A 900,207-nucleotide genomic window follows, 5' to 3' on the forward strand; every position below is an offset into this window, starting at 1 on the left:
GGCTGTCGAAAACTGCTTAACTCATTGAATCTCAAGGAGTTTTCCGTTTCGACTGCGCCGGAAGTGGGGCGAATTATAGACCTCCTGAATCTGCCGTCAACTGTTAATTTCAGTTTTCTATCAATGCACCGAAAAAGCCTGCTTATATATAGACGCAACGTCAGCGAATGCGCAGTATATTGCCCAACACCTAAATCAACACCCTGCTCTCACCTTCGGATGATGCCTCGCAATGACTGACCAACCTCGCTCACTGGCCTCAATGCTGTTCCCGGTTGGCCTGTTATTAATCGCCATGGCTTCCATCCAGTCCGGCGCCTCTCTGGCCAAGAGCATGTTCCCGGTGGTTGGCGCCCAAGGGACGACCACCCTGCGCCTGGTCTTCGCCAGCGTGATCATGCTGTTACTGCTGCGTCCGTGGCGCGCCAGGCTGACCGCTCAATCCTTGCGCACGGTGATCGTTTACGGAATGGCGCTGGGCGGAATGAACTTCCTCTTCTATATGTCACTGCGCACCGTGCCACTGGGGATCGCAGTCGCACTCGAATTCACTGGCCCGCTGGCCGTCGCCATTTATGCCTCGCGCCGCGCAATCGACTTTCTCTGGATTGCCCTGGCAGCGGTCGGCCTGCTGCTGTTGATCCCCACCGGAGCGACATCCACGGGAATTGATCTGGTTGGTGCCGGTTATGCCTTGGGCGCCGGCGTGTGCTGGGCGTTGTACATTCTGTTCGGCCAAAAGGCCGGTGCCGACAACGGCGTAACGACTGCGGCCCTGGGCGTGATGATTGCCGCACTGTTTGTCGCCCCGATCGGCATCGTGCATGCCGGTGCGGCATTACTCACCCCGTCGCTGATCCCGGTGGCCATCGGAGTCGCCATCCTCTCGACTGCTTTGCCCTACACGCTGGAGATGGTCGCCCTCACCCGCATACCAGCCCGCACCTTTGGGACGTTGATGAGCATCGAACCAGCCTTCGGCGCGTTGTCCGGGCTGCTATTCCTGCAGGAGTACCTCACGCTGTCACAATGGATGGCGATCCTGTGCATTATTCTGGCCTCCGTCGGGGCAACCATGACCATGGGCAGTAGCGCCAAACCCGTTGTAGCGGCAGATTGAAACAGGATTTGACGAAGGTCTGGCAATTGGCGTTCATTTAGGCCATGTTTAGGCCCCTTAACTCAGTGCCAGGCATGGATTTTTTCGGACAGGGATATCGAACCGCTTAAAGCGCAGGCGAATACAGGCAGACCCGAGCGCCAGACTCGTGGCTACCATAAGGACGGTAATGAAACGAATTTTGATACTGATCGCTGTATTGGCAGTAGCGGGGTGCGCAGCCACCTCCAAGACCCAAGTGAAGCACGGTAAAAAAGGGCTGCACATTAACTGTTCCGGGCTGTCGTCCTCTTGGGACAAGTGCTACACCAGTGCCGCCAATGCTTGCGCCCCAAAGGGCTACAAAGTCATCGCCAAATCAGGGGACGCCGTGGAAGAGCCCGGCGACTATCCGTTCGGACTCAATCCGGCCGGCTACACAAGCCGTAGCATGATCGTCATCTGCAAATGAATCATGCTGGCTGCTCGCCTTGTCGAGCAGCCAGTTGACGCCCGATTTCCGCATGACTGGACTTCAATACCGTCCGTTGAATCTCCGGCGTCACCAGCATCCGCGCCACCACCAACGCTCCGACGCATTGCGACAAAATCGCCCACGCCAGGCTGTCGCTTTCCAGGATCTGCGCCCAACTGGCGTGCAACCGACAAATCCACAACTCTGCCTGCTCGCGAACCTGATCATCTGAACGGGCAATTTCCGCGCCCAGTGTCGGCAAGGCGCAGCCCGATTCAGGTTGCTCCACATGAGCCATGCTCAGGTACTGTTTCAGACAGCGTTCCAGCCGCTCACGATCCTGCGTCCCCTGCCCCCCCAGTCGCTCTAGGCTCTGACACAGTTCGCGCTCGACGATCGCCGTGAACAGCTCGTTTTTCGACGAGAAGTGGCTATAAAACGCTGCGCCACTGAGGCCGATGGCCTTCATCAAACCATCGACACCAACTGTGGAAAAGCCTGAACGCTTGGCTGACAGCGCGCTGCTGCTCAGCAGTTTTTCTCGGGTTTCCAGCTTATGACCAGCGGAATACCGCATGCGCTTACCCTCTTGATCGACCACCTTGACGTTGTCCGGATCCTAGCATAACGTTCGTTCACTTAACGATCGTTTACTAAAGGGATTCACCCATGAATAACAAGAAGGTCGTATTAGTGGTTGGTGCCGGTGATGCCACGGGCGGAGCGATTGCCAAGCGCTTTGCCAAGGAAGGTTTTATCGCTTGCGTCACGCGGCGCAGTGCCGACAAATTGCAGCCGCTGGTCGAGGCGATTCAGGCCGAGGGCGGCGAAGCTCACGGCTTTGCCTGCGATGCGCGCAAGGAAGAAGACGTCATTGCGCTGATTGAAGAGATTGAAACCCGCCTCGGCCCGATCGAGGCGTTTGTCTTCAACATTGGCGCCAACGTGCCTTGCAGCATTCTCGAAGAAACTGCGCGCAAGTATTTCAAGATCTGGGAAATGGCCTGTTTCTCGGGCTTTCTCAATGCCCGCGAAGTGGCCAAGCGCATGGTCACCCGCAAACGCGGCACCATTCTGTTCACTGGCGCCACCGCCGGTCTGCGCGGTGCTTCCGGATTTGCCGCGTTTGCCGGCGCCAAACACGGTATCCGTGCACTGGCGCAAAGCATGGCGCGCGAGTTGGGGCCGATGAACATCCACGTCGCCCATGTAGTGGTCGATGGCGCGATCGATACCGACTTCATTCGCAACAGTTTCCCGGAGAAGTACGCGACCAAGGATCAGGACGGTATTCTCAATCCCGAACACATCGCCGAAAACTATTGGTACCTGCACAGTCAGCCACGGGATGCCTGGACCTTCGAGCTGGATCTGCGCCCATGGAACGAACGCTGGTAAGCCCCGCCTCCTCCATAACAATAATCAGAGAGCAGCGAAGATGACGAAAACCGTGGAGTTCTATTTCGACCTCGGCAGCCCTGCCACATACCTGGCCTACACCCAGTTGCCGAAGATCTGTGCCGAGAACGGCAGCCGGCTGATCTACATCCCGATGCTGCTGGGCGGCGTGTTCAAGGCGACCGGCAACGCATCGCCGGCAATGATTCCGGCAAAGGGCCGCTACATGTTTCAGGATCTGGATCGCTACGCCAAACGTTACGGCGTGCCGCTGAAATTTAATCCGCATTTTCCGATCAATACACTGATGCTGATGCGCGCGGTCACCGGCATACAACTGCGCCAACCGGAACGCTTTCACGCATTTATCGATTGTCTGTTCAAGGCATTGTGGGTGGAGGGACGCCCTCTCGATGAGCCGGCAACTGTCGCTGCGGTATTGAGCGAGCACGGCTTCAATCCCAATGAAGTCCTGACCCTGACCAACGACGAGACGGTCAAGGCAGCCCTTAAGGACAACACTGAAACAGCCATTAAACGCGGGGTGTTTGGCGCGCCGAGCATGTTTATCGGCAAACAGATGTTCTTTGGACAGGACCGCCTCGACTTCGTCGAAGAAGCCCTGCGCCAAACTTAGAAAAACCACGGAACCCGGGTGCTGCCAACAGCGCCCGGGTTTCAGCCATTCAAATCGCCGCTGTGCGCGTGTTCAGCCACTCCAGCGCGGCCCCATCGAGCAACGGACTCAGACGCTCACGCACTTCAGCATGGTAGGCGTTGAACCACTGCCTCTCTTCCTGCGTCAACAAGGATGGCTCCAGGCAGCGCGTATCGATCGGGCACAGGGTCAAGGTTTCAAACTTGAGGAACTCACCGAACTCGCTGCTCCCCGCCTCGCGGTTCATCGCCAGGTTCTCGATGCGCACGCCCCAACGCCCCGGGCGATAGGTGCCTGGTTCGATCGAGGTGATCATCCCCGGTTGCATCGCCGTTTGCGGAGCCGCTGCGGCCTGATAGGCGATCACCTGCGGGCCTTCGTGCACGTTGAGGAAATAGCCGACGCCATGACCGGTGCCGTGACCGTAATCCACGTTTTCAGCCCAGATCGGTGCGCGGGCGATGGCATCGAGCAACGGCGACAGAATGCCTTTCGGGAACTGCGCCCGCGACAGCGCGATCACGCCTTTGAGTACGCGAGTGCAATCACGCTTCTGCTCAGCCGTCGGCGTACCGACCGGCACCATTCGGGTGATGTCGGTGGTGCCACCCAGGTACTGGCCGCCCGAGTCGATCAGCAGCAAACCGTCGCCCTCGATCACCGCGTGCTCTTCTTCGGTGGCGTGATAGTGCGGCATCGCGCCATTGGCGTTAAACGCGGCAATCGTGTTGAAGCTCAACGACACGTAATCCGGACGGCGCTCACGGGCAGCGGTGAGTTTTTCGTCGATGGTCAGTTCGGTGATGCGTTCACGGCCCCAGGCCGATTCCAGCCAGGCGAAGAATTCGCACAAGGCCGCGCCATCCTGTTCCATGGCCTTGCGAATGTGCTGTGCATCGGCCTCGCTCTTCTGCGATTTGGCGAGAGTGGTCGGGTTCAGGCCTTCAACCAGTTTCACTGCACTGTCGAGATTATCCAGCAAACCGCTGGTCACTCGCGCCGGATCCACCAGCAGACTCGCACCACCCGGTACGGCGCGCAAGGCGTCGGCGACCTCGCGGTAATCGCGCAGAGTCACGCCGTCCTGCTCCAGCACCGCGCGCAGCTCGGCATCGACTTTGCTCAAGGCCACAAACAGCGTGGCTTGCTGTTGATTGATCAACGCAAAAGAAACAAACACCGGGTTGAACGACACGTCGCCGCCGCGCAGGTTGAACAGCCAGGCGATGTCATCGAGAGTGGCGATGAAATGCCAATCGGCGCCACGTTCCTGCAGGGTCTCGCGCAGTTTGGCGAGTTTTTCGCCACGGCTGACCGTCGCTTGCGGTGGCAGATGCTGATAGATCGGCGCGTTCGGCAGGCTCGGACGATCAGCCCAGACTTCATTCAACAGGTCGATGTCAGTGCGCAGACGCGCGCCGCGGGCTTCAAGCTTGCTGCTCAGAGTACGTGCCGAAGCCACGGCCATCACCGCACCGTCGACCGCCACCACACCACCTTCAGGTGTCTGCTCCGCCAGCCAGTCCAGCGGACTCGGCTGCCCCGGTTGCAGCTTGACCAGCTCGATGCCGCTGCCCTTGAGTTCCTTGGTCGCCTGTTCCCAGTAACGACTGTCGGCCCAGACTCCGGCGAAATCAGCAGTCACGATCAAAGTGCCGACCGAACCGTGAAAGCCCGACAGCCATTGCCGCCCCTGCCAATAACCCGGCAGGTATTCCGAGAGGTGCGGGTCGGCCGATGGCACCAGCAACGCATGAATGCCTTCGCGGCGCATCAATTCACGGGTGTGCGCCAGGCGCTGGGGAACCGTTCCTTCGGTCAAAGTCTGGGTACTCATCATGTCTCCTGCCAATCACTTCATCGTTATTGTTCGTAGCCGTGCAAACGGCTGGTTAAAGCCCTGTGGCCCAGAATGCCGGGGCACTGGCGCAGGCGCCTTTGATCAGTGCTGCCGCCTGATCGACATCGGCGGCGGTGGTGAAACGGCCGAGGCTCAGGCGAATGGTGCGACCGGCCAACCGGGCGTCGTGTCCCAGTGCCAGCAACACGTGAGAAGGCGTGTTGCTCGCCGAGTTACAGGCCGAGGTCGCGGAAAAGGCGATCGACTGGCTCAAGGCCGCACTGTTGAATTCACCTTCGCTGAAGGTCAGGCTCAACGTGTGCGCGATGCGCTGGCTGGCGCTGCCGTTGAGGCGCACGCCCGGCAGGCTCAGCAACTGTTCAAGCAACCGCTCACGCAGCGCCACGATGGACTTTTTCTCGGCATCGAATTCGGCTGCCGCCAAGGCGAATGCCGCGCCCATGCCGGCGATCTGATGCGTCGCCAGAGTCCCGGAGCGCAGCCCGCCTTCGTGGCCGCCGCCATGAATCTGCGCCTGCAAGCGCTGCTGCGCGCGTGGGCCGACATACAACGCGCCGATCCCCTTGGGGCCGTAGAGCTTGTGCGCCGAAAACGACATCAAGTCCACTGGCCACTGCTGCAGATCGATCGCCACTTTGCCGGCGCCCTGCGCGGCATCGACATGGAACAACGCGCCACGGCCGCGCACGACTTCACCGATCGCCGGGATATCGTTGAGGGTGCCGAGTTCGTTGTTGACCAGCATCAGCGACACCAGAAAGGTGTCGTCGCGCATGGCTTCGCTGACTGCCTGCGGGGTGATCAGGCCTTCGGCGTCCGGTACCAGATAGGTCACCGCGACGCCGGCATCCTGCAATTGCCGGGCAGTATCGAGAATGGCTTTGTGTTCGATCTGACTGGTAATGATGTGGCCGCCGGCAACGCCGCGCGCCTGGGCCACGCCCTTGAGGGCGAGGTTGTTGGATTCGGTGGCGCCGGAGGTCCAGACGATCTGCGCAGCCTCGGCGCCGACCAGTTCGGCGACTTGCCGACGGGCCTGCTCGACCGTGTGCCGGGCCTGCTGGCCGAAGGCATGGGAGCTGGACGCCGGGTTGCCGAAGTTACCGTGAAAACCCAGACAATCGATCATCACCTGGATGACCCGCTCGTCCACCGGGGTGGTGGCGGCGTAATCGAAATACAACGGACGTTTATTCATAAAAGACTCGCAGAGCGTGTTCCGGGATCAGGAGGCTCGTGTCTGCAAACGGCACAGCGCAGCCTTGTGAGCTGCGCCTGGGTTCGAGACCGTCATCAATACCTGATCGGATGCCGTTAAAGAAGAACAACTTCATTTAAAAGTGCGTAGGAACGCTCCTGAAGCCGAGCTTAACAGGCATCGGGCCGGCGGTTGAAGCAATGCGTCAGTGAAAGCTTTCGAGAAGTAACGGGTACAGCGAAATCACCAACAGCGCCGCCATGCCCCAGTTGAACGCGCGCAACCAGCGCGGGTCCTTCAGCACGTTACGCAGCAGCGTGCCGCACGCTGCCCAGACGCCGACGCTGGGCAGGTTGATGATGGCGAACACCGCGGCGATCACCACCACATTGGTGAAATAACCCTGCATCGGCGTGTAGGTGCTGATGGCACCGATGGCCATGATCCAGGCCTTGGGATTGACCCACTGAAACGCGGCGGCACCGAGATAACTGATCGGCTTGGCCTCACCTTCGACGCCCTCGCCGACCGGGCCCGAGTGGGCGATTTTCCACGCCAGGTACAACAGATATGCAGCGCCGAGATAGCGCAGCACCGTGTAGAGAATCGGGTAAGTCTGGAACACCGCGCCCAGGCCAAAGCCCACCGCGACCACCAATACGAAGAAACCGCAGGTGATGCCGAGCATGTGAGGAATGGTGCGGTTGAAGCCGAAGTTCACGCCCGACGCCAGCAACATGGTGTTGTTCGGCCCCGGTGTGATCGAGGTGACAAGGGCAAACAGGGCAAAGCCCAACAGCAGATCAAGCGAGAGGGTCATGGGAGCAATCCGTCGGGGTCATTCAGGTGTTGACCCTATCGCACGGCAGCCCGCAAACCCACGGACAGTTACGCGAAAATACGAGCAGTACAGTTTTCGATTAACTTGGACGACCGTGCAGCTGTATCGCACGTCCGGCGCTCATTTCAGCTTTCTTGTCGAATTGCGATTCGCCCAGCAGTGCCGCTTTCTTCGCGTGATATTCGTCGAAGGACAAGCCGCTGCGGTTCAGCGCTTCCATTGCCAGTTCGCGGGTTTCTTCGGCGGTGTACGGCCGTTGTTCGGGGGAAACGTGGCTCGCGCAACCGGCGAGTACGGAGACAGCGAGCAGCAGCGAAACAGTCAGTAAACGATTCATGGGGAGCGTCCTGGCGAGCGGTGGTAGTCGATGGACAAAGGCTACGCCCGCGCCTCTCCGGGCAAAAATCAACGCTCTCAATAGTGGCTATCAGGATTTCAGCTTGATCGGCGACATATCTCTTAACGATCTATAAATATCGATTAACGTTCTTTTACGGAATAAACAGCAGCCGCTATAAATCCCTGCACACGGCGAACAACTGTTGCTCCAGCAACTGTTGCCCAGGCAACAGCAGATCAGCAAACCCGCCTGATATCTGCACAACCGACTCACGCCAGAGCGCTAAGACCCAAGTAAACCGGGGCTCTCAGGAATTGGTACAGCGCTTGCTCAAGCCTTGGCACTTACTCACTGCTCGCTGAGCAACTGTTGATAAAAAGGAACTGATCATGTCGCGTCCCCTGAAAGTCGTCGCCCTCTCCGGCGGCACCTGGCGTCCATCGCGCACGCTGGTGCTGACCCAAGCGCTGTTGGCCGAACTGGCCGGACACTTGCCGATCGAGAGTCATCTGATCGAACTCGGTGACATCGCCCGCCCGTTGGGTGGTGCCCTGTCGCGTCAGGAGCTGAGCGCCGAGGTCGAGGCCGAACTGCAAGCCATCGAACAGGCCGATCTGCTGATCGTCGCCGCGCCGGTGTATCGCGGTTCCTACCCGGGCCTGCTCAAGCATCTGTTCGACCTGATTGACCTCAACGCGCTGATCGACACCCCGGTGCTGCTTGCCGCCACCGGCGGCAGCGAGCGCCATGCGCTGGTGCTCGATCATCAGTTGCGGCCGCTGTTCAGTTTCTTCCAGGCCGTGACCCTGCCCATTGGCGTGTACGCCACCGAGGCCGATTTCGCCAACTACCAGATCACCAGCGAACCGCTGAAAGCGCGGATCCGCCTGGCCGCCGAACGCGCCGCGCCGCTGTTCGGCACGCAAATCAAACCGTTGCTGAAAATCGCTTAAGGAGCTGTTCATGGATGTTTTCTGGTTCCTGCCGACCCACGGCGACGGCCATTACCTCGGCACCACCCAAGGCGCGCGCCCGGTCACCCTGAATTATCTGAAACAAGTGGCGCAAGCCGCCGACAGTCTCGGTTACCACGGCGTGCTGATTCCCACCGGGCGCTCCTGCGAAGACTCGTGGGTGATCGCTTCGGCGCTGGTGCCGTTGACCGAACGCCTGCGTTATCTGGTAGCGATCCGCCCGGGGATCATTTCGCCAACCGTTTCGGCGCGCATGGCGGCGACGCTCGATCGACTGTCCAACGGTCGTCTGCTGATCAACGTGGTGACCGGCGGCGACCCCGACGAAAACCGTGGCGACGGCAGCTTCCTCAGCCACAGCGAACGCTACGAAGTCACCGACGAATTCCTCAGGATCTGGCGCCGGGTGTTGCAAGGCGAATCGGTGGATTTCGAAGGCAAACACCTGAAAGTACAGAACGCCAAGGCCCTCTATCCGCCCGTGCAGAAACCGTATCCGCCGCTGTATTTCGGCGGCTCGTCCGACGCCGCGCATGATCTGGCTGCCGAGCAAGTCGACGTGTACCTGACCTGGGGCGAACCGCCCGCCGCCGTCGCCGAAAAACTCGCCGATGTCCGCGAACGTGCGGCGCGGCACGGGCGCAAGGTGAAGTTCGGTATTCGCCTGCACGTCATCGTTCGCGAGACCGCCGAAGAAGCGTGGAAAGCCGCAGACAAACTGATCGAGCACATCAGCGACGAGACCATCGAGGCCGCGCAGAAATCCTTCTCGCGTTTCGATTCCGAAGGCCAGCGGCGCATGGCGGCGTTGCATGACGGGCGTCGCGACAACCTGGAAATCGCCCCCAACCTGTGGGCCGGCGTCGGTCTGGTACGTGGCGGTGCCGGTACCGCGCTGGTGGGCGATCCGCAGCAAGTAGCCGCGCGAATCAAGGAGTACGCCGACCTCGGCATCGAGAGCTTCATCTTTTCCGGCTATCCGCATCTGGAAGAAGCTTATCGCTTTGCCGAACTGGTGTTCCCACTGCTGCCCGAGCCGTATGCGAGCCTGGCCGGACGCGGCGTCACCAACCTGACCGGGCCGTTTGGCGAAATGATTGCCAACGATGTGTTGCCCACCCAGGCAAAGGCCTAAAACGTCCACTGTAGGAGCTGCCGAAGGCTGCGATCTGTTGATCTTGCTTGTAAAAATCAAAGTCAAAAGATCGCAGCCTGCGGCAGCTCCTACAGGAAAGCTGTAGAACATAGGAGATTTGGTGTGACCGCCAAACCACAAAGCACCCTGCTCTCCCCGCTGCAGACCGCCCGCCAACTGGCCGCTGAATTCGCCCTCACCGCCGTCGAGCGTGACGAGCGCGGCGGTACGCCGAAGGCCGAGCGCGATGCCCTGCGCGACAGCGGCCTGCTGGCCCTGAGCATTCCCACCCGCTACGGCGGCCTCGGCGCGACATGGAGCGCAACCCTGCAGATCGTGCGCGAGTTCGCCAAGGTCGACAGCTCCATCGCCCACGTCTTCGGCTTTCATCACCTGATGCTCGCCACCGTGCGTCTGTTCTCGCGGCCCGAACAATGGCAGCCGTGGTTCGAACAGACCGCGCGACAGAACTGGTTCTGGGGCAACGCCCTCAACCCGCTCGACACCCGCACCGTGGTCAAGGATTTCGGCGGTTGGCGCGAGTTTTCCGGGAAGAAAAGCTTCTGTTCCGGCGCCAGCGATTCACAGATGCTGATCGCTTCGGCCTTCGACGAAAGTGCCGGCGGCAAGTTGCTGATCGCGGCGATCCCCAGCGGTCGCAGCGGCATCACCCTGCACGACGACTGGAACAACATCGGCCAGCGCCAGACTGACAGTGGCAGCGCCACGTTCGAACGGGTGCGGGTCGAAGAATCCGAGTTGCTGCTTGACCCCGGGCCGTTGAGCACACCGTTCGCCTGCCTGCGTCCGCTGATCGCGCAACTGACCTTCACCCACATGTTTCTCGGCATCGCCGAAGGTGCGTTTGAGGAAGCGCGGCAATACACCCTGAGCGAAACCCGGCTCTGGCACAAATCCGCAGCCCGCAATGTGCGTGAAGACCCGTACGTGCTCGCCCATTACGGCGAGTTCTGGGTGGCGCTGGAAGGCATCCGCCTGCTGGTCGAACGGGCCGCCGCGCTGCTTGACGAGGCCTGGGCCCAAGGCCCGAACCTGACGGCAGAAGAACGTGGACATCTGGCCACGGCGATTGCCACCGCCAAGGTCGCCGCCAGTCGTCAGGGGCTGGAGATTTGCAGCCGTTTGTTCGAAGTCACCGGCGCGCGTTCGACCCACGCTTCGCTGCGTCTCGATCGGCACTGGCGCAACCTGCGCACGCAGACCCTGCACGACCCGCTCGATTACAAACTCCACGAGCTGGGCGACTGGGCGCTGAACCAGGCGCTGCCGGTGCCGACGTTCTATTCCTGATCCTGCCTTTAATGGAGCGAGCCCCATGCAACTGCTGACCCTTCCGCCCTCACCCGCTCTGGCGACGTCGATCCGTGCCACCGCACAGGTCTTCGAAGACCCCAAGTCCCAGGCCCTGCTGGCGCATCTGCAGCAGGTCGCGCCGAGCGAAGCCAGCGTGCTGATCATCGGCGAAACCGGCACCGGCAAGGAGCTGGTGGCGCGGCACATCCACAACCTGAGCAATCGCCGGCATCGGCCGTTTGTCGCGGTCAACTGCGGCGCGTTTTCCGAATCGCTGGTGGAAGCCGAGCTGTTCGGCCATGAAAAAGGCGCTTTCACCGGCGCGCTCAGCGCCAAGGCCGGCTGGTTCGAAGAGGCGGATGGCGGCACCTTGTTCCTCGACGAAATCGGCGATTTGCCAATGGCGATTCAGGTCAAGTTGCTGCGGGTGCTGCAGGAGCGCGAAGTGGTGCGCCTCGGCTCGCGCAAGAGCATTCCGATTGATGTGCGCGTGCTGGCCGCGACCAACGTGCAACTGGAGAAAGCGATCAACGCCGGCAACTTCCGCGAAGACCTGTTCTACCGGTTGAATGTGGTCAATCTGGAACTCAGTCCGCTGCGCGACCGCCCCGGCGATATCCTGCCGCTGACCCGGCATTTCATCGAGGCCTACAGCCAGCGCCTCGGTTACGGACGGGTCAGCATCAGCTCCGGTGCCGAACAGAAACTGCGCAGCTACAGTTGGCCGGGCAACATCCGTGAACTGGAAAACGTCATCCATCACACCCTGTTGATCTGCCGCAACGGCGTGATCGAGCGTGATGATTTGCGTCTGTCGAACCTGCGCATCGAGCGCCCGGACGACCAGCAGTCGAGCGCCGACGATTCACCGGAAGCGCTGCTGGAGCGAGCCTTCCAGAAGCTCTTCGAACAACAGGCCGGCGCCCTCCACGAAAAGGTCGAAGACGCCCTGCTGCGCGCCGCCTATCGCTTCTGCCATTACAACCAGGTGCACACCGCCGCGCTGCTCGGTCTGAGCCGCAACGTCACGCGCACGCGGCTGATCAAGATCGGCGAACTGGCGGTGAACAAGCGGCGACTCACGGAGAACCTGCACGGTGAACGCCTGATCCAGTTGTCGATCTAGCCGACCAGATTGCAGTGCAGCGCATCGTCATGACTGCGGGCGATGCTGCTCAATACCTGAAATGAATTGAAGGTCACGGTCTTCGCCTGATGGGCGCGGATCAGTTGCCAGAAATCTTGCTCGCCGCTCTCAAAACGGCTGAACGCCGCCTCCCCGGCTTCGCGGCTCTGCCATTGCAACAGGCTCAGCACCCGCCGACCGTCGTCGCTGACCTGGACGCTGGCGCTGACAAAACCTGCGTAGCGCTGCGCCAGATGTTCGCTCTGCTGCGCCAGCGCACTGACCAATGCCGGTTGCTGGCGCGGCTCGATCTCGAATTCGATCAATTGGGTAAAACTGCGATTTTTCGTCGAGGTTTGCATGAGAAGTCCCCACTCATCGTAAGCCGAGTCTTGCGACTCGAAGGCCTGCAGGGTAAAACCTCTAGTTAAGTCAAGGTCAAGAGTCCTTTTGCAAAATGATCACCCCGGAAAACCTGCACAAACAGCTCACCGTGGGCGAAGTCGCCGCGCGCAGCGGAGTCGCGGTCACTGCCCTGCATTTTTATGAAGCCAAAGGCCTGATCACCAGCCAGCGCAATGCCGGCAATCAGCGCCGTTATCCACGGGCAGTGTTGCGCCGGGTGGCGTTGATCAAGGTCGCGCAACGCCTGGGTATTCCGCTGGCGGAGATTGGCGAGGCGCTGAAGAGACTCCCCGACGACCGCGCTCCGACAGCGGCGGACTGGAAAGTCCTGTCCGAGCAATGGCGCCGCGAACTGGACGAGCGGATCAATCAACTGACCTTGTTGCGCGACCGGCTCACCGGTTGCATCGGTTGCGGGTGTCTGTCGATGGAGGCCTGCCCGTTGCGCAATCAGGGCGATGTGCTCGGTGATCAGGGGCCGGGGGCGCACTTTCTGGACTGACTGCTCGTCGGGGAAAAATCCTGGCCACGCAGACAGTTCTATAGTGAATCTTCCACAAATCCAGTGGAGCCATACCTCGCAGAACAAAAACAGGGAGAACGTCATGAGCGTCAAACCCATTCCCGAGGGGTATCACAGCATTACCCCGTACCTCGGCATCCTCAAGGCCGCCGAAGCCATCGAGTTCTACAAGAAAGCCTTCGGCGCCACGCAGGTCATGCGCCTGGACATGCCCGACGGGCGCGTCGGCCACGCCGAGCTGCGCATTGGCGACAGCGCGATCATGCTCGGCACACCGTGCGATCAAGGGCCGTTGAGTGGTCCGGACAATGCCGTGTCGGTCGGTCTGCATCTGTATGTCACTGATGTCGACAAGTCCTTTCAACGGGCGCTGGATGCCGGGGCGAAAGCGGTGTCGGAGGTCAAGGATCAGTTTTATGGCGATCGCAGTGGGACGCTGAAGGATCCCTATGGACACCTGTGGTTTCTCGCCACGCGCAAGGAGGATCTGACCGAGGAGCAGATCAAGCAGCGGGCGATGGAGATGTTCAGTCAGGGTTGAGATTTTCAGGGTTTGGGCTGGCCTCTTCGCGGGCAAGCCCGCTCCCACAGGGATCTCCGCTGTTTATACGATGGGTGTCACACAGTAAAAACTGTGGGAGCGGGCTTGCCCGCGAAGGGGCCAGCCCTGACGACACACATCACACTTCATGAACCACCACACCACGCTTCAACCCTTGCCCCGAATGCCGAACACTTTCAGGATGCATTCCACCCGCACCTGAACAAGGATCAGCCCGATGTTTGCCGGATTCGTCAAAGACCAGCGCCACGTCAACGGCGTCGACATCGCCTATCGCCTCGGCGGCAGCGGCCCGGGGTTATTGCTGTTGCACGGGCACCCGCAGACCCACGTGATCTGGCACAAGATTGCCGAACAACTGGCCGAGCACTTCACTGTGGTTGCCGCCGACCTGCGCGGCTATGGCGACAGCGCCCGACCGGCTGCCGATGAAATGCACCGCAACTATTCAAAACGCGAAATGGCCAAAGACAATCTCGAGTTGATGCAGACGCTGGGCTTCGAACAGTTCTCGATTCTGGCCCACGACCGTGGCGCGCGGGTCGGCCATCGCCTGGCCCTCGACCACCGCGCTGCGGTGCAGCGGATGCTGCTGCTGGACATCGCCCCGACCCTGGCCATGTACACGCAGACCAACGAAGCCTTTGCCCGCGCCTATTGGCACTGGTTCTTCCTGATCCGCCCGGCGCCGTTGCCGGAAACCCTGATCGAGGCCGATCCCGCAGCCTATCTGCGCAGCGTGATGGGCAGCCGCAGCGCCGGACTCGCGCCGTTCACCGAACCAGCGTTCAGCGAATACCTGCGTTGCCTGCAACGTCCCGGCAGCGCCCGGGGCATTTGCGAGGACTACCGCGCCAGTGCCAGCATCGACCTGGAACATGACCGGGCCGACATCGATGCCGGCCATCATCTTGACCTGCCGCTGCGGGTGCTGTGGGGTGCGCAAGGCACAGTCGGGCGCTGCTTTGACCCGCTCAAGGAATGGCAGCATGTGGCGAGCAACGTCAGTGGCAAGGCGCTGCCGGCCGGGCATTATCTGGCCGAAGAAGTGCCCGAACTGTTGCTCGCCGAAGCGCTGGATTTCCTGCGCTGAATCGAGCCCTGTACGGCCGATGCTATGCTGGCGACTTGTGCCGCCAGTGCTCGTTCCCACATGTCCCAGAACAAAGACCCCGTGCCCCAGCCCGAAGACCTGCGCGTGCTGCTGACCGTGATCCGCAAGAACGGTTTCGCCGCTGCCGCCGATGAACTGGGCCTGTCCCCGGCCTACGTCAGCAAACGCATCCAGATTCTCGAATCGACCCTCGGCACCCGGCTGCTGCACCGCACCAGTCGCCGGGTGTCGCTGACCGAGGACGGCGAGCGGGTGCAGCGCTGGGCCTTGCGCATCCTCGATGATTTCCAGCAACTGCATGACGACCTCGCCGACGCTCACGACAGCCCACGCGGGCGCTTGCACATCTGCAGCAGTTTCGGTTTCGGCCGCAACCATGTGGCGCCTGCGGTTTCGCGGCTGGCCAGGCTTCACCCGCAGTTGCAGATTCGCCTGGACCTGTTCGACCGCGCGGTGGACATCGTCAACGAGGGTTTCGATCTGGAAATCCGCGTCGGCGACGACCTGCCCGGCCAGCACATCGGCCGGCAACTGGTGAGTAACCACCGGGTGCTGTGCGCTGCGCCCGCATACCTTGAGCGCCGAGGTACACCGCAGACCCTGGACGATCTGCAACAGCATGACTGCCTGGTGATCAAGGAGCGCGACAACGCTTTCGGCGTCTGGCATCTGGATCGTGACGGCACACAGGAAAGCGTGCGGGTCAGTGGGCCGCTGTCTTCCAACAACGGCGAGATCGTCCTGCAATGGGCGCTCGACGGACGCGGCGTGTTGCTGCGTTCATTGTGGGATGTGAAACCGTTGCTGGAACAGGGCCGACTGCTGCCGGTGCTGGCCGCTTACAGCCAGAGCGCCAATGTCTGGGCGGTGTACCCGACGCGGCTGGCCAACTCCGGAAAGCTGCGGGCGTGTGTGGAGTTTTTGCAGGGGCATTTCAAGGATCTTTCTCTGTAGCCTAAACATCACAAAACCCTGTGGGAGCTGGCTTGCCAGCGAAGGCGTCAGTTCAGCCAATATAAATGTTGGATGTGCTGGCCTCATCGCTGGCAAGCCAGCTCCCACAGGGTCAAAGGGGTGTCAGGTCAGCCACGGGTTGGCGGCCAGGTGTTCGCGCTCGAACGCCTCGATCTGCTGACGCCGCTGCAAGGTACTGCCAATCGCATCCAGCCCCAGCAACAACGCGGTCTTGCGCAAGCCATCAATCTGGAAATCGATGATTTCACCGTCCGCCAGATGGATCTGCTGCGCCTCAAGATCCACATTGATCAGTGCCGTTTCAGGCTGACTCACCAACCGGCCAATGCGCTGCACCTGCGCTTCATCCAGCGTGATCAGCAACACCCCGTTGCGCTGGCAGTTGTCGTAGAAAATCCCGGCAAAACTGCTGCCGATCAGCGCGCGAATGCCCATTTGCTGCAACCCCCACACCGCGTGTTCGCGGCTGGAACCGCAGCCGAAATTCGCCCCGACCACCAAGAAACTCGCGCCCTGCCAGGCTGGCTGGTTCAACACGAAATCAGGGTTGGGCGTACCGTCGGCAAGAAAGCGCAGATCGAAAAACAGCCCACGATCCAGACCCTGACGATCGATACCCTTGAGAAACTGCTTGGGCATGATCACGTCGGTATCGACGTTGGCCGCGAGCAGCGGCGCGGCCCGGCCGCTGACTTGCGTGAAGGGTTGCAGACTCATGGGCGTTCTCCAAAGTGGCGGATGTCGGTGAGGTGGCCGCTGATGGCGGCAGCGGCAACCATGGCCGGGCTCATCAGGTGGGTGCGCGCCCCGGCACCCTGGCGGCCTTCGAAATTGCGGTTGGTGCTGGAGGCGCAACGGTCGCCGGGCGCGAGCACGTCATCGTTCATCGCCAGGCACATCGAGCAGCCGGACTGACGCCATTCGAAACCGGCGTCGATGAAGATCTGCGCCAGCCCTTCAGCCTCGGCCTGGGCCCGCACTGCGCTGGAACCGGGCACGATCATCGCCCGCACATGCCCGGCCACCTGCCGCCCACGCACCACGCTGGCGGCGTCACGCAAATCCTCGATCCGCGCGTTGGTGCAGGAGCCGATAAAAGCGTGGCTGATGACGATATCGCGCAGCGCCATCCCCGCCTCCAGGCCCATGTATTGAAGGGCGCGGCGCATGTCCTGTCGCAGAATCGGATCGTCGATAGCCTGCGGGTCAGGCACCTGCGCGCCAATCGCCGCCGCCTGATCGGGGCTGGTGCCCCAGGTGACCATCGGTTCCAGCAGAGTGGCGTCGAGGTGGATTTCGCGGTCAAACACCGCGCCGGGATCGCTGCGCAGTTCACGCCATCTTTCCACGCCGCGCGCTAACAGTTCGCCTTGCGGTGCGCGGGGTTTGCCGTTGAGATAAGCAAAGACTTTTTCGTCCGGCGCCATGAACGCACCGCGTGCGCCCGCTTCTACGGCCATGTTGCAAATGGTCATCCGCGCTTCGACGCTCAGCTCATCGATGGTCGATCCGCAGAACTCGATCGCATAGCCAGTGGCCCCCGACGCACCGATGCGGCCGATCAGCGCCATGATCACGTCCTTCGACGTCAGCCCCGGCACCAGTTCGCCATCCACCGTCACGCGCAGGCTTTTCAGGCGTTTGTAGACCAGCGTTTGCGAGGCCAGCAGGTGCTCGATTTCCGAGGTACCGATGCCAAACCCGAACGCGCCCAGCGCACCGTACGTGGTGGTGTGGCTGTCACCGGCAGCGATGACCATGCCCGGCAGAATGAAGCCCTGCTCCGGGGCGATCACATGCTCGATGCCCTGACGTTTATCGAGGATATCCAGCAGTTCGATGCCGAAATCCCGGCAGTTTTCCGCCAGATACGACACCTGCCGCGCTCCACCCGCATCAGGCATCGCCGCCACTCGTTTGGGGGTGGTCGGGTTGACGTGATCGACCACCGCCAACGCCGTACCCGGCCGCCAGACCTTGCGCCCGGCAACACGCAGACCGCTGAACGCCTGCGGGCTGGTGTATTCGTTGATCACCTGGCGATCGATATACAGCAGCACATGGCCCTGATCGTCGAGGCGGCACACGGTGTGCGAATCGATGTGTTTGTCGTAGAGGGTTCTGGGGTTCATCAGGGGGCTCACTAGGGGAATCCAGTGATTTCCATCATAAAGAGCGCGCACCGGCCATCAATTGCCTGACAGTGAGTGCGGCATTCATGAATCGTGTTTGATCGGCGAAGTGCGAAACATTTGCTTTCATATCACCTTTCGGGATTTGCCCGGCTCATCCGTCCTATAGAGATGCAGGCCGTTCGCACAGGCAACAGCCACGACCGCGCCTTTTGCGGACACCCGCGCTGCGAAGCCCGTAGCCGCGTGCCCTTTCATCGAAATCAAGACGCGCAATCATGTCGAAGAAATCCCGTTCCAAACTGTGGTTCCTGGTGCATAGCTGGCTCGCGCTGCCGATCTGGTTTTTTGTCCTGATCGTCTGTGTCACCGGCACGCTGGCGGTGGTCAGCCAGGAAATCGTCTGGCTGGCCAACCCGCAAATGCGCGCCAGCCAGCCATCGGATGACGCACCGCGGCTCAGTTACGATCAGGTGCTGGCCGCGATCAAACAGGCCGAACCGCAGACGCTGGTGGAAAGCATCAGCCGCCCCGACGAATCGCACTTCGCCCTCGACGTCGAGGTCAGCTACCCCGACGGCCGCTCGCAGACGGTCTACGTCAACCCGTACACCGGGGTGATCCAGGGCCCGGCGCCGGACTTCAACTTCAAGGCGTTCACCCGCGCCTTGCACGGCTGGTGGCTGGTGCCGTTCACCAATGGTTTCAGCTGGGGCTGGTACCTGGTGTCGTTCCTTGGCCTGCCGATGCTCGCTTCGCTGGTCACCGGGCTGGTGGTGTACAAGCGCTTCTGGAAAGGTTTCTTCAAACCCACCCTGCGTTTTCGCCACGGTGCGCGGATCTTCTGGGGCGACTTCCATCGACTGAGCGGCATCTGGTCGATCTGGTTCATCGCGGTGATCTCGATCACCGGCACCTGGTTTTTGATCCAGGCCATTCTGGCCGACAACCAGGTGTCGATCAGCAGCGAGCCGATCATTCCCGCCATGTCCCGGGAAAGCGTTCCGATGTCGAGCGACGCCAGTCCTCCCCCACGAATCAGCCTCGATCGCGCGGTACAGATCGCCGAACAGCACATCCCCGGGCTGGAAGTCAGCTTCGTCAGCCTGCCGGGCAATGCCTACAGTCACTTGAGCCTTGGCGGTCGCGGCTGGTACCCACTGATGTTCCAGACCGCCACGCTCAACCCGTACAACGGTGAGATGGCCGCCACGCGACTGCTGACTGACCGTTCCTCGCTGGAGTTTGTCACCGAGTCGATGCGCCCGCTGCACACCGGTGATTTCGGCGGTCTGTGGATCAAACTGATCTGGTTCTTCTTCGGCCTGCTGCTGAGCATGATGGTCCTCAGCGGCCTGTTGATCTGGACCAAGCGCACCGCGCTGGCCACCGCCAACGCCCTCAAGCGCGAAAATAAAAAGGCCCGCAGCCCTCGCGTCAGCCGTGAACCGGCGGAGGTCAGCCCATGAGCCCGTCCAACCGCACTGCCCAACCGTCCGCCCTGCGCCGCTTCTGGCACAAATGGCGCTTTCACCTGAACGCCCTGTTGCTGCTGATTCCGCTGGGTTTCATGCCCAAGTATTTCGCCGATGCCGCGCTGTTTCGCGGTGACGTCGGCCTCGGTGAGCATGAGGTCGGCGAAATCCAGGTCGGCCCGTGGAGCCTGCGCCTGGCCGAACTGCGCAACGAAGCGCCGCGTCTGAGTGGCCCCGCCGGCTACATGAAGGACTTCAATGCTGCCCTGTGCGACGCCTGTGTCGAACAGGTCAAGGCCACCTACCTGCGCATCGGCAAACCGCGCAGCCTGCGCGCCGCCGGGGTGATTTTCTTTGGCACGCCGTATCGCATGGGCGCGCAATTGCCGGTGGCGGAAAAGACCAAAGCCGATGCCGAACTGTGGATCACCATGGAAGGCTGGGACGGCAGCATGCATCAGGCCTCGATTCCCCTGAGCCAGGCCTCCCCCGCCACCCTCGCCTGGCTGAACCAACAAGGAGCCAAACCATGAACCGCGTTCAACGCCCTTCCCGCCTGCGGTTGCGTGCCGCGTTGCTGATGCTCTGCGCAGGTTTCAGCGCCGGCGCCCTGGCCCATAACCCGATGTGCGAATGCAAAGCCGTCGATGCCGAGCAGATCAAATGCACCGGCGGCTTTTCCGACGGCAGCGGCGCGCCGGGGGTGACCCTCGATGTGATCGGTTACGACGAAACCATTCTGCTGCCGGGCAAGCTCGGCGCCGATTCGACCGTGACGTTCAAGAAACCGGCGGCCGAGTTTTATGTGCTGTTCGACGCCGGCCCCGGCCACGTTGTGGAAATCGACCAAGCCGACATCGAGGCCCCATGAGCACGCCCACCACCCAAGTCGTCCGCCCGGCCGGTGCCGGGCATGAAACCCTCAATGTTCTGCTGTTGTGTTTACTGATCCTTGCCGTCGCCGGCTCGGTGGTGGCATGGCGCGGGGTGTCCCATGAACCGGAACCGGTCGCCAGCCATCAGCTCGATGCGCGGCGCGACCTCAGTGCCGCCGAGCAAGGCATCTACGCCGACCTGCGGGTGACCCTCGATGAAATCCGCCTGCTGCGTGAGGAACAGCAGAGCCTGCCGACGCCACAGACCCTGGCTGAAGAAGGTTTCGCCCCGTTCGCCCAGGACGCCAGTTCGGTCAGCCGTGGCGGGCATGCCTGGCAATTGCTGGCGGACACGGCCTATTTCGGTCACAGCCAAGCGCCCGCCGTTGCCGGTTCGTTCGTGATGCGGCTGAGCGCCGACGCCACTGCCGCACCGGACATCTGGCTCAACCGCGCCGCCGATCTGCGGACACCCGCCGAACTGACCGACGCCGCGCTTTCCGCCGCTGGCTGGAAACAGATCGTCGCGCAGTTCGATGCCGGTGTGACCCGCGAACATCGCCACTGAACCTTCGCCTTCACCCGAGAGAAGACCGCTAGCCCATGCTTATTTCCCTGACTCGCCGTCCCCTCCTGCGCACCCTGCTGTTAGGCCTGTGCGCGTGCCTGCTGAGCCCGCTGGCCAGCGCCGATCCGGGCAAACGCCTGCGCATCGGCATCACCCTGCACCCGTATTACAGCTATGTGGCGAATATCGTCGGCGACAAGGCCGAGGTGGTGCCGCTGATTCCCGCCGGCTTCAACCCGCACGCCTACGAGCCACGCGCCGAAGACATCAAGCGCATCAGCGGGCTGGATGTGATCGTGCTCAACGGGGTCGGCCATGACGACTTCGCCGACCGCATGATCGCCGCCAGCGAAACGCCGAACATCAAGACCATCGAAGCCAACGAAAACGTGCCGCTGCTGGCGGCCACCGGTACCGCTGCGCGCGGCGCCGGCAAAGTGGTCAACCCGCACACCTTCCTGTCGATCAGCGCCTCGATTGCCCAGGTCAACAACATCGCCCGCGAGCTGGGCAAACTCGACCCGGACAACGCCAAGACCTACACCCAGAACGCCCGCGCCTACGGCAAACGCCTGCGGCAGATGCGCGCCGATGCGCTGGCCAAACTGACTCAGGCACCGAACGCCGAACTGCGTGTGGCCACGGTGCATGCGGCCTACGACTATCTGCTGCGCGAATTCGGCTTGGAAGTGACGGCCGTGGTCGAACCGGCCCACGGCATCGAACCGAGCCCGAGCCAGTTGAAAAAGACCATCGACCAACTGCGCGAACTCGACGTGAAGGTGATTTTCTCGGAGATGGACTTCCCCTCGACCTACGTCGAAACCATCCAGCGTGAGTCGGGCGTGAAGCTGTACCCGCTGTCGCACATTTCCTATGGCGAATACAGCGCCGACAAGTACGAAAAGGAAATGACCGGCAACCTCGACACCGTGGTGCGGGCGATTCAGGAGTCCGGGGCATGACAGCAAAAGAAACCCTCTCTGACACCCCGCCATCCCCTGTGGGAGCGAGTTTGCTCGCGAAGGCGCCGGGTCAGCCAACATCTTTATCGAATGACACACCGCATTCGCGAGCAGGCTCGCTCCCACAAGGATTGGGACCGACTCTGGATTTTGCGGGAGTCTCTCTGACCCTCGGGCGCACCACGATCCTCGACAACGTGACCTTCCAGGTTCAGCCCGGTCACGTCCACGCCCTGGTCGGCCCCAACGGCGGCGGTAAGAGTTCGCTGATCAAGACCTTGCTCGGGCAAATGCCGCATCAGGGTCAACTGAGCCTGCACTGGCCCGGCCAACCCGGCACCATCGGCTACGTGCCGCAGGCGCTGGAGTTCGATCGCGGCCTGCCGATGACCGTCGACGATTTCATGGCAGCCATGTGCCAGCGCCGCCCGGCGTTTCTCGGCTTGAGCAAGCACTACGCCAACGCCATCGGTGAGGCGCTGGAACGGGTCGGCATGCAGGACAAACGCAAGCGGCGCATGGGCGCGTTGTCCGGTGGCGAACGGCAGCGCGTGTTGCTCGCTCAAGGCTTGATCCCGGCTCCGCAATTGCTGGTGCTGGATGAGCCGATGTCGGCCCTCGACGAAGCCGGGATCCAGGTGTTCGAACGCCTGCTCGGCGACTGGCGCGCCGCTGGCATCACCGTGCTGTGGATTGAGCACGATCTGGAAGCGGTCAAGCGTCTGGCCGACCGGGTCACCGGTCTCAACCGCCGCGTGCTGTTCGACGCCACGCCGCAACAGGCGCTGACTCCGGAACGGCTGCTGAGTCTGTTTTCCACCCATCCACGGAGCGCGGTCTAATGAGTTACGAAGCCTTTCGTTTGATGGTCCAGGGCTGGGCGTCGTCCGGTTACCTGCCGGAAGCGCTGGCCTACGGCTTTGTGGTCAACGCACTGCTCGCCGGCCTGTTGATCGGCCCGGTGCTCGGCGGCCTCGGCACGCTGGTGGTGGTCAAGCGCTTCGCGTTTTTCTCCGAAGCGGTCGGGCACGCGGCGCTGACCGGCGTGGCCATCGGCATTCTGCTCGGCGAACCCTATACCGGGCCGTACGGCAGTCTGTTCGGCTACTGCCTGCTGTTCGGCATCCTTCTCAACTACCTGCGCAACCGCACCGGCCTGGCGCCGGATACCCTGATCGGCGTGTTCCTCTCGGTGTCGCTGGCGCTCGGCGCGAGCCTGCTGCTGATTCTCGCCGGCAAGATCAATGTGCACATTCTGGAGAACGTGCTGTTCGGTTCGGTGCTCACCGTCAACGGCAATGACCTGCTGGTGCTGGCCATCGTCGGTTCGCTGGTCATGGCCCTGGCGCTGCCGCTGTACAACCGGATCATGCTCGCCAGTTTCAACCCGCAACTGGCGGCGGTGCGCGGCGTGGCGGTGAAGACTCTGGATTACCTGTTCGTGATTCTGGTGACGCTGATCACCGTCGCGGCGGTGAAGGTCATCGGCGCGATTCTGGTCGGCGCGTTGCTGGTGATTCCGGCGGCGGCCGCGCGCCTGCTCAGCCAGTCGCTCAAGGGCTTCTTCTGGTGTTCGGTGCTGATTGCCACCGTCAGCACGCTGTGCGGGATTCTCGCGCCGATCGTCTTCGATCTGCCGATCCCCTCCGGCGCCGCGATCATCCTGGTCGCCGGCATCGCCTTCGCCCTCGCCGCCATTGCGCGCGGGGTTGTCCCGAGTCTGAAAGGGAACCTTGGATAAATGACTTTCTCACTGCGAAAACTGACCCTGGCCATGGCCTTGTGCGGCGTGGTCGGCAACCCGTTGCTGGCGGCTGAAAACCCCAAACCATTGCGCGTACTGGCCTCACTGCCCATCACCTACGGCCTCGGCGAAGTGCTGCTCAAAGGTACCGACGTCAGCCTGGAGCGCGCGGCCCCGGCGAATTTGCCGGGCAGCCGTCAGACCGCGTACTTCACCGGTCGCGGTGCTCCGGCGCTGGGCAAACTGGCAACCGCTGCCGACGCGGTGATCGGCGTGCGCTCGCTGTGGGCGGATGATCCGCTGTACCCGATCGCACGGCGCAGCAACATTCGCATTGTCGAAGTCGACGCGGCGCGCCCGGTGGACGGCGCCCTGCCGGGGATTGCCGTGCAGCCGGGGCTGAAGGTCGATGGTTTGAACAGTCAGCCATGGCTGGCGAGCAACAACATGGGACGGATGGCCGACGTGATCTCGGCGGATCTGGTGCGCCTGGCGCCGTCGGCCAAACCGAAGATCGAGGCCAATCTGGCGGCGCTGAAACAGCGCCTGCTCAAGCTCAGTGCCGACAGCGAAGCGCGCCTGGCCGAGGCCGACAACCTCAGTGTGCTGAGCCTCAGTGATCATTTCGGTTACCTGATCGGCAGCCTGAATCTGGAGCTGATCGGCCAGGATCCACGGCCTGACAGCGAGTGGACAGCGCAAGAGCTGAAGCAACTCACGGCGACGCTTAAAGATAACGACGTGGCGCTGGTGTTGCATCATCGTCAGCCGTCGGAAGCGGTGAAAGCGGCGATTGCCGAATCGGGGAGTCAACTGCTGGTGTTGAGCACCGATGCAGAAGACCCGGTGGCGGAGCTGGAAGGCAATGTCGATTTGCTGCTCAAGGGGTTGAGCGGCGGGCCTTCGGCCTAAGATCAAAAGATCGCAGCCTTCGGCAGCTCCTACAGGGTGTGAGTATTCCCATGCAGGAGCTGCCGAAGGCTGCGATCTTTTGCAGGCCATGAAAAAACCCGCTGCCTGTCACCAGTCCAGCGGGTTTGTTTTTGGCCGACGAATTACTGAGCAGCCGCCTGCCCTTCCATCTTCTGCCGCAGGCTCAGCGGACGCATGTCGGTCCAGACTTCTTCGATATAGGCCAGGCATTCCTTCTTCAAGCCGCTCTTGCCCACGGTGCGCCAGCCTTCCGGCACGGCTTTGTAATCCGGCCAGATCGAGTATTGCTCTTCGTGGTTGACCACGACCTGAAAGAGGATGTCCTCGCGGTCGAATACTGACGTCATGCTGGTTCTCCATCGCTGTAAGGGTGGGCTGCACCGGGGGTGCAGCCGGGTATGTAGTAAGAACGTTCGGCGCTGCGAAAAATTTACACAGCGGCGGTGGCGGCGGCCAAGGCCCGGCCGAAGATCTCGGCGACGCGGTCGATTTCGGCGGCGGTGATCACCAGCGGCGGCAGGAAGCGCACCACCGAACCATGCCGGCCGCCCAGTTCGAGAATCAGCCCACGCTTGAGGCATTCGCGCTGCACCAGCGGTGCCAGACGCGCGAACGCGGGTGGGTGACCGAGCGCATCTGGCGCGCCGTTCGGGTCAACCAGTTCGACGCCGAGCATCAAGCCACGACCACGAATGTCGCCCAGTTGCGGGAAGTCGCGTTGCAGGATTCGCAGGTGTTCGCTCAGGCGCTCGCCCATCGCCGCAGCGTGTTCGCAGACCTTGTGTTCAAGCAGATAACGCATCACCGCGGAACCGGCGGCCATCGCCATCTGATTGCCGCGGAAGGTGCCGGCGTGGGCACCTGGTTGCCAGGTGTCGAGCCAGTCGCGATAGACCACCACCGCCAGCGGCAGGCTGCCGCCGATGGCTTTGGACAACACCACCACGTCGGGGACGATGTCGGCGTGTTCGAAGGCAAACATCTTGCCGGTGCGGGCGAAACCGCTTTGGATCTCGTCGACGATCAGCGCCACACCGGCCTTTTCGGTGATTCGACGCAAGCCGCGCAGCCACTCGATATCGGCCGGAATCACCCCGCCCTCGCCCTGCACCGCTTCGACGATCACCGCTGCCGGCAACTGCACGCCGGCTTCAGGATCGTTGAGCAGGTTTTCCAGATAACTCAGGTTGGCTTTGACCCCGGCCGCGCCGCCGAGACCGAACGGGCAACGGTAGTCGTAAGGGAACGGCATGAATTGCACACCGTTGCTGAGCAAGGCGCCCAGCGGCTTTTTCGGCCCCAGGCTGCCCATCAGGCTCAATGCGCCCTGGCTCATGCCGTGATAACCGCCGGAGAACGACAGCACCGTGCTGCGCCCGGTGGCGGTGCGCACCAGTTTCAGCGCGGCTTCCACCGCATCGGTGCCGGTCGGGCCGCAGAACTGGATTTTCGCCTCGGCCGCCAGTGCTGGCGGCAGCAAACCGAACAGGTCCTGGACAAACTGATCCTTGACCGGCGTGGTCAGGTCGAGGGTGTGCAGCGGCAATTCATCCGCCAGTACTTGCTGGATCGCCTCGATCACCACCGGATGGTTGTGCCCCAAGGCCAGAGTGCCGGCACCGGCCAGGCAATCGATGAAGGTGCGACCTTCGACATCTTCGACATACAGGCCCTTGGCGCGCTTGAGTGCCAGCGGAATGCGCCGCGGGTAGCTGCGGGCATTGGATTCCTGCTGACTCTGGCGGGCCAGCAGCGGCGATTCGTTGAACTGATACAGGGTTTCCGCCGGCACGGAGGTGATCCGGGCCGACGACTCTTCGATAAGGCTGGTGGCGACTGACATCTCTCGACCCTCAATACGCTATGGATGGTGACCAAAACAGCACACCGCACAGGTGCGCGTTCCGGTCGCGGGGCGCACATGCAGGTTTTCCTGTTCTGGAAACGCTTAAGCGGGGCGAGGATTTAGACCCTTGATCGAGATGTCAGTCGGACAATGGCAACAGCTTGTGCAGCGTAACGCGGTGCAAGCCCTGATCGCTGGCGCGTGGCACTGCGTCGCAGTAGCCCAGATGCCGATAAAAAGCCGCGCCGCTACGTGTGCTGGCGATGCGCGCCTGCGGCACACCACGAATCCGCAGCCAGCCTTCAAGGTCGGTCATCAGGGCGCGCCCTGCGCCACGGCGAAACCATTCCGGCTGCACATGACAAAAGCCTATCTCACCGCTGGCCGTGGCCATGCCGACACCCACCGGTTTGTCCTGCAACAAGGCGATATTCAGGTAGCAATGCGCGTCGGCAAGGTGCGCGCTGATGACGTCGGCAGATTGTCGGCCGATCCAGCGGCTGACCAGTTGCGGATCGTTGCGGTGTTCGAGCGCACAACCGACGCGAATCGAACGCTCGATGATGCGACTGATGATGCCGGCGTCGGCAGGTTTCGCCGGGCAGATGCAGATCGATGCTTCCATGGCGCGTTCCCTCAATCCATTGAGTCAGAGCAGCCCCAACCTTAACGCCGCGATTGCCAAATCACCAACGCACAGACGTTACATTTGATGTGCCACACCACAAATCCCCTGTAGGAGCTGCCGCAGGTTCGGGCCGCGTTCGGACGATCTTTTGATTTTGTTTTTCAAGATCAAGAGATCGCAGCCTGCGGCAGCCCCTACAGGGGGGGTGGTGTTTTCAGAGGGATTGCAGCGGCATGGTCAGCTCGACGCGCAGCCCGTCCGGCCGGCTGTCGAAATGCAGGGTGCAAGCGCAGCGCTGGACGATGGCCTGGACGATGGCCAAGCCCAGTCCGCAACCGGTGCTCTGACCGTTGCGCCAGAAGCGTTGGGTCAGGTGCTGCAAATCTTCAGCCGCAATTCCGGGTCCGTGGTCGCGCACCACAAAGCGGGCGCGCTGACCGACGGTTTCCAGACTCAGCTCCACCTCAGCGTCTGCCGGGGTATGGCGCAGGGCGTTGTCGAGCAGATTGCGCAACGCGGCAATCGACAGCACCGCCGGCATTTGTACCGGCGCACTGGAGAGCTGCTTGGGTAATTGCAGTTTGATCCGCTGACGCTCGCCACCGGCCGCATCCTGCATCGCCAGTTTCGCCACCTGTTCGGCGCTGCACTGCACGCCGTCATCGAACGACAGACTGCCCTCGACCCGCGCCAGCAACAGCAGTTGCTCAAGGGTGCGGTGCATGCGGTCGGCGCCCTCTTCGGCGCGTGCCAGCGACTGATCGCGGGCACTGCCTTCGGTCATGCGTGCCACTTGCAGGTGGGTCTTGATCGCGGTCAACGGGCTGCGCAGTTCGTGGGCGGCATCACCGGTCAGGCGGCGTTCACGCTCGATGGTCTTGCCGATGCGCTGGAACAGCTGGTTCTGGGTATCGAGCAACGGTTTCAGTTCGCTGGGAAACGATTGCAATTGCAGCGGCTCAAGCGAGTCGGCGTTACGCCGCATCAAGGCTTCGCGCAGGCGATTGAGCGGCGCCAGGCCCTGACCGATGCCCAGCCACAACAGGCACAGGCAACCGAGCAATGCCACGCCCACCGGCACCGAGGCCGCCAGCAGGATCGACATGTTCAGCGCTTCGCGTTCGATCTGCCGATCGGCGGTGGTGATCCGCACATCGCCCCTGGCCAGGGTGAAACTGCGCCACGGCGCGCCATCGATCAGCTGGTCATGGAAGCCCATCTTTTCCGCTTCCAGGGTTTGCTCGGGACTGCTGTGACTACGGGCCAGAATTTCCCCGCGCAACGAACTGACCTGACAGGCCATGCCGCCGGGAATGTTCAATTGTTCGGCACTGAAATGGGTGCCCTCGCCCTTGCTCGGCAGCGCCGGCAATTGCTCCAGCAGCCCGGCGACCATGCGCGCCGAGGCTACCAGCCGCTGGTCGAGGGAAAACATCATCTGATTGCGCAAGTCGCTGAGCATCCAGGCCGCGGCCAGCGCCCAGATCAGGGCGAACGCGGCGCCGAGGGTCAGACTCAGGCGCAGACGCAGACTCATCACTTCTGTTGTTCTCCACCATCGGCCGGCCCGAGGCGATAACCCAGACCGCGCACGGTTTCGACGATGCCCTTGCCGAGTTTGCTGCGCAGGTGATGGATATGCACGTTCAGCGCGTTGCTCTCCAATTCGTCATTGAAGCCGTAGACGCTGTCCTTCAACTGCTCGGTGGACAGCACTCGGCCACGATTGTGCAGCAGCGCCTGCAACAGCGATTGCTCGCGGCGCGACAAGTCCACCGGTTGCCCGGCCAACATGGTTTCGCGGCTGCTTGGATCGTAGGTCAATGCGCCGTGTTCGATCAGGTTGACGCTGCGCCCGGCGACCCGGCGCAGCAGGGTTTGCAGACGCGCGAACAGTTCACGCAGATCGAACGGTTTGAGCAGGTAATCGTCAGCCCCGGCCTGCAAACCATCGACCCGATCGGTCACCGAGTCGCGCGCAGTCAGGATCAGCACCGGAATTTCCAGGCCCTGCTGACGCAATTGTTGCAGCAACTTGAGGCCATCTTCGTCGGGCAGGCCGAGATCGAGCACCATCACGTCGAATTCGGCGACCTTGAGCATCGCCCGTGCTTTCGCGGCGGTGTTGACGTGCTCGACCGTCAGGCCCTGCGCCGTGAGACCGGCAACGATACCGCTGGCGATCAGTTCATCGTCTTCACAAACCAGTACGTGCATGGGGGCTCCATGAGCAAAAACGCCATTCAAGCAGCCGAAGATTAAGCCGCAGTTATGCCAAGTGTACCGTTTAACGAGAGAAACGCTGAGTAGCCGCCCCACCACCGCAGTACGTCAGGTAAACAGTCCGGTCATCTACCTGCTTTCCAATCTGATCGACAACCGCCAGGCGCAACTTTCAAATTGAAACATACCGGGCATATTAAAAATTAAGCTGTGCAACTAACATCGACCGTACACGATTAACAAAAACGCTTTTTTCAACAACCACTCAATGGACTAAACATGTCTCGATTAGGAAAGGCCGTCGCTGTTGACTGGCGCTCGGGCAAAGATCAGATTTATTTCTTCTTCACGCACTACAACTTATATTCACGCTTCAGCCTGGCAGAAAACAAAGTACCTGAAAAGTATCCTCTGGAGGTATCCGGAAATTGGGATGCCTTTCATGACGCCTATCAGTTGCGGTTTGGTTTTACGACCACTGGATTCGACACTGACAGAATAGACGGAGACTTCCTGTGGCTTTTTCATTATGGAGAAGACCGACTCACTCCCTATGTCACCAAATATGATCAGGACGATGAATGCTGCATCAGTACGGTTCCAGTTCAGGCATCACGCTGGCATAAACTTGTACCTTACTTCGACCGGATCATTGCAGGAACCTGGTGGCAAACCAGACCGGGACGCGCACATTTGTTCCGTTTCCTGATGGACAACGGCAAGGCACTCAGGCTTGATTTTGGTTATGAGACACTTGTCCAAGAAACCATTGACGATGAAACATGGCCTGGGCTGGCCAAGTATCAAGACCGAATCATGACGGGTGCGCAAAACGATCGTACGCTGGCGGACAGTTACTGGTATCTGTTTTTGGACAACGATAAATACATCCGCTACAACATTCAGGAAAACCAGGTTCAGTCCGGCCCCATCCCGATTAACGACGAAACCTGGCCAGGACTGCTGCGCGGCTGAAAACACTTTGTTTTAAGTAAATTGTTGTTGGCGATTAAGCATCGATTAATCGCCACCGACACTGCGCACCTTGTCCCTGCCAGCCAGAACATTCAAACCCGCACATCATCTCAATAAGCTTTATTCGGCGACCTTGAATAATTGGCAAACAGGAAGATGCCAGCGGCAACGAATTCCCCCGAGATTCGAAATCTTGCCTTTATGTTTATCTGAATGACAACCGGCCCGCAGATATGATCAAGACGCGAAAAAAACATGTGGCCCGTATACAATCTCCGAAATCCGCTGGCACGGGTTGCTGATAAACCGAGATCTCTTCGGGTCGCCCATCCGGCAGCGTGCGGGGCGGTTAATCATCGGTTAATCGCCATCCACCATTGTGCCCACACTTGCACAGGGACAAGGCTCCTCCATGCGTCATTTTTTTCTTTTGTTTGCACTGCTGATCTCCGGCCTGGCCCAGGCCGGGAACAATCCATTCGAGACCAAACCGGAGTTTCTGCCGGTCGACCAAGCCTTCGTGCTCACCTCCGAACGCCTTGAATCCGGGGAAACCCAGCTGTTCTGGCAAATCACCGACGGCTATTACCTGTACCAGAAACGCCTGAAATTCGACGGTTTGACGACCGACCAACAGCCGGCGCTGCCCGAGGGTGAGTCGCACAGTGACGAGTTCTTCGGTGAACAACCGGTGTATCGCCAAGGGCTGGAAGTAAAAATTCCGGCCTCGGCCAGCGGTCAGATCAAGGTCAGTTATCAGGGCTGCGCCGATGCCGGCCTGTGTTACCCGCCGCAGACCCGGGTCATCGATCTGGGCGGCAAAGCCACGCCAACGACCAGCGCTGAAGCACCGGATCAGGCCCTGGCCAGCAGCCTGCAACAACGGGCGCTGGGCTGGAGCCTGCTGGTGTTCTTCGGCCTCGGCCTGTTGCTGGCGTTTACCCCGTGTTCGTTGCCGATGCTGCCGATTCTGGCGGGCATGATTGTCGGCAGTGGTGCCACCCCGCGCCGTGGGTTCGCCCTGGCCAGCAGCTATGTGATCTGCATGGCGCTGGTGTATGCGGCGATGGGAGTGATCGCCGCGCTGCTCGGCGCCAACCTGCAGGCATGGCTGCAAAATCCGTGGCTTCTGGGTGCCTTCGCTGCAGTGTTCGTGGTGCTGGCATTGCCGATGTTCGGCTTCTTCGAATTGCAACTGCCGGTGGCCTTGCGTGATCGCCTCGAACACGCTTCGCGCAGCCGCAATGGCGGCAGCCTGATCGGTGCCGGGGTGCTCGGCGCATTGTCCGGTCTGCTGGTCGGCCCGTGCATGACCGCGCCGCTGGCCGGCGCTTTGCTGTACATCGCGCAGAGCGGCAATGCGCTGCACGGTGGATTGATTCTGTTTGCGTTGGGCATCGGTATCGGGGTGCCGCTGTTGCTGTTGGTGACCGTCGGCAATCGCTTCCTGCCAAAGCCAGGCGCGTGGATGAACCTGCTCAAGGGCATCTTCGGTTTCCTGTTCCTCGCGACCGCGCTGCTGATGTTGCGCCCGGTGCTGGACGCCTCATTGTGGCTGGGCCTGTGTGGCGCGCTGCTGCTGATCGCCGCGTTCTGTGCCTGGAAGCAATCGGAAGGCTTCGGCCGGGTCGCCCAGGTGTTCGGCGCCAGTTCGTTGCTGCTCGGTCTGTGGGGCAGCCTGCTGCTGATTGGTGCTGCCGGTGGCAGTGACGACCCGTATCAGCCGTTGCAGGTGTACAGCGCCGGCCGTGGCGCCAGCGCCCCGCCGAGCGGGCATGACGCGTTCACCACGATCAAGGATCCGGCAGCCCTGCAACGCGAACTGGATAGCGCCAAGGCTCAGGGCCAATGGGCGCTGCTCGATTACTACGCCGACTGGTGCGTGTCGTGCAAAGTCATGGAGAAACAGGTGTTCGGCAAGGACAAGGTCATGCAGGCACTCAGCGATGTTCGCCTGCTGCGCCTCGACGTCACCGCCGACAATGCCGCCAGTCGCGAACTGCTTGGCCGCTACAAAGTCCCGGGGCCACCGAGTTTTGTCTGGATTGGCGCCGACGGCGAAGAACGGCGTAGCCAGCGCATCACCGGCGAGGTCGATGCCGATACATTCCTGCAACGCTGGACCACCACTCGAGACGCCAACTGATGCTGACGTTCACCCTCGGCACCTTCGCCATCGCGCTTAACCACCTGCTGCTGATCAGTGCCTTGGCGCTGGCGACCTTTGTCGGCTGGCGGGTGGCCAAGCGTGGCGGCGATAATCCCGAGTCGGCGCTGTTCAGCCTGTTCCTGTTGGGCATGCTTGCGGCGCGCGTGGCGTTTGTCGCCCTGTATTGGGGGCACTATCGCAACGACCCGTGGCAGATCATCGACCTGCGCGACGGCGGTTTCCTCGCCTGGCCGGGGGTGATCGTACTGCTGCTGGCTGCACTTTATCGCGGCTGGCGTCGCCCGGGCCTGCGTCGGCCACTGGGTTTTGGTGTGGCCAGCGGCGTGCTGTTCTGGCTGCTGGCGACCCTGTCGCTGAACATCTACGAACAAGGCACGCGCCTGCCGGAAATCACCCTGCGTAACGCCGCCGGTGAGACCATCCAGCTCAGCGACTATCAGGGCGGCCCACTGGTGATCAACCTTTGGGCAACCTGGTGCCCGCCCTGCCGGCGTGAAATGCCGGTGCTGGAAAACGCTCAACAACAACGCCCGGACCTGACCTTTCTGTTCGTCAATCAGGCCGAAAGCATGCAAAGCGTTGCCACCTTCCTCGAAACCCAGGGCCTGAGCCTGAACAACGTACTGTTCGACCGCAGTGGCCGACTCGGTCAGGCCGTGGGTTCCATGGCGCTGCCGACTACGCTGTTCTATAGCCCTGACGGTCGCTTGCTGAGCAGCCACCTGGGCGAACTGTCGAATGCCAGCCTGGCCCGCGCCCTGGAAAATTTCGACATCCCGAATCCAACCGCCGCACCGGCCACCTCTGCAAGGAAACTGCCATGCCCCGCCTCCGCCACCTGCTGACGCTGACTCTGGGCACTGCCCTGCTGCACCTGACGTCGGTGCAGGCCGCCGAAGAATTGCCCGCCGCGATCAAGCAGATCGAAGCCAAGGGCGCAAAAATCGTCGGCCAGTTCGACGCCCCGGACGGCCTGCGCGGTTATGCGGCGCAGTACCAGAACCGTGGCATGGCCCTGTACCTGACGCCAGACGGGAAACACGTGCTGCTGGGCAATCTGTACGACGCCGACGGCAAAGACCTGAGCAGCGAGCCGTTGCAGAAACTGGTCTACGCGCCGATGGCCAAGGAAATCTGGGGCAAGTTCGAAGCCAGCAACTGGATTCAGGACGGCAACAAGGATGCCCCGCGCACCGTCTACCTGTTCAGCGATCCGAACTGCCCGTACTGCAACATGTTCTGGGAACAGGCGCGACCATGGGTCAAGGCCGGCAAAGTGCAGCTGCGGCACATCATGGTCGGGATCATCCGCGAAGACAGCCCGGCGAAATCCGCTGCGCTACTGGCGGCAAAAGATCCGGCCAAGGCCCTGGAAGATCACGAGAAGGCCGGCAAGGCCAGCACCCTCAAGCCATTGAAAGACATTCCAAAAGCGGTGCAGACCAAACTGGCCGCCAACATGCAGTTGATGGAAGACCTGGAACTGCAGGCGACGCCGGCGATTTTCTACATGGATGACAAGGGCGAGCTGCAACAGCAGCAAGGGGCGCCTTCACCGGAGAAACTGGCGAAGATTCTCGGGCCGAAATAAGCCAGATCAAGAGATCGCAGCCTGCGGCAGCTCCTACAGGGGAACGCGTTTTCTGTAGGCGCTGCCGCAGGCTGCGATCTTTTTCAATGGCGCTCAGCCAGGAAGGCGAACAACACCTCAGTGACAAACTCGGGGTTCTCCAGACTGGAGATATGCCCCGCTTCCGGCACCAGTACCCACGGGCAACCGATCAATTCAGCCATTTCCTGTGCCTCCGACGGCGGTCGCGGTTTGTCCTGATCGCCGCACAGCACCAGGGTGGTCGCGGCATTCAGTTCGCCCAGGCGCGACAACAGATCATCACGACTGAACGTGATACGTCCCATCGGCACAATGCTTTCGCGCAGGCGATCCGCCGTGTACGCCGCGAGTTTGGCGCGGAAGTCCTGATACAGCGCCGACTGCGGATCGATGCCCGGACGGAAGAAGATCGGCACCACGATGTCGAGCAACTGAGGCGCAATCTCGCCGTTTTCCTCGATCTGCTTGAACAGCGAGAAATAGTACTGACGGGTTGGCTCAGGCTCGACGCCGACATAGGTGTCGAGCAGCACCAGACCGTTGATCCGCTGCGGTGCCGACAACGCCAGACGCACGCCCCACATGCCGCCGACTGACAGTCCCGCCAGCGTTATCTGCTCGATCTGCAGGTGATCGAGCAAGGCCTCGACCTGCCGCGCGATGTCATCCAGCGAGGTGGTGCCTTGAGGCAAACGCCCGGATTCGCCGTGGCCCCACAGGTCCAGCGCAATCACCCGGTAGTGCGGCGACAGCGCAGCGATCTGTGGCGCCCACATGGCCGTGTCCCACAGATAGCTGCCCGCCAGCAACACGGCCGGGCCGGTGCCTTGATCAATGTAGTGCAGCGCTTGTCCGTCAACCGTGAAGAAAGGCATCGACCACCCCCGAGACAAAAAAGAGAACCGGCAGACTGAGCTGCCGGTTGTTGATCGTCAACCCTGGACATGTACGTGAATATGCCGGTTTATTTGTGTTGAATTCACTGACGCCTTCGCTGGCAAGCCAGCTCCCACAGGTTCTACGTTGAACACAAAATATGTGGACACATTGATCACTGTGGGAGCTGGCTTGCCAGCGATGAGGCCGCAACAGACGCCGAAGATTACAAGCCTTCAAGCTCCGCCATCAGATCATTCAAGCGATCCACCTTGTCTTCGGTCATGTCACTGGCCGCCAGGCCTTCGATGTACTCGGCCAGTTCCTGCACCGTGCTGCACTCGAACATCGCCCGCAGCGGCACATCGCGCTGCAGGGTTTTCTGCACCCGCGAGGCGATCTGCGTAGCCAGCAACGAATGCCCGCCCAACTCGAAGAAGTTGTCGCGCACACCGACCTTGTCGACCTTGAGCACCTCGGCCCAGATGTCGGCCAGGGTCTGCTCCAGCTCGTTGCGCGGGGCCAGGTAATCATCGCTCTGCAACTGACCGATCTCCAGCGCCGGCAAGGCCTTGCGGTCGAGCTTGCCGTTGGCGTTGTGCGGCAGCTGATCGAGCCACAACCAGTGCAGCGGCACCATGTATTCCGGCAGTTCGCTGCGCAGGCGCTGCTTGATTCGCTCCAGGCGTTCGCTTGGGTTGAGCGCCGAATCCGCCGCGACCAGATAACCGACCAAGTGCTTGCCATTCACGCCTTCCTGCACGCCGACCGCCGCATCGCGGACTTCCGGCTGTTCGTGCAGACGCGCTTCGATTTCACCCAGTTCAATCCGGAAACCGCGAATCTTCACCTGATGGTCAACCCGGCCGACGTACTCCAGTACCCCGTCACTGCGCCGCCGCGCGAGGTCACCGGTGCGATACAGACGCTCGCCCGGCGCGCCGAACGGGTTCGGCACAAATACCGGCGCGGTGCGCAGCGGATCGCTGACGTAACCGCGACCGACACCGGTCCCGGCCACGCACAACTCACCCACCGCGCCCAGCGGCACCAGTTCCAGCGCGCCATCGACCAGATACAGCAAGTTGTTGTCGGTCGGCGTACCGATCGGCAAATAGCTGCCGCGAGTCGAAGCCATGTCCACACGGAAGAACGCCACGTCATCGGAGCATTCCGCCGGGCCGTAAGCGTTGACCAGACCGATCTGCGGATAACGCAGCAGCCATTGGTGCGCGAGTTCCGGCGGCATCGCTTCACCGGTCGGCAGCATCCAGCGCAGACCGTCGAGGCTCAGGCGTTCCGAGGCGAGCATGCCCTGAATCAACGACGGCACGCTCTCCAGCACGGTAATGCCCTGCGCCTGCACATGCATCAGCAACCCCTGCGGATCGTGAGCGATAGTGTTCGGCACAATGTCCACCCGCGCACCGAACAGCGGCGCGGCGAGGAACTGCCAGACCGAAATATCGAAGCTTTGCGAAGCGGTCTGCGCGACCACATCGGCGTCCGTCAGTTTCAGGTACGGCACCTTGCTCAACTGGTTGTTGAGCATGCCGCGCTGCTCGACCATCACGCCTTTCGGCAGACCGGTCGACCCCGAGGTGTAGATCACGTAGGCCAGGTTGTCCGGGGCACTGTAGATTCCCGGGTTCTGCAGCGATGTCGCCAGCGCCTGCACTTCTTCCCAGACCAACAGCCGTGGACGGTTGGCGCAGCTGAACTCATCGAGCAAAGTCTGCGCCTGTTGGCGGCAGGCTTCGCTGCACACCAGCACTGGCGTGCGGCTCAGCTCGATGATCCGCTGCAGACGCTGGCTCGGCAGGCCCGGATCCAGCGGCAGGTAACCGGCACCGGCCTTGAAGCTGCCGATGATCATCCCCAGCAGATCGAGATTACGCTCGCCCAGCAGCGCCACCGGTTGATCCATCTGCACCCCGGCCGCGACCAGTGCATGGCCGAGGCGGTTGGCGTTCTGGTTCAGCTCGGCATAGCTCAGTTGCTGATCGAGGCAACTGGCGGCAATGCGTTGCGGATGTTGCGCGACCTGCGCTTCGAACAGTGCCACGTAGCTGTGCTCCAGCGGATAATCGTGCGCGCTCTGGTTGCAGCCGTGCAGCAGGAAGTCCTGTTCCTCGGCACCCAATAGCGGCAGGTCGGCCATGTCGCCATGGAAACCATCGACCAGCGCCAGCAGCAGGCGTTTGAACTCGCCGAGCATGCGCTCGATGGTCGATTCGTCGAAGTAACGCTGGTCATACGACAGATGCAGACCGAGGTCATCGCCCGGGTAGCACACCGCCGTCAGCGGGAAGTTGGTGTGGGTTCGACCGGAGTCAGAAGTCGCGTTGAGGCTCTGCGCACGGTCCAGCACCGAGACTTCCACTGGCGCGTTCTCGAACACGAACAGGCTGTCGAACAGCGGCTGGCCTTTCGGCAATTCGCTCTGCTCCTGGATGTTTACCAGCGGCAGGTATTCGTACTCTCGCAGTTGCATGTTGCTGTCGAGCAGCCCGCTCAACCACTGCCGCACGCTGCTGCGCTGATCGTCCTCAGGCATTTTCACCCGCAGCGCGATGCTGTTGATGAACAGGCCGACGGTGCGCTGCATTTCCGGCATTTCCACCGGGCGCCCGGCCACGGTGACGCCGAACAGCACGTCGCGATCACCGCTCAGGCGGCGCAGCACCAAGGCCCATGCCGCTTGAGCGAAGGTGTTGATGGTCAGTTGATGAGCCTGGGCCAGCTCGCGCAGCCGGACGCCATCTTCAACGTTGAGACGGGTGTAGCGGTCACCGACGATCATGCCACCGCTTTCGCCGGCGTGTTCGCGCAGGAACGGTCGGTCGCTCGGGATCGGCGTGGTGCGTTCGAAACCTTGCAGGTTCTGCTGCCACCACTGACGTGCCTCGGCCAGGCTCTGGCGTTGCAGCCAGCCAATGTAGTCGCGGTAACGCGGCGGCAGCGGCAACTGTGCTTCGCGACCTTCACCGAGGGCGGTGTAGATCTCGAAGAAATCGTTCATCAGCAGCGAACGGCACCAGGCATCGATCAGGATGTGGTGGTTGCTCATCATGAACCAGTAACGCGCCGCGCCGACCTTGATCAGGCGCAGGTGGAACGGTGCCTGATTGAGCAGATCGAACCCGGCCTCACGCTCGCTTTTCAGCAGCGCTTGCAGCTTTGGTTCTTGCTCGTCCTCGGCGATGGCGCTCCAGTCCAGGTACTCGATCGGCGTACGACCCGGGGTGTGGATCACTTGCAGCATGTCCTCGCCGACGTTCCAGCAGAACGACGCACGCAGCGCTTCATGACGGGCGACCACCGCTTGCCAGGCCTGGGCGAAACGCTCGGGATCGAGCTCGCTGTTGATCCGGTAGCGATCCTGCATGTAGTACAGACCGGTGCCCGGTTCGAGCAAGGTGTGCAGCAACATGCCTTCCTGCATCGGCGTCAGCGGGTAGACGTCTTCGATCTGCGCCGCCGGCACCGGCAGCGCATCGAGTTGCGCCTGGGTCAGCTTCGCCAGCGGGAAGTCCGACGGCGTCAGGCCACCGGCCTGGTCTTGCAGGCAATGTTCGATCAGGCTTTGCAGCTCACCGAGGTAGGCGTCGGCCAGATCGTTGATGGTTTGCGCCTCGTAGCGCTCGGCACTGAAAGTCCAGCGCAGCAGTAGTTCGCCGCCGTACACCTGACTGTCGATGCTCAATTCGTTGGGCAACGGCGCCTGCGGATCGTGGGCCGCACCGGCCGGCTCGTCCAACGGACGGAACAGCGCATCGCTGGCGAAACTCTGGTCGAACTGGCCGAGGTAGTTGAAGGTCACCGGAGCATTCGGCAACGCCGCCATGCTGCGCTGGCTGAGGTCATCGGCCAGATAGCGCAGCACGCCATAGCCGAGGCCTTTGTGCGGCACCGCGCGCAGTTGTTCCTTGATCGCCTTGATCGAAGCGCCCTGCCCGGCGGCCTCTTCGATGTTGTGCGGGGTCAGGCGTAATGGATAGGCGCTGGTGAACCAACCGACGGTGCGAGTCAGGTCGATCTCGTCGAACAGCGTTTCGCGGCCGTGGCCCTCCAGTTGAATCAACGCCGACGGCTGACCGCTCCAGCGGCACAAGACGCGGGCCAGCGCCGTCAACAACAGGTCATTGACCTGCGTGCGGTAGGCGCGCGGCGCCTGTTGCAGCAGTTGTTGAGTAAGCTCGGCATCCAGGCGCACGCTGACGGTTTGCGCGTGACGATTATGTTGTCCGCCCTGCGGGTTTTCGCACGGCAGATCGGCGTTCGATCCGGCCAGTTGGGTTTGCCACCAGTTCAGTTCTTCACGCAGTGATTCGCTGCCGGCGTAGGCCTGCAAACGTGCCGCCCAGTCCTTGAAGGCACTGGTTTTCGCCGGCAGTTTTACCGACTTTTCGGCTTCGAGCTGGCGATACACGGTTTGCAGATCGTCGAGCAAAACGCGCCACGACACACCGTCGACCACCAGGTGATGAATCGCAATGAACAGCCGTTGCTGACCTTCGGGACCATCGACCAGCAAGGCGCGCAGCAGCGGGCCGTTCTGCAGATCGAGACTGCGCTGGGCATCGGCGAACAGCGCTGCGCACTTGTCCATCGCCGTTACACGCACTTGCCACAAAACGGCGGCATCGGAGACCGGTTGATGAGTGGCGTGCCACTGATCGTTGGCCTCGGTGAAGCGCAGACGCAAGGCGTCGTGCTGCTCGATCACCGCCAGTAGCGCCTGCTCAAGACGATGCGGTTCCAGCGCCACTGTCGGCTCCAGCAGCAGCGTCTGGTTCCAGTGCTGACGCTCAGGAATATCAGTGTCGAAGAACCAGTGTTGAATCGGCGTCATGGCCGACTCACCGAGCACCAGTCCCTGCTCGGCAGTGACTTGCTCGCTACGGCTGGCGACAGCGGCCAGGGTCTGCACCGTCTGATGCTGGAACAGATCCCGTGGACTGAAATGAATGCCCTGCTGTCGCGCACGACTGACCACCTGAATCGACAGAATCGAGTCGCCGCCGAGTTCGAAGAAGTTATCGTTGAGCCCGACCTGCTCGACGTTGAGCACCTCGCACCAGATCTGCGCCAGGGTCTGCTCCAGCTCATTGCTCGGGGCGACATAGTGCTGACGGTTCAACTCAGGATCCGGCGCCGGCAAGGCGCGGCGGTCGAGTTTGCCGTTGGCGGTCAGCGGCATGCTCGCCAGCAGGATCAGATGCGTTGGCACCATGTAATCCGGCAGTTGCGCCTTGAGGTGTGACTTCAGTGCTTCACGCAGTTCGGCCTGTTGCGCTTCGCCTTGCTCGGCAACTTCGCTGACCAGGTAGCCCACCAGTTGCTTGCCGCTCGGCGCATCCAGCGCCAGCACCACCGCTTCGCGGATCGAGTGGTGATCGAGCAGACGGGTTTCGATTTCGCCCAACTCGATACGGAAACCGCGAATCTTCACCTGATGGTCGATCCGTCCCAGGTATTCCACCAGACCATCGGCACGCTGGCGTACCAGATCGCCGGTGCGGTACATGCGTCCGCCATCGGCGGCAAACGGGTCAGCGACAAAACGCTCGGCGCTGATGCCCGGACGGTCGTGATAGCCCTGCGCAAGACCGGCACCGCCGACGAACAATTCACCGGTCGCGCCTTGCGGGACCAACGCCAGATCGGCATCGAGAATGTACGCCACGCGGTCACCGATCACGCTGCCGATCGGCACGCTGCCGGCGCCTTCTTCCAGCACTTCCGGGGCGAGACTGGCGAGCGGCATGACCACGGTTTCAGTCGGGCCATAGGCGTTGAAGAATAGGCTCGGTTTGAACGCGGCGCGAATCCGTTGCAGATGTTCGCCGGTCAGCGCCTCGCCGCCGGTGATGATCATCCGCACCGACAGAACCTGGTTTTGCGTGGCGAGGAACTGCGCCAACTGGCTGCCGTAGCTCGGGGTGAAGCCGAGCACATTGATCCGATGGGTGCGGATCAAGTTGCAGATCTCTTCCGCGTCCCACTGCCCTTGCGCCCGCAGCACCACGTGCGCGCCGCTGAGCAGCGGCACCAGCAGACGCTCGGTGGCGGCGTCGAAGTTGATCGAATAGAAGTGCAGTTCGCAGTCGTCCGCACGCATGCCGAAACGCTCGATCACCGCCTGGCAATGCATGGCGATTTCGCCGTGGGACACCACCACGCCTTTCGGCTTGCCGGTCGAGCCCGAGGTGTAAATCAGATAGGCCTGATGCTGCGGCAGGCTGATAAAAGGCAACTCGCTGACCGGGTAATCCACCAGCGCCGCGCTGTCATCTTCCAGGCACCAGCGCGCCACGCTCGACGGCAAATCGCCGAGGGCGTTGAACATCGCGCGGTCACTGAGCAGCAGACCGATGCGGCTGTCTTCGATCATGTAGTGCAGGCGATCGAGCGGATATTCCGGGTCCAGCGGCACATAAGCGCCGCCGGCCTTGAGGATCGCCAGCAGGCCGACGACCATTTCCAGCGAGCGCTCCAGCGCCAGACCAACCCGCACTTGCGGGCCGACCCCACGCTCACGCAGGGCCCAGGCCAGGCGATTGGCGCGGGCATCGAGTTCGGCGTAGCTCAAAGTCTGTCCGGCGAAAGTCAGGGCCGGGGCATCTTTGCGCACCAGCGCCTGCTCGGCGAACAGATGATGGATGCACTGGTCGAGACGACGTTCGCCCGGTTCAACGCCGAGGCTGTCGAGCAACTGCTGTTGCTCAGTCGGGTCGAGCAGTGGCAAATGGCTCAGACGCTGTTGCGGATCGGCGATCAGCGCTTCCAGCAGGTTGCGCCAATGCTTGGCCATGCGCGCAATGGTCGGCTCGTCGAACAGATCGGTGCTGTAGGTCAGGCAGCAACCGAGGCGATGGTCGAGGTCGGTGACTTCCAGGTTGAGGTCGAACTTGGTCGCTCGCGCATCGTTGGCCAGGTACTCGACGGTCATCCCGGCGAGCATGCGGCTCTGCTGGAATTCCCAGCGCTGCACGTTGCACATCACCTGGAACAGCGGGTTGTACGCAGCGCTGCGCGGCGGTTGCAATGCTTCGACCAGATGATCGAACGGCAGGTCCTGATGCGACTGGCCTTCGATAACGGTGTGGCGCACTTGCTCGAACAGTTCGCCGACCGACATCTGGCCGTCGAGCTGGCAACGCAGCACCTGAGTGTTGAGGAATGCGCCGATCAGCCCTTCGCTTTCCGGACGGATCCGGTTGGCCACCGGTGCGCCGATGCGCAGGTCGGTCTGGCCGCTGTAGCGGTAGAGCAAGGTGGCGAGCGCGGCGGTCATGGTCATGAACAGGGTCAGACCGTTTTGCGCATTGAACGCACGCACGCGGGCGGCGAGATCATCACTGAGGTCGAAACGGAACAGCTCACCCTGGTGGCTTTGCACCGGTGGCCGCGGACGGTCGCCGGGCAGCTCCAGCAGCGGATGTTCGCGACCCAGTTGCGCAGTCCAGTAGTCGAGCTGGCGCTGACGTTCACCGGACTCCAGCCACTGCCGTTGCCAGACGCTGTAGTCGAGGTACTGCACCGGCAACGCTTCGAGCGGCGAGTCGCGGTCATCAACAAAGGCTTCGTACAGCGCGCTGAGTTCGCGGGCAAAAATATCCATCGCCCAGCCTTCGGTGACGATGTGGTGCAGGGTCAGCACGAAGTAATGCTCGTGCTCGGCGGTCTTCACCAGACAGGCGCGCAGCAGCGGGCCGCTTTCCAGATCGAACGGCAGATGCGCTTCTTCGTCGGCCAGTTGCTGGACCCTCTGCTCGCGCTGGTCCGCCGGCAGTTTCGAGAAATCTTTCCAGCCCATGCGCACGCCGGTCTCGGCATGCACCTGCTGACGGGCCACGCCATCGACGCTCGGGAATGTGGTGCGCAGGGTTTCGTGGCGCAGGATCAACGCCTGCAAGGCTGCCTCGAAATGCTCGACGTGCAACACGCCGCGCAGGCGCGCCATGCCGCCGACGTTGTACGCCGGGCTGTCCGGTTCCATCTGCCAGAGGAACCACATGCGTTGCTGCGAATAGGACAGCGGTACGGCTTGGCGGCGATCGACTTTGGCAATCGGCGGCTGTTGGTTGGTCTGGCCGCTGGCCTGGATCAGGCGGATCTGTTCGGCGAAATCGCCGAGTTCGCTGTGCTCGAACAAGGCACGCAACGGCAACTCGACGTCACAGGCCTGACGGCTGCGGGAGATGATTTGCGTGGCCAGCAACGAGTGCCCGCCGAGGGCGAAGAAGTCGTCACGCAGACCGATCCGTGGCAGACCCAGCACTTCACGCCAGATCGCGGCGATCTGTTGTTCCAGCTCGGTGGCCGGTTCGACGTGCTCACGCACTTGCCACTGCGGCTCGGGCAAGGCGCGACGGTCGAGCTTGCCGCTTGGGCTCAGGGGCATTGCGTCCAGACGCATCAGTTGCGCCGGGACCATGTATTCCGGCAGTTCGCCGGCCAGTGCGGTTTTCAGGCGGGCGATCTGCACGTGCTGATCTTCGCTCGCATCGACAGCGGTGAAGTAGCCGATCAGCTGCGCGCCCGCTGCGGTTTCCCGCACCAGTACCACGGCTTGAGCGACGCCGTCCTGGGCCAGCAGGCGCGCTTCGATTTCTTCCGGTTCAACGCGGAAGCCACGCAGTTTGACCTGCTGATCGAGACGCCCGAGGTATTCGATCACGCCGTCCGAGGTCCAACGGGCACGGTCGCCGGTGCGGTACAGACGTGCGCCCTGCTCGCCCAGTGGATCGACCACGAAACGCTCCGCAGTCAGCGCCGGGCGACCGAGGTAACCCCGGGCCAGACCGATGCCGCTGATGCACAGTTCACCCGGCACACCGGCCGGTACGGGATTGAGATCGGTGTCGAGCACGCGGCAGATCACATTGCCAAGCGGCCGGCCAATCGGCGAACGCTCGCCGTCGGCCATGGTGCAGTGCCAGTGGGTGACGTTGATCGCGGTTTCGGTCGGGCCGTAACGGTTGTGCAGTTGCACCGCCGGCAGCTGCGCCAGCACGCGGTTGCGCAGTTCCGCCGGCAGCGCTTCACCGCCGCAGAACAGCCGGCGCAGGCTGGTGCATTCGGCGCTCAGCGGCTCGTCGATGAACAGCGCGAGCAGCGGCGGCACGAAGTGCAGCGTAGTCACGCCGTACTGCTGAACCAACTGCGCGATGCGATGCGGATCGCGGTGTTCACCGGGGCCGGCGATCAACAGACGCGCGCCAGTGATCAGCGGCCAGAAGCACTCCCACACCGACACGTCGAAACTGATCGGCGCCTTTTGCATCAACACGTCGCTGTCGTTCAGGCGATAGCTGTTCTGCATCCATTGCAGCCGTTCGGCCAATGCAGCGTGGGTGTTGCCGACGCCCTTCGGTTGACCAGTGGAGCCGGAGGTGTAAATCACATAGGCGAGGTTGTCGCCGTGCAGGTGCAGACCCGGTGCCTGACTCGGCCAGTTTTCCAGGTGCAACGCGTCCATGGCGATGACGCTGACGCCGTCACTGGCTGGCAGACGGTCGAGCAATGCAGTCTGAGTCAGCAGCAGCTCGACACCGCTGTCGCTGAGCATGTAGGCCAGACGATCGGCCGGGTAATCCGGGTCCAGCGGCACATAAGCGCCACCGGCCTTGATGATCGCCAGCAGGCCGATCAACAGTTGTGGCGAACGCTCGGCTGCAATTGCCACGCACACATCTGGGCCGACGCCTTTATCGCGCAGATAGTGCGCTAGGCGATTAGCCTGGGCGTGCAATTCGGCAAAATCGAGACTGCCGCCGTCCCACACCAGCGCGGTGCGTTCCGGGGTCTGCCGCGCCTGTTCGTTGAGCAGTTCCGGCAGCCATTGTTGCGCCGGGGTGCAGGGCGCGATGCTCCACGCTTGTTGCTGTTCGTGCTCGCATGGAGTGAGCAATCGCAGGTCGCCAATCGCCTGTTGCGGTTGCTCGCAAACGGCGCGCAGCAGATTGCTGAAGTGCTCGGACAGACGCTCGATGGTCGCCGCGTCGAACAGTTCATCGGCGTAGTCGAAGGACAGGGTGAAGCGCCCGTTGCGATCTTCTTCGCTGTGCAGTTGCAGGTCGAACTTGGCTTCGCGGCTGTGCCACGGCAGTTCTTCGGCGAGCAGGCCCGGCAGGCGCTTGAGCGCACTCAAGTCGCGTTGCTGGTGGTTGAACATGACCTGGAACAGACCCTGTTCACGGGCCTGCGGGAACGCTTCGAGCAGTTGCTCGAACGGCAGATCCTGATGGACCTGAGCCCCCAGTGCAGCCTCGCGGGTCTGCGCCAGCAACTCGACAAACGACAGCCGCGAATCAACCTCGGCACGCAGCACCTGAGTGTTGATGAAGAAGCCGATCAAGCCCTGGGTTTCCAGGCGCGGACGGTTGGCGTTGGGGATGCCGATGCGGATATCGCGCTGACCGCTGTAGCGGTGCAGCAGGCTCTGGAACGCCGAGAGCAACAGCATGAACGGTGTCGATTGATGCGCCTGCGCAGTCTGCTTGATCGCGTCGCTGAGGCTGACGCCGAGGCGCACGCTGTGGCGCGCGGCGCTGTGCAATTGTCTGGCTGAACGCGGATGATCGGTGGCCAGTTCCAGCACCGGATGCTCGTCGCCCAGTCGGGCTTTCCAGTACGCCAGTTGTCGCTCGCCCTCGCCTTGCGTCAGCCATTGGCGCTGCCAACTGCCGTAGTCGGCGTATTGGGTGGGCAGCGGCGCGAGTTCGGCGCGCTGGCCTTGGGATGCCGCAGCGTACAGGCGCGAGAATTCGTCGATCAGCACGTTCAGCGACCAGCCGTCGGCGATGATGTGATGCAGCGTCACCAGAAGCTGATGATCTTCGTCGTCGAGACGCACCAGCGTCACCCACAGCAGCGGGCCTTTTTCCAGATCGAATTGAGTGCGCGCCTCGTCCTCGCGGATCTGTTGCGCGCGGGCTTCACGCTCGTGCGCCGGCAGGTCGCTGATGTCGATCAGTTGCAGGTTGAATTCAGGCGCGGCGTCGACTTGTTGCAGCGCCACACCGTCGCGTTCGAAGAAACGCGTGCGCAGCGATTCGTGGCGTTCGATCAGGTGCTGGAAGCTGGCGCGCAGCGCATCCTCGTCCAGTTCGCCACGCAGACGCAGGGCGCCGGGGATGTTGTAGGCGCTGCTGTGCGGGTCGAGTTGCCAGGTGATCCACAAACGGTTTTGTGCCAGCGATTGCGGCAGTGCTTCGCTGCGCGACAAGGCGTTGATTGCACCTTGGGCGTTACCGCCGTCCTGTTGCTGCTGCGCCACGGCAGCGGCGAATGCCGACAGGGTCGGTGCTTCGAACAACAGGCGCAGGTTCAGCTCCAGGCCCAGTTCTTCGCGCACCTTGGCGATCACCTGAGTTGCCGCAATCGAGTTGCCGCCGAGCAGGAAGAAATGATCGTCGGCGTTGACTTGTTTGACGCTCAGATGCTCGGCCCAGATCTTGCCGATCAGCGTTTCCAGCTCCGAAGCTGCCAGGGTCGATTCGCTACTTTGCACCTCGGCGGACGGGAACACCGCGTAGCTGTCGAGGCTGCCGTCGGCCAGACGATTGCGGCACGCCGAGCGTTGCAGCTTGCCGCTGGACGTCTTCGGCAGCGCGCCCGGGTTGAGCAGCACCACCACGCTTGGCGCTTGTTGATAGGCCTCGGCCACCGCTTGGCGAATGGCTTTGATCAGTGCTTCGGGCGGCAGGATTTTTTGCACGCTGCGGCTGATTTCTGCGGCGATGCCAATACCTTCTTCACCGTCCTGAGTGACCGCAAATGCCGCGACGCGACCTTTGCGCACCACTTCCACTTCGTTCTCGACAGTCTTTTCGATGTCCTGCGGATACAGGTTATGGCCACGCACGATCAGCATGTCTTTCAGGCGACCGGTGATGAACAGTTCACCCTCGCGGATAAAGCCCAGGTCGCCAGTGCGCAGCCAGGTGCGGCCGGCGTGCTGAACGAAGGTCTTGGCGCTGGCCTCGGGGTTGCGCCAGTAGCCGTGAGCGATGCTCGGGCCGGCGGCCCAGACTTCGCCGACCGCATTGTCATTGAGTTCTTGCAGACTGCTCGGCTCGACGATCAGCACCGCATGGGCCGGCTGGCTGATGCCGCAACTCATGATCGGGCTGCCGTTGCCCGGTTCAGCGCGATTTTGCGCCAGTGCCTGATCATCGACACGAAGAGCAGGAATGCCGGTGCCCCGTGGTGTGCCGGCGACGAACAGGGTCGCCTCGGCCAGACCATAGGAGGCCATGAAGCTGTCTTCGCTGAAGCCGCACGGAGTGAACTTCTCGGCGAAGCGCTCAAGGGTGTCGAGACGGATCGGTTCGGAGCCGGAATAGGCCACGCGCCAGCGACTCAGGTCGAGGCGCTCCAACGCCGATTCGCTGACCCGCTCGCTGCACAAACGATAGGCGAAATCCGGCCCGCCGCTGATGGTGCCGCCGTATTGGCTGATCGCGTCAAGCCAGCGCAACGGGCGACCGAGGAAGTACGCCGGCGACATCAAGATGCACGGCACACCGCTGAAAATCGGCTGCAGCAATCCGCCGATCAGCCCCATGTCGTGGTACAGCGGCAGCCAGCTGACGATCACATCGTCAGGGTTCATATCGATGCCAAAACCGTGGCGAATCAGCAGCTCGTTGGCCACCAGATTACCGTGGCTGACCTGCACGCCTTTGGGCAGCGCGGTGGAGCCGGAGGTGTATTGCAGGAAGGCGATGTGGTCTTGCGGCAAAGTCGGTTCGACCCAGCGCTCGGCCAGGGAGTTGTCGAGGGTATCGACGCACAGCAACGGCGGCGCGCCATCGATTTGCTGCAAGGCATCGCGCAGGTCGGCGCTGGTCAGCAGCAGACGCGGTTCGGCGTCGGCAATGATAGACAGCAGGCGCTCCTGGTGATGCCGACGGGCGGATTCCGGCGGATAGGCCGGCACCGCGATCACCCCGGCGTACAGGCAACCGAAAAACGCCGCGACGTAATCCGCGCCGCTGGGAAACAGCAGCACCGCGCGATCACCGAACTCAGCCTGGGCTTGCAACGCGGCAGCAATGGTACGCGCGCGTTGATCCAGTTCGCGGTAACTGAGCACCACGCCCTGCTCCTCGGTTTCGGCGAGAAAGCGCAGGGCCAGGCGATCCGGCGTCTGTGCTGCACGGCGCTGGAGGGCTTGGACCAGAGTGCTGGGGAGTTCGAACGCGTCGGTCATGAGGTTTCCTGCCTGAATTCGGCTTGCTAAGTGGAATCGGGTTGCTGCGTCACGCCGGTCGAGGGCGTGCAGGGCGCGGTCTGTGCCGACCGCGCAAGGCATCGGAATGCTGTCTGGCCGGGGCTCGGTACCCGGAACCATTCACCAATGAGAACGGATGACGTCTTGAAATAATTAGTCGGCAGGCTGGATCGCCAACGGGGGCTGGGGTGTGGCGGTGTGTCGCAGTTCTCGATTCGCACCTTTACGGAGCATTAGTTCTCTTTCTCAATTAACAATCATTATCATTCAACATAATTTGTCGCTCGATGTGTAGGACGGCCTCGTCCCCCGGCGTCCCACTAACCTATTGGCAGCAAGGTGATTTCCATGACGGAACAAGTATCCACAAGCAGGTGCGATTCACCGCTACTTCAGGCCTTCGTCGACAATCGACTGATTCTGGTGAAGATCGCAGCGCGCATTACCGGCTGCCGTTCGCGCGCCGAAGACGTGGTGCAGGATGCGTTCTTCCGCTTGCAGTCGGCCCCGCCGATCACGTCGTCGATCAAGGCGCAATTGAGTTACCTGTTCCAGATCGTGCGCAACCTCGCCATCGATCACTACCGCAAACAGGCGCTGGAGCAGAAGTACTCGGGCCCCGAAGAGGAAGGGTTGAACGTGGTCATTCAGGGCGCATCGCCGGAAACCTCGCACATCAATTTCTCGACGCTGGAACACATCGCCGACGCACTGACCGAACTGCCCAGCCGCACCCGCTACGCCTTCGAGATGTACCGTCTGCACGGGGTGCCGCAAAAGGACATCGCCAAGGAACTCGGCGTTTCGCCGACCCTGGTCAACTTCATGATTCGTGATGCGCTGGTGCACTGCCGCAAGGTCTCGGGCAGTCGTGGGGATGCGGCCTCGATGGGTCGGCGCTAAGCCCGGTTCATCTCAGTAAAAAGATCGCAGCCTTCGGCAGCTCCTACAGAGGAATATCTTTCATGTAGGAGCTGCCGAAGGCTGCGATCTTTTGCTTTTACGCCAGATTGCACCGATCAAAAAACCGCTCACGCCCCAGAATCATCAACGCCGCGCGCTTGTGCGGAAAGTCGAATTCCTTCTCACAGTGGAAGCACTGGTTCTGCATGTGGCCGATCATCTTCGCGTTGTCGGCACGCGGTTCGGCGACCACGCGCTGGGTACGCGGATCATCCAGAAACAGATAGTGCACCAGCGCCGACAACCAGCTCGCGACCTTGTGCGGGCCACGGTGATTCTCTTCCCCCACCAGCATGTGAATGCCACGGTCGTAATTGTCGACATCATAGAACGGCGCGATACGGTCTTCCTTGGCCCAGTAGGCCTCGAAATAAGCAAACGGTTGATCGTCGAAACAGCCGATCAACGTCAACGTGTGCGGATCGGCGTCGAGCTTGCTGAGGTATTCGCGATGCTGCTCAAGACTGCCCTCCTCCTGCCAGAAACTGGCGACTCGCGGACTGTTCTGCCAGCGATTGAATCGCGCCAGATCCTGCTCAATCTCCAAAGTGCGCAGGGAAATCCACGCCCCGAGGCGTGCATCGAAGCGTCGATAGACTTCACCGCGCGGCTTGACCGGACGCAGCGGATGGCGCTTGCCCTGGCTGATCACCATTTGTTGCGGGTAGCTGCCCGTCAGCGAGGTGCCCAGCCAGGGTTGTGGCAACTGCCAGAACAGGGTGCGTTCGCAGCGGTACTCGCCAGCCACGTCGGTGTTCACCAGCAGGCCGCTGAGCAACGCTTCGGTGGGTGGCTGATCGAGTTGCCAGATCAATTGTCGGCAGTCCGGATCACGGGCGAACAGCCAGTAACAAGCCGCCCACAGCGCCTGGCCCACAGGAAGCGCATAACGCTCGTCGAGCTGGATCGGGCCTTTGGCCAGGCGATCCAGGCGCAGGCGAATCAGCGGTTGCCCATCCAGGCTCAGGCACAGACGGCTTTCGGTTGCATCGGCTACCAATTGGCTGCCCGAAGGCAAGGCCAGGGCAGTCAGGTCATTCAGATTGGACATGGGTCGGGCTCACGATAATCGTCGACAGTTAACGATGGGACGTGAGCCGAGGGGAGAAATTTAGCTGCCGGGGTGAAAATCGCTCAGGGGTGCGGCACCGGCACTACGGCAATCTTGTACGGTTCGAAGATTTTCAGCATCTGGCCGTTGTCGCGCAAACCCTGCAGCAACTTGCTGAACGACTCGCCGGTGATCGGTGCGCTCGGGCGCAGTATCGCGTAATGGTGGTAGATCTGATCGATGCGCTGCGACACCAGCAGCTCATCTTTGACCTTTTCGTTGCGCTTCAGATAATCGAACAGGTATGAGCGCGTCACCAAGGCAATGTCGGCACGCCCGCGCAGGACCATCAGCAGGTTGCTGTCGTGGGAATAGGTCAGCGAGGCATTGAACGTATCAGCCAGGTATTTGGGATCGGCGTTGAAGTTGGCGAACTCATAGTGATAACCGCTGTACAGTGCCAGACGCTTGCCCTTCAGATCGGCGAAATAGTTCTCCTGGCGAGCTTCTTTGCGTTGCGCGACGAAAATCTCGGCATCTTCCAGCCCCATATCGACCGTGGTGTGTGGAATGTCCTTCCAGCCCCACTCCGGGTTTTCGAAAATCGCCATGTCGGTGCGACCCTCCTTCAGGTCGCCGAAGCGCCGGGGAATCGAGGTCGGTACCAGGACAAACTGGTACTCCGTCTGCAACGCATTCAGCGCTTCGACCAATTCCGGCAGCAGACCGGTGTCGGCACCGCTTTCCGGGCGGATGGTGTAAGGCGGAAAGTGCGCGGCGCCCACTCGAACCAGTTGCGCTGCCTGCGCGGGCAACACCCAAATTACCGCCAGCGCTACGAGCAAAAGCCCTGCGGTCGTCCGAATTGGCGAAGACTTCAAAACACCCCACTCCCCGAAAAAATATCGATCAATGCATTCAAGCTAGGCGGTTTCGCCCAGTTAGCCAGTTTCCTGACCTGTTGGAACGTGGGTTAACGCTCTTCGAGCACCAGAATCAGCGCTTCATCGGCCAACTGATCGAGGCTCAGGCTACCGTCGGCACGGAACCAGGTGGTGGTCCAGGACAACGCGCCGGTGAGAAAGCGTCGGGTAACAAATACATCGCCACGGATGAACCCGGCGTCCTTGGCTTCACCCAGCACCTGCAGCCAGATGTCTTCGTAGACATCGCGCAATGCCAGCACTTTGGCCTGACCGTCTTCGGACAACGAGCGCCATTCGTAGACCAGCACCGCCATGGCTTCGCCGCTGCCGCCCATGATCGACTGCAACTCGCAGCGAATCAGTGCCAGCACCCGCTCGCGCACGTTGCTGGCTTCGGCCAGCGCGGCGCGCATCAGCGCGGTGTTGTAGCGGATGGTTTCTTCCATCACCGCCCGGAGGATTTCATCCTTGCTCTTGAAGTGATGAAAAATGCTCCCGGACTGGATCCCCACCGCCCCCGCCAGGTCACGCACCGTGGTGCGCTCGTAGCCTTTGTTGCGGAACAGGTGAGCCGCCACTTGCAGCAGTTTGCCGCGGGCGCTGTCAGGGTCGGTCAACTGGCCCTGGTCGACCAGTTCGCGCATGACCCTCAGGGCTTTTTGCTCGTCCACCCGTTCTCTCCTACAGTCGATCAGTCTGTTGCCCCCTGAACACGCAGGGTTGCGCGCAATTTAAGCCGCGAGCCGCAACCAAGCAAGCGCTTGGGCAGAAGATATTTCAGCTGTTTACAAACCAAGCGCTTGCTTGGTAGCCTCCAGACACTTCTGTCGCAGGTTCCTGAGTCGGAGATAACCATGCCAACCACCGTTCGGATCGGATGCGCCAGCGCATTCTGGGGTGACACCAGTACCGCCGCCGCACAGCTCGTGGCCGGCGGGCAGCTGGATTATCTGGTGTTCGATTACCTCGCCGAAATCACCCTGTCGATCATGGCCGGCGCGCGCATGAAGGACCCGCAGGCCGGATTCGCCGGGGACTTCGTTGAGGTGCTCGCGCCGCTGCTGCCGCAACTGGCTGAACAGAAAATCCGCGTCATCAGCAATGCCGGCGGGATCAATCCAAAAGCCTGTGCCGCCGCCCTGCAGGCTGCCTGCGACAAGGCCGGGGTCAAGCTGAAAATCGCCGTGCTGCTCGGCGATGACCTGCAACCGCAATTCAAGCAACTTGCCGCCCAAGGCATCCACGAAATGTTCAACGGCACGCCGCTGCCGCCGATGTGCGTATCGACCAACGCCTACCTCGGCGCACCGGGCATCGTCGAAGCCCTGCGCCTGGGCGCCGACATCGTCATCACCGGGCGCGTGGTCGACAGCGCGGTGGTCAGTGCGGCGCTGGTGCATGAATTCGGCTGGGCGTGGCACGACTACGACAAACTGGCCCAGGCCGCGCTGGCCGGGCACATCATCGAATGCGGCGCGCAATGCACCGGGGGTAATTTTACCGACTGGCGCGACGTGCCGGACTACGAACACATCGGTTTTCCCATCGTTGAAGTCAGCGCCGACGGCCAGTTCATCGTCAGCAAACCCGAAGGCTCCGGCGGCCTGGTGACGCCGCTGACGGTTGGCGAGCAGATGCTCTATGAAATCGGTGATCCGCAGGCCTATCTGTTGCCGGATGTAGTCTGCGATTTCACTCAAGTGAAACTGCAGCAACAGGGTAAAAACGCCGTCCATGTCCACGGAGCCAAAGGCCTGCCGCCCAGCGATAAATACAAGGTCAGCGCGACCTGGCCGGACGGGTTCCGTTGCACCGCCAGTTGCCTGATCGCCGGCATCGATGCGGTGGACAAGGCGCGCCGCGTCAGTCAGGCAATCATCGACAAGACTGCAGAAATGTTCAGCCAGCGCGGCTGGCCACCCTACAGCGAAGTCAACATTGAACTGCTCGGCAGCGAAGCCACATACGGTCCTCACGGCCAGCGTCGTGACAGCCGCGAGGTGGTGATCAAACTTGCGGTGCGCCATCCACTGAAACCGGCGCTGATCCTGTTCTCCCGGGAAATCGCCCAGGCCGCCACCGGCATGGCGCCGGGACTGACCGGCATCGTCGGCGGACGGCCGACGGTGTATCCGCTGATCCGTCTGTTCTCGTTCCTGATCGATAAAACCGCCTGCAGCCTGCACATCGACATGGCCGGTGAACAACATCCCTGCGCCCTCCCCGCGCAGATGCCGCTCGACAGCCATGACCTGCCAACCCCCGACCAGCCCCCCAAACCCCAGGGCCGCGCCGACGCCAGTGTGCCGTTGGTGAAACTGGCCGTGGCGCGCTCCGGTGACAAGGGCAACCACAGCAACATCGGCGTCTTGCCGCGCCGCCCCGAGTACCTGCCGTGGATCGCCGAAGCGCTGACGCCAGCGGTGATTGTCGACTGGATGCGCCATGTGCTCGACCCGATCCATGGCCGGGTCGAACGCTGGTACCTGCCCGGCACCCACAGCCTGAATTTTCTGCTGGAGAACGCCCTCGGTGGCGGCGGTGTCGCGAGTCTGCGCATCGACCCCCAGGGCAAGGCCTTCGCCCAGCAGTTACTGGAAATCCAGATCCCGGTGCCGCAGAGCATCGCCGAACAACTCGACTAGAGGTTGGGCTTCATGGCTTACGCATCGATTTTCAAAGCCGATCTGTTCAGCGGTCAGACCATCATCGTCACCGGTGGCGGCAGTGGCATCGGCCGTTGCACCGCGCATGAACTGGCGGCGCTCGGCGCCACTGTGCTGCTGGTCGGGCGCAAGCCGGAGAAGCTGCAGAAGGTCGCCGCCGAAATCAGCGAAGACGGCGGCCGCGCCCACTGGCAAGCCTGCGACATCCGTGATGAGGACGCGGTGAAACAACTGGTCACCGAGTTGATCGCCGAACACGGGCCGATCCACGGTCTGGTCAACAATGCCGGCGGCCAGTACCCGTCACCACTGGCCTCGATCAATCAGAAAGGCTTCGAAACCGTGCTGCGCACCAATCTGGTCGGTGGTTTTCTGATGGCCCGGGAAGTGTTCAACCAGTCGATGAGCAAGCACGGCGGCAACATCGTCAACATGCTTGCCGACATGTGGGGCGGCATGCCCGGCATGGGCCACTCGGGCGCGGCACGTTCGGGGATGGACAACTTCACCAAAACCGCCGCGTTCGAGTGGGGCTACGCCGGGGTGCGGGTCAATGCGGTGGCGCCGGGCTGGATCGCGTCCAGCGGCATGGACACTTATGAAGGCGCGTTCAAAGCCGTGATCCCGACCCTGCGCGAACACGTACCGCTCAAGCGCATCGGCACCGAATCGGAAGTCAGTGCAGCGATCGTTTTTCTGCTCAGCCCGGCGGCGGCGTTCATCAGTGGCAGCACCTTGAAAATCGATGGCGCAGCCAGTCTCGGCAGCCGCGCATGGCCGCTACACAAGGCGAGCCACAGCAAGTCGTTCAACGGGTTCGATCGGGCGTACTTGCCCGACGTCCTCAAGGACAAGGAGTAAGCCATGCCGCAGATCCAGTCCCAACTCGATCCGCACAGTGACGCTTTCGCGCGCAACCGCGCGGCGATGCTCACGGCCATCGAGCACGTCCAGCAACTGGAACAGAACCTGCTGAACAAGGCTGCCGAAGCCAAGGGCAAATTCGACAAGCGCGGGCAACTGCTGCCCCGCGAACGCCTGAATCTGCTACTCGACCCCGGCGCGCCGTTCCTCGAACTGGCGAGTCTGGCCGGCTACAAGCTGCACGACGACAAGGACGGCAGCGCTGCCGGTGGCGGCCTGATCGCCGGCATCGGTTACGTGTCCGGCATACGCGCGATGGTGGTGGCCAACAACAGCGCGATCAAGGGCGGCACGATCTCCCCCACCGGCCTGAAAAAATCCCTGCGCCTGCAACAGATCGCCCTGGAAAACAAACTGCCGGTGATCACTCTGGCAGAGAGCGGCGGCGCCAACCTCAATTATGCGGCGGAGATATTCGTCGAAGGCGCACGCAGTTTTGCCAATCAGGCGCGGATGTCGGCCATGGGCCTGCCGCAGATCACCGTGGTGCACGGCTCGGCCACGGCCGGTGGCGCCTATCAACCGGGGCTGTCGGATTACGTGGTGGTGGTGCGCGGCAAAGCCAAGCTGTTTCTCGCCGGACCGCCACTGCTCAAGGCCGCGACTGGCGAGGTCGCCACCGATGAAGAGCTGGGCGGCGCCGAGATGCACGCGCAGGTCGCCGGCACCGCCGAGTATCTGGCCGAGAACGATGCGGATGGCGTGCGGCTGGTGCGCGAGATCTTGCGCATGCTGCCGTGGAACGAGCAACTGCCGTGGCTGCCGGAGCCGCAATACAAGGCACCGCTGTACCCGATCGACGAGCTGCTCGGGCTGATTCCCGACGACCCGAAGAAGCCCTACGACGTGCGCGAAATCATTGCGCGGATTGCCGATGAATCGGAATTTCTCGAATTCAAGGGCGAGTTCGATCAGCAAACCATCTGCGGCCAGTTGAAAATCCAGGGCCGCGCCTGCGGCTTGATCGGCAACAACGGCCCGATCACGCCGGCCGGGGCGAGCAAGGCTGCACAGTTCATTCAACTGTGCGATCAGAGCCAGACGCCGCTGCTGTTCTTCCACAACACCACCGGCTTCATGGTCGGCACCGAGTCCGAGCAGCAAGGCGTCATCAAACACGGCTCGAAACTGATTCAAGCGGTGGCCAATGCCCGAGTGCCTAAACTGACGATTGTCGTCGGTGGCTCCTACGGTGCCGGCAACTATGCGATGTGCGGACGAGGTCTCGATCCACGTTTCATCTTCGCCTGGCCCAACAGCCGCACCGCGGTGATGGGCGGCGCGCAGGCCGGCAAGGTGCTGCGCATCGTCACCGAGGCCAAACAGCTCAAGGAAGGCCTGGTGCCGGATCCGAAAATGCTCGACATGCTCGAACAGGTCACCGCGCAGAAACTCGACAGCCAGTCCACCGCGCTCTACGGCAGCGCCAACCTGTGGGACGACGGCCTGATCGACCCACGCGATACACGCACCCTGCTCGGTTACCTGCTGGATATCTGCCACGAAGCCGACATTCGCACGTTGCAACCCAACAGCTTCGGCGTCAGCCGCTTCTGACTGCCTCGGAAAACAAGGAGAACAATAAAAATGATCTTCACCCCGGAACACGAAGCACTGCGCCGCACCGTCCGCCAATTCGTCGAGCACGAAATCAACCCGCACGTCGATGAATGGGAAAAGGCCGGGCGCTTTCCGATCCACGAGATTTTCCGCAAGGCCGGCGACCTTGGTCTGCTGGGGATTTCCAAACCGGAAAAATTCGGCGGCATGGGCCTCGACTACAGCTATTCGATTGTCGCCGCCGAAGAGTTCGGCACCATTCATTGTGGCGGCATTCCGATGTCGATCGGCGTGCAGACCGACATGTGCACCCCGGCGCTGGCCCGCTTCGGCTCCGATGAATTGCGCGACGAATTCCTCCGCCCCGCGATTACCGGCGAGCAGGTCGGTTGCATCGGCGTCTCGGAAGTCGGTGCCGGCTCCGACGTCGCCGGGCTCAAGACCACCGCGCGCAAGGACGGCGACGACTACGTGATCAACGGCAGCAAGATGTGGATCACCAACTCGCCCAGCGCCGACTTCATCTGCCTGCTGGCCAATACCTCGGACGACAAGCCGCACATCAACAAGTCGCTGATCATGGTGCCGATGAACACCCCGGGGATCAGCCTCAGCTCGCACCTGGACAAGCTCGGCATGCGCAGCTCGGAAACCGCTCAGGTGTTTTTCGACAACGTGCGTGTGCCGCAGCGCAACCGCATCGGCCACGAAGGCGCCGGGTTCATGATGCAGATGCTGCAGTTCCAGGAAGAACGCCTGTTCGGCGCGGCGAACATGATCAAGGGTCTGGAATATTGCGTCGACAGCACCATCGAGTACTGCAAAGAGCGCAAGACCTTCGGCAACGCGCTGATCGACAATCAGGTGATCCACTTCCGCCTCGCTGAATTGCAGACCGAAATCGAATGCCTGCGGGCGCTGGTCTATCAGGCCACCGAGCAATATGTGAAAGGTCAGGACGTCACACGTCTGGCATCGATGGCCAAGCTCAAGGCCGGGCGCCTCGGCCGTGAAGTCAGCGACAGCTGCCTGCAATATTGGGGCGGCATGGGTTTCATGTGGGACAACCCGGTAGCCCGCGCCTATCGCGACGTGCGGCTGGTTTCGATCGGCGGCGGCGCCGACGAAATCATGCTGGGGATCATCTGCAAACTGATGGGCATCCTGCTGGGGAAAAAGAAATGAGCCCCCTGCCCGACTGCCAGACTCTGCTGCTGGAACTGCACGGCGGCGTGCTGCACATCACCCTCAATCGCCCCGACAGCCGCAATGCGATGAGCCTGCAGATGGTCGCCGAACTGCGCGCGGTATTGGCGGCGGTGCGCGATGACCGCGGGGTTCGCGCTCTGGTCCTCAGCGGTGCCGGTGGGCATTTCTGTGCGGGTGGCGACATCAAGGACATGGCCAATGCCCGTGCCCAAGGGGCCGACGCTTACCGCGAGTTGAACCGCGCCTTTGGAGCCCTGCTGCAAGAAGCACAGCACGCACCACAAGTGCTGATCACCGTTTTACAGGGCGCAGTGCTCGGTGGTGGTTTCGGGCTGGCATGTGTCAGCGATATCGCGATGGCCGATCATCAGGCGCAATTCGGTCTGCCGGAAACCAGCCTTGGCTTGCTACCGGCGCAGATCGCTCCGTTCGTGGTGCAGCGCATCGGCCTGACCGAGACCCGACGACTGGCGCTGACTGCGGCGCGTTTCGACGGCCATCAGGCGCGGCGGCTGGGACTGGTGCATTTTGTCGAGCAGGATCCGCAGGCACTGGCAGAACGACTCGACGAAGTGCTCGACCACGTTCTGTGCTGCGCGCCCGAGGCGAATGCGGCGACCAAAAAATTGCTGCTCGCCAGTGCCGGGCAGCCCTCGAATGAACTGCTGGATGAGGCAGCGCAATGGTTCAGCGAAGCGGTGACCGGGGCCGAAGGGATCGAGGGCACGATGGCTTTCGTGCAAAAGCGTAAACCTGGGTGGGCCCCTTAAAAGCTTGCTCGCGAAGAGGCCAGCACCGACAACGCAAATTCCGAGGGAACAGCCATGCCCGTCATCCACAAAATCCTGATCGCCAACCGCGGTGAAATCGCCTGCCGCATTCAGCGCACCGCCCAGGCCCTCGGCTATCGCACCGTCGCCGTATTCAGCGATGCCGACGCCGATGCCCTGCACGTGCAGATGGCCGATCAAGCGGTGAACATCGGCGCCGCACCGGTGCAGCAGTCCTACCTGAACATCTCGGCGATCCTTGACGCTGCGCGCCGCAGCGATGCCGACGCGATCCACCCAGGCTACGGCTTTCTCTCGGAAAACGCCGAATTCGCCCGCGCCTGCGCAGCGGCCAACCTGACCTTTATCGGCCCGAGCGCCGAGGCCATCGAGCTGATGGGCAGCAAGCGCCTGTCGAAAATCGCCATGCTCGACGCTGGTGTTCCCTGTATCGCCGGCTATCAAGGCGCCGCGCAGGATGACGCCACGTTGCTGCGCGAAGCCGAGCGCATCGGCTATCCACTGATGATCAAGGCCAGCGCTGGCGGCGGTGGACGCGGCATGCGTCTGGTGCACAACAGCGAAGAGTTGCCAGCGCAACTGCGCACCGCCCGCTCGGAGGCGCTGAACGGTTTCGGCAGTGATGAACTGATCCTCGAACAGGCGCTGATCGAACCACGACACGTCGAGGTGCAACTGTTCGGCGACTGCCACGGCAACCTGATCTACCTCGGCGAGCGCGACTGCTCGGTGCAGCGTCGCCATCAGAAAGTCATCGAGGAAGCGCCCTGCCCGGTGATGACCCGCGAGTTGCGCCAGGCCATGGGCGAAGCGGCATTGAAGGCTGGCCGCGCGGTGAATTACGTCGGTGCCGGCACCGTCGAGTTTCTGCTCGATGCCCGTGGGCAGTTCTACTTTCTGGAAATGAACACCCGTCTGCAGGTCGAGCATCCGGTGACCGAGTTAATCACCGGGCAGGATCTGGTCGCCTGGCAATTGGCCGTCGCCGAAGGCCAGCCGTTGCCGCTGACTCAGGATCAGCTCGCGCTGAACGGCCACGCCATGGAGGTGCGTCTGTATGCCGAAGATCCGACGCAGAATTTTCTGCCGCAGACCGGTCGTGTACAGGCCTGGGAACCGGCGTTGAGTACGGGGGCGCGGATCGATCATGGCTTGCGCGAAGGTCAGTCGATCAGCCCGTTTTATGATCCGATGCTCGGCAAACTGATCGCCCACGGCGCCACCCGCGAAGAGGCGCGCCGCAAGCTGTTGCGCGCGGTGCAGGACAGCGTGCTGCTCGGCGTTCAGAGCAACCAGACTTTGCTGGTCAGCCTGCTGCAGCATCCGCAGTTCATCAGCGGCGAGTTCAGCACCGCGTTCATTGCCCAGCATTTCACTGACCACCCATGCCTGCACACTTACGCCCCCACCGCCGAGGAACTGGCCATCGCCGCCGTGCTGTTTTATCAGTCTGGCGCGCAGGCACATCGTGCGCCGCTCAAGGGTTGGCGCAACAATGTCGGCGCGCCGCTCGATTACCGCCTCGGGCTTGAACAGCAGGACTGGACCGTGCAACTGCTTGCGGACGGGGATGACCGCTTCACCGTGAACGTGATGCAGCGCGCACTGGTACTGACCGTCATCAATTGCGACGAGCGCGCGGTGACACTGGAAGTCGACGGCCTGCGCCAGCGTCACGCCTACCGGATCGATGACGAAGAACTCTGGCTGTTCACCCACCCCGGCAACCTGCGCCTGGAGGATCGAACTCATGCGCTGATCAGCAGTCAGAGCAGCGTCAGCTCCGGCACCCTGAAGGCGCCGATGGACGGTGCCATCGTCGACGTGCTGGTCAGCGAAGGCAGCCCGGTCAGCAAGGGTCAGTTGCTGGTGGTGCTGGAGGCAATGAAAATGGAGCATCCGCTCAAGGCCGGCATCGACGGCGTGCTCAAGCGGGTGCAGGTCAAGGTCGGCGATCAGGTAAAAAATCGTCAGGTTCTGTTGCAGGTCGAGTGAGTCGCCAGGCGCAAATGCAAGGTTTGACTACGCTCTGATCTATCAGGACGCGTAAATCAGGAAACCTGCGATGCCCCATTGGCTGGTCATTGATCTGGAAGCCACCACAGATGAAGGTGGCTGGCCGGTTACGGAAATGGAAATCATCGAAATCGGCGCGACGCTGGTCGACCGTGCCGGTCGCGAGCAGGATCACTTTCAGCGGTTCGTCAAACCGACCCGGCGGCCGTTGCTGACGCCGTTCTGCCGTGAGCTCACGCACATCACCCAGGCCAACATCGACGCCGCGCAGCCGTTGAACGAGGTCTGGCCGGCCTTCGAACGCTGGCTCGGGCAACACCAGACGCGCCTCGAAGGCTGGGCCAGTTGGGGCGATTACGACCGCAAGCAGTTGCTCCAGGAATGGCAGCGCCTGCAACTCGACAGCCTGTTGAGCCGGGTGCCGCACATGAACCTCAAGCAGCGCTTCGCCAAGGCCCGGCGCCTGGAACGACCGCTGGGCTTGAACGGTGCGCTGCAACTGGCCGGCATGCAGTTCAGCGGTCAACAGCACCGAGCCCTGGAAGATGCGCGCAATACCGCGCGGTTGCTGCCGTTGGTCTTGCCACTCTGAAGTCAGGGCGAGAACTCGCCGGACACGCCCCGGGCAGGTGACGGCGCCGGGAGCCTTGTGCATACTGGCCAGCCTTTTTTAACCCTTTTTTGCCCTTTTCGAGAGGAATCGCCCATGTTCAAAGTCAACGAGTACTTCGACGGCACCGTCAAGTCGATCGCTTTTGGCACCGCTGAAGGTCCGGCGACCATCGGCGTCATGGCCCCGGGCGAATACGAATTCGGCACCGCTCAGCGCGAGATCATGCACGTGGTCTCTGGTGCGCTGACCGTCAAACTGCCGGACAGCAGCGACTGGGAAACCTTCGCCGCCGGAAGCCAGTTCAACGTTCCGGCCAACAGCAAGTTCCAGCTGAAAGTCACCGTTGACACCGCTTACCTGTGCGAATACCGCGGCTAAACCCACGGTTTTTCCCGGTGCAAAAAAATGCCCGTGTCCATGGACACGGGCATTTTTCATTTCTGGCCTCGGTTATTCGAGGATTTCCACGGGCATTCCTACCTCCAGACGACCATTGCCGTCGTTGACCAGGTTCTGCCCGAACATCGCACCATCGGCCTGCGCACGGTATTTCTGCAGGGTTGCCAGTGGTTCGCGATCGGCACTGCGCTCCCCGGTCTGCGGATCGATGGTGGTCAGAATGCAGCGCGAGCAAGGCTTGACCACCCGGAACTCGACATCGCCGATGCGAATGCGCTTCCAGCCATCTTCGGCGAACGCCGTACTGCCCTCGATCACCAGATTCGGTCGGAACCGCAACATCTCCAACGGTCGTCCGACCTTTTGCACCAGATCCTGCAGCGATGCCTCGCCGATCAGCAACAACGGGAAACCGTCGGCGAATGCCACCTGGTCATCCTCGCGGCCGTAACCGGCCTGCGTCATGCGCGCGCGATCAAGTGGCACCTGCACCAGACGGGTCGGCTTGCCGATGAAGTCGCTGACCCAGCGGGCCGCGGCATCACCGGCATCCGGCACGCGCAGGGTGTCACGCCAGATGGTCACGCCGCGCAAGTCGGAATCGCCCTCGGGCAATGGCACGTCCAGCGCGGCAAGCCCGGGGGCACTCAGGGTCAGACCGCCCTGCGCATTCCACAGCGCCGACAGCTGGCTCATTTTCGCCTCGGCCCTTTGTGTCAGGAAGCGGCCGCTGGCCTCGTCCACCAGCATCCAGCGTCGGTCACCTTCAAGGCCGAGTTTGTCCAGGCCAATCGATTGCAGAATCTCGGGCTTGCCGGATTTCAACGGGTAACGATAAAGCGCACTCAGACGCAGCATGTCCAGCTTCCTGATGGGCAAAAATGCCACCCTATACGAGCTTTATCGGCGAATCAAAGCCTGAGTTCGAGCACTGCACGACAAGGTAGGAGCTGCGGCACGCTGCGATCTTTTGACGTTGACTTTAAGGATCAAAAGATCGCAGCCTCGTTTCACTCGACAGCTCCTACAGGGGCGGTGTGGTTTTGTGGTCAGGCCGGCACTTCATCGAGCATCAGACGCTGGCGCACCACATCGACCAGTTTGTCCGGCTGGAACTTGGAGAGGAAGTTGTCGCAGCCGACCTTCTTCACCATCGAATCGTTGAAACTGCCGGACAGCGAGGTGTGCAGTACCACGTACAGGCCACGCAGGCGCGGGTCGTTGCGGATCTCGGTGGTCAGGCGATAGCCGTCCATTTCCGGCATCTCCGCGTCGGTGAACACCATCAGCAGCTTGTCGGTCATGTTCACGCCGGTATCGGCCCAGGCCTTGAGCATGTTCAGAGCCTTCAGGCCATCACTGGCGATGTGCATCTTCACCCCGAGCTGGCCGAGGGTGTCGCGCAGTTGCGAAAGCGCCACGTTGGAGTCGTCCACCAGCAGCACTTCGCGGCCACGGGCACGCTCCAGCACCGGATCGTCGAGCTTGTCGCGTGAAACCTTGGCGTTGTACGGGACGATTTCGGCAAGGACTTTCTCGACGTCGATGATTTCCACCAGTTGATCGTCGACCTTGCTGATCGCGGTCAGGTAATGCTGGCGTCCGGCACTGGTCGGCGGCGGCAGGATGGCTTCCCAGTTCATGTTGACGATGCGATCCACGCCACCGACGAGGAAAGCCTGCACCGAACGGTTGTACTCGGTGACGATGATGGTGCTGTTCGGACCCGGCACCAGCGGACGCATGCCGATCGCCTGAGACAAGTCGATCACCGGAAGCGTCTGCCCACGCAGGTTGACCACGCCGCAGACAAACGGGTGACGCTGCGGCATCAGGGTCAGCTTCGGCAACTGCAGAACTTCCTGAACCTTGAACACGTTGATCGCGAACAATTGGCGTCCGGCCAGGCGAAACATGAGAATTTCCAGGCGATTCTCACCCACCAGTTGCGTGCGTTGGTCTACCGTGTCGAGAATGCCGGCCATCAATGACTCCTGGGCTTGTTCTGATGAATTCACTACTAAGTGGGGTTATCGGCTGTTTATTGCGATTCTTGATCCCCGGAAAAATCACTATCAAAAATGCCATACACGGGCATTGATGTCACATTAACATCATGGTTTACTGGCCCGGTGTTTTCATCTGCTACATTCTCTTCTGGCGCGACCACGGTTTGCGCCACAGGTTCCCGCGTGTAAGGGAATCCCCTAGTAACAATCAGGCCTAACCTGATGTTCGCAATATCCAATAGCCATTAATGTGACGCCATTCTCATTGCATGAACGGAGTCAGGCTATTGTGTGCGATCGCAGTTCAGTGGAACCCCACCCTCTGGAAAACCTCAACCAGTGCACTTGCACGGTTGGGAGCGATCTGCCGACGGTTCATGATCGTCGACACACACGGCATTCCCTCATCAGACATGACGCTGTGGAGATAAGCATGCCAATCGACCGTAAAGACTGGGCAAAACGCTTTCCCGAATTTCTCGTCGAAGCTGAGACGCTCCTGGCCAAGTCTGAAGAATGCCTGAGCCACCTGCAATTGATCAGCAACGACAAGGACGCCATCGACTGCATGCGCAGTACCCTGCTCAAGCTTGCGAGTCGAGCTGAAGCACTGGCACTGGAGGCGATCTCCGAGTTTTCCCTGCACATTCACAGCCTGCTCGACCACGCGCCGGACCCTGTCGATCTGCATGCACAGGCCCTGGATGCGCTCAAAGACTGCTTCACCCTGATGGCCTGGCAGATCGAACTGGTCGATCAGAACACCGGTCAGTTGAGCCTGGATGCCAGCGAACAGACCTCCCTTATCCAAGCCCTCGCATTTCAGGTGGGTCAAAGCGAATTTCAGCCGCCACTGGCGACTCGAACGCTGCCACTCATGTCTTATTCGGAACGTCAGGCCTGATTCAGTGCTGACAGGCACACTTCGAGGTAACAAATCCGAAGCGCTGAACGTCGCAAATGAATAGTTCATACCTGCCAGCGACAATTCGAATTAAATAATTTCACCTGACACCAGCGGAAATTTTCTCGCGGCCTCAGGGTTTGCCTGTGTCCGAGTAACGATCAACTTCGAGTAGCATCGATATCTGCCGAACACAATAAAGCGTCTTTTTTCCATTATGGAACTCACGTCCAACATGGCGTCTTTCCTGACTCATTGGACATATATGGCGAACGCGACCAACGGTATCTTAAGTGGTATTATGCCGGCCATTAGTTGCTTTCAATTAATGGCACAGTGATTCACTGACAGTCATCCACCGAAGTTGGCAGTCAAACATCGTTCACTGAACCTGGTTAAAACCAATAACATAATTGACAGCATTTTCAGACAGAGATCCGCCCGCCACCGGCCGATCTACCCGCAGCGAACATCCATTGGCTCCATCCGTTATGTACGCCAGCCTCAAGTCAATCACCACATGGCCACCGTCCCGGGAAAATGCACGCCGGTTCACACTCGTATTGTGTGTCATCGCCACCGTCGGCTGCCTGCTGACCTATGGTTTTTCGGCACCACTTTCACTGGGGCTGTTGCTGGTAAATGTCGCCGCCACCAGTTGCGTCTGGGTGCAATATCGACTGTCGCGCAAATCGATCAAGTTCCAGCCCCAGGAACTCGCCGACCGTTTGCTGGAAGTCCAGGAAAACGAACGCCACCGTCTCAGCCGGGAACTGCACGACGACATCGGTCAGTTACTGACAGCGGCCAGGCTGCAAAGCGAATGGCTGAAAAAACGCCTGCCACCCGACTTGCAAGCGCAATGCTCGACGCTCTGCGAAACCCTTGAAGAAACCCTCAACAAGGTGCGCGACGTTTCCGCCATTCTCAATCCGCGCCAACTGACCAGCCTCGGGCTGGAGGCCAGTCTGCGAGCGCACCTGCTCAAGACCCTGGCGAACACGTCGGTGCACTGGAGCCTCGATTGCCAGCAGCGGCTCAACGGCATTCCGGAAGAAATGGCGGTCGCCGCTTTCCGCATTACTCAGGAAGCGGTGACCAACATTCTGCGTCACGCGCAAGCCAGCAACCTGTTGATCCGCGTGCAACGCCTGCCACAAGGGCTGACGTTGTTGATCAGCGACGACGGCCAGGGATTTGCGCCTGCTGCGGATCCGGGCCGGGAAGGACAACGCGGCATGGCCGGGATGGCCGAAAGGATCGAACAGTTGGGCGGTACGCTGAACGTCATCAGCGAACCGGGCAAAGGCACTCAAATCGAAGCACTGTTCCCCTGGGCGCCCCGTGCACTCGAACGGGCCAGTACGAATAAGGTTATGCGTTGACTTGTAACTTACTTCTGGTGGATGACCACTCGCTGATCAGGGCCGGCGTGCGCGCTCTGGTGCTCGACATTCCCGGCTACGCCGTCGTTGGCGAAGCCAACGACGGCTCGCAGCTGCTCGAAATGGTCGAGCAACTGGCGCCCGACATCGTGCTGCTGGATATCTCGATGAAGGAAACCGGTGGCCTGGAAGCCCTGCAACGGCTCAAGCGCGTAAGACCTCATAGCAAGGTGCTGATTCTGTCGATGCACACCGATCCGGCGCTGATCATGCAGGCGCTGGAGTCCGGCGCACATGGTTATCTGCTCAAGGACACCACGGCCACCGAGCTGGAACATGCCCTCGAAGCCCTGCGCAACAACGAGCGCTACCTGAGCCCGGCGATCGCCCACACCGTGATCAATCAGGCGCTGACCCGCACGCAGAAAAACCAGCCGGAAGTGGCCGACTCTCACAACCTGACGGCCCGTCAGCTGGAAATCCTGCGGTTGATCGTGCGCGGCAAATCCACCCGCGAGATCGCCAACGGCCTGGGCCTGAGCATCAAGACCGTCGAAACCCACCGCTCGCAGATCATGAAGCGCCTGCAGATCTACGATGTGGCGGGCCTGGTGCTGTTCGCGGTGCGCGAGCAGATCATCAGCCTGGACGATTGATCGAGCGGTTACCGCCCAACAGCGGCGAATGCTCGGGCAAGTGCACCCGCAAGGCTCCCGGACGCGCCTCGAAGCGCAGGCTGTCGCCCTCCAGCGGCTCGCCGTCAAGGTTGATGCTCAGCCCCTCGGCGACCTTGATTTCGACCCAGGGCAAACGAGCCCGGACAAACATGTTGTCGAGGCCGAAACCGTCGCTGAGCAGGGTCTTCAGTGTGCCCACCAACTCCTGCGGTGCCGGCAGGATGCTGATGTCCAGCAGGCCATCATCCGCCAGTGCCTGCGGACACAATTCATGTCCGCCACCCGCCTGACGGCCGTTGCCGATCCCCAGCGCCAGCAGCTCGCCACTCCAGTGAAAGTCCGGCCCCTGCAGTTCGCCGTAGGCCGCGTGCAACTCACTGAAGCGCGATAAACCGGTGAACAGATAGGCGGCCCCGCCCAGCACTTTTTTCAGATCCTCGGACGTATTGGCCGTGACCTGGCTACCGAAACCGCCGGTCGCCATGTTGAGGAAAATCTGCCCGCCGACGGCGCCCAGATCAATGTCACGCGGCGGCACATCGAGAAGCTCAAGCGCTTCGGCCGGCTCAAGCGGGATCCCCGCCGCACGGGAAAAGTCGTTGGCCGTGCCCAGTGGCAACAGCACCAGACTGGCCTTGTGCGCATGCGCGGAAAGGGCCTCAGCGATATCGCGCAAGGTGCCATCACCGCCCCCGGCGATGATCTGCCGGTAGCCACCCGCCAGTGCCTCTTCCACCAGACGCTGAGCGTCACCGGCCTCCCAGGTCAGCCGTACAGCCAACTCCCAGCCTTGCTCGCGTTTTGCTTCGACGGCGGCGCGAACCGCCTCATTGAGTGCCTGCTTGCCATGCAGAATCAACAGCGCCCTGCGCTCACTCATAACGGTTACTCCCCACGATTGAATCGGTATGAAACATCTTGACCACTGACGCACGCAAAAAAGTCGCAACAATTCCATTTAATTCAAGCCACCGATCTCTCGCGTCCTACACGGCGGTATTTTTTCTTACAACATGTGAGGAATCGGCTCAATTGACCGGGCCTGCTCATTGATTCACCGTGTGCAGGCTGTATCAATTTTCGATTCAACAACACAAGGATGTGCAGGTAATGATTGGATACACCCTCGGAGCTGGTGGCAGTCTGGATGACGGGAAGGCCGGTTCGCTTACATTTGAAACAGCCGATGGACATTTCCATGCAAAGCCATGAAGCCAGAATTGCAAATAGTCCGGTTGCCCCTCTGGACGAAAGTCGCGCCAGTCACAAATCCGATTTCAGGAAGAACGCCAGAAACGCTGGAGAAGTTGATATGGAACCGCGCGTGACCGAACTGGAAACCCACCTCAAATACATTCGTCGGGACATGGACGAAGTCCGCGGGGATGTAAAGACCATCAAGCACCGTCTCGCCTATTCAGCGGGTGCAACTGCAGTGGTGTTGGGACTGCTGGGGTGGGTTGCCAATAGCCGGTTCGATCAGTTGGTCACACTGATGAGCCATTGACAGAGGAATGCAGGCATCGACGCGGTATCGGTCGAGCCTGCAGTCACCCCGCGCGGATCAGCCGAGCAGGTCACTCAGTGGAATGAACCCAACCTCATCACCCTCTACCAGCGTACGACCCTCCAGCACTTCCACCAGGCCATCCGCCCACGCCGCGCTGCGCAGCACACCGGAGCTTTGATTGCGGTAGATGATCGCCCGCCCCTGCTCGAGACGACCGCGCAGGTATTCGCGCCGATTGCCGGCCGCAGGCCAGACAAAACCTGCCGGTACCGTAAACTTCAGGGGTTCGACATCCTGTACCCCCTGACGCCGCAACAAGTAGGGCCGCGTGAGCAGAGCAAAGGTCACCAGCGTCGAAGCGGGGTTGCCCGGCAGGCCGATGACCGGCACCTTGCGAAAATGACCGAATGTCAGCGGCTTGCCCGGTTTGATGGCCAGTTTCCACAGCGCCAGCTCGCCCTCTTCCCGCAATGCGATGCCAAGAAAATCCGCTTCACCGACCGACACGCCGCCGGTCGAGAGAATCAAGTCGACACCCTGCAAGTCGCCAAGGCGCGCCCGCGTGGTCGCCAGATCGTCCGGAAGAATACCGGCATCGATCACTTCACAACCCAGGCGCTGCAGCCAGCTGCACAACACCACCCGATTACTGTTGTAGATCTGCCCCGGCCCCAGCGGCTGGCCTGGCTCGACCAGTTCATCGCCGGTGGACAATACCGCCACTCGGACCTTGCGTACCACATTCAGCCCGGCACATCCCAGCGACGCAGCCAGACCTTGTTCGATCGGTCCCAGTCGCGTACCTGCCGCCAGAATCAACTCACCCACGGTGGTTTCCTGGCCCTGCGGACGAATGTTCTGGCCGACGCTCATGGTTTCGATGAAACGCACACTGCCGTCGGCTTGAACTTCGGCGTTCTCCTGCATTTCCACACAATCTGCCCCGGCAGGCACTGGCGCACCGGTGAAGATCCGCGCACAGGTACCGGGCTTCAACGGTTCAGGCGCCTGCCCGGCAAAGACTTTCTGGCTGACCGGCAGTGGTTCGCCGGTCCAGTCGGCCAGATTCAGGGCATAACCGTCCATGGCGCTGTTTGGCCAGGGCGGCAGGTCCAGGGTCGAAACCAGGTCTTCGGCGAGCACCCGGCCTTCCACCTCAGCCAATGGCAGAAACTCGCGCTCGACAATCGGCGAGGCTTCAGCCATTTCCAGCAGGCGGGCCAACGCTTGCTCGACAGGCATCAGGCTGCCGGTCTTGCCCGGCTTACCCACGGGATTCACAAGGCGCCGCCTGCTTCAGGTGAGGGACGAAGTTGCACGGACGGTGCCGCGAATCCAGTTGTTCGGCGAGAATGCCGTCCCAACCTGTGCGCACCGCATTGGTCGAACCTGGCAGGCAGCATACCAGCGTGCCATTGGCCAGACCGGCCAGTGCCCGCGACTGCACGGTCGAAGTACCGATATCGGCCACCGAAATCTGCCGGAACAGTTCGCCGAAGCCGTCAACCTGCTTGTCGAGCAGACAAGCCACGGCTTCAGGCGTGCTGTCACGCCCGGTGAAACCAGTGCCGCCGGTAATCAACACGACCTGCACTACGTCCTCGGCAATCCAGTGGGCAACTTGCGCGCGGATTTTGTACAAGTCATCTTTGAGCAGGACCCGTTCGGCCAAGCGGTGACCGGCAGCAGTCAGGCGGTCGACGAAGACCTGGCCTGAGGTGTCGGTTTCCAGGGTTCGGGTGTCGCTGACAGTCAGCACCGCAATGTTCAGCGGCGCAAAAGGTACATCGGCCTTGGCTTTCATTAGGCTCGTCCAGTTGTAGGAGAAACAGCCCGGTGTTATATCACAGCGCCTGAATTTTTCGCCGCCCCGCTGGAGAGCTGCCATGACCTCGAATACGCCATTGCCCCCCTGCTCCATTCTGCTCCTGGCAGGCGGACGCGGCCAGCGCATGGGCGGCCAGGACAAAGGGCTGGTCGAATGGCAGGGTGAGCCGCTGATTGCGCATTTGCAGCGCAAGGTGCGACCGCTGACTGACGATCTGATCATCTCCTGCAATCGCAATCACGAGCGTTATGCAGCCTACGCCGATCAATTGGTCAGCGATGAGCAAGGCGATTTTCCTGGCCCCCTGGCCGGCATCCTTGCCGGACTCAAGGCCGCCCGCCAGCCAAACCTGCTGGTCTTGCCCTGCGATGCGCCGCGAATCGACGCCGCGCTATTGCAGGACATGCGTGAAACCGCCGGCCAATTTCCTGAAAAACCTTTAATGTTGCGTCACGACGACCACTGGGAACCCCTGCTGTGCGTGATCCCGGCAGCCCTTCTGCCGGCGTTCGAAACCGCCTGGAACGCCGGCGAACGCAGCCCCGGCCGGATCATGCGCAATCTCGGCGCGACTGCCCTGCAATGCCCCGACAATGACCCGCGACTGGCCAACCTGAACACCCCCGAACTGTTAAATACGCACAACACTGTGTCAGACTGACAGCATTCAAGGAACTCTCACGCCTTGTATACGTCTCAAGTTCAGTAACCAAAAGTATTCCCATTCGGAGACACACCCATGACTCAACGGACCCTCGCCACTTTCATGCTCGCACTGGGCCTGGCTACCCTCGCTGGTTGCTCGTCGCCAACAGTGATCACCTTGAATGACGGTCGCGAAATCCAGGCCGTCGACACCCCGAAATACGATGACGATTCGGGCTTCTACGAGTTCAAGCAACTGGACGGCAAAGAGACCCGCATCAACAAGGATCAGGTTCGTACCGTTAAAGAGCTGTAAGCTTTACGTCGATACCGGATACAGAAAAGCCCGCATCAATGCGGGCTTTTTCATGGGCACGGGAAAGTGCCTGGCATCACCACTGCAGGGTGATCCGGCTCTCGAATTCACGATCCTCACCGGTCACCGGATCGACAAAGCGCAGCCCCTGCGCCAGCAGCTTGAGCGGATTGGCGTAATCATCCTCAACGTCTTTCAACACATCCGGGTAGAACGGATCGTTGCAGATACTCGCCCCCAGCGCGGTCATGTGTACACGTAGCTGATGCTTCTTGCCAGTCACCGGATACAGGCCGTAGCGCCACAGATCACCGTTCTTTTCCCGGACTTCCACAGCCGTTTCAGTATTGACGACGCCTGGCCCTTCCTGCATGCGGAAGAACGGTTCGCCATCGATCAGACGGCTTTTGTGTACAAGAGGAAATTCCAGCTCCGGCAGCGCACGGGCAATCGCCTCATAGCGTTTATCGATCTGCCGCGTAGGGAACAGCGACTGATAAGCGGAGCGGGTTTGTGGGTTAGCCGAAAAGATCACCAAGCCTGCCGTGTGCCGGTCAATGCGGTGCAGTGGCACCAGATGCGGATTATCGAGGCGGCGGATCAGACGACGCAGCAACGTCTGTTCGACGTACTCGCCGGCCGGCGTCACCGGCAGGAAGTGCGGCTTGTCCGCCACCACCAGATGTTCGTCCGCATACAGGATCGACTCGACCACCGGGATCGGTTTTTCATCCGGCACTTCACGGAAGTAGTGAATACGCAGGCCTTCCTTGTACGGCAGATCCAGCGCAATCGGCTGTCCCTGCCCATCCAGTACCCGGCCCCGGGCGATCCGGTCCAGCCATTGCTCTCGACTGATCGCACTGAAATGCTCACACAGGCAATCAAGGACGGTAGGCCAACTCCCCGGAGGAAGGTAAAGGGTGCTGGCCTGATTCTGCGCAGCGGAAAACGTTGGTGTGGACATACGGAAATTCGAACCCTCAATGCAGGTCGGCATTATCCAACACTGAGCGATACGAACCTAGCGCCGATTCCACCGCCCGCTTCAGGCCGGGATCGACTTGAGCGCGGCGGCTTCGGTGAATTCCTTGAGCCAGCGCAGCACGTCGACGGCCTCCCAGCGCCCCGGGTCATACAAGGCGTACAACAACCCCTGATAACCGACCACATCCAGTTGCCTGTGATAACCGGCACGCTGGAACAGCGCCTCGATCTCGGCAAAACAGGTGTTGAAATGCAATTTGTTGAAAGGCGTCTTGCCCTCCGTGACCAGCCCGTCCAGGCGCAACTCGAGGACGGCCTCGCGCACCACGTCAACCGACATCCGGTTCACGCTGTTCTTCAACTGTTCGACATTGACCACGGTTCGTCCCTCTGACTGCCGGATTCACCTGCTCAAGTCATCAAAAGCAGCAGGCCCACCCAATTACTGTATGCACATACAGTAACCGAATAATCGGCAAAGTGCCAAGGGAAGGATGCGCGTTCGCGACCGGTGGAAAGCAATGCCGCGTCACCGAAGAAACAGGCTCAACGCAGGAAGGCCACCACCTGTTCGGCACTGAAAGGCCAGCTCAGCTCCGCGCCGGTGTCAATTCGGCGCAGTACCGGAATTCGCAGGCTGTAAGCCTCGAACCAGGATTCATCGTCAGCAATATCCACCAGTTCGACCAGCAGACCATGCTCGACAAAAGGCATCAACTCGGCCTCTGCCACCTCACACAAATGGCATCCCAAGGTGCCGAACAACTGACATTCAGGAGGCATGATCGCTCAACCGGAAAAATGAGCATTCATTCTAGGCCTGCCTCGAAAACCCGTCGAGCCGCTGCCGCCCAAAGGCCCGAGCACGGCGACCATTACGCAAAACCCTGACGCAAATCAGTCCATAGAAAAGCCAATCGGGCCATGCTCCCGCGCTTTTTGCCTCTACGCTTGAGAAGCCTGAGCCTGACATCGGAGTGCCTTGTGTTTGCCAACCTGCTGATCATCCTCGCCTCATCCCTGGTGATGATTGCCCTGTTTCGCCGTCTGCGCTTGCCGCCGGTGCTGGGCTATCTCTGCGTAGGATTGTTGGTAGGGCCAACTGCATTCGACTGGATCAACGAGAGCGAGCACCTGCCGGACGTGGCCGAGTTGGGCGTAGTGTTTCTGCTGTTTTCGCTGGGCCTGGAGTTTTCCCTGTCGAAAATGATCGCGCTGCGCCAGGTGGTGTTTCGCCTGGGCAGTCAGCAGGTGTTGCTCAGCACGGCGTTACTGGGATTGGTGCTGATCCTGCTGGGCATGCCGGTGACCCCGGCCATGTTGCTTGGCGCCGGGCTGTCGCTGTCATCGACGGCGATTGTCACCAAGGAGTTGAGCAGCCTGGGCGAAGTGTTCAGCAGTCACGGGCAAAACGCTGTCGGGGTTCTGCTGTTTCAGGACGTAGTTGCGGTGTTGTTGCTGACCCTGGTGCCGGTGTTCGCCGGGAGCAGCGCGCAAGCCTGGTACTGGGCGCTGCCGCTGACGCTGGTGAAGACCGTGGTGCTGTTTTTCGGTCTGTTGCTGGCCAGCCGCTGGTTGCTGCCACGGCTGTTCCACGAAGTGGCGGCCTCGCGCTCGGCGGAATTGTTTGTGCTGCTGGCGCTGGTGATTGTGCTGCTGACCGCCTGGCTGACACACTTGCTGGGCCTGTCCCCTGCCCTCGGCGCATTTCTCGCCGGCATGCTGCTCGGCGAGAGCCACTATCGCCATCAGATCGAGGCCGACATCCGGCCGTTTCGCGACATCCTGCTCGGGGTGTTTTTCGTCAGCATCGGCATGCTGATCGACCTGCAACTGTTCGTCAGTCACAGCCTGTTGATTCTCGGCCTGACCCTCAGCCTGATGCTGATCAAAGGCACGGTCGTCGCGCTTTTGGTGAAGTGGCGCGGCAGCGATCACGAAACTGCCTGGCGCAGCGGCCTGGCCCTGGCGCAGGGCGGGGAATTCTGCTTTGCATTGATGGCGCAGATGCAGCAAAACCGCATGCTGCCTGACGAGCTGGGCGGCCTGCTGCTGGCGGCAACGTTCTGCTCGATGCTGCTGACCCCGCTGTTGTTGCGCGGGGCACCGAAAATTGCCCTGAGCCTGCATCGCAAGCCGAATCAGGAGGCGCAACTCGAGGAGATCAGTGCGCTCAACGCCGACCTCGACCAGCATGTGGTGATTTGCGGCTACGGGCGGGTTGGCCAGTCCATCGGCCGTTTCATGCGCAATGCAAATCAGCCTTATATCGCGTTGGACAACGATCCGGTGCGGATCCAGGAAGCCTCCGTCAGCGAAAGCAATGTGCATTACGGCGACTCGTCTCGCGCCGACCTGCTGATTGCCGTCGGATTGTTGCGCGCGCGGCTGGTTGTGATCGCAGTGGATCAAAGCGAGGTTACCCTGCGAATTCTTGAAGAGGCACGCCGCCACAATGATCAGGTGCCGATTCTGGTGCGCACCCGCGACGATAGCCAACTGACGGAACTCAAGGCTGCCGGCGCCACCGAAGTGGTGCCGGAGCTATTGGAATCGAGCCTGATGCTCGGCTCTCACGCCTTGATCATGCTCGGTCTGCCAGCACGTCAGGTACAAGAGCGAGTCGATCAGGTGCGCAGTGACCGTTATCGTCTACTGCACGGCTTGTACCGCGGCGCCGACGATGAGGAAACCTAATCCTGACTCACCGCGCCGATCTTGTGCAGCGACAGATCGGCGCCGTAATACTCCTGTTCCTGACTCAGGCGCAGGCCGTGCAAGGCCTTGATCACGCCGTAGACGACGAATCCGCCGATCAGCGCGACCAGCACACCCAGCGCGCTGCCGATCAGTTGACTGATCAGGCTGACACCGCCCAGGCCACCCAGCGCAGTCTGGCCGAAGATGCCGCAGGCGATCCCGCCCCACACCCCGCACAAACCGTGCAATGGCCACACGCCGAGCACATCGTCGATGCGCCATTTGACTTGCGCGGCGGTAAAGCACCAGACAAACAACGCACCGGCAATCGCGCCAGTCACCAGCGCACCGACCGGATGCATCAGGTCGGAACCGGCACAGATCGCCACCAGCCCGGCCAGCGGGCCGTTGTGCAGGAAGCCCGGGTCATTGCGCCCGACGATCAGCGCCGCCACCGTGCCGCCGACCATGGCCATCAGCGAGTTGACCGCCACCAGACCGCTGACGCCCTGCAAGGTCTGCGCGCTCATCACGTTGAAGCCGAACCAGCCGACAATCAGAATCCACGAACCCAGCGCCAGAAACGGAATGCTCGACGGCGCGAACGCCACCAGACGCCCGTCGCGATAACGGCCATTGCGCGGGCCAAGCAGCAATACCGCCGCCAATGCCAGCCAGCCGCCCATGGCGTGCACCACCACCGATCCGGCGAAATCATGGAACGCCGCGCCAAAACGTGCCGTCAGCCAGGCCTGCAGACCGAAGTTGCCGTTCCAGACCATGCCCTCGAAAAACGGGTAGATGAACGCCACGATCAGCGCCGTTGCACACAACTGCGGAACGAAGCGCGCACGCTCGGCAATCCCGCCGGAGATGATCGCCGGGATCGCCGCGGCGAAGGTCAGCAGGAAGAAAAACTTCACCAGACCGTAACCGTGATCGGCACTCAGCACCGCCGCCGGTTGCATGAAGGTCACCCCGTAGGAAATCCAATAGCCTATAAAGAAATAGGCCAGGGTCGAAACGGCAAAGTCGCTGAGGATCTTCGACAGTGCGTTGACCTGGTTTTTCTGGCGCACCGTGCCGACTTCAAGGAAGGCGAAACCGGCGTGCATCGCCAGCACCATCACCGCACCGATCAGAATGAACAACGTGTTGGAGCTGTGAACCAGTGTGTCCACAGCGCTTTGCAGATTTTCCATAAAGAGGCAGACCTGAAGGCTAAAAAGGCACCAAAGCGGTTCGCGCGGACAATTCATGCACCAAGTTGCGACCGGTCGGTCTGCGCAATGAAGCTGCGATGAACCGGTTTGGCGCACAAGGTCGATGTCCTGATACGAACCAGGATTATTTGAGTTAAGGTTTTGCTGCATGTACGCCCGCCAACAGCGCACGGCGGCAGTAGAACGCACCACGACATAGCAAAAGCTGTACCAGTCATTTGTACTGAACCTTCGCGCAAGGCTCATACTCGAACGCTTCAGACGTCACTTACGGAGATCCACCCATGGCCAGCATCAAGGCAAAGACTGCTCAAGAAATCCTGATGAACGACTTCCAGACTCTGGTCGCCGACACCGAGCGGTTGCTCGAACACACTGCGTCCCTGGCGGGCGATCAGGCCGATGAGTTGCGTGATCAGATCCACGACAGCCTGCTGCGCGCCCGGGAAACCCTGAAGCTGACCGAAGACACACTGCGTGATCGCGGCCAGGCAGCGGTAACCGCCACCGAAGATTACGTGTCGGCCAACCCTTGGCAATCAGTGGGCATCGCCGCCGGGGTGGGCTTCCTGATTGGCCTGCTGGCCACTCGGCGCTGATCATGTCGATCGGCGAATCCGGCCTGGGGTCGGGCACTACTTCCTCCACGCGGCGTCTGGGCGCCGCTGTTCTGGGCTTGCTGCACAGCCATGTCGAATTGTTCGGCATCGAATTGCAGGAGCAGAAAGCACGCACCGTCAGCCTGTTGCTGTTCGCGGGGCTGGCGCTGGTGTTTGCCCTGCTGTTGCTGGTGGGTCTGTCGACGCTGGTGCTGATCGTGTTCTGGGATACCTATCGTCTGGCAGCGATCATCGGCCTTTGCGTGTTCTACACCCTGGCCGCCGCTTTCTGCGGTTTACGCCTCAAGGCAGCAGTGTTCGATGAATCCTCGCCCTTCCACGGCACGCTGGAAGAATTGGCCAACGATCGGGAGCGCCTGCTGCCATGAGCTTGCCTGAACTGCCACACAACAGCTCGCGCCGGGAAATGCGCAAGGCGTTGATCCGTCTGCGCATGGAAATGCATCGTCAGGAAATCCGCCACGAAGCCGGGCAAGTGCTGCAACCCTTGCAGCGCATGCGCGGCATGACGCAAAACCTGCAAGGCGGCTTCGGCATCAAACACGCGCCGCTATGGGGCGTGGCCGCCGTCACCCTGCTGGGTTTCATCACCGGCAAAGGCGCAAAAAGCGGCGGTGTCGGCGGGCTGACGCGGCTGATTCGTCTGGGCACCAGCCTCGGGCCACTGATCAAACTGGTGATGCAGAGCTCAAGCAAACGCTGAGCTCACGCATCTGGCTGCATTCTTGCAATACCCGCGGGATTGAACCTCTTTACCAAGAGATTCAATCCCGCGTGCCTACCCGGTCGGCGGGTTCATCCAGAACAAGAACGACTAAGGAGGCCCCGTGATCGACGGGCAACCGCTCGCCTGCTTTCAACCTTTCATCGATACCGCCACCGGACGTATTGCAGGCGTCGAAGCACTGGGTCGCCTGCGCCAGCCCGACGGCCAACTGGCCTCGGTCGGGCCGTTGTTTGCCGACCCGCGCTCACCCGCCATCGCCCTGCGCCGCCTCGACCGACAGATCCGCGACAACGCCCTGAGCCGACTGCATGAAGCCCCCGCCGAGTGGTTTCTCAGCCTGAACATGTCGCCACGCTGGATCAGTCGCCTGCGCGCCGATCAGCCGCTGCCGAGCCTCAAGCAAATGCTGCGACACGGCGTCGACCCGCAACGTATCGTGTTCGAAATCACGGAACTGGGTGGCAACAGTCAGCGTCTGGCCGAGGTGGTGGCGCGCTATCGCGAGGCCGGAGCGCGGATCGCCATCGATGACTTCGGCGCCGGTTATTCGCAGCTCGATCGGGTGCTGGCGTTGCAGCCGGACATTCTCAAACTCGACATGCGCCTGTTTCAGGCCGCCGCGTTGGGCGGGCCGAGCAGCGATGTGGTCAAGGCACTGGCGCAAATGGCCGAGAAGACCGGTTGCTGGATCATTGCCGAAGGAGTGGAAACTGAGGCCCAGCTCAATTTCGCCCTGGAATGCGGCTCGCGCTACGTTCAGGGTTTCCTGTTCGCCCGGGCGCAGCAGGCGTTCTATCCAACCGATGCCTTCGTGCAACGCTTCGCTGAATTGCGCCAGCGTTACGTACGGCAGAAACTGGCCGAACGCGGGCGTTTGATGCAGATGCGCCAGCAACTCGGCGAACTGATGGCGATCCTCCAGGCCTGGGCTCAGGCCCATGCGCCGCTCAGTGCGCTGCCGCAACTTGAGGCTTTTCCGTGGTTGCTGCGGTTCTACCAGTGCGACCGTCACGGCACCCAACTCACGCCCAACCTTGAATGGCGGCACAACCGCTGGGTTGCCGACAACCGCTACCTGGGACACAACTGGTCATGGCGTCCGTACTTTTATCATTTGCTCGCCGAAGGCTGGGAAGAGCGACGCCTGACCCTGTCCAGCACCTACCGCGATGCCACCAGCAACCAGTATTGCCTGACCGCCGGGCAGTTCTTCGATAACGGCGAGCGCCTGCTGCTGATCGATATTGATGCCGCGGGCTTGTAGTTCCGCTTGCAGGTGCGTGGCTGAACCGGGAAGCTAGGGCAACAGTCATCCCAGTCACCGACGGAGAGAACCAGCCTTGGATTGGCAGACCCTGCTCAACCGCGAACGCCTTGGAAAACCGCTGCACAGCCCGCAAGAGCTGGGCCGCAGCCCGTTCCACAAAGACCACGACCGCATCATCTTCTCCGGCGCCTTCCGCCGGCTGGGCCGCAAGACCCAGGTGCATCCGGTATCGAGTAACGACCACATCCACACCCGTCTGACCCATTCGCTGGAAGTCAGCTGCGTCGGGCGCTCGCTGGGCATGCGCGTCGGGGAAACCTTGCGCAGCGCCCTGCCCGACTGGTGCGACCCGAGCGATCTGGGCATGGTCGTGCAATCGGCCTGCCTGGCCCATGACATCGGCAACCCGCCGTTCGGCCACTCCGGTGAAGATGCGATTCGGCACTGGTTCCAGCAGGCGGCCGGGCGCGGCTGGCTCGACGGCATGAGCGAAGCCGAGCGCGGCGACTTCCTCAATTTCGAAGGCAACGCGCAAGGCTTCCGGGTGCTGACTCAGCTTGAGTATCACCAGTTCGACGGTGGCACCCGCCTCACCTACGCCACCCTCGGCACCTATCTGAAGTATCCGTGGACCGCACGTCACGCCGACTCGCTGGGCTACAAGAAACACAAATTCGGCTGCTATCAGAGCGAACTGCCGCTGCTGGAGCAGATCGCCCACAAGCTCGGTCTGCCGCAACTGGAAGACCAGCGCTGGGCGCGGCACCCATTGGTGTACCTGATGGAGGCGGCTGACGACATCTGCTATGCGCTGATCGACCTCGAAGACGGCCTGGAAATGGAGCTTCTGGAATACACGGAAGTCGAATCGCTGCTGCTCGGTCTGGTCGGTGACGATCTGCCGGAAACCTATCGCCAACTCGGCCCGCAGGATTCGCGTCGACGCAAACTGGCGATCCTGCGCGGCAAGGCCATCGAGCACCTGACCAATGCCGCCGCCCGGGCATTCGTCGAGCAACAGGATGCGCTGCTGGCCGGCACACTGCACGGCGACCTGGTGGAACACATGCACGGTCCGGCCAAACGCTGCGTGCTCAACGCCAAGGACATCGCCCGCAAGAAAATCTTCCAGGACAAGCGCAAGACGCTGCATGAAATCGGCGCCTATACCACGCTGGAAATCCTCCTCAACGCGTTCTGCGGCGCCGCGCTGGAGCAACATGGCGGCCGCACGCCGTCGTTCAAGAGCCGACGCATCCTCGATCTGCTGGGCAACAATGCGCCGGATCCCCACGGGCCGCTGCATACCTCGTTTCTGCGCATGATCGACTTCATCGCCGGGATGACCGACAGCTACGCCAGTGACATGGCGCTGGAAATGACCGGGCGCTCCAGCCACTGACAGTGGTACCTTTCAACCGGGTCAGTGCGACGCCCGGTTGAAGGATTGGTCCATTAAAGTGGCTCAGCGGTATTCGATAGGCGCGCAGACCAAACGTAATCCGTTTAACGACGACAGAACTCAAACAAACGCTGTTTTCTCAACAATCCAACAGCAACTTAAAACATCCAGATAAACAAATAACTTAAACACTTCCTTACGCGACACAGAGTTTTGTCGTAGTCAATTTCCCTTTAGTGTGTAGGACTTATCCTATATTGCTGCTAGAGCCCTGCGAGTTCATGCGATCGCTCTTTTATCTGAGCTAAGGTGCGCGCTTTATTCGCGCACGTATGGGATTTGATTATGAACTCCGTTTTTATTGTCGATGATCACCCTGTCATCCGACTTGCCGTTCGAATGCTCCTCGAGCATGAAGGTTACAAGGTCGTCGGCGAAACCGATAACGGGGTCGATGCCATGCAGATGGTCCGCGAATGCATGCCCGACCTGATCATCCTCGATATCAGCATTCCCAAACTCGACGGACTGGAAGTCCTCGCCCGCTTCAACGCCATGGGTACTCCGCTCAAGACCCTGGTACTGACGGCGCAATGCCCGACCCTGTTCGGCATTCGCTGCATGCAGTCCGGCGCATCCGGTTATGTGTGCAAGGAAGAAGACTTGAGCGAACTGGTCAGCGCCATAAAAGCGGTACTTTCCGGTTACAACTATTTCCCCAGTCAGGCATTGAATCCGGTACGCAGTGACGATGTGCGTTACGCCGAGCTGGAATTGTTCAAAGCCGTCAATGACCGCGAACTCATGGTTCTGCAGTTATTTGCCCAAGGGCGCACCAACAAGGAAATTGCCAAGGGCATGTTCCTCAGTAACAAAACAGTCAGCACTTATAAAAAACGCTTGATGCAGAAACTGAAAGCCAGATCCCTGGTGGAACTTATCGAGATGGCCAAGCGCAACGCGCTAGTGTGAGAGCCTGAATGCCCAGTCGTTTAAAGATCTATCTCGCCATATTGTGTGCAAGCCTGTGCCTGACTTCTCAGGCACAGGCCGACCTTGTCACAGCGCAGGAATATGTGCTGCGCAGCCGTTCGAGCCACGACGCGCTGTCCATACCCCTGCAGCCTGCGCAACGGCAATGGTTACAGACTCGCCGCGAACTGATACTGGGCACTTCCGCACCGGATTATCCGCCGTTCGACATGACCGCCAGCGGTCGTGATTACGAAGGCTTTACCGCTGACTATGCCGGCCTGCTCGAGCAGGCTGTGGGCCTGCCAGTCCGGGTCAAGCGCTTTGCCTCACGGGAAGCTGCGGTACGCGCTCTGATAGCCGGTCAGGTCGATATGCTCGGTACCGCCAACGGCTTCGAGGCCAGTAACGCCGACATCCTGCTTTCAACCCCCTACGCCATCGACCAGCCGGTACTGGTCACCCGCGAAGACGATACGCGTACGCTCACCGAGGGGCTGGCCGGACTGCGCCTGAGCATGGTCTATCACTATCTGCCGCAGAACGAAGTCAAGGCGCTGTACCCCAAGGCGATCCTGACGTCCTACCCGTCCTATCAAAACGCAATCAACGCGGTGGCGTTCGATCAGGCCGACGTGTTTCTGGGCGATACCATTTCCACCCACTACATGATCAACAAGGGCTACCTGAACAACATCCGCATGGCCAATTTCGGTAAACAGGAAGCCCATGGTTTCAGCTTTGCCGTGCATGCCGACAATCCGCAACTGCTGGCCATCATCAACACCGCCCTGCGGGCCATTCCGGCCAGTGAACGCGACAGCATCGCCAAGCGCTGGAGCGCCGGCAGCGACATCCTGCTGACCGACCAGAAACTGCAATTGACCCACCACGAAGAACAGTGGCTCAAACAACATCCGGTGCTGCGCGTGGTGGTGAACGAGGCGTTCGCGCCGCTGACATTCTTTGACAGCGACGGCAATCTGCGCGGGATCACCGCAGACCTGCTCGAATTGCTGCGCCTGCGTACCGGCATGCGCTTCGAACTGGTGCGCAGCCGCAGCGACGGCGATATGGTCGAGCAGATCAATCAGCATCGGGCCGATCTGATCGCGGCGTTGCTACCCAGCCCGCAACGGGAGAAGACCCTGCAATTCAGCCGCCCCTATCTGGAAAACTCCTTCGTCCTGCTGACCCGCAAATCCACTGACAGCCCGACCCATCCGACGCAGCTCAAGGACAAATATCTGGCGATTGCCCAAGGCAGCCCCATGGTCGACTACCTGCGCCGCGAGTTCCCCGATATCCGCCTGACCGAAACCTCCGACACCTTCGGCGCCGCGACCTTGCTCGCCGAAGGCAAGGCCGATGGTGCCGTCGCCTCGCTAGTGATCGCCAACTATCTGATTTCGTCACGGATCTTCGAGCATCAGCTGCAGATCACTACCACCCTTGGCACCCGTCAGGCAGCCTTTTCGCTGGCTACAGCCCGTGACAACAGCGAACTCGGCTCGATCCTCGACAAGGCACTGCTGAGCATCAGCCCCGAAGAACTGGGGGTCATCAACAGCCGCTGGCGCGGTTTTTCCAATGCGGCGCAAAGCAACTGGCATCACTACCAGCGTCTGTTTTACCAACTGATCGGCGCAGCCTGCCTGCTACTGCTGTTGTCCCTGATCTGGAACGCCTACATGCGGCGCCAGATCAAGCAACGCCAGGCTGCCGAGCGGGCACTCAATGATCAGTTCGAATTCATGCGTTCACTGGTCAACGGCACCCCTCATCCGATCTACGTGCGTGATCGCCGGGGCTTGCTGCAAAGCTGCAACGACAGCTACCTCGAAGCCTTCAACGCCAAACGCGAAGACGTGATCGGCAAAAGCGTCATGCAAGGCACCCTGAGCAATGCCTTCGAAGCCCAGGCCTTCGAGGCGGATTACCAGCGGGTTGTGGCCGAGGGAACGCCGCTGCTGCTCGACCGGCCGTTGCACATCGGTGGCCGGCGTCTGACGATCTATCACTGGATCCTGCCTTACCGCGACTCCTGCGGCGATGTACAAGGGATCATCGGTGGCTGGATCGATATCAGTGACCGCCGCCAGTTGTTCGATGAACTGCGCACGGCCAAGGAGCAGGCGGACAACGCCAACCGTGCCAAAAGTACCTTTCTGGCGACCATGAGCCACGAAATCCGTACGCCGATGAATGCCATTATCGGCATGCTCGAATTGACGCTCGAACGCATGACCGATCAGGCGCCGGATCGCTCGTCGATCGAAACCGCCTACTGTTCGGCCAAGGATCTGCTGGGGCTGATCGGCGACATTCTCGATATCGCTCGGATCGAGTCCGGACGCCTGAGCCTGACTCCCGAGCGGGTCAATCTGGTCGACACCGTCGCTTCGGTGGTGAGGATCTTCGACGGCCTTGCCCGCCAGAAAAACCTCGCCCTGCCCCTGACCGTCAATCCTCCGGGACTCGAAATCGATGTGGAACTGGATCCGCTGCGCTTCAAGCAGATCCTGTCGAACCTGATCAGTAATGCCATCAAATTCACCCAGAGCGGGCAGGTGCGGGTCACCCTGGACGTGCTGCCCAATGCCGCCGGCGTGCGTTCGCTGGTTCAATTGACGATCCACGACACCGGCGTCGGCATCAGCATTGAAGATCAGCAACGCCTGTTCGAGCCGTTCGCCCAGGCTGACAGTGGCCGCCAGCAGGCCCGCAGTGGCGCCGGACTGGGACTGGTGATCAGCCGCAACCTCTGTGAAATGATGGGTGGTCAGCTGCAATTGAGCAGTCAGCCGGGGATCGGCACCCAGGTCTGCCTGTCGCTGCCCCTGCAAACGCTGCCATGCAGGGCGGCCACAGCGAAAACCGAACCGCCGATCCGCGTATCTGGCGCGCCGCTGAACATTCTGGTGGTCGACGACCACCCCGCCAATCGCCTGCTGATGTGCCAGCAACTGGAGTTCCTCGGGCATCGCTTCAGCCTTGCCGAAGAAGGCCGCAGCGGATTGGCGAAGTGGCAGGCCGGTGAATTCGACCTGGTCATCGCCGACTGCAACATGCCGCTGATGAATGGCTACGAATTGGCGGCGGCCATCCGTCAGGAAGAACAACGCACGGGCCGTCCGCCTTGTACGGTTCTCGGCTTCACGGCCAACGCGCAGCCCGAGGAAGTGCAGCGTTGCAAAGAGGCCGGCATGAATGACTGCCTGTTCAAACCCCTGAGCCTCAGTGCGCTGAGCCAGTGGGTCAACGGGCTGCAACCGCCCCCCCCTGAACCTGCGTTCAATCTCGAGGGTTTGAATCAATTGACGGGGGGCAATCCGCTTCAAGCCCGACGTCTGCTCGCGCAATTGCTCAAGAGCAGCCGCCTCGATCGTGAGGAGCTGCTGGCCTTGGCGCCGCACAATGATCGTGAGGCGTTGGCGGTGGTGGCGCACAAGATCAAGGGCGCCGCCCGAATCGCGCAAGCTTCGCGTCTGATCGTCTGCTGCGATGCGCTGGAACAAGCCTGTCTGCAGACCACGTCTGTGCCGGCCATCGTGCGCTGCATCGAGGCTACCGATGCGGCGATGGTCGAACTGGAGCAGGCGTTGCAGCAACAATTGGAACCGTTCGCAGAAAGCACAATGACCGAGCCTTAACTATGCTTGAACGCTGAGCAGTGTGTTTACTTCAATGGAGAGTCAGCAATGCCCAGCCCACTGCGCCCGGATCAACGCCGGTTCCCGTTGCACGTGCACATCAGCGTCATGTTCACCTTCCTGCTGTTGCTCACAGGCGTCGTGCTGGGGCTGTTCAATTATCGCCAGACCACCCGGATCATCCTGTCGAGCAGTGAAAACCTGTTCAATCGCATCGAACAGGACGTGCGCCTGGACCTGCATTCAACTTACGAACCGATCCGTCATCTGCTGAGCCTCCTGGCCGACAACCAGGCGGCCGGGGCCTCGAACCTGCAACAGCGTCTGGCGCTGCTCAAGCCGTTCAGTCAGTCACTCATGGACAATACCGATCTCGCTTCGCTGTATCTGGGCTACGGCAACGGCGATTTCTTCATGGTTCGGCCGTTGCGTACCAGCGCCCTGAAAACTCTGCTCAAGGCGCCGCCGACCGCGGCCTATCAGGTCTGGAGCATCGAGCACGATGCCAGCGGCGCTGCGTCGTCGCAGTCACTGTTCTTCGACCAGGCACTGACGCCCGTCGGGCGCCAGGACAATCCCGACGACCGCTATGACCCACGAACCCGCAACTGGTACAGCAACGCCCTGCAACAGGGCGATCAGATCACCACCGAACCTTATGTATTTTTCTCCACGCACAACGTGGGCACCACCCTGGCCCGACGCAGCGGCGCAACCAGTGTGATCGGTGCCGACCTGACGCTGGAAGCACTCTCGGCCACCTTGCTCAAACACGTGGTCACCCCCTCCACCGAAATCGTGTTGTTCGATGCCGATGGCAACGCTGTGGCCTACCCCGACAGCCGCCGGCTGATTGTCGACGACAGCAGCGCACGCCTGGCCAAGGCCGCTGACCTGAGTCCGAACCTGCACGCATTGCTGTCCACCACGCATCCGGAGAAACGACTCGACGTCGATGGCCGCCACTGGATCGTCGCCCGCAGCCATTTGCAGGAAGGTGGGCCGAGAGGCCTGCAAATGGCCCTGTTGGTGCCAGAGGATGAGTTGCTGGCCGACGCTTACCGCATGCGCTGGCAAGGCGCACTGATCACCCTGGCGACCTTGCTGCTGTGCCTGCCGCTGGGCTGGCTGATCTCGCGGATTCTGGTCAAACCATTGCACGCGCTGGTCAAGGAAGCCGACGCGATCCGCAGTTTCGATTTCAACTTTCCGGTCACCCGCCGCTCGCCGGTGCTAGAGGTTGACCAGTTGAGCCTGTCGATGGCGCGCATGAAGGACACGCTCGCCAGTTTCTTCCGCATCACCGACAGCCTCTGCGCCGAAACCCGCTTCGCCCCGCTGCTGCAACGGGTGCTGTTCGAAACGGTGCAGATCGCCCAGGCGCAGGCGGGTTTGATCTATCTGCGCGAAAGCGATGGCAACCGGATGGAGCCTTACGGGCTGGTCATTGATGGCGCCTCGCACGAGCCGGGCGAGTTCGCTGTGCTGGGCCGGGATCTCCTGGCCGATCAAGGACCGGCGTGGTTTCAGCAACTGATCGACGCTGACAATGTGGTCAGCAGCCTTGGCTTCGAGCAGGCCGGGGACTTGCAGAAGGTCTTGTTGGCAATGGCGTCGCCGCGCATCCACCTGATCGGCATCCGCCTGCGCAACCGTCACAACGAAACCATCGGCCTGCTGCTTCTGCTGATCAACGACAGCGGCAGCGCTCAGGACCTGGAAAAACTGCGCCCGGACCGCATCGCCTTCCTGCAAGCCGTGTCCGGCGCGGCGGCGGTGAGTATCGAAAGTCAGCGCCTGCAAGCGAAGCAGAAGCAGTTGCTCGACGCGTTCATCCAGTTGCTGGCCGGTGCCATCGACGCCAAGAGCCCGTACACCGGTGGCCATTGCCAGCGCGTGCCGGAACTGACCCTGATGCTCGCTCAGGCCGCGGCCGCCAGCCAGGCGCCGGCCTTCCAAGGCTATCAGCCCAGCGAAGACGAATGGGAGGCCCTGCACATCGCGGCCTGGCTGCACGATTGCGGCAAGGTCACGACGCCGGAATATGTCGTCGACAAAGCGACCAAACTGGAAACCCTCAACGATCGCATCCACGAAATCCGCACCCGTTTCGAAGTGCTCAAACGCGATGCCTGGATCAGTTACTGGCAGGCGCTGGCGCTGGGCGGCAATGAGGCGCAACTGAGCGAACTGCGTGACGCCACGTTGACGCAACTGGACGATGACTTTGCCTTTGTCGCGCGCTGCAACCTGGGTGGTGAGGCCATGGCACCCGCCGATCTGCAGCGCCTTGAGCGCATTGCCGAGCGACGCTGGATGCGCACCCTCGATGATCGCTTGGGGGTGTCATGGGAGGAAAACCGCCGCCAGGCGCAAACACCAGCGGCGAATCTGCCAGTCAGCGAGCCACTGCTGGCGGACAAGCCCGAACACCTGATCGAACGTGCCGACAGCGAGCTGATTCCGGAAGACAATCCGTGGGGGTTCAAACTGGATGTGCCGCGTTACAAATACAATCGCGGCGAACTGTACAACCTGAGCATTGCCAAGGGCACGCTGACCCGCGAAGAGCGCTACATCATCAACCACCACATGGTGCAGACGATTCTGATGCTCAGCCACCTGCCCTTCCCCGGACACCTGGACAGCGTTGCGGAAATTGCCGGTGGGCATCACGAAAAGATGGACGGCAGCGGCTACCCCAAACGCCTGAAACGCGATGACATGAGCCTGCCGGCGAGGATGATGGCGATTGCCGATATTTTCGAGGCCCTGACAGCGGCGGATCGACCGTACAAGAAGGCCAAATCCTTGAACGAGGCGCTGGGGATCATGGCCACCATGTCCCGCGAGGCGCACATCGACCCCGAACTGTTTGCGCTGTTCATCAACGACGGGGTGTACATGCAGTACGCCGCGCGGTTTCTCGATCCGCGCCAGATTGATGCGGTGGATCCGGCCAGCTTGCTGCGCAAGGCTGGCCTGAGTGCCTGATCAGCAGTCGGTCAGACGCAGGAAGATCGCTGCCAGTTGCTCGATACCAGCCTGATCGGCGGTGCCGAAACGCGCCAGTTTCGGGCTGTCGAGATCGAGTACGCCGATCAGCCGACCGTCCTTGACCAGCGGCACCACCAGCTCGCTGTTGGAGGCGCTGTCGCAAGCGATATGACCGGGGAACGCATGCACGTCTTCAACGCGCTGGGTCTGTCGACTGGCCGCTGCCGCGCCACACACACCGCGACCGAACGGAATGCGCACGCAGGCGATCTGCCCCTGAAACGGGCCAAGCACCAGTTCTTCGTTACGATTGAGGTAGAAACCGGCCCAGTTCAAATCGTCGAGCTGGTTGAACAGGAACGCCGAAAACTGCGCGGCGTTGGCGATGAAATCGCGCTCGTCCGCCAGCAGCGATTCCAGTTGTGCGGCCAACATGCCATAGCCTTCGAGGCCCTGGCCGCTTTGTTGCAAATCAATCATGCCTTGTGCTCCAGCAATTTCAGTCCCACCCAGTAACGGGCGAATTGGTACGCGCAACGTCCGTTGCGATTGCCGCGCCCGGTTGCCCAGCGCACGGCGAGGATGTCGAGCTCTTCGTCGCGCTGCCAGCTCAAGCCGGCCTTGGCGGCCAACTGGCCGATCCAGTGTTCGACGACGTTGAGGAAATGTTCCTGGGTAAACGGATAGAACGACAGCCACAGGCCGAAACGGTCGGACAAGGCGATCTTCTCTTCCACCGCCTCACTCGGATGCAGCTCGCCATCGACGCGTTTCCAGTTTTCGTTGTCGCTTTCCTTTTCCGGCACCAGATGGCGGCGGTTGGAAGTGGCGTACAGCAGAACGTTTTCCGGGGCCTGTTCAAGCGAGCCGTCGAGCACGCTTTTCAGCACGCGGTAATCGCCTTCACCGGACTCGAACGACAGGTCATCGCAAAACAGCACGAAGCGCTGCGGCAATTTGGCGATCTGCTCGACCACCCGCGGCAGGTCGGCCAGATGGTCGCGCTCGATCTCGATCAAACGCAGGCCGGCCTTGGCGTGTTCGGCCAGCAGCGCCCGCACCAGCGAGGATTTACCGGTGCCGCGCGAGCCCCAGAGCAGCGCATGGTTGGCCGGCATGCCGTCGAGAAACTGCTGAGTGTTGCGGCCCAGTTGTTCCAACTGACGATCGACACCGATCAGGTCGGACAGGCGCATGTCGAGGCTGACTTCCAGCGGCAGCAAATACCCGCTGCGCCCGTCACGCTGCCAGCGCGCGGCCAGGCAGGTTTCCCAGTCGATCAGCGGACGCGGCGCCGGCAGCAGGGGTTCGATCCGCGCCAGAACCGACTCGGCACGTTCAAGAAAAGCATTCAATCGGGAATCCACGTCTTCTCCTCGGGCACGTTCACAGTGATGATGTCGATCCAGCGACGACAGACAGACCTCAATCCCCGCTCAGGCCTTGTTACAAGGCGATTCGGGAACCTCGGTATCCATACATGATCGACTATGCTTGAGCAGCGAAGAGAAACGGAAGTGGTTCAACACCCCATGGATATCAAATTCACCCACCGGCTGTCATACAAGCAAGCCAGATTCACTGTGCTGGTCGGGTTCATTCTGGGCACGCTGCTCAGCCTGCTGCAGATCGGCATCGATTATGCCAGCGAAGACGCCTCCATCAACCGTGAAATCCTGTCTTTGCTGGAAATCAGCCACAATCCGGCGTCGCGTATCGCCTACAACATCGACGCGGAGCTGGCGCAGGAGCTGACCCTGGGCCTGTTGCGTTCACCGGCGATCATCTCGGCGCAACTGACCGACAACAACGGCAACGTCCTGGCCAACGTCAAACGCCCGGAGCTGCAAAGCGGTTATCGGGTGATCAGCGACTTCCTGTTCGGCGCCAAGCGCCAGTTCGAAGACCGCCTGTACCTCGATCACCTGCCCGAAGAATCACTGGGCACGCTGAGTCTTGAGGTCGACACCTACGCGTTCGGCAGCCGCTTCCTGCGCCGCGCCGAAGTCACCCTGCTCAACGGTTTTGCCCGCAGCCTGATCCTCACCGGCATCCTGCTGGCGCTGTTCTACGTGATGTTGACCAAGCCGTTGGTGCGTCTGATCCGGGAACTCAGTGCGCGTGACGCGCGCAGCGCAGAACCGACCACCCTCGAATGTCCGGCCGGCCACGCCAATGACGAGATCGGCGTACTGGTCAAAGTCGCCAACCAGCAGTTCGACAATATCGCCACGGAAATCCAGCAACGGCGCAACGCGGAAAATCGTCTGACCGATTATCTCGGGCAACTGGAGCACATCGTCTCGGCCCGCACCGCCGAGCTCAAGGCCATCAACACCCGGCTCAGCCAGTCCAACGAAGAACTGGAGGTGGCCCGCAGTACTGCACTGGACATGGCCGAAGCGCGCTCGGCATTCCTCGCCAACATGAGCCACGAGATTCGCACCCCGCTCAATGGCCTGCTGGGGATGATCGCCCTGTCCCTCGACGGGCCGCTGAATGCCGAGCAGCAACAGCAACTGTCGATTGCCCATGACTCGGGCAAGGTGCTGGTGGAACTGCTCAACGATATTCTCGACCTGTCCAAGTTCGATGCCGGGCAACTGGAGCTGGAACACATCCCGTTCGATCTCGGCTCGCTGATCGAAGACACCGCCAACCTGCTGTCGCAGAACGCCGCGCCCAGCGTCGAGCTGACCTGCCTGATCGACCCGTACTTCCCGGCGCTGGTGCTGGGGGATCCAACCCGGGTACGACAGATTGTCAGCAACCTGCTGTCCAATGCCCTGAAGTTCACCCGCTTCGGCCGGGTCGATGTGCGCCTGTCCGCCCATGACGACGGGGTGCGCATCGAGGTCTGCGACACCGGCATCGGCATCGCTCAGGAAGCCCAGGTGAAAATCTTCCAGCCGTTCACCCAGGCCGGTGCCGGCATCACCCGGCAGTACGGCGGCACCGGTCTCGGTCTGGCGTTGACCTACAACCTGTGCGAGGCCATGCAAGGCCGGCTGACCATCAGTTCCGAGGCCGGTTTCGGCAGTCAGTTCTGTGCCGACCTGCCACTGCCGTGTCACACCCGGGCGGTCATGCCGCCGCCACTGCACGGCAAGGTACTGGCGATCACCGCGGCCAGCAGCGGCTTGGCAGAACTGCTCAAGACATTGTTGCCAGTGTGGGGCGTGAGCTATGAACAGCGCACGATGGATGACCCCTTGCTGGGCCTGTCACCCGATCTGCTGATCACCGACTGCCCGGAATGCCTGTTCAGTCTGCGCCCGACCCTCAGCGCGCCGATCCTCGTTGTAACCGCTTATGGCAGCTTCATGCCCAGCGAAGAGGCCGCCGCGCTGGCGCCATTGCAGCAACAGGCTCGACCACTGGCGCGCAACGCGCTGTATCAGATCCTGCGGCGCATCCTGCTGGCGGACGTCACCACGATCAACGATGCGCAGCTCGAGAGCCTGCCGGTTCGGCGGCGCGCAAAGGTGCTGCTGGTGGAGGACAATCCGGTCAATCAGCTGGTGGCCAAAGGCATGCTCGGCAAGCTCGGTTGCGACGTGGTGGTCGCTGCCCACGGTGCCGAGGCGCTGGATCAACTGGAGCACGATGAGTTCGATCTGGTGCTGATGGACTGCAACATGCCGGTGATGGACGGCTACGAAGCGAGCCGGCAGATCCGCCAGAGCGGGCGCTGGCCGCATTTGCCGATCGTCGCGCTGACCGCCAACGCCATGTCCGAGGAACGCGAGCGCTGCCGTGCGGCCGGCATGAGCGATTACCTGGCCAAGCCGTTCCGCCGCGAAGAGCTGGCGGCCCTGCTCGACCAGTGGATGCCGGCTACGTCAGCGCTTTGATCTGCCCCAGCAGATGATCGAGGCCATTGCGCAAATCGTTGAGCCGATCAAGATCCACCCCGCTGTCGCACAACAACCGGGCCTTGAGCGGCCCGACCTGCTCGCGCAAGGCCTGGCCTTGGATAGTCAGGCTCAGATGCACTTCACGCTCGTCGCGCGCCGAACGCTGGCGTTGCACCCACCGCAATTGTTCAAGACGCTTGAGCAACGGCGTCAGGGTGCCGGAGTCCAGCGCCAGGCGCTCGCCCAACGCCTTGACCGTCGGTTGCTCCGGTGCACTGTCCTGCCACTCCCACAGCACCAGCATCGCCAGGTACTGCGGGTAGGTCAGGCCGAGTTGATCGAGCATCGGCTTGTAAGCGCGAATCACCGCCCGGGATGCGGCGTACAACTTGAAGCACAACTGACTGTCGAGCTTCAGCGAATCGTCGGGCAGGCTGTTCATTTGAGCAGGGCTTCGATCTCGCCGCTGATGTCCTGCGGCTTGGTTGTCGGGGCGAAACGCTTGACCAGTTGCCCATCCTTGCCGATCAGGAACTTGGTGAAGTTCCACTTGATGCCCTCGGAGCCGAGCAGACCCGGAGCGCGCTTTTTCAACTGCACGAACAGCGGATGCGCGTCAGAACCGTTGACGTCGATCTTCTTGAACAGCGGGAAACTCACACCATAGTTCAGCTCACAGAATTCGCTGATCGCACCCTCGTTGCCCGGCTCCTGCTTGCCAAACTGATTGCACGGAAACCCCAGCACCACCAGGCCCTGATCCTTATAGGTCTGCCACAACTCTTCCAGACCTTTGTATTGCGGGGTGAAGCCGCATTTGCTGGCGGTGTTGACCACCAACACCGCTTTACCGGCGAAATCGGCCAGGGTCTTTTGCTCACCCTTGATGGTGGTGACAGGGATATTCAGCAGGTTGTCGCTCATGGGTCGGCTCCTCGGGTTATCGGGAAAGGCCAAACATAGCGAGCAATTAAATTGCGTGCAATTTAATTAATTGCACATACCCGTGTAGGAGCTGCCGAAGGCTGCGATCTGTTGATCTTCAAAAATCAAAAGATCGCAGCCTTCGGCAGCTCCTACAGAGGCTCGCATCACTCGCGCGGCACCAGGTCCAGGCACACCGAGTTGATGCAATAACGCAGGCCGGTCGGTGGCGGGCCATCGGGGAACACATGGCCCAGATGCGCATCACAGCGGGCGCATTTGACCTCGGTGCGGATCATGCCGTGGCTGGTATCGCGGATTTCGGTCATGGCGCTTTCGCCGATCGGCGCGTAGAAGCTCGGCCAGCCGCAGCCGGAATCGAATTTGGTCGTGGAGTCGAACAGCGGCTCATTGCAGCACACGCAGTGATAGACACCGTCGGTTTTGGTGTCGTTGTATTTGCCAGAGAACGGTCGCTCGGTGGCGCTCAGGCGACATACGTTGTACTGCTCGGGGTCAAGCATCGCCCGCCATTCTTCCAGGGTTTTTTGCAACTTTTCCATCATCACACCTCAGCGGCTGAAAAAGCCCGATCTGTACCTTTTCCACGGATCGGGTGGCACGTATGATTGCGCCTCGTCACACGCCAGTCTGGCAGCCAGACCGGGCGCATTCAAACGGATTCTCGGGCCATGGCGCGAGACTCCGCCTGTGCGAAGACGCAGGAATCCCAGTACGGTTGGCCATCCGCCGTCTGGATCGTTCATTTTCGGGATCACATCGCCATGCAGTTCAGCAAATCGAACAAGCTCGCCAACGTCTGCTACGACATTCGCGGCCCGGTGCTCAAGCACGCCAAACGTCTGGAGGAGGAAGGCCAGCGCATCCTCAAGCTGAACATCGGCAACCCGGCGCCGTTTGGTTTCGAAGCGCCGGACGAAATTCTTCAGGATGTGATCCGCAACCTGCCGACCGCCCAAGGCTACAGCGACTCCAAAGGCCTGTTCAGTGCCCGTAAAGCGGTGATGCAGTACTACCAGCAAAAAAATGTCGAAGGTGTCGGCATCGAAGACATCTATCTCGGCAACGGCGTGTCCGAGCTGATCGTGATGTCGCTGCAGGCGCTGCTCAACAACGGCGACGAAGTGCTGGTACCGGCCCCGGACTACCCGCTGTGGACCGCCGCCGTGAGCCTGGCCGGCGGTAACGCCGTGCACTACCTCTGTGACGAGGGTGCCGACTGGTTCCCTGATCTGGCCGACATCAAGGCCAAGATCACCCCGAACACCAAGGCCATGGTGATCATCAACCCGAACAACCCGACTGGCGCGGTGTATTCGAAGGAAGTGTTGCTGGGCATGCTGGAAATCGCCCGCGCGCACAACCTGGTGGTGTTCTCCGACGAGATCTACGACAAGATCCTCTACGACGACGCCGTGCACATCTGCACCGCTTCGCTGGCCCCGGACCTGCTGTGCCTGACCTTCAACGGTCTGTCGAAATCCTACCGCGTGGCGGGTTTCCGCTCCGGCTGGATCGCCATCTCCGGGCCGAAACACAATGCCCAGAGCTACATCGAAGGCATCGACATGCTGGCTAACATGCGCCTGTGTGCCAACGTGCCGAGTCAGCATGCGATCCAGACTGCCCTCGGCGGTTATCAGAGCATCAACGACCTGGTGCTGCCGCAGGGTCGCCTGCTGGAGCAGCGCAACCGTACCTGGGAGCTGCTCAACGATATTCCGGGTGTCAGCTGCGTCAAACCGATGGGCGCGCTGTATGCGTTCCCGCGAATCGACCCGAAGGTCTGCCCGATCCACAACGACGAAAAATTCGTCCTCGACCTGCTGCTCTCCGAGAAGCTGCTGGTGGTGCAAGGTACGGCCTTCAACTGGCCGTGGCCGGATCACTTCCGCGTGGTGACCCTGCCCCGTGTCGACGATCTGGAAATGGCCATCGGCCGCATCGGCAACTTCCTCAAGTCCTACCGCCAGTAACCGGCCTACGGTGCGCAACGGCCGAACGTTGCGCACTGTCTGATTCAGCAACACTTCTGCTCTCCCCGCCTCGCTGCGCCTTCTACACTTGCGATTCATACGGGCCACACGCCTCTGGCGCAGTGGCGGCGGGTGGCGGCTGGCTGTCAGCCCTTTCGGTTTTGGCCGTGGGCAATGACCTGCAGACCAGGGAATCCGCTGTAGGACACAGTTTGAAATAGTCACTCGGTTGAATCACCCGGTGCCGCACCTTATATACCCCGCAGTACGCTACATCTTTAGCTTGAGGAGATTTCTACAACCATGATGCGCATCCTGCTGTTTTTGGCCACTAACCTGGCGGTCGTGCTGATAGCCAGCATCACCCTGAGCCTGTTCGGCTTCAACGGGTTCATGGCGGCCAACGGGGTTGATCTCAACCTCAGTCAGCTGCTGGTTTTCTGTGCGGTCTTTGGTTTCGCCGGTTCGCTGTTCTCGCTGTTCATCTCCAAGTGGATGGCGAAGATGAGCACCAGCACCCAGATCATCAGCCAGCCACGTACCCGGCATGAGCAATGGCTGCTGCAAACCGTCGAGCAACTGTCCCGCGAAGCCGGGATCAAGATGCCCGAAGTCGGTATTTTCCCGGCCTACGAAGCAAACGCCTTCGCCACCGGCTGGAACAAGAACGACGCGCTGGTCGCGGTCAGTCAGGGCCTGCTCGAACGTTTTTCGCCAGATGAAGTGAAAGCCGTTCTGGCCCACGAAATCGGTCACGTGGCCAACGGTGACATGGTCACCCTGGCGCTGATCCAGGGCGTGGTGAACACCTTTGTGATGTTCTTCGCGCGGATCATCGGCAACTTCGTCGACAAGGTGATCTTCAAGAACGAAGAAGGCCAAGGCATCGCCTACTACGTGGCGACGATTTTCGCCGAGCTGGTTCTGGGCATCCTCGCCAGCGCCATCGTCATGTGGTTCTCGCGCAAGCGCGAATTTCGTGCCGACGAAGCCGGCGCACGTCTGGCCGGCACCAATGCGATGATCGGCGCCCTGCAACGCCTGCGCGCCGAACAGGGCCTGCCGGTGCACATGCCGGACACCCTGAACGCCTTCGGCATCAACGGTGGCATCAAACAGGGCTTTGCCCGCATGTTCATGAGCCACCCGCCACTGGAAGAACGTATCGACGCGTTGCGTCGTCGCGGTTGATCGGTTTGGCGCAGTAACGAAAAGGCCCGCAGTGATGCGGGCCTTTTTTTGTGCGCGGGATTATGGGTTGCCTGCTCTGGCCTCATCGCTGGCAAGCCAGCTCCCACAGGGTTTTGTGGTGTTCTCTGGATTTCTGATTTAACACGGATCACTGTGGGAGCTGGCTTGCCAGCGATGAGGCCGGCCCTGCCAATAAAAACCTATCGGCCAGAAACCCGATACACCCGCTCCTCCAACCGCGTCACCCCCGCCTGCAGAAACTTCCAGCTCTCCCCCAACACATCCTGCTCTTCCAGCATTCGCACCTGCCAGGCGCCAGCCAGCAAGCGCTGCACTTCATCATCGCACACTGCAAACGGTGGCCCTGGCATCTGCGCCTGATCGTAATCCAGGGTGATCAATAGCCCTTGCACACTTTGCGGCAGGATCTGCTGCAAATGCGCCGCATAGCGCTCACGCATCGGAGCCGGCAAGGCAATCAGCGCTGCCCGGTCGTACAACGCCACGCAATCCGCTACATCGTCGGCTGTCAGCGCAAAGAAATCACCGCACCACAACTCGATGGAATCGGCGCGATAGACCTTGAACGGCCCCTTGACACTGACCTGCGGCGTTACCTGATGCTCACTGAAAAAATCCTCGACGGCCTTCAGCGACAGCTCGACTCCAAGCACCTGATGCCCGCGCCCGGCCAGCCACAGCAGATCCAGGCTTTTCCCGCACAGCGGCACCAGCACCCGGGTCTGGGCCGGGATCGCCAGTTGCGGCCAGTGCCGCTGCAAATACGGGTTCACCTCAGGCAAATGAAAGCCGATCTGATTGGATTCCCACTTCTTGTGCCAAAACTCAGGCTGCATGCATCACCCCAAAAAATTCGATCAAAAGGCGTTAAAACTTATATTAGATTTAGATCAATGATCTGACTGAAGATGAGGCCATCTTACCGCTCAGGAACCTTTCCATGTTTCCCAGCCTGTTTATCTCCCACGGCTCACCGATGCTGGCCCTGGAACCCGGTGCCAGTGGCCCGGCGCTGGCGCGTCTGGCGGCCGAACTGCCGCGGCCTAAAGCCATCGTGATCGTCTCTGCCCACTGGGAAAGCCAGGAACTGCTGGTCAGCAGCAATCCTCGTCCGGAAACCTGGCATGACTTCGGCGGCTTCCCGCGTGCCCTTTTCGAAGTGCAGTACCCGGCACCGGGCAATCCGCAACTGGCAGCCGAAGTGGCTGAACTGCTTGACGCCGCGCATCTGCCGGCACGCCTCGATCCGCAACGACCGTTCGATCACGGCGTCTGGGTGCCGCTGTCGCTGATGTACCCGCAGGCGGACATCCCGGTGGTGCAGGTGTCGCTGCCGAGTCGCGGCGGCCCGATGCTGCAAACCCGTGTCGGACAAGCGCTGGCGAGTCTGCGCGAGCAAGGCATTCTGCTGATCGGCTCCGGCAGCATCACCCACAACCTGCGCGAGCTGGACTGGCATGCCGGCCCGGAAAGCGTCGAGCCATGGGCCAGGGATTTCCGCGACTGGATGATCGACAAGCTTGCCGCCAATGACAAAGCGGCGTTGCACGACTATCGTCAGCAGGCACCCAATGCCGTGCGCAGCCACCCGAGTGATGAGCATTTGTTGCCGTTGTATTTTGCCCGCGGTGCCGGGGGTGAGTTCAGTGTGGCGCACCGGGGGTTCACGATGGGGGCGCTGGGCATGGATATCTATCGCTTCGGTTAAAGGCAGAATCAAAAGATCGCAGCCTTCGGCAGCTCCTACAGTGGGGAATGAGTACACCCTGTGTAGGAGCTGCCGCAGGCTGCGATCTTTCGATCTTTGCTCTTTGCTCTTTCAGGCAGGCAAAAAAAATCCCCGAACCAGTCGGGGATTTTTCATGTTCGATCAATCAGCCCCAGGGCGGATCAATCTTCGCGGTAGCGACGCAGTTTCAGCTGCTTGCCTGCGACGCGAGTGTCCTTCAGCTTGGTCAGGAGTTTGTCCAGACCATCTTCCGGCAGCTCGACGAGGCTGAAGCTGTCACGCACCTGGATGCGGCCGATCGCTTCGCGGGCCAGACCACCTTCGTTGAGGATGGCGCCCAGCAGGTTCTTGGCGGCGATACCGTCACGCGCACCCAGCGCGGTACGGCAACGGGCACGGCCTTCGCCCAGAGGCATTGGCGCGCGACGCTCGCGATCACCACGCTCAGGACGATCACCGGAACGCTCAGGACGGTCGCCACGCGGTGCATTGTTCGGCACCAGTGGGCGTTCCTTCTCGATCGCCGCCAGGTTCAGCGCTTGACCGTTGGTTGCCTTGCGCAGCAGGGCTGCAGCCAGGGCACGCGGAGTGCAACCGATGTCAGCGGTCAGGCGATCCAGCAGTTCGCCGTGAGTCGACTCAGCATCAGCGACCAGCGGCGACAGGCTGTTGGTCAGTTTCTTGATGCGTGCATCGAGAACAGCCTGAGCGTCCGGCAGACGCACTTCGGCAACCTTCTGACCGGTGACACGTTCGATCACTTGCAGCATGCGGCGCTCACGTGGAGTCACCAGCAGCAGTGCGCGACCTTCGCGACCGGCACGGCCGGTACGGCCAATACGGTGCACGTAGGATTCCGGATCGTACGGCATGTCCACGTTGAATACGTGGGTGATGCGCGGAACGTCCAGACCACGGGCAGCCACGTCGGTCGCGACAACGATGTCCAGGCGGCCATCTTTCAGCGAGTCGATGACGCGTTCACGCTGGTTCTGGGCGATGTCACCGTTCAGCGCAGCGGCTTTGTAGCCTTTGGCGTCGAGGGCGCTTGCCAGATCCAGGGTCGCTTGCTTGGTGCGTACGAACATGATCAGCGCGTCGAAGTCTTCCACTTCCAGCAAGCTGAGAACGGCCGAAGTCTTCTGGTCAGCGTGAACCAACAGGTGAGCCTGTTCGATCGCGGTAACGGTCTGGGTCTTGCTCTGGATCTTCACGTGCTTCGGATCGCGCAGGTGGCGCTCGGCGATGGCACGGATCGACTGCGGCAGGGTTGCCGAGAACAATACGGTCTGACGGGTTTCCGGCATGGCCTTGAAGATCACTTCCAGGTCGTCCATGAAACCGAGTTTGAGCATTTCGTCTGCTTCGTCCAGAACCAGGTGGTTCACGGTAGCGAGGACTTTTTCGTCGCGACGCAGGTGGTCGCACAGACGGCCCGGAGTGGCGACAACGATCTGTGCGCCATTACGGATTGCTTTCAATTGTGGGCCCATCGGCGCGCCGCCGTAGACAGCCACAACAGTTACGCCCGGCATTTGCTTGGCGTAGGTTTCGAAAGCGGTTGCAACTTGTAGCGCCAACTCACGAGTTGGGGCCAGGATCAGAGCTTGCGGCTCGCGCTTGGACGGATCAATGCGGTGCAGGATAGGCAGGGCAAAGGCAGCGGTTTTACCGGTACCGGTTTGCGCCTGACCAATCATATCGTGACCGGCGAGGATGATCGGGATCGACTGCTGCTGAATGGCCGAAGGCTCTTCATAGCCGGTAGCGACTACTGCAGCGACAATATTGGGATGAAGTTCAAGAGCGGCGAAGCCGCCGATTTCCTGGGTCATGGGTCTGCCTCTAAGTGCATCCGCAAAGACCCATGCTCCAAAGCTGCACATGCCGTGTTGAGACTCAAGAGTCGCCCTGGCAGCTTTGTCGGCGGGGATTTGCGAAAACGTATGAATGAAAAAGAATCGTCAAGGAAGAGCCCGCAGTGCGGACATGCAGCCGAAGCTGACTTCGGGGAATTGCGCTACCTAAACGCGGCCCGGTTAAAGGCCGGCGCGCACTATACCGGAATTTGCCCAAAAAGGGAGCTTTTTTTATCGCCTGAATCGGTGTGTCACCGCTGTGTAACGGGGTTTTGCGGATATTCGTGCAAAGGTCTATTTTGCAAAGGCCCGGCCCTGCGGGTGATGACGCTTAAACGATTCACCGATGTGCGGCATACCGTCGCTGCACCCGCCCTTCCCGCCCGAGGATTTCTCCATGAATCAGCCCTGCCCCGGCCGCGTCAGCCGTGAACGTCGAGGTTATATCCACTTGATCGGCCTCGACCGGGCCGCCAAACGCAACGCCTTCGACCTCGATCTGCTCAATGACTTGAGCCTGGCCTACGGCGAGTTCGAGGCCGACAGCGAGGCGCGGGTGGCGGTGGTGTTCGGGCATGGCGAACACTTTACCGCCGGTCTGGATCTGCTCAACGCCAGCGCCGCCCTCGCCGAAGGCTGGCAGGTTCCGACCGGTGGTTGCGACCCATGGGGTGTTTTCGTTGGTCCACGGGTCAGCAAACCGGTCATTGTCGCCGCGCAGGGCTACTGCCTGACCATCGGTATCGAGTTGATGCTGGCCGCGGATATCAACCTATGCGCGAGTAATACCCGCTTCGCGCAAATGGAAGTGCAGCGGGGGATTTTTCCGTTTGGGGGCGCGACATTGCGCTTTCACCAGGTGGCCGGTTGGGGCAACGCGATGCGCTGGTTGCTGACCGGCGATGAGTTTGATGCCCACGATGCGTTGCGTCTGGGTTTGGTGCAGGAAGTGATGGCCAGTGAGGATCTGTTGCCGCGGGCGATCGAACTGGCCGAACGGATTGCCCGGCAGGCACCGTTGGGGGTGCAGGCAACGCTGATGTCGGCGCGCCAGGCGCGGTATGAAGGCGAGACGGCGGCGGCGCAGGGATTGCCGGCACTGGTGAAGAAGTTGCTGGGGAGTGAGGATGCCAAGGAGGGGGTGAGGTCGCTGGTTGAGCGGCGCCCGGGCATCTTCAAAGGGATCTGATGAACTGCCCCCCTGTAGGAGCTGCCGAAGGCTGCGATCTCTTGACTTTGATTTCAAGATCAAAAGATCGCAGCCTTAGGCAGCTCCTACAGTTGACCGCGTCGCTACTCAGGTCGCCGGGCGAATACTGTTTATCAACGACTGCAGCGAATAACCCAGCCGTGGCGCCAGCACTTCGGCGCGGGCGGTCAGCGCCTGCATGTCCAGCTCCTGATCGAGATCCGCCGGCACAATCAGAATCACATTGCCCTCCTTCACCGGCAGCTCCCAGTAATGCCGGTGATAGAGCCCGCGCAGCAACGCCGCGCCCAACGGTTTGCCGTCATCGGTGGCCCACTGGTTGATCACCAGCCAGCCGCCCGGGTTCAGACGCTTCTGACAGTCGCCGAGAAAACTCCAGGCCAGATGCCCGACACCCGGACCGACGTCGGTGTAGAGGTCGACAAAGATCAGATCCGCAGGCTCGGCCGTCGGCAGCAACTCCAGCGCATCGCCGACGCGGATGTACAAGCGCGGATCGTCATCCAGCCCCAGATACTCGATGGCCAGACGCGGCACGTCCGGGCGCAGTTCGATGGCTTCGACGTCTTCCAGCGGCAGGAACTTGAGGCAGGCCTGAGTCAGCGTGCCGGCACCGAGGCCGAGAAACAGCGCGCTCTCCGGTTGCTCATGACACAACGCGCCAATCAGCATCGCCCGGGTGTAGTCGTATTCGAGCCAGCTCGGATCGGCGGTGAACACGCAGCTCTGCTCGATGGCATCGCCGAACTCCAGAAAGCGGTAATCGGCCACTTCCAGCACGCGAATCACGCCGAACTCATCCTGTACCTCGGCGAGCAACAGCTCGACGCGCTCCTCAGTCATTTCGTCTCCTGATGGTCACCGGGCGCGGTGACGCGATGGCACCGCTGTGGCGCCGTGGCAAAGCGACGATTGTCGGTGATGGGGCGGGAGCAGGTCACGCACTAATTGCTGCTACCATGGGCTTCCCGTGCGTAGAACCAATTAGAGACCGTGATGAGCCAACCGTGGAGCCCTGACAGCTGGCGCGCCCTGCCGATCCAGCAACAACCCCAATACCCTGACGCGGCGCATCTGCGCCAGGTCGAGCAGACCCTGGCCAGCTATCCGCCGCTGGTGTTTGCCGGCGAAGCACGCGAGCTGCGCCGTCAATTTGCCGAAGTGACTCAGGGTCGGGCGTTCCTGCTGCAGGGCGGCGATTGCGCGGAAAGCTTTGCCGAGTTCTCGGCGGCGAAGATTCGCGACACTTTTAAAGTGCTGCTGCAAATGGCGATCGTCATGACCTTCGCCGCCGGTTGCCCGGTGGTCAAGGTCGGACGCATGGCCGGCCAGTTCGCCAAGCCGCGCTCGGCCAACGACGAGACCATCGACGGTGTGACCCTGCCCGCCTACCGTGGCGACATCGTCAACGGCATCGGTTTCGACGAAAAGAGCCGCGTGCCGGATCCGGAGCGCCTGCTGCAGTCGTACCACCAGTCCACCGCCACCCTGAACCTGTTGCGCGCCTTCGCCCAGGGCGGTTTTGCCGACCTGCATCAGGTGCACAAGTGGAACCTGGACTTCATCGCCAACTCGGCACTGGCCGAAAAATACAGCCACCTCGCCGATCGCATCGATGAAACCCTGGCGTTCATGCGCGCCTGCGGCATGGACAGCTCGCCGCAACTGCGCGAAACCAGTTTCTTCACTGCCCACGAAGCGCTGCTGCTGAACTACGAAGAAGCCTTCGTGCGTCGCGACAGCCTGACCAACGATTACTACGATTGCTCGGCGCACATGCTGTGGATCGGCGACCGCACCCGTCAGCTCGACGGCGCTCACGTCGAATTTCTGCGCGGGGTGAACAACCCGATCGGGGTGAAAGTCGGTCCGAGCATGAACCCGGATGATCTGATTCGCCTGATCGACGTGCTCAACCCGGACAACGATCCGGGGCGCCTGAACCTGATTGCGCGGATGGGTGCGAACAAGGTCGGCGATCACCTGCCGGCGCTGATCCGCGCGGTGCAGCGTGAGGGCAAGCAAGTGCTGTGGAGCTCCGACCCGATGCATGGCAATACCATCAAGGCCAGCAGCGGCTACAAGACCCGCGACTTCGCGCAGATCCTGGGTGAGGTGAAGCAATTCTTCCAGGTGCACGAAGCCGAAGGCACTTATGCCGGCGGGATTCATATCGAGATGACCGGGCAGAATGTCACCGAGTGCATCGGTGGTGCGCGGCCGATCACTGAAGACGGGTTGTCGGATCGTTATCACACCCACTGTGACCCGCGGATGAATGCCGACCAGTCGCTGGAACTGGCGTTTTTGATTGCGGAAACCCTGAAACAAGTCCGCCGCTAGACCGCCCGCGCCCATCGCCTGTAGGAGCTGCCGAAGGCTGCGATCTTTTGATCTTGACCCTAAAAAACAAAATCAAAAGATCGCAGCCTTCGGCAGCTCCTACAGGGGTCAAGATCACCCAAAGATCTTTGTGGGAGCCAGCCTGCTGGCGATAAGGCCAGTTCAGTCACAGACAATTGCAGACATTGCCACCCGCAATCGCCCGGCACTCTCGCGCTGACAATTCAACTGCACCCGCGCAAGCCCCAGCCAATCGGCCATCTGCCGCAAATTCAACGCCAGCGCCAGCATCCCCTCTTCGTCCAGCCCCGGCTCTTCCTCGTGCACTGCATGCACTGCCAGTCGTCCCGACGCCCGCTCGGCGCGCAGATCGACCCGCGCGGCAATCCGCTCGTTGTGCAGAAACGGCAACACGTAATAGCCGTAGACCCGCTTGTCCTGCGGCGTATAAATCTCCAGCCGATAGCGGAAATCAAACAAGCGCTCGGTGCGACTGCGCTCCCAGATCAGCGAATCGAACGGTGACAACAAAGCACTGGCGACAACTTTACGCGGGACTTTCGGCTGCGGCAGGCAGTAGGCGATCTGTCGCCAGCCGGCGACTTCGCAGGTCTGCAACTGCCCGTCTTCGACCAGCTCCGCCAGACGCGGGCGCGCATCGCCAGGGTTCAAGCGGAAATAATCGCGCAGATCCTTTTCCGTGCCGACGCCCAATGCCTGGGCCGCGTGCAGCAGCAGACCACGCTGGGCGTCGGCTTCATCCGGCATCGGTCGCTGAAGGATCTGCTTTGGGATGACCCGCTCCGGCAAATCATACAAACGCTCAAAACCGCGGCGGCCGGCGACGGTCACTTCACCGGCGGCGAACAACCATTCCAGCGCATGCTTTTCCGCGCTCCAGTCCCACCATTGCCCGGCCTTGTCCTCGCGGGTCGACAGGCTGCCGGCGCCCAATGCACCGCGCGCCTCAACCGCACTTAAAACCCGGCGCACAACGTCCTGCTGCTCAAGACCAAACTTCGCCAGTTGCTGATAAATGTCTCTGCCAGTTCTAGCCCGTTGCATGCGCCAACCCATCAACGGGTACATCGCCAGCGGCAACAACGACGCTTCATGGCCCCAGTATTCGAACAGCGTGCGCCGACGCCCCGAACTCCAGGCAGCCTCGTCGAGCAGATCAGAAGAATAGGAACCGAGACGAGAAAACAGCGGCAGGTAGTGCGAGCGCACCACGGCGTTGACGGAGTCGATCTGCAACAGCCCCAGCCGTTCGATCAGCCGGTTGAGTTGCGGCGCCTTGACGGTCGGCGGCTGGCGCCCGTTGAACCCTTGGGCAGCCAGCGCCAGACGTCGCGCCTGTTTGAGGGAAAAGGCCAGAGTCGCGGGCATGAACATCTCCTTATCTGCTCGCAACCTACCTCACCTGAAAGTGGTTTGTGTAGTAAGGCCCTGATCATTTATGCATCGGATCGTCCCAGAACGGCCGAATGGCCTCGTGTTCGACGTCGGCACGGCTGACCCCGATGTCCTTCAGCGCTTCGTCGCTCAGGCTGGCAAGCAACTCACGCTCACGGTGCAGTTCGTACCAGCGGCTAAACTTGTGCAGCAGGTCGGAAACGATATGGCCGTGGCCGGAAAATTTTGTGTCGTCTACATACTCTCTTTGACCTTTCATCGTGTTGCCCTCCTTGTGGATGGCTCAAGTCTCGCGCTGGCGCTAAGATCAATCCAACGAATGTTTCTGATGGCATTCATCACGGAGATTCATCAATTGTCGGCCTACCCCAGTATCGATACCGATGTCCTGCGCACTTTCGTCGCAATCGCCGATCAGGGCGGTTTTACCCGCGCCGGCGAGATGGTCAACCGCACGCAATCGGCCGTGAGCATGCAGATGAAGCGCCTCGAAGAAGACGTGCTGCAGCGACAGTTGTTCGAGCGTGACGGCCGCCAGGTGCGCCTGACCGCCGAGGGCCAGGTGTTGCTGGGCTATGCGCGGCGCATCCTGAAACTGCACAGCGAAGTGTTCAACACGCTGCGCGAGCCGCACATGGTCGGCACCGTGCGCATCGGTACGCCGGACGATTACGTGATGCGGTTTCTGCCGGGGATCCTCTCGAGGTTCGCTCAGTTCTACCCGCTGATCCAGATCGAAGTGCACTGCGAATCCAGCAAGCAGTTGTTGCAGCGCACCGATCTGGACTTGTCGATTGTCACCCGGGAGCCGGGCAACGAGATCGGTCAGTTGCTGCGCAAGGAGCGTTTCGTCTGGGCCGAGGCGCAGAATTTCAGCGCCCACGAGCAGACGCCGTTGCCGCTGGCGATGTTCAACAGTGATTGTTTCTGCCGTTTGTGGGCGTGCAATGCGCTGGACGCGATGGGCCGCGACTACCGCATCGCCTACAACAGCACCAGCCTGTCGGCGCTGATGGCGGTGGTGAGCGCGGGTCTGGCGATCACCGCGCAACTGGAAAGCCTGATCACCCCGGACATGCGCATTCTTGGCGCCGCCGAAGATCTGCCGCTGTTGCCCGAGGCCAGCATCATGCTGATCCGCAACCTGAACAATCCGTCGCCGATCACCGAATGCCTGGCCGAGCACATCGTCGAAGGCTTCAAACTTTAAACGCGAGCATCACCGCGCACAGCACCAGAAAACCGCAGAACAGCCCGCGCAAGAGCTTTTCCGGCATGGCGTGGGCAACTTTCACCCCCCAACTGATGCTGGCCAGACCGCCGATGGCCAGCGGCAGGCCGATCATCCAGTCCACTTCGTGATGCACCGCGTACGTCACCAAGGTCACGCCGGTGCTCGGCAATGCCAACGCCAGCGACAGGCCCTGGGCAACCACTTGGCTGGTGCCGAACAGACTGGTCAGCACGGGCGTCGCCACCACGGCCCCGCCGACACCAAACAAACCGCCCATGGTCCCGGACGCTGCGCCCAAAACACCGAGCCATGGCCATGAGTAACGCATTTCGGAGGTCACGGCGGTTTTCTTGCCGAACATCTTCAGCAGGTTGTACGCCGAGAGCACCACGAGGAACGCGACAAAACCGATGCGCATGGTCTGCGCATCGATGCCCACCGCCCAGATCGAACCGATCCACGCAAAGCAAAAACCCATGACCGCCAACGGCAGCGCATGACGCAGCTCGATGCGATTGCGCTGGTGATAGCGCCACAGCGCCAACATCACGTTCGGCACCACCATCACCAGCGCCGTGCCTTGGGCGATCTGCTGATCGAGGCCAAACCACACGCCCAGCAGCGGGATGGCGATCAAACCACCGCCGATGCCGAAGATCCCGCCCAATGTGCCAAGGGCGGCGCCAAACAGCAGGTACAACAAAAACTCGATCACAGCGATTTCCTCATCCGTCAGGCGATTCATCCTACGCAGTCGAGGCTGGCGGGGAAACGCACAGCAACGCACAATGGCTATGCCAATTTCGCACAAGCAACGAAGCACTCATGAATCCCAATCAGTTGACCGAACAGCTCGGGCTGTTTCTCGATGTCCTGGAGAGCGGCAGTTTTTCTGCGGCTTCCCGTCGTCATCCGCTGACGCCTTCCGCCGTGGCGCGGCGCATCGACAGCCTGGAAAGCGCGGTCGGCAGCCAATTGTTCATCCGCAGCACCCACGTCGTAAGGGCAACCCCGGCGGGTCTGGCGTTTGCCGAGCGGGCGCGGCGCATCGTCAGCGAGCTGCAACTGGCCCGCGCCGAGGCGGTGTCGTTGAGCAGTGCGCCGGAAGGCTTGATCCGCATTGATGCCCCGGCCGCTTTTGGTCGCCGCCATCTCGCGCCGGTCATCGCTGACTTTCTGGTGCTGTACCCGGGCCTCGACGTGCAGTTGCACCTGATCGACAGCTTCATCGATATGCACGGCTCGAATCTGGGCAAAGTCGATCTGGTGCTGCGCGCCGGGCAAATGGCCGATACGCGGCTGGTCGCCACGCCGCTGGCGAGCATGGTGCGCATTGCCTGCGCCAGCCCCGACTACCTGAAACGCCGTGGCGCACCGCGCCATCCCGCGCAGTTGAGTGAACATGACGGGCTGGATTGGGAAGGTCTCGCCCCGCCCTTCGCCTGGCGCTTCGAACTGGACGGGCAAATGCAACTGCATCGCCCCGCGCGCATCCGCATGAGCGCCAACAATGCCGAAGCGCTGGTGTGCGGTGCACTCGCCGGACTGGGCATCGCGCATTTGCCGACCTGGCTGGCCAGTGAGTACCTGCTGCGTGGCGAACTGCTGCCGCTGTTCTGCGAGAACGGCCTGCCGCAACCGGAAAGCACCGGCATCTATGCGCTGCGCATGGAACAGCAGACCCACTCGCGCAGCCGTCTGCTTTTGGAATACCTCAAGACCCGCTTCAGCCCGGTGCCACCGTGGGATCTGGCGCTGCAACGCGAGCTGGGCCGACACTAGATCCTGGATAATTATCTGGCGCATTAAACATTCGGGCGCTAGATTCAAGCCCATCACCGAACAAGGCTTTGCCATGACCACCGAACGCGACACCTGCGACGACCTGCTGCTCGACAATCAGGCGTGCTTCGCCCTGCATTCCACTTCACTGATGATGACCAAGGTCTACAAGCCGCTGCTGCAAGCGCTGGGCCTGACCTATCCGCAGTATCTGGCGATGATGGTGCTGTGGGAAAAGGATGGTTTGACCGTGGGCGAAATCAGCACGCGGTTGCTGACCGATCCAGGCTCGCTGACACCGTTGCTCAAACGGCTAGAAGGTGAAGGTCTGCTCAGCAGAACCCGCAGCCGTGAAGACGAACGGGTGGTGATCGTCGAACTGACCGCGCAGGGCCGGGCTCTTCGTGAGCAGGCCAAAAGCGTTCCGCAATGCATCTTGGGCGCCAGTGGTTTCACCCTCGAACGCCTGCAGAATCTTCAATCTGAGCTGCAAGCCCTGCGCAGCCATCTGCAAGAAAGCCTGACCGGATAACAGCGCTGCCCTCTTGTAGGATCGGTTCACCAGGAAAATATTCTTCAGCCCGCGCCCCCACCATCCGCTCTAAATCTTCACTTTCAAGCTGATCGACAGTGCCTTTAAAGAACCGAGATTCAGCTTTCTCAAAAAATTATCTTGCGCACTAAACATTAGCGAGCTACATTCACCTCGCACTTACTTAGCGCGCAAACAATTAGCGCAAAAACAGACACCCAACGAGGCCCACACCATGCAAACTCTCTACACTGCAATCGCAACCTCCACTGGCGGCCGTGATGGTCGTGCGATCTCCAGCGACAACGTCCTCGACGTCAAACTCGCTACCCCGAAAGAGCTCGGCGGTGCCGGCGGCGCGGCGACCAACCCAGAGCAACTGTTCGCTGCCGGTTACTCCGCCTGCTTCATCGGCGCGCTGAAATTCGTCGCCAGCCAGACCAAACGCAAGATCCCGGACGACGCCTCGATCACCGCGCACGTCGGCATCGGTCAGATCCCTGGCGGTTTCGGTCTGGACATCGACCTGCACATCAGCCTGCCGGGCCTGGAACAGGCGGATGCACAGAGCCTGGTCGAAGCGGCGCACCAGGTCTGCCCGTACTCCAATGCCACCCGCGGCAACGTTGACGTACGCCTGCACACCAGCGTTTGAGAACAACACCAATCCACTGTGGGAGCGAGCTTGCTCGCGAATGTGGTGTGTCATTCAACAAACAGGTTGTCTGGCCGGGCCTATTCGCGAGCAAGCTCGCTCCCACAGGGTTCGGGGGTAGACGTGGAATCGCAGGCACAAAAAAGCCCGACTCAATGGTCGGGCTTTTTCTTTCCGTAAAAAGCAGTGCTTATTTGGCACGGCCTTTGTAGGAACCGCCTTCGCGGGTATCGATCTCGATCATGTCGCCGATTTCGATGAAGTCAGCAACCGACAGCTCGGTACCGTTCTTCAGTTTGGCAGGCTTCATCACCTTGCCGGAAGTGTCACCGCGAGCGGAACCTTCGGTGTAGTCAACCTGACGCACGATGGTGGTCGGCAGTTCTACGGAAACCAGACGCTCTTCGAAGAACACGGCTTCGCAAACGTCGGTCATGCCTTCTTCAACGAAAGGCAGAACGCTTTCGATGTCTTCGGCGTTCAGTTCGTACATGGTGTAGTCAGTGGTGTCCATGAACGTGTAGGTGTCGCCGCTGATGAAGGACAGGGTCGCTTCTTTGCGGTCGAGGATCACGTCGTCCAGCTTGTCGTCCGCACCGTAAACGGTTTCGGTCTTGTAACCGGTCAGCAGGTTCTTCAGCTTGGTCTTCATGATCGCGCTGTTACGGCCCGACTTGGTGAATTCAGCTTTCTGAACCAGCCAAGGATCGTTGTCGATACGGATCACGGTACCGGGTTTGAGTTCTTTACCAGTTTTCATTGCGAATATCCGAATTTGGATGGGATTTACAAAAATCTAGGCCGCGTATCATATCCAATTTAGGTAAAACTGTACCAGCGCCGTGGCAAGATCCGCCTGCAAGCCTTGTTCCAGACACCACGCCTCGGCGTTTTCCTGCAGTTCTGGCCAGTGTTTACGGGCCTGGAGCCAGTGCTCCCCGATCGGTTTCCCGGCACTCCAGGCCCGCCACAGACCGCTCATCGCCTCGGCAGCGGCCGGTGAAAGCCCTTTGGTATAGAGCGCGAGAAAGGCATCGAGCTTGTCGAGGTGGATGTCTTCGTCCTGCTGATAGATATGCCAGAGCATCGGTCGCCCGGCCCACTGTGCACGGACGAACGAGTCTTCACCGCGCACCGCGTTGAAGTCGCAGCACCACAGCAACTGATCGTATTGATCCTGACGGACGAACGGCAGCACCTGCACCGTCAGCGCCTGTCGCACGTCCAGATCGCCGACAGCCAACGCATCGACCCCGAGCCAGCGCGCAACGTCACCGAGAATCCGCCCTTCCGGCACCAGCAGATGGGTCGGCGTGCTGTCGGCCGCCAGCACATCCAGCCAACTGGCCAGCCCGGCATTTTCATAGGCGAACAACGAGATCAGTTGTGCGTCCGCTGCGCGATCTACGCCCAGGCCTTGCAGGAATTGTCGCTGCGCAGCCGCGTCCTGCTGAAATTGCCGACGCCGCTCAAGCAGACCGCTTTCGCGCAGCAAGCCGCCCGTCCCCGGTTGAAATCCGGGAAAGAAAAAGAATTTCTGCACCGACTTGTACTTCACCGACGGCAAACCGTGACAACCGGTTACCCAGTCTTCGGCGCTGAGGTAATCGAGGTTCATCCACAGCGGTGGCTGTTGCCGCTCGGCCATGGCGTCCATATAAGCGGTTGGCAACTGACAAGCGAACGCGGCGATCACCACGTCCGCCGCTTCTGTCTGCGGCCAGTCGCTCGGCCAGTGCCGCACCTCGACGCCCTGCTGCGATTGCTGCGCCAGGTGGATGTCGATCTCGGGGCAGATACGTTCGAAGGCACGCAGGTCATCGACCCACAAGCGCATCACCAGTCCATGTTCGGCCACCAGTTGCCGGGCCAGACGCCAGGTCACGCCGATGTCGCCATAGTTGTCGACCACGGTGCAAAAAATATCCCAGCGGGTTTTCGGTACCGGCATGCAAGACTCCCGTTGGCAAAGCGCTGATTGTCCGCATAAATGACCTCGCGCAGAAGAGCCGACGGCGATTAATCTTCGTGCGACAATCGCCACTTGCCCGCAATCATCCGCCAGGAGGCAGCCATGCCCTATCGCCCCAACCCGCGTCGTCCCTTGCCCGTTCAGCTTAGCGCGCTGCAACTGACCGGCAGCATTGCCCTGGGCATGTGGCTGGGCTTTCTGGCCATCGCCCTGACCTGCTGGCTGATTTCGCGGTTCGTGTTGACCGAGCAACTGGCGCCGGTTGCCCAGGCCGTGCAGCAACTGGCCAAGCCACCAGCGGCGGTGCAGGTGCAACCAGACATTCCGCCACAGAGCCCGCTGTTCGACCAGTATGAGGAAAACCTGCGCAAGAACGAGCAGCAAAATCGCCTCGATCAGGCCCGCAGCAGCTCACGCAACCAGTCGAACCCCAAATGCCAGTTCTGGCTGCAACAGGACCAGACCGCACCGAGCGAAAAGAGCCGCGCCAACGTTTTGCAATTCTGCGATTGATCATGAACAAACACACCGTCCACCAACTGATCCTCGACAAACTGCGCGTCGACCTCGACATCGCCGAACGCGCCGCGCAGACCGCTTACGAAACCGCGACCCACGAAGAGAACATCGCCGAGAACAAGTACGACACCCTCGGACTTGAGGCTTCCTATCTGGCAGCGGGTCAGGCGAAACGGGTCGAGGAAATCCGTCAGTCACTGGCGCTGTGCCAGAACCTGACACTGCGTGCCTATGACGAAAATCGCGGCATCGAGATCGGCGCCCTGCTCGGCCTGGAAGACGAAAAGGGTCGCGAGCAATGGCTGTTTCTGGCCCCGGATGCGGCGGGCCTGAAAGTCGATGTAGTGGGTCAGCCGATTACCGTCATCACCCCGCGCTCGCCGCTGGGCAAAAGCCTGCTGGGCAAGTTCGAAGGTGATGAGGTGGAGATTCTGGTAGCGGGCACCCGGCAACAGTTCGCTGTCACCGAGGTGCTTTGAGGCAGGGTTTTAGTGGACCGGCAGTTCGACGCCGTCGAACAGCTCTTCCAGTTCCTGCTTGTTGTGGCACTGGATGGCTTTGGCCATCACTTCGCGGGTCAGGTGCGGGGCGAACTTCTCGATGAAGTCGCACATGAAACCACGCAGGAAGGTACCGCGACGGAAACCGATCTTGGTGATGCTCGACTCGAACAGCTCGCTGGCATCCAGCACCACCAGGTCGTTATCGAGTTTGGTGTCGACCGCCATCTTGGCGACGATACCCACACCCAGGCCCAGACGCACGTAGGTTTTGATCACGTCGGCGTCGGCCGCGGTGAACACCACTTTCGGCGTCAGGCCACGATGGCTGAAGGCTTCGTCGAGTTTCGAGCGGCCGGTGAAACCGAACACGTAAGTCACGATCGGGTATTCGGCCAGCGCTTCGAGGGTCAGCTTCGGCAGCTTGGTCAGCGGGTGGCCCTGCGGCACGACCACGCAGCGGTTCCAGCGATAGCACGGCATCATCACCAGATCACCGAACAGCTCCAGCGCTTCGGTGGCGATGGCGAAATCGACGGTGCCGTCAGCGGCCATCTCGGCGATCTGCATTGGCGAACCCTGGTGCATGTGCAGCGCCACGTCCGGGTATTGTTTGATGAAATTGCTGATCACCGGCGGCAATGCATAACGCGCCTGGGTGTGGGTGGTGGCGATCGACAGGGTGCCTTTTTTCTCGTTGGAGAATTCCTGGGCAATCTGCTTGATGCTTTCGACCTTGCGCAGGATTTCCCCTGCGGTGGTGATGATGCGCTCGCCGGCCGGGGTGACGCGGGTCAAGTGCTTGCCGCTGCGGGCAAACACTTCAACGCCGAGTTCGTCTTCCAGCAGGCGGATTTGTTTACTGATACCCGGTTGCGAGGTGTAAAGGCTTTGGGCTGTAGCGGAAACGTTGAGGTCGTGGTGCGCCACTTCCCAGATGTAGCGCAATTGTTGAAGCTTCATATGTATCCCTCAAAGCAGGTAGACGCCACGGGCATCAGCGACGGTATATAACTATATTAATGGTTTGATGAATAAATCTAGAACTTTTTTATCAAAATGCCATTATTCCCGCTTCAGCGATCCTCCCGACGCCGGCGCTCCACCAACGGCACCAGATAAACCGGTACCTTGGCCAATTGCAGGACCCGGGTCGCCGTACGCCCCAAAGGCGTTTCCGCCCCGACACCGTGGCTGTGAGTGCCTACGATCAGCAAATCCACAGAGAGTTTCTCCACCTGGTCAAGAATCACCTGCGACGGATCGCCCTGCAGTACCCGTACCGCACGGATCCGCTGCAGATCCTGTTCGCCGTCCTCCCCCAATTCTTCGCGAAAACTGTCCAGCACCCGTTGCTCGATATTGGCGATGACAGTTTTCAGACCCTGACTGTGAAATTCGTTCAATGCCTGTTCGTCGAGATAGCTCTGCAACACCGATTCGGCGAACAGTCCCATGGGTTCCACTGCATGCACCACATACAAGTCGGCATTGAATGTCCGCGCCAGCGCCAGGGCATGCTGCATCACTAAAGGTGCGTACAGACCGAGGTCAGTGGCATACAGCATCGAACGAATCATATGACCTCCTCGCGTGCCAACATGGCGGAGATTTGATTCAGCTTAGCAGTGCCTTGGCGAGTACGACGTGCGACGCAACGTCTTGAAGCACTGGGGCTTTAGATCGACGGTTCGTTACTGATGCCATGCGGTACGTGACCGGTGGCGACCACTTCGCGGGCGGCCTCGCAGTGGCCGGTCTGATCGTCGAAGAACACATCGGCAGCGAAGGCTTCGAGAAACGCCGATTTGGTCAGCCCGCCGAGAAACAGCGACTCGTCGAGGCGGATGTCCCACTCGCGCAAGGTGCGGATCACCCGCTCATGGGCCGGTGCCGAACGCGCAGTAACCAGCGCCGTGCGGATCGGGCAGTCGTCTTCGGGGAACTCGCGTTGCAGCGCATTGAGTGCCGCCAGAAAGCCCTTGAAAGGCCCACCGCGCAATGGCTCGCGCGCCGACTCGCGTTCCTTGGCCTGAAACGCCAGCAGCCCGCCGGCCTGATAAACGCGCTCGGATTCGTCGGAGAACAACACCGCGTCGCCGTCGAAGGCGATGCGCAACTCATCACTGGCCGCGCGACTGGCGCCGCCGGAGAGAATCGTCGCCGCGGCAAACCCGGCGTCCAGCGCGGCGCGCACATCCTCGGCGTGGGTGGACAGAAACAAGTCACAGCCAAACGCTTTGAGATAGGGATACGGACTGCGCCCGCCGACGAAGGCCGCCCGCGAGATGTCCAGCCCATAATGATCGATCGAGTTGAACGCGCGCAGGCCGGTGTCGGCACTGTTGCGCGAAACCAGAATCACCTCGACCCGGGCGCGGTCGAGGCGACTGTTGAGGCTCAGGAGTTTTTCCACCAGCGGGAACGCATCGCCGGGCGCGAGAATTTCGTCTTCGTGTTCAATCTGGTATTGCCGATAGGCTTCGACGCCGCTCGCCAGATAGACCTTATGACTCTCGCTCAGGTCGAACAAGGCGCGAGACGAAATCGCCAGCACCAGTTTGTCATCGATGTTCTTGGCCATGCCTTCCCCCACTCCCCCGAAAACCGACTCAAGTGTTGCGTCGGTCGATAAAACTCAATGTGCGATACAGCGCTTCGATCCGTGGCAACTCACAGCCTGCCGCTTTGGCTGCGGCCAATGGCCGGGCGTAAATCGCTTCCAGCTCCAGCGGCCGTTTATGCAGGAAATCGTGGTACATGCTCGGCCAATAGTCGGGCATTTTCTCGGTCATCATGAACAGGTAATCGGCGTAACCGGGCGGAACGTCGTGACCGCAGGCCCTGGCGCCCTGCACCACTTCGGCCATCAACGCCTGGATCAGCGCGCGACTGTCCGCGTCGGCCATCAGCGGCGTGGTGCCGGCGCCGAGCAACACCGAGAGACCGTTGTAGGGAATATTCCACACCAGTTTCTGCCAGCGCGCCTGTTGCAGATTGGGCATCGCCTGCGAATCGATGCCAGCGGCGCGGAACAGACCGGCGCCCTCCTCGACCAGTGCCGTGCGCGCCGCTTCATCCGCCGCCGGGCCACTGTGATAGCCGACATTCACCGCACCCAAGGCCTGATGGGTGATGTGTCCCGGCCCTTCGCGATGTACGCAGATCAGGCACAGACCACCGAGCAGATGCAGGGAATCGGGCAGCAACTCGCGCAGGCTGTCTTCGACGTCCAGACCGTTCTGCAGCACCAGCACTTTCGCGCCGGGCCTGGCCGCGGCAATGATCGCCGGGGCCAGACCGGCGCTGCTGGTGGTCTTGGCGCCGACCAGCAACCAGTCGCAAGCCGGCATGTCCTCGGCCTTCGCATAGGCCTGCACCGGGTTCAGCGTCAGGGTGCCATGCACGGCACTGTCCACCTGCAAACCACGTTCGGCCACCGCCGAGAATTCACTGCGCAATAAAAAGTGCACATCGAAACCGGCCCGCGCCAGCATCAGACCGTAAAACCCGCCAATGGCCCCGGTGCCGATAATCCCGATCACCGGTTTGCTGTCTGCTCCCACCATTTATGGCAACTCCTCTGCAATTCGACCCAGCGCCTGCGCCACTGCCGCGTTCAGCGCAGCGGCGGTCAGGCGCGTGTGCAATGCCCCAAAGAACTCGCCGTCGCGCACCACAAACAGCGCCGGCAAATGAAAGACCTGATAGCGCTCCACCAACCCGCCGTTGTTGCCGGCATCGATCCAGCACAGACGATCCACCGCCAGCTCGAACCCTGGCATCACCTCTCTGGCATAGCGGCAGCTGGAACAGCCGACACTGGTGAATATCACCAGCGAAACGCCGCTCATCGCCAGCAGCCGCTGGTCGGCGTCGAAATCGGTCAGCTCGGATTCGACCACTATACTGGGGGAAACAATGTCAAATGGCCGACACAGGGAGTCTGTGCTCATGGGACGTTTCATTCCTCATCCGGACGAAGTGCCGGTTGAATTAACCTTGCTCAAGCCCGAATGTATTTCCAGGCAACAGCTGCACACTATCAGCCTCGGAGGGATCGCTTGCAATTATCACCGTGCCTGGCGCCACGGCACGGCACTGCAAGTGCGCATGCCGACACTCAATGCCGACATCTGTTATCCAGGCTATGTCGCATGGTGTCTGCGGCGCAAAAAGGGCTATCTGCTGGGGATCGCGTTCACCGATGAGCAGACGCTGTTCAGCGCCCGGATGGGCGAACAGGTGTGCCAGATCGAACGTTATTGCCGCATGAACGAGGCCCACGACGATCTGCAGGATGTTCAGGCGCTGGCCCTGCAATGGGTCGAACAACACGCCGACGAGTTCTCGCACGACAGCGTGCGCAAGGCTTTTGCCCAGCCAGTGCTGGATTAAAGCGGCGTTTGCCCATTGTCGAGCCGCGTCTGACGCGCTAAGGTTCGGCTCCCCGACGCGCTTAAATCTGCTGTGCTCCGCCGCGCGGGGATCGCTGGCGGCCGGCACCCGTGACCTGACGAGTAAACGATGGCTGATTTACCGATCAACGACCTAAACGTCGCCTCTAACGAGACCCTGATCACTCCCGATCAGCTCAAGCGTGATATCCCTCTGAGCGATGCTGCGTTGCGCACCGTCACCAAGGGCCGCGAAGTCATTCGCAACATTCTTGATGGCACCGACCACCGTCTGTTCGTAGTGATCGGCCCGTGCTCGATCCACGACATCAAGGCTGCCCACGAATACGCCGATCGCCTCAAGGTACTGGCGGAGGAAGTCTCCGACACCCTGTATCTGGTCATGCGCGTGTATTTCGAGAAGCCACGGACCACCGTCGGCTGGAAAGGCCTGATCAACGATCCGTACCTGGATGACTCGTTCAAGATTCAGGACGGTCTGCACATCGGTCGCCAGTTGCTGCTGGATCTGGCCGAGAAAGGCCTGCCGACCGCCACCGAAGCCCTCGACCCGATCTCCCCGCAGTATCTGCAGGACCTCATCAGCTGGTCGGCCATCGGCGCACGCACTACCGAATCCCAGACCCACCGTGAAATGGCTTCCGGCCTGTCCTCGGCTGTCGGCTTCAAGAACGGCACCGACGGCGGCCTGACCGTGGCGATCAACGCCCTGCAGTCGGTTTCCAGCCCGCACCGTTTCCTCGGTATCAACCAGGAAGGTGGCGTGTCGATCGTCACCACCAAGGGCAACGCCTACGGTCACGTGGTGCTGCGTGGCGGCAACGGCAAGCCGAACTACGATTCGGTCAGCGTCGCCCTGTGCGAGCAGGCGCTGAACAAGGCGAAGATCAAACCGAACATCATGGTCGATTGCAGCCACGCCAACTCCAACAAGGACCCAGCCCTGCAACCGCTGGTGATGGAGAACGTCGCCAACCAGATCCTCGAAGGCAACCAGTCGATCATCGGCCTGATGGTCGAGAGTCATCTGAACTGGGGCTGCCAGGCCATCCCGAAAGACCTCGCCGACCTGCAATACGGCGTGTCGATCACCGATGCCTGCATCGACTGGTCCGCCACCGAGAACACCCTGCGCAGCATGCACGCCAAGCTCAAGGATGTTCTGCCGAAACGTCAGCGCAACTGATCAGCGTTTTACGGGCATAAAAAAACGCCGGGCATTGCCCGGCGTTTTCGTGTGTGCGATTCAGATCTTGGCGGCGCGGCGCTGATGACGCTCCATGTAGCGCTCGACGTAGGAGCACGACGGGATCACCGTGTAACCCATTTCTTCGGCGTACTGCAGCGCGCTTTCAGTCAGCGCTGCGGCAATGCCACGGCCGCGCAAGGCGTTGGGCACGAAGGTGCGATAGATATCCAGGGTCTGTTTCCCCAGATCCATATAGGTCAGGTAGGCACGATGACCGTCCACATTGGTCTCGAACTGATGACCAGCCTGGTCATGGTGGATGGACAACGCCTCGCTCATCACTACTCCTCGCGGGTCTTGAATTCTGACCCCTACCTTACCGATGTTTTTCCGGCGAAGGAACATCTACGCCACCCCGTGCCTGATGGACACCGAGAAAAACCACACCGATCTCGCGCAACCGAGCACGTGATAAATAGTAGGCACCATTGGCGAAAATGCTCAAGGTGCGCTCGTCATCATGCTCGTTGACCGGGTGACTCCGATGGACGCAGCGGCAGGCGCAGGGAAGATCTTCCCGAAGCGCTCACCGGAACATTGCCGAATGTCGAGACTTAAGACGCGGGTGCTTCTTTAAAGTCACCTCAAGAGCGACAAAGATATGTGAGGCGTCATGCAAAATCGGAACAAAAGTGTAGACGAATTCATCTAGGCAGACTTGGTGCAAGACGCAGAAACTGCATCAGGCAACGGGAACTTTTTCTCATTAACACGCTCAAGCCGGGGCTTGCAGCTGGATACTTTTTATACAGCCCGGTTAAAAGTTGCTCGAAAAAGAATCAACGCCTACAATTTTTTTTGCTTCTTGCGTTAGGTCAGTTTACTTACTACAAGTAATGGGTAGTATGTACGCCGGCTATTTCCTCAATCGGAGGAGAAAGCCACTTAATTGAAAGTCCTTGAAGGGGAACACGATGAACAACGTTCTGAAATTCTCTGCTCTGGCTCTGGCCGCAGTTCTGGCTACCGGTTGCAGCAGCGCATCGAAAGAAACCGAAGCACGTCTGACCGCTACTGAAGACGCAGCTGCTCGCTCCCAAGCTCGTGCAGACGAAGCTTACCGTAAAGCTGATGAAGCTCTGGCTGCTGCTCAAAAAGCACAACAGACTGCTGACGAAGCTAACGAGCGTGCTCTGCGCATGCTGGACAAAGCTAGCCGCAAGTAATAATCCCTCGGGATTGTTATCAAGCCGACCCATTTTTTGGGTCGGCTTTTTTATTGCCGGTGCTTTCCCCGGGCAATAAAAAACCCGCCGACGCTTCACGCATCGGCGGGTCTGGATCAACCTTACTGCTGCAGGTCGATCGGCGTGTTCGAAACCATCGGCGCTGCCGCCCCCGGCGTACCGATTTCGGTAGGCAAGCCGTCTTCAGCCGCGACTACATCGCGCACCACGTCCCAGTTCACCCGAACGTTATTGGCAATATCCTCACGCTTGAGCATCGCATTGATGACCGCGGTGTGCTTGTCGACCACGGACGGGTTGCCCTTGTCATCGATCGGCGTGTGCGCCTCGAGATACACCTTGCCGCCACTGCGACCGAACTTGTACGCGTCGTTGAGAATGCGCACGGAAGTACCGACCGGCACCATGCTGGCCATTTCCAGCACGTTGTTGTTGAACATGCGGAAGCAGCCGTGGCTGGTGCGCATGCCGATGCCGAACTTCTTGTTCGAACCGTGGATCAGGTAGCCCGGCGTGCCCAAGGTGAACTTGAACGGGCCCAGCGGGTTATCCGGACCGGCCGGCACCACGTTCGGCAGCGGATCACCGTCGGCGGCGTGCTCGGCCTTGATCGACGCCGGAGGGGTCCAGGTCGGGTTCGGCGTCTTGGCAGTGATCGAGGTGTGCGCGATTGGCGACCCCCAACCTTCACGCCCGATCCCCAGCGGGAAGGTGTACACCACGTTCCGGCCTTTCGGGAAATAGTAGAGACGGTACTCGGCGAGGTTGATCACGATGCCTTCACGCGGACCCGGCGGCAGAATGAAGCGGGTCGGCAGGACGATTTCGGTACCGGCGCCCGGCAGCCAGGCATCGACGCCCGGGTTGGCCGCAACCATCTCCGAATAGCCCAGGTCGTATTGGGTTCCCAAGTCAGCGAAGGTATCTTCGTACTTGGCCTTGATCACCTGCACCTGGCCGATGATGTCCTCACCGGGTGGTGGCAGGGGAAACTCCAATGCAGCAACGGGACCGGCCACGCACAGGGCGGCAAGTGACAGGCAGCGGGTGACGGCAGGAAAGCGCGGCAACATCCGGAAAATCCTTCGCATGATCAACAAGGGTATAAGAGCGCGATTGTACACCGCACTTTGAATATTCGGGGAGACCGCCGATGGACCGCGCTGAATGCGAAAAGATCGCAGCCTTCGGCAGCTCCTAGAGGATTACGCAAGACTCTGTAGGAGCTGCCGAAGGCTGCGATCTTTTGATCTTAAAGCTCGAAACGCAACTCAGGCCAGATCGGCGAGGTGCCGCGCTTCTGCGACTCAAGGATCGCCCGGCATAACGAACACAGACGCTGATCCTGGAACACCCGGCGATCCACACTCGACCAGCGTGGTTGTGCCGGCAGCAGGCTGCCACACAACGTGCGGTCTGCCGAGCCACCGAGTTCGAGCTGACGGGTCACCAGATGCACCCGCACTTCCTGGCAGGCGAACAGATCCAGCTGTTCGTCAGGCTCGATCAGTTGGTAGGCAAACAGGGACCAGGCAGGACGCGGCATCGGGGGCTCCAAATAAGGGGGCGCCACATTAGCCGAAAGCCTGCCACTAGAAAAGCCTCATAACAGCGGTTTTAGCGTAGGCCAGACATTTTCCAGCAACTTGCCCTGAGCCCCGGCGGCCGGGTGCAGACCATCGGCCTGCATCAGTTCGGGATGCCCGCCTACGCCGTCGAGGAAAAACGGCACCAGCGGGATCTTTTTATCGTCGGCGAGTTTGCCGTAGACCTCGGCGAAGGCATCGGTGTAACGCTTGCCGTAGTTGGGCGGCAATTGCATGCCCAGCAGCAGCACCTTGGCGCCGCTCTGCTGCGAGCTGTCGATCATCGCTGCAAGGTTTTGTTGCAATTGCGTTGGCGGCATTCCGCGCAGGCCGTCATTGCCCCCAAGCTCGAGGATCACCAGTTCCGGCTTGTGCTCTGCAAGCAGCGCCGGCAGGCGCGCCTGGCCTCCGGCACTGGTGTCGCCGCTGATCGAGGCATTGACCACTTTGTCGTCAAAACCCTCCTGCTTGAGCCGTTGCTCGAGCAGCGATACCCACCCCAGGCGGGTATCCAGTCCGAAACCGGCGCTGATACTATCGCCAACGATCAGGACAGTACCCGCCGCTGCGTTCTGGGCCATGCACATCAAGGCCAGGCCAGCACTCAAAAACCAAACACGCATCGGATTCTCCATGGGCGCAAGCATTCTCACCGCGAAGAACCTCAGCAAAGTGGTTCCCAGCGCGGAAGGTGAACTGACTATCCTGCACGAACTCAGCCTGGAACTGAACAAGGGCGACAGCCTGGCCATCGTCGGCGCGTCCGGTTCCGGCAAATCCACCCTGCTCGGCCTGCTCGCCGGCCTCGACCTGCCAAGCAGCGGCGAAGTCATCCTCGCGGGGCAATCCCTGGGCAATCTCGACGAAGACCAGCGCGCGCGCATCCGTGCCGAACACGTGGGTTTCGTCTTTCAGTCCTTCCAGTTGCTCGACAGCCTCAACGCCCTGGAAAACGTCATGCTGCCGCTGGAACTCGATGGCCGCAAAGACGCCCGCGAACGCGCCACCGAACTGCTGCAACGGGTCGGTCTCGGCCAGCGCCTGACGCACTCGCCGCGCCAGCTCTCCGGCGGCGAACAACAGCGCGTGGCGATTGCCCGGGCTTTCGCTGCCGAGCCGGACGTGCTGTTCGCCGACGAACCCACCGGCAACCTCGACAGCCACACCGGCGAGCGCATCAGCGACTTGCTGTTCGAACTGAACAAGGAACGCGGTACCACCCTCGTGCTGGTGACCCACGACGAACGCCTGGCCCATCGCTGCCGGCGCCTGATCCGACTTGAAGCCGGGCTGCTGGTTGCCCCTCTGGAGCCTTGATGGCACGTCTGCCGCTGTTGCGCCTGTTCAGTCTCGCCCTACGTCAACTCATGCGCGATGCCCGCGCCGGCGAATTGCGCGTGTTGTTTTTTGCCTTGGTCGTGGCGGTCGCGGCGAGTACTGCCATCGGCTACTTCGGCGCCCGCCTCAACGGTGCGATGATGCTGCGCGCCACCGAGTTCCTTGGCGCCGACCTGGTGCTTGAGGGCAGCTCGCCGGCCCGCGACGAGCAGATCCGCAGCGGCACCGAGCTGCGCTTGAGTCATGCGCAGGTGGTGGAATTTTCCAGTGTCATTGCCACCGACAACGGCATTCAGTTATCAAGCATCAAGGCGGTCGACCGCGCCTATCCACTGCGCGGCGAGCTGAAAAGTGCCCCGGCCCCGTTTGCCGCTGAAACCTCGGGCGGCGAGCCGCAACCCGGTGAAGCCTGGGTTGAAGCTCGTCTGCTGACTGCGCTGGATCTGAAGATCGGCGACAGCATCGACGTCGGCATGAAAACCCTGAAGCTGACCCGCGTGCTGACCTACGAACCGGATCGCGCCGGCAACTTCTACAGCCTCACGCCTCGGGTGATGATCAACCTCGACGACCTCGCCGCCACCGGCGTGGTGCAACCCGGCAGCCGCGTGAGTTATCGCGAACTGTGGCGTGGTGAACCGCAGGCACTGGAAACCTATCGACAACTGATCAAACCCGGCTTGGCTGCCAATCAGCGCATTCAGGATGCGCGCGACGGTAACCGGCAGATTGGCGGTGCACTGGGCAAGGCTGAGCGTTATCTGAACATGGCCAGTCTGGTCGCGGTGCTGTTGGCCGGCGTTGCAGTCGCGTTGTCGGCCAATCGCTTCGCCAGCCGCCGTTTCGATGCCAGTGCCTTGCTGCGCTGCCTTGGTTTGTCGCGTCGGGAAGCCATGCTGTTGTTCAGCATTCAACTGACCGTACTCGGTCTATTCGCTGCCCTCAGTGGCGCGGTGCTCGGCTGGCTGGCACAACTGGGACTGTTCGCTCTGCTGCATGATCTGTTGCCCGCCGATGTGCCACCGGGCGGCCTGTTTCCGGCGTTCGCCGGGATCGGCACCGGGCTGGTAGCGCTGGCCGGCTTCGCCCTGCCGCCGCTTGCCGCGCTGGGTCGGGTGCCACCGTTGCGGGTACTGCGCCGCGACATGCTGCCGATTCCGTCGAGCACCTGGATGGTTTATGGCGCGGCGCTGGGCGCACTCGGGCTGATCATGTGGCGCCTGAGTCTGGATCTGCTGCTGACCTTCGCCCTGCTGGGCGGTGGCGTGGTCGCTGCGCTGGTGCTGGGTGGCTTGCTGCTGTTGTTGCTCAACAGCTTGCGCCGAATGCTCGCCCGTGCGCCGCTGCCGTGGCGTCTCGGCCTGGGTCAACTGCTGCGTCATCCACTGGCGGCGGCCGGGCAGGCGCTGGCGTTCGGCTTGATCCTGCTGTCGATGGCGCTGATCGCCCTGCTGCGTGGCGAGCTGCTCGACACCTGGCAAAACCAGTTGCCGAAAAATGCCCCCAACTACTTCGCCCTGAACATCCTGCCGGCGGACAAACAGGCCTTCACCGATCATTTGATCAAGGTGTCCGCACAAGCGGCGCCGCTGTACCCGGTGGTGCCGGGACGGCTGATCAGCATCAACGGCGAACCGGTGCAGCAAATCGTCAGCAAGGATTCGGCCGGCGACCGTGCCGTGCAACGCGACTTGAGCCTGACCTGGGCCGCCGACCTCCCGGCTGGCAACAAGCTCACCGCCGGTTCGTGGTGGACCGGGCAACCCTCGGATGACGTACCCGGTGTGTCGGTTGAAGGCAAAGTCGCCGAAAGCCTCAAGCTCAAACTCGGCGATCACATTGTGTTCAGCGTGGGCGGGGTCAATCGTGAAGCCAAGGTCACCAGTCTGCGCGAGATCAACTGGGACAACTTCCAGCCGAACTTCTTCATGATCTTCCAGCCCGGCACCCTGAAGGATCTGCCGGCGACTTACCTGACCAGCTTCTATCTGGCACCCGGTCACGATCAGCAGATCGTCGAGCTGTCACGGGCATTCCCGGCGGTGACCATCCTCCAGGTCGAAGCTCTGCTGGAACAACTGCGCAGCATCCTCGCCCAAGTCACCCTGGCGGTGGAATACGTGTTGTTGTTTGTGTTGGCGGCGGGGATGGCGGTGCTGTTCTCCGGGTTGCAGGCAACGCTGGATGAACGCATTCGCCAAGGCGCGCTATTGCGTGCGCTTGGCGCGCAACGGCAGTTGCTGATCAAGGCGCGGCGCATCGAGTTCGGCTTGCTCGGTGCGGTCAGCGGCTTGCTGGCGGCCATCGGTTCGGAAGTGGTGAGTCTGGTGTTGTATCGCTATGCATTCGATCTGCCATGGCATCCGCATCCATGGCTGCTGATGCTGCCGTTGATTGGTGCCGCGCTGATTGGCGGTGCCGGCGTGTTCGGTACGCGTCGGGCGTTGAATGCGAGTCCGCTGACAGTCTTGCGCGAGGGTTGATAGACTCCAGCCTTCGTCACCATAAGAAGTTGCCATGAGCCGTTATCGCCCTCCCCGCACCGCCGGCACCGCGCTGATCACCCCTGAAGGTGAAGCGCGGATGCGCGCCGAACTCCATGAGCTGTGGCATGTGCGCCGCCCGCAGGTGACGCAAGCGGTCAGCGAAGCGGCGGCGCAGGGTGATCGTTCGGAAAATGCCGAGTACACCTACGGCAAGAAAATGCTGCGCGAGATCGACAGCCGCGTGCGTTTTCTCACCAAGCGTCTCGAAGCACTGAAGGTCGTCAGCGAAAAACCCAGCGATCCGAACAAGGTCTACTTCGGCGCCTGGGTAACCATCGAGGACGAAGACGGCAAGCAATCGCGCTACCGCATCGTCGGCCCGGATGAACTGGATCTGAAACTGGGTCTGATCAGCATCGACTCACCACTGGCCCGCGCCTTGATCGGCAAGGCGCTGGACGCCGAAGTCCGGGTACAGACGCCAACCGGTGAGCAGTTTGTCTATATCGTGGCGATCGATTATCCCTGAGCGATTCAGCGTCGGGTGATCAAACCCTGCCGCGCAACGCGGGTCAGTTGCTTGATCATTTCCGGAGCGTCTTCAGCGCTCGGTGCCTGAATCACTGCCAGATCAAAACTGTCACTGGCAAACCGCGCCAGCGACTCGCCGTCTTCAACGAACTGGATCAGGAACGCGGCAGGACCGCCGCTGCGACGTGGCCAGCCATCGAGATAACGCAACAGCGTCGGCTGATGTTTGCCGCCAAGCAGGATTTTCGGGTTGCGCTGGGTGATATGTGCCGTGATCGGCGCGGGACGTGCTGGAGGGCGTAGTGCATTCATCGTGTCGTGTCTCTGCCTCAAAAGTCTGCATGGCAGGTGAGAGGCAACACCGAACCAGCGCTTTAGCGGTATTTCGAAGCCCTGTTCCGGCTTCTGACGGCAACTGTCTGAGTCACCTGGCGCCCCGCAAGTAGCTGTTTAAATCGGCGCATGAGCAACATCCTAGAGAACGTGACCGATGAGTGTCAAGAATCGGCCGCAACAAAAAAGGCCCGCACAATGCGGGCCTTTTGCTTGATCCAGAGCGCTCAACCGGCGATGGCGCGGTCCACCGACAGCTTGCCGGCGCCTTCGATCATCACCGCGAGGCTGCCACCGAGCAGCGCCAGGGCGAACTCGTAACCGTTGTTGGCCATGAACAGACCGTTGCTGATGTGTACGGTGAAGATCGCCACCAGCGACAGGAAGGTCAGACCCAGCGCCGCCGGGCGCACAAGCAGGCCGATGATCAGCGCCAGACCGGCGAAGAACTCGGTACCGCCGGCCAGCGTGGCCATCAGGTAACCCGGGTGCAGACCGAGGCTGTCCATGTATTGCGCGGTGCCCGCCAGACCGTAACCGCCGAACAGACCAAACAGCTTTTGCGAACCGTGGGCGGCGAAGATCACGCCGACCGCGATGCGCAGAATGGTCAGGCCGTAACCGGCGCGGGTGAACAGAACCTTGTTGATCAGAGAGCTCATGGGGCATTCCTTGTTTTGCGAGAAGTGTGTTGGGATTGGCCGCTATATTAATCAGTTAAATTCATGTTAAAAGCGCAATTATTCCGCCATAACAATCAAATTATTAGATTATTTCCGTGAAGCGACTTTCTGTCCCCGGGGCTCCAGTGACTCCCGCTCCCGGTCGAACGCCAGGTAATACTTGTTCACGCTATTAACATAGCTGACGGGGCCCATGCCCACCTGCTCCATGGCGATGCGCTCGACCTGAAAGAACCACTGGTTCGGATTCAGCCCGCGCCGCCGTGCCTCGGCGCGCATGCCTTGCACCCGCTCCGGGCCGATGTTGTAGGCCGCCAGGGTGAACGCCATGCGCTCGCGCTCATTGAGTTTCGGACTGCTGAAAAACTTGCGGCGAATCATCGCCAGGTATTTGGCCCCGGCCTGCACATTCGCATCGAGATTCTGGATGTTGTTCACACCGACCCGCTGCGCCGCAGACGGGGTAATCTGCATCAACCCGGTCGGGCCACTGCCGCTGCGGGCGCTGGGTTGCAGGGCTGACTCCTTGAAGGCCAGCGCCGCCAGGTTCAGCCAGTCCATGCTTTGCGCGTCGGCGTGCTTTTGCAGGGTCGGGCGCAGTTTCTCCAGACGCTGGCGGTCAGCCTTGGCCAACGGATAATGCACTTGATAGAGCCGTCGATAGATCCGCAGAAACTCTGCATCCTCGTTCGCCGGCTTCCTGTAGCCGACCAAAAAGCGATCGATGCTCGCTCGCAGCATCGAGGCATCACGGCGCACGAACCAGTATTCCTCACCCGGTTCGCTGATCATCAATTGCCGGTCGAAACGCAGCTTGGGCAGGATCTTGCCCCAACGCTCGGCGATCGGTTGCTCGACGATAGTCAGGTGGAAGATCCCGCCCTGCACCATCTCCAGCACGTCTTCAACGGCCAGCGTCGGATCGACCCATTCGATCTTGATCGGCGCCAGTTTGTGCAATGCCAGTTTCTGATTGAGCTGGCTGACCGCCTCCCCCGCCGCACTGCCGGTCGGCAAGGCCAGGGTCTTGCCGGAAAGCTGCTCGACCTTGGTGTAACGGCGCTCGCCCTTGATGCCGACCAGCACCAGCGGCACGTTGCTGGCGATCGGCTCACTGCTGGCAACCGCGTGGCCGGGTTGCAGATCAAGCAGCTCGCCGGGCGCCACCAGATCACCTTCACCACGCTGCAACGCGCCGAGCAGTTGATCCTTGGCTTTGGGAATGATCTTGAGGGTAATTTCCTGACCATCGCGGGCGTGGCCATTGAGGTATTGCTCGAAGGCGCGCAGGCGATGGTATTCGACGCCGATGGCCTGTCCCTGAACTTCACCGGAACTGTTGCGGCTCTGGTTGACCAACACCCGCAACACTCGACTGCTGCGGATCTCCGACAGGTCACGAACCTTGGCGGCCGGCACGGCTTGCTGTGGCCCGGGCAAGCGCGCAACCGCCGTTATCGGCAGCAGCAGTGACGCGCACAACAGGAGCAAAACCGAGGGACGATGCATCCACTCTCCGGAAAGAATACGGGGTGATTTCACCGCTGAACGGTCGAAATCACCGACGAAAACAGAGCGCCTGGAGCGCTGGCAAAGTGCGAGAGACTGGCACAGTGATGGCTTTTCTGCCAACCCGGGCTACGTCACGGCATCAAAAGACAGCTATAACTCGTTGTAGTTCTTGGCTTTTCTTATAAATCTACAGCTCTGGTATGCTTTCCGGCCTTCGGCCCGAGGTAGAACCATGCAACTCATCGATATCGGCGTCAACCTGACCAACCCCAGTTTCGCCGAAAAACATCAGGCCGTGCTCGACCGCGCCTACGCTGCCGGGGTCTGCCAACTGGTGCTGACCGGCACCAGCGTCGAGAGTAGCGAACAGGCGCTGGAGCTCTGCCGACAACTGGATCAAAGCGGCCAGCGGCTGTTTGCCACCGCTGGCATTCACCCGCATTCGGCCAGTGACTGGAACGCTGACAGCGCGCGCCGTTTGCGCAGCCTGCTGCAAGAGCAAAACGTGGTCGCCGTGGGCGAATGCGGGCTGGATTTCAACCGTGATTTCTCGCCGCGCCCGCAACAGGTAAAAGTCCTTGAAGAACATCTGGCGCTGGCAGTAGAACTGCAATTGCCGGTGTTCCTGCATGAGCGGGATGCCAGTCAGCGTCTGCTGGAAATCCTCAGGGACTTCCGCGACCAACTGCCCGCCGCCGTGGTGCACTGCTTTACCGGCGAGCAAAAAGCCCTGTTCAGTTACCTCGATCTGGACCTGCACATCGGCATCACCGGCTGGATCTGCGACGAGCGCCGGGGCATGCACCTGCATCCGCTGGTCAAGGAGATCAAGCGCGGACGACTGATGCTCGAAAGCGACGCGCCGTACCTGCTACCGCGCACCTTGCGCCCAAAGCCGAAGAACGGGCGCAATGAGCCAGCGTATCTGACCGAAGTGCTGCGCGAAGTGGCGCTGCATCGGGGCGAGACCGAGGAAGATCTGGCGGCGCATACCACGGCGTGTGCCCGCACGTTCTTCAACCTGCCGGCACTGGTTTGAACAGCAAAAGATCGCAGCCTTCGGCAGCTCCTACACTGAGAGGGTGAACACCCTGTAGGAGCTGCCGAAGGCTGCGATCTTTTGATCTGTTGACTCACATCAACCCCGACTTCCTGGGTAGCGGCACAATGCTGGCACCTTGCCAAAACTGTTTCCGCTATCAGAGAAGACCTCCATGGGTGCCTGGCTTAGCAATATCTCGCTGAAATACAAATTCTGGGCGGTCAATGCGGTCGCTTTCGTCACCACCCTGCTGCTGGTGCTGTACGCCGTGCAACTTGAGCAGCAGGCCCGCAGTCACGCGTCGAAAACCTCCGCGCAAGCCCAGGCACAATTGCTCAAGGCGTGGCCGACCGGGCAAGCCTTGCCCAAGACTGATCAGGTGCTGACCTTCAAACGCGGTGAAGCGCCGCGCATCAACGATCAACCCGTGCTGGAGATCGGCGACAGCAACGGCTGGAACGAGATCAATCATCTGCCGCTGTTCGGCAACAACCCGCTGCTGGGCGCCGAAGTGTTCAATCGTGCCGACGGCCAGCAAGTCGCGGTCATCGCCTATGGCCCAAGTCTGGCGCAAGTATTCAGCGAACGTTTTGCCAACTACGCGGTGGCGGTGTTCATTCTGATGCTGGCGATGCTCGGCGCTTCGCAGTTGCTGATCCGCTTCCTGCTCAGTCAGCTCAACACCTTGAAAGACGTGATGCTGCACGTCGAGAAAAGTGGTGACCTCTCGGCCCGCGTGCCGTTGGCCTGCAAGGACGAAGTCGGGCAAATGGCCAATGCGTTCAACGCGATGCAGGCCGGTTATCAGCGCGTGGTCACCACCGTCGCCAACACCGCGCGGCAACTCGACGTCGGCGCTGCGCGTCTGGCGGCGAGCATGAACGAAGTGCGCCACGGCATGCTCGGTCAACAGAGCGAGACCGATCAGGCCGCCACCGCAATCAATGAAATGACCGCCACGGTTTATCACATCGCGCAACACGCCGGCGCCACCCGTGACCTGTCGCAGACCGCCGATGGTCTCGCGGGCAGCGGCCAGCAAGTGGTCAGCCGCGTGCAGCAGTCGATTGCCGGACTCTCCAGCGGTGTGCAGCAGACCGCCGAGATGATTCAGCGCCTGGCCGAGGACAGTCAGAAGATCAACGGTGTGGTCAGTGTGATTCACAGCATCGCCGAGCAAACCAACCTGCTGGCGCTCAACGCCGCCATCGAAGCGGCGCGTGCCGGCGAGATGGGCCGCGGTTTTGCGGTGGTCGCCGACGAGGTGCGCAATCTCGCCAAACGCGTGCAGACCTCCACCGATGAAATTACCACCATGGTTTCGGCGCTGCAGGCCGGCACCCGCGATGCGGTGGACTTCATGCAGGAGAGTTCGTACAAGGCCGACGACTGCGTGCAACAGGCGCAGGAGGCTGGCGAGGCGCTGGCAGAAATCACTGGCGCGGTGGCGCAGATGCGCGAGAGCAACACGCAGATTGCGGTGGCGGCCGAGCAGCAGAGTCAGGTGGCCGAGGAGATGAATCGGGCGGTGGTGAGCATTCGTGATGTGACCGAAAACACCGTGCAGCAGACGGTGGATTCGGCGACCACCAGTAATGAACTGGCGACGTTGGCCGGGGAGCTGAGCAAGGCAATCGGGCAGTTGAAGCTCTGAAGATCAAAAGATCGCAGCCTTCGGCAGCTCCTACAGTTGTAGGCATTTCAATGTAGGAGCTGCCAAAGGCTGCGATGTTTTGTTGTCCATCATTACTATGATGCCAATAGCCAACCTTGATTCGCCGCCCTATCCGCCCCGGCCTATTCTTCAAGCATGTGTTCAACATGGATCGAGGAGTAGCCAACATGGGCAAACGTCACCCCAATCTTCCCGCGTGGCAATGGCGCGCGTACCCGAACAATCACCAGCACCCGACCAATCTGGTGTTGCACCTGATTGCCGTGCCGCTGTTCATCGTTGCATTTCTGCTGATCGTGTCCGGCGTGTTCAGCTTGAGTCTGGCCAGTGTCGCAATCGGTGTGATCGGTATTGTCGCGGCGCTGGGTCTGCAGCGCCACGGCCACAGCCTGGAGGCGCAAGCCTCCGAGCCGTTCAGTGATCGCAAAGATGCGGTGTCACGCTTGCTGGTCGAGCAGTTTCTGACCTTTCCGCGGTTTTTCCTCAGCGGCGGCTGGTGGCGCGCCTGGCGGGAGCGCCACCGTCGGCACTGAGTAACTCAGGCAAAAATCGTCACGGTCTGCCGACTCATGGCGATCAACTCTCCCTCCGCGCTCCATAACTTGGCGGCGACATGGCCGTAACCGTCGGCAGCGTACTCGATGTCCGCCAGGTATTTGCACCAGTCCAGCGTGTTCAAGTCACGTAACGGCTGCACGAATTCGATGGTCCAGGTCAGCGTGCTGCCCGGTGCCGGTTTCTTCAGGTACGGCAACAAGGCCGGTGGCCACGCATCCACCAGCGCCAGCAGATGCGCCTCGTTGACCGGCTCTTCCTTCACATCGCCACGCAAACGCACCCAGCCGCCCATCTGCCGCGATGTGTTGCCGGTAAACGGCATGCCGCCAACGCTCCAGCGCATCGCCAGGTGACGCATGAACTCCGGGGTCACGCCCTTGATGTAGGGCAACTCCTGGCATTCTTCCCAGTGTTTCATTTCAGCTGCCGGATAGGCCTCGACTGCGACTTCCGAAGGTCGCGAAGCGCCAAAGCTGCCCTGCACGATCGTCACTACCTGACCGTTCTGCACAGCCCGGCCCAGCACTTGGCTGACCGCTTTGCCTTCGCGCAACACATCGACTTCGAAACGCACCGGGACGTCCGGCTCCACCGGGCCGACAAAGGTGATCGCCAACGAACGCACCGGGCGCTCCGCCGGCACTTTCGCGCGCATGGTTTCGTATTGCAGCGCCGCGACCAGGCCACCAAAACTGGCCCGACCCTGACCCCACTCGGCGGGAATGGTCACTTCTGGCTGGCGACGAACCGCCTCGATCAGATCGGAAAAGCGCATGACAACCTCGGCAAGCGAAAAAGGAATGCAGCGATCTTAACCAGCATGGCAGAGCGCCGCAGCGTCTATTCCGGTCAAATGGACTGACAGAAAGGCCTTACTCCGATTTCCCATGCAAAGAAAAACCCCTGTAGGAGCTGCCGCAGGCTGCGATCTTTGTTTTTGAAAATCAAAAGATCGCACCTGCGGCAGCTCCTACAGGGGCCGGGTGATATCGAGATTATTTGAAGCAGCTTGAACTGAGTTTATCCAGCACCCGATCGGCCTTGGCTTCAGCCTTGATCAGGCCCTCCTGCCACGTCGCGACGCACGGTTGCAGATCGCTTTCCAGTTCGGCCCGCGCCAGCCACTGCCAGCAATCGTGCCAGTCACCCAACGCACCCTGCGCCGACTTCAGCCGCTCCAGCGCCGGCTCAGGCAGGCGATCGAGTTCCGGATAGGCTTCGATGCCATAACGCACGCGCTTGATCAGCAAGCGCAGACGATGGCGGTCGTGTGCCGGATCGTGCAGGGCCTCGTCGAGTTTTTTCCATTGTTTGTGCAGGCGTTTTTCGATGCGTTTGCCCAGGCCCTTGAGCAGGCCCTGACGCTCGGAGGCACGCAAGAAACGCGGGAAAGCGTCGAGGATGATCAGCAGCGAAGCCACTTCGGCGCTGGCCGCCAATGTTGGATAGGCTTCGTCCATTTGAGCCATGCGTCGCTGCGCCGCTTGCGGCTGATCATGCTTGAGCAGGTACGCCGCCAGTACCTCGCGATCGCGCCACGGCGTGGTCAACTGACCGACCGCCGAGGCGGCACTTTCCAGTTGCTCGACTCCGGGCAAACCACGCAAGGGTCGCAACAGGCTGCGCAAGCGCCGTACCGTGGTGCGCAAGTCATGCAGCGCCTGGGGGTCGGTACGCGCAGTCAGGCGCGCCTGACAGGCCAGCAAACGCACTTCCAGACTCAGGACATGAGCCACCAACCGGTCAACCAACGCAGACATCACTTGCTCCTGATTCACATGGCTTGAAGGATGAGTCTGCCGTCAGAAGGCAGGCGCATCCTTGCGTCAAGTCAGCAGCTTAGCGTCCGGCGCGGGATTCGCGAATATAGAAACGGGCTTTCTCGGCCTTGTTGCTGCAGCCTTCAAAGCCTTCGAATTGCTGCTGAGTCTTGGCCGCCGTCAGCAACGACAGCGCCTTGGAGTAGCTGACCGTGCCGGCGAAACCTTCGGCCTTGGCCAAGTCCAGTTCATGCCACGCCGCATCCAGCTGACTGCCACAGCTGTCCCGATAAGCAGTCTTGCCAGCGCAACCGGCCAATGCCAGGGCGATCAACGGCACACAGATCCAGGCTTTCATCACTCACACCTCAAAATAGGTCAACAGTCGTGCAGGTAAGACGTTGCGGCGCGGGAAAAGTGCCTTGGCGCCCCATGAATCTGCGGTGACCAGAGCATAGCGCCGAGCGGTCACAGAGTATCGAAAAAACGACGCCCCTGCCGTCTCCAGCGACCCTGCCGATTGTCGCCCGCCCCCCGAAGGGTGCATTGTGGAGCCTTGTCGGGAGGAAGTTTGATGAAAAAGCGTGTCGCACTGGTGCTGGGCTCCGGAGGCGCCCGGGGCTACGCCCATATCGGAGTCATTGAGGAGATCGAAAGACGCGGTTACGACATTGCCTGCATTGCCGGTTGTTCGATGGGCGCGGTGGTCGGCGGGATCTATGCCGCAGGCAAACTCGACGAGTACCGCACCTGGATCGAAACTCTCGACTATCTGGATGTGCTGCGGCTGGTAGACGTGAGTTTTCGCCTCGGCGCAATTCGTGGCGAAAAGGTCTTCGGGCAGATCCGCAAGATCGTTGGCGAGATCAACATCGAAGACCTGCGCATCCCCTACACCGCGGTCGCCGCCGACCTGACCAACCAGCAGGAAATCTGGTTTCAGGAAGGCTGTCTGCATCAGGCGATGCGCGCCTCGGCAGCAATTCCCAGCCTGTTCACCCCAGTGATGCAGGGCAACCGGATGCTGGTGGACGGCGGCATTCTGAACCCATTGCCGATCGTGCCGGTGGTCTCCAGCCACTGCGACCTGATCATCGCGGTCAACCTCAACGCGACCAACCAGCGCCACTACAAATTGCCGGTGATTCAGCGCCCGCCAGCGTTTCGTTCGCGCTTCGACAGCCTGCTCAGTTCGCTGGGTTCGAAGATGCCGTTCCGCCGCAAACAGGCCGAACAGTTGCTGTTGCTGGAACAGGAAGCGCTGCGCGCCGAAGCCGCCGACATCAACCCATGGCTGGAAGGCAGCGAACCGGAAAGTCAGCAACCGGCAGCGGCACCCGAACGCGAAGGCGCGCCGAAGTCCGCCACCGGCTCTTTCATCATCGACAACGTCGGGCCGGCGTCACTGCTGGACCTGATCAACCAGAGTTTCGAGGTGATGCAGACCTCGCTGGCGCAATACAAGATCGCCGGCTATCCGCCGGACATCCTGATCAACGTGCCGAAGCGCGTGTGCCGGTTTTTCGAATTCTACAAGGCGCCGGAACTGATCGCGCTGGGGCGGGAGATTGCGCGGGATACGCTGGATCGGTATGAGAGTGAGCAGAGTAGAGAGCCCTGAAGTTCTCGGCTGACTGTCAGGGCCTCATCGCTGGCAAGCCAGCTCCCACAGTGACCGGTGTGAAACACAAATTTCGATGACTCCGGCGAACCCTGTGGGAGCGGGCTTGCCCGCGAAGGGGCCAGACCAGGCAACACAAAACCTACAGACTGTTGTCACTCAACAACCGATACCCCACTCCCGCTTCAGTCACAATAAACCGCGGCCGCGTCGGATCATCTGCCAGCTTCTGGCGCAAATGCCCGACCACAATCCGCAAGTAGTGACTGTCCTCGGTATGCGTCGGCCCCCAGATGTCCTTGAGCAATTGCTGCTGGGTGATCACTCGCCCCGGGTGCCGCGCCAGTTGCGCCAGCACCGCGTATTCCTTGCGGGTCAGCGCCACTTCGGCACCGTCGAGCAGCACGCGTCGATAAGCCAGATCCACGGTCAACGGGCCGAACGTCAGCGCCGCTTGCTGGGCCTCGCCGGCCGGTGCCTGACGCAACAACGCGCGGACCCGGGCGAGAAATTCCTGAATGCCGAACGGCTTGGTCACGTAATCATTGGCGCCGCCATCCAGCGCCTGGACTTTCTGCCCTTCGCTGGCCCGCACCGACAGCACCAGCACCGGCGCGGTGGCCCACTCGCGAAACTCGCGCAGCACCTGTTGGCCGTCCATGTCCGGCAGGCCGAGGTCGAGCACCAGCAGGTCGGGCTTGTTCAGTGCCGCCTGCGCCAGGCCCTCGGCACCGGTGCCGGCCTCGAGCACTTTGTAGCCTTGTGAGGCGAGGCTGATGCGCAGGAATTTGCGGATCTGTGGTTCGTCATCGATGACCAAAATGGTCGCGGTCTGGCTCATGAATTCACATCGACACAAAAGATTGGCAAGAGAGTAGCGCAGTCGCGATCAGGCTTCATTGTCCATCCCCGGTTGCGTCTGCAACGGCAGGTGCAGGGTGATGCTGGTGCCGCGCCCGTCAATGCCGTCGGCGACGCTGATCCGCCCGCCATGCGCGCCGACCATGCCCTGACAGATCGCCAGGCCAAGACCGGTGCCCTGCCCGCCGCGATCGCCACGAGCGGCGGTATAGAACATGTCGAAAATCTTCGCCCGCTCCTCTTCGGGAATCCCCGGCCCTTCATCGCTGACCGTGAAGAAAATCTCGTCTTCACTCGCCCCGGCACTCAGTTGCAAACGACCGTGAGCCGGCGAAAAGCGTGCGGCGTTTTCCAGCACATTGACCAGCGCCTGCTCGATCAGCGCCGCATGCACGAACAGCAGCGGCAACTCGGACGGCACATCGGTGCTGACCTGCAACGGCGCCAGCACTGCACGCAGGCGATTGAGCGAACTGCCGACGATGTCGGCCGGCGCTACCCAGTCGCGCGCGAGCTTCAATGCACCGTGGCCGAGGCGGGTCATGTCCAGCAGGTTCTGGATGTAGCGGTCGAGGCGTTCGGCTTCATCGCGGGTGCCTTCGAGCAACTCGCGGCGATCCTCCAGCGGGATCGCTTCGCCGAGGGCCAGCAGGCTGTCGATGCTGCCGCGCATGGCGGTCAGCGGTGTACGCAAATCATGCGAGACCGAGGCCAGCAGCGCGCTGCGCAATTGCTCGGTTTCACCGTGCAGGCGCGCGGCTTCCAGATCGTCCGCCAGTTGCGCCCGGGCCAATGCCTGAGCCAGTGGCTGGCTCAACGCAGTGAGCAGGCGTCGACGCTGGCCGCTCAAGGTCTGGCCCTCTTTGGCGCAGACCCCGAGCAGCGCCAGCGGCCCGTCCTCCACCGACAGCGGCCACCACCACCAGCGACCGAACGGCAGCGTGCCGGTGCCCATGCCGGCCGGTTGATCGTGTTGCCAGGCCCAGTCGGCGGCGGCGCGTTCCGATTCGCTGAATTCCAGAGGCCCGCCGGTCTCGACTTTCCAGCCGCCCTGGCCGTCGCGGTTGAGCAGGCACAATTGCAGATCGCTCCAGCCGTTGAGGTGCTGCGCGGCGGCGCTGACCACCGCTTGGCGGTCTGTCGCCGCAGTCAGTTTGCGCGACAGGTCGAGCAGCTCCGTGGTCTCTTCCTGCGTATCGCGCAACGCCTGCAACTGCCGCCGCTGACGCGCGGCGAGATTACCGGTGAGCGCCGCCATCAGCAGGAAGAACAGCAAGGTCAAAACGTCTTCTTCGCGCTGGATGGCGAAGGAAAAATTCGGCGGAATGAACAGGAAGTCATAGGTCAGAAACGACAGCGCCGCGCAGGCCAGCGCCGGGCCCAGACTGCTGCGCACCGCCACCAGCAGCACCGCCGCGAGGAACACCAGCGAGATGTTGGGCAGCGGCAAAATACTTGATACCGCCCACGCCAGGGCACTGGCCAACAGCGTGGCAACCAGCGCCAACAGATAGTCGAACCAGACCAGCGTCGGCGTGGTTCGCAGGCGCTGTTGCGGGTGTTCATGGTCATTGTCGAGGACGTTGATTTCCAGGCCATGGGCCTGACGCAGCAAACGCGCGGCGAGCCCTCCACCGAACAGTCGACGGCGCAGACTCGGCCGCGACTGGCCGACCAGCAGCAGACTCGCCCGGCGTTCGGCGGCATGCTGGATCAGGGTTTTCGCCACTTCGCCGGCCCGCAACAACACCACCTCACCGCCGAGCCGTTCAGCCAGTTGCTGGGCGTTTTGCAGGCGCAGGCGCGATTGCTCGTCGCGCACCGTGCCATTGTCGACGTGCACCAGACTCCACGGCAAATGCCGACGCTGGGCCACGCGGCTGGCGTGACGCACCAGGCGTTCGGCATGCGCATCGCCATCGACGCCGACCAGCAAACGCCCGCGCACCGCTGGAGCTGCCTGACCAAGTTGGCGATAGCCTTGCGCGAGATCGTTGTCGACCTGCGCGGCCGCCGTTTGCATCGCCAGCTCGCGCAACGCGGTGAGGTTGGTCTGGGTGAAAAACGCATCGATCGCCGCCCGCGCCTGCTCCGGCACGTAGACCTTGCCTTCGCGCAGACGCTCCAGCAATTCACGCGGCGGCAGGTCGATCAGCAGCAGTTCGTAGGCTTCCTGCAGCACCCAGTCCGGCAGGGTTTCGCGCACCTGCACACCGGTGATGCCGCGCACCTGATCGTTGAGACTTTCCAGGTGCTGGACGTTGACTGTGGTGTAGACGTCGATGCCGGCGGCGAGCAGTTCCTGAATATCCTGCCAGCGCTTGGCGTGGCGACTGCCGGGGGCGTTGGTGTGCGCCAGCTCATCCACCAGCACCAGCTTGGGTTTGGCCGCGAGCAGGCCGTCGAGGTCCATTTCTTCGAGCATCACGCCACGGTATTCCGAGCGCACCAGCGGCTGCTGCGGCAAACCGCCGAGCAGCGCTTCGGTTTCCGCACGACCATGGGTTTCGACGACACCGGCAATGATTTTCACGCCCTGGCGCAATTGCGTGTGCGCGGCCTGGAGCATCGCGTAGGTCTTGCCGACCCCGGGGGCGGCGCCGAGGAAAATCTTCAGCCGGCCACGGCCGTCGCGGGGCAGGTCTGCTAACAGCGCGTCGGCGCGGCCGGAGTCGCTCATGCTTGATGTTCTCTCTTCCTGATAGTTATGCGGTGTTCTCTTGGCCCTCTTCGCGAGCAAGCTCGCTCCCACATTTGGAACGCGTATTCCTGTGGGAGCGAGCCTGCTCGCGAATGGCCGCGCCGCCGAATTACAGCTTTTCCAGCGCCATGTTCAATTCCAGCACATTCACCACCGGCGGCCCCACCAGCGGCTGTTCGATGTGCGCATCGAGCAGTTGCTGCAAGGTCGATACCGGCAGGTTGCGCGCTTGCGCGACACGCGCCAGTTGATAGGCAATTGCCGCCGGTGGCAAGTGCGGATCGAGGCCGCTGCCGGAGGTGGTCAGCAACGCCAAGGGCACCGGCCCCTGGCCGGGCACCTGCAACTTGTTGGCGTCGTCGATCACCCGGGTGGCCAGCGCCGGATTGCTCGGCGCCAGGTTGCTGGCGCTGCTCGATACGGTAGCAAACGCGCCCGCCGAAGGACGCGGATGGAACCACGCATCACCGACGAAATCCTGGGCGATCAGCGACGAGCCGCGCACTTTGCCGTCGGCATCGTGCACCAGGCTGCCGTTGGCCTGTTCAGGGAAAGCGACCTGCGCAACGCCGGTCACCACCAGTGGATAGGCCACGCCGGTGATCAGGGTCATCAGCACCAGCAGGCTCAGGGCCGGACGTATCATTGTGGACATTGCAAAATCCTCGAATTCGTTGGGCAAACTTTTGCGGGGTACCAGGGAGATCTTTTCCCCCTCACCCCAGCCCTCTCCCCCAAGGGGGCGAGGAGAAAGGGAGCCGATCTCTGCGCTTTTCCAGACCTGAGTTCGGCTCGCTATCCCAGGTCGGTACGCCTCTTACAAACACCTCGATCAGTCCCCTCTCCCTCCGGGAGAGGGTTAGGGTGAGGGGCTCTTCCCACCTCAAACCAAATGCAAAGCCGTGAGCAGCATGTCGATCGCCTTGATCCCCACGAACGGCACCAGAATCCCGCCCAGTCCGTAGATCAGCAGGTTGCGCCGCAGCAGTGCCGCGGCACTCGCTGCCTGCACGCGCACGCCACGCAGTGCCAGTGGAATCAGCACCACGATGATCAGGGCGTTGAAGACGATGGCCGAGAGGATCGCGCTCTGCGGACTGGTCAAGTGCATGATGTTCAGCACGCCCAGTTGCGGATAGATCGCGGCGAACAGCGCCGGCAGAATCGCGAAGTATTTGGCCACGTCGTTGGCGATGGAAAACGTCGTCAGCGCACCACGGGTCACCAGCAATTCCTTGCCGATCTGCACCACGTCCAGCAGCTTGGTCGGGTCGCTGTCGAGGTCGACCATGTTGGCTGCTTCGCGTGCGGCTTGCGTGCCGTCGTTCATCGCCATGCCGACGTCAGCCTGGGCCAGCGCCGGGGCGTCGTTGGCGCCGTCGCCGCACATGGCGACCAGACGACCGTCGTTCTGCTCAAGGCGGATACGCGCCAGCTTTTTCTCCGGGGTGGCTTCGGCGAGCACGTCATCGACGCCCGCTTCAGCCGCGATGGCCGCCGCGGTCAGAGGGTTGTCGCCGGTGACCATCACGGTGCGAATCCCGAGTTTGCGCAGCTCGGCGAAACGCTCGCGAATGCCTGGCTTGACCACGTCCTTCAAGTGAATCGCACCCAGCAGCTTGCCGTCGGCGCAGACCAGCAACGGCGTACCGCCACTCTGCGCAATCTTGTCGATTTCCCGCGACAGCGCCGGGGCCAGATCCGAGCGTTGTTGACCGAGGAACGACAGCAGCGAATCGACTGCGCCCTTGCGGTACACGCGGCCCTGATAGTCGACACCGGACAAGCGGGTTTCCGCACTGAACGGCACGGCAGTCAACGTATCCAGCGCCGGCTCGGTTTGCGGGTGCAGACCGCGCAGGTACTCGACGATCGATTTGCCTTCGGCCGTTTCGTCCGCCAGCGAAGCGAACAACGCGCCTTCGGCCAACTCGCGACCATTCACGCCTGGCGCGGCATACACCGCGCTGCAACGGCGGTTACCGAAGGTGATGGTGCCGGTCTTGTCCAGCAGCAACACATGCACGTCACCGGCCGCTTCCACGGCGCGCCCGGATTTGGCGATCACGTTCAGCCGCACCAGACGATCCATCCCGGCAATACCGATGGCGGACAACAGGCCACCGATGGTGGTCGGAATCAGCGTGACCAGCAGCGCCACCAGGAACACCAGCGGCAGGCTGCCGTTGGCGAAGTGGGCGAACGGCTGCAGGGTCACCACCACCAGCAGGAAGATCAGGGTCAGGCCGATCAGCAGGATATCCAGCGCGACTTCGTTCGGGGTCTTCTGGCGTTTGGCGCCTTCGACCAACGCGATCATGCGGTCGAGGGTCGACTCACCGGGGTTGGCGGTGATCTTTATCAACAACCAGTCGGACACCAGGCGCGTGTTGCCGGTGACCGCCGAGCGATCGCCGCCGGACTCGCGAATCACCGGCGCCGATTCACCGGTGATCGCCGCTTCGTTGACCGCGGCAATACCTTCGATGACTTCGCCGTCACCGGGGATCATTTCCCCGGCTTCGACGCGCACCACGTCACCTTTGCGCAGACTGGCGGCAGGCACCACCTGAAAGCTGCCGTTGGCCAGTTTGCGCCGCGCGCTGAGGCCTTCGCTGCCAGCCTTGAGGCTGTCGGCGCGGGCCTTGCCGCGACCTTCGGCCAAGGCTTCGGCGAAGTTGGCGAACAGCACGGTGAACCACAACCACAGAGCAATCTGCGCGGCGACGAAAGTCGGCACGATGTTGTCCGGGATGAAGCACAGCACGGTGGTGAAAATCGCCGTCAGTTCGACCACCAGCATCACGGGCGAACGCACCAGCTGGCGCGGGTCGAGCTTGACGAAGGCTTGCACCAGCGCCGGACGCCACAGGGCCGAGATCGCGGTTTTCGGTGCTTCTGCCGACTTCGTCGGCACCGCAGGTTTTGCAGGAACATGCATATTCATGATCGATTCCTTAGAAGCCCATGCTCAAGTGTTCAGCAATCGGACCGAGCGCCAGAGTCGGCAGGAAGGTCAGGCCGCCCACCAGCAAAATGGTCACGGTCAACAGGGTCACGAACAGCGGGCCGTGGGTCGGAAAGCTGTTCTGGCCGATCGGTGCGGTTTTCTTCATCGCCAGGCTGCCGGCCAGGGCCAGTACCGGCAGGATGTAACCGAAGCGGCCGATCAACATGCCCAGACCGAGCATCAGGTTGTGGAACGGCGTGTTGGCGCTCAGGCCGCCGAACGCCGAACCGTTGTTCGCGCTGGCCGAGGTGTAGGCATAGAGCAACTGGCTGAAACCGTGCGGGCCGGGGTTGCTGATGGTCGCCGCCGGGCCAGGCAGAGCCGCCGCGATGGCGCCGAGTACCAGCACGCCAATCGGCATGACCAACAGAGTCACGACCAGCAATTGCACTTCCCGCGCCTGCAGTTTCTTGCCGAGGTATTCCGGGGTGCGGCCAATCATCAGGCCGGCGAGGAACACCGCGATCAGCACGTTGAGCAACATGCCGTAGAGCCCGGCGCCGACGCCGCCGAAGATCACTTCGCCGACCATCATGTTGACCAGCGCGACCATGCCGCTAAGCGGGTTGAGGCTGTCGTGCATGCCGTTGACCGAACCGTTCGACGCTGCGGTGGTGGTCACCGACCACAGCACGGTGGCGGTGGTACCGAAGCGTGCTTCCTTGCCTTCCAGTGGCGCGGTCTGTTCGACAGCAGCATTGTTCAGCGCCGGGTTGGGCTGATATTCGGCCCACAGCGAAGTCGCGCCGCCGATCAGGAACAGTGCGAGCATGCAGGCGATGATCGCGCGGCTCTGACGTTGGTCTTTCACGTAATGACCGAAGGTGAACACCAGCGCTACCGGAATCAGAATGATCGACGCGAGTTCGAACAGGTTGCTCCACGCGGTCGGGTTCTCGAACGGATGCGCCGAGTTGACACCGAAGAAGCCACCGCCGTTGGTGCCCAGTTGCTTGATCGCAATCTGGCTGGCCGCCGGGCCGAGCGGGATCACTTGATCGACACCCTGCATGGTGACGGCATTGACGTATTGCGCGAAAGTCTGCGGCACGCCCTGCCAGACGAGGTACAGCGCCAGCAGCAGGCACAGCGGCAGCAGGCCGTAGAGGGTGGCGCGGGTCATGTCGACCCAGAAGTTGCCAAGGGTCTTGGTCGACTTGCGACCGATGCCACGGCACAACGCGACCAGCACGGCGAGACCGGTGGCGGCACTGACGAAGTTCTGCACGGTGAGACCGACCATCTGGCTCAGGTAGCTGAGGGTCGCTTCACCGCTGTAGGACTGCCAGTTGGTGTTGGTCATGAAACTGACCGCGGTGTTGAACGCCTGAGTCCATTCCTGGCCCGGCAGGTTTTGCGGGTTCAGCGGCAGGTGATCCTGGAACAACAGGATCGCGAACAGCAGCAGGAAACCGGCGAGGTTGAACGCGAGCAAGGCCAGCGTGTACTTCTGCCAGCTCTGCTCAGCCTGCGGATCCACCCCGGCAATCCGATAGCAACCGCGCTCGACCGGGCCGAGAACCGGCGTCAGCCAGGTGCGCTGACCTTCCATCACCTTGTAGTAAAAGCGCCCGAGGAACGGCGCCGGCAGCAAGACCACCGCAAAAAACGCGAGGATCAGCCAATAGTCATAACTGTGCATAGCCGCTCCTAGTTCCGATCCGCGCGCAACAGCGCAACCAACAGATAAATGAACAGCCCGGCTGCCAACAGCAGGGACACCCCGTCCAGAACGCTCATGGAAGATCTCCGTGTTACGGCGTATTGCCGCGTGTGGAGGCATTGTCGGAAAGGAGGCTGTAAAGGAACGAGACCGAGGGTGTTGGCTGGGCATAAAGAAAGCGTAAAGAGTGGTTTTATGCTGGCGTTACAGCGGGGTTTTGCAGCGTCAGGTCGGGCCTCATCGCGGGCAAGCCCGGCTCCCACAGTTTTGCGTGGTCCACAGAGTTTGATTCCAACGCTAAACCTGTGGGAGCGGGCTTGCCCGCGATGACGGCAGCGCAAACGACATCGCACCCAACTGGCGCACGAAAATGTGCCCATCCGGTAATGAACATCTTGGAAAACGACAGCTTTCAGCCTATTGCGACCTGATTCACAGGACTGGCACGCCCACTGCACACGCCCTCCCCCGAGCTTTCCACACCGTTCCCGGGAGCATGCGCATGAACACACAACTCAAACCCACACTGGGCACCTTGCACCTGTGGGGCATCGCCGTCGGGCTGGTGATTTCCGGCGAGTACTTCGGCTGGAGTTACGGCTGGGGCGTCGCCGGCACCCTGGGTTTTCTGGTGACCTCGTTCATGGTCGCGACCATGTACACCTGCTTCATTTTCAGCTTCACCGAACTGACCACGGCGATTCCCCATGCCGGCGGGCCGTTCGCTTACAGCCGTCGTGCGTTCGGTGAGAAAGGCGGGCTGATCGCCGGGCTGGCCACGCTGATCGAATTCGTCTTCGCACCACCGGCTATTGCTTTGGCAATTGGCGCTTATCTGAATGTGCAGTTTCCGGCACTTGACCCGAAACACGCGGCAGTCGGCGCCTACATCGTCTTTATGGGGTTAAACATCCTCGGGGTCAAACTGGCCGCGACGTTTGAACTGATCGTCTGCGTGCTGGCGGTGATCGAATTGCTGGTGTTCATGGGCGTGGTCGCGCCAGCGTTCAGCTTCAGCAGTTTTGCGTTGAACGGCTGGGCCGGCTCCGATGTGTTCGGGCCGCCAGCGATTGCCGGGATGTTCGCCGCGATTCCATTTGCGATCTGGTTTTTCCTCGCCATCGAAGGCGCGGCGATGGCTGCCGAAGAAGCCAAGGATCCCAAACGCACGATCCCCAAGGCCTACATCAGCGGGATCCTGACCCTGGTGTTGCTGGCGATGGGCGTGATGTTCTTTGCGGGCGGCGTCGGTGACTGGCGCACCCTGGCGAATATCAACGACCCGCTGCCGCAGGCGATGAAGACCGTGGTCGGCGACAACTCCGGCTGGTTGCACATGCTGGTGTGGATCGGTCTGTTCGGTCTGGTGGCGAGTTTCCACGGGATCATCCTCGGCTACTCGCGACAGTTCTTTGCCCTCGCCCGCGCCGGCTACTTGCCGGCATCGCTGGCGAAACTCTCGCGCTTCCAGACCCCGCACCGGGCGATCATCGCCGGCGGCATCATCGGCATCGCCGCGATCTACAGCGACGGCCTGATCAACCTCGGCGGCATGACCCTCACCGCGGCGATGATCACCATGGCCGTGTTCGGCGCGATCGTGATGTACATCATGAGCATGCTCAGTCTGTTCAAATTGCGCAAATCCGCACCCAATCTCGAGCGGACTTTCCGTGCTCCATGCTATCCGCTGATCCCGCTGATCGCACTGGTGCTGGCGGTGGTGTGCCTGATCGCCATGGCCTGGTTCAACGCGCTGATCGGGCTGATTTTCCTTGGCTTCATGGCTGTCGGCTTCGGCTACTTCCTGCTGACCGGGCAGTTGCGCGCCGATGCGCCGGCCGATGCGATGCTGACGGGGCGATAACGCATCATGCAGGAGCTGCCGAAGGCTGCGATCTTTTGATCTTGTTTTTGAAAAAGCAAAGTCAAAAGATCGCAGCCTTCGGCAGCTCCTACAGGGAATTAAGGTGCGGCTTGGATATCAGGCCTAGAATGGAACCACTGCGAAGTCATTTCGCTCATAAGTGGTATGCAGCGTCGCTGGTGAAACCCTCGCCCGCCGAGCTGCCATTAAGGAGAGCCGTTATGCCCTGGTATGCCTGGTTGATTCTGGTCGTTGCAATCGGCTCGATCGTTGGCGGATTGATGATGCTGCGCGACACCGCCAACAAGGTTGAACTGACCGATGAAGAACGCAAACGCGTTGCACAGCGCAACGCCGAAGCGGATATCAAGGACGCGCAGGATCGCTGAACGAAAAACCCCGCCGGATCAGGCGGGGTTGTTTTTTGTGGAGAGTATTACTCCAAGGATCGTGTTGGACTCAGCTGCACGCTTTTAAGAAGTAGAAGTACAGTCACCATGTCATTCACCTTGGTTAAGATGGTGGTCTTGTTGCGGAGAGTTCCACATGCGTTACTCGCAAGATCATAAAGCTCAAACCCATCAGCGGATCATCAAGGAAGCCTCGGCGCGATTTCGCAAAGACGGCATTGGTGCTACCGGTCTGCAACCCCTGATGAAAGCACTGGGACTGACCCACGGCGGCTTTTATTCGCACTTCAAATCCAAGGACGAACTGGTCGAAAAAGCCTTGCAGGAGGCGAGCAATCAAGTCGATGGCCTGTGCGCCGAAATCTTTTCCAAGGAACAGCCGCTGCAGGCGTTTATCGACACCTACCTGTCCGAATGGCATCAGACCTCCCCGCACGAAGGCTGTCCGCTGCCGACGATCTCTTCAGAACTGGGCCTGCGCGGGCAGCCGAGCCTGACCAGTGATGCGGTACTCAATGCCCGACTGAATCAAATCGAAGGCACCCTTGAGGGCGACAACAGCGCCGACCGGGCCATCGTCATCATGTCGACGCTGGTCGGCGCGCTCTTGCTGTCACGCAGTGTCGCTGACGCCGAGCTTGCCCAGCGCATCCTCGACGTCACGCGCGATCACCTCAAGCAATCGCAGGACTAAACCTGCCAGCGCTTGAACAGTACACTGGCGTTCACCCCGCCAAAACCGAATCCGTTGGACAGGGCATACTCGATCGGCACAGACCGCGCCTGACCGTGAACGATATCTACCCCCACACTCGCAGGATCCGGATTGTCGAAGTTGAGCGTCGGCGGGACTACCTGATCGCGGATGGCCAATAAAGTGAAGATCGCCTCAAGCCCGCCAGCAGCGCCGAGCAAATGCCCGGTGGCGGATTTGGTCGACGTCACGGCGATTTTATTCTCCGAACCGAACAGCGCCTTGATCGCTGCCAACTCACCAAGATCACCCACCGGCGTCGAGGTCGCGTGTGCATTGAGATGCTGCACCTGCTTCGGCGCAACCCCCGCCTGAGCCAGCGCCAACTGCATCGCCCGTCTTGCACCGCTACCGTCTTCCGGCCCGGCGGTGAGGTGATAGGCATCGGCAGTGGTGCCGTAACCGACCAGCTCAGCCAAAGGTTGCGCACCACGTGCCAGCGCATGCTCCAGCGATTCGATGACCAGCAGGCCGGCGCCCTCACCCATCACGAAGCCATCGCGACCACTATCAAATGGTCGTGAGGCACGTTCGGGGGTGTCGTTGTAACCGCTGGATAGCGCTCGCGCTGCGGCAAAACCGGCCAGGCTGACCCGATCGATGCAGGCTTCCGCCCCGCCACAAACCGCGATATCCGCTTCACCGGCACGAATCATCCGTGCAGCATCGCCAATCGCCTGGACCCCGGCCGCACAAGCAGTCACCGGTGCGCCGAGCGGGCCCTTCAAAGCGTGCTGGATCGACACATGTCCGGCCGCCAGATTGACCAGAAACGATGGGATGGTGAACGGCGACAGACGACGCGGGCCACGACTGTCGGTGGTGCGTACGGCGTCGGCTATTGCACCGAACCCGCCAACACCGGAGCCGATGATCGTCGCGGTGCGCTCCTGATCCTCGGCCTCGGACGGCTGCCATCCGGCTTGCGCCAACGCCTGGCGCGCCGCTTCCATGGCGAACAGGATGAAGCGATCCATCTTCTTTTGCTCTTTGGGTGGCGTAGCAAGGTCCGGATCGAAACCGGCCTCGATGTCCTCCGCCGCCGTTGGCACCATACCGGCGACCCGGGTCGGCAGATCCGCGCTCACCGCGTCCGGCAAATTGCGCAAGCCCGAGCGCCCGGCGAGCAAGCGCTGCCAGACCCTCTCGACGTCACTCCCCAAAGGAGAAACCAGACCCATACCGGTGACAACAATTCGACGCTGACTCATACCGCAGTTACCTCTGATCAATTTTTGTAGCGTTCAGCCGCCGAACTGCGCGACAGATTCGGTGCCATGACATGTCGTGCACGCACAAAGGCCTGCCATTCACCCTCATCCGGCAACGAAGGGATGGTAATCAACTCGCCCTGATCCAGACCGGCGAGCGCCGCGTCGACCATCTCGCCGGCTTCCATCACCATCTCCGCCGGTATGCCACTGGCGTCGATGCCGGAACGCTCCCAGATTTCGGTGCGGGTAACGCCAGGCAACACCGCTTGCACCTTCACGCCAGTGCCTTCGAGCTCGGCGTTGAGCGATTGAGTCAGGCTCAACACATAGGCTTTACTCGCACTGTAGGTCGCGTTGAAACGCTCCGGAAACAGCGCCACCACTGACGCGATGTTGATGATCGTGCCGCGTCCGGCCTTGGCGAAACTGGCAGCAGCGGCTGAGGCCAGCAACGTAACGGCGGTGACGTTCAACTGGATCAGACGCTCCAGTTGCTCGGCGTCGGAATTGGCCAGCAAACCATCGGCTGCGACCCCCGCGTTATTCACCAACAGGGTGATGCTCGAATCACTGCGCAGGCGTTGCTGGAGTTTGAGGACATCGTCCTTTTGCGTCAGGTCGGCTTTTAGCACTTCGACCTGAACGCCATGGGCGTCTCGCAACTGGCTCGCAGCACTTTCCAGGCGGTCTTTGTCACGCGCAACCAACAGCAGATCAAAACCACGCGCCGCCAGTCGCTGCGCGTAGATGGCACCGATACCGGACGATGCGCCGGTCACCAGAGCAGTACCTTGGGATTGTGCGGAATTCATGAGAGCGCTCCTGAAACATATTGGGAGATAGGCCTCCAACGCTCGCTTGCCTGGAGGTGACGGAAATTATTATAGGCATAATCCAAAGACAATATGATACCCATAATTTTTAGCTCACCGACAAACGCGACGCCGCTCTCTCTGCCGCATCTCTACCACCAGAAAGCAGAAAGGCCGGTCAATGACCGGCCCCTTGGCGTTGAATAATCAGCTTAGTTCACTTCCAGCTTGTCGCGGTTGCGATCGAGGATTGCCTTGCCGATGCCCTTCACTTCCAGCAGCTCATCCACCGAGGCAAATGGCCCATTAGCATCACGATACGCAACAATGGCTTTGGCCTTCGCCTCGCCTACCCCGGACAACTGTTTTTGCAGAGTCATCGCATCCGCACCGTTGAGATCGACTTTTTCACTGGAAGACGTCGTCACGGTGTCGCTCACCATCGTTGCGCCATCCGTGTTCGGGACAACGGCGGGTGCCGCCACCACAGCGATTGAAGCACTGGTGAGCAAAGCGAAAACCAGGGAGTAGAAAAAACCGTTACGCATAAATGACGCTCCATCATCGTTTGAGAAAGCAGCTTTTCCGAAGCTGCTCTCCAAACTTAGGCGATGGTTGGCGGGTGTCAAAAATGCGTCTATTACAGGATGTGAAACAATCAGGGTTCGAGGCGGCGTTGTTGATAGATCCAGTCGACTATTTCGCCGTCAGGGGTATAACCGCTGACAGTCTCTCGCAGCAACTGACGGACTCGTGAGTAATCATCCTTTTCGACCGCCACGAGCAATTCGTGCAGGCGAGCCTTGAGTACGTCCCAGGGAAGATGATCCTCGTTGGCGGTCATGATCATCGGATGGGGAGTTGCTGCCACGTTGTCGCCGATCAACAGCTCCTCGTAGAGCTTTTCACCTGGCCGCAAGCCAGTGAACTCGATGGAAATATCGCCCTGCGGGTTGCGCTCGGAGCGAATGCTCAAGCCCGACAGGTGGATCATTTTTTCTGCCAGCTCGACAATCCTGACCGGTTCCCCCATGTCCAGCACGAAGACATCACCGCCCTGCCCCATGGATCCGGCCTGAATCACCAGCTGCGCAGCTTCCGGAATCGTCATGAAGTAGCGGGTGATCTTGGGGTGCGTGACCGTCAGTGGGCCGCCTGATTTGATCTGGCTGTGAAACAGCGGGATTACCGAACCCGACGAACCCAGCACATTGCCGAAACGGACCATGGTGAAGCGGGTTTTATTGACTCGGGACACGTTTGATTTGTCACCAAACAATACCGGCGCTATCTCACGGCTCAAGGCCTGCAACGTCAACTCGGCCAACCGCTTGGTACTGCCCATGACGTTCGTGGGCCGCACTGCTTTATCGGTGGAGATCAGAACAAAGTTCGCAACACCGGACTGCAGGGCAGCCTGAGCAGTATTGAGCGTACCGATGACATTGTTCAGCACGCCCTCGGCAATGTTGTGCTCGACCATCGGCACGTGTTTGTACGCCGCTGCGTGGTAAACCGTATCGACTTTCCAGGTTTTCATCACATCGAGGAGTTTGTCCTGATGGCGAATTGAGCCGAGTATCGGCAACAACCGTACTGATACTGATTCCCTGTTACCGCGCTGCTCGAGCTCCGAAAGAATGCTGTAGAGATTGAACTCGCTGTGTTCGAACAGAATCAGCGTGGTCGGACCCAGGGCAAAAATCTGCCTGCACAACTCCGAGCCGATGGACCCGCCAGCGCCAGTTACCATCACTACCCGGCCCTTGATACACCGGGCTAGCAGGTCAGGTTGAGCCGGAACCGAGTCACGCCCCAGCAAGTCGGCAATATCGACCTCCTGAATGTCTTCCACCCGCACCCGTCCGCTGGCCAGATCGGTAAAGTTGGGAACACTGCGAACATGGAGCGGAAACCCTTCGAGCAGATTGAGGATTTCTCGGCGACGAGCCCGGGTTGATGATGGTAGCGCCAAGAGGATTTCCTGAGCGCCCGTAACGTCGATCATTTGCTGGATGTGCTTGGGCTTGTACACCTGAAGGCCGGAGATGGAGCGATCTGCAATACTCGCGTCATCGTCGATAAATGCAACCGGCCGCATGACCCGTCCCATGCGTAAAGCGGCAACCAGTTGATTGCCGGCTACCCCCGCACCGTAAATGGCGACCTTGGTCAGTCCGTCTTCGCGGCTGGTGAATGGCACATGCTGCGCGGCCGTGAACCAGTCGCCCATGAAGTACTGACGCATACAAAGGCGCAATCCGCCAATGATGACCAGACTTAGCCACCAATAGTTGAAAATAATGGAGCGCGGAACCACTGCCTCATGGTTGCTGTACCAATACACCACCAGCGCCAGGATCAGCGAGGAAAGACTGACCGCCTTGACGATCGCAATCAGCGCATCGTTACCAAAGTAGCGCATGACGGCACGGTACATGCCGAAACGGATGAAAAGCGGAATTGCGATGATCGGTGCACTGACGAACAGCCAGAAATGCGCCCTTAACGGGTTGTACATATCGTCGATGCCGAGGCGGACGATAAATGCGAGCCAGAGAGACGCCCAGACCAGAAACACATCTGTGGCAACTTGAATCAGTCGTTTTTGCCTGCGTGGCAAACCCAGCAAAAAGGCGCGTAATTTATCCATAAACCTCAACCGACCTGCGCGTACTCTGCTAAATCCGCAATCATTGTACGTAATATTTTGACACCCTACCGATTTTGTCTATCAATCACCGGACAACGGTTTTGACTTCGAGTTCTCCTGCATGAAACTTCACCGCGAGGACCAGCAACGGAAGGTATGCAATTATCAGCCCCAATCCACCGTCCACCCTACCGGCTACTACGCAAAACGCTATGGGCAACAGCCACAGCACATTGATCAAGGCAACGGCTGCTGTCACCGGCAGATGTCGCCCATATCGACGTGACGCATACTGATAAGCGTGACTTCTATGAGCCTCGTACACTTTGTCGCCGCGCAACAACCGTCGAAGCAACGTGAACGTGGCATCAACAATGAACACGCCCAGCAAAATAAGCCAAACCCAGAGGAAATCCGGATTTATCGACATTGCCTGCAATGACAGGACACCCAGGATCACACCCAGAAATCCGCTTCCCGCATCGCCCATGAAAATTTTTGCTGGTGGAAAATTCCACAGCAGAAAGCCCAGAACCGCCATGCTCAGCAGAAAAGGTGCCCAACTAAGACCTGGCTGCCCGCTTGACCAATACAGGACACAAACAGAACCACAGACGCTGATTGCTTCTACACTCGCCAGTCCATCGATCCCATCCATGAAGTTGTACAGATTCAACATCCATACCAGATAGAACAGCGCGAAGAAATGACCAACCCAGCCAAGGTCGAAGCGCAATCCGAACACCTCCACCGGTGCCAGCCCGCCGATCCAGCCCAGCACCCAGAGCGCCGCACCAAAGTGCCCGAGCAGGCGCCAGCGAGCGGCAATATGCCCGTGATCATCCATAAACCCGATCAGGGCTACCAACCCGCCCGCACCGGCAGCACCGAGAAAAAAATGCAGATCTATGACATCCGTCAACCACATCGTCAGCAGACCACATAAAAACGTCACAACGATCGATACGCCACCGCCACGCGGTGTAGGAATCGTGTGGGAGCTGCGATCATTGGGTACGTCGAGCATGCTGCGCGCAAGAGCATATCGGCGAAGGCCTGCGGTCATTGCGAATGAAAAAATGCAGATTGCGGGCATGAGCCACCAGAAAATCATTGAGTACATCACTCCGAAGTAAAAACGCTCGAACGCACTACCGACCCGCCGTCCAAGCGCGAGGGTGAAGCGATAAAAATTTCTCCCGACGCTCCACTATCGCCAATTGATGCGTATAAAGCAGGCCCAACCGGAAAAAATAGCCAAGGATACACGACTAATTGTTCGCTGAACGAACGGCCACGGTTCGATGCAAGTCGTAGCCAGCGGGCTTCCTTGTCGAGTTTCCTGCGAAATGCCAGCAACGAAAAGGGTGACGCCACCTACCGTGCAGATTAAGATTACGCGCTTTTTTTCGAAATTATGGGCGACAGCCTGCGGCTGACGTCTCGAGGAACTCTAAATGGTATTTTTTCCGGTATTTCTTTCGGTTGTTTTCGTCGTTCGCAACCAATCAAACCATCTTGGAAGTATCCTGGCAGACGCAGTCGAACGGATGTCGACACTGGTAAGTGACTATGAACTAATTGTTGTCGACAACGCGTCTGACGATGACAGCATATCCATATTAAAAAGTCTGACTGCTGAAAATGGCCTGCCAAACTTGCAAGTTTATGCCTTGACTAAAGAAGTCGATGCCGACACCGCATCGTGGGCAGGTCTGGAGAATGCCCTGGGTGATTTCGTCGCGGTGATAGACCCACTCGTTGATGACATCGCTTTTCTACCTGAAATGCTCGACAAAGCGGTCAGCGGTGCAGACGTGGTTTTTGCCAAAAACAAACAGAAGCCCCCTCAAAGCCTCGCCTATGAAGTCGCTTACTCCGTTTTCAACAAAGTCTACAAATCGTTCAACGGCATTCATCTCGCCACCGATGCGCCTCAGTACCGGGTGCTCAGCAAACGGGTGATCAATTTTATTCTTCAACATCCGCAGCCGTCGGTTACTTATCGTCACCTGCCTGCGACAGGCGGTTTTGCCCGCGCCAATCTGAACTACAGTTCCAGCCCTCGCGTCACGCAAAGAAAACGACTGCGCGAAAGTATTGATCGCGGCATGTTGTTATTGGTGTCGACTACGCGTGCTCCGATGCGCCTGGTCACTTCACTTTCACTCTTCGGGGCTGTAGCGAATCTCATCTACTGTTTTTATGTGGTCGCCAGCGGCTTTCTGAAAACGGATATTGCACCGGGCTGGATCAGTCTTTCCTTACAACAGTCCGGGATGTTCTTCCTGATTTCGCTGGTGCTGTTGGTATTGGGTGAGTACATCCTGCACATGACCAGTCTTTCCAATGAAGGACCGCTCTACCATATTGCCCAGGAATTCACGAGTGCACGGATCACCCGTCGAGAAAAACTGAACATCGAGGAAGTAGCGTCGCCTGAAGCACCGTTGCCTACTTCTGGCCGAGTTGTGTGATGCCGACGACCAACATGCAGGACGCGGTGATTATCGGGGGAGGGTTTTACGGCGCGGCGATCGCGGTCTACCTGGCGAAGCAACGCGGCATGAAGCGAGTCACTCTTATGGAGCGTGAATCGTCATTGTTGAGCCGTGCCTCCTATAACAACCAGGCACGTGTTCACAACGGCTATCACTATCCGCGCAGCTTCACCACTGCGTATCGCAGTCGTATCAACCTGCCGAAATTCGTTCAAGACTGGCCCGAGGCGGTGAAGCAGGATTTCACCAAACTGTACGCCATTGCCCGACGTAACTCGAAAGTCACGGCGAATCAGTTCGAACGCTTTTATCGAGAAATCGGCGCAAAAATTGAACTTGCCAGCCCAGCGCTTCGAGCATTGTTTGAACCTCGCCTGATCGAAGAGGTTTATCTGGTTGAAGAGTATGCGTTCGATTCAACTCAACTGGCCAAGTGGGCGTTGCGTGAACTGCTGGAAAGCGGGGTCAATATTCGCCTGAACACCCAGGCGGTGGCCATCAGCAACAGCCCGAATCGGTCGCTGAATGTAACACTCGGTGGCGACGGCAAAGAACCGGAACAACTCAGTGCTCGATACGTGTTCAACTGCACCTATAGTGGCCTGAATCAGTTTGGCGGCGACTTCCCCGGCACGCGAACTGCGCTCAAGCAAGAAATCACTGAAATGGCGCTGATGCAGATGCCACCGGCACTCCGCGATCTGGGTATCACCGTGATGGATGGCCCCTTCTTCTCAGTCATGCCCTTCCCAGCGCGCGGCTTGCATACCGTATCGCATGTTCGCTACACCCCGCATATGCACTGGTCCGACGAACCCGGCTCCAACCCTTATCAAAAGCTGGACAACTATAAAAGGGACACTCGCGTAGATCGAATGATCCGCGACATTGGTCGCTACCTGCCTTCAGTCATGGACTCCAAATACGTCGATTCGCTTTTCGAAGTCAAAACAATCCTCACCAAAAACGAGGGAGACGATGGTCGACCCATCCTGTTCGAGAAGCACGAAACGCTTCCAGGTTGTTACTCCATCCTGGGCGGAAAGATCGACAATATTTATGACGTGCTGGAAAAGCTCGATACTGAAAACCTGTCCTGCACTCCCTCCTCTTCTTCTGAGCAACTACCATGAATTCGTTGATTGAAATCACCATCCCCATTTTGAACGAAGAGTCAACGCTGGCGGAACAAGTCCTCAAAACACACAACTATATTCAAAGTAACTTGAGCGACATTGGAACTGTTCGTATCGTCCTGGCGGACAACGGTTCCACCGATCGTACCCAAGAGATAGCCCTGCAACTGGAAAAAACCATCCCGGATGTTCGCTACCTTCGCCTTGAGCAGCGTGGCGTTGGCCGGGCACTTAAAGCATCCTGGTCGCAATCGAGCGCCGAAATCGTCGGCTACATGGACCTGGACCTGGCTACCGACCTGAGCCACCTGCGCCCGGCACTGGAGGCACTGAAAGCCAACAAGGCCGATATCGTGACCGGTTCGCGGCTTGCGAAGGGCGCTAAAGTCATTGGCCGCAAGCCACTCAGAAATGTCACGAGCTTCGGCTTTAACCTCATCGTCAAACTTATTTTTCGCACCGCCTTCAGCGATGGCATGTGCGGATTCAAGTTTCTTCAACGAAAAATTCTGGCGCCGCTGATGCACACAGGGGCCAATAGCGACGGATGGTTCTTTGCAACCGAAGTGCTGATCACCGGCGAACACTTGAAATACCGTGTGATGGATCTGCCAGTCACCTGGACCGACGATCCGAACTCGAAAGTGAAGGTTCTCAAACTGACCATCGAGTATCTCAAAGCCATGGCTTCTCTACGTCAACGCCTCAAAAACTCCCAACGTGAAGCCTGAACATGCCAATACTCACGCCAAGCGACAAGCAGTTGGTACTCGGCACAGCGCTATGGGGCTGGGGGATAGAACGCGATCAGGCTTACCATTTGCTTGAGCAGTTTTTGCTCAGTGGCGGCACAATGGTCGACACCGCAACCAACTACCCTATCAATAAGCGTCCGGAGGACTTCGGTCTGGCTGTTCGCTGGCTCGCGGACTGGGCTGAGCACAACGCTGACTCAAACCTCGCACTGACGGTAAAAATCGGCTCGAGAGACAATATGGGGTCGCCAGACGTCCATCTGGCGCCAGATGACATTGCTCGTGCATCCGACCTTCTGATGGGGCAGTTTGGCTCGGCACTTTCGTGCGTCTCGATCCACTGGGACAATCGCTCCGATGATGGTGTGCACGGCGCAACAGTCGCACAGACCGTCGAGGCCATGTCCAAGCTTGAACAGCAGGGTCTTGCTATCGGGCTTTCCGGCATCAGGCACCCAGAGGCGTACTACAAGGCCAATCCGTCGCTGTCGCAAAAATGGATTATCCAAGTCAAGGAAAACCTCAAGACCCATGCCGCTCGCTTTGCCTACGAAGCGTGGTTTCCTGATGCAAAATACCTGGCCTATGGCATTAATCTGGGCGGCCTGAAAACTGAAGTCTCCAAAACAAACAGCTCGATGGAATTGCGCAACATCAACATTCCCCAAGCGTTTACAGAAAAGCTTGTCGACTTCATCAACACATCGCACGAATTCGAACCAAGGCCGACAACCCTCAACGAACTCGCCCTCGCCGCCTCATTTGTGAACCCCGCCCTGTCGGGAATCGTCATTGGCCCGAGAAACACAGATCAATTGGACAGCACCCTCAGCTATTGGAAATCATTGCAAACGCTAGCAGAGAAAAGCAAAGGACAGAAAATCTTCACCCAACTGTTCGAAGAACTGCCGTCCGACTAGGAAGATTCGCTGACAATGCAAGCGCTTAAATACTTATTTGCAGGCGTCGCCAATACGGCTATCGGCTATGGCGTGTTCCTGCTGCTGGTCACCCTTTTCAACATGAATCCTTCTTACGCTAATGCGATTGGTTATGTCATTGCCCTCGTCGCAGCGTTCATGCTCAATAAAACATTCGTGTTCAATCAATCAGCAACTGATCGAGGCACAATCCCCAAATTCATTATTGCGTTCAGCGTTTCATTTGCATTTAACCAGTTGACCCTTCTTGCTGGCTACCGGTGGATTGGACTTGATGCAAAAACTGCACAAATATTTGCGATGATTTCTTATACGCTAGTATTTTATATATTGAATAAAAAATTCGTTTTTAATGGAAACTAAATACCTATATTCACGAAAAAACTCAAGGGGTTCGAACGTGCCACAACATTCCCCGCTCGCAGCAAAAAAACCGTTTGACGGCTTAACACTTGTGTATGTGCTTGCCCTGATACTCTCGTTAGTCCTGTGCACCACGCTATTCTTGGCAAACAATACGAGTATACGTAAACCATTGCCACCGCAAACGGGCAATATCCCCGAACTGCGGGCCAGCGTCGAATATTGCGAAATAGGCGCTTTCTGGATATCCGCCAGTGGATGGGCACACCTTGATCTACCTGACGACGCCATTAAAATCTATCTTTTCGCCAATGGCGACAAAGGCGCTATACAGCTTATAACGCGCCGTCTTACCCGAAAAGACGTAAGTGATTATCTTAAAATAAAAAGCGACTTTCACCTTCATGGATTTCACGCCTCAGCGGTAGGCTACAAACTCCGCAAACGCTATGGAACATCATTAGAGCTCTATATCGAAGACTCTAAAGGAGTCATGCACTATGGAGGCCAGAATGTCTGCACAGAAAAATAATCACCCTTCGTACAGCGCTATTTCTTTCGCGTTTTTTCTAACGGCACTGTACTTGTTCTTTTACTTCACCCTGAGCATTAAGCCCTTATCCGATGATGCTATATTTCTGACTGCTGCAACATCTGGAGTGTCTCCACTTCAGTATTTATCGGAACGTTATCACACCTGGACAGGCCGAATAGCAATTGAAGGCATCATGTTTACAACCATTGCAACTTCTGTGCTCTGGAAGCTGGCAATTCCGACATGCCTACTGCTCATCGCCTACTCTACCTGGAAATCCTTTTTTGCTGGCAGACTTAATTATGCCATTGGAATTCCTCTCTGTTTATTCAGCACATTGACCATCAATCACTCAATTCTCGATGCTTCGATTTTCTACGTCAGCGGCTTTTATAATTATCTGTTGCCTGCTTCTTGCGGACTTTTTGCATCTGCGATTTTCATTAGGCCGTCAGCGTTTATGACTTTGGAAAAAATACTAGCCATTCCACTGGCTTTTATTGCATCGCAGTCAGAACAAGTCGGTCTAGCACTGGTAGTAGTATTCTCGGCATCGCTTATCTGGGAAAGCCGGAATGCAAGAACCTACAGAATGATGATGTTCCTAATCGTGACCATAGGATTTACGCTACTCCTCACCGCACCGGGAAACTATGCGCGCCTGCAAACAGAAACAATGTACATGCCCGAGTTCAGTGACTATTCTTTTTTAAGTAAATTCCTGACTGGTTTCGATGTTTTCAACGCACACTACATTGATCCAGCCAACTTGTACCCGAAAGCGATCGCAGCACTTCTCTTTCTGCTGACAATGGGAAAGAACTTTGAACTTAAATACACCGCCCTGGCTTTTGCCATCGGAGGCATATTGCAGGGTAGTATTTTCTCTCACCTATTCACAATCGACGATACTGCAGAGTACTCCATCCGCACTCTGAACGCAGGACTCGGATTGGAATATTTTTTTTCCTATACGCTGTCGATTACTTCACTAATTAGCATTATCTACATTCTTAAAAGAGCCATGAACGACTGCTCAACATTTTACTTTACGACACTTTTACTTCTACTGCATATTGGCATAACTACCATCATTGGTCTTTCACCTACAGCTTACGAGTCAGGATACAGGGCGCTATTTGTAGGTGATATTATTAGCCTGATACTTATTTGCATGCTGCTCAGAAGTATAACGGGATGGCCAATGAGATCTTACCCTACAGAATTTTAGATACCGGGTTTAATACATCTATCGAGCCGAGCGCCGCCTATCGACAGCGCTCGACCATCGACCTACTCTTCAGCAGTTACTGGCCTCGCACTCGCGAATCGAACAGTAAACAATTGACTAAGAAGTACAACGACACCCAACACACTCATTGTATTTGTATAAAATAGCAATCGCGTGTCTGCGGCATTTCCAAACAGCGCCAAGCCGGAAAAATAAAATCCTGCGGAAAAATACACCACAACGCTTTCGACATTTACTTTTTTCAGAATCAGCAACCACAGAAACAGCAATATCGAAACTAAGTATAAGACCCATGGCTTAAAAACAACAAGTTCCGACCCTTCTAAAATATACTGTACAACCTTATCGCGCAAACTCGAAACAGCAAGGGTATACCCATACTTATTTGCATCAATTTGTGGTGTAACAACCAAAAACTGCGGTCCGACGTTTGCACCCACGAGATATTTTGACAGCATCAACTTATTATAACCAAAGCAGACTGGATACTCCTTCAGGACCGTAAACCAGAGCTCATCAAGACTTTTATTAAACGGCAGCTTTGAAATAATGCCCATCGACAAGTTGGAATGCCTTGGATCATAATTAGCCTGAATCTCGGATAGCGTGAGAGCCGGCGCGATATTCTCAAATAAGTTTTTACCACTGCATACACTTGCGCCAGCGATATCCATTGCCCGAGTAACCCGAATCAGGGCAGTAGCCCCCTTTATCTCACGAAACTCAGGTATCGAATATCTGTCCAATTGCAGTTTCGCTGTATATACCACCGCGGTCAGTATCAGGCCAGACAGCGCCACAAAAGCTATAGCAGGCATTCGGCAAGTTAAACGCTTGCTCAAAATCCACACTGCATAGAAAAGCAAGGGAACTGCAGCCGTTATCGCATTATGCCGAGAGCACACAGCCAAAAACACAAGAAGTACTGAGAGTCCGAATAGAGCGTAGAAGCTGAATCGGGTTCTACGTTCTTTCATTGCTAGCATGGCCGCAAAAGCAGCAACGAAGAAAGACGCCATCAACACATCTTTCCATATGGCCGCAACGGTACCAATTACAGCCGGAACCACCAGATAAAGGAGCATAAATATTAAAGCAATGCTATTTTTCCTGAAAAAATAGTACATCACATAGTACATGGATCCCAGCAACAGCAGTACCTGCGAGAAGAACATCGCAACGGGACTTTGCGAAAAAACATCAATCATCCGCCATATATAACTGACGACGGGAGGCCACGTAGAATCAACGACACCGAACCTTGCGCCATCAAGTGCATGCAATGTGTCAAACGTCATGAAACCAGGATAAAAAATCCATACTATCAACAATGAGGCGATGGTCGGAATTGCAAAACCTGGAAAAATCCTGCTTAGACGTCTGATGTCACCCTTTGCCAATACAGCAAACAACAGAGTGAATAAAAACGAGCATACAATGCCTATCCGCATTAGCATTGGTTCATTTTCACGCGCATCAGGCTTGAACAAAGTCAACTGAAACTGCGGATCTTCGTTAGAGGTATTTATCAGAAGCCTTTCTCCTACGACCTCGATCTTATCGATACCTTGCAGTGGAACTATTCGCTTCAGCAATTCCTCTGGCGTAAGTGTAACCGTGGAAAATAGATAGTTCAGTTGAACGCTTTTTATCGACATATTGACGTGATGATCGGAGGGATCGACTCTGACCAACTTCATCGCACCATCCGGTAACGTCAGGCCTATGCCAATACCTGGCGTTCCTACGTACGCTACTCGCTCACTGTCTTCGGCCTGGTAGGTTGGATAAATCGAGGCGTCAGTAAAAACGGGAAAGTAGAGTTGCATGAATTCCGGGGTATCGGTTTGCGCATAAAAAACAATGGTATCCTTATGAGTAGCGCCCAACCCAAAAACCAGCATCAAAGAAAAAAGCAATGACGCACAATAAAATGAAAATACCCTTACAAGGCATTTTAGAGTTAAAAATCTCATAATTCCCCTGCCCAGCATTTATTTCCCTCATCCAGCAGCGTACTGTCGAAAAGCTCGAGAGGAGATCTGATAACGATTACCCGGAAGCAATTACCTCAGGGGCTAACGCCCACGCCATCGCGCCCAATTCTATCAACCAGATTGACTGCCAGTTTTTTTGAATACTGCCGCAATTCCGGAACAGCTGTTGCTTCCCAATAATCAGCCTTTAACATAGGGCCGACGTAATACAACCAAGAGGAGCAAATACCTGAAGAACTCTTAACGGCCAACCGCTCATTGACGCATAAACCCAAACCGAGCGTATCGACCTGTATGAGACCGTCAGCACAAAGCTGCTGAATCAGTGGATCTTTGACACGATACAAGTCGGTTGTAGGACCCGTGCAATTAATTACTTGCTCGGCTTTTATCTCTTCGAGCACCTGTTCATTGCGCCTTTGAATTCGTATACGCAAATAATCAACGCTCGCTTCAACGCTTTTGATGCGGCCTGCGAGACACCGTACTTGACCGGTCTCTAAAGCCTCTTCAAAACGCTTGTAAGCCGCCGGCGCGACCCGATGACGGTGCACATCCCAATACGGTTGAAGATGGCGCAGGAAGCGTCGACGCTCGGCTATCGGTAATCGAATCCACAGATCTGGAGTTATCGGCCTCAGGGCTGCGACCAGGTCACGCCAGTCCAAGCGGTGTTTGCGCGCAGCCTTGATCTCGCGCCGAATCAATTGCAGGTAGACACGCACCGAAGGCGTTGCCTGCAGGAGCCGAGCAGCAAAATCGGCCGAAACTTCGTCATCTGTACGCTTTGGCCGATGAGGCAAAGGACGAAGACCTCGCCGGGAGATCATGTAGATAGGCCCTTTGTGCCCGCTTTGCAGCAAGCCGAGTGATACATCCAGTGCGGTGAGACCCGCGCCCACCAGTAAAACCGCACGATTCGGGTCCGACGCCGGCGACGACCCAGCTGCCCAAGGATCAGACTGGTATCGCTCAGCACTCATTGACGCGCAAAATCCCGGCGGATCGAGTGGTGAAAAGTTTCCGAACGCCAGAACCACCTGATCAGCGTCGATGCACTGCCCGTTGGTCAGCTCGACAACGGCGCCAGTCTCCCGAGGTTGCAGCCTGCGAACTTCAGCGACAATACGTTCCAGCCTGACACCGTGTGCGCAATGCTTCTCCGCGTCATCCAGAACAGACGTCAGATATTCGCCATAGATTTTTCGCGGAACAAATGAAGACGCTGTGCACGTTGCATCTCCGACTTGGCAAAACCGCAGAAAATGCTCTGGATCATCAATGTCCGCACTCATATTGCCGGCGGGAACATTGAGCAAGTGCAGTGGACTATTGGTTCCATATGCCAAACCGCGAGCCATCGCGCCAGAGCGGTTGATCAACACAACTCGAACATCTGGAGGACTGTGACGCAATAACTGCGCTGCCGTCACCGCACCACTAAAACCAGCTCCAATGATAACGACGGTTTTCATTGACCGAACCTTTTGTCCAGATACTCCAACACTCGCGCAATGGATTCGGACAATTCCTCGGTAACCGTATTGATCCGGATATGCGGATCCGTTGGAGCTTCGTAGGCTGAATCGATTCCAGTGAAGTTCTTTATCTGTCCGGCCCTGGCCTTGCCGTACAGCCCTTTCGGATCACGGCGCTCGCACTCCTCCAGGGAAGTGTCGATAAACACTTCGACAAACGCATCATTTCCGATCACCTCGCGCGCCATCGCACGATCGCGGTGAAACGGAGAGATAAAAGCTGTAATCACGATCAATCCGGCGTCGATGAGCAACTTCGAAACTTCCGCAACACGACGAATGTTTTCGACTCGATCAGCATCGGTAAAACCAAGATCCTTGCACAAGCCCATGCGCAAGTTGTCGCCATCCAGCAGAAAGGTATGCCGTGCCTTGGCCACCAAGGCTTGCTCCAAGGCATTGGCGATCGTTGACTTGCCCGCCCCGCTCAACCCCGTGAGCCAGATCACTGCCGGTTTTTGCCCTTTCACCTGGGCTCTGGCCGAGGCGCTGATGGCCGTGGCGTGAAAAACCAGATCCTTACTCATTCGATTAACCTTATTAAAATCACACGATCAAGGCCCGCCAGTGCACTGACGGGCCTCCTGAGCCCTATGCCTGGGGCAGTAGACGATCACGCAAGGCTTTGATGCGGGCCTCACAGATGCGATAGGACTCGCTGTTGAGCAAGTCGGCACGCTGCTGTTCGTCAGTCAGCGCAAGCGTATGAGTGTCACAGCCAATTCGGTGGATGTAGTCACCGATAAAACCGCAGGTGCGCAATGACTCCCAATCTGTACCTTCGCGGGTGAACAACTGCATCGTAAGATAGTAGTCTTCCATGTACTTCATATCATCGAAGTAAGTAATGGCTTGCAGATCGCACTGATTCAGATCCAGCAGGAAGCTGTGCAGCGGCGCATGGTTATGCTCGATGAAGTCGCGATAGGTTTCACCGTAGTCATAAATTTTGTCACGCTTGATAATGCACCCAGTCGCCGAATCCACCATGGTGGAGTAAACGCGCGCGAAGGTTGCGTTCTTGCCGCTGGACTTGAGCTGCTCAAGTTGTGAGCTGTAGGCCCACGGAAACAGCATGTCGTCATAATCAAGAAATGCTGCATAGCCACTGCCGACGGCCTTCAGAGCATCGTTCAACATCAGCGAGCGCAGATCCGGTGTCTGCTCTGTCGAAAAGTAGCGGCGAATCACCGGTTCGCAATGCTCGCTCCACGGCAACTGATCAAGTTGCGTCTGAAGTAGCGCTATTTCTTCGTCATCCATGTCCTGGATAGCCAGCACGGGCAACACCCGGCAACCGGACTGGGCAATCAATGAGAGCAGCGCATTGAGCAACGACGCCCGGTCACCTCGACGGTGATAACGCATGATGGTCGATACCGTATCGGCTGTTGTGGACTGAATACCGCTCTCATGCAGCAAACGGAAACATGTGGCTTCACAGCATATTTTGTAACCGACCGCTGGGGCCGCCGGTTGCAATGCCATGAACGCCACCTGGTCAGCATTGATACTGAAGTTGACAGTACCTTCACTCTGCAGATACAGCGGGTCATTTCTCACACTGGCCGATACCGCATAACCCTTGTGCCGTTTCGCCATCTTCAGCAACGACTCGATGGTCGATGCAGGAAACAGGCAAATATCACTGAACACCAACGTGAAGTCAGCATTCTCGGGCTGGTGGTTGCCGACATTCAGACCTTGCGCCATTAATGCCTGCTGGACCTGAGCGCTGTCTGTAGCAACCGAGCAATTCTGCAGCACGTTCGAGCTGGCCAGGCACGCCAGGAACTTGCGACGCGATTCCGGCTCGGCGTCCAGACGAGCCAAGGCGTCGGAGGTCAAGGTTACGTTGAGCTTCAGATCCGTGGCAGGAGCACAGTGACTGGTCGCTGCAAACGCCTGCCCGGACAGTGCGCGCCCGATGGAATTGAGGTAGCCGTACCCGAAACGGGTATCGGGTTCAAGGTGCGCGCCCTCTGCCCATTCATTCCACGCGTTGACGACAACGTACCGACGATCTTCCGGCAGATTCTGCTCGGAATAGTCCACCAAAAACTCCATCCAAGTCTGGAATTTTTCCGTAGTGAAGTTGTTCAGCACATAGGCTCGATTGCCGTAACGAGCGGTGTTGTCCCAAGTCGGAACCAAGGACCGGAACAAGGTGAAATCCTTGCCCAGATCCTGCGCCATATAATGCTCGGCAACTTCACCGTAGTTCAGAACGTTACCTTCCAGAGGCCAGTACGGACGCAACTGGCTGCGGGTGTCCTGCACGGCATCAGCGGTCCAGTCGTGCAATACCCGCTCGACTGCAGCATCCATCCCATGGTCGTCAGGCTGCGTAGCGCCGCGCGTCAATGTCGCCACCATGTAAGGTGCCTTGAGACCTGCGCTTTCGCACTCCTCACGCCAAACTTCCAGGTACTCTTCGATATGTTCGATCGAAGACGGACGATACACATGCAGCATCGGACGCCCGTCTACCTTGATGTAGCGCTCGTCTTTGAAGAACGGGATCAGGTACCGAATGAAGCCGCGCGCATCCTCTTTCGAATAGACCTGACCCAGCAGAATCTCCTGTTCGTTGCCATCCCAACGGCGAGTCCAGTTTTCATTCGCCCAGCAGAAGGCAAAAGGCATGTTGATCTCGGGATTGGCCATCAGCATCTGCGCCGGCTTCTCAAGGATCATGCGGCCAGTAAACCAGTAGTGATAGAAAATCAGGCCATGAACCCCTGACTTCTGCATCATTTCGGCTTGCTGCCGCAACTGCGCCGGGCCATCCAGGTGGTAATAGCCAATATCTTCATGCGGAACATGTTGTTGGTAATGCCCGAAGAACAGCGGATTGGCTGAACGAACTTTGTACCATTCGGTAAACCCGGTCCCGTGCCACTCATCGTTTTCAGGCGTAGGGTGGAACTGGGGCAGGTAGTACGCCAGCACCTTGACGGTGTCGTGCTTGATACTCGCGGAGTAATCGACCTGTGGCTCGTAGTAGTCCCGAGGTTCGTGGGAGATCTGCGGGGCTTCCAACTGGTAATTGCGCCCTTCACTGGTCGTGGTATTTACCAGTACCAGACGCTCCAGCGAACGGCTCAACATCTCCGGCGCAGCATCATTGGCGGTATTTGCGAAGTGCTCATACTGCAATGGAAGTTGCAGTAGATCGCTGATCATACCGCCCCGTGCCCAGAACAGAGTGGCGCGCGGGAATTGCGCGCTCGGGAAAACCTTCGCATCAACCTCTCTATATTTTTCCAGAGCCATGCCGATCACATTTGCGGCATCATTCCAGCCGGCCTGATGGTAGGCAGCGGACTCAGCCCGGGTATCAACGGGATACACCACCTTCGCATCCCCATCGAGCAGTTGCAGAATCTGCCCGACATTGGCAGGCGAACCACAAAGGAGATCAAGACGCGCTTTCACGCCCGAATCCTCAGCAGCGCCGGCTTCATCGTGCAAGTGCGCTACAACGTCATACTCCTTCAGACGTCCGCCGAACTGGACAATAAGAGATGCAATCGCTCCGGCCTGCTCAGGTACGACATCAATAACCAGCTGGCGCAATAGAGGGACGGTAGCGCGCAGCAACTTTTCGTCAAACTTCGACCCACCGTTGCCAATGCGCGAAATGTACAAGTCGAATTCGACAGGGATGTTCTTGAGATATCCAAGCCAGTTCCCGGACATGTACTCACTGTTCAAATGAAGATGAACAGCAATCATCTGCGTGGCGGTTTTTGGAACCTCGCAAAGATAAGGATCCAGATAGTAAGGCACGATCTTCAGTACTTCGTACTCAGTCAATGCCGCATCACCGAGCGGTTTGGCGATCTGGCTCAGTGCAAATCGCTTCTGACTACGCTTGAGTTTACGAACAGCAATCGCCAACGCGTGACGCAGCCCACCACGCCGCGCTTCACGCACAAAACGTCCGAGCAATTCCGGCTGCTGCGAAACCAGGTTCAGCAGTTGCACGACAACTCGGTGACGGCTTATTTTACGGGACAGGTGATAGTTGCGCCCCTTGGTGTCGAAAATCGGTCGTCCTTCATAATACCCATAACGCAAGTAATGTATCAGCGGGTTGATACGTCGCAGCCGTACATCTGAATAATGCTCCAGGTACGCCTTGGTGGAAAAACCAGCCGATGGATCACGCCCCTCACGCCAGCCTTGCTCGAGATAGTGCTGCAACGGATTGATACCTGCGGCACGAACGTCTTCGTAGGTACTCAGATAGTAATCAGCATCGAACAGTTCGCTTTCAGCGGGGTTATCGCCTCGATAACGCAAGCCAAAACGTTCGGCCATATGCAAGACCAGCGACTTGAGCAAAAACCGCCCGGAGGTGTAGCGGTACAGGTCAGTTTCGAGGCTCTGAACGGAGCCCTGCGACTCGGAAAGAGTGGCTTGAAAGGAATCGTATTGGCCCTCAAGCCAGTGACGATATTCGCTCAGTTTTGAATAATCAGCTTTTAACTCGGCGTGGCTCGTCTCAAGCCTGCCGTAATCAGTGGCAAGTGCCTTGTGATCGGCTTGGAGAGTTTCAAGTGTCTTGTCTTTTACACTCATCTGCGCACTCAGATCAGCGTTATTTTCATCGAGATGCCGCATGAACCGATACTCAGGCAATCGCGTGAGCATCGCTTGGTACAGCTCGCTCACCGTAGCCACAACAGCTTGGTCATCTGCATGCTCATCGCGCGAAAGTTGCAAAAGCAGGAGACTGAGATTCAAGACATCAGCGGGGACCTTTTCGTCCTTGGCGAGTCCATCAAGGGTAAAGCTGTTGTGTTGCAACGAATGCTGGAGAAACTCGTGCTTATACTCCTGAAACTCCGGTCCCTGGGGATCGAACGGCAGTCCCAGCGACTTGGAGATTCGGCATAGCTGCTTCTCAGGCTCCTGAAGCATCAGCTCGTAGTTTACAAATACCCGTGAAGCACCCTGGCTGTACTTCAAACTCAACAGCATGTGCTCCAGCCAGAGAAAGTAGCCTTTCTCTACTTCGAAGTCGTTTCGTTTGACCAGCGAATGGGCAACATTTTTCGGATTACGAAAGGCGACGACGTAACTGACTTTCAAACCCAGTTCGACAAAGATTTCCTGCCAGAACGGCAGCAATCTCGACATGCGTGGGTCTTTTACACCGAAACATTTGATATTCGCGACTTTCTCGCGAAGATGCTCAATGGCACGAACTTTATGGCTTTGAGTGATCGGCGAATTCAGCTCTTCAGGGCTGATGGGCACCAGACTATCCCAAGCGTGGCCCAAGTCGGCCAGCAACTCTTCGTTGTACGCCGTGATGGTCGCGTCTTCGAAGAAGCCTTTTTCATTATTGCCAGACTCGGCGGGCAACAGGTTATCGCCCAGGTCGACACCAAGGACTTTTAAACCACGCGTAATGGCACTGGTACCGCTTCGGTGCATGCCCAGAACTACGACTATTTGTTTATCATCCATAAGATTAAATATGCTCAACACTTGAAGTGGTAAAGGCTGCAATACATTTGAAATCCACCGTTCCGGTCGCGGTGATTGCGGTTTCCGGCAGAACACGAAACAGGCATGCGTCGATCAGGCGGTGCAGGTAGGTTTCTCCCTCCCCGACGACACCCACCACCCCCGAGTTGAGGAAATAGGTGCCCGGGTTCAGGTTGCACTCAAACTTGAACTCGACGTCCATTTGTGCGTCGGCTGCAACGTAAGTAATCGAGTCCTGCGCGTTGGCTGCACTGGCAGCACCACCGATCTCGATACCTGCCAGCGTTTTGATCATCATGCCAAAGCGGACAGCCACCGCGCCTGTCGAAAACGATACGCGGTAGGTATAGCGATAGCTGTCACCACGCTTGAGGCAGTTGACCTGTTTGCCGGCGGCATTGAGGATGCGTGGATCGCTGATGAGAACCCCGTGAGATTCGTAGGACATCACGCTTTTGGAGACGATATGAGGATCGAAGTATTCTTCCAGACCGTTGTCCGTGGCCTGCGAAGCCTCGACAGCAACCACTGAACGTTGCGCTTCTCGCTCCAGTTCGAGTCGTTCAAGTGCGCCTGATTTGATCGATTCGCGAATGTCGAGAACCTTGTCGGCAGGCGCATACAGCAGTTTCTGGTATTGACCGACGATGACCTTCGGCACACCCTCGGCAAGCTTTTCGCCCTTGTCCAGAAGAATCGCGCGGGTACACAGTTCAATGACCGCGCTACCGGAGTGCGATACGAACAGGATCGTGGCGCCACTGGCTTTGATCGCTTCGATGCGCGCAAAGCATTTGCGCTGAAACAGTTCGTCGCCGACGGACAATGCCTCATCGACGATCAGGATTTGTGGATCGACGTTAATGGCGACAGCAAAAGCCAGACGTACCATCATGCCACTGGAATAGGTCTTGACCGGCTGATCGATAAATTCGCCGATTTCCGCAAATGCCTCGATTTCGGCAAAGCGAGCGTTGGTTTCCTCTCGCGTAAGACCGAGTACCGCGGCATTCATGTATACGTTTTCGCGTCCGCTGAATTCCGGATTGAACCCGGATCCCAGTTCCAGCAAGGCAGCCACACGACCATGGGTCAGAATATCGCCATGAGTCTGATTGAGGGTGCCGCAGATCATCTGTAGCAGAGTGGATTTACCGCTACCGTTACGCCCCAAAATGCCGACCGTTTCGCCACGTTCAATGGTGAACGAGACATCCTGCAGGGCCCAGAACTCACGGAAGTACTGTTTGCGGCCGCGAGCGAACATCTGCATCAGCCGATCTCTCGGCTTGTCGTAGATATGAAAGCACTTGCTCAGATTATTGACGGCAATTGCTGTATTAGAGGACATCAGCGAACCCTTTACGCGTTTTTTGGAACCACGCAAATCCTAGCCAAAAGACAAGGGCTGCAGCGATATAGTAGAAACCCAAGTGCAGAAAACTCGGCAGCTCTCCTCGGAAAAGCAACGCCCGGGTATCTTCGATTGCGGGTGTCAGCGGATTCAGGAACAACAGGTGCCGGTACTGTTCGGGCAATGCCGTGATCGGATAGAAAATCGGCGACAGGAACATCAGAACGGAAGTGCAGACTCCAATGATCTGACTCACATCTCTGAGGTAAACCCCAATCGAGGCTAGAAACCAGACCAGCCCCACAACGAAAATCATCAGGGGCGCGAGAAATACCGGCAACAGCAAAACCGTGTACTGCAACTTTCCGAAGAAAATCAGGTAAGCAATCAACCACACGCTAAGACTGACAAGGAAATGAAACATGGCGGCGCCCAGCGTTACCCAAGGAAGAATTTCCAGCGGGAACACCACTTTCTTTACGTAGTTGACATTGCCGACAATCAAACCGGGAGCCCGGTTAATGCACTCGGCGAACAGATTGAACACGATCAGGCCGGCAAACAGCATGAGCGCGAACTCGGTCTTCGAGCTGCTATCCACACTCCATCGGGCTTTGAACACGACGCTGAATACAAAGGTGTAGATCACCAGCATCACAATCGGGTTGAACAATGACCACAGCATGCCCATGATCGAGCCGCGATAGCGTCCGACAATTTCGCGCTGCACCAGCGCTCGAATGAGACCTTTATTGCGCCAGATGCCATTGAGCATCTCCTTGGGCGAAGTCGAAAAGTTCAGCATTTTTTCAAAACCTCAATAAATCCGAGGGAGTTTAAATTCCCCAGCAAACTCTCTCGCCCAACCATTACTTGAATTACCACAGAACTCTTCCTGAAAGGAGCCAAGCCCGGCTGCGTGTCAGATTCCATTGAACAACGTCGCCAAAACCAGCCCAAGGTTGCCCCATAAGGATTGCCGGTAGACCCCGGATCGTCGTAACCAGATGACCCGGGCCAATCCTCGAGAGCTTCGCGCTCGCTGAAACCGATCCAGCCTCATCCGGCTTTCTTCATTCAACTGGAATCGGATCGATTCCAGTGCTGCAATATTCTTTTGATTCCACCCACGAAAACGACCGCGAAACTGCATGCGAACCCGCATCAACTGCACCATCACGCCCGACGCAGCACCGATGACATTCGCATCATGTTGCCTGTAGAGGATCGTCGGGCTGGTATCGTAAATGACACTGCCGCCCGCACCGGAAACGAGGAGATAGGCCCACCAGTCATGAGATACCACATCCAGATCCTCGCCTGCCTGTTGAAACAGCTGTCGGGACGCCTGGTTGAACACCATTGTGTTTCCACCACCTACACTTTGCACCAGTGCATTAGCAAATCCGACCGGACGCTCGAACAAGGGTGACAAGCCGATACGCGCTCCCTGCTCGTCAATCAACTCGGTTCTGCCACAGTACAGCGCCGGACTTTGCGAAGACGTTTCCTGAAGTTTTTGCAGGGCGCATTCCAGCTTGTTCGCCTGCCAGATATCGTCTTGATCTGCCCAAGCGAAGTAGTCGGCTTCAATCGTTTTGTCACACGTCAATGAGAGGAAATTGGCGGCGTAACCGGACCTCGGCCCTTGACGGACAGAAAGTTTGCCGTCTCCCCAGCGTTCGGAGTATTCACGCAGCAATCCCAGGGTTGAGTCGGTGGAACCATCATCCGAAACCACGACAAACCAGTCAGGGCAAGTCTGTCGCGCGATGGACTCCAACTGCTGAGCCAGAAACCGCTCACCATTGAAGGTGCACAATAGAATCGCAATCCGCACCTTGGTCCCGGCGAAATCCGGCCGACCATGATCCACATCGTGATAATCCGAATTGTCGTTTTGGACAACCGGGGAAAGGGGGGCTACCACCGAGCACTCCGTTGCTGAAATGATAAAATTTTGCCTGCGACAGCTCGTCTGTTGAGGGCGAGCGACCCCTTGGCCGATCGAGCCACACAAAGGCTCATGCGCCGCTCCAAGTCGCGCAAAATTTGCAATTATAACGACGAAGCCTTGCCATTTGATAGCCCAGTGACATTATCGTCTTCCACAGCCCGGTGCTGATATGGAAAACTGAACATTAGTAAGCCTGAGCCTGGCGCTCGAACATCGACAATGCGCCACGGCGCCGGGGGCATAGGGTACCAAGCGCGCCGCGAGCAAAAAAGGGTAGCAGTTTGCCAACGCCCGAAAACAAACAGGGCCTCCCACAGGGAACAATCGGGCAATGCAACCTCAGCGCTGGAGCCTGGAATCATGATGCCCCGCCGTTTGACGCAGCGCCTGCTCCACCGTGATGACAGGCGACCAGCCGAGAACCGAGCGGGTTTTACCGATATCGACCTGCAGCGAACCACACAGGCGTTGAGCCAAAGCACGCTGCCCGAGCAGCGACGCAGCACTACTCAGCAGCCTTGAGGGCACTGGCAGTAAATACGATTTTACGCTCAGCGCAACGGCCATACGGCGGAGCAGTTGCGAGGTAGAAAGATCCTCCCCATCACTGACCAGGAATACCTGTCCAGCAGCAGCCGGATGACGAATGCAGACCGCAATCAAATCGACCAGGTTTCCGATCGCAACCAGACTGCGCTGATTATTTATCGCGCCGAGCGGAAGTGGCACCCTCCGCTCGAGCCAACGCATCATATTGAAAAAGTTGGCTTTGACACCTGGCCCATAGATCAGTGGCGGGCGAATGATGACAACTTCCATTCCCGTCTCTTTGCCGACCTGCATCAGTTGCTCTTCGGCCTCCCATTTGGATACGCCATACGGATCAACGGGGGCGGGTCGATCATCAGCACAAAATGATTGCCCAGGCCGTGTCATCTCGCCATTGACCTTGATCGAACTGATAAAGATGAACCGCCTGACGCCCGCGCTCGCGGCATGTCGGGCAAGCCGCACAGAGCCCTCGACGTTTATCCTGCGAAACTCCAGCAGCGGATCGGCCGCCACATCGTTCATCACATGCACACGCGCCGCGCAGTGAATGACTACCTCGACACGCTCAAGGCCCGGCAAGGAGCGATTCCCCTCCAGATCGAATGCAACGACCGGACAGAGTCCCCTCAGCCTCGTCTCACCACGAGCAGCAGCGACAGGTGTGAACACCTTGTCTAGCAATAAACGAAAGATCAGCGCCTCACCCACAAAACCGGTTGCGCCTGTTACCAGAACTCGTGGACCGCTCATTTGGCTTTTTTTCCAACTACCGCCGTCGCCCAGCAGATACAAAAGAAGAACAACTTATCGCGCACTCGACGTCGACATTTCCAGGCACTCATTGAAAGCCTCAACAGCTGCCACCTCGACAACGAAAACCACTGCCTGACGAAAGCATCATGCTCAAGCCCTACCAAGCGCGTGATCGTTTTAACTTGTGAAAACCACCAGCCGTCATGGATGGTCTTGTAGCGCGCAATCAGCGAGTTGATGCCCGTATTGGCCCCCACCTGATTTCGCTCGTGCTGGCGATAATCCATCGAAGGCTGCTCATCAATGAACCACTTGAAACCTCTACTTCGAGCAAAGGCGTAGCAGTACCAATCATGGAGACTGACTTCCTGCAACTCGCTCCAGTTGGCAAGCATGTAGGCCTTGAGCGGACTCGATAGCTGGCGACTGAACACATACGTGCAGCCCGGCCCAGCCGCCTCGAACAGAAAATCCCAAACAGTATGAGGCTGAGCCTTATCGAGTAGATGTGTGCGGCCGTCTGGCCAGAATGCAATAACGTTACTTGAGTAGGCGTCTACTTGCCGATCACCGATCTGACGGATTGCTCGCTCAAGTTTTCCCGGATACCAGACATCATCCTGATCGGCGAACGCGACGAACTCGTACTCTTCAATCGGTACATCGCGAATCAACCTGAAGAAGTTGCGTGAGGCTCCACCGAAAGTACCAGCGCCAGGCAGCACGACGACGGCAGGATGCCGAGCCGCATAGGCATTACACCACGACTCGGTTCCATCCGTTGAAGAGTCAACACTGATATGAACGGTTACATCGACGCCAGACTGCTCAAGAATCGAATCCAGTTGCTCTTCGATCCATTGCATTCCATTGAAGGCTGCCAGCAAAACCGCAACCTTGGGATGTTTTACTGGCATAGCTTTCCTGCTCGGACTTGTTGAACGCTCCCAATCGAAACGAGGTGTTTCAGTCAGTGGGAAGGTGAGTCCAGCAATTTTTGCAAGTACTGGCCGTAGCCGGTTTTCTTCAAGGCGTCGGCCTGCACTGCCAACTGCTCTGCAGTGATCCAGCCGTTGTGGTATGCAATTTCTTCCAGGCACGCCACTTTCAAACCTTGACGCTGCTCAATGGTGTGGACGAAGTGGCTCGCCTCAAGCAGAGAATCATGGGTGCCTGTATCCAACCACGCAAAACCACGCCCCAGCATCTCGACATTAAGGGTTTGCTGTTCGAGATAAGCACGATTCACATCGGTGATTTCCAGCTCGCCGCGCTCGGACGGCTTGATCTTCTTCGCAATATCGACGACTTGATTGTCGTAGAAATACAGACCTGTGACTGCGTAGCTCGATTTCGGTTTAACCGGCTTTTCTTCGATACTCAGCGCACGACCAGCAGCATCAAACTCCACAACACCGAAACGCTCAGGATCGGAAACATGGTATCCAAAAACGGTTGCACCTTGCTGACGGGCACTGGCGGAGCGCAAGTTATCGGAGAAATGCTGACCATAGAAGATGTTGTCTCCCAGGATCAAACAGCAAGGATCATTACCGATGAACTCTTCACCGATGATGAAAGCCTGCGCCAACCCATCCGGGCTTGGTTGTTCGGCGTAAGTCAGTTTGATGCCATAGAGACTGCCGTCTCCAAGCAACTTACGGAAGCATGGCAGGTCGTCCGGCGTCGAGATGATCAGAATTTCGCGCATTCCTGCGAGCATCAACACCGACAACGGATAAAAGATCATCGGTTTGTCGTAGATTGGCAGCATCTGTTTGGACACACCAAGCGTCAGAGGATGCAGACGCGTGCCCGAACCACCGGCGAGAATGATGCCTTTACGATTTGTCGTGATCATTTATTCAGAACTTCCCTAAGCATTCGGGTTACACCACTTTGCCAATCCGGCAAGTGTAGAGAAAAATTGTCGCGCAGCTTCTGTGTATTCAAGCGTGAATTCAACGGGCGGCGCGCCGGAGTTGGATAGGCAGTGGTATCAATCGGATTGACTGCCGTGACAGCGAGCCTTTCACCATGGGCTTTGGCAAAACTGATCACCAGGCTCGCGTATCCGTGCCAGGACACTTCGCCGGCAGCCGCCAGATGGTAGATTCCCGAAAGCGCCGGGCGATGCACGACCTGCTGGATCGCCAGAGCAGTAACGTCAGCAATCAGATCCGCACCCGTCGGGGCACCTACCTGATCGGCAATGACGCCCAGTGATTCGCGATCCTTGGCCAGGCGTAACATGGTTTTGGCGAAGTTGTTGCCACGAGCGCCATAGACCCAACTGGTACGAAAGATCAGATGCTTACAGCCCGAGGCTGCAATTGCCTGCTCACCTGCCAGCTTGCTGGCGCCGTAATGGTTCACCGGAGCGACAGCATCGGATTCTTGCCAAGGCGTCGAGCCTTCGCCGTTGAATACGTAATCGGTCGAATAGTGGATTAGCCACGCACCCAACGATGCGGCCTCCTGCGCCATGACTCGACTGGCCTCACCGTTTACACGATCAGCCAGTTCAGTCTCGGACTCGGCTTTATCGACAGCTGTGTAAGCCGCCGCGTTGACGATAATGTCGGGCATTACCTTCCGGATCGTATCGCGCAGCGTATCCAGCTCAGACAGATCACCACTCAAACCATCGAGCGGGTGCCGATCAAGGGCAACCAACTCCCCAAGCGGTGCCAGGGAGCGCTGCAGCTCCCAGCCGACCTGGCCGTTTTTTCCCAGCAGGAGAATTTTCATACCTTATTCGTACGATCAGCGTAGTTCTGGTCAATCCACTGCTGGTAGCTACCGCTCTTGACGTGAGCGACCCATTCAGTATTGCCAAGATACCACTCGACAGTCTTGCGGATACCAGTTTCGAACGTTTCTTCCGGCGCCCAACCGAGCTCGCGCTGGATCTTGCTGGCGTCGATTGCGTAACGCTGATCATGTCCAGGACGGTCCTGCACATAGGTAATCAGATTCGCATGAGGACGATGGGCAGAATCTGGACGAAGTTCATCGAGAAGAGCACAAAGCGTATTCACAACTTCAATGTTCTGTTTCTCGTTGTGACCACCGATATTGTACGTCTCACCGATGACACCCTCGGTGACAACTTTGTACAACGCTCGCGCATGATCTTCTACGTATAACCAGTCACGCACTTGATTACCTTTGCCATAAACCGGCAATGGTTTTCCTTCAAGTGCATTGAGAATGATCAGCGGGATCAACTTCTCAGGGAAGTGGCAAGGACCGTAGTTGTTCGAGCAGTTCGTGACCAATGTCGGCAGACCATAAGTACGAGCCCAGGCGCGAACGAGGTGATCAGAACTGGCCTTGCTCGCCGAGTACGGTGAGCTTGGCTGATATGGCGTCGTTTCGGTGAAGAGGTCCTCCGGACCTTCAAGATCTCCGTAAACTTCGTCAGTAGAAATATGATGGAAACGGAAGTTGGCCTTACGCACATCATCCAGCGCGACCCAATATTGGCGGGCAGCTTCCAACAGTGTGTAGGTACCAATGATATTGGTTTGGATAAACTCGGATGGACCGGTAATCGAGCGATCTACGTGGGACTCTGCAGCCAGGTGCATTATCGCATCCGGCTGGTGATCACGCAGGACACGGTCGATCTGATCACGATCACAGATATCAACGCGCTCAAATGCATAACGCGGATTCTGGCTAACTTCTGCCAGAGACTCCAGGTTACCGGCATAAGTCAACTTATCGACGTTGACCACAGAGTCGGTAGTGTTGGAAATGATATGACGAATGACTGCCGAGCCGATGAACCCGGCGCCGCCGGTAACTAGAATTTTCACGCGAAACCATACCCTTGAGCTGCGGACAGTGGCACAAACACTGTCTGATCCATGAATGCAGAAGCCATCAACCTGAAGGGTTCCGTCAGAGCCAGTCTAAATCGACGTGGAAAAAACCACTATCGAACAAGGGTTGCATTTTACAGCTTAATGAACGTTTTACTAATGGATATGGACAGGCGACGAACCAAATTTGAATGATGGCCCGTAGTCGTCGATCTCAGACCAGACGCTTGCGCGCCGCTCTGGACGAACGTCCCAGAAACCACCCCAGAATCGGACCAATGAGCATGCCAACGAGCAGTGCGATGACCACCACCAATGACACTGGAAGCTGCGGCCCGGTCAATCCCAGAAACATCAACGAAATTGACTGCTGATTCTCAAGCACAAACGCCAGAACCACCAATACAAGCAGAATACTGAAAACGCCAAGAAGTATGCGTTTGAGATTACGCATGAGTAACTCCTTGAGAGATAGCAACTGTCAAACCCCCTCCTCCTCTTCCTCATTCACCCGGTCACGCAATTCCTTACCCGGTTTGAAATGCGGAACAAACTTGCCGTCCAGACTGACCGACTGACCGGTCTTCGGATTGCGACCGACCCGCGGCGCACGATAATGCAGGGAGAAGCTGCCAAACCCACGGATCTCGATGCGATCACCGGTGGCCAGACACTGGGACATTTGTTCAAGCATGGTCTTGATGGCCAGCTCCACATCCTTGGATGAGAGTAGCCCTTGATGGGTGACAATTCGTTCGATCAACTCCGACTTCGTCATATTTTTCCCTTCTTTTTCAAGCAGCTAGATCAGCGCTTGAAAGGTTTTAGCACGCCCGGAAGATTTTGAACAGCCCAGGGATTGACATATCTTCCTTAGCGCTGAAACGCCTGTTTTCAGTGCACAAAAGCACAAGCCGAAGCAGCACACACTCAACGGCACATGACCAGCATGGTTCGAGTGACGTAGCCTGCGGGATTGAAGCCAAACGGATATTCATCTTCATCCTTGGCCTGATCAGATCGGGTGATTACCCTGTAACCCGCGCCCTTGCACTCCTTCGCTGCGCGCTTTTGGCATTTCTCCCACCCCGAACCCAGACCAGAGCAGTCGATCTCGATACCGCTGACGCCACGCACAGCATGCGTTTTGGCACTTGTGGTGCAGCCAGCCAATACCAACACCGCGATCAAGACAATAAATCTGTTCATCCACTTCCTTATGCCAGGCAACGCCCGACTACTACACGACTAATACCCAGCTTAGTCGCGAATAGGCGATTGATCCGATTAAAGAAACAGACAACCCGTTGAAGTGATTGGTTTCACCATAGCCTCGATACACGCAAACCGCGGCGCGCACCGCCACCAAATCGCAGGCACAAAAAAGGGCGACCGAAGTCGCCCTTTTTCATGATCAAGCAGAACTTAGTTCTGTTTGGCCATTGCTTGACGCAGCAGTGCCGCCATAGTGGTGTCAGCTGCTTCACCTTCCGGAGCTGCTTTCAGGCTCTGGATGGCTTCTTTCTCTTCAGCATCGTCTTTCGACTTGATCGAGAGCTGGATTACGCGGCTCTTGCGATCAACGCTGATGATCTTGGCTTCAACTTCCTGGCCTTCTTTCAGAACGTTGCGCGCGTCTTCAACGCGGTCACGGCTGATTTCAGAGGCTTTCAGGGTTGCTTCGATGTCGTCGGCCAGAACGATGATGGCGCCTTTGGCGTCAACTTCTTTCACGGTACCGGTCACGATAGCGCCCTTGTCGTTAACCGAGACGTACTCGGAGAACGGATCGCTTTCCAGTTGCTTGATGCCCAGGGAGATGCGCTCGCGCTCTGGGTCAACCGACAGGATGACGGTGTCCAGCTCGTCGCCCTTCTTGAAACGACGTACGGCTTCTTCGCCCACTTCGTTCCAGGAGATGTCGGACAGGTGAACCAGACCGTCGATGCCGCCGTCCAGACCAATGAAGATACCGAAATCGGTGATCGACTTGATGGTACCGGAGATCTTGTCGCCCTTGTTGAACTGGCCAGAGAAGTCTTCCCATGGGTTCGACTTGCACTGCTTGATGCCCAGGGAGATACGACGACGCTCTTCGTCGATGTCCAGAACCATGACTTCCACTTCGTCGCCGACTTGTACGACTTTCGAAGGGTGGATGTTCTTGTTGGTCCAGTCCATTTCCGAAACGTGTACCAGACCTTCAACGCCTTCTTCCAGCTCAGCGAAGCAGCCGTAGTCGGTCAGGTTGGTTACACGAGCGGTAACGCGAGTGCCTTCTGGGTAACGGGCTTTGATAGCAACCCATGGATCTTCGCCCAGTTGCTTCAGGCCCAGGGAAACACGGTTGCGTTCGCGATCGTATTTCAGAACCTTGACGTCGATTTCGTCACCAACGTTGACGATTTCGGAAGGATGCTTGATACGCTTCCACGCCATGTCGGTGATGTGCAGCAGGCCGTCCACGCCACCCAGATCGACGAATGCGCCGTAATCGGTGAGGTTTTTGACGATACCTTTGACTTGCTGGCCTTCCTGCAGGGATTCCAGCAGAGCTTCACGCTCGGCGGAGTTCTCGGCTTCCAGGACGCTGCGACGGGAAACGACAACGTTGTTGCGCTTCTGGTCCAGCTTGATGACCTTGAATTCCAGCTCTTTGCCTTCCAGGTGCGTGGTGTCGCGCACTGGACGGACGTCAACCAGGGAACCTGGCAGGAACGCACGGATGCCGTTAACGTCGACAGTGAAGCCGCCTTTAACCTTACCGTTGATAACGCCCTTGACCACTTCCTCAGCTGCGAAGGCTGCTTCCAGAACGATCCAGCATTCAGCGCGCTTGGCTTTTTCACGGGACAGCTTGGTTTCACCGAAACCGTCTTCAACCGAATCCAGAGCAACGTGAACTTCGTCACCGACATTGATAGTCAGGTCACCAGCATCGTTGTAGAACTGTTCCAGCGGGATGAGTGCTTCAGACTTCAGACCAGCGTGAACGGTTACCCAGCGAGCCTGGTAATCGATATCAACGATAACACCGGTGATGATGGAGCCTGCCTGAAGGTTCAGGGTCTTTAGGCTTTCTTCAAAGAGTTCCGCAAAGCTTTCGCTCATTTTAATTCCTGTAGATGAGGGCGAAGAATACGCCCATCTCCACACCCCAGACGGTGTGGGTTAGTTTCATTTAAAAGAAGCGCTGCAGGACTATGACTGGTCCCCTGCGGCCTTCTTGGTCACCCGGCGATATCGCGAATGGCGATCTCGCTCATGATGCGTTCAAGCACCTGATCGATGGACAACTCCGTGGAATCCAGCTGTATCGCATCAGCCGCCGGTTTGAGCGGGGCTACTGCGCGCTGGGTATCACGCTCGTCGCGTGCACGGATCTCATCTAGCAGACTCGACAGACTAACACCCTCGACTTTGCCCTTCAACTGCAAATATCGGCGGCGCGCCCGTTCCTCGGCACTGGCAGTGAGGAAAATCTTCAGCGGCGCATCCGGAAAAACCACCGTCCCCATGTCGCGACCGTCGGCCACCAGGCCCGGCGCTTCCTGGAAAGCACGCTGGCGCTGCAGCAGCGCCTCGCGTACCGCCGGCAATGCGGCCACCTGAGAAGCGCCGGAGCCGACGCTTTCAGTACGGATGACGTCGCTGACTTCATCGCCTTCCAGAATGATGCGCTGCAGCTGACCGTCGGTCGCCGCGATGAACTGCACATCCAGATGAGCGGCCAGTTTCTTCAGCAGCTCTTCATTGGTCAGGTCGACACCATGGTTGTGCGCAGCGAACGCCAGCAGGCGATACAGCGCACCGGAATCCAGCAGATTCCAGCCCAGTCGCTTGGCCAGGATCCCGGCGACCGTGCCCTTGCCCGAACCGCTTGGCCCATCGATGGTGATGACCGGTGCAATGTTTTTCACGACTGAGCCTCTTGAGCCACGCGAATGCCGACCTGCGCGCACAGCGCGAGGAAGTTCGGGAACGACGTCGCGACGTTGGCGCAATCATGGATACGGATCGGTGCAGTGGCGCGCAGCGAAGCGACGCTGAAAGCCATGGCGATACGGTGATCACCGTGACCATGCACTTCGCCGCCACCGATCTGGCCGCCATCAATGATGATGCCGTCCGGAGTCGGCTGGCACTTGACGCCCAGCGCCAGCAAGCCGTCCGCCATGACTTGAATGCGATCCGATTCCTTGACCCGCAGCTCTTCGGCACCGGTCAGCACGGTACGACCTTCGGCACACGCCGCCGCCACGAACAGCACCGGGAATTCGTCGATGGCCAGTGGCACCAGCGCTTCCGGAATCTCGATACCCTTGAGTTTAGCAGCGCGCACGCGCAGGTCAGCCACTGGCTCGCCGCCAACTTCACGCTGGTTTTCCAGAGTGATGTCCGCGCCCATCAGACGCAGGATGTCGATGACGCCGGTACGGGTCGGGTTGATGCCAACGTGCTCCAGCACCAGCTCGGAACCTTCGGCGATCGAGGCCGCCACCAGGAAGAACGCCGACGACGAGATGTCGCCCGGCACTTCGATATGGGTCGCAGTCAGCTTGCCGCCGGACTCGATCGACGCGGTGGCGCCATCGACGCTTACCGGGTAGCCAAAACCGCGCAGCATGCGCTCGGTATGGTCACGGGTTGGCGCCGGCTCGGTCACGGTGGTCTTGCCTTCGGCGTACAGACCCGCCAGCAGCAGGCAGGACTTCACCTGCGCACTGGCCATCGGCATGGTGTAGGTCAGACCCTTGAGTTTGTGCCCGCCACGAATGGTCATCGGCGGACGACCTTCGGCAGCGGTTTCGATCACGGCGCCCATTTCACGCAGCGGATTGGCCACACGATTCATCGGACGCTTGGACAGCGACGCATCGCCGGTCAGGGTGCTGTCGAAGCTCTGCGCGGCCAGCAGGCCGGACAACAGACGCATCGAGGTGCCGGAGTTACCCAGATAGATCGGACCCGGCGCAGGCTTCAGACCGTGCAGGCCGACGCCGTGAATGGTCACACGACCGTGGTGCGGGCCTTCGATGACCACGCCCATGTCGCGAAATGCCTGCAAGGTCGCCAGGGCATCTTCGCCCTCGAGGAAACCTTCAACCTCGGTCACGCCTTCGGCCAGCGAGCCGAGCATGATCGAACGGTGGGAAATCGATTTGTCACCTGGTACGCGAATCCGACCGGACAGGCGGCCACCAGGTTGAGCCAGGAAAATCAGATCGTTGGAATTCATAGCGTCCACATAGGCCCTGCGGGCCAGGATTTTACTGAAATGCTCGCGGGCAACCCGGGCGCGCGTGAAGACGCCCAACAATTGGTGCCCATCCCCTGCATCGACCGCGTCGCGCAAGGCGTCGAGGTCGCTGCGAAATGTATCGAGTGTGCGCAGGACAGCCTCGCGGTTGGCGAGGAAGATGTCGTGCCACATCACCGGGTCGCTTCCGGCGATTCTTGTGAAATCGCGGAAACCGCCCGCAGCGTAACGGAAGATCTCAAGGTTTTCATTGCGTTTGGCCAACGAGTCGACCAGACCAAAGGCCAGCAGGTGCGGCAGATGACTGGTCGCGGCCAACACTTCATCGTGGCGCTCGACCTGCATGTGTTCGACGTCGGCACCCAGTTCGCGCCACAAGCGATCAACCACCGCCAGTGCGGCCGGGTCGGTCCGCTCGAGCGGCGTCAGAATCACCTTGTGCCGACGGAACAGCTCAGAGTTGGAAGCTTCCACTCCGCTCTGCTCGGAGCCGGCAATCGGATGGCCCGGCACGAAGCGCGCTGGCATACCGCCAAACGCCTCGGTCGCCGCGCGCACCACATTACCCTTGGCGCTGCCGACATCGGTCAGAATCGCCCGGCCCAGATCAACACTCGCCAGACGCGCGAGCACCTTCTCCATAGCCAGAATCGGCACTGCCAGTTGAATCACGTCGGCACCCTGACACGCAGCGATCAGGTCTTCTTCACAACGGTCCACCACACCCAACTCGACCGCCAGCTTGCGCGATTGCGGGTCGAGATCGACCCCGACCACCTCACGGCAAATACCGCTTTCACGCAAACCTTTGGCAAACGAACCACCGATCAATCCCAGACCGACCACCACAAGGCGACCGATCATAGGTGCAGCAGATTGCAGAGCAGTGACATCACCCACGAGCCAGAACCTTACGCAGCGCTTCGAGGAAGCGGCTGTTTTCCGCCGGCAGACCGATGGTCACCCGCAGGTGGTTCGGCATGCCGTAGTTGGCCACCGGACGCACGATTACGCCTTCACGCAGCAGGCCCTGGAAAATCGGCGCTGCCACCTGACCGAGGTCGACGCAAATAAAGTTGCCTTTGGACTCGATCCAGCTCAGGCCCAACTCACGGAAACCATCCTGCAGCTGCTGCATGCCGGATTCGTTGAGCTGACGGCTTTGCGCTAGATACTCCTCGTCTTTCAGCGCCGCACAGGCCGCGGCCAGGGCCAGGCTGTTGACGTTGAATGGCTGGCGCACACGGTTCAGCACGTCCGCTACTACCGCAGTGGACAGGCCATAACCGACGCGCAGCGCCGCCAGACCGTAGGCCTTGGAGAACGTGCGCGATACCAGCAGATTCGGGTACGCCGCGAGGAAATCCAGACCGTCCGGCAGATCGCTGCCTTCGGCGTATTCGATGTACGCCTCGTCCAGCACCACCAGGACGTGCTCCGGCACGTCCTGCAGGAACTCGTCCAGCGCTTCGGCGCCGAACCAGGTACCGGTCGGGTTGTTCGGATTGGCGATGAATACCACGCGGGTATTGGCGTCGATGGCCGCGAGCATCGCAGGCAGGTCATGCCCCCAGTCCTTGGCCGGAACCACTTTGGCCTGCGCACCGACGGCTTGGGTCGCAATCGGGTAAACGGCGAACGCATGCTCGCTGAACACGGCGTTCAGGCCCGGCGCCAGATAGGCGCGCGCCACCAGCTCAAGAATGTCGTTGGAGCCGTTGCCCAGGGTCACCTGGTTCAGCTCGACGCGGCACTGCTCGGCCAGCAGCGATTTCAGCGCGAAGCCGTTGCCGTCCGGATAACGGGTCAGCTCGGCCAGTTCTTCGCGGATCGCCGCCAAGGCTTTCGGACTGGCGCCCAGCGGATTTTCGTTGCTTGCCAGTTTGACGATTTTCGCCGGATCCAGATCCAGCTCGCGCGCCAGCTCGTCCACAGGCTTGCCCGGAACGTACGGCGAAAGTTGTTGCACGCCCGGCTGTGCCAGAGCGAGGAAGTTGCCACTCATTTGCTACCGCCCCTTAGAGAACTGCTTTCGGGTAGGAACCCAGCACTTTGAGTGCTACTGCTTCCTGACTGATCTTTTCCAGCACACCTTTGATCAGCGGATCACGGTGATGGCCGACAAAGTCGATGAAGAACACGTAGGTCCATTTGCCGCTGCGCGACGGACGGGTTTCGATCCGGGTCAGGTCGATCCCGTTGTCATGGAACGGCACCAGCAGCTCGTGAAGCGCGCCGGGCTTGTTGCTCATCGAGACGATGATCGAAGTCTTGTCGTCGCCGGTCGGCGGCACTTCCTGGTTACCGATCATCAGGAAGCGCGTCGAGTTGTCCGGACGGTCTTCGATCTTCTCGGCCAGACGCGTCAGGCCGTACAAACCTGCGGCCATGTCACCGGCAATCGCCGCCGAATTCCACTCACCCTTGACCCGCTTCGCCGCTTCAGCGTTGCTCGACACCGCCACGCGCTCGACATTCGGGTAATGCGCGTCCAGCCACTTGCGGCACTGGGCCAGCGACTGGGCGTGGGAGTAGATGCGGCTGATGCTGTCGGTCTTGGTGTTTTCACCAACCAACAGGTGATGGTGAATGCGCAGCTCGACTTCGCCACAGATCACCATGTCGTGTTCGAGGAAACTGTCGAGGGTGTGGTTGACCGCGCCTTCGGTGGAGTTCTCCACCGGCACCACGCCGAAGTTCACCGCACCCGCAGCCACTTCACGGAACACTTCGTCGATCGCCGCCATCGGCTTGCTGATCACCGCGTGGCCGAAGTGCTTCATGGCCGCCGCCTGGGTGAAGGTGCCCTCAGGGCCGAGGTAAGCCACTTTTAGCGGCTGCTCGAGCGCCAGGCACGAGGACATGATTTCGCGGAACAACCGCGCCATTTCTTCGTTACCCAACGGCCCCTGATTGCGCTCCATCACCCGCTTGAGCACCTGAGCTTCACGCTCGGGACGATAGAACACCGGCACTTCGCCTTCGGCCAGCGAGGCCATCTTTACTCGCGCAACTTCCTGGGCGCAGCGGGCACGCTCGCTGATCAGCTCGAGGACTTTGCTGTCCAGAGCGTCGATGCGAACGCGCAGTGCCTTGAGTTCTTGCTCGGACATCAGCCGTGTTCCTTCTCGAATTCAGCCATGTACGCCACCAGCGCGTTGACGGCGTTGATGTCGACGGCGTTGTAGATGGAGGCGCGCATGCCGCCCACGGAGCGGTGGCCCTTGAGGTTGAGCAGACCGCGCTCGTCGGCACCGGCGAGGAACGGCTTGTCCAGGCGATCGTCAGCCAGACGGAATGGCACGTTCATCCACGAGCGGTCCGACTTGTTGATCGGGTTGCTGTAGAGACCGCTGGCATCGATGAAGTCATACAGCGTGCGCTGCTTGACGTCATTCAGTTTGGCGATCGCTTCAACGCCGCCCTGCTCTTTCAGCCACTGGAACACCAGACCGGACAAGTACCAGGCCAGGGTCGGCGGCGTGTTGTACATCGAACCGTTGTCGGCCGCGACCTTGTAGTCGAGCATGGTCGGGCACAGCGACCGCGCCTTGCCCAGCAGGTCTTCGCGGATGATGTTGACGACAATACCGCTCGGACCGATGTTCTTCTGTGCGCCGGCGTAGATCATGCCGAAACGCGAGATGTCGACCGGACGCGAAAGGATGTCCGAAGACATGTCGGCGACCAGCGGCACATCACCGGTTTCCGGGATCCACTGAAATTCCAGACCACCGATGGTTTCGTTCGGCGCGTAGTGAACGTAAGCGGCGTCTTTCGACAGGTTCCACTCGTTCTGCCCCGGAATGGCGAAATAGTCGTAAGGCTTGGCGGTGGCGGCAACGTTGACGTGGCCGTAGCGCGAGGCTTCTTCGATGGCTTTCTGCGACCAGATACCGGTGTCGATGTAGTCGGCAGAGCCGTTTTCCGGCAACAGGTTCAGCGGGATCTGCGCGAATTGCTGGCTGGCGCCACCTTGCAGAAACAGCACCTTATAGTTCGACGGGATATTCAGCAGGTCACGCAGGTCCTGCTCGGCCTGGGTGGCGATGGACACGAACTCATCGCTGCGATGGCTCATTTCCATGACCGACAGACCCTTGCCGTGCCAATCAAGGAGTTCACCCTGGGCACGTTGCAGAACAGCTTCAGGAAGCGCCGCAGGACCGGCACAGAAGTTATAGGCTCGCTTGCTCACATCCAATCTCGCTCTGACTTGGTGATACACAAAAAATCTGTAAATCGGTGATTCTGCACATCGAAATCTGTACACCGCCCCCCGAAGGCTGCGATCTTTTGATCCTGCCTTGCCCAATCAAGATCAAAAGATCGCAGCCTTCGGCAGCTCCTGCAGGGGAAATTCATTCCGGACAAATAACAAGGGGGCGAATTTTCATCCGCCCCCTCGCTTGTCCGCTTATTCCTGCGGCTCTTCGTCAGCTGCGGCGTCGAGTTGCTGGTCCTCGGCAACGTCGTCGATCACGACATCCCCCTCGAACCCGGCACCCTCTTCACCTTCAAGCTCTTCGCCTTCGACTTCCGATGGCTCCTGAACCCGCTCCAGACCGACCAGGGTTTCGTCCTTGGCCAGTTTGATCAAGGTCACGCCCTGGGTGTTACGGCCCAGGCTCGACACTTCGTCGACACGGGTACGTACCAAGGTGCCCTGATCGGAGATCAGCATGATTTCTTCGCCGTCGAGCACCTGAACCGCACCGACCAGACGGCCGTTACGCTCGTTGCTGACCATGGCGATCACGCCCTGGCCGCCACGCTTGTACTCAGGGAACTCGGTGATCGCGGTACGCTTGCCATAACCACGCTCGGAAGCGGTGAGGATCTGGCTGCCTTCTTCCGGGATCAGCATCGAAATCAGCTTCTGCCCTTCCGGCAGACGCATGCCGCGCACACCACGTGCGGTACGGCCCATGGCACGCACGTCAGACTCTTTGAAGCGCGTCACTTTGCCGCCGTCGGAGAACAGCATCACTTCGCGCTCGCCATCGGTGATGGCCGCAGAGATCAGCACGTCGCCTTCGTCCAGCTCCAGCGCGATCAGACCGACGCTGCGCTGACGGCTGAAGGATTCCAGCGGGGTCTTCTTCACGGTGCCGTTGGCGGTCGCCATGAAGATGTAGTGACCTTCGGTGTATTCCTCGACCGGCAGCATGGTGGTGATGTATTCACCGTCATCCAGCGGCAGCAGGTTGACCAGCGGGCGACCACGGGCGGCACGGGACGCTTCCGGAATTTCGTAAGTCTTCAGCCAGTACACCTTGCCTTTGCTGGAGAACAGCAGCAGCGTGGTGTGACTGTTGGCCACCAGCAGGTGAGCAATGTAGTCCTCATCCTTGACGCCGGTCGCCGATTTGCCTTTGCCGCCACGGCGCTGAGCCTGGTAAGCAGCCAGTGGCTGAGTCTTGGCGTAGCCACCGTGGGAGATGGTCACGACGCGCTCTTCTTCCGGGATCATGTCACCCAGGGTCAGATCGAGACGCGCATCGAGAATCTCGGTGCGACGCACGTCGCCGTATTCGGCGCGGATCACTTCCAGCTCTTCGCGGATCACTTCCATCAGGCGCACGGCGCTGTTGAGGATGCGGATCAGCTCGCCGATCTGGTTGAGAATTTCTTGATACTCGGCCAGCAGCTTCTCGTGCTCCAGACCGGTCAGACGGTGCAGACGCAGTTCGAGAATGGCTTGCGCCTGCTCTGGCGACAGGAAGTACTTGCCTTCACGCAGACCGTATTGCGGATCGAGGTTCTCCGGACGGCACGAATCGGCGCCTGCACGTTCAACCATCGCGACTACGGCGCTGGATTCCCAAGGGGTGCTGACCAGCGCTTCTTTCGCTTCCGACGGAGTCGGCGACGCCTTGATCAAGGCGATCACCGGGTCGATGTTCGACAGGGCAACGGCCTGACCTTCGAGGATGTGACCACGCTCGCGAGCCTTGCGCAGTTCGAATACGGTACGACGGGTGACGACTTCACGACGGTGACGGACGAAAGCTTCCAGCAGATCCTTGAGATTCAGAATCCGCGGACGGCCATCGATCAGCGCCACAATGTTGATGCCGAATACCGATTGCAGCTGAGTCTGGGCGTAGAGGTTATTGAGGATCACCTCAGGCACTTCGCCGCGACGCAGTTCGATCACGACGCGCATACCGTCCTTGTCGGACTCGTCGCGCAGCTCGGTGATGCCTTCAAGCTTCTTCTCTTTAACCAGCTCGGCGATCTTCTCGATCAGACGCGCCTTGTTCAGCTGGTACGGGAGTTCGGTGATGACGATCTGCTGACGACCACCGACCTTGTCGATGTCTTCGATGATCGAACGGGCACGCATGTAAATGCGGCCGCGACCGGTGCGGTAGGCTTCGATGATGCCGGCACGACCGTTGATGATCGCGGCCGTCGGGAAGTCCGGACCGGGGATGTATTGCATCAGCTCATCGACGGTCAGCTCGGGATTGTCGATGAGGGCCAGGCAACCGTCGATGACTTCACCGAGGTTGTGCGGCGGAATGTTGGTCGCCATGCCCACGGCGATACCGCTGGAACCGTTGACCAGCAGGTTCGGGATGCGCGTCGGCATCACCGCCGGGATCATCTCGGTGCCGTCGTAGTTCGGCACCCAGTCCACGGTTTCCTTATGCAGGTCGGCCAGCAGCTCGTGCGCCAGCTTGGTCATGCGCACTTCGGTGTATCGCATGGCCGCGGCGTTGTCGCCGTCCACCGAACCGAAGTTGCCCTGACCGTCAACCAGCAGGTAGCGCAGGGAGAAAGGCTGAGCCATGCGGACGATGGTGTCGTACACCGCGGTATCACCGTGCGGGTGATACTTACCGATCACGTCACCGACAACACGGGCAGATTTCTTGTACGGCTTGTTGAAGTCGTTGCCCAGCTCGCTCATCGCGAACAGTACGCGACGGTGCACGGGCTTGAGGCCATCGCGCGCATCCGGCAGTGCACGGCCGACGATTACGCTCATCGCGTAGTCGAGGTAGGACTGTTTCAGCTCGTCTTCGATATTGACCGGGAGGATTTCTTTGGCCAGTTCGCCCATGAGAAGCCTGATTCCTTTTTCTGGTGAAACTTCGTCATGTCCATATGGGATGAACGAAGCTCGTCGGGGCAGGCTGAGTGCCATGCGCCGACTTACGACAAATCAACAAATCGAACCGTGGATTTGCGCAGTAAAGACAGCTCCGTGAAGCTGCCTCGGAAAACGCCGGATGTTATCACAAGAGCCGCCACGCACCTATCCCCCAGATGCGCATGGAGCATAGTTAGTTGACCGGTGACAGGCGTAAAGGGGACGAGAGAGGCTCAGAGCCTCTTTGAATACAGTTTTGAGGCCAGGTTTTGCGATGTTTATTGACTTTTAGGGCCCCATCGCTGGCAAGCCAGCTCCCACAGGGTCAGCGGCGAGCACAGAACCTGTGGGAGCTGGCTTGCCAGCGAAGGCGTCCTTGCAGACGCCAAAGCCAATCAATGCAGGCGCTTGCGGCACATCAACTGAGCCATTTTCGCCGTATCCGGCCGCTCGACGATGCCTTTTTCAGTGACGATCGCATCGATCAGATCCGCCGGCGTCACGTCGAACACCGGGTTGAACGCCTCGACGTCTGCCCCCACGCGCTTGCCACCGACTTCCAGCAGCTCGGCGCCGTCACGCTCCTCGATCGGGATGTCGTCGCCACTGGCCAGGTGCATGTCGATGGTCGAGCTCGGCGCCACCACCATGAAACGCACGCCATGATGCATGGCATTGACCGCCAGTTGATAGGTGCCGATCTTGTTCGCCACGTCGCCATTGGCAGTGATGCGGTCAGCGCCGACGATCACCCAGGTCACGCCTTTGGTCTTCATGATGTGTGCAGCGGCCGAATCGGCATTGAGCGTCACCGGAATGCCTTCGTTCGCCAGCTCCCACGCGGTCAGGCGCGAACCCTGCAGCCATGGCCGGGTTTCATCGGCATACACCCGCTCGACCATGCCTTCCAGGTACGCCGCACGAATCACCCCCAGCGCGGTACCGAAACCGCCGGTGGCCAGAGCGCCAGTGTTGCAGTGGGTGAGGATCGCCTGGGCATTGCCCTGATGTTTGCGGATCAGATCGACGCCGAGCTGGGCCATGGTCAGGTTGGCTTCGCGATCGCTTTCATGAATGGCAATGGCTTCGGCTTCCAGCGCCACCAGCGGATCGGCATTGTCCTTCAGACGATCGAGCCGATCGTGCATGCGATTCAACGCCCAGAACAGGTTGACCGCCGTCGGGCGGGAATCCGCCAGCAGGGCGAAATCCTCTTCCAGCGCCGCGTACCAGTCGCCGCCTTCAGCCACGCGGGCGCGGGCCGCCAGCACAATGCCATAGGCCGCGCTGATGCCGATGGCCGGTGCGCCACGCACCACCATCGAACGAATCGCCTCAGCCACACCGGCAGCGCTGGTGTAGGCAATCCACGTTTCCTCGAACGGCAAAATACGCTGATCCAGCAGGTGGAGCGCGCCATCTCGCCAATCGATGGCCTTTACTTTCTCCGCAGCCAACAGTCGATCGCGCATCCCTCACCCCGCACTCATGAACAAAAGCCGCCGATTATAGCGATCCCCCCGCGAAGACGCTCGGGTATACTTCGCCATCCTTTACAAAAGCACTGGAACCGACCCTCGATGCCGAAACCTGCCATTGCGCTCGACTTATTATTGCTGCCGACCTGGCTGGTACCCGTCGAACCCGCAGGCGTTGTGCTCAAGGAGCATGGCCTGGGCATTCGCGACGGTCGCATCGTGTTTATCGGCCCGCGCGCCGAAGCATTGAAGTGTAACGCCACTGAAGTGCGTGAATTGCCGGACATGTTGCTCAGCCCGGGCCTGATCAACGCTCACGGGCATGCGGCGATGACCCTGTTCCGTGGCCTGGCCGATGATCTGCCGCTGATGACCTGGCTGGAAAACCACATCTGGCCGGCCGAAGCCAAATGGGTCGATGAAGATTTCGTCCGTGATGGCACTGACTTGGCGATTGCCGAGCAGATCAAGGGCGGCATCAGCTGTTTCTCGGACATGTACTTCTTCCCGAAAGTCGCCAGCGAGCGCGTGCACAACAGCGGCATTCGCGCACAGATCGCGATTCCGATTCTCGATTTCCCGATCCCCGGCGCCAGCAGCGCCGATGAGGCGATTCGTCAGGGTGTCGAGCTGTTCGGCGATCTGAAGCATCACGAACGGATCAAGATCACCTTCGGCCCGCATGCACCCTACACCGTGGGCGACGAGAACCTGGAAAAAATCCGCGTGATCGCCGAAGAGCTGGACGCGTCGATCCACATGCACGTCCACGAGACCGCCTTCGAAGTCCAGCAATCGCTGGAGCATCGCGGCGAGCGGCCACTGGCCCGCCTCGGTCGTCTCGGCCTGCTGGGCCCGCGCTTCCAGGCGGTGCACATGACCCAGATCAGCGATGACGATCTGGCATTGCTGGTAGAAAGCAACACCAGCGTGATCCACTGCCCGGAATCGAATCTGAAGCTGTCCAGCGGGTTCTGCCCGGTGGAGCGCCTGTGGCAGGCTGGCGTGAACGTCGCCGTCGGCACCGATGGCGCGGCGAGCAACAACGACCTCGACCTGCTCGGCGAAACCCGCACTGCCGCGCTGCTGGCCAAAGCCGTCGCCGGCTCGGCCACCGCGCTGGACGCCCATCGTGCGCTGCGCATGGCCACGCTCAACGGCGCACGGGCCTTGGGCATCGAGGCGCAGGTCGGTTCGCTGGAGATCGGCAAGGCTGCGGACATTGTCGCTTTCGACCTGTCCGGCCTGGCTCAGCAACCGGTCTATGACCCGGTGTCGCAGCTTATTTATGCCACCGGCCGCGACTGCGTGAAACACCTGTGGGTCGCCGGCAAACAGTTACTCGACGACCGGCGCCTGACCCGTCTGGACGAACAACAGCTGGGCGCCACCGCCCGGGCCTGGGGCCGGCGCATCAGCGGCCACACCGAATCGTAAACACCGCGGAGCAGACTCCGCGGCTACAGCCCTTTTCAAGTTTTTCGAGGAATAGATCATGAGTAACGTCGACCACGCCGAAATCGCCAAATTCGAAGCCCTGGCCCATCGCTGGTGGGACCGTGAAAGCGAATTCAAACCGCTGCACGACATCAACCCGCTGCGCGTCAACTGGATTGACGAGCGAGTCAATCTGGCCGGCAAGAAAGTCCTCGACGTCGGTTGCGGCGGCGGCATCCTCAGCGAAGCCATGGCCCAGCGCGGCGCCACTGTCATGGGCATCGACATGGGCGAAGCGCCACTGGCGGTTGCGCAACTGCATCAACTGGAGTCCGGCGTCAGCGTCGAATACCGGCAGATCACCGCCGAAGCCCTGGCTGAAGAGATGCCCGAGCAGTTCGACGTGGTCACTTGCCTGGAAATGCTTGAGCACGTACCGGACCCGTCCTCGGTGATCCGCGCCTGCTACCGCATGGTCAAGCCCGGCGGCCAGGTGTTCTTCTCGACCATCAACCGCAACCCGAAGGCGTACCTGTTCGCCATCATCGGCGCCGAATACATCATGAAGCTGCTGCCGCGCGGCACCCACGACTTCAAGAAATTCATTCGTCCGTCCGAGCTGGGCGCCTGGAGCCGCATCGCCGGCCTGACCGTCAAGGACATCATCGGCCTGACCTACAACCCGCTGACCAAGCACTACAAGCTGGCCAACGACGTTGACGTCAACTACATGATCCAGACCCTGCGCGAGGAGTAAGCCGATGGCCATCAGAGCAGTCCTTTTCGACATGGACGGCACCCTGCTCGACACCGCGCCGGACTTCATCGCCATTTGCCAGGCGATGCGCGCGGATCGCGGCTTGCCGCCGATGAACGACAAGCACATCCGCGACGAAATCTCCGGCGGCGCCAAAGCCATGGTCGCGGTGACGTTCTCGATGGACCCGGAATCGCCGGGCTTCGAGGAACTGCGTCAGGAATTCCTCGAGCGTTATCTGGCCGGTTGCGCGGTACACAGCAAGCTGTTCGACGGCATGGGCGAGCTGCTGGCCGACATCGAGCGGGCCAACCTGATCTGGGGCGTGGTCACCAACAAACCGGTGCGATTTGCCGAGCCGATCATGCAGCAACTGGGGCTGGCCGAGCGCTCGGCGCTGCTGATCTGCCCGGATCACGTGAAAAACAGCAAACCGGACCCGGAGCCGCTGATCCTCGCGTGCAAAATGCTTGATCTGGATCCGTCGACGGTTTTGTTTGTGGGCGATGATCTGCGCGATATCGAGTCGGGCCGTGATGCCGGCACCAAGACCTGCGCCGTGACCTACGGCTATATCCACCCGGACGACAACCCGCGGCACTGGGGCGCGGATGTGGTGGTGGATCATCCGCTGGAGTTGCGCAAGGTGCTCGACAGCGCGCTGTGCAGCTGCTGAAAACGGCCTTTGTGGCGAGGGGATTCATCCCCGATGGGTTGCGAAGCAGCCCCCGCAATCTTTCAGGTCGATTCGATATGCAGGTTTACGACTGCTTCGCAGCCGGTCGGGGATAAATCCCCTCACCACAAGGAAGCAGGTCTTCATGAATGGATTGTGAGGTTTTTATGTTCGATTACACCGCCCGTCCCGAATTGCTCAAGGATCGGGTCATTCTGGTCACCGGTGCCGGTCGCGGCATCGGTGCGGCTGCCGCGAAAACCTACGCCGCTCACGGCGCCACCGTGCTGCTGCTGGGCAAGACCGAAGCCAATCTGACTCAGGTCTACGACGAGATTGAAGCGGCGGGGCATCCACAACCGGCAGTGATCCCGTTCAACCTCGAGACCGCCCTGCCCCATCAATACGATGAGCTGGCGGCAATGATCGAAACCGAGTTCGGCCACCTCGACGGCTTGCTGCACAACGCCTCGATCATCGGCCCGCGCACGCCGATCGAGCAGCTGTCGGGCGAAAACTTCATGCGCGTCATGCAAGTCAACGTCAACGCCATGTTCATGCTGACCAGCACCCTGCTGCCGCTGCTCAAGCTGTCGCAGGATGCCTCGGTGGTGTTCACCTCCAGCAGCGTCGGACGCAAGGGCCGGGCCTACTGGGGCGCTTACGGAGTATCGAAGTTCGCTACCGAAGGCTTGATGCAAACCCTGGCCGATGAAGTCGATGGCGTAGCACCCGTGCGCTCCAACAGCATCAACCCGGGCGGCACGCGCACCAGCATGCGAGCACAGGCTTATCCGGGGGAAAACCCTCTGAACAATCCGACCCCGGAGGAGATCATGCCGGTGTACCTGTACCTGATGGGCCCGGACAGCACGGGCATCAATGGCCAGGCATTCAACGCGCAATAACTGCCATACGTCGCTTTTGTTGCCGTGGCGGATTACCGTCGCGGCACACAATTGCCGCTTCTCATCGTCACACCTAAGTCAAATATCCGCCACCCACCCTCAAAGCAAAACGCCATCCTGTTGATTCATAAAGGTTTTAATAAACCTGAACCGAATGGCACGACTTTCGCTCTAATTTTCCTCAAAGCATGCCGTGTGAAGGTACTGGGGCAAGGCCGATTTCGATAGCTGACTAATCGTCATCAGGCAGACTAAACTTACGCCAAATGTCCTACGGGACTGATGGATCAGTATGACGCGCAGCCCATAGCCGCTCTCACCCAGCCTGTAAGACAGACTTACTGCTTAGGGGCTCACGCCATATGAAATCACCTTCCCAGACCAATGCAATTGACTTTGACAGTGCCAAATTGCAACGCCTGGGCTTTGGTCAGCTGCCTCCGCTTCTGGAACGCCCGGCCAGCCTGGCGCAATTGCGCCAGCAAATGAGCCTGCAACTGCAAACCAGTCTTGAGCCGCAACGAATCCTCGGTCTGTTTTTCCGCGAAGTTCAGCGTCTTGTGCCGCTGGATTCCTTGAGCTACGTGCATTCGGGCAGCGACTTGCGCCTGGAGTTCGGTGCCCGCGGTCACCATTCGGTCAGTTACAGCCTCAGCCACGAAGGCGAGCACCTGGGTGAACTGGTGTTTCGCCGCAACCAGCGCTTCAGCGAGCAGGATCAGGGCCACCTTGAATCGCTGCTGTCGTCGCTGTTGTTCCCGATGCGCAATGCCCTGCTCTACCGCGCGGCAACACAAAGTGCGCTGCGCGACCCGTTGACCGGAACCGGCAACCGGATCGCCATGGAGCAGACCCTGCAACGCGAGATCGACATGTCCCGCCGGCACCTGCAACCGTTGTCGGTGCTGATGCTCGACATCGACCACTTCAAACGGGTCAACGACAGTCATGGCCACAGCGCCGGGGATGACGTACTCAAAGGGGTGGCAGCGTCAATCAAGGGCCAGCTACGCAACGTCGACATGGTGTTTCGCTATGGCGGGGAAGAGTTTCTGATCTTGCTGTGCAACACCGGCCGAGAAGCGGCGGCGATGGTCGGCGAGCGTCTGCGCCATGCTGCGCAGACTGCGGAATATTTCGCGGACGGCAAACTGATCGACCTGACCGTGAGCCTTGGCTGCTCGACCCTGTTGCCGGGAGAGTCAGCTGACAGCCTGCTGCGCCGGGCCGACAGTGCGCTGTATGTGGCCAAGCGCGAAGGGCGTAATCGGCTGGCGATGGCGGGCTGAGTCCTTCCAGACACCCAAAAACCACTGTAGGAGTGAGCATGCTCGCGATCCGGTGTGTCAGTCACCCTCTTTGTTGACTGACACACCGGATCGCGAGCAGGCTCACTCCTACACTTTTTTGCGGGGTTATTGGCTATCAGCTCTCTACAAGTGCCCGGCGTTCACGCCCGTGCAACGCCCGCTCGGCGGTTTCCAGTTGCATGCAACGCTCCAGAAACAGGTACATGTAGTCGTAGCTCTTGCACACCGCTTGGCGCAACTCGATCTGCAGAGCCTTGCTCGGGTTCATGCCCGCCAGCGTGCAGATGATTTCCAGCGCTTCCCATGGGTGAGCGTCGTCGTACTGGGCATGCATCTTCAGCCACTTCATTGCACGCTTGCGGTCTTCTTCCGGGAACGCCGCCGCATACACGCCAGTGGAGCAGACCAGCGCTGACCACTCCCCGGTCGCGCCCTCGATGGCGTAGTTGGTCGCAGCGATGGCGACGATCAGCGAATCCGCCGAACTCGTATGCCAGCACCAGTGACTCAGCGCATGCAGTTCCGGCGGTACTTGCTGGGCCTGCAGATCCTCGAGGCTGACGCCATGCGCGCGACTCCAGTTCAGCCAGTAGTCGGCATGATTGAGTTCAACGCGGATGTTGCGCATCAGCCAGCGGCGCGCCATGTCCTCCCCAGGATGGCGGGCAAACTTGGTTTTGGTCAGGTTCTGCGCCATATACAACGCAAACTGTTCAACTACTGGCCAGCCCCCGATCAAGTACTGGCGCATGGTTTTGGCGCTGAGCTTGTTATCGCGCATGCGCAGGTACAGTTCATGTTCGACAACCCGGCGCTTGCTCTCGCTGCAATCTGCAATGAGCTGTTGTGCCCAGGCAGGATAACTTGCAGCTTCCATGAGTGGTCCGGTTCGGTTGAATGTGTCGATCACTGTTCGGCTCCTTTTGATTTGTGATTGTAAGGATCGGCAAGAGATTTCAACGGAACGTGCCAGGCGCCTTGAACAACAGCGGCTGCGGTCTGGCGGGCCGACTTTGCAAACTGTCGCAGGTAAACAACTGCGGGCGTTCGATGACATAACCCTGAGCGTAATCCACCCCGATTTCAAGCAATGCCTGCTCGATCTGGGTTGTTTCAACAAACTCGGCAATCGTCTGCTTACCCATGACATGCCCGATGTGATTGATCACCTCGACCATAGCGCGGTTAATCGGGTCGTCCAGCATATCCTTTACGAAACTCCCGTCGATCTTCAGGAAGTCTACAGGCAAATGTTTCAGATAAGCGAATGAAGACATTCCGGCACAAAAGTCATCAAGTGAGAAGTAACAACCTAAGCCTTTGAGTTCATTAATAAATCTAATTGCGCTGCCGAGATTGGCAATGGCGCTGGTTTCAGTAATTTCAAAACAAATCATTTCAGGGGGTATAGCGTAATTAACAAACTGTTCACGCAGAAAGTGCAAGAACGCGTCATCTCCGATAGTAATGCCTGAAAGATTAATCGCACACATTGCCAACGGACCTTCATGTTGTTCGGTAATACATTGGGCAATCACTTTAAAAACATTCTCGACGACCCAACGATCCAGTTGACTCATCAGACCATAACGCTCGGCCGCCGGAATGAAACTGTCCGGCAGGATCATCCGTCCGGCTTCGTCATGCAGACGCAAGAGTATTTCGATGTGCCCCCCGCCATGGGCTGTAGCGCCCAGCGGAGCAATTTCCTGGGCATAAAGGCAGAAGCGGTTTTCCTCCAGCGCCATGTGCAGGCGCTGCACCCAGGCCATTTCGCCGAAGCGCAGCGACAGTTCGGAGTCGTCGGCATGATAGACCTGCACCCGGTTGCGGCCCTTTTCCTTGGCCATGTAGCAAGCCATGTCGGCGGCGCGCAATGACGCTTCGAGGGTGGTCGGGGTCTGGGCGATGTGCACCAGGCCAATGCTCACAGTGGTCAAAAACGGCCGCCCCTTCCACACGAAGTGCAGGTTCTGCACGGTCTGGCGCAGGCTCTCGGCGATTTTCTCGGCGGCATCCGGGGCGCAGTTCTCCAGCAGAATGCCGAACTCGTCGCCGCCCAGCCGCGCGAGGGTGTCGCTCTCGCGCAAGCCCGATTGCAGCAGCGTGCAAATGTGCCGCAGCAACTCATCGCCGGCGGCGTGACCGCAGGTGTCGTTGACCAGTTTGAACTGGTCCAGATCGAGAAACATCAGCGCATGCCGACCGGGCTGGCGCGTCAGATTGTGCAGGGCCTGCTCCAGGCGATATTCGAACTCGCGGCGGTTGGCCAGACCGGTCAGGGCATCGTGGGTCGCCTGCCACGACAGGTTGGCGATGTATTGCCGTTCCTGAGTCATGTCATGCAGCACCAGCACCGTACCGATAACCTTCTCGGCGTTGCGGATCGGCGCGCCCACCAGCGTCACCGAGACCGTACTGCCATCCAGGCGCTGAATCAGTTTGGAGTGCTCGCTGCCACCGATCAGTTGCCCGCTGAGAATGTGCTCGATCAGCGTCAGCCCTTCGGTCTGCGCATTGTCATCGAGCAGATTGAACAGCGCTGCCAATGGCAACCCCGCCGCGTGCTCGGACTTCCAGTGCGTCATGGCCTCCGCCGCCGGGTTCATGTAATCGATCGCGCCGTTGACGTCGGTGGTGATCACCCCGTCGCCAATCGATTGCAGGGTGATGTGTGCCCGATCCTTCTCCAGCTGCAGCGCCTGGGCGAAGGCATGCCGCTGCTTGAGCAGTTTGTGGGTGCGCAACAGGGCCAGCACGATCAACCCCAGCGCCGTAGCCAGGTTGGTGAACAGCAGCAGGCGCAGGATCATCCGTGACCCTTCGCCCAAGGCATCGCTGAACGCCTTGGCCGCCGGCGTCACACCGTCGTTGATGGCAAAGATCTGCGCTTTCCAGTGCTGGATATCAGCTGGCGTCGCGATGTTTTCGCTGATGCCCTGATGCATCTCGCGCGCGACATTGTCCAGTTGCACCAGATAGGCGTCGCCGATGGTCCAGCGGTCGATCGCGGTTTCCAGATAACTGAAATGGCGGAAGTTGAGGTACAGCCAGATCAGGCTCGACACATCATCGGGATGGTTGCCCCCCTTGAGGATCCCCTCCCGTGCTGCCTGCAGATCCGGCGGCTGACGATCCAGCGCCAGACGCAACTGGTGACCGCCCTGAGGCACGGCAATCGCTTCCTTGTATTTGAGGAAGATCGCCTCGTCGCGGCTGTCGGCATACAGGTTCAGGTAATAGATGGCGTCTTTCTGGCCCTTGGACCAGAGACTCTCGCCGGCAACATAGCCGCGAACGGCCGACAGGACGTAAAGACTCACGCCCCCCAATAACGCCTGAAATAACACGACGGCGATAAATGGCCAGACGATGCCCAACAACCGTGGCGTTCCGAGAGTCCTTTTATGCTTCATGAGGTCCTTTGCGCACGCACTGTCATCTTCAAGGGGAGATCGCCAGAGCCAGACAAGGGAGCGACCCCTTCCAGCAAACCAGGACATTTTCAACCGGCGATACGTATGTACCGCACCCGCTGTTCGCCATGCTTCGACACTGACGGCTTTCAATCATTCCAGAGCCGTTTTCCATGCAGTCACCTTCCGCCACGCTGCAACGCCATACTGCCCAACAGAGCGAATACCGCGCAATGATCTCTGCCCTGCGCGCCGTGCTCGACGCATCGACCTCACTGCAGACCTACTACCTCACACCCCAGACACATTCACGCCTGGGTGCAGCCCACGACCAGGCGCAAAACCTTCTGCAAGCACTGTTCGATGACAGCGGCGAGCCACAATTGGCGGCCTACCTGCAAACGTCCAGAGGATCATTGCTGCAAGTCGACGCCGCAGCCGGTCAATGCAGCTTTTCCTTCAATCGTCCCGATGGCAGCTGCGCCCGCTTCACCATCGAGGATGTCACCCGGGCCTCCAGCACAATTCAAGAATTTCAGCGAGCGTTGCTGAGTATAGGCGCACACCTGCGTTCCGACAGGCTGCTGCCGTTGTCACAACTGCTGCTTGAGTCCGGGTTCACATTTGCCGACGTACAGGACGCCACAGCACTGGCCCGGCTGATCGGTAAGGTCGAAGAACAACGCGCCAGCCATCGACTGAATCTGCGACATCACCCGGCGCTGACGGGACTGATGAGCGACGATGACAAAGCGGCGATTCACGACCTGATTGGCGACTGGCTTACCGGCAAAACCCTGTCGGCCATCGACAGCCTGGCCAGCGAAGTAACGCCTGCCTTCACCCGCCAGCAACTGGAACAGCAGCCTGCCGCCTGCCTGGAACGCCTGCTCGACACCCCCAAGGCGCGTGACCTGGGCCAGCGCTTGCTGCAGAAACTGCAATGGTACGGCGCCCGGCCCGATGAGCCGACCGTCCCGGATATCGGCCTGCGTTTACTGCTCGAAGCGTTGTGTCTGTGGTACGAACTGCCCGGCGACAGCAGCTCGACCGAAGTGGCCGGTTTTGCGCTGGAACAACGCGCTTACTACGGCGCCAGCTACGCCGCCATTCGCCGGGACTTTTTAAAGCACCTGGAGGATTCTCACCGAACCTCGACCCCGACCGAAAAACATGTGCTGGGATGGGTATGCCTGACGCAGTTCGGACTGGATTTTCAAGTGCGCGACATTCCTGACGACCTGCCTTACGCCAGCTCGGTGGTCTGGGTCAATTTCGTGCATGGCGTGCACCTCGCCCACGCCCTTGATCCACAGTTGCTGGAACATCTGAGCTTTCAGCAACTGGTCGATCTGCCGCTGCACAAAAGCGAAAACGCCAGCACCGACCTGCAAACCCTGATTGCCATAACCCGAGTGGCTGCCGCACAGACCTGGACGCTGGCCACCGGAGCCCAGGCTGCGAACGAGACATCCGGCGATGACGCTGCCCTGCAAGCGCTGGAAGACCACAAGAAGCAAATGAACGCAGCAATCCTGCAACTGGACATCGAACCGCCCCGGCGACTCGCCCTGGCAAAACAGCAACTGGACAAGGCGCTGGCCAACGAGCTGTACGACCACACGACGATTCGCCTCAAACGCCACCATCCTTCAACGTCCAGCCGTAGCCGACGCAGCATTATCGATACCCCGGACGTGGCATTGCCCACCTGGCCGTTGCTGGAGGTCTATGCCGCCGGCGGGCTGAGCCCCGACACACGATGGTACGTCAGCCACGATGGCCGCAGCGCCAGCGAATGGATCAGCCTCAACGCAGCAGGCAAACTGCAAAGCGGGTTCATCAATACCCACCAACCTGGCCGCCCGCTCTCCCGGTTTCCGAGCAACCGCACCCTGCCTGATATCAAGGCCTTGTTCGACCAGCAGTTCGATGACTATCTGAGCGAGACCCGCAAAGCCTATGCATATCTGATCAAGTCGCTGCTGGTCACACTGCCGTGGCCCGACCGCCGGGCACTGGAGCACGGCGAAGTGCGGATTCACAGCCTCAGGGATCCGACACGGCACATTGAAGCTCACCTGGAAACAGCGGAAAACATCCTGCCGCACCGGGCTCGCATGGGCTTCGTGTTGCAGGCGACGTATCAGGGCCCGCCACAATTCTACGAATGCCTGCCACGCGCCGGCATCATTCGTAAACGCCCGGATCTGGATGGCACACATGTTGGCGGTCTGTTATTGCCACCCCTGCCGCCCAAACGTGGACGGACCAAGGGCCAGAGCATCAGCCGCATCGTCGCCCGCCGCCTGCCGTTCGATCGAAAAGCACACTGGGACGGTTCGACACCCGCCCCCGACGCCAAATGCGTCGCGATCCTCGAACCGCTGGGCGACTCCCTCCCGGTTTCGATGATCCCGGCGGCCCATCACGACAGTTCGCCGAACCTGACCTTCACCTCGCCGCGCACGGCGCACATCGCCTCGTTCATCGCGACCCGGTTGTTCTATGCCGATGAGCAGGCGCTGCGCAGTGAGGCCTGGGGTGATACCCGTTTCGAGCGCGACAGCCGCAAAAAGCACTGGACTCATGCCCTCAAGGGCTTCATCCCGTTCTGGGGCAGTCTCGAAGACCTGCAGTCGGACAGTCCGGGCAAACGCGCAATGGGCGTACTCGGCCTGCTCCTCGATATCGTCTCGTTCGCGATTCCCTTGGGCAAATTCGTCGCCGGCAGCATTCGCCTCGCGGCCGTGGCCGGGAAAATGGCGATTCGCGTCGCCCTGCCACGCATGGCGCAATTGTCGAAAAACCTGCTGGTTTCGAGCTTGAGAAACCTCAATCCGCTGGACGCTGCGCCTGCTTTGCTCAAGCTCGGCGGCCGAGGTGCGATCGGCGCAGTGCGGGCCGTGGCGCATCTGGAACACCGCGCGGTTGCACGTCTGAAAAGGCTGGCCGGCAGAAGCGCTGACTATGACCTGCTGCACAGTCTGCCCCAGGCACTGGATGCCGGGCGCTGGAAAGCGCTGACCCCTGCCGATCACCTGGCCGTGGTCAGAGGCATTGACGATGTGCCGGTGCGCAACGTCGGCGGCTCGCGGCATCACTTGCTCGATCCGCTGTCCGACCGCCCTTATGGGCCGCAGTTGCTCGCACACGAGCATGATTTTTCGCTGGGGCGTTCGCACTACCGCACTGTGAAAAAAACCGACGATCAGATCGATATCGAAGTAGCGCCGAACACCCGCGTCGAGCTTGTCCCCGAGGCTGGCGGACGCATCACGGTATTGATCGATGATGTGCCCTATCGACTCGACGGTGATGAACTGCGCCGCGTTGATCTGCTCGATGACAGCCAGCACTGGACGCTGTTGCCGTGCCGGATACGTCGCGCACCGGGCGCGGGCGACTGCCGCGTCAGTTACATCACCGCAGAACCCGCCCCGACGCCCGCCGTCGGCACCATCGACAAGGAAAAGGGTTACGCGCCATGGTTCGGCGAGCGGGTTTCGGAGCCCGCCATGCTGCCCCGGCAGGACGGAACGTTCCTGGCGGTCGATGCCAGGCTTTATCAAATCATCGATAACCGCCCGAGGCTGTTCACCGGCGATCTGCGTCGCCTGGGATTCCACCAAGGCAGGCTGGCGCCAAGACAGCAGATTCAAGCCACGCTGCAGTTTCGCAAAGGCATTTATGCGCGGATAAAAACCGGCGGCAGCTATGACGGGATCAATGACTCACATCAGGTCGGCGCGATACTGATACCGGCCATCGACGACTCGGCCTCCTATGTGTTCTTCCGAATCAACATCCATGAGTACTACCTGGCCACCATCGCCAAGGGTAAAAAAGCGCCCGATCAATTGACCTTCAGGCGCCTGGCACCCGCCGAACTGGCCGACGGCACCCTCGGTGCTGAACTGCTGACCGTCTACACCGGCTCGCTGCATGCCAACAACATCGTGCGCATCCATGGTCTGGAATCGGTGCAGCGCGCGATGCAGACCATGGAACAGATCGCGATCCCCATCGGCACCACGGCCATGCCTGCAAACAATATGAAATGGCTGAAGGTTGACACCAGCCCGGGCGAAGCACTGATGTTCGATCACTCGACACGGATGATCGTCACCCGCCTGCCCGAAGGCGCCGTCACCTGGGCGCGCAGCAAGGAAGCGCCGGAAGCCTTTCGGCAGAAAACCGCAGAGATTTTCGACACGTTGTTTCTGTCACCGACAATCAATCCGGCCAACAGCAACGCGGCCCTGCGCATCGACAGTGCCATGCAGAAACTGCACAACCTGTTGCCAGTGCGTGAGCGGCCGGTCAACGCACGTAACATCGCCTATGCCGAAGTCACCACGACCAGCGGCAAACGGGAGATCTACGTCAGCGTGTCCGGCGCGCAAGGGAGCACCCAGCGCCTGCCGCTGTTTCGCCACATGGGTGCCAATCACGTGCGGATCGGCGACACCACTTACATCAACATCGACTACAACCCAAGCTTCCCGCGCACCTCGCTGGAGGTCACCGAGCAAGGGCAACTGCTGGCCGTGCCGCTGACCATCAAGGAGCTGAAAACCTATCAGCCGACGCAAACCAGCCGGCCGACCTCGCTGGACAGCGAAAGCAAACTGATCAGCGTGCTACGTGAGAAATATCCCGACCCGACAGAGATCCGCGCGGTCGACATCGCGACGACCATGCGCCCGTGCGAATCCTGTTCGGTGGTGATGAAGCAGTTCGGCCATGACGGCGGCGAGGCGGCGTTGCAGGTGCTGTGGGGCTGATTACAGGCGCTGCAGGTGGCCGTAGAGCTTGGCGTAGAGGCCGCCATCGGCGATCAGTTGCTGGTGGTCGCCATCCTCGGCCACTTGCCCGCCATCGAACACCAGCACCCGATCCGCCTGCTTCACCGCCGACAGGCGATGGGCAATGATCAGCGTGGTGCGACCACTGAGGAAGCGTGCCATGGCCTGATGCAGGTTGTATTCGGTGGCGGCATCGAGGGCCGAAGTGGCTTCGTCGAGAATCACCACTTTCGGCTCGGCGAGGATCATCCGCGCAATCGCCAGACGCTGGCGCTGACCGCCGGACAGACGCACGCCGGAGCGTCCGACGATGCTGTCGAGACCGTCCGGCAGCGCCCGGATGGTCGCCTCCAGCTGGGCGATTTCCAGCGCCTGCCAGCAGGCTTCGTCGCTGCGGGTGCGGCCCATGGTCAGGTTGGCGCGCACGCTGTCGTTGAACAGCGCCGGGTGCTGCAGCACCACCGCGACGTTTTCACGAATCAGCTCCAGGCCGATTTCCTGTTGGGTCGAACCGCCGAAACGGATAGTCCCGGACAACGGCGTGTACAGCCCTAACAACAGTTGCACCAAAGTGCTTTTGCCGCCGCCGCTGGCGCCGACAATCGCGACTTTTTCACCGGGTGCGATGGACAGGTTCATCTGATCCACCACCAGCTCATCGCCGTAACCGAAGCTCAACCCCTGCACCTCAATGCCCACGGTTTCCCGGCCCTTGAACGGATCGACACCACCGGGATATTGCGGCTCGTCGGCCCGCGCCAGCAGTTCGTTGATCCGTGCCAGCGCCCCGCCCGCCGCGTAGTAGGCGTATTGCAGATTGAGCAGTTGTTCGACCGGACCGATCATGAACCACAGGTAGCTGAACACCGCGAGCATCTGGCCGATCGACAGGTCGGAGAACAGCACCGTGAGCATCGCCGCCGCGCGGAAGATGTCGATGCCGAACTGGAACAGCAGACCACTGGCGCGGTTCGACGCATCGGTCTTCCACTGCGAGTTGACCGCATAGTTACGCACTTCCTGCGCGCGCAAGCCGAGTCGCCCGAGGAAGAAACCCTGACGGTTGCCGGCGCGCACTTCCTGGATGGCATCGAGGGTTTCGCTCAGGGCCTGAGTGAAACGCGAGGTGCTGTCGTTCTCGAGTTTCTTCAGGTGCTTGACCCGTTTGCCCAGTTGCACCGTGGCGTAGATCACCAACGGGTTGAACAGCAGGATCAGCAGCGCCAGTTTCCAATGCATCCACATCAGGATGCTCGCGGTGCCGACCAGGGTCAGCATCGCCACCAGAAAACGGCTGAGGGTTTCGCCGACAAACTTGTCGAGAGTGTCGAGGTCAGTGACCAGATGCGTGGTCACGGTGCCGCTGCCGAGGCTTTCGTATTCGCCGAGGGAAATCCTTTTCAGGCGCTCGATCAGCCGCACGCGAATGCGGTAGACGATGTCCTTGGCCAGCCGCGCAAACAGCCGCGCCTGCAACACGCCAAAGCACAGGGCACTGCAACGCAGGGTCAGAGTGACCACCAGCATCAGGCCGATATAGCCCGCCGCCTGTTGCCACATCGACGGCAACACATGGTTCATGACTTTCAACGCAGCGTCGCCATGGCCGAGCAGTACTTCGTCCACCAGCAATGGCAGCAGCAACGGAATCGGCACGCTGCACAGCGTCGCCAGCACGGCCACGCCGTTGGCGATCCACAGGGATTTCTTGTGATGTAGCGCCAGACGCCGGACTTCTGCCCAGCTCAGCCGGTCGACACGCTTTACGGCTGGCGTGTCATCGGCCAGATCAGGCACAGGCGGCGCGCTCCAGCCAGCGACCAAGCAGCGGCGAGAGTTCGCTGAGCGGTTGATAGCCGTTGGTCAACAGCGCCAATTGGCCGTTGCGCTCGGCGAGCAGGGTCGGGAACCCGGCGATGCCCAGATCCTGCACCCAGCTGAAATCAGCCTGAGTCGCTTTGTGCTGATCGGCATGATCGAACAGCGCGGCAAATTCGATACGCGGCACGCCGGCCTGCTCCGCCAGCTCGACCAGCACGCTGGCCTGGGTGACATCGCGGCCTTCAGCGTAAAACGCCTGCTGGATCAGGCCGACCAGTGTCCACGCACAATCCGGCGCCAGACTGCGCGCGGTGACGATCGCCCGGCAGGCTGGCTCGGTGTCGTAGACGAAACCATCAGGTAGCGCACCGTCGAACTTGAACGGCTGACCGGTAGCCTCAGTGACCGCCTGCCAATGCTCAAGAATGTAACGCCGCGTGGTCGGCTCCAGCGCCGCACCACTGCCGGTGCGCAACCCGCCGACCACAAGGTGCAGCTCCACTCCGGCTGCCTGCGCCTGCTCGACCAATGCCTTGGCGACCGGGGCGAACCCCCAGCACCAGGAACACATCGGGTCCATCACATAGAGCAGGCGCGCAGACATGATTAAGCCTCGGTGGATGCTTGTTTATAGTTGTAGCCGATCGGGTGCGGCATGTTGCGCGCCTTGGCCAGTTCGATCTGCTTCTGCCGATCGATGGCGCTGCGGCGGGTTTTCTCGCTCAGCTTGTCCCAGCAATGCGGGCAGCTGATGCCGGCCACGTAATGTTCGGAAGCACGATCTTCAACACTGACCGGTGTGCGGCAGGCATGACATTGATCGTAGTCGCCTTCGCTGAGGTCGTGACGCACGGTCACCCGGTTGTCGAACACGAAGCAGTCGCCCTGCCACTTGGTTTCTTCCTGCGGCACCTCCTCGAGGTACTTCAGGATGCCACCCTTGAGGTGGTAAACCTCTTCGAAACCCTCACCCAGCATGTAGCTGGAGGCTTTCTCGCAGCGAATGCCGCCGGTGCAGAACATCGCGACCTTCTTGTGCACGGCCGGGTCGAAGTGTTCTTTGATGTAGTCGGGGAATTCGCGAAAACTGGTGGTTTTCGGATCGATGGCGCCTTCGAATGTGCCGATCGCCACTTCGTAGTCGTTGCGGGTGTCGATCAGCAGCACTTCCGGGTCGCTGATCAGCGCGTTCCAGTCCTGCGGCTCAACGTAGGTGCCAACCTTTTTGTTCGGGTCCACGCCTTCGACGCCGAGGGTCACGATCTCTTTCTTCAGCTTGACCTTGGTGCGGTAGAACGGCTGCTCGTCGCAGTACGACTCTTTGTGGTCGATGTCGATCATGCGCGGGTCGTTCTTCAGCCAGGCAAGCAGGCCGTAGATGCCTTCGCGACTGCCGGACACGGTGCCGTTGATGCCTTCTTCGGCGATCAGCAGGGTGCCTTTGATGCCATTGTCGACCATCGCTTGCAGCAGAGGCTCGCGCAGGTCAACGTAATCTTCGAGGGTGACGAACTTATACAGTGCCGCCACGACAATCGGTTGTGTCATGGGTATTTCTCCAGGTGGCTACCCTCGCAAAGGGTGAACCGGATTCAAAAAAAACGCGCCGGGTGAGCGGCGCGTTGCGGATTCTAGCAAAAAAGATCGCAGCCTGCGGCAGCTCCTACAGGGAACTCAATCCAATGTAGGAGCTGCCGCAGGCTGCGATCTTTTGATCTTAATGTTTGCTACCGCCGGCACAGGTCGGCGACGCCGGAGCGGCGCCCACTTCTGCCCATTCCTGCGGGGTGTAGGTGTGCAGCGCCAACGCATGGAACTCGCCCATCAGCTCGCCGAGCGTGCCGTAGACTTTCTGGTGGCGCTTGACCCGGTTCAGGCCTTCGAACTGCGCGCTGACCACCACTGCCTTGAAGTGCGTCTGTAACCCGCGACTGTGCATGTGGCTTTCGTCCAGCACTTGCAGATGCTCAGGCTGCAGCAGGCCCAGCGTCGATTCGATGCGTTGTTGCATGGTCATCACGAACTCCGCTTACTTCTTCTTGGCCGGCGCAGCGCCTTTCGGTGCCAGCTCGTTGGTCATGTCGTCGAGCAACTTGTTGACGACAGGCACGGCGCTTTCCAGCTTGGCCTGAGTCATCTGGGCCGATTGCTGGGTCAGCTGCGGCATTTTCTCCAGGACTTTCTTGCCCAGTGGCGACTGGTAGAACGCGACCAGGTCTTTGAGCTCCGATTCGCTGAAGTTGCTGGTGTAGAGCTTGACCATGTCAGGCTTGAGCTTGTTCCAGCCGATGGCCTGGTCCAGGGCGGCGTTGGCCTTGGCCTGGTAGGTTTCCAGTACGGCTTTCTTGGATTCCGGGGCTTTGGTCTGTTCAAAACGCTGAGCGAACATTTGCTGCACTTGCATGTACACCGGAGTGCCCAGCTTGTCAGCGTGCGCCAGGGTCAGGAAAGCTTCAGCACTGGCGTTGTGGCTGGCGGTATCGGCAAGCACCTGGCCGCTGGCGCAAACCAGTGCAACCGCGGTGCAGATGGCACGAAGACGAGTCATCGAGTTTCCTTTTCAGCTAGGCGAGGTAAAACCCCAAGGGCGACCATTCTGCGCCTAAAAAACCTCGTGGCTCAACCCCCGAGCCTTGCCGCGCTTGATTGGCCGGGTTTTACCGGTCAACAATCGGTTCGAGGGAACCACCTGGGCCTGACCGGGCCTAAACTGCGCAAACAGACCAACAGGAGTGTGCACGATGAGCCGTATCGAAACCGACAGCCTGGGCCAGATCGAAGTCCCGGACGACGCCTACTGGGGTGCTCAGACGCAACGCTCGCTGATCAACTTCGCCATTGGTCAGGAACGCATGCCGCTGCCGGTACTGCACGCCCTGGCCCTGATCAAGAAAGCCGCCGCCCGGGTCAACGACCGCAACGGCGACCTGCCCGCCGACATCGCCCGCCTGATCGAACAGGCCGCCGACGAAGTCCTCGACGGCCAGCACGATGACCAGTTTCCGCTGGTGGTCTGGCAGACCGGCAGCGGCACCCAGAGCAACATGAACGTCAACGAAGTGATCGCCGGTCGCGCCAACGAACTGGCCGGCAACCCGCGCGGCGGCAAGACGCCGGTGCACCCCAACGATCACGTCAACCGCTCGCAAAGCTCCAACGACTGCTTCCCTACCGCCATGAGCATCGCCACTGCCAAAGCCGTGCAGGAGCAATTGCTGCCGGCGATCGCCGAGCTGTCCGGCGGCCTGGCCGAATTGGCCGCACGCCACATGAAACTGGTGAAGACCGGCCGCACGCACATGATGGACGCGACGCCGATCACCTTCGGTCAGGAGCTATCGGGCTTTATAGCGCAGCTGGATTACGCCGAACGGGCGATCCGCGCCGCGCTGCCGGCGGTGTGTGAACTGGCGCAGGGCGGCACTGCCGTCGGCACCGGTCTGAATTCGCCGCACGGCTTTGGTGAAGCGATTGCTGCCGAACTCGCCGCGCTGTCCGGCCTGCCGTTCGTCACTGCGCCGAACAAGTTTGCCGCGCTGGCCGGGCATGAGCCGCTGACCAGTCTGTCCGGCGCATTGAAGACCCTCGCCGTGGCGCTGATGAAAATCGCCAACGACCTGCGCCTGCTCGGCTCCGGCCCTCGCGCAGGCTTTGCCGAAGTCAAGCTGCCGGCGAACGAACCGGGCAGCTCGATCATGCCCGGCAAGGTCAACCCGACCCAGTGCGAAGCGTTGTCGATGCTCGCCTGCCAGGTGTTGGGCAACGACGTCACCATCGGCATCGCGGCGAGTCAGGGTCACCTGCAACTGAACGTGTACAAACCGGTGATCATCCACAACCTGCTGCAATCGATCCGCCTGCTCGCCGACGGCTGCAGCAACTTCCAGCAGCACTGCATCGCCGGTCTTGAACCCGACGCCGAAGTCATGGCCAAACACTTGGAACGCGGCCTGATGCTGGTGACAGCGCTGAACCCGCACATCGGTTACGACAAGTCGGCGGAAATCGCCAAAAAGGCTTACGGCGAAGGCCTGACCTTGCGTGAGGCGGCGCTGCAGCTGGGCTATCTGACCGATGAAGAGTTCGATGCCTGGGTGCGGCCGGAGAACATGATTGAGGCTGGCGCCAAGGGTTAACAGCAAAAAGATCGCAGCCTGCGGCAGCTCCTACAGGGGAACGCATTTCCATTGTAGGAGCTGCCGCAGGCTGCGATCTTTTGCTTTTTCAGGCCACCCGCATCCGCCGCGCCTTCAACCCGGCAATCAACGACGGCCCCAACGCCACCAGCGCCGACCCCAGCACCACCAGCACCGCCCCGCCATAACCCAGCCCATTGATCTGCTCGGCATGCACATATTCCGGCCACACCCCGGCGGCAATCGCCACCGCGCCAAAGGTCACCAACGGCGTGATCGCCAGCGTCGCACTGACCCGCGAGGCCTCCCAGTGCGCCAGTGCTTCAGCAAAGGCACCGTAGGCAATCAGCGTGTTCATGCAGCACGCCAGCAACAGCCAACCCTGCACCGGGCTCAGTTCCAGTGCTTCGAGCGGATGCACCCACGGTGTCAGCAACAGCGCGCAGAACAGGTAGATCACCATCATCACCTGCAACGAATTCCACACCGTGAGCAATTGCTTCTGCCCCAGTGCGTAGAAGGTCCAGACCGTCGAGGCCAGCAGCACCAGCAACACGCCGGCGGTGTAGTCCGACAATGAGGTGAGCAGTTCAGCCAGACGCTGATTGAAGAACAGCACGAAGCCGATCAGCAACACCGCCAGGCCAATGCCCTGACCGATGCTGAAGCGCTCCTTGAACACGAACAGGCTGGCAATCAGCAACATGATCGGCCCCATCTGCACCACCAGTTGCGCGGTGCCGGGGCTGAGCAGGTTAAGGCCCATCAGGTACAGCACGTAGTTGCCCACCAGCCCGAGCACCGCCATCAGCACCAGCCAGCCACCCCGGGGGCCGAGCACCTTGCGGCTCGGCAGGCGTCGGGTGGCCGCCAGGTAGATGAACAGGCAGCCGCCGGAGACCAAAAGGCGAAACCAGGTCACGGTGATCGGGTCCATCACCAGCAGCACCTGTTTGAGTTTGATCGGCAGGATGCCCCACAAAAACGCCGTCAGCAGCGCCAGGAACAGACCGTAAACCCAGCGACCGGATGAAATGTGCATGCGAACCCCAATGCCTGCTGACAAGAGCGATCATTCTAGGCCCGCCGTCAGATGCAACACAGGGACAGTTCGGGCCAGGCCGCGAATGAAACTGTGCAGGTCGCAGCATTAAATTGACGCTTTGCCGTTGATCGATTGACGAGGCGCGCCAAGTGCTTCAGGCATAAGCTGATTGGATCCCTGCAACGGATCAATCAAGGAGCCGGATCATGTACGGAATGCGCGCCGATGACAGCGCCCCCGCCACGCACTTTCGCAGCGACCGGTTGTGCCGGGTCAATGGCGAACTGTTTTTCAGCACGCGGGAGAACACCCTTGAGGGGCCGTTCGATTCCCCGGATAAGGCTGAGCAGGAAATTCAGGCGTATATCGCGCGGATGCAGCTTCTGGATTCCAACCGGTTATCAGGTTGATCCCATCGCTGGCAAGCCAGCTCCCACAGTGATCCAGGGTGTTCACAAATACAGGCAACACCTTCAGAACCTGTGGGAGCTGGCTTGCCAGCGATGACGGCTTGAATGCCGACAATTATCTGCAGGTTTAACGAACAGCCTCAAACAACCCCGTCGCCCCCATCCCGCCCCCCACGCACATGGTCACAATGCCGTAACGCAAATTACGCCGCTGCAACTCACGCACCAGATGCCCGACCTGCCGCGACCCGGTCATGCCGAACGGGTGGCCGATGGAAATCGAGCCGCCGTTGACGTTGTACTTGTCGTTATCGAGCTCCAGCCGATCCCGGGCATACAGACACTGCGAAGCAAACGCCTCGTTCAGCTCCCACAGATCAATGTCCGCCACCTGCAAGCCTTTGGCCTTGAGCAGTTTCGGCACCGAGAACACCGGGCCGATGCCCATTTCGTCCGGCTCGCAACCGGCGACGGTGAAACCACGGAAAAACGCCTTCGGCTTGAGTCCCAGTTGCAGGGCTTTTTCCAGGCTCATCACCAGGGTCATCGACGCGCCGTCGGACAACTGCGAGGAGTTGCCGGCCGTCACTGAACCGTCCTCGGCAAACACCGGTTTCAACCCGGCGAGACTTTCGTAAGTGGTGTCCGGTCGGTTGCAGTCGTCGTGATCGACGATGCCGTCGAGGATCTGCACCTCACTACTGTTCTTGTCCTCGACCCGGTACTTGACCGCCATCGGCACAATTTCATCATTGAACAGCCCGGCCGCTTGCGCCTGGGCAGTGCGCAACTGGCTTTGCAGCGCGTAACGATCCTGCGCCTCGCGGCTGACGTCATAACGGCGCGCGACCACTTCGGCGGTCTGGCCCATGGTGTAGTAGATGCCCGGCACCTGCTGCTTGAGCAACGGGTTGATCAGGTGGTCGGTGTTGACGCTTTTCAGGGTCAGACTGATTGATTCGACGCCGCCGGCGACAATGATGTCGCTGCAACCGGAGGCGATCTGGTTGGCGGCAATCGCAATCGCCTGCAACCCCGACGAGCAGAAACGGTTGAGGGTCATGCCGGCCACGCCGGTGCCCAGCCGCGACAGCACCGCCACGTTGCGGCCGATGTTGTAACCCTGCGCGCCCTCGTTGGATCCGGCGCCGACAATGCAGTCCTCGACGCTGGCCGGGTCGATGTCATTGCGCGACAGCAGCGCGTTGACGCAATGGGCCGCCATGTCGTCGGGGCGGGTCTGGTTGAACTTGCCGCGAAAGGACTTGGCCAGGCCGGTCCGCACGCTGTCGACGATCACCACTTCACGCATGGCATACCTCAATTGTTGTTGTCGGAGGAGAGTGGATCGAGCATAAGTCCACCCTGCCGCCGACCGCGACAATCATTCACCCCGCGTATGCGTGTCCATCGGCTCAGTCCTTGTGTTTTTTCGCGCGTTTGTCGGACTTCGCGAAAGCTTCCTCAAGCGCTCGGTTAATCGTGCGCAGTACCTTGACCCGGGCCCAGCGTTTGTCATTGGCCTCGACCAGCGTCCACGGCGAAATCTCGGTGCTGGTACGGTCGACCATATCGCCCACGGCGGCGCGGTAGGCGTCCCACTTGTCGCGGTTGCGCCAGTCGTCCTCGGTGATCTTGAAGCGCTTGAACGGAATCTGCTCGCGGGCCTGGAAGCGCTCCATCTGGGTGTCCTTATCGATCGCCAGCCAGAACTTGACGACGATGACTCCGGCGTCGGCGATCTGCTCTTCGAAATCGTTGATCTCGCTGTAGGCCCGCAGCCAGTCGGCCGGACTGCAAAAGCCCTCGACCCGCTCCACCAGCACCCGGCCATACCAGGAGCGGTCGAACACGGTGAACTTGCCCCGCGCCGGCAGGTGCCGCCAGAAGCGCCACAGATACGGCTGCGCGCGCTCCTCTTCAGTGGGCGCGGCAATCGGCACGATGCTGTACTGACGCGGATCGAGCGCCGCCGCGACCCGACGAATCGCCCCGCCCTTGCCCGCCGCATCGTTGCCTTCGAACACCGCCACCAGTGCGTGGCGGCGCATGCGCTTGTCACGCATCAGCCCGGACAGCCGCGCCTGCTCGGTGATCAGTTGTTCTTCGTAGTCCTTCTTTTCCAGTCGCTGGTTCAGGTCGAGGCTGTCGAGCAAGTTGAGTTGATCGACCGCCGTGCCCAACGGCGCCGCGTTGACCTCTTCGGTATGCACCTCAGGGCGCTTGAGCGCATTCTGCAGGCCCTCCAGCAGGATTTTGCCGACGGCGAGACTGCGATAATTGGCGTCCATGCCTTCGATGATGTGCCATGGCGCGTAGTCGCGGCTGGTGCGGCGCAACACGCGCTCGCCGTATTTGACGAACTTGTCGTAGGTCTGCGATTGCTGCCAGTCCAGCGGGCTGATGCGCCAGCTGTGCAGCGGGTCGTCGGCCAGCGCCTTGAGTCGCGCTTTCATTTGTTTCTTCGACAGGTGAAACCAGAATTTGAAGATCAGCGCGCCTTCATCGCAGAGCATCTTTTCCAGACGCTCGGCGGCGTTGATCGCCTGATCCAGCCGTGGATCCTTGAACAGACCGTGAACCCGGCCCTGAAGCATCTGGCTGTACCAGTTACCGAAGAACACCCCCATCCGCCCCTTGGCCGGGAGCATCCGCCAGTAACGCCACGCCGGTGGCCGCGCCAGCTCTTCATCGGTCTGCTGATCGAAAGTACGCACCTCGATCAGACGCGGATCCATCCACTCGTTGAGCAACTTGACGGTCTCGCCCTTGCCGGCGCCCTCGATGCCGTTGATCAGAATGATCACCGGAAAACGCTTCTGCTGCTGCAACTCGAACTGTGCTTCCAGCAACGCTTCGCGCAGTGCAGGCACCGCCGCGTCGTAAGTCTCTTTGTCGATGGCATGGCCGATTTCGGCGGATTCAAACATGGGGATGGCTCCTTCCAGGATTCAGCAAGACTAGCGGATTGGGCATGGGCACGACGGAGAAATTCCGCTCCTTTTGGCTTCAAGAAAAACTCTGTGGTGAGGGGATTTATCCCCGATGGGCAGCGCAGCGGCCCCAAAGCCATTCAACGCCAGATGCACGCTGGTAGCGGGATTGCGACTGCTACGCAGCCGATCGGGGATAAATCCCCTCGCCACAGGTTGCTCTGATCCGCGCCCAAATCGTTAATTGTCTTCGAGGCTGCACAGCCAGGCCTTGCCATGGATCAAGCACCCTGCGCCCGATCAGCTAGAATGGCCGCCTTGTCGTTGCCGAGCCTGCCATGAAACCTGTATTGCCCCACGCCCAACTCGACTGGGATGACCACGGACGTCCGCGCTCGCGGGTGTTCGATGATGTGTATTTTTCCGATCAGTCGGGGCTGGATGAAACCCGTTACGTATTCCTCGAACAGAACCGTCTGGCCGAGCGTTTTGCCGCGCTGCCGGCGCACGGGCGACTGGTGATCGGCGAAACCGGCTTCGGCACCGGGCTGAATTTCCTTTGCGCCTGGCAGTTGTTCGAACAGCACGCGGTGGCCGGTGCGCGGCTGCATTTCGTCAGCGTCGAAAAATACCCGTTGAGCCCGGCCGATCTGCAACGGGCGCTGGCCTTGTGGCCGCAGCTCAAGCCACTGGCCGATCAACTGCTGACGCAGTACGTGGCGATCCATCAGGGCTTTCAGCGGATCGTTCTCGGTAATGGCCGCGTGACGCTGACGCTGCTGATCGGCGATGCGCTGGAGCAACTGCCGCAACTCGATGCGCAGATTGATGCATGGTTTCTCGACGGTTTCGCCCCGGCGAAAAACCCCGACATGTGGACCGCCGAACTGTTCGCCGAACTGGCGCGACTGGCTGCGCCGGGCTCGACCATCAGCACCTTCACCAGCACCGGTTGGGTGCGACGCTTGCTCAACGCCGCCGGGTTCAAGATGAAACGCACCCCGGGCATCGGCCACAAGTGGGAGATCCTGCGCGGCGAGTTTCTCGGCTGGCCGCAGGACGTCGCGCCGCCGCTGCCGGACAAACCGTGGTTCGCCCGCCCTGCCCCGCTGACCGACGAGCGTCGCGCGCTGGTGATCGGCGCCGGGCTGGCCGGTTGCGCGACCGCTGCCAGTCTCGCCGCGCGCGGTTGGCACGTCAGTCTGCTGGAGCGTCACGAGGCCGTGGCGCAGGAGGCGTCGGGCAATCCGCAGGGCGTGCTGTACCTGAAGTTATCGGCCCACGGCACCGCGTTGTCGCAACTGATCATCAGCGGCTTCGGCTACACCCGTCGTCTGCTGGAAACCCTGCAACGCGGCACCGACTGGGACGATTGCGGCGTGCTGCAACTGGCTTTCAATGCCAAGGAAGCCGAGCGTCAGGCGCAACTGGCCGCGGCGTTCCCGGAAGATCTGGTGCACTGTCTCGATCAGCCGCAAGCCGCAACTCAGGCCGGAATCGCCGTGGCCCATGGCGGCCTGTTCTACCCTGAAGGGGGCTGGGTGCATCCACCCGCGCTGTGCCAGGCGCAAGCCGCGCAAGCAAACATCGAACTGCTCAAGCATCACGAAGTGCTGGAACTGCGCAAGGTCGAGGGTCAGTGGCAAGCCCTCGACGGCGAGCGCGTGCTCGCCAGCGCGCCGGTGGTGATATTGGCCGGCGCGGCGGAGATCAAACGTTTTGCGCAAAGTGCCGAGCTGCCACTCAAGCGCATTCGCGGGCAGATCACGCGCCTGTCGCAGACCGCCGAGAGCCAGGCGCTGCGAACCGTGGTCTGCGCCGAAGGTTATGTCGCCCCGGCACGTCTGGGTGAACACACGCTGGGCGCGAGTTTCGACTTCAACAGCGATGACCTGACGCCGACCACCGCCGAACACCTGGGCAATCTGGCGATGCTCGAAGAGATCTCCAGCGATCTGGTGGCGCGCCTGCACATCAATCAACTGCCCCCGGAAACTCTGGAGGGAAGCGCCGCATTCCGCTGCACCAGTCCCGACTACCTGCCGATCGTCGGCCCCCTCGCCGACCGCGCAGCCTTCGCTCAGGCCTACGCGGCTTTGAGCAAGGATGCGCGACAAGTGCCGGACATCGCCTGCCCGTGGCTTGATGGCCTGTACATCAACAGTGGCCACGGTTCACGCGGGCTGATCACCGCGCCGCTGTCTGGCGAACTGCTCGCGGCGTGGCTGGACAACGAGCCGCTGCCGCTGCCCCGAAGCGTCGCCGAGGCCTGCCATCCCAACCGTTTCGCGCTGCGCACGTTGATTCGCGGCAAATGAAAAATCGCGACTGGCCGCTGGTCAGTCGCCCCCTCTTATAACTCATCGTTCTAAAACTCCCACATCTGCAGCGGGTCAGTTTCTGAGTACCGGCCATTTTGGCCAGACTTGAATGACCCCTCCCCAACGGAAAAACCGGTAAGGACTTTATGTGCGGATTAGCTGGCGAGTTACGTTTTGATCATCAACCTGCAGACCTTGCAGCGGTAGAGCGAATCACCCATCACCTGGCCCCTCGCGGCCCCGACGCGTGGGGCTTCCATGCCCAAGGGCCGATTGCCCTCGGCCATCGTCGCCTGAAAATCATGGACCTGTCGGACGGCTCGGCGCAGCCGATGATCGACAGCCAACTGGGTTTGTCCCTGGCCTTCAACGGCGCGATCTACAACTTCCCGGAACTGCGCGCCGAACTCGAAGCGCTGGGCTACGCCTTCTATTCCGGCGGCGACACCGAAGTGCTGCTCAAGGGCTACCACGCCTGGGGCGAAGCGCTGCTGCCGAAGCTCAACGGCATGTTTGCGTTCGCTATCTGGGAGCGCGATGCCCAGCGCCTGTTCATCGCTCGCGACCGTCTCGGCGTGAAGCCTTTGTACCTGTCGCGCACCGGCCAGCGTTTGCGCTTTGCCTCGGCCCTGCCGGCGCTGCTCAAGGGCGGCGACATCAACCCGATCCTCGATCCGGTGGCGCTCAACCACTATCTGAATTTCCACGCGGTGGTGCCCGCTCCACGCACCTTGCTCGCGGGCATCGAAAAGCTGCCGCCAGCGACCTGGATGCGCGTCGAAGCCGATGGCCGCACCGAACAGAAAACCTGGTGGACCCTGCCCTACGGCCCACACGACGACGAGAAAAACCTGACCCTCGAAGACTGGCGCGACCGTGTACTCGACAGCACCCGCGAGGCCGTGGCAATCCGTCAACGCGCAGCGGTGGATGTCGGCGTGCTGCTTTCCGGCGGTGTCGATTCAAGCATGCTCGTCGGCCTGCTGCGAGAAGTCGGGGTGGAAAACCTGTCGACCTTTTCCATCGGTTTTCAGGATGCCGGCGGCGAGCGTGGCGATGAATTCCAGTATTCCGATCTGATCGCCAAGCACTACGGCACTCAACATCATCAATTGCGCATCGACGAAAAAGAGATCATCGAGCAACTGCCCGCTGCGTTCCGTGCGATGAGCGAGCCGATGGTCAGCCACGACTGCATCGCCTTCTACCTGCTGTCGCGCGAAGTGGCCAAGCACTGCAAAGTGGTGCAAAGCGGCCAGGGCGCGGATGAGCTGTTCGCCGGTTATCACTGGTACCCGCAAGTCGACGGTGCGGCGGATCCATACGCAGCCTATCGCGCGGCGTTCTTCGACCGCAGCTACGACGACTACGCCGCCACCGTGCAACCGAAATGGCTGACCGCGAATGACGCGGCCGGCGACTTCGTGAAGGAGCATTTCGCTCAACCCGGAGCTGATGCGGCGGTGGATAAAGCGCTGCGTCTGGACAGCACGGTGATGCTGGTGGATGACCCGGTCAAACGCGTCGACAACATGACCATGGCCTGGGGCCTGGAGGCTCGCACGCCGTTTCTCGACTATCGACTGGTTGAACTGTCAGCGCGGATTCCCGGCCAGTTCAAGCTGCCCGATGGCGGCAAACAGGTGCTCAAAGAAGCCGCGCGCCTGGTGATCCCGAGTGAAGTGATCGACCGCAAGAAAGGCTACTTCCCGGTGCCGGGCCTCAAGCACTTGCAAGGCGACACCCTGAACTGGGTGCGTGAACTGCTGCTGGATCCGAGCCAGGATCGCGGCCTGTTCAACCCGGCCATGCTCGACAAACTGCTGACTGATCCGCAAGGCCAACTGACGCCGTTGCGCGGCTCGAAACTGTGGCAACTGGCGGCCCTGAACCTGTGGCTCAGTGAACAAGGAATCTGATTGATGAAACCTCACGCCACAGCGATCAATCAGCGCCTGATACGCGGTCAGACACCGTCGTATGAACGCTTGCAGGCGCGTCTGGCCGAAGACGGCAGCGAACTCGGCGCCGACCCCATCGCCGTACATTGCGGTTGGGGTCGGCTGCTGATCGGCCACACTTTCCCTGACCCGGCGACGCTGGCGCAGGAACTGCTCAACGAGCAGCCCGGCGAACGCGATATCGCCCTTTATGTCGCCGCACCGCAGCAGATTCTCGGTCTGGAACCAACGCAACTGTTTCTCGACCCATCCGATACTCTGCGCCTGTGGTTCAGCGATTACCGCCAGGCCACCCGCGTGTTTCGCGGCTTCCGCATTCGCCGCGCGCAAAGCGAAGCGGACTGGCAAGCGATCAATCTGCTTTATCAGGCACGCGGCATGTTGCCGATCGATGCCACGCGCCTGACCCCCCATCATCAGGGCGGCCCGGTGTACTGGCTGGCCGAAGATGAAGACAGTGGCGCGGTAATCGGCAGCGTCATGGGCCTCAATCACCAGAAAGCCTTCAACGATCCGGAACATGGCAGCAGCCTGTGGTGCCTGGCGGTGGATCCGCAGTGCTCGCGGCCCGGTGTCGGCGAAGTGCTGGTGCGGCACTTGGTCGAGCACTTCATGAGTCGCGGCCTGAGTTATCTGGATCTGTCGGTGCTGCATGACAACCGTCAGGCCAAAAATCTTTACGCCAAGCTCGGTTTTCGCAACCTCTCGACCTTCGCCATCAAGCGCAAGAACGGCATCAATCAGACGCTGTTCCTCGGGCCCGGGCCGGAAGCCAATTTCAATCCTTATGCGCGGATCATCGTCGAGGAAGCACATCGACGCGGCATCGACGTGCAAGTGGACGATGCCGAAGCCGGGCTGTTCACCCTCAGCCATGGCGGGCGCCGGGTACGTTGCCGCGAATCGTTGAGCGACCTGACCAGCGCGATCAGCATGAGTCTGTGCCAGGACAAAAGCCTGACCCACAAAGTGTTGAAAGGCGCCGGCCTGAAGCTGCCTTCGCAGCAACTGGCGGGCAACGCCGACGACAACCTGGCGTTTCTTGACGAGCATCAGCGTGTGGTGGTCAAGCCGCTCGACGGTGAACAAGGCCAGGGCGTGGCGGTGGATCTGCAGAGCATCGAAGAGGTGCAGCAGGCCATCGAAGCCGCCAAGCGTTTCGACAGCCGCGTACTGCTGGAAAGCTTCCACCAAGGCCTCGACCTGCGAATTCTAGTGATCGGTTTTGAAGTGGTGGCGGCAGCGATTCGTCGTCCCGCCGAGGTGGTCGGTGACGGCCATCATTCGATCGGTGCATTGATCGAGGCGCAGAGCCGGCGTCGGCAAGCCGCTACCAGTGGCGAGAGCAAGATCCCGCTGGATCACGAAACCCAACGCACCCTGCACGCGGCCGGGTATGACTACAGCAGCATCCTGCCGGCGGGCGAGCACCTGTTCGTCCGTCGCACGGCCAATCTGCACACCGGTGGCACGCTGGAAGACGTTACGGCGATTCTGCACCCGACCCTGGTCGATGCCGCCGTCCGCGCAGCGCGGGCGCTGGATATTCCAATGGTTGGCCTTGACTTGATGGTGCCGGCGGCGGATCAGCCGGAGTACGTGTTTATCGAAGCCAACGAACGCGCGGGGCTGGCCAATCATGAACCGCAGCCGACGGCGGAGCGATTTGTCGATCTGTTGTTTCCGCACAGTCAGCCGGCTGTTTCTTGATCATGTAGAGCCTGAAACGGCCCCATCGCTGGCAAGCCAGCTCCCACAGGTTTACCGGTGTACCCAATCACTGTGGGAGCTGACTTGCCAGCGATGAGGCCCTGACAGGCAACACAAATTCCCTCATCGAAACCATCGATGCGCCTCAACTCATCAGGAGTTTCCATGACCACTCAAATCCCTCAACCGGATCTGAATTACCTGCAAAAAGTCCTGCTGGAAATGCTCGCCATTCCCAGCCCTACCGGGTTCACCGACACCATCGTGCGCTACGTCGCCGAGCGTCTGGAAGAACTTGGCATCCCTTTCGAAATGACCCGTCGCGGCACCATTCGCGCCACCCTCAAGGGCAAGAAAAACAGCCCCGACCGCGCCGTCTCCGCGCACCTGGATACCATCGGCGCCGCCGTGCGCGCAGTGAAAGACAACGGTCGTCTGACCCTGGCCCCGGTCGGTTGCTGGTCGAGCCGGTTTGCCGAGGGCAGCCGGGTCAGCCTGTTCACCGATAATGGCGTAATACGCGGCAGCGTGCTGCCGCTGATGGCCTCCGGGCACGCGTTTAACACTGCCGTTGACGAGATGCCGATCAGTTGGGATCACGTCGAGCTGCGTCTGGATGCGTATTGCGCAACCAAGGCCGATTGCGAATCGCTGGGCATCAGCGTCGGCGACGTGGTGGCGTTCGACCCGCTGCCGGAGTTCACCGACAGCGGTCACATCAGTGCCCGTCACCTCGATGACAAGGCTGGCGTTGCAGCCCTGCTGGCCTCGCTCAAGGCCATCGTCGACAGCGGTCAGGAGTTAATGATCGACTGTCACCCGCTGTTCACCATCACCGAAGAAACCGGCAGCGGCGCGGCGGCAGCCTTGCCGTGGGATGTCAGCGAGTTCGTCGGCATCGACATTGCGCCGGTCGCGCCCGGCCAGCACTCCAGCGAACACGCAGTGAGCGTGGCGATGCAGGATTCCGGCGGGCCTTACGACTATCACCTGTCGCGGCATTTGCTGCGTCTGGCCGGTGAAAACGAACTGCCGGTAAGGCGCGACCTGTTCCGCTATTACTTCAGCGATGCGCATTCGGCGGTGACTGCCGGGCACGATATCCGCACCGCCCTGCTCGCCTTTGGCTGCGACGCGACCCATGGTTATGAACGTACGCACATCGACAGTCTGGCGGCGCTCAGTCGTTTGCTTGGGGCGTACATTCTGAGTCCGCCGGTATTTGCCAGCGATGCGGCGCCGGCCAATGCTTCGCTGGATCGCTTCAGTCACCAGATCGAACATGAGACGCAGATGGAGAGCGATACGCGAGTGCCGTCGGTGGACAGTCTGGTGGGACAGCGCTCCGACAGTTGATCCGGGGTTCTGTGGTGGCTGGACTGGCCCCATCGCTGGCAAGCCAGCTCCCACAGTTTTCGAGGTGGATCACCTGTTTGTGTACATCAACAAACTCTGTGGGAGCTGGCTTGCCAGCGATGGGGCCAGACCCGCCTACACAAAACTGGCAGCCAGCCACCAATCGCCGTAGCATCCCGCCATTGATTTAGCCGAGGTGCCCATGCTGATTCCCTACGACGCTCTTGAAGTCGACACCCTCACCCGCCTGATCGAGGACTTCGTCACCCGCGACGGCACCGACAACGGTGATGACACACCGCTGGAAACCCGCGTGCTGCGCGTGCGCCAGGCGCTGACCAAAGGCCAGGCGCTGATCGTCTTCGACCCGGAAAGCGAACAATGCCAGTTGATGCTCAAACACGATGTGCCCAAGCATCTGTTCGACTAGCGGACCTTTTCGGTGACCTGTTTGCGCTGGATCCGCTGATAAACTTCAGAACGGTGCACATTGACCTTCTGCGGCGCCTCGACACCAAAGCGCACGCTGGAACCGTTGACTGACAGTACGCGCACGGAAATGTCGTCACCGATGGAAATCAACTCGCCCACAACACGGCTGAGTACAAGCATGGAGTTCGTCCTTCAGGGTTAGCCAGCCCTGAAGATGCGCGGTGGGCGCGCGCTCGACAATACGTCGTGAGCAATTCAGTCTTGCCCTACACCCACAAGCGCTGCGCCCGTCAGACGTTTCCTGCAAATCGCTAAACAGCCTCGCCTCACGCAGCGGAAAAGCGCGGACCGAACAGAATCACGCTCGCGCCGATCACGCACAGCGCCACGCCGATCCAGTCCGAACCCAAAGGGCGAACGCGCTCGACCACCGCCAGCCAGCCGATCGACGCGACGATGTAGATTCCGCCATACGCGGCATAGGCGCGCCCGGCGTAAGCCGCTTCGACGCGGGTCAACAACAGCGCGAACAGGGTCAGGCTGAGCAGCGCCGGGATCGCCCACAAGGCACTTTTGCCCTGACGCAGCCACATGAAAAAGGCGAAACAACCGGCGATTTCAAACAGCGCCGCGAGGAAGAACCACAGGTAATTGAGCATTGATGCGTCTCGACAGGGTGACCATTGCGGCCACCCTAACGACGCAACATCCTCGGGGCAAGTTCAGCCGTTGGTTTGTCTGGCCTTGGCGCGCATTTTATCGGCCATGGTGGTCATTTCGTTGTAGATCAGTTGCGGGTTCTTCTGTTTGATCGCCCAGGCCATGCGCCCCTGCTCGTGCGGCAGGATCATGAATTCGCCGGCGGCCACTTGCTGGTAGATATAGTCAGCGATGTCGGCAGCCGTAATCGGCGAACTTTCCAGCAACTTGCCGACCTGGGCTTTCATGGCCGGCGTCGGGCCACGGAACGAGTCGAGCAAGTTGGTCTGGAAGAACGACGGGCAGACCACATGCACGCTGACTTCCTGCTGCGCCAGTTCGATCAGCAAACTTTCCGACAACGCCACTACACCGGCCTTGGCCACGTTGTAGTTGCTCATCGCCGGGCCTTGCATCAGTGCAGCCATCGAAGCGATGTTGATGATCTTGCCTTTGCTCTGTTCGAGCAGCGGCAGGAACGCCTTGCAGCCCTTGACCACCCCCATCAGGTTGATCGCGATCTGCCAGTCCCAATCCTCCAGCGACAGCTCGCTGAAGAACCCGCCGGACGCCACACCGGCGTTGTTGACGATGACATCGATACCGCCGAGCTTCACTTCGCAAGCCTGGGCAAACGCGGTGAGCTGGCTGTAGTCACGCACATCGCAACGTTGGGTGAAACCGTCACCACCGGCCTCGCGCACCAGCTTCAGGGTTTCCTGCAGGCCAGCTTCGCTGACGTCGGACAAGGCCAGCTGCCAGCCTTCACGCGCCCAGCGCAGCGCGATTTCGCGACCCAAACCTGAGCCCGCACCCGTGATCATCATGCGATTTTGCATAGCAGACAGCCTTGTTGTTCCGTAGGAGATGCGCGGAGTGTAGCGAAGGAACACTGGCCACCCACGCTCCATCAGATTGCTGAATACAGGATCAAAAGATCGCAGCTTTCGGCAGCTCCTACAGGGAATTCATGTAGGCGCTGCCGAAGGCTGCGATCTTTTGATCTCGCGCTTTAAAGGAAATAAACGAGTAATCCAAATACATTAAAAAAACATTGAATTTTCTTTCATTCGCACCAGTCGGAATTTGTAAGCCGTCTGGAATTAGTTAGCCTCCAGTCGCCCTTGAACACCAAGTCTTCTCGAACGCTATAAACAAGGAAATCGACATGGGCACAATTCTTATCATTATCCTGATCCTGTTGCTGATCGGTGGTCTGCCGGTCTTCCCGCACTCCAGAAGTTGGGGTTATGGTCCTTCGGGCATTATCGGCGTGGTGTTGGTGGTGCTGCTGGTCTTGCTGTTACTTGGCAGGATATAAAACCCCAAGACAAAAAAAAGAGGCCCTCAGGGGCCTCTTTTTTATGCAGCGGTTTTATCAGTCCGGCTTGCCGTTGATCACACCGGCAGTGTTGTCCATCAGGCTCTTGGTCGCCGTTTGCAAGAACGCTTCCAGCTTGAGCTTCAGTTCGGCGGTACGCGGTGCGTCCGGAATGATCTCGGCAGAAGGGTTCGCGCCCAGTTGGTACTGGTAGATCTTCGGCGCCATTTCCTTCTCTTTCGGCAGCACCAGGATCTGGTCGGCGGTGACGATGGCGGTGGTCTGCTCGCTGCCCGACGGCTTGATCACACCGAAACCGGTGTCGCCGGCCGGCAGGTTGAGCAGGTCGCGGCCCCAGCACTGGTGACGCACTTCGCCACCCAGACGGCCCATGATGGTCGGCACGATGTCGATCTGCGTACCCACGGTGTGGTCACGGGTGCCGAATTTTTCCTGAATGCCCGGGGCGATCATCAGCATCGGCACGTTGAAGCGGCCCAGGTCCATTTCAGTGATCTGGCGCTCGTTGCCGAAACCGTGGTCACCGACGATGACGAACAGGGTTTCCTTGAAGTACGGCTCTTTACGCGCCTTCTCGAAGAACTGACCCAGTGCCCAGTCGGCGTAACGCATGGCGGTCAGGTGTTCGTTGAGCGTGCCACGATCGGTCACGCGCTCGACCGGCAAAGGTGTCGGCAAGGCGTACGGCGTGTGGTTGGACAGGGTTTGCAGCAGCGCGTAGAACGGCTTGCCGTTTTCCCGTGCCTTCAGCTCCACCAGACCACGGTCGAACATGTCCTGGTCGGACACGCCCCAGGTCGGATCGGAGAACACCGGATTGACGAAGTCGTTACGGCCAACGAAGTTGGTCATGCCCTGGTTACTGAAGAAGCCCGACTGGTTGTCCCAGGCGAAGTCGCCGTTGTAGACATACACGTCGTCATACTTGCGCGCGCTGAGCAGCTGCGGCAGACCGGACAGCTTGTGGCTGCCTTCCGGGGTCTGCATCAGGTATTCGAAACCTGGCAGGTTCGGGAAGCACGCCATGGTTGCAAACATGCCCTGGTGGGTGTGCGTACCGTTGGAGAAGAAGCGGTCGAACAGCAGGCCTTCCTTCGACAGTTTGTCGAGGTAAGGTGTGATGTTGCCCGGTGCGCCCAGGGCGCCGACCGAGTGACCGGCCATGCTTTCCATCAGGATCACGACCACGTTCTTGATCGGCAGGGTCTTGTCGGCCGGCGGCGTGTAGTCACGACGCACGGCAGCGATGTCGGCATCGACCAGTTTGTCGTCCGGCATCACCAGCATCTCGCGCACCACTTTCTGCGCCTGTTCCTGCGGCAGCGTGGCTTTCCAGATGTTGTTGCGATCCTCGCCCATGCGGTCCTTGGCAGCGGCGATCAGCGACAGCGTGCCGTTGAGGCCGAGCTGGTTGGCGAAGTTCGATTCGGTGGTGTACACGTCACCCCAACGCAGCGGCGGGCCCTGACGCAGGGTGCCACGTGCGGCTACGACGCAGATCAGCAGGCAGACCACGAACACCGCCAGGCGGGTGTACCACGGCGCCACCTGACGGGTGCCGACGTTGCCACCGCTGAACGGGCCGCGTGGACGGGTCGCACGGTCGGCGCCCTTGAAGGCCAGGGTCAGGATCACGGTGCCGATGACCCACGCCAGCAGGTAACGCACTACCGGGAAACCGTACCAGAGCATGCTCATCACGGTTTTCGGGTCTTCCTTCACGTACTGGAACACCAGGCCATTTAGGCGCTGGTGGAACTCACGGTAGAAGTCCATTTCCATCAGGCCGAGGAACAGCGCGATGCTGGACGCGACGGTCAGCCACAGACGGAAGAAGCCACGCGCAGCCATTGCACGGGCGCTGAACAGTGCCAGCAGCAGCGGAACACAGATGTAGACCACCAGGCGCAGGTCGAAACGCAGGCCGTTGGCGAAGGCTTCGAGGAAGGTCGAAGCCGGGGTATCGAGGATCATCTCGCGGTTGTAGACCAGCAGCGCGAGGCGCAGCACGGAAAACATCACCATCATGACCAGAGCACACAGCAGCGTGTAGGCCAGATGCGATTTGACGGTCGGTTGCAGCAGGCGAGTGGAAGATCGCTGCTGATTCAGGGCGTCCGGGTTTGCCATGTCGTTTTAGGACCCATTGGAAGTTGAAGTTGCAAAATACAGCGGCGCCATGCCCTCTATTGGCCATTCCAGGCCCCGGGGCGTGCGCGGTGCGCAAATGTTGCACGATCAACGGCAGCATTGCCATTGATTACTGCCCCACTGCCCGACTCTTTCATACAAGCATTCGGGCGGGGACAAGCTGAATTGCGCGGGCGAATTGTCTGGAACACTTTGTGAAAATTTCGTCCAACGCATATCTGGAAACACAATATAACGACAAAACAAAACGCCCCGATTCGGTCGGGGCGTTTTGCTGTCAGCGCGAAGAGTTACTTCTCGGCGCGTTCTTTCAGGGCTTTCAGCGTATTGAACGGCGCATCGACCACGAACTTGTTAGCGATCATGCTCGGCACGCTGCCGCCGGGCTCAGTGTGCACCTGATAGGTCACTTCGACCTGATCACCTTTGGGTACGAACTTCCAGAACCCTTTGACCTGAGCGACACGGACAAAGCCTTTCTCTTCGGGAATGTACTTCGGCACGCCTTCGAGGTTGCGGGTCAGGCTGCCATCGGCGCCCTCAATGGTGGTGATGTGCAACACCGAATCACGTGGGGTCACTGGCCACGGCGTATTGAACTGGGTGTAGGTCCAGCTCTGATCGCCCTCGTGCTTGAGCAGCTTCTGGGTTTTGCACTCGTGAATCCAGGCGCAGGCCCCGGCCACGTCTTCCTGCAAGGCACGCAGTTTGGCAACGGTGGTCTTCATCAGGGCAACCCCCTGATAGGACTTGTAATCCGAACCCGGCACTTCGGCCAGCGAGACCTTGATCCCGTCCTGTTCCTTGGCGACTTTCCAGTCTTCGGCCTGAGCCATCGAAGTAGCCAGCACAGCGGTCAAACCACACAACACAGCGATACGATGCAGCGAACCCATAGTCTTATTCCTTATTGTTGAAGTTCCGTTCGTTTGACACATCACGCCGCCGTCATCTGCTCCCACCAGCCGATCAGTTTGATCGCTTCCTCGGAGCTGCTGCCACAGACTTCGACATCGGCGGCAAATCCTGAACAGACCGCCGGACGCTCCGGCTGACCGAAAATGCTGCACAGGTTTTCGACCGAAAGTTGCACGCAACGTTCGCCGGCAGGTTTGCCGTTGGGCATGCCCGGAATGGCAGAACTGATGGACGGGGCAATGCAGCAAGCGCCACAGCCTTCACGGCATTTCATGACGGGCAAGTCCTCGCGACGGGCAATGTGTTAAAGAGACACGGACAGAGTAACCGCTAAAACGGTTGTTTCAAATTCCCTGGACCGGGGTTTTTACCGATAACTGAATGTGACTGACCAGTCTCCGACAAAGCGTCTGGTTCGCGGGTCACGGCTCGATTGAATTTATTGCTTGAACTCGAAATCCAGCGCAGCGCCTTCAATATCGCGGCGCTCTTCGTTGCGCAGTTGCAACTGCATTTCGTTGCTGAGCAGGCGGCCGTTGAGCTGGAAGCCGCTGTTCTTCTCGCCGAACATCTGCGGCAGGATCGCCTCGTGTTTGGGCATCGACACAGTACCGGCAGGTTTGAGTTGCTGAACCATGTCTTTGGGCAGGCTCAGGTCCAGTTTGGCCGGCGGCAGTCTGGTTTTAGCCACCTCAGTGGCCGATTTCGACTTGGAAGCGACCGGGGGACGCTTCTTCACCGGGGCGGCTTTCTTCTGTGAGGCTTTCTTAGCCGGTGCTTTTTTATCCGCAACGGCTTTTTTGCTCGCGGCCGATTTGCTTGCCGGGGTGGACGTTGCGGGCTTTTCCTGAACGGCAGCTGCCATGACACCGGGCGCATGGCCCATCGTCAACACACCAAGCAAAATCCAGACAGCAGGCAGAATCGCTTTCATGAGCCCCACAACACTAACGGCAGAGGGCCATATGCTCGCCTGTTGAGTGTCACAAGACAAGCACGGTGCGCCACTCGTTCAGAAACCGCCTGCGGTTTCCTGACACAGTTGAGTCGCCAGCAAACCGAGGGTCATCAGCGCCCTTTCCGCCTCGCGATTCCACGGCGTGCCGCAGTTCAGGCGGATGCAGTGGTTGAACTGCTCGGTATTACTGAAGATCAGCCCCGGCGCAATACTGATGCCCTGCTGCAAGGCGCGGACGTGCAATTCCTGGGTATTGACCCTGCCCGGCAGACTCACCCAGAGGATGAAACCGCCCGTGGGCCGGGTCATTTGCGTGCCTTCGGGGAAGTACTGCTGCACCGCCAGCTGAAATGCGCTGAGGTTTTTTCGGTATTCCTGGCGGATGTACCGTAAATGCCGGTCATAACCGCCATTTTCCAGATAAGCGGCAATCGCCATTTGCGTGACGCTGCACGCCGAATGCGTGGTGAAGGTCTGTAGACGCTGGATTTCCTGCTGATACTTGCCGGCGATCATCCAGCCGACGCGCACCCCCGGCGACAACGTCTTGGAAAAGCTCGAGCAGTAGATCACCCGATCCAGTCGATCGTAGGCCTTGAGGGCTTTGGTGCGGCCCTGTTCGAACATCAACTCGCCATAGATGTCGTCTTCGACGATCTGGATATCGAAGTCCGAGGCCAGGCGCAGCAATTGTTTCTGCCGCTCTTCCGGCATGGTGCCGCCCAGTGGATTGCTCAGCCGGGTGGTCAGAACCAGCGCCTTGATTGACCATTGGTTCGCCGCCAGTTGCAAGGCTTCGAGGCTCATGCCGGTGGCCGGATCGCTGGGGATCTCGATCACTTTCAGACCCAGCAGGTCGGCCAGTTGCAGCAGACCGTAATAGGTTGGCGATTCGGCAGCGATCAGATCACCTGGACGGGTCAACACGCGCAACGACATCTGCAACGCGTCGACACACCCGTGGGTGATCACTACTTCCGATGGATCGACCACCACACCCGCGTCGCGCATGCGAATCGCCACTTGCCGGCGCAACGGTTCGAAACCCGGGCTGAACATGTAACTGAACGCGCGCGGACTATGGAAACGGGTGACCTTGGCCAGTTGTTGATGCAGCGCGCGCACCGGGAGGTAATCGACACTCGGCACCGCAGCGCCCAACGGGAACACCCCTTCGCGCCGCGATTCGACCAACACTTGCTGAATGATGCTGGCGCGGGTGACCAGGCCTGGCCGCTCGACCCGGGCGATGTCCGGGGTCGGCGCTGTCAGTGCCGGGGTCTGGTGCACGTAGTAACCGGACTGCGGCCGTGCACGGATCAGGCCCTGATCTTCGAGGTTGGCGTAAGCCTGCAACACCGTTGCATGGCTGACATTGAGCTGCGAACTCATCTTGCGCACCGACGGCACGCGTTCTCCGGGCTGATAGACACCGCGCCGGATGTCTTCCGCCAGCTGTTGAGCAATACGTTGGTAGAGCAAGAGGTTGGTCATGACGCAGCACTCGATTTCACGGGCATTTTATTCTTGTGTGAAACAATACCGGAACAGTTTAGAAGTGTACTGGGACAGTTGCCACCATAGTCGACCGTACAGTGCAGTGTCAGCTACAACTGTACGGATTTGCGTGCTATTCGACAGACGTAAAAAAGCCCGGCGCTGCATGACAGGCCGGGCTTTCCAGAGACGCAGCCCTCAGCGGGCGCCGCCGAGCTGGCCTTTTTCGTCGGAGAACACAATTTCCACCCGACGGTTCTGTGCTCGCCCACGCTCGGAAGCGTTGACGTCCACCGGGTATTCGTCGCCGTAACCTTCGACCTGAATCCGCTTGTCCTCGATACCCAGGTCCATCAGCACATCGGCCACCGCCTGCGCACGATCACGCGACAGCTTGAGGTTTTCCTGCTTGCCGCCGGTGCTGTCGGTGTAGCCCTCGATGCGCACCACGCGTTTCGGGTTGAGCTGCAGAAACTGCACGATCTTCAGCACTACACGGTTGGCCGAGTTCTTCAGCTCCGCTTCGCCGGTGTCGAACAGCACGTCGCCCAAGGTCATGACCAGGCCGCGATCGGTTTGCGTGGTGGCCAGCGCGACGATCTGCTCCTCGAGCCACTTGCCCTGCTGCTGCACGCTCAGCAGTTTGGACTCGCGCAGGGCCAGTTGCAGGCGTTGACGCTCCAGCTCAAGCTTCGCCGCACGCTCTTCGTTGAGCACCAGATTGGTGTGTTCGCGGGCGATTTCGCTGTAACGCTGACTCAGGTAGGCGTAATGCGCGACATCCCAGCCGCTGCCCCAATAGGTCGACAGGCGATCGGCACGGGCCAGCGATTCACCGGCGCGGATCACGTCCTTGGGCGCGATACGCAGCACATTGGAATCTTCCTTGACCTTCTGGAAGTCGCTGCTGGCCTGCTGCAAGGCGGCTTCGCTGTGTTGACCGGCGCAACCGTAGAGGCTTGCACAACCGGCCAGAATCAACCCGCCGAGGGCTTTGGACTTGAGGCTCATTGGGCATCTCCCAGTTGCTTGCGCAGACGGATGATGCGGGTGTTGAGCACGTTCAGTTGCTCTTCGCTCTTTTGCGTCAACACCTTGGCTTCTGCCAGACGTGCGTCCAGCTCGGCCTGTTCGGCACGCATGCGGGCGTTCTTGAAAGACTCGTCGGTCATGTTGCCCTTGGCCCGGTTGAGCTTGTCTTCGGCCAGTTTCATTTCCGGCAGTTCATCGGCGGTCGCACCGACAGCCTTGGCCTGGGTGATGGCCTGCTCGGTCAGGCGCATTTGCTCATTGGGCGCAGGATCGTTGGCGCAGCCGGCCAGGGCCAGAACGGCCATGGCCGCGAAAAGAGGTCGAATACTCACTAAGAATCCCTACTGTTTTGGGGCACTGACAGGTGGCTGCGGCTGTTGCTGCTGAGCCTTCCAGCGCTCGATGTTGCGTTGCAGCGCGGCTTCGGTCAGTCCGGACGCGGGCAATTCTGTCATCTTTTTAGCGAGCTGTCCGCGCAACCACGGATCGTTGCAGGCCGAGTTGTGCGAAACCGCGAGGAACAGTCCCGGTCGGTCGATCGGTTGCTCGAACGCCAGCAGATCATTGGCCATGCCCAATGCCTGCGCGGCGGCCATGCCCGAGTAGCGCCCGGCGAGTACATATTCGACTTCACCCAGCAGAAGTTTCTGAAAGGCTTGAGTGATGTTTGCCGTCCGGGTCAGGGTCAGATTCTGCTCGGCGAAAGTGCCGAATGCCTGGGTCATTCGAGACTTTTCCGACAGCCCGCCGGTGTGCCCGTGCAGATCCCTGGCTTCGCTGTAGACCAGCGTTGAGCCCTTGCGCGTCCACACCAGATAGTCGTTTTCCAGCAACGGCGGATAGATGTAGTCGAGGTTTTCCAGCTCGTTGAACATCAGCGGCGTGTCGGCCAGCATGTCCATGCGCCCGCTGCGTACTTCATCAAGGGCCTGCGCGCGTTTGCCGGCGTAGAGCAGCTCGACCTTGATCCCCAGATCCTTGGCCACTTGCTGCAACAGGTCGGCACTGGCGCCGATCAAGTGCTTGGGATTCTGCGGGTCCTGCCACAGGTACGGCGGCGCATCCGGGCTGCCGGTGACGACAAGGCGCTCGCATTTGCCGGCGGCCGCAGCCATCCCCGGTAACAGGATCAATCCCAATAACAACCCGCGGCGCAGATCCATGGCAAAACACTCCCACGCAAATTCGAGACAAAAAAAAGCCCGACCATAAGGCCGGGCTCTTTATAAGTGAAGCTGCCGGATTAGACCAGCTTCTCCAGCTCAGGTACCGCTTCGAACAGATCCGCCACCAGACCGTAATCGGCCACCTGGAAGATCGGCGCTTCTTCGTCCTTGTTGATCGCAACGATCACTTTGGAGTCTTTCATGCCGGCCAGGTGCTGGATCGCGCCGGAGATACCGACGGCGATGTACAGCTGTGGCGCAACGATCTTGCCGGTCTGACCGACCTGCATGTCGTTCGGTACGAAACCTGCGTCGACCGCGGCGCGCGAAGCACCCACGGCAGCGCCCAGCTTGTCGGCCAGGGCGTACAGGTGTTTGAAGTTGTCACCGTTCTGCATGCCGCGGCCGCCGGAAACGACGATCTTGGCAGCGGTCAGCTCAGGACGATCGGACTTGGCCAGTTCTTCGCTGACGAAGCTGGAAGTGCCGGCGTCGTGCGCAGCAGCAACCGCTTCAACAGCCGCCGAACCACCTTCAGCGGCAACCGGGTCGAAACCGGTGGCACGCACGGTGATCACTTTGATCGCAGCGGTCGATTGCACGGTAGCGATGGCGTTACCGGCGTAGATCGGACGCTTGAAGGTGTCGGCGCTTTCTACCGAGATGATCTCGGAGATCTGGTCAACGTCCAGCGCAGCAGCAACGCGCGGCAGGATGTTTTTACCGTTGGACGTGGCGGCAGCCAGGATGTGGCTGTAGCCCTTGCCCAGCTCTGCAACCAGCGGAGCAACGTTTTCCGGCAACTGATGCGCGTAAGCGGCATTGTCAGCGTTCAGGACTTTGCTCACGCCAGCGATTTTCGCAGCGGCTTCGGCCACGGCGCCAGCGCCCTGACCGGCAACCAGCACGTGAATGTCGCCGCCGATTTTGGCAGCAGCAGCCACGGTATTCAGTGTGGCCGGGGCCAGCACTTTGTTGTCGTGTTCAGCGATTACCAAGATAGTCATTTTTAGATTACCTTCGCTTCGTTTTTCAGTTTCTCGACCAGTTCAGCCACCGACTTGACCTTGATGCCTGCGCTGCGTGCAGCCGGCGCTTCGACTTTCAGGGTCTTGTTGGTGGAGGCGGTGGAAACGCCCAAAGCGTCCGGAGTCAGCACTTCGAGAGGCTTCTTCTTGGCTTTCATGATGTTTGGCAGAGACGCGTAGCGCGGCTCGTTCAAACGCAGGTCGGTGGTGACGATGGCTGGCAGTTTCAGGGAAACGGTCTGCGCGCCGCCGTCGATTTCGCGGGTCACGGCAACGCTGTCGCCGGACACTTCGACTTTCGAAGCGAATGTGCCCTGACCGTAGCCACTCAGTGCAGCGAGCATCTGGCCGGTCTGGTTGTTGTCGCTGTCGATGGCCTGTTTGCCCAGGATCACCAGTTGAGGCTGTTCCTTGTCGACCACAGCCTTGAGCAGCTTGGCCACGGCCAGCGAAGTCAGGTCTTCAGCGGATTCGACGAGGATGGCGCGGTCGGCACCCAGAGCCAGTGCGGTACGCAGCTGTTCCTGAGCGGTGGACGGGCCGATGGAGACGACGACGATTTCAGTCGCCACACCTTTCTCTTTCAGGCGTACGGCTTCTTCCACTGCGATTTCGCAGAACGGGTTCATCGACATCTTGACGTTGGCGAGGTCTACGCCGGAATTGTCCGCCTTGACGCGGACCTTGACGTTGTAATCCACAACGCGTTTGACAGCTACAAGAACCTTCATGGATTCCTCGTTACTCTCCGGTGAAAAGAAAGTCGCCTAGGCGAACCTGGCGGTTGATGCTCATCGGGCACAAGGGCACCTCTAAAAACGCCGGCGGGGGGCGATGACCGTTCGTCAGTGGTGACCAACGGGTCATTGATTCGCACGGTGTGTAAACTGCGCGCCGGACTTGCGCTGCGCATCACCTTGTACTGCCTGTGCCCTGTCTTTAGAGGTGCTCTTGAAACCGCCAGTCTGCCTACGGCGAGCGCAAAACCGCCCGTATCTTGACCGGAACGCCTATTCCGGTCAATACGGCAAAATGGCCGATCATAAGCCGCGCTTCTTTGATTTCTCTGGGCTGGAGCCGATTCAAACAAACGTTTGTATTGGACGCTCGGAGTGGTGTAGATATAATGCGCCGCCTAGAGAGAAAGGTGGTTTGCCCATTATTACCCTTGACGTTAACGTAAAGGCAATAACGGATACGACACCGAACCTCCAAATTAGAAAAAAAACTGTTGAGCCTTGAGTAGGAGATAGCCTGTGGAACGCGAATACATGGAATTCGACGTGGTCATCGTCGGTGCCGGCCCCGCTGGCCTGTCCGCCGCCTGCCGTCTGAAGCAGAAGGCCGCCGAAGCCGGTAAGGAAATCAGCGTCTGCGTGGTCGAAAAAGGCTCCGAAGTCGGCGCACACATCCTTTCCGGTGCCGTGTTCGAACCACGTGCTCTGAACGAACTGTTCCCGGACTGGAAAGAACTCGGCGCCCCGCTGAACACTCCGGTCACCCGCGATGACATTTTCGTGCTGAAAAACGCCGACAGTGCGCAGAAAATTCCTGACTTCTTTGTGCCCAAGACCATGCACAACGAAGGCAACTATATTATTTCCCTCGGCAACCTGTGCCGCTGGCTGGCCCAGCAGGCCGAGAACCTCGGCGTAGAAATCTACCCGGGCTTCGCTGCTCAGGAAGCGCTGATCGACGAAAACGGCATCGTGCGCGGGATCATCACCGGTGATCTGGGCGTCGACCGCGAAGGCAACCCGAAAGAAGGCCTGTACACCCCGGGCATGGAACTGCGTGGCAAGTACACGCTGTTCGCCGAGGGCTGCCGTGGCCACATCGGCAAGCAACTGATCAAGCGCTACAACCTCGACAGCGATGCCGACGCCCAGCACTACGGCATCGGCCTGAAGGAAATCTGGGAAATCGACCCGGCCAAACACCAGCCAGGTCTGGTGGTGCACACCGCCGGTTGGCCGCTGGACATCATGGGCACCGAAAACACCGGCGGCTCGTTCCTCTATCACCTGGAAAACAACCAGGTAGTGGTCGGTCTGATCGTTGACCTGTCTTACAGCAACACTTACCTGTCGCCGTTCGACGAGTTCCAGCGCCTCAAGCATCACCCGGTGCTGGCCCAGTACCTGGAAGGCGGCAAGCGCGTCAGCTACGGCGCCCGTGCGATCTGCAAAGGTGGCCTGAACTCGCTGCCGAAAATGGTCTTCAAGGGCGGCGCGCTGATCGGTTGCGACCTCGGCACCCTGAACTTCGCCAAGATCAAAGGCAGCCACACTGCGATGAAGTCCGGCATGCTCGCCGCGGAATCGGTGGCCGACGCGCTGTTCGCCGAAAAGGATGGCACCGAAGAGCTGACCTCCTACGTCGACGCGTTCAAGAAGAGCTGGCTCTACGACGAACTGTTCGCCAGCCGTAACTTCGGCCCGGCGATCCACAAGTTCGGCGCGATTGTCGGCGGTGGTTTCAACTGGCTGGACCAGAACATCTTCGGCGGCAAACTGCCGTTCACCCTGCATGACACCAAGCCGGATTACGCTTGCCTGAAGCTCGCGGCCGACTGCAAGAAGATCGACTATCCGAAGCCGGACGGCAAACTCAGCTTCGACAAACTGAGCTCGGTGTTCATCTCCGGTACCAACCACGAAGAAGAACAGCCGTGCCACCTGAAGCTGACCGACCCAAGCATCCCGATCAGCAAGAACCTGCCACTGTACGACGAACCGGCGCAGCGCTACTGCCCGGCCGGCGTCTACGAAGTGATCACCAAGGAAGACGGCGAAAAACGCTTCCAGATCAACGCCCAGAACTGCGTGCACTGCAAGACATGTGACATCAAGGACCCTTCGCAGAACATCACCTGGGTCACGCCGGAAGGCGCTGGCGGCCCGACTTACCCGAACATGTAAGCCGTATCGCTGAACAACGAGGCTCCCGAAATGGGGGCCTTTTTGTTGCCCAAAATTTAATGCATCACATCATCCCCTGTGGGAGCTGGCTTGCCAGCGATGGGGCCGTGTCAGTCGACATCTTGGCAGCCTGGATCACCGCCATCGCTGGCAAGCCAGCTCCCACAGGGTTACGCAAACTCTCAGGCAACGCGCTCATCACCAGGGCTACGCTCGAAGTAGCGCTTGTACTCGCGACTGAACTGCGACGTACTCTGATACCCCACCCGATGCGCCACCTGCGCCACGCCCAGCCCCTCGGCGACCAGCAAGGTCTGCGCCTTGAGCAGGCGCAAGCGCTTCAGGTACTGCACCGGCGACAACAGCGTGCTGCGCTTGAAGTGCTCGTGGAAGGATGAAACGCTCATGTTCGCGCAACTGGCCAGTGTCTCGACGTTCAGCGGCTCGGTGTAGTGCGCATGCAAATGGCTGATCGACGCCGCCACCCGGGCGAACTGCCCCTGCTGTTCCACCAGCGCGCGCAACACATCGGCCTGCGGCCCGCGCAACGCAGTGAACAACAATTCACGCACCCGCGCCGGCCCGAGAATCTGCCGCTCCAGCGGATCGTGCAGGCAGCGTAACAAGCGTTCGACGCAGCCGCGCATGTCATCGTCGAGCACCACCGAGGTCATCGACTCCGGCGTTTGCGCCGGGATATGCCGCCCCGGCGCCAGCCCCATGGCCAGCACTAATTCACCGAGCAGCACCCGATCGATCGCTACCGACACCCCCAGCAACGGCGCATCCGGCAAGGCAAAGGTTTCGCACTCGAACGGCACCGGCAGCGCCTGAATCAAGTAATGCCCGGCGCCATATTCCATGGTGCGCGGGCCGAGGAACGCCAGTTTGCTGCCCTGGGCGATGATCATCAGGCTCGGCTCATAAATGTGCGGGCCACGCGCCACGTCGCAACTGGCGCGCAACACCTGCACGCCGGGTAACCCGGTCTGGCTGTAACCATCGCAGAGCGCCAGCGGCTCGATCAGCGAAACCAGCGTGGCATTGGCATCAAGGTGACGGGTCAACTGCATCGGAGGGGTCTTCAAAAAAGTCACGGAAAAAGGCATGCAAGCATCATCGCAGATCCTTTTGCCAATGCGCTTGCCCAGACCTGCATGCCGGAGGATTAGGCATGAGACCCGGAGGAATCGTCATGGCCGCAACGGCAGACGGCGCCCAAAATGCGCCACCTCACCTGTCACTGCTTCTGCGAGGTTTCTCATGTACACCGCTATCGGTTATGCCGCCCAATCGGCCACCACTCCCCTCGCCCCGATGAAATTCGAACGCCGCAGCCCACGCGCTGACGACGTGGCGATCGAGATCCTCTACTGCGGCGTCTGCCACTCCGACATCCACCAGGCACGCAACGAATGGGGCATCGCGGTTTATCCGTTGATGCCCGGCCACGAGATCGTCGGAAAAGTCACCGCCATCGGTGCGAACGTCACCCACCATAAAGTCGGCGATCTGGTCGGTGTTGGCTGCATGGTCGACTCGTGCCGCACCTGCGCCGCCTGCCAGCAGAACCTCGAGCAATACTGCCTCGAAGGCCCGACCATGACCTACGCCACCCCGGACCGGGTCGATGGCAGCAACACCATGGGCGGCTACTCCGACAGCATCGTGGTCAGCGAGCACTTCGTGGTGCGCATCCCGGAGAAACTCGACCTGGCCAGCGCCGCGCCGATCCTCTGTGCCGGCATCACCACCTACTCGCCGCTCAAGCACTATGGGGTCAAGGCCGGCGACAAGGTCGGAATTCTCGGCATGGGCGGCCTCGGCCACATGGGCATCAAGTTCGCCAAGGCCATGGGCGCGGAAGTCACGCTGTTCACCCGTTCGGCGAGCAAGGCCGAAGAGGGTCGTCGTCAGGGCGCCGATCATGTGATCGTCTCCACCGATGCCGAGCAAATGGCTGCCGCTGCAGGCCGTTTCGACTTCCTGCTCGACACCATTCCGGTGCAGCATGATCTCAATCCGTACCTGCAAACCCTGCGCTTTGATGGCGTGCACATTCTGGTCGGCCTGATCGAACCGATTGATCCGCCCGTGCACGCCGCCAACTTGGTGCTGGGCCGTCGCGTTCTGGCCGGTTCGTTGATCGGCGGCATCGCCGAGACCCAAGAAGTGCTGGACTTCTGCGCCGAGCACAACATCACCTGCGACATCGAAATGCTCGACATCCGCCAGATCAACGAGGCTTACGCCCGAATGATTGCCGGTGACGTGAAATATCGCTTCGTGATCGACATGGCGACGCTCAAGGTTTAAGGCCTCAGACCTTCAAGCCAAGCTCCGCCGACAGCCGGGCTGTGACCCCTTTGATCAGGGGGATCAGCTCGGCCATTTTTTCCAGCGGCATATACGGCACGGTGCTGGCGATACTGATCGCCGCCACAATGTGTTTGCTCGCATCACGAATCGGCGCCGCCACGCAGCGGATCGACGGTTCGTTATCCTCCAGATCGAAGGCGTAGCCACCGGCCACGTACTCGGCCATGCGCTGCTCAAGCTGTTCCCACGACTGCTGCGGATGCTGCGGCCAGAACTGACTTTTCCCACCCGCCGGCAGGCTGATGTCGTACAGCCGCTGCCAATCCTGCGGCGAATCATCGAGCATCAACGCCTTGCCGATCCCGGTGCGCGCCAACGGCATTCGGTGGCCGACCCGCGAGCGCATTTCCGGGCCGTTACGTCCCGGATTCTTCAGCAGGTACAAGACCTCGTCGCCTTCACGAATGCCCAGGTGCACGGTATCGCCGGTCAGCGCCGACAACTCGTCCAGATACGGCCCGGCCAGACTCACCAGCGGCAACTCTTCGCGCGCCTGAAACCCCAGCTCGATCAGCTTCGGCCCCAGCAAATAGCCTATTTGTGGCACCACGCGCAGGTAGCGCTCGTCCACCAGGCAACTGGCCAGACGATGGGTGGTGCTGCGCGTGGTGCCGATCAGCCGGGCGATCTCTTTCAGATCGCGGGCGCCACTGGCCACCGCCTGCACCACACCCAGTCCGCGAAGAAGCGTCTGGGTGCCGGTGGGTGCGGCGTCCTTGGTTTTTTCCGGGGCGTCTTCCTGCATATCCAGCCTTTACCGTTGAGCGAGAGAACGGGCGGCATTATGGTCGCCCGACGCAGACGACTACAACTCGATACGTTCGACCTTGCCCACCAGCAGCACGTAGGACAATGCACCGATCAGCGCCAGAACCGCGATGTAGGTGATCGCCGGGGCAAACGAATCACCACTGGCGAGGAAGCCGATGACAATCGGCGTGGCAATTGCCGACAGGTTGCCGATGAAATTGAACACCCCGCCAGTCAAACCGAGCAAACGCGCTGGAGCGAGGGTCGAGACCAGCGACCAGGTGATCGAGGCCAGACCGTTGCCGAAAAAGGCCAACGCCAGGAAGGCAATCACCAGCGGTGTCGATTCAACGAAATTGGCGCCGATGATCGAGGTGGAAATCAGCAGCCCGCCAATGATCGGCAACTTGCGCGCGAAGCCCACGCTGCAGCCACGGCGGATCAACAGGTCGGAAAAGAACCCCGAGCACAGCACGCCGACAAAGGCCGCGAGAAACGGCAGCGAGGCCAACAGGCCGGACTTGATGAAGTCCATGCCGCGATATTTCACCAGGTAGGTCGGGAACCACGTCAGGAAGAACCACAGCGTCGAGTTCAGGCAGAACTGGCCGAGGTAGATGCCCCACAACTTGCGTTTGCTCAGGACGATGCCGAGGTCGGTCCAACTGAACGAGGCCTTGGCCGTTTGCGCTTGAATGTCTACGAGTCCGCCACCCTCGCGGATCAGGTCGATCTCCGCGTCGTTGGCGCCCTTGAAATCTCGCGGTTCGCGATACACCGCGTACCAGATCGCTGCCCAGATGATGCCAGCCGCACCGGTTGCGACGAACACCATGTGCCAGCCGAATTCATGTTGCAGCCACGCCAGCACCGGGGTCAGAAACGCCAGGCCGACAAACTGCCCGGAAGTATAGAAACCAATCGCCGTGGCCCGCTCGCGCTCGGGAAACCAGGTGGTCACCACGCGGCTGTTGATCGGATAGGCCGGGGCTTCCAGCGCACCGACCGCCATGCGCAGCACGAACAGCGCAATGAAACTCGCGGCAAAACCGAGCAGCACCGTGGCCAGCGACCACAACAGCAGCGCGACGCTGTAGAGGATGCGCGGCGGCACCCGATCCACCAGCCAGCCGCCGGGGATCTGCATCGCGGCGTAGGTCCAGCCGAATGCGGAGAAAATCAGCCCGACATGAACCGGGTCGATGCCCAGTTCGCTGGTCAGTGCTGGCGCGGCAATCGACAGGTTGCTGCGGTCGAGGTAGTTGATGACCACGGTGATGAACAACAGCACCATGATGAAAAACCGCTTGCGGCTGGGCGTGACTAAAGACGCCTGCCCGGTGAGGGTTTGCGTTGGCATGGGGGGTGCCTCTTCTTATGATTATTTGAGGTCATTGACGCAAATCTCCCATCCATGGAGATCAATTGTGGGAGGGGGCTTGCTCCCGAATGCGGAGTGTCAGTCGACATCTCTTTAGCTGACATGCCGCATTCGGGAGCAAGCCCCCTCCCACAAGGATTTGTGGCGAGTCAGAAGGCACTCACCACTCGGCAAAACTGCCATCGGCATGGCGCCAGATCGGGTTGCGCCAGCGGTGGCCGACCGCAGCGCGTTCGATCACGTATTCCTCGTTGATCTCGATGCCCAGCCCTGGCCCGTTCGGAATCTTCACGAAGCCCTGGTCGTAGTCGAACACTCGCGGATCCTTCACGTAGTCGAGCAGATCATTGCTCTCGTTGTAATGGATACCCAGACTCTGCTCCTGGATAAACGCGTTGTAACAAGCCGCGTCCAGTTGCAGGCACGCCGCCAGCGCAATCGGCCCCAGCGGACAATGCAGCGCCAGCGCCACGTCGTAGGCTTCGGCCATGTTGGCGATCTTGCGGGTCTCGGTGATACCGCCGGCATGCGAGGCATCCGGCTGGATGATGTCGACGTAGCCTTCGCTCAGCACCCGCTTGAAATCCCAGCGCGAGAACAGCCGCTCGCCAAGGGCGATCGGCGTGCTGGTCAACGGCGCCAGCTCTTTCAGCGCTTCATAGTTTTCACTGAGCACCGGCTCTTCGATGAACATCAGTTTGTACGGGTCGAGTTCCTTCATCAGCACCTTGGCCATTGGCTTGTGCACCCGACCATGAAAGTCGACACCGATACCGACGTTCGGCCCGACGGCATCGCGCACGGCGGCAACGTTGGCCAGGGCCAGATCGACTTTCTCGAAGGAGTCGAGGAACTGCAGCTCTTCGGTGCCGTTCATTTTCACCGCAGTAAAACCACGGCTCACCGCCTCTTTCGCGGCACGTGCGGTGTCGGCCGGACGATCGCCACCGATCCACGAATACACACGAATCTTGTCGCGCACCTGACCGCCCAGCAGATCACTGACCGACACACCGAGGGCCTTGCCCTTGATGTCCCAAAGCGCCTGATCGATACCGGCCAGCGCACTCATGTGGATCGCGCCACCACGGTAGAAGCCACCGCGATAGAGCACGGTCCAGATGTCCTCGATGTTGCGTGGGTCTTTGCCGATCAGGTAGTCGGACAATTCCTCAACGGCAGCGGCGACGGTGTGGGCGCGGCCTTCGACCACAGGCTCGCCCCAACCGGTCACGCCCTCATCGGTTTCGACCTTGAGGAAGCACCAGCGCGGCGGGACGATGAAGGTGGTGAGTTTGGTGATTTTCATCTGTTTGTCTCTCTTGTTAGATGCAGCGCACGCAGCGCCGGATAAATCTCAGCGAAGGGCCTTCCAGGCAGCCACGTAGGCCTTGGCATTGGCCGCCACTTGTTCAACCGTCATGCCTGGCTTGAACAGTCCGGAACCGAGGCCGAAACCTTTCACGCCAGCGTCGATGAACACCTGCATGTTGTCCGGGGTGATCCCGCCGACCGGCGCCAGCACCGTCCCGGAGGGCAACACCGCGAGCCATGCCTTGACCACCGCCGGGCCCATCTGCTCGGCCGGAAACAGCTTGAGAATGTCCGCGCCCTCCTCCAGCGCCGCGAACGCTTCGGTCGGCGTGGCGACACCCGGCGACAGGTACAACCCCGCCGCTTTCGCTGCACGCAGCACCTTGGCATCGCTGTGTGGCATGACGATCACCTGGCCGCCGGCCTCTTTCACCAGCTCGACCTGCTCCGGGGTCAACACCGTGCCGGCACCGATCAGGCAATCGGCGGGCAAGGTCTGACGCAGGATGCGGATACTTTCGTACGGCGACGGGGAATTGAGCGGTACTTCGATGACGCGAAATCCGGCGGCATACAGGACTTCTCCGACAGCAGCGGCTTCCTGCGGATGCAGGCCACGCAGGATTGCGATCAGACCGTTTTGTGCCAGTGCTTGCTTGAGCATGTCAGGCCTCCAGTCAGGGTTAACGGGATAAGGAATCGAGCAGCCCGGCGGCCAGCGCCAGTTGCCACAGGCCACGCTCGGTGGCCTGCTCGGCCAGCGTGACGCGAGCGAAACCGCAGGCATCGAGGGCACGGCCGTAACGGGCGCAGAGTTGCGCGTTGCCGATGAGGATGATCGCGGGCAGATGCACGCTGTTGCGGCGGCGGCGCTGAACGGTGGCGAGTGCCGCCAGCTCATGGCCGATCATCAGCCCGGACAGGTAGTCCGCTTGCGCCGTCGGCGCCAGTTCGCCGGTCAGGCCCAAAGTACGCGCACTGAATAATGTGGAGAGCACACCCAGTTCGCCGTCCGCCGACAGCGCCACTTGCACACCACGGTCAAATGCCACGCCGTCGAACGCCGCACCCTGTTGCTGGGTGCGCCCGAGAATGCTGTGTTCACTGAGCACGGCGAACACTTCGCCGGTCATGAAAGTATCGAAATGCGTGATGCAACCCTCAAGCACCTCCACCCACTTGGAATGACTGCCCGGCAGACCGATCAACAGATCCCCGCCCGCCTCGGCCGACAGGTTTTGCAGCACGCCGAGGACCTGGGTTTCTTCACCGCGCATCACGTTGGGCAGGCGTGAGCGCTGAATCACACCCGGCACGATGTGCACCCGCGTGCCGCGCAGACTGACCAGTGTTTGTAGGGAATTTCCGAGATTGGCGACGTTCGCCGGCGTCTCGCAGTAAGCCGCTTCGCGCCAGCCTTGGGCGCTGCCGACCATCCCGCAGGCGATCACTGGCAGATCCGGCTGCGCATCGAGCCAGTCGCCACATGCCTCTTCGAAGGCCAGTTCAAAACCGTCGGTGCATTCACCACCGTTGATGACTCGCGGCGTCTTCGGTAACTGCATGATCCCGGACGACAGCGCACGCTGCTCCAGCACCACCCCGCCCGCCGCGAGTTTGTAAGCACGTAATGAGGTCGTCCCCCAGTCGAGCGCGATCAATTGCGCCTGCATCGCTTCACCTGTTTTGTTTTTGGCAGTGAGTGCGACGGACTATAAACCTTGGCGCAGGAAAATCTCAATATATAAATATCATTCCCATATTATGGGATTTACAAGTGTGACAGCCGTTTCTTCGCCAAATCTCTAAAATGCCGATCCCATTCACGCGACGACCGCTCTCGACAGGTTCAAGGAAGAAAAATGAAAACCGCTTTAAAGGCGTTACTGCTCTGCAGCGCAGCCTGACTCGTCGCGTGGGAGAGACGGCGCAGATTCCGGATTTCAGTCAGGGCTACACCTACTGGAAAGCGGCCTTCGATGAAGAGAAGGCCGGGGCTTTCAAGATTTCCGTGCGAAAGACACTTGATGGGTTGCTCAGCGGTCATTGGGAATCCGCAGAGAAATGAGCATCAGAACAAGGCTTCCTGTGATCAGGCAAGAAGCCCAATCTCAATACTTGTCAATTTCCTTGAGCAGCTCAGCAACAGGAATATTCATCACTTCTGAATAGTAGATTTTGTAGGAGTAGGAGTTGATTCTGACTTTGCATGCGATTGTTTTTCGCCCCGCTAATACAGTGCTTAAGTCCTTGCTGCCCATCAGCGTTTCACTCGTTGAGTCTTTCACACGATAAAACATGAGATCCGCTTTGAAAGTGGATCCGTCTGCAGGCTTCAGAGGCTCAATCCATCCTTCACCATATTCATTCAGATTGCGCGACTGCGAAAAATCTCTACTCTCCCCCAAAGCACAAAGCAGCGACTGACTTATCTTGGACTTGAAGAGTTTGTCGACATCGACGTCGGACGAAAAACTGACTTGGTAAATGTTTCGATCCAAGTAGCGCTCCACCCTCAAATACTCGATTTTTGCAGTAGGTTTTCCGTGGCTGATCGCACATGAAGCACACATCGAAAACATCAAAATCAGAATTAACTTACGCACATTTCCTTCCTTTAAAATGCAACACCACCGACTCCATCAGAACATCTCTGGCTGACAGCCCAGCGCCAAGATCGGCAATATAAATGGCCCATGCATCAGCGTGGTTAACGTCAACCCTGCCATTCATGTTCGGACCGCTCTTCATATCCCACTGTTCTCCGAAATCAGCCACCAGGTCGGAAAAAGTCCAGTCCTTGGCATCGGCTCTCACATTCACCCAATATTCAGCCTTAGGCGCGGGCTCTTTCTGATAGATATTGGAAATACCCCATACGATCTGCCCTTCCCCGACCGGATCAAGAGTAACCAGTACCGGAATTCGGTACCCCTTGTCGGCGAGGACTTTTGATAAGTGAGCTCCGTTCCACCCTCCCAGGCTGTGTCCGATAATGTAGACCGGTGTCGTAAGGTCTGAAATTTTATCCAGTACGTTTGCCTTCAGCCCTTCTTCACTGACGAAAGAGTTGTAGCCAATATGGTGTGCGTCGTACGTATCCGCGCAAAGCCCCTCTGCATCCATATTCTTCACAAAAATTTTGAGGGCCTCCGCAACGTTATTATTAGGTCCGGTTCCGTAATAACTTTCTTTATCCCCCGCCCCACCCACAAAAAACAGGACGATCTTCTTCGGAGCAACTGTAGCCTGCTTAACAGTACCATCGGTTTTACAGGTCAAATCGTGCGTTACTACTAGCCTTTGACATCCCTTCAAATCAGGATTTTCAGCAGTCATCCAAACTACTCCACGAACAACTTGATGGATTCGGGAATGTGCGAGCTCACCGTATGAGTGAATCCCGCGTCATTGGTAATGCCATGGCAGTTTGCAGATGTCGCCAGGCTTGGTCGGTTTGCCAGGCCAGTTCGGCCGGCGCGGCGTCGTCGAGTTCGTTGAGCCAGGCGTTGTAATTGCGCAGTTGATTACGCTCGTAAGCCGTTTGCAGCAGATCGGCCATTTGCACGCCGAGGTCCAGATGATGTTCGGCGGTCCACTGGCCGATCTCGGAATAGACGTACCAGCCCATCGGCATCAACGCGCCGTCCTTGAGCAACGAATGGCTGGCGGGGGCGACGAAACCGCAACAGATGTGCAGCGTCAGCCAGCCCTGATGCGCGTCGATAAACGCATTCGGCTCGAAGTGGCGTAACGCGATCACACGGTAGTCACCCAGGCCGGCGCTGCGTGTCATGAGTTCGGCGTCGAGCCGCGACACAAACGCACGAATGGCTTTGCCGCCCGTGCGATTGACGATGCACAGGATGTCTACCGGTTGACGCTGAGGGTTGTCAGAGCAGCCTGAGTTTTTCACCAGGCCATACAGGCGCATTGACGCCCGCAATCCGCTCATCGCCGGTCACTCAGTGACACAGCGAAGGCCTCACGGGCGTGGAGAAGTTTTGCCAGAAGCATTGCAGGTGTCGTCCGTGAGCGCGCAAAAATGGCGCGTAGAATGCCGGACTAGAGCGGTGGCGGCAATCACTTCAACATCGGATTGCCATCATCTCCTCAGCCTTCGGCAAACTCACGCAACACCTTACCATCCATGCGATAGCGCACCCACTCTTCTTGCGGCTGCGCACCGAGGGATTTGTAGAATTCGATGGCCGGGGTGTTCCAGTCCAGCACGCTCCATTCGAAGCGCCCGCAGTCATTGGCACAGGCAATTTTCGCCAGGTGCCGCAACAGGGTTTTGCCGGCGCCGCCGCCGCGTTGTTCGGGAGTGATGTAGAGGTCTTCGAGGTACAGGCAGTTGCTGCCGAGCCACGTCGAATAGCTGAAGAAGAACACTGCAAAACCGATCGGCACACCGTCACGCAGGCAGATCAGGCCGTGGGCGGTGGCGCCTTCGCTGAACAGGCTGCGCTCGATGTCGGTGACGCTGGCGATCACTTCGTGGCGAGCCTTTTCGAAATCTGCCAGTTCGGTGATGAAGGCGAGGATTTGCGGTGCATCGCTGGGGGTCGCCGGGCGGATTTCGATCGTCATGAACGGGCCTTGTCGGAAAAGGGAAAGCGCCATACTAAGGCCGGATGCGGCGCTCGTCACATGCCAAACCTGCAGAGAACCTTGTGGTGAGGGGATTTATCCCCGATGGGTTGCGCAGAAGCCCTGAAAAATGGGATTACTTCGCACTCCATCGGGGATAAATCCCCTCACCACGGAAAGCTCAACTCAACTGAAAGAAATATCTATGTCCGTCAGCGCTTTTGCCCCTCTGATCACCCTCGCCAGCGAACTGCTGCCGCACGCGCTGGAGCCGTCCGACGACGGCGCCCACGACCTCGCCCACCTGCAACGGGTCTGGCACAACGCGCGCACCTTGCAGGCCGAGGAAGGTGGCGACCTGGAAGTGTTGCTCGCTGCCGTGCTGCTGCACGATTGCGTGTCCGTGGAAAAAAACTCGCCGCTGCGCTCGCAGGCTTCGCGTCTCGCCGCAGAAAAAGCCGCCAGCGTGCTGGCCGATCTGGACTGGCCCGAAAGCAAAATCAGTGGCGTCATCCACGCCATCGAAGCCCACAGTTTTTCCGCCAACATCACCCCGCTGACCCTCGAAGCGAAACTGGTCCAGGACGCCGACCGTCTCGACTCGCTGGGCATGCTCGGTGTTGCCCGCACCTTCTACGTCGCCGGGCGCATGGGCAGTGCGTTGTACGACCCGCTCGACCCTGAAGCCAAGGAGCGCGACTACGACGACACACGCTTCTGTCTCGACCACTTCCAGACCAAGCTGCTGCGCCTCGCCGATGGTTTCCAGACTGGCGCCGGTCAGCGTCTGGCGCAGATCCGCCATCAGCGCCTGAAGGGTTTCATGGAGCAGTTCAAGGAAGAAATCGGCGTGGACTTATAGTCCAGTGCCTCGACCGTTCGTCGTTCATCAGGCACCAATCCAATTCAAGGGCAGACCAAACACAGGTAAGGAATTCAATCACTGGAGAAGCCCTATGATCCCGTCAAGGTTGACTGCCCTCGTTTTCGCCGCCCTGCTGAGCCCTGCGGTTTTCGCCGCTTCTACCACCGCAGCGGGCACAGGCCCCACCGATCCGGTTCCATCACCGCGCGCCCCTGCCATTAACAGTGCCCCAGGCATGAACACCGATGGCTCCGGCGTACCTTTGATCAACCAGCCACCTGCCACTGGCACCGACCCACGCACCCAAGGCAGTGACCCCGGTCGCCAGGGTGGCATGAACACCCCTGACTCCCCCGCCACACCCGATAACGCCGGACCCGGCATCGGCTCGAAAACCACCACCGGTGGTTCGGGCTCAGAAGGCAGCGGCCAGTAGTTCGCCGACGCGAGCGTCCTATTCACATCCATGAAGAGGTAACCATGAACGTCGATAAAAACCTGGAAAAAGAAGTCCTCACCCGCCTGCTGCACGCCCATCCAAGCGGACTGGGCAAAGAGGTGCTGGACAACTATCGCGGCGAGAAAGTGGTGGCCAGCGCCCTCGCCTCTCTGCAGGATCGCGGACTGATCCACCACGGTCATGTGACCTGCAACGAGGCCGGCGAACACTCGTTGAATTTGCCGATCAAGCTCAGTGCGGCGGGCGTTGAAGCGGCGCGAAAGCTGGATGTCTAGAAGCTGTGGTTGTGTGAAAGCATGATCGTGTAGGAGCTGCCGCAGGCTGCGATCTTTTGATCTTGTTTTTTAAAATCAAAGGATCGCAGCCTTCGGCAGCTCCTACACATGAACCCCGTCTACTGATGCAAGGAGAAATCCCATGCCTCGTGGAAGCAAAGACAAATACACCGCCGAACAGAAGCGCAAGGCCGAACACATCGAAGACAGCTATGAGAAAAAAGGCTTGTCGAAGGATGCAGCCGAGGCGCGTGCCTGGGCGACGGTCAACAAACAGTCGGGCGGCGGCGAAAAGGCTGGTGGTTCCGGACGCAAGAAACCGGCGAGTGCCAAGTCCGAAGACCGCAAGGAGTCGTCACGACGCGCAGTGGCCAGTCGCGCGGGACGTGCGCGTGACAGCAAGGCGTCGCGCGAGACGCAGACTCTCGACAGTCTGCGCAAAGAGGCGCGGGCGAAGAACATTGCCGGGCGTTCTTCGATGCGCAAGGATGAGTTGATTGCGGCGTTGCGCAAAGCGAGTTGATCCATTTTTTTGTGCTGAGCCGTGTGGCCCCTTCGCGAGCAAGCCCGTTCCCATATTGGAGTTGTGAAAGACGCAAATCCCCCCTGTGGGAGCGGGCTTGCTCGCGAAGGCGGTTGATCAGTCGCCGCAGGACTCGTGGATAAACGCATCCACCTCAGCAACTCCCGGCGCTGTCGCCGGCCCCCACCGCGTTACTGCCAAAGCCGCCGCCGCATTCGCCCGCCGCGCCGCCTCATGTGCGCTCAAACCCTGCGCCAACCCGGCGGCAAACACCCCGGCATGGGCATCACCCGCCCCGTTGCTGTCCACGGCTTTTACCGCAAACCCCGGCACATGCCGACGCTCGTCACGCTGCTGAATCCAGCAACCCTGCGGCCCATCGCGCACCACCATCAGCACATTCTTGGGCAGATGATCCGCCAACCGGTCCAGCGCTTGAGCAATGTCCGCCGCCCCGGTAAAGCGCAACGCCTCGATGCTGTTGCTGGTCCACACATCGATGCGCGGCAGCAGCGCCTGCATCAACGCCGAGTCCGGCGACTCCACCAACGGCCCCGGATCGAACACCACGTTGATCGCCTGCGGCAGCGCCAGCGTCCAGTCCAGCAGCGCCTGCGCCTTGCCTGCGTGCAGCAGGCTGTAACCGCTCACATAAACGTAATCGCCCGCCTCGGCCGCCACGCTGTTCAAGTCCTCTTCGGTGACCTCACCTTCAGCGCCGATGTAGGAAATGAAGCTGCGCTCGGCCGATGAGTCGGTCAGCGCCACACACAATCCAGTGTCGCGCTGTGCGGGTTGTTCGATACCGATTTGAATGCCTTCAGCGTTCATCGCCTGACGCGCCAGATCACCAAAACGCCCAGTGCCGTGGCGACCGAGATAGACCACCGGCAAACCGTTGCGCACAGCTGCGGCCATCACGTTGAAGCCGCCGCCAGCCTCGAAAGCGGCAGACTGCGCCAGCACATCGCCGCCGACTTGCGGCAACTGATCCACGGCCATGACCAAGTCGATAATGACCTGGCCGGTGTGCAACATCTTAGGCATGAGCATTCTCGACTTGCGAGGCGCGACGATCTTTCGCCCCACCGAGAACCAGGTAAATGCCACCGCCCACCACGAAGGTCACGATCCAGCCGAGGCCGTTGTGGCCCAGCCACGAGTCGGACAGAAAGCCCTTGAACCAGACATTCTCGGCGGTGGTGCCGATGGTGGTGAAACTGAAGCCGAGCACGATGGCAATCGCCCACGCGCCGAACGCGCGCCACTCGATGCCGCCGCGGTACCAGTAGGCGCTGCTCGGGCTGACATCGAGCAGGTCTTTCGGGCTGTAGTAATGACGGTGAAGCAGGTCGACGACAAAGATCCCGACCCACGCAGTGATCGGCACCGCCAGCAGCGAAATGAAGGTAATGAACGGGCCATAGAAGCTGTCGGCGATCAGCATAAAGTAGATCGAGCCGGCGAAGATCGCCACGATGTCGACCACCACTGCGTAGACGCGTTTGACCTTCAGACCGAGGGTCAGCGTGGTCAAACCGGCGGAGTACACCGACAGGTTGTTCGACAGCAGCAGACCGCCGAACGCGGTGATCAGGTACGGTACGGCCATCCAGGTCGGCAGCATGTCGCGGATCGCCACGATCGGGTCAGTCGCCGATGCCAGATCGTTGTTGCCCACCGACAGCAGGCCACCGAGGGTGATCAGCAGCACCAGCGGAATCCCCGCGCCGAACGCCGCCGAAGCAACCAGCCGCACAGCCTTGACGCTGCGGTGCTGATAGCGCGACATGTCGGCGCCGGCGTTGGCCCAGCCGATCCCGGTGCCGGCGGCCATGGTGCCGATGCCGATGATCATTGCGCTCAGCGGCGCCGGCGTGGCGTTGAACACGGCGCTCCAGTCGATGGTCGCGCAAAGGAAGCCGCCGACCAGAATGTTCAGCGCGCCGAACACGTAGGTCGCCCACTTCTGGATCACCAGCAAGGTGGCGTGACCGAGACCGGAAACCGACAGGGTCAGCAGTACGAAAATTGCGATGAAGATCAGCGTCAGCACGGGCGCACTTTTCGCTTCCACCGGCGAGCCGAACAGGATCGAACACAGCGACAGCAGCACGAACGCAGCGGTGGTGGTGTTGACCGTTTCCCAGCCCAGACGCGACATCAGCGAGACCAGCGTCGGGCCGATGTTGCCGCGTACGCCGAAGATCGCCCGCGACAGGGTCAGGCTCGGCGCGCGGCCACGGCGGCCGGCAATCGAGATGATCCCGACCACGGCGAACGAACCGGCGGCGCCGACGATGGCAACGATGATCGCCTGCCAGATTGCCAGCCCGCGAAACGCCACCAGCGTGGCGCCCAATGGCAGACCGAGAATGGAAATGTTGGCGGCGAACCAGACCCAGAACAGTTGCAGCGGATGACCGTTGCACTCGGCTTCCGGCACCGGCTCGATCCCCCGGGTTTCCAGTTGCCCGGCGCTTGGCCCGGCGTTTGATGAACTCATGAACAGTGCTCCTGTTTGCCTTTATTGTGGTTGTGGGCAATTCAATCGCCTGCACATCTCCTGTAGGAGCTGCCGCAGGCTGCGATCTTTTGATCTTGATTTTCCGGCTGCCCGAAGACTGCTGGAGATCAAAAGATCGCAGCCTTCGGCAGCTCCTACACGGGTCCTCAGCGTAAGGTGAGGAGTCCTTTCACGAGGGGCTCAAGCTCCAGATGATTGACCGCTTTGACTGTGGCGATCATCGGCGCCGGCCAGCTCTCAAGGCCCAGGCAGGCCCCGAGCATGGCGCCGAGAATTGCCGCGATGGTGTCAGTGTCGCCGCCAAGGCTGGCGGCCATGCACAACGCTTCGAACGCGCTCATCTCGCCAACGGCTACTTGCTGCGCCAGGGCAAACGACACCACCACCGATTCCTGCGAGGCCACCGAAGTGCCGATCACGTCGTACAGCAGATCCGCCAGCAGCGCCTTGTCACTGTCGACGCTGATGGTTCGCGCCCAACTGATGCGCGAAGCGATACGCCCACCGGCGACCCAGTGCCCATGCGCCTCGGCCTGCTGCGCAATCTGCTGGCCAAGGTTCAATGCCTCGCCCAGATCCATGCCGTTGATCCCGGCCGAGACCACCGCCGCGACCGCCGCCGCGCTGGAAATCCCCAGCGTGGTGTTGTGGGTGACCTGACAGGCCTGCACCACGGCCGCAATGAAACGCTCGGGATCGGCGACGTTTGCGGCGATGCCCACCGGGGTGATGCGCATCGCCGCACCGTTGGTGGTGCCGTAACGCCCGGCCTCCTCCGGTGAATGGCCACCGAGGATCATTTCAATGGCGCGCTTGGTCGACGGGCCGAGCAGGTCCTGCGAGCCCTTTGCCTGCATTTCCGCCTCCCATTCGATCAGCCGTTGGGCGAGGACTGCCGGCTCGATGCGGCCCTTGCCTTCGACCAGCAACTCGCCGACCAGAATCGCCTGTTCGGTGTCGTCGGTGATCGAGCCTTTGGGCATGTTCGCGGCGATCGGTTGCAGAGGGCCGGCATCCTGCAGATCAGTGATCCGGCCAAAGCGGGTCTTGATCGTTTCGCGGTTCAACGATTGCGTCGGCATTCCCAGCGCATCACCGAGGGCCAGGCCATAAAACGCACCGAGGGCACGGTTGAGCGCGGTCATTTCGATTCTCCAAATTGCAGGTGCAGACGGAAATGCACCGGGTCGAGCAGGCTTTCGACCTGCTCCATGAAACGGTTCTGCCGGTCGTAGGTGGTGCGCAGGGCCTTGAGGAACACGGTTCCCACCGGGCGCCCGAGCAGCTCAGCGTCTTCGGCATTCAGCGGTTCGGCGCCGATCCACTGATCACCGCGCTCGCCGATGTAGCCGTAAGCGGCCAGGGTGATGGTCAGCGAGTTGTCGATCAGACCGACCCGCGGCAGGCTTTCCAGGCCGCCGGTCGCCGGCATCAAAGAACGTTCGAGGGACACCAGTGTGCCGTTGTTGGAACGACGACGGCGATCGAGGGTGATGAATTGGTCGGTGCCGAAGCGCGAAAGCAGATCAGGCCGCGTCACCGCTTCCAGGCGCAGCACTTCGGTGTTGATCAGCGCCCCGCTGTCGGCCAAGGCCTGCGCCCAGCCGCTGCGCTGATCGAGCACCATACCGTCGAAGGTGACGATCGAGCCGACTCCGCTCTGCGTAGCGATGTAATTGCGCCGCTTCAGTTCGGCCAGCGCTTCGCGCAACGTGCCACGGCTGACGTTGAATTCCTGAGCCAACTGATGCTCGCCGGGCAACAGAAAGCCGTCCTCCATGAGGCCGCTTTCGATGCGCCGGACGAGTTCGTCGACCACCCGTTGTTTCTTGTCAAATCGTACCTGTCTAATCATGTACAAATTGATACCCGAAACGGGTGCGGACGAGCAAGGGAAATTTAGGGAAGGTGACAGAAGGCGGGAGAATCAAAAGCCCCTCACCCTAGCCCTCTCCCGGAGGGAGAGGGGACTGACCGAGCAGTTTCACGCTCTACATCGACCTGAAAAATCCAGTCGATTATGGATTCAGCAAAGCACTTTCAGGTCGATGTATCTCTGAAAGATCCCCCAATCAGTCCCCTCTCCCTCTGGGAGGGCCAGGGTGAGGGGGAGCTTTTGATCTCAGCGTTGTTTGAGGCGATCGATGACGACGGCCAGCAACAGAATCGAACCGCGAATCACATACTGATAAAACGTATCAATGTTCTTCAGGTTCATCGCATTCTCGATGATTGCCAGAATCAACACCCCGGCAATCACATGCCGGATCATGCCGATCCCGCCGCTCAGCGACACGCCGCCGAGCACACACGCCGAAATCACCGTCAGCTCGAAACCCTGGCCGATCATCGGCTGCCCGGAGGTCATGCGCGACGCCAGAATCACCCCAGCGAGCGCGCCGATCACGCCGTGCACGGCGAAAATGATGATCTTGGTCCGGTCAACGTTCACCCCGGCGAGCAATGCCGCTTCCTGGTTGCCGCCGATGGCCATGGTGTTGCGCCCGTAGGTGGTGTAGTTCAGCAGCCAGCCGAAGAACAGGAAGCAGACAATGGTGATCAGGATCGGCACCGGTACGCCGAACAACTGGCCGTTGCCGAAGACGAAGAACGATTCCTGCGACACGCCCACCGCTTTGCCGTTGGCAAAAATGTACGCCAGGCCGCGAACGATCTGCATGGTCGCCAGCGTGGTGATCAACGCGTTGACCCGCAACTTGGCAATCACGATGCCGTTGATCAGCCCGACAATCAGGCCCATCACCAGCGCCGCGCTGACGCCGAGGAACACGCTGTTGGTGTCGCGCATCACCACCGCCGCCACCACACCGGCGCAGGCGATCACCGAGCCCACCGACAAGTCGAAGTGCCCCGACGCCAGGCAATAGAGCATGGTGCACGCGGCGATGCCGGTAGTGGAAATCGCCAGGCCCAGCCCGCGCATGTTCAGCGGCGAGAGGAAGTTGTCGATTAGCAAGGTGCAGGCGACGAAGATGCCGATGGCCGCCAGCAGCATGACCCAGTCGTCGAGGAAGCGCCGCAGATCCAGCGGTTTGCGGGGAGTCGGCAGCGCCTTGTTTTGGATGGTCATCATAGTCACCTCTCAGTTCGCCACGCCGTCAGCGCGATGGCGCGGCAAAGCCAGTTGCAGCAGGTTGGATTCATTGGCCTGGTCGCGGCTGACTTCGCCGCGCAGCGCGCCTTCGCAGAGCACCAGAATGCGGTCGGAAATGCCCATCACCTCCATGAGGTCGCTGGACACCACGATCACCGAAATACCGTCGGCGGCCAGGTTATGGATGATTTGGTAGATCTCGGCCTTGGCGCCGATGTCGATGCCGCGAGTTGGCTCGTCGAGCAGCAGCACCTTCATCGGCATCGACAGCCAGCGGCCGAGAATCGCCTTCTGCTGATTGCCGCCGGACAGGAATTTGATCTGCTGACCGGCGTGCGGGGTTTTGACTTTCAGCGCCTTGATCTGCTTGTCAGCGTTGCCCTTCTCCCACAGCCCGCGCAGCAGGCAGCCGAGGCTGGCATTGGCGCCGCGCGCGCTGATGTTGATGTTCTCGGCAACGCTGGCCAGCGGGATGATCCCCTCCTTTTTGCGGTCCTCGGGGCACAGCAGGATCCCGGCGGCAATCGCATCGCGCGGTGAGCGCAATTTCAATTCATGCCCCCGCAGCTCAAGGCGTCCGGCGGTGTTGCGCTCAAGCCCGCTGAGCAAGCGAAACAGCTCGGTGCGCCCGGCCCCGACCAGACCGAACAGCCCGAGAATCTCGCCCTTGTGCGCCTCGAAACTCACCGGCTCACGCAGCCCCGGGCCGAGCAAACCGTCGACCTTCAACGCCACCGCGCCGCGTGGACGACTGCGGTAATCGTAGATGTCCTGAATGTCGCGGCCGACCATGCAGGTCACCAGTTGATCGTGGGTCAACTGGCTCATGTCATCGAAGGTGCGCACGTAACGGCCGTCCTTGAACACCGTCACCGCATCGCAGATGCGGAACACTTCCTCCATGCGATGCGAGACGTAGAGCACCACTTTGCCCTCATCGCGCAGGCGGCTGATGATCGCCATCAAACGGTCGATTTCGCGCGCCGAGAGGCTGCTGGTCGGCTCATCGAAGGCGATCACATGCGCGCCACGGGACAGCGCCTTGGCGATTTCCACCAGTTGCCGCTGGCCGAGCGACAGACGCCCGACCTTGGTCTGCGGATCGATTTCATCGGCCAGGCCCTTGAGGCAGGCCAAGGCATTCTGGCGCAGGACGCCACGATTGATCAGGCCGAAACTGGCCGGCAAATGACCGAGAAACAGGTTCTCCGCCACGCTCATTTCCGGCACCAGATGCAGCTCCTGGTGAATCACCGCGACGCCGCTGCCGATGCTGTCGGCCGTCGACTTGAACGCCATGGTCTGCTCGCCGATCTGCAACTCGCCGCTGCTCGGAATGTAGGCGCCACCGAGGATTTTCAGCAGGGTCGATTTGCCGGCGCCGTTCTCGCCCATCAAGGCGTGCACCTGCCCCGGATGGGCGACGAAGCTGATGGCGTCCAGCGCCTTGACCCCGGGGAAGGTCTTGCCGATCCCGTTGAAGCGCAGGCTGCCGCCGGCGCTGCTTGCATGTGTCTGTACTTGCGCGTGCATCTGAGTCACCTCTTCACACCGATCGAGCAGCCATCAATTCCACAGGCCGATTTTTTCCAGCTCTTGCTTGAAGTTCTCACGGGTGATCAGGGTGACGTCGTCCATCGCCGTGTACTTCGGCGGCTCTTTGCCGGTGGTGACCCACTCATACATCATCTCGGCGGTCTTGTAGCCTTCGATGTGCGGGCTTGGCAGCATCGAACCGAAGAAACCGCTGTTGGGCTTTTTCAGCTCGCCGATGGCGTCGGTGCCGTTGATGCCGATGCCAATCACATTGGCCGCAGCGAACCCGGCGGCTTCGGTGGCGCGGACGCCGCCGAGTACGGTGTTGTCGTTCATGCCACCGATGATCAGGTTCTTCGCCGCACTGGGCAGCTTGACCAGCGCCGAGTTGGTGGCGTCCATGCTGCCCGGCACGTCGAGGGTTTTCAGCGCGGCGGTCAGGATGTGGTCTTTCGGCAGGCCGGCGTCTTCGAGCGCCTTCATCGAACCGTCGGTGCGTTTCTTGCCGGTGTCGAGTTCGTTGTAGGTGTTGACCACCGCGTAGGTGTCTTTCCAGTCCCAGTTGCGTTTCTTCGCCTCGGCGACCATCGCGTTGCCCTGCTTCTGGCCGACTTCGAACGCGGCCATGCCGAGGTACGGCACGTCCTCCATGAACTTACCGTTGGCGTCGACGAAACGATCGTCCACGGCAATCACTTTCAGGTCATTGAGCTTGGCTTTGGCCATGATCGCCGGGCCGAGCGAGACGTCCGGCGGGCAGATCACGAAGCCTTTGGCGCCATTGGCCGCGAGGCTGTCGATGGCCGAGAGGGTTTTCTCGCCGTCTGGCACGGCGATCTTGATCAGTTCGAAGCCTTTGTCCTTGGCGGCTTTCTCGGCGAAGGCCCACTCGGTCTGGAACCACGGCTCTTCAGCCTGTTTGACCAGGAAACCGATTTTCACGGCATCGGCAGCCAGCAGCGTACTGCTCAGACTGAACGCGGTGACCGCCAGGGCGGCACTGCACAGGGTACGAATCCCGAAACGACGTTTCATAAGCTGACTCCTTGTTATTTTTTTTGAGCGTTATTTGAAAAGCGTTAAAGCCCGGTTTTGCAATGTAGGACAAAAATAGTCATATCGTATGATGATTGGATTTCACGCGGAGTTCACCGCCTGAAACACGATCCACTCAGTCGTGGTACATCACCGAGCGCCCACCATCGATGGTGATGCACGAGGCGTTGATGAACGGCGCTTCATCACTGGCCAGAAACACCGCGGTCATCGCCACTTCGAGCGGCTGGCCAATGCGTTTCGGCGGGTGCAGATCGAATGCTCGCTGACGCTCGGCGTGGGGATCGGCAAAACCGTTCCAATAATCGACGTTGAGTTGCGTCTCGATGTACCCCGGGGCGATGGCGTTGACCCGAACGCCCTTCGCCGCGTATTCGATGCCCAGCGCCCGGGTCAGCCCAAGCAGGCCGTGCTTGGCCACCGGATACGGGAAGCAGCCGGGAATGATGTGGCTGGAATGGGTCGAGGCGATGTTGATGATGCTGCCGACACCCTGCTCGATCATCTGTGGCAGCACGGCTTTACAGCCAAACCAGGCGCCATCGAGATCAATGGCGAAGCAACGACGCCAGTCTTCTTCGGTCATTTGCAGCGGGTCGCGGAACACGTTGACCCCGGCGCAGTTGACCAGCACGTCGATGCGCCCGTGCAGCTCGATGGCCCGTCTGGCCATGGCATGCAGGTCTTGCTGGCGCGAGACGTCAGCCTTGATCGCCTGCACGTCGTAGCCCTTGTCGCGCCACTGGGCGGCAACCTTCTCGACCTTTTCTGCCTGAATATCGCTGATCACCAGTCTGGCCTGCTGCGAGGCGAAGGTGGCAACGATGGCTTCGCCGATGCCTTGAGCGGCACCGGTCAGCAGCACCACTTTGTTTTTCAGACGCTCACCCTTCGGCGGCGCGGGCACCGGCGGCAAGGAAAGAGGTTCAGCCATGGATCAGGACTCCTGTTCGTCAGCACAAAAAAACCGGGCATCTGTCGATGTCCGGTCTGGAAGACTGTGAAAACGAAACAGGCAGGCGCGGCGAGCGACGCCGGGCCGTTGCGAGACGCTGACTCCGCTGAGGAGTGCGATAGAGGTTCGCTGCATCACTTCACCTGTTTTGTTCTTTTTAAGTGTGAGTGCGTGTTACTGCTGGAGCCGACTATAAACCCGACTGTCGAATAATCTCAATATATAATTTTGCATCCCACATTTTGGGATTCAGCCTGCAAACCGCGTACAGAGTTTGCCCGGCACATCGACGCGCATCGACAGCACCGCGCCATCCAGCGGGTGGTTGTGCGGACTCTGGGCGCTGGTGATGTACAGGGTTTTCAGGTCTTCGCCGCCGAATACGCAACTGGTTGGCCGGCTGACGGGCAGGTCGATTTTGCGATCGACCTTGCCGTGCGGCGTCAGACGCAGCAGGCAGCTGCCGTCCCAACGCGCGTTCCACACATACCCTTCGGCGTCGACTGCCGAACCATCCGGGCCGCCGTTCTGGTCGGGGCCGTACCAGATATCTGCGTTGCCGAGATTGCCGTCGGTGTGAATGAAATAGCGATTGAGCGCCCCGTCGAGGCTGTCGCCGAACAGCAGTCTGGTGCCGTCGTCGCTCCACAACAGCGTGTTGGGAATGCCGAGACCGAGCAGCAATGGCGTGACACGCTGGTCGGGATCAATGCGAAACAAGCCACCGGAACGACGCTCAATCGGCAGGTCTTCGCCGTTGTCGCCGATGTTGTTCTGCATGGTGCCGAGCCACAGTCGCCCCTGACCATCGCAGCGTGCCTCGTTGGGCCGATTGCCCGGTTGCGGGTCGGCGATGCAGAACAGCGTCAGGCGTGGTTCGAGACCGGGGGAATCAAGATCCAGGCGATAGACGCCGCTGCTCAGCGTCACCAGCGCATCGCCGCTGGCACAGGGGATGAACGCGGAAACGTGCTCGGGCATCTGCCAGATCTGCACATTATTGCCGATCAGCCGCAGCGCCTGCTTGCCGGCGATATCGACCCAGTACAGTGCCTGGGTCGGGGCGTCCCAGAATGGCCCTTCGCCGAGCTTGGCGCGGTGTTGGGTTGCGGCGGTCAACGGCATATTGAATCCTTCATGTTGTTGTTTTAACTGTAGGAGTGAGCCTACTCGCGATAGCGGTGGGTCAGTGACGACGATTGTGACTGACCCACCGCTATCGCGAGCAGGCTCACTCCTACAGGGGAATCTGTGTTCTCAGCTGGCTTTTTTGTCGGCCATCACCTGTGGGTAAAAGCGTTTGATTGCCAGGTCGGCATTGTCAATCAGGGTCATGCAGGCCCACACGCCGCGCGCGGAGTCACGGGCGGCGATGGCGTCAGCCATGTCCTTGTGAATCGGCAATGTGCGACGCAGTTCATCGGGGTCGGCAGCGGAGACTTCAAACGACACGGCGAGCAAGGCGCCCAGGGCCGGGACCATTTGCTCGATGAACTGGTTGTGGCTGGCGGCCAGAATGCATTCGTGGAAGGCCTGGTCGGCACGGTTGTAGTCGATGCCGCTGTCGACCGCCCGCTCCAACGCGTTGTAGGCCAGTTGCACCGCGTGAATCTGCTCCAGGCTGGCGCGCTCGCAGGCCCAGCGCACAGCCATCGGTTCGATGGTACGGCGCAGGTCGAGCAGGTCATCAACAAAGTTTTCCGGCAGGCCGTTGCGTGAGAGCCAGCCGACGACTTGCGGATCAAACAGGTTCCAGCGCCGCACCGGCAACACCCGGGTACCGACTTTCGGCCCGACTTCGAGCATGCCTTTGGCAACCAGGGTTTTGATCGCTTCTCGGATCACGGTGCGGCTGACACCTAACTGCTCGCCCAGATCCGCCTCGACCTTGATCGCCTGCCCCGACTTGACCTGGCCAGCGGCAATCCAGCTGCCCAGCCAATCGACCGTTGACGCATGAAAGCTGCTGGACATGGAGACCTCAAAGCAGTTGGCGATGGGTGTCCACGCTAATGATCATATGATTAACAGTCAATCGGGATTTTCTACTGAAAAATAAAACCCCTGTAGGAGTGAGCCTGCTCGCGATAGCGGTGTGTCAGTCACCAGCAACAGTGACTGATCCACCGCTATCGCGAGCAGGCTCACTCCTACAGGGGGATTGTGATCAAGGTTCGAGGCCGATCCGGAAGAACTCGCCGCCACTCCACACACCCAGCCAGCGCTGCCCATCGATCTCACGACTGACCGCCAGTTCCACCAGTTGGTAAAACACATTGCGGTGAATCAGCGCTTCGAGGTTGGTGCGCACATGTACGTAAGGCGCGGGTTCCTGGGTTGTTGGGTCGATCTCGACGCGGAGCGGATGCTCCGCCCCGGCTTCGGCGGTCTCTTCAACGTTGGTGGTGAAACGCAGGACCTGCGCCTCGCCCTCGCCTTCGACCTCAACGGCAATCGCCACGAACGGCGCATCGTCGACTTTGATCCCGACCTTCTCGACCGGGGTAATCAGGAAATAATCATCGCCGTCGCGGCGGATGATGGTGGAGAACAGCTTGACCATCGGCTTGCGCCCGATCGGCGTACCCAGGTAATACCAAGTGCCGTCGCGGGCGATGCGCATGTCGATGTCACCGCAGAAGTCCGGGTTCCACAAGTGCACCGGCGGCAGGCCTTTGGTTTTGGGGATCTGCCCCAACAGGTCATTGGCTTTTTGCGGTCCACTCATGTCGTACTCCTTGGTTTATTGGTCGCCGACTCCCAGCAGGCTGCGCGCGTATTGCGCCAGCGGCGGGCCGATCAGGTCTTCCGGCTTGTTATCGTGGAACGTCAGTAAACCGCCACGACTCTTGATCCGTGCAGTATCAATCAAATACTGGGTGCTGGTCTCGATCAACATGATCTGAATCACCCCACCGTCGATGCCGAGGCGATCCACGGCTTCCTGATCGAGCCATTCGTCAGAGTTGCCGATGCGGTCGTCAGCCTTGGCGAAGCGGGTGTACAGCAGGTAGTGCGCGCCGGCATCTCGAGCTTCGCCCATCGCTTGGTCAAGACCTTCCGGGGCACGGGCGCGGCGGACCATCGGGAAGTATTCGACAAAACCCTTGAACGCTTCTTCTGCCACCACGTTCGGCCGTGGGTAGGAGCCACCCGGCGGTGCGAATGAACCTTGGGCGATGTAGATGAACGAGTCCGGCTGAATGCGGAAATTGTTCACCCGACGGCTGTCGCTGTGATCCAGCAGCCCCGCGTCGCTCATCTGATAGCGAGTGCCTTCGGCCATATCGCTGACAGTCATACAGCCGCCAAGCGCCAAAACGGCCAGCAGCAAAACCAGGCTACGCATCCTCATCCTCCAGAAGCCGGTGACGGAAAACCGGCGAATGGCCGTTAGATGCAGCTTTTGCGCCAGCTCAGGATCTGCGTCGAATGATGAATCGCTTTCGCGAGCAGGCTCGCTCCCACAGAATTGCGCAAAACCCTGTGGGAGCGAGCCTGCTCGCGAAAAAGAGGGATCAGCCGCCGATGATCTTCATGACGGTCGCACCACCGGAGAACGCCACTTCCTGCTTGTCGCCCAACGCCTTGACCAACAGACGCTGCAACGCCGGCAACGCCTGATGGCGCGGCTTGTCGAGCAGATCACCGACATAGTGGCGGTTGCTCGACGACAGGCAGCCGTGCAGCCAGCCGGTCGACGACAGACGCAAGCGCGAACAGGTGCGGCAGAACGGCACGCTTTCGTTGGCGATCACGCCGAAATGGCCTACTCCCGGGATCGCATAGCGCACGGCTGTGGCATCCACCGGCGCATCAGCCTGGGCGTACTCGTAGCGCTCGCCGATCAGGCTCAGCAGTTGCTGCAGACTGACGAACTGTTGCAGGAAGGCGTTGGAGTCGGTGGCGAGGTGGCCCATGCGCATCAACTCGATGAAACGCAACTCATAGCCCCGTTCCAGGCAGTAATCGAGCAGCGGCATCACCTGATCCAGGTTCTGCCCACGCAACGGCACCATGTTGACCTTGATCTTCAGTCCCGCCGCTTTCGCCTGGTCCATGCCATCGAGCACGGTCGCCAGATCGCCGCCACGGGCAATGCTGCGGAACGCGCCGGCATCCAGGGTATCGAGAGAAACGTTGATCCGGCGCAGGCCGGCATCCACCAGTAGCGGCAGCTTCTTCGCCAGGAGTTGACCATTGGTGGTCAGGCTGATGTCTTCCAGGCCCATCTTGCCGACGGCGCTCATGAAAGATTCGAGTTTGGGGCTGACCAGCGGCTCGCCACCGGTGATGCGCAAGCGCTCGATGCCGGCGGCTTCGATCAGATAAGCCACGCCACGGGCCATGGCCTCGGCCGACAGTTCATCCTGCGCAGCCACCAACCGCTTGCCGTTGGGCACGCAGTAGGTACAGGCGTAATTGCAGGCTGAAGTCAGGCTGATGCGCAAATTGCGAAAACGCCTGCCTTGACGGTCAACGATCATGATCACTCCGGCGATAGAATTTCGAGCCGCTAAAACTTGACTCACAAATCAAGCTTTAGCAAGCCCTATGCCTGAGTATATTCCTGCGGTACTGCGTCATGTAGCGAAATCATGGCGCAATAAGGCCGCTGAATGATTCAGCTGCTCGGCGTTTCCGGGTCGCGCTTGCGCTTGTTGCCCATGCGCACACCGATGTCCATCAGGAACTGGAAGAAACCTTCCTGATCTTCCAGCACATTGCTCCAGAACGGCGAGTGATACAGCGCCACCGCGCCGTGCACCAGCGCCCAGGACGCGCAGTAGTGGAAGTATGGCGGCACGTCTTCGAGCTTGCCTTCGCTGATCCGGCCTTTGATGAGCAGGGTCAGGCGTTCGAAGTTCGAGGCACGGATCTTGTGCAGCTCCTCGACCATTTCCGGCACCTGATTGCCTTTTACCACCTTCTCTTCGAGACGGTCGAACAGGCGGTAGCGCTGCGGGTCGCGCATGCGGAATTCGAAGTAGGCACGGGACAGCGCTTCCTTGTCCTTGTCGACATCGGCCGAATGCAGCAGCTCGTTCAAATCACGCTCGTAATCGAGCATCAGGCGCAGATAGATCTCGGCCTTGGATTTGAAATGCTTGTAGATCGTGCCTTTGCCGATACCCACGGCATCAGCAATCATCTCGACGGTGACGCTGTCTTCACCTTGTTCGAGGAACAGCTTGAGCGCGGTATCGAGAATTTCTTGCTCGCGGCGACGAAACTCACGGACCTTACGAGGTTCTTTGTGCATAAGAAAAGGTCTGTAGGGGTCAAAATTCGAAGCCGCGTATTATGCCTAACTTGCACAAAAATGCACGGATCATCCGACCACATCTGCGTTTCTTGTTCATTTTGCGAACGCCAGGGGTGCAATGAGAACTCAACTGAAGCGCACGTATTCCAAATTTGTTTAAAAACCCCGACCGGCTAACTGGACTGAACGCCAGACTGATCAATACTTGAACTGTCGGGCGGCATCTCCCCCAAGTGCCGTGCCGGTAAAGGTACCAAGGGACCGCGTGCCTTTGTTTTACTCCTAATGGTCTTAACCCGGATTCACCCCCCAGAACCCGGGTTTTTTTTGCCTGCGATTTAGCGCAAATTCCTGTCATTTACGCACACCGCACCATGTAGGAGCTGCCGCAGGCTGCGATCTTTTGATGTTGATTCTTTAAAAACAACATCAAAAGATCGCAGCCTGCGGCAGCTCCTACACGATCAGCCTTTTACATGCGCCAAGGGAAACAGGCGCTTGAAGTTCTCGGTGGTCTGCTCGGCAAACCGCTCGTAGCTCTCCCCACGCAGCATCGCCAGAAACTCCGCTACCTCACGCACGTATTGCGGCAGGTTCGGTTTGCCGCGATAAGGGATCGGCGCCAGATACGGCGAGTCGGTCTCCACCAGCAAGCGATCGGCCGGCACCTTGCTCGCCACGTCGCGTAGGGCGTCGGCATTGCGGAAGGTGACGATGCCCGACAGGGAAATGTAATAACCCATGTCCAGAGCAGCCTTGGCCATGTCCCAGTCTTCGGTGAAGCAATGCAGCACACCGGCCTGGGGCAACGCGGCTTCGCGCAGCAGTTCGAGAGTATCGGCACGGGCGCCACGGGTGTGGATGATCACCGGTTTGCCGGTCTGCTGTGCGGCTTGCAGATGCAGGCGGAAAGATTCCTGCTGCAGCTCGGCGGCCTCTGGTTCGTAGTGATAATCCAGACCGGTTTCGCCGATCGCCACCACTTTCGGGTGATTGAGTTCGTGCAGCAGCCAGTCAAGTGCAGGCGCCGCGCCCGGTTGCACATCCAATGGGTGCACACCAACCGAGCAATCGACGTCGTCGTAGCGCTCGGCGAGGGCTTTGACGTCGGCAGCGTTGTCGGCACTCACGCCGATACACAGGAAGTGACCTACCCCTCGCTGGCGAGCCGCATCGAGTGCAGCATCCAGCGAACCGTCATGGGCGGCGAGGTCGAGGCGATCAAGGTGACAATGGGAATCTACGAGCATAAAAAAGACGGCTACTTACATCGTATGAGTGGGACGGTCGGATTTCAGTGCTCCGGCCAGATGAGTTTCAATGCGACTGCGGGCGGTGTTGTCGCCTTCATTGAATTGCACGCCGACGCCGGCTGCGCGGTTGCCCTGAGCACCTTTGGGGGTGATCCAGGCGACCTTGCCGGCCACCGGAATCTTCTCCGCCTCGTCCATAAGATTCAGCAGCATGAACACCTCGTCGCCCAACTTGTAGCTCTTGTTGGTCGGGATGAACAGGCCACCGTTCTTGATGAACGGCATGTAGGCGGCGTAAAGCACCGATTTGTCCTTGATGGTCAGGGACAGGATGCCGTTGCGCGGCCCCGGGCTGATGGCTTCATTCATGTTGACCTCCACTGCTGATGTTCAGAGTCTAGGTACACATTCTTATCTTTGACCAGGCAATCCCGCCCATTGCACCAACAACGCTTCCAGCAGCAGTGCCGGGTTGAGGTTGGCTTTGCTCAGGACTTTCTGCCGCTGGGCGAGAATCCAGTCCTGTATATCGAGGACTTTGCCTTGGGCGCTTTTTTGCGCCAGGTACTGCACGACTTTGCGCATATCGGTCAGACCGAGACCGGCTTCATCCTGGGTCAGTTGGTAGCGCAGGATCAGGCTCGACCAGTCGCAGAACCAGTCGAACAGGCGCAGCATCGGAATGCTTTTCCACTCTTCGGCCAGTTGCGTCGGCGATTGCTGCTGTTTGAGCAGCTTCTTCACCCCTTCGACCACCTGCGCCCGCTGTTCACGCACGCCCTGGGATTGCAGGCTGACTGCCGACAACGGCGAACCAGCCGCTAGCGTCAGCAATTCGACACGCTCCTCTTCGGAACACTCCGGCAGCGCTTGCGCCAGCCACTGCAGGCTCATGGCCTCGCCCGGCAGCGGACACGCCTGCTGCACGCAGCGGCTCTTGATTGTCGGCAGCAAACGGCTCGGCTGGTGGCTGACCAGCAACAACACGGTATCGCCGGACGGCTCTTCGAGGCTCTTGAGCAAGGCGTTGGCGGCGTTGATGTTCATCGACTCCACCGGCTCGATCAGCACCACCTTGCGCCCGCCCAGCTGCGCGGTCTGCACCACGAAACTGACCAGATCACGGACCTGATCGACCTTGATCGCCTTGTCGGCTTCTTCCGGCTCAAGGATGTAGTTGTCCGGATGGCTGCCGGCCTTGAGCAGCAGGCAGGATTTGCACTCACCGCACGCCTCGGGGGTCGGACGCTGACAGAGCAGGCTGGCCATCAGGCGCTCGGCCAACGCGCGCTTGCCGATCCCGGCCGGGCCGTGCAGCAAGTACGCGTGGGCGTGCTGACTACGTCCGGCCAGTTGCTGCCAGAGGCTGTCCTGCCATGGATAGGCCTCAGCCACGAATCAGCTCCAGCAAGTTCGGAATCAGGGTATCCAGCGCTTGCTGAACCTTGACCAATGACTGACCGGCATCGATGCGCACATAGCGCGCCGGATCAGCCTCGGCGCGTTGCAGAAACGCATTGCGTACCGCTTCGAAAAACGCCCGGCCTTCCAGTTCAAATCGGTCCAGACGGCCACGGGCACTGGCGCGGGCCAGGCCGATTTCCACCGGCAGATCGAAAATCAGCGTCAGATCCGGACGCAGGTCGCCCTGAACGAACGTCTCCAGCGCAGCAATGCGTTCCAGCGACAAACCACGACCGCCGCCCTGATAGGCGTAAGTCGAGTCGGTGAAACGATCGCACAGCACCACCGCGCCGCGAGCCAGCGCCGGACGGATCACTTCGGCCAGATGCTGGGCGCGCGCGGCGAACACCAGCAACAGCTCGGTATCGGGGTTCATGACTTCATCGGCCGGGGCCAGCAGCACATCGCGAATGCGCTCGGCGAGTGGCGTACCCCCGGGTTCGCGGGTCAGCACTACTTCGACACCTTCGGCGCGCAGGCGCTCGGCGAGGTATTCGCGGTTGGTGCTCTTGCCGGCGCCTTCCGGGCCTTCCAGGGTAATAAACAAGCCAGTCACAGGCAGTCCTTAATCAAAGTCATTGCGCGTTCTGCGGTGCGGTCGTCGCGGGTTCGGCAGCAGGAGCCGGCGTCGGCGCGGGTTCCTGAGCGGGAACCTGTGGCAGCGCTTCAGGCGCGGTATCAGGAGATGCCGCAGGAGTCGCCTCCTCGGTCGCAGTAGCCGGAGCGGCCGGCACATTCGCCGGGGCCGGGCTGGAGCGGTAATCGGCGCGGCGCTTGAGCTGGAATTCGCGCACTGCACTGTTGTGTGCGTCCAGATCATCGGAGAACACATGGCTACCGTCGCCACGGGCGACGAAATACAGGCTGTTGCCTTCCACCGGATTGAGCGCGGCGTGAATCGCCTCGCGGCCGACCATGGCAATCGGCGTCGGCGGCAATCCGGGAATCACATAGGTGTTGTAGGGCGTCGGCTCCTTGAGATGAGCTCGGGTCAACTTGCCGGTGTAGCGATCGCCCAGGCCGTAGATCACGGTCGGGTCGGTCTGCAACTGCATGCCCAGCGCCATGCGACGCACGAACACGCCGGCAATCTGCCCACGCTCCTGCGGCACACCGGTTTCCTTCTCTACCAGCGAGGCCATGATCAGCGCCTGATATGGCTCGCTGTACGGCGCATCAGCGGAGCGGTTTTCCCACTCCTTGGCCAATACCTCGTCGAGGCGGTCAAAGGCTTTCTTCAGCAACTCGACGTCGGAGACGCCCCGCACGAAGCGGTAGGTATCCGGGAAGAATCGCCCTTCCGGGAACAGCCCGCGATGGCCGATTTTCTCCATCACTTCGCTGTCGCTCAAGCCCTTGAGGGTCTGCTCGATCTTTTCATCTTTGGCCAACGCGGCACGGACCTGGTGGAAATTCCAGCCCTCGACCAGTGTCAGGCTGTACTGCACCACTTCGCCGCGCTTCCACAGGTCAATCAGACCGTTGACAGTCATGCCCGGCTGCATGCGGTATTCGCCGGTATGGATCGGCGTACCGGCCAGGTTGAAGCGCCAATAAATGCGCAACCAGAAGGCGTCCTTGATGACACCATCGGTTTCGAGTTCAAGAAAGGTACGGGTCGGTGTCGAGCCTTTCGGCACATCCAGCAGTTCTTCCTGCGTGATGTTCAGGGGCTGTTCCAGCGCCGAATGAATTTTCCAGGCGCTGGCGCCCATCAGCAGCCCTGCCAGAACCAGTCCGGTTTCCAGCAGCAGCAAGAGTTTACGTCTCACGAATCAGGCATCCAGTAGCGCACGGGCAATGGTTTGCAGTTTACGGGTGAGCGGGCCAACCGGCCAGCTCAGTGCAGCGTAGGCGCGTACCGGCCAGACGCCATACACGCTGTTGCACATGAAGACTTCATCAGCCCATTGCAGCTGTTCGAGGCTGATGTCGGTGATTTGGATGGGGATGGCCAATGACTCGGCCTGAAACAATATTTCAGCGCGCATCACTCCGGCCACGCCACAGCGCTTCAGATCCGGGGTGATCAGTATGCCGTCGCGCACCAGAAACAGGTTGCTGAACACGCCTTCGATGACGCGCCCGGCCTGATCGAGCATCAAGCCTTCGGCGTGTTCGCCGTCGCGCCATTCAGCGCGGGCGAGCACTTGCTCCAGACGATTCAGATGCTTGAGACCGGCCAGCAACGGCTGGTTGGATAACCGCGTGACGCAGGGAAACAGGCGCACGCCCTGCTCGCCATGCACGGCAGAATAAGTCGCAGGCGGACTGCCTTGCAGAATGCGTCGACCCTGCGCCGCAGGATCGGGCGCGTAGCCGCGCAAGCCATCACCACGGGTGAGAATGAGCTTGAGCACGCCCTCGCCCATTGCCGCGGCATAAGCCAGCAGCTCGCTGCGAACCCGCTCGATATCCGCGGCGATGGCCAGACGCGAGCAGCCCTCGGCCAAACGCGTCAGGTGACGATCCAGCAATATCGGCTGGCCGCCGTGCACGGCAATGGTCTCGAACAGCCCATCGCCATAAGCCAGGCCGCGATCTTTCAGTGACAGAGCGTCAGCCGGCTGACCGTCGACCCAGCTGTCCATCAACCGGCGAACCGACGGAATGCCAATGTGCCGTTGGTGCCGCCAAACCCGAACGAGTTGGACAGTACGACGTCGATATCCATGTTGCGCGCAGTGTGCGGCACGAAATCGAGATCGCAGCCTTCATCCGGCTCATCGAGGTTGATGGTCGGCGGTGCCACCTGGCTGTTGATCGCCAGCACACTGAAGATCGCCTCGACCGCGCCCGCCGCACCCAGCAGGTGACCGGTCATGGACTTGGTGGAGCTGACCGCCAGGTTGTAGGCGTGCTCACCGAACACGGTCTTGATCGCGTTGGCTTCGGCAAGGTCGCCGGCCGGGGTCGAAGTACCGTGGGCGTTGATGTACTGCACCTGGTCGATGTTGATCTTCGCATCGCGCAGCGCATTGGTGATGCAGCGCGCTGCACCAGCGCCATCAGCGGGTGGCGACGTCATGTGGAACGCATCGCCACTGGTGCCGAAGCCGATCAGCTCGGCGTAGATCGTGGCGCCACGGGCCTTGGCGTGCTCGAGCTCTTCGAGTACCAGCGCACCGGCACCGTCAGACAGCACGAAGCCATCACGGCCCTTGTCCCATGGACGACTGGCGCGAGTCGGCTCGTCGTTGCGGGTCGACAGCGCACGGGACGCGCCGAAGCCGCCCATGCCCAGACCGCACGCGGCCATCTCGGCACCACCGGCGATCATTACGTCGGCTTCGTCGTACATGATGTTGCGCGCGGCCATGCCAATGCAGTGCGTACCGGTGGTACAGGCAGTGGAAATGGCGTAGTTCGGCCCCTGTGCACCCAGATGGATGGACAGAAAACCGGAAATCATATTGATGATCGAGCCTGGCACGAAGAATGGCGAAATTCGACGTGGGCCCGTCTCATGCAGGGTACGGCTGGTTTCTTCGATGTTGGTCAGACCGCCGATGCCCGAGCCCATGGCCACGCCAATGCGCTCACGGTTGGCGTCGGTGACTTCCAGACCGGCGTTGCGAACAGCCTGAAAACCCGCGGCCAGACCGTACTGAATGAACAGGTCGAGCTTGCGTGCTTCCTTGACCGACAGGTATTCCTCGACATTGAAGCCCTTTACCGAGCCGCCAAAACGGGTGGAATAGGCAGAAAGGTCGGTGTGTTCGATCAGACCAATGCCACTGCGGCCAGCCAGAATGCCCTGCCAACTGCTCGGCACATCCGTGCCCAGTGGCGACAACATACCCATACCGGTGACTACGACGCGTCTACGCGACACAGCACTCTCCTTTTTCAAATGACGACTTTGCATCAGGCCTAAAGAAAAAACCGCACGCCATGATGGCAGTGCGGTTTTTCCATGACAGCAGACAACGATTACAAACTATTACGCCTGGTGGCTAGTAACGTAGTCGATTGCAGCTTGTACAGTAGTGATCTTCTCAGCTTCTTCGTCAGGGATTTCGGTCTCGAATTCCTCTTCCAGAGCCATCACCAGCTCAACGGTGTCAAGGGAGTCGGCACCCAGGTCTTCAACGAAGGAAGCAGTGTTGACCACTTCTTCTTCTTTAACGCCCAGTTGCTCGGCAACGATTTTCTTGACGCGCTCTTCGATGGTGCTCATACCTTGTTTTCACTCCTAATGGACAAATTCAGGCAGCTGGCCAGTGGGTAAGTGTATAGAAAGGCTTTTCAGCTTTTCAACTGAAAGCTTCACTCCTCAAACCCTGCGGCCCTCTGCCTATAAATAGATTGCAGCTTTATAACGGATTTTAGACAGCTCGTATGACATTTTTTTGAAGCAATCCGTCACATTTTACTTACATGTACATCCCACCGTTCACCGGGATTGTAGCCCCAGTGACGTATGCCGCACCGTCGGATGCAAGAAAAGCGACCACCGAGGCGATCTCTTGAGCTTGTCCCAGACGGCCCAGCGGAATCTGCGTCTGCAAGGCTTCACGCTGTGCTTCCGGCAGTTCGCGGGTCATATCGGTGTCGATGAACCCTGGGGTTACCGAGTTGACCGTAATCGAACGCGAACCGACTTCACGCGCCATCGCACGGCTGAAACCTTCCAGACCGGCCTTGGCGGCTGCATAGTTTACTTGGCCTGCGTTGCCCATGGCACCCACCACCGAGCCAATACTGATAATTCGGCCCCAGCGCGCCTTGGTCATGCCACGCAAAACGCCCTTGGACAGGCGATACAGACTGTTCAGGTTGGTATCGATCACGTCGTACCATTCATCGTCTTTCATGCGCATCATCAGGTTATCGCGGGTGATGCCGGCATTATTGACCAGAATCGCCGGCGCGCCGAACTGCTCCTGAATGCTCGCGATCACGGCGGCAACGGATTCGTCGCTGGTGACGTTCAGTTCCAGACCGGTACCTTGAATGCCGTGCTCCTTGAGCGTGGCAGCGATCGCCTCGGCACCCTTGGCGGAGGTCGCGGTGCCAACGACGATGGCGCCCTGACGACCCAGTTCCAGTGCGATAGCCTGGCCGATACCGCGGCTTGCACCAGTGACCAGTGCAACTTTACCTTGCAGACTCATGCAAGTTTCTCCTGATTCAGGCCTGCGCTGCACGGGCGGCAACGAAAGCGTCTGGGGTATTGAGATTGGAAGTCGAAACGCCTTCGGCGCAACGTTTGTTCAGACCGGCCAGCACTTTGCCCGGGCCGCACTCGACCAGACTGGTAGCGCCTTTGGCAGCCAGCGTCTGAACGGATTCAACCCAGCGAACGGGCTTGTACAGTTGTTCGAGCAAATCACGCTTGAGGGTTTCCAGATCGGCCGGCACTTGCGCGCTGACGTTCTGTACGACCGGGATCTGCGGCGCCTGCCAGTCGATGGCGGCGATGGATTCGGCAAAGCGCTCGGCAGCCGGACGCATCAGTTCGCAATGCGACGGCACGCTCACCGGCAACGGCATGGCACGCTTGGCACCACGGCCCTTGCAACCTTCGATGGCACGCTCAACCGCAGCCTTGGCACCGGCGATGACCACTTGCCCCGGCGAGTTGAAGTTCACCGCGCTGACCACTTCGCCCTGCGCCGCTTCGGCACAGGCAGCCAGTACATCAGCGTCTTCCAGACCGAGAATGGCCGCCATGCCGCCCTGCCCGGCCGGAACGGCTTCCTGCATCAGCTGGCCACGGCGCTCGACGAGCTTGACCGCGTCAGCCAGGCTCAGGCTGCCGGCAGCAACCAGTGCGCTGTATTCACCCAGGCTGTGACCGGCAACAAATGCCGGACGCGCGCCACCTTCAGCCAGCCACAGACGCCACAGAGCGATCGAAGCGGTCAGAATGGCCGGTTGGGTTTTATCGGTTTGATTGAGCAGCTCTTCCGGGCCCTGCTGGGTCAGTGCCCACAGGTCATAGCCCAGAGCAGCGGAGGCTTCTTTGAAGGTTTCGAGGATCAACGGATATTCCGCGCCCAGCTCGGCGAGCATGCCGAGGGACTGCGAACCCTGTCCTGGAAAGACGAATGCGAGGGAAGCAGACATGTAACAAGCCCCTAATGATCTTGTCGTCGAAAATGACGCCCCACTGGGGGACGCAAGAAACTGACAGTTGGATGGCCCTTTGAACCGGGCGGTCACATTTAAGCATTGTCCGACGAAAACGCCTAAGACAACAAATCCTCCAGACGACCGTGGAGGCGCTCGGGCAGGTTCTCCTGAATCTCGATCAGCGCGCGCTGAATCGCGCTCTGAAAGCCCTGAACCCCGGCCGAACCGTGACTTTTCACCACGATGCCCTGCAAGCCGAGGAAGCTTGCGCCGTTATGTCGCGCCGGTGCGAGATCCGCCTGCAGGCGCTTCATCAATGGCAGGGCCAAAGCACCTACCACGCGGGAAGCAAAGCTTTTCCTGAACAAGGCTTCGATGCGCGCGGCGATCATCGTCGCCAGGCCTTCGCTGGACTTGAGCAGGATATTGCCGACAAAACCGTCACAGACCACCACATCCGCCTCGCCGCGATACAGGCCATCGCCCTCGACAAAACCGATGTAGTTAATGCCGCGCGCCGCCTGCAACAAGGTCGCCGCCAGCTTGACCTGCTGATTGCCCTTGATGTCCTCGGTGCCGATATTCAGCAACGCGACACGCGGCCGGGCGATGCCCAGCGTCTGCGCCGCCACCGAGCCCATCACCGCGAACTGCAATAGATGCTCGGCGCTGCAATCGACGTTGGCGCCCAGGTCGAGCAACTGGCAATAACCCTTCTGCGTCGGAATCGCCGCCACCATCGCCGGCCGATCAATCCCCGGCAAGGTCTTGAGCACAAATCGCGACAGCGCCATCAACGCCCCGGTATTGCCGGCACTGACACAGGCCTGAGCCTTGCCGTCACGCACCAGTTCAAGGGCGACACGCATCGACGAGTCCGGCTTGCCACGCAAGGCCTGGGTCGGCTTTTCGTCCATGGTGATGACTTCAGACGCCGAAACAATCGTCAGGCGCGCGCGATCGGCAGCCGATTGGCCGTTGATCAGTTCTTCAAGTAGGGAGGGTTGACCGACGAGGGTCAGGTGCAGCGAGGGCGTAGCAGAAAGGCAAGCAAGGCTGGCCTGAACAATGCTGCGGGGACCGAAGTCCCCGCCCATTGCGTCAATCGCGATGACTTGAGCGGACAAGTGATTACTCGTCAGCGCCCTTGTCGATCACTTTACGGCCACGGTATACGCCTTCTGGCGATACGTGGTGACGCAGGTGAACTTCACCAGTGGTTTTTTCTACAGACAGGGTGCTAGCCTCGAGAGCGTCGTGCGAACGGCGCATGTCACGGGCAGAGCGGGATTTTTTGTTCTGCTGAACAGCCATAATTGATTAACTCCTAAACGTTTGGGTCACGCTTTAACTGCGCCAATACACTGAACGGGTTGGACCGCGTTACCTCGTCCTCGCTCGGTTCGGGTTCATCTGCTCCCGCCGGCTGCTGGCATTCTTCCGGATGATGAGCAGGCACAATGGGCAAGGCGAGCAGAAGCTCCTCCTCGATCAGTGACTGCAGATCCAATGGATCTTCGCCCAGTTCCAGCACGTCATAACCTTTCGGTAACGACTGGGTATTCGCACCCTCCTTCACTACAGCGTAACTGCATTCGCTGTGGATCGGCAGGGTGACCAGCTCAAGACAACGCTGGCAAACCATTTTGACTTCGGTGTCGATAAAGCTGTGGATCACCACAGACTTACGTTCATCTCGTTCAAAAACGAATTTGGCCTGCACCGTACCGACATCGTCGGAAAGCGGGTCGCAGAGTCTCTTCAAATCGGCCAGCAGCAGTTCACCTTGAAGGGTGGTGCCACGGTCAGCCAATTTGCGCGGGTCAACGTGAGGTGGAATCGGGTCATTCAACATAGGCGCAGCATTATAGGGATGCACCCACCCATGTCAAAGGAAATTGTGCCCTGTCCGTCACTTGCGTGCCTCCGCTAGAATTCGCACCTGCCTCAGGAGACGCCAATGCTGCCTTTATTACTCGCCTCAAGCTCGACTTATCGCCGGGAATTACTCGCCCGCCTGCACCTGCCGTTCGTCTGCAGTTCGCCGGATATCGACGAAAGCCATCGGCCGGGCGAAGCCGCCATCGAACTGGTCAAGCGCCTCGCCGAACAGAAAGCTCGCGCTCTGGCGGCCAGCCACCCTGCTCATCTGATTATCGGCTCGGATCAGGTCGCAGCGCTCGGCGAACGGATCATCGGCAAGCCACACACCTTCGACAAGGCTCGCGAGCAACTACTCGCCGCCAGCGGCGCCAGCGTGACCTTCCTCACCGGCCTGGCCCTGCTCAACAGCCAGACAGGCCACTGCCAGGTCGACTGCGTGCCGTTTACCGTGCACATGCGTCAGCTCGACGAGGCGCGAATTGAACGCTACCTGCGCCTGGAGAAGCCCTACGACTGCGCCGGCAGCTTCAAGGCCGAAGGCTTGGGCGTGAGCCTGTTCCAATCCACCGAAGGACCTGACGCCACCAGCCTCATCGGCCTGCCGCTGATTCGCCTGATCGACATGTTGCTGGCCGAGGGCGTGCAAATCCCTTAAAGCAAAAGATCGCAGCCTGCGGCAGCTCCTACATTGATCTTGATCTCTGTAGGAGCTGCCGCAGGCTGCGATCTTTTGATCTACCGGTAAATTAACGCAACGAAGGCCCGTGGAACCCCATCCACATCGCCAACTGCTCAGCCACACTGGCGCCGAGCTTCTTCGAGAAGCGGTCGAACGGCGATTCCTGAACAGTAAAGTCCACCAGCTCCTTCTCGCCAATCACATCCCGCGCCACAGAACTGGCATTGCCCAGACCATCGATCAAGCCCAACGGCAGCGCCTGCTCGCCGGACCAGACCAGCCCGGAGAACAGCTCCGGATGCTCCTTGTCCTTCAGGCGATCGCCACGACCCTGTTTGACACTGTTGATGAACTGCTTGTGCGTTGTATCCAGTACGGTCTGCCAGAACGCAGTCTCGTCAGGCTTCTGTGGCTGGAACGGATCAAGAAACGACTTGTGCTCGCCCGAGGTATAAGTGCGACGCTCGACGCCGAGCTTGTCCATGGTGCCGACAAAACCGTAACCGGCGGCCGTTACGCCGATGGAGCCGACCAGACTGGCCTTGTCGGCATAGATCTGATCCGCCGCACTGGCGATGTAATAGGCACCAGACGCACCGAGATCGGAAATCACCGCATACACCTTGGTATCCGGGTGCAGACCGCGCAGACGCTTGATCTCGTCATACACATAACCCGACTGCACCGGGCTGCCGCCAGGACTGTTGATCCGCAGGATCACGCCCTTGACCTTCTTGTCCTCGAAGGCTGCTCGCAGGCTACCGACGATGTTGTCGGCACTGGCGGGCTCCTTGTCGGCAATCATGCCGGTGACGTCGATCAGCGCAGTGTAGTTCGGGCCACGGGTGGCGCTCTTTTCCATATCCATCAGCGGCGTGAACAGGATCAGCGCAACAAACAGATAAACAAACGTCAGCAGCTTGAAAAAGATCCCCCAACGCCGCGAGCGACGTTGCTCCTGCACACTGGCCAGCAAAGTCTTTTCCAGCAGCTTCCAGCTTTTCTCGTCACCGTCGTCGGCACTTGCCTTGGCCGGTGCTTTCCATTCGTCGGTCATGCGCTGTACCCCAGCAAAAACGTATTAAGCCTGCTGCCCCAGCCAGGCGTGCAATTCACTAAAACGGTCAATCGACAGGCGCGGTTCGAACTGCTGCAGCGACTCGATCGACTGCGCGCCGTAGCTGACCGCCACCGACGCCATGCCCGCGTTACGCGCCATCAGCAGATCGAAGGACGAATCCCCGACCATCAGCGCCTGCTCGGGCCGCACCCGGCAATGCGCGAGAATCTGCTCGAGCATCAGCGGGTGTGGCTTGCTCGCGGTCTCGTCGGCGGCGCGGGTGATATCGAAATAATCTTCCCAGCCATTGGCCTTGAGCACCCGATCCAGTCCGCGACGATTCTTGCCGGTCGCGACCGCCAGGTGATAGCCCTGCTCGCGAAACGACGCCATCGACTCGACTACACCCTCGAACAGCGGCGAAGGCACGGCTTCTGCCGCGATGTAGTGATCAGCGTAATACTCGCGAAACAAGATCATCTCGGCATCGCTGATGCCCGGATACAAGGTGCGGATCGCCTCGGGCAAGCCCAGACCGATGATGCCCTTGACGGCAAAATCATCACGCAACTCGAAACCGGAACGCGCGGACGCAGAATGCATCGCCTCGACAATCCGACCAATGGAATCGGCGAGGGTGCCGTCCCAATCGAAAATCAGCAGTTTGTAATCAGATGGGCGCACTCAATCGCTCCACGGTCTTGGCCCACATTTCATCCACTGGTGCCTGCAACTTGAGCTCGCCGCCATCGGGCAGCGGCACGGTCAGCATGTAGGCGTGCAGGAACAGACGCTTGCCGCCCAGATCACGGATTTCCTTGCTGAAACCGTCATCGCCGTACTTGGTGTCGCCGGCAATGCAGTGCCCGGCGTGCAACGTATGGACGCGGATCTGATGGGTGCGACCGGTGATCGGCTTGGCTTCGATCAGAGTGGCAAAGTCGCCGAAACGACGCAGGACCTTGAACACGGTCACCGACTCCTTGCCCTCCTCCTCGTCGACCTCGACCATGCGTTCCCCGGAGCGCAGGTTGCTCTTGCCCAGCGCCGCACGGACTTGCTTGATCGAGGTCGCCCAGTTGCCGCGCACCAGCGCCATATAGCGCTTGTCGACACCGTCACCACGCAAGGCGGCGTGCAAGTGCCGCAACATGCTGCGCTTCTTGGCGATCATCAGCAGGCCGGAAGTGTCACGATCGAGACGGTGAACCAGCTCCAGCTCCTTGGCATCGGGGCGCAACTGACGAAAGGCTTCGATGACACCGTAATTCAAGCCGCTGCCGCCGTGAACCGCAATGCCGGCGGGCTTGTTGATCACAATCAGGGCTTTGTCTTCGTAGACAATCGAGGCTTCCAGCCGCTGCAACAGGCCTTGAGCCAGTGGCACCGGTTCGTCGCGCTCAGGCACACGAACCGGTGGCACGCGCACGATATCGCCGGCCTGCAGCTTGTATTCGGGCTTGATCCGCCCCTTGTTCACGCGCACTTCGCCTTTACGCAAAATGCGGTAAATCAAGGTCTTGGGCACGCCTTTGAGCCGGGCAAGGAGGAAATTGTCGATTCGTTGGCCGGCATACTCCGGCGAGACTTCAAGCAGTTGAACGCCTGGAGTCGAAGGGGCAGTAGTTGTCATGCCGCGGATGATAACAATTTTTATGGAATTGAAGCACTTAATCATTGCTGCTATAGTCGCGAACGCCGCCAAAAGCGGCCTGGACAGCGGAACCACGGTCAAAAACCGGCCCTGACCAACGCAATTCACCAGGACGCGAGGCCGTCCTACGGGGCTTTCGCTACGTAACGGTGGAGTTTGCAGTTGTAACAAGCGCAGGTGACATGAGGCCTGAATTACACCGTCGAGCAGAGTTTTCACTCGCCTGACAGGCAAATATTCGAGGCCAGTTCACAAAGTGCAGTCAGCTGCAGATGACCCCGAGCGAAGGCTTCGGAAACATCGCCTGAATTAGCCATGATGCGTGACCTCCCCTTTCGGAGCTCACGGTAAATGCCAACCCGCTGCGGATTCTGCGCGCGGCAGCACCCGAATTATCAGGGATACGTGTAGGGTGGAGATGCACAACCGCCGGACTGTGTAGCAATAGGCTTTATCAAGACGCTTCATCTCGTCCACAGCCGCTGGTTGATTCCTCCTCCTGACTGAGTGCTTAAGTAGCCACAGCAAGCAGGACGCGTACGTCGCGATATCGGCCCAATTGGCCTGACATCGCTGGACACGGGAATGGCCAACCACTCCCGACGCACCTGACACCGACCGTGAGAAGTCGTGTGTGCCGAACGCCGTTTCCGGCAGCCCGGAAACCGACGGTACTACATGAAAAGAATGCTGATTAACGCAACTCAACCCGAAGAGTTGCGTGTTGCACTGGTAGATGGCCAACGCCTCTACGACCTGGACATCGAATCCGGTGCACGCGAGCAGAAGAAGGCCAACATCTACAAAGGCCGTATCACTCGCATCGAACCAAGCCTTGAGGCTGCCTTTGTCGATTTCGGCTCCGAGCGCCACGGCTTCCTGCCCCTCAAAGAAATCTCCCGCGAATACTTCAAGAAAGCCCCTGAAGGCCGCGTCAACATCAAGGACGTCCTGAGCGAAGGCCAGGAAGTCATCGTTCAGGTCGAAAAAGAAGAACGTGGCAACAAGGGCGCCGCCCTGACCACCTTCATCAGCCTGGCCGGTCGTTACCTTGTACTGATGCCGAACAACCCGCGTGCCGGCGGTATCTCCCGTCGCATCGAAGGCGAAGAGCGCAACGAACTGCGTGAAGCGCTGAACGGCCTGGTTGCACCCGCCGACATGGGTCTGATCGTGCGCACTGCCGGCCTGGGCCGCAGCAGCGAAGAAATGCAGTGGGACCTCGACTACCTGCTGCAACTGTGGACTGCTATCAAAGAAGCCTCGCTGGATCGCTCCGCGCCATTCCTGATCTACCAGGAAAGCAACGTGATCATCCGCGCCATCCGCGATTACCTGCGCCAGGACATCGGCGAAGTGCTGATCGACAGCGTTGAAGCCCAGGACGAAGCCCTGACCTTCATCCGCCAGGTGATGCCGCAGTACGCCAGCAAGATCAAGCTGTACGAAGACAGCGTGCCGCTGTTCAACCGTTTCCAGATCGAAAGCCAGATCGAGACCGCTTTCCAGCGCGTCGTCGAACTGCCTTCCGGCGGCTCCATCGTCATCGATCCGACCGAAGCCCTGGTGTCCATCGACATCAACTCGGCGCGCGCCACCAAAGGCAGCGACATCGAAGAAACCGCGCTGCAGACCAACCTTGAAGCCGCCGAAGAAATCGCCCGTCAGTTGCGCCTGCGCGACATCGGCGGCCTGATCGTCATCGACTTCATCGACATGACCCCGGCCAAAAACCAGCGCGCCGTGGAAGAGAAAGTCCGCGAATGCCTGGAAGCCGACCGCGCTCGCGTGCAGATCGGCCGCATCTCGCGTTTCGGCTTGCTGGAAATGTCCCGTCAACGCCTGCGTCCATCGCTGGGCGAAAGCAGCGGCATCGTCTGCCCACGCTGCAACGGCACCGGCATCATCCGTGACGTCGAATCGCTGTCTCTGGCAATCCTGCGCTTGATCGAAGAAGAAGCCCTGAAAGACCGCACTGCCGAAGTGCGCGCTCAGGTGCCGATCCCGGTCGCCGCGTTCCTGCTCAACGAAAAACGCAACTCGATCACCAAGATCGAACTGCGCACCCGTGCCCGTATCGTCATTCTGCCGAACGATCACCTGGAAACCCCGCACTTCGAAGTTCAGCGTCTGCGTGACGACAGCCCGGAAGCTGCGACCAACCAGTCCAGCTACGAAATCGCTGCTGCCGCTGCCGAAGTCGAAGAAGTCCAGCCAGCCGCTGCCACCCGCACCCTGGTTCGCCAGGAAGCTGCGGTCAAGACTGCGCCGGCCCGTGCCAATGCGCCGGTGCCGACCGAAGTCGCCGCGCCTGCCGCTGCTGCACCGGCTCCGGTTGCCGCGCCAGAGCCAAGCCTGTTCAAGGGCCTGGTGAAATCGCTGGTCAGCCTGTTCGCGACCAAAGAAGAGCCAGCCGCTCCGGTCGTCGTTGAAAAACCGGCCACCGAGCGTCCGGCCCGCAACGAAGAGCGTCGCAACGGTCGTCAGCAGAGCCGCAACCGTAACGGTCGCCGCGATGAAGAGCGCAAGCCGCGCGAAGAACGTGCACCGCGTGAAGAACGCGCACCACGCGAGCCGCGTGAAGAGCGTCAGCCACGTGAAGCCCGTGAAGTCCGCGAGCCGCGTGAAGCCCGTACCGAGGCGCCAGTCGCCCGCGAAGAACGCGCACCCCGCGCTCCGCGCGAGGAACGTGCACCACGTGCTCCACGTGAAGACCGCAAACCACGTGGCGAGCGTGAAGAGCGTGTACGTGAACTGCGCGAACCACTGGACGCCGCTCCGACTGCTCCAGTAGCGGCTGCCGCTGCCGCTGTGGTCGCAGAAGAGCGTCCGGCCCGTCAGCCACGCGAAGAGCGCGCACCGCGCCCACCGCGTGAAGAGCGTCAACCACGTGCCGAGCAAGCTGCTGCTGCCGTTGCTGAAGAAGAAGTGAACAGCAACGAAGAGCAACTGCCGGAAGACGGTCAGGACAACGCCGAAGGCGATCGTCCACGTCGTCGCTCCCGTGGTCAGCGTCGTCGCAGCAACCGTCGCGAGCGTCAGCGTGATGCCAACGGCAACGTGATCGAAGGTTCGGAAGAATCCGAGTCCGGCGAAAACGCCGCCGCACCAAGCGCTGCCGATCTGGCTGCCGGCCTGGCCGTCACTGCCGCTGTTGCCAGCAGCGTGATCAGCGCTCCGGCCGAAGCACAGGCTCACGAGCAAGCCGAACGCGCCACCGCCGCGGTTCAGGAAACCGCTCCAGTGGAAGCGCCGGTTGTTGAGGCCACTACCCCAGTGGAAGTGGTTGCTGCTCCGGAAGTCGAAGTGGCACCGGTTCAAGAAACGCTGCCTCAGGTTGAAGCTGCTGCAGAACCTGCCATTGAAGCGCCAGTTGTGGCCGCTGAGCCGGTTGCTGAAACCGTCGCTGAAACCGTGACCGAAACCGTGCGTGAAGTTCGCGAAGAACAGACCGCGTTCAACTGGGTTGCCGAGCCTGCCGTCGCTGAAACGCCAGCGCCAGTCGTTGAAGCCCCAGTGGTTGAAGAAGCCAAGGCTGCCGCGCCAGTGGTCGAAGCCGCCGAACCTGCTCCAGCGCCAGTGGTTGAAACACCGGTGGTCGAAGCGCCAGTGGTTGCCGAAGCCCCTGCTCCAGTGGTTGAAGCCACTCCGGTCAGCGCCCTGACGCCAAACGGCCGTGCGCCAAACGACCCACGTGAAGTGCGTCGCCGCAAGCGTGAAGCCGAGCGCCTGCAGAAGGAAGCCGAACTGGCTGCCGCTGCTGCTCCGGCTGCTGAAGTGGTCGAAGTTGCTGCCGTGACTGAAGAAGCGGTGGTTGAGTCGGTGATCGCCGAAGCACCACGCTCCGTTCAGGACGCGGTGGAGCATCACCAAGCGGCCGAGGAAAAAGAACACGAGCCTAAACCGCTCGTCTGATTCCGCAAGCCAATAAAAAGCCCCGCCCGGTGAAAACCTGGCGGGGCTTTTTTATTCCATTTAGAAGATCAAAAAATCGCAGCTCCTGTAGGAGCTGCCGAAGGCTGCGATCTGTTGATCTTGCCTTTATCTAAAAGCCAACGCCTCGGGCACATCGATATCCCACAACACCCCGGGATCATCCACCGCCACTTCCACCACCCGACCCTGCTTGAACAACGGTCTGGCGCCGCGATCGCCACTCAACGCCTGCAAGCCCGGCCCGAACGAACGCCCGAACCCCACCGGATGGCCGAACTCGCCCTCCTGCACCGGCACACTCACCGCATCCTCGGCAATCGCCGCCGCCACCCGTTCAATACTCGACGGCAGGATAAACGGCATGTCACCCAGCACGATCAACCAGCCATCCGCCTCGGGGCAGGCTGCGACGCCAGCCGCAATACTGTCACCCATCCCGGTCGATTCAATCGAGACCACGTCACAGCCATAAGCCTGAGCCATGCGCATCGCCTGCGGCCGCGCTTCAGTGGTCACCAGCACCCGCTTGTCGAGGTTGGCCGGCAGATTCAGCAACACTTGCTCGATCACCGAGCGCACCGCGCCATCACGCCCGGTGCAATCGGCCAGCAACTTGTCCTTGTCGGCACCGGCAACCTGGCGAAAGCGACTGCCCTCGCCCGCCGCCAGCACAATCACTGCGATAGATCGACTCATGTGCCCTCCACGACTTTCTTCTGTTTCAACTCGACGCCGTTCTTGATCGCCACAATCTCCGCCAACAATGACAGGGCAATCTCCGCTGGCGAATGACTGCCGATGTGCAGACCGATCGGCCCGTGCAATCGCGCAATGGCGGCTTCTGACAAGCCCAGCTGAGCCAGATTGTCCCGGCGCTTCTGGCTGTTGACCCGCGACCCCAGTGCACCGACATAGAAGGCCGGCGAATCGAGCGCGGTGAGCAACGCCATATCATCCAGACGGGGATCGTGAGTCAGCGCGACGATGGCTGTGCGTTCGTCCGTCTGAATGCTCAACACCGCATCATCCGGCATACCCGGGACGAACCGTCCGTGGTGCTCTTCCCAGCCATAAACGAACTCGGTACGCGGATCGCAGATCAGTACTTCGAAATCCAGCAGCCGCGCCATGTCTGCCACGTAACGCGACAGCTGCCCGGCGCCGATCAACAACAGACGCCAGCGCGGACCATAAATAGCGCGCAGGGTCTTACCATCGAATGCCAGCACATCGGATTTGCTCGCCGCTGATAGCACAACCTCACCGGTTTCGATGTTCAGCTCGCGAGCGACAATCTCATGGGCTTCACAACGGGCGAGCAATTCGGCGACCCACGCCGGATCAGCGACCCGCTCCTCGGTCAGGCGCAGCGTGCCGCCACAGGGCAAGCCGAAACGCGCCGCCTCCTCGCGGGTGACGCCATAGGTAATCAGTTGCACTGGCGGGCCGTCGCTGGCGATGCGCCCGTCGTGCAGACGGGCGATCAAGTCATCCTCGACACAACCGCCGGACACCGAGCCGATCACCACGCCGTCCTCGCGCAACGCGAGCATCGCGCCGGGTGCCCGGGGCGCAGTGCCCCAGGTCTGCACCACACTGAACAGCACCACCCGCTGCCCGGCGCGGCGCCATTTAAGCACGCTGCGCAGGACGTTGAGATCGGCGCTATCCATTACGCCTGCGCCTTCTGCCAACCCTGCAACTGATAACGCACCGGCAAGTTACGGATGCGCTGGCCGGTGGCGGCGAAGATCGCATTGCACAGTGCCGGCGCAATCGGCGGCACGCCGGGTTCACCGACACCACCCAACGGCACGTCGCCCGGCGGCGTCACCAAATGCACCGCGATTTCCTTCGGCGCCAGCGACATGCGCGCCACTTCGTACATATGGAAGTTGTCCTGCTGGACCTTGCCGTCCTTGAAGCTGATTTCACCCAGCACCGCGTTGCCCAGGCCCATCACGCACGCGCCCTCGAACTGCGAGCGAATGCGTTCAGGGTTGATCTGCGGCCCGCAATCAACAGCGATGTCAGCCTTGTGCACGATCAGCGTACCGTCGTCCTTGACCTCGACTTCGATCACCGCCGCCACATAGGTGACGAAGCTGTAATGCACCGCCAGACCGAGGCCTCGGCCCTTGGGCAATTGGCGCCCCCAGCCGGCAGCCTTGGCGGCGGTTTCCAATACCGTGCGCATGCGCCCGGTGTCGATCGGGTAGCGCTCGGGGGATTCGCCGTAGTTCCACTCCTCACTCAGGGTACGCGGGTCGATCTGCCGATCCGGGCCGAGCAACTTGATCTGGTACTTGAGCGGATCGACGCCGGCCTTGTACGCCAGTTCATCGACGAAACTCTGAATCGCAAAACCGTGAGGAATGTTCGACACCGAACGATACCAGCCGACCCGGGTGTGCACCGTGGCTTCGGGGTTTTCCAGGCGCACGTTGGGAATCGCGTAGGCCATGTTGGTAAAGCCCATGCCCAGTTCGAACGCCGCTTCATGGTTCATGCCCGGGGCGAACAGCGCCGTAATACTCGGCGCCACCGTGCGATGCAGCCAGCCGGAGGGCATGCCGTCCTTGCCAACAGCGGCCTTCAGGTACTCGGCGGATACCGTGTGGAAATACGAGTTGTGGATGTCATCCTCGCGGGTCCATTGCACCCGCACGGCTTTACCGGGGAACTCCTTGGCAAGGATCGCAGCTTCGACGACGAAATCCGGCTTCGATTTACGGCCGAAACCGCCACCGAGCAGCGTGACGTTGAAGGTGACATTGTCGAACGGCAGCCCCAGGCGCTCGGCGATGCGCTCGCGAGTTACCTGCGGCGCCTGACTCGGCGCCCACGCTTCACACACGCCTTTGTCGTAGCGGGCGATGGCGACCATCGGCTCCATCGGTGCCTGCGCCAGATGCGGCAGATAATAGGACGCTTCGAGGCTGCTGGCGGCGTCGCTCAGGGATTTGTCGATATCACCAGTGTTGCGTACCACTTTGCCGGGTTTGCGCGACGCCGCTTCCAGTTCCTTGCGATAAGCGATCGAGTCATAACTGGCATTGGGGCCGTCGTCCCATTCGATCTTCAGTGCCTCGCGGCCTTTGATCGCCGCCCAGGTATTGCTGGCAATCACTGCTACGCCGCCCAGCGGCTGGAATTCCGAAGGCAGCGGACGGCTCTCGATCTGCATGACCTTCAGCACACCCGGAACCTTCAGCGCGGCGCTGTCATCCAGCGACTTGACCTTGCCGCCATACACCGCCGGACGCGCGATGGTCGCGTAGAGCATGCCGTCGAAATGCACGTCGGCGCCGTACACCGCGCGCCCGTTGACGATGTCGGCACCGTCGATGGCTTTGGTGCCTTCCTTGCCGATGTAGCGGAACTCCGACGGCTGCTTGAGGCGCAGGCTATCACGGGCCGGCACCGCCAGCGCACTGGCTGCAGCGGCAAGTTCGCCGTAACCCAGCTCGCGACCGGACGGTTTGTGCAGGACTTTGTGCAACTGCGCCTGGCACTCGCCCACCGGCACCTGCCAATGCGCGGCGGCGGCTTGTTCCAGCATGGTCCGGGCCGCCGCGCCGCAACGACGCATCGGCTCATACCAGTGACGCATGCTGCGCGAACCGTCAGTGTCCTGGTTGCCGAAACGTACTTCGTCACCCGGCGCCTGTTGCACTTTGACTTTGGCCCATTCGGCGTCCAGTTCATCAGCGACCACCATGCTCAAACTGGTGCGCACGCCCTGGCCCATTTCCGAGCGGTTGCAGACCACGGTGACCGTGCCATCCGCGGCAATGCTGACGTAGACCTTGGGATCGTCGATCCAGCCGTTGGGCATGCCATCAGCGCCAAACTTCTTCGGCGCGTCTTCAGCCAATGCATCCTGCCAGCCCCAGCTCGCGGCCAGCACCAATGCGCCCGTGGCGCCGACGCCTTTGAGAAAACCGCGGCGGCTGAGATTGCTCAGGGCGAAATCATTCGGCAAGCGGCTCATGCCTTGGCCTCCTTCAAGTGAGTCGAGGCCTGGCGGATCGCGGTCTTGATCCGGTTGTAGGTGCCGCACCGGCAAATGTTGCCGACCATTGCCTCTTCGATCTGCTCGTCGCTCGGATCGGGGTTGGTCTTGAGCAACGCGGTGGCGGACATGATCTGCCCGCCCTGACAAAAACCACACTGCGCCACGGCGCTATCGAGCCAGGCTTGCTGCACCACCTGCCCGACCGGATCGGCGTGCAGATTGTCGATGGTGGTGACGTTTTGCCCGACCACCGAGCCGATCGGCGTGATGCAACTGCGCGCCGGCAAGCCGTCGATATGAATGGTGCAGGCACCGCACAGGCCCATGCCGCAGCCGAATTTGGTGCCGTTGTAACCGGCGACATCACGGATTGCCCACAGCAGCGGCATGTCTTCGGTGACATCCAGTGGGTGATCCTGGCCATTGAGTTTCAGGGTAATCATGGGCACGCCCGCATATTCTTGGTGGTTATGGGGTCGAGCAGAACTGGCGGTGGTTCACGCAGATCGACTCAGGCTAATGGGCCAATACACATCAGTGAAGCCGAACACTGAGCCTGTGGCGAGGGTGCTTGCTCCCGCTGGACTGCGGAGCAGGCCCTTCTTGAAAGCGGGGCCGCTACGCGCCCCAGCGGGAGCAAGCTCCCTCGCCACAGGGTCATCGCTGACTGATATGTGGTTGGCACAGGCTCTCTTGTGCCGACGCGAACGTCTGCACCGGGCCTTTGGTGGAGCAAATGACGGTTATCGTTAGCTGGCTAAGTTAACCCACCGTTAACAAAAAAGCCCTGCACTTTTTGTTCAGTGCAGGGCATTGGATACCGACCTGAAGCGTAGCCTCAATAGCGGTTCGGCTCCATTTCCAGCTCGACATTGAAACGTTCGGCAATATCTTTCTGGATGCGTTGCGCCAGATCGAGCAACTGCAGACCGGTCGCGGTGCCGTAGTTGACCAGCACCAGCGCCTGCAATTTATGCACGCCGGCATCGGCCTCACGGAAACCTTTCCAGCCAGCGCGCTCGATCAGCCAGCCGGCGGCCAGTTTCATCTGCCCGTCCGCTTGCGCATAAGCCACCAGATCCGGGTGCTGCGCCTTGATCTGCTCGACCAGCGCCGCTGATACCAGCGGATTCTTGAAAAAGCTGCCGGCATTGCCGAGTACCGCCGGATCCGGCAATTTTTCGCTGCGGATACTGCAGATCGCGCGACTGACGTCGCTGGGTGTCGGTTGCTCGATGCCTTGCTCGGTCAGGCGCTGACGCACCGGGCCGTATTCCAGATGCAAGTGGGCAGCTCGATCAAGCTTGAAGCGCACGCGCAGGATCAGCCAACGCCCCGGCTGTTGCTTGAACAGACTGTCTCGGTAGGCGAAGTTGCATTCTTCCAGACTGAAGTCGCGCAGCTCGCCGGTCTGGCGATCCAGCGCGGTCAGCCCGGCGAACACATCCTTGATCTCGACGCCGTAGGCACCGATGTTCTGCATCGGCGCCGCGCCAACAGTGCCGGGGATCAGGCTGAGGTTTTCCAGACCGGAAAAACCCTGCGCCAGCGTGTGCTGCACGAACGGATGCCACGGCTCACCGGCTTCAGCCTCGATCACCACGCGGTTGCCGTCGTCGCTGATCAGCCGAATGCCACGGCTGGCCATGCGCAGCACCAGCGCCGGAATGTCTGCTGTCAGCAGCAGGTTGCTGCCGCCGCCGATCACCAGTAACGGCAGATCATGGGCACTCGCATAGGCAAGGGCTTCGCGCACGTCGGCGTCGCTGTGGGCCTCGGCGAACAACTGCGCGCGAACGTCGACGCCGAAACTGTTGAACGGTTTCAGCGAAACCTGTGATTGAAGCTGCAAACTCATAACCGGCCCTTCACTTCGATCAACAGTTGATCACACGCTGCCTCGATCAGGTCCAGCACCTGCTCGAAGCCTTGATCGCCGTCGTAGTACGGATCCGGCACTTCATCGACCACACCGGCATAACGCCGCAGGAACAGGTCCAGCTCGGCCTTGCCAGTGGACGGTTGCAGCGCCTTGAGGTTGCGCAGGTTGCTGTTGTCCATGGCCAGAATCAGGTCGTAACTGGCGAAATCGGCGCGGCTGACCTGCTGCGCGCGTTGCGCCGACAGGTCATAACCACGCACTTTGGCTGCAGCCTGGCTGCGCTTGTCCGGCGGATTGCCGACGTGCCAGTCACCGGTGCCGGCGGACGCCACTTCGACCTGATCCGCCAGCCCCGCTTCGCGCAATTTGTGGCGCAGCACGCCTTCAGCAGTGGGCGAACGGCAGATGTTGCCCAGGCACACGAACAGAACGCGCATCAGGCCTCCAGCAGGCGACGAACGCGCTCGAGGTCTTCAACGGTGTCGACGCCGGTTGGCGGCGCGATCAACGCGTCGGCGACATGAATCCGCACGCCATGCCACAAGGCACGCAGTTGTTCGAGGGATTCAGTGTTTTCCAGCCAGCACGGGCCCCAGTTCACGAAGTCCTGAAGGAAGCCGGCGCGGTAGGCGTAAATGCCGATGTGGCGACGGTACGGCACGCCCTCCGGCAACTGCTCGCGGCTCTTGGCGAAGGCGTCGCGTGCCCACGGCAAGGTGGCGCGGCTGAAGGTCAGCGCCAGACCGTTGAGGTCGCTGACGACCTTGACCACGTTCGGGTTGAACAGGGTTTCGACGTCTTCGATCGGCTCGGCCAGGGTGGCCATGCGCGCTTCGGTGTGGGCCGCGAGATTGGCCGCGACCTGATCGATCACACTTGGCGGGATCAGCGGCTCATCACCCTGCACGTTGACCACGATCGCGTCCGGCGCAAGGTCCAGTTTGGCGGCGACTTCCGCCAGCCGATCGGTGCCGGAGTTGTGATCTTCACGGGTCAGCACCACTTCCGCGCCGAACACTTTGCAGGCCTCGACGATGCGCGCATCGTCGGTCGCGACCACCACACGGCTGGCGCTGCTTTTGCTCGCCTGCTCCCAGACATGCTGGATCATCGGCTTGCCGGCGATGTCCAGCAGCGGTTTGCCTGGCAGGCGGGTCGAGGCGTAACGCGACGGGATGACAACGGTGAAAGCAGTGGTCATTTATCCAGACGCTCGTCAGTGGTCAGGGTGCGCGCTTCGCTTTCGAGCATCACCGGGATGCCGTCGCGGATCGGATAGGCCAGGCCGGCGCCCTTGCTGATCAGTTCGGTCTTGTCGGCGCTGAGCTTGAGCGGGCCTTTGCAGATCGGGCACGCGAGGATGTCGAGCAATTTGGTGTCCATGAACATTCCCTGGATAAAGAGTTAAGGCAAAAGACGATCGGGCAACAGGCGCATCAATTGGGTGTCGAACCAGGCCACGAAGGCCGGTGACGGCACGGCATCGACCGCCAGATACCACCAGTCGTCTGCTGCGAAGGCACGGCACTTCACCGCGTCCTTTTCGGTCATCACCAACGGCAATGACGGTGTGAAATTCAAGGCCTGCACGCTGTATTCGGCGTGGTCGGCAAACGCATGGGGGACTGCTCGCCAGTCTAGCGCTTCGAGGGTATTGAAGAAACGTTGCGGATTGCCGATCCCGGCCACCGCGTGCACCGATTGACCGGGCGCAAAATGCGCCAGCGGCTGGCGCTTGCCGCTGCGCAGATTGACCAGTGCGGTCGGCTGCAGGTGAAAGGCGAAGCCGTCTTCACGATCCGCAGTGGCACCGTTGAACAGCACGCCATCGACGCTTTGCAGGCGCTCGATCGGCTCGCGCAACGGACCGGCCGGCAGGCAGCGCTTGTTGCCCAAACCACGGGCGGCGTCGATCAGCACCAGCTCCAGATCCCGCGCCAAGCGGTAATGCTGCATGCCATCATCGGAGAGGATCAGGTCCAGCGGCTCACTGGCGAGCAAGGCTTTGACCGCTGCGCTGCGATCAGGGTCGATCATCAGCGGCACGCCGGTGCGCTGCACGATCAACAGCGGTTCATCGCCGGCGACGTCGGCGCTCTGCTCGGCGGTGACCCGCCACGGCAGTTGCGGCGGTTTGGCGCCGTAACCGCGACTGACCACGCCAACCCGCAGACCGGCGCGTCGGCAATGCTCGATCAGCCACAAAATCATTGGCGTCTTGCCGGTGCCGCCGACGGTGATGTTGCCGACCACGATCAACGGTACCGGTGGCTGATAGATCTGGCCTTCACCGTCGAGAAAGCGCTGACGCTTGTTGACCACCACGCGGCGGTAGAGCATTTCCAGCGGCCGCAGCAGCGTCAAGGCCGGATGCCCCTGATACCACGCGGCGAGCAAACGATCGGACAGGCTCATCAGGATTTGGGCGCCGCCTCAACCGTGGTCATGCGCAGATGGCTGAAACCGAGCTTGCCGGCCGCGTCCATGGCGGTGATCACCGATTGGTGTTGGGTCTTGCCGTCAGCGCTGATCGACAACGGCATGTTGGTGTCACCGTTGGCTTCTTTCTGCATGGCTTCCATCAGCGTCGCCAGGTCATTTTTCGGCAAAACCTTGTTGTTCACCGAAAACACGCCTTCGGCGCTGATCGCGACGTCCAGTTGCTTGAGCTGCTGGTCTTCGGCCGGCGATCCGCTGACCGATTCCGGCAGATCGACGCGCAACTGGGTTTCGCGGGTGAAGGTGGTGGTCACGACGAAAAACAGCAACAGGATGAACACCACGTCGATCAGCGACGCGAGGTTGATGTCGATCGTTTCCCGGGGTTTGCGACGGAATTTCACGCTTTGTCCCCGGCCAGATCGACGTCACGGTCGCCCTGCACCACTTCGACCAGTTTGATCGCTTCCTGCTCCATGCCCACCACCAGCTCATCGATGCGGCGTTGCAGGAAACGGTGGAAGAACACCGACGGAATACCGACCATCAGGCCCGCAGCGGTGGTGATCAGTGCCTTGGAAATACCGCCGGCCAGGACCGAGGCGTTGGTGGTCATGCCGGAACCGGTGAAGGCGCTGAAAATGTCGATCATGCCCAATACCGTGCCCAACAGGCCCAGCAACGGCGACATGGCGGCAATCGTGCCCAGCGCGTTGACGTAGCGTTCGAGCTCGTGAATCACCCGCGCGGCGGCTTCTTCGATGCATTCCTTCATGATCTCGCGACCATGCTTGGAGTTGGCCAGGCCCGCGGCGAGGATTTCACCCAGCGGCGAATTGGCGCGCAATTCCTTGAGTTTTTCTTTATTGAGCTGCTTGTCCTTGATCCAGACCCAGACCTGACCCAGCAGATGCTCGGGGGTGACGCGGCTGGCGCGCAGGGTCCACAGGCGCTCGGCGACAATCGCCATGGCCGCGATGGAACTCAGAATGATCGGCAACATCATCCAGCCGCCGGATTTGACCAATTCCCACACAGTGACAGTCCCCTCGAAAAAGTGCGCCACTTTACCATACCGGTTGGCGATTAAGACCCGCTGCCCCGACGACCTGATGCCACATTCGGCGATCCCGCGATCAATGGTGTTTCAACGCCAGAAACGCCGTTGTTGACGCATCAACCACGGCGCCTGAAAGCTGCCCAGACGCAAATGGATGGCGCCGTGCTGCGCGCTGTCATAGATGCGCAACCCTTGCTGGCGGTAACGCGCGAGCACCAGCGGGTGTGGATGACCGAACGAATTGCCCTGCCCCCGGGAGATCAGCACCGAATGCGGGCGTAATGCCCGCAGCAAAGCCATCGATGAGGAACTGCGGCTGCCGTGGTGCGGTGCTTGCAGCCATTGCGTCGGCACCGCCAACGGACTCTCCAGCAGAACCCGTTCGGCAGCCGTGTCGATATCACCGGTCAGCAGCAGACGCTCGCCATTGGCCTCGATCTGCAACACGCAAGAGCGCTGATTGCTGTCATGGGCCGCCGACCATTGCCACAGCTGAAAACTGACGCCGTCCCACTGCCATTGGCGCCCGCTTTCACAGGCCTCGGCCCGCAGGATGGCGGGCAGGCCCGGCGGATCGCCGCTGATCACCCGCGTCACTTTCAGGCCCCGCGATACTGCCAGCGCACCACCGGCATGGTCGGCATCGGCATGACTGAGCAGCATCAAATCAATGCGCTCGACCCCCAGTTTGTGCAGCGCCGGCAGCACCACCCGCTCCCCCAGATCGAAATCGCCGAAGCGTGGACCGGCGTCGTAGAGCAACGCGTGATGACGCGTGCGGATCAGGATCGCCAAGCCCTGACCGACATCGAGCTGCCAGATGTCGGCCAGTCCCTCGGCCACCCGCTCGCGAGGCGGCGCCAGCAGAATCAACAGCAACGGCCAGCCCAACGGTCGCAACGGCACCCCGCGCGGCAACAGCAACAGCAAGGCGCCGAGACTGCCGAGCAGCAAAACCCACCACGGCAGCGACGGCGAGATCCACGCCGGCCAAGCCCCGGCGATCAGCGACAAGCCGCGAAACAGCCAGTCGATCAAACCACCGGCCAGCCACAACAAGCCTGCACCGACGTAAGGCACCGGCAACAACAGCGTGCCGAGCAGCGCCGGTGGCAGCACCAGCAGACTGACCCACGGCACCGCCAGCAGATTCGCCAATGGCCCGCTGAGGCTGATCGGCAGGTTCAGCGCCAGCAACACCGGGCACAGACCCAGCGCAATCAGCCATTGCGCGCGAGTCCAGGTCTGCCACCATTTCCACGCGCCGAGCCGCCCGCCGAAGGTGAAAATCAAAATCCCCACCGCGGCGAACGACAACCACAAACCGGGACGCAGACTGGCTAACGGGTCGAACAACAGCAATGCATCGAATGCCAGCAACAGCGGCCACCACGCGCCGAGATGGCGAAAGCGCAGGCGCCACAACAACATCAGCCCGACCATCACGCAGGCCCGTTGCACCGGCACATCAAACCCGGCGAGCAAGCCGTAACCGAGCGCGGCGGCAAACGCCAGCCCACAGGCCCAAGGCAGCCAGGGCCAACGCAGCGGCCACAGTCCTAAACGCGCCAGCCCGGCGACAAGCAGATACATCACCGCCGCCAACATCCCGATGTGTTGACCGGAAATCACCAGCAGATGCACGGTGCCGGTGTCTTGCAGAATTTGCCAGTCCTCGCGACTGAGCCCGGAGCCGTCGCCGAGCACCAGCGCCGCCAATGCACCGCCCCGGCCCTGGGCATCGACTGCCAGCAAGCGCTGCCGAATGCTGTCGCGCCATGCCCAATTTGCCTCGGCCAGGCGCTGACCATCCTTGATCGTGCCGGTCGCGCCGATGCGTTGCGCCAACAGCCAGACTTCGTAATCGAAGGCGTCGGGATTGAGCAAACCACCGGGGCGTTTGAGCTTTACCGCCAGGCGCCAGCGCTCGCCGCAGTTGAGCGGCGGCCCGGCGTACCACGCCAGACGCAGCAAAGACGGCAGTTTCTCGTGTCGCGAGCGAGCATCGGCCAGCTCGAAACGCACCACGCCGTCGCTGGTTTGCGGCAAGCCGACCACCCGTCCTTCGACCCAACGGGTTTCGCCGTCAAGCGCTGCGGGCAGACGATCATTCAACGCCCATTGCGCACTGACGCACGCCCAAGTGAAACCGAACAACAGAAACGCCAGGGGATAGCTGCGAAACGGCAGCAACATCAGCCCCACCAACGGCAATAACATCATCAACCCGACCGGCGGTAAAACCGGCAAAAAAACCGGAACCAGCAGACCGACTGCCAGCGCCATCATCCCTGTGCGCATAAGCCCGTCCTTGAGAGTTCGTGCATTAGGCGTAGCTGGTACGAAGGCGGGTCGTCGTCAACAATTGTCACAAAGTCTGAATGGGCGCTTCGTAGAATCCAGACATACTTGCCGCCTTAACCGACCGAGAAGCCTTATGCCCCGGCGCTTATTCAAACGTTACATGCCCGATCCGACGAGCATCAGGGAACACAAATCCTTACGCTTTCTCGGCAAGTTGCTGCATGACCCGAACCTCTGGCACCTCAATCGTCACTCGGTGGCCCGGGCGATGGCCGTCGGCCTGTTCGCCGCGTTCCTGCCGATTCCGGCGCAGATGCTGGTGGCGGCGGCACTGGCGATCACCGTGCGCGGCAACATGCCGATTGCCGTCAGTCTGGTCTGGCTGACCAACCCGATCACCATGCCAGCGGTGTTTTTCTGTACTTATCAGGCCGGAGCCTGGTTGATGAATGTGCCCGCCCGCACCCTGCCCGATTCGTTGACCTGGGAATGGATCAGCGGAGAGTTGTCGACCATGTGGCAGCCGTTTTTGCTGGGGTCGGTGGTATGCGGACTGCTACTCGGCATCCTCGCCTACTTCACGGTGATGCTGTATTGGCGTTGGTGGGTGGCGCGGCAATGGGCGCGGCGCAAGAAAAGCCGTATGCGCTGAATGCAAAACGGCCTCCGCAGTGGGAGGCCGTTCAGTTTTGTGTTGTCTGCATTCGCGAGCAGGCTCGCTCCCACATTGGATCAGGTCCGCATCCCGCGCCCACTCACCAGCAGCCGCGCGCAACCGAGGTACAACACCACTGTCGCCACCAGCATGAAGGTGATCGCGATGCCGATGCGGATATCCGACACCCCGAGAATGCCGTAACGGAAGGCATTGACCATATGCAGCACCGGGTTGGCCAGCGACACGGTCTGCCAGAACGGCGGCAGCAAGGTGATCGAGTAGAACACGCCACCGAGGTAGGTCAGCGGGGTCAGCACAAACGTCGGGATGATCGAAATGTCATCGAAGTTGCGCGCAAACACCGCGTTGATGAAGCCCAGCAGCGAGAAGATCGTCGCGGTCAAGATCACCACCAGCAAGGTCACGCCGAGGTGATGCACCTGCAGATGGGTGAAGAACAGCGACAGAATGGTCACGATCACCCCGACCATCAGGCCACGCAACACGCCGCCAATGGTGAAGCCGATCAGAATCGTGTGCGGCGACACCGGCGAGACCATCAGTTCCTCGATGGAACGCTGGAACTTGCTGCCGAAGAAACTCGAGACCACGTTGCCGTAGGAGTTGGTGATCACCGACATCATGATCAGCCCCGGCACGATGTACTCCATGTAACTGAAGCCACCCATGCCGCCAATCTGCTTGCCGATCAGGTTACCGAAGATCACGAAGTACAGAACCATGGTGATCGCCGGCGGCAGCAGGGTCTGCGGCCAGATCCGCGTGAAGCGTTTGACCTCGCGATAAACGATGGTCTGGAGGGCGACGAGGTTGGGGCGGAACTCGGAACTCATACCGCCACCTTCGACAGATTTTTCTCCACCAGGGACACGAACAGCTCCTCGAGGCGATTGGTTTTGTTACGCAGGCTCAGCACTTCGATGTTCTGCTGCGCCAATTGGGTGAACAGCGCGGTGATGCCCATGGATTTGTCGACCTGGACTTCCAGGGTATGGCCGTCGAGCAACCGCGCGGGATAGCCGATCAGTTGCGGCGCGGCGTGCAAGTCGTTTTTCAGATCCAGCAGGAAGGTCTCGACGTGCAGCTGGCCCAGCAGCTGTTTCATGCTGGTGTTCTCGACGATGGTGCCGTGGTCGATGATGCCGATGTTGCGGCACAACTGCTCAGCCTCTTCCAGATAGTGCGTGGTGAGGATGATGGTGATGCCTTTCTGGTTCAGCTCGGTGAGGAACGTCCACATCGAGCGACGCAGTTCGATGTCGACGCCAGCGGTCGGCTCATCGAGGATCAGCAGGCGCGGCTCATGCACCAGGGCGCGGGCAATCATCAGTCGGCGTTTCATGCCGCCGGACAGCGAACGCGACGGCACATCGCGCTTGTCCCACAGGCCGAGCTGGGTCAGGTACTGCTCGGCGCGTTCCTTGGCGATCTTCGCCGGGATGCCGTAGTAACCGGCCTGGGTCACGACGATGTCGAAAGTCTTTTCGAACTGGTTGAAGTTGAATTCCTGGGGCACCACACCGATCGAGCGCTTGAGCGCGGCGGGGTTCTTGTCCAGGTCATGACCGAAGATATTCACCGTGCCGCTGGTCTTGTTGACCAGGGTCGAGAGAATGCCGATGGTCGTGGATTTGCCGGCGCCGTTGGGGCCGAGCAAGGCGAAAAAGTCACCTTCGGCGACGTCCAGATCGATACCACTCAAGGCCTGGAACCCGTTGCCGTAGGTTTTGGTTAGCTGCCGGATGGACAGAGCGGAACTCATATCGGATTTACGCACCAAGAAGGGAAGAAAAGGAAAGATTGGGCCGGGCGGCGAACAAAACAACCACGGCGCATGAGCGCAATGGTGCTTGCCGCCGCCACACAAGTACAGTCAAGAGTGTCGATAGTTATTATCAAGTCAACGCGGTCATGACTGCTTTCTGATAGGCCGGACGCTGCTTCAGCCGTGCGTACCAAGCCTGCAGATGCGGCTGCGCGGCACGTTCGATCGGCATCTCGAACCAGGCATAAATGAAACTGCCCAGCGGAATATCGCCCATGCCGATTTCGCTTCCGGACAGGTACGGCTGGCTGGCGAGGGCCTGATCGGCCATGGCCAGCAGCGTCGTGCACTCCTTGATCGCTGCATTGATTGCCGGCCAGTCCTGCTGGTCCGCTGGGGTACGCAACACGCCCCAGAACACGGTGCGGAACGGCCCGGCAAAACTCGAGGTGGTCCAGTCCATCCACTTGTCCGCGATGGCCCGGGCTTGCAGGTCTGCCGGATACCAGGCGCTGTTCGGTGCATGCCTGGCCAGCAGGTAACGCACGATGGCATTCGATTCCCACAGCACGAAGCCGTCATCCTCGATCACCGGCACCCGGCCGTTCGGGTTCATCGCCCGGTATTCAGGCGTGTCGACCACACCGAAGGCGCCACCGGCGTCAATCGCCTCGTAGGCCAGGCCCAGCTCCTCGGCGGCCCACAGTGGCTTCCTGACATTCGATGAGTTTTTCCGTCCCCAGATCTTCAGCATGACCACCTCTTTTCCAATGCGTGGGCAGGCAGCATACGCCGGATCAGACCCGACTCAAATCGCTCTGCATATCGCCCAAGACCTTCGCCTGATGTTCGCCGAACAGATGCGGGTAGCACTTTTTCAAGTGCTCGAAGAAGAACCGCTCCGGCACATCGACGAACTGACCATGATCGACCAGATACTCCATCAACAGCGCGCCGTCACGGTTGTATGGGTGGAAAACGCTGTCACTGATGCCGTCAAAGTCCAACGGTGCGACGTTGAACAGCTCGCAAAGTTGCTGATTGAAGGCCGGCGTGGCCTTGACCCAACGGTCATTGAGGAACAGCTCGGTGTAGCCGTGCATGGCAAACACATCGCTGCGCAGCAGTTCCAGCAGACGCGGGGTCGACAGGTGATTCTTGACGTCGGCCAGACCGATGCGTGCGGGAATGCCGCAATGCCGTGCGCACCCGGCCAGCAATGTGGCCTTGGGCACGCAATAACTTTCCCCGGCCGCCAGCGCATGACTGCCGCACAAGGTTTGTGGGTCGAGGCTGAAGGTATACGGGTTGTAGCGCACCGCTTCGCGCACGGCGTAATAGAGACTGATCGCCTGCGCGAGCGGGTCGCGGCTGGCACCACGCTGTTGTTCGGCGAACTCCACCACCGCCGGGTGGTCACTATCGATGAAGCGGCCGGAACTCAGATACTCGCGCATGACGATGTTCTCCTGGGTGAGCCCCGAGTCTAGCGACAGCTCAAGCACAGAGATAACGACGTTTCGGCCAAACATGCACGCGAAGATGCGGGAACGGCGAACGATTTCCCACGGGTGTTGCCCACCGAACCTACGAAAACCATCCGGGGTTTCCCACAAGTTCAATCACCATGTTCTGACCACCCCGTTTTACAGATGCCGTCTAAGCTCTGGAGGGTCGGTTTGCCTTGGTTCACGGAGGATTACATATGCTGTTGTTGTGGATACTGGTTCTGATCGTCGGTGTGGCGTATCTCGCCCACCGCCGCATCGCCCCCCTGCCCGCGTTGGGTATCGTCGCCGTATACCTGCTGGCGATGGGCATTTTCAGCCATGCCCCGGGCTGGTTGCTGCTGGTGTTGTGGGTGGTGCTCGCGGCGGTTGCCGCGCCGTTGCTGTTGCCTGACCTGCGCCGCAAACACTTCACCGCGCCGCTGTTCAACTGGTTCCAGAAAACCCTGCCGCCGATGTCGCAGACCGAACGCGACGCGATCGATGCCGGCACCGTGTGGTGGGACGGTGAACTGTTCAGTGGCCGTCCGGACTGGGACACGTTGCTGTCCTACCCGAAAGCGCAACTGACCGAAGAGGAACAGGCCTTTATCGACGGCCCCACCGAAGAACTCTGCGCGATGGTCACTGACTGGCAGATCGGCCAGTCGATGGACCTGCCACCCGAAGCCTGGAGCCACATCAAGGAGCACGGTTTCTTCGCCCTGATCATTCCCAAGGAGTTCGGCGGCAAGGGCTTTTCCGCCTACGCCCACTCGCAAGTGGCGATGAAACTCGCGACCCGCAGCGGCGACCTCGCCTCCACCGTGATGGTGCCCAACTCCCTCGGCCCGGCCGAACTGCTGCTGCATTACGGCACCGACGAACAACGCAACCACTACCTGCCGCGGCTGGCCCGTGGCGACGACATTCCATGCTTCGCCCTCACCGGCCCACTGGCCGGTTCCGATGCCGGCGCCATGCCGGACACCGGGATCATCTGCAAAGGTGAATGGGAAGGCCAGGAAGTCATCGGTCTGCGCCTGAACTGGGAAAAACGCTACATCACTCTCGGCCCGGTCGCGACCCTGCTCGGTCTGGCCTTCAAAGCCTATGACCCGGAGCATCTGCTGGGCGACAAGGAAGATCTCGGCATCAGTCTGGCGCTGATTCCTACCGATACACCGGGTGTGGAAATCGGCCGTCGTCACCTGCCACTGGGTGCCGCGTTCATGAACGGCCCGAACTCGGGCAAAGACGTGTTCATCCCGCTGGACTACCTCATCGGCGGCCAGGACATGCTCGGCAAGGGCTGGATGATGCTGATGAACTGCCTGTCGGTCGGGCGTTCGATTTCGCTGCCGGCAGTCGGCACTGGCGCGGCCAAATTCACCAGTCTGGTGACCGGTCAATACGCGCAGATACGTGAGCAGTTCAACGTCCCGCTGTCGGCCTTCGAAGGCATTCAGGAAGCCATGGCGCGCATCGGCGGCAACGCCTGGATGATGGACGCCGCGCGCATGCTCACCGCCAACGCGGTGGATCTGGGCGAGAAACCATCGGTACTGTCGGCGATCCTCAAGTATCACCTGACCGAACGCGGCCGCGAGTGCATCACCCACGCCATGGACGTGCACGGCGGCAAGGCGATCATCATGGGGCCGAACAACTACCTGGGGCGCAGCTGGAACGGCGCACCGATCTTCATCACCGTGGAAGGCGCGAACATCCTCTCGCGCAACCTGATGATTTTCGGTCAGGGCGCCATTCGCTGCCATCCGTTCGTGCTCAAGGAAATGGCCCTCGCCGGCCGCGAAGACAAAGAACAGGCACTGAAAGAATTCGATGGCCTGCTGCTCAAGCACATCGGTTTTGCCGTCGGCAACGCCGCCAGTACGCTGGTGCTGAACCTGGGCTTCGGCCACTTCGAACATGCGCCCGGGGACAAGATCAGTCAGGGCTACTTCCGCGCACTCAACCGTCAGGCAGCGGCTTTCGCCATGCTCGCCGACTTCAGCATGATGCTGCTGGGTGGCGAACTGAAGCGTCGCGAACGCCTGTCCGCACGTCTTGGCGATGTGTTGAGCAACCTGTATCTGGCCTCCGCTGCGCTCAAGCGTTATCACGACCTGGACTCCCCGGCGCATATGGAGCCGCTGTTCCGCTGGGCCATGGAAGAAAGCCTCGGCCAGTCGGAACGGGCGCTGGATGAGCTGCTGAGCAACTTCCCGAACAGAGTGTTCGGCGGACTGTTGCGAGTAATCGTGTTTCCGTTCGGTCGTCGCCACAAAGGCCCTTCGGACAAACTGGGTGCCGAAGTGGCAGCTGTGATCGGTCGCGCCAAAGGCGATCCGACCCTCGAAGAACTGCTCGCCGGCTGCTATCGCCCGCAGTCTGCCGACGATGCCGTGGGTGCCCTGCAACACGCTAGCGATCTGCTGGGTGCCGCCCAACCGCTGCACAAAAAACTGCAAACCTCGCTCAAGAGCGGTCAGGTCAAACCGGTGGCTGGCGAACACGCCATCGACGCCGCACTGGAGGCCGGGGTGTTGCAACCGCAGGAAGCACAGACCCTGCGCGATGCCGAAGCGGCACGGCGCAAGGTGATTGATGTCGATGATTTCGACAAGGAAGAGCTGAAGCAGGCTGAGGGCAAAGTCCGCTGATGCCGACGACCGTGTAGCTGTTTATTTGTGAAAAACGGGCACGAGAGCTTTATACTCCCGCGCCCGTTTTGCTCTTGAGGACTTATCTCGTGTCCAACGTCGTTGCCGATCATCTGGTTTTGCTCGACCATCTGCGCAGTATCCTGGTCGCCGTAGGTGAGGCCGAACAGGTTCCCGAAGAAAGCCATGCCTTGTTCCTGGAGCGCTTTGACGAACTGCTGGCCTCCCTGCCAATCGACCCGATCGAAAGCCAGTACCTGGGCCAGGACATCCTGACCCAAGTGATTACCCGCTATCCACAAATTGCCCACCTGATCCCGCGGGATCTGCTGTGGTTCTTCGCTGGTGACTGCCTGCACTACCTGTCTGATGAAGAAATCGACCTGTATCAGGCGCTGGAAGAACGTCGCTACGAAGCCGAACAGAACGACGAACCGTTCGACTGGAATCAGGAAAAACAGTTGCTGGCGATGTCTGCTCAGGACAGCAAGCACTGATTTAATGGTTTGAAGATCAAAAGATCGCAGCCTGCGGCAGCTCCTCCAGGGAATACATGTGATTCCTGTAGGAGCTGCCGCAGGCTGCGATCTTTTGCTTTTAAAACAGCCCCTCGCTCTCCGGCAATTCATACGCCATCGCCAGATTATTCAGCGCCCCCGCCTTCCCCGGCTTGCTCAACGTCGGCTCCTTCTCCAGGCACTCCACCAGATAATCGATGAATACCCGCAGCTTCGGCGGCAGGTAACGCGTCGGTGAATGCAGCAGCCACAGGCCGCCATGGTAGGAAGCGAGAAATGTCCACTCCGGCAACACCTGCACAATCAACTTCTGCTCAAGCGCATAGCGCGCGGTGAAATACGGCAGGCTGCCTATACCAATGTGCTGCAACACTGCCCCGAGCCGCACGCCGGTATGGTTGGCGGCATAGCGGCCACGCACGCCGACGGTCACCGCTTTGCTGCCCTTCTTGAATTTCCAGCGCGCATCGCTCGGGGTTTCCCCCAGATAGATGCAACTGTGATTGAGCAGATCGTGAGGGTGAGTCGGCGTGCCGTGTTCGGCCAGGTATTGCGGGGTGGCGCAGAGCAAATGGTCGATGGTCAGCAGCTGCCGCCCGACCAGCCCGGCCGGCGGACGGTCAGTGATACGAATCGCCAGGTCGACATGATCGTCGATCAGATCAACCTGACGGTCTTCCAGCAGCAACTCGACATCGACCTTCGGATAACGCCGCAGAAACTCGGGCATGTGCGGATGAATCACGAATCGCCCGACCGCTTTCGGCACACTGACCCGCACCAGCCCCTCCGCCTCGTGGGTGAACTGCCCGCTGATCTCCATCACCGACTTGGCGGCGCTGACCATCTCCTGACAGCGCTTGAACACTTCCTCGCCACCGTCACTCAAGCGCAGTTTGCGCGTAGTGCGCTGCAGCAAACGCGTGGCCAGGGCTTTTTCCAGGCGGGAAATGCTGCGACTGATAGCCGACGGCGACGAACCCAACTGACGGGCCGCCTCGGAGAAACTGCCGGTCTCCACGACCTTGACGAAGATCGCCATTTCACCGAGCAGTGGCAGCGGAAGATTGATGCTCACAGCGCACAAGTCCTTTGATGTTTGAACGGATTATCACGTTATTGCACGATTCATATAATAAAAAAAGACACTTTAATAAGGGCATGGAATATGACGCTTCGCCTCTTTTTCCATAGTGATGACCTCAAGGCTAATGTGGAAGTCCTCGACTGCACGCCCCACGAGAACGAATTTGCCGTAGTGCTGCGCGCCACGCTGTTTCATCCGCAAGGCGGTGGTCAGCCTTGTGACACCGGCATGATCGGCGAAAGCCAGGTACTGCGCGTGGTGCAGGAACCTGACCGGATCGTGCATTACGTCGATCGCTCGGTAAAACCCGGCATGACCTGTATTCACGTGGATGAACAACGTCGCCGCTACAACACCCGCATGCATTCGGCCGGGCACCTGATCGGGCATTTCCTGCAGGCCATGGGCTGGACGCCGATCAAGGCGCACCACTGGCCGGACGAGGGCCGGGTGCAATTCAAGCCGGGTGATGCCGCCCAGGAAGTCGACGCGACAACCGTTCAACACGGTATCAGTCAGTGGATCGAACACGATCTGCCGCGCCTGACCTCGCTGCGCGAAGGCGCGCGGGAAATCGGTTTTGGCGAACTGCCGGCCTATGGCTGCGGTGGCACCCATGTACGCAGCCTGAAGGATTTGGGCGCAGTCACGATCGCCTCGATTTCGCAGAAGAAAGGCACGTTATCCGTCCACTACAGCGTGGATTAAGCTTCTCGGGCGCTGCTCCGCGCAGCGTTCGACGCCGGGGGAACCGCACTCGCCGGTTCCGTTGACTATCGATAGATGGACCTAAAAACAATGATGCTAGACGTCGAGCGTCTCGATGAGACGTGCATAAAAAAACTGGCCAACGAAGAAGTCCTCGCCATCCGCGTCAAAGGCTTCTTGCCCGAGCCGCTGGCGATCGAGATTGGCAACAAGATTCTTGCTCCGGGCTTCGAGGGCTACATCAACGCGCCGAGCATCGGCCGCATCGGCATGGCGTTTTACGAGGCGGAAAACCAGCCGCTGCTGATCGAGGACTACTTCGAACGCGCCACCCGCAACATCGCCGAACTGCGCGAGCGCTGTGCGCCCTACTCCTCGCCGGTCGACACCCTGCGCTGCATGCTCGACGAGTCGTGGCCGGCCGGCGCGCATCTGGAAAACCTCTATGGCCGCAAGATGTATGTCGGCCTGTCGCGGGTGGTCAAACCCGGTGTGTGCTTCCTTGCCCACCACGACATTTTCGCCAAGGACGCCCCGGACAGCTTTCAGGCCCGCAGCCTGGAGGCGCAGTTCGCCTGTAACGTCTACTTGAACATGCCGACCGAGGGCGGGGCGCTGCAAATGTGGGACGACGACATCACCCCGGATCAGTTCGACCAGATGCGTGGCGACAGTTACGGCATCGACCCGGCGCTGCTCGGCCCACCGACCCTGGAAGTTCGGCCGGAGCCGGGCGATTTCATCATGTTCAATTCGCGCTGCATGCACTCGGTGACTCCGGGCGTGGCGGATCCGCGTCTGAGCCTTTCGTTCTTTGTCGGCTATCGCGGCAATGCATCACCCCTGACCTTCTGGAGCTGAGATGTTATCGAACTACCTGGGCGAGTTTCTGGCGCTGGCCACCATTCACTTTCTGGCCGTGGTCGCTCCCGGCCCGGACTTTGCCGTGACCATTCGCCAAAGCGTGCGCTTCGGCCGACTGGTGGGCATCTGCACCGCACTGGGCATCGGCGCCGGCATTTCGGTGCACGTTCTCTACACCTTGCTCGGCGTTGGCGCCCTGATGCACACCACGCCGTGGTTGCTGACGGTGGCCAAGGTGATCGGTGGCGCATACATCTTTTACCTCGGCATCAGCCTGATCCGCAGTAAACCGAAGACCACGCTCGAGGGCGAAAAAGGCGCTGACGAAGCGCTGGTCGAGCAGTCGCTGTTCAAGGCGTTCAGCACCGGTTTTCTGACCAATGCCACCAACCCCAAGGCCACGCTGTTCTTCCTGGCGATCTTCACCACGATCATCAGCGCCAGCACCCCGCTGAATATTCAGGCGCTGTACGGGGTGTGGATGTGCTTCGTCAATGCGCTGTGGTTCGTGATCGTCGCGCTGTTTTTTTCCAGCAGCCGAGTGCGAACCCTGTTCATGCGCATGGGCCATTGGTTCGAGCGCAGCATGGGCGTGATCCTGATTTTGTTCGCCGGCAGGCTGGTGCTATCGATGTAAACGCTGCGCCCAAAGACAAGGCCCGATCAGTTGCACACTGCTCGGGCCTTTTTCGTTCGTGCGCCGCTTTTGAATTTCTGTGCGACGGATCCCACTTCAGGGACTCCCCTTCAACACCTTCGTGGTGTTAGTTTGGAAAAGATTTGTTTCAACTTTCAAACACTTCCACTCAACTGCCTGCAAAGGAATGCCCACCGTAATGAATTTTTCTCTCAAGCGCCTGGCCGCTGCCAGCCTGGCTCTGGCCAGTCTTTCGTCGTTCACCCTGCCTGCCCAGGCCAACATCACCCCTGAGCAAAGTGCTGCGATCCTCAAGACCTTCAGCGATACGACGGTCAGCGATTTTCGTCAGTTTCTCGGTGCCGTCGCGAAAAGCGATCTGAGCAAGACCGACAACCTCGCCCCGGCGATCAATGGTTTTCTCGACAACAAGACCCTGACCGCCGAGCAGCAGAACGAGATCAATCGCCTGCTGGGCATCTACACCCGCGCCAAGTACGGCAAAGCCGCCCTCGAAACCCTGCGCGAACTGGTGGAAATCCCGACCTTCCAGAAAGAAGGCGTGGCCCAGCACGACAACCCGGAGTTCATCAAGATCGCCGAAAAGATCAGGAACCTGGCCGAATCGTTCAACCTGAAGTTCCGCAACGTCGACAACCGGGTCTATGAAATCTCCCTCGACGGCAGCGGCGACGAAGTCGTGGGCATTCACGCCCATGCCGACGTGGTGCCGGTCACCCCGGAAAACTGGGTGCTGAAGGACGGCACCAAACTCGACCCGTTCAAAGTCACGCTGATCGGCGACCGCATGTACGGTCGCGGCACCGAGGACGACAAGAACGGCATCGTCGTCGCGATGTACGCGATGAAAGTGATCAAGGAAGAAAAGCTGCCGCTGGCACGCAACTTCAAACTGCTGGTGGACACCACCGAAGAAACCACCGGCGACGCGATCCCGTATTACTTCGAACACAACCCGACGCCGAACTACAACATGGCGCTGGACGGTGGCTACCCGGTGGTCATTGCCGAGAAAGGCTACGGCACGGTCATGGCCAGTTTCCCGCTGCGCAAGGCTGAAGGCAGCGGCGCAGAAATCATATCGATGACCGGCGGCCTGGCAACCAACCAGATTCCATCGGTTTCGGTGGCGACACTCGTCACCGACAAGCCTGAGCAACTGGCTGCGAGTCTGCAGAAAGCCGGCAGCGAATACGCGAAAAAACACGGTGGTGACTTCGAAGTCGCGGCCAAGGTTGACGGCAAAGACGTCAAGCTGAGTGTCACCGGTGTGTCCGCGCACTCCTCCGAACCCGAGTCCGGCGTCAACCCGGTCGCGCGGATGCTCGACTTCATCAACAGCCTCGACGGCAAGGTGGCGCTCAAGCACAACCAGATCACCGACGCTGCACGCTATGCGTCCACCAACTGGGGCCTGGATTATCTGGGTAAAAAACTCGGCGTGGACTTCTCCGATTCGTTCATGGGTCCGCTGACGACCTCGCTGACCTACGTCGGCGTGGACGACAAAGCCTTCAAACTGGCAGTCAACCTGCGCGTGCCGAAGGGTAAATCGCCAGAAGTGCTGAAGAAGCAAATCGCTGACAAACTGGCGGCCTGGAGCAAGAAATCCCACGTTGCCGTGGACTTCACTTACTCGATCGCCGAACCGATGTACCGCAATCCGGAAGGCGAATGGGTCAAGGCACTGCTGGCGGTTGCCACTGAAAACCTCGGCATGAAGCACGAGTTCGGCACGTCTGCCGGCGCGACCTCGGTGCATGAACTGCCGAACGGCGTGCAATTCGGCCTGGCCCGGCCTGAAGTCAAATACACCGGGCATACCGATGGCGAGTTCAAGACGGTTGACCAGTTCCTGCTCGACCTGCAGATCGTCACTGAGATGATGGGCCGTGTCGGCCAGCTACCGAAGCTCTGATAAGGCATGGGCCCGTGATTCAGCGGGCCTGACGTGAAAACAAAAAAGGACCCGAAGGTCCTTTTTTGTTGCGTACAAAACGCTGCACAAACAAAAACGCCGATCATCACTGATCGGCGTTTTTGTGAAATTGGAGCGGGAAACGAGACTCGAACTCGCGACCCCGACCTTGGCAAGGTCGTGCTCTACCAACTGAGCTATTCCCGCAATGGCGTCCCCTAGGGGACTCGAACCCCTGTTACCGCCGTGAAAGGGCGGTGTCCTAGGCCACTAGACGAAGGGGACAGGCTACAACTTTCACTAATAAAAACGCCGCTCACTGAGCGGCGCTTTTAGAATTTGGAGCGGGAAACGAGACTCGAACTCGCGACCCCGACCTTGGCAAGGTCGTGCTCTACCAACTGAGCTATTCCCGCAAATGGCGTCCCCTAGGGGACTCGAACCCCTGTTACCGCCGTGAAAGGGCGGTGTCCTAGGCCACTAGACGAAGGGGACACGCTACCCGGAACACATGGTGTGTGTTTCGGTGTCCAGACCCGCATCCGAAGACTTGGTTCTGGTTTCACTCAGCCCCGCCCGAAAGCAGTGCTGTTTAAAATTGGAGCGGGAAACGAGACTCGAACTCGCGACCCCGACCTTGGCAAGGTCGTGCTCTACCAACTGAGCTATTCCCGCATTGGCGTCCCCTAGGGGACTCGAACCCCTGTTACCGCCGTGAAAGGGCGGTGTCCTAGGCCACTAGACGAAGGGGACACACTACAACATTCACTCCCTGCCGCGTTTCGCTATGTGCTTTACGCTGCAAGTGGCGCGCATTCTAGGGATGGTTTTAGAGGTCGTCAACCCCCGAATATAAATTTATTTAAATCAATGACTTCGACCTGCTTTACGGGAGCATTCGGGCTTTTCCGTCGCCCGACGATTGACGCCTATATTCCGCCACACGCCAAGGCGTTATAGTCCGCAACACAATGATGGCAATCTGCGCACCTTGCGCCAGCATTCATATAAGCAGTGTGCAGCCGATATAGACAGAAGCTGCTGAATCAACTCGTCGAGCGGCGCTGGGCGCCTGAATGTCCAGCCACTACACTCGCAAGCGAACCCTATAAAGAGGTCTTACCGGTGACACCACTCATGATCACCCTGCTAGTCGTAGCCGGGATCGCAATTCTGATCGCCATTGGCTACATGAACCATGTGGTGGAAAACAACAAACTGGAGAAGGCCCGCACCAAAGTCGAACTCAACGACCGCCTGCGCCGCTGCGGCGAACTGACCGAAACCTTTCCCGGCCAGTTCATGACCCCGGCACTCAAGCTGCTGCTGACCCGACTGGAACTGAACGTCTGCCAACGTCTGCTGAACCTGGAAAAAACCAGCGCCACGACCAAGGCCCGAATCACCGAACTCAGCGCACTGGTGGCCCAAGGCGAATCGATCCCGGTCAACAACCCGCCGGCACCGATCCTGACCGAAGCCAAAGCCAAGGACGTCCGCTTCCTGCTCGAAGCCCTGCACGGCCAGATCACCCGCGCCGCCCATGACGGTTTCCTGCCACCGAACGAAGCCAAACACTGGATCAAGGAAGTCCGCCACATCCTGGTCCTGCTGCACATCGAATTCTTCAACAACCTCGGCCAACAATCCCTGCAACAAAACCAACCCGGCCAGGCCCGCCTCGCCTTCGAACGCGGCGTGCAATACCTGCGCAAACAGCAAGACCCGCAGATGTACGCGGAACAACTGCAATACCTGGAAAAACTTCTGGCCCGTGCCAATGCCCAGGTCATGGACAAGACTGCTCCGGTTGAAGGCGAAGTGAACCAGTTGACCGAAGGCCTCAAAGAAGTCGAAGCCGATGCGGACTGGAAGAAGAAAGTGATTTACGACTGATGGTTGATAGGTACAGAGAAGCCACCGAGAGGTGGCTTTTTTGTGGGTGGTGGCTGGCTGCCATTGAGAATATTCGGTTAGAGATTGGTTGGCAGTCAGGCCTCTTCGCGAGCAAGCCCGCTCCCACAGTGGGCATGAGTTTATTCAGTTGGAGACTGGTCGGCTGTCAGGCCGCCATCGCTGGCAAGCCAGCTCCCACAAGATCAAGATCAAGATCAAGATCAAGATCAAAAGATCGCAGCCTGCGGCAGCTCCTACACAGGATGAGCGCAAGCTCGGCTGCAGCTCTTGATCTTGCCGTGCCGGCCCCGTCGGCAGGCTGAGTGGAGGGGTTCATCCGGGGGTGGGAGCGCAGCGACCGTTTGGCGCAGCCAAACACATCGAGAGGAGGTGCAGCGAAGCAAACCGGAGGCGATGCGCCCGGATGAATCCCGCAGCGAAGGAACCCGAGCCTAAGCGAGGGCCGAACGCTGGGGCCAAGCCTTTTGGTTACTTTTTGGCGTCTGAAAAAGTGACTCGCCGTAAGGGCGAAACCGCCAGCCGCAACACCCAAAAAAACGGATATTCACCCCAAACCCCAAGAACCTGGTCGGCCCAGAGGCTGCCAAGTCAAAGCCGAAAATGCCCAACCATCCCCTTGAGCTCCCCCCCCAACCGCGCCAGCTCAACACTCGAAACCGCATTCCCCCGCATCGCAATCGAAGACTGATCCGCACTCGCGCGAATACTTGTCACACTGCGATTGATCTCCTCAGCCACCGAACTCTGCTCCTCGGCCGCCGCCGCAATCTGCTGATTCATCTGCTGAATCAACGAAACCGCCGCCGCAATACTCCCCAACGCACTCTCGGTCTGCAGCGCATCACTGACCGCCAGCTTCACCAATTCACCACTGCTCTGAATCTGCTGCACCGACGAATGCGCTGCCGAACGCAAAGCACTGACCAGCCGCTCGATCTCCTCGGTCGATTGCTGGGTACGCCGCGCCAACGCACGAACCTCATCAGCGACCACTGCAAACCCCCTGCCCTGCTCCCCGGCCCGCGCCGCCTCGATTGCGGCGTTAAGCGCCAGCAGATTGGTCTGCTCGGCAACGCTCTTGATCACATCCAGCACCGTTCCGATGTTCTGGATCTGCGCACTGAGGCTTTCGATGCTCGAACTGGCCGAAGTCGCCGAATCCGCCAGTTGCTCGATCCGCGCCATGCTCTGGCGCACCACCTGCTGACCGCTCTCGACCTTGCCATCCGCCGTTTGCGCAGCCAGTGCCGCCTCCTCGGCGTTACGCGCCACGTCATGCACGGTGGCGGTCATCTGGTTCATGGCTGTGGCCACCTGCTCGGTCTCTTCCTTCTGGCTGTTGACCTCAAGGTTGGTCTGCTCGGTGACCGCCGACAGCGACTGTGCGGAACTGGCCAACTGCTCGATCCCCGCCTGCAAACCGCTGACGATCGTGCTCAGCCCAGTGCCCATCTGCTGCATCGCCAGCGTCAGTTGACCGATTTCATCACGACGGGTGACCTCTATCCTCGCACTCAAATCCCCCGCCGCAATCTGCTGTGCGACCCGCATCACGCTGCGCAGCGGCGTGACAATCAAACGGGTGATGACCCACGCGGCAATCAGCCCGACCAGCAATGCCAGCGCCGAAGAACCGATGATCAACACCGAGTTCTTCTTCAATTCCGCCTGCATCGCGCCATCCTCGGCGCCATACGCCTGATCCACGCGCTCCATCACCTGCGCTGCACGCTGGTGCAACTGTTCGTAGACGGTTTTTTCCTGGGCCAGCAGGCCGGTGTACTCGGCGAGCTTGTCGTTGAAACCGGCGATGTGCCCGGACACTTCATTGAGTACCGTCAGGTAGCCCTCATCCTTGACCGTGGTCTTCAACTGCTCGGCCTGGGCCTGCGCCTGAGCGGCCTGCTCGATGTTGCCCTTGCCGGCGCTGTCGGCATCGCCCTTGCGGCTCTGATCCAGACGAACCCGCGCCTCGTTCATCGCCTGCAACATCAGCCGCGACACCTGGCTGACCTGGCTGGCCTGTTCGATGAACTGTGCGCCGTCCTTGCCTTCGGTGTCCTTCAAGGTATACGCGCCGTCATCGGCCAGCCCGGCTTGCAGCACATCCAGGTTGTTGGCCACGCTGGACACCGACCAACTGGCCATTTCCAGCGCCAGATCCTTGGCCTGGGTCAGCGAGACGAACTCATCGAAAGCCTTGCGATAGGCGCCCAATGCCTGCTCGACATCGCTCATCACCGCCACGTTGGCCGGAGATTGCGCCTTGAGTTGCGCCGCCTGGGCCAGCAAACCGTCTACGCCTTCGTGCAAGGCATCAACGGTTTTCGGGTTGCTGTGCAGCGCATAGTCCTGCTCCAGCAGCCGCACCTTGAGCAGTGCACTGTTGAGCGACGACATCTGCTTCAGCCCATCGAAGCGCTGACTGATGGTCTGCAGGGACCAGACACCAATGGCGGCCACCAGCGCGGTCAATAACAGCACCAGCACGAACCCGATAGCCAGCTTCTTCGCCATACCGAGGTTGGCAAAACGTCCTTGCACGGCGGAAATCATTGCGCGTAGTCCCCTGCCAAAGTCTGTTGCCGAAGATTCGCAACGGCCATGGAGCAGCACAAGTCTCTGGCGTCGGAATAATGGCAAAAAGCTACGCACGCGTCGTTTTCAGAACGCTCGAGGTCGATTCACGCAGGTGCTGCGAAAAAACTGCCGGGCCCGTGGATCACAGGCATAGGCGACATTGATTCGCTGCCACTCACCGACTTCCCCACTCGGACTGAAAGCCCCCGGAGCACACAGGCGCACGCCACTGCACTGTGCCTGCCCGTGCAAGCGGGCAGGATCACTCAGCGGTGCACGGGCCCAGATGAACAGCCCGCCGCACGGCTTGCCGAAAACCTCCCAGTCGGCATCTTCCAACGCCTGTAATGCGGCAATCCGATCAGTATTCAGGCGCTGACGCTGACGCTGGACCATTTTGCGATACGCACCATTGGCCAGAAGACTGGCCAGCACTGCCTCATTGAAACTCGAAGTGCCCATGCTGCTGATCATCTTGACCCGCGCCAGACGCGCAATCAGCGGCGGCTCGGCATACACGAACCCGACACGCAGCGAGCTGCTCAGGGTCTTGGAGAAACTGCCGACATAGATCACTCGCTCATCGAGAGCCGCCAGGCGTGTGCCGTTACCATTGTGCAGGTCAGCGTAGACATCGTCTTCGATCACGCGCACATCGTGGGCATTGCATAACTGCAGGATCTGTTGGGCTACGCCCAGGGTCAGACAGGAGCCGGTGGGGTTGTGGTGGTGGCTGTTGATGAACATCGCCACCGGCCTGAACTGCCGCAACAACGCCTCGAGTGCCTGGGGATCCGGCCCGCTCGGTGTGCGACGCACTTCCAGCATCTGCACGCCGTGCAGGCGCAACAACTCAAAAAGTGGCGTGTACCCGGGGGTTTCGACCACCACGCAATCCCCGGTCTTGAACAGCGTGCGCACAAGCAGATCAAGTGCATGGCTGGCACCGGAGGTCGTCAGCACCTGTTCATCCCGGGCCTGGAGACTGATCAGCCTGAGACGCTTGATGATCTGTTCGCGCAGGGCCGGCAAACCCAGCGGGCTGCTGTAATTGAACAGACTTGCCATGTCGGTACGGGCTACCTGACGGATCGCATAACTCAAGTCATCGGACTCCCGCCAGCTTTGCGGCAAGCCACCTTCTCCGAGTTTCAAGGCGCTATCGGTCTGCTTGCATTCAGTTCCAGGCAACCCGCCGCCGGCCACCATGAATCCGGCGCCCTGACGCGGAGCCAGAAGACCTTGCGCGACCAACCGCTCGCAGGCCTCAGCGACGCATGACTGGCTGAGCAGATTGGCCCGCGCAATCTGCCTGACAGAGGGCAGCCGCGTGCTCGGCGCCACACCACTTCGCGAGATCCACTCGGTCATGCCATCAACAATCTGCTGTACGACCGGCACCATTGCCTGTCGGTCAATTCTCAATTCCATGAGCACGCAAACTCCTGTCCGTTTTGCTGGCGGCAGTAAATCACAGCCACGGCCTACAGGCTGTGCGACAACGCCGTCAAAAGCGACAGTTCTAACTATTTGATACACATTGTTTAACGAATTCCGGGAACTGACGGACAACAACAAGAAAACCCGCAGCAAGGCGGGTTTTCTCAAGTCTTGCGGCAACCCATCAGAAGGCGGTGACGCCACCGTCCACAGCCAGGGAATGGCCGGTGGTGAATGCCGCGCCATCACTGCACAGATACAGCACGGCGCTGGCAATTTCCTCGACTTTGCCGATGCGGCCCACCGGGTGCATCGCGTTGGCGAATTCGCCTTTCTTCGGGTCGGCCTCGTAGGCGCGGCGGAACATGTCGGTGTCGATCACCGCCGGGCACACGGCGTTGACGCGGATTTTCTTCTTCGCATATTCGATCGCCGCCGATTTGGTCAGGCCGATCACCGCGTGCTTCGACGCTGCATAAATGCTCATCTTCGGCGCCGCGCCAAGGCCCGCCACCGACGCGGTGTTGACGATCGCCCCGCCGCCCTGAGCGAGCAACAGCGGCAACTGATATTTCATGCACAACCACACGCCTTTGACATTGACGCCCATGATCGCGTCGAACTCGTCCATCGAGCCGTCAGCCAGCTTGCCTTGCTCGATTTCGATCCCGGCATTGTTGAAGGCGTAGTCCAGGCGACCGTAAGTATTGATCACCTCGTCCATCAGATTCTTCACTTCGCTTTCGACGGTAACGTTGCAGCGTACGAAGGTCGCTTCGCCACCGGCTGTACGAATCAGCGCCACGGTTCCTTCGCCCCCTGCCGCATCCAGATCGGCCACCACCACTTTCAGACCTTCGGCGGCGAATGCCTGAGCGGTCGCCCGGCCAATACCGTTGGCCGCTCCAGTGACTACGACCACCTGGCCGGAAAACGTCATGCTCATTGTTATGTCCTCGAAGGGAGAGATGCAGGAGGGATTTGCAGAATCGCAGCATAGCCACCGTGGCGCGCCTCACGTCAGCACTATCAGAAGGCTGTTTATGCCTTCATCCGTCGCAGTGATAAAAGCTGCCGTGGGACTATCACTGCACTGGATCATTGCGCATTCGCCGCATCAGCCAACCTTGCGGCATTGGCCTCGAGGGTCTATCAACTAGGCTTCATTCAGTTCGAGTGCCTGCCATGACCAGCCAGACCAATCGCCAGTTCCTCCTCGCCAAACGCCCGGTGGGGGCTGCGACCCGTGAAACCTTCACTTATCAGGAAGTCCCGGTCGGCGAACCGGGCACAGGCCAGATCCTGGTGAAAAACCAATACCTGTCCCTCGACCCGGCCATGCGCGGCTGGATGAACGAGGGCAAGTCCTACATTCCGCCGGTGGCGATTGGTGAAGTCATGCGCGCCTTGGGCGTAGGTCAGGTCATTGCCTCGAACAACCCGGGCTTTGCCGTCGGCGACTACGTCAACGGTGCCCTCGGCGTGCAGGATTATTTCCTTGGCGAGCCCAGAGGTTTCTACAAGGTCGATCCGAAACTGGCGCCGCTGCCAGTGTATCTGTCCGCGCTGGGCATGACCGGCATGACCGCCTATTTCGCGCTGCTCGACGTCGGCGCCCCGAAGGCTGGCGACACGGTGGTGTTGTCCGGAGCTGCCGGGGCGGTGGGCAGCATTGCCGGGCAGATCGCCAAAATCAAAGGCTGCCGGGTGGTGGGCATCGCCGGTGGTGCCGACAAGTGCAAATACCTGATCGATGAACTGGGCTTCGACGGTGCCATCGATTACAAGCACGAAGACGTGCTGGCCGGGCTCAAGCGTGAGTGCCCGAAAGGCGTTGATGTGTATTTCGATAACGTCGGCGGCGAGATCCTCGACGCCGTGCTCAGCCGTCTGGCACCGAAAGCCCGGGTGGTGATCTGCGGCGCCATCAGCCAGTACAACAACAAGGACGCGGTCAAAGGCCCGGCCAACTACCTGTCACTGTTGGTCAATCGTGCGCGCATGGAAGGTTTTGTGGTGATGGACTACGCCGAGCAGTACGCCAGTGCAGCGCAGGAAATGGCCGGCTGGATGGCCAAGGGGCAGCTCAAGAGCAAGGAAGACATCGTCGAAGGTCTGCAGACCTTTCCGGAGACGCTGATGAAATTGTTCAGCGGGGAGAATTTCGGCAAGTTGGTGCTGAAGGTCTGAAGCAAGATCAAAAGATCGCAGGCTGCGCCAACTCCTACAGGTGTTCACATAACCCCTGTAGGAGCTGCCGAAGGCTGCGATCTTTTTAGGCCAGTTCGGCCACGACCGACGCCAGTGCCTTGGCAGGATCTGCCGCCTGGCTGATTGGACGACCAATCACCAGGTAATCGGAACCGGCATCCAGTGCCTGACGCGGGGTCAGGATACGGCGCTGGTCATCTTGCGCACTGCCTGCCGGACGAATCCCCGGGGTCACCAGTTGCAGCGACGGGTGCGCCGACTTCAGTGCGGTGGCTTCCAGCGCCGAGCACACCAGACCGTCCATCCCGGCCTTCTCAGCCAGCGCAGCCAGACGCAGCACCTGCTCCTGCGGCTCGATATCCAGACCGATACCGGCCAGATCCTCGCGCTCCATGCTGGTCAGCACGGTCACGCCAATCAGCAACGGTTGCGGGCCGCTGCGCTTGGAAAGCTCTTCACGGCAGGCCGCCATCATGCGCAGACCACCGGAGCAATGCACGTTGACCATCCACACGCCCATCTCGGCAGCGGCTTTCACCGCCATCGCGGTGGTGTTGGGAATGTCGTGGAATTTCAGGTCGAGGAACACCTCGAAGCCTTTGTCACGCAAGGTGCCGACGATTTCCGCGGCGCAACTGGTGAACAGTTCCTTGCCCACTTTGACCCGGCACAGTTTCGGGTCCAACTGGTCGGCCAGCTTCAGTGCGGCGTCACGGGTGGGGAAATCCAGGGCGACGATGATAGGAGTCTGGCAGGCGGACATGGATGGGCTCTCAGGCAAGTCGAAATCGGCGCGCATTGTAGCGGAAGCGGCGCCAGCGCGGCACCCGATGATCGGTAAATCGTCGCCGCAAACGTGATCAGCATAGCGCTCGCGGCTATTGTGTCGAACCCGATACACAACCGACACGCCGCCAACAAGCGCCCGCGCTAGCCTCGCCAGCCGCAACACGTCCTTACATCAGCACTTCCCGCCTCACGGCAGGACGCCTATGCTGAAACCACCACCTCGCAGCCCATCTTTGTGGTTGGCGGCCTACTGGCAGATGAACAGCCCCATGCACAACACCCAGACCACCGTGACTGATGAGCATAAAGACGACAAGCGCTGGAGCATCCGCGCGCTGATCGTCGATGACGATGTGCCGATCCGCGAGCTGATGATCGACTACCTCGCGCGCTTCAACATCCACGCCAGCGGCGTCACCGACGGCGCAGCCATGCGTCAGGCGATGCAGGCCGAGCATTTCGACGTGGTGGTGCTCGACTTGATGCTGCCCGGCGAAGACGGCCTGTCGCTGTGCCGCTGGCTGCGCGCCGAATCGGACATCCCGATCCTGATGCTCACCGCCCGCTGCGAACCCACCGACCGCATCATCGGCCTGGAACTGGGCGCCGACGACTACATGGCCAAACCGTTCGAACCCCGGGAACTGGTGGCGCGGATCCAGACCATCCTGCGCCGTGTGCGCGATGACCGCACGGAACAGCGCGCCAACATCCGCTTCGACAACTGGCGCCTGAACAGTGTGCTGCGCCAGCTGATCGCCGACGATGGCCTGGTAGTGCCGCTGTCCAACGCCGAATTCCGCTTGCTCTGGGTCTTTATCGAACGTCCGCGCCGGGTACTCAGCCGCGAACAACTGCTGGATGCCGCCCGTGGCCGGTCGATCGAAGCTTTCGACCGCAGCATCGATTTGCTGGTGTCGCGCCTGCGGCAAAAACTCGGCGACGACCCGAAAGCCCCACAGTTGATCAAAACCGTGCGCGGTGAAGGTTACCTGTTCGACGCGCGAGACATCGGCTGATGCGAGCGCGCTTCGACACGCTGTTCGGCCGCCTGTTTGGCATGCTGTTCGTGGCGATCGTCCTGGCGCACTTGCTGGCCTTTGCCTGGTTTCACCACTACGGCCCGCCCCCACCGCCGCCTCCCCCGGAGTTTAGCGAGGGCGGCGACGGCCAGCGGCCACCGCCGGATCCGCGTTTCGCCCATCGCCCGCCGCGCCCCTGGTTCGGCGGGCCGTTGGTGCCGCTGACCTTCCAGTTCATCTCGCTGATGATTGCTGCGTGGTACGGCGCCAAACTGCTCAGCCGGCCGATCCAGCGCCTGAGCGACGCCGCCGAACGCCTCAGTGAAAACCTCGAAAGCCCGCCGCTGGACGAATCCGGCCCGCGTGAGGCCCGACAAGCGGCGCACACCTTCAACCTGATGCAACAACGCATCCGCGAACAGGTGCAGCAACGGGCACGCATGCTCGGCGCCGTCTCCCACGACCTGCGCACGCCGCTGTCGCGGTTGAAGCTGCGCCTGGAACAGATCGACGACGAAAAACTGCAAGGTCAGATGCGCCAGGACCTTAACGACATGATCGGCATGCTCGACGCCACCCTCACCTACCTGCACGAACAGCGCACCAGCGAAGCCCTGCAGTTGATGGACGTGCAGGCGCTGGTCGAATCGCTGTGCGAAAACGCTCAGGATCAGGGCGCCGACGTTGACGTCAGCGGCCATTGCGCACCGCTGCAAGTGCAGCCGATGGCGCTGCGCTCGTGCATCAACAACCTGATGGACAACGCCCTGCGCTACGCCGGACAGGCGCGCATCGAACTGCAGGATCAACGCGAGCAACTGTTGATCCGCGTGATCGACCACGGCCCGGGCATTGCCGAAGACAAACGCGAGGCGGTGTTCGAACCGTTCTATCGCCTGGAAGGCTCACGCAACCGCAATTCCGGCGGCGTCGGCCTGGGCATGACCATCGCTCGCGAAGCCGCGCAGCGGCTGGGTGGGCAATTGAACCTGGAAGAAACTCCCGGCGGCGGCCTGACCGCGATCATCCGCCTGCCGCGCACCTGAGACACATCAAAGCCATTTGCAGGAGCTGTCGAGTGCAACGAGGCTGCGATCATTTGATTCTGCTGGGTGCTGGATAGGGCAACGGCAAAAGATCGCAGCCTTCGGCAGCTGCTACAGGGGGATCGGGGCATCTGTGTACCACCCGGTACAAAACCCAAATACCCAGGACAACTTGCCCCTTGAGTCTGCACAAGCCGGTACACCCACCGGTTTTACAGTCCAAGGAGTGAGCCCATGATCAGTAGCGTCAGCAACTACACGAGCTATACCAGCACCAGCAGCACCACCCAGAACGCCCGCAGCCAGCAACTGCAAAAGCAACTGTTCGCCAAACTCGACAGCAACGGCGACGGCGCGGTGGATCAGGACGAACTGAAAAGTGCGCTGTCGCAGAAGTCCGACGATGGCCTGCTGGTCAACCTGAGCAAACAATTCGGTGATCTGGACAGCGACGCCAGCGGCAGCCTCAGCATCGAAGAAATGACCGCCATGGCGCCCCCACCGCCACCGCAGGATCAAGCCCCCAACACCGATCTGGCCGACGCCCTGATCAGCGCCCTCGACGCCGATGGTGATGGCGCCATCAGCAGCGACGAACTGAGCAACGGCCTGACCAGCGCCGGCAGCAGCGCCGACAGCAACCAAATCTTCTCGGCCCTGGACAAGAACAAGGACGGCACCGTCAGTCAGGACGAACTCACCGCCAGCCTCACCCCGCCACCGCCTCCCCCGCCGCAACAGGCCTCCAGCGACGAACTGTTCAGCCAACTGGATGCCGATGGCGACGGCAGCATCAGCGAGACCGAACTGAGCAGCGCGTTGCAAAGCAGCGACAGCACCTCGACGAGTAGCACTGATACCAGCGCTGCATTGCTCAAGGTTCTCGACAGCGACAGTAACGGTGGCGTGAGCAGCGACGAACTGAAAGCGGCGCTACAGGCAGGTCGGGAACGCCCGCCCGAAGATCAGACCACCGGTACCCAGACCACCCGCGAAGCGCTGAACCGGATGATTGCCAACTTGAGCAAGCAGTATTCGCTGGACAATGCTGCGCCGGTGGGCAAATACCTGAATGTGGCGACTTGAGGTGATGGGGTAATCGTTTCCATGGATTGGTGTGGGAACGGTCATATGAATGCAGGCAGTTAGAGAATGGTTGGCTCGCAGGCCGCCATCGCTGGCAAGCCAGCTCCCACAGTGGGGTTGGTCTGTTGGAGATTGGTCGGCTCGCAGGTCGTCTTCGCTGGCAGGCCAGCTCCCACAAGATCAGGATCAAGATCAAGATCAAGATCAAGATCAAGATCAAGATCAAAAGATCGCAGCCTTCGGCAGCTCCTACACGGGATGAGCGTTAGCTCGGCTGCTGCTCTTGATCTTGCCGTGCCGGCCCCTTCGGCAGGCTGAGTGGAGGGATTGATCCGGGGGTGGGAGCGCAGCGACCGTTTGGCGAAGCCAAACAAGCGAGAGGAGGTGCAGCGAAGCAAACCGTAGGCGCTGCGCCCGGATCAATCCCGGAGCGAAGGGACCCCGAGCCCCAGCGAGCGGACCGAACGTAGGAGCAAGCGTTTTGGGTTACTTTTTAGGCGTTTGTAAAAAGTGACTCGCCGTAAGGGCGAAACCGCCAGCCGCAACCCCCAAAAAAACGGATATGCCCACAACCCCAAAAAAGCCAGGGCGCCTAAACCCGAGCCTGACTCTTGCTCCAATCCGTCAACAAACTATAAGCCACCGCCAACAACGTAGGCCCGATAAACAACCCGATAAACCCAAAAGCGATCAACCCGCCAAACACCCCAAGCAATACAATCACCAACGGCAGATTCCCGCCGCGGCTGATCAGATAGGGCTTCAACACGTTATCCACGCCGCTGATGATGAACGTCCCCCAGATCCCGAGAAACACCGCCATCCCGTACTCACCCTTCCAGGCCAGCCAAGCCGTGGCCGGAATCCATACCAACGGTGGCCCCATCGGAATCAGGCTCAACAGAAAGGTCACGATCCCCAGCACCAACGCCCCCGGGACCCCGGCAATCAGAAAGCCGATCAACGCCAGAACCGCCTGCGCCGCCGCCGTACCGATCACCCCGTTGACCACTCGCTGCACGGTGCCGGCCACCAGCTCGATGTAATACCCGGCACGCTCGCCGATCAGGCGCTGCAGCAGACCGTGCACAAACGCCGCCAAGCGCGGCCCGTCGCGATAGAAAAAGAACACGAAGACAATGCTCAGGGTCAGCTCGAGAATCCCGCCGCCGATCTGCGCACTGCGTGCCAACAGCCAGTTACCCACCTGCCCCAGATACGGCTTGATCGACACCATCAGCGCTGCGCCCTGCTGATCAATGCTGTTCCAGATACCCACCAGCCGCTCGCCCACCAACGGCACGCTGCCGAGCCAGACCGGCGCCTCCGGCAGACCATCGACCTGCACATCCTTGATGAACGCCGTGGCATCGCGCACGTGATCGGCCAGGTTGAACCCCAACCACACCAGCGGCGCCGCCACCAGCAACATCCAGCCCAGGGTCAGAATAGCTGCGGCGAGTGATTCGCGGCCATTGAGCCAGCGGGTCAGCAGCCGCATCAGCGGCCAACTGGCGAACGCCAGCACCGCGCCCCAGAACAGCGCCGACCAGAACGGCGCCATTACCCACAGGCTGGCACCGAACAGCACCAGCAGGAGGATTTGCACCAACAGCCGATCGTTATTGAGCATGTAAAGTCTCGAAGAAGTCAGTCGGTCAAAGAGTAGGCGAACACGCCACGCGTGCACGCCCGGTGCAGCTTATCGCAACAGATCGATGCGCAGGCCAGAGCCGTCGGCGCTCCCCGCCTCCATCCGAGCCGCCCGCACCCCCTGACCGATCAGCGCCTGACGCCAGGCCTCGGCCTTGGGTCCGGCAATCGTCACGCGCTGGGTGGTGTCGAGGTTCAAGCCACGGGAAATCAGTCGTAGCCAGGTGTCATCCGGATCCCCGGTCAGCTTGGGAAAGTCCAGTTCACCGGTGTTTTTGAGCTGTCGCAACAGCGTGGCCGAGGTCGGCAACAACTCGCCCAGCGGCGCGCCCGCTTCGAACTGTTCGACATGCAGGTAGGCTTTGCGATTGCCGCGGGTGATGCTGTAGAGCGCCACCAGGGTGTTGTCCTTTGGTGCGGCCAGACGCAACAGCAGATAGGCCTGTTGCTCGTCGGCACCGTACAGTTTGGAGTTGCCGAACACTTCATTGGCCCACAGGCTGCTTTCGCCACAATCGCGGGCCTGGCACCAGAACAGCAACTCGGCGCCCTGCTTTTGCAGGGCTTCACGGGCGGCGGTGAAGGCTTCAGTGGCGGAATGTTCCGGGGGCAACTCGTAGGTGACCGAAGTGGTCTGGCCGCGCGCCGTGACCTGGCCGTCAAAGCGCAACTGGCCGCTGATCTTGCGGATGGAGCCCAGCGGATAGATCCGCTCAAGCTCCACGGGAGGGCGATAGTCGACGATCTGTGCATCGGCCAGACGCGGCACGATCTGCAGATCCTGGCTGCCGGGCACGTCGGCGGCGAACGAAACGGAACTGAAACAGCACAGCGCCAACAGACTGAGTGACCGCATAGTCAGGCTCATCGGATCGGCATGGCTTGGCGGGTCGGGGGCGCAGCGGTATAGAAATCCATCGTGTTTGTCTCCCATTTCAACCCGCCCAGCCTCGACAGTTGCCCGGTGCAAGTCAAGGAATGGCGAAGAAGCGATTGAAACAGTCTGCGACAAGGTCGGCACCGGACTCCTCGTTCAGGTGCAGATGATGCCCGCCCGCCAGCTGTTCCTGGCTAAAGGGTAGACGCTCCAGCAACTCCGGATGTTTGGCCAGCATGCCGTCGGCGGCCACCACCAGTCGCGCCGGACAGGTAATGCGCTGGACGAAGGCCATCGCCTGCTCCTGGGTCAGGCGCAGCGGTGATGGCAGGGTCAGGCGATTGTCGGTGCGCCAGGTATAACCGCCGGGCACCGGCATCAAACCACGTTGCGCCAGCAGTTCCGCGGCTTCGCGACTGACCGCCACTAGCCCCTTCATCCGCGCTTCGATGGCACGATCGAGGGTGTTGTAGACCGGCTTGCGCTTCTCGCGCAGATCCAGCTGCGCTTGCAGGGCCATGCCCATGCGCTCGGCGGCATTTTCGCCTTTGTCCGTAGGAGGAATTACCCCGTCGATCAACGCCAGGTGGCTGATGCGCTCCGGCAACGAACCGGCCAGCACCAGCGAAACGATCGCGCCCATCGAATGCCCGAGCAGACCGAAGCGTTTCCAGCCCAGTTGCTCGGCGACCTGCAACACATCGTGCGCGTAGTCCCACAGCGCATAACCGGCGCCGTTGGGTCGATGCCCGGAATGCCCGTGCCCGGCCATGTCCAGGGCGATGATGCGCAGGCCTTTGAGCTTGGGCGCCAACCGCGCAAAGCTGTTAGCGTTGTCGAGCCAGCCATGCAGGGCAATCACCGGCAGACCGTCCTCCGGGCCGAACAAGTGCGCGGCCAGTTCGATATGCGGCAGGCTCAGGCGCACTTCTTCGAAGGTCGGGCTCATGCGCAATCCTTCTGTTGGCGGCGCTCCCAGCGCGTAAACAGCTCTTTGAGCAGGCGCGCCGTGTCCTGCGGACGTTCGAGCGGAAACATGTGCCCGCCGGGCATGCTCAATGCTTCACCCTGCGGCAGGCGCCCGACGAATCGGCTGTGATGACGCATGACCACGCGGCTCTTGTGACCACGCACCACCGCCAGCGGCACCTGCAATTGGCGCGTGCGACCGGGACTGGTGTGCGGCACGCCGCGATAGATGCTGATTTCAGTGGCCGGGTCGAAGCGCAGACGCAGCTTGCCGCCGACCGTATGCAATCCGTGTTGCAGATAGGCATCGAAGCATTCCGGATCGAAACCGCGAAACAGGCTCTTGCCGGCAAAGTAGCTGCGCGCCGTGTCGAGATCGGCGAACTCTTCGCGCCGCCCCAAAGTACGCCCGGCCGGGGTAAGTTTGTCGATGAAGCCGAAGCGTTTGGCCGCGCGGATCACCCACTGGTCTGTACGCGTCAGCACCGGCGAGTCGAGCATCACCACGCCGCGATACAGCTCAGGGCAGCGCAACGCCGCATGCAGGTGCAACACGCCGCCAAACGAATGGCCGACGCCCCACACCGGTTGATCCTGCTGCTGCAGATGGTGGATCAGTTCGTCGACCAGGTTGTACCAGTTGTCGTCCGCCGGGAAACGCGGGTCATGGGCATGCTGCTCCAGATGCGCAACCCGGTACTCGGGCGCCAGCGCCGCGAACAACTTGCCATAGGTGCCCGAGGGAAACCCGTTGGCGTGGGCGAAAAAGATCGGTTGCGACATGCGGGCTTATCCATGAACGGGAAACGTGATGTTGATTGTCCGTAAGACCAGGATCGGCAGCAATGACCATAACTGCCAGAAAGGGTGGTGGAGATGTCGTGAAAAGCAAAAGATCGTCCGATCGCGGCCCGAACCTGCGCCAGCTCCTGCATTGAAATACGATCCCATGTAGGAGCTGGCGCAGCCTGCGATCTTTTGATCTTATATATCATCACCGCAGCGGTGGCTGCTCGCCCAATGGCACCACCGCCATGGTCAAACGCGACACACAACTGGCCTTGCCCTCGTCACTGGTCAGGCGGATATCCCAGACATGCGTGGTGCGGCCGATGTGAATCGGTTTGGCCACCGCGGTCACCCGCCCGCTGCGCAAACCGCGCAAATGGTTGGCATTGATCTCCAGCCCCACGCAGTAGAACTTGCTGACATCGATGCACAGATAACTGGCCATCGAACCGACGGTTTCCGCCAGCACCACCGAGGCGCCGCCGTGCAGCAGACCGTAAGGCTGGTGGGTGCGGTGGTCGATGACCATGCTCGCCGTCAGCGATTCCTCGTCGAAGGACTCGAAACGGATATCCAGTACTTCGCCGATGGTGTTTTTCTGGATTGCGTTCAACTGCTCGATGTTCGGAGTGGTGCGCCACAAGCTCATCGCAGGCTTCCTTTGTTGTTTTGGTGGTCACTCAATCCTGCCACAGCACCGCCTCGCTGCGCGCGCTCCATTCTTCAAACCGCGCGCCGTAGGTGTCTTCAATGACATTGCGCTTGATCTTCAAGGTCGGCGTGAGAAAACCGTTTTCCACCGCCCAGCTGTCCTTGACCACCACCAGCCGCCGCAGGCGCTCGTGTTTATCGAGCACGGCGTTGACCTCTTCCAGCAGTTTTTCCAGGCTCGAATGCAGGCTGGCCCGCCCTTCTTCCTGATTGACCGTCGACAGTACGCACAAGCCCAGCGGCGCACTCAGGCCATCGCCGACAACACAGACCTGTTCGATCCGCGAGTGCACCGCCAGCCGGTTTTCAATCGGCGCCGGGGCGACGTATTTGCCTTTACTGGTCTTGAAGATTTCCTTGAGCCGGCCGGTCAGGCGCAAGCGCCCCTCGGCATCCTGCTCGCCCTTGTCGCCGGTACGCAGAAAACCGTCCTCGGTGAGGGTCTCGGCGGTTTTCTGCGGCTCCTTGAAATAGCCGAGCATGTTCGCCTGACTGCGCACCTGCACCTCGCCGGACTCGTCGATCCGCACCTCGACCTCCGGGCACGGTTTGCCGATCCAGCCCTGTTTGTACTGACCCGGCAGACAGATGTGCGAGTAGCCGCAACTCTCGGTCATGCCATAGACCTCCAGCACATCGAGGCCGAGCTTCTGATACCAACTGAGCAAGGTCTGCGGCACCGGTGCCGCACCGGACAGCGCCACGCGCAAGGCATCAAGGCCCAGGCCGGCCAGCACCTTGTGCCCGACCCGCTTGCCAAGGAACGGCAGGCCAAGGAGGAAATCCAGGCGCTTGGCCGGGATCTTGCCGTACACGCCCATCTGGAATTTGGTCCAGATCCGCGGCACGCCGAACATCGCGGTCGGCCGCGCCCGCTGCAGATCGGTGATGAAGGTGTCGAGGCTTTCGGCAAAGAACACCGTTTGCCCGGTGTAGATCGACGCAAGCTCGACGAACATCCGTTCGGCGACATGACACAGCGGCAGGTACGACAGCAGCCGGTCTTGCTCGTTAAGCCCGAACAGTTGCGTGCCGCGAGTCGTGGCGAACCCCAGATTGGCAAAACTGTGCATCACGCCTTTGGGCAACCCGGTGGTGCCGGAGGTGTAGATGATGGTTGCCAGTTGCTCCGCCGCAGGACGCGGATCGTCCTGGATCGGCGAGCTTTTTTGCAGGTCATCCCAACTGAAATCGAACTCACCGGGCGGGTGCAGCGGCAGGCTGATGGTCGGCAAATCCGCCGGCACACCGACGGACATGCCCGGCCAATCATCGAGCTTGCCGATGAACGCCAGCACACTTTCCGAATGCGTGAGCACCTGATTCACTGAGTCGGCGGTGAGGTTGGGATACAGCGGCACCGAGACGTGCCCGGCCATCCAGATCGCCAGATCGGCGATGATCCAGTGCGCGCAGTTTTTCGAGATCAGCGCGATATGGCTGCCTTGCGGTAATTCCCGGGCGCGCAGCCAGTGCGCGGCGCAACGCGCTTGATGACCGACATCGGCCCAGGTCAGGGTCTCGACCTGCCCGCCACCGATGGGCTGCACCAGAAAACGCTGGCGCGGGTGCCGGGCCTCGCGCTCGTAGAACACGTCCAGCGGCAAACGGAAGGCGGCAGACATGCGACTCGCTCCTGTTTTTTGGGTCTGGAGCAAGCGTAGTCAACCAAGCAAGTGCTTGGTTGGATTTTTTACCAAAAGAAACAAGATCAAAAGATCGCAGCCTGCGGCATCTTCTACACGGATCAATGTAGGAGCTGCCGCAGGCTGCGATCTTTTGCTTTTAAGGATGCTTCAGGCTGTTAAGGGTCATCGAGCCAATCAGCAATTCAGGGCTTTCCAGCTCGGCAAGGCCAGCGGTGCCGACCTTCTCCGGCGGATATCCGGCGCCGTGCTGCAGATAGCTCAGCAGGTTGCCCACCAGCGGATTGTGACTGACCAGCAGCACATTGCTCACCGACACCAGTTGATCGGTGACCTTGTCCGGATCGGTCTCCGGGGTCAGCCATTCGACGGTACGAATCTCCGGCTCGAACCCCAGCGCCTCGCGGACAATCTGCGCGGTCTGTTGCGCACGCAGATAAGGGCTGGCGTAGATCGCCGTCAGTGGCTGACCGATCAATCGGGCTGCACTGTTCAAGGCCTCTTTGCGACCCTGCTCGGTCAACGCCCGCTCGGAATCGGGGCACGAGCCATAAGGCACCGCCTCACCGTGACGCAACACCCAGAGTTTCATAGCTTGGGTTCCTCATCGCGGGCCGGATGCGGCGCTGGCGGCACGGCGTGCGGTGCTTCGCCTTCCGGGGCACGCGGGGTTGGCCAGTCGGCAAACGGCCAGGGTTTCTGATCGCTGTGAAAGCTGCCGAAACGGCCGATCTGCGCGAGGAACTGGCTCAGGCTGTCGCCGAAATTCATCAGGCTGGCGCTCGGCGCGCCGTAAATCAAACGATAGATCAGTTGCACCAGCACCACCGCGCCGAGGATGAACTGCGCCACTTGCCAGACCAGCACGTAGACGATCATCCACAGCACCCGCAGGAGGATGGATTCGTACTTGGCTTCGGTTTTCGGATCGTTCATGGCTCGCTTCCTGTTGAATCAGTTGAAACCGCTGGTGGAAATAAAGTCGACGTCGGTTTTCGGCTCGGCACGCATCAGTAGACCGATCACCTGCTCCAGCGTGCGTCCTTCAAACAGAATCGCATGCAGCCCGGCGACCAGCGGCATGTACACGCCAACCTCCTGGGACTTGGCCTTGAGCACCTTCAGGGTGTTCACACCTTCGGCGACTTCGCCCAGGCGCGACACTGCTTCATCGAGGCTCAAGCCCTGACCGAGGGCAAACCCGACCTGATAGTTGCGGCTCTTCGGCGACGAGCAGGTGACGATCAAATCACCGACCCCGGCCAGACCGAGGAAGGTCATCGGGTTGGCACCCTGGTTCACCGCGAACCGGGTCATCTCGGCCAGGGCGCGAGTGATCAGCATGCTCTTGGTGTTCTCGCCCATCTCCAGCGCCACCGCCATGCCGGCGATGATCGCGTAAACGTTTTTCAACGCCCCGCCCAGCTCGACGCCAAAACGGTCAGCACTGGCATATACGCGGAAGGTGCGACCATGCAGTGCAGCCTGCACCTGTTTGCACAATTCCTCGTCTTCGCTGGCGACCACGGTGGCGGTCAGCGCGTGCTCGGCGATCTCCCGCGCCAGGTTCGGCCCGGACAGCACGCCAATACGCGCCTGCGGGGCGATTTCTTCGAGGATCTGGCTCATCAGTTTGAAGGTGTGAGCTTCGATGCCCTTGGTCAGGCTGACCAGCATCTTGCCGCTCAGTCGCTCGGCGTGGGCGGCCAGCACCGTGCGCAGCGCGCTCGACGGCAGCGCGACGAAGCACAGCTCGCAAGCGTCGAGGGTGGCCTGCAGATCAGTGACCGCAGTCACTCCCGGCAGAATCTTGATGCCTTTGAGGTAACGCGGGTTCTCGCGGTTGACCCGGATGGCCTCGGCCTGCTCGGGGTCACGCATCCACTGCCGGACTTGATGGCCGTTCTCGGCCAAAAGATTGGCCACGGCGGTACCAAAACTTCCGCCTCCCAGGACCGCAATCGGGCGCTGTTCAGTCATATGCAATCCGTTAATCCATACCAGTGGCGATGGCGGCATTATACGGGGCGACCGGAGCGCGGCCAGCCCCTGCATCAATTACCGACACTTGTAAGAAGAAGACCAATAAAACCGAGGAAAATGCCAGCATCGTGACTGGAAAAGTCACTGTCCTCGGTTAACATGCGCGCCAATTCTCTGCGATCAAGGCTGTGTCGTGTCTTTTGGCTCTCCCCCCTCGCGTTCGTCGCTGCTGCTGGCGCTGCTGTTCAGCCCGGTGTTGCAGGCGGATGACCTGTTTGTCGACAGTGAAATGCTGCCGCAGGTGCTGACGGCCACGCGCCTGAAACAGACACCGGCGGAAGTGCCGGGGAGCATGACCGTGCTCGACAGTGAGCTGATTAACGCCAGCGGCGCGCGGGACATCAGCGAGCTGCTGCGGCTGGTGCCGGGGATGATGGTCGGCAACATCAGCGGCAATCAGGCGGCGGTCAACTATCACGGGACCAACGCCAGCGAAGCGCGGCGCATGCAGGTGCTGATCGATGGCCGTTCGGTGTACCGCGCAGGCCTGGCCACGGTGGACTGGAGTGATATTCCAGTGGCCATGGAAGACATCGAGCGGATCGAGGTTTTCCGTGGGCCGAACACCGTCAGCTACGGCGCCAACGCGCTGATGGCGGTGGTCAACATCATCACCCGCAACCCGGCAGACAGCCACGGCACGCGCCTGAAGTACACCCGTGGCCAGCGCGGCATCAACGATTTCTACGCAAGCCAGGGCACCGGCTGGAACGGCGGCGACCTGCGTCTGTCGCTGTCCGGCCAGGAAGACGATGGCTTCGACAGCGACCGCACCGGCGCTGATTATCGCGACAGCCGCCGCTTGAACCGCTTCAGCCTCGCGGTCAGCCAGACCTTGAGCGACAACCAGAGCCTCGACTGGCAGATCAACGCGAAGGACGGCAGCAACCAGCGGCCTTACACCTACCGCCCGGTGTTCTCGGGGATTACCGCTGCCGGGAACAATTCCGACGTGATCGCCAAGGATTACGCCGGCTCGGTGCGCTGGAATCTCGACATCAATCCCGAACACAGCCTTTATATACAGGGTTCGGCCCAGCACTGGGATCGCCAGCAAGTGTGGCGCGCCTGCGATGCCGAAGTGTCGTTCAGCCCGCAACTGACCCAGCTGTGGCAGCTCAACCCGAACTACACCGAACGCCTGGCACGCAATATCACCCGCTTCACCGGCCCTGGCGCCGCGCCGGGTACCCCGCAGGAAATGGCCCTGGCCAATCAGGTGCTGGATCAGTGGCGCAACGGTGCCAGCCAGACCCTGTGTGGCGACATCGATCAAAGCGCCCGCGAATCACGCTACGATCTCGAATTGCAGGACACCCTCAGTCTGTCCGACAGCCTGCGACTGGTCAGCGGCATGAACTATCGTTACGACCGGGCCGATTCCGAGACCTACTTCAACGGCACGCTGGATGACACCACCTGGCGCGCGTTCGGCCAACTGGAATGGCGCGCCAGTGAACACTGGCTGTTGCAGGGTGGCGCCATGTTCGAAAACACCCAATTGATCGGCAGCTCGCTGACGCCCCGCTTCGCCGTCAACTATCTGATCAATCCGCGCCATGGCCTGCGCGCGGTGTACTCGGAAGCGATCCGCTCGCCGGACATGTTCGAGAACAACGTCAACTGGAGCTATCAGGTAAGTAACCTGCGGCCGTCCGCCTATGGCCAATCTTCGGCGCGTTACTTCGTCAAGACCCGCGGGCCCGGCGATCTCGATCAGGAGCACATGCGCTCGCGCGAACTGGGCTACAACGGCTATTTCGCCGAGCTGGGGCTGGCCGTGGACGTGAAGCTGTTCTACGACGAAATCACCGGGATGATCAGCGAGCCGCTGCGCAACAATCAGTACATCGCCAGCAACGCCAACAGCTCACGCTTTCGCGGCACCGAAACCCAGCTCGACTGGCGCCTGAGCATGATCGATCGCCTGCGCCTCACTTACGCTTTCGTCGACGCCGAAGCGAGCAATCCGCTGGATCAGCAATTCACCTCGCGTAACAGCGGTTCTGCCGGCTGGCTGCGTGATTGGGGCCACGGCTGGAACAGCGCCCTGTTCTATTACGGCGACAACGCGCTCAACGGCTACCGCTTCGAGCGCGTCGACACGCGCATCGCCAAACGCATCCCGCTGTGCAAGGCGCAACTGCAACTGGCCGGCGTGCTGCAGCAGCGGCTCGACAACCAGCCGACCACTTTCGTCGACAACAATTACGACGAACGCCGGGTGCTGTACTTCAGCGCCGAGCTGGAGTTCTAGGGTGCGCTACGCCACGGCAAACAAGACGCCAACCCTTGGCCACTGGCTGGCGGGTGTCTGTCTGTTTTTGACCGCGTGGCTGCACGGCGTGGCGGTGCAAGCTGCCGATATTCTGTTGACCGGTGCCGAAGAAAGCCCCGGGGTGCAAGCCTTCGTCCAGGCCCTGAGCGAGCTGCGTCCCACTGACAACGTGCGGTTCCAGCCACTGACCAGCCTGCCGGCGCCGGGCAAGTTGCCGGCCAATCTGCGGATGATTCTGCTCGACCTGCCCAGCCTCGACTGGCGTCTGCAGGAGCCCCAGGGCCCGGCGACGCTGGTGTTGCGCATCAGCCGACTGCAAGCGCGGCAACGCCTGGGTGGCGCACAACCGCCGCACTTGAGTCTGCTGTGGAGCGACCCGCCGCTGGGGCGGCAATTGCAACTGATTCGGCGGATTCTGCCGCAGGTGCGGCGGGTCGGCGTGCTGTTCGACCAACACAGCGAATTCCTGCTCAAGGAGCTGCATCAGGCCGCAGCGCCGCTGAATCTGCAAATCGTCAGCCAGCGTTGGGACAACACCCAGGACAGTCGCCCGTTGCAAAGCGTGCTGAGAAACAGTGACGTATTGCTGGGCCTCGACGATCCCGATCTGTACAACCCGAAAACCGCGAAAAACCTGTTGCTCAGCAGTTACTCCCGGCAAGTGGCGCTGGTCGGGCCGAACGCGGCGTTCGTGCGTGCCGGCAGCCTCGCCAGCACTTACAGCGATCAGCCCGACTGGCTGGCGATCCTTGACCAGTTGCTCGATCGCCCGCCGGCGACGTGGCCGCGAACGCTCTACCCCGATCGCTTCAAGGTCTCAAGTAATGTGCAGGTCGCTCGTTCCCTGGGTATCGAGCCAATCGATGAAGCGTCTGTTGCCCGCCAGTTGGCTGAAGGAGAAAGCCACCCATGAATCTGCGTCGCCGCTGGGACATCAACACCCGCACGCAATTGATCAGCCTCGGCCCGGCCCTGCTGCTCACGCTGCTGCTGATCAGTTTCTTTACCTTCGTGCGGATTCAGGATTTACGGCAGGAGCTCAATCACACCGGGCAACTGATCGCCAATCAACTGGCGCCCGCCACCGAGTACGGGGTGATTTCCGGCAACAACGAAGTGCTGGAAAGCCTGCTCAAAGCGACCCTGGCCACGCCGAACGTGCGTTTTCTGGAAGTGCAGGACAGCGCCAACCGGATTCTCGCCTACGTTGAACAAGCCGCCGACGCGCATAACCGACCGCATCAGGTCGAGGTGTTCCAGGCCCCGGTGCGCCTGCAACGAATCGCCCTCAACAGCGATTTTTTCCACGACGCCAAAGCCAGCAACAACGTGACCAGCGAGGACTATCTGGGCCGGGTGATCGTCGGTCTGTCCAACGATGCCTTCAGTCAGCGCCAACAGGAAATTCTGCTCAAGGCCGGGATTCTGGCGTTGTTCGCCCTGCTCTTCACCTTTGTTCTGGCGCGGCGTCTGGCCGGCAGTCTGTCGGCGCCGATCCGCGATATCGGCAACGCGGTCAAGGCGATTCAGCAAGGCGATTACAAGACCCCACTGCCGATCGTCGATGACACCGAGTTGGGCGCGCTGTCGCAGCACATCAACAACCTCGCCCAGGCCCTGGAACAGGCCAGCCGCGAACAGCATCAGGCGATGGCGCAACTGATCCAGACCCGCGAGGAAGCGGAAAAAGCCAACAATGCCAAATCCGATTTCCTCGCGATGATGAGCCACGAACTGCGCACCCCCATGAACGGCGTGCTGGGCATGTTGCAGTTGCTGGAAACCACGGACATGACCGAGGAGCAGATCGAGTACGCGGCGCTGGCTTCCGAGTCCACCGAACACCTGCTGAAAGTCATCAATGACATCCTCGACTTCTCGCGGATCGAACGCTCGGAGCTGGAGCTTGAGCACATTCCGTTCAATCTGGCCGACCTGATCGGCGCGTGTGCCCAGTCGTTCCAGCACAGCGCGGTGCAGCGTGGCCTGGACCTGAACCTGCGGATCCCCGAGGACATGCGCGCCTTGCAGGTGCAGGGCGACCCGACGCGGATCCGGCAGATTCTGGTCAATCTGGTGGGCAATGCCTTGAAGTTCACCGAGCGTGGCCGGGTCAGCATCGAGGCGCAGTGGCAGTCGCTGGATCACGAACTGCTGTGGTTCACCTGTTCGGTGCGCGACAGCGGCATCGGCATCTCCCCGGAGAGTCTGGAGTTGATGTTCAACGCCTTCCAGCAGGCCGACAGTTCGATTTCCCGGCGCTATGGCGGCACCGGCCTCGGCTTGCCGATCGCCCGCACCCTGGCCGAACGCATGGGCGGAACGTTGCGGGCGCAAAGCGAAGAAGGCCTGGGTTCGGTGTTCACTCTTGAAATCCCGCTGGCCTTATATAAGCAGACGCTGCCGCAGCTGACGCCAACGCGCGCAGCCAGCGGCAATGGGCATGGCGAAGGACGCAATGTGTTGCTGGTGGAGGACAATCCGGTCAACCAGACGGTCATCGAAGCCATGCTGCGCAGCCTCGGCTTTACTGTCAGCGTTGCCACGGACGGGGCGCAAGCGGTACGCAGCGCCGAAGGCAATGATTACGAAGTGATTCTGATGGACTGCCGGTTGCCGATCATCGACGGCTACGAGGCGACCCGGCAGATCCGCCTGCTGCCCGGACGCGGCGAGGTACCCATCATCGCGCTGACCGCCAACGCGCTACAGGGCGACCGCGAAACCTGCCTTTCGGCGGGCATGAACGATTACCTGGCCAAGCCGTTCAAACGCAATGACCTACAACAGATTCTGCAGCGCTGGGTGCAGTAGTGACGGTTTTTCGACCATCTGCGACTGGCGTGAAAAGCGAAAGTGCGGCAGTCTTAGGCACCCGAACGAGCCTCAAAAGAGGCTTGAATAAAAATTTCAGTGCACAAGTGTACATTCATGTCCTTGGTGCTGTGACTTTCACCACAACGCAATAGTCTATGAGTAGGCTGCCGGTACGAGGCATGAACGCGTCGATCGGCCGGGAAGATTTGCCCCACCTGCCGCATGGGATTATTGAGGAGCTCGCATGACCAAACAAAACGCCTTTACTCGGGAAGACCTGCTGCGCTGCAGTCGCGGTGAGCTGTTCGGCCCAGGTAACGCGCAACTGCCCGCCCCGAACATGCTGATGGTGGATCGCATCACCCTGATCAGCGAAGAAGGCGGCAAGTACGGCAAAGGTGAATTGGTCGCCGAGCTGGATATCAACCCTGACCTGTGGTTCTTCGCGTGCCACTTCGAGGGCGATCCGGTGATGCCGGGCTGCCTGGGTCTGGACGCCATGTGGCAACTGGTCGGCTTCTTCCTGGGCTGGCAAGGCCTGCCGGGCCGTGGCCGTGCGCTGGGTTCGGGCGAAGTGAAATTCTTCGGCCAGGTCCTGCCGACCGCCAAGAAAGTCACCTACAACATTCATATCAAACGCGTCCTCAAGGGCAAGCTGAACCTGGCCATCGCCGACGGTTCGGTGACTGTCGACGGTCGCGAAATCTACACCGCCGAAGGCCTTCGCGTCGGCGTGTTCACCTCCACTGACAACTTCTAAGGGTTATTCGCATGCGCCGCGTCGTTATCACTGGTCTGGGCATTGTTTCGTGCCTGGGCAATGACAAAGAGACCGTCTCCGCTAACCTGCGTGCAAGCCGCCCTGGCATCCGGTTCAACCCGGAATATGCTGAAATGGGTCTGCGTAGCCAGGTTTCCGGCTCCATCGACCTCAACCTTGAAGAACTGATCGATCGCAAGATCTATCGTTTCGTCGGCCACGCAGCGGCTTACGCCTACCTGGCCATGAAAGACGCCATTGCTGACTCCGGCCTGACCGAAGAGCAAGTGTCCAACCCGCGTACCGGCCTGATCGCCGGCTCCGGCGGCGCGTCGACCCTGAACCAGATGGAAGCGCTGGACATCCTGCGCGAGAAAGGCGTGAAACGCGTTGGCCCATACCGTGTAACGCGGACCATGAGCAGCACCGTTTCCGCATGCCTGGCCACGCCGTTCAAGATCAAGGGCCTGAACTACTCCATCGCTTCTGCCTGCGCCACCAGTGCTCACTGCATCGGTACTGCCATGGAACAGATCCAGATGGGCAAGCAGGACATCGTCTTCGCCGGTGGCGGTGAAGAAGAGCACTGGAGCCAGTCGTTCCTGTTCGACGCGATGGGCGCCCTGTCCAGCAAGCGCAACGACACCCCGGAACAAGCCTCCCGCGCCTACGACGCCGACCGTGACGGTTTCGTCATCGCTGGCGGTGGCGGCATGGTCGTGGTTGAAGAGCTGGAACACGCTCTGGCCCGTGGCGCCAAGATCTACGCCGAAATCGTTGGCTACGGCGCAACGTCCGACGGCTACGACATGGTTGCCCCAAGTGGCGAAGGCGCGATCCGCTGCATGCAGATGGCAATGTCCACCGTCGACACCCCGATCGACTACCTGAACACCCACGGCACCTCGACGCCGGTCGGCGACGTCGCGGAAATGAAAGGTGTGCGTGAAGTGTTCGGCGACAAGGCTCCAGCAATCAGCTCGACCAAGAGCCTGTCCGGTCACTCCCTGGGCGCCGCCGGCGTTCACGAAGCGATCTACTGCATGCTGATGATGGAAGGCAACTTCATCGCCGGTTCCGCCAACATCGACGAACTGGACCCTGAAGTGGCCGATCTGCCGGTGCTGACCAAGACCCGCGAGAACGCCACCATCAACACCGTGATGAGCAACAGCTTCGGCTTCGGCGGCACCAACGCCACGCTGGTGCTGAAGCGCTGGGAAGGCAAGTAATTCCCCCCGCTTGAGCCACACACAAAAACGCCCCGACTGGTTCGGGGCGTTTTTTTGGTCCGCACAAAACTCATGGCCGCCACAAATCCCCCATGTAGGAGCTGCCGCAGGCTGCGATCTTTTGATCTTGTCTTTTAAAAATCAAAGTCAAAAGATCGCAGCCTGCGGCAGCTCCTACATGGGATTGCGTCAGGCTGAAAATGAAACTTCTGTCATGCAACTTCCCGCCCTGCGACCGAATGTCGCGGATTACGCGGGCTGCAGCACTGTTGCAAAAACCGCAACAACACCTTGCGCGAATCAAGCGTTTACTTAGCAAGCTAACAAATCATATAAAAGAGTCCTGCACACGCCTTGCTGCAGATAACTTGAGATTTGGAGCTAGCAGATGACTGTGAAAGTAACTGAACGCGACGATTCACACATGTCCCATGAAGGCGTAGCCGCCGGAGTACGGATCTGGGATGTGCATCAACAAGACTTGCTGGTCGGCATGTTCCACAACGAGATCGACGCCCACAACTACAAGGCCGAACTCGAACTGCAGGAACAGCAGCGGGATCTGAAATCCGCTTAGGCGAATATTGAACCTGTGGCGAGGGAGCTTGCTCCCGCTGGGGCGCGAAGCGGCCCTGTTCTTCAACTCAAGAGCAGGGGCCTGCTACACAGTCCAGCGGGAGCAAGCTCCCTCGCCACAGTTTGGGTTGTTACAGCTTTATCGGTTTACCACATCAGATCATCCGGGATCTGATAGGCCGCATACGGATCGTCCTCGGCATTGACCTCTTCGGTCTGCACGTTGAGCTGCACGATACGCTGCGGGTCGCGCTCCTGGATCTTCAGGGCCGCTTCACGCGGGATCACTTCATAACCGCCGGCATGGTGCACGATCGCCAGCGAGCCGCTGCTGAGCTTGTTGCGCATCAGCGTGTTGACCGAGATGCGCTTGACCTTCTTGTCGTCGACGAAGTTGTAGTAATCCTCGGTGGTCAGCTTCGGCAGACGCGAGACTTCGATCAACTGCTTGACCTGCGCGGCACGGGCCTTGGCCTCGGCTTTCTCCTGCTGCTGACGGTTCAACTCCTGATCGCGCTTGACCTTCTCGGCCATGGCTTCCTGGGCGGCGCGCTGCTGCGAATCATCCAGCTCGGCCTGCCCTTTGTGGGCCAGACGCTGTTGCTTCTGCTTGTCTTTGCTGACCTGCTTGGCCTGCTTTTGGTTGACCAGGCCTGCTTTGAGCAACTGGTCGCGAAGGGAAAGGCTCATTAATGCTTACTCACTTGGGCAACGGCTCAGCCGCAGCTGGGCAGATTCTTTTCCTGACGTTTGGCTTCGCCCCACAGGGCGTCCAACTCTTCGAGGGTGCAATCTTCCATGGGACGACGGGTGTCGCGCAATGCCTGTTCGATAAAACGGAAACGTCTTTCAAACTTGGCGTTGGCGCCACGCAGCGTGGCTTCCGGATCGACCTTCAGGTGCCGGGCCAGATTGACCACGGAAAACAGCAGATCGCCGATCTCGTCGGCCACCGCTTGCGGATCATTTTCGGACATGGCTTCGAGCACTTCATCGAGCTCTTCGCGCACCTTGTCCAGCACCGGCAAAGCATCCGGCCAGTCGAAGCCGACCTGCGCTGCACGCTTTTGCAACTTGGCCGAACGCGACAGTGCCGGCAACGCGGCGGGCACGTCGTCGAGCAGTGACAGCTGCTCGGGCGCGGCAGATTTCTCGGCGCGTTCTTCGGCCTTGATCTCCTCCCAGCGCTGCTTGACCTGCTCTTCGCTCAGGCGCGGCACATCCAACGGTGCGTACAGTTCGCCGGTGGGAAACACGTGCGGATGACGGCGGATCAGCTTGCGGGTGATGCTGTCGATCACTCCGGCGAATTCGAAGCGCCCTTCTTCCTTGGCCAACTGGCTGTAATAGACCACCTGAAACAGCAGATCACCCAGCTCGCCCTGCAAGTGATCGAAGTCACCGCGCTCGATGGCGTCAGCCACTTCGTAGGCTTCTTCGAGGGTGTGAGGGACGATGGTCGCGTAGGTTTGCCTGATGTCCCACGGGCAACCGTACTGCGGGTCGCGCAGACGGCTCATCAGGTGAAGCAGGTCTTCGAGGCTGTACATACAAAATCTCATTCAACCGTGTAGGAGCCGCCGCAGGCTGCGATCTTTTGACTTTGATTTTCAGGATCAAAAGATCGCAGCCTGCGGCAGCTCCTACAGGGGACCGCGTTATGGGGTACGGTTACGCCGCGTCTCGATGATGTTCGGCAACTGCGAAATCCGCCCCAGCAAGCGCCCCAGTGCATCCAGCCCGGGGATCTCGATGGTCAGCGACATCAACGCGGTGTTGTCTTCCTTGTTCGAGCGGGTGTTGACCGCCAGCACGTTGATCCGCTCATTGAGCAGCACCTGCGAGACGTCACGCAGCAGACCGGAACGGTCGTAGGCGCGGATGACGATGTCCACCGGATAGGTGAGCACCGGCACCGGGCCCCAGCTGACCTGGATGATCCGCTCCGGCTCGCGCCCGGCCAGTTGCAGCACCGAGGCGCAGTCCTGCCGGTGAATGCTCACGCCGCGGCCCTGGGTGATGTAGCCGACAATCGCGTCGCCCGGCAGCGGCTGGCAGCAGCCGGCCATCTGCGTCATCAGGTTGCCGACACCCTGGATCTGAATGTCGCCGCGCTTGCCCGGCTTGTAGCCAGTGGCCTTGCGCGGAATCAGCTCCAGTTGTTCGTTGCCGCGCTCCGGCTCGACCAGTTGCTGTGCGAGGTTGACCAGTTGCGCCAGACGCAGGTCGCCGGCACCGAGGGCGGCGAACATGTCTTCGGCGGTCTTCATGTTGGCCTTTTCGGCCAGCTTGTCGAAATCCACCGCCGGCAGACCGAGGCGATTGAGTTCGCGCTCGATCAGGGTTTTACCGGCCGCGACGTTCTGGTCACGGGCCTGCAACTTGAACCAGTGAACGATCTTCGCCCGCGCCCGCGAGGTGGTGACGTAGCCCAGGTTCGGGTTCAGCCAGTCGCGGCTCGGCGTACCGTGCTTGCTGGTGATGATCTCGACCTGTTCACCGGTCTGCAGGCTGTAGTTGAGCGGCACGATCCGCCCGTTGATCTTCGCGCCCCGGCAGTTGTGACCGATTTCGGTGTGCACGCGGTAGGCGAAGTCCAGCGGCGTCGCCCCCTTCGGCAAATCGATGGCGTGGCCGTCGGGGGTGAAGATGTACACCCGATCCGGTTCGATATCGACCCGCAGCTGTTCGGCCAGACCACCGATATCGCCCAGCTCTTCGTGCCACTCGAGGACCTGCCGCAGCCAGGAGATTTTCTCTTCGTAGTGGTTGGAGCCGGATTTGACGTCGGTGCCCTTGTAGCGCCAGTGCGCGCAGACGCCGAGTTCGGCTTCTTCGTGCATCGAGTGCGTACGGATCTGTACTTCCAGCACCTTGCCTTCCGGGCCGATTACCGCGGTGTGCAACGAGCGGTAGCCGTTCTCTTTCGGGTTGGCGATATAGTCGTCGAATTCTTTCGGGATGTGCCGCCACAGGGTGTGGACGATGCCGAGCGCGGTGTAGCAGTCGCGCATTTCCGGCACCAGCACGCGCACGGCGCGCACGTCGTAGATCTGGCTGAATTCCAGACCCTTGCGCTGCATTTTGCGCCAGATCGAATAGATGTGTTTGGCCCGGCCGCTGATGTCGGCGTCGACGCCGGTGGCCTGCAGTTCGTCCTTGAGCTGGGTCATCACATCGCTGATGAACCGCTCACGGTCCAGCCGTCGCTCGTGGAGCAGCTTGGCGATCTGTTTGTATTGATCGGGTTCCAGGTACCGGAAGGACAAGTCCTCCAGTTCCCACTTGATATGACCGATGCCGAGTCGGTGCGCGAGCGGCGCATAGATGTCGAAGACTTCCCGGGCAACGCGGTTGCGCTTCTCGTCATCAGCGGTTTTCACCGCACGAATGGCGCAGGTACGTTCGGCCAGTTTGATCAGCGCGACGCGGACGTCGTCGACCATCGCCACGAGCATCTTGCGCAGGTTTTCCACCTGGCCCTGGGTGCCCATCACCATCGACTGGCGCGGGCTGAGGCTGGCGCTGATCGCCGCCATGCGCTGCACGCCGTCGATCAGCTTGGCCACCACCGGGCCGAAGCGCTGGCCAACGGCCGCGAGCTCGATCTGGCCCTCGCGAACACCGCGATAAAGCACTGCCGCGACCAGCGAATCCTGATCGAGTTTGAGGTCGGCGAGGATCTCGGCGATCTCCAGTCCCGTGCTGAAACTGCCGGAGCCTTCGGCCCACAGATTCTTCTTGGCATTGGACTGCTGTTCGGCCTCGCGAGCGAACTCGCAGGCTTCTTTCAAGGCTTCGCGATCCAGTGCCATGTCGACACTGACCGCGTGATCGAGCCAAGCCTCGAGATTGATACTGCCGTCAGTGTTGATCGGCTGGTGTGCTCTCACCTGTACCATGCTGCTTTACCTTCCCTACGACGCAGATTCAATGCGTCAAATCGCTGACCCTCAATGCCCGTATGCGCTCGCGGGGCTAAAGCGAGCGCCGCCCGGACAGGTCAGACGGATTCAGACGAGCCATCCTGGCTCGCTTCAAATAACGCCATGGCCTCGACATGTGCCGTCTGAGGAAACATATCGAGAATCCCGGCACGTTTTAACCGGTAGCCCTGCTTGATCAATTCGACCGTATCGCGCGCCAGAGTTGCAGGGTTGCACGATACATACACCAACCGTTTGGCACCCAGGGTCGCGAGCTTGCGCACCACCTCGAAAGCACCGTCACGCGGTGGGTCCAAGAGTACCGCAGAAAAGCCGTTTCCGATCCACTGGGCATCGGTCAAAGGCTGGGATAAATCGGCTTGAAAAAACTTTGTGTTATGCAAATTGTTGCTAGCGGCATTCGCAGCGGCGCGGTCGACCATGGTCTGCACGCCCTCTACCGCCACCACTTCACGCACGCATTTGGCCAGCGGCAAGGCGAAGTTGCCCAGACCGCAGAACAGGTCGAGCACTCGCTCGTCACTGGTCGGTTTCAGCCAGTCCAGCGCCTGCGCGACCATCGCCTCGTTGACCCCGGCGTTGACCTGAATGAAATCCCCCGGCCGCCAGGCCAGATCCAGATCCCATTGCTTCAGGCGATAGCCCAGCGCCTGCGTGGCATCCACCGGTTGCGGCTCGCTGTCACCATGCAGCCACAGTTGCGCTGCATGGAACTGGCAGAAATCCTTGAGGATCGTCAGGTCGGCTTCGGACAGCGGCGCCATGTGTCGCAACAACACCGCCAGCGATGAACCACTGAACAACTCGACATGCCCCAACGCCTGCGGTTTGCTCAAACGGCGGAGCATCTCCGGCAAACGGGTCATGATCGGTTGCAAGGGCTGTACCAGCACCGGGCATTCGTTAATGGCGACGATGTCCTGGCTGCCGGCGGCGCGAAAACCGACTTCAAGCTGCTTGGCTTTCATGTCCCAGCGCACGGCGATCCGCGCGCGGCGGCGATAGCCGAATTCCGGGCCGGTCAACGGCTTAGCCCATTCGTCAGGCGCGACCCCGGCAACCTTCGACAACTGCTCGGCGAGCATGCGCTGTTTCAGGGCAAGCTGTTCGGTGTGGGGCAAATGCTGCACGCTGCACCCGCCGCAGCGGCCGGCGTGCTGACAGGCTGCCGGGCGACGCAACTCGCTGGCCTTGAACACGCGCTCGGTGCGCGCCTCGACCACTTTGCCGTGCGCGCCAAGTACCCGCGCCTCGACCTCTTCACCGGCAAGGGCGCCGAGGACGAACCAGGTTTTGCCTTCGAAAAACGCGATGCCGCGACCGTCATTGGCCAGGCGCTCGATGTTCAAGCGCTGTTTTTTGCCGGTCGGAATTTGCGCGGCCTTGCTGCCGCCGGTGGGCTGGAAGCGCAGGCCTCTCTCGTGCTTGGCCATCAGTTGGGCGCGTCGAAAATGCCGGTCGACAGATAACGGTCGCCACGGTCGCAGATGATCGCGACGATCACCGCGTTTTCAACTTCTTTGGACAGGCGCAGCATCGCTGCCACCGCACCGCCCGAGGACACGCCACAGAAGATGCCTTCTTCGCGGGCCAGACGCCGGGTGACGTCCTCGGCTTCGCTTTGCGCCATGTCGACGATACGGTCGACGCGGTCGGCCTGATAGATCTTCGGCAGGTATTCCTGCGGCCAGCGACGGATACCGGGAATGGCCGAACCTTCCATCGGTTGCAGCCCGATGATTTGCACGCTGTCGCTCTGCTCTTTCAAGTAGCGCGAGACGCCCATGATGGTACCGGTGGTGCCCATCGAACTGACGAAATGGGTGATGGTGCCCTGGGTCTGACGCCAGATTTCCGGGCCGGTGGTGGTGTAGTGCGCCTCCGGATTATCGCCGTTGGCGAACTGGTCGAGCACCTTGCCACGGCCTTCGGCTTCCATCCGCTGGGCGAGATCGCGAGCGCCTTCCATGCCCTCCTCCTGACTGACCAGAATCAGCTCGGCGCCATAGGCGGTCATCGCCGCCTTGCGCTCGGCGCTGGAGTTGTCCGGCATGATCAGGATCATCTTGTAACCCTTGATCGCGGCGGCCATGGCCAGCGCAATCCCGGTGTTGCCCGAGGTCGCTTCGATCAGCGTGTCGCCGGCGTGGATCTGCCCGCGCAGTTCGGCACGGGTGATCATCGACAGCGCCGGACGGTCTTTGACCGAACCCGCCGGGTTGTTCCCTTCGAGCTTGAGCAACAGGGTGTTGCTGGTGGCACCGGGCAGGCGCTGCAAACGCACCAGCGGAGTGTTGCCGACGCAATCGGCGATGGTTGGGTACTGCAGGGTCATGGCGTATTCGCAATCCAGACGTGCGGGGGCGCCTATCATACCGGCAAACGTTCGCAGGCCATATCACGCAAAGTGCGGTGCTTATGGTTTATGGGAATAAGCAGTAAAAGTCTCACCAGTGGTGAGACAAAAGACCGGCAGTTCTGAAGTTTCCAGAGCGATGCAAATGGCCTCATCGCTGGCAAGCCAGCTCCCACAGAGTTGCAGGTGTTCACACGATGTTTGTCTGACAGAAGTTCACTGTGGGAGCTGGCTTGCCAGCGATGGCGTCGGAACTGAGTGCAGCGTCATCCGCCACCAGCCGCAGATTCAACCGCAACCCCGCCCCACCATTCTCCGCCCACAACATCCCACCCTGCCTTTGCACCGCATTCCTCGCAATGCTCAGCCCCAGACCAAACCCGCCATCCCCCGGGCGCGAGCCGTCGAGGCGGGTGAAGGGCGCGAAGATCCGTTGCAGATCGCCCTCGGCCACCCCGCCGCCCTGATCCTCCAGCCACAAATGCCAGTGATCACCATCACGCCGACCATCGAGGCGTACGAGGCCGCCCTCGGGCGAATGCCGAATGGCGTTGCGCAGAATGTTCTCCAGCGCCTGCGCCAAAGTATTGAGATGGCCGCGCACCCAGCACGACGCCGGCACCGCACACTGCAATTGCAGGCTCGGCCAGCCGCTTTCATAACAGGCATTGTCGGTGAGCATTTCCCACAGCGCCTGAATCTGGATCGCCTCGTCCGGCAGCGGCGCGCGCTCGGTGTCGAGCCACGCCAGTTGCAGGGTGTCTTCGACCAGCCGTTGCATGCCGTCGACTTCACGGCCGATGCGCTCGCGCAGTTGTCGCAGATCCTGTTCGCTTTCACTGGCCACCCGCAGACGACTCAGTGGCGTACGCAGTTCATGGGACAGGTCGCGCAGCAGCTGCTGTTGCAGGGCTACGGTGGATTGCAGGCGTTCGGACATCGAATCGAAAGCCCGCGCCAGCTCGCCGAGTTCGTCCGGGCGCTGGGTGATGCCGCTCGACAGGCGCACATTCAGTTGATCGGCGCGCCAGGCATTGGCCTGTTCGCGCAGGTTGTTCAGCGGCACCACCAGCAAGCGATACAGGCCGACACACAGCAGCAAGGTGAACAATCCCGGAATCACCCCGTTGGTGATCACACGCCAGAACACCCGGTATTTCCCCGGCAGGAATCGCTCGGGCAGTTCGATCACCAGACTGCCGGCAGACGGGTCCTGGGGAAACGGCACACGCAGCCACGGGCGACCCTTCTTGTGGATCGGCCAGTCGAGGCCGCGCAAAAAGGTCAGGTGCTGGATTTCCTGTTCATCCAGCGGATCGCTGCTCAACGACTGCAGATTGCGATCGATCACCCCGACCCAGGCGGCTTCGCGCAGCTCCATGCTCTGCAACCAGTTATCGACCCCGTCACGCTCAGCGCGCTGCCAGGCCCGCTCGGCTTCGCCGGCATAGCGGCTCAGCGTGCCGCGCGCCTCGTCGGAGAGGAACTGGTTGCGCTCTTCCATGTAGCGGCCCCACGACCAACTGAGCCAGATCATCAGCAGACAGAACGCCACCAGCAGACACGCCAGTTTCCAGAACAGCGAATGCCGCCCCGGCAGGTCAGAGATTTTCATCAGGCGCACTCAGCACGTAGCCCTTGCCCCACACCGTGCGCACTTCACGCTCGAGGTAACCGATGGCCTTGAGTTTGCGGCGGATCTGGCTGATGTGCATGTCGAGGCTGCGGTCGTGGGCCGCGTAGCCGCGTTGCAGAACATGCTGATAGAGGAAGGCCTTGCTCAGCACTTCTTCGTTGTTGCGATTGAGGGTTTCCAGCAGACGATATTCGCTGCGGGTCAGGCCGGCGGCTTGCTGGTTATAGAAGACTTCGCACTGTTCGTCGTCGAAACGCAGCGCGCCGTGGATCGCAGCCGGTGCAATGGCGGCCGGGCGTCGATCCAGCGCTACACGGCGCAAGATCGCTTCGATCCGCACATGCAGTTCGGCCATGCTGAACGGTTTGGGCAGGTAATCATCGGCGCCCAGGCGAAAACCGCTGATGCGATCGGCCTCGGCGCCCAGAGCCGACATCAGCAGCACCGGCGTCGAATGGCTCTGGCGCAATTGCGTCAGCACCTTCAGGCCATCGAGCCCCGGCAACAGAATGTCCATCAGCACCACGTCGAACGGCTGGTGACGCGCAATGTTCAGCCCTTCCTGACCGTTCTGGCACCAGGTCACCGCAAAGCCGCTGCGGCCCAGATGCTCGTGAACATAGGCGCCCAGCACCGGGTCGTCCTCAATGGCGAGAATGCGTGGCAGGTCGGTGGAAACAGGAGTCATGAGTATCTGCTAATAATTCTCAGTTGGCCGATTATTCAAGATTGCCCGCCATCGGGCAACCCAAGGTTGACCGGCCGGACAAACGAACCGTGACCTGCTGACTGATGCCGAGATGATTTTTCCGAAGATTGCCTGCCTGCAAATCGCTACACTGCGCCAATGTCGCGTGCCGGACGCACGTGTGAGTCAACAGTTCAGCGGGATGCAGGAGATGGGTGTGCTCAAGAAACTGGGAATCAAAGGTCGCGTATTGTTGCTGACCCTGTTGCCGACCAGCCTGATGGCGTTGGTCCTAGGGGGCTATTTCACCTGGATGCAACAGTCCGACCTGCAGACCCAATTGATGCAGCGCGGTGAAATGATCGCCGAGCAACTGGCGCCGCTGGTGGCGCCCGCCATGGGCCACGGCAACACCGATCTGCTGGAACGCATCGCCACTCAGTCTCTCGAACAGCCTGACGTGCGCGCCGTCACCTTCCTCGCCCCCGACCGCACACCGCTGGCGCACGCCGGCCCGACCATGCTCAATCAGGCGCCCAGCGGCGACAGTGCACAACTGCAACGGCGCAGCGGCAATGACGCCACCCGTTACCTGATGCCGGTGTTCGGCAAGCATCGCAACCTCGCCGGCGACGTGATTCCGCAAGAGTCCGAGCGCCTGCTCGGCTGGGTCGAACTGGAGCTGTCGCACAACGGCATGCTGCTGCGCGGTTATCGCAGCCTGTTTGCCAGCCTGCTGTTGATCGCCGCTGGCCTGGCCGGCGCGGCCTTGCTCGCGTTGCGCATGGGCCGCACCATCAACCGCCCGCTGAGCCAGATCAAACACGCGGTCGCCCAGCTCAAGGACGGTCATCTGGAAACCCGTCTGCCACCGCTCGGCAGTCAGGAGCTGGACGAATTGGCTTCGGGCATCAACCGCATGGCCGGGACCCTGCAGAATGCCCGCGAAGAACTGCAGCACAGCGTCGATCAGGCCACCGAAGACGTGCGGCAGAATCTGGAAACCATCGAGATCCAGAACATCGAACTGGACCTGGCGCGCAAAGAAGCGCTGGAAGCGAGCAGGATCAAATCCGAATTTCTCGCCAACATGAGCCACGAGATCCGCACGCCGCTCAACGGCATTCTCGGCTTCACTCATCTGTTGCAGAAGAGCGAACTGACCCCGCGCCAGCTCGACTATCTGGGCACCATCGAAAAGTCTGCCGACAGCCTGCTCGGGATCATCAACGAAATCCTCGACTTCTCGAAGATCGAGGCCGGCAAACTGGTGCTCGACCATATCCCGTTCAACTTGCGCGACCTGTTGCAGGACACCCTGACCATCCTGGCGCCGGCGGCCCACGCCAAGCAATTGGAGCTGGTGAGTCTGGTCTATCGCGACACGCCGCTGTCGCTGGTGGGCGATCCGCTGCGCTTGAAGCAGATCCTCACCAACCTGGTCAGCAACGCGATCAAGTTCACCCGCGAAGGCACCATCGTCGCCCGCGCCATGCTTGAAGAAGAGCATGAAGACAGCGTGCAATTGCGCATCAGCATTCAGGACACCGGCATCGGCCTGTCGAGTCAGGATGTGCGCGCGTTGTTCCAGGCCTTCAGTCAGGCCGACAACTCGCTGTCACGCCAGCCCGGCGGCACCGGTCTGGGTCTGGTGATTTCCAAGCGCCTGATCGAACAGATGGGCGGCGAAATCGGCGTCGACAGCACCCCGGGCGAAGGCTCGGAATTCTGGATCAGCCTGAGCCTGCCGAAAGCCCGGGACGACACCGAAGACCTGCCGGCCCCGCCGCTGCTCGGACGCCGTGTGGCGGTGCTGGAAAATCATGAACTGGCGCGTCAGGCGCTGCAGCATCAACTGGAAGACTGCGGCCTCGATGTCACGCCGTTCAATACGCTGGAGAGCCTGACCAACGGCGTCACCGGCGCGCACCAGACCGATCAGGCCATCGACCTCGCGGTGCTCGGCATCACCAGCAACGACATGCTCCCGGAGCGTCTGAACCAGCACATCTGGGACCTCGAACACCTGGGCTGCAAGGTGCTGGTACTGTGCCCGACCACCGAACAGACGCTGTTCCATCTCTCGGTACCCAACCCTCACAGTCAGCTCCAGGCCAAGCCGGCCTGCACGCGCAAATTGCGTCGGGCGCTGGCCGATCTGGCCAATCCGCGCCAGCCGCGCAACGAGCCGGGCGAACCGCTGTCGAGTCGCGCGCCGAAAGTGCTGTGCGTCGACGACAACCCGGCCAACCTGTTACTGGTGCAGACCCTGCTCGAAGACATGGGCGCCAAGGTGCTGGCGGTTGAAAGCGGCTACGCGGCGGTCAAAGCGGTGCAGAGCGAATCTTTCGATCTGGTGTTGATGGACGTGCAGATGCCGGGCATGGACGGACGCCAGACCACCGAAACCATCCGCCAGTGGGAAAGCGAACGGCATTGCACGCCGCTGCCGATCGTCGCCCTCACCGCCCACGCCATGGCCAACGAGAAACGCGCCCTGCTGCAAAGCGGCATGGATGACTACCTGACCAAACCGATCAGCGAACGGCAACTGGCGCAAGTGGTGCTGAAATGGACCGGTCTGGCCTTGCGCAATCAGGGATCTGAGCGGGCCAGCGACAGCGCGGCGGGCAGCAGCGAACTGCCAGTGCTCGACCACGAGGAAGGCCTGCGTCTGGCCGCCGGTAAGGCGGACCTCGCCGCCGACATGCTGGCCATGCTGCTCGCCTCGCTGGAAGCCGACCGCGAAGCGATTCGCGCTGCCTGTGAAGCCCGCGATCAGAACGCACTGATCGAGCGCGTGCATCGCCTGCACGGCGCGACTCGATACTGCGGCGTGCCGCAATTGCGCGCGGCCTGTCAGCGCAGTGAAACCCTGCTCAAACAGGGCGATCCCAAAGCCGTGGCGGCGCTGGAGGAACTGGAGCGGGCGATCAATCGCCTCGCGACACAAGCCAGGATCAGCGCCTGATCCACGGCAATGCCGGCAGCGGCATTCGCCGTTAAAGTGGTGGCCGTCAACGCTGACTCGCCACCGGTTCCAGGAGGAATTCATGCGCACGCTCGTTTTCAGCAGCCAGACCTACGACCGCGACAGTTTCCTCGGCGCCGCCTGCCCGGCCGGGATAGAACTGCACTTTCAACCGGCCCGGCTCAGTCTCGACACCGCCGCCCTGGCCGACCAGCATGAGGTGGTCTGCGCCTTCATCAATGACGATCTCAGTGCGCCGGTGCTGGAGCGCCTCGCTGCCGGTGGCACAAGGCTGATCGCCCTGCGCTCGGCAGGCTATAACCATGTCGATCTGCTCGCGGCAAAACGCCTCGGACTGGCCGTGGTGCGGGTCCCGGCCTACTCGCCGCATGCGGTGGCCGAACACGCGGTGGCGCTGATTCTGGCGCTCAACCGGCGTCTGCACCGCGCCTACAACCGCACCCGCGAAGGCGATTTCACTCTGCACGGCCTGACCGGTTTCGATCTGGTGAGCAAAACCGTGGGGATTGTCGGCACCGGGCAGATCGGCGCGACGTTCGCGAAAATCATGCACGGCTTCGGCTGTCAGTTGCTGGCCTACGATCCGTATCCCAACCCCGAGGTGGTGGCCTTGGGCGCACGTTATCTGAGCCTGCCGGAGTTGCTCGCGCAGTCACGAATCATCAGCCTGCATTGCCCGCTCAACGCGCAAAGCAAACACTTGATCAACCGCGAATCACTGGCGCACCTGCAACCGGGGGCGATGCTGATCAACACCGGACGCGGCGGTCTGGTCGACACACCGGCGTTGATCGATGCACTGAAGGATGGCCAACTGGGCTATCTGGGACTGGATGTGTATGAGGAGGAGGCGCAGCTGTTTTTCGAGGATCGCAGCGACTTGCCGTTGCAGGACGACGTGTTGGCGCGGCTACTGACCTTCCCGAATGTGATCATCACTGCGCATCAGGCGTTTCTGACCCACGAGGCACTGGGCGCTATTGCCGCGACCACCCTGCACAACATCGCGACCTGGGCTGCAGGTGCACCGCAGAACCAGATCGAAGGCTGAAGGCTTGTCGGTTTACTTCGGCGACAGCGAAGAAGCCAGGATCAACAGCGCCAGCCAGCCAAAACCGAAAAAGCGCTGCTTCATCGAATGACCGTTACGCAGCAGGAACCAGACAAAGACCATCGGCAGCAGGAACACCATGATCTTCAACCAGCCTTCCACCGGACGCGAACCGTCGGCGTTAGGCTGAAGTTGAGGGGCGGGCTCGGGTTGCCGACGACGGCGGCCGAGCGCGGCCGGTGTGACTTTCGGCGCCGGCTCCGGGGCTGGCGCCGGGACGAAGGCTTCAGGCACGGATTTGTTGCGCGGCAGGCTGCCGAATGAAATCGTCGCGGCGGCTGCCGTCGCCTGCGGCGGGTTGTGGTCATGCTGCTCCGCCATCGGAGCGCCACAATGAATGCACGCATTGGCTTCGGAGCTGATGCTCCGCTTGCATTCATAACATTCGATCAGCGCCATGTTCCGTTCCCTCAGATTGAAGGGCGGCAGTTTGCCATGAGCGCCAGCCGATTTGAACCGGATCGAAGGTCGCACGCGTACGCCATCCTGCAATCCAGCCCGTGCTAGCATGTCGCGCAGATTTGGAGGACCCATGGTCGAACACGATTTCCGCTACACCCTGATGAACCCGCAACACACCCTCACCGAATGCCGCGCCCTCGTACCGGGCCGCTATCAGGTCACCGGCAACGGTGGCTCGATCCGCAACGGTGATGTCCTGTTGGTCACTCTCAAAGGCAGCAAGGACTTATCCATGCGCCTGACTGTCGACACTGTGCGCCACCTGATCAATCCGCCGGGCCAATGGACCGCGATGACCACTGGCCCGGTGTTCGGCGAACTGGCGATCCACACCTGGCAGGTCAACTGCGACAGCTGCGCCAAAGAGCTGAACTTCGAGTTTGCCGTGGACGCCAGGCTGGGCAAGACTGCCGAGAAACCGGCCGCCACCGCGCGCATCGCCGAGCTGGGCTGGAAAGCCGTCGGCGACAAGCACCTGTGCCCGAAATGCCAGGAGCCTGCGTGATGAAACGCCTTGCCCTGCCGCTGCTGGTCGGTGCCGCTCTGGTGGGCTGCGCCGCAGAGCCTGTGCAATTGCAGCAAAACCGCAGCTACATTCTGGAGTGGATCGGCGAGCGGCCATTGATGGATTACAGCCATCTGACCGTGACCCTCGGCGACGATGGCCGCGCGTATGGCAATGGCGGCTGCAACCACTGGTTCGCACCGTACACCCTCGAAGGCGACAAGCTGAGCTTCGGCCCGATCGGCAAGACCCGCAAACTCTGCGCCCCGGCGCTGATGGAGCAGGAACAACGCTTCCTGCAGGCGCTGCAAGGTGTCGAGCGCTGGGACATCTCGCCGATCGAACAGATGCGCTTCTGGCCGGCCGAAGGCAAGCCGTTGCGCTGGTGGCTGGAAGAGGGTTAACCCCCTCCTGCTGCTGAGACTACCCTGTGGTGAGGGGATTTATCCCCGATGGGGCGCAGAGCGCCCCCCCCCTTCGGAGGGTCAGGGTAAACCGAGCTCTCGGGTTTCAGGGCTGCTGCGCAGCCCATCGGGGCGGTGCGACGTTTCGCTAAATCCCCTCACCACAAAACCTCACTTGCCCTACTTGGTCGCCTGCAACGCCTCCAGCTTGGCCATCACCCCCGCCGCCGTCTGCTCGCCCATCAATTGCTCGCGCACCTTGCCCTTGTTGTCGATGATGTAGGTCACCGGCAAGGCCTCACTGCGCGGCAGGTCGAACAGGTCGGCCGGATCCTGCGCCAGCACGGTGAACTTGATGCCCAGCTTCTCGCTGGCGCTTTTCAGGTCTTCACCCTGGACGTTGTCGAAGTTGACCCCGAACACACCGACGTTCTTGCTCTTGAGTTCGTCAGCCAAATGATTGAGCTCAGGAATTTCCGTGCGGCACGGGCCACACCATTCGGCCCAGTAATTGATGACTACCCATTGTTTGTCCAGACGCTCGGACGCGACCTTCTGACCATTCTGGTCAATGCCGTAGTCGTTGCCGCAGCCCCCCAGCATCAACGCCCCGATTATCGTCAATGCCGCTGCCAATCGCCGTGTCATGTCATGTTCCCTGGTCAAAAATTGAATGCGCCTGCGACCCATCGCCTCTGAAGGTTCTGGATTGCGCGCTGCACAGTTAGAATAGCCGCCACTTTACGCCAGAAGCGACCCGCCATGACCGATCTGACGCTTTATCACAATCCGCGCTGCTCGAAATCCCGCGGCGCGCTGGAACTACTTGAGGCCCGTGGCCTGACCCCGAACGTGGTGCGTTACCTCGAAACCCCGCTGAATGCGGTGCAAATCAAGGCACTGCTCGGCAAGCTCGGGATCAGCGCGCGTCAGTTGCTGCGCACCGGAGAAGATGAATACAAAATGCTTCAGCTGGCTGACGAAAGCCTCAGCGAAGCGCAATTGATCGACGCCATCGCCCAGCATCCAAAACTGATGGAACGGCCGATTCTCGAAGTCGGCGACAAAGCGATAATCGGCCGTCCACCGGAGCAGATCCTGGAGCTGCTGCCGTGAGCGCGCCGTACATTCTGGTTCTGTATTACAGCCGCAACGGTTCGACCAATGAGATGGCCCGGCAGATTGCCCGCGGCGTCGAACAGGCTGGCCTTGAAGCGCGCCTGCGTACCGTACCGGCGATTTCCAGCGAGTGTGAGGCGGTCGCCCCGGACATCCCGGAAGACGGTGCGCTCTACGCCACCCTCGATGACCTGAAGAACTGCGCCGGCCTCGCCCTTGGCAGCCCGACGCGTTTCGGCAACATGGCCGCGCCGCTCAAGTACTTCCTCGACGGCACCAGCAACCTGTGGCTGACCGGTGCGCTGGTGGGTAAACCGGCCGGCGTCTTCACCTCCACCGCCAGCCTGCACGGTGGCCAGGAAACCACCCTGCTGTCGATGATGCTGCCGCTGTTGCACCACGGCATGCTGATCACCGGCCTGCCGTACAGCGAGTCGGCGCTGCTGGAAACCCAGGGCGGCGGTACGCCGTATGGCGCCAGCCACCACGCCGGGGCCGATGGCAAAAAAGGTCTGGATCAGCACGAGATGGCGCTGTGTCGCGCACTCGGCCTGCGTCTGGCGAAAACCGCGCAAAAACTGGAGGGCTGAGGGTGGCGAAGAAGCCGAGAGTCCTGCCCTCCGTCGAGTGGCTCGAACCTCGCGTCAAGGCGATGCGGGTCGTCAGCCTGTTGTGCTTCTTCGGCCTCGCCGGGCTGCTCGCCGCTTACTACCTGGTGTTTGCCGACCTGCACGGCGCCCGACCGTGGGTGATCCTGCTGGTCGAGCTGATCCCGTGGCTGATCCTCGCGCCGGGCATGCTGATGGGCAATGCGCGTGCGCACTCGTGGATGTGCTTTGTGGTGAATCTGTATTTCATCAAGGGCGCATTGGCAGCGTATGACCCGAACCGGCAACTGTTTGGCGTGCTGGAGATGGCCGCGAGCCTGGCGCTGTTCTGCTCGGCACTGCTGTATGTGCGGTGGCGGTATCAGTTGAATCGCAAACTCGCGGGCGAAGGCGAGATTGCCGTCGCCTGATAGAAAAAGATCGCAGCCTTCGGCAGCTCCTACAGGGGAACGCATTCCAAATGCAGGAGCTGCCGAAGGCCGCGATCTTTTAGCGATTCAATGATTGACGGTGTAAGCCAGCATCATCGAAATCTGGCTCATCGGCCGCCCGCCACTCTGTTCATGCCACTGATTGAACGCATTCTGCACAATCGCCAGATCGCGCAGACTGGTCGGCACCTTGTCGACGATCTTCTGTGCATTCAGCGCGGCGACCACGTCATAGCTCGGCACGAAGGTGTCCTTGCCGACCATGCGCAGAAAGCGCGGCGCCGACAGCCCGCCCAACTGACTCCCGTGCTTTTTCAGGTAGGTCCACAGACCGACGATATCGGTCACCGGCCAGTCGGCAATCAGCGCGCCGAAACTGCCCTTGTCTTTCTCGACATCGAGGATGAACTGCGCATTGCGCGGCACGCTCTTGAGCTTGCCCAGGTGGCGGATGATCCGCGCATCCTGCATCAGGCGTTCGAGGTGTTCGGCGCTCATCAGCACGACTTTTTCCGGGTCGAACTTGAAGAACACTTCTTCGAAGGCCGGCCACTTGGCGTCCACCAGGCTGTGCTTGAGCCCGGCGCGAAAGACACGCAGGGCCATGGTCGAGAGGTAACGATCGTCGCTGATCTTGCGCAGTTGCGCGGGAGTCTTGGGAACGGGCAGATGGGCTTCCAGTTCAGCCGCCGAACCGAAGCGGTTCAGACAGTATTCGTGCAGCCACTTGTAATCGCGCATGCCCTCTCCTATTGAATGAAACGAAGAAACCCATGTGGGAGCGGGCCCTGTGGTGAGGGGATTTAGCGAAACGTCGCACCGCCCCGATGGGCTGCGCAGCAGCCTCAGCTTTTCTGGGGGCGCTTCGCGCCCCATCGGGGATAAATCCCCTCACCACAGGGCTCACTCCTACAGGTGGTGATTAGAGGTTGACCACGTTGACGAAGCGCGAAGCCGCCGTCTCGTCGATCTTCAGGCTGGTGAAGTCGAACAGGTTGCGGTCGGCCAGTTGCGACGGCACCACGTTCTGCAGACTGCGGAAGATGCTTTCAGTTCGGCCCGGAGTCTTGCGCTCCCAGTCCTGAAGCATTTCCTTGACCACCTGACGCTGCAGGTTTTCCTGCGAACCGCAGAGGTTGCACGGGATGATCGGGAATTCCTTGAAGTCCGAGTAGGCCTGGATGTCTTTCTCGTTGCAGTAGGCCAGCGGACGGATCACCACGTTGCGCCCGTCGTCGGCGCGCAACTTCGGCGGCATCGCCTTGAGGGTGCCGTTGAAGAACATGTTGAGGAAGAACGTCTCGACGATGTCGTCACGGTGGTGACCGAGGGCCATCTTGGTCGCGCCGATTTCGTCGGCGAAGGTGTACAACGTGCCGCGACGCAGGCGCGAGCACAGCGAGCAAGTGGTCTTGCCTTCCGGAATCAGTTCCTTGACCACCGAGTAAGTGTCTTTCTCGACAATGTGATACTCGACGCCCAGCTCTTTCAGGTAGGCCGGCAACACGTGCTCGGGGAAGCCCGGCTGCTTCTGATCCATGTTCACCGCGACGATTTCAAACTTGATCGGTGCAACCTTCTGCAGGTGCAGCAGCACGTCGAGCATGGTGTAGCTGTCTTTGCCTCCGGACAGGCAGACCATGACCTTGTCGCCGTCTTCGATCATGTTGAAATCGGCGACCGCTTCGCCGGCCAGGCGGCGCAGGCGCTTTTGCAGTTTGTTCTGGTTGACCGTAAGAGTGCCCATGACGCGAAATCCGTGAGGTGTGACGAAAGGCGGGCATTTTACGCAAAAACCCACCAGCGGCGAAGCGTCCTGACGGACGCACCCTGTAGGAGCTGCCGAAGGCTGCGATCTTTTGATTGTAAAAAACCAGGATCAAAAGATCGCAGCCTTCGGCAGCTCCTACAGAGATAACTGCGATTACGCCCCCTGTTTACAGCGCGATTTGCTCTAAGCCCCTAGTCCCTGTGCGGTTAAGTCCTTTCTATACTGCGACATAAGGTCGCACACATCTGAAGACCTGTATTTGCTCGGCCACCTTGGCCCGTAGGCGCTCCGTTGGGGGGCGATGGCAATAACAAGAGGAGTGACTGGCATGATCCATCACGTAGTGGGACTTTTTACCCACCCCGATCAGGAATGGAAGGAAATCCGTGGCGACCAAGAGGAAAGCATCAGCCACATGTACCTGACGCACACGCTGATCCTGGCGGCAATTCCGGCGGTTTCAGCGTTTATCGGCACCACGCAGGTCGGCTGGGTGATCGGCAACCGCGCACCGGTGATGCTCACCGTCGAAAGTGCGATCTGGATGACCGTGATGTCGTACCTGGCGATGCTCGGCGGGGTCGCAGTGATGGGGGCCTTCGTGCACTGGATGGCCCGCACCTATGACGCCAACCCGAGCCTGGCCCGTTGCGTGGCCTTCGCCACCTACACCGCGACACCGTTGTTCGTCGGCGGATTGGCGGCGCTGTATCCACACATGTGGCTGGGAATGATCGTCGGCACGGCGGCCATCTGCTACACGGTGTATCTGCTGTACGTGGGGCTGCCAACGTTCATGAACATACCGTCAGACGAAGGTTTTCTGTTTTCCAGCTCGGTGCTGGCGGTGGGTCTGGTGGTACTGGTGGCCATCATGGCGTTCACCGTGATTGTCTGGGGCCTCGGCGTGGGGCCGGTGTACACCAACTGACAGGCTTCACCCCAGAGAACAACAAGATCTGCCAATACAGGCCGCCGCAAGGCGGCCTTCTCGTTTGGCGGATGACCATTCGGCAGGTCAGCGATTCGCAAGTCAGGAACGTTGCGGCATACTCGACGCCTCTGGAGATCCATCAAGCATGCCCGAGCAACTCAATACCCGCGTCGAAGACTGTTACCAACTCGCTGAAGCCTTTTTCAAACGTCATTTCCAACGCCCGGTCGTCAGCCTCAAGCTGCGCGGGCAAAAAGCCGGTGTCGCGCATCTGCACGAGAACCTGCTGCGCTTCAACCCGCAGCTGTACCGGGAAAACACCGAACATTTCCTCAAGCAGACCGTGGCCCACGAAGTCGCGCACCTGATCGCCCACCAACTGTTCGGCGACCGCATCCAGCCGCATGGCGAGGAGTGGCAACTGATCATGCGCGGGGTTTACGAGCTGCCGCCGGATCGCTGCCACACCTACGCAATCAAACGCCGCAGCGTGACTCGCTACATCTACAAATGCCCGTGCGCCGACAGTGATTTTCCGTTTTCGGCGCAGCGCCATAGCCTGGTGCGCCAAGGGCGACGGTATTTATGCCGTAGATGCCGCAACACCTTGGTGTTCAGTGGTGAGATGCGCGTCGAATAGTCGGTTCGTTGCAGCATTGGAGGGCCTCATCGCTGGCAAGCCAGCTCCCACAGGTTTTGTGTCGGACACAGAGTCTGTGAACACCCCGAAAAACTGTGGGAGCTGGCTTGCCAGCGATGAGGCCGGTACAGACGCTAGAGAATTACTTTGGCCGCCCGCAATTGAGCAATCCGCTCAGCATCAAACCCCAACTCCCCCAACACCTGCTCAGTATGCTGCCCCAACCCCGCCCCGACATGTCGCGGCGCCGGCAGCGCTTCGGAGAATTTCAGCGGACAGGCTAGCTGCGCTTGCGTCGTACCGTCCCCACGCGGCACCTGGGTCACCAGCTCCCGCGCCTGCAACTGCGGATGTTGCACCGCCTCGCTCAGGTTCAGCACCGGCTCGACACAGGCATCGATCCCGGCGAACAGCTCGCACAACTCGGCAAAGTCGTGTTTCTCGAATTCAACTTTCAGCGCGTCCTTCAATAACCGTTGCTGCTCGGGTTTCGGCGACAAGCCCTGCGCCGCCAGCTCCGGCCGGCCCAACGCCGTGCACAGTTGCTGCATGAACCCCGGCTCCAGGCTGCCCACCGACAACCAGCGCCCGTCGCGCGAGCGGTAGTAGTCGTAAAAGCTGCCGCCATTGAGCATCTGGTCTTCCCAGTGCGGCTCCTCGCTACAGGCCAGATACCCGGCGCCAGCCATGGCGTTCAGGCTGAAGGCGCAATCGGTCATGCTCACGTCCAGATGCGTGCCCTGCCCGCTCTGCTGTCGGGCGATGACCGCCGCCAGCAGGCCGATCACCCCATGCAGCGAACCGCCCGCGATATCCGCCACCTGCATGCCCAGCGGCAACGGCCCGCTGTCGGCGCGGCCGGTGTAACTGGAAAGACCGGCCAGCGCCAGGTAGTTGATGTCATGCCCGGCGCGATCCTTGTACGGCCCGGTCTGGCCGTAGCCGGTGATCGACACGTAAATCAGCTTCGGGTTGATCGCCTTCAGCGCCTCGTAACCCAGCCCCAGACGCTCCATTACACCGGGACGAAACTGCTCGAGGACAATGTCGTATTCGCCCAGCAACTGCCTGACCACCTCCAGCGCTTGCGGCTGTTTGAGATCCAGCGCCAGACTGCGCTTGTTGCGATTGAGGTAAGCGTGGCTGGCGGACATGCCCTGATCATGCGGCGGCAGCATCCGCAGCAGGTCCATGCGCGTTGGCGATTCGATGCGCAGCACTTCGGCGCCCATGTCCGCCAGCAGCAGCGAGGCGAACGGCCCCGGCAGCAGGGTCGAGAAATCCAGAATCTTCAGTGAGGCCAGCGGCGCGGACATGGGCGATCTCCTTGGGCGATACACCCAGCCTAGGCAGCGCTGCCGCGCACGGCAATCACCGGATGCATCAGCGGCAGTGACCGTAATGCTCAAATCGCAGGCAATAAAAAACCCCTGTAGCGAGGGGATTCATCCCCAATGGACTGCGCAGCAGTCCCCTTCTATCTAAGAAGGGGCCGCTTCGCGACCCATCGGGGATGAGTCCCCTCACCACAAGGGCTCTCAGACTCCAGCATTACACTGGAGCCAATTCAGATTACTTGACGTTGCTCGGAGTAGCACCTTCAGCAACACCCAGGTCATCTTCCGGACGAGTATCCGCGATACCGCGACCACCCGACGCCAGCTCGGATTGCAGCACGTCGGTGTCCAGCTCTTTCACCCACTTGGCAACCACGATGGTCGCGACGGCGTTGCCGACCAGGTTGGTCAGGGCGCGGGCTTCGGACATGAAGCGGTCGATACCGAGGATCAGCGCCAGGCCGGCCACCGGCAGGTGACCAACCGCCGACAGGGTGGCGGCCAGCACGATGAAGCCCGAACCGGTCACACCGGCTGCGCCTTTGGAGGACAGCAGCAACACCACCAGCAGGGTGATCTGATGGGTGATGTCCATGTGCGTGTCGGTGGCCTGAGCAATGAACACTGCAGCCATGGTCAGGTAGATCGCGGTACCGTCGAGGTTGAACGAGTAACCGGTCGGGATCACCAGACCCACGACGGATTTCTTCGCGCCCAGACGCTCCATCTTGATCAGCATGCGTGGCAGTACCGATTCCGAGGACGAGGTACCGAGTACGATCAGCAGTTCTTCACGGATGTAGCGGATCATCTTCAGCACGCTGAAGCCGTGCATGCGGGCGATGGCACCCAGGACGATCAGGATGAAGGCCAGGCAGGTGATGTAGAAGCAGGCCATCAGTTGACCCAACTGCACCAGCGAACCGACACCGTAAGCACCGATGGTGAACGCCATCGCGCCGAAGGCACCGATTGGCGCGAGCTTCATGATCATGTTGATGATGTTGAACATCACGTGGGCGAAGCGATCGATGAAATCGAGGATCGGACGGCCATAGTCACCCAGGCGATGCAGGGCGAAACCGAAGATCACCGAGAACATCAGCACTTGCAGGATGTCACCGGTGGCGAACGCGCCGACGATGGTGGTCGGGATCACGTTGAGCAGGAAGCCGACTACGCTCTGGTCTGCGCCTTGCTGCACGTAGGTCGCGACTTTCGAGGCGTCCAGGGTGCTGACGTCGATGTGCATGCCGTTGCCCGGCTGCACGATGTTGACCACGATCAGGCCCACCAGCAGGGCGATGGTCGAAACGATTTCGAAGTATAGGAGTGCGTAACCGCCGGTCTTGCCGACCGACTTCATGCTTTGCATGCCAGCGATGCCGCTGACCACGGTGCAGAAGATGATCGGGGCGATGATCATTTTGATCAGCTTGATGAACCCGTCACCCAGTGGCTTTACCGCCACACCGAACTGCGGGTAGTAGTGACCAAGGGCAATACCGATGATGATCGCGACGATCACCTGGAAATACAGGGATTTGTACAGTGGCTGACGAGTCGTCATTGCAAGTGTCCTCAAGCGTCCCGCGGGCAACATCCATCTGTTGAGCGCAGAACCTGAATTGCGAACCCTCCTGCACTGGAGGGATTTGTTGTTCGAGCAGCGCTATTCCCGCGGAATAGACGCACACTTCTGTCGCTCTTATCGCAAACGCCGTGCCACTTTGGTGCAATTCGCTGCAAGCCTTTTGATATCAGGGGATGCAGAGTATTTTTTGTCACTGCCCGGTGACGCCAGTGTGGCGGATTTCCGCCAAGTCAGCGGTTCTCGTCCTACAATTTGGCGGAAATCCGCCTTGTTGCCCTGCGCATGCCCCGGCTACCATCCGGCGCCTGAAGAAGGATCTGCCGCTTATGCGCGAACGTACCATCGCCAGTCATTTCGCCCGTGCCGCGCTCGGTGGCGCACGCCGTTCGGGCTTCGACTATTCGCCGCTGCTGCAGCAACTGGGGATCAGCCCCGAGTTGCTCGATGAACCACGGGCGAGGATTGCCCCGGAGCAATTCACCCAACTGATCCAGAGCCTGTGGCTGGCGCTGGATGACGAATACCTGGGCTTTGGCAACGCGCCGAGCAAGCCCGGCAGCTTCGCGATGATGTGCCACGCGCTGATCCACTGCCGCAATCTGGAGAAGGCACTGCAACGCGGTTTATTGTTTTATAGCCTATTCCCCGAGGCTCCGCGCCTGAGCCTGAGCCGCGAAGACGAATGGGTGCGCCTGAGCCTTGATGACTCGCAGTTATGGGACCCGGATCACTTTCTCAGCGAGAGCCTGCTGGTGATCTGGCATCGCCTCGGCAGTTGGCTGATCGGCCAGCGGATTCGTCTGGAGCAGGCCACCTTCAGTTATCCGAAACCGGCGCATGGTGCCGAGTACGACCTGCTGTTCCCCTGCCCTTTGGTGTTTTCGGCCCAGCAGAGCAGCCTGCTGTTTCACAGCCGCTACCTGCACATGCCGCTGTTGCAGGACGAACGCACCCTCAAGCACTTTCTCGAACGCTCACCCGCCGACCTGCTGTCGCGCCCGGACGACGGCGACAGCCTCAGCAGTCGCCTGCGCCGCTTGCTCAGCCGCGACAGCGCACAGTGGCCGGACCTCGAAGCCGTGGCCGCGCAGCTACACATCAGCCCGCAAACCCTGCGTCGGCATTTGCGTGAGGAAGGCAGCAGTTTTCAGGAATTGAAGGATCAGTTGCGCCGCGACATCGCGATTTATCACCTGGGCCGGGCGGACCTGTCGTTGCAACAGATTGCCGAGCAGTTGGGGTTTTCCGAGCCCTCGGCGTTTCACCGGGCGTTCAAGAAATGGACCGGGCTGACACCGGGGGCGTATCGGGCGCAGGAGCAGTGAGGCTTTAACGTCAAAAGCCCCTCACCCTAACCCTCTCCCGGAGGGAGAGGGGACTGGATGGGGGAAGCTCGATAAATACGCCGACCTGAAAGCTCTCTGCTGAATCCATATTCGAGGCAAATCACTCAGGTCGATCATTTTCTGGAGACACTCAGGTCAGTTCCTTCTACCTCTGGGAGAGGGCTAGGGTGAGGGCAACTTCCAATTAAACCGCAGGAAACTGAATCCTGAACGCCGCCCCGCCCATCGGCGAATCCCCGAGCATCAGCTTGGCGTTGTAGCTTTCGATGATGTCCTTGACCACCGCCAGCCCGATGCCCTGCCCCGGATGCTGGCGATCCAGACGCTCACCGCGCTCAAGGATCCGCGCGCGCTGATTCGGCGGCACACCGGGGCCGTCGTCCTCAATGCACAGCTCGATGCCGGCCAGGCTCTCGCGCACGCTGATGCGCACTTCGCCCAGGCACAGGCGATAGGCGTTCTCCAGCAGGTTGCCCATCATCTCCAACAGCGCGCCCTGTTCGATCGGCACGTAGCAGTGCTCCGGCAGATCGAACGCCACCCGCACGTGTTTGTCGCGGTAGACCTTGTCCAGCGTGTCGCACAGGCTTTTGAGCACCGGTTGCAGCCGCACCTGATGGCGCACCAGGCCGCTCTTGCGCAGGCTGGCGCGCTGCAGTTGATAGCTGATCTGCTGACTCATGCGCTCGATCTGGGTTTGCAGCACCCAGGCCTGATCGCGATCTTCCGGGCGTTGGGCCATGTCTTCACTGACCCCTTGCAGTACCGCCAACGGGGTCTTCAGGCTGTGCGCCAGATCATCGAGGGAGTCGCGGTAGCGGCTGCGCTGCTGGCGCTCACTGTGCAGCAAACGGTTGAGCGAGCCGGTCAGGCGCAGCAGTTCGCGCGGGTGCTGTTCGGTGAGGCTTTCACGAGTGCCGCTTTCGATTTCGTCGAGCTCCTGACTCAACCGGCGCAAGGCTTTCAAACTCCAGGTCAGGCCAATCCACAACAGCGCAAGCAAGACAAACAGTGCAGCACCAAAGCCCAGATAAAGGTTGTCGCGCAGGCCTTCGAGCGTCGATTCGTACTCGTGCACCGGTTGCAGGGTCACAAAGCTGAATGCCGCACTCTTGCCCCCGAGCAACTTGACTTCGACGTCGTAGACAAAAAATTCCTGACCGCTGGCCTGGCGAATCCGCGCGAACTCATTGCCCATGCCGTCGTAACGCGGCTTGTAGTTGATCTGCCCTTCTTCTGTGCCCTTGGAGCGCCAGACCAGATGCCCCTCGCGATCATAGATGTAGCCCAGCAGACGCCCGTCAGTAAGGTTGAATCGCTCGTCAGGCAACTGCGCCGGCATCTGCAGGCGACCGTTCTCGATACGTGCCGCCGAAATCAGCGTGGTCACATCCGAGGCCAGGCGCTGCTCGATCGAGTCCTGCAACGCCAGGCTGAACGCGCCCTGCATGGCCGGCAACAAGCCGAGCATGAACAACACCGCCAACGTGGTGGCAGCGAGCATCAAACGAACGCGAAGAGAACGAATCAAGTGCAGCGCTCATTGAACAGGTAGCCGAGACCGCGCACGGTGTCGATCGGCTTGAACCCGCCCGGGCCTTCGAGCTTGCGGCGCAGACGGCCGACCAGCACTTCGATCACGTTCGGATCGCGCTCGTCGTCATCCGGATAGAGCTGCTCCATCAGGCGATCCTTGGGCACCACTTGCTGGTGGTGGCGCATCAGGTATTCGAGGATGCGGTATTCGTAGGCGGTCAGCGCCAGCGGCTCTTCATCCAGCGACGCCTGTTTGCGATTGAGATCAAGCAACAACGGCCCGGCGACGATGGTGGACTGGGTGAAGCCGCTGGAGCGACGCAGCAAGGCGTTGAGTCGCGCCTCGAGTTCTTCGAACTGGAACGGCTTGACCACGTAGTCGTCGGCACCGGCAGCGAGGCCCTCGACCTTGTCTTGCCAATTGCCACGCGCGGTGAGGATCAGGATCGGAAAGGTCTTGCCGCTCGAGCGCAACTGGCGGATCAGGTCCAGACCGCCCATGCCCGGCAGACCGAGGTCAATCACCGCCAGATCGAAGTTGAACTGCCCGGTCTGGTACAGCGCCTCTTCGGCATTGGCCACGGACTCGACCACATGACCGCTCTCCGTCAGGCGGGTTTGCAGGTGATGGCGCAACAGCGCTTCATCTTCGACGACCAACAGTTTCATAACGCTCTCCCGGGCAAATCAAAAAGCTCCAACGTCAACAGCATACTTGTGAGGGCGAGTCTGCTCGCGAAGGCGACGGCACAGGCGACAACTTTCTCATTGCTGTTCGATAGGCTGCAAGGTTAGCAAGCCGCCCCTGTACCTGCCCTGAACACTCGGTGAACCTGCACTGAATCAAATCGACTAGGCTGTCCTGACCACTTTCGATAAGGAGACCGACCATGCGCCTGTTCCTCGCCCTCGCCCTGCTCGCCGCCAGCAGTCTGGCCAACGCCGCGATCAAGACCCAGGAGATTCCCTACCAGAGTGCCGACGGCACCAAACTGATCGGCTACTACGCCTACGACGACGCGATCAAGGGCAAACGCCCTGGAGTCGTCGTGGTGCATGAATGGTGGGGCTTGAACGACTACGCCAAACGCCGCGCCCGCGATCTCGCCGAACTGGGCTACAGCGCGCTGGCGATCGACATGTACGGCGAAGGCAAGAACACCGAGCATCCGAAAGATGCGATGGCATTCATGCAAGCCGCGACCCAGGATGCCGCGGCCTCCAGCAAACGTTTCGAGGCCGGGTTGAATCTGCTGAAAAAGCAGCCGCAGACCGACGTGAATAAAATCGCCGCCATCGGTTACTGCTTCGGCGGTGGCGTGGTGCTCAACGCCGCGCGTCAGGGCGAGCCGCTGGCGGGCGTGGTGAGTTTCCACGGTGCGCTGGCGACCACCACCCCGGCGACGCCCGGCAGTGTGAAGGCAAAGGTTCTGGTCGAGCACGGTGCGCTGGACAGCATGGTCACCGCGGACAACGTCACCGCGTTCAAGAGTGAAATGGACAAAGCCGGCGCCGACTACACATTCGTCAGCCTCGACGGCGCCAAGCATGGCTTCACCAATCCGGATGCCGATCGCTTGAGCCACGGTGAACACGGTGGCCCGGATATCGGTTACAACAAGGCCGCCGATGAAAAATCCTGGGCGGACATGAAGGCGTTCTTCCAGAAGATCTTTGGCTGATCCACATCCACCCTGTAGGAGCTGCCGAAGGCTGCGATCTTTTGATCTTAAAAAGCAAGATCAAAAGATCGCAGCCTTCGGCACCCCTACAGGATTAGCGCCGCCAGATACAGGATTTGGCTCTACCCAGCATCCGCGCCAACCGGCAAAATGCCCGCCATGAATTCCAGCCCGCTTCTCCCCGCCTGCTGCACCCCGCTCGACGCCCACTGGCCGTTGCCTAACGTGTTGCCCGACACCGTCCTGCTCAGCACCTGTTTCGATCCGAAACAACTGCTCGGCGATGACTTCCAGCGCAGCGCCATCGAGCCGCCGCCGAGCATTCAGCGCTCGGTCGCCAAACGGCAGGCCGAGTTTCTCGCCGGGCGGGTTTGCGCCCGGGCCGCGCTGCAGCAACTGGAAGGCTCAAGCGTGATTCCGGCGATTGGCGAAGACCGTGCGCCGGTATGGCCGGCGCACATCTGCGGCTCGATCACCCACAGCACCGGGCGTGCGGCGGCGATTGTCGCCAACAAGCAACACTGGCGCGGCTTGGGCATGGATCTGGAAAACCTGCTCGAGACCGAGCGCGCCGAACGCCTGGCCGGGGAGATTCTGACGCCTGCGGAACTGCTGCGCATGACCGCCGGTGCGCGGGAAGAACTGGCGTTGCTGGTGACCCTGACGTTTTCGGTGAAAGAGAGCCTGTTCAAGGCGCTGTATCCGATTGTGCAGAAGCGCTTTTATTTCGAGCACGCCGAGGTGCTGGAGTGGACGGAGCGGGGTCAGGTCCGGTTGCGTTTGCTGACAGATCTGTCCACTGAATGGCGTCACGGCACCGAGCTGGAGGCGCAGTTTGGTGTGCAGGATGGGCAGTTGTTGAGTCTGGTCAGCATTCCTGCCTGAGGATTTTTCAGCGCCGGTGAGGGCCCATCGCTGGCAAGCCAGCTCCCACAAGTTTCAGGGGTGTATCCAAAATCTGTGCTTGCCACGGACACTGTGGGAGCTGGCCTGCCAGCGATTGGGGCCGGCAAAACCAACACAAAACTCAGCGGCGTTCCTGATTCCTCGGCCAGCTCAAACTGAAGCAAGCCCCACCCAGGCTCTTGCTCTTGTTGATCAGCGCCCGACCGTCATGCCAGTGGATGATCCGCCGCACAATCGACAGCCCCAGCCCGTGCCCACCAGAGGCCCGCGTGCGGCTGTCATCCAGACGCAGGAACGGCGTGAAGATCCGCTCCCACGCCGACTCCGGTACGCCCGGCCCGTCATCCTCGACATCGACCCGGCAGCGCAACTGCCCGACCTGATAACTCACCGTGACGTTCGAGCGTGCATGGCGCATCGCGTTGCTCACCAGATTCTGCAACGCGCGGTGCAGAAAGCGCGGCTCGGCCTCGACCCAGGCGCCGTCGTTATCCGCTGCCGACAGACATAACCCGCGTTGCACCGTGACCTCGGCACGCAACGGCGCCAGTTCTGCGATCACCTGATTGACCAGCGCATCGAGGTCAATGCGTTGAAAGGTCAGTGCTGGCGAACCCTGTTCCAGCCGCGCGTAAGTGAGCATTTCGTCCACCAGCTTATCGAGATCCTCGATGTCGTGATCCATGCCCTCACGGTATTTTTCCAGCGCTTGCGGGGTGGTGGCCGAGCCAATCATCTCCAACCCGAAACGCAGGCGCGCCACGGGAGTACGCAATTCGTGGGACACCGCGCGCACCAGTTCGCGCTGAATTGCCAGCAACTGCTGCAAGTGCTCAGCCATGCCGTTGAACGCTGCCGCCAGTCGCCCGACCGAGTCAGCTCCGCGGGCCGGCACGCGGGTTTCCAGGCTGCCCTTGGCGATGCGTGTGGCTGCCGCTTCGAGTCCGCGCAGACGTCGTTCGAGCTGACGCACCAGCAGATACACGATCAGACCGATCAGGCTCAGGCCCAGGGCCGCAATCAGCACCAGCCATTGCGGCGGATACGGATTCATCTGATACAGCGGGCCGATCTCCAGCACCCAAGGCGTGCCGACCATGCCGGCAAACACCCGGATCGAATCCCCGCCCTTGCCCAGCGCCATCACCGTATCGCCCTCGGACACGCGACGACTCTGGTCTTCGTCCATGTCGGCTTCATTGACCGTGACCAGTCGCAGATCGAAACCGAAGCCCTTCTCTTCCTTTAACTGCGCCAGCCGCTTGGGTTGTTCGCCCACCGGAAAACGCACCAGTTCATCGGCCAACAGATAAATAGTCGCGCGCGCCAGTTGCTCGCTGATCTGCTGCACGTCGCCGGTGAGCACCAATTGTTCTTTATCACTGACCAGTCTGTAGACTCGCGCCGCATGCGGGCCGGTCTGCTCCACCAAGGCCTGACCGCGCTGCACCCGGGCGCGCTGAGAGAGATCCAGATCGGTCTCGGAAAACTTCTTCAGCGCCAGCGGAATCCCCAGCAGACGCTCCCAGACCAACAACGCCCGATGGCGCTCGGTTTCGTTCATCGGTTGCAGGTTGTCGGCCATCAGCGAGAACGTGCCGTGGGCCAGGCGCTCGCGGTATTGCTCGCTGCGCACCTGATTGAGCAGGTGCAGCGCCAGCACACCAAGCACTGCCACCAGAATCAGCGCCGCGCACATGCCGCCATAGATGCGCAGGAAGATCGAGTTCACAACGCCAGATCCACACAGGCTTCAGGGACGAACAGATAGCCTTTGCTGCGGATGGTCTTGATCAGGCGCGGGTGATCGGGGTCGTCACCGATTTTCGGGCGGATGCGCGAGATGCGCACATCGATCGAGCGATCCTGGCCGTCATAGCCGATGCCGCGCAGCGCAGTGAAGATTTCTTCGCGAGAGAGGATTCGTCCGGCATTCGACACCAGCAGCCAGAGCAGGTCGAATTCGGCGCTGGTCAGTTCGATGCCACTGTCGCTGAGCCAGGCTTCGCGCAAAGCGTTGTCCACCACCAGCGGGCCGAATTGCAGACGACGGTTTTTTTCCGCGATCGGCTCGGCTGTGTCGCTGCGGCGCAGCAAGGCCTGAATGCGCGCCAGCAACAGCCGTGGGCGCACCGGTTTGCACACGTAATCATCGGCACCGAGGTCGAGGCCTTGAATCTGGTCAGCGTCGTCGGTGCGCGCGGTGAGCATCAGGATCGGCCCGTCGTAACGATCGCGCACCTTGCGGCAAATGCTCAGGCCGTCTTCACCGGGCAGCATCAGGTCGAGGATCACCAGATCCGGCTGCTCCTTGATGATCCGCGCCGCCGCCAGCGCGCCGTTGCCTTCGATCTCCACGCGCAATCCATTGGCTTGCAGGTATTCGCGGGTGAGTTCGGCCAGACGCTGGTCGTCCTCGACTATCAATACCTGCCAGGCTTCTTGCTCCACCGGTGACCTCTGCTTGCTGTTTTTATTAATAAGGCAGAAACGCATTGCCCCCTGTAGGAGCTGCCGCAGGCTGCGATCTTTTGATCTTGCTTTCTAAACTCAAATGATCGCAGCCTGCGGCAGCTCCTACACAGGTGTGCGGTTGCCCGCAGATTCGGATCCTCCCGTCTTTTTGTCATCTTTCGGGAGGATAAGAATGGGTAAACACAGCCCGATTGTATAAACGGCGTACAGCCAGAACACAAGTCGGCAAATGCGTTCGGACAAGGCGGTTTTTTGTGATAGGGTTCGCGCCCTTAAAAATCCGCTGAAGCGTTTTTCCCGAGTGAAAAACAGTGACAAACGGTCTAGCTCAGCAGGTTCGCGGCCTACACGCGAATCAGCCCTTTCGCACACAATTTACGCACAGGTTTATCCACAGGCTATACGTTGCAATACTCCCCCAAAACGCATTATCTTGTAGCCCGTGCGTAAAAAACCCCTACATGTAGGGGTTTTCGCAAAAAACCAAACACAAACCGGACAGTGAATTCAAGGCTTTTTATTGCCATTGTCGGGTTGAACCAAACGTATTTTCGAAAGCCCAAACCGCGCCTGCGGATGGCTACCGTTTTTCAGTCGACCACGACGATACGGTACGGGTGTTGCAGTGACGAATCTGCTCCCCGAAAGGAATGCGGTCTCACGCGTATCGCGCGAACCGAAGACTTCGGCATGGAAGCGGCGCCCACAAGGCCCCCTTCCTGAACTGTCCCGAAGTCGTTATGCCCGGCGCGTGCCGGTTGTAGTGCTTCAGGACGGAACGGTGGGCACCTTGATGGTGCCCAAACAAACATAGAGAACGTGGAGACACCCATGCAAACCGACACAACTCGCGAGAACCCGCAGGGCACCTTGCCGCAGGCCGCCGATTCGAATTCGGATCTGGCCGCCACCGCGCCTGGTCAACTGCGCGTGATCAAGCGTAATGGCACTGTCGTTCCTTACACCGATGACAAGATCACCGTCGCTATCACCAAAGCGTTTCTCGCAGTTGAGGGCGGCACCGCTGCCGCTTCGTCGCGAATCCACGACACCGTTGCCCGCCTGACCGAACAAGTCACCGCGACCTTCAAGCGTCGCATGCCTTCGGGCGGCACCATCCACATCGAAGAGATCCAGGACCAGGTCGAACTGGCCCTGATGCGTGCCGGCGAGCAGAAAGTCGCTCGCGACTACGTGATCTACCGTGACGGCCGCTCGAAAGAACGCGCAGCCCATGCGCCGGTAGAAGCTGCGGTCGACGCGCACCCGTCGATCCGTATCACCCGTGCCGACGGCAGCCTCGCGCCGCTGGACATGGGCCGCCTGAACACCATCGTCACCGAGGCCTGCGAAGGCCTGGCTGAAGTCGATGGCGACCTGATCCAGCGCGAAACCCTGAAGAACCTGTACGACGGCGTGGCCCTGAACGACGTCAACACCGCACTGGTGATGACCGCGCGTACCCTGGTTGAACGTGAACCGAACTACTCGTTCGTCACCGCCCGCCTGCTGATGGACACCCTGCGCGCCGAAGGCCTGGGCTTCCTCGAAGTGGCCGAAAGCGCCACTCACCACGAGATGGCCGACCTGTACGCCAAGGCACTGCCGGCTTACATCGCCAAAGGTATCGAGTTCGAACTGCTGAACCCTGTGCTGGCCACCTTCGACCTGGAAAAACTGGGCAAGGCGATCAACCACGAGCGCGATCAGCAATTCACCTACCTGGGCCTGCAGACCCTGTACGACCGTTACTTCATCCACAAGGATGGCGTGCGTTTCGAACTGCCGCAGATCTTCTTCATGCGCGTGGCCATGGGCCTGGCGATCGAAGAGAAGCAGAAAGAAGACCGTGCGATCGAGTTCTACAACCTGCTGTCGTCCTTTGACTACATGGCTTCGACTCCGACCCTGTTCAACGCCGGCACCCTGCGTCCACAGCTGTCGAGCTGCTACCTGACCACCGTTCCGGACGACCTGTCGGGCATCTACCACGCGATCCACGACAACGCCATGCTGTCGAAATTCGCTGGCGGCCTGGGCAACGACTGGACCCCTGTGCGTGCCCTGGGTTCGTACATCAAGGGCACCAACGGCAAGTCGCAAGGCGTGGTTCCGTTCCTGAAAGTGGTGAACGACACCGCCGTAGCCGTTAACCAGGGTGGCAAGCGCAAAGGCGCTGTGTGTGCCTACCTGGAAACCTGGCACATGGACATCGAAGAGTTCATCGAACTGCGCAAGAACACCGGTGATGATCGTCGTCGTACCCACGACATGAACACCGCCAACTGGATCCCTGACCTGTTCATGAAGCGTGTCTTCGATGACGGCAAGTGGACCCTGTTCTCGCCATCCGAAGTACCGGACCTGCACGACCTAACCGGCAAAGCCTTCGAAGAGCGCTACGAGTACTACGAAGCCCTGACCGAGTACCCGGGCAAGGTCAAGCTGTTCAAGACCATCCAGGCCAAAGACCTGTGGCGCAAAATGCTCTCCATGCTGTTCGAAACCGGCCACCCATGGCTGACTTTCAAAGACCCGTGCAACCTGCGTAGCCCGCAGCAGCACGTCGGCGTGGTTCACAGCTCGAACCTGTGCACCGAGATCACCTTGAACACCAACAAGGACGAGATCGCCGTTTGCAACCTGGGCTCGATCAACCTGCCGAACCACATCGTCGACGGCAAGCTGGACACCGCCAAGCTGCAACGCACCGTGAACACCGCCGTGCGCATGCTCGACAACGTGATCGACATCAACTACTACTCGGTGCCGCAAGCGAAGAACTCCAACTTCCGCCACCGTCCGGTCGGTCTGGGCATCATGGGCTTCCAGGACGCTTTGTACCTGCAGCACATCCCTTACGGTTCCGACGCTGCCGTCGAGTTCGCCGACAAGTCGATGGAAGCGGTCAGCTACTACGCGATCCAGGCGTCCTGCGACCTGGCTGACGAGCGCGGCGCGTACGAGACCTTCAACGGTTCGCTGTGGTCCAAAGGCGTCCTGCCCCTGGATTCGCAACAGATCCTGATTGAACAACGCGGCCAGAAGTACATCGACGTTGACCTGAATGAAACCCTGGACTGGGCACCGGTTCGCGCCCGTGTACAGAAAGGCATTCGTAACTCCAACATCATGGCCATCGCACCGACCGCGACCATCGCCAACATCACCGGCGTATCGCAGTCGATCGAACCGACCTACCAGAACCTGTATGTGAAATCGAACCTGTCGGGCGAATTCACCGTGATCAACCCGTACCTGGTTCGCGACCTCAAGGCTCGCGGTCTGTGGGACTCGGTCATGATCAACGACCTGAAGTACTACGACGGTTCGGTTCAGCAGATCGAGCGCATCCCGCAAGAACTCAAAGAGCTCTACGCGACCGCGTTCGAAGTGGATACCAAGTGGATCGTTGACGCCGCCAGCCGTCGTCAGAAGTGGATCGACCAGGCCCAGTCGCTGAACCTGTACATCGCCGGCGCCTCGGGCAAGAAGCTCGACGTGACCTACCGCATGGCCTGGTACCGTGGCCTGAAAACCACCTACTACCTCCGTGCCCTGGCCGCGACCAGCACCGAGAAGTCGACCATCAACACCGGCAAGCTGAACGCTGTTTCCAGCGGCGGCAACCACGGCGACGATTCGGTTCTGGCAGCTCCGGCCGGCCCAGCGCCAGTGCCAAAGGCTTGCGCGATCGACGAGCCGGATTGCGAAGCTTGCCAATAAGCTGAGCCGGATCAGGCGTTGCGAGACGCCTGATTCTTCCAGGCAAAAGAAACCCCCGACAGACTTCTGGTTTGTCGGGGGTTTTCTTTTGCCTGCCATTTACCTGTAGGAGCTGTCGAGTGCAACGAGGCTGCGATCTTTTGATCTTTAGTGCTCTGCCAAAGATCAAAAGATCGCAGCCTTCGGCAGCTCCTACAGGGATTACGTGAATCTGACGGAAATTAGTTGGCTCGCGGGCCGCCATCGCCAGCAGGCTGGCTTCCACAGAAGAGCAAAAGCCAAGCGCATGCTTTTCACCACTCAATGGCCGAGTGTCAGCTCGCCGAAAGCTTTTGATCTTGCCGTACCGGCCCCGTCGGCAGGCTGAGCGTAGGGATTTATCCGGGGGTGGGAGCGCAGCGACCGTTTGGCGAAGCCAAACACAGCGAGAGGAGGTGCAGCGAAGCAAACCGTAGGCGATGCCCCGGATGAATTCCGCAGCGAAGGAACCCGAGCCTAAGCGAGGGCCGAACGCCGGGGCCAAGCCTTTTGGTTACTTTTCGCTGGGCCGGCACTCCGGCGTCTGAAAAAGTGACTCGCCGTAAGGGCGAAACCGCCAACCGCAGCACCCGAAGCAACGGATATTCACCCAATCAAAACCGCCGCCACCCAATAGCCGTCCACAAAAAAGCCCCTCAAAAAGAGGGGCTCCTTGCACAATCAGAAACCCGAATCAGGTCATCTGAATGATGGTCTGCATGATGGTGCTCTGGGTCGAAATGGTCTTGGCGTTCGCCTGATAGTTGCTCTGGCCCTTGATCAGATCCACCAGCTCGTTGGTCAGGTTAACGTTGGACTCTTCCAGCGAGTTGGACACCACCTCACCCAAGGTACCGGTTTTCGGCGCGTCGTAACCCGGGATACCCGAGGCGAACGTCTCTTTCCAACTTGTGCCGCCGACAGGCTGCAGGCCTTGCTCGTTGGTGAAGCTGGCCAGCGCAACCTGGCCGATGGCCTTGCTCTGGTTGTTGCTGAAGTTGGCGAACAGCGTACCGGTGCCGTCGATGGTCAGGTTGGTGATCTGGCCAGTGGCGTAACCATCCTGAGTCGGGATCGAACGAGCGGTATCTGCGTTGTACTGGGTGGTCTGCGCCATCGAAATGGTGATACCGGCCGGGTTCGCCGAAGCGCCATTAGGCGTGAACGTCCCGTTAACCACAGTACCCGGAACCCAGCCAGTGAGCTTCAGGTCACTGCTGATCACAGGACCTGGCGGAGTACTGACCTGGGTCAGCTTGCCAGCAGAGTCAAAGGTCATGGTGGAAGGCACTGGCGCGGTGACCTTCGGATCGCTGCCGGTAGCGTCCGGGTTACGACCGTCTACCAGGGTGTAGACCTTCCAGGTGTTCTGGCCAGTCTTCACCACGTACTGATCCATGACGTGCGAGTTGCCCTGAGAGTCATAGATCGGAGTACTGAACTGCTTGGTGTATGTCTCGAGTTTTGTCGGGTCGAAGACGACAGCGTTAGCGCCGGTATCGGTGATCACCGGTGCCGACGAGTTCAGGTTGATGGTCGAGGTCACCAGCGAGGTGGACTTCGGCGCCAGGTTGGAAGTATCGATTTTCAGGTCGGTCAACACACCGTTGATGATCTTGCCGTTGGCATCCACACCGTAACCTTGCAGACGCGAGGTGTAATCGGTGTTAGTGATGTAACCGGCATTGTCGACTTTGAACGTGCCGGCACGGGTATAGGAAATCGAGCCGTTGTTGCTCATGGTGAAGAAGCCGGAACCGTTGATGCCCATGTCCAGCACGTTGCCAGTGTTGTTGATATCACCCTGGGTGAACTGCTGGGACACGTTGGCCAGACGCACACCGTTGCCGATGACTTTGCTGCCGCTACCCAGGCGAGTGGCCGAGTAGACGTCTTCGAATTCTGCACGGGACGATTTGAAACCGGCGGTCGCGACGTTGGCGATGTTGTTGCCGGTCACGTCCAGTTGTTTGTTGGCTGCATAGAGACCGCTAAGGCCGATATTGAAAGACATATTCCACTCCTTTGTGCCGGTTAGTCGGCTCTATATACCAATGGTTTGTACTTTGGACAGGGCGACGGTGCCCTTGCCGGACAGGTTGAGCATCAGCTCGCCACCGGTCTGACTGATCGTCACGCTGTTGACCGTGGCTGGCAGGTAGGTCGCCATATCGGTCGAGGTGCCATTGATCGATGCGTTGGCTTTGACGGTATAGGTTCCGGTCGGCACAAGATTGCCGTCCTTGTCCTTGCCGTCCCAGGTGAAACTCGCGCTGCCTGCGGCGCGACTGCCCAGATCGATGGTACGAACCACCGTGCCGCTGCTGTCGGTAATGCTGACGGTGCCGCCGGCAATCGACGACGGGACGGTGACCGAACCGGTCATGCCTTTGCTCGGGTCGTCCAATTGAACGGTATTGGTCTGCACGATCACGTTGCGGCCCACCAGCGACGACGCCTGCAGTGCCTGCGACGAGTTGTAGTTGCCGGCCAGCGAGCTGACGGTGCTGTTGAGGGTGGTGATGCCCTCAAGGCTGCTGAACTGCGCCAGCTGCGCAACGAAGGCGCTGTTGTCCTGCGGGTCGAGCGGGTTCTGGTTTTTCAGCTGGGTGACCAGCAGTTGCAGGAACGCGTCCTTGCCCAGGGCTTTGCCGCCGGTGCTGCTGTTGGTCGCTGAGGCAATGCCATCGGTGGTCGTACTGCTCGTTTTCTTCGAGGAGTTCGCCAGGATGTCATTCATGCTCAAGCTGCTGGTGGTATCGGAAACACTCATGGCCGTCGCCCCTTATTACTGACCGAGGGTCAGTACCTTCTGCATCATGGTTTTGGCGGTGTTCATCATTTCGGCGTTGGTCTGGAACGACCGGCTCGCGGAAATCATGTCAGCCATTTCTTCCACCACGTTGACGTTCGGGTAGTAGACGTAGCCCTTGGCGTCAGCGGCCGGATGGTTCGGCTCGTAACGCGCCTCGAGATTGCTTTGGTCTTCGACCACGCCGAGTACCTGAACGCCCTGCCCCGCAGCGTCCTGACTCTGGAACAGCGAGTTGCTGCCAGTGTTCTGGCCGCCCTGGAACATGGTGGCGAACACCGGGTGACGGGCACGGTAAGTCTGGTCGATGCTCGACGAAACGGTTTCGGCGTTGGCGATGTTCGAAGCCACGGTGTTCAGGCGCGTGGTTTGTGCGCTCATGCCGCTGCCGGCAATGTTGAAAACGCTGGACAGGGACATGGATTACTCTCCGCGCAGGGCTGACACCAGCCCTTTGAATTTGCTGTTGAGCAGGGTGAAGCTGGCCTGGAAGCCGACCGCGTTTTCCGCGTAGTTCGACTGCTCAAGCTGAGCGTCAACGGTGTTCTGGTCGATCGAAGGCTGCATCGGCGTGCGATACATCAGCGACTCGTCGCCATTGCCCAGGCCTTCAGCTTCGATGTGACGGCTGTTGGTCATGTTCAGGGCGATGGTGCCGTTGGCGTTCTTCTGGGTCTGTGCTTCAAGCACTTTGGAGAAGTCCAGATCCCGAGCCTTGTAGTTCGGGGTATCGGCGTTGGCGATGTTGTTGGCCAACACTTCGGCACGCTGGGCGCGGAAGCCCAGTGCCTTTTCGTGAATGCCGAGCGCTTTATCGAAGCTGATGCTCATGTCGGGAACCTTCGGGTGACCGGTTTTTCGTAACTGAGCTTTAGCAAGCGCCGTGCCAAACAGAAGAACCCCCGTAAACCGGGGCTTTGCGAGAAGTCGGCAAAGCGGCAATGCCAGAAAAGCGGCAACCGGCTTCCGCTGGCTGCCGCTTTTCTGCCGCTCCGACGACTCCCCTGTAGGAGCTGCTGAAGGCTGCGATCTTTTGATCCTGTTTTTGCTGCATTACAAGCAAGATCAAAAGATCGCAGCCTTCGGCAGATCCTACAGAGGGATGTGAGAGGCAAAAAAACGGCAGGCCTTTGCGGGCCTGCCGTTTTTTTGCTGTTGCCGATGCAATCATTTCGCCTGGTAAATGATCCCCGGGCTGCACTGAACCATCTGGTAATGATCCGGCAAACCGTTCAGCGCTTCGGAAGCGCCAAGGAACAGATACCCGCCCGGCTTCAGCGTGCTGTGAATGCGCAACAGGATGTCTTTCTTCACCTCGGCGGAGAAGTAGATCAGCACGTTGCGGCAGAACACGATGTCGAACTTGCCCAGGCTCGCGTAACTGTCGAGCAGGTTGAACGAACGGAATTCCACCCGGTTCTTGATCGGCGCCTTGATCACCCAGCGCCCCGGCCCTTTCGGGTCGAAGTAGCGCTGCAGACGATCGGCGGACAAACCGCGACCGATCGCCAGGCTGTCGTACTCCCCGGTCTTGCAGTTGGTCAGCATGCTGCCGGACAAGTCCGTGGCAACAATCTGCACGCCCATCTTCAACTGACCGAGGTTGCTGCGCTCGAACTCGTCGATCGACATCGACAGCGAATACGGTTCCTGACCCGACGAGCACGCCGCCGACCAGATCCGCAGACGCTGGTTGGGACTGGCCTTGATCGCCTCGGGCAGCACCTTGTTCTTCAAGACTTCAAACGGATAGGTGTCCCGAAACCACAGGGTTTCGTTGGTCGTCATGGCATCGACCACCTGCTCGCGCAAACCGCTGCGCGGCTGGGTCTGGATGCGCTGCACCAACTCACCCAGGGACTTGATGCCTTGCTGCTCCATCAGTTTGTTGAGACGGCTCGAGACCAGGTACTGCTTGTTTTCACCGAGCAAAATGCCACAGGCTTTTTCCAGGAAGACCCGGAACTGTTCGAAATCCAAATTACCCGTAGACAATGATGCCGCCTCTTAAATCGTGTTGATCGCCAGGGACAAAAGGTCCCTAGCTGATATCTGCTGCTTTGATCCGGTCGACTACCCGGGATGCCAGGTCATCAGGACGGAATTTGGCCAGGAAGTCATCGGCACCGACTTTCTTGACCATCGCCTGATTGAATACCCCCGACAACGAAGTATGCAGGATGATATGAAGCTTTTGCATGCGCGGGTCGCTGCGGATCTCCGCCGTCAGGGTGTACCCGTCCATCTCCGGCATCTCGATGTCGGAAATCATCATCAGGAACTCTTCTTCCGGCTTCTTGCCCTCATCGACCAGCTTGCGCAGGTAATCCAGTGCCTGCTTGCCGTCGTTCAGCGCCACCACTTCGACCCCGACCGTCTGCAGGCAACGCGTGACCTGCTTGCGCGCCACCGACGAGTCATCGACCGTCAGCACCCGTAGCGACAACGCCTTGCTCTGGGTTTCGACATCGACCACACCGACCGAAATTGCCTCGGGCGTCGGCGCCACTTCCGCCAGCACCTTCTCGACATCGATGATTTCGACTAACTGATTGTCGACCCGAGTCACAGCCGTCAGGTAGTGATCGCGCCCCGTGCCCTTGGGCGGCGGATGGATCTCTTCCCAGTTCATGTTGACGATGCGCTCCACCGAGCGAACCAGGAAACCCTGGGTCTTGGTGTTGTACTCCGTGATGATCACGAACGGACTGTTCTTGTCTTTCAACGCCCCGGAACCGGTCGCCATTGCCAGATCAAGGATCGGAATGGTCGCCCCCCGGATATTCGCCACCCCGCACACGACAGGACTGGACTTGGGCATCAACGTCAGCGACGGGCATTGCAGCACTTCCCGCACCTTGAACACGTTGATGCCGTAGAGCTGTTGACCGTCGAGACGGAACAACAACAGCTCCAGGCGATTCTGCCCTACCAGTTGCGTGCGCTGGTTCACCGAATCCATTACACCAGCCATGCCCAGACTCCTACACCAACGCCAAGTGTTGTTGCGACGCACATTCATTGCTAAACGGCACGGCGCTTGCTTTTTAACTCGTATGAACGCTCAAACGACATTTTTCCGACACCTGACCTCCCGCACCCGCAAAGCGCTGTGCGCGACGTCTGCCGTCTGTTTGTTTTTCGCTGGCAGCCCTGCCGGTGCAGATACGGTTACCTTGCCTGACATGCTTATCGGCGTCACCCAAGGCTTTCTTGAGTTCACCGTAGAAGACTATCTGGCTACCAGTCAAACGGAAGGCCGCTACGAAATCGAGGTCAACCAGCTCGATCCACGTATGCGCATGCCTATGTGCGACAAGGAATTGACAGCGTCGCTGGAGAGTCCGGCCCGTCCGCTGGGCCGGGTAACGGTCAAGGTCCGATGCGAGGGAAGCTCGCCATGGACGGTGTTCGTGCCCGCTCAAGTCCGCCTGTTTCGCGAGATTGTCACTACCACCCGACCGCTGAAACGCGCCGGAATTATCGAACCGCAGGATGTGACCTTGCGTGAACGCGACATCAGCCAGATCAATCAGGGTTTCCTGACGTCGGTGGATGAAGCCATCGGGCAGAAATTGACCCGACCAACGGTCGCCGATCAGGTGATTACCCTGGTGCATCTGGAACAGGCTGAAGTGGTGCGCAAGGGTGATCAGGTGGTCATCATCGCCCGCAGCGGTACGCTCGCCGTGCGCATGCCCGGCGAAGCCCTGGCCAATGGCGGTTTGAAAGAACAGATCCGGGTGAAAAACCTCAATTCCAACCGGGTGATCAAGGCGCAAGTCATCGCGCCGGGCCAGGTGGAAGTGGCCATGTAAAACGCTCAGGCAGAAAACTGGCGCCGGCCTCGATGCTTCCCTAAACTGTGCCGCAGCAGAACACGCTTCGGCACATGCAGCTCATTGCAAAGTGAGCCTAAAGTTTTCCAGGGAATGGCCGAGAACATGGCAAGCGTCCAAATTCCCAGAGGTTTTTAACATGGTCATCGATTTCAGCCGTTTGAACAGCTCCTCGTCACTTACGGGCAGTACACGTACCAGCAACGCCAAGGAAACCGCCGAATCCGGCACCTCCGCGCCGCTGAATACCCAGGCCGAAACGGCCAGTACCGCAAAAAGCGGGGAATCGGTACACCTCAGCAATGAGGCTCAACAGTTGCAGAAGGTCACTGACAAGCTGCGCGATCAGCCTGCCGTCGACAAAGCCCGGGTGGCCGAGTTGAAAGCAGCGATTGCCGATGGCAGCTATAAAGTCGACAGCAACCGTGTAGCCAGCAAACTGCTCAACTTCGAAGCCCAGCGCTAGGCTTTTGCCGGCGCCAGGCTTTTGGACGCTTAAAACCCAAGGCCAGCCATGCACGACACTAATTTATTGCAACTGATCACCGACGACTTTGCTCCAGCTCAACAATTGCTGGAGTTACTGCAAACCGAGTCCCTCGCCTTGCACGGTCGCGACATGCCTTTGCTCGAAGATATTCTGGCGCGCAAACAGGCATTGATCATTTTGCTTGAACAGCATGGCCGCAAGCGCAGCGAAATCCTCGCCAGCCTCAACCTGCCGCTCGACCGTCAGGGCCTGGAGCAACTGGCCAGCCACTCGAGCATTGGCGACCAGTTGCTGGCCCAGAGCGACGTGTTGACCGACCTGATTGCCCAGTGCCAGGCGGCCAACGTCAAGAACGGCCAGTCGATCCAGATTCAGCAGGCCGCCACGGCCAATCAACTGAAAATCCTCACCGGGGGCGAGCCACCTGCGTTGTATGACGCCTCGGGCACATTCGCCAAACCTACCAAGCCGCGTACGCTCAGCCAGGCGTGAGCCATTCGATGTGCCTGCACTATCAACCCGCGAAACATGCTGGCAAAATGCTGGCTAGTCGTAGTCAAATTTTGTCTGGAGATTGAGAAAACGTGCCAAACGCCCTAAGCGCGGATGATAGTCCGCAGCCACCAAAGGTGCTGACCACGCCCCTGGAAATCTCCAGCAACCTGCGCCAGCTGCAAGAAAGCCACGATCCACTGATCATCACGTTCCACGAACGCAGCCAGCGTTTCCAGAGCTACCTGATCAAGGTCGACCGCGATACCGCGACGATTACCCTGGACGAGATGATCCCGCGCGATGGCGAGCGCTTTCTGCAGGCGGGCGAACCGTTCAAGGTCGAAGGCTTCCACGAGGGCGTGCGCATCGCCTGGGAATGCACCGGCACGCTGAACATCGAAGAATCCGAGGGCGATCGCTTCTACACCGGCGAACTGCCGACCGAAGTGGTTTACCACCAGCGCCGCAACGCCTTTCGGGCAGCCCTGAAGCTGACCGATCTGGTCAGCGTCGAACTCGGCGGCGAAAAGCTCAAGGCGCCGATCAACGGCAAACTGCTGGATATTTCCGCCACCGGTTGCAAGCTGCGCTTTGAAGGCGACATCACCGACCGCCTGCAACTGGGTCAGGTCTACGACCGCATGATCGCCACCCCGCTGTTTGGCAATCAACCTATCTCGGTCGAACTGCGTTATCTGCACTTCGAAGAAAAGCTCAACATCACCTTCGCTGGTCTGCGTTTCCACAACATCAGTGGCCAGGCGGCGCGCAACGTCGAACGCTTCGTCTATCAGTTGCAGCGTGAAGCACGCCGGTTCGATAAAGACGATCTGTGATTCGTACAGGCAAATAGAAAGGGCAGCCCCTCGCGGGACTGCCCTTTTTTATTTCCATTGTCCCGTCCTGGCCTGGAGATCCCTGTGGCGAGGGGATTTATCCCCGATGGGTCGCGTAGCGCCCCCAAGACCTGCCGATGCGCAGTATCAGATACTTCGCATGCGTTGATTTTGCGACTGCTTCGCAGCCGGTCGGGGATAAATCCCCTCACCACAGTTAAAGCATCATTCTTTGAACAGCCTTACCCTCACCCGATTCAGGGTCTGGCCCCACTGATGTCTGGTGTCGGTTTATCGCCCTCATCAGCCGAATCAGTTTCCGCCGCCGCTTCAGGCTGCACTTCGGGTTCTGGCTCCGGCTCCGGCGTAACCGTGGTCTGCATCTGCTCCTGCACCACCTGCTCATCCACTCGCGGATCGAGTGCTGCAACCAACGGCGAGCTGGACATGCTGTCCGGCATCGCCACGTGGTGCAGCGGTGCGTCGTCGACCTGATGCAGATTGGTCACCGCTTTCGGGCGGATGCGCCACACCAGCACCAGCGCGAAGAAACTGAAAAACGCGTACAGGCTCTGACTGCCGAACAGTTTCATCAGCACCCCGGCCAGCAGCGGGCCGATGCTCGCGCCAACCCCGTAGGTCACCAGCAGCATCGCCGTCAGCGACACCCGGCGATCGCCCTCGACGTGGTCGTTGGAGAACGCCACCGCCAGCGGATACAGGCAGAACTGCACCAGCGAACACATGAACCCGACGACAAACAGAACTTCCAGCGGCACCTGCGGCAGGATCGCCAACGGCAACGCCGCCACCGCGAGGAACCCGGCAAAACAGCGGATCAGCAGCGCCCGGTCATAACGGTCGGACAACCAGCCCAACGGCCACTGCACCAGCAGCCCGGCAAAAATGCAGCTACCCATGAACAGACCGACCTGCTCGGTCGACAGCCCCTGCTGCGAGGCATACAGCGGCGCCAGACCGTAGAACGAGCCGATGATCAGACCAGCACCGAGCACCGTGCTCAACGACTGCGGCACGCGCTTGATAAAGAAGCGCGGTTCCATCGGTGCCGGATGCAGCGGCGCCGGGTGAATTCGTCGGGTCAGCGCCACCGGCACCAGACACAGGGCAAAACACAGCGCGACCAGCATCAGCAGCTCCAGGCCGAGGCCCGGATGCATGACCAGAATCAACTGACCGAGCACCAGCCCCAGATACGAAGCGATCATGTATCCGCTGAACACCAGCCCGCGCTGGTTGGCGTCGGCCTGCTCGTTGAGCCAACTCTCGATCACCATGTATTGGCACATCATGCCCAGACCGACGATGGTCCGCAGCACCAGCCACGCCGGCAGCCAGTCGACCAGGCCATGCCCGAGCACCGCCGCGCCGACGATCCCGGCACACGCCGAATAAGCGCGAATGTGTCCGACCCGGGCAATCAGCCGGTGACCGATCTTGCCACCCAGCACCAGACCGAAATAGTTGGCCGCCATCAGCGCACCGACCCACAGTCCATCGACATGGTCAGCAGCCAGGCGCAATGCCAGGTAAGTAGATAGGAGGCCCGAGCCGATCAACATCATCAGCGAGGCGAAATACAGCGCTCGAAAGGATTTCCAGATTTGGCGCATCGGCGTTCCGAGCGGCTCCTTGCAGTGAGTATCGGACTATCAAGACGATAGCCCGACGGCGACAGTTAGTCAGGCCTGGGCTGCTAGAACACGCCGTTCCCAGGGAGTGATTTCATCAAAGAAGCTGGTCAACTCCATGGTCTTCGAAGCGATGTAGCCTTCGATGAACTCCTGTCCGAACAGTTCCCTGGCCAATTGGCTACGTTTCAGACGCTCGAGCGCGGCATGCAAGGTACACGGCAGCGAAAGATTGTCCGGCACTTCGAATTCGCCCTGAATCGCCGCACTCGGCTCCAGCTCATGCTCGATCCCATGCAAGCCGGCGGCCAGACTCGCGGCAATCGCCAGATACGGGTTGGCATCGGCGCCAGGCAAACGGTTTTCCACGCGTCGAGCCACCGGCGAACTGGCCGGAATTCGCAACCCTGCGGCGCGGTTGTCATGGGACCAGCAGGCATTGTTCGGCGACGCATACGGGTGACACAGACGCTGATAGGAGTTTACGTTCGGCGCAAACAGCGCTGTGAAATCAGCCATGCCCGCCTGCTGCCCGCCGATGAAATGGCGGAACATTGCGGTCGGCTGGCCGCTCTCGTCACTGAACACGTTGTTGCCGGTGGCGATCTCGACGACGCTCTGGTGAATGTGCATCGAACTGCCCGGCGTGTGCGCCAGCGGCTTGGCCATGCACACTACGCTCAGACCATGCTTGAGCGCGACTTCCTTGAGCAGGTGTTTGAACAGGAAGGTCTGATCGGCGAGCAACAGCGGATCACCGTGCAGCAAGTTGATCTCGAACTGGCTGACGCCCATTTCATGCATGAAGGTATCGCGTGGCAGACCGAGGGCGGCCATGCATTTATAGACTTCGCTGAAGAATGGCCGCAGGCCATTGTTGGAGCTGACACTGAACGCCGACTGCCCATCCTCACGGCGTCCATCAAGACCTACCGGCGGCCGGAACGGCTGGGTCGGATCGATGTTCGGCGCGAAGACGAAGAATTCCAGCTCGGTCGCCACTACTGGCGCCAGACCGCGTGCGGCGTAACGGGCGATGACTTTCTTGAGTTGGCCGCGGGTCGACAGATTGGAGCTTTCGCCGCTCAGTTCGTCGGCATCGCAGATGGCCAGAGCGCGCGGTTCATCGCTCCATGGCAGGGGATGGATCATGCTCGGCTCGGCGACCAGCGCGAGGTCGCCGTCATCGCTGCCGTAAAACCGCGCCGGCGGATAACCGCCCATGATGCATTGCAGCAGCACTCCCCGCGCCATCTGCAAACGCCGCCCTTCGAGGAAACCCTCGGCGGTCATCACCTTGCCGCGCGGCACGCCGTTCAAATCCGGCGTGACACATTCAATCTCATCAATGCCGGTCAGTCGCTGCGCGAGTGAACGCTGGCCATCGGTTGTCATGACGCAATCCTTGTTATTGTGCGAGCCGCAAGCGGCGACCCGTACAAAATAGGCTCCGGCTGTTCGGAATATCAAGCAGCGTCAAACAAAAAAGGCCGCCACTGAATTTCCGTGTAGGAGCTGCCGCAGGCTGCGATCTTTTGATCTTAAAAAAAGTCAAAAGATCGCAGCCTTCGGCAGCTCCTACAGGGGGGCATGCCTTCAGGGCAGGTAGAGGCTGAAGATCCCGCCACCCAACGGTCCGCCATTGCGGATTTCGGTGTGCCCGACCACGCCATTGCGCTGATGCAACGCAGCAATGCGGTTGGCGAAATACAGGCCCAGACCAGTGCTGCCGCTGCCGTGATTGATGCCCTGCACGTAATCAGCCTGACGCTCGAGCATCGCTGCCGGGTAACCGTCGCCGTCATCGTTGACGCTCAACACCAGTTGCCCAGCCTCGTCGCTGACGGTAATCAGCAGCGACTCGCGGGCATAACGAATAGCGTTGTTGATGCAGTTGCCCAGCACCGACGCAACCAATTCGCGATCGAAGAAACCCAGCGGGCTAAGCGGATCAACTTCGTAGGTGGCAATGATCCCGCGACTGGCGAACACCTCCTGGTGCGCGGCCAGTTGCGCCTCAATGAAATCATCCAGCTCGTGATACGCCGGTTGCAGCGGCAACTGGTTGACGCCGAGCTTGTACAGTCCAAGCAGTTGCACCAGCATGCCGTTGAGGTGGGCGAACTCGAAGTCGATCACACCCTGCTCCGCCCCTGCGCGCTGCCCCTTGGGCAAGCGCGCCAGCCACTGGCTGTGGGCTTGCATCAGCATCGCCAGCGAGTTCTTCATGTCGTGAACGGTGGAGGCGATCACCGTGGAGAAATCCAGCGCCTGCTCGTCTTGGTTCATTCGCCAAACGCCTTGCTTTTCAGCTTCTGATAACGCGCAAAACGCGCGTCGGTGTCGGGCATCAGGCCGACCATTTTCAGGCAGGCCCGACATTCTTCCAGCTCCGCCGACGGCACACTGGTGTCGGTGCCGTGCAGCAGCGACTGGGCCATGTTCAGCGCGATACTGATGTTCTTCGGTTGCATCTTCAGCGCCTTGCGGAACACCTCGCGGGCCTCCACCAGGTTGCCGGTCTTGTACACGCGCACGCCCTGACGGTTGAGGTCGGCGGCAGCGTTGCTCGAACTGAGGATAGTGGGGTCGTCGGTGAGCTTAGCGATGTCTTTCATCACCGCCGGATCGTCACCGTAGATCTCCGCACAGCTCTTGAGCATCGAAGTGCCCGCCTCGGCCTGACCGAGCATCTGCAATTGCTTGGCCACCAGCAGCGCCGCTTCAGGGCTCATGAACTGCTCCATGCCGTCGAGGCGCATCAGCGCTTGTTCGGTAAGCTTGTCGGCGGTCTCGGCATCGTTGAGCAGCAGACTGGTTGCCTTCATCAGCCGCGCACGAATCTGCAGGCCGGGGTCAGACGGGTTCTCTTTGGCGACGGCGCTGAGCGTGGTGTTGATCTCCAGCCGCGTGCGCGTGTCGAGCCCGCGCTCACTGCCCTTGCTGATCAGGGCATGAGCCAGACCAAGGTTGCTTTCCGGATCCTTGAACCGCGACTGCGCACCCTGCGCCACCGCCTGACGATAGGCCCGGGACGCGGTGTCGAAATCCTCGTTGGTCATCGCCAGTTTGCCGAGCAACGCCTGCCGGCGCACCGCCAGCGGCGACAAACGAATCGCCTCCTCCAGCACCCGCTGCGCGCCTTTGGTATCGCCCTCGGCGACCAGCACATCGGCCATGCCGTCGTACAGCGCCGGCATCATCGGGAACACTTTCAGCGCCTTTTCGTAAACATCCTTGGCCTGCGCCACTTGCCCACGCTTGAACAACAACTTGCCCAGCCCGGCAAACGCCCACGGCAACGGCCGATCAGCGATGATGCTGTCGTAGAGGCGTTCAAGCGCTTCGTTCTGGTTCATGTCGCGCAGCGCATCGGCGCGATAACGCAGGCACAGCGGCGAATAACGGATGTCCTGCTTGCACAGCGCAATACAGGCATTGAGCACCTCGACCGGTTTACCGCGATCAAGGGCTTGCAGAATCGGTTTGAGCAACGTCTTGCGCTGCTCCAGACGCTCCAGACGCTGCGCCAGACCGGAGCGATTGAACGGCTTGGTCAGGTAGGCATCCGGCTCATGCTCCAGGGCACTGAGCACCATCGCCTGACTGGTCTCGGCCGTGACCATGACAAACACCGCTTCATGGCTGATTAGCTTTTCCGACATCAAGTCTTCCAGCACCTGCTGGCCGTTCTTCTTGCCGTCGCCGAGGTGGAAATCCTGCAGGATGAAATCGTAGGACTTCTGCGCACACATCTTCAGCGCCTGCTCGCCGGTATCGGCGGTATCCACATCCTTGACCCCCAGTTCACGCAGCATCGAGCGTACGGAACTGCGGAAATCCGAGAAATCATCGACGATCAGAAAACTCTTTTGGTGATACGACAGCATCGAGGATTTCCAGGCAATTGAAGTAGGTGAACCGGGGGCGTTTTCACAGGCGCGCTGATGATAGCTGGAGGCCAAATGCTATCAAGCGATTTCGCGCGAGTCTGAGGTCGCCGAATGAGTTATCGGCAAGGGGTGGGGTTCTCTGAAGTGGGTGTTCAAGATTCCTTGAGGAATAATGAAGCTGTCTGGCTGAACGATTACCGGTAAGTGCCAGACTCCGATAAGCCAACCGCAGGCGCATAAAAAAGCCCTGAGATGTGGCCCTGCTCGAGGCTTTTTGGGTGGACGCTTTTAGCATCCGGAACTGATGGTGTCCCAGGGCAGGTTCGAACTGCCAACCTTCCCCTTAGGAGGGGGATGCTCTATCCAATTGAGCTACTGAGACACTGAGTTGTCGCGGCCGGACTCGGCGCGACGGACGGCATGCATGTTAACGGCCAGCCCTTGATTTGTCATGTCGTCCGTGGGCTTTTTAAGTGTAGGCAGGCGCCCTGCAAGGTTGCGAGAACATTTACCGTGCAATTTGCACTACCTCAAAAAGCCATCATTGCAGATTGCAACCCGCGCCTTATGAAAAAACCTTGCAAATCCTTGTTTTTAAAGGACTTAACAGCAGTTAGACTGTTGGCACGACGGCTGCTTTGTCTGTTCTCACAACAGCACAAACGGAGTCCGCCCCATGAACAGCACTCTCCTGCTCGCAAACGCTATCGCACTGGCGGTTTTGGTCGGCTTTCATTTTGTTCCCGAGCGTGCTGAACCGGTGGCCCAGCGCATGCCGCATTACTTGCAGGTGCAGAAGGCGCCGCAGTGGGCGGTGCTGAGCGATCAGAGCGACTTCGCAGCACAGGCAGTCAATGAGCCTGAGCAAGCACAGCCGACGCGCGAAACCGAACGTCTGGTTTTTTGAAATATCTTCAGGAGTACAGCATGTCCAAATCAGCCGCAGGATTTCTGATCCTCGCCTTATTGAGTGGCGTTGTGCATTTTTCGCTGTTCGAGGAAACCTCAGTCACCCTGCCCCTGATTGGCTGCGGCGTGTTTGCGGTGTTGTTTGTACTGGCCCTGGTGGCTGGGCGCAGGATCAAGTTTGATCCGGTGCTGCGTTAAGCCGGATCAAGTCCAGCAGTTGCTTGACGGCGTCCGCCAGGTCGCCCGAGTTGTCGATCATGTGCACGAGCAAGTCAGTTGCCCTTCTGTCCCTGAAAAGCGTATTGCGCGCCAGCCTCGCGTCAATCTGCTCAGGCGTCTCCCGGCCCCGCCTGAGCAGGCGCTCACGCAAGACCTCGTCCTTGACCGTCAGAAGCACCGGCAGCAGCGTCGGATAGCGCTCAAGCGCCTGACGCAGATTGGCGCGTGAGCCGTTCACCAGCACAGATCGTCCAGTCCGTAACCGCTCGTCCATTTCTGCCAGGATGCCATAAGCCAGCCCATTGGCCTGCCAGGCCAGCGCGAAATCCCCGGCTTGCTGGCGTCGCTCGAACTCTTCGGGCGTCACGCCGATGGCATCCTCACCCACCGATTCCGCTGATCGGGTAATCACTCTGCGGATGATTTCGCAGTTCAACTCACGCAAAGGCTCACGCGCGGCCTCGATCAGGCTGTCCTTGCCTGAACCGGAGGGTCCCATCAGATAAATAAGCCTGCCATCCATCCTGAAAACGCCCTCCAACGGGTGTTTGCCCTAGTAAATCGGCAAATTGCCACTATCCTGTACAGGTAAGGAACAAGGATTGAAAGCCGCATAGCATGCACGTTCTGACGTCTTCGGACATCAACAGATGTGCACCCGGAAGCGGTCATTGATGCGGACCAAGGCAAAGTTTTCAAACCAGTCCGCATTTCTGATAATTGGTGCTGGCATTACGCCTTTACCCAGCTCAATATTTGTCACAGAATTGACGCCAATGATCTGGCAATTTTGAGGCATGATGCGGGCCTCTTAACAATTCAGGTTGAACCATTTGGCGCGGATGCTTGTCCTATCACACATCCTGCGGCCAATCCCGAGAACCGCTCCCCTGAACTAACCGGTTAAATATATGCGCCCATTGAAACAGGCAATTTATTCCAGCCGTACGGCTGACAAGTTCGTCGTACGTCTGCCAGACGGGATGCGTGAACGCATTGCCGAGGTGGCTCGCAATCATCATCGCAGCATGAACTCCGAAATCATTGCGCGCCTTGAGCAGAGTCTTATTCAGGAAGGCGCACTGGGCGAAGAGCTGAGCATGCGCCTGGACAGCCCGGAGCTTTCGCTGCACGAGCGTGAGCTGCTGCAACGCTTCCGTCAGCTGTCGCACCGTCAACAGAACGCCCTGGTGTCGCTGATCGCTCACGACGCCGAAATGGCCGCAGACGCGTCCTGAGCCACACCGAACATCTCAAGCCAGCTTAAGTGCTGGCTTTTTTTTGCCCGGATTTTAATAACGACAATCCGAGGCAGTCTTTGTAGCGAGCGGATTTATCCCCTCACTACAGATAAATACACAGGCATAAAAAAGCCCGCCAATTGGCGGGCTTTTGCATTGCAGAGAATCAGAGCAGGAAGATCGTCGCCAACCCCAGGAAGATGAAGAAGCCACCGCTGTCGGTCATGGCCGTGATCATCACACTGGCGCCCATCGCCGGGTCGCGACCCATTTTGGCCAGCGTCATCGGGATCAACACTCCCATCAGCGCCGCGAGCAGCAGGTTGAGGGTCATCGCCGCCGTCATCACCACACCCAGCGACCAACTGCCGTAAAGCAGATAGGCGACCACACCGATCACCCCGCCCCAGACCAGACCGTTGATCAACGCTACCGCCAGCTCCTTGCGCATCAAACGCGAGGTGTTGCCGGTGCTGACCTGGTCGAGCGCCATGGCACGCACGATCATGGTGATCGTCTGGTTACCGGAGTTGCCGCCGATACCCGCCACGATCGGCATCAGCGCCGCCAGCGCCACCAGCTTCTCGATCGAGCCTTCGAACAGACCGATCACCCGCGACGCGACAAAGGCAGTGATCAGGTTGATTGCCAGCCACGCCCAACGGTTGCGCAGGGATTTCCAGACGGAGGCGAAGATGTCTTCCTCTTCACGCAGACCCGCCATGTTGAGGACTTCGCTTTCACTCTCTTCACGAATCAGGTCGACCATTTCGTCGATGGTCAGACGGCCGATCAGCTTGCCGTTCTTGTCGACCACCGGGGCCGAGATCAAGTCGTAACGCTCGAACGCCTGAGCCGCGTCATAGGCGTCTTCGTCCGGATGAAAACTCACCGGATCGCTGGCCATGACTTCAGCAACCTGTTTCTCCGGGTCGTTGACCAGCAGACGCTTGATCGGCAGTACGCCCTTGAGCACGCCGTCGTAATCGACCACGAACAGTTTGTCGGTGTGGCCCGGCAGCTCTTTGAGCCGACGCAGGTAACGCAGAACCACTTCGAGGCTGACGTCCTCACGGATGGTCACCATCTCGAAGTCCATCAGCGCACCGACCTGCTCCTCGTCATAGGACAGGGCCGAACGCACGCGCTCGCGTTGTTGCTGGTCGAGCGTCTCCATCAGCTCATGGACAACGTCTCGCGGCAGCTCGGAGGCCAGGTCAGCAAGTTCGTCGGCGTCCATGTCCTTGGCCGCAGCCAGGAGCTCGTGATCGTCCATGTCGGCGATCAGCGTTTCCCGAACGGAATCGGATACTTCGAGAAGAATGTCGCCGTCGCGATCAGCCTTGACCAGTTGCCAGAGCGTCAGACGGTCGTCCAGCGGCAAGGCTTCAAGAATGTAGGCAACGTCGGCGGAGTGCAGATCATCGAGTTTGCGTTGCAGTTCGACGAGATTTTGCCGGTGAACCAGGTTCTCGACCCGGTCGTGATGCGCGCCTTCCTGGCGATGAGTCAGGTCTTCGACGACCTTCTGGCGCTGCAGCAGCTCAACGACCTGAGCCAGGCGATCCTGCAGGCTTTCCTGGGTTTTCTTTACTTCGATTTCGGACATAGGCGAACTCCACTCCCAGCAGCGGGGCACGCCGGAAGGATCAATCAGTCAATTCATGATTGGTGAAACGGGCTACTAAGTAACTACTGGGTAAGTCCATGGAGGTTTTCCATAAGCCCCGGCGGGGCTGACGGGCGCAATGATACACCGCCTGACGGTTTTAAACGTTAAAAAATCGCGGTCGAAACAAGTGCTTGCGCGACAAAGTTGAGCGCTGTCCTGACCCGTGCAGATGCGACGACTCATCTTGAAAAGAAAACACACCGGCGTTGAAAAATGTAGCGACTACCCTTGAGCGTAGACCGTCATGGAGGACGTCGAATGCTATCCAGAACATCCCTTTTTGTAGTCGCCAGCCTGCTCTGCCTGCCACCCGCCGGAGCCGCCACCACCCTTCACCGCTGCGAGGCTGTCGACGGCGGCATCACCTTCACGACCCTGAGCTGTGCGAGCGACGAGCAGCTTTCAGAGCAACAGGTTCACCCTTACTCGCCCGGGTCCGTCGTACCGATCATGCCGGAACACAACCACGAGGAAATATCCGGTATGACAATCAGGGGACGTGAACCGGGCATCGTTGGCCGCCTGGAGGATAAATGTGGAAACCTGATCGATGCCAGGCAGCGCCGCGCAGCGATCATCAATCAACGAGTGATTGCCGGCATGAGCCAACAGGATGTCGAAAGCGCGCTCGGCAAACCGGACAAGGTGAACATTCGGACGTCGACAACGAGCTATCGCTATGACCTGAAACGAGGCCGCAGTGCTCAAGTCGATTTTGACGAGAAGGGATGTGTAAAAGGAAAAGCCAAATCGCAGACAACAAAAAGCCCGCGTTAAACGCGGGCTTCTTGAATATGGTGCACTCGACAGGATTCGAACCTGTGACCGCTCGGTTCGTAGCCGAGTACTCTATCCAGCTGAGCTACGAGTGCATTTTGTGTTTTTAGACCAGATCACAACTGGTTGAAGCCGAGTTGCCTGTATTGCTACAAACGACTCTTAAATGGTGCACTCGACAGGATTCGAACCTGTGACCGCTCGGTTCGTAGCCGAGTACTCTATCCAGCTGAGCTACGAGTGCATTTGTGTTTTTAAACCAGACCACAACTGGCTGAAACCGAGTTCTTTATATCGCTATAAACAACTCTTAAATGGTGCACTCGACAGGATTCGAACCTGTGACCGCTCGGTTCGTAGCCGAGTACTCTATCCAGCTGAGCTACGAGTGCATTTGTTGCGCCGCATTATAGCCCGTCTAATCTCTATTCCAACCACTTTTTCTAATAAATTCAACAACTTACAGAAAAAGCCAGATTACAACGTACTAAGCAAATAATGGCGGAGAACGGGGGATTCGAACCCCCGACACCCTTTTGAGGTGTACTCCCTTAGCAGGGGAGCGCCTTCGGCCACTCGGCCAGCTCTCCGCAACACGGGGCGTATATTAACCACCTTCTTCCCCGTTTGCAAACATAAAAATCGATAAAAATTAATGGCTTGGTTCTTCGTCCTTCTCTTTCTTTATACGCAGGTAAATTTCCTCACGGTGCACGGCAACCTCTTTCGGGGCGTTGACGCCGATACGCACTTGATTTCCTTTGACGCCGAGCACGGTCACGGTGATTTCGCCATCACCGATAATCAGGCTTTCTGCGCACCGACGAGTCAGAATCAGCATACCTTTCTCCTCACGCATTTCATTTCAGGGACAACAGTCTGCAAAAAAAAGGCACCCGACCTACAACCGGAGCGATCGTAGCCCTACATGCCTGAGTATTGACCAGCGCGAGCAAAAGAACAGTTCAGGGGCTCGCGCCATTCAAAAATAAAGGGCGCGGTCAGACCGCGCCCTTCAGGTGACCGGATTACTCGCCCTGACGGGCCGGAGCGTCCAGTTCGAAAGCCGTGTGCAGGGCGCGCACGGCCAGCTCCAGATACTTCTCTTCGATCACCACGGAAACCTTGATTTCCGACGTCGAGATCATCTGGATGTTGATGCTTTCCTTGGCCAGGGATTCGAACATGCGGCTGGCCACGCCTGCGTGGGAACGCATGCCGACGCCGACGATCGAGACCTTGGCAATCTTCGTGTCGCCCACCACTTCCCGGGCACCGATCTCGCGAGCGGTGTTTTCCAGCACGGTCTGTGCTGCCTGGTAGTCGTTGCGGTGCACGGTGAAGGTGAAGTCGGTGGTGTTATCGTGCGCAACGTTCTGCACGATCATGTCGACTTCGATGTTCGCGGCACTGATCGGGCCGAGAATCTTGAACGCCACGCCCGGGGTGTCTGGCACGCCACGGATGGTCAGCTTGGCTTCATCGCGGTTGAAAGCGATGCCGGAAATGATCGGCTGTTCCATGGTTTCCTCTTCATCAATAGTAATGAGGGTGCCCGGACCCTCCTTGAAGCTGTGCAGTACGCGCAGCGGAACGTTGTACTTGCCGGCGAATTCCACCGCACGGATCTGCAGCACCTTGGAACCGAGGCTGGCCATTTCCAGCATCTCTTCGAAGGTGATCTTGTCCAGACGCTGAGCGACCGGCACCACACGCGGGTCAGTGGTGTAGACACCATCGACGTCGGTGTAGATCTGGCACTCGTCAGCCTTCAATGCAGCCGCCAGTGCCACGCCTGTGGTGTCGGAACCGCCACGGCCGAGGGTGGTAATGTTGCCGTGCTCGTCGACGCCCTGGAAACCGGCGACAACCACCACGCGACCTGCTTTCAGATCACCGCGAATCTTCTGGTCATCAATCTGCAAGATACGCGCTTTATTGTGCGCACTGTCCGTCAGGATCCGCACCTGATTACCGGTGTACGACACCGCCGGCACACCACGCTTGATCAGCGCCATGGCCAGCAGGGCAATCGTCACCTGCTCACCGGTGGAAACGATCACGTCCAGTTCACGCGGAACCGGTTGCACGTCGCCACTGATTTGCTTGGCCAGATCGATCAGACGGTTGGTTTCGCCGCTCATTGCAGACAGCACAACCACCAGGTCATCGCCGGCATCGCGGAATTTCTTAACCTTGTCGGCGACCTGCTCGATTCTCTCGACAGTGCCGACCGAGGTGCCTCCAAATTTCTGTACGATCAAAGCCATTTCAAAGCCGCCTCTGCCCATGAAGGGCGCCCAATAATCACTCGAACAGCCGCCGGGCCCGCCACTAGACTGCGGGCCAGACGGGCCGTCTTATAAACCCTGCTCGACGAATGGAACGGTCAGCGCCAGCGCGCCATCCAGTGCGCCGGCGTCGACACCGCCGCCCTGCGCCATGTCCGGACGACCACCGCCCTTCCCGCCCACTGCCGCAGCAGCCTGTTTCATCAAATCACCGGCTTTGAGTTGGCCAGTCAGGTCTTTGGTTACGCCTGCAACCAGTACGACCTTTTCCTCATGGACACTGCCGAGCAGGATCACTGCGCGGCCGAGTTTGTTTTTCAGCTGATCGACCAGCGCCAGCAGCGCCTTGCCATCCTGACCATCCAGACGTGCGGCCAGAACCTTCACGCCCTTGACGTCGACTGCCGAGTTCGACAGATCGTCGCCCGCGGCGCTGGCAGCCTTGGCCTGCAACTGCTCGAGTTGCTTTTCCAGCGCGCGGTTGCGCTCCAGCACGGCCGACAGCTTGTCGATCAGATTGTCGCGGCTGCCCTTGACCAGGTTGGCCGCTTCCTTGAGTTGTTCTTCTGCAGCGTTCAAGTAGGCCAGTGCCGCAGCACCGGTGACTGCCTCGATACGACGCACACCCGATGCCACACCGCCTTCGCTGATGATTTTCAGCAGGCCGATGTCGCCGGTACGGTTGGCGTGGATACCGCCACACAGCTCGACGGAGAAATCGCCGCCCATGCTCAGCACGCGCACGTTGTCGCCGTACTTCTCGCCGAACAGCGCCATCGCGCCTTTCTGCTTGGCGGTCTCGATGTCGGTTTCTTCGGTTTCAACCGCGGAGTTCTTGCGGATCTCGGCGTTGACGATGTCTTCCAGCGCTTTGATCTGCTCAGGCTTGATCGCTTCAAAGTGGCTGAAGTCGAAGCGCAGACGCTGGCTATCCACCAACGAACCCTTCTGCTGAACGTGCTCGCCCAACACCTGACGCAATGCAGCGTGCAGCAAGTGGGTGGCCGAGTGGTTCAGCGAGGTCGCGTGACGCACTTCGGCATCGACGTGGGTTTCCACTGGCGCGCCAATGGTCAGGCTGCCGGAATCCAGCACGCCGTGGTGCAGGAAGGCGCCGCCGGTCTTGGTGGTGTCACGGACGTCGAAACGCGCGTTGCCCGCCTGGAGGAAACCGCAGTCGCCGATCTGACCGCCGGATTCAGCGTAGAACGGCGTCTGGTTCAGCACGATTACCGCCTCTTCGCCTTCACTCAAGACGTCGACCGACTGACCATCTTTATAGATAGCGACGATTTTTGCCGAACCGCTGGTGTCTTTGTAACCGGTGAACTCGGTGGCCACATCAACCTTGACCAGGGTGTTGTAGTCCAGACCGAACGAGCTGGCCGAACGCGCACGAACACGCTGGGCTTCCATTTCACGCTCGAAGCCGACTTCGTCCACAGTCAGGCCGCGCTCGCGAGCGATGTCGGCCGTCAGGTCCATCGGGAAACCGTAGGTGTCGTAGAGTTTGAACACTACGTCGCCCGGCACCACGGTGCCTTTGAGTTCCAGCAGATCCTGCTCGAGGATCTTCAGGCCGTGCTCCAGGGTCTTGGAGAACTGCTCTTCTTCGGCCTTGAGTACGCGCTCGATGTTGCTCTGCTGCTTCTTCAGTTCCGGGAAGGCTTCACCCATCTCGGCGACCAGCGCAGCGACGATCTTGTAGAAGAAGCTGCCGGTAGCGCCCAGCTTGTTGCCGTGACGGCAGGCGCGACGAATGATCCGGCGCAGCACGTAGCCGCGACCTTCGTTGGACGGCAGCACGCCGTCGGCGATCAGGAAACCGCAGGAACGGATGTGGTCGGACACCACTTTCAGCGACGACTGGTCGCCATTTTCGCAGCCGATCGCTTCAGCCGAGGCTTTGAGCAGGTTCTTGAACAGGTCGATGTCGTAGTTGGAATTGACGTGCTGCATCACCGCACTGATCCGCTCCAGGCCCATGCCGGTGTCGACCGACGGCGCTGGCAACGGATGCAACACGCCATCGGCGGTGCGGTTGAACTGCATGAACACGTTGTTCCAGATCTCGATGTAACGGTCGCCGTCTTCTTCCGGCGAACCCGGTGGGCCGCCCCAGATGTGGTCGCCGTGATCGTAGAAAATCTCGGTGCATGGGCCGCACGGGCCGGTATCGCCCATGGTCCAGAAGTTGTCGGAGGCGTAAGGCGCACCTTTGTTGTCGCCGATGCGGATCATGCGCTCGACCGGCACGCCGATTTCTTTGGTCCAGATGTCATACGCTTCGTCGTCGGAGGCGTAGACGGTGACCCAGAGTTTTTCCTTCGGCAGTTTCAGAACGCCGGTCAGGAAGGTCCAGGCGAAGGTAATCGCGTCGTGCTTGAAATAGTCACCGAAGCTGAAGTTACCGAGCATTTCGAAGAAGGTGTGGTGACGAGCGGTATAACCGACGTTTTCCAGGTCACTGTTCTTGCCACCGGCACGCACGCACTTCTGGCTGCTGGTTGCGCGGGTGTACGCGCGCTTTTCCTGGCCCAGGAAGCAGTCCTTGAACTGGTTCATCCCCGCGTTGGTGAACAGCAGGGTTGGGTCGTTGCCCGGAATCAAAGAGCTGGAGGCTACACGGGTGTGGCCTTGCTCTTCGAAGAAGCGAAGGAAGGCTTCACGGATTTCTGCGCTTTTCATTAGGTTCTTCCACGGAGGCTGCGGCCAAAGGCCTGTACGAAACGTCAACAGACGAAACGACGGCAAAGGGCCGCATTATATCGGCCCTTCGCGCGGGGTACAGCGTGTTTATACGATAGTAACGGTCAATTGGACGGCTAACGCTGTCACTTGCGCGAAAACTCGACGAATGTCGCGATCACTTGCTCGATTTGCGAGCGACTGACGTCCATGTGCGTGACCATGCGCAAGCGCGCCGCGGCGCTCAACTTGATCCCGCGTTCGGCGGCAAACGCCTTGAGCGCTTCAGCCTGATCGCCCATTTGCACGTAAACCATGTTGGTCTGCACCGGCTCGACGCTGAACCCGGCCTCGCGCAAGCCTTCGGCCAAAAACAGGGCGTTGGCATGGTCATCCGCCAGGCGCTCAACGTGGTGATCCAGCGCATACAGCCCCGCCGCTGCCAGCAACCCGGCCTGACGCATGCCGCCGCCGACCATTTTGCGCAGGCGGCGGGCCTTGCCGATCAGTCGCTCAGTGCCACATAGCACCGAACCGACCGGCGCGCCGAGGCCTTTGGACAGGCACACCGACACCGAATCAAAGTGCTGAGTGATTTCCCGTGCATCGACGCCCAGCTTGACCGCGGCGTTGTAAAGGCGTGCGCCATCGAGGTGCAGTTGCAAGCCTTTATCCTGAGTGAAGCGGCGGGCGCGGGCCAGATACTCCAGCGACAACACTTTGCCCTGCATGGTGTTTTCCAGCGCCAGCAGACGGGTACGGGCGAAATGGAAGTCATCCGGTTTGATCGCTGCCGCGACCTGATCCAGATCCAGCGAACCGTCGGCCTGCACTTCCAGCGGCTGCGGCTGGATCGAGCCGAGTACCGCCGCGCCACCCCCTTCGTACTTATAAGTGTGCGCCTGCTGGCCGACGATGTATTCGTCGCCACGTTCGCAGTGCGCCATCAGGCCCAGCAGATTGCTCATGGTGCCGGTCGGCACGAACAGCGCGGCGGCGAACCCCAGGCGTTTTGCCAGTTCCGCCTCCAGACGATTGACCGTCGGATCTTCGCCGTACACATCGTCACCAGTGGCCGCCGCCGTCATCGCGTCGAGCATGGCAGGAGTCGGTTGGGTGACGGTGTCGCTGCGAAGATCGATAACGCTCATGAACCTGGCCTCTGGTCAGCAGGGGAATCCCTTTTCGAAGGTGGATTACTGCGGTCATGGCGCCGATTAATCAACCCTTGGCGCAAGAATTCTCACCACGAGCGTTCAAAAAAACCGATAGCAATCATCACAAAGGCGCAATGCACCGCTTGCCGATCTGTGATAAAAACGCTGCGCCGTCCGAGAAAGGGCGGCAAAAACGTTCTCAGGGCGGGGTGCAATTCCCCACCGGCGGTAATTGCGCGCAATGCGCATAGCCCGCGAGCGCTTGGCGACGAACACGGCAAAGGCTGTGATCGGCGACAAGGTCAGCAGACCCGGTGTGATTCCGGGGCCGACGGTCATAGTCCGGATGAAGAGAGAACGGGATTGACGCCAAAGGGCCGCCCGCGCGCTTGTGTGCTCGTGCGTACCCTTGAATCCCTTTCAATTCATAACGCCCTGTTTTTCACACAAACAGGAGTCAGAACATGCAACCCACCGCTATCGACAGCAAAAGCAAACACCCTCACGGCGAGCGCGTTGCGTTCATCCAGGCCTGCTGGCACAAGGAAATCGTCGACCAGAGCCGTAAAGGCTTCGTCGCCGAAATGCTGGCCCAGGGTTATCAGGAATCGGACATCGATTTCTTCGAAGTCGGCGGCGCCTTTGAAATGCCCCTGCACGCCAAGTTGCTGGCCAAAACCGGCCGTTATGCCGGCATCGTCGCGGCGGCTCTGGTCGTGGACGGCGGCATCTACCGTCACGAGTTCGTTGCCCAGTCAGTGGTCAGCGGCCTGATGCAGGTGCAACTGGAAACCGAAGTGCCAGTGTTCTCGGTGTCCCTGACCCCGCATCACTTCCATGCCGGTGAAGAACATCAGAAGTTCTTCTTCGAGCACTTCGTGCACAAGGGTCAGGAAGCGGCGCGGACTTGCGCGGATACGCTGCAGAAGGTTCGTGCGTTGCGTCGCAGTGAGCCGCGTGCTGTAGCGGTCTGACCACAACGCTCCCCTGTAGGAGCTGTCGAGTGAAACGAGGCTGCGATCTGTTGATCTTCTAAAAACAAGATCAAAAGATCGCAGCCTTCGGCAGCTCCTACAGGGATTTTTGTCAGGCGAGGTTTTCGTCGGTGGCCGGTACGATCAGGATGCCCGCGCGCAAGCCGTTCTTGACCTTGGGATTAGGGAAGATGATCCGCGCGCCCTCTTCCTCGATGACCCAGCGGGTATTGGCCAGATCTTCGGCCAGCACATAACCCACATCCAATTCAGAAAAGTTTTCGATGTCCGCTGGCAGGTTCAGGCGGAACGCATCGCTGTGCTTGATGATTTCCCGGGCGACGCTGAACAGCTGCAAACCATCCAGTCCCTCTGCTGCCAGATCCGGCTCATTGCCTTCGATGATCTGCTTCAGACGAGTTTCCAGACGTGAAACATCCACCCCTTCGTTCTGCCCGAACGGCCGCGCCTTGCCCAGTTCCAGGGTGAAAGCCTCGGCACCGAGTTTGTCGTAGGTGTACGAGCTGAAAACGATCGACGGCTTGTTCTGCAGCAGCACCGCTTCCATCCCGGCGGCACGCAGGCGCGCCAGTTCGCGGCGCGAATGCTGGCGACCGTCTTTCCACGGGTACAGCGCGAACTGCTCGATCTTCGAACCACGAATCGCGGTGTGCAGGTCGTAGTGCAGACGCTGACGATCCGGCAAGCTGAAGAAGCTCGCCGCCAGCCGTTCCAGCTCGCAGGCGCGGATGGCTTCCGAACCGCTGGTTTGTTCATGCCGGCCGTTGAACAGCCGATTGACGTCCTGCTCGACGAAGCGCTCGCCCTTGCGGATCGCTTCCGGGTTGCCGAACAGGAACAGAATGCGTGCACGCGGCTTCAGATCGCCGCGAGCGATGTCATGCAGCAGCCGATCGAGCAACTCGATCGGCGCTGTTTCATTGCCGTGGATACCTGCCGACAGCAGCAGGTCCAGACCATTGTCACGCGCTTCGGGTGGCCGGACTTCCAGCGCACCCTCGCTCAACCAGCGCATGCGCACGCCTTCGACAGTCAGTTGAGTCTTCTCCGCCGGTTCGCGGCCGGCGAGGGTCAGTTCAAGCAGTTTGCCGAGGGCGAGCATAGAGCGGTTTCCTTAGTGATCGTGGTTGCAATCCGGGCCGTGCACGTGGTCTTCGTCACCGACTTCAGCCGGCTCCATTTCCAGTTGCAGACTTACCAGATTAGTTGCCAATGGGCGCAGCAGCAGGTTGGCGTACTCGGCATCACCTTCTTCGACGTCCACGCCGATCAGCAGCTGGCCACGGCCGTCCTGCTGGATCCACAGCTCTTTGCCTTGCCACATGACCGCGACGCGGGTGCACGAGGTTTGCAGTTGCGTGCCGTCGGTGTCTTCAAGGATCAGCTGCAGGGAATCGCTCATGTTTTTACTCTCTTGGGGAGACAAGCCGCGCGTCGCGTTCAGACGACGCGCCGGCCATCAATTGATCTGGAATGGATAAACCGCGCCCAGTTTAAGGATTTGCGTCAGTTCATCCAGTGCCGTCCGGCATTCAAGCAGCAACTGCGGGTCCGCCAGATCGGTTTCGCTCAGGCGGTCGCGGTAGTGCTTTTCAACCCATGCGGTCAACGAACCGTACAACGGGGCCGTCATGATAACCCCTGGGTTGACGGCCGCCAGCTCGGTTTCGTTGAGCGCGACGCGCAGTCGCAGGCACGCCGGGCCACCGCCGTTCTGCATGCTCTGCTTGAGGTCGAAGACTTTGACTTCGCGGATCAGCCCGCCGGAGCTGGTCAGACCTTGCAGGTAGTTCCACACGCGCTCGTTGCCACGGCATTCTTCCGGCACGATCAGCAGCATCGAGCCATCAGGACGCGACAGCAACTGGCTGTTGAACAGGTAGGAGCGCACCGCATCGTCCACGGTGACCGCCGAACGCGGCACGCAGACCGACTGGAACTTGCCGCCGACCTTGGCCAGTTTGCCCTGCAACTCGGCCAGCATCTGCTCGGTGTCGAGGAACGCGTCCTCGTGATAGAACAGCACCTCGCCGTTACCCACCGCGATCACGTCGTTGTGGAATACGCCCTGGTCGATCACCGCCGGGTTCTGCTGCGCGTAAACCACGCCTTCGTCACGCAGACCGTGCAGACGCGCTACCGCTTGCGAGGCTTCCAGAGTCTGGCGCGCCGGGTACTTCTGCGGCGCTGGGTAGCGAGTGTCGAAGGCACTGCGACCGAACACGAAGAACTCGACACCGGCCTCGCCGTACTCACGGCAGAAACGCGTGTGGTTGGCCGCGCCTTCGTCACCGAACTGCGCCACCGCCGGCAACGCGGCGTGATGGGCGAAGTGCTGCTGATCGGCGAACATCGCACCGAGCACGCGGCTGGTGGTCGGGTGTTCGATGCTGCGGTGGTATTTGCAGTTGAGGTTGGCGGCGGTGAAATGCACGCGACCGTCAGCGGTGTCGGCACTCGGGCTGACAGTGGCGGCGTTGGCCACCCACATGCTCGATGCCGAACAACTGGCGACCAGCAACGGCATGGCTTCTTTCGCTGCACGCTCGATCACTTGCGCGTCGCTGCCACTGAAACCCAGACGGCGCAGAGCGGCCACGTCCGGACGCTCCTGCGGCGCCAGCACGCCTTGCTGAAAGCCCATTTCCATCAGCGCTTTCATTTTCGCCAGACCTTGCAGCGCCGCTTCCTTCGGGTTCGAGGATTGCTGGCTGTTGCTCTGGGACGCAACGTTGCCGTAGGACAGACCACCGTAGTTATGGGTCGGCCCCACTAGACCGTCAAAATTGACTTCATAGGATTTCATCAGCGAGGCTCCACGAGAATCTGTTGTTATAGGCTTCAGTAACTATTCTTTGAGACCGCGGCGCGGCCATCGCTGGCAAGCCAGCTCCCACAGTGATCGCGTCGGACACAAAATGTGTGAACGCCTGCGATCCTGTGGGAGCTGGCTTGCCAGCGATAGGCATCACACCATTTTGATGCCAGGCGTCAGGGCCGCAGGCAACACCAGGCTCGACGTTTCCAGCGAGGCCACCGGGTACGCGCAGTAATCCGCCGCGTAGTAAGCGCTGGCGCGATGGTTGCCCGAAGCCCCGACGCCGCCGAACGGCGCGCTGCTCGCCGCACCGGTCAGTTGTTTGTTCCAGTTGACGATGCCGGCGCGGCTTTCCAGCCAGAACTGCTGATAACGCGCTTCGGAATCCGACAGCAAACCAGCCGCCAGGCCATAAGCGGTGTCGTTGGCCTCAGCGATCGCCGCAGCGAAATCGGCGTAGCGAATCACCTGCAGCAACGGGCCGAACAGTTCTTCGTCTGGACGCTCAGCCACGGCGGTCACATCCAGAATGCCCGGAGTCAGCAAGGCCGACTGCGCCTGTGGCTGAGTCATCGCCAGCAGCGACACCGCGCCATTGGCCAGCAGGTGTTGCTGGGCATCCATCAGCGCTTTCGCCGCGCCAAGGGAAATCACCGAGCCCATGAACGGCGCCGGCTGCTGATCGAACGCACCGACTTCGATGGTCGCGCTGACTTCCACCAGACGCTTGAGCAGGCTGTCGCCCCACGCGCCTTGCGGCACCAGCAACCGGCGCGCACACGTGCAGCGCTGACCGGCGGAGATGAACGCCGACTGAATGATCGTGTACACCGCCGCGTCCAGATCAGCCACCTGATCGACCACCAGCGGGTTGTTGCCGCCCATTTCCAGCGCAAGAATCTTGTCCGGACGCCCGGCGAACTGCTGGTGCAGGTGATTGCCGGTACGGCTCGAACCGGTGAAGAACAGACCGTCGATGCCCGGGTTCGCCGCCAGCGCGATGCCGGTTTCGCGAGCACCTTGCAGCAGGTTCAATACGCCGGCCGGCAGACCGGCTTCGATCCAGCACTTGACCGTCAGCTCGGCGACTTTCGGCGTCAGCTCGCTTGGCTTGAACAGCACGCTGTTACCGGCCAGCAGCGCCGGCACGATGTGCCCGTTCGGCAAATGACCCGGGAAGTTGTAAGGACCAAACACCGCCACCACACCGTGTGGCTTGTGGCGCAGCACGGCGGTGGCGTCGCCCAGCGGGCCGCTCTTCTCGCCGGTGCGTTCGCGGTAGCTCTGCACCGAGATCGCGATCTTGTTGACCATGCTGGTGACTTCGGTCGCGGCCTCCCACAGGGGCTTGCCGGTTTCCTCACCGATGGTGCGGGCCAGTTCGTCGCTGTGGTTTTTCAGTGCCGCAGCGAAAGCTTCGAGCACGCTGATACGCTCGTCCAGCGAGCGCCGCGCCCAGCCCGGGAAAGCCTGACGCGCAGCCTGCACGGCGGACTCGACCTGAGCGGCGGTAGCACCCTCCCCCGACCACAGTACTTGCTGGGTCACCGGGTTCAGTGATTGAAAAGCTTCGCCCTGACCGGCCAGCCATTCACCTGCGATGTATAGCGAATTCATTATTTCGACTCCCGAGCAGCAGACAACGCCACGGCGCGCACTTGATCGCCAGCGTTGAGTTGAAGACGTTTGGCGGTCTGCGGATCGACCACTAGCGTGCCGGCGGCCAGGCGGGCCGGCGCAGCCGTGATGCGGCAGTCTTCGCGCTTGCGGTTATGGATGATGAACGGCGTGGCGTCATCGCCCGGCGTACCAATCGCCAGCACCAGCGCTTCGCTGTCGCGGACTGCGCGGATCTTGCTGGTTTCGCACTCGATGGCCGGGCCGGCGTCGAAGATGTCGACGTAGCCCTGATAGCTGAAACCTTCGCTCTTGAGCATCGCCAGCGCAGGCTCCGTGTCCGGGTGTACCTGACCGATGACGTTGCGCGCATCCGGCGACAGGAAGCAGGTGTACAGCGGGAACTTCGGCATCAGTTCGGCGATGAACGCTTTGTTGCCGACCCCGGTCAGGTAATCAGCCTGGCTGAATTCCATCTTGAAGAAGTGCCGACCCAGGCTTTCCCAGAACGGCGAACGACCGGCTTCGTCGGAGACGCCGCGCATCTCGGCGATGATCTTGTTGCCGAACAGTTCCGGGAACTCGGCGATGAACAGCATGCGCGCCTTGGACAGCATGCGGCCGTTCAGGCCGGTGCGGTAATCGGCGTGCAGGAACAGCGAGCACAGCTCGGAGTTGCCAGTCAGGTCGTTGGCGAGGAACAGCGTCGGAATCTCGCGATAGATGTTCAGTTCTTGCGAGGCGCTGACGGTCAGGCCGACGCGGAAGTTGTACCACGGCTCACGCAGACCGACCGCGCCGGCGATGGCGGAAATCCCCACCACGCGACCGTTGTCGTCTTCGAGCACGAACAGGTAGTCCGCGTCGCCACGGCCGGCTTCGCCGCGAAAGGTCTTCTCGGCCCAGCCGACCCGGTGGGTCAGGCGCTCTTCGTTGGCCGGCAACGTGGTCAGGCCGGTGCCGGTGCTGCGGGCCAGGTCGATCAGCGCGGATAAATCGCTGCTGCGTACGGGACGAACAATCATGCTATCTCCTCAAACGGGCCGCCTTCGCCACCCGTGAAACTCGCTAAGGCGTTAAACCGCCACCAGGCGCACGCTGGCACCTTCACCGACGCCCAGGGCTTCGGCTGCTTCCAGATCCAGGGTCACCGGTTTGCCCGGCGCGTAATCCAGTTCCAGCAGCACCGCGCGGTAATCCTGCAACTGCGCGTTGGCCACCAGATACTGGCGCCCGGCGCCTTTGACCGGCTCGCCGATCTTCACCGGCACTACACGGCTCTGGGCGATCGAACGGATCCCCGAAACACGCGCATGCAGGGTCGGGCCACCGTCGAAAATGTCGATGTAGTGATCGGTCTCGAAGCCTTCGCGCATCAGGATGTCGAAAGTGATCTGCGCACGCGGGTGCACCTGGCCCATCGCTTCTTGAGCGGAATCCGGCAGCAGCGGCACGTAGATCGGGTAATGCGGCATCAGTTCGGCGAGGAACGTGCGGCTCTTCAGGCCACACAGGCGTTCGGCCTCGGCGTAGTTGAGGTCGAAGAAGTTGCGCCCGATCGCGTCCCAGAATGGCGAGTCACCGTTTTCGTCGCTGTAGCCGACGATCTCGGTCACCACCGAATCAGCGAAACGCTCCGGGTGGCTGGCGACGAACAGCAGGCGACCACGGGAGTTGAGCTCGGCCCACGGCGACCCCACCAGCTCACGCTGCACGTAGAAACTGGTCAGCAAGCTGTTGCCGGTCAGGTCGTGGCATTGCGAGAGCACGTGGATCTTGTTGTGGATCTTCAGCTCGCGGGAGGCGTGGACGAAGGTCTCGTTGCGGAAGCTGTAGAACGGCTCCGAATAACCGGCCGAAGCAACGATGGCCGAGCAGCCGACCAGTTTGCCGGTGGCGGTGTCTTCGAGGACGAAGAAGTAGCTCTCTTCACCGTTGAAGCTCACTTCGGCGGCGAACGAGGCTTCGCTCGCAGCGATCTTGTCGCTCAGACGTTCCACGTCATCCGGCAAGGAAGTGACACCAATCGGACTGTCCGCAGCCAGACGCTGTACCTCGCCCAGATCAGCCATTTGCGCAGGGCGCATCACCAGCATGGTGTCACTCCTTTTCTCTTATAAAAATCACAGAAAAAACACCGGACATTGTGGGAGCGGGCCCTGTGGTGAGGGGATTTATCCCCGATGGGTTGCGCAGCAGCCCCAAGATTTTGGGGGCCGCTTCGCTGCCCATCGGGGATAAATCCCCTCACCACAAAGGCTCACTCCTACAGTGGATCGGGTCCGGCATTAAAATTTTGATCGACGCCTGAAGTAGTCAGGCGTCGAAGGGTCTATCAGGCTTGCGTCAGTGCTGCTGCGGCGCGTTCGAAGCGGTCCAGACCGGCGTCGATATCGGCGTCTTCCACCACCAGGCTCGGGGCGAAACGGATCACGTCCGGGCCGGCCTGCAGAATCATCAGGCCTTCTTTTTCAGCGGCGTTGAAGATGTCTTTGGCCTTGCCCTTCCAGGCATCGCTCAGCACACAACCGATCAACAGACCGAGGCCACGCACCTGAGTGAACAGGCCGTACTTCTCGCCGATCTGCTGCAGGCGGGTCTTGAATTTGTCGTGCTTGGCGTTGACGCCGCTCAGCACCTCAGGGGTGTTGATCACGTCGATCACTGCCTCGGCAACGGCGCACGCCAGCGGGTTGCCGCCGTAGGTGGTGCCGTGGGTGCCGACGACCAGATGTTTGGCCAGCGCTTCAGTGGTCAGCATCGCGGCGATCGGGAAACCACCGCCCAGGCTCTTGGCGCTGGTCAGGATGTCCGGAGTCACGCCGTAATGCTGGTAGGCAAACAGGTGACCGGTACGGCCCATGCCGGTCTGCACTTCGTCGAACACCAACAGCGCGTTGTGCGCGTCGCACAGTTCGCGGGCACCTTGCAGGTAAGCCAGCTCGGCCGGCAGCACGCCGCCCTCGCCCTGGATCGGTTCCAGCACGACCGCACAGGTCTTGTCGGACACCGCCGCTTTAAGCGCGGCCAGATCGTTGTAAGGGACGTGAGTGATGCCGGTGATTTTCGGACCGAAACCGTCGGAGTACTTCGACTGGCCACCGACGTTGACGGTGAACAGGGTACGACCGTGGAAGCTGTTGAGCGCGGCGATGATCTCGTACTTCTCGCTGCCGAAACGGTCGAACGCCACGCGACGGGCCAGCTTGAACGCGGCCTCGTTGGCTTCGGCGCCGGAGTTGCAGAAGAACACGCGCTCGGCGAACGTGGCGTCGATCAGCTTGTGCGCCAGGCGCAGGGCCGGCTCATTGGTGAACACGTTAGACACGTGCCACAGCTTGTTCGCTTGCTCGGTCAAGGCACCGACCAGCGCCGGATGCGCGTGGCCCAATACGTTTACGGCAATCCCGCCGGCGAAGTCGATCAGCTCGCGACCGCTCTGGTCCCAGACGCGGGAACCGGCGCCACGCACCGGAATGAAAGCGGCAGGCGCGTAGTTGGGAACCATTACCTGGTCGAAATCGGCGCGTTGTACCGCAGCGTGCTCAACGGACATCGGAGTCTCCTGAAGAGGAACACCCGCCTGAAACTGGCGAGCGATGGGGGGATTGTAAGGACAGTTTTCAGCCCGGCCTTGCCGCCAAGCGACAACTTCTTATAGCGCAAACCCCGGATTTTCCCGGGTTTACGGCAATGCGACATATAGCGTCGCAAAGGCGCAGTTTAAACTGCACGCCGCCATTTGCGCAGACGTACCGGGGATCTTAATCAAGAGAGTTTTGTGGCGTGCGGTATATATGTACCGCACATCGAATCAACGGCCAGTGTTTGCTAGGGACCTTTCTCCAGGCAAACGGCCTCACCCCATGATTCAAGAAACCACACCCGCCCTCGCGACTCTGCCCGACCCACTACTGCTACCCAGGCAGGACGCACACTATCAACCGCTGCTCCAGGCCATCCCGACATGGCTGATTCAGGCTGCGGCACACAAGCGCACGGCATTGAAACGGGCCAGTCCGCTGCTGCCCGCCAACCTCAAACAGGCATCACGCACCGAGCATGCAAAACTGCGCGCGCTGAATGCCGCGCACTGGACCGCACACAACCGCGTCGAACGAAGCCTTGCCCGGTTGCAGGACGCCAAAGCGTTCGCCGAACCGCTGCTGCGCGCCGAACTGGCAAAGCGCTTTGGCTTGAATCTGGATGTCCGGCAGACCTTCCTGCGCCTGTACCTGCCCGACCATGTTCCGTGGCTGCGCATCAAATCCGGCGCCGCACGCGCCTGGACCGTCTCGTTGCTGGACGCCGCGCTGCACAATTTTGAAAGCAGCGAGACCAGCGCTGACGCCTTTGAGTCCACCTCGGGTTATGTCAGCCAACCCTCGCCTGACGGTCAGTTCAGCGTGCTGCCGAACATCCTCAAGGCGATGCCGATCCCTGCCTTCACCCGCCTGTGTCGCGAGCTGGATATCGGCCGCCGCTACAACAGTTATCTGCAAGACAATCTGGGCATCAGCAATCCGCTGGTCGCAGCCGTGCTGCAACCGCAGGTTTGCACGAGTGACAAAGCCGCACTGGTCGCCGCCCTGCAAATGGCCTACATGCAAAAGCTGCTGGGGGCCGATATCCATCGCCTGATTCTCGGGCTGCTCGATGGCTTGCAGCATTTGCGCCTCAATCGTCAGGCGTGGCATTGCCATGCGCTGACGATGATGAAAGTCAGCCTCACCGGCATCGTACTGTTCGCGCCGAATCTTGAAGCTGCAAACGCAACAGCGAGAGTCGTGGTTTACATTCCCGATGACCCGCAACATCCGGTCAAGGAATACGCCAGTTCCGCTGCCTTCGCTGAGGATCTGGCGCGACGCTTGCGCGATCCGGACTATCAAGTCTTCTTCAGCCGTTTCATCGATCACGCCGAGCGCGGCGCTTTCTTCGGTCAGTTGCGGGCCTTGCTCAGCCCCGTCACCTGGCAACCCGTACCGGCCGGTGATCCACGCCCGACCTGGCGCGAGCATCCGGCCGTGCGGCCTTTTACACAGATCGTCGCGACCCCGATCCGGGGTGAGCTGTGGGTGTATCTCTACCAGCGCAAGCTCGACAAGATGCTCAACGATGCCCGCGTCATCGCCGTCTCGACGGCCATGGTCGATCGCAAGGCGCGCTGGGCACTCTGGGATTCCTTCACGGACATCGCACAGTCGCTGCTCAACCTCGTCGCGTTTGTCGCCTTGCCATTCGTGCCATTTCTCGGCGAGCTGATGCTTGCCTACACGGCCTGCCAACTGCTCGACGAGACGTTCGAAAGCATCGTCGACTGGGCCGAAGGACACCCCCGCGAAGCGTTCGCGCATTTGATCGGCGTCGTGGAGTCCATGGTGCAGGTCGGCACTTTCGCCGCCGGCGGCGCTATCGCCGTCAGCGAGTTTCGCGCGCTGTTGCCTGCCGATGTCGTCCAGTTCATCGACCGCTTCATTCCGGTGAAAACGGCCAATGGCAAGACCCGCTACTGGAAACCCGACCTGCGCCCTTACGAGTGGTCTGGCACGCTGCCCAAAGACGCCAGAACCGATGCACTGGGCCTGCAAACCCACCTGGGCAAGAGCCTGCTGGCTCTGGAAGACAAGTTGTATGCCGTCAGCGTTGACCCCGAAACGGGCGCCCATCGCATCGACCATCCGAAGCGCCCCGAGGCTTACAAACCCGCACTCAGGCACAACACCGCAGGCGCCTGGCAAACCGAAATTGACCAGCCACTGGCTTGGGATCGCGCCACCGTGCTGAGCCGCAGCAGTGCGCAGATGCAGCGCCTTCCCGCCGCTCTGCGGGAGCGCCTGCTGAATATCAGTGGCTGCGAGGAAAACACCTTGCGCCAGATGCACGTCGAGCGCGATCAATTGCCACCCTTACTCAGTGACACGCTGCAGCGCTGGCAGATCGATCAGGACATTCAATTGTTCATCGAGCAGATTGGCAGCTCGAATGCCGAGGATTACCTCAAGGCCGACCCGGCCACCCAACTGCAACTGCTTTTCGACCACGGCTACTGGCCTGCCGACCGAGGCCTGCAACTGATCGACCGTCAGGGCAGAACCCTGTGGCGCAGCCCCGGCGCCGATGTGCCCTTCGTACAAATCGAGGGTTCACGACTGGACGATCGCGACCTGCTCAAGACCTGTCTGCAACGCCTGACAGAATCGCAACGAAGGCGGCTATTGAGCGAAGCCCTGCATACGCCCGCACCCTCGGCCGAGGCCCGCGCAACTAGCCTGCGGCGCAGCGTCGCCGAGCTGGCAAAGCGCAAACGCCAAAGCCTGTTCGAGGATCGATATCGTCAGTTACAGCGCGGTGCCAGCCCGCCGGTACAGGTACTGATGGATGCCGAACCCGGCCTGCCGAAGGCGTTGGCGCAATCGATACTGGAAACGGCAAGTGATGCCGAATACCTGCAAGTACAGCGCGGAACACTCTCCGCAAGACTGGCCGCTCTGACCCAGGAGATGGGCCTGCAAGTGCGCGTAACCCGAGCCCTCGAAGGACTGGAGCTGCAAGCGACAGTCAATAATCTGGATACCGATCGGCTGGCCCTCCATTCCTTGCCTCGGTTGCCGGGCTGGTCGCAGACCATACGACTGGAGCTCAGGCATTACACTTATAGCGGGCAACTGATCGACAGCCTCGGCGCGCAGGACGCGCTCATTCGCAAAGTGCTGGTACTGACCGAACAAGGCGACTATCAGCCATTCGACGCTACCGGTGAGTCGCTCAGCGCGCCGGGTTCACTGTATTCAAGCCTGCTGCATGCCCTGCCCGACGCAGAACGTTCGGCGCTGAACATCCACATCACGCAAGACCTGCAGCTCAAGCAACTGATTCGTGACCACGCGCTCGACCGTCAAGGGTTGCTGGAGCTGTTGTCGCAGAATCCGATTCACAAACCCGCTTACGATCCCACCGTGATGCGCCTGCGTGGCGGTACCAGTGGCTATCGGCGCATGCCTACCAATACGCCGACGCTGCACGCCCATGCCCACTGGCTACTGCCGCACTTGCTGCCCGAGGAACTCAATGCATTCGTCGAGCGCCTGCAACGCCATCCGGGCGGCCCGCGAATGGAACTCAGCCGTTTGATCGCTGAACGCAACCGCCTCGACGCGGTGCTGAGTCCGTGGACTGAGGGCATTCCCCTCGTTCATCCGCAGTCCGGCGCCCGCCTCACCACCGAGCAATATGCGATCCAGCGTCATCGCCGACGGCAGATGCGGGTCGACATCCTGGACTGCTGGAAGCAGCAGGTTTCCTTGCCGGAGAACACCGAACAGACCATCGATCTACGCCTGTCACAGTCAATCATCGGAGAGCTGCCACAGCTGGAGGTGAACTTCAGTCACGTGGACTACCTGACCATTGAGGGGGTCGGCAGCACTCAGGGTATACACGGGTTTCTGAACTGCTTCTCCGGCCTGCATCGTCTGGCGCTGCGCAATTTCCAGCTGGGCAGCCTGCCGGAGTCGATCAGCCGGTCACCGCAACTGCGCGAGCTGATTCTCAGCGACTGCAGCATCACCCTGACAGCCGAGAGCCACACAACACTGGCGGCCTTGACTCACCTGAGAACCCTGGACCTGTTCAGGAACCCGCTCGGGCTCACCCCCAATGTCGAAAAAATGCCCCGACTCAATTACATCGATGTGTCGGAGACCGGCATTTCCGAACTGCCACCCGGCCTGCTCACGCGCCCGCTATTGCGCACCGCGCTGCTCAACGACAACCAGATCCGGTCGTTGTCTCCCGCCCTTTTCGAGCTGCCCAACAACGTTCCGGAAGGCTTCGATCTGAGCGGCAATCCGATTGCCAGCGCAGACCGGGAGCGCATCAAAAGCCATTTCAACGACACCCGCCAGGACTTCGGCGTAATGGCCGAACAGGCTGATCTGCTGCGCGTACAGGCGCTGTACACACACATGGATCTGGAACAGGCCAGTGAATTTTTCTATCTGCTACCCGGCACCCTGGCCGAGGGTCGAATCGAACTTGCACGGCTTGAGCGCGAATACAGCGACTTGAGTAGCAACCTCGCCAATTGGGCGACCGACCACCCGGCCTTGCACCCTATCAGTGGCGAGCCCTTCACGATTGAGCAAGTGCTGAACGAGCACGCCGCACGTCACGAATTCAAATCGCTCATTGAACAGTGCTGGCGCCGGGAAACCGAGCAAGACGAACCGGATGAGAACCTCCAGCCACTGCATGACTTGAACCTGGCGACGATCATCCGCGGTGATTTGCCCGTACTCAATGCCGATTTCAGCCATGTCACCCATCTGTACCTCAGAAGCCTGCCGGGCCAGACGTTTGGAATCGACAGGTTTGTCGAGACGTTTACCAGCCTCAGAGGACTGACGATTTATCAATATCGGCTTGAACACATTCCGCCGGCGGTGTTTCGCATGGCCAAGCTGAGCTATTTGTCGCTTTCACACTGCGAGTTGACGCTCACGCCGCAAAACGCCCTGGAGCTTGCGCAAATGGAGCGTCTGGATCACCTGGACCTGAGTGACAACCCGTTGGGCGAGACCCCGGATGTCAGCCAGATGACCCATCTGCAAACGCTGATGCTGGACAACAGCGGCATCACCAGCCTGCCGCCGGGCTTGCTGCAACTCGAACACCTGGAAATCGCCGACATGAGCGACAACGCGATCACCCAGGTTCCCAGCGATATCCTGGAGTTGCCAGAAGAGCGTGCGGACAAATTCAGCCTGCGCGGCAATCCGCTCTCTGAGCTCAGCGTGCAACGGCTGATCGCCTACTTCAAAAAGCACCGCATCGATTTTGGCGTGGAAGCCGTCATCGAACGGGCGGAAATGGAGGTGTCCACGTCCGAAGATTCCGGGGTCGATGAGTGACGTTCAGCGGGTTCTGCCGGGGTGCGTCAACCGCGCTCCGGCGGCACTGACGACAGTTCGAACGGACTGCTGCTGCGCCGCTGGTTGCGATCTTCGCGCGGCGTGGCGCCGAAGAAGTTGCGATAGGCGCTGGAGAAATGCGGCCCCGAGGAGAAACCGCAGGACAGGCCGATCTGGATGATCGACTTGCTGGTTTGCATCAACATCTGCCGGGCCTTGTTCAGGCGCAGTTCCAAGTAGTACTGGCTCGGCACGCGGTTGAGGTATTGCTTGAAGATCCGCTCCAGCTGCCGACGGGACACGCACACGTGCTGAGCGATTTCGTCGGTGGTCAGCGGCTCTTCGATGTTGGCTTCCATCAGCAACACCGCCTGGGTGAGCTTCGGATGGCTGGAACCGAGGCGGTTCTGCAGTGGAATGCGCTGGCGTTCACCGCCCTCGCGGATGCGCTCGACCACCAGTTCTTCGGACACCGCACCGGCCAGTTCTGCCCCATGATCACGGGCCAGCACCGCCAGCAACAGGTCGAGTACCGACATGCCGCCACACGCGGTCAGGCGATCGCGATCCCAGTCGAACAAGTGACTGGTGGCGATGACTTTCGGAAAACGTTCAGCGAAATCGTCCTGCCAGCGCCAGTGCACAGCCGCGCGATAACCGTCGAGCAGACCGAGCTGCGCCAACGGATAGACACCGGCCGACAGACCACCGATCACGCAACCGGCCCGCACCAGTTGCTTGAGCGCGCTGCTGAGGGCCGGGGCCAGGGTGGTAGGCGGCTCGTCGGCGAGCAGGAACAGTTTCTGGAAGTTTTCCAGCTTGCCGGTCCACGCCTCGCCCGGCAGTTGCCACGCCCCCTCGGCCGCAACGTCTGTCACGGTTTCGGCCTGGAGGAACGACAATTCGTAAACCACCTCCGGATGCACCCGCTGAGCAACACGCAAGGCCTCCTCCGCCAGCGCCAGCGTCAAAGCTTTAGTGCTGGGCCAAATCAGGAAACCAATTCGATGGGCAGTCATGGGCGGGCAATCCGAAACGAAGAACGGTGATGAAGGCATGGGCCAATGCTAGCCCGTAAATGAACGCAAATCTCGAAACCTGCGAAGCTCCCACTGCAGGAGCTGTCGAGTGAAACGAGACTGCGATCTTTTGATCTTGTTGTGAAGATCAAAAGATCGCAGCCTTCGGCAGCTCCTACAGGGGATCGGAGCCAGCCTTCAGGCTGCGAAGCATGCACTATTCGGGTGCATATCGGCAGCTCTGATTACTTCAAGCTGCCCGAGAGAAACTGCTGCAAGCGCTCGGATTGCGGATTGACCAGCACTTCGCGCGGGTTGCCGCTCTCTTCCACGACACCTTTGTGCAGGAACACCAACTGGTTCGACACTTCACGGGCGAAGCCCATTTCGTGTGTGACCACGACCATGGTGCGGCCTTCCTGAGCAAGGGCCTGCATGACTTTCAGCACGTCGCCGACCAGTTCCGGGTCGAGCGCCGAAGTCGGTTCGTCGAACAGCATCACTTCCGGCTCCATCGCCAGCGCACGGGCAATCGCCACACGCTGCTGCTCGCCACCGGACATGTGCCCCGGGAACGCATCTTTACGATGGGCCACGCCAACCTTGTTCAGGTAGTGCTCGGCTTTCTCGCGGGCTTCAGCCTTGGACACGCCCAGTACGTGGACCGGCGCTTCCATGATGTTTTCCAGCGCGGTCATGTGCGACCACAGGTTGAAATGCTGGAACACCATCGACAGGCGCGAGCGCATGCGTTGCAGCTGTTTCGGATCAGCGGCTTTCAGCGCGCCGTCCTTGTTCGCTACCAGTTTCAGCTCTTCGTTGTTGAGCAGGATCTTGCCCGCGTGCGGCTGCTCGAGCAGGTTGATGCAACGCAGGAAAGTGCTTTTGCCGGAGCCACTGGAGCCGATGATGCTGATCACATCGCCGGCTGCCGCTTTCAGGGACACGCCCTTGAGCACTTCGTGACTGCCATAGCGTTTATGCAGGTCTTGGACTTCAAGTTTGTACATGCGGTCGGTTCTCACAAAAACAGTCAGTCAGTCGTTGAGCAAGCGCCCGTGACGCAGCGCTTCGCGCCCCGCCACCTTGGCCAGCCAGAAACCGGGTTGGGCATAGCGCAGCCGTTCAATGGCAAACAGCACCCCGGATGTACCAGCACACACCGTGCTGACCCGATCGGACACAGGGTCGATCACTTCGAAAATTTCATCCCCGGCTTCAACCCACTCGCCGGGTTTACGCAGAAAACTCACCACACCGGGGTGCGGCGCCAACAGTAATTCAGTGCCTTCGAACGGCATGCCTTCGGACGGCTCGTTGGCCGGCTTCGGCCACTCGCCAGTGATCAGGCCTTGCTCGGCGAGGAACGCCAGAATGCCTTCGGCCCAGGCCTGCGCATCAGCGCGGTCGGTATTGGCCTGACCGCCCAGCTCGACGGTGGTCGCAAGGCACGCCAGTGGAATCTGCGCGTCCGGGAACTGCCGCGACAGACGCAACCACGGCAACGAGCACGCTTCATCGAAGGAACTGCCGCCGGAATCTTCCGCCAGCAAACCGACCTTCACATTCAGATGTGCGGCCAGCGAACGCCACTGCGGCCAGTGCTGCGGCAGCGCATACATGTGCAGCGCCGCTTCAGCGTCGCAATGCAGATCAAGCACCACATCGGCGGTGCAGGCGTGGCTGAGCAAAACGCGCTGCATGCCTTGCAACTGGCTGCTCGCCTCGGGCAATGCCGCCAGATGATCAGCCATGGCCTGACGGATCAGGCGAATGTTGGCGTGCGGATCGTCACCAAGGCTGTCAGCCAGTGCCGCCGCAACCGGCGCGCTCAGCTCGACGAAATCGCGGTTGAAATTCTTGCCGCTGCCCGCCTCGAAACGCCCCTGATGATTGCCTTGCAGCAATTGGCCGAGGCCCAGCGGGTTGGCGACCGGCACCAGCTCGATCACGCCGTTGAGCAAGCCTTGGGCTTCGAGCTCGCCGAGACGTTTTTTCAGCTCCCAGGCGGTGCGCATGCCCGGCAGTTCGTCAGCATGCAGGCTGGCTTGAATGTAGGCCTTGCGCTCGCCCTGACCGAAGCGGAAGACCGAGATCTTGCGCTCGCTGCCCAGGTGGCTCCACGGCAATACGTGGTCGATGCGTTCCATATCAGTGCTTCCGCGGGGCCAGGTAGCTCAACCAGCGGCGCTCGGCCAGCTTGAACAGCTTCACCAGAATGAAGGTCAGGCACAGGTAGAACACGCCGGCGGTGATGTACGCCTCGAACGGCAGGTAGTACTGCGCATTGACCGTACGGGCCGCGCCGGTGATGTCGATCAGGGTCACGATGGACGCCAGACTGGTGGTCTGCAGCATCATGATCACTTCGTTGCTGTACTGCGGCAGTGCCCGGCGCAGGGCCGATGGCAGCAGGATGCGCTTGTACAGTTTGAAGCGCGACATGCCCATGGCCTTGGCGGCTTCGATCTCGCCGTTCGGCGTGGCCTTGAGGCTGCCGGCGATGATTTCGGCGGTGTAGGCGCTGGTATTGATCGCGAAGGCCAGGCACGCACAGAACGTGGCGCTGGACAGCCACGGCCACAAGAAGCTTTCACGCACCGCTTCGAATTGCGCCAGACCGTAGTAGATCAAAAACAGCTGCACCAGCATCGGCGTGCCGCGGATCACGTAGGTGTAGAGCCACGCGGCGCCGTTGACGATCGGATTCTTGGAGACGCGCATCAGGCCCAGCGGCAGTGCCGCCAACAGACCGAACAGCAGCGACAGCGCGAGCAGTTTGAGGGTGGTCAGCAGGCCGCCGAGGTACAGCGGCATGGCCTCCCAAATGACGTTGTAGTCGAAGATCATAGATCAGCCGCCCTTACGCCTACCGAGTAGCGCTTCTCAAGGTGACGCAGCGCCAGCAACGAGACACTGGTGATCACCAGGTACATCGCCGCCACTGCGAGGAAGAAGGTGAAAGGCTCGCGAGTGGCATCTGCCGCCTGCTTGGCCTTGAACATCATGTCTTGCAGACCGACCACCGAAATCAGCGCGGTCGCCTTGGTCAGCACCAGCCAGTTGTTGGTGAAGCCAGGAATCGCCAGACGAATCATCTGCGGCACCATCACCCGGAAAAACACCTGAAAACTGCTCATGCCGTAGGCCATGCCCGCTTCGGCCTGGCCTTTTGGGATCGCCATGAACGCGCCACGGAACGTCTCGGACAGGTACGCACCGAAAATGAAACCGAGGGTGCCGATACCGGCGGCCAGCGGATTCAGGTCGATGTAGTCGTCATAGCCGAGCATCGGCGCAACACGGTTGAGCAAGTCCTGACCGCCGTAGAAGATCAGCAGGATCAGCACCAGGTCGGGAATCCCGCGGATCACCGTGGAATACAGATCGCCCAGCCACGCCAGCCAGCGAATCGGCGACAGGCGCAATGCGACCCCGATCAGCCCGAGAACGATGGCCAGGGCCATGGACGACAAGGCGAGCTGAAGCGTCAGCCATGCGCCATCGAGGATGACAGCCCCGTAGCCTTTCAACATGATTCAGGTCCTCGAAAGTTGGGATGAAAAAATGGCGCAAACCGCAGAGATCCTGTTGCTTGCGCCATTTCTGACTTGTCGCAGAGACGTGTTACTTGCCGTAGATATCGAAGGCGAAGTACTTGTCCTGGATAGCTTTGTATTTACCGTTTTCACGGATGGCCGCGATGGCAGCGTTGATCTTGTCTTTCAGCGCGTCACCCTTGCGCACCGCGATGCCTACGCCGTCGCCGAAGTATTTGACGTCGGTGAACTGCGGGCCAACGAAGGCGAAGCCTTTGCCGGAATCAGTGTTCAGGAAGCCGTCCTGCAGCAGGGTGGCGTCAGCCACGGTACCGTCGAGACGACCAGCGGCCACGTCGAGGTAGATTTCGTTCTGCGAGCCGTATGGCTTGATCTCGGCACCCAGCGGGGCCAGGACTTCGCGAGCGAAACGCTCGTGGATCGAACCACGTTGCACGCCGATGTTCTTGCCTTTGAGCTCAGACAGGTTGTCGCTGACAACGGTGCCTTGCTTCATGACCAAACGGGCCGGGGTGTTGTAGTACTTGTTGGTGAAGTCCACGGACTTCTTGCGGTCTTCGGTGATCGACATCGACGACAGGATCGCGTCGATCTTGCGCACTTTCAGTGCCGGGATCAGACCGTCGAACTCTTGCTCGACCCACTGGCACTTGACCTTCATTTCTTCACACAGGGCATTGCCGATGTCGTAGTCGAAACCAACGATGCTGCCATCCGGCGCTTTGGAAGCGAACGGAGGGTAAGCCGCTTCGATACCGATCTTCAGAGGTTTTTCATCAGCGAAGGAATTCAGCGACAGCACGGACAGTGCCAGGGCGCCAAGCAGCACAAGTTTCTTCATCTTGGGACTCCATCGGTAAAGGGCAAAAACGGCAGAGTGAGCGACAGCCCAATATGCGAATGGGTGAATCGGGAAAGCGGCGCAGCATCGGTGGGAAATTTCCCATTGAAACCCTCGGAGGTTTCAACGTCAGCCACGATGAGCGAGTGATCGGCATTCTAACGACAGGCCCGAAGCCGATATTTCTTCAATGCGACAACTAATTACAGATGCACAGAGAAACCCGCTTGAGCGCATTGACAGCCTTGCAAATTCATGCAAGAGCGAAAGACAGTGAACCGATCTATGCTGCAAATTGCGGGCCTATTATTCGCAAACCCTTCTAATCCGGCAAGCGCAGCGTTGTGTCTTATTTTTCACCGGGGGTTTTAAGGCTCTAAAACGGGGCATTGCGTTTCCCCTCGCCCCGCGACTGGGCGGGCGGTTACACATTTGGTTACTCTGACGGGGATGGGTAACAGCGGGAAGGGGCTTACGCAGGAAATCGATAATTATTGGCTGGGTGGGTTGGGTTTCTGACAGGGGATTACTGCGGCGTCTGACAGATGGCTATCGCTGGCAAGCCAGCTCCCACAGAGATCTCAGTTGATAACCATCTCACACACCCAAAAACCTGTGGGAGCTGGCTTGCCAGCGATGAGGCCAGCAAAACCACCACAAATCCCAGACACAAAAAAGCCCCGCCCGGCATCACCGGACAGGGCTTCCATGCAGTTAACGCTTAAGCCACATTCATCGTCTTGTGCGTATCAATCAAATGCTGCACCACACCCGGATCCGCCAGGGTGGAGATATCGCCCAACCCATCGTACTCAGCCGTAGCAATCTTGCGCAGAATCCGCCGCATGATCTTGCCCGAACGTGTTTTCGGCAGCCCCGGTGCCCACTGGATCACATCCGGCGAAGCAATCGGGCCGATCTCTTTGCGCACCCAGTTCTTCAGTTCCAGGCGCAGTTGCTCGCTCGGCTCCTCGCCGTTTTTCAGGGTGACGTAGACATAAATGCCCTGCCCCTTGATGTCGTGCGGCACACCGACCACCGCCGCTTCGGCGACTTTCGGGTGGGCGACCATCGCGCTTTCGATCTCGGCGGTTCCCATGCGGTGGCCGGAGACGTTGAGCACGTCGTCCACGCGCCCGGTGATCCAGTAGTAACCATCGGCGTCACGCCGCGCACCGTCACCGGTGAAGTACATGCCACGGAAGGTCTTGAAGTAGGTGTCGACGAAGCGGTCATGGTCGCCATACAAGGTGCGCGCCTGACCCGGCCACGAATCGAGAATCACCAGATTGCCCTCGGCCTCGCCCTCGATGATGTTGCCGAGGTTGTCGACCAGCGCCGGTACCACGCCGAAGAACGGACGTGCCGCCGAACCCGGCTTCAGTGCATGCGCCCCCGGCAGCGGGCTCATCATGTTGCCGCCGGTTTCGGTCTGCCACCAGGTATCGACGATCGGGCAACGGGACTTGCCGACATTCTTGTAGTACCAGTCCCAGGCTTCCGGGTTGATCGGCTCGCCCACCGAACCGAGCAGACGCAGGCTGCTGCCGTCGGCGCCTTCAACGGCGGCGGTGCCGGAGGCCATCATCGCGCGGATCGCGGTCGGCGCGGTGTAGAGGATGTTGACCTTGTGCTTGTCGACGATCTTCGCCACCCGGGTGATGTCCGGATAGTTCGGCACGCCTTCGAACAGCAGCGTGGTCGCGCCATTGGCCAGCGGGCCATATACGATGTAACTGTGGCCGGTGACCCAGCCGACGTCGGCGGTGCACCAGTAGATTTCGCCCGGACGGTAGTCGAACACACGCTCGTGGGTCATTGCCGCATACAGCAGATAACCGCCGGTGGTGTGCTGCACGCCCTTCGGCTTACCGGTGGAGCCGGAGGTGTAAAGGATGAACAGCGCTTCTTCAGCGCCCATCTCTTTCGGCGCGCAGACGGTGCCCGCCACTTTCATCAGGTCTTCGTACCAGATGTCGCGATGCTGGTTCCACTTGATGTCGCCACCGGTGCGCTTGCACACGATGACTTTCTGGATGCTGCTGGTTTCCGGGTTGGTCAGCGCGTCGTCGACGTTGGCCTTCAGCGAGATCTTCTTGCCGGCACGGATGCCTTCGTCAGCGGTGATCACCACTTTCGATTTGCAGTCGATGATCCGCCCCGCCAGGGCTTCCGGCGAGAAACCACCGAACACCACCGAATGAATCGCGCCGATCCGGGTACAGGCCAGCATGGCGACCACGGCTTCGGGGATCATCGGCATATAGATAGTCACCACGTCGCCGCGGTGCACGTCCTGACCACGCAGGGCGTTGGCCAGTTTGCAGACTTGTTCGTGCAGTTCGCGGTAAGTGATGTTGCGACTTTCGGAAGGATCGTCGCCTTCCCAGATGATCGCGATCTGATCGCCGCGCTCGGCCAGATGACGGTCGAGGCAGTTGTAGGAAACGTTCAGGGTACCGTCGGCGAACCATTTGATGTCGACATGGTGATCGTCGAAGGACGTCTGCTTCACCGTGGTGAAAGGCTTGATCCAGTCGAGGCGCTTGGCTTGCTCACGCCAGAAACCGTCAGGGTTGACGACCGACTGCTGGTACATGGCTTTGTAGGTCGCCTCGTCAGTCAGCGTATTGGCCAGAACCTCGGGACGAACGGGATACAGAGAAGCCGCACTCATCTTTCTTACCTCGGTGGAATAGTTGTTTTTGTATGACCCCGTTGTAGCCGGGCCGGCCCCATAGAACCATTCGACGATGGTTGTAGGAGCTGCCGCAGGCTGCGATCTTTTGATCTTGCCTTGCAAAATCAAAGACGAAAGATCGCAGCCTTCGGCAGCGCCTACAAGGGTTGGCCGGTGTTTTGTGGGGATTGTTACCAAAACCGCCAAAAGTGTTTATCAAAACCCCACCTGTTTACCCCCACCCCTCCTCCCTAAAATCCACCTCGCCGACAAGGCAAACGCGATTAACAACATTACAGCCCCCACGAAGGCCGTTAATCCAGCTCTCAAGTAATAACTGCAAATGATGAAGTTCCACACGCAACCCTAAAAAGGTTGCGTGACCCCACTCGACCTCAAAAAGGTAAATCTGAAATGAAAGCTTTATTGGTTCTGGCCCTCAGCAGTCTGTGCGCAACCGCCATGGCAGACGAGGTCCCGACTGATGTCGCACAGCAACAACCGGTGATCGAGGAATACACTTACTCCACTCACCTGGACATCGCCAAAGTTGTATCGATGAGCGAAGTGCCGAATGTCTGCGAAGTGGTACCGGCCAAAATGGAGTACGACGACTCCAAGGGTCAGCGCCACATCCTGCGTTACAGCGTCATGGGTAACGGCTGCACCAATTGATGATCGAGACTGCACCGAATCGGACCGCTCAGCGCCTCATTTGAGGGTCGATTCCAGCCCGGCTTCGGTCGGGCTCAGTTGTGTCTGGAGTCGCTCAAAAGGGTTGCAAAACACAAGATATAGTGAAAAAACTGGTTTTTTGCTCATTTCTTGAGCAACCAAAGCCTCGCAAAAAAATTAATGAAAAAAAATTCTCGCCGGCCAATCCCAGCGAAAGCCCTGTAAACCCTCGCTCCGATCGAAATCACCCGGCCAATCGAACGCCCTGCGGTGTTTCGCCCTCCCCCACGCCCGCGTTTTTTTCCCTATAATGCCGCCCTAATCGGGTCAGCAATATTCCCTTACAGGGAGCAAAAGCCATTCTGAAGCCCCGCAGCAGCGTCAACGCTGATCTGCGCCCGTCAGAGGCTCTCGGAAACCCGTACAAAATTCTGTTTTATTGCCTGCCTTGGCTGCCGCAAAAAACGATTCCTTAAGATCCAACGCGGTCTGTACGACCGTGTGAAAAACCAACCAATCAGGTTTCACACGGGGCGACAGGCCCTCACGCAGGAGACGACACGTCATGCTGAGCTGGGACGAATTCGACAAAGAAGACAGTGAAGTAGCAACCGTGAAAGGCGCCAACGCCGGCCACGCTACTGAAGCCAACATGGACCGCCTCGACAGCGCCGGCGGTGCCGCAGCGCTGGAAGCCCGCGCCGTGACCGCCGACGACTCGGCCGCCGTGGCCCGCGCCAAGGCCGCACTGGATTCCCTCGACGTCGCCGAAGGCCTCGCCGAACTCGAAGGCGCCTCCGCCCGTGTCGCCGTTGACGAAAAGCGCATGATCAACTGCCGCGCCGACCTCAACCAACTCGTGCCATTCAAGTACGACTGGGCCTGGCAGAAGTACCTGGACGGTTGCGCAAACCACTGGATGCCGCAAGAAGTCAACATGACCGCCGACATCGCCCTCTGGAAAAACCCGGAAGGCCTGACCGACGACGAGCGCCGCATCGTGATGCGCAACCTCGGCTTCTTCTCCACCGCCGACTCCCTGGTTGCCAACAACCTGGTCCTGGCCGTGTACCGCCTGATCACCAACCCGGAATGCCGCCAGTACATCCTGCGCCAGGCGTTCGAAGAGGCGATCCACACCCACGCCTACCAGTACTGCATCGAATCGCTGGCCATGGATGAAGGCGAGATCTTCAACATGTACCACGAGATCCCATCGGTCGCCAAAAAGGCAGCCTGGGGCCTGAAATACACCCGTTCGATCTCCGATCCGAAGTTCGAAACCGGCACCCCGGACACCGACAAAGAACTGCTGCGCAACCTGATCGCCTACTACTGCGTGCTGGAAGGCATCTTCTTCTACTGCGGCTTCACCCAGATCCTCTCCATGGGCCGCCGCAACAAAATGACCGGCGTCGCCGAGCAGTTCCAATACATCCTGCGCGACGAATCCATGCACCTGAACTTCGGCATCGACGTGATCAACCAGATCAAAATCGAAAACCCACACCTGTGGGATGCCGAGATGAAAGAAGAAGCGACCCAGATGATCCTGCAGGGTACGCAGCTGGAAATCGAATACGCCCGCGACACCATGCCTCGCGGCGTACTGGGCATGAACGCGGCGATGATGGAGGACTACCTGAAGTTCATCGCTAACCGTCGTTTGTCGCAGATTGGTTTGAAAGAAGAGTACCCAGGGACGACTAACCCGTTCCCTTGGATGAGCGAGATTATGGACTTGAAGAAAGAGAAGAATTTCTTTGAGACTCGGGTTATTGAGTATCAGACTGGTGGTGCGTTGAGCTGGGACTAATGGTCTCGCTCGCCACGATTTGACGATTGCTGCTTGAGTCGTCGAATTGAGAAAGCAAAAAGCCCCGATTTGATCGGGGCTTTTTTATGGGCGGCTGGTAGTCCTTTTCCATCCCTACATTGCAGCGCTCAATCTCCTACAGCACTTACAGCCGCTTCGCATAGAAGCCAACTGCAAGCACCTCTAAGCTCAATTGCAGGTGCCTAAGAAACACCCAACGTAGAAAGCTTGATCAGTCACACAGACGCATATGCCGTCAGTGGAGCAGCCTCGCTCGTTGGGATTTCTTAAGTCCACTCTACGTTGGGGCCAGGCCCTCCAAAATTCTGAACGTAGAGGTAATGGATATACCCGATCCTTTTTCTGTAACAGTCTTCTCGCGTCACAACCTCGCACTACACGCCCTTCTACTCGAAAACCAAACGTGGTTCCGCGCCCGCAATGTCGGCCGCTTGATGGGGTTCCATCTGTGCGAACGCATGGTCAACAAGCTAGATAAGGATCAACATAGCGTTTTGTGGATTGAGTATTTTCGGCAACCCGAAAATCAGCTGATGCTCAGTGAGTCCGGTGTGTATGCGCTGCTGGTGTATCACTACGTCCCGGGGAACCGGTTGTTACGGGAGTGGTTAACTCTGCAGGTGGTGCCGGCCTTGCGCGATGCAGAGCACTCAGGACATTCAGAACGACCGATGTTGAGTTTGTTGGATTGGTCGGAGATGTCGTTAAGTCTGCTGTATTGGCAGGATGATGGCTGGATTCGACTGCGGGATATGCCTTATCTGTTGAACGATCAGACGCAACGGCGGACACCGGGGAAACCTTGGTGGCGAAAGATTGCGCAGTTTTTTCAGTCTTCGGGGCACTCCATGGGGTAGTAATGGTGGTTGTAGGACTTCGCGAGATCCGTCTTTATTTTCTGTAGGAATTTTCGTAGACATCAGTGATAGCCACTCAGTATCGTCCGAGGGTTTTCAACCCTCGGCGATTTTATGAGCGAAAAGAAAAAAGACACTGACTGGACTGTTGCTGAGATTGAGGCAGCGGTTGACGCCTATCTTAAGATGTTTGAGCTAGAGCGAATCGGCCAAAAATTTAACAAAGCACATGAGAATCGCGTGCTGCGTGCATCTGCGTTGCACAACCGCACTGAAGGCTCAGTTGAATTCCGCATGCAGAACATCTCTGCCGTTTTATTGAGAATGCATAGGGAATACATCAAAGGGTACAAGCCAGCTCGAAACGTTGGGTCCAACGTTGAGCCAGCCATACGGGCAGTATTGATTGCAAAAGGGGTCACGCTTGGGGATCCAACGGTTGCGACTGCGGATGAAGAAGCGCTAGAGCAGAGAGCTCTCGCGCTAGAGAAACTGCCTCTTGAAGACGAACCTGAGGGGATTGTGAAACCGAAGCGCGCTCCCGCCCAAAGCACTGCATTTATACGTGATCCGAAAGTTAGAGCCTGGGTCCGTCAAAAAGCCAAAGGGATATGTGAAGGGTGCGGTGAACCGGCTCCGTTCACTAAAAATGACTCGCCCTACCTTGAAGTTCATCACGTGAGGCATTTGGCGAATAAGGGTTCTGATCGAATCAGCAACGCTGTAGCACTTTGTCCGAACTGCCATCGGCGCTGCCATCACTCGAATGACAGCAAAGAGTTCACCGAGTCGCTTTATGACAGGGTTAAACGGTTGAAGCGTGAGTCCCCGAACCGCAAAACTATGTAACGAGAGAGCTTGCTCCCTCGCCACAGGGTTATGCGTGGCCTGCAGTTGCGGTGTGAGAGTTGAAATCTGGATGGCAGCGAGAATAGTCAGTAGGCTGGCTTGATGATAAGCGATGAAAACTCTCAAACAGCTCAGTGTTAACGGCTCATCCCCTCCAAACTCGAAGCCCCACCAAAAGCGCGGCATATGGCAACAGATCATCTGTAGTCATGACCATACTGGCCAATACTCACTTCTGCAGATCCGAACGCCTAGCTCCAACATCTCTCAAAATATCTCTTTGCCACCATGCGCAAGAAGTTGCGCACTTATTTCAAGAAAAAACCCTCCTGAAACGCTGAAACGCTGGATTTAAAAGGGCTCCATTCAAGTGCGCAAAAAGTTGCGCAGTACTGCGCAACTTTTTGCGCACTTTTCGGCTGTTTCCTGGGAAGAAATTTCGGATTTCGCGGGACAGAGACGCTAACTGATTGTTTCTCAAAATCTTTCAATTCGTTGGCACGATCTTTGATGAAGAAAAGATGCCCGATAGGCGATTTCGCCTCAGGGTTACTTTAAATCTGCTTGCAAGGAGAGCACACCATGGCAACACCAGCGTACATGTCGGTTACCGGCGAAAAACAAGGCCTGATCACTGCCGGCGCCTTCACCGCCGACTCCGTTGGCAACACCTACCAGGAAGGTCACGAAGACCAGGTCATGGTTCAGGCGTTCACCCACGACGTGATCATCCCGCGTGACCCACAATCCGGTCAGCCAACCGGTCAGCGCGTTCACAAGCCAGTGATCATCACCAAGGTCTACGACAAGGCTTCGCCTCTGCTGCAAGCAGCACTGACTTCCGGCGAGCGCATGAGCGAAATCGTTATCCAGTGGTACCGCACTTCGGCGCAAGGCACCCAAGAGCACTACTACACCACCAAACTGGAAGACGCGATCATCGTCGCCATCAACAACAAAATGCACAACTGCCAGGATCCAGGCAACTCGCACTTCACCCACCTGGAAGAAGTGCAGTTCACCTACCGCAAAATCACCTGGACCCACGAAGTCTCCGGTACTTCGGGTTCCGATGACTGGCGTGCTCCAGTCGTCTAATCGTGAAGGCGATCACCCTGACCGGCAATAACGGTCAGGGTGGTTTTTGACGGAAGAGATTCACAGGCAAAGTCTTTTCCGAGCCGGGCACGTTTTTAACCAGGGAGCAGTTCAATGCGTCAAAGGGACTTGAGATTTACCTTCTCCGTGCTGTCGGGGCGCACGGAGTTCGAAGTGGTGGAGTTCACGCTCGAAGAGGCACTTTGCGAGCCTTTTCGTCTGACGGTCGAGCTTGCCAGCTTTAGCTCGAACATCGACTTCGGACAAGTACTCGACCAACCCGCGTTACTGACAATCTGGCAAGGAAGTACGCCGGTTCGGTATGTTCATGGACTGGTCTCAAGCTTCACCCAAGGCAAAACCGGGTTCCGGCGCACCCGGTATCGAATAGTCGTAGAGCCACAGCTGGCAAGACTGGCCCTGAGTTCAGACTGGCGGATATTCCAGCAAAAAAATGTGCCGGAGATCCTGAGGTCGGTACTGACTGAACACGGGATAATGAACTATGAGCAAAACATCAATGTAGAGCATCTGCCCCGGGAGTATTGCACCCAGACCGGGGACACCGACCTTTATCTCTTTGACAGACTTTCAACCGAAGAAGGTCTTTTCTATTACTTCAAGTTCGATGCCGATACTCACACATTGATTCATGGCGACAAACTCTATGTGCAGGAACGCGTTCAAGGCGGGCCTGTGCGCTACTCGCCACAGCCAGTAGCCGACGCCGAGCACCCTGGACTCTACAAATTCAGCTATACCGAGAGCGTTCGCACCACCGAACAGACGCAACGCGATTACACCTTCAAACGTCCTGTCTATGACCAGCAACATCACCTCATCGGTGAAGATCTGCAGGGTAAGGCGCAAAGCTATGAGCGCTATGACTATCCCGGTCGCTACAAGGTCAGCTCGGTCGGCCGGTCCTTCACTGAAACCCGCCTTCGCGGTCGCCGCCGGGATGCTCACGTAGCAAGGGTAGAAGGTGATGACCCGCGCTTACTGCCAGGTTTTTCATTCCAGTTGTCCAACCATCCCAGAGACGATTTCAATCGCTGGTGGCGCTCGGTACGCATCACCCATAAAGGTGTGCAACATACCAGTCAGCAGGAGGAGTCGGCTGATGCGCAAGTGGGGGTCAGCTACGACTTCGTGGCGGAAATCGTCAGCGAGGACACCGAGTGGCGGCCAGAACCGATGCCTAAACCCCGAATCGACGGCCCACAGATTGCAACCGTGGTTGGTCCTGAGGGAGAGGAGATCTATTGCGACGAATGGGGAAGAGTGAAGGTCCAGTTCCCCTGGGATCGGGAAGGCAAGAACAATGAATTCAGTACGTGCTGGATCAGAGTGTCGCAGAACTGGGCAGGTGCAGACTGGGGCCACATGGCAATACCGCGCATCGGGCAGGAAGTGATCGTGGACTATCTCGATGGCGATTGTGATCAACCCATTATCACGGGTCGGACCTACCGCGCGACCAATTCGCCCCCTTATCGACTGCCTGACCACAAGATACTCAGCACGATCAAAAGCAAGGAATACAAGGGTAACCGCGCCAACGAACTGCGCATCGACGATACCACCAAGCAGATTAGTGCGGCTTTGATGAGTGATCACGGCAGCACCGCCTTACATCTGGGCTATCTGACCCATCCACGTCCGAATGGCGGAGATCCCCGGGGCGAAGGTTTCGAACTGCGTACCGACGAACACGGCGCAGTCCGCGCGGCGAAAGGCTTGTTGCTCAGTACCGAGGAGCAGATCAATGCCAATGGCGGACACCTGAACCGGGCCACAGCGGTTCAAGTACTGGAAGCTGCACTTCAACTGGCAAAGGAGCTAGGTGATTACGCTCAAGAACATCAGGGCATCGATCACGATACAAAGCAGCAAAAGACACTCAGTGAAGCGGTGCGCGACCTGGGACATGGCGCCAACGACGAGTCTGGAAAAGCCAACGGTGGAAATCCGGCAATCGCTCTGAGCGGTCAGGCGGGTATCGCGGTGGTCTCTCCCAACTCGCTTACCTTGGCGGCAGGTGGGCATATCGATACGGTCGCGCAGCAGAATCAGCAACTCACCAGTGGGCAGAAGTTCGTGGTCAACGCCGGGGCGGATCTGGGGCTTTTTGCCCAAAGCGGCGAAATGCGTCAGATCACTCACCAAGGGCCAATGCTGCTGCAGGCTCAAAAGGACACCATCCGCCTGGAGGCCGATCAGAGTGTAGAAATCAGCGCCAGCAATCAGCATGTGGTGCTCAGCGCCAAGGAGCACATCACTCTCACCTGCGCAGGCGCTTACCTAACGCTCAAAGGCGGCAACATCGAACTAGGCATGCCAGGCAACTTCATCGTCAAAGCCGGTAAACACAGCCTTGTTGGTCCCGCCCATGCTTCAACGACTTTCAATACCTGGGCACAGACACCGTTCAATGAACGCGTGCGTGTGGTGCGTAACGGAAACCCGTTGCCTAACTATCGCTATGCGATGACACGGGCGGACGGCGCGCGAGTGGAAGGCGTGACGGATGGCGATGGCTGGGCTGCCTTGCAGCAGGGGCTGACGACGGAAGGCTACGAGTTCCATCTTCTCGGGCCTGCCGAGTGATGCAGTTCAAACAGACGATTTTTTCCATTAAAAATGAAGCATAGAGGCAGGGAGAGCCTGAATGAGTGAACCAACACGGCCGGTTCCCACCCAGATTGGGCCGGATGGAAATGTCATGGCGCGCGTGACCATGAGTCGCGCTTCCAACCTGACCCGCGCGGAACTCGTCGCACCACCGGATCACGCCATTCCGGTCATATTCATCCCCGGCATCATGGGCAGTCCCTTGATAGCCACAGGGCCCAATGCACGCTTGATGGGCAACGATAATCGCTGGGCCTGGTTCCCCGACGACCCCATGGGGTGGGTGGCCGGCATAACAAAATGGAAAAGTTACAACACCCTGACACCCCTTGAACGCAAGCAGCTCCTCGATCCGCAACAAACCCGTGCATTCTCGGCACCCGAAGACTCCGATCTGGCCACCGTGACCAAGTTTGTCACCACCCTGCCCATACAGGAGGCCAGAAATCGTGGATGGGGCTCAGTGTCGCTGGACTCCTATGGACCGATCCTGAATTTCCTGGAAGCACAGCTACGATTCATACTGGCCCAGGATGGTCGCCCTTATCCCGGGATAATGGGTGCAATTCCACGCGACACGTCAATATGGGGTGGCCTGAAGGGCTACAGTCCGCTTAAAACAGATGATTTGAAGGCAGCAGCCGAGTACCGCTACCCGGTGTATGCCGTCGGCTACAACTGGCTTAATTCCAACTCGCAGGCAGCAGACTATCTGGCGGGGCGAATCCGGGGCGTGCTGGAACGGTGCCGAACGGAGCTCAAAGTCAAATGCGAGCACGGTGTGATTCTGGTCACCCACTCGATGGGCGGACTGGTTGCACGCATGTGTGCCAAACGTAATCCAGACCTGATTCAGGGAGTGGTGCACGGCGTCCAGCCCGCCATCGGCGCGGGCACTGCTTATCGGCGCGTCCGCGCCGGCTGGGAAGACATCCCGGGGGCCGTAGGACTTGGCGGAACGGGCAAGAAAATCATGCCCATCTTCGCCAATGCTGCCGGTCCTCTGGAACTGCTGCCTAATCATCGCTACGGGGAAGGATGGCTACGCGTCACATACGATGGCAAAGATCTGTTCAAGTTACCGAACGGACCCGACCCCTATACGCAGATTTATCTGAAGCAGAATGCCTGGTGGAGATTGATGAATGCCGCCTGGATCAATCCGATCGGCAATAGCACCCAGGCAACGCTGATCAGTGCCTGGAGCAACTACGAAAAAATGCTCGGACAGGCCAAAGCGTTCCACATGGGATTGGGTGAATACTATCATCCGAACAGTTTTGTCCACTTCGGCTCTGATTCCAGTCATCAAGCATTTCACAAGGTTACCTGGAAAATGATCACCGGATACCTTCCCTCCGGCAGGCCTGGGGTGCCCCCTACCCCACTGCCTCCACCCTCCCGCGAGCAAGCTATTACTTTGCGTCTGACAGGGGATAACCATGAAGGACGGGCCACGATGACCAATGATGCTGGTGAGGAAAGCTGGATCAACAAACAAGGCACCGCGGTCATACATAACAGTCGGGGAGATGGTTATACCGCGGACATTCAGGGCCAGGATCAGGCCGGAGATGGCACCGTGCCCGCGCATGCAGCTGAAGACGCGGCAGAGAAGGCCGTGTTTGCCGCGCGCATGACGGGTTATGACCATCAAGGTTCCTACAAAAACCGAAACGTGCAAAACCTGACGCTTTATTCCGTACTGCGAATTGGCGCTAGCGCCAGGAAGTTACCGGCGTGAGGGCTCGGTACTCTTTGGCAAAAACTGTCTTTCTTGTTTCGATACTGGGGGCTCACACCTTTGGCTGTAGCCAGTTGCAAGCCCGCCAAACAGACCGGAGCCATCCGATGAGTGAGTTGACCCGAAACATGCAAACCCATTGTGTCGGCCGGTTGTTGATCGACCTGCCACAGGGCACAACCTGGTCCGCCAACGCCAGCAGCGCACAGATCGGCAACCTGACTGTCGCCGTGACCACAGGCATTAGCCAGGATCAGTATGAAGAGTTGATCGAGCGCCGGTGGCAAGAGGTGCAGGCCATCAAAAAAGATCAAAATGGCAAGGCCTATCTACAACCGTCCGAACGTATCACATCACCCGAAGGGGGCACTCTTTTCACCTACGAATTCGAGCATGTAGAGGGTTTGGCCGAAGATGACGAAACGGTCGTCCAGAAACTGTTTCATCAGGCTGAAGGCTACTTTTGGCGTGATGGAAGCCTGTTCAGGATATCGCCGTCACTCAATGCAAAGGCTGCCATAAGCCAGCTTTTCCCCCGACTGCACTCACGGGAACCCAACGAGATTCCCACCAGGCCTGGTCTTTGCTTGAGCCATACGTTCATTGATGGCTACTACGACATTGCCAATGGAGATCAGGAAGAAGTGAATTGGGGGTTCACGCTGCCTCTTGCTCTTTCGTTGGTCGTCAGAGAGGCGGCTGTGTGGGAGCCGGGTCAATCCATGCTTGAGCGTCGCCGTGAGGCCGACAAGGAAAGCGCAGGATTGGTCGCGCGCCTGTTGGCCGAACCGGGTGTCGTTGCAGGTCGCAAGGAATACCGGGCAACTGAACGGTTAGTCGGAGAGCTGGCAGGCGAAGAGTACGTCATGGGAGGAACCGAACAGAAAGAACCTCAGGTATTCAAAACCAACATCGGCGGTGAGTGGGCCTATGCCGGGCGCGCAACTCCCACACCGTTTCCCAGCATCAATCTGGGGATGGACACGACCTATCAGACAACTCGACAACCGGCCTCACTGGGAGCATTTCCTGAGTACGAAGAGACTAACGGAAGACCGACACAAGAACAGTTCTTCGAAGTCTGGGATGCCATCATCGACAGCGTTCGCTTACGCCCATCGGCATTGTTGCCACCTGCGGGTGGATCACCGTTACCGCCGGCTCCGGACAAACCAAAAGTTGTAAGCAAAGCCGCAGCGGATGATTATGTCCTGGAAGAATTCCTGACCAGCTTGCCTTCGTCGCAGAACTGGATGGATAAACTTTAGAGTGATTCCAGAGCCCGAACACTCGACACATCCAAGGACGGTCATTTTATGCAATCTCCCATCACCGACCCGATTGATGCGGGTCGATCCAGATTGTTGGTCATTTCCTTTCTCATCGCTTTTTTTGCCGTGTTGCTCATGGTGCTGCGCATAGCTCAGCAAAACTACATCATGGCCTTGGGCGCGCTTTGGGTAGCAAACGCACTGACCGGCATACTCCATACCGTGTACTGGGGGCGTCATGGCGTGTCGGGCGGTTTTAAAGCCGCGATTGTGTTCCAGCTCTTGTTGACTGTCGCGCCCTTGTTTTTCGGCAATCTGGGTATCGCACTTGTATTTTTGATGCTGGGTGGGGAAGTCCATTACTGGTAGCGGCTGAAACAAGAGCAATCAATCTGCGAACAAACTTTTGGCAGGCACTGTTCACCCTGTCGACGACATCAAGGATCTGACATGGATATCATTCGTCTCGGCGACTCCACCAGCCATGGCGGTACCGTGATTGAGGCGTTCAACAACACTGATTTGAACGGCAAGCCCATGGCTGGCGTGGGCCACAAAGTCGACTGCCCTAAATGCAAAGGGAAATTTCCGATTTCGGAGGGCAGCGCTACGCTTGATGTCGGCGGAGTTCCCGTGGCACTGCACGGTATGAAAACTGAATGTGGTGCGAGCCTGATTGCGAGCAGCCCCAAAGGGGACGCCGACAAATAAACGATGAAACTTGCCCCACGTTCCGCTAATAGCTCCCCCCACTCAAGGACCCGAGCCCCACCATGAAATTCGATCTCGCCTACTGCCTCAGTCTCGACGACAGGTTGTCGATCTATGACGTTCGCGATCTCAATTTCGATGAGACGGTGGCTTTCGATTCGGCAAAGGAGCATTTCCTGTGCCCCAACGATGTCTGTCGCGCCGCATTCGATGCAGCCAACGAGCTGGGCACGTTCAACGCCAAAAACGTGAACTACGTGCGTACACCGCACTTCAAGAACCTGCCCACGACGCAGCATGTAGCGGGTTGTCCGTATGTGAGTTTGAAGGCGTCGGCATCCGGGGTTGAGGCGGCGGATGGCGAGGTGGATGACGGGCGGGAGGAGCACTTTCCGTCGGAGTTGTTGCTGACGCGGCGTGAGTATGTGCGCAAGCCTGTTGCGCCGGCGGGGGCGGCGGATGTGTTGCGGGATGATCCGGTGCGGTTGGCGCAGGTGAGTTCCAAAGAGTCGCCGGGGCGTGAGACGGCGCCGGACAAGACCAGTGTGTTTGCGCATCCGGTGGAGTGTTTTGTGTCGAACTTCGCCGACAAGGAATTGCTCAAGCGCATGCCGTTGAAGATTGGTGAGCACACGGCGGCTTATGGCTCGTTCTTCAAGAAGATCGAGTATCTGACGGACAACAAGGGGCTGATTTACTGGGGCAAGATCAAGGAGATCAAGGATTACACCCAGAGTTTTCGAATCGATTTCGAGCAGAAGGTCTGGTTCAAGCAGGCGGATGAGGCGAAGAAGAAGCCGTATTCGGTGAACGTGTACTTGAGCAAGAAGTTGATCGACAACTACCGTAAGCGCAAGGCGTTTCTGGAAGAGATCAAGCACGCGATCGACAGTGACAAGGAGTTGTTCTGTTTCTTCTATGGCGTGACGCCGGAGTTGAAGCAGGTGCCGAGCAAGAAGAACCCCGAACAGACGTTCGGGGTGTTCAGTGCCAACATCGAGAACCTGGATCACTTCATTGTGCGGGAAGCGCCGGGGTTGGCGTGATGGTCAGCCTTTGGGCAGCTGCAGTTTGACTGCGCCACGGTGCTGGTTGACCAGCGAGTACGGCAGCACTGACCAATCAGGGTTATCGCAGTTACGTTGGTAACGGGCGAAGTAAGCGCCCAGGTAAATCCCCTTCGGTGTGAAGTGCCAGTTGGAATAGCCCCAGACACTTTCATCGGAGTAATCGCAACTGCCGTCATCTTCGGCGGGCTTCTTCATCTCTTCGGGATAGAGCGTGGTGAACTGTTTGACCAGCCACGGTGCCATGACTTTCATCTGATCATATTCGGTGGCCGCGCTGTTGGGTTCACCGATCCACAGTACATCTTTGAGTTTCAACAATTCGCCGGTGTGGACGTCGAGGTTGATTGGCGAACTGCCGAAATCCGGGTGGGCACCGCCGCAGCTGTAACCGGTGGAAATGTCCAGGCTGACCACGTCGGGCGAGAGAAACTCAGGGGCAGCACCTTGATCGAATTCGGCGTATTCCCCGCCATCCATCATGCAGCGGTGATAGTCGATGACTTCAGTCCAGAGCCGTCCGAGCAAGTGGTTGTTGATCCGCTGCTGCTCTTCCTTCGTATAGCCAGACTCGACACTGAACAGCGAAATCTTCGACTCAGGCTCCGTCCACCATTGCAGGTCGTAGCCCATGAAGTTTTCTTTCTTCTCCGGTTTGAGCTTGAGTCCCTGTAAGCGCAAATACTCGTAGGGATCGCTCTTCGGCAAAGTGGTAATAAAGGGCAACGTCGTTGCAGTTGGCGCGGGAAGTTTGGCTTCGGTCAGTTGTACCGGTAGCTTCTTGCCCTTGGGGTTTTGCCATTCGCCCTGCCAACCGTTGGCGGTGGATTTCAACTTCAAAGTCGGCAGCGGTTTGTCGTCACCATAGCGGTTGTTGCCTTCAACGAGATTCAATGTGCTGTCTTGCAGCGAGCCGCTGAGTTCCAGGTCGCGGTGATACTTCTCGTAGAAGTAGCGGCCGGTGACTTCGTCCTGCTGCGTGGTGTTGAGCTCCACCACAATCGGCATCTTGCCCAGCGTACCGGTGAACACGCGCCGGCCATCTTCGGCATGGGCGGTGGAAATCAGTGTGAACAGCGCCGCAGCGTATGGCGCCAGGCGCAGCAGTCCCTTGAGCATGGATCGATCCCTGAATGAATGAGGCTGCGAAGTATGCAGAGGATGCGCGCAGGAATCGAGGCTCTACTTGAGCAGCATGCCCAGCATCACGATGATCAGCAGCGCGATATAAACCCAAGCATGCACCCGATCCGGTATCCGCCCGATCCACGGCGTAGCCATTCGAATCCCGACCAACGACCCCAGCGTCAGCACTGCAAACGCCAGCAAATCCACATACCCGACAAACCAAGCGCCCAGATCCGTCTCGCTGAAACCGGCCAGCGCCATATAGGTCAGTGTCCCGGCCACGGCCACCGGCACGCTCAGCGGATTGGCCATGGACGTGGCCTGGGACATGCTCAACCCGCAGCGGCGCAGGAGCGGCACGGTCATGACGCTTCCTCCTACACCGAGGAACGTGGCGATGGCGCCGATGCCTACACCACCGGCGGATATTTCCTTGCGATCCAATCGGCGTGGAATGACGCCTTCGTTACGGGCGAGAAAGCCGCGCCTGAGCAGGCAGTCGATGATGGTCACGCCGAGGTAGGCGATGAAGGCGTAGCGGATGATCTCGCCGCTGACCCACACCGCGGCGATCGCGCCGATGATCGCGCCTAGGGCGATGAAGCCGCCGAGGGGCCACAGGTAATGGCGGATCAGGTTGCCGGCGCGGCGGTGTTTGTCGGTGGCGATCAGGGCGTTGACGATCATCACGCAGGTCGAGGTGGCGACGGCGATGTGCATCGCCGATTGGCCGATGGGGTCGTCGGTGCCGTGACTGCCGCTGAGCATGCGGTAGAGCAGCGGCACGACGACGAAGCCGCCGCCGAAGCCGAAGAGCACGGCGGTGATGCCGGTCAGGCAGCCGAAGAGAGTCAGCAGGAGGTAAAACATGGCGCGTCTTCCGGTGGTGGCGAGCGGTCGACGATAGAACGACGCGGCTTGGCCTGCTTCAGCAACTCAGCCAATAATGTTTGCGTTTACGCCAACTACCGGAAAACGCTCGATGCGCAATGTTTCGATCAATCTGCTGGATGACACGCCGCGCCCGGTGGTGGCGATCGGTACAGATTATTCCCACGGCCATCTGTTGCCGTTTCATACGCATCGACGGGCGCAGTTGTTGTACGGCGCGACCGGGGTAATGCAGGTCCGTACCCATGACGGCAACTGGGTGGTGCCGCCGCAGCGGGCGGTGTGGATTCCGCCGGGAGTGGCGCATGAGGTGCTGATGCTCGGCGTGAGTACGCGCAGTTTGTACATCGAGCCGGGGGCGGTAGATTTGGGCCAGCGTTGTCAGGTGATCAGCGTTTCACCGTTGATGCGGCACTTGTTGATGGAAGCCGTGGAAGTGCCGCTGACTTATGACCTCGAAGGACGCGACGGCGTATTGATCGACCTACTGCTGCATGAACTGGCGCGCAGCGCGCCCCTGCCCTTGCACATTCCGCTGCCGACTGACGGAAAGCTCTTGGCTTTGTGTCAGACCTTTCTGCATCAACCCAACGCCCATCAGTCGCCGCAACACTGGGCAGAGCAGTTGCACATAAGCTTGCGCACCTTCAACAGACTGTTTCGGCAGCAGACCGGGTTGAGCTTCAGCCAATGGCGGCAACAGGCCTGCGTGGTGCTGGCGCTGGCGCGTCTGGCGGCCGGTGAAGCGGTGACGCGGATCGCTCTGGACTTCGGTTATGAAAGCCCGGCGGCGTTCTCGACGATGTTCCGGCGCATCCTCGGACAGGCACCGTCCGTCTGGTTGGAGGCGGCGAACTAGGGCAAATCAAAAAATGCGTTTGATCCCGGCCCAAAACAACTGTACAAAAACACAGTACATTTTCAATCAGCACTCTTGAGCCCGGAGCACACCATGGCCTCTCTTGCGATGAACCACATCCTCGAACGCATTGCCCTTTTCCAGTTCACCCCGACGCACTGCGTCCAGGCCCGAGCGATGCTGGGCTGGAGCGTGGAACAGCTGTCGCGCGAGGCGCAGGTTGCGGTGGACGACATTCAGCGGTTTGAAGCGCAGCAGGACGTGGCGGATGCGGCGCGACTGGCGTTGGCTTATCGGTTTGAGGCGCAGGGGTTGGTGTTTTTTCCGGGGTTTGCGCCGGGTCGCAGTGCGAGTATGGGCGCGCCATCGGAAGCAGTGGGGCGTGGGGATTATGCGATGGCTGAATGAACATTTGTGGTGAGGGGATTTAGCGAAACGTCGCTGCCCCATCGAGGCGGTGCGACGTTCGCTAAATCCCCTCACCACAAAACATCAGCATTCACTAAATGGGGTCAGGCGTTCTGAACCACGCCCTCACTCTCCCCTTCAACCGCCAACCACCAAGCACTCCCGCGCTGTGGTTGCATCAGGTTGAACGCCTCGCCCATCTGCGGAGTGGTAATCGCAACGCTGCGCTCCCAGGCCAGCGACAGGATGCGGTCAAACGGTTCGTGCCAGGCGTGCATCGCCAGGTCGAAGGTGCCGTTGTGGATCGGAAACAGCCAGCGGCCCTTGAGGTCGAGGTGCGCCTGCAGGGTTTCTTCGGGTTGCATGTGCACGTGTGGCCATTCGACGTTGTAGGCGCCGGTTTCCATCAGGGTCAGGTCGAACGGGCCGTACTGTTCGCCGATGCGTTTGAAGCCGTCGAAATAGCCGCTGTCGCCACTGAAGAAGATCCGCGTGTCGCCGTCGATCATCACCCACGATGCCCACAGGGTGCTGTTGCTGTCGAACAGGCCGCGGCCGGAGAAGTGCTGCGAGGGAGTGGCAACGAAGCGGATGCCGGCGATTTCGGTGCCCTGCCACCAGTCGTACTGGCGAACTTTACTGGCGTCGATGCCCCATTTGATCAGGGTATCGCCGACGCCCAGCGGGGTCAGGAAATAGTTGGTTTTGGCCGCCAGTTGCAGTACCGCCTGGTAATCGAGGTGGTCGTAATGGTTGTGCGACAGGATCACCGCTTCGATCGGCGGCAACTGGTCGATGCTGATCGGCGGCTGGTGAAAACGTTTCGGGCCGGCCCATTGCACGGGCGAGGCACGCTCGGCGAAGACCGGGTCAGTGATCCAGAATTTGTCGCGCATTTTCAGCAGCAGGGTCGAGTGGCCGAGCCGGTAAACGCTGTGATTCGGTGCTGCCAGCAGGTCTTCACGGGTCAGCGATTGCACCGGGATCGCGGCGGCGGGACGGGTATTGCGCGGCTTGTTGAAAATCATGTTCCACATGATCCGCAGCATCTTGCGCCCACCTTCGCGTTGCACCGGCGCATGGTTACGGAACAGCCCTTGATCCTGGCGAGAGGCTTCAGGCGTGGAAGTTTGATCCGCAGAAAAATCTGGATTGGCCATGACTGAGAGACTCCAGAAAAACCGCGCAATTCACGGTTTTTCACGGTGGGACGATAAATGGCCAAGGCACGCACGCATCAGCCGAACTGTCTGTTTTTAGGTTGCGCGGATTAACGCAACATTACACTGGGCGGTGTAGTTTCTAGGTTGCATGAAACGTGATGACAAGTAAACTGCCAAGTGTAATTCCACCCCTTCTCTGCCGAAGCGTACTTATGACAGTTCCACAACGCCTCACCGACCGCAAACGCGAAGCCATCATCCAGGCGGCAATTGCCGAATTCCGTGCCAACGGGTTCGAGGTCACCAGCATGGACAAGATCGCGGCCACCGCCGGGGTGTCGAAGCGCACGGTGTACAACCACTTTCCCAGCAAGGAAGAGCTGTTCGCCGAAATTCTCAACCAACTCTGGGCACGGATTACCGACGAGCAAGCCGTGACCTATCGCGCGGATCAGCCGCTGCGCGAGCAACTGCTCCCCATGTTGCTGGCTAAACTGCAGATGATGGCCGATGACAACTTTCTCGGGCTGGCACGGGTGGCGATTGCCGCCACCATTCATTCTCCGGAGCGCGCGCAGGACATGGTGGCGCGCATGGGCGAGCGCGAAGAAGGCCTGACGGTGTGGATTCGCGCTGCGCTGGCGGATGGTCGACTGAAAACCGTGAACGCAGAATTCGCCGCGCAACAGGTGCAAGGGCTGTTGAAGTCGTTCGGTTTCTGGCCGCAGATTTCCATGGGCCTGCCGCCGCTAGATGCAGACACGCAAAAAGCCGTGGCCGAGTCGGCCATGGAGATGTTTCTGGCCAGATACCAGCTCTAAACCGGCCCTCTCCTGCGCCCCGCCACGATTAAATGGCTCGGAAGGACACTGATTATTCCCGTTGGAATAAATGACAATGTCCGACAATTGACCGACGAACGGTCAACCTGAAAAAACACTTCAAAGTATTTCAGGATGAATCTGGCGCAGGACATCATGGAAAATCAACGCGGCAAAGGCTTGTCATTCGCCAGACGCATTTATCTGCCCAGGATCATCGGTCTGGGTGTCGGCTTTTTCAGCGTCGCGGCCGCGCTGTATCCGTTGCACATGCCGAACTGGCTCTGGGCGCTGCTGGTGTTTAACGGTTTTATCTGGCCGCATCTGGCCTACCAGATTTCGACCCGCTCGACCTTCCCCTACCATGCCGAACGCCGCAACCTGTTGTACGACTCGTTGTGCGGGGGCTTCTGGACCGCGTGCTTTCAGTTCAATCCGCTGACCACCGTGACCATCCTGTCGATGATGACCATGAACAATGTCGCCGCCGGTGGACGACGTCTGTTCCTGCTGGGCGCTCTCGCCCAAATCGCCGGCGTGCTGCTGGGCTGTTTACTGTTCGGCTTCAAGTTCAGCCTGACGATGACGCAAATCGAGGTTTGGGCCTGCCTGCCGATGCTGACCTTGTACCCCTTGGCCCTGGGCATGGTCAGTTACCAACTGGCGATCAAACTCGCGCAGCACAAGCGTGCACTCAGAGACCTGAGCCGCACCGACAGCCTCACCGGGCTGCTCAATCACGGCGCCTGGAAGGATCTGCTCCATACGCGTTTCACCCGGTGCCGAGATAACAACACCCAGGACATTCTGGCGCTGATCGACATCGATCATTTCAAGACCATCAACGACAACTATGGGCACATCGTTGGCGACGCCGTGCTGCGCGAGTTGAGCCAGGCACTCAAAGGGCTGCTGGCCGAAGGTGAACGGGCCGGTCGTTATGGCGGCGACGAGTTTTGCCTGATCCTGCCCGACCAGCCACTCAATAAAGCCGAGGCGCAAATGGAACGATTGCGTCAGGCGCTGGATCAATATCGGCACCCGGATGTACCAGAGCTGCGCGTCAGCCTGAGTATCGGTCTGGCACGCTTTCAGCCATCGTACAGCGACGCGGTTGCCTGGCTGGATGACGCCGATAAAGCGCTGTACACCGCCAAACACACGGGGCGCAACACCATCAGCGTGGCGCTGAGCAGTCCGGGCTAAGAAGACGCCCCCGCCCTCAGCCTCGAAAAAACTGATTCGCAATTTCTTGTACAACTTAAATCAGTTTGTATAAGATCTGCTCGTCAGCCTGGATGCTGGCACTTTGCAGTCAATGACAAATGCTCATCCAGCATTTGCTCTGCCAGCGCGGAAACAGGGACACAAACCTCGTCTTTCCCTACTTCCAGGTACTGCCCCTATGTTTTTCAAACGCCACCAGTCCGAACTCAACGACCTTCAACACACCATCACCGAACAGAACGGCCTGCTTGAAGCGATCAATCGCTCCATGGCGGTGATCGAGTTCGACCTTGAAGGTGTAGTGTTAAAGGCCAATGACAACTTCCTCAAAACCATGGGTTACCGCGCCGAACAGGTGATCGGCCAGCCTCATCGCTTGTTCTGCACCCCGGAGTTTGGCCGCAGCGCGCAATACACTGAACTGTGGTCGCGCCTGAAAAACGGCCAGTTCCAGTCCGGCACCTTCGAGCGGATCAACAGCCAGGGCCAGCCGGTCTGGCTGGAAGCCAATTACAACCCGATCAAGGATGCGTCGGGACGCGTGGTCAAAGTGGTCAAGTTCGCCATGGACGTGACGACCAAGGTTCAGCAGGAAAGCGAGGCCAATGCCAAGCTGCAGGCGATCGACCGGGCGATGGCGGTGATCGAATTCGACCTCAACGGCGGCATTCTCACCGCCAACCAGAATTTTCTGACGCGCATGGGTTACACGCTCGCTGAACTGAAGGGTAAACATCACCGCTTGTTCTGCCGCGCGGAGCTGGTCAACAGCAGCGCTTATGAGGATTTCTGGCGGCGGTTGAATCAGGGTGAGCTGTTTCAGGGCCAGTTCGAACGTGTCGACAAGCGCGGCCAGAGTGTGTGGCTGGAGGCCAACTACAACCCGGTGTACGACGCCGCCGGGCGTTTGTGCAAAGTGGTGAAATTTGCCACGGACGTCACCGCCCGCGTCGAGCAGCACGAGCACGATGCGCGCAGCGCCAGCGCCGCTTATCACATCTCGGTGGAAACCCGGAAAGTCGCCGAGCAAGGCACTCAGGTGATCCAGCAGGCGGCCAGTGAGATGCGCGAAATCGCTGATGATATCGCACAATCTTCTACGTTGATCGCGCAACTTGGCGAGCGTTCGGAGCAGATCACCGCGATCGTCAACACTATCCGCGCGATTGCCGACCAGACCAATCTGCTGGCGCTCAACGCGGCGATTGAAGCGGCGCGTGCCGGGGATCAGGGGCGCGGGTTCGCGGTGGTAGCGGACGAAGTGCGGCAACTGGCGGCGCGTACCAGCGGCTCGACGGCGGAGATTTCCAACATGATCGGCCTGATCCAGAGCGAAACCCGTCAGGCGATCAAGAGCATGGAAGGCACTCGCGGGCGTGCGGCGCAAGGCGTTGAACTGGCGGATCAGGCTGGCAGCGTGATTCTGCAGATCCGCGATGGCGCCAGTGAAGCGGTGCAGGCGGTGAGCATGTTTGCCAATGAGCGGGCGCCGGGCTGAGAGACCGCGTCGCGGCCTTCGCGAGCAGGCTCGCTCCCACATTGGAATGCGTTCCCCTGTAGGAGCGAGCCTGCTCGCGAAAGGGCCATAAGCCTCTATGCAGGACTATAGTGACCTTCAGTCCCAAGTCCTGCCGAGCCCATCATGACCACAGAAAAACCCGAAACGCCCACCACCGCCCCCGTCGACCACTTGCGCTTCCACCGCCCCCACGCCCACCTCAACACCACCTTCGGCAACGACACGTTCGCCTTGCGCGCTGAGGCCTTCGCGCGATTCTTCGGCACGCCGCTGTTCCTCGGTGCGCAAACCGTGATCGTCGCGGTGTGGATCGGCCTCAACGTGTTGGGCGTGACGCAGTTCGACGTCTACCCGTTCATCCTGCTCAACCTGGCGTTCAGCCTGCAAGCCGCCTACGCTGCGCCGTTGATCCTGCTGGCACAAACCCGGCAAGCCGCGCGGGACAAGGCGCAATCGGACGCCGACGCGCAACACCGTGAAGCGCTGGCCGTGGCCAACAGTGAGCGCCAGGCTCAGGCCGCGCAGACCACCGCGCAACTGCTCGAACTGCTGGAGCAGAACACCCGCCTCACCGAAATGACCAAGAGCCTGACCGAGCGCATCGAAGGCCTGACCCGCGAACTGCATGCGCACATCTGCCAGAACCCGCAACGCTGATCACGGCAACCGCAGCGCCCGCCCAAGCTCATCGAACAGCGTGACCACCGAGCGCAACGCGCGGCAATCCGGGCGGGTCAGCAACCACAGCGCGGTGTCGTAGCCGTGCAACGGTTCGCTGAGGGCCTGCAAACCTTCAGTGATCAGAAAATCCGGCAACGCCGCCACACCGAGTCCGCCGCGCACCAGTTCCGTCACCGACAGCATGCTGTTGCAGCGATAAGCCGGGGTCACGCCGGGCAACTGCTGGCGGCGCCAGGCGACGGTCGGGTGATCCGGCAGAAACTCGTCCGGGGCGATCCAGGTCAGCGCCGCCAGATCCGTTGCATCGACGTTTTGCAGATAACGTGTACTGGCGCAGACCCGGTAGGAAATCTTCGCCAGTTGCCGTCCGACCAGGTGCTCCGGCGGTGTACGCGTCAGGCGCAGGGCGATGTCGGCATCGCGGCGGCTGAGGTTGGCGAAATCGTTGGAGGTGCTCAGTTCGAGGGTCAGCGCCGGATAGTTCGGCATGAACTGCGCCAGCGCCGGCAACAGCAGACCCTGCAGCACCGAATCGGTACAGGTCAGGCGCACCGTGCCGCTGACCACTTCACCGCCCTGCTCGACACCGATCCGCGCCGCTTCCAGTGCCTGTTCGGCGCGCTCGGCCTGCTCGGCCAAAGTCTGCGCGAGGGTGGTGGGCAAATAACCGGCGCGGCTCTTTTCGAATAACTGCTGACCGAGCGCCGACTCCAGCCGCCGCACTGCGCGAAACACCGTAGACACATCTACCCTGAGCAGCTGCGACGCCCGGGCCAGAGAGCCGCCCCGCACCAACGCGAGGATCAGCGCCAGATCCGGGTAGTCGAGTCGATAGTGCGTCGCTGCATTGATCACTTGGGGAAACGCCAATATTGAGTGCGTGAACGCCAATCTATAGTGAGCCCCGGTGATCGACAACTGCACACCCTCCCCCAGAGGTTCATCACTCACTCAAATCAAGGAAATCCCATGGACGCCATTTCCATCGCCCTGATCGGCGATCACGATCCGCAAGTCACCGCCCACCAGGCGATCCCCGTTGCCCTCGGCATGATCGCCGAGCAGTGCGGCCACAATGTGCAATTCGAATGGCTGCCCACCGAGCAGATCCACGCCGACACTGCGCTGGATCACTTCGACGGTTTCTGGTGCGTTCCGGGCAGCCCCTACAAAAGTGAGGCCGGTGCACTCAGGGCCATCCGTTTTGCCCGCGAACAACAGCGCCCTTTCCTCGGCACCTGCGGTGGTTTTCAGCATGCGGTGCTGGAGTTTTCCCGCAACGTGCTGGGCTGGGCCGATGCCGAGCATGGCGAAACATCACCGGATTCACCGCGAGCCGTGCTCGCGCCACTGACCTGTTCACTGGTGGAGGCAGTGGACAGCATTCATCTGGTCGCAGGCTCGTTGATCGCCAAGGCGTACGAAACGTCCGAAATTCTTGAAGGCTATCGCTGCCGGTTCGGGGTGAATCCGAAGTTCGAAAAAGAATTGCTGAGCCATCAGCTACGCGCCGTGGGGCATGATTCGGCAGGCGACTTGCGCGCAATCGAATTGCCTGACCATGTGTTTTTTGTCGCCACGTTGTTTCAACCGGAACGTGCGGCGCTCAAGGGGCTGGTTCCGCCACTGGTGCGGGCGTTTGTCGAAGCGTGTGCGGAGCAACATCCATGAAGCCGAACGAGCCTTGCTTTGCGGTGATTTTCACCTCGACCCGCACCGAGGGTGACAACGGTTATGCCGCGGCCTCCGAGCGCATGCTGGAGTTGGTCAGCGAGCAACCGGGATTTCTCGGCATTGATTCGATTCGTGGAGAAGACGGGGTCGGGATCACCATTTCGTACTGGCAGAGCGAGGCGGCGATTCTGGCCTGGCGCGAGCATCCCGAACACCGGGTGATTCAGGCGCGCGGCCGGGCGCAGTGGTATTCGAAGTTTCAGACACGGGTGTGTCGGGTGGAGCGCGAATACCGGTTTGGCCAGTGAGTTGGGGGGTGTTCTCACCGGCCTCATCGCTGGCAAGCCAGCTCCCACAGGTACAGCGTGATCTTCAGAACAACTCAAAACCTGTGGGAGCGTGGCTTGCCCGCGATGAGGCCAGTAGCGTCAATACATAAACTTCAGCCCTGCACCAAACTGCGCACCGCCACAATCTCCGGCACCTCAACCTTGCTCATGTACACCCGCAACGGCTCGGTGATGTTGATCCGCTCATCGATATTCTGGTCCAGCAGCAACTGAATCAGCTCGCGTTTAAGCGTCATGGTCTGCGGCGTCACTGGCGCCCAGACAAATTCATTCACAGGAATAATGCCGTCATCGGCCACGTCCATGCCGAACGAATCTTCGCTGAAACGCACAATGTACTGGCCGGTCTTGCGGTTGAGGCCGACAAAACCCTTGAGGTCATCGGCGGCCTGACAGATGAGTTGGGAAGTGATGCGCATGGTAAACCTCACGAAAAAACATCGATGGTTTACACGCAGGGCAACAGAATCGGCGCGCCCTCTGCCGGGGCGTCTGCCGAGGGCAAGCGTACTGCAAACCGCGCCACAAAAGTGCAGGAAAAATCGCTTTTAATACGTTTATGTCGGTCTGGCGATAGCACCCAATCGATTCAGTTGTTAAAAGGTACGTCTTTGAAAATGCCCTGCGAAAGGAACTCGAACATGCCCGCCACTTTCACCAAAAGCGCCCTCATGCTGAGCCTGCTGCTCGGTCTCGGCCAGGCCCACGCCGCCCAGACTGACGTCAACGCGCTTGCCGCCGCCCATGGCATCCCGCATCCAGCCGTGATCGCTCACCGTGGCGCGTCCTTCGATGCTCCGGAATCCACCGCCGCCTCCTACAAACTGGCCCGCGACCTCGGCGCCGACTACCTGGAAATGGATTTGCAGCGCAGCAAGGACGGCGTGCTGTTCGCCCTGCACGACAACAATCTGCAACGCACCACCGACGTCGCGACCAAATTCCCGGAGCGCAAAGACAGCCCGGCCACCGCCTTCACCATGGCCGAACTGAAAACCCTCGACGCCGGCAGCTGGTACAACAAGGCTTACCCGGATCGCGCGCGTCCGACCTACGCCGGGCTGAAAATCCTCACCCTCGACGAGATCATCGACATCGCCCAGGCCAACCCGAAACACAAGCCGGGCCTGTACATCGAAACCAAAGAGCCGCAGCTGTTCCCCGGCATCGAGCATGACCTCAAAGAGAAGCTGCAGGATCGCGGCTGGCTGAGTCCGGCCGGTTCGAAACTGGCCAAGAGCGAGCTGGGCGTTGGCCAGGGCAAAGGCAAGGTGATCCTGCAGACCTTCGAGAAAAACAGCCTCGAACTGCTGCAGAAGGAAATGCCGCAAGTGCCGAAGATCCTGTTGCTGTGGGTTGGCGAAGGCAGCATCGAACCGAAATCGAAAGTGACCTTTGCCGAATCCGGCGAAAAGGACAAGAACGTGTTCTACGGCAAGCAGGAGCCGAAGTCCGAAGCCGAATTCAAGCAATGGGTTGATTTCGCCAAGTCGCAGGGCGCCATCGGCACCGGCCCTTCGGCCAAGCTGACCAAGGGCGGCGACCAGAGCTATTCGGATCTGGTGCAACCGTGGATGAACCAGTACACCCACGATCAGGGCATGCTGGTGCACGTCTACACCGTCGATGAGCCGGTGGATTTCGAGAAAGTCATGGCGGCCGGGGTTGATGGCATCTTCACCAACCGTGCCAGCGAGCTGTTGAAGTTCTACAAGCGCCCGGCCAGTGCCAGTGTTGATCAGGTGTTGAAGAACAACGGGTTCTGATCAGCAAAACCGAGGCGCCTTCATCGCGGGCAAGCCACGCTCCCACAGTTTTTGTGTCGGGCATGGTTTGCCCGTTTTGTATTCGGGGGTTTTAAGGGTGAATTAAGTTGCGGTGGTTAACCTGAGCCCACTTCAACGAACAACCCAAGGAATGACCCGATGAAAACTTTGACTGCCCTGTTTACCGCCGCTGCCCTGACCCTCACAGCTGGTCTGGCCCAGGCCGACGTACGCGTCGACCAGATCCCTGAGCTGGTCAAATCCGGCAAGATCAAGTCGCTGGAGTCGATGAACGCCGAAGCGCTGAAACTGCACCCGGGTGCGACCATCACCGACACCGATCTGGATAACCACTTCAACGGTTACGAGTACGAAGTCGAGCTGAAAACCGCCGATGGCAAAGAGTTCGACGTCGACTTCGATGCCACCACCGGCAAGGTGCTGAGCAACAAACTAGACACCTGATACACCGCCACCCGAAAGCCGCACGATCACCGATCGTGCGGCTTTTTTGCGTCCGTTTGCCGGCAAATCACGCGGATGCAGCCTGGAGGGATGCCAAAACCGCCATCAGACCGCTAGTATGGCCCCCAATCAATCAACCAATGCAGCCAGGAACGATGGCATGGGGCAGAGCAAAGCAGCAGACATCGCCACCATCGGACGCATTAGCGCGGTGCCGGCCATCCTTCAGGTGATCCGCGAACTGACCGGGATGCGTTTTGCCGCCGTGGCGCGGGTCACCGAGGACTCGTGGACCACGTGTGCGGTGCTCGATCAACTGGAATTCGGCCTGCAAGTCGGCGGCGAACTGGATGTGGTCACCACTCTGTGCCACGAGATCCGCCAGTCACATGTCTCGGTGGTGATCGACAAAGCCAGCGAAGACCCGCTCTACCGTGATCACCACACCCCGCGCCTGTACAAATTCGAGAGCTATATTTCGGTGCCGGTGTTCCGCACTGACGGACGGTTCTTCGGCACCATCTGCGCCCTCGACCCGATCCCGGCGCAGCTCAGGTCCAGCACCATCCAGAGCACCATGGAGTCTTTCGCGCGGATGCTCGCGTTGCAGATCGAAGCCGAGGAAAACGCGCAGCGCACCGAAACCGCGTTGTTGCAGGAACGCGAAACCGCCGAGTTGCGCGAACAGTTCATCGCCGTGCTCGGCCACGACTTGCGCAACCCGTTGTTCGCGATCAGCGCTGGTGCCGAAATGCTTCTGCGCAAGCATCCGGATCCGGCCATCGAGGTGCGGGTGCGCAATATCCTTGGCAGTGCGCAAAGGGCAACGCGGTTGGTGGATGATGTGCTCGACTTCGCTCGCGGGCGATTGGGCAAAGGCATTCCGGTGGATATCCAGCCCTGTGCGGATTTGACCGAAGCCGTGCAACAGGTGGTGACGGAGATTCGCAATGTGCATCCCGGACGTACGATCAGTGCGTCCATTGGCGACTTGCAGGGTGTGCGCTGCGACCGTGGCCGGATTGCCCAGTTGCTGTCGAACCTGCTGGCCAATGCCGTGACCCATGGCGACCCGGAAGGGGATATCGAAGTCATCGCCCAGATCGAGCAAGGTGCGTTGATGCTGGCGGTGAAAAATCAGGGGCATATTCCCGATGCGGTCCTGCCGCACCTGTTCCACCCCTACTCGCGCCCTGCCGGCAGCGCGCCCCAGGCCGGCCTCGGGCTGGGTCTGTACATCGCCAGCCAGATCGCGCAGTCCCACGGCGGGCATTTGCATGTCGCGTCCACCGCCCAAAGCGGCACGCTGTTCACCTTCAGCCTGCCAACCCTCTGAAACACACCGCAGTTCCCTGTAGGAGTGAGCCTGCTCGCGATAGCGGTATATCAGTCACCATGAATATGGCAGATATACCGCTATCGCGAGCAGGCTCACCCCTACAGCGGACTTACCTGATGCTCAGGCCGAAGTGCTGACCAGCGAGCCCGAGCTGCTCGACCCGGAATCCTGCAATGCCTGCAACAACGCCGCCGTAGCCGTCTGCAACGAAGCCGAGGTGCTGGAGATCTGCGACTCGGCAGAGGCCACGTCAGCCGCTTTGGCATCAGCGTCTTCCTGCTTGGTCTGAGCCGCTTGCAGCGCCTGCTGCTGTTCCTGCAATTGCTTTTGCAGCTCGGCGATCTGCTTGCGCAATTCTTTCACCGAATCCGATTCACCGCTGCTGTCGGAACTGCTGTCGCCTGCCGGAGCCGCGCCCCCGCCAGCCGCCACTTTGCTGGTATCGGCGCTGACGCCAGTGCTGCTGGTGGCAGTGGTCGAAGTGTCGTCACTGGCGTCGCTGATCTTGGTTTTGCTGGTGGCGGTGGTGACGGTCTGATTGATTGAAACAGAGGTGATGCTGACCATGGGATGGCTCCAATGCCGGTTATAGATAACCGGCCATCGGCGGCAGTCGCACGGATTTGAGATCGACTGTGTACCGACTCGGTAACCGAACCGGTACACGTCGCCTGACGTCAGGCGCTCAGGCGCGCGGTGACTTCATTGAGTTGCCCGGACAGGCCATGCAGGTTCTGGCTGGCGCTTTCGGTGCGCTGCACGCTGTTGAGGTTGGTGCTGGCGATCGAGGTGATCTCGGTCAGGTTGCGCGAGATGTCTTCGGCCACCGAGGTCTGCTCTTCAGCGGCGGTGGCGATCTGGCGGTTCATGTCGCGGATCGCTTCCACGGCGTGGGTGATGCGCTCCAGCATCGCACCGGCCTGAGTCACTTGCTCGACGCTTTCGTCGCTGCGCGCCTGACCGCTTTCGATCGCTTGCGCAGCATCCACGGCGCCGGTCTGCACGTTCTGAATGATCTGGTTGATCTCGATGATCGACTCGGCCGTACGCTGCGCCAGGTTGCGCACCTCATCGGCGACCACCGCGAAACCGCGTCCGGCCTCACCGGCCCGCGCCGCTTCAATCGCCGCGTTGAGCGCCAGCAGGTTGGTCTGTTCGGCGATGCCGCGAATCACTTCCAGCACCTTGCCGATGCGGCCGCTGTCGCTTTCCAGGCGACGAATCACTTCCGCAGTGTTGGCGATTTCGCCACGCATCTGGGTGATAGTGTGGATGGTGCTCTGCATGACCTTCTCACCCTGCTGGGCAGACTGGTCGGCATCGTCGGCAGCCCGCGCCGCGTCCGCCGCGTGACGGGCGACTTCCTGGGCAGTGGCGGACATTTCGTTCATCGCCGTGGCCACCTGATCGGTGCGGTTGAACTGCTCGTTGGTGCCGCCGGCCATGGTCGTGGCGATCGCATTCAGTTCGCCGCTGGCGCTGTCCAGATCACTGGCGCTGCGTTGCAGGTGAGTGAAGGTTTCGGCAAGGAAATCACGCAGGGTATTGGCGGCCGCCGCGAGGTTGCCCAACTCGTCCTGACGATCGTTGGCGACGCGCTCGGCGAGGCGCCCACGGCTCAACTGGGTGACGTAGTCGATCAGCTTGCGGATCGGATCGATCAGGTTGCGGTTGACCAGCCACAGGCTGAGCAAACCGATCAGCAGGCCCGAGCCGAGCATCACCAGAATCCCCAGCAGCACGGTGCTGTCGGCACTGGCGCTGATCTGCGCCGACTGTTCGGTGCCCTGCTTGCGCAGCTCGGCGACCAGTTCGCTCATCTGATCGCTGGTGGCACGGTCCACGCCTTTGACGGCGCTGTCGCCAGCCGTTGGATCGGCACCGGCAGCAACGTAGGCATCGCGGCCCTTCTGGTAGGCGCTGCCGAGTTGGCGGTGTTCTTCACGCAGACGTTCGATGCGGGTTTTCAGCGCCGGCTCCAGGCCTTTCTGCCCGGCCAGTTCACCGAGAATGTTCTGCACATCGCGCTGACGATCTTCGAACTGGCTCCAGTACTTGGCCAGGTCCGCCGGTTGCTTGCCGCGCAGCAGGACGTTTTTCCATTCCTGCACCTGCACCTTGAATTGCAGGTTGGCCTCGTCGATCAGTTGCGAGGTGTGCAAGGGGCCGGCGATCAACTGGCTGTAGTTCTGCACGCCGTTGGACAGGAAATGAAAGCAGGCCAGTGCGATCAACAGCATCGCCAGCAGGCTGCCGCCGAGCAGGGCGAGAATTTGTGCTCTCAAGGATTTTTGCAGCATCGCGAGATACTCAGGACAGGGATGAGGCACGCCCGGTAAGGCGTGGAATTTTGCCGGACATCCGTGTCGGCGAGCCTTGGCTCATGGCCAAGCGCGCGCAACGTAACCCAAGCGTGATCGGCGTACCAGAGCGCTTCTTGAAGAAAATCCGACCGCCGGTAAGACATTGATCTGGCGTCACTTTGTCGTCACACAAGTGTCATGTGCGATTGCGATGATGCGGCTCAGTGAACCTGCCATTCCGCGACCGACGCCCCTCCTCGCAGCGAGCCTCCATGAACCACAGCCTTGATCTCAGTCATCGCGATCCTGATTTGTTCGGTCTGCTTTACGGCTTCCGTTTTCGTCCCGGTGAACGTGGCCGCGAAGTCGATTCGGCAACCGCCCTGCGTTGTCTGCAAGACGACAGCGACACTGATGAATTCCTCTGGCTGCACCTGAACCTGGCGCACGCCGCGTGCGAGCGCTGGATGAAAAGTCATCTGCAATTGCCCGAAGAATTCTTCGAGGCGCTGCACGAAGGTTCGCGCTCGACGCGCATCGAACACGTAGATTCGGCCTTGCTGGCGGTAGTCAACGACGTGGTGTTCAACCTCAGCAGCATGGTTTCCTCGGACGTGTCGACGCTGTGGGTCTGCGTGCGCAGCAAACTGATCGTCAGCGCACGCCTGCAACCGCTGCACTCGGTGGACAAATTGCGTTCGTCGGTGAAGGCCGGCGAATGCTTTCGCTCGCCGTCGGAACTGCTGGTGCACTTGCTGCGTGATCAGGGTGAAGTGCTGACGCAGATCGTGCGCAAGACCAGCATGAGCGTCGATCAGGTCGAGGACGAATTGCTCTCCTCACGGCTGTCGACCAACCGCGCCGAACTCGGCGCCAACCGCCGGGTGCTGGTGCGCCTGCAACGGCTGTTGGCGCTGGAGCCGGGATCCTTGCTGCGCCTGCTCAATCGTCCGCCGCCATGGCTGCAGAAGGAGGACGTCAAGGAGCTGCGCAAATCCACCGAGGAGTTCGCGCTGATCATCAACGACCTCACCGCCCTCGGCGAGCGGATCAAACTGCTCCAGGAAGAAATCGCCGCCAACCTCAACGAACAGAGCAACCGCACCCTGTTCACCCTGACGGTGGTCACGGTGCTGGCGTTGCCGATCAACATCATTGCCGGTTTCTTTGGCATGAACGTGGGGGGAGTGCCACTGGCGACGGATCCGGAGGGGTTCTGGATTCTGGTGGCGCTGGTCGCGACGTTCACCGTGATTGCCGGGCGCTGGGCGTTTCGTAAACGTGGGGATTATTAAGATCAAAAGATCGCAGCCTGCGGCAGCTCCTACAGGGCACGGTAAACCTGTAGGAGCTGCCGCAGGCTGCGATCTTTTGATTTTCACTATCAGATCAGCGGAGAGCTAATCAGCCAAACACTGATCTGTCGCAGTCTCTCTGTAACATTCTGCAACGATCATGACCGACACTCCTTCCCTCGCTCAGGATTGTCCGCTCATGGCTACTCCCTCCCTGACCGCCGCCCGGCCCACGTCCGCCCACGGCGGCCGGCCGGCACTTGATAAAAAACCCGGCCCGTTCACTTACGTGGTGTTCTTCGCAGTGCTCGCGATGGGGATGCTGTTCACCGCTTACAGCCTGATGCACGACATGCATGAGCTGGGCACCACCGTCACCACCTGGACCCCGTTCCTGTTGCTCGGCGTGGCGTTACTGATTGCGCTGGGCTTCGAGTTCGTCAACGGTTTCCACGACACCGCCAACGCGGTCGCGACGGTGATCTACACCCACTCGCTGCCGCCGAATGTGGCGGTGGTCTGGTCGGGCTTCTTCAACTTCCTCGGGGTGTTGCTGTCCAGTGGCGCGGTGGCGTTCGGCATCATCGCCCTGCTGCCGGTGGAGCTGATTCTGCAGGTCGGTTCGTCCGCCGGGTTCGCGATGATCTTCGCCCTGCTGATCGCAGCGATCCTCTGGAACCTCGGTACCTGGTGGCTGGGCCTGCCGGCCTCGTCGTCGCACACCTTGATCGGTTCGATCATCGGCGTCGGCGTGGCCAATGCCTTGATGCACGGACGCGACGGCACCAGCGGCGTGGACTGGGCGCAGGCGACCAAGATCGGTTACGCCCTGCTGCTGTCGCCGCTGGTGGGCTTCGGCTGCGCGGCGCTGTTGCTGCTGGCCATGCGCGCCTTCATCAAGAATCGCGCGCTGTACAAGGCGCCGGAAGGCAACAACCCGCCACCGTGGTGGATTCGCGGTTTGCTGATCGCCACCTGCACCGGTGTGTCTTTCGCCCACGGCTCCAACGACGGGCAGAAAGGCATGGGCCTGATCATGCTGATTCTGGTCGGCACCTTGCCGATGGCCTACGCCTTGAACCGCACCATGCCGGCCGATCAGGCGCTGCAGTTCGCTGCCGTCGCCGAAGTCACCCAGCAAGCGCTGGTGAAAAACACCCCGCTGCCAGCCCCGTTGGATCCGCGTCCGGTACTGTCGGATTACGTGCGCAGCAAGCAAGCCACGCCGCAACTGATCCCCGCCCTCGCCGCTCTCACCGGGCATATTGGCGAGGAGGTGAAAGGCTATGGCTCGCTGTCGAAAGTCCCGGCCGAGGCCATGGGCAACGTGCGTAACGACATGTACCTGGCCAGCGAAAGCATTCGCCTGATGGACAAGAACAAGGTCGGCAATTTCGACGCCGACACCACTGACAAACTGCAACTGTTCAAACAGCAGATCGACAACGCCACACGCTTCATTCCGTTGTGGGTGAAGATTGCGGTGGCCATCGCTCTGGGCCTCGGCACCATGGTCGGCTGGAAACGGATTGTGGTGACAGTCGGCGAAAAAATCGGCAAGACCCACCTGACCTACGCCCAGGGCGCCTCGGCGGAAACCGTGGCGATGCTGACCATCGGCGCGGCGGACATGTTCGGCTTGCCGGTATCGACCACCCACGTGCTGTCATCGGGCGTGGCCGGGACCATGGTCGCCAATGGCGGTGGTTTGCAGATGAAGACCATCCGCAATCTGTTGATGGCGTGGGTGCTGACCTTGCCGGCGGCAATTCTGCTGTCGGGCAGCCTGTACTGGCTGTTCACCCAGATCTTCTGACCTCACAAATCCCCTGTAGGAGCTGCCGAAGGCTGCGATCTCTTGATTTTGCTTTAAGAAACAAGATCAAAAGATCGCAGCGTGCCGCAGCTCCTACAGGGGAAGTCGGTCAGAGCGTCGAGCGGATGACATCGCCCAACCACTCCATGAACACTCGCACCCGCAGCGGCAAGTGCCGTTGCCGCGCATACAGGATTGAAATGCCCATCGCCGGTGCGGTGAACTGCGGCAGCACAGTCACCAGTTCGCCAGTTTCGAGGTGCGGCTGCATGCCGGTGCGCGGCACCTGGATCAGACCAAAGCCGCCCAGGCACGCCGCCTCATAGGCATCAGTGCTGTTGACCGTGACGCTGCCAGACATCGGCAGGCGTCGCACCTGTCCGTCCTGTTCATACACAAACCCTTCCGAGCGCGAACCGAGCACGCCGACGTAGTGCACCAGCCGATGCTGCGCCAGATTCTCCAACGTCTGCGGCACGCCGTAGCGTTCGAGGTACGCGGGGCTGGCGCAGTTGATCATCGGAAAGTCACCGAGATGCCGCGCCACCACCGATTGATCCGGCTGCGCACCGATGCGCACCACGCAATCGAAACCCTCGCTGAGCAGATCGACACGGCGGTCGGTGCTGCTGATTTCCAGTTCCAGATTCGGGTGCCGCGCCATGAACTCAGGCAGCAGCGGCATGATCAGGCGCCGCGCGAGGATGTTCGGCATGTCGACACGAATCCGCCCGCTCAGCGACGCCGGATCCTGCCGAAACAGACCCTCGATCTCGTCCATGTGCGACAGCAGATCCTTGCTGCGCTCGTACAACACCAGACCGTCCTGAGTCGCCTGCACCTTGCGCGTGGTGCGTTGCAAAAGGCGGGTGCCGAGCAGGGTTTCCAGGGCCTGGACGTGCTCGGAAACCGTCGAGCGCGGCAGCCCGAGACTCTCGCCGGCCAGGGTGAAACTCGACAGTTCGCTGACCCGGACGAAGGTGCGCAGCAGTTCCAGTTTGTTCATGAGGACACCCGTTGATTGTTCGGCTGAGTCGATCAGTGATTCCGATTTCAGTCTCTTTATCACCCCATGGCGGATAAATAAACTTTGCTCATCACCACTCACCGCAATCGAGGATTTCACATGAGCCGCAAAATCGCATTGATCACCGGCGCCAGCCGTGGCCTGGGCAAGAACGCCGCCCTGCACCTCGCCGCCGAAGGCGTGGACATCATCGGCACCTACAACAGCCGCGCCGATGAAGCCCAGGCGCTGGTGGCTGAACTGGAACAACGCGGCGCCAAAGCCGTGATGCTGCAACTCGATGTTGGTCGCAGTGAAACCTTTGCCGAGTTCGCCTCGCGGGTTGCGCAAGCGCTGCAGCAACTGGAGCGTCCGCGTTTCGACTTCCTGATCAACAACGCCGGGATCGGTGTGCACGCGGCGTTCGCCGAGACCACCCCGGAACAGTTCGACCTGCTGATGAATATCCAGCTCAAAGGGCCGTTCTTCCTGACTCAGCAACTGCTGCCGCTGATCAATGACGGCGGGCGCATCATCAACATCTCCAGCGGCCTGACCCGCTTCAGCCTACCGGGTTATGCCGCCTACGCCGCGATGAAAGGCGCGATGGAAGTGCTGACCCGCTACCAGGCCAAGGAGCTGGGCGCGCGGCAGATCGGCGTGAACATTCTGGCGCCGGGTGCGATCGAGACCGACTTTGGCGGCGGTGCCGTGCGCGACAACGCCGCGTTGAACGCGATGGTCGCGAGCAACACCGCACTGGGTCGCGCCGGGCAACCGGATGACATTGGTGGCGCACTGTCGATGCTGCTGGCGCCGGGAGCTCAATGGATCAACGGGCAGCGGGTTGAAGCATCCGGCGGCATGTTCCTCTAACTTCAAACACTGTCCCTGTAGGAGCTGCCGCAGGCTGCGATCTTTTGATCTTGTTTTTAAAAAATCAAAGTCAAAAGATCGCAGCCTGCGGCAGCTCCTACAGGGGTTCGGGTTAGCTATGGCAGGCGCTGCGCTGCACAAACCGCTCCCGCACAACGTCATACCCCCAGTGATACACGTAGGTGTAAGGCAGGAAAAACAGCAGCACACCAATGTCCAGCAAGAACGCCTGCCACAGGCTGACCGACAGCCACCAGGCAATCAGCGGCACGCCCATCACGATCAATCCACCCTCGAACAGCAGCGCATGGACCACCCGTGTCCAGCCGTTGTGCTCGACATTCAGGCGCTTGAGCATGCGGTCGAAAAAGCCGTTGAACAACACGTTCCAGGCCAGCGCCAGCATCGCGATCAGCACGGTCACCGCGCCCATGTCCAGCAGCGGTTTGTCCATGATCCACGCCAGTAACGGGGTACAGATCAGGATCGCCAGAAACTCGAAACCGATGGCCTGGAAGATACGTTCAGTGATGGATTTGTTGGCAGTCATGGCCTGACTCCTTGAGTGAAGATGGTTGCCATGATCAGCCCTCACACCGATACTTCATAACCAATAACCATCGATCAAGGCGATAGTTCATGGCTTCGCAAGAAGTGCTGTTGGCGTTTGTTCAGGCGGCCACTCAGGGTTCGTTTTCGGCAGCGGCGCGCAAGCTGGGGCGCAGTCAGTCGACCATCAGTGCCGCAGTGGCCAGCCTGGAAATCGATCTGGACCTGATTCTGTTCGACCGCAGCAGCCGCAAACCGACCCTGACCCCGGCCGGGCATGTGATGCTGCAACGGGCCGAGGCGATTCTGGCGGCCACCAGTCGTATGGAAATGAGCGCCCGGCAACTGGCCCAAGGCGTTGAGCCGAAGCTGACCGTGGCGATTTCCGATACCTATCAGTCGTACCGTTTTGAAGCGGCCTTGGTCGGGTTTGAGCAGCGTTATCCGGATCTGGAACTGGAATGTCTGATTGCCGAATGCGATGACTTGATCGAATTGGTCCAGCGTGGTCGCGCGCACTTGGCCTTCGCTGAGATGCAAGAGAACTATCCGCCGGATCTGGTGACGTCAACAGTGGCCGAGCGCACGGAAATCGCCTTGTTCGTCAATCGCGGCCATGCGCTGGCCAGGCTCGATCACATCGATCAACACATCCTGGAACAGCACCGTGAATTGCGTCTGGCAACCATCGTCAATCCGTATGACAGCCGTGGCAAAGGTCGCGTGTGGTCGGCGCCGAGTTATCTGATGTTGTTGGAGATGGCCGAAAAGGGTTTTGGCTGGGCGCCGCTGCCGCGTTGGCTGGCGCAGCGTTATGGCAATGATTTGCTGGTGGAGCTGAACGTGCGCGGCTGGCCGAAACCGGTGTTTGTCGATGCCTTGTGGTCGCGGCTGTATCCGCCGGGGCCGGCGGGGAGCTGGTTGTTGAGCAAGATGCTGGAATAGCGGTGCCGCCATTCGCGAGCAGGCTCGCTCCCACAGAGAAATGCATTCCAAAGGTGGGAGCGAGCCTGCTCGCGAAGAAGTCGGCAGTGCCCGCGAAGAGTTCAGCTTAATCCAGTTCGCTCAGCCGCCCCTCGATAAACCGCCGCTCCGGCTCTTGCCGGGTCAGCTCCAGTGCTCGCCGATACGCCGCCCGCGCCTGCTCCACCCGGCCCAACTGCCGACAAAACTCCGCCCGCGCCGAATGCGCCAGGTGGTAATCCTGCAACTCGCCGCGATCCAGGATCCCCTCGATCAGCGTCAGCCCGGCCAACGCGCCATCGCGCTTGGCCACTGCCACCGCGCGGTTCAACTCGATCACCGGCGACGGCATCGCGCGCAACAGCACGTCATACAGCCCAACAATCTGCTGCCAATCGGTTTCTGCCGCTGACGGCGCTTCGGCATGCACCGCGGCAATCGCCGCTTGCAGGCAATACGGCCCGAACCTTCGGGTGGTCAGCGCCCGCTCCACCAGCGCACAACCTTCGGCGATCAACCCGGCATCCCAGCGCGAGCGATCCTGGTCGTCCAGCAGAATCAACTCCCCCTCCACGGAAGTCCGTGCCGAGCGCCGCGACTCATGTAACAGCATCAACGCCAAGAGTCCCGTGACCTCAGGCTCCGGCAGCAACTCCATCAGCAGCCGCCCCAGCCGAATCGCTTCGCGAGTCAGATCTTCGCGGGTCAGCTCGGCGCCCATCGACGCCGAATAACCTTCGTTGAACACCAGATAAATCACCCGCAACACGCTGTCGAGGCGCTCGGGCAGTTCGCTCAGGCTGGGAACTTGATAAGGGATTTTTGCATCGCGAATCTTCGCCTTGGCCCGCACGATGCGCTGGGCTATCGCCGCCGGTGCGGAGAGAAACGCGCGGGCGATTTCCTCGGTGGTCAGGTCACAGACTTCACGCAGGGTCAGCGGCACTTGCGCATCCGCCGCCAGCGCCGGGTGACAGCAGGTGAAGATCAGCCGCAGGCGGTCGTCTTCCACGTCTTCGCCACTCCAGTCGGCCTGTTCCAGTTCTTCGAGCTGCGCCAGCAACAGCGGCTGCGAGGCCTTGAAGCGGGCGCGGCGGCGCAACACATCGATGGCCTTGAAGCGCCCGGTGGACACCAGCCAGGTGCGCGGATTGTCCGGCACGCCATCGCGCTGCCAGCGCTCGACCGCGACGAAGAACGCCTCGTGCAAGGCTTCCTCGGCGAGGTCGAAATCGCCGAGCAGACGAATCAGGGTCGCCAGAATCCGCCGCGAGTCTTCGCGATAGACCTGCTCGACCCGCGCCCGGACTTCAGACATTCAACTGCCGCACCGGACGCACTTCGACGCTGCCGACCCGGGCCGCCGGAATGTTACCGGCGACCTGAATCGCTTCGTTCAGATCCTTGGCATCGATCAGGTAGAAACCGGCCAGTTGCTCCTTGGTTTCAGCGAACGGGCCATCGGTGATCGACAGCTTGCCGTTGCGCATACGCACCGTGGTCGCAGTCTGCACCGACTCCAGCGCTTCGGCCGCGACCATCCGCCCGCTGCCCTGAATCGACTCGGCATAGGCCCAGCACTCGGCGTCTTCCGGGCTGTCGGGCGAGGTGTGCAGCAAGTGCTCGTCGCTGTAGACCAGGCATAGATACTTCATGGCTTTCTCCTGATTCGAACGGATCAACTATGGCTGAAGATCAGGGTTGCACATCGAACAGCGTGCTGCCGCTCATCGGATCGAACGGTGCCGACCAGTGCTCGTGAGCGATTTTCCACGTCCCGCCGACCTGCCGATAGCACGCGGTGGCGCGCATCCAGCAGCTCTGGGTTTCACCCTTGTCGTTGGTGCCGCCGCAATGCGTTACCCAATGGGCGAAGGCGAGGTTGTCGGCGGTCTCGATGGCGATCTCGTGAAACTCGAAAACGTGCGGGCCGGAACACATTTCCATGCAGGCTTCCCAATGTGCACGGTAGGCCGCTTTGCCCTTGAATTGCAGGGCCTTGATCGCATCGAAGGAGACGATGTCGTCGGTGTACAACGTCATGACCTTGTCGACGTTCTTGGTCATTACCGCGTCGCGGTAGGTATTGATCAGGGTCTGGATTTCAGTCTGTGCGCTCATGGTGTTCTCCGTGGTTTTTGTGCTGAAGACACCTTTAGTCGTTCGGCTATCGGGCGGATCGACAGACGAAACAAAAAATTTCCGCAGAACACAAAATCGCTAGAATCCGAGGCTCATCTTTGTAGGAAAAGGAAATTCCCGTGTCAGCCCAACTCGTGCCGTACGACCGCCTGAACGCCTTGCAGCGTCAGCAAGTCGAGGCGATTGAAATCCATCCCGAGCAGATCAAGTTCTCCGGCGACATTCACGGCGCGCTGCACACGCTGCTGTCCAAACCTGGTCCCGGCGTCAAAGGCTTTGCCCTGCTGGCCGACCAAGTGCCGGTGGCGTTCCTGCTGCTCAAGCGCCCGCCCGTTTTACCGGCCTGGGCCGATGAACACAGCGCCACCCTGCACGCCCTGCAGGTCGATCACCGCGCGCAGGGCAAAGGGTACGGCAAGGCCTGCCTGCAAGCGTTGCCCGGCGTGGCGCGTGAAGCATGGCCGGAGATCAAGGGACTGGAACTGTCGGTGGACGCCGATAACGACGCGGCGATCGCCCTGTACGCCAGATACGGTTTCGTCGACAGCGGCGAAGCGTACAAGGGCCGAATTGGTTACGAGCGGCGCATGGGTCTGTTTTTCTAAAATCATCAAGGGATGCACGACGATGTTACGTCCTGCCCCACGACCGAAAAGAGTACGTGATCCCCTTGCAGGAGCTGCCGCAGGCTGCGATCTTTTGATCTTGATCTTCTTAACTGCAAGATCAAAAGATCGCAGCCTTCGGCAGCTCCTACAGTTTTGAATGGTATTGGCTTAGAGAGTGAGGATCATCTCGTGCCACGCCATCCCGCCATGGTCGGACTCCGACGGCTTGATGTAGGCAAAGCCGAACCCGGCGTACAACGGAATGTGCTGTTCCTTGCACATCAAGTGAATCGTCGCTTTATCCAGCCCGCGCATGCGCTCGATGAATTCGGCCATCAAGCGCTTGGCCAGGCCGTGCCCTTGATAGTCCGGGTGCACCACCACTGACATGATCACCACATTCGGCCCTTTCGGGTCGTGGCCGATCAGTTCCTTGAACGCCTCGTCGGACATCTGCACGTCAAACGCCGCGCCCGAGTTGATGAACCCGGCGACCACGCCATCCACTTCGGCAACGATAAAACCCTCCGGCCAGGTGGCGATGCGCGTGGCGATCTTCTCGCGAGTGGCGGCTTCATCGCCTTCGTAAGCAACGGTTTCGATGGCGTAGCAGCGGTCCAGGTCGGCGGCGGTGACGTTGCGGATGACGGTGTTCATGGCAGCTCGAAAATCAACGGAGAAAAGTGCGCAAAGCATAAAGGAATAAGGTGTTCATATCGATCCGCGCGGGGGGCGTAAAGCCTGCGTATAAGCGCTTTTCTTCGTGCCGCTGACGGGCTATTCCTGCGCTGTGTCTCTGATCACCCTTGGGGGTAACCGCTTATGAGCAGCGTTGAAATCGGCTTGTTGATGGTATTGGGCATCAGTACGTTCGGCTTTATCACCTTGGGCATCGACCTGTTGCGGGCGCGACGGCTGGGCAAGGGTAAACGCGGTTGAACAGCATGAGGCGGATCAGTGATCCGCCTCATCGTCATGGGCTCAGGCTTTGCTGTCGACTGGGACGCAGATTTCCAGTTTGCCGGTGTGCAGTCGCGGATTGAAATCGGCGCTGTAGCGTTCCAGTTCCGGGGCATTCAGTTCCACGTAATGGGAAGTCGGTAGCCAGGTCTTGTAGATGTATTGCAGGGTTTGCGGCAACTGGTCGAGCGGTCCCTTGTGCTCGAACACTGCGTATTGCCGGGGCAGCACTTCGACCCACTGGTAGACCTTCTGGTCGAGGTCATCGAGCTTGCTGATTTCCACTCCGGCGATGTAATCGAAGCCACCCTGACCGTCGAAATTGCTGCAGACGCCGTAGGTCACTTCGTTTTTTTGTCCCTGTATCTTTCCCAGGTGCGGCAAGAAACTTTCCCACAGCGCGGGGATGTCCTTTGCCGTGTCCTGGGTAAATCGACCACGAAATCCCGCGATCAGCAGGAAGTGTCCATGTTCGAAGCGAGGTTCAGCCACTTCGACGCGTTTTTGCTCATCCATGACTCGACTCCTGGAACAAAAGTAGGGGTTCGGCTGCTGAGTATAGAAGCCAAACCCGATTCGCAATGTCACAAGGCGTGCAACTGGTCGGCGGCCCCGGAGCCAACGAACTCGTTATAACCGGATACGATCACGTAAACCGCGAAATAGCAGAAGATCGCCGCCGATGCCATGTACGAGTAGCGCAACAGCTTGTCGCCGAGCAACTTGCCGCCGTGGCTGGCGGCAAAGCACAGACCGGCCGACCACAGCAGCCCGGCGCAGAGGAAACCACCGAGGAACAGCGCCGAGCTCACAGGGCCGCCGCCACCGGAGCGGGCGATCAGGGTACCGCCAACTGCGGCGAACCAGAGGATCGCGCTCGGCGAAGACATGGCGAGGAAAATCCCGCGGAAGAACTCCTTGCGATGCGAGTTCTGCCCCACCTCCGCGGTCGCCGCCAGCTGCGCTTCGTGGTGAATCGCCGAATAGATCATCTTCGCCGCAAAGTAGATCAGCAGCGCCGAGCCGCCGATCCACAGCACCCAGCGCACGCTTTCGTACTGCAGCAGCACGGTCATCCCGGCCAGCGCCAGCACCGCGTAGATCAGGTCGCCGACGCAGGTGCCGAGGCCCAGCGCGAAGCCCTGAAAGTAACCGCGCTGCATCGCCAGGGTGATCATCGCGATGTTGGCCACGCCGATGTCCAGGCACAGCGAAAGGCTCAGCAAGAAGCCGCTGGTGAATTCCATTAAGCATTTCCTTGGAAAAAATTATTGTCGTGCACGCTGGACAGTCCGCCATCGCTGCCCTTATCTTCCGCCACAGGTCACCGCAGTGACCAGCGTCGCTCGGACGGTTCCGGGCGCTTACGTTATCCGAGGCAACAATGGCTGAACAAGGTTCGCCGCGCCGCTTTGCGCGCATTGATCGACTCCCTCCTTACGTTTTCAACATCACCGCCGAGCTGAAGATGGCCGCGCGGCGTCGTGGTGAAGACATCATCGACTTGAGCATGGGCAACCCCGACGGGGCCACACCGCCGCACATCGTCGAAAAACTGGTGCAGGTTGCACAGCGCGAAGACACCCACGGGTACTCCACGTCCAAAGGCATTCCGCGCCTGCGTCGGGCGATTTCCAACTGGTACAAGGAACGCTACGCGGTCGACATCGACCCGGAAAGCGAAGCCATTGTCACCATCGGTTCCAAGGAAGGCCTGGCGCACCTGATGCTGGCGACCCTGGATCAGGGCGACACGGTACTGGTGCCGAACCCGAGCTACCCGATTCACATCTACGGCGCAGTGATTGCCGGCGCTCAGGTGCGTTCGGTGCCGCTGGTGCCCGGCGTAGACTTTTTCGCTGAGCTGGAACGGGCCATCCGTGGCTCGATCCCGAAACCGAAGATGATGATCCTCGGTTTCCCGTCCAACCCCACCGCGCAGTGCGTGGAGCTGGATTTCTTCGAACGGGTGATCGCCCTCGCCAAGCAGTACGACGTACTGGTGGTGCACGACCTGGCTTACGCCGACATCGTCTACGACGGCTGGAAAGCCCCGTCGATCATGCAGGTGCCCGGCGCCAAGGACATCGCGGTGGAGTTTTTCACCCTGTCCAAGAGCTACAACATGGCGGGCTGGCGCATCGGTTTCATGGTCGGCAACCCGGAGCTGGTCAACGCCCTGGCACGGATCAAGAGCTACCACGACTACGGCACCTTCACCCCGCTGCAAGTGGCGGCGATTGCCGCGCTGGAAGGCGATCAGCAATGCGTGCGCGACATCGCCGAGCAGTATCGCCAGCGCCGCAACGTGCTGGTCAAAGGCCTGCATGAGCTGGGCTGGATGGTCGAGAATCCGAAGGCTTCGATGTACGTCTGGGCGAAGATTCCCGAGGCTTATGCGCACCTCGGTTCGCTGGAGTTCGCCAAGAAGCTGCTGGCCGAGGCCAAGGTCTGCGTCTCGCCGGGGGTGGGTTTTGGTGAGTATGGCGATGACCATGTGCGCTTCGCGCTGATCGAAAACCAGGACCGGATTCGTCAAGCGGTGCGCGGGATTCGCGGGATGTTCCGGGCGGATGGCCTGGCCCCGAAAACCGCCGGCTAACACATCCCCCTGTAGGAGCTGCCGCAGGCTGCGATCTTTTGATCTTGATCTTTAAAATCAAAAGATCGCAGCCTGCGGCAGCTCCTACAGGGGTTGGCACTTTCGCATCATCCACAAAAAAACCGCATCGCTGCGGTTTTTTTGTGCCTGCAAAGCGCCGCTTACACGAACAGCGACAACAGCAGGATAAAGCCCAGGCCCACCACCGACAGGATGGTTTCCATCGCGGTCCAGGTCTTGAAGGTCTCGGCCACGGTCATGTTGAAGTACTGCTTCACCAGCCAGAAACCGGCGTCGTTCACATGGGACAGGATCAACGAACCGGCACCGGTGGCCAGCACCAGCAGCTCACGGTTGACGCCCGGGATCATCCCCACCACCGGCACCACGATGCCCGCGCCCGTGATGGTCGCGACGGTGGCCGAACCGGTTGCGATACGAATCACCGCCGCCACCAGCCACGCCAGCAGAATCGGCGAGATCTGCGCGCTGACCGCCATGTGGCCGATCACGTCGCCCACGCCGCTGGTCACCAGCATCTGCTTGAAGCCACCACCGGCACCGATGATCAGAATGATTGCGGCGGTCGGCGCCAGGCTCGCGTCCAGCCACTTGAGCATCTGCTGCGAACCGATGCCCTGCTTGTGACCGAAGGTGTACAGCGACAGCAGCAAGGCCAGCAGCAGTGCCGAGATCGGGTGACCGATCATGTCCATCCAGGTGCGGAAGAAGTGACCGTCCGGCAGCGCCACGTCAGCGAAGGTTTTCAGCAGCATCAGGAACACCGGCAACAGCACGGTAATCAGGGTGATGCTGAAGCTCGGCAACTTGGTTGAGTCGTCGCTTTCACGGGCCAGTTGATCGACCAGCTCCTGATTCGGCGTGCCGGGAATGTGCTTGGCGATGAAGGTACCGAAGATCGGACCGGCAATGATTGCCGTCGGCAGCGCAACGATCAGACCGTAGAGGATGGTCTTGCCGATGTCGGCGCCGAACACCCCGATCGCCAGCAGCGGGCCCGGGTGTGGCGGCACCAGACCGTGTACGGCGGACAGACCGGCGAGCAGCGGGATACCGATCTTGATGATCGACACACCGGTGCGGCGGGCAACGATGAACACCAGCGGAATCAGCAGCACGAAGCCGATTTCGAAGAACAGCGGGATACCGACGAGGAACGCGGCGAACATCATTGCCCACTGCACTTTGTCCTTGCCGAAGGCGCGGATCAGGGTCTGCGCGATCTGATCGGCACCACCGGATTCGGCCATCATTTTGCCGAGCATGGTGCCCAGCGCGAGGATGATGCCGACGAAACCGAGCACGCCACCGAAGCCGTCCTGGAACGCCTTGATGATGGTGCCGATCGGCATGCCGGACGTCAGGCCGAGGAACGCGGCCGCGATGGTCAGCGAGATAAAGGGGTGAATCTTGAATTTGGTGATCAGGATAATCAGGCCGATTACCGTGACCACTGCATCGAGCAGCAGGTAGGCGTCGTGGGACATGCCAAACATTGGGGGTGTCTCCTGGCTTGTTGTTGTTATTAAAGCGGGTTAAACAGAATTCGTGAGGACAGCGCTAGCTCTTTCAACACACTCATACCGCCTGTTTCAGACCGTGGGCCTGCCACCAGACGTGCGCCTGGGCAGCCAGCTCTTCAACGCTGTGGATCGAAGCATTCAGCGCCAGGGTCAACGGCTCACCGACCGGCGACTCGAGGGTGGCGAACTGGCTTTCAATCAACGTCGCCGGCATGAAGTGGCCCGGGCGATGGGACACGCGGTCGGCGGCGACTTCAGGGGTCAGCTCAAGAAACACGAAGCCAAGGCCCGGCAAGGCACTGCGCAGCACTTCGCGATAACTGTGTTTAAGGGCCGAGCAGGTCAGCACCGGGCGTTTACCCGATGCATCGACGCGACGCAGTTCATCGCACAGGCTGTCGAGCCAGCCGGCACGGTCGTCGTCGTTCAGGGGGATCCCCGCGCTCATCTTTTCGATGTTGGCGGCCGGATGAAAAGTATCGCCTTCAATGGCAGTGGCGCCGCTCAATTGGCACAGGGCCTCGCTGACGCACGTCTTGCCGCAACCGGCAACGCCCATGATGACCAGGGCGGTGATGGGATGACTCATATAACACCTCAGCGCGCAGACAGCGCTACCTTTGCTAGCTATGACTCTAGTGCACAGGCAGAAGTTGCCGACGCCTTCTTGTCGTTTTTTTGGGTTGCAGCAGGTTTGTTCCCAACGCCAAAAAGCGAAGATCAGGCAGGACCTCGCTTACGCATTTGCAGCTGCATCAGGACAGCGCTACCTTAGTGCCTTGATTTTTGTTTGGCAAGCCGCCCGATGACCACCCCTAAAAACGATAAAAACACTCGCACCACCGGCCGTCCCACCCTTAATGAAGTTGCCCGCCTCGCCGGCGTGAGCCCGATTACCGCCTCCCGTGCCCTGCGCGGGGTCAGCACCGTGGCCACGGAGCTGGTGGAAAAAGTGCAGAAAGCAGCCAGTGAACTCAACTACGTGGTCAACCCTGCCGCCCGCGCCCTGGCCTCGGCGCAAAGCCATTCGGTGGTGGTGCTGGTGCCATCGCTGTCCAACCTGCTGTTCATCGATACGCTGGAAGCCATTCATCGGGTGCTGACACCCAAGGGCTTCGAAGTGCTGATCGGCAACTTCCATTATTCGCGCGATGAAGAAGAAAACCTGCTGCGCAACTATATGGCCTATCAGCCGCGTGGTTTGCTGCTGACCGGGTTTGATCGCACTGAAAGTTCGCGGCGGATGATCGAGGCCAGCAATATTCCCTGCGTGTACATGATGGAACTCGACAGCGCCGCCGGAGTGAATTGCGTGGGTTTCTCGCAGCTCAGCGCCGGCGAAACCGCGGCCGAACATTTGCTCTCGCGCGGTCGCAAGCGTCTGGCCTACATCGGTGCGCAACTTGATCAGCGCACCTTGTTGCGCGGTGAAGGTTTCCGCAAAGCCCTGCAGAAGGCCGGGCGCTACGACCCGGATCTGGAAGTGCTGACCCCGCGCTCCTCGTCCGTGGGCCTGGGCGGTGAACTGTTCCTGCAACTGCTGGCGGCGCATCCGGATGTGGATGCGATCTTCTTTGGTAACGACGACCTGGCGCAGGGCGCCCTGCTCGAAGCGCTGCGCAATGGCATCAGGATCCCCGAGCAGGTGGCGATCCTCGGCTTCAATGACTTGCCGATGTCCGAACACATGGTGCCGCGCCTGAGCAGCATCAACACCCCACGCGAAGCGATCGGCCGGCGCGCGGCGGAGCAGATGTTGACGTTGATGGCGGGGAATAGTGTGGCGCGGCCGGTGGAGGATATGGGTTTTGAATTGAAGATTCGCGAAAGTACCTGACCTGTTCTCCCCGCAATATTGCGGCCTTTATATATAGCTATTAAAGGCCGCCTCTTGTTTTAAACTTCCACAACCTGCCTTTATACAACTTACACACTGCAATCAATTGCGACTTTCGTTAATTCAGCTTGCTCTATAGATTCCTTGCACGCACTTCCAGATTTCGAAGTCGCGTTTTAACTCATTCAAGGAAGAATTATGTACACCACAATAAAGCACCTGATCGCATTGGTTGGCAGCAGCTTGCTGCTCGCCGGATTCTCCACCACCGCACTGGCCGAACCCGCAGGCCTGTGGCGCGCACCCGCCCCCATCGTCAAAGCCGGTAGCAACTACAGCGTGATTCTCGATCGCGGCGAACTGAAGAAAGCCATTGCCGGCAGCAACAATAACTATCTGTTTACCGACTCCGGCGCCGGCGTACAGTCATTGGTATTGATCGGCACTTCGACACAACTCATCGAGTTCCTGATCAAACACAAAGACCGTCAGATCGAGAATCGCATCAGTCAACTTCCCGACATTTATATGGGCATCGCGCCTTTTACACCACAAAGCCGTTTCTCCGGCTTGTTCCCCTTGGGCGATGCTGTGACAGATATCGTCTCGCAACTGACCAACTTCATTCCCGGTGGTGGCGCATGGCGCGACATCGCGAGCATTCCCGGCACTCTTACCGGTCTTCAGGCGGGCATCGACAAACTCAGTGAGGTACAGAAAGCCTCCGGCAAGTTGCTCTACGTAAAGTTCAGCTACTTGCCCGAAGAGCGCATGGCCAAGCTGGGACGTAATGCGGTCAGCTTCAATCAAGTGCTCAATACGCTGCAGGATAATTACCTGCTGAAAAAGCCTTGATTCGCGCTATTGGTGCTGACTCAGCAGTTGTACAAATGCTGCCGCGCCCTTTTGCAGTGGCTGGCTCTTGAGCCAGACGGCATGCACAGGTAATACCAGGCCGTTCTCGATATTACGGAAACTCAAACGCTTGAGTCTCCCCGTATCGAGCAACGGCTGCACCACCGATAGCGGGAAATTGCCCCAGCCCAGCCCCGCCTCGACCATCTCCAACGCGGTCTCCAGCGTGTCGGTGCGCCAATGCGATTCGGCCACCAGCGGCCGGGTTTCGCTGATCGGCAAGTCGCGGCTGGCGACGAAGATCTGCCGCACATGTACCAGGTCTTCAAGAAACAGATCCTGCCCCTGTAACAGCGGACTGTCCGCTGCGAGCGTGGCGATCATCCGTTCGCTGCCAACAAACTGAAAACGCTCCAGCACGTTCATGCTCAACCCGGCGAACGCCAGACACACGCTGACGCGGCCGCTGTGCAGCATCGCCAGCACGTCGTCCTGCGGCGCGGTCAGCACTTCGATGTCGAGCAGCGGATGACGCTCGGCAATCACCTTGATCGCGGCGAGCAAGCGGCGCCGGTCGATGTCCGCGACCACACCAATCGACAACTTGCTCTCCAGTCCCAGCGACAACTCCACCGCGTGCACCTGCAGTTGCTTGAGCTGCTCGGCGATCAGCCGCGCGTGGGGCACCAGTGACAGCGCCATGGCCGTCGGCTGCGGTTCGCGGTGGCTGCGATCGAACAAGGCATAGCCAAGCTCCGCCTCAAGGTTGCCGATGCCCATGCTGACCGCCGAAGGCACACGGCCCAAAGCGCGTGCAGCTGCGGAGAACGAGCCACGATCAATCACCGCAAGAAACAGTTCGATGCTGTCGCTGTTGAAATTCACTTCACCCACCTATCATCAAAACTGAAAGCTACTGACTTTTTCTGTCACGCCTATTGAAGCTATCTTTTGTCGCCTTCGCCAGTCCCGCTGGCCAACACGTTGCAAGAAAGAGGCAAATCCCATGCAAGGCGTCAAACGCAAACTGGTCTACGTGTCGCTCTACGAAGTGATCGGCATGACCTTCTCAGCCCTCGGTCTGGCGCTGTTGTCCGGCACTTCACCGGGCAGCACCGGCCCACTGGCGGTGATCATCACCACCATCGCCGTGACCTGGAATTTCATCTACACCTCCCTGTTCGAGCACTGGGAAAGCCGCCAGAAATCGCGCACCCGCACGGTCAAACGGCGCATCGCCCACGCCGTGGGTTTTCAACTGACGCTGATCGTGTTCCTGATTCCGCTAATCGCCTGGTGGATGAACATCAGTCTGGTGCAGGCGTTCCTGTTGGATCTGGCGCTGATCATCTTCATCCCGTGCTACACGTTTGCCTTCAACTGGCTGTTCGATCGCGTCTTCGGTTTGCCAGCCTCGGCGCTGCCCGATTCGACTGCTGCGGCATAAAACGTTAATTGGTAAGCAGTTATTGCAAAAAATCGGCGGTATTCCCGGGCAAACCGCTGATATTCACAACCCATCAACTCCGATAGCAGGCTAAGCTTTTCCATCAATAAAAAATGGATCCACCGATGACTGCTCACGCTCCCGCCGCCGTGCAACGCGACGGTATCGACCCGATACGCGCCGCCGAGATTTCCGCCCGCATCGACCGCCTGCCCGCCGTCGCCACCATCTGGCGACTGGTGGCACTGTTGTCGATTGGTGGTTTCTTCGAACTCTACGATTTGTTTCAGACCGCCTACATCAGTCCGGGACTGATCCGTGACGGGATCTTCGCCACCGGCAATCAGGGCGTGTTCGGCTTCTCCGATCAGGCAGCGTTCGCGTCGGCGACCTTCCTCGGCCTGTTCCTCGGCGCCAGCCTGCTCAGCCCGTTGGCCGATCGTTTCGGCCGCCGCGCGATCTTCACCTTTGCGCTGGTCTGGTACACCGTGGCCACGGTGCTGATGGGGATTCAAAGCTCGGCGCTGGGGATCATCTGCATGCGCTTTCTGGTGGGCATCGGCCTCGGTATCGAACTGGTGACCATCGACGCCTACCTCTCGGAACTGGTGCCCAAACGCATGCGCAGTTCGGCGTTTGCCTTCGCCTTTTTCGTGCAGTTTCTCTCGGTGCCGGCGGTGGCGTTGATGTCGTGGTGGCTGGTGCCGCAGGCGCCGTTCGGTGTGTCCGGCTGGCGCTGGGTGGTATTGGCGAGCGCGGTGTTTGCACTGTTCATCTGGTGGCTGCGCAAGCGTCTTCCCGAGTCGCCACGCTGGCTGGCGCAACATGGGCGTTTCGATGAAGCGAACAGGATTCTCGACGACATCGAAGCCCGCTGCGAGAAGGATCACCGCCAACCGCTGGACGCTCCAGAAACGGTGCCCGTCGATGTCGAGGGCAAGGGTCGCTTCGGCGATATCTGGCAGCCGCCATATCGGCGCCGGGCATTGATGCTGATCGTGTTTCACGTGTTCCAGGCGATCGGTTTCTTCGGTTTCGGCAACTGGCTGCCGGCGCTGCTGTCCGGCCAAGGCGTGAGCGTCACCCACAGCCTGATGTACGCGTTCATCATCACCCTCGCCTACCCGCTCGGGCCATTGCTGTTCGTCAAGTTCGCCAACCGTTTCGAGAACAAATGGCAGATCGTCGGCTCGGCGCTGGGCGCGATGACTTTCGGCACTTTGTTCGCGTTGCAGACCAGCGCCTTCGGCCTGATCTTCTGTGGGGTGATGATCACCTTCTGCAATGCCTGGCTGAGCTTCAGTTATCACTCGTACCAGAGCGAACTGTTCCCGACCAACATCCGTGCCCGAGCGGTGGGTTTCTGCTATTCGTTCAGTCGTTTGTCGACGGTGTTCAGCAGCCTGCTGATCGGGCTGTTCCTCGACAACTTCGGCACGCCCGGGGTGCTCGCGTTCATTGTCAGCAGCATGCTGATCGTGATGCTGACCATCGGCTGGTTCGGCCCGCGCACACGCAATCTGGCGCTGGAAAACATTGCCCATCGCTGAAGGCCACACGGTCATCCTCTGCCGCCTGACGGCAAGGGATGACCGCTTTGCTGCGCATGCCACAACAGCAACGCGTTGCAATTGCGGGATTTGCCGCAAAGGCACGCTAATTGCTGCGACAGGCCTGTCAGCAATAACTCAAAGGTCTCCATCATGATGTTGGTCAGTGCCAAACAGCAGCAGCTCATCCACCTGCCCAAGCGGCTGGCGGATGACGCGACCACAACCGCCGCTGCCGGTCTGCAGAGCGGCCTGCACGGCGCCATGCTGCAATCGCTGCAGAACCAGGCCCAGTCGCAGGCCACCGACGCGACCTCCAGGGTCGAGGATTCGGCCACGCAGATCGCCACCCAGCAAGTGGCCGCCGCTACGCGCATCAGCGATAACGTCGACGAAGCCTTCGCCAAGACCCGCGTGGGTCTGCAAACCACCGATGCCACCAGTTCCAAGCCCGCTGGCACGTCGGCCACCGACGAGTTCAAGGACTACATGAGCAAGTCCCCGGAACAGCGCCTGCGCGACAGCATCCTCAAGGATCTGGGGATTACCGAGGAAGACATCCAGAGCATGCCGCCGGAGAAACAACTGGCCATCGGCAAAGAGATCGCCGAGCGTCTGCAGGACAAGATGAAGCTGGCGCAGTCGGAGAAAGACAACGTCAATGACGTCAATGACGTCAAGGACAGCGACAAACTGGCGGACAAGTTTCTCGCGGCGCTTTGATCTGAAAGTTGCGGAGTAACCCTGTAGGAGCTGCGGCACGCTGCGATCTTTTGATCTTTGAAATCAAGATCAAAAGATCGCAGCGTGCCGCAGCTCCTACAGGTGTTTGGCGTATGTGCTAGTTCAACTGCAACGTCGCATTGAACTGCCCGATCGCATCCACCACATGACGCGATCCCTGCTGAATCTCCAGAATCACCTCCCCCGCCTCGTTCGCCAGTTCCACACCCAGCCCGGTGCGGCTCAGGCTCGACTGCATGCTCGACACCGCGCTCAGCGACAGGTCATGGTTTTTGCGCACCACTTCGACAATCTCCAGGGTCGCCTGACTGGTGCGCGCCGCGAGACTGCGCACCTCGTCCGCCACCACCGCAAAACCGCGTCCGTGTTCACCGGCTCGCGCCGCTTCGATGGCCGCGTTGAGCGCCAGCAGATTGGTCTGATCGGCGATGCCGCGAATGGTCTGGACGATGGTGCCGATGATGTCCGACTGCTTGCTGACCGCATCGATGCTCAGCGCCGCTTCGTTGAGGTCGCGGGAAATGTCCTGAATGATCTGCACCGTCTGCTGCACGACCTGTGAGCCTTTTTGCGCGCAGGCGTCGTTTTGTACCGAAGTGCTGTGGGCCGATTCCGCGGCGTTCTGCAAGGTAGTCATCTGCTGGGTGATGTCGCTGGCGAACTTCACCACTTTGTACAAACGGCCCTTGGTGTCGAACAGCGGGTTGTACGAGGCTTCGAGATAGACCATCTGCCCGGACTTGTTCTTGCGTTCGAAACGATGCGAGTGATATTCGCCGCGATTGAGCGACGCCCAGAACGCCTTGTACTGCGCCGATTCGGATTCGGAACGGTGACAGAACATGCTGTGATGATGGCCGACGATTTCGTTGAGCGAGTACTGCATGGTTTTCAGAAAGTTGTCGTTGGCGGTAATCACATTGCCCTCGGGCGAGAACTCGATGACCGCCATCGAACGGCTGATCGCCGCGAGCATGCTTTCTTCTTCATGTTCTTTGTTGACCCGGGCGGTGATGTCCGACGCCACTTTGATCACACTTTTGACTTGTTTGTCCACGCCGTACACCGGCATGTAACTGGCTTCGAGCCAGATCTCCTTGCCGGACTTGTTCAAGCGCAGAAACGTGCCACTGATCGGTTCGCCCCGGGCCAGGTCGCGCCACAACTTGGCGTACTCCTCGCTGCGGTAAAACGCTTCTTCGCAAAACACCCGGTGATGCTTGCCACGCACTTCCTCGGCGCTGTACCCCATGGTCTTGCAGAAGTTTTCGTTGGCATCCAGAACAATGCCTTCGGGGGTAAATTCGATCATCGCCATGGAGCGGCTGATCGCTTCGAGCTTGGCGTTGGCTTCGGTCAAGGCGCAGCTGAAACGCTCGATTTCCTGCAGGTCAGCCTTGTGATGTAGGTTGAACATGGTTGTATCACCTTCCGCGCGGTCTTTTGATTTGATGAAAGTCAGGTCTTTCAGCATCCACCACTACGTTCCACAGAACAGGCACACGCATTCCTCCACGGGAGGAAGTTGTCAGGTGATAAATGATGTTTTAATCCGAGGGTCCATGCAGCAACGCTCTAATCAAGACATCCTTCTCTTGATAGCCCAGCAACGGGCCAGCCCTAACGTGCAGAAAACTTCCATGTACAACTTGCTCCTTGTTGGTTCAGTGTCCGGTGCCTTGGGTTGCGCACTCTGGCAGCGTTGAAATCACGGCTAACAGATGACGGTCGACATAGTTAGTTACAGCTAGCATAGCCATCGCCATGCCGTGCGCAAGGCCACTAGTCGGCCAGTATCTGGCACTTTTTGCACAAGAAACGGTTCAGCGAGCTGTCGCGACTGCCGTCTCCGCCACCAGATCCAGCAACGCCTGCACCGTCGCTGACGGCGTCTGCCCCGCAGGCAGCACCAGCGAAAACACCCGTTCGATACATGGCTGCAAGGCAATCACGCGCAAGCCCTGACGCTCGGCCGGCAAGGTCATTTCCGGCACCAGGGTCACGCCGAGGTTTTCCCGCACCAGAGTGAAGGCGCTGCTCCATTCGCGCACTTCGACCCGCACATCCTGCAACTGCAACCCGGCCTCGGCGGCGAGGCTGCGGGCGTTGGTCGAGCAACCGCCGGTGGCCAGCACAAAAGGCAGCGCCGTCAGTTCTTGCAGGCTGACGCCCTGCTCGATCCCCCGCAGCGCCAAAGGGTGCCCTGCCGGCACGACCGCCACCCATTCATCACGGCCCAACGGCCCGGCATTGCGCTCGGGCGCCGGGTTGAGCACCACGCCGACATCCACCAGACCGGCCGCGAGCAGGGTTTCCACCTCGTCGTCGCTGACCTCCAACGCCACCACTTCGATCCCCGGGTACAGCCGATTGAACTGGCGCAGCAGCGGCGGCAGAAAACTCGCCAGCACCATGGGGAAACTCGCCAGACGAATCGTCCCGCGCAGCATCGGGCGCACGCTGTCGACGGTCTGGCGAATGGTCTCCAACGCACCGAGCATCAGCCGCGCCTGCTCGATCACCGGCAGGCCGATGGCGGTGGGCAAGGTCTGTCGGCTTTCGCGGCTGAACAGTTGCACGCCGAGGGTTTCTTCCATCAGCGCCAGGGCCTGGCTCGCGCCGGACTGGGTCATGCCGACCCGCTCGGCAGCGCGGGTGATGTTGCCGTGATCGGCCACGGCGACCACCAGCCGCCAATGCATCAGGTTCATCATGGCAGTAGCTGTCCTTATGGCGGCTTTCTGAAAGATTAATTTTACCGAGGGTGCGGCGCACTATGACACTGGCGCCAAATCCCCACCAGAGAGCTGCCGATGAAGCTGTATTACGCCCCGCAAGCCTGTTCACTGGCGCCGCACATTGTGCTGCGCGAACTGAAGCTGCCCTTCGTGCTGATCCGCGTCGACAACCGCAGCAAGCGCACCGCCAGCGGCGAAGACTTTCTCGCGATCAACCCCAAGGGCTACGTCGCGGCACTGCAACTGGACAACGGCGCGGTACTGACCGAAGGCCCGGTGATCCTGCAATATCTGGCGGATCTGCAACCACAGTCAGGGTTGGCCCCGGCGCCCGGCAGTTTCGAACGACTGCGTCTGCAGGAGTGGCTGAATTTCATTTCGAGCGAGATCCATGGCGGCCTTGGTGCGCTGTTCGATGAGCGACTGCCAGCCGAGGTGATCAAGGAGAAGTTGTTCAAACGTTTCGCGGTGTTGGTCAGGGTGCTGGAGCAGCAGGAGTATCTGTTGCCGAGCGGCTTCAGCGTCGCGGATGCCTTGTTGTTTGTGGTATTGCGCTGGGCCGGGTTGTTCGGGATCGAACTGGCGCAGTGGCCGGCACTGGCGCGGTTTCAGGCGCGGATCGAGCAGCGGCCGACCGTGATGGCGGCGTTGGCGGCGGAAGCGGCGTAGGCCGGGGGATCATTCGCGAGCAAGCTCGCTCCCACACTGGATTCGGGCAAGCCACAGATCCAGTGTGGGAGCGAGCTTGCTCGCGAAAGCGGTAGCTCAAACGCCACCGATCAAACAGTTGAAACTCAAAGCCCCGCCGTCACCTTGCTCGCCACCTCCCCCGGCACCCACGCCCTCCACACCTGCGGCTGATCGCGTAAAAATGCTTCGGCTACCTGCCGTGGCGGCTGGCGTTTTTCGCTCATCCCGGCCAGCGTCTGGTTCAGCAGATCGATCGGCAAATCGACTTTCTCGAAGAACGACACCAGCTCCGGGTACTGCGCCTTGAACGGTGCCGACACGCCTATCGCCAGGCTGGCCGGCATCGAGCGGGTGCCCTTGGGGTTCGGGTTGCTGGCATCGGCCAGAGTTTTCCAGGCTTCAGCATCGAACGGTGGCTCCTCGAGCTTCACCAGTTTGAAGCGCCCGAGCAGCGGCGTCGGCGACCAGTAATAGAACAGCACCGGTTTGCCGCGTTTGATCGACGACGCCACCTCGGCATCCAGCGCCGCGCCGGAGCCGGTGCGGAAGTTGACGTAGCTGTCGGTCAGCGCATAGGCCTTGAGCTTCTGGCTGTTGACGATCTCCGAAGTCCAGCCGGTCGGGCTGTTGAGGAAGCGTCCACGGCGCGGGTCTTCCGGGTCGCGGAACACGTCCTTATAGCGCGGCAGGTCGGCCACCGATTTCAGCTCCGGGGCCAGCGGTTTGATCCCGCGTTCGGGGTCACCCTTGATCACGTATTCCGGCACCCACCAGCCCTCGGTCGCGCCCTTGACCGTGTCGCCGAGGCCGAACACCTTGCCTTCATTGGCCGCCTTGACCCACGCCGGACTGCGCCCGGCCCATTCCTCGCCGATCACCTGAATGTCATTTTTCGCCAGCGCCGCTTCGAGGCTGACGGTGCTGCCCGGCAGCGTGTCGGTCGGGTAGCCGTAGCCTTTCTCGACGATCAGGCGCAGCACTTCAGTAATGAAACTGCCGCTCTCCCAGGTGATGTCACCGAAATGGATCGGCGCGGTTTTTTCCGCCGCCGAAACAGCGCCGACACTCAGGCTCAGCGCCAGCAACGAACGGCCGAGCAGGGTTTTGATCGATCTCATGCGGACCTCTTGTCTGTCAGGATTTGGTTGGCGCTGTGGCGGTCGCACAGGGCCTGGGAACGGCTCATATAAACGCTGACCGAACGCTGGGAGATGCCCAGTTCGGCGGCGATTTGCGGGTAAGTCAGGCCATCAATCCGCGCTAGCAAAAAGGTCGAACGGACCTTGCCGGGCAGGCGTTGCAGGCTGCAGTCGAGGCGTTTGAGGGTCTGGCTCAGTTGCGCGAGGTCTTCAGGCGAAGTGGCAGCATCGACGTCCATCTGCTGCGCATGCCGGCGCTCCAGATCCGCCCGGCGCCAGCGCTGATAGAGCAGGCGTTGGGCAATTGTGGTGAGCATGGCGCGGGGTTCACGTATTGCCGTGACACTGGGCGCCTGAAGCAATTGCGCGAAGGTTTCGGCGGCTATGTCTTCCGCGCCTGCGGAGTCGTGCAGATGTCGGCTCAGGTAAGTGCACAGCCAGCGGTAGTGGGCGCGGAACAGAGCGTCGAGATGATTGCGGTGAGCGGTGTCGGCGCCGGACATGAGGGCTCCTGGGTAAGGGTCGCTGAATGTCCGGTGATCCGGTGGCGCGATCGTAGCAAGGCGTCTTATGCATTAATAATATTTATATTTCATTTTTATATTCTTTTTGGAGATATAAGAGCGAAAGATCGCAGCCTTCGGCAGCTCCTACAGGTTGACCCCACTCCAATGTAGGAGCTGCCGAAGGCTGCGATCTTTCAACGCAAGCGGCCATAGCCCAACTCTTCAGCCTCACGCTGATAGTCGAGCACAACCTGATAATCGCTTTCACTGGCTGCCAGAACCTCAGGAAATCCAAGGATCTGCGCCACATCCGGCAACTCAAGCAGCGTCAGATTCATCACCTCGCGCAAGTGCTCGATCTGTTTATCCGTAGTAGATACGGCGGTAATAAACGGCAACGTCGGGCTGAACGCACTACGCGCCACAACCCGCAATCCGTTGACCTCCTCAGGTGCGTATTGCGCAAGGCAGGCATAGGTCACGCTGTCGATCGCCGCCAGATCGGCGCGCGCTTCACGCAGCCAGCACAGACTTTCGCGGTGCGCCCCACTGATGCCGACCGTGGCGAAAAACTGCCCGTCGCGGTGTAAGGGCGCCAGACGCTGGCGCAACAGGTTCATGCCGCTGTTGGAGTCGTCACTGTTGATCACCCCGCGACTGCCACGAAAATCCGCCAGGGTTTTGCGCGTATCGTCTGCACGGCTGAGGATCAGGCTGCAGTGATTGCCGGCGCTGGCGTCGGGCAGTTCGTAGCGTGGACGTCCGACGATGCGCACCTGATCGCGCAGCAAGGTCATCAAGGGATAGCCGCAGGTCTGGGTCAGCAGCAGATCCGGGGATAACCAAAGCTCGGGGAGCGACAAGCTTGCGGCGCTCAGGCGGGAGTGGCCGAGATGTTCGAGAATGCGTGAGATCCAGCGTTCGTTGGCCAAGCGGATGGGCTCGGGGGCGGTGTACATCAGCAGTTCGAGGTGGTGTTGGGTCATACACGTTATTTCCCTGCAAATACTTACCCCTGTGGGAGCGGCGGTGCGACGATTCGACTTGCTCGCGAAAGCGGTGTGTCAGACACCAGACATGTCACTGTTCTACCGCATTCGCGAGCAAGCTCGCTCCCACAGGGGTTTTGTGGTGTTTTTGAAGTCAGTGGTAAGGATGCTCGGGACTGTCGATCGGCCTGAATCCATGCTGCCGCCACAACTGCCCATAACCCTGCACCAGAAACCCGCCACTGCGCGCCACCCACTGCTCGCGGCGCATCCGGTAGGCCGCTGGCAAGTCGTACCACGCCAGCCCCGGCAGGTCGTGATGCACCAGATGAAAATTCAGATTCAGAAACAGCCAGCGCCACGGCCAACCGGCTTCGTTGATCACGGTGCGCTGCTCCGGTTGTGTGTGCGGGCGGTGTTCATAGTAGGAGCGGATCATCGCGATCGACAGTGCCGGCATACTGATCAGCAGCAGGTAATGCCAGACCGGCAACACGCTGAAGCGCGCGATAAACCACAGCATCAACACGCTGAACGCACCGTGGGTCAGCCACATCAACCAGGCCTGACGCTCGCGGTTTTTCAGGCGTTGCAGTTCTTCGGCGGCCAACGCCAGTAGTCCCAGCGGCGCACCAAGCGCAAAACGCCCGAGCACGGTTTTGTTCAGCCAGTGCAGGCCTCGCTCGAACAGCGAACTGCCCTGCCAGTGCGACGTTGTCAGGTAACGGCTTTCCGGATCGACGCCGGGCACGGTCAGGTGTTCATCGCGGTGATGCAGCAGATGGCTGTCGCGATACAAGGTGTACGGGTACCACACCGCAAAAGGTGCGTAGCCGAGGATTTTATTGAAAAGCACCGAGCGGGTCGGATGCCCGTGCAGCAATTCATGCTGAACCGACAGCCACAGCACCAGCAGCGGAATCAGCAGCAATGTGCTCAAGCCGCGACCGAGCCACTGACTGTTGAGGATGATTGCGAACCAGCCGCCATACACGCCGATCAGCAGCAGCCACGTCGGCCACTCGGTGCGGGCGGTGAAGCGCTGGCGCAGGTTTTCGATCTGCTGGCGATGGTCGGCGTCGAAGTAATTCGGCATGGCGTGGCTCGGAACAGGAATCTTCCCCTTCTGTGCAACGAAGCCGAGCAATCTTGCAGATTATTTTTGCGCTGAAACGGGAGCCCGGGGGACAGGCTCCCGAAGGACGTGATCAATGACCGAAAATATCGACCTTCTTGGCTTTCTTCTCTGCACGTTTTTCAATCGCTGTCTTGGCCGGTTTCTTCTTCGCGGCTTTCTTTGAATCCATACCTTTGGACATGATGCGTACTCCACTCACAGGGATGTAGGCTCAGGTATACACCTATCGCGCGTCGCGCGTTCTTTTATAATCGGCGCTTTGCCCGCCGCCAGTCCGATCCCATGCCCGATACCCGATACAGCCTGCTCGACGAGCCTTTGTGGCCGTTGATGAACAAGTTTTACCGCCGCCACCAATCGTCGATGAAGGCGGTGCGCGATGCGCAGTTGTGGGTGGCGCGGCGCGAGGACATCGTCGCCGCGTTGTGCTTGCGGCCAGTGACGGGCGGGTATTGGTTGACCGGGCTGTTTGTCGATCCGGATTGCCGTGAGCAAGGGATTGCCGGGCAGTTGATTGCGGCGGCGGTGAAGGATCTGCAGGAGCCAGTGTGGCTGTTCTGCCATCCGGACTTGCGCGGGTTTTACGAGCGGCGCGGTTTCAGCTTCGACCCTGCCCTGCCCTACGCCCTGGCCGAACGGTTGAGCCGGTATGCGCGGAGCAAGCCGATGATTGCGATGGGGCTTGTTTGAAGATCAAAAGATCGCAGCCTGCGGCAGCTCCTACAGGGATCGGTGTAGGAGCTGCCGAAGGCTGCGATCTTTTGATTTTTGCTTAATCGTCGGCTGTGGGATCGAGATCCGGGAACATCACCTCGGTAAAGCCGAACTTGCTGAAATCGGTAATCCGCGACGGATACAAGCGACCGATCAGATGATCGCATTCGTGCTGCACCACCCGCGCATGAAAGCCTGACGCCACACGTACGATCGGTTCGCCCTTGGGATCAAAGCCTTCGTAGCGAATCTGCTGAAACCGATCCACTGCGCCGCGCAGGCCGGGCACCGACAGGCAGCCTTCAAAGCCCTCTTCGGTCAGCGGACTCAGCGGCGTGATCAGCGGATTGATCAGGATCGTCTGCGGCACCGCTTCGGCGTCCGGATAACGTTCGCTGTGCTCGAAACCGAAGATCACCAGTTGCAGGTCGACGCCGATCTGCGGCGCGGCGAGGCCGACGCCACCGACACTTTCCATGGTCTGGAACATGTCATCGATCAGTTGCCACAGCTCGGGGCTGTCGAACATTTCCGGCGGCACCGGTGGAGCAATGCGCAGCAGGCGTTCGTCGCCCATTTTGAGGATTTCACGGATCATGGTCAGGCTTCGTCAGTGTCCGGCTTGAGCGAGTGGTCACGCCCCAGGCCAGAGACATGTTGTTTGGGATGCTCATCGAGTTCGCCGGGGATTTTCTCGCCCTCGTCTTTGCCCTCGCTGGACATGTGTTCGATCACCGCATTCATCTCGGCGCCGAGCAGCAGCACCGCCGACGAAATGTAGAAATACAGCAACAGCACGATGATCGCCCCGATGCTGCCATACATCGCATTGTAGTTGGCGAAGGTTTTCACGTAGAACGCAAAGCCCAGTGAGGCGATGATCCACACCACCACGGCCAATACCGAGCCAGGGGTGATGAAGCGGAATTCCTGTTTGACGTCGGGCATCACGTAGTAGATCAGCGCCACCGCGACCATCATCAGGATCACGATCACCGGCCAGCGCGCAATCGTCCACACGGTGACGATGAAGTCTTCCAGGCCCACTTGCGCGGCAATCCAGCCCATCACCTGCGGCCCGAGCACCATCAGTGCGGCCGCCACCAGCAACATGCCGGCAATGCCGACGGTGTAGAACACCGACAGCGGAAAACGCTTCCAGATCGGCCGGCCCTCGACCACGTCGTAAGCGGCGTTCATCGCGCTCATCATCAGGCGCACGCCGGCAGACGCGGTGTACAGGGCGATGACGATACCGACCGAAAGCAAGCCGCCCTTGGACTGCTGCAACTGATCGATCACCGGGTTGACCTGTTCCAGCGCTTGCGGTGGCAGCACCAGTTCCGACTGCAGGCGCAACCAGGTGAAGAAGTCCGGCAGGTGCAGGAAACCGATCAGGGCAATCAGGAACAGAATGAACGGGAACAGCGAGAACAGCATCTGGTAGGCCAGTGCCGAGGCGTAGGTCGACATCTCGTCGTCGACGAATTCAGTGACCGTGCGCACCATCACCCGGTGCAGTGGCAGACCTTTCATGTCTGGAAAAATCATTCGCGTCTCCTTTCGCCGCATTACAGGTTGAAGTCGTGGCGACTCAGGGGCCGTTTTCTACATCACGGTAGCCTACTTGGCGACCTTCGTGGATGGCTGTCGGGTTTTGACACAAAAACGGCCATCCTTGGATGGCCGCTCGTGTGTTTCGTTCAAGGCCCGATTACGCCTTGTCAACACCTTTCTTGATGGCGTCTTTGGCTTTGCCGACAGCTTGCTGGGCTTCGCCTTTTTTCTCTTGCAGTTTGCCTTCGGCTTGCAGCTTGGTGTTGTCGGTGGCTTTACCGACGCCTTGCTTGACGTTGCCGACAGCTTCGTTGGCCATGCCTTTTACTTTATCGCCTGTGCTACTCATGGTGTTTCTCCTTGGTGCATTGAAGGGGAAAAGTCAGTACGTAATGATTGACTGGCCGGGTTTGCCACGAGTTTCATTTATTTTTGCCCTTCATTTCGTCGTGCCATGCAGGTTGGGCTTTATGTTTGCCCCGCAAGCCCCGAGAATGCGCACCTATAGGCGCCGTGCGCCAACGATCAGATCCCGCAGGAATGTTATGAAACTCGATAAAAAGCAGGCCATTGCCCGTCGCAACCAGGAACTGGGCGGCGCTGTGCTCGGCACCAACAACTGCCACTTCGCCGAACTGAACCGCAACCGCAACATCTGGTGGTTCGACCTGCCAGTGACGCGCCTGGCGGTCGGGCAATACGAGTGGATTCATCTGCTGATGCACACTCCGGCCACCGACGAACTGCTGCACCTGAAAGTGCCGACCGTGTTCTTGCGGGAAAAGCTCGAAGGCCTGGTGATTCGCAACGAAGGCAAGCGCAAGGCGGCGTTGAGCCTGGAATTGAGTGCGGACAAGGATTCGTACCTGCAGGACATGCGTCCGGCGGGAACCAACGTGAATTTCGCGCCGTTCCGCCAGTAACCCGCGATGCTCCTATAGCGAGGGGATTTATCCCCGATGGGGTGCGAAGCGCACAACTGGCGGCAGCTACGCTGCCGATCGGGGATGAATCCCCTCACCACAGGATCTCGTCACCCAACAAAAAGCCCCGCATTTGCGGGGCTTTTTGCTTCAGGCGGCGGACTTGGCCTTGATCTTCTTCAGCTCTTCGTCACGCAACTCACGACGCAGGATCTTGCCGACGTTGGTGGTCGGCAGCGCATCGCGGAATTCCACCGAACGCGGCACCTTGTAACCGGTGACGTTGGCACGCATGTGCTCCATCACGGTTTCCTTGGTCAGGGTCACCCCCGGCTTGGCCACGATGAAAATCTTGATCGCCTCGCCCGACTTCTCGTCCGGCACGCCGATGGCCGCGCACTGCAATACGCCCGGCAGGGTCGCCAGTACGTCTTCCAGTTCGTTCGGGTAAACGTTGAAACCGGAGACCAGGATCATGTCTTTCTTGCGATCGACAATGCGCATGTAGCCATCGGGCTGGATCAGCGCGATGTCGCCGGTCTTCAGCCAGCCTTCGCTGTCGAGGATCTCGTCGGTGGCTTCCTGACGCTGCCAGTAGCCCTTCATTACTTGCGGGCCCTTGACGCACAGCTCGCCGATTTCGCCCATGGGCTGCTCGACACCGGCATCATCGATGACTTTGCACAGGGTCGACGGCACCGGAATGCCGATGGTGCCGATCTGGATGTTCTGGATCGGGTTGACCGTGGCCACCGGGCTGGTTTCGGTCATGCCGTAACCTTCGCAGATCGAGCAACCGGTCACCGCTTTCCAGCGCTCGGCGGCCGCCAGTTGCAGGGCCATGCCGCCGGACAGGGTGACTTTCAGGTTGGAGAAATCCAGCTTGCGGAAACCTTCGTTGTTGCACAGCGCGACGAACAGCGTGTTGAGGCCGACGAAGCCGCTGAACTTCCACTTCGACAGTTCCTTGACCATCGCCGGCAGGTCGCGCGGGTTGCTGATCAGGATGTTGTGGTTGCCGATCAGCATCATCGCCATGCAATGAAAGGTGAACGCATAGATGTGGTACAGCGGCAGAGGGGTGATCAGGATCTCGCAGCCTTCGTTGAGGTTGGAGCCCATCAGCGCCTTGCACTGCAGCATGTTGGCGACGAGGTTGCGATGGGTCAGCATCGCGCCTTTGGCCACGCCGGTGGTGCCGCCGGTGTACTGCAACACCGCGACATCGCTGCTGTGCGGATTGGCTTCGGCCACAGGCTGGCCCTGGCCCTTGCTCAGCACGTCGTTGAACTTGACGGCTTTGGGCAGGTGATAAGCCGGGACCATCTTCTTCACGTACTTGATCACGCTGTTGATCAGCAGGCGCTTGACCGGCGGCAGCAGGTCGGCGACTTCGGTGACGATGACGTGCTTGACCCCGGTTTTTGGCACCACGGCTTCCGCCAGGTGCGCCATGTTGGCCAGGCAGACCAGGGCTTTTGCGCCGGAGTCATTGAATTGGTGTTCCATTTCCCGCGCGGTGTACAGCGGGTTGGTGTTGACCACGATCAGCCCGGCGCGGATCGCACCGAACACGGCCACCGGGTACTGCAGAACGTTGGGCAGTTGCACGGCGATTCGATCACCGGGCTGCAAGTCGGTATGCTGTTGCAGATACGCGGCAAACGCACCGGACAATTCGTACAGTTCACCGTAGGTGATTGTCTTGCCCAGGTTGCTGAAAGCCGGCTTGTTGGCGAAGCGTTGGCAGGATTGCTTCAACACTGCCTGAATATTCGGGTACTCGTCTGGATTGATGTCGGCAGCAATTCCAGCCGGGTATTTATCCTTCCAAAAGTCTTCGATCATGGAAGCCCACTCCTCAGCAACGCGAATTCTTCACCGCATTTGATGCGATTATTATTGGTGTGTGTTTTGTATTGGTGAATCTGGCTTTTCTACAGGCCGAGAAGTCACAAAGCGCGCCGAGAGTAGCAGCTTTGCCGAGGGCCGACTAGAGCCAAAAGCGGCCTCCATGGTCACTTTAGTGACTCAAGACTTTCCAGCAGTCATTTTAGAGCAAAAATCCTATACACCCCTGAAAGCCCCGGTTTTCCGGGCCTTGAAAGCAAAAGATCGCAGCCTTCGGCAGCTCCAACAGGGAATACATTTCCCAGGTAGGAGCTGCCGCAGGCTGCGATCTTTTCGCTTCTGCTCTTTAAGCGATATCGCGCAACTCCCGCCGCAGAATCTTCCCGACCGGCGTCATCGGCAACGACTCGCGCAGCACGATGTGTTTCGGCACTTTGTAAGCGGTGAAATTCTCTTTGCAGTACGCCTTGAGTTCTTCGAGGCTGACCCCGGTTTCCCGCGCCACCACAAACAGCTTCACCGCTTCGCCCGAACGCTCGTCCGGCACGCCGATCACCGCGCAGTTGGCGACTTTCGGGTGGGCCATCACCACGTCTTCGATCTCATTGGGGTACACGTTGAAACCGGAGACGATGATCATGTCCTTCTTGCGATCGACGATGCGTACGAAGCCGTCCGGGTCGATCACCGCGATATCACCGGACTTGAACCAGCCCTCGGCATCCAGCACTTCGGCGGTGGCTTCGGGTTTGTGCCAGTAGCCTTTCATGATCTGCGGGCCCTTGATGCACAACTCGCCGCGCTCGCCCATCGGCTGCTCGACACCCTCGTCATCGATGACCTTCAGCAGCGTACCCGGCACCGGCAGACCGACCGTGCCCAGACGCGACTGGTCGCCATACGGGTTGGTGCAGGCCACCGGCGACGTTTCGGTGAGGCCGTAACCCTCGGTGATGCGGCAACCGGTGATCTGCTCCCAGCGCTCGGCGGTGGCCTTGACCAGCGCGGTACCGCCGGAGTTGGTCAGCTTGAGGCTGGAGAAATCCAGGGTCTTGAAGTCCGGGTGCTCCATCAGCGCGACGAACAACGTATTCAGGCCGAGCAACGCCGAGAAGCGCCAGTTCTTCAGCTCCTTGATGAAGCCTGCGATGTCGCGCGGATTGGTGATCAGCACGTTGTGGTTGCCCGATACCATCATGCACATGCAATTCGCGGTGAAGGCATAGATGTGGTACAGCGGCAGTGGCGCCACCATCACCTCCTGCCCTTCGCGCAGCAGCGGCTGACCGTCAGGCCCCAATTGCGCAAGACACGCGCGCACCTGCTGCATGTTCGCCACGAGGTTGCCGTGGGTCAGCATCGCGCCCTTGGCCAGGCCGGTGGTGCCGCCGGTGTATTGCAACACGGCGATGTCGTCGAGACCGACTTTCAACGGCTTGATCCCCAGACCACGGCCCAGGCGCAGCGCACTCTTGAACGAAATCGCCTGCGGCAGCGAATAGTCCGGGACCATTTTCTTCACTTTGCTGACCACGGTGTTGATCAGCCAGCCCTTGGCGGTGGGCATCATGTCGCCCATCTTCGCTTCGACCAGGTACTGGATGTCAGTGTCCGGCAGCACTTCCTGGACCTTCTGCCCGAACATGTTCAGGTACACCAGCGCGCGGGCACCGGAGTCCTTGAACTGGTGGCGCATTTCGCGTGCGGTGTACAGCGGGTTGGTGTTGACCACGATCAGCCCGGCGCGCAAGGCGCCGAACACGGCAATCGGATATTGCAGCACGTTGGGCATCTGCACCGCGATGCGATCCCCCGGCACCAGATCGGTGTGGGCTTGCAGGTAACCGGCGAACGCCGCGCTGTAGCGCTCGAGTTCAGCGTAGGTCAGGGTCACGCCCATATTGCTGAAGGCCGGACGGTCCGCGAATTTCTTGCAGGAACGCTCAAACACCTCGATCACCGACTTGAACTCGCCCATGTCGATGTCCAGTGGTACGCCGGCGGGGCGTTTGTCATTCCAGAAATCAGGTTGCATTGTTCTTGTCCTCTTTACCTGAATCGATCCGGGAGCCGCTTTTCTGTGGTTTCGCGCTGATCCCTGAGGGCACAAAGCAAAAAGCGGAGCTTCACGGACACTAGCAGTTATGGCCATTGAGGCAAATATGGGCGATGGCGACATTGATCGTATGAATCTTCCTGCCGTGGCGTGAGCTGATCGGACGCGCTATACAATGCTACGACTGCGGGCCGATACCGCTCGATAAAAAGGAATTGCCATGATCCACCGAGGCTTTTGGCTGGACGCGAGTGACCGCAGCCGCCTGTTCGTCAACCAGTGGTTGCCTGCCGCGCCCTTGAAAGCGCTGATCCTGCTGGCCCACGGCATGGCCGAACACAGCGCCCGCTACGAGCGGCTGGCGAATGCGTTCTGTGCTCAAGGCTACGGTGTGTACGCCCCGGATCTGCGCGGCCATGGCAAAACCGCCGAACACGGGACACTCGGGCATTTCGCCGATGACGACGGCTGGTGCAAGGTGATCGGCGATCTGGCCAATCTCAATCAGCACATCGGCCAGCAGCATCCCGACGTGCCAATCATCCTGCTCGGGCACAGCATGGGCAGCTATCTCGCCCAGGGTTACCTGCTGCATCACAGCGCCAGCCTGCACGGGGCGATTCTCAGCGGTTCGAACTTCCAGCCGGTGGCGCTTTACGGCGCGGCGCGACAGATCGCCCGTTTCGAAAAACTGCGTCAGGGCGGCAAGGGCCGCAGTGCGCTGATCGAATGGTTGTCGTTCGGCTCGTTCAACAAAAAATTCAGACCGGCGCGCACGCCGTTCGACTGGCTGAGCCGCGACCCGGTCGAGGTCGATCTGTATGCCAACGACCCGTTGTGCGGCTTCCGCTGCACCAATCAATTGTGGATCGACTTGCTCGGCGGCTTGCAGCAGATCAGCAAAGCGTCCAATCTCGCCCAGATCGACCCGGGCCTGCCGCTGCTGGTGATCGGCGGTGAATGTGATCCGGTGAGCGAAGGCAAGCGTCTGACAGATCTGGCCGAGGCGTTGCGCTCGGCCGGCAGCCAGAACCTGCAACTGAAGATCTACCCGCAGGCGCGGCACGAATTGTTCAACGAAACCAATCGCGACGAAGTGATTGCCGATGTGCTGACCTGGATCGACCAGGCGCTGAGCCATCGCCGCCCCCATCGCAGCGAATAATTTTTTGTGGATTCACTTTAATCCGTCACAGGAATCAAGACCGATGACCCAGGTTACCAACATCCCTTACGAAGCCCTCGAAGTCGGCCAGACCGCCAGCTACAGCAAGACTGTCGAAGAGCGCGACATTCAGCTGTTCGCCGCGATGTCGGGCGACCACAACCCGGTGCACCTGGACGCCGAGTTCGCTGCCGCCAGCATGTTCAAGGAACGCATCGCCCACGGCATGTTCAGCGGTGCATTGATCAGTGCGGCCGTGGCGTGCGAGCTGCCTGGGCCGGGCACTATCTACATCGGTCAGCAGATGAGCTTTCAGAAGCCGGTGAAGATTGGCGATACCCTGACCGTGCGCCTGGAAATCCTTGAGAAGCTGCCCAAGTTTCGCGTGCGCATCGCCACTCGCGTGTTCAACCAGCGCGATGAGTTAGTGGTGGACGGCGAGGCCGAGATTCTCGCACCGCGCAAGCAGCAGACCGTGACCTTGCCGACGTTGCCGGCGATCAGCATCGGCTGATTGAAAAGATCGCAGCCTTCGGCAGCTCCTACCTTGGAATGCGTTCCCCTGTAGGAGCTGCCGCAGGCTGCGATCTTTTGCTTTCCCCTCACGCATAAAAAAACGCCAGACAAGCTGGCGTTTTTTGTAACCTGCGAACGCTTACGAACGAGCGCGAGCCTGGTTACGCAGGGCTTTCACCTGGTCGTGGTTGCGTTGTACGCCGTGGTACTGACGCTCAACCAGGTCACGGATGCCGACCAGGCCGTGTTTGTTGATTTTCTCGATGGCTTCACGATAAGCCTTCAGGGCGTGGTCTTCACCGCGCTCGGCTTCGTTCAGCACAGCCTCTTCATCCTTGCCAGTGAACATGGCTTTGACGTCGACCCAGCGACGGTGCAGGTCACCGCTGACGCTGGTAGAGGTTTCCGGATCACCGCCCAGTTTACGCACTTCAGCCTGCAGTTCTGCGGCGGCAGTCGCGCAATCGGCAGAACGGGTCACGAACAGAGTCTTGAGTTCTGGGTGCTTGATGTCTTCAGCGCAAGTCTTGAACCCTTCCTGGCCGTCTTTGCAGGTTTCGATCAGGTCGTTGAGTACAGAGATGGCTTCTTTATTCATGTCAGTCATTTTTTCAATTCCTTGCGGTTGGTTGAAGATGCAAGGGTTATTGCAGTGTGCGTGCCAGCTTTCTTATAAAAAATAAATACTTATATTTCAATAGCTTAAAGATATTTGAACTATCTGTATCACGGTTATTTGCATGATCTGTCATTTGGCCTGCATGCAGAATGCCTGTATTTTCCTGACTGATTGAATCCAGATGATCGCCACTGATGAATCCTGAAAAACTTGAGCTGTTGATCACCCGTGAAATGCCCTTCGGCAAGTACAAGGGCCGGATCATTGCCGACCTGCCGGGGCCTTACCTCAACTGGTTCGCCCGCGAGGGTTTTCCTCACGGCGAACTCGGCGGACTGCTGGCGCTGATGCAGGAAATCGACCATAACGGCCTGTCGGATCTGCTCGAACCACTACGCGCCAAACACGGCAAACCTGCCCCGCGCCACTGAAGCGCCCTCCTCCCTAGAGCCTCGACCATGCCTGATAACACCCGCCGTGCCCGTGACGAAGCGTTCTGGCAAACCTTCGCCGATCGTTACGAAGCGCAAACCGGCCCGCTGAACCTGGAGAACGGTTACTTCGGGCGCATGTCGCGCACAGTGATCGAGGACTATCAGCGCAATATCGAGATGATCAACACCAGCAACTCGGTGTACGTGCGCCAGCGTTTCGAACAGCACGACAGCCTGGAGATCCGTGCACAACTGGCCGAGACCATCGGTGTGCGCGCGCAGAGCGTGGCTTTCACGCGCAACGCCAGTGATGCGCTGCAATCGCTGATCCGCAATTACAATCGCCTGCTCCCCGGCGATCAGGTGCTGATCAGCGACCTGGAATACGACACGGTCAAGGGCGCGATGCGCTGGCTGTCACGCCATCGCGGCGTCGATGTGATCGAGATCAACCATGCGCATCCGGCCAGTTTCGACAGCCTGCTGGACAGCTATCGCGAAACCTTCATCCGCTATCCAAAACTCAAGCTGATGGCCCTGACCCATGTCACCCACCGTACCGGGCTGGTGATGCCGGTGCAGGCCATCGCCGAACTGGCGAAACAGCATGGCGTGGACATCATCCTCGACGGCGCCCACGCCCTCGGCCAGATCGACTTCAATCTGGAAGCGATGGGCATCGCCTTCGCCGGTTTCAACCTGCACAAGTGGATTGGCGCGCCATTGACTCTGGGCTTTCTGTACATCGCCCCGCAGCGTCTGGCCGACATCGATCCGGACATGGGCGAAATGCACTTCCCCGCCAGTGATATCCGCGCGCGCACGCCGTACAGCACGCCGAACATTCCGGCGCTGATGTCGCTGCCGCTGGTGTTCGAGGAGCACCGTTCGCTCGGTGGTGCCGCAGCCAAAGGTGCACGCCTCAATTACCTGCGCAACCTGTGGGTCAGCGCGGTGCGACACCTGCCGGGGATCGAAGTGATGACCCCGGACGATCCGCGCCTGTATTGCGGGATCACCTCGATGCGTTTCACTCGCCACGCCGATCAACAGGCAATGGTCGAGCGCCTGCTCAACGAGTACAACCTGTTCACTGTGGTGCGTAATGGCGCAGCGAGCGGGCCGAGCATTCGCATCACGCCGGGGCTGACTACCACTGCGGCTGACATGCAGTTGCTGACCCGTGCACTCAACGAGCTGCGTTGATCGGTTCACACGGTGTACTTGTCGAAGTCCTCGGGCTTGATCTGCGACGAGGCGGCAAAGGTGTCGATGCCGATGGTCAGGTGGCCGAAAAAACCGTCCTCGTGAGAGTCGCGGCCGATCGGCCACACGGTCAGGGTCGAATCTTCGCCGCGCATGTTGCTGTAGTAGCTGTCATCGGCGTTGTTCAACGGTGCCGAGGCACGCCCGCGATAGTCCCGGGCATTGAGCACCGCGCGTGACACCACTTCGGGGAAATACAGTTGACCGACCCAGGCCACATTGCGCTCCTCCAGATATTCACTGCCGCTGACCATGCGCACCGCCACATGAATGTGCAGCGCCCGACCGGCATAGAACCCCGGATAGATCGTGGTGAAGCGTACCCGCCCCTTCTGATCGCAGAACTGGCTGCCGCGCAGGTAGGTGTCATCGTCGGTGCGCGGCACTGAGCCGATGGCATCGGAGTCGACCTCCAGATCCGGATTGATCCGGCTCCACCCCGAATAGGCGCCTCGTGCATTGCAGTGCCAGATGTCCACCAATGCTCCGCTTACCGGCTGGCCGGTCATCGCGTCGACAATGCTCAGGCGCAGCAGCAAGGGCAGCCCCTCGGCGCCTTCGCTGATGTTGCGCCGCAGCAACTTTGGATTGCGGAAGTACGGCCCGGCGATCTGCTCGGGGGCCAACTGGTAGATTGATGATGAAGGTGCGGTTGAAGTTTCTGGTTCCATGACGCGTTCTCTCTTCCATAAGAGAACGCAGATTAACGCCACGTCCAAAGGCCTGTGCGGTAACTATGTATCGCAGCGTAACGGCGATCCCGCACGCCCCCACTGTAGGAGCTGCCGCAGGCTGCGATCTTTTGATGTTGTTTTTAAATCAAGATCAAAAGATCGTCCGAACGCGGCCCGAGCCTTCGGCAGCTCCTACAGGGGTTGGATTTTCTTCGGGCAAAAAAAAACGGTGCACCGACCAAGCGCACCGTAAAGCCGTAGAACACACAACGAAGTGTCAGGTAAAACGTTTAGTCCAGCAGCGCCAGGGCCTCGGCGGTGCATTCCTGAATGCGCGCCCAGTCGCCGTTCTTGATCCACTCGGGATCGAGCATCCAGCTGCCGCCCACGCACATGACGTTTTTCAGCGCCATGTAGCTCTTGATGTTGGCAGGACCGACGCCACCGGTCGGGCAGAATTTCACTTCGCCGAACGGGCCGCCGAGGGCCTTGATCGCTGCCACGCCACCGCTGACTTCCGCCGGGAACAGCTTGAAGCGGCGATAGCCCAGGCCATAGCCTTCCATGATGCCGGAGGCGTTGCTGATGCCCGGCAGCAGCGGAATCGGGCTGTCGACGCTGGCTTCGAGCAAATCACGGGTAATGCCCGGGGTGACGATGAATTGCGAACCCGCCGCTTCCGCTGCTGCAAGCATGTTGCGATCAAGCACGGTGCCTGCGCCGGTCACCAGTTCCGGACGCTGCTCACGCAGGATCTGGATCGCCTTGAGACCGAACTGCGAACGCAGGGTCACTTCCAGCGCGGTCAGGCCACCGGCGGCCAGAGCGTCGGCCAGTGGCAGCACGTCCTGTTCACGGGCGATGGTGATCACTGGCAGGATCCGCGCCTTGGCGCAGAGGCTGTCGATCAGGGCAACTTTGTCCGCCATGGAAACGGTCGGGGATGGGGTTGTCATAGCGGCTGTTCCTTGGCTCATGGGCACCAGTAAATCTCTAGCGTGGGTTGCAGAAACGCGCGCACCGGCATGGCCGCGACGTCGTCGGATGCCAGTGCGGCATTCAGGGTGGTCAGTTTCGATTGACCGGAAATCGACAGAATCTTGTGCTTTGCCGAAGCCAGCAGCGCGCGGCTCATGGTCAGGCGTTGACGCGGCACACTCGGCGCCAGCATTGGCCAGCAGCGACGGCTGCCGTCAGCCTGCAAGGCTTCAGTCAGGTTCGGGCTGTCGGGGAACAGCGAGGCGGTGTGACCGTCATCGCCCATGCCCAGCACCAGCACGTCGATCGGCGGCAATTCCGCGAGCAGACGGTCGGCTTGTTCGGCAGCCTGCTCGACGTTGGCCGCCGCGCTGTAGAGGCTGAGGAACTGCGCCTTGGCGGCCGGCCCTTTGAGCAGGTACTGCTTGAGCAGGCCGGCATTGCTGTCGGCGTGTTCGACCGGTACCCAGCGTTCGTCGGCGAGGGTCACGACGACCTTCGACCAATCCAGCTCCTGCTTGGCCAGGTGCTGGAAAAACGCCACCGGGCTGCGTCCGCCAGAGACCACCAGCACCGCGTTGCCGCGTGCGGCGATGGCATCGCTCAACTGCTTGGCGACGTTCAGCGCCAGACCTTCGGCCAACAGCACCGGGCTCTTGAATTGGTGGGCATTCACGCCAGCCGGCAGTTTCACATCAGATATCGCCATACCACGACCTCCCGTCCCGCGTGATCAGTGCAATCGAGCTCATCGGCCCCCACGACCCGGCCGCATACGGCTTGGGCGCGTCACCGGATTTTTTCCAGCCGGCGATCAACTGGTCACACCACTTCCACGCGGCTTCGATTTCATCTTTACGGACAAACAGGTTCTGATTGCCGTTCATCACTTCCAGCAACAACCGCTCGTAGGCATCGGGGATCCGTGCGCTGCGCCAGGTGTCGGAGAAATTCAGTTGCAGCGGGCCGCTGCGCAGTTGCATGCCCTTGTCCAGGCCCTGCTCCTTGGTCATCACCCGCAAGGAAATGCCTTCGTCCGGTTGCAGACGGATGATCAGTTTGTTGCTGATCTGCAGGCGTTGTTCCGGCGCGAAAATGTAGTGCGACGGTTCCTTGAAGTGGATGACGATCTGCGACAGTTTCTGCGGCATGCGCTTGCCGGTGCGCAGGTAGAACGGCACACCGGCCCAGCGCCAGTTGCGGATGTCGGCACGCAGGGCGACGAAGGTTTCGGTGTCGCTCTGGGTGTTGGAATTCGGCTCTTCGAGGTAGCCCGGCACGGACTTGCCTTCGCTGTGCCCGGCGATGTACTGACCGCGCACCACTTGCGTGGTCAGGCCTTCCGGGCTGATCGGCGCCAGGGCCTTGAGCACTTTTACCTTTTCGTCACGGATGCTGTCGGCGGACAGGTCGGCTGGCGGGTCCATGGCGATCAGGCACAGCAGCTGCAACAGGTGATTCTGGATCATGTCGCGCAGCTGGCCGGCCTTGTCGAAGTAGCCCCAGCGGCCTTCGATGCCGACCTTCTCGGCCACGGTGATTTCCACGTGGGAGATGTAATTCTGGTTCCACTGGGTTTCGAACAGGCTGTTGGCGAAACGCAGGGCGATCAGGTTCTGGACGGTCTCTTTGCCCAGGTAGTGGTCGATGCGGTAGGTGCGGTTCTCCGGGAAGAACTGCGCCACCGCGTCGTTGACTTTGCGCGAGGATTCGAGGTCAGAGCCGATCGGCTTTTCCAGGACCACGCGGGTGTTTTCCGCCAGACCGACTTTCGCCAGGTTCTCGCAAATTGCGCCATACACCGCTGCCGGGGTGGCGAAGTAGGCAATCATGCGTTGCGCGCTGCCGGCCGCTTCGGCCAGCGCCACATAATCTTCAGCCTTGAGGAAGTCGACGTGCAGGTAGCTCAGGCGCGCCAGAAAGCGCTCGGCCACAGCCTCGTCCAGCTCTTTGCCGACGTAACGGCGCAATTCGGCGGCGATGAACGCCAAGTGCTGCTGCTCGGAGCCGGGTTCACGGGCCAGCGCGATGATCCGCGTGTCCTCGTGCAACAGGTCGGCGCCATCGAGGTGATAAAGGGCAGGAAACAGCTTGCGCAGGGCCAGATCGCCCAGAGCGCCGAACAAGGCAAAGGTGCACGGTTCAACCGTAATCGAAGGCATGATGTTTGTTCTTTTATCAAGTTAAGCTACAAATACCTTTTTTCAAGGCATCACTCAAGGGAAAATGTAGTAATAACCACAACATTTTCGCAAAATACAGATTCCGAGTGGTGGTCGGTCGGAGCCACCAGTAGGATAGGCCACCGTTACGGGCCACATCAAAGGCCCAATTTGCATAGCCCGGCGCACCTTTGCGCAGGTGAATTAGGAATTCCATATGGACCGCGTGCGAAATTTACTGGAACAGATCCAGAGTCGCCTTGAAGAGCTGAACAAGGCCGAACGCAAAGTCGCCGAGGTGATCCTGCTCAACCCGCAGCAGGCCACCCGCTTCAGCATCGCCGCCCTCGCCCAGGCCGCATCGGTGAGCGAGCCGACGGTCAACCGTTTCTGCCGTTCGTTCGGCGTCAGTGGCTACCCTGAACTCAAGCTGCAACTGGCACAGAGCCTGGCCAGTGGCGCGGCGTATGTCAGCCGCGCGGTGGAGGCCGATGACAATCCCGAGGCGTACACGCAGAAGATTTTCGGCAGCGCCATCGCCTCGCTGGACAGCGCTTGCCAGGCGCTCGATCCGAACTTGATCAGTCGCGCCGTCGACCTGTTGATTCAGGCGCGGCAGATCCACTTTTTCGGCCTCGGTGCGTCAGCGCCTGTGGCTTTGGATGCACAGCACAAATTCTTCCGTTTCAACCTCGCCGTCACCGCGCATGCCGATGTGCTGATGCAGCGAATGATTGCTTCGGTGGCGCACACCGGTGAGCTGTTCGTGATCATTTCCTACACTGGCCGCACCCGCGAACTGGTGGAAGTGGCGCGCATCGCCCGGGAGAACGGCGCTTCGGTGCTGGGCCTGACCGCCGAGAATTCGCCACTGGCCAAGGCCAGTACCCTGAGCCTGAACATTCCGCTGCCGGAAGACACCGACATCTATATGCCGATGACTTCGCGGATCATTCAGTTGACCGTGCTGGATGTGCTGGCGACCGGCATGACCTTGCGCCGCGGAGTGGATTTCCAGCCGCATCTGCGCAAGATCAAAGAGAGCTTGAATGCCAGCCGGTATCCGGTGGGTGACGAGTTCAACTGAGTCATTGAAAGCTTAAAAGCCAACCCTCACCCCAGCCCTCTCCCCGAGGGAGAGGGAGCTGACCGAGGTGTCTTGCGCTATACATCGACCTGAAATATGCAGTCGATTATGGATTCAGCACCGCTCTTTCATTTCGGCGTAATTCTTCAGCATCCCCCGATCGGTCCCCTCTCCCTCCGGGAGAGGGCTAGGGTGAGGGTAGCGGTGAACTTGACGCACTCAAGCCGCCGCCCACGCCTGCAAACTCAAATGCGCCTTCTCCCCCGGCGCCAGATGCAGGCTGTCGGTGCCCCCCGCCGCCGCTTCGACACAGACAAACTCCGTCACTTCATCCCAGCTCACGCCCAACAGGGGGCGCGAGCCTGGATGCCAGACCACGGTGTCGCCACTGTCACCGGTATCAATGCACAACTCGCGCTGCCAGGCGTGATCCTTGAGCTGTAATTCGCCGTCGTGCTGGAACACCCGCTGACAACCGCCATCAACACGCAACTCGCCTTCCTGCTGGCAGGACTGGCGACTCAGTTGGTCATAACCCTGCGCACCTTCGAGCCCAGACAGCGCTATCTCACCGACATCGCCAATACGCCAATAAGCGTGCAAAGCCTGGCTCAACTGGCACGGCATGTCGTCCTGATGCTCGGTGCTCAGGCGTAATTCCATGCGTTCACCGAGGTGCGCATGCAGGTCAACCTGCCAATCGCACAGCTGCAATTGCCAATGCAGTCGCACGCCATCCTCGGCGCTGCTGCTGTCGAGCAATTTCCAGTCGAGCAGCCGCGCCCAGCCATGAGATGGCCAGGCGTTTTCGCTCGGATGCCGGCCATACCACGGCCAGCACACCGGCACGCCGCCACGAATGGCACCAACGTGCGGCCACTTCGCCGCACACCACAACCACGGTTTCTGCCCGCGCGGCTGAAAGTGCAGCAACTGCGCGCCCTGCCGACTGAACACCGCCTGACACAGCGGATGGTCGATCACCAGCACATCGCGCATCTGATAGCGCTCCCAGGCAAACACCGGTCGTTCGCGCAGGGATTTGAAGAAGCGTTGCAGCGGATGCTCATGCATTGGCCACGGTCCTGAAAATCATGGGGGTATTCAATTACCTTTGTGCCCAGTGAGAGTGAACACTGTGGCGAGGGGATTTAGCGAAACGTCGCACCGCCCCGATGGGGCGCGGAGCGACCCTGAACCAATTGCATAGGTATGTCAGGGTGAAAACGGTTGCAGGCCTGGGGTCGCTTCGCAACCCATCGGGGATAAATCCCCTCGCCACAGGTATTACATCGGACGTCTATCGCAAAAAAAAGCGGACAGCCTTGGCTGTCCGCAAATATGCGCACATAGAGAGGAGCTTATCGCAACAGCGTTAGAACGTAGACTGAATTTTCAGGCCAGCGACCAAAGCGTTGTCCACTTCATCCACACCACCCGGGTGAGTGATGTATTGCAGGTTAGGGCGTACGGTCAGCCAGTTGGTGACGTGGAAGCCGTAGTTGATCTCGTAGTTGTATTCGGTTTCACGAATTGGCGAGAACACCGGGTTGTCGTAGTCCGAAACACCGTTGGAAGCATTCAGGAACTCGGCGTTTTTCTTCACGTCATCGTTGACATGAATACGCGCCGCACCGATACCCACGTCATCTTTAGGACGCGCGTCGAACGGGCCCTTGTAGACAAACATCACCGACTGGTAGTTGTCGATGAAGTTGGTGTCCTTGTCGTGGAAGGTCGCGTTGGCGGCGATGTTCAGACCGCGAGTAGCATCACCGTTGTGGCTGGTGAGTTGCTGCTGCGCGACGAACCAGTAGCCGTGTTTGCTACTGTGGGTTTTGTACGCGTCGCCAGTGGTCGCCGCGTCGAAACCGTTGACGTCTTCGCGGACGTCATTGGCGTCAGCCGTGCTCTTGTAGTAACCGACGCGGTATTCGCCCGGCAGGCTGTTGACCTTCGGCGACCAGACCAGTTCGACTGGCAGAACGGTGCCTTTGGTGCCACTGCCGCTGAGCTTGAAGCCGTTGCCGTGTTCCAGCTGCGACGGGTTCTGGTTGTACGCACCGATCTGCGCGTAGAGCTCGTCGTTGATGTTGTACTTCACGCGGATCGCGGCCTGGCTGACGGGCCAGTTGTACCAGATGTTGGTTGCCCAGTTACCGACCTGCGAACCGCAGAACGCCAGGTTCTGGAAGTCGCACGGGAAGGTGTTGAAGTCTTCGCCTTCACCGAAATAACCGGCCTTGACGTCGAGTTTGTTGTCGAAGAACTGGTGCTGAATCCACAACTGGGTCAGACGCACCATGTGGCCACGACCGTAAACTTCCTGCGAGGAAGACAGAGTGCCGGCACGCGGATCGCCAACGCGGTCGTTGGAGATGTTTTGCCCGTTACGGTTGGTCAGCTGGATCTTGGCCTGAGTGTTGTCCCAGCCCCAGAGTTTTTGCAGGTCCAGCGCCACACCCAGACCGAACTGATCGCTATAGCGACCGGTCTTGTCGTCGTTGTAGCCGCCATGCAGGTTGGCGCCCATTTCCCCAACGTAGTCAGCCTTGATGTCGATACCTTGCTCGATCAGCTTGGTCCGCTCGCCACCCCAGTCACCGGTCATCCATTTCGAGTCGGAGCTGAAGGCATCCGCCGCCATGGCGTTACCGGCCAGCACCAATGCCGCCGCAGCTGACACTTGGCAGATCAACCGGGCATTGACGTGTTTCTTTTTCATCCCTACATCCTCGTCTTTATTGTTATTAACTGTTTTTTTCCAACGCGGTTTACATAAATTGCGCTGGATTACAGGCAATCCAGCGCGTGCTCCTGTTTGGAACCCGATCCCTGTGGGAGCTGGCTTGCCAGCGATGGCATCGACTCAGTTCCACTGTGAACCGAGTTGCCTGCATCGCTGGCAAGCCAGCTCCCACATGACCGCATTCCTGCATTGTTTTCTTAGCGGCCTTTGAACTGCGCGACGTTCGCCGACCGCGCTTCGGTCTGCGCCTGGCCCGCAACGCCCAGACGCTCGCCAGTCTTGGCATCGAACAACAACACTTTCGACGGATCGAATTGCAGGGTCAGGGTCTCGCCCACCTGCGGTGCCACGTCCGGCGCCAGACGGCAGCAGACCTTGGTTTCATTCAGGTTGACGAACACCAGAGTGTCCGGACCGGTCGGTTCGGTGACCTGCACTTCGGCCTTGATGCTCGGCAGGCCATTGCCCTCGCCGTTTGCCAGAACGATCTGTTCCGGGCGCAGGCCGAGGATCACTTCGCGATCCTCAAGACCGGCGTCCTGCATGCTCATCGGCAACTCGCAACGGGCCTGGCCGCTGTCGAGCAGTGCCAGCAGACGACCGTCCTTGCGTTGCAGGCGCAGCGGAATGAAGTTCATCGGCGGCGAACCGATGAAGCTCGCCACGAACAGGTTGGCCGGATCGTTGTAGATCTCTTTCGGCGTGCCGAACTGCTGAATGATCCCATCCTTCATCACCGCCACTTTGTCGCCCAGGGTCATCGCTTCGATCTGGTCGTGGGTCACGTAGACCGTGGTGGTTTTCAGGCGCTGGTGCATCAGTTTCATTTCGGTGCGCATCTCGACGCGCAGCTTGGCGTCGAGGTTGGACAGCGGTTCGTCGAACAGATAGATCTTCGGCCGACGCGCCAACGCACGGCCCATCGCCACACGCTGTTGCTGACCACCGGAGAGCTGGCCCGGCTTGCGGTTGAGCAGGTGTTCGATCTGCAGCAGCTTGGCCACGCGCGCGACTTCTTCGTCGATCGCCGACTGGCTCATCTTGCGGATCTTCAGACCGAACTCGATGTTCTCGCGCACGCTCATGGTCGGGTACAGCGCGTAGGACTGGAACACCATGGCGATGTCGCGATCCTTCGGGCTCATGCCGCTGACGTCCTGATCGCCGATCATGATCGCGCCACCGGTGATGGTTTCAAGGCCGGCGATGCAGTTCATCAGGGTCGATTTGCCGCAGCCCGACGGGCCGACCAGGATCAGGAACTCACCGTCCTTGATCGACAGTTCGATGTTCTTCAGGGTGTCCGGCAGGCCGGCACCGTAGGTCTTGTTGACGTTGCGAAGTTCGAGCGTTGCCATGATTACCCCTTGACTGCGCCGGCCGTCAGCCCGCGCACGAAATACTTGCCTGCGACCACATAGACCAGCAGGGTCGGCAGGCCGGCGATCATCGCCGCTGCCATATCAACGTTGTATTCCTTGGCGCCGGTGCTGGTGTTGACCAGGTTGTTCAGCGCCACCGTGATCGGTTGCGAATCACCGCTGGAGAACACCACACCGAACAGGAAGTCATTCCAGATCTGGGTGAACTGCCAGATCAGGCAAACCATGATGATCGGGGTCGACATCGGCAGAATGATCTGCCGGAAAATCGTGAAGAAACCCGCGCCATCCAGCCGTGCAGCCTTGATCAGCGCATCGGGAATGCTTACGTAGTAGTTACGGAAGAACAGCGTGGTGAACGCCAGACCATAGACCACGTGGACGAAGACCAGGCCGGTGGTGGTGCTCGCCAGGCCCATCTTGCCGAGCGTGAACGAGGCTGGCAGCAGCACGGTCTGGAACGGCAGGAAGCAGCCGAACAGCAGCAGACCGAAGAACAGCTGCGAACCGCGGAAGCGCCAGAACGACAGCACGTAGCCGTTCAACGCGCCGATGGCAGTGGAAATGACCACGGCCGGCACGGTGATCTTGATCGAGTTCCAGAAGTAACCGTCAACCGTGGCCCAGGCCTTGACCCAGCCGATGCCGCTGACCACGGTCGGCCAACTGAGCAGGTTGCCGGTGCTGATGTCTTCCGGGGTCTTGAAACTGGTCAGCAGCATCACCACCAGCGGAATCAGGTACAGCAGGATCGCGAGGATCAGCACCGCGTAGATCGCGACGCGACTCAGGCTGAAAGCGGGTTTGGCAGCGAGACTAGTCATGACGCTTGGTCCTCAGCTCGGAGTACAGGTAAGGCACGATGATCGCGAGAATCGCACCGAGCATCAGAATCGCACTGGCCGAGCCCATGCCCATCTGGCCGCGACTGAAAGTGAAGGAGTACATGAACATCGCCGGCAGGTCGGAGGAATAACCCGGGCCACCGGCCGTCATCGCCGCGACCAGGTCGAAGCTCTTGATCGCGATGTGCGCCAGAATCATTACCGCACTGAAGAACACCGGACGCAGGCTTGGCAGCACGACTTTCCAGTAGATGGTCGGCATGCTCGCGCCATCGATCTGCGCGGCACGAATGATCGACTGATCGACCCCACGCAGGCCGGCGAGGAACATCGCCATGATGAAGCCCGAGGCTTGCCACACGGCGGCGATCACCAGGCAGTAGACCACGCGATCCGGGTCGATCAGCCAGTCCAGACGGAAGCCTTCCCAGCCCCAGTCACGCAACAATTTGTCCAGGCCCATGCCCGGGTTGAGCAGCCATTTCCACGCGGTACCGGTGACGATCATCGAGAGCGCCATCGGGTACAGGTAAATGGTGCGGATAAAGCCTTCGCGACGGATGCGCTGGTCGAGGAACACCGCCAGCAGCACCCCGATCACCAGGGTGATGCCGATGAACATGCCGCCGAACACCGCGAGGTTCTTGCTCGCCACCCACCAGCGATCGTTGTCGAACAGCCGCGCGTATTGCGCCAGGCCGGCCCACTTGTAGTTGGGCAGGAACGTCGAGGTGGTGAACGACAGCACGAACGTCCACAGGATGTAGCCATAGAAGCCCACCAGCACGATGAACATGCTCGGCGCCAGCACCAGTTTCGGTAGCCAGCGCTGCAGTGCATCGAACGGCGAGGCTTTGCTGAACACAGCAACAGAACTCATGGGGAAATCCAGTACGAGGGTAGAAAATTCACACGCTTTCCCCTTGTGGGAGCGAGCTCTGTGGCGAGGGGATTTATCCCCGATCGGCTGCGAAGCAGTCGCAAAACCTTTGCACGCGGTCTTTCTGGTACTCCACCGCTGCAACTTTCTGGGGCCGCTGCGCGACCCATCGGGGATAAATCCCCTCACCACAAAGCCCGCTCCCACAAAGAGGGGCCTACGCTACTGAGGGTTATTTGGCCGACTGAACCGCCGCGCCCAGTTTCTTGGCCGCATCGGCCGGGTCGGCTTTCGGGTCGTTGATGTAGTTGGTCACGACATCAAAGAACGCGCCCTGCACCGCCAGCGTGGTCGCCATGTTGTGCGCCATGCTCGGCTGCAGACCACCGGACTTGGCGTCTGCCAGGAAGTCCTTGGCAGCGGTCTGCGCGCAGGAGTCGAAACCGAGTTTGTCCATGTTGTTCAACATGTCGTTACGTACCGGGATCGAGCCTTTGTTGATGCTGAAGACTTTCTGGAAGTTTTCACCCAGCACGACTTTGGCGATGTCCTGCTGACCGGCCGCAGTGCCTTTGTCTTTCTGCTTGAACACCGCCAGGGAGTCGATGTTGTAGGTGAACGCCTTGTCGGTGCCCGGGAAGGCTACGCACTCGTAATCCTTGCCGGCGACTTTCTTGGCGGCCGTCCATTCGGACTTGGCCCAGTCACCCATGATCTGCATGCCGGCCTTGCCGTTGATGACCTTGGCCGCTTCCAGGTTCCAGTCCTGACCCTTGCCGTCCTGGTCCATGTAGGTCGCGACTTTCTTCAGCTCGGTCAGCGCCTTGACCATTTCCGGACCAGTCAGCGCTTTGTTGTCCAGGTCGACCAGGGCTTTCTTGTAACCATCAACGCCCATGACCGAGAGCACCACGGCTTCGAACACGGTGCTGTCCTGCCAAGGCTGACCGCCGTGGGCCAGCGGGATGAAGCCCGCAGCCTTGAGCTTGTCGCCGGCGGCGTAGAATTCTTCGAGGGTGGTCGGGTTCTTGGTGATCCCGGCTTTCTTGAAGACTTCCGGGTTGATCCACAGCCAGTTCACGCGGTGAATGTTCACCGGTACGGCCACATAATCACCGTCGTACTTCACGGTATCGGAGACTTTCTTGTCGAGCAGGCTGTCCCACTTCTCTTCTTTGGCCACGTCCTTCAGGACGTCGGTGTCGAGCAGACCGGTGGAAGCCCATTCCTGAATGTCTGGACCTTTGATCTGGGCGACGCCCGGTGGGTTGCCGGCAACGGCGCGGCTTTTCAGCACGGTCATGGCCGTGGCACCGCCACCGCCGGCGACAGCGCCGTCTTTCCAGGTGAAACCGTCTTTTTCAACTTGCGCCTTGAGCACATCGACAGCGGCTTTTTCGCCACCGGACGTCCACCAGTGCACGACTTCGACCGAACCTTTGGATTCGGCAGCGGAAACACTGAGAGGCAGAATTGCGAGCGGGAACAGGGAGGCGACAGAAATGACAGTAGCGAGGCGAGAAATCGCATTCATCTGAGATGTACCTTTCTTGTTGTTATGCATGCAAGTCTGGTGCTTGCGCTGCACAGGAGTTTAAACAGGGCGATTCCCTTCGCAGGTAACGAAGGGACGCGCAAATGTCACCACATGGTTACACAGGAACAGCCCGGGATATTTGCGCCAGAGCTGTCGCCATACTCGGTGACAAGGGTAGACGAGGGATCAATACCGCCTGCCAGGCATGATACAGATCGGGTTTGCCCGGCCAGATATCGGCGCTCGGACGGTTTTGCGGATCGAGTTCGTGATGCCAGCTGCCATCGCAGCGATCGATGAAATGGCCTTCACAGAATTCCCAGAACAGCCGGTACCAGGTTTCGTATTGCGCATCACCGATGCGTTTGAGCAAGGCGCTGGCCGCCGCGCTGGCTTCGGCATGGGTCCAGTGCAAGCGATGACGCACCACGGCTTTGTTGTCCCAGTCGAGGGTGTAAACGATCCCCGGCGCGCCATCGACGTCCCAGCCGTTTCGGCAATTCTGCTCGAAGAGTTTTTGCGCATCGGTCGCCAGCCAACCCGGCGTGAGCATCCCGGCCTGGACCCGCGCGGCTTCGAGGTGCAGCAGCAGCCGCGCCCACTCGAAACCGTGGCCCGGGGTGGTGCCGTAAGGGCGGAAGCCGTCAGCGGGATTGTCGCGGTTGTACTCGCGCAACGGTTGCCAGTCGCGGTCGAAGTGTTCGATGACCATGTAGCCATTGGCGGCGGCGTGACCGTGGATCACCCGCTCGACGATGCGTTGTGCGCGCACCAGCCAGCGTGGGTCTTCGGTGACATCGGCCAGCGCGAGAAACGCTTCGGTGGCGTGCATGTTGCTGTTGGCGCCGCGATAGGCTTCTTCTTCGCGCCAGTCGCGATTGAAGAATTCGCGCATCGCGCCCTCTTCTTCGCTCCAGAAATACGTGTCGATGATGTCGATCGCATCATCCAGCAGCGCCTGGGCGCCGGGACGTTGCGCGACCACCGCCGAGCTGGCCGCGAGCGCGACAAAGGCATGCAGATAGGCGTTCTTGCCGGTGTTGCCATCGCGGTGTTCGGCGACCGCAAACCAGCCGCCGTGCAGCGCATCCCGCAACGGCCCGCGCAGCGCCGCAATGCCGTGATCGACCAGCTCCGCGAACCCCGGCAAGCCCTGAATATGGGCCATGGCGAAACTGTGGGTCATGCGCGCAGTGTTCATGGTTTCAGCTTGCGCGTGCGCCGGCAAACGGCCGCGCTCGTCGAGATTGCCGAAACCCTCGGGCAGTTTTGCCGCTTTGGCGAACGCCAGCAGGCGCAGGCCCTCGTCGGCGAGCCATTGCTGGTGGGCAGGGGCATTCAGCCAACTGCTGAAGTCTGGGTGAAAGGTGTCCATGAGTGACCCTTTTTTGTTGTTATGACTGCGGGCAGTCTAAACAACGGGCCGGGGTGGGCTTGTAACGAAGGGGACGGGTTTTGTCACCAAGCAGTGACATTAGAAAAGCAAAGTCAAAAGATCGCAGCCTTCGGCAGCTCCTACAGAGTACGGTGTAGGAGCTGCCGAAGGCTGCGATCTTTTGATCTTCATTCTACTGAACGCGGTAACTGCAACGTCACCCGCAACCCGCCCTCACGCAAATTCTGCAACGTCACCTCACCGCCATGACTGTGGGCAATGTTGCGCGCAATGCCCAAACCGAGACCATAACCCTGCTGCTGCCCGGCCAAGCGAAAGTGCGGCTCGAACACCTGCTCCAGCCGCTGCTCCGGAACCCCCGGACCTTCATCGTCAACATGCAGGACAAATGCGCGCTCATCGTCGTCGATGTGCAGATGCGCGTTCTGCCCGTACTTCAGCGCATTGTCGATCAGGTTGCCGATGCAGCGCTTCAACGCCAAAGGCTTGCCCGGATACGCCGCCAGCGCCTTGCCTTGCTGGGTAACGCGGCCATTGCCGTTGGGCGCCAGGTACGGCTCCACCAGACAATCGAGCACATGATTGAGATCCACCGGCTCGATGTTCTCGTGGATGTCGGTGTCTTTCACGCACTGCAGCGCGCCTTTGACCAGCAGCTCCAGCTCATCCAGATCGCGGCCGAACTTGGCTTGAAGTTTCTCGTCTTCGAGCAGTTCGACACGCAGGCGCAGACGGGTGATCGGCGTGCGCAGGTCATGGGAAATCGCGCTGAACAACTGGCTGCGTTCGGTCAGGTAACGGCTGATGCGTTCGCGCATGGTGTTGAACGCACGGCCCACTTCCACCACTTCACTGCCACCGCCCTCGGCCACCGGCTCGACATCGGCACCCAGCGACAGATCCCGCGCCGCCCGCGCCAGACGCTTGAGCGGCCGGCTCTGCCAGTGCACCAGCAGGCCGATGAACAGCAGCAAAAAGCCGCTGGTGAGGACGATGAACCACACCTGCTGCGCCGGCAGGCCTTGCTCTTCAAGGCTGGTGTAGGGTTCGGGCAGCAACGAGGCGATGTACAGCCATTCGCCCGGCGCCATCTGAATCTGCGTGACCAGCACCGGCGGATTCACCGGTTCCAGGGTCAGCGCATAATGTGCCCACGAGCGCGGCAGCTCATCGAGTTTAAGCCCGGCATTGAAGATCCGCAGATCTTCGGGGCTGACGAAGGTCACCGAAATATCAGTGTCATGCCCCAGCGACTGGCGCAGCACTTCATCCACCGCTTGAATCACCGCGGCCTTGCGTGGGGTGATCGGCAGCACGTCCATACCCAGCGGTTTGTCGTTGAGCGTCACCACGAAACGGGTGCCGCCCATGCTGCGCAACTGGTCGAGCACCAGCGGGCGGTACGCCACCGGCAACGAGCGGAAATAGCTGACGCTGGCGGTCATCGAATGGGCGAGGCTGCGGGCGCTGGTGACCAGGCCTTCGAGCTGGGTGGCGCGCAGTTGCGAGACCCAGATCACGCTCGACAACGTCTGCGCAAACAACACCGCCAACAAGGTCAGCAGCAGCATCCGCCCAAGCAGCGAACGCGGTACCGGCACTTTGCTGGCGAGGCGGCGCAGCGACTCAGTGAGCATTGCCGGCAACCACATTGGCTGCCAGTTGGTAGCCACTGCCGCGCACGGTGCGGATCAGTCGCGGCGGTTTTTCCGTGTCGCGCAGGCGCTGGCGCAAGCGGCTGACGGCCATGTCGACGATGCGGTCGAGCGGCATCAGGTCACGGCCACGGGTGGCGTTGCCGATGGTGTCGCGGTCGAGGATTTCCTGCGGATGATCGAGAAACAACTTCAGTAGCGCGAAGTCGGCGCCGGAGAGAATCACTTCCTCGCCGTCGGTGTGAAACAGCCGATGGCTGACCATGTCCAGCCGCCACTCGTCGAAGGCCAGCACGTCGCTGCCGCTGCGCTCTTGACCGAACTGCGCCCGCCGCAGCAACGCCTTGATCCGGGCTTGCAGTTCACGAGGGCTGAAGGGTTTGCCGAGGTAGTCGTCAGCGCCGAGCTCCAGCCCGATTACCCGATCGGCTTCGTCGGAACTGGCGGTGAGCATGATGATCGGCACCTGCGCCTGGCGCGGATGCTGGCGCACCCAGCGGCACAGGCTGAAACCGTCTTCATCGGGCAGCATCACATCGAGGATCACCAGATCGCTCGGCGCCTCGTTGAGTGCCTGGCGGAAACTGGCGCCATCGGCGGTGGCCCGCACCTGAAACCCGGCGCGGGTCAGGTAGGTTTCCAGCAACTCGCGTATTTCCTGGTCGTCATCGACCAACAATATCGACTTGTTGACTGAGCTCACTTCGAAGGCATCCTTGTTGTTGGAATTGGGGCGGATTATGCCTGATGAACCTTGGAAATTTGTTGTCTGTTCTGGCCCCATCGCTGGCAAGCCAGCTCCCACAAGGTCTTGTACACATCCTGAGGATGTCTTCGATCCTGTGGGAGCTGGCTTGCCAGCGATGAAAGCGACTCGGTCTCAAACCTGTTCGAGTGCCACACCAGCGCCGACAAGCCCGGAATACGGCGCCGTCACCAGCCACACCGGAATGCCCTTGAAGTAATCGCTCATGCAGCCCTTGTCGGCGAAGCTGCGGGCAAAACCGCTTTCGACGAAGAAATCGGCAAAGCGCGGAATCACCCCGCCAACAATGTACACGCCGCCTCGACCACCGGTGGTCAGCACGTTGTTGCCCGCCACACGACCGAGCCAGCAGCAGAACTGCTCCAGCACTTCCAGCGCGATCGGATCGCCAGCCAGACCGGCTGCGGTGATCGCTTCCGGCGTATCAAGCTTTGGCTCATGTCCGTCCACTGCGCAAATCGCGCGGTAGACTCGCGGCAAACCACCACCGCTCAGCGCAGTTTCCGCACTGACGTGGCCGATCTCGTTGTGGATGTGCTGCCACAGTTGGGTTTCACGTGGAGTGCTCAGCGGCAGATCGACATGACCGCCCTCCCCCGGCAATGCGGCAAACCGGCCTTCGCCCATATCGAGCAAGGTGCCGACGCCCAGGCCAGTGCCCGGGCCGATCACCACCGCCGGGCGCAAAGGCTCCGGCGTGCCTTCGCAGACCACACGGAATTCGCCGGGCTGCAAACGGGTCATGCCCAGCGCCATCGCCGAGAAATCGTTGATCAGCAGCAGTTGCTCGACCTGCAAGGTTTTGCAGAACGCCGTGCGGCTCAGGCGCCAGTGATTGTTGGTGAATTTGAATTCATCACCACTCACTGGCCCCGCCACCGACAGGCACACCGAACCGATCGAACCCGGCGCCAGACCGAGGCCGCTCAGGTACAGGCTGATCGCCTCTTCCGGGCTGGCGTGGTCGGCTGTCGCCAGCACCTGAACCGATTGCAGTTGCTGGTTTTTCCACAACGCGAACCGCGCGTTGGTGCCTCCGATATCACCGACCAAAGCCAGTTTCAATTAAGCGTCTCCAGGGCAGAAGTGAAGGCGCTGGCGCCCTGCTCCGCCGAGCTGAAGGCCAAACGCATGAAGCCAAACAGTTCGCGACCGCTGCCGATGTTGTTGCCCAACAGGCCTTTGGCAGGTTCACGTGCTGCAAATTCGGCGGCGTCGACCTTGAGTTCCAAAGTGCCTTTGACGCCATCGACGCGGATGATATCGCCCTCTTGCACCCGCGCCAAAGCACCACCGACATAAGCTTCGGGGCTGACGTGAATCGCCGCCGGGATTTTCCCCGACGCGCCGGACATGCGCCCGTCGGTGACCAGCGCGACTTTGAAGCCACGATCCTGCAGCACGCCGAGGAACGGCGTCATCTTGTGCAGCTCGGGCATGCCATTGGAGCGCGGGCCCTGGAAGCGCATCACCGCGACAAAATCCTTCTCCAGCAAACCGGCCTTGAACGCATCGGCCAGATCCTGCTGATCCTGGAACACCATGGCCGGTGCTTCGACGATCTGGTTTTCCAGCGCCACGGCGGAGACTTTCATCACCCCGCGACCGAGGTTGCCTTCCATCACCCGCAGACCGCCCTCCGGTGAGAATGCACGGGCAACCGGGCGCAGGATGTTTTCGTCGAGGCTTTCGATCGGGCCTTCGCGCCACACCAGCTCACCGTTATCGAGGAACGGCTCTTTGGTGTAGCGGCTCAGACCGTGGCCAAGCACGGTGTTGACGTCTTCGTGCAGCAGGCCCGCTTCAAGCAGCTCACGGATCAGGAACGACATACCGCCAGCGGCCTGGAAGTGGTTGATGTCGGCCTTGCCGTTCGGGTAGACGTGGCTCAGGGTCGGCACGACTTCGGAGAGGTCGGCCATGTCCTGCCAGGTCAGCTGGATGCCAGCGGCCATGGCGATGGCCGGCATGTGCAGGGTGTGGTTGGTCGAGCCGCCGGTGGCGTGCAGCGCGACGATCGAGTTGACCAGCGCCTTCTCGTCGACGATTTCGCCGATCGGCATGAAGTTGCCGTTCTGCTTGGTCAGGCGCGTCACCTGATGCGCGGCTTCGCGGGTCAGGGCATCACGCAGCGGGGTGTTCGGGTTGACGAACGAGGCGCCCGGCAAGTGCAGGCCCATGACTTCCATCAGCAACTGGTTGGTGTTGGCGGTGCCGTAGAAGGTGCAGGTGCCCGGGCTGTGGTAGGACTTCATCTCCGATTCCAGCAGCTCTTCGCGGGTCGCCTTGCCTTCGGCGTACTTCTGCCGCACGTCGGCTTTTTCCTTGTTGGAAATCCCCGAGACCATCGGCCCGCCCGGGACGAAGATCGTCGGCAGATGGCCGAAGCGCAGCGACCCCATCATCAGGCCCGGCACGATCTTGTCGCAGATGCCGAGCATCAGCGCGCCGTCGAACATGTTGTGCGACAGCGCGACCGCCGTGGACATGGCGATCACCTCACGGCTCGGCAGGCTCAGCTCCATGCCTGGCTCGCCCTGGGTCACGCCATCGCACATCGCCGGCGTACCGCCGGCGAACTGGCCGACCGAGCCGATTTCGCGCAAGGCGTTTTTGATCTGCTGGGGAAAGACTTCGTACGGCTGGTGCGCCGAGAGCATGTCGTTATACGAAGAAACAATGGCGATGTTCGCCGAGTTCATCATCCGCAAGCTGTGCTTGTCTTCGCTGCCGCACCCGGCCACGCCGTGGGCGAAGTTGGCGCATTGCAGCTTGCCGCGCATCGGCCCGTCGGTGGCGGCGCCGCGAATCAGTGCAAGGTAAGCCTGACGCGTGGCGCGGCTGCGGGCGATAAGCCGTTCGGTGACCTCAAGAACGCGGGGATGCATGTGTAGAACTCCAGGCTAACGGATGTGGCGACCTGATTGTCTATGCTGATCAAACGCCGTTGTTGTTGGAATGACAGACGGCTTTTTGACCATTCGGACCAGTTGATTCAGGTCACTCGTTGTAGATAAAACAAAATATTGCCACTAAAAAGGCTTGTTTTCTATTTTTATGCGAATAATCTTGTAATTCCAACAACAAAACGACGGCGGCGCTGTTCAATGACTCTTCGAATCGCAATCAATGGTTTTGGCCGCATCGGCCGTAATGTCCTGCGCGCACTGTATACCCAAGGCTATCGACAGGATTTGCAGATCGTCGCCATCAACGATCTGGGCGACAGCGCCATCAATGCCCATCTGCTCAAATACGACACCGTTCATGGCACATTCGACGCCGAAGTGGCTCATGACAACGAAAGCCTGACGGTCAATGGCGACCGTATTGCGGTCAGCGCGATTCGCAACCCGGCCGAACTGCCATGGGCGGCGGAAAAGATTGATGTGGTGTTCGAATGCACCGGTCTGTTCACCGACCGCGCCAAAGCGGCTGCGCATCTTACTGCCGGCGCGCGCAAAGTCATCATCTCGGCCCCGGCCAAAGGCGCCGACGCCACCGTGGTTTACGGTGTGAACCACGACATTCTGCGCCAGTCGCACCAGATCATCTCCAACGCCTCGTGCACCACCAACTGCCTGGCGCCGGTGGCACAAGTGCTGCACCGCGAACTGGGGATCGAAAGCGGCCTGATGACCACGATTCATGCCTACACCAACGACCAGAACCTGACCGACGTTTACCACACCGACCCGTACCGCGCGCGTTCGGCCACGCAGAACATGATTCCGAGCAAGACCGGCGCCGCTGAAGCGGTAGGCCTGGTGCTGCCGGAACTGGCGGGCAAACTGACCGGCATGGCCGTGCGCGTGCCGGTGATCAATGTGTCGCTGGTGGATCTGACTGTGCAGTTGAAGAAGGAAGCCACGGCCGACGAGGTCAACGCGCTGATGAAGGCGGCCAGCCAGCACTCGAAAATTTTGGGTTACAACACGTTGCCGCTGGTTTCCAGCGACTTCAACCACAACCCGCTGTCGTCGATCTTCGACGCCAACCACACCAAAGCCAGCGGCAAACTGCTGAAGGTGCTGGCCTGGTACGACAACGAATGGGGCTTCTCCAACCGCATGCTGGATAACTGCCTGGCGCTCTGCAACGCGGAGTAACCGACAACCCCTTGTAGGAGCTGCCGAAGGCTGCGATCTTTTGATCTTGTTTTAAAAGCAACATCAAAAGATCGCAGCCTTCGGCAGCTCCTACATTTGTCTGCTTCGTTCAAAACAACACTTGACCACTCGACTGGATGATAAGCATTATCATTCGCCAGAAATGGATCAGGTTCCCCCGTGAGTCAATCGCGCTTCAATCACGTCTTCCTCTCTCAGCGCACATCCCTGCTGCGCACGATCGAGCGGATGGTCAACAACCACAGCACCGCCGAAGACCTGTTGCAGGAGACCTACCTGCGCGTCACGCGGGCGCTGAGCGAACGCGCCATCGATCACCTTGAACCTTTCGTGTTCCAGACCGCGCGCAACCTGGCGCTGGATCACCTGCGTGCGCGCAAGATCCATTCGCGGACCATGGTCGATGACGTGCCACAGGACGTGGTGCACAGCGTCGCCGCACCCGCCAGCAGCGCCGAAGACGCCGCCCACGCCGAACAATTGCTGGAGCGCCTGAACGTGAGCCTCAGTCAACTCAGCCCCCGCCAGCAGCAGATTTTCATCCTCAGCCGCCTGCACGGGCACAGCTACCAGGAAATCGCCGACGAATTGAATGTGTCCCTCAGCACCGTGCAGAAGGAACTCAAGCTGATCATGTCGATCTGCATCGGTGTCGCCGAGCGCTTGAATGGCGACTGAGGCCAAAGGCGTTTGCTGTCATCCTCAGGATCGACTGCACTGATCATCGGGCTTTGCTACCCTTGCCCGACTTTTACGCTTCACTAAAAAAACAGCCGTGCACAGACACTGCCGAGGACACACCGTGACGGACACCCACCGCCCGCCTTCGCCCGCAACGGCGCAGGACGCCGCCCGTGCAATGGACCAGGCTCTGGACTGGCTCATCGTGCTCGGCAGTGCGGACGAAGAGCAGACCCGGCAATTTCACGCGTGGCTGGCGGCCGATCCGTTGAATGCAGAGGCGTTCGCCAAGGCTCAGGCGATCTGGGACGGGCCGCAAGTCGCCCAGTGCGCGCAAAGCCTCGCGGCCAAACCGGCGAAAGTCACCGTTCTCAAGCGGTTGCGTCCGCACTGGAAACCGTTGGCCACCGCTGCGGTGCTGATTCTGGGCCTGTTCAGTTTCAGCAACCTGCCGATGCGCCTGCAGGCCGATCATCTGACCGTGGTCGGCGAGCGTCAGCGCCTGCAACTGGAGGACGGCTCCAAGGTGCTGCTCAACACCAATTCGGCCTTCTCCAGCAGCATCAATGAGCGCCAGCGCGTGGCGCGGCTGTATCAGGGCGAAGCGTTTTTCGAGGTGGCAGCCAATCGTGCTCAGCCGCTGGAAATCGATGCCGGCCCGGTGCAGGCCAGCGTGCACGACACCGCATTCGCCGTGCGCTATCTGGACGGCGTCGCGCAGGTCAATGTGCAGCGCGGCGATGTCGATCTGCGCGCCACGCACAACGATGCGCGAGTGCGTTTGAGCGCAGGCGAAAGCATCCGCATCGGCCCCAACGGTTTTGATCGTCCGGGCAAGCTCGATGCCGCGACTGATCTGGCCTGGGTCCAGGGCCGCCTGGTGTTCGAGAACTGCCCGTTGAATCAGGTGCTGGCCGAACTGCGCCGCTACTACCCGGGCTGGATCATCAACACCAACGAACAGTTGGCCGACGTCAACGTCACCGGCAACTATCGCCTTGATCAACCTTTGGACGTGGTGCGTTCCCTCGCTCACATCACCTCGGCGCGCCTGCAGGAATTCCCCGCGCTGGTGATTCTGAACTAAATGAGAATTATTTTTACTCGATAGCCAAACCCCGTTCGTCTCGTTATAGCCAATGCAATTGATTCGCATCTTCGGAGGCGGATCAGCACCTATAAAGATTCGTGCGACACGGAGCGCTATCGATGTCCTCTCGCCTTACCCGCCAGACTGCTTCCCCTTCCCGCGTATTGTCGCTGTTGACGGCCGCCATCCTCATGGCCGGCACTGCACCGCTGATGGCTGCCAGCGAACAACCGGCGCGCAACATGGGTGATTATTCGTTCTCGATCGGCCAGCAACCGCTGGTGTCGGCGCTCAATGCCTTTACCAGTGTCACCGGTTGGCAGGTCGGCTTGCCGGCAGAACTGGGTCAAGGCGTGTCGTCGCCGGGCGTGCGCGGTTCGCTGCCGCCGGAAAAAGCCCTGGAGCGCCTGTTGGTGGGGACCAACCTGAGCTTCCGCAAGCTGAGCAACAACAACGTGGTGCTGGAGAAGCGCAGCTCCAGCGGTGCACTGAATCTGGATCAGGTGACCATCAGCGCCACCCGCCAGGAACAGTCGGTCAATAGCGTTCCGGCCACCGTCACTGTGCAGACCCGCCAGGATCTGGATCGCAACAACGTCAACACCATCAAGGATCTGGTGCGCTACGAGCCGGGCGTATCCGTCGGCGGCGCCGGCCAGCGTGGCGGCATCAGCGGCTATAACATCCGTGGCATCGACGGCGACCGCATCCTGACGCAGGTCGACGGCGTCGAAGTGCCGGACGGCTTCTTCAACGGCCCGTACGCCAAGACCCAGCGCAATTACGTCGACCCGGAAATCGTCAAACGCGTGGAAATCCTCCGTGGCCCGGCCTCGGTGCTGTACGGCAGCAACGCCATCGGCGGCGCCGTCAGCTACTACACCCTCGACCCGGACGACATCATCAAGCCCGGCAAAGACGTCGGCGCTCGCTTCAAAACCGGTTACAGCTCCGCCGATGAGAGCTGGCTGAAATCCGCCACCGTCGCCGGGCGTGCCGAGCAGTTCGACGGCTTGCTGCACTTCAGCCAGCGCGACGGTCACGAAACCGACTCCTACGGCAGCAACAACGGCACTGGCCTGGCGCGCACCGCTGCCAACCCGGAAGACGTCAAGGCCACCAACGTACTGGCGAAGATCGGCTGGAACTACAACGAAGGTTCGCGCCTGGGGCTGACCTACGAGAAGTACAAGGACGATCGCGACACCGATCAGAAAAGTGCCTACGGCGGCCCGTACTTCAATGGCGCCCCGACCATCCCCAACAGCATGCTGCCCGGCGGCATGTACCAGTGGCGTACCGGCAACGACACCATCACCCGCGAGCGTTTCGGCCTCGAGCACAACTTCGCCCTCGACAGCCTGCTGGCCGATAACGTGAAGTGGAGCCTCAATCACCAGATCGCCAAAACCGATCAGAGCACCGAAGAGTTCTACTATCCGATGACCCGTAAGGTGCTGCGCACCCGCGACACGGTCTACGAGGAAAAACAGTGGGTATTCGATGCGCAACTGGACAAGGCCTTCGCCATCGGTGACACCGATCACGTGCTGACCTACGGCACCACGATCAAGCAACAGAAGGTCACCGGCTCGCGCAGCGGCGACGGCAAGTGCCTCGCAGTCGGCCGTGGCTGCACCGCCATCGGCGCCACCAGCGCGGCGGATGTGCTGAAAAAATCCAGCGACTTCCCGGACCCGACCATCAACACCTACAGCCTGTTCGCCCAGGATCAGATCAGCTGGAACCAGTGGACCTTCCTGCCGGGCCTGCGCTACGACCACACCCAGCTCAAGCCGCACATCACCCAGGAATTCCTCAACACCGTGGCCGCCGACGGCAACGGCACGGTCAGCGACGCGAACAAGAGCTGGCACAAAGTCTCGCCCAAATTCGGCCTGACCTACGCCCTGACCGACAATTACACCTGGTACGGCCAGTACGCCGAAGGTTTCCGCACACCGACCGCGAAAGCGCTGTACGGGCGTTTCGAAAACAGCACCACCGGCTACAACGTGGCGCCGAACCCGAATCTGGAACCGGAGAAAAGCAAAAGCTATGAAACCGGCCTGCGCGGCAACTTCGAGCAAGGCTCGTTCGACGTGGCGGTGTTCTATAACAAGTACCGCGATTTCATCAACGAAGACGCGGTCACTCCCGGCTACGACGAGCTGACCTTCCAATCGAGCAACATCAAACACGCGACCATCAAGGGTGCCGAAGTCAAAGGTCGTCTGAACCTCGATGCGTTCGGCGCGCCACAAGGCCTCTACACCAAAGGCTCGATTGCTTACGCCTATGGTCGCAACAACGACAACGGCGAGCCGCTCAACAGCGTCAATCCGCTGACCGGCGTATTCGGCCTGGGTTACGACCAGGACAACTACGGCGGCCTGCTGAGCTGGACCGTGGTGAAGAAAAAGGACCGCGTCGACGACAGCAACTTCAAGTCGCCGGATGGCGTCAGCAGCCAGTTCAAGACCCCGGGCTTCGGCATTCTCGATCTGGCCGGCTATTACAAAGTCACCGACGACGTCACCGTCAGCGGCGGCATCTACAACCTGACCGACAAGAAGTACTGGCTGTGGGATGACGTGCGCGGTTACGACAGCGTCGGCGAAGCTTCGGTGACACAACCGGCCAACCTCGATCGCCTGACCCAGCCGGGCCGCAACTTCGCGATCAATCTGGTCTGGGACATCTGAACCGCACGGCCCTGCGACGCGCATTGATCAGCGCGTCGCGGGGCTTTTTTTACGGTTTGGCACCTGCCCGTTCGTCTCGTTATCAAGCGCCTCTTTTATCAAGGACACCCCATGACCACTTCGGAAAAAGCCCTGCGTTCACAACGCCTGAACCAGATCACCCACGAGCCGCACAGCAAGCTCGACGCCTTGGTCAAGGCCCACGCGCCGTTCGAAACCCGCGCCAACTTCGCGCGTTTCGTGGTCGCGCAGTACCTGTTCCAGTCGGAACTGGTCGATCTCTATAACAATGCCGAACTGGCTGCCATCGTCCCGGATCTGCCGGCCCGTTGCCGCGCGGATGCGGCCAAGGCTGACCTGGCGGATCTCGACACCGACATCCCGGCACCGGTGGCCGGTGCGCTGAAAAACCCGAGCAAGGCCCGTGCCCTCGGCTGGATCTTTGTTTCCGAAGGTTCGAAGCTCGGCGCTGCGTTCCTGATCAAACGTGCGGTGGCGCTGGAGCTGAGCGAAACCTTTGGTGCCCGTCACCTGGGTGAACCGGAAGGCGGCCGTGCCGAGGGCTGGAAAAGCTTCGTGCGCACCCTCGATTCCCTGCCGTTCACCGCCGAAGAGGAAGCCGAAGTCGAGCAAGGCGCAATCGACGCGTTCAACCGCTTCACCGTGCTGCTGGAACAGGCTTACGCCACAGAAGCCGAACCGGCCTGACACAACACAAAAATCCCCGTGTAGGAGCTGCCGCAGGCTGCGATCTTTTGATCTTGAAAACAACATCAAAAGATCGCAGCCTGCGGCAGCTCCTACAGGGTGGTCGCGCAAGTCTGTAAGATCCCCGATTCGCCTCACTGCAACCCCGAGCCCATGCCGCAACCCGCCACCTCAAAACTCGCCCGTCTGCTGTTCGGCCTGCTGGCCTACGTCAGCCTCGGCATTGGCCTGATCGCCATCGTCGTGCCCGGCCTGCCGACCACCGAGTTCATCCTGCTCGCCGCCTGGGCCGCGACTCGCAGCTCGCCGCGCCTGAGTGCCTGGCTGGAAAACCATCGGCTGTTCGGGCCGATCCTGAGCAACTGGCGCAACGGCAAGATCATCGCGCGCAAAGCCAAGGTCAGCGCCACGATCAGCATGCTGCTGTGCGCGACGTTGATGCTGGTAATGCTCGATCACGGCTGGCCGGTGTATCTGGCAATTGCCGGGATGAGTCTGGGCAATCTGTGGATATGGTCGCGCCCGGAAGCGATTCCGCCCTCCGCCTGACCGCCCGCTATTTTTGGCAAATAAGCTTTTGTGGTGAGGGGATTTAGCGAAACGTCGCACCGCCCCGATGGACTGCGCAGCAGGCCCAAAACCAGAAAACCAGTTTTAACTGACACTCTGCGGATGCCTGATTAGTGGCTGCTGCGCAGCCAATCGGGGATAAATCCCCTCACCACAAAGCCTCATCACCAGCAGTTCCTCGGCGTTCATCAGGCTGAAACTTCCCTGTAATTAATCGCCTTTTCAGCACATTCCCCTGCGCAAACGTTTAGCGCTGACCGTTCGTCGGCAAGCGCCTCATGCGCTCTCGCTGCGCGCCGATGAGCAATGCATGGCGCTGAATGGATTTGGCGAACCGGGTAGTTCATCCCGTGGCCACCTGCTCATTCATTCACGAGATCGCCCCATGTTCGACTCTCTCTCCATTCGCCTGAAAATCGTCCTGCTCTCCGGCCTGTGCCTGCTGGGTGTGGTTGCGCTGATCGTCGGCATGAACATTTACCAGACCAACCAGAACGACGATCTGGTCAGTGACTCCAGCAGCAAGATGCTCACCGCCAGTGTGCAGAACCTGTTGCAGGCCAAGGCGGCCGAACAAGCAGTGCGGGTGCAGAAGACCTTTGGCGAAAGCCTGACGGTGATCACCGCGCTGGCCGATCAGATCAAGGACATGCGCGCACTGGCCGCCAAGCGTTCGCTGGACGCCGGTGCCCTGCGTGAAGAGTTGAACCAGAGCCTGAAAACCGCGTTCGAGCGCAACGACAAGGTGCTCGGCATCTGGCTCGCCTTCGAACCCAACGGCCTCGACGGCAAGGACAGCGAGTTCGTCAACGATGCCGCGCGTCAGTCCAACGAAGCCGGGCGTTTTGCAACTTACTGGAGCCGCGCTGCCGGCTCGGCGCTGAACACGATCATGGTCGAAGAAGACATGACCAAGACCACCCTCAGCGTCAGCGGCACGCCGTACAACAGCTGGTACACCTGCCCTCGCGACAACAAGCGTACCTGCCTGCTCGACCCGTACGCCGACACCGTAGGGACCAAGGAAATGTTGATGACCACCATTTCCGTGCCGTTGATCGTCGACGGCAAGGCCATCGGCGTGGTCGGTGTCGACATCGCCCTCGATGCCCTGCAAGCGGCGGCGGTGGATTCCCAGCGCAACCTGTTCAACAACGCCGGACACATGCTGATCGTTTCGGGCAGCGGCGTGCTCGCTGCCGACAGTTCCGATGCGACCAAGGTCGGTAAAAAGATCAGCGATACCCTCGGCGCCGACGGCAAGGACCTGCTGCAACTGGTCAGCAGCGGCACGCCGAAGATTCTCGAACAGGGCGAGCTGATTCGCGCGGTGTATCCGGTCGATCCGATTGGCAACTCGCGGGCCTGGGGTGTGGTCATCGACTTGCCGAAACAGGTGCTGCTGGCCGACTCGGTCAAGCTGCAAGCGGTACTCGACGATGCGCAGGAAACCGGTGTGCTCACTGCGTTGCTGGTGGCGGTGGTGGCCGGTCTGGTCGGTCTGCTGCTGATCTGGCTCACCGCCTCGGGCGTGACCCGGCCGATCAACAGCGTCGCCGAGATGCTGAAGAACATCGCCAGCGGTGAAGGCGATCTGACCCAGCGCCTGAACTACAGCAAGAAGGATGAACTGGGCGAACTGGTGAACTGGTTCAACCGCTTCCTCGACAAGCTGCAACCGACCATCGCCCAGATCAAACAGAGCATCACCGAAGCGCGTGGCACTGCTGATCAGTCTTCGGAAATCGCCCGCCAGACCAGCGAAGGCATGCAGGTGCAGTTCCGCGAGATCGATCAGGTCGCCACCGCCTCCAACGAAATGAGCGCCACCGCCCACGACGTCGCCAACAGCGCGTCGAACGCGGCCAACGCCGCCAAGGGCGCCGACCAGTCGGCCAAGGACGGCATGTCGATCATCGAGCGCAGCACCCGCGACATCAATCAACTGGCCGATGAAGTCAGCAAAGCGGTGACCGAAGTCGAAGCACTGGCGGTCAACAGCGAGCAGATCGGTTCGGTGCTGGAAGTGATCCGCAGCATCGCCGAACAGACCAACCTGCTGGCGCTCAACGCTGCCATCGAAGCGGCCCGCGCCGGGGAAAGCGGTCGTGGTTTCGCGGTGGTGGCCGACGAGGTGCGCAACCTCGCCAAGCGCACTCAGGATTCGGTGGAAGAAATCCGCATCGTCATTGAGCGCATCCAGACCGGCACCCGTGGCGTGGTCGCGACCATGCATTCGAGCCAGACCCAGGCGCACAACAACGCCGGGCAGATCCGTCAGGCCGTGGACGCACTGGGCAAGATCAGCGATGCGGTGACGGTGATCAGCGACATGAACCTGCAGATCGCCAGCGCCGCCGAACAGCAGAGCGCCGTGGCCGAAGAGGTCAACCGCAACGTCTCGGCGATTCGTACCGTGACTGAAACCCTGACTGAACAGGCGACCGAATCGGCGGCGATCAGCAGCCAGCTCAATGCCCTGGCCAGTCAGCAGATGAAGCTGATGGATCAGTTCCGCGTTTAACGCCATAGCGCGTATCCCCTGTAGGAGTGAGCCTGCTCGCGATAGCGGTGAGTCAGTTAACAGATGCATAACTGATGCGACGCAATCGCGAGCAGGCTCACTCCTACAATTGGGTTTCATCTGATCCACACGCGTTTTGCACTATCATCGCCCTCTCTCCCGGAGGGCCTTCGATGACTGATTTACTCACGTCCATTCAAGCCGCACTCGGCTTGCCCCACACGCCGATTCCGTTCACCGCCAGTGGCGCCCTGCCCTCGGCGTTCGCCGTCAGCGACCTGGCCTGCGCGAGCATCGGCGCTGCCGGTCAGGCCGTCAGCGAACTGCTCCGGCAACAGACCGGGCACTTGCCCGCCGTGGAAGTGGATCGGCGTCTGGCCTCTTTCTGGTTTGCCACCTCGTTGCGACCGATCGGCTGGGAAATACCGCCGCTGTGGGATCCGATTGCCGGCGATTACGCAACCGAAGACGGCTGGATCCGCCTGCACACTAACGCCCCACATCACCGTGCCGCGGCTGAAAGCGTGCTCGGTGCCTGTGCCGACCGCGCCGCGATGGCGGCGAAAGTCGCGCAATGGAGCAGTACCGAGCTGGAGCAGGCGGTGGTCGAGGCCAAGGGCTGCGCCGCCGAAATGCGCAGTTGGGCGCAGTGGCAACAGCATCCGCAGGGGTTGGCAGTGAATGCCGAGCCGCTGGTGCACTTCAGCACCGATCAGGACGAAATTCTCAAACCATGGCAAGGCTCGGTGGCGCAACCGCTGGCCGGTCTCAAGGTGCTCGACCTGACCCGCGTGCTCGCCGGCCCCACCGCCAGCCGTTTTCTCGCGGGCTTCGGTGCCGACGTGCTGCGCATCGATCCGCCGAGCTGGAACGAGCCGGGCGTCATCCCTGACATGACCCTGGGCAAACGCTGTACGCGACTGGATCTGCAGCAACCGGCCGATCGTGCACTGTTCGAAAACCTGTTGAAGGACGCCGACATCCTCATACATGGCTACCGTGCCGATGCCTTGGAACACCTCGGTTTCGGCACCGAGCGCCGCCGACAACTGGCGCCGGGGCTGATCGACGTCAGTCTCAACGCCTACGGCTGGAGCGGCCCATGGCGCAACCGGCGCGGTTTCGACAGCTTGGTGCAAATGAGCAGCGGCATCGCCGAGGCCGGGCAGCGCTGGAAGCACGCGGACAAACCAACGCCGCTGCCGGTGCAGGCGCTGGACCATGCAACCGGTTATCTGATGGCGGCGAGTGCGATCCGGCTTTTGACGGAGCGTTTGAAGACTGGCCGCGGTGGCTCGGCGCGCTTGTCGCTGGCGCGTACCGCCAGGCTGTTGATCGAGCACGAACCAGGAACGAGCGAAGCGTTACGCTTCGAGGATAAACAGGATCAAGACTCGCGAGTGGAGCAGACCCCGTGGGGGCCGGCGCACCGCTTGCTGGCGCCGGTGCAGATCAGCGGAACGCCACTGCAGTGGGCGTTGCCGGCCACCGAACTGGGTTCACATCGCCCGTTGTGGTGAAACCATGGAGACCTCTTCGCTGGCAAGCCAGCCCCCACAGGTTCAGAGGTGTTCACACACTCTGTGCTCGACACGAACACTGTGGGAGCTGGCTTGCCAGCGATGTGGCAACAACTGACAACACATAATCCGGATCACCGAAAGGCGAGCGTCAACCTCACAACGACAACACCCCGCTGTACAAACCATACGCCGCCAGCCCTGCGCCGATCAGCACGCAGGCGAAAATACCTTTCTCGACAGGGGTGAACAGCGGCTCGCCCTGCTCATGCTTGGCCTTGGCGAACAGGACCACCCCCGGCGCATACAGCAACGCCGACAGCAGCAGGTATTTCACCCCGCCGGCATACAACAACCACACCGCGTAGCACAGGGCGATGCCGCCGATCAGCAGATCCTTGGTGCGTTCGGCCGAGGCATGTTCGTAGGTTTCGCCACGTCCGCTGAGCAACACCGCGTACGCCGCCGACCACAGGTACGGCACCAGAATCATCGACGAGGCGAGGTAGATCAGGCTGGTGTAGGTACCGGCGGAAAACAGCGTGATCAGCAGAAAAATCTGGATCATCACGTTGGTCAGCCACAGCGCATTGACCGGCACATGGTTGGCATTTTCCTTTTTCAGGAACGCCGGCATGGTCTTGTCCCGGGCCGTGGCAAACAGGATTTCCGCGCAGAGCAGCGCCCACGACAACAACGCGCCGAGCAAGGAAACCGCCAGACCGAGGCTGATCAGCAACGCGCCCCATGGCCCGACGATGTGTTCCAGCACCGCCGCCAGCGAAGGGTTCTGCAACTTGGCCAGTTCGGGCTGGCTCATGATCCCCAGCGACAGCACGTTGACCAGCACCAACAGCGCCAGCACGCCGAGAAAACCGATCACCGTGGCGCGGCCGACGTCGGTACGTTTCTCCGCCCGCGCCGAATACACGCTGGCACCCTCGATGCCGATGAACACGAACACCGTCACCAGCATCATGTTGCGCACCTGATCCATCACCCCGCCGAAGCTCGGGTTGCTGCGCCCCCAGATGTCGCGGGTGAAGATGTCGGCCTTGAACGCCACTGCCGCAATGACGATGAACATGATCAGCGGCACGATCTTGGCGACCGTGGTCACCTGATTGATGAACGCCGCCTCCTTGATCCCGCGCATCACCAGAAAATGCACCGCCCACAACAGCACCGACGCGCAGCCGATGGCGATCGGCGTATTGCCCTGACCGAATACCGGGAAGAAGTAACCGAGGGTGCTGAACAACAGTACGAAATAACCGACGTTGCCCAGCCACGCGCTGATCCAGTAACCCCAGGCCGAGGAAAACCCCATGTAGTCACCAAACCCGGCCTTGGCGTAGGCGTAGACCCCGGAGTCCAGTTCGGGCTTGCGATTGGCCAGGGTCTGGAACACGAACGCCAGGGTCAACATGCCGATGGCGGTAATCCCCCAGCCGATCAGGATCGCCCCGGCATCGGCGCGGGCCGCCATGTTCTGCGGCAGGGAAAAAATCCCCCCGCCAATCATTGAACCCACCACCAGGGCGATCAACGCACCCAGTCGCAGCTTTTGCGTCGGTTGCGACATTCTTGTCTCCCTTCATTCATTTGTAACAACTATTAACTAAACGCCTGATACCAGATGACGTTTATCAGGTAATGCCGACTAACACCCGTTTATATATAGCGACTGACGCTAACGCCTAGCACGCTAAGACAGTTTTGTGCGCGAATCCTAATAAATCAATTCTGTACTGAAAACAGATGCCCAAAATTTGCCAAAAGCTGAAAAGGAACTAGCGTGATAACTCTAAAGTAATAAGACCAATTCCCAACCACATCAGGCAAAAGCCTCTAGGACGGGCTTTCCAAGCGATAGCGTTATGCCTCCAGTTGTTTCTTAAGTCATTCATTAACAATGGAATGTGGCCATGCACTGATCTATGTCAGCTGATTGAACAGACAACAGATCTACGCTGTGAACTCTTCTCTCCTGCAATGGAGTCATGCAATGTCTGAAGCTCCCGGAAAACTACGACTAGGTGCACTGGTTGCCTTGGTAGTCGGCTCAATGATTGGTGGCGGGATATTCTCTTTGCCACAAAACATGGCCGCCAGCGCCGACGTCGGCGCGGTACTGATTGGCTGGGCCATCACCGCTGTCGGCATGCTCACCCTCGCTTTTGTCTTTCAAACCCTCGCCAATCGCAAGCCTGACCTGGACGGCGGTGTCTACGCCTACGCCAAGGCCGGATTCGGCGATTACATGGGTTTCTCGTCCGCCTGGGGTTACTGGATCAGTGCCTGGCTGGGCAACGTGGGTTACTTTGTTCTGTTGTTCAGCACCCTCGGGTATTTCTTTCCGATTTTCGGCGAAGGCAACACGGTGGCCGCCGTCATCGGCGCCTCGGTGCTGCTGTGGGCCGTGCACTTTCTGGTGCTGCGCGGGATCAAGGAAGCGGCGTTCATCAACCTGGTGACCACCGTCGCCAAAGTCGTGCCGCTGCTGCTGTTCGTATTGATCGCGATCTTCGCCTTCAAACTGGACATCTTCACCGCTGACATCTGGGGCGTGAAAAACCCGGATCTGGGCAGCGTGATGAACCAGGTGCGCAACATGATGCTGGTCACCGTGTGGGTGTTCATCGGCATTGAAGGCGCGAGCATCTTCTCGGCGCGGGCGGAAAAACGCTCGGACGTCGGCAAGGCCACCGTCATCGGTTTCATCACCGTGCTGCTGTTCCTGGTGCTGGTCAACGTGCTGTCGCTGGGCATCATGACCCAGCCGGAACTGGCCAAACTGCAGAACCCGTCGATGGCCGCCGTGCTTGAGCACGTGGTCGGTCATTGGGGCGCGGTGCTGATCAGCGTCGGTCTGATCATCTCGCTGCTGGGCGCGCTGCTGTCGTGGGTGCTGCTGTGTGCGGAGATCATGTTCGCCGCCGCCAAAGACCACACCATGCCCGAGTTTCTGCGCAAGGAGAACGCCAACCACGTACCGGTCAACGCCCTGTGGCTGACCAACGCGATGGTCCAGCTGTTCCTGATCATCACCCTGTTCTCGGCCAGCACTTACCTGTCGCTGATCTACCTCGCCACCTCAATGATTCTGGTGCCGTACCTGTGGTCGGCGGCCTATGCCCTGCTGCTGGCGGTACGCGGCGAAAGCTACGAAGGCTTCGCGGCCGAACGACGCAAGGATCTGATTATCGGCGGCATCGCGCTGATCTACGCGGTGTGGCTGCTGTATGCCGGCGGGGTCAAGTATCTGCTGCTCTCGGCCCTGCTCTACGCACCCGGCGCGATCCTGTTCGCCAAGGCCAAGCTGGAACTCAAACAACCGATTTTCACTAACGTCGAGAAGCTGATTTTCGCCGCAGTGGTCGTGGGTGCCCTGGTGGCTGCCTACGGTCTCTACGACGGCTTCCTGACCTTGTAACCCTTGATTTGTAATCTGGAGGATCACTGCAATGACCACGGAAAAAGTTAAGTACGGCGTCCACTCCGAAGCCGGCAAACTGCGCAAAGTCATGGTTTGCTCCCCAGGTCTGGCCCATCAGCGCCTGACCCCGAACAACTGCGATGAACTGCTGTTCGACGACGTGCTCTGGGTCGCCCAGGCCAAGCGCGACCACTTCGACTTCGTGACCAAGATGCGTGAACGCGGGATCGACGTGCTGGAAATGCACAACCTGCTGACCGACATCGTCGCCATCCCGGAAGCGCTGGACTGGATTCTCGAGCGCAAGGTCACCGCCGACTCGGTGGGCCTGGGTCTGATCAGCGAAGTGAAATCCTGGCTGAAAAGCCTTGAACCGCGACACATCGCCGAATACCTGATTGGCGGCGTATCCGCAGATGATCTGCCGGACAGCTTCGGTGGCAAGACCATCCAGATGTTCCGCGACTTCCTCGGCCACTCCAGCTTCATCCTGCCGCCGCTGCCCAACACTCAGTTCACCCGTGACACCACTTGCTGGATCTACGGTGGCGTGACGCTGAACCCGATGTACTGGCCGGCGCGTCGCCAGGAAACCCTGCTGACCACCGCCATCTACAAATTCCACCCACAGTTCACCAATGCCGATTTCGAAATCTGGTACGGCGATCCGGACAAGGATCACGGCAGCTCGACCCTCGAAGGCGGCGACGTGATGCCAATCGGCAACGGCGTGGTGTTGATCGGCATGGGCGAACGCTCGTCGCGTCAGGCGATCGGCCAACTGGCACTGAACCTGTTCAAGAACAAAGCCGTGGAAAAAGTCATCGTCGCCGGCTTGCCGAAGTCCCGCGCCGCGATGCACCTGGACACCGTGTTCAGTTTCTGCGACCGCGACCTGGTGACGATTTTCCCGGAAGTGGTCAACCAGATCGTCGCTTTCACCCTGCGCCCTGACGAAAGCAAACAGGGCGGCATCGACATTCGCCGCGAAGAAGGCAGCTTCCTCGACACTGTTGCCGCTGCGCTAAACCTGCCGAAGCTGCGCGTGGTGGAAACCGGCGGCAACAGCTTCGCCGCCGAACGCGAGCAATGGGACGACGGCAACAACGTGGTGGCCGTGGAACCGGGCGTGGTCATCGGCTACGACCGCAACACCTACACCAACACCCTGCTGCGCAAGGCGGGCGTGGAGGTCATCACCATCAGCGCCGGCGAACTCGGTCGTGGTCGCGGCGGCGGCCACTGCATGACCTGCCCGATCATCCGCGACCCAATCGATTACTAAACCTCTGAGCCTTGGCCGCGACTTACAAAGCGTGGCCAGGGGGATAACCGACACCGAAGGAGATCCATCATGGCTTTTAACATCCACAACCGTAACCTGCTCAGCCTGGAACACCACACCCCACGCGAGCTGCGTTACCTGCTCGACCTGTCCCGCGATCTGAAACGCGCCAAGTACACCGGCACCGAGCAGCAACACCTCAAGGGCAACAACATCGCCCTGATCTTCGAAAAAACCTCGACCCGCACCCGTTGCGCGTTCGAAGTGGCGGCGTACGACCAAGGCGCCAACGTCACCTACATCGACCCGAACTCGTCGCAGATCGGTCACAAGGAAAGCATGAAAGACACGGCCCGCGTGCTGGGTCGCATGTACGACGCCATCGAGTACCGTGGCTTCAAACAGGAAATCGTCGAAGAGCTGGCGAAGTTCGCCGGGGTGCCGGTGTTCAACGGCCTGACCGATGAATATCACCCAACGCAAATGATCGCCGACGTGCTGACCATGCGGGAACATGCCGACAAGCCGATCCACGAAATCAGCTATGCCTACCTCGGCGATGCGCGCAACAACATGGGCAACTCGTTGCTGCTGGTCGGCGCCAAGCTCGGCATGGACGTGCGCATCTGCGCGCCGAAAGCCCTGTGGCCGCATGACGATCTGGTCGATCGCTGCAAGAAATACGCGGAAGAATCCGGCGCACGCATCACCCTGACCGAAGACCCGAAAGCCGCAGTCAAAGGCGTCGATTTCATCCACACCGACGTCTGGGTGTCGATGGGCGAGCCGGTTGAGGCATGGGCCGAACGTATCCAGCAACTGCTGCCGTACCAGGTCAACAAAGAGCTGATGAAAGCCACCGGCAACCCGCGCACCAAGTTCATGCACTGCCTGCCGGCGTTCCACAACAGCGATACCAAGGTCGGCAAACAGATCGCCGAGCAGTATCCGCACCTGGCCAACGGCATTGAAGTGACCGACGACGTGTTCGAGTCGCCCGCCTGCATCGCCTTCGAGCAAGCGGAAAACCGCATGCACACGATCAAGGCGATTCTGGTCTCGACCCTGGCTGATCTGTAACAGCTGATCGGGATTTCCTGATCAACCACTGACCTGTAGGAGCTGCCGAAGGCTGCGATCTTTTGATTTTGTTTTTCAAGATCAAGATCAAGATCAAGATCAACAGATCGCAGCCTTCGGCAGCTCCTACAGGGTCATCGAATTCTTAAAGGATTGCATTATGCGTATCGTCGTAGCTCTGGGCGGTAACGCCCTGCTCCGTCGTGGCGAGCCGATGACCGCTGACAACCAGCGCGCCAATATCCGCATCGCCACCGAGCAAATCGCCAAGATCCATCCAGGCAACCAACTGGTCATCGCCCACGGTAATGGCCCGCAAGTCGGCCTGCTGTCGCTGCAAGCGGCGGCCTACACCTCCGTCACCCCTTACCCGCTGGACGTGCTCGGTGCCGAAACCGAAGGCATGATCGGCTACATCATCGAACAGGAACTGGGCAACCTGCTGGACTTCGAAGTGCCGTTCGCCACGCTGCTGACCCAGGTTGAAGTCGACGCCAAGGACCCGGCCTTCCAGAACCCGAGCAAACCGATCGGCCCGGTCTACGACAAGGCTGAAGCGGAAAAACTCGCTGCTGAAAAAGGCTGGGCCATCGCTCCGGACGGCGACAAGTTCCGCCGTGTGGTGGCCAGTCCACGGCCGAAACGCATCTTCGAGATCCGCCCGATCAAGTGGCTGCTGGACAAGGGCAGCATCGTGATTTGTGCGGGTGGCGGCGGCATTCCAACCATGTACGACGAGCACCGCAACCTCAAGGGCATCGAGGCGGTGATCGACAAAGACCTGTGCTCGTCGCTGCTCGCCGAGCAACTGGAGGCCGATTTGCTGGTGATCGCCACCGACGTCAATGCGGCGTTCATCGACTACGGCAAGCCGTCGCAGAAAGCCATCGCCGAAGCGCATCCGGATGAACTGGAGCGCCTCGGTTTCGCCGCCGGCTCCATGGGGCCGAAGGTGCAGGCAGCCTGCGAATTCGCGCGCCATACTGGCAAGGTCGCGGTGATCGGTTCGCTCGCGGACATCGAAGCGATCGTCCAGGGCACTGCCGGCACACGCGTCAGCACGGCGAAGCCGGGCATCAGCTATCGATAATTAGAAACTCAAGGGCAGGCCCAGGGTCTGCCCTTCTCCCATGCCTTGATCAGGAGAAACCCATGGCCATATTCAACCCCGGTCATTTGCACATCGAGCGACATGCGTTGACGCCAGATGACGTCAGTTACGACCTGTGCCTCGACTATGAAGTGTTCACCGATCCGCAAAAAGGCAAAGGGATACAGTTCACCCTGCACGGCAATATGCAGGGCAAGGACATGAAGGAAGCGTTTTTCCTGCCCAAGGAAGAGGCTTACAACTTCGCCCGCGACGTGACCCGGATTGCCGAGAAATACGGGATTCCAAAGGCTCACAGCCAGATCGGTTCGGTGCACAAACATTACGATCTGATGTTTGAGGACATCCGGCAGAAGTTGAATATGCAATCCGGAGATCCGGTCAATCCCGAGCATTTCGAGTAACCCCAAAAGCCCCCTCACCCTAACCCTCTCCCGGAGGGAGAGGGGACTGACCGAGTTGCTCGCTCAAGGTACACCGACCTGAAACAGCGAGCCGAACTCAAGTTTTGAAAAGCCCCCAATCTGCTCCCTTTCCCCCTCGCCCCTCTGGGGAGAGGGCTGGGGTGAGGGGTAGATCTCCAGCACGACAACAATCTCAAGATTTCACCCCAGTCCCCCATCAAGGCATACTTGCCACCCTCCGCACCTCAGATCACTGAACCGCCCCCATGCGTATCCACGTCAGCTTCATCGACCGCGTCGGCATCACCCAGGAAGTCCTGGCTATCCTCGGTGGGCGCAATCTCAATCTGGATGCGGTGGAGATGATCCCGCCCAACGTCTACATCGATGCACCGACCTTGAGCCCGCAAGTGCTCGAAGAACTCAAAGATGCGTTGTTCCGGGTGCGCGGCGTGGAGGCCGTGGTGGTGGTCGACATCCTCCCTGGTCAGCGCCGGCACCTGCAGCTCGATGCGTTGCTCGCGGCGATGACCGATCCGGTACTCGCCCTCGATAGCGCCGGCAAGGTGCTGCTGGCCAACCCGGCACTGATCGCGCTGTACGGGCGTGAACCGGCGGGGGAAAGTGTCTCGGAACTGTTCAACGATCCCGGTCTGCTGGAAACCCTGCTCGAACAAGGCTTCCGCCTGCCGCTGCGTGAGATCACCGTCAATGGCCAGACCCTGCTGCTCGACGCCACACCGATCACCGACGCCGGCGCGCTGCTGACCCTTTATCAGCCGAACCGCATCGGTGAACAGCTCTCGGCATTGCACCATGACCACGCCGAAGGCTTCGATGCGCTGCTCGGCGAATCCCCGGCGATCCGCACGCTGAAGGCCCGCGCGCAACGAGTCGCAGCGCTTGATGCGCCGCTGCTGATTCAAGGCGAAACCGGCACCGGCAAAGAACTGGTGGCCCGCGCCTGTCACGCGATCAGTGCGCGACACAGTGCGCCGTTTCTCGCCTTGAACTGCGCGGCCCTGCCGGAGAACCTCGCCGAGAGCGAACTGTTCGGCTACGCCCCCGGCGCCTTCACCGGCGCGGCGCGTGGCGGCAAACCGGGGCTGATGGAACTGGCCAACCAGGGCACGGTGTTTCTCGACGAGATTGGCGAGATGTCGCCGTACTTGCAGGCCAAACTGCTGCGCTTTCTGAATGACGGCAGCTTCCGCCGGGTGGGCGGTGATCGCGAGGTGAAGGTCAACGTGCGGATCCTCAGCGCGACCCACCGCGACCTGGAAAAAATGGTCAGCGAAGGTCTGTTCCGCGAAGACCTGTTCTACCGCCTCAACGTGCTCAACGTTGAAGTGCCGCCGCTGCGTGAGCGAGGTCAGGACATTCTGTTGCTGGCGCGTTACTTCATGCAGCAGGCGTGTGCGCAGATTCAGCGCCCGGTCTGTCGCCTTGCGCCCGGTACCTATCCAGCGCTGCTCGGCAACCGCTGGCCGGGCAACGTGCGGCAACTGCAGAACGTGATCTTTCGCGCGGCGGCGATCTGCGAAAGCAGCCTGGTCGATATTGGTGATCTCGACATCGCCGGCACCTCGGTGGCGCGTCAGACCGACAGCGACGTCGACAGCCTTGAACAAGCCGTCGAGTCCTTCGAAAAATCGCTGCTGGAAAAACTCTACGTCAGCTATCCCTCGACCCGCCAACTGGCCAGCCGCCTGCAGACTTCGCACACCGCAATCGCCCATCGCCTGCGCAAATACGGCATCCCCAACAAACCCTGAACCACCACAAAATCCCCCGTAGGAGCTGCCGCAGGCTGCGATCTTTTGATCTTGATCTTGATCTTAAAAAACAAAATCAAAAGATCGCAGCCTGCGGCAGCTCCTACAGTTGAGCAACAACGTTCAAGATTTGCATTTCAGCAGTAAAAACCGACCTCCATCTGTACTGAAAGCGCTACAGCGGAACGATATCGCTACACCCGCCGCCAATCACCGCTGTGCAAGGCTTTGATCCGCATCAGCTTTTTTCCCCGCCCCAAGCTGTAGCGATTTCGCTACAGCCATTCAATTCCGATCACTTTTGAAAACATATAACTATCTGATTTATATAGATAAATCCAAGATGGCCGCGTTCTTGCTTAGTAACCGCTCATAAAATCAGGGCTTTGTGCCCAAGCCTTCCACCGCGTCCACCAGACGAGTCTGGCCCCCTTAGGAGTTTCCATGAGCGAGTTGCGTTTTACTGAAGATCACGAATGGCTGCGCACCGAAGCTGACGGCAGCGTTACTGTCGGCATCACCGCATTCGCGCAGAACGCTTTGGGCGACGTGGTGTTCGTGCAACTGCCTGAGCTGCAGGCTTACGAAAAAGGCGCTGAAGCCGCCACCGTGGAATCGGTGAAAGCCGCCAGCGGCGTGTACATGCCGCTCGATGGTGAAGTCGTGGAAGTGAACCCGGCACTGGACGGCAGCCCCGAACTGGTCAACGAAGATCCGCTGGGCGAAGGCTGGTTCTTCCGCTTCCAGCCAAGCGATGCCTCGGCTGTAGCGAAACTGCTCGATCAAGACGCCTACGACCGCCTGATCAAAGCCCAAGCCGAAGCCTGAGGAGTAACGACATGACCCAAGTAAACCTCGGCACTGCCAACGAATTCATCGCCCGTCACATCGGCCCGCGCGCCGGTGACGAGCAAGCCATGCTCAACAGCCTCGGCTTCGACTCGCTCGAAGCGCTGAGCGCCAGCGTCATCCCGGAAAGCATCAAGGGCACCAGCGTGCTCGGCCTGGACGACGGCCTGAGCGAAGCCGATGCCCTGGCGATGATCAAATCGATCGCCGGCAAAAACCAACTGTTCAAGACTTACATCGGCCAGGGCTACTACAACTGCCACACGCCGTCGCCGATCCTGCGCAACCTGCTGGAAAACCCGGCCTGGTACACCGCTTACACCCCGTACCAGCCGGAAATTTCCCAGGGCCGTCTCGAAGCGCTGCTGAATTTCCAGACCCTGATCAGCGACCTCACCGGCCTGCCGATCGCCAACGCTTCCCTGCTCGACGAAGCCACCGCCGCTGCCGAAGCCATGACCTTCTGCAAGCGCCTGAGCAAGAACAAGGGCAGCCACCAGTTCTTCGCCTCGATCCACAGCCACCCGCAAACCCTCGACGTGCTGCGCACCCGTGCCGAGCCGCTGGGCATCGAAGTGGTGGTCGGCGATGAGCGTGAACTGAGTGACGTCACGCCATTCTTCGGCGCGCTGCTGCAATACCCGGCGAGCAACGGTGACCTGTTCGACTACCGCGAACTGACCGAGCGCTTCCACGCCGCCAACGCGCTGGTGGCGGTCGCTGCCGACCTGCTGGCCCTGACTTTGCTGACCGCTCCGGGCGAGTTCGGCGCCGACGTCGCCATCGGTTCCGCGCAACGCTTCGGCGTGCCGCTGGGCTTCGGTGGCCCGCACGCGGCTTACTTCTCCACCAAGGATGCGTTCAAGCGTGACATGCCGGGCCGCCTGGTCGGTGTTTCGGTTGACCGTTTCGGCAAGCCGGCCCTGCGTCTGGCGATGCAGACCCGCGAGCAACACATCCGCCGCGAGAAGGCCACCTCGAACATCTGCACCGCGCAAGTGCTGCTGGCCAACATCGCCAGCATGTACGCCGTGTACCACGGTCCGAAAGGCCTGACCCAGATCGCCAACCGCGTGCATCACCTGACCGCGATTCTGGCCAAGGGCCTGAGCGCACTGGGCGCTAAAGTCGAGCAGACAAGCTTCTTCGACACCCTGACCGTAGCCACCGGCGCACACACCGCCGCGCTGCACGACAAGGCGCATGCCGCGCAGATCAACCTGCGAGTCATCGATGCCGAGCGTCTGGGCCTGTCGGTGGACGAAACCACCACCCAGGCTGACATCGAAACCCTATGGGGGCTGTTCGCCGACGGCAAGACCCTGCCGGACTTCGCTGCGCTGGCCGCGTCGGTGCAAAGCACCATCCCGGCGGCGCTGGTACGTCAGTCGCCGATCCTCAGCCACCCGGTGTTCAACCGTTATCACTCGGAAACCGAGCTGATGCGCTACCTGCGCAAACTGGCGGACAAGGACCTGGCACTGGATCGCACGATGATCCCGTTGGGCTCGTGCACCATGAAACTCAACGCCGCGAGCGAAATGATCCCGGTGACCTGGGCCGAATTCGGCGCCCTGCACCCGTTCGCTCCGGCTGCGCAGAGCGCCGGCTACCAGCAACTGACCGACGAACTGGAAGCGATGCTCTGCGCCGCCACCGGTTACGACGCGATCTCGCTGCAACCCAACGCCGGTTCGCAAGGTGAGTACGCAGGCCTCCTGGCGATTCGCGCGTACCACCAGAGCCGTGGCGACGAGCGCCGCGACATCTGCCTGATCCCGTCGTCGGCCCACGGCACCAACCCGGCCACCGCCAACATGGCTGGCATGCGCGTGGTGGTGACCGCGTGCGATGCGCGCGGCAACGTCGATATCGAAGACCTGCGCGCCAAAGCCATCGAGCACCGCGAACACCTCGCCGCGCTGATGATCACCTACCCGTCGACCCACGGCGTGTTCGAGGAAGGTATCCGCGAAATCTGCGGCATCATTCACGACAACGGCGGCCAGGTGTACATCGACGGCGCCAACATGAACGCGATGGTCGGCCTCTGCGCACCGGGCAAGTTCGGCGGCGATGTCAGCCACCTGAATCTGCACAAAACCTTCTGCATTCCGCACGGCGGTGGCGGCCCGGGCGTCGGCCCGATCGGCGTCAAGTCGCACCTGACCCCGTTCCTGCCGGGTCACGGCCAGATGCAACGCAAGGAAGGTGCGGTCTGCGCAGCACCGTTCGGCAGCGCGAGCATTCTGCCGATCACCTGGATGTACATTCGCATGATGGGCGGCGCCGGTCTGAAGCGTGCTTCGCAACTGGCGATCCTCAATGCCAACTACATTTCCCGTCGCCTCGAAGAGCACTATCCAGTGCTGTACACCGGCAGCAACGGGCTGGTGGCGCACGAATGCATCCTCGACCTGCGTCCACTGAAAGACAGCAGCGGCATCAGCGTCGATGACGTTGCCAAGCGCTTGATCGATTTCGGCTTCCACGCCCCGACCATGTCGTTCCCGGTCGCCGGTACGCTGATGATCGAGCCGACCGAAAGTGAATCCAAGGAAGAACTGGACCGCTTCTGCGACGCCATGATCCGCATCCGCGAAGAAATCCGCGCGGTGGAAAACGGCACGCTGGACAAGGACGACAACCCGCTGAAAAACGCTCCACACACAGCGGCGGAGCTGGTCGGCGAGTGGACCCACCCGTACAGCCGCGAGCAGGCCGTTTATCCGGTAGCGTCGTTGATCGAAGGCAAATACTGGCCGCCGGTCGGTCGTGTCGACAACGTGTTCGGTGACCGCAACCTGGTCTGCGCCTGCCCGTCGATCGAAAGCTACGCTTAACCGAAGGAGGGGCAGTTTTACCTGCCCCGCTCCTTCCCTGTAGGAGCTGCCGAAGGCTGCGATCTTTTGATCTTGCTGTTAAAAAATCAAGATCAAAAGATCGCAGCCTTCGGCAGCTCCTACAGGGGAATGTAACCTGCCTGATATTCCGCCAATTCCTATAACAAGAAACCGGAGAACCACTCATGTCGTTAAGCGTGTTCGACCTGTTCAAGATTGGCATCGGCCCTTCCAGCTCCCACACCGTCGGCCCGATGCGCGCCGCTGCGCGCTTCGCCGAAGGCCTGCGCCGCGATGACCTGTTGTCGGCCACCAGCACCGTCAAAGTCGAGCTGTACGGCTCGCTCGGCGCCACCGGCAAGGGTCACGGCAGCGACAAAGCCGTGCTGCTCGGCCTGGAGGGCGAACACCCGGACACCGTCGACACCGAAACCGTCGCCGCGCGCCTGCAGGAGATTCGCGGCAATGGCCGGCTGAACCTGCTCGGCGAACACAGCATTGCCTTCAACGAGAAAGAACACCTGGCGATGATCCGCAAGCCGTTGGCCTACCACCCCAACGGCATGATCTTTCGCGCCTTCGATGCGGCGGGCATTCAGATCCGCAGCCGCGAGTACTACTCGGTCGGTGGTGGTTTCGTCGTTGATGAAGATGCCGCCGGTGCCGACCGCATCGTCGAAGACGCGACACTGCTGACCTTCCCGTTCAAAAGTGCCAAGGACTTGCTCGGCCATTGCGCTACCTACGGTCTGTCCATCAGCCAGGTGATGCTGACCAATGAAAGTGCCTGGCGCCCTGAAGCGGAAACCCGCGCCGGTCTGCTGAAAATCTGGCAAGTGATGCAGGACTGCGTTGCCGCTGGCTGTCGCAACGAAGGCATTTTGCCGGGCGGGCTGAAGGTCAAACGCCGGGCGGCAGCGCTGCATCGACAACTGTGCAAGAACCCGGAATCGGCCCTGCGCGATCCGCTGTCGGTGCTGGACTGGGTCAACCTCTACGCCCTCGCCGTCAACGAAGAAAACGCCAACGGCGGCCGCGTGGTCACCGCGCCGACTAACGGCGCGGCGGGCATCATCCCGGCGGTGTTGCATTACTACATGCGCTTTATCCCCGGTGCGAACGATGACGGCGTGGTGCGCTTTCTGCTGACCGCCGCCGCGATCGGCATTCTGTACAAGGAAAACGCCTCGATCTCCGGCGCCGAAGTCGGCTGTCAGGGTGAGGTCGGCGTGGCTTGCTCGATGGCCGCCGGCGCGTTGTGTGAAGTGCTCGGCGGCAGCGTGCAGCAAGTCGAGAACGCGGCGGAAATCGGCATGGAACACAACCTCGGCCTGACTTGCGACCCGATTGGCGGGCTGGTGCAGGTGCCGTGCATCGAGCGCAATGCCATGGGCTCGGTGAAAGCGATCAACGCGGTGCGCATGGCCATGCGTGGCGACGGACAACACTTCGTCTCCCTCGACAAAGTCATCCGCACCATGCGCCAGACCGGCGCCGACATGAAAAGCAAATACAAAGAGACCGCCCGTGGCGGTCTGGCAGTCAACATCATCGAATGCTGATTTATGTCCTCTCCCTTTGGGAGAGGACCGCACTTAGCCCCCTCTCCCTCCGGGAGAGGGCTGGGGTGAGGGGCTTTTGATCTTGATCTAAATCTAGCCCCATGCCCCCAAACTCAAACTTTCAAGGAGCCACGCATGTCCACCGAACAACTGTCGAAAACCCCGCTGCACGCTCTGCATATCGAACTCGGCGCCCGCATGGTGCCGTTCGCCGGCTACGACATGCCGGTGCAATACCCGCTGGGCGTGATGAAAGAACACCAGCACACCCGTGAGCAGGCCGGGCTGTTCGATGTCTCGCACATGGGCCAGATCCGCCTGACCGGCGCCAATGCCGCCAAGGCTCTGGAAACCCTGGTGCCGGTGGACATCATCGACCTGCCGGTGGGCATGCAGCGCTACGCAATGTTCACCAACGACAACGGCGGCATCCTCGACGACCTGATGGTCGCCAACCTCGGTAACGACGAGCTGTTCCTGGTGGTCAACGCCGCGTGCAAGGATCAGGACCTGGCGCATCTGCAAAAGCACATTGGCGATCAGTGCACCATTACGGAGCTGTTCGAAGCGCGCGCGCTCCTGGCGTTGCAGGGTCCGGCGGCGGTCACCGTGCTGGCTCGACTTGCGCCAGAGGTGGCGAAGATGACGTTCATGCAGTTCAACCGCGTACAACTGCTGGGCGTGGATTGCTTCGTCAGCCGTTCGGGTTACACCGGTGAAGACGGTTTCGAAATCTCGGTACCCGCCGCCGACGCCGAAAAACTCGCCCGTGCCCTGTTGGCCGAACCGGAAGTCCAGGCCATTGGCCTCGGCGCCCGCGATTCGCTGCGCCTGGAAGCCGGCCTGTGCCTGTATGGCCACGACATGAGCACCGACACCACGCCAATCGAAGCCAGCCTGTTGTGGGCGATCTCCAAGCCACGCCGTGCCGACGGCGCGCGGGCCGGTGGTTTCCCTGGGGCAGAGACAGTTTTCGCTCAGCAGCAGAACGGCGTCACGCGCAAACGCGTCGGCCTGCTGCCGCAGGAACGTACACCTGTGCGTGAAGGCGCAGAAATCGTCAACGAAGCTGGCGAAATCATCGGCGGCGTGTGCAGCGGCGGCTTCGGTCCGACCCTGGGTGGCCCGTTGGCGATGGGTTACCTCGACAGCGCTTATGCTGCACTGGACACATCCGTCTGGGCCATCGTTCGTGGGAAAAAGGTGCAAATGCTTGTAAGCAAAATGCCATTTGTTCCACAACGCTACTATCGTGGTTGATTGACTGTTTCTATAAGTAACGCGATTGCGTTATGCGTGCACTAATGTGTAACGCAATCGCCACAAAAAAGTGCATTTTCTAACATCTGATTCGATTATGAACTTTGCTTATAACGTTCGAAAACTTTTGAACAAGCTATTCGCCCAAGCCGCACTAGTTGAGTGAGTAACTGTCAGCAGGGGCAGGAAAACCGGGGGCTTCGCGGGGCTTGTTTTTTCTCCCGTAGTTGGCGTAGAGTTTGTTCACTGTGTTTGCATGGGTCAGCTTGGAATCGTGACCTGGGCAGTAGCCTACAAAGTTAGCTACATCCCGCTCGACGTCTTCTTACTCTCCTGCAACCAGCCCCAGTACTCTTTCATGAGAAAGAGACTGTCATCAATTTATGCGTCAAAGGAAATAAGAAATGTCGACACGTCAGAGCGGTACCGTCAAGTGGTTTAACGACGAGAAAGGTTTTGGTTTTATCACTCCAGAAAGCGGTCCGGATCTGTTCGTGCATTTCCGCGCCATTCAGGGCAACGGCTTCAAGAGCCTGAAAGAAGGCCAGAAAGTGACCTTCGTTGCTGTGCAGGGTCAGAAAGGCATGCAGGCTGACGAAGTCATCGCCGAAGCCTGATTTCTGTTACGAAAAAGCCCCTGATATTGATATCAGGGGCTTTTTTGTGCGCGCGAATCCGTAAAATGGCGCTTCATTTTGCGTCCAGAGGCTGCCATGTCGAAAAACCTGCTCACACCCCAGGGCGACTTTCCTGCCGTTGGCCTTGGCCGGCGCCTGGCCGCGATGTTCTATGACTTCCTGCTGTGCACTGCCCTGCTGATCGTCACCGGATTCGTCTACAAGTTGATCCAGGCAGCGATCATCGGTGAAGAACGCCTGCGCGTGCTGACCGACGCCGGGAAAATGGATGGCGATCCACTGTATTCCACGGTACTGCTGCTGGTGCTGTTTGCTTTCTTCGCCAAGTTCTGGACCCACGGCGGGCAGACACTGGGCATGCAGGTGTGGGGCATACGCGTACAGAACGCCGATGGCAGCGCGATCAGCCTGTGGCAGGCACTGCTGCGCTTCATGGTATCGATCGCTTCATGGCTGTGCGCAGGGCTTGGATTCTTCTGGTCGCTGTATGACAAGCAGAAGCGCACCTGGCACGACATCTATTCCGATACCCGCGTGGTACGAATTCCGAAGAAACAAAAATAGCGCCCATAAAAAAGATCGCAGCCTGCGGCAGCTCCTACATTTGATCCCTGTAGGAGCTGCCGCAGGCTGCGATTTTTTGCCTTTAGAGCTTAGGCGTTACCCGCCAGCTTCATCCGCGCCGCCTGGGTGAAATCCAGCATGCGCTTCAACGGGCGGATCGCCTGCGGAATCAGCGCTGGATCGACAAAGATCTCGTTCGTCCCTTCCTTCAGGCTCTTGAGCGTGCGCTCAAGAGTGTTCATGGCCATCCACGGGCAATGTGCGCAACTGCGGCACGCCGCGCCGTTACCGGCGGTTGGCGCCTCGATGAAGACCTTGTCCGGGCACAGCTGCTGCATCTTGTAGAAGATACCGCGGTCGGTGGCGACGATCAGGGTCTTGTTCGGCAGGCTTTGCGCGGCAGCGATCAACTGACTGGTGGAACCGACGGCGTCTGCCAGTTCGATCACCGAGGTCGGCGACTCGGGGTGCACCAGAATCGCGGCGTCCGGGTACAGCGCTTTCATGTCTTCGAGCTGCTTGGATTTGAACTCTTCGTGAACGATGCACGCACCGTCCCATAACAGCATGTCGGCACCCGTCTTGCGCTGAATGTAAGTGCCCAAGTGCTTGTCCGGGCCCCAGATGATGGTCTCGCCGTTGTCCATCAGGCTTTCGACGATCTCCAGTGCACAGCTCGACGTCACCACCCAGTCAGCGCGGGCTTTGACCGCAGCCGAAGTGTTGGCATAGACCACCACAGTGCGCTCCGGGTGCTGATCGCAAAACGCCGAGAACTCGTCTACCGGGCAACCGAGGTCCAGCGAGCAGGTCGCGTCCAGGGTCGGCATCAGCACGCGTTTTTCCGGGTTGAGGATCTTCGCGGTCTCGCCCATGAACTTCACGCCGGCGACCACCACGGTCTTGGCCGGGTGAGCGTTGCCGAAGCGCGCCATTTCGAGGGAGTCGGACACACAGCCGCCGGTTTCTTCGGCCAATGCCTGAATCACCGGATCGCAATAGAAGTGAGCCACCAGCACCGCGTCCTGAGCCTTGAGCTCGGCGGCGATGGCGGAACGGTAGTAGGCCTCTTCCTCGGCAGTCAGCGGTTTGGGCTGTTTGGCATCGAGGTGGGCTTGAACCAGAAGGCGTTCGGAAATCTGCGTCATGTTCGCAAGACCTGCAGGCGCTTTCGCGCGAAAGTCGAGTATACACCCGGCTCCGGACCACATGAGGGTACCGCCGGGAGAGTGAGTTTTATCAGGCACGGACAGCGTTGAAGCTGGGCAAGGCTACAGAATATCCCGTTGATACAAAAGATGATTCTGACCTGTGTCAGCACAGGCAACGATGAACAGAGCGGTGCCCGAATCGCAGGCAAAAAAAAACCCGGAAATCCTCACTTTCGTGGGCCTTCCGGATTTTCTAAACCGCCAAATATGGTGGGTCGTGTGGGATTCGAACCTACGACCAATTGGTTAAAAGCCAACTGCTCTACCAACTGAGCTAACGACCCGCTGTGTGGTGGCGCGTATAATACTGATTTTTAAGGACTATTCAACACCTTTTTGAAAAAAATCAAAAATAAGGTGTTGGATCGCTTACACCGGCCGCTGCGAAGCCTTCTGCACGCAGGCGGCAGCTGTCGCATTTGCCGCACGCGCGGCCTTCATCGTCCGCCTGATAGCAGGAAACGGTCAGGCCGTAATCCACGCCCAGCTTCACGCCCGCCTGGACGATCTGCGCCTTGCTCAGGTTCTGCAGCGGTGCCTGGATGCGGAAACCGTTGCCTTCCACGCCCGCCTTGGTCGCCAGATTGGCCATGCGCTCGAACGACTCGATGAACTCCGGACGGCAATCCGGGTAACCGGAATAGTCCACCGCGTTGACTCCGATAAAGATGTCACGCGCGCCAAGCACTTCAGCCCAGCCCAGCGCCAGCGACAGGAACACCGTGTTGCGCGCCGGCACGTAGGTCACCGGGATGCCCTCGCCCAGCTCTTCCGGGATGTCGATGCTGGTGTCGGTCAGCGCGGAGCCGCCCATACCGTTCAGGTTCAGGCCGATCACTTTGTGCTCGACCACACCCAGATCGCGAGCGACGCGCGCTGCGGCATGCAGCTCCGCATGAGAGCGCTGGCCGTAATCGAAACTCATGGTGTAGCAGGCGTAGCCTTCAGCCCGGGCCATCGCGACCACAGTAGCCGAATCGAGGCCACCCGACAGCAGGATTACTGCACGTTTTTCGTGAGTGTTCAGTTGTTCAGTCATATCAGCGCCCTGGCTCGTCATTCCATAGATATTTATGCAGCTGCAATTGCAACCGCACCGGCAGGTTGTCTGCCACCACCCAGTCCGCCAGATCCCTGGCATTGAGGTCATGATGACTTGGGGAAAACAGCACTTCACCCGCACGGCGATCAAGGCCGTACTGGATCAGCTTCGAGACCGCCCAGTCATAGTCGTCCCGCGAACAGATGACAAACTTCACCTGATCGTTGGGCGTCAACAGTTCGATATTTTCGTAGCGGTTGCGGTGCGCCTCTTTGGAGTCCGGCGTCTTCAGGTCGACAACGCGACTGACGCGCGGATCTACCGCCGAGATGTCGAGGGCACCACTGGTTTCCAGGGAGACCTCATATCCGGCATCACACAACTGCTTGAGCAAAGGGATGGCGTTCGGCTGTGCCAGCGGTTCACCGCCAGTCACACAGACATAGCGCGGACGATATCCGGCCACCTGCTCGAGGATGTCGTCGAGGGTACGAATGGTGCCGCCGCTGAACGCATAGGCACTGTCGCAGTATTGGCAACGCAACGGGCAACCGGTCAGGCGCACAAAAACCGTGGGCAGCCCGGCAGTCCGCGTTTCCCCCTGTAACGAGTAGAAAACTTCGGTAATTCTCAATGTGTCTTGCATAGTCGCCACGGGCGTAACAGCTAAACAGGCTGTCCGCCTCCGTCAGGCACTTCCGGCAACCCCGCCAACGCGTAGATCACCAGAAGCGTGTTTCAGAAAAAGGGCGTGAATTCTAACGAAAAAACCCGCGACAAGCGCGGGTTTCTTCCAAACGGGTCAAACACACTTACATGCGTTGCAGATCGCGTTGGGCCAACTGAGCAGCGGAGGTTCCCGGGTATTGGGAAACCACCTGTTGCAGAATGCCTTTGACCTTGTCGGTGTGACCGAGGCGGCGCTCTACATCAGCCAGCTTGTACAGCGAATCCGGCACTTTGGCGTGCTTGGGATAGAGCTGCGACACCTTGGCGAAAGCCTGACCTGCACCTTGCAGATCGCCCTTGGCCAGGTTCACTTCACCCAACCAGTACTGGGCATTGCCCGCGTATTGGCTGTTCGGGTATTTGCGCAGGAATGCCGAGAAAGCCTGGCTGGCCTTGTCGAAATCCTTGGCCTTGATCAGGTCGAAAGCGGCATCGTAATACAGCTTTTCCTTGGCCGGATCACCCGGTTCGCTACTTGCAGCAGGTGCCTGGGCGGCAGCAGCCCCGGCGCCAGCGGCAGCACCGGCAGCAGCACTTGCATCGCCACCGGCAGAAGAATTCTCAGGAGTCGCGGCAGGTGCAACGCCGGATCCTATGCGCCGATCAAGATCCTGGTATCGCTCCAGGGATTCCTGTTTCATGCGCGCAACCTGATTCTGCAGTTCTTCGATCACACCTTGTTGGCGCGATATCTGATCCTGCATCTGTTGCAGTTGGTTGAACAGCATGCCCTGTGCCGAGGCAGGGGCCGAAGCCGCTCCCCCGGCATAGGCGCCGTTCGTACCGTAACCCGCAGGCGGATAACTGCTCCCGCTATTGTTATAACCGGAGTTGTCATCGACCACAGGAACCGCAGCCCACGCCGCAAGCGGCGCGAGGCTGAGAGCCAGAACAGTTACAGCACGACGGCACGTTCGCATATCGAATTACTTACGCAGTTCGACGCGACGGTTTTGAGCCCAGGACTGCTCGTCGTTGCCGGTAGCAACTGGACGCTCTTCGCCGTAGGAAACCAGTTCCAGCTGAGCTGGGGAAACACCTTGCAGTACCAGGTAGCGCTGAACGGCTTTCGCACGACGCTCGCCCAGTGCCATGTTGTACTCACGAGTACCACGTTCGTCGGTGTTGCCTTCCAGAACAACGCGAGCGCCGTTTGCTTTCAGGTCTTTGGCGTGAACGTCCAGAGCGCGCATGGCTTCTGGCTTCAGGTCCGAGCTGTCGTATTCGAAGTAGAAGGTGGTGATTGCGCGCAGAGCAGCTTCTTCGCTCAGGGAACCGTCAACGGCACCAGTGTTTGCGCCGTAACCAGCGTTTGGATCAACAGCGCCTTCACCGGCGTTGTCGCCGCCTTTGGACGAGCAACCTACAGCTACAGCCATGGCCAGAGCCAGCGCAGCAAATTTACCAAACTTCAGCATTTCCATCGTGAAACTCCTAATGAACCCCAGTGTGTTAAGTAAAACGTAAAGCGCCGCGTCAGTTCAGGTAAGGGGACCAGGACGGTTCTCTGACTTCGCCTTGTGCGGTAGGAAGCGGGAGCCTCACGCGTCCATTAATGGACACGAGCATCAAGACTCCCCGGCCCTGCTGGCGGGTGGCGTAGATTACCATGGTGCCGTTGGGCGCAACAGTAGGTGACTCGTCCAGAGTGCTATCAGTGAGGATCTTTACACTACCTCGCTGCAAATCCTGGGCCGCCACCTTGAAATTGGTGAAACCATCCTGGCGATGGATCATCACCAGAGTCTTTTCATCAGCCGAAAGCTTCGGGTTGGCGTTGTAGTTGCCAATGAAGGTCACACGCTCGGCACCACCGCCGCTGGCGCTGGTTTTGTAGATCTGCGGCTTGCCGCCACGGTCCGAGGTGAAGTAGATGGTCGAACCATCCTTGCCCCAGTACGGTTCGGTGTTGATGCCAGGACCTGCCGTCACACGAGTGATCTGACGCGAACCCAGATTCATCACATAGATGTCAGGGTTGCCGTCTTTCGACAGTACGAAAGCCAGGCGATTGCCATCCGGCGACCAGGCTGGAGCACCGTTCAGGCCTTCGAAGTTCGTGATCTGCTCACGGCGACCGGTGTCGATGTTCTGCATGAAGATCCGTGGACGCTTCTGCTCGAACGACACGTAGGCGATGCGCTTGCCATCCGGTGCGAAACGCGGCGACAGGATCGGCTCGCGCGATTGCAGCAGAGTCACGGCACGGGCACCGTCGTAGTCCGAACGCTGCAGGGTGTAGCGAGTGTTCTTCTCGGAGAAACGCTCGGCTGTCACGTACAGCAGACGGGTCGAAAACGCACCTTTGATACCGGTGAGTTTTTCGAACGACTGGTCAGAGATGAAGTGCGCCATGTCACGCAGTTGCTCGGTGGTACCGGAAACACTGCCGTCAGCCACTTTCTGCTCGGTGGCCACGTTGAACAGTGCCCATTGCACCTGCAGACGACCGCCCGCAGGAGCAATGCTGCCGACCATCATGTATTGAGCACCCACCGCCTTCCAGTCACGGAAAATGATTTCGCTCGGCTGGCTTGGCTGGCTGATCATGTTTTGCTTTGGAATCGGCGAGTAGTAGCCCGAGTTCCGCAAATCGTTACCAATGATTTCAGCCATGTCGTCCGGCAGCACCGCACCGCCTTGCATGCCGAACGGTACGACGGCGATCGGGGTAGCCCGATCGCTGCCACTGGTGACCAGAATGTTCTTTTCATCAGCCATCGCGATCCCTGCCATGCAGCAGATCACGACCAGCATTCCTCGAAGAAGGTTTCTCACAAGGCTAGATCCTCAGGTGTGAATGTCATCTTGAATGAACGATACGGAGCGAAATCGCTCGGCTTCATTCCCTGCATTTCTGTCAAACGTCCAATATTCTTCACTGCCGCGACTGCCGACGCATCGAACGGACCATCGCCACTGGACTTGGCCACGCTGACCGTGGTCACCGTACCGTCCGGCAACATGCCGATTTGCAGCACGACCGTCATGCCTTTGCGTGCCGAAGGAGGACGCGCCCAACCTTCCGCTGCCCGCGCACGAATCAGGTCATCGAAACTGCCCGCGACTTCGTCACCCTGCTCATCGGCCAAGGCCTGCTGACGCTGTGGCGTGTCGGAAAGCAAATCTGCCAGGGCCTGAGCCTTTTTCTCTTCGGCGGATTTACGTGCCGCTTCCTGCGATTTTTTCTTCGCAGCATCGGCAGCAGCTTTCTTCTTCGCTTCGTCGGCGACTTTCTTCTTCGCCTCTTCAGCTTCAGCTTTTTTCTTGGCGTCTTCGGCGGCTTTCTTCTTCGCGTCTTCGACGATCTTCTTCTTGGCTTCTTCAGCGGCCGCTTTCTTGGCCTCTTCTTCAGCCGCCTTCTTGGCTTCTTCTTCGGCTTTCTTCTTGGCTATATCAGCCAATTGTTTCTCTTCTGCCTTCTTGGCCTCGGCTTTCTTCGCATCGTCGGCTTTCTTGGCTTCATCAGCCTTTTTCGCCTCGTCCGCTTTCTTCGCCTCGTCGGCCTTCTTGGCTTCCTCGGCCTTTTGAGCCGCTTCTTCTTTCTTTTGTTCCGCAGCCTTCACCGCTTCCTGCTCGACCTTTTTCTGTTCCATCTGCTCGACTTCGGTCTGGCGCGCAGCGGATTTCTTCGCCTCACCCGCAATCTTCTGATTGGTCTGGGTGGTTGCCTGACTTTTCGATTTCAGCTGGTACAGGGTCGCCTGGACAATCGGCTTGGCCGGCGGCAACTCGGGTGTAAAGGCGAAACTGACGAACAGCATGCCGAACACCAGCACGTGCAGGACAATCGCCAGAACACTTGGCCAGAAGTAGCTTTCCGAGGCGGACGGCTCTCGCTGTTGCTGCATCAGGGGGCCTCGGTAATCAAACCAACATTACCGACCCCGGCTTTCTGCAACCCGCCCATGGCACCCATGACGGCGCCGTAGTCGACCGACTTGTCGCCTCGGATAAAGACCTGGGTACGCTTGCCGCCTTCGGTGCCGGCGCGAATGATCTTGGTCACCGCGTCAGTCATCTGCGGCAGGGTCATTGCCCTGTCCTGCTGCTTTTCGGTATCGACTTCGCTGCCAAGGTTCCAGTAGTAGGTCTTGTCAGCCTTGATCGAAATGGTCAGCACCTGAGTGTTGTTGTCCTGCGGCAAGGCTTCGCTGGAAACCTTGGGCAGATCCACTTTCACGCCCTGATTGAGCATCGGCGCGGTCACCATGAAGATAACCAGCAGCACCAGCATCACGTCGATGTATGGCACCACGTTCATCTCGGCGACCGGCTTGCGCTTGTTTCGGGCTCGAGCGATTAAAGCCATCGGGAAATACCTGCTTATTCTTCGCTGGTGTGCACTTTGCGGTGCAGGATCGCCTGGAACTCATCGGCGAAGGTGTAGTAGCGGCTCAGCAAGGTTTCGCTGCGGGCAGAGAAACGGTTGTAAGCGATAACGGCCGGGATCGCGGCGAACAGGCCGATCGCGGTAGCGATCAGGGCTTCGGCGATACCCGGGGCCACGGTGGCCAGGGTCGCCTGCTGGGCGCTGGCCAGACCGCGGAAGGAGTTCATGATGCCCCACACGGTACCGAACAGACCGATGTACGGGCTGACCGAACCAACGGTAGCGAGGAACGGCAGGCTCTGCTCCAGCTTCTCTTCCTCACGGGAGATGGCAACGCGCATGGCCCGCGCCACACCTTCCATCACCGCTTCAGGGTCAACACCTGGCTGCTGACGCAGACGGGAGAATTCCTTGAAACCGGCACGGAAGATCTGCTCTACGCCCGAATCCGGATCCGGGTTGCTGCCGGCCTGACGGTACAGCTTGGACAGATCGATACCCGACCAGAAGCGCTCTTCGAAGCTCTCCAGGGCGCGTCGACCGGCACGCAGCAAATTGCTGCGCTGAAAGATCATGATCCATGAGGTCACCGATGCGGCCACCAGGGTCAACATTACCAACTGCACCACGATGCTGGCATTGCTGACCAGGCTCCACATGGAGGAATGGTCGACGACGTTAGCTTCCACGCTTTATCTCCTGCTTTGAGTGTGTACCCGTGCCGCCCGCGTCGGCAAAGGCCGCACGCAAGGATTCGGGCATGGCCCGGGGTTTCAAACTGTCGGTGCGCACACAGGCCACCAGAAACTGCCCTTCACAGAGCAGCACATTATCCGTGGCCCGCCTGACCTGCTGTTTAAAGCGCAGGCTGGCACGGTTCAATTCGATTACATCAGCGCTTACCAGCAGTTCGTCGTCCAGTCGCGCCGGCGCGTGATAGCGCGCTTCGCTGGAATGCACGACAAACAACAGGTCCTCCCCGGCCAGTTCCGACTGGGCAAAGCCCAGCGTCCGGAGCCGCTCGGTTCGAGCCCGTTCCATAAACTTGAGGTAATTAACGTAATACACGATGCCGCCCGCATCGGTGTCCTCGTAATAAACGCGACAACGATGTGCGAACGGCTCAAGCCCGTTTTGCGCGCGCATACTCTAGTGCTTACTCCTCAGGTTGCCAATCCGGCCAGGCAACTGTTTTTTCAGTGTTTAAGGCTTTACCGCAAAAGTACCGTCCTGTGACAGTACAAACGCTGAATAAATCGCCAAAAAATGTGTATCAATCGTCCACGGCATCGAGAAACTCGTCTGCCACGGGCATCTCGCCCATTCGTGACGGAATGTTCAAACCGAAATGCAGGTACGCATGCCGCGTCACCACCCTGCCCCGTGGCGTACGCATGATGTAGCCCTGTTGAATCAGGTACGGCTCCAGCACATCTTCGATGGTGTGCCGCTCTTCGCTGATAGCCGCCGCGAGGCTGTCGATGCCCACCGGACCGCCATCGAACTTCTCGATCATGGTCAGCAGCAAGCGCCGGTCCTGATGATCAAAGCCGTGTTCATCGACATCCAGCAGATTCAACGCCAGATCGGCAACCGACTTGGTGATATGACCCTTGGCCCGGACTTCGGCAAAATCGCGCACCCGCCGCAGCAGACGGTTGGCGATCCGCGGCGTGCCACGGGCACGACGAGCGATTTCGAAAGAACCCTCCGGATCCAGTGGCAGACCGAGAATCGCCGCCGACCGACTGACAATCGTCGCCAGATCCGCCGTACTGTAGAACTCAAGGCGCTGGACGATACCGAAGCGATCACGCAACGGGTTGGTCAGCATGCCGGCACGGGTCGTGGCGCCAACGAGGGTGAACGGTGGCAGATCAAGCTTGATCGAGCGCGCTGCCGGCCCTTCACCGATCATGATGTCGAGCTGGAAGTCTTCCATCGCCGGATACAGCACTTCCTCAACGATGGGCGACAGGCGATGGATTTCGTCGATGAACAGCACGTCGTGCGGCTCAAGGTTGGTCAGCAACGCTGCCAGATCCCCCGGACGCTCGAGCACCGGGCCCGACGTGCTCTTGATCGACACGCCCATTTCCTGGGCAATGATGTTGGCCAGCGTGGTTTTACCCAGACCCGGCGGGCCGAAGATCAACGTGTGATCCAGCGATTCACTGCGACCCCGCGCCGCCTGGATGAACAGTTCCATCTGCTCGCGCACGGTCGGCTGGCCAATATAGTCGGCCAGACTGACCGGGCGAATGGCCCGATCCTGGACTTCTTCGCGCTCGCGCGGGCTGTGCGCGGCGGCGATCAGACGATCAGCTTCAATCACTTAAATCATTCCCTTCAGGGCGCGGCGGATCAGGTCTTCACTGCTCAAATTCTTGTCCTTGATGGCGGTAATCGCCTTGCTCGCTTCCTGCGGCTTGTAGCCCAGGGAAATCAGCGCACTGACCGCATCGTTTTCAGCGGTGTTGACCGGCGCCGGGCCGTCCGGCTGATTCGGCACCAGGGCGAACATGGCCGGCGAGGTTTCCCAGGCCTTGAAGCGATCCTTCAGTTCAACCAGCAGGCGCTCAGCGGTTTTCTTGCCGACCCCCGGGACCTTGGTCAGCGCCGAGGTGTCCTGGGATTGCACGCAGCGAATCAGTTCATCGACTTCCAGGCTCGACATCAAGGCCAAGGCCAGTTTCGGCCCGACACCATTGAGACGGATCAACTCACGAAAAAAGTCTCGCTCACGCTTGCCGGCGAAACCATAGAGTAACTGCGCGTCTTCGCGTACGACCAAATGGGTGTGCAGCGTCAGCGGTTCACCGACCGACGGCAGACGATAAAGGGTGGTCATGGGCACTTCCAGCTCATACCCGAGGCCGTTTACATCCAGAATCAGGTGCGGCGGCTGTTTCTCAGCCAGGGTGCCGCGCAAGCGTCCAATCACGTTTCAGATCCTTGAGCGTTGGCCAGCCGGGGGCTGGCGACAGATGGAAGGCGGGAATCGGGCCGACGACCCAGGCGCGAAATCCGCATTCCGCAAAAATGATTGCTGATGCTATCAGAGACGCAGGCGCCCGCCACGACTGCGTGCGGTACCCAGGCCATGCGGCAGCAGGCTGGAACGGGTATGCGCATGACAAATCGCAATGGCCAGCGCATCCGAGGCATCGATCTGCGGTTTGCTGGTCAGCTTGAGCATGTGCATGACCATCATCTGCACCTGTTCTTTATTGGCGGCGCCGGTGCCGACCACGGCTTGCTTGACCTGGGTGGCGGTGTACTCGGCAATCTCCAGGCACTCTTCAGCGCCAGCCACAATGGCGGCGCCGCGAGCCTGTCCGAGCTTGAGCGCCGAATCGGCGTTTTTCGCCATGAACACTTTTTCGATGCCCATGGTCACCGGGCCATAGGTCTGAATGATTTCACGCACGCCGCGATAAACGATTTGCAGCCGCTCATGCAGCTCGCCGGCGCCGGTACGGATGCAGCCCGAGGCCACATAGATGCAGCCGCCGCGTCCGGTATCGCGAACAATCCCGTAACCGGTGATGCGCGAGCCGGGGTCGATACCCAGAATTAAAGTCATAACGCCTGCAGAAATTGATGCGAAAGCTGAGGGTACATGTAGGAGCTGCCGAAGGCTGCGATCTTTTGATCTTTAAAAACACAAAGATCGCAGCCTTCGGCAGCTCCTACAGGTTAATTGTAGAGCCATCAAAAACTGCGACCTTTGTATTTTTCATTAACCGAGCTGTGCGGCCACGTCTTCCGGAATGTCTGCGTTGGAGTAGACGTTCTGTACGTCATCCAGATCCTCGAGCATGTCGATCAGCTTGAGCACCTTCTCCGCGCCTTCCAGATCCAGTTCGGCGCTGGTGGTCGGCTGCATGACGATTTCTGCGTCGTCACCCTTGAACCCGGCCGCTTCCAACGCGTTACGCACCGCGTAGAAGCTGGTGAACGAGGTGAACACGTCGATCGAGCCGTCTTCATGGCTGACTACGTCGTCGGCATCGGCTTCCAGCGCCGCTTCGGTCAGGGCGTCTTCGTCGACGCCCGGGGCGAAGCTGATCTGCCCCTTGCGCTCGAACAGGTACGCGACCGAACCGTCGGTGCCGAGGTTGCCGCCGCATTTGCTGAATGCATGGCGTACGGCTGCAGCGGTACGGTTGCGGTTATCGGTCATGCATTCGACCATCACCGCCACGCCGCCGGGGCCGTAACCCTCGTAGGTCAGCTCTTCAACGTTGTCCGCTTCGGTTGCACCGGCGCCACGGGCGACGGCGCGATCGATGATGTCGCGGCTCATGTTCGCGCCAAGGGCCTTGTCCAGAGCTAGGCGCAGACGCGGGTTGGAACCCGGATCGCCGCCGCCCTGACGGGCCGCAACGGTCAGTTCACGGATCCACTTGGTGAAGATCTTGCCTCTCTTGGCATCCTGACGTTCTTTGCGGTGCTTGATGTTCGCCCACTTGGAATGACCTGCCATAACTCGCTCCGAATTCTCTTGAAACGTTGCCCGCCCTGCTCATGCAGCAGCCAGCAAACAAAAAATCTCGACCTGCTCTCTATAGAAAGAAAAAAGGCGCATCCGAAGATGCGCCTTCAGGCCTGTCTTACTCAGCCTTTGGCGTTTCGCGCAAACGAATGTGCAGCTCGCGCAGTGCCTTGGCATCCACCACACCCGGCGCTTGCGTCATGACGTCCGCAGCACTCTGGGTTTTCGGGAAGGCGATCACTTCACGGATCGACTGGGCGCCGGTCATCAGCATTACCAGACGGTCCAGACCGAAGGCCAGGCCACCGTGCGGCGGTGCACCGTACTTCAGCGCGTCGAGCAGGAAGCCGAACTTCTCTTCCTGTTCCGCTTCGTTGATGCCCAGCAGGCGGAACACCGCTTGCTGCATTTCCTTGCGGTGGATACGGATCGAACCGCCACCCAGCTCGGTACCGTTCAGTACCATGTCGTAGGCACGGGACAGAGCGCCGGCCGGATTGGCTTCCAGCTCTTCAGGGGAGCACTTCGGTGCGGTGAACGGGTGGTGCAGCGCAGAGAAGCTGCCGTCGTCGTTCTCTTCGAACATCGGGAAGTCGACGACCCACATTGGCGCCCACTTGCAGGTCAGCAGGTCGAGGTCGTGGCCGAGCTTGATACGCAGCGCACCCAGGGCTTCGCTGACGATCTTGGCCTTGTCGGCGCCGAAGAACACGATGTCGCCGTCAACTGCGCCGACGCGATCGAGGATCACGTTCAGGTTGGCTTCAGGGATGTTTTTCACGATCGGCGATTGCAGACCCTCAACACCGGCAGCGCGCTCGTTGACCTTGATGTACGCCAGGCCCTTGGCACCGTAGATGCCGACGAACTTGGTGTAGTCGTCGATCTGCTTGCGCGGCATGCTCGCCCCGCCTGGAACGCGCAGTGCAGCGATACGGCACTTCGGATCGTTGGCCGGGCCGCTGAACACCTTGAATTCGACTTCTTTCAGCTGATCGGCAACGTCGACCAGTTCCAGCGGGTTACGCAGGTCCGGCTTGTCGGAACCGTAACGACGCATGGCTTCTTCGAAGGTCATGTGCGGGAATTCGCCGAATTCCAGATCCAGCACTTCCTTGAACAGGTTGCGGATCATGCCTTCGGTCAGGCCCATGATGTCTTTTTCGTCGAGGAAGCTGGTCTCGATGTCGATCTGAGTGAACTCAGGCTGACGGTCGGCACGCAGGTCTTCGTCGCGGAAGCATTTGGCGATCTGGTAGTAACGGTCGAAACCGGCAACCATCAGCAGTTGCTTGAACAGCTGAGGCGATTGCGGCAGGGCGAAGAACGAACCGGCGTGAGTACGGCTCGGCACCAGGTAGTCGCGCGCGCCTTCCGGGGTCGCACGGGTGAGGATCGGTGTTTCCACGTCGAGGAAGCCGTTCTCGTCGAGGAAGCGACGGATGCTGGTGGTCATGCGCGAACGCAGACGCAGCTTCTCAGCCATTTCCGGACGACGCAGGTCCAGGAAGCGGTAGCGCAGGCGGGTTTCTTCGCCGACGTCGGAGTATTCGTTGAGCGGGAACGGCGGGGTTTCCGACTCGTTCAGCACTTCCAGCTCGTAGCCCAGCACTTCGATCATGCCCGACGCCATGTTGGCGTTGGTCGCACCGGCCGGACGCAGACGCACCTTGCCGGTGATCTTCACCACGTATTCGCTGCGCACGCGGTCGGCGGCGGCGAAGCTCTCGGCGCGATCCGGATCGAACACCACCTGAGCCAGACCATCACGATCACGGATATCGAGGAAAATCACCCCGCCGTGGTCGCGACGACGGTGAACCCATCCGCAAAGGGTAATTTCCTGGCCTTCCAGGCTTTCGTTCAGTTGGCCGCAATAATGGCTGCGCATCATGGTAGTGGTTTCGCTTCTCGTAATTCGAAATTCGGTGGAGATCCCATCGTACTCAAGCACTGCGGAATCTCACGCGTGTCGTTCGACCTGGGCCTGAACCCTAGTCAGATTTGTCGCCACCGGCCAGATTCTTCTTGGCTCCGGTCTTGAAATCGGTTTCGTACCAACCGCTGCCGCTGAGGCGAAAACCCGGCATGGACAGCTGTTTCTTGAGCTCTGGCGCCTGACAGGCAGGGCAGTCGACCAGCGGTGCCTCGCTGATCTTTTGAATGGCTTCCAACTGATGACCACAGGAAGCACATTGATAATCGTACATCGGCATGGGGGTGTCTCGGCGATCAGATTGCCACCGCGCGCAGGGCTTTGCGGCGAAAGAGCGGGATTATATCCATTAAATGCGGGCTGTGCAGCCGTAAGACTGCACAGCCCGCCACGTCATTTCAAGTATTGGTTGTTCCGGACATGACGGCCGCCGGGGTATCCCGCAGGCCATTCATCACACACACCACCCGCACCAGACCGCTGAAGTTTTTTACCCCACCGTGACGCAGGTGCACCTGGCGGTCCACGTGGGACAGCAGCGTACTGACCGAACAGCCATTGTGCCCGGCCATGTCACCGAGAATGTTCCAGTAAACCTGCTCGAGCCTCAAGCACGTGGCAAACCCGTTCAAACGCACTGACCTGGCCTGCGGCCGGATCAGCTCGAAGTCGAAATCGCGGACAAACGGATCGACCTTCATATCCTGTTGCAAAGCGCCATGTTCGCTTTGCCTGTCTGCACCCACCATATCGCTGACACTCCTTTGTCATCGCTGCTTTTATAAAGACAACATCCTGTGGCTTCATAAAAACGCAGACGCAGAGCCAGCGCCAGATGACTAGTTGCCCAGCAACGTAGGATAAGCCGACATGTTCAGTAAGATTTGAAACAGCACGCGGACATCCATCACCCCCGGATATCCGCGCACCGGATTATCAGGCCTCGAGCAACGCGCGCAACATCCACGCGGTTTTCTCATGCACCTGCATACGCTGGGTCAGCAAGTCGGCCGTCGGCTCGTCGCTGACCTTGTCCAACAGCGGGAAGATGCCGCGAGCGGTGCGCGTGACCGCCTCCTGGCCGTCGACCAACTGCTTGATCATGTCCTCGGCACTTGGCACGCCGACTTCTTCTTTAATAGAGGAGAGACGTGCGTAAGTCGCGTAGGCACCCGGTGCCGGGAAACCCAGAGCGCGGATGCGCTCGGCGATCAGATCCACCGCCAGCGCCAGCTCGTTGTATTGCTCTTCGAACATCAGATGCAGGGTCCGGAACATGGGACCTGTGACGTTCCAATGGAAGTTATGGGTCTTCAGATACAGCACGTAGGTGTCCGACAGCAGCCGCGACAGCCCCTCGACGATGGACTTGCGGTCTTCTTCACTGATACCGATATCGATTGCCATGTTTACCCCCTAAGGCGATTGAATTCATCCAACAGGTGCAGCCCCCACTCTAGCAAGGCAACCGCCACCTCGCAGCCGGCAATCTTCACTCGCCGTGCGACAAATCGACCGGGCCGGTGCCGCTGGCCGGGGTAATTTGAGTAGCTGCAGGCTTTGCTGTTAAATAGGCAGTGTGTCGCTACGCCCCATATTTCGGGGGTGTCGCGCATAGGCTGATGCCGGGCACGTGTCCAACGCCTCTTTATTGTTCCGAAGCGAACCGTGCGCCTTCAGCTCTTCCTTGTGAGCCGTCATAACGTGAGCCAATCAAAATGTTGAAAATCGTCCACCTGCTAATGGGCGCAGCGGCCTTGCTGCTGTCGTTCATACCTAGCTTGAAATCCGAAGCCGTTCCTTACCTGCAACAACCCGATGCACTTTACCTGGCCTTTTTCGGCCTGTTGAACCTGGTCATCGCTCCAGTGATTCCTTACTGGAACAAAGGCCCGCGCCAGCATCTGCAAAATCTGGTCAGCGCTCTTCTGGTGCTGACTGTCGTCCTGCAAACCCTGACCCTGATCGCACCGATGCCTGTCATCGCCGGTCAACCGGCCGTGCTGTTCAGCCTGGTGATCGCCCTGGTTGCCGTGGTTGTGCATCTGGCGGTGAGCTTCTACAAATCTTCACCGGCTGCCGCACCTGTCAGCTATGACATGAGCAACCGCGATACCGGTACCGTCAAGTGGTTCAACACCTCCAAAGGCTTCGGCTTTATCTCCCGGGATTCCGGCGATGATATTTTCGTGCACTTTCGTGCAATCCGTGGCGAAGGCCACCGCGTCCTGGTCGAAGGCCAGCGCGTGGAGTTCTCGGTGATGAACCGGGACAAAGGCCTGCAAGCCGAGGACGTGATCGCCGCCCTGCCGCGTCGCTGATCCAAGGCAATAAAAAACCGCGAGCAGCCGGGCTGATCGCGGTTTTTTTACGCCTGCACCAACGTGTTGGCATCAGTAATGCGGCGGTGGCGCCTCTTCCTCGAAAGAATCGAACTGCCCGACCATCTCTTCCTGACGCTTGAGCAACGCCGCCATTTGCAACTGCAGGCGCTCGATCACCCGCTGCTGCGCCACCAGCTCGTCGTTCAACGCCTGAATGGTGTCATCCTGAAAAGCCAGGCGGCTTTCCAGATCGGTAACGCGTTCTTCAAGGTTCATGGTTCAACCCTCCAGAAACGTGAAGTGTTCGGTCAGCACCAGACGCAGCCGCTCACGAATGGCCGCTACCTGCTCGGCGCTGTAGGGTTTGGCCGGGTGTTTGCCCCAGACGGGTGCCGGCCATGCCGCATCGTCACGCTTGCGCACGATCACATGCATATGCAGCTGACTGACAACGTTGCCCAGCGTCGCGACGTTCAGCTTGTCGGCGTCGAACAGGTCCTTGAGCAACTCGGCCAGCGCTGTTGTTTCCTGCCACAACTGCTGCTGGTCGGCGACATCCAACTGAAACAACTCGCTGATATCGTCGCGACGAGGCACCAGGATGAACCACGGGTAATTGGCGTCGTTGGACAGCAGCAGTCGACAGAGGGGAAAGTCGCCGATGGTCAGGGTGTCCTGTTGAAGTCGTGAATCTAAAGCAAACACTGCGTGCACTCCCGGCTGATCTACATATTCAGCTTAGCGGCCATCCAGACAGGCAACGCACCAAGCGACAGGCAGGCAGCATACCTGTGATTGCGCTGGGCTTCACGACGACGGTACTCGGTCAGGCCACCACAGCCCTGACAGGAGACATTCAAAAAGTTTATGCACCATCTCGGAGCCTGAACCGGCATCGAACCCGGGCGACAACTGGAAATAGCCTTGGACACCCGGTAGCAGAGTCACCGCAGCTGTATGAATCCGGTACAGCCTGTAATTTTTTTGCACCAAAAGCGCACAGTGCGTCTACGCTCAGTGCGTCGGGCATCCGCCAAATACTCACTTATGGGGTGAACCGGTAACGTTTTTGGTTGTCACGCCACCATGCGAACCTGACAACACGATGCAAAGGTATGCGTCAAGCCCCTGATACAAAAGGGCTTGAACCCCCGTTTTTATGCGGTTTTTACAGCTACAAGCGGATGTGCAGAAAAATAAACGCGGCAACCCTGCACTTTGTGCACGCTTGTTGCATTGAGACACACATGGTCTATAAGCGCGGCACGTGAAGTGGCAGCTTGAGACCAACCAAACACGGTGGCAGGGTTGCCCCAATGGAGATTCAAGTGTTTTGCCAGGGACTCTTTTTTACCGATGCAAAAAGGCCCAGAAACAGCGATAAAGTTGTCAGTCCGGCTGCATGGGTAACGTGAATTTGCGACATCAACCCAGCTGTTTGCGACGTCGTCGTAAAGATCATGAAAGGTTGTATGTGCAAGTATCGCCAACATTGTCGGCGTGATATAAGTTTGCGCCGACACAAAAAGAAAGAGCCGCCCAGATAATAAAACAGGTGGGACGGCAGTACTCTTCTAAAACCAAAGGAGCAAATCACGATGCGCGTGATGAAGTGGAGCACAATCGCACTGGCAGTTGCAGCAGCAGCCAGCACTCAGTTGGCTACGGCCGCCCCGTTTGTTAGTGACCAGGCAGAAGCCAAAGGTTTCGTTGAAGACGCAAAACTCACCGAAACGTTGAAGAACTACTACTTCAACCGCGACAACAAGAACGGCGGCCACGACCAGAAAGACTGGACTCAGGGCTTTCTCGGTAACTTCACTTCCGGTTATACCCAAGGCACCGTAGGCGTCGGTATCGATGCATTCGGCTACCTGGCGGTCAAACTGGATGGCGGTGATGGTACTTCCGGCACCGGCAACATGAGCCGTAGCGACACCGTCAAGGCTAACGGTTATGCCCACGACGTTAACGACAGCCAAGGCAAAGCCGGCGCAGCCGTTAAATTCCGCATCTCCAAAACCGAGCTGAAATTTGGCGACATGCAGCCAAGCACCGCTCCGGTATTCGCTGTTGGCGGCTCCCGTATCCTTCCGCAAACTGCCACTGGCTTCCAGTTGCAGAGCAGCGAAGTCAAAGACCTTGACCTCGAAGCCGGTCACTTCTACTCGGCCACCAGCCAGGACAAAAACGCTCGTGAAGGCGGCCTCTACGCCACCTACGCGGGTGTTGAAGCCAAAAACATCGACTACTTCGGTGGCAAATACGGCATCACTGACAACCTGACTGCATCGCTGTACGGCGCCAAACTGGAAGACATCTGGAACCAGTACTACGCCAACGTGAACCTCACCACTCCATTCGGTGGCGACACTTCGCTGAACACTGACTTCAACATCTACCGCACCACCGACACCGGCAGCGCCAAAGCGGGCGACATCAGCAACACCGCCTTCTCGCTGGCAACCGCCCTGTCGTTCCTGAAGGCACACACCTTCACCCTGGCCTTCCAGAAGGTCAACGGCGACACCCCGTTCGACTACATCGGCGTGGGCAAGAACAACCGTGGTGGCGACTCGATCTTCCTCGCCAACTCCATCCAGTACTCCGACTTCAACGGTGCAGGCGAGAAATCCCTGCAAGCCCGTTACGACCTGAAAATGGCCGAGTACGGCGTTCCTGGCCTGAGCTTCATGGTTCGTTACGTGAAAGGTTGGGATATCGACGGTACTCACACTCCAGCGGGTAGCGCTTACGCCGGCCTGTACGGTGAAGACGGTAAACACCACGAAACCAACTTCGAAGCCAAGTACGTTGTTCAGTCTGGCCCAGCAAAAGATCTGTCCTTCCGCATTCGTCAAGCCTGGCACGTTGCTAACGCTGACGAAGGCGAAGGCGACGTTAAAGAGTTCCGCCTGATCACCGAATACCCACTGAACATCTTGTAATCGTCAGTGGTTAGTTTGGAAGCATAAAAAAAGGCCCATCTTCGGATGGGCCTTTTTTATTGCCTGTCACTTGTAATAAATGCCTGACCAACAAGTCAGGCATTTAATTAGCAACCTATCATTGTGTTGCCGACTCCTGAACCACGCGAATTACGCGCTGTGGAAACGGAATATCAATACCGGCAGTCTTTAAACGATCACGCGACTGTTCGTTAAACATGAACATCACATCCCAGTAGTCTGCAGTTTTAACCCAGACGCGCAGGGAAACAGTGATCGAACTGTCACCCAACGTCGAAATGACCGCTTGTGGCGCAGGGTCCTGCAACACGCGCTCATCCTTGGCCAGATCCAGCAGCACCTGACGGGCCTTTTGCAGATCTGCTTCGTAATCCACACCCACGTCGAACACCACTTTGCGGGTTGGCTGACGGTTGGTGTTGGTGATGATGCCGTTCGACAGATTGCCGTTCGGGACGATGATGGTCTTGTTGTCACCGGTACGCAGTACGGTGTGGAAAATCTGGATGCTGTCGACCGTACCCGCCACACCTTGCGCTTCGATCCAGTCACCGATGCGGAATGGACGGAACAGCAGAATCAACACGCCGCCGGCGAAATTCGCCAGGCTACCTTGCAATGCCAGACCGATCGCCAGACCGGCCGCACCGATCGCGGCCACGAACGAGGTGGTTTCCACGCCGATCATCGAGGCCACGCTGACGATCAGCAGCACCTTGAGGATGATGTTCGCCAGGCTGCTGATGAAGCCTTGCAGCGCCAGGTCGGCATTACGCAGCGCCAACAGACCGCCGAGTTTTTGCGTGACCTTGTTGATCAGCCACCAGCCGATCGCCAGGGTAATCACCGCCAGCAGCACACGGCTGCCGTATTCCATGATCATCGGAATCCACGCCTGGGACGCCTTGACCAGGTTGTCTACCTCAGCATTCAAATCCATCTTCCATCTCCTGATTTCCGGCTACCCGGGCTGTAAAAAATCAGCGGCAGAAACCGCCAGGTATACATAAAACAATGTGGGAGCGAGCTTGCTCGCGAAGGCGGTGTGTCAGTCAACTCATGGCTGAAGACATACAGCTTTCGCGAGCAAGCTCGCTCCCACAGATCATCTGACCGAGCTTAGTCGCGGAAGTTGTTGAACTGCAGTGGCATGCCGAATTCCTTGGCGCGCAGGGCCGCGATGGCTTCCTGCAGGTCATCACGCTTCTTGCCGGTCACACGCACCTGCTCGCCCTGAATGGCGGCCTGCACCTTGAGCTTGGCATCCTTGATGTGCGCGACGATTTTCTTCGCCAGCTCCTTATCGATGCCTTCCTTGAGGATCGCGTCCTGCTTCATCAGCTTGCCCGAGGCGTAAGCGTCTTTGACTTCAAGGCACTGCACATCGATCTTGCGTTTGGTCAGGGCCAGCTTCAGGATCTCGATCATCGCTTCCAGCTGGAACCCGGCTTCAGCGGTCAGGTTGACGGTCAGGTCCTTTTCCTTGAACTCGAAGCTGCCCTTGCCTTTCAGGTCATAGCGACGATCGAGTTCCTTCACGGCGTTCTCGACCGCGTTGGTCAGCTCGTGTTTGTCCAGTTCGGATACCACGTCGAACGACGGCATGTAATCTCTCCAATAAAAAGGCGCGCTCGATAAGGAGGGAGCGCGCTTGGCTTGCGGTTAAAATCCGGCTCATTATAACGGGTCTTTTCCCACCGATACGGCGAGCCTTGCATGCCAGTACCTTACCGAGTGAAAAACTGATGTCCACCCCTTGGCACGTTCTTGGCGCCGGCAGCCTCGGCACCCTGTGGGCCACGCGTCTGGCGCGGGCCGGGCTGCCGGTGCGCCTGATCGTGCGTGATGCCGAGCGCTTGCGCAGCTATCAGGTGGCCGGCGGCCTGACGCTGGTCGAACACGGCGCAGCCACTACCCATGCGGTCCCCGCGCAAACGGCGGACGACCCGGAGCCGATCCGCCGCCTGCTGGTCGCCTGCAAAGCCTACGACGCCGAAAACGCCGTCGCCCGCCTCGCCCCGCGCCTGAGCGCAGATGCCGAGCTGATCCTGCTGCAGAACGGTCTCGGCAGTCAGGACGCGGTCGCAGCGGTGGTTCCGCAGGCACGCTGCATCAGCGCTTCCAGCACCGAAGGCGCGTTCCGCGACGGCGACTGGCGCGTGGTGTTTGCCGGCCACGGTTTCACCTGGCTGGGTGATGCCGGCCATCCGGTGGCGCCGATCTGGCTGGACGATCTTGAGGCGGCGAAAATCCCCCATGAATGGAGCACCGACATCCTCACCCGGCTGTGGCGCAAACTGGCGCTCAATTGCGCGATCAATCCGCTGACCGTGCTCCACGATTGCCGTAACGGCGGGCTTGAGCAGCATCAATGCGAAGTCGCCACGCTGTGCGCGGAACTTGTCGAATTGCTGGAGCGTTGCGGTCAACCGGCAGCCGCGGTCAATCTGCAGCAGGAAGTCGAACGGGTGATCCACGCCACAGCGGCCAATTACTCGTCGATGTATCAGGACGTGGCGAACCAGCGCCGTACCGAAATCAGCTATCTGTTGGGCCACGCCTGCAAGGTCGCCACCCGTCATCAACTCAACCTGCCGCACCTCATGCAATTGCAGCAACGGCTAGTCGGCCATCTGCGCAGCCTTGGATTGCCCAGCGACTGAGCAGCGGCTACGCTGCCCACTTGTTCCTTTGCTGCGATAAACCTGATGCCATTGCGCCAGCGCCTTGAAAACCTGCCGGTCGGCCAGAAACTGCTGGCCGCCCTGCTGGTTTTGTTGACCACCGTCCTGCTGGTCGCCAACCTGACCTTTATCAGCGCCGCCTATTACATCTCCCAGGAAAGCATGGCGCCGCAGGCCCTGCAGACCATCGGTCGGCTGATCTCCAACCCGAGCCTGGTCGCACAAGCCCTCGAGTCGCCACAAAGCGCCGAACGCCTGCTCAAGGAACTCGACAGCTATTCGCCGCTGCGTGCGGCGGCGTTGTACGACGGCAAGGGTGACCGACTCGCCCAGGTGCAGCGTGGCGACAAACTCAATCTGCCGGAACGCTATCGGCACATCGAAGCCTGGCAACTCACCGAGTTTCGCAGCAACCAGTTGATCACCCTGCCCCGCCCCGGCACCGCGCCTGGGCACTTGCTGCTGGTCGCCAGCAGTGAACTGCCAATGGCGTTCTACACCGGCACCCTGACTGCCAGTCTCGGCATCCTGATTTTCAGTGTGCTGCTGTGGCTGGTGATTGCCCGGCAGATCAAACGCCTGATCACCCGCCCGATCCATGAGCTGGAAGAGCTCTCGCGTCAGGTCACTCGCGAAGAGAACTATGCCCTGCGCGCCTCACGCGGCAACCACGATGAAATCGGCAGCCTCGCCGAGGCGTTCAACACCATGCTCTCGCGCATCGAAGCCCGCGAACAGCAACTCAAGCGGGCCCGCGATGACTCGCAGGCCGCCTACGATCAGGCCCAGGGCCTGGCCGAAGAAACCCGCCACACCAACCGCAAACTGGAACTGGAAGTCCAGGTTCGGAGCAAGATCGAGAAGAAGCTCACCGGCTTCCAGAACTACCTCAACAGCATCATCGACTCCATGCCCTCGGCGCTGATCGCCCTCGACGAGCAGCTCTACGTGACCCAATGGAACCAGGAGGCCAGCGCCCTCTCCGGCACGCGCCTGGATGAAGCGCTGAACCAGCCGATCTTCCTCGCCTTCGAACCGCTCAAGCCGTTTCTGCCGCAACTCAAGCAGACTGTGGAAGAGCACACGGTGGCGAAGATCGAGCGGGTGACCTGGTTCAAGGATGACGAACCCAAGCATTACGCCCTGACGTTCTACCCGCTGATGGGCGGTGCCGGGCGCGGTGTAGTGATCCGCATCGACGACATCACCCAGCGCCTGTCGCTAGAAGAAATGATGGTGCAGTCGGAAAAAATGCTTTCGGTCGGTGGCCTCGCCGCCGGCATGGCCCATGAGATCAACAATCCGCTCGGCGCGATCCTGCACAACGTACAGAACATTCGGCGGCGGCTGTCGGCGGATCTGCCGAAGAACCTCGAAACCGCTGAACAGCTCGGCATCGAACTGGACACGGTCAACCGTTACCTGCAAAGCCGCGAAGTACCGAAATTGCTCGACGGCATCCAGCAGGCCGGCGCCCGCGCGGCAAAAATCGTCACCCACATGCTCAGTTTCAGCCGGCGCAGCACCCGGCAAATGGCCCCGTGCGATCTGCCCGCGCTGATCGATCAAGCGGTGGAGATTGCCGGCAACGACTTCGATCTGGCGATCGGTTTCGACTTCAAGGGCCAGGCGATCATCCGCCAGTTCGACCCGGCGCTCGGCCCGGTGCCGGGCACCGCCAACGAACTGGAACAAGTGCTGCTCAACCTGCTGAAAAACGCCGCGCAAGCCATTCACCAACGCGAAGACGACAGTGAGCCGGGGCGAATCATCCTGCGCACAAAGCTCAATCCGCCATGGGCCGAGATCCAGGTCGAGGACAATGGCATCGGCATGAGCGAAAGCGTGCGCAAACGCACCTTCGAGCCGTTCTTCACCACCAAGGAAATCGGCCAGGGCACAGGTCTGGGGCTGTCGGTGTCGTACTTCATCATCACCAACAACCACAAAGGCCAGATGGAAGTGCAATCGGCACCCGGTCAGGGCACCTGCTTCACCCTGCGCCTGCCGCTTGCACAACCGGCAGCCATCGCCGCCGAAACCAATCAACTACCGAGGTAACCCATGGGCTTTCGCTTGTCGAAGATCTACACCCGCACCGGCGACACCGGCGAAACCGGCCTGGGCGATGGCCGCCGCGTCCCCAAGGATCACCCGCGGATCGAAGCCATTGGCGAAGTCGATACCCTCAACAGTCAGGTCGGCGTGCTGCTGGCCGGGTTGATCGCCGAGCGTGAGGCGTTCCCGGGATTGAATGAACTGATCGACGTGCTCGCGCCTTGCCAGCATCGTCTGTTTGACCTCGGCGGTGAGCTGGCGATGCCGGAATATCAGGCGCTGAAAGCGGCGGAAATCGAACGCCTGGAGGCAGCGATTGATGTGTGGAACGAGGAATTGGGGCCGCTGGAGAATTTCATTCTGCCCGGTGGGTCGATGCTGATCGCCCAGGCCCACGTTTGCCGCAGCCTGGCGCGCAGTGCCGAGCGACGCTGTCAGCATTTGAACGCGATCGAGCCATTGGCCGGGGTTGGCCTGGCGTATATCAATCGGCTGTCGGATCTGTTGTTCGTGGCCGCAAGGTTGATTGCGCGGCGGCAGGGGATTGCGGAGATTTTGTGGCAGCCTGCTGCGAAACCAACAGAAATGTAGTGTTTTATCCGCCGCCATCGCTGGCAAGCCAGCTCCCACAAGTTTTGTGTCGTTCTGCGCATTTGCGGTGCACCCAATACCTGTGGGAGCTGGCTTGCCAGCGATGAGGCCGGTGGCCTCAGCACATAATCAAGCCTCAGGCCAGAACGCCCGAATCCCCGCCACACCCTGAGCGCCAACACCCCAAGCCTTCTCGCGCTCCGCCGGGCCAACCCCGCCGAGCAAGAACACCGGCTTGCCAAAGCCCTCGATCAACGCCGCAGCCCGCTCCCAGCCCAACGGCTGCGCATCCGGGTGGGTCAAGGTCGGCTGAACCGGCGACAGCGTGACGAAATCCACGCCCATCTGCTCGGCCAGCGCCAGCTCTTCAGCGTTATGGCAGGACGCCGCCAACCAGCGCTCCGCCGGTAACGGCCGGCCCGCTGCGGCGTATTTGCGCAATTGCGCGGCGGTGATGTGCCAACCGGCGGACGGGAAATCGCCGAGCCATTCGAACGGCCCCTTGATCATCAACTGCGCCTTGCCGGCGCAGAGGCCGACGGCATCCACCGCCAGATCGCGGTATTTGGGGTCATAGCCGTTCGGCGCGCGCAACTGGATCAGCTTGATCCCGCCGGCAATCGCCTTCTGGATCCCGCGCAGCAAGGCCGGAGCTTCCAGATCTTCCGGGGTGATCAGGTATTCAGCGGGCAGGCGCGCTGCGGCAACGATCGGCTGATTGGCCGCCGGAAACTCATAGTTCAGCAGATCCTTGGCGGTTACCCAGGCCAGTGGCTGGCCCTCGGCACCGTGCGGCTCACCGGTAAACCGGGAGACTTCCCAGACATCCAGCAACACCTGCTTGTCCGGGTAATCGTGGCGCACCTTGATCAGTGGACGAGCCGCGCCGACAACAATGCCCAGCTCTTCCTGCAGCTCGCGCGCCAGGGCGCTTTCGACCGATTCGTCAGCCTCGACCTTGCCGCCGGGAAATTCCCACAAGCCGCCCTGATGTTGGGTATCGGCACGGCGGGCGATGAGGATTTTGCCGCTGTCGTCCCGAATGACGGCAGCCGCGACGTGTACGCGTTTCACGGATTCAACTCCTCCAGTCCAGCCTTTTGCCACGCCTTGAAGGCGGGCCATTGGTAGATGGTTTCAACATAGGCTTGATCAACCGCCGGCAACTGCACCTGGTAAGTCCGCAGGCGCACGGCAATCGGGGCGAAGAACGCGTCAGCCAGGCTCACCCGGCCAAACAGATACGGCCCAGGCTCCGTGGCGGCAGCGCGGCATTCAGCCCACAGCGCGAGCATGCGTTCGATGTCGACCTTCACCTCTGGCGGTACCGGGTTGAGCGGTGCGTCATGGCTCAGGTTGAACGGCATGTGATTGCGCATGGCGAAAAAGCCACTGTGCATCTGCGCGCAGGCGGATCGCGCCTGGGCACGGGCGAACAGGTCGGCTGGCCAGAGTTGTTCGGACGGAAACTGTTCGGCCAGGTATTCGGCAATCGCCAAAGAGTCGGCGATGGTGCCGCGAGAGGTTTGCAGCAATGGCACCTTGGCGGTCGGCGAATGCTTGAGCAGACGCTCGCGGGTGTCGGGCTTGCCGAGTTTGATCAATTCTTCGCTGTAGGGAGCGCCGGTCAGTTCCAGCGCCAGAGCGGCGCGCAAGGACCAGGAGGACAGCAGTTTGTCGCCGATGATCAGGTGCAGGGACATGGTGTGGCGCCTTTTCGTCAGTGGAAAGCTTCAAGACTTAGAGTGACTGGGCCGACGCTTTCGCGGGCAAGCCCGCTCCCACAGTAGTTTCGGTCGTGCACAAATCTCGTGTACACCACAGAACCCTGTGGGAGCGGGCTTGCCCGCGAAGAGGCCGGCAGCCCACCCTCACCCTTTGGATCAGGTGCGGTACTCGGCGTTGATCTTCACGTATTCATGCGACAGGTCGGTGGTCCAGATGGTTTCGCTGCAATCGCCGCGACCCAGCTCGATGCGGATGGTGATCTCTTCCTGCTGCATCACCGCCGAACCTTGCGCTTCAGTGTAGGTCGCTGCGCGCGCGCCACGGCTGGCGATGCACACGTCGCCGAGGAACACGTCGATCTTGCTCACATCAAGATTCGGCACGCCGGCACGGCCGACAGCGGCCAGAATACGGCCCCAGTTCGGGTCGGAAGCAAACAGCGCGGTCTTGATCAGCGGCGAGTGCGCCACGGTGTAACCGACGTCCAGGCATTCCTGATGATTGCCGCCGCCGTTGACTTCAACGGTAACGAACTTGGTCGCGCCTTCGCCGTCACGCACGATGGCCTGGGCCACATCCATGCACACTTCGAACACAGCCTGTTTCAGCTTGTTGAACAGCTCGCCTTCGGCGCGGGTGATTTCCGGCAGTGCAGCCTTGCCGGTGGCAATCAGCATGCAGCAGTCGTTGGTCGAAGTGTCGCCGTCGATGGTGATGCGGTTGAACGACTTGTTCGCGCCGTCGAGCATCAGGTTGTGCAGTACGTCGCGGGAAACTTTGGCATCGGTGGCGATGTAGCCGAGCATGGTCGCCATGTTCGGGCGAATCATACCTGCACCTTTGCTGATGCCGGTGACGGTAATGGTCACGCCATCATGCTCGAACTGGCGGCTGGCACCCTTGGGCAGGGTGTCGGTGGTCATGATGCCAGTGGCGGCAGCTTCCCAGTTGTTTTCCGACAGATCATCCAGTGCGGCCTGCAGCGCGCCTTCGATCTTCTCGACCGGCAGCGGCTCACCGATCACGCCGGTGGAGTACGGCAGGATCTGGCTGGCATCGACACCGGTCAGCTCGGCCAGTTTCGCCGTGGTGCGTTCGGCAGCGGCCAGGCCCGGCTCACCGGTACCGGCGTTGGCGTTGCCGGTGTTGGTCAGCAGGTAACGCACGGCGTTCTGCACACGTTTTTTCGCAAGGATCACCGGCGCGGCGCAAAAGGCGTTCAACGTGAACACACCGGCCACGGTCGAACCTTCGGCACAGCGCATCACTACCACATCCTTGCGCCCCGGGCGCTTGATGCCGGCCGAGGCAATACCGAGTTCAAAACCGGCAACCGGGTGCAACGTTGGCAAAGGACCAAGACCAACAGCCATGAATGCGCTCCTTACTCAATGATGTCAGCACCGCTCTCTTGCTGTTTTCGACAGAAGGGCGGTGGATTGAATGGCAAAACGCCGCGACGGCGGGAGCCGGTCGCGGCGCGGGTATTTCAGCGATTGAAACGGGGGTTACTGGATCTGCCCGTGGCAATGCTTGAATTTCTTGCCCGAACCGCAGTAGCACAGTTCGTTGCGGCCCAGCTTCTGCTCGTTGCGTACCGGCGCGGTGGCGAGGGCGACATCGACCTCTTCACCCAACACTTCCGGCTGCTCCAGACCAGGGGCCTCGGCGTGTTCGAACTGCATGCGCGCGGCCAGTGCTTCGGCCTCCTGACGCAAACGTTGCTCTTCGGCTTCCGGATCTTCGCGGCGTACCTGAACGTGCGACAGCACCCGGATCGAGTCGCGCTTGATCGAATCCAGCAGCTCGGAGAACAGCGTGAACGACTCGCGCTTGTATTCCTGCTTCGGGTTCTTCTGGGCGTAGCCACGCAGGTGGATGCCGTGACGCAGGTGATCCATGGTCGACAGGTGGTCTTTCCACAGATCGTCCAGCACGCGCAGAACGATTTGTTTCTCGAACGAGCGCAGTGCTTCGGCACCGGCCTGATCTTCTTTCTCGTTGTACGCCGCCATCAGCTCGACCATCAGCTTCTCGCGCAGCGTCTCTTCGTACAGGTGATCGTCTTCGTCGAGCCATTGCTGGATCGGCAGTTTCACCCCGAAGTCGCTTTCCAGCGAAGCTTCCAGACCGGCCACGTCCCACTGCTCTGGCAGCGATTGCGGCGGAATGTGTGCGCTGACGGTGGCGTTGAGCACGTCCTGACGGAAGTCGGCGATGGTTTCACCGATGTTGTCGGCGGCCAGCAACGTGTTACGCATGTGATAGATCACTTTACGCTGTTCGTTGTTGACGTCGTCGAACTCGAGCAGTTGCTTGCGGATGTCGAAGTTGCGACCTTCCACCTTGCGCTGCGCCTTCTCGATCGCGTTGGTCACCATACGGTGCTCGATCGCTTCGCCAGGCTGCATGCCCAGGGCTTTCATGAAGTTCTTCACCCGGTCAGAGGCGAAGATGCGCATCAGGCTGTCTTCCAGCGACAGGTAGAAGCGGCTGGAACCGGCATCACCCTGACGACCGGCACGGCCACGCAGCTGGTTGTCGATACGACGCGACTCGTGACGCTCGGAGGCAATCACCTGCAGACCGCCGGACTCCAGCACCTGCTGGTGACGCTTCTGCCAGTCGGCCTTGATCTGGGCGATCTGCTCAGGGCTAGGGTTTTCCAGCGCCGCGACTTCCACTTCCCAGTTACCGCCCAACAGGATGTCGGTACCACGACCGGCCATGTTGGTGGCGATGGTCAGGGCGCCCGGACGACCGGCTTGCGCGATGATTTCTGCTTCTTTTTCGTGGAACTTGGCGTTGAGAACCTTGTGCTCGATGCCTTCCTTGTTAAGCAGGCTGGACACGTGCTCGGAAGTTTCGATGGTCGCGGTACCCACCAGGATCGGACGGCCCTGGGCCATGCCTTCCTTGATGTCGTTGATGATCGCCGCGTATTTCTCTTCGGCGGTCAGGAACACCAGGTCGTTGAAATCTTTACGCGCCAACGGCTTGTTCGGCGGGATCACCATGACCTGCAGGCCATAGATCTGGTGGAATTCGAACGCTTCGGTGTCGGCGGTACCGGTCATGCCGGACAGCTTGGTGTAGAGACGGAAGTAGTTCTGGAACGTGGTCGAGGCCAGGGTCTGGCTCTCGGCCTGGATGTTCAGACCTTCCTTGGCTTCGATGGCCTGGTGCAGGCCTTCGGACAGACGACGACCCGGCATGGTACGACCGGTGTGTTCGTCGACCAGTACGACCTGACCGTCCTGCACGATGTATTCGACATTGCGGTGGAACAGCTTGTGCGCACGCAGACCCGAATAGACGTGGGTCAGCAGGCCCAGGTTATGCGCCGAGTACAGGCTCTCGCCTTCAGCCAGCAGGCCGACGCCGGTGAGCATTTCTTCGATGTACTGGTGTCCGGCTTCGTTGAGTTCGACCTGACGGGTCTTCTCGTCGATGGTGTAGTGACCGGCCTTGGTGACCTGGCCTTCGACTTCTTCGACGTGCAGTTCCAGCTGCGGGATCAGTTTGTTGATCTCCATGTACAGCTTGGAACTGTCCTCGGCCTGACCGGAAATGATCAGCGGGGTACGGGCTTCGTCGATGAGGATGGAGTCGACTTCGTCGATCACGGCAAAATTGAGTTCGCGCTGGAATTTCTCTTCCATGCTGAACGCCATGTTGTCGCGCAGGTAGTCGAACCCGAATTCGTTGTTGGTACCGTAGGTGATGTCGGCAGCGTAGGCGGCGCGCTTCTCTTCCGGCGGCTGGAACGGCGTCACGACGCCGACGGTCAGGCCGAGGAATTCATACAGCGGACGCATCCAGTTGGCGTCACGGCGGGCCAGGTAGTCGTTCACGGTTACAACGTGCACGCCCTTGCCGGACAGCGCGTTGAGGTAAACGCCCAGGGTTGCCACGAGGGTTTTACCCTCACCGGTACGCATTTCGGCAATCATGCCTTCATGCAGGGTCATGCCGCCGATCAACTGGACGTCGAAGTGGCGCATGCCCATGACGCGCTTGCCGGCTTCACGGGCGACCGCGAAGGCTTCAGGCAACAGCTTGTCGAGGGATTCCCCTTTGGCGATACGGGCCTTGAACTCATTGGTCTTGGCGCGCAATTGATCGTCCGAAAGGGCCACCATTTGCTCTTCGAAGGCATTGACGAGCTGCACCGTCTTGAGCATGCGTTTGACTTCACGCTCGTTCTTGCTTCCAAAAAGTTTCTTTAACAAAGGCGCAAACATATCGGCAGGATCTTCCACACTAAAGGGATGGAGGGCGGCCCCGTGAGTCGCCCGTGCAGCCCTCATGGCCGCATGCGAACGAGCATTCTACCCGGAAACGGTGGTGAGGAAAGTGGCGATATTCCACGATGCTGGCACTGCGCTTTGACGGGGCTCACTTAAAATAGGGGCGTTTTGCTCAACTTCAACCCATACGGGAAAGAAGTTAGTCGTTGATTTAATGAGCAAAGCAGGGACAAAAGCAATGGGCGAGTGGTTCCGTTGCTTTCTGCTACCATGGCGCCTCTGTTACTTCAGGTGTTCGATCATGGCATTTCGCCCCCTTACAGCCAGAGCGCCCGCCGTTCTGCTACGCGAAGCCAAGCCGCTCAAAGCCATTCTTGGCCATGCCCAACGCCTCGCTCATCTGCAACGCCTGCTTGAAAGCCAACTGCAACCCGCCGCCCGCGCACATTGTCATGTGGCCAAGTGGCGTGAAGGCGAGCTGTCGCTGGTGGTCACCGATGGCCATTGGGCCACACGCCTGCGCTACCAGCAAAAACGCCTGCAACGGCAACTGCAGCTGTTCGAAGAGTTCGCCAACCTGACGCGAATCAAATTCAGCGTGCGACCACCGATCGTCCAGCCTGGGGCTGTCGGGCACACGATGGACCTGTCGAGCGATGCGGCGGCGACCATTCAGTCCACGGCCGACGGGATCAGCGATCCTGGCCTGCGCGCGGCGCTTGAGCGTCTGGCGGCGCACGCTAAAAACAAAAGCTGAAGGCAAGATCAAAGGATCGCAGCCTGCGGCAGCTCCTACAGTTGGAACACATTTCCCCTGTAGGAGCCGCCGCAGGCTGCGATCCTTGCTTTTAGCGGCGTTTACTGCCGCCGAGCAACGAGCCCATCAAACCGCGCACCAGTTGCTTGCCCAGATTGTTGGCCGCCTGGCGCATCGCCGATTTCAGGGCCTGCCCCGCCGCCGTGCCCAGAAACTCTCCGGCACGATCAGCCAGGCTCGGCTCTTCGGCTGCCGGCTTACCCGCTGGCGCATCCGCCTCCGGTGCCAGATCCTTGCGGCCCATCAGGGTTTCATACGCCGACTCACGATCGATCGGTTTGTCATATCGGCCCTTGAACGGCGACCCGGCGATCAGCATCGTGCGTTCGGTTTCGCTCAACGGCCCGATCCGCGACTGTGGCGGCGCCACCAGCACCCGCTGGACCATCTCCGGCGTGCCTTTTTCCTGCAGCGTCCCCACCAGTGCTTCGCCGATGCCCAGCTCGGTCAGTACCGACAAGGTGTCGAATGCCGGATTTGGCCGGAAGCCATCGGCTACCGCCCGCAGAGATTTCTGTTCCTTGGCGGTGAACGCACGCAAGCCGTGCTGAATCCGCAGGCCAAGTTGCGCCAGTACGTCATCCGGCAGGTCGCCCGGCGACTGGGTGACGAAATACACACCCACGCCTTTCGAGCGAATCAGCCGCACCACCTGCTCCAAACGCTCCTGCAACGCCTTGGGCGTATCGCCGAACAGCAAATGCGCTTCATCAAAGAACAACGCCAGCAACGGTTTGTCGGCATCGCCGCGCTCCGGCAACTGCTCGAACAGCTCGGCCAGCAGCCACAGCAGGAACGTCGCGTAGACCTTCGGCGCCTCGTGTACCAGACGGCTGGCATCAAGCAAATGAATGCGTCCACGGCCATCGGCGGACGGTTGCAGAATGTCTTCGAGTTGCAGCGCCGGTTCGCCGAACAAGGCTTCAGCGCCCTGCTGCTCCAGGGTCGCCAGCCGACGCAACAGTGCCTGGCTGGAACCGGTGGTCATCAGCGCGGCGTCTTCGCCCAACAGTTGCGGGTTGTCCTTGAGGTGATTGAGCAGCGCCTTGAGGTCTTTCAGATCCAGCAGTAACAGGCCTTCGCGGTCGGCCACTTTAAAGGCTGCGTACAGCGCCGACTGCTGGCTGTCGGTCAGCTCCAGCAGGCTGCCGATCAGCAGCGGGCCCATTTCACTCAACGTGGTGCGCAACGGATGACCGGATTCCCCGTGAATGTCCCACAGCGTCACCGGATAAGCCTGCGGCTTGTGGTCGAGCCAGGGCATCCCGGCGATGCGCTCGGCGACCTTGCCCTGCGGATTGCCGGCGGCACCGAGGCCGCACAGGTCGCCCTTGATGTCGGCGGCGAACACCGCCACGCCGGCATCACTGAACGCTTCGGCAAGGCGTTGCAAAGTCACGGTCTTGCCGGTCCCGGTCGCTCCGGCGATCAGCCCGTGGCGGTTAGCCAGGCGCATGGCCTGAGCAATCGGTTGCCCCGCCAGATCGGCGCCGATAACGAGTTGCGATGTGTCAGGCATTTTGTCACCTATGGTTAATCTTTAATCCGCTGTGGCCGATAGCTAAGGGCGAGAACCTGACTGAAAAGTCGGTCGGACATTTCCCTAAGGAGAGTCGGAAATATCAGTTTGTTTCACCCTTGCCCATATTGCGCGTCTTTATAAAAGCACGCCCAGGACATTAAGACCTTAGCGGAACCCCAAGCCATGAACAAAAACCTGCGCTTCAGCCATAAAATTTTGCTTGCCGCCGCCCTCATCGTCATCGCCGCTTTCGCCTCGTTTACGCTGTACAACGACTGGCTGCAACGCAACGCGATCCGCGATGACCTGAACAACTATCTCAACGAGATGGGCGAAGTCACCGCCGACAACATCCAGACCTGGCTCAACGGGCGCATTCTGCTGGTCGAGAACGCCGCCCAGAACATCGCCATCAATCCGGAACCCGCCAACGTCGCCAGCCTGCTGGAACAGAAATCCCTGACCTCGACGTTCATGGCCACTTACCTCGGCGATGCCACCGGTCACTTCACCATCCGCCCGGACGTGAAGATGCCGGACGGCTTCGATCCACGGGTGCGCCCTTGGTACAAAGGGGCCGAGAGCAGCAGCGCCTCGACCCTGACCGAACCGTACATCGACGCCGCCACCGGGCAGTTGATCATCTCCATCGCCACCGCCTCGAAAAAGGCCGGCCAGAGCGTTGGCGTGGTGGGCGGTGACCTGAGCCTGCAAACCCTGGTCGACACCCTCACCGCCCGGGACTTCTCCGGCATGGGCTACGCCTTCCTGGTCAGCGCCGACGGGAAGATCCTCGTGCACCCGGACAAGGCACTGGTGATGAAATCACTGAAAGAAGCCTATCCGCAGGACACTCCGCGCATCAGCAGCGACTTCAGTGAAATCACTGTCGATGGCAAGACGCGCATCGTCAGCTTCACCCCGATCAAAGGCCTGCCGTCGGTCAACTGGTACATCGGTCTGTCGGTGGACAAGGACAAAGCCTTCTCGATGCTCAGCGAGTTCCGCACCTCGGCGGTGATTGCCACGGTGATTGCGGTGGTGATCATCATCGCGTTGCTGGGCATGCTGATTCGCCTGCTGATCCAGCCGCTGCACGTCATGACCCGCGCCATGGAAGACATCGCCGACGGCGAAGGCGACCTGACCAAGCGCCTGACCATCGTCAATAACGATGAGTTTGGCGTGCTGGGCACCGCATTCAACCGTTTCGTCGAGCGTATTCACGGCTCGATCCGCGAAGTGTCGTCGGCCACCGGGCAGGTCAACGAGGTCGCGCTGCGGGTGGTCGCAGCGTCCAACTCGTCGATGTACAACTCCGACCAGCAAGCCTCGCGCACCAGCAGCGTCGCCGCCGCGATCAATCAACTGGGCGCCGCCGCCCAGGAAATCGCCCGCAACGCCGCGCAAGCCTCGAACCAGGCCAGTGACGCCCGCGGCCTCGCCGAAGACGGCCAGCAAGTGGTGGATCGCAGCATCAAGGCGATGAATCAACTGTCGAGCATGCTCAGCGCCTCCAGCAGCAACATCGAGTCGCTGAACAGCAAAACCGTGAACATCGGGCAGATCCTGGAAGTGATCACCAGCATCTCCCAGCAGACCAACCTGCTGGCACTCAACGCCGCGATCGAAGCCGCGCGGGCCGGTGAAGCCGGACGCGGTTTTGCCGTGGTCGCCGACGAAGTGCGCAACCTGGCGCACCGCACTCAGGAATCGGCGCAGCAGGTGCAAACCATGATCGAGGAGCTGCAAGTCGGCGCCCGTGAATCGGTGAGCACCATGAGCGACAGCCAGCGCCACAGCCAGGACAGCGTGGAAATCGCCAACCTCGCTGGCGAACGCCTGAACAGCGTGACCCAGCGCATCGGCGAGATCGACGGGATGAACCAGTCGGTGGCAACAGCGACCGAGGAGCAGACCGCGGTGGTGGAATCCATCAACGTCGACATCACCGAGATCAATACGCTGAACCAGGAAGGCGTCGAGAACCTGCAGGCGACCTTGCGCGCCTGTTCGGATCTGGAGCAGCAGGCTTCGCGCCTGAAGCAGCTGGTCGGCAGTTTCCGCATCTAAGATCAAAAGATCGCAGCCTGCGGCAGCTCCTACAGGGTGAACACACATCCTGTGCAGGAGCTGCCGCAGGCTGCGATCTTTTTGCTCTGGAGACCCACCGCGTATTCCCGACCGAACATCTATTCTGGATAAAGGTCAACCAAGGGAGTGCAACGCAGCGGAGGGTTGATCACTGTGCATATCGCCGACATCACCATGTTCTACGCCCCGGCCAGCGGCGGCGTACGCACCTATCTGGATGCCAAGCATCGCCGGTTGGGGGGCAAAACGGGCATTCGTCATAGCCTGCTGATTCCCGGCGCGCATTTCGGTGAAAACGACGGTATCTACACCGTGCCCGCACCCGCCCTACCCTTCGGCAAAGGCTATCGCTTCCCGCTGCGCCTCGCGCCATGGCGCAATGTCCTGCAGGGTTTGCAGCCGGATCTGATCGAAGTCGGCGACCCGTACCTCACCGCGTGGGCGGCGCTGGACGCGCGACGGCAACTGGACGTGCCGGTGATCGGCTTTTATCACTCGGATCTGCCGCTGCTGGTCGGCAATCGCATGGGCCATTGGGTCACGCCGAACGTCGAGGCGTACGTCACCAAGCTCTATGGCAACTTCGATCGAGTGCTGGCGCCCAGCCAGGTGATGGCCGACAAGCTCACCGGTTTGGGGGTGCGCAATGTATTCGTGCAGCCATTGGGCGTGGATCTGCAAACCTTTCACCCTGACGCCCGCGACAACGGCCTGCGCGCCGAACTGGGAATTGCCGAAGACACGCGCCTGCTGATCTTTGCCGGGCGCGGTTCCAAAGAGAAGAACCTGCCGGTGCTGCTCAAATGCATGCAGCGCCTCGGCCCACGCTATCACCTGCTGCTGGTTGGCTCGTCGATGCCTGCCGTGGTCCCGGACAATGTCAGCGTGATCGACGGGTTCTGTCCCGCCGCCACCGTCGCAAGGTTGATGGCCAGCGCCGACGCCCTGCTGCATGCCGGCGATCAGGAAACCTTCGGTCTGGTGATCCTCGAAGCCATGGCCTGCGGGATTCCGGTAGTCGCCGTGGCGGCCGGGGCGTTTGAAGAGATCGTCGCCGAAGACTGCGGCTTGCTCTGTGCACCGAACAACCCACAAGCCATGGCCAATGCCGTGCGCGAACTGTTCAGTCGCGGCTGCGTGAAACTCGGCCAGCAGGCGCGGCAACACGTTGAACGGCGTTATTCCTGGGACAGCGTGGTCGACAGCCTGCTCGGCCATTACCACGCGGTGCTCGGTCACTCGCTGCCAAGGGTGGCCAATGGCTGATTCCTTGAATGACCGCGCAGTGCTGCTGGTGCTGCACGACGTGGCACCGTCGACGTGGGCGGATTATCGGCCATTTGTCGAGGCGGTCGACGCAATGGGTGGCGTGCCGATGACCTGGCTGGTCGTTCCGGATTTCCATGGTCACGACGCACTTGAGGATCATCCCGTGTTTTGCCGAATGCTCGGCGAGCGCGTGGCCTGTGGCGATGAACTGGCCTTGCACGGCTATTACCATGACGACCGCGAGCCGGCACCGATCACGCCGCGCGACTGGTTCATGCGCCGGATCTACACCCACGAAGGGGAGTTTTATCGCCTGTCCCGCGAAGCCGCCTTGGCTCGCCTGCGTGCCGGCATCGAACTGTTCCGGCGCAATGAATGGCCGTTGCACGGCTTCGTCGCCCCGGCATGGCTGATGAGCGACGGTACGCGCCAGGCCTTGCGCGAGTTGCCGTTGCGCTACACCAGCGATCCACAACATCTTTATCGATTGCCGGATTTCACTGCCATTGATGCGCCGGGTCTGGTCTGGAGTGCGCGCAGTGCCTGGCGCCGGGGCTTGTCAAAACTCGTCAGCGACCAACGCGAACAGCAATGGCGCGACGCGCCGGTGATTCGTCTAGGCTTGCACCCGGTAGACATGCGCCACGCCTTCGCACGTGATTACTGGCTACGAACCCTTGAACGGCTGCTGGCAGAAGGACGCACGCCCATGACCAAAATCGACTGGCTCACCGAGCACCGCGGGCGAATGGAGCGCGCTGCATGAGTCGCGGCATTGTGCTGTTGATCGGCCTGCTCGCTGCTGTAATGATCCCGGTGTTGCTCGGCGGCGGCGAGATCGGTGCGCGCCTGCAAAATTTTCCGCTGCAATGGCTGCTGATCATGTTCGGCATGATTCTGCTCTGCTGGGGAATCAATACGCTGCGTCTGCGCCTGCTGCTGGGTGATCAGCGCGATCAGGTAACGCCGCTGAAAAGCCTTGGCGTGGTCATGGCCGCCGAGTTCGCCTATTGCGCCACCCCCGGCGGCAGTGGTGGCCCGCTGACCATTATGGCCCTGCTCGCCCGTTGCGGCGTACGCCCGGCCCGTGGCAGCGCAGTGTTTGCCATGGATCAGTTGAGCGATCTGCTGTTCTTTCTCTGCGCCCTGAGCGGGATTCTGATTTACGCGTTGTTTCAGCATCTCAGTGACCGCCTGGAGTGGTTGCTGATGGTCAGCGCCGTGTCGCTGTTCGGTGGGCTGTTCAGTTGCGTGCTGCTGGCGCGCTACCACCGCCGCCTGATCCTTCTGAGCGGACGCCTGCTTGCCCGCCTCAACGTGCAACCGGCCACGCGTCGGCGCTGGGCGCGCAAGCTGCTGCATTTTCTCGACGCGTTTATCGACACCCTCAAGTTGCCGTGGCAAACCCTGATCAAAGTCTTTGCCCTGACCTGCGTGCACTGGCTGCTGCGCTACAGCGTCTTGTACCTGGCCTTGCGCGGATTGGGCGCGGACCTGCAATGGGCCTGGAGTTTTCTGGTGCAGATGCTATCGCTGGGGGCTGGTCAAATGAGCCTGTTGCCCGGTGGCGCGGGGGCGGCAGAACTGACTTCAGCGGCGCTGCTGGCGCCGATGGTCGGCAAATCCACTGCAGCGGCGGCGATCCTGATCTGGCGGGTGGTGACGTTTTATTTCTACCTGGTGGTGGGCGGGCCGGTGTTTCTATTGATGCTCGGACGACCGCTGCTCAGGAAACTGCTGAAGATTCGACAAGCCTGAAAAGATCGCAGCCTGCGGCAGCTCCTACATTGAAATGCGATCCCTTGTAGGAGCTGCCGCAGGCTGCGATCTTTTCAGGCCTCTTCATCCGGTTCGGGCTTCAGCTGCTCCCACAACTCGGCGGCACCGGGAAACTCGGTGCCATCCTCCGGACTGAGGTCATCCGGGTCGTAGCGGCTCAGACAACCTTCGCCCAATGTGGCAGGCGCTTTCGAAGTGGCTTTGTCCAATGGGTCGTTCACAGGCAGTTCCTCAAGGGCTGAAACGAAAAAAGGGCCTGGGACGATTGAACGCCCAGGCCCTTCTTTATTCAAGTACGCGCAGGTTCGATCAGAACACCACGGTCTTGTTGCCGTGCACCAGCACGCGGTCTTCGAGGTGATAACGCAGGCCACGGGCCAACACCATCTTCTCGACGTCACGGCCGAAACGCACCATGTCTTCGATGCTGTCGCTGTGGCTGACGCGTACCACGTCCTGCTCGATGATCGGGCCGGCGTCCAGCTCTTCGGTGACATAGTGGCAGGTCGCGCCGATCAGCTTCACGCCGCGCAGCGACGCCTGATGGTATGGCTTGGCACCGACGAACGACGGCAGGAAGCTGTGGTGAATGTTGATCACCTTGTGCGCGTATTCGCGGCACAGCGCCGGCGGCAGGATCTGCATGTAGCGCGCCAGCACCACCACTTCGGCATCGTGCTGTTTGACCAGACGCGAGACTTCGGCGAACGCCGGCTCCTTGTCCTGCGGATTGACCGGGACATGGTAATAAGGAATGCCGTGCCACTCGACCATGCTGCGCAGGTCATTGTGGTTGGAAATCACGCAGGAGATTTCGCAATCGAGCTCGTCGCTGTGCCAGCGGTGCAGCAAGTCGGCCAGGCAGTGGGATTCGCGGCTGGCCATCAGCACCACGCGTTTCTTCTGCTCGGTGTCGGTGATGCGCCAGTCCATCGAGAACTCTTCGGCGATCGGCGCAAACTTCTCGCGCAGCACTTCAATACCGAACGGCAGCGAATCGGCGCGGATCTCGTGACGCATGAAGAACCAGCCGTTCTGATTATCCGAGTGGTGGCTCGCTTCGGTGATCCAGCCGTTGTGGGATGCCAGAAAGTTACTGACTTTGGCAACGATGCCAACGCGGTCAGGGCAGGAAATCACCAACCGAAAGGTGCGCATGGGGGGAAAACTCCAGAACTTCGCAAAGGCGGCCATTCTAGCGACTGTGCGCGGAAACTGCAGTATTGATGACCACATGTCCGCAGGCAGTCCCGATTAGCGACGCCTGACGCCACGCGCGGCGAAACGATAGTCCTGCAGTGAAGCTGTTCGGCCAGATAATTGTGAATATTCGTGATGACTGCATCACATTATTTAAATGACCATTCAATTTACCGGTTATTCCTTGCAACTAATTCAAATAAAAAAACCGGTTAAATGTTTACTTGATGAAACAGCCTGACTATTATTGCGGCACTGTCCCCTGCCATTCAACACATCTGCATAAGGTAGTTACCATGTCCTTGATCAACGAATATCGCGCCACCGAAGAAGCAATCAAAGAGCTGCAAGCGCGTTTGAAGAACCTGTCGCAAGACGACAAACTGCAAGCCGAGCTGGAATTTGAAGGCAAACTGCGCACCCTGATGGGCGAATACTCCAAGTCCCTGCGCGACATCATCGCCCTGCTGGATCCGGAATCGAAAACCAAAGGCACCCGTGGCGCCGCAGTAAAAACTACCGGCACCAAGCGTGCGCGCAAAGTTAAACAATACAAAAACCCACATAACGGCGAAGTCATCGAAACCAAAGGTGGCAACCACAAGACTCTGAAAGAGTGGAAAGCCAAGTGGGGCGGTGACGTGGTTGAAGGCTGGGCTACCCTGCTGGGCTAAGCCGCAACGCCTGTCGCAGACTGATTCTGCGGCCCATGAAAAACGCCAGCATACGCTGGCGTTTTTTTATGCCCGGCATTTCATGGGCACACTATGTTCGATTTCAAAGATTCAAACGTTTGCGCAATGCCTGGACATAATTCTGCCACTCATTGAGCACTTGATTCTGTATCGGCGTAGCACTAAGCGCCCATTGCTGCGTGGCCTCGGCAAAAGATTGCAGGGTATTAGGCGCGCCCATTTGCGGCTCGGACAAACGCTGCTGACAGAATATTCTCCAGCGTTGTTGCTCCTCGAAATTCAACGTGTCGGGAAAGTTGCGTGCGCGATATCGAAAGAGTAATTCCGGCAGACGTTCATCATCGAACGGCCAGTGCTCTTGCGCTAATTGCGCCGGATCCGCCGTTCTCACTTGCTCGCATAGACGCCGATCGCGATCACCGATAAATCCATCGTACAACTGCTGTTCCGGATCTTCGCTGGGCGTGAAGTCTTCGCTGGCGTAAATCGCCGCGACTTTATCTTTCCAAACTTGTTGTGCGTCACTTAGCCGCAGTGCACGTGCCTGATACAGCGCCATGTCCAGGCCCAGCCGCTGCTGATCGTCGGCACGCAACACCGACAACGGCGCCACCACCGGGCAGCGATTGATGTGAATCAGTTTCAGCGGCACCGGCAGTTCACCCTCGGCGAGGTCGTCGCGCCGGGTGTACAGGCGCCGGCGCAGGGTTTCGGCGTCCAGGTCCAGCAAGCCTTGCGGATCAAGGTGCAGGTCACAGACGATCAGCGCATTGCGATTACGCGGATGCCAGGCCAATGGCAGCACCACACCGACATAGTGCCGCGCCGCCGAGAAGCGTCCGGAGATATGCACCAGCGGTTGCAGCAGGCGAATCTGATCCATGACCTTCTGTTTACTGCGCAGTTGAAACAGCCAGTCATACAACTTCGGCTGTTTCTCGCGGATCAACCGCGCCAGCGCAATGGTGGCGCGCACGTCCGAGAGCGCTTCGTGCGCATGCCCATGGTCGATGTGGTTGGCCGCCGTCAGGCGTTCGAGCTTGAGGGTGACCTTGCCTTCGTCGTCGGTCGGCCAGACCAGGCCATCCGGGCGCAACGCATACGCGGCGCGCACCACATCGATCAGGTCCCAGCGACTGTTGCCGCCCTGCCACTCGCGGGCATACGGGTCGAAGAAGTTGCGGTACAGGCTGTAGCGGGTCATCTCGTCGTCGAAACGCAAGGTGTTGTAACCCGCACCGCAAGTGCCGGGCGCCGCCAGTTGTGCGTGTACGCGGGTCATGAAGTCGGCTTCGCTCAAGCCCTGTTCGGCGAGACGACTCGGGGTGATACCGGTAATGGCGCACGCCGCCGGGTGCGGCAGGATGTCGTCGCTGGGCTGGCAGTAGAGGTTGACCGGTTCGTCGATTTCATTGAGGTCGTGGTCGGTGCGAATCCCGGCGACCTGCAGCGGACGGTCGTTGCGCGGATTGATGCCGGTGGTCTCGTAGTCGTACCAGAAGATTGAAGTCACGGGCGGTTCCTGAACTGAAGATCGGCAAAGTCTAGGCTTTGAACCGCGGTCGCGGCCAGCGCTGTGTCATTCAACCAGCGTGCGCCACACGCGGTGCAATACATAGTTATGTCGTTTTCCCCCAAGAGGCTGCTAGCATCGGACGGACTTCGCATCCCGATCCGGCCCCATCAGGTAGCCCATGCTCGAGAACACAGCACTGCCACGGAAAGCACCGCTGAACCCGCCACTCGATACCCGCTATCAAGTGGAAACCCCGGAGGGCATCGACCTGCCGTTGCGCCCGGCCGGTCTGATGGTGCGCAGCCTCGCCTTCGGTATCGACCTGGGCATTCGCGGGGCCATCCTCGGCGTGCTGTTTCTGCTGCTGGCGTTTCTCGGCCAGCTCGGCGTGGGTCTGGGTTCGCTGCTGCTGTTTGCCGTCAGCTGGTGGTACATGGTGCTGTTCGAAGTGTTGCGTCAGGGCCGTTCGCCGGGCAAGCAATGGATGGGCCTGCGGGTGATCCACGATGACGGCACACCCATCGGCTGGTCGGCCTCGCTGCTGCGCAACCTGTTGCGTTTTGTCGATCTGCTGCCGTTCGGCTATTTCCTCGGCGCCATCAGCTGCCTGCAACACCCGACCTTCAAACGCCTGGGCGACATCGCAGCCGGCACCCTGGTGGTCTACAGCGAACGCGCCCTGCTCCGCCCGCAGTTACCTGACGCCCAGCCACGCAGCTCGCCCGTGCCGCTCAACCTCGGCGAACAACGCGCCTTGCTCGCCTTCGCCGAACGTCAGGCTGAACTGTCGCCGGCGCGGGTCAATGAGCTGGCCGCGCTGCTCGCCCAACCACTGCACATCTCGGCGCCCAAAGCGGTCAGCGAACTCAATGGCATCGCCCGCGGCTTGTTGGGTCCGACATGAAGCAGAGTCTTTTCGAAGCTCGCCACAAGGCCGAATGGGAACGCTTTACGCTGGCCCTCGAACGCCTCGAACATGGCAAGGACACCTCGCAGGCAGCCAGTTTCCCCAAGGCTTATCGACGCCTCTGCCAGCATCTGGCGCTGGCACAGGCGCGTGGCTACAGCAGTTTTCTGATCGACTCGCTGCAACAACTGGTGTTGCGCGGCCACCAACAGCTGTATCGGCACCGCAGTCGATTCGGCGCCAACCTCCTGGGTTTCATCCTCGCTGACTTTCCTCGACTGGTGCGCGCCGAATGGCCGTTCGTGCTGGCCGCCGGCCTGGTGTTTTTCGGCAGCCTGATCGGCTTTGCCTTGCTGGTGTATGCCTTTCCCGAACTGGTCTACAACTTGATCCCCGCCGAACAGGTGCGCGACATGCAGAGCATGTACGACCCGGTGGCCGGGCACCTCGGGCGCTCGGCCGAACGGGCGGCCAGTGAAGACTGGGTGATGTTCGGTTATTACGTGATGCACAACATTGGCATCGCCTTTCAGACTTTCGCCAGCGGTTTGCTGCTGGGCGTCGGTAGCGCGCTCTTCCTGTTCTATAACGGCATGATCATCGGCGCGGTGGCCGGGCACCTGACCGAAATCGGTTTTGGCCAGACGTTCTGGTCGTTCGTGATCGGTCACGGCGCCTTCGAGCTGACTGCCATTGCCCTGGCGGGTGCGGCGGGGCTGAAACTGGGCTGGGCAGTGATTGCGCCGGGGCGGCTGACCCGTGGTGAAGCGCTGGTGGAGGCGGCGCGCCAAAGCGTGCTGCTGGTGTGCGGAGTCATGCTGTTCCTGCTGATCGCAGCGTTCATCGAAGCGTACTGGTCCTCGAAGACCGGGGTTACGCCGCCGATCAAATATGCGGTCGGTGCGGCGTTGTGGATCGCAGTGGCGGCTTATCTGCTGTTCGCCGGAAGGACACGCCATGCGCCTGAGTGACGCCACCGTGGCGATCCGCCCGCGCAGCACCTGGGAAGCCATGGATCTGGGCGTGCTCATGAGCCAGCAGCATCGACGCCTGCTGATGACCAGTTGGGCCATCGTCACCCTGCCGCTGTTCGCGGTGCTGACGTTGTTGCTATGGGACTCGCCGTCGCTGGCGGTATTCATTTTCTGGTGGCTGAAACCGGCGTATGAACGCCTGCCGCTGTACATCCTGTCCAAGGCCCTGTTCGGCGAAACACCCACTCTGAAACAGGCCCTGCACGAATTCCCGCGGCTGCTCAAACCGCAACTGCTGGCCAGCCTGACCTGGCGCCGGCTGAGCCTGAGTCGCAGTTTCCTGCTGCCGGTACTGCAACTCGAAGGCCTCGACGGCACCGCCCGTCAGCAACGCTTGCAGGTGTTGCTGCAACGCAATGCCGGCGCCGCGCAATGGCTGACGATCATCGGCATGCATCTGGAGACCGCACTGTGGATCGGCCTGATGGTGCTGTTCTATATGCTGCTGCCACAGCAGATCGAAACCGACTGGGACTGGCAATCGCTGATCCTCGACGCTGATCACCACTGGCGTTGGCTGGAACACCTGACCAACGCCTTCTACGCGCTGGTGCTGGTGGTCTGGGAACCGATTTATGTCGCCTGCGGTTTCAGCCTGTATCTGAACCGGCGCACGGCACTGGAAGCGTGGGACATCGAGCTGGTATTCCGTCGTTTGCGCCAGCGCCTGAACAGCAGCGCTCTGGGTTTATTGTTGGCGGTCTGTCTTTTGCTGCCGGCGGTGCCACCCGTATGGGCTGCAGCCGATCCCGCCAGCGCACCTCAGGCACCCCGTCTGCTGCACCAACCGCTGACCAGTCAGGCCGCGCACGACAGCATCAAGGCGCTACTCGAACAACCGCCGTTCAAGAACAAGGAAAGCGTGACCCGCTATCGCTTTGGCGACGACCCGGCCGCCCCGGCCGAGGGCAAACCCGGCGAGCCACCGCAATGGCTGAAAACCCTGCTCGGCTGGCTCGACGGTCAGCGCTTCAATGCTTTGGCGGTGTTGATCGAAGTGCTGCTGTGGGGTGCATTGCTCGCGGCTATCGGCTGGCTGGCCTGGCGCTACCGGGAGTTCCTGAGCACCTTCGTCAGTCGCTGGCCGAAGTTGCCCGCCCGCATCAAGCCACCTGCACCGCAGAAGGCATTTGGTCTGGATCTGAACCCGCAATCCTTGCCCGACGACATCGCCGACAGTGCCGAACAACTCTGGCAAACCCAGCCGCGCGCCGCGCTGGGTCTGCTCTATCGCGGGTTGCTCAGCCGTCTGCTGCACGATTTTGCCCTGACCTTGAAACCCGCCGACACCGAGCATCAGGTGCTGCTGCGGGTCGAGCAACTGCAGCACCCTGAACTGCTGGCATTCAGTCGCACCCTGACACAGCACTGGCAGAACATGGCCTACGGGCACCGCGTACCGGCGGCACACCTGCAGCAGGAACTGTGTAACGGCTGGCGTGCCCTGTTCGGCCCGGGAGCGCGCGCTTGAACCGGCGCAAAGCGTGGCTGCTCGGCGGGGTGATCATCGCCCTGCTCGCGGCGCTGAGCGTTTATCTGTACCTCAAGGCCCGGCCCTATCAGGAAGTAATCGATCACGGCCCTTCGCCCCAGGCGCAGGCCAATCCTTATCTGGCGGCAGAACTGTTTTTGCGCGAGCGCGGCCTCAACGTCGGCCAGGCCGAAACGCTGGCGGTGCTGCCCGAGATCGATCCGCGTCGACACACTCTGCTGTTATTCGGCGAACGTTCGCGCATGACCCCGCGCCAGGTCGATCAGGTGTTGAACTGGGCACGCGCCGGTGGGCGCCTGGTGTTCGTGGCCGAAGCGCTGTGGGACAAGCAGGCCAGACAAAGCGATGATCTGTTGCTGGATCGGGTGCAGTTGCACCAGTCCCTGAGCAAGGACCTCAAGGAGCCGCCGGCGGAGCTGGCGGATGATCCGTACCCGAACCTGACCAAACTCTACCTGGAAGACGAGGACGCGCCGGCCTACGCCGGTTTCGACACCGCGTTTCATCTGGAAGACCCGAAAAATCTCGCCCAGGCCTGGGCCAACAGCGCCAAGGCCACGCACATGATGCAACTGCCGTACGGCCTCGGCTCGATCACCGTGGTCACCGATGCCGAACTGTGGAAAACCCCCGCCATCAGCAAGCATGACAACGCCTGGCTGCTCTGGTACCTGAGCGCCGACACCGACGTCACGCTGAATTTCAACACGGTGCACGATGGTCTGCTGACCTTGCTCTGGCGTTACTTCCCGCAAGCCATCGTCGCCATGCTGGCACTGATCGGCCTCGGCCTGTGGCACGTTGCTGTGCGCCATGGGCCACTGCAGGCTCCCGCCCCGAGTGGCCGCCGGCAGTTGCAGGAACACCTGCGCGCCAGTGCCGATTTCATCCTGCGCCACAACGGTCAGCACACGCTGTTGCAAGCTTTGCAACAGGACGTGCTGCGCCGCGCCCGCCGCCGCTATCCCGGCTTCGACCAATTGAACGTGGCTGAGCAATGGCTGGTGCTGTCGCGCCTGACCCGCCAGCCAACCCGCGCCATCAGTCAGGCCCTGAGCCCGGTGCCGAAACAGCGCATGAGCAGCGCTGATTTCAGTCGCCAGGTGGCCCACCTGCAAACCTTGAGGAACACGCTATGAGTGAACAGATCGAGCCCGGCAGCGCCAGCCACGCCGCCCAGCAACGCCAGCGTGCCAGCCAGTTGGCGCAAGCGCTGCGCGGCGAATTGCAGAAGGCCCTGATCGGCCAGAACAGCGTGATCGACGATGTGCTGACCGCGCTGATCGCCGGCGGTCACGTGCTGCTTGAAGGTGTTCCGGGGCTGGGCAAGACCTTGTTGGTGAGGGCGCTGGCGCGGTGCTTCGGCGGCGAGTTCGCGCGCATCCAGTTCACCCCGGATCTGATGCCCAGCGACGTCACCGGCCACGCGGTGTACGACCTGCACACCGAGCAGTTCAAGCTGCGCAAGGGGCCGCTGTTCACCAACCTGTTGCTGGCCGACGAGATCAACCGCGCACCGGCGAAAACCCAGGCGGCACTGCTCGAAGCGATGCAGGAACGCCAGGTCACCCTCGAAGGTCGGGCGCTGCCGATCGCCCAGCCGTTCATGGTGCTCGCCACGCAAAACCCGATCGAGCAGGAAGGCACTTATCCCTTGCCGGAAGCCGAGCTCGACCGCTTCATGCTCAAGGTGCGCATGGATTACCCCGAGGCCGACCAGGAGTTGAACATGGTGCGTCAGGTCAGCCGCTCGACCCGCGCCGACATGCTCGACGTGCAGCCGCTGCGCACGGTCCTGCAAGCCAAGGACGTGCAGGCCTTGCAACGCATCGCCAGCGACCTGCCGATCGACGATCAAGTGCTCGATTACGCAGTTCGCCTGGCGCGCAGCACCCGCTCCTGGCCCGGCTTGACACTCGGCGCCGGGCCGCGAGCCTCGATTGCGCTGGTGCGTTGCGCCCGCGCCCGCGCGTTGCTGCGTGGCGGCGAGTTCGTGATTCCCGACGACATCAAGGGCTGCGCGCTCTCGGTGCTACGCCATCGGGTGCGGGTGGCGCCGGAGCTGGACATCGAAGGTCTGCAGGTCGATCAGGTACTGCAGCAATTGCTCGACCAAGTGTCGGCGCCACGCTTGTGAGCATTTTGAAAAGAGCAAAAGATCGCAGCCTGCGGCAGCTCCTACACAGAGCGCGATCCCCGTTAGGAGCTGCCGAAGGCTGCGATCTTTTCAGCAGACAACTTGGTACAGCGCGATGACCCCCTCCCGCCTGCTGCTGATCTGGCTCGCTATTCTCCTGGCCGTCGGCACGCTGCTGGGTACGCTGCAAGCCCTCGACATCGACGTGCCCACCACGCTGTTGTCGATCAACTGGGGCTTGCTCCTGGCCCTGCTGGTGCTGGCGATCATCGATGCGCTGCGCCTGAACAACCTGCCCTCGCCGCGCATCCAGCGGCAGATACCCGGCAGCCTGGCACTCGGCCGTTGGAGCGAGGTACGGCTGCAGCTCAGCCATGACTTCAACGAGTCGGTCACGGTGGAGATTTTCGACCACGTGCCACAGGGCCTGAGCTTCGAAAACCTGCCGCTGGCGGTCGAACTGCAACCTGGGCAATTCAGCGAGGTCGGCTACCGTCTGCGCCCGCTCAAGCGCGGGCACTTCAGCTTCGAGCATTGCGAAATCAACCTGCCCAGCCCGTTCGGTCTGTGGACAGGCAAACGCCTGCTCGCCGTGAGCGGCGAGATCCGCGTATACCCGGACTTCGCGAAGCTCTACGGTGGGCAGTTGCTGGCGGTGGACAACTGGCTCAGCCAGCTCGGTGTGCGCCAACGCCAGCGTCGCGGGCAGGGTCAGGAATTTCATCAGTTGCGCGAATTTCGCGAAGGCGACAGCCTGCGCCAGATCGACTGGAAAGCCACCGCCCGCCAGCGCACGCCGATTGCCCGCGAGTATCAGGACGAGCGTGATCAACAGATCATATTCATGCTCGATTGCGGGCGGCAAATGCGCAGCCAGGATGGCGAGCTGGCGCATTTCGACCATGCGCTGAATGCGTGTCTGCTGCTGAGCCATGTCGCGCTGCGTCAGGGCGATGCCGTGGGGCTGAGCACCTTCGCCGTCGCGCAACCGCGTTTTCTCGCGCCGATCAAGGGTTCCAGCCAGCTCAAAGTCCTGCTCAACGCCGTTTATGATCTGGACAGCAGTCAGCGTCCCGCCGACTATTCGACGGCGACCAATCAGCTGTTGGCCCGGCAAAAGCGCCGGGCGCTGATCATTCTGCTCACCAACCTGTGTGACGAGGACACCGAAGACCTTCTTGCCAGCGTCAAACGTCTGAGCCAGCAGCATCAAGTGCTGGTTGTCAGCCTGCGCGAGGAAGCCCTCGACCGCGTGCGCAATGCCCGGGTACAAACACTGCCCGAAGCACTGACCTATTGCGGTACGGTGGATTACCTCAATGCCCGGGCGGAGCTGCATGAGCAGTTGAATGCTCATGCAGTTCAGGTGCTGGATGTGCGTCCCAGCGGGCTAAGCACGGAATTGCTGAGCCGATACCTGAGCTGGAAGCGATCCGGTGTTTTCTAAAATCACTCATAACCGATGAGCGACAACTTCATATAGGCATGCTCATACTTGATCCTCCCCGAACACTCACCACGATGGTGTCCCGTGCAGGCAGGATGAATTTGACCTCCGTGTAGCCCTGCGCATCGGTGCGAGTTGGAGCGATTTCAAGATCGCGAAAACGCCAGAAAACTACCTCCCCCTGAATGGGAACATAGCTTCGATTTGTAACAAGCGCGCGCATGTGGGCTTGCCCGCCAATGCCGATTTGCCCGTGAAGTCTTTTCAGCTCAAAAATCAGCGGCCTCGTAGAAGGATCCAACACTTCAAACACCAATGACTGTGAGCCACCCAAAACAACCGTTGCCTGCAACTCATGCAGTCCTGTTTCAATCGGTCTGAAATCAACGCGCGACTTTCCATCCGGCCCCGTGAAAGTAGCCGGCAACGTCAATTCCGGATAATTCCAGATGACCCTGACGCCTGCCAGGGCCCGGCCATCGTGACGCGACACCACCCGGACCTCGGCCGTTGCATCTTTGCCCAGATCGATATTTGTATCGGGACTGGTCAACGACTCAATCATCGGCACTATGCCTGAATATCCCAGGCTCGCCATATCCCAGCCACCCAGCCCGCCTCGGACAATGGCCGATAAAACTCCCTGCGAGTCAGCCGGATAGTTAAAGGTCAAACGGGCAAGCCCCTCCTCATCCGTCACCGATGGCGTCAAGACAATCCCGGCAAAATCCCACCGCACTTGCACACCCGCCAGCGGCAAACCGGTACGTGCCGACACCACTTTGGCAATGGCTTGCGCGCGCTCCTCATTGGGTGGCAACTGTGAATCTTCCGGTTCGTACAGTTCGCTGATTACCCGCGGTTCCTCAAGCGTATACGGCAGATCAACCGATTCCGAATGCGCCGCCTCTCCCACCCTCGCCGTCACTACCGCCGCGCCCGGCGTCTGCGGTTTGAAGCGCACAGTGGCGACACCATAAAAGTCGGTCAGGCTGGTGACCATCCCCAGATCCTCGTTGCGCCAGGTCACCAACACCCCGGCGATACCTTGACCGGAAACGGACGACACCACTTTTACCTGCTCGACCAGTTCCTGCTCCCATTCCACCACTTGCTGAACGCTACTACTGGAGAGGATTTTCCACACCTGCACGCCCTCCCCCAGCGACATCGCATTGGCCGGTGACAGGCTGGCGAGGCGCTCCGCTCCCAGACGCAGCGCGAAGCCGCCGTTCTTCAGGTCGGCGCAACGCAGGAAATAACGCAAACCGATTGCCGAGGGCTGGCGCGATGCGCCGAGCGCAGGTTCGAAACTCAGCCCCAGTTCCGCAGGGCCGGTGCCGGTCAAGCCCAAGGTCAGTTCCTGGTCGAGCAACGGGCTGCCCTCCGGGAGCAGCACTTCGATGGCATGTGAGCCATTGCGGCGCGGAAAGTAGGTGTGACTGCCCCATGGATGTTCATCATGCCCATCGAAACGCACCCGCACATCCTCCCAAGGGTTACGGGCAAGCGCCGTAAAGGACAGGGCACGTTGCTCTTCATAGCCATCGAACGGGCTGTGCACATTGGCCACGACGTTCTGCTGACCGTGACTGCTCGGCACCAGGCCAAACCCGGACCAGCCCAGTTCGTCGCTGACGACGCTGTCTGAACTGTCAGCGGATTTCCACTGCACCGTCACCTGCGCCACCGCTTGCCCGGTGAATGCCGAAACCACCCTGACCCAGCTCCAGGCTTTATCCTTGCCGATAACGGCGTCAACCGCTGACTCACGCCAGTCTTCGATTCGCAGCTTGTTGTGAGCTAGCTGCATCGGATTGGTGCTCACGGAGCGATCCAGGGCAGACAAGAAAAGCCCCACACTAAAGGCGCCGGAGACCTTGCTCGAGGTGAAATCCAGACTCCAGCCAACACCACCGTCACTGATTTTTTGAGCTTGATCGAGTGGCGGTTCAATGCTCGCTTCCAGGTCATCAGCCGGGGTGCCTTGCCACACCAGCGTTGCCTGCAAACCCACCAGCGGGCTCAAGGCATTGGGCAGATAGCGCAAGGTGTGCGTGGCCCCGATGCAAGGAAACATTCTCTGACTGGCGTTTGTCGCAGTCACCTGATCCAGCATCAACGTCAGTTCATCCATAAGCTCTGTGGAGATCAGCCGACCGAACAACTCCCGGGGCGCGGTAAGCCCGGGGCTGCTCAAGGTCAGGCTGAACAGGCTGCTGGTACTCGACGCGACCTGCGAACTGAAGCGCCATTCCAGCCCCGATGGCTCAAGCATCAGCGGCTTGCCGATATCCGAGACGGTCAAGCCGATCCCCGGCGGCTCGCCACGCCATTGCAGCGTGATCATCTGTCCAATCAGCGAACTGCCGGGCGTGGGTTGTATCCGCAAGGTGTGCGGCTCACCGCGCCAGCACAGCAAGCCCAATTCGGTCAGGTCAACCTCATTGCCGTCAAACAGGATATTGATCTTGCCTTTCCAGGGGCTGCTCTGCAGCGCCTTCACTGCAAACGGTCGCTCCACCGGCACCGCTTCGTCATGCGCCCGCACGCGAGCGGTCACCACCAGCTCACCGTCGCGGCTCGGTTGATACAACACGCTGGCCCAGCCACCGATCCCCGATCGGGTGGCAATCGTGCCTTCGGGAGTCTGCCAGTCCACCCGTGCATTGTTGACCGGATCGCCGTTGCCGCCGGTGACCACATGCACCACCTGCACCCGCAACAGAACACTTTCGCCTTCGTCCACCACGGGAAATTTGTTGGCCTCCTGAACGTCGCCAATGCGCACCAGATTGCGTGCCAGTGACATCGGTTTTCTGCTGGAGGGCAACAGCAGCTTCGAACACAGCAACTGCAAGTGGAAGCGACCGTCGAGTTTGTCCTGGCAGATCAACTCCCAGTTCAGGTCTGTTGCGCCTACAGGTATCGAGGCTTCCAGCTCCGGGCGCAGTTGCACGCCCAACTGTGCGGCGCTGTCGCCATCCCAACGCAGTGCCATCGTGGAACCACGTAACACTTCAGGCACCCGAACGCTCAGTTGATAGGTCGAGCCACGGTTGGGATAGCCGGTCTTCTGCGCCCAGGGCAAGGCGTTGCTTTCTACCACCGCCAGAACGTCCTTCCATGGATCGGTCGCCAGCACCTGAACGTCCAGCGTCGTGGTTTCCACCCCACTGGCATAGTAGGGGCTTGCCACCGAAGCCTGGATAGCAAGTTTTCCAGCAGCCGTTGGCAGATACTCGAAATACGCCCAGCCCTCGGCGTCGGTCGGTGTCGTGCTCAGCACCCCCAGCCCTTCGGTGGTCCAGGTCACCGTGCGCCCGGCCAGAAACTGACCGGTGTACCAGGAGGCCACTCGTACCCCCAGACGCACCGATTGCGTCAACTCCAGCACCGGGAAATACGCGGCCTCCAGCACCTCACGGAACACCAGCCGGTGATGCCCCAGCGAGACCTGCATCGAATACGGCTCGGCGGTGTACTGGTTCACCAGCTGCACCGTGAACAGGTAAGGATCCTGATCACCGATCAGCGGGCACTGCAGGATCCACGGCAAATCCAGCGGTTGATCGACGCCCCAGTCAGGCGTTGCGATAACCGCGCCTTGTGGATTGTCATCGCTCACCAATGCAGCTTTGGTGTGCAGCCAGGGGCTGTCGGGGTCGGGTACGAACGCAAGCTGGTGCTGAAAGCTGCCGTCCGCGCCCAGGCAGAGGTGGACCGACTTGCCGGATGACGATTGCTCCGCGTCCACCTTCACCGTCTGCATCCGCGCGGGCTCAAGTTCCACGCCCAGGCGAATGCGGGTGACCAAAACCAGAGAGTTATAGTCCTCGGGATCAGCATTACCCGGAGCGACCACTGTGACGCGAATCTTGTCCTGGCGCTGCAACGGCAGATCGAGCTCGGCGTTGTACTTGAGCGGTCTGAATTCCAGCGGCAACCCTTGAGTGATCCGTGCCTGGTCCTCTTCAAGGTTACGAGGGCTGCCGGGCGGCAACGGGATTTCTCTAAGGGTGGCTCCACTGTCATCAGTGAATATCATGCGGCCCGCTTCGGTATGCCGCGTTTCATACAGGAAACTCAGCACATACCTGGCCCCAGCGCTCGGCGTTACAGATACGGTCATTTCCTGAAAGGCAGAGGCAAGGTTTGCTACTGAAAGCATCCTGATCTGTGTGCCTTCGTACGGCTCGCCCACGACCGTAACCCAGCGGCTGTTAACCGGCCCCTTTTCCCAATGGCTCAAGGCCTCACGGAAATCACCATTGAGCACCAGACTGTCATTAGCCTGAATGACGGGTTCAACCATGATGGCCTGCTCCTTTGATATTGCCTGACTGACGGGACGTCAGCGCCCGGGTGACCAGATCTTTGACAGCGAGGGTAAACGTCGGCTCACCGGCCTTGGCCGTGTATCGGACGCGCAGAATGATGTCGGTGAGTGATTTGAGCATCGGCGCCTGCCGCTCGCTCTGGGGCCAGGGAAAGTGCAATTGCCAGCGCGAGATCGCGCCGGTGTTCTCGAACGGGTTGAGCAAGCCTTCATCCGGTTTGCCGGCGTTCATGCCGGTGTCGGCAATCCCCACGGATAAACCGATCTGCTGGCCGCTGCGCAGATTGAACAGCACCTCGACCGGCGCCACCTTGCCCGCCGGCTGATGCAGGTACTCGACCGAGCGCGCCGAGCCCTGGGTAGCGGTCATGCTGCCGACCTGCAGCAGCGTCGCCTGTACATCCTGATAAGGTCCGAGCAGTACGGGCAGGTCGACCTCGACCAGATTGAGCAGCCGGCAATACTCGCCCGGGTGATCGCGATCGAATGACAACTGCGTCAGCTGGAACTCCAGCACGCCCTTTTCGATCAACTCGGCCAGCGCCTGGGTCCAGTCGGAGAATCCCGTCTGCGGATCCACCTTGTCATCGAACAGTCGTCGCAGCGAAATGGTCTTGACCCGCTCCAGACGGCGCTCATGGCTTTGCAGGTACAGACGATCCATGCGCAACAGGTACTCGCGCAAGTGTTCACCGGCAGTCAGTCCATGACGGTTGTCCAGCCAGACCTGCGGCAAGGCCTCAGCGGTTTCGTAATCGCCGGTTTCAGCACTCAATGACGACCGGGCACTCAGGCACAGACTGACCACCGCATCGTAAGCCTGATAGTGCAAGGCCTTGAGCTGGCCCAGCAGCCAGCCGAACAATTCTGCGTTGGTCGCGCGTTTCTTCAGGTAGTTGTAGAGCGCCAGTGCCTGACCGTTGGCCCGCAAGGTTTGCTCCAGACTCGTTCTGGCGGCATCGAGGGCGAATGTCTGCGCGGTGATCTGCTCGGCGATCGCCCCGACCTCGGCCAGTGCCTGATCTCGTTGCAACTCCCACTCTCTGCGGCGCAGGCGGTAGCTTTCGGTGATGGCTTGTTTATCCGCGTCGATCTGCAACAGCATCGCGCTGATTTCCAGACCAAAGACCACAGCATCCGCAGCTTTTTCCAAACGATGCCCACCGACAGCCGTGCCGCCAATGTTCGGCGGAGCCGCCAATGCCGCGCCTACAGACTTGATCGCGTGCAGCCCGGTGTTGATCCCGTTGACCATCGCCAGTTTGTCCATGATCTGGTATTCGGCATCGCTGATGTGTTCGTCGTACCAGGCTTCGTATCGATCGGCCCGTTGCTGGGCCATGGCCTGACTCTGGCCGAGGGCCGTGAGGCTGGCTTCAAGCTGGGCAATGGATTGCTCTTGAACCGTACGGGCGTATTCGCCCAGCTCCTTGAGGTGCTCTTGCTGCAGTTCTTCCTGTTCCGCCCGGTCGCGCTGTTCCAGCAGACGCAATACCTGGCTGCCGTACTCCTGCAGTGTCTGCACGGCGCGCAACGCCGCCTCGTAGCTGACGCGCCAGCGAAAGGCCCCCACCACCAGACGTCCGCCCATCGGCCGCGGCATGCCCACCCCGCCAGCGGCCAGATCGCGCAACAATTGATTGGGATCGGTGGGCGGGCTGAACAGCGGAACGTCCAGTGGCTTGCCATCCAGGGTCAGGTTGTTGCGCAAGTTGCTCAGGCGCTGCCCCGGCAAGTCAAACAGGTCAAGCAATTGCTCATTGATCGGCAGTTTGAACGGCTCGTTCGCCAGCAGGCCCATCAACGGTGACGCTTCGACGGCTGGAGGAATGTCAGCCAGGGAAAACTGCAGCTCCTGCTCGAACTGCTCAAGCGCCGGGCGGCTCGCGCTCTGGTTCAGCAAGGCTTCTACCGTCTGCGTTTGCCACCGGGTGACTGCCCGGGCGGAAGGCGGCTTGCCCATCAGAAACTGCGCCTGCACGTAACACAGTTTTGCCGCCACCAGCGCATCGCGGGTGAGCTGGCGGTAATACCAGTCGCCCCACGCCACCAGGTTCTTCACATACTCGGTGAACACCAGAATCTGGTAGTGCTGGGGTGCGGCATAGGCAATCGCGTCCGGATCGGTCGGCAGCATGGCTTCGACGCCCACATTCCCCACAGCGGCCAAAGGTCGGCAGCGCCAGTATTCAGGCCTCGGTGGCGCATTCCCTGGTTTTTCCGGGTCTCGCGAATCTTGCGGATCGAACACGTAATGCATCCAGTTCTGCGCTTCCAGGTAGCGATCCTCGGCCCGCAGACGGGCCGCCACCAGATGCGGCAGATGAAAAAACAGCTCCCAGAAATACAGACCGTTGGCCCCGTCGAACGCCCCGTTCGGTTCGGCGATCGGGCCCGCGGCTGGAGGCGGTTCCGTCAGGAACTGGGTCTCCCAGTCGAGTACGGCATCCACGGAAATATTGCTCAGTTGCACCAGCTCCGGGCCGAACAGCGAGTTCAAGCGCGCGCGCTGCAACATTCCGGACTGCCCGAAACCGATGAACTGCGCCGCATCCAGCGCGTTCTTTTCCAGAGTCGGCGGTACGAAACGGGTGATCTTGGTGAGTGAAACTGTAAAGGTCTTGCTGCCTTGGTCCGTGCCGCTCAAGGTGAACTCGACCAACCCGGTGAAACCGCCCTTCGTGCGTTCCATTTGCATCCAGTCGGTGGCCCACCCGCCCGCTATGGATTTACTGGGTTCGAGAGGAGACGGGTCACCTGCTGCGCCATCGTGGAGCTCCAGCTTGAAATCCTGAGTTTTGTCGCTGGGCACACTCTTTGCGCGGCACAGACCCCTTACCCATAGAAAGTCCTTACCTCCCTCCTCGAAAAAAAGTGCCTGAAGGCCGAAATAAGCCATCAGAGCTCCCTCGGTCCCACCGTTGATCTCGACCACTGGCTGATTTTTCGGCGTCAGCGCATGCTGCAAGGTCAGGACATCGGTGAAGCGATGACTGGCCAGATATTCAAGCCAGCTGCCGTCGTCTTCAGGCAACGGACGAAAGAACACATCACGGGTCACGCACACCTTCAGACCATCGGTGCCGAGGAGCAATACTCCCAGACGCCCCTTGGGGTGAATCGCGTCGGAAAACGTTGTTGCAAGCAACCGGGCATCTGCGCTGATGTCGATGTCTTCGTCAGCACTTTCCTGATCAGCGCTATACAAGCTCAGCGGTGCCGACCATTCTGCATTCTGGCTCATGAACGCCAGGTTGATATCCAGTCTGGGGGCCAAATAGCCCTCGCTCCCCTTGATACCCACCGGGTCGCGCCACTCAGCCCACACCAGACACAAACGCCCGCCCCAAAACAGCGGCCGCATATCCAGAATCCTATTTCCCACCGGAATGTCGACAGGTTGCCATTCACTCCATGCCGCCGGGTTGACCGGATTGCCGGAAGCGTTGAGCTCGATGTCGGCCTTGCGCCAGAAATACTGAAACGGCTGCACCCGCTGCCGGCCGACGAAATAGTAAGTGGCATTGCTTACCGAGTCGCCATCCAGACAGGCGCTGATGACATCCAGGTTGCAGGTCTGCTCGAATGCCTTGAGGTATTGCTGCGAGGCACGCTGCACCGAATCGCCGGTCAGCCGCGCCTGATTCAAGTCATTTTCCAGTGCCTTGAACAGGCGGGTCTTGCGCTGCCGCACAAAGGGGTTGATGAAGTTTTCCGGGTAGACCGAAATCAAGGACAGCGCCGCCCAGTCGGGGTAATTGCTGTACAGCTCCCAGAGCTTCAGCTCATGCGCCGGAAAAGCCGTGTTTTTATAGCCCGGCTCAAGCTTGCGATACGCCGCATGAATGAATTGCTGCGCGCAACTGGTCGCCTCGGCGACCCACGAACTTTGCACCGGGTAGTTGTCCAGCGGGTCCATGCGCAACAGCTCGAACAGATCCTGCGGCGTTTTCACGAAAGAGTAGCGGGTCCTGGCAGCCTGACCGATGCAGTAATCGACCAGTGCTGCGCGGCGTTTTTCCAACAATGGAGCCAGATTGCGTTGAGTCATGGTCTTGTCCTGCATCCTGAGGTGAACGCTGCGTCAACCAACACGATCATTGGTGAGTCAGTGCTTCGGTGAAGGTGATCGGGTCAAAAAGTGTTTCGTTTTCACTGGCATCGCAATGCGCGCTGAAAATGAACTTGCCGCCGGAGGAACTCGACACGTAAACCCGTGTAACGCCCTCGAAGTCGGCGTAGTTCTGCCCGGGGCGAATCACCGCCGAGCCGCTACTGCCGCTCGCAGGTTCGGCGGACCAGCGCACCAGACGGTTGCGCCCGGGGTTTCGATATTCGTCGCGCAGCGTGGCGTACAGCTCGACTTCCTGCCCCGCCGGAACCGGTTCCAGCGGCACCTGGGCAGTTAATGGTGCGGGGAAGGACAGCGTCTTGGGGTCATCGGAGATATTGATCGTCGGGGCCTGTTGTGCGTCGATCAGGTCAAGCCAGAACAGTGGCGTTTCCTGCCCCATGACCTTGCCCGGCAGATACTCGACCGTCACCTTTCCATCGACGTCAGTGGCGTTGGGCACAATCGTGCCGAGGCTCACTTGCCAGTACACATTGACGCCACTCAGTGGCTTGTCATCGGTGTCCGTCAACGTCACGGTCAACAAGACTTTCTCTTCAGGTTTGCCGGCCACCACCTCGGTCTTGTCCACTTCACATTTCATTTTGACCAGTGGTTGCGCCACCTCATCGGCAAAGGCGACCACCGATTCACGGGTGGCTGAAAGGCTGAGCAGCGCGCGTTCGGCGGCGAATCGATAGTTGTCCTTGTCTACGTCCTCCGGCAGATTTCCCACGAGGAAAATCGTCAGGGCGTCCATGCCGCTGTGCCGGGCCAATACGCGGATGCGCATCAGCAAATCGAGCTGGGGCAAAGTCTTGAGGATCTTCAGTTCAGGATCGATGTGGCTGACGCACTCGCGCACCTCCTGCACGCTCCAGTCGAAAAACGCCGCCAGCCGCAACGCTGCCGCATCCTGTGCCAGCCGCAATGCATGGCCTGTCAGAGGGTCGGGCAATGCGTTGACCTGACGCAGGTAGTCGAGCAGCTTGCCAGCCGGTTGCTCGCTCAACTCGAAGGCCCGTCCCAGCGCGCTCAGGTAATACAGGGTGCGGATCGACAGCAGGTGCCGATCGTCCTGAGCCATCCAGGCCGTGTGGCCGTATTGCAGAAAGTCTTCGAGCAATACCGCAGACAGTTCCAGCTTGCTCGCCACCGCACTGCGCCGTCGCACATCAGCCAGCAAGCTCAGCAGCGGGTCGGGTTGCTCTGCGGCGCGCGCAGCGGGACTGAGTGCCTCAGTTGCATCACGATCGGCACGCGCGCTGACCTGCGACAACAACTGATACACCGTGGCCTGCGCCCAGGTCAGTACGAGCAATCCGCGTTCGGTATCAAGGCCGGTGTACACCGCCAGACACTCCCGGGCGACCGAGACCTGCGCCTCCCGCGCCTGCAACAGCACGCCGAGCATTCGCTCGACGAGAATGCCCCGCACACTGGCGTCGTTCTCGCCCAGCCCTTCCCTGATTGCCTGGTCGAATCTTACCCGGGCACGGTTCAGGTAGTCGGTCTCGGGTAATTGCAGGTCGATGACCAGACCCGTCGGGTCGACCAGTTCGGTCAACAACCGCAGCCAGTCCAGCCCCACCAGTGAGGGAACGCCAGCCATCGATAGCCCGGCATTGTTGAACAGCGCGGCAGGCAGCAGGTTGCGGATCTGCTCGAACAACTGCTGCTCAGCCTGCGTGGCAACCGCCAGGGCCTGCAGCGGTGCCACTTGCTGCAGCATCCACAGCACGGGGATCTCGCGATCCTTGCACCAGGACACGCAGGAGTGCAGGGCATCAATCAGATTCAGCACGTCCGGTGTGGTTTCGCTATTGAGCCGTGCGTGCACGCTCGGCAAGCCTGCCAGCCCGTCGACCCAGCTCTCGCCGCCCAACAGCGTCAGCATCAGCACGCCTTCGACCGGAGTAATGCCCAGCAGCCTTGGCAACTTCACCAACCGGTAGAAACTCGATATGACTGCCGCGGTGCGCCTCAGCGTACCGCTGAACCCGTGCGCTCGTTCGATTGCGACCGCAAGGTAGGCATAAGTCTGCAGATCGATGCCCAAGCCGCTGCACAACTGGCTGATCGTCAGCTCCGCGACACCCTGCACCGGCAGCGTCGCAAACGTTGCGCCATCCAGCAGCAGGGGCTGGCGATAATTGCCCTGGCCGTTGAAGGTGCGATCAAACAGGGACAGGGCATTGGCACGCCCGTAAATCGAGACTTCATCGATAAATGCCGCGAAATCCTCTGCCGAACAGCCATAGCGCTCACGCAGCGACTGAAACAGGCCCAGCGCATGCACTTGATGGGTGGAAATCCACCACGGATTTGCCAGCTTCGCAGGACGGGTCTCTGCCCTGATCGCCGCCGTCAACAGCGCATCCACTTGCTCGCTGGGCAACTCCAGCCATCGATCCAGGCGCAACTTGCGATTCATTCGTTCGTAGCGATCGATGGTGGCCGGGTCTTGCGTAAAACGGTGCAGGAATTCTTTGCCGACCTCCCTGTAATCAATGCTCAGGGCCGGGCTGGTCGCGGCGTTGAGATACACCGAGCCGGATCGCTGGCTCTCGTCAGCGCCTGGCTGCTCGCTGTCATACACGCTGACGTTGGCCGAACGCGTCGGGGCGAATTCGCGAATCGACAGCAACGCCTCGATATCCCGGGTGTCCAGCCCCGTTCGCTCGCCAAAGAATTTCACCTGATCGAGATTTAGCCAATCGGTCCCACGCGCTCCAAAGTTGCATTGGTAATAGTCGTCCCTTGCGTCGGTATCGCCAGGTTCTATCGGAGCCTCTGTCAACAATTCACGCTGATGAGGCCCCAGCCGCGACGCATGGGTAAAGGCACGCCCGGCATCGTTGTCCCATGCCTCAGGCTGCAGGAAATAGGGATAGGCCAGATCCACCATGTGGGCGATATTACCCACCGACAGGCCATGTTCACGGATGACAAAATCAAGCGTGACCCAATGCTGGTAGTACGGCAGGCCATTGGGGTAACGGGTCTGGATCAGTGCCTCTTCGAGGTCTTGCTCACTATCGTTTTCTTCGATAAACGTTTCGAGCACCGGGACGATGATGTCCAGCGCCGACACTGCCTGATGCACGGCATTGAAGTCGACCAGCAGCTTTTTCAGATCCTGCCGGCGCTCATGCAAATCGAGTTTTTGCTCGCCGCCAATGGCGTGGATTTTGTCCTTGATCCAGCGCAACAACTCGATCAGGTAAGCCACCGGAGATGCGATTGACTCCAGGGCCTGCGGTGGGCACAACTCATCGAAATTGGTCGAGAACAAACTCTCGTAGCTCGGCCCCGCGACCATCGACAACAGACCGCTGTCGGGGCGCGTGACCCGGGCCTGCGGACCGCGCAACGAATGTTCGATGAACTGGCGCCGGACAAACACCGCCAGACTGTTGGCCCTGCGCAAAAAGGCCCGCGCGTCGTCGGGATTCATCCGGTAATGGCTGACCAGCCCCTGAACGCCTTGCTCGACCAGCGGAAAAATAGAACCACCATTTTCGAGGTGATTGCAAAAATCGATATAGGTTTCGCGCTGTTCATCGCTGAACACTTGCCTCAGCAACTGCTGCACTGGACGGATCACAGGCTCGGTCATGGTCTTGCTCCCGGTGGAATCGAAATCACCTCGAAACGCTCGCTTTCGACCCAGTCGGAAATGCTCGAGACATCCGCAGCGTCGGTGATGGTCTGTTGGAATCGGCACCAGTGGCCGCCTGGACGCAAGGCGTACGATGCCTCGCCGCGCCAGCCTCGATCGGTGACGGCAATGTCTTCGCTCAAGACTTGATCAGGGTCGTACCAGCTCACCATGCGCCCCACGCCCGTGAGGCCTTTACCGACGAAGCGCAGCGGATTTTCGACCCAGCGTCCCGGCGCCGGCTCATCAATCTCGGGCAGGTAAGTGCCCAGCTCCACTGGGTGTGCAGTCGAAGGGGCAGACTCGAAACCATCACGCGAAGACACCGCCACCAACTGCGCAGTGCCAACGGACTGCCCCGTTTCAAGCGTCAGCGACCAGGTACGATCCTCGAGCACCGGAGCGCTTGCGCGTACCGATCCCTTGCTGCCCGTCAGCGTCACCAGCACTGTGTCACCGGGATAGCCGAAGCCGGACACAACAACCCGACGACCGACATGCACGCCTCGCCCGGGGCTTTCGATAACCGGCGCGGCGGGCACCACCTTGAAACTGCGCACAAGGCTTTCCTTCGACTCATGATTGTCGAAGAATTGCCGGGCCTTCACCTTGTAGTTGCCGATCGGCAACGTTACGTCGGCAAACCAATCGCCCTTGGCGTCTATCGAGACTTTATCGAGCAGGATTTCGCTCGGACTTTCACGCCAGATCGTCACGCGCCCAAGGGGTTCGCCGGTGCCACGAAGCGTCGAGGTGCGCGTCAGCGATTGATGCTCCTCCGGCACCGTGATGACCGGCGGCACCAGCACGACAAAAAAACTGCGCACAGCGCTGGGCGCAGAGGTTCCGTCAGCGATGGTTTGCACGGCATCGATCTGGTATTTGCGGAACTCCAGTTTTTTCAGCTCGATGAACCAGTCGCCATGAGCGGTCAGCCGTTTCGGCTCACCCAGATTCCGCCCGAACTGCGCGTCCCGCAGTTGCAATGTGGCACCGTTATAGCCGTTGATGCCGTGCACGTTCATGTCGTAGTGGGTGTCTGCGCTTTCCTCCGGCACGGTGATCACCGGTTTCTCCGGGCTGACCGAGAACGTTTGCGAGGCTGGTGGCGACGGAAGCCCGGCGACGGTCTGGATCACCGTCACGGTGTGCTGCTCGTCCGGAGCAAACCCGGCGTCGCGTTTGAAGGTCCATGTGCGACCGTTTCCATCAAATTTGTGCTCGGTCGCACTGTCGCTGTACTTCAGGATCAGTGTCGCGCCGGGCCAGCAGGTGCCGGAGATTTTCGGTGAGAGTCCATCGTCTTCGATGGCGGTGATAACGGGGGCCAACAGCGGCACAGAGATGGTCATTTCCACCAGATCGGAGGCGAAGTCGTCTTTGGACTGCACCACCAGGACGATTCTGGTGGTATTCGGCTGCCAGGGTGTCGATGCCTCTGCCGTCCAGCCCTGGCCCGTCACGGGCGCGGGTGGTGCAATGGCTGCGCCGGTCTGCTTGTCCGTCACTTGCACGGTGGCGCCGGCTATCCCTCTGCCAGTGATACGCGGCTTGTAGTCGACAACGGTAAAAGCCAGCTCGGTCGGCGGTGGGAAACGGTCGATATTGATGACCAGCTCAACAGCGTCCGACACCGCCGCACCGAGCTTCTGCACCACACGCACGGTGCGGGTCGAACCCGGTGCCCACGCCTCGAAGGCACGGGTCGACCAGCCCTGAGTGGTGACCTGCGCCGATGGCGCGAGCGCAGCGCCGGTCGCCTTGTCGGTGACCTCGACAGATGCCCCTGCAATACCTTCGCCGATGAATGTCGGCGTGTAGAGGTCATTGGTGTATCTCACTGCAGAGGGCGGTGGCAGTTTCGATGAAGCCTTGAAATGGTATTCATGCGAGGGAATCGAGCCACCAGCATTGTCGTCAACCTTCTGCACGACCTTCAGATCGTAGTCGCCGATGGGCCAGTTCTGTGAAGTCGTTCTCCAACTGCCTGCGGTCACGACAGCGGCAGGTGGCGGCGTAGCTCCTGCCGGACCTCGGACAATCGTGATCTCGACCGTGGCGCCGGTAAAACCTGCGCCGGAAAACTCGATGGTGGTGAGAGTTGGATAGTTGACGCTGACGGACGTCAATGTTGGAGGACGGACTTTGAACAGCCGCGCCACACTACGCTGCGACTCATGATCGCCTTTGAATTGCTTGGCAACCATAGAAAAAGGCCCGGGAAGTAACGTGACGGACGCGCTCCATAGCTCTCCAGTCAACACATTACTTTGGCCAACTGGGGTACTACCCCTGTCTTCAAACAAAACAACTCTGGCTCCTGCTTCGCCCTTGTTACCTGACACAGTAAAAGTCGTTGCCTGCGGTGAAGCATTCGCAGGGGAGGTTATTGCAGGTATGGCCGGTCGCAGGTCGACCGTCACCGGTACCTTGTTCGAATACCCGATGCGCGTACCCTGGAAGCTTGATTCAGCATGAAAAACAAAAGGACCTGCGGGCAGATCCTGAGTGAGCCTGACTGTCCATGAGCCGTTTCTGACGGTTGCCTGACCGTAGGAACCACCCACCGCGCCTTCTCTGTAAATCGTGACCGTTACGCCGTCGTTGGGCCCAGTACCAGAGACTTCCGGTCTGGGTTCACGTATCACATCATTTTCTTTAGGCAGAGTGATCAGCGCAGGATCATAGACGACTGTAAAGGAGTAGCTCGTACGCCCAGTGTCTTGCCCCCCCCAAGGGATGTAGTACTCGACAGAGACGGTGTGCGACCCCGGATTGAGGTCTGTCGTACGTTGATAAGTCCAGTGACCTGGCATTGGCTCAATTGCCCGGGAACTCGAACCGTTATCAAAAGATACTTGAACAACCGCCGAAGCCCTGGGGTCTTTGGTACCGGTGACAAGTGGCCTCGCCCCCAACTCAGCGCCACTCTGGAAGGACGTAATCTGTGGTTTGGTTGCGAGGTCAAACCACACAAACCCCCACTCTTGCCATTCATTCCTGATTCTCGCTCGGAAACCGAAATGGCCTCTGCCGCCACGGTTGGTGGCAGGCACGCTTCTGAACAATCCACCCAAGTCATTCGTATACCCCGTATACCGCTGACCACCATACTGGTCGTCCAACTGATATTCGTGAGCGCCACTTTCGCCCGATTCAATATGAAAATACACGGGGGTTACCAGTGCGTAACCATCCCTGGGGGTATGAAAAAGAGGCGAAGGTCTCGCCATCAAGGGTTCATCGACATTAGCCGCAGGAGTGACCTCGGAGTTGTTGCCAAGGCCGGATTGCTCATTATCGTCTGCCATGAGAGTGCTCTCGGGTGATGCCAACATTGGTACGGCGTGACGAATTGATACGCCTGAAGCGCTTGGTCGCCTACCTGTAAAATTTGACAGTGCCGACGAACGGTAATGAGTATTTCGCGTTATTTCTTCAGCGTGCCGGGAGGCTACAACGCCTTACGCCTTTGCCTACAGATCCGCCAGAACCCGCCGGCTTGTGCGCCTTGCCGATGCCCCGTAACGTGTTCCGTGCCGGTGCCATTCAGTGGTCGGGTTTAGTCGCCCGGGGGGCTCACCAATGTGCATAAGCGTCATCAAGTCGGGTATTCCCTATCCCTGCACTCGATGGTGGCTGTTCGCAGGGCGCCTTCGGGCGCGCCGGTTTTTGGTGATGCTTTCCCCCGGTCGACTAACCTGCGTTCAGCCGCCACCCTTCGACCACTCCCTCAAACCCGAATCGCCCTCGCGCAATGCCATGGATCGCGGCATGCAGATGTTCCGGGTCGCGCCCGACATCAATCCCGAAGCCATCGCCATCCAGACCTGCGAAACCTTTTCGTCGGTGAGCATTCTGCTGCTGGATCTGGCGGACAGCCTGGAAGACAAACCACGGCATCTGGCGATGGCGATTTATCAGTTGAGCGGGATGGGGTTGTTGCTGGATAACGACCGGGCGATCAGCCCGGCGTAAAGCAAAGATCAAAAGATCGCAGCCTGCGGCAGCTCCTACAGAGGGAATGCAATTTTCCTGTAGAAGCTGCCGCAGGCTGCGATCTTTTGCTTTGGCTTTCGCTGTATCAGGCAGACGCCGGCAGAGGTTGAAAACTGAAGTATTGCTTCAACGCCTGCACCAATTGCCCATATTCCGGGGGCGGACGCTGCAGGCTGAAGCCAGCGTCGTAATGCAGGGGGGTAGCGTCTTCCTGACACCACAGGCAGCACGCATTGAGGTCGATCACCTGCTGGCAACCATCGCTGGCGGGGATTTTCAGGCGTAAATGAAATTCGGCACCGATCATCATCGGCAACTGACTGATAAGCATCAGCCCGTCTTCGGACACATTGCCCAGAAAACCGATGGGTTTGTCGGTGACGCTGTTGTACACCCGCAGGAAGTACGGCAATTGATGCCGTTCGATTCGACGATCGGTAAACATGCGCAATACGCCATGCAAGGCTCAATCAAAGAGCCGCACCTTTACTTCGGAACGTGCCTGCCCCGCAGACGCGCTCTCCCCGCTCCCGGTGTGACGGTCGCCAATACGCCATCACCTCAACCTCTACCAGTCGCAGGTGTTGCCCCGGTCCAGAGTCAGGCTCTGAACCGGATCACTGGACTATAGCTCAGCTTATACAACAGGCCAGATTTTGTATGACAACCACCATCAGAAACGCTGTGCCGGTACCACCGCTGCCGAGCTGCGTGTCGGGTAATGTCCCAGGCTCTGCAGGGTTTCCAGGCGGGCGCGCGCACGGAAGGCGTATTCGCTGTTGGGGTACGAAGCGATGATGAACTGATAGGTCTGCGCCGCATCGATGTACATTTTTTGCCGTTCCAGGCACTGGCCGCGCATCATCGACACTTCCGGCCACACATACGGGCGGGCACGGCTGGCGCGTTCGACCTTGGACAGTTCGAGCATCACCTGCTCGCAATTGCCCCGGTCGTAGGCGCTGTAAGCGTTGTTCAAATGATGGTTCATCGACCAACGGGTGCAGCCCGTGACGGCGAGGACGCTAAGGGCAAGGGCGGCAATGGGCAACAATCGCATGGGGGTTCTCCTGTCTTGAGCTCTGTATCGACCCCTGGTCGGAAATCTTCAGGCGCGTTTGTCCCAAAGTTGCCACGTTCAATAAAGAAAACGATAAGTAGTGCATTCGAACAATGACTACACCCCAAGAGCATAGTAGCCTTCGCTGGCGCTTGAACTCAGGAGTCTTTGCATGTCCGTCCGTCGTACCAAAATCGTCGCTACCCTTGGCCCGGCCAGTAACTCGCCGGAAGTTCTCGAACAGCTGATTCTGGCTGGTCTGGACGTTGCCCGTCTGAACTTCTCCCACGGCACCCCCGACGAGCACAAGGCTCGCGCGAAGCTGGTGCGTGACCTCGCTGCCAAGCACGGCCGTTTCGTCGCCCTGCTGGGTGATCTGCAAGGCCCGAAAATCCGTATCGCCAAATTCGCCAACAAGCGCATCGAGCTGAAGATCGGTGACAAGTTCACCTTCTCCACCAGCCATCCGCTGACCGAAGGCAACCAGCAAGTGGTCGGCATCGACTACCCGGATCTGGTGAAAGACTGCGGCGTGGGCGACGAGCTGCTGCTCGACGACGGCCGCGTGGTGATGCGCGTCGAAACCGCCACCGCTACCGAGCTGCACTGCGTCGTGACCATCGGCGGTCCGCTGTCCGACCACAAAGGCATCAACCGTCGCGGTGGCGGCCTGACCGCGCCGGCCCTGACTGAAAAAGACAAGGCCGACATCAAGCTCGCCGCCGAAATGGAAGTCGACTACCTCGCCGTGTCCTTCCCGCGTGACGCCGCCGACATGAACTACGCCCGTCAACTGCGTGACGAAGCCGGCGGCACTGCCTGGCTGGTGGCGAAGATCGAACGCGCCGAAGCCGTGGCCGACGATGAAACCCTCGACGGCCTGATCAAGGCTTCCGACGCAGTGATGGTTGCTCGTGGTGACCTCGGTGTGGAAATCGGCGACGCCGAGCTGGTGGGCATTCAGAAGAAGATCATTCTGCACGCACGCCGCCACAACAAAGCGGTGATCGTTGCGACCCAGATGATGGAGTCGATGATCCAGAACCCGATGCCGACCCGCGCCGAAGTGTCCGACGTGGCCAACGCCGTGCTCGATTACACCGACGCTGTGATGCTCTCGGCCGAATCCGCGGCCGGTCTGTACCCGCTGGAAGCCGTGCAGGCGATGGCGCGCATCTGCGTCGGCGCTGAAAAGCACCCGACCAGCAAGACGTCCAGCCACCGTATCGGCAAGGAATTCGAGCGCTGCGATGAAAGCATCGCCCTGGCGACCATGTACACCGCCAACCACTTCCCGGGCGTGAAAGCGATCATTGCGCTGACTGAAAGCGGCTACACCCCGCTGATCATGTCGCGTATCCGTTCTTCGGTGCCGATCTACGCCTTCACCCCGCATCGCGAAGCCCAGGCTCGCGCAGCGATGTTCCGTGGCGTGTACACCGTACCGTTCGACCCGGCTTCGCTGGCTCCGAACGAAGTCAGCCAGAAAGCGATCGACGAACTGGTCAAGCGCGGCGTTGTGGAAAAAGGTGACTGGGTCATCCTGACCAAGGGCGACAGCTACCACACCACCGGCGGCACCAACGGCATGAAGATCCTGCACGTGGGCGACCCGCAGGTCTGAGTGATTCGCTGAAAAAACAAAGCCCCGGCATGTGAGTGCCGGGGCTTTTTGTTTGCTGCTCTTGAAGATGTGTCAATTGATCCTAGCTCTTCGCGAGCAGGCTCGCTCCCACAGGGAACGCATTCCAATGTGGGAGCGAGCCTGCTCGCGAAGGGGCCGGCACAGTCAGCGAAGATATCAATGCCGTTTGATGAATCCGGTCAACGCCGCCAACGCCTCCGGCGAGCGCAAGCGCCGGGTGAACAGTGCGCCCTCCTCCTCGATCACCTTACGGATCAATTCGCGATCCGGCGCTCGCATCAATTGCTTGCTGATACGCACCGCTTCGGCTGGCAGCTCATCGAAACGCAACGCCATCTCCCGCGCCATGTTCAGCACCGCTTCGCCGCTGCCCAGCGCCTCGGTGGCAATGCCCCACTGCGCCGCCTGTTCACCGCTGAAACCTTCGCCTAGCAATAACAGCTCCGCCGCTTTCGCATGCCCGAGCAAACGCGGCAGGATCAGGCTGGAGCCGAACTCCGGGCACAGCCCCAGATTGACGAACGGCATACGCAGCCGTGCATCGCGGCTGACATAAACCAGATCGCAATGCAGCAACAACGTGGTGCCGATGCCCACGGCTGCCCCAGCCACCGCGGCGATTACCGGTTTGCGGCATTCGAGCAGATTGAGCATGAAGTGGAACACCGGGCTGTCGAGGTCGCTCGGCGGTTGCTGGATGAAGTCGGCGATGTCGTTGCCGGCGGTGAAGCAGTCGGCGCTGCCGGTGATCAGCACGGCGTTGATGTCAGGATCGTTGTCGACCTGCTTCAGGGCTTCGGCGAGGCGACTGTACATCGCGCGGGTCAGGGCGTTTTTCTTGTCCGGGCGATTGAGTCGCAGGGTGAGCAAACCGCGTTCGCGTTCGAGCAGGATGGCTTCGGTCATCAGCATTACTCAACATTTAAAATGGCTGACAAAGTTCTTTTGTGGTGAGGCTGGATTGCTGTGGTGAGCCAGAACTCCTGTGGTGAGGGGATTTATCCCCGATTGAGTGCGCAGCGCTCAGAAAAACTGGGGGCCGCTGCGCAGCCCATCGGGGATAAATCCCCTCACCACAGGAGTTCACCTTCACACGAGATTCAGCGCTCAACCGCGGGACAAAAACACATCGGCCAGCAGTTGATTGCGCGGCAGTCCGGCCAGGTACAGACGCTTGGCAAACGCATCGACGCTGGCGCTTGAGCCGCAGACTAAGGCCAGGGTTTGCCGGGAAACAAGGCGCAGTTGCGCCAAAGCGGCGGCTGACTCGGCCGCCGTCCACAGCTCGATGCTGAGGTTTTCGCGCTGCGCAGCAAGCGCCGCCAGGGGTTTGGCCAGATAGTGCTCGCGCGCGTCATGGGCCAGGTGAATGACGCGGATGGCGCCCTGATGATCCTGGCGCAAGGCTTCGCGCAGCACGCCGAACAATGGGCCCAGCCCGGTGCCGGCCGCCAGCAGCCACAGCGGGCGCGAGTGCCAGTCCGGATCGTAATGCAGCGCGCCGCCACGCAGCTCGCCGAGGCGGATCGGGTCGCCGATCTGCAGGCGCCGCGCCGCATCGCTGAATTCGCCGGGCTGGCGACAGTCGAGGTGGAATTCGAGAAAGCGCTCTTCCTGCGGCAGGCTCGCCAGCGAATAGGGCCTGGCAATCTGATTGATCCACAACACCAGATGCTGCCCGGCACTGTAGCGCAGCGGTCGTTGCGGGGTCAGGCGCAAACGCAGGACATTGTCGCTGAGCCAGTCCAGCGCCTCGACCACCGCCGGGCGCCCGTCGGTGACCGGATCGAACGTGTGCACCTGCAGGTCTTCCGTGACCTGACATTGACAGGCCAGCCGCCAGCCTTGCTGGCGCTGTTCGGCGCTCAGGGCATCCGGGCGACTGTCGGCGGGCAAGCCGTTCACGCACTGCACCAGACAGGCATGGCAACTGCCGGCGCGACAGCTGTATGGCACCGCGACGCCGTGCTGATTCAGAGCATCGAGCAAATTGCTGCCCGCCGCCACCGACCATTGCCGGTCACCAACGCGAAGTTCAGGCATCCACATTCTCCCAGGCCGCTGCACAGCGATTGCGCCCGTCGCGCTTGGCCCGGTACAGCGCCTGATCGGCACGCTGCAAGGCGTCATCCAGATCATCGCCCAGTTCCAGCAGGGTCATGCCTGCCGACAGGCTGAGGTTACGCACGTTCAGGCCTACCAGCTCGACGTCGGTAAAAGCAATGCGCAGGCGTTCGCAACAGGCGGTCAAGCGTTCAGCATCGCAGTCGGGCAGCAACACCACGAACTCTTCACCACCGTAACGCGCCAGCACGTCGCCGTCACGCAAACAGGCACCCGCCACGCCGGCGAATGCCTGCAATACCTGATCGCCGGCGGCATGGCCGTGCAGATCGTTGATGCGTTTGAAGTGATCGAGGTCGATCAGCGCCAGACCATGCACCACGCCTGGTTCCATCTCCGCCAGTTCCCGTGAGGCCAGGCGCAGAAAATGCCGGCGATTGAACAGTCCGGTCAGCTCATCGGTGGCCACCAGATCTTCGAGCTGGCGCATCATCCCGCGCAGGGTGTCCTGATGCGCCTGCAAGGCAAACCGGCGCTGGCGCATGCGTTGCCGTGAAACCTGGACGAAGCGTGCGTAAATCACCAGCCAGGCCAGGACCATCGCCAGAATGCACACCTGCAACGCCGCCAGCGCCGGATCCGGCAGACGGAAGTGGTAGCCGTCCCAGAGGGTGATCGCACAGAAACTGAAGAACACCAGCAGCGCGCAACGAATGAACGCTCGCCGGGTTAAATGGAACAGGCCGAACAGCAGGATCAGCACGTAGAACACCAGAAACGCGCCGCGTGCTTCATCCAGATGGGCGATCAGCCAGGTCTGCCAGCCGAGCCCGAGCAGCACTTGCGTTTCAGTCAGACTGGGGTCGGCAAAGCGCTGGTTGCGCCCGGACCAGAACAGCGTAAACAACGTCGCCTGGCAGATCACCACCAGCGCGCTGCCGATGGCCACGCTGTTCAATGATTGCGGGTAATGCCCGGTGAAAAACGCCAGCCACAGCAGCAGCAAAGCCAATCCATAGGTGGCTGCAGCGAGGGCGAAGCGTTTGAGCAAAAGACGTTGAATGGCGTTATGGGTCAATCGTTGACTCACCGTGCGATAGGAGGCTGACCGAGTGTCCTACTCTACAGACCGGATGCCACTTTAGAGGGGCGGTCGATAAATGACCACCGATTTTCGGGCCTGATAATTGACGTCAAAAACCCTTGTGCATTGCCCTGTAGGAGCTGCCGAAGGCTGCGATCTTTTGATCTTGCTTTCAGAAGAAAAAGACAAAAGATCGCAGCCTTCGGCAGCTCCTACAGAAATGGTGGGCCATCCATGCGACCAACGAATGACTGCCGGCGCGTGTACGCCCTGACGAGGCGCGGTATACTGCCGCGCCTTTTTAGCGTCGCGCCAGCAGCCCCGGCGTGCCTTGAAAGGTGCTTGCGACCGACCGATGCACCCAAGCCGCAGGCACCTTATTGAATGTTCCCGTCTTTTAGAGGAGCGCGACTCATGACCGTGATCAAGCAAGACGACCTGATTCAGAGCGTTGCCGACGCCCTGCAGTTCATTTCCTATTACCACCCCGTGGATTTCATCCAGGCGATGCACGAAGCCTACCTGCGCGAAGAATCGCCAGCGGCCCGTGACTCGATCGCGCAGATCCTGATCAACTCGCGCATGTGCGCCACCGGCCACCGGCCGATCTGCCAGGACACCGGCATCGTCACCGTGTTCGTGCGTGTGGGCATGGACGTACGTTGGGATGGCGCGACCATGAGCCTGGACGACATGATCAACGAAGGCGTGCGCCGCGCCTACAACCTGCCGGAAAACGTCCTGCGTGCCTCGATCCTCGCCGACCCGGCGGGCGCTCGTAAAAACACCAAGGACAACACTCCGGCAGTCATCCACTACTCCATCGTCCCGGGCAACACCGTGGAAGTGGACGTGGCGGCCAAGGGCGGCGGTTCCGAGAACAAGTCGAAAATGGCCATGCTCAACCCGTCCGACTCGATCGTTGACTGGGTGCTCAAGACCGTTCCGACCATGGGCGCCGGCTGGTGCCCACCGGGCATGCTGGGCATCGGCATCGGCGGCACCGCCGAGAAAGCCGCAGTGATGGCCAAGGAAGTGTTGATGGAATCCATCGACATTCACGAACTGAAAGCCCGTGGCCCGCAGAACCGTATCGAAGAGATCCGTCTGGAGCTGTTCGAGAAGGTCAACCAACTGGGCATCGGCGCCCAGGGCCTCGGTGGCCTGACCACCGTGCTCGACGTGAAGATCATGGACTACCCGACCCACGCCGCTTCGTTGCCGGTGTGCATGATCCCGAACTGCGCCGCCACCCGTCACGCGCACTTCGTGCTCGACGGCACTGGCCCGGCCTCGCTGGAAGCGCCATCGCTGGATGCCTACCCGGAAATCGTCTGGGAAGCCGGCCCGTCGGCCCGTCGCGTCAACCTCGACACCCTGACTCCGGAAGAAGTGCAAAGCTGGAAGCCGGGCGAAACCGTCCTGCTCAACGGCAAAATGCTCACCGGTCGCGACGCGGCGCACAAGCGCATGGTCGAGATGCTGAACAAGGGTGAAACCCTGCCGGTGGATCTGAAAGGTCGCTTTATCTATTACGTTGGCCCGGTTGATCCGGTCGGTGACGAAGTGGTTGGCCCGGCTGGCCCGACCACCGCAACGCGGATGGACAAGTTCACCCGTCAGATCCTTGAGCAGACCGGTCTGCTGGGCATGATCGGCAAATCCGAGCGTGGCCCGACCGCGATCGAAGCAATCAAGGACAACAAGGCCGTGTACCTGATGGCCGTCGGCGGCGCCGCTTATCTGGTGGCCCAGGCCATCAAGAAGTCCAAGGTGCTGGCCTTTGCCGAGCTGGGCATGGAAGCGATCTACGAGTTCGAGGTCAAGGACATGCCGGTCACCGTCGCGGTGGACAGCAACGGTGAGTCGGTACACATCACCGGCCCGGCGATCTGGCAACAGAAGATCGCCGAAAGCCTGGCGGTAGAAGTGCAGTAAGCGCTTCGCAGCTGTAAAAAAGGCCGGCCCGTCATACGACGGGCCGGCCTTTTTTGTGCTCTGCACATTGATAGCCATTTGGCACCTGTCAGATCTGACAGGTTACGAATTGCCCACTTGTTGTTAGCGTCTGTCCACTCACGTGTGTCGCGTGTGCAATGGATCCGACCATGGCTGATCAAGAGCTGAGCATCATCACTCCGTCCATCGCCAGCAGTGCTTCGATCAGCACGATCGGTAAAAGCTGGGGGGTGGTGGGCGCTACTGGGGCGGCTTCATTCGGAATTCCGCTGCCCCTGTCCGCCGGACGCGGCTGGGATCCGCAACTGGCGCTGACTTACAGCAGCCAGGCCGGCAACGGGCCGTTCGGCATCGGATGGAGCCTGGGCATTGCTCAGATCAGCCGTCGTACCGCAAAAGGGGTACCGCGTTATACCGATCTCGATGAAATCATCGGTGACGATGGTGAAGTGTGGTTGCCGGAACTGAACAGTGATGGCAACCCGAAATCGCGTGTGGAAGACAGCTACAACGCGATTCCCGTCGGCGCTCATCACGTGGTGCGCTTCTGGCCGCGCGTAGAGAGAGATTTTACCCTGCGCGAACGCTGGCAGCCCGTCACTACAGACGGTAAACCTGAGGGGCCACCCTTCTGGCTGATCCATGGCGCGGACGGCTCGCTGCAGGTATACGGCAAGACCCGCGCCTCGCGCCGGGCCGATCCGGACGATCCACTGCGCGTTGGCAGCTGGCTGCTGTGCGAGACTATGAACCCGCATGGTGAGCACATCTGCTTCGCCTACCTGGCCGATGATCAGGACCCCGACCCGACTGACGATTACCGCGCCCAGCGCTACTTGCGCGCAGTGTTCTATGGCAACGTCACTGCCAGCCAGCATTTGTATAGCTGGACCGCGGAGGATCCGGCCGAACTGGATTGGCATTTCCATCTGCTGTTCGATTACGGCGAGCGCACCCGTTCACTGACAGAAGCTCCGGTGTACGGTGGCGACAGCCTGGCAGTCTGGGATAAACGCCGGGATCCATTCTCCACCTTCGGGCAGGGTTTTGAGCTGGGCACACGGCGCCTGTGCCAGCAAATCCTGATGTTCCACAACTTCTCGCGACCTGACGGTGAGGATCCGCTACTGGTGCGACGGCTGCTGCTGGAATACCCGTCACCCTCTGATCCGTGGACTTACAACCGGATCATCGCGGCGCATTATCAGGCCTTCGATGCCAGCGGGGCTGGGGAGACGACACCCCCGGTGGAGTTTGATTACTCGTCCTTCGAGATCAATAAAACCCCGTCACGGATGTTCGCCGAAGACACCATGCCGGGCCTTGAGGATGGGCAGTTTTATCAGTGCGTCGATCTTTACGGCGAAGGTGTACCGGGTTTTCTCCGCCGCGACGATCAGTGCTGGTACTACCGCGAACCGCGACGTGCCATGTCGGGACCAGACGCCATCACCTACGGGCCCTGGACCAGGCTGGAACAGATCCCGATGGCCAGGCGCGACGCCGCCGCCCGGCAGATATTGCTCGACCTGATCGGCAACGGGCGGCTGGACTGGATTTTTGCCCAACCGGGCATCAGCGGGTATCGCACGTTGAATGCCGACCGCAGCTGGTCACCGTTCGTCGAGCTTTGCCGCATGCCGCTGGAGTTTTTTCACACCCTTGCGCAACTGGGTGACCTGGGAGGTGATGGCCTCAACTCGCTGGCAATGATCGGTCCGCGTGCGGTGCGCTTGTATGCCAACCAACGGGAACAGGGTTTTTCCAGCGCCGAAGACGTGCCTCGCAAAGACGATGAGGACAGTTTGCCGCTGTTCGGCAAAGCCCCCACAGAACTCGTATTTCTGGGCAACATGCTCGGCAGTGACATGAGCGAGCTGTGCCGGATCCGGCACAACGAAATCAAATGCTGGCCCAATCTGGGGCATGGCAAATTCGGCAAAGGTCGGGTCATCAGTGCCCTGCCCTTCCTGTATGGCGAATTCGACGTCGCGCAAGTGCGGATCGCCGACATCGACGGCTCCGGCGCACCAGCCCTGTTTTATCTGAAAACCGCCGGCTTCGAGATCTACCTCAATCGCGGGGGCTATGGCCTGGAACAAACGCCAGTCTTCGTGCCGTGGCCGGAAGGCGTGAGCTACGACCGCCTGTGTCAGGTCAGTTTCGCCGACCTGCAAGGCCTGGGTTGTGCCAGCCTGATCCTGACGGTGCCGCACATGTCCCCCGAGCACTGGCGCTACGACTTTGTCGCGGCCAAGCCTTACTTGCTGACCGCTACCAACAACAACATGGGCTGCGCCACGCAGGTGGTCTATCGCAGCTCTGCACAGGAATGGCTGGATGAAAAACAGCAACGGCTTACCGATCATCCCGACGAAACGCCGGTGTGCCATCTACCGTTCGCGGTTCAAGTCGTCAGCCGGCAACGCCAACTGGATGAAATAACCGGCAATTGCCTGACGCAATCATGCCTCTATCGCGAAGGCGTCTACGACAGCATCGAGCGTGAGTTTCGTGGTTTCGGTTACCGGGAACAGACCGACAGCGAACGTGCCACGGACGATGACGAGGCCGGGTTCACAGCACCGGTGCGCGTCTGTACCTGGTACCTGACCGGGCAGGCGATGGATCGGCCAAGACATGGCTACTTCGACGGTGACACTGGTGCCGTTGGCTTACGACCAACCGTATTCAGCCGCTATCACGACAGTGATGAATGCGATGAACCGGTAACGCCAGACGACGAAGACGTACGCTATAAAATCGCACGCGCGCTGGTCGGCGCCTTCACCCGCATCGAAACCTGGACCGCCACTGACGAGCCAGCCAATGCACGGCTCTACGCCGTAGAAGAATTTCGTTACCTGGTGCGTGATGTCCGGCCCGCCAACCTGCGAGGGCCGGCAGACGTGCTGCTGGTACAGACCCTGGAAAAAATCAGCTATCAGTACGACGGTTTCATTGACGACCCGTTGTGCCGCCATGAAGTCTTGATCAACAGCAGCAAATACGGCCACGCCACTCACAGCCTGACCATCAGCTATGCGCGACGGCGCCTGCCCGACGATCCTCCGCCTTTCAGCGACCCCGACGAACAACAGTGGTGGCGGGACGCGCATGACATGGCGCAGCGGTTTTTTTATCTCAACGAAACCCGCGCGCGTGCAATTGATCTGAAGGACTGCCAACAATGGCGGCTGGGCCTGCCCTCACAACAGCGCAGCAATGCCCTGATGCTGCCCAAAGGTAATCTGCCGTCGGGCCTCAATCCGCAACAGGTGACATGGGATCTACTCAAGGAGCATGTTCGCTCGCCCGAGTGGAACGCTCTCCGGGTGCTGACCGGGCAAACCGTGCAGCGCTACATCAACAAAGAGGACGGCAGTCTGCTGCCCGACGGCTCGGCGCAATTCGAAGCACTGAAAGGGCCGCTGGAGATGGCAAGCTTTGACAAGACGGCCCTCGCCGCCTACGACGCTCTGCCGCCACCGTTCGATATCCTGCAGGAGCTGGCGAGCATCGGTTACACACTGATGGCGCTGCTGTTCGAAGACACGGCGGTAAACGCGGACGCAGAAAGCCTGTGGTCCGCGCATTACAACTACGCGAAGTACGCCGATGCCAAGGATTTCTTCCGGGTACTTGAATACCGCGAAACGCTGAGCCACGGCTGGACCAAGGCGCGGTACGACGAGTATTGGCTGCTGGTCATCAGCGTCGAACTGCCGGATGGCTGCATCACCCGCTGCGAATACGACTACTGCGCCCTGGCGCCGTGGTGCATCATCGATGCCAACGAAAACATACAGGAAGCGCTTTACGAACCCTCGGGCCAACCGTTGGCGACCAGTTTCCACGGCACCGAAAATGGCATTGCCGCCGGCTTCCGCCCACTCAGTGAATACGTTCGCCCGGCAGATCCACGCCCGGACGCGGCCATTGCCGACCCGCAAGAGGCCGTGCAAAAAGCCGCCAGCACCTTGCGCAAGGATTTGTTCAGCTGGATGGGACAACTACCGCCGCAGGTCCACACCACACCGGATCTGCTTGAGCAATGGCTGGCCAGCGGCTACCTGTTGCCGAGCCTGCACATTCGCGCCAGCGCGCGACGGCGACTGGCACAATTGACGTCGCCGACACCCGCCGAACAGGCCCTGCGCGAACTCATCAGCACGGTTGCACGCAAACCGGTGCACAGTGTGGCGCTGAGTGCCGACCGTTACCCGAATGATCCGATTGCGGCATTGGTGCAGATCATCATCAGCTACGTGGACGGCTTTGGCCGCGCGTTGCAAACCCTGCAACGGGTCGAGCCCGGAATCGCCTATGCGGTCGCTGCCGATGGGTCGCTGATCGTCGATCGCGGACAGCTGCGCGAGGAACATGCCGAGTCGCGCTGGCGGGTCAGCGCGCGGGTCGAGTACAACAACAAAGGGCTCGCGGTGCGGCAGTTCCGGCCGTTTTTTGCCGACGCACATGGCTATGTCAATGACCAGTCTCTGCAACGCTATGGCTACTTCGATCAACTGTTCTATGACCCGCTCGGGCGTGTGGTCAAGTTGATCAATGCCAAGGGCTATTTTTCCCGCGAGACCTATCATCCTTGGTATCGCGCCAGTGAGGATCCCAACGACACCGCCATAGAGGTACCTCTACATTGAATATCCACCGGCGTACCCCTTTGCTGGAAGCGACCGACAGTCGTGGACTCGCGGTGCGTCGGATCGCCTATTGGCGCAGCGATGCCGAAGCTCCACCGGTGACACTGGTGACTCGTCTGGAACATGATTTGGCCGGAAGTAATACCGCCCAATGGGATCCACGTCTGCCCATCCCCAGTCTTATGACTGTCTACACGCTGACGGGACAGCCTCTGAAGACCCAAAACGTTGACGCTGGCACCCGCCTGAGCCTGCCAGGGCTGGCAGGACAGACGCTGCAACGCTGGGATGGTCGAAATGCAACCTGGCTCATGACGTATGACCACCAATTGCGCCCACTGACCATCAAGAATTCCAGCAGCCCGGCAGACGATGAAACGTTCACTTACGCTGATGCGTCGGCCGATGCCGGATACAACCTGCGCGGGCGAGCGCTGAGACAAGATGATTCTTCAGGCTCTTTGCAAGTGCAAAGCTATAACCTCGTCGGTCAAGCCGTTAGTGAAAAACGTATCTTTTTCGACGAGAAAACCTTTACCAGTCAACGCACCTATAACCCGCAGGGCCTTTTGGTGGCGCAGACGGATGCAGGTCATCATCGACAGCAGATGCGCTACGATCTGGCCGGGCAACTCAAAGCCACACATCTGACGTTAAAAGGTGGAGTTCAGTCGTGGGAGGTGCTGCTCGACGCTCAATACAACGCCGCCGGACAGCTTGTCCTGCAAAGGTATGGCAACGGCGTGAGCGAGCACTGGCAGTACGATCCGGCCAATGCTCGCCTGTTCAGGCAATGGGCACAAAAAGACAGTGAGCCTCCCATTCAGGACTTCGAATACACCCACGATCCTGTGGGACTGATCACCCGAATCGTCGATGCAGCCTTCAAGCCGGTCTTTTTTGCCAATCAACGCTCCGACGGCACCCGTACGTTCAATTACGACTCCCTCTACCAACTGATTAGCGCCACCGGTTGCAGTGCAGCAGCACACCCGCAAGGCCCGACCTGGCCGCACCCCTCCGACCCAAGAGACCTGCGCCAATACCGACAGACCTACGAATATGATCATGGCGGCAATCTGATCAAAATCATTCAGGTGCGCGAGGGTGCGAGCCGTACCCAGCAGATGTTCATCGACCTGCACAGCAATCGCGGCGTCTGGCATGAGCCGGGTGATCCGCTTCCGGATCTCTCCCGCCTGTTCGATCCGCACGGCAACCTGATGGAAAGACTGCCTGGGCAACCGCTGCTGTGGAATAGCCGCGATCAATTGCAGTCAGTGGTGATGGTCTCCCGTCACGACGGCCCTGACGACGCCGAACACTACCTGTATAGCCAGGGCCTGAGGATCTATAAACGTCACGACCGCTACAGTACAAAAATCAGCCACTTTGACGAAGTGCGCTACCTGCCGGGCCTGGAGATATCCTGTAAGGAAAGTGGTGAAGAACTGCATACCATCACCGTCACGACCGGCGAAGGCACTGTTCGTTGCCTGTACTGGGAAAGCGATCCTTCGAATATCGGCAGCACGCAACTGCGCTACGGCCTGAACGATCACCTGAGTTCGTGCCATATCGAACTTGATCAGACAGCACAGTTGATCAGCCACGAACGATTCTTCCCGTTTGGCGCGACTGCCTCGTTCACAACGCCTTCAGATGTCAAGGTCGACTACAAAACCATCCGCTACAGCGGCAAAGAGCTGGATCGCAGCGGGTTCTATTACTATGGCGAACGGTATTACGCTCCGTGGCTGGGGCGCTGGACGCAGCCGGACAGGCATGGCGTGGTGGATGGGTTGAATCTGTACTGCATGAGCGGTAACAACCCGATCAACTTTGTCGACCGGCAAGGTGCGATGGTCGCGCCCGCACAAACTGCAATCAATATGCCTTCTCCCGGCCCCACTCGCAGACCGTCAACGCAAAGCACAACGGCACAAGCACCCGCTGTGCCGGCATGGGTGGATAACCCTCAAGATAATCCACCTGGCCACTTTCCCCCAAAACCCGAGCAAACATGGCGCCAGTGGGGCAAGGCGACCGTACTGACAGCCGTCAACTCCAGGGTGGGGCTAGCCCTGCTACCCGTCAGTACATCGTCGCCTGCCAACGCAGCCGTCGTTGCAACAGTTTTGACAGCTGCTGCTCAATTCACACTAGGCGCCACGCTGTTCAATCCAGGCTGGTCCCCACCGGGGACATGGAATCCGGGTGGAGACGGCTCGCTGCCGCCCCCCGATGTTACCCAGCAAATCAACCGGACGTTCAACATGACCACGCTCGGCGTCACGACTACTGCGACGATTGGCGGCATGATACTGGGGCCGATAGTGGGCGGCTATGTCGACGAGCTGAGGGGCACCAAAGACAAGGCGGCAAAAAACGCTCAAGCAGGGAAATGGCTCGACAAGGCCGACGAATTGATTGCGGAACTGCGATTGCAAGAGCACGTTTCGGACAAGGCACTGAATGCGTTGCGTGACCAGGTACTGGAGTCCGAGGAATTGACCGGGATCAGTTGGCGAAGCATGAACATGCTCGAGAAAATTACCCGAATGCGACCACCCAAGGCCAGCCAATTGTCGCGCAGGAACTCAGCGCCTTCTGTTTTATCTCTGAACACCGGTTTTCAGCGAGGTGATGCTTCTCGTATACCGCGTAGACGTAAACCCGCGACGGCTATTTAGAATGAGCTGACGCTCAGCCGCGCTTATCCTTTCGGGCCGGGGCCATGCTATGGTCTCGGCCCGACTTTCTGACTGTTTGCATCCAGCATGCTGCCGACTTCCCGTACCCTGCGTTTGTCGTTGTACACTCTGCTGATCATTGCCGGTGCGGTCATTGCCGCGACCCTTGCCATCCGCCACGCCGAACGTCAGGCGCTGGAGGAAGACGCCACCCGCGCCAGCCAGCAATTGGCGCTGTATGCCAACTCGCTGCACACCCTGATCGACCGCTACCGCGCCCTGCCCGCCGTGCTGGCGTTGGACCCGCAATTGCGCAGCGCGCTGGCCGGGCCGGTGGGCGCGGAACAACAGAATGTGCTGAATCTGAAGCTAGAGCAGATCAATGGCGCGGCGCAGTCCTCGACCCTCGAGCTGCTTGATCACAGCGGCCTCGCGGTGGCCGCCAGCAACTGGCGCCTGCCGAGCAGTTACGTCGGCCACAACTACGGTTTTCGTCCGTACTTCAGCCAGACCCGCACGCAGGGCAGCGGGCGCTTTTATGCGGTGGGCGTGACCAGCGGCATCCCCGGTTATTTTCTGTCCAGCGCAGTGCTCGGCGACAACGCCGAGTTCCTCGGCGCGATGGTAGTCAAACTGGAGTTCCCCGAGCTTGAGCGCGAATGGAGCCAGGGCAGCGACACGCTGCTGGTCAGCGATGCGCGCGGGATCATCTTCATCGCCAACCAGCCCGGCTGGCGCTATCGCTCGCTGCGGCCGCTCGATAGCCGCGACATGGCCGAGATCAAGCGCACGCGCCAGTACGACAAACAATCGCTGATCCCGCTGACGCATTTGTCCCTGCGCCACTTCGACGACAACAGTGACCTGCGCCGGGTCGAAGGCCCGGACGGAACGGCGGACTACTTGTGGGAATCGCTGCCGCTGGCCACCGAAGGCTGGACCCTGCACTTGTTGCGGCGCCCGCAAGTGGCCTTCGAAGACTTGCGCAACGCCGGGCTGGCCGCTGCGGGTGTGTGGCTGGCGCTGGTGTTTTTGCTGCTGTTCCTCAATCAGCGCTGGCGCCTGTCGAAAGTCCGTCAGCGCAACCGCGAAGAACTCGAACAACTGGTCGAAGAACGCACCCGCGATCTGCGCACCGCGCAGGACGGTCTGGTGCAATCTGCGAAGCTCGCCGCACTGGGGCAGATGTCCGCCGCACTGGCCCACGAAATCAATCAACCGCTGACCGCGCAACGCATGCAGTTGGCGACGCTGCGCCTGCTGCTCGAACATGGCCGCGTCGATGATGCGTACAAGGCGCTCAAACCGGTGGACGACATGCTCACGCGCATGGCCTCGCTCACCGGCCACCTGAAAACCTTCGCCCGCAAAAGCCCCAGCGGCCTGCGCGAACGGCTGGACCTGGCGACTGTGGTCGATCAGTCCCTGCAACTGCTCGATGCGCGCCTGCGTGATGAACAGGTCAGTCTGGTGCTGCACCTGACGCGTCCGGCCTGGGTGCGAGGTGATGCGATCCGCCTCGAACAGGTGCTGATCAATCTGTTGCGCAACGCCCTTGATGCGATGCAGGGCAAACCGTGCAAGCGTCTGGAAATTCGCCTGGAGGTGGATGAACAATTGTGGCGCCTGAGCGTGATCGACAATGGCGGCGGGATTGCCGAACAGCACTTGAACCAGGTGTTCGACCCGTTCTTTACCACCAAACCGGTGGGTGACGGACTCGGCCTCGGGCTGGCGGTATCCTTTGCCATCGTGCATGAATCCGGCGGGCGTCTGAGCGTGGAAAATGGCGAGGCCGGCGCGGTGTTCAGCCTGACCCTGCCGATCGATCTGGAGGCACACATCTGATGCTCAACTCAGTGATGGTGGTCGATGACGAGAGCAGCATTCGCAGCGCCGTCGAGCAATGGCTGAGCCTGTCGGGGTTCGCCGTGCAGCTGTTCAGCCGCGCCGAGGATTGCCTGGCGGCACTGCCCGCACACTTTCCCGGGGTGATCCTCAGCGATGTGCGCATGCCCGGGCTCAGTGGTCTGCAGTTGTTGGCCGAAGTGCAGCGCCGTGACAGCGATTTGCCGGTGATACTGCTGACCGGTCACGGTGATGTGCCGATGGCGGTCGAAGCCATGCGTGACGGCGCCTACGACTTTCTGGAAAAGCCGTTCAGCCCGGACACCCTGCTCGGCAGCCTGCGCCGGGCACTCGACAAGCGGCGACTGGTATTGGAAAACCGCGCCCTGCACGAGCAAGCCGACCACCGCGCCAGACTCGATGCGACGCTGCTCGGCGTGTCCCGTGGCATGCAGACCTTGCGTCGACAGGTGCTGGATCTGGCGGCGTTGCCGGTCAACGTGTTGATCCGCGGCGAAACCGGCAGCGGCAAGGAGCTGATCGCGCGCTGCCTGCATGATTTCGGTCCGCGCGCCGCCAAGCCTTTCGTGGCGCTGAACTGTGCGGCGATTCCCGAGCAGTTGTTCGAAGCCGAGTTGTTCGGTCATGAAAGTGGCGCGTTCACCGGCGCTTCCGGCAAGCGCATCGGCAAGCTGGAATATGCCGACGGCGGCACGCTGTTTCTCGATGAAATCGAAAGTATGCCGCTGGCCCAGCAAGTGAAGCTGCTGCGGGTGTTGCAGGAACAGAAGCTGGAGCGCCTCGGGTCGAACCAGAGTATTCGCGTCGATCTGCGGATTGTTGCCGCGACCAAACCTGATCTGCTGGATGAGGCCCGGGCCGGACGTTTTCGCGAAGACCTGGCGTATCGCCTGAACGTCGCCGAGCTGCGCCTGCCGCCGCTGCGCGATCGTCGCGAAGACATTCCGCTGCTGTTCGAATCGTTTGCCTTCAGCGCCGCCCAGCGCCTCGGCCGCACCTTCCCGCCGTTGAGCGGAGCGCAATTGAGTCACCTGCTCAGCCACGACTGGCCGGGCAACGTGCGGGAACTGGCGAACGTCGCCGAGCGGCAGGTACTGGGGCTGGATGAGCCGGTGCAGGGCGTCGATCCGGGCCAGTCCCTCGCCGCGCAGCAGGAAGCCTTTGAAGCGCAGTGCCTGCGCGCGGCGCTGACCCGGCACAAGGGTGACGTGAAAGCGGTGCTGGAGGAGTTGCAGCTACCGCGCCGGACCTTCAATGAAAAGCTGCAGCGGCATGGGTTGAGTCGGGAGATGTTTGTCAGCCCATAAGATCAAAAGATCAAAAGATCGCAGCCTTCGGCAGCTCCTACAGTTTCAGCGCCGCCTTCAGATTCCCTGTAGGAGCCGCCGAAGGCTGCGATCTTTTGAGCGATTTTCCGCTCAATCAAATCAGGTAATAAGCGGATTTCCGCTCATAAAATCCTGCCACCCCCTCTAAACCGTCCCTCTCTCCGTTGGCACAGCTCCTGCTATAGCCCCTGCAGGCTGCGTTTCTACGCGCTCCACAAAAACAATTAAACGAAGGATCCTTCAATGGATAACTCCAACGCCCTGCCCCTTGGGTCGGCTGCCGCGCCCGCCAAAGAAAGAACCACCGCCAGCCGGATCAAATCGATCTTCAGCGGCTCGGTCGGCAACATGGTCGAGTGGTACGACTGGTACGTCTACGCCGCCTTCTCGCTGTACTTCGCCAAGACCTTCTTCCCCGCCGGTTCCACCACCGCGCAACTGATGAACACCGCCGCGATCTTCGCCGTGGGCTTCCTGATGCGTCCGATCGGTGGCTGGCTGATGGGCCTCTACGCCGACAAGGTCGGTCGCAAGAAAGCCCTGATGGCCTCGGTCTACCTGATGTGCTTCGGCTCCTTGCTGATCGCCCTCAGCCCGAACTACGAAACCATCGGCATCGGCGCGCCGATCCTGTTGGTCTTCGCCCGCTTGCTGCAAGGCCTGTCGGTCGGCGGCGAGTACGGCACCTCGGCCACCTACCTGTCGGAGATGGCGACCAGGGAACGTCGCGGCTTCTTCTCCAGCTTCCAGTACGTGACCTTGATCTCCGGCCAGCTCATCGCGCTGGGCGTGCTGATCGTGCTGCAGAACATGCTGACCACCGAACAGCTGTACGCGTGGGGCTGGCGTATTCCGTTCGCCATCGGCGCACTGTGCGCGATCGTCGCGCTGTACCTGCGTCGCGGCATGGAAGAGACCGAGTCGTTCACCAAGAAGGAGAAGTCCAAGGAAAGCGCGATGCGCACCTTGATGCGCCACCCGAAAGAACTGCTGACCGTGGTCGGCCTGACCATGGGCGGTACGCTGGCGTTCTACACCTACACCACCTACATGCAAAAATACCTGGTGAATACCGTCGGCATGAGCATCTCCGACTCGACCACCATTTCTGCCGCCACGCTATTCCTGTTCATGTGCCTGCAACCGATCATCGGTGGCCTGTCGGACAAGATCGGTCGTCGTCCGATCCTGATCGCTTTCGGCGTGCTCGGTACGATCTTCACCGTGCCGATCCTGATGACCCTGCACACCATCCAGACCTGGTGGGGCGCGTTCTTCCTGATCATGGCGGCACTGATCATCGTCAGCGGCTACACCTCGATCAACGCTGTGGTGAAGGCCGAGTTGTTCCCGACCGAAATCCGCGCGCTGGGCGTCGGCCTGCCGTACGCACTGACCGTGTCGATCTTCGGCGGTACCGCCGAATACATCGCGCTGTGGTTCAAGAGCATCGGCATGGAAACCGGTTACTACTGGTACGTGACCGCGTGCATCGCGGTGTCGCTGCTGGTGTACATCACCATGAAAGACACGCAGAAACACTCGCGGATCGTGACTGACTGATCGGGAATTCACAGCCACTGCAACGGTGGCTGTGATGGCCCTTTCGCGAGCAGGCTCGCTCCCACATTGGATCTGTGATCGACACAAATCCCTTGTGGGAGCGAGCCTGCTCGCGAATGAGACGACTCGAGTATCAAGTCAACTCGGCAACCGGCGGCTTGCCATAACGCTTCTGCGCATACGACGCGCCGACAATCATCACCAGCAGAATCCCCGCCAGCACCGCCGACGAGCCGATGGTGCCGAAGTCCAGACCGCCCTTTTCATGGGGCTTGGTCATCAGGTCACCCAGGGTCGCACCGAACGGCCGGGTCAGCACGAACGCCACCCAGAACAACAGCACCGACGAAATTTTCGTGAAGTATTTGAGCGCCACGACCACGGCAATGGTCGAGCCGATCAGCAGCGCGCCACCGGCAAAACCCAGGCCCGAATCATCGGCCAGATAGTCGCCAAGCGCCGTGCCCAGAGTGTTGGAAAACAGAATCGCCATCCAGTAGAACATCTCGCCCCGAAAGGTCTGCACCTTGCTGACGTTCAGAGAATCGCCGCTCAGGCGCCAGGCCGTGAAGATCGCCAGCAGAATCGCAATCAGGATCATCGATCCGGTGGCGTAGCCCAGTCCCAGGGTGCGGTCCATGAAGTCGGACATGGTGGTGCCGGCGGTGCTGGTGGAAAGAATCACGATCCAGTACAGCAGCGGCTTGTAGGTCTTGGCCAGCAACTGGCTGATCAGGGTCAGCACGAACACGCTGATCAGGATCAGCGAGCTGAGGGCGTAACCAACGTTGAGGGTCATCGACAGCAAGTCCCCCGCGGTTTCCCCCAGGGTCGTCGCGCAGATTTTCATGACCCAGAACGCCAGGGTGATTTGAGGCAGTTTGTTCATCGCAAGCAAAGCTCCAGTGTGAGACGGCCGGTTCTTGGTTTTCTGGCCGTGGGCAGACTGGCGTTGTGCCGGTGAAAAACCGGTCGGCAACAGATGAAAAATCCGTCATATCGCGAAAAACAGCGATTAATCCCCCATTAATGCAACCCTTGCATCCTGCCAATACCTGATCGATGACCTGCGCGGCGTTCGCTCCCGACAGTGGAAGCCCATTCAATGCGCCGCCCTTAATATCAGGTTAATCGATTGTTTTTAGCATTTATTTACGCTTTTTAATCAATTTAGTTGGCGTAGCATTAGATCCAAGCAAGACACATCGCCAACCCATCTGGAGTAACTGACATGAAAACCAAACTGATCCTCGCCCTGACCCTGTCCGTACTGGCCGCCAATACCTTCGCTGCCGATGGCTCGGACAAAACCAAATCGGCCGAATTTATTTCCGGCGCCAGCGCCGCCATCGAAACCAGCCACTCGGGCACTTACGCCGATGACGGTTTCGATAAAACCAACATCGGCAAAACCGTGGCCGCCGATGGTTTCGACAAGACCGGTACTGCTGCAGCCATCAGCTAAGTATCTGCAGTCCTTCCACAGCCCGGCTTAGGCCGGGCTTAGTCATTTCTGAAGCCGCACAATTCTCAAATCTACCAAAATCCCCTGTAGGAGCTGCCGAAGGCTGCGATCTTTTGATTTTGTTTTTAAGAGCAAGATCAAAAGATCGCAGCCTTCGGCAGCTCCTACAGTGGGATCAGCGTTTGACTGGAAATACGTGGTGCGCTCTTACACTATGGCGTCTTTCAGAATGCCCTCTTGAGGAACCCCAGCCATGTCCGATGACATTCACTTCTACGAACCCGCCAACGGCCACGGCCTGCCCCACGATCCGTTCAACGCCATCGTCGGCCCGCGCCCTATCGGCTGGATTTCTTCGCAGGATGCCAATGGGCAGTTGAACCTGGCGCCTTACAGCTTCTTCAACGCGTTCAACTACATTCCGCCGATCATTGGTTTTTCCAGCGTCGGGCGCAAAGACAGCCTGAACAACATCGAACAGACCGGCGAGTTCGCCTGGAACCTCGCCACCCGTCCGCTGGCCGAGCAGATGAACCAGAGCTGCGCGATGGTCGCGCCTGAGGTCAACGAGTTTGAACTGGCGGGGCTGACGCCGGCGGCGTCGAAGGTGATTGCGGTGCCACGGGTAGCCGAAAGCCCGGTGTCCTTCGAGTGCAAGGTCACGCAGATCATTCAGTTGCAGCGCGCCGATGGCGAAACCGTGCCGAGCTGGCTGATTCTCGGCGAAGTGGTCGCCGTGCATATCGCCAAGTGGCTGTTGAAGGACGGGATCTACGACACCGCCGCGGCAGAACCGATTCTGCGCGGCGGGGGGCCGGCGGATTATTTCCAGTTGGGGCCTGAAGCCCTGTTCAAGATGTGGCGCCCGGGGGCGGGCAAGTAAGCGCAGTTACCAGATCAGCTCGGCGTCATCAGTGACGCCCTTGAGGCGGTCCAGCTCATTGATGGCAGCCTCATCGGCAGCGATGGCGCCGGGGAAAACCTGATCACCCAGCAGTTTGTGGAAGCGTGGCGCACCGCCATCGACCAGGGCCTTGACCGCGATTGCCGCGTGGTAACCCTTGTTGCCGCCCAACTCGACGGGGACGACTGCGGAGACTGCTTCGAAGTGTTCAAACTCTTTACGTGCCATGGCACACATCCTGGCTCAGACCAATAAGCCGGACATTAAACCCTCAACCGGCGAGTTTGTGTATCGGTGCCGGACATTGTCCGAGCGCCTGCGCTGCCGACACCTCTTTGAAGGTGTGGAAATCCAGGCTGTTGACCACCAGGTCCTGGACCAGTTCGGCAAAGATCTGCATCGACGGGCTGTTGAAATACGCGGTCATCGCCTGTTGATGGCTCCAGAAACCGGAAACCAGCCACAGCTCCGGATCGCATTGCGAATGCTGCAGGGCAAAGTTCAGGCAACCGGGGGCGTTGCGTGACGGTTCGATCAAGGCACTGAGGCGTACACCCAGTTCGGCGGAGCGTCCGGCGCGCGCTCGAACGAAGGCCATATGGCTGACGGGAATCTGCTTGGACATGTTCAACCCTCCCAGGGAGTCGCGTGGCAGCCGGGGGACGGGCTGCGACAGGATCCAAGGTTAAGTGCCGGGCGCAAGGTGCCGTTAGTCGATTCCTGCCGCTGCGTTGCACAATCCTGCGAGACTGCACAAACGCCCGATGTCGACGGGTAGAAACCTGTCACACCGCTGTCACAACGCTTTTGTGTAGGAGCTGCAAGGCTGCGATCTTTTGACTTTTGTTTTTAAAATCAAAAGATCGCAGCCTTCGGCAGCTCCTACGGGGGATTCGACTGCAGGTCGCTATGCATCGGGTGCAGGTTGATGGCGGTGGCACAAAACCAGCCGATGCAGAATCAGGCAAGCATTTGACAGGATGTGTCTACCGCTTGCGCTTGCACAAATATAGGCTCTGCCCCATTCCACCGTCTTAGCAGAGGATGCCGTGCATGACGTCATTCGATCGTTTCCAGTGTCCGCCCGATGCCGACATGGAAAAACAGCGTGCAGAACTCGCGGCGATCATCCGCCGCAACACCACGGACGACGGCAGTTACCAGACCGCCATCGGCTCGCTGTTCATGTCGCGCCATACCCAGTCCCATGACTTCGCCCCGGTACTTGCGCAACCGGCGTTGTGCATCATGGCCCAGGGCCGCAAAGAGGTGCGCCTGGCCGATGAGTTCTTCAATTACGACCCGCTGAATTACCTGGTGGTCTCGGTCTCGATGCCGCTCAGCGGGCGGGTGGTGAATGTCTCGCCCGAAGAGCCGATCCTCGCCGTGCGCCTGGACATCGACCCGGCGGAAATCACCGCATTGATTGCCGACGCCGGCCCCATGGGCGTGCCGACCCGACCGACCGGGCGCGGCCTGTATGTGGAAAAGATCGACAGCGCGATGCTCGACGCGGTGTTGCGTCTGGCGCGACTGCTGGATGCGCCGAAAGACATCGCCATGCTCGCGCCACTGATTCGCCGGGAGATTCTCTATCGCCTGCTGCGCAGTCCGCAGGGTCACCGTTTGTATGAAATCGCGATTGCCAACAGCCAGAGCCACCGCATCAGCCAGGCGATCAAATGGCTCAACGGCAACTTCGAACAGCCGCTGCGCATCGATGATCTGGCGAAAGAAGTGAACCTCAGCGTCTCGACCCTGCATCACCGCTTCAAGGCGATGACCGCGATGAGTCCGCTGCAGTATCAGAAACAATTGCGCCTGCAAGAGGCGCGGCGTCTGATGCTGGCAGAAGGGCTGGAAGCGTCGGCGGCGGGCTATCGCGTGGGTTACGAAAGCCCGTCGCAGTTCAGCCGCGAGTACAGCCGCTTGTTTGGTGCGCCGCCGTTAAGGGATCTGGCACGGTTGCGGCAGTCGGTCTGATCAAGGTGTTGTGCTGTATCGACTGACGCCATCGCTGGCAAGCCAGCTCCCACAGGGTTTTGTGCTGAACGCAGAATTTGTGCACACCCGAAAAACCTGTGGGAGCTGGCTTGCCAGCGATGGGGCCAGTCAAGACAACTTCAATCCAGAATCAGGCACCGAGGATCCGACACGCCTCGCTCGGCAACGTCACCGACACCGGATGCCCGATCCCCAAACCGATCCCCTGACACGGCGTGCTCAATGCGGTGAACGTCACCCCGGAACACTCCACCGTGGTCTCGATGGTCGCGCCGATATCGCGCACGAACGTCACCTTGCCGAGCAAGCGATTGCCCGCCGTAGCCTGCGGCGCGGACAGTTGCAGGTCCTCGGGGCGAATCAGCATCTTCACCTTCTGCCCCACCTCGATGCTGCTGCAGATTGGCACTTGCAGCGCATCACCGCCCGGCAAACTGACCTTGCCGTCGCCCAGCGCCGTGGCCGGAAAAATGTTGCCCGAACCGATGAAGTCGGCGACGAACTCGTTGGCCGGATGCCGATAGATTTCGATCGGCGTGCCCACCTGCTGCACCTTGTGCTCGCCCAGCACCACGACGATGTCGGCCATGGTCATGGCTTCGCGCTGGTCGTGGGTGACCATGATCGTGGTGATGTTCAAGCGCTGTTGCAACTGGCGGATTTCCACCTGCATCGACTCGCGCAGCTTGGCGTCCAGCGCCGACAGCGGTTCGTCGAGCAGGAGGATTTTCGGCCGCGAGGCGATGGCCCGGGCAATCGCCACCCGCTGCCGTTGCCCGCCGGAGAGTTTCGCCACCGGTCGGTCGATCATCGCCTGCAACTGGATCAACTCCAGCAATTCCACCACCCGCGCCTGCTGCTCGGCCTTGCTCACGCCGCGCAGTTTCAGCGGGTAGGCGATGTTCTCGCCGACGGTCATGTGCGGGAACAGCGCCAGCGACTGGAACACCATGCCGAAGTTGCGCAGGTGCGCCGGGGTGTGGCCGATGTTCTCGCCATCCAGGCGAATCTCGCCGCCGGTCAGGGTTTCCAGCCCGGCGATCATCCGCAGCAAGGTGGTTTTGCCGCAGCCCGACGGGCCGAGAAAACACACCAGTTGGCCTTCCGGCAAATGCAGATTGACGTCCTGTACCGCGCAAGCCGAGCCGTAGAATTTCTCGACGTTTTCCAGAATCAGACCAGTCATGTTGCACCTCAAATCAAAAGGAAACGCCGCCCTCGCCCACCAGCTTCTCCAGCGCCCAGATCAGGACGAAGTCGATCAGCACGATCAGCACGGCAAACGAGAACACGGTAGGGTCGAGCGATGACACGGTGCGGCTGTACATCCAGATCGGCACGGTCATGACGTCGATGGTGTAGAGGAAATAGGTCACGGTGAATTCATTGAACGAGACGATGAACGCCAGCAGCATCCCCGCCAGAATCCCCGACTTCATCAACGGCACCACCACGTCGACAATCGCCCGCAGCGGTGAAGCGCCGAGCATCCGCGCGGCTTCTTCGACTTCGCTGCCGATGGAGAGCATCGCGGCGGTGCAGTTTTTCACCACGAACGGCAGCGCCAGAATCACGTGGGCAATCACCAGTCGCGAAGTGGTCAGGTGAAACGGCAGGCTGTCGAACACCAGCAGCAATGCCAGGCCCAACACCACCATCGGAAACACCAACGGCAACGACATCAGTTGCAGCGCCACGGCTTTGCCACGGAACTCGCAACGGGTCAGCGCATAGGCGGCAGGCACCGCGATCAGCGTGGCGAAAACCATGGTCAGGCACGACACCAGCAGGCTGGTAGCCATGGCCTGGCCGAGACTCAGCACGTCGCTGGCGTCTGGCGAGACGAAGGTGTGCCAGGCCGCCTTGTACCACTGCAGGCTGTAGCTGCTCGGCGGGAAGTCGAGATTCGACGCACCGCTGAACGACATGACGATCATGGTCAGGATCGGCAACACCGCCAGCAGCAGAATGAACCCGGAAAGGATCCCGGCGAACTTGCCAGTGTCGCCGGGCAGCAGCGCCATGCGCTTCTTGATCAAAGTACTCATTGCGATGCCTCCAGCAGACGCCGACGACGGCCGGTGATGTATTCGGACAGGGTCATGATCGCCAGCGTGGTGACGATCAGCACCACCCCGGCCGCCGATGCCGCGGGCCAGTTCATCAGCGGCGCGATCTGGTCATGCACCATCACCGCGAGCATCGGTACCCGGCGGCCACCGAGCAGCAACGGCACGACAAAACTGCTGGCGTTGTAGGCGAACACCAGCGTCGCTCCGGTGATGATCCCCGGCAGACTCATCGGCAACACCACCTGACGGAACACCTGAAAACGGCTGGCACCCAGTGTCGCCGCCTCTTCGTAGGTACGCGCAACACCACGCATGGCGCTGGCAATCGGCAGCACGGCCAATGGGAACGCGGTCTGCACCAGCCCCATCAGCACGCCGTTCTGGTTGTACAGCAGCATGATCGGGCGCTTGATCAGGCCCAGGCCCATCAGCGTCTGGTTGAGCATCCCGCCCGGGCCGAGAATCACCAGCCAGCCGTAGCTTTGCAGCAGCAGGTTGACCAGCAGCGGCAGCAACACTGCGGCAAGGAAGATCCGCCGCACGAACGGCGAGGTCAGCCGTGACATGGTGTACGCCACCGGGATCGCCAGCAGCACCGCGATCACTGCACTGATCAGCGCCAGACGCAGGGTCAGCAGCAGCGATTTCAGATAGTAGGGTTCGAGCAATTGCGCGTAGCTGGCGAGGCTGAACCCGCTCCATTCCGCGCCTTTTGTGCCGACGCTCATGCGCAGCACCAGCAGGCTGGCCGCGATCAGCACACCGAGAAACAGCATCGACGGCGTGAGGAAAAACCACGCCCGGGCGGTCGGCGAAATACCGCGCGCCGGGCGCACGTCAGCGGCGCCGACCGGTTGGGTCAGGGATTGATGTTCCATAGCAATGATCTCGTCAATGGAAAGCTAATCTCGCAAACACCTCAATCTCCTGTGGGAGTCATTTTTTGTGGTGAGGGGATTTATCCCCGACCGGCTGCGAAGCAGTCGCAAAACCATCGTGCGCGGTACATTTGATGCACCGTATTTGCTGATCTTGGGGCAGCTACGCTGCCCATCGGGGATAAATCCCCTCACCACAGGACTCGCTCCCACAGGGGGCCCGTGGTGTTCGGGAGGCCGGCGTCAGGAAGAAAAAATTTCCGTATAGCGACGAATCCATTGGTCATGCACGGTCGCCAGGAAGGCGTTGTCGTGCATGATCGCCTTCTCGGCAATCTGCTCCGGCGTGAGGATGTACGGGCTCTTGCGCGCTTCGGCGGAGATGATCGCCTTAGCGTTGACCGGGCCGTTGAAGATGTCTTCGGCCATCTTGCCCTGCACCAGCGGGTCGAGAGAGTGGTCGATGAAGGCGTAGGCCAGGTCGGTGTCGCCCGGCCGGTTCTTCGGCATCACCGAGAGCATCAGGTCGGTGTAAAAACCTTCCTTCATGCCGAACGTGGCACCGAGGCCGTAGTTCGGATCGCGGATCTGCTTGGGGAAAAATGCCGGGGCGTACAAGCCGCCCATATCCAGTGAACCGGTGCGGAACAGCTCGGCGATCTGGTTCGGGTTCTCGCCCAACGTCACCACACGATCCTTGAGCTCGGCGAGTTTCTTGAAGCCCGGTTCGATGTTGTGTTCGTCACCGCCGGCCAGTTTCGCGGCGATGATGATCAGGTCCATGGCCTCGGTCCAGTTCGGCGGCGGCAGGAAAATGTTCGGCGCCAGCTCGGCGTCCCACAACGCGGCGTAGCTGTCCGGTGCCTGTTTGAGGGTGCGGGTGCTGTAGACCAGACTGTTGCACCACAGCAGGTAACCGATGCCGTGCCCGTTGGCGCCGGTGCGGTATTTTTCCGGTACGTCGATCAGGTTGGGAATGCGGTTGAGGTCGGGCTTTTCCAGCAGTCCGGCGGCGGCCAGACCTTCGGCGCCGACCCCTGCCAGGGTGATGATGTCGTACTGCGGACGGTCACCGCCGGCCTTGAGCTTGGCGACCATTTCCGAGGTGCTGCCGGTGCGGTCGGCGATGACCTTGGCGCCGGTCTTGGCCTCGAAGGTGGCGGCAATGTTGCGCAGTGCGGCGAGGCCGGTGTCATCCGACCAGGTCAGCAAACGCAGAGTCTTGCCGGCGAACCGAGTGTCGCTGGCGCTGGCCCGGATGAAGGGCATGCTCAGGGCCGCCGCCGCTACCGAGGCGACGCCGACGGTTTTAATGAATTGACGCCTGTTCAGATCATGCTCGCCCATGAAGGACTCCCTTTGTTCTTTTAAGTATGAGGTTGGTCGCAACCGTTGCATCCGCGCGGCCGGATCCGCTGCAGGCCTTGTATTAAAAGGCCTGCAGCGCTGCCGACGGGTTCATCCTGAGGTCGTGCAATACACCTGACTATCGATAAAAACTCATCGAAGCCATGACACCGACGCATGCCTCGTTGCGAGGCATGCACTCACCGTTTTCGGGCGTTCAGAGCGCCCGGATCACGTGTTTGATTTCCTGAAACGCAGCCAGGCCCCACGGCCCCAATTCACGACCGATGCTGCTCTGCTTGTAACCGCCCCACGCCGTCTGCGGGAAGATCACTTGCGGCGCGTTGAGCCATACAAGCCCCGCCTGCAGGGCGTTGGCGACGCGGTCGGCGGTCTCGGCGTTACGCGTCACCACACTGGCGACCAGCCCGAACTGGCTGTCGTTGGCCAGGGCAATCGCCTCGGCTTCGCTGCTGAAACTGCGCACGCAGAGCACCGGGCCGAAAATCTCTTCACACCACAACGCACTGTCGAGGGGCACGTCGGTGAACACTGTCGGCTGCAAAAAATAGCCGCGTGGCAGATCCGCCGGACGATTACCGCCGCACACCAGCTTCGCCCCGGCACTCAAACCGCGATCGATGTGGCCGAGCACGCGCTGGTATTGCGCCTGATTGACCAGCGCGCCCATCTCCACGTCCGGGTCGAACGGATCGGCCACGCGAATCGCTTGCGCGCGCTTTTGCAGACGCTCAAGAAACTCATCGGCCAGCTCATCGGCGACCAGCACCCGGCTGGTGGCCGAGCACATCTGCCCGGCGTTGAAGAAACCGCCGCCGCAGGCCAGTTCCACCGCCAGTTCCAAATCGGCATCTTCAAGCACCAGCAGCGAAGATTTGCCGCCCAGTTCCAGGCTCACGCCCTTCACCGTTTCGGCGGCGCGCTGCATCACCTGCACGCCGACGGCATTGCTGCCGGTGAAGGAAATCTTGGCGATGCGCGGGTCCGCCGACAGCGGTGCACCGACCGCCAGACCGGTGCCGCAAACCAGGTTGAACACACCGTCGGGCAAGCCGGACTCGGCAATGATCGCCGCCAGTTCCAGCTCCGGCAGCGGCGTGACTTCCGACGGTTTGAGCACCACGCAGCAACCGGCGGCCAAGGCAGGCGCAAGTTTCCACGCGGTGGTGACCATCGGGAAATTCCACGGCACGATCAGCCCGACCACACCGCACGGTTCACGACGCAGACGCGCGCTGAAGTCATCGCTGGGCAGCGCCACGTTGCTGTCGAGTTGTGCGTCGAGGCCTTCGGCCAACCCGGCGTAATACTCGAAGGTGGCGATCACATCATCGACGTCGATCGCCGCTTCGAATTGCGGTTTGCCGTTGTTGCTCGACTGCAGCTTCATCAGATGATCGCGGCCGTTGCGCACGCCATTGGCGATGTTGCGCAGGATCGCACCGCGCTCGGCACCGCTGGTTTTCGACCAGTGCTTGAACGCTTCAGTGGCCGCGCTGACCGCCAGATCAACCGCGCTTTCATCGCCGCCATTGACCGTGGTTAGCAGCGCTTCGGTCGCCGGATTGATCACCCGCAGGTGTTCACGCCCGGCCGACCATTGACCGTTGATGTACAGGCCATCGAGTGTGGTTGGGAAATTGATCATTGGGCCACCGCCTGCATCCATTGGTTCTGTTCGATTTCGATCAGGGTCGGGCCCTGACGATCAGTGGCGGCACGCAGCGCGCCGCGCAATTGCTCAACCGAGCTGATCGCTTCGGCGGCGCAGCCCAACGCCTTGGCAACGCCGATGAAGTCCGGGGTGTAGATGTCGACGCCGACCGGTTCGATGGCGCGGTTGACCATGTATTTTTTGATCTCTTCGTAGCCCTGGTTATTCCACAGCAGGATGATCACCGGCGTGCGCGCTTCAACCGCGCTGGCCAGTTCCGGCAGGGTGAACTGCAAGCCACCGTCGCCGATCAGGCACACCACGGGTGGACGAGCGCCGCCCTCGACGCTGCCGCCAAGCCACGCGCCAATCGCCGCCGGCAAGGCATAACCGAGGGTGCCGTAACCAGTGGACGAGTTGAACCAGCGCCGTGGTCGCTCCGGGTTGAAGGTGAGGTTGCCGGTGTACACCGGTTGTGTGGAATCGCCGACGAATACTGCGTCCGGCAACTCGTGCAGTACGGTTTCCAGAAAACGGGTCTGGGCCAGGGTTGGCACGTCCCAGGTCGCGGCCAGTTCATCGCGCAGACGCGCTGCCCGCACCTGGCCCCAATCATTGCGCCGCTCGGCCAGCGCCTGCTGCGACAGTGCGCCGAGCAGCCCTTGTGCGGCGTTGCGCGAGTCGGCGACCAAGGCCACGTGCGGCGGATAGTTGCGCACGGTCTGGTCGGCGTCGATGTCGATGCGCAGCAACTTGCCGGGGATTTCAAAGCCGCCGGCGAAGGTCACGTCATAATCGGTTTCGGCCAGTTCGGTGCCGATCGCCAGCACCACGTCGGCATCGGCGACCAGTGCGCGGGTCGCGACCAGGCTTTGCGTTGAGCCGATCAGCAGCGGATGGCTGGACGGCAACATGCCTTTGGCGTTGATGGTCAGCGCCACCGGGGCGTCGAGCAGTTCGGCCAGTTCGGTGAGTTCGGCGGCGGCATCGATCGCGCCGCCACCGGCGAGGATCAACGGACGCTGAGCGCCGGCCAGCAACTCAGTCATGCGCCGTACGGCAGCCGGTGCGGCCCCGGCGCGGTCGATGTGCACCGGAATGCTGGCGAGCAGTTCATCGGCTTCTTCCACCAGCACGTCCAGCGGAATCTCGATGTGCACCGGACGTGGACGCCCGGCCTGAAACAGCGCGAAAGCACGGGCCAGCACGCCCGGCAATTCCGCAGCGGACATCAGGGTGTGGGAGAACGCCGCGACGCCACCGACCAGCGCGCTCTGGTTCGGCAGCTCATGCAGCTTGCCGCGACCGCCGCCCAACTGGCTGCGGGTCTGCACGCTGGAGATCACCAGCATCGGGATCGAGTCGGCGTAGGCCTGGCCCATCGCGGTGGTGATGTTGGTCATGCCCGGGCCGGTGATGATGAAGCACACACCCGGTTTGCCGCTGGTGCGCGCATAGCCGTCAGCCATGAATCCGGCGCCCTGCTCGTGCCGTGGAGTGACGTGGTTGATGCTCGAACGGGCCAGCCCGCGATACAGTTCCACGGTGTGCACCCCGGGAATGCCGAACACCTGCTCGACCCCGTAATCCTCGAGTAACTTGACCAGTACTTCGCCACACGTCGCCATGTCGATTGCCCTTCTTGTTCGTTTGAGACACAAGGCCTTTGTGTAGGAGTGAGCCTGCTCGCGATGGCGTCTTCACATTCAACATTACGGTGACTGACACACCGCTATCGCGAGCAGGCTCACTCCTACAAAGGGCCCCTTCAATGAGCTCATTGAACGGGCGGCAGGTAGCGGCAACAATCGATTAAAAGTCATACTAGCCATGTCCTCACGTCATACCTTGGATCCACATGAAACGACTGCCTCCCCTGCCCGCCCTGCACACGTTTCTGATTACTGCGCAGTGCTGCAACTTCACCCGGGCAGCCGAGCAGTTGCACATCACTCAGGGCGCAGTGAGCCGGCAGATTGCCGGGCTGGAAGATCATCTGGGGTATGAGCTATTCATCCGTCTGGCCCGAGGCCTGGAACTGACCGCCGAAGGACGTGAATGGCTGCCCCGGGTGGAAAAGATCTTCGGCCTGATCAGCGAGGCCACCGAGCAGATCGGGCGCAAGCGGCAAACCCTGCAACTCAAGGCGCCAAGTTGCGTGATGCGCTGGCTGGTGCCGCGCCTGCTGCAATGGCAAAAGGAACGCCCGGACGTGCCGGTCAAACTGACCACCACGCTGGCCCATGGCGTCGACTTCCAGCGCGAGCAATTCGATGCGGCGGTGATCTACGGCACGCCGCCGGACAACTCCTCGACTGCCCTGCATCTGTTTGATGAACAACTGACGCCGGTCTGTTCGCCAGCGTTACTGAAAGGCCCACCGGCGCTGAGCGAACTGGCCGATCTGCAACAGCATCTGCTGCTGCATCCGACCCGCGACACCCAGGACTGGACGGTGTGGCTGACTGCTGCCGAATTGCAGTTGAGCAACGTCAACACCGGGCAGCATTTCGAAACGCTGGATCAGGCGATGTCGATGGCGTCGCATGGAACGGGGGTGGCGATTGGCGACTGGTCGCTGATCGGCGACGACCTGCGCGCGGGGCGGCTGGTGATGCCGTTTGATCTGAAGGTGAAGACGGGGCTGGGCTACTACGTGGTGATGCCGCAGGGCGGGGAAGCGTCGCCGCAGTTGGAGGAATTGATGATCTGGCTGGTGGAACAGGCGCATACCCGCTGAATCAGCACATTCCCCTGTAGGAGCTGCCGCAGGCTGCGATCTTTTGACTTTGATTTTAAAAAACAAGATCAAAAGATCGCAGCCTGCGGCAGCTCCTACAGAGGTTGCGTTTGCAGGTCAGTAGCCGACCGTAAACCGCTGACGCGAATGCTTCGGCGTTTCCACTTCGTCAATCAGCGCAATCGCGTAATCGGCGAAGGTGATCCAGCTGCGACCTTCAGCACTGAACAGCAAATGATCCTTGCCAACGCGGAAGGTACCGGTGCGCTCACCTTCGACGAACTCGGCCGATGGCGAGAGGAAGATCCAGTCCAGATCCTTCTCCTGACGCAAGGCATCGAGGAACGCCGCGCCAGCGCTGGCCTCGGTTTTGTACTCGGCGGGGAAACCGGCGCTGTCAATCACTCGGGTGTCGTCCGGCAGCAACAGCGAACCGGCACCGCCAACCACCAGCAGACGTTTCACGCCCGCCTGCTTCACCGGACCGACCACGGCGCTGGCCGGGATGGTGGCGAAGTGCGCGGCGCTGATCACCACGTCGTGACCGGCCACTGCCGCTTGCAGCGCCGTCGAATCCAGCACATCGACATTCTTGCTGACCACACCGCTACGCGAGCCGATCTTCGAAGTGTCGCGGGCGATGGCAGTGACGCTATGCCCGCGACGCAGGGCTTCCTCCAGCAGTTGGCTACCGGCACGGCCGGTGGCACCAATGATTGCGATCTTGCTCATGACATTCTCCAGTTGGCTTGAGAGTTTCAACGACGGCATAAATCTAATCGTGAAGCGGTATTCCCTGTGGACCTCTGTTTCAGATCAATCGGGTTACCACTTCATCTCGCCCTTGGCGACTTTGGCGCTCAGTTCCAGCGAGCTTTCTTCGCCGAGTTTCGGGTAGCGCTTCTGCATGGCCTTGATCAGTGCGGCGGAATCCTTGGCCTTGGCGGTTTCTTCGTCGAAAGCCTTAATGTAGTCGGCGGTGAATTTCACGCTGGCCAGCGAGCGGCTGCTCTCGCCCAGGTAGTGACCCGGCACCACGGTTTTCGGCTTCAGGGTTTCGATCGAGTGCAGGGTTTGCAGCCAGTCGGCGTGGGATTGCGCGGTCTGGGTATCGGCCATCCACACATGAATATTCTCGGCGACCACAACGCCACCGACCACGGCCTTGAGCGACGGAATCCACACGAAGCTGCGATCCGGTTGTTTGCCTTCAAGACCGACCACCTGCAATTTCTGTCCTTCGAGCATCAGGCTATCGCCCTTGAGCACGCCCGGCACGATGGTTTTGGCCGGTACGTCGGCGCCCATTTTCGGGCCCCAGAAGGCGAGTTTGCCGGCGACGGTTTTGTTGATGTGATCCACGGTCGGCTGCGAGGCCAGCACTTCGGCGTCGGGGAAGGCCTGGGTCAGGGTGTCGAGGCCAAAGTAGTAATCCGGGTCACCGTGGCTGATGTAAATGGTGGTCAGGTGCTTGCCGCTGGCGCGGATCTTCTCCACCACCTGCTCGGCCTGGGCCTTGCCGAATTGTGCATCGACCAGGATCGCGTCTTTCTCGCCGCTGACCAGCACCGAGGTCACCGGAAAAATCGCGTTGGTGCCTGGGTTGTAGACATCCAGGGTCAGGTTGGCGGCAGCGGCGTGGGCCGCAAAACCGAGGGTGGCGGTGGCCAGCAATACGCGCTTGAAGGTAGTGAAGCCGATCATCTGTTGCTCCGTGATCCAAATGCCGTGTTTGGCGATGGGACAGAGCTTAGTTGCCTGACTCGGTACAAAAAATGCGATGCTTGGACATAGTTTGTTTCTGAAAGCGGGCAAATCATGGATCGTCTTCAAGCAATGCGCGTGTTTGTCACCGTGGTGGATCTGGGCAGCCAGTCGGCGGCGGCCGATCATCTGGACCTGTCACGGCCAGTGGTGTCGCGCTATCTGGCGGAGCTGGAAGACTGGGTCGGCGCGCGCCTGATGCACCGCACCACACGCAAATTGAGCCTGACTGCCGCCGGCAGCGAAATCCTGCCGCGCTGTCGGCAGATGCTCGAACTCTCGACCGACATGCAGGCGGCGGTCAGCGAACCCCACGATGCGCCGCGCGGTTTGTTGCGCATCAGCGTCAGCACCTCGTTCGGCCAGGCGCAACTGGCCGATGCGATGGCGGCGTACGTCAAACGTTACCCCGGGGTCAGCATCGACCTGCAGATGCTCGACCGCACGGTGAATCTGGTGGATGAGCGTATCGATCTGGCGATCCGCACCAGCAATGACCTCGATCCGAACCTGATCGCCCGGCGCCTGACCGTGTGCCGCTCGGTGGTCTGCGCCGCACCGGTTTATTTGCGCGACAACCCGCCACCGCAACGGGTCGAGGACCTGAGCCGACACAACTGCCTGACCCACTCCTACTTCGGCAAGAGCCTGTGGCATTTCGAGGAGGACGGCGAGCCCGTGTCGGTGCCGGTGCAGGGCAACATCAGCGCCAACGAGGCCAGCACTCTATTGCGCGCAACCCTGGCCGGTGCCGGCGTGGCGATGCTGCCGACCTATCAGGCCGGGGTGCATGTGCATGCCGGTGAACTGGTGCGCCTGCTGCCGGGTGCCGAGCCGCGGCAGATGAACATCTACGCGGTGTACGCCTCACGCAAGCATATGCCGGCGGCGTTGCGCAGCATGCTGGATTTTCTGGTGCAGCGGTTTCCCGAGAATCCAGAGTGGGATGTGGGGCTGTAGAAAAGCAAAAGATCGCAGCCTTCGGCAGCTCCTACAGAGGAAATGCATTCCAAATGTAGGAGCTGCCGCAGGCTGCGATCTTTTGATCTTGTTCTATGCTGAAAGTAATACCGCAGGGTATGCGTTCAGAGGTCAACGCCATGAACATCAGAACAAGAAGGTACTTCGCGATTTTCATCACCTGCGCTGCCACGCTGGCGCTGTACGGCACCGCGGCCTGGCGGGTCGAGCAACTGCGACAACTGCCGCGCGAATACGCCAGCTGCAATTTCGAGCGCTGCATTCCGCACAATGCGACGCTTAACGCATTGCGCTGATTCGGGTTGCTATCAACCCTGTGGGAGCTGGCTTGCCAGCGATGGCGGTGGCCCAGACGCCTTCAGTTCTGACTGACAGGACGCAATCGCTGGCAAGCCAGCTCCCACAGGGGGCGGCGGTGTCTACAAGATCACTGTTCGGCCTTCAGCCGGTCGCGAAACGCCTTTGGCGAAATCCCCACCCTGCGCCGGAACAGGCGCGTGAAGTTGGTCGGATCGGAAAACCCCAACAACTCCGACATCTCGTAAATGGTCATGCTGGTGTAGGTCAGCAAACGTTTGGCTTCCAGTAACTGGCGTTCGTGCATGATCTGCAGCGCTGGCTGCCCTGCCAGTTCGCGGCAGGTGCCATTGAGGTGTGATACCGAAATCCCCAGGCGATGGGCGAGGTCTTCGACCTTCACATGCTGACGGTACGTCTCCTCCACCAATTGAATGAACCCGTTGAGGTACTCGCGCTGGCGTTGCGGCCGCTGGCTGGCGTTATGGCGCACGAGCGCCTGACGACTGACCCAGACCATGATCACACTGACCAGCGAATGCATGAGCATTTCCCGCGCCGGCTGATGGCCGTTGTATTCGGCCTGCAACGCGGAAAACAGACTGTTCAGGTACTCCGCGTCCTTGCCCGCCGGGTAGTGCTCGGCCTGGGCCAGTGCGTGCACCGAACTGCCCAGTTGCGCCTGCAGGTGATTGATCAGCGGATTGGCGAGGGTGACGACGAATCCTTCGACGTCCTCGGAAAAGCGAAAGCCATGCACCGACAACGGTGGCAGGACTTGAATCGCGGGTTGGTTGAGCTGCGTGCGTTGACCTTCGATTTCAAGCTCTGCCTGACCTTTGAAGACGAAGAGCAACTGGCACAAATCGGCGTGGCGGTGGGGTTTGATTTCCCATTGATGTTCGCGGCTGCGTTTGGAAATGGTTTCACAGTGCAGCAAGTCAGGGGTCGGCCAGTCCAGGCTTTCACCGTAGAGCTTGAACACCGGAATCGAAGGCAGGTCAGGCTTGTTCATCACTTCAATCCAGGCCTCGAGGTTGCGGGCGATAATCGCACCGATTGGCAGAATGTACAGGTATCGGCTCAGTTTTCACCTTCAATTGACAGACCCGCAAGGGAAAAATGCAAGCACTCGATCCATAAAAATCATTCACCGGCGCCTGTCGCGTGAAGCTTGCGAGTCATAAAAACAATGAAAACGCTGAAAACCCAAGTCGCCATCATTGGCGCCGGTCCGTCCGGATTGCTCCTCGGTCAGTTGCTGCACAACGCCGGCATCGACACCCTGATTCTCGAACGCCAGACACCCGACTATGTCCTCGGACGAATTCGCGCCGGCGTGCTTGAACAAGGCATGGTAGAGCTGTTGCGCCAGGCCGGCGTAGGCGCGCGCATGGATGCCGAAGGACTGGTGCACGCCGGCTTCGATCTGGCACTGGATGGGCGTCTGGCCCACATCGATCTGCAGGCTTTGACCGGCGGCAAGACCGTCATGGTTTACGGTCAGACCGAAGTCACGCGCGACCTGATGGCCGCTCGTCGGGAGGCCGGGGCGCTGTCGTTTTATGAAGTGAGCGATGTCGTTCCTCACGGCATGAAAAGCGACGAGGCCTTTGTCACCTTCGAAAAGGATGGCGAAACCTGGCGCGTCGATTGCGATTACATCGCCGGTTGCGACGGCTTTCATGGCGTGGCCCGGCAGTCGATTCCCGAGTCCTGCCTGAAGATCTTCGAACGGGTCTATCCGTTCGGCTGGCTGGGGATTCTCGCCGACACCCCGCCGGTGCACGAAGAGCTGGTCTACGCCCGGCACGAACGCGGCTTTGCCCTGTGCAGCATGCGTTCGGCCACCCGCACCCGTTATTACCTGCAAGTACCGGCCGAGGAGAACGTTGCCGACTGGTCCGACGAGCGCTTTTGGGCTGAGCTGAAAACCCGTCTGCCCGCCGCGCTTGCCGAGAAACTGGTGACTGGCCCGTCGATTGAAAAAAGCATCGCGCCGCTGCGCAGTTTTGTCGTCGAGCCGATGCAGTACGGGCGGATGTTTCTGCTTGGCGATGCCGCGCATATCGTCCCGCCCACTGGCGCCAAGGGCCTGAACCTGGCCGCCAGCGATGTCAGCACGCTGTTCAATATCCTGCTGAAGGTTTATCGCGAAGGGCGCACCGATCTGCTGGAGAAATACTCGGAAATCTGCCTGCGCCGGGTATGGAAAGCCGAGCGGTTTTCCTGGTGGATGACCTCGATGCTGCACCGTTTCGACGAGCACGATGATTTCAGCCAGCGCATCAGCGCCTCGGAACTGGACTACTTTGTCAGTTCAGAAGCCGGTCGAAAAACCATTGCAGAAAATTACGTCGGACTTCCGTATGAGGCTATCGAATAGCCTGCTATCGACTTACACTGGCGAGCATTCCCGCTCGCCTGACGAACTGCGGGACTCTCACTGCCCGCAGGTTTTGCCCGTGACCAATCTTCACCAGCCTGAAACACCCAAACCGGCCATTCGCAGCGTGCTGGTCGCGCTGATGCTGGCAATCTTTCTCGGCGCACTGGACCAGACCATCGTCGCCGTCTCGATGCCCGCCATCTCCGCACAGTTCAAGGACGTCAGCCTGCTGGCCTGGGTGATTTCCGGGTACATGGTGGCGATGACCGTGGCCGTGCCGATCTACGGCAAACTCGGTGATCTGTACGGACGGCGCAAACTGATGCTGTTCGGCATGGGCCTGTTCACCCTCTCCTCGCTGTTTTGCGGGATGGCGCAAAGCATGGAACAACTGGTGCTGGCGCGGATTCTCCAGGGCATCGGTGCCGGCGGAATGATTTCGGTCAGTCAGGCGATCATCGGCGACATCGTCCCGCCGCGCGAACGCGGGCGTTATCAGGGTTATTTCAGCAGCATGTACGCGGTGGCCAGCGTCGCCGGGCCGGTGCTCGGCGGCTACATGACCGAGTATCTGTCGTGGCGTTGGGTGTTTCTGATCAATCTGCCACTGGGGCTGGGCGCCTGGTGGGTTGCCAATCGCAATCTGCGCGGGCTGCCGATTCCGCAGCGCAAACCGATCATCGACTACCTCGGCACGCTGTTGATGATCATCGGTTTGACCGCGCTGCTGCTGGCCATCACCCAGGTCGGTCAGGGTCATTCGTGGCGCAGCAGTGAAGTGCTCGGTTTGTTCGCCTGCGCGGTGCTGGTGCTGGCGGTGTTCGTCTGGCATGAACGCCGGGCGCGTGAGCCGCTGCTGCCGATGCACTTGTTCACCAACCGCAACGCGTTGCTGTGCTGGTGCACGATTTTCTTCACCAGTTTTCAGGCGATCTCGCTGATCGTGCTGATGCCGCTGCGCTTTCAGAGCGTCACCGGTGCCGGGGCCGATGCGGCGGCGTTGCACTTGCTGCCGCTGGCGATGGGGTTGCCGATTGGCGCTTATTTCGCCGGACGCCGCACCTCGGTCACCGGCCGTTACAAACCACAGATTCTGACCGGCGCGCTGCTGATGCCGATCTCGATTCTCGGCATGGCGTTCAGCCCACCCGATGCGACGCTGCTCAGCAGCCTGTTCATGCTGCTCAGCGGGATTGCCGGCGGCATGCAGTTCCCGACTTCACTGGTGGGTACGCAGAACTCGGTGGAGCAACGCGACATCGGCGTCGCCACCAGCACCACCAACCTGTTCCGCTCGCTGGGCGGCGCAGTGGGTGTGGCGTTGATGTCGGCGCTGTTGCTGGCATTGTTGCAGGATTCGAGTTTTGCCCACCTGGCGAGCAACTCGCTGCTCAGCGAAGGTCATTCGGGCAATGTGCTGCTCGACGGTTTGAACGCCGCACCGGGTGATGCACAGAACGCCTTGCGCGCCGAGCTTTCGGTGACGTTCCGGCATTTGCTGTGGGTGAGTACGGCGGTGTCGCTGCTGGGGCTGGCGGCGGCGATTGCGATGCCGAACAACCTGCTGCGCGGGCGCGAGCACGGCGCCAAATAACAGCAACACCTTGATCCCCTGTAGGAGTGAGCCTGCTCGCGATGAGGGTGTGTCAGTCGACATTATTGTTGAATGACACACCTTCATCGCGAGCAGGCTCACTCCTACAAAGGCAGTTCACTCAGGGACTGTAGTAACCCACCGCCACCAGAAAATGCCCGACCTTCTTCAGATACGCATGCTTGTCCTCGACCTTGCCGGTCACCGGGTTTTTCCAGCGGTATTCGTATTCACCGTCGTCCTGTTTGGCGATCAGCGCCAGAATCGGCTCACCCACCGGTTTGCCTTCCGGGTCCTTGATCTTGCTGAAATCGGTGTTGATCAAGCGCAGGTTGGTGCCGTGGGCAACGTAGCGTTGGGTGTCCAGATCGACCACGAACACGTACAGGTCATCCTGCAGATACCCGCCCTTGAGCGAGTTGATGGCCGTCAGCGTGCCCTTCTCGTTTTTCCCCAGATCGGTAGCAGCCTTGTCGAGAAGTGCCTTGGCCTGCTCGGCTGAAGCGCGCGGCAAGTAATAACCGACGGCCAGAATGCGCTGGCCGATGCGCTGGTAATACACATGTTTGCGCTCGACCTTGCCGTCGGCCCAGTTCTGCCAGCGGTATTCGGCTTGCTGGATGCCGTTGCCTTCCGGCACCAGCAGGGCGTCCTTGAAAGCTTTCTGCAAATCCGGCGCAAGCACTTCGCTGACGTCACGGCCGATCAAGGCTGAGGACGGCCCGCCGCTGGCGAGCATCACGCCTTTGGTGTCGACTACGAACACGTAGCGATCCTTGTCGACGAACTCGCCCTGACGGCTGAACGCGGCGAAGGCCTTGTCACCATTGTCGTGGTAATAGGCCAGCGCCTTTTCCAGCAGCGCAATGGCGGCCTTGCTGTCGTCCTTCTGCGCGGTGGCGGCGTTGACCTGCCCTGCCCCCACAAAAAGCATCACCCCGAGCCACGCCACTTTATGCAAAAACCCCATAACGCATCCCTCGTTCTTGTTGGTGTTTCAAGAGCGTAGACGGCTTGGGGTCGGACGGGGGCGCCGCATCCTGTAGCGAGGGGATTTATCCCCGATGGGCTGCGCAGCAGCCCATATTCAGGCAACACACATTTCCTGACACACCAAGTTGATACCAGGGAGCTGCTGCGCAGCCCCATCGGGGATGAATCCCCTCACCACAAAGGTCCCTGGCTACAGTTCATCAGGCCCTACGGCCGGGCATTGATCTGCTGCTGCAGGTTCTGGATCTGCGCCTGCAGGGTGTTGAGGTTGCGGGTCATCTGCCCGCGGAATGCGTCGAACTCGGCGGTATTGCCGCCACCCTGCGCAGCGGCCGGACGGTTGTCCTGTTCACTCTTGAGAACGACGATTTCCTGCTCCAGACGCTCGATCGCCGCGCTCGGATTGCCTTGCTTTTTCAGCGCGGTGATATCAGCGCCGAGGCTTTTCAGCTGCGCGTCATAACTCTTGAGCTGAGCGTCGACCTTACCGGTGTCGGCCGGGGCGCTTTTCAGGGTCGCCAGTTCGGCGCTCAAGGCTTTGACCTGAGCCTGCAACTGGGTATTGGCGTTCTGTTGTTCGGTGGTCTGCGCGGTCATCTGCGCCAGACGCTTGTCCAGATCGCTGGCCTGACCGACCACGCCTTGCTGCTGTTTGCTCTGATCCAGCAACTGGGTTTCCAGCTGTCTGATCTGCAGCTTCAAGGCTTCGCTGTCGCTGTTGACGTTGCTCTGGCTGGCGACGACCTTGCCGGAAATGTCCTGCAGGCGCCCCGCCGCTTCCTCGCTGATGCGCGCAAAGCTTTCCTGGGTCGCGACCAATTGCTGCTCCATCAGCGAAATCTGCTGGAAGCTCCACCAGGCCAGACCGATGAAGGCGAAGAACAGCGCGCCGACCAGTGCCCACAACGGCCCGGTACTCGCGGCCTTGACCTTGACCACCGGCGGCGTGCGCGAGTGCACCGAGGTGCGGGCGGAGGGCGGAATGTCATCGTCGTCAAAGGTGTCGGCCCGCAGGCTCGGTACATCGTCGAAATCGTCGTTGGCATCGTTACGCATGGACATTGAGGCAACCTTTGTGGAACGCGGTGATGGCTAAATGCTGCGAAGTATAACCGCCGCAGCCGCAGGGATTGACCCTCAAGCGGCAGTGCGGTTCATTGCCGGCCGACCGACTTGTATCAACGGATGTCCTGAGCTTTCCACCAGCCACAGAACTCGTCGAGGGCCGACCACAGGCTGACTTTCGGATCGTAGTCCAGATAATGCCGGGCGCGGCTGATGTCGAGGGTGAAATTTTTCTTCATGACTTGCATGCCCAACCGCGAGAGGGTCGGCTCCGGGCGGCCCGGCCAGAGTTTGCACACGCCTTCGTTGAGCGCAGCAACGCTGTAGGCCAGACCGTACGAACGGTATTTGCTGACCTGCGGCACTTCCATCTTGCGCATCACATAATTGACCACATCCCACAGCGGCACCGGCGCGCCATTGCTGATGTTGTAGGCCTTGCCCAACGCGGAACCGGCTGCCAGCAGACTGCTGAGCAGCGCTTCGTTGAGGTTCTGCACGCTGGTGAAGTCGACCTTGTTCAGACCGTCGCCAATGATCGCCAGACGCCCCTTGCGCTGCATGTTCAGCAGGCGTGGGAAGATGCTCATGTCGCCGGCGCCAGTGACGAAACGCGGGCGCAGGGCAATGGTTTCCAGACCGAATTCCTGCGCGCCAAAGACCTTTTGCTCGGCCAGGTATTTGGTCGCCGCGTAGTGATGTTTGAAGCGCTTGGGCACTTGCTCTTCGGTCAGGCCGAGATGATCGCGGCCATCGAAGTAGATCGATGGCGACGACAGATGCACCAGCCGCCGCACGCGCTGCTTGAGGCAGGCTTCGACGACGTTTTCGGTGACCTGCACGTTGCCCTGATGAAAGTCCTGATAGCGCCCCCACAAGCCGACGGCGCCGGCGCAGTGCACCACGGCTTCGACGTCGGCACAGAGCTCGCGCACCAGATCCGCATCGGTGAGATCGCCCGGGACGAACTCGGCGCCACGGCGCACCAGATGCTCGACGCTCTCGGCCCGGCGACCGTTGACCCGCACGTCCAGGCCCTGCTCCAGCGCGAAACGCGCAAAGCGTCCGCCAATGAAGCCGCTTGCGCCGGTGACCAGAATTTTCATGTAACGCTCCGATGTCTTTCGTTTACCTATACGTCTTTCTTGACGCTGACCATCAGCCCAAGGGCACCAGCCAGCGCGGTGAAGAACGTAGCAATTGCTCCGTCAGCAAGGCCAGCAGCTGACCGCCATTGCGCCAATGATGCCAGTACAACGGCACATCGATCGGTTTATCTGGCAACAGTTCGCGCAATACGCCGCGTTGCAGTTGATCGCGCACTTGCAGTTCCGGCACCAGGCCCCAGCCGAACCCGGCTTCGGTCAGACGCACAAATCCTTCGGAGGACGGGCACAAATGATGCTCGAAACCACCATTGACACCGAGCGATGCGAGGTAGCGATGCTGGAGAAAATCGTCCGGGCCGAACACCAGCGCCGGGGTCCTCGGCAGCTGTTCGGCACGCACCCCGTCGGGGAAATGCCGCTCGATGAACGCCGGACTGGCCAGCGCCCGATAACGCATCGCCCCGAGCAACACGCTACGCGCACCGGCCACCGGGCGCTCGCTGGCACAGACACACGCCGCCACTTCCCCGGCACGCATGCGCTTGAGGCCGACGGTCTGATCTTCCACCACCAGATCCAGCAATAAATGCTGCTCGGCGCAGAAATCACCCACGGCTTCGGCCCACCAGGTGGCGAGGCTGTCGGCGTTGAGGGCGATGCGCAAACGCTCCGGCAGGCCTTCTTCGTCGAGCGCCGGCACCAGGGTCTGCAAGTCACGCTCGAGCAGGCGCACCTGCTGGACATGGTTGAGCAGCCGCCGGCCAATCTCGGTCGGCGATGGCGGCGTGCCGCGTACCAGCACCGGTTGGCCGACCCGCGCTTCCAGCAGTTTGATCCGCTGGGAGATCGCCGATTGCGACAAGCCCAGCACCTGCGCGGCGCGTTCGAATCCGGCCTGCTCGACCACGGCGGCCAGAGCGGAAAGCAATTTGTAGTCGAACATCAGTTTTCCTAATGAGCGATCAGCACTATTGGTTTTTCTTATACCGCTTTCGACCGGAGAATAGCCAGCAAGCACTCTTTATCAAGGAACACGGCAATGGCTGGCGAAACCTCACTCTCAACTCTGCTGCGCAGCATGAGCCCGCAGCTCAATGCCGGCGAATACGTGTTCTGCACCCTGCGTGACGGCCAGTTGCCGAGCGGTGTGGAGATTGTCGGCAGTTTCCGCGAGCAGGAAGGCCTGACCGTGATCCTCGAACGCAGTCAAGCCGAACGCGCCGGGTTCGCTTTCGATTATGTGGCGGCGTGGATCACCCTCAACGTGCATTCGGCACTGGAAGCAGTCGGCCTCACCGCTGCGTTCGCCAGTGCATTGGGCAAGGCCGGGATCAGTTGCAACGTGATCGCCGGTTATTACCACGATCATTTGTTTGTCGGTCAGGCCGACGCCGAACGCGCCATGCACGTGCTGCGCGATCTCGCAGCCAACGCGGAGTAACTCTTTATGTGGCAAAGCTATGTGAACGGCCTACTGGTGGCCTTGGGGCTGATCATGGCGATCGGCACCCAGAACGCTTTTGTGCTGGCGCAGAGTCTGCGCCGTGAACATCACCTGCCGGTGGCGGCGCTGTGTGTCGCCTGCGATGCGCTGCTGGTGGCGGCCGGGGTGTTTGGCTTGGCCACCGTGCTGGCGCAGAACCCGACATTGCTCGCGGTGGCACGCTGGGGCGGCGCCGTTTTTCTGATCTGGTACGGCAGCCAGGCGTTGCGCCGGGCGTTCTCGAAACAGAGTCTGGATCAGGGTGAAAACCACACCGTACGCTCGTTGCGCGCGGTGATGCTCAGCGCGCTGGCGGTGACGCTGCTCAACCCGCACGTTTATCTCGATACGGTGCTGTTGATCGGTTCTCTCGGCGCACAGCAGTCGGTGCCGGGCGCTTATGTAGTGGGCGCTGCCAGTGCCTCGCTGCTATGGTTTTTCACCCTCGCCCTCGGTGCCGCATGGCTCGCGCCGTGGCTGGCTCGGCCGAGTACCTGGCGGATTCTCGATCTTCTGGTGGCAGTGATGATGTTCACGGTGGCAGGGCAATTGATATTGGCGCAGTGATTTATTCCAAACAGCTCTGGAACCTCTATCCCACACAGTTGTTGCGTGGTTAAGCCTTGACCCCGGTGCTATGATCCGAACCCTGCGCCGCAAAGAGTAAAAACTCGTCGGTGCATTTCTGGCCGCCCGTGATCGGCCTTGCGCTCACCGCAACAGACCTGATTAGGAGAATCATCATGGCTTTCGAATTGCCGCCGCTGCCTTACGCACACGATGCCCTGCAGCCGCACATTTCCAAGGAAACCCTGGAATTTCACCACGACAAGCACCACAACACCTATGTCGTGAACCTGAACAACCTGGTGCCAGGCACCGAGTTCGAAGGCAAGACCCTGGAAGAGATCGTCAAGACTTCCTCGGGCGGCATCTTCAACAACGCCGCTCAGGTCTGGAACCACACTTTCTACTGGAACTGCCTGGCGCCAAACGCCGGCGGTCAACCAACCGGCGCGCTGGCTGAAGCCATCAACGCGGCTTTCGGTTCGTTCGACAAGTTCAAGGAAGAGTTCAGCAAAACCTCGATCGGCACCTTCGGTTCCGGCTGGGGCTGGCTGGTGAAAAAGGCTGACGGTTCCCTGGCCCTGGCCAGCACCATCGGCGCCGGCAACCCGCTGACCAGCGGCGACACCCCGCTGCTGACCTGCGACGTCTGGGAACACGCTTACTACATCGACTACCGCAACCTGCGTCCGAAGTACGTTGAAGCGTTCTGGAACCTGGTCAACTGGAAGTTCGTTGCCGAGCAGTTCGAAGGCAAAACCTTCACCGCTTAAGCTACGCGCCAGTCAAAAAACCCGGCTACGGCCGGGTTTTTTTATGCCTGCTTTTTTTTCACGATGAACGATGGCTCCGGCCGCTTGCCGGTGCAGCACAGCGGGCTACCATCAAATCAGCGAAAATTTGTTCCAGACTGCTCAAGTTGAGGGCCGAAACTACCGACACAGTACAAATAGAGCTGAGACTCCAGACAGCAGTATTTCGGCCAAGGCCACGGGCAAATGTTCCGAGGCTTGATTGTCCCTTTGACTGCCAACACGGGATTGCCAATACTCATGGCAACTTGACGCTACCCGCACGGAACAAGGAATAACCCTTTGAAGCTGGAACTCAAGAACAGCTTGTCGGTGAAGTTGCTCCGGGTCGTGCTCCTTTCGGCATTGATCGTCGGCGTGGTCTTGAGCTGCGCCCAGATCGTTTTCGATGCCTATAAAACCCGCCAGGCGGTGGCCGGCGACGCCCAGCGTATCCTCGACATGTTCCGCGACCCATCCACTCAGGCGGTCTACAGCCTCGACCGGGAAATGGGCATGCAGGTGATCGAAGGCCTGTTCCAGGACGACGCGGTGCGCCAGGCTTCCATCGGCCATCCCAACGAAGCGATGCTCGCGCAGAAATCCCGTGAGTTGCAGCACTCCAACAGCCGTTGGCTGACTGACCTGATTCTCGGTCAGGAACGCACCTTCACCACTCAATTGGTCGGTCGCGGTCCCTACAGCGAGTATTACGGCGACCTGAGCATCACCCTCGACACCGCCACCTATGGCGAGAGTTTCATCGTCAGTTCGGTGATTATTTTCATTTCCGGCGTGTTGCGCGCCCTGGCCATGGGCCTGGTGTTGTATCTGGTTTATCACTGGCTGCTGACCAAGCCGCTGTCGCGGATCATCGAGCACCTGACCGAAATCAATCCCGATCGCCCCAGCGAGCACAAGATTCCACAGCTCAAGGGTCACGAAAAAAATGAACTCGGCATCTGGATCAACACCGCCAACCAGTTGCTCGAATCGATAGAACGCAACACCCATCTGCGCCACGAAGCGGAAAACAGCCTGCTGCGCATGGCCCAGTACGACTTCCTCACCGGCCTGCCGAACCGCCAGCAATTGCAGCAGCAACTGGACAAGATTCTGGTCGACGCCGGCAAGCTGCAACGCCGGGTCGCAGTGTTGTGCGTGGGGCTGGATGATTTCAAAGGGATCAACGAGCAGTTCAGCTACCAGACCGGCGACCAGTTGCTGCTGGCGCTGGCCGACCGCCTGCGCGCCCACAGCGGTCGCCTCGGCGCCCTCGCCCGGCTGGGTGGCGACCAGTTCGCGCTGGTGCAGGCCGATATCGAACAACCTTATGAAGCGGCAGAGCTGGCGCAGAGCATCCTCGATGATCTGGAAGCGGCGTTCGCCCTCGACCATCAGGAAATCCGTCTGCGCGCGACCATCGGCATCACCCTGTTCCCCGAGGATGGCGACAGCACCGAGAAGCTGTTGCAGAAGGCCGAGCAGACCATGACGCTGGCCAAGACCCGCTCGCGCAATCGCTATCAGTTCTACATCGCCAGCGTCGACAGCGAGATGCGTCGCCGTCGCGAACTGGAAAAAGACCTGCGCGATGCGCTGATTCGCGACCAGTTCTACCTCGTCTATCAGCCGCAGATCAGCTACCGCGATCACCGCGTGGTCGGGGTCGAAGCGCTGATTCGCTGGCAGCACCCGGAACACGGTCTGGTGCCGCCGGACCTGTTCATTCCGCTGGCCGAACAGAACGGCACGATCATCGCCATCGGCGAGTGGGTGCTGGATCAGGCCTGCAAGCAATTGCGCGAATGGCACGATCAGGGCTTTGTCGATCTGCGCATGGCGGTCAATCTGTCCACCGTGCAACTGCACCACGCCGAGTTGCCGCGGGTGGTCAACAACCTGCTGCAGATCTACCGCCTGCCGCCGCGCAGCCTCGAACTGGAAGTCACCGAAACCGGCCTGATGGAAGACATCAGCACCGCCGCCCAACACCTGCTGAGCCTGCGCCGCTCCGGGGCGCTGATCGCCATCGACGACTTCGGCACCGGCTACTCATCGCTGAGTTATCTGAAAAGTCTGCCGCTGGACAAGATCAAGATCGACAAGAGCTTCGTCCAGGATCTGCTGGATGACGACGACGATGCGACCATCGTTCGCGCGATCATCCAACTGGGCAAAAGCCTGGGCATGCAGGTGATCGCCGAAGGCGTGGAAACCGCCGAGCAGGAATCCTACATCATCTCCGAAGGCTGCCACGAAGGTCAGGGCTACCACTACAGCAAGCCACTGCCTGCCCGGGAGCTGGGCGCTTATCTCAAGCAGGCACAACGCAGCAACGCTGCCATTCTCTAGAAGATCAAAGATCGCAGCCTCGTTTCACTCGACAGCTCCTACAGGGATCGCATTCCCCTGTAGGAGCTGTCGAGTGAAACGAGGCTGCGATCTTTTGATCTGCGCCATCACACTGGCGTAAACAAGAAATATTTCCAGCCACAACCCTTTACACATAATGCGAAAGATTTGCATTATGTCGCAGCTTTGCGCACCCCCGCGCCCTGTCCATTCCATTACCGAAGCAGGATGTTCGCCATGATTCGTATGCCTCTGGCTACCGCCAGTCTGCTGGCCATCGCTATTTCCCTCGCCGGTTGCGGCGAAGGCAAAGACAAGGCTGCCGCCCCGGCCGCGCCGACGCCGGCCGCCAGCAGCGCCGCCGCTCCAGCACCTGCCGCTGCCGGTAAAGTCGATGAAGCCGCCGCCAAGGCTGTGGTCGCGCACTACGCCGACATGGTCTTCGCCGTCTACAGCGATGCCGAATCCACTGCGAAAACCCTGCAAACCGCGGTCGACGCGTTCCTCGCCAAACCGAACGCCGACACCCTGAAAGCCGCCAAGGCTGCCTGGGTCGCTGCGCGCGTGCCTTACCTGCAGAGCGAAGTGTTCCGCTTCGGCAACACCATCATCGACGACTGGGAAGGTCAGGTGAACGCCTGGCCGCTGGACGAAGGCCTGATCGACTACGTCGACAAATCCTACGAGCACGCGCTGGGCAACCCGGGCGCCACCGCCAACATCATCGCCAACACTGAAGTGCAGGTCGGCGAAGACAAGGTCGATGTGAAAGACATCACCCCGGAAAAACTCGCCAGCCTCAACGAGCTGGGCGGTTCCGAAGCCAACGTTGCCACTGGCTACCACGCCATCGAATTCCTGCTCTGGGGCCAGGACCTGAACGGCACCGGCCCGGGCGCCGGCAACCGACCTGCGTCGGACTACCTGGAAGGCGCAGGCGCCACTGGCGGTCACAACGATCGTCGCCGTGCGTACCTGAAAGCCGTGACCCAACTGCTGGTCAGCGACCTCGAAGAAATGGTCGGCAACTGGAAGCCGAACGTGGCTGACAACTACCGCGCCACCCTGGAAGCCGAACCGGCTGAAAGCGGCCTGCGCAAAATGCTGTTCGGCATGGGCAGCCTGTCCCTGGGCGAACTGGCGGGCGAGCGCATGAAGGTTTCCCTGGAAGCCAACTCCCCGGAAGACGAACAGGATTGCTTCAGCGATAACACCCACAACTCGCACTTCTACGATGCCAAAGGCATTCGTAACGTGTACCTGGGTGAATACACCCGCACCGACGGCACCAAGCTGACCGGTGCCAGTCTGTCGTCGCTGGTGGCCAAGGCCGACCCGGCTGCCGACAACGCGCTGAAAGCCGATCTGGCCGCTACCGAAGCGAAGATCCAGGTCATGGTCGATCACGCCAACAAGGGTGAGCACTACGACCAGTTGATCGCTGCAGGCAACACCGCCGGCAACCAGATCGTGCGTGACGCTATCGCAGCTCTGGTCAAGCAGACCGGTTCGATCGAAGCCGCTGCCGGCAAGCTGGGCATCAGCGACCTGAACCCGGACAACGCTGATCACGAGTTCTGATCACGCGCGTTCGACTGAAAAAGGCGACCTCCGGGTCGCCTTTTTCATGCCTGCCAAACACATTCCCTTGTAGGAGCTGCCGCAGGCTCGGGCCGCGATCGGACGATCTTTTGATTTTGCTTTTACAGATCAAGATCAAAAGATCGCAGCCTGCGGCAGCTCCTACAGGGGATTTGCATTGGACTTGAGAGTTGCGCCATATCAAGCAAACGATAATTCCTCTTATTCAAACTCACTCGCCCTGTTAGACTTTGCGCCTTTGTTTTCGCCCGTCCGCAGGATGTCTGATGCCCTCGCTGCCGCTTCGCTTGTCCGCACTGTTTCTGGCCCTGGGCCTGAGTGCCTGCGATGACGCCCCGCGTTTTACCAAGGCTGAGCCCGGTGAAGCGCGTTCGGGCGGGGCGGCGACCGTGCGCAAGACCGATCAGAACGCATTCTCGCTACCTTCGGCCAATCTGCCGCCGTCGCGTCGGGTCGACTTCAGTGTCGGCAACAGCTTTTTCCGCAGTCCGTGGGTGATCGCCCCGTCAACCACCACCGCCCGCGATGGCCTCGGCCCGCTGTTCAACACCAACGCCTGCCAGAACTGCCACATCAAGGATGGTCGTGGACATCCGCCAACGCCGGATGCGGCGAACGCGGTGTCGATGCTGGTGCGTCTGTCGATCCCTGATTCACCGGCCTATGCCAAAGTCATCGAGCAAGTCGGCGTGGTGCCGGAGCCGGTCTACGGCGGCCAGTTCCAGGACATGGCCGTGCCCGGGGTCACACCCGAAGGCAAGGTGCGCGTCGAGTACACGCCGGTGCCGATCCGCTTCAAGGACGGCACCGAAGTGGAGCTGCGCAAACCGGTTCTGCAATTCACTCAGTTGGGCTACGGCCCGATGCACCCGGACACGCGTTTCTCGGCCCGGGTCGCGCCGCCGATGATCGGCCTCGGCCTGCTCGAAGCCATTCCCGAAGAAGCGATCCTCGCCAACGCCGCCGCGCAGGCCAAAGAGAACAACGGCATTAAGGGTCGCGTAAATCGGGTCTGGGACGATGAGTTACAGAAAACCGTGGCCGGCCGTTTTGGCTGGAAAGCCGGACAACCGAATCTCAATCAGCAGAATGTCCACGCGTTTTCCGGAGACATGGGCCTGACCACCAGCCTGAGACCCTTCGATGACTGCACCGACGCGCAAACCGCGTGCAAGCAGGCGCCGAACGGCAATGGCCCGGACGGCGAGCCGGAAGTCAGCGACAACATCCTGCGTCTGGTGCTGTTCTACACACGCAACCTCGCAGTGCCAGCACGTCGTGGCGTCAACGACGAACAAGTGCTGGCCGGCAAGAACCTGTTCTTCCAGGCTGGCTGCCAGTCCTGCCACACGCCCAAATACACCACCGCCGCCAACGCCGCCGAACCTGAACTGGCCAATCAAGTGATTCGCCCGTATAGCGATCTGCTGCTGCACGACATGGGCGACGGTCTGGCCGACAACCGTACGGAATTCCAGGCCTCCGGCCGCGACTGGCGCACTCCGCCATTGTGGGGGATCGGTCTGACGCAGGCAGTCAGTGGTCACACTCAGTTTCTGCATGACGGCCGCGCCCGCAACCTGCTCGAAGCCGTGCTCTGGCATGGCGGCGAAGCGGAGAAGGCGCAGCAACAGGTTTTGTCTTTCAACGCCGAGCAGCGTGCCGCGCTGCTGGCGTTCTTGAACTCACTTTAAACACTTAAAAGAATCGGGAGCCCGACATGTTCCGTCCCAAGTTGTTGTTCACCAGCCTTGCCGCACTCGCCCTCGGCGCCTGCTCGCCGCAGGACCAGCAAGCGGTCACGTCGGCGGCCATCGCCAAATCGGTGATCCTGCCGACTTACACCCGTTGGGTCGAAGCCGACAAGCAACTGGCGGTCAGCGCCCTCGCCTACTGCCAAGGCAAGGAAACCCTGGAAACCGCTCGCGCCGACTTCCTGCACGCGCAGAAAGCCTGGGCCGAGCTGCAACCGCTGCTGATCGGCCCATTGGCCGAGGGCAACCGTTCGTGGCAGGTGCAGTTCTGGCCGGACAAGAAAAACCTCGTCGGCCGTCAGGTCGAGCAACTGGTGATCGCCCAGCCGCAGATCGACGCCGCCGCACTGGCCAAATCCAGCGTGGTGGTGCAGGGCCTGTCGGCTTACGAATACATCCTGTTCGATGAAAAACCGGACGTCGCCAACGCTGAGCAGAAAGCCAAGTATTGCCCACTGCTGATCGCCATCGGCGAGCGTCAGAAACAACTGGCCGAAGAGATTCTGCAGAGCTGGAACAACACCGACGGCATGCTCGCGCAAATGAGCAAATTCCCCAACCAGCGCTATGCCGACTCCCACGAAGCGATCGCCGATCTGCTGCGTGTGCAGGTCACCGCCCTCGACACCCTGAAGAAAAAACTCGGCACGCCGATGGGCCGTCAGAGCAAAGGCGTGCCGCAGCCGTTCCAGGCTGATGCCTGGCGCAGCCAGTCGTCGCTGACCGCGCTGGAAGCCAGCCTCGCTGCAGCCAAAACCGTCTGGGAAGGCGTCGACAACAAAGGCCTGCGCGGTCTGCTGCCGGCCGAGCAGAAACCGTTGGCGGACAAGATCGACGCCGCTTACGCCGCGTCGCTGAAACTGTTCGACAGCAGCCAGCGCTCGCTGACCGAAATGCTCCAGGACGACGCCGGTCGTCAACAACTCAACGATCTCTACGACAGCCTCAACGTCGTCCATCGCCTGCACGAAGGCGAACTGGCCAAGGCGCTGGGCATCCAACTGGGCTTCAACGCCAACGACGGTGACTGATGAGGGCAAGTGCCATGCTGCGACGCCAGGCTCTGACTTTAGGTAGTTTGCTGCTGGGAGCAGTGACACTGGGCGGCTGGACGCTGTTCAAGCGCAAGGATCAGAGCCCGCTGTTGCTCTCGGCGCGCGATGACACCGACGGCAAGCATTACGCCGTCGGTTATCGGCTGGACGGTACGCGAGTGTTCGCCACCGAGGTCGGCCAGCGCTGCCACGACATCATCAACCACCCGACGCTGCCGATCGCGCTGTTCGTCGCCCGCCGCCCGGGCACCGAGAGCTACCTGATCGACCTGCGCGACGGGACGTTGCTGCAAACCGTGACGTCGCAGCCGAACCGGCATTTCTACGGCCACGCCGTGGTGCACAAGGACGGCGAATACCTGTACGCCACCGAGAACGACACCACTGATCCGGGGCGTGGCCTGCTTGGGGTGTACAAGTTCGAAGGCGAGCGGCTGGTGCACAGCGGCGAGATTTCCACCCATGGCCTCGGCCCGCATCAGGTGTCGTGGATGCCCGATGGCGAAACCCTGGTGGTGGCCAACGGCGGGATCCGCACCGAGGCCGAAAGCCGCGTCGACATGAACCTCAACGCCATGGAACCGAGCCTGGTGCTGATGCAGCGCGACGGTACCCTGCTGAGCAAGGAAACCCTTTCCCAGCAGATGAACAGCGTGCGTCACTTGGGCATCGCCAGCGACGGCACCATCGTCGCCGGTCAGCAGTTCATGGGCGCCTCGCATGAGCGCTCCGAGCTGTTGGCGATCAAGCGTCCGGGCCAGCCCTTCGTGGCATTCCCGGTGCCAGAGCATCAGTTGCAGTCGATGGGGCATTACACCGCCAGCGTCGCAGTGCACAGCGAACTGCGGCTGGTGGCGCTGACCGCGCCGCGCGGCAATCGCTTCTTCATCTGGGACCTGGACAGCGGCGAAGTGCGCCTCGACGCGCCGCTGCCCGATTGCGCCGGTGTTGGTGCGGTGCAGGACGGTTTCGTCGTGACCTCGGGTCAGGGCCGCTGCCGCTACTACGATTGCCGCCAGGATGAGCTGCTGGCCAAACCGCTGGAATTGCCGGCGGGGCTCTGGGATAACCATCTGCACCTGATCGCATAACCCACCTGTTCTGAGTACGACTCATAACCTGTGGCGAGGGGATTTATCCCCGATCGGCTGCGCAGCAGTCGCAAAACCATCGCACACGGTTCAATTGACAGACCGCGGTTTCAGGTTTTGGGGCGGCTTCGCCACCCATCGGGGATGAATCCCCTCACCACAGGTTCAGTGTTTAGACTTCCTCACTCCGTCCTCACTGTAATAACTGCCAGTTGGAATCCCCCCTGTACTCGGAGTAATGTGCCCGCCTGTCTCACCTGATTTATCCAAGGAACTGGAAATATGCTGCGTCGCCGCATGCTGATCATGTTGGGTGTTGTCTTGCTGGTCGTCCTGGTATTGGGCGGGTACAAAGCCTTTTCGATCTACACCATGATCCAGGGCTTCTCCAAACCAAAACCGCCGATCAGCGTCGCCGTGGCCCGCGCCAGCGAAAAGCCGTGGCAGATGCGTTTGCCCACCGTCGGCTCGCTGAAGGCCTTGCAAGGCGTCGAGCTGAGTCTGGAAGTCGCCGGCACCGTCACCGAACTCAAATTCGAATCCGGACAGAAGGTCAAGGCCGGGCAGCCACTGCTGCAACTCGACAGCGCGGTCGAAACCGCCCTGCTGGAAACCGCCAAGGCTGACCTGGGACTGGCGCAACTGGATTTCGGTCGCGGCAGCCAACTGGTCGACAGCCGCGCGATCTCCAAAGGCGAGTACGACCGGCTCTCCGCCGTGTTGCAAAAGAACAAGGCCACGGTCAATCAGCTCAACGCCTCGCTGGCGAAAAAACGCATCCTTGCGCCGTTCAGCGGCACCATCGGCATCCGTCAGGTGGATGTCGGCGACTACCTCGCCAGTGGCACCAAAATCGCCACCCTGCAGGATCTGAGCAGCCTCTACGCCGATTTCTATGTGCCGGAGCAATCGGTGCCAAAACTGGCCATCGGGCAACCGGTGCAGATCGGTGTCGCAGCCTATCCCGGACAGAACTTCCCCGGCGCCATCAGCGCGATCAACCCGATTGTCGAGAGCACCACGCGCAATATTCTGGTGCGCGCGACCCTGGCCAACCCCGACGGCAAATTGCTGCCGGGGATGTTCGCCAGCCTCAACGTGTTGCTGCCTGACCCGCAGAAACACATCGTGGTGCCGGAAAGCGCGATCACCTACACCCTCTACGGCAACTCGCTGTACGTGGTCGGGCAGAAAAAGGCCGAGGACGGCAGCGTCGAAAAAGACGACAAGGGCCAGCCGGTACTGATCGCCGAGCGCCGTTTCATCGAGACCGGTGAGCGCCGCGATGGCCTGGTGATGATCAACAAGGGCGTGCAGAGCGGCGAACAAGTGGTGACTGCCGGCCAGATCAAACTGGACAACGGCGCACACATTGCCATCAGCGACGACAAGACCCTCGGCGAGCAGAACAGTCCGCCTCGCGCCGACTGATCAAGGAACCCCCATGGCTTTTACCGATCCGTTCATCCGCCGCCCGGTGCTCGCCACCGTGGTCAGCCTGCTGATTGTGCTGCTGGGTTTCCAGGCCTGGAGCAAGCTGCCGCTGCGCCAGTACCCGCAAATGGAAAACGCCCTGATCACGGTGACCACCGCCTACCCCGGGGCCAACGCCGAGACCATTCAGGGCTACATCACCCAGCCGATGCAGCAAAGCCTGGCCAGCGCCGAGGGCATCGACTACATGACCTCGGTCAGTCGCCAGAACTTCTCGGTGATCTCGATCTACGCGCGCATCGGTTCCAACACCGACCGTTTGTTCACCGAACTGCTGGCCAAGGCCAACGAGGTCAAGAACAAGCTGCCACAGGACGCCGAAGACCCGGTGCTGAGCAAGGAATCGGCCGACGCCTCGGCGCTGATGTACATCAGTTTCTTCAGCAAGGACTTGAGCAACCCGCAGATCACCGACTACCTGTCGCGGGTGATCCAGCCGAAACTGGCGACCCTGCCGGGCATGGCCGAGGCGGAGATTCTCGGCAATCAGGTATTCGCCATGCGCCTGTGGCTCGACCCGGTGAAGCTCGCCGGTTTCGGCCTCAGCGCCAGCGACGTGACCAACGCGGTGCGCCAGTACAACTTCCTCTCCGCCGCTGGCGAGGTGAAGGGCGAGTACGTGGTCACCAGCATCAACGCCAACACCGAACTGAAGTCCGCCGAAGCCTTCGCGGCGATTCCGCTCATGGTCAGTGGCGACAGCCGCGTACTGCTCAGCGATGTCGCGCGGGTCGAGATGGGCGCGGAAAACTACGATTCGATCAGCTCGTTCGGTGGCACGCCGTCGGTGTATATCGGCATCAAGGCCACGCCCGGGGCCAACCCGCTGGACGTGATCCGCGAAGTACGCAAGCTGATGCCGGAGCTGGAAGCGCAATTGCCGCCCAACCTCAAAAGCGAGATTGCCTACGACGCCACCCAGTTCATCCAGGCCTCGATCGACGAAGTGGTGAAAACCCTGTTCGAAGCGGTGCTGATCGTGATTGTGGTGGTGTTCCTGTTCCTCGGCGCGTTGCGCTCGGTGGTGATCCCGGTGGTGACCATCCCGCTGTCGATGATCGGCGTGATGTTCTTCATGCAGATGATGGGCTACTCGATCAACCTGCTGACCCTGTTGGCGATGGTGCTGGCCATCGGTCTGGTGGTGGATGACGCGATTGTGGTGGTGGAGAACATTCACCGACACATCGAGGAAGGCAAGACGCCGCTGGAGGCCGCGCTGGAAGGTGCGCGGGAAATCGCCATGCCGGTGGTGTCGATGACCATCACTCTGGCGGCGGTGTATGCGCCGATCGGCTTCCTCACTGGACTGACCGGGGCCTTGTTCAAGGAGTTCGCCCTGACCCTGGCCGGCGCCGTGGTGATCTCCGGGATCGTTGCCCTGACCCTGTCGCCGATGATGTGCGCCCTGCTGTTGCGCCACGAAGAAAACCCCAGTGGCCTGGCGCACCGCCTCGACCGCATTTTCGACAGCCTCAAACGCCGCTACCAGAGCATGCTCCACGGCACACTGAATACGCGGCCGGTGGTGCTGGTGTTCGCGGTGATCGTGCTGTGCCTGATCCCGGTGTTTCTCAAGTTCACCAAGTCGGAACTGGCACCGGATGAGGATCAGGGCATCATCTTCATGATGGCCACGGCCCCCCAGCCGACCAACCTCGATTACCTGAGCACTTACACCGACGAATTCATCAAGATCTTCAAGGAGTTTCCGGAGTACTACTCCTCGTTCCAGATCAACGGCTACAACGGCGTGCAGGCGGGCATCGGCGGCTTCCTGCTCAAGCCATGGAACGAGCGCAGCCGCACGCAGATGCAGATCCTGCCCGAGGTGCAAGGCAAACTGGCGAGTATCCCCGGCCTGCAGATTTTCGGTTTCAACCTGCCCTCCTTGCCCGGCACCGGTGAAGGTTTGCCGTTCGAATTCGTGGTCAATACCGCCAACGACTACGAATTGCTGCTGCAAGTGGCCGACCGGATCAAGAAACGCGCCATGGAGTCCGGCAAGTTCGCCTTCGTCGACCTCGATCTAGCGTTCGACAAGCCGGAAGTGGTGGTCGATATCGACCGTGCCAAAGCCGCGCAGATGGGCGTGTCGATGCAGGACCTCGGTGGAACCCTGGCGACGCTGCTGGGTGAGGCGGAAATCAACCGTTTCACCATCGAAGGCCGCAGTTACAAAGTGATTGCCCAGGTCGAGCGACCGTACCGCGAAAACCCCGGCTGGCTGAACAACTACTACGTGAAGAACACCCAGGGCGAGCTGCTGCCGCTGTCGACCCTGATCAAGGTCAGCGACCGGGCGCGACCGCGCCAGCTCAACCAGTTCCAGCAACTCAACGCGGCGAAGATTTCCGGATTCCCACTGGTCAGCATGGGCGAAGCCATCGACACCGTGCTGCAGATCGCCCGGGAGGAAGCGCCAGCCGGGTTTGCCTTCGACTATGGCGGCGCCTCGCGCCAGTACGTGCAGGAAGGCAGCGCTCTGTGGGTAACCTTCGCCCTGGCGCTGGCGATCATTTTCCTGGTGCTGGCGGCGCAGTTCGAGAGCTTCCGTGATCCGCTGGTGATTCTGGTGACGGTGCCGCTGTCGATCTGCGGTGCGTTGATTCCGCTGTTCCTTGGCTGGTCGAGCATGAACATCTACACCCAGGTCGGACTGGTAACCCTGATCGGGCTGATCAGCAAGCACGGGATCCTGATCGTCGAATTCGCCAACCAATTGCGCAAGGACAAGGGCCTGACCGCGCGCGAAGCGGTCGAGGAAGCCGCGGCGATTCGTTTGCGCCCGGTATTGATGACCACGGCGGCGATGGTGTTCGGCATGGTGCCGTTGATTCTGGCGACCGGCGCGGGCGCCGTGAGCCGGTTCGATATCGGGATGGTGATTGCCACGGGGATGTCGATCGGCACGTTGTTCACGCTGTTCGTGCTGCCATGCATCTACACGCTGCTGGCAAAGCCCGATCCCAAATCATGACCCTGTCCCTGTCCCTGTCCCTGTCCCTGTCCCTGTCCCTGTCCCTGTCCCTGTCCCTGTCCCTGTCCCTGTAGGAGCTGCCGAAGGCTGCGATCTTTTGATTTTGTTTTTAAAAGCCAAGATCAAAAGATCGCAGCCTTCGGCAGCTCCTACAGAGGGATTTCGTTGATTCATAAAAAAAGGCCTCGCATCTGCGAGGCCTTTCATTTTGGCTTCAATCGGTTCAACTCTGTGGCCTCATCCCTTGAGAAAGTCCGAACATGAACAACAACAGATCATGGTCAGGTTTAGTCGCCACGGAGGCTTTCGCCACCCGTGGTACTGCGCAGTGAGCATCGCCTGTGGTAGCACCGATCACCTGCATGCGGGGCTGCTCCCAGGCCGCCACCGCCAATGAAGCAACTGCCAAGGCTCCAACCAAAAACAAACCTCGTGCAATTTCGAGTTTCATCGCTATAAACCTTTGATAGCGCTGCCAAACGCCGTCTCATAAAAGTAGACGAGTTTTTTCCAGTCCGTGTCGCTGAACGACGAATGGCGACGCAATTGCTTCATGTCATGGGCGGCCGCGCGATAAGCAGTCAGGCGCTGGCGGCATTTCTCCAGATCGATCAATGCCACTTCGACCTGGGCCGAATCACCTTCGCCGGTCACCCGTACAAAAACGTGTTTGATATAGATGCAGCTGTGCTGCCAACGGCCCTTGTGCATGCGCGCGAGGTTTTCGGCCAGGTCTTTGAGGACGCGCTCGTAAACGGCTTCGCCATATTGGGCACGGCCGCCGGCAGCTTCCCACTTCTCCAGTTCGTCGAAACCGTCCAGCGACTTGGTCACCAGCAGCGCACGCCACTTGTATTGCGGATCCGGCTGCGCGCCGCAGAAGACGATTTGCGGGACGCGTACACCGAGGCGGCTGACACCGGTCAGGGCATCCAGCTCTCGCAAGACTGTCGGCCGGCCGAAAGGATGCAGCCAACTGCGATAGATATGTCCGGTCTGGCGCTTGGCATACAGCAACTGGCCGTCGCGGCCCACGACTCGTTGCACACCACTTTCCCCGCCACGGCGCACGTTGGGTTCTTCCACCCATTCACCGCGCTGGTTCCAGTAGTAGTCGAAGCGATCCTGGGGAGCGACTTCCGTTTCTGCTGCTATTTGCACCGCCATCCTGTTACCTCTTGCGTAATACGTAAACCCGCCACATGGCATAGAGCGGAATGAAGTCCAGTTGTTCCTGAATGCGAAAACCTGCGTCTTCGAACTCTTTTTCTACTGTCACAGCCGGTAACACAAACCGGTTCTGGTAACCTTCCTGCCCACGCCGCTGTTCGGCGCGCTTGCGTTTCCAGGCCTTGAAATTACCGTCTACCCACAACGAAATGATGACGCTGTCACGGGTGACACGCTCGAATTCGCGCAAAATCGTCCGCCGATGTTCGGCTTCACCGATGTGATGCAGCAAACGCATGCAGAAAATGCTGTCGACGGCGTTATCCGGCAAGGCAATGTCGAACGCTGACGTGTGCAAAGGTTGTACCCGTTTCACCACATCAGCCGGTTGCGCCTGCATCGCGGTCTTGATCATAGACTCGGAATTGTCCGCGCCAATGATCACCCGATTGGGTTTTTCCGCCAGCAACGGCCAGAAACGCCCTGCACCACACGGCAGATCCAGAACCAGCCCCGGCTCGCCCGCCAGCGTCAACGCCTTGCGGGCCAGTTGCTCGTCCCGCCAATGTGACAACCGACGACCTAAACCGTCCTGGTGCTTGCGCAAATATTTTTGTGCATGCTGGTCATCATACTTTTCGGAAAAATCGAGCTTGATCGGTCTGCTCATTTTCAGGACTCCTGAATAACTGATGCCCCTACCATAGGTAGTGGCATGTCAGCGTCAGGTCGTCCCTTTGTGAAAATTACGTCAGGTAAACCGGCAAACTATTACAGGGTTTTACAGGGAGAAAGCAATAGCGCGGGGCCATCAGCGACCGTCAGCACGGCCCAGCGTCACCTCAAAGCGGCAGCCATTGGGCTGCATGGTGCTCAACGTCACCTCCCAGCCCTGGTTCTCGCAGATCCGCTGCACCAGCGACAAGCCCAGGCCCAGGCCTTCGCCGCGCTTCTCATTGCCGCGCACGAAGGGCTGGAACATGGCCTCGCGTTTTTCCTCGGGAATGCCGACGCCCGAGTCCTCGACGACGAATCCATTGTCGTTGAGCGTCAGGCGGATGAAGCCCTGCTCGGTGTAGTGGCAGGCGTTGCGCAGCAAATTGCCCATGACCGCGCTGAGCAGAGTCGCGTTGAAGCGAGTGTCCGGCGGATTGCCCGGCTCGAACATCAGCCGCAGGCCTTTCGATTCGATCGGTTCACGCCAGATACTCAACAAGCCATCGGCCACCTGGCTGATGTTCTGCTGCGGTGCCGAACCGGCGTCTTCACGCTGGGCGCGGGCGAGCATCAGGAAGGTCTGCACCAGTTCACGCATTTCTTCGCTGGCGCGGGCGATGCGCTCGACCTGGGCACGACCGCGTTGATCCAGCCCCGGATTTTCCAGCAGCAGTTCGCAGGAACTGGCCAGCACCATTAACGGCGTGCGCAGTTCGTGGCTGACATCGCTGGTGAACAGCCGTTCGCGCGTGAGGGCCTGACGCAGACGGCCGAGCGTGGCATCGAACGCCACGGCCAGTTCGCCGACTTCGTCAGCCGCATAGTCCGGCGCCAGTGGCGGCGCCAGACCGAGCAACTGGTCGCGGTGGCGCACTTGCCGTGCCAGGCGCACCACCGGCGCCATGACCTTGCGCGCCAGCACCCAGCCGAGGAATACCGCCAGCGCCAGACTGAGCACAAAACCCACCAGCACCACGGCAAACAGCACGCGCTCACGCTCTTCGAAATCGCTTTGATCCTGCAGCAGCACGTAGCGGCGACCGTCGACGATCTCGACCATCGCGTGATACGACAGCTGCTCGCGAAACACTTCGTGGAACCCCGCATCGAGGTGACGCAGATCCTTGGGCAGCTCGAAATCACCCGGTCCGCCGCTGAAATAGAACAACTGGTCCGGTTCCGGGCGATGGCTCCAGTCCGAGACGTTGTCCATCAGCAGCAGACGCTGCAGATCGCCACCCAGCCCCGCCGAAATCAGTTTCTCCTCCACCAGGTGCACCGTCGCCACGATGCCCATGGCGAAGGCCCCGGCCACCAGCGCACTCATCAGCGCAAAGGCGATGATGATCCGCTGGGAAAGGCTTTGCTTAAACTCCATCACGCCCCTCGGCCAGGCGGTAACCCACGCCGTGCACGGTTTGCAGCAACGGCTTGGCAAATGGCTTGTCGATCACCTGACGCAATTGGTGGACGTGGCTGCGCAGGCTGTCGCTGTCCGGGCAGTCATCGCCCCACAGCGCTTCTTCGAGAATTTCCCGACGCAGGACGTGCGGACTCTTCTGCATCAAGACTGCCAGCAGCTTCAGCCCGACCGGGTTGAGCTTGAGCAGCTTGCCCTCGCGGGTCACTTCCAGCGTGTCGAGGTCGTAGGTCAGGTCACCGACCTGCAGCGCACGACGGCCGCCGCCCTGGGTGCGACGCATCACGGCTTCGATGCGTGCCGCCAGTTCCGACAGGGCAAACGGTTTGACCAGGTAATCATCAGCCCCGGACTTGAAGCCCTGCAGCCGGTCGTCCAGTTGATCGCGGGCGGTGAGCATGATCACCGGCGTATCGCGTCGGGCGTCTTCACGCAGGCGCTTGCACAGGGTGTAGCCGTCGATCCCCGGCAGCATGATATCGAGCACGATCAGGTCGTAATGCTCGGTGGCAGCCAGATGCAGGCCCGACAAGCCGTCCTGGGCGCAATCGACGGTATAGCCTTTGAGCCCCAGGTAATCGGCCAGGTTGGCCAGAATATCGCGGTTGTCTTCGACCAATAGAATTCGCATTGGCATCTCCTCCGTACACAGTTACGGCCGTCATGGCCCGCGCAGCTTAAGGCCAACGCCGTTTCAGGGCTAGGGCCGGCAGGCACGCCGATCCATTTGCCTAACCAAATTAAATATTTAACAAAGTTTTCACTATGGATTCACAACCTGATTACAGTGGCGCCGTGACACTCGCGCGCCATTGATATAAGGAAAACGAGACAATGGACCCTTTCAAGACTGCGCCCATGCGCTTTCTGCTGCTCATCACCGGTGCCTGGCTGGTCATCTTTCTTCTGACTCGAGCGGTACTGCTGCTGACTCACCTGGATGAGGCCGGCGGCTTCGCCCTGTCGGTGTTCGGCATCGGCGCGCTGTACGACCTGGGTTTCCTGGCCTATGCGGCATTGCCGATGGGCTTGTACCTGCTGCTCTGCCCGCCGGGCCTGTGGCGTCGTCGTGGGCATCGCGGGTTCCTGCGCGCCCTGCTGACCATCAGCCTGTTCGCCATGCTGTTCGTGGCGGTGGCTGAATGGCTGTTCTGGGACGAGTTCGGCGTGCGCTTCAACTTCATCGCCGTCGATTACCTGGTGTACTCGGACGAAGTGCTGAACAACGTCCTCGAGTCGTACCCGATCGGCAAACTGCTGAGCCTCCTCGCGGTACTGGCCGTGGGGATCAGCTTTGCCTTGGGCAAGCCGTTCAATGCTGCCATGAATGCCCCGCTGCCAGCGCTGCGCGGGCGTCTGCTCAGTGCCTTGGGCCTGTTGATCGTCGCGGGTCTGAGCCTGCAACTGCTCAGCCAGGACGCCCCACGTGCCCAGGGCGGCAACGCCTACCAGAACGAACTGGCCAGCAACGGCCCGTATCAGTTCTTCGCCGCGTTCCGTAACAATGAACTCGACTACACCCAGTTCTACAAGAGCCTGCCGGCGGAAAAAGTCGCCAGCCAGATCCGCGCCGAGCTGAGCGAAAGCGACGCGCGTTTCATCGGCAAGGATCCCCAGGACATCCGCCGGGTGATCGACAACCCGGGCACCCCGCGCAAGTCGAACATTGTGCTGGTGACCATCGAAAGCCTGAGCGCCAAGTACCTGGGCAGCAATGGCGACGGTCGCAACCTGACGCCAAACCTCGACGCCTTGCGCAAGCAGAGCCTGTACTTCAACAACTTCTACGCCACCGGCACCCGCACCGACCGCGGTCTGGAAGCGATCACCCTGGCCATCCCGCCGACGCCAGGCCGCTCGATCGTCAAACGCATCGGCCGTGAAAGCGGTTTCGCCAGCCTTGGCCAGCAACTGAGCGCGGTGGGTTACGACAGCGTGTTCGTCTACGGCGGACGCGGCTACTTCGACAACATGAACGCGTTCTTCAGCGGCAACGGCTATCGCGTCGTCGACCAGAGCAGCGTCGATGAAGCCGAGATCCACTTCAAGAACGCCTGGGGCATGGCCGACGAAGATCTGTATCGTCAGACCCTGAAACTGGCGGATGCCGACTACGCCAAACAGCAGCCGTTTCTGCTGCAACTGATGACCACCTCCAACCATCGCCCTTACACCTACCCCGACAACCGGATCGACATCAAATCCGGAAACGGTCGTGATGGTGCGGTGAAGTACACCGACTATGCGATTGGTCAGTTCCTGGAGCAGGCGCGGCAGAAACCGTGGTTCGACAACACCATCTTCATCTTCGTCGCCGACCACACCGCGGGCAGCGCCGGCAAGGAAGACTTGCCGATCAGCAACTATCAGATTCCGCTGTTCATCTACGCGCCGAAAATGATCGAAGCTCGCGAGAGCGCGCAACTGGCCAGTCAGATCGATCTGGCGCCAACTCTGCTGGGCTTGCTCAACCTGGATTACACCTCGACGTTCTTCGGTCGCAACCTGTTGCAGGACAACCCGCTGCCACCGCGCGTGGTGGTCGGCAACTACCAGCATCTGGGCCTGTTCGACGGCAAGGATCTGGCGATCCTCAGCCCACGCCAGGGCTTGCGCCGGCATGATGATGCATTGACCGAAAGCCGCGAGTCGCGGGTCAGCAGCGACGATCCGCTGGTCAGCCGGGCCATTGCGTATTACCAGGCGGCCAGTTATGGCTTCAAACAGCAGTTGCTGAGCTGGAAGCCGGCGAAGGACAGCACTGTCCAGGTCAGCGAACAGTAACCGACGGGGGTTCAGGTCAGGTCAGTCAAGCTTTGTGTCGACTGCTCTGACGCCATCGCTGGCAAGCCAGCTCCCACACGGATTGCGCTAAACCTGTGGGAGCTGGCTTGCCAGGGATGGCCCCACCTCGGTATAGCGCCAACAACAAATCGAAGGCAATAAAAAACCCCGCCTGCTCATCGCAGGCGGGGTTTTTCGTTACAGGGGGTAAGGCTGGCTTACATCATGCCGCCCATGCCACCCATGCCGCCCATGTCTGGCATACCGCCGCCAGCCGAGCCTTCTTTCTTCGGTGCATCAGCAACAGCCGCTTCGGTGGTCAGGATCAGACCGCCGATCGAGGCTGCAGCTTGCAGAGCCGAACGGGTTACCTTGGTTGGGTCCAGGATGCCCATTTCGATCATGTCGCCGTATTCGCCCGAAGCAGCGTTGTAACCGAAGTTACCTTTGCCGTTCTTCACTTCGTTGACGACTACGCTTGGCTCGTCGCCGGAGTTGGCAGCGATCTGGCGCAGCGGCGCTTCAACAGCGCGACGCAGCACAGCGATACCGACGTTCTGGTCAGCGTTGTCGCCGGTCAGTTCGGTCAGGGCTTCCAGAGCACGGATCAGCGCAACGCCACCGCCAGGTACCACGCCTTCTTCAACGGCTGCACGGGTTGCGTGCAGGGCGTCTTCAACGCGGGCCTTCTTCTCTTTCATTTCAACTTCGGAACCAGCGCCAACCTTGATCACTGCAACGCCGCCGGACAGCTTGGCCAGACGCTCTTGCAGTTTTTCACGGTCGTAGTCCGAGGAAGTTTCGGCAACCTGGGCGCGGATCTGAGCGATACGGGCTTCGATGTCGCCTTGTACGCCAGCACCGTCAACGATGATGGTGTTTTCCTTGGACAGGGTTACGCGCTTGGCGTTACCCAGGTGCTCCAGGGTGGTGCTTTCCAGGCTCAGGCCGATCTCTTCGGAGATCACGGTACCGCCGGTCAGAACGGCGATGTCCTGCAGCATGGCCTTGCGACGGTCGCCGAAGCCTGGAGCCTTGACGGCTGCAACCTTGACGATGCCACGCATGTTGTTCACGACCAGAGTCGCCAGGGCTTCGCCTTCAACGTCTTCGGCAACGATCAGCAGTGGACGGCCGGCTTTGGCAACGGCTTCCAGCACTGGCAGCATTTCGCGGATGTTCGAGATCTTTTTGTCGACCAGCAGGATCAGCGGGCCGTCGAGCTCGGCAACCATGGTGTCCGGCTTGTTGACGAAGTACGGGGACAGGTAGCCACGGTCGAACTGCATGCCTTCTACAACCGACAGTTCGTTTTCCAGGCCCGAGCCTTCTTCAACGGTGATCACGCCTTCTTTACCGACTTTTTCCATGGCTTCGGCAATGATGTCGCCGATGGAGTTGTCGGAGTTGGCGGAGATGGTACCTACCTGAGCGATAGCCTTGGTGTCAGCGCATGGCTTGGACAGGGCTTTCAGCTCTTTGACGATGGCGATGGTCGCTTTGTCGATACCGCGCTTCAGGTCCATCGGGTTCATGCCGGCAGCGACGGCTTTCAGGCCTTCGTTGACGATCGATTGAGCCAGAACGGTAGCGGTGGTAGTACCGTCACCTGCGTCATCGTTGGCACGGGAGGCAACGTCTTTGACCAGCTGCGCGCCCATGTTTTCGAAGCGATCTTCGAGTTCGATTTCCTTGGCGACGGAAACGCCGTCCTTGGTGATGGTCGGAGCGCCGAAGCTCTTCTCGAGAATCACGTTACGGCCTTTCGGGCCCAGGGTCGCTTTTACCGCGTCAGCCAGAACGTTGACGCCTTTGAGCATCTTGGAGCGAGCGGCATCGCCGAACTTAACTTCTTTAGCAGCCATGATCGATATTCCTTAAATACTTTGTAGTAACGGGAAAATGAACGGGGGGTATCAGCCTTCGATAACAGCGAGGATTTCGTTCTCGCTCATTACCAGCAGGTCTTCGCCGTCGACTTTCACAGTGTTGCTGCCGGAGTAAGGACCGAACACAACCTTGTCGCCTTCCTTCACGGACAGTGCACGCACTTCACCGTTTTCCAGAGCCTTGCCCGGGCCTACAGCGAGAATCACACCGTGGTTGGCTTTTTCAGCAGCCGAACCTGGCAGGACGATACCGCCAGCGGTTTTCTTTTCTTCTTCGCTGCGACGGATGACGACGCGGTCATGCAGAGGACGAAGCTTCATTGTCGATCTCTCCTAATTGTGGTTTTCATCGGCCGGTGTAGTCCCGGCGGGTTTAACAAATCCGGCCTGCGCCGGTTGCGGTTCGTCGAGCAAACCGCGGAAGTCTGTCCGGCTTGAATGCCGGAAACCTTTCGGTGACCGATACATAAGGGCGCACAAGCTGATTACAAGGGCGGGGGCAGAAAATTTTTCATCATTTGCCCCTTGAATGCCGCGCATAAACAAACGGCACCCGAAGGTGCCGTGTCGATGCAGGGGTTACTTGCTGTCGCGATGTTCGAACTCGCCTTCGATCACATCACCCTCGCGGCCCAGAGGCTGGCGCGGTGCAGGACCGCCGCGGGGTTGCAGGTCGTCGGCGAAGGCCCGCTGACGCATCGCCTGTTCTTCGGCGCGCTGACGCATTTTATTGGCCAGCAGGCGACGGGTGAACGGCAGCAGCATCACCAGACCGACCACGTCGCTGATGAAGCCCGGCAGGATCAACAGGCCACCGGCCAAGGCGAGCATCAAGCCTTCAAGCATGGTCTGTGCGGGCAACTCACCGCGATTCAGGCTTTCACGGGCACGCAGTGCCGTGGCCAGACCGGCGATGCGCAGCACGAACACGCCGAACATCGAGCCGAGAATGATCAGCAGCAGGGCCGGGAAAAACCCGATCGCCCCTGCCACTTTGACGAATACGAACAGCTCCAGCACCGGAAACAGCAGAAAGAGCAACAAAAAAGGGCGCATCAAAGATTCCTCAACGCAAGAAATGCCTTGCAGTAAGCCTTAGATGACGTCGCCCTTTCGTGAATTCAAGCATCAGCCACCGCATTTTTTGGCCAGACCTCGGCGTGAGCCAGAGAAACCAAGGCTTCGCGCACTTGTATCGGCGTATGACAAGGCGCTGGAAACGGCAGCCAGTACAACGCCTGACCGATGCGCAAGTGCATGCCTTCACTGTCGATTCCGGCCAGTTGCGCCGGTACGGTTTTCGGCAGGCCGGTCAGCTCAACGTAATGGGTGATGGCTTTGGCGTGATCGCTATTCATGTGCTCGACCATGCTGATTTCCGCCTTGCCGGCAAACGGGTTCGCCAGGGTCAGCTGATCGATCCAGTGAATCGCGCCGAAACCGCCGATGTAGCGATGACGCACCGGGTTGAGCACCCAGAAATCAAAATCGTGGGCCTTGTGATAGTTCTGCGAGTCGGGGAAATACCGGTAGTAACGTTCGGCGGCGGCTTCGATGGCAGCCGGGTCTTCGAGCTTCTGCGCTTCGGCCAGACAGGTCAGGCGACCAACGGCCTGCACGTCGTCGGCTTCGCGCTCGCCCACCAGCAGCGAACACTTCGGATCTTTCTGCAGGTTGTGGGTGTGCTGGGCGATGCGGCTGATCAGGATCAGCGGACGGCCCTGCTCGTCCAGGCAATACGGCACCACTGAGCCGAACGGGAAACCGGGCATCGATTTGGAGTGGGTGGACAATACGCCACGGTATTCCTTGAGAAGCAATTCTCGGGCATTCTTGGCCGCTTCAACGCTCAATTTATGACTCCTTAAATAGAATCCGTCGAAAAAACGGACAGGCGCCTGGGGATAAGTCCCGGTCACGCCATCGGGCAATGCTCATGTGCAGTCTGGCCATAACCGGTACGGATCGAGCGTCGCCAATAACAAAAACCACTCAGACCGGCTATCGGGGCATGCGAATGCAACTCAACGACAAAGTAATCATTATCACCGGCGGTTGCCAGGGTTTGGGCCGTTCCATGGCCGAGTATTTCGCCGGCAAAGGCGCGAAGCTCGCGCTGGTCGACCTCAATCAGGAAAAACTCGACGACGCGGTCGCAGCCTGCAAGGCCAAGGGCGTCGAGGCGCGCAGCTATCTGTGCAACGTGGCCAATGAAGAACAGGTCGAGCACATGGTCGCGCAGGTCGCCGAAGATTTCGGCGCGATCCATGGCCTGATCAACAACGCCGGGATCCTGCGTGACGGCCTGCTGCTCAAGGTCAAGGACGGCGAAATGACCAAGATGAGCCTGGCCCAGTGGCAGGCAGTGATCGACGTCAACCTGACCGGCGTGTTCCTCTGTACCCGTGAAGTGGCGGCGAAAATGGTCGAGCTGAAGAACAGCGGCGCGATCATCAATATTTCTTCGATCTCCCGTGCCGGTAACGTCGGCCAGACCAACTACTCTGCCGCCAAGGCTGGCGTGGCCGCAGCCACTGTGACCTGGGCCAAGGAGCTGGCGCGCTACGGCATTCGCGTGGCAGGCATTGCGCCGGGGTTCATCGAAACCGAGATGACCCTGGGCATGAAGCCGGAAGCGTTGGAGAAGATGACCTCGGGCATCCCGCTCAAGCGCATGGGCAAGCCGGAAGAGATCGCCCATTCGGCGGCGTATATCTTCGAGAACGACTACTACACCGGGCGGATTCTGGAGATGGATGGAGGGTTGCGGATCTAAAGCAAGATCAAAAGATCGCAGCCTGCGGCAACTCCTACAAAGAGTTTTTGTGTAGGAGCTGCCGCAGGCTGCGATCTTTTAATGGACGACGCTGATCAATCGTCACTGATGCTGATATTAGGCATCGCCGGCGTCGCCGCTTCCTGCAACACAATGCGCGCGCCGACGTGGCGGGCCAGTTCCTGATAGACCATGGCAATCTGGCTGTCCGGTTCGGCGATCACCGTTGGCTTGCCGCCATCGGCCTGCTCGCGGATCAGCATCGACAGCGGCAGCGAGGCCAGCAGTTCGACGCCATATTGGGTCGCCAGCTTCTCGCCACCGCCCTCACCGAACAGATGCTCGGCATGTCCGCAGTTCGAGCAGATGTGCACCGCCATGTTTTCCACCACACCCAGCACCGGAATGTTGACCTTGCGGAACATTTCCACGCCTTTGCGCGCGTCCAGCAGCGCCAGATCCTGCGGCGTGGTGACGATCACCGCACCGGCCACCGGGACTTTTTGCGCCAGGGTCAGCTGGATGTCGCCGGTGCCTGGCGGCATGTCGATGACCAGATAATCCAGGTCGCCCCACGCGGTTTGCGTAACCAGTTGCAGCAGTGCGCCGGAGACCATCGGCCCGCGCCAGACCATCGGCGTGTTGTCGTCGGTCAGGAACGCCATCGACATGACTTCAACACCGTGGGCCTTGAGCGGCACGAACCACTTCTGATCCTTGACCTCGGGGCGGGTGCGCTCGGGGATGCCGAACATGATGCCCTGGCTCGGGCCATAGATGTCGGCGTCGAGAATCCCCACCTTGGCGCCTTCACGGGCCAGCGCCAGCGCGAGGTTGGCCGCCGTGGTCGACTTGCCCACACCGCCCTTGCCCGAAGCCACGGCGACCACATTCTTGACGTTGGCCAGCCCCGGGATCTGGGCTTGGGCCTTGTGCGCGGCGATCACGCTGTTGACCTCGACCTTGGCGATCGTCACCCCATCGAGGTTTTCGATGGCCAGTTGCAGCAACTGAGCCCAGCCGCTCTTGAACAGACCGGCAGCGTAGCCGATTTCCAGTTGAACCTTGACGCGGTCGCCATCGATCTCGATGCGCTTCACGCAACCGGCGCTGACCGGGTCCTGGTTCAGGTAGGGGTCGGTGTATTGGCTGAGGACGGCTTCCACCGCTGCGCGAGTGACGGCACTCATGGGCAACTCCGATAACAAGACTGGGAAAAATGATGAGTATCGTACCTGAAAAGATCGCAGCCTTCGGCAGCTCCTACAGGAGATCGGCGTACAACTGTAGGAGCTGCCGCAGGCTGCGATCTTTTCTGTCTGCTCATCCAATGAAACAGGTGCACAGGGTGAAAAATATGCGCCAGCGCTTTATAGTGGCCGACCTCCGTTTCATCAAGTAGCGAAGCCCCACATGTCCGAACCACGCAAGATCCTCGTCACCAGCGCCCTGCCCTACGCCAACGGTTCGATTCACCTTGGCCACATGCTGGAATACATCCAGACCGATATGTGGGTGCGCTTCCAGAAGCATCGCGGCAATCAATGCATCTATGTCTGCGCCGACGACGCCCACGGTTCGGCGATCATGCTGCGCGCGGAAAAGGAAGGCATCACCCCGGAACAACTGATCGCCAACGTGCAGGCTGAACACAGCGCCGACTTTGCCGAGTTCCTGGTCGACTTTGACAACTTCCACTCCACTCACGCCGAAGAAAACCGTGAGCTGTCGAGCCAGATCTATCTGAAGCTGCGTGACGCCGGGCACATTGCCCAGCGCTCGATCACCCAGTATTTCGATCCGGAAAAGAAAATGTTCCTGGCCGACCGCTTCATCAAGGGCACCTGCCCGAAATGCGGCACTGAAGACCAGTACGGCGACAACTGCGAAAAATGCGGTGCGACCTACGCGCCAACCGATCTGAAGGATCCGAAGTCGGCGATCTCCGGCGCCACTCCGGTGCTCAAGGATTCCCAGCACTTCTTCTTCAAACTGCCAGACTTCCAGCAGATGCTGCAGACCTGGACCCGCAGCGGCACCCTGCAGGACGCCGTGGCCAACAAGATCGCCGAGTGGCTGGACGCCGGCCTGCAGCAGTGGGACATCTCCCGCGATGCGCCGTACTTCGGTTTCGAGATCCCGGGCGAGCCGGGCAAGTATTTCTATGTGTGGCTGGACGCGCCGATCGGCTACATGGCCAGCTTCAAGAACCTCTGCGACCGCACGCCGGAGCTGGACTTCGACGCGTTCTGGGGCAAGGACTCGACCGCCGAGCTGTACCACTTCATCGGCAAGGACATCGTCAACTTCCACGCCCTGTTCTGGCCCGCCATGCTCGAAGGCGCCGGCTTCCGCAAGCCGACCGGGATCAACGTGCACGGCTACCTGACCGTCAACGGCCAGAAGATGTCCAAGTCCCGTGGCACTTTCATCAAGGCCCGCACCTATCTCGATCACCTGTCGCCGGAATACCTGCGCTACTACTACGCGGCCAAACTGGGCCGTGGCGTCGATGACCTCGACCTGAACCTCGAAGACTTCGTGCAGAAGGTCAACTCCGACCTGGTCGGTAAAGTGGTCAACATCGCCAGCCGATGCGCCGGTTTCATCCACAAAGGCAATGGCGGCCTGCTGGTCGACAACAATGCCGCGCCAGAGCTGACCGAAGCGTTCCTCGCCGCTGCGCCAAGCATTGCTGACGCCTATGAAGCGCGCGACTTCGCCCGCGCCATGCGTGAAACAATGGCCCTGGCCGACCGCGCCAACGCCTGGATCGCCGACAAGGCCCCATGGTCGTTGAACAAGCAGGAAGGCAAGCAGGATGAGGTCCAGGCGATCTGCGCCACCGGCATCAACCTGTTCCGCCAGTTGGTGATCTTCCTCAAACCGGTGCTGCCATTGCTGGCTGCCGACGCCGAGGCGTTCCTCAACGTCGCTCCGCTGACCTGGAACGACCACACCACGCTGCTGGCCAACCATCAGCTCAATGAATTCAAGCCGTTGATGACCCGCATCGACCCGGTAAAAGTGCAAGCCATGACCGACGCCTCGAAAGAAGACCTGACCGCCAGCCAGACCGACACCGGCGCTGCCGCGCCTGCGGGCAACGGCGAACTGGCCAAGGATCCGCTGTCGCCGGAAATCGACTTCGACACCTTTGCTGCTGTCGACCTGCGCGTGGCTTTGATCGTCAAGGCTGAACACGTGGAAGGTGCCGACAAGCTGCTGCGCCTGACCCTGGACATCGGTGACGAGCAGCGCAACGTATTCTCCGGAATCAAGAGCGCCTACCCGGATCCGTCGAAACTCGACGGTCGCCTGACCATGATGATTGCCAACCTCAAACCACGGAAAATGAAGTTCGGTATTTCCGAAGGCATGGTGATGGCAGCCGGCCCTGGCGGTGAAGAAATCTACCTGCTGAGCCCGGACAGCGGCGCCAAGCCGGGTCAACGCATCAAGTAAGGCTCAGCGCTGAAACGATCCCACAGGCATGTTCCGCAGGCCTGTGGGATTTTTCATATCTGGCCCACCCTTCGCGGGTGCCGGATAATGCCTAACCTTAAGTGACACCCGCCCGTTGCTGCCGGCAGAACCATGACCGAACTTGCGCTTACGCTGATCAGTGCCGCCCTGCTCAACAACTTCGTGTTGCACTGGCCGCTGGGTGTCGATCCGGTACTGGCCGGCAGTCGGCGCCAGGTACATGCGCTGGGGTTGGCGACGGCGTGCCTGATGCTGAGCGTCGGCTTCATCGGGTACGTGCTCTGGCACTGGCTACTGGTGCCGCTGCAATTGCAGGCACTGCAGCTGTTTGTATTCTTGCCGCTCAGCGTGCTGCTGATCGCGCCGCTGCTGAAGCTGCTGACTCGCGCGCTGCCTGACTGGCCCTTCGATGGACTATGGCCGTTGTTGCTGGGCAATGCCGGCGTGCTGGGGCTGGCTTTGATCAATGCACAAAATGATCGTGGCCTGCTGCAGGCAACAGCGTTGAGCCTGGGGGCCGGACTGGGTTTCTGGCTGGTGCTGAGCCTGTTCAGCGACTTGCGTGAACGCACAGCGGACAACGACATTCCCCTGCCCTTTCGCGGCTTGCCGATCGACCTGATCGGCGCCGGACTGATCGCAGTGATTTTTCTCGGATTCAGTGGACTGATCAAAACATGAGTCTGATTCAACTCATCGATGCTCTCCTGCCGCAGACCCAATGCGGCAAATGTGGCCACCCCGGCTGCAAGCCCTATGCGCAAGGCATTGTCGATGGCGAACCGATCAACAAGTGCCCGCCCGGCGGTGACGAAACCGTCGCCGCCCTGGCTGAACTGTTGAACGTGCCGGTGCTGGAACTGGACGTCAGCCGTGGCTTGGCACCGCCACAAGTGGCGTACATCCGCGAGGCCGAGTGCATCGGCTGCACCAAGTGCATCCAGGCCTGCCCGATCGACGCCATCGTCGGCGCGGCGAAACTGATGCATACCGTACTGATTGACGAATGCACCGGTTGCGACCTGTGCGTGGCGCCGTGCCCAGTGGACTGCATCGAGATGCATCCGCTGCCGCTCGGCACCTTGCCGGTGGTCGGTGGCCTGGCTTCCAGCCTTGAAGAACTGCGCGCACGCGCGGCCAAACGCGATCATGCGCGCCAGCGTTTTGAACGCCGCAACGCCCGCCTGCAGCGCGAAGAACAGCAGAAACAGGCTGAGCGCGAAGCCCGGGCGCAGCGTGCAGCGCAACCGGCGGTGGCCACCCTCGATCCAGTGCAAGCCGCTCTGGAACGAGTGCGCGCGCAGAAAGCCGCGACCGCCGACGCGGCGCTGAAAAAAGCCAAGATCGATGTCGCCATGAGCCGCGCGCAATTGCACAAATCGCTGAAAGCCTTCGGCCATCCGCCGACCTTCGAACAGCAATCGCAACTGATCGTGTTGCAACAGCAGTTTGAAACCGCCGAACAGGCGTTGGCGAAACTCGAAAGCAGCGCCGCCACCGCTCCAGCCGCTGCGGCCCCGGTTCCGGCGAAAGACGCCGACCTGAAACGGGCGAAAATCCAGCTGGCCATGCGCCGCGCCGAATTGAAAAAGGCCCAGACCGCCGAAGCGCCAGCTGAGCAAATTGCCACGCTGGAACAGGCACTGCGTGATGCCGAGCAAGCCCTTCACGCGGCCGAGGCGGCCAGTGAGCAGCCTGCACCCGACCTGCTGCGAGTGGAAAAGCGCCCGATCGACAACCAGCTCCGCCAGTTGAAAACCGAACTGGCCTATGCCCGCGCCGACCTGAACAAACTCGAACGCCGCGCCGACACACCGAACGACATCCTCGACAAGGCCCGCGCTCGCCTGCACGCCGCCGAGCGTCAGGTGCAAGATCATGTCGCCCCGTGAAGCACCGGATGATCGCCTGCAACAGGCGATGACGCGGGTGCTGCTGGCCACGCTGCCGGGGCTGTTGGCGTTGTTCTGGTTTTACGGCTGGGGCGTGTTGATCAACCTGATCCTGGCGGCGAGCACCGCGCTGCTGATCGAGGCTGGCATCGCCCGCCTGCGCCGACAGCCACTGCAACCAACGCTCAGCGATGGCAGCGCACTGGTCAGCGCGACACTGCTGGCCGCTGCGCTGCCGCCTTATTGCCCATGGTGGCTGACCGTGACTGCCATCGCTTCGGGCCTGCTGTTCGGCAAACATCTGTATGGTGGCATCGGCAAGAATCCGTTCAATCCGGCCATGCTCGGTTTCGCCCTGGCGATGCTGCTGTTCCCGCAGCCGATGACCCACTGGCCGGCGCATGGCATGAGTCTGCAGGCCGCTTTTGTACAAGTATTGAATCTGGGCCAGGCCCCGGACGCCTGGGTTCAGGCCACCGCGCTGGACAGTCTGCGCATCAACAAAAGCCTGACCATGGATGAATTGTTCGCTGCCAACCCGGCGTTCGGCCGGTTCGGCGGACGCGGTGTGGAGTGGATCAATCTGGCGTTTCTCGCCGGCGGGCTATGGCTGTTGCAGCTTCGGGTGATCGCATGGCAAGCGCCGGTCGGCATGCTGGCCAGCCTGTTTGTCGTCAGCCTGCTCTGCTGGAACGGTTCGGGTTCCGATTCCCACGGCTCACCGCTGTTTCATCTGCTGAGCGGTGCAACCATGCTCGGTGCCTTGTTCATCATTACCGAACCGGTGTCGGGCGCCAAAAGTTCTCTGGCCCGGCTGCTGTTCGGCGTGGGTGTCGGCTTGCTCACTTACCTGATCCGAACTTGGGGCGGCTACCCGGACGGTCTTGCGTTTGCGGTGTTGCTGATGAATCTCTGCGTGCCAGCGCTGGAACGTTTTGCCGCCGCCCGCCAGACGCAGGTGCAATCATGAACCGCGTGGCTGCAGTCGTGACGCTGGTACTGATGACTGGCGCCGGTCTCGGCCTGACTTATGTGGTGCAGCGCGCCAGTGCGCCGCAGATTGCCAGCGAGCAACGCCTGCTCAACAGCCGCAAGTTGCTGGATGTGCTCGCGACCGATGCCTACGACAATCAGCCGCTGGAGCAGCCACTGACGTTGACTGATGCGACGTTGAGCCACAGCACTTTGCTGGCAGGCTACCGCGCGACCAGAGTCGGGCAGCCGGTGGCAGTGTTGTTGCGCACGCAGACCGAGGGCTATGCCGGCGCTATCGAACTGCTGATCGCCATCGATGCCAACGGCAGTCTGCTGGGGGTGAAAACCCTGCGGCACAGCGAAACGCCGGCGCTCGGCGGACTTATCGGCGACTGGCCGAACCACTGGCTGGCGACTTTTACCGGCAAGTCGCGCAACTCACCTGACGACGCAGGCTGGGCCCTGAAAAAGGATCAGGGACAGTTCGATCAACTGGCCGGGGCAACCGTCACTTCCCGGGCTACCGTCAATGCCATTCATGACGCCCTGCGCTACTTTGATGAGCACCGTGCAACCCTGCTGGGGAGCGGATCATGAGCCGGCCGACGAACCTGACGAACCTGACGAACACCTTGATACTGATGCTGCTGCTTGGCACCAGCGCGACATTGGCTGGTGCGCTGGGCATGCTGTTGATGTCGAGCGTTGTGGTGGTGGTTTACGGCGCATGCATCGGCCCGCTGCGCTCGAAGTTGTCGGGCAATAGCCAGATGCTGGCCAGTCTGCTGCTGGCCGCCACCCTGACCAGTTGCGCCAATATCCTCGCGCAACGCTGGGCGTTGCAGTGGCACCAGTCACTCGGAATCTATACCGGGCTGATCGCCTTGCAGTGTGTGGTGCTGGAATACAATGGATTCTTTCGTCAGGCGCTTGCCCAGCGCCTTAAGTTTTTTGGCCTGTCGAGCGGGCTGCTACTAGCGCTGGCGGCACTGCGTGAACTGTTCGGTCAGGGCCACATCGGCCGTGGCCTGTCGGAACACTGGCAAGGCCTGATTCTGTTCAACGAAGGGCTGCACTTGCTCACCCTGGTTCCCGGCGCATTCATCGTGCTCGGGCTACTGCTCGCCGCCCGCCAGGCCTGGACCCGCTCGAACGCTCTCTCCAAGGAAACACATCATCCATGAATGCCGCAAAACGTCTGGAAATCTTCCGCAGACTTCATGAAGACAATCCCGAGCCGAAGACCGAACTGGCCTATTCCTCGCCGTTCGAGTTGCTGATCGCGGTCATTCTTTCGGCGCAATCAACCGACGTAGGCGTCAACAAGGCCACGGCCAAACTGTTCCCGGTGGCCAATACCCCGGCAGCGATCCACGCGCTGGGCGTCGAAGGGCTGTCCGAATACATCAAGACCATTGGCCTCTATAACAGCAAAGCGAAAAACGTGATCGAGACCTGCCGCATGCTGGTCGAGCTGCACAATGGTGAAGTCCCGCAGACGCGCGAAGAGCTGGAAGCGCTGCCCGGCGTCGGCCGCAAGACGGCCAACGTGGTCCTCAATACCGCTTTCCGTCAGTTGACCATGGCGGTCGACACGCATATTTTTCGCGTGAGCAACCGCACCGGCATCGCCCCGGGTAAAAATGTGGTTGAAGTGGAAAAGAAGCTGATGAAGTTTGTGCCAAAAGACTACCTGCTGGATTCTCACCACTGGCTGATTCTGCACGGTCGCTATGTGTGTCTGGCGCGCAAGCCACGCTGTGGCAGCTGCCGGATCGAAGATCTGTGCGAGTACAAACACAAAACTTCGGACGATTGATCGGCTATTGGAATAATTGATTCGTCGATTGAAAAAATCTTTTTTACCCGCAGCAGGAATATAGATATAAGGGGCGCCAAAGGCAGTCTTAGCCTGGAGTTCACCTTATGACTGACAGCAAAGAACAACTGGATGTAGATGACGATTTCATCGCTGCGGAAACCGACGACGCCGAACCGGTGGTCGAGGTCGCCAAGACCAATCTGAGCAAACGTCGCACCATCGATAACCTGCTCGAGGAGCGCCGACTGCAAAAGCAATTGGCCGATTACGATTTTGATCTCTGACACTTGAAAGCCTCCCGAACCGGAGGCTTTTTAGTGTCTGGGAAATCCGACACTGAGCGGCCCATGATTCCTCTGCAATCAGGATCATCAGACCAGCCCGTTGCGCTGCGCCAACTCAATCAGGTCAACCAGTGAGCGGGCATTGAGTTTCAATAACAGACGGGTTTTGTACGTGCTGACTGTCTTGTTGCTGAGAAACATGCCGTCGGCGATTTCCTTGTTGGTCTTGCCCCGCGCCAATTGCTGCAGCACCATCATTTCCCGACCGGAAAGGCGATCCACCATATCCGCTTCACTGGCGTTGCCCAGACTGGTTCGCACGGTATGCAGGGCCTGGTTTGGAAAATAGCTGTACCCGGACAGTACGGCTTTGATCGCACTGAGCAATTCAGTCAGATCCTGTTGTTTACAGACATATCCCGCCGCACCTGACTGCATGCAGCGCATCGAAAAATGTCCCGGAGCCTGGGAAGTCAACACCAAAACTTTCAATGGCATCGGTGTTGAGTTCAGACGCGCGATAACTTCCAGGCCATCGAGCTTGGGTATACCTATGTCCAGAATAACAATATCCGGCATCTGTTCACGAGCAAGTTGTAACGCGTCCACGCCATTATCTGTTTCGGCAATAACTTCGTAGCCATGACGTTCCATCAGCATACGCACAGCAAGACGAATGACGGGGTGATCATCCACGATCAGCACTTTATTCATGGGCAAGTCCAGTTTCGCTGTTCGAATTTTTAGAGCACGCACAATAGCGTAGTCATTTCCGACATGGCACAAGAGAGTTCCTTTGCACGCCCAGCCAAAGACATTCCCTACGACAAATAAAGACTATTCCTACAAAAAAACCGACTCTGGCAATATTTTCATGACATGACTGTTTTTCCGGCCTTTGCATCAACCTGAAAAATACTACGCCCTGAAGCCTTGCACATAACCCTTTCAGGGCAGGCAGCACATCGAAGAAGACGAGAATGCTGCCATTCAATGAATGCCCTTTTCTCGCCTGTAGTCAGTGCCTGGCAAATTACCAATTGTAAAAAACAACATAAAAACCATTCAAAAAGTCTTAAACAATCAACGTCTGAAACAAGATACTTCTACCCAACTGATTTCTTTTAATATAAAAATAGCCTAAACCACAAACTCTAACCCACATACAAAACTACTCAACCATCGTATTGGAATACATACTTAATGAGCACTTCCCATGATAAAAGTCAGAAAAAAGATCACCAACCCCATGACTATAATTGCGATATTTGCATTTATTTCCGAATCATCGGCTGCCATTTCCTTACCTTTTCTTGATAACGACGAAAGGGAGGTCTATGTCTGGTTCCTGATCAGCTTTCCGTTTTACTTGCTGCTGCTGTTTTTTTTGACACTAAATTTCAACTACCGCTCTCTGTATGCTCCCTCTGATTTCGACAAAGACGACAGTTTTCTAAAAGTCTTTGAGGAGTTGAAGGCCTCCGAGAGCAACCCGGATCCGTCTTCGCCAGACACTTCTGTTGCAACTGGCGGGAGAGCAAATTCGAATACACTTGAATGGACGCTACCTGAACACAGCACTGGCCAGCAGCCATCCCATCGGGCTGCTGACGTATCCTGCCCGGAAGAGCCGTGGATCGAGCACAACATTCAGCTGCCCAAACCCATGGGCACGTTGCGTGCCATAGATGTACGTCCGATGAACAGTGCACAGGCGTTCAACAAGCTGGCCGAACACCTTCCGCGTCTAGGCAAGCAATCGGCCAAGGCAGTGGTATTTTTGACTGACTCGGCATCCGACGTTTTGCTCAAGCAAATTACGCTCAGTCTTATCAGACAATCAAAGAAAAGCGGCGGCGCGAAACTCTTCATCGCCTACAACGTGAGTACACAGAGCACCACGGTTCTGAGAGGAATATGAAACGCTGGGCAGATGCCTGAAATGGACATTCAGGAAAATTCTGAAATGAGCCGTTACGACCAACACGTCCAGGGAGCGTCAGGCGAGCACAGAAGAAAAAATGGCGGCTTTGTCACTAGGACAAGCCGCCATTTTTTTCAGACCTGCGTGATTTAGAACAGCTTGCGGCCCTTGTTGGCAGCAATGCGCATGCGCAGCGCGTTGAGCTTGATGAAGCCCGCCGCGTCGGCCTGGTTGTAAGCGCCGCCGTCTTCTTCGAAGGTCGCGATGTTGGCGTCGAACAGCGAGTCGTCGGACTTGCGACCGGTAACGATCACGTTGCCTTTGTACAACTTCAGGCGAACCACACCGTTCACGTTGACCTGCGAAGCGTCGATCATCTGTTGCAGCATCAGACGCTCCGGGCTCCACCAGTAACCGGTGTAGATCAGGCTGGCGTATTTCGGCATCAGCTCGTCCTTGAGGTGAGCGACTTCGCGGTCCAGGGTGATCGACTCGATGGCGCGGTGTGCACGCAGCATGATGGTGCCGCCCGGGGTTTCGTAGCAGCCACGGGACTTCATGCCCACATAACGGTTTTCAACGATGTCCAGACGACCGATACCGTGAGCGCCACCGATCTTGTTCAGCGTTGCCAGTACGGTGGCCGGAGTCATTTCGACACCGTCCAGCGCGACGATGTCGCCGTTGCGGTAGGTCAGTTCCAGGTATTGCGGGGTGTCGGGAGCGTTCTCCGGGGAGACGGTCCAGCGCCACATGTCTTCTTCGTGCTCGGTCCAGGTGTCTTCCAGCACGCCGCCTTCATAGGAGATGTGCAGCAGGTTGGCGTCCATCGAGTACGGAGATTTCTTCTTGCCGTGACGCTCGATCGGGATCGCGTGCTTCTCGGCGTAGTCCATCAGCTTCTCGCGGGACAGCAGGTCCCACTCGCGCCAAGGGGCAATCACTTTCACGCCAGGCTTGAGTGCGTAGGCACCCAGTTCGAAACGCACCTGATCGTTGCCCTTGCCGGTGGCACCATGGGAAATGGCATCGGCGCCGGTTTCGTTTGCGATTTCGATCAGGCGTTTGGCGATCAGCGGACGTGCGATGGAGGTACCCAGCAGGTACTCGCCTTCGTAAACGGTGTTGGCGCGGAACATCGGGAACACGAAGTCACGCACGAATTCTTCGCGCAGGTCGTCGATGTAGATTTCTTTGACGCCCATGGCCTGAGCCTTGGCGCGTGCCGGCTCGACCTCTTCGCCCTGACCCAGGTCAGCAGTGAAGGTCACCACTTCACAGTTATAAGTATCCTGCAGCCACTTGAGGATCACCGAAGTGTCCAGGCCGCCGGAATACGCCAGAACGACCTTGTTTACGTCCGCCATGCCATCACTCCACGGGGTTCTACGGAAAGCCGAGGAGTCTACCGCTCAAATGCAATAATTTACAGAGGCGCGACAGCTTAAGACGACAAAGCGACAGAATCTGTCGACAGCGCGACGATGACCAGCGGGTCAGGAAGTCGCCGCGGCGTTGGCAGGCGTACTGGCTTGCGGTGCTGGCGCGGTAGTCGGCGCGACTCGCGCGAGCTTCACGCTGACCCGACGATTCTTCGCCCGGTTAGCCGCATTGGTGTTCGGCACCAACGGGTACTGCTCGCCGTGGAAACGCACAGTGATCTGCGATTCGGCGATGCCGTTGGCCTTGAAGAAATCGACCACCGCCAGCGCCCGACGCCGCGACAGCTCACGGTTGGTCAAACGGTTGCCGCTGTTGTCGGAGTGGCCGTCGAGTTCGATGTGATTGACCGTCGGATCGGCCTTCATGAACTCGAGCATCACCTGCAGCTTGGCTTTTGCGGCGGCATCCAGATCGGTGCCTTCGCCGGGGAAGCCGATCTGCGACTGTTTCACCTGATCGAAATTCTGCGGCAGCAACTTCGCCACACACGTCTGGTAATCATTGAACGCTTTGCTGAACTTCACCGGCAGCAGACGCACTTCCGAAACGCGGCCATCGCCGGACGCACGGCGCACCACCGGGCTGCGACCGTCCAGCAAACCGCTGATCAGCCCGCCGGCCTGCGATTGCGAACTGTTGAACAGCACGTTACCGGTGCCGATCCTGACGCTGCCCAGGTTAATGTCGTTGCGCCCCGGCTGCCATGGCGCCGCCGCCGCCAGCAACGTCGCCGAACCGCCGCCGAGCATGGCGTTGTAGGCATTGAGGCGGAATATCGCCTGCTCGCCGGCCTTGCGCACGAACTGGCCCGAGCCGAAATCGGTGATCGGCTGGGTCAGGCGGCACTCGAACTTGTCGCCCTCGACCGTCCACTCAATGTTCTCCAGACGCGTCTGGTAGGTGAGCGCCATCGCGGGGAGGCTGGCAAACACACTGAGCAAGGCTAAATATCGCTGGCGCACGGGAGGCTCCATTGGCTTCTGTAACACAAAGACCGATTCACACTATGTTTACGGCATACCTACGGGATATCGGAAGGATCCTGCAAAACTTGATAGCGAGTGCCTGCAAGAGTCTTTTCCGGTAGCATTCCCCTCAGTTTGACCCGCCTGGAATCCCCTCATGTCCGACCGCCTGACCCTGCTGCGTCCCGACGACTGGCACATTCATCTTCGCGATGGTGCCGTGTTGACCAATACCGTTGCCGATGTGGCGCGCACCTTTGGCCGCGCCATCATCATGCCCAACCTGGTACCACCGGTGCGCAACGCCGCTGAAGCCGACGGCTATCGCCAGCGGATTCTCGCTGCCCGCCCGGCCGGCAGTCGTTTCGAACCGCTGATGGTGCTGTACCTCACCGACCGCACCCAGCCAGAAGAAATTCGTCAGGCCAAGGCCAGCGGTTTCGTGCACGCCGCCAAATTGTACCCGGCCGGCGCCACCACCAACTCCGATTCCGGAGTGACCAGCATCGACAAGATCTTCCCAGCGCTGGAAGCCATGGCCGAAGTCGGCATGCCGCTGCTGATCCACGGCGAAGTCACCCGTGGCGATGTCGACGTCTTCGACCGCGAAAAGATTTTCATCGATGAGCACATGCGCCGTGTTGTCGAGCGTTTCCCGACGCTCAAAGTGGTGTTCGAACACATCACCACCGGCGACGCCGTGCAGTTCGTCAACGAGGCTTCGGCCAACGTCGGCGCGACCATCACCGCGCATCACCTGCTGTACAACCGCAACCACATGCTGGTGGGCGGGATCCGGCCGCACTTCTACTGCCTGCCGATCCTCAAGCGTAATACCCATCAGGAAGCCCTGCTCGACGCCGCCACCAGCGGCAGCGCGAAGTTCTTCCTCGGTACCGACTCGGCGCCGCACGCCCAGCACGCCAAGGAAGCCGCCTGCGGCTGCGCCGGTTGCTACACCGCGTACGCCGCTATCGAGTTGTATGCCGAAGCGTTCGAACAGCGCAACGCGCTGGACAAGCTCGAAGCCTTCGCCAGCCTCAACGGTCCGCGCTTCTATGGTCTGCCGACCAACACCGATCGCATCACCCTGGTTCGCGAAGAGTGGACCGCCCCGACCAGCCTGCCGTTTGGCGAGCTGAACGTTATCCCGCTGCGCGCCGGTGAAAAACTGCGCTGGCGCCTGCTGGAGGAACACGCGTGAGTGAAGACCATTTCGACGACGAACTGGACGGTCAAGGTGGCGGCGGCGGTTCCCGTCACCCAATGGCAGCACGTTTTCGCGGTTACCTGCCGGTTGTCGTCGACGTAGAGACCGGTGGCTTCAACTCGGCCACCGACGCTCTGCTGGAGATTGCCGCGACCACCATCGCCATGGATGAAAAGGGTTTCGTCTACCCGGATCACACCTACTTCTTCCGCGTCGAACCGTTCGAAGGTGCCAACATCGAAGCGGCAGCGCTGGAGTTCACCGGGATCAAACTCGATCACCCGCTGCGCATGGCGGTCAGTGAAGAAACCGCGCTGACCGACATCTTCCGTGGCATCCGCAAGTCGCTGAAGGCCAACGGCTGCAAGCGCGCGATTCTGGTCGGGCATAACAGCAGCTTCGACCTCGGCTTCCTGAATGCCGCGGTTGCGCGTCTGGACATGAAGCGCAACCCGTTCCATCCGTTCTCCAGCTTCGACACCGCGACGCTGGCCGGCCTGGCTTACGGTCAAACCGTTCTGGCGAAAGCCTGTCAGGCCGCCGACATCGACTTCGATGGCCGTGAAGCGCATTCGGCGCGTTACGACACCGAGAAGACCGCCGAGCTGTTCTGCGGCATCGTCAACCGCTGGAAACAGATGGGCGGCTGGGAAGACTTCGATGACTGATCCTCGTTCGGGCGAATCCCGCGCATAAAAAAACCGGCCACGTGGGCCGGTTTTTTTGTACCGCGACGTTGCGCCTTACAGGGCAGCAGCGTTCTCGGTCAGGTAAGCCGCAACGCCTTCTGGCGAAGCGTTCATGCCTTTGTCGCCTTTTTTCCAGTTGGCAGGGCAGACTTCGCCGTGCTCTTCGTGGAATTGCAGAGCGTCGACCAGACGGATCAGCTCTTCCATGTTACGGCCCAGCGGCAGGTCGTTGATGATCTGCGAGCGGACAACGCCCTTGTCGTCGATCAGGAACGCGCCACGGAAAGCCACGCCGCCTTCGGACTCAACGTCGTAGGCCTTGGCGATTTCGTGCTTCATGTCGGCAGCCATGGTGTATTTCACCTGGCCGATGCCGCCGTTGTTGACCGGGGTGTTGCGCCAGGCGTTGTGGGTGAAGTGCGAGTCGATCGACACGGCAACCACTTCCACGTTACGCGCTTTGAAGTCAGCCATGCGGTTGTCCAGAGCGATCAGCTCGGACGGGCAGACGAAGGTGAAGTCCAGTGGGTAGAAGAACACCAGGCCGTATTTGCCTTTGATGGCCGAGGACAGGGTGAAGCTGTCAACGATCTCGCCATTGCCGAGTACGGCCGGGACGGTGAAGTCAGGGGCTTGTTTGCCTACGAGTACGCTCATGGATATCTCCTGGTGAATAACTTGAAGTTCAGGGTCCGGGCCAGCCTGCCACCCTGAGGCGACAGCCCTGTGACACGAACCCTCTTCGCAAGGGCCGACCATCATACACTGCGTTTTTCGCCTGTCCTTAACGGTTTTTTGCCCAAGGCGGATAACGGACCAGCATTTTCGGGGCCAGGCAATTCGCCATTAATCACCGTTCGTCAGTGACGCGCCTTTCGATCGAAAACCATTCAGAAAGCACTTTGACAATCATTCTCGTTAACATTAAGATCCATCGCAATTGAGTCACAACCAGCGACGGTTCTCACTTATGTATGTTTGTCTCTGCACTGGCGTCACCGACGGACAAATCCGCGAAGCGATCTATGAAGGTTGCTGCAGCTACAAAGAAGTCCGCCAAGCCACCGGCGTCGCCAGCCAATGCGGCAAATGTGCCTGCCTTGCCAAGGAAGTGGTGCGTGAAACCCTGACCAAGCTGCAAACCGCTCAGGCCGCGATCCCCTATCCGGTAGAATTTACTGCTGCGTAATTACCCCCATTTCGAAGAACCGGACTAACGTCCGGTTTTTTTATGCCCGCAAATCAATCGGTTAGACGCTAGACGCGGAACACAAACATTCTTATTCAGATTTAATTTCATTTATTATTCAATAACTTAGGTTTGACACTTATAAATACCGAGCTCAAACTCCGCCTTATATACAGCTAATACAGGGCAGGACTCCCATCATGAAAGGCGACATTACAGTCATCCAGCATCTCAACAAGATCCTTGCCAATGAGCTGGTCGCGATCAATCAGTACTTCCTGCATGCGCGCATGTATGAAGATTGGGGCCTGAACAAGCTGGGCAAGCACGAGTACCACGAGTCCATCGACGAGATGAAACACGCGGACAAGCTGATCAAGCGCATCCTGTTCCTCGAGGGCCTGCCGAACGTGCAGGATCTGGGCAAGCTGCACATCGGCGAGCACACCCGGGAAATGCTCGAGTGCGACCTGCGTATCGAGAAGACCGGCCACGCCGATCTGAAAGCCGCCATCGCCCATTGCGAATCGGTTGGCGACTTCGGCAGCCGTGAACTGCTCGAAGACATACTCGAATCCGAAGAAGAGCACATCGACTGGCTGGAAACCCAACTGGGCCTGATCGATAAAGTCGGTCTTGAGAACTACCTGCAATCGCAGATGGGCGAAGAGTAGGAGTTGCCGTAGGCTGCGATCTTTTCAGATTGCACCGGCAACTCGCGTTAACTTTTCCAGCGCACTAAAAAGCCCCGCCCTCTTTCGAGGTGCGGGGCTTTTTATTGTCTGCCGATCAAAAGATCGCAGCCTCGTTTCACTCGACAGCTCCTACAGGAGAAACCAGCGCCGAATGAACCGGGATCAGGCTTCGGACTTGTTCGCAGCAGCCGCTTCAACAGCCGCCTTGATGGTGCTTTGCAGCGAACCGTCTGCAGCCATCTCGATCATGATGTCGCTACCGCCGACCAGCTCACCGCCGACCCACAGTTGCGGGAAAGTCGGCCAGTTGGCGTACTTTGGCAGGTTGGCGCGGATCTCCGGGTTCTGCAGGATGTCCACGTACGCAAACTTTTCACCACACGCCATTACAGCCTGCGCAGCTTTCGCGGAGAAGCCACACTGCGGGGCATTCGGCGAGCCTTTCATGTAAAGCAGAATGGTGTTGTTGGCAATCTGCTCTTTAATCGTTTCGATGATATCCATGGAGCACCTCGGCTGAACTTTCCGACTCATGGGTCGGCACGGTGACGCATTGTAACGGAATCCCGAGCGCCATGCTCGGTCTCCCCGACGGTCTCGTTCAGGCCGCCGCCACCTTGACTGGCACGCCATTGAGCGCGGCGTTGCCCGACAGTTCATCAAGCTGACACTCATCGGTCAGATCATTAGCACTCGAACCTGGCTGCCCACTGGCGATTGCCATTTGCACACCTGGCCGCGCATGCCCCCAGCCGTGCGGCAGGCTGACCACGCCCTTCATCATGTCCAGACTGCCGAGCACCTCGACCTCGATCTGCCCTACCCGCGAGCTGACGCGAACTAACTGACCATCGTTGAGCCCGCGACTGGCGAGGTCATCCGGGTGCATCAGCAATTGATGCCGTGGCTTGCCCTTCACCAGCCGATGGTAGTTATGCATCCACGAATTGTTGCTGCGCACATGCCGACGACCAATCATCAGCAGCTCATCGGTCGCCGGCGCCTGCAAGGCCGCAAAGCGTGCGAGATCAGCGAGAATTTCCGGCGGCGCAGCCTGCACCCGTTGATTTGGCGTCTTGAGGCGAGCTGCAAGATTCGGTTTCAACGCCCCTAGATCAATCCCGTGCGGATGATCGAACAACGTCGCCAATGACAGCTTTTGCTCGGACGCATCGCCATACAGGCCCATGCGCAGACCAATATCGATCATCTTCGCCGGCGGCATCGTCGGTTTCAGTTCCTTGCCGGTCTTCTCGGCAAAGGCCTTGGCCAAGCCGACAAAGATCTCCCAGTCGTGTAATGCGCCGTCGGGCTTGGCGAGAATCGCGCGGTTGAAGCGGGTGACGTTGCGTACCGCGAACAGATTGAAAGTAGTGTCGTAATGATCGTTCTCCAGCGCCGAGGTCGACGGCAGGATCAGGTCGGCGTAACGCGTGGTCTCGTTGATGTACAGGTCGATACTGAGCATGAACTCCAGGCCATCGAGCGCCTGCTCCAGTTGCCGGCCGTTCGGCGTCGACAACACCGGATTGCCGGCCACGGTGATCAGCGCACGAATCTGCCCTTCGCCTTCGGTGAGCATCTCTTCCGCCAGCGCCGATACCGGCAGCTCGCCGCCGTACTCGGGCCGCCCGGATACCCGGCTCTGCCATTTGTTGAAATGCCCGCCCGAGGTCGATGCCACCAGATCCACCGCCGGCTCGGTGCACAATGCACCGCCGACGCGATCGAGATTGCCAGTCACCAGATTGATCAACTGCACGACCCAATGGCATAGCGTGCCGAAGGCCTGAGTGGAAACGCCCATCCGGCCGTAGCAAACAGCGCTTGGTGCAGCGGCGAAGTCCCGGGCCAGTTGGCGGATCTGTTCAGCGGGAACGGCGCACAGCGGGCCCATGGCTTCGGCAGTGAACGTGGCGACGGCTGCGCGCACTTCATCAAGGCCATCAACCGGCAAGTGACTGTCACAGGTCAGTCCTTCACTGAACAAGGTGTTGAGCACCCCGAACAGCAAGGCCGCGTCGCCACCCGGCCGCACAAACAAGTGCTGATCGGCGATGGCCGCCGTTTCGCTGCGCCGGGGATCGACCACCACCACTTTGCCACCGCGCGCCTGAATCGCCTTCAGGCGTTTCTCGACATCGGGCACGGTCATGATGCTGCCGTTCGATGCCAGCGGATTACCGCCGAGGATCAGCATGAAATCGGTGTGATCAATGTCCGGGATCGGCAACAGCAAGCCGTGGCCGTACATCAGGTAACTGCTCAGGTGATGCGGCAACTGATCGACCGAAGTCGCCGAGAAGCGGTTGCGCGTCTTCAGCAGGCCGAGAAAGTAGTTGCTGTGGGTCATCAGCCCGTAGTTGTGAACGCTGGGGTTGCCTTGATAAACCGCCACCGCATTCTGCCCGTGGCGTTTCTGAATCGCCGCCAGACGCTCGGCCACCAGCGCAAAGGCCTCGTCCCACTCGATCGGCAGCCATTCGCTGCCGACCCGGCGCATCGGCTGACGCAGGCGGTCGGGATCGTTCTGGATGTCTTGCAAGGCCACCGCCTTGGGGCAGATGTGCCCACGACTGAACGTGTCGAGGGCATCGCCCTTGATCGAGGTGATCGCAACGTTGCCATCGGTTTCGCTGGTTTCGATGGTCAGGCCGCAGATGGCTTCGCACAGGTGGCAGGCACGGTGATGGAGAGTCTTGGTCATGGCCAGTCTCTGTCTTGTTCTGGGCAGGCAACGGGCATGCCGCGGGAACAAAACTATGGCCCGTGTACGGGAGCGACGCCAGCGATGTTCGTCTTGTGAATCGACGGCTATCAGGTGAGCCGATAGCCCATCAGACTCAATTGGACGGCAGCTGCGGCGGCGCCTGCAGCTGGATTTCCTGAATGGTTTCGATCTGCTCGTGGGCCACATGTACGCCGGTGAGTTCGCCGATCAGTCGCCAGTGCTCGTCGAGCCCGGCACTGATGGTCGCCATGCGGTCGATCATGTGGCGGCCGGCGGTCTTGACCACTTCGTCCTCGCTGCGCAGCAGCTCAAAAGACATCGAAGTGACCGACGCGGTGAGATGGGTCAGTGAGCGAGCTGTGTGGCCCAGCAGTTCCATTAACAGTTTTTCTTTCGATTCCATGCGGAGGCTTCCTGCGTCGCTCGAAACTTATTTATAACCCAGCACTTTGCTTTAGCAAATGTTTCAGTCTGAGCATCCGACCAAGTGATGGCATGGCGCCACAGTCGTAAACCGACCTGGTCGACGTGATCCCCGCCACGCTGCATTGCCAAGCCACGCGAGGCCAGTGTACAAAGAGGATCGCTGCTGTCCTGAACCCGGCTTCAAATGCGTGACCGCAACCTGCGGCGCGCTCCCCGAATCCCGCAAAAACCGTAGCCTATTGGAAAAACGCGACATTTAGTGTCAATATCGCGCCTCCCCCTATTTCGTCGCCCCGTGCGGCTTACGCCGCAGGTCTCGCCCGTTGTTCCGTTAAACAAGGCTTTGAGCATCTGCGGTCTGTAGCAAAAAGGTAGTCAATGATGAGCGCAAGGCACTTTCTCTCCCTGATGGATTGCACGCCCGAAGAGCTGGTCAGCGTGATCCGTCGAGGCGTTGAGCTCAAGGACCTGCGTAACCGCGGCGTACTGTTCGAGCCTCTGAAAAACCGTGTCCTGGGGATGATCTTCGAGAAATCCTCGACCCGTACCCGGATCTCCTTCGAGGCCGGCATGATCCAGCTCGGTGGCCAGGCGATCTTCCTGTCGCCACGTGACACCCAGCTGGGCCGTGGCGAGCCGATCGGCGACTGCGCCATCGTCATGTCGAGCATGCTCGACGCTGTGATGATCCGTACCTTTGCCCACAGCACCCTGACCGAATTCGCCGCCAACTCGCGCGTGCCGGTGATCAACGGCCTGTCCGATGACCTGCACCCGTGCCAGTTGCTGGCCGACATGCAGACCTTCCTCGAACACCGCGGCTCGATCCAGGGCAAGACCGTGGCGTGGATCGGCGACGGCAACAACATGTGCAACAGCTATATAGAAGCGGCGATCCAGTTCGACTTCCAGTTGCGCGTTGCCTGCCCGCAAGGCTATGAGCCCAATCCTGAATTCGTCGCACGTGCAGGCGATCGTGTGACCATCGTCCGCGATCCGCAAGACGCCGTGCGCGGTGCGCACCTGGTGAGCACCGATGTCTGGACTTCGATGGGTCAGGAAGAGGAAACTGCCAAGCGCCTGAAGTTGTTCGCTCCGTTTCAGGTGAACCGCGCCCTGCTCGATCTGGCGGCTGAAGATGTGCTGTTCATGCACTGCCTGCCAGCACACCGCGGTGAAGAAATCAGCCTAGACCTGCTTGATGACCCGCGTTCCGTCGCCTGGGATCAGGCAGAAAACCGTCTCCACGCACAGAAGGCCCTGCTTGAGTTCCTCGTCGAACCGGCATATCACCACGCATGAGCCATGAATTACTGCTGAACCTGCGCAACCTCGCTTGCGGCTATCAAGATCAACGCGTGGTGCAGAACCTCAATCTGCACCTCAACGCCGGTGACATCGGTTGCCTGCTGGGCTCGTCCGGCTGCGGCAAGACCACCACCCTGCGCGCGATTGCCGGTTTCGAACCGGTACACGAAGGGGAAATCCAGCTTGGCGGCGAAACCATCTCCAGCGCCGGTTTCACTCTGGCGCCGGAGAAACGCCGGATCGGCATGGTGTTCCAGGACTACGCGCTGTTCCCGCACCTGAGCGTCGCAGACAACATCGCCTTCGGCATCCGCAAGCACCCGAACAAGGAGCGCGTCACCGAGGAGCTGCTGGAACTGGTCAACCTGAAGAACCTCGGCAAACGCTTCCCGCACGAGCTCTCCGGCGGCCAGCAGCAACGCGTCGCCCTCGCCCGCGCCCTGGCGCCGGAGCCGCAACTGCTGCTGCTCGACGAGCCGTTCTCCAACCTCGATGGCGAACTGCGCCGCAAGCTCAGCCACGAAGTGCGCGACATCCTCAAGGCCCGTGGCACCAGTGCGATTCTGGTGACCCACGACCAGGAAGAAGCCTTCGCCGTCAGCGATCACGTTGGCGTATTCAAGGAAGGCCGGCTGGAACAGTGGGACACGCCCTACAACCTCTACCACGAGCCGGCGACACCGTTTGTTGCCAGTTTCATCGGCCAGGGTTACTTCATTCGCGGCCAGCTCGGCAGCCCGGAATCGGTGCAGACCGAACTCGGCGAACTGCGCGGCAACCGGGCCTACACCTGGCCGGTGGGTGGCGCAGTGGATGTGTTGCTGCGTCCGGATGACATCGTTTACGCCCCGGACAGTGGTTTGAAAGCGCGGATCGTCGGCAAGACGTTCCTTGGCGCCTCAACCCTGTATCGCCTGCAACTGCCGACCGGCGCGCAGCTGGAATCGATCTTCCCGAGTCATGCCGACCATCAGGTCGGTGCGGATGTGGGGATTCGGGTCGCCGCCGAACACCTCGTCCTGTTCCAGGCCAGCGGCAGCACCGCGGCACAAATCCCGGCGGCGGAAAACGGCGTTCGCCGCTACAGCGCCGCCCTCTAAGATCAAAAGATCGCAGCCTGCGGCAGTTCCTACAGAGATCAAAAGATCGCAGCCTGCGGCAGCTCCTACAGGGATCAATGTAGGAGCTGCCGCAGGCTGCGATCTTTTAGCTTTTAACCGAGGATCAATGTGCCGCTGGCCACCAGCGTCGCATTCCCGCCGATCTTCACCCGCTCCCCCTCCAGCCGACAGAACAACTCCCCGCCCCGCGCCGAGCGCTGGCACGCGGTCAAACTGGATTTGCCCAGACGTTTCGACCAATACGGAATCAGGCTGCAATGCGTCGATCCAGTGACCGGATCTTCATTGATGCCGATCGCCGGGGCGAAGTAGCGCGAGACGAAATCGTGCTGATTGCCGCGCGCGGTCACGATGGCGCCGAGCCACGGCAGTTTTGCCAGTGCAATCATGTCCGGCGTGCAGTCGAGCACTGCCTGCTCCGACTCCAGCACCACGAACAACTCGTTGGAACCGAGCACATCCACCGCCTCGACGCCCAGCGCGCGCTCGACATCCAGCGTCACGCCAATTTCTGACGGCACAATCGACGGGAAGTCCAGCCACAGGCAATCGCCCTCGCGACTGACGCCGAGCGGCCCGGACTTGCAGGTGAAGTCCAGCCGCTCGGCGTTTTCCTTGTAGATCTCGAACAACACATAGGCACTGGCCAGTGTGGCGTGCCCACACAACGGCACCTCGGTGGTCGGGGTGAACCAGCGGATGTGCCACGCTGCACCTTCGCGCACCACGAACGCGGTTTCTGCCAGATTGTGTTCGGCGGCGATCTTCTGCATCAAATCGTCCGCGAGCCATGCATCGAGCCGATACACCATCGCCGGGTTGCCACTGAACGGCCGATCACTGAACGCATCAACCTGATGAAATTCGAGCTGCATAACCTTCTCCCTAAGTCTGTGGGCAGAGCATGCAGCGCCGGCCGGATCTGTACCAGTGACAGAACCAGCCAATTTTCTGCATACAGAAATCAGCGTTACGCGCGACCGATCTCGGCGAATTTAGCTTGGGTGTGTTCAGCCAGAACCGCCGGCGCCAATTCGACTTCCAGGCCACGTCGGCCAGCACTGACATAAATAGTCGCAAAGCCTTGGGCCGAATTATCGATGAAGGTGCGCAGACGCTTCTTCTGCCCCAGCGGACTGATGCCGCCCAACAGGTAACCGGTGGAACGCTGTGCCGCAGCCGGGTCAGCCATTTCGACTTTCTTGACGCCCGCCGCGTGTGCCAGGCCCTTGAGGTCAAGGCTTCCGACGACCGGCACCACCGCCACCAGCAATTCCCCCTTTTCACTGGCAGCGAGCAGCGTCTTGAACACCTGCGCCGGCTCCAGCGCCAGTTTCTCTGCGGCCTCCAGCCCATAGGACGCGGCCTTGGGGTCATGTTCGTAACTGTGCACGCGATGTTCGGCACGAACTTTTTTCAACAAGTCCAACGCAGGGGTCATGGCAGCTCCAGGCTCGGCATCAACAGAAAAATCCTGCGCCGGATTCTAGGCCATCACATCGCAAAAGGCTCTAGCGCAAGCCCCGTTTTCCGGGCGTTGCAGGCGAATCGCCGGGCTATCGCCGTCGTCCCCCGCAGGATCATTCAGCAGGCTGATAGTTTAATTGTGACCAATGGTTCACTTTCGACCTTTGACAGGTTTGTTTCTTGTCTATATTTTTTCGAATCTGAATAATGTAAGAATTATCATCACCGCAGCACCCAGCAGTAAACCGGGAACAGGATGGGGATCCTGCCCCGGGGAAAATCGCGCCTTGCCCTGACGGCAAACGCGCCAGACAACAACAAAAATCGAGGTTTTCAATGACAACTGCTTTACAGCAACCATCGCTTTCCGGCCAATGCCTGGCCGAGTTTCTGGGGACTGCACTCCTGATCTTTTTCGGCACTGGCTGCGTCGCCGCGCTCAAAGTCGCGGGCGCCAGCTTCGGCCTGTGGGAAATCAGCATCATCTGGGGCGTCGGCGTGAGCATGGCGATCTACTTGACCGCCGGGGTTTCCGGCGCGCATCTGAACCCCGCCGTGAGTATCGCCCTGAGCATTTTTGCCGACTTTGAAAAGCGCAAACTGCCGTTCTATATCCTGTCGCAGATCGCCGGCGCCTTTTGCGGTGCGCTGTTGGTGTACACGCTGTACAGCAACCTGTTCTTCGATTACGAACAAACCCACCACATGATGCGTGGCACCGCCGCCAGCCTTGAGTTGGCCTCGGTATTCTCGACGTTCCCCAATCCGGTGCTGTCCACCGCCCAGGCATTCCTGGTCGAGATGATCATCACCGCGATCCTGATGGGCGTGATCATGGCCCTGACCGATGACAACAACGGCCTGCCGAAAGGCCCGATGGCTCCGTTGCTGATCGGTTTGCTGATTGCCGTGATCGGCAGCTCGATGGGCCCGCTGACCGGTTTTGCGATGAACCCGGCGCGTGACTTCGGTCCGAAACTGATGACTTTCTTCGCCGGCTGGGGTGAAATTTCCTTCACTGGCGGCCGCGATATTCCGTACTTCCTGATTCCGATTTTTGCACCGATTGTCGGTGCCTGCCTCGGCGCTGCCGGGTATCGCGGGCTCATCGCCCGTCACCTGACCGGCGCCACACCTGCTACAAAGGATGCAGAACCGGCCATTGACGGCAAACCAAGAACTTCTTGAAACAGTCGGCGCGGGCTCCTGCCCTTTTAGAGCCCGCGCCACGGCCCACTCTCCCTTATTTCGTCCAAGGCAATCGACATGACCGACATTCAGAATAAGAACTACATCATTGCCCTCGATCAGGGTACGACCAGCTCCCGCGCGATCATTTTCGACCGCGATGCGAACGTGGTCTGCACCGCCCAGCGCGAATTCGCCCAGCACTACCCGCAAGCCGGTTGGGTCGAACACGATCCAATGGAAATCTTCGCCACCCAAAGCGCGGTGATGGTCGAAGCACTGGCCCAGGCCGGTCTGCATCACGATCAGGTTGCCGCCATCGGTATCACCAATCAGCGTGAAACCACCGTGGTCTGGGACAAGACAACCGGTCGTCCGGTGTACAACGCCATCGTCTGGCAGTGCCGCCGCAGCACCGAGATCTGCCAGCAGCTCAAGCGCGATGGCCACGAAGAGTACATCCGCGACAACACCGGCCTGGTCACCGACCCGTACTTCTCCGGCACCAAGCTGAAGTGGATCCTCGACAACGTCGAAGGCAGCCGCGAGCGTGCGCGCAACGGCGAACTGCTGTTCGGCACCATCGATAGCTGGCTGATCTGGAAATTCACCGGCGGCAAGGTACACGTTACCGACTACACCAACGCCTCGCGCACCATGCTCTTCAACATCCATTCGCTGGAGTGGGATTCGAAGATGCTGGAGATCCTCGATATCCCGCGCGAAATGCTCCCGGAAGTCAAAGCGTCTTCGGAAATCTACGGTCGCACCAAGAGCGGCATCGCCATCGGCGGAATCGCCGGTGACCAGCAAGCGGCACTGTTCGGCCAGATGTGCGTCGAGCCGGGCCAGGCGAAAAACACCTACGGCACCGGCTGCTTCCTGCTGATGAACACCGGCGACAAAGCGGTGAAATCCCAGCACGGCATGCTCACCACCATCGCTTGCGGCCCGCGTGGCGAAGTGGCTTACGCCTTGGAAGGCGCGGTCTTCAACGGTGGCTCGACCGTGCAGTGGCTGCGTGATGAACTGAAGATCGTCAACGACGCTCACGACACCGAATACTTCGCCAATAAAGTGAAGGACAGCAACGGCGTGTACCTGGTACCGGCCTTTACCGGCCTGGGCGCTCCGTACTGGGACCCGTATGCCCGTGGCGCACTGTTCGGCCTGACGCGCGGCGTGCGCGTGGATCACATCATCCGCGCCGCGCTGGAATCGATCGCCTACCAGACCCGCGACGTACTCGACGCCATGCAACAGGACTCCGGCGAACGCCTCAAGGCCCTGCGCGTGGACGGCGGCGCGGTCGCGAACAACTTCCTCATGCAGTTCCAGGCCGACATCCTCGGCACCCAGGTCGAGCGTCCGCAAATGCGTGAAACCACTGCACTCGGCGCAGCGTACCTGGCCGGTCTGGCGTGCGGTTTCTGGGGAAGCCTGGATGAACTGCGCGGCAAGGCCGTGATCGAGCGCGAGTTCGAACCGAGCCTGGAAGAAGTCGAGAAAGAGAAACTGTACAAAGGCTGGAAAAAAGCCGTCAGCCGCACCCGTGACTGGGCGCGTGAAGACGCTGAATAAGCCAGTCTGAGGACTCGTATCCGTATGTAACTGGTAGGGAGGAGATTCCTGCGGCATCATGGGCAAATTTTGCACGGCAGCCCAAAGGAAGCCCCATGAATCTGCCTCCCCGTCAGCAGCAAATCCTCGAGCTGGTCCGCGAACGCGGCTATGTGAGCATCGAGGAAATGGCCACGCTGTTCGTTGTTACCCCGCAAACCATCCGCCGCGACATCAATCAGCTCGCGGAAGCCAATCTGTTGCGCCGCTACCATGGCGGCGCTGCCTATGATTCCAGCGTCGAAAACACCGCCTATGCGATGCGCGCCGACCAGATGCGCGACGAAAAACAACGCATCGGCGAAGCCATCGCCGCGCAGATCCCCGATCACGCCTCGTTGTTCATCAACATCGGCACCACCACCGAATCGATTGCCCGCGCCCTGCTCAATCACAACCATCTGAAGATCATCACCAATAACCTGCACGTCGCCTCGATGCTCAGCGCCAAGGATGATTTCGATGTGCTGCTGACTGGCGGCAACGTGCGCCGTGACGGTGGCGTGGTCGGTCAGGCGAGTGTGGACTTCATCAACCAGTTCAAGGTTGATTTCGCGCTGGTGGGTATCAGCGGCATCGACGAAGACGGCAGCCTGCTCGACTTCGATTATCAGGAAGTGCGCGTGTCGCAGGCGATCATCGCCAATGCGCGGCAGGTTATTCTGGCGGCGGACTCGAGCAAATTCGGGCGTAACGCGATGATTCGCCTCGGCCCGATCAGCCTAATCGATTGCCTGGTGACCGATCAGCAGCCGGTGCCGGCACTCGCGCAACTGTTGAGCCAGCACAAGATTCGCCTGGAAGTCGTTTAAATCCGTTCAACATCCCCTGTGGCGAGGGGATTTATCCCCGATGGGCTGCGAAGCAGTCCTAAAACCACCCAATGCGGTGTGCCTGAGACTCCACGGTAGTTGATTGAGGGGCCGCTACGCGGCCCATCGGGGATAAATCCCCTCGCCACAAAGATCATCTGCGCCTTAATAATGTTCGAAAATTTTCTTTTGCCCGCCCTTCGATGAGTTTTTTCAATCGAACGCGACTGGCTGCGCGCGTCTTTATGGGCTACCATTTTCGCAAATGAACATTTATGTTCGATTTCCAAGACAGAAAATCAAAAGAGCCCGAGGCCAGCCGATGTCCACATCTACCTTGCGTACGCCCCCTATCTCCGAGATCTACGACGTTGCCGTGATTGGCGGCGGGATCAATGGCGTGGGGATCGCAGCAGATGCCGCCGGTCGCGGTCTCTCGGTGTTCCTTTGCGAAAAGGATGACCTGGCCAGCCACACCTCGTCGGCCAGCAGCAAGCTGATCCACGGTGGCCTGCGCTACCTCGAACATTACGAATTCCGTCTGGTGCGTGAAGCGCTGGCCGAGCGCGAAGTGTTGCTGGCCAAGGCGCCGCACATCGTCAAGCCGATGCGTTTCGTGCTGCCGCACCGTCCGCACCTGCGTCCGGCCTGGATGATCCGCGCCGGTCTGTTCCTCTACGACAACCTCGGCAAGCGTGAAAAGCTGCCAGGCTCGAAAAGCCTGAAGTTCGGTGCCGACAGCGCATTGAAAAGCGAAATCACCAAAGGCTTCGAATACTCCGATTGCTGGGTCGATGACGCCCGCCTCGTCGTTCTGAACGCCATGGCCGCCCGGGAAAAAGGTGCCCACGTACACACGCAGACCCGTTGCGTCAGCGCCCGCCGCGCCAAGGGCCTGTGGCACCTGAATCTGGAACGCGCCGACGGCAGCCTGTTTTCGATCACTGCCAAAGCCTTGGTGAACGCCGCCGGCCCGTGGGTCGCCAAGTTCATCCGTGACGACCTGAAAATGGAATCGCCGTACGGCATCCGCCTGATTCAGGGCAGCCACATCATCGTGCCGAAGCTATACGAAGGCGATCACGCGCACATCCTGCAAAACGAAGATCAGCGCATCGTCTTCACCATTCCGTACCTGAACCACTTCACCCTCATCGGTACCACCGACCGCGAATACACCGGTGACCCGGCGAAAGTGGCAATCACCGACGGCGAAACCGATTACCTGCTGAAAGTGGTCAACGCGCACTTCAAGCAGCAGATCAGCCGCGACGACATCCAGCACAGCTACTCGGGCGTGCGTCCACTGTGCAACGACGAATCCGACAACCCGTCCGCCGTGACCCGCGATTACACTCTGGCATTGTCTGGCGGGGGCGAAGAAGCGCCGCTGCTGTCGGTGTTCGGTGGCAAGCTGACCACTTACCGCAAACTCGCCGAGTCAGCGATGGCCCAGTTGATGCCGTACTTCACCCAGATGCGTCCGAGCTGGACCGCCACCGCGACCCTGCCCGGCGGCGAAGACATGACCACCCCGCAGGCCTTGAGCGCGCAGATCCGCGACAAGTTCGACTTCGTCCCGACCGAGATCGCCCGCCGCTGGGCCACCACCTACGGCAGCCGCACCTGGCGCATGCTCGAAGGCGTAGAGTCGCTGAACGACATGGGCGAACATCTTGGCGGCGGGCTCTACACCCGTGAAGTCGATTACCTGTGCAGCGAAGAATGGGCTACCACCGCCCACGACATCCTGTGGCGGCGCAGCAAGCTGGGCCTGTTCACTACCCCGGCCGAGCAAGAGAAGCTGGCGGCGTACCTGGGCAAGGTCGAGCAGAACCGCAAGATTGAAGCGGCGTGATATGAACATCGCTTAAACGAAAGCCCCTGAATTGAGAGATTCAGGGGCTTTTTGCTGCGTGACTTACTTTGCCTGCCACTAACCCTGTGGCGAGGGGATTTATCCCCGATGGACTGCGAAGCGGTCCTCGCCTTTGCGCTGAAAGAAGGCCGCTTCGCGACCTATCGGGGATAAATCCCCTCGCCACAAGGGAATGTGGGCTCGAACGATCATCAATATGAGGGCAGCGATTAAAAGATCGTTCGGTTTTCCGAACGCGACCTCCCGGTCAATTCGGATAACCGGATCAGTTCCAGCCAAAAACACCGACACAAAACTTTAATCACCTTATTAATCAAGCCATTAGCCACTATCGACTGCTCTGGCACGACTCATGCTCTACACTCTCTCGACGAATGCCTGGCGTGCCAACACTTCAGGAGCCGTCAGGCATTCGAAGCACAAAAGGGCCGACGAACTGGCTCCATAAAAAAAACAATTCGAGGAAAATTTGATGCGCATCGTTCCCCATATCCTGGGCGCAGCCATTGCGGCCGCTCTGATCAGCACTCCAGTTTTCGCTGCCGAACTCACCGGCACCCTGAAGAAAATCAACGATTCCGGCACCATCACCCTCGCTCACCGCGACAGTTCCATTCCGTTTTCCTATATCGCGGATGCTTCCGGCAAGCCAGTGGGCTACTCCCACGACATTCAAGTGGCCATCGTTGAAGCCCTGAAAAAAGACCTGAACAAGCCAGACCTGCAGGTCAAATACAACCTGGTGACCTCGCAAACCCGTATCCCGCTGATTCAGAACGGCACCGCGGATATCGAGTGTGGTTCCACCACCAACAACGCCGAACGCGCTCAGCAAGTCGACTTCACCGTCAACATCTTCGAAATCGGCACCCGTCTGCTGGTCAAGAAAGACAAGGATGGCAAGCCGTCCTACGCTGACTTTGCCGACCTCAAAGGCAAAAACGTCGTGACCACCGCTGGCACCACGTCCGAGCGCATCATCAAAGCGATGAACGCCGACAAGCAGATGGGCATGAACATCATCTCCGCCAAAGACCACGGCGAATCCTTCAACATGCTGGAAAGCGGCCGCGCCGTTGCCTTCATGATGGACGACGCCCTGCTGGCCGGCGAAGAAGCCAAGGCCAAGAAGCCGGACGACTGGGTCATCACCGGTACTCCGCAATCCTTCGAAGCCTACGCGTGCATGGTTCGCAAAGACGACCCGGCCTTCAAGAAGGCCGTGGATGACGCCATTGTCGGCCTGTACAAATCCGGCGAGATCAACAAGATCTACAAGAAGTGGTTCGAAACCGCGATTCCACCAAAGGGCCTGAACCTCAACTTCCCGATGAGCGACAAGGTCAAGGAACTGATCGCCAACCCGAGCGACAAGCCGGCGCCTGACGTAAAAATCTGATTCCTGACTAACCTTATCCCCTGAGGGAGCCACCCTCCCTCAGGCGTCTGTTACCTGCTGGTTTTACAGTGGAACACTCGACCTGGCGGTTTTCGAGCCGATCGCGTGTGCCCGGCGTTCAACGTCGGACGGGAAAGGATCTTCCCCAAGCGGGTGCTTGTACATCGATCGATTTCGAGGGGAGACCCTAATGAATTACAACTGGGACTGGGGCGTGTTCTTCAAGTCCACCGGCGTGGGTAGCGAGACTTATCTCGACTGGTACATCGCCGGGCTGGGCTGGACTATTGCCATCGCCATCGTGGCATGGATCATCGCCTTGCTGCTGGGCTCCATTCTGGGGGTCATGCGCACGGTGCCGAATCGCCTCGTATCGGGCATCGCGACCTGCTACGTCGAACTGTTTCGCAACGTGCCGCTGCTGGTGCAGCTGTTCATCTGGTACTTCCTGGTGCCCGACCTGCTGCCGCAAAACCTGCAGGACTGGTACAAGCAGGATCTGAACCCGACCACCTCGGCCTACCTGAGCGTGGTTGTGTGCCTGGGTCTGTTCACCGCTGCCCGGGTCTGCGAGCAAGTGCGCACCGGCATCCAGGCGCTGCCACGCGGCCAGGAATCCGCCGCCCGCGCCATGGGTTTCAAGCTGCCGCAGATCTACTGGAACGTACTGCTGCCCCAGGCCTACCGCATCATCATTCCACCGCTGACCTCGGAATTCCTCAACGTGTTCAAGAACTCCTCCGTGGCGTCCTTGATCGGCCTGATGGAACTGCTGGCGCAAACCAAACAGACCGCCGAGTTCTCGGCCAACCTGTTTGAAGCCTTCACCCTGGCCACGCTGATCTACTTCACCCTGAACATGAGCCTGATGTTGCTGATGCGCATGGTCGAGAAGAAAGTCGCAGTGCCCGGCCTGATCTCCGTGGGGGGTAAATAATGGACTTCGATTTCAGCGGCATCATCCCCGCGATCCCGGGCCTGTGGAACGGCATGGTCATGACCTTGCAACTGATGGTCATGGGCGTGATCGGCGGCATCGTGCTGGGGACGATCCTCGCACTGATGCGCCTGTCGTCCAGCAAACTGCTGTCGCGCGTCGCCGGCGCCTACGTGAACTACTTCCGCTCGATCCCGCTGCTGCTGGTGATCACCTGGTTCTACCTGGCGGTGCCGTTCGTGCTGCGCTGGATCACCGGCGAAGACACCCCGATCGGCGCGTTCACCTCCTGCGTCGTGGCTTTCATGATGTTCGAAGCCGCGTACTTCTGTGAGATCGTCCGGGCTGGCGTGCAGTCGATCCCCAAAGGCCAGATGGCCGCAGCGCAGGCGATGGGCATGACCTATGGCCAGACCATGCGTCTGATCATCCTGCCCCAGGCGTTCCGCAAGATGACCCCGTTGCTGCTGCAACAGTCGATCATCCTGTTCCAGGACACCTCGCTGGTCTACACCGTGGGCCTGGTGGACTTCCTCAACTCCGCCCGCTCCAGCGGCGACATCATCGGTCGTTCCAACGAGTTCCTGATCTTTGCCGGTGTCGTCTACTTCATCATCAGCTTTTCCGCCTCGCTGCTGGTCAAGCGTCTGCAAAAAAGGTTTGCCGTATGATCTCCATCAAGAACATCAACAAGTGGTATGGCGACTTCCAGGTGCTGACTGATTGCAGCACCGAGGTCAAGAAAGGCGAAGTGATCGTGGTCTGCGGTCCGTCGGGTTCGGGCAAGTCGACCCTGATCAAGTGCGTCAACGCGCTCGAGCCGTTCCAGAAAGGCGACATCGTCGTCGACGGCACCTCGATTGCCGACTCCAAGACCAACCTGCCGAAACTGCGTTCGCGCGTCGGTATGGTGTTCCAGCATTTCGAGCTGTTCCCGCACCTGACCATCACCGAAAACCTGACCATCGCGCAGATCAAGGTGCTGGGCCGTAGCAAGGAAGAGGCGACCAAGAAAGGTCTGCAACTGCTGGAACGCGTCGGCTTGTCGGCGCATGCGCACAAGCACCCGGGGCAACTGTCCGGCGGTCAGCAGCAGCGTGTGGCGATTGCCCGTGCACTGGCCATGGATCCGATCGTCATGCTGTTCGACGAACCGACCTCGGCGCTCGACCCGGAAATGGTCAACGAAGTGCTCGACGTGATGGTGCAACTGGCCCACGAAGGCATGACCATGATGTGCGTGACCCACGAAATGGGCTTCGCGCGCAAAGTGGCTGACCGGGTGATCTTCATGGACGCCGGCAAGATCATCGAAGACTGCCCGAAAGAGGAGTTCTTCGGCGACATCAGCGCCCGCTCCGAACGCGCGCAGCACTTCCTCGAGAAAATCCTGCAGCACTAAAAGCAACACCGCCGCTCTCTCTGTAGGAGCTGCCGCAGGCTGCGATCTTTTGCCTTTACAAAGCAACAGCAAAAGATCGCAGCCTGCGGCAGCTCCTACAGGAGATTGGTGAGGTTTGTGGTGGTGGTGGTTGACCCAAGGCAACTGTGATGAAATGCGACCCCAATCTCTATCGCGCAGCGCCGCCATCACTTGCCGTGAAGCCCCGTCTGATTCGCCATCTGTTCCTGCCGCCGCTGATCATCATCCTGATGATCGGACTGGGTTACATCGGCTTCTGGACCAGTGAACATTTCGGCATCCGCAGCCTCAGCGAAAACGGCCAGCGTCAGCTCGAACTGCACGCGCGCACGGTCGAAAGCGAAATCAGCAAATACACCTATCTGCCCAGCCTGCTGGAACTGGAAACCAGTGTCCCGCAATTGCTGGCCGACCCGACTCCGGAGCACCGGCAAACGGTCAATGCTTACCTTGAAGGCCTGAACCGGCGCAGCCGCAGTCGGGCTATTTACGTCATGGACACCACCGGCCGCGTGATGGCCACCAGCAACTGGCGCGACGTCGACAGTTATCTGGGTGAAGACCTGTCCTTTCGCGCCTATTTCCAGAACGCCGTGCGCGGCGAACCCGGACGTTTCTACGGCATCGGCAGCACCAGCGGCGAACCCGGTTACTACCTGGCCCATGGCCTGGAAGAACACGGCAAGATCATCGGCGTCGCCGTGGTCAAGGTGCGCCTCGAAGCGCTGGAAGAACGCTGGCAACGCGCCCGCCTGGAGGCCTTCGTCAGCGACGAGAACGGCATCATCATTCTTTCCAGCGATCCGGCGCGGCGCCTGAAATCGGTGGTGCCGTTGAGCGATGAAACCAAAGAGAAGCTCGCGCGCAGCCTGCAGTATTACTGGTTCCCGCTCAACGAACTGCAACCGCTGGCGCGCGAAACCCTGGCCGACGGTGTGGAGAAACTGACCTTCCCGGCCAACAGCGAACTAAGCGCCGATGACGACAGCATCAGCTATCTGGCGCAGACCCGGCCGCTGAGCGACACGCCATGGAATTTCACCCTGCTCACGCCGTTGCAGGACTTGCGCCGCGAAGCGATCAATCAGGGCATTCTGGTGGCGGTGGCCTTCGCCCTGGTGGCGTTCCTGCTGATCGCCTGGAACGAACGGCGCAAGGTCATCGCCACCCGCCTCGCCGCCCGCGAAGCCTTGCAGGAAGCCAACAATCAGCTGGAGCGTCGGATTACCGAACGCACCGGCGATCTGCGCGCCAGCAACGAACGGCTCAAGAGCCAGATCCGCGAACGGCGCCAGGCTGAAGAGACCCTGCGTCGCGCCCAGGACGAACTGGTGCAGGCCGGAAAACTCGCGGCCATCGGCCAGATGTCGACCAGCATCGCCCACGAACTGAACCAGCCGCTGGCGGCGATGCGCACCCTGTCCGGCAACACCATTCGTTTTCTGGAACGCGGCCAGCTCGACGTCGCCAGCACCAACCTCAAGACCATCAACGACCTGATCGACCGCATGGGCCGGATCACCGCCAGCCTGCGCTCGTTCGCCCGGCGCGGCGACAACGAAGGCCAGGCCAGCCTCGGCAAAGCGGTGGACGCGGCCCTGCAACTGCTCGGCGCGCGGGTCGAGAGCATAACGCTGCAACTGCATCGTCAGTTCAGCGACGTACAGGTGCAGATCGACCAGACCCGCCTCGAACAGATTCTGGTCAACCTGATCGGCAACGCCCTCGACGCCATGCAGACGCAACCTTCACCGCAGCTGTGGCTGGAAGGCGAAGAGTTCAACGGCAAATATCGCCTGCGGGTGCGCGACAACGGCCACGGTGTCGACGCCGAAGCACGCAAGCATCTGTTCGAGCCGTTCTTCACCACCAAACCCGGCGAACAGGGTCTGGGCCTCGGCCTGACCCTCTCCGCCAGCCTCGCTGCAGCCACCGGCGGACACCTGGGTGTCGAACACCCGGTCAGCGGTGGCACCACCTTCGTCCTCAGTTTACCGTTGGTAAGCCCTACTCCTGCCGAGCCAATATGAACCACGACCTTAGTGTGCTGATCGTCGAAGACGACCCCCATGTGCTGCTCGGCTGCCAGCAGGCGCTGACCCTGGAAGACATTCCCTGCATCGGCGTCGGCAGTGCCGAAGAAGCGCTGGAGCGGGTCGGCGACAACTTTGCCGGCATCGTCATCAGCGACATTCGCCTGCCCGGCATCGATGGCCTGGAACTGCTGACCCGCCTCAAGGCGCGCGACCGCAGTTTGCCGGTGGTGCTGATCACCGGTCATGGCGACATCTCCATGGCGGTCGGCGCGATGCAGAAAGGCGCCTACGATTTCATGGAGAAACCGTTCTCGCCGGAACGTCTAGTGGATGTCGCCCGCCGCGCACTGGAGCAACGCAGCCTCGCTCGCGAAGTCTCCTCGCTGCGTCGGCAACTGGCCGAACGCGATTCCCTCGAAGGCCGGATCATCGGACGCTCGCCAGCCATGCAGAACCTGCGCGAACTGATCGCCAACGTCGCCGACACCTCGGCCAACGTATTGATCGAAGGCGAGACCGGCACCGGCAAGGAACTGGTCGCCCGTTGCCTGCACGACTTCAGTCGTCGGCATGCCAAGCAGTTCGTCGCGCTGAACTGCGGCGGCCTGCCGGAAAACCTCTTCGAAAGCGAGATCTTCGGCCACGAGGCCAACGCCTTCACCGGCGCCGGCAAGCGGCGCATCGGCAAGATCGAACATGCCGACGGCGGCACGCTGTTCCTCGATGAAGTGGAAAGCATGCCCCTGCCGTTGCAGATCAAACTGCTGCGGGTGTTGCAGGAACGCACCCTCGAACGCCTCGGTTCGAACCAGAGCGTGGCGGTGGATTGCCGAGTGATTGCCGCAACCAAATCCGACCTCGACGACGCGAGCAAGGCCGGCGAGTTTCGCAGCGACTTGTACTACCGCCTCAACGTGGTGACGTTGGAGCTGCCACCGCTGCGCGAACGTCGCGAAGACATTCTGCAACTGTTCGAACACTTCACCCAGCAGTCGGCGCTGCGTTTCGACCGGGTATTGCCCGAGCTGGACAACCAGACCCTGTCGAACCTGATGAGCCACGACTGGCCGGGCAACGTGCGTGAGCTGCGTAACGTCGCCGAGCGCTTTGCCCTCGGCCTGCCGGCATTCAAGAAGTCCGGCGCCAGCAGCGGCGGTCAGGGGCTGGCGTTCGCCGAAGCGGTGGAAGCCTTCGAGCGCAACCTGCTCAATGACGCCTTGCAACGCAGTGGCGGCAACCTGACCCAGGCCAGCCTGGAGCTGGGCATGGCCAAGACCACGCTGTTCGACAAAGTGAAAAAGTACGGGCTGAGCCACTGATGGATCTGATTCTCAAAGCCGCCTTAGGCGCGGCAGTGGTGGTGATTCTCGCGGCGCTATCGAAGACGCGAAACTACTACATCGCCGGGCTGGTGCCGCTGTTTCCGACCTTCGCGCTGATCGCCCATTACATCGTCGGCAAGGGCCGTTCGATCGACGATCTGAAGGCAACCATCGTGTTCGGCATGTGGTCGATCATTCCGTACTTCATCTATCTGGCGACGCTGTACGTGATGGTTGACCGCATGCGCCTGGAGGCTTCACTGGCGGTGGCGGTGATCGCGTGGCTGATCGCGGCGACCGTGCTGGTCTCGGTGTGGGTGCGTCTGCACGCCTGAGACAACGGCTGGCCCGTCCCTTGCATTTACCCCCGAAAGCCCTGCCCGGCTGGCGCTCATGCTCGATGAGGCCGGTGTCTGGCAGGGTCTGCCAAGGGTAAATAGCGACCTTGAATATTTTAGATCTCGACCACAGCCTGACCGCCCAGGCGCCGATTGCGCGACTGCTCGACAGTGGCCGCGCCAAACGCCTGGACCTGCTCGACCTCGGCCCGAAACTCCGGCTCTGGTCCAGCGAACGCACCTGGCGACGCTTCGCCGAACGCTTGCAGCAACGGCCACGGCACAGCGGCCCGGCACCGGAAATCTTCTTCGTCGGCTCCGGTGACTATCACCACCTGACCCCGGCGTTTCTCACCGACCTGCCCGAGCCGGTCAGCCTGATCCATTTCGACAATCACCCTGACTGGGTGCGGTTTGCGCCGCGTCGGCATTGCGGTTCCTGGGTCAATCAGGCCCTGAAACTGCCGGACATCCGCCGCATCGTCACCCTCGGCCCGTGCAGCGATGATCTGCAAAATCCACAACTGAAGGGCGGCAACCTCGCAGCGCTCAAACGCGGGGTTCTGCAGCTGTTTCCGTGGCAGCACGCGCCCTCCCGTGTCTGGGGGCGAGTCGGTGATGGCGCCGGCCATGAACAGCAGGAAAACATGCTGCACTGGCGCAATTTGTCCGAAGTTGACTGGACGCTGTTCCTCGACAAAATGATCGCCAGCCTGCCGACCGATGCGGTGTGGATCACTATCGACAAGGACGTGCTCGCCAGCGAAGACGCCGCGACCAACTGGGATCAGGGCGGCATGCGCCTGAGCCATATGCTTCAGGCCCTGCGCGCGCTGGCGGCGAGCAAGCGAATCATCGGCATCGACATCTGCGGCGAATACGCCCGTCCGGCCTTCAGCAACGTATTCAAACGCTGGGAGGCGAAGACCGATCAGCCGCCGGCCGAGCGCTGGAGCGACACCGATATCCTGCGCAACTCCACCACCAATCAAGCCTTGATCGACCTGTTCGAGGAACTGTTTCCATGACTTTCACCGTGATTGTGCTGGTGGCCCTGTCCATCGTTCTGGATGTGATCGGCCAGCTGTGTTTCAAACTGGGCCTGGATCGATTACCTGAGCTGGAGGGTGGTTTTCGGCTTCAGGTGTTCTGGGGCCAAGTGTTCAACGCACCGCTATTGTGGTGCGGGATAGGCGCTTACGCGATCGAGTTTTTCGTCTGGCTCGGCGCCCTGTCGCGGGCACCGCTGAGTCTGTTGTTTCCGGCAGCCGCGCTGGCCTATTGCGGCGTGGTGCTGGCGGGCAAACTGGTGCTTGGCGAAACCGTCAGTCGGCGGCGCTGGCTGGGCACGCTGGTGATTACGGCGGGCGTGATGCTTGTGTGTGCCGGCCATGTCTGAAGCTCGCCTGGAACTGCAAAGGAACGACGCAATGCATTGGCTACACGGGCGCGTGGGCACCATCGTGCTCTGGGCGCTGTTGATTATTCTGGAAAGTGGCGGACAGATCGCGAGCAAGGTCGGTGGTGATCAACTGGGGCAGATGGACCTCAGCCTGCAATGGCTGCAAGGCATCGTCATGACGCCCGGCGTGTGGGTGGCGGTTGCCTGCTACATCGGCGCGTTTTTCGTCTGGATGCTGATTCTGCGACGCAGCAGTCTGTCGCTGGCGTTTCCCCTGAGTTCGCTGGTGTTTGTCGGCGTGCTGCTGGGGTCCTGGCTGGTGCTGGGCGAGCAGATCAGTCTGCTGCACTGGGTCGGCGTGGCGGTGATCATGGGCGGGATAGCCTTGCTCGCCGAAGGCGAAGAGCACTGAAATGCTCCGTGTAGGAGCTGCCGCAGGCTCGGGCCGCGATCGGACGATCTTTGCTTTTCAAGATCAAAAGATCGCAGCCTTCGGCAGCTCCTACACAAAGCAGTCAGGCGTCAGGCTTTTGGTGGTTCAGCAGGAAGCCCAAACCGTGCGCCAGCGGAATATCCTTCACCCCCGCTTCCTGCTGTTGCCGGGCGATCTGCCGGTGATAGGCCTTGACCTGAGTCCAGTGCATTTTCGGCCGGTAGTGGTGCTCGGCGTGATAGCCGTTGTTCATCCACAACAGGTTATACAGCGGGCTGTAGGCACTCACGCCCCAGGCAATCGGCAAATCCGGGTTGCCGCCAAAATGCTCGTAGTAACCGTTGAGCGATGACAGCGCCTGGCCCAGATACCAGAACGGCAACAACACCAGCACCGCCTGCCAGTCATACACCGCCAGCAGCAGATAAAACGCCACCGTCACACAGATCTCGACCTGAACCCAACGCGCATCCTTCGGGCGTTTGCGGCGCATTTCGTTGTAGATCGGCTTGGGATCGTCGCGGAAAAAACTCAGGAAGGTGTAGGCCCAGGGATTCTCCGGCTGACCGTTCTTGCCGCGCAGATAGATCGACAGCGGATCAATGGTCTTGCCGTCCGGCCCCGGCAGATCCGAGTTGCCGCGGTGATGGCGGTTGTGGATATCGCGATAGAGGGTTTGCGAAAAACCGATGGTCACCGACAACAACAGATCGAATGCCCGGTTCAGCCACGCCGGGGTGAAGTAGGCGTTGTGAATCTGGTTGTGGGAAATGCTATTGATGCTCCACGACAGGCTGATTGCGTAGCCCAGCGCCAGCGGCACATAAGTCCACCAGGACAGGTCGTGAAAGGCCGCAACCAGCCACAGGACGAAAGCGAAATGGGCCAGGCCCAAAGCGACGGGGATCAGGTCCCACAATGAATGAGCCAGCAGACGGTTAGCAGGGCGAGCCATGAAGAACATCCTGAAGGAATGGATTCGACATGGCTGTCTGCAAACCGCAGACCAATTTGCCCGCGCGCGTAATCAGTCGAATTTGTAGGCGATGGCCGCCTGCACTTCGCCCTGATTGGTATCGCCCACCGCTTTGACGATGCTGCTGTCCGCCGCCGAGCGAGTCAGGTGAATCCAGCTCGCGCTGGTGACCAGCGACCAGTGTGGCGCCAGAGGGAACTCGAAGCTCTGGGTCAGCGCCACGTTCTGCAAACCGCCGCCGGCGTTGTACGCGCGGATGCCCGAGGCCTGCGCCTCGCGATCACTGACACCGAAGAAGGTCTGGGTGCCCTGCGCATCGGCAAAATGCGCGGTCAGGTTGCTGCTGCCGATCACCCCGCCGCCCAGTGGATAGCCAATTTCACCGCCCACTTTGCCAAACACGCCGCCCTGCCCGCTGCCACCGCCGACGGCCTGGCCAACGAAGGCGAATACGCGCCAGAAATCGGCCGGAGCGTATTGCACGAAGCCGCCAGCCTCGGCCATGTCGGGCACATCACGCAGGCCGCGCAACTCGCCGTTGGCGGTGCGCCCGGAGAGGTAATTGACGTACGGCCCGGCGCTGAAACCGTTGCTTTTCAAGGCGCTCCAGGTCAGGCCATCGTCGGTACCGAGGCTGACATCGCCCCAGTCCAGATCCAGATACGGGATCGGTCGGGTTTCGTAGCGGCTGCCGCTCGGATCATGCGGTTGGTACCCCACCCCGATTCCTGCTTCACCTGTAATGCCATCCGCCAGGGCGGGCCCGGAAAAGCAGGCCAGTGCGGCCAATAACGCCAGTGTCTTCCTCTGCATGAGGTCATTCCTTTTCTGAACTTGCGCGCATCAATCCCCGGATACCACCCTTGGCGCAAGCACTCATGTTGTTTGTAGCAAGCTACAAAAATTGTAGCTCCACTTTTCGAAAACCGCGCATCGCCCCCGCCAGCACGGGGCTTTGGCCAATTGGCACAGTCCCTGCTCCCACCCTTGCCAGGCGCAGACCGCGCACCCTGACAACTGCCTCGACCCAACAGGTACTGCAGATGATTGACTGGCATATCGTGTGTGATTTCGACGGGACGATCACCCGTACCGACGTAATCGACAGCATCCTTGAACGCTTCGCCGACCCGAGCTGGGAAGCCATCGAAAATGAATGGCTGGAGGGCAAGATCGGTTCCCGTGAATGCCTCAGCCGTCAACTGGCGCTGATCAAGGCCACGCCGGCACAACTGCTGGAATTCTTCGACAGCATCGACATCGACCCGGACTTCCCCGATTTCGTCGACCACGTGATCGGTCTCGGCGCTTCGCTGGAAGTGGTCAGCGACGGCATCGAACAAGGCATCGCGCGGATTCTGGCGCGAAACTACGTGACGCTGCTGCCGATCCTCGCCAACCGCCTGCGCCAGATCGATCACGACAAATGGCGCATCGATTTTCCTTACGCCAGTGACGCCTGCCGCGCGGCCTCCGGCAACTGCAAATGCAAATCCACCCCCGGCAGCAAACGCGTGCTGGTGATCGGTGACGGCCAGTCCGACATGTGCGTGGCGTCCACCGCCGATTTCGTCTTCGCCAAGGATCGCCTGGCCGAGCACTGCGAGCGCAACGGCATCGCCTACGCGCGCTTCGACAGCTTCGCCGAACTGCCGCAACTGCTGGCCCGCCTGCCTCTGGCCCCGGCCGCCAACGCCGTCAATTTCAGCACCGAATCCACTTCTGAAGCACAGGAAACCCTGCACCATGTCTGATATCCGCATCGCGACAGCCGAAGACCAGGTCCTTCTGGAAAAAGAAGCCAGATACTGCTCCTACGGCGACACCGTTCACTACATCGAACCGCCGCGCATCTTCAGCCGCTGCGAAGGCTCCTACGTCTGGGACACCGAAGATCAGGCCTACCTCGACCTGCAAATGTGGTACTCGGCGGTCAACTTCGGTTACGCCAACCCGCGTCTGAACAATGCGCTGAAACAACAGATCGACACCCTGCCGCAAATCGCCAGCCAGTACCTGCACAAGGGCAAGATCGAGCTGTCGGAGATGATCGCGGTCGACGCCAAGAAAAAATTCGGTCTCGACGGCCGAGTACACTTCAACGTCGGCGGTTCGCAGTCGATCGAGGACTCGCTGAAAGTCGTGCGCAACGCCAGCAACGGCAAGAGCCTGATGTTCGCCTTCGAGGGCGGCTACCACGGGCGCACCCTTGGTGCTTCGTCGATCACCTCCAGCTACCGCTATCGCCGCCGCTACGGTCACTTCGGTGAGCGCGCGCAATTCATCCCGTTCCCGTATCACTTCCGCGGCCCCAAAGGCATGACCAAGGAAGAGTACGGCAGCCACTGCGTGCAGCAATTCGCGCGGTTGTTCGAGACTGAATACAACGGTGTCTGGGACCCGAAAGTCGGGCAGAGCGAATACGCCGCGTTCTACGTTGAGCCGATCCAAGGCACCGGCGGTTACGTGATCCCGCCGATGAACTTCTATAGCGAACTCAAGCACGTGCTGGATCAGCACGGCATCCTGATGGTGGTCGACGAAATCCAGATGGGTTTCTACCGCACCGGCAAGCTGTGGTCGATCGAACACTTCGACGTCAAACCCGACGTGATCGTCTTCGGCAAGGCGCTGACCAACGGCCTCAATCCGCTGGGCGGCATCTGGGCCCGTGAAGAGCTGATCAACCCGAAAGTCTTTCCGCCAGGCTCGACCCACTCCACGTTCGCCTCCAACCCGCTGGGCACTGCGGTGGGTCTGGAAATGTTCAAGATGACCAGCGAAGTCGATTACGGCGCAATGGTCATGGCCAAGGGCAAATACTTCCTTGAAGGCCTGCAGGATCTGCAAAAACGCTACCCGATCATCGGCGATGTCGACGGCCTCGGTCTGGCGCTGCGCTGCGAGATCTGCACCGCAGACGGTTTCACCCCGGACAAGGCCACCCTCGACTTCATGGTTGAAGAAGGCATGAAGGGCGACATCGAAATCGACGGTCGTCGTCTCGGCCTGATCCTCGACGTGGGCGGCTACTACAAGAACGTCATCACCCTGGCACCGTCGCTGGAAATCAGCTATCCGGAAATCGATCTGGGCCTGGCCCTGCTCGACCGCCTCCTGCATCGGGCGATGAAACGATGATCGACGCTGAGATCGACATGGGCGAAGGCAACGCCGGTTTCGTTCTCGGTGACGGGGAGGTCGCGGTGCTGTTGATCCACGGCCTCACCGGCACCCCGACGGAACTGCGTCGGGTGGCCGTGGGCCTGGCGAAAGCCGGGCACACGGTCTATGTGCCGACCCTGGCCGGGCACTGCGGCGGCAATGCCGACCTGCAAGCCACCGGCTGGCGCGACTGGTACGAGAGCGCACGCAACACCTTCGTCGGCGTACGCCGCAAACACCGCAAAGTGTATGTCGGCGGCCTGTCCATGGGCGCCGTGCTGTCGATGTACCTGGCCGCCGAACACCCGGGACAGATCGAAGGTTTGCTGCTGTATTCGACCACCCTGCGCTACGACGGCTGGAGCATCAACAAACTCGCGTTCCTCACCCCGTTGCTGATGAAAATCCCGTTCGGCGTGCACCTGTGCAGTTTCGAAGAAAAGCCGCCCTACGGGATCAAGAACGAGCGCCTGCGCGCCATCGTCGAACGCCAGATGAAAGAAGGTCAGAGCAGCCAGGCCGGGTTGCTGACCATGGAAGGCGTCACCGTGCGCGAACTGCACCGGCTTAACGCCGTGGTGAAAAAACGCATGCCGTCGATCACCACGCCGGCGCTGGTGCTGCACTCCATCGAGGACGACATCACCAGCCGCTGGAATGCCGATTACGTCGAACGCACACTCGGCGGGCCGGTGACCAAGGTGCTGCTCGACGACTGCTATCACATGATCACCGTGGATTTGCAGTACCGCCGGGTCGTGGAGTTGAGCGCCGATTTCATCGACCGCGGCGTCACGCAACCGGTCGCCATAGCCGATACGCCATCACTGGAAACCCGGCAACTGGCTTGAGCAGTTGCAGTCCGACTCGCCGACACAAGGAACCGACGTGATCACCGCTCAAGCCTTTTCAACGATCGAAGCGATCGACCGCTGCGCCTGGAATGACTGCTTCGTCGATGAGCTGGAGGACTGGGATTACTACCGCGCCGTGGAACGGGCCGGCATCGACGGCTTTCACTGGCGCTATCTGACGCTGCACGAGGATGGCCGCCTGATCGCGGCCACCGTGGCGTTCACCACCGCCTATTCGCTGGACACCACCCTGCAAGGTGCGGGCAAACGGGTCAGCCAATGGCTGCGCCGGCGTCTGCCCGGACTGTTCGATATCCGCCTGTACGCCCTCGGCTCGCCGGTGGCGGAGCAATGCCATGTCGGCAGCGCTTCGCACATTGCCTCGACACAGCGCCCGGCACTGCTCAGGCAATTGCTCGAGCTGGCCCGGCAAGATGCCGAGCAGGCCGGGATCGGCCTGCTCGCGGTCAAGGACGCCTCGCATCGCGATCGACAATGGCTCGACGTCTGCCGCCAGGCCGGCCTGCAAAGCATGCCCGGTCTGCCCGGCGCCGAATTGCCGATCAACTTCGCCTCGGTGGACGCGTATCTGGGCAGCCTCGGCAAATCCACGCGCAAGGACCTGCGTCGCACCCTGCGCAATCAGGGCCCGCGCACGGAATGGCGGCGCTCGGTGCACGACCTGCTGCCGCGCATGATGGAACTCTACGAAGCCACTCTGGCCCGCAGTGATCTGGCCTTCGAATGCCTGCCTGCGGCGTATTTTCGCGAAGTGCTCAATCACCTCGATGACCGCGCAGCCTGTGTGCTCTATTGGGTCGAGGATGAACTGGTGGCGTTCAACCTGCTGTTGCTCGACGGGCAACGGATGGTCGACAAGTTTTTCGCCCATGATCTGGCCCGCACCCGCCAGTACAACCTTTACACCCGTAGCTGGCTGGAAAATGTCGACTACTGTATTGAACACAAACTGGCGATCTATGTGTGCGGGCAGGCCGGCTATGCCAGTAAGCTGCGTCTGGGTTGCTCGTTTGTCGGTAACACCGTGTTCTTCCGCCATCGCAATCCACTGTTCGACCAACTGTTGCGTCTGGTGAAAATATTCGTCCGCCCGGATCGCAGCGATCCGGCCCTGGCCGCTGCAATAAGCGAAATCCAATGATCAATGACCGACGCGCCGCGCCCCGACCTTTCGCCCTCTCCGGCTGGAGCCTGCAACGCAAACTGGTGCTGGCCTTCTGGCTGGTCAGCGTGATTCCGACCATGATCGCTGCGGAACTGGCGGCCACTACGCTGTCGCAGATCTTCGACAGCAACGTGCGCATCTGGCTGCAGGAATCCTCGAAGATCGTCGAGGATGAAATCAGTGAAATCCTCCGCGAAAACGCCCGGGCCGCGAAGCTGTTCATGCGCCACGCCCGCCCGCCCACCGACCGCCAGTCCGCCAGGCACGACAAGCTGACCGCCGATATCGCCGACTCCATGGGCATCGATGTGGTGACGCTGATCCGCAACAGCGATAACAGAGTGGTGTTCAGTACCGCCGCCGACGATATCGTCAGCCAGATCAGCACTGCGCCGAAGGCTGTGCTGCAGACCCTGCAAGTCGGCGGCGTACCCACCGGCACGGTGATTTCGACCTTCGAGACCGATCAGGGGGGCGTGGATTACAAGATGATCGTCGGCACTTATCTGGACAACAGCTTCCTGACCAGCGTCGCCGATGTGCACTCGCTGGACCTGCGCCTGTACCTGGCCAAGGGCGAGGACTTTTCCGAGATCTTCTCGACCCAGCGCTTCCAGGATCACCCCTCGCAAGTGCCGAAGAAAATCGAGCAGATCCTGCGCGAGACCAAAGGCCCCTACGAACAATTCACCAATAACTACAGCGGCATCTACCGGCCGATCTTCAATGAAAACGGCCAACTGCAAGGCGTCATCTTCAGCGGTCTGCTGCGCCACACCAGCCTGGTCGGCCTGGTCAATCAGAGCAACCTGTTCATTCTGATTTTCCTGCTCAGCTCGGCAGCGTCGCTGGCGGTTGGCTGGCTGGTCTCGCAACGCCTGACCAAACCATTGCGCGGTCTGGCCCGTGGCGTACAGGCGGTGATCGCCGGCGATTATCATCAGCGCCTGAGCGTGAATGGCGGCGACGAACTGGCAGAACTGAGCAGCACGTTCAACCACATGAGTGAACGTCTGGAAGAGTTGCAGCATCTGGAGTCGCAACTGCGCCGCCGTGATCGCCTGCACGCGCTGGGCGAAGTCGCCATGGGTCTGGCCCATGAAATCCGCAATCCGCTGGGCATCATCAAAACCGCCACGCAACTGCTGCATCGCCGTGCCGATCTGCCGGAAACCGACAAGCGTCACCTGGAATACGTGGTCAAGGAAGTCAGCCGGATCAACGACCTGATCACCGATTTTCTCGACTTCGCCAAACCCAGCGCGCCGATCCGCGCTACGCAATCAGCACGCACCCTGGTCGACGAACTGGCCGGATTCTGCGAGCCGGAACTGGCCAGCCACAACATCGATCTGCACATCGCCGATCACGCGCCGGGGGCAACGATCTACGCCGATGCCAAGCAACTCAAACAGGTGGGCCTGAACCTGATCGTCAACGCCATCGACGCAATGCCCGACGGCGGTCGCCTGACCCTGAGCATCGCCAACGCGGGAAAATTCACCATCATCGGCGTCGCGGACACTGGTCAGGGGATCGAAGCCGACATGCTCGAACGCATCTTCACCCCGTTCGTCACCACCAAGGCCTCGGGCACCGGTTTGGGTCTGGCCAAGGTGTTTTCGGTCATGGAAAGCCATAACGGGCGCGTAGAATGCGTCAGCGAAAAAGATGCCGGCGCCACCTTCAGCCTGTACATTCCGGCCAATGGCGAAGACTTCGACGAGAGCGACGATGACGCATAACATTCTGGTAGTGGACGACGAACCGAAACTCTGCGACCTGCTGGCCTCGGCCCTCGGGCAGAACGGCATCAGCGTGTTCACCGCCGGCAATGGTCTGCACGCACTCAAAGTGCTGGAAAGCGAAGACATCGATCTGCTGATCAGCGACTGGCGCATGCCCGGCATGGACGGCCCGCAGTTGCTGGCTGAGGTGAAGACCCGCTATCCGCAGTTGCCGGTGATCGTCATGACCGCCTACAGCACGGTGAAAAACGCCGTGGAATCGATGCGCAACGGCGCGTTCGACTACATCGCCAAGCCGTTCGACATCGACGAGCTGGACATCACCGTCAGCAAGGCCCTGCAGTTTCGCGACATCCTCAAAGACAACCAGCGCATGCGCGCCGAGCTCGACGAGCATCAGCAGATCGACAGCCTGATCGGTGACAGCCCGAGTTTTCGCAGCGTGCTGCAAGCGGTGGACTCGGTACGCGAAAGCGCCGCCACCGTGCTGCTCAGCGGCGAAAGCGGCACCGGCAAGGAAATGGTCGCCCGGGCCATCCACAAGCATGGCAACCGCGCCGACAAACCGTTCGTGGCGGTGAACTGCGCGGCCATCCCTGAAGGGCTGCTGGAAAGCGAAATGTTCGGTCACCGCAAAGGCGCGTTCACCGGCGCCGTGGCCGATCGCATCGGGCGCTTTCAGCAGGCCGACAAAGGCACGTTGTTTCTCGATGAAATCGGCGAAATGCCGCTGGCACTGCAGGCCAAGATCCTCCGTGCCCTGCAGGAGCGAGTGATCGAGCCGGTGGGCGATACCAAGGAGCGCAAGGTCGATGTGCGGGTGATCGCCGCCACCAACAAAGACCTGCTGCAAGCGGTGGCGAATAAGGAGTTTCGCGAGGATCTCTACTACCGCCTCAATGTCTTTCCCATTCCGCTGCCGGCATTGCGCGAACGGGTCGAGGACATCGCGCCGCTGGCCCGCCACTTCGCCCACACGCTGGGCGCCGCTGCCGGCAAACGCATCAGCGGCTTCAGCGCGCAGGCCTTGCAGGCCATGACCCGCTATTCATGGCCGGGCAACATCCGCGAACTGCAGAACTGCGTGGAGCGCGCGACCATCGTCGCCTCCGCCAACATCATCGAGGAGCACGATCTGCCGGCTTACCTGTTCGCCGCACAGGCCTCGGACAGCAGCGGCCCGCTGAGCGAAATCAACGGTGTCCCGGCGGATCTGGACGCAGCACTCGCCGAAGTCGAGAAGGCCTACATTCTTGCGGCTCTGCAACAGAGCAATGGCGTGCAGGCCGCCGCCGCGCAGTTGATCGGGATCTCCGAGCGCAGCTTCTGGTATCGCCTGAAGAAGCTCGGAATTCACGTCGACAAGATCGTGCGCTGACCCCGCAAGGTCAGTTGACGGTGCCGCCGCGGGCTTCACTGATGATCTGCCGGATCGCCCCGACGAAGGTGTCCACCGGTTGCCCGCCCGTGACCGCGTACTGACCGTTGAACACCACGGTCGGTACCGAACTTACGCCGCGTTGCAGCCACAGCTGCTCTTGTGCACGCACTTCATCGGCAAACTCGTCAGAAGCCAGAATCGCCTCGGCACGCTGCCGATCCAGACCCACACTTTCGGCAATCTGCGCCAGTTGCGCATGATCGGACGGATTGCCGCCATCGGTGAAATAGGCTTTGAACAGCGCCTGCTTCAACGGCAACTGCAACCCCTCAAGCCCGGCCCAATGCAACAGACGATGGGCATCGAAGGTGTTGTAGATGCGGCTGTTGCCATCGGTACGAAAGGCGAACCCGACCTCGGCGCCACGAGCACGAATCGCCTCGCGGTTCTTCTGTGACTGCTCCGGGGTAGAGCCGTACTTTTCGCTGATGTGTTCAGTGATGTTCTGCCCGTCCGGGCCCATCTTCGGGTTCAGCTCGAACGGCTGGAAATGAATCTCGGCCTGCACTTCATCGCGCAGAATCTCCAGCGCCTGCAGCAAACCATTCAGACCGACGATGCACCACGGACAGGAAACGTCGCTGACAAAATCGATTTTCAAAACGGAATTCATCACACACCTCGCGGACAGATCGCACATCGCAAAGTCCGAAAGATACACCTGTAGGAGCTGCCGGAGGCTGCGATCTTTTGATCTTCAAAAGCAAAAGATCGCAGCCTCCGGCAGCTCCTACAGAGAATGCCTGCCAATGAGGGAGAGGGCTTGCTCGCGAAGAGGCCCGAATCACCACCGCCAAAACCTCGCCTACAGCAGGTTACCGCTCGCCACCGGCTCGATCTGCGCCCAGTGCGAGGTGTCTTCACGGTGCTCTTGCAAATACGGCAACACCGCCGCCAGCAACGGCGCCTTGAACGCCTCTTGAAAACGGTGGGCCAGCCCCGGGATCAGCTTCAACTGACTGCCACGGATGTGCGCCGCCAGATGCACGCCGTGCATCACCGGCAACAGCGGATCGGCCGTGCCGTGCACCACCAGGGTCGGCACCCGCAGTTGATTGAGCAAGGTGACCCGGCTCGGCTCGGCAAGGATCGCCATGATCTGGCGCTTCACACCTTCAGGGTTGAACGCCCGGTCGTAGGCCACTGCAGCCTGATGCAGCAATGCCTGCCGATCATCAGTGACTGACGGGCTGCCGAGCGCCGCCAGCAGATCGGCCTGCTGCTCCAGCGCTACTTCGCGATTCGGCGCGCCGCGCCGGGCCAGCAACTGCACCAGCGCCGCACTCGGCGCCGGCAAACCTTCGGCGCCGGAACTGGTCATGATCAGCGTCAGACTCTCCACCCGTTGCGGAGCCATCGCCGCCAGATGCTGGGCGATCATTCCGCCCATGCTCGCGCCCAGTACGTGAAACTGGTCGACGTGCAGCGCGTCCATCAAACCCAGCGCATCGTCGGCCATGTCGGTCAGCGAGTACGGCGCCGACACCGGCAAGCCGAGCTTGTAGCGCAGCACTTCAAACGTCAGGTTGGCGTCGGCCGGGGCCTGTCGCCAGGTCGAAAGGCCGACATCGCGGTTGTCATAGCGGATCACTCGAAAACCCTGCTGACACAGCGCAACCACCACCTCGTCCGGCCAGTGGATCAACTGGCCACCCAGGCCCATGACCAGCAACAGCGCCGGATCCGAAGCACGGCCGATGCTCTGGTACGCCAGGCTCACCTGTGCCAGATCGACCCGTTCGGTCGGTACATTGACGTCGCAACGCGAAGCCGCCATCGACGGCAGGCCGAACAACAGCGCGGCCAACAGAAAAAATAAACGCATGAAAAAACACCGAAACGCAGAACCCCAGTAGAGCGCGAGTCTGATGAAGTTTGTTCAAGCGCGCTGCCACAGTTGCATGACAGTTTGATGAAGTTTGCCGAGCGGTCATTTGTTGTCAGCCGCAACCGTTCGTCGCAACTGTCATTTCTGTCAGTAGTGCGCACCCGCGCTTTTCGTTGCACTGCGACCGGGACAACACAATCAGTCCTGGAGGAAAGTTGATGAGAATCCGGATCGTTGCACTCGCACTGTTGCTCTCTGCTTGCAGCACGCCACCGATGGAGGTCACCCAGGTACTGCAGACGCCTTCAGGGAGCGGGATCGAGGTCGCTGCCGAACTGCAAAAACGCTATGACGAAACCATCAGAATGTGTAACGGCGCGCCCAGCCAGCCAGCCTTTCTCTGCTCCGGCCTGATGTTGCGCGCCACCGACACCCCGAACGGTTTCCATGTCTGGGATCCGAGTCCCGGTGCCATTGAGCTGGGCGGAATGTCGTTCTCGTTTTTCCGCGCAGACGCCAGTTTCAAACACATGCCTTGGGATCGGAACAATGGCTACATCATTTACCCGGTATTGAAACGCCCGGTGGGCACTTTGCAGACCATGGTGCTGTGTGTGTTTCCCATCGACGGCGCGACATGGGGCCGGGATAAACCGGGATGTGGTGCATCCGATGTTTACCCGGTCGTCAGTAAACGCTGCCAGTCCCAGCACATCACCACGGCCGAACAGTGGGTCGCCCACACCTTCACCCACAACGTCGATTATTTCCGCTATCAGTGCAGCTTCGATGTGCGCGACCAAATGAATGAGCTTGCCGCCGACTCGTTTTATCAAGCCATCCGCGCGATCGCGCTCAAGCCCGTCGGGCGTCCGGGGTTCAATGAATTCAGCGAACTCATCGTCGCGACCTGGAAGAGAGACATCCCGGCGCAACTGCCCATCGAAGCGTTCTTCTACGTGGATAGCGGACTGGCCGTGGCGAGGCATAACCAATGCGACTTCTACAAAGAATCAAAGGGCAAAATCGTCCCGATCATCAGACTGACGATGCCGACCTCTGCTCAAAATGCGCGGTTCGCATTCCGCGAGGAAGATCAAAACGTTGGTGAGTCCTGCCGGCTTTGATCACATGCGGTATTGGTTGATCGCCCATGACCTGTGGTGGACACCCACTGAAACGAATGCGCGAGCAAGCGATAACTATGTACCGCAGGGCCCTGTGACGGCTCGCCTCTAATGGCATGAATGCCCGGAACTTCCCGGCCTGCATGCCTTTTTGGAGCCTTCGCATGTCCCACGCACTGCCCCCTGCAACGGCCGATTTCGGCCTTGATCATCGGCTACAGCCATACGTCGGTCAAACGCTTTACCTGTCGGCGACGGCTCGTTTGAACGAGTGTCACCAGCAATGGCTGGATCTCATGGCCCACCATCCCCAACAGCCCGAAAGCGCCTGGTGGGGAGCCCGCGCGCCCGGCACTGCGGTGTCGCGGCGCGAGCATGCCCTGAGTCTCTATCACCTGCATTTCGAGGCCGCGCTTCAATGGGCGGAGGTCGAAGGCAAGCTCGACACCTCACAACGACACAGGCTGGCGCAGCTCCTCACACCTTCGAGCAAGGTCGCGGCGGACCTGCGGGTTGCGCAACCGGTACTCAACCGTGTCGATAACAGCCGTCTGCGCGTGTACGGCACATTGCTGATCCATCTGGAGGAAACGCTGCTGCTTTATCTGCCCGCGCACCCGCAACCGTTGATGCCTTTCGAACAGCAGACCGCTCTTGAACGCTGGCTGATTGACCAGCACCCGGGCCCGCTACGCACCACCTCGCTGGACTTCATCGAGTTCGGTAACGATCCGCTCAAACGCGGAATTGAACCACTGCTGTCCACCTCGGCAAGCACTGGTGCCAATTGGGCCGTGCTCGACAAATTTTTCCCGGTAGCATCCGCTCCGCCGCAGGATGCCGGGCCAACCGGCGATGAGGTCGCACCCTTCGGCTTGCTGGTTGCCGACATTCCCTTGGATCTGCGCCGACAGACGCTGGCGCTTGAACAACGTGCGCTCGACCGCTTGTTTGGCGACGCTGATCCGGACAGTCCGCAACGTCAACAACTGGCGCAACGATTCAACGCTTTGAGCGAAACGCAGCAAGCCAGTCAGGACGCGGCATCCGCCCTGCTCGACAGCCACCATCCGCTGACGATGCTCGAACTGCGCCACGCCAGCAACGTGCACTACCACGCCCTGCTTCAGGCGCGTATTGCGGGACTGCGCGCCGAGGTCGAACTGCAACGAGCGCTGGACCATCTGACCGTCGAAGAGCATCGACGCGTCATCGCGTTACTCGACGCACCGGGGCACAACCTGCCGACAGCGGACGGGGTTATTGCGCGCGTATCGTTGGCGGCGGCAGATCAGGGCATTACTGCCGTCGAGGATCTTCGAGGCGTACTGATCATCGCGACAACGGCGGCGCTGGCGTCCGACTCAAGCGACAGCCTGCTGCTTTACTGGCCCGGCCAGTTCGGCGGCGTGCAACGCTTCACCTCGCGTGCGGCGCTGGAGCAGAACCTGTTCAAACGCTCGCCCAACGATGGCGGGCTGACCCTGCACCTGATCCCACTGACTGGCGACCCGCTCGCCTGGTCCCTCGATCAACAGCTCTATCAATGCGAACAGCAGGCCGCGCAGATCCTGCGCGACAACCCGCTGCCCGGCCGTGCCGACGAGCGCCGGGCCGAGATGGAAAAGCTGCGCGAACAATATCTGCCACGCCTGACCGTAGCGGTCGCGCAGGCCCGTGAACGGGCATTTACCGAACGTCAGGCGCAAGACCGCAGCGCGGCGCTGGCCGGCCACCTGCCTGCATGGTTTGAAAAGCTGGACGACGCGCCACGTGCACGGATCAAAACGCTGATCAGCCAGTACCTCGGCGCCATGCAACGCGCTCATGCGTTGCTCGAACGGGAATTACCGCCGCGTCAGGCCTTCGCCGAACAGCGCATCGACGCCCGCTTGCGTACAGACTTCGCACTCAGACAAAGCGTGAGCGTGAGCCTCGATCTGCCCGATTCGACTTCCTGGCAAAAAACCGTGATGGAAGGCGCCGCGCCTGGCACACCGCAACGCAATGTCCTGACCGCGAGCGACAAGCGCGGCGACCTCACCCTTGAACAACTGGCACAGGAAAACATCGATCAGGACGTGCAGTGGCGCCTGTCCTTCATGCAGGCCAGGATCAGCGCCGAGAGCCCCACTGATCGACAGCGCCTCGAAGCCGGGATCACCCCGGCCTATTTGCGCAATCTGGTGACAGAGCTGGATCTGCCCGGACGTTACGAAGAACTGATTCGCCAGGCATTTTTCGGCGCACCGGGAGAACCGGCGTTTCAGCAGGCCTGGCGCCGCGAGTGCCTGAGCGAACCGTGGCGGCTGATGCTCCGGTTGCAAGGTGAATTCGCCCTGCTGCAACGGCACATCGACAATGCAGGCCATGCCGTGCTGAAAGTCGCCATCGAGGCGAATACACCTCAGGCGTATGCCGTTAATGGACAACGCATCGCGCTGCTGCCGGTGCACCTGACCGTCGGTGGAGAGGACACCGCGCATCAGGGACCGAGCACGCTCGCGGGTGTCACATTGATTGTCGAGCAAACCAGTGGCCTGACGCTGCTGTACCTGCCCGACAGCACCGACGCGATCTTCCTGCGTCAATACGAAACACTGGAACAGGCGCGGGTGGATCTGTTCAGGCGTTGTGTCGACAGCAAAATGGTCAATTACCTGGCCGGACGCACCGTGAGCGGCGATTTTGCCAGCCATGTCAGCCGGATCAACCAGGCCCAACTGCGCAATTTCGATGCGCTGATCGGCGTCGGGATGGCCTGGCCGGCGACCACATCACTGGCCATTCATTTACTGAACGTGCACATGGGCCGGTTGCTGGAGGCCCATCGCAGCAGTTCACGTTCCAACGATGCGTTGTATCTCGAACGCTGTGCACTGAAGTCCGGGGCGTTGTTCAACTATCTGAAAATGGCCATCGGCATGTTGCCGTTCGTGGGCACGGCGGTGGCCCTGTATGACGCCTGGAACAGTGCCAATCTGGCGGTCGCGGCGTTCTTGCGCGGCGAGCTCGGACATGGTCTGGCGGAGGTGGAAGCGGTGCTGCTGTCGCTGATCGACGCGGCAATGGATGTGCTTCCCGGAACTGTCTCGGCACCCGCAGCCGCACGTCTGGCCAGCCGCCAGCGGCAACGCGCGGCACTGAGCAGATCCGCCGCGATGTCGACGTCCTGGCAATGGACCAGGCAGACGCTCGAGCGTTTCAAGGGTTACGAGTACGAATACGAAATTTCCCTCGCCGGCCTGCACCCGGCCACCCACGGGGTCTATCGCAACGTCTACCGCCACGCCGATGGTGACTTCATCATTCGTCAGGGCCGCATCTATCGGGTTCAGCTCAGCGACGCGCCACGTGGCTGGAGGCTTTACGGCTCACGGATGCGCAGCTACAAACAACCGATCGCCCTCGACGAAAATGGCCAGTGGAACACCCATTACGCGGTGTACGGCACCGTTATGGACGGTGGCGGTGCAGGCGGTGGCGCCGTGCTCGGACATCTGGCCGACGGTATGGACCCGCTCTGGCCCGCGCCAATTCGCCAGTGGTTACCGCGCTGGTGGACCGATCGGCAACTGCGCAGGCAATTGACCCTGACCAACACCGCCGACGCCTATACCCGGCGCCTTGATACCCAGACACGCGCTTCCAACCAGTTGCTGGAGAACTACCAGAAACTCGACGTTGCCCAGCGCAAGCCACTACACACAGCAGTCGACGCAGCATGCCTGAATGACATCGACCTCGCGATCGCCCAATACGACAACCTTGCCGAACTGTTGCCCTTGAGCCATGGCCGCAAGCGTCTGCAGATCGAAGACATCCGCAGCCGCTGTGCCTGGATCGTGGTCGACCGCGCCGTGCAGCGCGTCACCGTCGCCCGCGACCGCTTGCTGGAACACCTGAACCGGATCGACGCACTGGTCGCCGAATCCGATGCCACCCCTTTCGGCAATACAGCGGCCCATATAAAGCTCATGGCCCGGCGCAAGCAGGTGCGCAAGGATTTCCTCATGGAGTTCGATCAACTGCACGCAATCACCGAGCAGGCCAACCGGTGGAACAACCGCATCAGCAATCGCGCGCAGAAAACCCAGATGGCGAAAGACATGACCGCGCTCAACCGCAACCTGGGCGACAACACGCACCACTACCTGAGGACTGCGCATCTGCTGGAGATCATTACTCGTTACGACGCCGTCACCGACCTGTCCTGGGTGTATTTTCATACCCAGCTCAAAGACGCCCGGGTCAAAGTCGGGCGCGCACTGCTGACCCAGCATCACCTGCCAGAGGTCAGCGCCAGCCTGGTCGAGCGCAAACAAGTGATCGAGGATTGCCTGCAGATCTATGCCGGCTTCCGTCGTCAGCTCAACGCCTGGACACTGGGTTATGCGCAGCATCTGGATCTGGAACAGGTCGGGCCATTCCTCGATGGCCTGACCAAGGTCGAAGCACACGCGCGGCACTCGATCAAACAGCGCCCGCCGATCAAACCGCGAGAGCCGGGCGGCAGGCAACTGTTCGAAACCGAGGACAACCAGTTGCTGATCGGTACCGAAAGCATTGACCCCGGCACCCGGGAAAAACGCTTCACCGTCGAAGGCATCGACGGTTTCCGCGAAACCTGGCTGCCGCGCTCCAGCGGCAAATATCATCTGCAAGCCCGCCCCGCACCTGCCGCAACACCGCTGCCGACCGATGTTCAACCATTGCTCGCGGAAGCGCGAAAACGTCTGGAGGCGGTTGCGGCCTACAGCGCCAAGGTGCAGGGCTACACCCGTCAGGACATGTTGCCGGTGGATCTGGAACACATGTTCAGCAGCGAAGCGACCGAGCTGAGCATCCGCGCCCAGGCCATCGAACGGTTATCGCCGACCGAACCACTGGTGGTGCAATTGCACGCCAAGGCCGGTGAGCTGCGACGTACCGGTCGTACCCTGCGCATTGATCAGTCACTGCGCAGCAAGACACCCACCGAAGGCTATCTGGACTATTTGCTGCAACAGAAAGTGGTGGATATCCGCCGCGAAGGTTCATTGCGGGCACTGGGCAAGCGCGCTGACGGACGCAAGGATTTCCTTCAGGAATACCAAGTGCGCGACCTCAACAGCACCCCACCGCGCACGCTGTGGTTCGCCCACTTTCACTACACCTCGGACAAGGTGCCGTTCGCCGACTTCGTCAAAGCCCACCTGAAATTGCCGGAACAACGCAATCTCGGCATGCAATGGCAGCAGGCCCAGGCCGCCGGCGGTGCGCAGGTCGAGACAATCTGGCGTGGCGATATCGGCAAACCGCTGGGAATCCGGCATTTCGCTGATCTCTAGAGCAAAACCAGCGGGGCACGGACTGTGCCCCGCTGCTGTTTGAGCGGTCGACAGCGCCGTCAACATGAGACAAACTCACCGCTTTCGCCATAATCACAAATTTTCTTCATGGGGCCAGCAGTGCTTGAAATCCGTCATCTGAAAACCCTGCACGCCCTGCGCGAGGCTGACAGCCTGGTCGATGCCGCCGACCGCCTGCACCTGACCCAATCGGCGCTGTCGCACCAGTTCAAGGAACTGGAGGAACGCCTGGGCATGCCGTTGTTCGTGCGCAAGACCAAACCGGTGCGTTTCACCAGCGCCGGCCTGCGCCTGCTGCAACTGGCTGATGCGACCCTGCCGCTGCTGCGCGCCGCCGAACGCGATATCAGTCGTCTGGCCGGTGGCACCGCCGGGCGCCTGCACATGGCGATCGAATGCCACAGCTGCTTCCAGTGGCTGATGCCGACCATCGACCAGTTCCGCGACGCCTGGCCGGAAGTCGAACTCGACCTCGCCTCGGGCTTCGCCTTCGCCCCGTTGCCGGCACTGGCCCGCGGCGATCTGGATTTGGTGGTGACCTCCGATCCGCTGGACATCGCCGGCATCACTTACGTGCCGCTGTTCACCTACGAAGCGATGCTCGCGGTGGCCAACCAGCACCCGCTGGCGAGCAAACCGTACATCGTCCCCGAAGACCTGCTGACTGAAACCCTGATCACCTACCCGGTAGAACGCGATCGGCTGGACATCTTCACCCGCTTCCTCGAACCGGCCGACATCGAACCGGCGCAAGTGCGCACCTCGGAGCTGTCGGTGATGATGATGCAACTGGTCGCCAGCGGCCGTGGCGTCTGCGGCATGCCGCACTGGGCGCTGCACGAATACAGCTCACGCGGCTACGTAAAGGCCAAGCGCCTGGGTGAGAAAGGTCTGTTTGCCACGCTGTACGCGGCGATTCGTGCGGACATGCTCGATGCGCCTTACATGCGCGATTTCCTGCTGACCGCCAAGGACACATCATTCTCGACGCTGGATGGGGTCAGCGCGGTTCGCTGACACCAAGGTGCCTCATGACTGACGGTAAACCGAGAACATTTGCGAGACAAAAAGATTCATTGTGGTGAGGGGATTTATCCCCGATGGGCTGCGCAGCAGCCCTGAGACCTGTGCACTCGCTGTTTCAGAGAGCCCGCGTTTGTAGGATTTGGGGCTGCTTCGCCGCCCATCGGGGATAAATCCCCTCGCCACAAAAACCTCTCACTTAGGGGGACGATCAGAGTTGTCGCCACATGTGGATCTTGTCGAAGTAGTCTTCGTCGACCCGCACCGCCAGCGGCTCAAGGCCGAACTGGATGAAGCCGCAGCGTTGGTACAGGGAGAACGCGGCGTCGTTGCCGGCGGTGACGGTCAGTTGGATGAGTTTCAGTGCAGGATGGGTGTGTGCTTCGGCGATGGCGGCCTGCACCAATGCATGGCCCAGGCCGTGCTGACGAAAATCGGCTGAGACGTACATTCCGAACAAGGTCGACTTATGGCGGGCCTTTTCTCGCGGCTCGAATGCCAGGCCGACGATGCCGGCCAGTGTGCCTTCCTCGAACGCACCGAGCACCACGTCGAGCTTGCTGGTCAGCCGCGCTTCCCACCAGCTCAGCGGCATCACCGCGCGCTCGCGCACGCTGGAGGTGAAGGCCTGCGGATGGCGGTCGTAGGCTTCGAGCATCAGCTCGCGATAAGCCAGGGCATGACTGGCGTCGAGGCGTTCGATCCACATGTTCAGGCCGTCCTGCGTTGTTCAAGCATCAGGCGCACCGCCAGACCGGCGAGTACAAAACCCATGAAGTAACGCTGCAGCGCCAGCCATGTCGGATTGCGCACGAACCACGACGCGATGCCCGCTGCGAACAGCGCGATCAGCAGATTGACGCTGAAACTGACGCTGATCTGGGTCAGGCCAAGAATGATGCTCTGGGTGAACACAGAACCGTGTTCGGGGCTGATGAATTGCGGAAACACCGAGAGGTAAAACACGGCGATTTTCGGGTTCAGGGCGCTGGTAAGAAAGCCCATGGTGATCAGTTTGCGCGACGAATCCGCCGGCAGTTGCTGCGCTTCGAACGGCGAGCGCGCACCGGGTTTGACCGCTTGCCAGGCCAGCCACAGCAGATACAGCGCACCGGCCCACTTCAGCACTTCATAAGCCAGCGGCACCGCCAGAAACACCGCGGTCAAACCGGCGGCCGCGGCAAACATATGCACGAAAAATCCCGCGACCACACCGAGCAACGAGGTGACTCCGGCCTTGCGTCCCTGACAGATCGAACGCGAGATCAGGTAGATCATGTTCGGCCCCGGCGTCAGTACCATCAACAGCGCGGCGGCGGCGAAGATCAGCAGGTCTTGAAGCGGGATCATGGCAATGTCCTTTGCGTGAATGATCAGGCGAGCGCCGTCAGTGATCTGCGATAAAACGGCAGGATCAGGTCGCGTGTCAATGGCGCCAGAACCAGACCCGCGTCAGTGGCCGGATCGATCCAGATCACTTCCTCGATTTCGGCAGCGGGCATCACATCGGTGTTGATCGTCAGCTGAAAGATCTCCGCTTGCACCACAAATCCCGGCTCGTTGGCGGCCGGCGCCGAGAACTGGCCAAGGAAGCAGGCCTGCGCCGGGTCGATTTGCAGGCCCAGCTCTTCTTCCAGCTCGCGGGCCAGTGCGTGCACCGGCAACTCATGCGCTTCGATCTTGCCGCCCGGTTGCATGAACGCCGTGGTGCCGCGCTTGCGCACCAGCAGAGTCTGGCCTTCGGCGTTGAGCAACAGCGCCGCGGCGATACGGATGAGGTTTGGAGCGACAACGGATGCAGAGGTCATGGGTCAGCCACCGGCCTGGAAAAGCCGCAAGGATCCCATGCCCGGCCTGATTCAGTCACCTCACAGGTCACTCCCCCTGAGCCTTGAGCGCGGTTTCATCCTCCTCGGGCAGCTTGACGAATATCTTGTATTTGCCGCCCTCCATGGCTTCGAAGGCAATCAGCTTTTCCACCAGCAGCGCGCTGAGCACCTTGCCGGCGTTGAGCAGCAGCATGCCGTTATCGGCATTGAGATTACGCGCCAGAATCATCCCTGCCGCCAGGTCCCGGGTGGTCAGCACCTTGACCGACGGGTCGGCGAGGGTGACGTCGCCCAGAAATGCCGCGCACACCTGAATGAAATCCTCGACCAGCTCGGGATCATACAAACGCCCGGCGTACTGCCGCAGATAGAGCAACGCTTCGTCGCTGTTCAAATGCCGTTCGAGGATCAGGCCGCGTTGCAACTCGACGAAATCCACTGCCAGTTTCAGCAACCGCGACCCCAACGGAATCGCCTCGCCCTTGAGCCGGTCAGGAAAACCGCTGCCGTCCCAGCGTTCCTGATGATGCAGGATCAGGCGCGCCGCGTCCTTCATCGGGTCAAGCGTCATCAACAGCGATTCGCTCTGCTTCGGATAGCTGCGATAACGCTCGCGATCGGTGTGACGCAGCAGATCCGAAGGCGTGGTCATCATGCCATCGGTCCAGCTCAGTTTGCCGATGTTGTACAGCGCGGCGGCCATGGTCAGATCGCGGCTTGAGGCCTCGTCCAGACCGTGCTGTTTGCAGTAGCTGCGCACCAGTTCGATGATCTGCCGATTGGTCTGCTTCGCAGGTGGCAGACGCAGATTGGCCAGCAGCGAGAACACTTCGGTGCCGGTGACATAGCTGTGTTTGAGTTCTTCGTAGGCCAGGTCAAGCATGTCGGCGGTCTGCTGCAGTTCGGCAGTGCGCGCCGCGACGTGCTTTTCCAGGGTGCTGTTGAGCAGCTTGAGCTGGTCGTTCTGCACCTGGGTCAAGCGCTCCAGACGTAGGCGCTCCTGCTCGGAATGCTGATGTTCCAGGGCTTGGCGCAGGATCAGCAGCAACTCCTCGTCATTCCAAGGTTTGCTGATGTAGCGGTGAATCTGCCCGTCGTTGATCGCCTTGATGATTGCCGAAGGGTCGGCATAACCGGTGAGCATGATGCGCACGGTCGCCGGATAGCGTAGGCGGACATGCGCCAGTAACGAGGCGCCATCCATGTTCGGCATGCGCGCATCGCTCATCACCAGGTCCACGGGCTGCTGCTCCAGCATCTCCAGCGCCTGGGCACCGCTGGTCGCCAACAGGACGTCATAGGGCTGCCCCCGCAGCAGACGGCGCAGGCTGTTGAGGATCGATTCCTCGTCATCGACCAGCAACACCTTGGGTCGATGTACCGGCAAAGGGGCGGATTGCTCTTCCATGGCTTGGCCTCAAGAAACAGGGTTATCGACACATCGACCGACCGCCTCACTGGCCCGCGCCTGAGTCCAAGGCTAGATGATTTTTGACTGCATTCACGCAAATCTTCGCTCTCAGGCTACGGCGCCGTGCCGGGACGACTATGCTGAACACGGCGCAATACTCCATCGGTCGAACCGACAAGTTGCGAGGGAAAAGGATGCCCCGGATGACACCCGCCAGCGGCCTCATGGGCGGCGCGGCATGAACCAGCCAACAGCGCAGATCAATCGTCGAGTGCTCATCGTCGACGACAGCCCGTCGATTCATGGCGATTTCGCCAAGATTCTCTGCCCGCTCGTCCCCGCTGACGACGGCCTGGGTGAAACCGAGAATCTGTTGTTTGGCACCCCGTCCGCGACACCGTCCCAGCATTTCGAGCTGGACTCGGCCTTTCAGGGCCGCGAAGCGCTGGAAAAACTCGAAGCCGCGCTGGCTGAAAACCGCCCCTACGCCATGGCGTTCATCGACATGCGCATGCCGCCAGGCTGGGATGGCCTGGAGACCATCGAACGGCTGTGGCAAGTCGACCCCAAGCTGCAAGTCGCGCTGTGCACGGCGTATTCCGACTATTCCTGGGAAGACATCGACCAGCGTCTGGCACTCAATGACCGCTTGCTGATTCTGAAAAAGCCGTTCGATGCGATCGAGATCCGGCAGATGGCCAGCGCGCTCACGGTCAAATGGCAGATGACCGAAGACGCCGAGCTGAAAATGAACCAGCTGGAACAGGCGGTTCAGGCGCGCACCCGCGAGCTGTCCGACGCCAACATGATTGTGCAGAACAGCCCGACCATCCTGTACCGGCTGCGCGGCGATCCGTCGTTTGCCCTGATGTACATCTCCCACAACATCACCCGCTACGGCCATGTCGCCGCCGACCTGCTGCGCTCGCCCAACTGGGCGCAGGAACTGATTCATCCGGACGATCAGGCCAGCGTCGATGCCGCCATGGCGCGGGTGCTGGATCGGCATGCGTCGGGCGCGTCGATCGAATTTCGCCTGAGAACCGGCCAGGGCACCTGGCGCTGGGTGGAAAACCGCTACATCCCGGTGCGCGATGATGACGGCCGTCTGCTGGAAGTCGAAGGCATCATCCTCGATATCACCGAACGCCGCGTGGCCGAGGAAAAACTGGCGTTGCTGGCGCGCTCCGACGGCCTGACAGGCCTGGCCAATCGCGCCACGCTGATCGAACGCCTGCATCAGGCCTTCGCCGCCGCGCGTCGGGGGGCCGCACCGTTTGCGGTGTTTTATCTGGATCTTGACCACTTCAAGCGGATCAACGACACCTTGGGCCACCCGGTGGGCGATCTGCTGCTGCAGGAAGTCGCCCGCCGCATCAAATCAGGCGTGCGCGAAAGCGACGTGGTGGCGCGCCTGGGCGGCGATGAATTCGCGATCCTGCAACTGGACGTCAGCGATCCGACCCAATCAGCCGCCATGGCGGCCAATATCCGCGACACGCTGCTGGCGCCCTACAACCTGGCCGGCAATGCGTTGCACATTTCGGTGAGCATCGGCATCAGCAGTTACAGCGAGCTCAGTCTCGACGCCGACAGCCTGCTGGGCCAGGCCGACATGGCGCTGTACCGCGCCAAGGAAATGGGGCGCAACCAGTATCACTTCCACTCCGAGGACATCTCGCGGGAAGTGGCCGAACGCATGACCCTGGTCGACGAATTGACCAGCGCCCTTCAGGGCAATCAACTGTTGCTGCATTACGCACCGGAGATTGACCTGCACAGCGGCAGGATTCTGGGCATGGAGGCGCAAATCCTCTGGCAACATCCGCGCCTCGGCCTGCTGCCGGCCTCCGCTTTCGTACCGATAGCGGAGAAAACCGGCGCGATCATTCCGCTCGGACGCTGGGTACTGAATCACGCCTGCCACCAGATGCACCTGTGGCGAAATGACGGGGTCGCCCCGCCGGTGATGGCGATCAAGATTTCCCTGGCACAGCTCAAAAGTGGCCCCGAACTGATCTACGACGTTCTGCGCACCACCGCACGCTGGGAACTCGCCCCCTGGGACCTGCGATTCGATGTCACCGAAGCCACGCTGGCCCAGACCAAGTGGACCCACAACGATGCATTGCCGCGCCTGCGTGAGCTGGGCGTGGCGATTGCCATCGATGATTTCGGCACCGAATATTCCTCGTTCGATTACCTGAAAACCTACCGGGTCAATCACCTCAAACTGGCCCAGAGCTTTATCGCCAGTGCGTCCCAGGATGTGGCCGGAGCCAACGCCCTGCGAGCGATCGTCAATTTCGCCCGGGATCTGGACATCGGCATCATCGCCGAAGGCCAGACACCCCTGAATCGACCCGATGTACCCCGTGCCGAAGCACCGCTGCCCAGCGCACAGGGGTTGTATTTCAGCGAAGCGGTCAGCGCCGAACAGGCGGGCCGGCTGCTCCGGGACGTGCCCCGCGCGGCGCCCTCCCCCAAGGAGGATGAGGCATGAAAACGGCCTTCCCCCAGACCAACCGGCGCATCCTGATCATCGATGACACGCCAGCGATTCATGAGGACTTTCGCAAGATTCTGGCCCCGCAGGCGCAGGACGACGTCGACTTGCATCAGTTGGAACAGACACTGTTCGGCACCCGTCAATCGCCGCACCTGACCTTCCAGCTCGACTCCGCCTATCAGGGCCAGGAAGCCCTGGCCCTGGTCAAACAGGCGCTGAGCAATGGCAGTCCGTATGCTCTGGCGTTCATCGACATGCGCATGCCACCGGGCTGGGATGGCCTGGAAACCATCGAGCAGCTATGGCGTGTCGATCCAAATCTGCAGGTTGCCCTGTGCACCGCGTACAGCGACTACAGCTGGGAAGCGATGGCCGAACGGCTGGAATTCGGCGACCAGTTGCTGATCCTGAAAAAGCCGTTCGACAGTCTGGAAATCCGTCAGATGGCCAACGCCCTGACCTGGAAATGGCAACTGGCGCAGGACGCGGCGCTGAAGATGCTCAGCCTTGAGCAGACCATCGAGGCGCGGGTTCACGAATTGCTCAAGGTCTCGCATCTGTTGCAATACGACAGCCTCACGGAGCTGCCCAACAGCACCCTGCTGGGTGATCGCCTGAGCCAGGCCATGGCTGTCTGCCGGCGCCATGACAAGCAACTGGTGGTGATGTTTCTCGGTCTGGATCGCTTCAAGCGCATCAACAATGCGCTGGGCCATCCGGCGGGCGATGAAATGCTCAAACGCACCGCCCGCCAACTGCTGTCATGCGTGCGTGATTCCGACTCGGTGTTTCGCTATGGCTCGGACGAGTTCGTGGTGATCCTCGGCGACATCAACCATCCCCAGCAAACCCACGGCGTCGCGGAAAAACTGCTGGCTGCCATTCGTCTGCCGCAGACGATAGCCGGGCATGACGTCAGCGTCACCGCCAGCGTCGGCATCAGCGTGTACCCCGATGACGGCCTCGAAGCCACCGAGCTGATCAAGAAAGCCGAGACGGCGATGCGCAACGTCAAGGAGCACGGCCCTGACAGCGTTGGCTTCTTCATCGAAGCCATGAACCAGCACGCCCGCGAGCAGCACAGCATCGAGTCGGGCATTCGCCGCGCTCTGCACGAGCATGAGTTTGTCCTGCACTACCAGCCGAAAATCGAGTTGCGCAGCGGCACCGTGGTCGGCGCCGAAGCGCTGATACGCTGGCAGAAACCGGGGCACGGCTGGGTCTACCCGGCGGACTTCATTCCAGTGGCCGAAGACACGGGGCTGATCGTGCCCTTGAGCAAATGGGTACTGGGCGAAGCCTGTCGTCAGACCCGCGCCTGGCAAACAGCCGGACTGCCGCCGATCCGCATGTCGGTGAACATGTCACCCATCGATTTTCGCCAGCGTGACTTCGTTGCGGGCGTCGAACGCGTGCTTGAGCAGACAGGCCTGGCCCCTGACTGGCTGGAGATCGAGATCACCGAAGGTGTGCTGATGCAGAACGTCGAAACAACGATGGTAGCGCTCAATCGTTTGAAGGCGCTGGGCACCCGCCTGGCCATCGATGACTTCGGCACCGGCTATTCCAGCCTGAGTTACCTGCGCCGGTTTCCGATTGATGTGCTGAAGATCGACCAGTCGTTCATTCGCGGCCTGTGCAACGACAGCAACGATGCGGCACTGGTCAGCGCCATCATCAGCCTGGGCAGGAGTCTGGGGCTCAACGTCATCGCCGAAGGCATCGAAACCGCCGAGCAACTGGCGTTCCTCAAGGCCCACGACTGCGAAGAAGGTCAGGGCTACTTTTTCAGCAAGGCATTACCGGCTGACGACTTTGCGCACTGGCTGGCCAGCGCAGCCCCGCCACCGTGGACGGCGCGATGAACGCCTCGATACCGGCCTTGAGTCAAGGAGACGATTGCCGATGAACCTGTTCCGTCCCGCCATGACGCTGCTGCTGTGCGGACTCTGCGCCGGGGCCAGTGCCGACCCGCTGGACGAGCCGCTCAAACCGTTGCCCGCCGTGCCACAGCAGGACGCCCGGCGCGTGGAACTGGGACGTCGGTTATTCCACGAGCCACGCTTGTCGATCAACAACACACTGTCCTGTGCCAGTTGCCACCAACTGGACAAGAACGGTGCCGACAGCCGGGCGCTCTCGCTGGGGTTCGACGGCAAACCGGTGGCGGTCAACACACCGACCGTGTTCAACGCCAGCCTCAATTTCCGCCAGTTCTGGGACGGCCGCGTCGAGACGCTGGAAGAACAGAGCAATGTCGTCATCACCAGCCCCCATGAAATGGGCAGCGACTGGAGCACGGTCGTCGAGCGGATCGCCAACGACGCCGATTACCGCCGCGATTTCGCCGCCACCTACCCGGACGGCGTGACCAAGACCAACATCCAGCAGGCGCTGGCCAGTTTCGAACGTACCTTGCTGACCCCCAACTCACGCTTCGATCAGTACCTGCTGGGCAATACCGACATCCTCACGCTGGACGAAAAATACGGTTATCAGCGCTTCAAGGAGTACGGCTGTATCTCCTGTCACCAAGGGGTGAACATCGGCGGCAACATGTTCCAGAAGTTTGGCGTGTTCGGTGATTACATTGCCGATCGCGGCAACCCGACCGTGGCCGATCAGGGCCGCTTCAACGTCACTCGAGACGAAGCGGATCGTGAATTTTTCAAAGTGCCGAGCCTGCGCAACGTCGCGCTGACCGCACCGTATTTTCACGACGGGTCAGCGCCTACCCTCGAACGAGCCGTGGATGTGATGTTCCAGTATCAGTTGGGACGCACGCCGACCGAAGACGACAAACGGCTGATTGTTCTGTTTCTCGAGACCCTGACCGGCCAAAGGGAAGGCAAGCCATGATCAACATTTCCCGTCGCCGTAGTCTGTTGTTGCTCACACTGGTCGTCCTCGCGTTGGCCTCGATCCTGCTGTTTCTGTACTTCAAGTCCAGCTCCGACCAAACCATGACGTACACCGAATCGCGGGATCTGATCCGGCAGATCAAACAGCAGAATTCGCTGTGGGAAAACGAGATCCTCAAGGCGCGGGTGGCGCTGACCCACAACTATGATCCGCTGGTGTCGCCGATGAACGAGATGAACCGGCTCTGGGAGCGCTTCGACGCCATAGAATCGGGGCATGGTCGAAACGATTCGACGCAGTGGAACGAGGCCTATGAGAGTTTCCTGCAAGCGATGCAGGAAAAGACCCGGCTGGTCGAACAGTTCAAATCGCACAACGCCTTGCTGCGCAACTCTCTGGCGTTTTTGCCCACCGCCGAAGACGACATTCAGCAACAACTGGCCAACCTGTCGGACTTCGATAAATCCCAGTTGGAGAACATCACCACCGATACCTACGACCTGCTGCTCAGTGCGCTGGAGTTTGCCCAGGTCACCTCCGATGACCGGGCCGCCGACATCGAGGTGGGTCTGAACAAACTCACGGTCAACGCACAGCGCCTGCCGCAGGCGTTTCAAACCCCGGTCAAAATCCTCAGCAACCACATCAGCCTGATCGCTCGCGAGCAGCCACTGGTGAATCAGTTGCTCGAAAGCATCGAAAACATTCCCGTCGCCGAACGCCTCGACAACATCACCACCATGCTCGATCGCGATCAACAGCGTGTCGATCAGGTCGACCGCCAATACCACTTCTACCTGCTGCTGTTCTCGGTGCTGCTGATGTTGTCGCTGGTGTGGCTGGCCATCCGCCTGATCGGCAGTTTCGCCGAGATCAATCGGGTCAATACAGCCCTGCAAACCGCCAACGATGCGCTTGAGCAACGCGTCGAAGAGCGCACCCGGGAACTGAAGAACGCCCAGAGCGAACTGCTCGACGCTGCACGTCAGGCCGGCATGGCGGAAATCGCCACCAACGTGCTGCACAACGTCGGCAACGTGCTCAACAGCGTGAACATTTCCAGCGATCTGATCGCGCGCAAGCTGCGCAGCAGCAAGACCCAGGGCCTGGGCAAGGCGATGCAACTGATCAACGAGCACCCGCACGACCTCGGCGCCTTTCTCAGCGAAGACGCCAAGGGCAAATTGCTCCCCGGTTATCTCAACCAGTTGGTCGGAGCCATCGCCCAGGAACAGCAGGAAATGATCGACGAATTGAACCAGATGAACAAAAGCGTCGATCACATCAAGGACATCGTCGCCACCCAGCAATCCTATGCCGGCGCCAACAGCATGACCGAGCCGCTGTTTATCAATGAGCTGCTCGAAGATGCGTTGCGCATGAACGCCGGAGCCCTGACCCGGCATCACGTCACGGTGGTCAAGGAGTACGCCGAGGTGCCGCAGGTGATGGGCGACAAACACCGTTTGCTGCTGATCCTGATCAACCTCATCAGCAACGCCAAATACGCCATGTCCGACCTCAGCAACCGCCCCCGCACCATGACCCTGGCGGTAAGGATCGTCGATGACAACTTCCTCGAAATCAGCGTCAGGGACGACGGCGAAGGCATCGCGCCGGAAAACATGACGCGGATCTTTGCCCACGGTTTCACCACCCGTAAGGAAGGTCACGGCTTCGGTCTGCACAGCTGCGCGCTGGCGGCCATCGAGATGAACGGGCACCTCACCGCGCACAGCGACGGACCGGGCAAAGGCGCGCTGTTCACCTTGCAGATCCCCCTGATCAGCGTCACGGAGAACGCATGAGCGAGCTGGCGAACCGCCGCATTCTGCTGATCGACGACATGCCGTCGATTCATGAAGACTTCCGCAAGATCCTCGCGCCACCGGCAGCACAGTCAGTGGAGCTGGACGAGATGGAAGCAGCACTGTTTGGCGCTCAGATTCGTGCCGAACGTCCGCCGTTCGAGCTGGACTCGGCCTACGGCGGCGAGGAAGGTCTGGGCAAACTGATGCAGGCCTTGCAGGAACAACGCCCTTACGCGCTGGCCTTCGTCGACATGCGCATGCCCGACGGCTGGGACGGCGCGAAAACCATCGAGCATCTATGGCAGCAAGACCCGCTGTTGCAGGTGGTGGTGTGTACCGCCTACTCGGATTATTCCTGGGATGAACTGCTCGAACGTCTGCAGGCGCATGACCGGTTACTGATCCTGAAAAAGCCGTTCGACAACATCGAAGTGCAGCAGATGGCCAACACCCTGCTGACCAAATGGCAGATGACCGAACGCGCCTCGTTGCAGATGCATCATCTGGAACATCTGGTGGATCAGCGTACCGCGCAGTTCAAGCAGGCCAGCGAAGAACTGCAGCGCGAAATAGATGAACGCAAGCAACTGGAAAGTCAGTTGGTGCAGTCGGAAAAGCTTGCGTCACTGGGGCAAATGGCGGCCGGCGTGGCCCATGAAATCAATAACCCGATCGGCTTTATCTCCTCCAACCTCGGCACCCTCGACGGCTACTTCAACCAATTGTTGAGCGTACTCGATGCCTGGCAGACGCTGGGCCCCACGCCAGACAGCGAATCCGTGGCCCGGCTTGAGCAACTGCGCAAAGACGCCGATCTGGATTTTCTGCTCGAAGACATTCCGGTGTTGATCCGCGAATCCAAGGAAGGCATTGGCCGGGTCGGACAGATCGTCAAGGATCTGAAGGATTTCTCCCGGGTCGATACCCATCAGCAATGGCAGTGGGCCAATCTGCAACAAGGCATCGACTCGACGCTGAATATTGTCGCGAGCGAACTCAAGTACAAGGCCGATGTGATCAAGGAATATCAGCCGCTGCCGGACATCGAGTGCCTGCCGTCACAAATCAATCAGGTGATCATGAATCTGGTGGTCAACGCGGCGCAGGCCATGGGCCCCGAGCGCGGCACCATCACTTTGCGTACCGGGCAGCAGCAGGACACGGCCTGGGTGGAAGTCGCGGATACCGGCGCGGGAATCGCGCCGGACATCCTGCAGAAAATCTTCGATCCGTTTTTCACCACCAAACCGGTCGGTCAGGGCACCGGGCTGGGCCTTTCCCTGTCCTATGGCATCGTGAAAAAACACGGTGGCGACATTTCGGTCCGCAGCGAACCGGGCGTGGGCACAACCTTTCGCGTCGAGTTACCGATGCGCCAGAGCCGACCCGCAGCCTGAGGTGTCTCAGGTCGCTTCCTGAAAATCCATCTCCGGCGGCTGACGACGAAAGCCGCCCGTGAGCACCGCCAGATACACCACGCCAATCGCCAGCCAGCTCAGGCCCAGATACACCGCCAGGTGATCCAGGCTGACCATCAGCCACAAGTCCGCCACCAGCCCGATGAACGGGAAGAGCAGAAACAGCACCAGCTCACGCGGGCCCTTTTTCTCGCCGCCGATCCAGTAATGAAAGATCACCGACAGGTTGACCAGACTGAACGCCAGGAACGCGCCGAAGTTGATGAACGAAGTGGACGTGGTCACGTCGAGTTTCAGCGCCAGCAACGCCACCACTGCACACAGCAGGATGCTGTTGACCGGTGTGCCGAAGCGCGCATGCAAGGCGCCGAAAAATGACTTGGGCAACACGCCGTCGCGGCCCATGGCAAACAGCAGGCGCGAACCACTGGCCTGAGCGGATAGCCCCGAGGCGAACTGGCCGACGATCAAGCCAACGAGGAAGATCGAGACGAACAGATCGCCACCGATGTTGCGCGCAATTTCATAGGCCGCCGAGTCGACGCTGTCGAACTGCGATAACGGGTGCGCGATCTGCACGAAGTACGACACACCAACGAAGATCAGCCCGCCGATCAGAGTGATCAACATGATCGCCCGTGGAATGGTGCGGCGTGGGTCGCGGGTCTCTTCGGTCAGCGTGCTGACCGCGTCGAAACCGAGGAACGAGTAACAGGCGATGGCCGCGCCGCTCATGATCAGCGGCATCTGCATGTCGCCGTTGAAAAACGGTTTGATCGACCACAACGGCGTGCGTGCATCGCCGCCGACGTAGTGCACGCACAGCGCGACGAAGGCGATCAGCACCAGAAATTGCACCAGCATCAGCAAGGCGTTGATGCCGTTGGCCAGTTTCAAACCGATGATGTTGATCGCGCTGGTGATGCCGATGAACGCCAGTACCCAGATCCACTGCGGGATCGACGGGAACGCCGAAGCGAGGTACGCCGCGCCGATCAGCCAGATCGCCATCGGCAAGAACAGATAATCGAGCAATACCGCCCAACCGGCGATGAAGCCAAGCTTGGGGCTGATCGCCTTGCGCACGTAGCTGTAGGCGGAACCGGCGACCGGGAACGCGGCGGCCATGCGCCCGTAGCTCATGGCGGTGAAGAACATCGCCACCAGTGCCGCCAGATACGCGGCCGGGACCATGCCGGCGGTGGATTGCGCGAGGATGCCGAAAGTGCCGAGGACAATGATCGGCGTCATGTAGGCGATGCCGAACAGCACCACCGAGCCTAATGACAGGGTGCGTTGCAAACGAGCCATGGGCGACTTACTCCGAATGTTATTGGATTTATGGCAGAGCCGAGTTCGGCGAATGTTTCGGGTGTGGCTTTGTTGTTTTTTGGATCAAGCAGGTGTGTTGTCTGGACTGGTCTCTTCGCGAGCAAGCTCGCTCCCACAGTGACCGCGCTCCCCTGTGGGAGCGAGCTTGCTCGCGAAGGCGTCAGCCCGACCGACACAGAACCCGGATCAGCGCGCAGGAATCAGCAACTCACGCAATCCAGAAGCGTGCTCCACCACCTCCCCCGGCAGTTTCAAACGCTGATCATCCAGGTAGCGGTAATCCTTGCGCGCAACCTCCAACCGGTCGAAATCCAGCTCGACGCTGAACTGCCCTTCCTCACGCCCCGCTTCGAACAGCAATTCCCCCAGCGGATCCCCCAGCGCACTGCCGCCGGCAAACATCAAGCCGTCATCCCCGGCCTCAACGCGGTTGACCATCAGCGCAAACGCCTGGTTTTCCTGGGCGCGGGCCATGATTGCGGTGCGGTGAGTCGGGGCGTACGGGTCCATGTTGCCGTTGGTCACGATCAGCAATTCGGCGCCCAGTTGCGCCAGTGCGCGGGCGGATTCGGGGAACTCGATGTCGTAGCAGATCAGCAGGCCGACGCGCACGCCGTTCCACTCGCAAGTGGCATAGCGGTCGCCGGGCTCGAACACGCCGCGATCCGAAGCCCAGAGGTGGGTCTTGCGATATTTCAGCGCGATGCCTTCCGGGGTGATCAGCAGCGTGGTGTTGTAGAAGCGCCCGTTGTCGCTTTCGGCCATGCCGATCACCACGGCGATATTGCGCTCGCGGGCGGCGGCCAGCACCGCGCTGACGGTCTGGCCATCCAGCGGCTCGGCGATCTGCGCCACAGTGTCGGCGCTCGGAAAGCCCATCAGGTGGGTTTCCGGGAACACGATCAATTGCGTGTCGGCCGCGCACGCCGCGATCGCCGCGAGGGCGCGTTCGAGGTTGTATGCGGTGCCATTGTCACGGCCCGCCAGTTGGGCGAGTTCGACTTTCATGAGAATTCCTTGTGATGGGCAGCGGGCGCCGAAAGATTGCCCGGTGGCTGTCTGTGGGCCAGTATGCGCAGCAAGCAACCGGCCAGGGAATCACGCGGCCGGGGTAACCCGATAGGGGTAGATCCATGACCGTTTCGTTTGATGACATCACCTGGCACCGCGCCGTCGGGCAACTGATCGACGCGCTCGACAAGCCGAATTTCTGGGCGCAACTGGTGCGTTTGCTCGACCAGTACGTGGCGTTCGATAGCTGGGTGGTGCTGCTGTTCAGCGCCGATCAGCACCCGCAGGTATTCGCCGAATGCCCCGGCGAGGACGGTAGCCCCGACCCGCTGTTTCAGGATTATCTGCGCGGCTTGTACCTGCTCGACCCGTTCTACATCGCCTGCCGCGAGCAGTCGCGTACCGGGCTGTACCGCCTGTCCGAGGTGGCGCCGGAGCATTTCGAGCTGACCGAGTATTACCAGCGATACTTTCGTCTGAATGTGGTCGCCGACGAAATCCAGTTCAATTGCCAACTCGAAGGCGAGCGCACGTTGTGCCTGTCGCTGGGCAGTGAAAAACGTTTCACTGGCGAACAGATCGCTTTGCTGTCTTTGATCCAGCCGTGGGTGCTGGGCCTGTTGCGTCAGCGCCTGCCGTACGAGATCAACCAGACCGTGGCCCTCGCTGCCGCGCCAGCTGCGGCCGACTGGCGAGTGCAACTGGAAGCCTCGGTGCAACAACTCAAGGGTGCGCAACTGACCGCCCGGGAGCTGGATGTCGGGCGTTTGATGCTCAGCGGTTGCTCCAGTAAAGAAATCGCCCGTAAGCTGGAAATCTCCGTAGAAACCGTGAAAGTCCATAAGAAACACATGTACAGCAAGCTGGGGATCAAATCCCAGTCGGAGCTGTTTTCGATTTTTCTCCAGGCGCAGAACGCCTGATAACGCGTGGAAATGCTTTCCTGTGTCGACAGATTCTCTGTGGTGAGGGGATTCATCCCCGATGGGCTGCGCAGCAGCCCCAAGTCTACGCATGCGGTCTTTCAGTTAAACCGCAGTGAATGGTTTTGGGGCGGCTTCGCCACCCATCGGGGATAAATCCCCTCACCACAATAAATCTCATCAACAGGCCCGCCTGCTGCCACAGGTTTGCAAACCATTGAGTCCGAACCAAGGAAACCGTATGAGCCTGTCACTCCTGAGCCGCTACGCCTTCTTTGCCGTCTGCGTGATTTTCACCCTCGCCAGCCTGCCCTTTCTCGAACACGACTGGCTGTGGCCGATCACCGCTGTCACCGGCGTGCTGAGCCTGCTCGGTCTGTTCGACCTGCTGCAGAGCCCGCACGCGGTGCGCCGCAACTACCCGATCCTGGGCAACATCCGCTATCTGGTCGAAGGCATCCGCCCGGAGATCCGCCAGTACCTGCTGGAATCCGACAGCGACGCCCTGCCCTTCTCCCGCGCCCAGCGCTCGCTGGTGTATTCGCGGGCGAAAAATGAAAGCGCCGACAAACCCTTCGGCACGCTGATCGACGTCTATCAATCGGGCTTCGAATTCATCGGCCACTCGATGCGCCCGGCGCCGTTGAGCGACCCAAGCAGTTTCCGCGTCACCGTCGGCGGCCCGCAGTGCACCCAGCCGTATTCAGCCTCGGTGTTCAACATCTCGGCGATGAGCTTCGGCTCGCTCAGCGCCAACGCCATCCGCGCGTTGAACCAGGGCGCCAAGCTCGGCAACTTCGCCCACGACACCGGCGAAGGCAGCATCAGCCCGTATCACCGTGAACACGGCGGCGACCTGACCTGGGAACTGGGCAGCGGCTACTTCGGCTGCCGCACCAGCGACGGCCGTTTCGACCCGGAGCGCTTCGCCACTCAGGCACAGAATCCGCAGGTGCGGATGATCGAAATCAAGATGAGCCAGGGCGCCAAACCCGGCCACGGCGGGATCCTGCCCAAGCACAAGGTCACCCAGGAAATCGCCGACACCCGCGGCATCATGATGGGCGAAGACTGCATCTCGCCGTCACGCCACAGCGCGTTTTCCACGCCGATCGAAATGATGCATTTCATCCAGCAACTGCGTGAACTGTCCGGCGGCAAACCGGTGGGCTTCAAGTTCTGCCTCGGGCATCCGTGGGAATTCATGGGCATCGCCAAGGCCATGCTGGAAACCGGCATCCTGCCGGACTTCATCGTGGTCGACGGCAAGGAAGGCGGTACCGGCGCAGCGCCCGTGGAGTTCACCGACCACATCGGCGTGCCGATGCGCGAAGGCCTGCTGTTCGTACACAACACCCTGGTCGGCCTGAACCTGCGCGACAAGATCAAACTCGGCGCCAGCGGCAAGATCGTCAGTGCCTTCGACATCGCCAGCGTGCTGGCCATCGGCGCCGACTGGGCCAACTCCGCGCGCGGCTTCATGTTCGCCATCGGCTGCATCCAGTCGCAAAGCTGCCACACCAACAAATGCCCGACCGGCGTCGCTACCCAGGACGCTCTTCGCCAACGCGCCCTCGTCGTCCCGGACAAGGCCCAGCGCGTCTACAACTTCCACCGCAACACGCTCAAGGCGTTGGCGGAAATGTTGGCGGCAGCCGGCCTTGAGCATCCGTCGCAACTGTCGGCCAAGCACCTGGTGCGGCGCATGTCGGCGACCGAGATCAAACTGTTCTCGCAGCTGCATGTGTTTCTGAAACCGGGGGAGTTGCTCACGGGTGAGGTGAATGGCGAGTTCTATTCGCGGATGTGGCAGATGGCGCGAGCAGACAGCTTTGAGCCGCAGGAAGTGGCGGCAGCCTGAGCCTCGTCACCAACTGAGCAGGCGGTGGGGCGGCGGCTCTTTCATGACGATGAAACCGTAATCGCCAATCAGGTAAATCCGGTAATACAGGCTGTCCACCAGCGCTGGAAACCCCTGATAACCGACGCGGGTGGCATTGCGCCGTTCGCGTTCGGCGACCACGTTGGTAATGCCTGCTGACGGCAGATTTTCCGCGAGCATGAAGTAGTCGACGTTGAGCAGATAGTGCAGCACCGGCAGCCGCTTGAATGAACCGGTCGCACTGGCCAGCCAGCGATCGGAATAGCTGATCGAGAGATAGATCCGCTTGGCTTCACGCAGTTCGCGATGGGCAGCGATGTCGTGGCTCAGGCTGTACAGCGCGCTGCTGGCGAAGGTTTTCTGCAGATTCAGTACCCGGCCGTAGGCGAAGGACAGCGAGAGAGTCGCCAGCAGCGCAATGATCAGCAGCAACGGCAAGCGACGGTGCGCGGATGCCAGCGCAACGTGCGCCAGATAGAACAATCCCAACAGCAACACGCCGAAGCCCATCAGGGTGCGCGCGCCCTCATTGAAGTCACGGAACAGCAGCGTGATCCCCGGCACCAGCAAGACCAGCACTGGCAGCGTCAGCAAGCACAGCAACAGGGTTGACCAACGGTTCTGGCGGTACTGAATCAGGCGCACACAGCCGGCGATCGCACACAACACCAGCGCAGCGAAAACCCACGGGTAGCCGCCGTGAAACAGCAGCGCGACTTTCTCCAGGACCCGAGCGAAATTGATGCCGATCTGCAACAGCGGATCGGCGTCCAGGTTCAACAGATCCGTTTTTCGCAACGGTTCCATGAACGGGTACGCCGTGGCGCTGTAGATCAGGATGCCCAGGCCCGCTTGTGCGAGTTTCCAGCCCAGCATCCGCAGAATCTCCGGCCACTGCGTTCGCCGCTGAACAGCCCTGATCAACTCGACACAACAAAGACCGAGAAACACATTGAAGCTGATCTGATACAGCCCGATCGCCAGCGCCAGCAACGCCGCCGGCACCAGCCAGCGCTGCACCCGCGATGCACCTTCGAACGTGATGGCGTAGATCGCCGCGACCATGCTCAGGGCCATGATCGGGCCGTCGTATTGATAGGACAGATTCTGCAGCAGGAACGGGTTATACCAGAGCGGCAACGGCACCAGACAGCAGGCCAGCGTCGGTTCGGCGAAGTAGTGAAAGGTCAGGCGGGTCAGTGCCAGCGACATGGCAAGGGTGGCGAGTAACAGGGGTAGCGGATAGATGTTCGGCGCGGCCCCCGTGAACGTCAGCGCCTGAAAAAACCAGTCGGCAAACAACCTCCCTTGCCCGGCCCAGGCATTGCCGGCGGCCAGCGTGCGCCAGTTGTCGTCGATGTACGGGAAGTCGGCGAGGATCAGTGGCAGGACGTACAACGAGGTGGCAAGCAGGAAGAACAGCACGACCTGCCGGTGACTGAGCTCTCGTTGGAGAAATTCGCTCGCCCTCATGCCTGCGCCTCGGTTCACTGCCGCGCGAGATTGCAATGTGATACAGGTTTGAGCCTGAGCGGCCGCTTTGTATCGCTCTTTCAGACCGGCGGTAAAACGGCAAAAGATCGCAGCCTGCGGCAGCTCCTACAGGGTGAATACATGTCCCGTGTAGGAGCTGCCGCAGGCTGCGATCTTTTGCTTTTGCTATCGCGCTACATCAAGTGGCCGAACGCACCGCACCCTGCGTTTCACCGGTCGGCTGCAGCTTGAACACGTAGAACAACACGGTCAGCAGCACCAGGAACACCGGCCCCACATACAGCGCCACGCGGGTGTCCGGGAAGTACGCCATCAGGCCGACCACCAGCACCAGGAACGCCAGCGCGCAGTACGAGCTGACCGGGTACAACCACATTTTGTATTTCAGGCCGGCACGCTCGCTGGCGCTCAGGCCTTTGCGGAATTTCAGTTGCGCCAGCAGGATCATCACCCAGGTCCAGATCGCGCCGAAGGTGGCGATCGAGGTGACCCAGACGAAGACTTTCTCCGGCACCAGGTAGTTGAGCAACACGCCGATCAGCAGCGCGAAAATCGACAGCAGCAATGCGCGGCGTGGCACGCCGTTGGAGGTCTTGGCGAAACCGGCCGGGGCCTGGCCGTTCTGCGCCAGGCTGTAGAGCATGCGCCCGGTGCTGAAGATGCCGCCGTTGCACGACGACAGCGCCGCAGTGATCACCACGAAGTTGATGATGCCGGCGGCGGTCTTGATGCCCAGACGTTCGAAGGTCATCACGAACGGGCTGCCCTGGGTGCCGATTTCGTTCCACGGATAGATCGACAGGATCACGAACAGCGCGCCGACGTAGAACAGCAGAATGCGCCAGAACACCGAGCCGATCGCATCGGGAATGGTCTTCTGCGGATTCTTCGCTTCACCGGCGGTCAGGCCGATCATCTCGACACCGAGGTAGGCGAACATGACCATTTGCAGGGACATCAGCACACCGGTCACGCCGTTGGGCATGAAGCCGCCGTGGGCCCACAGGTTGGAAATCCCCAGCGCCACGCCGTCGTTGCCGAAACCGAAGGCAATGATGCCGACGCCGCCGATGACCATGGCAATGATGGTGACGATCTTGATCAGGGCGAACCAGAACTCGAATTCACCGAAGGCCTTTACCGCGATCAGGTTGATCGAGCCCATGCTGACCAGCGCCGCGAGGGCCCAGATCCAGCGCGGCACATCGGGGAACCAGATGCCCATGTACACGGCGACGGCGGTGATTTCCGCGACGCAGGTCACCAGCCACAGGAACCAGTAGTTCCAGCCGGTGAGAAAGCCCGCCAGCGGACCGAGGTAATCCTGGGCATAGCGGCTGAACGAGCCGGCCACCGGATTGTGCACGGCCATTTCACCGAGGGCGCGCATGATCACCAGGATCGCCAGACCGCCGAGGATGTAGGAAAGCATGATCGCCGGACCGGCCATTTCAATGGCCTTGGCCGAACCCAGGAACAGGCCGACGCCAATACAGGCGCCGAGCGCCATCAGGCGGATATGCCGTTCACCGAGTTCGCGTTTGAGCGGACCGCCGTGAGCGGTCTCGCCATGGGGCAGGTGATTGCCGACTGGCATAGGGATACAACCTCGTCTTGTTATTGGATATGACCACCGAGTGGCGAAGCGTCGACCGATAGGCCTGAACTTCCCGAAACCGCGCCGGCCTCGTGGGCAAACGCGTCTCGCAGGTCCCGACCTGCAAGATCAGCGGGGCGTGCAGTATAAAAAGCTTGTGACAGGGCTTTTCACTCTATAAACCACAACATTCAGCGGGAACTCTCGGAAGAAAGCCGGTTTACGGAGAGGCATTAACTGCTTTACGTAGGAATAGTCGCCACCAAAAAGGCCGGCGAGTATTGCACAGCATGGGTGCACCGTCATGCCCCTGCTTTGGTGGTCTTGAAGATTAAACAGCTCTAAACCGGTACTCCTCAGTTCATATGGCCCATTGCGTTGAAAGCTTTTTGTGGTGAGGGGATTTATCCCCGATGGACTGCGCAGCAGGCCCAAGCTCTTAAAATGTGATCACCCTTGGTCAGGGCCGCTTCGCGCCCCATCGGGGATAAATCCCCTCGCCACACGTGACGTCAATATTCCCCGCCCCGCCTGAAAAACGAAAATTCCTACGGCATTTACAGACCCGGCTCAAGTAATCCGCCACTAGCCTTCAGGCCTTGATTACTGAACGCAGGGAGCGAACATGCCAGTCAAACCAAATTCCTACCGTCTTCGTTTAGGACGACATTCGGAAACAGACCGAGCCTATTTCGTCACTTCAGTGGTGTATGACCGCCACCCCGTATTTTCCGACTGGCGCACAGGCCGTTTATTGGTTGCAGAGTTTCGTCACGCCCATGAACAAGGCTTAGTAGAGTCCATCGCCTGGGTGGTCATGCCTGATCACTTTCATTGGTTGATGCAGTTGAAAAGCGACAATCTTGGCAAAATCGTTGGCGCGATAAAGGCGCGCTGCACCCAAGCCGTTAACAGGAAAACCGGTCGTCGCGGTCGATTGTGGCAAACCGGCTATCACGACCGCGCCATCCGTGATGGCGAAGACTTGAAACCGTTCGCCCGTTACATCATCGCCAATCCGCTACGGGCAGGATTGGTGGAGCGGATTGGCGACTACCCGCTTTGGGACGCCTGCTGGCTCTAGGCCCATTACTGAAACTAAATCATGTCAATTCATCTGTGGTCAGGAGATTTGAATGTGGTGAGGGGACTTATCTGTGGCGAGGGGATTTATCCCCGATGGACTGCGCAGCAGGCCCAGCTATTAAAATGCGTAGCCCCTTGTTCAGGGGCCGCTTCGCGCCCCATCGGGGATAAATCCCCTCACCACAGATAAATCCCCTCACCACAGTTAACCTCCACTCAAAATAGCCAGCGACTCCAGTTTTGTTCAGATGGCTTCCCCGCACTTTTTTTTCCCCATCACCAACCACCGTCTAAGCTTCAGTCAAGTCCGATCAATCTGCGTGAATGGATCAATCGACTATGGGCGCTTTGTGGCAAACCGATTCGAGTAAAGCCGTGGTTCCGACTGAACGTGTGGATGAAGCGCCTGTCCCCCCCAAAAAACGCCGCAGCCGGCATGGCTGGAAGGCGTTCTGGTTATTGCTGCTGATTATCGCCATCGTGGTGGGTCTGGCGGCGAGCAAGGAGATGCGTACCTCGCGTTTCCAGTCCCGGGAGCTGAGCCAGTACGCCGCTTCGCTCAAATACCAGTTGGAGCCCGGCCCCAGCGAAGCGATCCGCTATCCGGGCAACGGGCCGTTCGATCTGCGTCTGGGCTACAGCTCTCTCGATGAATTCCTGCCACGCCTGCTCAAGCGCAATTATGTGATCACCGAGCAGACGCGATTTTCACCCGCGCTGCTGAGCTATACCGACAAGGGCCTGTTCGTGCCTTATTCGGAAAAGATCCAGGCCGGGCTGTCGATCACCGATTGCCGCGCTGCGCCGTTGTATCAGTACAAGTACCCGCAGCAGCTGTATTCGAGTTTTGCGGCGATTCCGCCGGTGGTGGTCAGCAGTCTGCTGTTCATCGAAAACCGCTTTCTGCTCGACCCCAAGCAACCGCTGGCCAACCCGGCGGTGGACTGGCCGCGTTTCGGCATGGCCGCGTGGTCGCAAGTGGCGAAGTTGCTCCATCTGCCGGGGCAATCGGCGGGCGGCAGCACCCTGGCGACGCAACTGGAGAAGTACCGGCACTCGCCCGATGGCCTGACGGTGTCCGGCGCCGAGAAGATCCGCCAGATGCTTTCCGCCAGCGTGCGCGCCTATCAGCCCGGCCCGCAAACCCTCGGCGCGCGGCAGAACATTATCCGCGACTACCTCAACAGCGTGCCGCTTTCCGCTGTGCCGGGGCACGGTGAAGTACACGGCATGGCTGAAGGTTTGCGGGTCTGGTACGGCAGCGATTTCAACCAGGCCAATGCACAGCTGAACAGCCCGGCCACCGATGCGAAAACCATGGCCGACAAAGGCCTGGCCCTGCGCGAAATGCTCTCGCTGATGATCGCCCAGCGCCGTCCTTCGCATTACCTGACCAAAGGCCGCGAAGAACTCGCCGACCTCACCGACAGCCACTTGCGCCTGCTCAAACAGGGCGGCGTGATCGACAGCGCGCTGGCCGATGCCGCACTGGCGAGCAAGGTCACTTACCGCGACTGGCAGACCCAGCCGACCCTTCAGCCGATCGAAACCAACAAGGGCATCAGCGTCGCTCGCAGTCGTCTGGCGACGATGCTCAACCGTCCGCTGTACGACCTCGATCGCCTCGACCTGTCGGCCACCAGCACCTTGCAGGGCGAGTTGCAGACCCAGGCTACCGATTACCTGAAAAAGCTCGCCGACCCCACGTTTGCCGGGCAGATCGGCCTGATCGGCGAACGCCTGCTCACCCCCACCAGCACCACCCAGGTGCGCTACAGCTTCACCCTGTTCGAACTGACCCCGGACGGCTCGCGGGTGCGGGTGCAGACCGATAGCACCGACCAGCCGTTCGACATCAACGAGGGCAGCAAGCTGGAGCTCGGCTCGACGGCAAAGATGCGCGTGCTTACCACGTACCTGCAGATCATCTCCGAGCTGCATGACAAGTACGGCGCCATGACGGTGCCGGAACTGAAGAAAGTCCAGGTGCCGGATCAGGACCGCCTCAGCCAGTGGGTGATCGATTACCTGATCCAGAACAAGGACCACGATCTGTCGAAAATGCTCGGCGCCGCGCTCGACCGCAAATATTCGGCCAGCCCCGGCGAGGCGTTCTTCACCGGTGGCGGCCTGCATGTGTTCCACAACTTTCGCAAGGAAGACAACGGCCGCCTGCCGACCCTGCGCGATGCGCTGCGCGAGTCGATCAACCTGCCATTCATTCGCCTGATGCGCGACGTGGTGCGTTACGTCACCTACTCCGGCCCCAACAGCAGCGCCGAACTGCTCAAGGACGACCGCGACCCGCGACGTCAGGAATACCTGGCCAGTTTTGCCGATCGCGAGGGGACTTCGTTCCTGCTCAAGTTCTGGAAGAAGTACAAGAACAAGGACACTCAGGCGCGCCTCGACACCTTCCTCGACAGCATGCGCCCGACCCCGATCCGCATGGCCGCGGTGCATCGTTATCTGCTGCCCAATGCCAGTCAGGAAGACTTCAACAGCTTCGTGCGCGCGCACCTCAAAGGCGCCAAGCTCACCGAGAAACTCACCGACGATCGCCTGATCCGGTTGTACGACGCCTACGGCCCGGGCACCTACGATCTGCCGGATCAGGGCTTCATCGCCAAGGTCCACCCGCTGGACCTGTGGTTGATGGGCTATCTGCTGCACAACCCGGACGCCACCTTCAGCCAGGTGGTCAAGGCCAGCCAGTTCGAGCGTCAGGAAGTCTACAGCTGGCTGTTCAAGAGCAAGCACAAGGGCGCCCGTGACAGCCGCATCCGCACCATGCTTGAGATCGAAGCGTTCCTGGAAATCCACCAGCGCTGGCAGAAAGTCGGCTATCCGTTCGACCATCTGGTGCCGTCGCTGGCCACCGCCATCGGCAGCTCCGGCGACCGCCCGGCGGCACTCGCCGAACTGATCGGCACCATCCTCAACGACGGCGTGCGCATGCCGACCCTGCGCATCGACAGCCTGCACTTTGCTGCAGACACCCCGTATGAAACGCGTCTGACCAACGACCCGCATGTGGGCAAACGGGTGATGCCATCGGAGGTCGCCACAGCGATGCGCGAAGCGTTGTCGCAAGTGGTGGACTCGGGTACGGCGAAACGGGTGTCCGGCAGTTTCAAGACCGCCGACGGCACCCCGCTGGTGATGGGCGGCAAGACCGGAACCGGCGACAACCGCATCGAAGCCATCGGCTCCGGCGGGCGCATCCTCAGTTCGAAGTCGATCAACCGTACCGCGACCTTCGTGTTCTACATCGGCAACAACCACTTCGGCACGCTCACTGCGTTCGTCCCCGGGCGCTCGGCGGAGAACTTCAAGTTCACCTCGGCGCTGCCGGTGCAGGTGCTCAAGGGCATGGCGCCGATCCTTTCGCCATACCTGCAACCGGGCACGCACACGATGTGCCAGGCGCCGGAGGTCACCGCCGCCCGCTAAGCCACGAAAGCACTGTGACGTGGTGGTAACTGTGTATTTTTCCCTCCGTGTTTTTCGAAGGCTCCGTACGCAACCCCGGCGCTTTCAACCGGGTATTTGCGCTTTTTTCACCCACTGTCCTTGCCTAGGCTGATCGTTCCATTTTTGATCAAGGACGATCCAGCAATGCCCACCCTTTCCCCGCAGGGGCAACCGCCACGCACGGCGCACCTCGTCTCACCGGATGTCAGTGTTCATTATCAGACGATCGAAAAAGCCATCCCGGCCTGGCTGCGCGCAAGCTCAGCAAAGCGGGTCAATGAATTGCAGCTGCACCGACTGAAACTGCCGGTCTGGTATCAAGAGGTATCGGACGCCGAACACCGGCGTCTGCAACAGCAGATGCAAAATGCCTGGAAAGCACAAAACGAAGTGGACAAGGCCTTGAGCAGTCTGCAAGACGTCTACGCCTTCGCCAAACCGTTATTACAGCAGGCGTTGCGACAGCGCTTCGGCGTCGAGGACGACGTCGAGAACACCTGGCTGCGCCTGTACGCCCCCGTCAACAGCGCGTGGTGGGCCCATGACTTTGCCGGTGCAACCACCAGCCGGACCGTCTCGCTGCTCGACGCAGCATTGCATAATTTCTCCCGCGATGAAGCGTTCAGCCCGGCCTCGGAGTTCATTACCCGCCCCGACGCCAATGGCCACTTCACGGTCAGGCCGCTCAAGCACAAAGTGAGTATCGAGCAGTTCAAGTCACTGTGCCGCGAGCTGAATATCGGCGCCCGATACGAGCAGCATCTCAACGATTTTCTGCGCTCGGGCAACCGTGTGGCCCGCCAGGTTTTGCAGTACCGGGTTATCTTCAGTCAAAAAAGTACATTGAGCGTCTGTGCCCAGTTGGCTCTGGCAAAAAAGGACATTGACCGCGACGCCTACGAGGTCATTCAGGGCATGCTCGATGACCGGCGCAACCTGCGCTGGCGCGGGCGTGCCATCAACTACTACAACCTCGCCATGATGGATACGGCGCTGACCGGTATCACCCTAATAGCCCCTGACGTGGACACCGCCAATGCCCCGGTTCCGGTGATTGCCTATGTGCCCCATGACCCGGAACATCCGCTCAAACAATACCCCTCGGCGCTGGACTTCATGGCGGAACTGACGCGGCAACTGCGCGACCGCGACTCCGCCGGCAGCTATCAGCGGTTTTTCAGCCAGTTCGTCAACCATCAGCAGCGCGGGCATTTTTTTACAGGCTTGAACGCCCGCCTGAGCACCGTGAAATGGCACGTAGTACCACCGGGAACCCACCTGCCCAGTTGGCGCGAAACGCCTGTGGATCACCCCGATCTGCGCTTTCGTCTGACGAAAGTCCAGGACGATCGCGATACCCGTTACACCGGCAGTCTCTGGGCCTACTTCCATCAGCAGAAACTCAACAAGATTTTCAATGACGCCCGGGAGATCGCCATTTCCACCGAGTATGCCGACCGCATGGCCCGCTGGGCCTGGTGGGACAACCTGGGGAAAATCCTCTCGGATATCTTCAACGTGGCGCTGCTGGTGGTGACCCCGCTGGTGCCGGGGCTCGGCGAATTGATGCTGGCCTACACCACGTATCAACTGCTCGACGGCGTCTTTGAAGGCATCGTCGACATGGCCGAAGGGCATTTGGCCGAAGCGGGTGAGCAAGCCATTGGCGTGCTGCAAAGCATCGTCCAGCTCGGCGCCTTCGCCGCTGGCGCCAGCCTGGGACGTGTCGCACGGGTCAAGCTGTCGTCGTTTGTCGAAGGCCTGAAACCGGTGCAGTTGGCCGATGGCCAGACCCGCCTGTGGAATCCGGATCTGGCGCCCTATCGCCTGCCGGAACAGACCCTGCCGAGCCCGGCCCGCCCCGATGCGCACGGCGTTCATACGCTGGGGGACAAACACCTGTTGCGCCTGGATCAACACCTGTTCGAGGTGACCAAGGATCCGGCTTCCGGGAAACACCGCCTGCGCCATCCGCGACGTCCCCGGGCCTACGCACCGACGCTTGCGCACAACGCCGACGGGGCCTGGGTCTGTGAAACGGAAAACCCGCGTCTGTGGGACGGGCGAAAACTGCTGCGACGCATCGGCCATCGCACCGATGGTTTCAGCGACGCGCAACTGGAGCACATGCGCCTGCTGACCGGCACCGACGAGGACATGCTGCGCCGCATGCATGTGGACAACACCCCGCCGCCGCCATTGCTCAGCGATACGCTGGATCGACTTGGCCCGGCGCGGCCGGTGCAGCCCGACGCGCCACTGTCGCCGGCGGCCAGCCAGGTGCTGGTGGATTGTCCACAGTTGACGCCGGTTCTCGCCGAACGGGTGGTGTCTCATGCCCGACCGCTGGAACAGCAGCAAGCCACGGCGCAACGTCGTTTGCCCTTGCGTTTGCGCACGACTGCCCGCGAGGTGCAGTTTGAATTGCAGTCCGTGCGCGCCGCCCAGGGTTTGCAGCAGGAAGCCCTGAGCAATATCGACAGCGAACGGCTGATCCTCGGCGCGCTGCGGCATTACAGCGATACCTTCGGGGCGCTGCGGATTGAAATCCGTGAAGGCACGTTCGATGGCGAGTTGCGCTGCGAAGCCGGTGCCGCGGTCGCCGAGCGCATCCGGGTGCTGGTGCGGGTTGCTGCCGATCGCTATCAAGTGCGCGATGGCGCGGACCTGCCGATCCACCCCGCCAGTGGCCTGTACGAGGCAATCCTGCAGGCGATCAATCACGATGGCCGCAGTGCCCTGGGGTATCGAACCGACGACATCGAACCGTTCAAGCAGTGGATCATCGCCAGAACCCAAGCCCCCAGCGAGCGGCGCACGCTACTCGCCAGTCCGCCGATCCGCCCTATCGCTGAATACAACACCCTGTTTCTGGTGCGCGGCCCGGGCCTGAGCCGCAATGCCGCCACGCTGGAGCAACGCATCCAGGATCTGCATCCGCATTTCAGCCCGAGCGAGGTCGAAGCGTTTGCCAATGCCCTGACCGAACGCGGCGAGCCGCTCAAGGCCATCGAGGCACATGAAGATGAACTCGATGAACTGCGGGTCATCGTCCATCGCTGGCGCTATCAGCAACCGGAGAGCTGGGGGCCGGGCAGTCAGGGGTTCCGTGACGGTGGCGGGCTGCATATCTACGAAAGTCTGCTGAACTGCTTCGAACGCAAGAACGCGCACCTGGGCAACCGCACCGATCCGTCGGCCTATGCGCTGGACCTGTCGCTGGAACTGCTCTCCACGGATCTGGAAACCTGGTGGGCGAAACGTCCGCCGCTGAAGAAATTTCTCGACAAGGTCACGCTGCTCAATCTCGACAACGCGCGGTTTTCCCCCGACGCCAACGGCCTGCTCAAAGACTTTCCGAACGTGGTCGAGCTAAGTGCCAAATACTGCGAGCTGACGCGCTTGCCGGACCGCATCGGGAGCACGATGCCCCGCCTCGAACGTCTGCGTCTGAACAACAACCACATTGTGCTGGACCGTGCCGCCGTCGAGCGGCTGGGCAGCCTGACCTACCTCGAAGTGCTGAGAATGGACGATAACCCGCTGGGGCTGTCGCCTGATCTGTCGCGCATGCCGCGCCTCAAGGTGGTGGCGCTGAAGAACACCGGTCTGACCACCTGGCCGGACGGCATTCTGGCCAAGCCACGGCCACGCGGTCTGCTGCTCGATCTGCGCGGCAACCCGCTGACGGTAATCCCCGACGTGCCGAGCGGTTCCGATGGGCAATGGCTGGTGGCGCGCACGCGTCTGGACGTCGCCGCCCTGTCTGATCTCAACCAGTTGCGTTACCAGGACAGTCGCCGTTCGATGGCACTGCCACCGGAGCCGATCATGCCGGTCGCCATCCCGGGCACCTCGATCATCTCCAACTATGGCGCCGACTACTGGTCCGACGTGCCGGGCTGGGGCATTGATCGCGAAACACCGTGGACAGAGCTGGTGGAAGATCCCATGGCCGCACCGTTCATGGCGACGTTGCTCAGCGTGCGTGAGTTTGCCGATTTCCGTGCTGGTGGAACGGCGCGCGAGCAGTTGATGCAACGCGTCTGGCGCATGCTCGACGCCGTGCACGTCGACAGTCGCTTACGCGAAAAACTGTTCACCATGGTGGTGGCGCCGGTGGACTGTGCCGATGCCGGTACGCAGCTGTTCAACCACATGGGGGTGAACGTGCTGGCCTACGAGGCGCATGCCTATTCGGTCGAGCCGAAGGAACTGGAACAGAAACTGGTGACGCTGGCCAAAGGCGCGGCGCGCCTGGAACAGGTCAACGAAATCGCCCGGGCCGATGTCGCCAGCCGTGGCGGCAACCCCGACGACGTGGAGGTTTATCTGGCCTACCAGACCGGCCTGGCCAAACGTCTCGGCTTGCCCTGGCAGTCCGAGGGCATGCTGTACCGGGCGGTGTCCGGCGTCACTGACGCGATGATCGATCAGGCCTGCGACACGGTACTGGCGCTGGGTGAAGGTGATGGCCTGGTCAACCAGATGCTTGAGCTCGACTTCTGGAAAGAGTACCTGAGCGAGCGCTATCCCGTGCGCCTGGAAAGCAACAAGCGTCTGTTCCAGCACCGCTACGAAGCCCTTGAATCGCTGCGCGAGATCCAGCGCCAGTGGGTGCAATCGACCGTGGCCGAGGAACGCGCAGCCTTGCGCGAACAGCTCAAGACGTTGATGAACGATCTGCCGGCGCCGGCAACCGTGGTGTTCAATGAAGAACCGATCAGCGACACGCTGTTCGAGCGGCTGCTGGTCGATCTGGCGGATGACGAAAAAGAGCTCGCGCGTCGCCTGACCCGTGAAGCCCTGACCCGCGCCGGGCTTTGATAACGGCGCGCCGGTCTGCTCGTTGCACATCGAGCAGACCGGGCAACCTCAGGGCGCCGCCGCATTGAAGATCAGGTGCACGTTGCCATAGTAATTCCCCGGCTTGTAGCCGCCGGCGGGCGTGATCGGCTGGATCTCCAGCGCATAACGCCCGCCGGCCCTGGCCTGCTCTGCAGAAACCACCTGACGCGGCGTCTCGTGAGTCAGCACGGTATCGGCGAAGCTGACGCGCAGATAAATGTTCTGCTCCTCGCGACCATTGGACAGAAACGCTACGTTCTCCAGGCGGGCCTCGATGGCACTGGTGTCGTGCCTGAGGTCGAAGTGTTTGCGCAATCCGCCGAGGCTCTTGGTGCTGATATTCCACGGCAGAATCTGCGCACGATGAATCCAGTCCGTTTCGGCCGGTATTACATAAAAACCCAGCGTCGGAATATCCACCGACACCTCGAACCGGTGCTCTTCACGTGCCGCAAACGATTCCGCGCTGAACAGGGTCAGAACGCCCGCGCACAGAGTCATCAACGATGGCTTGATCATCTCAGGTCACCCCGTGATGAGAGGCCGGCTACACGCAGGGACTTCTTGCTGTCGCCTTCCACCAGATTGAAGCGGTATTCACGTCCGGACTGCTTGTCGAACTCGAAACTGTTGCCTGCGCGGATGTGGTGTTTGGTGGTTGGCTCGCAGGCGGTTTCGTCTTTCAGCGCACAATTGCGAAACTCGTCGATCAGCACCACGGTGTTGCCGTTATTGCGCACTCGATAGCTTGTCGGGGTGTCTTCGATCACGCTGTCGAAACGGCTGTCTTTCGGGCGCACAAAGAACACCGTACCGAAACCGGTCATGACGTTGACCCCGGCCGACAAGGTGGTTTTGTATTGCTCACGCTCCTCGGCGGACACGGCGAATTCGTCTTCCTTTTCCGGGACAACGGGGATGAACCGCACGCGGAAATAGCGCTCCCGGTCACGCTCGCCCATCATCAACAGACGCGTACCCTGCATGCCGTTGGCCGGCACGATCAGCCGCGCGGGGCTGGCCATCAGGCCGTCTCGACTGCTCATGTCGGCCTGGCTCCTGACCTCGATTTCCCGCGAGGTGCCGTCGGCGTCATAGAGGATTTCGAGAATGTTGACCTTGACGAATGCAGTGCTGTCGCCGCTGTTGAATACCCGTTTCAGGTACGTGCTCTTGTCACCGTCGAGATAGTCGTAGACCGTCCCGACATTGATCTGCGGGCCGGCCTGCAGGGCAAAGGGCAGCCCGCTCAAAACCATTGCTAACACCAGACGCTTCATCACCTTGATTCCTTGGTCGTTGAACACAGTGCCGATTCGACTCATCGCTGAATGGCCCATCAGATATCCGAATCCCAGATCACAATGACAGTGCCGGAATAGCTGTCGCTCACGCCGGGCTGCAGCATCTCTGCCATCGAATGCGGCCGAACTTCGAAATGCAGGGTTCCCGGTGCTCGATCCACATAAAAACCGGGCTTGAAATACAGGGCATTCCCGGCGCTGGGCTTCAATGGCATGCGCCGCACCGGCTGGCCGGCAAGATCGGTTATGCCGTTGGGCATGCTGACGCTGACGTACAGCTCGACTCGACGGTAATTATTACTGTCCTGCAATCCGCACTCGGCACCTACTCCGGGACCGCAATTGATCAGCATCTTGAAACGCGATGACGCCGAAATGTTGAAGGTCTGGTCGCGGAACAGCCCGACCGGCCGCCGTCCGGCCTGCAGCCAGCTCTGCCAGCCACCGTTGGGAACCAGGCGGACTTTTTCGCCACCGGGCGGGATGTCGACCTTGAGGGTGTGCTGCACATTCAGATTGAAGTTCAAGGTCAGAGACGAACTCGACGGCAACATCACATCGCCAAAATCGAAATCCGCATTCGGCCCGACGCTGTAGGTCAGCGAACCGCTGTAGTCCCCCGACGACATGCCCAGCGGATCGGGGGTGACCAGTTCATAGGCAAAATCGAGGTGTTCCAGACGCAACCACGGCACATCGAACTTCGCCTGTTTGGTACAGGCAGCAGCCGCTGGCGTTTTCCAGAAAAACGAGTATGAATTGGGGGAGTACCAACCCACACCGCTGTACTGACAGGGCGCCGGAGCATAGACCCAACTTGAGCCCCACAACAGATTGTGGGCGATGCGATCGTCTTCGGCGCCCTCCACCAGTTTCTTCACGTTCTCGGTCACATAGCGCGAACCGATACCGACGATCCGCACCTTGACGATTTGCGGCTCGTGGGTGGTCTCGTGATAGACCGTCAGCTCACGCCACTGCACGGGTACCTGAAACGTTGCCCCTTGCCGCGGCGAAGGATGATTCGCCGCAATCGGCGCACGAGCGTTGAACTGAATCGGCACCTGCAAGCTGAATATTTCGTGCTGCTCGCACTGCGCCGGGTCGTAGGTGCAGTAACCACTGGAGGGCGTGGTGTTGTGGAACTTGTTGCGGTGCGGATAAGACGAGTCCGGCTTGAACTCGGCGGTGATCGACACCTGTTCGGCGTGAGCCGCAGATGCCGTGCCGGCGACCAGCACAACAGCGGCCAGCCCGCGACGCAGGTATGTAGCCAAGGGTGAGACGTTCATGTCTGCAAATCTCCTGAAGCAGGCCGGATCAACCCGCGGTGTGAGCCTTTTGGGTGACGTCGGCCAACGTGTCCGGCGAGCAGCGCAAATCGCCGATCATCAGCACGTTGTTTTCGCTACGGTGTTGGTCGGGGTCGAGCCGGAACTGGCACAGCAGTTGATCGGCGTAGCGCACTTCGAGGGTCGGTGAGCCGGCGTGCATCTCCATCGAGAAAAACCCGTCGACTTCGCTGACCCCGCGACTGGCGTGATTGATCACGTGATGGCCTTTGAGCGGCTGGCCCTGGGGGTCGAGCAGGCGTCCGAGTACGGTGACGGTTTTCATCACCCGCACCTTGCGGTACTCCACGCCGCCCTTGTTCAGGTGATAGCGGGCGCGAGACGGTTCGATGTTGGCGGCCGGAACGTGATTACCTTCGAAATCAAAGCCCACCGAGCTGTTGCGGTACGCCGTGAGCGGGATGAAATTGCGCCCCGGCCGCAGCGCTGAACTGCCGCCGCTGAGGTCGTCGGCGCGCAGGGCGATGTCGGCGATATCCGACTCGACATCGACAATCATCCCGGCGCCACGGCCCTGATGCTGGCTGGTCATGACCAGTTGCTGACCGCCGACGATCACGCTGCTGTCGAGGTTCACGCCACCGGTGAAGTTGCCGTTGTAGGACGAGCGCTGCACGAAGCCGTCGCCATTGACCCAGTCGGTACGAAAGTTGGCCAGACTCGAAAGACCGACGCCGTAGGTGTCGGTCAGCGCCGTGACCGAAACGCTTTGCAGAATGTGATTCTGCAGATCCTTGCGATAGCCGATCGAACCATTGTTGTCGCGCCCGCCATCGCGGGCGGTGCGGCTGCCGATGCTGCCGGAAATCTGCTGCCCCGGCCCGCCCAGCGCCATGTTGATGCTCAGGTCGATCCCGCGATTACGCGCCTCGCCACTGCTGTAGCTGCCCGGCCGGTCGAACAGCGACAGCCGCCAGTTGGCATCGCTGCCAAACAGCTCGGTGCGCTGCGTCCAGCCCACGTCCATGCCCACGCCTTCGACGTTGCCCATGCTGTGCGAAACCCGCGCGCTCAGCGAGTTCTTGCGACTGATGCGATGGTTGAGCGCCAGCGACGAGTTGCTGGTTTCGCCGGTGAACACATTGCGTTGCCGTACGCGAGTGCCGTCGGGCAGCGTGTCGTAACTGTTGCGGGTGTCGAGCCAACTGCGGTTGTGACTGACCACCAGGCTGCCGGCGCCATAGTTGTACAGGCCCTGCACATCGGCGCCGGTGCCGTGGTCTTCGGTCTGATAGAGGTTGGCGAAGAGGCTGATGCTGTCGGCCAGGCTCCAGTCGATCGAGGTGCCGTACTGCAAGGTGTCGCGTACCTGACGCGCCGACAGGCCAAGGATCACCCGCGGGTGCAGCAGGTAGTTGAGGGCGGCGCCGGCAGTGAGATCACCGCTTTGCTGTTCCTCCCAATTGCTCAGCAGTTTGCTCTCCTGCCCGGCGAACACGTTGTAGCGCCAGCGCTGGTCGAGGTTTTGCCAGTTCACCGGTTTGTAGACCAGCTCCTGTGTGGTCGCGGTGGTCTGGCCATCCTCGATCAGGCGCACTTCGACTTCGTAGATGCCACCGGGCAAGGGCCGGGTATCCAGCGTCTGTAAACCGGCCGGCACGGCTTGCGTGTTGATCAGCAGGCCATCGCGATAGATCTCCACCGACGCCTGGCGATTGGCCGTGACGAAAATCGGGTAGACGCTGGGCCGCGGGCTGTCGACCGCCAAGCTGTCGGAGCTGCCATACATCACGCCCACCGCCGTGTCCGGGCTGGTGCCGAACGACCGGGGCTGGCGGGTCAGGCCTTCGGAATTGGGGGTGAAATAGCCAAGGCGGAAAAAACTGCCCTGCAGTTCACGCTGGGTGTAGAGCTCGTGTACCGCGTGATAGGTCTGGGTGTCCGGCCCGCCGAGGCGCGCCAGCTGCATGTTGAAGGACTGGCTCCAGTTGCCGAGGCTGGCACTGGCTTCCAGACCGAAACGGCCACCCAGATCCTGGTTCTGGCCGCCATTGAGGTTCAGCTGATTGCGCAGCATCAGACCGCTGCTGCCACCCTCGGGTTGCTCATGGAAGCGTTGCGTGTGCAGATCGCGCTCGGCGTTTTCGGTGGCGATCGAGAGCAGTGAATTTTCCAGGTTGTAATGCACCGCCAGCAGTTGCTCGGGGCATTGCCCGCTGCAGTTGCCAAGCGCTACGCCGGATTTGAGGAGACTGGCCCAGGTTTCGCGCTCGACGGCACTGATACGGCTGTCACTGGTGTCGGTGAAGTCGAGCAAGGTAATGCGATCATCGCGCGACAATATAATCATTGCCTCGCCCAGCGGTTGTTGATCAAGTTCGACACGAACCGCCAAAGGCACATCAAAGAAATGCTCTTCAAAGTCCGCCGGAAGACCTTTCGCCTGAGCCAGCAAACTTCGCGGGGTATTATCGACTGGAGGCGGCGCCGCCAGTACGCTGCTGCTCAAAAGCAAGGCAAGCGCAGCCGCGATGGGCGTCATCGGATACATGGATTAATACTCTGATTACCGGAAGTAAAAGCCCGGCCTGGCAACTTCAAAGTTGCCGGCCGGTTACGTTACTGGACAAGTAACGTCAGGTATTGCCGTTATGACTCAAACCGAAGGTTCGACGACCAGCATGACCACACCGGTGTAATCGCCAGCGGCCGGCTTGGCACCGGTAGCGCTGATCTTGAAGGGCGCGCGATAACGCGTATTGGACTCGGTATCACCGACCACTTCCTGCGAAGTGGTGGTCAGCGTCTTGCCGTTGAGTTCGACTTTCAGGTCGATGGTGTTGTTACCGCCAATCAGCTTCGGCACCCCTTCCAGACGTGCATGAACCTTGCCGGCCGTGTGCAGCACGTCGAAGTGCCCGTTGACTTCGCGCATCGAATTGGTGGCCGGGTTGTAGCTCATGTCCTGATCCTTGTTGACCAGATCGGCATCCACCGGCACCGCATAGAAGTCGTCAGCCGGTACGTGCGCCACGAGACTGATGGAGTGCTTGGCTTCAGTGGCGGCAAACGCCATCGAGGCGCTCATGGCCAGGACAGTCAGAGGGGCGGCAAAGGCGAGTTTCTTGAGCATCATTGAATACCTGTCTTATATAAATTAGTTGAGTCGTCGAGCAGTCACGGCGAACTGAACAGTCACGAGCAGTCAGTGCTAACCGTTAACTTTCAACGCCGAAGAATGTTCAACCAATTTATCTTTAAAGTAAGCAGGCAACGTCCTGCGACCTTGTAGCCTGGACGCCATTAGATGGGAAAGAAAAAACCGTGAAATTCAGGAAAGTTCCTGTCCAACTGTAAGATACAGACTACAGTGCGCCAGCCGAATGACTGCACGCGCCACAACTTCATAGCAACTTCCGTAAGACATGTACCACACTTTCCCGGAAACAAAGGGCGAAACGGAACATTAGAGAATCAGCACTAATCTGCGCTTTTGCCGGGGGATTTAATACTGCGTTTTCTTGATCATTTTCCGGTTTTTTCGACCGCAGATTCGATCAGTCAGGTGTGCGCCGTTGGTCAGGAACCCTTGTCAACGCCTAAAGATATATCTTAAGTTGTATCTAAACACGACGAGAGAGCATGAAAATGAGAGACCATCATTCCCCCCACCATCACCGCGAACACGGCGACGGCCGTGACGGCTTCGAAAAACGCCCCGGGCGTGAACGCGGCGGACGCGGCCCACGGGTCTTCGCCCCCGGTGATCTGAAATTGTTGCTGCTGGCGCTGATCGCCGAGCAGCCGTGCCACGGTTATGACCTGATCCGCCAGATCGAAGGCATGTTCGACGGCGCCTATAGCCCCAGCCCCGGCGTGATCTACCCGACCCTGACCTTCCTTGAAGAAAGCGATTTGATCAGCGGCGACGCCGAGGCCGGCAAAAAACGCTACAGCGTGACCGACGCCGGTCGTTTGTCCCTAAGCGAGCAAGCGGTAGCGCTGGACGGCGTGCGCATGCGCATCGACGTCAGCAAACGCTCGTTGCGCGGCCATGACCGGCCGCCGGAAATCCACGAGGCAGTGCACAACCTGCGTCACGCCTTGCAACTGCACCACGGACGCTGGAGCGCGGAAGAAATCCAGCGGGTTGCCGCGCTGCTCAACGACACCGCCAAAGCCATCGTCGACGGCCCTGCCGTTCAATCTGCCCCGGAGAAAGCCGAATGACTGCAGTCGATACCCAAACCATTCACCGCGTGATGCACGAAATCAAACGCCGCAAACTTGAAGTCCTGCGCGTGGTCGACCTGACCCCGCGCATGCGCCGCATCACCCTCGGCGGGCCGGAACTGGCGGGGTTCATCAGCCTGGGCACCGACGATCACGTCAAGCTGCTGTTTCCGCAGAATGCCGAACAGGCTGCGGCGCTGGAAACCATGGTGCTCGGCGCCGGCAAGGACAACGGCCCACTGCCCGAGATGCGCGACTACACCCCGCGTCGCTATGACCTGGAAAAACTCGAGCTGGACATCGACTTCGTCCTGCACGGCGACGGCCCTGCCTCGACCTGGGCCGAGCAGGCCCAGCCTGGGCAATTCCTGCACATCGGCGGCCCGCGCGGCTCGATGATCGTGCCGGACATCTTCGACAGCTACCTGCTGATTGGCGATGAAACCGCTCTGCCCGCCATCGCCCGCCGCCTCGAAGATCTGGCGAGCAATCGCAAGGCGCTGGTAGTGATCGAAGTGGAAAACGGTGCCGAGCAACAACTGCTGGAGAGTGCGGCGCAGGTCAATGTGATCTGGGTCCTGCGTGAAGGTGGCAAGGACAACCTGCTGACCACGGTCAAACAGTTGCAGGTGCCCAAGGGCAATCTGTATGCATGGGTGGCGACCGAGACCAAGGTCTCGCGGCAGATCCGTCGGGTGCTGCTGGATGAGCATGGGCTCAATGAACAGTTCATCAAAGCCGTCGGCTACTGGCGCGCGGAAGGTTCCGCAGAAGAGTGATATGCCTTGTAGGAGCTGTCGCAGGCTGCGATCTTTTGATCTTGTTTTTGAACAATCAACGTCAAAAGATCGCAGCCTGCGGCAGCTCCTACAGGTGCTCTAACTTCGTGCAAATCTCCAGCGATCCAGGCCGATCACCAACAACCCAATCACCACAAACCCCACCAATATCCCTCCGGCATTGATGAACACCTGTGCATAACCGAGCATTGCCACATCAATGAACGGATACGCGTAGGCGCCAAGCAGATGCCCGCGCAGCAAGGCGTAAACGAAGTACACCAGCAGATAGATCAGCCACAGCGCCAGATGCTTCAGGCGCAACGTCCCCTTGGGCACACAGAACCACCAATAGCCAAGAAACAGCAGCGGCATCACGTCATGCAGCAATTCATCGGCGACAAACTGCCAGCCTTCGGGGTGCCACAAATGCCGCAGCAAAATGCTGTAGGCCAGCCCCACCACAGCAATGCTCACTGCCACCCCGCTACTGACCCACGGCTGCAGAAACCAGCGCTGAGCAGCGGATTCACGCCGGGTGACCGCGCAGGTCAGCACCGTTGCCACCAGGGTGTTGGTCAACACCGTGAAGTAACTGAAGAAACTCACCAGCCCGCCCAGCAGGCTGGCGTCGACACTCAGCCGCGCAAGGAAAATCAGGTACAGCTGGATACTCAGCCCGGCCCAACCGAGCGTGGCGATGAGCGTGATCAGGCGTCGCCGCGTAACGGCGTCCATCTCAGAGCGGACGCTTGGTGCGCATCAGTTTCACGTACAAGCGCTCGACCTTCTCCCGCGCCCACGGGGTTTTGCGCAGGAAGGTCAGGCTCGACTTGATGCTCGGGTCGCTCTTGAAGCAGCGGATATCGATGCGCTCGGCCAACCCCGACCACTCGTAATGCGCCACCAGCGCATTGAGGATCTGTTCGAGGGTTACGCCATGCAGCGGATCGGGAGTGTGGTCGTTCATGCCAGGCCTTTGGACGGAGTGAAAATGCACAAGCCGCGCACCTTAGCCGAGGGGCTGGCGCGGTGGAAGGGCTTCCTTCAAATGTAGGTCAAGGTCAAAAGATCGCAGCGTTCCGCAGCTCCTACAGATGTAGGCATTTCAATGCAGGAGCTGCCGAGGGCTGCGATCTTTTGCCACTGTTACAGATTGCGAAAAGCTGCATGTCCACAAAACCCCTTTGTCTTTTCGTTACAGATCATTATCCTGCCGCCCTTCAGCTGAATCGCTTCACTGCCTGCGTCAAATTGAAGCGCTCGGTTCACCCCCGAAAAACACCAAAAAAAGACTGACCCATGCCTGATTTTTCCTTCTCCAGAGACAGCGCTATCTCAGCCCTGCGCCTGCTCGGCGGCTGCACCGCGCTCGGCTTCGCCACCTACGCCCAGGCGGCCCCCGCCTTCGACAGCGACTCACCGTGGATGCTCGGTGACTGGAACGGAACGCGTACCGAACTCGCGGAAAAAGGTTACGACTTCAAACTCGATTACACCGGCGAAATGGGCAGCAACCTGCACGGCGGCTACGACCACGATCGCACCGCGCGTTACAGCGACCAGTTCGGTCTGGGCACGCACCTGGACCTGCAAAAAATCCTTGGCTGGGACGACGCCGAGTTTCAGCTGACCATCACCAAGCGCAGCGGCAACAACATCAGCAACGACCGGATCAACGATCCACGTGTGGGCGGCTTCACTTCGGCCCAGGAAGTCTGGGGCCGTGGCCAGACCGCGCGCCTGACGCAGATGTGGTACCAGCAGAAATTCTTCGACCAGAAGCTCGACATCAAGGTCGGCCGCTTCGGTGAAGGCGAAGACTTCAACAGCTTCCCGTGCGACTTCCAGAACCTGGCGTTCTGCGGCTCGCAGGTCGGCAACTGGGTCGGCGGCATCTGGTACAACTGGCCGGTCAGCCAATGGGCGCTGCGGGTCAAATATCACCTGACCCCAGAGTTGTACGCGCAGGTCGGCGCCTACGAGCAGAACCCGTCAAACCTCGATCGCGGCAACGGCTTCAAACTCAGCGGCAGCGGTACCCAAGGCGCGGTGCTGCCAGTCGAACTGGTGTGGACGCCGAAGCTCAACGACCTGCCGGGCGAATACCGCGCCGGTTACTACTACAGCAGCGCCAAGGCCTCTGACGTCTATAAAGACCAGAACGGCCAGCCTGCCGCGCTGAGCGGCGAAGCCTACCGCAGCGCGTCGAGCAAACACGGCGTGTGGTTCGGCGCGCAGCAGCAAGTCACCAGCCTCGCCAGCGATCACTCGCGCGGCTTGAGCGTGTTTGCCAACGCGACGATGCACGACAAGAAAACCAACGCGATCGACAACTACGTGCAGGCCGGCGTCGTCTACAAAGGCCCGTTCGATGCCCGCGCCAAAGACGACATCGGTTTCGCCCTGGCCCGCGTCCACGTCAACCCGGCCTTTCGCAAAAACGCCGAAGCGAGCAATCAGGCGCAGGCGGTCTACGACTACGACGACCCGTCCTTCCTGCCGCCGCAGGACACCGAATACAGCGCCGAACTGTATTACGGCGTGCACCTCGCCAACTGGCTGACCGTGCGCCCGAACCTGCAATACATCCGCCATCCGGGCGGCGTGAACGAGGTCGATGACGCACTGATCGCGGGGATCAAGATCCAGTCGTCGTTCTAAAAAACACTGAAGAAACCTGTGGGAGCTGGCAAGCCAGCTCCCACAGGGGAACACATGAAATTCGTTAGCTAGACAAGTTTTTATCTGAACCATACCTGCGCCCAATCGTCATCTAGAGTGACTAAAGCGCGGGACTAAATAAACGTCACGGAGAATCACACTATGAGCACCGAAAGTGCTTCGAGTCGGGGCCGTCTGTTACCGAGCCTGCTCGGCATTCTGCTTCTACTGATGGGCCTGGCCATGTTGGCCGGGGGAGTCAAGCTGAGCATGCTCGGCGGCTCGCTGTACTACCTGCTGGCCGGTATCGGCATTGCGCTGAGCGGCGTTCTGTTGCTGCTGCGTCGTCGTGCAGCGCTGGGCCTGTACGCCATCGTGCTGTTCGCCAGTACGGTCTGGGCCTTGTGGGAAGTCGGTCTGGACTGGTGGCAACTGGTGCCGCGTCTGGCCCTGTGGTTCGTTCTCGGCATCGTGATGTTGCTGCCGTGGTTCCGTCGTCCGCTGCTGCTCAATGGCCCGGCGCCGATGGGCACTGGCGGTCTGAGTGTGGCCGTGGTTCTGGCCGGCGTCACTGCCCTGGCCAGCCTGTTCACCCACCCGGGCGAAACCTTTGGCGAACTGGGCCGCGACACCGCGGACATGACCAGCACCGCACCGCAAATGCCTGATGGCGACTGGCAGGCCTATGGCCGCACCGAGTTCGGCGACCGCTACTCGCCGCTGAAGCAGATCACCCCGGCCAACGTCGGCAAGCTGCAAGAAGCCTGGCGCATCCAGACCGGCGACCTGCCAACCGCAGATGACCCGGTCGAGCTGACCAACGAAAACACCCCGCTCAAAGCCAACGGCATGCTCTATGCCTGCACCGCACACAGCAAAGTGCTGGCACTGGACCCGGACACCGGCAAGGAACTGTGGCGCTTCGACCCGCAGATCAAGAGCCCGGTGGGCTTCAAGGGCTTCGCCCACATGACCTGCCGTGGCGTGTCGTACTACGACGAAGCCGCTTACGCGAAAGCTGATAACGCCGCCTCGGCCGTTATCTCCGAAGCCGGCAAAGCCGTTGCCCAGGCCTGCCCGCGTCGTCTGTACCTGCCAACTGCCGATGCACGCCTGATCGCACTGAACGCCGACACCGGCAAGATCTGCGAAGGCTTCGGCAAAAACGGCGTGGTCGACCTGACCCAAGGTATCGGCCCATTCACCGCCGGTGGCTACTACTCCACCTCGCCGGCGGCGATTACCCGTGATCTGGTGATCATGGGCGGTCACGTCACTGACAACGAGTCGACCAACGAGCCATCGGGCGTAATCCGCGCTTTCGACGTGCGCGACGGCCACCTCGTGTGGAACTGGGACAGCGACAAGCCGGACGCCACCGAGCCATTGGCCCCGGGCGAAATCTACAGCCGTAACTCGGCGAACATGTGGTCGCTGGCCAGCGTCGATGAAAAACTCGGCATGGTTTACCTGCCACTGGGCAACCAGACTCCGGACCAGTGGGGCGCCGACCGCACCCCAGGCGCCGAGAAATTCAGCGCCGGCATCGTCGCCCTCGACCTGGCCACCGGTAAAGTGCGCTGGAACTACCAGTTCACCCACCACGACCTGTGGGACATGGACGTTGGCAGCCAGCCAACCCTGCTCGACATGAAAACCGCCGACGGCGTGAAACCGGCGCTGATCGCCCCGACCAAACAGGGCAGCCTGTACGTCCTCGACCGTCGTGACGGCACGCCGATCATCCCGATCAAGGAAATCCCGGTTCCGCAAGGCGCCGTGAAAGGCGACCACACCGCACCGACCCAGGCCCGTTCGGACCTCAACCTGCTGGCCCCGGAACTGACCGAAAAAACCATGTGGGGCGCGAGCCCGTTCGACCAGATGCTGTGCCGCATCCAGTTCAAGGAACTGCGCTACGAAGGCCAATACACGCCTCCGTCGGAACAGGGCAGCCTGATCTATCCGGGTAACGTCGGCGTGTTCAACTGGGGCGGCGTCTCGGTCGACCCGGTTCGCCAGATGCTGTTCACCAGCCCGAACTACATGGCCTTCGTCTCGAAAATGGTGCCACGCGAGAAAGTCGCCGCCGGCAGCAAACGCGAGAGCGAAACCGCTGGCGTGCAGCCAAACACCGGCGCGCCATACGCGGTGATCATGCACCCGTTCATGTCGCCACTGGGCGTACCGTGCCAGGCCCCGGCCTGGGGCTACGTCGCCGGTATCGACCTGACCACCGGCAAAGTCGTGTGGAAACGCAAAAACGGCACCAGCCGCGACAGCTCGCCGATCCCGATCGGCTTCACCCTGGGCGTGCCAAGCATGGGCGGCTCGATGGTCACCGCCGGCGGCGTCGGCTTCCTCAGCGGCACCCTCGACCAGTACCTGCGCGCCTACGACGTGAACACCGGTAAAGAACTGTGGAAATCGCGTCTGCCTGCAGGCGGCCAAGCGACCCCGATGACCTACACCGGCAAGGACGGCAAGCAATACGTGCTGCTCGTTGTCGGCGGTCACGGCTCGCTGGGCACCAAGATGGGTGACTACGTGATTGCGTACAAACTGCCGGAATAAGTTTTAGCGGCGGTAAAAAGAAGGCGGCATCCTTGAATGGGATGCCGCCTTTTTTCATTCTTCCCTGTCTCCTAAAGCCACTTTATTGGCCTTTAAAGACGGCCTTACTGTCATTTCTGACAGGTGCCAGGACGTGCCTCGACTGTTCAACTGGTGTTAAAGAGGCATCCGCCTCCTGACAAGGAAACCGATCATGAATCAGAAACAGGCAATCACTGAAGCAGGCACGCTCGACCCGAACTTTGGTCTTGACGGGGTAGTCGGCTGGCCGATCAAGGGACTGACAGGCAATTATCCAGAGTCACTGCTGGAGCTGGCCAATGGCAAATTGCTCGTTGCCGAGATTCCATCGCATGCCGGCTCAGCCGTATTACGACGATTGAACACTGACGGAACACTGGACGAAGCATTTGGCAATGGCGGTTCGGTCGAAATCAGGTTTGAAATTGGTGATCAGTTTTCGATACCTGTGCTGAACTCACATCCCGCCGGAGGATGGGTCCTCACAGGCCAGCTCGTACGGCTGATAGATGGGACGTTCTACGGTTTTGAGGTCTTCGTACGTCAGTTTGAAGATGGCACAGTCGATCCCGACTTTGGCGACAAAGGCATACTATATGTTGATACTCAGAAACTCGTCGATCCCGGTAAGCAAGTTCCAGCCGCCGTTCTGGACAAACGGTTTCAGGATCCAACGCCCCCTGAACAGCAGACCGCCAACGCGGGATCTGCGGCGCGCTCCTGCGCTGTTTTGCTCGACGGAAAAATCGTTTTGATCGATGAGGTCTTCGATTCTGACCTGGCCATGAGGGGAATCGTGGTTCGGCTCAACACGAATGGCTCGTTAGATACATCCTTCAATAGTAAGGGATTTACGCTGATTGAACTCGACCGGAACAAGCATGAGTACGAGGGAGTTCAAGCGCTTGTGGTGCAAGGAGACGGAAAAGTTCTGGTCACCGGTACATACAAACCGTTGGAGGCGCCTGAAACTCAAGGAGTTTATGTAACGCGATATCTGGAAAATGGCCAACTGGATAGCCGATTTGCCACCCAAGGTATCGCCACTATCTCCCTGACTTCCGACGTCGGCCTGAGTTGGGTGGGAGCGATCGCCTTGAGAAAGGATGACGGAGCAATCACCGTTGCGGGGAATCTGAGTCGAGAGGGCAAGCGCAGGGGATGGGTCGCCGTTCTTAACGAAAGTGGCACCGTCAACCTCGTCTTCAATGACGGTAAAACCTTGTATTCCGACATGCTGCCAGAGGGGGTGAACTGGAAACATTGTGAATGGCCGACGCCTGATGCTCTCTTGGTCAGTGGCAGCGGTGGCGGAGCTTTCGTCAATGAGAATTCTTCCATCCTGATCGCTCGTTACCTGGCAAGGGGTGCTCCAGACGCGTTGTTCAACAAACAAGGCTGGGCCACCTACAGAACTGGTAGTCCAACGATGAGCGACTGTGTCGTCTTGAAAAATCAACGAATCATTGTGTGCGGACGTGCGTCACGTCCAGTGGACCATAAGGGTTATGTCCTGTGCTATCACGGTTGACGGAGGGGTTGTAACCGGCGGGCGCAAACACAAGTGATACACGAACGAAAATGCCCACCACTCTCACGCTCCCGGTGGGAGTTGTCGCAGGCTGCGATCTTATGAACCTGGTTCAAGATCGCAGCCTTTGGCAGTTCCTACAGAGCAGTTGTGAATGTCTTACAGCGTCAGCGTTTGGCGGGAGAGTTCCCACAAGTCGCGCCGGTTGTACTTCGGAAGTCGGGTGGACAGGCTCTGGTGGTCGCTGCACATTCAGCGACCGGGCGTCGCGGCCCGTAGTCCATTCGATTTGATGCATAATCGCCAGCCCAAACGGAAGCGCTCAGGTGCTGTTGGAATCCCTCGATTCCAGAAAGCTCCACGACGCCGCCGAGCGTGCGCTGGATCACTACCTGAAACCCTCTGCCGCCGCAGTGAGATTCCACAAACCCAGCAGCATGTTCCAGGTCGCCCCGGATATGGACAACGAAAGCCTGCTGGTTCACGCCTGCGAACCACTGGCCTCGGCGAGCATCATGACCAGCGACATCGCCGCGTACATCGACACCCCGCAGCGCCGGACGATTCTGGCCATTCAGCAAATCATCATGCTCGCCGAACTGGCGGTGAACCGAGTGCTGGATAATGTAGAAGTCAGCCAATCTGCAGCACACAACTGCCCCCTGCTGGAGCAGGTTTACTCGCGAAGCCAAGCCATCACACGATGTAACTGTGTAGGAGCTGCCGAAGGCTGCGATCTTTTGATTTTGAAGATCAAAAGATCGCAGCCTTCGGCAGCTCCTACAGTGGGATTGGGTGCATTCAGTTGGAGATTGTCGGCTCGCAGGCCGCCATCGCTGGCAAGCCTGCTCCCACAAAAGAGCAAAAGCAGAAATAAGATCAGAAGATCGCAGCCTGCGGCAGCTCCTACAGGGAAGATAAGTACAACCCGCACGCGGCGCATGCCGCCCCACTCCAGGATGAGCGCAAGCTCGGCTGCCGCTCTTGATCTTGATCCACGGGCGACGTCGGAAGGCTGAGCGGAGGGATTGCTCCGGGCGTGGGAGCGCAGCGACCGTTTGGCGCAGCCAAACACAGCGAGAGGAGGTGCAGCGAAGCAAACCGGAGGCGCTGCGCCCGGATCGATCCCGGAGCGAAGGAACTCCGAGCCCCAGCGAGCGGGCCGCACGCAGGAGCAAGCCTTTTCGGTTACCTTTTCGGCGTTTGGAAAAGGTGACTCGCCGTAAGGGCGAAACCGCCAGCCGCAACACCCAAAAAAACGGATATACCCCCAAAACCTCAAGAACCTGGTCGGCCCAAAGGCCGCCAAGGTCCAAAGCACCCCCTGTCAAAACCCTGAACACACAAGCAGAAACACCGCCCCCCATTGAAACCACCCAAAGCCTGCCCCATCTAAGACCCATACCCCATTGCGCAGGTGCCCCAATGAGCGACCAGCAAGAATTCCCGGACAACCCAGACGACTACACCGAAGCTGAACACATCGAACACACCTCCTCCGGCAAAGGTCTGGCCCTGCCCGGCCAGAACCTGCCGGACAAGGTCTACGTCATCCCGATCCACAACCGCCCGTTCTTCCCGGCCCAAGTGCTGCCGGTCATCGTCAACGAAGAACCCTGGGCCGAAACCCTCGATCTGGTGAGCAAATCCGACCACCACTCCCTGGCCCTGTTCTTCATGGACACGCCCCAGGAAGACCCGCGCCACTTCAACACCGGCGCCCTTCCAGAATACGGCACGCTGGTGAAGGTGCACCACGCCAGTCGCGAAAACGGCAAACTGCAATTCGTCGCCCAAGGCCTGAGCCGCGTGCGCATCAAGACCTGGCTCAAACACCACCGCCCGCCGTACCTGGTCGAAGTCGAATACCCGCACCAGCCGACCGAGCCGACCGACGAGGTCAAGGCCTACGGCATGGCGCTGATCAACGCGATCAAGGAACTGCTGCCGCTCAACCCGCTGTACAGCGAAGAGCTGAAGAACTACCTCAACCGCTTCAGCCCCAACGATCCGTCGCCGCTGACCGACTTCGCCGCCGCCCTCACTTCGGCGACAGGTAATGAGCTGCAAGAAGTGCTCGACTGCGTGCCGATGCTCAAGCGCATGGAAAAAGTACTGCCGATGCTGCGCAAGGAAGTCGAAGTCGCGCGCCTGCAGAAAGAGATCTCCGCCGAGGTCAATCGCAAGATCGGCGAGCATCAGCGCGAGTTCTTCCTGAAAGAACAACTCAAGGTGATCCAGCAGGAACTCGGCCTGACCAAGGACGACCGCAGCGCCGACCTTGAACAGTTCGAGCAACGCCTGGAAGGCAAAGTGCTGCCGGCACAGGTGCAGAAACGCCTCGAAGAGGAAATGAACAAACTGTCGATCCTCGAGACCGGATCGCCAGAGTATGCGGTCACCCGCAACTACCTCGACTGGGCGACCTCGGTGCCGTGGGGCGTGTACGGCGAGGACAAACTCGACCTCAAGTACGCGCGCAAGGTACTCGACAAACACCACGCCGGCCTCGATGACATCAAGGATCGCATCCTCGAATTCCTCGCCGTCGGTGCCTACAAAGGCGAGATCAGCGGCTCGATCGTGCTGCTGGTCGGCCCGCCGGGCGTGGGTAAAACCAGCGTTGGCAAATCCATCGCCGAATCCCTTGGCCGCCCCTTCTACCGCTTCAGCCTCGGCGGCATGCGTGACGAAGCCGAGATCAAGGGCCACCGCCGCACCTACATCGGCGCGCAACCGGGCAAACTGGTGCAGGCGTTGAAAGACGTCGAAGTGATGAACCCGGTGATCATGCTCGACGAGATCGACAAGATGGGCCAGAGCTACCAGGGCGACCCGGCCTCGGCGCTGCTGGAAACCCTCGACCCGGAACAGAACGTCGAATTCCTCGATCACTATCTCGACCTGCGCATGGACCTGTCGAAAGTCCTGTTCGTGTGCACCGCCAACACCCTGGATTCGATTCCCGGGCCGTTGCTGGACCGCATGGAAGTGATTCGCCTGTCGGGCTACATCACCGAAGAAAAAGTCGCCATCGCCAAGCGCCACCTGTGGCCGAAGCTCCTGGAAAAGGCCGGCGTGTCCAAAGGCAGCCTGAGCATCAGCGACAGCGCGCTCAAGGCCTTGATCGACGGTTACGCCCGTGAGGCCGGGGTGCGTCAGCTGGAAAAACAGATGGGCAAACTGGTGCGCAAAGCGGTGATGAAGCTGATCGACGACCCGAAAGCAGTGATCAAGCTCGGCCCGAAAGACCTCGAAGCCTCGCTGGGCCATCCGGTGTTCCGCAATGAACAAGTGCTGTCCGGCACCGGCGTGATCACCGGTCTGGCGTGGACCAGCATGGGCGGCGCGACCCTGCCGATCGAAGCCACGCGGATTCATACGCTCAATCGCGGTTTCAAACTTACCGGGCAACTGGGCGACGTGATGAAAGAGTCGGCGGAGATCGCCTACAGCTACGTCAGCTCGCACCTCAAACAGTTCGGCGGTGATGCGAAATTCTTCGACGAAGCCTTCGTTCACCTGCACGTGCCGGAAGGCGCCACACCGAAAGACGGCCCGAGCGCCGGCGTGACCATGGCCAGCGCCCTGCTCTCGCTTGCCCGCAATCAGCCGCCGAAAAAAGGCGTGGCAATGACTGGCGAACTGACCCTGACCGGGCATGTACTGCCGATTGGCGGCGTGCGTGAGAAGGTGATCGCGGCGCGGCGGCAGAAGATCTTTGAGTTGATTCTGCCGGAACCGAACCGGGGTAACTTTGAGGAGTTGCCGGATTATCTGAAGGAAGGGATTACGGTGCACTTTGCCAAGCGCTTTGCGGATGTGGCGAAGGTGCTGTTCTGATCATCATGTAGTGTCCTGATATACCGCTTTCGCGAGCAAGCTCGCTCCCACAGGGTTTAGGGTGGACACAGGATTTGTGGACACTGCCGGCCACTGTGGGAGCGAGCTTGCTCGCGAAGGCGTCCGTCCAGACACCTCCACTCCTGACTGTCACACTTTGTCTCATCTTCAGTTATGCTCGCCGTTCGTCGTCAACGCCGGAGCCACTGAGCCTATGTCCGCCACTCGCCTGTTTGTCCCTCTCGCCCTCTCTTTGCTGGCCGCCTGCGCCACGCAGCCAAAACAGAACGTGACCGTGGAAAACCAGAGCGAATGCCCCGTGCAGTTGACCAACGGACAAAACCTGATCGTCATGCTGCCGAGCAACCCGACCACGGGCTATCGCTGGGCAATTCAGGATTCGGCCGGCGGCGTGCTGCGCGCGCTCAGCCCCGAGGTCTACAGCAGCCCGAAAGACTCGGGCATGGTCGGTGCGGGCGGTTTCTCCACCTGGCGCTTTCAGGCCTTCGCCACCGGCACCGGGCGCCTGCGCCTGACCTCGCAGCAACCTTGGGAACCGGAAGTCGAGCCGGCAGAAACCTTCGACTGCGCGATTTCGGTGAACTGATCGTGGGCTGGCTGATTCTGGCGCTGATGGGCGCGGTGACCTTTCTCTATGGCGTGAGCACCCATGCGGCGCTGCTGTGCCTGTTGGTCAAACCGTTGCCGGTGCTGGCGTTGCTCGGCTGGCTGCACGACGCGCCACCCAGCGACTATCGGCGCTGGATCAGCCTGGGACTGATTTTCTCTGTGCTCGGTGATGTGTTGCTGGCGTGGCCGGGTGATTTGTTTGTGTTTGGCCTCGGTGCGTTTCTGGTCGCGCATCTGGCGTACCTGAAGGCTTATCTCAGCGATTGCAAACGGCTGGCGCTTTTGCCGCTGGTGCTCGCGTTCGGCGTCGGCGCGGTGCTGCTGGGAATTTTGATTTCCGGTGGCCTGGGGCCGTTGCTGGTGCCAGTGGTCGTCTATGGCACCGCCATCAGCGCCATGCTCTGGCGCGCCCTCGCCCGCCTCGGCACCGATGTGCCCAAGCGTTCGGCGCTGCTGGCGGCGGCGGGTGCGCTGGCGTTCGTGTTTTCGGACAGTGTGATCGGCATTGATCGTTTCGTATCGCCATTCCACGCGGCGCCGTACGTGATCATCATCAGTTATTGGTTGGGACAGTGGGGTATTACCGCCTCGGCATTTGGTGAAGGCAAAAAGATGCCTTTCCAGGCTTCATAACCAGATTTTCTACTATCGATACCTAAACATTATAAAAACCTGTCAGATCTGACAGTGGTCTCAGTTATCGCCCCTACTTAATATTGCGGTGAAACTAACCACTCACGATTGTGAACAGGAAAAAACCATCATGAAATTTTTCACAAATAAAAAATCGCGCAATACATTAAAAAAATTCGTAAGTGTCAACTGTGAGATCAGAGCCAAGATTTCCAACCGTGTCGGTTTTCAAACTCAAAATATTCAATTCGCAGAAGACGACAATAGTGACCAAATCGTATTCTTGGGTCGCAGCTATGAAAATGGCTTTCAAGATTCCAAAAAAGGCATGTACATTCAATGCACAAGCGAACTTGAATCCAAAACCTACTCACCCAAAGATCCGGACTTCCCGTTCTCAGAATTCTATTATTTTGAATCCGCTGACAATGGTGAGTTTACAACTTTTTATAATTACCCAGCAGAAAGTGGCACCATTGATGTCGAAGTCATTGAGAAAAGCTCCGAAACATTACGATATCTAATCAAGTACAACGTCAAAGGTCGTGATAGCAGGACTGAGGAGCTTCACATCGTAGGCGAGGCAGAATTAAACGTTTTTAAACGTTCTGCCTGATCGCCTTCAAACAGTGAATGACCTAGGTGCTTTTTGACTTGGTCATTCATTGCTTCTCCGAACTCCCACGCAGCCAAACCTCCTTTCCGATTTGATTTGTCCTCGCTTTATCAGACAACCCAAGCATCCCAGCTCCAGTTTGGCTAAAATGCCGGCCTTTTCCACCGACACCGCCGGAACCGCCGTGAGCAAAGAACCCGATCGCATTTTCGCCCAGCCGATGGCCCAGGTGCCTGACTTCGCCTTCAACGAGGACGTGGTGCGGGTGTTCCCGGACATGATCAAGCGCTCGGTGCCGGGTTATCCGACCATCGTCGAAAACCTCGGCGTACTCGCGGCGCAATTTGCTCAACCGAACAGCGTGCTCTACGACCTCGGCGCTTCGCTCGGCGCCGTGACTCAGGCCTTGCGCCGTCACGTGCGCACCGATGGTTGCCGGGTGATCGCGGTGGATAACTCGGCGGCGATGGTCGAACGCTGCCGCGAGTACCTCAACGGTCAGGATTCGATGTTCCAGGAGTTACTGCCGGTCGAAGTGATCGAAGGCGACATTCTCGCGCTCGAATTCAAACCGGCCTCGGTCGTGGCGCTGAACTTCACCCTGCAATTCATCGCCCCGGAGCAGCGCACCGCATTGCTCTCGCGCATCCGCCAGTCGCTGCTGCCCGGCGGTGCGTTGATCTTGTCGGAAAAACTGCGTTTCAACGATGCGCAAGAGCACGCGCTGCTCACCGACCTGCACGTCGCGTTCAAACGCGCCAACGGCTACAGCGAACTGGAAATTGCCCAGAAGCGCAGCGCCATCGAAAACGTCATGAAGCCCGACAGCCTCGAAGAACACCGCGAACGCCTGCTGGCCGCCGGGTTCTCGAAAGTCGTACCGTGGTTCCAGTGTCTTAACTTTGCCTCGTTGATTGCCTTGCCATGATTGATCTGTCCCCCCTCGCCCGCCGTCTGGCCGGCACCCCGCTGGCCGATTGGGCCAACACCCTGCAAGTGCAACTCGACAAGAAAATGGAGAAAGGTCACGGCGATCTGGAGCGCTGGCAGAGTGCGCTGGACGCGCTACCAAAGGTCCAGCCGAGCGAAGTCGATCTGCTCAACGGCCTGAAACTCGATACCGCTTGCGACGACGAAACCCGCGCGCAAATGCGCACCGCGCTGATGGGCCTGTCGCCGTGGCGCAAGGGGCCGTTTGACCTGTTCGGGGTGCACGTCGACACCGAATGGCGCTCGGACTGGAAGTGGTCGCGGGTCGCCCCGCATCTGGACCTGAAGGGCAAACGCATCCTCGATGTCGGTTGCGGCAACGGCTATTACATGTGGCGCATGCTCGGCGCCGGTGCCGACAGCGTGATCGGCGTCGATCCGAACTGGCTGTTTTTCTGCCAGTTCCAGGCCGTGCAGCGTTATCTGTCCGAGCCGAATGCCTGGCACCTGCCGTTCCCGTTCGAAGACCTGCCGCCGAACCTTGAAGGCTTCGACACGGTGTTCTCGATGGGTGTGTTCTACCACCGTCGTTCGCCGATCGAGCATTTGCTGGCGCTGAAGGATTGCCTGGTCAAGGGCGGCGAGCTGGTGCTGGAAACGCTGGTGGTTGAAGGCGACAAGCATCAAGTGCTGGTGCCGGAAGATCGCTACGCGCAGATGCGCAACGTGTGGTTCCTGCCATCGGTACCGGCGCTGGAATTGTGGCTGCGCCGTGCAGGCTTCACCGATATTCGTTGCGTGGACGTCAGCACCACCACCGTTGAAGAACAGCGCGGTACCGAGTGGATGAAGTATCAGTCGTTGAGCGACTTCCTTGATCCCGAGGATCACAGCAAGACTATCGAAGGGCTGCCGGCGCCGATGCGTGCGGTCATCGTCGCGAAGAAGTAATCCAACTTTTCAAACACCGCGGTGAACTCCCCCCTCACCCCAGCCCTCTCCCCAGGGAGAGGGAGCCGATCTTGGGGCCCTGAGTTCGACTCGATAACTCAGGTCGGCGGATCTCGCCCATCCAACCCGGTCAGTCCCCTCTCCCTCCGGGAGAGGGTCAGGGTGAGGGGCTTTTTGCTCGGCGGGCGCGGAAGAACTCGGTCAGCACCGCCCCACACTCCTCCGCCAGCACCCCACCTTCATACAACACCCGGTGATTCAAAAAGCCCTGGGTAAAGAACTGCCCCTGACTCTGCACAATCCCGGCCTTCGGCTCCAGCGCGCCATACACCACCCGGGCAATGCGTGAATGCACGATCAGCCCGGCGCACATGCTGCACGGTTCCAGCGTCACGTACAGCGTGCTGCCCGGCAGGCGATAGTTGTTTACGGCCTGGGCAGCAGCGCGGATCGCGACCATTTCCGCGTGGGCGCTCGGGTCGCTGGTGGTGATCGGGCAGTTGTAGCCACGCCCGATGATTTCGCCGTCCTGCACCAGCACCGCGCCCACCGGCACTTCACCGAGGGCTGCGCCCTGGGCGGCGAGGCTCAAGGCTTCACGCATGAAATCGCGGTCACGGCTGCGGTCGATGATCGCGGCGGGGCGAATCTGACGCATCACTTCACCTCGATGGCGGCCATCAGGCCGGTTTCCATGTGGTCGATCACGTGGCAATGGAACATCCATACCCCCGGGTTATCCGCCACCAGCGCCACTTGCGCACGCTCGTTCTTGCCCAGCAGATAAGTGTCGGTGAAGTACGGCGTGATCTTGTGCCGGTTCGACGCAATCACTTTGAAGCTCATGCCGTGCAAGTGAATCGGGTGCTGATACTGAGTCATGTTCTTCAGTTCGAAGATGTAGCTCTGGCCCAGCTTCAGGCTGGCAATCGGCCGATCGGCGCAGGTCTTGTCCGTGATGTCCCAAGCCTTGCCGTTGATCTGCCACAGGCTCGGCGGCTTGCCGTTGTCGACATTCACCGACACTGAACCGACCCATTCGAAATTGAAGTTGAGTTTCTCGGCATTCGCCAGATCCGGCTCGGCCACCGGGTTGGCGGGCAAGGCTTTCGGCCACTCGGTCGGCGCATCGTTATTGGCCACCGAGCGCAGAGTCCCCAGACGCACCGGGCCGTTGCGCAGCGACAACTCTTCACCGGCCGGCGGCGCTTTGATCGCCAGGCAAATGCGCATGCCGGGGCCGAGCCAGTATTCCTTGCCCAGCGGCCGCGGCTCGATCGGGTTGCCGTCCAGCGCATAGATCTGCGCTTCAACGCCGGGGATGTTGATGCGATAGGTCAGGGTGTTGTCGAGGTTGAGCAAACGTACCCGGGTGATCTGCCCCGCCGGCAACTCGATCACCGGCGTTGGCAGGCCGTTGATGGTCGACAAGCGCCCCGCCGTACCGCCACGCGCCGCTTCACGGGGGATGCTGAACTCGACGAAATTGCCTTGCTCGTCGATGTGCCAGTTCTTCAGGCTCAGGGTCTTTTCGTACTTGAAACCGGTCGGCTCGCGCTCTTCGACAATCAACGGCCCGACCAGCCCGCGCCCCAGCTCCTCGCTGCTGCTGACGTGCGGGTGATACCAGTAGCTGCCGGCGTCCGGCACACGGAATTTGTAATCGAAGTATTCACCGGGCAGCACCGGCAATTGCGAGACGTACGGCACACCGTCCATCTCCAGCGGCAAACGGATGCCGTGCCAGTGAATGGTGGTCGCCACCGGCAGGTGGTTGATGAAACGCACCCGCAGCCACTCGCCCTGACGCACACGCAGTTCGGTGCCCGGCGCCGATGGGCCGAAAGCCCACGCCTCGGTCTTGTGCCCTGGCACCAATTCAACGTCCAGTGGCGCCGCGATCAGCTCGTAGTCGTGGCCCGCGTCAGCGTCGGCCATCTTGCCCAGCCAGTAACGCGACGCACCTCCCGCCCCGACACCAACGACAACAAGACCGGCCAGGCCACCGAGGATTTGGCGACGGGTAAAGGACATGAACTCAACTACCTCACGTATCTGCGTCGGGCACCGGGCCCGCAAAAGGCAAATACGATACACCTGCAATTGCGAAACAGTAAGGGCAGCGCGGCGGATGGACGCAGTTGCGCCTCGCGCGTACACGATTTCGATCGATCAAGTGACATAACTATGTAGTGCACATGCAGCGAACAGCCGGGCCATCCTGTGCCACCCGTTTTTTCAAGGACAGAGAGCCTGAACACATGCCCAACCCGATGCCCAACGCCACCGACAAGGCCACGCTCAAGGCGATTGCCGCCACCGTCATCCAGACCTGCCCGAGCCTGCAGGACGCTGCTCGACAGGTCGCCAGCGACTTGTTGATCAAATACCAGGTCCACGGCCTCGACCCGGATCAGGTGTATTTCCACCGCTTCGACGCCTCGCAAAGCAGCTCGAATGCCTTCACCGGCTGGGAGCATGTGCACGCCACGCCCACGTCAAGCATGACCCTGACCCAATTGGTGATTCACCGCTTCCGCGTCGCCGATCAGGACAACGCCGACCTGCTCGACGTTTATGGCGGTTTCTACACTGCCGGTCCCGATGCCCACACCTTCGATGAACGCAATGAAGTGCGCCTGCACGGCAACGATGTGCTCAAAGACTTCTGGAGCATCGACTTCAGCGCACTGTACGACGCTCAACTGAACGCTTTCTGGAATACCAGCGGCAGCGACTTTCGTACCCTGGCCAAGTGCAACTTCCTGATCAAAGCGTTGCAGGCACGGGACAAACGACAGTTGAGTGACGAGGATTTCCTGTTCGTCACGCAAGCGGTGATCGGCTCGCTGACGTGGCCAGTCAGCCTGCCAATGCTGCAGACCAGCCACCCTTGCCCGGACAGTGTGCGCACGCTGGACATTGCCGGTTACGCCGCTACCAACGCCCTGCGTTTCGTCATGCCCCAGGGTCGGCAGATCCTCTACCTGCCCGGCAACAGCGATGCATTCCATGTACTGGAAAGCGCCACCGACCTGCACTTCTGGATCCTGCAGAGGATGAACACACCCGCCGCCCGCGAGACATTCCTTGCGCATTTCTCGCTGGCCGACCGGCAGCAGATCAGCGCCAATCTTGGTGACCTGATGAATCGCCTGGTGGCTACGTGGGGCCGCTACGATCATTCGCTGATCAATCAGGACAACCGCGCGGTCAGTGGCGACGCCTTCACCTGGCTGACTGACTCGACCCGTGCGGCGATGTTTGCCGAGGCCAGCCTGTCCCTGACCTCCAATGGCGACCTGCGCAAGAAGCTGTGGATCGGCTATCTCAGCGCCGGGGTCAAGGTTTTCGGGCCAATGGCCGTGGTCGGCTGGCCAATTGCATTGCCGGTGATCGGCGCCAGCATTGCCAACATGGGGCTGAACATCGATCAGGCGGTCAATGGCAAAACTGCCGCCGAGCGCAAGGCCGGGATTGTCGGCGCGGTGCTCAGCGGCATCGACATGCTGTTCAATCTGCTGGCACTCAAGGGCCCGGGATCATTGGCCGAGGTCGGACCCGAGGTGGATGCCGCCGAAGCGGCGGAGATGAGCGACCTAACCGATAAAGTCGGGACGCCGATGGCTGGGCCTCAGCCGTCGATTGCCACGCCCCTGATTGAACACACCCCGCGACCGGTCATTCCGCCGAGCTGGCAAGCCAATGAGTTGCTCGACGGCATTACGCCGGTGAGCGAGCCCGGAAAATTCCAGGGCATTTATCTGCTCGATTCGAACCCCTCGACCGCCATCCTGATGGATGACACCGCCTATTACGTACGCTACGAAGCCGACATCAATGGCAGCGGACACTGGGCGGTCATCGATCCCGAGCACCCCCACGGTTTTACTCGCTCGATCCCGGTACGCCTGAACCCTGAGAGTGAATGGGAAACCATGCCCCGCGCAGGACTCAGCGGCGGCGGCAAGTTTTCGGGCCTGGCCGGATCAAGCAGCCGCAGCCCGCTGACCGCCCTGCCCGCCTCGCAATACGACTTACCCGCACCGCTCAAGGCGCATCTGGAGGAAGGCGCGGCCGGGCTGAATGACGAGGCCTTGCGCGATTTATACGACAGCCTGAACGAGTTCGATGCCTACCGCGACTTCAAGGTCATCCGCAAACGCCTGTATCACGATGCACTGGATTTTTTCAGCACGCTGCGCCTGCCCGATCGTCCTCCGGTGCCCGCCCTGGCGGCAGACGCGACCGCCGAAGAAATTATCGAGAAAATCCTCGAACATGCCCGGGGCCTGGTCATCGGCGAGAGCCACACGGCCATCGGCAGCAAGCAATGGCTGATCGAGAACATGCAATTGCTCGCCAGCAAACAGGTGAAGAGCCTGTACATGGAGCACCTGCTGACCGACTTCCATCAAGCCGCGCTGGATGAGTTCTTCCGCACCGGCAACATGCCGCAAAAACTCGAGGCCTATCTCAAGGCACTCGACGTCGGCAACATGACCGATCCGCTGGAGCGCTACACGTTCCTGGAATTGGTCAAGGAAGCCAGAAAGCAGGGAATCCATGTACAAGCCATCGATTGCATGGCGAGTTACCGACTCAACGGCATGGACTTGCCTGCGGGCAACAACACCGCGCGGCAGAAAATGATGAATTACTTCGCGCGTCTGATGATCCGTGCCGATCAGTCCGCACGCGGCGCGCACAAATGGGTGGCGCTGATGGGCAACTCTCACTCCAACACTTTTGATGGGGTTGCCGGCGTCAGCGAACTGGAAGAGGCAATCGGCATTCGCGTCGAGGATGTCGCCGAAGGGACTTCACGGGGCATTGAAGTCGATCCCGGGAGAATCCTGCCCCTGGGCGGTACGGCGCACGATCGTTCCGCGCTGGTCAGAGGCGACTTGCGCCTGCAAATCGAAACACCCTGGACCGCGCACACCATGACCGAATTCGAAACCTTGTTACCTCGCCATGGCATGTACTCCCTGAAGCAACAACCCAATCTGACGTTCATCGTGCACCGCAGTCGTTCGCGAGAACTGGTGCGGACCGTCATCGACACAGACGGCAAGCACTTCTACATCGAACGCCCCGGCTGGCCTTCGGTGAGCGGTAAACGCTACCCGAGCATGAAAGCGCTGCTGCAAGCGCTGGACGATTTGGGCATGCAACTGGGCGGATGGTCAAAACCGCTGTAACGCAAAAACAGAAAAGCCGTGTGAAACGAATTTCACACGGCTTTTCGGTTGCAGCGCTCAAGCCTTCACGGCTTGCGCGGGATCACTCCCACTCAATGGTCGCCGGCGGCTTGCTCGACACGTCGTAAGTGACGCGCGAAATACCTTCGATTTCATTGATGATGCGGCCGGAGACGGTTTCCAGCAGTTCGTAAGGCAGGTGTGCCCAACGTGCGGTCATGAAGTCGATGGTTTCCACGGCACGCAAAGCCACGACCCAGGCGTAACGACGGCCGTCGCCGACCACGCCAACCGATTTCACTGGCTGGAACACCACGAAGGCCTGGCTGACTTTGTGGTACCAGTCGGCTTTGCGCAGTTCTTCGATGAAGATATGGTCGGCGCGACGCAGCAGGTCGGCGTATTCCTTCTTCACTTCACCGAGGATGCGTACGCCCAGACCCGGGCCCGGGAACGGGTGACGGTAGACCATGTCGTACGGCAGGCCCAGTTCCAGACCCAGACGACGGACTTCGTCCTTGAACAGTTCGCGCAGTGGCTCGACCAGTTTCAGGTTCATCTCTTCCGGCAGGCCGCCCACGTTGTGGTGCGACTTGATCACGTGCGCCTTGCCGCTTTTCGCGCCAGCCGACTCGATCACGTCCGGGTAGATGGTGCCCTGCGCCAGGTACTTGATGTTGTCCAGCTTGCAGGATTCGGCATCGAACACGTCGATGAAGGTACGGCCGATGATCTTGCGCTTCTTCTCCGGGTCGGCTTCGCCGGCCAGGTTGTTGAGGAACTGGTCTTCAGCGTTGGCACGAATCACCTTGACGCCCATGTTCTCAGCGAACATGGCCATCACTTGCTCGCCTTCGTGCAGACGCAGCAGGCCGTTGTCGACGAAGACGCAGGTCAGTTGGTCGCCGATGGCTTTGTGCAGCAGCGCCGCAACCACCGAGGAGTCAACGCCGCCGGACAGACCCAGCAGCACGTTGTCGGTGCCGACCTGTGCGCGGATGTTGGCGATGGCGTCTTCAGCGATCTTCGACGGAGTCCACAGGGCTTCACAGCCGCAGATGTCGAGCACGAAGCGCGAGAGGATGCGACCGCCCTGCTTGGTGTGGGTCACTTCCGGGTGGAACTGCACGCCGTAGTAAGCGCGCTCGTCGTTGAACATGCCGGCGATCGGGCAGCTTGGGGTGCTGGCCAGGATGTGGAAGTCTTCCGGCATCCTGGTGACCTTGTCACCGTGGCTCATCCACACGTCGAGACCGAACAGGCCGTCGGCGTCGATATGGTCCTCGATGCCGTCGAGCAGGCGGCTCTTGCCGACTACGTCAACGCGGGCGTAACCGAACTCACGCAGCTCGGAACCTTCAACCTTGCCGCCCAGTTGCTCGGCCATGGTCTGCATGCCGTAGCAGATACCGAAGACCGGCACGCCCAGATCGAAGACTGCCTGTGGGCAGCGCGGGCTGTTGGCTTCGTGCACGGACTCGGGGCCGCCGGCGAGGATGACGCCTTTCGGTGCGAATTCGCGGATCGCCTCTTCGTCCATGTCGAACGGGTGCAGCTCGCAATACACACCGATCTCGCGCACGCGGCGGGCAATCAGTTGGGTGTATTGCGAACCGAAGTCGAGGATCAGGATGCGGTGAGCGTGAATGTCGAGGGCCATGATTCAGTCTCGTCTAAGTAATTCAGAAACAGTCGTGATTCAGAAACAACTCGGGGCTGAATAAAACAGCCCCGGTTGCTTAACGATTTGCTTGAAGCATCAACCTACGCGGTAGTTTGGCGCTTCTTTGGTGATCTGCACGTCGTGAACGTGGGATTCGGCCATACCGGCACCGGTGATCCGCACGAACTCAGGCTTGGTGCGCATTTCTTCGATGTTGGCGCTGCCGGTGTAACCCATCGAGGAACGCAGACCACCCATCAATTGGTGAATGATCGCCGTCAGGGTGCCTTTGTACGGCACACGGCCTTCGATCCCTTCCGGAACGAGCTTCTCGGCGCCTGCCGAGGAGTCTTGGAAGTAACGGTCGGAAGAACCTTGCGCCTGAGACATGGCGCCCAGCGAACCCATGCCGCGATAAGCCTTGTAGGAACGGCCCTGGAACAGTTCGATCTCGCCCGGCGCTTCTTCAGTACCGGCGAACATCGAACCCATCATCACGCAGGACGCACCGGCTACGATGGCCTTGGACAGGTCACCGGAGAACCGGATGCCGCCGTCGGCGATCAACGGCACGCCAGTGCCTTCAAGGGCAGCGGCGACGTTGGCGATGGCACTGATTTGCGGCACGCCGACACCGGCGACGATACGGGTGGTGCAGATCGAGCCTGGGCCGATACCGACCTTGACCGCATCGGCACCCGCTTCGGCCAGGGCCTTGGCGGCTGCGCCGGTGGCGATGTTGCCGCCGATCACCTGCACTTCAGGGAAATTCTCTTTGACCCAGCGAACGCGGTCGATCACGCCCTTGGAGTGACCGTGTGCGGTGTCGACCACCACCACGTCCACACCGGCGTTGACCAGCGCGGCAACGCGGTCACCGGTGTCTTTCCCGGTACCGACGGCAGCGCCAACGCGCAGACGACCTTGATCGTCCTTGCTGGCCAGCGGGTAGGCTTTGGCTTTTTCGATGTCTTTGACGGTCATCATGCCTTTGAGGGCAAATTTGTCGTCGACGATCAGGACTTTTTCCAGGCGGTGCTTGTGCAGCAACTCGCGGACTTCGTTCTTGTCGGCGCCTTCACGCACGGTGACCAGACGCTCTTTAGGCGTCATCACTTCACGCACGGTGGCTTCCAGACGGGTTTCGAAGCGGACGTCACGGGAAGTGACGATGCCGACCAGGTCGCCATCGTGCAGCACCGGAACGCCGGAAATGTTGTGCATGCGGGTCAATTCGAACAGGTCACGCACCGTGGCATCAGCCTCGATGGTGATCGGATCCTTGACGACGCCGGCTTCGAACTTCTTGACCTTGCGCACTTCGGCAGCTTGCTGCTCGATGGTCATGTTCTTGTGGATGATACCGATACCACCTTCCTGAGCCATGGCGATTGCCAGACGGGCTTCAGTGACGGTGTCCATGGCGGCAGAAACCAGAGGAATATTCAGCTCGATGCCACGGGTAAGGCGGGTCTTGAGACTGACTTCGTTAGGAAGCACCTCGGAATAACCAGGCACTAGGAGAATGTCGTCGAATGTCAGAGCTTCTTGGCTGATACGCAGCATCGCGGGGGCTCCCGAGCGGGAAAATGGAAGCGCGCCATTATAGTCAGACACCCCCTGCTGTTCAATGTAAAACTCAGCCTAATTGATGTACGGGCCCGCTGTTTTCTGTAGGAGCTGCCGAAGGTTGCGATCTTTTGATCTTGTCTTTAAAAAAACAAGGTCAAAAGATCGCAACCTTCGGCAGCTCCTACAGGGCCGAATGCAGGTCAGAGTTCGACTTTTACCCAGCTGACAGGTTGATCGAGCCAATCGGCGAACTCATCGATAAAACTCTGCTTGAACCCGGCTTCCAGCCAGTTGTTGAAGATGAAGCCGAGGTTGGAAAACGCACATTCCTGCAAGAACAGAAAGCCGTTGATGTCGTCTTCATGCCCGCATTCCGGGCAGGTGAAGTTGTCGGTGCGGCCTGGAAACCAGTCTTCCAGGCTTTCGAACAGCGCTTCGCCGACTTCACGGCGGCACTCGGCGCACCCGGCTTCTTCGAGAAAGCCCTTGGCCGGCGTGTAGATGCAGCGCTTGACGATGATCTCCAGTCCATTGACCGGCTCACCGAAGGGCAGCGCCTCGGGGTGCAGCACCACCGCACGCGCGCCGTCGGCAATCGCATGGGCCATGCGGTTGCCGGTGCGGCCGCAGGTAGTCAGCTGTTCTTCGATGATGTTCTTGCGCACCAGCCAGCGCACGATCGCCCGGGCCCGGGGTTCGTGGACCGGCAGGGTGGAGATTTTCGGGACGATGATGCTTTGCGAATTCATGGAAAGTCCTGCGGTATGGCTTCTGACGCCTTCGCGAGCAAGCCCGCTCCCACATTGAAATGCAATTCCCTGTGGGAGCGGGCTTGCTCGCGAAGGAGCCCTGAAGGCCGGCAGCTTAATCCCTGACGAAATCCGGTCAAGTGCTCACGCCATACTAATAATGTAGCGCCCGATCAACGCAATCCCGCTCGCCAGCACCAGCCAGGTCACCAATCGCACAAACGCCTCGCGCGACAAGCGCATCGTCAACCGCCGCCCGATCCACAGGCCCAGCACCATGGCCGGCAACAGACACAGCGCCAGCATCAACAAGGGTAGCTCGGCATACACCCCGGCGATGGCGAACAGGCTCAAACGCACCACCGTGCTGCAACTGATCAGCGCACTTTGCGTGGCCCGCGCCGCGTCCTTGGGCAGGCGGCTGTTGAGATAGATCGCATATAGAAAGCCGCCACTGCCAAACAGCGCGCCAAACAGCCCGCCTACCGTGCCCATCGGTAGCGCCCATGCGGCAGACAACTGCGTCGGCCGGGTTTTCACCCACAGGCTGTAAACCGCATAAGTGCTGATGAACAACCCCATCAACAGCAACAACAGATCGGATTTGAGGTTAAGCAGGAAAATCACCCCCAACGTGCACCCCACCGCCATGCACGGCAGCAGCCGCAACAACTCGGGCTTGGCCACATCCCGGCGCGAGGGCAGCAGGTTGCCGAACGCCGCGACGAAATCCAGCAGCACCAGCAGCGGCACGATTTTCGACAACGGCATGAACAGAATCAGAATCGGACCCGCGACCAGTGCGGTACCGAACCCGGCAATCCCGAACACGATATAGGCCAGTGCGATGCCCAGCCCGATCACCGCCCAGCCGCCCGCGCCCCACGTCCACTCGCTCAACAACCCCGCCACGCTCATCGGTTCGCTTCCTTTATAAGCCTGTGATGACTTTAGCCAGCGCCAAGCCTTGCGACTAATATGTTCAAAGCCACTCACTCATCTCGAAAAGGAATACCTGGTGCTTTCTACCCGACAACTGCGCTACTTCGTGGAAATCGCCGAGTGCGGCAGCTTCAGTGCTGCGGCTGAACGCCTGTTCATCGCGCAGTCGGCCCTGAGCAGGCAGATCAAGGACATGGAAACCCGCCTGCAAACCGCGCTGTTCGAACGCACCGCACGCCAGCCCCGGCTCACAGCGGCGGGTGAGGCGTTTCTGCCCCGGGCCAGAAACCTGCTCAACGAACTGAGCAAAGCCAGCGCGATGGCGACCGAAGTCGGTAACGGACAACTGGGCACGCTGCGTCTGAGTCATTCCAGCACCGTGTCGATCAACGGGCATTTATTACGTCGGATCAGCACTTATCTCGATCAGCAGCAGGGCGTGTCGCTCGACATCGGCAAGCTGTCCTCCGAGGCGCAGCTTGAGGAACTCGCGGAAGGACGCCTCGACATTGGCCTGTTGCGCCTGCCGGTGTTGCGTCAGCGTGAAGGTATTCAGGTTGTGCCATTGTTCACCGAGCGCCTGCTGCTGGCGGTGCCGAACGATCATCGCCTGGCCGATTCGGCCGCTGTCGAATTGGCGCAACTGAAGGACGAGCCGTTTATCTCGATCCCGCATCCGCAGCGTGGCGGGCTCAGCTATTTGTGTGCCGACCTGTGCATGCGTCAGGGCTTTTTCCCCAAAGCGGCGCGGGTGATGTCGCGAAAGACTACGCAGTTGCAGTTGATCCAGGCTGGATTCGGCATCGCCCTACTGCCCGAATCAATGCAGGAGATTGCTCCAGTCGGCGTACGATTTCTGCCGCTGAGCGATCACGATTGCCAAAGCACCGTCGCCCTCGCCTATCGCCAGAATCCCACGCCACTGATTCAACACTTCATCCAGACCTTCACCCACCCCCTGTAGGAGCTGCCGAAGGCTGCGATCTTTTGATCTTGATCTCAAAAAAACCAGATCAAAAGATCGCAGCCTCGTTTCACTCGACAGCTCCTACAGGGATCGTGCAATGACGGCGACAATGCCTTTAAACTGCGCCCCATGATTAAAGATCCCTTTGCAAGACTTGGCCTGGACCGTGAAGTCCTGACCGTCAGCCAGCTCAACGGCCGCGCGCGGGTGTTGCTCGAAGACGTGTTCAGCAACATTTGGGTCGAAGGCGAAATCTCCAACCTCGCCCGCCCGGCGTCCGGTCACGTGTATTTCACCCTCAAAGACAGCGGGGCGCAGGTGCGTTGCGCGCTGTTCCGCAATAATGCGGCGCGGGTGCGTCAGGCGCTGAAGGACGGTCTGGCCGTGAAGGTGCGCGGCAAGGTCTCGCTGTTCGAAGGCCGTGGCGACTATCAGCTGATTCTCGATACCGTGGAGCCGGCCGGTGACGGCGCGCTACGCCTGGCCTTCGATGCGCTGAAGGAAAAGCTCAGCGCCGAAGGTCTGTTCAGTGCCGAACGCAAAGTGCCGTTGCCGGCGCATCCGCAACGCATTGGCATCATCAGTTCGCCGACCGGCGCGGTGATTCGCGACATCATCAGCGTGTTCCGCCGCCGGGCGCCGCAGGTGCAACTGACGCTGATCCCGACCGCCGTGCAGGGCCGCGAAGCCACGGCGCAAATCGTCCGCGCGCTGAAACTGGCCGACGCCCGTGGTTTCGACGCGCTGATCCTCGCCCGTGGCGGTGGTTCGCTGGAAGACCTCTGGTGCTTCAACGAAGAAGCCGTGGCCCGCGCGGTCGATGCCTGCGTGACGCCGATTGTCAGCGCCGTCGGGCATGAAACCGACGTGTCGATCAGTGACTTCGTGGCTGACGTGCGCGCCCCAACGCCCTCCGCCGCCGCCGAACTGCTGGCCCCGGATTCGAGCCACCTGATCCGTCAGGTCGAAAGTCTGCACCGGCGTTTGGTAATGCGCATGCGCGACCGGCTGATGCGCGATCGTCTGCGCCTGGAAGGCATGGCCCGCCGCCTGCGTCATCCCGGCGAACGCCTGCGTCAGCAAGCGCAACGCCTGGATGACCTGGACATGCGCATGCGCCGGGCTTTCGAGCGCCAGCTCAATACCCGCCGCGAACGCCTGATTCGTCTGGAAACCCGCCTCGCCGGGCAACACCCGGGACGCCAACTGGCGATGCTGCGCCAGCGCCTCGACAGCCTCGCCGAACGTCTGCCGCGAGCCATGCGCGAAGGTCTGAAAAGCCGTCGCCTGCAATTGCACAGCCAGATGCAGACGCTGCATGTGGTCAGTCCGCTGGCGACTCTCGGCCGCGGTTACAGCATTCTGCTCGATGAGCGCGGGCACGCCATTCGCAACGCCGCGCAGACCCACACCGGTCAACGCCTGAAGGCAAAACTGGGCGAAGGCGAACTGCAAGTGCGCGTCGAGGACAACCACCTGACGCCTGTCACCCTTTCTCTACTGGACTGATCCATGCCGCGTTTTTTTGCTCCGTTATTGTTGCTGTGCCTGACCTCCTTCAACGCCCACGCCGACAGCTACATCACCCGTTTGCTGAACAAACCGGTGCCGGGCGGCGTCGCGGTGGTCGATCTGGGCAGCGCTGCGCAGGCACCAAAAGCCACCTATCAGGGCAAACCGGTGCTGGTGGTGAAAGAACAGAACAACTGGCTGGCGATTGTCGGCGTGCCGCTGACGGTCAAACCCGGCAGCCAGCAGATCAGCAGCGGTGGGCGCAATCTGCCGTTCACGGTTGGCAACAAGAAATACCCGGAACAGCACATCACCCTGAAGAACACTCAACAGGTCAATCCGAACCCGGCCAATCTCAAGCGCATCGAGGGCGAACTGGCCGAGCAGATCAAGGCTTACCGCAGCTTCAGCCCGAACACCCCGAGCAACCTGCTGCTGGACAAACCGGTCAACGGGCCGCTGTCGAGCAAGTTCGGTGTGCGCCGCTTCTTCAATGGTGAAGAGCGCAACCCTCATGCCGGCCTCGACTTTGCAGTGCCCGCCGGCACGCCGATCAAGACCCCGGCGGCGGGCAAGGTGATTCTGACCGGCAACTACTTCTTCAACGGCAACACGGTGTTTGTCGATCACGGACAGGGCTTTATCAGCATGTTCTGCCACATGTCGAAAATCGAGGTGAAGGTCGGCGATCAACTGGCCCGGGGCGCGGTGGTGGGCAAGGTCGGCTCGACCGGCCGGGCGACCGGGCCGCACATGCACTGGAACATCAGCCTGAACGATGCGCGGGTGGATCCGGCGATTTTCATTGGGGCATTTCAGCCCTGAATTTGTGTTGAGGCCACTGGCCTCTTCGCGGGCAAGCCCGCTCCCACAGGTTTCTCGGGTGTACATAATATTCGTGAACGACACGGACACTGTGGGAGCGGGCTTGCCCGCGAATGCGGTCTATCCAATCCGAAAATATTGCTGACACCCGATCAACATCAATTGCGCCCCAATCTAACCTCACGCAAACATCAACAAGAAACGCCGACTTACAAGCAATAAAATTCTGCAAAATCCAGTATTTCGAGTATTCCTCTCAATTTTTTTCGACTGCTTGCCATCCTCTCCCCTCGCGGTTAGGGTTGAAGGCATGAAAACCTCTCACACCCTTATTCAGCTTCGCCAGCACCGCAGTTTGTGCCTCGTCAGCGCACGACTGCCGGGCTGAATCGCTGCGCCTCGTCCCAAGCTGTTCCCCGAACATTCGTTCCACCGGCAGGCCGCCTCTTTTCGGCCCAGACAATAAGGATTTTCCCGATGAGCATGCTCAAAGACCCGTCTTCGAAATACCGCGCGTTCCCCGTCATCAATCTGCCGGATCGCACCTGGCCGTCGAAAACCATCGACGCCGCGCCGATCTGGTGCAGCTCCGACCTGCGTGACGGTAACCAGTCGCTGATCGAGCCGATGGACGCGGTGAAGAAGCTGCGCTTCTGGAAAACCCTCGTGCAAGTCGGCGTGAAGGAAATCGAAGCCTCGTTCCCGGCCGCTTCGCAAACCGACTTCGACTTCGTGCGTACCCTGATCGAAGAAGGCCACATCCCGGACGACACCACCATTCAGGTGCTGACCCAGGGCCGTGAAGACTTGATCGAGCGCACCTTCGAATCCCTGCGCGGGGCGAAGAAAGCCATCGTTCACCTGTACAACGCCACCTCGCCGTCTTTCCGTCGCATCGTCTTCAACCAGGACAAGGACGGCATCAAGGCCATCGCGGTCAACGCCGCCAAGCTGTTCGTCAAATACGCGGCGATGCAACCGGACACCGAGTGGACTTTCGAATACTCCCCGGAAACCTTCAGCGCCACCGAGCTGGAGTTTGCCAAGGAAGTCTGTGACGCGGTGATCGAGGTCTGGAACCCGACGCCTGAGCACAAGATGATACTCAACTTGCCGGCCACCGTTGAATGCGCGACCCCGAACGTCTACGCCGACCAGATCGAATGGTTCGGCCGCAACATCAACCGTCGTGACAGCGTGATCATCAGCCTGCACACCCACAACGACCGTGGCACCGGCGTCGCCGCCACCGAGTTGGGCCTGATGGCCGGCGCGGATCGCGTCGAAGGCTGCCTGTTCGGCAACGGCGAGCGCACCGGTAACGTCGACCTCGTTACTGTGGCACTGAACATGTACACCCAGGGCGTTGACCCTGAGCTGGACTTCTCCGACATCGACGGCGTGCGCAAAGTCGTCGAAGAGTGCAACCAGATCCAGGTGCACCCGCGTCACCCGTACGTCGGCGACCTGGTTCACACCGCATTCTCCGGCTCGCACCAGGACGCGATCCGCAAGGGCTTCGCCCAGCAGAAACCGGATACCCTGTGGGAAGTGCCGTACCTGCCGATCGACCCGGCCGACATCGGTCGCAGCTACGAGGCGGTGATTCGTGTGAACAGCCAGTCGGGCAAGGGCGGTATCGCCTACCTGCTGGAGCAGGAATACGGCATCAGCCTGCCGCGTCGCATGCAGATCGAGTTCAGCCAGGTGGTGCAGCGGGAAACCGATCGCCTCGGCCTGGAAATGACCGCCAAGCAGATCCACTCGCTGTTGATCAGCGAATACCTGCAAGCCAACACCCCGTACGCGCTGGTCAGCCATCGCCTGCAGGAAGAAAACGGCAACAGCGCCGTCGAAGTGGAAGTGGCGAGCAAGGGTCAGGGCGAAACCAACCTGCACTGGCGCGGCAAGGGCAACGGCGCGCTGGAAGCACTGGTGGCCGGCCTGCCGATTCCGGTGGAGATCATGGACTACAACGAACACGCGATCGGCGCGGGCACCAACGCCAAGGCAGCCGCGTACATCGAGCTGCGCGTGAACGGTGAGCGTGCGGTGCACGGCGTGGGTATCGATGAAAACATCACCACCGCCAGCTTCAAGGCGCTGTTCAGTGCGCTGAACCGCTCGTTGAGCCAGCCGGAAGCGAAAGCGGCCTAAGCCTTCGCTGAAATGCAAAAGGCCCCGGAGTGTGAACTCTGGGGCCTTTTTGTTTAGATCAAAAGATCGCAGCCTTCGGCAGCTCCTACAGGATGTACGCCGTCCCGATGTAAGAGCTGCCGCAGGCTGCGATCTTTGTTTTTCAGGTGAACTCGAAGGTATCCGCATCCAGATTCGCCGGGAAGCGCTCGCGATACGCCGCCAATGGCGCGGCTTCCAGTACAACCTTGAAAACCCCGTCCGCCTCCCCCGCCGCCAGCAACGTCTCACCCTGGAAATCCAGCACCTGACTGTCGCCGGTATAGGCAAAGCCCTTGCCGTCGGTGCCGATCCGGTTCACTGCCGCCACGTAGCACAGGTTTTCAATCGCCCGCGCCGGCAACAAGCGGTTCCAGTGCAGACGCCGCGCACCCGGCCAGTTGGCGGTGTACAACAGCAGATCGGTGTCCTGCGCGTCGCGACTCCACACCGGGAAGCGCAGGTCGTAGCAAATCAGCGGCCGAATGCGCCAGCCCTTGAGTTCGAACTGCACCTGGCGCTCGCCGGGGGTGTAGTGATTGTGTTCGCCGGCCATGCGGAACAGGTGGCGCTTGTCGTAATGCCAGACTTCGCCGTCCGGGCGCGCCCACAGCAGGCGGTTGCGATGGCTGCCGTCAGCCGCCTGAATGATCACGCTGCCGGTGATCACCGCATTGAGCTTCGCGGCCTGCGCCTTCATCCATTTGCTGGTCGGGCCATGCTCGGCTTCGGCGAGGGTTTCCGATTCCATGGAGAAACCGGTGGTGAACATCTCCGGCAGGATGATCAGATCCGCGCCTCGGGCCTGCTCCAGCAACACGTCGAAGTGCTCGAGGTTGGCCTGACGGTCATGCCAGGCCAGGCTGGTCTGGATCAGCGCCAGATTGAGATCAGGCAATGCACTCAGATCACGCATAGTTTTGCCGCTGCCTCGCGCAGCGTCTCCTCGCGTTTGGCAAAGCACAGGCGCACCAGGCGCTGGCCTTGCGGTGGATTCTGATAGAACACCGAAACTGGAATACTGGCGACGCCGTGTTCGCGGGTCATCCAGATCGCCATGTCGACGTCGTTCAAGTCAGGACGGATCTGCGAGTAGTCGACCAACTGGAAATAGGTGCCGGTGACGCGGGTGAAGGTAAAGCGCGACGGCGCCAGCAAATCGCAGAACAGGTCGCGTTTGGCCTGATAGAAACCCGGCAGCTCTTCGACGTGTTCCGGGTGCTCGGCCATGTAATCGGCCAGGGCGTATTGCAGTGGCGTGACCCCGCAGAAACTGACGTACTGGTGCACCTTGCGCAGCTCGGCGTTCAGCGCCGGCGGTGCAACCACGTAACCGGTTTTCCAGCCCGTCACGTGGTAAGTCTTGCCGAACGAGCTGACCACAAATGCGCGCTGGTACAGCTCTTCGTGGGACAGTACGCTGACATGCGGCACGCCGTCGAACACCAGATGTTCGTACACCTCGTCGCTGATCAGGTAGATGTCACGACCACGGATCAATTCCGCCAGTTGATCGAGCTCGGCACGGCTGATCAGTGCACCGCTCGGGTTGTGCGGGGTGTTGATGACGATCATTTTCGTGCGCGGGCTGAGGGCCGCGGCGAGCTTGTCGAAATCGATGGAGAAATCGTGCGGGTTCAGCTGCACATGCACGCAGCGGCCACCCGCCAACTGCGTCGCCGGGTCATAGCTGTCGTAGCACGGATCGAACACGATGACTTCGTCGCCGCTGTGGATAACCGCCTGAATCGCACAAAAGATCGCCTGGGTCGCACCCGGCGTAACGGTCACTTCGCTGTCGGCACCGACTTTCACGCCATAGCTGCGCGCGATTTTCGCCGCGATCTGCTCGCGCAGCGCCGGCAGGCCGGTCATCGGTGAATACTGGTTATGGCCGCTGGCGATATGCCGACCGACCGCGTCACGCAGAGACTGCGGGCCGTCGAAATCAGGAAAACCCTGGGACAGGTTGATCGCTCCGGTCTGCGCCGCGAGCTGAGACATCTGCGTGAAAATAGTGATGCCGACATTCGGCAGCTTACTGGTGATCATCGAGGGGTTCCCTGCTCTACACCCGGCTCTGACGGCGGCGCGGGAGAGCCCGAGAATAGCCCATCCGGCGCCCATAAAAAAAGGGCGCTCAACTGAGCACCCTCTTTATCGCCGAACCCTGTAGGAGCTGCCGCAGGCTGCGATCTTTTGATCTTGCCTTCAAAGCAAAGTCAAAAGATCGCAGGCTTCGCCAGCTCCTACAGAAGCGGTTGAGCGTTCCCACGCAATTGTGGGAACAATCAACCTTGATCACTTCTTGTCGCGGCGCTTCTTGCTGGCTTTCTTGTTGTGCGACATCAAACGACGCTTCTTGTTGACCTGGCGGTCGGTCAGCGTGTTCTTGTTGCCTTCGTACGGGTTCTCGCCGCCCTTGAACTCGATGCGGATCGGCGTACCGACCAGCTTCAGCACACGGCGGTAAGTGTTCTCCAGATAGCGCACATACGACTTCGGCACTTTCTCGATCTGGTTACCGTGAATCACGATGATCGGCGGGTTCGCGCCACCCAGGTGAGCGTAACGCAGCTTGATCCGGCGGCTGTTGACCATCGGCGGCTGGTGCTCGCTGACCGCGTCTTCGAGAATCTGCGTCAGGCGGCTGGTCGGCCAGCGGGTAACCGCAGACTTGAACGAGTTCTGTACCGAGGCGTAGAGGTTGCCCACGCCCGTGCCGTGCAGCGCCGAGATGAAGTGAATATCGGCGAAGTCGACGAAGAACAGACGACGTTGCAGCTCGACCTTGACGTAGTCGCGCTCGCTCGGGGTCATGCCGTCCCATTTGTTGATCGCGATCACCAGCGCACGGCCAGCTTCGAGGGCAAAGCCCAGCAGGTTGAGGTCGTGATCGACCACGCCTTCGCGGGCGTCCATCACGAAGATCACCACGTTGGCGTCTTTGATCGCCTGCAGGGTTTTGACCACGGAGAATTTTTCGACTTCTTCGTGGATCTTGCCGCGCTTGCGCACACCGGCGGTGTCGATCAGCGTGTACTTCTCGTCGTTACGCTCGAACGGGATGTAGATACTGTCGCGGGTGGTGCCGGGTTGGTCGTAGACGATCACCCGGTCTTCACCGAGCATGCGGTTGACCAGGGTCGACTTGCCGACGTTCGGACGGCCGATGATGGCGATCTTGATCCCGTCTTTTTCGCTCGGGCCAGGAATGCGCTTGGCTTCCTCGCCTTCGGCAACGATCTCTTCCTCTTCGCCTTCCTGCGGCTCGTCTTCGTCACGCGGGAAATCGCTCAGTGCCGCTTCCAGCAGTTGAGTGATACCACGGCCGTGAGCACCGGCGATCGGGATCGCGTGGCCCATGCCCAGCGGGGCAAATTCAGCGCGGGCCATTTCCGGGTCGATGTTGTCGACCTTGTTGGCAACCACGTGGGAACGCTTGTTACGCTTGCGCAAGTGTTCGGCGATCATCTGGTCGGCGGCGGTGAAACCGGCCTTGGCATCTACCAGGAACAGCACAACATCCGCTTCTTCAATGGCCAGCAGCGACTGCTCGGCCATTTTTTCGTCCATACCGTGTTCGTCACCGGAGATACCGCCGGTGTCGATCAGAATGTAGGAACGCCCTTGCCACTTGGCCTCACCGTACTGGCGATCACGGGTCAGACCGGACAAGTCGCCGACGATGGCGTCACGAGTCCTGGTCAGGCGGTTGAACAAGGTGGATTTGCCGACGTTCGGTCGGCCCACCAGGGCGATTACGGGAACCATGCGGCTCTCCACTTCGTTATTTCAGAAAATACAAAAGCCGCTGCGAGGCAGCGGCTGGTGCTCGGGGCAACGCCGGTTAGCGCTGCAAGCCCCGGAAATCCGGGGCCGCTTGGGGGTTAACCCCAAGCATAGTTGTTACTTGATGGTCAGGGCTTCCAGTTTGCCGCTGTTGCCATACACATAGATCGTGTTGCCCACCACCAGCGGACGGGCACGCAGGCCGTCACTGTCGATACGCTCACGACCCACAAAACGACCGTCCACCTGGCTCAACAGGTGCAGGTAACCTTCCAGGTCACCGACGGCTACGTAGCTGGAGAACACTTCCGGAGCCGACAGTTGGCGGCGAGCCAGCGAGTCGTTGCTCCACAGTGCAGTAGTCGAACGCTCGTCAACGCCTTCAACGGTGCCCGAAGACAGGCTCACGTAGACGTTGCCGAAACCTTGAGCGACACCGGCATAGCTCGACGCATCGCGCTGCCAGAGCTGGCGACCGCTTTGCAGGTCGAGTGCCGCGACGCGGCCCTGATAGCTGGCGACGTACAGGGTTTCACCGGACAGCAGCAGACCGCCATCGATGTCGACCACGCGCTCCAGTTCCGAACGACCGGTTGGAATCGCGACCCGTTGTTCCCACACCGGCACGCCGTTGGAAATGTCCAAGGCAACCACTTTACCGGTCGACAGGCCAGCCACCGCGAGGCGGTTGGTCACGACGGGTGCGCTGGTGCCGCGCAGGGTCAGGACCGCAGGGGTGCTGTCATAAGTCCAACGACGGTCGCCGGTAGCAGCGTCCAGACCGATCAGACGATCGTCCTGAGTCTGTACCACGACAACGTCACCGTTGTTGGCCGGCGGAGCGAGGACTTCGCTGGAAACCCGGGCGCGCCACTTCTCTTCGCCGTTGATGGCGTCGAGGGCAACGATTTCACCTTTGAGGGTACCGATCGTGACCAGACCGTAACCTACGCCAACGGCGCCGGAGACAGGCAGTTCAAGATCCTTTTTCCACTTCACGTCGCCATTGCTGCGATCCATGGCCATCAACACGCCGGTCACATCGGCCGCGTAGATGGTGTCACCATCGATCGCCGGCACCAGCATGTTGTAGGTTTCACCCTGACCGTCACCGATCGAACGGCTCCACTGCTTTTGCAGAACCACTTCTTCTTTGAAGTCGGTCAGCTCGGCCGGTGGCAGTTCTTTTTTGCTGTTGCTGCTGCAACCCGCGGCCAGAATGGCCAGAGCCAGCAATGCTGCATGCTTCCAACGGATCACGTCACGCATCCCCTTTGGCCAGGTCGTCGAGCTTGATTTGAAGGCCGCCGACTGCCGCTTCATCCGACAGTGCCGCCTTGGCTTTTTGATACGCGGTGTTCGCCTCGTCGGTACGACCCAGCTGAACCAGCAGATCACCCTTGAGTTCTTCGCGAGTGGCCAGGAACGCCTTGTCGGCATCGCCGTCGAGCAGCTTCAGGGCTTCATCGGCCTTGTTCTGCGCACCCAGCACCTGCGCCAGACGCTGACGGGCGATTTCGCCCAGCGCCGGGTTGGCCGGTTTGGCAACGATGGCTTTGAGTTCAGTCGCAGCGTCGTCCAGCTTGCCGCTGTCGACCGCTACTTTGGCCACGAACAGGCTGCCGTACTGCGCGTACGCGGTGCCGCCGAATTCGCTGTTGAGCTTGCCGGCCAGATCCGCAACGCGGGCAGCGTCAGGCTTGCCGTCCGGGGTCAGCGTGGTTTCCAGCAGTTGCTGATAGAGCACCGAGGCGCCTTGCGACTGGTTGCTCTGATACTTGTGAAAAGCCTGCCAGCCGAACACGATGACCAGCGCCAACAGGCCGCCGGTGACCAGAGGTTTGCCGTTGCGTGTCCACCAGTCCTTCAAATCCGCCAACTGTTCGTCTTCGGTACTCGACACCCCAATACTCCTTAATCGCTAAATCGGCTGTTTAGACAGCTTCAACCCTGCACGACGCAGGTGGCCAGGTGAGCGGCAAGCGCATCCCAGGCAATGCTTTGTTGTTCGCCCTGGCCACGCAGGGGTTTGAAACCTACCACTTGCTGGGCCATTTCGTCGTCACCCAGGATCAGTGCATACAGCGCACCGCTCTTGTCGGCTTTCTTGAACTGGCTTTTGAAGCTGCCGGCGCCGGCATTGACTTGCAGACGCAGGTTTGGAAGCTGGTCACGTACCCGCTCGGCCAGGGCCAGACCGGCCAGTTCGGCCTGCTCGCCAAAGGCACAGAGGTAGACATCGACCTGACGGGAGATTTCTTCCGGGATCTGCTCCAGGGTTTCGAGCATCAACACCAGACGCTCGATGCCCATGGCGAAACCCACGCCGGTAGTCGGCTTGCCGCCCATCTGCTCGACCAGACCGTCGTAACGACCGCCCGCGCAGACAGTGCCCTGGGCGCCGAGCTTGTCGGTGACCCATTCGAATACGGTTTTGCTGTAGTAATCGAGGCCGCGCACCAGTTTCGGGTTAAGCACGTACGGGATGCCAACCGCGTCCAGACGCGCCTTCAGACCTTCGAAGTGCGCACGGGATTCGTCGTCCAGGTAGTCGGCCATCTTCGGCGCATCGACCAGTACCGCCTGAGTGTCGGCATTTTTGGTGTCGAGCACGCGCAGCGGGTTGGTTTTCAGGCGACGCTGGCTGTCTTCGTCGAGCTTGTCGTGGTGCGCCGAGAGGTACTCGACCAGCGCTTCACGATAGCGACCACGGGATTCGCTGGTGCCCAGGCTGTTGAGCTCGAGCTTGACCGCATCACGGATACCCAGCTCGCCCCACAGGCGCCAGGTCATGATGATCAGCTCGGCGTCGATGTCCGGACCGTCGAGGTTGAACACCTCCAGACCGATCTGGTGGAACTGGCGATAACGGCCTTTCTGCGGACGCTCGTGGCGGAACATCGGGCCGATGTACCAGAGTTTCTGCACCTGACCACCGCCGGTGATGCCGTGTTCGAGCACCGCACGCACACACGCCGCTGTGCCTTCCGGGCGCAGGGTCAGAGAGTCGCCGTTGCGATCTTCGAAGGTGTACATCTCTTTTTCGACGATGTCGGTCACTTCACCGATCGAGCGCTTGAACAGCTCGGTGAATTCGACGATCGGCATGCGGATCTGCTTGTAACCGTAGTTATCCAGCAGACGCGCGACAGTGCCCTCGAAATAACGCCACAGCGGGGTCTGTTCGGGCAGGATGTCGTTCATGCCACGAATGGCTTGCAGAGACTTGCTCACTTTAAATCCTTAAATTCATTCGGCTTTCAGTCAGGCTCAGCCGCGCGCGATGACCGCTGCGTCAGCTTCGACCTTCTCGGCCGCTTTCTCGCGGATCAGCTTTTCCAGCTCATCCACCAGATTGTCATTCGTCAGTTTCTGCGACGGCTTGCCGTCGATGTAAATCAGGTTTGGCGTGCCGCCGGTCAAACCGATATGGGCTTCCTTGGCTTCGCCGGGGCCGTTGACCACGCAGCCGATCACCGCGACATCCAGCGGCACCAGCAGGTCTTCAAGGCGCCCTTCCAGCTCGTTCATGGTCTTGACCACATCGAAGTTCTGCCGCGAGCAGCTCGGGCAGGCGATGAAGTTGATGCCACGGGAACGCAGATGCAAAGACTTGAGAATGTCGTAACCGACCTTCACTTCCTCGACCGGATCGGCCGCCAGCGAGATGCGGATAGTATCGCCAATCCCCTCGGCGAGCAGCATACCTAGGCCCACGGCGGATTTCACTGTGCCCGAACGCAAACCACCGGCTTCGGTGATGCCCAGGTGCAGCGGCTGGACGATTTCTTTCGCCAGCAGACGGTAGGCTTCGACGGCCATGAACACGTCGGAGGCTTTCACGCTGACCTTGAAGTCCTGGAAATTCAGGCGCTCGAGGTGCTCGACGTGACGCAGCGCGGACTCGACCAGTGCAGCCGGGGTCGGTTCGCCGTATTTCTTCTGCAGGTCTTTTTCCAGCGAGCCGGCGTTGACGCCGATACGGATCGGAATCCCGCGATCACGGGCGGCATCGACCACGGCACGCACCCGGTCTTCACGACCGATGTTGCCCGGGTTGATGCGCAGGCAGTCCACACCCAGTTCGGCGACGCGCAGAGCGATCTTGTAGTCGAAGTGGATATCGGCAACCAGCGGCACCTTGACCAGTTGCTTGATCCTGCCGAACGCCTCGGCGGCGTCCATGTCCGGTACCGAAACGCGGACGATGTCGACGCCGGCCGCTTCCAGACGATTGATCTGGGCGACGGTGGCAGCCACATCATTGGTGTCGCTGTTGGTCATGCTCTGCACAGCGATGGGCGCATCGCCGCCAACAGGTACGTTACCGACCCAGATCTTGCGCGAAACGCGACGTTTGATTGGAGATTCGCCGTGCATGACTTATTGACCCAACTTCAGGCGAGCAGTCTCGCCACTGGTGAACGGAGCGATATCGACCGGTTGGCCGTTGTAGCTGACCTGTGCGGCGCGAGCCACACCCAGGCGTACCGCCAGTGGCGGCTTGCCGGAAACCGAAACGCTGTCGCCTTTATGTTTCAGACCGCTGAACAGCACTTTGCCACGACCATCGGTGACCTGTGCCCAGCAATCGGCGGTGAACTGCAGTTGCACCTGGCCGTCGCCAGCCGCTGGGACAGCTGCTTCTGCGGTCGGCGCAGGGGTAGCCGCGACCACTGGTGCGGTGACCGTCGGCGCTGGTGTGGCCGGGGCATTCGGTGCCGGAGTCGCCGGAGCCGCCACAACCGGAGCCGGTGTGTGAACCGGTGCGGCTGGCGTGGTTGCAGCCGGGGCGGCGGGTGCGGTGGCCGGAGCAACCGGCTCGGCACCGGTCGATTCAGCGGTGGTTTCCGATTGCGGCAGTGCCAGCGCGGTTGCGCCCTCGGCCTGACCTTCGGCAACGGCCTGGTCTTCCGGCTCGTCGATCGGGTGAATCTGTGTGGTGCCGTCGGCGCCTTCGACTTCAACGTGCTCCGGGGCCAGGCTGGTCACGTCCTTGCTGCGCTGCGAGGTCTGATCCTGCCACCAGACGAAACCGCCGCCGATGACCGCGACCAGCAACAGCAGGCTGACAATACGCAAAATAGTGTGTGAAACCCGCACCGGCTCTTCGATACGACCCAGCGCATGCACGTTGCTGCCCTGTGAGTCGGTGCCGGTGGACTGGTCGAATTGCTGAACCAGAACAGTCTGATCCATCCCGAGCAATTTGGCATAAGCGCGAATGTAACCGCGAGCGAAGGTATGCCCAGGCAGCTTGTCGAAAGCGCCAGCTTCAAGATTGCTCAGGGAAGTCACGGTGAGGTTGAGCTTGAGGGCCACTTCGGCCAGCGACCAGCCATTGCTTTCGCGGGCCTGGCGCAAAGTCTCACCGGGATTAACGCGAGTCGCTGCTACAACTTCGGGATGCGCCGCTTTCATCATTGCTCCGACAGGTATTGCTGATATTCCGGCGTACCGGGATAGAGTCGTTTTAATTGCAGGCCATAACTGGCGGCCTTGTCGCGATCTTCAAACACTTTTGCCAGCCGAACGCCGAGCAATAGACTACGTGCATTTTGCTCGGTTAGCAGGCTGAAACGGTCGTAATAGTCACGCGCGGGCACATAATGCCTGTCTTCGAAGGACAACTCAGCCATTTCCAGCAAAGCGCGCGGTTGTTGACGGTTGAGCCGCAGGGCTTTTTCCAGTTGCTGCTGCGCCAGATCCCGCTGACCGAGTTTCGAGGCGGTCATGCCGAGGTTCTCGAAGACTCGCGAACGCTCAGGATACAGGGTATCGGCGGCTGCCTGCTCAAAACGCTCGTAGGCTTCCTTGTAACGCTGTTCTTCGTAGAGAAAACTGCCGTAGTTATTGAGGATTCGTGCATCGGTGGGACGCGAGGACAGGGCTTTGCGGAAATGTTCGTCGGCCAGCTTCGGCTCCATTTCGGCCTGGAACACCAGGCCGAGGGCAGCGTTGGCATCAGGATCGGAGCCGTCCAGCTCCAGCGCCTTCTTCAGCGGCACCTTGGCGCGCTCGGTCATCCCTTGCTGCAAGTATCCCAGTCCCAGCTGCACGTAGGCGGCACGCGCTTCGTCGCGGCCCTTGCTGGTCTTCATCGGGTTGTAGTCACCCGACAGGACACAACCAGCACACAGGCTGGCCATCAGCAACAGCAGCGCAAAGCGCAGGGACATAGAGATCCTCTCTTAGTTAGTGTTCGCGGCGTTCTGTGCCAGATCGCTGTCGGCGCTCAACTCGCGCACGGCGATGTAACGTTCACTGCGACGGGTGCGATCCAGCACCTGCCCTACCAATTGACCACATGCGGCGTCGATGTCTTCACCACGGGTGGTGCGGACAGTGACGTTAAAGCCGGCCTGATGCAACTGATCCTGGAACCGACGAATGGCGTTGTTGCTCGGCCGTTCGTAACCGGAATGCGGGAACGGGTTGAACGGAATCAGGTTGATCTTGCATGGAATGTCTTTGAGCAGTTCGATCATTTCCACGGCGTGCTCAAGCTTGTCGTTGACGTCCTTGAGCAAGGTGTACTCGATGGTCAGCACACGTTTCTCGCCCAGGGCGGACATGTAGCGCTGGCACGACTCGAGCAGCATCTTAAGCGGATATTTCTTGTTGATCGGCACCAATTGGTTACGCAATGCGTCATTCGGTGCGTGCAGGGACAACGCCAGGGAGACGTCGATGTGCTTGGCCAGCTCATCGATCATCGGCACCACGCCCGAAGTGGACAGGGTCACGCGGCGCTTGGAGATCCCGTAACCGAGATCATCCATCATCAGATGCATGGCGGCCACGACGTTGTCGAAGTTCAGCAGCGGTTCGCCCATGCCCATCATCACCACGTTGGTGATGGCGCGGTCGATGGTGGCGGGAACACTGCCGAAGGATTTGTTGGCAATCCACACCTGACCGATGACTTCGGCGGCGGTGAGGTTGCTGTTGAAGCCTTGCTTGCCGGTGGAGCAGAAACTGCAGTCCAGGGCACAGCCAGCCTGGGACGAAACGCACAGCGTGCCGCGTTTGCCCTGGGGAATGTACACAGTCTCGACACAGCTGCCGGACGCCACGCGCACCACCCACTTACGGGTGCCGTCGCTGGAAATGTCCTCGCTGACCACTTCGGGACCACGGACTTCAGCAATAGCCTTGAGCTTGTCGCGCAAGGCCTTGCTGACGTTCGTCATGGCGTCGAAATCATCGACGCCAAAGTGGTGAATCCATTTCATTACCTGACCGGCACGGAAACGCTTCTCCCCGATTGAGTCGAAGAATTTTTCCATTTCCGGCTGGGTCAGACCCAGCAGGTTTGTTTTAACAGTCGATGTAGTCATGGATTCACCTTCACTCTTAAAGCAATGCTTAGCGAGTGGTTACTTCAGTAGCTGCGAAGAAGTACGAGATTTCGCGAGCAGCAGCGGCTTCGGAGTCCGAACCGTGAACGGCGTTGGCGTCGATCGACTCAGCGAAGTCAGCACGGATGGTGCCGGCAGCAGCTTCTTTAGGGTTGGTAGCGCCCATCAGCTCACGGTTGCGAGCGATAGCGTTTTCGCCTTCCAGAACCTGAACAACCACTGGACCGGAGATCATGAAAGCAACCAGGTCACCGAAGAAACCGCGCTCTTTGTGCTCAGCGTAGAAGCCTTCAGCTTCGGCTTTGGACAGCTGCTTCATTTTCGAAGCAACCACTTTCAGACCAGCCTTTTCGAAACGGGTAACGATTTCGCCGGCAGCGCCTTTTGCAACAGCGTCAGGCTTGATGATGGAGAAAGTACGTTGAACAGCCATGGTGTAACTCCAGAAACAGTAATTTGCGAAAAATTAAACCCGCGAATTATACGCGGGTTCTTGGGTATTGCCTAACCTGCGAGACGATCAGTCCAATTCTGCGGCCCAAAGCTCCTGAACCCTTTCCAACACCTTCTCGCCAACGCGGCCAGAGGTCTTATCGAAGTCAGGCAGCTCCTCGATCATATGCTGCAGACGGACGAAACCTACAGAGTACGGATCGAGCCCCTCATGGGTCTCGGCCAGCTCTTCTGCAATACGTTGAACATCATTCCAACCGTAGCTCATGACAGTCTTACCAGTCAGTGCGGCGCTTCGGCCGCATGGTTAAGCGAATATTTCGGAATCTCGACGGTGATGTCTTCTTCACCAACGATAGCCTGACAGGCCAGACGCGATTGCGCCTCCAGACCCCAGGCGCGATCGAGGAAGTCTTCTTCCAGCTCGTCCGCCTCTTCCAGCGAGTCGAAACCCTCGCGGATGATGCAGTGGCAAGTGGTGCAGGCGCAGACGCCGCCGCAGGCACTTTCCATCTCGATGTGATGTTCGTGAGCCAGATCGAGAATCGAAGTGCCGGGTTCGGCCTCGACCACCATGCCTTCAGGGCAAAACTTCTCGTGGGGCAGAAAAATGACCTGCGGCATCAGATATCCTCGATTTCATTCAGATTGCGCCCCGACAGAGCGGCTTTCACCGTCAGATCCATGCGGCGGGCAGCAAAAGCATCGGTCACTTGCGACAGACGCTTGGTCTGCTGCTCGATAGCATAACCATCAGTGCCTTTCATCAGTTCGGCCAGTTCCTGCATCTGCAGTTCGATGACCATGCGCTCTTCGGCGTCGAGCAAACGCTCGCCATCAGCCTCCAGAGCACCCTGCACCGCTTCAATCAGGCGCTGGGCATCGACTTGCTGCTCGCGCAGAACGCGGGCGACCTTGTCGTCATTGGCGTGCTGGAACGAGTCCTTGAGCATCTTGGCGATTTCGCCGTCGGTCAGTCCGTAGGACGGCTTGACCTGAATGCTCGCCTCAACGCCCGAACCCAGTTCACGGGCAGACACGCTGAGCAGACCGTCGGCATCGACCTGGAAGGTCACGCGAATCTTCGCCGCACCGGCCACCATCGCCGGAATGCCGCGCAGTTCGAAGCGCGCCAGGGAGCGGCAGTCGCTGATCAGCTCGCGCTCACCCTGGAGCACATGGATCGCCATGGCCGACTGGCCGTCTTTATAAGTAGTGAAATCCTGCGCACGGGCGACCGGGATGGTGGTGTTGCGCGGAATCACCTTCTCCATCAGCCCGCCCATGGTTTCCAGCCCAAGGGACAGTGGAATCACGTCGAGCAGCAGCAGTTCGCCGCCATCGCGCTTGTTGCCAGCCAGCGTATCCGCCTGGATCGCGGCCCCGATGGCCACCACTTGATCCGGGTCGATTTCGGTCAGTGGCTGACGACCGAAGGCTTCGGCGACGGCTTCACGAACGCGCGGCACACGAGTTGAACCACCGACCATGACCACGGCATGTACGTCTTCCAGCTCGATACCGGAATCACGCACGGCGCGGCGGCAGGCTTTCAGGCTGCGGGCGACCATCGGCTCGATCAGCGCATCGAAGGCTTCGCGGGTCAGCTGCGCTTTCCAGTCACCGTAGGCGACTTCAACGCTGGCCGCATCGGTCAGGGCTTCTTTGGCCGCACAGGCGGTTTGCAGCAGATTGCGTTGTGCGCCCGGATCGAGATCAGCGGACAGGCCGGCGCTCTCGATAATCCAGCCGGCAATTGCGTGATCGAAGTCATCGCCGCCCAGCGCGCTATCGCCGCCGGTGGCCAGCACTTCGAAAACACCGCCAGTCAGACGCAGAATCGAAATATCGAAGGTTCCGCCGCCCAGGTCATAGATTGCGACCAGACCTTCGGCGTGTTGATCCAGGCCATACGCCACGGCGGCAGCGGTCGGCTCGTTGAGCAGACGCAACACGTTCAGACCGGCAAGTTTCGCCGCGTCTTTGGTGGCCTGGCGCTGAGCATCGTCGAAATACGCCGGAACGGTGATCACCGCACCGACCAGTTCGCCACCCAGGGTCGCTTCAGCACGCTGACGCAGGACCTTGAGGATATCGGCGGAGACTTCGACCGGGCTTTTCGGGCCTTGCACGGTGTCGATGAACGGCATGTGCGATTCGCCACCGACGAAGCGGTATGGCAGTTGCTCGCCCAATTGCTTGACGTCGGACAAGCCACGCCCCATCAGGCGCTTGACCGACAGCACAGTGTTCAAGGGATCGGAGGACGCGGCCAGCTTGGCCGACTCGCCAACCTCGACGCGGTCGGCGTGATAACGCACGGCGGACGGCAGGATGACCTGCCCGTCAGCGTCGGCCAGTGGTTCGGAAAGACCACTGCGCAACGCAGCAACCAGCGAATTGGTAGTACCCAAGTCGATCCCCACAGCCAGACGACGCTGGTGCGGTTGAGGACTTTGGCCGGGTTCGGCGATCTGCAGTAGGGCCATCGTGATCAGGACTTATCTGTATATCAGGCGTGCGACCGGAGCGGCACTGGGTTAATCGTCGAGGCGCTCTTCTAACTGGCGCACTTCGTAGGTGAGCTTGTCGAGGAACTGCATGCGCCGCATCAGGCGTTCGGCCTGTTCGCGTTGCGCCGCATCATCCCAACAGGCTGCGAAGCTTTCGTTGAGTTCTTCCTGAGCCACCTTCAGGCGCCGCTTGAATACCGCGACACCGTCGAGGTCGGCACTGTCCTGAAGGTCTTCGAGTTCTTCGCGCCATTGCATCTGCTGCAGAAGAAACTCGGGATCATGGACCGTGACTTCCATCGGCACTTCATGCCCGCTGATGGTCAGCAGATAGCGTGCACGCTGGGCCGGACTCTTGAGCGTCTGGTATGCGTCATTGAGCCGCGCAGACTGCTCGAGCGCCGACCGCTGCTCGCGCTCGGATGCGTCGGCAAAGCGGTCAGGATGAACGCCACGCGCCAACTCACGGTAGCGCGTGGCCAACTGCTCGAGATCCAGGCGAAAGCTCGGCTGCAGCTCGAATAACGCGAAATGACAAGGAATACCCACGACAAGCCTCAGATGTTGAAGCTTTCGCCGCAGCCACATTCACCGCGTACGTTGGGATTGTTGAACTTGAAGCCTTCGTTCAACCCTTCCTTGACGAAATCGAGCTCGGTGCCGTCCAGGTAGGCCAGGCTTTTCGGGTCGATGATCACTTTCTCGCCGTGACTTTCGAACACTTGATCCTCGGCAACCACCTCGTCGACAAACTCCAGCACGTAGGCAAGGCCGGAACAGCCTGTGGTGCGAACACCCAGACGAATCCCTTCACCTTTGCCGCGCCCGTCGAGGGAGCGTCGCACGTGTCGAGCAGCCGCTTCTGTCATGCTGATAGCCATCGTTGACTCCTTACTCGTCGCGCAATGCTTAGATCAAGCCTTTCTTCTGCTTGTAGTCGCGAACAGCCGCTTTGATAGCGTCTTCAGCGAGTACCGAGCAGTGGATTTTCACTGGCGGCAGGGCCAGTTCTTCGGCCAGCTGAGTGTTCTTGATGGTCTCGGCCTCGTCCAGCGTCTTGCCCTTCATCCACTCAGTGGCCAGGGAGCTGGAAGCGATTGCCGAACCGCAGCCGTAGGTCTTGAACTTGGCGTCTTCGATAACGCCCTGATCGTTGACCTTGATCTGCAGACGCATCACGTCGCCGCACGCCGGGGCGCCGACCATGCCAGTGCCGACATCCGGGTCTTCCGCGTTCATCTTGCCGACGTTGCGCGGGTTTTCGTAGTGGTCGATGACCTTTTCGCTGTAAGCCATGGTGCTTAATCCTCACTCATCAGAGAGTCGCTCTTTAAGCCCTGCAACCTGGGGTCGCAGGGCCGGTTCGCGGCGACTTGAAATCAGTGTGCCGCCCACTCGATTTTCGAAATGTCGACACCGTCTTTGTACATGTCCCACAGCGGCGACAGAGCGCGCAGCTTGGTAACGGCCTCGCAGACTTTCTGCGCGGCGTAGTCGATTTCTTCTTCGGTGGTGAAACGGCCGAAGGTGAAACGGATCGAGCTGTGCGCCAGTTCGTCGTTGCGGCCCAGGGCGCGCAGTACGTACGAAGGCTCCAGGGACGCCGAGGTGCAGGCCGAACCGGACGATACCGCCAGATCCTTGAGCGCCATGATCAGCGACTCGCCTTCAACGTAGTTGAAGCTCAGGTTCAGGTTGTGCGGAACGCGGGCGGTCAGGCTGCCGTTGACGTACAGCTCTTCCAGGTGCTCGACCTGCTTGTAGAAGCGGTCGCTCAGGGCTTTGATGCGCACGTTTTCGGCAGCCATGTCTTCCTTGGCTACACGGAACGCTTCGCCCATGCCGACGATCTGGTGGGTCGCCAGGGTGCCGGAACGCATGCCGCGCTCGTGACCGCCGCCATGCATGGTCGCTTCGATGCGCACACGCGGCTTGCGGCTGACGTACAGCGCGCCGATGCCTTTAGGGCCGTAGGTTTTGTGGGCGGAGAACGACATCATGTCGACTTTCAGCTTCTGCAGGTCAATGTCGACCTTGCCAGTGGACTGAGCCGCGTCAACATGCAGCAGAACGCCCTTGGAGCGGGTCAGTTCGCCGATGGCAGCGATGTCGTTGATGGTGCCGATTTCGTTGTTCACGTGCATCACCGACACCAGAATGGTGTCTTCGCGCAGTGCCGCTTCGATCATCGCAGGGGTGATCAGTCCGTCTTCAGTCGGCTCGAGGTAGGTCACTTCGAAACCTTCACGCTCCAGTTGGCGCATGGTGTCGAGAACGGCCTTGTGTTCGATCTTGCTGGTGATCAGGTGCTTGCCTTTGGAACCATAGAAATGCGCCGCACCCTTGATCGCCAGGTTGTCGGATTCGGTGGCACCGGATGTCCAGACGATTTCACGCGGGTCAGCGTTGACCAGATCGGCCACCTGACGACGGGCGTTTTCGACGGACTCTTCAGCTTTCCAGCCGAACACGTGGGAACGGGACGCCGGGTTACCGAAGTTTCCGTCGACCAGCAGGCATTCACTCATCTTTTGCGCAACGCGCGGATCGACCGGGGTGGTCGCAGAGTAATCAAGGTAAATCGGCAATTTCATGGACTATCTCCTAAATCAGGCTGGCTGGCGTGCCGCTAGCTCTTTGGCTGTCATTCGACGGCGGACGCTTCAATCTTGTCCAGGCGCGGCGCCTTGCCATTGCAACGACGCTGATCCTGACGCTGGGCCACTTCCTGCACCTCACGGCGAGTTACGAGGTCGGCCAAGCTGATACCGCTGAGAAATTCGTGAATCTGCAGGCTCAGGTCGCACCACAGGTGATGAGTCAGGCAGGTGTCGCCGGAATGGCAATCGCCCTGGCCCTGGCACTTTGTAGCGTCGACCGATTCGTTGACCGCATCGATCACCTGAGCCACCTGGATGCCCTGCATGTCGCGTGACAGCTGGTAGCCACCGCCTGGACCGCGAACACTGGAAACCAGGTTACTGCGGCGCAGCTTGGCAAAAAGCTGTTCGAGATAGGACAGGGAGATGCCTTGGCGCTCGGAGATATCGGCCAGGGACACCGGCCCGTGCTGCGCGTGCAACGCCAGGTCAAGCATGGCGGTCACGGCGTATCGGCCTTTTGTAGTCAGTCGCATGGACAATTACCACGGAGTTCGGAATGGGCGGGAGTATGCAATTCCCGAGCATTTAAGTCAACTATAAGACCTAGTGCTTTAGTCGGGTTTACCCGCAAAAGAGCGCGCGAATGATAGCAGGGTCTGCGGCTTAATGGCACACCACCTGCCGGATGCCTGTGTAGGAGCTGCCGAAGGCTGCGATCTTTGCTTTGGCTGTAAATAAGATCAAAAGATCGCAGCCTGCGGCAGCTCCTACAGAAACCTGTCAGCCGGCCTTGGATTCGTCTTTGCCTTTGACGCAGGCGAAATCTTCTTCACGCAGCTCAGGCAGATCTTTCGCACAGTAATTACTGCCCAGATCCTTCAGCGCGCCGCACATCCCCTCCAGTCGTCCGTCCACCGCTTGCAGATGATCGAGCAACTGACCGATGGCACGGGCCACCGGGTCAGGCATGTCTTCGCTGACCCCATAGGCATCGAAGCCGATCTTCTCGGCCATGGCTTTGCGCTTGGCGTCCTGCTCTTCATCGGTCTTGACGATGATCCGCCCTGGAATCCCCACTACTGTAGCGCCCGGCGGCACTTCCTTGGTCACTACGGCGTTGGAGCCGACTTTCGCGCCAGCCCCTACCGTGAACGGCCCAAGCACTTTGGCGCCAGCACCAACCACCACGCCATCACCCAGCGTCGGGTGGCGCTTGCCTTTGTTCCAGCTGGTACCACCAAGGGTTACGCCCTGATAAATCGTCACGTCATCGCCGATCTCGGCGGTTTCACCAATAACGATACCCATGCCGTGATCGATGAAGAAACGTCGTCCGACCTTGGCACCCGGATGAATCTCGATCCCGGTCAACCAGCGACCGAAGTTAGACACCAGGCGCGCCAGCCACTTCAGCTCATTGCGCCACAGCATCCCGGCAAGGCGATGAATCCAGATTGCATGCATGCCGGGGTAGCAGGTCAGGACTTCAAAAGCGTTACGCGCCGCCGGGTCCCGATGGAATACGCTCTGGATATCTTCACGCAAACGCTCAAACATCATTCAGTCCTTCCGCTTAAGAAGCTCACCACGGGCCGCTTTCTGGGTTTCCGTGAGGATGCCACGCAAAATATTCATTTCCGCCCGGCTGACCGAGCTGCGTCCGTACAACCGGCGCAGGCGCGCCATCAAGTGCCGCGGCTTTTCCGGATCAAGAAATTCGATGGCGACCAGCGTCTGCTCCAGATGCTCATAAAAGCGCTCCAGCTCATCCATGGTCGCGAGCTCGGCGCTTTTCACCGAGGCCACTTCTTCTTTCTCGATCTTGGTCGGCTGCCCTTGAGCGGCCAGCCAGGCCATGCGTACTTCATAGCTCAACACCTGCACCGCCGCCCCGAGGTTCAGCGAGCTGAACCCAGGATCGGAGGGGATGTGCACGTGAAAGTGACATCGCTGCAGCTCCTCGTTGGTCAGGCCGGAGTCTTCACGACCGAATACCAAAGCGATTTGCGCGCCCTGCTCCGCCTCTTCGACCACTTTGCTCCCGCATTCGCGGGGATCGAGCAGCGGCCAGGGAATGCGCCGGTCACGAGCGCTGGTGCCGAGCACCAGATTGCAGCCGACCAGGGCGTCTTCCAGCGTGGCGACGACCTGCGCGTTTTCAAGGATGTCACCGGCACCAGAAGCGCGGGCATCGGCTTCGTGGTGCGGAAACAACCGCGGTTCGACCAGCACCAGCCGCGACAGACCCATGTTTTTCATGGCGCGCGCGGCCCCGCCGATGTTGCCGGGGTGGCTGGTATTGACCAGGACGACACGAATGTTCTGCAGCAAGGGAGGCGCTCTCGGACACAGGAAAGGGGTGCAAATCTTACAGAACAGCCTACCGTTAAGCTATGAAAGCGAACAGCGACCTTCACCTGAAGAAAAGTTCTGATAGAATGCGCGGCTTTCTTTAACAACCTTAGGTGACACATCCATGCAGCCCATGCTGAATATCGCGCTGCGCGCCGCCCGCAGCGCCAGTGAACTGATCTTCCGCTCCATCGAGCGCCTGGATACCATCAAGGTCGACGAAAAAGACGCCAAGGATTATGTATCCGAGGTCGATCGCGCCGCCGAACAGAAAATCATCGACGCTCTGCGCAAGGCTTACCCGAATCACTCGATCCAGGGTGAAGAGACCGGCATGCACGTCGGTAACGGCATCGAAGGCGAAGAGTACCTGTGGATCATCGATCCACTGGACGGCACCACCAACTTCCTGCGTGGCATTCCTCACTTTGCTGTCAGCATTGCCTGCAAATACCGTGGTCGCCTGGAACACGCAGTGGTTCTGGACCCGGTTCGCCAGGAAGAATTCACCGCCAGCCGTGGTCGCGGCGCTCAACTGAACGGTCGTCGCCTGCGCGTCAGCGGTCGCACCAGCCTCGAAGGCGCTTTGCTGGGCACTGGCTTCCCGTTCCGTGACGACCAGATGGACAACCTCGACAACTACCTGGGCATGTTCCGCGCCCTGGTTGGCCAGACTGCCGGCATCCGCCGCGCCGGCTCCGCCAGCCTGGACCTGGCCTACGTGGCTGCCGGTCGTTTCGACGCGTTCTGGGAATCGGGCCTGTCCGAGTGGGACATGGCTGCAGGCGCCCTGCTGATTCAAGAAGCCGGCGGCCTGGTGAGCGACTTCACCGGCGGTCACGACTTCCTTGAAAAAGGCCACATCGTTGCCGGCAACACCAAATGCTTCAAGGCAGTGCTGACGGCGATCCAGCCGCACCTGCCGGCTTCGCTGAAGCGCTAAGCTACCCGCGAAAAGCAAAAAGCACCCTTCGGGGTGCTTTTTTTATGCCTGCGATTCAATTCCCCCTCTGTAGGAGCTGCCGAAGGCTGCGATCTTTTGATCTTGCTCTTAAAAAACAAAGTCAAAAGATCGCAGCCTTCGGCAGCTCCTACACAGGCAACAAAAAAGCACCCCGCAGGGTGCTTCTTGTTAAACAGTCGGTCCTTACTGAGCCGGCTGATTCTGCGACAGAATCAACTTGCCTTCCTTGTCGACCGGAATCTGGTTGCCCGGATCGCGATCCATCCGCACTTTGCCTTCCTTGCCATCCAGCGAATAACGCACGTCGTAACCTACGACCTTGTCGCTGATGTCATTCACGGTGTTACAGCGAGTCTGGGTGGTGGTGTAGGTGTCGCGGTTCTGCATGCCTTCCTGCACCTTGTTACCGGCATAACCGCCACCGACCGCGCCAGCGACCGTGGCAATCTTCTTGCCGGTACCGCCGCCGATCTGGTTACCCAGCAAACCACCCGCTACCGCACCAATCGCGGTACCGAGGATCTGGTGTTGATCCTTGACCGGTGCCTGGCGGGTTACCGCAACATCCTTGCACACTTCACGTGGAGTCTTGATCTGTGTCTTGACCGGCTCAACGGCCAGCACTTGCGCATACTCAGGGCCGCTTTTAACCAGGCTGTAGGTGGCAACAGCACCCCCGGCAGTCACACCGACAGCACCCAATACCGCACCAACCAGCAACGACTTGTTCACATGAACCTCCTGACCATCACATGCGGGACGCGCCCGCGCTTCTCCCAGCCTTGGAGCATAAAAAAAGGCGCGAGTTCAACTCGCGCCTTTTTCGGGCTGACAACCGGTGAAGCGATGGCCGTTATGGACGGTCGTCGACTTCCTTCTCGGTGTTGGCCGGAGGAATCAGATCCTCGGTGCTCAGGTTCAGCCAGATCAGCACCACGTTCGCAATGTAAATCGACGAGTAGGTACCCGCCAGAACACCGATGAACAGGGCGATGGAGAAGCCGAACAGGTTGTCGCCACCGAAGAACAGCAGCGCAGCGATCGCCAGCAAGGTGGAGATCGAGGTCGCCATGGTCCGCAGCAGGGTCTGGGTGGTCGAGATGTTGATGTTCTCGATCAGCGAAGCCTTGCGCAGCACACGGAAGTTCTCACGAACCCGGTCGAACACGACGATGGTGTCGTTCAGCGAGTAACCGATGATCGCCAGTACCGCCGCCAGCACCGTCAGGTCGAAGGTGATCTGGAAGAACGACAGGATACCGACAGTCACGATCACGTCGTGAATCAGCGAAACGATCGCGCCGACCGCGAATTTCCACTGAAAGCGGAAAGCCAGGTAGATCAGGATGCCGCCGAGCGCCAGGAGCATGCCGAGGCCGCCCTGGTCGCGCAGTTCTTCACCGACCTGCGGGCCGACGAACTCGACACGCTTGACCGTCGCCGGGTTGTCGCCACCGACTTTCTGCAGCGCGTCTGCTACCTGATGGCCCAATTGCGGGTCTTCACCCGGCATGCGCACCAGCAGGTCGGTGGTCGCACCGAAGTTCTGCACGATGGCTTCGTGGTAACCGGAAGTCGCCAGTTGCTCGCGCACTTTGGTGACGTCAGCCGGACGCTCGTAGGTCAGCTCGATGAGCGTACCGCCGGTGAAGTCCAGACCCCAGTTCATGCCCTTGTGGAAAACGCTGAACAAGGCCAGAACGGTGAGAAACACAGTGACGCCGAACGCAAAGTTGCGAACGCCCATGAAGTTGATTGTACGTAACATGGCAGCCCCTTAAATCCACAACTTCTTGAAGTCACGTCCGCCGAAGATCAGGTTGACCATTGCGCGGGTCACCATGATGGCCGTGAACATCGAGGTAAAGATCCCGAGGGACATGGTCACTGCGAAACCCTTCACCGGGCCGGTGCCCATGGCGAAGAGGATGCCGCCGACCAGCAGAGTGGTCAGGTTGGCGTCGAGAATCGCGGTAAATGCCCGGCCGAAGCCTTCGTTGATTGCACGCTGCACGGTCATGCCGGCGGCGATCTCTTCACGAATCCGCGAGAAGATCAGCACGTTGGCGTCGACCGCCATACCCATGGTCAAGACGATACCGGCGATACCCGGCAGGGTCAGCGTTGCACCCAGCAGCGACATCAGCGCCAGCAGCAGCACCATGTTCACCGCCAGTGCGACCGTGGCGATCACACCGAAGAAGCGGTAGATGGCGATGATGAACAGCGAGACGAACAGCATGCCCCACAGCGATGCATCGATACCTTTGGTGATGTTGTCAGCACCCAGGCTCGGACCGATTGTGCGCTCTTCCGCGAAGTACATCGGGGCGGCCAGACCACCGGCACGCAGCAGCAGCGCCAGCTCGGACGATTCACCCTGGCCGTTCAGGCCGGTGATGCGGAACTGCGCGCCCAGCGGCGACTGAATGGTCGCCAGGCTGATGATCTTCTTCTCTTCCTTGAAGGTCTGTACCGGTACGTCTTTCTCGACGCCGTCGACAACCTGCTTGACGTAGGTGGTCACCGGACGCTGTTCGATGAAGATCACCGCCATGCTGCGACCTACGTTCGAGCGGGTCGCGCGGCTCATCAGCTCGCCACCGTGGCCATCCAGACGGATGTTCACTTCAGGTGTGCCGTGCTCGCCGAAACCGGCCTTGGCGTCGGTCACCTGGTCACCGGTGATGATCAGGCCACGCTCGATCTGCGCAGGAGGACGCTTGCCTTCACGGAACTCGAAGGTTTCGGAAGTGGCTTTCGAAGCCCCCGGCTCTGCAGCCAGACGGAACTCGAGGTTGGCGGTCTTGCCGAGAATACGCTTGGCTTCGGCAGTGTCCTGCACGCCCGGCAGCTCAACCACGATGCGGTTGGCGCCCTGACGCTGAACGATCGGTTCGGCAACACCCAGCTCGTTGACGCGGTTACGTACCGTGGTCAAGTTCTGCTTGATGGAGTATTCACGGATTTCCGCCAGCTTGGCCGGGGTCATCGCCAGACGCAGCACCGGTTGACCGTTGAGGTCGGCCGGAACAATGTCGAAATCGTTGAAGTTCTTGCGGATCAGCGCACGGGCCTGTTCGCGGGAGTCAGCATCGCTGAAGCCCAACTGAATGGCACCGCCCAGTTGTGGCAGGCTGCGATAGCGCAGCTTCTCTTTGCGCAGCAGGCTCTTGACGTCGCCTTCGTAGACTTTCAGGCGGGCGTCGAGGGCTTTGTCCATGTCCACTTCCAGCAGGAAGTGCACACCACCGGACAAGTCCAGACCCAGCTTCATCGGGTGCGCGCCCAGGTTGCGCAGCCATTGCGGGGTGGTCTGTGCCAGGTTCAGTGCGACGACGTAGTCATCACCCAATGCCTTGCGCACAACGTCTTTGGCCGGCAGCTGGTCTTCAGCCTTGGTCAGACGGATCAGACCGCCCTTGCCGTTGGCGGCCAGCGAGGCTGCCTTGACGTTGATCCCGGACTCACGCAGCGCGGTGCTGACGCGATCCAGATCGGCCTGATTGACCTGCAGTGCCGTGCTGGCGCCGCTGATCTGAATGGCCGGGTCATCGGGGTATAGATTCGGAGCGGAATAAATCAGACCGATCGCCAGCACCGCCAGGATCAGAATGTATTTCCACAGAGGATATTTGTTCAGCATCACGCCGCCCGTTATGAACGCGGGGCGCCTTGCGCGCCCCGTCGATTGAGTAGAAGTTGGAACCTTAGATCGCTTTCAGCGTGCCTTTTGGCAGCGTGGCGGCGATGGCGCCCTTCTGGAACTTCATTTCCACGGTGTCGGAAACTTCCAGAACCACGAAGTCATCGGCCACTTTGGTGATCTTGCCGGCGATGCCGCCGGTGGTGACCACTTCGTCACCCTTCGCAAGGCTGCTCAGCAGGTTCTTCTGCTCTTTGGCGCGCTTGGCCTGTGGACGCCAGATCATCAGGTAGAAGATGACCAGGAAGCCGACCAGGAAAATCCACTCGAAGCCGCCGCCCATTGGGCCTGCAGCAGCCGGTGCAGCTGCGTCAGCCATGGCGTTAGAGATAAAAAAGCTCATTTAGCACTCCAGTTGCAAATGTTGAATCTTGGGGTCAGAAAACTCAGTCCAAAGGCGGAACGGGGAGCCCGCGTTTGGCGTAGAAGGCATCGACAAAGGCGGCCAATGTACCCTGTTGAATAGCCTCGCGCAAACCAGCCATCAGCACCTGATAATGGCGCAAGTTATGGATGGTATTGAGCATGCTGCCGAGCATTTCGCCGCACTTGTCCAGGTGATGCAGATAAGCGCGGGAGAAGTTCTGGCAGGTATAGCAATCGCAGGTCGGATCCAGCGGCGAATCATCATGGCGATGGAACGCGTTACGGATCTTCAGCACGCCTGTATCAATGAACAGATGCCCATTGCGGGCATTACGGGTTGGCATCACGCAATCGAACATGTCCACACCGCGGCGCACACCCTCAACCAGATCTTCCGGTTTGCCAACGCCCATAAGGTAACGAGGTTTGTCAGCCGGCATCATGCCCGGCAGATAATCCAGCACCTTGATCATCTCGTGCTTCGGCTCGCCCACCGACAGACCGCCAATGGCCAGGCCATCGAAGCCGATCTTGTCGAGGCCTTCCAGCGAGCGCATGCGCAGATCCTGGTGCATGCCGCCCTGAACGATACCGAACAGGGCCGCGGTGTTGTCGCCATGCGCGTTTTTCGAGCGCTGGGCCCAACGCAGCGACAGCTCCATCGATACGCGGGCGACGTCTTCGTCAGCCGGGTACGGCGTGCACTCGTCGAAGATCATCACGATGTCCGAACCCAGATCGCGCTGCACCTGCATCGATTCTTCCGGGCCCATGAACACTTTCGAGCCGTCGACCGGGGAGGCGAAGGTCACGCCTTCCTCCTTGATCTTGCGCATGGCGCCCAGGCTGAACACCTGGAAACCGCCGGAGTCGGTGAGGATCGGGCCTTTCCACTGCATGAAATCGTGCAGGTCGCCGTGCTCCTTGATCACCTCGGTGCCCGGACGCAGCCACAGGTGGAAGGTGTTGCCCAGAATGATTTCCGCACCAGTGGCGACGATGTCACGCGGCAACATGCCCTTGACCGTGCCATAGGTGCCCACCGGCATGAACGCCGGGGTCTCGACGGTGCCACGCGGGAAGGTCAGCCGACCACGACGAGCCTTGCCATCGGTGGCAAGCAGTTCAAAGGACATGCGACATTCGCGACTCATTCTGTTTCCTCTGGGCCTGTGTGTTCAGGGGCAGTCGGGGCGGGATTACGGGTGATGAACATCGCATCACCGTAGCTGAAAAAGCGGTAACCGTTGTCGACAGCGGCTTTATAAGCGGCCATGGTTTCGGGATAACCGGCGAACGCCGAAACCAGCATCAACAGCGTGGATTCGGGCAAATGAAAATTGGTGACCAAGGCATCGACCACATGGAACGGCCGGCCCGGGTAGATAAAGATGTCGGTGTCACCGCTGAACGGCTTGAGCACGCCATCGCGCGCGGCACTTTCCAGCGAACGCACGCTGGTGGTGCCCACGGCAATCACCCGCCCGCCACGCTTACGGCACGCGGCAACGGCGTCGACCACGTCCTGGCCGACTTCCAGCCACTCGCTGTGCATGTGGTGATCTTCGATCTTGTCGACGCGCACCGGCTGGAACGTCCCCGCACCGACGTGCAGCGTGACGAACGCAGTTTCGACACCCTTGGCGGCAATCGCCTCCATCAGCGGCTGATCGAAATGCAGCCCCGCCGTCGGCGCCGCCACCGCACCGAGACGCTGGGCGTACACGGTCTGATAGCGCTCACGATCCGAGCCTTCGTCCGGGCGGTCTATATAAGGAGGCAACGGCATGTGCCCGACGCGATCAAGCAGCGGCAGCACTTCTTCAGCAAAGCCCAGCTCGAACAGCGCATCGTGGCGTGCGAGCATCTCGGCTTCGCCACCGCCGTCGATGAGGATCTTCGACCCCGGCTTCGGCGACTTGCTGGAGCGCACATGGGCCAGCACGCGATGCGTATCGAGCACGCGTTCGATGAGGATTTCCAGCTTGCCGCCCGAAGCTTTCTGCCCGAACAAACGCGCCGGAATCACCCGGGTATTGTTGAATACCATCAAATCACCTGGGCGCAAATGCTCAAGCAAATCAGTGAATTGACGGTGTGCAAGGGCGCCGCTCGGCCCATCAAGGGTCAGCAGGCGACTACCGCGACGCTCGGCCAAAGGGTGGCGGGCGATCAGCGAATCAGGAAGCTCGAAGGTAAAGTCAGCAACGCGCATGATGGGGTTCGTCTAGCAGGGCCGGAAAGTCTAGCGGAATTATCAAAAATTGACCATGAAACGTGATTGACCAACGGTAATCACCTCTCTATACTTCGCCGCCATTGAGCCCTGATGGCGGAATTGGTAGACGCGGCGGATTCAAAATCCGTTTTCGAAAGGAGTGGGAGTTCGAGTCTCCCTCGGGGCACCAAAATTAAGAAAGGTCTTGCTTAGCAAGGCCTTTTTTTTCGTCTGCAGAAAAGTGAACGCGTGGCGCTGGCCTCGCGCGCCCCGCACCTCCCCGCGATTTGTTTTTTATCAGAAATCCGGCATGTGAACGCTCACAACCTGCGGGCAATTTCCTTCCAGATGTAGCCATAGTTGTATTTGAGCCAGAGAACCAGCGCTTTATCGAATTGCCTGCGTATCCAACTGCGCTCTCTCTCCGCCAGCCTTTCGTTGATCATGCTATTGAGCGACTCGGGGTCGAAACCCGTCCAGACAGAGGGCACGGCAGCCGCAATGTTGGTGAAACACACCGGTGCGACTTCTGAATAAAGGATCTCGTACAGCACACCGGGATCGATGTTCTTTACCTGACTGGCTATGTAGTCGTAATCCACAGGGAAATCGTTGAACGGATCAGAGAGTGCGACCCTTACATTTTTCAGTTCTGTCTCACTCAAAAAATGTCCCAATGCGAAAACTCCTCCAGTTCTTCATCCAGTGAGTCAGCGACCACTCCACCGGCGACACCACCGGCAACCGATCCCACCAAAACAACAGCTATTGCACAAATGGGAGCCCCTGGACCACAGAGTGCGCTAACTCCCATACCCGCAAGAATACCGCCTACGGCACCACCACCAACGATGATGCCTTGGCGTGCCGCTTCTTTCGGCTTGTTTTCGGCATTGAGGATTTGATAAGTCGCGAGGGCGGCAGTCACCAAGACTCCGAGCTTCCCCATGATCAACATTTTTTTAGTGCCCTTCGTAAACTTCACGTCGTCCCGACCGGCAGCTTCCAAAATGGTGTAGTGAACCTTTGACTGCTCTGCTGCAGTAAGGCTGTTGTAAGGTTTTTTGAAAAGTCGCTCCGAGTAGCGGTCAAAAAGAGACTGCAAAGTCCTGCCATCGGCTTTCTTCTTTTGAACAATCGCCAGACCTTGTGCAGACGTGAATTTGCGGTGTTCCATCATGATCTTGTTTCTCATCTCATGACTGAACTGCACGCCTTCTTGCGCCGTAATTTTCCCGGCCTTTACGTCATCCAAGGTTTGCTGAGACATACGTTTGATGTTTTTCAGATAACTCGCCCGGACTTTTTCATCCGAAATGGCGTCCAGCGAAAACCTCAGCGCAGCGCCTTCCATCAGCTCTAAAGCGCGATCAAGGGGAGATTCCTTCAAAGCGTGCTCACGCTGAACAACATAGCTACCGGTAACAATGTACGGTTCGGTCATAGGATGTTCCTTATCCCAGAATTTTGCTCAAAAGGCTGTCAGTGACGGAGGGGCTATCTGTAGGCGGCTCGTCTTCGAACTTGAGCATCAAGCATTTTTTACCTGAGGGGTTGGTAAATTTGACTGCATTGTCTTTATCGAATATGCCGGGGAGCGAAGAGCCGTCCTCAAAATGCGCAGTGCACGATAAGCCCTCATAGCTTTCCTCGGCGGGAATCTTGAATCCAATCCATCTGGCTTGGCCGATTATCGGCTCTGGTGGAACAAAGGCGCACGGTGTGTGCGTGTCACCAATGATGACTGTGCCCGACCCGCCGATGACGATGCTGCCGTGGGTACCGCCCGTGTTGATAGTGGCGGCGTTTTTGCCATTGATGAATACGGTAGAGGACAAACCAGAGGACAACGCACTGCCGCAGGTGCAGGTATCGCCTTGGCGTGCAGCGGCCAAGCCGTCAAAGAACACGTCAGATGAGCCTGTGGCGATGGGGTTGGTGCCGTGCCCTGGCAGTGGGCAGCTAGAGGGATCGCTTTTACGTGCAGCCGGTTTAGCCATGATGACCTCCTGTCAAAATTTCTCGCGTACAGCGAAACCTATCATAAAGTCAGCGCGCCTTCCTTGACTGATAATGATCGGTTGTAGACGGTCGAGAGCATGAAGCGAACGTCGCAAAATAATGAGACTTCAGGAACAGACCACATTTAGAAAAAGGGGTCCCTCCTTTATTGAAGTGGAGAAGCTCGAGGCAGCCATTGCAGAGAGTAACCAGACCTTGAAAGATATTCGACACCAACAGCTACGTGCAGCACGGTTCATGTGGGCCGACCGCCTAGACAAGGCAGCTCAAGAGTTCGCCACCATCGCAGCACACCTGCACGCCACGGAAAAGGCGATGGGACGTTCAAGCTCTCTCATTGACCTTTACGTTCCACTGCATGTGCCGTTCGGACCGATGTCCATCAATGAAGATACGGTCACTGCGAAGGCATGTGCAATTTCCATTGAGCAACTGATCGCCGCTTGATTGCCCGCGTCTCGACTATCAGTCGTGACGCTCCTCCCCCTAAACCGGAGCATCATTCGCGGAACACCAAACGTGTTCCGCGTAACTGGTGTTCCGGTTGTTCGCATTTGGTGTTTCACCTCTGAAAGCCTTTAATTACTTGGCCTCTAGCGTTTCTGGAACACATGGAACACATGGAACACCATGTTATCGCTACCTATGGATTAGCGTTCCCCTCACCCCTTTTCACGGCGTGAACCTTCAGCGCGAGCGGACGCGCCGGTAAGGGGGGCCCCTACACGGGTTATCAGACTCGCAGGTTTCCTCTAGCTGAAAAAAAAGCCTGAATGTCCGTCTTTAATAACTAATCACGCTCTAAGATATTTCTTCGGCAAAGCCCCATCAAAAAGAGAATAAAAGTAATTAATATCTACTGCTTTATCCGTACCAATTTTGATAGACGAAGTGTTCTTATAAAAAAAATCAAAATGGTATCTGGGGTGAATTTCGCCATTTTCATTATCTGGATCATCATCAAATCGAAAGTACCCATGATCATCCGCAATCAAAGCGAGAAACGCATCGTAATACAATAACGCATCGGCAATTTCGAATCCGAAATCTGTAGCTATCGAATAAACTATTTCATCATGACATGGTAATCCCTGCCTAGATGTAAGTATTGCATTACGCATAATAGATATGAAACTACCACTCACCTCGACACCCACGAGATCAAAGTTAAAAGCGACCTTCTCCCCGTCATCAACAATATGGAATGGTATTGCCATAGAAAAAAAACCATCTGACTTTCTTATTAGGGCGCGGCAATAATCCCCAGAAAATATAGCAAAGTCAAAATCCTCATCGTATGCAGACAACTTGCAGTGACCACATGTATTTACCAACTCCGCCAAATGAAGAATATTACTAAGATTATCAAATGAGTTCCTTACGGCAACAAAACCGCCCATGCGATAATCCGGTACCTCCTTGAAAAAAAAAGCCGTCATAGCATCCGATGCCTCTCGTACTCCATATTTAATAACGTATCAAGATATCCATCATCATATTCCGAGTCTCCAATCATAGTATTTATTCTATTAATTAGTTTCGCGACCAAGCGCGGACTTGCGCCTCTCTCGGAACAGAACTGCCTAACTACCTCCTCTACCGTTTGCATCTGATCAAGGACAATAAATTCTTGTTGGTTATTTATTTCTTCCGCAGACGGAACGCGCAAACTCATGCAATTATTTTCTGTCAAATAACTTAAGCCCAAATTGATATTCTGAACCGTTTCAAAGTCAGCTCTGCGTCCGACCACTAAATGGCTTTCCAAGAAAGAACGAGCCATCATAGTATAAAGCGCGTTCCGGAATGACGGCTGCCTATTCAAATTCAATGCGAAACAGATTACAAATGGAAATTCCAGACCTTTGGCATTATTTATATTTGAAACAAAAAACTTTTCAGGATCACTAGTTTTAGTTTCAAAAGAAACGTTAACCTGCCATCCTAACCGTTCTGCCACTACCCCCTTCAGCTGCGTGATAACGTCATAAATATAATTATCTTTATCCAAAAATATTATCGCGACATCACCTTGCTGTGCACTCGGGTGTCGCGCAATGATCGCCATCACTACGTCAACCAACTGCTCCGCTATCGAAGCCCCTTCTCGTAACGTTTGAACAGTAGTGCTTTTGAAGTCTGGTGGAATATCTTCGAACCGACGTAACGGATCACGTGAAACTATAGCGTTACCCTCTTTTTCAGTGTAAAGGTAACCACATGCATCCCATTCTCGAGGTTTTAACCAACGTAATACTGGCTTTTCGAACAACCCCATGCCTAAAGCATGTGAAAACATTAAGTTTTTGGGGTCCGTACGATAGCATTTCTTAAGAACCATATCTGCACGATTGACACCCTCATCGATCGGGCGAAAAATATTCTGAAAAACATCACCAGCAACAAAAACTTTCTTCGCAGTAACCAGCTCACATAGCTCAATAAAGCTAGGCGTAAAATCCTGGCTCTCATCGACAAACACATAATCGAATATAGTTTTTCGATCCCCCGAAAGCGCTTTGATATCAGTTATGGCTCTTTTGCAAAGGAAGTCAAAGCTTCCCGACTGTAGGCTTCCAAAAGGTATTCCGTAACAGTGGCAAATATATCTGTACATGCCAGAGAACGGATCTCTTGAGCTCCCCCAAGAGTGAAAGCAAAAAAGTTTATTACCCCAGTCTATTTGGCGTTCCACCCGCATAAAGTCGAAAAAACTAGGAATCCTGCTTTTCATGGAGGACGACAATATTTTATTAAAGCAAGTAAACGCAATTCTGGCCGTCTGATCCCGAGAGTATATTTCTTTCATTTTATGCAATAAGAGCTCGGTCTTCCCTGATCCTGCAAGTCCTTGAATTACAAATTTCTTGCCGCCACCCGAGCGAAAGACAAAGCTTGTCTGATCAGTATCAAACAGGATAATTTTAGACTTTATTGAGTCAAGCAGATCCCTTGCCTCTAGGTTAACCTTGGAGACATCATTGATACTTCCAACTACCAGAGATGTGATCAAATCCACCAAGCGCCCGCTTGCTGGTGATTCCGCCCTTCTACTCTCAAAATCAATCTCGCTTCCATCGCAAGAATCAAATAGAGTTTCCCAATGTTTCTTCCGGCCTATCTTCTCCCTGTATTTAAACTTCTCAGAAAGAAATGAAATATCCTCAATAAAATCATCCATATATTCCGCAAATAAAACATCATCACCACCCACATTTAGAAAAAATGGACGCATACCTGAGATAAAAACTGCTACAGCGTTTTCATAATCATAAACTGCGTCATCTTTAGACAGTGGCCGGCGCAAAACGTATGTCTGCTTTTTGTTTCGCTCTGCAAATGCTTCGATTTGGTCTTTAACGCCTGCTTTCTCAACGAGCTCTTGCGCATCTGTGGCATAAAAACAGTAATCCGACATAACGTCTTTCCTCGTAATTCCCTATCACGCGCTGGGGCGTATCCTGGATGCTTGGCCTTAGCAAAGCTTTTTCGTAAATCAATCTACTGATAGTAAGTCATTCGCACAGTTTTGCTAGCTTGCGCGTCTGCACCGAGCTAACGGAGCCCTTCCAAGGAAGATTCGGGAATGAGAGTGACTCTCATAACCCACCGCCAGCATTCGTCGCCGGCTTTCGGAATGGCTTAATCCGAGCTCGGTGGTAGCCTCGCCTACCCTCAGCCTCCCTCTCTGACGCTGGCGACCACTATCCCTTTACGACCGACAATCATCAGGATACTGTCGACGTATAGCAAAACGCCATATTTTTGCTACCGCTATGGCGAGCCGTGAGTCGGAACGAACAGGCGCTATATTCAAATAAAACTTGGTAGTAAGTGTTTATCGGAAGGTTTATGGAAGAACTTGATTTTGCTCGTTTCCTTTCTGTCGCTAAGTCTGATCTTGAATCATGCTTAGATGTTATAGAGCACAGCGAAAAGATCGGAGGGATTGCAGCCAATATGCGCATACATCACATGCGTTTTGATGGTAATGGCAGACCGGCAATTAAGCCTTTAGCAGAAGCACTCTACCAATACATTATTGAATACTGTATTTCCTGCAAAAATAGACCAGAACAGCTGAATACCAGACAAGCGGCAAAACTTACTAAAGAAGCTAGGGAGCTTTTCAGGCATCCACCGAACACTTCAAAAACTCCTGACACCAGCGGTGAAGCGGGTGAGGCTTTACTTTTTTTCTTGAATGAAGCCATTCTTGAGGCACCTCAAATAGTTGCAAAAATGGAACTTAAAACAAATCGCAAGGATGAGGTAAAAGGCTCCGACGGCATTCATATAAAATGGTGCGTAGAAGACGACATGATCGATTTTTACTTCGGAGAATCGAAAATGTATCAGGACGTTAATCGCGCAGTGAGTGCTGCACTCGAAAGCGTAGATAGCTTTCACGAAGGAAAAATGTACAAACATGAATTTAACATGGTTACTAAACACTTTAAATATGCTGACGAAAACGTTCGCACAGCCGTAATGGATCTAATAAAGTTTGGCGAACCAGGCCCCGGCGTAAGAATAAACCACGCTTGCTTAATAGGATATGATTGGACTGAATTCAGCAACGACCCAACTGCAAGCCTGAAAAAGAACATAGAAGATTTTCGCTCTCGCCTCCTTCAAGACAGCAGTCGTCTTTCCCAAATACTTAATAACAAGTTCTCGAAATTTGAAAAAAAACATCTAAGATTCGAAGTGTTTTTTATCCCCTTCCCTTCGGTCCAAGAGTTTCGCGATGCATTCAACGAGGCGCTTAACTAATGGAACTTTCTGATGAAGAATTTCACACCCCACTAAAAAAATTATATCGCGGCAGCATCCTTAAATTATTCACCATCAAGAAAGAAACCGCCGATATACTTTCTGACAGCGAATGCAATCGCCTAATTGGATTAGCTTCAGCATTATCTATTTCTGAAGAAAGCGATGAAATCAATCTTTCGTACGAAATAATAACAAGACTCTTAGAAAACTACTCTGACGAATTACCAAAAATAAATGGGGCAGCTGACCTTATTTTTTCAAGGATAGGTAATTTCCCAGGGAGATCCCTTTTAAGATCGCGATACACAAATGGAGCCAGTCCTGACATCCCTCTGACCCTCTCCTTAGAGCGTCTTGCTAGAGAGGCTGAGAATTCCGTAAGCAATGATACATTGCTAACTAATTTCCAATACAAACTGTTCACATCACTAACTGCCGAACGATCTTTAAGCGTCTCCGCGCCCACATCGGCGGGAAAGTCATTTGTTTTAAATATGGACCTATTGAGAAGACTTTCATCGCAGACAGATAAATGCATCGTTTATATTGTTCCTACTCGAGCCTTAATTTCAGAAGTAACTTCCAGAGTTCGTTCCACGGTGCGTCATCAAGGGTTAAGTGATGTAATCATAAGATCTGCTCCATTCCCTCTCGAAAGCCATCTTAAATCCAAAAGTGTTGTCTACGTGTTAACGCAAGAGCGCTTGCTGAGTCTTTTGAAACCCGAAAATGACGTGACTAGGATAGACTCAGTCTTCGTAGATGAGGCTCACGAGATCCATAAGGGTAAAAGAGGCATAGTGCTACAGAACGCTGTAGACCTTACGTTAAAAAAATATCCATCCGCTTCAATTTTTTTTGCAAGCCCATTGATCAAGAACCCCGGATACTTCCTGCATCTATTCAACAGAATGGACAACGGGTATTTTTTCACTGAACAAATTTCACCTGTATCTCAAAACATCATCCTGGTTTCACAAATAACAAGACAACCCAAATTTGCAAACTTCAAATTACATACGCGATTTGGAGTTATTGATGTTGGCAACTATGATCTTGGTATCTCGTTCAGACCTCCAATTTTTCAACGAAGGTCTGCCTTCGCCAAGCTCATAACAAAGCAAAATGAGTCGACAATTATATTTTCGAACGGTCCCGCTGAGGCTGAAGACTTAGCTAGATTCCTAGCCAAGTCATTAGCCGAGCAAGATGTATCTGAAGACGTTAAAGATTTCATATCTTTCATAAAGACTGAAATCCATGAGGAACATCCGCTTGTATTGACACTCCCAAAGGGCGTTGCTTTTCACTATGGCGATTTGCCTTCGATCGTTCGATCAGGCGTAGAGTCATTATTTAAATCCGGCGAGATAAAATATATTTGTAGCACTAGCACACTATTACAAGGCGTGAATCTTCCAGCAAAACATATCGTCATTGAAAATCCTAAAAGTGGCACGACACCTATGCATCGCCCGGACTTCTTAAATCTAGCAGGGCGAGCAGGACGCTTACTGAAAGAGTTTCACGGGAACGTATGGTGTCTGACGCCCGAATCATGGGAGGAGCCGTCCTATACAGGCGATGGACTACAGGAAATCCAATCATCCATGTCTAAAATCATGGCAGACGGGGGCACTTTAATCCAAAACTTAATGAGCGGAAAAGTCGAAGGTGAAAATCAAAAAGAACTTGCAGAAGCCGGCCTCGGACGACTTTTCCATGAAAGCCAGCAAAGCACCATTGACGAAATCACACAAAAATATGAATCAAATTCAAACTCTGAGCACTTAGCTCAAACGCTTGAGATCATTGAGTCATTAGATATTAGTCTGCCAGCCCACATTTTGGATACCCACAGAGTGCTTCGACCGGACCACCTTCAGAATTTATATAACCGTTTCATGGAAGAGATCGACATAAACCAACTTGCGTTAATATCCCCTTATGAGACTGGTGGAAAGGCACGCATGGAAAAAGCCATTGAGCTTATTTGCGAAGCTTTCGACTGGAAACTAACTGAGATGCAGCGTCTTTGGTATGGCGGACTAGCTCACAAATGGGTCACAGGAATCCCTATTAGCCAGCTTATTCGCGATCGAGTAGTAAGGTTGCGCAAGGAGGATCCTATGGCGAAAGCATCACCAATAATTAGAAACATACTCTCCGTTATTGAAAAGAAAGTTAGATTTAGCCTCGTCAAATATTTCAGCGCCTATGAAGACATATTAAGACAAGCGATGATTGATAGACACCACATAGAAAAGAACATAAAAATCGCTCCCTATCACACATTTTTAGAGTTTGGCTCTTGCGACAAAGTGAATCTAAGCTTAATGGCATTAGGGTTTTCTAGATTCACTGCGTTACGGCTGAAAAATAAACTCAATTGGGCTGACTCTTCCGAACCTGAGGACTATCTCGAAATTTTGATGAAATATGATATCTCAAAATTGGGGCTTCCAAAGATGTGTCAGTACGAGATCGAAGACATTCTGGGATTAAAGTGATTTGATTTAAAAAGGCCGCTCAGCCTCAAATCCATGACATGAAAGCAACGAAGAGCCGACGTGATCATCGTGCTGGTAAATGGCGTTTTCGGTATTTTTGCCGCTGCCGAGTCATGAGCCCAAAGGTACACATTATTCCCTGCTGGGCCAGGTACGTTGCGAGGAGGAAAATTATTGCTTCCGCAGGCCATGCATCAAAATTGGTCACAGGAGCTGGTTAGCTGTATCCCAGCTTGTATCCCTACAGTCCCCCTCGGGCACCAAAATAAAGAAAGGTCTTGCTTAGCAAGGCCTTTTTTTCGTCTGTCGGAAAGTGGACGCGCAATGCAGAACGCTCACCACCGCGGGTAGCATGTGACATCGCACGGACTCAGATATCGGAGTCGGTTGCAGACTCAATCTGACCATTTCCCCCAAACAACCGCGCTGCTATCGCCCGCCCCCGCTCCAGCCCCTCCTCCGTCAACCAGACCGACTTGTTCCTGTTCACCGGATTACTAATGAAACCCTGTTCATGCAATCGGTTCATGATCTCGAAGTCGAACCCTTTCCAGGCATTTCCTTTATCGGAACTGAGTGCTGCCAACAGGGCAAGCACGGCGTCTTCCATCAGTTTGTCGTCGTACTCCATGGTCGTCACTCCATTCGTATCCAACAGTTAACGTCGAGAGTCTGAAGGCTCACCATAAGACTCGCCGACCTCCGATCGAAATACCGCTCAACCCCGTGAAGGTTATTGATCGGCTTCCGAGTGCCCAGCCTCGCCTTTGGGCTGCACTTGTTGATCTCACTCCGTATAATCACGCCCCTCTGAAAGTAGTCCACCGCATCGGTGGTTGCATCTACGCATTAACACTCACATTGACGGACGTCGCTAAGGCCCCCCATGGAAACGTCACTGGAAACCGTCGCCCTGTTCTCCCTAAAACTCGCTTACGAGGAGGAAGGCCTGAGCCCTATTCTGCGGGATGACATGGTCATGGGTGACTACCAGAAAGACGTGTTCGAATTGCTGGTGCGCCGGGGTGATGTCGAGACCATCCAGTTCAAGATGAACGAGTGCCTGGGCTTGGCGATGGATGCATTGGGCGGGGTCGAGAAACCGTTGGGGCGGGAGCTGCACAAGCTGTCGGCCGATTTCCGTCAGGCACAATCGCTGGAGCAGCTTGACCAGCCGCTCCTCGCGCTCAAGGGTTATTTGAAGGACATTCTGTAATCAGACGCGCAATCTGTAGAAACAGCCCTTCGGATTACTGCCGCACTTTTACCACTCGAATGTCGACGGGAAACCCACCTGGCCCTTCCAGCGTCTTCCATCCCACGTATTGAAAAATGGCGTCCTGATCGATGGTTTCGCCCCTCTCCACCATCTCTCCGCCAAGCACCGCGACCTCTTTATAGACGGCGCAGTTGCCCTCATCGGGATGGGCGGTGTAGATCACATAGGGTTTGACGTATCTCACGGCGCGGAAATGTCGGCCGCAGCCCCAATCGACCGTGATCATCAACGTCTTCAGATACGCTTCGCCATCCGTTTCCGAATCCTCGGCGAGTTCCTTGAGCTTGCCAAGTCCGCCAACGTCGCTAAAGCCCAGATCGAGGGCACGCTTGTATTCCGGGGACTTCTCGTGCTCGGCCTGCGCCTTGAAGTATTGCTGTTGAAGCTCCGCGACCAGCACCTCCTCTTCCTTGTTCCGGATCACGAACGCTTGAGCAATGACGTTTTCGCAACGGGCATATTCGGGAGAGGTAAGGCTTTCCTGGGAGAGGTGATCGCGATGGACATAAACAGTACGGTTCAAGCTGTCGACGCGGTCCATCGCTTGCCTGGTAGTCATGACCCCGTTTTGAACGTTGCTCACCACTTGCTGAAAACGCCCACAATCGGCGAGGTACTCCTTCCAGGCGACCTCCGGGGTTTCATCCCAGCCGGCAAGCGCCGGGGTCATTACGATGGCGAGAAGGAAAGCGCCAAGCGCGCGCGGTGTAAAAGAAAAAATCGGCATGTGTAGTCCGTTACGTGTTTGAAGAAAGTGGCGCGAAGCTACTATTTTGCTATCTTGCCGTCCACTTTCGCTGGAGGCCTGTCACCGCCTCTGTTATCGCGCACTCGGGAATAAACCAATGGATGCTTTGTTGTGCTTGCTAGTGATGGCCGGAACCTGGTTTTGGGTAGTGAAAGAACGGGGTGAGTGGAGTTTGCTGCTGGGCAACCTTGCTGGTGCCGGAAGTAGCGTGGTAACCGGCATTGTGTTCACGCTGATTTACGACGCAGTCATTGGTACATCGATGGCGGCACCCAACTTGAATCGCAGTCTGGTGGTATTCACCACAAGCGCGGGCGTTCTGGCGGGGGTATGGTTGTGGATTGCCAATCGCCGTCAACCCGAACATCCGATTGCACGTCAATTGCTGGGCGCGGTGTGTGGCTTTGCCGCCGGCATGGTGGCACTGCTGGTGCTTGCTGTGAATTTTTTCCCCAACACATGATCGAGCGGCGTCACTGTTTTGTTATCTTGGCGCCCTTCGTCAGCGCTCACTTCGGTGTGCGTTGATTTCAGCTTTCGAAATTAAGGAAAGGATCGAATGGCGTTTCTGAGTTTTCTGGCATTTATCGCCGCCTGGGGTTTCATGTGGCGCTGGGTGGTGAAAAACCGCGGCAGCTGGAATCTGTTTTACGGCAACATCGTTGGCGCGGCGGGCGGTTTTATCGTCGGTTTGGTGGTGCTGTCGATCCTCCTGTCGCTGTTCCCGTCGGCGCATAAGTCCGAAAAGGCGCCAATCGAAGACGTGATCACACAGAGCGATGTCACCACCAGTCTGTTGCCCGAAGCCGAGTCGGACTCGACGTCTACGGTGCTGGAAAACACGCCGGGCTTTGCCGCGATCGAACCGGATAACCAACCTTCTCCGCCGGATTCCGCACTGCTGCCGAATTACGCCAGCCGGGCACCGAAATCGATATCGGAAAAAACCGTCCTGGATCAGAGCGACGCGCAGGGCCGTAAAGCGCTCACCGCGCTACGCGACAAGCTTGGGCAAAATGCCGACAGCGATAAATCGATGCTCGCGTATGTCATGTGCGGCACGCTGGTCACCAGCACGCTGCGCTTCCCGGCCTCGGAGCGCTTCGCCGACAGCTCAACCATTGTCACCAAGCGCTTCAAGGACCAGGTCTACACCCTCAGCAACAAGGTCACCGCGCGCAACATGAACGGCGAGGACGTCACTTATCGCTTCGACTGCTCGGTGCAGGAGCAACCCGCTTCCGCCGAATGGCGACTGCTCGCGCTAAAGCTGCAGAAGGCTGACTCTTAAGCCTCGTTTAAGGGTTCAAGGCGCTGGCTGCGCTATCATCGCCAGCCTGTGCGCCTTGAGCTTCGCCACCGAATGTCCCCGACACCTGCTGACTTGAACCCGCTGCCTCCCGCCCTGGCCGGCCCACTGCTGCGTCGGCTGGAACCAACGCGCGTGGTGTTGTGGCTGGTCGGCACCCGCGAACTGTCGCTGACCTTGCGCCTGCAGGGTGTAGGAGACATCCCTCTCGATGCCGGGAAGTGCACGGTCATCCCCGTAGGCCGCCACGCGTTCGTCCATTTGATTGACGTTGTGCTGGACAGCGCCCTGCCCTGCGACACGCGCATCGACTATGACCTGCTGATCGACCGCCAGACGCGCATCGTCGAGTGGGCGCCGCATCTGCTGTACGGCAATGACCGCTGTCCGAACCTTGTCGTGCGCTCACGGATTGATCAGTTGCTGCATGGCTCCTGCCGCAAGCCACATCATCCGGCGGCAGACGGTCTGCTGTGCGTCGATCAACTGCTGTCTGGCGAAACCGATCCGCAACAACGCCCAGCGCTGCTGATGATGAGCGGCGACCAGGTTTACGCAGACGACGTTGCCGGCCCGATGCTGCGGGCGATTCATGCGTTGATCGAGCGCCTCGGCCTGTTCGACGAACACCTCGAAGGCGCGGTGGTCAGCGACAGTGCCAAGCTCTACCAACACCCGGCCAGTTACTACCACCGTGCGGATCTGTTACCGGCGCTGGAGAGCAACGAGACATTGCGCGAGCGTTTTTTCGGCGGTGCGCGTAAGCCGATTTTCACCAGCAGCAGTGCTGACAATCATCTGGTGACGTTCGCCGAAGTGATGGCGATGTATTTGCTGGTGTGGTCGCCGGTTGCGTGGACATTGATCGATCCCTCTGTTCCATCACTGACGCCTGAACGTCTGAAGCGCTACACCCTGGAGCAGACCCGCATCGATGGCTTCAAGGCCGGTTTAGGCAACGTCGCCCGAGCCTTGGCGCACCTGCCGAGCCTGATGATTTTCGATGACCACGACATCACCGATGACTGGAATCTTTCCGCGCAATGGGAGGAAACCGCCTACGGCCATCCGTTCTCCAAACGCATCATCGGCAACGCCTTGATCGCGTACATGTTGTGTCAGGGCTGGGGCAATAATCCGGACGCGTTCAAGGATTTGCTGGATGACACCCGACGCCTGAGCGCCAGCGGTGATGATCGCTATCTCGACAGCCCGGTGCAGGACGCGCTGATCGATGATTTGCTGCGCTTTCAGCATTGGCATTTCGTGCTGCCGAGCAGCCCGGCGCTGGTGGTGCTCGACACCCGCACCCGCCGCTGGCGCAGTGAGATGGCACTCAAGCAACCATCGGGGCTTCTCGATTGGGAGGCGTTGAGCGAACTGCAGCAGGAACTGCTCGATCATCCGTCAGCGATCATCGTGTCCCCCGCGCCGATCTTCGGCGTGAAGTTGATCGAAACCGTGCAGAAGGTTTTCAGCTGGTGCGGCTATCCGCTGCTGGTCGACGCGGAAAACTGGATGGCCCATCGCGGCGCCGCTCAGGTGATCCTGAACATTTTCCGACACACCCGCACACCCGGAAACTACGTGGTGCTGTCGGGCGATGTGCATTATTCCTTCGTCTACGAAGTACTTATCCGACACCGCAAGGCCGGGCCACGGATCTGGCAGATCACCAGCAGCGGGATCAAGAACGAGTTTCCGAAAACCCTGCTGGAATGGTTCGACCGCCTCAACCGCTGGCTCTATTCACCGCGCTCGCCGTTGAATTGGTTCACCAAACGCCGACGCATGCGCATCGTGCCCTATACCCCGGAACATGCCGAAGCGGGTGAGCGGCTGTGGAATTCGGCGGGGATCGGGCAGGTATTTTTCAATGCGCAGGGACAGCCGAGCGAGATCATTCAGCACAATTCGAACGGGGCGCTGAAGACGCGGATGCTGGCGCCGGAGTTGGGGGATTATCCGGACTGACGTGCACCTATTCCAATGTAGGAGTGAGCCTGCTCGCGATTGCGGTAGGCCATTCAAAATGTATATCGCCTGATACACCGCTATCGCGAGCAGGCTCACTCCTACAGGGGGTTCGTTTGCGCGTCAGTGCGCGGTTACGGCGTGCCCCACACCTCTGACAATCATCTCCACCTCCCGCTCATCAATCGTCAGCGGCGGCAGCAGCCGTATCGTCTTGCCACGCGTCACGTTGATCAGCAATCCATGATCCCGCGCCGCAATCAGCGTCAGATAGCGAATCGGCTGTTTCAACTCGATGCCGATCATCAAGCCCTGCCCGCGAATCGCCAACACATTGGGGTTGTCTGCCAGTTCGGCGCGCAGGCGGGTCAACAGGCGCTCACCCTGCACCCGGACATTTTCCAGCAAGCCCTGTTCTTCGATGATGTCCAGCACCGTGCAACCGACCCGGCAGGCCAGCGGGTTGCCGCCGAAGGTGCTGCCATGGCTGCCGGGCGTGAACAGGTCCGCCGCCCTGCCCCGCGCCAGACAGGCGCCGATCGGCACGCCGTTGCCAAGGCCTTTGGCCAGGGTCATGACGTCCGGCACGATGCCTTCATGCTGGAACGCAAACCATTGGCCAGTGCGGCCGATGCCGGTCTGGATTTCGTCGAGCATCAGCAGCCAGGCGTGACGATTGCACAGTTCGCGCAGGGCTTTGAGGTACCCGGGCGGCGCCAGTTGCACACCGCTTTCGCCCTGGATCGGCTCGACCAGGATCGCCACGATGCGCTCGCCGTGCTTTTGCTGTAGCTGATCCAGCGCCGCCAGATCACCGAAAGGCACTTTGACGAAATCCCCCGGCAGATCATTGAAGCCCAGGCGCACCGCCGGGCCATCACTCGCCGACAACGTACCGAGCGTGCGGCCATGAAACGCGTTGGCCATGACCACCACCAGTGGCTGTTCGATACCTTTGCTCCAGCCGTACAAACGCGCCAGCTTCAGCGCCGTTTCATTGGCCTCGGCGCCGGAGTTGTTGAAGAACGCCCGGTCCATTCCCGACAGCTGCGTGAGTTTCTGCGCCAGCTGTTGCTGCCAGTCGATGCTGTAAAGGTTGGATGTGTGCAGCAGCATTCCGGCCTGCTCACTGATGGCCGCGACGATCCGTGGATGCGAGTGCCCGACGTTGGTCACCGCAACCCCGGCGACGGCATCCAGGTATTCACGACCGGCCTGATCCCACAGGCGCGTGCCCAGGCCTCTGGTGAAACTCAGGGCCAACGGTTGGTAGGTGTTCATCAGGGCGGCGGTCATGACTTCAAACTCCAGTGAAGGTCGGTGTGTTTGCAGTATGGTTAGCCACCAGAACTGGATAAACTCGGCAAAACTTCATTCATTTAAAAGCTGAGCTTGATAATGGACCTGTTGCAGGCGATGAGCGTGTATGTGAAGGTCGTGGAAGCCGGGAGCATGACGGCAGCTGCGTTGCAGTGCGAAATGTCCACGACCATGGTCGGAAATCACCTGCGCGCACTGGAGCAACGGCTCGGCGTGCAATTGTTGCAGCGCACCACCCGCCGGCAGCGGCTTACCGAGTTCGGCAGCGTTTACTACCAGCGCTGTCTGGACGTTCTGGGTCTGGTGGCCGACTCCGAACGCTTGGCCGAACAGGCCCTAGACGAGCCGCGCGGCCTGTTGCGCATCACCGCGCCGCTGACCTTTGGGGTCGAACGCTTGGCCCCGGCGCTCAGTGAATTTTCCCTGCAATACCCGCAGGTGAAAATGGATGTGGTGCTGACCAACCGCCGCCCGGATCTGCTGGAAAGCGGCCTCGACGTAGCGTTTCGGCTGGGCCATTTCGAGCAGTCGAACCTGATCGCCCGGCCGCTGATCGACTACACCCTGACCGTGTGCGCTTCGCCGGCTTACGTCGCCCGACGCGGCATGCCGATCACCCCGGAAGACCTGCAGCAACACGACTGCCTGTCGTTCGCCTACCCTGCCGGCGATGACTGGCAATCGGTGGAAAAACGCTGGCGCCTCAGCGGCCCGGACGGCGAGATTCTGGTCGACGTCAGCGGCCCGATGCTGATGAACACCTCTGCCGGCCTGCATCAGGCAGCGCGCACCGGCATGGGCATCGTGATGTTGCCGGATGCGCTGGTGGAACAGGATCTGCGTGACGGCAAACTGGTGACGGTGATCCCCGATTACCAGCCCCCGAGCCGCCCTTTGCATCTGTTGTATGCCCCGGATCGTTATCGTTTGCCGAAGCTGCGGCGCTTCGTCGAGTTCGCGATGAAAACCTGGGGCAGATCCTGACTCAATTGCTATCGACTACGCTCCAGTGATTGCCGACAAGGATGCTGTTATCGATGAGAAACGACCTTACCGTACGCGATCTGTTGCCCGACGAAGTGGAGCCAGTTCGGCTGTTTCTCGGCCAACATGGCTGGGGACACCGAACAGGCTCCAGCGACTACTTCACTCAACTGATCGAAAACTCGCAACGCACTGCCGTCGCACTGAGCGGCGAAAAAATCATCGGTTTTGCCCGAGGCATCACCGATGGTTTGTCCAACGGTTATCTGTCGATGGTCGTAGTTGATGGCCAGCATCGGCGCGCCGGCGTCGGGCGCGCACTGGTCGAGCATGTCATGGGGGACAACCCCGAGATCACTTGGGTACTACGCGCCGGGCGCGAAGGTGCGGAGGCGTTTTTTGCCAGTTTGGGGTTTGAAACATCGGTAATTGCCATGGAGCGACCGCGCTTGAAATAACCGCCGCCGAACATGGCAACCGCTATGATTCATCTTCTCTTTCAAGCACGGACGCCAATTGATGCTGATCACTCTGCAAAACACCCCTCTGTGGGTTTATGCGGTTTTCCTGGTACTCGTTTATTTCGGGATCAAGGCTCGCACGCCCAGCCCCAAGAGCCGTTTAGCAATGCTGGTCACGCCACCAGTGTTAATAGCCTGGTCTCTCTTCTCAATAAATCTGACGCTTAACCCAGCCCTGTCCCTCAGCTGCTGGATTGGCGCCCTCTTGCTGGGCGGCGTTACGGCATGGCTAATGTTTTCGGCGCAATACGTGACGCTTGATGATTCGCAAACAAGCCTGATCTTGCCCGGCACTTGGAAAGTGTTGATGTTGTACCTGCTGTTTTTTGCCGTGAATTACTACTTCGGTTATCAGGATGACGTGCATCCGGAGCAAGCCTCTGCTCTGGATACGCTGCTGTTCAAAGCTGCAGCGTCAGGTTTCGTCTGTGGGTTGATTGGCACTCGTTCGCTGAAGTACTACCGGTTGCTGCGCTTGCTTCAAGCGCAACGCCCGGGCTTGACCGCGCAATGAATCAGGAGCCGTTTTTCACCAACACTGGTTTCTCCTGATAACGCTGCGCAAACAACTGCTTCAACTGCGCGACCTTGGGCATGTCGTTGATCACGATGTACGGATAGCTTGGGTGTTCGGTGAGGAAATCCTGGTGATAGTCCTCCGCCGGGTAGAAGCCGTTGTAGGTTTCCAGTTTGGTGACGATCGGTTTGCTGTAGGCATGCGCGGCGTCAAGTTGGGCGATGTAGGCCTGGGCCACCCGTTGTTGATCGGCATTGACCGGGAACAGCGCCGAACGATATTGCGTGCCGCTGTCGGGCCCTTGGCGGTTGAGTTCTGTCGGGTTGTGGGCCACCGAGAAGTAGATCTGCAGCAGGCTGCCGTAGCTGACTTGCGTCGGGTCGAAGGTGACTTGCACTGACTCGGCATGACCGGTGTCGCCTTCGCTGACCCGCTCATATTGCGCCGTGTTCGCCGTACCTCCGGCATAACCGGAGACGGCTTTCTGCACGCCTTTGACGTGCTGGAAAACCCCTTGTACGCCCCAGAAGCAACCACCGGCGAATACCGCCGTTTCACTATGCGCCTGAGTGGTTTCGTCGAGGGCTGGCGGCGGGATGGCCACCGCATCCTCGGCGCCGAAAGAGAACGCCGAGCACTGACCGATCACACCGGCCATGGCGACGCCGAGCAACGCACGTCGCCAGTTGTTTTGAGCTTTCATGTTGCGCACTCCCGATCAGCCGAAGGTGAAGGCGTAAGCCGATACGCCCGGGTCAAGAAATTCGATGGTGAAGGTCCGATCCTTCACCTCGTCCGTTTGCCGCACCAATTGGTACAAGCGCTGCTCGGTCACGCGACCGCTGCCATCCGCGGCAACATCGACACCATGGGCGGCACCCGGCGCCTGACCGTCAATCGACACTTTGAAACGCACCGGTTTGCCATCTGCGCCCGGCCCCAGTACCAAATGCAGATCGCGGGCGTGGAAGCGATAGACGATGCGACTGGCCGGCGCACTGGCGGTGGCGCGCTCGGCGCCGACAGCCCACTGGCCGCCAAGGCTCCAGTCATTCAAAGTCAGGTTGGCCGGTGGGTTATAGGTCGCCACCTTGTCAGCCACCAGTGCGGTTTCCGGTACGAAATGTTCCGCACGCTGGTAGCCGACGTAGGTTTCCGGTGACAGCACCTGATTCATGTCCGGCGCCTGTTGCACGCCTTGGGCGTCAGCGTCGATCAAGCCGTCGGCGACGGTTTTCGCCCCGGCCTCACGCAGCAACTGCTGTATGACCCGTTCCGATTCGGCGTAGTCCCCTTCGCCAAAATGGTGGTATCGAATCCGTCCCTGAGCATCGGCAAAATAATGCGCCGGCCAGTATTCGTTGTTGAAAGCACGCCAGATCTTGTAGTCGTTATCGATGGCGACCGGGTAGTTGATGCCCAGCTCCTTCATGGCTTTAGTGACATTGCCCACGTCGCGCTCGAAAGCGAACTCCGGGGCGTGCACACCGATCACCACCAGGCCTTGATCGCGGTACTTTTCCGCCCAGGCTTTGACGTATGGCAAGGTGCGCAGGCAGTTGATGCAGGAGTAGGTCCAGAAATCCACCAGCACCACTTTGCCCCTCAATGCCTGGGCGTCCAGCGGTGGCGAGTTGAGCCATTGCACGGCGCCGTTAAGCGGCGGCAACTGACCTTCGACCGGCAATGTACCCGGAGCCTTGTCGGCGACTTTCATGGCTGCGCCCGCCGCGGGAATCTGCGCCATCATCGTGCCATTGCCAGCGGGAGATTTGCCGGAGAGTTGGCCCACCAGTGCCTGTTCAATCCCGCCCGTGGACGCCGTCGACAACCGCGCCAGCAACCCGGTGTCGAGGCCCAGGGCAATCGCTGCGACACCCGCGAGCATCGCCGCCCCCAACCCGCGCCGGATCCATTCACCAGTGCCAATCGAGCGCTTCATCAACGCAAACACCTTACCGCCCAGCAGCAATGCCGCCGCCAGTGAAGTCGCGGCGCCCGCCGCGTAGGCGAGCAACAACAGCGTGGTGGCGATGCCTGCCCCTTGCAGCGCGGCGCCGGTCAGAATCAAACCGAGGATAGGCCCGGCGCACGGCGCCCAAAGCAGACCCGTGGCGACGCCGATCAGAAACGAGGCGCCGGGACGCGGACGATTGTCCTGGCCCGCGGCTTCGGACAGCCGACTGCCGGCCGACACCAGCGGCCGCGTCAGGCGCTCGGCGAGGCGCGGCAGCAGCAGCGTCAGCCCGAACAGTGCAACGAACAGCAACGCGAGCCAGCGACCGTACTGATTGACTTGCACCACCCAACCGCCGCCCACCGCCGCCAGCGTGGCGACTAAGGCGAAGGTCAGCGCCATCCCGGCCAATAGCGGCAAGCCACTCTTGATAAACGGCTGCCCGGTGCGAGCGAAGACAAAAGGCAGAACAGGCAGGATGCACGGGCTGACGATCGTCAGCACACCGCCCAGATAAGCGAGAACCAAGAGCCACATGGTGTCGTCCTGTAGAAAGTGAATATCGAAAAATGGCCATGGCTCATGCCGCCACGGCGTTGAACGTCATCGCCAGACCATTCATGCAATAGCGCAGGCCGGTGGGTTTCGGGCCGTCATCGAAGACATGCCCCAAGTGCCCGCCGCAGCGCCGACAGTGCACTTCATTGCGGACCATGCCGAAGGAACGGTCCTGACGCGTGGCCACCGCATGTTCCAACGGTGCCCAGAAACTCGGCCAGCCCGTGCGGCTGTCGAACTTGGTCGCCGATGAAAACAGCGCCAGGTCACAGCCCGCGCAGGCGAATGTGCCGCTGCGATGTTCATTGTTGAGCGGGCTGGTATAGGCCCTTTCGGTGCCCTCTTCGCGCAGGATGGCGTATTGCTCATCCGAGAGCAGCGAGTGCCATTCGCTGTCGCTATGGGTCACCTCAAACGCCTCATCGGCTTGCGCCTGCTCGACCAGCGCGGTGTCCAAGGACAATTTTGGCAATACACCCGCCACCAGGGCTGCAACCCCCAGCCCGCCGCTCGCTACGAGAATCTGTCGCCGTGAAAACATGGCCGTCTCCAAAAATCCCAGGTGCCTGTCATGGAACACAGCCTAGGCTTGGGTTGATCGCCAAATCCTCACGGGAAGTTAACGAATTCGTGATAACTCGCCCCGAGGAAAACCCGCACAATGCGCTCACTGCGCCGAAGGATTGAGCTTGATGGAATTAACCAGACGCATCCTCGTGGTCGAGGATGACCAACACATCGCTGACCTTATTTGCCTGCACCTGCGCGACGAGCACTACGACGTCGTGCACAGTGCCGACGGCGATGAAGGCATGCGCCTGTTGCAGCAAGGGCAATGGGATGCGCTGATTCTCGACCTGATGCTGCCGGGGGTCGACGGCCTGGAAATCTGCCGCCGCGCCCGGGCGATGGCGCGCTATACGCCGATCATCATCACCAGCGCCCGTTCCAGCGAATTGCACCGCATCCTCGGTCTGGAGCTGGGGGCCGACGACTACCTGGCCAAACCGTTCTCGATGCTGGAACTGGTGGCCCGGGTCAAAGCCTTGCTGCGCCGGGTCGACGCCATGGCACGCAACCTGAAGATGGACGCCGGCAGCCTCAGCCTCGATGGCCTGAACATCGACCCGATCACCCGCGACGTCGCCCTCAACGGTACGCGGCTGGACCTCACTCCGCGAGAGTTCGACTTGCTGTATTTCTTCGCCCGACAGCCGGGCAAGGTGTTCTCACGCATGGACCTGCTCAACGCGGTATGGGGTTACAGCCACGAAGGCTACGAGCACACGGTCAACACCCACATCAATCGCTTGCGGGCGAAAATCGAAAGCGATCCGGCGCAACCGACACGCATCCTCACTGTGTGGGGCCGTGGCTATAAATTCGGCACCGAACAACCATGAAACTGACCCTGTCGCAGCGCCTGTCGCTGGTGTTCGCCGTTTTGCTGCTGGTGTGCTGCGGCACCTCGGCATGGCTGCAGGTGCGCTCCAGCAAGATGCATGAACTGGAAGTGGTGCAAGGCCTGTCGCGGGACCTGGCACAGCACATCGCCCATGACACGGTGCTGATGGACAGCAATGGCCTGATGCCCGGCGCCGTGCGCGAACTGTTCAGCAAGCTGATGCTGGTCAACCCGAGTGTCGAGGTGTACCTGCTCGACAGCGAGGGGCGGATTGTCGGCAATGCTGCGCCGGAAGGACATCTGCGCCGGGAGACGGTTGATCTGGCGCCGATCCGCCGGCTGCTCGATGACCAGCCGTTGCCTATTCTCGGCGATGACCCGCGCAGTGCCGACGGGCGCAAGGTCTTCAGTGCCGCGCCGTTACGGGTCAACGGCAAGCCCGCCGGTTATCTCTACGTGGTGTTGCTCAGTGAAGAACACGATCGTTTCGCCGAACGTGGCGCGACCAGTGCCGCGCTCAACACTGCATTGCTGTCGATCGGACTGGTCGCATTGCTATGCCTGATCGCCGGTCTCACGGCGTTCAACCTGATCACCCGGCCACTGCGCCGATTGACCGAAACCGTCAGCCGGTTCGACATTGATGGCGCGCCGCAACCTCTGCCTGCACCTTCAGTGGCTGTGGATAAAAGCGCTGACCCGGATGAAATCGCCGTACTCGATGGCGCCTTCCGGCAGATGCAAAACCGACTGGGTGAACAGTGGCGCTCGTTGACCCGCCAGGATCAGGAGCGCCGCGAACTGGTCGCGAATATCTCCCACGACCTGCGCACACCACTGGCCTCGCTGCACGGCTATCTGGAAACCCTGTCACTCAAGGACGCCACACTCACCGCCGAAGAACGCCGGCGTTATCTGGGCATCGCGCTGGATCAAAGCCGCAAGGTCGGCGGGTTGGCGCAATCGCTGCTGGAGCTGGTGCGCCTGGAGCACGGTTTCGTGCAACCGGTACTGGAACGCTTCTCGCTGATCGATCTGCTGCAGGACATCTTCCAGAAATTCGAACTGGCGGCCGAAGCTCGGCACGTTGAACTCAAGGCCAGCTTCGTGCCCAACCTGCCAACGGTCTGCGCCGACCTCGGGTTGATCGAACGGGTGCTGACCAACCTGGTGGATAACGCCTTGCGCTACACGCCAGCGGGCGGTGAAATCGAGCTGGATTTGAAACCCCTGGGCGCCTTGGTCGAAGTCACCGTCAGCGACACCGGCCCCGGCATCGCTCCCGAGTTGCGCGAAGGTCTGTTCCTGCGTCCGTTCAATATTGGCGGGGCGCGACGTGACGGTGGATTGGGGCTGCGCATCGTCCACCGCATCCTGCAACTGCACGGGCGTGAGATTCAGTTGATCGATGTCGCCGGGCGCGGGGCGACTTTCCGCTTCACGCTGCCGACCGATCAGCAAACCGCTGAACAGTGGATGGTGCGCTCGATGAACCTGAACACGCCGGACAAATAATCCGCACCACCGGACTGTTGTTCCGTGACAACGCCGCCCCGCTCCCCTAAATTAACCGGCCTGAAAAAGACCTCGCGCTTTCTCGTTTCCACTCAAGTTAAAAAAGTAGTGAAATTTCAATGTCCGATTTCAACACCGCTGAATCCGTAGTCACCGAATCGTCCAAAGCGGAATACGAAAACTCCATCAATCTTTCACAACACCTTCCACAAGCCAAAATCATCAGCGAGATGGTGCTGGATGCGTTCCAGTCGACCCGCGAAAGCGACCAGATCCGCGAACTGCGCGCCGCGATCCGTCAGGCGCACGACAGCTTCGATGACGACAAGGCCTACGAGCTGATGGGCCAGCTCAAAGCGCTGAAAGACGCCGAGGCCGCCGACCTCGCCGCCCTTGAAGACCTGAGCAGCAAGTTCTCGATCGGCCGCATCCTGTCCTGCTTCAAGGACGATCCGGCGTTCCAGGAAATCGTTTACGGCCTCGCGCTCAAAGTGCTGAATCAGACCCACCAGGCGATCAGCAACCCGAGCGGCGGCAAGAGCAAGGCTGCCAAGAAGAAAGAACTGGAAATCTTCACCATCAGCAAGGACGGCAGCAGCGTGACCCTGCCGCTGCGCACGCCGCGTTCGCGTCTGAACGTTGACCGTGAAGCGCTGGAGTTCCTCGGTTTCACCTTCGTCGGTGAAGGCGAAGAAGCCGAGTTGGAGGGCGAGACCTTCATCGACAACGCCGGCACCGAACACGCGATCAACCGCAAGAACATCATCACCGCCCTGCAACAGCAGACCGCGTTCGATGGTTACAGCATCGCCGCGCAGTAAATCCGGCGCCGACAAAAAGCCCCGCTCTGAGATTCAGGCGGGGCTTTTTGTTGGGCGGCGCGGTCAGACTTCGGGCTGCACCGCCGCGATCATGTCGACTTCAATCGCGGCGTTCTTCGGCAACTGATAGACACCGACCGTAGTGCGAGTGTGCCGGCCGGCATCACCGAGCACATGGCTGAACACGTCCGATGCACCGTTGGCCACTTCACTCAGGTCAACGAAGTCCGGGGTCGACTTCACATACACCGTGACCCGCAACAACGCCCGGATCTTGTCCAGCGAACCGACCGCATCGACGATCAGCGCCAGGCAGCGCATGGCACTGATGCTCGCGGCTGCCTGGGCGTCCTTGAGTGTCAACTCCAACCCGACGCGACCGGGATACAGAATCCTGCCATTGACCCGCGGCACCATGCCGCTGATGTACAACTCATCGCGATGGCGGATCAGCGGCGCGTAATTGCCGCCGGCGGTGTTTTCGCCATAGATGTCGTAGTTCAGCTCTTGTGCCAGGGCAATGAAACGTTCGTCGCAGGTCATCCTCTCAGTCATTTCGCCCAGCCTCTCGATTGATGCATGAATAACAGTGTCCCTGCGAAGTGGCATGGCGCTATCACCGTTATGGTTGGATCCAAATCTAGGGGGTTTACGCCGATATCGCAACTAAACCCTGTAGGAGCTGCGGCACGCTGCGATCTTTTGATTTTGATTGTATTTTTAAAGATCAGGATCAAAAGATCGCAGCGTGCCGCAGCTCCTACAAATGTATCGCGTCGAAGTGGCCTCTGCTCGCGATTGCCGACGCCTCGATCACCGAAAGCCAGCCAACAAAAAACCCCGCACATCTCTCAATGTGCGGGGTTTTTCGTGAAGACATCCAGCCTTACGGCGCGTACGTCAGCAGCAGCTCGGCCGGCACCTTGAAGTCCAGGGACATCATGACGCTCAGGGCGGTGATGGTGAAGATCGAGAACACGAACAGCTTGCGTGCCCAGACCGTGTCATCCACCGCCTTGTAGCCGGTCCAGGCCATGTACAACCAGTACATGCCCATGGCCGCGGCGACCGCGAGGTAGCTCATGCCGGCGTAACCGCTGAAGGTCAGCATCAAGGTCGCCACGAGGAACGCCAGGATGTAGAGCAGGATGTGCTTCTTGGCCACTTCGATTCCGCGCTTGACGGGCAGCACCGGAATCGATGCGGCCAGGTAGTCGTTGAAGCGGAAGATCGCGATGGCGTAGGAATGCGGCATCTGCCACAGACTGAACATCACCAGCAGGGTCAGTGCGGCCATGTCGAAGCTGTTGGTTACGGCAACGTAACCGATCACTGGCGGCATGGCGCCCGACAGACTGCCCACCAGCGTGCCGTGAACCGACTTGCGCTTGAGGTACAGGCTGTAGAAGCCGACGTAGATGATGAAGCCGATTACCGCGAACAGGGCGGCCAACGGGTTGGCCACCTTGTACAACAAGGCAACGCCGAGAACACCCAGGATGGTCGCGTAGACCAAGGCCAGTTTCAGGGAGATCAAGCCCTGCACCAGCACCCGGTTCTTGGTGCGTTCCATCTTCAGGTCGATGTCGCGGTCGATGCAGTTGTTGAACACGCAACCGGAGGCCACAACCAGGGATGTGCCGATCATGGCGGCCAGGAACACCGCCAGATCTACATGCCCTTTCGAGGCCAGGAAGAACCCGCCTGCCACAGAAAGCACGTTACCGAAAATGATCCCCGGTTTGGTGATTTGGATAAAGTGCTTGAGCGACATCGGGTCTACCTCACTTCGCCATCATGTACGTGTGGATGCTGAACATGATCCACAGCGACAGGCCAACCAGCAGCAGGATCACGATGGCCGTAAAGACAAACGCGATCACGTTGTTACGTTGTGCAATCGAACGGTCCAGGTGCAGGAAGTAGTACAGGTGAACGATCACCTGGATGACTGCGAACAACAGAACGATTGCCAGCGTGGTCGACTTCGGCAAGGTCGGGAACATCACCAGGCCGAACGGGATGGCAGTCAGGATCACCGACAGGATGAAGCCGATGGCGTACGACTTTACGCTGCCGTGGCCAGCATCATGGCTGTCATGGGAGTGTGCATTAGCCATTACAGAGTCCCCATCAGGTAAACAACGGTGAATACGCAGATCCACACCACGTCCAGGAAGTGCCAGAACAGGCTCAGGCAGCTCAGACGGGTCTTGTTGGTCGCCGTCAGGCCGTGCTTGTTGACCTGGTACATCATGATGCCCATCCAGATCAGACCCGCAGATACGTGCAGACCGTGGGTACCGACCAGGGTGAAGAACGCCGACAGGAAGCCCGAACGGCTAGGACCGAAGCCCTCGGAGATCAGCAGGTGGAACTCGTTGATCTCCATGGCGATGAAGCCTGCGCCGAGCAGGAAGGTCATGAACAACCAGCCCAGAACCTGCTGCTTTTTACCTTTGTACAACGCCAGCATGGCGAAGCCGTAGGTGATCGAACTGAACAACAGCAGAGCGGTTTCGCCCAGCACGTATGGCAGTTCGAAAATGTCGTGGCCCGACGGGCCACCGGCGACGTTGTTTACCAGTACTGCGTACACCGCGAAGATCGACGCAAACAGAATGCAGTCGGTCATCAGGTAGAGCCAGAAACCGTATACGGTCATCTCGCCCGAGTCGTGGTGATGGTCATCGTGCCCATGGTCACCATGGGCGTGTCCAACATTGGTCACTAAGTTCGACATGGTTTAAGCCTGTTCCAACGAGGTTACACGGGTGGCATTGGCCGGGATTTTCCCTGCCGCGACCAGACGCTTGTGCTGCTCGGCTTCGATGCGCTCGATCGTTTCAACCGGAACCATGTAGCCCTGGTCGTCACGTGCGGCGTGGATCACGAAGTAGATGACAGTGCCGGCCAAGCTGGCGATCGCCAACCACCAGATGTGCCAGATCATCGCGAAACCGAAGACGGTCAGCAGTGCGCCCATCACCACGCCAGTGGCGGTGTTGTTCGGCATGTGGATCGGCTCGTACTTGGCCGGAGCCTGGTACGCAGTACCGTTTTCCTTGGCTTCGGTGAACGGGTCGATGCAGTCAGCCTTAGGCAGCACAGCGAAGTTGTAGAACGGAGGTGGCGACGAGGTCGACCATTCCAGAGTGTGGGCATTCCACGGGTCACCGTGTTCGCACATGTTCTCTGGCTTGTTGCGGTCACGCACACTGACGTACAGCTGGATCAGTTGGCAGGCGATACCGACAGCGATCATCACCGCACCGAACATGGCCACGTACAGATACGGTACCCACTCAGGGTTGGTGGTGGCGTTCAGACGACGGGTCATGCCCATGAAGCCCAGTGCATAGAGCGGCATGAACGCGACGAAGAAGCCCGAGATCCAGAACCAGAACGCTGCTTTACCCCAGCCTTCGTGCAGCTTGAAGCCGAACGCTTTCGGGAAATAGAAGCCGAAACCTGCGATGTAGCCGAATACCGCGCCGCCGATGATCACGTTGTGGAAGTGCGCGATCACGAACAGGCTGTTGTGCAGAACGAAGTCAGCACCCGGGATGGCCAGCAGTACGCCGGTCATGCCGCCGATGGCGAAGGTCACCATGAAGCCCAGGGTCCACAGAACCTGGCTGGTGAAGCGCAGACGGCCCTGGTAGATGGTGAACAGCCAGTTGAACAGTTTCACACCCGTCGGGATGGAAATCAGCATCGTCGCCAGACCGAAGAAGGCGTTGACGCTGGCACCCGAACCCATGGTGAAGAAGTGGTGCAGCCAAACCATGAAGCCCAGTACCGAGATCGCGCCCGAAGCGTAGATCATCGAGTGGTGGCCGAACAGTTTCTTGCCGGTGAACGCCGAGATCACTTCCGAGAAGATGCCGAATGCCGGCAGGATCAGGATGTAAACCTCAGGGTGGCCCCAGGCCCAGAACAGGTTGACGTACATCATTGGATTGCCACCAAGTTCATTGGTGAAAATGTGGAAATCCATGTAACGGTCGAGGGTCAGCAGTGCCAGGGTAGCGGTCAGGATCGGGAACGAAGCCACGATCAGGACGTTAGCCCAGGTGCAGGTCCAGGTGAAGATCGGCATGTCCATCAGTTTCATGCCAGGGGTACGCATTTTCAGCACGGTGGCCAGGAAGTTGACCCCCGTCAGCGTCGTACCTAACCCGGATAGCTGTAGCGCCCAGATGTAGTAGTCCATCCCCACGCCAGGGCTGTATTGCAGACCCGACAGCGGCGGATAGGCAACCCAGCCAGTCTTGGCGAATTCGCCGACGCCCAGGGACAGGTTGATCAGCACAACGCCGGACACCAGCAGCCAGAAGCTCAGGGAGTTCAGGAACGGGAAGGCAACGTCACGCGCGCCGATCTGCAGCGGCACTGCAAGGTTCATCAGGCCGGTGAAGAATGGCATCGCCATGAAGATGATCATGATCACACCGTGAGCGGTGAAGATCTGGTCATAGTGTTCAGGTGGCAGGTAGCCAGGCGAACCCTCGGTGGCCATGGCCAGCTGGGTACGCATCATGATGGCGTCGGCAAAGCCACGCAGCAGCATGACCATGGCAACGATGATGTACATCACACCGATTTTCTTGTGGTCGACCGACGTCAGCCACTCGGTCCACAAGTAGGTCCACTTCTTGAAGTAGGTGATTGCAGCGAACAACGCCAGACCACCGAGCGCGATCATCGAGATGGTGACCATCACGATCGGCTCGTGGAAAGGGATCGCTTCCCAACTTAATTTACCAAACATCGTTTACTCCTCTGCCCCGGCAGCTGAATGCGAATTCGAGTCCATGTCCGTTGCCGCCACTTCTTTCTCTTTCTTCTCGTGCTTCAGCGGCTTGCCCGGTTTCATGCCTTCGTACTTGTCGACGATGGTCTGGAACAGGTTCGGCGTGACCGAGGAGTAGAGCTCGACTGGATTGTTCTGGCTTGGCTTGGCAAGGGCTGCGTATTCAGCTTGTTCAAGCTGTTTAGGTGCCTTTTTGACTTCACTTACCCAGGCGTCGAAATCTTCCTGAGAAGTTGCGATCGCTTTGAATTTCATACCGGTGAAACCGGCACCGCTGTAGTTGGCGGAGATACCGTCCATTTCAGCGTTGCGGTCAGCGATCAGGTGCAGCTTGGTGGTCATGCCCGCCATCGCGTAGATCTGGCCGCCCAGGCCCGGGATGAAGAACGAGTTCATCACGGCGTCGGAGGTGATCCGGAAGTTCACCGGAGTGTGCGCCGGGAACACGATCTTGTTGACCGTGGCAATGCCTTGCTCCGGGTAGATGAACAGCCACTTCCAGTCCAGCGCAACGACTTCGATGGTCACCGGCTTGACGTCGGATTCAATCGGACGGTACGGGTCCAGTTTGTGGGTCGAAATGTAGGTGATGTAACCCAGGGCGATGATGATCAGAACCGGGATGGTCCAGACCGCCACTTCGATTTTGGTCGAGTGCGACCATTTCGGGGTGTAGACGGCGTCCTTGTTGGAAGCGCGATACTTCCAGGCAAACAGGAAGGTCATGACGATAACCGGCACAACGACCAACAGCATCAGCAGCGTGGCGGTGATGATCAGGTTGCGCTGTTCCAGGCCGACCTGGCCCGTTGGATTGAGCAGGGTCATGTTGCAGCCTCCCAGCAACAACGTGCCGAGCAGCGGCACTAGGCCTAGTAATCTGGGGTACCTGTTTTTACTCATCTCACGACCTCTAAAGCAGCTTGCGCAATGCAGTTGGGTTTTGATCGCCAACACTTCACCCTGCCAAGGGTTGGCATTTTCTTTGGATTGAATAAGGGCCGCCCGTCGCGCGTCAGACGCTCGACAAAACCATGGACAGCGGTCAGTTCTTATTCGAATTCGTGGTCAAAGGCCTTGTTACAGACCAATTCCATTTGGTGCGGAAAGTTGGAAGGCACCGACACCTGGGTGTCGCAAAAGCCTTTCGGCCCGCTCGACACCCGACTTCCTGTCCAGTTCCTTAATAAAGGCTGAACAGTGCCGGGAATTCAGTGCGGGCGATTGTAGATAGGTAGCGCCCTATACACCATGTCTTATCCCGAAATAATTTTTATCGCTCAGAGCAACAATCCATCACCGTTTTTGCAAAAGTTCCGCATGTTATCGAAATCGATTCTCAACAAAAACACCAAAAAATGTAGGCCTATACACCTCAGTTCAGACAGCTCCGAAGGGATTTTCCCAGCGGCGAATCGGCGCAAAGCCCGATATTCAAAGGCCTCTGGCCATCTGCCAGAGCCTGTTAAAACTGCCTGATCTGGCACCTGCGTGCAAAACCAGAAAAACGCCGAAACAGACCAATCCTTTTTTGTAACATTACGCCAATCCGGGTCGCCGAAACGCCCTGCGACAGGGCGCGTGTGACAACATGTCGCACACCTGCCGCACTCTCCATTGCCGTTCGTCACGGTGATTTCACAAACACTCTGAAATGCAAAACGCCCCGAGCGGCTGATACGCAAATCGGGGCGTTTTCTGTATCGGCCAATCTGCCGAAGAGTTGATTCAGCGCAGTGCTTTCCGGTTACGCGAGGTCAGCAGCGGCACCAGAATCACCACCAGCACGAACGCCACCAGCGCCCATTGCGCCAGCGACAGACCGAGGATCGGCGGGTACGGCGTCGAGCAGAAACCGTCGACCTGGAAGCCCAGCGGGAAGATCTTCGCCAGCGGCAGGTCATCGACAATCGGCTGCAACACATCAATGCCGCAGCTCACCGCCGGATAGAACTGGGTGTACACGTGATGCCCGGCAACACCGGCGCCGGCGATCGCGCAGATCACCACCAGCACTTCGAACACCGTGATGCTGCGGCGGGTGCGCATCGCTGCGCCAATAAAGGCGAACAGCGCAATCAGCAGCAACGCATAACGCTGCAGAATGCACAGCGGGCATGGCGCCTCGCCCAGCACGATCTGCATGTACAGCGCGCCACCAATCAATGCCAGACAGATGATGCCCAACAGCACCAGAAAGCGCCGCTCACGTCCCAGTCGAATCGTTTCCTCGCTCATCGCGTTTCCCTTGTATGTCCATGGTTCAGCTGGCTGGCGGCTGCGCTTGCAGTTGCGCCATCAGACTGATGTTGTCTTCGATATGCCAATTGGCCGCGATGCGACCGTTGTCGATCTGATAGATATCGGTTGCCCGGAAGTCTACACGCTGGCCCTGCCCTTTGAGAGTCTTGAACGTCCCACTGAAGTGTCCGCGAAAGTGCAGATGCACCACCACGCGGTCGCCGGCAATGATCATTTGCTCGATCTCGCAGCTCAGGTCCGGCACCGTCGTACGAAAGAACTTCGATGCCAGCAGCGGCCCGCTCGGCCCCTGCACCCGACCTTCGGGCGGGGTCTTGTCGACAAACTGCGGCGACAAGGCTGCCGTGGCCAGGGCTTCTTCCCCACTGTTCCAGAAACTGCCGTAACGCCGCGCCGCCAACTCCATTGCATCGCGCTGAGCCTTGGGCAGGCTCTGATCGACGACCAGGGTCTGTGGTGCGATCAACGCCGATTCGGCTGAAGCAAACGGACTGGCCAGCAAAGCAGCCGACAGGCCAAGCATTGCCAGGCTCGAACGAGAGGAGAAGATGATGTGCGACATGGGGGCGATCCTGATCAGTTAAACGAACGAGCGCCTATCATCAGCATCGGGGAATAAACGATAAACCGGTTAAGAAACGATTAACCTTTAAACACTTTTTAAGAATCAAAATTGCGTAACGGCCATCGCGGGCAAGCCCGCTCCCACAGATTCAGCGTCGTTCACAAACTCTGTGCACGCCACAAATCCTGTGGGAGCGGGCTTGCCCGCGATGCAGCCGACTCGGTGTTGACAATTATTCCAAAGCAGCAGCCGGCCCGAAGAACTCATAACGGCTCTGCTGCTCCGGCACGCCCAACGCTTTCAGATGCCGCTTGATCGCGCCCATGAAGCCCTTCGGCCCGAGGAAGTAAGCATCGACGTCACGTTGCGCCGGCAGCCATTCACCCAATTGCTCTTGGCTGAGGATCCCGACCTTGTCCGCCGCCGGGCTCACGCCGTCGTCTTCGGCGTAGCAATAGAAGCGCTTGAGCTGCGGATGGCGCGCCGCCAGCCCATCGATCCAGTCGCGAAACGCATGCACGCTGCCGTTGCGCGCGCAGTGGATAAAGTGCACCGGGCGCTCGGTTTGCAGCGCTGCTTCGAGCATCGCCAGAGTCGGAGTGATGCCGACCCCGCCACTGATCAGCACCAACGGCTTGTCGCTGGCAGTCAGGGTGAACTCGCCCGATGGCGGGAACAGCTGAATGCTCGCGCCGACGTGCAATTGGTCATGCAAGTGGTTGGACGCACGACCGCCCGGTTCGCGCTTGACGCTGATGCGGTACTGACCTTTATCGGCCAGCGCCGACAGCGAGTAATTGCGACGGACTTCTTCGCCATCAAGAATCAGCTTCATGCCAATGTACTGACCCGGTTCTGCGGCCAGGATCGGGCCTTTGTCCGCCGGCTCGAAGTAGAACGAAATGATTTCCGCGCTCTCCTCGACCTTGTCCACCACGATGAACTCCCGCGCGCCGCGCCAGCCGCCGACCGCTTGTTCTTTCTGGTCGTAGATCGCGGCTTCAGCGCCGATCAGAATCTCGGCCAGTTGCCCGTAGGCCGCGCCCCACGCGCTCATCACTTGCGGAGTGGCGATCTCGTCGCCGAGCACTTCGGAGATGGCGCGCAGCAGGCAGGTGCCGACAATCGGGTAGTGCTCCGGGAGGATTTGCAGGGCGACGTGCTTGTTGATGATCTTCGCCACCAGATCGCCCAACTGGTCGAGCTGATCGATGTGCCGGGCATACATCAACACGCCATTGGCCAGCGCACGAGGCTGGTCGCCACTGGCCTGATGCGCCTGGTTGAACAGTGGGCGCACCTCAGGGTATTCGGAGAGCATCATGCGGTAGAAGTGGGTGATCAGCGCTTCTCCGCCGCTTTCCAGCAGAGGCACAGTGGATTTGACGATGGCACGATCCTGGACGCTAAGCATAAGAATGACTCCTGAGCTTTTTGAGAATTACCTTAGGCTTATCAGTTTTCGTGCCAGATAAATTATCGTTATAAATCAATTGTTTATTTTTTACGTAGTCATTTAGACTCAAAGCGTTTTATAGTCATCGCGACTACATCGAGTCTCTTTGACTACAAGACCATGACCGCCAAATCCCTGCTCACCGCTCTACTGCCACTGGTCTCCGACCTGTCCCGCGAACTGCCCGAGGGCGAGCGCTATCGGCGCCTGCTCGAAGCCATGCGCGCCCTGCTGCCGTGCGATGCCGCCGCGTTGCTGCGCCTGGACGGCGAATGGCTGGTGCCGCTGGCGGTGGATGGTTTGAGTACCGACACCCTCGGCCGGCGCTTCAAGGTCAGCGAACATCCCCGTTTCGAGATCCTGCTGGACGGCGCCGGGCCAACGCGGTTCGCCGCCGACAGCGACTTGCCCGATCCTTACGACGGCTTGGTCGATGGCTTGGGCGATCACCTCGAAGTGCATGACTGTCTCGGCTGTCCGCTATTCGTCGACGAAAAGCTCTGGGGCCTGATCACCCTCGATGCGCTCGATCCGGAGCGTTTCGAGCCGATCGAACTCGACGCCTTGCAAGCGTTCGCCAGTCTCGCCTCGGCCACGGTCAACGCCGCCGAACGCATTGAGCGCCTGGCGCTGCGTGCCGAAGACGAACACCAACGCGCCGAGGTCTACCGCCAGGCGAGCGGTCAGCAGCAGCGTGAAATGATCGGCCAGAGCAAGGCGCACAAACGTCTGGTGGAGGAAATCAATCTGGTCGGCGGCAGCGACCTGACCGTGCTGATCACTGGCGAAACCGGGGTTGGCAAGGAACTGGTGGCGCAAGCGATTCACGCCGCCTCCCCACGCGCCGACAAACCGATCATCAGTCTCAACTGCGCCGCCCTGCCCGATACGTTGGTCGAGAGCGAACTGTTCGGCCACGTGCGCGGCGCCTTTACCGGCGCCACCAGCGACCGCCGCGGCAAGTTCGAACTGGCCAATGGCGGCACGCTGTTTCTCGATGAAGTCGGCGAACTGTCGCTGACCGTACAGGCCAAGTTGCTGCGCGTGCTGCAAAGCGGCCAGTTGCAGCGGCTCGGCTCGGACAAGGAACATCAGGTCGATGTGCGCCTGATCGCCGCGACCAACCGCGATCTGGCCGAAGAAGTGCGCAGCGGCCGCTACCGCGCCGACTTCTATCACCGCCTGAGCGTGTACCCGCTGCGCGTCCCGGCGCTGCGCGATCGCGGCCGCGATGTGTTGCTGCTCAGCGGCTTCTTTCTGGAACAGAACCGCTCGCGCATGGGCCTCAACAGCCTGCGCCTGAGCAGCGACGCCCAGGACGCGTTGCTCGCCTACACTTGGCCGGGCAACGTGCGCGAGCTGGAACATTTGATCGGGCGCAGCGCGCTGAAAGCGCTGGGCAATTGCAAGGTGCGGCCGAAGATTCTCAGTCTGAGCGCGGCGGATCTGGATCTGCCGCGTGAGGTTGTGGATAACTCGGCTGAACCGGTTGCCGAGGTGCCTGCGATGCCGCTGATCAGCGGCGATTTGCGCAGCGCCACCGAACAATATCAGCGGCAGTTGATCAGTGCTGCGCTTGAGCGTAACCAAGATAACTGGGCCAGTGCGGCGCGGGAGTTGGGGCTGGACCGGGCGAATCTTGGGCGGATGGCCAAGCGATTGGGGATGAAATAGAGCAAAGATCGCAGCCTTCGGCAGCTCCTACAGAGTTCACTTGCTCTGTAGGAGCTGCCGCAGGCTGCGATCTTTTGATCTTCTGCCTGCTCAATGGCACTAAAGCCTGCCCCCGACAAGTCGATAACCCGGCATCAATAGTTTCTGGCGATTTGCACCCTCGCCCATCACCTTTTTCCACAGAAGGTTTATATGTCTTCCACCAAAGCCCGCGCAGATTCACTTTCGCTTCTGCTGTTTACCTTGCGCAGCGGCAAGCTGATGGCGATCAACCTGCTGAAAGTCAGTGAAATCATCCCCTGCCCGCCACTGACCAAAATGCCCGAGTCGCATCCGCACATCAAAGGCATCGCCACCCTGCGCGGCGCGTCGCTGTCGGTGATCGACCTCAGCCGTGCCATCGGCGAGCGACCGCTGGAAGACCCGAACGGCGGCTGCCTGATCGTCACCGACGTCAGCCGTTCGAAGCAGGGTCTGCATGTGCAGGCGGTGAGCAAAATCGTCCATTGTCTGACCACCGACATCAAGCCACCACCGTTCGGCTCCGGCGGCTCGCGTGCCTACATCACCGGCGTGACCTCGGTGGACGGCACACTGGTACAAGTGCTCGACATCGAAAAAGTCATTCACAGCATCGCCCCGGCGCAGATCGAAATGGCCCCGACCGACCTGAGCATGGAAGACGCCGAAGTCCTTGGTAACGCACGGATTCTGGTGGTCGACGACAGCCAGGTGGCGTTGCAGCAATCGGTGCACACCCTGCGCAACCTCGGCCTGCAATGCCACACCGCGCGCAGTGCCAAGGAAGCCATCGACTGCCTGCTGGATCTGCAAGGCACCGCGCAACAGATCAACCTGATCGTCTCCGACATCGAAATGTCCGAAATGGACGGCTACGCCTTCACCCGCACCCTGCGCGAGACCCCGGACTTCGCCCACCTCTACGTACTGCTGCACACCTCGCTCGACAGCGCGATGAACAGCGAGAAAGCGCGTCTGGCCGGGGCCAACGCGGTGCTGACCAAGTTCTCGTCGCCGGAGCTGACCCAGCGTTTGATCGAAGCGGCCAAACACGTCGCCGCCAACGGTCACTGAGTCTTGGGCCAGACATACTGCTTTTTGATGCGGCGCGACCTTCGCCAAGGCGTGCCGCCGATCCACTGGCCGGAAGGCATTGAGCTGAGCACCTATCGTCCGGAACTCGCTGCGGCCGTGCATCAATTGATGCAACTCGGCTACCGCGAGGGTGGCGGCCGCGTACCGGCACTGGAGGAATGGCAGCAGCGCTTCGAGAGCGATCCCGAATACGATCCTGAATTGTGCTTCATCGCCCGCGATAACGAAGGCGTAGTCGGCGTAGCGCAATGCTGGACCAGTTCGTATATCAAGAATCTGGTGGTGCACCCACGTGCTCAGGGCCGAGGTTTGGGTCGGGCATTGCTGCTGAATGCATTCAAGGTGTTTCAGCAAAGGCGCGAAGGATTTGTCGATCTGAAGGTGCTGGAAGACAATCTGCGGGCGCAGCGTTTGTATGAGAGCGCCGGGATGTTTGTAGTCCGCCGGGAATTGGTACCAGCCTGAATAAAAGTCAAAAGATCGCAGCCTTCGGCAGCTCCTACAAAGGAACGCATTTCCCTGTAGGAGCTGCCGAAGGCTGCGATCTTTTAGCGGCGCCTCAGGCAACAAAACGCTTTAGGCATACTCCAACCTCTGGACCCTCAAGACCAAGGATGCCGCCCGATGAAAGCCCTCACCCTGAGCCTGCTCTGCCTCACCGCCCTCGCCTCCCAGGCCCACGCCTCCAGCCCCGACGCCTGGGCCGCGTACGACAAATCCGTACTCGCCAGTTGCACCAAGGCCAGCGGGCTGAAAGACGCCAAACCGGTCGGCACACCCGCGCAATTCGATGATCGCGTCGGCTACACCGCCGTGCTGCTGCAAGGCCAATACCCGCAAAAACACATGAAAGGCCAGCAAGGCACTGAGCTGTGCCTGTACAGCAAAAAGTCGAAAACCGCGTTCGTCACCGAATGGGACTCGATCCGCCCGACCGCCAAGCCTTGAGGGCTGGCGCACAACTTGCTTCGATCAGCCTCAGCCTGGCGACTTTACGTCGCCGTTTCACACTCTGATTGAAGATTGATCGTGCAATGAATACGACATTTTCCTGCGTCGGTTGCGGCAAATGCTGCACCGACCACCATGTGCCCCTGACCCTCGCCGAAGCCCGCATGTGGGCGGCGGATGGCGGCCAGGTGATCGTGCTGGTGGAGGCCTTTCTCGGCAACGGCCTGGGCCTGCCGGCGCAGCAGCGTGAACACGCCGAACGGCGTTCGCTGGTGGTACGCAGCGGCACGACCGAGGCCCACGTGGCCATCACCTTCGCCGCCTACAACGTCGGTCGCTGCCGGAATCTTGACGAAGAAAATCTGTGCCGTATCTACGAGCGCCGACCGTTGGTGTGCAGGATTTATCCGGCAGAAATCAATCCGCACATCCCGCTCAACCCGGCGGCCAAGGATTGCCCGCCAGAATCGTGGCAACAGGGGCCGCTGCTGATTGTCGGTGGGGAGCTGGTCGATCAGGCACTGCTGGAGCTGATCCAGCGCTCGCGCCAGGCCGATCGCGATGACATCCGCATCAAGGATGCAATCTGCGCGGCGCTGGGGATTCGCACCACGGCGCTCAAGGGCGACGGGTTTACCGCGTATTTGCCGCAGATGGACGCTTTTGCGGCAGTGATCGATCAAGTTTCTGCGCAGCCGCAGAATGAAGCGTCCAGCGAATGGCTGTTTCATTTGTCAGGGGATGATGTGGCCGGGCAGTTGCTTGCCGCCGGGGCGCAGGTGGTGACTGAGCCGGCGCAGACGTATGCGTTTATTTCGCTGCGCGCGGCTTGATCCGTATTTTTCAGAGATCGCAGTGGCCTCATCGCGAGCAGTTGCAGGCCTACAATTGAAACGCGCTCTTCTGTAGGAGTGAGCCTGTTCGCGATAGGCCAGCTTGAACAGCCTCAATCCCGAACCTGCCGCCGCCCCACAACGCCCTTACCAGCAAACACAAATATCCACGCTGCTCTGCGAATGTTCAGCGCTTGCCCATCGAGCGACGGGTGCCCGGCGGGGCCATGCCCGGGGTCTTGGTGTGGCCGTTCTTGGCGCCGTTCTTGTACCACGGCTGATTCGAACCCTTGGCCGCAGCCAGTTCACCCGGTTTGAACGGGAACTTGAAAGCCGGGATCTCGGGTTTGGTTTCGCTGGCGTCAGTCAGTTCGGCCGGGACATCGCTCACGGCGTCGTCAACCGGCGGTTGGGTCGGGGAAGTCATAAAAGCTCCGCAAAGCAAAAAAGTCGGGCCCGAACAGTGAGCCGCGAAGGCGCGCAGTATACCTGCGCGCCCGGACTCGGCACCTGAAGATTTGCAGCGTACGCCGAACGGTTCGGAGGTAGATGATGGTGCAATGTTTCCCAAATTGGGAATGATCGGTCCCTTTTGGGAACCGGCTAACAACAATAGCCGGCAGAGGTGCGTCGCCCGCACAGACGTCTTCGCGAGCAAGCTCGCTCCCACAGGTGGAGTGCGCTTCTATGTGGGAGCGAGCCTGCTCGCGATGAACGATGACGCGGTGCTCGGACGGATCAAGTGCGTGGATCAACCCGATCCAGCGCCCGGTTCACCGCCAGTTCGGCGAGCATGACGATCTGCTGGATCGCCAAGGCAGTGCTGCGTTGCGGGCCGCCGAGTTCATTGGCGAAATTGCTGGCCATGGCACTGGCAGAGGCCAACGATTCGTAAGCGTGGGCGAGCAGGGTCTCGGTGTCGATGCCTGGGTTGACCAGAAACATGGTGCTTGGCTGTCGCGGCTGGACGGGTTGCGGACTGAGGTAAAAGTCGAGCGCGCGTTTGATGGCTTCGCGGTTTTTGGCGAGGTCTTCTGCGCGGATGGCTTCGGCGAGCGGGGTTGTGGTTTCTACGGGAGGATCGGGTACGGGTTTCGACATTGAATTGATCTCTAATCATCTGATTAAAGCCATCTCTGTCGTTTCTCACGCGACGAAGAGGTGGCAGCTATGTGCGGAGTGAGAAACCGGTAAGAGATCAACCCGGCCGAACCGAAGTCCGCCCGCACACAGCCGCCATAGAAGCTCGTCGGCAGCAAATAAGCTGGCGGCGATTATGGTGCGGCTGGCGCTTGATTAAAACCTCTTAGTGGGTTCTCACACCCGATCACCGATTTGCGGTGACAACCAAAGACTAGAGACCGCATGTCCGACGGACAACCTGAAAACCTTGTGGGAAGGTTCTGGTTATTTGGAACAGAATTAAACAGCTCAACGTAATCGGCTGACTGGACAGACCTCTTCGCGAGCAAGCCCGCTCCCACAGTTGAACCGAGTACACCTGCCAGAGATTGGTCGGCTGTCAGGCCGCCATCGCTGGCAAGCCAGCTCCCACAAAAGAGCAAAAGCAAAAGCAAGATCAAAAGATCGCAGCCTGCGGCAGCTCCTACAGGGAAGATAAGTACAACCCGCACGCGGCGCATGCCGCCCCACTCCGGGATGAGCGCAAGCTCGGCTGCAGCTCTTGATCTTGATCTTGATCCACGGGCGACGTCGGAAGGCTGAGTGGAGGGATTGATCCGGGGGTGGGAGCGCAGCGACCGTTTGGCGCAGCCAAACACAGCGAGAGGAGGTGCAGCGAAGCAAACCGGAGGCGCTGCGCCCGGATCGATCCCGGAGCGAAGGGACCCCGAGCCCCAGCGAGCGGGCCGAACGCAGGAGCAAGCGTTTTTGGTTACTTTTTAGGCGTTTGTAAAAAGTGACCCGCCGTAAGGGCGGAACCGTAATCAGCAACACCCGCAGATACGGATATACACCCCGGCGAAACTGACAGCGCTGACAGCCAGCCGTCACCCTCCTGACCCCCAAACAAGTTTATAAATACCCAACCTGCCCAAACTCCAGCCCTTGGCGCCCCATTTCATGCGAATCAAGAAAAACCAAGCCCTGCTAGCCCTAGTGATCGCCCTGGCCGCCGCAGGCGCATGGTGGGCAATGAAACCCGCCCCGACCAAACTGGCCACCCCGACCGCCATCCCGGTTCGCGTCGTCACTGTCAGCGAAAAAGACGTCCCCCGCTACACCAGCGGCATCGGCTCCGTACTCTCATTACACAGCGTCGTAGTACGCCCACAAGTCGACGGCATCCTCATCAAAATCCTCGTCAAGGAAGGCCAACTCGTCAAAGCCGGCGACCTGCTCGCCACCATCGACGACCGCTCGATCCGCGCCAGTCTCGACCAGGCCCGCGCACAACTGGGCGAAAGCCAGGCACAACTGCAAGTCGCCCTGGTCAACCTCAAGCGCTACAAACTGCTCAGCGTCGACGACGGCGTCTCCAAACAGACCTACGACCAGCAACAGGCACTGGTCAACCAATTGAAAGCCACCGCACAAGGCAACCAGGCCGCAATCGACGCGGCGCAAGTACAACTTTCCTACACGCAGATCCGCTCCCCGGTCACCGGCCGCGTCGGTATTCGTACAGTCGATGAAGGCAACTTCCTGCGCATGACCGACACCGCCGGCCTGTTCACCGTGACCCAGATCGACCCGATCGCCGTGGAATTCTCGCTGCCGCAGCAAATGCTGCCCACCCTGCAAGGCCTGATCAACGATCCGCAGCACGCACAGGTCAAGGCCTACATCGGTGCCGACACCGACGGCGAAACCGGCAACCTGCTCGGCGAAGGTCACCTGACCCTGATCGACAACCAGATCAACGCCAACACCGGCACCATCCGCGCCAAGGCCGAATTCGACAATGCCAGCCAGAAGCTCTGGCCGGGCCTGCTGGTGACGGTAAAAATTCAGACGGCACTGGATAAGAATGCGCTGGTGGTGCCGCCCACCGTCGTACAGCGCGGTCTCGATCAACACTTCGTCTATCGCGTAAATGGCGACAAGGTCGAAGCAGTGCAAGTGCAGATGGTTTATCAGGGCAGCGGGCAGGACATCATCAAAGGTGTGAAGGCCGGTGACGTGCTGGTGACCGACGGCCAGTCGCGGCTCAAACCCGGTTCGACCGTGCAGGTCATGAGTGAACCGCCACAGGTGGTGCAAGCGGAGCCGAAACCATGAAGGAGCACAAAGGCGTCTCCACCTGGTGCATCGATCACCCGGTCGCGACGATTCTGCTGACCATCGCATTGGTGCTGGTCGGCGTGATTGCCTTCCCGCGCCTGCCGATCGCCCCACTGCCGGAAGCGGAATTTCCGACAATTCAGGTCTCGGCGCAGTTACCCGGTGCGAGCCCCGACACCATGGCCTCGTCCGTGGCCACGCCGCTGGAGGTGCAATTCAGCGCCATCCCCGGCATGACCCAGATGACCTCCAGCAGTGCGCTCGGCTCCAGCCTGCTGACCCTGCAATTCACTCTCGACAAGAGCATCGACACCGCCGCTCAGGAAGTCCAGGCCGCGATCAATACCGCCGCCGGCAAGCTGCCCAAGGACATGCCGACCCTGCCGACCTGGAAGAAGGTCAACCCGGCCGACAGCCCGGTGCTGATCCTCAGCGTCAGCTCGACGCAAATGCCCGGCACTGAACTCAGCGATCTGGTGGAAACCCTGCTCTCGCGTCAGATCAGTCAGATCGACGGCGTAGGCCAGATCAACATCACCGGTCAGCAACGTCCGGCGATCCGCGTGCAAGCCTCGGCCGACAAACTGGCGGCCATCGGCCTGACCCTGGCCGACATTCGTCTGGCGATCCAGCAGACCAGCCTCAACCTCGCCAAAGGTGCGTTGTACGGCGAATCGAGCATCTCGACGCTGTCGACCAACGACCAGTTGTTCAAACCCGAGGACTACAGCCAACTCATCGTTTCCTACAAGGACGGCGCCCCGGTTCACCTGCGCGATGTCGCCAAAGTCGTCAACGGTTCGGAAGATGCCTACGTGCAGGCCTGGGCCGGTGATCAACCGGGGGTGAACCTGGTGATTTCGCGCCAGCCCGGCGCGAACATCGTCGAAACCGTCGACCGCATTCAAGCCGCCCTGCCCGGCCTCGAAGCCATGCTCCCGGCCTCGGTGCAGGTGAAAACCCTGATCGACCGCACCCAGACCATCCGCGCCTCGCTGCATGAAGTCGAGATCACGCTGTTGATCGCGATCCTGCTGGTAGTAGCGGTGATGGCGCTGTTCCTGCGCCAGTTGTCGGCGACCATGATCGTCTCGGCGGTGCTAGGTGTATCGCTGACCGCCAGTTTCGCCCTGATGTACCTGCTGGGATTCAGCCTGAACAACCTGACGCTGGTGGCGATCGTCGTCGCGGTCGGGTTTGTCGTGGACGATGCGATTGTGGTGGTGGAGAACATCCACCGGCATCTGGAGGCCGGCGACAGCATGCGCGAAGCGGCGGTCAAAGGTGCCGGCGAGATCGGTTTTACCGTGGTGTCGATCAGTTTCTCGCTGGTGGCGGCGTTCATTCCGCTGCTGTTCATGGGCGGCGTGGTCGGGCGGTTGTTCAAGGAATTCGCCCTGACGGCGACCTCGACCATTCTGATTTCGGTGGTGGTGTCGTTGACCCTCGCGCCGACGCTGGCAGCGCTGTTCATGCGCAAACCGGTGCATCACGCCCACGACAAACCGGGCTTCAGCGAACGCCTGCTCGGCTGGTACGAAAAAGGTCTGCGCCGCGCCCTCGCCCACCAGAAACTGATGATCGGCGTGTTCGGTTTGTCCCTCGCTTTGGCCATCGCCGGTTACATCTTTATCCCCAAAGGTTTCTTCCCGGTGCAGGACACCGGTTTCGTCCTCGGCACCACCGAAGCCGCTGCCGATATTTCCTACGGCGACATGGTGAAAAAACACTTGGCGATGGCCGAAATCGTTGCCGCCGATCCGGCCGTTCAGGCGTTCTCGCACTCGGTCGGTGTGTCCGGCAGCAACCAGACCATTGCCAATGGCCGCTTCTGGATTGCTCTGAAAAAACGCGGCGACCGCGACGTCTCGGCCAGCCAGTTCATCGACCGCATTCGTCCGCAACTGATGAAGGTTCCGGGCATCGTCCTGTACCTGCGCGCCGGCCAGGACATCAACCTCAGCTCCGGGCCGAGCCGCGCGCAGTACCAATACGTACTCAAGAGCAATGACGGCGCAACCCTCGCCACCTGGACCCAGCGTCTGACCGAAAAGCTGCGCAGCAACCCGGCGTTCCGCGATATTTCCAACGACCTGCAATTGGGCGGCAGCATCACTCACATCAGCATCGACCGCAGCGCCGCCGCGCGCTTCGGCCTGACTGCCAGTGACGTGGACGAGGCGCTGTACGACGCCTTTGGTCAGCGCCAGATCAACGAGTTCCAGACCCAGGTCAACCAGTACAACGTGATTCTGGAACTGGATACTAAACAGCGCGGCAAGGCCGAAAGCCTCAACTATTTCTATCTGCGTTCGCCGCTGAGTGGCGAGATGGTGCCGCTGTCGGCGCTGGCCAAATTCGATGCGCCGACCATCGGCCCGCTGTCGATTGCCCATGACGGCATGTTCCCCGCCGCCAACCTGTCGTTCAACCTGGCGCCCGGCGTGGCGTTGGGCGACGCGGTGATCCTGCTCAATCAAGCCAAGGCCGAGATCGGCATGCCGACCGCGATCAGCGGCAATTTCCAGGGCGCAGCGCAGGCGTTCCAGAGTTCGCTGGCCAGTCAGCCGTGGCTGATTCTGGCGGCGCTGGTGGCGGTGTACATCATTCTCGGCGTGCTTTACGAGAGCTTCGTGCATCCGCTGACGATCATTTCGACCCTGCCGGCGGCGGGCCTCGGTGCGGTGATCATGCTGTGGATCTGCGGTCAGGACTTTTCGATCATGGCGCTGATCGGGCTGGTGCTGCTGATCGGCATCGTCAAGAAGAACGGCATCCTGATGATCGACTTTGCGCTGGAAGCCCAGCGCAATCGCGGACTGGCGCCGCAGGATGCGATTTTCGAAGCGTGCCTGACGCGGTTCCGGCCGATCATCATGACCACCCTCGCCGCCCTGCTCGGCGCCCTGCCGCTGATGCTCGGCTACGGCACCGGCGCCGAGCTGCGCCAACCGCTGGGGATTGCGGTAGTGGGTGGTTTGCTGGTCAGCCAGATGCTGACGCTGTTTACCACTCCGGTCATATACTTGTGGCTTGAGCGGCTGTTCCACAGGCCCAAACCAATGCCCGCTACGGCACTGGCGACTACAGACTGAGGCGGTCATGCGCGTTCTGATTATCGAAGACGAGGAAAAAACCGCGGACTATCTGCACCGCGGTCTGACGGAACAGGGTTACACCGTGGACCTGGCCCGCGACGGCGTCGAAGGCCTGCACCTGGCGCTGGAAAGCGACTACGCGGTGATCGTTCTCGACGTGATGTTGCCGGGCCTGGATGGCTTTGGCGTGCTGCGCGCATTACGTGCGCGCAAGCAGACTCCGGTGATCATGCTCACCGCCCGCGAGCGCGTCGAGGATCGGATCAAGGGCCTGCGCGACGGCGCCGACGATTACCTCGGCAAGCCGTTTTCCTTCCTTGAACTGGTAGCTCGCCTGCAAGCGCTGACCCGGCGCAGCGGTGGCCATGAACCGGTGCAAGTGAGCATCGCCGACCTGTGGATCGATCTGATCAGCCGCAAGGCCACCCGCGCCGGCACGCGGCTGGATCTGACCGCGAAAGAGTTCTCGTTGCTCAGTGTTCTGGCGCGCCGGCAAGGTGAAATCCTCTCGAAAACCGCGATTGCCGAGATGGTCTGGGACATCAATTTCGACAGCGACGCGAATGTCGTCGAAGTCGCGATCAAGCGCCTGCGAGCCAAACTCGACGGGCCGTTCGACGAGAAACTGCTGCACACGATTCGTGGCATGGGTTATGTGCTGGAGAGCCGTGGTGTCCAGTAATTCCATCGCACTGCGCCTCAGCGGCATGTTCACGCTGGTGGCGCTGTTGGTGTTTCTGTTGATCGGCGGCGCACTGTATCAGCAGGTCGACAAGGGCTTGGGTCTGCTGCCGGAAGCCGAGCTGGACGCGCGTTACAGCGTGCTGGAGTCGGCGCTCAATCGTTATGGCACGCCTGAGCATTGGGCGAAGATCAACGCCAAGCTCAAGCTGCTCGGCGAGGAAGACAAGCGCATTCGTTTCTGGGTGGTCAGCGGTGATCCCGGTTACGAGTACGGCGAGCCGGACGCGCAAATCCGCGCCTTCGCCAAAGGCCCAACCGGCATGCATGACCTGCAGTTGCCCGAGCATCCTTATCCGCTGAAAGTGCTGCTGACCGAGTTACCCGCCAAGGATCAACGCCCGCCGCTGCGCTTCATGATCGGCATCGATACCGAGACTTTCCACGAGACTCAGCATAGCCTGCTGATCGCCTTGGTCAGCCTGGCGATTATCGGCGTGCTGCTGGCCTCGGCGCTGGGTTACTGGGTGGCGCGGATCGGCCTCAAGCCGTTGATCAAACTGTCCCACGAGGCCCAGCGCCTGGCGCCGCCACTGCGGGCCGGACGCCTGCGGATGTCACCGTTGCCGCCGGAGCTGGAGCAGTTTGTCGACTCGTTCAACTCGACGCTGGAGCGAGTCGAACAGGCCTACTCACGCCTGGAATCGTTCAACGCCGACGTCGCCCATGAACTGCGCTCGCCACTGACCAACCTGATCGGCCAGACCCAGGTCGCACTGACGCGCGGACGCTCGGCCGAACATTATTTCGAAGTGCTGCAATCCAATCTTGAAGAGCTGGAACGCCTGCGCTCGATCATCAACGACATGCTGTTTCTGGCAAGCGCCGACCAGGGCAGCAAGGCCACCAAGCTCACCGAAACTTCGCTGGCTGATGAAGTCGCGACCACGCTCGAGTACCTGGATTTCATCCTCGAAGACGCGCAAGTGCAGGTCCACGTCAGTGGCGATGCACAGGTGAGCATCGAGATCGCGCATCTGCGCCGGGCATTGATCAATCTGCTGAGCAACGCCGTGCAGCACACCGAGCCAGGCAAGGTGATCGAAGTGCGGATTGAGGTTGAAGACCACCAGGTCAGCATTGGTGTGGCCAACCCGGGATCGCCGATTGCCAGCGAGCACTTGCCGCGTCTGTTCGAACGTTTCTACCGGGTCGATGCCTCGCGCAGCAACAGCGGCAACAACCATGGATTGGGGCTGGCGATCGTCAAGGCGATTGCGCTGATGCATGGTGGGGATGTGTTTGTGCGAAGTGATCGGGGGATGAATACGTTCGGCATCCATCTGCCGGTTTGAAGCAGATCAAAAGATCGCAGCCTTCGGCAGCTCCTACAGGTGTTCACTTTTCCCCTGTAGGAGCTGCCGAAGGCTGCGATCTTTGCCTTTGCTGTAACAGTCATTTATGAAAATCACGCTGTTTCCCGGCGCCCGGCGACCTTATCTTTGCCCGCACCAAACAGCACTTGCCAAGCAAGAAGGTTTTCAAGATGTCCAACAGTATGGGTATTGCCAGCGCTTTCGTTTTGTCCTCATTGATCCTGTCGCCGATGGCGATGGCTGAAGAATCGCAGTCGTTCGTAGCGCAGAATGCCGCTCGCGCTCACGCCTTCGAGCAATCTCAGGCAGAAGTGATGGCCAAGTCGCAGGACGCCTCGCAAGCCCCTCAAGCCGCCACTTCCCAGGCTCAAGCGGCCGAGAAAGACAGCTGAGTCGCGCACCGCGAAACATTTCCCTCGACGCGGTTGTTTGGCTCTTCCCGTTCAACCGTCGTCCTTCCAGGCCGCTGTCTTTCAGCGGCCTTTTTTCGTTGTGGTCTGAAAGCCGTTTGGTTCGTCTGTAAAAAACAAGAAACATCCCGCACCTCAAGACATTGAAGTGTCAGTTGACCCAAGGAGCTCCATCGCAAGTGCGTTACCCAGTCCGCTTCACCCCGCTGTTCATTGCAATTGCCGCAACGATTGCCCCCACAGCCCAAGCCGAGGAGTCTGCCAATCAAGGCTTCATCGAAGGTTCGAGCCTCAACCTCAACGCTCGCAACTACTACATGAATCGCAACCGTCTGCAGCAGACGGACGACAACATCGAGTGGGGCCAGGGTTTTCTCGGGATTTTCCAGTCGGGCTACACCGAAGGCACGGTCGGCTTCGGCATCGATGCCCACGCCATGCTCGGGCTGAAGCTCGACGGCGGTGGTGGTACCGATGGCTCGAGCATCCTGCCGATCAGCGATGGCAACGGCAAAGCGCCGGGCTCGTTCTCGAGCGCAGGTGGCACGTTGAAAATGCGCGCGTTCGATACCGAGTTGAAGGCCGGTGATCTGTTCCTCACCAACCCGGTGATTGCCGGCGGTGATTCGCGCATGCTGCCGCAGACCTTCCGTGGCGTCAGTCTGACCAATCACAGTTTCGACGGCTGGATGTTCGAAGGTGGCCAGGCCAGTTTCACCAAGCCGTACAACCAGAGCGGTCGCCAGCGAATCGGCACTTCCTACGGCAAACTCGCCGAGGGCGACGAAAGCCGACACCTGAACTGGGCCGGCGTGTCCTGGAGCGGTGTCGAAGGGCTGACCAGCAACCTGTACGCCGCCGAGCTGAAGGACATCTGGAACCAGTACTACTACGACCTGGATTACGCCTGGCAGTTGAACGATCTAGTCAGCCTCAACCCGGGTCTGCACTTCTATCACACGCAGGACACCGGCGACGCGCTGCTGGGCAACATCGACAACAACACCTACAGCCTGCATTTCACTGTCGGCATCGGCAGCCACAGCGTCACCGCTGCGTACCAGCGCGTGAACGGCAACACGCCATTCGACTACATCAGCCAGGGCGACAGCGTTTACCTCGACAACTCGCAACAGTATTCGGACTTCAACGGCCCGAACGAGCGCTCGTGGAAGCTCAAGTACGCCTATGACTTCGCCGGACTCGGCGTGCCGGGCCTGACTTCGGCAGTTTCCTATTCGCGCGGCACCGTGGACCTGACCAAGGTCGATCCGGACAGCAAAGGCTATGCCTCGTGGTACAGCGCCGACGGCCGCAACGCCAAACACTGGGAGCGTGACCTCGATTTGAAATACGTGGTGCAGAGCGGTCAGGCGAAAGACCTCGCGGTCCGCCTGCAATGGGCGACCAACCGAGGTGGCAACGGCTACGGCGCGATTGATACCGATACCGATGAATACCGGGTGATTGTCGACTACCCGATCAACGTCTTCTAAGATCACCTCTAGCTCAGTAACAACTGATCCTTTTTTTGAATGGAATAGATTTTGTGGCGAGGGGATTTATCCCCGATGGGCTGCGCAGCAGACCCTTTTTTGGGGCCGCTTCGCAGCCGATCGGAGATAAATCCCCTCTCCACAGTAGATCTGTTTTAGTGTTATCCCCCGCAGTGTTTGTGCAACTACGCTTATAAGATCCCCCAACTGATAACCCCATCATGATCGCGAGCCGTACCCCACCTCTGGCGGGCAAGACCGGACGCCCCGAATTGCTGCTGATCTGCGGCAGTTCGCTGACCGTGATCGCGATTCTGTGCATCGTCACTTTTCTGCTGATTCGTGAGCACGCCAACGCTCAGGAAGCGGCCACCCGCAGCGCCACCACCATCGCCCAGTTGATCGACGCCGATGTCCTGCGCACGGTCGAGTTGTACGACCTGACCTTGCAAGGCCTGATCGCCGCCGCCCAGCGCGACGACTTGCGCGACGTCACCCCGCAGATCCGCCATCTGGCACTGTTCGACCGCTCGACCACCGCGCGCTTCAAGGGCGACATCCTGCTGCTCGACAAGCACGGCGATGTGGTCGCCGACTCATCACGCATCGAACCCAAACCGGGCAACTTCGCCGACCGCGATTATTTCCTCGCCCATGCCTTCAACCGCGACATGGGCATGTTCATCAGCCGCCCGTTCAAAACCCGCTGCGATTGCGACGAAGCCAATCAATGGCGGATCAGCTTCAGCCGGCGGATCTCCTCGGACACCGGTGAGTTCGCCGGCGTGGCGGTGGCGTCGATGAAACTCGACTACTTCGATCAGTTGTTCAACAGCCTCGACATCGGCAAAGACAGCACCCTGAACATCATCAACAGCGACGGCGTGCTGCTGGCGCAAAAGCCGCATCTGCAAAGCGACTCCATCGGCAAGAGTTTCGGTAACCGGCCCAACGTGGTGCGGATTCTCGGCGACAAGGATGGCAGTGGCAGTTTCACCAGCACCTCGAGCATGGATCATCAGCAACGGCTCTACACCTATTCGCGAGTCGGCAATCTGCCGTTGACGGTGATGGTCGCGCTCTCCAGTGATGAGGTGTTTGGCACCTGGCGCCGCACCGCGCTGTTGATCAGCGGCGCCACCGGCGTGCTGTGCGCCGGGCTGCTGTGGCTGACCTGGCTACTTGCCCGCGAACTGCGTTTGCGCCAGCGCGCCGAACGTGAACTGGCGCAACTGGCCGCCACCGATGCGCTGACCGGCGTGGCCAACCGGCGGATGCTCGATCAGTCGCTGCGCCACGAATGGTTCCGCGCCCAGCGTTCGGGCAAGCCGCTGTCGGTGATGATGATCGACGCCGACCACTTCAAGGCCTTCAACGACCGGCATGGGCATCAGGCGGGTGATCAGGCGCTGCGTGAGCTGGCGAAGGTGATCACGGCGAACGTGCGACGACCAGGGGATCTGGTCGCTCGTTACGGTGGCGAAGAGTTCTCGGTGATCCTCGCCGAAACCGACAGCAGCGGCGCACGGCAGATTGCCGAGCATATCCGCCAGGCGGTCGAACAGATGCCGAGGGTCCAGGGCGCGGACGTGGCGATGACCGTCAGTATCGGTATCAGCACCTGGACGACTGCAGTCGAGATGTCGTTGGAGCAACTGCTGCTTGCGGCGGACAAGGCGCTGTATCAGGCCAAGGAGAGCGGTCGCAATCGCGTAGTCAGTTCGTAAGATCAAAAGATCGCAGCCTTCGGCAGCTCCTACAGTTGGACTAACTTTCCCTGTAGGAACTGCCGAAGGCTGTGATCTTTTGCTTTGAATAAAGGCATAAAAAAAGGCCATCCGGGGATGGCCTTCAAAAAACTAGAGAGGTTTTTTACTTACACCGCCGCAACCGGGCGCATGTAAGAGATCGGTGCAGTGCTGGCGTCTTCGAACGTCACGACTTCCCACGCATCTGTCTGCTCAATCAACTTGCGCAGCAGCTGGTTGTTCAGTGCATGACCGGACTTGAAGCCTTTGAACTCACCAATCAGGCTGTTACCCAGCAGGTACAGGTCGCCAATCGCATCGAGGATCTTGTGCTTCACGAATTCGTCTTCGTAGCGAAGGCCGTCTTCGTTCAGTACACCATCGGAATCCACCACGATCGCGTTTTCAACGCTGCCGCCGAGTGCGAGGTTGTGCTTGCGCAGGTACTCGATGTCACTCATGAAACCGAAAGTACGGGCGCGGCTGACTTCTTTTACGAACGAAGTGCTGGAAAAATCCACGCTTGCACTTTGGGTGCGGTCCCGGAAAACCGGGTGATCGAAATCGATCTCGAAGCTCACCTTGAACCCTTCGAAAGGGACGAAAGTGGCGCGCTTGTCGCCGTCTTCCACTGTCACTTCACGCAGGATGCGGATGAATTTCTTGGCGGCGTCCTGCTCTTCCAGGCCAGCCGATTGAATCAGGAATACGAACGGTCCAGCGCTGCCATCCATGATCGGGACTTCGGACGCGGAGAGCTCGACGTAGGCGTTATCGATGCCCAGGCCAGCCATGGCCGAGAGCAAGTGCTCTACCGTGTCCACTTTGACGTCGCCGTTGATCAGCGTCGTCGACATAGTGGTTTCACCGACGTTTTCCGCGCGGGCAGGAATCTGCACCACAGGGTCGAGGTCAGCGCGACAAAACACAATGCCAGTGTCGACAGGCGCAGGCTTGAGGGTCAGGTAGACCTTCTCCCCGGAATGCAGGCCTACACCTGTGGCACGGATAATATTTTTCAGTGTGCGTTGTTTAATCATGGCTTGGGCCGCTTCAGCGCAAATTGCGAACTGGTATCAACAAAGGCTGGCGATAATAGCAGACCGAGCCTTTGCTGAACACCAATCACCGTCATAGCCCTGATACATTCCATCAATCGGCCTGACGACGCAGGAATGCCGGGATGTCCAGGTAATCCAGATCGTCCTGCGGGTTCATCTTCGCGGCAGTCGCAGCACCGGCCTGAGCCTGGTTGCGCATGACGGTCGGACGGTCAAGGTCACGGTAGTTCACCGCCGGAGCTTCCTGACGCGCAGGAGCCGGTTGTTGAACCTGAGCGGCAGCCATGGAGGTGTGAACGGTGTTGTCGATGACCTTCACAGGCTTCTCGATTTTCGCGCCCAGACCGGTGGCAACCACGGTGACGTGCAGTTCGTCGCGCATGTCCGGATCGATAACAGTACCGACCTTGACCATTGCGTGCTCGGAAGCGAAGGCTTCGATGATGCTACCCACGTCGGAGTACTCACCCAGGGACAGGTCAGGACCGGCGGTGATGTTCACCAGGATGCCGCGTGCGCCTTGCAGGTTCACGTCTTCCAGCAGCGGGTTGCGGATGGCCGCTTCGGTCGCTTCACGTGCACGGTTCGGACCGCTGGCGCAGCCAGTGCCCATCATCGCCATGCCCATTTCGCTCATCACGGTACGCACGTCGGCGAAGTCGACGTTGATCATGCCCGGACGCTTGATGATGTCGGAGATACCGCGAACGGCACCGGCCAGTACGTCGTCAGCCTTGGCGAAAGCCGACAAGAGGCTTGCGTCTTTACCGAGGATGGTCAGCAGCTTCTCGTTAGGGATGGTGATCAACGAGTCGACGCTTTCGGAGAGCATGCGGATGCCTTCGTCGGCGATCTGCATACGCTTGCGGCCTTCGAACGGGAACGGACGGGTCACGACCGCAACAGTCAGGATGCCCATTTCCTTGGCCACTTCGGCGATGATCGGTGCAGCACCGGTACCGGTACCGCCGCCCATGCCAGTGGTGATGAACACCATGTTGGTGCCCTGCAGGACTTCGGCAATACGCTCACGGTCTTCGAGAGCGGCCTGACGACCTACTTCAGGGTTGGCGCCAGCGCCGAGACCTTTGGTCACGCCGGTGCCCAGTTGCAGGATGGTGCGCGCGCCGATGTTTTTCAGCGCTTGAGCATCAGTGTTGGCGCAGATGAATTCGACGCCTTCGATGTTGCTCTTGACCATGTGGTTGACAGCGTTGCCGCCGCCACCGCCAACACCGATAACTTTGATTACCGGGCTTGCGGGGATGTTGTCTACGAGTTCGAACATTTTCCCTCTCCTTACATTCTCTAGTTTTTTCGCCTACTGCATTTTTGTAGCGGTGTTGCGGTAAAGCGTTAGAAGTTGCCTTGAACCCACTTCTTCAATCGGTCCAGCAACGGCGCCTGTGGCTCATCGTTGCTGTAGCTGTCGCGGCTGCCGATGCCCGAGAACGAGATCCCGTCGGACTGCTTTTGCAGGCCGTACATCAACAAGCCAACGCCAGTGGAATAAATCGGGTTGCGCACCACGTCATCCAGGCCCTTCACGCCATGCGGCACGCCCAGGCGCACCGGCATGTGGAAGATTTCTTCAGCCAGTTCGGTGGCACCTTCCATCTTCGACGTACCGCCGGTCAGGACGATGCCCGCCGGGATCAGGTCTTCGTAGCCGCTGCGACGCAGCTCGGCCTGGATCAGGGTGAACAGTTCGTCGTAACGCGGCTCGACCACTTCGGCCAGGGCCTGACGCGACAGTTCGCGCGGTGGACGGTCGCCAACGCTCGGCACCTTGATGGTTTCGCCGGCACCGGCCAGTTTGGCCAGGGCGCAGGCGTAGCGGATCTTGATCTCTTCGGCATACTGGGTCGGGGTGCGCAACGCCATGGCGATGTCGTTGGTCACCTGATCACCGGCAATCGGGATCACCGCGGTGTGGCGGATCGCGCCTTCGGTGAAGATCGCGATGTCGGTGGTGCCGCCGCCGATGTCGACCAGGCACACGCCCAGCTCTTTTTCGTCGTCGGTCAGTACCGAGTAGGCCGAGGCCAGTTGCTCGAGAATGATGTCGTCGATTTCCAGACCGCAGCGACGCACGCATTTTTCAATGTTCTGGGCAGCATTGACGGCGCAAGTGACCACGTGAACCTTGGCTTCCAGACGGACGCCGGACATGCCCAGAGGCTCGCGGACGCCTTCCTGGTTATCGATCACGTAATCCTGCGGCAGGGTGTGCAGCACGCGCTGGTCAGCCGGGATCGCCACGGCCTGGGCGGCGTCGAGTACGCGCTCCAGGTCAGCCGAGCTCACTTCACGATCACGAATCGCCACGATGCCGTGGGAGTTCAGGCTGCGGATGTGATTGCCGGCCACGCCGACGAAAGCCGAGTGAATGCGGCAGCCCGCCATCAGTTGGGCTTCTTCGATCGCGCGCTGGATCGATTGCACGGTGGACTCGATGTTCACCACCACGCCCTTCTTCAGGCCGCGGGACGGGTGAGTACCGATACCGACGATTTCCAGCGTGCCGTCGTCTGCGACCTCGCCTACCAGCGCCACCACCTTGGAGGTGCCGATATCCAGACCGACGATCATTTTGCCGCTTTGCACGTTTGCCATGGGTCCTGCCTCTTCTTAATTCTTTGCGACAGCGGGTTGGGCTGTCGTCGGCGCTACTGGTTCCCGCCAGCCAACAGCGAGGCCGTTGGCGTAGCGCAGATCGATGCGCGCAATGTTCGTAATCTGGTCTTTAAGCGTCTTGTCATAGATGGCAATGAAGCGGCGCATCTTTTCCACCAGGTTGCCGCGTCCCAGCAGCAACTCGATGCCGGGGCCGGAGCTGCCGGCACCAGTGGTCAGGAACCAGCTGCCACGTTCACGCAGTTCCAGGCGCGCGATCGAGAAGCCCAGCGGCCGGAGCATCTGGCTCAGCACCTGATACTGCTGCATCACTTGCTGCTGGGCCCGTTGTGGGCCGAACAGCTGTGGCAGGTGTTCGTAGTTCGCCAACTCCTTTGGCGTGAAGGCCTGACCCTGGTTGTTGAGCAGCGACTCGTCGCCCCAACGGGCCACGGGCAGTTGCTCTTCGAGGCGGATCACCACCTGATCCGGCCACACCCGGCGTACTTCGGCGTGGGCGATCCATGGCATCTGCTCAAGCTCGGTACGCATACTGGCCAGATCAATGGTGAAGAAGCTCGACGCCACGTACGGGGCGATTCGCTGCTGCACCGCTTGCTGACTGATGTAGCTCAGGTCGCCCTGCACGGCGATCTTGGTGATCGGCCGGTCGGCGTACGGCAGCAAACGCTGCGCGCCTTCGTAGGTACCGAACCCGAGCGCCACCAGCAGCACCGGCCAGAACAGGCTTTTCAGAAAGCCGAAATTGGCTTTCGGCAGGCGCGCGGACATCGGCTCTTTGGCCACCATTCGGCTGGCACCCCGCGGCACCGGCTTGCGGCCGGGTGCGGGTGGCTGATGTCTGAGATGAGCGCCTTGCATGGTCTTAACCTCGCGCCTCTGTGTTACCGGAGACTTCAACACTGGCGGCCAGAATGGCCAGAACCAGTTGCTGGAAGTCCAGACCGGCAGCACGGGCCGCCATCGGCACCAGACTGTGATCGGTCATGCCCGGTGCGGTGTTCACTTCCAGGAACCAGAACTGCCCGTCGGCGTCCTGCATCACGTCCGCCCTGCCCCAACCGGCAATCCCCAGCGCCTCACAGGCCTTGGCCGTGAGATCCATGAGTTCCTGCTCCTTGGCGGCATCCAGCCCGCACGGAATGCGGTACTGGGTATCGTTGGCGATGTACTTGGCGTCGTAGTCGTAGAAAGTGTGCGGTGTACCCAGGGCGATAGGAGGCAACACCTGGTCACGCAGGGTGGCGATGGTGAACTCCGGACCTTGAATCCATTGTTCAACCAAGACTTGCGAATCGTAGGTACTGGCCGCTTTCCATGCGTCGATCAACTCGGACGCAGAACTCACTTTGGCCATCCCGATACTTGAACCTTCATGCGCCGGTTTGACGATCAAAGGGAAGCCCAGTTCCGTCGCCGCGGAAATACAATCGGCTTCGCTGCACAGCACGGCGTGACGCGGCGTCGGAATCCCGAGGCTGTGCCAGACCTGCTTGGTGCGCAGCTTGTCCATCGCCAGTGCCGAGGCGAGGATGCCGCTGCCGGTGTACGGAATGCCCGCGCATTCGAGCAGGCCCTGCATCGAGCCGTCTTCACCGCCACGACCGTGGAGAATGATGAACGCGCGGTCGATCTTTTCATTCAGCAGACGCTGCAGAAAATCCTCGCCGACGTCGATCCCGAACGCGTCCACGCCCGCGCTTTGCAGCGCGTCGAGCACAGCGTTACCGGATTTCAGCGAAACCTCACGCTCGGCACTCATGCCACCGAACAGCACGGCGACACGCCCGAAATCTTTCGGCGCGATGGTGGAGAACAGGTTGGCGTAGGCAGCAGTCATTTCAACTTCCCCTCGACCGACGCAGCCACGGCGCCGGCGAACAATTCACTTTTCAACAGCTTCGGCGCGAGACCGCCGATATCCCCGGCGCCCTGGCACAGCAGAATGTCGCCGGCACGCAGCAGCGGCTTGACCAGCGGCGCCAGATCGACACCACGCTCGATGTAGATCGGGTCGAGCTGACCACGCTGACGGATGCTGTTGCACAGCTTGCGGCTGTCCGCGCCCGGGATTGGCTCTTCGCCCGCCGGATAGACTTCCATCAGCAGCAGCACATTGGCATCGGCCAGTACATTGACGAAATCGTCGTACAGGTCACGGGTGCGGCTGTAACGGTGCGGCTGGTAGACCATCACCAGACGGCGCTCCGGCCAGCCACCGCGCACGGCTTTGATCACGGCCGCGACTTCGGTCGGGTGGTGACCGTAGTCGTCGACCAGCATCACGTTGCCGCCGTCCACCGGCAGTTCGCCATAGACCTGGAAGCGTCGGCCAACGCCCTGGAACCCGGAAAGGCCCTGGACGATGGCTTCGTCGCTGACCCCTTCGTCGCTGGCGATGCAGATGGTCGCCAGCGAGTTGAGCACGTTGTGGTTGCCTGGCATGTTCACGGACACGTCCAGCGGCTCGCGATCCGGGCGCAGCACGGTGAAGAAGGTCTGCATGCCCTGCTGACGCACATTGATGGCACGCACGTCGGCGTCTTCGCTGAAGCCGTAGGTCACGGTCGGACGTTTGACCAGCGGCAGGATTTCACGCACCACCGGATCGTCCAGGCACATCACCGCCAAACCGTAGAACGGCAGGTTGTGCAGGAACTCGACGAAGGTTTTCTTCAGTTTGTTGAAGTCACCGTCGTAGGTCGCCATGTGGTCGGCGTCGATGTTGGTGACCACGGCCACCAGCGGTTGCAGGTGCAGGAAACTCGCGTCGCTTTCGTCGGCTTCGGCGATCAGGTAGCGGCTGGTGCCGAGCTGGGCATTGGTGCCCGCGGCATTCAGACGGCCACCGATCACGAAGGTCGGGTCCAGGCCACCGGCCGCGAACACCGAAGCGATCAGGCTGGTGGTGGTGGTTTTGCCATGAGTACCGGCGACGGCGATGCCGTGGCGATAGCGCATCAGCTCGGCGAGCATCTCGGCACGCGGTACCACCGGGATGCGGCGCTCAAGGGCGGTCGCCACTTCCGGGTTGGAGGTGTTGACGGCGCTGGAAACCACCAGCACATCGGCGGTGGCAGCGTTCTCGGCACGGTGGCCGATATAGATGTGCGCGCCGAACGATTCCAGACGCTCGGTCACCGGCGAAGCCTTCAGGTCGGAACCGGACACTTCGTAGCCCAGGTTCAGCAACACTTCAGCAATCCCGCACATGCCCACGCCGCCGATACCGACGAAGTGGATGCGACGGATGCGGCGCATTTCCGGTTGAGGCATGGCTTTCTGATTCTCAACCATGGGCCACCTCCAGGCAGGTATCGACCACGCTACGGGTGGCATCGGGTTTGGCCAGACGGCGGGCCGCTTGGGCCATTTCTTCGAGTCGTTGCGGTTGCATCAAGACCTCTGTCAGGCGCGCGGCAAGGTCCGCGGCACCAGTCGTTCTTTGCGGCATCACGAAGGCAGCGCCTTCACGGGCCAAATAATCGGCGTTGCGGGTCTGGTGATCGTCGATCGCGTGGGGCAAAGGCACCAGCATCGAGGGCAGACCAACGGCAGCCAGCTCACTGATGGTCAGCGCGCCAGCGCGGCACACCACCAGGTCAGCCCAGCCATAGGCTTGGGCCATGTCTTTGATAAAGGGCTGCACCTGCGCATCGACGCCGGCGGCGCGGTAGCGCTCTGCAGTCACTTCATCGTGGTTTTTGCCGGCCTGATGAAACACTTCCGGGCGCAAATCGGCAGGGACTTGCGCCAGGGCTTCAGGCAGCAACTTGTTCAACGGTTCTGCGCCAAGGCTTCCGCCGAGGATCAGCAAACGCGCTTTGCGACCGGCCAGGGCCGGTCGCGATGTTTCGAGGAACAGCTCGCTGCGCACCGGGTTTCCGGTGGTACGGCGGGTGTCCGACAGAGTAAAGGTGTCGGGGAACGCTTCACACACCCGGGCGGCGAACGGCACCAGCAACCGATTGGCGGTGCCGGCCACGGCGTTCTGCTCGTGAACGATCACCGGCACACCGGCCAGTTTCGCGGCAATCCCGCCAGGCCCGGTCACATAACCACCGAAGCCGACCACGCAGACTGGACGCAGCTTGCGAATCACCGCCCGCGCCTGCCACACCGACTTGAGCAACATGAACGGTGCCTTGAGCAGCGACAGCTTGCCCTTGCCACGTAACCCCGTGGCATTGATGCGATGCAGTTCAAGACCTGCAGCCGGCACCAGTTCGTTTTCGATCCCGCGTGGCGTGCCGAGCCAGTGCACGGTGTAGCCGCGCGCCTGGAATTCACGGGCACAGGACAGCGCGGGGAACACGTGGCCGCCGGTGCCGCCGGCCATGATCAATACGTTAGCGCCCATGATTCGGCTCCTCGGCGAAGTCGCTCTCATGGAACTCCATCTCTTCACTGCCCAGGTGGGTCCGACTCTCCCACTCGATCCTCAGCAACAAGCCGAGGCAGGCGCAGCAGATCACCAGGGAACTGCCGCCATAACTGAGGAACGGCAGGGTCAAACCCTTGGTCGGCAGCAGACCGACGTTCACGCCGATGTTGATCAGGAACTGACCGATCCACAGGAACGACAGACCGTAGGCCACATAAGCGGCGAAGAACTGCTTGGCTTTCTCGGCCCACAGACCGATGTACATGCCGCGAATACACACGAAGACGAACAGCGCGACGGTGCACAGCGAACCGACGGCGCCCAGCTCTTCGGCCAGCACCGAGAACACGAAGTCGGTGTGCGCTTCAGGCAGGTAGAACTGTTTCTGCACGCTGTTGCCGAGGCCAACACCCAGCCATTCACCGCGACCGAAGGCGATCAACGCCTGCGACAACTGATAACCCGCGCCGAACTGGTCGGCCCACGGGTCGGCGAAGTTGGTCAGACGCGCCATCCGGTACGGCTGCATCTGAATCAGCAAGACCACGGCCCCGACTGCCAGCACCACCATCAGCGAGAAGCGGAACAGCCCGACCCCGCCAAGGAACAGCATCGCCGCAGCAGCCCCCATCATTACCACGGTGGCACCGAAGTCCGGCTCCATCAGCAACAGGCCCGCCATCGGCAGCAGCACGATGAACGGCTTGAAAAAGCCCATCCAGCTCTCGCGCACTTCTTTTTGCCGACGCACCAGATAACCGGCGAGGTAGATCACCACAAACACCTTGGCAATCTCGGACGGCTGCACGTTGAAGAAGCTGAAACCGATCCAGCGCATCGACCCGTTCACTTCACGGCCGATCCCCGGGACGATCACCATCACCAGCAGACCGAATGCGCCGATCAGCATCATCCAGCCAAGACGCTGCCAGGTGGCAATCGGAATCATCATGGTGATGATGCAGGCACCCAGGCCCAGTGCCACGTAGATCAGGTGGCGAATCATGTAATACAGCGCGCTGCCCGACTGCGCCGCCGCCACTTCGGTGGAGGCCGAGGCGATCATGATCAGGCCCAGGCCCAGCAGTGCCAGGCAACCGGCGAGCATCGGGAAGTCGAGGTCGATGCCACGCCCGGTGATGATCGGCGACGGGTACGGCTTGATGATATTGCGCAGGCTCATGCCAGATCCTCCACGGCGCGGACGAACTGGTGACCACGGTCTTCGTAATTCTTGAACATGTCGAAACTGGCGCAGGCGGGCGACAGCAGCACCACGTCACCCGGCTGGGCGACTGCGCGGCACTGCGCGACGGCGTCGACCAGCGAGGTCGCGCGAATCAGTGGCACGGCATCGCCGATAGCCTCGCCGATCTTGTCCGAGTCGCGGCCCATCAGGATCACGGCGCGGCAGTTGGCCGCCACCGGATCACGCAGATCCTTGAACTCGGCGCCCTTGCCGTCGCCACCGGCGATCAGCACGACCTTGCCGTCGATATCCGCACCCAGGCCTTCGATGGCGGCCAGTGCGGCGCCGACGTTGGTGGCTTTGGAATCGTTGTAGTAACCGACGCCGTCGAGATCACGCAGCCACTGGCAGCGGTGTTCGAGACCGGCGAAATTGCGCAGGGCTGACAGCATGGCGTCGAATGGCAGGCCGACCGCATGCCCCAGTGCCAGTGCCGCGAGGGCATTGGCCTGGTTATGCGCGCCGCGCACTTTCAGTTCGCGCACTGGCATCAGGTTCTGGAATTCGAAGGCCAGGTATTTCTCGCCGTCTTCTTCGCGCAGGCCGAAGGCCTTGAAATCCGGTTTGTTCAGGCCGAAGGTCCAGCATGGCTGGCCCTCGCCGATCAGCGGACGGCTGAGTGCATCCTGACGGTTGACCACGAATTGCTTCGCACCACGGAAGATCCGGTGCTTGGCCAGGTGATACGCCGGCAGGCCGCTGTAGCGGTCCATGTGGTCTTCGCTGATGTTGAGCACGGTGGCCACTTCAGCGTTGAGCTGGTCGGTGGTTTCCAGCTGGAAGCTCGACAGCTCCATCACATACAGCTCGACGTCGTCGCTGAGCAATTCCAGTGCTGGCGTACCGAGGTTGCCGCCCACCGCGACGCGTTTGCCGGCCGCAGCCGCCATCTCACCGACCAGAGTGGTGACGGTGCTTTTCGCGTTGGAACCGGTGATGGCCACAATCGGCGCCCGCGCGTTACGCGCGAACAGCTCGATGTCGCCGGCCATTTTCACGCCACGGGCGGCAGCGGCTTGCAGGGCCGGGGTCGCCAGCGCCAGGCCGGGGCTCACGTAGAGCTCGTCGGCACGGCACAGGAATTCGACGTCCAGCTCGCCACAACGCACTTCCACGTGCGGATAGTCACGCTTGAGCGTGGCCAGTTCCGGTGGATTGTCCCGCGTATCGGCGACGGCAAACGACACGCCCCGGTTCGCCAGAAAGCGAACCAGGGACATGCCGCTCTTGCCGAGGCCGACAACGATGCGGAAGTGGTCAGAAGCGATCAGAGACACTCGTTCTACCTCAGCTTCAGGGTGGCAAGGCCGATCAGCACGAGAATCACGGTGATGATCCAGAAACGGACGATCACGCGTGGCTCGGGCCAGCCCTTGAGTTCAAAGTGGTGATGAATCGGTGCCATGCGGAACACTCGGCGACCGGTCAGCTTGAAAGAGGCAACCTGGATAACCACCGACAGGGTTTCCATCACGAACACACCGCCCATGATGAACAGCACGATTTCCTGCCGCACGATCACCGCGATAGTGCCCAGTGCCGCGCCAAGTGCCAGAGCACCGACGTCGCCCATGAACACTTGCGCCGGGTAGGTGTTGAACCAGAGGAATCCGAGGCCGGCACCGATCAGTGCGCCGCAGAACACGATCAGTTCGCCCGCGCCCGGTACGTAAGGGATCAACAGGTATTCGGCGAATTTCACGTTACCCGACAGGTAGCAGAAAATGCCCAGGCCGCCGCCGACCATAACGGTTGGCATGATCGCCAGACCGTCGAGGCCGTCGGTGAGGTTGACCGCGTTGCTCGAACCGACGATCACGAAGTAGGTCAGCACGATGAAACCGGCGCCCAGCGGAATGCTGTAGTCCTTGAGCATCGGCAGGATCAGCGTGGTTTCGACCGGAGTGGTGGCGGTCATATAAAGGAAGATTGCCGCGCCCAGGCCGAACACCGACTGCCAGAAATACTTCCAGCGGCTCGGCAAGCCACGGGAGTTCTTTTCGATGACCTTGCGGTAGTCGTCGACCCAGCCGATGGCGCCGAACAGCAGCGTCACCAGCAGCACGACCCAGACGTAGCGGTTGCTCAGGTCAGCCCACAGCAGGGTGCTGACACCGATGGAAGACAGAATCAGTGCGCCACCCATGGTCGGCGTACCCGACTTGGACAGGTGCGATTGCGGGCCGTCATTACGCACGGACTGGCCGATCTGACGGTTCTGCAGAGTGCGGATCATCCACGGGCCATAGCACAGCGACAAAACCAGCGCGGTCAGCACACCGAGGATCCCGCGCAGGGTCAGGTACTGGAAGACCGCGAAGCCTTTGTAGAACTGTTGCAGATACTCCGCTAGCAGCAGCAGCATTAATGTTTCTCCAGACTGGACCCGCACAGAGCCGCAACGATGTTTTCCATCGCTGCACTGCGCGAACCCTTGATCAAAATGGTGGTGTTTGTGTCCTGCTCGGCGTCGAGGGCCTGGATCAGTTCGGCTTGCGTGCCGAAGTGATGCGCCTCTTTGCCGAATGCGTTCACGGCGTGGACCATGTTCGGTCCGACCGCGTAAAGCGCGGAAACCTTGCCCCGGGCATATTCGCCCACGTCGCGGTGCCCCTGCTCCGCCCAGTCGCCCAACTCGCCGATATCTCCAAGCACCAGGACGGTGCGGCCGGAAAAGCCGGCGAGTATATCAACGGCCGCGCACATGGAGGTGGGGTTTGCGTTGTAAGTGTCATCGATCACGCGCATGCCGTTCTTCGCCAGTTGCGCGACGGTGCGACCCTTGACCGGTTGTACCGCGCCAAGCCCGGTGGCAATGCCGAACAGCGACACGCCCAAGGCGTGAGCGGCAGCGGCGGCAGCCATGGCGTTGGCGACGTTATGGGTGCCGAGCAGGTTCAACTGAACGTGCTCCACACCTTCAGGTGTATGCAGGTTGAAGGCCGGGCAACCCCGGGCATCGGTGCTCAGGTCGCTGGCGTAGAAGTCTGCCTGAGGATTGTTCAGGGAGAAGGTCAGCACTTTGCGTGCGCCGGCGCGGAGCTTCCAGATACCAAAGGCCTTGTCATCGAGATTGAGCACAGCGATGCCATCCGCTGCCAGCCCGTCGATGATCTCGCCTTTGGCTTCGACGATTTTTTCCGGCCCGCCGAACTCGCCAACGTGGGCGGTACCGGCGTTGTTGAGAATCGCCACGTGTGGCTTGGTCAGCCCGACGGTGTAGGCGATTTCACCCAGACGCGAAGCGCCCAGTTCGATCACGGCGGCGGTGTGTTCCGGGGCCAGTTCGAGCAGGGTCAGCGGTGCGCCGAGATCATTGTTCAGATTGCCGCGCGTCGCCAGCACCGGACCGCGGGTACGCAGGATGCTCGCGAGCATTTCCTTGACCGTGGTCTTGCCGCTGGAGCCAGTGATGGCCGCGACTGGCTGGGTGAATGCGGCACGGTTCAACGCACCCAACTGGCCGAGGGCCTGGCGGGTATCTTTGACCAGCAGTTGCGGCAAGGTGCTGTCGACGACTTCGCGCTCGACCAGTGCCGCCACCGCGCCTTTGCCGGCGACGTCATTCAGATAGTCGTGACCATCGAAGCGCGGGCCAGTCAGGGCAATAAACAGTTGGCCAGCGGTGATCGCACGGCTGTCGATGCTGACGCCATCAAAACTGGCATCGCTGCTGATCAGACGGGCGTCGAGCACGTTGGTCAGTTCGCTCAATGTCAGGGCCTTAAGCATGGGCCACCTCCCACGCGGTGAGGGCGTGATCGGCCTCGACCAGATCGGAGAAAGCGTGCCGCTCGCCGTTGATTTCCTGATAGTCCTCGTGACCTTTACCGGCCAGCACGATCACGTCATCCGCCGAAGCACCGGCGATCAGCTGGGCGATCGCCTGACCACGGCCGGCGACGAAGGTCACTTTATCCACAGCGCTGAAACCGGCGCGGATGTCGTCGAAAATCTGTGCCGGATCTTCCGTACGCGGGTTGTCATCGGTGACCAGCACGCGATCAGCCAGACGCTCGACCACTTCGGCCATCAGCGGACGCTTGCCGCGATCACGATCACCGCCACAGCCGAACAGGCACAGCAACTGGCCTTTGACGTGCGGGCGCAATGCAGTCAGAACTTTTTCCAGGGCATCCGGGGTGTGGGCGTAGTCGACCACCACCAGCGGCTGAGTGCCGCCACCCAGACGCTGCATGCGTCCGGCCGGGCCTTCGAGTTTCGGCAGCACCTTGAGAATTTCGTCGAGGGCGTAATCCAGACCGAGCAAGGCGCCGACTGCCGCCAGTACATTGCTCAGGTTGAAACGACCGAGCAGCGTGCTGCGCAGGTGATGCTCGCCCTGCGGCGTGACCAGCGTGGCGCGCACGCCGTGGTCATCGAACTGCGCTTCACGGCAGAACAGGTAGGCGCTGCTGTCGAGCAGGCTGTAAGTGATCAGGCGCGAATCGCGTTTATCGGCGGCCAGTTGCCGGCCGAAATCGTCGTCGAGGTTGACCACGCGGCACTTCAGGTCATTCCAGGCGAACAGCTTGGCCTTGGCCTCGGCATACGCCTCCATGGTGCCGTGGTAATCCAGGTGATCGCGGGACAGGTTGGTCATCACCGCCACATCAAATGCCAATGCGGTGACCCGACCCTGATCCAGACCGTGAGACGACACTTCCATGGCCACGGCTTTAGCCCCGGCCTTCTTCAGGTCGCCAAGGGTCGCTTGCACGGCGATCGGATTCGGCGTGGTGTGCAGGCCGCTTTCCAGCGCGCCATAGAAGCCGGAGCCCAGCGTACCGACGATGCCGCAGTGCTGACCGAGCAGATCCAGAGCCTGCGCAACTAGTTGGGTCACGCTGGTTTTGCCGTTGGTGCCGGTGACGCCGATCAGGTTCAAGTGATGGCTTGGCTCACCATAAAAGCGCCCGGCGATATCGGACAGCTGCGCCGCCAGGCCTTTGACCGGAATCAACGGCACTTCGGTGATCGGCAGCACCGTGGCGCCTTCCACTTCATAGGCAACTGCCGCCGCGCCACGCTGCAAGGCATCGGCGATGTGCGCACGGCCATCGAACTTGCCGCCCGGCACGGCGAGGAACAGGTCACCCGCGCGTACGTTGCGGCTGTCCAGCGCCAACTCACGGATCAGCAGATCGTGACCGGCGTGGCGGAATATCTTGTTCAGACTCAGAGACATCAGCCGCGCCCTCCATTGGCTTTCAGCGGAACGACCGGGGTAGCGTTGGCCTGTTGGGTGGTCGGCAGGTTGTCCGGGGTCACGTTCATCAGACGCAGGGTGCCGGACATCACGCGGCTGAACACCGGTGCCGACACCAGACCACCGAAGTAACCGGCCTTGGACGGTTCATCGATCACCACCACGATGGCGTAACGCGGATCGCTCATCGGGCCGAAACCGGCGAACAACGAACGGTACGAGTTTTCGGCGTAGCCCTTGGTGCCCACCGACGTTTTACGTGCAGTACCCGACTTGCCGGCCACGTGATACGCCGGCACCTGCGCACGGAACACGCCGCGCGGTGCTTCAATCACTTGCTGCAGCATGCCTTGCATGGTTTTCGCGACCGCTTCCGGCAGTACCTGGGTGGTCTGCGGCGGCTTGTCGGTTTTGATCAGGGTCAGCGGTGCGAGACGACCGTTGTTGGCCAGCGCCGAGAACGCGTGCACCAGCTGGATCGCGGTCACGGAAATACCGTAGCCGTAAGACAGCGTCGCAGTTTCGGCCTTGCGCCATTCGCGGTAGTTCGGCAGGTTGCCGACGCGCTCGCCCGGGAAGCCGAGGCCGGTGTCCTGGCCGAGGCCGACTTTCTGCGCGAGGCGGAAAATGGTTTCGCCACCAATATCGAACGCGACCTTACTCATGCCGACGTTACTGGAGTTGATCAGAATGCCGGTCAGGTCGAGTACCGGACCTTCGGTCTTCGACACGTCCTTGATGGTGTACTTGCCGATCTGCAGGGAGCCTGGGTACACCTCGACGGTGTCGCTCGGTTTCCAGCGGCCGGTTTCGATCGCGGCACTCATCGAGATCGCTTTCATGGTCGAACCCGGTTCGAACACGTCGATCATCGCGCGGTTACGCATCATCGCCGGCTGCAGGTTGCGCCGGTTGTTCGGGTTGTAGGTCGGCTGGTTGACCATGGCGAGAATCTCGCCGGTCTTCACGTCCATGATCACCAGGCTGCCGGCCTTGGCGCCGTTCTCGATGATCGCGTTGCGCAGCTCGCGGTTGGCCAGGTATTGCAGACGCAGGTCAATCGACAACGCCAAGGGCTTGCCGGCCTTGGCGTTCTTGGTGACCTGGACATCCTTGATCAGCCGACCGCGCCGATCCTTGATGACCTGCCGTTTGCCCGGGACACCGGCCAGCCACTCGTCGTAGGCCAGCTCGACGCCTTCACGCCCGTGATCGTCAATGTCGGTAAAGCCGACCATGTGCGCGGTAACTTCACCGGCCGGATAGAAGCGGCGGAATTCTTCGATGCCGTAAACGCCCGGCACTTTCAGATCGAGCACAGCCTGGCCCTGCTCGGGGGTCAGCCCGCGCACCAGATAAATGAATTCTTTGTTGGCCTGGGCTTCGAGACGTTCGGCCAGGGCTTTCGGATCCTGCCCCAGCGCAGCGGCCAGCGCCGGCCACTTCTCTTTGGCGGTCTGCATTTCCTTGGCGTTGGCCCACAGGGTCGTCACCGGGGTACTCACGGCCAACGGCTCGCCGTTACGGTCGGTGATCAGACCACGGTGAGCAGGAATCGGAATATGACGCAGGCTGCGCGCATCGCCCTGACCTTTGAGGAAGTCACGGTCAACCACTTGCAGGTCGATGATGCGCCAGCAGATCGCCGCGACCATCACGCCGAGCAGTGCCACCATCAGGCGGAAGCGCCACGGGAAGAGTGCCCCTTCGAGTTTCATCATGGCGCCACCATCTTCACGTCAGCCGCGCCAGGGATGTGCATTTTCAGTTGTTCGGTGGCCAGCACTTCGATGCGGCTGTGCGCAGTCCAGGTGCTTTGCTCGAGAATCAGGCGCCCCCACTCGGCCTGCGCCTTGTCGCGCACGCTGAGTTCATTATAAAGATTGTTGAGCAACTGCCGGTTCCAGTGCGCGCTGTAAGACACGCCGATGGCCGACACGAGCACGCCGATAAACAGCAGCAGCATGATAAAGCTGCCGCCTGGCAGGGGCTTGGCGAAAAGCTTGCTCACCGCAACTTCTCCGCGACACGCATGACAGCGCTACGGGAACGTGGGTTGGCTTTGAGTTCGGCGTCGGAGGCCGTCTGCGCTTTGCCGTGGATTTTGATTTTCGGTTCGAACGCCACGTGGCGCACGGGCAGGTTGCGTGGCAGGTTGTCGGCTTCGCCTTTGACCAGTTTGCGCATGAACAGTTTGACGATGCGGTCTTCCAGCGAGTGGAAGCTGATGACTACCAGACGGCCACCGATCTCCAGAGCATCCAGTGCGGCTTCGAGGCCGGCTTCCAGATCGCCCAGTTCGTTGTTGACGTGAATGCGCAACCCCTGGAATGCACGAGTCGCCGGGTTCTTGCCCTTCTCCCACGCGGGGTTGGCGACTTTCAAGACTTCGGCAAGATCAGCGGTGCGCTCGAACGGCTTGATGTCGCGGCGCTCTGCCACGGCACGGGCCATGCGCCCGGAGAAACGTTCTTCGCCGTATTCCTTGAACACCCGGGCGATTTCTTCCACCGGCGCGGTGTTGACGAACTCGGCGGCGCTGATGCCACGGGACGGATCCATGCGCATGTCCAGTGGGCCGTCATTGAGGAAACTGAAGCCGCGCTCGGCGTCATCCAGCTGCGGCGACGACACGCCGAGATCGAGCAGGATACCGCTGACCTTGCCGCTCAGACCTCGCTCGGCAACCACCGAACCCAGCTCGGCAAAGCTGCGCTGCACAACGACAAAGCGGCCGTCTTCGGCCGCTAGCGTTTGCCCGGTGGCAATCGCTTGTGGATCCTTGTCGAACCCGATGAGCCGACCGTCCGTCCCGAGCTGGCTGAGGATCAGCCGACTGTGCCCGCCGCGCCCGAACGTACCGTCCAGATAGCAGCCATCAGGACGTACGGCGAGAGCCTCGACGGCTTCGTCAAGCAGTACGGTGATGTGGTTAAAGCCGCTATCAATAGTCACAGGATCAAATCACGCAGTTCGTCAGGCATGGCGCCCGGTTGTTGAATAGCAGCAAGGTCAGCGGCAGACACCGCGTTCCATGCATCCTCGTCCCACAATTGGAACTTGTTCAGTTGGCCCACCAGCATCGCTTTCTTATCAAGCTTTGCGTATTCGCGCAGACGCGGCGGAACCAGAAAACGACCACTGCCGTCGAGTTCGAGGTCGACGGCATTACCAATCAATAAACGCTGCAGGCGACGGTTCTCTTCGCGAAGCGAAGGAAGTGCGCGCAACTTGGTTTCAATGATTTCCCACTCGTCGAGCGGGTAGACACACAGGCACGGATCAACGGCATCAATGGTCACGATCAATTGGCCGGAACTACGCGAAACGAGCTCGTCACGGTACCGGCTCGGCATGGCGAGACGGCCCTTTGCATCGAGACTGATAGCGTTAGCTCCGCGAAACACGTCAGCGTTTCTCCAATTTTTATCGTTTTAAGCTCAAAAAACCCACTTCATGCCACTTTCCGCCACTTGCGCACACTATAGGAATGCGCCCACCACACCGTCAAGGCGCGGATCAAAGGAAAACCCTTACAGAACGGAGATTTAGGAGCTTAAAAGGAGGGGTAACGACAAATTGGCGGACACTTTTGACCAATAACTTGATGCAGCACTGAAAGCTGCGCTCGGAAGTTAAAGTAATTTGTTAAGAGTAAGATTTTTTCGGTATTACAAAAGCGCTTCTGCTGTTGATTGAAGCAAGGTGGGAAATGGCTATTACTGCATTTGCCGCTGCCGGACTTTAGCGCAGGCCTGCCGATAATAACCAGCCCTGATGCCATTGATTCAAGCAGGGAAAGAAAAAGGTGGAGAGTCGATCTGTAAGCCGGGTTCTGTCTTGAACAGTCATTCGTCTACGATGGCCATCACTGGACATCTTTAGCAACCTACCCGGTCCCAGCGCGGGCCACGCCTTGGGACCCTATTTGGTCTTGCTCCAAGTGGGGTTTACCTAGCCACGAACTGTTGCCAGACGTGCGGTGCGCTCTTACCGCACCTTTTCACCCTTACCGGCGCCGAAGCGCTTAGGCGGTTATTTTCTGTGGCACTTTCCGTAGGCTCACGCCTCCCAGGCATTACCTGGCACTTCGCCCTATGGAGCCCGGACTTTCCTCCCCCCCCTAATTTTCATAGAGGGCAGCGACTGTCCGATCGACTCTCCGCCGCGCAGGTTAACGGCAGAGCGCCCGAAGAACAAGCGCTAATAGCCGTGAAACCCGTCTGCGCGACGGGTTACCCGCCCTTCTGCTGCTCCAGTGCGACCTGATACAGGACGTTTTTGCGCTCGCCGGTGATTTGCGCGGCCAGGGCGGCAGCGCGCTTGAGCGGCATCTCTTCGAGCAGCAGATTGAGCACGCGCATCGCCTCGCTGCTGACCGCATCTTCAGACTCCGGTGCAGACCAGCCCGCCACCAGCACCACGCACTCGCCGCGCTGCTGATTGCTGTCGGACTCGACAAATGCACGCAACTCAGTCAGCGGCAGGCCTTTGAGGGTCTCGAAGGTTTTGGTGATTTCCCGGGCCAGCAACGCCTGACGCTCGCCACCGAACACCGCTTCCATGTCCTGCAGGCATTCGAGAATACGATGCGGGGCCTCGTAGAAAATCAGCGTGCGCGGCTCTTCCTTGACCGCTTCCAGGCGCGCCTTGCGCCCTGCCGACTTGGCCGGCAGGAAGCCTTCGAAGATGAACCGGTCGGAGGGCAGGCCCGCCGCCGACAGCGCCGCGATCAAAGCACAGGCACCCGGCACCGGCACCACATTGATCCCTGCCGCCCGCGCCTGACGCACCAGGTGGTAACCCGGATCGGAAATCAGTGGCGTCCCGGCATCGGAAATCAGCGCGACGTTATCGCCCGCCAGCAAACGGGTAATAAAGCGGCTACCTTCATCACGTTCGTTGTGTTCGTGGCAGGCGGCCAACGGTGTAGAGATGCCGAAGTGCTGCATCAGCCGCGCCGAGTGCCGCGTGTCTTCGGCGGCGATCAGTGCAACCTCGCGAAGGATTTTCAGAGCCCGGGCGCTGATGTCGTCCAGGTTGCCGATGGGCGTCGCCACCACATAAAGCGAGCCAGCAGCGGAATTCAATGGACCTGGAGAAGTCAAAGCGCACACCTCGTGTTCGGTAAAAGCCGGCATTGTAACGCGTCACGAGGCTTGCGAACCGTATGCGCCGAGCGCGGTTCTGCACGCCGTTGGGCGCCGCCGCAACATTTACTCCAGCTAAATTGATTGATTCACGCCAGTAACATCGCGCCCCGGCCAGTGCTTGGGTACAATTCCACGCTAATTTGATCGAGTATCAGGAACACTTACATGATCGCTTGCCTGCGGCTGTTCACTGCCCTCTGCCTCGCTGCCTTGCTGGCGGCTTGCGCCAGCTCCCCTTCCTCCAGCCTTGGCGAACTTCCACGGACCCCGGACGCCAGCATCGAGCAACTGCTCGAACAGGCGACCCAGGCCAAGACGCCGGAAAAAGCCGCCTTGTTGCGCCTGAGCGCAGCCGATCTGGCTTATCGCCAGGGCAACGCCGGCCAGTCCGCGCAGATCCTGCAACAAGTGCCGATGGAGCAGTTGAAGCCGGGCCAGCAGATCTTCGCCAGCACCCTGTCCGCTGAACTGGCGATGACCCGCAATCAGCCTAAAGCTGCGCTGACCGCCCTGAGTCATCCGAGCCTGCAGCACCTGAGCGAAATGCCGGAAGATCAGCAAGTGCGCACCGGCACCGTGCACGCCCGCGCACTGGAAGCCGACGGCCAGACCCTGGCTGCCGCTCGCGAGCGCATCTTCATCGCACCGATGCTCAAAGGCGAAGTCGCAAGCAAGAACCACGAAGCGATCTGGACCCTGATCGCTTCGCTGCCGACCGATCAGCTGCAACCCAACACCTCCGACGATCTCGGCGGCTGGATGGGTCTGGCCCTGGCCGTGAAAACCGCCGGCACCCTGGAACAGCAGCAAGCGGCGATCGATGCCTGGCGCGCGCAGAATCCAAAACACCCGGCTGCGATCAACCTGCCGCTGCCACTGACCAAACTCAAGGAACTGGCCAGCCAGCCCCTGAGCAAGATTGCCCTGCTGCTGCCGCAAGACGGCCCACTGGCCTCGGTCGGCAAGGCCCTGCGTGAAGGCTTCATGGCGGCGCACTATCAAGCGCAACAGGCCGGCCAGAAGCCGCCTGCCATCGAGTTCTATGACAGCTCCAAGCTGACCTCGATGGACGAGTTCTACCGCAAGGCCCAGGCTGATGGCGTGCAACTGGTGGTCGGTCCGCTGGAAAAGCCGCTGGTCAAACAACTGAGCACCCGTCCGCAACTGCCAATCACCACCCTCGCACTGAACTACAGCGAAGGTGATCAGGGTCCGGCGCAACTGTTCCAGTTCGGTCTGGCGGCTGAAGACGAAGCCCGCGAAGTCTCGCGTCGTGCCCGCGCCGACGGCCTGCATCGCGCGGCGATCATGGTGCCGAAAGGTGAATGGGGCGACCGCGTACTGCGTGCGTTCAGCCAGGACTGGCAAGCCAATGGCGGCAGCATCGTGGCCACCGAACGTGTTGATCAGCCGGTGCAACTGGCCCAGCAGATCGCCGACATGTTCCAGCTGCGTCAGAGCGAAGCCCGCGCCAAGAGCCTGCAGAACGCCGCTGGCACCAACGTAGCCGCGCAGCCGTCGCGTCGTCAGGACATCGAGCTCATCTTCCTCGCAGCCACCCCGCAACAGGCGCAGCAGATCAAGCCGACCCTGAACTTCCAGTACGCCGGTGACGTTCCGGTGTACGCAACGTCCCACGTCTACAGCGCCAGCGGCGATGTGAACCAGTACAACGACATGAACGGCGTGCGCTTCTGCGAAACTCCATGGTTGCTGGAAGCCAACGACCCGCTGCGCCAGCAAGTCACCGCACAATGGCCACAAGCGGCCGGCAGCCTCGGCCGCCTGTACGCCATGGGCGTCGATGCCTACCGCCTGGCACCGCGCCTGGGTCAGTTGAAGGCGCTGCCGGACAGCCGCATCGAAGGTCAGTCGGGAAGCCTGGGCATGACCCAGACCCAACGCGTCGTACGTCAGCTGCCATGGGCGCAGTTCGTCAACGGTCAGGTTCAACGCCTGCCGGACACCCCGCGCTGATGCCCGACGGCTCGCACCTGCAAAGCGGCAAGGATGCCGAGCGCCAGGCGCTCGAGCATCTGCAACACCAGGGTCTGCGCCTGCTGGCGCAGAACTGGTCATGCAAACGGGGCGAGCTTGATCTGGTCATGCTTGATGGCGATACAGTAGTATTCGTCGAAGTCCGCTACAGAAAAAACACTCAATGGGGTGGCGCGCTCGCTAGCATCGATGAGCGCAAACGGCAGAAACTGATTTTCGCCGCGCAGTATTTTCTTCAGCGTGAGTCACGCTGGGCTGATTCCCCTTGCCGCTTCGACGTGGTGGCCATCGACAGGCACCCGGATCAGTTGAACTGGTTGCAGAATGCGTTCGATGGTTGATTCTCTGCACACCACCCCGGACACTTTCACCGACAATTTTTGCTCTTTGCTTTGCGGGCTGCACATTCACGTGCCGAACAGCCGCGCCACTTAAGGTCACACAGATGGACATGCAATCCCGAATTCGCCAGCTTTTCCAGGCCAGTATCGACACCAAGCAACAGGCGATGGACGTACTTGCACCGCACATCGAGCAAGCCAGCCAGATCATGGTCAACGCCCTGCTCAACGAAGGCAAAATGCTTTCGTGCGGCAACGGCGGCTCTGCCGGCGACGCCCAGCACTTCTCCTCGGAGCTGCTCAACCGCTTCGAACGCGAACGCCCAAGCCTGCCGGCCATCGCCCTGACCACCGACAGCTCGACGATCACCTCGATCGCCAACGACTACAGCTACAACGAAGTGTTCTCCAAGCAGATCCGCGCACTGGGTCAACCAGGCGACGTATTGCTGGCGATTTCGACCAGCGGTAACTCGGCCAACATTATTCAGGCGATCCAGGCCGCACATGATCGCGAAATGATTGTCGTAGCATTGACTGGCCGCGATGGCGGCGGCATGGCTTCGCTGCTGCTGCCTGAAGATGTCGAGATTCGCGTACCGGCCCATGTCACTGCACGTATTCAGGAAGTCCATCTGCTGGCGATCCATTGCCTCTGCGATCTGATCGACAGCCAACTGTTCGGGAGTGAAGAATGACCCCTAATCGCCTTGGCCTTCTGGCCTTGACCCTGTGCCTCGGCATCAGCGGCTGCACCTCGGTGGTGAATGCCAGCCGTGAGGCACCGATTGAAGACGACCGCGGCACCCGAACCTTCGGCAGCAAAATCGATGACTCGCTGATCGAGACCAAAGTCGGCGTCAACGTGGCCAAGGCCGACCCAGGCCTGGACAAGGACTCGCATATCGTCGTCACCAGCTTCAACGGCGTGGTGCTGCTCGCCGGCCAGACGCCGCGCGAAGACCTCAAGGCCAAGGCTGAACAGGCCGCCGCCAACGTCCAGCGCGTGAAGAAGGTGCACAACGAGCTGCAAGTGATTGCGCCGTCCAGCTTCCTCGCCCGCCAGAACGACGCTTGGCTGACCACCAAGATCAAGACCCAGATGCTGACCGATGCCAGCATTCCCGGCTCGCGCATCAAGGTCGTGACCGAGAACGGCATCGTCTATCTGCTGGGCCTGCTGACCAAGCAGGAAGCCCAACAGGCGACCAACCTGGTGCAGAGCGTTTCCGGTGTGCAGAAAATCGTGAAGCTGTTCGAATACATCGACTGACCGATACCCATGTAGGAGCTGCCGCAGGCTGCGATCTTTAGATCTTGATCTTGATCTTGATCTTGATCTTGGTCTTGGTCTTGGTCTTGGTCTTGGTCTTGGTCTTGGTCTTGGTCTTGAAAAACAAGATCAAAAGATCGCAGCCTGCGGCAGCTCCTACGTAATAAAAAAGGCGACCCTTTCGGGTCGCCTTTTTTATTACTTCACCACTTTCAAGCTTGGCCGGCCGCTTGGTCGCGGCGGCTCGCTGCCCGGTGGCGGCAAGTCGTCATCGGGCTCGATATCGTCTTCGTCATCCATCGGCGACTCGAGATCGAACACCATGCCCTGCCCGTTCTCCCGGGCGTAGATGCCCAGAATCGCGCTGATTGGCACATACAGACTGTGCGGAACGCCACCGAAGCGACCCTCGAAGGTCACCACGTCGTTGTCCATGTGCAAGTGCCGCACTGCGCTGGGCGAAATGTTCAGAACAATCTGCCCGTCACTGGCGAAACCCTGCGGCACCTGGACTGCCGGGTATTCGGAATTGACCAACATGTGCGGGGTGCAATCGTTATCCACAATCCACTCGTAGAGCGCGCGGACCAGATAAGGTCGACTGGAGTTCATAGCGGCTCCTTAAGCCTTAGCGCATATCGCGTTCGACGCCAGACAGACTCGCCTGGAAAGCCTCACGCGCAAACTGGCGCTCCATATAATCAAGCAGCGGCTTGGCCGGCCGCGGCAGTTCAATACCCAGAATCGGCAAACGCCAGAGTATTGGCAATAGGCAGCAATCCACCAGACTTTGTTCCTCACTGAGGAAAAACGGCTTGTCGGCAAACAGCGGCGACACGCCCGTCAGGCTTTCACGCAATTCCTTACGCGCCACGACACGCGCGGCCTCCTTGGACTTGGGATCAAGAATCAGATCCACCAGACCACACCAGTCGCGCTGAATACGGTGAATCAGCAGACGACTGTTGGCACGCGCCACCGGATAAACCGGCATCAGCGGCGGATGCGGGTAACGCTCATCCAGATATTCCATCACCACGGTCGACTCCCACAACGCCAGGTCGCGATCGACCAGTGTCGGGAGACTGCCGTAAGGGTTCACCTCAATCAGTTTAGGCGGCTGGCGACCAGCTTCCACGTAAATGATTTCGGCGCTGACACCCTTCTCTGCAAGCACGATGCGCACTCGGTGGGAATAGTGGTCGGCGGGGTCGGAGTAACAGGCCAACCGATTGGTCACGCCCATGGCGATCCTCCTCGCTTGTTGAAATGATTGGAACCGGAAAAACGCGCGCGCCCAGAGGGCGCCTCCCGCAACGCCTGGCGAACCAGGTGTCGCGTTATCGGAGGCGCCCTTGGGCGCGCGCGATTAACAGCAATGCTTGAAGCGTATCAGTGCACGTCTTTCCAGTATTCACGCTTGAGCAGGTAGGCGAACACAAAGAAGAACGCCAGGTACAGCAAGACGTAAGTACCGATGCGCTGATGTTGCAGCTTAACCGGGTTAGCCGAGTAAGCCAGGAAGGTTACCAGATTCTTGACCTTCTCATCGAACTGCTCTTCGTTCAGAGCACCGGATTTCGGCACGATGGTCAACTGATCGCACGCTTCATGTGTCAGCGGCGTACCGGTCAGCGGATCGTATTGCTTCTTGCCGTCCTCGACGATCTGCACCTGCTTGCAGCCCACCACCTGACGCCCTTGCAGGCCGACCAGCACGTTAGGCATGCCGACGTTCGGGAAGACCTTGTTGTTCACGCCCCATGGGCGCGCCGGATCTTCGTAGAACGAGCGCAGGTAACCGTAGAGCCAGTCGGTGCCACGTACGCGAGCCACCAGGGTCAGGTCCGGCGGAGCAGCACCGAACCAGGTCTTGGCGTCCGTAGGTTGCATGCCGATGTTCATGTGGTCGCCGATCTTGGCGCCGGTGAACACCAGCTTCTCGAGCATCATTTCGTGGGGAATGCCGAGGTCATCCGCCACTCGCTCGTAACGCTGGAACTTGGCACTGTGGCAACCCATGCAATAGTTGGCGAAGGTCCGCGCACCATCTTGCAGGGCAGCCTTGTCGGACAGGTCGATATCGACTTTTTCCAGCTCGGGACCACCGTGTTCAGCGGCGAAAGACAGCACAGGCAGAGCAGCAAAAATCAGAGCAAAAAATAACTTTTTCATCAGCCAGTCACCCTTTCCGGAACCGGTTTGGTCTTCTCGAGCCTGGTGTAGAACGGCATCAGAATGAAGTAGGCGAAGTACAGGAAGGTGCAGATCTGCGACACCAGCGTGCGCTCCGGCGTCGGGGCCAGTACGCCCAGAATGCCGAGGATCACGAAGGAAATGCAGAACACCACCAGCCAGATCTTGCTCATCCAGCCCTTGTAACGCATCGATTTGACCGGGCTGCGATCCAGCCACGGCAGCACGAACAGCATGGCAATCGAGGCGCCCATGGCGATCACGCCCATGAGCTTGTCCGGGATCGCACGCAAGATCGCGTAGAACGGCGTGAAGTACCAGACCGGTGCAATGTGCTCAGGCGTCTTGAACGGGTTGGCTTGCTCGAAGTTTGGTTTTTCGAGGAAGTAGCCGCCCATTTCCGGGAAGAAGAACACGATAAAGCAGAAGATAAACAGGAACACCACCACACCGACAATGTCTTTCACGGTGTAGTACGGATGGAAGGCAATGCCATCCAGCGGGATACCGTTTTCGTCTTTGTGCTTCTTGATGTCGACGCCATCAGGGTTGTTCGAACCCACTTCGTGCAGCGCCAGAATGTGCAGCACCACCAGACCGAGAATCACGATCGGCAGCGCTACGACGTGCAGGGCGAAGAAGCGGTTCAGGGTGATTCCGGAGATCAGGTAGTCACCACGAATCCACTGGGTCAGGTCGTTACCGATCACCGGAATCGCACCGAACAGCGAGATGATCACCTGGGCACCCCAGTAGGACATCTGGCCCCACGGCAGCAGATAACCCATGAAGGCCTCGGCCATCAGCGCCAGGTAGATCAGCATGCCGAACACCCAGACGAGTTCGCGTGGTTTCTGATACGAACCGTAGAGCAGGCCACGGAACATGTGCAGATAGACCACGATGAAGAACGCCGACGCGCCGGTCGAGTGCAGCAGACGCAGGATCGAGCCGTACTCGACATCGCGCATGATGTATTCGACAGAGGCGAACGCCTCTTCTGCCGACGGGGTGTAGCTCATCGTCAGCCAGACACCGGTGACGATCTGGTTGACCAGCACCAGCAGCGCCAGGGAGCCGAAGAAATAGAAGAAGTTGAAGTTTTTTGGCGCGTAATACTTGCTGAGATGGTCTTCCCACATTTTGGTCGCGGGGAAGCGCGCATCCACCCAATCCATGAACTTGCTCATCACGCTTTCTCCGTATCGACGCCAATGACAATCAGGTCATCGGTCTCATAGGAATGCGGGGGAACTGGCAGGTTCAAAGGCGCAGGTTGCGACTTGTAGACGCGGCCAGCCAGATCGTAGTGGGAACCGTGGCAAGGGCAGAAATAGCCACCGACCCAGTCTTTACCCAGATCCGCAGGTGCCACTTCGGGACGGAAGGTTGGTGAGCAACCCAGGTGCGTGCAGATCCCGATCAGCAGCAGAATTTCCGGCTTGATCGAACGCACTTCAGGATCGACATAGGTAGGTTGCGTGGAGTTTTTGGAAGTCGGATCGGAGAGCTGGCCCTCGATCTTCTTGAGATTCCCCAGGATTTCCGCAGTACGGCGGACAATGAACACCGGCTGGCCGCGCCACTCGGCAATCATCTGCTGTCCTGGCTCGATCTTGCTGACATTCACTTTCACCGGTGCACCGGCGGCTTTCGCCTTGGCACTGGGAAACCATGACCCCACGAACGGGACCGCAGCCCCCACCGCTCCTGCAGCACCCACCACGGATGTGGCTGCTACCAAGAAGCGACGCCGGCCTGCATTCACGCCGTCATTGCTCATTCAGTCCTCTCCCATCAGCTTTGTGGCCTGTTAAATCAGGCATCTACTAAATAAATCAATGTTACTTATAAAAATTTTGCCGAGATGGTAATGAAAAGCCCCAATTCTGACAAGGGAATTACCCGGAGCTCATACCCTCAAGCCTTGCAGTATAGGGGGTCTACGAATGTGGCAAGTTGTCACAGCGCAATTCTTTTGATAAATCGCGGGCATAAAAAAACGCCCGGTTCCGTGAGGAATCGGGCGTTCTTTTTTGAACGTGGAAACGAATTAACGCTTCGAGTACTGCGGACGCTTACGCGCTTTACGCAGACCAACTTTCTTACGTTCAACTTCACGGGCGTCGCGAGTAACGAAGCCAGCTTTGCGCAGAGCGCTACGCAGGGTTTCGTCGTAGTCCATCAGAGCGCGAGTGATGCCGTGGCGGATTGCGCCAGCTTGACCACTTACACCACCGCCGATCACGGTGACGTAGATGTCGAATTTCTCGACAGTCTCGGTCAGCTCCAGCGGCTGACGAACTACCATGCGGGCAGTTTCGCGGCCGAAGAAGTTATCCAGCGAACGGTTGTTGATGGAGATGTTACCAGTACCCGGACGCAGGAAAACGCGTGCGGTTGCGGTCTTGCGACGGCCAGTGCCGTAATTTTGAGTCGCCGACATAATGAACTATTCCGTTAAATCTTCAGTTCTTGGGGCTGCTGAGCAGTATGAGGGTGTGCAGCGCCCGCATAGACTTTCAGCTTACGGTACATGTCACGACCCAGCGGGTTCTTAGGCAGCATGCCTTTAACCGCGGTCTCGATCACGCGCTCAGGGGCTTTGGCGATCAGCTTTTCAAAGTTGATCGACTTGATGCCGCCCGGGAAACCGGAGTGGGAGTAGTACATTTTGTCAGTGGTTTTAGCGCCGGTAACACGGATCTGCTCGGCGTTGATTACGACGATGTAGTCGCCGGTGTCAACGTGAGGAGTGTACTCAGGCTTGTGCTTGCCACGCAGACGGCTCGCGATTTCGGTGGCCAGACGACCCAGGGTCTGACCAGCAGCGTCGACGACAAACCAGTCGCGCTTTACTGTTTCCGGTTTAGCAGTAAAAGTTTTCATTCTTTATAGCCTCAGGGGCCGCCTGTAAATAAGACGGCGGATCTTACTGAATAGTGCGTACTTTGACAAGTCAAAGGCAGCCGGATACAGACGCTTTCGGGGGCTCGGGTCGGCGCGTCCGTTCAACGGCAAGATTCTTCGGCGGCGGCGCATCACTTCCACTGCAGAAAGAGGTCGGCAATTATGCAGATTGCGAAAAATTTTTCAACCTGCTTTTATGATTGTTTTGCCCAAGGAGCACCCGATGGACTATCGCCAGCTAGGCCGTACCGACCTGAACGTGAGTGCAATCTGCCTCGGCACCATGACCTGGGGCGAGCAAAACACCGAAGCCGAAGCCTTCGCCCAGATCGAGCGAGCCAAGGAAGCCGGGATCAATTTCATCGACACCGCCGAGATGTACCCGGTGCCGCCGAAAGCCGAAACCTACGCCACCACCGAGCGCTACATCGGCAACTACTTCAAGCGTCGCGGCGATCGCGCCGACTGGATCCTCGCCAGCAAGATCGCCGGCCCCGGCAACACCATCGACTACATCCGTGACAAAAACCTGCGCCACAACCGCCAGCACATCACCGCCGCGGTGGATGCCAGCCTTGAGCGCCTGCAGACTGATTACATCGACCTGTATCAATTGCACTGGCCGGAGCGCAGCACCAATTTTTTCGGACAGCTGGGCTACAAGCACAAGATCGAAGCCAACCTGACACCGCTCGAAGACACCCTCGAAGCCCTCGACGAGCAGGTCAAGGCCGGCAAGATCCGCCACATCGGTCTGTCCAACGAGACGCCGTGGGGCACCATGCGCTTCCTTGCCCTGGCCGAAGCCCGTGGCTGGCCGCGTGCGGTGTCGATCCAGAACCCGTACAACCTGCTCAACCGCAGCTTCGAAATCGGCCTGGCGGAAATCGCCATCCGTGAACAGTGCGGCCTGCTCGCCTACTCGCCGCTGGCGTTCGGTTTCCTGTCCGGCAAGTACGAAGGTGGCGCTCGTCCACCGAAAGGTCGCCTGAGCCTCTACAGCCGCTTCAGCCGCTATTTCAACGCGCAATCGGAAGCAGCCTGCAGCCGTTACGTGGCGCTGGCCCGTGAACACGGCCTGGATCCGGCGCAGATGGCGCTGGCGTTCGTCACCCAGCAACCGTTCGTCACCAGCAACATCATTGGCGCGACGACGCTTGCGCAACTGGACAGCAACATTGCCAGTTTTGATCTGAAACTTTCCGATGAAGTGCTGGCGGGGATCGAGGCGATTCACAAGGATCATCCGAATCCGGCGCCGTAAGTAAAAAGATCGCAGCCTTCGGCAGCTCCTACAGGGTTCACACCGATCCTGTGTTGGAGCTGCCGCAGGCTGCGATCTTTTCAGCCTTTCACAGCGACCGCGCAATGATCTCCTTCATGATCTCATTGGTGCCGGCATAGATGCGCTGCACGCGCGCATCCGCCCACGCCCGGGCCACCGGGTATTCCCACATGAAGCCGTAGCCACCATGCAACTGCACGCACTCGTCGAGCACCTTGCATTGCAGGTCGGTGCCCCAGTATTTGGCCATTGCCGCTGTCGGAACGTCGAGCTTGCCTTGCAGGTGCAGTTCCAGGCACTTGTCGACAAATACTCGGCCGATCTGAATCTCCGTCGCCATTTCCGCCAGTTTGAAGCGGGTGTTCTGGAAGTCGGCGATCGCCTTGCCGAACGCCTTGCGATCACGGGTGTAATCCAGCGTCCACTTCAGCGCCGCTTCGGCTGAGGCCAGACCACCGATCGCCACCGTGAGACGTTCCTGCGGCAATTCCTGCATCAGGTAGGCAAACCCTGCCCCGGCCTGACCCAACAGGTTTTCTTTCGGTACACGCACGTCCTGGAAGAATAATTCCGACGTGTCCTGGGCCTTCATTCCGACCTTCTCCAGGCGTTTGCCCTTCTCGAAGCCCGGCGTATTCGCCTCTACCACAAACAGGCTGGTGCCCTTGGCGCCGGCCTTCGGATCGGTCTTGGCGACCACGATCACCAAATCAGCGAGGAAGCCGTTGGTAATGAAGGTCTTGGAGCCGTTGATCACGTACTCGTCACCATCCAACACTGCCGTGGTCTTGACCCCTTGCAGGTCGGAACCGGCACCCGGCTCGGTCATGGCAATCGCGCTGACCATCTCGCCCGAGACCAGTTTCGGCAGGTATTTGTGCTTCAGCGCTTCACTGCCGTAATGCAGGATGTACGGCGCGACGATGTCCGAGTGCAGCGAGAAACCGATACCGGTCAGACCCAAGCGACCGACCTCTTCGATCACCACCGCGCTGTACAGAAAGTCCGCGCCCAGGCCGCCGTATTCTTCCGGCAGGTGCGAGCAGAGCATCCCCGCCTCCCCGGCCTTGTTCCACAGCTTGCGGTCGATATGGCCTTGTTTCTCCCATTGCGCATGGAACGGCACGGCCTCTTTTTCGAGGAAGGTTCGTACGCTGTCGCGGAACAATTCGTGCTCGGAGCTGAACAAGGTTCTGGGGATCATGCGGCACCTTTCATTCTTGTTGGAGGGATATGACCTTCAGAGACTAAGCCTCACCTCCGACACAGGACACTGGACACATCCGACAAAAAATAAGACGATCCAGCCGTCTGGTGACCACTTTCCCTTATAAAAACAAAACAAAAGTTGAATTATGTCCAAGCAAGTCTCCACGCCCTTGCGGCGCGTCAGCATCCTGGCAATCGACCGGGTTTTCGCATCCACTCTCATGCAGGCCAAGGATTTCTTCCATCTGGCCAGCCTGCGTTATGGCAAACAACTGGGCCACGGCCTGACACCGGCGTTCGAAACCCGCCTGGTCAGCCCCGACGGCAAACCGGTGAACAGCTTCAGTGACGTGATGATGCCAGTGGACGGCGGCCTGGAAAACGCCGATGTCATCATCCTCCCGGCGTTCTGGGACGATTTCGAAACCCTTTGCGGCCGTTATCCGCAGATCTTGCCATGGTTGCGCGAGCAGCATGCCCGCGGTGCCGTGCTCTGCGGCGAAGCCACCGGTGTGTTCTGGCTGGCCGAGGCCGGATTGCTCAACGGCAAGGAAGCGACCACCTACTGGCGTTTCTTCAATGCCTTCGCCGAACGCTTCCCCAAGGTGTACCTCAATCAGGACAAGCACCTGACCGACGCCGACAATCTGTATTGCGCCGGCGGCACCACTTCGGCCTGCGACCTCTATATTTACCTGATCGAACGCTTCTGCGGCGCCAACGTGGCGCAAGCCGTGGCCCGCGACATTTTGTATGAAGTGCAGCGCAGCTATTCGCCGGGACGTATCGGGTTCGGTGGGCAGAAGTTGCACCAGGACGTGATCATCCTGCAGATCCAGCACTGGCTCGAAGAGCATTTCGCCGACAAGTTCCGCTTCGAAGACGTGGCCCGCGAGCACGGCATGAGCATCCGCAACTTCATGCGCCGCTTCCAGACCGCGACCGGCGACAAACCGCTGCACTACCTGCAACGCCTGCGCATCGAGACCGCCAAGGGCTTGCTGTCCGGCAGCCGCAAGAGCATCAAGACCATCAGTTATGAGGTCGGCTACGACGATGCGAGTTTCTTTGCGCGGCTGTTTCGCCAGCATACGGAGCTGTCGCCGAACCAGTATCGGCAGCAGTTTCAGCAGGCCGCCTAAAAGCAAAAGATCGCAGCCTGCGGCAGCTCCTACAGATTGGGATGCACCTGTAGGAGCTGGCGAAGCCTGCGATCTTTTGATTGTTCCGCGCACAAAAAAGGGCCTGCAATTGCAGGCCCTTTTTTGTATGCCGAATCTGTTTAAGGCTTATGCGCCCGGGACAGGAATTCGTGCGATTGCATCTCCAGCAGACGGCTGAGCGTACGCTGGAATTCGAATGTCAGGCGTCCGCCGGTGTACAGGTCTTTCAATTCGACTTCGGCAGAAATGATCAGCTTGACGTTACGATCGTAGAACTCGTCGACCATGTTGATGAAACGCCGGGCGATGTCGTCGGTGGTGACGCTCATCTGCTCGACGCCGCTGAGCAGCACGGCGTGGAAGATCTTGCCCAGCTCGATGTAATCGTTCTGGCTGCGCGGGCCGTCGCACAGTTCGCGGAAGTCGAACCAGGCCACGTCGTCGCAGGTGCGCAGGGCACGGATTTCGCGGTTCTCGATGATCAGCACATCGTTTTCCACCGCTGCGGTGCATTCCGGTGTCAGGGCCTTGAAACTCTTGCGCAGGCTTTCGTGCGCGGCTTCGTCCAGCGGATAGTGGAACAGCTCCGCTTGTTCGAGGTGGCGCAGACGGTAGTCGACGCCGCTGTCGACGTTGACGATTTCGGTGTTCTGCTTGATCAGTGCAATGGCCGGCAGGAACCGCGCGCGCTGCAGACCGTCCTTGTACAAGCCGTCCGGGACGATGTTCGAGGTCGCGACCAGGGTCACGCCGTTCTTGAACAGCTCTTCCATCAGCGTGCCGAGGATCATCGCGTCGGTGATGTCCGAGACGAAGAATTCATCGAAGCAGATCACTCGTGACTCGGTCGCAAAGCGCTTGGCGATGATGGTCAGCGGGTTTTTCTCGCCGCCGAGGGTTTTCATCTCTTCGTGCACGCGCTTCATGAAGCGGTGGAAGTGGGTGCGGGTCTTTTCCTTGAACGGCAGCGCTTCGAAGAAGGTGTCGACCAGGTAAGTCTTGCCGCGACCCACGCCGCCCCAGAAGTACAGGCCCTTGACCGGCGTCTGATCCTTCTTGCCAAACAGCTTGCCCAGCAAACCCGGCTTGTTCTGCTCGGCCGCGATCAGATCGTCGTACAGGCGCTGCAGATGACGCACGGCAGTTTCCTGCGCGGCGTCATGGAAGAAGTCCGGGCGTTTCAGATCAGCTTGATATCGTTCTAGGGGCGTCATAATTCGTTAGCAAGGCAACAAAAACGGGCCGTCACTGTAGCGACGGCCCGTAGGAATGGCAATCAGCCCTTGGTCGGGCCGCGCCGCGGATTAGTCCTGAACCGGGGTCAGTGCAACGCGCAGAGCTTCGACAGCCGCGTCCCGCGCAGCAGCATCGGCGAACGCCGGGCTGTCGCCAACGCACTCACCTTCCAACCACACGCTGAAGCTCAGGTCTTGATTGCGGATGTCCAGCGCCTGACCGGCCTGCAGTTGCTTGGTCACCTGGCCGGCGGTTTTGCCGTCGGCAAAGTTGCGCGACAGCAGCAGTTGCTCGCCATCGGCCGCCAGCAGACGGAAGCGGAAGCTGCCGTCGTCTTCACGGAAGCTGACGAAACGTGCAGCTTTCACGGCTTTCTTCTTGGTAGTCGCCGCGACTTGCACCTGATTGACGAACGAACGCAGGCCGACCGCTTCACGCAGTTCGTTGAGGAACGGCGTCGCCACCGCACGGGCTTTTTTCGCGCCGTGTTGCAAGATGTCTTCCAGATCCGCAGGGCGCTCGATCAGTTGGTGATAGCGCTCGCGGGACTCGCCCAGTTCATTGTCGAGCAACTGGAACAGACGACTCTTCGCCTCGCCCCAACCCAGACCGCCGAGCAGTTCGCTACGGAACTCGTCCGCCTGCGCCGGTGTGGCGAACGCCTGAAACAGAGTGAACAGGTGCGAGTTGTCCGGATCTTTGGCCTCGCCCGGCGCCTTGGAGTCGGTGACGATCCGCGAGATCGCGTCCTTCATCTCTTTGGCACTGGTGAACAGCGGGATGGTGTTGTCGTAGCTCTTCGACATCTTGCGCCCGTCGAGGCCCGGCAAGGTCGCCACGCTTTCCTCGATCAGCGCTTCAGGCATAGTGAAGAACTCCTTGCCCTGGCCGAACAGGTGGTTGAAGCGCTGACCGATGTCACGGGCCATTTCCACGTGCTGGATCTGGTCGCGACCGACCGGCACCTTGTGCGCGTTGAACATCAGGATGTCCGCCGCCATCAGCACCGGGTAGCTGTAGAGCCCCATGGTGATCCCGGCATCCGGGTCTTCACCGCTCTCGACGTTCTTGTCCACCGAGGCCTTGTAGGCATGCGCACGGTTGAGCAGGCCCTTGGCGGCGACGCAGGTCAGCAGCCAGGTCAGCTCGGGGATTTCCGGGATGTCGGACTGGCGATAGAAGGTCACACGGTCGACATCCAGGCCACCGGCCAGCCAGGTCGCGGCGATTTCCAGACGCGAGCGCTGGATGCGCAGCGGGTCATCGCATTTGATCAGGGCGTGGTAGTCGGCCAGGAAGTAGAACGAATCGGCATTGCTGTCGCGGCTGGCGAGGATCGCCGGGCGGATGGCGCCGGCGTAGTTGCCCAGGTGCGGCGTGCCGGTGGTGGTGATGCCGGTGAGGATACGGGTACGGTTCGTCATGGGTAATCGCTTGTCAGACTGCAATCAATTCGAGAGACGCGGCAGGATCAGATCCTTGAGATCGGTCAGCTTGCCATGAAAAAAGTGTCCGCATTCTGCCACTTTCAGCAGCTCATGGGGGCGCTGGAGTTTTTCCGACCAGTCGTAGACCAACTGCGGATCGATCACTTCGTCGGTTTCCGGCTGGATCACGGTCAGCTCGCCGTGCTGTGGCAGTTGATCCTGATCGCTCAGGCGCATCACCGCCGGCGCGACCATAAACAACTGCTTGAGCTGCACGCCCTGGGCTTCGAGACGACCGCCGAGACTTGCTGCAACAAATCCGCCGAAGGAGAAACCGAACAGGGTCAGCGGCAGCTCCGGATGCTTTTCCAGTAGCCATGCTGCGGCAGCCTGAGCGTCGTCGACTTCACCGCTGCCCATGTCGTGGGAGCCTTCGCTGGCACCGACGCCGCGATAGTTGAAGCGCAAGGTGATCAAACCTGCGTCGCGCGCAGTGCGCTGCAGGGTCGAGACGACCTTGTTGAGCATGGTGCCGCCCTGCACCGGGTTTGGATGGCATATCAGCGCGATGCCGACTGGCTGCTCGTTATCGAGGTACAGCGCTTCGATTTGGCCGACTGGGCCATCAATCACTACAGGGGTTTCACGCATCAGCAAGGAAGGAACTCCGTGACCTCGAATCGGGTCGACTCGTCTAGCAAATTGTCTGTGCCAATCTATTGCGAGTGAATCGCGGTATACAGCGCAGGTTCGAGCCGTTAACGTAAAGCAAAGCCGTTTATAGAGGAAGGACTCGTGGAACACTCGCTCTTAGTTTGGTTGTTACCGACTCTTGCCCTGGTTGTGGGTGTCGCCATTGGATTCCTGATCGCTCGCGTCGCACCGAATGCCGCGCCGAGCCGCACGCAGCGTCAACTGGATGATATCCAGGAGCGTTTCGACAGCTATCAAAACGAGGTGGTCACCCACTTCAACAGCACCGCGACGCTGGTCAAGAAGCTGACCCAGAGCTATCAGGAAGTACAGGATCATCTCGCCGAGGGCGCCAACCGCCTGGCCCTGGACGAGCAGACCCGTCAACGCCTGATCGCCGCTTTGCACGCCGATGCCGCGCAGGCACCGCGCGAACGTCTGACGCCACCGCGCGATCAGGAGCCGCCACGCGACTACGCACCGAAAGCCCCGAACTCGCCTGGCATGCTCGATGAGCATTATGGTTTGAAGAAGTAATCAGTCTTCGCTGCAAGCAAATAGCCCCCGGACAATTCGGTTGTCCGGGGGCTTTTTTTGTATCTGATGATTTGAGGGTGTTTGTCCGGCCCCTTCGCGAGCAAGCCCGCTCCCACAGGGTCATGTGGTGAACGCAGATTCTTTGAACAACACCCATCCCTGTGGGAGCGGGCTTGCTCGCGAAAGGGCCAGCACGGGCAAACCAAAAAAAATGCCCGGTCACAAGACCGGGCATTTCTTCACTCAAGCATTCACTTACGGATACTGCTGAACCGTCCCCGGCTGTTGCTGCTGACCACCATACTGCTGACCCGGAATCGCTTTCAGGTTGACCTCGACGCGGCGGTTCTGCGCGCGGCCATTGACGTCACCGTTGCTGGCAATCGGGTTATCCGGGCCGGCGCCACGGGCCGACAGGTTGGCACCGCTGACACCTTGAGAAGTCAGGTAGGTCGCCACGCTCTGCGCACGACGCTGGGACAGGTCCATGTTGTGCTGGCGGCTGCCGGTGCTGTCGGTGTAGCCGACGATTTCGATCTGGTTCTGGTTGAACTCTTTCAGCGAGTTCGCCAGGTTGTTCAGCGGCTGGTAGAAGCTTGGGGCGATGTTCGCCGAATCGGTGGCGAAGGTGATGTTGCCCGGCATGATCAGTTTGATCTGATCGCCCTGGCGCTGCACTTCAACCCCGGTATTGGCCATGCTGGCGCGCAGCTTTTTCTCTTGCTGGTCGGCGTAGTAACCGTAACCCGCGGCCGATGCACCGACCACCGCCGCGCCAATCAGGGCGCCCTTGCCACGGTTGTTGTGATCGATGGCGGCACCCGCCAGGGCACCGGCCAGAGCGCCGAGGCCACCGTACTTGGCGGTTTTGCTCATGCCTTGCGAGCCACCGTCGGCCTGCCCCTGATTGTCATACGGGTTGGGCGAGGCGCAGCCGGCCAACATGGCTACAGCGGTAGCAACAATAATCAAACGAGGCGTGGTGAACATGAAGAGCTCCTGGTTTTCGCATTCTGTGTGGCAGCGGCCCTAGGCAATAGACCTGTGCGGGCGTTGGATCATGACAATGCCGAAAAATTCCGCCGCACACTCGTGACAAAATGTTTAGGCGCGCACGAACGGGTTTTCGCGCATTTCATCTCCAAGACGCGTGTCCGGACCATGCCCGGTAACCACGATTGCGTCTTCGTCGAGGGTGTACAGCCGCTGCTTGATCGATCGCACGATGGTCGCCTGATCGCCGCCCCACAAATCCGTGCGCCCTACCCCGCGACGAAACAACGTGTCGCCGGCAATCAACAGCTTAGCCTCGGAAAACCAAAAGCTCATTGAACCGGGTGTATGTCCCGGGGTATGCAGCGCCACGCCGCAGCCGCAGGCCAGTTCTTCATCGTCGCTCAACCAGCGATCCGGCGACGGTACCGGGGTGTAAGGCACGCCGAACATCTGGCATTGCATCTCGAGGTTATCCCACAGGAACTGGTCTTCCTTGTGCAGGTGCAGGGTCGCGCCGGTTTTCTCTTTCATCTGCCCGGAGGCGAGGAAGTGATCGAGATGCGCGTGGGTGTGGATGATGCTGACGACTTTCAGACCGTGAGCATCGAGGCGCGCCATGATCAGGTCAGGATTGCCGCCCGGGTCGACGACGATGGCTTTTTTAGTGAGCGGGTCGCCGATGATCGTGCAGTTGCACTGGAGCGGGCCGACGGGGAAGGTTTCGCGGATGAGTGTAGAGCTGAGAGCAGTCATGAAAATTCCTGGACGAACGGTCGTGTGGCTTATTTCAGAATTCTACTGCACATGCCGATACAGATCGCCCGGTCAGTTATTTGACGCCACCAATCCGAAAAATGATGGCTCAATGATGTCAAATGTATTGTTTCTGGTGCAAAATCGCATTTTTTTGTAGCGGTCGCATTCAGGAAGGGCCGCAGCGCACTCAGGAAATCCCCGCATGCCTACGCCCTTGACGTACTCCTTCACGTTTCCCGCTTCACTGACTGGCAATGCGCTCGTCGACAGCCTTATTGCCGGTAAATTCTGGCTCGGATCCGACTGGAATCCGTTCGGGGCGACCAACCTCAGCTATAGCTTCATGGCTCCGGGGACTTCGTATTTCGCCACCAATTACAGCCCTAAGAATGAATACAACGCACTGTATGAACTGACGACCGCGCAGAAGACTTCGATTATCGGGGCCCTGGGGGCGTGGAGCGCCGTTGCCAACATCAATTTCACCCTCACCAGCGATAACCTGGGCACTGTGGGTGATCTGCGCTTCGGTGGCTATCGGTTGATGGACAACAAAACGGCGGCGTGGGCTTACTTTCCTGACAACCTGCCCGCTGCGGGCGATGTATGGGTCGGGATGGCTACCGATGATCCGAATCCGGTCAAGGGCACCTACGATTACCTGACGTTTGTGCATGAAATCGGACATGCCCTGGGCCTCAAGCATCCTTTCGATACAAGTGCAGCCAACAAACAATTGCTCGATCCGTCGTTTGATGACGTTCACTTCACCGTGATGAGTTACAACAGCAACTACTCCTATCAGCCAACGACGCCAATGGTGCTGGACATCATTGCGATGCAAAGCCTGTATGGCGCCAACATGCTTTGGCAAACCGGCGACAACGTTTACAAATGGGATGCCAACCAGTCCGTCTTCGAGACGATCTGGGATGCAGGTGGCAATGACACCATTGATGGCAGCAACCAGCTCGCAGCCGTCAACATCAATTTGAATGAGGGCGCCTACAGTCAGATCGGCAAAGCCTTCACCGACCTCACCAACAACACCTTGGTCAATGACGGACTCGGGATCGCGATTGGTGCCAAGATCGAGAACGCCATTGGCTCGGCTTTCAACGACAAGCTGACCGGCAACGATCTGAATAATACCCTCAACGGTATGGCCGGCGCCGATACCATGATCGGCGGTGCCGGCAACGACACTTACTACGTCGACAACATCGGTGACGTGGTTGTCGAGACCGGCACCTCGCTGACCGAAA

General features: G+C 60.0%; 799 protein-coding genes, 13 tRNA genes, 1 other RNA gene, 9 pseudogenes and 1 riboswitch. Of the genes and pseudogenes, 353 read left to right on the forward strand and 469 right to left on the reverse strand.

The genetic code is table 11. The features are described 5' to 3' along the window. The first annotated feature begins 232 nt into the window (after positions 1-232). Together rhtA and JN524_RS03990 are read left to right on the forward strand one after the other, a co-directional pair. Positions 233-1,120 carry a threonine/homoserine exporter RhtA gene (gene rhtA / locus JN524_RS03985; protein ID WP_096795011.1) on the forward strand — a complete coding sequence of 296 codons (888 nt, stop codon included), beginning with the start codon at positions 233-235 and terminating at the stop codon, positions 1,118-1,120. Positions 1,121-1,289: 169 nt separating this feature from the next. Continuing rightward, positions 1,290-1,571 (forward strand): hypothetical protein, encoded by a 282-nt coding sequence (locus JN524_RS03990; RefSeq protein ID WP_007965435.1) that lies wholly within the window; start codon positions 1,290-1,292, stop codon positions 1,569-1,571. 1 nt (position 1,572) lies between these two features. On the opposite strand, the gene JN524_RS03995 is transcribed toward JN524_RS03990, so the two are convergent. Then, entirely contained in the window at positions 1,573-2,151 is a 579-nt protein-coding gene (locus JN524_RS03995) for a TetR/AcrR family transcriptional regulator (RefSeq protein WP_202368584.1), read from the reverse strand. Positions 2,152-2,243: 92 nt separating this feature from the next. Between JN524_RS03995 and JN524_RS04000 the strand changes: the two genes are divergently transcribed. Next, on the forward strand, positions 2,244-2,972 hold the full coding sequence (locus JN524_RS04000) for an SDR family oxidoreductase (protein WP_202368585.1): 729 nt from the start codon (positions 2,244-2,246) through the stop codon (positions 2,970-2,972). Between the two features lie 40 nt (positions 2,973-3,012). Then, positions 3,013-3,609, forward strand: coding sequence for a 2-hydroxychromene-2-carboxylate isomerase (locus JN524_RS04005; RefSeq protein ID WP_202368586.1), 597 nt, complete (start codon positions 3,013-3,015; stop codon positions 3,607-3,609). A 49-nt stretch (positions 3,610-3,658) separates the two neighbouring features. On the opposite strand, the gene JN524_RS04010 is transcribed toward JN524_RS04005, so the two are convergent. From JN524_RS04010 to JN524_RS04025, 4 genes are all read right to left on the reverse strand, one after another. Continuing rightward, on the reverse strand, positions 3,659-5,467 hold the full coding sequence (locus tag JN524_RS04010) for an aminopeptidase P family protein (RefSeq protein WP_202368587.1): 1,809 nt from the start codon (positions 5,465-5,467) through the stop codon (positions 3,659-3,661). A gap of 55 nt (positions 5,468-5,522) precedes the next feature. Next, positions 5,523-6,689, reverse strand: coding sequence for an aminotransferase class V-fold PLP-dependent enzyme (locus JN524_RS04015; protein WP_202368588.1), 1,167 nt, complete (start codon positions 6,687-6,689; stop codon positions 5,523-5,525). A 205-nt stretch (positions 6,690-6,894) separates the two neighbouring features. Beyond that, positions 6,895-7,509 carry a LysE family translocator gene (locus JN524_RS04020; protein WP_202368589.1) on the reverse strand — a complete coding sequence of 205 codons (615 nt, stop codon included), beginning with the start codon at positions 7,507-7,509 and terminating at the stop codon, positions 6,895-6,897. Between the two features lie 100 nt (positions 7,510-7,609). Continuing rightward, complete coding sequence (locus tag JN524_RS04025; RefSeq protein ID WP_202368590.1) at positions 7,610-7,867, reverse strand: hypothetical protein; 258 nt, start codon at positions 7,865-7,867, stop codon at positions 7,610-7,612. 392 nt (positions 7,868-8,259) lie between these two features. On the opposite strand from JN524_RS04025, the gene msuE reads away from it, so the two are divergent. The 4 genes from msuE (at position 8,260) to JN524_RS04045 (ending at position 12,419) form a co-directional block, all read left to right on the forward strand. After that, positions 8,260-8,823, forward strand: coding sequence for an FMN reductase (msuE, locus tag JN524_RS04030; RefSeq protein ID WP_202368591.1), 564 nt, complete (start codon positions 8,260-8,262; stop codon positions 8,821-8,823). A 10-nt stretch (positions 8,824-8,833) separates the two neighbouring features. Continuing rightward, positions 8,834-9,979 carry an FMNH2-dependent alkanesulfonate monooxygenase gene (ssuD, locus tag JN524_RS04035; RefSeq protein ID WP_007965452.1) on the forward strand — a complete coding sequence of 382 codons (1,146 nt, stop codon included), beginning with the start codon at positions 8,834-8,836 and terminating at the stop codon, positions 9,977-9,979. Between the two features lie 123 nt (positions 9,980-10,102). After that, the gene (locus tag JN524_RS04040; protein ID WP_202368592.1) at positions 10,103-11,290 is read left to right on the forward strand and encodes an acyl-CoA dehydrogenase family protein; all 1,188 of its coding nucleotides are present in this window, start codon (positions 10,103-10,105) and stop codon (positions 11,288-11,290) included. Between the two features lie 25 nt (positions 11,291-11,315). Then, positions 11,316-12,419, forward strand: a complete 1,104-nt coding sequence (locus JN524_RS04045; RefSeq protein ID WP_202368593.1) for a sigma-54 interaction domain-containing protein — start codon at positions 11,316-11,318, stop codon at positions 12,417-12,419. Here the strand turns inward: JN524_RS04045 and JN524_RS04050 are convergent. Continuing rightward, positions 12,416-12,781: an antibiotic biosynthesis monooxygenase gene (locus JN524_RS04050; protein WP_202368594.1), complete on the reverse strand. Its 366-nt coding sequence runs from the start codon at positions 12,779-12,781 to the stop codon at positions 12,416-12,418. The two genes, JN524_RS04045 and JN524_RS04050, sit on opposite strands and share 4 nt — an antisense overlap. A 95-nt stretch (positions 12,782-12,876) precedes the next feature. Between JN524_RS04050 and soxR the strand changes: the two genes are divergently transcribed. The 4 genes from soxR (at position 12,877) to JN524_RS04070 (ending at position 15,977) form a co-directional block, all read left to right on the forward strand. Continuing rightward, complete coding sequence (gene soxR, locus JN524_RS04055; RefSeq protein WP_103368494.1) at positions 12,877-13,326, forward strand: redox-sensitive transcriptional activator SoxR; 450 nt, start codon at positions 12,877-12,879, stop codon at positions 13,324-13,326. A gap of 103 nt (positions 13,327-13,429) precedes the next feature. Then, positions 13,430-13,888: a VOC family protein gene (locus JN524_RS04060; protein ID WP_103368493.1), complete on the forward strand. Its 459-nt coding sequence runs from the start codon at positions 13,430-13,432 to the stop codon at positions 13,886-13,888. A 238-nt stretch (positions 13,889-14,126) separates the two neighbouring features. Beyond that, a complete protein-coding gene (locus JN524_RS04065; protein WP_202368595.1) occupies positions 14,127-15,002 on the forward strand; it encodes an alpha/beta fold hydrolase in 876 nt (291 codons plus the stop codon). 24 nt (positions 15,003-15,026) lie between these two features. Next, positions 15,027-15,977, forward strand: coding sequence for a LysR substrate-binding domain-containing protein (locus JN524_RS04070; RefSeq protein WP_272929673.1), 951 nt, complete (start codon positions 15,027-15,029; stop codon positions 15,975-15,977). 123 nt (positions 15,978-16,100) lie between these two features. On the opposite strand, the gene leuD is transcribed toward JN524_RS04070, so the two are convergent. Further along, positions 16,101-16,715 carry a 3-isopropylmalate dehydratase small subunit gene (gene leuD / locus JN524_RS04075; protein WP_202368597.1) on the reverse strand — a complete coding sequence of 205 codons (615 nt, stop codon included), beginning with the start codon at positions 16,713-16,715 and terminating at the stop codon, positions 16,101-16,103. After that, positions 16,712-18,130, reverse strand: a complete 1,419-nt coding sequence (leuC, locus tag JN524_RS04080; RefSeq protein WP_202368598.1) for a 3-isopropylmalate dehydratase large subunit — start codon at positions 18,128-18,130, stop codon at positions 16,712-16,714. The genes leuD and leuC overlap by 4 nt, the downstream gene beginning before the upstream one ends. Before the next feature lie 278 nt (positions 18,131-18,408). On the opposite strand from leuC, the gene JN524_RS04085 reads away from it, so the two are divergent. From JN524_RS04085 to JN524_RS04120, 8 genes are read left to right on the forward strand one after another with little or no spacing between them, the layout of a single operon-like run. Next, positions 18,409-19,599 carry a PepSY-associated TM helix domain-containing protein gene (locus JN524_RS04085; RefSeq protein WP_202368599.1) on the forward strand — a complete coding sequence of 397 codons (1,191 nt, stop codon included), beginning with the start codon at positions 18,409-18,411 and terminating at the stop codon, positions 19,597-19,599. Further along, entirely contained in the window at positions 19,596-20,138 is a 543-nt protein-coding gene (locus JN524_RS04090; RefSeq protein WP_027613388.1) for a hypothetical protein, read from the forward strand. Before JN524_RS04085 ends, JN524_RS04090 begins: the two co-directional genes overlap by 4 nt. Beyond that, on the forward strand, positions 20,135-20,476 hold the full coding sequence (locus tag JN524_RS04095; RefSeq protein ID WP_007965473.1) for a hypothetical protein: 342 nt from the start codon (positions 20,135-20,137) through the stop codon (positions 20,474-20,476). The genes JN524_RS04090 and JN524_RS04095 overlap by 4 nt, the downstream gene beginning before the upstream one ends. After that, a complete protein-coding gene (locus JN524_RS04100; RefSeq protein ID WP_166497961.1) occupies positions 20,473-21,048 on the forward strand; it encodes a DUF6162 family protein in 576 nt (191 codons plus the stop codon). The genes JN524_RS04095 and JN524_RS04100 overlap by 4 nt, the downstream gene beginning before the upstream one ends. Positions 21,049-21,083: 35 nt before the next feature. Beyond that, positions 21,084-22,013, forward strand: a complete 930-nt coding sequence (locus JN524_RS04105) for a metal ABC transporter substrate-binding protein (RefSeq protein ID WP_007965475.1) — start codon at positions 21,084-21,086, stop codon at positions 22,011-22,013. Continuing rightward, positions 22,010-22,855: a metal ABC transporter ATP-binding protein gene (locus JN524_RS04110; protein ID WP_237402957.1), complete on the forward strand. Its 846-nt coding sequence runs from the start codon at positions 22,010-22,012 to the stop codon at positions 22,853-22,855. The genes JN524_RS04105 and JN524_RS04110 overlap by 4 nt, the downstream gene beginning before the upstream one ends. Then, positions 22,855-23,754, forward strand: a complete 900-nt coding sequence (locus JN524_RS04115) for a metal ABC transporter permease (protein ID WP_003226663.1) — start codon at positions 22,855-22,857, stop codon at positions 23,752-23,754. Before JN524_RS04110 ends, JN524_RS04115 begins: the two co-directional genes overlap by 1 nt. Beyond that, positions 23,755-24,669 (forward strand): metal ABC transporter substrate-binding protein, encoded by a 915-nt coding sequence (locus JN524_RS04120; RefSeq protein ID WP_202368601.1) that lies wholly within the window; start codon positions 23,755-23,757, stop codon positions 24,667-24,669. It begins immediately after the preceding gene. A 143-nt stretch (positions 24,670-24,812) separates the two neighbouring features. Here JN524_RS04120 and JN524_RS04125 read toward each other — a convergent pair whose 3' ends face one another. From JN524_RS04125 to JN524_RS04145, 5 genes are all read right to left on the reverse strand, one after another. After that, entirely contained in the window at positions 24,813-25,037 is a 225-nt protein-coding gene (locus tag JN524_RS04125) for an MbtH family protein (protein WP_003226665.1), read from the reverse strand. An 83-nt stretch (positions 25,038-25,120) separates the two neighbouring features. After that, positions 25,121-26,533 carry an aspartate aminotransferase family protein gene (locus JN524_RS04130; RefSeq protein WP_202368602.1) on the reverse strand — a complete coding sequence of 471 codons (1,413 nt, stop codon included), beginning with the start codon at positions 26,531-26,533 and terminating at the stop codon, positions 25,121-25,123. A gap of 142 nt (positions 26,534-26,675) precedes the next feature. After that, positions 26,676-27,161 carry a GNAT family N-acetyltransferase gene (locus JN524_RS04135; protein ID WP_134786987.1) on the reverse strand — a complete coding sequence of 162 codons (486 nt, stop codon included), beginning with the start codon at positions 27,159-27,161 and terminating at the stop codon, positions 26,676-26,678. Positions 27,162-27,378: 217 nt separating this feature from the next. Continuing rightward, a complete protein-coding gene (locus tag JN524_RS04140; protein WP_202368603.1) occupies positions 27,379-28,701 on the reverse strand; it encodes an ATP-binding protein in 1,323 nt (440 codons plus the stop codon). Continuing rightward, the gene (locus JN524_RS04145; protein WP_202368604.1) at positions 28,701-29,381 is read right to left on the reverse strand and encodes a response regulator; all 681 of its coding nucleotides are present in this window, start codon (positions 29,379-29,381) and stop codon (positions 28,701-28,703) included. The genes JN524_RS04140 and JN524_RS04145 overlap by 1 nt, the downstream gene beginning before the upstream one ends. Positions 29,382-29,666: 285 nt before the next feature. Between JN524_RS04145 and JN524_RS04150 the strand changes: the two genes are divergently transcribed. The 4 genes from JN524_RS04150 to dsbG all read left to right on the forward strand — a co-directional run bounded on the left by JN524_RS04150 (position 29,667) and on the right by dsbG (position 34,123). Then, a complete protein-coding gene (locus JN524_RS04150; protein WP_202368605.1) occupies positions 29,667-30,362 on the forward strand; it encodes a hypothetical protein in 696 nt (231 codons plus the stop codon). A gap of 412 nt (positions 30,363-30,774) precedes the next feature. Beyond that, positions 30,775-32,508, forward strand: a complete 1,734-nt coding sequence (gene dsbD, locus JN524_RS04155; protein WP_202368606.1) for a protein-disulfide reductase DsbD — start codon at positions 30,775-30,777, stop codon at positions 32,506-32,508. Beyond that, complete coding sequence (locus tag JN524_RS04160) at positions 32,508-33,377, forward strand: TlpA disulfide reductase family protein (RefSeq protein ID WP_003226672.1); 870 nt, start codon at positions 32,508-32,510, stop codon at positions 33,375-33,377. The genes dsbD and JN524_RS04160 overlap by 1 nt, the downstream gene beginning before the upstream one ends. Beyond that, positions 33,353-34,123, forward strand: a complete 771-nt coding sequence (dsbG, locus tag JN524_RS04165; protein WP_202368607.1) for a thiol:disulfide interchange protein DsbG — start codon at positions 33,353-33,355, stop codon at positions 34,121-34,123. The genes JN524_RS04160 and dsbG overlap by 25 nt, the downstream gene beginning before the upstream one ends. Positions 34,124-34,206: 83 nt before the next feature. Here the strand turns inward: dsbG and JN524_RS04170 are convergent, their stop codons facing one another. Both JN524_RS04170 and JN524_RS04175 read right to left on the reverse strand, forming a co-directional pair. Then, positions 34,207-35,019, reverse strand: a complete 813-nt coding sequence (locus JN524_RS04170; RefSeq protein WP_202368608.1) for an alpha/beta fold hydrolase — start codon at positions 35,017-35,019, stop codon at positions 34,207-34,209. A gap of 227 nt (positions 35,020-35,246) precedes the next feature. After that, the gene (locus JN524_RS04175; protein WP_202368609.1) at positions 35,247-48,245 is read right to left on the reverse strand and encodes a non-ribosomal peptide synthetase; all 12,999 of its coding nucleotides are present in this window, start codon (positions 48,243-48,245) and stop codon (positions 35,247-35,249) included. A 369-nt stretch (positions 48,246-48,614) separates the two neighbouring features. On the opposite strand from JN524_RS04175, the gene JN524_RS04180 reads away from it, so the two are divergent. Next, the gene (locus JN524_RS04180; RefSeq protein WP_027613402.1) at positions 48,615-49,169 is read left to right on the forward strand and encodes an RNA polymerase factor sigma-70; all 555 of its coding nucleotides are present in this window, start codon (positions 48,615-48,617) and stop codon (positions 49,167-49,169) included. 97 nt (positions 49,170-49,266) lie between these two features. Here the strand turns inward: JN524_RS04180 and JN524_RS04185 are convergent, their stop codons facing one another. The 3 genes from JN524_RS04185 to JN524_RS04195 form a co-directional block, all read right to left on the reverse strand. Next, entirely contained in the window at positions 49,267-50,280 is a 1,014-nt protein-coding gene (locus tag JN524_RS04185) for a GNAT family N-acetyltransferase (protein WP_202368610.1), read from the reverse strand. 83 nt (positions 50,281-50,363) lie between these two features. After that, positions 50,364-51,161, reverse strand: coding sequence for a substrate-binding periplasmic protein (locus JN524_RS04190; protein ID WP_202368611.1), 798 nt, complete (start codon positions 51,159-51,161; stop codon positions 50,364-50,366). A gap of 92 nt (positions 51,162-51,253) precedes the next feature. Then, the gene (locus tag JN524_RS04195) at positions 51,254-51,877 is read right to left on the reverse strand and encodes a TetR/AcrR family transcriptional regulator (protein ID WP_202368612.1); all 624 of its coding nucleotides are present in this window, start codon (positions 51,875-51,877) and stop codon (positions 51,254-51,256) included. A 183-nt stretch (positions 51,878-52,060) separates the two neighbouring features. On the opposite strand from JN524_RS04195, the gene JN524_RS04200 reads away from it, so the two are divergent. The 8 genes from JN524_RS04200 to ppnP all read left to right on the forward strand — a co-directional run bounded on the left by JN524_RS04200 (position 52,061) and on the right by ppnP (position 61,363). Continuing rightward, positions 52,061-53,851: an acyclic terpene utilization AtuA family protein gene (locus JN524_RS04200; RefSeq protein WP_202368613.1), complete on the forward strand. Its 1,791-nt coding sequence runs from the start codon at positions 52,061-52,063 to the stop codon at positions 53,849-53,851. A 12-nt stretch (positions 53,852-53,863) separates the two neighbouring features. Next, positions 53,864-54,733 (forward strand): SDR family oxidoreductase, encoded by an 870-nt coding sequence (locus JN524_RS04205; RefSeq protein ID WP_202368614.1) that lies wholly within the window; start codon positions 53,864-53,866, stop codon positions 54,731-54,733. A 3-nt stretch (positions 54,734-54,736) separates the two neighbouring features. Then, positions 54,737-56,353, forward strand: coding sequence for a geranyl-CoA carboxylase subunit beta (atuC, locus tag JN524_RS04210; protein WP_202368615.1), 1,617 nt, complete (start codon positions 54,737-54,739; stop codon positions 56,351-56,353). Positions 56,354-56,383: 30 nt separating this feature from the next. After that, positions 56,384-57,541, forward strand: a complete 1,158-nt coding sequence (atuD, locus tag JN524_RS04215; RefSeq protein ID WP_202368616.1) for a citronellyl-CoA dehydrogenase — start codon at positions 56,384-56,386, stop codon at positions 57,539-57,541. Then, positions 57,538-58,335, forward strand: coding sequence for an enoyl-CoA hydratase/isomerase family protein (locus JN524_RS04220; RefSeq protein WP_202368617.1), 798 nt, complete (start codon positions 57,538-57,540; stop codon positions 58,333-58,335). The genes atuD and JN524_RS04220 overlap by 4 nt, the downstream gene beginning before the upstream one ends. Positions 58,336-58,389: 54 nt before the next feature. After that, a complete protein-coding gene (locus JN524_RS04225; protein ID WP_202368618.1) occupies positions 58,390-60,351 on the forward strand; it encodes an acetyl/propionyl/methylcrotonyl-CoA carboxylase subunit alpha in 1,962 nt (653 codons plus the stop codon). 70 nt (positions 60,352-60,421) lie between these two features. Continuing rightward, the gene (locus tag JN524_RS04230; protein WP_027613412.1) at positions 60,422-60,964 is read left to right on the forward strand and encodes an exonuclease domain-containing protein; all 543 of its coding nucleotides are present in this window, start codon (positions 60,422-60,424) and stop codon (positions 60,962-60,964) included. A 114-nt stretch (positions 60,965-61,078) separates the two neighbouring features. Next, positions 61,079-61,363, forward strand: coding sequence for a pyrimidine/purine nucleoside phosphorylase (gene ppnP, locus JN524_RS04235; RefSeq protein ID WP_105227574.1), 285 nt, complete (start codon positions 61,079-61,081; stop codon positions 61,361-61,363). 72 nt (positions 61,364-61,435) lie between these two features. Here the strand turns inward: ppnP and JN524_RS04240 are convergent, their stop codons facing one another. Beyond that, positions 61,436-62,242 (reverse strand): MOSC domain-containing protein, encoded by an 807-nt coding sequence (locus JN524_RS04240; protein WP_202368619.1) that lies wholly within the window; start codon positions 62,240-62,242, stop codon positions 61,436-61,438. Positions 62,243-62,433: 191 nt separating this feature from the next. Beyond that, complete coding sequence (locus JN524_RS04245) at positions 62,434-63,369, reverse strand: chemotaxis protein CheV (RefSeq protein WP_003226705.1); 936 nt, start codon at positions 63,367-63,369, stop codon at positions 62,434-62,436. Between the two features lie 457 nt (positions 63,370-63,826). On the opposite strand from JN524_RS04245, the gene JN524_RS04250 reads away from it, so the two are divergent. From JN524_RS04250 to JN524_RS04260, 3 genes are all read left to right on the forward strand, one after another. Then, positions 63,827-64,297, forward strand: coding sequence for a hypothetical protein (locus tag JN524_RS04250; protein ID WP_202368620.1), 471 nt, complete (start codon positions 63,827-63,829; stop codon positions 64,295-64,297). Between the two features lie 491 nt (positions 64,298-64,788). Beyond that, on the forward strand, positions 64,789-65,682 hold the full coding sequence (locus JN524_RS04255; RefSeq protein WP_202369026.1) for a sensor histidine kinase: 894 nt from the start codon (positions 64,789-64,791) through the stop codon (positions 65,680-65,682). Beyond that, the gene (locus tag JN524_RS04260) at positions 65,679-66,338 is read left to right on the forward strand and encodes a response regulator (RefSeq protein WP_202368621.1); all 660 of its coding nucleotides are present in this window, start codon (positions 65,679-65,681) and stop codon (positions 66,336-66,338) included. Before JN524_RS04255 ends, JN524_RS04260 begins: the two co-directional genes overlap by 4 nt. On the opposite strand, the gene yegS is transcribed toward JN524_RS04260, so the two are convergent. Beyond that, positions 66,322-67,239 (reverse strand): lipid kinase YegS, encoded by a 918-nt coding sequence (gene yegS, locus JN524_RS04265; protein WP_202368622.1) that lies wholly within the window; start codon positions 67,237-67,239, stop codon positions 66,322-66,324. The two genes, JN524_RS04260 and yegS, sit on opposite strands and share 17 nt — an antisense overlap. Before the next feature lie 318 nt (positions 67,240-67,557). Here yegS and JN524_RS04270 point away from each other — a divergent pair, with 318 nt between their 5' ends. Continuing rightward, positions 67,558-67,866: a hypothetical protein gene (locus JN524_RS04270; RefSeq protein ID WP_202368623.1), complete on the forward strand. Its 309-nt coding sequence runs from the start codon at positions 67,558-67,560 to the stop codon at positions 67,864-67,866. Positions 67,867-67,923: 57 nt separating this feature from the next. Here the strand turns inward: JN524_RS04270 and JN524_RS04275 are convergent, their stop codons facing one another. Then, positions 67,924-69,150 (reverse strand): molybdopterin-binding protein, encoded by a 1,227-nt coding sequence (locus JN524_RS04275; RefSeq protein ID WP_202368624.1) that lies wholly within the window; start codon positions 69,148-69,150, stop codon positions 67,924-67,926. Next, positions 69,134-69,673: a molybdenum cofactor biosynthesis protein B gene (gene moaB, locus JN524_RS04280; RefSeq protein ID WP_003226719.1), complete on the reverse strand. Its 540-nt coding sequence runs from the start codon at positions 69,671-69,673 to the stop codon at positions 69,134-69,136. The genes JN524_RS04275 and moaB overlap by 17 nt, the downstream gene beginning before the upstream one ends. A gap of 82 nt (positions 69,674-69,755) precedes the next feature. On the opposite strand from moaB, the gene mobA reads away from it, so the two are divergent. Beyond that, positions 69,756-70,358, forward strand: coding sequence for a molybdenum cofactor guanylyltransferase MobA (gene mobA, locus JN524_RS04285; protein WP_202368625.1), 603 nt, complete (start codon positions 69,756-69,758; stop codon positions 70,356-70,358). 78 nt (positions 70,359-70,436) lie between these two features. Then, positions 70,437-70,658 (forward strand): YgdI/YgdR family lipoprotein, encoded by a 222-nt coding sequence (locus JN524_RS04290; RefSeq protein ID WP_007908660.1) that lies wholly within the window; start codon positions 70,437-70,439, stop codon positions 70,656-70,658. Positions 70,659-70,734: 76 nt separating this feature from the next. Here the strand turns inward: JN524_RS04290 and JN524_RS04295 are convergent, their stop codons facing one another. The 3 genes from JN524_RS04295 to JN524_RS04305 all read right to left on the reverse strand — a co-directional run bounded on the left by JN524_RS04295 (position 70,735) and on the right by JN524_RS04305 (position 72,428). After that, positions 70,735-71,625 carry a pseudouridine synthase gene (locus JN524_RS04295; protein ID WP_202368626.1) on the reverse strand — a complete coding sequence of 297 codons (891 nt, stop codon included), beginning with the start codon at positions 71,623-71,625 and terminating at the stop codon, positions 70,735-70,737. Between the two features lie 81 nt (positions 71,626-71,706). Beyond that, on the reverse strand, positions 71,707-72,024 hold the full coding sequence (locus JN524_RS04300) for a transcriptional regulator (protein WP_095189592.1): 318 nt from the start codon (positions 72,022-72,024) through the stop codon (positions 71,707-71,709). Between the two features lie 167 nt (positions 72,025-72,191). Continuing rightward, entirely contained in the window at positions 72,192-72,428 is a 237-nt protein-coding gene (locus tag JN524_RS04305) for a glutaredoxin family protein (protein WP_202368627.1), read from the reverse strand. Between the two features lie 201 nt (positions 72,429-72,629). On the opposite strand from JN524_RS04305, the gene JN524_RS04310 reads away from it, so the two are divergent. Continuing rightward, a complete protein-coding gene (locus JN524_RS04310) occupies positions 72,630-74,342 on the forward strand; it encodes a monovalent cation:proton antiporter-2 (CPA2) family protein (protein WP_202368628.1) in 1,713 nt (570 codons plus the stop codon). Here the strand turns inward: JN524_RS04310 and JN524_RS04315 are convergent. Beyond that, positions 74,339-75,547 (reverse strand): ammonium transporter, encoded by a 1,209-nt coding sequence (locus tag JN524_RS04315; RefSeq protein WP_202368629.1) that lies wholly within the window; start codon positions 75,545-75,547, stop codon positions 74,339-74,341. The two genes, JN524_RS04310 and JN524_RS04315, sit on opposite strands and share 4 nt — an antisense overlap. 305 nt (positions 75,548-75,852) lie before the next feature. Between JN524_RS04315 and JN524_RS04320 the strand changes: the two genes are divergently transcribed. The 8 genes from JN524_RS04320 (at position 75,853) to JN524_RS04355 (ending at position 87,203) form a co-directional block, all read left to right on the forward strand. Further along, complete coding sequence (locus JN524_RS04320; RefSeq protein ID WP_003226733.1) at positions 75,853-76,167, forward strand: DUF883 family protein; 315 nt, start codon at positions 75,853-75,855, stop codon at positions 76,165-76,167. A gap of 2 nt (positions 76,168-76,169) precedes the next feature. Next, positions 76,170-76,556: a phage holin family protein gene (locus tag JN524_RS04325; protein ID WP_007969088.1), complete on the forward strand. Its 387-nt coding sequence runs from the start codon at positions 76,170-76,172 to the stop codon at positions 76,554-76,556. After that, positions 76,553-76,891 (forward strand): hypothetical protein, encoded by a 339-nt coding sequence (locus JN524_RS04330; protein ID WP_202368630.1) that lies wholly within the window; start codon positions 76,553-76,555, stop codon positions 76,889-76,891. The genes JN524_RS04325 and JN524_RS04330 overlap by 4 nt, the downstream gene beginning before the upstream one ends. A gap of 124 nt (positions 76,892-77,015) precedes the next feature. Next, complete coding sequence (locus tag JN524_RS04335) at positions 77,016-78,179, forward strand: EAL domain-containing protein (protein WP_202368631.1); 1,164 nt, start codon at positions 77,016-77,018, stop codon at positions 78,177-78,179. 76 nt (positions 78,180-78,255) lie between these two features. Next, the gene (locus JN524_RS04340; RefSeq protein ID WP_086794306.1) at positions 78,256-79,584 is read left to right on the forward strand and encodes a deoxyguanosinetriphosphate triphosphohydrolase; all 1,329 of its coding nucleotides are present in this window, start codon (positions 78,256-78,258) and stop codon (positions 79,582-79,584) included. 345 nt (positions 79,585-79,929) lie between these two features. Further along, positions 79,930-80,556: a response regulator transcription factor gene (locus JN524_RS04345; RefSeq protein WP_007969092.1), complete on the forward strand. Its 627-nt coding sequence runs from the start codon at positions 79,930-79,932 to the stop codon at positions 80,554-80,556. A gap of 8 nt (positions 80,557-80,564) precedes the next feature. After that, positions 80,565-84,209, forward strand: coding sequence for a transporter substrate-binding domain-containing protein (locus tag JN524_RS04350; protein WP_202368632.1), 3,645 nt, complete (start codon positions 80,565-80,567; stop codon positions 84,207-84,209). A 48-nt stretch (positions 84,210-84,257) separates the two neighbouring features. After that, entirely contained in the window at positions 84,258-87,203 is a 2,946-nt protein-coding gene (locus JN524_RS04355) for an HD domain-containing phosphohydrolase (protein WP_202368633.1), read from the forward strand. Here JN524_RS04355 and JN524_RS04360 read toward each other — a convergent pair whose 3' ends face one another. Continuing rightward, complete coding sequence (locus JN524_RS04360; RefSeq protein WP_123587425.1) at positions 87,204-87,686, reverse strand: GAF domain-containing protein; 483 nt, start codon at positions 87,684-87,686, stop codon at positions 87,204-87,206. It abuts the gene before it with no gap. Continuing rightward, positions 87,683-88,573, reverse strand: coding sequence for a DUF815 domain-containing protein (locus JN524_RS04365; RefSeq protein WP_202368634.1), 891 nt, complete (start codon positions 88,571-88,573; stop codon positions 87,683-87,685). The genes JN524_RS04360 and JN524_RS04365 overlap by 4 nt, the downstream gene beginning before the upstream one ends. Before the next feature lie 165 nt (positions 88,574-88,738). On the opposite strand from JN524_RS04365, the gene JN524_RS04370 reads away from it, so the two are divergent. Beyond that, positions 88,739-91,060: a hybrid sensor histidine kinase/response regulator gene (locus tag JN524_RS04370; RefSeq protein WP_202368635.1), complete on the forward strand. Its 2,322-nt coding sequence runs from the start codon at positions 88,739-88,741 to the stop codon at positions 91,058-91,060. Here JN524_RS04370 and JN524_RS04375 read toward each other — a convergent pair. The 3 genes from JN524_RS04375 to msrB (JN524_RS04385) form a co-directional block, all read right to left on the reverse strand. Beyond that, positions 91,044-91,505, reverse strand: a complete 462-nt coding sequence (locus JN524_RS04375; protein WP_202368636.1) for a MarR family winged helix-turn-helix transcriptional regulator — start codon at positions 91,503-91,505, stop codon at positions 91,044-91,046. The genes JN524_RS04370 and JN524_RS04375 overlap by 17 nt on opposite strands. Continuing rightward, positions 91,502-91,987 (reverse strand): glutathione peroxidase, encoded by a 486-nt coding sequence (locus tag JN524_RS04380; RefSeq protein ID WP_027613435.1) that lies wholly within the window; start codon positions 91,985-91,987, stop codon positions 91,502-91,504. Before JN524_RS04380 ends, JN524_RS04375 begins: the two co-directional genes overlap by 4 nt. Before the next feature lie 167 nt (positions 91,988-92,154). Further along, positions 92,155-92,550: a peptide-methionine (R)-S-oxide reductase MsrB gene (gene msrB, locus JN524_RS04385; protein WP_202368637.1), complete on the reverse strand. Its 396-nt coding sequence runs from the start codon at positions 92,548-92,550 to the stop codon at positions 92,155-92,157. A gap of 222 nt (positions 92,551-92,772) precedes the next feature. Between msrB (JN524_RS04385) and JN524_RS04390 the strand changes: the two genes are divergently transcribed. Both JN524_RS04390 and htpX read left to right on the forward strand, forming a co-directional pair. Beyond that, the gene (locus JN524_RS04390) at positions 92,773-93,984 is read left to right on the forward strand and encodes a pyridoxal phosphate-dependent aminotransferase (RefSeq protein WP_003226761.1); all 1,212 of its coding nucleotides are present in this window, start codon (positions 92,773-92,775) and stop codon (positions 93,982-93,984) included. 303 nt (positions 93,985-94,287) lie between these two features. After that, on the forward strand, positions 94,288-95,175 hold the full coding sequence (gene htpX / locus JN524_RS04395; RefSeq protein ID WP_007964827.1) for a protease HtpX: 888 nt from the start codon (positions 94,288-94,290) through the stop codon (positions 95,173-95,175). 200 nt (positions 95,176-95,375) lie between these two features. Here htpX and JN524_RS04400 read toward each other — a convergent pair whose 3' ends face one another. Then, positions 95,376-96,032 (reverse strand): thiopurine S-methyltransferase, encoded by a 657-nt coding sequence (locus JN524_RS04400; RefSeq protein WP_202368638.1) that lies wholly within the window; start codon positions 96,030-96,032, stop codon positions 95,376-95,378. Positions 96,033-96,136: 104 nt separating this feature from the next. On the opposite strand from JN524_RS04400, the gene JN524_RS04405 reads away from it, so the two are divergent. Next, complete coding sequence (locus JN524_RS04405) at positions 96,137-96,904, forward strand: DODA-type extradiol aromatic ring-opening family dioxygenase (RefSeq protein WP_202368639.1); 768 nt, start codon at positions 96,137-96,139, stop codon at positions 96,902-96,904. A gap of 182 nt (positions 96,905-97,086) precedes the next feature. Here JN524_RS04405 and JN524_RS04410 read toward each other — a convergent pair whose 3' ends face one another. Then, entirely contained in the window at positions 97,087-98,760 is a 1,674-nt protein-coding gene (locus tag JN524_RS04410; protein ID WP_027613439.1) for a DEAD/DEAH box helicase, read from the reverse strand. Positions 98,761-99,181: 421 nt separating this feature from the next. Here JN524_RS04410 and JN524_RS04415 point away from each other — a divergent pair, with 421 nt between their 5' ends. Continuing rightward, a complete protein-coding gene (locus JN524_RS04415) occupies positions 99,182-99,973 on the forward strand; it encodes a crotonase/enoyl-CoA hydratase family protein (protein WP_202368640.1) in 792 nt (263 codons plus the stop codon). 108 nt (positions 99,974-100,081) lie between these two features. Here JN524_RS04415 and JN524_RS04420 read toward each other — a convergent pair whose 3' ends face one another. After that, positions 100,082-100,837, reverse strand: a complete 756-nt coding sequence (locus JN524_RS04420; protein WP_202368641.1) for a spermidine synthase — start codon at positions 100,835-100,837, stop codon at positions 100,082-100,084. A 153-nt stretch (positions 100,838-100,990) separates the two neighbouring features. Here JN524_RS04420 and JN524_RS04425 point away from each other — a divergent pair, with 153 nt between their 5' ends. After that, positions 100,991-102,337 (forward strand): class II 3-deoxy-7-phosphoheptulonate synthase, encoded by a 1,347-nt coding sequence (locus JN524_RS04425; RefSeq protein WP_007964815.1) that lies wholly within the window; start codon positions 100,991-100,993, stop codon positions 102,335-102,337. Between the two features lie 162 nt (positions 102,338-102,499). Here the strand turns inward: JN524_RS04425 and JN524_RS04430 are convergent, their stop codons facing one another. Both JN524_RS04430 and JN524_RS04435 read right to left on the reverse strand, forming a co-directional pair. Continuing rightward, positions 102,500-103,726, reverse strand: a complete 1,227-nt coding sequence (locus JN524_RS04430; protein ID WP_202368642.1) for a winged helix-turn-helix domain-containing protein — start codon at positions 103,724-103,726, stop codon at positions 102,500-102,502. 64 nt (positions 103,727-103,790) lie between these two features. Next, positions 103,791-104,012: a DUF1127 domain-containing protein gene (locus JN524_RS04435; protein ID WP_007964812.1), complete on the reverse strand. Its 222-nt coding sequence runs from the start codon at positions 104,010-104,012 to the stop codon at positions 103,791-103,793. A gap of 96 nt (positions 104,013-104,108) precedes the next feature. Here JN524_RS04435 and JN524_RS04440 point away from each other — a divergent pair, with 96 nt between their 5' ends. Beyond that, on the forward strand, positions 104,109-104,963 hold the full coding sequence (locus JN524_RS04440; protein ID WP_025113145.1) for a LysR substrate-binding domain-containing protein: 855 nt from the start codon (positions 104,109-104,111) through the stop codon (positions 104,961-104,963). On the opposite strand, the gene JN524_RS04445 is transcribed toward JN524_RS04440, so the two are convergent. Further along, the gene (locus JN524_RS04445; RefSeq protein WP_177439994.1) at positions 104,953-105,702 is read right to left on the reverse strand and encodes a sulfite exporter TauE/SafE family protein; all 750 of its coding nucleotides are present in this window, start codon (positions 105,700-105,702) and stop codon (positions 104,953-104,955) included. The two genes, JN524_RS04440 and JN524_RS04445, sit on opposite strands and share 11 nt — an antisense overlap. A gap of 110 nt (positions 105,703-105,812) precedes the next feature. Between JN524_RS04445 and JN524_RS04450 the strand changes: the two genes are divergently transcribed. The 3 genes from JN524_RS04450 (at position 105,813) to JN524_RS04460 (ending at position 107,956) form a co-directional block, all read left to right on the forward strand. Continuing rightward, positions 105,813-106,769, forward strand: a complete 957-nt coding sequence (locus JN524_RS04450; protein WP_135296290.1) for a LysR family transcriptional regulator — start codon at positions 105,813-105,815, stop codon at positions 106,767-106,769. Between the two features lie 73 nt (positions 106,770-106,842). After that, positions 106,843-107,301 (forward strand): MarR family winged helix-turn-helix transcriptional regulator, encoded by a 459-nt coding sequence (locus tag JN524_RS04455; protein ID WP_135296291.1) that lies wholly within the window; start codon positions 106,843-106,845, stop codon positions 107,299-107,301. A 235-nt stretch (positions 107,302-107,536) separates the two neighbouring features. Further along, complete coding sequence (locus JN524_RS04460; protein WP_202368643.1) at positions 107,537-107,956, forward strand: organic hydroperoxide resistance protein; 420 nt, start codon at positions 107,537-107,539, stop codon at positions 107,954-107,956. Between the two features lie 190 nt (positions 107,957-108,146). On the opposite strand, the gene JN524_RS04465 is transcribed toward JN524_RS04460, so the two are convergent. Both JN524_RS04465 and earP read right to left on the reverse strand, forming a co-directional pair. Beyond that, positions 108,147-108,716: an elongation factor P gene (locus JN524_RS04465; protein ID WP_003226785.1), complete on the reverse strand. Its 570-nt coding sequence runs from the start codon at positions 108,714-108,716 to the stop codon at positions 108,147-108,149. 48 nt (positions 108,717-108,764) lie between these two features. Continuing rightward, positions 108,765-109,907, reverse strand: a complete 1,143-nt coding sequence (gene earP, locus JN524_RS04470; protein WP_202368644.1) for an elongation factor P maturation arginine rhamnosyltransferase EarP — start codon at positions 109,905-109,907, stop codon at positions 108,765-108,767. A gap of 123 nt (positions 109,908-110,030) precedes the next feature. Between earP and JN524_RS04475 the strand changes: the two genes are divergently transcribed. Both JN524_RS04475 and JN524_RS04480 read left to right on the forward strand, forming a co-directional pair. Continuing rightward, positions 110,031-110,441, forward strand: coding sequence for a hypothetical protein (locus JN524_RS04475; RefSeq protein ID WP_027613451.1), 411 nt, complete (start codon positions 110,031-110,033; stop codon positions 110,439-110,441). Between the two features lie 2 nt (positions 110,442-110,443). Next, positions 110,444-110,926 (forward strand): GreA/GreB family elongation factor, encoded by a 483-nt coding sequence (locus JN524_RS04480; RefSeq protein WP_003226791.1) that lies wholly within the window; start codon positions 110,444-110,446, stop codon positions 110,924-110,926. A 9-nt stretch (positions 110,927-110,935) separates the two neighbouring features. Here JN524_RS04480 and cysB read toward each other — a convergent pair whose 3' ends face one another. From cysB to JN524_RS04505, 5 genes are all read right to left on the reverse strand, one after another. Beyond that, the gene (gene cysB / locus JN524_RS04485) at positions 110,936-111,910 is read right to left on the reverse strand and encodes an HTH-type transcriptional regulator CysB (RefSeq protein ID WP_007908591.1); all 975 of its coding nucleotides are present in this window, start codon (positions 111,908-111,910) and stop codon (positions 110,936-110,938) included. 113 nt (positions 111,911-112,023) lie between these two features. Beyond that, entirely contained in the window at positions 112,024-112,527 is a 504-nt protein-coding gene (locus JN524_RS04490) for a universal stress protein (RefSeq protein WP_003226793.1), read from the reverse strand. Between the two features lie 98 nt (positions 112,528-112,625). Further along, positions 112,626-113,531 (reverse strand): 5'-nucleotidase, encoded by a 906-nt coding sequence (locus JN524_RS04495; protein ID WP_027613454.1) that lies wholly within the window; start codon positions 113,529-113,531, stop codon positions 112,626-112,628. A 28-nt stretch (positions 113,532-113,559) separates the two neighbouring features. Next, positions 113,560-114,516 (reverse strand): putative 2-dehydropantoate 2-reductase, encoded by a 957-nt coding sequence (locus JN524_RS04500; protein WP_202368645.1) that lies wholly within the window; start codon positions 114,514-114,516, stop codon positions 113,560-113,562. Continuing rightward, on the reverse strand, positions 114,517-114,903 hold the full coding sequence (locus tag JN524_RS04505; RefSeq protein ID WP_202368646.1) for a thioredoxin family protein: 387 nt from the start codon (positions 114,901-114,903) through the stop codon (positions 114,517-114,519). Between JN524_RS04505 and JN524_RS04510 the strand changes: the two genes are divergently transcribed. Next, positions 114,902-115,345, forward strand: a complete 444-nt coding sequence (locus JN524_RS04510) for a PilZ domain-containing protein (protein WP_202368647.1) — start codon at positions 114,902-114,904, stop codon at positions 115,343-115,345. The genes JN524_RS04505 and JN524_RS04510 overlap by 2 nt on opposite strands. A 129-nt stretch (positions 115,346-115,474) precedes the next feature. Beyond that, on the forward strand, positions 115,475-116,551 hold the full coding sequence (locus tag JN524_RS04515) for a 3-deoxy-7-phosphoheptulonate synthase (protein ID WP_008079929.1): 1,077 nt from the start codon (positions 115,475-115,477) through the stop codon (positions 116,549-116,551). Positions 116,552-116,611: 60 nt separating this feature from the next. On the opposite strand, the gene JN524_RS04520 is transcribed toward JN524_RS04515, so the two are convergent. Then, on the reverse strand, positions 116,612-116,893 hold the full coding sequence (locus JN524_RS04520; RefSeq protein ID WP_003226804.1) for a GNAT family N-acetyltransferase: 282 nt from the start codon (positions 116,891-116,893) through the stop codon (positions 116,612-116,614). Positions 116,894-117,528: 635 nt separating this feature from the next. Between JN524_RS04520 and oprI the strand changes: the two genes are divergently transcribed. Then, a complete protein-coding gene (gene oprI, locus JN524_RS04525) occupies positions 117,529-117,780 on the forward strand; it encodes an outer membrane lipoprotei OprI (protein ID WP_003199355.1) in 252 nt (83 codons plus the stop codon). 122 nt (positions 117,781-117,902) lie between these two features. On the opposite strand, the gene JN524_RS04530 is transcribed toward oprI, so the two are convergent. From JN524_RS04530 to JN524_RS04540, 3 genes are all read right to left on the reverse strand, one after another. Further along, positions 117,903-118,874, reverse strand: coding sequence for a L,D-transpeptidase family protein (locus JN524_RS04530; protein ID WP_202368648.1), 972 nt, complete (start codon positions 118,872-118,874; stop codon positions 117,903-117,905). A gap of 179 nt (positions 118,875-119,053) precedes the next feature. Continuing rightward, on the reverse strand, positions 119,054-119,347 hold the full coding sequence (locus JN524_RS04535) for a hypothetical protein (RefSeq protein WP_003226812.1): 294 nt from the start codon (positions 119,345-119,347) through the stop codon (positions 119,054-119,056). Between the two features lie 57 nt (positions 119,348-119,404). Further along, positions 119,405-120,010 (reverse strand): arylesterase, encoded by a 606-nt coding sequence (locus JN524_RS04540; RefSeq protein ID WP_202368649.1) that lies wholly within the window; start codon positions 120,008-120,010, stop codon positions 119,405-119,407. A 10-nt stretch (positions 120,011-120,020) separates the two neighbouring features. On the opposite strand from JN524_RS04540, the gene JN524_RS04545 reads away from it, so the two are divergent. The 3 genes from JN524_RS04545 to greB are packed head-to-tail and all read left to right on the forward strand — an operon-like array spanning position 120,021 to position 123,740. Then, positions 120,021-120,704, forward strand: coding sequence for an ABC transporter ATP-binding protein (locus tag JN524_RS04545; RefSeq protein WP_103483839.1), 684 nt, complete (start codon positions 120,021-120,023; stop codon positions 120,702-120,704). After that, positions 120,704-123,208: an ABC transporter permease gene (locus JN524_RS04550; RefSeq protein ID WP_202368650.1), complete on the forward strand. Its 2,505-nt coding sequence runs from the start codon at positions 120,704-120,706 to the stop codon at positions 123,206-123,208. The genes JN524_RS04545 and JN524_RS04550 overlap by 1 nt, the downstream gene beginning before the upstream one ends. A 34-nt stretch (positions 123,209-123,242) precedes the next feature. Next, positions 123,243-123,740: a transcription elongation factor GreB gene (greB, locus tag JN524_RS04555; protein ID WP_202368651.1), complete on the forward strand. Its 498-nt coding sequence runs from the start codon at positions 123,243-123,245 to the stop codon at positions 123,738-123,740. A 5-nt stretch (positions 123,741-123,745) separates the two neighbouring features. Here greB and JN524_RS04560 read toward each other — a convergent pair whose 3' ends face one another. From JN524_RS04560 to JN524_RS04570, 3 genes are all read right to left on the reverse strand, one after another. After that, on the reverse strand, positions 123,746-124,054 hold the full coding sequence (locus JN524_RS04560; protein ID WP_003226820.1) for a hypothetical protein: 309 nt from the start codon (positions 124,052-124,054) through the stop codon (positions 123,746-123,748). 248 nt (positions 124,055-124,302) lie between these two features. After that, positions 124,303-124,737 (reverse strand): DoxX family protein, encoded by a 435-nt coding sequence (locus tag JN524_RS04565; RefSeq protein ID WP_003226822.1) that lies wholly within the window; start codon positions 124,735-124,737, stop codon positions 124,303-124,305. A 108-nt stretch (positions 124,738-124,845) separates the two neighbouring features. Continuing rightward, positions 124,846-126,267, reverse strand: coding sequence for a transglycosylase SLT domain-containing protein (locus JN524_RS04570; protein WP_202368652.1), 1,422 nt, complete (start codon positions 126,265-126,267; stop codon positions 124,846-124,848). Between the two features lie 235 nt (positions 126,268-126,502). Between JN524_RS04570 and JN524_RS04575 the strand changes: the two genes are divergently transcribed. From JN524_RS04575 to JN524_RS04585, 3 genes are all read left to right on the forward strand, one after another. Then, entirely contained in the window at positions 126,503-127,309 is an 807-nt protein-coding gene (locus JN524_RS04575) for a TatD family hydrolase (protein WP_202368653.1), read from the forward strand. Between the two features lie 175 nt (positions 127,310-127,484). Beyond that, complete coding sequence (locus tag JN524_RS04580) at positions 127,485-128,966, forward strand: methyl-accepting chemotaxis protein (protein WP_202368654.1); 1,482 nt, start codon at positions 127,485-127,487, stop codon at positions 128,964-128,966. A gap of 188 nt (positions 128,967-129,154) precedes the next feature. Beyond that, positions 129,155-129,520 (forward strand): Mpo1-like protein, encoded by a 366-nt coding sequence (locus tag JN524_RS04585; RefSeq protein ID WP_047295495.1) that lies wholly within the window; start codon positions 129,155-129,157, stop codon positions 129,518-129,520. 5 nt (positions 129,521-129,525) lie between these two features. On the opposite strand, the gene JN524_RS04590 is transcribed toward JN524_RS04585, so the two are convergent. The 3 genes from JN524_RS04590 to JN524_RS04600 all read right to left on the reverse strand — a co-directional run bounded on the left by JN524_RS04590 (position 129,526) and on the right by JN524_RS04600 (position 131,663). Further along, positions 129,526-130,320, reverse strand: coding sequence for an acyl-CoA thioesterase (locus JN524_RS04590; RefSeq protein ID WP_202368655.1), 795 nt, complete (start codon positions 130,318-130,320; stop codon positions 129,526-129,528). Positions 130,321-130,540: 220 nt separating this feature from the next. Beyond that, a complete protein-coding gene (locus tag JN524_RS04595) occupies positions 130,541-131,305 on the reverse strand; it encodes a CHAD domain-containing protein (protein ID WP_202368656.1) in 765 nt (254 codons plus the stop codon). Between the two features lie 79 nt (positions 131,306-131,384). Continuing rightward, positions 131,385-131,663 (reverse strand): hypothetical protein, encoded by a 279-nt coding sequence (locus JN524_RS04600; RefSeq protein WP_007963692.1) that lies wholly within the window; start codon positions 131,661-131,663, stop codon positions 131,385-131,387. 216 nt (positions 131,664-131,879) lie between these two features. Here JN524_RS04600 and JN524_RS04605 point away from each other — a divergent pair, with 216 nt between their 5' ends. After that, positions 131,880-132,926 (forward strand): patatin-like phospholipase family protein, encoded by a 1,047-nt coding sequence (locus tag JN524_RS04605; protein ID WP_027612455.1) that lies wholly within the window; start codon positions 131,880-131,882, stop codon positions 132,924-132,926. A 142-nt stretch (positions 132,927-133,068) separates the two neighbouring features. Here JN524_RS04605 and JN524_RS04610 read toward each other — a convergent pair whose 3' ends face one another. The 6 genes from JN524_RS04610 to kdpF form a co-directional block, all read right to left on the reverse strand. Next, entirely contained in the window at positions 133,069-133,767 is a 699-nt protein-coding gene (locus JN524_RS04610; RefSeq protein WP_047295501.1) for a response regulator, read from the reverse strand. A gap of 48 nt (positions 133,768-133,815) precedes the next feature. Then, the gene (locus JN524_RS04615; RefSeq protein WP_202368657.1) at positions 133,816-136,467 is read right to left on the reverse strand and encodes a sensor histidine kinase; all 2,652 of its coding nucleotides are present in this window, start codon (positions 136,465-136,467) and stop codon (positions 133,816-133,818) included. 130 nt (positions 136,468-136,597) lie between these two features. Continuing rightward, positions 136,598-137,143, reverse strand: coding sequence for a potassium-transporting ATPase subunit KdpC (gene kdpC, locus JN524_RS04620; protein WP_003226848.1), 546 nt, complete (start codon positions 137,141-137,143; stop codon positions 136,598-136,600). 228 nt (positions 137,144-137,371) lie between these two features. Further along, positions 137,372-139,435 carry a potassium-transporting ATPase subunit KdpB gene (kdpB, locus tag JN524_RS04625; protein WP_202368658.1) on the reverse strand — a complete coding sequence of 688 codons (2,064 nt, stop codon included), beginning with the start codon at positions 139,433-139,435 and terminating at the stop codon, positions 137,372-137,374. A gap of 10 nt (positions 139,436-139,445) precedes the next feature. Continuing rightward, entirely contained in the window at positions 139,446-141,140 is a 1,695-nt protein-coding gene (gene kdpA / locus JN524_RS04630; protein ID WP_202368659.1) for a potassium-transporting ATPase subunit KdpA, read from the reverse strand. A gap of 8 nt (positions 141,141-141,148) precedes the next feature. Then, positions 141,149-141,238: a K(+)-transporting ATPase subunit F gene (gene kdpF / locus JN524_RS04635; protein WP_007963673.1), complete on the reverse strand. Its 90-nt coding sequence runs from the start codon at positions 141,236-141,238 to the stop codon at positions 141,149-141,151. A gap of 425 nt (positions 141,239-141,663) precedes the next feature. Here kdpF and eat point away from each other — a divergent pair, with 425 nt between their 5' ends. The 3 genes from eat to JN524_RS04650 all read left to right on the forward strand — a co-directional run bounded on the left by eat (position 141,664) and on the right by JN524_RS04650 (position 144,132). Then, complete coding sequence (eat, locus tag JN524_RS04640; protein ID WP_202368660.1) at positions 141,664-143,028, forward strand: ethanolamine permease; 1,365 nt, start codon at positions 141,664-141,666, stop codon at positions 143,026-143,028. 221 nt (positions 143,029-143,249) lie between these two features. Beyond that, the gene (locus JN524_RS04645) at positions 143,250-143,417 is read left to right on the forward strand and encodes a DUF2897 family protein (RefSeq protein ID WP_003226857.1); all 168 of its coding nucleotides are present in this window, start codon (positions 143,250-143,252) and stop codon (positions 143,415-143,417) included. Between the two features lie 157 nt (positions 143,418-143,574). After that, positions 143,575-144,132 (forward strand): TetR/AcrR family transcriptional regulator, encoded by a 558-nt coding sequence (locus JN524_RS04650; protein ID WP_202368661.1) that lies wholly within the window; start codon positions 143,575-143,577, stop codon positions 144,130-144,132. Here the strand turns inward: JN524_RS04650 and fabF (JN524_RS04655) are convergent. From fabF (JN524_RS04655) to JN524_RS04675, 5 genes are all read right to left on the reverse strand, one after another. Then, positions 144,129-145,403: a beta-ketoacyl-ACP synthase II gene (fabF, locus tag JN524_RS04655; RefSeq protein ID WP_202368662.1), complete on the reverse strand. Its 1,275-nt coding sequence runs from the start codon at positions 145,401-145,403 to the stop codon at positions 144,129-144,131. The two genes, JN524_RS04650 and fabF (JN524_RS04655), sit on opposite strands and share 4 nt — an antisense overlap. A 17-nt stretch (positions 145,404-145,420) precedes the next feature. Beyond that, positions 145,421-146,218: an SDR family NAD(P)-dependent oxidoreductase gene (locus tag JN524_RS04660; RefSeq protein WP_202368663.1), complete on the reverse strand. Its 798-nt coding sequence runs from the start codon at positions 146,216-146,218 to the stop codon at positions 145,421-145,423. Between the two features lie 212 nt (positions 146,219-146,430). Next, positions 146,431-146,766, reverse strand: coding sequence for a ComEA family DNA-binding protein (locus JN524_RS04665; protein WP_202368664.1), 336 nt, complete (start codon positions 146,764-146,766; stop codon positions 146,431-146,433). Between the two features lie 110 nt (positions 146,767-146,876). Next, entirely contained in the window at positions 146,877-148,871 is a 1,995-nt protein-coding gene (locus tag JN524_RS04670; RefSeq protein ID WP_202368665.1) for a polysaccharide biosynthesis protein, read from the reverse strand. Positions 148,872-148,956: 85 nt separating this feature from the next. Continuing rightward, a complete protein-coding gene (locus tag JN524_RS04675; RefSeq protein ID WP_202368666.1) occupies positions 148,957-149,985 on the reverse strand; it encodes an MraY family glycosyltransferase in 1,029 nt (342 codons plus the stop codon). 343 nt (positions 149,986-150,328) lie between these two features. On the opposite strand from JN524_RS04675, the gene JN524_RS04680 reads away from it, so the two are divergent. The 7 genes from JN524_RS04680 to JN524_RS04710 are packed head-to-tail and all read left to right on the forward strand — an operon-like array spanning position 150,329 to position 156,333. Further along, positions 150,329-151,348, forward strand: coding sequence for a glycosyltransferase (locus JN524_RS04680; RefSeq protein WP_202368667.1), 1,020 nt, complete (start codon positions 150,329-150,331; stop codon positions 151,346-151,348). Further along, on the forward strand, positions 151,348-152,505 hold the full coding sequence (locus tag JN524_RS04685) for an NAD(P)/FAD-dependent oxidoreductase (RefSeq protein ID WP_182401917.1): 1,158 nt from the start codon (positions 151,348-151,350) through the stop codon (positions 152,503-152,505). The genes JN524_RS04680 and JN524_RS04685 overlap by 1 nt, the downstream gene beginning before the upstream one ends. Next, positions 152,502-153,239: a glycosyltransferase gene (locus tag JN524_RS04690; protein WP_202368668.1), complete on the forward strand. Its 738-nt coding sequence runs from the start codon at positions 152,502-152,504 to the stop codon at positions 153,237-153,239. The genes JN524_RS04685 and JN524_RS04690 overlap by 4 nt, the downstream gene beginning before the upstream one ends. Before the next feature lie 2 nt (positions 153,240-153,241). After that, a complete protein-coding gene (locus tag JN524_RS04695; RefSeq protein ID WP_202368669.1) occupies positions 153,242-154,183 on the forward strand; it encodes an aldo/keto reductase in 942 nt (313 codons plus the stop codon). A gap of 15 nt (positions 154,184-154,198) precedes the next feature. Then, complete coding sequence (locus JN524_RS04700) at positions 154,199-154,567, forward strand: GtrA family protein (RefSeq protein WP_202368670.1); 369 nt, start codon at positions 154,199-154,201, stop codon at positions 154,565-154,567. A gap of 37 nt (positions 154,568-154,604) precedes the next feature. Next, positions 154,605-155,099: a hypothetical protein gene (locus JN524_RS04705; protein ID WP_202368671.1), complete on the forward strand. Its 495-nt coding sequence runs from the start codon at positions 154,605-154,607 to the stop codon at positions 155,097-155,099. Continuing rightward, positions 155,080-156,333, forward strand: a complete 1,254-nt coding sequence (locus JN524_RS04710) for a hypothetical protein (RefSeq protein WP_202368672.1) — start codon at positions 155,080-155,082, stop codon at positions 156,331-156,333. The genes JN524_RS04705 and JN524_RS04710 overlap by 20 nt, the downstream gene beginning before the upstream one ends. Positions 156,334-156,395: 62 nt before the next feature. Here JN524_RS04710 and JN524_RS04715 read toward each other — a convergent pair whose 3' ends face one another. From JN524_RS04715 to mtnA, 23 genes are all read right to left on the reverse strand, one after another. Continuing rightward, complete coding sequence (locus tag JN524_RS04715) at positions 156,396-158,348, reverse strand: hypothetical protein (protein ID WP_202368673.1); 1,953 nt, start codon at positions 158,346-158,348, stop codon at positions 156,396-156,398. A 77-nt stretch (positions 158,349-158,425) separates the two neighbouring features. Continuing rightward, positions 158,426-159,826 (reverse strand): FAD/NAD(P)-binding protein, encoded by a 1,401-nt coding sequence (locus JN524_RS04720; protein WP_202368674.1) that lies wholly within the window; start codon positions 159,824-159,826, stop codon positions 158,426-158,428. Next, positions 159,823-160,416 carry an adenylyl-sulfate kinase gene (gene cysC / locus JN524_RS04725; RefSeq protein WP_121187800.1) on the reverse strand — a complete coding sequence of 198 codons (594 nt, stop codon included), beginning with the start codon at positions 160,414-160,416 and terminating at the stop codon, positions 159,823-159,825. Before cysC ends, JN524_RS04720 begins: the two co-directional genes overlap by 4 nt. Positions 160,417-160,480: 64 nt before the next feature. Further along, positions 160,481-165,370: a glycoside hydrolase family 99-like domain-containing protein gene (locus tag JN524_RS04730; protein ID WP_202368675.1), complete on the reverse strand. Its 4,890-nt coding sequence runs from the start codon at positions 165,368-165,370 to the stop codon at positions 160,481-160,483. Between the two features lie 4 nt (positions 165,371-165,374). Continuing rightward, complete coding sequence (locus JN524_RS04735) at positions 165,375-166,742, reverse strand: ABC transporter ATP-binding protein (protein WP_202368676.1); 1,368 nt, start codon at positions 166,740-166,742, stop codon at positions 165,375-165,377. Next, entirely contained in the window at positions 166,732-167,550 is an 819-nt protein-coding gene (locus tag JN524_RS04740; protein WP_182401933.1) for an ABC transporter permease, read from the reverse strand. Before JN524_RS04740 ends, JN524_RS04735 begins: the two co-directional genes overlap by 11 nt. A 117-nt stretch (positions 167,551-167,667) precedes the next feature. After that, a complete protein-coding gene (locus tag JN524_RS04745; RefSeq protein WP_202368677.1) occupies positions 167,668-168,675 on the reverse strand; it encodes a glycosyltransferase in 1,008 nt (335 codons plus the stop codon). Between the two features lie 366 nt (positions 168,676-169,041). Next, complete coding sequence (locus JN524_RS04750) at positions 169,042-170,004, reverse strand: UDP-glucose 4-epimerase family protein (protein ID WP_202368678.1); 963 nt, start codon at positions 170,002-170,004, stop codon at positions 169,042-169,044. Next, complete coding sequence (locus tag JN524_RS04755) at positions 170,001-170,924, reverse strand: glycosyltransferase (protein WP_202368679.1); 924 nt, start codon at positions 170,922-170,924, stop codon at positions 170,001-170,003. Before JN524_RS04755 ends, JN524_RS04750 begins: the two co-directional genes overlap by 4 nt. 53 nt (positions 170,925-170,977) lie before the next feature. Further along, the gene (gene rfbA, locus JN524_RS04760; protein ID WP_202368680.1) at positions 170,978-171,868 is read right to left on the reverse strand and encodes a glucose-1-phosphate thymidylyltransferase RfbA; all 891 of its coding nucleotides are present in this window, start codon (positions 171,866-171,868) and stop codon (positions 170,978-170,980) included. Beyond that, a complete protein-coding gene (gene rfbD / locus JN524_RS04765; protein ID WP_202368681.1) occupies positions 171,865-172,758 on the reverse strand; it encodes a dTDP-4-dehydrorhamnose reductase in 894 nt (297 codons plus the stop codon). Before rfbD ends, rfbA begins: the two co-directional genes overlap by 4 nt. Further along, positions 172,755-173,831, reverse strand: coding sequence for a dTDP-glucose 4,6-dehydratase (gene rfbB / locus JN524_RS04770; RefSeq protein ID WP_202368682.1), 1,077 nt, complete (start codon positions 173,829-173,831; stop codon positions 172,755-172,757). The genes rfbD and rfbB overlap by 4 nt, the downstream gene beginning before the upstream one ends. A 220-nt stretch (positions 173,832-174,051) precedes the next feature. Then, positions 174,052-174,291 carry a LapA family protein gene (locus tag JN524_RS04775; protein WP_202368683.1) on the reverse strand — a complete coding sequence of 80 codons (240 nt, stop codon included), beginning with the start codon at positions 174,289-174,291 and terminating at the stop codon, positions 174,052-174,054. Between the two features lie 27 nt (positions 174,292-174,318). Then, positions 174,319-174,615, reverse strand: a complete 297-nt coding sequence (ihfB, locus tag JN524_RS04780; protein ID WP_003189779.1) for an integration host factor subunit beta — start codon at positions 174,613-174,615, stop codon at positions 174,319-174,321. Positions 174,616-174,767: 152 nt separating this feature from the next. Next, positions 174,768-175,046: a hypothetical protein gene (locus JN524_RS04785; protein ID WP_027612423.1), complete on the reverse strand. Its 279-nt coding sequence runs from the start codon at positions 175,044-175,046 to the stop codon at positions 174,768-174,770. Positions 175,047-175,262: 216 nt separating this feature from the next. After that, positions 175,263-176,948: a 30S ribosomal protein S1 gene (gene rpsA, locus JN524_RS04790; protein WP_027612422.1), complete on the reverse strand. Its 1,686-nt coding sequence runs from the start codon at positions 176,946-176,948 to the stop codon at positions 175,263-175,265. Between the two features lie 119 nt (positions 176,949-177,067). Next, positions 177,068-177,757: a (d)CMP kinase gene (cmk, locus tag JN524_RS04795; RefSeq protein ID WP_015093983.1), complete on the reverse strand. Its 690-nt coding sequence runs from the start codon at positions 177,755-177,757 to the stop codon at positions 177,068-177,070. After that, a complete protein-coding gene (locus JN524_RS04800) occupies positions 177,754-179,961 on the reverse strand; it encodes a bifunctional prephenate dehydrogenase/3-phosphoshikimate 1-carboxyvinyltransferase (RefSeq protein ID WP_237402960.1) in 2,208 nt (735 codons plus the stop codon). The genes cmk and JN524_RS04800 overlap by 4 nt, the downstream gene beginning before the upstream one ends. A 28-nt stretch (positions 179,962-179,989) precedes the next feature. Beyond that, positions 179,990-181,102, reverse strand: coding sequence for a histidinol-phosphate transaminase (hisC, locus tag JN524_RS04805; protein ID WP_003226905.1), 1,113 nt, complete (start codon positions 181,100-181,102; stop codon positions 179,990-179,992). 13 nt (positions 181,103-181,115) lie between these two features. After that, positions 181,116-182,210: a prephenate dehydratase gene (pheA, locus tag JN524_RS04810; RefSeq protein WP_003226907.1), complete on the reverse strand. Its 1,095-nt coding sequence runs from the start codon at positions 182,208-182,210 to the stop codon at positions 181,116-181,118. After that, positions 182,210-183,295 (reverse strand): 3-phosphoserine/phosphohydroxythreonine transaminase, encoded by a 1,086-nt coding sequence (serC, locus tag JN524_RS04815; RefSeq protein ID WP_123587474.1) that lies wholly within the window; start codon positions 183,293-183,295, stop codon positions 182,210-182,212. The genes pheA and serC overlap by 1 nt, the downstream gene beginning before the upstream one ends. A 219-nt stretch (positions 183,296-183,514) precedes the next feature. Next, on the reverse strand, positions 183,515-186,169 hold the full coding sequence (gene gyrA, locus JN524_RS04820) for a DNA gyrase subunit A (protein ID WP_098964976.1): 2,655 nt from the start codon (positions 186,167-186,169) through the stop codon (positions 183,515-183,517). A gap of 425 nt (positions 186,170-186,594) precedes the next feature. After that, positions 186,595-187,671 (reverse strand): S-methyl-5-thioribose-1-phosphate isomerase, encoded by a 1,077-nt coding sequence (gene mtnA, locus JN524_RS04825; protein ID WP_096794920.1) that lies wholly within the window; start codon positions 187,669-187,671, stop codon positions 186,595-186,597. 108 nt (positions 187,672-187,779) lie between these two features. Between mtnA and JN524_RS04830 the strand changes: the two genes are divergently transcribed. The 5 genes from JN524_RS04830 to JN524_RS04850 all read left to right on the forward strand — a co-directional run bounded on the left by JN524_RS04830 (position 187,780) and on the right by JN524_RS04850 (position 192,744). Continuing rightward, positions 187,780-189,114: a TRZ/ATZ family hydrolase gene (locus JN524_RS04830; RefSeq protein ID WP_202368685.1), complete on the forward strand. Its 1,335-nt coding sequence runs from the start codon at positions 187,780-187,782 to the stop codon at positions 189,112-189,114. A gap of 58 nt (positions 189,115-189,172) precedes the next feature. After that, positions 189,173-189,871: a bifunctional 2-polyprenyl-6-hydroxyphenol methylase/3-demethylubiquinol 3-O-methyltransferase UbiG gene (gene ubiG / locus JN524_RS04835; protein WP_047598712.1), complete on the forward strand. Its 699-nt coding sequence runs from the start codon at positions 189,173-189,175 to the stop codon at positions 189,869-189,871. A 4-nt stretch (positions 189,872-189,875) separates the two neighbouring features. Then, positions 189,876-190,547, forward strand: a complete 672-nt coding sequence (gene mupP / locus JN524_RS04840) for an N-acetylmuramic acid 6-phosphate phosphatase MupP (RefSeq protein ID WP_003226921.1) — start codon at positions 189,876-189,878, stop codon at positions 190,545-190,547. Between the two features lie 167 nt (positions 190,548-190,714). Beyond that, entirely contained in the window at positions 190,715-191,455 is a 741-nt protein-coding gene (locus tag JN524_RS04845) for a YciK family oxidoreductase (RefSeq protein ID WP_003226924.1), read from the forward strand. Between the two features lie 362 nt (positions 191,456-191,817). Beyond that, a complete protein-coding gene (locus tag JN524_RS04850) occupies positions 191,818-192,744 on the forward strand; it encodes a GGDEF domain-containing protein (protein WP_202368686.1) in 927 nt (308 codons plus the stop codon). Between the two features lie 136 nt (positions 192,745-192,880). Here the strand turns inward: JN524_RS04850 and JN524_RS04855 are convergent, their stop codons facing one another. Both JN524_RS04855 and JN524_RS04860 read right to left on the reverse strand, forming a co-directional pair. After that, positions 192,881-193,642, reverse strand: coding sequence for a TenA family transcriptional regulator (locus tag JN524_RS04855; RefSeq protein ID WP_237402962.1), 762 nt, complete (start codon positions 193,640-193,642; stop codon positions 192,881-192,883). A 79-nt stretch (positions 193,643-193,721) separates the two neighbouring features. Next, positions 193,722-196,181, reverse strand: coding sequence for an EAL domain-containing protein (locus JN524_RS04860; protein ID WP_027612411.1), 2,460 nt, complete (start codon positions 196,179-196,181; stop codon positions 193,722-193,724). Positions 196,182-196,354: 173 nt separating this feature from the next. Here JN524_RS04860 and JN524_RS04865 point away from each other — a divergent pair, with 173 nt between their 5' ends. Next, a complete protein-coding gene (locus JN524_RS04865; RefSeq protein WP_202368688.1) occupies positions 196,355-200,968 on the forward strand; it encodes a deaminase domain-containing protein in 4,614 nt (1,537 codons plus the stop codon). Here the strand turns inward: JN524_RS04865 and JN524_RS04870 are convergent, their stop codons facing one another. From JN524_RS04870 to JN524_RS04890, 5 genes are all read right to left on the reverse strand, one after another. After that, on the reverse strand, positions 200,969-202,786 hold the full coding sequence (locus JN524_RS04870; protein WP_202368689.1) for an ABC transporter ATP-binding protein: 1,818 nt from the start codon (positions 202,784-202,786) through the stop codon (positions 200,969-200,971). After that, positions 202,779-203,381 carry a DsbA family protein gene (locus JN524_RS04875; RefSeq protein WP_171061881.1) on the reverse strand — a complete coding sequence of 201 codons (603 nt, stop codon included), beginning with the start codon at positions 203,379-203,381 and terminating at the stop codon, positions 202,779-202,781. Before JN524_RS04875 ends, JN524_RS04870 begins: the two co-directional genes overlap by 8 nt. 35 nt (positions 203,382-203,416) lie before the next feature. After that, entirely contained in the window at positions 203,417-204,358 is a 942-nt protein-coding gene (trhO, locus tag JN524_RS04880; protein ID WP_202368690.1) for an oxygen-dependent tRNA uridine(34) hydroxylase TrhO, read from the reverse strand. Between the two features lie 169 nt (positions 204,359-204,527). Continuing rightward, a complete protein-coding gene (locus JN524_RS04885) occupies positions 204,528-204,827 on the reverse strand; it encodes a BolA family protein (RefSeq protein ID WP_003226935.1) in 300 nt (99 codons plus the stop codon). Positions 204,828-204,839: 12 nt separating this feature from the next. Next, a complete protein-coding gene (locus JN524_RS04890; RefSeq protein ID WP_003226938.1) occupies positions 204,840-205,358 on the reverse strand; it encodes a DUF2059 domain-containing protein in 519 nt (172 codons plus the stop codon). A 193-nt stretch (positions 205,359-205,551) separates the two neighbouring features. Here JN524_RS04890 and JN524_RS04895 point away from each other — a divergent pair, with 193 nt between their 5' ends. Further along, entirely contained in the window at positions 205,552-206,946 is a 1,395-nt protein-coding gene (locus tag JN524_RS04895) for a class II fumarate hydratase (RefSeq protein ID WP_202368691.1), read from the forward strand. A gap of 88 nt (positions 206,947-207,034) precedes the next feature. On the opposite strand, the gene JN524_RS04900 is transcribed toward JN524_RS04895, so the two are convergent. Beyond that, positions 207,035-207,988 carry a DMT family transporter gene (locus tag JN524_RS04900; protein ID WP_202368692.1) on the reverse strand — a complete coding sequence of 318 codons (954 nt, stop codon included), beginning with the start codon at positions 207,986-207,988 and terminating at the stop codon, positions 207,035-207,037. A 209-nt stretch (positions 207,989-208,197) separates the two neighbouring features. Between JN524_RS04900 and JN524_RS04905 the strand changes: the two genes are divergently transcribed. Further along, the gene (locus JN524_RS04905; protein ID WP_202368693.1) at positions 208,198-208,401 is read left to right on the forward strand and encodes a DUF6316 family protein; all 204 of its coding nucleotides are present in this window, start codon (positions 208,198-208,200) and stop codon (positions 208,399-208,401) included. Between the two features lie 127 nt (positions 208,402-208,528). On the opposite strand, the gene JN524_RS04910 is transcribed toward JN524_RS04905, so the two are convergent. Both JN524_RS04910 and pap read right to left on the reverse strand, forming a co-directional pair. Next, entirely contained in the window at positions 208,529-209,713 is a 1,185-nt protein-coding gene (locus tag JN524_RS04910) for a thiolase family protein (RefSeq protein ID WP_202368694.1), read from the reverse strand. Between the two features lie 103 nt (positions 209,714-209,816). Next, on the reverse strand, positions 209,817-211,331 hold the full coding sequence (pap, locus tag JN524_RS04915) for a polyphosphate:AMP phosphotransferase (protein WP_047598735.1): 1,515 nt from the start codon (positions 211,329-211,331) through the stop codon (positions 209,817-209,819). Positions 211,332-211,672: 341 nt separating this feature from the next. Here pap and mnmC point away from each other — a divergent pair, with 341 nt between their 5' ends. From mnmC to JN524_RS04940, 5 genes are all read left to right on the forward strand, one after another. Further along, entirely contained in the window at positions 211,673-213,652 is a 1,980-nt protein-coding gene (mnmC, locus tag JN524_RS04920; RefSeq protein WP_202368695.1) for a bifunctional tRNA (5-methylaminomethyl-2-thiouridine)(34)-methyltransferase MnmD/FAD-dependent 5-carboxymethylaminomethyl-2-thiouridine(34) oxidoreductase MnmC, read from the forward strand. A 149-nt stretch (positions 213,653-213,801) separates the two neighbouring features. Further along, complete coding sequence (locus JN524_RS04925) at positions 213,802-215,574, forward strand: N-acetylglutaminylglutamine amidotransferase (protein WP_047598738.1); 1,773 nt, start codon at positions 213,802-213,804, stop codon at positions 215,572-215,574. 3 nt (positions 215,575-215,577) lie between these two features. Further along, a complete protein-coding gene (gene ngg, locus JN524_RS04930) occupies positions 215,578-217,326 on the forward strand; it encodes an N-acetylglutaminylglutamine synthetase (protein WP_202368696.1) in 1,749 nt (582 codons plus the stop codon). A gap of 165 nt (positions 217,327-217,491) precedes the next feature. After that, entirely contained in the window at positions 217,492-218,682 is a 1,191-nt protein-coding gene (locus JN524_RS04935) for an osmoprotectant NAGGN system M42 family peptidase (protein ID WP_202368697.1), read from the forward strand. 202 nt (positions 218,683-218,884) lie between these two features. Further along, positions 218,885-219,112 carry a YheU family protein gene (locus tag JN524_RS04940; protein WP_003192759.1) on the forward strand — a complete coding sequence of 76 codons (228 nt, stop codon included), beginning with the start codon at positions 218,885-218,887 and terminating at the stop codon, positions 219,110-219,112. Here the strand turns inward: JN524_RS04940 and csrA (JN524_RS04945) are convergent. From csrA (JN524_RS04945) to JN524_RS04955, 3 genes are all read right to left on the reverse strand, one after another. After that, complete coding sequence (csrA, locus tag JN524_RS04945) at positions 219,109-219,294, reverse strand: carbon storage regulator CsrA (RefSeq protein WP_027612397.1); 186 nt, start codon at positions 219,292-219,294, stop codon at positions 219,109-219,111. The genes JN524_RS04940 and csrA (JN524_RS04945) overlap by 4 nt on opposite strands. A 146-nt stretch (positions 219,295-219,440) precedes the next feature. Further along, on the reverse strand, positions 219,441-219,773 hold the full coding sequence (locus tag JN524_RS04950) for a YnfA family protein (protein ID WP_202368698.1): 333 nt from the start codon (positions 219,771-219,773) through the stop codon (positions 219,441-219,443). A gap of 63 nt (positions 219,774-219,836) precedes the next feature. Further along, the gene (locus JN524_RS04955) at positions 219,837-220,652 is read right to left on the reverse strand and encodes an SDR family oxidoreductase (protein ID WP_007965649.1); all 816 of its coding nucleotides are present in this window, start codon (positions 220,650-220,652) and stop codon (positions 219,837-219,839) included. A gap of 323 nt (positions 220,653-220,975) precedes the next feature. Here JN524_RS04955 and JN524_RS04960 point away from each other — a divergent pair, with 323 nt between their 5' ends. Next, positions 220,976-221,134, forward strand: a complete 159-nt coding sequence (locus JN524_RS04960; RefSeq protein ID WP_169432680.1) for a DUF3309 family protein — start codon at positions 220,976-220,978, stop codon at positions 221,132-221,134. 57 nt (positions 221,135-221,191) lie between these two features. On the opposite strand, the gene JN524_RS04965 is transcribed toward JN524_RS04960, so the two are convergent. The 10 genes from JN524_RS04965 to JN524_RS05010 form a co-directional block, all read right to left on the reverse strand. Next, entirely contained in the window at positions 221,192-223,285 is a 2,094-nt protein-coding gene (locus JN524_RS04965) for an LTA synthase family protein (RefSeq protein ID WP_202368699.1), read from the reverse strand. Positions 223,286-223,596: 311 nt separating this feature from the next. Then, positions 223,597-224,202 (reverse strand): START domain-containing protein, encoded by a 606-nt coding sequence (locus JN524_RS04970; protein WP_202368700.1) that lies wholly within the window; start codon positions 224,200-224,202, stop codon positions 223,597-223,599. A gap of 41 nt (positions 224,203-224,243) precedes the next feature. Then, a complete protein-coding gene (locus tag JN524_RS04975) occupies positions 224,244-224,498 on the reverse strand; it encodes a YkgJ family cysteine cluster protein (RefSeq protein WP_041069283.1) in 255 nt (84 codons plus the stop codon). A gap of 165 nt (positions 224,499-224,663) precedes the next feature. After that, positions 224,664-225,158, reverse strand: coding sequence for a translation initiation factor 2 (locus tag JN524_RS04980; protein WP_202368701.1), 495 nt, complete (start codon positions 225,156-225,158; stop codon positions 224,664-224,666). A gap of 78 nt (positions 225,159-225,236) precedes the next feature. After that, a complete protein-coding gene (locus JN524_RS04985) occupies positions 225,237-226,676 on the reverse strand; it encodes an aminotransferase-like domain-containing protein (protein ID WP_003226969.1) in 1,440 nt (479 codons plus the stop codon). A gap of 201 nt (positions 226,677-226,877) precedes the next feature. After that, positions 226,878-227,690, reverse strand: a complete 813-nt coding sequence (locus JN524_RS04990) for an OmpA family protein (protein WP_202368702.1) — start codon at positions 227,688-227,690, stop codon at positions 226,878-226,880. Further along, positions 227,687-228,043 carry a DUF4398 domain-containing protein gene (locus JN524_RS04995; RefSeq protein WP_202368703.1) on the reverse strand — a complete coding sequence of 119 codons (357 nt, stop codon included), beginning with the start codon at positions 228,041-228,043 and terminating at the stop codon, positions 227,687-227,689. Before JN524_RS04995 ends, JN524_RS04990 begins: the two co-directional genes overlap by 4 nt. Positions 228,044-228,052: 9 nt before the next feature. Continuing rightward, positions 228,053-228,874, reverse strand: a complete 822-nt coding sequence (locus JN524_RS05000; protein ID WP_098964995.1) for a substrate-binding periplasmic protein — start codon at positions 228,872-228,874, stop codon at positions 228,053-228,055. An 80-nt stretch (positions 228,875-228,954) separates the two neighbouring features. Continuing rightward, positions 228,955-229,884: an electron transfer flavoprotein subunit alpha/FixB family protein gene (locus tag JN524_RS05005; protein ID WP_007961977.1), complete on the reverse strand. Its 930-nt coding sequence runs from the start codon at positions 229,882-229,884 to the stop codon at positions 228,955-228,957. Positions 229,885-229,886: 2 nt separating this feature from the next. Beyond that, positions 229,887-230,636 (reverse strand): electron transfer flavoprotein subunit beta/FixA family protein, encoded by a 750-nt coding sequence (locus JN524_RS05010; RefSeq protein WP_003226982.1) that lies wholly within the window; start codon positions 230,634-230,636, stop codon positions 229,887-229,889. Positions 230,637-231,161: 525 nt separating this feature from the next. On the opposite strand from JN524_RS05010, the gene JN524_RS05015 reads away from it, so the two are divergent. Then, positions 231,162-232,826, forward strand: coding sequence for an electron transfer flavoprotein-ubiquinone oxidoreductase (locus JN524_RS05015; RefSeq protein ID WP_047598758.1), 1,665 nt, complete (start codon positions 231,162-231,164; stop codon positions 232,824-232,826). Positions 232,827-233,008: 182 nt separating this feature from the next. Here JN524_RS05015 and JN524_RS05020 read toward each other — a convergent pair whose 3' ends face one another. Further along, complete coding sequence (locus tag JN524_RS05020) at positions 233,009-233,899, reverse strand: AraC family transcriptional regulator (protein WP_007961974.1); 891 nt, start codon at positions 233,897-233,899, stop codon at positions 233,009-233,011. A 190-nt stretch (positions 233,900-234,089) separates the two neighbouring features. Here JN524_RS05020 and JN524_RS05025 point away from each other — a divergent pair, with 190 nt between their 5' ends. Continuing rightward, positions 234,090-235,142: an NAD(P)-dependent alcohol dehydrogenase gene (locus tag JN524_RS05025; RefSeq protein ID WP_202368704.1), complete on the forward strand. Its 1,053-nt coding sequence runs from the start codon at positions 234,090-234,092 to the stop codon at positions 235,140-235,142. A 4-nt stretch (positions 235,143-235,146) separates the two neighbouring features. Here JN524_RS05025 and JN524_RS05030 read toward each other — a convergent pair whose 3' ends face one another. The 5 genes from JN524_RS05030 to JN524_RS05050 form a co-directional block, all read right to left on the reverse strand. Next, positions 235,147-235,950: an IclR family transcriptional regulator gene (locus JN524_RS05030; RefSeq protein WP_202368705.1), complete on the reverse strand. Its 804-nt coding sequence runs from the start codon at positions 235,948-235,950 to the stop codon at positions 235,147-235,149. 60 nt (positions 235,951-236,010) lie between these two features. Beyond that, a complete protein-coding gene (locus JN524_RS05035; RefSeq protein ID WP_097088423.1) occupies positions 236,011-237,315 on the reverse strand; it encodes an MFS transporter in 1,305 nt (434 codons plus the stop codon). 181 nt (positions 237,316-237,496) lie between these two features. Continuing rightward, positions 237,497-238,645 (reverse strand): galactonate dehydratase, encoded by a 1,149-nt coding sequence (gene dgoD, locus JN524_RS05040; RefSeq protein WP_007961968.1) that lies wholly within the window; start codon positions 238,643-238,645, stop codon positions 237,497-237,499. 48 nt (positions 238,646-238,693) lie between these two features. Beyond that, positions 238,694-239,314: a 2-dehydro-3-deoxy-6-phosphogalactonate aldolase gene (locus tag JN524_RS05045; RefSeq protein WP_202368706.1), complete on the reverse strand. Its 621-nt coding sequence runs from the start codon at positions 239,312-239,314 to the stop codon at positions 238,694-238,696. 19 nt (positions 239,315-239,333) lie between these two features. Next, positions 239,334-240,323 (reverse strand): 2-dehydro-3-deoxygalactonokinase, encoded by a 990-nt coding sequence (locus tag JN524_RS05050; protein WP_202368707.1) that lies wholly within the window; start codon positions 240,321-240,323, stop codon positions 239,334-239,336. A gap of 137 nt (positions 240,324-240,460) precedes the next feature. Here JN524_RS05050 and JN524_RS05055 point away from each other — a divergent pair, with 137 nt between their 5' ends. Next, complete coding sequence (locus JN524_RS05055; RefSeq protein ID WP_202368708.1) at positions 240,461-240,718, forward strand: hypothetical protein; 258 nt, start codon at positions 240,461-240,463, stop codon at positions 240,716-240,718. Between the two features lie 43 nt (positions 240,719-240,761). On the opposite strand, the gene JN524_RS05060 is transcribed toward JN524_RS05055, so the two are convergent. The 4 genes from JN524_RS05060 to JN524_RS05075 all read right to left on the reverse strand — a co-directional run bounded on the left by JN524_RS05060 (position 240,762) and on the right by JN524_RS05075 (position 243,243). Further along, a complete protein-coding gene (locus tag JN524_RS05060) occupies positions 240,762-241,256 on the reverse strand; it encodes a hypothetical protein (protein WP_202368709.1) in 495 nt (164 codons plus the stop codon). Then, positions 241,249-241,989 carry an alpha/beta hydrolase gene (locus JN524_RS05065; RefSeq protein ID WP_202368710.1) on the reverse strand — a complete coding sequence of 247 codons (741 nt, stop codon included), beginning with the start codon at positions 241,987-241,989 and terminating at the stop codon, positions 241,249-241,251. The genes JN524_RS05060 and JN524_RS05065 overlap by 8 nt, the downstream gene beginning before the upstream one ends. Positions 241,990-242,035: 46 nt before the next feature. Further along, positions 242,036-242,605 carry a hypothetical protein gene (locus tag JN524_RS05070; protein ID WP_237402963.1) on the reverse strand — a complete coding sequence of 190 codons (570 nt, stop codon included), beginning with the start codon at positions 242,603-242,605 and terminating at the stop codon, positions 242,036-242,038. Positions 242,606-242,763: 158 nt separating this feature from the next. After that, a complete protein-coding gene (locus JN524_RS05075) occupies positions 242,764-243,243 on the reverse strand; it encodes a GNAT family N-acetyltransferase (protein ID WP_003226995.1) in 480 nt (159 codons plus the stop codon). Positions 243,244-243,448: 205 nt separating this feature from the next. Here JN524_RS05075 and JN524_RS05080 point away from each other — a divergent pair, with 205 nt between their 5' ends. The 4 genes from JN524_RS05080 to JN524_RS05095 all read left to right on the forward strand — a co-directional run bounded on the left by JN524_RS05080 (position 243,449) and on the right by JN524_RS05095 (position 245,366). Beyond that, positions 243,449-244,105: an HD domain-containing protein gene (locus JN524_RS05080; RefSeq protein WP_202368711.1), complete on the forward strand. Its 657-nt coding sequence runs from the start codon at positions 243,449-243,451 to the stop codon at positions 244,103-244,105. A gap of 94 nt (positions 244,106-244,199) precedes the next feature. Next, positions 244,200-244,544: a hypothetical protein gene (locus tag JN524_RS05085; RefSeq protein WP_047295624.1), complete on the forward strand. Its 345-nt coding sequence runs from the start codon at positions 244,200-244,202 to the stop codon at positions 244,542-244,544. A gap of 44 nt (positions 244,545-244,588) precedes the next feature. Beyond that, complete coding sequence (locus tag JN524_RS05090; protein ID WP_095137223.1) at positions 244,589-244,843, forward strand: hypothetical protein; 255 nt, start codon at positions 244,589-244,591, stop codon at positions 244,841-244,843. A gap of 142 nt (positions 244,844-244,985) precedes the next feature. Then, positions 244,986-245,366: a Rho termination factor N-terminal domain-containing protein gene (locus tag JN524_RS05095; protein ID WP_202368712.1), complete on the forward strand. Its 381-nt coding sequence runs from the start codon at positions 244,986-244,988 to the stop codon at positions 245,364-245,366. Between the two features lie 117 nt (positions 245,367-245,483). On the opposite strand, the gene JN524_RS05100 is transcribed toward JN524_RS05095, so the two are convergent. The 27 genes from JN524_RS05100 to JN524_RS05230 form a co-directional block, all read right to left on the reverse strand. Continuing rightward, complete coding sequence (locus JN524_RS05100) at positions 245,484-246,413, reverse strand: PfkB family carbohydrate kinase (RefSeq protein ID WP_202368713.1); 930 nt, start codon at positions 246,411-246,413, stop codon at positions 245,484-245,486. Continuing rightward, the gene (locus JN524_RS05105; RefSeq protein ID WP_202368714.1) at positions 246,406-247,872 is read right to left on the reverse strand and encodes a purine-cytosine permease family protein; all 1,467 of its coding nucleotides are present in this window, start codon (positions 247,870-247,872) and stop codon (positions 246,406-246,408) included. The genes JN524_RS05100 and JN524_RS05105 overlap by 8 nt, the downstream gene beginning before the upstream one ends. A gap of 167 nt (positions 247,873-248,039) precedes the next feature. After that, positions 248,040-249,038, reverse strand: coding sequence for an ADP-ribosylglycohydrolase family protein (locus JN524_RS05110; protein WP_202368715.1), 999 nt, complete (start codon positions 249,036-249,038; stop codon positions 248,040-248,042). Further along, on the reverse strand, positions 249,035-249,748 hold the full coding sequence (locus JN524_RS05115; RefSeq protein WP_202368716.1) for a GntR family transcriptional regulator: 714 nt from the start codon (positions 249,746-249,748) through the stop codon (positions 249,035-249,037). Before JN524_RS05115 ends, JN524_RS05110 begins: the two co-directional genes overlap by 4 nt. Positions 249,749-250,015: 267 nt before the next feature. Continuing rightward, complete coding sequence (gene araH / locus JN524_RS05120; protein ID WP_027612371.1) at positions 250,016-250,984, reverse strand: L-arabinose ABC transporter permease AraH; 969 nt, start codon at positions 250,982-250,984, stop codon at positions 250,016-250,018. Positions 250,985-250,996: 12 nt separating this feature from the next. Continuing rightward, a complete protein-coding gene (gene araG / locus JN524_RS05125; protein WP_134787069.1) occupies positions 250,997-252,541 on the reverse strand; it encodes an L-arabinose ABC transporter ATP-binding protein AraG in 1,545 nt (514 codons plus the stop codon). 33 nt (positions 252,542-252,574) lie between these two features. After that, complete coding sequence (locus JN524_RS05130; protein ID WP_027612369.1) at positions 252,575-253,579, reverse strand: substrate-binding domain-containing protein; 1,005 nt, start codon at positions 253,577-253,579, stop codon at positions 252,575-252,577. Between the two features lie 136 nt (positions 253,580-253,715). Then, on the reverse strand, positions 253,716-254,534 hold the full coding sequence (locus JN524_RS05135) for an SDR family oxidoreductase (RefSeq protein WP_202368717.1): 819 nt from the start codon (positions 254,532-254,534) through the stop codon (positions 253,716-253,718). Between the two features lie 270 nt (positions 254,535-254,804). Then, positions 254,805-255,680: an SMP-30/gluconolactonase/LRE family protein gene (locus tag JN524_RS05140; RefSeq protein ID WP_202368718.1), complete on the reverse strand. Its 876-nt coding sequence runs from the start codon at positions 255,678-255,680 to the stop codon at positions 254,805-254,807. Between the two features lie 132 nt (positions 255,681-255,812). Further along, positions 255,813-256,529, reverse strand: a complete 717-nt coding sequence (locus JN524_RS05145) for a FadR/GntR family transcriptional regulator (protein WP_202368719.1) — start codon at positions 256,527-256,529, stop codon at positions 255,813-255,815. Between the two features lie 193 nt (positions 256,530-256,722). Beyond that, the gene (locus JN524_RS05150; RefSeq protein ID WP_202368720.1) at positions 256,723-257,283 is read right to left on the reverse strand and encodes a DUF1285 domain-containing protein; all 561 of its coding nucleotides are present in this window, start codon (positions 257,281-257,283) and stop codon (positions 256,723-256,725) included. A 15-nt stretch (positions 257,284-257,298) separates the two neighbouring features. After that, complete coding sequence (locus JN524_RS05155; RefSeq protein ID WP_007950810.1) at positions 257,299-257,904, reverse strand: DUF4823 domain-containing protein; 606 nt, start codon at positions 257,902-257,904, stop codon at positions 257,299-257,301. Between the two features lie 169 nt (positions 257,905-258,073). Beyond that, positions 258,074-259,042 carry a GTP 3',8-cyclase MoaA gene (locus tag JN524_RS05160; protein ID WP_064588674.1) on the reverse strand — a complete coding sequence of 323 codons (969 nt, stop codon included), beginning with the start codon at positions 259,040-259,042 and terminating at the stop codon, positions 258,074-258,076. A gap of 137 nt (positions 259,043-259,179) precedes the next feature. Continuing rightward, on the reverse strand, positions 259,180-259,818 hold the full coding sequence (locus JN524_RS05165) for a TetR/AcrR family transcriptional regulator (RefSeq protein WP_007950805.1): 639 nt from the start codon (positions 259,816-259,818) through the stop codon (positions 259,180-259,182). 467 nt (positions 259,819-260,285) lie between these two features. Beyond that, positions 260,286-261,071, reverse strand: a complete 786-nt coding sequence (locus JN524_RS05170; protein WP_202368721.1) for a TatD family hydrolase — start codon at positions 261,069-261,071, stop codon at positions 260,286-260,288. A gap of 15 nt (positions 261,072-261,086) precedes the next feature. Further along, positions 261,087-261,443 (reverse strand): PilZ domain-containing protein, encoded by a 357-nt coding sequence (locus JN524_RS05175; protein WP_027612362.1) that lies wholly within the window; start codon positions 261,441-261,443, stop codon positions 261,087-261,089. 42 nt (positions 261,444-261,485) lie between these two features. Further along, on the reverse strand, positions 261,486-262,469 hold the full coding sequence (locus JN524_RS05180; RefSeq protein WP_202368722.1) for a DNA polymerase III subunit delta': 984 nt from the start codon (positions 262,467-262,469) through the stop codon (positions 261,486-261,488). Further along, positions 262,462-263,094 (reverse strand): dTMP kinase, encoded by a 633-nt coding sequence (gene tmk / locus JN524_RS05185; RefSeq protein WP_139054895.1) that lies wholly within the window; start codon positions 263,092-263,094, stop codon positions 262,462-262,464. Before tmk ends, JN524_RS05180 begins: the two co-directional genes overlap by 8 nt. A gap of 19 nt (positions 263,095-263,113) precedes the next feature. Further along, positions 263,114-264,310 carry an endolytic transglycosylase MltG gene (gene mltG / locus JN524_RS05190; protein WP_202368723.1) on the reverse strand — a complete coding sequence of 399 codons (1,197 nt, stop codon included), beginning with the start codon at positions 264,308-264,310 and terminating at the stop codon, positions 263,114-263,116. Between the two features lie 3 nt (positions 264,311-264,313). Continuing rightward, positions 264,314-265,129 (reverse strand): aminodeoxychorismate lyase, encoded by an 816-nt coding sequence (pabC, locus tag JN524_RS05195; protein WP_202368724.1) that lies wholly within the window; start codon positions 265,127-265,129, stop codon positions 264,314-264,316. Next, positions 265,129-266,373, reverse strand: coding sequence for a beta-ketoacyl-ACP synthase II (gene fabF, locus JN524_RS05200; RefSeq protein ID WP_027612357.1), 1,245 nt, complete (start codon positions 266,371-266,373; stop codon positions 265,129-265,131). Before fabF (JN524_RS05200) ends, pabC begins: the two co-directional genes overlap by 1 nt. 108 nt (positions 266,374-266,481) lie before the next feature. Beyond that, positions 266,482-266,718 (reverse strand): acyl carrier protein, encoded by a 237-nt coding sequence (gene acpP / locus JN524_RS05205; RefSeq protein WP_003175607.1) that lies wholly within the window; start codon positions 266,716-266,718, stop codon positions 266,482-266,484. A 196-nt stretch (positions 266,719-266,914) separates the two neighbouring features. Next, positions 266,915-267,655 (reverse strand): 3-oxoacyl-ACP reductase FabG, encoded by a 741-nt coding sequence (gene fabG / locus JN524_RS05210; protein WP_027612356.1) that lies wholly within the window; start codon positions 267,653-267,655, stop codon positions 266,915-266,917. Between the two features lie 16 nt (positions 267,656-267,671). Further along, entirely contained in the window at positions 267,672-268,610 is a 939-nt protein-coding gene (gene fabD / locus JN524_RS05215) for an ACP S-malonyltransferase (RefSeq protein ID WP_202368725.1), read from the reverse strand. 122 nt (positions 268,611-268,732) lie between these two features. After that, the gene (plsX, locus tag JN524_RS05220; protein ID WP_202368726.1) at positions 268,733-269,743 is read right to left on the reverse strand and encodes a phosphate acyltransferase PlsX; all 1,011 of its coding nucleotides are present in this window, start codon (positions 269,741-269,743) and stop codon (positions 268,733-268,735) included. A 4-nt stretch (positions 269,744-269,747) separates the two neighbouring features. Then, entirely contained in the window at positions 269,748-269,930 is a 183-nt protein-coding gene (gene rpmF, locus JN524_RS05225) for a 50S ribosomal protein L32 (RefSeq protein ID WP_003179396.1), read from the reverse strand. 13 nt (positions 269,931-269,943) lie between these two features. Continuing rightward, positions 269,944-270,471 (reverse strand): YceD family protein, encoded by a 528-nt coding sequence (locus JN524_RS05230; RefSeq protein ID WP_003204262.1) that lies wholly within the window; start codon positions 270,469-270,471, stop codon positions 269,944-269,946. Positions 270,472-270,576: 105 nt separating this feature from the next. Here JN524_RS05230 and JN524_RS05235 point away from each other — a divergent pair, with 105 nt between their 5' ends. After that, the gene (locus JN524_RS05235; protein WP_202368727.1) at positions 270,577-271,155 is read left to right on the forward strand and encodes a Maf family protein; all 579 of its coding nucleotides are present in this window, start codon (positions 270,577-270,579) and stop codon (positions 271,153-271,155) included. A gap of 91 nt (positions 271,156-271,246) precedes the next feature. Here the strand turns inward: JN524_RS05235 and sppA are convergent, their stop codons facing one another. From sppA to rluC, 3 genes are read right to left on the reverse strand one after another with little or no spacing between them, the layout of a single operon-like run. Next, a complete protein-coding gene (gene sppA / locus JN524_RS05240) occupies positions 271,247-272,236 on the reverse strand; it encodes a signal peptide peptidase SppA (protein WP_027612352.1) in 990 nt (329 codons plus the stop codon). Between the two features lie 24 nt (positions 272,237-272,260). After that, the gene (locus tag JN524_RS05245) at positions 272,261-272,923 is read right to left on the reverse strand and encodes an HAD-IA family hydrolase (protein WP_202368728.1); all 663 of its coding nucleotides are present in this window, start codon (positions 272,921-272,923) and stop codon (positions 272,261-272,263) included. Continuing rightward, positions 272,910-273,872 carry a 23S rRNA pseudouridine(955/2504/2580) synthase RluC gene (gene rluC, locus JN524_RS05250; protein ID WP_007950779.1) on the reverse strand — a complete coding sequence of 321 codons (963 nt, stop codon included), beginning with the start codon at positions 273,870-273,872 and terminating at the stop codon, positions 272,910-272,912. The genes JN524_RS05245 and rluC overlap by 14 nt, the downstream gene beginning before the upstream one ends. A gap of 699 nt (positions 273,873-274,571) precedes the next feature. Here rluC and rne point away from each other — a divergent pair. Next, a complete protein-coding gene (rne, locus tag JN524_RS05255) occupies positions 274,572-277,808 on the forward strand; it encodes a ribonuclease E (protein WP_202368729.1) in 3,237 nt (1,078 codons plus the stop codon). A gap of 126 nt (positions 277,809-277,934) precedes the next feature. Here the strand turns inward: rne and JN524_RS05260 are convergent, their stop codons facing one another. The 12 genes from JN524_RS05260 to JN524_RS05315 all read right to left on the reverse strand — a co-directional run bounded on the left by JN524_RS05260 (position 277,935) and on the right by JN524_RS05315 (position 289,529). Next, positions 277,935-278,525: a nucleotidyltransferase family protein gene (locus JN524_RS05260; protein ID WP_202368730.1), complete on the reverse strand. Its 591-nt coding sequence runs from the start codon at positions 278,523-278,525 to the stop codon at positions 277,935-277,937. Continuing rightward, on the reverse strand, positions 278,522-279,502 hold the full coding sequence (locus JN524_RS05265; protein ID WP_202368731.1) for an XdhC family protein: 981 nt from the start codon (positions 279,500-279,502) through the stop codon (positions 278,522-278,524). The genes JN524_RS05260 and JN524_RS05265 overlap by 4 nt, the downstream gene beginning before the upstream one ends. Beyond that, positions 279,502-281,823 (reverse strand): xanthine dehydrogenase family protein molybdopterin-binding subunit, encoded by a 2,322-nt coding sequence (locus tag JN524_RS05270; RefSeq protein WP_202368732.1) that lies wholly within the window; start codon positions 281,821-281,823, stop codon positions 279,502-279,504. Before JN524_RS05270 ends, JN524_RS05265 begins: the two co-directional genes overlap by 1 nt. Continuing rightward, positions 281,820-282,290, reverse strand: a complete 471-nt coding sequence (locus JN524_RS05275) for a (2Fe-2S)-binding protein (protein ID WP_027612345.1) — start codon at positions 282,288-282,290, stop codon at positions 281,820-281,822. Before JN524_RS05275 ends, JN524_RS05270 begins: the two co-directional genes overlap by 4 nt. Before the next feature lie 395 nt (positions 282,291-282,685). Beyond that, positions 282,686-283,705, reverse strand: coding sequence for a UDP-N-acetylmuramate dehydrogenase (gene murB, locus JN524_RS05280; protein WP_202368733.1), 1,020 nt, complete (start codon positions 283,703-283,705; stop codon positions 282,686-282,688). Then, the gene (locus JN524_RS05285) at positions 283,702-284,166 is read right to left on the reverse strand and encodes a low molecular weight protein-tyrosine-phosphatase (protein ID WP_016986041.1); all 465 of its coding nucleotides are present in this window, start codon (positions 284,164-284,166) and stop codon (positions 283,702-283,704) included. The genes murB and JN524_RS05285 overlap by 4 nt, the downstream gene beginning before the upstream one ends. After that, positions 284,166-284,930 (reverse strand): 3-deoxy-manno-octulosonate cytidylyltransferase, encoded by a 765-nt coding sequence (gene kdsB, locus JN524_RS05290; RefSeq protein ID WP_202368734.1) that lies wholly within the window; start codon positions 284,928-284,930, stop codon positions 284,166-284,168. Before kdsB ends, JN524_RS05285 begins: the two co-directional genes overlap by 1 nt. Continuing rightward, positions 284,927-285,112: a Trm112 family protein gene (locus tag JN524_RS05295; RefSeq protein WP_003174668.1), complete on the reverse strand. Its 186-nt coding sequence runs from the start codon at positions 285,110-285,112 to the stop codon at positions 284,927-284,929. The genes kdsB and JN524_RS05295 overlap by 4 nt, the downstream gene beginning before the upstream one ends. Positions 285,113-285,133: 21 nt before the next feature. Further along, the gene (gene lpxK / locus JN524_RS05300) at positions 285,134-286,144 is read right to left on the reverse strand and encodes a tetraacyldisaccharide 4'-kinase (RefSeq protein ID WP_202368735.1); all 1,011 of its coding nucleotides are present in this window, start codon (positions 286,142-286,144) and stop codon (positions 285,134-285,136) included. Further along, positions 286,144-286,572 (reverse strand): ExbD/TolR family protein, encoded by a 429-nt coding sequence (locus tag JN524_RS05305; protein ID WP_103369230.1) that lies wholly within the window; start codon positions 286,570-286,572, stop codon positions 286,144-286,146. Before JN524_RS05305 ends, lpxK begins: the two co-directional genes overlap by 1 nt. Next, positions 286,569-287,204 (reverse strand): MotA/TolQ/ExbB proton channel family protein, encoded by a 636-nt coding sequence (locus JN524_RS05310; protein ID WP_003227083.1) that lies wholly within the window; start codon positions 287,202-287,204, stop codon positions 286,569-286,571. Before JN524_RS05310 ends, JN524_RS05305 begins: the two co-directional genes overlap by 4 nt. Before the next feature lie 111 nt (positions 287,205-287,315). Next, positions 287,316-289,529 (reverse strand): DNA internalization-related competence protein ComEC/Rec2, encoded by a 2,214-nt coding sequence (locus JN524_RS05315; protein ID WP_202368736.1) that lies wholly within the window; start codon positions 289,527-289,529, stop codon positions 287,316-287,318. A gap of 136 nt (positions 289,530-289,665) precedes the next feature. Between JN524_RS05315 and JN524_RS05320 the strand changes: the two genes are divergently transcribed. Continuing rightward, on the forward strand, positions 289,666-290,184 hold the full coding sequence (locus JN524_RS05320) for a DUF2062 domain-containing protein (RefSeq protein ID WP_007967571.1): 519 nt from the start codon (positions 289,666-289,668) through the stop codon (positions 290,182-290,184). 80 nt (positions 290,185-290,264) lie between these two features. Here JN524_RS05320 and JN524_RS05325 read toward each other — a convergent pair whose 3' ends face one another. From JN524_RS05325 to JN524_RS05340, 4 genes are all read right to left on the reverse strand, one after another. After that, positions 290,265-291,044, reverse strand: a complete 780-nt coding sequence (locus JN524_RS05325; RefSeq protein WP_098965044.1) for an ABC transporter permease — start codon at positions 291,042-291,044, stop codon at positions 290,265-290,267. Beyond that, positions 291,041-291,973 carry an ABC transporter ATP-binding protein gene (locus JN524_RS05330; protein ID WP_027612335.1) on the reverse strand — a complete coding sequence of 311 codons (933 nt, stop codon included), beginning with the start codon at positions 291,971-291,973 and terminating at the stop codon, positions 291,041-291,043. Before JN524_RS05330 ends, JN524_RS05325 begins: the two co-directional genes overlap by 4 nt. A 133-nt stretch (positions 291,974-292,106) precedes the next feature. Further along, on the reverse strand, positions 292,107-292,730 hold the full coding sequence (locus JN524_RS05335) for a glutathione S-transferase family protein (protein WP_202368737.1): 624 nt from the start codon (positions 292,728-292,730) through the stop codon (positions 292,107-292,109). A 43-nt stretch (positions 292,731-292,773) separates the two neighbouring features. Then, positions 292,774-293,433 carry a transglutaminase-like domain-containing protein gene (locus JN524_RS05340; protein ID WP_202368738.1) on the reverse strand — a complete coding sequence of 220 codons (660 nt, stop codon included), beginning with the start codon at positions 293,431-293,433 and terminating at the stop codon, positions 292,774-292,776. 248 nt (positions 293,434-293,681) lie between these two features. Here JN524_RS05340 and JN524_RS05345 point away from each other — a divergent pair, with 248 nt between their 5' ends. Both JN524_RS05345 and JN524_RS05350 read left to right on the forward strand, forming a co-directional pair. Next, on the forward strand, positions 293,682-296,129 hold the full coding sequence (locus JN524_RS05345) for an acyl-CoA dehydrogenase (RefSeq protein ID WP_202368739.1): 2,448 nt from the start codon (positions 293,682-293,684) through the stop codon (positions 296,127-296,129). Positions 296,130-296,218: 89 nt separating this feature from the next. Next, complete coding sequence (locus JN524_RS05350; protein ID WP_007967565.1) at positions 296,219-296,626, forward strand: PA2817 family protein; 408 nt, start codon at positions 296,219-296,221, stop codon at positions 296,624-296,626. A 100-nt stretch (positions 296,627-296,726) separates the two neighbouring features. On the opposite strand, the gene JN524_RS05355 is transcribed toward JN524_RS05350, so the two are convergent. Next, positions 296,727-297,725, reverse strand: a complete 999-nt coding sequence (locus JN524_RS05355; protein ID WP_202368740.1) for a LysR substrate-binding domain-containing protein — start codon at positions 297,723-297,725, stop codon at positions 296,727-296,729. Positions 297,726-297,815: 90 nt separating this feature from the next. Here JN524_RS05355 and JN524_RS05360 point away from each other — a divergent pair, with 90 nt between their 5' ends. From JN524_RS05360 to JN524_RS05375, 4 genes are all read left to right on the forward strand, one after another. Beyond that, entirely contained in the window at positions 297,816-298,442 is a 627-nt protein-coding gene (locus JN524_RS05360) for an alanyl-tRNA editing protein (RefSeq protein ID WP_202368741.1), read from the forward strand. Between the two features lie 90 nt (positions 298,443-298,532). Further along, positions 298,533-299,303, forward strand: a complete 771-nt coding sequence (locus JN524_RS05365; protein ID WP_202368742.1) for a 2OG-Fe(II) oxygenase — start codon at positions 298,533-298,535, stop codon at positions 299,301-299,303. 1 nt (position 299,304) lies between these two features. After that, positions 299,305-299,943: a LysE family translocator gene (locus tag JN524_RS05370; protein ID WP_202368743.1), complete on the forward strand. Its 639-nt coding sequence runs from the start codon at positions 299,305-299,307 to the stop codon at positions 299,941-299,943. Between the two features lie 199 nt (positions 299,944-300,142). Continuing rightward, on the forward strand, positions 300,143-301,882 hold the full coding sequence (locus tag JN524_RS05375) for a dipeptidase (protein ID WP_202368744.1): 1,740 nt from the start codon (positions 300,143-300,145) through the stop codon (positions 301,880-301,882). 131 nt (positions 301,883-302,013) lie between these two features. Here the strand turns inward: JN524_RS05375 and JN524_RS05380 are convergent. The 6 genes from JN524_RS05380 to JN524_RS05405 all read right to left on the reverse strand — a co-directional run bounded on the left by JN524_RS05380 (position 302,014) and on the right by JN524_RS05405 (position 302,635). After that, positions 302,014-302,089 (reverse strand) — tRNA-Gly (locus tag JN524_RS05380). Positions 302,090-302,091: 2 nt separating this feature from the next. Continuing rightward, positions 302,092-302,167, reverse strand: a tRNA-Glu gene (locus JN524_RS05385). Between the two features lie 55 nt (positions 302,168-302,222). Then, a tRNA-Gly gene (locus tag JN524_RS05390) sits at positions 302,223-302,298 on the reverse strand. Between the two features lie 3 nt (positions 302,299-302,301). Beyond that, positions 302,302-302,377 (reverse strand) — tRNA-Glu (locus JN524_RS05395). 104 nt (positions 302,378-302,481) lie between these two features. Then, a tRNA-Gly gene (locus JN524_RS05400) sits at positions 302,482-302,557 on the reverse strand. A gap of 2 nt (positions 302,558-302,559) precedes the next feature. Beyond that, positions 302,560-302,635 (reverse strand) — tRNA-Glu (locus JN524_RS05405). A 384-nt stretch (positions 302,636-303,019) separates the two neighbouring features. On the opposite strand from JN524_RS05405, the gene JN524_RS05410 reads away from it, so the two are divergent. Beyond that, a complete protein-coding gene (locus JN524_RS05410) occupies positions 303,020-303,778 on the forward strand; it encodes a hypothetical protein (protein WP_202368745.1) in 759 nt (252 codons plus the stop codon). Positions 303,779-304,387: 609 nt separating this feature from the next. On the opposite strand, the gene JN524_RS27425 is transcribed toward JN524_RS05410, so the two are convergent. From JN524_RS27425 to JN524_RS05425, 4 genes and pseudogenes are all read right to left on the reverse strand, one after another. After that, complete coding sequence (locus tag JN524_RS27425) at positions 304,388-305,260, reverse strand: methyl-accepting chemotaxis protein (protein WP_442964269.1); 873 nt, start codon at positions 305,258-305,260, stop codon at positions 304,388-304,390. A 36-nt stretch (positions 305,261-305,296) separates the two neighbouring features. Further along, positions 305,297-306,355 (reverse strand): annotated as a pseudogene (locus tag JN524_RS27430) (methyl-accepting chemotaxis protein); the annotation flags it as partial. Between the two features lie 108 nt (positions 306,356-306,463). After that, positions 306,464-307,810, reverse strand: a complete 1,347-nt coding sequence (locus JN524_RS05420) for an aminotransferase-like domain-containing protein (RefSeq protein WP_202368747.1) — start codon at positions 307,808-307,810, stop codon at positions 306,464-306,466. A gap of 193 nt (positions 307,811-308,003) precedes the next feature. Next, complete coding sequence (locus tag JN524_RS05425; protein WP_003227117.1) at positions 308,004-308,765, reverse strand: SDR family oxidoreductase; 762 nt, start codon at positions 308,763-308,765, stop codon at positions 308,004-308,006. A gap of 239 nt (positions 308,766-309,004) precedes the next feature. Between JN524_RS05425 and JN524_RS05430 the strand changes: the two genes are divergently transcribed. After that, positions 309,005-310,009: an NADP-dependent oxidoreductase gene (locus JN524_RS05430; RefSeq protein ID WP_202368748.1), complete on the forward strand. Its 1,005-nt coding sequence runs from the start codon at positions 309,005-309,007 to the stop codon at positions 310,007-310,009. Between the two features lie 85 nt (positions 310,010-310,094). On the opposite strand, the gene pyrF is transcribed toward JN524_RS05430, so the two are convergent. Further along, a complete protein-coding gene (pyrF, locus tag JN524_RS05435; RefSeq protein WP_047295723.1) occupies positions 310,095-310,793 on the reverse strand; it encodes an orotidine-5'-phosphate decarboxylase in 699 nt (232 codons plus the stop codon). Positions 310,794-311,088: 295 nt separating this feature from the next. On the opposite strand from pyrF, the gene JN524_RS05440 reads away from it, so the two are divergent. From JN524_RS05440 to xopAW, 3 genes are all read left to right on the forward strand, one after another. Next, positions 311,089-311,838, forward strand: a complete 750-nt coding sequence (locus JN524_RS05440) for a response regulator (protein ID WP_047600365.1) — start codon at positions 311,089-311,091, stop codon at positions 311,836-311,838. After that, the gene (locus tag JN524_RS05445) at positions 311,838-312,887 is read left to right on the forward strand and encodes a sensor histidine kinase (RefSeq protein WP_202368749.1); all 1,050 of its coding nucleotides are present in this window, start codon (positions 311,838-311,840) and stop codon (positions 312,885-312,887) included. The genes JN524_RS05440 and JN524_RS05445 overlap by 1 nt, the downstream gene beginning before the upstream one ends. Positions 312,888-313,121: 234 nt before the next feature. Continuing rightward, complete coding sequence (gene xopAW / locus JN524_RS05450) at positions 313,122-313,973, forward strand: XopAW family type III secretion system calcium-binding effector (protein WP_202368750.1); 852 nt, start codon at positions 313,122-313,124, stop codon at positions 313,971-313,973. A 592-nt stretch (positions 313,974-314,565) separates the two neighbouring features. On the opposite strand, the gene JN524_RS05455 is transcribed toward xopAW, so the two are convergent. From JN524_RS05455 to JN524_RS05495, 9 genes are all read right to left on the reverse strand, one after another. After that, positions 314,566-315,606 carry an AI-2E family transporter gene (locus tag JN524_RS05455; RefSeq protein WP_097088491.1) on the reverse strand — a complete coding sequence of 347 codons (1,041 nt, stop codon included), beginning with the start codon at positions 315,604-315,606 and terminating at the stop codon, positions 314,566-314,568. A gap of 69 nt (positions 315,607-315,675) precedes the next feature. Next, positions 315,676-316,482, reverse strand: a complete 807-nt coding sequence (locus tag JN524_RS05460) for a DUF4892 domain-containing protein (protein ID WP_202368751.1) — start codon at positions 316,480-316,482, stop codon at positions 315,676-315,678. A 115-nt stretch (positions 316,483-316,597) separates the two neighbouring features. Further along, on the reverse strand, positions 316,598-317,452 hold the full coding sequence (locus JN524_RS05465; RefSeq protein ID WP_202368752.1) for an alpha/beta hydrolase: 855 nt from the start codon (positions 317,450-317,452) through the stop codon (positions 316,598-316,600). Beyond that, a complete protein-coding gene (locus tag JN524_RS05470) occupies positions 317,449-318,255 on the reverse strand; it encodes an alpha/beta fold hydrolase (protein ID WP_202368753.1) in 807 nt (268 codons plus the stop codon). The genes JN524_RS05465 and JN524_RS05470 overlap by 4 nt, the downstream gene beginning before the upstream one ends. Positions 318,256-318,466: 211 nt before the next feature. Further along, positions 318,467-318,910, reverse strand: coding sequence for a hotdog fold thioesterase (locus JN524_RS05475; RefSeq protein WP_202368754.1), 444 nt, complete (start codon positions 318,908-318,910; stop codon positions 318,467-318,469). A gap of 31 nt (positions 318,911-318,941) precedes the next feature. Then, positions 318,942-320,597, reverse strand: a complete 1,656-nt coding sequence (locus JN524_RS05480; protein WP_202368755.1) for an AMP-binding protein — start codon at positions 320,595-320,597, stop codon at positions 318,942-318,944. A 160-nt stretch (positions 320,598-320,757) separates the two neighbouring features. After that, positions 320,758-321,210 carry a phosphohistidine phosphatase SixA gene (gene sixA / locus JN524_RS05485; protein ID WP_135296348.1) on the reverse strand — a complete coding sequence of 151 codons (453 nt, stop codon included), beginning with the start codon at positions 321,208-321,210 and terminating at the stop codon, positions 320,758-320,760. Next, positions 321,207-321,554, reverse strand: a complete 348-nt coding sequence (locus JN524_RS05490; protein WP_007968953.1) for a DUF4389 domain-containing protein — start codon at positions 321,552-321,554, stop codon at positions 321,207-321,209. The genes sixA and JN524_RS05490 overlap by 4 nt, the downstream gene beginning before the upstream one ends. Before the next feature lie 18 nt (positions 321,555-321,572). Further along, positions 321,573-322,598 carry an NAD(P)H-dependent glycerol-3-phosphate dehydrogenase gene (locus JN524_RS05495; protein WP_007968955.1) on the reverse strand — a complete coding sequence of 342 codons (1,026 nt, stop codon included), beginning with the start codon at positions 322,596-322,598 and terminating at the stop codon, positions 321,573-321,575. A gap of 196 nt (positions 322,599-322,794) precedes the next feature. Between JN524_RS05495 and JN524_RS05500 the strand changes: the two genes are divergently transcribed. The 6 genes from JN524_RS05500 (at position 322,795) to JN524_RS05525 (ending at position 330,325) form a co-directional block, all read left to right on the forward strand. After that, complete coding sequence (locus JN524_RS05500; RefSeq protein ID WP_202368756.1) at positions 322,795-324,918, forward strand: TonB-dependent receptor domain-containing protein; 2,124 nt, start codon at positions 322,795-322,797, stop codon at positions 324,916-324,918. Between the two features lies 1 nt (position 324,919). Then, entirely contained in the window at positions 324,920-325,852 is a 933-nt protein-coding gene (locus tag JN524_RS05505) for an ABC transporter substrate-binding protein (protein ID WP_202368757.1), read from the forward strand. Then, entirely contained in the window at positions 325,849-327,753 is a 1,905-nt protein-coding gene (locus JN524_RS05510) for an ATP-binding protein (RefSeq protein ID WP_202368758.1), read from the forward strand. Before JN524_RS05505 ends, JN524_RS05510 begins: the two co-directional genes overlap by 4 nt. Positions 327,754-328,000: 247 nt before the next feature. Further along, the gene (gene fabA / locus JN524_RS05515; RefSeq protein ID WP_003227150.1) at positions 328,001-328,516 is read left to right on the forward strand and encodes a 3-hydroxyacyl-[acyl-carrier-protein] dehydratase FabA; all 516 of its coding nucleotides are present in this window, start codon (positions 328,001-328,003) and stop codon (positions 328,514-328,516) included. 11 nt (positions 328,517-328,527) lie between these two features. Then, positions 328,528-329,748, forward strand: coding sequence for a beta-ketoacyl-ACP synthase I (fabB, locus tag JN524_RS05520; protein WP_003227152.1), 1,221 nt, complete (start codon positions 328,528-328,530; stop codon positions 329,746-329,748). A gap of 388 nt (positions 329,749-330,136) precedes the next feature. After that, a complete protein-coding gene (locus JN524_RS05525) occupies positions 330,137-330,325 on the forward strand; it encodes a hypothetical protein (protein ID WP_003227153.1) in 189 nt (62 codons plus the stop codon). Between the two features lie 146 nt (positions 330,326-330,471). On the opposite strand, the gene JN524_RS05530 is transcribed toward JN524_RS05525, so the two are convergent. From JN524_RS05530 to JN524_RS05560, 7 genes are all read right to left on the reverse strand, one after another. Next, a complete protein-coding gene (locus JN524_RS05530; RefSeq protein WP_007968960.1) occupies positions 330,472-331,014 on the reverse strand; it encodes a DUF2058 domain-containing protein in 543 nt (180 codons plus the stop codon). A gap of 26 nt (positions 331,015-331,040) precedes the next feature. Continuing rightward, complete coding sequence (gene mazG, locus JN524_RS05535; protein ID WP_202368759.1) at positions 331,041-331,874, reverse strand: nucleoside triphosphate pyrophosphohydrolase; 834 nt, start codon at positions 331,872-331,874, stop codon at positions 331,041-331,043. A gap of 108 nt (positions 331,875-331,982) precedes the next feature. Beyond that, the gene (gene relA / locus JN524_RS05540; protein ID WP_007968720.1) at positions 331,983-334,226 is read right to left on the reverse strand and encodes a GTP diphosphokinase; all 2,244 of its coding nucleotides are present in this window, start codon (positions 334,224-334,226) and stop codon (positions 331,983-331,985) included. A 101-nt stretch (positions 334,227-334,327) separates the two neighbouring features. After that, a complete protein-coding gene (gene rlmD / locus JN524_RS05545) occupies positions 334,328-335,704 on the reverse strand; it encodes a 23S rRNA (uracil(1939)-C(5))-methyltransferase RlmD (RefSeq protein ID WP_202368760.1) in 1,377 nt (458 codons plus the stop codon). After that, complete coding sequence (cysM, locus tag JN524_RS05550) at positions 335,704-336,606, reverse strand: cysteine synthase CysM (RefSeq protein WP_027612303.1); 903 nt, start codon at positions 336,604-336,606, stop codon at positions 335,704-335,706. The genes rlmD and cysM overlap by 1 nt, the downstream gene beginning before the upstream one ends. Positions 336,607-336,817: 211 nt before the next feature. Then, entirely contained in the window at positions 336,818-338,242 is a 1,425-nt protein-coding gene (locus JN524_RS05555; RefSeq protein ID WP_202368761.1) for a sensor histidine kinase, read from the reverse strand. After that, entirely contained in the window at positions 338,229-338,951 is a 723-nt protein-coding gene (locus JN524_RS05560) for a response regulator transcription factor (RefSeq protein WP_202368762.1), read from the reverse strand. The genes JN524_RS05555 and JN524_RS05560 overlap by 14 nt, the downstream gene beginning before the upstream one ends. Before the next feature lie 217 nt (positions 338,952-339,168). Between JN524_RS05560 and JN524_RS05565 the strand changes: the two genes are divergently transcribed. Both JN524_RS05565 and JN524_RS05570 read left to right on the forward strand, forming a co-directional pair. Further along, positions 339,169-341,922, forward strand: coding sequence for a response regulator (locus JN524_RS05565; protein WP_202369027.1), 2,754 nt, complete (start codon positions 339,169-339,171; stop codon positions 341,920-341,922). A gap of 82 nt (positions 341,923-342,004) precedes the next feature. After that, positions 342,005-342,994: a 2-hydroxyacid dehydrogenase gene (locus JN524_RS05570; RefSeq protein ID WP_202368763.1), complete on the forward strand. Its 990-nt coding sequence runs from the start codon at positions 342,005-342,007 to the stop codon at positions 342,992-342,994. 12 nt (positions 342,995-343,006) lie between these two features. Here the strand turns inward: JN524_RS05570 and JN524_RS05575 are convergent, their stop codons facing one another. Continuing rightward, positions 343,007-343,453: a hypothetical protein gene (locus JN524_RS05575; RefSeq protein WP_202368764.1), complete on the reverse strand. Its 447-nt coding sequence runs from the start codon at positions 343,451-343,453 to the stop codon at positions 343,007-343,009. 133 nt (positions 343,454-343,586) lie between these two features. On the opposite strand from JN524_RS05575, the gene JN524_RS05580 reads away from it, so the two are divergent. Continuing rightward, positions 343,587-344,021, forward strand: coding sequence for a hypothetical protein (locus JN524_RS05580; protein ID WP_202368765.1), 435 nt, complete (start codon positions 343,587-343,589; stop codon positions 344,019-344,021). Further along, complete coding sequence (locus JN524_RS05585) at positions 344,021-344,425, forward strand: META domain-containing protein (protein ID WP_098965082.1); 405 nt, start codon at positions 344,021-344,023, stop codon at positions 344,423-344,425. Before JN524_RS05580 ends, JN524_RS05585 begins: the two co-directional genes overlap by 1 nt. A 180-nt stretch (positions 344,426-344,605) precedes the next feature. Here JN524_RS05585 and JN524_RS05590 read toward each other — a convergent pair whose 3' ends face one another. Continuing rightward, positions 344,606-345,073 carry a TlpA disulfide reductase family protein gene (locus JN524_RS05590; protein ID WP_027612297.1) on the reverse strand — a complete coding sequence of 156 codons (468 nt, stop codon included), beginning with the start codon at positions 345,071-345,073 and terminating at the stop codon, positions 344,606-344,608. Positions 345,074-345,187: 114 nt separating this feature from the next. Here JN524_RS05590 and arsC point away from each other — a divergent pair, with 114 nt between their 5' ends. The 3 genes from arsC to JN524_RS05605 are packed head-to-tail and all read left to right on the forward strand — an operon-like array spanning position 345,188 to position 346,562. Then, positions 345,188-345,541, forward strand: a complete 354-nt coding sequence (arsC, locus tag JN524_RS05595) for an arsenate reductase (glutaredoxin) (RefSeq protein WP_202368766.1) — start codon at positions 345,188-345,190, stop codon at positions 345,539-345,541. Further along, positions 345,538-346,134 (forward strand): NAD(P)H:quinone oxidoreductase, encoded by a 597-nt coding sequence (gene wrbA, locus JN524_RS05600; RefSeq protein ID WP_202368767.1) that lies wholly within the window; start codon positions 345,538-345,540, stop codon positions 346,132-346,134. Before arsC ends, wrbA begins: the two co-directional genes overlap by 4 nt. Positions 346,135-346,136: 2 nt before the next feature. Next, positions 346,137-346,562: a DUF2069 domain-containing protein gene (locus JN524_RS05605; RefSeq protein ID WP_202368768.1), complete on the forward strand. Its 426-nt coding sequence runs from the start codon at positions 346,137-346,139 to the stop codon at positions 346,560-346,562. An 87-nt stretch (positions 346,563-346,649) separates the two neighbouring features. Here the strand turns inward: JN524_RS05605 and JN524_RS05610 are convergent, their stop codons facing one another. Both JN524_RS05610 and ttcA read right to left on the reverse strand, forming a co-directional pair. Beyond that, positions 346,650-347,324 (reverse strand): DNA-3-methyladenine glycosylase I, encoded by a 675-nt coding sequence (locus tag JN524_RS05610; RefSeq protein WP_115984165.1) that lies wholly within the window; start codon positions 347,322-347,324, stop codon positions 346,650-346,652. A 181-nt stretch (positions 347,325-347,505) separates the two neighbouring features. After that, the gene (gene ttcA, locus JN524_RS05615; protein ID WP_041067551.1) at positions 347,506-348,330 is read right to left on the reverse strand and encodes a tRNA 2-thiocytidine(32) synthetase TtcA; all 825 of its coding nucleotides are present in this window, start codon (positions 348,328-348,330) and stop codon (positions 347,506-347,508) included. A gap of 352 nt (positions 348,331-348,682) precedes the next feature. Here ttcA and JN524_RS05620 point away from each other — a divergent pair, with 352 nt between their 5' ends. Next, positions 348,683-349,285: a Yip1 family protein gene (locus tag JN524_RS05620; protein WP_007917515.1), complete on the forward strand. Its 603-nt coding sequence runs from the start codon at positions 348,683-348,685 to the stop codon at positions 349,283-349,285. A gap of 148 nt (positions 349,286-349,433) precedes the next feature. After that, complete coding sequence (locus JN524_RS05625; RefSeq protein ID WP_003227192.1) at positions 349,434-349,928, forward strand: SprT family zinc-dependent metalloprotease; 495 nt, start codon at positions 349,434-349,436, stop codon at positions 349,926-349,928. Between the two features lie 134 nt (positions 349,929-350,062). Here JN524_RS05625 and JN524_RS05630 read toward each other — a convergent pair whose 3' ends face one another. Beyond that, positions 350,063-351,244 (reverse strand): CaiB/BaiF CoA transferase family protein, encoded by a 1,182-nt coding sequence (locus tag JN524_RS05630; RefSeq protein WP_202368769.1) that lies wholly within the window; start codon positions 351,242-351,244, stop codon positions 350,063-350,065. A gap of 256 nt (positions 351,245-351,500) precedes the next feature. Further along, entirely contained in the window at positions 351,501-352,835 is a 1,335-nt protein-coding gene (locus JN524_RS05635) for a dicarboxylate/amino acid:cation symporter (protein ID WP_027612291.1), read from the reverse strand. Between the two features lie 350 nt (positions 352,836-353,185). On the opposite strand from JN524_RS05635, the gene JN524_RS05640 reads away from it, so the two are divergent. After that, positions 353,186-354,184 carry an AraC family transcriptional regulator gene (locus JN524_RS05640; protein ID WP_202368770.1) on the forward strand — a complete coding sequence of 333 codons (999 nt, stop codon included), beginning with the start codon at positions 353,186-353,188 and terminating at the stop codon, positions 354,182-354,184. Between the two features lie 205 nt (positions 354,185-354,389). Here the strand turns inward: JN524_RS05640 and JN524_RS05645 are convergent, their stop codons facing one another. Further along, positions 354,390-355,736 carry an ATP-binding protein gene (locus JN524_RS05645; RefSeq protein ID WP_202368771.1) on the reverse strand — a complete coding sequence of 449 codons (1,347 nt, stop codon included), beginning with the start codon at positions 355,734-355,736 and terminating at the stop codon, positions 354,390-354,392. Further along, on the reverse strand, positions 355,733-356,410 hold the full coding sequence (locus tag JN524_RS05650) for a response regulator transcription factor (protein ID WP_098965096.1): 678 nt from the start codon (positions 356,408-356,410) through the stop codon (positions 355,733-355,735). Before JN524_RS05650 ends, JN524_RS05645 begins: the two co-directional genes overlap by 4 nt. A gap of 221 nt (positions 356,411-356,631) precedes the next feature. Here JN524_RS05650 and JN524_RS05655 point away from each other — a divergent pair, with 221 nt between their 5' ends. Then, the gene (locus JN524_RS05655; protein WP_202368772.1) at positions 356,632-357,423 is read left to right on the forward strand and encodes a dienelactone hydrolase family protein; all 792 of its coding nucleotides are present in this window, start codon (positions 356,632-356,634) and stop codon (positions 357,421-357,423) included. A 159-nt stretch (positions 357,424-357,582) separates the two neighbouring features. Next, a complete protein-coding gene (locus tag JN524_RS05660) occupies positions 357,583-358,308 on the forward strand; it encodes a 4'-phosphopantetheinyl transferase family protein (protein ID WP_202368773.1) in 726 nt (241 codons plus the stop codon). 142 nt (positions 358,309-358,450) lie between these two features. Here the strand turns inward: JN524_RS05660 and JN524_RS05665 are convergent, their stop codons facing one another. Continuing rightward, positions 358,451-360,061: an ATP-binding protein gene (locus JN524_RS05665; protein WP_202368774.1), complete on the reverse strand. Its 1,611-nt coding sequence runs from the start codon at positions 360,059-360,061 to the stop codon at positions 358,451-358,453. After that, positions 360,058-360,780, reverse strand: coding sequence for a response regulator (locus tag JN524_RS05670; RefSeq protein ID WP_202368775.1), 723 nt, complete (start codon positions 360,778-360,780; stop codon positions 360,058-360,060). The genes JN524_RS05665 and JN524_RS05670 overlap by 4 nt, the downstream gene beginning before the upstream one ends. Positions 360,781-361,635: 855 nt before the next feature. Between JN524_RS05670 and JN524_RS05675 the strand changes: the two genes are divergently transcribed. After that, positions 361,636-364,530 carry a ribonucleoside-diphosphate reductase subunit alpha gene (locus JN524_RS05675; RefSeq protein WP_202368776.1) on the forward strand — a complete coding sequence of 965 codons (2,895 nt, stop codon included), beginning with the start codon at positions 361,636-361,638 and terminating at the stop codon, positions 364,528-364,530. A gap of 712 nt (positions 364,531-365,242) precedes the next feature. Here JN524_RS05675 and flgE read toward each other — a convergent pair. The 6 genes from flgE to JN524_RS05705 all read right to left on the reverse strand — a co-directional run bounded on the left by flgE (position 365,243) and on the right by JN524_RS05705 (position 370,334). Then, on the reverse strand, positions 365,243-366,562 hold the full coding sequence (gene flgE / locus JN524_RS05680; RefSeq protein ID WP_047295811.1) for a flagellar hook protein FlgE: 1,320 nt from the start codon (positions 366,560-366,562) through the stop codon (positions 365,243-365,245). A gap of 30 nt (positions 366,563-366,592) precedes the next feature. Further along, positions 366,593-367,321 (reverse strand): flagellar hook assembly protein FlgD, encoded by a 729-nt coding sequence (gene flgD, locus JN524_RS05685; protein WP_202368777.1) that lies wholly within the window; start codon positions 367,319-367,321, stop codon positions 366,593-366,595. Positions 367,322-367,336: 15 nt separating this feature from the next. Continuing rightward, complete coding sequence (gene flgC / locus JN524_RS05690; RefSeq protein ID WP_007963049.1) at positions 367,337-367,780, reverse strand: flagellar basal body rod protein FlgC; 444 nt, start codon at positions 367,778-367,780, stop codon at positions 367,337-367,339. A gap of 3 nt (positions 367,781-367,783) precedes the next feature. Next, entirely contained in the window at positions 367,784-368,191 is a 408-nt protein-coding gene (flgB, locus tag JN524_RS05695) for a flagellar basal body rod protein FlgB (protein WP_007917581.1), read from the reverse strand. Between the two features lie 336 nt (positions 368,192-368,527). Further along, on the reverse strand, positions 368,528-369,355 hold the full coding sequence (cheR, locus tag JN524_RS05700) for a protein-glutamate O-methyltransferase CheR (RefSeq protein ID WP_007963053.1): 828 nt from the start codon (positions 369,353-369,355) through the stop codon (positions 368,528-368,530). 46 nt (positions 369,356-369,401) lie between these two features. Next, the gene (locus JN524_RS05705) at positions 369,402-370,334 is read right to left on the reverse strand and encodes a chemotaxis protein CheV (protein ID WP_041074300.1); all 933 of its coding nucleotides are present in this window, start codon (positions 370,332-370,334) and stop codon (positions 369,402-369,404) included. A gap of 82 nt (positions 370,335-370,416) precedes the next feature. On the opposite strand from JN524_RS05705, the gene flgA reads away from it, so the two are divergent. The 4 genes from flgA to JN524_RS05725 all read left to right on the forward strand — a co-directional run bounded on the left by flgA (position 370,417) and on the right by JN524_RS05725 (position 373,020). Then, positions 370,417-371,178, forward strand: coding sequence for a flagellar basal body P-ring formation chaperone FlgA (flgA, locus tag JN524_RS05710; RefSeq protein ID WP_202368778.1), 762 nt, complete (start codon positions 370,417-370,419; stop codon positions 371,176-371,178). Between the two features lie 160 nt (positions 371,179-371,338). Next, positions 371,339-371,665, forward strand: a complete 327-nt coding sequence (gene flgM, locus JN524_RS05715) for a flagellar biosynthesis anti-sigma factor FlgM (protein ID WP_007917589.1) — start codon at positions 371,339-371,341, stop codon at positions 371,663-371,665. Positions 371,666-371,713: 48 nt separating this feature from the next. Continuing rightward, positions 371,714-372,181: a flagella synthesis protein FlgN gene (locus JN524_RS05720; protein WP_007963060.1), complete on the forward strand. Its 468-nt coding sequence runs from the start codon at positions 371,714-371,716 to the stop codon at positions 372,179-372,181. Between the two features lie 92 nt (positions 372,182-372,273). Beyond that, positions 372,274-373,020, forward strand: a complete 747-nt coding sequence (locus JN524_RS05725; protein ID WP_202368779.1) for a flagellar brake protein — start codon at positions 372,274-372,276, stop codon at positions 373,018-373,020. Positions 373,021-373,277: 257 nt separating this feature from the next. Here the strand turns inward: JN524_RS05725 and JN524_RS05730 are convergent, their stop codons facing one another. The 5 genes from JN524_RS05730 to JN524_RS05750 all read right to left on the reverse strand — a co-directional run bounded on the left by JN524_RS05730 (position 373,278) and on the right by JN524_RS05750 (position 378,947). Beyond that, on the reverse strand, positions 373,278-374,654 hold the full coding sequence (locus JN524_RS05730) for an MFS transporter (protein ID WP_202368780.1): 1,377 nt from the start codon (positions 374,652-374,654) through the stop codon (positions 373,278-373,280). 69 nt (positions 374,655-374,723) lie between these two features. Further along, positions 374,724-375,965 (reverse strand): glutamine synthetase family protein, encoded by a 1,242-nt coding sequence (locus JN524_RS05735; RefSeq protein WP_202369028.1) that lies wholly within the window; start codon positions 375,963-375,965, stop codon positions 374,724-374,726. Between the two features lie 303 nt (positions 375,966-376,268). After that, the gene (locus JN524_RS05740; RefSeq protein ID WP_202368781.1) at positions 376,269-376,961 is read right to left on the reverse strand and encodes a sensor histidine kinase; all 693 of its coding nucleotides are present in this window, start codon (positions 376,959-376,961) and stop codon (positions 376,269-376,271) included. Continuing rightward, positions 376,958-378,562: a tetratricopeptide repeat-containing response regulator gene (locus JN524_RS05745; protein WP_095137132.1), complete on the reverse strand. Its 1,605-nt coding sequence runs from the start codon at positions 378,560-378,562 to the stop codon at positions 376,958-376,960. The genes JN524_RS05740 and JN524_RS05745 overlap by 4 nt, the downstream gene beginning before the upstream one ends. Positions 378,563-378,870: 308 nt before the next feature. Continuing rightward, positions 378,871-378,947, reverse strand: a tRNA-Arg gene (locus tag JN524_RS05750). 294 nt (positions 378,948-379,241) lie between these two features. Between JN524_RS05750 and JN524_RS05755 the strand changes: the two genes are divergently transcribed. Together JN524_RS05755 and JN524_RS05760 are read left to right on the forward strand one after the other, a co-directional pair. Next, positions 379,242-379,472 (forward strand): hypothetical protein, encoded by a 231-nt coding sequence (locus JN524_RS05755; RefSeq protein WP_202368782.1) that lies wholly within the window; start codon positions 379,242-379,244, stop codon positions 379,470-379,472. 20 nt (positions 379,473-379,492) lie between these two features. Continuing rightward, entirely contained in the window at positions 379,493-379,672 is a 180-nt protein-coding gene (locus JN524_RS05760; protein ID WP_097085814.1) for a PA3371 family protein, read from the forward strand. Here JN524_RS05760 and phnN read toward each other — a convergent pair. After that, entirely contained in the window at positions 379,647-380,216 is a 570-nt protein-coding gene (phnN, locus tag JN524_RS05765) for a phosphonate metabolism protein/1,5-bisphosphokinase (PRPP-forming) PhnN (RefSeq protein ID WP_202368783.1), read from the reverse strand. The genes JN524_RS05760 and phnN overlap by 26 nt on opposite strands. Positions 380,217-380,604: 388 nt before the next feature. Between phnN and JN524_RS05770 the strand changes: the two genes are divergently transcribed. Next, positions 380,605-380,931, forward strand: a complete 327-nt coding sequence (locus tag JN524_RS05770) for an Arc family DNA-binding protein (protein WP_003178899.1) — start codon at positions 380,605-380,607, stop codon at positions 380,929-380,931. Between the two features lie 169 nt (positions 380,932-381,100). Here the strand turns inward: JN524_RS05770 and mgtE are convergent, their stop codons facing one another. Next, positions 381,101-382,543: a magnesium transporter gene (gene mgtE, locus JN524_RS05775; RefSeq protein WP_007963078.1), complete on the reverse strand. Its 1,443-nt coding sequence runs from the start codon at positions 382,541-382,543 to the stop codon at positions 381,101-381,103. 321 nt (positions 382,544-382,864) lie between these two features. Between mgtE and JN524_RS05780 the strand changes: the two genes are divergently transcribed. Beyond that, positions 382,865-383,383, forward strand: coding sequence for a cell envelope protein SmpA (locus tag JN524_RS05780; protein WP_202368784.1), 519 nt, complete (start codon positions 382,865-382,867; stop codon positions 383,381-383,383). An 18-nt stretch (positions 383,384-383,401) separates the two neighbouring features. Here JN524_RS05780 and JN524_RS05785 read toward each other — a convergent pair. The 8 genes from JN524_RS05785 to ltaE form a co-directional block, all read right to left on the reverse strand. Next, positions 383,402-383,478: transfer RNA gene (locus JN524_RS05785), tRNA-Arg, on the reverse strand. Between the two features lie 72 nt (positions 383,479-383,550). After that, positions 383,551-383,627 (reverse strand) — tRNA-Arg (locus JN524_RS05790). 71 nt (positions 383,628-383,698) lie between these two features. Next, positions 383,699-383,775, reverse strand: a tRNA-Arg gene (locus tag JN524_RS05795). 107 nt (positions 383,776-383,882) lie between these two features. Next, a tRNA-Ser gene (locus JN524_RS05800) sits at positions 383,883-383,973 on the reverse strand. Positions 383,974-384,035: 62 nt separating this feature from the next. Next, entirely contained in the window at positions 384,036-384,224 is a 189-nt protein-coding gene (gene csrA, locus JN524_RS05805) for a carbon storage regulator CsrA (protein WP_002554426.1), read from the reverse strand. 187 nt (positions 384,225-384,411) lie between these two features. Then, positions 384,412-385,653 carry an aspartate kinase gene (locus JN524_RS05810; RefSeq protein ID WP_025112914.1) on the reverse strand — a complete coding sequence of 414 codons (1,242 nt, stop codon included), beginning with the start codon at positions 385,651-385,653 and terminating at the stop codon, positions 384,412-384,414. 90 nt (positions 385,654-385,743) lie between these two features. Beyond that, positions 385,744-388,362, reverse strand: a complete 2,619-nt coding sequence (alaS, locus tag JN524_RS05815) for an alanine--tRNA ligase (protein ID WP_027612645.1) — start codon at positions 388,360-388,362, stop codon at positions 385,744-385,746. Between the two features lie 146 nt (positions 388,363-388,508). Beyond that, a complete protein-coding gene (gene ltaE, locus JN524_RS05820; RefSeq protein WP_202368785.1) occupies positions 388,509-389,513 on the reverse strand; it encodes a low-specificity L-threonine aldolase in 1,005 nt (334 codons plus the stop codon). 197 nt (positions 389,514-389,710) lie between these two features. Next, positions 389,711-389,882, forward strand: a riboswitch (FMN riboswitch). Between the two features lie 101 nt (positions 389,883-389,983). Between ltaE and JN524_RS05825 the strand changes: the two genes are divergently transcribed. Next, positions 389,984-390,493, forward strand: a complete 510-nt coding sequence (locus tag JN524_RS05825) for a 6,7-dimethyl-8-ribityllumazine synthase (RefSeq protein WP_047295837.1) — start codon at positions 389,984-389,986, stop codon at positions 390,491-390,493. Between the two features lie 112 nt (positions 390,494-390,605). Here JN524_RS05825 and astE read toward each other — a convergent pair whose 3' ends face one another. The 7 genes from astE to JN524_RS05860 all read right to left on the reverse strand — a co-directional run bounded on the left by astE (position 390,606) and on the right by JN524_RS05860 (position 398,505). Next, positions 390,606-391,616 (reverse strand): succinylglutamate desuccinylase, encoded by a 1,011-nt coding sequence (gene astE / locus JN524_RS05830; protein WP_202368786.1) that lies wholly within the window; start codon positions 391,614-391,616, stop codon positions 390,606-390,608. 12 nt (positions 391,617-391,628) lie between these two features. Continuing rightward, entirely contained in the window at positions 391,629-391,916 is a 288-nt protein-coding gene (locus JN524_RS05835) for a topoisomerase II (protein WP_096795018.1), read from the reverse strand. A gap of 57 nt (positions 391,917-391,973) precedes the next feature. Next, positions 391,974-393,320 (reverse strand): N-succinylarginine dihydrolase, encoded by a 1,347-nt coding sequence (gene astB, locus JN524_RS05840; protein WP_103368966.1) that lies wholly within the window; start codon positions 393,318-393,320, stop codon positions 391,974-391,976. 162 nt (positions 393,321-393,482) lie between these two features. Further along, positions 393,483-394,952, reverse strand: a complete 1,470-nt coding sequence (gene astD, locus JN524_RS05845) for a succinylglutamate-semialdehyde dehydrogenase (RefSeq protein WP_202369029.1) — start codon at positions 394,950-394,952, stop codon at positions 393,483-393,485. Then, positions 394,949-395,974 (reverse strand): arginine N-succinyltransferase, encoded by a 1,026-nt coding sequence (astA, locus tag JN524_RS05850; protein ID WP_003227276.1) that lies wholly within the window; start codon positions 395,972-395,974, stop codon positions 394,949-394,951. The genes astD and astA overlap by 4 nt, the downstream gene beginning before the upstream one ends. 51 nt (positions 395,975-396,025) lie before the next feature. Next, entirely contained in the window at positions 396,026-397,045 is a 1,020-nt protein-coding gene (gene aruF / locus JN524_RS05855) for an arginine/ornithine succinyltransferase subunit alpha (RefSeq protein WP_025112905.1), read from the reverse strand. 239 nt (positions 397,046-397,284) lie between these two features. Then, the gene (locus JN524_RS05860) at positions 397,285-398,505 is read right to left on the reverse strand and encodes an aspartate aminotransferase family protein (protein ID WP_097085830.1); all 1,221 of its coding nucleotides are present in this window, start codon (positions 398,503-398,505) and stop codon (positions 397,285-397,287) included. Positions 398,506-398,815: 310 nt separating this feature from the next. Between JN524_RS05860 and JN524_RS05865 the strand changes: the two genes are divergently transcribed. After that, entirely contained in the window at positions 398,816-403,861 is a 5,046-nt protein-coding gene (locus JN524_RS05865) for a leucine-rich repeat domain-containing protein (protein ID WP_202368787.1), read from the forward strand. A 26-nt stretch (positions 403,862-403,887) separates the two neighbouring features. Here JN524_RS05865 and argR read toward each other — a convergent pair whose 3' ends face one another. From argR to acs, 7 genes are all read right to left on the reverse strand, one after another. Further along, positions 403,888-404,880 carry a transcriptional regulator ArgR gene (gene argR / locus JN524_RS05870; RefSeq protein ID WP_027612635.1) on the reverse strand — a complete coding sequence of 331 codons (993 nt, stop codon included), beginning with the start codon at positions 404,878-404,880 and terminating at the stop codon, positions 403,888-403,890. Positions 404,881-405,125: 245 nt separating this feature from the next. Continuing rightward, positions 405,126-405,890: an ABC transporter ATP-binding protein gene (locus JN524_RS05875; RefSeq protein ID WP_003227281.1), complete on the reverse strand. Its 765-nt coding sequence runs from the start codon at positions 405,888-405,890 to the stop codon at positions 405,126-405,128. A gap of 27 nt (positions 405,891-405,917) precedes the next feature. Beyond that, on the reverse strand, positions 405,918-407,030 hold the full coding sequence (locus JN524_RS05880) for a M14 family metallopeptidase (RefSeq protein ID WP_202368788.1): 1,113 nt from the start codon (positions 407,028-407,030) through the stop codon (positions 405,918-405,920). 1 nt (position 407,031) lies between these two features. Next, positions 407,032-407,730: an ABC transporter permease gene (locus JN524_RS05885; RefSeq protein WP_003227285.1), complete on the reverse strand. Its 699-nt coding sequence runs from the start codon at positions 407,728-407,730 to the stop codon at positions 407,032-407,034. Further along, the gene (locus JN524_RS05890; RefSeq protein WP_003227287.1) at positions 407,727-408,416 is read right to left on the reverse strand and encodes an ABC transporter permease; all 690 of its coding nucleotides are present in this window, start codon (positions 408,414-408,416) and stop codon (positions 407,727-407,729) included. Before JN524_RS05890 ends, JN524_RS05885 begins: the two co-directional genes overlap by 4 nt. 91 nt (positions 408,417-408,507) lie before the next feature. Further along, positions 408,508-409,281, reverse strand: coding sequence for an ABC transporter substrate-binding protein (locus JN524_RS05895; protein WP_027612633.1), 774 nt, complete (start codon positions 409,279-409,281; stop codon positions 408,508-408,510). A gap of 721 nt (positions 409,282-410,002) precedes the next feature. Then, entirely contained in the window at positions 410,003-411,958 is a 1,956-nt protein-coding gene (gene acs / locus JN524_RS05900; protein ID WP_047599664.1) for an acetate--CoA ligase, read from the reverse strand. 417 nt (positions 411,959-412,375) lie between these two features. On the opposite strand from acs, the gene JN524_RS05905 reads away from it, so the two are divergent. From JN524_RS05905 to JN524_RS05955, 11 genes are all read left to right on the forward strand, one after another. After that, positions 412,376-412,636 (forward strand): DUF2790 domain-containing protein, encoded by a 261-nt coding sequence (locus tag JN524_RS05905; RefSeq protein ID WP_027612631.1) that lies wholly within the window; start codon positions 412,376-412,378, stop codon positions 412,634-412,636. 565 nt (positions 412,637-413,201) lie between these two features. Next, positions 413,202-414,452, forward strand: a complete 1,251-nt coding sequence (locus JN524_RS05910; protein ID WP_003227292.1) for a ribonucleotide-diphosphate reductase subunit beta — start codon at positions 413,202-413,204, stop codon at positions 414,450-414,452. A gap of 341 nt (positions 414,453-414,793) precedes the next feature. Then, positions 414,794-415,330: a BRO-N domain-containing protein gene (locus JN524_RS05915; protein ID WP_237402965.1), complete on the forward strand. Its 537-nt coding sequence runs from the start codon at positions 414,794-414,796 to the stop codon at positions 415,328-415,330. Positions 415,331-415,444: 114 nt separating this feature from the next. Continuing rightward, positions 415,445-416,179: an HNH endonuclease gene (locus JN524_RS05920; protein WP_202368789.1), complete on the forward strand. Its 735-nt coding sequence runs from the start codon at positions 415,445-415,447 to the stop codon at positions 416,177-416,179. 582 nt (positions 416,180-416,761) lie between these two features. Then, the gene (locus tag JN524_RS05925) at positions 416,762-417,277 is read left to right on the forward strand and encodes an Hcp family type VI secretion system effector (RefSeq protein WP_202368790.1); all 516 of its coding nucleotides are present in this window, start codon (positions 416,762-416,764) and stop codon (positions 417,275-417,277) included. A 114-nt stretch (positions 417,278-417,391) separates the two neighbouring features. Then, the gene (locus tag JN524_RS05930) at positions 417,392-419,887 is read left to right on the forward strand and encodes a type VI secretion system Vgr family protein (RefSeq protein ID WP_202368791.1); all 2,496 of its coding nucleotides are present in this window, start codon (positions 417,392-417,394) and stop codon (positions 419,885-419,887) included. A gap of 61 nt (positions 419,888-419,948) precedes the next feature. Beyond that, positions 419,949-421,655, forward strand: coding sequence for an esterase/lipase family protein (locus tag JN524_RS05935; RefSeq protein ID WP_202368792.1), 1,707 nt, complete (start codon positions 419,949-419,951; stop codon positions 421,653-421,655). Positions 421,656-421,762: 107 nt separating this feature from the next. Beyond that, positions 421,763-422,923, forward strand: coding sequence for a T6SS immunity protein Tli4 family protein (locus JN524_RS05940; protein ID WP_202368793.1), 1,161 nt, complete (start codon positions 421,763-421,765; stop codon positions 422,921-422,923). A gap of 48 nt (positions 422,924-422,971) precedes the next feature. Further along, complete coding sequence (locus JN524_RS05945; RefSeq protein WP_202368794.1) at positions 422,972-423,295, forward strand: hypothetical protein; 324 nt, start codon at positions 422,972-422,974, stop codon at positions 423,293-423,295. An 81-nt stretch (positions 423,296-423,376) separates the two neighbouring features. Then, positions 423,377-423,637 (forward strand): PAAR domain-containing protein, encoded by a 261-nt coding sequence (locus JN524_RS05950; protein ID WP_202368795.1) that lies wholly within the window; start codon positions 423,377-423,379, stop codon positions 423,635-423,637. A gap of 62 nt (positions 423,638-423,699) precedes the next feature. Beyond that, entirely contained in the window at positions 423,700-424,683 is a 984-nt protein-coding gene (locus JN524_RS05955) for a hypothetical protein (RefSeq protein WP_202368796.1), read from the forward strand. Between the two features lie 3 nt (positions 424,684-424,686). Here the strand turns inward: JN524_RS05955 and JN524_RS05960 are convergent, their stop codons facing one another. Both JN524_RS05960 and JN524_RS05965 read right to left on the reverse strand, forming a co-directional pair. Further along, entirely contained in the window at positions 424,687-425,823 is a 1,137-nt protein-coding gene (locus JN524_RS05960) for a hypothetical protein (RefSeq protein ID WP_202368797.1), read from the reverse strand. 63 nt (positions 425,824-425,886) lie between these two features. After that, entirely contained in the window at positions 425,887-426,702 is an 816-nt protein-coding gene (locus tag JN524_RS05965; RefSeq protein WP_202368798.1) for a sulfite exporter TauE/SafE family protein, read from the reverse strand. Between the two features lie 112 nt (positions 426,703-426,814). Here JN524_RS05965 and JN524_RS05970 point away from each other — a divergent pair, with 112 nt between their 5' ends. Continuing rightward, positions 426,815-427,582: an AraC family transcriptional regulator gene (locus tag JN524_RS05970; protein ID WP_202368799.1), complete on the forward strand. Its 768-nt coding sequence runs from the start codon at positions 426,815-426,817 to the stop codon at positions 427,580-427,582. 93 nt (positions 427,583-427,675) lie between these two features. Next, the gene (locus JN524_RS05975; protein ID WP_123588732.1) at positions 427,676-427,990 is read left to right on the forward strand and encodes an XRE family transcriptional regulator; all 315 of its coding nucleotides are present in this window, start codon (positions 427,676-427,678) and stop codon (positions 427,988-427,990) included. A 104-nt stretch (positions 427,991-428,094) separates the two neighbouring features. On the opposite strand, the gene JN524_RS05980 is transcribed toward JN524_RS05975, so the two are convergent. Beyond that, on the reverse strand, positions 428,095-429,150 hold the full coding sequence (locus tag JN524_RS05980; RefSeq protein ID WP_202368800.1) for an MBL fold metallo-hydrolase: 1,056 nt from the start codon (positions 429,148-429,150) through the stop codon (positions 428,095-428,097). Positions 429,151-429,365: 215 nt separating this feature from the next. On the opposite strand from JN524_RS05980, the gene JN524_RS05985 reads away from it, so the two are divergent. The 5 genes and pseudogenes from JN524_RS05985 to JN524_RS06000 all read left to right on the forward strand — a co-directional run bounded on the left by JN524_RS05985 (position 429,366) and on the right by JN524_RS06000 (position 433,377). After that, the gene (locus tag JN524_RS05985; RefSeq protein ID WP_139054839.1) at positions 429,366-429,974 is read left to right on the forward strand and encodes a TetR/AcrR family transcriptional regulator; all 609 of its coding nucleotides are present in this window, start codon (positions 429,366-429,368) and stop codon (positions 429,972-429,974) included. Between the two features lie 156 nt (positions 429,975-430,130). Further along, positions 430,131-431,180 carry a diguanylate cyclase gene (locus JN524_RS05990; RefSeq protein ID WP_202369031.1) on the forward strand — a complete coding sequence of 350 codons (1,050 nt, stop codon included), beginning with the start codon at positions 430,131-430,133 and terminating at the stop codon, positions 431,178-431,180. Positions 431,181-431,469: 289 nt separating this feature from the next. Next, positions 431,470-432,153: pseudogene (locus tag JN524_RS27435) on the forward strand (PAS domain-containing protein); the annotation flags it as partial. 108 nt (positions 432,154-432,261) lie between these two features. Next, positions 432,262-432,699 (forward strand): annotated as a pseudogene (locus tag JN524_RS27440) (methyl-accepting chemotaxis protein); the annotation flags it as partial. A 144-nt stretch (positions 432,700-432,843) separates the two neighbouring features. Further along, on the forward strand, positions 432,844-433,377 hold the full coding sequence (locus tag JN524_RS06000; RefSeq protein ID WP_135296379.1) for a DUF1003 domain-containing protein: 534 nt from the start codon (positions 432,844-432,846) through the stop codon (positions 433,375-433,377). Here the strand turns inward: JN524_RS06000 and JN524_RS06005 are convergent, their stop codons facing one another. Continuing rightward, positions 433,378-434,319 (reverse strand): LysR family transcriptional regulator, encoded by a 942-nt coding sequence (locus tag JN524_RS06005; protein ID WP_202369032.1) that lies wholly within the window; start codon positions 434,317-434,319, stop codon positions 433,378-433,380. 51 nt (positions 434,320-434,370) lie between these two features. Here JN524_RS06005 and JN524_RS06010 point away from each other — a divergent pair, with 51 nt between their 5' ends. Together JN524_RS06010 and JN524_RS06015 are read left to right on the forward strand one after the other, a co-directional pair. Then, positions 434,371-435,072 carry a CTP synthase C-terminal region-related (seleno)protein gene (locus JN524_RS06010; protein ID WP_202368801.1) on the forward strand — a complete coding sequence of 234 codons (702 nt, stop codon included), beginning with the start codon at positions 434,371-434,373 and terminating at the stop codon, positions 435,070-435,072. After that, on the forward strand, positions 435,069-435,383 hold the full coding sequence (locus tag JN524_RS06015; protein WP_202368802.1) for an antibiotic biosynthesis monooxygenase family protein: 315 nt from the start codon (positions 435,069-435,071) through the stop codon (positions 435,381-435,383). The genes JN524_RS06010 and JN524_RS06015 overlap by 4 nt, the downstream gene beginning before the upstream one ends. A gap of 134 nt (positions 435,384-435,517) precedes the next feature. Here the strand turns inward: JN524_RS06015 and JN524_RS06020 are convergent, their stop codons facing one another. Then, the gene (locus JN524_RS06020) at positions 435,518-435,844 is read right to left on the reverse strand and encodes a DUF2025 family protein (RefSeq protein ID WP_047295892.1); all 327 of its coding nucleotides are present in this window, start codon (positions 435,842-435,844) and stop codon (positions 435,518-435,520) included. A 222-nt stretch (positions 435,845-436,066) separates the two neighbouring features. Between JN524_RS06020 and JN524_RS06025 the strand changes: the two genes are divergently transcribed. The 3 genes from JN524_RS06025 (at position 436,067) to JN524_RS06035 (ending at position 438,992) form a co-directional block, all read left to right on the forward strand. Further along, entirely contained in the window at positions 436,067-437,191 is a 1,125-nt protein-coding gene (locus JN524_RS06025; RefSeq protein WP_202368803.1) for a glycerophosphodiester phosphodiesterase, read from the forward strand. A 159-nt stretch (positions 437,192-437,350) separates the two neighbouring features. Beyond that, a complete protein-coding gene (locus tag JN524_RS06030) occupies positions 437,351-437,656 on the forward strand; it encodes a PepSY domain-containing protein (protein ID WP_202368804.1) in 306 nt (101 codons plus the stop codon). Between the two features lie 160 nt (positions 437,657-437,816). After that, entirely contained in the window at positions 437,817-438,992 is a 1,176-nt protein-coding gene (locus tag JN524_RS06035) for a GAF domain-containing sensor histidine kinase (RefSeq protein WP_202368805.1), read from the forward strand. 123 nt (positions 438,993-439,115) lie between these two features. On the opposite strand, the gene JN524_RS06040 is transcribed toward JN524_RS06035, so the two are convergent. From JN524_RS06040 to JN524_RS27450, 3 genes and pseudogenes are all read right to left on the reverse strand, one after another. After that, a complete protein-coding gene (locus tag JN524_RS06040) occupies positions 439,116-439,562 on the reverse strand; it encodes a hypothetical protein (RefSeq protein WP_202368806.1) in 447 nt (148 codons plus the stop codon). A gap of 110 nt (positions 439,563-439,672) precedes the next feature. Next, complete coding sequence (locus JN524_RS27445) at positions 439,673-440,440, reverse strand: methyl-accepting chemotaxis protein (RefSeq protein ID WP_442964270.1); 768 nt, start codon at positions 440,438-440,440, stop codon at positions 439,673-439,675. Positions 440,441-440,605: 165 nt separating this feature from the next. Then, positions 440,606-441,295 (reverse strand): annotated as a pseudogene (locus JN524_RS27450) (methyl-accepting chemotaxis protein); the annotation flags it as partial. Positions 441,296-441,570: 275 nt separating this feature from the next. Between JN524_RS27450 and JN524_RS06050 the strand changes: the two are divergent. Both JN524_RS06050 and JN524_RS06055 read left to right on the forward strand, forming a co-directional pair. Next, on the forward strand, positions 441,571-442,593 hold the full coding sequence (locus tag JN524_RS06050) for a transporter (protein ID WP_007963136.1): 1,023 nt from the start codon (positions 441,571-441,573) through the stop codon (positions 442,591-442,593). A 199-nt stretch (positions 442,594-442,792) separates the two neighbouring features. Beyond that, complete coding sequence (locus JN524_RS06055) at positions 442,793-444,409, forward strand: inorganic phosphate transporter (protein ID WP_202368808.1); 1,617 nt, start codon at positions 442,793-442,795, stop codon at positions 444,407-444,409. 109 nt (positions 444,410-444,518) lie between these two features. Here JN524_RS06055 and JN524_RS06060 read toward each other — a convergent pair whose 3' ends face one another. Next, on the reverse strand, positions 444,519-445,415 hold the full coding sequence (locus tag JN524_RS06060; RefSeq protein WP_202368809.1) for a LysR family transcriptional regulator: 897 nt from the start codon (positions 445,413-445,415) through the stop codon (positions 444,519-444,521). A 120-nt stretch (positions 445,416-445,535) separates the two neighbouring features. Between JN524_RS06060 and JN524_RS06065 the strand changes: the two genes are divergently transcribed. Continuing rightward, positions 445,536-446,291, forward strand: a complete 756-nt coding sequence (locus tag JN524_RS06065) for an SDR family NAD(P)-dependent oxidoreductase (protein WP_202368810.1) — start codon at positions 445,536-445,538, stop codon at positions 446,289-446,291. 112 nt (positions 446,292-446,403) lie between these two features. Here the strand turns inward: JN524_RS06065 and JN524_RS06070 are convergent, their stop codons facing one another. After that, positions 446,404-446,841 (reverse strand): multidrug/biocide efflux PACE transporter, encoded by a 438-nt coding sequence (locus JN524_RS06070; protein WP_202368811.1) that lies wholly within the window; start codon positions 446,839-446,841, stop codon positions 446,404-446,406. An 89-nt stretch (positions 446,842-446,930) separates the two neighbouring features. On the opposite strand from JN524_RS06070, the gene JN524_RS06075 reads away from it, so the two are divergent. Next, a complete protein-coding gene (locus JN524_RS06075) occupies positions 446,931-447,785 on the forward strand; it encodes a LysR family transcriptional regulator (RefSeq protein WP_202368812.1) in 855 nt (284 codons plus the stop codon). 106 nt (positions 447,786-447,891) lie between these two features. On the opposite strand, the gene JN524_RS06080 is transcribed toward JN524_RS06075, so the two are convergent. Genes JN524_RS06080 through JN524_RS06090 form a run of 3 tightly spaced genes read right to left on the reverse strand, consistent with a single transcriptional unit; the run spans position 447,892 to position 449,924 of the window. Then, complete coding sequence (locus JN524_RS06080) at positions 447,892-449,121, reverse strand: RNA polymerase sigma factor (RefSeq protein WP_202368813.1); 1,230 nt, start codon at positions 449,119-449,121, stop codon at positions 447,892-447,894. After that, positions 449,114-449,458, reverse strand: a complete 345-nt coding sequence (locus tag JN524_RS06085; protein ID WP_027612597.1) for a YciI family protein — start codon at positions 449,456-449,458, stop codon at positions 449,114-449,116. The genes JN524_RS06080 and JN524_RS06085 overlap by 8 nt, the downstream gene beginning before the upstream one ends. 40 nt (positions 449,459-449,498) lie before the next feature. Next, positions 449,499-449,924, reverse strand: coding sequence for a YybH family protein (locus tag JN524_RS06090; protein WP_027612596.1), 426 nt, complete (start codon positions 449,922-449,924; stop codon positions 449,499-449,501). Positions 449,925-450,064: 140 nt separating this feature from the next. Here JN524_RS06090 and JN524_RS06095 point away from each other — a divergent pair, with 140 nt between their 5' ends. Continuing rightward, positions 450,065-450,550: a GNAT family N-acetyltransferase gene (locus JN524_RS06095; protein ID WP_202368814.1), complete on the forward strand. Its 486-nt coding sequence runs from the start codon at positions 450,065-450,067 to the stop codon at positions 450,548-450,550. Positions 450,551-450,721: 171 nt separating this feature from the next. On the opposite strand, the gene JN524_RS06100 is transcribed toward JN524_RS06095, so the two are convergent. From JN524_RS06100 to JN524_RS06110, 3 genes are all read right to left on the reverse strand, one after another. Then, positions 450,722-451,210, reverse strand: a complete 489-nt coding sequence (locus tag JN524_RS06100; RefSeq protein WP_202368815.1) for a GNAT family N-acetyltransferase — start codon at positions 451,208-451,210, stop codon at positions 450,722-450,724. A gap of 324 nt (positions 451,211-451,534) precedes the next feature. Then, complete coding sequence (locus tag JN524_RS06105; protein WP_202368816.1) at positions 451,535-452,029, reverse strand: GyrI-like domain-containing protein; 495 nt, start codon at positions 452,027-452,029, stop codon at positions 451,535-451,537. A gap of 68 nt (positions 452,030-452,097) precedes the next feature. Further along, entirely contained in the window at positions 452,098-452,760 is a 663-nt protein-coding gene (locus JN524_RS06110) for a LysE family translocator (protein WP_095137081.1), read from the reverse strand. A gap of 137 nt (positions 452,761-452,897) precedes the next feature. On the opposite strand from JN524_RS06110, the gene alaC reads away from it, so the two are divergent. Continuing rightward, a complete protein-coding gene (gene alaC, locus JN524_RS06115) occupies positions 452,898-454,115 on the forward strand; it encodes an alanine transaminase (RefSeq protein WP_202368817.1) in 1,218 nt (405 codons plus the stop codon). Positions 454,116-454,276: 161 nt separating this feature from the next. Here the strand turns inward: alaC and JN524_RS06120 are convergent, their stop codons facing one another. Continuing rightward, the gene (locus JN524_RS06120; RefSeq protein WP_097085886.1) at positions 454,277-455,632 is read right to left on the reverse strand and encodes a GntP family permease; all 1,356 of its coding nucleotides are present in this window, start codon (positions 455,630-455,632) and stop codon (positions 454,277-454,279) included. Between the two features lie 82 nt (positions 455,633-455,714). Continuing rightward, positions 455,715-456,248 carry a gluconokinase gene (locus JN524_RS06125; protein WP_027612589.1) on the reverse strand — a complete coding sequence of 178 codons (534 nt, stop codon included), beginning with the start codon at positions 456,246-456,248 and terminating at the stop codon, positions 455,715-455,717. Between the two features lie 216 nt (positions 456,249-456,464). Between JN524_RS06125 and JN524_RS06130 the strand changes: the two genes are divergently transcribed. Together JN524_RS06130 and JN524_RS06135 are read left to right on the forward strand one after the other, a co-directional pair. Further along, positions 456,465-457,496 carry a LacI family DNA-binding transcriptional regulator gene (locus tag JN524_RS06130; protein WP_202368818.1) on the forward strand — a complete coding sequence of 344 codons (1,032 nt, stop codon included), beginning with the start codon at positions 456,465-456,467 and terminating at the stop codon, positions 457,494-457,496. A gap of 198 nt (positions 457,497-457,694) precedes the next feature. Next, positions 457,695-458,351 carry a hypothetical protein gene (locus JN524_RS06135; RefSeq protein WP_202368819.1) on the forward strand — a complete coding sequence of 219 codons (657 nt, stop codon included), beginning with the start codon at positions 457,695-457,697 and terminating at the stop codon, positions 458,349-458,351. A 6-nt stretch (positions 458,352-458,357) separates the two neighbouring features. Here JN524_RS06135 and JN524_RS06140 read toward each other — a convergent pair whose 3' ends face one another. Then, the gene (locus JN524_RS06140) at positions 458,358-459,236 is read right to left on the reverse strand and encodes a LysR family transcriptional regulator (protein ID WP_202368820.1); all 879 of its coding nucleotides are present in this window, start codon (positions 459,234-459,236) and stop codon (positions 458,358-458,360) included. 121 nt (positions 459,237-459,357) lie between these two features. On the opposite strand from JN524_RS06140, the gene JN524_RS06145 reads away from it, so the two are divergent. The 3 genes from JN524_RS06145 to JN524_RS06155 all read left to right on the forward strand — a co-directional run bounded on the left by JN524_RS06145 (position 459,358) and on the right by JN524_RS06155 (position 462,071). Beyond that, positions 459,358-459,798 (forward strand): PACE efflux transporter, encoded by a 441-nt coding sequence (locus JN524_RS06145; protein ID WP_202368821.1) that lies wholly within the window; start codon positions 459,358-459,360, stop codon positions 459,796-459,798. Positions 459,799-459,923: 125 nt separating this feature from the next. After that, the gene (locus tag JN524_RS06150; protein WP_202368822.1) at positions 459,924-461,348 is read left to right on the forward strand and encodes an MFS transporter; all 1,425 of its coding nucleotides are present in this window, start codon (positions 459,924-459,926) and stop codon (positions 461,346-461,348) included. Positions 461,349-461,504: 156 nt separating this feature from the next. Beyond that, positions 461,505-462,071, forward strand: coding sequence for a hypothetical protein (locus tag JN524_RS06155; RefSeq protein ID WP_202369033.1), 567 nt, complete (start codon positions 461,505-461,507; stop codon positions 462,069-462,071). Between the two features lie 118 nt (positions 462,072-462,189). On the opposite strand, the gene JN524_RS27455 is transcribed toward JN524_RS06155, so the two are convergent. From JN524_RS27455 to JN524_RS06165, 3 genes and pseudogenes are all read right to left on the reverse strand, one after another. Beyond that, complete coding sequence (locus JN524_RS27455; RefSeq protein WP_256214240.1) at positions 462,190-462,729, reverse strand: methyl-accepting chemotaxis protein; 540 nt, start codon at positions 462,727-462,729, stop codon at positions 462,190-462,192. A gap of 3 nt (positions 462,730-462,732) precedes the next feature. Beyond that, positions 462,733-463,566: pseudogene (locus JN524_RS27460) on the reverse strand (PAS domain-containing protein); the annotation flags it as partial. Positions 463,567-463,915: 349 nt separating this feature from the next. Further along, a complete protein-coding gene (locus JN524_RS06165) occupies positions 463,916-464,806 on the reverse strand; it encodes a LysR family transcriptional regulator (RefSeq protein WP_202368824.1) in 891 nt (296 codons plus the stop codon). A gap of 99 nt (positions 464,807-464,905) precedes the next feature. On the opposite strand from JN524_RS06165, the gene gstA reads away from it, so the two are divergent. Further along, positions 464,906-465,499: a glutathione transferase GstA gene (gene gstA / locus JN524_RS06170; RefSeq protein ID WP_202368825.1), complete on the forward strand. Its 594-nt coding sequence runs from the start codon at positions 464,906-464,908 to the stop codon at positions 465,497-465,499. A gap of 125 nt (positions 465,500-465,624) precedes the next feature. Here the strand turns inward: gstA and JN524_RS06175 are convergent, their stop codons facing one another. From JN524_RS06175 to JN524_RS06190, 4 genes are all read right to left on the reverse strand, one after another. Beyond that, the gene (locus JN524_RS06175) at positions 465,625-466,638 is read right to left on the reverse strand and encodes an ABC transporter substrate-binding protein (RefSeq protein ID WP_202368826.1); all 1,014 of its coding nucleotides are present in this window, start codon (positions 466,636-466,638) and stop codon (positions 465,625-465,627) included. Further along, a complete protein-coding gene (locus JN524_RS06180; protein WP_202368827.1) occupies positions 466,635-467,162 on the reverse strand; it encodes a sigma-70 family RNA polymerase sigma factor in 528 nt (175 codons plus the stop codon). The genes JN524_RS06175 and JN524_RS06180 overlap by 4 nt, the downstream gene beginning before the upstream one ends. A 197-nt stretch (positions 467,163-467,359) precedes the next feature. After that, entirely contained in the window at positions 467,360-468,151 is a 792-nt protein-coding gene (locus tag JN524_RS06185; protein WP_202368828.1) for a phosphate/phosphite/phosphonate ABC transporter substrate-binding protein, read from the reverse strand. Positions 468,152-468,308: 157 nt separating this feature from the next. Further along, the gene (locus JN524_RS06190; RefSeq protein ID WP_202368829.1) at positions 468,309-469,250 is read right to left on the reverse strand and encodes a fatty acid desaturase; all 942 of its coding nucleotides are present in this window, start codon (positions 469,248-469,250) and stop codon (positions 468,309-468,311) included. Between the two features lie 324 nt (positions 469,251-469,574). Between JN524_RS06190 and JN524_RS06195 the strand changes: the two genes are divergently transcribed. After that, positions 469,575-469,982, forward strand: coding sequence for a GNAT family N-acetyltransferase (locus JN524_RS06195; protein ID WP_202368830.1), 408 nt, complete (start codon positions 469,575-469,577; stop codon positions 469,980-469,982). 82 nt (positions 469,983-470,064) lie between these two features. Here JN524_RS06195 and def read toward each other — a convergent pair whose 3' ends face one another. The 3 genes from def to JN524_RS06210 all read right to left on the reverse strand — a co-directional run bounded on the left by def (position 470,065) and on the right by JN524_RS06210 (position 471,912). Next, on the reverse strand, positions 470,065-470,604 hold the full coding sequence (gene def / locus JN524_RS06200; protein WP_202368831.1) for a peptide deformylase: 540 nt from the start codon (positions 470,602-470,604) through the stop codon (positions 470,065-470,067). 2 nt (positions 470,605-470,606) lie between these two features. Continuing rightward, positions 470,607-471,557 (reverse strand): YihY/virulence factor BrkB family protein, encoded by a 951-nt coding sequence (locus JN524_RS06205; RefSeq protein ID WP_202368832.1) that lies wholly within the window; start codon positions 471,555-471,557, stop codon positions 470,607-470,609. A 163-nt stretch (positions 471,558-471,720) separates the two neighbouring features. After that, positions 471,721-471,912, reverse strand: coding sequence for a CsbD family protein (locus tag JN524_RS06210; protein ID WP_027612573.1), 192 nt, complete (start codon positions 471,910-471,912; stop codon positions 471,721-471,723). A 196-nt stretch (positions 471,913-472,108) separates the two neighbouring features. Here JN524_RS06210 and JN524_RS06215 point away from each other — a divergent pair, with 196 nt between their 5' ends. After that, the gene (locus tag JN524_RS06215) at positions 472,109-472,486 is read left to right on the forward strand and encodes a hypothetical protein (RefSeq protein ID WP_007969330.1); all 378 of its coding nucleotides are present in this window, start codon (positions 472,109-472,111) and stop codon (positions 472,484-472,486) included. Between the two features lie 150 nt (positions 472,487-472,636). On the opposite strand, the gene fadD1 is transcribed toward JN524_RS06215, so the two are convergent. Both fadD1 and fadD2 read right to left on the reverse strand, forming a co-directional pair. Next, on the reverse strand, positions 472,637-474,334 hold the full coding sequence (gene fadD1, locus JN524_RS06220) for a long-chain-fatty-acid--CoA ligase FadD1 (protein ID WP_003227414.1): 1,698 nt from the start codon (positions 474,332-474,334) through the stop codon (positions 472,637-472,639). Positions 474,335-474,683: 349 nt separating this feature from the next. After that, positions 474,684-476,372 (reverse strand): long-chain-fatty-acid--CoA ligase FadD2, encoded by a 1,689-nt coding sequence (gene fadD2 / locus JN524_RS06225; RefSeq protein WP_202368833.1) that lies wholly within the window; start codon positions 476,370-476,372, stop codon positions 474,684-474,686. A 241-nt stretch (positions 476,373-476,613) separates the two neighbouring features. Here fadD2 and JN524_RS06230 point away from each other — a divergent pair, with 241 nt between their 5' ends. Beyond that, the gene (locus JN524_RS06230) at positions 476,614-477,558 is read left to right on the forward strand and encodes an alpha/beta hydrolase (protein ID WP_202368834.1); all 945 of its coding nucleotides are present in this window, start codon (positions 476,614-476,616) and stop codon (positions 477,556-477,558) included. 43 nt (positions 477,559-477,601) lie between these two features. Beyond that, entirely contained in the window at positions 477,602-478,072 is a 471-nt protein-coding gene (locus JN524_RS06235) for a MaoC family dehydratase (protein ID WP_003227420.1), read from the forward strand. Between the two features lie 141 nt (positions 478,073-478,213). Here JN524_RS06235 and JN524_RS06240 read toward each other — a convergent pair whose 3' ends face one another. Continuing rightward, positions 478,214-478,681 carry a ferritin-like domain-containing protein gene (locus JN524_RS06240; protein ID WP_003227422.1) on the reverse strand — a complete coding sequence of 156 codons (468 nt, stop codon included), beginning with the start codon at positions 478,679-478,681 and terminating at the stop codon, positions 478,214-478,216. A 206-nt stretch (positions 478,682-478,887) separates the two neighbouring features. Between JN524_RS06240 and JN524_RS06245 the strand changes: the two genes are divergently transcribed. Continuing rightward, positions 478,888-479,124, forward strand: coding sequence for a DUF3820 family protein (locus JN524_RS06245; protein WP_003227425.1), 237 nt, complete (start codon positions 478,888-478,890; stop codon positions 479,122-479,124). A gap of 27 nt (positions 479,125-479,151) precedes the next feature. Further along, positions 479,152-480,333, forward strand: coding sequence for an aminotransferase class V-fold PLP-dependent enzyme (locus tag JN524_RS06250; RefSeq protein WP_202368835.1), 1,182 nt, complete (start codon positions 479,152-479,154; stop codon positions 480,331-480,333). Between the two features lie 5 nt (positions 480,334-480,338). Here JN524_RS06250 and JN524_RS06255 read toward each other — a convergent pair whose 3' ends face one another. From JN524_RS06255 to zwf, 4 genes are all read right to left on the reverse strand, one after another. Beyond that, positions 480,339-481,064, reverse strand: a complete 726-nt coding sequence (locus JN524_RS06255; RefSeq protein WP_202368836.1) for an intradiol ring-cleavage dioxygenase — start codon at positions 481,062-481,064, stop codon at positions 480,339-480,341. 293 nt (positions 481,065-481,357) lie between these two features. Then, positions 481,358-482,023, reverse strand: coding sequence for a bifunctional 4-hydroxy-2-oxoglutarate aldolase/2-dehydro-3-deoxy-phosphogluconate aldolase (locus JN524_RS06260; RefSeq protein ID WP_007969324.1), 666 nt, complete (start codon positions 482,021-482,023; stop codon positions 481,358-481,360). A gap of 17 nt (positions 482,024-482,040) precedes the next feature. Then, positions 482,041-482,754: a 6-phosphogluconolactonase gene (gene pgl / locus JN524_RS06265; RefSeq protein ID WP_139054341.1), complete on the reverse strand. Its 714-nt coding sequence runs from the start codon at positions 482,752-482,754 to the stop codon at positions 482,041-482,043. Next, positions 482,741-484,207, reverse strand: coding sequence for a glucose-6-phosphate dehydrogenase (gene zwf / locus JN524_RS06270; RefSeq protein WP_027612566.1), 1,467 nt, complete (start codon positions 484,205-484,207; stop codon positions 482,741-482,743). Before zwf ends, pgl begins: the two co-directional genes overlap by 14 nt. Positions 484,208-484,433: 226 nt before the next feature. Between zwf and JN524_RS06275 the strand changes: the two genes are divergently transcribed. Then, complete coding sequence (locus JN524_RS06275; protein WP_169842436.1) at positions 484,434-485,294, forward strand: MurR/RpiR family transcriptional regulator; 861 nt, start codon at positions 484,434-484,436, stop codon at positions 485,292-485,294. Positions 485,295-485,513: 219 nt separating this feature from the next. On the opposite strand, the gene JN524_RS06280 is transcribed toward JN524_RS06275, so the two are convergent. The 11 genes from JN524_RS06280 to edd all read right to left on the reverse strand — a co-directional run bounded on the left by JN524_RS06280 (position 485,514) and on the right by edd (position 499,392). Further along, positions 485,514-486,368 carry a D-hexose-6-phosphate mutarotase gene (locus JN524_RS06280; protein ID WP_007969321.1) on the reverse strand — a complete coding sequence of 285 codons (855 nt, stop codon included), beginning with the start codon at positions 486,366-486,368 and terminating at the stop codon, positions 485,514-485,516. A 301-nt stretch (positions 486,369-486,669) separates the two neighbouring features. After that, positions 486,670-488,019, reverse strand: a complete 1,350-nt coding sequence (locus JN524_RS06285; protein WP_096795066.1) for a carbohydrate porin — start codon at positions 488,017-488,019, stop codon at positions 486,670-486,672. 221 nt (positions 488,020-488,240) lie between these two features. Further along, the gene (locus JN524_RS06290; RefSeq protein WP_027612564.1) at positions 488,241-489,401 is read right to left on the reverse strand and encodes an ABC transporter ATP-binding protein; all 1,161 of its coding nucleotides are present in this window, start codon (positions 489,399-489,401) and stop codon (positions 488,241-488,243) included. A gap of 2 nt (positions 489,402-489,403) precedes the next feature. Further along, positions 489,404-490,249, reverse strand: coding sequence for a carbohydrate ABC transporter permease (locus tag JN524_RS06295; RefSeq protein ID WP_202368837.1), 846 nt, complete (start codon positions 490,247-490,249; stop codon positions 489,404-489,406). Beyond that, positions 490,242-491,150, reverse strand: coding sequence for a carbohydrate ABC transporter permease (locus JN524_RS06300; RefSeq protein ID WP_003227452.1), 909 nt, complete (start codon positions 491,148-491,150; stop codon positions 490,242-490,244). The genes JN524_RS06295 and JN524_RS06300 overlap by 8 nt, the downstream gene beginning before the upstream one ends. A gap of 232 nt (positions 491,151-491,382) precedes the next feature. Then, entirely contained in the window at positions 491,383-492,684 is a 1,302-nt protein-coding gene (locus tag JN524_RS06305) for an ABC transporter substrate-binding protein (protein ID WP_027612563.1), read from the reverse strand. A gap of 118 nt (positions 492,685-492,802) precedes the next feature. After that, positions 492,803-494,062 (reverse strand): D-mannose isomerase, encoded by a 1,260-nt coding sequence (locus JN524_RS06310; protein WP_202368838.1) that lies wholly within the window; start codon positions 494,060-494,062, stop codon positions 492,803-492,805. 188 nt (positions 494,063-494,250) lie between these two features. Then, a complete protein-coding gene (locus JN524_RS06315) occupies positions 494,251-495,720 on the reverse strand; it encodes an ATP-binding protein (RefSeq protein ID WP_202368839.1) in 1,470 nt (489 codons plus the stop codon). Next, positions 495,710-496,441 (reverse strand): response regulator, encoded by a 732-nt coding sequence (locus tag JN524_RS06320; protein WP_007917879.1) that lies wholly within the window; start codon positions 496,439-496,441, stop codon positions 495,710-495,712. Before JN524_RS06320 ends, JN524_RS06315 begins: the two co-directional genes overlap by 11 nt. Before the next feature lie 177 nt (positions 496,442-496,618). Further along, positions 496,619-497,569, reverse strand: a complete 951-nt coding sequence (locus tag JN524_RS06325) for a glucokinase (protein WP_202368840.1) — start codon at positions 497,567-497,569, stop codon at positions 496,619-496,621. Further along, positions 497,566-499,392, reverse strand: a complete 1,827-nt coding sequence (edd, locus tag JN524_RS06330) for a phosphogluconate dehydratase (protein ID WP_003227464.1) — start codon at positions 499,390-499,392, stop codon at positions 497,566-497,568. Before edd ends, JN524_RS06325 begins: the two co-directional genes overlap by 4 nt. Before the next feature lie 219 nt (positions 499,393-499,611). Between edd and gap the strand changes: the two genes are divergently transcribed. From gap to JN524_RS06370, 9 genes and pseudogenes are all read left to right on the forward strand, one after another. Beyond that, positions 499,612-500,613, forward strand: coding sequence for a type I glyceraldehyde-3-phosphate dehydrogenase (gap, locus tag JN524_RS06335; RefSeq protein WP_095137054.1), 1,002 nt, complete (start codon positions 499,612-499,614; stop codon positions 500,611-500,613). A gap of 180 nt (positions 500,614-500,793) precedes the next feature. Next, positions 500,794-501,312, forward strand: a complete 519-nt coding sequence (locus JN524_RS06340; protein ID WP_027612557.1) for an RNA polymerase sigma factor — start codon at positions 500,794-500,796, stop codon at positions 501,310-501,312. Between the two features lie 124 nt (positions 501,313-501,436). After that, a complete protein-coding gene (locus JN524_RS06345) occupies positions 501,437-502,402 on the forward strand; it encodes a FecR domain-containing protein (RefSeq protein ID WP_202368841.1) in 966 nt (321 codons plus the stop codon). Between the two features lie 122 nt (positions 502,403-502,524). Further along, entirely contained in the window at positions 502,525-505,110 is a 2,586-nt protein-coding gene (locus JN524_RS06350) for a TonB-dependent receptor (protein ID WP_202368842.1), read from the forward strand. 111 nt (positions 505,111-505,221) lie between these two features. After that, positions 505,222-505,818 carry a biliverdin-producing heme oxygenase gene (locus tag JN524_RS06355; protein WP_202368843.1) on the forward strand — a complete coding sequence of 199 codons (597 nt, stop codon included), beginning with the start codon at positions 505,222-505,224 and terminating at the stop codon, positions 505,816-505,818. A 153-nt stretch (positions 505,819-505,971) separates the two neighbouring features. Then, positions 505,972-506,367, forward strand: coding sequence for a YbaN family protein (locus JN524_RS06360; protein ID WP_027612553.1), 396 nt, complete (start codon positions 505,972-505,974; stop codon positions 506,365-506,367). Between the two features lie 670 nt (positions 506,368-507,037). Further along, positions 507,038-508,054, forward strand: a pseudogene (locus JN524_RS27465) (PDC sensor domain-containing protein); the annotation flags it as partial. A gap of 330 nt (positions 508,055-508,384) precedes the next feature. After that, positions 508,385-508,912 (forward strand): annotated as a pseudogene (locus JN524_RS27470) (methyl-accepting chemotaxis protein); the annotation flags it as partial. A 173-nt stretch (positions 508,913-509,085) separates the two neighbouring features. Continuing rightward, entirely contained in the window at positions 509,086-510,432 is a 1,347-nt protein-coding gene (locus JN524_RS06370; RefSeq protein ID WP_202368845.1) for a CoA transferase, read from the forward strand. Positions 510,433-510,589: 157 nt separating this feature from the next. Here JN524_RS06370 and arcD (JN524_RS06375) read toward each other — a convergent pair whose 3' ends face one another. After that, complete coding sequence (gene arcD / locus JN524_RS06375) at positions 510,590-512,017, reverse strand: arginine-ornithine antiporter (RefSeq protein WP_202368846.1); 1,428 nt, start codon at positions 512,015-512,017, stop codon at positions 510,590-510,592. Between the two features lie 423 nt (positions 512,018-512,440). Between arcD (JN524_RS06375) and arcD (JN524_RS06380) the strand changes: the two genes are divergently transcribed. From arcD (JN524_RS06380) to JN524_RS06435, 12 genes are all read left to right on the forward strand, one after another. Then, positions 512,441-513,868 carry an arginine-ornithine antiporter gene (arcD, locus tag JN524_RS06380; RefSeq protein ID WP_097085936.1) on the forward strand — a complete coding sequence of 476 codons (1,428 nt, stop codon included), beginning with the start codon at positions 512,441-512,443 and terminating at the stop codon, positions 513,866-513,868. A gap of 31 nt (positions 513,869-513,899) precedes the next feature. Further along, positions 513,900-515,156, forward strand: a complete 1,257-nt coding sequence (gene arcA / locus JN524_RS06385) for an arginine deiminase (protein ID WP_027612548.1) — start codon at positions 513,900-513,902, stop codon at positions 515,154-515,156. Positions 515,157-515,225: 69 nt separating this feature from the next. Beyond that, positions 515,226-516,236: an ornithine carbamoyltransferase gene (locus tag JN524_RS06390; RefSeq protein WP_003227481.1), complete on the forward strand. Its 1,011-nt coding sequence runs from the start codon at positions 515,226-515,228 to the stop codon at positions 516,234-516,236. Between the two features lie 160 nt (positions 516,237-516,396). Further along, positions 516,397-517,326 (forward strand): carbamate kinase, encoded by a 930-nt coding sequence (gene arcC / locus JN524_RS06395; protein WP_135296418.1) that lies wholly within the window; start codon positions 516,397-516,399, stop codon positions 517,324-517,326. Positions 517,327-517,388: 62 nt separating this feature from the next. Beyond that, on the forward strand, positions 517,389-517,751 hold the full coding sequence (locus tag JN524_RS06400; protein WP_041068604.1) for a DUF5064 family protein: 363 nt from the start codon (positions 517,389-517,391) through the stop codon (positions 517,749-517,751). A gap of 266 nt (positions 517,752-518,017) precedes the next feature. Continuing rightward, positions 518,018-519,526: a sigma-54-dependent transcriptional regulator gene (locus JN524_RS06405; RefSeq protein WP_095137042.1), complete on the forward strand. Its 1,509-nt coding sequence runs from the start codon at positions 518,018-518,020 to the stop codon at positions 519,524-519,526. A 444-nt stretch (positions 519,527-519,970) separates the two neighbouring features. Continuing rightward, complete coding sequence (gene gcvH, locus JN524_RS06410) at positions 519,971-520,354, forward strand: glycine cleavage system protein GcvH (RefSeq protein WP_003227486.1); 384 nt, start codon at positions 519,971-519,973, stop codon at positions 520,352-520,354. An 11-nt stretch (positions 520,355-520,365) separates the two neighbouring features. Beyond that, a complete protein-coding gene (gcvP, locus tag JN524_RS06415) occupies positions 520,366-523,218 on the forward strand; it encodes an aminomethyl-transferring glycine dehydrogenase (RefSeq protein ID WP_442964267.1) in 2,853 nt (950 codons plus the stop codon). 185 nt (positions 523,219-523,403) lie between these two features. Continuing rightward, positions 523,404-524,780: an L-serine ammonia-lyase gene (locus JN524_RS06420; protein ID WP_202368847.1), complete on the forward strand. Its 1,377-nt coding sequence runs from the start codon at positions 523,404-523,406 to the stop codon at positions 524,778-524,780. A gap of 135 nt (positions 524,781-524,915) precedes the next feature. Next, on the forward strand, positions 524,916-526,040 hold the full coding sequence (gene gcvT / locus JN524_RS06425; protein WP_202368848.1) for a glycine cleavage system aminomethyltransferase GcvT: 1,125 nt from the start codon (positions 524,916-524,918) through the stop codon (positions 526,038-526,040). A gap of 404 nt (positions 526,041-526,444) precedes the next feature. Then, positions 526,445-526,657, forward strand: a complete 213-nt coding sequence (locus JN524_RS06430) for a cold-shock protein (protein WP_007951194.1) — start codon at positions 526,445-526,447, stop codon at positions 526,655-526,657. A 96-nt stretch (positions 526,658-526,753) separates the two neighbouring features. Beyond that, positions 526,754-527,242, forward strand: coding sequence for an RDD family protein (locus JN524_RS06435; RefSeq protein WP_202368849.1), 489 nt, complete (start codon positions 526,754-526,756; stop codon positions 527,240-527,242). Between the two features lie 89 nt (positions 527,243-527,331). Here the strand turns inward: JN524_RS06435 and nadA are convergent, their stop codons facing one another. The 19 genes from nadA to JN524_RS06530 all read right to left on the reverse strand — a co-directional run bounded on the left by nadA (position 527,332) and on the right by JN524_RS06530 (position 542,398). Then, a complete protein-coding gene (gene nadA, locus JN524_RS06440) occupies positions 527,332-528,390 on the reverse strand; it encodes a quinolinate synthase NadA (protein ID WP_003227499.1) in 1,059 nt (352 codons plus the stop codon). Between the two features lie 271 nt (positions 528,391-528,661). After that, positions 528,662-528,737, reverse strand: a tRNA-Lys gene (locus JN524_RS06445). 62 nt (positions 528,738-528,799) lie between these two features. Next, positions 528,800-529,492, reverse strand: coding sequence for a 7-cyano-7-deazaguanine synthase QueC (queC, locus tag JN524_RS06450; RefSeq protein WP_003227501.1), 693 nt, complete (start codon positions 529,490-529,492; stop codon positions 528,800-528,802). 1 nt (position 529,493) lies between these two features. Beyond that, positions 529,494-530,141 (reverse strand): 7-carboxy-7-deazaguanine synthase QueE, encoded by a 648-nt coding sequence (gene queE / locus JN524_RS06455; RefSeq protein ID WP_202368850.1) that lies wholly within the window; start codon positions 530,139-530,141, stop codon positions 529,494-529,496. A gap of 166 nt (positions 530,142-530,307) precedes the next feature. After that, positions 530,308-531,144 (reverse strand): tol-pal system protein YbgF, encoded by an 837-nt coding sequence (ybgF, locus tag JN524_RS06460; RefSeq protein ID WP_047296035.1) that lies wholly within the window; start codon positions 531,142-531,144, stop codon positions 530,308-530,310. Between the two features lie 6 nt (positions 531,145-531,150). Next, entirely contained in the window at positions 531,151-531,648 is a 498-nt protein-coding gene (gene pal, locus JN524_RS06465) for a peptidoglycan-associated lipoprotein Pal (protein WP_003178634.1), read from the reverse strand. A gap of 52 nt (positions 531,649-531,700) precedes the next feature. Beyond that, positions 531,701-532,981, reverse strand: a complete 1,281-nt coding sequence (gene tolB, locus JN524_RS06470) for a Tol-Pal system beta propeller repeat protein TolB (RefSeq protein WP_164747834.1) — start codon at positions 532,979-532,981, stop codon at positions 531,701-531,703. Positions 532,982-532,998: 17 nt separating this feature from the next. Further along, complete coding sequence (tolA, locus tag JN524_RS06475; protein WP_202368851.1) at positions 532,999-534,075, reverse strand: cell envelope integrity protein TolA; 1,077 nt, start codon at positions 534,073-534,075, stop codon at positions 532,999-533,001. Next, positions 534,075-534,527 (reverse strand): protein TolR, encoded by a 453-nt coding sequence (gene tolR / locus JN524_RS06480; protein WP_161794900.1) that lies wholly within the window; start codon positions 534,525-534,527, stop codon positions 534,075-534,077. The genes tolA and tolR overlap by 1 nt, the downstream gene beginning before the upstream one ends. A 23-nt stretch (positions 534,528-534,550) precedes the next feature. Beyond that, on the reverse strand, positions 534,551-535,246 hold the full coding sequence (tolQ, locus tag JN524_RS06485; protein ID WP_007912733.1) for a protein TolQ: 696 nt from the start codon (positions 535,244-535,246) through the stop codon (positions 534,551-534,553). After that, a complete protein-coding gene (gene ybgC / locus JN524_RS06490) occupies positions 535,236-535,703 on the reverse strand; it encodes a tol-pal system-associated acyl-CoA thioesterase (RefSeq protein WP_027612533.1) in 468 nt (155 codons plus the stop codon). Before ybgC ends, tolQ begins: the two co-directional genes overlap by 11 nt. A 127-nt stretch (positions 535,704-535,830) precedes the next feature. Continuing rightward, complete coding sequence (ruvB, locus tag JN524_RS06495) at positions 535,831-536,892, reverse strand: Holliday junction branch migration DNA helicase RuvB (RefSeq protein ID WP_007962024.1); 1,062 nt, start codon at positions 536,890-536,892, stop codon at positions 535,831-535,833. Continuing rightward, entirely contained in the window at positions 536,893-537,501 is a 609-nt protein-coding gene (ruvA, locus tag JN524_RS06500) for a Holliday junction branch migration protein RuvA (protein ID WP_003227522.1), read from the reverse strand. A gap of 114 nt (positions 537,502-537,615) precedes the next feature. Further along, positions 537,616-538,143 (reverse strand): crossover junction endodeoxyribonuclease RuvC, encoded by a 528-nt coding sequence (gene ruvC, locus JN524_RS06505; RefSeq protein ID WP_007962095.1) that lies wholly within the window; start codon positions 538,141-538,143, stop codon positions 537,616-537,618. Between the two features lie 156 nt (positions 538,144-538,299). After that, positions 538,300-539,046, reverse strand: a complete 747-nt coding sequence (locus JN524_RS06510; RefSeq protein WP_003227527.1) for a YebC/PmpR family DNA-binding transcriptional regulator — start codon at positions 539,044-539,046, stop codon at positions 538,300-538,302. Between the two features lie 127 nt (positions 539,047-539,173). Next, positions 539,174-540,949 (reverse strand): aspartate--tRNA ligase, encoded by a 1,776-nt coding sequence (aspS, locus tag JN524_RS06515; protein ID WP_003227530.1) that lies wholly within the window; start codon positions 540,947-540,949, stop codon positions 539,174-539,176. A gap of 100 nt (positions 540,950-541,049) precedes the next feature. Continuing rightward, a complete protein-coding gene (locus JN524_RS06520; RefSeq protein WP_003227532.1) occupies positions 541,050-541,271 on the reverse strand; it encodes an FmdB family zinc ribbon protein in 222 nt (73 codons plus the stop codon). 118 nt (positions 541,272-541,389) lie between these two features. Next, positions 541,390-541,740: a ribbon-helix-helix domain-containing protein gene (locus JN524_RS06525; protein WP_202368852.1), complete on the reverse strand. Its 351-nt coding sequence runs from the start codon at positions 541,738-541,740 to the stop codon at positions 541,390-541,392. Between the two features lie 187 nt (positions 541,741-541,927). Then, a complete protein-coding gene (locus tag JN524_RS06530) occupies positions 541,928-542,398 on the reverse strand; it encodes a Dps family protein (RefSeq protein ID WP_007912745.1) in 471 nt (156 codons plus the stop codon). A gap of 311 nt (positions 542,399-542,709) precedes the next feature. On the opposite strand from JN524_RS06530, the gene JN524_RS27320 reads away from it, so the two are divergent. Next, positions 542,710-543,312 (forward strand): cold-shock protein, encoded by a 603-nt coding sequence (locus tag JN524_RS27320; protein WP_003227539.1) that lies wholly within the window; start codon positions 542,710-542,712, stop codon positions 543,310-543,312. Positions 543,313-543,384: 72 nt separating this feature from the next. On the opposite strand, the gene JN524_RS06540 is transcribed toward JN524_RS27320, so the two are convergent. Both JN524_RS06540 and JN524_RS06545 read right to left on the reverse strand, forming a co-directional pair. Then, a complete protein-coding gene (locus tag JN524_RS06540) occupies positions 543,385-543,591 on the reverse strand; it encodes a SlyX family protein (RefSeq protein ID WP_007962092.1) in 207 nt (68 codons plus the stop codon). A gap of 3 nt (positions 543,592-543,594) precedes the next feature. Further along, positions 543,595-544,020 carry an HIT domain-containing protein gene (locus JN524_RS06545; RefSeq protein ID WP_102355036.1) on the reverse strand — a complete coding sequence of 142 codons (426 nt, stop codon included), beginning with the start codon at positions 544,018-544,020 and terminating at the stop codon, positions 543,595-543,597. Between the two features lie 893 nt (positions 544,021-544,913). On the opposite strand from JN524_RS06545, the gene JN524_RS06550 reads away from it, so the two are divergent. After that, positions 544,914-546,263, forward strand: a complete 1,350-nt coding sequence (locus tag JN524_RS06550; protein WP_041068541.1) for an OprD family porin — start codon at positions 544,914-544,916, stop codon at positions 546,261-546,263. Positions 546,264-546,381: 118 nt separating this feature from the next. On the opposite strand, the gene JN524_RS06555 is transcribed toward JN524_RS06550, so the two are convergent. Together JN524_RS06555 and JN524_RS06560 are read right to left on the reverse strand one after the other, a co-directional pair. Continuing rightward, a complete protein-coding gene (locus JN524_RS06555; protein ID WP_007912753.1) occupies positions 546,382-547,224 on the reverse strand; it encodes a mechanosensitive ion channel family protein in 843 nt (280 codons plus the stop codon). Between the two features lie 179 nt (positions 547,225-547,403). Beyond that, a complete protein-coding gene (locus tag JN524_RS06560) occupies positions 547,404-547,889 on the reverse strand; it encodes a YajQ family cyclic di-GMP-binding protein (protein WP_003227548.1) in 486 nt (161 codons plus the stop codon). Positions 547,890-548,029: 140 nt separating this feature from the next. Between JN524_RS06560 and JN524_RS06565 the strand changes: the two genes are divergently transcribed. From JN524_RS06565 to JN524_RS06575, 3 genes are read left to right on the forward strand one after another with little or no spacing between them, the layout of a single operon-like run. Then, positions 548,030-548,947: a putative 2-dehydropantoate 2-reductase gene (locus JN524_RS06565; RefSeq protein WP_202368853.1), complete on the forward strand. Its 918-nt coding sequence runs from the start codon at positions 548,030-548,032 to the stop codon at positions 548,945-548,947. A gap of 45 nt (positions 548,948-548,992) precedes the next feature. Continuing rightward, on the forward strand, positions 548,993-551,029 hold the full coding sequence (locus JN524_RS06570) for a sensor histidine kinase (RefSeq protein WP_202368854.1): 2,037 nt from the start codon (positions 548,993-548,995) through the stop codon (positions 551,027-551,029). Between the two features lie 3 nt (positions 551,030-551,032). Next, positions 551,033-551,617, forward strand: a complete 585-nt coding sequence (locus tag JN524_RS06575) for a cob(I)yrinic acid a,c-diamide adenosyltransferase (RefSeq protein WP_202368855.1) — start codon at positions 551,033-551,035, stop codon at positions 551,615-551,617. A gap of 129 nt (positions 551,618-551,746) precedes the next feature. Here the strand turns inward: JN524_RS06575 and JN524_RS06580 are convergent, their stop codons facing one another. From JN524_RS06580 to secA, 4 genes are all read right to left on the reverse strand, one after another. Next, positions 551,747-552,691 carry a Nudix family hydrolase gene (locus JN524_RS06580; RefSeq protein ID WP_202368856.1) on the reverse strand — a complete coding sequence of 315 codons (945 nt, stop codon included), beginning with the start codon at positions 552,689-552,691 and terminating at the stop codon, positions 551,747-551,749. Then, on the reverse strand, positions 552,688-553,320 hold the full coding sequence (locus JN524_RS06585) for a glutathione S-transferase family protein (protein ID WP_202368857.1): 633 nt from the start codon (positions 553,318-553,320) through the stop codon (positions 552,688-552,690). The genes JN524_RS06580 and JN524_RS06585 overlap by 4 nt, the downstream gene beginning before the upstream one ends. A gap of 180 nt (positions 553,321-553,500) precedes the next feature. Further along, on the reverse strand, positions 553,501-554,718 hold the full coding sequence (gene argJ / locus JN524_RS06590; protein ID WP_202368858.1) for a bifunctional glutamate N-acetyltransferase/amino-acid acetyltransferase ArgJ: 1,218 nt from the start codon (positions 554,716-554,718) through the stop codon (positions 553,501-553,503). A 135-nt stretch (positions 554,719-554,853) separates the two neighbouring features. Continuing rightward, positions 554,854-557,589 carry a preprotein translocase subunit SecA gene (secA, locus tag JN524_RS06595; RefSeq protein WP_202368859.1) on the reverse strand — a complete coding sequence of 912 codons (2,736 nt, stop codon included), beginning with the start codon at positions 557,587-557,589 and terminating at the stop codon, positions 554,854-554,856. Positions 557,590-557,896: 307 nt separating this feature from the next. Here secA and JN524_RS06600 point away from each other — a divergent pair, with 307 nt between their 5' ends. Beyond that, positions 557,897-558,352: a DUF721 domain-containing protein gene (locus tag JN524_RS06600; protein ID WP_202368860.1), complete on the forward strand. Its 456-nt coding sequence runs from the start codon at positions 557,897-557,899 to the stop codon at positions 558,350-558,352. Positions 558,353-558,443: 91 nt separating this feature from the next. On the opposite strand, the gene JN524_RS06605 is transcribed toward JN524_RS06600, so the two are convergent. Further along, complete coding sequence (locus JN524_RS06605) at positions 558,444-559,931, reverse strand: helicase HerA-like domain-containing protein (protein WP_202368861.1); 1,488 nt, start codon at positions 559,929-559,931, stop codon at positions 558,444-558,446. 186 nt (positions 559,932-560,117) lie between these two features. Between JN524_RS06605 and JN524_RS27475 the strand changes: the two are divergent. From JN524_RS27475 to JN524_RS06625, 5 genes and pseudogenes are all read left to right on the forward strand, one after another. Continuing rightward, positions 560,118-561,149 (forward strand): annotated as a pseudogene (locus JN524_RS27475) (HAMP domain-containing protein); the annotation flags it as partial. A gap of 93 nt (positions 561,150-561,242) precedes the next feature. Then, positions 561,243-562,007: a methyl-accepting chemotaxis protein gene (locus JN524_RS27480; RefSeq protein WP_371043227.1), complete on the forward strand. Its 765-nt coding sequence runs from the start codon at positions 561,243-561,245 to the stop codon at positions 562,005-562,007. A 195-nt stretch (positions 562,008-562,202) separates the two neighbouring features. After that, positions 562,203-563,294, forward strand: coding sequence for a glycosyltransferase family 4 protein (locus JN524_RS06615; protein WP_202369035.1), 1,092 nt, complete (start codon positions 562,203-562,205; stop codon positions 563,292-563,294). Next, entirely contained in the window at positions 563,287-564,063 is a 777-nt protein-coding gene (locus JN524_RS06620) for a DUF2334 domain-containing protein (RefSeq protein ID WP_202368863.1), read from the forward strand. Before JN524_RS06615 ends, JN524_RS06620 begins: the two co-directional genes overlap by 8 nt. Then, complete coding sequence (locus JN524_RS06625; protein ID WP_202368864.1) at positions 564,060-565,055, forward strand: lysylphosphatidylglycerol synthase transmembrane domain-containing protein; 996 nt, start codon at positions 564,060-564,062, stop codon at positions 565,053-565,055. The genes JN524_RS06620 and JN524_RS06625 overlap by 4 nt, the downstream gene beginning before the upstream one ends. A 74-nt stretch (positions 565,056-565,129) precedes the next feature. On the opposite strand, the gene JN524_RS06630 is transcribed toward JN524_RS06625, so the two are convergent. Both JN524_RS06630 and purU read right to left on the reverse strand, forming a co-directional pair. Next, positions 565,130-565,297, reverse strand: a complete 168-nt coding sequence (locus tag JN524_RS06630) for a hypothetical protein (protein WP_202368865.1) — start codon at positions 565,295-565,297, stop codon at positions 565,130-565,132. An 88-nt stretch (positions 565,298-565,385) separates the two neighbouring features. After that, positions 565,386-566,234 (reverse strand): formyltetrahydrofolate deformylase, encoded by an 849-nt coding sequence (gene purU, locus JN524_RS06635; RefSeq protein WP_003227580.1) that lies wholly within the window; start codon positions 566,232-566,234, stop codon positions 565,386-565,388. Positions 566,235-566,572: 338 nt separating this feature from the next. Between purU and mvaT the strand changes: the two genes are divergently transcribed. Continuing rightward, a complete protein-coding gene (gene mvaT / locus JN524_RS06640; protein ID WP_003227581.1) occupies positions 566,573-566,950 on the forward strand; it encodes a histone-like nucleoid-structuring protein MvaT in 378 nt (125 codons plus the stop codon). A gap of 103 nt (positions 566,951-567,053) precedes the next feature. On the opposite strand, the gene sbcB is transcribed toward mvaT, so the two are convergent. Further along, positions 567,054-568,484 (reverse strand): exodeoxyribonuclease I, encoded by a 1,431-nt coding sequence (sbcB, locus tag JN524_RS06645; protein WP_202368866.1) that lies wholly within the window; start codon positions 568,482-568,484, stop codon positions 567,054-567,056. Positions 568,485-568,665: 181 nt separating this feature from the next. Between sbcB and JN524_RS06650 the strand changes: the two genes are divergently transcribed. The 6 genes from JN524_RS06650 (at position 568,666) to JN524_RS06675 (ending at position 575,504) form a co-directional block, all read left to right on the forward strand. Continuing rightward, positions 568,666-569,391 (forward strand): RDD family protein, encoded by a 726-nt coding sequence (locus JN524_RS06650; protein WP_202368867.1) that lies wholly within the window; start codon positions 568,666-568,668, stop codon positions 569,389-569,391. Then, positions 569,388-570,365, forward strand: a complete 978-nt coding sequence (locus JN524_RS06655; protein ID WP_202368868.1) for a stage II sporulation protein M — start codon at positions 569,388-569,390, stop codon at positions 570,363-570,365. The genes JN524_RS06650 and JN524_RS06655 overlap by 4 nt, the downstream gene beginning before the upstream one ends. Then, on the forward strand, positions 570,352-571,899 hold the full coding sequence (locus JN524_RS06660; protein WP_202368869.1) for a DUF4129 domain-containing protein: 1,548 nt from the start codon (positions 570,352-570,354) through the stop codon (positions 571,897-571,899). The genes JN524_RS06655 and JN524_RS06660 overlap by 14 nt, the downstream gene beginning before the upstream one ends. Further along, positions 571,896-573,059, forward strand: a complete 1,164-nt coding sequence (locus JN524_RS06665; protein WP_202368870.1) for a DUF4350 domain-containing protein — start codon at positions 571,896-571,898, stop codon at positions 573,057-573,059. The genes JN524_RS06660 and JN524_RS06665 overlap by 4 nt, the downstream gene beginning before the upstream one ends. Beyond that, positions 573,056-574,057, forward strand: coding sequence for an AAA family ATPase (locus JN524_RS06670; RefSeq protein WP_202368871.1), 1,002 nt, complete (start codon positions 573,056-573,058; stop codon positions 574,055-574,057). Before JN524_RS06665 ends, JN524_RS06670 begins: the two co-directional genes overlap by 4 nt. A gap of 115 nt (positions 574,058-574,172) precedes the next feature. Then, positions 574,173-575,504, forward strand: a complete 1,332-nt coding sequence (locus JN524_RS06675; protein WP_202368872.1) for a DUF58 domain-containing protein — start codon at positions 574,173-574,175, stop codon at positions 575,502-575,504. Between the two features lie 28 nt (positions 575,505-575,532). On the opposite strand, the gene JN524_RS06680 is transcribed toward JN524_RS06675, so the two are convergent. From JN524_RS06680 to JN524_RS06695, 4 genes are read right to left on the reverse strand one after another with little or no spacing between them, the layout of a single operon-like run. Further along, positions 575,533-579,819 (reverse strand): hypothetical protein, encoded by a 4,287-nt coding sequence (locus JN524_RS06680; protein WP_202368873.1) that lies wholly within the window; start codon positions 579,817-579,819, stop codon positions 575,533-575,535. After that, positions 579,812-583,894, reverse strand: a complete 4,083-nt coding sequence (locus tag JN524_RS06685; protein ID WP_202368874.1) for a neuraminidase-like domain-containing protein — start codon at positions 583,892-583,894, stop codon at positions 579,812-579,814. Before JN524_RS06685 ends, JN524_RS06680 begins: the two co-directional genes overlap by 8 nt. Positions 583,895-583,940: 46 nt before the next feature. Next, entirely contained in the window at positions 583,941-587,573 is a 3,633-nt protein-coding gene (locus JN524_RS06690) for a Tc toxin subunit A (RefSeq protein WP_202368875.1), read from the reverse strand. Further along, positions 587,570-590,926, reverse strand: coding sequence for a hypothetical protein (locus tag JN524_RS06695; protein ID WP_202368876.1), 3,357 nt, complete (start codon positions 590,924-590,926; stop codon positions 587,570-587,572). Before JN524_RS06695 ends, JN524_RS06690 begins: the two co-directional genes overlap by 4 nt. 367 nt (positions 590,927-591,293) lie before the next feature. Between JN524_RS06695 and JN524_RS06700 the strand changes: the two genes are divergently transcribed. Beyond that, complete coding sequence (locus JN524_RS06700) at positions 591,294-591,593, forward strand: DUF6124 family protein (protein ID WP_442964268.1); 300 nt, start codon at positions 591,294-591,296, stop codon at positions 591,591-591,593. Between the two features lie 106 nt (positions 591,594-591,699). On the opposite strand, the gene JN524_RS06705 is transcribed toward JN524_RS06700, so the two are convergent. Both JN524_RS06705 and JN524_RS06710 read right to left on the reverse strand, forming a co-directional pair. Beyond that, entirely contained in the window at positions 591,700-592,059 is a 360-nt protein-coding gene (locus tag JN524_RS06705) for a PilZ domain-containing protein (protein WP_202368877.1), read from the reverse strand. Positions 592,060-592,287: 228 nt separating this feature from the next. Next, a complete protein-coding gene (locus tag JN524_RS06710) occupies positions 592,288-592,674 on the reverse strand; it encodes a tetratricopeptide repeat protein (RefSeq protein WP_115984297.1) in 387 nt (128 codons plus the stop codon). A 172-nt stretch (positions 592,675-592,846) separates the two neighbouring features. Here JN524_RS06710 and pyk point away from each other — a divergent pair, with 172 nt between their 5' ends. Continuing rightward, positions 592,847-594,298 (forward strand): pyruvate kinase, encoded by a 1,452-nt coding sequence (gene pyk, locus JN524_RS06715; protein WP_003227610.1) that lies wholly within the window; start codon positions 592,847-592,849, stop codon positions 594,296-594,298. A gap of 177 nt (positions 594,299-594,475) precedes the next feature. On the opposite strand, the gene JN524_RS06720 is transcribed toward pyk, so the two are convergent. The 3 genes from JN524_RS06720 to JN524_RS06730 all read right to left on the reverse strand — a co-directional run bounded on the left by JN524_RS06720 (position 594,476) and on the right by JN524_RS06730 (position 597,461). Next, the gene (locus tag JN524_RS06720; RefSeq protein ID WP_202368878.1) at positions 594,476-595,225 is read right to left on the reverse strand and encodes an enoyl-CoA hydratase-related protein; all 750 of its coding nucleotides are present in this window, start codon (positions 595,223-595,225) and stop codon (positions 594,476-594,478) included. A gap of 201 nt (positions 595,226-595,426) precedes the next feature. Continuing rightward, positions 595,427-596,362: an iron-sulfur-binding ferredoxin reductase gene (locus tag JN524_RS06725; RefSeq protein WP_202368879.1), complete on the reverse strand. Its 936-nt coding sequence runs from the start codon at positions 596,360-596,362 to the stop codon at positions 595,427-595,429. After that, complete coding sequence (locus JN524_RS06730) at positions 596,355-597,461, reverse strand: GGDEF domain-containing protein (protein ID WP_202368880.1); 1,107 nt, start codon at positions 597,459-597,461, stop codon at positions 596,355-596,357. The genes JN524_RS06725 and JN524_RS06730 overlap by 8 nt, the downstream gene beginning before the upstream one ends. A 420-nt stretch (positions 597,462-597,881) precedes the next feature. Here JN524_RS06730 and JN524_RS06735 point away from each other — a divergent pair, with 420 nt between their 5' ends. The 6 genes from JN524_RS06735 to JN524_RS06760 all read left to right on the forward strand — a co-directional run bounded on the left by JN524_RS06735 (position 597,882) and on the right by JN524_RS06760 (position 611,540). Continuing rightward, entirely contained in the window at positions 597,882-599,405 is a 1,524-nt protein-coding gene (locus tag JN524_RS06735) for a fumarate hydratase (protein ID WP_003227616.1), read from the forward strand. Between the two features lie 170 nt (positions 599,406-599,575). After that, positions 599,576-604,087, forward strand: coding sequence for a SpvB/TcaC N-terminal domain-containing protein (locus JN524_RS06740; RefSeq protein ID WP_202368881.1), 4,512 nt, complete (start codon positions 599,576-599,578; stop codon positions 604,085-604,087). Between the two features lie 20 nt (positions 604,088-604,107). Then, positions 604,108-606,780: an RHS repeat domain-containing protein gene (locus JN524_RS06745; RefSeq protein ID WP_202368882.1), complete on the forward strand. Its 2,673-nt coding sequence runs from the start codon at positions 604,108-604,110 to the stop codon at positions 606,778-606,780. An 87-nt stretch (positions 606,781-606,867) separates the two neighbouring features. Further along, on the forward strand, positions 606,868-608,628 hold the full coding sequence (locus JN524_RS06750; protein ID WP_202368883.1) for an ATP-binding protein: 1,761 nt from the start codon (positions 606,868-606,870) through the stop codon (positions 608,626-608,628). Further along, positions 608,628-609,956: a sigma-54-dependent transcriptional regulator gene (locus JN524_RS06755; RefSeq protein WP_202368884.1), complete on the forward strand. Its 1,329-nt coding sequence runs from the start codon at positions 608,628-608,630 to the stop codon at positions 609,954-609,956. Before JN524_RS06750 ends, JN524_RS06755 begins: the two co-directional genes overlap by 1 nt. 264 nt (positions 609,957-610,220) lie before the next feature. Next, positions 610,221-611,540 carry an MFS transporter gene (locus JN524_RS06760; RefSeq protein ID WP_007965880.1) on the forward strand — a complete coding sequence of 440 codons (1,320 nt, stop codon included), beginning with the start codon at positions 610,221-610,223 and terminating at the stop codon, positions 611,538-611,540. 133 nt (positions 611,541-611,673) lie between these two features. On the opposite strand, the gene JN524_RS06765 is transcribed toward JN524_RS06760, so the two are convergent. Beyond that, positions 611,674-612,429 (reverse strand): COG4705 family protein, encoded by a 756-nt coding sequence (locus JN524_RS06765; RefSeq protein ID WP_202368885.1) that lies wholly within the window; start codon positions 612,427-612,429, stop codon positions 611,674-611,676. 342 nt (positions 612,430-612,771) lie between these two features. Between JN524_RS06765 and JN524_RS06770 the strand changes: the two genes are divergently transcribed. Together JN524_RS06770 and JN524_RS06775 are read left to right on the forward strand one after the other, a co-directional pair. After that, positions 612,772-613,005, forward strand: coding sequence for a hypothetical protein (locus tag JN524_RS06770; protein WP_202368886.1), 234 nt, complete (start codon positions 612,772-612,774; stop codon positions 613,003-613,005). Positions 613,006-613,258: 253 nt separating this feature from the next. Then, entirely contained in the window at positions 613,259-613,888 is a 630-nt protein-coding gene (locus JN524_RS06775; RefSeq protein ID WP_202368887.1) for a flavin reductase family protein, read from the forward strand. 6 nt (positions 613,889-613,894) lie between these two features. On the opposite strand, the gene JN524_RS06780 is transcribed toward JN524_RS06775, so the two are convergent. Both JN524_RS06780 and JN524_RS06785 read right to left on the reverse strand, forming a co-directional pair. Next, the gene (locus tag JN524_RS06780) at positions 613,895-614,137 is read right to left on the reverse strand and encodes a hypothetical protein (RefSeq protein WP_007965872.1); all 243 of its coding nucleotides are present in this window, start codon (positions 614,135-614,137) and stop codon (positions 613,895-613,897) included. A gap of 43 nt (positions 614,138-614,180) precedes the next feature. Beyond that, the gene (locus JN524_RS06785; protein ID WP_027612495.1) at positions 614,181-614,534 is read right to left on the reverse strand and encodes an antibiotic biosynthesis monooxygenase family protein; all 354 of its coding nucleotides are present in this window, start codon (positions 614,532-614,534) and stop codon (positions 614,181-614,183) included. Positions 614,535-614,962: 428 nt separating this feature from the next. Here JN524_RS06785 and JN524_RS06790 point away from each other — a divergent pair, with 428 nt between their 5' ends. Further along, entirely contained in the window at positions 614,963-615,892 is a 930-nt protein-coding gene (locus JN524_RS06790; protein WP_202368888.1) for an AraC family transcriptional regulator, read from the forward strand. A 151-nt stretch (positions 615,893-616,043) separates the two neighbouring features. On the opposite strand, the gene JN524_RS06795 is transcribed toward JN524_RS06790, so the two are convergent. The 6 genes from JN524_RS06795 to JN524_RS06820 form a co-directional block, all read right to left on the reverse strand. After that, positions 616,044-617,099, reverse strand: coding sequence for an ABC transporter ATP-binding protein (locus tag JN524_RS06795; protein WP_202368889.1), 1,056 nt, complete (start codon positions 617,097-617,099; stop codon positions 616,044-616,046). Positions 617,100-617,112: 13 nt separating this feature from the next. Continuing rightward, positions 617,113-617,961 carry an ABC transporter permease gene (locus JN524_RS06800; protein ID WP_123588623.1) on the reverse strand — a complete coding sequence of 283 codons (849 nt, stop codon included), beginning with the start codon at positions 617,959-617,961 and terminating at the stop codon, positions 617,113-617,115. Beyond that, entirely contained in the window at positions 617,958-618,863 is a 906-nt protein-coding gene (locus JN524_RS06805; protein WP_202368890.1) for an ABC transporter permease, read from the reverse strand. Before JN524_RS06805 ends, JN524_RS06800 begins: the two co-directional genes overlap by 4 nt. A gap of 243 nt (positions 618,864-619,106) precedes the next feature. Continuing rightward, positions 619,107-620,210 carry an ABC transporter substrate-binding protein gene (locus JN524_RS06810; protein WP_202368891.1) on the reverse strand — a complete coding sequence of 368 codons (1,104 nt, stop codon included), beginning with the start codon at positions 620,208-620,210 and terminating at the stop codon, positions 619,107-619,109. 217 nt (positions 620,211-620,427) lie between these two features. Continuing rightward, complete coding sequence (locus JN524_RS06815) at positions 620,428-621,879, reverse strand: aldehyde dehydrogenase family protein (protein ID WP_202368892.1); 1,452 nt, start codon at positions 621,877-621,879, stop codon at positions 620,428-620,430. After that, on the reverse strand, positions 621,876-623,513 hold the full coding sequence (locus tag JN524_RS06820) for a 5-guanidino-2-oxopentanoate decarboxylase (protein ID WP_202368893.1): 1,638 nt from the start codon (positions 623,511-623,513) through the stop codon (positions 621,876-621,878). The genes JN524_RS06815 and JN524_RS06820 overlap by 4 nt, the downstream gene beginning before the upstream one ends. A 230-nt stretch (positions 623,514-623,743) precedes the next feature. On the opposite strand from JN524_RS06820, the gene JN524_RS06825 reads away from it, so the two are divergent. Then, the gene (locus JN524_RS06825) at positions 623,744-624,625 is read left to right on the forward strand and encodes a LysR substrate-binding domain-containing protein (protein WP_202368894.1); all 882 of its coding nucleotides are present in this window, start codon (positions 623,744-623,746) and stop codon (positions 624,623-624,625) included. 117 nt (positions 624,626-624,742) lie between these two features. Here the strand turns inward: JN524_RS06825 and JN524_RS06830 are convergent, their stop codons facing one another. Then, positions 624,743-625,357, reverse strand: coding sequence for an NAD(P)-dependent oxidoreductase (locus JN524_RS06830; RefSeq protein ID WP_202368895.1), 615 nt, complete (start codon positions 625,355-625,357; stop codon positions 624,743-624,745). Positions 625,358-625,450: 93 nt separating this feature from the next. Beyond that, entirely contained in the window at positions 625,451-626,329 is an 879-nt protein-coding gene (locus JN524_RS06835) for an MBL fold metallo-hydrolase (protein ID WP_202368896.1), read from the reverse strand. Positions 626,330-626,443: 114 nt separating this feature from the next. Between JN524_RS06835 and JN524_RS06840 the strand changes: the two genes are divergently transcribed. Together JN524_RS06840 and JN524_RS06845 are read left to right on the forward strand one after the other, a co-directional pair. Continuing rightward, on the forward strand, positions 626,444-627,349 hold the full coding sequence (locus JN524_RS06840) for a LysR family transcriptional regulator (RefSeq protein WP_202368897.1): 906 nt from the start codon (positions 626,444-626,446) through the stop codon (positions 627,347-627,349). Positions 627,350-627,489: 140 nt separating this feature from the next. After that, a complete protein-coding gene (locus tag JN524_RS06845; protein ID WP_007964044.1) occupies positions 627,490-627,666 on the forward strand; it encodes a hypothetical protein in 177 nt (58 codons plus the stop codon). A 131-nt stretch (positions 627,667-627,797) separates the two neighbouring features. On the opposite strand, the gene JN524_RS06850 is transcribed toward JN524_RS06845, so the two are convergent. Further along, positions 627,798-628,682 carry a helix-turn-helix domain-containing protein gene (locus JN524_RS06850; protein ID WP_007964041.1) on the reverse strand — a complete coding sequence of 295 codons (885 nt, stop codon included), beginning with the start codon at positions 628,680-628,682 and terminating at the stop codon, positions 627,798-627,800. A gap of 177 nt (positions 628,683-628,859) precedes the next feature. Here JN524_RS06850 and pobA point away from each other — a divergent pair, with 177 nt between their 5' ends. Together pobA and JN524_RS06860 are read left to right on the forward strand one after the other, a co-directional pair. Continuing rightward, positions 628,860-630,053, forward strand: coding sequence for a 4-hydroxybenzoate 3-monooxygenase (pobA, locus tag JN524_RS06855; protein WP_202368898.1), 1,194 nt, complete (start codon positions 628,860-628,862; stop codon positions 630,051-630,053). Positions 630,054-630,132: 79 nt separating this feature from the next. Beyond that, complete coding sequence (locus JN524_RS06860) at positions 630,133-631,650, forward strand: DHA2 family efflux MFS transporter permease subunit (protein WP_202368899.1); 1,518 nt, start codon at positions 630,133-630,135, stop codon at positions 631,648-631,650. 121 nt (positions 631,651-631,771) lie between these two features. Here JN524_RS06860 and JN524_RS06865 read toward each other — a convergent pair whose 3' ends face one another. The 4 genes from JN524_RS06865 to JN524_RS06880 form a co-directional block, all read right to left on the reverse strand. Continuing rightward, positions 631,772-632,620, reverse strand: coding sequence for a cache domain-containing protein (locus JN524_RS06865; RefSeq protein ID WP_096795121.1), 849 nt, complete (start codon positions 632,618-632,620; stop codon positions 631,772-631,774). A gap of 230 nt (positions 632,621-632,850) precedes the next feature. Beyond that, the gene (locus JN524_RS06870; protein WP_202368900.1) at positions 632,851-633,705 is read right to left on the reverse strand and encodes an ATPase; all 855 of its coding nucleotides are present in this window, start codon (positions 633,703-633,705) and stop codon (positions 632,851-632,853) included. Positions 633,706-633,821: 116 nt separating this feature from the next. After that, positions 633,822-634,814, reverse strand: a complete 993-nt coding sequence (locus JN524_RS06875; RefSeq protein WP_027612479.1) for an NAD-dependent epimerase/dehydratase family protein — start codon at positions 634,812-634,814, stop codon at positions 633,822-633,824. A gap of 52 nt (positions 634,815-634,866) precedes the next feature. Then, on the reverse strand, positions 634,867-635,760 hold the full coding sequence (locus tag JN524_RS06880) for a LysR family transcriptional regulator ArgP (RefSeq protein ID WP_202368901.1): 894 nt from the start codon (positions 635,758-635,760) through the stop codon (positions 634,867-634,869). A 96-nt stretch (positions 635,761-635,856) separates the two neighbouring features. Here JN524_RS06880 and JN524_RS06885 point away from each other — a divergent pair, with 96 nt between their 5' ends. The 10 genes from JN524_RS06885 to JN524_RS06930 all read left to right on the forward strand — a co-directional run bounded on the left by JN524_RS06885 (position 635,857) and on the right by JN524_RS06930 (position 649,989). Then, positions 635,857-636,258, forward strand: coding sequence for an ACT domain-containing protein (locus JN524_RS06885; RefSeq protein ID WP_202368902.1), 402 nt, complete (start codon positions 635,857-635,859; stop codon positions 636,256-636,258). A gap of 6 nt (positions 636,259-636,264) precedes the next feature. Beyond that, positions 636,265-636,867 (forward strand): LysE/ArgO family amino acid transporter, encoded by a 603-nt coding sequence (locus tag JN524_RS06890; RefSeq protein WP_202368903.1) that lies wholly within the window; start codon positions 636,265-636,267, stop codon positions 636,865-636,867. Positions 636,868-637,043: 176 nt separating this feature from the next. After that, entirely contained in the window at positions 637,044-637,640 is a 597-nt protein-coding gene (locus JN524_RS06895; protein WP_003227660.1) for a superoxide dismutase, read from the forward strand. Positions 637,641-637,961: 321 nt separating this feature from the next. Next, complete coding sequence (locus tag JN524_RS06900) at positions 637,962-640,013, forward strand: putative bifunctional diguanylate cyclase/phosphodiesterase (protein WP_007964026.1); 2,052 nt, start codon at positions 637,962-637,964, stop codon at positions 640,011-640,013. A 237-nt stretch (positions 640,014-640,250) separates the two neighbouring features. Next, complete coding sequence (locus tag JN524_RS06905; RefSeq protein WP_202368904.1) at positions 640,251-641,594, forward strand: imelysin family protein; 1,344 nt, start codon at positions 640,251-640,253, stop codon at positions 641,592-641,594. Between the two features lie 287 nt (positions 641,595-641,881). Next, on the forward strand, positions 641,882-643,309 hold the full coding sequence (locus JN524_RS06910; protein WP_202368905.1) for a di-heme oxidoreductase family protein: 1,428 nt from the start codon (positions 641,882-641,884) through the stop codon (positions 643,307-643,309). A 26-nt stretch (positions 643,310-643,335) separates the two neighbouring features. Further along, entirely contained in the window at positions 643,336-644,400 is a 1,065-nt protein-coding gene (locus JN524_RS06915; RefSeq protein ID WP_202368906.1) for an imelysin family protein, read from the forward strand. 14 nt (positions 644,401-644,414) lie between these two features. Next, a complete protein-coding gene (locus tag JN524_RS06920; protein ID WP_202368907.1) occupies positions 644,415-645,515 on the forward strand; it encodes a DUF1513 domain-containing protein in 1,101 nt (366 codons plus the stop codon). A gap of 282 nt (positions 645,516-645,797) precedes the next feature. Further along, positions 645,798-646,946: an efflux RND transporter periplasmic adaptor subunit gene (locus JN524_RS06925; RefSeq protein ID WP_202368908.1), complete on the forward strand. Its 1,149-nt coding sequence runs from the start codon at positions 645,798-645,800 to the stop codon at positions 646,944-646,946. A gap of 13 nt (positions 646,947-646,959) precedes the next feature. After that, entirely contained in the window at positions 646,960-649,989 is a 3,030-nt protein-coding gene (locus tag JN524_RS06930; protein WP_202368909.1) for a multidrug efflux RND transporter permease subunit, read from the forward strand. Positions 649,990-650,212: 223 nt separating this feature from the next. Here the strand turns inward: JN524_RS06930 and JN524_RS06935 are convergent, their stop codons facing one another. The 5 genes from JN524_RS06935 to colR all read right to left on the reverse strand — a co-directional run bounded on the left by JN524_RS06935 (position 650,213) and on the right by colR (position 653,927). Next, on the reverse strand, positions 650,213-650,440 hold the full coding sequence (locus tag JN524_RS06935) for a hypothetical protein (protein ID WP_025111684.1): 228 nt from the start codon (positions 650,438-650,440) through the stop codon (positions 650,213-650,215). 2 nt (positions 650,441-650,442) lie between these two features. Beyond that, positions 650,443-651,156 (reverse strand): lipopolysaccharide kinase InaA family protein, encoded by a 714-nt coding sequence (locus JN524_RS06940; RefSeq protein ID WP_202368910.1) that lies wholly within the window; start codon positions 651,154-651,156, stop codon positions 650,443-650,445. A 4-nt stretch (positions 651,157-651,160) separates the two neighbouring features. Beyond that, the gene (locus tag JN524_RS06945; protein ID WP_202368911.1) at positions 651,161-651,829 is read right to left on the reverse strand and encodes a class I SAM-dependent methyltransferase; all 669 of its coding nucleotides are present in this window, start codon (positions 651,827-651,829) and stop codon (positions 651,161-651,163) included. A gap of 141 nt (positions 651,830-651,970) precedes the next feature. Continuing rightward, a complete protein-coding gene (locus JN524_RS06950; RefSeq protein ID WP_098965347.1) occupies positions 651,971-653,254 on the reverse strand; it encodes a sensor histidine kinase in 1,284 nt (427 codons plus the stop codon). Then, complete coding sequence (colR, locus tag JN524_RS06955) at positions 653,244-653,927, reverse strand: two-component system response regulator ColR (RefSeq protein ID WP_007964011.1); 684 nt, start codon at positions 653,925-653,927, stop codon at positions 653,244-653,246. The genes JN524_RS06950 and colR overlap by 11 nt, the downstream gene beginning before the upstream one ends. 203 nt (positions 653,928-654,130) lie before the next feature. Between colR and JN524_RS06960 the strand changes: the two genes are divergently transcribed. Then, positions 654,131-656,080, forward strand: coding sequence for an LTA synthase family protein (locus tag JN524_RS06960; protein ID WP_202368912.1), 1,950 nt, complete (start codon positions 654,131-654,133; stop codon positions 656,078-656,080). A gap of 218 nt (positions 656,081-656,298) precedes the next feature. On the opposite strand, the gene groL is transcribed toward JN524_RS06960, so the two are convergent. The 4 genes from groL to JN524_RS06980 form a co-directional block, all read right to left on the reverse strand. After that, entirely contained in the window at positions 656,299-657,945 is a 1,647-nt protein-coding gene (gene groL / locus JN524_RS06965) for a chaperonin GroEL (RefSeq protein WP_007964008.1), read from the reverse strand. Between the two features lie 51 nt (positions 657,946-657,996). After that, positions 657,997-658,290 carry a co-chaperone GroES gene (locus JN524_RS06970; RefSeq protein WP_007916610.1) on the reverse strand — a complete coding sequence of 98 codons (294 nt, stop codon included), beginning with the start codon at positions 658,288-658,290 and terminating at the stop codon, positions 657,997-657,999. A 258-nt stretch (positions 658,291-658,548) separates the two neighbouring features. Next, complete coding sequence (locus JN524_RS06975) at positions 658,549-659,025, reverse strand: FxsA family protein (protein ID WP_202368913.1); 477 nt, start codon at positions 659,023-659,025, stop codon at positions 658,549-658,551. A gap of 65 nt (positions 659,026-659,090) precedes the next feature. Beyond that, the gene (locus tag JN524_RS06980) at positions 659,091-659,822 is read right to left on the reverse strand and encodes a HugZ family pyridoxamine 5'-phosphate oxidase (RefSeq protein ID WP_202368914.1); all 732 of its coding nucleotides are present in this window, start codon (positions 659,820-659,822) and stop codon (positions 659,091-659,093) included. Between the two features lie 164 nt (positions 659,823-659,986). Between JN524_RS06980 and JN524_RS06985 the strand changes: the two genes are divergently transcribed. Next, on the forward strand, positions 659,987-660,745 hold the full coding sequence (locus JN524_RS06985; protein WP_016773416.1) for an SDR family oxidoreductase: 759 nt from the start codon (positions 659,987-659,989) through the stop codon (positions 660,743-660,745). 95 nt (positions 660,746-660,840) lie between these two features. Here JN524_RS06985 and apbC read toward each other — a convergent pair whose 3' ends face one another. Further along, positions 660,841-661,935 carry an iron-sulfur cluster carrier protein ApbC gene (gene apbC / locus JN524_RS06990; protein WP_202368915.1) on the reverse strand — a complete coding sequence of 365 codons (1,095 nt, stop codon included), beginning with the start codon at positions 661,933-661,935 and terminating at the stop codon, positions 660,841-660,843. A gap of 223 nt (positions 661,936-662,158) precedes the next feature. On the opposite strand from apbC, the gene metG reads away from it, so the two are divergent. The 8 genes from metG (at position 662,159) to JN524_RS07030 (ending at position 669,204) form a co-directional block, all read left to right on the forward strand. Next, entirely contained in the window at positions 662,159-664,210 is a 2,052-nt protein-coding gene (gene metG / locus JN524_RS06995; protein ID WP_108183666.1) for a methionine--tRNA ligase, read from the forward strand. A gap of 132 nt (positions 664,211-664,342) precedes the next feature. After that, complete coding sequence (locus JN524_RS07000; protein WP_202368916.1) at positions 664,343-664,912, forward strand: Rnf-Nqr domain containing protein; 570 nt, start codon at positions 664,343-664,345, stop codon at positions 664,910-664,912. Continuing rightward, complete coding sequence (gene rsxB / locus JN524_RS07005) at positions 664,909-666,123, forward strand: electron transport complex subunit RsxB (RefSeq protein ID WP_202368917.1); 1,215 nt, start codon at positions 664,909-664,911, stop codon at positions 666,121-666,123. Before JN524_RS07000 ends, rsxB begins: the two co-directional genes overlap by 4 nt. Next, complete coding sequence (locus JN524_RS07010) at positions 666,110-667,093, forward strand: RnfABCDGE type electron transport complex subunit D (RefSeq protein ID WP_202368918.1); 984 nt, start codon at positions 666,110-666,112, stop codon at positions 667,091-667,093. Before rsxB ends, JN524_RS07010 begins: the two co-directional genes overlap by 14 nt. Further along, complete coding sequence (locus JN524_RS07015) at positions 667,090-667,695, forward strand: RnfABCDGE type electron transport complex subunit G (RefSeq protein WP_202368919.1); 606 nt, start codon at positions 667,090-667,092, stop codon at positions 667,693-667,695. The genes JN524_RS07010 and JN524_RS07015 overlap by 4 nt, the downstream gene beginning before the upstream one ends. Further along, the gene (locus JN524_RS07020) at positions 667,692-668,282 is read left to right on the forward strand and encodes an Rnf-Nqr domain containing protein (protein ID WP_202368920.1); all 591 of its coding nucleotides are present in this window, start codon (positions 667,692-667,694) and stop codon (positions 668,280-668,282) included. Before JN524_RS07015 ends, JN524_RS07020 begins: the two co-directional genes overlap by 4 nt. Next, complete coding sequence (gene nth, locus JN524_RS07025) at positions 668,279-668,917, forward strand: endonuclease III (protein WP_003227707.1); 639 nt, start codon at positions 668,279-668,281, stop codon at positions 668,915-668,917. The genes JN524_RS07020 and nth overlap by 4 nt, the downstream gene beginning before the upstream one ends. A gap of 107 nt (positions 668,918-669,024) precedes the next feature. Further along, positions 669,025-669,204 (forward strand): PA3496 family putative envelope integrity protein, encoded by a 180-nt coding sequence (locus JN524_RS07030; RefSeq protein WP_197868521.1) that lies wholly within the window; start codon positions 669,025-669,027, stop codon positions 669,202-669,204. 87 nt (positions 669,205-669,291) lie between these two features. Here the strand turns inward: JN524_RS07030 and JN524_RS07035 are convergent, their stop codons facing one another. Then, positions 669,292-669,918 carry a response regulator transcription factor gene (locus JN524_RS07035; protein WP_003227711.1) on the reverse strand — a complete coding sequence of 209 codons (627 nt, stop codon included), beginning with the start codon at positions 669,916-669,918 and terminating at the stop codon, positions 669,292-669,294. A gap of 502 nt (positions 669,919-670,420) precedes the next feature. On the opposite strand from JN524_RS07035, the gene JN524_RS07040 reads away from it, so the two are divergent. Beyond that, positions 670,421-671,125, forward strand: coding sequence for a hypothetical protein (locus tag JN524_RS07040; protein ID WP_202368921.1), 705 nt, complete (start codon positions 670,421-670,423; stop codon positions 671,123-671,125). A gap of 152 nt (positions 671,126-671,277) precedes the next feature. Here the strand turns inward: JN524_RS07040 and JN524_RS07045 are convergent, their stop codons facing one another. Both JN524_RS07045 and JN524_RS07050 read right to left on the reverse strand, forming a co-directional pair. Next, on the reverse strand, positions 671,278-672,495 hold the full coding sequence (locus JN524_RS07045; protein WP_003227714.1) for an argininosuccinate synthase: 1,218 nt from the start codon (positions 672,493-672,495) through the stop codon (positions 671,278-671,280). 129 nt (positions 672,496-672,624) lie between these two features. Further along, positions 672,625-673,533, reverse strand: a complete 909-nt coding sequence (locus tag JN524_RS07050; protein WP_202368922.1) for an OmpA family protein — start codon at positions 673,531-673,533, stop codon at positions 672,625-672,627. Between the two features lie 160 nt (positions 673,534-673,693). Between JN524_RS07050 and pyrC the strand changes: the two genes are divergently transcribed. Both pyrC and rnt read left to right on the forward strand, forming a co-directional pair. Beyond that, positions 673,694-674,740 (forward strand): dihydroorotase, encoded by a 1,047-nt coding sequence (gene pyrC, locus JN524_RS07055; RefSeq protein ID WP_202368923.1) that lies wholly within the window; start codon positions 673,694-673,696, stop codon positions 674,738-674,740. Next, positions 674,737-675,414 carry a ribonuclease T gene (rnt, locus tag JN524_RS07060; RefSeq protein WP_202368924.1) on the forward strand — a complete coding sequence of 226 codons (678 nt, stop codon included), beginning with the start codon at positions 674,737-674,739 and terminating at the stop codon, positions 675,412-675,414. The genes pyrC and rnt overlap by 4 nt, the downstream gene beginning before the upstream one ends. Positions 675,415-675,489: 75 nt before the next feature. Here rnt and JN524_RS07065 read toward each other — a convergent pair whose 3' ends face one another. Further along, entirely contained in the window at positions 675,490-676,092 is a 603-nt protein-coding gene (locus tag JN524_RS07065) for a peroxiredoxin (protein ID WP_007963972.1), read from the reverse strand. Between the two features lie 313 nt (positions 676,093-676,405). Between JN524_RS07065 and JN524_RS07070 the strand changes: the two genes are divergently transcribed. Together JN524_RS07070 and bfr are read left to right on the forward strand one after the other, a co-directional pair. Then, positions 676,406-676,624 (forward strand): bacterioferritin-associated ferredoxin, encoded by a 219-nt coding sequence (locus JN524_RS07070; RefSeq protein ID WP_003227725.1) that lies wholly within the window; start codon positions 676,406-676,408, stop codon positions 676,622-676,624. 200 nt (positions 676,625-676,824) lie between these two features. Continuing rightward, complete coding sequence (gene bfr / locus JN524_RS07075) at positions 676,825-677,298, forward strand: bacterioferritin (RefSeq protein WP_007963971.1); 474 nt, start codon at positions 676,825-676,827, stop codon at positions 677,296-677,298. Positions 677,299-677,481: 183 nt separating this feature from the next. On the opposite strand, the gene grxD is transcribed toward bfr, so the two are convergent. The 3 genes from grxD to JN524_RS07090 all read right to left on the reverse strand — a co-directional run bounded on the left by grxD (position 677,482) and on the right by JN524_RS07090 (position 680,453). Continuing rightward, positions 677,482-677,823, reverse strand: coding sequence for a Grx4 family monothiol glutaredoxin (gene grxD / locus JN524_RS07080; protein ID WP_202368925.1), 342 nt, complete (start codon positions 677,821-677,823; stop codon positions 677,482-677,484). A 97-nt stretch (positions 677,824-677,920) separates the two neighbouring features. Continuing rightward, the gene (locus JN524_RS07085; RefSeq protein WP_202368926.1) at positions 677,921-680,026 is read right to left on the reverse strand and encodes a molybdopterin oxidoreductase family protein; all 2,106 of its coding nucleotides are present in this window, start codon (positions 680,024-680,026) and stop codon (positions 677,921-677,923) included. A gap of 136 nt (positions 680,027-680,162) precedes the next feature. Then, complete coding sequence (locus JN524_RS07090; protein ID WP_102354941.1) at positions 680,163-680,453, reverse strand: hypothetical protein; 291 nt, start codon at positions 680,451-680,453, stop codon at positions 680,163-680,165. A gap of 404 nt (positions 680,454-680,857) precedes the next feature. On the opposite strand from JN524_RS07090, the gene argF reads away from it, so the two are divergent. Continuing rightward, positions 680,858-681,778 (forward strand): ornithine carbamoyltransferase, encoded by a 921-nt coding sequence (argF, locus tag JN524_RS07095; protein WP_095136949.1) that lies wholly within the window; start codon positions 680,858-680,860, stop codon positions 681,776-681,778. After that, complete coding sequence (locus JN524_RS07100; RefSeq protein ID WP_202368927.1) at positions 681,775-682,884, forward strand: ABC transporter ATP-binding protein; 1,110 nt, start codon at positions 681,775-681,777, stop codon at positions 682,882-682,884. The genes argF and JN524_RS07100 overlap by 4 nt, the downstream gene beginning before the upstream one ends. A 113-nt stretch (positions 682,885-682,997) precedes the next feature. On the opposite strand, the gene JN524_RS07105 is transcribed toward JN524_RS07100, so the two are convergent. Further along, positions 682,998-683,780 carry a PhzF family phenazine biosynthesis protein gene (locus tag JN524_RS07105; protein ID WP_202368928.1) on the reverse strand — a complete coding sequence of 261 codons (783 nt, stop codon included), beginning with the start codon at positions 683,778-683,780 and terminating at the stop codon, positions 682,998-683,000. A gap of 95 nt (positions 683,781-683,875) precedes the next feature. Next, positions 683,876-684,346, reverse strand: a complete 471-nt coding sequence (ybaK, locus tag JN524_RS07110; RefSeq protein ID WP_202368929.1) for a Cys-tRNA(Pro) deacylase — start codon at positions 684,344-684,346, stop codon at positions 683,876-683,878. A gap of 362 nt (positions 684,347-684,708) precedes the next feature. Between ybaK and JN524_RS07115 the strand changes: the two genes are divergently transcribed. From JN524_RS07115 to JN524_RS07180, 14 genes are all read left to right on the forward strand, one after another. Beyond that, positions 684,709-685,560 carry an MIP/aquaporin family protein gene (locus JN524_RS07115; RefSeq protein WP_047599377.1) on the forward strand — a complete coding sequence of 284 codons (852 nt, stop codon included), beginning with the start codon at positions 684,709-684,711 and terminating at the stop codon, positions 685,558-685,560. Between the two features lie 78 nt (positions 685,561-685,638). Then, a complete protein-coding gene (gene glpK / locus JN524_RS07120; RefSeq protein WP_202368930.1) occupies positions 685,639-687,141 on the forward strand; it encodes a glycerol kinase GlpK in 1,503 nt (500 codons plus the stop codon). Between the two features lie 95 nt (positions 687,142-687,236). Continuing rightward, positions 687,237-687,992, forward strand: coding sequence for a DeoR/GlpR family transcriptional regulator (locus JN524_RS07125; protein WP_007916700.1), 756 nt, complete (start codon positions 687,237-687,239; stop codon positions 687,990-687,992). Positions 687,993-688,314: 322 nt separating this feature from the next. Next, positions 688,315-689,850: a glycerol-3-phosphate dehydrogenase gene (glpD, locus tag JN524_RS07130; RefSeq protein ID WP_202368931.1), complete on the forward strand. Its 1,536-nt coding sequence runs from the start codon at positions 688,315-688,317 to the stop codon at positions 689,848-689,850. Between the two features lie 493 nt (positions 689,851-690,343). Next, the gene (locus JN524_RS07135) at positions 690,344-691,270 is read left to right on the forward strand and encodes a glutamate/aspartate ABC transporter substrate-binding protein (protein WP_202368932.1); all 927 of its coding nucleotides are present in this window, start codon (positions 690,344-690,346) and stop codon (positions 691,268-691,270) included. Positions 691,271-691,460: 190 nt separating this feature from the next. Continuing rightward, a complete protein-coding gene (locus tag JN524_RS07140) occupies positions 691,461-692,207 on the forward strand; it encodes an amino acid ABC transporter permease (RefSeq protein ID WP_027612077.1) in 747 nt (248 codons plus the stop codon). Continuing rightward, positions 692,207-692,878, forward strand: a complete 672-nt coding sequence (locus tag JN524_RS07145; RefSeq protein WP_007963949.1) for an amino acid ABC transporter permease — start codon at positions 692,207-692,209, stop codon at positions 692,876-692,878. The genes JN524_RS07140 and JN524_RS07145 overlap by 1 nt, the downstream gene beginning before the upstream one ends. Continuing rightward, positions 692,875-693,609 (forward strand): amino acid ABC transporter ATP-binding protein, encoded by a 735-nt coding sequence (locus JN524_RS07150; protein ID WP_007963947.1) that lies wholly within the window; start codon positions 692,875-692,877, stop codon positions 693,607-693,609. Before JN524_RS07145 ends, JN524_RS07150 begins: the two co-directional genes overlap by 4 nt. Before the next feature lie 149 nt (positions 693,610-693,758). Next, positions 693,759-695,660, forward strand: coding sequence for a sensor histidine kinase (locus JN524_RS07155; protein ID WP_202368933.1), 1,902 nt, complete (start codon positions 693,759-693,761; stop codon positions 695,658-695,660). Continuing rightward, positions 695,657-696,985 carry a sigma-54-dependent transcriptional regulator gene (locus tag JN524_RS07160; RefSeq protein WP_202368934.1) on the forward strand — a complete coding sequence of 443 codons (1,329 nt, stop codon included), beginning with the start codon at positions 695,657-695,659 and terminating at the stop codon, positions 696,983-696,985. The genes JN524_RS07155 and JN524_RS07160 overlap by 4 nt, the downstream gene beginning before the upstream one ends. An 8-nt stretch (positions 696,986-696,993) precedes the next feature. Further along, positions 696,994-697,323, forward strand: coding sequence for a GlpM family protein (locus JN524_RS07165; protein WP_202369036.1), 330 nt, complete (start codon positions 696,994-696,996; stop codon positions 697,321-697,323). A gap of 110 nt (positions 697,324-697,433) precedes the next feature. Continuing rightward, complete coding sequence (locus JN524_RS07170; protein ID WP_134787236.1) at positions 697,434-698,354, forward strand: arginase; 921 nt, start codon at positions 697,434-697,436, stop codon at positions 698,352-698,354. Then, the gene (locus tag JN524_RS07175) at positions 698,351-698,725 is read left to right on the forward strand and encodes a transporter (protein WP_098965385.1); all 375 of its coding nucleotides are present in this window, start codon (positions 698,351-698,353) and stop codon (positions 698,723-698,725) included. The genes JN524_RS07170 and JN524_RS07175 overlap by 4 nt, the downstream gene beginning before the upstream one ends. A gap of 31 nt (positions 698,726-698,756) precedes the next feature. Further along, positions 698,757-699,140 carry an EamA family transporter gene (locus tag JN524_RS07180; RefSeq protein ID WP_202368935.1) on the forward strand — a complete coding sequence of 128 codons (384 nt, stop codon included), beginning with the start codon at positions 698,757-698,759 and terminating at the stop codon, positions 699,138-699,140. A 103-nt stretch (positions 699,141-699,243) separates the two neighbouring features. Here the strand turns inward: JN524_RS07180 and JN524_RS07185 are convergent, their stop codons facing one another. After that, on the reverse strand, positions 699,244-700,116 hold the full coding sequence (locus JN524_RS07185; RefSeq protein ID WP_202368936.1) for a fatty acid desaturase family protein: 873 nt from the start codon (positions 700,114-700,116) through the stop codon (positions 699,244-699,246). A 72-nt stretch (positions 700,117-700,188) separates the two neighbouring features. Then, positions 700,189-700,950: a MipA/OmpV family protein gene (locus tag JN524_RS07190; RefSeq protein ID WP_134787239.1), complete on the reverse strand. Its 762-nt coding sequence runs from the start codon at positions 700,948-700,950 to the stop codon at positions 700,189-700,191. 230 nt (positions 700,951-701,180) lie between these two features. Between JN524_RS07190 and JN524_RS07195 the strand changes: the two genes are divergently transcribed. Genes JN524_RS07195 through JN524_RS07220 form a run of 6 tightly spaced genes read left to right on the forward strand, consistent with a single transcriptional unit; the run spans position 701,181 to position 708,468 of the window. Continuing rightward, complete coding sequence (locus tag JN524_RS07195) at positions 701,181-701,891, forward strand: HAD-IB family phosphatase (protein ID WP_202368937.1); 711 nt, start codon at positions 701,181-701,183, stop codon at positions 701,889-701,891. Then, positions 701,884-703,278 (forward strand): aspartate aminotransferase family protein, encoded by a 1,395-nt coding sequence (locus JN524_RS07200; RefSeq protein WP_098965393.1) that lies wholly within the window; start codon positions 701,884-701,886, stop codon positions 703,276-703,278. Before JN524_RS07195 ends, JN524_RS07200 begins: the two co-directional genes overlap by 8 nt. Next, positions 703,275-704,153, forward strand: a complete 879-nt coding sequence (locus JN524_RS07205; RefSeq protein WP_202368938.1) for an alpha/beta hydrolase — start codon at positions 703,275-703,277, stop codon at positions 704,151-704,153. Before JN524_RS07200 ends, JN524_RS07205 begins: the two co-directional genes overlap by 4 nt. Before the next feature lie 37 nt (positions 704,154-704,190). Next, positions 704,191-705,318 carry a GNAT family N-acetyltransferase gene (locus JN524_RS07210; protein ID WP_139054268.1) on the forward strand — a complete coding sequence of 376 codons (1,128 nt, stop codon included), beginning with the start codon at positions 704,191-704,193 and terminating at the stop codon, positions 705,316-705,318. Then, positions 705,315-707,087, forward strand: coding sequence for a sensor histidine kinase (locus tag JN524_RS07215; protein ID WP_202368939.1), 1,773 nt, complete (start codon positions 705,315-705,317; stop codon positions 707,085-707,087). The genes JN524_RS07210 and JN524_RS07215 overlap by 4 nt, the downstream gene beginning before the upstream one ends. Then, on the forward strand, positions 707,077-708,468 hold the full coding sequence (locus JN524_RS07220; RefSeq protein WP_098965400.1) for a sigma-54-dependent transcriptional regulator: 1,392 nt from the start codon (positions 707,077-707,079) through the stop codon (positions 708,466-708,468). The genes JN524_RS07215 and JN524_RS07220 overlap by 11 nt, the downstream gene beginning before the upstream one ends. Before the next feature lie 10 nt (positions 708,469-708,478). On the opposite strand, the gene JN524_RS07225 is transcribed toward JN524_RS07220, so the two are convergent. Together JN524_RS07225 and JN524_RS07230 are read right to left on the reverse strand one after the other, a co-directional pair. Continuing rightward, positions 708,479-709,144 (reverse strand): DsbA family oxidoreductase, encoded by a 666-nt coding sequence (locus tag JN524_RS07225; protein ID WP_202368940.1) that lies wholly within the window; start codon positions 709,142-709,144, stop codon positions 708,479-708,481. A 192-nt stretch (positions 709,145-709,336) separates the two neighbouring features. Then, on the reverse strand, positions 709,337-710,356 hold the full coding sequence (locus JN524_RS07230) for an alpha/beta fold hydrolase (RefSeq protein ID WP_202368941.1): 1,020 nt from the start codon (positions 710,354-710,356) through the stop codon (positions 709,337-709,339). 221 nt (positions 710,357-710,577) lie between these two features. Here JN524_RS07230 and JN524_RS07235 point away from each other — a divergent pair, with 221 nt between their 5' ends. The 3 genes from JN524_RS07235 to metR all read left to right on the forward strand — a co-directional run bounded on the left by JN524_RS07235 (position 710,578) and on the right by metR (position 717,854). After that, positions 710,578-711,486 (forward strand): hypothetical protein, encoded by a 909-nt coding sequence (locus JN524_RS07235; protein WP_202368942.1) that lies wholly within the window; start codon positions 710,578-710,580, stop codon positions 711,484-711,486. Positions 711,487-711,650: 164 nt separating this feature from the next. Further along, positions 711,651-716,816 (forward strand): dermonecrotic toxin domain-containing protein, encoded by a 5,166-nt coding sequence (locus JN524_RS07240; RefSeq protein WP_202368943.1) that lies wholly within the window; start codon positions 711,651-711,653, stop codon positions 716,814-716,816. Between the two features lie 120 nt (positions 716,817-716,936). Continuing rightward, the gene (metR, locus tag JN524_RS07245; RefSeq protein WP_007968856.1) at positions 716,937-717,854 is read left to right on the forward strand and encodes a transcriptional regulator MetR; all 918 of its coding nucleotides are present in this window, start codon (positions 716,937-716,939) and stop codon (positions 717,852-717,854) included. Between the two features lie 217 nt (positions 717,855-718,071). Here the strand turns inward: metR and JN524_RS07250 are convergent, their stop codons facing one another. The 4 genes from JN524_RS07250 to JN524_RS07265 form a co-directional block, all read right to left on the reverse strand. Continuing rightward, positions 718,072-718,569, reverse strand: a complete 498-nt coding sequence (locus tag JN524_RS07250) for a GNAT family N-acetyltransferase (RefSeq protein WP_202368944.1) — start codon at positions 718,567-718,569, stop codon at positions 718,072-718,074. A 2-nt stretch (positions 718,570-718,571) separates the two neighbouring features. After that, the gene (locus tag JN524_RS07255; protein ID WP_134787245.1) at positions 718,572-719,210 is read right to left on the reverse strand and encodes a LysE family translocator; all 639 of its coding nucleotides are present in this window, start codon (positions 719,208-719,210) and stop codon (positions 718,572-718,574) included. A 23-nt stretch (positions 719,211-719,233) separates the two neighbouring features. After that, the gene (locus JN524_RS07260) at positions 719,234-719,668 is read right to left on the reverse strand and encodes an NUDIX hydrolase (RefSeq protein WP_202368945.1); all 435 of its coding nucleotides are present in this window, start codon (positions 719,666-719,668) and stop codon (positions 719,234-719,236) included. Positions 719,669-719,735: 67 nt separating this feature from the next. Next, complete coding sequence (locus JN524_RS07265) at positions 719,736-721,097, reverse strand: HD domain-containing phosphohydrolase (RefSeq protein ID WP_202368946.1); 1,362 nt, start codon at positions 721,095-721,097, stop codon at positions 719,736-719,738. 241 nt (positions 721,098-721,338) lie between these two features. Here JN524_RS07265 and JN524_RS07270 point away from each other — a divergent pair, with 241 nt between their 5' ends. From JN524_RS07270 to JN524_RS07290, 5 genes are read left to right on the forward strand one after another with little or no spacing between them, the layout of a single operon-like run. After that, a complete protein-coding gene (locus JN524_RS07270; RefSeq protein WP_139054260.1) occupies positions 721,339-723,603 on the forward strand; it encodes a GGDEF/EAL domain-containing response regulator in 2,265 nt (754 codons plus the stop codon). Continuing rightward, positions 723,600-725,474: a putative bifunctional diguanylate cyclase/phosphodiesterase gene (locus tag JN524_RS07275; RefSeq protein WP_202368947.1), complete on the forward strand. Its 1,875-nt coding sequence runs from the start codon at positions 723,600-723,602 to the stop codon at positions 725,472-725,474. Before JN524_RS07270 ends, JN524_RS07275 begins: the two co-directional genes overlap by 4 nt. Positions 725,475-725,514: 40 nt before the next feature. Then, positions 725,515-726,468: a cytochrome-c peroxidase gene (locus tag JN524_RS07280; RefSeq protein WP_202368948.1), complete on the forward strand. Its 954-nt coding sequence runs from the start codon at positions 725,515-725,517 to the stop codon at positions 726,466-726,468. Next, positions 726,465-728,279: a DAHL domain-containing protein gene (locus JN524_RS07285; RefSeq protein WP_202368949.1), complete on the forward strand. Its 1,815-nt coding sequence runs from the start codon at positions 726,465-726,467 to the stop codon at positions 728,277-728,279. Before JN524_RS07280 ends, JN524_RS07285 begins: the two co-directional genes overlap by 4 nt. Further along, entirely contained in the window at positions 728,276-729,679 is a 1,404-nt protein-coding gene (locus JN524_RS07290) for an ATP-binding protein (protein ID WP_202368950.1), read from the forward strand. Before JN524_RS07285 ends, JN524_RS07290 begins: the two co-directional genes overlap by 4 nt. A 6-nt stretch (positions 729,680-729,685) precedes the next feature. Here the strand turns inward: JN524_RS07290 and JN524_RS07295 are convergent, their stop codons facing one another. Together JN524_RS07295 and JN524_RS07300 are read right to left on the reverse strand one after the other, a co-directional pair. Next, positions 729,686-731,011: an APC family permease gene (locus JN524_RS07295; RefSeq protein WP_202368951.1), complete on the reverse strand. Its 1,326-nt coding sequence runs from the start codon at positions 731,009-731,011 to the stop codon at positions 729,686-729,688. A 207-nt stretch (positions 731,012-731,218) separates the two neighbouring features. After that, positions 731,219-732,040, reverse strand: coding sequence for a carbon-nitrogen hydrolase family protein (locus JN524_RS07300; protein ID WP_202368952.1), 822 nt, complete (start codon positions 732,038-732,040; stop codon positions 731,219-731,221). Positions 732,041-732,165: 125 nt separating this feature from the next. Here JN524_RS07300 and JN524_RS07305 point away from each other — a divergent pair, with 125 nt between their 5' ends. Beyond that, positions 732,166-732,966: a helix-turn-helix transcriptional regulator gene (locus JN524_RS07305; protein WP_098965425.1), complete on the forward strand. Its 801-nt coding sequence runs from the start codon at positions 732,166-732,168 to the stop codon at positions 732,964-732,966. A 241-nt stretch (positions 732,967-733,207) separates the two neighbouring features. Beyond that, positions 733,208-734,827: an FMN-binding glutamate synthase family protein gene (locus JN524_RS07310; protein ID WP_095136930.1), complete on the forward strand. Its 1,620-nt coding sequence runs from the start codon at positions 733,208-733,210 to the stop codon at positions 734,825-734,827. 6 nt (positions 734,828-734,833) lie between these two features. Here the strand turns inward: JN524_RS07310 and JN524_RS07315 are convergent, their stop codons facing one another. Next, positions 734,834-736,321: a glucosyltransferase domain-containing protein gene (locus tag JN524_RS07315; RefSeq protein WP_202368953.1), complete on the reverse strand. Its 1,488-nt coding sequence runs from the start codon at positions 736,319-736,321 to the stop codon at positions 734,834-734,836. A 199-nt stretch (positions 736,322-736,520) separates the two neighbouring features. Beyond that, entirely contained in the window at positions 736,521-737,939 is a 1,419-nt protein-coding gene (locus tag JN524_RS07320; protein WP_202368954.1) for an amino acid permease, read from the reverse strand. 625 nt (positions 737,940-738,564) lie between these two features. Between JN524_RS07320 and JN524_RS07325 the strand changes: the two genes are divergently transcribed. The 3 genes from JN524_RS07325 (at position 738,565) to JN524_RS07335 (ending at position 747,326) form a co-directional block, all read left to right on the forward strand. Beyond that, entirely contained in the window at positions 738,565-739,023 is a 459-nt protein-coding gene (locus JN524_RS07325) for an REP-associated tyrosine transposase (protein WP_202368955.1), read from the forward strand. A 341-nt stretch (positions 739,024-739,364) separates the two neighbouring features. Beyond that, positions 739,365-742,478, forward strand: a complete 3,114-nt coding sequence (locus tag JN524_RS07330) for a transglycosylase domain-containing protein (protein WP_202368956.1) — start codon at positions 739,365-739,367, stop codon at positions 742,476-742,478. Between the two features lie 165 nt (positions 742,479-742,643). Continuing rightward, positions 742,644-747,326: an NEL-type E3 ubiquitin ligase domain-containing protein gene (locus tag JN524_RS07335; protein ID WP_202368957.1), complete on the forward strand. Its 4,683-nt coding sequence runs from the start codon at positions 742,644-742,646 to the stop codon at positions 747,324-747,326. Positions 747,327-747,374: 48 nt separating this feature from the next. On the opposite strand, the gene JN524_RS07340 is transcribed toward JN524_RS07335, so the two are convergent. The 5 genes from JN524_RS07340 to JN524_RS07360 all read right to left on the reverse strand — a co-directional run bounded on the left by JN524_RS07340 (position 747,375) and on the right by JN524_RS07360 (position 753,076). Continuing rightward, complete coding sequence (locus JN524_RS07340; RefSeq protein WP_047599333.1) at positions 747,375-747,866, reverse strand: CS1 type fimbrial major subunit; 492 nt, start codon at positions 747,864-747,866, stop codon at positions 747,375-747,377. Next, positions 747,863-748,627, reverse strand: coding sequence for a molecular chaperone (locus JN524_RS07345; RefSeq protein WP_202368958.1), 765 nt, complete (start codon positions 748,625-748,627; stop codon positions 747,863-747,865). Before JN524_RS07345 ends, JN524_RS07340 begins: the two co-directional genes overlap by 4 nt. Before the next feature lie 59 nt (positions 748,628-748,686). Then, positions 748,687-749,943, reverse strand: a complete 1,257-nt coding sequence (locus JN524_RS07350) for a hypothetical protein (protein ID WP_202368959.1) — start codon at positions 749,941-749,943, stop codon at positions 748,687-748,689. A 28-nt stretch (positions 749,944-749,971) separates the two neighbouring features. Further along, a complete protein-coding gene (locus JN524_RS07355; protein ID WP_202368960.1) occupies positions 749,972-752,494 on the reverse strand; it encodes a CS1-pili formation C-terminal domain-containing protein in 2,523 nt (840 codons plus the stop codon). A gap of 105 nt (positions 752,495-752,599) precedes the next feature. Beyond that, the gene (locus JN524_RS07360; RefSeq protein WP_177416203.1) at positions 752,600-753,076 is read right to left on the reverse strand and encodes a CS1 type fimbrial major subunit; all 477 of its coding nucleotides are present in this window, start codon (positions 753,074-753,076) and stop codon (positions 752,600-752,602) included. A 515-nt stretch (positions 753,077-753,591) separates the two neighbouring features. On the opposite strand from JN524_RS07360, the gene JN524_RS07365 reads away from it, so the two are divergent. After that, positions 753,592-754,173 carry a PadR family transcriptional regulator gene (locus JN524_RS07365; RefSeq protein WP_027612106.1) on the forward strand — a complete coding sequence of 194 codons (582 nt, stop codon included), beginning with the start codon at positions 753,592-753,594 and terminating at the stop codon, positions 754,171-754,173. Next, on the forward strand, positions 754,170-754,955 hold the full coding sequence (locus JN524_RS07370) for a siderophore-interacting protein (protein WP_202368961.1): 786 nt from the start codon (positions 754,170-754,172) through the stop codon (positions 754,953-754,955). The genes JN524_RS07365 and JN524_RS07370 overlap by 4 nt, the downstream gene beginning before the upstream one ends. Before the next feature lie 99 nt (positions 754,956-755,054). On the opposite strand, the gene JN524_RS07375 is transcribed toward JN524_RS07370, so the two are convergent. Both JN524_RS07375 and JN524_RS07380 read right to left on the reverse strand, forming a co-directional pair. After that, positions 755,055-755,693 (reverse strand): Pr6Pr family membrane protein, encoded by a 639-nt coding sequence (locus tag JN524_RS07375; RefSeq protein WP_202368962.1) that lies wholly within the window; start codon positions 755,691-755,693, stop codon positions 755,055-755,057. Between the two features lies 1 nt (position 755,694). After that, positions 755,695-755,925, reverse strand: coding sequence for a VF530 family DNA-binding protein (locus JN524_RS07380; protein WP_003227831.1), 231 nt, complete (start codon positions 755,923-755,925; stop codon positions 755,695-755,697). A 332-nt stretch (positions 755,926-756,257) separates the two neighbouring features. Here JN524_RS07380 and JN524_RS07385 point away from each other — a divergent pair, with 332 nt between their 5' ends. The 10 genes and pseudogenes from JN524_RS07385 (at position 756,258) to cmoB (ending at position 769,348) form a co-directional block, all read left to right on the forward strand. Further along, positions 756,258-757,619 (forward strand): carbohydrate porin, encoded by a 1,362-nt coding sequence (locus tag JN524_RS07385; protein ID WP_202368963.1) that lies wholly within the window; start codon positions 756,258-756,260, stop codon positions 757,617-757,619. A gap of 162 nt (positions 757,620-757,781) precedes the next feature. Beyond that, positions 757,782-760,193, forward strand: coding sequence for a glucose/quinate/shikimate family membrane-bound PQQ-dependent dehydrogenase (locus JN524_RS07390; RefSeq protein WP_202368964.1), 2,412 nt, complete (start codon positions 757,782-757,784; stop codon positions 760,191-760,193). A 193-nt stretch (positions 760,194-760,386) separates the two neighbouring features. Beyond that, the gene (locus tag JN524_RS07395; RefSeq protein ID WP_202368965.1) at positions 760,387-761,745 is read left to right on the forward strand and encodes a hypothetical protein; all 1,359 of its coding nucleotides are present in this window, start codon (positions 760,387-760,389) and stop codon (positions 761,743-761,745) included. A gap of 296 nt (positions 761,746-762,041) precedes the next feature. Next, positions 762,042-762,401, forward strand: a pseudogene (locus JN524_RS07400) (DUF6124 family protein); the annotation flags it as partial. Between the two features lie 769 nt (positions 762,402-763,170). After that, the gene (lon, locus tag JN524_RS07405) at positions 763,171-765,588 is read left to right on the forward strand and encodes an endopeptidase La (protein WP_027612113.1); all 2,418 of its coding nucleotides are present in this window, start codon (positions 763,171-763,173) and stop codon (positions 765,586-765,588) included. Between the two features lie 214 nt (positions 765,589-765,802). Continuing rightward, on the forward strand, positions 765,803-766,195 hold the full coding sequence (locus tag JN524_RS07410) for a protease inhibitor I42 family protein (protein ID WP_145594763.1): 393 nt from the start codon (positions 765,803-765,805) through the stop codon (positions 766,193-766,195). 2 nt (positions 766,196-766,197) lie between these two features. Beyond that, complete coding sequence (locus tag JN524_RS07415; protein ID WP_202368966.1) at positions 766,198-766,851, forward strand: lysoplasmalogenase family protein; 654 nt, start codon at positions 766,198-766,200, stop codon at positions 766,849-766,851. 130 nt (positions 766,852-766,981) lie between these two features. Continuing rightward, positions 766,982-767,467, forward strand: coding sequence for a hypothetical protein (locus tag JN524_RS07420; protein WP_202368967.1), 486 nt, complete (start codon positions 766,982-766,984; stop codon positions 767,465-767,467). 148 nt (positions 767,468-767,615) lie between these two features. Next, a complete protein-coding gene (gene cmoA / locus JN524_RS07425) occupies positions 767,616-768,395 on the forward strand; it encodes a carboxy-S-adenosyl-L-methionine synthase CmoA (protein WP_003227846.1) in 780 nt (259 codons plus the stop codon). Continuing rightward, complete coding sequence (cmoB, locus tag JN524_RS07430) at positions 768,392-769,348, forward strand: tRNA 5-methoxyuridine(34)/uridine 5-oxyacetic acid(34) synthase CmoB (RefSeq protein ID WP_202368968.1); 957 nt, start codon at positions 768,392-768,394, stop codon at positions 769,346-769,348. Before cmoA ends, cmoB begins: the two co-directional genes overlap by 4 nt. Before the next feature lie 157 nt (positions 769,349-769,505). On the opposite strand, the gene tadA is transcribed toward cmoB, so the two are convergent. Both tadA and JN524_RS07440 read right to left on the reverse strand, forming a co-directional pair. Continuing rightward, the gene (gene tadA / locus JN524_RS07435; protein WP_202368969.1) at positions 769,506-770,006 is read right to left on the reverse strand and encodes a tRNA adenosine(34) deaminase TadA; all 501 of its coding nucleotides are present in this window, start codon (positions 770,004-770,006) and stop codon (positions 769,506-769,508) included. After that, entirely contained in the window at positions 770,006-771,382 is a 1,377-nt protein-coding gene (locus JN524_RS07440) for a multicopper oxidase family protein (protein WP_202368970.1), read from the reverse strand. Before JN524_RS07440 ends, tadA begins: the two co-directional genes overlap by 1 nt. A 227-nt stretch (positions 771,383-771,609) precedes the next feature. Between JN524_RS07440 and JN524_RS07445 the strand changes: the two genes are divergently transcribed. After that, a complete protein-coding gene (locus tag JN524_RS07445) occupies positions 771,610-774,552 on the forward strand; it encodes a membrane-targeted effector domain-containing toxin (protein WP_202368971.1) in 2,943 nt (980 codons plus the stop codon). Between the two features lie 82 nt (positions 774,553-774,634). On the opposite strand, the gene guaA is transcribed toward JN524_RS07445, so the two are convergent. From guaA to JN524_RS07465, 4 genes are all read right to left on the reverse strand, one after another. After that, positions 774,635-776,212: a glutamine-hydrolyzing GMP synthase gene (guaA, locus tag JN524_RS07450; RefSeq protein ID WP_150368528.1), complete on the reverse strand. Its 1,578-nt coding sequence runs from the start codon at positions 776,210-776,212 to the stop codon at positions 774,635-774,637. Positions 776,213-776,311: 99 nt separating this feature from the next. Then, positions 776,312-777,781: an IMP dehydrogenase gene (gene guaB, locus JN524_RS07455; RefSeq protein ID WP_027612123.1), complete on the reverse strand. Its 1,470-nt coding sequence runs from the start codon at positions 777,779-777,781 to the stop codon at positions 776,312-776,314. Positions 777,782-777,987: 206 nt separating this feature from the next. After that, complete coding sequence (locus JN524_RS07460; RefSeq protein WP_096795528.1) at positions 777,988-778,536, reverse strand: sugar ABC transporter ATPase; 549 nt, start codon at positions 778,534-778,536, stop codon at positions 777,988-777,990. A gap of 144 nt (positions 778,537-778,680) precedes the next feature. Then, positions 778,681-779,454, reverse strand: coding sequence for a sulfite exporter TauE/SafE family protein (locus tag JN524_RS07465; RefSeq protein WP_202368972.1), 774 nt, complete (start codon positions 779,452-779,454; stop codon positions 778,681-778,683). 100 nt (positions 779,455-779,554) lie between these two features. On the opposite strand from JN524_RS07465, the gene JN524_RS07470 reads away from it, so the two are divergent. The 4 genes from JN524_RS07470 (at position 779,555) to leuA (ending at position 784,939) form a co-directional block, all read left to right on the forward strand. Then, positions 779,555-780,442, forward strand: a complete 888-nt coding sequence (locus tag JN524_RS07470; RefSeq protein ID WP_202368973.1) for a LysR substrate-binding domain-containing protein — start codon at positions 779,555-779,557, stop codon at positions 780,440-780,442. Between the two features lie 132 nt (positions 780,443-780,574). After that, a complete protein-coding gene (gene xseA, locus JN524_RS07475) occupies positions 780,575-781,954 on the forward strand; it encodes an exodeoxyribonuclease VII large subunit (protein WP_027612127.1) in 1,380 nt (459 codons plus the stop codon). Between the two features lie 3 nt (positions 781,955-781,957). Then, a complete protein-coding gene (locus JN524_RS07480) occupies positions 781,958-782,782 on the forward strand; it encodes a peptidoglycan DD-metalloendopeptidase family protein (RefSeq protein WP_202368974.1) in 825 nt (274 codons plus the stop codon). 477 nt (positions 782,783-783,259) lie between these two features. After that, on the forward strand, positions 783,260-784,939 hold the full coding sequence (gene leuA, locus JN524_RS07485; protein WP_027612129.1) for a 2-isopropylmalate synthase: 1,680 nt from the start codon (positions 783,260-783,262) through the stop codon (positions 784,937-784,939). Between the two features lie 142 nt (positions 784,940-785,081). Here leuA and JN524_RS07490 read toward each other — a convergent pair whose 3' ends face one another. The 21 genes from JN524_RS07490 to trmJ form a co-directional block, all read right to left on the reverse strand. Then, on the reverse strand, positions 785,082-785,873 hold the full coding sequence (locus tag JN524_RS07490; RefSeq protein WP_202368975.1) for an amidohydrolase: 792 nt from the start codon (positions 785,871-785,873) through the stop codon (positions 785,082-785,084). Beyond that, complete coding sequence (locus tag JN524_RS07495) at positions 785,861-787,009, reverse strand: pyridoxal phosphate-dependent aminotransferase (RefSeq protein WP_202368976.1); 1,149 nt, start codon at positions 787,007-787,009, stop codon at positions 785,861-785,863. The genes JN524_RS07490 and JN524_RS07495 overlap by 13 nt, the downstream gene beginning before the upstream one ends. Positions 787,010-787,258: 249 nt before the next feature. Continuing rightward, a complete protein-coding gene (der, locus tag JN524_RS07500) occupies positions 787,259-788,731 on the reverse strand; it encodes a ribosome biogenesis GTPase Der (protein ID WP_003227884.1) in 1,473 nt (490 codons plus the stop codon). A gap of 135 nt (positions 788,732-788,866) precedes the next feature. Next, entirely contained in the window at positions 788,867-790,018 is a 1,152-nt protein-coding gene (gene bamB, locus JN524_RS07505; RefSeq protein ID WP_027612133.1) for an outer membrane protein assembly factor BamB, read from the reverse strand. Next, complete coding sequence (locus tag JN524_RS07510; RefSeq protein ID WP_007964436.1) at positions 790,011-790,652, reverse strand: tetratricopeptide repeat protein; 642 nt, start codon at positions 790,650-790,652, stop codon at positions 790,011-790,013. Before JN524_RS07510 ends, bamB begins: the two co-directional genes overlap by 8 nt. Positions 790,653-790,693: 41 nt before the next feature. After that, positions 790,694-791,983, reverse strand: a complete 1,290-nt coding sequence (hisS, locus tag JN524_RS07515; RefSeq protein ID WP_007964435.1) for a histidine--tRNA ligase — start codon at positions 791,981-791,983, stop codon at positions 790,694-790,696. Between the two features lie 36 nt (positions 791,984-792,019). Continuing rightward, positions 792,020-793,129: a flavodoxin-dependent (E)-4-hydroxy-3-methylbut-2-enyl-diphosphate synthase gene (gene ispG / locus JN524_RS07520; RefSeq protein WP_007964434.1), complete on the reverse strand. Its 1,110-nt coding sequence runs from the start codon at positions 793,127-793,129 to the stop codon at positions 792,020-792,022. A gap of 3 nt (positions 793,130-793,132) precedes the next feature. Next, positions 793,133-794,170, reverse strand: coding sequence for a RodZ domain-containing protein (locus JN524_RS07525; protein ID WP_115988960.1), 1,038 nt, complete (start codon positions 794,168-794,170; stop codon positions 793,133-793,135). Next, on the reverse strand, positions 794,170-794,928 hold the full coding sequence (pilW, locus tag JN524_RS07530; RefSeq protein WP_007964430.1) for a type IV pilus biogenesis/stability protein PilW: 759 nt from the start codon (positions 794,926-794,928) through the stop codon (positions 794,170-794,172). The genes JN524_RS07525 and pilW overlap by 1 nt, the downstream gene beginning before the upstream one ends. Before the next feature lie 12 nt (positions 794,929-794,940). After that, positions 794,941-796,089 (reverse strand): 23S rRNA (adenine(2503)-C(2))-methyltransferase RlmN, encoded by a 1,149-nt coding sequence (gene rlmN, locus JN524_RS07535; RefSeq protein WP_003227893.1) that lies wholly within the window; start codon positions 796,087-796,089, stop codon positions 794,941-794,943. Between the two features lie 28 nt (positions 796,090-796,117). Beyond that, positions 796,118-796,543 (reverse strand): nucleoside-diphosphate kinase, encoded by a 426-nt coding sequence (gene ndk, locus JN524_RS07540; RefSeq protein WP_003227894.1) that lies wholly within the window; start codon positions 796,541-796,543, stop codon positions 796,118-796,120. Positions 796,544-796,630: 87 nt separating this feature from the next. Continuing rightward, complete coding sequence (gene iscX, locus JN524_RS07545; protein WP_003227895.1) at positions 796,631-796,831, reverse strand: Fe-S cluster assembly protein IscX; 201 nt, start codon at positions 796,829-796,831, stop codon at positions 796,631-796,633. Positions 796,832-796,845: 14 nt separating this feature from the next. Further along, on the reverse strand, positions 796,846-797,187 hold the full coding sequence (gene fdx / locus JN524_RS07550; protein WP_003227897.1) for an ISC system 2Fe-2S type ferredoxin: 342 nt from the start codon (positions 797,185-797,187) through the stop codon (positions 796,846-796,848). After that, complete coding sequence (gene hscA / locus JN524_RS07555) at positions 797,187-799,052, reverse strand: Fe-S protein assembly chaperone HscA (RefSeq protein ID WP_003227899.1); 1,866 nt, start codon at positions 799,050-799,052, stop codon at positions 797,187-797,189. Before hscA ends, fdx begins: the two co-directional genes overlap by 1 nt. A 51-nt stretch (positions 799,053-799,103) precedes the next feature. Then, on the reverse strand, positions 799,104-799,625 hold the full coding sequence (gene hscB / locus JN524_RS07560; protein ID WP_008084660.1) for a co-chaperone HscB: 522 nt from the start codon (positions 799,623-799,625) through the stop codon (positions 799,104-799,106). A gap of 8 nt (positions 799,626-799,633) precedes the next feature. Then, the gene (gene iscA / locus JN524_RS07565) at positions 799,634-799,957 is read right to left on the reverse strand and encodes an iron-sulfur cluster assembly protein IscA (RefSeq protein ID WP_003227904.1); all 324 of its coding nucleotides are present in this window, start codon (positions 799,955-799,957) and stop codon (positions 799,634-799,636) included. Positions 799,958-799,985: 28 nt separating this feature from the next. Then, positions 799,986-800,372, reverse strand: coding sequence for a Fe-S cluster assembly scaffold IscU (gene iscU / locus JN524_RS07570; protein ID WP_003227907.1), 387 nt, complete (start codon positions 800,370-800,372; stop codon positions 799,986-799,988). An 83-nt stretch (positions 800,373-800,455) separates the two neighbouring features. After that, positions 800,456-801,670: an IscS subfamily cysteine desulfurase gene (locus JN524_RS07575; protein ID WP_007964423.1), complete on the reverse strand. Its 1,215-nt coding sequence runs from the start codon at positions 801,668-801,670 to the stop codon at positions 800,456-800,458. Positions 801,671-801,720: 50 nt separating this feature from the next. Next, positions 801,721-802,212, reverse strand: coding sequence for a Fe-S cluster assembly transcriptional regulator IscR (iscR, locus tag JN524_RS07580; RefSeq protein WP_007956690.1), 492 nt, complete (start codon positions 802,210-802,212; stop codon positions 801,721-801,723). A 247-nt stretch (positions 802,213-802,459) separates the two neighbouring features. Then, positions 802,460-803,236: a serine O-acetyltransferase gene (gene cysE, locus JN524_RS07585; RefSeq protein ID WP_024014221.1), complete on the reverse strand. Its 777-nt coding sequence runs from the start codon at positions 803,234-803,236 to the stop codon at positions 802,460-802,462. 3 nt (positions 803,237-803,239) lie between these two features. After that, complete coding sequence (gene trmJ / locus JN524_RS07590) at positions 803,240-804,010, reverse strand: tRNA (cytosine(32)/uridine(32)-2'-O)-methyltransferase TrmJ (RefSeq protein ID WP_202368977.1); 771 nt, start codon at positions 804,008-804,010, stop codon at positions 803,240-803,242. 145 nt (positions 804,011-804,155) lie between these two features. On the opposite strand from trmJ, the gene suhB reads away from it, so the two are divergent. Then, a complete protein-coding gene (suhB, locus tag JN524_RS07595; protein ID WP_007964419.1) occupies positions 804,156-804,974 on the forward strand; it encodes a type III secretion system regulator SuhB in 819 nt (272 codons plus the stop codon). Positions 804,975-805,178: 204 nt separating this feature from the next. Here suhB and JN524_RS07600 read toward each other — a convergent pair whose 3' ends face one another. The 6 genes from JN524_RS07600 to queA all read right to left on the reverse strand — a co-directional run bounded on the left by JN524_RS07600 (position 805,179) and on the right by queA (position 811,282). Next, entirely contained in the window at positions 805,179-805,727 is a 549-nt protein-coding gene (locus JN524_RS07600) for a glycine zipper 2TM domain-containing protein (protein WP_027612139.1), read from the reverse strand. A 121-nt stretch (positions 805,728-805,848) separates the two neighbouring features. Beyond that, positions 805,849-806,763: a protein translocase subunit SecF gene (gene secF / locus JN524_RS07605; protein ID WP_096795519.1), complete on the reverse strand. Its 915-nt coding sequence runs from the start codon at positions 806,761-806,763 to the stop codon at positions 805,849-805,851. Positions 806,764-806,772: 9 nt separating this feature from the next. After that, complete coding sequence (secD, locus tag JN524_RS07610; protein ID WP_123589091.1) at positions 806,773-808,641, reverse strand: protein translocase subunit SecD; 1,869 nt, start codon at positions 808,639-808,641, stop codon at positions 806,773-806,775. A 64-nt stretch (positions 808,642-808,705) separates the two neighbouring features. Further along, positions 808,706-809,044, reverse strand: coding sequence for a preprotein translocase subunit YajC (gene yajC, locus JN524_RS07615; RefSeq protein WP_003227923.1), 339 nt, complete (start codon positions 809,042-809,044; stop codon positions 808,706-808,708). A 43-nt stretch (positions 809,045-809,087) separates the two neighbouring features. Next, positions 809,088-810,203, reverse strand: coding sequence for a tRNA guanosine(34) transglycosylase Tgt (tgt, locus tag JN524_RS07620; protein WP_161794909.1), 1,116 nt, complete (start codon positions 810,201-810,203; stop codon positions 809,088-809,090). Between the two features lie 14 nt (positions 810,204-810,217). Beyond that, complete coding sequence (queA, locus tag JN524_RS07625) at positions 810,218-811,282, reverse strand: tRNA preQ1(34) S-adenosylmethionine ribosyltransferase-isomerase QueA (RefSeq protein ID WP_202368978.1); 1,065 nt, start codon at positions 811,280-811,282, stop codon at positions 810,218-810,220. Between the two features lie 108 nt (positions 811,283-811,390). Here queA and JN524_RS07630 point away from each other — a divergent pair. Further along, positions 811,391-811,475, forward strand: a tRNA-Leu gene (locus JN524_RS07630). Between the two features lie 130 nt (positions 811,476-811,605). On the opposite strand, the gene JN524_RS07635 is transcribed toward JN524_RS07630, so the two are convergent. The 3 genes from JN524_RS07635 to JN524_RS07645 are packed head-to-tail and all read right to left on the reverse strand — an operon-like array spanning position 811,606 to position 813,285. Next, positions 811,606-811,962 carry a DUF7079 family protein gene (locus tag JN524_RS07635; protein WP_202368979.1) on the reverse strand — a complete coding sequence of 119 codons (357 nt, stop codon included), beginning with the start codon at positions 811,960-811,962 and terminating at the stop codon, positions 811,606-811,608. Beyond that, entirely contained in the window at positions 811,947-812,729 is a 783-nt protein-coding gene (locus JN524_RS07640) for a hypothetical protein (RefSeq protein ID WP_202368980.1), read from the reverse strand. Before JN524_RS07640 ends, JN524_RS07635 begins: the two co-directional genes overlap by 16 nt. A 10-nt stretch (positions 812,730-812,739) precedes the next feature. Then, on the reverse strand, positions 812,740-813,285 hold the full coding sequence (locus JN524_RS07645; protein WP_202368981.1) for a PAAR domain-containing protein: 546 nt from the start codon (positions 813,283-813,285) through the stop codon (positions 812,740-812,742). A gap of 121 nt (positions 813,286-813,406) precedes the next feature. On the opposite strand from JN524_RS07645, the gene JN524_RS07650 reads away from it, so the two are divergent. Next, on the forward strand, positions 813,407-813,754 hold the full coding sequence (locus JN524_RS07650) for a hypothetical protein (RefSeq protein ID WP_202368982.1): 348 nt from the start codon (positions 813,407-813,409) through the stop codon (positions 813,752-813,754). A 347-nt stretch (positions 813,755-814,101) separates the two neighbouring features. Here the strand turns inward: JN524_RS07650 and JN524_RS07655 are convergent, their stop codons facing one another. Together JN524_RS07655 and JN524_RS07660 are read right to left on the reverse strand one after the other, a co-directional pair. After that, on the reverse strand, positions 814,102-814,707 hold the full coding sequence (locus JN524_RS07655; RefSeq protein ID WP_237402970.1) for a hypothetical protein: 606 nt from the start codon (positions 814,705-814,707) through the stop codon (positions 814,102-814,104). Between the two features lie 35 nt (positions 814,708-814,742). Next, positions 814,743-816,725 (reverse strand): DEAD/DEAH box helicase, encoded by a 1,983-nt coding sequence (locus JN524_RS07660; RefSeq protein ID WP_202368984.1) that lies wholly within the window; start codon positions 816,723-816,725, stop codon positions 814,743-814,745. 434 nt (positions 816,726-817,159) lie between these two features. Between JN524_RS07660 and JN524_RS07665 the strand changes: the two genes are divergently transcribed. Beyond that, a complete protein-coding gene (locus JN524_RS07665) occupies positions 817,160-818,083 on the forward strand; it encodes a HamA C-terminal domain-containing protein (protein ID WP_202368985.1) in 924 nt (307 codons plus the stop codon). Further along, entirely contained in the window at positions 818,083-820,596 is a 2,514-nt protein-coding gene (locus JN524_RS07670) for a DEAD/DEAH box helicase (protein ID WP_202368986.1), read from the forward strand. The genes JN524_RS07665 and JN524_RS07670 overlap by 1 nt, the downstream gene beginning before the upstream one ends. Before the next feature lie 370 nt (positions 820,597-820,966). Here the strand turns inward: JN524_RS07670 and JN524_RS07675 are convergent, their stop codons facing one another. Further along, positions 820,967-821,227, reverse strand: a complete 261-nt coding sequence (locus JN524_RS07675; RefSeq protein WP_202368987.1) for a DUF6429 family protein — start codon at positions 821,225-821,227, stop codon at positions 820,967-820,969. A 255-nt stretch (positions 821,228-821,482) separates the two neighbouring features. Between JN524_RS07675 and JN524_RS07680 the strand changes: the two genes are divergently transcribed. Next, on the forward strand, positions 821,483-821,812 hold the full coding sequence (locus JN524_RS07680; RefSeq protein ID WP_103369541.1) for a hypothetical protein: 330 nt from the start codon (positions 821,483-821,485) through the stop codon (positions 821,810-821,812). A 34-nt stretch (positions 821,813-821,846) separates the two neighbouring features. On the opposite strand, the gene JN524_RS07685 is transcribed toward JN524_RS07680, so the two are convergent. After that, a complete protein-coding gene (locus JN524_RS07685; protein ID WP_202368988.1) occupies positions 821,847-822,602 on the reverse strand; it encodes a hypothetical protein in 756 nt (251 codons plus the stop codon). A gap of 118 nt (positions 822,603-822,720) precedes the next feature. Between JN524_RS07685 and JN524_RS07690 the strand changes: the two genes are divergently transcribed. The 3 genes from JN524_RS07690 to JN524_RS07700 all read left to right on the forward strand — a co-directional run bounded on the left by JN524_RS07690 (position 822,721) and on the right by JN524_RS07700 (position 825,906). Next, positions 822,721-823,086, forward strand: coding sequence for a hypothetical protein (locus JN524_RS07690; protein WP_202368989.1), 366 nt, complete (start codon positions 822,721-822,723; stop codon positions 823,084-823,086). 96 nt (positions 823,087-823,182) lie between these two features. Continuing rightward, complete coding sequence (locus JN524_RS07695; protein ID WP_202368990.1) at positions 823,183-823,914, forward strand: hypothetical protein; 732 nt, start codon at positions 823,183-823,185, stop codon at positions 823,912-823,914. Positions 823,915-823,986: 72 nt separating this feature from the next. Next, the gene (locus tag JN524_RS07700) at positions 823,987-825,906 is read left to right on the forward strand and encodes an alkaline phosphatase D family protein (protein ID WP_202368991.1); all 1,920 of its coding nucleotides are present in this window, start codon (positions 823,987-823,989) and stop codon (positions 825,904-825,906) included. A 123-nt stretch (positions 825,907-826,029) separates the two neighbouring features. Here the strand turns inward: JN524_RS07700 and JN524_RS07705 are convergent, their stop codons facing one another. Beyond that, positions 826,030-827,202: an aspartate aminotransferase family protein gene (locus JN524_RS07705; RefSeq protein WP_202368992.1), complete on the reverse strand. Its 1,173-nt coding sequence runs from the start codon at positions 827,200-827,202 to the stop codon at positions 826,030-826,032. Between the two features lie 102 nt (positions 827,203-827,304). Here JN524_RS07705 and JN524_RS07710 point away from each other — a divergent pair, with 102 nt between their 5' ends. The 3 genes from JN524_RS07710 (at position 827,305) to JN524_RS07720 (ending at position 829,245) form a co-directional block, all read left to right on the forward strand. Continuing rightward, positions 827,305-828,210, forward strand: coding sequence for a LysR family transcriptional regulator (locus JN524_RS07710; protein WP_097086174.1), 906 nt, complete (start codon positions 827,305-827,307; stop codon positions 828,208-828,210). A 53-nt stretch (positions 828,211-828,263) separates the two neighbouring features. Further along, a complete protein-coding gene (locus JN524_RS07715) occupies positions 828,264-828,668 on the forward strand; it encodes a GNAT family N-acetyltransferase (RefSeq protein WP_202368993.1) in 405 nt (134 codons plus the stop codon). Between the two features lie 61 nt (positions 828,669-828,729). Next, positions 828,730-829,245 carry a hypothetical protein gene (locus tag JN524_RS07720; protein WP_202368994.1) on the forward strand — a complete coding sequence of 172 codons (516 nt, stop codon included), beginning with the start codon at positions 828,730-828,732 and terminating at the stop codon, positions 829,243-829,245. Position 829,246: 1 nt separating this feature from the next. On the opposite strand, the gene msrA is transcribed toward JN524_RS07720, so the two are convergent. The 3 genes from msrA to msrB (JN524_RS07735) are packed head-to-tail and all read right to left on the reverse strand — an operon-like array spanning position 829,247 to position 832,304. Then, complete coding sequence (gene msrA, locus JN524_RS07725; protein WP_202368995.1) at positions 829,247-829,951, reverse strand: peptide-methionine (S)-S-oxide reductase MsrA; 705 nt, start codon at positions 829,949-829,951, stop codon at positions 829,247-829,249. Positions 829,952-829,966: 15 nt separating this feature from the next. Next, complete coding sequence (locus JN524_RS07730; protein ID WP_202368996.1) at positions 829,967-831,742, reverse strand: cytochrome c biogenesis protein DipZ; 1,776 nt, start codon at positions 831,740-831,742, stop codon at positions 829,967-829,969. 43 nt (positions 831,743-831,785) lie between these two features. Next, a complete protein-coding gene (msrB, locus tag JN524_RS07735) occupies positions 831,786-832,304 on the reverse strand; it encodes a peptide-methionine (R)-S-oxide reductase MsrB (protein ID WP_202368997.1) in 519 nt (172 codons plus the stop codon). A gap of 151 nt (positions 832,305-832,455) precedes the next feature. Between msrB (JN524_RS07735) and JN524_RS07740 the strand changes: the two genes are divergently transcribed. The 3 genes from JN524_RS07740 (at position 832,456) to JN524_RS07750 (ending at position 835,504) form a co-directional block, all read left to right on the forward strand. Then, a complete protein-coding gene (locus tag JN524_RS07740; RefSeq protein ID WP_202368998.1) occupies positions 832,456-833,166 on the forward strand; it encodes a response regulator transcription factor in 711 nt (236 codons plus the stop codon). Then, positions 833,163-834,683 (forward strand): sensor histidine kinase, encoded by a 1,521-nt coding sequence (locus tag JN524_RS07745; protein ID WP_202368999.1) that lies wholly within the window; start codon positions 833,163-833,165, stop codon positions 834,681-834,683. The genes JN524_RS07740 and JN524_RS07745 overlap by 4 nt, the downstream gene beginning before the upstream one ends. Before the next feature lie 119 nt (positions 834,684-834,802). Beyond that, the gene (locus JN524_RS07750; protein ID WP_202369000.1) at positions 834,803-835,504 is read left to right on the forward strand and encodes a hypothetical protein; all 702 of its coding nucleotides are present in this window, start codon (positions 834,803-834,805) and stop codon (positions 835,502-835,504) included. 63 nt (positions 835,505-835,567) lie between these two features. Here JN524_RS07750 and JN524_RS07755 read toward each other — a convergent pair whose 3' ends face one another. From JN524_RS07755 to hmpA, 9 genes are all read right to left on the reverse strand, one after another. Further along, positions 835,568-836,059, reverse strand: coding sequence for a RidA family protein (locus JN524_RS07755; RefSeq protein ID WP_202369001.1), 492 nt, complete (start codon positions 836,057-836,059; stop codon positions 835,568-835,570). 331 nt (positions 836,060-836,390) lie between these two features. Continuing rightward, complete coding sequence (gene cyoE, locus JN524_RS07760; protein ID WP_003227980.1) at positions 836,391-837,278, reverse strand: heme o synthase; 888 nt, start codon at positions 837,276-837,278, stop codon at positions 836,391-836,393. A 10-nt stretch (positions 837,279-837,288) separates the two neighbouring features. After that, positions 837,289-837,624 (reverse strand): cytochrome o ubiquinol oxidase subunit IV, encoded by a 336-nt coding sequence (cyoD, locus tag JN524_RS07765; RefSeq protein ID WP_003227981.1) that lies wholly within the window; start codon positions 837,622-837,624, stop codon positions 837,289-837,291. Then, positions 837,624-838,247: a cytochrome o ubiquinol oxidase subunit III gene (cyoC, locus tag JN524_RS07770; protein ID WP_003227982.1), complete on the reverse strand. Its 624-nt coding sequence runs from the start codon at positions 838,245-838,247 to the stop codon at positions 837,624-837,626. The genes cyoD and cyoC overlap by 1 nt, the downstream gene beginning before the upstream one ends. Positions 838,248-838,250: 3 nt before the next feature. Further along, entirely contained in the window at positions 838,251-840,278 is a 2,028-nt protein-coding gene (gene cyoB / locus JN524_RS07775; RefSeq protein ID WP_007968380.1) for a cytochrome o ubiquinol oxidase subunit I, read from the reverse strand. Between the two features lie 3 nt (positions 840,279-840,281). Then, positions 840,282-841,223: a ubiquinol oxidase subunit II gene (gene cyoA, locus JN524_RS07780; protein WP_027612162.1), complete on the reverse strand. Its 942-nt coding sequence runs from the start codon at positions 841,221-841,223 to the stop codon at positions 840,282-840,284. Positions 841,224-842,048: 825 nt separating this feature from the next. Then, positions 842,049-842,558, reverse strand: a complete 510-nt coding sequence (locus tag JN524_RS07785; protein WP_025109264.1) for a disulfide bond formation protein B — start codon at positions 842,556-842,558, stop codon at positions 842,049-842,051. Positions 842,559-842,583: 25 nt separating this feature from the next. After that, on the reverse strand, positions 842,584-843,144 hold the full coding sequence (locus JN524_RS07790; RefSeq protein ID WP_202369002.1) for an ester cyclase: 561 nt from the start codon (positions 843,142-843,144) through the stop codon (positions 842,584-842,586). Positions 843,145-843,379: 235 nt separating this feature from the next. Further along, positions 843,380-844,561 (reverse strand): NO-inducible flavohemoprotein, encoded by a 1,182-nt coding sequence (hmpA, locus tag JN524_RS07795; RefSeq protein WP_098965518.1) that lies wholly within the window; start codon positions 844,559-844,561, stop codon positions 843,380-843,382. 162 nt (positions 844,562-844,723) lie between these two features. Between hmpA and norR the strand changes: the two genes are divergently transcribed. The 5 genes from norR (at position 844,724) to JN524_RS07820 (ending at position 849,177) form a co-directional block, all read left to right on the forward strand. Further along, on the forward strand, positions 844,724-846,277 hold the full coding sequence (gene norR, locus JN524_RS07800) for a nitric oxide reductase transcriptional regulator NorR (protein WP_202369003.1): 1,554 nt from the start codon (positions 844,724-844,726) through the stop codon (positions 846,275-846,277). A 192-nt stretch (positions 846,278-846,469) separates the two neighbouring features. Further along, complete coding sequence (locus JN524_RS07805) at positions 846,470-847,372, forward strand: chemotaxis protein CheV (RefSeq protein WP_007968390.1); 903 nt, start codon at positions 846,470-846,472, stop codon at positions 847,370-847,372. A gap of 27 nt (positions 847,373-847,399) precedes the next feature. Next, positions 847,400-847,858 carry a GNAT family N-acetyltransferase gene (locus JN524_RS07810; protein WP_202369004.1) on the forward strand — a complete coding sequence of 153 codons (459 nt, stop codon included), beginning with the start codon at positions 847,400-847,402 and terminating at the stop codon, positions 847,856-847,858. A 159-nt stretch (positions 847,859-848,017) separates the two neighbouring features. Beyond that, entirely contained in the window at positions 848,018-848,341 is a 324-nt protein-coding gene (locus JN524_RS07815; RefSeq protein WP_202369005.1) for a hypothetical protein, read from the forward strand. A gap of 86 nt (positions 848,342-848,427) precedes the next feature. Continuing rightward, positions 848,428-849,177, forward strand: a complete 750-nt coding sequence (locus JN524_RS07820; protein WP_202369006.1) for a YkgJ family cysteine cluster protein — start codon at positions 848,428-848,430, stop codon at positions 849,175-849,177. Between the two features lie 187 nt (positions 849,178-849,364). Here the strand turns inward: JN524_RS07820 and JN524_RS07825 are convergent, their stop codons facing one another. Both JN524_RS07825 and JN524_RS07830 read right to left on the reverse strand, forming a co-directional pair. Next, positions 849,365-849,604, reverse strand: a complete 240-nt coding sequence (locus JN524_RS07825) for a hypothetical protein (protein ID WP_041071739.1) — start codon at positions 849,602-849,604, stop codon at positions 849,365-849,367. 311 nt (positions 849,605-849,915) lie between these two features. Then, complete coding sequence (locus JN524_RS07830; RefSeq protein WP_086791645.1) at positions 849,916-850,278, reverse strand: DUF6124 family protein; 363 nt, start codon at positions 850,276-850,278, stop codon at positions 849,916-849,918. A 981-nt stretch (positions 850,279-851,259) separates the two neighbouring features. Between JN524_RS07830 and JN524_RS07835 the strand changes: the two genes are divergently transcribed. The 7 genes from JN524_RS07835 (at position 851,260) to JN524_RS07865 (ending at position 861,208) form a co-directional block, all read left to right on the forward strand. Further along, a complete protein-coding gene (locus JN524_RS07835; protein WP_202369007.1) occupies positions 851,260-852,417 on the forward strand; it encodes an efflux RND transporter periplasmic adaptor subunit in 1,158 nt (385 codons plus the stop codon). Further along, positions 852,414-855,515, forward strand: a complete 3,102-nt coding sequence (locus tag JN524_RS07840; protein WP_202369008.1) for a multidrug efflux RND transporter permease subunit — start codon at positions 852,414-852,416, stop codon at positions 855,513-855,515. Before JN524_RS07835 ends, JN524_RS07840 begins: the two co-directional genes overlap by 4 nt. Positions 855,516-855,522: 7 nt before the next feature. Next, the gene (locus tag JN524_RS07845; RefSeq protein ID WP_007916978.1) at positions 855,523-856,200 is read left to right on the forward strand and encodes a heavy metal response regulator transcription factor; all 678 of its coding nucleotides are present in this window, start codon (positions 855,523-855,525) and stop codon (positions 856,198-856,200) included. Next, positions 856,190-857,554: a heavy metal sensor histidine kinase gene (locus JN524_RS07850; RefSeq protein WP_202369009.1), complete on the forward strand. Its 1,365-nt coding sequence runs from the start codon at positions 856,190-856,192 to the stop codon at positions 857,552-857,554. The genes JN524_RS07845 and JN524_RS07850 overlap by 11 nt, the downstream gene beginning before the upstream one ends. A gap of 191 nt (positions 857,555-857,745) precedes the next feature. Next, positions 857,746-857,967 (forward strand): hypothetical protein, encoded by a 222-nt coding sequence (locus tag JN524_RS07855; RefSeq protein ID WP_202369010.1) that lies wholly within the window; start codon positions 857,746-857,748, stop codon positions 857,965-857,967. Positions 857,968-858,164: 197 nt separating this feature from the next. Next, complete coding sequence (locus tag JN524_RS07860; RefSeq protein WP_202369011.1) at positions 858,165-859,481, forward strand: OprD family outer membrane porin; 1,317 nt, start codon at positions 858,165-858,167, stop codon at positions 859,479-859,481. A 221-nt stretch (positions 859,482-859,702) separates the two neighbouring features. Next, positions 859,703-861,208 (forward strand): sensor domain-containing diguanylate cyclase, encoded by a 1,506-nt coding sequence (locus JN524_RS07865; RefSeq protein ID WP_202369012.1) that lies wholly within the window; start codon positions 859,703-859,705, stop codon positions 861,206-861,208. Between the two features lie 149 nt (positions 861,209-861,357). Here JN524_RS07865 and lpxC read toward each other — a convergent pair whose 3' ends face one another. From lpxC to rsmI, 18 genes are all read right to left on the reverse strand, one after another. Next, entirely contained in the window at positions 861,358-862,269 is a 912-nt protein-coding gene (gene lpxC / locus JN524_RS07870; protein WP_007961638.1) for a UDP-3-O-acyl-N-acetylglucosamine deacetylase, read from the reverse strand. 112 nt (positions 862,270-862,381) lie between these two features. After that, on the reverse strand, positions 862,382-863,578 hold the full coding sequence (gene ftsZ, locus JN524_RS07875) for a cell division protein FtsZ (RefSeq protein WP_007961637.1): 1,197 nt from the start codon (positions 863,576-863,578) through the stop codon (positions 862,382-862,384). 68 nt (positions 863,579-863,646) lie between these two features. Next, the gene (gene ftsA, locus JN524_RS07880; RefSeq protein WP_003228014.1) at positions 863,647-864,906 is read right to left on the reverse strand and encodes a cell division protein FtsA; all 1,260 of its coding nucleotides are present in this window, start codon (positions 864,904-864,906) and stop codon (positions 863,647-863,649) included. Between the two features lie 15 nt (positions 864,907-864,921). After that, positions 864,922-865,788: a cell division protein FtsQ/DivIB gene (locus JN524_RS07885; RefSeq protein ID WP_007961636.1), complete on the reverse strand. Its 867-nt coding sequence runs from the start codon at positions 865,786-865,788 to the stop codon at positions 864,922-864,924. 4 nt (positions 865,789-865,792) lie between these two features. Further along, complete coding sequence (locus JN524_RS07890) at positions 865,793-866,767, reverse strand: D-alanine--D-alanine ligase (RefSeq protein WP_202369013.1); 975 nt, start codon at positions 866,765-866,767, stop codon at positions 865,793-865,795. After that, a complete protein-coding gene (gene murC / locus JN524_RS07895; RefSeq protein WP_025109285.1) occupies positions 866,764-868,224 on the reverse strand; it encodes a UDP-N-acetylmuramate--L-alanine ligase in 1,461 nt (486 codons plus the stop codon). The genes JN524_RS07890 and murC overlap by 4 nt, the downstream gene beginning before the upstream one ends. After that, positions 868,217-869,287 (reverse strand): undecaprenyldiphospho-muramoylpentapeptide beta-N-acetylglucosaminyltransferase, encoded by a 1,071-nt coding sequence (gene murG, locus JN524_RS07900; protein ID WP_027612180.1) that lies wholly within the window; start codon positions 869,285-869,287, stop codon positions 868,217-868,219. The genes murC and murG overlap by 8 nt, the downstream gene beginning before the upstream one ends. Next, complete coding sequence (ftsW, locus tag JN524_RS07905; protein WP_003228018.1) at positions 869,277-870,494, reverse strand: putative lipid II flippase FtsW; 1,218 nt, start codon at positions 870,492-870,494, stop codon at positions 869,277-869,279. The genes murG and ftsW overlap by 11 nt, the downstream gene beginning before the upstream one ends. Continuing rightward, positions 870,491-871,837, reverse strand: a complete 1,347-nt coding sequence (murD, locus tag JN524_RS07910) for a UDP-N-acetylmuramoyl-L-alanine--D-glutamate ligase (RefSeq protein WP_202369014.1) — start codon at positions 871,835-871,837, stop codon at positions 870,491-870,493. The genes ftsW and murD overlap by 4 nt, the downstream gene beginning before the upstream one ends. Before the next feature lie 5 nt (positions 871,838-871,842). Beyond that, positions 871,843-872,925 carry a phospho-N-acetylmuramoyl-pentapeptide-transferase gene (gene mraY, locus JN524_RS07915; protein WP_025109289.1) on the reverse strand — a complete coding sequence of 361 codons (1,083 nt, stop codon included), beginning with the start codon at positions 872,923-872,925 and terminating at the stop codon, positions 871,843-871,845. After that, entirely contained in the window at positions 872,925-874,292 is a 1,368-nt protein-coding gene (locus JN524_RS07920; protein WP_202369015.1) for a UDP-N-acetylmuramoyl-tripeptide--D-alanyl-D-alanine ligase, read from the reverse strand. Before JN524_RS07920 ends, mraY begins: the two co-directional genes overlap by 1 nt. Then, entirely contained in the window at positions 874,285-875,748 is a 1,464-nt protein-coding gene (locus JN524_RS07925; RefSeq protein WP_202369016.1) for a UDP-N-acetylmuramoyl-L-alanyl-D-glutamate--2,6-diaminopimelate ligase, read from the reverse strand. The genes JN524_RS07920 and JN524_RS07925 overlap by 8 nt, the downstream gene beginning before the upstream one ends. Then, positions 875,748-877,487, reverse strand: a complete 1,740-nt coding sequence (locus tag JN524_RS07930) for a peptidoglycan D,D-transpeptidase FtsI family protein (RefSeq protein WP_171061849.1) — start codon at positions 877,485-877,487, stop codon at positions 875,748-875,750. The genes JN524_RS07925 and JN524_RS07930 overlap by 1 nt, the downstream gene beginning before the upstream one ends. Continuing rightward, positions 877,487-877,780, reverse strand: coding sequence for a cell division protein FtsL (gene ftsL / locus JN524_RS07935; protein WP_007961627.1), 294 nt, complete (start codon positions 877,778-877,780; stop codon positions 877,487-877,489). The genes JN524_RS07930 and ftsL overlap by 1 nt, the downstream gene beginning before the upstream one ends. After that, the gene (rsmH, locus tag JN524_RS07940; RefSeq protein WP_027612185.1) at positions 877,777-878,724 is read right to left on the reverse strand and encodes a 16S rRNA (cytosine(1402)-N(4))-methyltransferase RsmH; all 948 of its coding nucleotides are present in this window, start codon (positions 878,722-878,724) and stop codon (positions 877,777-877,779) included. Before rsmH ends, ftsL begins: the two co-directional genes overlap by 4 nt. Next, positions 878,721-879,176, reverse strand: a complete 456-nt coding sequence (gene mraZ, locus JN524_RS07945; protein WP_003228026.1) for a division/cell wall cluster transcriptional repressor MraZ — start codon at positions 879,174-879,176, stop codon at positions 878,721-878,723. The genes rsmH and mraZ overlap by 4 nt, the downstream gene beginning before the upstream one ends. Before the next feature lie 401 nt (positions 879,177-879,577). After that, an RNA gene (rnpB, locus tag JN524_RS07950) (RNase P RNA component class A) lies at positions 879,578-879,931 on the reverse strand. Positions 879,932-880,004: 73 nt separating this feature from the next. Continuing rightward, positions 880,005-880,910 carry a 16S rRNA (cytidine(1402)-2'-O)-methyltransferase gene (gene rsmI / locus JN524_RS07955; RefSeq protein WP_202369017.1) on the reverse strand — a complete coding sequence of 302 codons (906 nt, stop codon included), beginning with the start codon at positions 880,908-880,910 and terminating at the stop codon, positions 880,005-880,007. A 177-nt stretch (positions 880,911-881,087) separates the two neighbouring features. On the opposite strand from rsmI, the gene JN524_RS07960 reads away from it, so the two are divergent. The 4 genes from JN524_RS07960 to JN524_RS07975 all read left to right on the forward strand — a co-directional run bounded on the left by JN524_RS07960 (position 881,088) and on the right by JN524_RS07975 (position 884,534). Beyond that, positions 881,088-882,899, forward strand: a complete 1,812-nt coding sequence (locus JN524_RS07960; RefSeq protein WP_202369018.1) for a penicillin-binding protein activator — start codon at positions 881,088-881,090, stop codon at positions 882,897-882,899. Further along, positions 882,899-883,261, forward strand: a complete 363-nt coding sequence (locus JN524_RS07965) for a YraN family protein (RefSeq protein ID WP_007961623.1) — start codon at positions 882,899-882,901, stop codon at positions 883,259-883,261. The genes JN524_RS07960 and JN524_RS07965 overlap by 1 nt, the downstream gene beginning before the upstream one ends. A gap of 104 nt (positions 883,262-883,365) precedes the next feature. Further along, entirely contained in the window at positions 883,366-883,959 is a 594-nt protein-coding gene (locus tag JN524_RS07970) for a phosphoheptose isomerase (protein ID WP_007961622.1), read from the forward strand. Continuing rightward, positions 883,956-884,534 carry a BON domain-containing protein gene (locus tag JN524_RS07975; protein WP_007961621.1) on the forward strand — a complete coding sequence of 193 codons (579 nt, stop codon included), beginning with the start codon at positions 883,956-883,958 and terminating at the stop codon, positions 884,532-884,534. Before JN524_RS07970 ends, JN524_RS07975 begins: the two co-directional genes overlap by 4 nt. Before the next feature lie 198 nt (positions 884,535-884,732). On the opposite strand, the gene JN524_RS07980 is transcribed toward JN524_RS07975, so the two are convergent. The 7 genes from JN524_RS07980 to rplM all read right to left on the reverse strand — a co-directional run bounded on the left by JN524_RS07980 (position 884,733) and on the right by rplM (position 889,619). Next, positions 884,733-885,146: a ClpXP protease specificity-enhancing factor gene (locus tag JN524_RS07980; RefSeq protein WP_027612189.1), complete on the reverse strand. Its 414-nt coding sequence runs from the start codon at positions 885,144-885,146 to the stop codon at positions 884,733-884,735. 16 nt (positions 885,147-885,162) lie between these two features. Next, positions 885,163-885,780, reverse strand: a complete 618-nt coding sequence (locus tag JN524_RS07985) for a glutathione S-transferase N-terminal domain-containing protein (RefSeq protein WP_007961620.1) — start codon at positions 885,778-885,780, stop codon at positions 885,163-885,165. 146 nt (positions 885,781-885,926) lie between these two features. After that, positions 885,927-886,709 carry a cytochrome c1 gene (locus JN524_RS07990; protein WP_202369019.1) on the reverse strand — a complete coding sequence of 261 codons (783 nt, stop codon included), beginning with the start codon at positions 886,707-886,709 and terminating at the stop codon, positions 885,927-885,929. Continuing rightward, a complete protein-coding gene (locus tag JN524_RS07995) occupies positions 886,709-887,920 on the reverse strand; it encodes a cytochrome b (RefSeq protein ID WP_202369020.1) in 1,212 nt (403 codons plus the stop codon). The genes JN524_RS07990 and JN524_RS07995 overlap by 1 nt, the downstream gene beginning before the upstream one ends. Continuing rightward, entirely contained in the window at positions 887,920-888,513 is a 594-nt protein-coding gene (gene petA / locus JN524_RS08000) for a ubiquinol-cytochrome c reductase iron-sulfur subunit (RefSeq protein ID WP_003228055.1), read from the reverse strand. The genes JN524_RS07995 and petA overlap by 1 nt, the downstream gene beginning before the upstream one ends. A gap of 270 nt (positions 888,514-888,783) precedes the next feature. Beyond that, positions 888,784-889,176 (reverse strand): 30S ribosomal protein S9, encoded by a 393-nt coding sequence (gene rpsI / locus JN524_RS08005; protein WP_003228056.1) that lies wholly within the window; start codon positions 889,174-889,176, stop codon positions 888,784-888,786. Positions 889,177-889,190: 14 nt separating this feature from the next. Further along, on the reverse strand, positions 889,191-889,619 hold the full coding sequence (gene rplM, locus JN524_RS08010; RefSeq protein WP_003228062.1) for a 50S ribosomal protein L13: 429 nt from the start codon (positions 889,617-889,619) through the stop codon (positions 889,191-889,193). A gap of 244 nt (positions 889,620-889,863) precedes the next feature. On the opposite strand from rplM, the gene JN524_RS08015 reads away from it, so the two are divergent. Further along, positions 889,864-890,904: an NADP(H)-dependent aldo-keto reductase gene (locus tag JN524_RS08015; RefSeq protein ID WP_202369021.1), complete on the forward strand. Its 1,041-nt coding sequence runs from the start codon at positions 889,864-889,866 to the stop codon at positions 890,902-890,904. A gap of 88 nt (positions 890,905-890,992) precedes the next feature. Here the strand turns inward: JN524_RS08015 and JN524_RS08020 are convergent, their stop codons facing one another. Continuing rightward, positions 890,993-892,129: an acyl-CoA dehydrogenase family protein gene (locus JN524_RS08020; RefSeq protein ID WP_003228064.1), complete on the reverse strand. Its 1,137-nt coding sequence runs from the start codon at positions 892,127-892,129 to the stop codon at positions 890,993-890,995. Positions 892,130-892,379: 250 nt separating this feature from the next. Between JN524_RS08020 and JN524_RS08025 the strand changes: the two genes are divergently transcribed. Beyond that, positions 892,380-893,276 carry a GlxA family transcriptional regulator gene (locus JN524_RS08025; RefSeq protein ID WP_171061848.1) on the forward strand — a complete coding sequence of 299 codons (897 nt, stop codon included), beginning with the start codon at positions 892,380-892,382 and terminating at the stop codon, positions 893,274-893,276. 140 nt (positions 893,277-893,416) lie between these two features. Here the strand turns inward: JN524_RS08025 and zapE are convergent, their stop codons facing one another. The 3 genes from zapE to JN524_RS08040 form a co-directional block, all read right to left on the reverse strand. Further along, complete coding sequence (gene zapE / locus JN524_RS08030; RefSeq protein ID WP_041074841.1) at positions 893,417-894,511, reverse strand: cell division protein ZapE; 1,095 nt, start codon at positions 894,509-894,511, stop codon at positions 893,417-893,419. Between the two features lie 90 nt (positions 894,512-894,601). Beyond that, positions 894,602-895,957 carry a tryptophan--tRNA ligase gene (locus JN524_RS08035; protein ID WP_202369022.1) on the reverse strand — a complete coding sequence of 452 codons (1,356 nt, stop codon included), beginning with the start codon at positions 895,955-895,957 and terminating at the stop codon, positions 894,602-894,604. A 24-nt stretch (positions 895,958-895,981) separates the two neighbouring features. Beyond that, positions 895,982-896,611 (reverse strand): alpha/beta hydrolase, encoded by a 630-nt coding sequence (locus tag JN524_RS08040; protein WP_202369023.1) that lies wholly within the window; start codon positions 896,609-896,611, stop codon positions 895,982-895,984. Between the two features lie 144 nt (positions 896,612-896,755). On the opposite strand from JN524_RS08040, the gene JN524_RS08045 reads away from it, so the two are divergent. After that, a complete protein-coding gene (locus JN524_RS08045; RefSeq protein ID WP_027612195.1) occupies positions 896,756-897,190 on the forward strand; it encodes a YhcB family protein in 435 nt (144 codons plus the stop codon). A gap of 255 nt (positions 897,191-897,445) precedes the next feature. Here JN524_RS08045 and JN524_RS08050 read toward each other — a convergent pair whose 3' ends face one another. Together JN524_RS08050 and JN524_RS08055 are read right to left on the reverse strand one after the other, a co-directional pair. After that, a complete protein-coding gene (locus tag JN524_RS08050) occupies positions 897,446-898,180 on the reverse strand; it encodes an OmpA family protein (RefSeq protein ID WP_007961595.1) in 735 nt (244 codons plus the stop codon). 114 nt (positions 898,181-898,294) lie between these two features. After that, the gene (locus JN524_RS08055; RefSeq protein ID WP_202369024.1) at positions 898,295-898,939 is read right to left on the reverse strand and encodes an MBL fold metallo-hydrolase; all 645 of its coding nucleotides are present in this window, start codon (positions 898,937-898,939) and stop codon (positions 898,295-898,297) included. A gap of 205 nt (positions 898,940-899,144) precedes the next feature. On the opposite strand from JN524_RS08055, the gene JN524_RS08060 reads away from it, so the two are divergent. Next, on the forward strand, positions 899,145-900,207 hold a 1,063-nt coding region (locus JN524_RS08060), incomplete at its 3' end, for a M10 family metallopeptidase (protein ID WP_202369025.1).

Source organism: Pseudomonas sp. MWU318, from assembly GCF_016756945.1.
Lineage (GTDB): Bacteria > Pseudomonadota > Gammaproteobacteria > Pseudomonadales > Pseudomonadaceae > Aquipseudomonas > Aquipseudomonas putida_A.

Excerpts from the sequence above, each read along its gene's own strand:
- rhtA (WP_096795011.1), top strand. The coding sequence starts at position 233 with ATGACTGACCAACCTCGCTCACTGGCCTCAATGCTGTTCCCGGTTGGC.
- JN524_RS03990 (WP_007965435.1), top strand. The coding sequence starts at position 1,290 with ATGAAACGAATTTTGATACTGATCGCTGTATTGGCAGTAGCGGGGTGC.
- JN524_RS03995 (WP_202368584.1), bottom strand. The coding sequence starts at position 2,151 with ATGCGGTATTCCGCTGGTCATAAGCTGGAAACCCGAGAAAAACTGCTG.
- JN524_RS04000 (WP_202368585.1), top strand. The coding sequence starts at position 2,244 with ATGAATAACAAGAAGGTCGTATTAGTGGTTGGTGCCGGTGATGCCACG.
- JN524_RS04005 (WP_202368586.1), top strand. The coding sequence starts at position 3,013 with ATGACGAAAACCGTGGAGTTCTATTTCGACCTCGGCAGCCCTGCCACA.
- JN524_RS04010 (WP_202368587.1), bottom strand. The coding sequence starts at position 5,467 with ATGAGTACCCAGACTTTGACCGAAGGAACGGTTCCCCAGCGCCTGGCG.
- JN524_RS04015 (WP_202368588.1), bottom strand. The coding sequence starts at position 6,689 with ATGAATAAACGTCCGTTGTATTTCGATTACGCCGCCACCACCCCGGTG.
- JN524_RS04020 (WP_202368589.1), bottom strand. The coding sequence starts at position 7,509 with ATGACCCTCTCGCTTGATCTGCTGTTGGGCTTTGCCCTGTTTGCCCTT.
- JN524_RS04025 (WP_202368590.1), bottom strand. The coding sequence starts at position 7,867 with ATGAATCGTTTACTGACTGTTTCGCTGCTGCTCGCTGTCTCCGTACTC.
- msuE (WP_202368591.1), top strand. The coding sequence starts at position 8,260 with ATGTCGCGTCCCCTGAAAGTCGTCGCCCTCTCCGGCGGCACCTGGCGT.
- ssuD (WP_007965452.1), top strand. The coding sequence starts at position 8,834 with ATGGATGTTTTCTGGTTCCTGCCGACCCACGGCGACGGCCATTACCTC.
- JN524_RS04045 (WP_202368593.1), top strand. The coding sequence starts at position 11,316 with ATGCAACTGCTGACCCTTCCGCCCTCACCCGCTCTGGCGACGTCGATC.
- JN524_RS04050 (WP_202368594.1), bottom strand. The coding sequence starts at position 12,781 with ATGCAAACCTCGACGAAAAATCGCAGTTTTACCCAATTGATCGAATTC.
- soxR (WP_103368494.1), top strand. The coding sequence starts at position 12,877 with ATGATCACCCCGGAAAACCTGCACAAACAGCTCACCGTGGGCGAAGTC.
- JN524_RS04060 (WP_103368493.1), top strand. The coding sequence starts at position 13,430 with ATGAGCGTCAAACCCATTCCCGAGGGGTATCACAGCATTACCCCGTAC.
- JN524_RS04065 (WP_202368595.1), top strand. The coding sequence starts at position 14,127 with ATGTTTGCCGGATTCGTCAAAGACCAGCGCCACGTCAACGGCGTCGAC.
- JN524_RS04070 (WP_272929673.1), top strand. The coding sequence starts at position 15,027 with ATGCTGGCGACTTGTGCCGCCAGTGCTCGTTCCCACATGTCCCAGAAC.
- leuD (WP_202368597.1), bottom strand. The coding sequence starts at position 16,715 with ATGAGTCTGCAACCCTTCACGCAAGTCAGCGGCCGGGCCGCGCCGCTG.
- leuC (WP_202368598.1), bottom strand. The coding sequence starts at position 18,130 with ATGAACCCCAGAACCCTCTACGACAAACACATCGATTCGCACACCGTG.
- JN524_RS04085 (WP_202368599.1), top strand. The coding sequence starts at position 18,409 with ATGTCGAAGAAATCCCGTTCCAAACTGTGGTTCCTGGTGCATAGCTGG.
- JN524_RS04090 (WP_027613388.1), top strand. The coding sequence starts at position 19,596 with ATGAGCCCGTCCAACCGCACTGCCCAACCGTCCGCCCTGCGCCGCTTC.
- JN524_RS04095 (WP_007965473.1), top strand. The coding sequence starts at position 20,135 with ATGAACCGCGTTCAACGCCCTTCCCGCCTGCGGTTGCGTGCCGCGTTG.
- JN524_RS04100 (WP_166497961.1), top strand. The coding sequence starts at position 20,473 with ATGAGCACGCCCACCACCCAAGTCGTCCGCCCGGCCGGTGCCGGGCAT.
- JN524_RS04105 (WP_007965475.1), top strand. The coding sequence starts at position 21,084 with ATGCTTATTTCCCTGACTCGCCGTCCCCTCCTGCGCACCCTGCTGTTA.
- JN524_RS04110 (WP_237402957.1), top strand. The coding sequence starts at position 22,010 with ATGACAGCAAAAGAAACCCTCTCTGACACCCCGCCATCCCCTGTGGGA.
- JN524_RS04115 (WP_003226663.1), top strand. The coding sequence starts at position 22,855 with ATGAGTTACGAAGCCTTTCGTTTGATGGTCCAGGGCTGGGCGTCGTCC.
- JN524_RS04120 (WP_202368601.1), top strand. The coding sequence starts at position 23,755 with ATGACTTTCTCACTGCGAAAACTGACCCTGGCCATGGCCTTGTGCGGC.
- JN524_RS04125 (WP_003226665.1), bottom strand. The coding sequence starts at position 25,037 with ATGACGTCAGTATTCGACCGCGAGGACATCCTCTTTCAGGTCGTGGTC.
- JN524_RS04130 (WP_202368602.1), bottom strand. The coding sequence starts at position 26,533 with ATGTCAGTCGCCACCAGCCTTATCGAAGAGTCGTCGGCCCGGATCACC.
- JN524_RS04135 (WP_134786987.1), bottom strand. The coding sequence starts at position 27,161 with ATGGAAGCATCGATCTGCATCTGCCCGGCGAAACCTGCCGACGCCGGC.
- JN524_RS04140 (WP_202368603.1), bottom strand. The coding sequence starts at position 28,701 with ATGAGTCTGCGTCTGCGCCTGAGTCTGACCCTCGGCGCCGCGTTCGCC.
- JN524_RS04145 (WP_202368604.1), bottom strand. The coding sequence starts at position 29,381 with ATGCACGTACTGGTTTGTGAAGACGATGAACTGATCGCCAGCGGTATC.
- JN524_RS04150 (WP_202368605.1), top strand. The coding sequence starts at position 29,667 with ATGTCTCGATTAGGAAAGGCCGTCGCTGTTGACTGGCGCTCGGGCAAA.
- dsbD (WP_202368606.1), top strand. The coding sequence starts at position 30,775 with ATGCGTCATTTTTTTCTTTTGTTTGCACTGCTGATCTCCGGCCTGGCC.
- JN524_RS04160 (WP_003226672.1), top strand. The coding sequence starts at position 32,508 with ATGCTGACGTTCACCCTCGGCACCTTCGCCATCGCGCTTAACCACCTG.
- dsbG (WP_202368607.1), top strand. The coding sequence starts at position 33,353 with ATGCCCCGCCTCCGCCACCTGCTGACGCTGACTCTGGGCACTGCCCTG.
- JN524_RS04170 (WP_202368608.1), bottom strand. The coding sequence starts at position 35,019 with ATGCCTTTCTTCACGGTTGACGGACAAGCGCTGCACTACATTGATCAA.
- JN524_RS04175 (WP_202368609.1), bottom strand. The coding sequence starts at position 48,245 with ATGACCGACGCGTTCGAACTCCCCAGCACTCTGGTCCAAGCCCTCCAG.
- JN524_RS04180 (WP_027613402.1), top strand. The coding sequence starts at position 48,615 with ATGACGGAACAAGTATCCACAAGCAGGTGCGATTCACCGCTACTTCAG.
- JN524_RS04185 (WP_202368610.1), bottom strand. The coding sequence starts at position 50,280 with ATGTCCAATCTGAATGACCTGACTGCCCTGGCCTTGCCTTCGGGCAGC.
- JN524_RS04200 (WP_202368613.1), top strand. The coding sequence starts at position 52,061 with ATGCCAACCACCGTTCGGATCGGATGCGCCAGCGCATTCTGGGGTGAC.
- JN524_RS04205 (WP_202368614.1), top strand. The coding sequence starts at position 53,864 with ATGGCTTACGCATCGATTTTCAAAGCCGATCTGTTCAGCGGTCAGACC.
- atuC (WP_202368615.1), top strand. The coding sequence starts at position 54,737 with ATGCCGCAGATCCAGTCCCAACTCGATCCGCACAGTGACGCTTTCGCG.
- atuD (WP_202368616.1), top strand. The coding sequence starts at position 56,384 with ATGATCTTCACCCCGGAACACGAAGCACTGCGCCGCACCGTCCGCCAA.
- JN524_RS04220 (WP_202368617.1), top strand. The coding sequence starts at position 57,538 with ATGAGCCCCCTGCCCGACTGCCAGACTCTGCTGCTGGAACTGCACGGC.
- JN524_RS04225 (WP_202368618.1), top strand. The coding sequence starts at position 58,390 with ATGCCCGTCATCCACAAAATCCTGATCGCCAACCGCGGTGAAATCGCC.
- JN524_RS04230 (WP_027613412.1), top strand. The coding sequence starts at position 60,422 with ATGCCCCATTGGCTGGTCATTGATCTGGAAGCCACCACAGATGAAGGT.
- ppnP (WP_105227574.1), top strand. The coding sequence starts at position 61,079 with ATGTTCAAAGTCAACGAGTACTTCGACGGCACCGTCAAGTCGATCGCT.
- JN524_RS04240 (WP_202368619.1), bottom strand. The coding sequence starts at position 62,242 with ATGCTGCGTCTGAGTGCGCTTTATCGTTACCCGTTGAAATCCGGCAAG.
- JN524_RS04245 (WP_003226705.1), bottom strand. The coding sequence starts at position 63,369 with ATGGCCGGCATTCTCGACACGGTAGACCAACGCACGCAACTGGTGGGT.
- JN524_RS04250 (WP_202368620.1), top strand. The coding sequence starts at position 63,827 with ATGCCAATCGACCGTAAAGACTGGGCAAAACGCTTTCCCGAATTTCTC.
- JN524_RS04255 (WP_202369026.1), top strand. The coding sequence starts at position 64,789 with ATGTACGCCAGCCTCAAGTCAATCACCACATGGCCACCGTCCCGGGAA.
- yegS (WP_202368622.1), bottom strand. The coding sequence starts at position 67,239 with ATGAGTGAGCGCAGGGCGCTGTTGATTCTGCATGGCAAGCAGGCACTC.
- JN524_RS04270 (WP_202368623.1), top strand. The coding sequence starts at position 67,558 with ATGCAAAGCCATGAAGCCAGAATTGCAAATAGTCCGGTTGCCCCTCTG.
- moaB (WP_003226719.1), bottom strand. The coding sequence starts at position 69,673 with ATGAAAGCCAAGGCCGATGTACCTTTTGCGCCGCTGAACATTGCGGTG.
- mobA (WP_202368625.1), top strand. The coding sequence starts at position 69,756 with ATGACCTCGAATACGCCATTGCCCCCCTGCTCCATTCTGCTCCTGGCA.
- JN524_RS04290 (WP_007908660.1), top strand. The coding sequence starts at position 70,437 with ATGACTCAACGGACCCTCGCCACTTTCATGCTCGCACTGGGCCTGGCT.
- JN524_RS04295 (WP_202368626.1), bottom strand. The coding sequence starts at position 71,625 with ATGTCCACACCAACGTTTTCCGCTGCGCAGAATCAGGCCAGCACCCTT.
- JN524_RS04305 (WP_202368627.1), bottom strand. The coding sequence starts at position 72,428 with ATGCCTCCTGAATGTCAGTTGTTCGGCACCTTGGGATGCCATTTGTGT.
- JN524_RS04315 (WP_202368629.1), bottom strand. The coding sequence starts at position 75,547 with ATGGAAAATCTGCAAAGCGCTGTGGACACACTGGTTCACAGCTCCAAC.
- JN524_RS04320 (WP_003226733.1), top strand. The coding sequence starts at position 75,853 with ATGGCCAGCATCAAGGCAAAGACTGCTCAAGAAATCCTGATGAACGAC.
- JN524_RS04325 (WP_007969088.1), top strand. The coding sequence starts at position 76,170 with ATGTCGATCGGCGAATCCGGCCTGGGGTCGGGCACTACTTCCTCCACG.
- JN524_RS04330 (WP_202368630.1), top strand. The coding sequence starts at position 76,553 with ATGAGCTTGCCTGAACTGCCACACAACAGCTCGCGCCGGGAAATGCGC.
- JN524_RS04345 (WP_007969092.1), top strand. The coding sequence starts at position 79,930 with ATGAACTCCGTTTTTATTGTCGATGATCACCCTGTCATCCGACTTGCC.
- JN524_RS04350 (WP_202368632.1), top strand. The coding sequence starts at position 80,565 with ATGCCCAGTCGTTTAAAGATCTATCTCGCCATATTGTGTGCAAGCCTG.
- JN524_RS04355 (WP_202368633.1), top strand. The coding sequence starts at position 84,258 with ATGCCCAGCCCACTGCGCCCGGATCAACGCCGGTTCCCGTTGCACGTG.
- JN524_RS04360 (WP_123587425.1), bottom strand. The coding sequence starts at position 87,686 with ATGATTGATTTGCAACAAAGCGGCCAGGGCCTCGAAGGCTATGGCATG.
- JN524_RS04370 (WP_202368635.1), top strand. The coding sequence starts at position 88,739 with ATGGATATCAAATTCACCCACCGGCTGTCATACAAGCAAGCCAGATTC.
- JN524_RS04375 (WP_202368636.1), bottom strand. The coding sequence starts at position 91,505 with ATGAACAGCCTGCCCGACGATTCGCTGAAGCTCGACAGTCAGTTGTGC.
- JN524_RS04380 (WP_027613435.1), bottom strand. The coding sequence starts at position 91,987 with ATGAGCGACAACCTGCTGAATATCCCTGTCACCACCATCAAGGGTGAG.
- msrB (WP_202368637.1), bottom strand. The coding sequence starts at position 92,550 with ATGGAAAAGTTGCAAAAAACCCTGGAAGAATGGCGGGCGATGCTTGAC.
- JN524_RS04390 (WP_003226761.1), top strand. The coding sequence starts at position 92,773 with ATGCAGTTCAGCAAATCGAACAAGCTCGCCAACGTCTGCTACGACATT.
- htpX (WP_007964827.1), top strand. The coding sequence starts at position 94,288 with ATGATGCGCATCCTGCTGTTTTTGGCCACTAACCTGGCGGTCGTGCTG.
- JN524_RS04400 (WP_202368638.1), bottom strand. The coding sequence starts at position 96,032 with ATGCAGCCTGAGTTTTGGCACAAGAAGTGGGAATCCAATCAGATCGGC.
- JN524_RS04405 (WP_202368639.1), top strand. The coding sequence starts at position 96,137 with ATGTTTCCCAGCCTGTTTATCTCCCACGGCTCACCGATGCTGGCCCTG.
- JN524_RS04410 (WP_027613439.1), bottom strand. The coding sequence starts at position 98,760 with ATGACCCAGGAAATCGGCGGCTTCGCCGCTCTTGAACTTCATCCCAAT.
- JN524_RS04415 (WP_202368640.1), top strand. The coding sequence starts at position 99,182 with ATGAATCAGCCCTGCCCCGGCCGCGTCAGCCGTGAACGTCGAGGTTAT.
- JN524_RS04420 (WP_202368641.1), bottom strand. The coding sequence starts at position 100,837 with ATGACTGAGGAGCGCGTCGAGCTGTTGCTCGCCGAGGTACAGGATGAG.
- JN524_RS04425 (WP_007964815.1), top strand. The coding sequence starts at position 100,991 with ATGAGCCAACCGTGGAGCCCTGACAGCTGGCGCGCCCTGCCGATCCAG.
- JN524_RS04430 (WP_202368642.1), bottom strand. The coding sequence starts at position 103,726 with ATGCCCGCGACTCTGGCCTTTTCCCTCAAACAGGCGCGACGTCTGGCG.
- JN524_RS04435 (WP_007964812.1), bottom strand. The coding sequence starts at position 104,012 with ATGAAAGGTCAAAGAGAGTATGTAGACGACACAAAATTTTCCGGCCAC.
- JN524_RS04450 (WP_135296290.1), top strand. The coding sequence starts at position 105,813 with ATGAATCCCAATCAGTTGACCGAACAGCTCGGGCTGTTTCTCGATGTC.
- JN524_RS04455 (WP_135296291.1), top strand. The coding sequence starts at position 106,843 with ATGACCACCGAACGCGACACCTGCGACGACCTGCTGCTCGACAATCAG.
- JN524_RS04460 (WP_202368643.1), top strand. The coding sequence starts at position 107,537 with ATGCAAACTCTCTACACTGCAATCGCAACCTCCACTGGCGGCCGTGAT.
- JN524_RS04465 (WP_003226785.1), bottom strand. The coding sequence starts at position 108,716 with ATGAAAACTGGTAAAGAACTCAAACCCGGTACCGTGATCCGTATCGAC.
- earP (WP_202368644.1), bottom strand. The coding sequence starts at position 109,907 with ATGCCGGTACCGAAAACCCGCTGGGATATTTTTTGCACCGTGGTCGAC.
- JN524_RS04475 (WP_027613451.1), top strand. The coding sequence starts at position 110,031 with ATGCCCTATCGCCCCAACCCGCGTCGTCCCTTGCCCGTTCAGCTTAGC.
- JN524_RS04480 (WP_003226791.1), top strand. The coding sequence starts at position 110,444 with ATGAACAAACACACCGTCCACCAACTGATCCTCGACAAACTGCGCGTC.
- cysB (WP_007908591.1), bottom strand. The coding sequence starts at position 111,910 with ATGAAGCTTCAACAATTGCGCTACATCTGGGAAGTGGCGCACCACGAC.
- JN524_RS04490 (WP_003226793.1), bottom strand. The coding sequence starts at position 112,527 with ATGATTCGTTCGATGCTGTATGCCACTGACCTCGGTCTGTACGCACCT.
- JN524_RS04495 (WP_027613454.1), bottom strand. The coding sequence starts at position 113,531 with ATGGCCAAGAACATCGATGACAAACTGGTGCTGGCGATTTCGTCTCGC.
- JN524_RS04500 (WP_202368645.1), bottom strand. The coding sequence starts at position 114,516 with ATGGTGGGAGCAGACAGCAAACCGGTGATCGGGATTATCGGCACCGGG.
- JN524_RS04510 (WP_202368647.1), top strand. The coding sequence starts at position 114,902 with ATGGGACGTTTCATTCCTCATCCGGACGAAGTGCCGGTTGAATTAACC.
- JN524_RS04505 (WP_202368646.1), bottom strand. The coding sequence starts at position 114,903 with ATGAGCACAGACTCCCTGTGTCGGCCATTTGACATTGTTTCCCCCAGT.
- JN524_RS04515 (WP_008079929.1), top strand. The coding sequence starts at position 115,475 with ATGGCTGATTTACCGATCAACGACCTAAACGTCGCCTCTAACGAGACC.
- JN524_RS04520 (WP_003226804.1), bottom strand. The coding sequence starts at position 116,893 with ATGAGCGAGGCGTTGTCCATCCACCATGACCAGGCTGGTCATCAGTTC.
- oprI (WP_003199355.1), top strand. The coding sequence starts at position 117,529 with ATGAACAACGTTCTGAAATTCTCTGCTCTGGCTCTGGCCGCAGTTCTG.
- JN524_RS04530 (WP_202368648.1), bottom strand. The coding sequence starts at position 118,874 with ATGTTGCCGCGCTTTCCTGCCGTCACCCGCTGCCTGTCACTTGCCGCC.
- JN524_RS04535 (WP_003226812.1), bottom strand. The coding sequence starts at position 119,347 with ATGCCGCGTCCTGCCTGGTCCCTGTTTGCCTACCAACTGATCGAGCCT.
- JN524_RS04540 (WP_202368649.1), bottom strand. The coding sequence starts at position 120,010 with ATGCGTGTTTGGTTTTTGAGTGCTGGCCTGGCCTTGATGTGCATGGCC.
- JN524_RS04545 (WP_103483839.1), top strand. The coding sequence starts at position 120,021 with ATGGGCGCAAGCATTCTCACCGCGAAGAACCTCAGCAAAGTGGTTCCC.
- JN524_RS04550 (WP_202368650.1), top strand. The coding sequence starts at position 120,704 with ATGGCACGTCTGCCGCTGTTGCGCCTGTTCAGTCTCGCCCTACGTCAA.
- greB (WP_202368651.1), top strand. The coding sequence starts at position 123,243 with ATGAGCCGTTATCGCCCTCCCCGCACCGCCGGCACCGCGCTGATCACC.
- JN524_RS04560 (WP_003226820.1), bottom strand. The coding sequence starts at position 124,054 with ATGAATGCACTACGCCCTCCAGCACGTCCCGCGCCGATCACGGCACAT.
- JN524_RS04565 (WP_003226822.1), bottom strand. The coding sequence starts at position 124,737 with ATGAGCTCTCTGATCAACAAGGTTCTGTTCACCCGCGCCGGTTACGGC.
- JN524_RS04570 (WP_202368652.1), bottom strand. The coding sequence starts at position 126,267 with ATGCATCGTCCCTCGGTTTTGCTCCTGTTGTGCGCGTCACTGCTGCTG.
- JN524_RS04575 (WP_202368653.1), top strand. The coding sequence starts at position 126,503 with ATGCAACTCATCGATATCGGCGTCAACCTGACCAACCCCAGTTTCGCC.
- JN524_RS04580 (WP_202368654.1), top strand. The coding sequence starts at position 127,485 with ATGGGTGCCTGGCTTAGCAATATCTCGCTGAAATACAAATTCTGGGCG.
- JN524_RS04585 (WP_047295495.1), top strand. The coding sequence starts at position 129,155 with ATGGGCAAACGTCACCCCAATCTTCCCGCGTGGCAATGGCGCGCGTAC.
- JN524_RS04590 (WP_202368655.1), bottom strand. The coding sequence starts at position 130,320 with ATGCGCTTTTCCGATCTGATCGAGGCGGTTCGTCGCCAGCCAGAAGTG.
- JN524_RS04595 (WP_202368656.1), bottom strand. The coding sequence starts at position 131,305 with ATGTCTGCGTTGGTTGACCGGTTGGTGGCTCATGTCCTGAGTCTGGAA.
- JN524_RS04600 (WP_007963692.1), bottom strand. The coding sequence starts at position 131,663 with ATGAAAGCCTGGATCTGTGTGCCGTTGATCGCCCTGGCATTGGCCGGT.
- JN524_RS04605 (WP_027612455.1), top strand. The coding sequence starts at position 131,880 with ATGAAAAAGCGTGTCGCACTGGTGCTGGGCTCCGGAGGCGCCCGGGGC.
- JN524_RS04610 (WP_047295501.1), bottom strand. The coding sequence starts at position 133,767 with ATGAGCCAGACCGCGACCATTTTGGTCATCGATGACGAACCACAGATC.
- JN524_RS04615 (WP_202368657.1), bottom strand. The coding sequence starts at position 136,467 with ATGAGCGACTCCGGCCGCGCCGACGCGCTGTTAGCAGACCTGCCCCGC.
- kdpC (WP_003226848.1), bottom strand. The coding sequence starts at position 137,143 with ATGTCCACAATGATACGTCCGGCCCTGAGCCTGCTGGTGCTGATGACC.
- kdpB (WP_202368658.1), bottom strand. The coding sequence starts at position 139,435 with ATGAATATGCATGTTCCTGCAAAACCTGCGGTGCCGACGAAGTCGGCA.
- kdpA (WP_202368659.1), bottom strand. The coding sequence starts at position 141,140 with ATGCACAGTTATGACTATTGGCTGATCCTCGCGTTTTTTGCGGTGGTC.
- kdpF (WP_007963673.1), bottom strand. The coding sequence starts at position 141,238 with ATGAGCGTTCTGGACGGGGTGTCCCTGCTGTTGGCAGCCGGGCTGTTC.
- eat (WP_202368660.1), top strand. The coding sequence starts at position 141,664 with ATGAACACACAACTCAAACCCACACTGGGCACCTTGCACCTGTGGGGC.
- JN524_RS04645 (WP_003226857.1), top strand. The coding sequence starts at position 143,250 with ATGCCCTGGTATGCCTGGTTGATTCTGGTCGTTGCAATCGGCTCGATC.
- JN524_RS04650 (WP_202368661.1), top strand. The coding sequence starts at position 143,575 with ATGCGTTACTCGCAAGATCATAAAGCTCAAACCCATCAGCGGATCATC.
- fabF (WP_202368662.1), bottom strand. The coding sequence starts at position 145,403 with ATGAGTCAGCGTCGAATTGTTGTCACCGGTATGGGTCTGGTTTCTCCT.
- JN524_RS04660 (WP_202368663.1), bottom strand. The coding sequence starts at position 146,218 with ATGAATTCCGCACAATCCCAAGGTACTGCTCTGGTGACCGGCGCATCG.
- JN524_RS04665 (WP_202368664.1), bottom strand. The coding sequence starts at position 146,766 with ATGCGTAACGGTTTTTTCTACTCCCTGGTTTTCGCTTTGCTCACCAGT.
- JN524_RS04670 (WP_202368665.1), bottom strand. The coding sequence starts at position 148,871 with ATGGATAAATTACGCGCCTTTTTGCTGGGTTTGCCACGCAGGCAAAAA.
- JN524_RS04675 (WP_202368666.1), bottom strand. The coding sequence starts at position 149,985 with ATGATTTTCTGGTGGCTCATGCCCGCAATCTGCATTTTTTCATTCGCA.
- JN524_RS04680 (WP_202368667.1), top strand. The coding sequence starts at position 150,329 with ATGGTATTTTTTCCGGTATTTCTTTCGGTTGTTTTCGTCGTTCGCAAC.
- JN524_RS04685 (WP_182401917.1), top strand. The coding sequence starts at position 151,348 with ATGCCGACGACCAACATGCAGGACGCGGTGATTATCGGGGGAGGGTTT.
- JN524_RS04690 (WP_202368668.1), top strand. The coding sequence starts at position 152,502 with ATGAATTCGTTGATTGAAATCACCATCCCCATTTTGAACGAAGAGTCA.
- JN524_RS04695 (WP_202368669.1), top strand. The coding sequence starts at position 153,242 with ATGCCAATACTCACGCCAAGCGACAAGCAGTTGGTACTCGGCACAGCG.
- JN524_RS04700 (WP_202368670.1), top strand. The coding sequence starts at position 154,199 with ATGCAAGCGCTTAAATACTTATTTGCAGGCGTCGCCAATACGGCTATC.
- JN524_RS04710 (WP_202368672.1), top strand. The coding sequence starts at position 155,080 with ATGTCTGCACAGAAAAATAATCACCCTTCGTACAGCGCTATTTCTTTC.
- JN524_RS04715 (WP_202368673.1), bottom strand. The coding sequence starts at position 158,348 with ATGCTGGGCAGGGGAATTATGAGATTTTTAACTCTAAAATGCCTTGTA.
- JN524_RS04720 (WP_202368674.1), bottom strand. The coding sequence starts at position 159,826 with ATGAAAACCGTCGTTATCATTGGAGCTGGTTTTAGTGGTGCGGTGACG.
- cysC (WP_121187800.1), bottom strand. The coding sequence starts at position 160,416 with ATGAGTAAGGATCTGGTTTTTCACGCCACGGCCATCAGCGCCTCGGCC.
- JN524_RS04730 (WP_202368675.1), bottom strand. The coding sequence starts at position 165,370 with ATGGATGATAAACAAATAGTCGTAGTTCTGGGCATGCACCGAAGCGGT.
- JN524_RS04735 (WP_202368676.1), bottom strand. The coding sequence starts at position 166,742 with ATGTCCTCTAATACAGCAATTGCCGTCAATAATCTGAGCAAGTGCTTT.
- JN524_RS04740 (WP_182401933.1), bottom strand. The coding sequence starts at position 167,550 with ATGCTGAACTTTTCGACTTCGCCCAAGGAGATGCTCAATGGCATCTGG.
- JN524_RS04750 (WP_202368678.1), bottom strand. The coding sequence starts at position 170,004 with ATGAGCGGTCCACGAGTTCTGGTAACAGGCGCAACCGGTTTTGTGGGT.
- JN524_RS04755 (WP_202368679.1), bottom strand. The coding sequence starts at position 170,924 with ATGCCAGTAAAACATCCCAAGGTTGCGGTTTTGCTGGCAGCCTTCAAT.
- rfbA (WP_202368680.1), bottom strand. The coding sequence starts at position 171,868 with ATGATCACGACAAATCGTAAAGGCATCATTCTCGCCGGTGGTTCGGGC.
- rfbD (WP_202368681.1), bottom strand. The coding sequence starts at position 172,758 with ATGAAAATTCTCCTGCTGGGAAAAAACGGCCAGGTCGGCTGGGAGCTG.
- JN524_RS04775 (WP_202368683.1), bottom strand. The coding sequence starts at position 174,291 with ATGCGTAATCTCAAACGCATACTTCTTGGCGTTTTCAGTATTCTGCTT.
- ihfB (WP_003189779.1), bottom strand. The coding sequence starts at position 174,615 with ATGACGAAGTCGGAGTTGATCGAACGAATTGTCACCCATCAAGGGCTA.
- JN524_RS04785 (WP_027612423.1), bottom strand. The coding sequence starts at position 175,046 with ATGAACAGATTTATTGTCTTGATCGCGGTGTTGGTATTGGCTGGCTGC.
- rpsA (WP_027612422.1), bottom strand. The coding sequence starts at position 176,948 with ATGAGCGAAAGCTTTGCGGAACTCTTTGAAGAAAGCCTAAAGACCCTG.
- JN524_RS04800 (WP_237402960.1), bottom strand. The coding sequence starts at position 179,961 with ATGATCGGTCGCCTTGTGGTGGTCGGTCTGGGATTGATCGGTGGTTCG.
- hisC (WP_003226905.1), bottom strand. The coding sequence starts at position 181,102 with ATGAGTGGCAACTTCCTCGCTCTGGCACAGCCGGGCGTGCAACAACTT.
- pheA (WP_003226907.1), bottom strand. The coding sequence starts at position 182,210 with ATGTCCGAGCAAGAACTCAAGGCACTGCGCGTTCGCATCGACGCTCTG.
- gyrA (WP_098964976.1), bottom strand. The coding sequence starts at position 186,169 with ATGGGCGAACTGGCCAAAGAAATCCTCCCGGTCAATATCGAAGACGAG.
- mtnA (WP_096794920.1), bottom strand. The coding sequence starts at position 187,671 with ATGCGCGATCGACTGTTGGCTGCGGAGAAAGTAAAGGCCATCGATTGG.
- JN524_RS04830 (WP_202368685.1), top strand. The coding sequence starts at position 187,780 with ATGCCGAAACCTGCCATTGCGCTCGACTTATTATTGCTGCCGACCTGG.
- ubiG (WP_047598712.1), top strand. The coding sequence starts at position 189,173 with ATGAGTAACGTCGACCACGCCGAAATCGCCAAATTCGAAGCCCTGGCC.
- mupP (WP_003226921.1), top strand. The coding sequence starts at position 189,876 with ATGGCCATCAGAGCAGTCCTTTTCGACATGGACGGCACCCTGCTCGAC.
- JN524_RS04845 (WP_003226924.1), top strand. The coding sequence starts at position 190,715 with ATGTTCGATTACACCGCCCGTCCCGAATTGCTCAAGGATCGGGTCATT.
- JN524_RS04850 (WP_202368686.1), top strand. The coding sequence starts at position 191,818 with ATGAAATCACCTTCCCAGACCAATGCAATTGACTTTGACAGTGCCAAA.
- JN524_RS04855 (WP_237402962.1), bottom strand. The coding sequence starts at position 193,642 with ATGGAAGCTGCAAGTTATCCTGCCTGGGCACAACAGCTCATTGCAGAT.
- JN524_RS04860 (WP_027612411.1), bottom strand. The coding sequence starts at position 196,181 with ATGAAGCATAAAAGGACTCTCGGAACGCCACGGTTGTTGGGCATCGTC.
- JN524_RS04865 (WP_202368688.1), top strand. The coding sequence starts at position 196,355 with ATGCAGTCACCTTCCGCCACGCTGCAACGCCATACTGCCCAACAGAGC.
- JN524_RS04875 (WP_171061881.1), bottom strand. The coding sequence starts at position 203,381 with ATGTGTTCCTGGTGCTGGGGGTTCGCCCCGGTCGCCAAGGCATTGGTC.
- trhO (WP_202368690.1), bottom strand. The coding sequence starts at position 204,358 with ATGACACAACCGATTGTCGTGGCGGCACTGTATAAGTTCGTCACCCTC.
- JN524_RS04885 (WP_003226935.1), bottom strand. The coding sequence starts at position 204,827 with ATGACCATGCAACAACGCATCGAATCGACGCTGGGCCTGCTGCAGCCT.
- JN524_RS04890 (WP_003226938.1), bottom strand. The coding sequence starts at position 205,358 with ATGACTCGTCTTCGTGCCATCTGCACCGCGGTTGCACTGGTTTGCGCC.
- JN524_RS04895 (WP_202368691.1), top strand. The coding sequence starts at position 205,552 with ATGAGCCGTATCGAAACCGACAGCCTGGGCCAGATCGAAGTCCCGGAC.
- JN524_RS04900 (WP_202368692.1), bottom strand. The coding sequence starts at position 207,988 with ATGCACATTTCATCCGGTCGCTGGGTTTACGGTCTGTTCCTGGCGCTG.
- JN524_RS04905 (WP_202368693.1), top strand. The coding sequence starts at position 208,198 with ATGTACGGAATGCGCGCCGATGACAGCGCCCCCGCCACGCACTTTCGC.
- JN524_RS04910 (WP_202368694.1), bottom strand. The coding sequence starts at position 209,713 with ATGCGTGAAGTGGTGATCGTCGACAGCGTGCGGACCGGCCTGGCCAAG.
- pap (WP_047598735.1), bottom strand. The coding sequence starts at position 211,331 with ATGTTTGAATCCGCCGAAATCGGCCATGCCATCGACAAAGAGACTTAC.
- mnmC (WP_202368695.1), top strand. The coding sequence starts at position 211,673 with ATGAAACCTGTATTGCCCCACGCCCAACTCGACTGGGATGACCACGGA.
- JN524_RS04925 (WP_047598738.1), top strand. The coding sequence starts at position 213,802 with ATGTGCGGATTAGCTGGCGAGTTACGTTTTGATCATCAACCTGCAGAC.
- ngg (WP_202368696.1), top strand. The coding sequence starts at position 215,578 with ATGAAACCTCACGCCACAGCGATCAATCAGCGCCTGATACGCGGTCAG.
- JN524_RS04935 (WP_202368697.1), top strand. The coding sequence starts at position 217,492 with ATGACCACTCAAATCCCTCAACCGGATCTGAATTACCTGCAAAAAGTC.
- JN524_RS04940 (WP_003192759.1), top strand. The coding sequence starts at position 218,885 with ATGCTGATTCCCTACGACGCTCTTGAAGTCGACACCCTCACCCGCCTG.
- csrA (WP_027612397.1), bottom strand. The coding sequence starts at position 219,294 with ATGCTTGTACTCAGCCGTGTTGTGGGCGAGTTGATTTCCATCGGTGAC.
- JN524_RS04950 (WP_202368698.1), bottom strand. The coding sequence starts at position 219,773 with ATGCTCAATTACCTGTGGTTCTTCCTCGCGGCGCTGTTTGAAATCGCC.
- JN524_RS04955 (WP_007965649.1), bottom strand. The coding sequence starts at position 220,652 with ATGCAAAATCGCATGATGATCACGGGTGCGGGCTCAGGTTTGGGTCGC.
- JN524_RS04965 (WP_202368699.1), bottom strand. The coding sequence starts at position 223,285 with ATGGCAAACCCGGACGCCCTGAATCAGCAGCGATCTTCCACTCGCCTG.
- JN524_RS04970 (WP_202368700.1), bottom strand. The coding sequence starts at position 224,202 with ATGGGTTCGCTGCATCGTATCGCTGTGTTGTGTGGTTTGACCGCTGTG.
- JN524_RS04975 (WP_041069283.1), bottom strand. The coding sequence starts at position 224,498 with ATGAAATGCCGTGAAGGCTGTGGCGCTTGCTGCATTGCCCCGTCCATC.
- JN524_RS04980 (WP_202368701.1), bottom strand. The coding sequence starts at position 225,158 with ATGAAAGCGATTCTGCCTGCTGTCTGGATTTTGCTTGGTGTGTTGACG.
- JN524_RS04985 (WP_003226969.1), bottom strand. The coding sequence starts at position 226,676 with ATGACCAACCTCTTGCTCTACCAACGTATTGCTCAACAGCTGGCGGAA.
- JN524_RS04990 (WP_202368702.1), bottom strand. The coding sequence starts at position 227,690 with ATGAGCCTCAAGTCCAAAGCCCTCGGCGGGTTGATTCTGGCCGGTTGT.
- JN524_RS05000 (WP_098964995.1), bottom strand. The coding sequence starts at position 228,874 with ATGGATCTGCGCCGCGGGTTGTTATTGGGATTGATCCTGTTACCGGGG.
- JN524_RS05005 (WP_007961977.1), bottom strand. The coding sequence starts at position 229,884 with ATGACTATCTTGGTAATCGCTGAACACGACAACAAAGTGCTGGCCCCG.
- JN524_RS05010 (WP_003226982.1), bottom strand. The coding sequence starts at position 230,636 with ATGAAGGTTCTTGTAGCTGTCAAACGCGTTGTGGATTACAACGTCAAG.
- JN524_RS05020 (WP_007961974.1), bottom strand. The coding sequence starts at position 233,899 with ATGCAGTTGACCCGTCACCTTGATGCCAATGCCACGCTGGTTTCGCTG.
- JN524_RS05025 (WP_202368704.1), top strand. The coding sequence starts at position 234,090 with ATGTACACCGCTATCGGTTATGCCGCCCAATCGGCCACCACTCCCCTC.
- JN524_RS05030 (WP_202368705.1), bottom strand. The coding sequence starts at position 235,950 with ATGCAGGAAGACGCCCCGGAAAAAACCAAGGACGCCGCACCCACCGGC.
- JN524_RS05035 (WP_097088423.1), bottom strand. The coding sequence starts at position 237,315 with ATGCCAACGCAAACCCTCACCGGGCAGGCGTCTTTAGTCACGCCCAGC.
- dgoD (WP_007961968.1), bottom strand. The coding sequence starts at position 238,645 with ATGAAAATCACCAAACTCACCACCTTCATCGTCCCGCCGCGCTGGTGC.
- JN524_RS05045 (WP_202368706.1), bottom strand. The coding sequence starts at position 239,314 with ATGCTCAAGCAAGCACTGGCACAAAACGGTCTGATCGCAATCCTGCGT.
- JN524_RS05050 (WP_202368707.1), bottom strand. The coding sequence starts at position 240,323 with ATGCAGGCGCAATTGATCGCGCTCGACTGGGGGACGACCTCATTACGT.
- JN524_RS05055 (WP_202368708.1), top strand. The coding sequence starts at position 240,461 with ATGCCGATCCCATTCACGCGACGACCGCTCTCGACAGGTTCAAGGAAG.
- JN524_RS05065 (WP_202368710.1), bottom strand. The coding sequence starts at position 241,989 with ATGACTGCTGAAAATCCTGATTTGAAGGGATGTCAAAGGCTAGTAGTA.
- JN524_RS05070 (WP_237402963.1), bottom strand. The coding sequence starts at position 242,605 with ATGAGCGGATTGCGGGCGTCAATGCGCCTGTATGGCCTGGTGAAAAAC.
- JN524_RS05075 (WP_003226995.1), bottom strand. The coding sequence starts at position 243,243 with ATGACGATCGAAATCCGCCCGGCGACCCCCAGCGATGCACCGCAAATC.
- JN524_RS05080 (WP_202368711.1), top strand. The coding sequence starts at position 243,449 with ATGTCCGTCAGCGCTTTTGCCCCTCTGATCACCCTCGCCAGCGAACTG.
- JN524_RS05085 (WP_047295624.1), top strand. The coding sequence starts at position 244,200 with ATGATCCCGTCAAGGTTGACTGCCCTCGTTTTCGCCGCCCTGCTGAGC.
- JN524_RS05090 (WP_095137223.1), top strand. The coding sequence starts at position 244,589 with ATGAACGTCGATAAAAACCTGGAAAAAGAAGTCCTCACCCGCCTGCTG.
- JN524_RS05095 (WP_202368712.1), top strand. The coding sequence starts at position 244,986 with ATGCCTCGTGGAAGCAAAGACAAATACACCGCCGAACAGAAGCGCAAG.
- JN524_RS05100 (WP_202368713.1), bottom strand. The coding sequence starts at position 246,413 with ATGCCTAAGATGTTGCACACCGGCCAGGTCATTATCGACTTGGTCATG.
- JN524_RS05105 (WP_202368714.1), bottom strand. The coding sequence starts at position 247,872 with ATGAGTTCATCAAACGCCGGGCCAAGCGCCGGGCAACTGGAAACCCGG.
- JN524_RS05110 (WP_202368715.1), bottom strand. The coding sequence starts at position 249,038 with ATGACCGCGCTCAACCGTGCCCTCGGTGCGTTTTATGGCCTGGCCCTC.
- JN524_RS05115 (WP_202368716.1), bottom strand. The coding sequence starts at position 249,748 with ATGATTAGACAGGTACGATTTGACAAGAAACAACGGGTGGTCGACGAA.
- araH (WP_027612371.1), bottom strand. The coding sequence starts at position 250,984 with ATGACCATCCAAAACAAGGCGCTGCCGACTCCCCGCAAACCGCTGGAT.
- araG (WP_134787069.1), bottom strand. The coding sequence starts at position 252,541 with ATGCACGCGCAAGTACAGACACATGCAAGCAGCGCCGGCGGCAGCCTG.
- JN524_RS05130 (WP_027612369.1), bottom strand. The coding sequence starts at position 253,579 with ATGAAACGTCGTTTCGGGATTCGTACCCTGTGCAGTGCCGCCCTGGCG.
- JN524_RS05135 (WP_202368717.1), bottom strand. The coding sequence starts at position 254,534 with ATGGCTGAACCTCTTTCCTTGCCGCCGGTGCCCGCGCCGCCGAAGGGT.
- JN524_RS05140 (WP_202368718.1), bottom strand. The coding sequence starts at position 255,680 with ATGCCGTTGACCGCCGCAACCCAACACCGCGCCAAGCTCGGCGAAGGG.
- JN524_RS05145 (WP_202368719.1), bottom strand. The coding sequence starts at position 256,529 with ATGTCCAGCAGCTTTCATGCGTCAACGGTCGATTGGCTGGGCAGCTGG.
- JN524_RS05150 (WP_202368720.1), bottom strand. The coding sequence starts at position 257,283 with ATGAGTGGACCGCAAAAAGCCAATGACCTGTTGGGGCAGATCCCCAAA.
- JN524_RS05155 (WP_007950810.1), bottom strand. The coding sequence starts at position 257,904 with ATGCGTAGCCTGGTTTTGCTGCTGGCCGTTTTGGCGCTTGGCGGCTGT.
- JN524_RS05160 (WP_064588674.1), bottom strand. The coding sequence starts at position 259,042 with ATGATCGTTGACCGTCAAGGCAGGCGTTTTCGCAATTTGCGCATCAGC.
- JN524_RS05165 (WP_007950805.1), bottom strand. The coding sequence starts at position 259,818 with ATGCACAAAGAACCTCGTAAGGTCCGTGAGTTTCGTCGCCGCGAGCAA.
- JN524_RS05170 (WP_202368721.1), bottom strand. The coding sequence starts at position 261,071 with ATGCTCGTAGATTCCCATTGTCACCTTGATCGCCTCGACCTCGCCGCC.
- JN524_RS05175 (WP_027612362.1), bottom strand. The coding sequence starts at position 261,443 with ATGAATGAAGCCATCAGCCCGGGGCCGCGCAACGGCATCCTGTCCCTG.
- pabC (WP_202368724.1), bottom strand. The coding sequence starts at position 265,129 with ATGGACAGCTGGGTCGACGGTCAGCCGGCTGACGCTCTGTCACTGAAA.
- acpP (WP_003175607.1), bottom strand. The coding sequence starts at position 266,718 with ATGAGCACCATCGAAGAGCGCGTCAAGAAAATCGTTGCCGAGCAACTG.
- fabG (WP_027612356.1), bottom strand. The coding sequence starts at position 267,655 with ATGAGTCTGCAAGGTAAAGTTGCACTGGTCACTGGTGCAAGCCGCGGT.
- fabD (WP_202368725.1), bottom strand. The coding sequence starts at position 268,610 with ATGTCTGCTTCCCTCGCATTCGTCTTTCCAGGACAGGGTTCGCAGTCC.
- rpmF (WP_003179396.1), bottom strand. The coding sequence starts at position 269,930 with ATGGCTGTTCAGCAGAACAAAAAATCCCGCTCTGCCCGTGACATGCGC.
- JN524_RS05230 (WP_003204262.1), bottom strand. The coding sequence starts at position 270,471 with ATGTTGAATGACCCGATTCCACCTCACGTTGACCCGCGCAAATTGGCT.
- JN524_RS05235 (WP_202368727.1), top strand. The coding sequence starts at position 270,577 with ATGCTGCCTTTATTACTCGCCTCAAGCTCGACTTATCGCCGGGAATTA.
- sppA (WP_027612352.1), bottom strand. The coding sequence starts at position 272,236 with ATGACCGACGAATGGAAAGCACCGGCCAAGGCAAGTGCCGACGACGGT.
- rluC (WP_007950779.1), bottom strand. The coding sequence starts at position 273,872 with ATGACAACTACTGCCCCTTCGACTCCAGGCGTTCAACTGCTTGAAGTC.
- rne (WP_202368729.1), top strand. The coding sequence starts at position 274,572 with ATGAAAAGAATGCTGATTAACGCAACTCAACCCGAAGAGTTGCGTGTT.
- JN524_RS05260 (WP_202368730.1), bottom strand. The coding sequence starts at position 278,525 with ATGAGTCGATCTATCGCAGTGATTGTGCTGGCGGCGGGCGAGGGCAGT.
- JN524_RS05265 (WP_202368731.1), bottom strand. The coding sequence starts at position 279,502 with ATGGATAGCGCCGATCTCAACGTCCTGCGCAGCGTGCTTAAATGGCGC.
- JN524_RS05270 (WP_202368732.1), bottom strand. The coding sequence starts at position 281,823 with ATGAGCCGCTTGCCGAATGATTTCGCCCTGAGCAATCTCAGCCGCCGC.
- JN524_RS05275 (WP_027612345.1), bottom strand. The coding sequence starts at position 282,290 with ATGATTACCCTGAAACTCAATGGCCAGGATCACCCACTGGATGTCACC.
- murB (WP_202368733.1), bottom strand. The coding sequence starts at position 283,705 with ATGAGTTTGCAGCTTCAATCACAGGTTTCGCTGAAACCGTTCAACAGT.
- JN524_RS05285 (WP_016986041.1), bottom strand. The coding sequence starts at position 284,166 with ATGCGCGTTCTGTTCGTGTGCCTGGGCAACATCTGCCGTTCGCCCACT.
- kdsB (WP_202368734.1), bottom strand. The coding sequence starts at position 284,930 with ATGACCACTGCTTTCACCGTTGTCATCCCGTCGCGTTACGCCTCGACC.
- JN524_RS05295 (WP_003174668.1), bottom strand. The coding sequence starts at position 285,112 with ATGGACACCAAATTGCTCGACATCCTCGCGTGCCCGATCTGCAAAGGC.
- lpxK (WP_202368735.1), bottom strand. The coding sequence starts at position 286,144 with ATGAGCCTGTCCGATCGTTTGCTCGCCGCGTGGTATCAGGGGCATCCG.
- JN524_RS05315 (WP_202368736.1), bottom strand. The coding sequence starts at position 289,529 with ATGCGCACAGGGATGATGGCGCTGGCAGTCGGTCTGCTGGTTCCGGTT.
- JN524_RS05320 (WP_007967571.1), top strand. The coding sequence starts at position 289,666 with ATGCCCCGGCGCTTATTCAAACGTTACATGCCCGATCCGACGAGCATC.
- JN524_RS05325 (WP_098965044.1), bottom strand. The coding sequence starts at position 291,044 with ATGAGTTCCGAGTTCCGCCCCAACCTCGTCGCCCTCCAGACCATCGTT.
- JN524_RS05330 (WP_027612335.1), bottom strand. The coding sequence starts at position 291,973 with ATGAGTTCCGCTCTGTCCATCCGGCAGCTAACCAAAACCTACGGCAAC.
- JN524_RS05335 (WP_202368737.1), bottom strand. The coding sequence starts at position 292,730 with ATGCTGAAGATCTGGGGACGGAAAAACTCATCGAATGTCAGGAAGCCA.
- JN524_RS05340 (WP_202368738.1), bottom strand. The coding sequence starts at position 293,433 with ATGCGCGAGTATCTGAGTTCCGGCCGCTTCATCGATAGTGACCACCCG.
- JN524_RS05345 (WP_202368739.1), top strand. The coding sequence starts at position 293,682 with ATGCTGTTGTTGTGGATACTGGTTCTGATCGTCGGTGTGGCGTATCTC.
- JN524_RS05360 (WP_202368741.1), top strand. The coding sequence starts at position 297,816 with ATGACGCTTCGCCTCTTTTTCCATAGTGATGACCTCAAGGCTAATGTG.
- JN524_RS05365 (WP_202368742.1), top strand. The coding sequence starts at position 298,533 with ATGATGCTAGACGTCGAGCGTCTCGATGAGACGTGCATAAAAAAACTG.
- JN524_RS05370 (WP_202368743.1), top strand. The coding sequence starts at position 299,305 with ATGTTATCGAACTACCTGGGCGAGTTTCTGGCGCTGGCCACCATTCAC.
- JN524_RS05375 (WP_202368744.1), top strand. The coding sequence starts at position 300,143 with ATGAATTTTTCTCTCAAGCGCCTGGCCGCTGCCAGCCTGGCTCTGGCC.
- JN524_RS05410 (WP_202368745.1), top strand. The coding sequence starts at position 303,020 with ATGATCACCCTGCTAGTCGTAGCCGGGATCGCAATTCTGATCGCCATT.
- JN524_RS27425 (WP_442964269.1), bottom strand. The coding sequence starts at position 305,260 with ATGCAGCAGATGGGCACTGGGCTGAGCACGATCGTCAGCGGTTTGCAG.
- JN524_RS05420 (WP_202368747.1), bottom strand. The coding sequence starts at position 307,810 with ATGGAATTGAGAATTGACCGACAGGCAATGGTGCCGGTCGTACAGCAG.
- JN524_RS05425 (WP_003227117.1), bottom strand. The coding sequence starts at position 308,765 with ATGAGCATGACGTTTTCCGGCCAGGTGGTCGTAGTCACTGGAGCGGCC.
- JN524_RS05430 (WP_202368748.1), top strand. The coding sequence starts at position 309,005 with ATGACCAGCCAGACCAATCGCCAGTTCCTCCTCGCCAAACGCCCGGTG.
- pyrF (WP_047295723.1), bottom strand. The coding sequence starts at position 310,793 with ATGTCCGCCTGCCAGACTCCTATCATCGTCGCCCTGGATTTCCCCACC.
- JN524_RS05440 (WP_047600365.1), top strand. The coding sequence starts at position 311,089 with ATGCACAACACCCAGACCACCGTGACTGATGAGCATAAAGACGACAAG.
- JN524_RS05445 (WP_202368749.1), top strand. The coding sequence starts at position 311,838 with ATGCGAGCGCGCTTCGACACGCTGTTCGGCCGCCTGTTTGGCATGCTG.
- xopAW (WP_202368750.1), top strand. The coding sequence starts at position 313,122 with ATGATCAGTAGCGTCAGCAACTACACGAGCTATACCAGCACCAGCAGC.
- JN524_RS05455 (WP_097088491.1), bottom strand. The coding sequence starts at position 315,606 with ATGCTCAATAACGATCGGCTGTTGGTGCAAATCCTCCTGCTGGTGCTG.
- JN524_RS05460 (WP_202368751.1), bottom strand. The coding sequence starts at position 316,482 with ATGCGGTCACTCAGTCTGTTGGCGCTGTGCTGTTTCAGTTCCGTTTCG.
- JN524_RS05465 (WP_202368752.1), bottom strand. The coding sequence starts at position 317,452 with ATGAGCCCGACCTTCGAAGAAGTGCGCCTGAGCCTGCCGCATATCGAA.
- JN524_RS05470 (WP_202368753.1), bottom strand. The coding sequence starts at position 318,255 with ATGTCGCAACCGATCTTTTTCGCCCACGCCAACGGGTTTCCCTCGGGC.
- JN524_RS05475 (WP_202368754.1), bottom strand. The coding sequence starts at position 318,910 with ATGAGCTTGTGGCGCACCACTCCGAACATCGAGCAGTTGAACGCAATC.
- JN524_RS05480 (WP_202368755.1), bottom strand. The coding sequence starts at position 320,597 with ATGTCTGCCGCCTTCCGTTTGCCGCTGGACGTGTTCTACGAGCGCGAG.
- sixA (WP_135296348.1), bottom strand. The coding sequence starts at position 321,210 with ATGAAACTCTGGGTGTTGCGTCACGGTGAGGCGGTGCCTTATGGCTCG.
- JN524_RS05490 (WP_007968953.1), bottom strand. The coding sequence starts at position 321,554 with ATGAACGATCCGAAAACCGAAGCCAAGTACGAATCCATCCTCCTGCGG.
- JN524_RS05495 (WP_007968955.1), bottom strand. The coding sequence starts at position 322,598 with ATGACTGAACAGCGCCCGATTGCGGTCCTGGGAGGCGGAAGTTTTGGT.
- JN524_RS05510 (WP_202368758.1), top strand. The coding sequence starts at position 325,849 with ATGAATCTGCGTCGCCGCTGGGACATCAACACCCGCACGCAATTGATC.
- fabA (WP_003227150.1), top strand. The coding sequence starts at position 328,001 with ATGACCAAACAAAACGCCTTTACTCGGGAAGACCTGCTGCGCTGCAGT.
- fabB (WP_003227152.1), top strand. The coding sequence starts at position 328,528 with ATGCGCCGCGTCGTTATCACTGGTCTGGGCATTGTTTCGTGCCTGGGC.
- JN524_RS05525 (WP_003227153.1), top strand. The coding sequence starts at position 330,137 with ATGACTGTGAAAGTAACTGAACGCGACGATTCACACATGTCCCATGAA.
- JN524_RS05530 (WP_007968960.1), bottom strand. The coding sequence starts at position 331,014 with ATGAGCCTTTCCCTTCGCGACCAGTTGCTCAAAGCAGGCCTGGTCAAC.
- mazG (WP_202368759.1), bottom strand. The coding sequence starts at position 331,874 with ATGTACAGCCTCGAAGACCTGCTTCACCTGATGAGCCGTCTGCGCGAC.
- relA (WP_007968720.1), bottom strand. The coding sequence starts at position 334,226 with ATGGTACAGGTGAGAGCACACCAGCCGATCAACACTGACGGCAGTATC.
- rlmD (WP_202368760.1), bottom strand. The coding sequence starts at position 335,704 with ATGGCCAAGCACGAGAGAGGCCTGCGCTTCCAGCCCACCGGCGGCAGC.
- cysM (WP_027612303.1), bottom strand. The coding sequence starts at position 336,606 with ATGACCCTGCAGTACCCAACCATCGCCGATTGCGTCGGCAACACTCCG.
- JN524_RS05555 (WP_202368761.1), bottom strand. The coding sequence starts at position 338,242 with ATGAAAATCTCTGACCTGCCGGGGCGGCATTCGCTGTTCTGGAAACTG.
- JN524_RS05560 (WP_202368762.1), bottom strand. The coding sequence starts at position 338,951 with ATGACTCCTGTTTCCACCGACCTGCCACGCATTCTCGCCATTGAGGAC.
- JN524_RS05570 (WP_202368763.1), top strand. The coding sequence starts at position 342,005 with ATGCGCACGCTCGTTTTCAGCAGCCAGACCTACGACCGCGACAGTTTC.
- JN524_RS05575 (WP_202368764.1), bottom strand. The coding sequence starts at position 343,453 with ATGGCGCTGATCGAATGTTATGAATGCAAGCGGAGCATCAGCTCCGAA.
- JN524_RS05580 (WP_202368765.1), top strand. The coding sequence starts at position 343,587 with ATGGTCGAACACGATTTCCGCTACACCCTGATGAACCCGCAACACACC.
- JN524_RS05585 (WP_098965082.1), top strand. The coding sequence starts at position 344,021 with ATGAAACGCCTTGCCCTGCCGCTGCTGGTCGGTGCCGCTCTGGTGGGC.
- JN524_RS05590 (WP_027612297.1), bottom strand. The coding sequence starts at position 345,073 with ATGACACGGCGATTGGCAGCGGCATTGACGATAATCGGGGCGTTGATG.
- arsC (WP_202368766.1), top strand. The coding sequence starts at position 345,188 with ATGACCGATCTGACGCTTTATCACAATCCGCGCTGCTCGAAATCCCGC.
- JN524_RS05610 (WP_115984165.1), bottom strand. The coding sequence starts at position 347,324 with ATGCGCGATTACAAGTGGCTGCACGAATACTGTCTGAACCGCTTCGGT.
- ttcA (WP_041067551.1), bottom strand. The coding sequence starts at position 348,330 with ATGGGCACTCTTACGGTCAACCAGAACAAACTGCAAAAGCGCCTGCGC.
- JN524_RS05620 (WP_007917515.1), top strand. The coding sequence starts at position 348,683 with ATGATCCATCACGTAGTGGGACTTTTTACCCACCCCGATCAGGAATGG.
- JN524_RS05625 (WP_003227192.1), top strand. The coding sequence starts at position 349,434 with ATGCCCGAGCAACTCAATACCCGCGTCGAAGACTGTTACCAACTCGCT.
- JN524_RS05630 (WP_202368769.1), bottom strand. The coding sequence starts at position 351,244 with ATGTCCGCGCCGCTGGCCTCACTGAAGATTCTGGATTTCTCGACCCTG.
- JN524_RS05635 (WP_027612291.1), bottom strand. The coding sequence starts at position 352,835 with ATGACGACTCGTCAGCCACTGTACAAATCCCTGTATTTCCAGGTGATC.
- JN524_RS05640 (WP_202368770.1), top strand. The coding sequence starts at position 353,186 with ATGCGCGAACGTACCATCGCCAGTCATTTCGCCCGTGCCGCGCTCGGT.
- JN524_RS05650 (WP_098965096.1), bottom strand. The coding sequence starts at position 356,410 with ATGAAACTGTTGGTCGTCGAAGATGAAGCGCTGTTGCGCCATCACCTG.
- JN524_RS05655 (WP_202368772.1), top strand. The coding sequence starts at position 356,632 with ATGCGCCTGTTCCTCGCCCTCGCCCTGCTCGCCGCCAGCAGTCTGGCC.
- JN524_RS05660 (WP_202368773.1), top strand. The coding sequence starts at position 357,583 with ATGAATTCCAGCCCGCTTCTCCCCGCCTGCTGCACCCCGCTCGACGCC.
- JN524_RS05675 (WP_202368776.1), top strand. The coding sequence starts at position 361,636 with ATGCAAACCGACACAACTCGCGAGAACCCGCAGGGCACCTTGCCGCAG.
- flgE (WP_047295811.1), bottom strand. The coding sequence starts at position 366,562 with ATGTCTTTCAATATCGGCCTTAGCGGTCTCTATGCAGCCAACAAACAA.
- flgD (WP_202368777.1), bottom strand. The coding sequence starts at position 367,321 with ATGAGTGTTTCCGATACCACCAGCAGCTTGAGCATGAATGACATCCTG.
- flgC (WP_007963049.1), bottom strand. The coding sequence starts at position 367,780 with ATGTCCCTGTCCAGCGTTTTCAACATTGCCGGCAGCGGCATGAGCGCA.
- flgB (WP_007917581.1), bottom strand. The coding sequence starts at position 368,191 with ATGAGCATCAGCTTCGATAAAGCGCTCGGCATTCACGAAAAGGCACTG.
- JN524_RS05705 (WP_041074300.1), bottom strand. The coding sequence starts at position 370,334 with ATGGCTGGTGTAATGGATTCGGTGAACCAGCGCACGCAACTGGTAGGG.
- flgA (WP_202368778.1), top strand. The coding sequence starts at position 370,417 with ATGAACGCTCAAACGACATTTTTCCGACACCTGACCTCCCGCACCCGC.
- flgM (WP_007917589.1), top strand. The coding sequence starts at position 371,339 with ATGGTCATCGATTTCAGCCGTTTGAACAGCTCCTCGTCACTTACGGGC.
- JN524_RS05720 (WP_007963060.1), top strand. The coding sequence starts at position 371,714 with ATGCACGACACTAATTTATTGCAACTGATCACCGACGACTTTGCTCCA.
- JN524_RS05730 (WP_202368780.1), bottom strand. The coding sequence starts at position 374,654 with ATGCGCCAAATCTGGAAATCCTTTCGAGCGCTGTATTTCGCCTCGCTG.
- JN524_RS05735 (WP_202369028.1), bottom strand. The coding sequence starts at position 375,965 with ATGACCGCCGAGGGTTTCCTCGAAGGGCGGCGTTTGCAGATGGCGCGG.
- JN524_RS05740 (WP_202368781.1), bottom strand. The coding sequence starts at position 376,961 with ATGAACCAAGACGAGCAGGCGCTGGATTTCTCCACGGTGATCGCCTCC.
- JN524_RS05745 (WP_095137132.1), bottom strand. The coding sequence starts at position 378,562 with ATGCTGTCGTATCACCAAAAGAGTTTTCTGATCGTCGATGATTTCTCG.
- JN524_RS05755 (WP_202368782.1), top strand. The coding sequence starts at position 379,242 with ATGAACAGCACTCTCCTGCTCGCAAACGCTATCGCACTGGCGGTTTTG.
- JN524_RS05760 (WP_097085814.1), top strand. The coding sequence starts at position 379,493 with ATGTCCAAATCAGCCGCAGGATTTCTGATCCTCGCCTTATTGAGTGGC.
- phnN (WP_202368783.1), bottom strand. The coding sequence starts at position 380,216 with ATGGATGGCAGGCTTATTTATCTGATGGGACCCTCCGGTTCAGGCAAG.
- JN524_RS05770 (WP_003178899.1), top strand. The coding sequence starts at position 380,605 with ATGCGCCCATTGAAACAGGCAATTTATTCCAGCCGTACGGCTGACAAG.
- mgtE (WP_007963078.1), bottom strand. The coding sequence starts at position 382,543 with ATGTCCGAAATCGAAGTAAAGAAAACCCAGGAAAGCCTGCAGGATCGC.
- JN524_RS05780 (WP_202368784.1), top strand. The coding sequence starts at position 382,865 with ATGCTATCCAGAACATCCCTTTTTGTAGTCGCCAGCCTGCTCTGCCTG.
- csrA (WP_002554426.1), bottom strand. The coding sequence starts at position 384,224 with ATGCTGATTCTGACTCGTCGGTGCGCAGAAAGCCTGATTATCGGTGAT.
- JN524_RS05810 (WP_025112914.1), bottom strand. The coding sequence starts at position 385,653 with ATGGCTTTGATCGTACAGAAATTTGGAGGCACCTCGGTCGGCACTGTC.
- alaS (WP_027612645.1), bottom strand. The coding sequence starts at position 388,362 with ATGAAAAGCGCAGAAATCCGTGAAGCCTTCCTTCGCTTCTTCGAAGAG.
- ltaE (WP_202368785.1), bottom strand. The coding sequence starts at position 389,513 with ATGAGCGTTATCGATCTTCGCAGCGACACCGTCACCCAACCGACTCCT.
- JN524_RS05825 (WP_047295837.1), top strand. The coding sequence starts at position 389,984 with ATGCAACCCACCGCTATCGACAGCAAAAGCAAACACCCTCACGGCGAG.
- astE (WP_202368786.1), bottom strand. The coding sequence starts at position 391,616 with ATGCTCGCCCTCGGCAAACTGCTTGAACTGACCCTCGCCGGCCGCGAA.
- JN524_RS05835 (WP_096795018.1), bottom strand. The coding sequence starts at position 391,916 with ATGAGCGATTCCCTGCAGCTGATCCTTGAAGACACCGACGGCACGCAA.
- astB (WP_103368966.1), bottom strand. The coding sequence starts at position 393,320 with ATGAAATCCTATGAAGTCAATTTTGACGGTCTAGTGGGGCCGACCCAT.
- astA (WP_003227276.1), bottom strand. The coding sequence starts at position 395,974 with ATGATTGTTCGTCCCGTACGCAGCAGCGATTTATCCGCGCTGATCGAC.
- aruF (WP_025112905.1), bottom strand. The coding sequence starts at position 397,045 with ATGCTGGTGATGCGCCCTGCGCAAATGGCTGATCTGGGCGAGGTACAG.
- JN524_RS05860 (WP_097085830.1), bottom strand. The coding sequence starts at position 398,505 with ATGTCCGTTGAGCACGCTGCGGTACAACGCGCCGATTTCGACCAGGTA.
- JN524_RS05865 (WP_202368787.1), top strand. The coding sequence starts at position 398,816 with ATGATTCAAGAAACCACACCCGCCCTCGCGACTCTGCCCGACCCACTA.
- argR (WP_027612635.1), bottom strand. The coding sequence starts at position 404,880 with ATGACTGCCCATCGAATTGGTTTCCTGATTTGGCCCAGCACTAAAGCT.
- JN524_RS05875 (WP_003227281.1), bottom strand. The coding sequence starts at position 405,890 with ATGTACAAACTTGAAGTCCAAGACCTGCATAAACGCTATGGCAGTCAC.
- JN524_RS05880 (WP_202368788.1), bottom strand. The coding sequence starts at position 407,030 with ATGGAACGCATCGACCACGTATTGCCGTGGAGCCACCTGGGCAGCGAG.
- JN524_RS05885 (WP_003227285.1), bottom strand. The coding sequence starts at position 407,730 with ATGATCTTCGACTACAACGTCATTTGGGAGGCCATGCCGCTGTACCTC.
- JN524_RS05890 (WP_003227287.1), bottom strand. The coding sequence starts at position 408,416 with ATGTTGAAAGGCTACGGGGCTGTCATCCTCGATGGCGCATGGCTGACG.
- JN524_RS05895 (WP_027612633.1), bottom strand. The coding sequence starts at position 409,281 with ATGAAGAAACTTGTGCTGCTTGGCGCCCTGGCACTGTCCGTGCTGTCG.
- acs (WP_047599664.1), bottom strand. The coding sequence starts at position 411,958 with ATGAGTGCGGCTTCTCTGTATCCCGTTCGTCCCGAGGTTCTGGCCAAT.
- JN524_RS05905 (WP_027612631.1), top strand. The coding sequence starts at position 412,376 with ATGAAAGCTTTATTGGTTCTGGCCCTCAGCAGTCTGTGCGCAACCGCC.
- JN524_RS05910 (WP_003227292.1), top strand. The coding sequence starts at position 413,202 with ATGCTGAGCTGGGACGAATTCGACAAAGAAGACAGTGAAGTAGCAACC.
- JN524_RS05915 (WP_237402965.1), top strand. The coding sequence starts at position 414,794 with ATGGATATACCCGATCCTTTTTCTGTAACAGTCTTCTCGCGTCACAAC.
- JN524_RS05920 (WP_202368789.1), top strand. The coding sequence starts at position 415,445 with ATGAGCGAAAAGAAAAAAGACACTGACTGGACTGTTGCTGAGATTGAG.
- JN524_RS05925 (WP_202368790.1), top strand. The coding sequence starts at position 416,762 with ATGGCAACACCAGCGTACATGTCGGTTACCGGCGAAAAACAAGGCCTG.
- JN524_RS05930 (WP_202368791.1), top strand. The coding sequence starts at position 417,392 with ATGCGTCAAAGGGACTTGAGATTTACCTTCTCCGTGCTGTCGGGGCGC.
- JN524_RS05935 (WP_202368792.1), top strand. The coding sequence starts at position 419,949 with ATGAGTGAACCAACACGGCCGGTTCCCACCCAGATTGGGCCGGATGGA.
- JN524_RS05940 (WP_202368793.1), top strand. The coding sequence starts at position 421,763 with ATGAGTGAGTTGACCCGAAACATGCAAACCCATTGTGTCGGCCGGTTG.
- JN524_RS05945 (WP_202368794.1), top strand. The coding sequence starts at position 422,972 with ATGCAATCTCCCATCACCGACCCGATTGATGCGGGTCGATCCAGATTG.
- JN524_RS05950 (WP_202368795.1), top strand. The coding sequence starts at position 423,377 with ATGGATATCATTCGTCTCGGCGACTCCACCAGCCATGGCGGTACCGTG.
- JN524_RS05955 (WP_202368796.1), top strand. The coding sequence starts at position 423,700 with ATGAAATTCGATCTCGCCTACTGCCTCAGTCTCGACGACAGGTTGTCG.
- JN524_RS05960 (WP_202368797.1), bottom strand. The coding sequence starts at position 425,823 with ATGCTCAAGGGACTGCTGCGCCTGGCGCCATACGCTGCGGCGCTGTTC.
- JN524_RS05965 (WP_202368798.1), bottom strand. The coding sequence starts at position 426,702 with ATGTTTTACCTCCTGCTGACTCTCTTCGGCTGCCTGACCGGCATCACC.
- JN524_RS05970 (WP_202368799.1), top strand. The coding sequence starts at position 426,815 with ATGCGCAATGTTTCGATCAATCTGCTGGATGACACGCCGCGCCCGGTG.
- JN524_RS05975 (WP_123588732.1), top strand. The coding sequence starts at position 427,676 with ATGGCCTCTCTTGCGATGAACCACATCCTCGAACGCATTGCCCTTTTC.
- JN524_RS05980 (WP_202368800.1), bottom strand. The coding sequence starts at position 429,150 with ATGGCCAATCCAGATTTTTCTGCGGATCAAACTTCCACGCCTGAAGCC.
- JN524_RS05985 (WP_139054839.1), top strand. The coding sequence starts at position 429,366 with ATGACAGTTCCACAACGCCTCACCGACCGCAAACGCGAAGCCATCATC.
- JN524_RS05990 (WP_202369031.1), top strand. The coding sequence starts at position 430,131 with ATGGAAAATCAACGCGGCAAAGGCTTGTCATTCGCCAGACGCATTTAT.
- JN524_RS06000 (WP_135296379.1), top strand. The coding sequence starts at position 432,844 with ATGACCACAGAAAAACCCGAAACGCCCACCACCGCCCCCGTCGACCAC.
- JN524_RS06010 (WP_202368801.1), top strand. The coding sequence starts at position 434,371 with ATGGACGCCATTTCCATCGCCCTGATCGGCGATCACGATCCGCAAGTC.
- JN524_RS06015 (WP_202368802.1), top strand. The coding sequence starts at position 435,069 with ATGAAGCCGAACGAGCCTTGCTTTGCGGTGATTTTCACCTCGACCCGC.
- JN524_RS06020 (WP_047295892.1), bottom strand. The coding sequence starts at position 435,844 with ATGCGCATCACTTCCCAACTCATCTGTCAGGCCGCCGATGACCTCAAG.
- JN524_RS06025 (WP_202368803.1), top strand. The coding sequence starts at position 436,067 with ATGCCCGCCACTTTCACCAAAAGCGCCCTCATGCTGAGCCTGCTGCTC.
- JN524_RS06030 (WP_202368804.1), top strand. The coding sequence starts at position 437,351 with ATGAAAACTTTGACTGCCCTGTTTACCGCCGCTGCCCTGACCCTCACA.
- JN524_RS06035 (WP_202368805.1), top strand. The coding sequence starts at position 437,817 with ATGGGGCAGAGCAAAGCAGCAGACATCGCCACCATCGGACGCATTAGC.
- JN524_RS06040 (WP_202368806.1), bottom strand. The coding sequence starts at position 439,562 with ATGGTCAGCATCACCTCTGTTTCAATCAATCAGACCGTCACCACCGCC.
- JN524_RS27445 (WP_442964270.1), bottom strand. The coding sequence starts at position 440,440 with ATGGCCGGCGGCACCAACGAGCAGTTCAACCGCACCGATCAGGTGGCC.
- JN524_RS06050 (WP_007963136.1), top strand. The coding sequence starts at position 441,571 with ATGAACCACAGCCTTGATCTCAGTCATCGCGATCCTGATTTGTTCGGT.
- JN524_RS06055 (WP_202368808.1), top strand. The coding sequence starts at position 442,793 with ATGGCTACTCCCTCCCTGACCGCCGCCCGGCCCACGTCCGCCCACGGC.
- JN524_RS06060 (WP_202368809.1), bottom strand. The coding sequence starts at position 445,415 with ATGAACAAACTGGAACTGCTGCGCACCTTCGTCCGGGTCAGCGAACTG.
- JN524_RS06065 (WP_202368810.1), top strand. The coding sequence starts at position 445,536 with ATGAGCCGCAAAATCGCATTGATCACCGGCGCCAGCCGTGGCCTGGGC.
- JN524_RS06070 (WP_202368811.1), bottom strand. The coding sequence starts at position 446,841 with ATGACTGCCAACAAATCCATCACTGAACGTATCTTCCAGGCCATCGGT.
- JN524_RS06075 (WP_202368812.1), top strand. The coding sequence starts at position 446,931 with ATGGCTTCGCAAGAAGTGCTGTTGGCGTTTGTTCAGGCGGCCACTCAG.
- JN524_RS06080 (WP_202368813.1), bottom strand. The coding sequence starts at position 449,121 with ATGTCTGAAGTCCGGGCGCGGGTCGAGCAGGTCTATCGCGAAGACTCG.
- JN524_RS06085 (WP_027612597.1), bottom strand. The coding sequence starts at position 449,458 with ATGAAGTATCTATGCCTGGTCTACAGCGACGAGCACTTGCTGCACACC.
- JN524_RS06090 (WP_027612596.1), bottom strand. The coding sequence starts at position 449,924 with ATGAGCGCACAGACTGAAATCCAGACCCTGATCAATACCTACCGCGAC.
- JN524_RS06100 (WP_202368815.1), bottom strand. The coding sequence starts at position 451,210 with ATGAACACCGTCATCCGCAACGTCACCGCCGCCGACCTGGACCGCTGC.
- JN524_RS06105 (WP_202368816.1), bottom strand. The coding sequence starts at position 452,029 with ATGGATGAGCAAAAACGCGTCGAAGTGGCTGAACCTCGCTTCGAACAT.
- JN524_RS06110 (WP_095137081.1), bottom strand. The coding sequence starts at position 452,760 with ATGGAATTCACCAGCGGCTTCTTGCTGAGCCTTTCGCTGTGCCTGGAC.
- alaC (WP_202368817.1), top strand. The coding sequence starts at position 452,898 with ATGGCTGAACAAGGTTCGCCGCGCCGCTTTGCGCGCATTGATCGACTC.
- JN524_RS06120 (WP_097085886.1), bottom strand. The coding sequence starts at position 455,632 with ATGTTTGGCATGTCCCACGACGCCTACCTGCTGCTCGATGCAGTGGTC.
- JN524_RS06125 (WP_027612589.1), bottom strand. The coding sequence starts at position 456,248 with ATGAGTCATCCCATCACCGCCCTGGTCATCATGGGCGTTGCCGGTTGC.
- JN524_RS06130 (WP_202368818.1), top strand. The coding sequence starts at position 456,465 with ATGACCACCCCTAAAAACGATAAAAACACTCGCACCACCGGCCGTCCC.
- JN524_RS06135 (WP_202368819.1), top strand. The coding sequence starts at position 457,695 with ATGTACACCACAATAAAGCACCTGATCGCATTGGTTGGCAGCAGCTTG.
- JN524_RS06145 (WP_202368821.1), top strand. The coding sequence starts at position 459,358 with ATGCAAGGCGTCAAACGCAAACTGGTCTACGTGTCGCTCTACGAAGTG.
- JN524_RS06150 (WP_202368822.1), top strand. The coding sequence starts at position 459,924 with ATGACTGCTCACGCTCCCGCCGCCGTGCAACGCGACGGTATCGACCCG.
- JN524_RS06155 (WP_202369033.1), top strand. The coding sequence starts at position 461,505 with ATGTTGGTCAGTGCCAAACAGCAGCAGCTCATCCACCTGCCCAAGCGG.
- JN524_RS27455 (WP_256214240.1), bottom strand. The coding sequence starts at position 462,729 with ATGACTACCTTGCAGAACGCCGCGGAATCGGCCCACAGCACTTCGGTA.
- JN524_RS06165 (WP_202368824.1), bottom strand. The coding sequence starts at position 464,806 with ATGATGAACCTGATGCATTGGCGGCTGGTGGTCGCCGTGGCCGATCAC.
- gstA (WP_202368825.1), top strand. The coding sequence starts at position 464,906 with ATGAAGCTGTATTACGCCCCGCAAGCCTGTTCACTGGCGCCGCACATT.
- JN524_RS06175 (WP_202368826.1), bottom strand. The coding sequence starts at position 466,638 with ATGAGATCGATCAAAACCCTGCTCGGCCGTTCGTTGCTGGCGCTGAGC.
- JN524_RS06180 (WP_202368827.1), bottom strand. The coding sequence starts at position 467,162 with ATGTCCGGCGCCGACACCGCTCACCGCAATCATCTCGACGCTCTGTTC.
- JN524_RS06185 (WP_202368828.1), bottom strand. The coding sequence starts at position 468,151 with ATGACCCAACACCACCTCGAACTGCTGATGTACACCGCCCCCGAGCCC.
- JN524_RS06190 (WP_202368829.1), bottom strand. The coding sequence starts at position 469,250 with ATGCCGAATTACTTCGACGCCGACCATCGCCAGCAGATCGAAAACCTG.
- JN524_RS06195 (WP_202368830.1), top strand. The coding sequence starts at position 469,575 with ATGCCCGATACCCGATACAGCCTGCTCGACGAGCCTTTGTGGCCGTTG.
- def (WP_202368831.1), bottom strand. The coding sequence starts at position 470,604 with ATGATCCGTGAAATCCTCAAAATGGGCGACGAACGCCTGCTGCGCATT.
- JN524_RS06205 (WP_202368832.1), bottom strand. The coding sequence starts at position 471,557 with ATGATTTTTCCAGACATGAAAGGTCTGCCACTGCACCGGGTGATGGTG.
- JN524_RS06210 (WP_027612573.1), bottom strand. The coding sequence starts at position 471,912 with ATGAGTAGCACAGGCGATAAAGTAAAAGGCATGGCCAACGAAGCTGTC.
- JN524_RS06215 (WP_007969330.1), top strand. The coding sequence starts at position 472,109 with ATGAAACTCGATAAAAAGCAGGCCATTGCCCGTCGCAACCAGGAACTG.
- fadD1 (WP_003227414.1), bottom strand. The coding sequence starts at position 474,334 with ATGATCGAAGACTTTTGGAAGGATAAATACCCGGCTGGAATTGCTGCC.
- fadD2 (WP_202368833.1), bottom strand. The coding sequence starts at position 476,372 with ATGCAACCTGATTTCTGGAATGACAAACGCCCCGCCGGCGTACCACTG.
- JN524_RS06230 (WP_202368834.1), top strand. The coding sequence starts at position 476,614 with ATGATCCACCGAGGCTTTTGGCTGGACGCGAGTGACCGCAGCCGCCTG.
- JN524_RS06235 (WP_003227420.1), top strand. The coding sequence starts at position 477,602 with ATGACCCAGGTTACCAACATCCCTTACGAAGCCCTCGAAGTCGGCCAG.
- JN524_RS06240 (WP_003227422.1), bottom strand. The coding sequence starts at position 478,681 with ATGACTGACATGAATAAAGAAGCCATCTCTGTACTCAACGACCTGATC.
- JN524_RS06245 (WP_003227425.1), top strand. The coding sequence starts at position 478,888 with ATGAATCCTGAAAAACTTGAGCTGTTGATCACCCGTGAAATGCCCTTC.
- JN524_RS06250 (WP_202368835.1), top strand. The coding sequence starts at position 479,152 with ATGCCTGATAACACCCGCCGTGCCCGTGACGAAGCGTTCTGGCAAACC.
- JN524_RS06255 (WP_202368836.1), bottom strand. The coding sequence starts at position 481,064 with ATGGAACCAGAAACTTCAACCGCACCTTCATCATCAATCTACCAGTTG.
- JN524_RS06260 (WP_007969324.1), bottom strand. The coding sequence starts at position 482,023 with ATGACAACCCCATCCCCGACCGTTTCCATGGCGGACAAAGTTGCCCTG.
- pgl (WP_139054341.1), bottom strand. The coding sequence starts at position 482,754 with ATGGCGATATCTGATGTGAAACTGCCGGCTGGCGTGAATGCCCACCAA.
- zwf (WP_027612566.1), bottom strand. The coding sequence starts at position 484,207 with ATGCCTTCGATTACGGTTGAACCGTGCACCTTTGCCTTGTTCGGCGCT.
- JN524_RS06280 (WP_007969321.1), bottom strand. The coding sequence starts at position 486,368 with ATGCATGAGCATCCGCTGCAACGCTTCTTCAAATCCCTGCGCGAACGA.
- JN524_RS06285 (WP_096795066.1), bottom strand. The coding sequence starts at position 488,019 with ATGAAAAAGAAACACGTCAATGCCCGGTTGATCTGCCAAGTGTCAGCT.
- JN524_RS06290 (WP_027612564.1), bottom strand. The coding sequence starts at position 489,401 with ATGGCAACGCTCGAACTTCGCAACGTCAACAAGACCTACGGTGCCGGC.
- JN524_RS06295 (WP_202368837.1), bottom strand. The coding sequence starts at position 490,249 with ATGACTAGTCTCGCTGCCAAACCCGCTTTCAGCCTGAGTCGCGTCGCG.
- JN524_RS06300 (WP_003227452.1), bottom strand. The coding sequence starts at position 491,150 with ATGAGTTCTGTTGCTGTGTTCAGCAAAGCCTCGCCGTTCGATGCACTG.
- JN524_RS06305 (WP_027612563.1), bottom strand. The coding sequence starts at position 492,684 with ATGAATGCGATTTCTCGCCTCGCTACTGTCATTTCTGTCGCCTCCCTG.
- JN524_RS06310 (WP_202368838.1), bottom strand. The coding sequence starts at position 494,062 with ATGGACACCTTTCACCCAGACTTCAGCAGTTGGCTGAATGCCCCTGCC.
- JN524_RS06315 (WP_202368839.1), bottom strand. The coding sequence starts at position 495,720 with ATGCTCACTGAGTCGCTGCGCCGCCTCGCCAGCAAAGTGCCGGTACCG.
- edd (WP_003227464.1), bottom strand. The coding sequence starts at position 499,392 with ATGCATCCCCGCGTTCTTGAGGTCACCGAACGGCTTATCGCCCGCAGC.
- gap (WP_095137054.1), top strand. The coding sequence starts at position 499,612 with ATGACTCTTCGAATCGCAATCAATGGTTTTGGCCGCATCGGCCGTAAT.
- JN524_RS06350 (WP_202368842.1), top strand. The coding sequence starts at position 502,525 with ATGTCCTCTCGCCTTACCCGCCAGACTGCTTCCCCTTCCCGCGTATTG.
- JN524_RS06355 (WP_202368843.1), top strand. The coding sequence starts at position 505,222 with ATGACCACTTCGGAAAAAGCCCTGCGTTCACAACGCCTGAACCAGATC.
- JN524_RS06360 (WP_027612553.1), top strand. The coding sequence starts at position 505,972 with ATGCCGCAACCCGCCACCTCAAAACTCGCCCGTCTGCTGTTCGGCCTG.
- JN524_RS06370 (WP_202368845.1), top strand. The coding sequence starts at position 509,086 with ATGACTGATTTACTCACGTCCATTCAAGCCGCACTCGGCTTGCCCCAC.
- arcD (WP_202368846.1), bottom strand. The coding sequence starts at position 512,017 with ATGTCGCAACCGACGCAAAAGCTGCGACTGGGTGCGTTGATCGCCCTG.
- arcD (WP_097085936.1), top strand. The coding sequence starts at position 512,441 with ATGTCTGAAGCTCCCGGAAAACTACGACTAGGTGCACTGGTTGCCTTG.
- arcA (WP_027612548.1), top strand. The coding sequence starts at position 513,900 with ATGACCACGGAAAAAGTTAAGTACGGCGTCCACTCCGAAGCCGGCAAA.
- JN524_RS06390 (WP_003227481.1), top strand. The coding sequence starts at position 515,226 with ATGGCTTTTAACATCCACAACCGTAACCTGCTCAGCCTGGAACACCAC.
- arcC (WP_135296418.1), top strand. The coding sequence starts at position 516,397 with ATGCGTATCGTCGTAGCTCTGGGCGGTAACGCCCTGCTCCGTCGTGGC.
- JN524_RS06400 (WP_041068604.1), top strand. The coding sequence starts at position 517,389 with ATGGCCATATTCAACCCCGGTCATTTGCACATCGAGCGACATGCGTTG.
- JN524_RS06405 (WP_095137042.1), top strand. The coding sequence starts at position 518,018 with ATGCGTATCCACGTCAGCTTCATCGACCGCGTCGGCATCACCCAGGAA.
- gcvH (WP_003227486.1), top strand. The coding sequence starts at position 519,971 with ATGAGCGAGTTGCGTTTTACTGAAGATCACGAATGGCTGCGCACCGAA.
- gcvP (WP_442964267.1), top strand. The coding sequence starts at position 520,366 with ATGACCCAAGTAAACCTCGGCACTGCCAACGAATTCATCGCCCGTCAC.
- JN524_RS06420 (WP_202368847.1), top strand. The coding sequence starts at position 523,404 with ATGTCGTTAAGCGTGTTCGACCTGTTCAAGATTGGCATCGGCCCTTCC.
- gcvT (WP_202368848.1), top strand. The coding sequence starts at position 524,916 with ATGTCCACCGAACAACTGTCGAAAACCCCGCTGCACGCTCTGCATATC.
- JN524_RS06430 (WP_007951194.1), top strand. The coding sequence starts at position 526,445 with ATGTCGACACGTCAGAGCGGTACCGTCAAGTGGTTTAACGACGAGAAA.
- JN524_RS06435 (WP_202368849.1), top strand. The coding sequence starts at position 526,754 with ATGTCGAAAAACCTGCTCACACCCCAGGGCGACTTTCCTGCCGTTGGC.
- nadA (WP_003227499.1), bottom strand. The coding sequence starts at position 528,390 with ATGACGCAGATTTCCGAACGCCTTCTGGTTCAAGCCCACCTCGATGCC.
- queC (WP_003227501.1), bottom strand. The coding sequence starts at position 529,492 with ATGACTGAACAACTGAACACTCACGAAAAACGTGCAGTAATCCTGCTG.
- queE (WP_202368850.1), bottom strand. The coding sequence starts at position 530,141 with ATGCAAGACACATTGAGAATTACCGAAGTTTTCTACTCGTTACAGGGG.
- ybgF (WP_047296035.1), bottom strand. The coding sequence starts at position 531,144 with ATGCGAACGTGCCGTCGTGCTGTAACTGTTCTGGCTCTCAGCCTCGCG.
- pal (WP_003178634.1), bottom strand. The coding sequence starts at position 531,648 with ATGGAAATGCTGAAGTTTGGTAAATTTGCTGCGCTGGCTCTGGCCATG.
- tolB (WP_164747834.1), bottom strand. The coding sequence starts at position 532,981 with ATGCTGGTCGTGATCTGCTGCATGGCAGGGATCGCGATGGCTGATGAA.
- tolA (WP_202368851.1), bottom strand. The coding sequence starts at position 534,075 with ATGCAGCAACAGCGAGAGCCGTCCGCCTCGGAAAGCTACTTCTGGCCA.
- ybgC (WP_027612533.1), bottom strand. The coding sequence starts at position 535,703 with ATGCGCGCGCAAAACGGGCTTGAGCCGTTCGCACATCGTTGTCGCGTT.
- ruvC (WP_007962095.1), bottom strand. The coding sequence starts at position 538,143 with ATGACTTTAATTCTGGGTATCGACCCCGGCTCGCGCATCACCGGTTAC.
- JN524_RS06510 (WP_003227527.1), bottom strand. The coding sequence starts at position 539,046 with ATGGCAGGTCATTCCAAGTGGGCGAACATCAAGCACCGCAAAGAACGT.
- aspS (WP_003227530.1), bottom strand. The coding sequence starts at position 540,949 with ATGATGCGCAGCCATTATTGCGGCCAACTGAACGAAAGCCTGGAAGGC.
- JN524_RS06520 (WP_003227532.1), bottom strand. The coding sequence starts at position 541,271 with ATGCCGATGTACGATTATCAATGTGCTTCCTGTGGTCATCAGTTGGAA.
- JN524_RS06525 (WP_202368852.1), bottom strand. The coding sequence starts at position 541,740 with ATGGTGGGTGCAGACAGGCAAAGCGAACATGGCGCTTTGCAACAGGAT.
- JN524_RS06530 (WP_007912745.1), bottom strand. The coding sequence starts at position 542,398 with ATGGCAATCGATATCGGTATCAGTGAAGAAGACCGCAAGTCCATCGTC.
- JN524_RS27320 (WP_003227539.1), top strand. The coding sequence starts at position 542,710 with ATGTTGAAAATCGTCCACCTGCTAATGGGCGCAGCGGCCTTGCTGCTG.
- JN524_RS06540 (WP_007962092.1), bottom strand. The coding sequence starts at position 543,591 with ATGAACCTTGAAGAACGCGTTACCGATCTGGAAAGCCGCCTGGCTTTT.
- JN524_RS06550 (WP_041068541.1), top strand. The coding sequence starts at position 544,914 with ATGCGCGTGATGAAGTGGAGCACAATCGCACTGGCAGTTGCAGCAGCA.
- JN524_RS06555 (WP_007912753.1), bottom strand. The coding sequence starts at position 547,224 with ATGGATTTGAATGCTGAGGTAGACAACCTGGTCAAGGCGTCCCAGGCG.
- JN524_RS06560 (WP_003227548.1), bottom strand. The coding sequence starts at position 547,889 with ATGCCGTCGTTCGACGTGGTATCCGAACTGGACAAACACGAGCTGACC.
- JN524_RS06565 (WP_202368853.1), top strand. The coding sequence starts at position 548,030 with ATGTCCACCCCTTGGCACGTTCTTGGCGCCGGCAGCCTCGGCACCCTG.
- JN524_RS06570 (WP_202368854.1), top strand. The coding sequence starts at position 548,993 with ATGCCATTGCGCCAGCGCCTTGAAAACCTGCCGGTCGGCCAGAAACTG.
- JN524_RS06575 (WP_202368855.1), top strand. The coding sequence starts at position 551,033 with ATGGGCTTTCGCTTGTCGAAGATCTACACCCGCACCGGCGACACCGGC.
- JN524_RS06585 (WP_202368857.1), bottom strand. The coding sequence starts at position 553,320 with ATGTCCCTGCACCTGATCATCGGCGACAAACTGCTGTCCTCCTGGTCC.
- argJ (WP_202368858.1), bottom strand. The coding sequence starts at position 554,718 with ATGGCTGTTGGTCTTGGTCCTTTGCCAACGTTGCACCCGGTTGCCGGT.
- secA (WP_202368859.1), bottom strand. The coding sequence starts at position 557,589 with ATGTTTGCGCCTTTGTTAAAGAAACTTTTTGGAAGCAAGAACGAGCGT.
- JN524_RS06600 (WP_202368860.1), top strand. The coding sequence starts at position 557,897 with ATGGCATTTCGCCCCCTTACAGCCAGAGCGCCCGCCGTTCTGCTACGC.
- JN524_RS06605 (WP_202368861.1), bottom strand. The coding sequence starts at position 559,931 with ATGCCTGACACATCGCAACTCGTTATCGGCGCCGATCTGGCGGGGCAA.
- JN524_RS27480 (WP_371043227.1), top strand. The coding sequence starts at position 561,243 with ATGTACAACTCCGACCAGCAAGCCTCGCGCACCAGCAGCGTCGCCGCC.
- JN524_RS06615 (WP_202369035.1), top strand. The coding sequence starts at position 562,203 with ATGTTCTACGCCCCGGCCAGCGGCGGCGTACGCACCTATCTGGATGCC.
- JN524_RS06620 (WP_202368863.1), top strand. The coding sequence starts at position 563,287 with ATGGCTGATTCCTTGAATGACCGCGCAGTGCTGCTGGTGCTGCACGAC.
- JN524_RS06625 (WP_202368864.1), top strand. The coding sequence starts at position 564,060 with ATGAGTCGCGGCATTGTGCTGTTGATCGGCCTGCTCGCTGCTGTAATG.
- purU (WP_003227580.1), bottom strand. The coding sequence starts at position 566,234 with ATGCGCACCTTTCGGTTGGTGATTTCCTGCCCTGACCGCGTTGGCATC.
- mvaT (WP_003227581.1), top strand. The coding sequence starts at position 566,573 with ATGTCCTTGATCAACGAATATCGCGCCACCGAAGAAGCAATCAAAGAG.
- JN524_RS06650 (WP_202368867.1), top strand. The coding sequence starts at position 568,666 with ATGCTCGAGAACACAGCACTGCCACGGAAAGCACCGCTGAACCCGCCA.
- JN524_RS06655 (WP_202368868.1), top strand. The coding sequence starts at position 569,388 with ATGAAGCAGAGTCTTTTCGAAGCTCGCCACAAGGCCGAATGGGAACGC.
- JN524_RS06660 (WP_202368869.1), top strand. The coding sequence starts at position 570,352 with ATGCGCCTGAGTGACGCCACCGTGGCGATCCGCCCGCGCAGCACCTGG.
- JN524_RS06670 (WP_202368871.1), top strand. The coding sequence starts at position 573,056 with ATGAGTGAACAGATCGAGCCCGGCAGCGCCAGCCACGCCGCCCAGCAA.
- JN524_RS06675 (WP_202368872.1), top strand. The coding sequence starts at position 574,173 with ATGACCCCCTCCCGCCTGCTGCTGATCTGGCTCGCTATTCTCCTGGCC.
- JN524_RS06680 (WP_202368873.1), bottom strand. The coding sequence starts at position 579,819 with ATGGTTGAACCCGTCATTCAGGCTAATGACAGTCTGGTGCTCAATGGT.
- JN524_RS06685 (WP_202368874.1), bottom strand. The coding sequence starts at position 583,894 with ATGACTCAACGCAATCTGGCTCCATTGTTGGAAAAACGCCGCGCAGCA.
- JN524_RS06690 (WP_202368875.1), bottom strand. The coding sequence starts at position 587,573 with ATGACCGAGCCTGTGATCCGTCCAGTGCAGCAGTTGCTGAGGCAAGTG.
- JN524_RS06695 (WP_202368876.1), bottom strand. The coding sequence starts at position 590,926 with ATGGCAGACGATAATGAGCAATCCGGCCTTGGCAACAACTCCGAGGTC.
- JN524_RS06700 (WP_442964268.1), top strand. The coding sequence starts at position 591,294 with ATGCTTTCCCCCGGTCGACTAACCTGCGTTCAGCCGCCACCCTTCGAC.
- JN524_RS06705 (WP_202368877.1), bottom strand. The coding sequence starts at position 592,059 with ATGTTTACCGATCGTCGAATCGAACGGCATCAATTGCCGTACTTCCTG.
- JN524_RS06710 (WP_115984297.1), bottom strand. The coding sequence starts at position 592,674 with ATGCGATTGTTGCCCATTGCCGCCCTTGCCCTTAGCGTCCTCGCCGTC.
- pyk (WP_003227610.1), top strand. The coding sequence starts at position 592,847 with ATGTCCGTCCGTCGTACCAAAATCGTCGCTACCCTTGGCCCGGCCAGT.
- JN524_RS06720 (WP_202368878.1), bottom strand. The coding sequence starts at position 595,225 with ATGACCGAAGCCATCCTGCTCGAACGCGAACGCGGTTTGCTCACCCTG.
- JN524_RS06725 (WP_202368879.1), bottom strand. The coding sequence starts at position 596,362 with ATGCCTGAACTTCGCGTTGGTGACCGGCAATGGTCGGTGGCGGCGGGC.
- JN524_RS06735 (WP_003227616.1), top strand. The coding sequence starts at position 597,882 with ATGACCGTGATCAAGCAAGACGACCTGATTCAGAGCGTTGCCGACGCC.
- JN524_RS06740 (WP_202368881.1), top strand. The coding sequence starts at position 599,576 with ATGGCTGATCAAGAGCTGAGCATCATCACTCCGTCCATCGCCAGCAGT.
- JN524_RS06750 (WP_202368883.1), top strand. The coding sequence starts at position 606,868 with ATGCTGCCGACTTCCCGTACCCTGCGTTTGTCGTTGTACACTCTGCTG.
- JN524_RS06755 (WP_202368884.1), top strand. The coding sequence starts at position 608,628 with ATGCTCAACTCAGTGATGGTGGTCGATGACGAGAGCAGCATTCGCAGC.
- JN524_RS06760 (WP_007965880.1), top strand. The coding sequence starts at position 610,221 with ATGGATAACTCCAACGCCCTGCCCCTTGGGTCGGCTGCCGCGCCCGCC.
- JN524_RS06765 (WP_202368885.1), bottom strand. The coding sequence starts at position 612,429 with ATGAACAAACTGCCTCAAATCACCCTGGCGTTCTGGGTCATGAAAATC.
- JN524_RS06770 (WP_202368886.1), top strand. The coding sequence starts at position 612,772 with ATGAAAACCAAACTGATCCTCGCCCTGACCCTGTCCGTACTGGCCGCC.
- JN524_RS06775 (WP_202368887.1), top strand. The coding sequence starts at position 613,259 with ATGTCCGATGACATTCACTTCTACGAACCCGCCAACGGCCACGGCCTG.
- JN524_RS06780 (WP_007965872.1), bottom strand. The coding sequence starts at position 614,137 with ATGGCACGTAAAGAGTTTGAACACTTCGAAGCAGTCTCCGCAGTCGTC.
- JN524_RS06785 (WP_027612495.1), bottom strand. The coding sequence starts at position 614,534 with ATGTCCAAGCAGATTCCCGTCAGCCATATGGCCTTCGTTCGAGCGCGC.
- JN524_RS06790 (WP_202368888.1), top strand. The coding sequence starts at position 614,963 with ATGACGTCATTCGATCGTTTCCAGTGTCCGCCCGATGCCGACATGGAA.
- JN524_RS06795 (WP_202368889.1), bottom strand. The coding sequence starts at position 617,099 with ATGACTGGTCTGATTCTGGAAAACGTCGAGAAATTCTACGGCTCGGCT.
- JN524_RS06800 (WP_123588623.1), bottom strand. The coding sequence starts at position 617,961 with ATGAGTACTTTGATCAAGAAGCGCATGGCGCTGCTGCCCGGCGACACT.
- JN524_RS06805 (WP_202368890.1), bottom strand. The coding sequence starts at position 618,863 with ATGGAACATCAATCCCTGACCCAACCGGTCGGCGCCGCTGACGTGCGC.
- JN524_RS06810 (WP_202368891.1), bottom strand. The coding sequence starts at position 620,210 with ATGGGCGAGCATGATCTGAACAGGCGTCAATTCATTAAAACCGTCGGC.
- JN524_RS06815 (WP_202368892.1), bottom strand. The coding sequence starts at position 621,879 with ATGATCAATTTCCCAACCACACTCGATGGCCTGTACATCAACGGTCAA.
- JN524_RS06820 (WP_202368893.1), bottom strand. The coding sequence starts at position 623,513 with ATGGCGACGTGTGGCGAAGTACTGGTCAAGTTACTCGAGGATTACGGG.
- JN524_RS06825 (WP_202368894.1), top strand. The coding sequence starts at position 623,744 with ATGAAACGACTGCCTCCCCTGCCCGCCCTGCACACGTTTCTGATTACT.
- JN524_RS06830 (WP_202368895.1), bottom strand. The coding sequence starts at position 625,357 with ATGAGCAAGATCGCAATCATTGGTGCCACCGGCCGTGCCGGTAGCCAA.
- JN524_RS06835 (WP_202368896.1), bottom strand. The coding sequence starts at position 626,329 with ATGATCGGCTTCACTACCTTCAAGCGCGTATTGCTGGCCACCGCCACC.
- JN524_RS06840 (WP_202368897.1), top strand. The coding sequence starts at position 626,444 with ATGGATCGTCTTCAAGCAATGCGCGTGTTTGTCACCGTGGTGGATCTG.
- JN524_RS06845 (WP_007964044.1), top strand. The coding sequence starts at position 627,490 with ATGAACATCAGAACAAGAAGGTACTTCGCGATTTTCATCACCTGCGCT.
- JN524_RS06850 (WP_007964041.1), bottom strand. The coding sequence starts at position 628,682 with ATGAACAAGCCTGACCTGCCTTCGATTCCGGTGTTCAAGCTCTACGGT.
- pobA (WP_202368898.1), top strand. The coding sequence starts at position 628,860 with ATGAAAACGCTGAAAACCCAAGTCGCCATCATTGGCGCCGGTCCGTCC.
- JN524_RS06865 (WP_096795121.1), bottom strand. The coding sequence starts at position 632,620 with ATGGGGTTTTTGCATAAAGTGGCGTGGCTCGGGGTGATGCTTTTTGTG.
- JN524_RS06870 (WP_202368900.1), bottom strand. The coding sequence starts at position 633,705 with ATGTCCATGCGTAACGATGCCAACGACGATTTCGACGATGTACCGAGC.
- JN524_RS06875 (WP_027612479.1), bottom strand. The coding sequence starts at position 634,814 with ATGAAAATTCTGGTCACCGGCGCAAGCGGCTTCATTGGCGGACGCTTT.
- JN524_RS06880 (WP_202368901.1), bottom strand. The coding sequence starts at position 635,760 with ATGTTCGACTACAAATTGCTTTCCGCTCTGGCCGCCGTGGTCGAGCAG.
- JN524_RS06885 (WP_202368902.1), top strand. The coding sequence starts at position 635,857 with ATGGCTGGCGAAACCTCACTCTCAACTCTGCTGCGCAGCATGAGCCCG.
- JN524_RS06890 (WP_202368903.1), top strand. The coding sequence starts at position 636,265 with ATGTGGCAAAGCTATGTGAACGGCCTACTGGTGGCCTTGGGGCTGATC.
- JN524_RS06895 (WP_003227660.1), top strand. The coding sequence starts at position 637,044 with ATGGCTTTCGAATTGCCGCCGCTGCCTTACGCACACGATGCCCTGCAG.
- JN524_RS06905 (WP_202368904.1), top strand. The coding sequence starts at position 640,251 with ATGATTCGTATGCCTCTGGCTACCGCCAGTCTGCTGGCCATCGCTATT.
- JN524_RS06910 (WP_202368905.1), top strand. The coding sequence starts at position 641,882 with ATGCCCTCGCTGCCGCTTCGCTTGTCCGCACTGTTTCTGGCCCTGGGC.
- JN524_RS06915 (WP_202368906.1), top strand. The coding sequence starts at position 643,336 with ATGTTCCGTCCCAAGTTGTTGTTCACCAGCCTTGCCGCACTCGCCCTC.
- JN524_RS06920 (WP_202368907.1), top strand. The coding sequence starts at position 644,415 with ATGCTGCGACGCCAGGCTCTGACTTTAGGTAGTTTGCTGCTGGGAGCA.
- JN524_RS06925 (WP_202368908.1), top strand. The coding sequence starts at position 645,798 with ATGCTGCGTCGCCGCATGCTGATCATGTTGGGTGTTGTCTTGCTGGTC.
- JN524_RS06930 (WP_202368909.1), top strand. The coding sequence starts at position 646,960 with ATGGCTTTTACCGATCCGTTCATCCGCCGCCCGGTGCTCGCCACCGTG.
- JN524_RS06935 (WP_025111684.1), bottom strand. The coding sequence starts at position 650,440 with ATGAAACTCGAAATTGCACGAGGTTTGTTTTTGGTTGGAGCCTTGGCA.
- JN524_RS06940 (WP_202368910.1), bottom strand. The coding sequence starts at position 651,156 with ATGGCGGTGCAAATAGCAGCAGAAACGGAAGTCGCTCCCCAGGATCGC.
- JN524_RS06945 (WP_202368911.1), bottom strand. The coding sequence starts at position 651,829 with ATGAGCAGACCGATCAAGCTCGATTTTTCCGAAAAGTATGATGACCAG.
- JN524_RS06950 (WP_098965347.1), bottom strand. The coding sequence starts at position 653,254 with ATGGAGTTTAAGCAAAGCCTTTCCCAGCGGATCATCATCGCCTTTGCG.
- colR (WP_007964011.1), bottom strand. The coding sequence starts at position 653,927 with ATGCGAATTCTATTGGTCGAAGACAACCGCGATATTCTGGCCAACCTG.
- JN524_RS06960 (WP_202368912.1), top strand. The coding sequence starts at position 654,131 with ATGGACCCTTTCAAGACTGCGCCCATGCGCTTTCTGCTGCTCATCACC.
- groL (WP_007964008.1), bottom strand. The coding sequence starts at position 657,945 with ATGGCTGCTAAAGAAGTTAAGTTCGGCGATGCCGCTCGCTCCAAGATG.
- JN524_RS06970 (WP_007916610.1), bottom strand. The coding sequence starts at position 658,290 with ATGAAGCTTCGTCCTCTGCATGACCGCGTCGTCATCCGTCGCAGCGAA.
- JN524_RS06975 (WP_202368913.1), bottom strand. The coding sequence starts at position 659,025 with ATGCGCCCTTTTTTGTTGCTCTTTCTGCTGTTTCCGGTGCTGGAGCTG.
- JN524_RS06985 (WP_016773416.1), top strand. The coding sequence starts at position 659,987 with ATGCAACTCAACGACAAAGTAATCATTATCACCGGCGGTTGCCAGGGT.
- apbC (WP_202368915.1), bottom strand. The coding sequence starts at position 661,935 with ATGAGTGCCGTCACTCGCGCAGCGGTGGAAGCCGTCCTCAGCCAATAC.
- metG (WP_108183666.1), top strand. The coding sequence starts at position 662,159 with ATGTCCGAACCACGCAAGATCCTCGTCACCAGCGCCCTGCCCTACGCC.
- JN524_RS07000 (WP_202368916.1), top strand. The coding sequence starts at position 664,343 with ATGACCGAACTTGCGCTTACGCTGATCAGTGCCGCCCTGCTCAACAAC.
- rsxB (WP_202368917.1), top strand. The coding sequence starts at position 664,909 with ATGAGTCTGATTCAACTCATCGATGCTCTCCTGCCGCAGACCCAATGC.
- JN524_RS07010 (WP_202368918.1), top strand. The coding sequence starts at position 666,110 with ATGTCGCCCCGTGAAGCACCGGATGATCGCCTGCAACAGGCGATGACG.
- JN524_RS07015 (WP_202368919.1), top strand. The coding sequence starts at position 667,090 with ATGAACCGCGTGGCTGCAGTCGTGACGCTGGTACTGATGACTGGCGCC.
- JN524_RS07020 (WP_202368920.1), top strand. The coding sequence starts at position 667,692 with ATGAGCCGGCCGACGAACCTGACGAACCTGACGAACACCTTGATACTG.
- nth (WP_003227707.1), top strand. The coding sequence starts at position 668,279 with ATGAATGCCGCAAAACGTCTGGAAATCTTCCGCAGACTTCATGAAGAC.
- JN524_RS07030 (WP_197868521.1), top strand. The coding sequence starts at position 669,025 with ATGACTGACAGCAAAGAACAACTGGATGTAGATGACGATTTCATCGCT.
- JN524_RS07035 (WP_003227711.1), bottom strand. The coding sequence starts at position 669,918 with ATGAATAAAGTGCTGATCGTGGATGATCACCCCGTCATTCGTCTTGCT.
- JN524_RS07040 (WP_202368921.1), top strand. The coding sequence starts at position 670,421 with ATGATAAAAGTCAGAAAAAAGATCACCAACCCCATGACTATAATTGCG.
- JN524_RS07045 (WP_003227714.1), bottom strand. The coding sequence starts at position 672,495 with ATGGCGGACGTAAACAAGGTCGTTCTGGCGTATTCCGGCGGCCTGGAC.
- pyrC (WP_202368923.1), top strand. The coding sequence starts at position 673,694 with ATGTCCGACCGCCTGACCCTGCTGCGTCCCGACGACTGGCACATTCAT.
- JN524_RS07065 (WP_007963972.1), bottom strand. The coding sequence starts at position 676,092 with ATGAGCGTACTCGTAGGCAAACAAGCCCCTGACTTCACCGTCCCGGCC.
- JN524_RS07070 (WP_003227725.1), top strand. The coding sequence starts at position 676,406 with ATGTATGTTTGTCTCTGCACTGGCGTCACCGACGGACAAATCCGCGAA.
- bfr (WP_007963971.1), top strand. The coding sequence starts at position 676,825 with ATGAAAGGCGACATTACAGTCATCCAGCATCTCAACAAGATCCTTGCC.
- grxD (WP_202368925.1), bottom strand. The coding sequence starts at position 677,823 with ATGGATATCATCGAAACGATTAAAGAGCAGATTGCCAACAACACCATT.
- JN524_RS07085 (WP_202368926.1), bottom strand. The coding sequence starts at position 680,026 with ATGACCAAGACTCTCCATCACCGTGCCTGCCACCTGTGCGAAGCCATC.
- JN524_RS07090 (WP_102354941.1), bottom strand. The coding sequence starts at position 680,453 with ATGGAATCGAAAGAAAAACTGTTAATGGAACTGCTGGGCCACACAGCT.
- argF (WP_095136949.1), top strand. The coding sequence starts at position 680,858 with ATGAGCGCAAGGCACTTTCTCTCCCTGATGGATTGCACGCCCGAAGAG.
- JN524_RS07100 (WP_202368927.1), top strand. The coding sequence starts at position 681,775 with ATGAGCCATGAATTACTGCTGAACCTGCGCAACCTCGCTTGCGGCTAT.
- JN524_RS07105 (WP_202368928.1), bottom strand. The coding sequence starts at position 683,780 with ATGCAGCTCGAATTTCATCAGGTTGATGCGTTCAGTGATCGGCCGTTC.
- ybaK (WP_202368929.1), bottom strand. The coding sequence starts at position 684,346 with ATGACCCCTGCGTTGGACTTGTTGAAAAAAGTTCGTGCCGAACATCGC.
- JN524_RS07115 (WP_047599377.1), top strand. The coding sequence starts at position 684,709 with ATGACAACTGCTTTACAGCAACCATCGCTTTCCGGCCAATGCCTGGCC.
- glpK (WP_202368930.1), top strand. The coding sequence starts at position 685,639 with ATGACCGACATTCAGAATAAGAACTACATCATTGCCCTCGATCAGGGT.
- JN524_RS07125 (WP_007916700.1), top strand. The coding sequence starts at position 687,237 with ATGAATCTGCCTCCCCGTCAGCAGCAAATCCTCGAGCTGGTCCGCGAA.
- glpD (WP_202368931.1), top strand. The coding sequence starts at position 688,315 with ATGTCCACATCTACCTTGCGTACGCCCCCTATCTCCGAGATCTACGAC.
- JN524_RS07135 (WP_202368932.1), top strand. The coding sequence starts at position 690,344 with ATGCGCATCGTTCCCCATATCCTGGGCGCAGCCATTGCGGCCGCTCTG.
- JN524_RS07140 (WP_027612077.1), top strand. The coding sequence starts at position 691,461 with ATGAATTACAACTGGGACTGGGGCGTGTTCTTCAAGTCCACCGGCGTG.
- JN524_RS07145 (WP_007963949.1), top strand. The coding sequence starts at position 692,207 with ATGGACTTCGATTTCAGCGGCATCATCCCCGCGATCCCGGGCCTGTGG.
- JN524_RS07150 (WP_007963947.1), top strand. The coding sequence starts at position 692,875 with ATGATCTCCATCAAGAACATCAACAAGTGGTATGGCGACTTCCAGGTG.
- JN524_RS07155 (WP_202368933.1), top strand. The coding sequence starts at position 693,759 with ATGAAATGCGACCCCAATCTCTATCGCGCAGCGCCGCCATCACTTGCC.
- JN524_RS07160 (WP_202368934.1), top strand. The coding sequence starts at position 695,657 with ATGAACCACGACCTTAGTGTGCTGATCGTCGAAGACGACCCCCATGTG.
- JN524_RS07175 (WP_098965385.1), top strand. The coding sequence starts at position 698,351 with ATGACTTTCACCGTGATTGTGCTGGTGGCCCTGTCCATCGTTCTGGAT.
- JN524_RS07180 (WP_202368935.1), top strand. The coding sequence starts at position 698,757 with ATGCATTGGCTACACGGGCGCGTGGGCACCATCGTGCTCTGGGCGCTG.
- JN524_RS07185 (WP_202368936.1), bottom strand. The coding sequence starts at position 700,116 with ATGGCTCGCCCTGCTAACCGTCTGCTGGCTCATTCATTGTGGGACCTG.
- JN524_RS07190 (WP_134787239.1), bottom strand. The coding sequence starts at position 700,950 with ATGCAGAGGAAGACACTGGCGTTATTGGCCGCACTGGCCTGCTTTTCC.
- JN524_RS07195 (WP_202368937.1), top strand. The coding sequence starts at position 701,181 with ATGATTGACTGGCATATCGTGTGTGATTTCGACGGGACGATCACCCGT.
- JN524_RS07200 (WP_098965393.1), top strand. The coding sequence starts at position 701,884 with ATGTCTGATATCCGCATCGCGACAGCCGAAGACCAGGTCCTTCTGGAA.
- JN524_RS07205 (WP_202368938.1), top strand. The coding sequence starts at position 703,275 with ATGATCGACGCTGAGATCGACATGGGCGAAGGCAACGCCGGTTTCGTT.
- JN524_RS07215 (WP_202368939.1), top strand. The coding sequence starts at position 705,315 with ATGATCAATGACCGACGCGCCGCGCCCCGACCTTTCGCCCTCTCCGGC.
- JN524_RS07220 (WP_098965400.1), top strand. The coding sequence starts at position 707,077 with ATGACGCATAACATTCTGGTAGTGGACGACGAACCGAAACTCTGCGAC.
- JN524_RS07225 (WP_202368940.1), bottom strand. The coding sequence starts at position 709,144 with ATGAATTCCGTTTTGAAAATCGATTTTGTCAGCGACGTTTCCTGTCCG.
- JN524_RS07230 (WP_202368941.1), bottom strand. The coding sequence starts at position 710,356 with ATGCGTTTATTTTTTCTGTTGGCCGCGCTGTTGTTCGGCCTGCCGTCG.
- JN524_RS07235 (WP_202368942.1), top strand. The coding sequence starts at position 710,578 with ATGAGAATCCGGATCGTTGCACTCGCACTGTTGCTCTCTGCTTGCAGC.
- JN524_RS07240 (WP_202368943.1), top strand. The coding sequence starts at position 711,651 with ATGTCCCACGCACTGCCCCCTGCAACGGCCGATTTCGGCCTTGATCAT.
- JN524_RS07250 (WP_202368944.1), bottom strand. The coding sequence starts at position 718,569 with ATGTGGATCGAACGCCTCGACGCCAGTCATGCCCTGGCTTATCGCGAG.
- JN524_RS07255 (WP_134787245.1), bottom strand. The coding sequence starts at position 719,210 with ATGATCCCGCTTCAAGACCTGCTGATCTTCGCCGCCGCCGCGCTGTTG.
- JN524_RS07260 (WP_202368945.1), bottom strand. The coding sequence starts at position 719,668 with ATGACCTCTGCATCCGTTGTCGCTCCAAACCTCATCCGTATCGCCGCG.
- JN524_RS07265 (WP_202368946.1), bottom strand. The coding sequence starts at position 721,097 with ATGGAAGAGCAATCCGCCCCTTTGCCGGTACATCGACCCAAGGTGTTG.
- JN524_RS07270 (WP_139054260.1), top strand. The coding sequence starts at position 721,339 with ATGAACCAGCCAACAGCGCAGATCAATCGTCGAGTGCTCATCGTCGAC.
- JN524_RS07275 (WP_202368947.1), top strand. The coding sequence starts at position 723,600 with ATGAAAACGGCCTTCCCCCAGACCAACCGGCGCATCCTGATCATCGAT.
- JN524_RS07280 (WP_202368948.1), top strand. The coding sequence starts at position 725,515 with ATGAACCTGTTCCGTCCCGCCATGACGCTGCTGCTGTGCGGACTCTGC.
- JN524_RS07285 (WP_202368949.1), top strand. The coding sequence starts at position 726,465 with ATGATCAACATTTCCCGTCGCCGTAGTCTGTTGTTGCTCACACTGGTC.
- JN524_RS07290 (WP_202368950.1), top strand. The coding sequence starts at position 728,276 with ATGAGCGAGCTGGCGAACCGCCGCATTCTGCTGATCGACGACATGCCG.
- JN524_RS07295 (WP_202368951.1), bottom strand. The coding sequence starts at position 731,011 with ATGGCTCGTTTGCAACGCACCCTGTCATTAGGCTCGGTGGTGCTGTTC.
- JN524_RS07300 (WP_202368952.1), bottom strand. The coding sequence starts at position 732,040 with ATGAAAGTCGAACTCGCCCAACTGGCGGGCCGTGACAATGGCACCGCA.
- JN524_RS07305 (WP_098965425.1), top strand. The coding sequence starts at position 732,166 with ATGACCGTTTCGTTTGATGACATCACCTGGCACCGCGCCGTCGGGCAA.
- JN524_RS07310 (WP_095136930.1), top strand. The coding sequence starts at position 733,208 with ATGAGCCTGTCACTCCTGAGCCGCTACGCCTTCTTTGCCGTCTGCGTG.
- JN524_RS07315 (WP_202368953.1), bottom strand. The coding sequence starts at position 736,321 with ATGAGGGCGAGCGAATTTCTCCAACGAGAGCTCAGTCACCGGCAGGTC.
- JN524_RS07320 (WP_202368954.1), bottom strand. The coding sequence starts at position 737,939 with ATGCCAGTCGGCAATCACCTGCCCCATGGCGAGACCGCTCACGGCGGT.
- JN524_RS07325 (WP_202368955.1), top strand. The coding sequence starts at position 738,565 with ATGCCAGTCAAACCAAATTCCTACCGTCTTCGTTTAGGACGACATTCG.
- JN524_RS07330 (WP_202368956.1), top strand. The coding sequence starts at position 739,365 with ATGGGCGCTTTGTGGCAAACCGATTCGAGTAAAGCCGTGGTTCCGACT.
- JN524_RS07335 (WP_202368957.1), top strand. The coding sequence starts at position 742,644 with ATGCCCACCCTTTCCCCGCAGGGGCAACCGCCACGCACGGCGCACCTC.
- JN524_RS07340 (WP_047599333.1), bottom strand. The coding sequence starts at position 747,866 with ATGATCAAGCCATCGTTGATGACTCTGTGCGCGGGCGTTCTGACCCTG.
- JN524_RS07345 (WP_202368958.1), bottom strand. The coding sequence starts at position 748,627 with ATGAAGCGTCTGGTGTTAGCAATGGTTTTGAGCGGGCTGCCCTTTGCC.
- JN524_RS07350 (WP_202368959.1), bottom strand. The coding sequence starts at position 749,943 with ATGAACGTCTCACCCTTGGCTACATACCTGCGTCGCGGGCTGGCCGCT.
- JN524_RS07355 (WP_202368960.1), bottom strand. The coding sequence starts at position 752,494 with ATGTATCCGATGACGCCCATCGCGGCTGCGCTTGCCTTGCTTTTGAGC.
- JN524_RS07360 (WP_177416203.1), bottom strand. The coding sequence starts at position 753,076 with ATGCTCAAGAAACTCGCCTTTGCCGCCCCTCTGACTGTCCTGGCCATG.
- JN524_RS07365 (WP_027612106.1), top strand. The coding sequence starts at position 753,592 with ATGAGAGACCATCATTCCCCCCACCATCACCGCGAACACGGCGACGGC.
- JN524_RS07370 (WP_202368961.1), top strand. The coding sequence starts at position 754,170 with ATGACTGCAGTCGATACCCAAACCATTCACCGCGTGATGCACGAAATC.
- JN524_RS07375 (WP_202368962.1), bottom strand. The coding sequence starts at position 755,693 with ATGGACGCCGTTACGCGGCGACGCCTGATCACGCTCATCGCCACGCTC.
- JN524_RS07380 (WP_003227831.1), bottom strand. The coding sequence starts at position 755,925 with ATGAACGACCACACTCCCGATCCGCTGCATGGCGTAACCCTCGAACAG.
- JN524_RS07385 (WP_202368963.1), top strand. The coding sequence starts at position 756,258 with ATGCCTGATTTTTCCTTCTCCAGAGACAGCGCTATCTCAGCCCTGCGC.
- JN524_RS07390 (WP_202368964.1), top strand. The coding sequence starts at position 757,782 with ATGAGCACCGAAAGTGCTTCGAGTCGGGGCCGTCTGTTACCGAGCCTG.
- JN524_RS07395 (WP_202368965.1), top strand. The coding sequence starts at position 760,387 with ATGAATCAGAAACAGGCAATCACTGAAGCAGGCACGCTCGACCCGAAC.
- lon (WP_027612113.1), top strand. The coding sequence starts at position 763,171 with ATGAGCGACCAGCAAGAATTCCCGGACAACCCAGACGACTACACCGAA.
- JN524_RS07410 (WP_145594763.1), top strand. The coding sequence starts at position 765,803 with ATGTCCGCCACTCGCCTGTTTGTCCCTCTCGCCCTCTCTTTGCTGGCC.
- JN524_RS07420 (WP_202368967.1), top strand. The coding sequence starts at position 766,982 with ATGAAATTTTTCACAAATAAAAAATCGCGCAATACATTAAAAAAATTC.
- cmoA (WP_003227846.1), top strand. The coding sequence starts at position 767,616 with ATGCCGGCCTTTTCCACCGACACCGCCGGAACCGCCGTGAGCAAAGAA.
- cmoB (WP_202368968.1), top strand. The coding sequence starts at position 768,392 with ATGATTGATCTGTCCCCCCTCGCCCGCCGTCTGGCCGGCACCCCGCTG.
- tadA (WP_202368969.1), bottom strand. The coding sequence starts at position 770,006 with ATGCGTCAGATTCGCCCCGCCGCGATCATCGACCGCAGCCGTGACCGC.
- JN524_RS07440 (WP_202368970.1), bottom strand. The coding sequence starts at position 771,382 with ATGTCCTTTACCCGTCGCCAAATCCTCGGTGGCCTGGCCGGTCTTGTT.
- JN524_RS07445 (WP_202368971.1), top strand. The coding sequence starts at position 771,610 with ATGCCCAACCCGATGCCCAACGCCACCGACAAGGCCACGCTCAAGGCG.
- guaA (WP_150368528.1), bottom strand. The coding sequence starts at position 776,212 with ATGGCCCTCGACATTCACGCTCACCGCATCCTGATCCTCGACTTCGGT.
- guaB (WP_027612123.1), bottom strand. The coding sequence starts at position 777,781 with ATGCTGCGTATCAGCCAAGAAGCTCTGACATTCGACGACATTCTCCTA.
- JN524_RS07460 (WP_096795528.1), bottom strand. The coding sequence starts at position 778,536 with ATGAATTCGCAAAGCATCATCGTCCCGAAAATCTCCACCCTGCCGGTC.
- JN524_RS07465 (WP_202368972.1), bottom strand. The coding sequence starts at position 779,454 with ATGAGCGTGGCGGGGTTGTTGAGCGAGTGGACGTGGGGCGCGGGCGGC.
- xseA (WP_027612127.1), top strand. The coding sequence starts at position 780,575 with ATGATTAAAGATCCCTTTGCAAGACTTGGCCTGGACCGTGAAGTCCTG.
- JN524_RS07480 (WP_202368974.1), top strand. The coding sequence starts at position 781,958 with ATGCCGCGTTTTTTTGCTCCGTTATTGTTGCTGTGCCTGACCTCCTTC.
- leuA (WP_027612129.1), top strand. The coding sequence starts at position 783,260 with ATGAGCATGCTCAAAGACCCGTCTTCGAAATACCGCGCGTTCCCCGTC.
- JN524_RS07490 (WP_202368975.1), bottom strand. The coding sequence starts at position 785,873 with ATGCGTGATCTGAGTGCATTGCCTGATCTCAATCTGGCGCTGATCCAG.
- JN524_RS07495 (WP_202368976.1), bottom strand. The coding sequence starts at position 787,009 with ATGATCACCAGTAAGCTGCCGAATGTCGGCATCACTATTTTCACGCAG.
- der (WP_003227884.1), bottom strand. The coding sequence starts at position 788,731 with ATGGTTCCCGTAATCGCCCTGGTGGGCCGACCGAACGTCGGCAAATCC.
- bamB (WP_027612133.1), bottom strand. The coding sequence starts at position 790,018 with ATGCGTGACGTGATCCGTTGGAAGCATGCAGCATTGCTGGCTCTGGCC.
- ispG (WP_007964434.1), bottom strand. The coding sequence starts at position 793,129 with ATGCACGGCGAATCTCCAATCAAACGTCGCGTTTCGCGCAAGATCTGG.
- JN524_RS07525 (WP_115988960.1), bottom strand. The coding sequence starts at position 794,170 with ATGAAAGCGGCGCATCCCGAAGTTGTAGCAGCGACTCGCGTTAATCCC.
- pilW (WP_007964430.1), bottom strand. The coding sequence starts at position 794,928 with ATGTCCCTGCGCTTTGCGCTGCTGTTGCTGATGGCCAGCCTGTGTGCT.
- rlmN (WP_003227893.1), bottom strand. The coding sequence starts at position 796,089 with ATGACTACATCGACTGTTAAAACAAACCTGCTGGGTCTGACCCAGCCG.
- ndk (WP_003227894.1), bottom strand. The coding sequence starts at position 796,543 with ATGGCTGTTCAACGTACTTTCTCCATCATCAAGCCTGACGCTGTTGCA.
- iscX (WP_003227895.1), bottom strand. The coding sequence starts at position 796,831 with ATGAGCTACGGTTGGAATGATGTTCAACGTATTGCAGAAGAGCTGGCC.
- fdx (WP_003227897.1), bottom strand. The coding sequence starts at position 797,187 with ATGCCGCAGGTCATTTTTCTGCCCCACGAGAAGTTTTGCCCTGAAGGC.
- hscA (WP_003227899.1), bottom strand. The coding sequence starts at position 799,052 with ATGGCCCTACTGCAGATCGCCGAACCCGGCCAAAGTCCTCAACCGCAC.
- iscA (WP_003227904.1), bottom strand. The coding sequence starts at position 799,957 with ATGGCTATCAGCATGACAGAAGCGGCTGCTCGACACGTGCGACGCTCC.
- iscU (WP_003227907.1), bottom strand. The coding sequence starts at position 800,372 with ATGGCTTACAGCGAAAAGGTCATCGACCACTACGAAAACCCGCGCAAC.
- JN524_RS07575 (WP_007964423.1), bottom strand. The coding sequence starts at position 801,670 with ATGAAATTGCCGATTTACCTTGATTACTCTGCGACCACCCCGGTCGAT.
- iscR (WP_007956690.1), bottom strand. The coding sequence starts at position 802,212 with ATGCGACTGACTACAAAAGGCCGATACGCCGTGACCGCCATGCTTGAC.
- cysE (WP_024014221.1), bottom strand. The coding sequence starts at position 803,236 with ATGTTTGAGCGTTTGCGTGAAGATATCCAGAGCGTATTCCATCGGGAC.
- suhB (WP_007964419.1), top strand. The coding sequence starts at position 804,156 with ATGCAGCCCATGCTGAATATCGCGCTGCGCGCCGCCCGCAGCGCCAGT.
- secF (WP_096795519.1), bottom strand. The coding sequence starts at position 806,763 with ATGTTACGTACAATCAACTTCATGGGCGTTCGCAACTTTGCGTTCGGC.
- secD (WP_123589091.1), bottom strand. The coding sequence starts at position 808,641 with ATGCTGAACAAATATCCTCTGTGGAAATACATTCTGATCCTGGCGGTG.
- yajC (WP_003227923.1), bottom strand. The coding sequence starts at position 809,044 with ATGAGCTTTTTTATCTCTAACGCCATGGCTGACGCAGCTGCACCGGCT.
- tgt (WP_161794909.1), bottom strand. The coding sequence starts at position 810,203 with ATGTCCTTTGAACTGCTTGCCACCGATGGCAAGGCTCGTCGTGGTCGG.
- queA (WP_202368978.1), bottom strand. The coding sequence starts at position 811,282 with ATGCGCGTTGCTGACTTTACCTTCGAGCTTCCTGATTCGCTGATCGCC.
- JN524_RS07640 (WP_202368980.1), bottom strand. The coding sequence starts at position 812,729 with ATGACCGAACCGTACATTGTTACCGGTAGCTATGTTGTTCAGCGTGAG.
- JN524_RS07645 (WP_202368981.1), bottom strand. The coding sequence starts at position 813,285 with ATGGCTAAACCGGCTGCACGTAAAAGCGATCCCTCTAGCTGCCCACTG.
- JN524_RS07650 (WP_202368982.1), top strand. The coding sequence starts at position 813,407 with ATGAGACTTCAGGAACAGACCACATTTAGAAAAAGGGGTCCCTCCTTT.
- JN524_RS07655 (WP_237402970.1), bottom strand. The coding sequence starts at position 814,707 with ATGGGCGGTTTTGTTGCCGTAAGGAACTCATTTGATAATCTTAGTAAT.
- JN524_RS07660 (WP_202368984.1), bottom strand. The coding sequence starts at position 816,725 with ATGTCGGATTACTGTTTTTATGCCACAGATGCGCAAGAGCTCGTTGAG.
- JN524_RS07665 (WP_202368985.1), top strand. The coding sequence starts at position 817,160 with ATGGAAGAACTTGATTTTGCTCGTTTCCTTTCTGTCGCTAAGTCTGAT.
- JN524_RS07670 (WP_202368986.1), top strand. The coding sequence starts at position 818,083 with ATGGAACTTTCTGATGAAGAATTTCACACCCCACTAAAAAAATTATAT.
- JN524_RS07675 (WP_202368987.1), bottom strand. The coding sequence starts at position 821,227 with ATGGAGTACGACGACAAACTGATGGAAGACGCCGTGCTTGCCCTGTTG.
- JN524_RS07680 (WP_103369541.1), top strand. The coding sequence starts at position 821,483 with ATGGAAACGTCACTGGAAACCGTCGCCCTGTTCTCCCTAAAACTCGCT.
- JN524_RS07685 (WP_202368988.1), bottom strand. The coding sequence starts at position 822,602 with ATGCCGATTTTTTCTTTTACACCGCGCGCGCTTGGCGCTTTCCTTCTC.
- JN524_RS07690 (WP_202368989.1), top strand. The coding sequence starts at position 822,721 with ATGGATGCTTTGTTGTGCTTGCTAGTGATGGCCGGAACCTGGTTTTGG.
- JN524_RS07695 (WP_202368990.1), top strand. The coding sequence starts at position 823,183 with ATGGCGTTTCTGAGTTTTCTGGCATTTATCGCCGCCTGGGGTTTCATG.
- JN524_RS07700 (WP_202368991.1), top strand. The coding sequence starts at position 823,987 with ATGTCCCCGACACCTGCTGACTTGAACCCGCTGCCTCCCGCCCTGGCC.
- JN524_RS07705 (WP_202368992.1), bottom strand. The coding sequence starts at position 827,202 with ATGACCGCCGCCCTGATGAACACCTACCAACCGTTGGCCCTGAGTTTC.
- JN524_RS07710 (WP_097086174.1), top strand. The coding sequence starts at position 827,305 with ATGGACCTGTTGCAGGCGATGAGCGTGTATGTGAAGGTCGTGGAAGCC.
- JN524_RS07715 (WP_202368993.1), top strand. The coding sequence starts at position 828,264 with ATGAGAAACGACCTTACCGTACGCGATCTGTTGCCCGACGAAGTGGAG.
- JN524_RS07720 (WP_202368994.1), top strand. The coding sequence starts at position 828,730 with ATGCTGATCACTCTGCAAAACACCCCTCTGTGGGTTTATGCGGTTTTC.
- msrA (WP_202368995.1), bottom strand. The coding sequence starts at position 829,951 with ATGAAAGCTCAAAACAACTGGCGACGTGCGTTGCTCGGCGTCGCCATG.
- JN524_RS07730 (WP_202368996.1), bottom strand. The coding sequence starts at position 831,742 with ATGTGGCTCTTGGTTCTCGCTTATCTGGGCGGTGTGCTGACGATCGTC.
- msrB (WP_202368997.1), bottom strand. The coding sequence starts at position 832,304 with ATGTTTTCACGGCGACAGATTCTCGTAGCGAGCGGCGGGCTGGGGGTT.
- JN524_RS07740 (WP_202368998.1), top strand. The coding sequence starts at position 832,456 with ATGGAATTAACCAGACGCATCCTCGTGGTCGAGGATGACCAACACATC.
- JN524_RS07745 (WP_202368999.1), top strand. The coding sequence starts at position 833,163 with ATGAAACTGACCCTGTCGCAGCGCCTGTCGCTGGTGTTCGCCGTTTTG.
- JN524_RS07750 (WP_202369000.1), top strand. The coding sequence starts at position 834,803 with ATGTCCGATTTCAACACCGCTGAATCCGTAGTCACCGAATCGTCCAAA.
- JN524_RS07755 (WP_202369001.1), bottom strand. The coding sequence starts at position 836,059 with ATGACTGAGAGGATGACCTGCGACGAACGTTTCATTGCCCTGGCACAA.
- cyoE (WP_003227980.1), bottom strand. The coding sequence starts at position 837,278 with ATGTCGCTCAAGCACTTTATCCAAATCACCAAACCGGGGATCATTTTC.
- cyoD (WP_003227981.1), bottom strand. The coding sequence starts at position 837,624 with ATGGCTAATGCACACTCCCATGACAGCCATGATGCTGGCCACGGCAGC.
- cyoC (WP_003227982.1), bottom strand. The coding sequence starts at position 838,247 with ATGTCGAACTTAGTGACCAATGTTGGACACGCCCATGGTGACCATGGG.
- cyoB (WP_007968380.1), bottom strand. The coding sequence starts at position 840,278 with ATGTTTGGTAAATTAAGTTGGGAAGCGATCCCTTTCCACGAGCCGATC.
- cyoA (WP_027612162.1), bottom strand. The coding sequence starts at position 841,223 with ATGAGTAAAAACAGGTACCCCAGATTACTAGGCCTAGTGCCGCTGCTC.
- JN524_RS07785 (WP_025109264.1), bottom strand. The coding sequence starts at position 842,558 with ATGAGCGAGGAAACGATTCGACTGGGACGTGAGCGGCGCTTTCTGGTG.
- JN524_RS07790 (WP_202369002.1), bottom strand. The coding sequence starts at position 843,144 with ATGTCGCACATCATCTTCTCCTCTCGTTCGAGCCTGGCAATGCTTGGC.
- hmpA (WP_098965518.1), bottom strand. The coding sequence starts at position 844,561 with ATGCTTAGCGTCCAGGATCGTGCCATCGTCAAATCCACTGTGCCTCTG.
- norR (WP_202369003.1), top strand. The coding sequence starts at position 844,724 with ATGACCGCCAAATCCCTGCTCACCGCTCTACTGCCACTGGTCTCCGAC.
- JN524_RS07805 (WP_007968390.1), top strand. The coding sequence starts at position 846,470 with ATGTCTTCCACCAAAGCCCGCGCAGATTCACTTTCGCTTCTGCTGTTT.
- JN524_RS07810 (WP_202369004.1), top strand. The coding sequence starts at position 847,400 with ATGCGGCGCGACCTTCGCCAAGGCGTGCCGCCGATCCACTGGCCGGAA.
- JN524_RS07815 (WP_202369005.1), top strand. The coding sequence starts at position 848,018 with ATGAAAGCCCTCACCCTGAGCCTGCTCTGCCTCACCGCCCTCGCCTCC.
- JN524_RS07820 (WP_202369006.1), top strand. The coding sequence starts at position 848,428 with ATGAATACGACATTTTCCTGCGTCGGTTGCGGCAAATGCTGCACCGAC.
- JN524_RS07825 (WP_041071739.1), bottom strand. The coding sequence starts at position 849,604 with ATGACTTCCCCGACCCAACCGCCGGTTGACGACGCCGTGAGCGATGTC.
- JN524_RS07830 (WP_086791645.1), bottom strand. The coding sequence starts at position 850,278 with ATGTCGAAACCCGTACCCGATCCTCCCGTAGAAACCACAACCCCGCTC.
- JN524_RS07835 (WP_202369007.1), top strand. The coding sequence starts at position 851,260 with ATGCGAATCAAGAAAAACCAAGCCCTGCTAGCCCTAGTGATCGCCCTG.
- JN524_RS07840 (WP_202369008.1), top strand. The coding sequence starts at position 852,414 with ATGAAGGAGCACAAAGGCGTCTCCACCTGGTGCATCGATCACCCGGTC.
- JN524_RS07845 (WP_007916978.1), top strand. The coding sequence starts at position 855,523 with ATGCGCGTTCTGATTATCGAAGACGAGGAAAAAACCGCGGACTATCTG.
- JN524_RS07855 (WP_202369010.1), top strand. The coding sequence starts at position 857,746 with ATGTCCAACAGTATGGGTATTGCCAGCGCTTTCGTTTTGTCCTCATTG.
- JN524_RS07865 (WP_202369012.1), top strand. The coding sequence starts at position 859,703 with ATGATCGCGAGCCGTACCCCACCTCTGGCGGGCAAGACCGGACGCCCC.
- lpxC (WP_007961638.1), bottom strand. The coding sequence starts at position 862,269 with ATGATTAAACAACGCACACTGAAAAATATTATCCGTGCCACAGGTGTA.
- ftsZ (WP_007961637.1), bottom strand. The coding sequence starts at position 863,578 with ATGTTCGAACTCGTAGACAACATCCCCGCAAGCCCGGTAATCAAAGTT.
- ftsA (WP_003228014.1), bottom strand. The coding sequence starts at position 864,906 with ATGGCAAACGTGCAAAGCGGCAAAATGATCGTCGGTCTGGATATCGGC.
- JN524_RS07885 (WP_007961636.1), bottom strand. The coding sequence starts at position 865,788 with ATGCAAGGCGCTCATCTCAGACATCAGCCACCCGCACCCGGCCGCAAG.
- JN524_RS07890 (WP_202369013.1), bottom strand. The coding sequence starts at position 866,767 with ATGACTGCTGCCTACGCCAACCTGTTCTCCACCATCGCGCCGAAAGAT.
- murC (WP_025109285.1), bottom strand. The coding sequence starts at position 868,224 with ATGGTTGAGAATCAGAAAGCCATGCCTCAACCGGAAATGCGCCGCATC.
- murG (WP_027612180.1), bottom strand. The coding sequence starts at position 869,287 with ATGGGCGCTAACGTATTGATCATGGCCGGCGGCACCGGCGGCCACGTG.
- ftsW (WP_003228018.1), bottom strand. The coding sequence starts at position 870,494 with ATGAGCCTGCGCAATATCATCAAGCCGTACCCGTCGCCGATCATCACC.
- mraY (WP_025109289.1), bottom strand. The coding sequence starts at position 872,925 with ATGCTGCTGCTGCTAGCGGAGTATCTGCAACAGTTCTACAAAGGCTTC.
- JN524_RS07920 (WP_202369015.1), bottom strand. The coding sequence starts at position 874,292 with ATGCTTAAGGCCCTGACATTGAGCGAACTGACCAACGTGCTCGACGCC.
- JN524_RS07925 (WP_202369016.1), bottom strand. The coding sequence starts at position 875,748 with ATGTCTCTGAGTCTGAACAAGATATTCCGCCACGCCGGTCACGATCTG.
- JN524_RS07930 (WP_171061849.1), bottom strand. The coding sequence starts at position 877,487 with ATGAAACTCGAAGGGGCACTCTTCCCGTGGCGCTTCCGCCTGATGGTG.
- rsmI (WP_202369017.1), bottom strand. The coding sequence starts at position 880,910 with ATGCCGGCTTTTACCGAACACGAGGTGTGCGCTTTGACTTCTCCAGGT.
- JN524_RS07960 (WP_202369018.1), top strand. The coding sequence starts at position 881,088 with ATGATCGCTTGCCTGCGGCTGTTCACTGCCCTCTGCCTCGCTGCCTTG.
- JN524_RS07965 (WP_007961623.1), top strand. The coding sequence starts at position 882,899 with ATGCCCGACGGCTCGCACCTGCAAAGCGGCAAGGATGCCGAGCGCCAG.
- JN524_RS07970 (WP_007961622.1), top strand. The coding sequence starts at position 883,366 with ATGGACATGCAATCCCGAATTCGCCAGCTTTTCCAGGCCAGTATCGAC.
- JN524_RS07975 (WP_007961621.1), top strand. The coding sequence starts at position 883,956 with ATGACCCCTAATCGCCTTGGCCTTCTGGCCTTGACCCTGTGCCTCGGC.
- JN524_RS07980 (WP_027612189.1), bottom strand. The coding sequence starts at position 885,146 with ATGAACTCCAGTCGACCTTATCTGGTCCGCGCGCTCTACGAGTGGATT.
- JN524_RS07985 (WP_007961620.1), bottom strand. The coding sequence starts at position 885,780 with ATGGGCGTGACCAATCGGTTGGCCTGTTACTCCGACCCCGCCGACCAC.
- JN524_RS07990 (WP_202369019.1), bottom strand. The coding sequence starts at position 886,709 with ATGAAAAAGTTATTTTTTGCTCTGATTTTTGCTGCTCTGCCTGTGCTG.
- JN524_RS07995 (WP_202369020.1), bottom strand. The coding sequence starts at position 887,920 with ATGAGCAAGTTCATGGATTGGGTGGATGCGCGCTTCCCCGCGACCAAA.
- petA (WP_003228055.1), bottom strand. The coding sequence starts at position 888,513 with ATGAGCAATGACGGCGTGAATGCAGGCCGGCGTCGCTTCTTGGTAGCA.
- rpsI (WP_003228056.1), bottom strand. The coding sequence starts at position 889,176 with ATGTCGGCGACTCAAAATTACGGCACTGGCCGTCGCAAGACCGCAACC.
- rplM (WP_003228062.1), bottom strand. The coding sequence starts at position 889,619 with ATGAAAACTTTTACTGCTAAACCGGAAACAGTAAAGCGCGACTGGTTT.
- JN524_RS08015 (WP_202369021.1), top strand. The coding sequence starts at position 889,864 with ATGGACTATCGCCAGCTAGGCCGTACCGACCTGAACGTGAGTGCAATC.
- JN524_RS08020 (WP_003228064.1), bottom strand. The coding sequence starts at position 892,129 with ATGATCCCCAGAACCTTGTTCAGCTCCGAGCACGAATTGTTCCGCGAC.
- zapE (WP_041074841.1), bottom strand. The coding sequence starts at position 894,511 with ATGACGCCCCTAGAACGATATCAAGCTGATCTGAAACGCCCGGACTTC.
- JN524_RS08035 (WP_202369022.1), bottom strand. The coding sequence starts at position 895,957 with ATGACGAACCGTACCCGTATCCTCACCGGCATCACCACCACCGGCACG.
- JN524_RS08040 (WP_202369023.1), bottom strand. The coding sequence starts at position 896,611 with ATGCGTGAAACCCCTGTAGTGATTGATGGCCCAGTCGGCCAAATCGAA.
- JN524_RS08050 (WP_007961595.1), bottom strand. The coding sequence starts at position 898,180 with ATGTTCACCACGCCTCGTTTGATTATTGTTGCTACCGCTGTAGCCATG.
- JN524_RS08055 (WP_202369024.1), bottom strand. The coding sequence starts at position 898,939 with ATGACTGCTCTCAGCTCTACACTCATCCGCGAAACCTTCCCCGTCGGC.